Source organism: Daejeonella sp. AP26, assembly GCF_056680515.1.
Genome location: NZ_CM155286.1, coordinates 517063 through 1439808 on the forward strand (window position 1 = coordinate 517063; position 922746 = coordinate 1439808).

Genomic DNA, 922746 nt, shown 5'->3' on the forward strand with positions numbered 1-922746 from the left:
TATACTCAGGCGAATGGAATACCCCCCATTTTGCTCACCTGTCTGCTGTATTTCAGCTGATACTTGCCAATCATCCTTTGACCAGTTTCAAACAATCAATTGCCCCGGATGTATTATTATGATGAAAAAGACATTCCTGTTTTCCGTGGTTATTGGTTTGTCCGGCGGGCTATTTTCCTGCAACAACCCTGCGTCTGATCCCAATAATGAGAGTTCTGCTGTTCATGAGTCAATGGCGGCGGCAGGTGATACCGTTAACCAGCATACTACCGGGTTTACGACTGCTATGCATCAGATGATGAATGATATGCACCAGTTACCTATGACCGGTAATGTGGATAAAGATTTTGCTTTGATGATGAAAAGTCATCACCAGGGGGCTGTAGACATGGCTCAGTTTGAGATTAGCAACGGTAAAGACGATACCCTGAAAAAGCTGGCCGTGAAGATAGCTGAAGAGCAGAAGCGGGAAATTAAGCAGTTAGAAGTTCTGATAGCCGCATTGGATAAGGCTAAGAAGAATTATGATCCGAAGAAGAAAGAAGAAGGCTTCGCTAAGGTGATGAATGAAAATATGCGGATGATGATGGAAATGTCGAAGATGGATACCAGCATGGCGACTGACCATCAGTTTGTGGCCATGATGATACCGCATCACCAAAGTGCGGTTTTTATGTCTGAAGGATTTTTAAAACATGGAAAAGATCCTCAGCTGCTCGAGATGGCCAGGAAAATGATCACCAGTCAAAGAAAAGAAATTAACGCTTTTGAGGACTGGACGGATAAACATAAATAATAAATTAGGGGATTGTTCTGATTTTTGATAGCAACCCGGCAAACAAACTCAACTAAAGCAGTTCGAAATAATCCGCAAGCGAACGCCGGGAAGCACCTTCCCGAGTATTACTGAAGGAGGTTTGTCTCCCTGGATCTCATCGCTCTTTGATTGGGGAGCTAAGGTCCTCTTTGTATCCTCTAAAAACTATTAAGGCATAGTTTTAGTTATCCTGTGTTAAATCATTCCAAAAGGTGTCAGCAAATTATACTTTTATATCAGGGACTTCGCCGATTGTGGTGACCGCCATTCACGACGGACATCAAACCAGGACGGATTTGCACGATCTATTCAATTTAACTGATAGCGAAAGGTTAAGGGAAGAAGATCCTTTTACAGCGCGATGGTTAAATGTTTCTGATAACCGCATCACTGTGCATAATTCGCGCTTTGAAGTTGATGTGAACAGGCCAAAGGATAAGGCTGTCTATAAACTCCCTGAAGACGCGTGGGGTCTAAAGGTCTGGAACAATGATCTTCCTGATGATGTTGCGCTTGCTTCGCTGACAGTCTATGATGATTTTTATAAGGAGTGTGAACGCTACTTTGATGATCTGTTCACCCGACATAAAAACGTTATTGTGTTGGATATTCACTCTTATAATCACCGCCGTGACAGGAGGGATCTCGAAGCGAACCCTTTGGAGAATCCGGAAATAAATGTCGGGACGAAAAACATGGATCGCAAATTATGGGATCCTGTTGTATCCACCATAATAGAGCAGTTTAGTGAATTTGATTATAATGGCCGGAAACTGGACGTGCGTGAGAATGTGAAGTTTAAGGGCGGCTATTTTGGTCAGTGGTTATATGAGCGATACAACAAGAATATCTGCCCTGTAAGTATTGAGTTTAAAAAGTTTTTTATGGACGAATGGACAGGGAAGGCCTTTGAAAAAGATATGCTACTTATTGATCGAATGTTGCAATCATCGAAAGAGCCCTTACTGGCATCATTAGAAAGAATTCAAGTCTGACCATGGTGCTGGAAATCGAACTGGTAGAGTCTATTGGTCTTTCTTTCAAAAACGGAAAGAGCATTCGCAGGAATTTTCCAATGGGTAGCAAGTTGGTGATTGATCAGAAACTGCCGTACATCTGTGTTTACAGATTTAGCCAAACTCCCGATCCCTACATTTCATCGTTGTTAAAAACCCAGGGAGCTTATCTCATTGCAAATTGTGATCTGGACGTGAGTTCGCTGTTAAGACAGTTGATCGATGTCGCTATTGAGGATTTTAAGTCATACCTGATCATAGAGATCTGGAACAATGAAAATGTTCAGGGTCAAAAAAACATTCAGATCTGGCACCCCGGAGAAAAGATAACCGCAACTATTGAAGCACTTGAAAAAGGCTTTCATGAATTCAATGATCTGATGCCGGGAATCGAGGTCACGCGCGTAGACTCAAACCGCCGACATCCGGATAATCTGGAACCTCTTATTCCCCTGGATGAATTAAAGAAAACGGGTACTTTGCTTGTAGGCATTGCCATTCCGCCCTTATTCATCGATCCGGAGAGCCGCCTCGGCTACCCGTTGTTTTTCCGCAGGATCAGGAGGCAATTTGCCAGGGTGATTAAACTCGCGGCCTACGAATTTGTGCGGGTTCAGTCGGACAATAAGTTCGAGCACTATCTCACTCTTGGTAAAACGCGCTTAGACAATCTGGTCCGTTCGGCCGACAGGAGGATCTCGGATATTAGCGAAAGGATGGATTTCATCTTGCGTGTAACCCCTGTGAACAGCACAGAGGAGTGGGTCAAATTTAAAGAGAACAATTTTTCCAAGCTTCCAAATTTCTCTTATCGCCTGATTTCTATAGATCCAGAAGTAGAAAAGCGAAAACTCTTCAACATTCCAATCGAGAATATTGAACATCCCACACTTGCTTTTTTATTTCGCGATAAACGGATGGAGTTGGAAAAGCAGCTGATCATGCTCGAAGAAAGAGGCACCAAAGAGTTTCTTCACACGAGCCAGAGCGTATTTGGCGAAGTTGGCGTAGAGATATTAAATGCCGCCTCAAGTTTGTTAAATGATGAACTCCCTAACGAGCAGGCAGAACATACAAAAGTTAATGCCGTTGAGTTTGCAAGGGCTGCAGAAGCCGAGCTTAACAACTACAGGCCTTATTTTCCTTCGTTACCATTAACGGTTAAGATAAAGGATAACATTAGTGGTATTATGGTGTCGGGGGCCGAGCTACTGATCGGTAAACATCTTAACATCAGTGAGCGACGGGTAAATCCACTCATTCAACATGAGGTGGGTACCCACATATTGACCTATTGTAACGGTCATGCACAACCCCTGGACCTAATGTATGCGGGTTTTGCAGGGTACGAGCAGCTACAGGAGGGAATTGCGGTGCTTTCGGAATACCTGGTCGGTGGGCTGGATGTTAACCGTCTTAAACTGCTGGCAGCAAGAGTGATAGCGGTTGATACACTCGTTAATGGCGCCGATTTTATTGAAACGTTTAATATCCTCACGCAGCAGTATGATTTTAAAAGTCAGACTGCTTTCCACATTAGCATGCGGGTGCACCGTGGGGGAGGCTATACAAAGGATGCAATTTATTTAAAAGGCCTCGTAGAGCTGCTTAGCTATTTGCAAGAGGGGGGAAGCCTGGCATCTCTGTACGGCGGAAAATTCGCATTAAAGCACCTACCGCTGATTGAAGAGCTTACGCATCTCCGGATCCTTCAACTACCGCGTTTGCCGGCCTTTCTCAGTACTTCAGCAGCGATTGAGAAGATTGAAAAGATAAAAAAGGGATTAACATTAAAGGACCTCGTTAACTAATATAAATCAATACATGAAAATCGCTTTCGTCATTAACGACATTAAAACAGAAAAGGCCAACTTTACAACAATCTATCTGGCTTTAACCGCTCATAAAAGGGGCCATAAAGTATATATAATAGGAGTAGGTGATCTTGGATATTCTCCAGACGGTCATATGCAGGCGCGGGCCCGCACCCCAGGTGATCATACCTTCAAAAGTAATGAGACGTTTTTTAAAGCACTCGAAAGCTCAGAGCCGGTTAGATTAAGTTCGGCAGATCTGGATGTACTATACCTTCGAAACGATCCTTCAGAAGATATTAATAATAGAAACTGGGCGCAAAATGCACCGTATATTTTTGGGCAAATTGCCATGCGCGACGGGGTGATCGTTTTAAACCATCCGGAAAGTCTTTCTAATGCAATCAATAAGATGTATTTCCAGCACTTCCCGGAAATACTGAGACCGCGAACTATTATTACCCGTGAGATTAAGGAAATAGAGGAGTTTTTTGAAGAGCAGAAGCAGCAAATTATTCTAAAGCCTTTGCAGGGATCGGGTGGTAAGAACGTTTTTATAGTAGATAAAAATTCAAAGGCTAACATGAACCAGATCATTGAAGCCATCTCCAACGATGGTTTTGTAATCGCTCAGGAGTATTTACCAAAGGCTAAAGATGGCGACACACGATTTTTTCTGATGAACGGATTGCCTTTGGAAATAAACGGCAAATATGCTGCTATGCGCCGGGTTAACAAGGAGGGTGATATTAGAAGCAACATTCATGCGGGAGGTAAAGGAGTTTTGGCAGAAGTGGACCAGGAGATGCTGGACCTTGTGCAGATCCTGAAGCCTAAACTGGTTCAGGATGGTATGTTCCTGGTAGGAGTGGATATTGTGGGTGATAAGCTAATGGAAGTGAATGTATTTAGTCCGGGAGCCTTGAATATGATATCCGGAATGAATGACGTGGACTTTGGTTCAGCAGTTATAAAGTCGATTGAAAACAAGGTACTCTACAAGCAAACCTATGGTCAGTATGTTGACAACATAACTCTGGCGACTCTGTAAGTGTTTAAGTTAAACCATATCTATGCTGTTCGGGGGCAAAATCGTTTATTAGTCAGGCAATTTCATATAATCAGATATTCGAAAAAATCCGTTCTTTGCTATCATGTGATTAACAGTCTTTATTAAAATTATCATTTCCAGAGCTTTAGCGACAGAGTTGAGCGCTTCCAACGGGTATAATTAACTGCCAGTCATGCTGCTCAAAAAGATGAAAAGCCGGTTAATCAAATTTAGAACGTAAATTCTTTGCCATGTTTCGTAGTGCATTTCTCAGATCCGGTTTATTATTATTTTTACTTGCTTGCGGTATATCAGCAGCAGGCCAGTCAAAGAAAGTAACTGCACCCGCTCCCTACGGTGCACTACCTAGCCCGGCACAAGTCAAGTGGCAGCAGTTGGAATATTATATGTTCATCCACTTTGGTCCTAATACATTTACAGATAAGGAATGGGGGCATGGCGATGAAGATCCAAAGGTGTTTAATCCTACTAGCCTGGATGCAAGGCAGTGGGCACGAACAGCAAAGGCTGCAGGCATGAAAGCTATTATTATTACTGCCAAACATCATGACGGGTTCAGTCTCTGGCCCAGTAAATACAGTACACATACAGTTCGCGAAAGCGCATGGAAAGATGGTAAGGGAGACGTATTAAAGGAGCTGGCAGCCGCTTGTAAAGAATATGGTCTGAAGCTGGGTATGTATCTATCACCATGGGACAGAAACCACCCAAAGTATGGAACTCCGGAGTATAATGAGATTTTTGCAAAAACCTTAGAGGAAGTGCATACACAGTATGGCGATATCTTTGAACAGTGGTTTGATGGAGCAAATGGGGAAGGACCAAACGGGAAGGTGCAGGAGTACGACTGGAAGTTGTTCAACGGTACAGTTTTCAAACATCACCCGAATGCGATCATTTTCAGTGACATAGGGCCGGGATGCCGCTGGAATGGAAATGAGAATGGTTATGCGGGAGAAACTAATTGGAGTACGCTCAATACTGAAGGATTTGGAGTGGGGAAAGATGCACCCAAGCAACAAGTATTGAATCAGGGTAATAGAAACGGGAGCAAGTGGATTCCTGCGGAAGCTGATGTTTCCATACGTCCGGGATGGTTTTACAGTCCTTCGACAGACGATAAAGTGAAATCACTGCTCGAACTATCAAAAATCTACAATGCTTCAGTCGGACGGAATGCCAACCTGCTGCTGAATGTTCCGGTTGATCGTCGCGGCCTGATCCATAAGAATGACTCATTGCGTTTAATGGAATTCAGAAAGCTAATAGATGAAAGTTTTAAGACGAACATTGCATTAAATAAAACAGCATCAGCAAATAAGGTACGGGGTGGCAATAAGTTGTTTGCTGCCTCAAATCTAACGGATGGCAAGTTCGATACGTATTGGACCACTGATGATGAAGTAAAAACAGGATCGTTTACTCTTGATCTTGGTAAACAGGTTGAGATCAACAGGATCGTTCTACAGGAGTATATTCCGTTAGGCCAACGGGTAGCTTCATTCACTGTTGAGGTTTGGGACGGAAGTAAGTTCCGCGAGATTGACCGTCAGACAACTATTGGCTATAAACGTATACTCACTTTCCCGGCACTTAAAACATCGAAAGTTCGTGTAAATATTCTGGAAGCCGACGCTTGTCCGGTAATATCCGAACTGCAAGTTTTCAGAGCTCCTGAGTTGCTTAGCTCACCGGTTATAACAAGGGACAAAAACGGTAGTGTCTCAATATCGGCTGACAATAATGACCCTGTTATTACTTTTACCACAGACGGTTCGGAGCCAACATATAATTCCACCAGATTTACACAAAGTTTCGCGATGGTAAGTGCTGGTACGATAAAGGCTAAATCATTTGTAGATAACGGAGCAAAGGCTAGTGAAACAGTTCAGGCTGATTTTGATATCGCACCCAGAAAATGGAAAGTAATATCTGCCGACAGAGGAGTGAATGGCTTTGAAGCATCTAAGGCTATTGACGGGAATGAGAAAACTTTATGGGTGACTAGTTGGACCGATAGTGCCAGTAAATATCCCCATGAAATTGCTGTTGATCTTGGAGAGAAATTGTCATTGAAAGGCTTTTCTTATACTCCGCGGAAGGATGACAACACCAGCGGAATAATTTATAGATACAACTTTTATATAAGTGATGATGGAAATCAGTGGACGCAAGTGTTGAATAACTCTGCTTTCGGCAACATCAAAAATAATCCGATAAAACAGGAGGTGAAGTTTGATAAGGCTTATTCCACACAATTTATTAAACTGGAAGCCCTATCAGCGGCTAATGAAAAGGAATACTGGATATCTGCGGGAGAAATAGGCGTTATCACTAAATAAAGTATTATGCACCCGATTTGAAGTATGCGGTGTTGGAGTTTATTGGCTTAGGTCAATATTCTGAGTATTTTTATGTTTAGCCTGATTTTAAAATTTACAGCTATTGCAATGAGTTGATTTTCAACTTAGCCAGAATAAACTCTCCTAAGGCTTTTCCTTGAGTTTGACCATTGACGATGGCTTCACGATAATGAATTCCCCCGTATAGTCTGCTGATAGCAGCTTCATTAGCTGCTTCATTGAATGAATTGAACTTACGCACTGGTAAACCGTAATCGATTTCCGTACTATCATTGAACGTGAAATGATCACCCAGCAGGGCAGTTAATATCGAGGCGGCTGCGGTTGATGCTACGCTATGGCCACTTGGATATTCGGGGAATGGTGGAGTTTGAAGGATGGGCTTCCAGCCTTCGTCTATATGCGAGTTAATGAAGGTCTCGGGTCTAATGTAGTTACTTCGATATTTTTCGTCCCAGCAGCTTATAAATGCGTCAAATAAGGCGATTGAAGTATAGGTGTAAGCAGCGGAAGCCACCATTAGGCCCACATTCTTACTGCGGGTAGCAATTCCTGCGATGGATAGCCAATGAGCACCGGGAGAAATTTTCTTTGTGGCGAAGTTTAAATGGCCTCTGGTATTCAAGTAGAATGGATTGCAGTCCCAGAAGTTCGCAATCAGGAGTTGATCATGAGTGATATTTTTAACGGAAAGATAAACTTCATTTGCCGTTTTATAGAAGTCGCTATTTTTGTCAGTGCTGTACGGAACAGGAGGCAGAGGCTTGAACTGATCTGGGGTGTTCATGATCAGGGGCTTTATTTTATTCCAGTTGGGTTCTACTGCGGCCATGTAGCCCGGGGGAGTAGGGTGCCAGTTCCCTTCTTTTTTTATATAGGAGTAGCGTCTCATTCTCCGCGTTTCGCGATAATTGTCCTTCAGCGAAAAGGAGATCACCGAGTCGGCAACAGTCTGCCCATAAATGAGAGAGTTTTGTACTATTTCTTTCGGATAGCCTCTTGATTCATACCATTGCAGAATACTTGCGGTGCTGTCCCTGATCATATCTTCGGAAAAGACCAGCTTGCTCGCTACCTTTAAATAAGCAACGGTGGCAGATAGTGAATAACTCAGGTTATTGCTGTCGGCAGGCTTTGGGATCTTACCGAATCCCGGAATCACCTCACTTAGTGAGTGGAATTTTACGTTCTGGCTCGCTTGAATTTCATACGCAGCGATATTTGCATAAGCAAAGATGCGACTTGCGACAGGGGGAGAGAAAACATCATGCACTATGACATCGGAAACCGCTTTTTGGGATCTGTGCAGAGCAGTTGCATCTGTTTCATATTTTTTCCACTGCGCCGCCGCCGGTAAAGAATAGGACAGGATCAAAAACAGTAGTACTTTAAATATTCTCATTGAGTTCAATAATCTAAAACCTGAACCAGGTCATCGTTCTTGACAATTACGATTTTCTTCCTGCCTGACTTGTCGTTTATGCCGATCATCCCGCGCACATCGCCTGGTACATATAAATTGCTTTCATTTGCAGACACAGGCTTATAGCCCCCTGACTTTTCTCCCTTCAGCATTAAACCAAGCGAGGCATCGGCTCTACCGGCTTGTACCCGGTATGGATAGAAATTCCCGGCAAGTAACATGTCGTTAATACCATCCTTGTTAAAATCATCAGTCAACACACCGTAAATGCTTGAGAATTGCGCCTCTATAGGCAGAGCCTTAAACTTAAAATTGCCTTTGCCGTCATTTTCAAAAATCCCTGAAGCAAGCTCAATGCAATAAACCTTTTTAGCATCTTCCAGCTGTTGCTTTGTAAAAAGCTGATCAATCGTGACGTCAGCATAATCCGCGTACTTGACGAAACGTTTACGCATCTGCACGATCTGATCAAGCAACTCATCGCGCGAAGCATATGGATAGTTTTTCCCCTGGATATAATACGTAAGTATCGGGTCGATTGAACCATCATTGTTAAAGTCAGCTGCATATATAGTCATAGGCTCCTGGTGGGTGGTTTTGTGCTGACTATTAAGCCCAGCATTTCCAGCGATAAAATCCATCGAACCATCGCCATTGATATCTATCGGGACTAGCGCTGACCAAAGTCCATCCGTGTTCTTCAGGCCAGAACTTTCAGAGATGTCGGTAAATTTACCACCACCGTTTTTGAAGATCTTAACAGGCATCCAGTGCCCTGCAATAATCAGCTCCGGAAATCCATCTTTCTGGAGATCCACCCAAAATGCAGAGGTAACCATTCCCGGGTTTAACAGGCCGGGAGCCAATTCTTCTGTAACATCCGTGAATTTCACCTCATTATTTTTGCTATCATTTCTAAGCAGCCAGCTTCGTGATGAAAGCGGGAAAGAGCCGGGTAACCCCATGCCTCCGATAAAGATGTCAATGTCGCCGTCGTGATCGAAGTCACCGGTAGCGATGCCCTGCTTACTGTTTAACATTGCGGGCAAAACATTCTCAGCCTTTGTGAAATTACCTTTGCCATCGCCAATATAGAGCCTGTCCTGGTATTCGGGAGCTCCGTTGTCATATTCATTGCCACCGCTAACGACCCAGAGGTCCTGGTTCTTGTCGCCATTGGCGTCGAAGAAAATGGCGTTTACATCTTCAGAAGCTGCATCTTTTTCCCAGGGGTATACAGGGGAGGCTTCAAAGCTACCGTCAGCTTTTGACAGGAATAGTTGTCCTGTCTGGCCGAGAGCACCTCCTACAAACACATCGGTAAAACCATCACCATTCACATCTGCCTTTGCTAAAGCCGGCCCCATCTTCGACAGCTGGTAAGGCATCAGCGGCTCTCCTTTGAAATCAATGAAATCGTTTTCGGTATGTTTAAATTTTAAGCCGGCTGCTTCAGTGATATCTTTAAAAAGGGGAACAGGTTTGGTGTCAGCTTCCGCGTTTTGGGCAGCCTCGCTTTCTTTTAATGTGAGTAGCTGACCAGGAGTGACAGTTTCTATCACCGTCTGTTTCCCGTTCGGCCAGGCAACCTTTATCGACTTAACAGTTTCATTCCCTAATCCAAAGAGCAGCAACGGATCTACACTTGACTGATACCCTTTCACAACGTATTTTTCCTGGTATTGTATACCGGACGAGGTTTCGAGGTATACTTTTGCCCCAAAAGCTGAAGTATTCATACCGATGCCGACGAGATTAATCCGGAGGCTTTTGGCTCTAATTTGATCCGAATTGTTCCGATAAACCATCACCGGTTCGTTGATGTTGTTGATGATCAGGTCAAGATCACCATCATTATCAAGATCGGCATACACTGCGCTGTTCGAGACCGCTGGCTGGGCAATTCCCCAATTCTTACTTTTGTCTGTGAAAGTGAGGCTGCCACTATTTTTAAAAATGTAATTACTCAGTTTATTTGAAGGCATCTTTTTAACCAGGTCGAAGGTCTTAAACTTAACTGTACCTGATTTTAATGCTTCAGACTGGGCATTCGCAACCGTGTATTTTAAGAAATCCATATCAGTAAAATCCCTCAGGTAGCCATTGGAGACAAAAAGATCCTTCCATCCGTCATTATCGAAGTCTGCAAGGAGCGCCGCCCAGCTCCAGTCGGTATTAGAGATTCCGGCAAGTTGTCCGATCTCACTGAAATAGGGGGTACCCAAAGGAGATATTCCGCGATTCAGCTGCAGCATATTTCGCATTTGCTGATGATAATACCCGCTGTCTATCAGCAGGTTATAAGTATCATACTCATCAGGGCCTTTTAGCATCTTCTGGCGGTGGTTATCTTCGGGCAGCATATCAAGAGTGATGATATCAGCCAGTCCATCGTTATTATAGTCAGCGATGTCAGCCCCCATGGAGAATTTCGATGTATGACCCATTGAACCTTTAATGCTTTCTTTGAAGGTGCCATTCTTGTTATTTAGATAAAGGTAATCCTGCTCGGTGTAATCACTTGTCGTAAAAATATCCGGCCAACCGTCTTTATTCAAATCACTTATGGTTACGCTCAGCCCGAAATTCAGGGCGTTGTTGACGATTCCCGCCCGGGTGGTGACATCTATAAAAAATGATTTACCATCCTTGACATCATGACGAAACAGACGGTTGCCAAATCTCTCGCTGAAAGTGCTGCGTACCTTGCGGGTGTTCAAGAGCGGATTATACGTATGATTGGAGTGGTTAAGCAGGAACATGTCCAGGTCACCGTCCCGGTCATAGTCGAAAAAGGCGGCTTGTGTTGACTGGCTGCCGGGTGCATCAAGGCCGTACTCCTTCGCCATCTCTTTAAATACGGGCCGCCCGTTCTTTAAACCCTGGTGGATAAATAATTCGTTAACCAATTTTGATTGAACATATTTCCCGGAATGACAAACATAAATATCTGGTAACCCGTCCCCATTAACATCGGCTATACTTACACCTGTCGCCCATGTTCCATTACCTTTGACATCTGCTTTCGACGTAGCGTCCTCGAACCTGAAACCGCCCTTGTTTAAATAAAGTTTATAAGAACCGGTGTTAGATGAAAAAAAAATATCTGTCAGCCCGTCGTTGTTAAAATCAGCAACTCCAAGGCCGTTGCCATTGTACAGGTACTCATAATTCATTACATGTAAACTGTCATTCTCTTCCAGTTTGTTGATAAATTGTATTCCGGTTTCTTTCCCCGGCAGCAAAGTAAAGAGAGGGTCTCCGGGCGTTTGCGCAGATGCGAAACCGGTCATCAGACTAATAACTGAAAGTATAAGAAATATTTTATTCATTTTGGCAGCATCAATCTGAAAGGTCTATATTTTCGTCACCTTCCTGGTACGGTAAAAAAACCATCAGCAGGGTCATCATTTCATCTGTTGATTTCATATCGTTTGCTGAAAAAACCATTCGGGGAGGATTAAAAGGATTATCAGGATTACTTGATGTGTTGTCATAGGTTCCTTCGATCGTAAGGATTGATCCCATGGGTATTTTCACCAGCTTTTTAAACTTATATATTTCCTGCCACCTAAAGTCCCAGTCGGGGATGTGAACAAGCTTTATGGTATCACCGGCAGGTGTCACTGCAAATGCCTTAAATTCTTTGCCCAAGTAGTGCATGTGCGGCCATACATACATTAACGACTGGTCTTTTGGGGTTGTGATTTTTAGATGGAATTTAGAGATTGAATCGGGAAGAAGGACGAAGTATGGGGTGATCTCTTTTTCACCGATACCGGCTGATCCAAGACTGATCACACCGACCTTACGTTTGATCGGCGTCTTTTTGAAGAACAGGTTTACCCCCGAAATATCTTCTTCATCTTTGCCAACCGGAGCATAATGCACCGTTAGCAACATGACACCTCTTTCGGGCATTACCCAGCCAAACGCATTTGGATATGATTCATAACTAGCTCCCGGAATCCAGCCGGCATAGTAAGTCATTTCCTTTTTATAAGGAAGATATTGATCGTATTTCCTGCGGTCATCGTCCGTTAGGTTAATGTGGTCTATAGTTGTATACAAATTAATAGAAGTATCAGGGACGGGATGAAAGCCATAGTTTACATGGTGAATGACTTTCTTATTAGAACTGGTAAATTCTATTGCTTCAACATTTTCTTCCTGACCAAGTTCAAAAGGTATTTTAAAAACAATGAACCGTTCCTTGTTATCACCCTTAACTAAAAATGGCTTATCCATTTTCAGAACGAGATCTGGCTTTCGGGGATACTGTGTGCCGGGTAGATATTTCGCTAATATATTTTGATCTTGCTTGCCGGATTTGCCTTTTGGCATTTTATCATCTACCCATTTGGCAATAGTTTTAATCTGGTCAGTGGTTAAGGATCTATCATTTTGAAAAGTGGAATAATGATTATCCGGTTTCCAGGGGGGCATATATCTGCTTTGAGTTACTTTTTTGACAAAGCTTCCCTTTTTGACTACGTCTTCATAGGTTATTAGCGGAAACGGAGCCGCCTCGCCCGGCCGGTGACATGGTGTACACTTCGTATGAATAATAGATGCGACGTCTTTGTAAAATGTGACGGTCTGGGCTTGTAACTCTGTTTTCTGAGCAATAATAAAAACAGACAGGAGTAAGAGTAGCTTCTTCATTTAAATATCATTGATCAGACAGCCTACCGGCTCTGTATGGCTCACGGTGATCTGCCTCCCGCTTTCGTAACTGCTAATGGCCTCTTCCAGGTAATGATTTGTGACTACCTGGCGCTTTTTGCCCAGGGACACCGCCCAGTTATCAATAAGACCGTTATAAAGGATTATACCTCGTTGATTCATTAGAACTACCTCCGGGGTGACCTTTGCTTTCAGGTAAGAGGAAAGTTGTTTTAAGGGGTCGGAGAGAAGGGGAAAAACGAGGCGATAATCTTTTCCATAGTCGTTAATTTCTTTTGATGAATAACCTTTACCGGGGAAAATTCCAAAGAAGTTAATCCCGGGATGCTTTTTAGCGATTGCATTTAATACGGGTGCATAGTTTTTACTCAAAGGGCAATCGGGCGATAAGAATATTAAGACTGCAGGTTTTTCTAGGGGTAATGAGAAAGGTTTATTATCTGTTGTTCGTAGCTTAATAGCCTGTATCATCTTCGGTGATGCGGTCTTGAGGATCTGCGCATTTACCGGATACCACACGAAACAAATAAAACACAGGAACAACCATTTACTTTTCATATTCGATATGCAAAATACTCTTATAAAAGTATTAAATCCTGATGTTCATTTCAATAAAAAAACGAAGCTCCCGGCATTTGCCGGGAGTTCGTCACTAATCATTAACTAAACTAACCATTATTTTTTATCCCACCACACTCTTCCAAACGGATCATTCGGTCCCTGACCAAAGTCAGGATTCTGAGCCATTTGAGTAAGCGCTGCCTGCTGATTTTGAAAGTTCAGATTGGAAGAACTCAGCAGGTTTATTCCAGCTCTTCTGTTAAGCTCAAGGTTACCACCGTTAGCTCTTAAAGGCGACCAAGCCAGCACAGAGGTTGTGTTAGGAAAACCTGTGCGTTTCCACCAGGCCCACGCCTCTAAAGGCTGGCGATAGAAATCCAGGTAAGCCTGAACACCGATCTGCTGAGCTGCTATAGCCGGATCAAATTTAACACCTGCCATATTGTAGTAAGCATCAATCTCAGCCGTGGTAACTGGAGCGTAATTAGAGATCTTTGCGGCAATAGCCCGGTCATTGTAATACTGTACTGACGCATATACTCCTTTGCGATACCACTCTTCTGTATTGTCAGCAGTAACGCCTCTGGCGGCCATGTCAGCTCTGATAAAGCAATATTCAGCATAGGTCAGAAAAGGATAGAACCCTGATCCGGTGCCCACTCCGTTTCCATCATTCTCATTATAATTTGGTGTGAACAGACGGTGCTGTAGCTGCGACATGTTGTTGATCGATGTATATAATGGGGCATTTTGCGGAGCCTTCGCATCATCAGGGCTGGTAAAACTACCTACATAGTTACCTGCGGAATTCGGCCTGTAGTAGATTCTTAACCTCGGATCGCTTTTGGCAAGCATGAAATCAACCACCGGTTTTCCGGCAACAAAGGTAGATGGGTTAAAGTTACCGTTTGCATCTGCAAAACTTGGCCCAACTTTAACATCCCATGAATCCTGGATATCTGACATCTGAACGTTGTCGGCCAGAACTTCAGTTGCGATAGACTTCAGTTTAGCAGGATCGACTTTGATCATCCTGAGAGCGACTTTTAAGCGCAATGCATTAGCAAGTTTGGTCCATTTAACGACATCACCTTTATAGAATGGGTCATTATTACCAAGGTTCACCTGAGTAGCGGCAGGCGTAGCTTTTAATGCGGCTACTGATGCTTTCAGCTCCTGGTCAACCAGGCTGAAAACCTCCTGCTGAGTGTCATATTTAGGAGTAACAGTTCCTCCATAGCGTGCCTGGAAGGCTTCGCTATAGGGGATACTTCCGTTGATGTCACTAACGTAAAAGCCATAGTAGGAAAGAAGGATCTGAGTGATAGCCCGTAGCTGAGATCTTGAAGCTTTTTCAGCTTCCGGCATCGCGTCGATGTTCTTGATTCCATCAACCAATGCGGGACCAATATCACCGTAGAAACGACCGTACCGGGTGTTAAACTGCGAGCCTACGTTATTGAAATTCAATCCGTTACCGGCTGCTGGCGTAGCATACTGCATCCATAAGTTTGAAGCACGGTACACATCTGCAAAGTACTCAAAGTCGATAACAGTATAGGTAGCCGCTCTCAAAAACTGATCTTCAGGACTGATTGAATACAGTGTCTCCGGATTCAGGTTTGCCTCGACGAATGCCTCTTTCTTACAGGAAACACCTGTAAGCAGGATCGCAAGCAGAGCGAGAATATATTTTGAATAATTTTTTCTATTCTTCATGTTGATAATATTTAATGATTAAAATCCTGCCTGAATGTTAAATCCCAGACTTCTTACGTAAGGCCAGCCACCGTATTCGGCGAAAGCGCCCGCACGGTTACTGAATATACCCTCAGGATTGATCCCGTCTTTAGCGGTTTTATACAGATATCCTAAATTTCTGCCAGTCAGAGCGACTCTCAAGTTATTAATTTTAAGATTCTGCACTAATTTAGAAGGAAGGCTGTAACCTATAGACACTTCTCTTACCGCAACCCATGAATTTTCGAATGTTGAATATTCTCTGATTCCGCTTGACCATTGTGAAAGATTCTCATAGTAAGCATAAGCAGGAATTGGTTTCAATAATCCTTGCTGAACTGCATCCGCATAGGTCATTCCTCCTAAATCAACCGACTGACCTGCAGAATTCTGAGCTGACAAGCCATCATTCAATACACCGTCAGGTATGATACCATCATCATGACTTACGCCTGCATTATCCACATATGTTACACCACCTGAAGCAGCATCACGTCCGAACAATGAATTTGCCAGTGATCCGTTAGCAGAACCGTACTGGTGAGTGCCGGAAGCCATCAGACCGCCAACTTTGGCATCCACCTGAAAACTGAGGTTTAGATTTTTATAGCTTACCGCCTGCGTAGTGCTTGCCAGGAATTTCTCCATCATGGTGCCCAATTCTTTACGTTCACCATTGTAATCACCTGATCTCACGAATGTGTAATAGCCACCTGTAGTTCCGTAACCGGTATTACCTAAAACTCTCATCCCATTGTTTGGATGACTAACAGGATTTCCGCTAGCATCTTTTTTCTGGTAGTTAGAGTAGCCGTAGCTAGTAACCAGCGTTCCGTATTCTCCGCCCACTTTTGCAACCGAAGCAATGTCATTACCAAAGGCAAGGTCTAGCTCGTAGGTGTCGACTCCCGGTGTCAGGGCAATGATTTTATTCTTATTACGGGTAAAGTTGATGGTGGAAGTCCAGTTGAAATTCTTGGTCTGTACTGGGGTGGCAGTCATCAGGATCTCGATCCCCTGATTTTGAATATCACCGGCATTTAGTGACTGAGCGTTAACACCGGATTCGGAAGGCAAGCTAAAGCTCAGGATCTGGTTAGTTGAATTTCTTCTGTACCATGAAACGTCAAATCCTAAACGATTATTTAAGAAACGGAGATCTGTACCAATTTCAATCTCGCGCGTAAGCTGATTTTTCAGATTCATGTTTCTTAATAGGTGGTCAGAAAAGCCATATATGGACTGATTTCCGCCCGACGCATTGTTGAAACTACCATTCAGGTTGTAATAGCCGTCCCTGTTGGTCAATTGTGGTTGTGCATCCAAACCTGTATAAGCCAGGGCTGCTCTTAATTTAGCAAAAGATATCACGTTGCTGTTTTTAAGGGCTGGCAATTCACTGGCGACAAATGCAAGACCTACACTTGGGTAAAAGTAGGAGTAATCTCCGCTGCCATCCTTGTATGTCAATGATGAAGACCAGTCATTACGACCGCTGTAATTCAGCGTCAGCATGTTTTTCCAGGTAAAATCACCATAAGCATACAGTGCATCTGTTCTCCGTCCCGGGTTGGGGAAAGCCCTGGTAATCGCAGGATTAACAGAATTCGATATAGCAAAAACACCCGGAATTTTGAATCCGCCTGTAGTGTATGATTCATTATAATAGCCTGAACCGTTCACATTAAACTGGTATGTCTCTCCCCCTACAGATAGGGTAGCTTCGATGTCGTCTGTTAGTTTCCGATTAGCGTTTAACAAACCTTGTACACGGTATGACCTGTTGGTTGATTGCGTGATCTGGTAGTCACCGCCCTGAAAGTTAATTCCGCGACCCAGCTTTCTGCGCTCATAATTAGTGCCGGATGAATTGGTGTTGGCTTTTACCAAAGCAGACAGCCATGGGGTAAGTTGGAAATTCACGTCAAGGTTTGCCAGCAGGTTGTTCTCTTTTTGAGATCTTTTATCTTCAAAAAAGTCAAATGCCCAGCTTCCCAGACGATATGGATCATAAAGATCTGCTTCGCTTGAGCTAAGTGCACCACCAGTTACTGGGTTGATGTAATTCTGTGTGTAGTAAGTGATGTCAGCATTTCTCGGCATGTAGTACGTAAACGCAAACAGCGGATTGTTGCGGCTTCCCTGACGACCCGGATTTAACGAATTAGAAAGCGTGTAGTTAACGCTGGCATCAAGGGAGATAGATTTGGATACCTTTTGAGTAGCGCGGATAGCAAACGTATTTCTCTTAAGCTCATTGCCCGGAAGAATACTTGGGTTATCCAGATTAGTGTACGATAAACGGAACGTCGTGTTGTCGCTGGCTCCCTCTACTGCTACGTTGGTATTAATGAATTTCCCGGTTTCAAAGAAGTCAAGCGGGTTGTTAGCAGACCATGGTCTCATTTTTCCGTCCAGGTCTTTTACCATCCGGCCGTCGAAACGAGGACCAAATGAATAACCGCCCTGGTTGATGTTGGCAATGTTTGATACCATATCAACTCCAGCTGCATCTTTTTCAAATACCGGTGAAATACCACCGCCATATTCATTCTGGAAATTAACCAGTTTATACGGATCGTCAAAAGAAGATGTTTGGGCAATGCTTACACCTAAGCCATTGGTGGTCTTTCCTTTTTTCGTGCTGATTAACAGTACACCGTTCTGAGCTTTTGATCCGTAAAGAGCGGACGCAGCAGCACCTTTTAATACGGAGATACTTTCATAATCATCAGGATTAAGATTTTTCAGGGTATTGCCAAAGTCGGCATTGTCTCCCCATGAATCAGCACCCGTGGTACCCGGCTCGATCAAAACTCCGTCAAGCACCACCAAAGGCTGTGTGTTGCTTCCCAGGGATGCATTTCCACGAATTCTGATCTTAGAAGATGATTGAGGTCCGCTGGCGCCCTGATTGATCATCACACCGGCTACTTTACCCTGCAATGAGTTCACGATGTTTGCACTGTTGGCCCGGGTAAGTTCTTCGCCCTTAACTTCTGTAACAGAAGATGACAATTTTCTTTTTTCGGTTGCCTGGCCGAATCCCGTGATGACTACCTCACTCAGAAGTTCTGTGTCTTCTGCGAGGGTAACGTTGATAGTGCTGCTACTTCCAACAGGTACCTCTTTCGTGGTATAACCGACGTAGGTAAAGCGGAGGGTTGCATTAGCAGCAACAGTGATACTGAAAGTGCCATTCGCCTGGGTCTGCACACCGTTAGTTGTACCTTTTTCAAGGATACTCACTCCGGGTAGTGCCTCACCCTTAGCGTCTTTAACAGTTCCGGTGATGGTTTGCCGGACCTGAGCATATCCCAGGGTCCACCCGAGGATAAGTAAAAAAACAAGTAGTGTTCTTTTCATGATTTCTGATTAGTTAAGCTGGGTTGTTGCATTGGGTTATTTATTTTAAGTGTGTACTAATGGTAGTTTAAACTGTAGCTTCTGTTTTCGGGTTTGATTTTCCTACATATTCCATGACCAGCGCAGCCGACCCGATGAGGGCTGCATCTGAACCTAACTGAGATATTTGTAGTTCTGTACTTTCGGCTAAGCGAGGAATAGCATATTTATGCAAGGACTGTTGGATGGAGGCCGACAGAATCTTCCCAACAACAGCGCCTCTGCCACTCAGGATGATGGCCGATGGATTGAGTATATGTATTAATACAGCCAGGCCTTTTCCGATGGCATAACCCGCCTGCGAAAGAAGCTCAATAGCAAACTGATCACCTTTATTCGCCGCTTCCATCACCAGGTCGCCGGGTAATTTAGAATGGTCGTTCAGCTCATGCTGAAGGCTGGATACGCGGCCTTCCTTTATTCCTTCAATTGCCCGTTTGGCAACAACTACAAGGGAAGCCTCTGTTTCCAGACACCCTCTTTTTCCGCAGCTACACAAATGGCCTTCATTCGACGTCGGTATGTGACTGAATTCTCCGGCAAATCCACTATGTCCCCGGAAGATCTCCCCATTCAGGATCATCCCAAGCCCAATGCCCCAGGCAACGTTGATGACCATGACGTTCTGTTTAGACCTTGCTTTTCCAAACTTGAGTTCTGCCAGGGCTATAAGGCAGGAGTCATTATCTATATAAACCGGCAGATCGATCTTTTCGGAGATATGTTTTTGCAGGCTCTGCCCGCCAGCATCCAAAAATGAATAGTTAATTCCTTTCTTGACATTGACAAAACCGGGCATGCTGATTCCAACACCGATAATATTTTCTTTTTGAAATCCAGACTTTTGGATGAAGGTATTTATGAGTTTGACTAGTCGGGGTAACGCGGTCGAATTATTAAGCTCCAGTTCGATCATTTCAATATCAGAAACCTGGTTATGCATCAGGTCATAGATGACAATTCGCGTAGAAAGCTGATCCATTGCCACGGCGACAATTAGTTTCTCGTGCGGACGAAGTGAATACATGACCGGGCGACGGCCACCACTGGACGGCCCCTGGCCAACTTCGGTGATGTATTTATCAGAGATTAACTCATTAATGGACTTAGCAACAATAGGAAGGCTTTTTTTAATACGCACACTCAGATCGGCACATGACAAAACTTTATCAAAATAAAGCTCCTTTAAAATTCGCTGTTTTAACCGATCAGACTTTATCTGAGCTGTCCCTTTTTCTGAATCGTTATCGGCGTTATACAATAGAAAAGTTATTAATTGTTTTCTAAATATAGATGCACTTTTTTAAATAACAGCAAACTTTTTAAAAAAAATTAAAAAGTAACCTGTTCTATTTATAATTGCTAATATTACATTACACATAAACGAAGAAGTATCTAAGTCTAAAATAATGCTATGAAGTCACTAAAAGCCGTTCTCCTGACTGTTACTTTGCTTATAGGTATGGCAAAAAATCAATCAACAGCACAACCAAATGTCCACGGTCAATCTTCCACTTACGAATGGCCCAAAGATCCCGCGGTAAGAGAGAAGCTCGATAAATGGCAGGACCAAAAGTTTGGGATGATCATTCATTGGGGTGTTTATGCAGTACCGGGAATGATCGAGTCGTGGGCTTTATGCTCCGAAGACTGGATTGATCGGGATAGTTCAATGACCTATCCGCAGTTTAAGGATTGGTACTGGGGGTTGAGTGAAAAATTTAACCCGGTCAACTTCAACCCCGAGCAATGGGCCAAGGCAGGCAAGGATGCTGGGATGCGCTATATGGTATTTACCACCAAGCATCACGACGGTTTTAATATGTTTGATACAAAACAGACAGACTATAGTATTGCTAAGGGACCTTTTAAGGATAACCCACGAGCGGACATAGCTAAATATGTGTTTGATGCTTTCCGAAAGCAAGACTTTATGATCGGAGCATACTTTTCTAAACCTGACTGGCATTCCAAAGACTTCTGGTGGCCTAAGTATGCAACACCTAACCGGAATGTCAACTATGATATTCGCAAACACCCTGAACGCTGGAATAGGTTTAAAGCTTTTACTTTTAACCAGATTAGCGAATTGATGAATAATTATGGTTCGGTTGATATCTTATGGTTAGACGGCGGCTGGGTGAGGCCTAAAGAAACGGTAAATGAGGAAGTTCTTGCATGGGGAGCTCCGATCCCTGAGTTCAGCCAGGAAGTTGATATGCCGAAGATCGCTGAGATGGCAAGAAAGGCACAACCCGGCATCCTTATGGTTGACCGTACCGTACACGGACCCTATGAAAATTACCAGACGCCTGAACAAAAAATCCCTGAAAAGCAGCTTGAATATCCCTGGGAAAGCTGTATGACACTAGGTGGAGCCTGGGGATTTGTTCCCAACGATCAGTATAAATCAGCCGCAAAGGTTATTCATTCTTTAATCGAAGTGACCGCGAAGGGCGGAAGCCTGCTTCTTGGTGTTGGACCGAAACCAGACGGCACCCTGCCACCGGTAGTGATCACCCGGCTTGAAGAAATCGGCGAATGGTTAAGTATAAATGCTGAAGCCATATATAGTACACGCGCAACAAAGCAATATCAGAGCGGCAATACTTGGTTTACACAGAGCAAGGATGGAAAAACTAAGTATGCGCTGGTTTGTTTGCCGGAGGGTAAATCCGTATCAAAGATTATCGAATGGGAAGGAAACCTGCCTGCAAAGGGGAGTAAGGTCACCCTTCTTCAGAATGGAAAAACAATGAAGTGGCAGAAGGATGGTGAAAAGGTAAGAGTATGGCTGCCTGCAGATATTGCTAACAAAAAGCTACCTGCATTAGCTTTTTCGATTACAGCAATGTAGAACTTAATTTGTTATTTGCCGCAGATCAAAATTTCCCTGATGCGATATATTTATACCCCTTTCAGCCTATCAAAGCTCATCATTATTATAGTGATTCTAATCTTGGCTCTGCCATCGCCGGGCAGAAGTCAGACTTCCTTTTTGGGCCTTGAACCCCTTTTTATTACGCCTAAGAGTTATACAACACTTTTTGCGGCGGTCCCACCCGTTCTTGACGGTGAGATTAAAGACAAGGTCTGGGAAAAGGCGGTGTGGACTGATCTGTTTGAAGATATTGAAGGCGACAAGAAGCCTAAGCCTGCTCATAGTACCAGGGTCAAAATGCTTTGGGATAAGTCATTTCTTTACATCGCCGCAGAGCTCGAAGAACCACATATTTGGGGCGGTCTCAAAAACCATGACGACATTATCTATTATGACAATGACTTTGAAGTTTTTATCGACCCCGACAACAATGCCCACGATTATTTCGAGATCGAGGTTAATGCACTGAATACGCTCCTCGACCTTTTTATTCCAAAACCCTATCGCAACGGCGGTTCCGTGCTGATGAGCTGGAATGCACCCGGATTAGTATCAAAAGTGAAGATCAACGGAACCCTTAACAATCCGTCTGACCTCGATTCATCATGGACGGTGGAGATGGCCATCCCGTTCAAAGCGCTGTCGATCGGTAACCACGTGAAGATTCCCCGTGAAGGCGACTTCTGGCGTGTGAACTTTTCACGGGTGCAATGGGATACGGAAATACAAGCTGGCGTCTACACAAAGAAGCAGGATGGCAAAGGAAAAACTCTTCCAGAGCGCAATTGGGTCTGGTCGCCGCAAGGAGTAGTTAATATGCATTACCCGGAGCGCTGGGGCTATTTAAACTTTACGATGAAAGATCCGGGAAGTAGCAATTCGTCCTTTCAGCTTCCTGTTTCTGAAAAGATCAGGAGCTACCTATGGCTGGTTTATTATCGACAAAAGGAATTTCGAAGAAAGAACAATTTCTATGCTTCTTCCTTAGCACAGTTAGGAATTGATCCAAAGATTATAGTAGAGAACACCATGCATACCCTACAGATGAAGTCTGCTGGAAACCAGTTCAGGGCCAGTATCAATTCAGAAGATAAACAAACGTTAAGTATTGACCATGACGGTCACGTTCAATAATCAACACGACTTATGACAAGCAGAAGAAACTTTGTAAAAACCAGTCTGATCGCCGGTGTGTCCGCATCGGTCCTGCCCCTGACGGGTAATGCCATGATCGCACAAAATAAGGAATCTGGCCACTGGAAACACTGGGTCTGGGTGAACCCCGATTCGAAGGATAGCGCGGTAGATCTGGAGACCCGGTATAAACAATATCACCGAGCTGGTATCCGGGGAATATTCTTCGAGGCCGACAGCGAAAAGCATTTCCGTGCAGCAAAAGCACAGAAACTCGAAGCACATCGCTGGATGTGGACCACCAATAGGGGCGAGAAATCATTGCTTCAGGCACATCCGGAATGGTATGCAGTAAACCGCAAGGGAGAATCCTGTTCGGATAAACCACCCTACGTTAACTATTACCGCTGGCTGTGTCCCTCACGCCCGGAAGTTCACCAATACCTCGCCGACGACGTAAAAAACATCCTAAGCAAAGACTATGTCGACGGCATTCATTTGGACTATGTACGCTTCTGCGATGTGATCCTCCCAGTGAATCTTTGGGCAAACTATAAGATCGAGCAGACCCGCGAACTGCCTGAATACGATTACTGCTACTGCGAAGTTTGCCAGGCTAAATTCAAGGAATGGCGTGGAAAGGATATCAAAGCGGTCGAATTTCCTGAAGCTGACCTTTCCTGGCGCTTGTTCCGTTACAACGCCATTACCTCCCTTGTGAACCAGCTATCGGAAGTTGCCCGGAGCCATAAGAAACAAATTACAGCCGCCGTATTTCCCACTCCTGAAGTAGCAAAGCGTAATGTCCGCCAGGATTGGGTGAACTGGAATCTTACCGGGATCTGTCCAATGATCTATCATGGTTTCTACAAGGAACCGGTAGCCTGGATTGGCGATGCAGTTGCCGAAGGTGTTAAAGCGCTCGACGGCCGTTTTCCATTGTATGCCGGTATCTACCTTCCTGATTTTAAAGACACCAAAGAAATACAGGCTGGTATGGAATACGCGCTTCGTAATGGCGCTAAGGGCATATCCCTGTTCGGAGATGTATCCCCAGATGTACTAAAGGCGCTGGAAACCGCTTCTGTAAATATTAAATCTTAATTTTAATTGATGAATAACCTTTTGAAAACCGGCTTCATCTGCGCACTGACCTTCATGGTATGCGGAATCAGCCTTGCACAAACAAAGACAACAAATACTAACAATAAGGCCAAATTGACCCAGCACGTTGATCAATATATTGGAACGGGCGGTCACGGTCACGTGTTCATGGGCGCCAACGTGCCCTTCGGAGCCGTTCAGCTCGGTCCGACCAACCTAACAGAGGGCTGGGACTGGTGTTCCGGCTATCACTATTCCGACTCTACCATCATTGGCTTTTCGCACACGCACCTTAGCGGAACAGGGATCGGTGACCTCGGCGATATCTCCCTCATGCCGGCTACCGGTGACGTAAAGATTTGGAAGGGTCTCCTCAATAAGCCAGAAACGGGATATTACTCCCTATTCTCACACGAGGAAGAGAAAGCAAGTCCGGGTTATTATTCAGTTCGCCTGAAAAGATATAACATCAAAGCCGAACTAACCGCTTCAAACCGGGTAGGCTTCCACCAGTATACTTTCCCAAAGGCAGAGGGTGCAAAGATTATTATCGACCTGCAACCTGGGATTGGATGGGATGTCCCAACAGAAACATTCATAGAGAAGCTTAACGATACCACCATTGCAGGATATCGCTATTCAAGGGGCTGGGCAACCGACCAGCGCATTTATTTTCATGCTGTTTTCTCTAAACCAATCAGAAGTTTCACGCTGCAGGACAGCTCAGCCCTTAGTCAAGGCATCGCTTTAAAGGGACGCCGGGTGAAAGGTGTGGCTAATTTCACTACGTCAGCTAATGAGGTCATCCGGGTTAAGGTAGGGATCTCCCCGTTTAGCTCAGAGAACGCAGCGATGAACATCAAAGCTGAAATACCCGGCTGGAACTTCCAGCAGGTGGTAAATCAGGCGGATGCTTCCTGGAACAAGGAATTACAAAAGGCCACGATCGAAACAGGAGATGCAAAAACTCTGCGCAAATTCTATACGGCTTTGTATCACACCATGATCGCGCCCTCCACATTCAATGATCATAACGGCGACTATCTCGGGACTGATAAGAAGGTCTACAAGAATGCAGGTTTTACCAACCTCACCACTTATTCTTTGTGGGATACATACCGCGCCGCACACCCCTTATTTACCATACTGCAGCCCGAGAAGGTCAATGATATGATCAGCTCGATGCTGGCCATCTACCAGCAGCAGGGCAAGTTACCTATCTGGCATCTGATGGGTAATGAAACCAACACCATGGTGGGCAATCCCGCCCTGATAGTTCTGGCCGACGCTTACCTGAAAGGCTTCACAGGCTTTGACAAGAACCTGGCTTTTGAAGCAATGAAGAAAAGCGCCATGCTGGATGAGCGCGGGCTTAAGCATGTTAAGAAGCTGGGTTATATCCCGGCAGACAGTACCGTTGAATCGGTAGCTATTGGACTGGAGAATGCAATAGCCGACTGGAGTGTTGGCCAGGTAGCAAAGAGGATAGGTAACCAGGATGATTATGCTTACTTCAATAAACGAGGTCAGAATTACCGGAATTATTATGATCCTAAAGCAGGTTTTGTCCGCGGTCGTCTTTCCGAAAACCAGTGGCGTACACCTTTCAATCCTTTCGAATCGGTGCACATGAAGAACGACTTTACCGAAGGGAATGCCTGGCAGTACACCTGGCTGGTTCCTCACGATGTGGAAGGACTAATCGAACAGCTGGGCGGCGAAAAGCGCTTTACCACTAAACTGGATTCCCTTTTTATAGCGGAAGGTGACCTTGGGAAAGACGCTTCACCGGACATCAGCGGACTAATCGGACAATACGCACACGGTAACGAACCAAGCCACCACATCACCTATATGTATTCATTCGTAGGTCAGCCATGGAAGACCGCAGATAAAGTACGACATATCATGGACAGCCTGTACACAGACAAGTTCGACGGCTTGAGCGGAAACGAGGATGTAGGGCAAATGTCCGCGTGGTACATTTTTTCTTCTATGGGATTCTATCCCCTTAACCCAGCCAACGGCATGTACATCTTCGGCAGCCCCGAAGTCGATAAAGCGACATTAACCGTGGCCGGTGGAAAAAAATTCATAGTCACCGTCAAGAACAACTCCGGCAAGAATAAGTATATTCAAAGGATCACCTTCAACAAGAAGCCTTATACCAAATCTTATTTTCTTCACCGGGATCTCGTAAAAGGCGGAACAATGGAAATCGTAATGGGGCCTAAGCCATCTGCTACCTGGGGAGTTAAACCGGCCGACCGTCCTTATTCTGAACTGCGATAAATAGAAAATGTCCAAAGCAATCTTCTTCACCCTTCCGGTTATTGCACTTTTTTTCTTTGCGCAGCCTGGTTTTTCACAAAAGCAAAAAACGGCCACTGCCACTAAGCAGGGCCCGGAGAAACCGGAATATAAAGATTCTAAAAGGCCAACTTCCGAGCGAATCAATGATTTGCTGAGCCGTATGACCCTGGAGGAAAAGGCAGGTCAGCTATCCACCCTTTTAGGCTGGGAGATGTACACCAAAACGGATAAGAAGGTGACCGCGAGCGATAAGTTTAAAAAAGCGATTCAGGAAGATCATATCGGTATGCTCTGGGCAACGCTCAGAGCCGACCCATGGACGCAGAAAACACTGGCTACGGGCCTAACCCCGGAACTTTCCGCGGAAGCCACCAATGCCATACAGAAATACGCTATTGAGAATAGCAGGTTAGGCATACCCATGCTTTTGTCGGAGGAATGCCCGCACGGTCACATGGCGATCGGCACCACCGTGTTTCCAACTTCCATCGGCCAGAGCAGCACCTGGAACCCCGCTTTAATCCGGGAAATGGCCGCGGTGATAGCTGCCGAAGCGCGCTCGCAGGGCGCGCATCTAGGTTACGGCCCCGTACTTGATCTCGCCCGTGAGCCACGCTGGTCAAGGCTGGAAGAAACCTACGGCGAAGACCCTGTACTGAATAGCAGGATGGGAGAGGCCATGGTTAAAGGCTTCCAGGGCAGCGATCTGAAGAGCGGCAGGAACGTCGTTTCCACCCTCAAGCATTTTACCGCCTACGGCAACCCCGAAGGCGGGCATAACGGCGGAAGCATTTCAGTCGGCAAACGCGAACTATACCAATCTTATCTGCCGCCGTTCCAGGCAGCTGTAAAAGCAGGCGCATTATCTGTAATGACTGCCTACAACTCTGTTGACGGCGTGCCCTGCACAGCCAGCCATTTCCTGTTGACTGAAGTCCTCCGGGAGCAATGGAATTTTAAAGGCTTCACGGTTTCTGATCTTGGAAGTATCTCCGGATTGGTAACCAGTCACCGGGTAGCGGCAACACCGGCAGAAGGAGCAGCCCTTGCCATCAATGCCGGACTCGATGCCGACTTGAGCGGCTACGGCTTCGGTAAAGCCCTGATCAAGGCAGTCAAGGATGGCCTGGTGAAAGGTGCCGCGCTGGACACCGCAGTTAGCCGGGTGTTAAAGATCAAGTTCGACATGGGTTTATTCGAAAATCCTTATGTGAACCCGATAGCGGCCGCTAAGCTGGTCCGTAACGTGGAGCATATCAAACTTGCGCGCAAAGTCGCACAGCAATCTATCGTCCTGCTAAAGAATGAAAAGCAGGTTCTGCCCCTCAACAAAAAGATAAAAAGCATCGCCGTTATTGGTCCGAATGCAGATAATATTTACAACCAGCTGGGCGACTATACCGCTCCGCAAAGCGACGATGCGATTGTTACGGTACTGGAAGGAATTAAGGCGAAAGTTCAAACGGGAACGAAGGTTACCTACGCCAAAGGCACAGCTATCCGTGATACCTCAACCGCTGACATCGCTGCCGCAGTTGATGCTGCACGAAACGCTGAAGTAGCAATTGTAGTACTAGGCGGCTCGAGTGCCCGCGATTTCAAAACGGAGTATCAAAGTACCGGCGCAGCCATTGTGAAGACAGGCGCTGTCTCCGACATGGAAAGCGGCGAAGGCTTTGACCGCTCCTCCCTCGACCTTTTAGGAAAGCAGCTGGAACTCTTGCAGGCAGTTGTCAAAACGGGTACGCCGGTGATCGTGGTGCTGATCAAAGGCCGGCCTTTAAATATCAACTGGGCAGCAGAAAGTGTGCCCGCAATCCTCGATGCCTGGTACCCCGGACAGGAAGGAGGGAATGCCATTGCAGATGTGCTATTCGGTGACTATAACCCTGCCGGACGTCTGCCAGTCTCAATCCCTAAATCCGTCGGCCAGCTTCCCGTCTATTACAATTTCAAAAACCCTGCACCGCACGATTATGTCGAGACCGATGCGAAGCCTTTATACAGTTTCGGCTATGGCCTTAGCTATTCCAGTTTCGAATACAGTAATCCGGTTGTTAGGGTGAAGGAAGACGTAAGCAAGATCTCGGTCAGGATAAAATTCGAACTGAGGAATACCAGTAACAAGGACGGTGAGGAGGTGGTGCAGATCTACCTCCGCGATAAAGTAAGCTCGGTTGTAATCGCTTCAAAACAGTTAAAAGATTTCCGACGGGTAGCAATCAAAGCCGGCGAGCAAAAGACGGTTGAATTCGAACTAACAGAACAGGATCTAATGCTTCTGGATAAGGACTGGAACTGGGTGATAGAGCCCGGTGAGTTTGAATTATGGATAGGAACCTCTTCTGACGATATCAGGCTTAAAGAGTCATTTTCAGTTTCCAGGTTCATGAAGGTCACTAGCCTGAGATAATTATGAACCAGTCTCCGATACAAAAAGGGAATGAGCCGATAGCGATAATAATCGTCCACGCCAGTTGATTTTTCAAATTTTAATTAGTCTTGGCTCACCGCTGTTGGGCTACTTAAACATGCTATGGTCTATGGAAAGGCGGAACATTAATTCGAACTAGCAGGTCGATGCGTAGTGAACGAGACAGTCGACACGGGAATTCGAATGGGAAACCTTTTTGGATTCTCTTCACAAGTTTTTTACGAGCTGCAGGGTTCACGCACTAAGAACGTTTTTCGAAATCAGAACTTAACATTGGAAGGTTCCCGAAGGGGAGCTCTGGCACCTGTGAGCGCATCGATCTTAGAACCTTCCTCTGTATCGCCTTCACGGACTCCCAAGGGTAGAATGGCTCCAATAGTTAGCAAATGGTCAAGATCCACTGTAGCAGGGGCGTTTGATGCTTTACTTAATGATTCGTATTTGGAGGTCAGTTTAGCTTTTTTGATGATTTCTTAATGTACTTATTGTCTTTCCATTGATTAGTCCCGGCCTCGCTGGCTGAGATAAGTTCTCCTAACCGTTTCAATCTGGTTGTTTCTTGCCGGGCACTCATCACCCAATTGGTCGAAGCTTTTCGATAGGAGGGTGCAAGTAATTGAAAATAATCCCATGCTTTCCTGTTTGCCCTAAATTGCGTTTCCAGTTCAGGGGAGAATTTCATCCCTTCCTTTTCGTACGAATAGATTCTTGACCTATTTTCCTTGCGGTTCTCGAAACTAGCAAGTCCGGCTGGCTGCATAAGTCCTTGTTCAATTAACGACTCCATTTTTTGAATGTTAACCGTACTCCAGATACTTGTCGGTTTCCTTGGTGTAAAACGAATCTGATAGCATTCGTTGTCTATTGATGTTCGAACCCCGTCTATCCAGCCAAAACAAAGTGCTTCATCAACAGACTGTGTCCAGGTTATGCTTTGTTTTCCGCTGTTAACTTTATAAAAACCTACTAACAATTCCGTTTCTTTTTGATGGTTTTCCTCCAGCCATTTTCTAAAATCAGCTGGTGTTGCAAAAAAAACAGTTGCCATAATTAAATCCTTTTGTTCATTTTAAAGTAGCGCTTGAAGATAGATTTTCTCCCCTATAGGTCACATTCTAAGATCTTTTTAATTAGCAACCTAACCTCTAACTCCGCTTATAGGGAAAATAAAGCGGATTAATAGGACTTGCCTATGTGAGCGCGCCAAGGGTAACCTAAAGGTCGGTTTAGTGGCCTACACCATCGGGGCTAAAGGGCGGTAGCAAAACGTTATAAACGGATTTCCATTGCCCTATCGGGGCAAGACATCCGCAAACTATAATTCAGCTATCCTTCAACTTGAGTTTCATCATGATATCAGTCTGTTCCTCATCGCCTAACTTAAACATGTGCTTATCAAACTCTGCGAAACCATTCTTTCTATAAAAACTGATTGCTCGTGGATTCTCTTCCCAAACCCCTAGCCAGACATAGTCAGCATCCTCCTTTCCTGCAACTTCAAGCGCCTTTTCATAAAGCAATTGCCCTACATTCTGTCCATGGTATTCCTTTAGCACATAGATGCGTTCAATCTCCAGGGCCTTCTGATCTTTCAGTTCTGTTTGGGAGTCTCCCGAGTTCAACTTCAAATACCCAATGACCTCATCGCCGAGTTGGGCAAAATAGAATTCAGAGTTTTCGTTCTTAACTTCTTCGGTCAATTTTTCTGATGTAAATGCCTGCTCCAGGTATTGCTTTATGTTATCTTCCTTATTATTAGCCGCGAAGGCCTCCAGGAAAGTTTGCTTGCTGATCCTTTGTAATTGGTCAATATCATTGACACTTACTTTCCTAACTCTGATACGACTCATAGCATGTAAAATTATTGACAATAATAAAACATGGAAGCTAATTTCTTAGTGCTATTTTATTAGCTGGCAGCTCAAACTGTAAAAATCTTTTAATTCCATCTAACGACCAATCAATCGCTTTGAAAAGCTTTCTATTTGCACGCAAAGCAAAATAAGAAATCGCAAAGCACGCAAAGCCTGCCATTTTAAATCAGTCCAAATCAAAGGTTTTAATATTAAACCTTCGCGATCTTTGCGTATTGATCTTATCGGCCTTTGCGTGAACCAATAGCCATTAATATCAGCCCGCTGTAACTATTCGAAGCATAGTTTTTACTCTTCCAGACAAGCCATACTTTCTCCCTGACTCTTATATCTCGCCAGCAACTGAAACTTTTGCAGAACAGGTTTGATTGAAGAGCAAGCTATTTCCTTATTTGCTACGCTTTGTGAGGACGTATTATTCGGATCATAAGACCGTATAGTAAGCTTCTTTTCAAGGCATTTAACGGGCTTGTTGTCGACAATGTAAACGCGGTTTTCTGTTATATTATCCTTAGTATCGCTCGTTCCTTTTCCTTCTGAGCCAAAGCTCCATGATACCTGGTTGAAATAGACGAAGAACAGCGCATCATCCATTACAAAATAGCTTTCTGTGGCTGAGAAATGACTGTATTCACTGTACGTATGCCTGATCATTCTGAGCGAATCATTTTCAAAGTAATACACTACAGTCCCCTGTTTTTCATCACGACAGTTGTATTTGAAAGACGTCGAATCCAAATCTTTATTGTCAATCTTTAAAGTCAGGTATTTATATGCTTGCTTTATATCGTCCACACTTTTCAAAACGTTTGGAACACTAGCAGAAGTGATTGTGGCTTTTCCTATCGTATCTGCCTTTGGATTCTTAGAAGCTGGCACCTCAGCCGATGGTGAATTATTAGTGTTTCTGCAGGAAACGAGTAGAAGGAGGACTATCGTGGAAATTGGAATTCGCATAGGTTGTATTTTGATTCTTATAAATCTAATACATTTATCCTGCAACCCTGCCCGTAACTTCCAGTGTTGTTGACTACTGAACTATTAGTACAATTCACTTCGAGTTGTCCTAATCTGTGAAAATCTTTAAAATCTGTGTGAAAGCGCTTTCTTTTCCTTAAAATTCAATATCACTCGTCCTTACCGCACCAGCTCGCTTGTAATAGGCAATAAAAACTCCGCCTGGCGTAACAGTGCTTTCTGTTAATTCAAAGGCTGCCGGAACCGTCCCAGCATCAAACAGCTTTTTCCCATCCCCCAGTAGAAGGGGGTAAATCTTAAGCCAGAGTTCGTCCACCAGGTCATTCTTAAGGAGCAGTTGAACGAGCTCACCACTGCCCCAAACCTGGATGTCAGAGCCTTCCGAATTCTTTAGTGATCGAATATCTCCAAGGCTTTCCAGGAACACCGAGTTTTTCCAATCGGAGTTTTCACGGGTACTTGACATGACGTACTTGGTGCCCTCATTAATGCCCGGCCAGAAGTCTGCATGCTCAGGCCAGTAGGACTCCCAGATATCAAACGTCTTCCTGCCCAAAAGGTAATCTGCAGGTTGCATTTCTTTTTTCAGCACCTTAGCAAAGACTTCGTCGCCATAAGGAGCAACCCAGCCGCCATATTCGAACCCACCCGAAGTATCTTCCGCAGGTCCACCCGGCGCTTGCATGACCCCATCTAATGTGATCATGGATAAGACGATTATTTTTCTCATGTATGGGTATGAAAAAACTGGTTACTTCTTCAATGTGCTCAGTTGATATTTTTCATTATCAAATCTCCGATAGTAAAACAACATTTACAAGCCAGTCCCTTTTCCCCAATCCAGTTTAAAATCACCGATGTGTTTTTCGTTTTCTCTAAGCCTTCTTTTTTGCTTACGAAAATTGACTAGGCCCACGATCAGGATGATCAGGGCAACTACCCAAAAAGATATTGCTATTAGTAAACCAAAGTTGACGCTGAAAAACTGGTTGATCGTCATGCCCGCAACTGCGAAATACAACGCGGTCCTTATAAAAGCTAACAGAGTAGTGTCAATAGCCATAGATGTTCGCTCAACAGCTAAGCGCTCACGGAGGATGAGGTCTTTATTGATTTTTGTTTGAGTCTGTAGGTTCATCAGGAGACGGTTGTCAGGGATGAATGATTGCCCATCCCTGCTGTTCACGAATGATCATTTCCCCAGCGCCGCTCGGCACATAAGAAATAAAGCTATAAAGGCTGTTTTTGTCAATCTTTCTCTCTCTGATGGTGTTCTCGCACTGGGCAAGAATTACACCTTTTGATCGCAAGGCTTTCAAGGTTTCCTCGTAAGGTCCATCTTTTGCAAACACTTTAACTCCATCACCGAAAACAATCAGCTCGATCTCAAGTTTGTCCTTCAGTCTCACATCAGCGAGGGAATTTTTAATATTTCTCAGAGTCCCCTGGATCTTTTTATCATCACCACTATTTAACACATAAAGTGCCTTGTAATGACTTAAAGTTGCTTCTGCACCTGTAAAGTTCACCGCTGGGTTTTGCGCTGAGGCAGTTTGAATAGTGTGGGCAAGAATTAAGGACAGGAAGAATGTAAGTAATCTCATAATCTGTAGGTTCATTTCTACGGTTAACTAAATATACAGGGATGGTTGTTCGTTCACGGTGCCGCTCTAATATTATTTCTCAAGTGGATAGCCCTTACTAATCCAATCCGTTTTTAGATTGGTTGGCAAATTCAAAAGGCGACCGTTTTTAAACCCCGCTGCCTGTAAGGTCTTAAATGCAGGCCGGATATTCGGACAGGGGCTAAACGGGCAGCAACCACAATAAATGACCACCGGTGTTGACTTAGGCAACGCAGCTAGTGCTTTTTTAAACTTGTTTAAAGTCAATGCCTCGCTTGCGGCACCCACATTCCTTGCGCCTTTAATATTGTCAACCACGCCGATATTGAAGATCACTGGTTTAGCCGAATTGGGATTGCTGATCAAAGCCGCCAAAGCTGCAGGTTCCATCAAATGAGCTTTAGTCCACGGATCTTTCAGCTTTAATGTTGATGGAAAGGGTTGGGCAACAGTATCAGCAACAGTTAAAATTACGATGATTAAGGTAGTTATTATCTTGAGCATATATGATCTTCTATTATTAATGGACGGAAAGTCAAACTTAGACAATCATATTTAAGCTGTGTGTAACTTTTGTTACGTGATTTTGATTTGCGAAATGAATTTTTCAGACTACTTCTGATCAATCTTTTAGCTCTTTTAAATAAATTAAATAAACGTCTGCTTTGAAGAACCTCCATTATTAGTCGGTTTTCGTTGATAAAGTCTTTCCTTCCTCAAAAACTCCTCTACAGAAGTCCACTCCAAATCAGCATACCTCTCATTGTCCTATTCCTGAAATCTAATCCTGCCTTCCATCATATCCCGCATATACTGCATCCCCTGCCAGGCAGGATAAAGTTCTGTTTTTGAAGGCGAAAAGAACTTGGTCATCTTGATGATGCCATTCAATAAACCAATTCCCCCCGGTCTGAATAGCTTGTACTTTTCTCCCGTCAATTTGCTGAGCAATTTGACAAAGTCTTCACAGGATAAGCGGTCGCCAGCAATCCGTAGATATCTTGGTGTTTCATCATCCATTGCAGCTTTGGCAGTGAACTCTGCAATATCATTGGTGTAGGTAAATTCGATGATCTGCTTAGGGTTTTCCCAGCAAAGGATGCGCTTTTGTTTAAACAGGATCAGGGGCATATCCGTAGTCAGCAGATCCATAAAAGCGCCGTTAAATATAGTAGTTGCCCTGATGGGTGCTTTATCAAGATACTGACGAAACTCCCTGCGCAGATCCAGGTTCCTGTTCTTTCCCTCGACCAGGTTGGTAAAGTCACTTGAGAAATCACTTGGAATAAACCGTTTAACATTAGCTTCTACAGCCGCATCCAGTAAAATCTTTTGAGCATCAATGATCGTTTCCCGTAAACCTGCCAAAGCAGAAACCACACAATCGGCACCAATCAGGTTCTTTGAAATTTCAGACCGGTTACCTGTATCCACCTGGCATACCTGGACACCTTTTTCTTCCAGCTTCCTGATTTTTTTGCTTTCTGTTTCCAGCCGAACAATGGCCTTCACAGCTGCTTCTTTAGCTAACAAGGCGTTAACGATCTTGCCGCCCAGATTGCCGGTTGCACCAACTACTACAATTGTTTTTTCCATTTCAGTTTTTTGCTCAGTCGCTGTTTGATCTTACCATCAGGCAATGAAACGGAGAGTTATGCGAAGATGACGAATTGATATCGATATTAAACTACTCTGTTCTTGTTTTTGCGCTTCACCGTTACTCCTAAACGAAACCTGATTTTGCTTTATACTAATCATATACTCACTATGTATTAACAGGATGCTTAATATATTGCTGATATAGTAAGCACATAGTAAGTATATAGTAAGCACATAGTAAGCACATAGTAAGTGTCGAATCAGTTTCGACGAAAATTCTAGGCACCTAACCGGGGGCTTAATCTGTGCAATCTGGGGTCTACCAAACCGTACAGTTAGCATGCATGGATTATCAATTATCCGCACCAATCGCGGTAACCTGTAGTATTCTAAGTCGCTTTTTAACATTCGATTTGTAACGAAAGTCACATCAATTGACACCCTAATAGATTTTATCCGTACATTCCGATCTTATTCTAACTCCAATCAATGAATAAGATATTAACCCTGCTTTTCCTTTTTGGAACTATCGGTTGCAACGCACAAAAAGAACTTCCTAAAAATGGATGGACCACGCTTTTTAACGGCAAAGACCTGAAAGATTGGAACGTGAAGATCAAAGGCCACCCTGTAAATGAGAATTTCGCCAAGACCTTCCGCGTGGAGGATGGGGTGATGAAAGTAAAGTACGATGGTTACAAAGGCTGGAACGAACAGTACGGCCATATTTTTTATAAAGAAAAGTTTTCCGCTTACCTGCTGGTAGTAGAATACCGTTTTACGGGCGAACAGATAGAAGGTGGTCCGGGTTGGGCCTGGCGGAATAGTGGCGCCATGCTGCATGGCCAGTCGGCGCAAAGCATGGGACTCGACCAGGATTTCCCGATCTCGCTGGAGGCGCAGTTTTTAGGCGGCGATGGCAAAGCAGAACGAAGCACGCTGAACCTGTGTACGCCTGGTACGAATGTGTTTATGGATGGGAAACTGTTTACCCCGCATTGCGTCGATTCATCTTCTCCAACCTTTCATGGCGACCAGTGGGTACGGGCCGAGATCCTGGTGCTGGGCGATTCGCTGATCCGGCACCGAGTGGGCGGGAAGACCGTGCTGGAATATACGAAGCCGCAGATCGGCGGTGGTAATGTCGAAAATTACGATCCAGCCGTCAAAATCGATGGCCAGCCTTTAAAAGAAGGGTACATCTCGCTGCAAAGCGAAAGCCACCCGGTGGAATTTAAGACAGTGAAGCTCTTCAACCTCCAGAAGTATATGAAGGATCCAAAAAAGCTGCAGCAAACCATTGAGCAGCTGGAACAAGCAAAAGAATAAACACGAGCATCAGAGCATGAATAAGAATAAAATCGGCGCCTGTCTACTGGCGCTCCTGCCTTTTACGACCTTCTCCCAGGATCAACCGAAATCCTACACGCAAAAGCTTCCCGGCACGACGGTCAGCTTTGAGATGGCTGCGATCCCGGAGGGCACGTTAACGATGGGCAGCCCGGAAAATGAAAAGGGCAGAGAGGCTGACGAAGGCCCGTTGCATGAAGTAAAGATCCATGCGTTTTATATGTCCAAACAGGAAATTCCGTGGGATATCTACGAGCTATACGTCTACAAAGACTATGATGTGACGATTAAATCGGCAGGGGTGGACGCCGTGACCCGGCCTACCAAACCCTACCTGGATATGACCTTCGGTATGGGCAAGGAAGGTTACCCCGCGGTGGGGATGACCCAGTACAATGCCCTGCAGTTTTGCAAATGGCTGTACGACCGCACGGGCGTGTTCTACCGTTTGCCGACGGAAGCCGAGTGGGAGTATGCCTGCCGGGCGGGTTCGAACACCGCGTATTCCTTTGGCAATGACGTCGCCCGATTAGGGGACTATGCCTGGTACGCCGGTAACAGCAAAGAAAAGACACAGTCTGCGGGAACCAGGAAACCCAATGCCTGGGGACTTCACGATATGCACGGCAATGCCGCCGAATGGACCATCGACCAGTACGATGCCGGGTTCTACAATCAAAGTAAAGGCAAGCTGGCGGATAACGCGGTGGCCCCACCCGTGAAACTCTATCCGCACAGCATCCGCGGCGGTTCGTTTCAAAGCGAGCCGGCTGAGCTGCGTTCGGCCAGCAGAGCAGCCTCCGATCCGGACTGGAAACGAATTGATCCCCAGATTCCCAAGAGTAACTGGTGGTTTCCAGAAGCTCCTTTCGTGGGGATCCGCCTGGTGCGGCCTGTGAGCCCGCCCTCCAAAGAAGAGATTGATACCTACTATAACCGTAAACCCATTGCAGATTATTAAACCCTTTTAGCATGAGCAGTAAAAACCAGAACTTACTAACCCAACGCCGGTCATTCATCAAAACCTCCGCCCTGCTGGCCGGGGGGGTGGCCCTGAGCAACTTGCCTTTCTATGGCGCTTACGCCGCAGGCAGCGGAACCATCAAGATCGCCCTGATCGGCTGCGGTGACCGCGGTACGGGTGCGGCCTTCCAGGCCCTGAGCACAAATTTCAATGTGAAACTGGTCGCCATGGCCGATGCCTTCCGCGACCGGATCGACAAGAGCTACGAGCCGATGTTCACCAAGTTCGGGAAGGCCAAAGTGCATGTACCTGAGGATAAAAAGTTCGTGGGTTTCGAGGGCTACAAGCAAGCCATCAAGGAAGCCGACGTGGTGATCCTGACCACCCCTCCGGGCTTCCGGCCGATTCACTTTGAGGAAGCCATCCGTCAGAACAAACACGTGTTCATGGAGAAGCCGGTGGCTGTGGATGCAATCGGGGTGCGTAAAGTGCTGGCTGCCGCCGAAGAAGCCAAGCGGAAGAAATTAAATGTGGTGGTGGGCTTGCAGCGCCGTTACCAGAAAAACTACCGCGAAACCATTAAGCGTATCCAGGACGGTACGGTGGGGGATATCGTTTCCGGCCAGGTGTACTGGAACAGCGGGGGCGTGTGGGTGAACCCGCGCACCGCCGGTCAAACCGAAATGGAGTACCAGATGCGCAACTGGTATTACTTCAACTGGCTGTGCGGCGATCATATTGCTGAGCAGCATATCCACAATATTGACGTGGCCAACTGGGTAAAGAACAGCTACCCGGTGAAAGCGCAGGGTACCGGCAGCCGGGCTCAACGCGTGGGGAAAGATTACGGCGAAATCTTCGATAACCATACGGTCGAGTTTGTGTACGAAGACGGTACCGTCCTCCAAAGCCAGTGTCGCCATTTTGAAGGCACGCAGAACCGGGTGGACGAAAGCTTCCAGGGCACCAAAGGGAAGGTTTACCTCTCGGCCAATAACACCGGCAAGCTCTGGGATCACAAGGGCAACGTGCTGTTCGACTATGCGGGCAAAGGGGATCCGAACCCTTACCAGGTGGAGCATGACGAGCTCTTTGCGGCCATCGATGCCGGCAAATACCAGTTTGCCGATGCGGATAACGCAGCCAAAAGCACGATGACCTCGATCCTGGGACGCTATGCCACTTACTCCGGTAAGGAAGTGAAGTGGGATGACGCCCTAAACTCCAACGTGAACCTGATGCCTGACCGATTTGCTTGGGATGCCATGCCGAAAGTACTACCGGATGCGGATGGGAATTATCCGTTCGCCATACCGGGAAAGACGAAGGTTATCTAGGAGGGAAGGTGGAAGGAGTGAGTAGCAGTAGCAGTGGCAGTCGTGTAGCGAGCCAGGCTACTGCTGCTTGATCCTGCTACTGCTACTTTCTTTTCCTGCTACTCTTTTCCTGCTACTGCTACTACTTACTGCTACTTAATAAAATGATCCGATTTCTCCTGACATTCATATTCATTCTTTGTTTTACCAGGGAAGACAAACAGATCAGGCCTTACCGGATTTCTGGTTTGGCGCAGGGTACAAGTTATCAGATCACTTATTATTCGACGGATAGCCTGGTATCGCGGAAGCAGACCGATAGTATCTTCGTAAAGATCGACAGTTCACTTTCTATCTATAAACCTTACTCGTTGATCAGTCAATTCAATAGCTCTCAATCGGGAATACGGGTTGACGCGATGTTGAAGGAAGTGCTTAAGAAGTCACTGCAGATCCACAAGAAGACAAACGGTGCCTTCGATATCACGGTCCAGCCGCTGGTGCAGGCCTGGGGTTTTGGTGCAAAACGTATTAACAGTATTCCGGATTCAGCGCAGATAAGATCATTGCTGGCTTGTGTCGGATCAGAGCATCTCCGGTTAAAGCGAGACCGTTTGATCAAGAGCAAGCCCTGCCTGGGGATAGATGTAAACGGGATTGCCCAGGGTTATAGTGTAGACCTGGTTGCCGCTTTCCTGGAGCGTAAAGGTATCAATGACTACCTCGTGGAATTGGGCGGCGAACTCAGGATAAAAGGTAAAAAGCCTTCAGGGGAAGCCATGACTGTTGGGATTGAAAGTCCGGGGGATGATACTAATCCACTGCCATTGATGCGCACCATCCGAATAGACCAGGGCGCTGTTACCACATCTGGTAACTACCGCAAGTTTTATCAAAATGGCTTAAAGAAAGTCACACATTTAATTGATCCTAAAACAGGTTATCCCATTGAAAATGAAATGATCAGCGTGACGGTGGTGGCGGAGGATGCCATTACGGCGGATGGCTATGATAACGCGCTGATGAATATGGGCCTAACGAAAGCGCTCAAATTTGTTGGAAAGCGGAAAGATCTTGAAGCTTATTTCATTTACCATAAGCCCGATGGTTCTGTTGCGGATACGGCTTCGGCGGGGTTTTATAAGTTCTTTGATAGATAGCTGGAAGTGATTTAACGGCTCTCTCGTGCAGAGGATATATATCCATTAGCGTAACTTCCATCAAACAAAGTATAGCATTACAGGGCCTTCAGCTCTGAAAAGCATCGGGATGTATAAGTCCTTCCTGCTTTTGCCCTAAGCTAAAGACTCACTTTGTCTTTAATTTTCGCCACTTCCTTTAATAAAAGAGGGAAGGCCGGCTCTGCCATCCCACCATGGTCATAGCCCTGCAGTTGTATCAATGCGATTTCTTTTTGTCCGCTTAACTTCATCATCCTGAGGAAGTAGGCATTTTCTTCATAACGACCCAGGAGTTCCAGTTCGGCATCGCCAGTGATAAGAAGTAATGGGGGAGAATCTCCTCTAACGAAGTATAATGGTGCATACTCATCAATTATAGCTTGTGTTCCTTTAATTCCTCTTTCTTCTCTTATCGTAAAATGAGTAATTGTATGACCGCTAAATGGGATCACCCCCGCAATTCTGTTGGCATCTATCTGGTGTTTATTTAGCAGTCTTTTGTCCAAAGTAACCATCATAGCTAAGTATCCTCCGGCGGAGTGCCCTGAGACAAATATCAGTTTGTCATTGCCGCCATATTTGGAAATTGTTTTAAAGGCCCAGGCAACCGCTGCTGCTGCATCATCAATATAAGTAGGAGCCTTGACTTTGGGAGAGTGCCTGTAATTAACACCGATCACAGCGTAACCCTTGTTTCTTAATGCCTGTGGTATTTCCTTAGATCCCGACGTAAGACCACCTCCATGGAACCAAACAATAGTCGCAAAATTCTTAATGTGTTTGGGGTAGTAGATGTCCAGAACACATTGCGTGGCTACATAAAGGTCTTTTCTTTGTTTGGTAGCTGCGTAATAAGGAATGTCTTTTTCAATCACATACTGTTCCTGCGCCAAAGCGGGAAGAAGGATACTTAAACATAAGAGCAACAGGAGAATCCTTTTCATAAATTAAAAAGCTAAGAGTAGAGTTACACAAACTTAAAAATTCAAATCAATTAACTGACCTGAACTGTGGTTGCTATTGCCAAACACATCCGTGGTAGTGCGTTAATTTTTAGAGGATAGGTATATGACACTTAAGGGTTTTGTAGTAACAGAAAGAGGCTGCTCTTTTACAAGAACAGCCTTTTAATTTGTCTTCAGAATTTATGTGTTCCCGACGAGATTCGAACTCATATCGCTGGTACCGGAAACCAGAATTCTATCCGTTGAACTACGGGAACATGTCGGCAAATATAGTTAAACCACCTTTAGACGGCAAGGGCTTTAAACATTAAATCTGAAGTGCATAATATCGCCGTCGGCAACTACATAGCTCTTACCTTCCACACTTAATTTACCGGCTTCTTTGCAGGCAGCTTCTGAACCAAGCGTGGTGAAGTCTTCATATTTGATCACTTCGGCGCGGATAAATCCTTTCTCGAAATCGGTATGGATAACTCCCGCCGCCTGTGGGGCTGTGAAGCCTTGTGTGATGGTCCAGGCTCTCACTTCCTGCACACCGGCAGTGAAATACGTCGCCAGTTTTAATAAGCGGTAGGCAGCCTGTATCAGCTTGGTAACGCCGGATTCTGTTAAGCCAAGATCTTCGAGAAACATCTGACGCTCTTCGTAACTATCCAGGGAAGCAATTTCAGCTTCAATCTGAGCCGAGATTACCAATACTTCTGCGTTTTCATCTTTAACAGCTTCTTTAACCTGGTCTACATATTTGTTGCCGTTGATCACTGATTTCTCGTCAACGTTGCATACATAAAGAACCGGTTTTTCAGTTAACAGGAAAAGGTCAGCAATAAATTCTTTGTCTTCTTCGGAAATAGGAGCGGTGCGCACTGACTTACCTGACTCGAGGTGAGCTTTAACGATGGTGCATACTTCAAATGCTTTCTTTGCATCCTTATCGCCACCTGTTTTTGCCATCTTCTCTACCTTCTGGATCTTCTTAACAACGGTCTCCAGATCTTTAAGCTGCAGCTCAGTATCGATGATCTCTTTATCCCGAACAGGATCAACGGAGCCATCAACGTGGATCACGTTATCGTCATCGAAACAACGCAGCACATGAATGATTGCACTTGTTGCCCTGATATTGCCAAGGAACTGATTTCCCAGGCCTTCGCCTTTGCTGGCCCCTTTAACCAAACCGGCTATGTCCACAATTTCGATAGTATTTGGCTGAACCTTGTTCGGTTTCACCAGTTCTGCGAGCTTGGTTAAACGTGGATCAGGAACTGTTATTACCCCAACGTTAGGTTCGATGGTGCAAAAAGGAAAATTTGCTGCCTGCGCCTTTGCGTTCGACAGACAGTTAAAAAGTGTTGATTTCCCTACGTTGGGTAAGCCAACTATGCCGCATTGTAATGCCATTTATGAGTATTTAGAACTTGGTAGTTAGTAGCTATTATTTAGTATTTAGTATCTAGTATTTAGAGGGATTTCGTTGGGAAGACGTAGCCAAGGATCCGGTAAGCTAGTTTAGCCAGGGTATATTCGGATAAAATGCTGCCTTCCATGGGTGCGCATTCAACAATATCAAACCCTACAACGTTTCGTTCTTTGCACACAGTGCGTAGAAGATCCAGTGTTTCGTTCCAGAACAGGCCATTTGGTTCGGCTGTACCTACTGCGGGCATGATCGATGGATCGAATCCGTCGGCATCGATTGTGATATACACGTTACCGGTCATGTTTGCCAGCAGCTCCTGAATCCAGTTTGGATTGTTTCTGATCTGGTGGGCATAGGCCGTGTGGATATTTGAAGATTGTTTTATGAGATTGGCTTCTTCAATGCATTGCGCCCTGATACCTGCCTGGCAAAGATTAATGCCCATGTCATGTACGCGGTGCATAACCGAAGCGTGCGAATAAATATTATCGTGATAGCTGTACCGGAGATCGGAGTGCGCATCGATCTGCAATACCGTCAGGTTGGGATATTTTTTCGCATGTGCCTTAACGAATCCGTACGTAACGGTGTGTTCTGCACCTAATGAAACAACAAATTTGCCGTCCTGAATTAGCTTGTCGGTAGCATCCTCGATTAAGGCGATTGCATCCGCGTCGACTTTGCCGGTGAAGTCAAGGGCTGGAAGAGTGGCGATGCCGATCTCGTTTATGGTTTCTTTATCCAGTTCCTCGTCATAGAATTCAACAAACTGCGACGCTTGGATAATTGCTTCCGGACCTTTTGCAGAGCCCATCAGGTAGGATGAAGTATACTCGTATGGAACCGGTTGAATAACAACTTTGCTGTCAGTGTAATTGTAAAGTGCTTCGTCTTCGATGCCTAAAAAGTTTTGTTCCGTCGGAAGGGAATTCATTTGCTGTTTTTTGCGGCAAAGATATAAAATATAAGGACGGTTTTAAGCTGATTGTAGGATCTGGGCTGGAAGGAATTATTCATTGCATTTTATGGGCCAGGGAACCAAATGATGCTTCCTATCGTAATAATAATATATTCCTCTCCCCAGGGAATGTGGTTTCATAGATAGATGTGTAAGGTCGGACCTTTAAAGTCCGACCCTATTTGTTTTTCATATTCATCTAATTATTTCTGTTCGGAAGTTCTTTTATTTTAAATTGATTTTTTTTACATTTATTATTGAATCAAGTTTCTTATTGTCGCGTCTAGCATATTTTTCTTCAATCCTGCTGTCGTTTTATGCCGGTAAAATTTGTAGCCGAAATAATACCCTCCTGTACTAACGTCTAATAAATAAATACAATAAGTGCAATTAGCTTGAGTGTGGCTAATACTCTTTGTTTGCAAGATCTAATTTCTGACAATTCGTATAAATTCCGCTTTTGGGTAATCGATTATTAAAGATGTTTAAAATGATCACGATGGTAAGTCCTCAGAAATATTACGTTCAGGAAATTAGTAAAAAGACTAATTACAGGGCGAACTGGCTTCCTGGCAAGCCGATGGATGTCGGTGATGTTGGAAAGATTGAAGATGGGATCTTTACGTTGTATACTACATTGGAACTACAGGGTTTACCGGTTCAAATAGAGGAATCAGTGTCGACTTTACAGTCTGATTATAGTTCTAGAGATACTGTTAGAATTACCAGCGGATCTGATTTGAATGTTTCAGGTTCTAACTTTCCACCTTCACCAGGCAAACAGCGATGCAGAATAGAGTTCCTGAAGCCAGATGGGGTGCTCTTCCAGCTATTGAACCCGAAAAGGCTATTCATTAAAAATTTGAATGAAATAGAGAATCAGATTCTGGAACTATATAAAAAAAGTGTTTGGAACCTGGGTTGGGCAATCGTGACCGAGGTGGTTCGTGCAGAATCGGCGACTATTATCTGCAATTCTGGTGGGAGTAATACCCTTGAGTTTGAATTCAACGGAACGGAAGACACTGACTTAATTAACCTTGCAGACTCCAACCTGGATTTAAATCTGATAAGCGAATCAGGTACAAGCACCAAACTAATTGCAAGGCCCGACCTTACACCTCTTTATACACTTAAAGGAATTAGTGATCCACTGTTCGGCAAAACAAAGTTCCGCGGAGCAAACGCATATAGAGCTATACAGTTTAATGCTCTTCGTGAACTTCCATTTAATCCCAGTGAGATAGAGTAGGGGTAAGCTATCAGCAATCAGCTTTCAGCTTACAGCAGTTAGAATTAGCCATGAGAAGTCAGCTATCAGCTATCAGAGTTCAGACATGGACATTTAGTATCAGAGAGTTAATAGCGGAAAACTGGTAGCTGATAGCTATAGGCTGACAGCTGACTCCTGACGGCAGAAATCTAATAGTAGCCGATAGCTATAGGCTGACAGCTGATACCTGAGGGCTGATACCTGACGGCTATACCTATAAAAAAAACCATTCCCGTTTAAGAGAATGGTTCCTGGTTAAGGTGATTGGTTGGTTTAAATATCGAATGAAAAGTCGTCGTTAGTTTTAGCAGGTTCGGTCTGATATTCAGTAAATTCATATCTCTTTTCAACAACTTCCTGGTTAGCTTTAATATAATCAATGGTTTCTTTTAAACCTTCAGCGAACTTTTCAAAATCTTCTTTATACAGGAAGATCTTGTGTTTGATAAAAACTCCGTCCTCTAAACGTTTTTTACTTTCTGTAACAGTAACATAATAATCGTTAGATCGTGTTGCTTTAACATCGAAAAAGTATGTGCGTTTTCCAGCCCTTACCTTCCTTGAAAAAACCTCTTCTCTTTCTTTGTTATCAAAATCGCCCATTGTTTAATGTTTTTTGGTTCGGGTAAATATACTTTTTAAATGTAAAGTTACAAATTGAAAATTTTTTCTGAAATAAATGAATTCAGAAAGGGTTTTTATCTTACAAGTACTAAGATCCTTGATAATTGATAAAAACAGGGATGAGTGATTTATCGTCGCTCTTTTACTGCATCATTTCACGCCTGGTTCAAACCCGTCATTTCGACGACCCTTGGAGGAGAAATCTCTCTTTCACGCTACGAATTTGCGGAGGCAGGACCGGAAATTGTAAGATCGGGTAGATGATAAACATGGACGCTAAACTTAAGGAAGAATCCACCACAGATTGCTCAGATTTACACAGATGGTTAAATCGGTGCGCTGTGAACGGAACTAGTGATTTCTTGCTCAGGTACGTCACAGCAATCTCATTGTTGCCTACCTCCGGCACACCGAATTTACCAATATGACCGTTCTACCGACATTTTGCCCAATGGGGCCGGTCAATTGGATAGATTCTGCTTGATCTAAGTATTTTATCAGTGTAATTCCGCGAGAAATAAAAGGTTTCACGCCAGACAAAGATTTGTTTTTTGCTCCTAGGCACGTGTAAGATGAAATACCCTGCAGGGAAAACCTATTTAGCTTTCCTGTTCTTCCAGTAACTGTTTTTCGTAGAGCTCGAAATAGCTGCCGCGGTTGTCCATTAAGCTGTGGTGCGTTCCCTGTTCAACGATCTCGCCGCCATCTAATACAATGATCTTATCGGCATTCTTTATAGTTGATATGCGGTGGGCAATCAGGATACTGGTTTTGCCTTCCATAACCCTGCTAAGGTTGTTTAAGATCTCTTCTTCGGTTTTGGTATCGACAGCTGAGAGGCAATCGTCGAATATCAAGATCTTAGGTTCTTTAACGATGGCCCGGGCTATAGACACCCGTTGTTTTTGCCCGCCTGAAAGGGTGATGCCGCGTTCTCCAATAAAGGTTTGGAATCCTTTTTCGAAGCCTGCGATATTCTGATAAACTGCAGCATCTTTTGCCGCCTGCTCAACCTGGCCCGGACTTGTACTGTCGAGGCCGAAAGCAATGTTGTTATAAATTGTATCAGAGAAAAGAAATACGTCCTGTGGGACAAATCCGATCTGCCTGCGCAGGTCGTTTAAATCTAACCGGTTAACCGGGGTGCCGTCAATAAGGATTTCGCCGCTGTCAATATCATACATCCGCATGAGGAGGTTGGCAATAGTTGATTTGCCGGATCCGGTGCGACCGATCACAGCGACAAATTCTCCAGGGTTAATATCGAACGAAATTTTCCTTATTGCCTTTATGCCGGTATCAGGATAGGTAAAGCTCACATTCCGGAATTCTATTTTCCCCTTTATTTCAGAGGAGGTGCCTGATGAAGTTACAATTTCCGGTTCGGTATGCAGAAACTCATTGATTCGTTTTTGAGACGCTGCAGCTCTCTGAATGAGCGATGTTACCCAGCCTAATGCAGTGACCGGAAATGTAAGCTGGTTCACATAGATGATGAACTCCGCAATGTTTCCGGCGGTAATGGTTCCTTGCATCACCTCGAGGCCACCGATATAAACTGTGATGATTGTGCTGATACCTATAAGCAACAGCATGATGGGGTAGAAAAGCGCCTGCACCTGGACAAGGGCCATAGAATTAGCTTTATAATTTTCGCTTTCTGCAGTGAATTTTTTCCGAATATCATCCTCTCTCACATAAGCCTTGATTACCCGGATCCCCGAAAAGGTTTCCTGTACAAAGCTTGACAGGGTAGACAGCTGCTGCTGGATCTTCTCGCTCCGCTTATTGATCATCGTGTTAACCAGGTAGATAGTTAAAACCAGCAGGGGTAAGGGCAGTAAACAATAAATGGCCAGTTTTAGATTTACACTGACCATTGCCCAGATAATGAGAATAAATAGAACCGCTGTATTTATGGTATACATAATGGCCGGCCCTAAATACATCCTGACACGGCTTACGTCTTCCGTTACCCTGTTCATCAGGTCGCCGGTATTGTTACGGCGATAAAACGACATCGACAGTTTTTGATAATGCTGATAGATCTCGTTCTTCAGATCATATTCAATATGCCTTGACATCAGAATTATCGTTTGACGCATAAAGAATAAAAACAAACCCCTGAAGAGGGCTAACAACAAGACGATAGATCCAAATAATAAAAGGCCGTAGTTGAAGATCTCATATACCAGCGCTTGTCTCTCAAAACCATTAAAAAGTCTGAAGATGCTGATATTCTCGCTCACAAGATCGAAAGCTACACGGATAACCCGTGCTGGCAGTACAGCAAATAAGTTCGATATAATTACGAATAGAACACCCGGCACTAATCGCCAGCGGTATTTATAGAAGAATTTATTAAGATAGGCAAGCTCTTTCATAGCCGTGAGCAAAAGTAATCAGAATAAATCATAGCGCTGTGTGGTTTTTCAGGTAGTCAGTCAAGCAAATATCTTATTGTTTCCTATTTCAACGCGAATTTTCAGTTTCAGCATAAGAACTATAAATTTTACTACTTTTGTGCCGAAACCCACCTGTATGTCAATAGTTATATCCGAAGAAAATTCCATCTTTAAACAATTAAGCGACTTTGGTCATCAGAAAGTTGTTTTTTGCAGTGACACCGAAACTGGTCTGAAAGCTATTATCGCAGTACACGACACCACCCTTGGTCCGGCACTTGGAGGAACACGGATGTGGGCTTACAAAACTGAGGCCGAAGCATTGAGAGACGTATTGCGTCTATCGCGCGGGATGACCTATAAAGCTTCCATCACCGGTTTAAACCTGGGTGGTGGAAAGGCGGTGATCATCGGGAATAGCAACGTTGATAAATCTGAAGCGATGATGCGCCGTTACGGCCGTTTCATTAAAAATCTGAATGGTGCTTTTATTACAGCCGAGGATGTAGGTACAAGTCCGAAGGACATGGAATACATCCGCATGGAAACAGAACATGTTACGGGCGTACCGGAATCATTGGGCGGAAGCGGAGATCCTTCTCCGGTGACTGCCAAAGGTGTTTATATGGGAATAAAGGCTTGCGTGAAGGAAGTCTTCGGGACTGACAGCCTTGCCGGAAGAACCGTTGCAGTACAGGGCATCGGAAATGTTGGTGAGAACCTGGTGCATTTGTTAAGGGAGGAGAATGCTAAAGTTTATATCAGTGATATCAATGAGGAACGTGTTTCGAGCGTAGCTAAAAAATATGGTGCAGAAGCTGTAGCTAACAATAGTATCTATGGCCTGGATGTAGATATTTACGCACCCTGCGCATTAGGTGCCACGATCAACTCAGAAACGATTGAAAAGTTACGATGTGCGATCATCGCAGGAGCAGCTAACAACCAGCTGGCCGATGAAAGCATTCATGGCAGACTGTTGCTTACAAAGGGCATAGTGTACGCTCCGGACTACCTTATAAATGCAGGCGGTTTAATTAACTGCTATTCTGAAATTGCAGGATTCAGTAAAAAACGCACAATGCAGCTTGCTGAGAATATCTATGAGGCAACGCGGAATGTTCTTAAAAAATCAAAGTTGGAGAATATTCCAACTCATGAAGCCGCCAATAAAATTGCTGAAAAACGAATTGCTGATATCAGGGGAATAAAAGCAACTTATTAATTCATTTTTCAGTACGCATACAATTAATATAATACACATACAAACAGCTTGATATTTTTCAGGTAATCATACAATAATCGTTCTTATACATGTTAAACAGAAGGCACCTGAGGGTAAAATCGTTGCAGGCATTATATGCTTATCACCTATCAGAAACCAAGGCGGTAAAACCACATGAAAATGCTTTGTTACAAAGCGTTGATAAGGTTTACGAAATGTATATCTGGCTTCTCTCTTTATTGATTGAAGTTGCAGAATACAGTGTAATTGACGCTGAAGACCGTGCGAATAAACATCTTCCCTCAGAGGATGATTTGAATGCCAGCGTGAAGCTTAACCAGAATTTGTTTATCGAATCATTGAAGCAAAACGGCGAGTACATTGCTGCCGCGAAGAGATATAAGATTTCCTGGGAGTTCGATCCGGAAGTAAGCAGATCAATTTTTATATCACTTAAGACTTCTGAAGAATACCGCACCTTTTTAGAAACTGAAGATCACACGATCAAGTCGGATAAAGATATTATCAAGTATATCTTTAAAAAGCTGATCCTGAAGTCACCAGGTGTTGAACAGATTTTCGAAGAAAAGTTTATCAACTGGCCGGTCGACAAGGAGGTTTTGCAAGCATTGGTGTCAAAGACATTTAAAAACTTTGCAAGTGATAATCCCAAGGAAAACAAACTGGCTGAAGTTTGTCCGAACTGGACAGAGGACAGGTTGTTTATCATTGATCTTTTCAATAAGAGCATTGCATTTGAAAAAGAATACCAGGAGTTGATCGCGATGAAAACTAAAAACTGGGAGGCTGAGCGTATTGCATTGATGGACACACTTTTAATGCGCATGGCGATTGTAGAGCTGATTCATTTTTCTTCCATACCGGTTAAGGTAACGATCAACGAATACATTGAGATTTCGAAAGAATTCAGTACACCAAAAAGTAATTCGTTTATTAATGGTATTTTAGATAAGATCTATGCTGATCTACAGTCTTCAGGAAAGATCAGGAAGACCGGCCGTGGATTACTTGAATAAAGAAATAAGAAAGTCAGATTATTAATCAATAAATTAAAAACCAATGAAACGAGTATTTTTATCAATTGTTGCCATAATTGCTCTCGCAGCTTGTAATAATGAGCAGCCTAAAACGGAGACGGTATCAAACAATGGAGCTATCAATGCTAATGTAAGTCCGACAACTGCTTCAAACGCCGCTGCGTTTAAGTTTGAAAAAGAATCTTACGACTTTGGGCAGATCACAGAAGGTGACCAGGTTTCTTATGACTTCAGTTTTATAAATGCAGGTACCGAACCATTGATTATTACCGGCGCTACTGCTACCTGCGGTTGCACAGTACCAGATTATCCGAAAGAGCCTATTGCACCTAATGGCGAAGGAAAGATCAGCGTAAAGTTTGATAGCAAGGGGAAAGGTGGAATGCAGAATAAAGTAATTACTATAACTGCAAACACGGTTCCGTCTACAACTGAACTGCATCTGATAGGTGATATTAAATTAGCAAAAACTAAGTAATCAATTTATACATCACAGTTAAATTAATCATTAAACATGTCAATGGAACAAATTAGTGGGTTTTTACCCATGCTTTTAATTATAGTAGTATTTTATTTTTTTATGATCCGTCCTCAAATGAAGAAGGCAAAAGATCATAAAAAGTACGTTGAAGAAATTAAAAAAGGAGACCGGGTGATCACAACATCAGGCATTCACGGCAAAATCGTGGACCTTAACGAAACCACCTTCCTTATTGAAGTTGAAGGCGGAACGAAAATCCGTTTTGAAAAATCAGCTATTTCTCTTGAATCGTCTAAGGCGTTAAACGCGAAGGCATAATTCATTTACACCTATAAGATGCCGCTCCAATAGGAGGGGCATTTTTTATTTCCCTACTTTTGAGAATAACCCGGGTTTTTATATGCCATTGATCAGACTAAGCAAGCTGGAACGCCGCAGACTCTCTTTATTCTTTTTCTGCCTTGTTTTTGCAGTTGGAGCATGGCTGTTCTTTGCATTATCCAACCGCTATGTGTATGAGGCAAGTACACTGGTTAAGTATTCAAATTTTCCGCAGAATAAAGCTTTTCATCCTCTGCAGTCGGATACTGTGAAGCTGCAGGTGGAGGGTACCGGATGGCAATTAGTTTTCTCAAAACTTAGAATAAATCCCAATTCAGTAACCGTTGATCTGAAAGATCTGAGTAAGCGAAATTATGTAACCTTTACCGAGCAGCTGAGTAAGGTGAACCGACAGTTTGAATCCGATCAGAAGGTGATATCTGTGCAGCCAGACACGTTATATTTTGATTTTTCTACCAGGACAGTGAAAAAAGTCCCTGTCAGGGTTGATAAAAAGATTGCTTTCAATGCCCAGTACGATATCTCGGATGATATTCAGTTGACTCCGAAATATGTAACTGTTAGCGGTCCTTTTGATGACCTAATACAAATTGATGAGTGGGATACGGAGAAATTGCAATTGCAGGGGGTTAATGGTACTATATCGGCTACTGTTCCTTTAAAGAGACCCTCAAAGGCCAACATCAGTATCTATCCGTCGATAATAGAAGTAAAGATACCTGTCGACGAATTTACTGAAATGAGTATGGATGTGCCGGTAAAGATCCTTAACAACAAAACCTATCGAAATGTAAAATTGCTTCCCGACAAGGTAAAGATCACTTTCATGGCTGCCTTGGGGAACTATCCTAAGATAGAGAGAGATTCTTTTGAAGCTACAATCAACATGTTGAACTGGGCTGAAAAAGGTTATCCTCAGCTACCTGTTAAAGTTAGCCGCTTCCCCGCTTATTGCAAGATTATACGAATTGAACCGCAGGCGCTTGATTTTCTTATTTTGAAGTGATATGGCATTTCGAGGGTCGTAAGCACTATAGGATTTCGCGGTTTACGCAGCAGTTCGTCTCAGCAATTAATAACACCCTTTAAAGAATTTTATTTTGCTCAAAATTGGAATTACCGGAGGAATAGGAAGTGGAAAAACTACCGTATGCAGGATTTTCGAATTACTGGGAATACCGGTTTTTTATGCGGATCCGGTCGCCAAAGAAGTAATGCATACTGACGATGAACTTAAGAAGGGAATTATCAGCACTTTCGGTGTTGAATCATTCTCTGATGCTGGCGTACTTAATCGAAAGTTTATTGCGGACATCGTTTTTTACGATAAGAAAGCGCTGGAAGCTTTAAACGCGCTCGTTCATCCGGCAGTTTTCCGGGCCTTCGACAAATGGGTAATTAGCCATCGTGATGCGCCGTATGTAATGAAGGAAGCGGCATTGTTGTTTGAAAGTGGTTCTTATAAGATGTGTACTCATTCAATTTTGGTGAAAGCACCTGAGGAGGTAAAGATCAGAAGGGTGATGCAGCGTGACGGTATAACAGAAGAGGAAGTAAGGCTGAGAATGCTCAGGCAGCTTTCTGATGAAGAGAAAGAAAAGCTGGCTGATTTTACCATTGTTAACGATGAGAATACTATGCTGATTCCGCAGGTATTAAAGTTGCACGAATATTTCCTTTCAATAAACCCTATTTCAGCGTGATACATACTGATTTTTTAATATTAAATGAGATTGGCTTGTATTGTGCTGCCGGCGACTTTTACCTTGACCCTCAGCAGCCGGTTGCAAGGGCGGTTATCTCTCATGCGCATGGCGATCACGCGGTACGTGGAAATAATACGGTTTATTGTACTGGCGCAACATCCAGGATTATGGAACTGCGCTATAAAAAGAATGCGGGGAAGGAGTTTCATTTAGTCCCTTATCATGTGTCTTTCAACTTGGGAAAAGTGAAAATCACCTTTGTGCCTGCAGGGCATATTCTTGGATCTGCGCAGGTGCTTATGGAGTACGAAGACATCAGATATCTATATACAGGCGATTACAAGCTGCAAGCTGACCGAACATGTGAGCCGATCGAATTTATAGAAGCAGATGTTTTGATTACTGAAACGACATTTGCTGACCCTCTGGTGCAGCATCCCGACCCGGTGACTGAAATTGAAAAACTGAACTCATCCATGCACAATGTCTTGCTGGGTGCCTACTCATTAGGTAAGGCACAGCGGCTGATCAGCCTGATCAGCGAGAACTGCCCGGATCGAAAGGTGTTAATTCACTTTGGTATTCTGCCAATAAACAAGATTTACGAAGAGTTTGGATTCAAGCCCGGCATTTATGAGCCATATAATCGCAAATTAATGAAACAGCCGGGAATGGGTTATGTTTATATAGTGCCTCCTATGACGTTTGACAGTTATTTTAGAGCGAAAAATGTAATGCGTGCTTTTGCCTCCGGATGGAAGAAGTTACAGCGCCACAATGATTTTGAATTGCTGATTTCTGATCATGTGGATTGGAACGATATTCTTCAAATGATCGGGATGGTTGAACCAACGGAGATCTGGACAATTCATGGGGATGGCAAGCATCTTAAAAAACACTTTGAAGACCGCATTCCGATTAAAATATTAAACAAGTGTTAAAAGAAGGGGAAGATTATTACTTAGATAGCGCAGGAAACCTCGTTTTTACAGAAAAATATCATCTAAAACGAGGCAGTTGCTGTAAAAACAAATGCAGACACTGTCCGTGGAATTATGGCCGCGAAAACATGACCCGGGATCGTAAACCATTGTCTGGCCATTAGAAAGATAGTTATGGTTCGGTACAATTGCAACGGTTAACTCTTATGGAACTCGAAAAGGAAATTGCCAGTAATAAGTTTGAAAATAAGCACCATAAAACGGTAGTGAATATTTTGTATACCTACGGTTGGGTTACTAATCTTTTAAGGAAGAGATTTGACAAATATCACATTACCATGCAACAGTTCAACATTCTACGAATTCTGCGTGGTCAATACCCACAGCCTGCTACTATAAACCTGCTTAAAGAGCGGATGCTTGATAAAATGTCTGATGCCTCCCGGATAGTTGAGAGACTCGTTCAGAAAGGATTAGTGAGCCGCTGCACTAACGAGAAAGATCGGCGAGCCGTAGATATTATGATCAATGAGAAAGGTCTCGAAATTCTAAAAACACTGGATCGGGAAATGAATATTCACGAGACACTTAAAAGCAATCTGTCCGATGAAGAAGCTGATCAGCTGAACATGTTGTTGGATAAGATGAGAGGGTAGCGGGAGGTTAGAAGGTTGAAGGTTAGATGGTTGAAGGTTAGAAGGTTGGACGTTTCTGAGTTGAAGTTGGCAGTGAAGCTATTAGTGCAATAGAAAACCTAACAGGGCGATGGCGGTCCCTGCCAATACGGCAATCATTTTCTTCAGGTTATACTTATGATCAACGCTGGTTTCGAATAATATAGTGGTTGAAATATGGAGAAATATCCCAATAACAACACCCATAATCCTTCCGAAGTATGACTCAATCTCACCTAAGGATCCCTGGCTGATTTGAAAGCTGAGAAAGTAACCAAGAGGCGACATTACAGCAAACAGGACAAGCGACACTATGGTTGCCCGCTTGTTTATTCCGCTTTGCAGGAGCACGCTTCCCAACGCGAAAGCTGCGGGAATATGATGCAACGCGATTCCAAAAACTAACTCCTTATTTTCGCCTGCTGCCAGAGGCATGCCTTCTAATAGTGCATGCAGACAGAGACTAACCATTATACCAAAGGGGAATATTGTATGCCCGTGACTGTGCTTATGCTTGTGTATATGCCCATGCTCAATCCCTTCAGAGAACTGCTCCATAAGGATCTGCAGGATAAAACCACCCAACACAAACAATCCGATCATCGGGTCGGCTGTATGGTAAACTTCGGGCATTAGGTGGAGAACTGTTATAGCAAACAGGTATGCGCCGCTGAACGATAAGATTAATTTAAGACGCTGAGTATTGTCGCTTTTAAAAAGAAAGATGCCAAGGCCGCCGAAAAAAGCGCCACCAAATAACAAGGCTAGTTTCCAGAATTCCATGTTCTAAAGCCTTTTGTTGTTTTTAAAATAGCCGCCATCATAAAACCGGTCATTGCACCGATAAGTGCGCCAAAGGTGATATCAAGGGGATAATGAACACCCACATAAACCTGCGCGAACGAAACCACGAAAGCCCAGCTAATAACAATCGCGGCGATGGGTTTCCAGCGTCTGTAAAACATGCTCACTAAAAAGAATGCCAGTGCAAAATGATTGGATGCATGGGTAGAAGGAAAGCTATATCCGCTGCCGCATACAATCAGTAGATTCATGGTTGGCTTAATCTCCGGATCATTGCAAGGCCGCAGACGTTGAATAGCGGGCTTTATTACCGAGGAACTCAGGTAGTCGGTAACACCGAACGTAAGTCCGAAAAAAAGCAGCAGCATCCATCCCCGTTGACCGTAATTTCGTACGAAAAATATTGTTAGGAACATGTAGACTGGCGACCAGAAATAGCGGTTACGCAGATAGGGCATAAGCCAGTCGAAAAATGGATTCGACAAACCTTGGTTAATTGCAGAAAACAAGTTTTGGTCTAGCTGTATCAGATCAGGCATCGGCTTTTTTGCAAATAAAAATTAGTCTGTCTGATTTTAGTTCATCAAATTCTTCAAGAGCATAATTACCGAAACAATTCACCACCTTAAAACCGCTGCTGGAAAACATCCTGTGAAAATCGTTTAAACTAAAGGCCTTTACTTCTTCTTTAAACGCATAATCTTTGCTTTTATGCTCAAACCTGATGCTCTTCACGATATTACCATCTATCACTTTTTTGTTAATGTTAAAATCGATGCCGTCTATATATTTAGTTTCCTGATGATTTAGATGCTTTATTATTTTCTCGCTATTAAAGTAATCCAGTACAAGAAGGCCGTCCTTTTTCAGGGATTTGCGGAACGTTTTCAATGAATTAACGTGATCTTTCTCTGTTTCAAAATATCCAAAGCTGGTGAAAAGGTTAAAAGCGATGTCATAGTAATTTATGTAAAACAGGTATCTCATGTCGTGCACGTAGAAGTGCAACTTTTCATTTTCAAACTGTTTGGCGTACTTGATACTGGCGTATGAAAGATCAATTCCCGTTACATCATAGCCTTTTTTGTTGAGATACACCGCGTGCCTACCGCGACCGCATGCGATATCCAGCAGACGGGAATTGAGATCAGGTTTTAAAAACGAACAAAGGTTATCAATAAAGAATTCAGCCTCCTCGTCATCCCGCTGATGATACAAGATGTGATAGTAGGGGGAATTAAACCAGTTTTGAAACCACTTTTTAGGCATAGATAAGAGAAAAAATCGCTCGTCAAATATAGAACAATTAGCGTTTTCCCTTCTCCTGATTATCTATTTGTTGCAGGTTAAGTTTAATTGTTAATTTTGGCGCAAATAATCAGCGAACACGTGACTTTAATCAAATCTATTTCAGGCATACGGGGCACTATCGGCGGAACCGCGGGTAACGGCTTAACCCCCCAGGATATCATTAAATATACAACTGCTTTCGGAACCTGGGTGATCCAGAAAACTGGTAAGAAGAAAATAGTTATTGGCCGTGATGCCCGCATTTCTGGTGAGATGGTAAGAAACCTGGTTGTTGGAACGCTTCAAAGCATTGGGATAGATGTGGTAGATCTGGGACTTTCAACTACTCCTACGGTTGAGATAGCAGTCCCAGATGAACAGGCAGGTGGTGGAATCATCATCACTGCCAGTCATAATCCCAAACAGTGGAATGCATTGAAACTGCTGAATCACAATGGAGAATTTATTACTGATGAAGATGGGAAGGCGGTTTTGGAGCTTGCTGAAAACCCCGAGACTGACTATGCAGATGTAGACGATCTGGGATCAGTTACTATCGACGACAGTTATCTTGAAAAACATATAGAGAAAATATTACAATTGCCTTTGGTGGATGTTGAAGCAATACGAAATGCTAATTTTAGCGTTGCTATTGACTGTGTTAACTCTACGGGTGGAATATTCGTGCCTGCGCTATTGAAAGCACTTGGCGTTAATACGATTCACGAAATATATTGCAATCCCGACGGTCACTTTCCACATAACCCAGAGCCCTTGCCAGAAAACTTGGTGGCGCTTGCGGATGAGGTGATTTCTAAGAAGGCCGATCTCGGAATTGCCGTTGATCCGGACGTTGACCGCTTGTGCTTTGTTTGCGAAAACGGTTCTATGTTCGGCGAAGAGTACACTTTGGTTGCTGTAGCAGATTATATTTTAAAGCATACTCCTGGCAATACAGTTTCTAACCTTTCCTCTACCCGGGCATTGAGAGATGTGACAGAGGGTTACGGTAACACTTATAACGCTGCAGCTGTTGGCGAAGTTAATGTTGTCAACAAGATGAAGGAAACAAATGCAGTTATCGGTGGTGAGGGTAACGGTGGTATCATTTATCCGGAATCACACTATGGTCGCGATGCACTGGTAGGAATAGCTTTGTTCTTAACTCACCTGGCAAAGAAAGGCGGGACGATTTCATCTCTAAGAAGTTCTTATCCGGAATATTATATTTCTAAGAATAAAATCACCCTGACACCTGGAATGGATATCGATGCTTTATTGCTTAAAGTAGAGGAGAAATACAAGGACAAACCTTACAGCACTATAGATGGTTTAAAAATAGAGTTCGATAAGCAGTGGGTTCATTTGAGAAGATCAAACACAGAGCCTATTATCAGGATCTATTCTGAGTCGGCATCTGAAAGCGAAGCGCAGGACCTGGCAGGTAAAATAATCACTGATATTAATTCTATCCTCGAAGTTCAGTAAGAAAAATAAAAATCCAGAACAAATGCGAGTTTATTTTGATAATGCTGCAACTACTCCGATTGACAGGGAAGTTTTAAAGGAAATGTACCAGGTTATGGAAAGCCAGTTTGGTAATCCTTCGTCTATTCACGCTCATGGTCGCGAGGTGCGTACTGTTGTTGAGAAGGCCCGGAAAACCGTTGCCGGCTTGTTGAAGACATCACCATCACAAATATTTTTCACTTCTGGCGGCACTGAGGCTGATAATATGGCTATTAGATGTGGAATTATTGATCATGAGATAAAACATGCTATCACCTCACGGATAGAGCATCATGCTGTAGTTCATACTCTCGAAGCACTTGAAAAGAGCGGAATAATAAGTCTTAGTTTTCTGAAGGTTGATTCCAAAGGAAACGTAGATCTTAACCAGCTTGAAGGACTTCTGAAAACCAATGAACGGAGTTTTGTTTCCCTGATGCATGCAAATAATGAAATAGGCACCTTGACAGATATTGAAAGGGTAGGCGAGCTGTGCGAGCAGTATCATGCTATTTTTCACTGCGATACCGTTCAAACCCTTGGGCATTACCCTCACGATTTAAGCAAACTTAAGGTTGACTTCATGGTTTGTGCGGCTCATAAACTTCATGGTCCCAAGGGTGTCGGATTCCTCTATATCAATCATAATGTAAAAATCCGCCCGATGATCTTCGGCGGTTCGCAGGAACGTAATATGCGTGGAGGAACCGAAAACGTGTATGGTATAGTAGGTTTAGCGAAAGCAATGGAAATTGCTTATAGAGAGATGGATCAGCATCATCATCATATTCAAGACTTAAAAACTTACATGATCGACCAGCTGCGGTTGAATATTCCTGGCGTTGACTTTAACGGTGAGATTGACCCGGATAAGAGTCTTTATACAGTGTTAAGTGTTTCATTTCCGGAGATGGATATGGCCGAAATGTTATTGTTTAGCCTGGATATTGCGGGGATATCTGCCTCTGGTGGAAGTGCCTGCAGTTCAGGTACCGACATTGGATCGCACGTGCTTAACGCTATAAAGGCAAATCCAAGGAGACCGGCGGTTAGGTTTTCTTTCAGCAAATACAATACTAGGGAAGAGGTTGACTATGTGGTCGACAAGGTAAAGGAGATTTGCCTGGTTAAGGCCTGATAGAGAGGTTGTTTGATTGAATTTTAAATGATTTTTTGGGTTTCGTGTCAATTTTTTTTGAGTAAATTCACGTTGAGTTTGAATTCATTGTAAATTAAAACCTGCACTCATGAAAAATTCATCTGCTAAACCTGGTAAAGATAAACTTCAAAAGAATAAGGAAAGTAAGCCTGAAGAAGAAGAAGCACCTGAACAAAAATCCGGGGAAGACACTGGCCGTAAAGTTAAGGTCAGCCGTGAACACGATTTTTCACATACTCATCCAAGTCATGCTCACCATAAGAACTTTGGTATGGATCACGAGCCAGGTGCATTTTAAGATTAATTACAGGAGCCATATGGCTCCTTTTTTTTGCTAGTATTTAACTGGCTGAATGTTTTTTTGCCATTTTAAAAACAATCCATAGGTCGCTGGTTGTTTAGTATACAAATCCGATTCACTAACCTTAACAAGATTACCATGACAGCATTTAATGAAAACAACTTAAATGATCCGAATGAAAATTTAAGAAATCTCCGCGAGGGTGAGAACGCATCCGCTGCCGCCTTGCAAAGCGATAATCCTTCTACAGAAGCTGAGAATCCTGTTGGAACTTCGAATTTTAATGCAACGATGGGCAGTGAGCTGAACAGGAATGAAGGTTATAGCGGGAACTCAGGAATGTTTAACACTAATCGTATTAGCAATAGTGATATCGCACCTGGTCCGGGAGATGATGATGACCTGGACGACGACGATGACCTGTTGGATGATGATGACGACGATAATCTGATTCCAATTGAAGGCGATGAGGAAGATGATCTGTTAGGTGCTGATGACGACGATGACGTCATTCCTGGTACAGATATGGATGATGGAGACGACCTGCTGGATGATGATGACGACCTGGATGATGATGACGGTTTTTCGAATGTAAACAGGAGTACAACCGGTGATATAGGTGCGAATAGCAGTGGTAGAAATGATGGCAGAACAACCGGCAGGATGATCGATCATGAGCCCGGTACAGGTGGAATTTAAAAGTAGTTTATGAACACTGAGCAAAAAGAAAAAAATCAAAATGGTGATATTCCTTCAGATGTGCCTTCAAAGAAACTAATCTATCCTCCAAAAAAAGAGGGATTAGTTAAAGAACATCGGAGTAATTTTAATCTGACAGGAAAAGATTATAAGCTTGGCAACAGGAATACTGTAAGATAATAACAGCAGAAGCCCTTTCAGGGCTTTTGTTGTTATAGGCGGTTGTGCTTTTTTGAATATTGTCATTGCAGTGGTAAAAGACAAAGCGCAGCGTTTTATTGCTGATGTTTCCATTTTTCTGCTGTGCTTTAAAAAAGAGTCCGTTTGTGGTATATTTTTCTTAAGCCGCCATCCTGGCTGTAACCTTTTTTTCTGGCAAAAGAGTAAGCCGAGTTCCCGCCACTGCGTTTCTTGCTATGGAATCAACCTTTCCCCTGGTTCATCAAACGGAATAAATTCAACCCTGCTGACTTCCATTCGTTCAATCGCAAAGTTTGCTTTCTGACCATCGTCGGCGGGATCGACTACTCCGCCCGCCCAGCCTTTTGCCGGATCAACTAGCCATGGCTTTAATGATAATGTTGAAGATGGGAACCAAACACCAAAAGTGAGGTTTCCGGGGATATCAGGAATAGAATCGCCCTTTGGGGTATCAACGATGATATGCTTGAAACTCCCGTCAATAAAGAACTCTACCCGGTCATTATGCCAGTCGATCCTATATTCGTGAAATAAGCCGTCTGCCATATTCTGCAGGCAGGGTACTAATTCAGTATGATACTCCTCCCAATAGGCCGGATCTGTTTCGGAGACATGCCACTTCTTTAGTTCACCCCGCCAGGTGCTACACTTCATATTTGAAAGTGATGGACTGCTAAGGTCTCCGTCTTTAAGGTGGGAGGGAAATTCAATATCGATCTCGTGATTCCTAACAATATAAAACCCGTCATCAGGCTGCCCTTGCTCATGTAATTGCTCCGCCTTAAACTCGTCGTACCAAAGATCGCCAGGGTACACTTCATCATAATGAAAAGTCCAGAAGGCACTTGCTACTCCTATCACTTGCGCAATTCTGGCAGTTATCCTGTAAGATCCATATCCGGTCTTTTCTCTGAGGCTTATGCAGCCGCCGACCCGGTGAGTCCATGGTTGTCCGAATTTTGGGTCCTCCGGATCGCCATGCCATTTTGGTTTACCATCTTTCTCAACGCCCTGTAGACTGCCGGAGTACAGATCACCATGCGCTTCCAGGATCAACACTCCATTTTTCAGATAAACATTTTCTTTCAACACTCCTCCATTGGCACCTCCCCATGCACGGCTCAATGTCTGCCAGTTTTTATTCAGGTCCTGCACCTTACTAAAATCCTCAACAAACGGAGTTCTTTTTTTGCTGGATAATGATTGGTCTGACAGGATTCCGGGCATTTTTTAATATTTGATTCTAAAGATAGCGATAGCATTCCTTCGTTCTTCCAACTATTACAAACAGCAAAATTTGCAGTTATATTTCCCCTTGGTTTGCGCAACTCAAGCCCTTATATCATCGTACTTATTAAGTGATATGACTGTTAACTAAAACCTATAACGCCATGAAAAATCCTAAAGAAATCTTTCTGATATGTTTGTTTCTCGGCACCTCAATCCTGGGATGCAGCGATGACGATGAGCTAAGAGTGAAGGACACCACTTACAAATACGATGTCACGCTCAGCGGTACCAAAGAAGTTCCCCCCAATACCTCTGCAGCTACCGGCAAATTTGTAGGAACCTACACCAAGTCAACCAAAGTGCTCTCTTTTACACTAACCTATAGTGGCCTTACTGCTACAGACTGGCATATACATAAAGGCGGCCCGGCTGTTAGTGGCCCGGTTGTAATCAACTTGAATCCTGTGGTTCCTTCTCCACTGGTAAAGTCTGTGACTTTAACTGCTGACCAGGAAACTGACTTGTTGAGTGGTAATTATTACGTTAACATTCACTCAGCAACTTTCCAGGCTGGCGAAATAAGGGGGCAATTAGGGTCACCGGTCGTCACTGAAACCGGAGGTGGTAATGGGGATGGGTATTAAGCAAAAAACACCGGATATTTTGAGAATATCCGGTGTTTTATATTTGAATTGCGGGTCTTTTAAGATTCCATCATCTTTAAAAAGGTGCCCAACTTTGCTTTCATCTCACGACGGTCGACGATGAAGTCTAAAAAGCCGTGTTCTAAAACGAATTCTGCGGTTTGAAAGCCTTTAGGCAAATCTTTTTTAATTGTTTCTTTAATAACTCTTGGTCCGGCAAATCCAATTAGGGCGCCTGGTTCCGAGATATTTATGTCACCCAGCATGGCGTATGACGCCGTAACTCCGCCGGTTGTAGGGTCAGTAAGTAAAGAGATATAGGGGATTTTAGCTTTGCTTAGTAATGCAAGTTTAGCGGATGTTTTAGCCATCTGCATCAACGAAAAGGCCGCCTCCATCATACGTGCCCCTCCGGACTTAGAGATCATCAGAAAAGGGATTTTGTGTTCCATGCAATGGTCGATAGATCGTGCTATCTTTTCGCCTACTACCGAGCCCATTGACCCTCCGATAAAATTGAAATCCATACAGGCAATTACCAGGTCATGACCATCTATTTTGCCCCGGCCTGCACGTATCGCATCGTTAAGACCAGTTTTAATGTAGCTGTCTTCTAAACGATCAGTATAGTCTTTACTATCCTTAAATTCTAATGGATCGGCTGACCGTAAGTTGGCAAAAAGTTCGGTGAATTCATTCTTGTCGAAAAGAACAGAAAAATATTCCTTTGATCCGATACGCAAATGGTAGCCACAGTAGTGACAAACATATTTGTTCTCCACCTGATCTGCGTAGTGTAATGCCTTTTTGCAATTCGGGCATTTATTCCACAGCCCATCCGGCGCTTCCTTCTTTTCCTCAGTGGAGGTAATGATTCCTTTTTTCTCTCTCTTAAACCAGGCCATTTGTTTGATGTGTGTGGTTACAAAGAAACAAAATTTTTAAGAACCGTGTACAAGTTTAAATAGCGGTTCAGACCTTTGACAAGCCATATTTGGTTTTTTTGTCCATCTTCTTATCCCATTTTTCATTTAAAGTTAGGCAAGGCTTCATTATTTAATATTATTAATAGGCAATGCTCGTGCTGTTAAATTTAAATTTATAATTTCGATCCTTTAAACTTAATGTTATGGATCTGAAAAATTATAAGGGTGTTTTGCACGGCGATGCTGTACAGGAATTATTTGAAGTAGCCAAGAAGCATCAGTTTGCTTTACCGGCCGTGAACGTAATCGGCACAAATTCTATTAATGCGGTAATGGAAACTGCAAAGGCCGTTAACTCGCCGGTAATTATTCAACTATCAAATGGTGGCGCCCAGTTCTATGCTGGCAAGACATTAAATAACGATAATCTTCAGGCATGTATACTAGGTGGTGTTTCTGCTGCCCAGCATGTTCATTTGCTTGCCGAGCACTATGGTGTCGCGGTAATATTACATACAGATCACGCAGCCAAAAAGCTGTTGCCCTGGATCGATGGTCTGCTTGATTATGGAGAGAAATTCTATAAGGCTAATGGCAAACCTTTGTTCTCATCTCACATGCTCGATCTTTCGGAAGAAACCATTGAGGAAAATATGGCCATCAGCAAGGTGTACCTGGCACGCATGAAAACAATGGGAATGACACTTGAGATCGAATTAGGTGTTACAGGTGGTGAGGAAGATGGTGTGGATAACACAGACGTAGACAGCTCTAAATTATATACCCAGCCTTCAGAAGTCGCTTATGCCTATGAGGAACTTTTGAGTGTTAGCAGTAAATTTACAGTTGCCGCTGCTTTCGGAAACGTGCACGGTGTTTACAAACCTGGCAATGTCAAACTTCAGCCGATAATCCTAAAGAACTCTCAGGATTTTGTTCGAAGCGAGTTTAACATTAATGTTGAAAAGCCGATCAATTTTGTTTTCCATGGTGGTTCAGGATCTACCCAGGAAGAAATTCGTGAAGCTATTTCTTATGGAGCTATCAAAATGAATATTGACACCGATATGCAGTGGGCCTTTTGGGAAGGAATCAACGAATACTACAAGAGCAAGAAAGATTATCTTCAAAGTCAGATCGGAAATCCGGATGGTCCTGATTCGCCAAACAAGAAATACTACGATCCACGGGTGTGGTTGCGTAAAGGTGAAGAGACATTCGTTAAGCGCCTGACCCAGGCATTTGAGGATCTCAATTGTATCAATGTAAATGATAAATTATAAAAAGAAAATTCCAGCCAAACGGTTGGAATTTTTTGCTTCTGCGTTTTCTTCAATCAGCCATGCGTAAAAATAGGAAGGCTTTTTTTGAGCATTTTGCCAATAAAATCACTTTGTTTACAGGGAGTTCAACCGCATTTCTAACTGCCCTTTCCGTTGTTATTTTATGGGCTGTAACGGGACCCTTATTTGATTTCTCTGAAACCTGGCAATTGGTTATAAATACCGGAACTACAATAATTACTTTCCTGATGGTATTTTTAATTCAGAAAGCTCAAAACAAAGACTCCAAAGCAATCCAGCTAAAACTAAACGAGTTGATCGCGGCGAATGAAAAGGCAAGTAACCGCATGGTTGATGTCGAGGACCTGACCGAAGAGGAATTGGACAAGCTTCATAAATATTATGAGATAATTTCATCCCTTGCCGAAAAAGAAGATGATATTCATACATCTCATTCTATCGATGCTGCTGAACAACTTCATGAACAGAAAAAGCAAAGAAAAAAGAAGGTCAATCAAAACAAAGATTTAGACAAGCGTTAAGAATAGGCCATATTTTCTTGTTTAATATTGACTATGAATAACGGCAATCTACCCGGATACAAAATGGAGAATAATATCTTAGTGTTTAAAGTGAGTGACCAGCATGATCTGGACAAGGTATTTGCCATTCGCCGTAAAGTTTTTGTGGAAGAGCAAGAGTGCCCGCCGGAACTTGAATGGGAATACGAAGAGGAATCAGTTCATTTTCTGGCTACAGTTAACGGGATGCCATCAGGCGCATGTCGCTGGCGTCGAACTGATAAAGGTTTTAAACTTGAACGGTTCGCAGTTTTAAAGGAAGTTAGAGGGAAGGGAGTAGGTCAGGCTTTAGTGAAAACGGTACTATCGGATCTGCCTTCGGAGGCAAAATATGTTTATTTGCATGCGCAATTATCAGCCATTGGACTTTATGAGAAGTTTGGCTTTGAGAAATCTGGGAATCAATTTGAAGAAGCCGGAATACAGCACTATAAAATGCTTTTAAAACAACCCTGATCAGCTTCAGATTACCATGAGAAAAACAATTTTCCTGTTACTAGTCGTCATTTCAAGTTTTACCAGCCTTTTCGGACAGGATCTTCCCGTTAGAACTCTGTGGCAGGGGCAACTGGGGCAGGTGAGAATAATTTTAAAAATATTTCCCGATACTATTTCGGGTGCACAAAAAGCAGTATTTGACAGCCCCGATCAGAATGCCACAAATCTTCCGGTAAGTGAATTGATCGTGACTACCGATAGCCTGGTTGCAATTTCAAAGGTGATTGGCGGTGGGTTCAGGGGTAAATTTAATAAAGCCAGAACCGAGATAACAGGTGCCTGGAAACAAGGCGCAGCAAATTTACCATTGACTCTAATCCGCATTACTTCCCTGGCCCCTGAAATTAAACGGACTCAAACCCCCAGTCCGCCTTTCCCTTATAAATCAGAAAATGTTAGATATAGTAATGGCGACAAATCTGTAAACTTTGGCGGAACCTTGACATGGCCTGATTCAGATAAGCCCGTACCGGTAGTGATATTAATAAGTGGTTCAGGTCAGCAAGATCGTGACGAAACGATCTTCAACCATAAGCCTTTCGCTGTAATTGCGGATCATTTGACCCGAAACGGCATAGCGGTTTTAAGAGTAGATGACCGTGGTGTTGGGGAGACGACTGGAGAAGTTCGGGGTGCAACCTCCGCTGACTTCGCTGGCGATGTACTCGCCGGCATAGCTTTTCTTAAATCCCGCAAAGAGATTGATCCCGGGCAAATCGGCCTGGTAGGTCATAGTGAGGGAGGTATTATAGCGCCGCTGGTCGCTAATCAATCAAAGGATGTTGCATTTATAGTGAGTATGGCCGGCGTGGGAGTGAAAGGAGTTGACGTGATGAAAATGCAGACAGCGGACACGCTCAAAGCTTCGAATCTTCCGCCAGATCAGTACCAGGCAATGAAAGGTTTTTATTCACGGATGCTTGAACTTCTTAAACTTCAGAATATTAATAAGCCAGTTGATATGAAGGCTGAACTGGAGAAATGGAAGATGAAACAACCTAAGGCGTTAATTGATTCTATGAAGCTTAATGAGGGACAGGAGGGTGAGGAAAGAATCAAAAGTTTTGTAAATATGATATCCATACCCTGGATGAGATATTTTATTGCCTACAATCCTGAAATAGTACTATCTAAAATCAAAATACCGGTATTAGCTATCAATGGAGCAAAAGACGTACAGGTATCCTCTACAGAAAATCTTGCCGGGTTTGAGAGATTACTTAAAAAGGCGGGCAATAAAGATTTCAAGACACAGGAGTTACCTGGCCTTAATCACCTGTTTCAAACCGCCGTGACCGGGTATGGGAATGAGTATGCAGCGATTGAAGAAACCATTTCCCCAACAGCCCTTAAGGTAATCACCGATTGGATAGTGCAGCACACAAAGAGGTAAGGGTTTTTAATTAAAAACCTGGTTTGAAAAAGTCATAGCTTCCTGCCATGCCTCCATATCCAGATCTAGTTTCTCCCCCTTCTGTTCCATGTACGATATAACGTTCTCTGTTGCAATATTTCCTGTGAGACTGTCAGTCGCCATCGGGCAACCTCCCAAGCCCTTTAAGGCACTGTCAAATCGGTTGCAGCCACTGGTGTAGGCAGCACCTACCTTTTCTTCCCAGGAGTTGGGCGTGCTATGTAAATGAACGCCTAGTTCCGTTCCAGGGAATTGCTTGACGAGATAAGTAAATAAGTAATTGATTTTCTCCGGTGTTGAGACCCCAATAGTATCAGCGAGAGATAAAATACGAACCCCGCGGTCCACTAATTCTGAGGCTAGCTGCTCCACTATCTCATTGTTCCATTCGTCGCCATAAGGATTGCCAAATCCCATAGATAGATAAACCACAGCCTTTTTATTGTGTTTAAAACACAAACTGACCAGTTCATCAACAGTATTTAGAGATTCCGAAATACTTGAATTCGTGTTCCTTTTCTGAAATGTCTCTGAAACTGAAAATGGAAAGCCGAGATAAGCAATCTCCGGATAATGAGAAGCATCTTGTGCACCTCTTATGTTAGCCACGATAGCCAACAACTTCGATTTGCTGGAATCCAGATCCAACTTCTCCAGAACCTGCACAGTATCCTGCAATTGCGGAATAGCCTTTGGAGAAACAAAACTGCCAAAGTCGATGGTATCAAAGCCGACTTTCAATAGTTTATTGATGTATTCAGCTTTAATCTTTGTCGGAATAAAATCATGAATGCCCTGCATGGCATCCCGGGGGCATTCTATTAGTTTCATTTTTAGCTATCAGGTATTAGGTGTCAGCGGTTAGGTATATCAGGTATCAGCGCAGGGTTGCAACTGTCTCAATTGTTAATTCTCTTAGCTGAGATTTTTCCTTTTGAACGTTGAATCTAAAAGCTGACGGCTAACAGCTTACTGTTCATCCCCCCTGATCCTAAAAATCGCGCCATTCAAATTATCATGAATACGTATCTGGCAAGCTAGCCTGCTGTCAAAACCGGCGTCATGGAGGGTGTCCAGCATATCCATTTCTTCGTCTCCGGCCGGATCTAATGCATCAAGGCCTTCTAACACCTGCACGTGGCAGGTAGCGCATAAAGCCATACCGCCGCAAGTCGCCAGAATATTATAACCGGAAGCTTTTAACACTTCCATCAGGCTCAAACTGATCTCGTCCGGGACCTCAACAGGCTGCTGTTCGCCGTTTCGGTCTTCCACGGTAAAGCGGATTATATCAGAATTCGTTAACTCCATAAACGGTGGTATATTTAAAGCTTAATTTTTGATCAGGATAAACATATTTGAAGGCGCTCTGAACCATTAGTGCAGCCTCATGGAATCCGCATAGTATAAGCTTCAATTTTCCAGGGTAGGTATTGATATCCCCAATTGCATAAATACGTTCCACGTTGGTAGAATAATCAAATGTGTTTACGTGAATCGCCGATTTCTCAATATTCAATCCCCAGTCGGCAATAGGACCTAATTTAGGGCTTAAGCCAAATAATGGGATCAGATAATCTGTCGGCAATGTTTTGGCTACTTTATCGCGACCAATAACCGAAACTGTTTCCAGATTGCCGTTGCCGGATACACTAACCAGGTTAGATTGCAGGATCAGATCGATCTTGCCTTCCTGAGCTAATTCAAATACTTTTTCGGCTGAGTCAGGTGCTCCACGGAAAGTATCTCCACGGTGAATTAAGGTAACGCGTTCGGCTACATTAGTTAAGAAGATAGTCCAGTCTAAAGCCGAATCGCCACCACCCGCAAGGATTACTCGCTTATTACGGAAGTGCTCAGGGTTTTTGACCATATATTCAACGCCTTTTCCTTCAAAACCCAGTAATCCTTCAATCTCCGGTTTACGCGGTTCAAAACAACCGAGACCACCAGCAATTACCACTACCTGGCAATGAATTTTAGAACCATCACTGGTTCCAACAATGATCGAACCATCTTCCTGCTTTTCTAGTGTTTCTACACGCTCACCGAGCGTAAAGCCAGGGTGGAAAGGAGCAATTTGCTCCATTAAACGGTCAACAAGTTCCTGGGCTTTAATATCCGGGTAACCCGGTATGTCATAAATTGGTTTATGAGGATAGATCTCGGATAGTTGACCCCCAATTTGTGGCAGAGTATCAACTAAATGACAACGCATCTTCAGTAAACCGGCTTCAAAAACTGCAAAAAGGCCTACCGGGCCGGCACCAATAATGCATATGTCTGTCGTAATCATTCTTTGTTATATTAGTAGTGTAAAGTATATAGTTTTTAGGCTAGCCGTCAAATTTAAAATCTTGTTTTCAAATTTTAATTCAAATCCTTAATTCTCCAGGTTTTTATAAATAGTATCGAGTATTCGCTTTAAATTTTGATAATCATCTTCCGTCAAGTTCTCCCAGGCTTTCATTCTGATCTCTGCCATCTTCGGGCTCCACTCAGCTACGTGATGTTTGCCTAATTCAGTAAGATGGATATTGAAACTACGACGGTCTGCAGGATGAATGCGCCTTTCGGTTAATCCTTTTTTACAAAGAAGATCAATAATTCGGGTTAATGTAGGATGATCTTTATCGGTTATTTCTGCCAGCTGACTTTGATTTAAGTCATTATGCTGGTTTAAATTTCGAAGGATTAACCATTGGTCAACAGTAATGTCGTAGTTCTCAGCATTAAAGCGGCGTTGGGCGTATTGTTTTACTTTACGCGCCGTTCGATCTAAAAGATCTCCATAAGTGCTGAATAATTCTGTTGGCATAATAATAATTAGTGTGACAAATATCGTAAATAAAAGTTTTTCAACAAATAAAAATAATTCTCCGCACTAGAGGGATAAGATCACGCTTGTAAAAGTACTCCAATTGCATCGAGATTTATGTTTTACTAACGGTTGGTAATTCAGTGAGGAACGTTTTTGATCAAAAACAGGATCGATCAATGCATTAGTAAGGTGAGACAAGTCTTTCGTTCCAGAGCAGAAAGAAGCGAACTCATAAAAAAAGCCGTCCTGAATTATCTTCAGGACGGCTGTGTATTGAAAGTTACCTTAATCTGTTACTTAACAGATACCGGTTTTGCTTCGATCCTTTTTTCTTCTCTTTTCTCTCTTATCAATTCAACAACAAAAGGTGTTGCTACGAATAAGGAAGAATAAGTTCCAAATACTACTCCGATGAGCATCGCGAATGAGAAACCTCTTAGAATTTCACCACCGAATATAAAGATGATGATCAGAACGGCAATCACACACACACCGGTAATCACGGTACGGCTCAGCGTACTATTTAGCGCATTATTAATTACCGAAGGCAGGTTTTCATCCTTAGTATGGTGCTGTGCTATATACTCCCGTACCCGGTCAAATACAACCACCGTGTCGTTTATTGAGTAACCCATTACAGTCAAAATTGCTGCAATGAACGCCTGGTCAATATCCAGTGAGAATGGAACGATGCCATTTAATAAAGAGAATATAGACAAGAGAATCAAAACATCATGCGACAGTGCAACGATAGCTGATACTCCAAATTGCCATCTTTTAAAGCGGAGCAAAATGTAAAGGAAGATGACGACGATTGAAAATAATACCGAATAAATGGCCGAAGTCTTAATGTCATTCGCGATAGTTGGGCCAACCGTTTGAGCATCTTTAATCTCATAATTAGGGCTTATTTTCTTCAATCCTGAATTAAGCTTGGCGGTTACCTGTTCAGTTGCCTCAGGAGTGTTTTCATCTATCAGATAAGAAGTAGTGATTTTCACTTCGTTTGACGAACCAAAGGTTTTCACCTCGGGAGCTGTACCAAACTCGTCAAGCAAAATGCTACGCACGTCATCCGTTTTAACGGCTTTATCAAACTCAACAAAGTATGAACGTCCGCCTTTGAAATCTACACCCAGACTAAAGCCTCTGGTAAACATGGAAATTAATCCGGCAACGATAATAATTGATGAGAATATATAGAAACGTTTACGCCCGGTTATAAAGTCGAATTTCGAGTCTTTAAAAAGATTTTGAGTAGCCGGTATCGAGAAACTGATGGACTGCTGCTTACTCAACATCCACTCGAACACTAAACGTGATATGAAAATGGCTGCAAATAATGAGGTAACGATACCGATCATTAAAGTGGTTGCAAAGCCAACAATAGGACCGCTACCAAAAATGTAAAGGATCACACCCGTCAGGAAGGTTGTAATGTTAGAGTCAAGGATAGATGACATCGCCTTTTTGTAACCTTCAGCAATTGCCAGACGCATACTTTTACCTTCAGCCAGCTCCTCGCGGACACGCTCGTAGATAAGCACGTTGGCATCCACCGACATACCTAATGAAAGAACGATACCAGCAATACCTGGTAATGTTAACACAGCGCCCAGCGATGCAAGCACACCCATCAGGAAGAATAAATTGACTATCAAAGCGATGTTAGCAACCCATCCGGCCTTGCTGTAATACAATGCCATGAAGATTAAAATAACAATGACACCGGCAATGGTCGATATTAAACCGGCATTGATCGATTCTAATCCCAATGATGGTCCTACTACATACTCACTTACTACTTTAGCAGGAGCTGGCAAACGACCGGCTTTTAAAACGTTGGCTAAATCCTGAGTATCTTCAACCTTGAAATTGCCGCTGATGGATGATATCCCGTTCGGAATTTCCCCCTGCACAGTAGGGGCAGAGTAGACTACATTGTCTAACACAATAGCAACGCTTTTTTTGTTATTAGGATCTGCTGAAGCTGCTGCGGTTAAGGTTCTCCATGCGCGGGCGCCATCTGTATTCATCACCATTACCACTTCCGGATTTCCACGCTGATCGTAATCGGCACGGGCATCAGATATCACGTCGCCACCTAACGCCGGACTTCCATCTGGCTTTGATGATTTTAATGCGTACAGTTCAAATACTTTGGATTCAGGAGTAACTGGTTTTACACCCCAAACCAAGTTCATGCTTTGTGGAATAATCGAGCTAATTGCTGGTGAGCGTAAGTATTCGTTAACCTTCGCAGTATCTTTTTGAGCTGCATAACCAACAATTGGTCCTGGGCGTAGTCCTGTTTGTCCGTTTTCAGCCTGGAAAGTATTAGGGCTTAAGATCGCAAACAATGGATTTTGACGCGCCGCTTCCGCCTGGTTCTGACTTAATGCTCCGGTATCCTTTTTTGTAGTGTCTTTTTTAGCTAGAGTTGCAAGCTTGCTTCCTGCAGATGATGTATCGGCTTTAGCTACCGGTGCTTTGGCCGTATCGGCCTTAGCAACGTTGGTTGATGCCAATATTTTGTTGATATTCTCAATTAGTGGGAAGATCTCAGTATTCTCATAAGTTTCCCAGAATTCTAATTTGGCTGAACCTTGTAATAACTTACGAACACGCTCCGGTTCTGTAACACCCGGAAGCTCAACAAGAATCCGGCTAGTTCCTTCTTGCAACTGAATGTTTGGAGCAGTCACCCCAAACTTATCAATACGAGTACGAAGTATATTAAAAGACCGGTCAATGGCACTTTTAGATTCTTTATTTAAAAAAGAAAGAACCTCACCGTTGCTGGCATTGACCTTAATGTTAGCTGCGTTTTCTTTAGTAGCGAAAAGAGGAGCAAGTCTGCCGTCAGGGCTTACCTTTTGGTATTCTTCCCCAAACAATGAAATGAAATCTTTTTGGCTTGTTTTTAACCTTGCTTCAGCGTTCCGCAAAGCGGCATTAAAATTAGCATCGGTACTGTTGTTTGCCAGGTTGCGCACCAACTCAGTTAGTGAGATCTCCATGGTTACGTTCATACCACCTTTTAAGTCAAGCCCAAGAGGAATCTCGCGTTCTTTAGCGTAGTCGTAAGTAATATAACTCAGGCCGCCAAACACCGGCTGATTATCCATTGAATCTAAATATGCCTTCTCCCTCAGCGGATCGCCATTAGCATAATCTTTCGCGTTATTTTCGACGTGCTTTGCTATCCACGTGAAAGAGAGCGAATACAAACACGCAATCGTTAACGCTATTGCGGCGAATTTTACTAGTCCTTTACCTTGCATTTTTTTAAATTGTGTAATAATATTGGGATAAGCCTTTTTTCATTAAGACGGCAAATCTAATTAAATTTTCTATTTATAGGATTTTTAACAAACAAATTCTCAGAGCTGGCTGTTAGCGCTTTTTATAGGTTATAAACGAGTATGAATAGGGGTTTTTCTCGTCGCGCTCATTATCTTCTTTTGCGGTAACTTCCCAAAGTTCGGAATCTATTTTCGGAAAGAAAGTGTCTGCTTCAAACGTGTGATGTATACATGTTAGATGAATCATATCCACCAGATCCATAGACTGTTCAAAAATTGTTGCGCCGCCGATGATGGAAACCATTTCTTCCCCTGCGCAAATTTTCAAACTTTCCTCAAGCGAATGAACGATTTCGCATCCTTCGAGCTCTAAACTCTGTTTTGTTATAACGATATTTCTCCTGTTCGGCAGCGGCTTACCCATCGAGTCATAAGTTTTGCGACCCATAATGACCGGATGGCCCACCGTAAGCTGTTTAAAGTGTTTCAGATCCGCAGGCATATGGCAAAGCAGCTGGTTGTTTTTGCCGATGCCGTTCTTCTGGTCAACTATCACTACTATTTGGATCATAGTTAGGTATGAGGTTTTAGGGATGAGGTGTTACATAACCAGGTGTCAAGTCTCGATTTTAATAATTCTTAATTCCTAATTCTTAATTAACCTAAACCGCAACAGGCGCTTTGATGTGTGGGTGTGGGTCGTAGTTCTCCAGGGCAAAGTCTTCAAACTTAAAGTCGAAGATACTCTTCACTTCCGGATTCAGTTTCATTAATGGAAGCGGCTTAGGTTCACGGCTCAACTGCAGTTTAGTTTGTTCTAGATGGTTATTATATAAATGTGCGTCTCCGAGGGTATGAATAAAGTCCCCGGGCTTCAGGTTGCAAACCTGGGCCATCATCATAGTTAATAATGCATAAGAAGCAATATTAAAAGGCACACCCAGAAATATATCGGCACTACGCTGATAAAGCTGGCAGCTTAGCTTGCCGTCTGCCACGTAAAACTGAAAAAAGCTATGACAGGGAGGTAGAGCCATATTTTCAACTTCAGCAACATTCCATGCCGAAACAATAATTCGCCTGGAGTCAGGATTGTTTTTTATCAGGTTTACTGCCTGGCTGATCTGATCGATGTGGCGACCATCGGCTGTAGGCCACGAGCGCCATTGATGACCATACACAGGCCCAAGTTCTCCATTTTCATCTGCCCAATCATCCCAAATACTTACTCCATTATCCTTTAGGTACTTAATATTGGTATCGCCCTGCAAAAACCAAATCAACTCATGGATGATGGAACGCAAGTGCACTTTTTTCGTAGTAATCAGCGGAAATCCAGCTTGCAGGTCGAAACGCATCTGATATCCGAAAACGCTTAGCGTACCGGTCCCTGTGCGGTCATGTTTTTGTGTGCCTTCGGCTAAAACATGCTGCATCAGGTCTAAATATTGTTTCATCTTAGGGAGTATTGATATTTTAGATTTGAGTAATGAGAAATGGCGGTGATTATGATCCGGATAGGTGCAAATAAAATAAATGTATTTTTGACATCCTATTTTTGTTAAAAAAACGAAGATCGTTTACAAATATGATCATTTTTCCGAATGCTAAAATCAATCTTGGATTAAACGTTATCAAACGTCGTGATGATGGCTACCATAATATAGAAACGATTTTATATCCGGCTAAAATACAGGATGCGCTGGAGATTATTGAAGCCGATCAACTTCGTTTTACATCTTCCGGAATCCACATTCCAGGTAACCCGGAAGAGAACCTATGTTTAAAGGCGTGGTACCTGATATCTGAAAATATTGATTTACCTAAAGTGCATATTCATTTGCACAAGCAAATTCCCGTAGGAGCTGGATTGGGAGGAGGGTCTGCAGATGGCGCGTTTTGCATTCGCTTGTTGAATGAAAAATTCAGGCTTTCGCTTACAGTAGCGCAAATGGAGGGTTATGCCCGTCGACTCGGTTCGGATTCTGCTTTCTTTATAAACAACAAACCCGTGGTCGCAAGTGGTAAGGGAGATGAATTTGAAGCTGTACATGTAAGCCTGGATAAATATTTTGTGGTTTTAGTAATGCCTTCAGTGCATGTTAATACTGCAGACGCTTACCGCAGTATTCAACCTCATGTTTCTGGCTTTCCGTTAAAGGTTCTTGAAACTCTAGCTGTGGAAGATTGGAAAGAAGTATTAATTAATGACTTTGAAGTACCAATTTTCAAAAGGCATCCAGTCATACGGGATGTAAAAGATTCGTTATATGAGGCCGGCGCACTATATGCATCAATGAGTGGGAGCGGGGCTTCTGTCTATGGTATATTTAAGAACGAAACTCGTTTGATAGGTTTAGAGAATAACCACTCAGTTTTTTACGGGATTTAAAATGACTAATCCAGCATTTTCAGAACACAGCGGATAAAGCTCCCTCGAGGCCGGGGGGCTAGTTCTTCGCAACAAGTCATCAAAATTGCTTCCCTGATTTGTTCATCCGGCCAGTCGCCGTGTTCACTGATCTTCTTCACCAGGTAATCGATCTCCCACTCTTCATCGCAATTAAAAAGCAACCGGTCGATGTGACGCGGCTTTCTTAAATTGTATTCAGACCAGTCTCCTTTTACGATCAGATCGGTTAGCATTATCCTTCTTTTTCTTAAAGATAATCTGTTTGTTCTTAAAAATTAAAAATAAAAGGGTGAACGGTATGTTTTTTTGAGTAAACGGTAATCTTAAACCAAAGGAAATGTTAAAAGAGCTTGTTAAGACGAACGGTCTGGTTTGCGGGTTAGCTGATATATTCGCGGTCTTCGTCGCTTAAATAATCCCGGTTTACCTCGGTGGATGCGATATGTGCTTGGCTTTGGTTCGCCTCTTCGTCCAGAATTGCTTTTTTGCGGGGCCTGCCCAGCATATATCCCACTATAGCGCCCGCAAAAAACATCACCCCCAATACCGCCAGCTTAGGAACACTGGTGTCTCCAAATAACCAAAAGTTTACCTCGTCGGTATTGTTCATTAAAATGATTGTTACCAATACTGAAATAATGATGATGAAGATGTTTTTAGCGGTCATGTTTAAAAACTGTAAGAGAATCCTGTTTCGAATATCGGGTTTTGTGCGGGTTTTTGATTAACAAAGATGATTTTCCCGCTAATTTCAAAATTCGGAAGATAGAACCGCAATAAGTTCATATCAGCACGCAGTTCTGCACCGTAAGTTCTCGGGGCCGAGGGACCACCATTGAGAACGTTTTCAAAGTCTGCGAATACTCCTCCTCTAAACCGCTTCATATACGCCATTGGTCCAAGTTCCCAGTCTGGATAAAAAAGAGGAAAGCGGTAATCGAAGAGTAAGGTGTTGCTTACATCTTTTAGCGGCGTGAGGTTATAAAATCCGCTGATGAGGGGTATATCGTTCGTTAGGTTGTAAGCGCCACTGTTGCTTTGGTAATTGAAACTTGTTTGAAACGAATGATTTTTGTGTAATCCGGGAGCGTAGAATTGGCTTTTCAAAGTGAACAGTTCTCCATCAAGAATTTTATCAAAAGGAATGTGCTGGTAAGAGAGCGTAATGTTCTGTCCCCACGCGGGCGCAAGGTCCCTGGCGCTTCGGCTGCTATTACGGTTTAGATAGATCTGGTATTTTAATGGAAAATTCAACCTGGTGACGAAGTTGTTAGGTTTATTTTGAATCTCGTATCGGGATGTATAGCTACTGGATGTTCGAAAACCCAGGCTGTATGTTTGATTGCGTCGGTTGAAGAGAAACGGAACACTCACTTCTATTTCGGTGAAATTTTCCCTCCAGCTAATGGGGGTGAAGACCGGGACGCCTGCCACAACTTTCCTTGCAAAAGATAATCTCGCCTGATTGACATACCGGACATCTAGTATGGGATAAAAGCGTTTGTATGTAAAACCAGCCAGGTACTCACCCTTTTTAAGGTTTGAATTATACTGGTAACCCGTATATAGGTCAAGCGTATTCAATTTGTTATTAGAAAGAAGCTTTAGGCCTAAAGTCGGATTGTCATTTAAATTTACGTTTTCAGCAATTGGGGAAAGGCTATGAAAATAGAAGAGATTGCTTAATTCCCGGTAGGGGCGACTTTCAAAAAATCTTTCCGGGATACTGTCGAAAACACTGGCACTACCTTCCTGATTAATGAGTGGGCGGGCAAAGTCAATAAAAGTGTTTTTAAGATCACTGATTTTGGTACCGTGCTGATCACTGTAGGCAATGCTGGAAATGTCATTGCCTACTGAAGTGAAGTTATTGAAGTAGATCTGCTTGGTGCTCGCGTCGTATTTCGGATTAAAACCACCGTATAGCGCCGAAGTCAGCTGATAGGTATTTGTTGTTTCTGGGTCAAATCGGTAAATATTATCAAGCCCGTTATAATGAGCACGGAAGATGATCTGATCGTCAGCGTATGAAGGCCTGGAAATCTGCTGACTCTGGAAAGGCATTAGTTTTAAAGATTCACCGGTTTGACGGTTTAGCTCGAATAAGGTTGCTCCTTGCTGGCTAACCGCAGTGAAGACTAGTCTATCTCCGGACGCGTTGAAGGACGGCGTTTGCAGCATCAGATGAGACGGATTAGGATACACTTTAACTTCATTGCCATGCTCCGCATCTATTTCGACGATATTGACCTCATTTCCAAGTGAGATCCTTACAGCTGCAATTGTTTTCCCGTCAGGTGACAGAGTGGGGGCAAACAATCGGCTTCGGTGCGTTAACTGTTTGTAAGACCGGCTGGCGAGATCATAGATATTGATCACATTATACGAACGCTGTTGAAATCGCTTATCGAAACGGAACTCATCCCACACAATTTTTCCGGCTGAATAACTAAAGTTTGTCACCTCCTGGAAACCGATCTTTAAAATAAGCTTTTCGTTTCCGGCCTGATCAACGGTAATGAAAGCAGGTGCGTGAGCTCTTCCTTGTTTAATCGCAAGTATTTGATCAGATGAGATGCGAACAGGTAGCAGATAATCAGTAGGAGTTTTGTTGTAACGTTTATTTATCGACGTATAAACTTCACTCCTGGTGTCAGCCGCTTGCTTCCGCCATAATCGACCAAGTTCAGCAACGGTAGAATCATGTAGTTGTCGTGTGCTTAAGCCTGTGTATTTTTTTATTGAGTTGCTCAGGCTGTAAGGCCTAAAAGGATTTTTTGAAACCCTGCTCATCATGCTGTCTAAAATGAATTCACCATGATCCCGCCTAAGCTTCGACGACATGAAATATCCAAGTTGATAATACCCCGGAGTAAGATCTCTGGCAGATCCAAGAAAATTCTTAGAGTAAGAGTATTTTAGACCGCTTAGTGTATTTGTCCTGAAATTTAGCTCCCATGAAGGAAGCCTTCCCCGACCTGCGTTCGTTAGCGCCGTCTCGGTTCCTACCGCATCACCTTCATAAAACCACGGCGGTAGTGTAATACCAAAAATGGCAAGCGCGAGCTCTTCAAAAAAAGGAGCTTTTAAATTTCCCGCTAACTTATCAAACTGTACAACATGTCTGAGTTCATGAACTGCAAGGCTGTTTAACCAATCTTGATAATCGAATTCCTGGGAAGGAGTGGTAAAATATTCCGACCGACGGGGTGCCAGTTGCACAAAGCCGTTTGAAGAGGTTCCACGGTTTTGGAGGATGATCGAAATTTTCCGGGGTTTCCTGCCGAGGCTTTCCGACACTTTTGGAAGGATGTGTTCTAAGGTACTTGCCATTCTATTGGCTTCTTTCTCTAACTCAGAAGGGTAGATAATTTGAAAGTTTTCAGTATGAATCTGTTTCCACTTTACACAAGGGGGGTTCTGCTCACTATCGAATATCTGGCCTTTGACCTCTGTTGAACTGTAGCATAAACTAAATGCTATAAAATAGCTGATTATCAAATATTTAAAAGGAAATATTAAGAATGTATTTGGCACTTGCTAATAAAGTTAGTTTTTTAAATTTTTTAAGTTCTCAGATACCTGTTCCTAAATGTTATATAAACTATATATTTCTTTGATTATCAATAGTTAACGATTAAAAGTATTATAAGAGTATATACTGTCGAACCCCGTAAAAGTACTTGAAATAATGATATAATCGAGAAATAATATAGGTAGTTTATGAATTAACGTGGTAATTAGATGAAGTACACGAAGGCACTTTTTAAACGACTCTGGAAAGCGGAACTCTCCCCGTGCCTAAGAGATCTGTATTGGGCAGTATTTTTTAAAATGCCTTGCTGCTACTAGGAACTGTGCAGCCGGGGGGATTTACTGATGATATCGGTAGAATCTGATTCCGAAAATATTTCAGGATTTTCTTGGAGGATTTTAAAGTTGATTAGATCAGAAACGATGTGCGGTAGCCGAAGAAAACGAATTCATCACGAGCAATACCGTAAGTGTGCGGCGGCAATGATTTCGTCGGCTTAGAAGACTTGTATAGTGCCCTGGCAGAAGATCGGCCAGGTTAGCTTTACCATCTCTTAGTAGTTGTCCGGAGCTGTCATGGAATCGAAAAACGAGATTCTTCTAACCCATGGAATACTAAGATTAAAATACGCTTCGGTACTACTTAGTGTAAAAAGGCAATCTGACGACAGCACATTATCAAATGTTAGTTTAGCTTCGAATGAGTTTTTCCTACTGTGAAAGTCACTATCTAAGAGGCTCCAATCCTTGACCAACATTTCAAAGATCCTCACTAAATATTCGTAGTAGTTTCCTAGTAGTTTTCGAGTGGCAGACTACTAGCAAACTACTAGCAAACTACTACGAAACTACTAGGAAACCCCTAGGAAACTAGATTGATTTTCGACCCGGTTTGGACGTAGTTTCGAGAGTGTAAAGAGAGTGGAAAATGAACTGTGTCAAAAAGTAAAAAACATACTTTAGCCGCAGTTTATTATGAATAAGAAAGAGGAACTCGATTACGAGTTAATGAAAAAGAAAGCCCTTGGGCAATTTCGTTCGGGCCAGTCCATCTATGGAAGCGATCGTGCCTTTGCACCCTTAATAAAAAGTTTTTTGGAAGCAACTTTGGAGGCTGAGATGGAAAGTCATCTGGATGAGGGTGAACGCCAGTCCCGTAAGCACAATGGGCAAGAAATATGAGAAAGTGATCGACTCGTGGCATCGAAACCTGCCCAAGCTATCACCTACTTCCGGTATGACAAAACGATTCGTAAGATGATCTGCACCACCAATGCGATAGAGGGTTTTTACCGGCAACTTCGTAAAGTGACCAAGACCAAAGGGACATTTACATCCTCCATCGCTTTGTTGAAGCTAATCTACCGCGCTCAAAATAGAATCAGTGAACGATGGACCTTAGCACTTCCCAACTGGGCGCAGACCGCTCAGAAGTTGGCGATTTGGTTTCCCGAGAGAAGGAAATTAGATTTGAGTTAATTGATAACCGCCCCTTTGGCCCCTTGGAGGGGCCAAGGGCTCACAACAAATGACACAGTTCATTTTACAGAGCATGATAGCGTTCGGAATTATTTTGCTACTGATTGGTCTAGCAACAGGGGCTGTATGAATAATCTTACGGAAGTTTCGATTGTTTAATGTCGGCTAATGCCTAAACAAAAAGGTGATTGCTTTATCCCAACGGAATTTGCTTCACCAGTTTTCTTTTCTGGATTTGGTTTTTAATAAACGGATACAGGAAGATTGCGGTAAGAACTATAATTGCCCCGGCATAGAAACCAACAGTCATTTGTTCTCGTTTTCCGAAAAATAAATAAGCTAAAATAATCCCATATACAGGTTCAAGATTAGTAATGAGAGCAACACGGAATGCCGTTAGTTCTTTCATTACGGCAACACCCGCAACGTAGGCAACCGAGGTACAGATTGTCCCTAAGATTAAAAGGTAGATAAGGTCAGAGGTGTTTAAGCTCATTTCAGACGTAAACTCACCTCTGACAAGCATGAATATAGAAATCCATACCCATGCACCTATTAGCTCATAAAAGCTGATTAGTGGAGCTGGACGATTTTTGATCTGCTTAGAGTTAATGATAGAGAATAAGCTGGCACATAAGGCGCTTAACAAGCCGCAAATGATTCCAAAGGTATACTGTGATTCGAATTTGAAGATTAAATAGATACCGGTTATGATGAGCAGACCCGTAAAGATCTCCAATTTTGATATCTTCTGGTTTTTTAAAAGTGGCTCTAATATGGCGGTAAACAGGGTCAAGGCTGACAAGCAAACCAGTGCAACCGATACCGTGGAAGACTTAATAGACTGAAAGAATAAGATCCAGTGAGCGCCTACAATAGCGCCAGTGAAAAATAATTTGATGAATGTTTCCCGGCTTACTTTAATACTTGTTTTAGTGACCCGGAAATAAATAAATAGGGTTATAAAGGCGATTAATACGCGGTACCAAACCAAATGAGTCGCTGAAATTGAAATTAGAGCGCCAAGAATTCCTGTAAATCCCCATACTAAAACCGTTAAATGTAAAATAGCCAGGTTGCGGTTTTCGGCCGTTTTTTTTAAGTAAGACTGAAGCATGAGTTTTTATTTTGGAGCCTTGATCAGGAGGTAAATACCAAGGATTCCGAAGATTATATTAGGTATTAAAACGGCTATAAAAGGAGGCAGGCCGCCCTTCAAAGCAAACATAGTAGAGAACTGAACTGAGAGAATGTAAGCGAAACTAAGAAAAATACCTATTCCCAGTGGTAGCCCGATGCCGCCTCTAACCTTGCGGGATGATAGCGAAACGCCCATCAGTGTTAGTACGAATGCTGACAGGGGATAAACGAATCGTTTATATTTTTCGAGTAAAAGATTCACCATTACACCTGTTCCACGAATCTGTTCTTTTTCAATCCTTTCATTTAACTCTTGCATATTCATGGCAGAATAAAGATTGTCGTAGATTTCGAAGTCTTTAGGCCTGATATCAAGCGTAGTATCCTTGGTGACTCCATGTGTCATGGTTTCCTTAAGACTGTCGATCGTACGGATGGAATAGTTTTGAATTCTCCATTTCATCTTCACAGAATCCCATTCTATACGGTCTGCAATTAGCTTTTCCTTTAGCTCGTCACCACTGAATTTATCAAGAGAGAATTTATAACCAATACGGTTAGTATTATCAAAATTTTCAATGTACACATAGGTGTTTTTGTCAATCTGCATATGTGTGTACATTTTCGAATTATCTTTTTTTGGATTAATGTAGATATTTTCGAAGTTTACCATTAACCGGTTGGTTTCAGGGATAACAAACAGATTAAAGATCAGTGTGATAAGGAAAACAACTGACGAGGCAATCAAATAAGGCAGTAAAAATCTTTTAAAACTAACGCCACTGCTCAAGATAGGCACTATTTCAGTTTGATCCGCCATCTTCGCCGTAAAGAGAATTACTGCTATAAAATTGATCAGCGGAGAAAGAAAATTTAGATAATAAGGGATAAAACCTGCGTAATATTCAAAGATAATCTTGCTTACAGGAGCCTGATGTTTCAGAAAGTCATCAAGTTTCTCCGATACATCGAACACCACGATAATCACCGTAAAAATACCGAGCGTGAAAATAAATGTGCCCAGGTACTTCTTTATGATATACCAGTCGATGATCTTAATCATTACAGACGTTGTGCTAGTTGTTGTACCATTTTGTTTTTCCAGTGGTAGAACTCTCCGGAAATAATCTTTTTCCTCGCTTCACTAACCAGCCAGATATAAAAATGGAGATTGTGTAATGTGGCTATTTGTGCTCCCAATATTTCATTCGAATGAACCAGGTGCCTAAGATACGCTTTGGAATAATTTAAGTCAGAGAAAAGGTCAGTATCCTCTTCTATTGGCGAAAAATCGTTCTTCCATTTTTCATTTCGAATATTAATAATGCCATTCTTGGTAAATAACATCCCGTTTCTGGCATTTCGTGTGGGCATTACACAATCAAACATATCAATACCTAAAGCAATGTTCTCCAGAATATTAACCGGAGTACCTACTCCCATAAGGTAGCGTGGTTTTTCAACCGGGAGGATCTCGCATACAACCTCGGTCATGGCATACATTTCCTCTGCGGGTTCTCCAACTGACAGGCCACCAATCGCATTTCCATCGCGCTCAAATGATGCTATTACTTCGGCAGATTGTTTGCGAAGGTCCTTGTACACGGAACCCTGAACAATAGGGAAGAGGGACTGAGAATAACCATATTTTGATTCTGTACTATCGAAGCGATCACAGCAGCGCTTGAGCCAGCGATGCGTCATGTCTATGGATCTTCGCGCGTAACCGTATTCACAGGGGTAAGGTGTACACTCATCAAAGGCCATGATAATATCTGCTCCGATGATACGCTGCGTGTCCATCACATTCTCAGGAGTAAATAGATGTTTTGATCCGTCAATATGTGAGCGAAATGTTACGCCTTCCTCTTTAATTTTTCGCACTTCCGATAGAGAATAGACCTGGTAACCACCGCTATCGGTCAGGATAGGTTTGTTCCATCCGTTAAACCTATGTAGGCCGCCGGCTCTCTCGATAGTGTCAAGTCCGGGCCGCATGAACAGATGATAGGTATTTCCGAGTATGATCTGGGCTTTTATATCGTCAGCCAATTCGCGCTGGTGGACTGCCTTCACTGAACCCGCAGTTCCTACAGGCATAAAGATGGGTGTTTGGACAGTTCCGTGATCAGTTGTAATTTCTCCGGCCCGCGCCTTTGAAAGCGGATCGTTGGCTGTTAATTTAAAATTCATTCAATATTTATAGGGGCAAAACGCCGCAAAAATAGAAAAAATTATCGCGGCTTACCGATAAGTAGTTTCAGAGCATCCACTACTATAGAAATCGAGGAATTAATTTACCAACAATGACCGGTTTTTGTTTTAAAATGAGAAATTTGCACCTGATTTTATACGAAGCACACGGGTGAATTACTCCTTCCTTATCACATTTTTTATCTTCCAGATCTGTTTTATTATCCAGCTTTATTATACACTGGTAATCCATCAACGGCTAGCTTCATTTAGAATCAATGAGAACATTAAACCCGTAGTTCAGCTACCGGTATCCGTAATTATTTGTGCCCGTAATGAATATGCTAACCTGAAAAAGAATCTGATCCATTTCTTAGAGCAGGACTATCCCGATTTTGAAGTAGTGGTTGTTAATGATTGCTCCAATGATGAATCTGACTTGTTGTTAAGAGAATTGTCCGGGCAGTACTCTCATTTAAATGTTGTCACTATCGCTGAACATGAAAGGTTTAAACATGGTAAAAAGTTCGCGGTTACGTTAGGGATTAAGGCATCCAAAAATGAATATTTGTTGTTTACTGATGCCGACTGCCGCCCGGTGGCTAATACATGGATCACCCGGATGCAGGCTAACTTTCAAAACAACAAAGAAATTGTGCTGGGTTATTCTCCGTATGAGCGCTTCGCCGGTTTTGTCAATAAAATGATCCGGTTTGAAACCTTTTTTACAGCCTTAAATTACCTCTCATTTGCTCTGGATGGCCGGCCTTACATGGGCGTAGGACGTAACCTGGCTTATACAAAATCTCTGTTTTTCAAAGGGAAAGGGTTTGCCTCACATATGCATGTACTTTCGGGAGACGATGATCTGTTCGTAAATCAGAATGCAACTAAAAGCAATACCGTTATCGAAATACATCCCGACGCCCAGATTTACAGTGAGCCTAAGAAGAGTTTTTCGGCCTACTTCAGACAAAAGCTTCGTCACCAGGGAGCGGGTAAAATTTACCGAAAACAACATAAAAGAATGTTAAGCATGCAGGCAGGATCCGCTATCTTGTTCTATATCACGCTTTTCGCATTAATTATCATGCAGGCTGAATGGTGGTTTCTTCTAAGCCTGTATCTCGTCAGACTAATTTCTCAGATATTAATTTACTTTCCCATATTTAAAAAGCTAAATTACACCGACATGATTTGGTGGCTTCCCGCTTTCGATTTCATTTATTACTTTTATACGCTTGCTCTCAGCGTGGTTACACTGTTTAAGAAGAATATAGAATGGAAGTAAATCCGAATTTTTCGGCAAATGCAAAAAACGATTTTCACCTGGTAGAGAAAGCAAAGGAAGGCAGTCAAAAGGCATATGCAGATTTAATGCAGCGATACAAAGATTCCATCCATTTTATGGCCTTAAAAATGGTCAACAATAAGGATGATGCGATGGACCTGACTGTAGAAACGTTCGCCAAAGCATTTGAAAATCTTGAAAAATATAAGCCAGATTTCGCTTTCAGTACGTGGTTGTTTAGAATTGCAACCAATAACTGCATCGACTTTATCCGCAAGAAAAAGATAAGCACCATGTCTATTGACAGTATGGTGGATGATGACGGAGATGACAGGCCTCTTCAGATCCGTTCTGATACGCTGAATCCGGAAGAAACCTCAATAAAGAAACAGCAAAACGAACAGCTTAAAGAAATAGTTGAGAAGTTACCATCTCGCTACCGTACACTGATTATGCTACGATATTTTGAAGAACTGTCATACGAAGAGATAGCCCAGCAATTAGACCTTCCTTTGGGCACAGTTAAGGCCCAACTTTTTAGAGCGAGGGATCTATTATCTAACGTCATGAATAAAAATAAGAAGAGTTTACGAAGTGACTTCTGATATCATTACCCACTATTTTTCTGAATTAAGTGATCTGCAAAAAGAGCAATTCAGTAAACTAGACGAACTTTATAGATTTTGGAATGCTCAGATCAATGTGATCTCCCGCAAGGATATTGACAAACTTTATCTTCATCACATTCTGCACTCGCTGGCTATTGCAAAAGTTGTATCATTCCTTCCCGGAGAAAAGATCTTAGACGTAGGAACAGGCGGCGGATTTCCCGGCATCCCATTAGCAATCCTTTTTCCGGAAACTCAATTTCATCTTGTTGATTCAATCGGCAAAAAAATTAAAGTGGTCAATGAGGTTGCTAAAGGTATCGGTCTGAAAAACCTTGTGGCGACCCATGCAAGAGCTGAACAGATCAACGATCGATTTGACTTTATTATCTCCAGAGCGGTAACTCAGTTGAAAGATTTTTACCCCTGGATTAGAGGTAAATTCAATAAAGATTCGAAAAACGAACTTAAAAATGGGGTGCTCTATTTAAAAGGCGGTGACCTAAATGACGAGATATTACAATCTGGTTTAAAAAATGTTATCCGTTACCCTATAAATGATTATTTTACTGAAGAATTCTTTGACACCAAGTTCGTCATTTACTTTTCAGCTCAATAATCTTGTCGTTACTGCACCAGATAGCACTTACTCTTATACCCGGCGTAGGAGATTTAACTGCCCGTAACTTACTTAGTTACTGCGGTTCGCCCGAAGAAGTTTTTAAAGCAAAAGTTTCGTCCTTAATTACAATACCCGGAATTGGTCCCTTAACTGCTAAAGCCATACGGCACCACTCAGAGTTTGAAAGAGCCGAAAGGGAGATTCAGTTTATTGAGAGATATAAAATAAAAACCTTCTTTATTACCGATAAATCATACCCGACTCGATTAAAGAACTGCGTTGATGCTCCATTGCTACTATACTTTAAAGGCGAAGCAGATCTAAACACGACGAAAGTAATCAGCGTTGTGGGTACTCGCAAGGCAACCGAATACGGAAAGGAACTCTGCCGACAACTCATTGATGACCTTCAAATTCACAATCCTTTAATTGTAAGTGGCCTGGCTTATGGTATCGATAGTATGGTTCACAAGGAATGCATAAAGCATTCAGTGAAAACAATTGGGGTGCTAGGCCACGGTCTGGACCGCATTTATCCCGCAGTACATCGTTCGATAGCCGAAAAGATGCTTACATGTGGCGGATTACTTACAGAATTTCCTTCGACCACTATACCCGATCGGGAGAACTTCCCTAAACGTAATCGCATTATTGCGGGAATGGCAGATGCAACTATAGTTGTTGAAGCAAGCATTAAAGGCGGCGCGCTTATAACAGCAGAGCTGGCTAATTCTTACAATCGCGATGTATTCGCTTACCCCGGCCGCATAAATGACGAATATAGTACGGGGTGCAATTTCCTGATCAAAACAAACCGGGCCAGCTTGATCACCAAGGTAGCAGATTTGGAATACCTGCTTGGTTGGAGCGAGATTAAAGGAAAGCAAGAACTACCCCAGTTAAGCTTGATGTTGGATCTGACTGAGGATGAAAAGAAGGTAGCCACCATCTTAAATAACAGTGGAAGCCTGGCCGTGGATGAATTAGCGATTCAAAGTCAAATGGCTCAAAGTAAACTTGCAGTAACCATACTTGGAATGGAAATGCAGGGCCTTATTATCTCTCTTCCGGGAAAAGTATATAAAATGGCTTAACCGAAAATCTAATATTCTAAAGTGTTTTTGGGGAAATCGTAAAGCAACAACTTTCCCGTTCCCCGGCTCACCATACTCCACTTTTCGAAGGGAAATTCAATTAATGCCATGCCGCAGGTTGGCAGATTATCAAGGCCCGCATTGTCACTTAGCTGGTAGGCAATCTCAGACAAACCGGGGTTGTGACCAAAGAGTGCAGTGATGTCTGAACTATCGTCAAAGCCGTTAATTACTTTAAGCAGGGTGGTTGCAGAGGCTTCATAAATATCTTTATTCTTTATAATCTCCGAACGATCAATACTCAACTTATCCGCAAAATAATTAGCAGTGGAAATTGCCCTTAAGGCCGGACTACTAACTAATTGGTTTGGAATTATATCTTGTTTGACCAGACGCTTCGCCATTTCTACAGCATTTTTATGACCCCGCTCATTCAGAGGTCGATCGAAATCGTCTAGCGTGGGATCGTTTCTGTCAGACTTTGCGTGGCGAACGATTAGTATTTGTTTCATTAGGCTGGTGATTAATAATAGAAGGTAGAATAAATTAAATCCATAACCTACTTGAAAATTATCGCTGTTCTTGTAAGTACTTTAATAACATTTTCGCTAATTTGTTTGATGTCAAATTGCTGAAATTGAACTGTGATCATTGCCATCTAAACTGTTAATAATAAAGGAAACCGGGATTTCATTCATACATTTAAAATGGCCGAGAGGACATTTTTGGTATCCAATTTTTGAGCAGGGACGACAGGGTAGATGACTTACTTCCGTTATCACAGATCGGGATGTTTTATAAGGATACATACCAAATTCAGGAATAGTATTACCCCAAACTGATATAATTGGTTTGTCAAATGCGGCGGCGATATGCATCAAGCCGGTATCATGTGTGATGATCTGCATTGCCATTTTTACAAGATAAGCCGACTGATCTAAAGTAAATTTTCCGCAGCCGTTAAATACATGCGCTCCAGATTCCGTACATATCTCTTCAGCTCTCAAATGATCCTCGGGGCCGCCTAATAAAACCAAAGGATGGTTCAGGCTTTTACAGAGTTCAATTAACTTACCTTGGGGTAGCCGTTTAGTTGCGTGTTGTGCTCCAATAGCAATTGCGATGAATACCTGATGGGATAACGGAAGTAAAGTTGAAATATCATGCTCAGAGTTCAAGAAATAGTCAAGCCCTTTGTCGTCGTTTTTTACGTTAAGAAACTTCACCGTATCCAAATAGCGGTCAACGATATGAACTGCAGGAAGACGATTGATTTTTAAATTAACAAGTAACCACTTTTGCCAGTTCAGCTTATCAAAAGAGGATGATTTTATTCCTAATCTGCTTTTGATAATAAGTGTCCGCAGGTTGTGGTGCAGGTCGATCAGCACGTCAAAGTGCTCTTTCTTTAAATCTGAAATGGTTGTAGAGAGCTTTTCGCCTAGAAAGTGAAGCTTATCAATGTAGGGATTTGAAGAAAGAACTGTCTCGAATTTCTTTTTGGTAAGGTAATGAATCTCAGCTCCTTTAAGTTGTTGTTTCAAGCACCTGACAATGGGGGTGGTCAAAACGATATCACCGATTGAACTGAACCGAATAATAAGAATCTTCAGGTTTTCTGTTTTCAAGATATGTTAAGTGGTTTCTTATTTAAAAAGTAGCGGGTGAGTTCTTGTAAATCTAACGCATTTAAACAATTAGCGGCCGAAACTCCGCCCTTTCTGGCGACTAAAATACCATAATGCATATCCATTAAGCCGGTGATACGGTGCGCATCGGGGTTTACTGAAAGCATCACCCCCTTTTCAATCGCGTACTGGTGCCAGCGCCAGTCCAGATCCAGGCGCAGTGGGTTTGAATTAATTTCAATAACTACCTGGTTTGCTGCACAGGCATCAATTATCTTTTTATGGTCAATGGAATAACCGCTTCGGGTTAAAAGCATCCGACCCGTTGGATGGCCCAGAATGGTCGTGTAAGGGTTTTCGATAGCGGTAATAAGACGTTGAGTCGCTTTCTCCTCAGTCATTTTTATGTTAGAGTGTACGGATGCTACCACAAAGTCAAAGGTTTTCAGAACACTCTCATCATAATCCAATGATCCGTTATTTAAGATGTCTGATTCAATACCTTTAAAAATATGGAAAGGTGCAAGGGCCTTATTCAGTTGATCAATTTCCCAGTGTTGCGCTGCTACACGACTTTCGTTTAGTCCCCTGGCGTAAAGGGCCGATTTGGAATGATCGCAAATGCCAAGATATTGCATCTTTAAATTATTGCGACAGAAGAGAGCCATCTCTTCCAAAGTATTTACCCCATCACTCCAGTTACTATGATTATGTAAACTGCCTTTGAGGTCTGAAAAGGTGATCAGGGTTGGTAAGGAATTCGTTTTAGCCTTTTCAAACTCGTTACTATTCTCCCGAAGCTCCGGTTCGATAAACGAAAGTCCTGCTAATGCATATATTTCTGATTCAGTCTTAGAAGTCAGACAAGCATCGCCTAACCGATCCCTAAGATTATTAACATGCTCCGGACTACCCGTTTTTTCAATTAACTGCCAACCAAATTCCTCCTGATCACAAAAATAAAAGTAAACGTTAATTCCTTCCGAGTTTGTTGTTTCAAGCCTGTCATCGGTATTTTTAGTGACTGTTAGTCCTGCTAACTCTATTCGACTGATTACTTCGGCATTGTTTGGTATGCCGCAAAGAACATCAAGGCCATCAATTATCTCACACTTGCGCCGATAGTCGCCTGCATAACTTAGTACCCCAGTTTTAATGTTGGCTCTTAGAAATTCTAATAAATTGTCAGCGAACTGCTCGACCCGCGCATATAAATAACGGCCACTGCTAGCCATTTTAAACTCAAGGATTTTTATTATTTCATCCTGCGACTTTACGCCGAAGCCTTTTGCTTCAATCAGCCGGTTTTCGTTGCAGGCATAATAAAGCTCGCCTGAATTTTCAATGCCCAGATCTTTCCAAATCACTCCAATCTTTTTCGGGCCTATACCCTTGATCTGCAGCATCTCAACAATACCTTCAGGTGTTTCACCAAGTAACTTATTAAGTTCTGTTATCGAATTTTGATGAATGAATTCCCAAACTTTTGCAGCCGTGCTTTTCCCAAGTCCTTCAATTTGTTCAATTTCCGAAAGCGATTTATTAGCAATAGGGAAGGGAAGCTTATCCACTTTAAAAGCAGCGTTTGCCATTGATTTTACCTTAAACGGATTTTCACTATGCAATTCCATTAGTTGGCTTAGAAATCGTAATGTGCGGGCAATGGTTTTGTTCTCCATGTATGATCTCTCAAAAATAAAAAACCCTTCCGTATTCCCGGAAGGGTTTTGAATGTTTAGCTCGTGTCTGCCGGATTTATTACTTAATCGAGATATTATATGGCATCCGGGCCTGTATACCGGTGAGGTTTAATACAGATTTTACTTGCTGGTAATAAGTGTAATTCTCACCCAGTTCCCGCTTAGTGAAATAAGTGCGAACTTTATCACCAGTATCATTGAATAATGACTGCAAAGGATCTATCTGAGATGGGTACTCAACAATTTTATAATCCTTAAGCTTTGCTTTTTTAGCTGCTGATGAGATCGCATCATTAATGTTACCGAGCTTATCAACGAGTCCGTTATTTAGAGCTTCTGTGCCGCTCCATACCCGGCCCTGGCCGATGCTATCTATATAGCTTTGGGATTTTTTACGTCCTTTAGCGACCTTCTGGGTAAATCCTGAATAAATTTTATTGACTTCATTCTGGATAATTTGTCGCTCCGATTCTGTTAAAGGTCTGCTAACAGTACCCAGATCAGCATATTGCCCGGTTTTAACACCGTCGAAAGTGATACCTAATTTGTTGTTAAAAAAGTTTTTCATATTCGGAATGATACCAAATACACCTATCGAACCGGTAATGGTATTAGGCTGTGCATAGATGGAGTCCGCTGCGCAGGCAATATAATAGCCTCCGGAGGCTGCCACATCACCCATTGAAACTATAATGGGTTTTACTTTTTTAGTTAAAACTACCTCCCGCCAGATAACATCTGAAGCCAGAGCACTGCCTCCCGGGGAATTAATCCTCAATACTACTGCTTTTACTTTATCATCAGTACGGGCTTTACGAATTGCTCTTGAAATTCTATCCGATCCAATAACTTCATCACTTCCTTCACCGCCGGTTATTTCGCCATTTGCATAAACCAGTGCTATTCGGTTCGACGATGATCCGCTGCTTCCTTCTTTTTCTTTTAAAGGATAATCAGCAATACTAACGGATTTAATATCCTTCTCAGGTTTCACATCTGTTAACGACTTAAGTTCATCCAGTACCTGATCTTTATATTTTAATCCGTCAACCATTTTAAGGTTTAAAGCATCTCCGGCGTTACGAACACGAGCATTATTAGCGATTGAAAAGAGTGAATCCTTGGGAATCTTTCTGCTTTTTGAAACCTGTGTTAACATATGGTCATACAATGATCCCAAAAACGAAGTTACCTGTCTACGGTTTGCATCGCTCATCTTATCAAGTATGAAAGGCTCTACCGCACTTTTATAAGTTCCAACCTTAATCACCTGCGCTTCAATATCTAACTTTTCAAGCGCACCTTTAAGAAAGGTGATTTCAGAGCTTAGTCCGCGAAAATCGACAATGCCCTCAGGATTTAAATAGATCTTGTCAGCTACTGAAGCCAGATAATATGCATTTTGCGAATAAACCTCACTGTATGCTATCAGGAATTTTTTACTTTGCTTGAAGTCAATAAGCGCATTTCGTATCTCTTCAGTACTTGCAAATCCGGCGGGTATTGAAGTCAGATCCAAATAAATTCCTTTTATGTTGTCATTTGCTTTGGAGTCACGAATATTGGCGAGGATGTCATTAAGGCCGATTGACTTTTCACTGGAAAAGCCCATAAAGTCAAGATTCCCTAATGGGTTTTTATCACTCCGTTCGTTAATTGGCGTGTTAAGACTTATGTGTAAGACGGTATTTGCTGTCAGGTCAGCCTTTTTATCGCTCCCGGCTGACGAAACAATAGCCGTCACCATGATGACGAGTAATAAAAAGATCACAAAAAACGATAGGATAACTCCTACCATAGATGCGAAAACAAATTTGAAGAATTCTTTCATTATATAAGCAATTGTTTTATCTATGCAAGTATACTAATTAACAGATGTAGAAAACTGTAATATGTTACAAAAAGAGCTGTAATTAACTGATGGAAGAAGCTTATTTATTGCTGGGGAGTAATTTGGGAGATAGTAAGAAATATATCCATGATGCCCTTGATTTCATCAATGCGGGGGTGGGAAAGCTTACCGGATTATCATCGTTGTATCAGACGGCCTCGTGGGGAAACGAAGATCAACCTGATTTTATTAATCAGGTGGTGAGTGTAAAAACAAAATTAAATCCACAGCAACTTTTAGAGAACATTCTCGTAATAGAAACGAAATTAGGCAGAGAGCGACGGGATAAGTGGGGGTCCAGAACGATTGATATCGATCTGTTATTTTATGGCAGTGAGGTTATTCAGGAAGATAACCTGGTAGTTCCACACCCGTTCTTACATCAGCGACGGTTCACATTAATGCCTCTGGTCGAATTGAATCCGCGACTCGTTCATCCAGTTTTTAATCAAACTATTGAACAACTATATGAAGATCTGGAAGATGATCTTTCAGTGATAAAATTAGAAAACCAATAAATAGTATATGGCAGAATATTTACAAACTAATCCTTCTCCTGCAAAAGTTGATCTGTCATATCTTGAAGATATCGCGGGCGGAAGCAAGGAATTTATTATTGAAATGATCGATATGTTCCTTGAGCAAACCCCTGGCTACTGTCTGGAAATTAAGCAGGGTATCATCGATAAGGATTGGAAGAAAGTTTCTGACCTGGCCCATAAGATTAAACCGACATTGGCATTTATGGGGTCCCATGCAGCAAAAGATGTCATTTCAAACGTTGAAACCGACTCAAGAAATATGATTAATCTGGACACTCTTGGATCCCGGTTCGACGATCTTCATATAGTATGCACGCAACTGTTTGCAGACTTAAAAGTTGCCCGCGAAGGTCTACTCTAATATTGACTAGACCACTTTCAACTCAAAGCTGTAGCTTTCCATAATTAAGTTTGCAAGCAATTTTTTGCAGGCTTCATCAACTTTGGCGTGCGCTGTAGTTTCGTCCTGCGCTTCAATCTCCAGGGTGATGTGTTTGCCGATGCGGACATTTTGTATATCCTCTAAGCCCAAGTTTTTCATACTACCGGTTACGGCTTTTCCTTGAGGGTCAAGTATCTCTTTAAGTGGCATAACGTCTATTTCGGCAATGAATTTCATCTTAGTCTGAATTGAATTAATGATAATAGGATATAAATAAATACAATAATGGGTACGGCGGCAAATTTAAAAATAAGGATGAGTATTATTGCCGAAACAACTAAAATATAACGGAATAAGTTATCGCTTACCTTTAAACTCTTAAATTTCAGCGAAATCAGTGGAAGTTCTGTTATCAGTAAAATACTCATCCCGAGGCTGAAAATAAAAAGGAAGAAGGGATTGAGGATATAGGCGGATAAGAACCAATTTCCCTGGGCCAGGATCATGGGCAGTGATGCGATGAGCAGGGCATTCGCTGGAGTAGGCAGGCCAATAAAATTCTCTGCCTGACGGGTATCAATATTAAACTTTGCTAACCTTAGTGCGGAAAACACAGCTATCAAAAAAGCTGACATATTTAAAAACGGGCTGATATTACCAACCTGGGGTGATTGAAGGAATAATTGATATATTATTACCGAAGGCAATACACCGAAACTAACAACGTCTGCCAGGGAATCAAGTTCCTTCCCAATGTCAGAATGAACATTTAACAACCTGGCAATCATCCCATCAAAAAAATCAAAAATTGCTGCCAATAAAGTAGCATAACCTGCTATGATCAGATCGCCTTGAAAGGCATATACTATCCCAATACAACCACTGAATAAATTCAAACAAGTTATGATGTTGGGTATATGTTTTTTCATAGCAGCAGGTTACATAAAAGTACAAAGATGATAGAATAAAGCATTTATGCCTAATCTTATTCTCTAGTCTTCAGCGGTAGAGCAGGTGTTAAAAGAACAAAGATCAAAGAGTAAAGATTTATTCCTTTACTCCTTGATCTTTTCTTTTGCTCTCAGTCTTCAATAACTGTTTATTCCTTATTCTTTGTTCCTTAATCTTCCTCTACGAATTCATAGATATCAGGAACTCCTCATTTGTTCGGGTTCCTTTCATTTGAGACTGTAAAAACTCCATTGATTCCTGGGAGTTCATATCCGCCAAGTGATTACGCAGAATCCAGATTCTTTGCAAAGTATCTTTATCAAGCAACAGGTCGTCACGACGAGTACTTGAGGCAGTAAGGTCAATAGCAGGGAAAATCCGTTTATTTGATAATTTACGATCAAGCTGAAGTTCCATGTTACCGGTTCCTTTAAACTCTTCAAATATCACTTCATCCATCTTCGAACCGGTTTCAGTTAAGGCTGTCGCCAGGATAGTTAATGATCCGCCGTCTTCAATATTACGGGCAGCACCAAAAAAACGCTTTGGCTTATGCAGTGCATTAGCATCCACCCCTCCTGAAAGTATTTTTCCGGATGCAGGGGCAACGGTGTTATAAGCACGGGCCAAACGGGTTATAGAATCTAGTAGTATAACTACGTCATGACCACATTCAACCATGCGCTTTGCTTTTTCAAGCACAATATTTGCAATTTTAACGTGCCTTTCTGCCGGCTCATCGAAAGTTGACGAGACCACTTCTGCGCGAACGCTGCGAGCCATGTCTGTTACTTCCTCAGGACGTTCATCAATTAATAGAATGATAAGATATACCTCCGGATGGTTCTTTGCAATCGCATTCGCCACGTCCTTTAATAACATCGTTTTACCCGTTTTAGGCTGCGCTACAATTAGGCCACGCTGACCTTTACCAATTGGGGTAAACAAATCCATTATCCGGGTCGAGCTATTTGAATTATCAACAAACAGATTTAATTTTTCTGTTGGAAAAAGAGGGGTCAGGAATTCAAACGGAACACGATCACGAACATCAGCAGGAATACGACCGTTGATGGCCTCAACACGAACTAATGGGAAATATTTTTCACCCTCTTTAGGGGGTCTTATGCTGCCTCTAACAGTGTCTCCGGTTTTCAGGCCGAACAGTTTTATTTGTGACTGAGAAACATAAATATCATCCGGAGAGGAAAGGTAATTGTAATCCGAAGAACGCAGGAAACCATATCCGTCGGGCATTATTTCCAAAATTCCTTCATTGACAATTACATTATCGAAATCTAAATTGATAACAGCGGCAGCGGCTGTTTCCTGTTGCTGACGGTTTTGGTTCCTGCGGTCAAACTTGCGATTCTCACCAGGTTGACTTACGGGTGCGGGAGTAACCGGTGCTTCTTTTCTTTCAGGTTCCGGGGCAACAACGCTTTCGGGTTGTTCTGGTAATATTTCAGGTTCAGATTCAATAGCTACTTCATCTTCCTCATCAAATTCAGGTAAACGGGTATTATCAACTGGGGCTTCTCTATGTTTTTTACTCTCGGTTGCTTTGGTAGATCTGGCACGTTTACGCGGTTTCTCTTCAGCGTGAGTACTGTCGCCGTTCGAAAATAAGGTTACAGGAGCAGCCGCAGGGGCCGTATCCGGGCCTGTACTTTTCTCGATAATCTTCGTGATCAGTTCCTGCTTACGAAATGAATCGGCATCCACGATACCGTAATTTTGGGCAATCTCACGAAGCTCAGACACGAGCTTATCGTTCAATTTGTTAATTTCCAGCATTAAATATTTATGTTATGAGATTTTGGGTTCAAAAAGAGTTTATCCGGCAGGACACAATCAGCAAATTTTCTTTTATACTTTATTAAAATAAGAATTTATGAGATTTCCCCGTTCGCAGGGGTCAATTGAGATAACGACACAATTGTATACAATAAAATGCTATAAACAAAAACTTTTAAATTTTTTTTTAACCGAAACCTTCATTCTTTTATAATTTCGCACAACTTAAATACGATTCGATGACCCGCCAGCAATTGATTGGGCAGATACAAGCTAAAAGATCTTTTTTGTGTATAGGCTTAGATACAGATATAACGCTAATTCCCCGTTTTTTATTGGATTATGAAGATCCGGTATTTGAATTTAATAAGCGCATAATTGATGCCACTTATGATTTATGTGTCTCGTATAAACCAAATAGTGCTTTTTATGAGAGTAGGGGCCTGAATGGCTGGCAAAGTTTAATTAGTACCTGCAATCATATTCCACTCCAGTGCTTTAGCATAATAGATGCAAAACGTGGTGATATTGGGAATACTTCCTCAATGTATGCAAAAGCTTTTTTCGATAAAGAGGCATCAGGGATGAGCTTTGATGCTATAACTATTGCTCCCTATATGGGAAGTGATTCTGTAAAACCTTTCTTAAAGTTTGAAGATAAATGGGTGATTTTACTTGCTCACACATCTAATGAGGGTGGAAATGACTTTCAACTCGTAAAATCCGACGATGAATACTTGTTTGAGAAAGTGATACGTACGGCCAACACATGGGCAGGGCCTGAACAGCTGATGTATGTTGTAGGTGCTACGCGTCCTGAGTCATTTGCCTTAATACGGAAACATGCTCCGGATCATTTCTTACTGGTTCCCGGCGTAGGAGCGCAGGGAGGAAACCTTCAGGATGTTTGCAAATATGGGCTCACTAAAGATTGCGGCTTGCTGATCAATTCATCACGGTCTATAATTTATGCCGCAAATGATGAAAGCTTCGCCGATCGCGCCCGGGAGGAAGCTCTTAAGATCCAGAAAGAAATGTCTCTCATTTTAGAACAGATTAATCTTTAAGGATGCCATCCAGGTTCAATCTGAAGTTATTTCTCTCTTTATTTAGTATAGCTCTTTTCTGGGGAACTACTTATCTCGCTATTCGCATAGGAGTCGAAACCATTCCGCCCTTATTGGTTACCGGGTTAAGAAACGTTATTGCCGGAGGAATCTTTTTAATCTATCTCATTTCTTCTCAGCAGCTGGAAAAGATGGACTGGCCCCGTATTCGGAGAAACATGCTTATCGCATTTATGATGATTGTATTGGCGAATGGGCTTACCACCTTTGCAGAAAAGTATATCTCAAGCGGGTTGGCTGCTTTGATATCCACATTATCTCCATTAACAGTTTTATTAATTAACCTTAGCTTAGGCAACGAAAAGCCTTCCTTTAAGGTAATTACAGGGATTTTACTCGGCATCTCAGGTATGTACCTCATTTACCAGGATAATATAGCCGACCTTTTCAATCCGGAGTACCGTTTAGGCATTGCTGCCATACTGTTTGCTGTAATGATGTGGTCTGCCGGAACTGTTTACACCAAAAGAAGTTCGTCCCACCCAGGGAATATTATTGTAAATCTGTGCATGCAGATGCTTTTTGCCGGGATCTTAATGGTGATCATGCAGTTGTTTGTCAATCCTGTTGCTGCATGGCAAAACTGGAGCCAGCGCAGTCTTTGGGCTGTTATCTATCTCGCAATCTTTGGTTCGGTGGTGGGTTATTCTGCATATAATTACGCTCTTTCCAAGCTCCCCTCAACCCGGGTTTCAGTAATTACCTATATCAACGTAGTTGTCGCATTATTTCTGGGCTGGCTGATCTTAGATGAGCAAGTTAACGTACGTATTATATTAGCTGCTGTACTAATCATTAGTGGGGTTGTCATAGCTAATTTCCGCAAAAGAGAAGTGGCCATAGAAAAAGAAAGGCAGCCGATACCCGAGGTGATCGAATAATTCTTTGCCTAAGTTTAAAATTGGTAAATTGGTTAATGCCATTTCCCGAGGAGTTTTTGCATTATCTGTGGAAGTTCCGTCTGTTCAGGCAAAATCAATTATTCACTACGTCTGGTTTGGCCGTAGAAATATTAAATCCAGGCATACATAACCACCATGCAGGTCCTGACTTTGAAAATTCGCGAATTCGTATTGGCGATACTGTCTGGGCTGGCAATGTAGAAATTCACCTTAATTCTTCTGATTGGATAAGACACAATCATCAGGTTGACGAAGCCTACAACAATGTGATCTTACATGTTGTATTTACTTGCGATAAAGAGGTATTTCGTGAAAACGGGACATCTATCCCCCAATTGTGTTTGAAGGAACTCATTCCCGAAACAGTTATCAGTAATTACAATCGCCTCATGATTGGCTTAAACTGGATTCCCTGTGAAAAACAAGTTATTTTGCTGGATCCTTTCCATATCAAGAACTGGCTTTCCAGGGTATTAATAGAGAGATTTGAATATAAATCTGAAAGCCTGAAAGAGATCCTTACGGAGTTTAAAGGCAGTTGGGACGACAGTTTTTACATTTTGCTAGCCAGAAACTTTGGGTTTAAGACGAATTCTTTACCGTTTGAATTACTGGCGAGATCGCTGCCACAACAGATATTATCAAAACACAAGAACAAACCTCTGCAAATTGAAGCTTTGGTTTTTGGACAAGCAGGATTTTTAGGGCAGAAATTTACAGAGGAATATCCAAGGCAGCTAAAAAAAGAATACGGATTTTTAAAAAAGAAGTATTCTTTAGAGCCGGTAGATCACTTTACATGGAAGTATATGCGCCTGAGGCCTCAAAATTTTCCGGGTGTCCGCCTGGCACAGTTTGCCGCCCTAATATTGAAATCGAACCATTTATTCTCCAAAATTCTTGAATTCAAAAGGGCAGCGGTTATAAACGAAATGTTTTCAGCCCTTCCCATTAATGTTTACTGGAACACTCACTATCGTTTTGATAATGTTTCTGAGCAGTCAGGCAAACAAATTGGACATCAATCTATTAATAATATACTGATTAACACTGTCGCCGTTTCTCTGTTCACTTACGGACGGCAAACAGGGCAGCAGAAATTCATAAACAGGGCAATAGAACTGCTTGAGAATATCCCGGCAGAAAAAAACAGTGTAATTGCTCGCTTCAGCGAGATAGGCTTTCAGCCCGGGACAGCGGATGAAACTCAGGCCTTGATACAGTTAAAACGCAATTATTGTGATTCAAAAAAATGCCTACATTGTGGCATTGGTATTAAACTACTAAAGCAATAGAATGATGTTACAGCAAGTGCTTACGTTTTTTGAGAAAAGATCTTTCGGGGTCTGTGCATATTTGGGAGAACGCTTTAATATTTCTATCTCTAAAATAAGATTGTTTTTTATCTACTCATCCTTTTTAGCCGTAGGATTCCCACTGATCTTCTATGTCATGGCAGCCTTTGTTCTGGATATCCGCAATTACATCAAGCGAATCCGGATCTTTGACTTTTAAATCTATTCAGAGAGTATTTTAGCAATATCAGTAAAACCCTTTTCTGCGGCCAGACTGGCCGGCGTTTTACCACCCTCCATACGCACGTTCACCTCAGCTCCGGCTTCAAGCAGCACAATCAGCAACTCTACATTCCCATTTTGAGCCGCAGAATGCAATGGCGTCACTCCCGACTGTTGAGCAACATTCACCTGAGCTCCAGCCTCCAGCAGCATTTTGGCAATCATAGTGTGGTCTGTAGCGACTGCAGAGTGAAGCGGGAAAACGTTGAAACCATTGCTAGATGCAACGTTTGGGTCAGCATCCTTTAGCAATAAATACCTTGTAACATCTTCATGTCCAAAATACGCAGCCAAACCCAGGGGAGTAAACCCATCCTCAGAGAATTCGTTAACCAAATTTGGGTTCAAATAGATCAGATGAGCAACAGCATCAAACTTGCCAACGGCGCATGCTTCAAAAATATTGATATCGTCGACGTATTTTAAAATGATGGTTGCAAGCTCAGGCTTCTTATAATAGCATGCTAACAGTAAGGGAGAAACGTTTAAAGAAGTTTGTTTGAAAGCGAGTGAAGGATTAGCCTGCAGAAGATCATTTAAGGCAGAGGCATCGCCTGTTTCAATATATTCTTCAAGTAAATCTGAACTCATTTTTAAATAATGATCTTATACTGTGTTACGGATCAATATTACCAAAAATAAATAAAAAATCCCACCCCGATATTCGGAGTGGGATAACCTAAACAACGCAACTTAAACTTAAAAACCTAACCTTTAAACTATGAAACCTAAAGAACTTATAAACTACTTTAATGCATTGATATTTATTAGAGGGGATACACTGGCAAAGGTTTAATGCCCATGTAATTTTTATGGTTAATCCTTCTCCTCTGAATATTGCAGATAAACTTATATTTGTGATTATTAACTACTATTTCGAATGCCCGTACGAGGAAATCAATTTAAAAGTGCCAATTCATTTCGCGAAGAGCCCAAATCTAAAGGACCTGTAAAAGAGCGGGTTCAGCGAGAAAGGACAGAGATTCTTCCAAAATTCACTTTTTCTGATGGGCGGCCTGTTAAAATCATAGGCTTATTTTTTCTCATCATATCGCTCTATTTTCTTGTCGCGTTTTGCTCTTATCTGTTCACCTGGCAGGAGGATCAAAGCTATGTGATGGACTCTAACGGAGGCTGGAGTAACTTGTGGAAAACACAGGCTGAATTGGCTGACCTCGGCTTCCAGCAGCCTGTAGTGGAAAACTGGCTTGGCAAATTCGGCGCGTTATTATCACACCAGTTCATTTATGAATGGTTCGGCGTAGCTTCATTTCTTTTTATAGGAGTGTTTTTTATCATTGGTTACCGGATGCTTTTTAAAATAAAAGTAGTCTCCATAAGCAAAACCCTTGGCTACTCTCTTTTTTTATTACTCTTTATATCCCTTTCAACCGCTTTTTTTCATGGCTTTGTTTCTGACTATCCTCATTTCCTGGAGGGCGAGTTTGGATTTTGGGCAAACCGGCTATTGAATGCACAGATAGGTAACGCAGGGATTGCAGGATTGCTGGCTTTCGCCGGATTATCAGCCCTTATTATAGCCTATAACATTGATTTCAAAATTCCTGAACGAAGATCTGAACCGAAGTATACGGTTCCCGAAAGCCAGGAACCAATGGAACTGGAAGATGAGGTACGTTTTGAGCCGGTCGAATTTAATGTAAACCGTAATGGCGCTTCGGCAAATAAGGTTAGACAGGAGGCACCATTTAAACCTCTGGAAACTATCATAGAGCCTCGGCATGAGCCTGTTACCCTTCAACCATCGCGTGAAATACCTCTGGAGACGGCGATACTAGTCTCTGAGGAGATAAAAGACGAACCTCAACTCACGATCGAGAAAACGGAGGAAGAGAAGAAAGCTTCAGAGCTGGTAGAGCAATTCGGAATGTATGATCCTACGCTGGATCTGTCGAGCTATAAATACCCAACGCTGGACTTGCTGGAGAACTACGGATCAAACAAAATTTCGGTGAACTCCGACGAACTTGAAGCTAACAAAAACAAGATCGTCGAAACCCTGAATCATTATAACATTGAGATCGATAAGATCAAAGCGACCATAGGTCCAACAGTTACCTTGTATGAGATTATTCCGGCACCCGGAGTGAGAATCTCCAAGATCAAGAACCTGGAAGATGATATTGCACTAAGTCTGGCCGCCCTTGGTATCCGTATCATTGCGCCCATGCCGGGTAAAGGTACTATTGGAATAGAAGTTCCAAATCAACATCCCGAGATGGTTTCCATGAGGTCAGTCTTAGCAACCGAAAAGTTTCAGAATACCACTATGGACCTGCCCATCGCCCTGGGCAAAACGATCTCTAATGAGGTGTACATCGCCGATCTGGCCAAAATGCCGCACTTGCTGGTTGCAGGTGCAACCGGTCAGGGGAAATCAGTGGGTATCAATGCGATCCTTATTTCTTTACTCTATAAAAAACACCCTTCACAATTGAAGTTCGTACTGGTCGATCCCAAAAAGGTTGAGTTAACGTTATTCAGGAAAATTGAAAGGCACTTTCTGGCTAAGCTACCTGGCGAAGAAGACGCGATCATTACGGATACTAAAAAGGTGATCACCACTCTGAATTCACTTTGTATCGAAATGGATCAGCGTTATGATCTGTTGAAAAACGGCCAGGTACGAAACCTGAAGGAATATAACCAGAAGTTCATCAGCCGAAAGCTTAACCCTAATGATGGACACCGCTTCCTTCCATTTATTGTATTAGTTATCGATGAGTTTGCCGATTTGATGATGACCGCTGGCAAGGAAGTGGAAACACCAATTGCCCGTATCGCTCAATTAGCCCGTGCGGTGGGTATTCACCTGGTGATTGCTACACAGCGTCCTTCCGTAAACATCATCACCGGAACTATCAAAGCCAACTTCCCTGCAAGGTTAGCCTTCCGGGTTCTTTCTAAGATAGACTCCAGGACAATCCTTGATTCCGGCGGTGCAGATCAGTTAATTGGGCGGGGAGATATGCTACTAGCCACTGGCAGCGAGCTAATACGGATCCAGTGTGCATTTGTTGATACACCTGAAGTTGAACGCATCTCCGAGTTCATCGGATCCCAGAGAGGGTATGCCTCTGCCTGGATGCTGCCAGAATATGTGGATGAAAATGCTGCGTCGTCGTCCAAAGATTTTGATGCCGATGATCGCGACCCTTTGTTTGAAGATGCCGCCAGGTTGATCGTGATGCATCAGCAAGGATCTACTTCTTTAATCCAGCGCAAGCTAAAATTAGGCTACAACCGCGCAGGTCGTATCATCGATCAGTTGGAGGCGGCAAACATTGTTGGACCCTTCGAGGGGAGCAAGGCGAGGGAGGTGCTATTTCCCGATGAATACTCTCTGGAACAGTTCTTGGATACCCTAAGTAAAAAGTGATAAGGGAAGCTGCGTTATAGTTGATTAAACTATTAGGGATTAATGGGCTCTAATTACATATCATAACAACGCGAATCAACATTAGAAACGATAAGATGAAGAAGATAATTTATTTAGTAGCATTAATAATAGCCGGAACCTCGGTAAAAGTATCAGCGCAGTCAGCAACTAAGGCTAAAGCAATTTTAGCTGAAGTTAGCAAGAAGTATAAGAGTTACGATGTAATCAAAACCGACTTCACTTTTACGATCAATAATCCCCAGTCTAAAATGAACGAAAGCCAGTCGGGCACCCTGTATGTTCGGTCAAAAGCAAACAAGTATAAGGTTGTTTTAAAAGATCAGGAGCTTATAAGCGACGGGAAAAACCAGTGGACCTATCTTAAGGCAGATCAGGAAGTGCAGTTAAGCGAAGTGAATAATGGTGCCGATGGTCTGAATCCGGCTAAGATCTTTACGATTCATGAGAAAGGATTTAAGTCGCTGTACATTAATGACACTAAATTGAATGGCAAGTTGGTGCATAATATTGAACTTTCTCCAATTGATGCGAAGACTTCATTTTTTAAAATAAAGTTGAAGATTGATAAAATAACCAAGCAAATTGTCAATGCCGTTATTTACGACAAAAACGGATCTCATTACACTTACACAATAAGATCCTTCACGCCTAATGTGAAGGTACCCGAATCTACCTTCGCTTTTGACGCCAAAAAATATCCCGGCGTTGAAGTAGTAGACTTAAGGTAATTTGTTCAATAGCGAATATAAAGGCGGATCAGGGTAATACCGGTTCCGCCTTTTTTTATATCCGCATTAGCAAAAGCCCTATTTTTATCTATTTTTGAGATACATGGTACTCACTTATACGCAGCATACCTTAGATAAGCTTGAGCAATTACTAAAAGCGCTGAATTATAAATTGAGATATGAAAAGGGAAACTTTAAAACCGGAGCCTGTGTGCTTGATAACAGCAGGGTAATCGTGGTAAATAAGTTCTCAAATCTTGAAAGCAAAATCATGTCGGTCGCAGCTTTGGTACAAACACTGGAAACAGACGAAGCGCTGCTTGACGACAAACAAAAGGCTTTCCTGTATTTATTGAAGCAAACTAAGCTGGAATTTTGAAGATTACATTTTTAGGAACAGGAACTTCGCAGGGTGTTCCGGTAATTGCCTGCGATTGCGAGGTTTGCACCTCTACCGATCAGCGGGACAACCGGCTTAGGGTCTCGGTAATGATTGAAACCGGGGGCAAGGTGATTGTCATTGATTCCGGTCCCGACTTCAGATACCAGATGCTCAGGGCTGGTGTAAAGCACCTGGATGCCATTGTGTTTACTCACGAGCATAAGGATCATGTGGCTGGGATGGACGATGTAAGAGCCTTCAATTATAAGCAGCAGCGGGAGATTGATGTGTATGCACACCCGCGCGTTCAGGACGCTTTAAAGCGCGAATTCTCATATATCTTTGCCAGTCATACTTACCCTGGGGTACCGCGCGTTATATTGAACTCAATTGGTGATCAGCCCTTCCTGGTAGAAGGGATAGAGTTCATTCCTATCCAGGTGATGCATTTCAAATTACCGGTATTAGGTTTCCGTGTAGGGGATTTTTCATATATAACGGATGCAAAAACCATAAATTCGGAGGAACGCTTAAAATTAAAAGGCTCGAAAATTCTGGTGGTCAATGCCCTGCAAAAAGAAAATCATATCTCACATCTAACCCTCAAAGAGGCGTTGTCATTCGCTGAGGACATCGGCGCTGACCAAACTTATCTGACGCATATAAGCCATCGTTTAGGCCGTCATGCTGATATTCTGCATGAGTTGCCGCCAAATGTCAGTCTGGCTTATGATCAGCTGGTACTCGATTTATAACAAGCTTACTACGGCCTTCGGGCACTACTATTTAACAATTAAGTAGTGACACAACCAATTTACTATCAACCAAAACGTTACATTGTCAACCTATTCAGGTATTTTCTTATCTGTATTTGATAGCCAAACAAAAATTCGATATACAGCAGCAACATATAAATGATTTCTACCGCACTAAGTTATATCAGGAACATCAGAACAACCGGTGCCGTATATGAATCTTCAAGGTATGTTTCCCGACAGATTACCAATGAAATAAATATAAACAAGCCACAAATCGTTATTGAGTTGGGTGGGGGAACCGGAAATATCACCGAAAGCATTCTCTCAAAGCTTCATCCCGACTCCGTTCTATATTGTTTTGAGATCGAACCCCAGTTTTACGCTCATTTAGAAACCATTAAGGATAGCAGGTTCCACTTAATCAAAGATTCTGCGGCAGATTTGACTAAATATTTCGATGTTTCATCAATTGATATTATCATATCCGGATTACCCCTAAGTCTGTTCGACATAATAGATCGGAAACAGCTTTTAAACGACTGCTACAAAGTACTTAAAAGTGGAGGAGTGTTCAGGCAATTTCTATATTCACCCAGGAAAAATTACTTCATTACCATTTTCGACAAAATGGAAACTCACTTTGCAGTCAACTTACCACCTGCCATTCTTTATTCCTGCTACAAAATCAATTAATCCGGAAGTCTGTTGGAGTTTGAGGGAAAGAATTTGGGGTTAGAATTTGGTTTAGTTCTAAAATGCATAGTGCACGTTAATTTAACCTGCACTATGGTGTGATAAGGTAAAAAAAAGAGTTAATCTAAGCCCAACTACATTGTTTAAACCAAAAGAGTGCCCGGGAGCAGATTCGAACTGCCACGCCCTTTCGAGCGCCACCCCCTCAAAGTGGTGCGTCTGCCAATTTCGCCACCCGGGCTTTTTTGATTAGTATTTAGTATCTAGTACTTAGTATTTAGAACTATCTAACCATTGCATACAATTAGTACTGAGTATTCACAACCGTCTAACTACTAGATACTAACTACTATATACTACTCCGTGCCCGAAGAGAGACTCGAACTCTCAAGGATATAACTCCAACGGCTTCTGAGACCGCAACGTTTACCAATTTCGCCATCCGGGCATTTATATAAAGAACTCCACAAGACCTCTGGCACCTCTTGTAAGCGATTGCAAATATAAAATCTTCGGCCGTATTTTAGTGGTCAAAAGTGAATTCAGTTGAATCTTTTTAAAGAGGGTAATTAATGCCAAAAATTTAACAGATTTGACCTCGCAAATTCGAATAAAACTTTTATAAATTATCGTTATAATTAATTCCGTAGCCCGCACATCGCCGTAACTGCTTCGGGCTTCCTAGTAGTTTCCTAGTAGTTTGCTAGTAGTTTCCTAGGGACATGCTAGAGACATACTACTAGTAAACTACAAGGAATCATTAATGATTACATTTAACTGAAACAATAATAGCTATGCCAGAGACTATGCTGATAAAAAGAAGACCCATAATGAATAAATACGTTGATAGCATCAATCTGAGATTTAATAAAAAGAGTCTATTGACTATGAGTTTGTTTTCCAGTCTCCTGATGGTCTGTAAAGCATCCGTTGGTTATTCCCAGGAAATAGTTAAGTTGGAGAGCGGAACGAATACCAGCCTCCGTGGTTTATCAATCGTTGACAATTCGATCGCATGGGTGAGCGGAAGCGATGGTTATGTTGGTATTACCAAGGATAGGGGAGTCACCTGGCAATGGAGCCAAGTGCCGGGCTATGAAAAATTGGATTTCCGGGATATCGAAGCATTTTCAGCAAGTGAGGCTGTGATGGTAAGTGCGGGTTCGCCGGCCGTCGTACTTCTGACGTCTAACGGCGGGCATTCGTGGAAAGAGGTTTATCGAAACGAATCACCAGAGATCTTTCTTGATGGGATGGATTTTTGGAATCGTAAAAAAGGAATTATCTATGGCGATCCTATTTTGGGGAAAATGCAGCTACTCCAGACTATCGATGGGGGAAACACATGGAAAGATATCAGCAATCAGTTAACTATCCCTCTGGCAGAAGGGGAGGCCAGCTTTGCCGCCAGCGGAACTGCCATACGAACCGGGAAGAAAGGAGATGTTTGGATAGCCACAGGGGGAAAGCAATCCCGCCTGTTCCACTCTAAAGATTATGGCAAGACCTGGCAAGCTTTTGCCAGTCCGATCATACAGGGACAGGCATCTACAGGTCCTTTCTCCATTGCATTTAGCAGCAAGAAAACCGGTGTTGCTGCTGGTGGTGATTATTTGCAGGATACGCTGAGGTCTGATAACCTTGTGATCACAAAAGACGGTGGACGTAACTGGTCTAAGCCTGTCATTCCGCCTTTTGGTTATCGTTCTGCTGTTGAGTATATCACAAAGAATTCCCTTATTGCTACCGGAACTTCAGGTACTGATCTATCGGAGGATGGCGGTGTAACGTGGAGAAACATCTCTTCGGATAGTTATAATTCTGTTCGCAAATCTAAGAAAGGGAGTTGGATACTGCTGGCTGGGGCAAATGGAAGGGTCAGCAAAATTGTGCTTAACAATCGCTGACCCTCTTGTTACTGCAATGACACTCAGTACAAAGCAAATTAGTGTTGTAACAAATCACGGAAATTGATTCCTAAATCTGTACTTGGGCTCTGATCAGTTAGAATTTTCGCTGATAGCCAAATCCGATACTATACTGATTTGCTGATCGGGTAGGTGTATATTCCTCGTAACCATAGTTTGCCAGCAACGACAGGATATTTTGACCTCCAACAACTCTTCTGTATTCTGAAAATATCCTTCTTCCAGAGAGGTTTGCAATATTGCCGATTCCAAGATTTCTGTTCGAAAGGTCGGGAGCCACGCCTGTTCCTACACCCAAAATAAATACATCGTCTGGATTTTCTCCAATAAAGTATCTGGATGAAAGCTGATATCCCTGACCAGATGCGCCATCGAAGTCGCTTAGATAGGTTTTAAAGTTGAAAAGAAAATTGGCTAAGTATTTAGATATGCCAGTATTATAGATCATGAAGCTTTGATCCGGAGCTTTTACAAATCTCAATCCTCCTTCAATTTCAAAGGAACCTAAGGCTTTATACAATGCTCCTTTAGCAGTGAATTTCGGAAACACTGGATCACCCGAATTGGCTGCAACAGCAAAATTACCGTACAGTGACTTGCTGAATACTGGGTAAGATTCCAGTTCATATTGATAGCCTGCGATACCATTACCACGGTTCGCATAATTTATGCGCCCGATCAATGCACCGATACCCGTATTGCGTTGATAGGATATACTGGTAGAATGCCAGGGGTCGAATATATTATCGAAATGACTGTAGTCATAATACAGGCTAACTTTATTTGACGCTGTAACCATACTAAGTTGGTTATTTAACCGCAGAGCCTTTTCATTTTTAGGATTTGCATCCAATAAAGTATTTAAAGTTTGCTGTGATTCTTCGTACTTTTTCGACTCATACTGCATGGAAGCCTTCTTAAGAAGTAAGTCCTCTGTTTTAGGATTGTAAGCAAGTGCCGAGTCTAGGTATGAAATCGATTTTTCAGCGTTTCCAGCGTCATACTCCAGACCAATCAGGTAGTTTAGTATGTCAAGGTTTGCAGGTTCTTTAGCCCGTGCTTTTGTCAAAAAATAGCGTGCGCTGTCGGCATTATTATTCAATTGATAAGCTCTTCCGAGTAGGATACTGACATCCGTATAAGCAGGACTTAACACATAAGCCTTGCGAAGAAGACTGATAGCTTTTGGATAATCCTTATCTACTGAAATTGCGGATTTACCAGCTATTAACAGCTCATCCTGTGAATTAAGGTTCTGGGCCTGACTGTTATATCCTACAGCTGTGATTAAAATAACTATAAAAGAGAGGCGTAAGTTTTTATACATATTTTTCATTATGAAGGTTGAAGGATTTCCTTCGGTTTTACTACTGTTTTCGGAACTTCTTTTGAATGATCATCATCGTCATCAGTACCCATTCGTCCCATGTTACCCCATTGATGCTTTGTGCCGAAAAGAAAAGAAATATTGCCTTTTATAGAAGCGTAAACTACAAGAGGATGGAAAAAGAATGGTTCCAGGAAGATGATCATTAACAGCTTGAATACCTCTTTTTTGGATTTGTAAACCTGGTTGTTATATTCTTCCCACAGAATACTAATTGTGGTAACCATAACTGAAAAGAAGTAGACGAAGCCAAGTAATAAAAGCGAATATTCGAAATTGATCAGCCCTGTTATAATTAAGTAGGTGTAAGAAATTAGCCCTACCAGTTCAATTATTGGTGCCAGCCATTCGTACACTATCCAGTAAGGGAAACTAATTAACCCCATCCGGCCATACTTATATTTAAACCACATATCCTTGTGCTTAAACAAGGTTTGCAACAAGCCTTTGGCCCAGCGTACACGTTGTTTTAAGAAGATATCCAGGTTTGGTGGTACTTCAGTCCAGCATAGCGATTCCGGAATATATTTTACAATATACTTCTGGCCGATAGTGTGCATATGCTTCCGCATTCGTACGGTAATTTCCATATCTTCTCCGAAGCTTTTAGGATCATACCCGCCGGCTGCAATTGCAATTTCCCTGTCGAATAAGCCAATTCCTCCGGAAACAATAATTAACCCGTTCATTTTACTCCAGGCCATTCGACCCAGCAAGAAGGAACGCAAGTACTCTATCTCCTGCACACTGGTTAAAAAGTTTTTAGGTGCCTTTACATTCACCATAAAACCTTGCTCTACCTCGCATCCGTTTGAAATACGAATAAGTGCGCCATTCGCTATTACCCGCTTTTCTTCATCAAGGAAGGGCTTTACAAGTAATAAGAGTGCCTGATTGTCGATAACACAATCGACGTCTGTGCAAAGAAAATAAGGAAAAGATGCCGCATTAACCCCTGCATTTGAAGCATCCGCCTTACTCTTTCCATTCTCTTTATCGATGATGAGCAACTTGCTGTATGCCGGATTGTTAGATTTGTAGAAGCCTCGAACCGGCTGGGTGATGACCCTCTCATTGTAGGCATAATCAACCTTCACAAGGCTAAACTCTTTTATCATCTTCCTAAGCGTGTTATCTGTACTCCCATCATTGATAATAATCACCTCAAATCGTGGATATTGCAGGGACAACAAGGAGTGGACACTATTGATGATCGTACTTCCTTCGTTGTAAGCCGGAGCAACAATTGAGATGGGAGGGGTGTAAGGAGAACTTAGTAACTTTTTCAGGTCTATAAATGAGTTCTTACGCTTATAAAGCATAATTTCCCTGATGGATATCAACGCGATAGCCAAATACCATAGCATAAGAGAGCTGGCAAACAGAAATATGAAATGATTGTAGTAAGTACCGACTTGTTCGTAGATATTTTCCATTATGCTGATAGTCTTTTGTCTAACATATGCAGTACCACGCTTTTGTTTTCGTCAGGGACTGTTTCCAGTAATTGGTATAAAACAGCATCACCTTCATCGCCATGCCGTTGAATTGCTTTAGCGGCTTCAAAGCGTAGTTCGAAATCTGGGCTGAAAACTAAGCGGCTCAGGAAATCGAGTTCTTCGCCGGAAGCAATTTTTCCGACTGCTTTGATAATTTCCAGGCGGCAGCCAAAGGTTTCATTTAGAAAGTGTATGGTGAGGTGACGCTCGGAATCTACCAGGCTTAATTCACCAATGGCAATTATCATCTCTTTTCGAACTTCCTCATTGGGATGTTTTATTAGCTTAAGCAGCTCTTTAACCGATTCCATTTGGTGAAAACGTACCATCAGCCTGATGCAAAATATCACTACAGAATTGTTAGGTGAAGTAAACCATTTGGAGAATAGGGGCAGTATGATATCCTTTCTACGGTTTAACACATCCATCAAATTAATCTGGTGCCAGGTTAATAGATTCTGGTCAGTATAATCTAAAAAGACGAATGGATCCTTTTTGCTTAATTGAAGGTAGCCGCTTTGCGCCTGCATCCTTAAGGTGATATTTTTGCTGTTTACGTAAGATAGCATGCGATCTGCTTCGCTTTCAATTCCAAGCTCAGAGAGTTCCTCTATGCCTTCGGCTTTGATAAACCATCTCCAGCTTCGCAGTTTGCGTTTCGAGTGCTTTTCCAGCTCAAGCCATATGTAGATGGTGCTAATTAATGTGTTTACCTTACCTGAAAAGTTTTTATGCAAGAACATCAGCTCATTTACCACCAGTTGCCTTACCAGGTACTTGTTTAGAGGAAGTTTCTTTAGGTTGTTAACAATATTCTTGACATCCTCTTCTTTATATTCCCCACTGTTAAACTCGATAATGGAATTGGTTAGGATGTTATCGATTACCGCTTTCCATTTGGTCACTTTTATTTGCGTCCGCGCCTGATTTAAGCGCCTGATTAAAATAATTAGATAACAGGTTAAGATAACCAGGGCCGAAATAAAGATGCCTATGTAAGCAACTTTGATAAGTAAAGGATAGTTTAAAAAACGTCCCTCATAAAATGTCCTTAGAAATTGAGGAAGTAGATCGTAAAGTTTTTCCATAATCGCGCATTAATTCATTAATAAACGACGTACCCTAATGGAAAACTCTGGTAGTATAAAAGGCTTCGTAATGAAGTCATTAGCGCCCAGCTTAAATCCTTCCAGTACGGTATCTTCCAGGCCTGTAGCTGAAATAATAATGACCGGAATAAATTTCTTCTCTTCGTTTTGCTTGATCTTGGCGAGGATCTCAAGACCATTTAGATAGGGAAGCATGATATCTAAAATGATCAGATCATAATAGTTGGCTTCGACCTTGGCTATTCCGCTTTTTCCGTCAAGGGCGGTATCTACTTCATAACCATCTTTTTTGAGCTGGAATTCAATTGTTCTGTTCATCAGATTCTCATCCTCAATGACCAGAATTCTACTTTTTTTCATTTAAGAGTTATAATTTGGTGGGGTATTTGGTTCGGTGTACGTAAACGGGAGTATAAAAGATATTTATTATTGAAATTATTTTAACGTTGACCGAAGGTTTTGCGGGATAAAGTTAAATGATTGGAGGGAACATCTGGCAGTTTTAAAAAATTTCGCGAAAACGCTGTTTTTTGCTAAATGTTTTAATTTGAAAAAATAAACAGTGGTAGGCAGTAAAATGCCGAACAGCAGGTCAAAAAAACTGCCGGTTAATCCTCTACTTGTATTCAATTATTTTCATTGGTCAAGCTTTGGCTTTTAACATTTACAGCTAACTTGCTGCCATGAATTTAGAGTTTAATAAAAACGAAGACATCAACAAGCAGTTACTTTTCCAGGTTAAGACACGCCTGAAAAAAATATATAGTGGTGGCGGTGAAAAGGCCGCTGCAAAACAAAAAGAAAAAGGGAAAATGCTCGCCCGCGAACGAGTAGCGTATTTAATTGACCAAGATAGTAAATGGTTGGAGATCGGTGCGTTTGCTGCTGAAGACATGTATACCGATGTTGGAGGATGTCCTTCAGCAGGTGTCGTTACCGGAATCGGTTATGTGTCGGGTCGTCAGTGTATGATTGTAGCGAATGATGCGACCGTAAAAGCAGGTGCGTGGTTCCCGATGACGGCAAAGAAAAATCTTCGTGCTCAGGAAATTGCGATGGAGAACCGGCTTCCGGTGATCTATCTTGTTGACTCAGCGGGTGTATTTCTGCCTTTTCAGGATGAGATATTTCCGGATAAAGAACACTTTGGCCGTATCTTCAGGAATAACGCCATTATGAGCAGCAGTGGTATTGTGCAAATCTCGGCTATTATGGGCTCGTGCGTTGCCGGGGGGGCCTACCTTCCCATTATGAGCGACGAAGCAATGATAGTCGACGGTACCGGGTCTGTATTTCTTGCAGGTAGTTACCTTGTTAGGTCTGCTATAGGTGAGGATATTGACAACGAAACCCTAGGGGGCGCCACTACTCATTGCGAAATATCCGGTGTTACCGATTACAAGCATCCCAATGACAAGGCTTGCCTGGATTCTATCAGGAATATTATGAGCATGATAGGTGCACCTGAGAATGCAGGATTTGATCGCATCAAACCTGCAGCGCCTGCAAATAACGAACAGGAGATCTATGGCTTGTTACCTGAGAATCGCGAAAAGCCGTATGATATGCTGGAGATTATTCATCGCCTGGTGGACAACTCTGAGTTTGAAGAGTACAAGAAGCTTTATGGACAGAGTATTATTTGCGGTTTAGGTCGTATTGATGGCTGGGCTGTCGGTATTGTGGCTAACCAGCGTAAGGTTGTTAAGAGCAAGAAAGGGGAGATGCAATTTGGCGGAGTGATCTATTCGGATTCTGCTGATAAGGCAACCCGGTTTATCATGAACTGTAATCAGAAAAAAATACCATTGGTTTTTTTACAGGACGTTACAGGTTTTATGGTAGGAAGCCGTTCTGAACAGGGTGGAATTATTAAGGATGGTGCTAAAATGGTGAATGCGGTAGCTAACTCCGTTGTTCCCAAATTTACTATCGTGATCGGCAATTCCTACGGGGCAGGTAACTATGCCATGTGCGGAAAGGCTTATGATCCGCGCTTAATTTATGCATGGCCATCGGCAAAAATTGCCGTAATGGGTGGCTCTCAAGCAGCCAAGGTATTATTGCAGATTCAGGAAGCTTCATTGAAGGCAAAGGGCGAAATTATTACCCAGGAGAAAGAAGATGAGCTACTAAAGGAAATTACCGACCGGTATAACAGCCAGACGACCCCGTATTATGCGGCTTCGCGATTATGGGTCGACGGGATTATTGACCCCCTGGAAACAAGAAAAGTGATTTCGATGGGCATTGAAGCGGCTAATCAGTCTCCCATTGAAAAGAAGTTTAATGTAGGTATACTGCAAACTTAATCACAGGTGAACGTGCAGCAGTTTGTGCAACCATTTCGGTTAATTGTTGTTAATGAATGATGCCTATAGAATCCATTGTTGAAAGCTCGAAACGCCTCGCTGAGAATAAACTGACTATCGCCTTTGCGGAAAGCGCGACCGCGGGAAATTTATCATATCAATTTTCGCTAACCCCTGATTCAGGCAAAATACTGAAGGGCGGACTGGTATGTTATGATGCATGTATTAAAGAGGATATTCTTAAAATTTCTCCTGAGTTTATTGAGAAGTATACACCCGAGTCCGCAGAAGTCACCAGAGAGTTAGCCCGACGATTGTACAAAATCGTTCCCTCGGCAGATATTTTTGTTGCAGTTACCGGTCTGACTACACCCGGAGGGAGCGAGACTTCTGAAAAGCCCGTTGGAACCATGTTTATACATGTGGTCTTGAAGGATCAGGATTTCGCCATTCGCGAAGTTTTCGCGGGCAACGCTGAAGAAGTTGTGATGGCTACTGTAGACCGGGTCGGCAAGCTTTTGATGGAAGCATTAGAGAACGTTGAATAAAGACCCGCGCCTTCGGCTGGCAAAGATCAAAAAACCTTAAATTCGCCCCGTAATTGTGTACATTATATAGATATGGGTTATAGTAGTTTGGCGTCATGTGTAGCAGATCTCGAAAAGCACGGACATTTAATAAGAATCAAAGAAGAGGTTGATCCCTACCTTGAAATGGCTGCCATTCACCTTCGGGTATACGAAAATAACGGTCCGGCGATTTACTTTGAAAACATTAAAGGAAGCGATTTTCCGGCTGTTTCAAACCTTTTCGGCACTCTTGACCGGTCAAAGTTTATATTCCGGGATACGCTGGATAAGCTAAAACTGCTCGTTGATGTCAAGACTGACCCCGTCAAGGCATTAAAAAATCCATTTAAGTATAGCAGTGCTGCCATGTCAGCGCTATCTGCACTGCCCTGGAAGAATGGAGGGAATGCGCCAATAAATTTTGCTCGGACGCAAATTAGCCGTCTGCCGCAAATTGTAAACTGGCCGATGGATGGCGGCCCTTTTGTGACTATGCCGCAGGTTTACACAGAGGATCTTGACAAACCAGGTATTATGAATGCTAACCTGGGTATGTATCGCATTCAGCTGAACGGTAACGAATATATCCCGGACAAAGAAATCGGACTTCACTATCAATTGCATCGGGGTATTGGTATACATCAAACGAAGGCTAACAAAAAGGGAGTTCCATTGAAAGTCAGCATTTTTATTGGCGGTCCGCCATCACATCCTTTATCAGCTGTGATGCCTTTACCGGAAGGCTTGTCGGAGATGATCTTTGCAGGGGCTTTAGCCAATCGCCGCTTTCGCTATTTCTATGATGATGAAGGATTTTGTATTTCTTCGGATGCCGATTTTGTAATTACTGGAACTGTAGAGCCTCATGAGAATAAGCCGGAGGGGCCTTTTGGTGATCATCTGGGTTACTACAGCTTAAAGCATCCCTTCCCGTTGATGAAAGTGAACCGGGTATATCATCGCGAAAATCCTATCTGGTCCTTTACTGTCGTAGGTCGTCCGCCGCAGGAGGATACCAGTTTTGGAGCACTTATTCATGAAATCTCCGGATCAGCAATTCCAAAAGAAATACCGGGTTTGCATGAAGTGAATGCTGTTGACGCTGCCGGTGTACACCCCTTGCTGTTCGCTATTGGCAGTGAGCGATACACACCGTATTTGAAAAACCGACGCCCACAGGAAATTTTAACAATCGCTAATCATATACTTGGCAGTAACCAGCTTAGCCTGGCTAAGTATCTGTTTATATGCGCGAAGGAAGATAATCCTGAGCTAACTACTCACCACGTTGACGAGTTTTTAAAGCATTTATTAGAACGTATAGACCTCAGCTCAGACCTTCACTTTTATACGAAAACAACTATCGACACCCTTGATTATAGCGGCACCGATATTAATGCAGGCTCTAAACTGGTGGTTGCAGTTGCCGGTGAAAAAAGGCGAGAACTTTGGACTGAAATGCCTGCTTCGTTTGAGTTGCCCCGCGGATTTCAATATAAAGTGATTATGCCCGGTGTTATTGCCGTTGATGGTCCGGTATATACATCGGCTAATGAAGCTTTAAAAGACATTGAAGCTTTAAATGAAATCTTAAAGGATCAAACTCACGAAGGATTGATGATGATTATTTTATGTGATGATGCTGCATTTACAGCTGCTACCATTAACAACTTCGTGTGGGTAACTTTTACCAGGAGTAATCCTTCCCACGATGTCCATGGCATTAACAGCTTTATTGATAACAAGCACTGGGGTTGCAAAGGGCCATTAATTATTGATGCCCGCATTAAACCGCACCATGCCCCGCCTTTGGTGAAAGATCCTGAGGTTGAAAAACGAGTAGACCGTTTAGGAGAGAAGGGTGGTTCACTTCATGGTATAATTTAAAATTCAAGAAATTTCTAACCCCAATTGCCCTGCTGCATTGAGCAGTTTCACACCTGATTATGGATAATATTTACTTATTAATTGCTCTTGGATTCGTAATTGGTGCTATAGGGACGTTGATAGGTGCTGGAGGGGGATTTATTTTGGTGCCCATTTTAATTATTCTTCATCCAAACTATACGCCTGAAATCATAACTGCTATTTCGATGGGTGTAGTCGCGTGTAACGGGATATCAGGCTCTGTAGCGTATATGGCATCCAAAAGAGTAGATTACAAAGCGGGAATAATATTCGCTCTTTTCGCTATTCCAGGGTCCATTCTTGGCGTGCTAACCACGAAGGTGATTCCAAGGGAGACTTTTGAAGTTATATTCGGGATCATACTGGTCTGTATGGCTGTATTCCTTTTTGTAAAAGGTGGAAACAAAACATCAGTAACAAAACCCGTAGAGGCACACAAAGGATGGGTACAGCAGCATCTTGTTGATAAATGGAATGAGCGGTACGATTATGCTTACGATAGACGTAAAGGGAATATTTTAAGTGTTTTTGTGGGCTATTTCTCACCTTTGCTTGGAATTGGCGGGGGTATCATCCATGTACCGGCGATGGTTGAATGGTTACGTTTTCCGGTTCATATTGCAACAGCAACTTCTCATTTTATTCTGGCTATAATGGCTACGGTGAGTGTCGTTGTGCATTACTTCAACGGCAATTACAGTGATCCTTTAATTCTTAAAATGGTAATTGGGCTGATAATAGGAGTGATCCCGGGAGCACAGCTGGGTGCATTTTTGTCGAGAAGAATGCGAGGAAAAATAATTATTAAGGCATTAGCAGGCGCGCTGATTATTGTGGGCATCAGGATATTGGTGTCCGGGGTTTCCTGATTAAAATTTCTGTAGAACTACTGATGTAATAATCGTGCGGCTTCCGTAAATTTATATGGTAATTCTCAAGTTTGAACTCGATGAATAGCTTTTTATTTCATGCGGCATTCATGTTCCTCTTCAGTTCGGCATGGGCTCAACCTTCCGGGGTAGCTAGTGCAGATAGCAATACACTAGATAAAGGGGCAGCCGCACTGTTCAAAAACGTACTAACTAAATTAAGTGTTGCTGAAAAAAACCAGATCTTCAAAAAACTTGGATTTGTACTCTCGGAAAATGATAATTTGCCTTTTGCACTTGATTCAGAGAGCAAAGAGTATCCCTTTGCATTACAGGTATTTCCCACAGATATGAATAATGATCAGAATGAAGAAATCTTCGTCCTGTATGGTAATTCCTTTACGTCCGGGAATACCGGAAGTTCGGTTATTCTCTTTATTAAGGATATTAAAGGTCAATATCAGGCACATCTTGGCTCCCCGGGTATTCCTCAAGCTTTAACTGAAAGTAAAGCAGGATATAACGATCTGCTAATTGGCGGACCCGGATTTACCTTTCCGGTATGGCGGTGGAATGGCAAAGAGTATGCACCCTATAAGACTGTTAAAGACTCAGAGCTAAACACCTCCTTAAAGGTCCTCGAAATAGACGAACTTAGCAAAGCTTATACAGGAAATTAGACTGTAGGAATTCAAAAGATCCTGAGCGTCTTTACAAAACGCCCCTGGTAGTATTTGTTTAAGGGAGTTATTGTAACTCCATACGCCTTGCCTGAAGTAGAATGGATGAAACTAATCTCCCGGCCGTTATTTTCTGTAATAATTCCCATGTGCCCTACTTGACGTACCGTGCTGTCTGTACCCGTAAATAGAATCAGATCACCTGTCCTGGAATCTCTAAGTTTAACCTCCCGTTCAACATTGGTGAAGTCTTTAGATGATCTGGGGACTGAAATGCCATGGTGATTGAATACATAGGTGATAAAGCCGGAACAGTCAAAACCATGAGAAGGATCGATGGATCCATATTTATAAGGGATTCCGATAAGGCTTCTGCTAAAGTTTATCAGCTCTTCCGGTTTTGTGTTTCCTGTATTAATCCGCGTGGTTAAATTCACGGGAATTTTATCATTCTCCTGTGTCGCTTCCATATTATCAGGATGGTCAGATGCGCTTTGATTACCCGTGTAATGAGTATTATCCATACATGCATTGAAAAGAATCGCCAGCGGGAAAAATATCAGACTATGAAGCTTCATGAGACTAGCTTGGCAAAAACCTATCCGAAATAGCAGAATTATTTAAATCCGTTCTTAAATGCACTCAACTAGTAAAAAAAAGAGCGCAACTTGTTAGTTGCGCTCTTTCGAGAGGTCGGAAGGGGGTTCGAACCAACCTGTAGAAGATCTTGCAAGACCTTTGCCTAAACCACTCGGCCACCCGACCATGAATACAAATATAATACTTGTTTTTAATTCTTCCAGATGTTTCTTATCTCAACGGATAACCAATAAATATAATAGTGGAATTTATTGCTATTTAATAAACTGATATACAATATGTTGAAATTTCACTCACTACATGGTTCTACGGTTTTCTCAATATTAATGTTACAAAGAAACTGCTTTAGCTTTCATGATCCTCCTGCCGATAAGCAAGATGAAGAGTGCAGTTACTGCGCAACCTGCCATAATACCAGTCATCGGCAACGCCGTATTATTACTCAAAACGCTTACCATCACAGAAGCAAAGGCACCTAAAGCCATCTGTATACTACCCATCAAAGCTGATGCGCTTCCAGCATTCTTGCTGAACGGAGTCAAAGCAAGTGCAGAAGAGTTCGGGAAGGAGAATCCCTGGCAGCACAGGAAAAGGAAAATTAGAAAAATAGTGCCGGGTAAGCTGATAATACTATAGTATGAGCCAAAAAATAGCGAGATACCGGTAATTGACTGGCAGATCAGTGCGCCTACTATTATCTCCTGACTTTCAAATCGTCTTAATAGAATGGTGTTTAGCTGACTCGAACCTATAATGCCAACAGCTATGGAAGCGAAGATCCAGCCATATTGCTGTTCAGAAACTTCGAATATCTCCATAAAAACATAGGGCGATCCTGCTATATAAGCGTAAAGGCCGGATGCTGCGATGGCCCCTGTTAACGTGTAAGTATAAAACTGAGGATGGACTAAAACGATGAAAAAGTTTTTTAGTATAGGCTTTGGCTTAAGCGATAAAGTCTTGTCCGGTTCCCTGCTTTCAGGCATGAAATAATGAACAGCTATCAGAATCACTGCTGACATGACCGCCAGAATTGCGAATACATAATGCCAGCCAAAACTAGCTACAACGTAACCACCCAAAGTGGGTGCAATGAGCGGAGATACACCAATAACAAGCATTAGCAATGAAAAGACCTTTGCTATTTCTGAAACTGGAAACAGATCTCTGATCATGGCTCGTGATGCTACCATCCCTACACATCCTCCTAAGGCCTGTAGGAAACGAAAAACAATCAATGATTCTACTGAACCGGTAAAGGCGCAGCCTACAGAAGAAAGCAGGTATAGAGTTATTCCGAAATATAAGGGCTTTTTTCTGCCATATCGGTCGAGCAAAGGACCGTACAGGAGTTGTCCGACAGAGATACCGATAAAAAAAGACGATAAAGACAGCTGCACCTGGGCCACTGTTGTATTCAGGTCACGGGCGATTGCAGGAAACCCCGGCAGATACATATCTATTGAAAAGGGGCTGATAGCGGAGAGCGTACCAAGGATAAGAACAGTAAGGAAATACTTTTTCTTCGTCATAAAAGGAAGCGCAAAAATAAGTTATTTCGCAGATATCCCACTGAATTACAGTTGCAGCAATTTCCTGAATTTGAATCCGCCTGCAAACGCAAAATAATTATCTTTGCGCCATGCCAGAAAAAATCATCATTCTTGACTTCGGGTCACAATACACACAACTGATTGCCCGCAGGGTACGTGAGTTAAACGTTTACTGCGAAATTCATCCTTTTCATCATCTTCCAGATTTTGATTCATCTGTCAGGGGGGTTATTTTTTCGGGTAGTCCATATTCTGTGCGGCAGGAAGATGCCCCTCAGGTAGACTTTGTTATGCTTCAGGAACGTTTTCCAATTCTTGGAGTATGTTATGGCGCACAATACATGGCACAGAAGTCGGGAGGTGAAGTGAAAGCAAGTTCGACCCGCGAATATGGACGGGCTAACTTAGGCTTCATAGATGAGGAAAATCCATTAATGAAGAGGATATCCGCCGATTCACAGGTTTGGATGTCCCATGGTGATACTATAGCCGTGATACCGGAGAACTTCAAAATCATTGCGAGTACGGAAACCGTTAAAGTAGCAGCGTACCAGGTTCAAAATACTAATGTGTATGGTATTCAGTTCCATCCTGAAGTAACCCACTCTGTTGACGGAAAGCAACTGCTTGAGAACTTTCTGGTTGATATTTGCGGTTGCTCGCAGAACTGGACGCCAGACGCGTTCATTGAAACAACGATCAATACGTTAAAAGAGCAGTTACAAAATGACAAAGTAGTATTAGGATTATCCGGTGGCGTTGATTCATCAGTAGCTGCCGTTTTACTGCACCGCGCTATTGGTCCCAATCTTCATTGCATATTTGTAGATAACGGTCTTTTACGTAAAGGTGAATACGAGCAGGTGCTCGAGTCGTATAAGCACATGGGTTTGAATGTACGCGGTGTTAATTCTAAAGAGCGTTTTTTAAGTCAATTGGCCGGTATAAAAGATCCGGAATTAAAACGAAAAGCGATAGGCCGTGTTTTTATTGAAGTTTTTGATGATGCTGCCCACGAGGTTCAGGACGTTAAGTGGCTTGGACAAGGTACTATTTACCCGGATGTGATTGAATCAGTGTCTGTTAATGGCCCCTCAGCAACTATAAAATCGCATCATAACGTGGGAGGTCTTCCAGATTTCATGAAATTGAAGGTGGTTGAACCCCTAAATACCTTATTTAAAGATGAAGTTCGTCGGGTTGGAAAGGCTTTAGGTATTGATGCTAATATTTTAGGCCGTCATCCATTCCCGGGACCAGGATTGGCTATTCGGATCCTGGGTGATATCACACCCGAGAAAGTGGCAATTCTACAGGAAGCCGATGCTATTTACATCAATAACCTGAAGACCTCAGGTTGGTATGACAAAGTTTGGCAGGCTGGAGCGATCTTTCTACCCGTTCAATCAGTAGGAGTAATGGGTGATGAAAGAACTTATGAGCATGTAATCTGTTTACGTGCTGTTGGTTCGGTTGATGGAATGACCGCAGACTGGAGCCATTTGCCTTACGAGTTGTTAGGGAAAATATCGAACGAGATTATTAATAATGTTAAAGGTATTAACAGGGTTGTATATGACATCAGTTCCAAGCCGCCGGCTACTATTGAATGGGAGTAAGCTTCTGGTATTTATCTTAGTTGTATTCCTGGCGTCGTGTGCAAAAAAGACTGTGCCCGTAGCAACCGCTCCACCTAAAAAGCCGACGCCTGTTAAAGAAGTGCCTGTAAAAAAGGAGGAACCTGAAAAAGCTGTCTCCCATTCCGTGGCATTGCTGCTTCCTTTCAATTTAGATAAGATAAACCTTGAGGCTGCCGATTTGAAGAATATTCAGAAGGCGGACCTCGCGGTTGAATTTTATCAGGGATTTAAGCTTGCGCTTGATTCGCTTTCTGAAGAAGGTTCCAATTATAAATTACAGGTTTTCGACTCAAGGGAAAGTGAGCTTCATATTGTGAACCTTGCCAGAGCACGTTCTGTATTAGCTAATGATCTTATAGTAGGCCCAATATTTCCAGAGTCTATAAAGACGTTCAGCGAGTTCGCTGACCTTAAAAATAAACTGCAAGTATCTCCTCTGGCAGCCACCAATCCATCACAGTTTAACAATCCACGGCTGGTTAGTTTGACAAATAATATTGAGCAGCATGGCTGGAAGGTAGCCGACTTTATCAACCGTAGCTACAAAGCAGATAAGGTGAATGTAGTGCTCATCAATACAGGCTCAAATGATGACGAGAAATTTGCCGCACCCTTCAAAACATACTTAAATGATCTCTCGTCTGATGGATTTAAAATTAATGAACGGCCGAATTCTATTGGTCTTGAAGAGCATTTATCTAATACGAAAATCAATCTTGTAATTATAGCTTCCTCTAGCCGGGATTTTGTTCTCCCAACAATAGATCGTTTGTATAAAGTTAGTCAGGCAGGTTCTAAGATAGAGGTATTCGGCCATCCAAATTGGGTCAAGGCTCAATATCTGGATGCGGAAAAAATGCAGTGGCTCAATACCCGCATCACTTCCTCTTATTACGTAGATTACAAATCGAAAAATGTCAAGCAGTTTATAGCGCGCTATCAGGCAGATTACGCATCCGACCCTTCAGAGTTCGCCTTCAAAGGCTTTGATACCGGATATTTCTTCGGGAAGCTTTTAGCCCGCTACGGCGGCCAGTACATAGACCATCTGACTGACGGAGATTATAAGGGATTACATAATGATTTTCGCTTTGTGAAAGATGAAACGTCCGGATATTTAAATACGGAGCTGATGATATTAAAATATCAGGGTTTTGAATTGCAGATAGAGAAATGAGGGCAGAGCAACAGTTAAAAACCTTTTTGCGAATTCTTGAAGAGTATCCTGCAAACACACCTTTAACGAAATTTCTCCCAGGCTTTTTTAAGAAGAACAAACAGATGGGTTCTACCGACCGGCGTATCGCCACCCGGTTGCTTTATAACCATTTCCGCCTTGGTCATGCATCCATAAAGAAGCCCGTAGAAGAGCGTTTGTTTCTGGCTGAGTTTATTTGCAATACCTTTCCCGATAGCTTCCTTGAGCACTTTCGACCAGATCTAAATGGTCAGGTCGGATTATCGCTTCCCGACAAGATATCGCTGCTACAGTCGGAATATGGATTCAAGTTACCCGAAGTGTTTCCATGGATAGGCCATCTGTCTAATGGGATAGCTCCTGACCACTTTCTACAATCACTTTTTGTTCAACCGGATTTATATATTCGGATACATCCAAACAAGGAAGAACTAGTTAAAGGCTCTTTAAAAAATGCAGGGGTGATCTTTAAAGAAATAGGAGAGAACACGTTAGCACTTCCAAACGGGACCAAGTTAGATCATATTTTTGCGGAATATCTGACAGGTGTTCGCAATGCGACAGGAAGTTTCCCTTTCCAGGTGCAGGATCTCTCATCACAACAAACTCTTGCTTACTTCAAGCCCAACAGATACGAACACTGGTGGGATGCTTGTGCAGCTTCAGGAGGCAAGTCGCTATTACTCTTTAGTCAGGAACCTCATATCAAGCTGGTGGTTTCAGATATTCGCGAAAGTGTTTTGAACAACCTTGACGAGCGCTTTATTGGTGCAGGTCTACGCACTTACCAAAAGAAACTTTTAGATCTTACTCAGAACCCCGACCCCATTCTACATAGCTTTCATTTCGATGGGGTCATCCTGGATGCTCCCTGTACAGGTTCAGGCACGTGGGGACGAACACCTGAGATGATCAGCCAGTTTGAAGAATTTAAGATACAAAGTTTCCAAAATTTGCAAAAAACAATTGCGGCGAACGTCATTAAATATTTGAAACCCGGTAAACCTCTGGTCTATATTACTTGCAGTGTATTTAAAGAAGAGAACGAGGATGTGGTCAATTATCTGGTTAATAAGCACGGCCTAAAGCTTGAAGCAAGCGAAATTCTTAAGGGATACGAGCATAAAGCTGATACGATGTTTGTGGCGAGATTGATTAAGTAGCCTGACAAATGTTACCCCAGCCTCACCCTATCATCGGTGGTAGTTAATGCAAGGCTTGTGCACTCCCTCTCCAAAGGAGAGGATGTTGGGCTTATCAGTAACCCGGTATCAGTGAATTACTGCCTGCCAAAAAGTTTGCCGCTTTCCCTTGACCCACCATTCATCAATTCCCTCTCCTTTGGAGAGGTCCGCAGAAACCATGTTCAAGCAGGCCCGCTGAAGGGGTGAGGCCCTACAAACCTGTATTATTCCTGAACAATTTGATTGCGATAGCTAGTAAGATTATCCCGAAGGCTTTTCTTAGAATATGTAAACCAGTTTTTCCAAATAGCTTTTCAAGGCGTGCAGTGTTTTTAAGCACGATGTAAACAAAGATCATGTTCACAACAATGCCGACAATAATGTTCTGGGTAGCATATTCTGATTTTAGCGAAAGGAGGGTGGTTAAAGTTCCTGAACCAGCGATCAGCGGAAAAGCAAGAGGAACGATAGAAACAGTTTCAGGTGCTTCTTCCTTAAAAAAGTCAAACCCTAAAATCATTTCCATCGCGATGATAAAGATCACGATAGAACCCGCAATGGCAAATGACGAAATATCGAGACCGATAATATTTAGCATAGCCTCTCCCGCAAATAGGAACAGGATCATAATAACCAAAGAGACAACTGAGGCTTTTTCTGACTGGATATGTCCTGCCTTGTTTCGTAAGCTAATCACTATTGGAATCGACCCCAAGATATCGATGATCGCAAAAAGGATCATAGTGACTGAGAGTATCTGGTTGAAGTTGAAGTAGTAGTTTTCCATTTGAGACGGAGATCTTATTTCTTTTAGTTGAACCTGTAAAAGGTTAAGCGATAAAGATAAAAACTGCCAACACAATAAAAATAAAATTGGCAGGATTGGATGAATAAAACGTGACAGTCTTGAATTCTTTGATAAACTAATCTTGGTATTATACCCAACACAGCCGCTACTAATTGCCAGCGTTTCGAAATATAAGAAACTTTCTTTCTGCTGATAATTGCATCAAATATCTGCTTACATGCTTTTTCAACAGTTGCAACCCAGAACTTTCCTTCCCCTTTGGCCATATTTGTGTCTACAAAGCCCGGTTGGATATCTGTAATCGCAAATGGACATTTTAAGTTTCCTAGCTTTTTGTCGCAAGCCCTCCAAATAGTTTATTTTAAAGATAGAATTGTTTTGTATCAAAAATACCTCACAAGCATTTTTGCGAAATTAAAACAGGCGGACTTTCTTTTTGTAATCCTATTAAGTCAAATCAAAAAGCCATGGCAACAGATTTAGTGCAAAAAGAAAACAGCCGTATTCACCAGGAGGTAATGTCGGCTAATGAACGTTATGTATCATCATTTGGAGAGAAAAGTAACCTGGCGCTCCCACCCGCTCGAAAATTTGCCATACTGACCTGTATGGATGCGCGCCTTGATCCGGCCAAATATGCGGGCCTTGCTGAAGGTGATGCCCACGTAATACGTAATGCCGGCGGCCGTGCCAGCGATGATGCAATTCGTTCGCTGGTGATCTCACATAAACTACTAGGTACGGCAGAATGGTTTGTAATTCATCACACGGATTGTGGAATGCTCCTTTTTACTGACGAGATCATGCACCAGCTTTTAGCGAAGAGCTTGAAGACCGCCTCAATTGACGAAAGTGGCTGGCATAACATGGATGAAGAAGACGGCGGATCTCCCGAAGCAAAGTTCATGACATTTTTAACTATCAAAAACCAGGAAGAAAGTGTAACGGATGACGTTGCGCGCATCAAAAACCATCCGCTGGTGCCAAAGTACATTCCGATATATGGGTATATATACGATGTGAAGACCGGCAAGTTAATGGAAGTGCCCCAGGCAACCGCAGTTGGCAAAGCTACTTGAATCGAACATATAAAAGGTTAACAGGGCGTGCCATGTGACTATCCCGATCCCAGTCACGAGAATTTCCCTGCCATAATCTACCGCCATGAAAGCATCATTGAGATCAAGATTCCTACCTGTTTGAAATGATCTCTTTGTCATGAAAACCAATCTGACTTGCCGATAGTTGCTTATAAAGTTTCACAGCGAGAGGTAGGGCCATCATGATAAAAATTGCTGAAGCGATAAAGATATAATTGATTGAATAGAAGGAAATGAAACCGGCGATAAGCGGCCCTATAATTTGTCCGACGGACAGGTAGGATTGATTTACACCTAAAATATACCCTTGTTCGTCGGCATTTATATTTTCGCTGATAATTGAGTTCAACATCGGATCGCGTAAAGCATTAAACAGGCCATACATCAGTAAACACCCTGCAAAAGGCCATAAGGTTTGGGAAAAGCCTGCAATTAACATGGACAAGCTTGTTACTGAAAGTGAAAGAATCAGTATTACAGATTTGATTTTAATCTTTCGCAACAACCACGGAAGTCCAGCTAACTGCATAATTATACCTGCCACTCCAAAGGCGGTAAAGAAAAGGCCGATGTGTAAGGGCGATAGCTTTAATACATCAACATTAAATGTTTGGAAGCCAATGATCATACTGAACTGGGCAATCGCCATTAGAAAACCGATCAGCATGGCAATTCCGATGACGGGCCTGAGCAGGGATTTGAATGGAGCAGAGAAATCAAAAAACGCCCCCCTCTGAATTATAACTTTGCCCTTGTTCATATTAGTTTCCTTTAGAAAAAAGTAAGTAATCATTGCGCCGAGGAGTGCAAGAGCAGCCGAAAAATAGAATGGTGCTGCAAGGCTGACTTCACTTAATACACCTCCGAGTAACGGCCCTAATATAAAACCTACCCCAAACGAAGCACCCAGGTATCCGAATGCCTTTGTACGCTCCTCCGGGCTGGTTGAATCTGAGATGACCGCCTGGGCGACAGATATATTTCCGCCAGTTGCCCCATCTAAAATCCTCGCGGCAAATATCATGAGCGCTGACCTGGCTTCGGCAAACATAATAAAGGATATGGTTGTGCCTAGCAAGCAAATGATCAGAACCGGTCTGCGGCCATATTTATCTGATAAAGAGCCGAGAATGGGAGTGGCGATAAACTGGGCAATAGAAAACGAGGCAATCAGCAAACCAAGCGTATGGGAATTAATGCCGAACTGCTTTGTAAATGGATATATCAATGGAACAATAATCCCAAAGCCCAATGCATTGATGATCATTATAAACACTAGTACCCATAAGTTTTTATTTTTTTTCATACTCCGTCACAATTAGCCCATACAAAAAAAGGTTTCGAGTAAGAACCCGAAACCTTTTTTGAAGTTTTTATTATTAATTATTCCCGGTCTTTGGTAATGATCTTACCGTCACGGATCTCACGGATTTTACTGTGTTTTTTACCATATGCAAAGTAAATCGCGATACCAATAGCCATCCAGATGGCTAAACGATACCAGCTTTCGGTAGGTAGTGAGTACATTAGGTACATACAAACCGCAATACCAATAATTGGTACTACCGGTACAAATGGGGTTCTGAATGGACGAATTGCATCAGGCAATGATTTTCTTAACACCATGATACCTATACAAACCAGCACAAAGGCGAACAAAGTACCGATACTTACCATGTGACCAAGGTCAGATACTGGTACAAACCCGGCAAATAAACTTACAAATACCATGAAAAATAAATTAGTTTTCCATGGTGTAGAGAATTTTTTGTGAATACTAGCAAAAAACTTTGGAAGCAAGCCGTCTTTTGCCATAGTGTAAAACACACGGGATTGCCCCATTAACATCACCAGTATGACGGAAGTATAACCAGCCAGAATGGCCAGGATCAGTGCATCTTGCAGGAAAGCGTAACCAGTTACGGCAAAGGCCGTAGCAGCAGGCTTAGCATCGTTCGCAAAATCAGTATAATTAACCAGTCCGGTCATTACGTGCGCAAAAAGAACATAAAGAATAGTACAAACTACCAGTGAACCTAAAATCCCGATCGGCATACCTTTCTGAGGATTCTTAGCTTCCTGGGCTGCTGTAGAAACTGCATCAAAGCCAATGAAGGCAAAGAATACCACTGCAGCACCTGTTGAAATACCCGTCCAGCCGAAGTGTTCGAACTTGCCGGTGTTTTCCGGAATGTAAGGAACGTAATTATCAGGATTGATGTGGCTCCATCCCAGTGTTATGAAAACCAGTACCACAGCTACTTTTAAAATCACCAGGATGTTATTCATAGTTGCAGATTCTTTGGTGCCACGAATCAGTACAAGTGATAACATCATTACAATAAAGATAGCCGGGAGATTGATCATACCGCCGTCAATAACAGTTCCGTCACCTAACTGCATTTTTTCCCATGGAGAAACGATCAGTGCGTGGGGAAGGTTAATATCGTATTTATGAAGGATTTCCAGAAGATACCTCGACCAGCTGACAGCAACTGTTGCAGCACCTAAGGCATATTCAAGTACTAGATCCCAACCAATAATCCAGGCCATGAACTCGCCCATGGTGGCATAAGAGTAGGTGTATGCACTACCAGCAACCGGTATCATGGAAGCAAATTCGGCATAACATAAGCCGGCAAAAGCACAGGCAAAGGCGGCCAATGCAAAGGAAATAGTAACAGCTGGTCCTGCGTTCTCGGCAGCGGCAATACCGGTTAGCGAGAATAAACCGGCTCCAATAATGGCGCCAATTCCTAAAGAAACCAGGTTGAAACTGGTAAGGGTACGCTTTAGCGTTCCTTCGCCAGTTTGGCCAGCTTCAAACAGTAATTGTTCAATAGATTTTCTGTGAAACATAATTTGTGGTTCAGTTAAGGTGTTTCTATGTGGTTTGATTTAGTGCAGCGCCAAACCTAATTAATTTATTTTAATAAATTAAAAGGGATTTCGTTGCTGAAATCCCCTTTTAAGTAACATTTATAATTCAAATAATTAACGGCTCAACGTGTCGGTGGTGTTCAATACCGTGTCGGTCAGCGTGTTTCCTAAAGAATCTGTTCGCTGAATCACCTTGATTTCTTTACGTACTTCACTAGTCTTAGTGGTATGGGAAACGCCTTCAGCAAGGTGAGGAGCGATAATCAATGATACGATCGACATCAGCTTGATAAGGATATTCATAGAAGGACCAGAAGTATCTTTAAACGGATCTCCAACGGTGTCTCCGGTTACTGAAGCCTTGTGTGGTTCTGATTTTTTGTAGAACATCTCACCGTTGATCATCACGCCTTTCTCAAATGACTTCTTCGCGTTATCCCAGGCTCCGCCGGCGTTTGACTGGAAGATTCCCATCAATACCCCCGAAACCGTTACACCGGCTAACAATCCTCCCAATACTTCGGCACCGAAAGAAAATCCAATAATGATTGGAACAATTAAGGCAATAGCGCCAGGTAACATCATTTCACGAATTGAGGCCTTAGTGGATATAGCCACGCACTTTTCATACTCTGGTTTTGCTTTGTATTCCATGATGCCAGGAATTTCACGAAACTGACGGCGTACTTCCTGTACCATATCCATGGCTGCACGACCTACGGCAGAGATACACAGAGCAGAAAAGATGAAAGGAATCATTCCGCCCACAAACAGCCCGGCCAGAACATCAGCTTTGTAGATATCGATCCTTTCAATACCTGCAACGCCCACAAACGCGGCAAACAGGGCCAGCGAAGTTAAAGCTGCAGAAGCAATTGCAAATCCTTTACCGGTTGCAGCTGTAGTATTACCTACTGCATCCAGGTTATCTGTACGGTGACGTACTTCTTCAGGAAGCTGACTCATCTCTGCAATACCTCCGGCGTTATCAGCGATAGGCCCGAAAGCATCAATAGATAGCTGCATGGCGGTAGTCGCCATCATACCGGCAGCTGCAATAGCTACTCCGTAGAATCCTGCGAAGTAGAAAGAACCGTAAATTCCTGCCGCCAGAACGATGATTGGCATAACTGTCGATTTCATTCCCACCGCCAAACCTGCGATAATGTTTGTGGCATGCCCAGTGGAAGACTGCTTAATAATTGACTGTACAGGCGCTCTGCCCATAGCAGTGAAATACTCTGTGATCAAACTCATCAACGTGCCTACTACCAGTCCTACAAGTATGGAATGAAACACATCCATTCTGTCGAAAAAGCGCGCACCTTCCCTTAAGGTTCCATCTGCTGTCATATCACGCACCATATGGAAATCTCCAGCTGGTAATAACCAAATTACGGCAAAATAAGACGCGATCGCAGTTAATATAATTGACATCCAGTTACCGATGTTTAATGCATTCTGCACACTGTCAGTTTCTTTTTTAATCCGGACAAAATACGTTGAAACTATAGAGAGCAATAATCCTAAACCTGCAATAAGCATGGGCAGAAGGATAGGGGCAATGCCACCAAAATTATCGTTCGATGCTATTTCGCGGCCCAATATCATGGTAGCTAGTATAGTTGCGACATATGAGCCAAATAAATCGGCTCCCATACCTGCAACATCACCTACGTTATCACCAACGTTATCAGCTATTGTAGCAGGGTTACGAACATCGTCCTCTGGAATTCCCGCTTCGACCTTACCCACCAGGTCGGCGCCTACGTCGGCAGCCTTGGTATAGATACCACCACCAACACGGGCAAAGAGTGCAATAGATTCAGCTCCGAGGGAGAATCCGGCTAATACTTCAAGAGCTTTAACCATTTCGACCCCGTTAACCGTAGCACCAGTTACACTAACTACGTACATCTGGTAAAATACAATGAACAGAGACCCCAATCCTAAAACTGCAAGACCTGCAACACCTATACCCATAACACTGCCCGCTGTAAACGACACTTGCAGTGCTTTGGCCAGACTACTACGGGCAGCCTGAGTGGTGCGAACATTGGCCTTGGTGGCTATACGCATCCCTATGTATCCGGCAAACGCCGAGGTAAAGGCGCCTATAAGGAAAGAAATGGCGATTACCCAACTTGAGGTTTCTATCAGTGTGCCGGAATAGGCCAGTAATACTGCCGCAATGGCGGCAAAGTAAGATAGCACCTTCCATTCTGCTTTTAAAAATGCCATAGCACCATCGGCAATATAGCCGGATAGTTGCTGCATGTTCTCATCACCTGCATCTTGTTTTACCACCCACGCAGATTTAAAGGCCATCACCACGATGCCGATAATTCCCATGAGGGGAATACAGTAAATTAAATTGTCTTGTAAAAATTCCATAAAGTGGTTTAAGGTTAGGTTATTGATTAGGGTGAGCCCGAATTACTGAAACAGTCACGAGCGTAACTTACCAAAAATAACAGCGTTAATTCAGGAAACAAATTTTATTGTCACGTTTTAATGATTTTTGTTTCGCAAAGTAATGATTAACAAAAAATAGCGTTGCGACGCCGGCGATAATTTTTTAATGCGAGTTTTATAAATACTTTAGCGGCCAATCATGGAATATTTAGAAGGTACCAGCTGTTAAACGAAACAATGGGTTAAGCAAATTCTCAATAATTGATGGCTAACACCAACTAAACGAAACAATGGGTTAAGCAAATTCTCAATAATTGATGGCTAACACCAACTAAATTACCGCTAAAATTACTCTTAAAGACCGAGACTGAATCTAACAACTATCCACGCAATAAACTAACCACCTAACCACCAATTAATGAATCAAGTATTAGAACAAACCGGCATGAAGCGTGAGCTGGGCCTGCTCGACTCCACCATGATCGTAGCCGGATCTATGATCGGCTCGGGAATCTTTATTGTTACCGCTGATATCGCCCGATCCGTTGGCTCACCTGGATATATTTTGCTGATCTGGCTTATAACCGGTGTCATTACCCTGATTGCTGCGCTAAGTTACGGAGAGCTTGCTGGCATGATGCCCAAAGCCGGCGGTCAATATATTTATCTTCGGGAAGCCTATAGCCCGTTAGTCGGATTCCTGTTTGGCTGGACAGTTTTTATGGTGATTCAAACCGGGGTTATCGCTGCCGTAGCCATAGCTTTTGCAAAATTTACCGGCGTTTTACTACCTGACATTATCGGGCCTAAAATCATACTTGCTGATCTGGGTTTCTTGCAATTCAGCTCTCAGCAGTTATTAGCTATTCTGCTAATTGTTTTCCTAACATATGTAAATCTTCAGGGTATCAGGAATGCAAAAATCATTCAAACCACATTCACACTCGCTAAAATTGTATCTCTTCTCGGGCTGATAGTTCTGGGGATTTATTTTGGCTTGAATGGCGAAGCAATTATTGCAAATATGACTGACTTCTGGACACCCTATCAAACCGTTGGCAATGCGGATGGTACCGTGAGTACTAAAGATTTAAGCGGAATTGTTTTATGGGGGGCTATTGGTGCTGCTATGGTTGGATCTTTGTTCAGCAGCGATGCATGGAATAACATTACTTATACGGCAGGTGAAGTAAAAGACCCGCAACGCAATATTCCACTTAGTTTATTCTTCGGAACGCTGATCGTGACGGTGCTTTATGTTCTGGCTAACGTAGCCTACCTGATGCTGCTACCTGTAATGGGCACACCTGGTGGTGACGACGTAATGAGCCGCGGAATTATGTTTGCTACTGATGACAGGGTGGGAACGGCTGCTATAGCTACTATATTTGGTAGTGCCGCTGTAATCATCATGGCTATTCTCATCATGATTTCAACTTTCGGCTGTAACAACGGTCTAATACTTTCTGGAGCCCGCTTATATTATGCTATGGCTAAAGATGGCGTATTTTTTAAAAAAGCAGGCACCCTGAATAAAAACGATGTGCCTGGATTTGCCCTGATCATCCAGGGAATATGGGCTTCTATATTATGTCTGTCAGGTACCTATGGCGATTTACTAGACTATTGTACTTTCTCATCCTTGTTATTTTATATGGTGACCATTATTGGTCTGTTTATTCTAAGGAAGACCAGACCCGATGCTTATCGTCCGTATAAAGCCGTAGGATACCCCGTACTACCAGCACTATATATTCTTCTGGCAGGAGCTATTTGTACCGTACTGCTCATTTACAAACCTTCAACCTGCGGAAGGGGACTGCTTATTGTTTTGCTCGGCATACCCGTTTATTTTCTATGGAGGAAGTTAGGTAATAAGCGTCCGCAGAACTAAAATTACTTTTCTAAAAAAGCACCTGCTCATACGATATGCAGGTGCTTTTTATATCTATAGTAACCTTTCATCTTTTTCTGCTCCTCGAAGCTTCATTCAATACACCATCTTCCACTCTGGCTGTAACGTTGTTCTTTTCATTCTCCAGATTCACAATCCAGACATCTCGGTTGTCTTGTTTAACATTAAAGGCAACAACTACATTGTAATCGTCATATTTGTTTTTAACAAGAGTACTTACATTATCCGGAAGATCTTTTCCATAGCCGTAGCTGATATTATAGATCATATTTCCGTTTTTGCGGAATAAAGCATTGTTTCTCATGTCATTGTTAATGAATTTGACAAGGAAATTTTTATTTGCGGCGTACCAAACCGGATCTTGTCCATCCTTAAAAGTACTTTTGAAGGCCTCATCTACTTTCACGGGGACATTGCGAATCCCGGTAATTTTTACTTCCGGCAACTCTATTTGTGCCGAAACCCTGGTTACCATCAGACATAGTATCACCAGGCTGATGATTGAAACTGTTGCTTTTTTCATGATGATGTTGTTTATAGTAATTTGATTGTTTTGTTCGGACTCAATAATCTGATATAGCAACTTCTTAAAATAGTAGCTTAGAAATGAGAACACGCAGCAGCAAAATCTAAACGTTACGGTGTTGGATGATAAGCACGAAGGGGGGATCTGGCAGAAGAGTCGAGTTAATCAGATAAATGATAAAAAATGATTCAAACTTGCTATATAAATCTAATGTATTTTATTTGATATCTCTCATTTAGCAGGTTATTATATCACTTAATTTCCATTATGGTAAACTCGCTAGAATGGTAAAATCAATCTAAATTTACTTCAACCCGCATGCCTTTTAAGCCGGTCACACCCTGCATTTCCTCAAGATCTATATATTCAATCCCTTGTTTTAAAAGTCCCTTGCTTTGAAGAAAATGAATGTATTCTTCATACTCAAAAGCTTCTTTTTGATTGCTGTAAACCATTGCAATTTTACCGGGCTGGGTCAGTCGTTCGTGAGTATCTTTAATACATGCTTTGTCAATTCTTTTCTTCATTACTTCATAGCGGATGTTAGTAGAGCCCTCTACGTCAAATCGCCGTTCATCCTTCCGGAAGTTGATGGATATCGGCTTATTATAAATAAGTATTTGCTGAGTTGTCTGTAAGGGCACCTTAAACTCCGGCAACTGCTGATTTGTTATTCTTGCAATCTCTGCCATAGCCTGCAACTGTCCTAAACGAATATTTTTGAGGTATAAAAGATCAAAAGGGCGGTCTGGAGCCATTGACTGACCGATGTATATGTTATACTCCACACCATCAGTCTGGTATTTCTCGAAATAGTGAGGATATGATAATTGTAACTTTTCGTCTTGTTTATCAAGGTAGCGGCTAACCGTCTGGTTGATGAGGTTCATGGTTTCCTCGTATTCGTTACGATAATGATAAAGCAGACCGTCGCAGTTCTTTTCTATCCGGAAGTACTCATCAACTATTCCCGATATTTCGCCACTACTTTTTTGGAGATGCAGGAATACCGGAGCTACCTCGTTCATCAGAAAGTCGGTAAGGTGTACCTCGTCCTCCGGAAGTAGTATATCTTCGATGGCTTTCTGAAACCTCTGATTCTTAAACTGCAATTCTTCCAGCAAGGTTAGATGGATGTACTTTTGCAATTCATCTAGTGTCCGGTCTACTAAGTTTAGATGTTCTTTAAAATCCTTTTGTATCGCAAAACTCCTTTCTATAGAAGAGTTACGAATATCCACAGCACCGAACAAGGGAAACACGTTTTCAAAAAATATTTTACCAGTTTCGGCCGTGGGTTCCTTTGTTTGAAGGTAATTCCAGGCCACTTCAGAGAATTTCCATTCTACCGCTGGCTGCAGGGCTGTAAATTTTTCTTTAACTAACCTTTCAATTCGGTTATCGAAAGCATCCCGGCTCTTAAGCATGGCGAGTGATATTAACGGAATAGCTGGTTCTATACGGGCCATCACCTGCTGAGTAAATAGATTTGGCGTTTTTGAAGCTATTTCCAACATACCAAGCAATCCATCACTGTTTTGCATCGGGTAGTATATATAGCTTCTGATACCTTCCTGATATAGAGGTTTGAGGAATGGAGCAAAGTTCAGTAAACTTTCGTCCAAATTAGTGATCGGCATAGGCTCCTGATTCACCTTTTGAAAATCTATAAACTTCCGGAATGTCAGTATGCTTTGTTCGTCATTCGCCCGCCAGTGTTTCCCTGCCAGGCTTTGTCGGGTACAATCTTCATTCAGTAAAAAGCTATCGTTGATTTTAAAAAAAGGCATCAAGCCAATTTCGATATCATTTAAACCGATCAGGGCCTGTATCGCTTTCTTTAAATCCTTTACCGTAGCCGCGTCACACTCGTGCGGCACCAGCAATATCTTTTTCATTTGCTCCAAAGATTCAGCTGTTGTAACATCCTCTGCCACCCATACCGCAAACCCTTCCGCTTCGAACAACTCCAGCGGCATAGTTTTTAACTGCTGCTCCAGGTCAAGTATTCTGAACGTATTTAAGCACACAGCGCAATCCTGAATAGGCGGAAGTTTCCCCTTTAAATTCAGATCGATAAAACGACGGTCATAACGCATCTTGAAATAGCGCTTCATACCACTTTTCGGATCCCTCACCGGGAAAACTAGTTCGGGGCTTTCATTGAGCTTTATGCCGTAATATTTTTCCAGCACATGATCATAGATCATCGCACACTGTGCTTCCCGTAAATGCTCTTCAGATATTTCTTCTGGCAACTGAAAATGCTCTTTTTCCGGATCAATAAAAAGTTTTTTGAATGATTCGGAATATGAGAAGATATTGAAGTTATACGGAGCAGAGAGTGTAAAATTGGTTTCACTTTCCTCGCATACTACTGGGAAGATAGCGGTTGAAAGAAATTCCAGAAGCTCTTCATGATCATCAAGTTGATGGATGTTTCCAACCTTCTTTAATAGCGCTGGCTCTTCCTCAAACTTCTGAATAAGGTATCTGTAGAAGTCAGCCCTTGTTCCCGAAGTAGTAGCCAATTTATCTTTTAAAAAGTTAACAAAAGGTAGAAACGAAATGTGGCTGTCAATCGCAGGTAATTTACTTGTAACAGAAGTTTCTGGAGAAAGTATTTTTAATCCGCGGTGAGGTGCAGAAGCAGGAGTAATTTCTTCTATCATGACTGCCAGTTTAAATTTTACAAACCAGGCTCTAAATTATGACAGAATAAATTTACGCAAAAGAACAATAAAAAATTACAAATTTTAATGAGAAAACACGGTCTAATAGTATACCAGACCAGTTAGACGATAGTTTACCTTAAACCAGTTTCAACCCAGAGAGACATTTTTAACGCTTCATTTTTTAAATATCTTTGGCGGATGAAAACCTTAACCTTTGTATGTTGCTGTTTACTGATCCTCGGAGCTTGCACTTTTACTCTTAATCAGGAGAAGTTAGTTGGAGACTGGGACTATATTGAAATTAAAAGCTTGAATCCCGGATCGGAAGATAGTACCACAGTGGAAGATCTAAGAAAAGCAAAACCATATATTCAGTTTTTAAAAGGGAATCAACTCAATATCTTCTGGGGAGGTAAGAGGTTGTCATCAGGTACGTACCGTATTGAAGGCAGAATGATCCGCTATAAGGAGGATCTTCCGGATGGCAGTGAACGGGAATTTCCATTCCTGGTTAGCAAGTTATCTGAAAATGAAATTGTATTCGAGACGATGACAAGTGAAGGTACCAGGGTAACGGCAGTGAGAAGGAAATGATCCTTCGATATTAAGTGTTCAATAAGCTACTTCTTTTCAGACAATTTCGGCAACCACAAAAGTACTTCCTCCAACAAAAATCAGGTCATTTGAGCCGGCGTTTATTTTAGCGGCTTCCAGTGCCTGTTTAACCGATTGGTAAGCATTTCCGATTAAACCTGCTTCTCCAGCGTCAAGTCTTAAGTCATCTGCATCCTTTGCCCGTGCAATTTGCGGCTGACAAAAATAATAGGTTGCTTTTTGAGGAAGTAATTTCAGCACCTTGGTGATATCCTTATCCTTTACCATACCGATTACCATATGTAGGTGATCAAAAGGGGTAGCGTTAATGTTTTTAAGTACTTCCCGGATGCCATCCACATTATGGCCCGTATCGCAGATAATAAGAGGTTTGGTGCTTAAAGTTTGCCAGCGTCCCATCAAGCCGGTAATTGCCGTGACCCTCTCTAAAGCGCTTTCAATATCGTCATCACTAATCTTAAATCCTTTCAAACGCAACTGTTCAACAGAGCTTAGGACGGTTGCCAGATTTTTGAGCTGATAGTAACCCGTTAGATCCAGGGAATATTTAAAAGATTGCGGCGAATTTAAAGACTTAATCATTAGGTGATTAGCTAGTTTTGGGAAAACTGTAACATCAAGCAAATTGACTATCGGCTGCCTGGCGTTGTGTTCATTTAAATCCTCGTTATTTTTTTTAATTTCCCACTCGTCGGAAGCGAAAACAATCCTTGAACCACATTCCGCCGCGGTGCGGATGAAAAAGTCAGCTATCTCTTGCTGCCGTTCACCAATTACCACCGGCACTTCTGACTTTATGATGCCAGCCTTTTCAGCCGCAATTAACTGCAAAGTTTCTCCAAGAATATTTACATGATCCAGCCCTATATTTGTGATTACGGACAGTTCTGGTCGTATAATGTTGGTAGAGTCTAAACGACCACCCAAACCAACTTCAATTACCGCCACTTCCACGGCGTGCTTCATGAAGTGATCAAAGGCAAGAGCTACAGTAGTTTCAAAGAAAGAAGGCTCGATCTGTTCAATGCTGGCTTTATGTTCCTCAATAAATAAAGTGACCTCTGCCTCGCTGATCATCTCACCGTTGATTCGGATCCTTTCCCGAAAGTCGCGAAGATGGGGTGACGTATATAAGCCGGTTTTGTATCCCGCAATCTGCAGTATCGCAGCAAGCATATGCGAAGTTGACCCCTTTCCGTTGGTGCCACCCACGTGTATCGATTTGAATTTGCGATGAGGGTTATCTAGTAATTCGCAAAACTGGATAATATTTTCCAGCCCTGGCTTAATTGCTGATTGCCCCTGGCTGCTAAACATAGGAAGCCGGGAGTACAAATACTCAATGGTTTGCTGATAAGTCATCATTTTCCGCCACGAATTTATAGAATTTTTTGTTCTAACTTTACTCCATGTATATTCTGCAGTAAACTTCCATTACTTGAATTTCTACATACTTTTGAAGATCTGAGGGAGTAACTTTTCTTTAAAGTTAATAGTTTACAGAATATAGTTGATGCGTCTTAACTTCATAAAATACTGCTCAAGATGGGTCTTCACTCAGGTATTCTTCGGTTCATGTGCGTGTCTTGCCGCTAATTTAGCGGCAAGACACGGAGGAGGTCTGAATAAAGCCTGCCTAATGAATTATTAGGGCCATTTTCTGTTTAAATTGCTCCTGAAAAAATTTGCTTTCATTAAATATTGCTAGTCCCAGGAGTCATCCAACCAGAGTGTTTGAATATGAACACGCGAAAATATTAGCTGAAGGTTAAATTCATCCCAACCTGTTTATATCACCTTTATTTAGACCAAATATCTTATAGTTTTTCTACTTTGTGATATGCTTTCCATAATGATATTATTTGCACATCCGGCATACGAGAAGTCGCGGGTCAATAGAGCATTAATCGATGAGGTCAGTAATTTGGAAAATATCACTATTCATGATATTTACGAGGAGTATCCTGATTTTGATATTGACATAAACTATGAGAAAAGCCTGCTCTTGAAGAATGACATCATAGTACTTCATCATCCTTTTTACTGGTACAGTTTTCCACCGCTATTAAAGCAGTGGATGGATCTTGTGCTGGAGTATGGGTGGGCGTACGGTGTAAAAGGTACACACCTGCGTAATAAAAAGATCTTTAATACCATTACAACGGGCGGTGGGTTCGCTGCCTATCAAAGAGAGGGACATAACCGGTATACAATAGCCGAACTCTTAGCACCTATGGATCAAACCGCTTTTTTATGCAGGATGACTTATTATCCACCTTTTGTAGTACACAATTCCCATTTATTAAATTCCAGTGAAATACAGACTTTTGCAGAAGATTATTTGAAAGTCATTTTGGGCTTAAGTCAGGGAATTTTTGAGGAGGACGACCTGGTAAAAGCAAAATATATGAACGATCTGATTAATAAGCCTTACAGTTTATAGGATGGATAAGGACGAATTTTTATTTCAAGCTGTCGTATACCTTGCCGCCGCTATTATTGGGGTAAACCTCGCCAAACGGCTGGGCTTCGGAACTGTATTAGGCTACCTGATTGCGGGAGTAGTGATCGGTCCTTTTGTAATGGGATTTGTAGGCAAAGAAGGAAAGGAGCTGATGCATGTGGCTGAGTTTGGGGTAGTGATGATGCTTTTTGTGATCGGCCTTGAGCTAGAACCTAACTTGCTCTGGCGTATGCGCAAGCTCATCATTGGGCTGGGAGGAATGCAAATACTTATCACTATGACTGTTATTGGAAGTATTGCATTTTTCCTCGGGCAATCCTGGCAGGCGTCACTGGCAATTGGGGGCATCCTTTCCTTGAGTTCTACCGCCATCGTTATGCAAACGTTAAGCGAGAAGAGCCTGCTCAAAACTTCATCCGGCCGATCTGCATTTGCTGTTCTCTTGTCGCAGGATATAGCGGTGATCCCCCTGCTCGCCTTGTTTCCATTATTGGCCGGTGAAATTACTGTATCAGATACCGACAACCTCATAAGTCATTTGAATGGCTGGCAGCAAGCTCTCGTTGTATTGGGGGCCATTGGAGGAATTATAGTAGCCGGACGTTACCTTGTAGGGCCAATGTTCAGTTGGGTGGCCAAAACCAGGCAAAGAGAATTATTTATGGCTACCGCTTTGCTAATGATTTTTGCTATTGCCGAACTGATGGTCGTAGTGGGGTTAAGTCCAGCACTGGGAACTTTCCTGGCTGGTGTTGTGCTGGCGAATAGTGAATACCGGCATGAATTAGAAAGTGATATTGACCCCTTTAAAGGTTTGTTTCTGGGACTTTTCTTTATATCCGTAGGCTCAACAATTGATTTTAACATTATCAAATCTAATCCTTTTACGGTTTTAGCACTCGTGACAGGATTGATGTTGGTTAAAGGGGTAATATTATTCGGGCTTGGTAAATTCTTCGGCCTTAAGGGCGATCAGAATATGATATTCGCTGTCTCTCTGTCGCAGATGGGTGAGTTTGCATTTGTTCTTTTCGCTTTTACAGCACCCTATGGCTTGATAGATGTTAATGTAGTGAGCCTCTTAATTGCCGTGGTTGCTCTGAGTATGTTTTTTACACCCCTTCTTTTCCTATTGAATGAAAGACAGATCCTTCCTCGATTCTTATCTAAAGAGACTGAAAGAGTTACCGACGAGATTCATGGTGAACAGCCGGTAATTATTGCCGGATTCGGAAGATACGGTAATATAGTAGGACGATTTTTGAAGGCCAACGGCGTTTCTGCAACCATTTTGGACAACGACTCCGATAGGGTAGACTTGCTGCGGAAGTTTGGTTATAACGTTTATTACGGAGATGCTTCACGTTTTGATCTCATGAAGGCCGCCGGTGCCGAGAAGGCTAAGATGATCATCATAGCTATGGACACTCCTGAACAGTGCTTGGAGATGGTAGCGCTGGTGAAAAAGTCGTTCCCTCATTTAAAGATCCTTTCACGAGCTTACGATCGGAACGACTCTTATGATTTGAAGGAGGCAGGCGTCGATTATATTTACCGTGAAACTTTAGATTCTTCGATAAGACTAGGTGCCGATGCTCTGAAAATGCTTGGCTTCAGAGCTTATCAAACGGAACGGGCTGCTAAAATATTCTTAAAGCATGACGAGAAATCTCTTAGCGAACTGATGAGGTATCGGAACGACGAGAACTCATATATCAGTGTAGCGAAAGAGCAGATCGTCGAGCTTGAAGAGATGATCTTGCGGGATTTGAAAGATGAAGAAATCCTGGAAAGAGACAGCGGTTGGGACAGTGAGCCCTTACGAAAGGGGCTCGTTAAAGACTAGCAGAGCCTGCCGGCAAAAAACCTTTCTAGCAGATGGGACTCGCAACTATAGCGATTTATTCTCCATTTTCGTTAACTCATCCTGCAGGTTCTTATAGCTTCGTTTTTCTGCTTTTGCAAGCTCTATGGCCTTTTTCTGAGTCGCTGTGGCTTCGTTATGAAATCCTAACCTGTAGAGCAGATGTGCCAGAGTATCATAATAAGCAGCCTTTGGATCTAGTTCAATTGATCTTTTGCTCCAGAGCATCGCTGTTGTCAGGTATTTTGCATTTTTGGTTCCTGTTTGATAAATGCTGAATGCGCCGTTATTCAGCTCGCCGGAGAAGGCATTTTTTGATTGCATGACTGCAAAGCTTCTAATGCCATCTTTGCCGGGATTTGCAGGAGCGTCTTTCAGTGCAGCACTTCGGGCATCCTCCATTTTTTTAATATCAGTTCTTTTGATAGAATCAGCGCTGATATGCATATAGTTTTGCTCGTAGTAGTTACTGGCGGCCATCAAATACTGGCTTGTATCATTTACTGCCTGGTAATACTGTAAATATTTTAATACGGAATTCTTTTGGCCCTGCTGATAATCTTGTCCCCAGGTGGTTCTTACAAAGTTTGCTACATTATGTAGTTTATGAATGCTCTTCAATTTTATCGCCTCAGCCATAGAATTGTTGATGATTGTGTTATTCACAAATGTTCGTTTCGCGAGCGGCTCTGTTTTGTAGATGCTGTCAACTATCGATTTGTTGGTATATGCAAGCTTGTAGGCTTTACTATCAGCAGTGGGGCCTGCTTCAAGAATAAACATAACTTTACTATAATGGTCCAAATCGCTTATTAATAGGTATTGAATATATTCCTCGATGAGGTCTGCGTTATCTGTTATTCCAGCGTTGCGCCTTTTCAGAATATATTCCCTTAGAAAAGTTGAGTCCTTCTTACCGGAGGCATACTCATTATCAAAATCTATCAGTGATTTTCCTTTGCTCTCATTAATTGCCCGTTGGGCCATGTCAATATATTTAATTGAAGTTAGGGAATTGCCGAAATCATTAAAGATTAGTCCGCCCTGACTATCAATAAAAATGAAGGCTGGGAATCTGGTTATGCTATATGTTTTAATTAAGGGAAAAGACTCAGCCTGATCTTCGCGCTCTGTGCGGAAATTTATGAAATGCTCGTTATATAGTGAGCTGACCTCCGGAGTATTGAAACCGGCCAGGTAATTTGTAACTCCTGCCGGCGGTGTTAAATCGATAAATAGAAAGAGCGGTTTGTTTTCAGCTTTAGACTTCGCTAAAGCTTTTTCAAACGTTTTCTCATAACTGATCTTTTGAGCAAATGCGGAGCTGCAACTGAAGATAACCGCTAGTAAAAGGAAGTATCTTATTTTCATGGTAGGAATATTGTGAAAAGTACAACATTCTTTTACTAATTAAGAAACTTCTGGTTTTTTGTTATATCGTTGTCTATAAAGTGCTGGGAAACACTTTTATGAATCAACGCGATTGCTTATAAAATTCAGCAGAGGGAAATAAAACACCGCTTATTTCACCTTGAAATTGAACATAACGACCCCAATTTGCACATCAGGAGCAGATTCCAAACGATTAAGCTTTGCACCTAAAACGGCAGCTTCGCATTTACGCCAGAGTGCAAGGTCTGATAGGGTAGTACCTCGCGCACCTGCACGAGCGAAAACCACTTCACCGGTCTTATCTACTCGAATCTCTACTGCAATTTTGCCGGAGCTTTGGCCTTTGTCGTCAATAATTGGTGTGCTTAAAAAACGGCGATTGGCTAAGGTAAGACTAACACCTCCATTGCCCGAACCTCCTTCACCATAGTTAGGAGAAAGCGGGTCGCCATCCTTATCGCCCTGGTTTCCGGCTACATCACCGGTACCATCACCCTTGCCGGTTCCATCATTCTTTTTTCCTTTATATAGCGCATTTTGGTTTACGGTTGGCTTGCTCTCTTTGGCGGGTGTGCTCACTGATGGATTGTTAGCCTTGCTCTTTTCACTGCTTACAATTTCGGGAGCATCCTCTGCGTCCTGAGTGACAATAGATTTATCAGTAACTTCAGAAGCGGGCGTATTGGAAGGCGTGGGTTCGGTGATAACTTTATCAGGTGGAGTATTATTTGCATCAGGCGCAACAGAAGGCTCGTCCACACTCATATAATCATCGCCCATACCGATTACAGAAGTGCCATAATTTACAATGATTCCTCCAGTGCCTACTTCTTCCGGCGGCATTGCCCGGCTGGCTATAATAAAGAAACTAAGCGCAAGCAAGCCAGCCATAATAACTGTGGATATGGCAAATGCTTTTGGATAATTATTCTCTTCTTCTTGTCTGCCGTAATACATTATTTTTTTGTTTCTGTAGCTAAAACAAGTTTGATTTTCAATTTGTTGGCGATGTCTGTCAATTCAACGACATTCTCTATAGCAATCGTACGGTCGGCGAATAAAATGACGGTCATATCAGGGGAAACTTTTTGATAAGTTTCAATACGTTGGTATAATTGATCGACAGGTACTTTCTCCTTCTCTACAAAATACTCCAGGTCTTTGGTAATAGAGACATTGATCGTCTTTTGTGGCACCGCTTGTCCCGAACTGGATCGTGGTAGAAATAACTTGACAACGTTCGGGTTAACTACTGCGGAGGCCAGCAAAAAGAATAACAGCAGAAAGAACATTATATCGTTCAATGCTGATGTATGCACTTCAACCGCAGGCCTTCTACTTCTTTTTCTAAGATTCATGTATTTAAGGTGTTAGCTATTAGGAGTTAGGTTTTAGCTGACAAACTATTTGCCTGGTTCTTCCAATAGATCGATAAACTCGATGGCGTCAGTTTCCATTCGCAGGATTATTCTGTCAACCATAATGTTTAGTATATGGTAAAGTACATAGGCTATAATACCTATAATCAATCCAGTTGCTGAGGTGATCATCTTGGTATAAAGACCTCCGGATATTGTACCGATCTCAATAATTCCTTTTAAAGAAACATCATGAAAGATTGTAATTACCCCAATAATAGTTCCTACGAAACCTAACATGGGAGCAATACCGGCAATAATTCCAAGAATGCTTATATTTTTCTCCAATTTAGATACCTCCAATTTCCCAACATTCTCTATGGCTCCTTCAATATCTTTTATCGGACGCCCAATACGAAGCAAACCTTTTTGGAGCATCCTTCCAAGTGGCGTATTGCTGTTGCGGCAAATGGCAATTGCGGAATCAAGTTTCCCTGATATGACACTTTGTTTAACTTGTTGCATCAGGTTTGACTCATCGGATGAGGCTTTGCGGATGGTCAGATATCTTTCAACAAAGATCACCAACCCGATAAAAGCAAGTAAAGCCAGCGGAAGCATTACCCAGCCCCCTTTAAAAAGTAAATCAATAAATCGTAATTCCTCGCCCTGTGGGGCTACTACGTTAAGAGCTGCAGCGGCGCTGTCTGTAATTGGTGTAAGGGTATCAGCTTGTAATAAAAACATCATTGTTAATTGGTTTTCTTTGGTTTAACCCGGGCAATCCAGGCGTCTTTATTTAGTTCTTTTTGTACTCTGGTTAATTCTTTTTTTGCGGAGTCTTCATCATTGAAAGTGCCCAGGCTGATCTTTAACTTGGAGCCAGGCATCTCGTCGACAATTTTAGCGTAAACTCCCTTGCTTTTCATCAGCTTTACATAGGTTTCTGCCTCTGACCGACGGGCGAATGCTGCTCCAATGATTTCAAATGATACTGCCGGTAGGGCTGCAGGGGTGGCTGTTGCCTGAGTAGTAACTTCAAGGGTATCTCTCGGTTTTTCGACATCAAAACCTTGTTTAGTAAGCTCCTGGTAAATAGTGTCAGCTTCAGCAAGCGAATCTTCAAACGATTTTGGAACGGTTGCCTGAACAGGCTTCTTTGCAGGAATTTTACGGTCAGGGATACTAGTTTCCTGTCTAAAAGATTCGAAAAGTTTAGGATTTACAAGGTATGTGATAATGCTGATCAGGATTAACGAGGCGGCTACCAACAGGATCTTACTTGCTGTGCTTACTTTTCTTCCTTCGATTATTACTTCCTTTGAAACAGGGGCAGCAATAGTTGGACTTTCAGCTTTTATTTCTTCGGTGACATTGGACTCCGGCGTAGTTAGAGCAACCTGTTCGTCTGCAACGGTTTTCAATTCTTTAACAGGCTGAAGGCCGAAGTATTCACCCTGATCATCGAAGTTCAGAATATCTATGAATATATAGCCATCTTTCGATTTCTTTAGAATTCCCAGTGATTCAATCTCTGCCTGGCCTTGAGTAGTTACCAGCGATTTAATCTGAGCAACGAACTTTTCTATAAAGTAATTGGAGGTACTTAGAGAGATATTTTTCTTTACACTGATATAGCTTGCAAGAAGGCTATTATCATCAGCCGTTTTGTACACTAGCCCATGCGAAGGCGGAAAGAATGTTTGTCTTTCAAGGTCATAAAATCCGCTCTTCTGCTTTTTGCTGAATGTTCCTAAAGAAGGCACATTTACCTCATCATGCTGGCGCAGGAGATCCGCGATATAGGGGGCAATGTCCATTCGGGTAAAGATAATTTATAATTCCAAAATCGGGCAAACAAATCAGAATGAGTAGTTGAACCCACCCAGGATATTAAAACCTAGCTTTTGATAATACAGATACTGTTGGTTGGACTTGCCGAAAATGTTATTCGCACGCAGATATACGCCTAGTTTATTATTGATCCTGTACTCGCCGCCGGCACTGAAATCAGCATAGCTTTTTATCAGTTCGTAATTCTCAACTGGCATGGGATCAAAGGTGATCGTTTTAGCATTGCTTTCGCCATTCAAGAAAATTTCCGCATCAATGCTCAGTTTTTCGTTGATTTTAGCTCTCAGGTTGGAGCTTAAACGTAAAACCGGTTTAAACCAGGCCTCCTGTTCGGTTGCCATTTTATAACTTGCGGCTTCAGCTTTCCCGGTTATGTCAATGATATCTGAAGCTTTAAAAGTTAGTTCACCTTCAAAGCCTAAGATGTCGCTGGTGCCTTCATCATACACAACATTAAAACGGCTCACATTAAAAGGGTCATTTACAAAGAGTGGCAGATCTTCAATTCTCTTAAAATAGGCCATCGCCTTAAAGCCAAAGCCTGCACCAGCATTACCTTTAACTCCGCCATAGAAATTCATCCTTTCTAAAGCATTTTTTAAAAGGTAATCTGTACCAAGGTAAGGGTTCTCATAAGTAAGATCTTTCAGGGTTGTCTTTAACACATCACCATTAAGACCCGCAAACAGCACTGCGTACTCTGCCGCAATGGGGATTTCTGCAGAAACTGCAGGAAATAAGTTCGTGCGGCTTTCTGCTCCAAATTCATGAACCAGGTTTAAACCGAGGTTTAATATAAAACCTTTACCCTTATACTTGATGTAAGGGTTTGCGCGTAATATATTGTTACGAATATCATATAATGAATCTTTTACACCAGTATAGTCAGCAGACGCACCAATTCCAATATCGAAATTACCAAGCGGACGCGTTACATATCCACTTAAAATAAATGAGTTCTCACGTCCCTGATCCTTATTGCCAAATAAATAGCCATTCACTTTCACTGCATAATTAGCGATCTCAGGATCTTCGGTAAAATTGCTCAGCATTTCTGCCTCTCCTTCAACAAGGTTAAAACGTTGTCTTATGGGATCACCAGTTGGAGCAGGTAAGGCGGGGTTGAAACCATAGAAATACGTTGACCGTCGGTTATAGGCCAGCTTTCCTGCGTAGGTTCTATCGGTACCAATGCTTCTTCCAAAACCAGAGATCTGTTGTTCTGAAAATTGTTGCTTATTTACACTTCCCTGCTGAGCCAGATGTTTTATAAACATCCCCGCCTGTAAGGCCTCATCTTGTCCGGTATTCAGATAAACCTCACCTAAACCGGTATTCAAGTTCCCAGCACCAATCTTTATGTAATTATTTAAAAGAGTCGCTTGTTGTTCATCCGCCAATTTTTGTGCCTGAAGTTCTTTGATGTTTGAGTTCAGCTCTAGTTTTTTGTCCAGGATAGTGTATGTAAGAACAGGCTTAAAGGGCTTGTTGTCGTTCAAGTCAGGACTGCGGCGAATTTTAACTGCTTCGGCAAGAATAGGCTTATAAGGTCTGACTACCTCAATTTCCTCAGCGATACTAGGCTTGTCCGTTTCTTTTTTCGGAGTTTCCGTTACCTGGGCAAGTGATGAAAATGAAAAGAGTATCAGGCAAGCAGCAATTGAAGGTTTTAAATATGATCGTTTTAAATTCATTATCTAATTTTTTATGACGTCTAACAGGCAAAATGAGATTCTCCTGGTTGATCAAACATTTAATTCTTTGTATTCAATTTTTCCAGTTTCTCTTTCGCTACCGGAAGAATATCTTCCTCTTTACCTTCGTAATTTTCAACAATACTCTGAAGGGTACTTTTAGCCTGGAAGTTATCATTCATGGCGGTATAGTTATCGGCAATAAGAATGAAAGTTTTTGCTACCCAGTAATCGTGTGAAGGCATTTTATTGGTAAGGTCAAAAGCAGTCTTTAACGATGTTTTATAATCACCCTTTAAATACTGAAGGTTGGCTACATTGAACTTAGCTTCGGCACCTGCAACTGTTTTTGTTTTTTCGGCAACATCTGTGAAATCTTTGACAGCTGCAGTGGTGTCACCTTTCATTAGGTTCGCTTTGCCGGCATACAGGCCTGCTCTTAATTTATCTTCTTCAGAGGCTGTTGCAGATGCCTTGATCAACGAAACGTACTTCAAAGTTTCATCAGGCATGTCGATATTCGAATATGCTTCCATCAAATTATTGACAGCAAAGCCGTAATTGGCTTTATATTCTGAAGTTATTTCAAGCTTTTTAAGATGTACAATAGCTTCATTGTACTTCTTCTGCTTAAGGTATATTTTCGAGATGCTTATTAGAGCCCGTTCTGTAAATTCACTGGTCCAGTCGTTAAGAATAAATTCATAATCTGCGATCGCTTCATCAGGACGATTTAGCCTTACAAGGCTTTCAGCCCGAATAAACTTTGCGTGCTTCTCGTGAATTGCTTTCGGAAATTTATCAAAGTATGCATGTACAGCATCAAAAGTTCCGATATAGTCACCTTTCAGGAAGCGGTTGTTTGCTGCCTGAAAAGTGAGATTGTCTTGTTCTGCAGTGCTTAAGTTGCCGATTCCCGTACTGTTCGCATAAGTTAAGTAACCGTCGGCATCTGATTTATCTAGATAAATGTTTTTGATGGATTCCATGGCCTGTTTTGCCTCATCGGTGGTAGAATACTCATTAACCACCCGTTTAAAGGTTTCCAATGCAGGTTCATCCTGATCCTGGTTGTAGTATACTAAGCCGATGGTTACCAAAGCACGCGGCACATAACTGCTTCGGGGATATTTTTCGATAAGGGCGGTAAGATCAGTTTTAGATTTTTCGAAGTCACCCTTTACGAAGTAGGTATAGGCAATCTCAAAACCTGCATCATCTGCATAATTAGATTTAGGATACTGACTCAACAGTGATTGATGGGTCGCAATTTTAGCGTCGTTCTGAGTTTGTAATCCCTGGATCATCCCCCTTTGGAATAACGCATAATCTCCACCCGGAGCGTTTGACGCAATGATCTTATTATAATTAGTGAGTGCACTGCCGTAATCTTTTAATACAAAGTAAGAATCGGCAAGCCTGATGATTGCGTCATTAATGGTATTGCGATCACGCTCATTACTCTGAATAAAACGGTTGAAGTAATTGGCTGCCTTACCATAACTTTCGTGCTCAAAGGCGGCATAAGCCAGAGCGTAATTAGCAAAGTTGTAGACGTCTGTCTTTTTTGCAGCCTGCATGGCTAAGAATTTTTCGAAGTTTTCTACCGACTCGCCAAACTTCCTTACCTCAAACATAGCCTCAGCAAGCCAATAAGTTGAAAGAGCTTCTATGTCATTGTCGACAGCGTTGTTGTTTGACCGCATGAACACCGAAATGGCATTTTGAAAAGCACGTTCGTTGTAGAACTCCAGCCCTCTATAGTAAGTTACTTTTTGGTATGCTGCTTTGGCATTTTCGTTCTTATTCGGAATGCTTTCCAGAATATCAATTGCATCCTTATAGTTTTTCGTTGTTAGTAAGATCTCGCCTAAGAGAGTTTTAGCTTCATCGATACGCTTTGACCTGGGATAGGTTTTAATGAACTCCTGAGCCGCATCTAAAGCTACCTGGTGAAACTCCAGCTCGTAGGATAGTTTAGCGTAATTGAATAATCCTTCTTCCTGTAAGGACTTATCGAAAGCCAGCTTCGAAGCTTTGAAAAAAGCACTGCGGGCAGATTGCTTATTACCTGTCTTTAGAAAAGATTCTCCCAGAGCAATCATTCCGCTTTGGAAGTACTGATCAGCTGTATCTAACTTTTCCAGTTCTTTAACTGCTTTCTCATATTGTTTCAGCTTGTAGTAGGTATAACCAATCTGGTAGCTATCCTGGTTGTTCTGAGTTTTTCCCTTATCGTTAGCCTGGAAGCGGAGATAATAATCGCCAGCGTTTTTATAATCGGACTTCGCAAAATAGGAAGCACCAATTATTCGGAGCATCTCCGTTTGGTACTGCTGATCGATCGTTTTAAGCGCTGGAATGGTATAACTCAACACCTCGTCATAACGCTTGTCCAGGAAATACAGTGCGGAAATGTAATAAGGATACGAATTCTGATAGGTGGTAGAACCTTTTAGGCGTTCAAATTCCTTTAAGGCAGTTTTGTAATCAGCACTCAGGTAATTAATATAAGCGTAGTAATAGATAGAGGCTTCTTTGTATTCTGAGTTCTCATCTTTCAACTTTCCGAACAAAGGCTCGGCGCTTGTATAGTCTTTGGTTTCAAATAATGAATACCCTAATTTAAAGCGATATTCTGCACTTTCTTTTGCGCTTAAAGAATTTTGGTCAATCTTCCGGAACCATTCAATGGCTTTAGAATAATTCTTCTGAGCGAAATAAGAGCGGCCAACCTGGTAATAAGCCATCCGGGTGTTCGGGTTAACCGGATGACGGGCGATGAAGTTTAAGAATAAGCTTTCAGCATCCTGGTTGCCAAGCTCCAGCGCACATAACGCCTGGTAATATTCAGCATTTTCTTTTAATAAGCTGATCTCTGGATTATTTAGAGGTTTTGACTCCGGCAAAACATTCCAGGCTTTAACCCGGCTGAACTGCTCAGATGCAGCAGCATATTTTTGTCGGTCTAAAAGCTCTAATCCACTTTTATAAGATTGATTGAGGGTAAACCATGCGGTTTGCTGAGAAAAAGATTTGGAAGCAACAGCAGAAAGGAGTAAAGTGAGGCAGATATATCGTTTAAACATATGTATTCTAAACTGGTGAGGCAAAAATAATTCAAAGCTAATTGGAAGATTCACAGAAGAAATTAACAACTGTTGAAAACAGCAATTAAACGATGAGATTGCAAAGATGGTATTTACTTTTGATAATCGATATTAGATGTGAGATAACAGCGTGAGATGTGAGATATTAGATATGAGACATTAGATGTTAGATCTGAGATATGAAACATTATACCAGCCATACTCAGAATTATCCGGCCGCTAGAACCTAACCAACTAACGATCTAACCACCTACCTCTGGTTCGCTAGCAGATAAAGAACCGCCATTCTTACCGCCACTCCGTTTTCTACCTGGTTAAGTATGATCGATTGCTTACTGTCTGCAACATCGCTGGTAATCTCAACCCCCCGGTTTATTGGACCGGGATGCATAACAGTGATTTCTTTGTCAAGGGAATCGAGGATCTGTTTATTAAGCCCGTACATCATGGTGTACTCTCTTAATGATGGGAAAAACTTAATGTCCTGACGTTCCAGTTGAATGCGGAGCATGTTAGCCACGTCGCACCAGTTTAATGCTTTCAGCAGGTTGTGTTCTACCTTAACACCTAAAGCACTGATGTACTTTGGAATAAGCGTAGTGGGACCGCAAACCATAACCTCAGCTCCAAGTTTTTGAAGGCAGAGGATATTAGATAAAGCAACACGTGAGTGTAGCACATCACCAATGATTGCCACTTTTTTCCCGGCAACTTCACCAAACTTTTCACGAATTGAAAAGGCATCGAGTAAAGCCTGCGTTGGATGCTCATGCGCACCATCGCCCGCGTTCACTATTTGTGCATTAATATGTTTACTTAAAAACACCCCAGCCCCTGCATACGGATGGCGCATAACCACCATGTCGACTTTCATCGCCAGAATGTTATTCACCGTATCAATAAGGGTTTCGCCCTTGCTGACGGAAGAAGAAGAAGCAGCAAAATTAATGGTGTCAGCCGAAAGGCGCTTCTCCGCCAGTTCAAATGATAGCTTTGTCCGGGTAGAGTTTTCAAAAAATATATTGGCAATCGTAATATCACGAAGTGAAGGAACTTTCTTTATAGGTCGGTTAATCACGTCTTTGAAGTTACTGGCTGTTTCAAGAATGAGCTCTATGTCACCTAAGGTTAGGTCTTTAATACCTAAAAGATGTTTTGTACTGAGTTTCTGAGCTTGGTTGGGCATTACTTCTCTGATAATAACGTTACTTTATCTTCTCCATCTGTCTCTTTCCAGCTGACCTTGACCTTCTGCGAATCGATGGTATCTACTTTGATCCCAATGTAGTCAGCTTCTATGGGCACATGCCTTGAATACCGACGGTCTACTAAAGTCAGCAGTTCCACCTTCGCCGGTCTGCCGAAGGCCTGCATAGCATCCATTGCTGAGCGAATGGTGCGACCGGTCCACAGTACATCGTCCATCAGGATCACCTTCTTGCCTTCGATAATGAAGTTAATTTCAGTACTGCTGGGGTTTAATATTCCCTCCTTGAAGTCATCCCTAAAAAAGGTTACATCGAGGATACCGCTCAGGATAGGATTTTGAGGAAACAGGATCTTCAGTTCCGAGATGATGCGATTCGCCAGGTAGATTCCTCTCGGCTGAATGCCTAAAATAACGGAATCAGAAAAGTCATTGTGATTTTCGATTAACTGATGGCAAAGACGCTGAATGGTGATCTGGAATTTTGGACCGTCAAGCAAGGTGAGGTTTTGCATCTTTGGTTGGATTTGAGCAAAAGTAGAAATTTATTCTGCTCTTGCAATAAGGATTGCCCGCAATTTAACGTCCGATGGGGAAAATGCGAACAAAAATCAGCGTTTTAAACAATAATTACTTTGAGCCTTATTTAACTCCAACACCATTTTGCTTAGAAAGATCTTTCAACTCAACCCGTCTGAAATCAATGGGTTGTCCTTCGCTTTGGAGGGCAATGAACCCGCTGCTCAATAACTTCCCATCCTGCTTGATTTTTGGATCATGACGATTGACTACCCCGCCGCCAATCTGGGGTTTAGAATATTGAAGAACCGTATCGCCGTTAATAATATGGGTTATTAAAGAATCACCCAGAACAATCAACTCAGCACGTACCCACTGGTCGCCTTCATAGGTTTTAGAAGTAGAGTTCAGGCAATGACTTTCAGCAAGTTTACCTTTATAGACTACATTCGTACCCGGCGAACACATATTCCCGGTAGGACGGGGCTTGCCATCCCCCAAACCACCTAAAAATTGCATCTCTACAGATATCGGCCAGTCCTGTTCCTTCGGCATAGTGCGAGGATCCTGCGAGTGGAACATCACACCGCTATTTCTTAAAGTATATGCAGGCGCACCTTTCTGCAATTCGCCTACAAAGCGGTATTCCACAATTAAATGATAATATGAGTAGGGGTTTTTAAAATACAGGTGACCGAACTGATCGTTAAAATCATCGTATTGGTCGTACCTCACTTTGATAAGGCCATCTTCTACGCGGAAAGTGTTGCCAAAATTAACGCCTGTTTCATGATGCTGAATTTTCACGAACCAATCCTGGATGTTAGTCCCGTTGAAAAGTTTGATCCATTTATCTTTTGGGGTATGTAATGAACTCGCAACAAAGCAGCCACTCAGGGTCAGGCATACGGATAATAAATAGATTGCTCGATACTTCATCAGGTGTGTGGTAAAATTTTGAGAAAGTAGTAAAAACGGACGTGTGTTAAATAGAAAAGATGTTACTCTGATGCACTTTCCTGTTTTTCCCGCAGAAGTTCGCAGATTGCTACCAGATTTTCGCAGAATGCAGCTGGCGGGAAGCAATATTATTGAGATTCCATGCAGGACCTTACACATTGCTGGGCCAGACCTCCTTCAACCTGCACCCTACATCAGCGCGATATGGCGGGAATAAAAAACGTAACACAAAAAAAGCCTCCCCGTAAGCGGAGAGGCTGTGAAAAATAGTATTAAAATTACTCAGCTGATTCAGCAGCAGCAGAATCCTCAGAGTCTTTAGCTTTTTTAGCTTTGTTCTCTGCGCCTTCCATTTGTTGTTTCAATTGTGCAAGAACTCCTAAATCACCTAAAGTAGATTTTTCAACAGAATCTTTCACTTTCTTAACAGCACTGATAGTAGCTTTCGCGTCTTTTTTCTTCTGGTTCATTTCTTCCTTACGCTCTTCCGCTTTCACCTCTTCCCAGATACGGGCGTGAGATACAACGATACGTTTAGAATCTTTATTGAACTCAATAATTTTGAACCCAGCAGTTTCTTCAGCCTTTACAGAAGTACCGTCTTCTTTAGCCATATGCTTGGTAGGGGCAAAGCCTTCTACACCGTATGGTAAAGCTACGATAGCACCTTTGTCAGTTACTTTCAACACAGTACCTTCATGAACTGAATCAAGAGTGAAGATCGTTTCGAAAGTTTCCCAAGGGTTTTCTTCTAATTGCTTATGACCTAAGCTTAATTTGCGGTTTTGCTCGTCAAGTTCTAAAACAACCACATCTAATTCTTCACCAACTTTAGTGAATTCATTCGGGTGATTGATCTTTTTAGACCATGATAAGTCAGAAATGTGGATCAAACCATCAATTCCTTCTTCAATTTCCACAAACACACCGAAATTAGTCATGTTCTTAACAACAGCTTTATGCTGGCTTCCAACAGGGTAACGTTCAGCGATGTTCTTCCATGGATCTGGAGTCAATTGCTTAATACCAAGGCTCATCTTGCGCTCGTTGCGATCAAGAGTTAAAACCTGAGCTTCAACTTCATCACCAACTTTCAGAAATTCCTGAGGGTTACGCAGGTTCTGAGACCATGACATTTCAGATACGTGGATCAAACCTTCAACACCTGGAGTGATCTCTAAGAAAGCACCGTAGTCAGCCACAGTAACGATCTTACCTTTCACTTTAGAACCGATTTCAAGAGCGGTATCTAAAGCTTCCCAAGGGTGTGGAGTTAATTGTTTTAGACCTAAAGCGATACGTTTTTTCTCGTCATCGAAATCTAAAACAACTACGTTGATTTTTTGATCTAAGTTTAACACTTCACGTGGATGCTCTATGCGACCCCATGAAATATCAGTAATGTGTAATAAACCGTCAACACCACCCAAATCGATAAATACACCGAAATCAGTAATGTTTTTAACCGTTCCTTCTAATACCTGACCTTTTTCAAGTTTAGCAACGATCTCAGTTTTTTGGTTTTCAAGATCATCTTCGATCAGCACTTTGTGCGATACCACTACGTTCTTAAACTCGTGATTGATCTTGACAACTTTGAATTCCATGGTCTTGCCTACGTAAATATCGTAGTCACGGATAGGCTTGATGTCGATCTGTGATCCTGGCAAGAAGGCTTCAACACCCATAATATCCACAATCAGACCACCTTTAGTACGGCTCTTAACATAACCCGTAATAATCTTGTCCTGATCGAGTGCTTCATTAATGGTTTCCCATGAACGTTGCGTTTTGGCACGCTTGCGCGACAATACTAACTGTCCGTTAGCATCTTCCTGCGACTCAACAAATACGTCAACCGAATCGCCAATCTTCAGATCAGGCATATCACGGAATTCAGATGATGAAACTAAACCATCAGATTTAAATCCAATGTTTAATACCACATCTTTGTTGTTGATTGATACAACAATACCAGAGATGATTTCTCCTTTGTTGATCGAGTTGAACGTCCCGGCGTACATCGCTTCGAACTTCTCACGGTCCTCATCGCTGTAATTTCCGAAACCCTTGTCATCCGCATCCCAGTCGAAATCGCCGGAAGGGGTAATCATCGTTTTCGATTTGATCTCTTCGATGGACATTGAATCAGCTTCTGATTCGATGTTTTCCTTTGCTTTAGTCGCAGTTTCTTCGCTGCTGAGTTCAGCTTGTTTAGCTTTTAACTCTTTTTCAGCTTCTAGTTTTTTGGCCATTAATTAATTTATCTCCTTTGTTCCGATCTTGAATCGGATTGCAAAGGTAAAAAAATACCTTTTTAAACAAAAAGAAATTTAAGCTTTATTTAGTGATTATCTGGTGTTTAAACAAGCTTTCCTAAAAGGGATGACATAGGTGACCTAAGCTGAGTCGTAGATATGGCGTTTATAGCTAAGCTGATTTCTTCAATTCCTCTGCTTTCAAGATTTCTTCGATCATATCTACCGCTTTTTCGACGCCTCTTTCTTTATTAATTTTTTCAGCCAGCACTTTACTGTTCCGGTAGATTTTCTCGTCGGTCAATAGCTGCTTAATTCCCTTGAGGAACTTCTTTTGTGTTAGGCTTGACAAAGGCACAGGTTTCACCCCAACTCCTCGCTGGTAGGCGAGGTCACCCCAAAAGTATTGATCTCCGAACGGATACACGGGAGGGCAGATAAACATAGGTTTCCCTGCTCTTAAACATTCGGCGGTGGTGCCTAAGCCGCCATGATGAATGATTGCTTTCATTCTCGGAAAAAGGGCGTCGAAAGGGGCCGAACTAATGACCTTTATCTTATCGCTTTCCTCAATATTCCATTCCCCCCACCCTTTAATAATAATAAAACGTTCGTCGATCTCATTAATACAGTTTGCAATTAACTCATTAAGTTCCTTTTCAACCGGCATACTGCTGAAGGTGATCAGAAGTGGCGGTTTTCCACGGGCAATGAACTCTTCAAGCTCCGCATCCAAAACTGATTGTACATTAGAAAACCAAAACCCGGTCAGATGTTGATTATCCGCCCAGTCGGCAGGTCTTTCTAAAAAGTGCGAACTAATGCCATAGATACCGGGAATATCCGGGGCATCCTGAATATCTTCCGTTAAGCCATGTTGCTTCCTAAATTGGTCAATAGGCTTCTTAAAAAACATATAACGCAAATCATTGAATCGGTAGCTCCAACGGTTTAGGAAAGATGGCAATTTAAGTCCGCTCATTATTGGGTTTATAAAGGCGGTAGTTTCTTCCATAGCAGGTACAACTGCAGCACGAATAGCCTGACAATCGAGCTCATTCAAAAATACATCTGCAAGAGTTTTCGTGCGATATATGATTAGGTCACTTTCCTGGGCAAGTTTATAAAACTCGTTTAGTGACGTCTTGATGATTGGGTATATAAATTTTTTAAGATTCCGCTTAAGATGAAACAAGTTCACCCGCATTATTTGCTGACCATACTTTGAACTAATCAACTGCTCAGAATTGATATTTACGGGATGAAAGTTGATATTATGTCCTTCTACGAAACTTCTAAAGTTTTTTGCCGTGCACAGTGTTACTGAATGTCCGCGCTTAGCCAGTGCCTCACCTAAAATAGCGAACGGTTGCACGTCGCCGCGGGTGCCAAGAGTAAAGAGTGTAATTTTCATTCAGAATGCCTTTTTGCTTGTCATTTAAACCCATTGTGCTATGAAAGGTTTATATTTCTTTTTAGGCAAGCAGATCCGCGCTGGAGAGCGTGGGCATTTCTTAAAATAGCTGATGTGCTACCAGCCCTGCCTGGATCGTAATGACGAAATATGAGCAAGGTGATGGTTACAATGCCAGGCATACAAACAGATGACCACCTCCAGTTTATATTCTTTTCCATGTTCAGGATGAATGAAAACCTTGGAGAAGTCCGCATTTGATAATGAGCGAAGTAGAAACACCCATTTAGTATGAAGAGCATCTAGAAGCAGGAGTGCAGGCTCAATGTCCATTATCTTGCTGTCTGGCAGTTCAGCCCAGCGATCTTCGAAATAAGGTCTTATTACGGGTTTATCTTCTGTCAAAGCCAGCTTGAATCGCATCCAGCTATTCATATGGCTATCTGAACAATGATGAACTACTTGTCTGACCGTCCAGCCGTCGGGGCGGTAGAGTGTATCGAGTTGTCGGGCGGTAAGACTAGCTACTTCATTTCTTAATCTTCCGGGAAAAGAAGCTATGTCATCAATACAGGATTTAATCAGTAGCTCGTCAATATCAGCCGGCGCCGAGAATTTGCCGATGGGGTATTGCAATTTCAATAATTCCTGATCATCCATCATCTTACGGGATTAGGCTGGTTATCTTTAATGAACGGCATAACCCGTTCTAATGCAAATTCCAGCTGTTGTTTCTCATTTAAAGTGGTATTATCTAAAACAATGGCATCCTTTGCCCGCGTAAGCGGACTCTCTTTGCGGGTGGTGTCCAGAAAGTCGCGATGAGCCAGGTTGTCGAATATTTCTTCCAGTGATATCTCTTCCCCTTTAGCCTTTAACTCTTTAAACCGTCTTTCGGCCCTGATCTTTGGATCTGCAGTCATAAATATCTTGACCTCTGCATAAGGGAAAACCGTGGTGCCGATATCCCGGCCGTCCATGACAATGTTCTTGGATTTTCCCATTCGCTGCTGCTGCTTAACCATTTCCATGCGGACAGAGCGGATTGCACTTACCTCGCTAACGATCTCAGAAACCGGCATCTGGCGAATTTCTTCAGAAACCTCCTCGTCATTTAAAGTAATGTGAGTCTGGTAATCTCGCGAGTGAAATTCTAAGTGAATATCTAAAAGAGCTTGTTCTATTGCCTTTTCATCATCCAGTTTTATGTTGTTACGGATAAAGAATAAAGTAACAGCCCGGTACATCGCTCCACTATCCACATAAATGAAGTGCAGCTTTTTAGCCAGGGCTTTTGCCAGGGTGCTTTTCCCGCATGAAGAATAACCATCAATAGCAACGATAATATTTTTGCTCATCGGGAAACAAAGGTAAGGTTTGCTGTTAAAATTGTTACTTATTTTTGCGCATGGCTATTTCCAGGGAAGCTCTTATAAAGGAGGTCAGTTTTAAAACTTCACGTAGCGGCGGCAAGGGCGGCCAGAATGTAAACAAGGTCTCCAGCAAGGTAGCACTGAACTTTGATATTCAAAAATCTAATATGTTTTCCAGCGAGCAAAAAGAATTGCTGAAAGAAAAGCTAAGTAGGCGGATCAATGCCGAAGGGTTGCTGCAAGTGATCACCGAAGAGGAGCGGAGTCAGTATATGAATAAAGAACGCAGTATAGAAAAACTGATTTTGCTGATTACCAGAGCGCTTCATAGGCCTAAATTGAGGAAAGCCACAAAGCCTAAAAAATCATCCATTGAGAAACGCCTGAATGATAAGATGCAAAATGCTATGAAGAAGATTAACCGCAGAGGGCTGGAATTTTAAGCAGGCTTACTTCAATTGCCTCCAGCTTTAGCTGGATATTTTGGCAAGCTTCAACCGGTTGGCTAAAGCCTATTTTTAGTGTTGTCATTTAAATCCGCTGGTTAAAGCCAGTGGCAATTGAATTTGACTATTCCTTAAGCTTCCTTATTTTGGCTAATCTGCTTCAATTGCCTCCGGCTTTAGCTGGAGGAAAAGTAATGATATTGATTAGTGGCTTTAGCCAAACACTTCTTTATTTTTTGCCAAAACTCGATGGTTTTGATAAAGTTCCTTTACTTACGGGCATTTTTAATCCACTGACTAAAGCCAGTGGCAATTGAATATCTAAGCTGGTCTCCCTGATTTTTCTTTTATCACCGGCGTTAACGTTGGGATATGCATTTTAGAGTCAGTGGCTATTAGCTAACTTGTTTCAATTGCCTCCAGCTTTAGCTGGAGGTTAATAGAATGATGTGCAGTTGGCTTTTGCCAAACCTTTTTTAATGGGCTGACTAGCTAAGTCGATTTAATATTTAATGATTCTGCAATCGCTTATCATATTCATCTTTTAGATCATTGAATTTTTTAAACCCATATTTGCTTATAAGCTCTTCATACTCCTCCTGGAATGAGTGCTTTTTATGATGCTCTTCTTGATTTTTGATGTAATTCCTCGTCTTTTCAATCATCGATTCGGAAACAGCAACGGCAAAGTATTCATCCTGCCAACCAAACTTTTTACTATTGAACCCGAGTTGAAATTCCACCTGTTGATTGATCCAGAAAGAGGACTCGCCCTTAATTAATTGAGCAACCTTTTCTATGGTTTGATCAACGCCCAACGACACTAGACAGTGACAATGCTCCGAATGGCCATTGACAAAATCAATGTATATTCCCTTTTTAATAGAATTCTCTTTGATATGCTGCTAAACCTTTTGTCGCATCTCTAAGGTGCTGAGAAATGGATATCTATTTTTGGAACTCCAAACGAAATGAATGTAGACCTTCACAAAGGGCATAAGCTGAGCTTTTTTACAATATTGGCTTTACAAAAAAGTTTCTTCATGGCTTAACAATTGAAGGATTGACTATGCCCGTATTAATACTCTTTAATAGGTTTTTACTCTTCAAAGTGTTATCGGAATCCACTGGCTAAAGCCAGCGGCAATTGATGACTATGCTTCAAGTAGACCTGACTTAATTACCTCCAGCCTTAGTTGGGGGTGTAATAATTTGATGTGAATCTACCCTTCCCTCAATTAAACCGATAATAGAGTGCCGCCGACCCGTATTGATGCGCACGGGCATTACTCTTCACTTCCCGTGATTTAAATAAAACGGAAAAATCTGCTGTCCATCTCTTCTTTGAATACATTACACCAACTTGCTGGCTAAAGACTAAGGGCTTAACATCAAAGGTTACCGGTCCTTTATTCGCTCTGAATAACCCTCCTTCAACGGTAGCATCATATGCAACAAAGCTGAGTGCCGGTTGGGCATAAAAAAAGAGCTCTTCCTCATTTAAAGGTTCTGTTTCACTGTTATTGTAAAGGCCACTGCTCGTTGATGCCGAATTAAATAACTGGTTTATTGTTCCGGCGCGAAATAGTAATCCTACCCCGGCTCCAGAGAATGTATTACCCAACCGGGCATTAGAGGTAAACGTGAAATCGGTTTTCTGAAGCGATCCCCTGTGTAATAAATGATTATAATCAGCTGTGATATTGACGCCAACTTCATCTTTTACCTGCGTTTCCCAGCCTTTAATTTCATAGAACCCAATAACATCATGAAGTAATACCTGACCGTCTTCGGCTAAAGAAGAGGGCCCGATAGTACCGAATTGAATCCCCAGCTTTAAATTATTTTCGTTAGTGTAGAGCCAGTTCATACTTGCCCCTGCGTATAAATAACCCGCAAAGGGACGATCTATTTTATTAATATCTGTCGTCTGCCCCGAAATAGGATTGTATATTTTCTGTCCGGCTTCAATTTCCCAGATCCGCTTATTTATACTGCTCTTCAGCCGTGCTTGATCCGCTGCATGCCTGAAGGTGATAAATAAGCCGTTAGTGTAGTAACGATCCTGACCATACGCCAGGTATGCATCGTTATCACTGCGGAATCCAAACTCATTTTTATAGCCGGTGGTTTGCGCATTTACAGCACCGCACAACAGATTGAAAAATAAGGGAAAAAGAAGTGCTTTTTTAAAATTCATTGTTTTCATTAATTCATAACCCCATTGTTAGGGGACTTATGAAATTCAGTCTCTTAGAAGGTATAACCCAAACTCAACCCACCGTAGTACGGGATAAAGAAATCGCTATTGAATACGGGGGTTAAACCGGCGCGGAAAGCAAAACCACTGTTGACCGGTTGTAACCGGTAGGAAAAGCTCATAGTACCAACTACACTGCTCTCATTTTCATCAAAAAAGAAAGAATCATCGTCGCCGCCGACGGCCATAAAGGTTGCACCTAATCCAACTTCAAAGAAGTGTTTTCCTGAATTGCCCAATAAATAATTTAACGAAACCGGGATCGTGGTTGCATTGTCTCCGTCTGAGGCAATATAGCCGATACCTATACGTCCGCCCAAACCATTTCTCCGGTTACCAAAACGTGTGTCGTAATTTGCGGTAAATAGAAGTCCTTGTCCGCCAATCTCAACGAAGACATTCTGGGCCCGTGCACCTTCTCCGGAAGGTAATTTGCTAATCACAGTCGTCGAGTTAATATAAGATACTGTAGATACGGTAGCCGAATGTTGCTGTGCATGGGCAGTTGAAACCAGGGCTAAACTAACAATCGATAAAAAGATGATGTGGATTTTTTTCATATCTGTTGATTTTATGTTTCTGCGTTGAAGATATAAATTGTCGAGCATAAAAAAAGCGTCCGAAGACGCTTAGTTTAACTCAGTATGGCAGGTGCCAACTCTTTTACCGTAAGATCGATGGGATCTTTTACTTGTCCTGTCTCAAGAGCCAGGTCAATCACCTCTTTCATTTCGGTCACATAATGAAATTTAAGATCAGTTATATAACTTTCCTTGATTTCGAGGATGTCCTTTTGGTTTGATCTGCAAAGAATGATATCCTTAATATTTGCACGTTTGGCAGCCAAAATCTTTTCTTTAATTCCTCCAACCGGAAGAACCTTACCACGCAAAGTTATCTCTCCGGTCATAGCCAGGTGAGGCTTGACTTTACGCTGGGTGAAAGCAGAGGTTAATGCGGTCAGCATAGTCACACCTGCAGAAGGTCCATCCTTCGGAGTGGCACCTGCCGGAACGTGTACATGCACATCCCACTGATCAAATAATCGGTGATCAATACCGAATTTGCTGGCATGCGCCCTTAAATAAGCCATCGCAATTGAAGCAGATTCTTTCATCACATCCCCAAGGTTACCTGTTAACGAAAGCTTTCCTTTCCCTGGACTTAGACTTGCTTCAATAAAAAGTATGTCACCGCCTACCTGGGTCCAGGCTAAGCCTGTAACCACACCGGCAACTTCGTTTCCTTCGTACAAATCCTTATCGAAAATTGGTGCTCCTAATATGGTTTCCACATCCGCCTTGCTGATCACCGGATTATATTCTTCTTCCATAGCTATTTTTGTAGCTATGCCCCGAACTAATGAACCAACTTTTTTCTCGAGGCCCCTCACTCCGGATTCCCGGGTATAATCATCAATCACTTTTTCCAGTATAGCAGGTTTGATTGAAATATCCTTCGCTTTTAAGCCGTGTTGTTCCCTTTGTTTTGGTAACAGGTGTTGTTTTGCAATTTCAATTTTCTCTTCGATGGTATAACCATTCACTTCAATGATCTCCATCCGATCTAATAAAGCCGGCTGAATGCTGCTTAATGAGTTAGCCGTAGCGATAAACATCACACTTGAAAGATCGTAATCCACCTCAATATAATGATCGTTGAAAGCATAATTCTGTTCCGGATCCAATACTTCAAGCAGGGCGGATGATGGATCACCGCGAAAATCATTGCCTACCTTATCTATTTCATCCAGAACAAAAACCGGGTTTGAAGTTCCTGATTTCTTAACCGACTGGATGATTCTGCCCGGCATTGCACCTATATAAGTTTTACGGTGACCGCGGATTTCGGCTTCATCGCGGATGCCTCCAAGAGCCATCCGGACATATTTACGACCCAAAGCTTTAGCGATAGATTTTCCTAAAGACGTTTTACCAACTCCCGGAGGGCCAACAAGGCACAGGATGGGGGCCTTCATATTGTGCTTAAGCTTCAGCACAGCCAAATACTCTATAATACGCTTTTTAACTTTATCCAGACCATAATGATCCTTGTCAAGTATGCGCTGAGCGCGTTTTAAATCAAAATTATCTTTGGTAAAATCATTCCACGGAAGATCGAGCAATAACTCCAGGTAATTAACCTGAACCGAATAGTCGGCAGCCGCAGGGTTCATCCGGCCAGCCTTATCTACTTCTTTTGTAAAATGTTGAGCTACGTCTTTAGACCATTTTTTCTTGGCAGCACGGCTTCTCAGATTCTCAATTTCGAGGTCAGGCGAAGTGCCTCCAAGTTCTTCCTGGATAGTTTTAAGCTGCTGATTTAGAAAATAGTCACGCTGCTGTTTATCCAGATCAACACGTACTTTGCTTTGAATCTGGTTCTTAAGCTCCTGCATCTGCAGTTCAACAGTCAGATGCTGCATAACCATTTTTGCGCGTTCACGTAAGTTTGCAACTTCAAGCATCTGCTGCTTAGCCGGAACATCGGCGTTCATGTTTGAAGAAATGAAATTGATCAGGAATGACGGGCTGTCAATGTTTTTAATGGCAATACCAGCTTCGCTGGGAATGTTAGGCGATAACTGGATGATCTGCATCGCCATTTCCTTTATAGATGCCATGATAGCCTTAAACTCTTTATCAGCCTTTGGTCTTATTTCTTCAAATTTCTGAATAGTGGCCTTAATATATGGATCGCTTTGTACCTCCTCGTCTAAACGAAAACGCTGCTTACCCTGAATGATCACCGTAGTGTTTCCATCAGGCATCTGAAGCATTTTGATAATAAGCGCCAAAGTGCCGACCTGGTTCAGTTGGTCAAAGCTAGGATCCTCAATACCTACATCACGCTGTGACACAACTCCAATAATGCGGTCGCCACGGTAAGCTTCTTTAATTAATTTTATCGATTTATCACGCCCAACCGTAATCGGAATGACAACTCCGGGGAATAAAACGGTGTTGCGTAAGGGTAATATGGAGAGAATTTCTGGTGTTTCTTCGTTATTCATTTCTTCCTCGTCCTGTTGAGACATCAGGGGAAAAAATTCAGTATCTTCATTTATTAAGGGAAGCGCCCGGTTAAAATCAAAAGTGTCGTAATTACTCATCTATTTTTTTAAAACGTCAGTTTGACAGTGAATTTTTAGAAAGCCCGCTTGTACAGGCAAATAATTAAGGATGCAAGCCCTGTGCCAATCAAAACCTCAGTTCAAATATGGCAGTTGCTTAGGTGATGACTATGATCCGAATTAAACAGTTTACCTGCCCGGTATCTCGTCTCCAAAGGACAGGCGAGTTCCGTTCTTTTCGTTTTTCAGATTATAGAAGTTGATCTATTGATATGGCTTTAAGCACCATTAAGATTAAGACGAATGTTACTCAAAACCCTATAAAACCCTTATCTAACGCTTAGTTTCTAATCCGATATGTCCGCTTTAAGGAATTGGGAAGCAAAAATCACGATGGAACTTTTCAAATGCAAAGATAAACCTAAAGTTTCGGGCTAAACAAACTTTGACACGTTAATGTCACTTAATTTTCGATTCCCCGTAACCTCGAATAGGTGCCCATGTAATTTAAACACACTATGCCAGCTAATTCTAGCCTGGCAGACAAACTTCTTCACCGCCTGTTTTATTGCCCAGGTCTAAAATTTGTTGTGGTCGCGAGTCTTTTGGCATTGCTCAAAAAAAAAACTAAATAGTTGATGCTGGTTGACAAGGGGCCTTCTATCTATTCCGTTATATTATCATAATTATTACGGTGAAACCAATGAAGTCATTCCATCGTATTTGGTGTAAAAACCTTCCGGATACGGGAAAGTTTCTATACGAATGATTAACGTTCCAATCGATAACTTCCGAAAAGCAACGCAACTCAGGCAGCGTATTATCAGGTTGGAATCTTTATTCTGCATGAAAGTAAAATACAAGATTTTGAAACATCTACTTTGAAATATCGTCAATTAATTTTTTTAAACCAAGTGCATATCGATTTGTCCAATCAGGTGTGCGGCGACTCGTGATTAGTTTTTGTCAACAAATTTGATCCGACCGTATAAAGTAACCCAGATGTCATAATTATCTTCCTGCGGCTATTAATCTTCGTAAGGAGCACTTGAGGCGGTACGGTAGTTGTTATATATCGATAACAGTTATTAAGGTGCTGAAACTGATAATAATTGTATGCACTTAATTAAAAAAATCATGTGTAGGAGTAACCGCGCTCAGAAAAAAATGTTCCAGATAAATTTGTCCATCTGAATGCCTAAAAGTAATACAATTGGAAATAATACTATCTTCACAGCGTTAATAATGCGATATTAATTTTGTCATCTATCTATATGAAATCAATTACAGGTTTATTATTTTTTATTTTATTGAGTGGCTTTTCCATTGCTCAGAGTTCCTATGAAAAGATGGGACAAAAGGCCTTGATTGATGGCAACTTTAAACTGGCAGTAACACATCTGGAAAAAGCTATTTCTGCTGATTCTAACAATGTTAACACGCTTTATATGCTAGGCTACTCTTACTATCATGCCTCTGACTATAGAAAGGCCGTTACTACCTTTAACCGCTTGATTTCATTAAAGCCAGCCGAGAATAGTGCTTATTACTATCGTGGAAAGGCCCGGAACATTATGGCTACCGACGGTAAGAATATTTCGAATTTCGAGCGCGAGAAATTATTGCTCGCTTCTATTCGTGATTTCTCTAAAGCTATTCAGCTAAAGGAGGACGATGTGAAGCTTTATCAGAACAGAGCATTAGCCTACCGGGATTACGGAGTTCTTAAAGCTCAGAAAATCCCCAAATTCTATGATAAGACAAAGGCCGTGGAAGCTTTCAAGTCTTGTATCAGCGATTTTCAAACCGTGCTTGAATTTAGCCCCGGCCGTAAAGACATTACTGCGCAGTTAGATGATGCGCGCAGTTACCTGGATAATATCCGGTAATCAAGTAAATAATTCCATTAAGACTGCTTCGGCGGTCTTTTTTTGTTTAGAGCCAATATGCTCCGGCTATCCCGAAATTTTCAAAGGGCCATCTGCCTGATCTAGATCATCGCCCAGTCGAAGTTTTCTTCGCTAATCGTACTCGATATGTTCTACCGTTCCGGAAACCTCAAGGAATTAATTTTGTAACAAGCTTCTGGCTAAAAATATATTAACAGGATACTTACAATTAGTTTACTATATACTCACTCGTTCGCGATATAGTCATGACATAGTAAGCACATAGTAAGCACATAGTAAGTGTGCTTCCAGGTTTGAGCAAAAAAATCACTTTTTCGGCAAGTTTTGGAATATGAAGTAGACAAAGAAATATACTATTTCGAGGCCAGTGGGTAGCGAGGGTAGAAGGGCTCTGGATACTAGAGTTCAATTATTTTCTGTAAATTAAGAATACTAATTTAAATGATGCAATTTTTGTGGCTGTCTGCGATCATTAGGCGAACCTCTTCATAGAAGTTCTGCAAAATATCACTATTCACGACCGTTTTAATAGATTTCCAGGTTGGGCCATTCGTGGTGGCGTTGGAAATTTTGGTGTAGCTACTTCATTTGAATACAAACTGCATCCGGTTAGAGGGGAAAGAATATTGGAATATATTTCAAAATCCCAATAATATATAACGATCTATTTATATATAGCTTATATTTAAGTGGTTATGTGCACAAACCGGCGGATGGGATACGCCTTATTATTCTGTTGTAAAGTCAATTTAAATTTCGCTAATGAAACTATTTGTTCTCTTACTCGGACTTATACTATTTCAATCCTGCAAAACCACCTATGATTTGCAAATCGCACATGCAAAGGTGTTTGACACAAAAAACGGAGTTGTACTTGACAATAAAAATATCATCATTAATGCAGATACCATTGTAGCTGTTGTTGATGGCAAGGAGTTTATTAACACAAGGAGAACGGTGGATGCATCAGGTAAACTCGTGACACCCGGCATTATTGATGCGCATGTTCATCCAATGCATTTCTTTGGCGACTATGATGCTGCGCCAGAGTACCTTGCAGAAGATTCCTTAGAAATTCTTAGAAAAAAGTTTTCTGATACATATCTTCCATATGGAGTAACTGCCGTAATGATAATGGGGCAGCCCGAACCCTGGTTAAAGCCTGTACTCAACTGGTCTGCCCATCCTGTATCGAATTATACCAACATCTATACTACTGGTGGAGCCCTCATTTCAAAGGAAGAGCGTAAGCCTTACATTGGACATACTACTGTTGAATCTCCTTCAGCTGCCCGGCTAAAAGTATTGGAATATTACAAAATGGGCATACGTGATATAAAATTGTACTGGCGTTTAAAAAAACCTGAGTTTGCGGCAGCCTTTAAAACCGCGGATAGTTTGGGAATGCGTGTTTATGGACATGTCGACAATGGCGTAATGGAGATGGATACAGCTATGGGGATAGGGCTGAGAAATTACGAACACATATTCACGATTATGCATAACGTTGCCTTTAGTCAGGAAGATGAAAAGAAGTTTGTTGGCTGGATGGATACTAATTACGGAAAAGGCAAATGGGATTCACTTTCTTCTTTTGAAGCAATCATGAATGAAGCCCGTTTTATTTTGGAAAATAAAAAAGCAGCACTCGATTCGCTGATAGACCAGCTTGCAAAACGGCGGGCAACTTTCTCAACCACCATTCACCTGGTAGCTGATGATCTTGAATTATCACATTTCTCCAATACTGGAAGCGGCAGGCAGGCTTCTGGTTTAAGTGCAATTCGGAGGCAGCACAATGTTGACAACTTCAAAGCCTTTATGCTGATCGCTAAAAAGTTTTACGATAAAGGTATCAAATTACGAATTGGCACTGATTGTCCTAATGGTGGAAAAGCCGCTTTGTCAGAACAACTACTCTTGTTTGAGTACGGATTTTCCGTTCCCTCCATCATTCAAATTTCGACAATCAACGGAGCTACTGCATTAGGTATGAAAAACATGTACGGTGCTGTTGAAAAGGGCAAAAGGGCTGACCTCATAATTTATGATAGAAGCCCATTCGACAATTATAAAAACTTCCTTTCAAGCAGGACAGTAATAAAGGATGGGAAAGTTTTTACCAATACTATTACAGACAAATAGAGAGATAAACAGACCAGCGATAAGTCAGCACCTAACACCAGGTTTCGAACTGTAAATACCCCTGTCTGCATAATCCCGATTGCAGGGATGAATTGATTGATAATTGGCGTTATACCAATATACCATGTGACGCTATGGCATTTTTTGTTGCTTAGGCGGCTGGCACTTTAAAACCTAACCCATCAATTCCTTCATCAACTTATCAAAAGCTTCTTTCATCTCTGTAAAATCATGCTCTAACTTTGCTACTCGATTTTCTAAATCGCCAACCGATCTTCGCGCCGGCTCTTCAGGCAACTCCTCTTCTTCAAAATCGGGTGTCCCGCCTATTAGGTGCATATAGCGAACTTCTTTTTGTCCGGGCCTGCGTGGCATTTGAACCACATATGGCATATCTCCTGCGGCTAGTTTTTCTAATACTTCCTGTACAGCTTCCAATGTCTCAAACTCATACAGCCGACCAGCGTTAGTGTTTAATTCGCCTGGTGTTTGCGGACCTCGTAGCAGCAATAAGCAAATAATAGCCACTTCTGAAGGCAATACCGGAAAGGCAATAGCAAAATTGTGTTTGTATTTTACCACTCTGCTTGAGCCGCCAGTCGCAGTAGATATTAATCCTCTTTTCTTTAATGAATTAAGCGCAACAACTACTGTTTCTTCGTCATAATTCACTACCGGCTTACGCGATGTTTTTTGATTACAAGCTGCTGTAAGTGCATTTAAAGTCATTGGATAATAATCGGGAGTAGTCTTACTTTTCTCCATTAAAGCGCCGAGAACACGCTGTTCCGTAGCATCAAGTACTGGCAAGGTTAGTGCATCGTCCATCATTAGACGAATATAAAATTAATTCACCTTATGGTCGCTTTGTTTGTTGTTGTTGTTGGAGTACTAATTGAAACCCGCTTTATGAAGTCAGAACCTTTCACACAGTGAATCAGTCTTAACGATGGGCATCGCACAATTAAAAAAGGCCGACCTGATGGATTAAATCCCAATATTTTTTAAGCAGCAAGGTTACTGACAAGCAAAATGGAAGACCTCACGCCAGCGACAACGGAAAATAGATTTTGGCAATTTGAAGTCAACTATTGGCTTCAAAAATTAAAAACTTCAGAGCGAGGTCTATCTCAGGTGGTTGCCGAGACGATTTTACTGAAAAAAGGGCTTGATCCAAAAAGCAAATCAGCTTTCAAAAAAGATTTTTTACTTTTTTTAAGCCAATTTAAAAGTCCATTAATGCTACTGCTTATTGGAGCAGTTATTATTTCGGCATTTCTTGGCGACACTTCTGATGTTTTCATTATTTTGTTTATTGTTCTATCAACCGGATTACTGAGTTTTTTCCAGGAAAGAAATGCGGGGAAAGTAGTTGAGAAACTTCAATCCATGATTTCCTTGAATGCGACCGTAATACGTGACGGATTGCCTCGGGAAATTCCATCCAAACAAGTCGTAACCGGTGATGTAATCCTTTTAAATGCGGGTGATATGCTGCCTGCGGATTGCCTCATTATTAATGCTGTTGAGTTACATGCCAATGAAGCAAGCTTAACCGGGGAATCCTATCCTGCACGAAAAGAAGCAGGGGTATTAGATGAACAGACTCCGCTTTCTAAACGCACAAACTGTCTTTGGGAAGGAACGAACATTGTAAGTGGAAATGCAAAAGCTTTGGTCATCCAAACAGGAGAGGAAACCATCCTTGGAAGCATTGCATTAAGTTCATCCGGGGCGATTGAGACTACATTTGAAAAAGGAATAAAAGACTTTGGTTTTTTCTTGATGAAAATAACCTTGGTGCTTGCTGTTTTTATTCTCGTTGTAAACCTATTAAATCACAAAACAGTAATTGAATCGGCACTCTTTGCCCTGGCTTTAGCAGTAGGTATGGCTCCGGAGCTACTACCAGCAATTACCACAATTGCCATGAGTGCTGGAGCAAAGCGATTGCTGGAAAAAAAAGTGATAGTTAAAAAGTTAAACTCCATTCAAAATCTGGGAGAAGTAAACTTACTATGCACCGACAAAACAGGAACTATTACCGAAGGCGATATCAGGATAGTGGGTTTGCGGGATGGTTTGGGAAAGGAAAGTAATTTTGTAAAGCGACTTGCTTTTTGGAATGCTTCGCTTGAAGCAGGATATTCAAACCCCATTGACGAAGCACTAAAACAATTGAGTATTGAAGAGAACGATTTGCCAGTAAAAGTTGGGGAAGTACCGTATGATTTTATTCGAAAGAGATTGACCATCGCTGTCAGCACTGAAAAAGGGAAGCTACTTATCAGCAAAGGAGCATTTTTACAGATAGTAAGCATCTGCACTAAAATAAGGTTGGACAACGATAGCATTAAAGAAATTACCTCACACAAACAGGAGTTAAAAGATAGATTTGCTCAATTTGGTAAAGAAGGTTTACGGGCCATTGGAATATGCTACAAAGCCATTGATGCAGAAAATATTTCAAAGGAGGATGAAAAGGAAATGGTTTTTGCGGGTTTTATTCTGATGAATGACCCAGTCAAATCAGGTATTATTGAAACTATTGAGGAGTTACACAAACTCAAAGTTGGATTGAAAATAATTACGGGCGACAACAAAAATGTAGCTATATCCATAGCTGACAAAATTGGTATAGAAACCCCGATCGTAATGACGGGCGAGGAACTTCTCAACACCAGTCCTGAAGCACTGAAACAAAGGGTAAAAAAAACTCACATTTTCGCGGAGGTAGAGCCACAACAAAAGGAACGTATTATATTGGCGCTTAAAAAAACCTATACAGTTGCCTACATGGGTGATGGAATCAATGACGTATCAGCAATAAATGCAGCAGATGTCGGTATTTCAGTCGAAAACGCAGTTGATGTGGCGAGAGAAGCAGCCGACTTTGTGGTTATGGAAAAAGACCTGATGGTATTGGTTGATGGGATTAAGGAAGGAAGAAAAACTTTTGCCAACACACTGAAATATCTATATATCAGCACAGGTTCTACATTTGGCAATATGTGCAGTGTTGCAGCAGCTTCACTGGTGTTACCATTTCTACCCATGCTTCCAAAACAAATACTTCTGACTAATTTCCTTACCGACTTCCCCTTCCTGACAGTTTCAACTGACAACGTAGACAAAGAGCAACTGGAAAAACCGGGTAAATGGAACCTGAAAATCATTCGTAACTATATGGTTGTTTTTGGTGTCCACAGTTCATTGTTCGACCTCCTTACCTTTTTGACACTTTATTATTTACTGAAAGCTAAAGAATCTGAATTTCAAACCGGCTGGTTTATCGAATCAGTTCTTTCAGAACTTTTTATTGTTTTCATCATCAGGACACACAGAAACTTTTTCAAAAGCAGACCAGGTAGGTACCTTTTTATATTTAGTATTATTGCTTTAATACTCACTATTGGATTTCCTTATTTACCTTTTGCTATTGAAATTGGCTTGACCCCATTACCATTGCTTATTCTCGGAGCCATGCTATTTATCGTTGCAGCATACATCCTTACTGCTGATCTTTTGAAAGTTTGGTTCTTTAAGAAATATCACTATGCTTAAGAAAGAGAGAATTAAATTATAGAGATGAACAATATTTACTAAGCAAATATAGGTTTGGCAAATTGGCGAGTGACGTGTGCTATGATACACTTGTGGTCAAAGAAACGGAAGTGCATCTAATTAGCTTCAGCGCTGAAATGCCGCTTCGCCAAGCCTAAGAAACATTAACAAGTAATGAAAAGCCGGCCACTGTCGATCGTTGTTACCGCTTTTATTTTCATCATTAGTGGTTTCGTTGGCATCGTTTACCATGCGAACGAATATTTTGAACCAACTTCTATAAAGGTCGAATTGGTTTGGATTTTTTTTATCCGTGTTCTGGCAATTGTTTGTGGGCTTTTACTTCTTAGGGGGGTCAACTGGGCTCGCTGGCTTGCAATTGCCTGGCTGGTTTACCATGTCGCTATAGGTGCACTCAATTCGACATCTCAAATGGTTGCCCACATTGTAATTTTAGTGATAGTTTCTTTTCTTTTATTTATGCCAAAGTCCTCGGCTTATTTCAGAAACGGACAGGGAACACTTAACAACTAAATGAGAATAATCAGGGAGGATTGCGTAGTAATCTTGAAATTGCGGGTTAATCAAAGAAAAGGTATATACCCGTAACTTTGCCGCAAGCAATCGACATTGTATTGATCATGAAAGTCTTTGGAAGCCGCAGTTTCAGAAAGCGGAAAAAGCAGAGTGCAATAATCCAAATGAAATCAAATTTGATCATCATGGCGCAATCATCTTGGCCGGCAATCGGGTTGTGCCCGCATTAAGGGAAATAACTACACATTAATAGTAAGATTAATTATGATTACCAAATGGTTTGGATTCGATTAGTTGGAACTTATTTACAGGACAGACGCAAGTTTGCTATAGGTGGGACAACATTGAAAGAAAGATATGGCTAAAAATATAACTACCGAAATTACCATAGATGTAAATGAAATACATCAACAATATTGAAAACGAATTGAGAAGAACGGACATCGTCGCGCTGCTTGAAATTTTCAAATCGGTTACGGGATTTGAACCTAGAATGTGGGGGCCAAGTATTATTGGGTTTGGAAAATATCATTACAAATATCCTAGTGGCCATGAAGGCGAGGCTCCCCTGGCGGGTTTTGCTCCAAGGAAAGATTCACTCGTTTTATATATCGCCACAGAATTTGAAGACCGGGATATGTTGCTTTCCCAGCTCGGAAAGCATAAGAGTTCAAAATCGTGTCTATATTTTAAAAAGCTGGAAGATTTGGATCTTGAAGTTTTGCATAAAATAATAAGTATCTCTATGACTAGCGCATGTTAAGATTTTACGTTACTATTTTGAAGAAATGAGAAGTTGGCGCAAAGCAGGTAGGTAAGGCACAATGGGCGCTAAAGTCTAGCGCTCCACAAGCCTTTCTTTGCGATTTTTGCCTGAAACTTTCTTCGGTAGATTCCCCGTTAGATAGCTTCTTTTATTAATTAATACAAAAGATAAGGTGTAATCACCGGACCCCACAGCTGTTTTACATCAATTAGTATCCCTGCATTGTTTCTCAACAGTTCGAAGGAACCGCGGACTCCAAGCAATTTATCTAAGTGACCGGCACCGCCTGGGTTGGCAACAGTTTTATACAAGCGCATTTGAATATGTTCGGGATATAGGCGGAACAATATCCTCAACAAAGAAATACCTAACGCCACCGGTCTCAGAGCCAACGGATCAGTTACTGTAACGCGGATGCCTTCGCACTTTTCGTTTTTATACAAACCGTCGGTTGGCACGTACGCAATACTTTCTACTTCTACACTGCTAATATCTAAGGCGGCCAACTCATCCCGTAGCTGCTCCCCCGAGACGAAGGGGCCACCGCAGACACGGAAGGGCTCTTTGGTTCCCCTGCCCTCATTTATATTTATTCCTTCAAGCAAACCCATTCCGGGATAAAGGATTGCAGTTTGCAAGTCCTGCATGGCCGGGGAAGTCGGAACGAAAGGAAAATTGTGCAGGGCTGTATAATGTCTTCTATAGTTCTCCACCCTCAGGACTTCTAGATTTAAAACTGGGAACCTGGTGGCTGCGAAGTAAAGTGCCAGTTCTCCGAGTGTGCAGCTATGTTTTAGCGGTATAGCCCATCGTCCGATAAATGAACTGCAATGTTCTTCATCGAGTATTGGACCTTCAACATGTTCCAGCAGGGCGCCGATCGGGTTGGGCCTATCTAACACGATTAATGGTAGATTGCTATCGGCACAGGCTTCCATCACATAGGTCATAGTCCACAGATAAGTGTAAAAGCGGCAGCCAATATCGGGGATATCAAATAGCACTAAGTCTATATCTTCGAGATCCTGGAGGGTTGGCTTTAGCCTGGAGCCATACAAACTTGTTACAGGCAGTCCGGTTAATTCATCTAATTCATTGTCTTGAGCTACTCCATCCGCACCGTTACTATTAATACCATGCTCGGGCGAAAACAAACGCACCACATTGAAGCCTGCCAATAACAAGGCTACCCGATTGAGTTTGCCGTTGGAGGTCGCCGAGGCATCATTGCACACGAGAGCCAGTCGCTTGTTTTTGTATGTTTTCGGATATTGTAGAAAAACATCTATGCCATTAAGGATGTCGGGCTTCATCGATAATTACTAAAGTGGGCGAAATATACCATTTTCCGGAATGCGGGATTTGTGTTTTCCCGCAGATTTACGGTGATAAAATTCGCTGATCTACGCAGAACCTATCCCGTAACAATAGACCATCTGCGAATCTGCCTGTCTTCCGGTAGGGGAGGCGCTTTCAATCTGCGAACGTCTGCCGTAAAATACTCCGTCTATTTTTAGCGATCTTTGTTTTATGATTCACATATCTTGAGAATCTGTGGTGCCCCCTGCAGATTTGTTGATGGAATAGTCGGTGAGTATTATTCTTTATTTAGAAACTTTACTTTTGTATGGTCTACAATTGTAGCCTCGTTGGTCTACTTTGTCTCGCTGCTTTATATTATTTAGTGTTGGATCCGTGCGGACTTGTTCTAAAGAGCAATAAGATCTAACCCTAAGCGGTCAGTCCTGTTAACCGCAAAACGAATACTTAAAAGAACAGAAATGTCAATAACAATTGAATCGGAATTAAAAGGAATGCAAAAGGCTAGTGAAGCTGTCGCCTACGCTTTGAAGGAAATGAGAAACTTTGCCCGACCGGGTATGACGACAAAGGAATTAGACAACTATGGCGGTCAAATTCTGAATGACTTAGGAGCAAAATCAGCACCCTATTTGACTTATGGTTTTCCCGGCTGGACTTGTATCAGTGTTAACAATGAATTTTGTCATGGAATACCCTCCGGCAAGAAAATTCTCGGTGAAGGGGATTTAATAAATATTGACGTCTCAGCCGAGTTAAATGGCTTTTGGTCGGACAACGGAGGGTCATTTGTTATTGGCGAAGATATCAAACAACACCAAAAACTTATTGAGGCATCAAAAGAAATTTTACATAAGGCAATACACAACATAAAAGGCGGAGTACGCATTTCTGATATCGGACAGCTGATAGAAACAGAGGCAAAAAAGCGTGGCTACAAGGTTATCAAGAACTTAACAGGCCATGGAATAGGCAGAAGTCTTCACGAAGAACCAGGCGAAATAGCGAACTACAGAGATAAATTTAATCTTACAAGGTTTAAGAAGCACTCTGTAGTTGCTATTGAAACATTTATTTCAACGACTTCTACTTATGCTGAAACTTTACCAGATGGCTGGACCATGGTGGGAAATAGGGGCGGCTTTATGGCACAGCATGAACATACTATTGTCGTTACTGAAGGTAAACCTATTATACTGACGGCGATGAATGAAATTTGGAATTAAGAAGGCTTGCAAATCGATTAACAGGTAACCAGAACCGCTGAAGGTTGCAAAGTGCTTTAAATAAAATCAATGCACTCTGAAAATCAAATGCTGCTCCTTCGGGACCAAGGAAAAGAACCGACACTAGTGTGCGCGGAGTAATCTCCTTATATGGCCCTGCCGATTTAAAGGCCATGTATTACTATACTAACCAACATCTCACTACGCGATTAAATCCAGAGAGCTGAAAAAAGCTGTTCCGGCTCAATTGCCCGGATGGGTAAAAAAAAATAATGGGGAAGGAGTATTATCGCCTTAATATGGATAAAGGGTTTAAAAATGCAGGATCTTTTGCTCCTCTGCTAGCCGGTCATCCGGATGAGTGTCCCGAAATGTGCGCTCTATTCTCACCCGTCACACAGATCCATTCAAATTGCCCGCCCACGTTGCTGATACATGGATAGCATGACGTGATGGCCCCTGTGAAAACCACCCGGTACTTGTACGCTCGATTGGCAGAGAAAAAAATTACAACGGTGCTGCATACTCTACCGCAGACCGATCATGGTTCTGACCTCCAACTGCCCAAAATATCTCCCTCGGCACATAATGCATTTTTTGATGTTGATCGTTTTTTAACACTGTTGGTTTGAGAATGAAGGACAGCAAAGTTTTGCGGAAACTATGCAGCTGCAAAACAGCCTTCAGATTAGACTTGACCGGCGGGAGTAGCGTCTACATGATAGTAAGTAATCGCACCTGACAGGACACTTGTTTTAAGAAAGTAAAGCGATAGTATTTGGCGCTACCTTTTTCAACAATTAACTATCTTTAGTAAAGCCTTAACGGAAGTAATTTAAAATCAGCAGTTCTATCCTGCCAGATTGCTGATGCGTATTTGATTTTATCGTTTACAGCCAAACACAGTGTTTATATGATGTTGGTAATTGCGGTGCTTCCATTGCTAATGGTTTATTGAATCATTGAATAAGAATTGAAGGGCTACAGAGATAGAAGCAGGAGCGAGACACGGAAAACCAATTAAATAGTAAGGAACGAAAAAAGAGTTGTTAGCTATGATTGAACAGACAGAAAACCCTCAATTGACCATAGCTGAACTTGAAAGAAAGCTAGCGGAAAATACCAGGGCGTTGGAAATTGAGGCAGCTTTGGAACGAGTTCGTGCAAGAGCTTTGGATATGCATTTTTCTTTTGAACTGAGTGATGTACTGTCGGTTCTTTTTGAGCAATATGATATTTTAGGAATTTCACCGGTTTTTTCTCACCTCGCACTATTTAATTTAGCAAATAATAAATTCTCTTTCCGGACAACCGGAAGGGATGGCCAGCGTGTACACGCAGAGCAAACGATTGACCTTGATGCAGTGGATGCCTGGAAGGAGAGTGTTGAAAACTGGAAGAAAGGCGGTCCGGATCAAGTTAATAGTCATGTTTATCCTAAGGAAATCCTTCCGCACGTATTTCATTTATTTGATGAAATTCTTTCGGCCATACCTCCGGAAGGGAAGTTTTATCCCGAGGATTTTCCTGACGGACTATTTATTACGCAGGGATATTGCAAATTCGGTTATGTTGGATTTGGTCATATCAGGGAAGCAACGGAAGAAGAAAAAGAAGTTGTAAAAAAGATTGCAGTTGAATTTGAAAGATTATATCAGCGTTTTATTGATCTGCAAAAAACAGAAGCGCAGATAAGAGAAGCCCAGATTGAAGCGTCGCTTGAACGGGTAAGAGCCAGTGCAATGGCTATGCGTAATAGCAATGATGTGGCTAATGCGACAGGTGTATTGTTTAATGAGCTTGAGAAACTGGGCATTTCGCTGTTGCGTTGCGGATTATTAATTATCGACAAAAGCGAAAAAACTATGCAGGTATGGCGGGCAAATAGCACCGCTGATGGAACAATCGGACAGCAAACAGGTAATGTGTCTATGTCTATCCATCCAATGCTCCAAGCAGCTTACGATGCCTGGATTAGGAAAGAAGCTATGTTATGTTATGACTTATCGGGCGAAGATATTATAAATTATTATAAAGCCCTTTCTAGTCATGCACCACAATTCACACAGAATGTAAGTACAGAAAAGCAGAGTAGTTGCTGTTTCTTTTTCAAAGAAGGCGCGATTTTTACTTTCACCAAAGATCCGCTGGGCGCTGAGATATGTTCTATTCTAAAACGATTTGCAGCTGTTTTCAGTCTAACCTATCGTCGTTACGAGGATTTAAAAACTGCCGAAGCACTGGCCAGGGAGGCAGTTAAGCAAGCTTCGCTTGACCGCGTTCGTGCAGAGATAGCATCTATGCGCACTACCGATGACCTTGAAAAAATCACACCATTAATATGGAACGAGCTCACTGTGCTGGGTGTTCGTTTTATCCGATGTGGAGTGTTCATTATGGATGATCTGAAACAGCTTAGTCATACATATCTCTCTACACCCGACGGAAAAGCAGTTGCTGCTTTTGATCTGCCTTATAGCACTCCGGGAAATATTTCGGAAATAGTGGCCCAGTGGAGGAATAAAAAGTTTCATACAGAATATTGGGACCAGGAAGCCTACACCGCATTTGCAGGTAATCTGGTAGAGCAGGGAGTGTATAACTCTCCTGATCAGTATTTGAGCAAGCTGCCAGGTGGTGGGTTTTATCTGCATTTTGCTCCTTTTCTTCAAGGCATGCTGTATGTAGGAAACACTACGAAGTTAGGAGAACAAGAGATTCAGTTAATTCAATGTCTGGCAGACGCATTCTCTACCGCCTATTCGCGATATGATGATTTCCACCGGCTTGATGCAGCCAAACAACAAGTTGACAAAACCCTGCTAGATTTAAAAAAGGCGCAGCAACAATTGATACAGGCTGAAAAATTAGCCTCCCTGGGACAACTTACTGCCGGTATTGCTCACGAAATACAAAATCCGCTCAATTTTATTAACAATTTCTCGGAGGTTAATGCTGAGTTAATCGCTGAGATGAAGGAAGATATCGATAAAGGGAGATTTGAAGAAGCAAAGGTTATTGCAGATCATTTGATAGAAAATGAGGAAAAAATAAATCAACATGGCAGACGGGCCGATGCCATTGTAAAAGGAATGCTGCAGCATGCACGAAACCGTAAAGGCGAAAAAGAATTAACAAATATTAACGGGCTTTGTGAGGAATACTTACGATTAAGTTATCATGGTTTGAGGGCCAAAGACAAGGGCTTTAATGCAGAATTCCAAACTGACCTGGATGAAAGCATTGAAAGAATTAATGTCGTTCCTCAGGAAATTGGGAGTGTGCTTTTAAATCTTTTTAATAATGCCTTTTACGCTGTCAACCAAAAGAAACGACAGCTGAATGGACCGTTCGAGCCTGTGGTAAGTGTAACGACCCGGAAAGAAAACGGAAAGATTAGTATAAAAGTTTCTGATAATGGCTTTGGTATTCCGGAAAAACTGCTGGATAAAATCTTCCAGCCATTCTTTACCACAAAGCCGAGCGGCCAGGGAACTGGTTTGGGTTTGTCGATGAGCTATGATTTTATTAAAGCGCATGAAGGCACCATAAAGGTGGAGACGAAAGAAGGTGAAGGCTCGGTGTTTGTAATTGAATTACCTATTGAAAATTCATGAAATTAAAGAAGCAAAAGTTGATCTGCCTCAGAGTTTAAAAATGTATTGTTCCCGTTAATGAGTTAAATTGTATGTTTTATTGGTGAGGCAGTAACCCGTTTATAAAGTAGCGATTCTCGCCAATCACAGCTACATGTTGTTGCTTACTGATCTGGTAAAGGGAGTCGGGGATATAGACCAGCTGCTCAATGGATGAATAAAGCAGGTTTTTCGTGTGATTGATAATTCTCACTTTGATTATTTTTCCCTTAGCATCCTTATTGATACTGATTTCCCGGGTTCTTAAATTAGAATCAGCAGCCATGTAAACAGTTTTACGTGCCTGGCTGATCACTTTGTAACTATCTTGCCAGGCCGGTTTATTGATATCTGATTCTGCGAAAAGGCTTAACTCGACTTTCCAGTCAATACTCTTTATTAGCCTGGTTTCAGAATTGTCGTTACGGGCGACAGTCTTTTTTATTTCAGGATCCGCTTTGGTGAGGCGTAGAGCCTCTCTATCAAAAAAGCCCTTGAGATCTTCATACAACTTTGACTCCTCCTTTTTAGGCTCACTGCACGCTGAGAATATCAAGAAGACAATAAACAATGTATACCTCATCTCGACACTAAAACCTGTCCGGTCATAATTTCGGGAACAGGAAGATTCATCATTGTTAGAATAGTTGGAGCTACATCGCCAAGCTTGCCGTTAGCAATTTTTGTATAATCGGTATCGATCAGGATACATGGAACCAGATTGGTTGTATGTGCGGTATTAGGCGAACCATCCGAATTAATCATATAATCGGCGTTGCCGTGATCGGCTAGGATAATGAACGAATAGCCATTTGCTATACCGCATTCCACTACGCGCTGCAGGCAACCGTCTACAGTTTCTACAGCCTTAACTACGGCCTCAAATACTCCGGTATGACCAACCATATCGGGGTTAGCGAAATTTAAGCAGACAAAATCAGGCCATCCCGTTTCCAGTTCCTTACAAATGGCTTCGGCAATTTCCGGGGCGCTCATTTGTGGTTGAAGATCGTAAGTGGGCACTTTAGGAGAGGGGATCATAATCCTTTTCTCCTGTTCGAATACTTTTTCCCGGCCTCCGGAGAAGAAGAATGTTACGTGCGGATATTTCTCGGTTTCGGCAATCCGGATCTGATTTTTTTGATGTGATTCTAATACTTCCCCGAGGGTACTACTCAGATCATCTTTTGTGAATAGCACCTGCACATTTTTAAAAGTATCATCATACGTGCTCATGGTGATATAATTTAATGGAAGGGCATGCATGCCAAGTTCCGGAAAATCTTTCTGGGTTAACGCAAGGGTTATTTCCCTTCCGCGGTCGGTTCTGAAGTTAAAACATATAACCACATCGCCGGGCTCTATTTTAGCAAGTGGCAGCCCATCAGCATTCACTTTTACGATAGGTAACATGAATTCATCAGTTACGTCCTGATCGTACGACCGCTTAACACTATCCGTAATGTTGATCGTTGGGGTACCGATTCCGTTCACCAGTAGATCGTATGCTTGTTTAACGCGTTCCCAGCGGTTGTCGCGATCCATCGCATAGTAACGTCCAACTACTGATGCAATAGCACCAGCGGAATGACTCAGGTGCTGTTCTAGTTCCTGTATAAATCCTATTCCTGAGTTCGGATCAGTATCCCGTCCGTCTAAAAAAGCGTGAATAAAAAGATTGTCAATGTTATTGGCTTTTGCCGCGTCGCATAAACCTTTTAAGTGGTTAATATGAGAGTGAACGCCGCCATCAGACAGTAAGCCAATCAGGTGTACTTTTTTATTGTTTTGCTTCGCATAGGCAAAGGCATTTACTAAAATTGGATGGACGTCTAATTCTTTTTCGCGAACGGCTTTGTTAATGCGTCCGAGTTCCTGATAAACGACTCGTCCGGCACCCAGGTTCATATGGCCAACTTCCGAGTTGCCCATCTGGCCCGCGGGTAAACCTACAGCTTCGCCGGAGGCTTCTAAAGTTGAGTTGGGATATTTCGAGATCAGGGAATTGAAGAATGGGGTCTTCGCCTGCGTAATAGCATCAGTTTTATCATGCTTTCCGTAGCCCCATCCATCTAAAATAAGTAAAATTGCTTTCTTCTCCATTAAGTATAACTTGTTTTAACGGTAAATGAATTTGAATGATCTAAAATAATGTCGTACAATTGGCATTACTTCAAAGCTTCCCGTTACTGCAAATATACAGGAGCAGTTTGAGAATGAGCGTATTTTTTACCAGGTGGCATAATTTTAGCTCTGATTTAAGTATATCTATGAAACCAGGTGTTGTTATTTCCTTTCTGTTATGCTGTTTATGGGTTTTTCCGGTAAGCTCTGCTAAAGCCGATATCGTCGATGATCTCGCCGGTTATCTGAAAACATCGAATACGCGGGAAATCTCCAAACATTTCGCGTCGACAGTTGAACTTATAATTTTAAGTGAGGAAGAGGTATATTCAAAGGTCCAAGCTGAAATTATCTTAAAAGATTTTCTGAATAAACATAAGCCTGTTGACGCACTCGTAGTCCATCGCCTGGATTCAAATCCCAGCTACCGCTTCACCGTGATAGAACTCGATACTGACAGGGGCGCTTTCCGTATCAGCATTTCTTTAAAAGACACCGGGGGACGCTTTCTGATTACTGAAATGCGAATTGAATTCGATAAAGACTAGAATACTATACCCAAGTATTCATACTTTTGAATTCAAAACATTTGCATGCATCTAGATAAAGATATACTCCTTCCTTTTATTGATCTGGCTTTAAAAGAAGATATTGGTGATGGCGATCATACATCACTTTCTACAATTCCAAATGGTCAGCAGGGCGAAGCTCAATTGATTATCAAAGATGAAGGCGTACTTGCTGGAGTTGCGGTTGCATGCGAGATCTTTAATGTAGTAGATCCCAGCCTAAAGATTGAGGTCCTTTTAGAAGATGGAACTCAGGTAACACATGGCGACATCGGAATGTATGTTTCCGGCAGTGTGCATTCTATTTTAGTTGCTGAAAGGCTTGTCTTAAATACTATGCAACGTATGAGCGGAATAGCTACCACTACTCATAATATTGTTAAATTATTAGCTGGTACAGGTACAAAAGTGTTAGATACCCGAAAAACGACACCCGGAATGCGCTACCTTGAAAAGCTCGCTGTTAAAATTGGTGGAGGGGAGAATCACCGCTTTGGCTTGTATGACATGATTCTAATAAAAGACAATCATGTTGATTATTCCGGCGGGACTGCCAAAGCCATTGAAGCCGCCAAGACTTACCTCTCCAATAACCAGATTAATATTCCAATTGAAATCGAAGTCCGTAACTTGACGGAAGTTAAAGAAGTTATAAGAGTGGGTGGGGTAGACCGTATCTTGCTGGATAATTTTGATTATAGTCATTTGAAAGAGGCTGTGCAGTTGATAGACGGGCTTTACATAACTGAGGCTTCCGGTGGTATTACGGAAGAGAATGTGGTAGAATATGCAAAATGCGGAGTTGATTTTGTGTCCATTGGAGCGCTTACTCATTCTTTTAAGAGCCTGGACATGAGCTTGAAAGCCATAAAGGAATGATTTATCGATTTTCCCAAGTAATCAGCAAAGGGCTTTTTAGTATTATTGTACCCGAATGATTTCGATTTATTCAATATCCGCCCTACTTGTTGCGTACCTGTTTGGTTCGATTCCCACTGCGGTTTGGATAGGACAGGCCTTTTATGGTATTGATGTGAGGGAGTATGGAAGCGGTAATGCCGGTGCCACTAACACTTTCAGGGTGCTTGGAAAGAAAGCGGGTATTGCCGTAATGCTTTTGGATATATTTAAAGGCTATACGGCTACAAATCTAGCCTATCTGATTGGTCTTTCGGTCACTGGTCCACATAGCTCGGTTCAGTTTGCAAATTACCAGTTAGCATTGGGTATCACCGCTGTTATGGGCCATCTATTCCCTGTATTCGCTGGTTTTAGAGGAGGAAAAGGAATTGCTACCTTGTTTGGAATGATATTGGCAGTACACTTCCCGGCAGCGATGCTTTGTGTTCTTGTCTTTGTTACGGTGTTAATGATCACCAACTATGTTTCGCTTAGCTCAATCCTTTCAGGATTTACTTTTCCCCTCAGCATCATATTTGTTTTTCAATCACCTATCCGCTCGGTAATCTTATATGGGATGTGTATATGTGTACTAATCCTTGTAACTCATCAAAAAAATATTGAGCGATTATTAAAAGGTAAAGAATCAAAGGTATTTCTGTTCAAAAAAAAGACAGTTTAAAAACCTCTAATTAAGATTCACTTTTAAATCCATAATCGTTATCATGAAAAATTTGAAATTCCTTTCCGTAATTGCACTGTCTGCAATTCTGAGTTCTTGTTCAACGGTTCCTTTAACTGGCAGAAGTCAGTTAAGTCTGGTTGACGAATCGGCGATACAACAACAAGCTGATGCAGCTTACCGTGAATTCTTAAACGCCCCGTCAACAAAGGTGGTGAGAAGTGGAGCTGACGCTCAGCGGGTAAAAAGCGTAGGCTCCAAGATTGCGAGTGCTATAAACCGTTACATGCAGACTAATGGCTATGGCGACAAATACAATTACCAGTATGAATTTACACTGGTTGAAAGTAAAGATATTAATGCCTGGTGTATGCCCGGTGGAAAAGTAGCCGTATTTACTGGCCTGTTACCCGTTACACGAAATGATGCTGGGTTAGCCACAGTAATGGGTCACGAGATTGCGCATGCAATTGCTCAGCACGCTGCAGAACGTATGTCACAAATGACCGCTGCGCAAGTTGGTGGTGGAGTAGTTGGAGCCGCGGCAGGTGGACGGTCTGCAGGAACTCAGCAGGTGATCGGACAATTATATGGTGTTGGCGGTCAGTTAGCTTTGCTAAATTATTCAAGAAAACAGGAAACAGAAGCAGACAGATTAGGTCTGGTTTTTATGGCAATGGCCGGATATAATCCTGACAATGCAATTTTATTCTGGGAACGGATGGCTGCAGCAAAACAAGGAGGTGGTGCTCCACCTGAGTTTTTAAGTACACACCCAAGTGATGCAACACGGATTGCAAACCTTAAGAAACTATTGCCAGAAGCCAGGCAATATTATAAAAAGTAAGGTTTTAAGTTGCAGGTTGTGAGTTGCAGGTTAAATTTATAACCTATAACCTACAATTTAAGACCTCAAGAATCGCTTTCGCTTTTAGCAGGCATTCTTCATACTCTTTCTCGGGATCTGCATCAGCAGTAATTGCGCTACCGACCTGGAAGGATAGATATCCATTCTCTGAATTAAATAATAGCGAACGGATAACTACATTAAAGTCAAAGTCGCCCTCGGGTGAAAAATAGCCCGCCGCACCGGAATAAACTCCACGGCGGGTTTTTTCGTATTTGTCTATCAGCTTCATTGCACTAATCTTTGGCGCTCCAGTCATAGAACCCATTGGGAATGTATTTTTTATGATATCCGCATTGCTTAAACTCTTATTAGCCTGACAAACAACAGTGGAGATCATCTGATGAACCTGCCTAAAGGTGTAGATTCCAAAAAGCTCCTCCACTTTTACGGTACCCGGAACAGCGCTTTTGGTCAGGTCGTTACGAACGAGGTCAACAATCATCACATTTTCGGCAAGTTCCTTTTCGTTTTTACGGAGGTTAGCTTTCTCTGCTTCGTCTTGCTTATGATCAGGCTGCCTTTTAGCGGTTCCCTTAATCGGTTGAGAAATGAGCTTATCATCTTGTCGTTTTAGAAACCGCTCTGGAGTGGCAGATAAAATAAAATTTTTGCCCAGCTTAAAGAAGTTGGAAAAGGGGGTAGGTGAGATTTGATTCAATTCAAGAAAAGCATCTACCGGGTTTATAGAAGCGTTTTCAGCGTAGAACTCCTGACATAAATTTGCTTCGTAAATTTCACCTCTGTGGATATGCTTCTGAAATTCCTTTATTGTGTTGATGTATTCAGACTTTGTAAACCTGCTTTTTAAATTTCCGTTAAATTCAGCATTTAAATTGTCTGTGATTTTGATGTTATCAATATCTTGAAGGATTTCACCTGGTGTTGGAGATATAATGCGGGCTTCCCCGTTTTTAATGATGATAAGGTGGAGAGGCTCAAAAAAATAGAGGTCCGGAAAATGGAGATGGTCCGCGTTATTTGATTCCAAATGTTCTACTTCATTTTTAAGATCGTAGGTCAGAAATCCTGGAAGGTAGGTACTGTTATGTTCTAAAAATAAATCGAGCTGCTTAAAAGCGGTACCCGTTTTACATTCTATAAAACGTTTGGCACCTGCTGCTATTAAAACATCAAAAGCAGAGTAGGGATCAGGGTAGTTGTTAGAGTCAAAGTAACAAGCGGTATCAAACGATGAAGCCCAGTTCATTGCTTTGATTTTAAACGCTTCCGAAGAAACAGTCTGCTGGGTATCTGCCTTTGGCATTAATCGGAACAATTTAAACAGCTCCTGTAAGTACTACAGAAGCTGTTTATGATTTAGCAAAGTGTCAGCGTCTGCACGCGGTCCGGTCCTACTGATAAATATTTTACCGGAACGCCAAGGTGTTTTTCCAAATAGTTTATATAATCCTGAAGTTTTTGAGGAATTTCAGAAAGTTCTCTTATGCCCGTAAGATCTTCATTCCAGCCCGGTATTGCTTCAAACACAGGTTCGGCTTTAACCGCATTGATGTCATATGGCATATAATCAATAGTTTCACCCTGATATTTGTAATGCGTGCAGGCGTAAATCGTTTCAAACCCGCTCAATACATCAGCCTTGGTCATTACCATCTCAGTCACACCGTTTAGCATGATGGCATACTTAAGGGCTGGAAGATCGATCCATCCACACCGCCGGGGGCGTCCGGTAGTAGCACCAAATTCATGACCTATTTGACGGAGTTTTTCGCCCGTCTCGTCTTCCAGCTCAGTAGGGAAGGGACCGCTTCCTACACGAGTGCAATAAGCTTTGAAGATCCCGATAACATTGCCAATACTTTTAGGTGCTACGCCAAGACCGGTACAGGCCCCTGCTGTAGTAGTAGTCGATGAAGTTACAAATGGATAAGATCCAAAATCAATATCAAGCATGGTGCCTTGCGCGCCTTCAGCGAGCACAGTTTTACCTTCAGCAAGGTATTGGTTAACAAAATGTTCGCTATCAACCTGTGGTATGGTCTTTAAAAGTTCAACCGCTTCAAAGAACGCAGCTTCTTTTTCAGAGAAATCAGGTATCTCACCATAGTGGGATAATATTGATTTATGCTTGGCAACAAGGCGGTCATAACGCTCACGGAAATCAGCAAGAGTAGTATCGCCTACTCTTAAGCCATTGCGGCCTGTTTTGTCCATATAGGTTGGACCAATCCCTTTCAGTGTTGAACCAATCTTATCGACACCCATTTTAGTCTCAGAAGCGGCGTCCAGCAGTTGATGAGTAGGCAAAATTAAATGAGCCTTGCGGGCGATTACAAGTTTTTTATCAGCAACAGGATCAAAGCCACTCTTTTTTAAATTATCTAGTTCTCGTTTAAGAGTGATAGGGTCAATTACTACACCATTGCCGATAAGGTTCATGGCTTTTTCATTAAAAATACCGGAAGGAATGGTGTTTAAAACATATTTTTGGTTGTTGAACTCGAGTGTATGACCCGCGTTTGGTCCACCCTGAAAGCGGGCAATAAGATCATAATCAGGACTTAAAACATCAACAATTTTCCCTTTTCCTTCGTCGCCCCACTGGAGGCCTAATAACACGTCAACAGCCATTATCTGGTTTTTAATTTTTTAATCGGAGTAATAATCTTTTTATGTCCGGAATTGAAATCTTCTGCAAAAGTATAATCATATAGTTACCTTTTCAGATAAAAAATCAAATAGGCACAAATCTATAAGTGTGAGAGAATGTGAACACTTAATACCTGTATAAAATTGCTGGTAGCAGTTTGTTAACTGGACATGCCCGTAGGTTATCTCTGACACTTTTAAACTTTCGCCAGGTAGCGATCACAATTACCTGCTTTAAGTTTAGTGCAGTTACCATACAGGTTGAGGGAGTGATGTTTAATTTCGAATTTTAAGATATCACCCATCATACTTTGTATTTGCTGGATCCGGGGATCGCAGAACTCTACTACCTTGCCACAATCCATGCATATGATGTGATCATGCTGCTTGTAGCCGTATGATTTTTCGAACTGAGCCATGTTCTTGCCAAACTGATGTTTGGTGACCAAGTCACAGTTTAACAGCAATTCAAGAGTGTTATAAACAGTCGCGCGGCTTACGCGGTATTTCTTGTTTTTCATATGAATGTAGAGGGATTCTACATCAAAATGGTCATTACGGGAGTAGATTTCTTCCAGAATGGCAAAACGCTCCGGTGTTTTACGAAGGCTTTTATTTTCGAGATGAGCTTCGAAAATCTTTTTAACCATTGCTATGGTTTCTGGTACAGACATAGTTTGAGTATCGAGAGGCAAATTTATTCAAAAAATAAGACTTATGGGCCGGTTATTCAGGACGCTTTTTCTATCGTACCCTCAGGAGAGTCAAAGCGTGTAACTGAAGTGACTCCTTTTACTTCTTTTAAGCGAGCTATCAGACTGTTAAGATGCTCTGTATCGTTGACATAGACCATTATGGATCCATCAAAGATTCCTTCATAACTGTCTACCGTTATAGAACGCATGTTGACTTTGAAATCGCTTGATATGACGGTCGTAATACTGTTGATTAACCCTACGTCATCAATTCCAGTAATACGAAGGCCTGTTAAGAAGGCTAATTCTTTCTGTGAGTCCCATTTTGCCTTTACAATCCGGTAACCATAATTAGCCATCAATTTAGCTGCATTAGGACAATTGGTACGATGTATTTTAATCCCTTCGCTAACGGTAACAAATCCAAAAACGTCATCTCCGGGGATTGGATTGCAGCAGGTTGATAACTTGTAATCTATCTTTTGGAGATCTTCCCCTATAAGTAATGTATCACTATCCTTTCCCTTCGCTTTTTTGATAAAACCTTCTATCGGCAGAGGTTCTGGCTTCTCCGGCTTGTTTTCTACAACTTTTTCTGATGCAGCAAATTCCTTAAGCTGCTTAAGGTCAATAATTCCTGTGGCGACATTATAGAACATGTCTAGCGTAGAAGGCAACTTAAAGTAATATGTTAGCTTATAAAGGTTGTCGGTATTATAAGTGATCTTCAACGATTTAAGCTTACGTTCAAGTATTTCTTTACCTTCTTCAGCTACTTTGCGCTTTTCTTCCTTTAAAGCCGATTTAATTTTTGATTTAGCCTTCGCTGTTACTACAAAGCTTAACCAGTCTTCCTTCGGGGTTTGTTTGCTGGAAGTGATAATCTCTACCTGGTCACCGTTTTGCAGCTTATGAGCTAGCGGAACAAGCTTGTGATTAACTTTGGCTCCTATACAGCTTGCGCCAATATCGGTGTGTATTTCAAAGGCGAAATCAAGAGCTGTAGCATTTATCGGTAACTGTATCAATGAACCTTTTGGTGTGAAGATAAATATCTCGTCAGAAAAAAGATTCATCTTAAAATCGTCAAGAAAGTCAAGAGCGTTTGCCTCAGGATTACTTAACAACTCCCGTATCTTATGAATCCACTGGTCAAGTCCACTGTCTGATGAGGATTCTTTGTATTTCCAATGGGCAGCAAATCCTTTCTCGGCTATCTCATTCATTCGCCGGGTTCTGATTTGTACCTCAACCCACTGGCCACGTGGACCCATAACCGTGGTATGTAAAGACTCATAGCCATTTGCCTTCGGTGATGAGATCCAGTCGCGAAGGCGGTCAGGGTTTGGACGATAAAGGTCGGTAACAATAGAGTAAGCTTTCCAGCAGTCTGACTTTTCATTCTCAGGTTTACTGTCTAAAATGATTCGTATCGCAAACAGGTCGTATACCTCATTAAAAGGAATATTCTTTTTGCGCATCTTGGTCCAAATTGAATTGATGGACTTTGGGCGGCCGTAAATATCAGCTTTGAGATCTTGTTCGTTTAAAATCTCCTTTATTGGTTCAATAAAGTCTTTAACGAAGTTCTCCCGTTCCGCTCTTTTTTCGTTCAGTTGCTTGGCTATCGACTTGTAGGTTGCCGGTTCCATATACTTCATAGAAAGATCTTCCAGCTCTGACTTCATGATGTAAAGCCCTAACCGGTGAGCAAGTGGAGCATACAAGTAAACCGTCTCAGATGATATCTTTAGTTGCTTGTCGCGAGGCATAAAGTCCATGGTTCGCATGTTATGCAACCTGTCCGCCAGCTTAATCAGGATAACCCGGACATCGTCTGCCAGGGTAAGTAGCATTTTGCGGAAGTTCTCTGCCTGCAAAGAACTGTTATAATCAAACACGCCGGAAATTTTCGTTAAGCCGTCAATTATTTTGGCGATCTTCTTTCCAAACTCCCTTTCAATGTCTTCCAGTGTTATATCAGTATCCTCTACAACGTCATGCAGAAGGGCGCAAACGATAGAGGTAGTACCCAAGCCAATTTCTTCGGCGGCAATCTGCGCTACCGCAATGGGATGGTATATGTAAGGCTCGCCAGACTTACGGCGCATGTCCTGGTGACTTTCTAACGCCATATCGAAGGCGCGGCGAATCATCTTTTTATCGCCTTTCTGCATGGTGGGCTTACAAGCCCTTAATAAAGCACGGTACCTTTTTAGAATTTCTTTTTTTTCAGCCTCAAGATCAATCACTAATTCATTCATATTATACAATAGCTGTTTTAAAAAGCGTTTGGCTTCAATGGGTTACATTCTAGTTCTCGGAGTATTAATAAATACATATTTAGCTGTAACTTTACAATTCCTAAATTTATGAAAATTATCAGGCTTGCGGCTATTTTTTCTTTCATCCTGATGTCATTTGGAGCAGTCGGCCAGATCAAAAATGACCCTTTTATAAAGGGGAAAAATGATACGATCAGAGTTGCTGTAACCAACGTTGACAATGAGCTGATACCATGGTTTCCATTGGAGGATGTAGTTATTGTTAACACCCGTATATTCAAATCACCACTCGAACGAGCTAAGTTTAATCGGTTGCGGTACAATGTGTTGAGGGTTTTACCTTATGCCATGTTTGCACGTAACCGATACGAGCAATTGCAGCGCGACCTGGCCGTTACTGTTACGCGTCGGGAGAAGAGGAAGCTTGTTAAGGCATTTGAAAAAGAGCTAAAAACGATGTTTAACAAGGAGATCAAAAATCTGACTATTACTCAGGGTGGAATTCTTATAAAACTTATTGACCGGGAAACTGGTAACAGCAGTTATGATCTTTTGAAAGAGATGAAGGGTGGCGTCACTGCTTTTTTCTACCAAAGTGTGGCACGCGTTTTCGGTAATAACTTGAAAAATCAATACGATGCGGAGCAAGATCGGGAGATTGAAAACATTATCAAAAGTTCGGGTTATTACATGTATAATTAGGAATGAATAAAAGGTCAGTCCATCAGTTCGAAGTTCAGCAAATGAATGGCGAGATGATGAGTTTAAAAGAATTCGATAATAAAGTCCTGCTAATTGTTAACACTGCCACCGATTGCGGTTTCACCCCACAATTGAAAGATCTTGAGGCTCTTCGACGAGACCTGGAAGGCCAGGATTTCGAAATATTAGCGTTCCCTTCTAATGACTTTGGCGGTCAGGAGCCGCTGGATGGTAAAGCGATTCTCAACTTTTGCCAGGCAACTTATGATACACATTTTCGGGTATTTGAAAAAATGCGAGTGCGTGGCCAATATGCTCACCCGCTATTCAAATTTTTAAGTAATAAAAAGCAAAACGGTAATATCGGCGCTTCGCCCCGATGGAATTTCCACAAATATTTAATAAACCGTGAGGGTGAGGTGGTCGATTTCTTTTACCCCTTCACAAAGCCCAATTCTAATAAAGTAAAGAAAAAAATACTCAAACAATTAAAAACAGAATTTATATGAAGCTGGATATACTGGTGTTTGCCGTTCATCCTGACGATGCCGAGCTTGGCTGTTCCGGAACGATTTTAAAACACATAGCAGCGGGCAAGAAGGTTGGTATTGTAGATCTTACCAGAGGCGAACTTGGAACGCGAGGCACAGCTGAAACCAGAGATGAAGAAGCAACATTATCTGCGGCGATCTTAGGACTGCATGCCCGTGAGAATCTGCGGATGCGCGACGGCTTTTTCAAAAATGATGAAGAGCATCAGCTTCAAATTATTCAAATGATCCGCAAATACCAGCCGGAAATCATTCTTGCCAACGCGTTGCACGACCGCCATCCCGATCACGGCAGAGCGGGCGACCTGGTAAATGATGCAGTGTTTTTATCTGGTCTGGCAAAAGTAAAGACAGATTTAGGTGGAAAGGTGCAGGTGGCATGGCGTCCCGAACTATTACTGCAATATATACAAGATCGATATATTGAACCTGATATACTAATCGATGTTACTGATTTTTGGAATAAAAAGATGGAGTCAGTTCACGCATTCTCTACACAGTTTTTTAATCCTGACAACGATGAGCACGGCACATATATTTCTTCGCCTGAGTTCTTGAAGATCATCGATGCAAGGGCCCGTGACTTAGGTAAGCATATTGGAGTTACTTACGCAGAAGGATTTACGTGTCGTAGATTTCTTGGTGTCGATAATCTTTTTCAGTTACGATAAGCTGAAAAGAAAATGCCCGAGTATGTCGGGCATTTTTCTTTTTAATATTTAAAGTGTGGGTAAAATCTTTTCCATTACTTCTAACCCGGCATCTATATGCTCAGGCTGCATAATCAAAGCTGGGCGAAACCTGATGGTGTGATTACCACAGCCCAGGAACATGACATTTTGGTCCATTCCTCGCTGAATAAATTTATCGCGTATATCCTTATTAGGAAAATCAAAAGCCGTTAATAAACCACGCCCGCGAACATTAGTAACCTTGTCGCTGTTCTCAGAAATCTTCATCAGTCGTTGTTTCAGGTAACTACCCACAACAGTGGCGTTATTTAGCAGGTTGTCCTCTTCTATAATTTCAAGTGCTTTTGAGCACCTAACCATATCCACAAGGTTTCCTCCCCACGTTGAGTTTATACGTGAAGGAATATTGAAAACATTGGTCTCAATTTCATCGACCTTTTTGCCAACAAGAATGCCGCATACCTGCATTTTCTTTCCAAAGGCCAGTATATCCGGACGTGCATTTTCGCCGAAATGCTCATGGCACCAGAATTTACCGGTCAATCCAACTCCTGTTTGCACCTCGTCATAAATTAAAAAGCATTCATTCTCGTCACAAATCTTTCTTAACTCCTGTAAGTATTCAGGTCGTACATGATTATCACCGCCCTCTGATTGTATGGGTTCAATAATTATAGCACATATATCGTCTTTGTTATCAATGAAAGCTTGTTTAATTTGAGCAAGTGACAGAGCCTCCCGTTGTTTCAAATCCTCATACCCTTCATCCGTGTAAGGAAACTTCATAGCCGGGAATGAAACTCTTGGCCAATCAAATTTTGCAAACCATTTAGTTTTATCAGGAAGAGTGTTTGTTAAACTTAAGGTATAGCCAGAACGCCCGTGAAAAGCCTTTTCAAAGTGAATTACTTTAAATCCGCGCTCTTTCGTATAGCCTTTTTGAAAGTTCTTCTGAACTTTCCAATCCATAGCTACCTTAAGAGCATTTTCAATTGCTAAAGAACCGCCTGCAATAAAAAAAGCGTGCGGTAAATATTCAGGTATTCCTACTCTAGAGAACGTTTCAACAAATTGAGCATACTGAGTGGTGTAAATATCAGAGTTTGATGGGTTTGTTAATGCAGCCAGCATCAGATTTTTCTTAAACTCTTCGTCATTCACCATCTTAGGATGGTTATAACCTAGTGGAACTGAAGCAAAACAAGTAAAAAAGTCAAGCAAAGTACGATTATACTTGGCATCGTAAATATGGACGCCATTGCTTTTTTCCATGTCGAAGGTTAAATCAAATCCGTCGGCAAGAATGTGTTTACTTAGAGTTTGCTGAACCTCGTTAGGTGAAATTGATAATTTGTACATACGGTCTGGTTTATAATCAAAAATATAAAAAAGGCCTTGCAACTTGAAATTTTGAGGTTTTTTAACTTTTTGGTAAAAAACTGGTTTAAACTGTTTAAACCAATTTTTTATCTGATCACTGTCGCCAAAATTATTTTCAGAGATTTAATCCTATAAGTTTGAACCGGTAATTCTGCCTAAAAAGCTCAGAAAATAGACTCGTTAATCTTTTTCGTCATTCCAAGCAGCCCAAGTAAGCCGCCTGTGTGTACGGCTAATATTTTGCTTCCTGGAATAAAATAGTCACGGCGAATAAGATCGTAAACTGCGAAAAGCATTTTACCCGTGTATACAGGATCCAAAAGAATCCCAGTGGAGGCCGAAAAGCGTTGCATGAACTGTAATAGCTCAGGCTGCGTTTTAGCATAACCGCCGAAATGATAGTCAGTGTGTAAAGAGAACGGCGGGTTGTTGTCACAATACTTTACAATGTCTGCTTTCAGAAAGTCGCCCCCTTTAAGAGCAGAAACTGCGTGCAGTGTTGAGGGTAGATTTTTCGCTTGTATGCCTTTTAAGATCCCTGCTGCTGTTGTTCCGGTTCCACTGGCGCAGAAGATATGATCATAAGTATCGTTAAGTTCATCGAGCAATTCCGCACAACCTGACACCGCGTCCTGCCCGGCTCCGCCTTCTGCAATATAATAGACTTGCCGGTCGCCGCCAAAGTACTCCTCAAAAACCTCCAATTTGTGCCGGTAACGATTCCGATCTATGAAGATCAGCGTCATGCCGAATAATCGGCAGAGGGTTAAAGTGTCATTTTCGACAGCCTCCCCTCGTACTATTGCGGTGCTTTTAAAACCAAATTTGGCAGCCGCACAAGCCGTTGCCAGTAGATGATTTGAAAATGCTCCGCCAAATGTTACCAGATGGCTTTTGTGCTCAAATGCTGCTTTTCGCAGATTGTACTTGAGTTTTCGCCATTTGTTGCCTGAAATAAATGGATGTATCAGATCGTCTCGCTTTATAAATAAATTTATGCATTTGTCGTCCAGTAAGCTATTCGTTATCTTTTCTTCCGGACTATTGTATTGCAGGTTGATCATCGATTTACGCAAAAAGCGCAATATGCGGATAATATCTTTATCTGTTGAAGAGGATATGGGGTAGGGGAATTGGGAGTATTGGGGAAATTGGGAAACAAACTCACACCTTTAAACACAAGTATGTGGCGTTAAAAACTCATACCTGCCTCTTCATAAGAGCCAGGTAATGAACATCCTATCCAGTGCAGGTAACTGCGAGGATATTAGTAAACAGACGGGAAGATACAGGATTTGAGGTGAACTGTGAGGATTTGCAAGATTAATGACGGTAATAGATTTGTTTAATCAGGTATGGGAAAAAATTCAGTACAATTACGACATTTTTAGTAAAATTCTTCATAGCGGTATATTTAGAATTATAGTGATAACTAAAGGCGTACCATTTTTGTTTTTAACCTAAAATAAGATTAAAAATTTAGATTTGCGGCATGATTGAAGACGCTGATGTTCTGGAGGTAGGAGAGCAGGACTTGTATGAGCATTTAAGGATTGTAGTCGATAAAGGTCAGTCATTACTTCGACTGGACAAATTCCTCATGATCCGAATTGAGAATGCAACGCGTAATCGAATACAGAATTCTATTGAAGCTGGAAATGTTATTGTAAACGAGAAGCTAGCGAAAGCGAGTTATAAAGTCAAGCCATTTGATGTAATTTCAGTTGTATTGCCGCACCCTCCCCGTGATACCGAAGTGTATCCCGAAGATATTCCCCTTGATTTCGTTTATGAAGATAACGATGTGATCCTGATAAATAAACCCGCTGGCATGGTGGTTCATCCTGGTTTTAATAATTATTCAGGAACACTTGTTAACGCATTGGTGTTCCATTTTAATCAGCTGCCGCAACTTCCTGGTAACGAGGGGAGACCTGGTTTAGTTCATCGCATTGATAAGGATACTTCAGGGCTATTATTGATCAGCAAAAACGAGCGAGCTATTACTTACCTCGCGAAGCAATTTTTCGATCATACCATCAGCCGAAAGTACGTAGCACTAGTGTGGGGAGATATTGCAGAAGATGGTACAGTTGAAGGGTATATAGGCAGGAGCACGAAAGACCGCAAAATTATGGCCGTGTATAATGATCCTGAAAAAGGCAAGTGGTCGGTGACTCACTACAGGGTTTTAGAAAGGTTCAATTACGTAACGCTTATTGAGTGCCAGCTTGAAACCGGTCGTACTCATCAGATCAGGGCACACATGAAACATATTGGACATCCCTTATTCAATGACAGCACTTACGGTGGAGATAGAATTATGAAAGGTACGGTGTTTAGCAAATACAAACAATTTGTTGAAAATTGTTTTGAATTATTGCCGCGACAGGCCTTACATGCTAAATCGCTGGGTTTCATTCATCCGGTAAGCAAAGAGTTTATGAGCTTTGATTCAGAAATTCCAGAAGATATAGCTGCTGTTACAGAAAAATGGCGCAACTACGTTAAAGATTAATTTTAAAGTCTAGGCCACGCGTGAAGTCTCAATATATAAATTTTAATGGCACTACACTGCCTGCAGACCAGGCAGTGATGTCCGTGGCCAACAGGGGGTTTCGCTATGGCGATGGCCTGTTCGAGTCAATGCGCTGGATGAAAGGCGAGTTAAAATTTGCGGAGTTACATGCAGACCGCATTAAGCGGGGAATGAAAATATTAAAGCTTGAAGGCTACTCGCAGATTGACACCTACTTCCTTCGGCAAAATATAGCTGAACTTATTCGTCGGAATAAAACAGGACCTAATGCCCGTGTCAGGTTCAGCGTTTTTCGCGACGCTGAGGGGCTTTATAATCCTTCCAGTAATAAGATCGGTTATGCCATTGAGGTAACAAAAATATCGGAGGCTGACTTTACATCGAATAACCGCGGGTTGATCGTTGATATCTACGACGAGGTTCCTAAGCCAATTAATGTACTTTCAAATCTAAAAACCAGTAATTCCCTGGTTTTCGTGTTAGCAGGCGTATTTAAAAATCAGCACTCTCTTGACGATGTTTTAATCATTAACCAGAATGGTTTTTTATGCGAAGCAATGAGTAGCAATGTTTTTGTTGTTTTCAATAATCAGATTTATACCCCTGCACTAACGGAAGGATGTATAGCCGGTGTGATGCGACATGTAGTGATGAAGCTGGCTAAAGAAAATAACCTGGTTATAACAGAAGCACAGATCAATCCTGCCATTTTAGAACAGGCTGAAGAGGTTTTTCTCACAAATGCTGCTAAGGGGATACAATGGGTTATGGGTTACAATAACAAACGGTATTTTAACGAAACGTCCCGCTTTCTGCTAAACAAGCTGAACAAAATCTAAAAAACAGTCGTTGTTTCTGTATGAGGTCGCGGAACTTATTAATGGGTGTTGATACATTGCCTCCTGACGGTGGGATTGTCTACGCTGAAACCGATATGCACCGCCTGATCCCCGAGCCACTCAATACAATAACGGCTTTTTTCTTTATCGTTATCTCGGTTTACTGGCTTATCCGACTGAAAGGTTTTTCTTTTCATTCACTTTTCTTGTCAGCTGCAAGTTACATTCTCCTTATTGGAAGCATTGGTGGCACCGCTTACCATGGGTTACGGCAATACAAAGTTTTTATACTGATGGATTGGATACCCATAGTAGTATTGTGTCTGATGGCGTCCGTCTATTTCTGGTCTAAAATTTTTATTCGCCAAATCTATGCAGTTATACCGGTGACAGTGTTATTTTTAATCCAGTTTGTTTTAAGACTTTATCTTGAAGATGACGCTAAGCTGGACTGGGCTATTAGCCTTAACTATGGTTCAATGGCTGTGATGATTATAGTCCCGATTTTAATGTATTCCTTTCATTCAGGATTAAAATCATCGGGTTTAGTATACACCGCCATTATTTGCTTTGCAGCTGCCCTGTTTTTTCGAATATCCGACAGCAGCCTTGATTCTGTGGGCACACACTTTCTGTGGCATACACTCGGTGCGATAGCAACGCATTTAATGTTCCTGTATATCTACAAAATTGAAGCGAGACAACAAGCTACCGTGCCTGCGGCATTATAACTATAATCTTATTCCCCGAAGGAATTCATCAATTTTCATTCGTTTCTTTCCCTCCAGCTGAACATCTGTGACGGAAATATAACCGTCAGCACAGGCAAATTTTAAGAAGGTTTTTCCATCACTAGTATATTCGCCGGGCACTATTTCAGCATTATTGAGCTCCTTTTCAGCCCTGAAGATTTTTAAAGTTTTATTTTGAAGTTGTGTAAAAGCGGTAGGATAGGGACTCAGTCCCCGAATCAGGTCATAAACTTTCTTCACTGGCTTAGACCAATCTATTAAACAATCATCTCTAAATACTTTAGGAGCATGCTTCAGTTCCGAAGTGTCGATTCCATCCTGCTCGGTCTCTGGATATTCTCCTGAATCAATAGCCTGAACAGTTTTGACTATCAACTCAGCACCAACTTTCATCAATCGATCATGAACTTGTCCTGCTGTTTCATCAGGGGCAATATTTACCGGCTCTGCAAATAAGATATCACCAGTATCAATCTCATGCTTCAGGAAAAAGGTGGTTACGCCAGTCTGGGTTTCTCCATTTATTATAGCCCAGTTTATCGGTGCTGCACCACGGTATTGAGGCAACAAAGAGCCGTGGAGATTTATAGTTCCCTTTGGTGGCATATTCCAAACTACCTCGGGTAACATCCGAAACGCAACAACTACCTGCAGATCGGCATTTAATGATCTGAGTTGTTCTATAAATGCTTCATCTTTCAGTTTCGCGGGCTGTAATATATGTAGTTCTTTCTCTTTGGCGTACAATTTTACAGCGGACTCCTTTAGAGTCTGTCCACGTCCGGCAGGTTTATCCGGTGCGGTAATTACACCTACTATATCGAACCCTGATCTTACCAGCGCATCGAGTGAAGCAACAGCAAAATCAGGAGTTCCCATAAAAACAATTCTCATGATGCATCAAGGGTTAAGCGCAAATATTAAAGAATCAGAGGTAATGAATAAAGAGCAAATAAATGAGGAACAAGCCTAAGGAAAAAACAAAAAATAAGAGTAAGAGCACAGAAAAAAGACACAATACAGATTTTTGCCTTTTACTCTCTTGACCTTTTATCCTTTATCCTTCCATCCTTCAATACTTACCTATTGGTATAAAAGGTATTTTTTACGCATTATTTTATATTGGGATAATCCGGGCTCCCAGCTTTCGCGAATCTCCTCCTCTGATTTTCCTGCAATAATCTGTTTGCGAAGACTTTCCGTTCCCGCTAATTTGTCAAAATTTCCCATTTGGCTACTTTGCTTGTAATCGAAGAATTTAGCTTTGTCTGGATAGGCAGCGTAAAGTTCCATCAACCAGCTAAGATTGATCTTACCAGCTTTTCTAAACTTATTTGTATTGTATTTCCTCAGATCCAGGCCATAGCAATCCTTACCCTGGTGCAACGGAGTTTCAGCCATACCTTTGATACTTTTAGGCGTAAAAAAGAACTTATACTTCCCTCTTAAATCTGGATTACCCAGTACGGTAAAAGGAAACTGTGTGCCTCGGCCCTGACTGATGATCGTTCCTTCAAACAGGCACAAAGTTGGGTATAAGAGAATGGACTGCTGAGTATTCAGATTTGGAGAAGGGGCCACAGGTAATGTATATGGCATAGCATGCTCGTAGTTGGCAACCTTTATGATCGTTATTTTGCATTTAGCCTTATTTTCCAGCCAGCCTTCGCCATTAAGCATCTGCGCATATTCACCAACCGTAAGACCATGAACAATAGGAATTGGATTAATACCAATTCCCGATTTCAAATGCTGTTCCAGAATTGGACCGTCCACATAAAATCCATTCGGATTAGGCCTGTCCAGTATCAGCACCTCCTTGCCATGTTCAGCGCAGGCTTCCATTACACGTTGCAGAGTATTGATATAGGTGTAAAACCTTACACCGACATCCTGAATATCGAAAACCATTATGTCAATGTCCTTCAAATCTTCTGCTGAAGGTTTGCTATGTTTACCATAAAGTGAGATAGCAGGGATGCCTGTCTTTTCGTCAACGCTGTCGTCAACCTTGGCGCCTGCGCTGGCGTCACCGCGAAAACCGTGCTCGGGTCCGAAAACCTTAACAATATTGACGCCGATCGAATGAAGGCTATCAATACTGGCTTTTTCACCAATAATAGAAGTATTATTTATTACCATTCCGACTCGCTTGCCCTTCAGCAAGGGAAGGTATTTTTCAGTTTGATCTGCCCCTGTAATGATGTCTTTCGAGGATTTTCTGTTTGGTGAGATGGTTACGCTATTTACTGTTGGCTTACTTGCTGTTTGAACTGATTGGCAAGAACCGGAAAGCCCGGACAACAAAGTCAGTGATACTAGTGTAATTAAAGTTCCTTTCATAAATGGGTTGTATATCTGCTCAGAAATAAAAAAAATGCATCTTTGCGAAGGTACAAAAATACATCTTAAGCTTGAATTTACCCTTTTTCATCGCTAAACGCATTACCTTCAGTTCAAAACGCACTTTCTCAAAACTGATCGTACGTATTGCCATATTAGGGATTATGCTCGGTCTTGCCGTGATGATCCTGGCAGTAGCAATTGTAAAAGGATTTAAATCAGAGATCAGGGAGAAGGTGCGCGGCTTTGCCGGCGATATTCAAATCGTAAAATACGACCTAAATACATCGTTTGAAAATTCACCTTTCCGAATAAATCCCATTACGCTAAAAACAATTGTAAGTTACCCTGAGATCGCCTATGCTCAACCTTTCGCCACCAAGCCTGGAATTATTAATACGAATGAAGAAGTTGAAGGTGTAGTTCTTAAGGGGGTAGATAAGAACTATAACTGGAACTACTTTAAAAATATACTGGTTTCAGGCCGAACTATAAATTTTGCGGATACCGTAGAATCACAAAAGGAGATTTTAATTTCTGAGTACACAGCCAGCCGGCTTAATGTCAAAGTTGGCGATGATTTCCTGATGTATTTTGTTCAGCAGCCACTACGCAAAAGAAAGTTTGAGATTGTTGGCATCTACAATCTTGGAGTTGAAGAACTGGATAAGACGTATGTGATCGGTGACATTAACTTAATCAGGCGATTGAATAAGTGGAAGCCAGATGAGGCGGGCGGGTATGAGTTACGCGTTAAAGACTTTTTAAAGCTGGATACCGTCGCTAATAAAGTTTATGAAAATCTGGATATAGAACTTCGGTCGGTAACAGTAAAAGAATATTATCCTACCATCTTTGAATGGCTTTCGCTGCTGGACGTCAATACCCAGGTTATCCTGGTACTGATGCTGGCAGTTGCAGTAATTAATATGATATCAGCATTGCTCATCATGATCCTGGAGCGTACCAACATGATTGGGATCTTAAAGGCACTGGGTTCCAATAACTGGAACATCCGGAAGATCTTCATCTATAATGCAGCGTATTTAATCGGATTGGGATTATTGCTGGGAAATATTCTTGGAATCGGTCTGGGCTACTTCCAGCGCGCAACCCATTTCTTTGAGCTCGACCAGGCATCTTACTTTATAAGCTTTGTTCCCGTGCAATTAGAGTTAATGGACATCCTACTATTAAATGGAGGTACACTTATAATCTGTGTACTGGTTATGCTCATTCCATCTTTGCTTGTTACACAGATTTCGCCCGTCAAAGCGATCAGCTTCAAATAGTTAGTCTTTTTTGATTGTAAATACTGCAGTCTTCTGTTCACCTGCTTTTCCGGGATAGGGATTCACACTACTCAAAATGATAGCGTAAGCCGGGTTTTGGTACTGGATAGCCACTGTGTCAGCCTCACGGTGACGGCCTTCACATTGACCAATACAAAACTTAAGAACTCCATTATTTGCACCTATGCCAGTAACATTCATTTTCACTTTCGCATCACCTGCCCAAATGCATTGAACGTCTGCCGGACAACGGCTATCGTTAATCTCCGTTACTTCAATTACCGTATTGCTACCCTGAATGACTGCCCTCTCATTGATCGCAATCTCAAACTGAGTATCCAATTGAACATTCCTCAGCCCAGAAGCATCATCCTTCTTACAGGTAGAAGCAACAATCAAACAAGCCGGTAATAGAATGGCTAAGGTTCTGTAATATGATTTCATTTGTAAAAACTTTAAATAGATTTTACTAGCTTAATGATCAGTCTTTATTCTTCAGATCCTAAATCTAATCGCAACCTGGAACTGGCAACTTTCAATATCTGATCCTCTTCATCTGCTCTTCCAAATAAGTTCTATATCACCTGTGAAGTTTAAATTTTGATAATCTTGAGCATCCAGATTTAGCTGATTGCCTTCACAGTCATACAATAATGGTTTACTGTCGACATTAGGGTCACAGTTTGAAAGGATAAATACCGTTTGGTTTTTATATGTCGAACGCGAAATACTGTTACAAAAGGGAGAAGAACTTAATCTTTGAATTTCATTTTTAAGCCAGGTTAAACTTTTATCCGGATCATCCCCACCGCATAACTGAGAGTATGACTTATCGCAGGCGCTATTTAAACCGGTCAATAGAAGTAGAGCAAAAATTATAACCGATTTCATAATTCTATTTTTTTGATGAGTTAAATCGAATCTTCAGATTAATTCCGGTGGAACCGAATTTAAGGTCTTCTGTTCCAAGGCCTCCTAATGGATATTTCACGAATGGCTCAATACTGACGGTCTGCGTTTTGCCAAATGGCGTGCTAATTCCAAATGAAAGATTAAGTGTCCTGGCAAAATCAAAGTCATTAAGCTGTTTTTTTATTTCCTGCGCTTTCGCCTGACTGGAGTAATTGCCGGACAAGGTGTTGAAATTCCTGTACTGATACCCATATGTTTCATTGAGGTATGTACCCGAGCTTAACCCTGCTAAAACATAGATCTTATCACTCTCTGGAGCAAACTGGTATTTGATGTTGACCGGAATATCCAGAGCAAGAAGACTTGCACTATACCGGGTAATGGTCGTTAAATCCCTGCTTGCATTTTGACCGGCTGAAGGGGTGACCGAATTGAAAGACGAAGCGGCCGATTCAGGCACATCCTGTCCACTATCATAATTAAGGCTGTTCGAAGCAATGCTTAAACCAGTTGAAAGTTTCAAGTTTCTACTTAGCCTGATATCCGAGGTGAAGCCTGCACCAAAGTTGAGTTGGTTTTCACTTCCTTCCGCGTAGTTGAAGTAACTTCCGGCGTATAAGCTTAAGGCCAATCTCTTATGTTTTGCAGCGATTTTTTCATCTTTCTTTTCATTTTCAACAGGATCAGGATTGAACTCCTTAATGTACGTTGTTCGTTTAACCGGCTCTATCGGTATTTTATCGAAGTTTGGGCGGTTATTTATTACCAAAGTTGCGGCTTTTGACAAAGGTATCTCACTCTCCGATGCAATGCTCATAGCTTTCTTCGAAAACTTCTCTGCCAATGGTCCCAAACCTGACAATTCCACAGGTTCTACGTCCGGATGGGCTACAGGAAGCGATAATGCTATACTTTCTTCGGTATTTGGTTCAAGAATATCCGCAGGGTTTTCTTTCAAATGTGCCTGAGCTCCTGGTTCTGAAAGTCTTTTGCCGGCGGTCATTGCTGAATTAATGGAGTCGGTTGCGCTAAATGGCGTTGTTTTGTCTGCCCGGACTAGTGACTTCGCTTCCTTAACGGGCCTCAAAACCAACTGTGTTTCCTGACTGTTGACAAACCATAAACCAGTAACCAATATCATTATAGCAGCGGCAGAACTTAACCAAAGTATTAAAGGACGACGATTACGTTCCGGATATTTTTTACGCAGTTGTTCCCAGCCAGCATTTGCTCCTGGGTCTTCAAATTCATCAAACACCTGTTTGATCCTGCTTGTCAGCATGTTGTCAACTGGGTTTTTCATTTGTTAAGTCTATTTTTGACGATACCAAATCCTCGCTGCCTACGTTCAATTCTTCTTTTGAGCGATAGCTTTTCGAGGGTTCGTAAATTCCATTTTCCTGTTGCCAGGCGCTTCTTAATTTTTCTTTTGCCCTGCTGAGATTTACCCTTGACGAGCTGGCAGCCATGCCGAGTGCCTGACCGATTTCTTCATGACTGTATCCATCAATTTCATACATATTAAAAACAAGCCGTTGGACTTCCGGTAAGTCGTTTAATAATTTTAAGATATCTGCGGCATCTAAACTATCTATTGCTCCCGGATTGCTTACTAAATGTTCAGCCTGTTCAAGTGTGGTTTGATAAAGCAATTTTAAATCTTTCCGCCTCCTGTCGAGGGCTGTATTTACAATGATTTTGCGGAGCCACGGTTTAAATAATTTATCATTTTCAAACTGTCCGATCGCCTTAAAAACCTTTATAAAGGCATCGTTCACAACCTCAAGCGAGTCGTTTCTATCCGGCAAATACCGCAAACCGACTCCCATAGCATACCCGAAGAAATGCTTATACAGCTTTTCCTGGTATTTTAAGTCGCCATGTTTGCATTTCTGAATTAGCTCTGACTCAGAAACCGCCGGTTTTCCTAACATAGACTAATTTGTACGCTTCAATCGGTATTGGTATAATCCTGCCTGAGTCGAACAACTAGGGCAAGGGTCTGCGTATCTTGTTAAGATCAGACTATCACCTTTAAGATTATACTTGTATTTGCCGTTCAGTATCAAACCCCAATCAAAGTTGGCGATCCAGATATTTTCATCCTTAAAATTCAATATCTCTCCTTCTTGAATCTCAAAATCCCCCGAGCCCCCGGCGGGGATCATATCTGTACCTCCCTGTGATGAGTAGCTCCCTTGTGTGAAGATCACCTTTGCGTCGCCCGTGACTTTTTCGGAAAGCTCGGGAGAGACATAGTGAAACATTCCTGTATAGGTACCGCTTAGCGCGTCAAGGGAAAGCTTATCAGAACATCCTGATGAGGCCAGTATGACGCAGCCCATAAGTAGTTTTCTTAACATTGTATTGATTTTAATTGTTGAGCTCTGAATATTAATGATAGGAGGGTTGAATTATTTCCACTTCTTCCCTCGTTAAACCGCTACTTCTAATCCAGTCAGTCAAAGCTGCACTCTTCACCCCAGCAATTTTACATTTTTTTAAATCCTTACTTACGTTTTCGGCTGTTTCCCTGCCTGCAGATTTTTCAACAAGGTAGCAAATGGCACAAGTTCTTCCGCCTTCAGAAAAAAGGCACACCCCCGGGCTATTGTTTTGCTCAGGAAAGCTTCCAACAACGCGGTAATTATGTAGATGATCAAGTATATTCCTGCGTTTCTGAGCCACTTCTTTGTTGTAAGCAGTGTTATTTTCGCGGACCATTTTCTCTGCATAGGCTAAATGCGTGGAAATCCGAGTATTCCTATCGGTGTCCGGCGAAGGTAAATGACCGAATTTTTTCACATAGCTGATATCGCCTATAATTAGATTTATAGCCGGACTATAATCTGTAGCAGCAGTATGATAAATCCAGACAAAAGTCAGAATTAGTATACTGAAGGAAAATGATAACCTCTTCATTATAGATCTTTTTTAATCCATACGAAGAAGTAAAGTGAAACGCTACCGGAAAATAAAAATTATTAAGATTTAATGAATGAGAATATGAATGGAGCGACTTAAAGCGTTTTTGCCTCGTTCCAGTAGATATCCATTTCTGTGAGGCTCATGTCCTTCAGTTTTTTACCTGCCGCTTTTGCTTTTTCCTCCAGGTACTGAAACCGTTTGATGAATTTTTTATTGGTCTTTTCCAGGGCATCTTCCGGATTGATGTCCATAAACCGGGCATAGTTAATCAAAGAGAACAAAAGATCACCAAATTCTGCTTCCGCTTTCTCCTGATCTAGGGCCGTATCATCGGCAACATTAAATTCATCGCGGAATTCCCGCATTTCCTCTTCAACCTTTTCCCAGACCTGCGATTTTTCTTCCCAGTCGAAGCCAACACCACGTGCCTTTTCTTGAATGCGCGAAGCTTTGACTAAAGCTGGCAAGGACATAGGTACACCTTCTAAAACGGATTTATTGCCTTCCTTTAGCTTGAGTTGCTCCCAGTTACGCTTAACCTCAGCCTCATTCTCGACAACCGTATCGCTGTAAATATGCGGATGACGGTGAATCAATTTTTCACAAACACTATTCAAAACATCCACGATTGTAAAGTCATTCGTTTCGGAAGCAATGCGGGCGTAAAAAACCAGGTGCAGCATAATATCTCCGATCTCCTTTTTAATCTCCTGCATATCGCCGTCCAATATTGAATCGGCCAGTTCATAGGTTTCTTCAATGGTCAAGTGACGCAGAGTCTGCATTGTCTGCTTTTTATCCCATGGGCATTGCTCTCGCAAAGTATCCATCACGGTTAAAAGTCTTTCAAAAGCAGTTGCAGGAGTAAGGGCGTAAGGCGGCGCTATATTGGCTGGCATATATTCATTTTTGACGTAAAAATAAGGATTCTTCCCGAAGGTGACACCAGGTCGGTTCTACCTACAGTCCGCGTTCAAACTCCGTCTGGTTTCTTAGTAGTTTCCTAGTAGTTTGCTAGTAGTTTCCTAGTAGTTTGCTAGTAATATATTACAAAGAAACTACTAGCATTCCTCAGCGAGCTATTAATGAATATTTAACGATTTTCTAACCTGTCTTTTTGAAGGTCCATCGGTGACCAGGTCACAACTCGTGCAAACTGTGGCGATTTTTAACTTTGGTTAAAAAGAGGATTGTCTTTTCAGAGATAACTCGGAATTATAGAGTCACCTAATGCCAACTTGTATTGGGTTTGCGATTGTTATAACATGTTTTGTATCCTACGAAAGATAGGATTTCATAACCTGCGGGTATTCTTCCCGGGTGAAGTAGATGATAGGTTCTTCGGAGGTGTGAGACGCCTCTAAAGTAATTTTCGTACCAAATTCATAAGGCTCTACAGAAATGACACGGTTCTTTTCGAACCTGACCAGTTCATCATCAATAAGGAGGGTAAAAGTACTTGCAGACATTTGGATAGATCTTCAGCTATTAATAGAAACAACACGGTACTAGACTTATTGTTCATCTGAACGCTATTTCTGTCGCTTGCAACTGATTACTGATAGCTGAAAAAGCTAACTTAACATTCCGGAAGACTAACAGGGATATTCACCGCCAAACCTCCATCGGATGTTTCTTTATACTTTACATTCATATCCAGAGCCGTTTCCCACATAGTATTAACCACCGCATCCAGACTAACCTTTGCAAAGTCCGGATTACTTCTGAGAGCAAGTTGAGTAGCCGTGATTGCCTTAATTGCCCCCATGGTATTTCTTTCGATGCATGGAATCTGTACCAAACCGGCGATCGGATCGCAAGTTAAACCAAGATGATGTTCCATAGCTATCTCGGCAGCCATTAAAACCTGACGCGGATCACCACCCAAACACTCGGTTAGAGCTGCTGCTGCCATTGCAGATGAAACCCCAATCTCTGCCTGGCAGCCACCCATCGCGGCAGATATTGTTGCACCTTTTTTAAAAATGCTGCCCACTTCAGCTGCCGTCAGCATAAACTGAATGATCTGATCTTCATCCGCTGCATCGTGGAAAATGAGATAGTAGAATAGAACTGCCGGAATAACGCCTGCAGCTCCGTTAGTGGGTGCAGTTACCACCCGCCCGAAAGCTGCATTCTCTTCATTGACGGCAAGCGCAAAGCAGCTTACCCAGCTTAATATATTCTGGAAATCATTGCCGGTTTTCCGTATGGCAAGAAGCCAATCTTCAGCCGTATGATATTCAACGGATTTCAACAGGCTGGAGTTTATCGCGGCAGCCCTGCGTAACACATTCAATCCCCCCGGAAGGTGACCCGGCGTATGGCATCCCCGGAAAACACATTGTTTCATTACTGAAAAGATCTCGAGCAAGCCCTTCTTTATTTCGGATTCTGTACGCCAGGCAAGTTCATTTTGCATCACTACTTCCGATATTTTACAGTCGGTTTGTTTAGACCAATTTAACAGATCTGCGGCTTTCTCTATTGGATAAGGGAGCATAATCTGGTTCGGAGTACTGTTATCAGCACCTTCCTTCACCACAAAGCCTCCACCTATTGAATACCATGTTTCGGATATCAATTGGCCATTATCAAGGAAAGCCTCGAACGTAAGCGCATTGGGATGAAAAGGAAGACTTTCAAAAAACCGGAATACAATGTTTTCTGCGGGGTTGAATTGAATAAAATACTTGCCGGCCAACGCAATCTGTTGATTATGTTTTATACCCGCCATCTTTGGATCTACCTGATCCGGATCAAAGGTAACCGGATCATCCCCGCTCAGGCCCAGCATAACCGCTATGTCGGTTCCATGACCTACACCAGTCTTAGCTAGCGAGCCATATAACTGAACATTTACCTGGATTACCAACTGAAGAACCTGTTGTTCCGCCAATCCGGTCAGAAAGCGTCGAGCCGCCCGCCATGGACCCAGGGTATGTGAACTGGAAGGGCCTATTCCTATTTTGAAAATATCAAATACCGATATCTGTTCTTTGATCTGCAATTCTATATCTCTAAGTATCTTATCAGTTCAAAGTTAACACTAATAAGCTTTGGATAAGTTAGACGAACTGTAAAGAAGGTGTGATAATCATTCCGACCGGCGCGAGTAAACTTCAACTTCCTGCAAGATACTTATAGGGTTCAACGTTGTTCTAAGTCGGATTTAAACAAGTGATCATCATACACAACTGCCAAACCAAATAGGTCAGATCCTGGCATCGGCACAGTCTATGGCCTAACTGATTATAATCAGGCTCAGATCTAACATCAATCATAAGCAAGCCTATTCGAATTATCGAACTTTCCCGAAATATTCTGGGTATGGACAGGTACATATTAAAATTTGAGGAGATCGGCATTGATAATATTAATCTGGTAGGAGGAAAGAATGCATCGCTTGGTGAGATGTATACACAACTTCGTTCTAAGGGAATTTCGATCCCGAACGGCTTTGCTGTTACGTCATCGGGTTTCAAATATTTCATTGACCATAATAAGCTTGAAGGGCCAGTCTTGGAGTTGCTGGATCGGCTTGATCGTAAAAATTATGTAAATCTCCACCAAATTGGCGACCAGGCACGTCAGCTGATATTGTCCGGCGAAATCCCTGAAGTTCTGAAATACGCTATCCTCGAAGAGTATTCACATTTAAGAGCGAACGGACATTCCAGCGTTGCCGTTCGAAGCAGTGCAACATGTGAAGACCTGCCGGAAGCCAGTTTTGCGGGGCAACATGACTCCTTTCTAAATATTAGCGGCAAAGAGGCGCTTTTATCAGCAGTGAAGAAGTGCTTCGCATCTTTGTATACTGACCGGGCTATCAAATACCGTGAGGATAATCATTTCGATCACCGAAAAATAGCCTTATCAGTGGGAATACAGCATATGGTCAGGTCAGATCTCTCTTGCTCTGGTATCGGGTTTACGTTAGAGCCTGAGTCAGGATTCCGAGACGTAATACATTTGGCAGGTGTATGGGGCCTTGGGGAAAATATCGTCCAGGGCACAGTTACTCCAGATGAATTTCTGTTGTTCAAGCCCAGTCTCAGATCTGGCAACAGAGCAATTATTCAAAAAAACCTGGGTAGCAAAAGCAAACGAATGATTTACTCTCATGGAGAGTCACTGACTAAACTTTCTACCGTAAACCTGGAAACTCCAATTAACCTGCAACAGCAGTATGTTCTCTCAGATCAGGAAATTACGACGCTTGGCAACTGGGCATTGATCATTGAAGATCATTACAAGCGACCCATGGATTTCGAATGGGCTAAGGACGGGGAAACCGATGGACTTTACATCATTCAAGCCCGGCCGGAAACTGTGCATAGTAACCGGAAGGGCGCTGCTCTAATTAAATACGACTTGATTACAAAGGGAAGTGTTCTTTGTCAGGGCGAAGCAATAGGGAGCAAGATCGTGGCGGGTTATGCCCGTCTGCTCTCCTCGCCGGAGGAGGCTTCTTCTTTGCAGATGGGGGATATTCTGGTGACGAGTACAACAAGTCCGGATTGGGACCCGATATTAAAAAAGGTTGGCGGGATAATTACAGACCGCGGCGGACGCACCAGTCATGCTTCAATTGTAGCCCGTGAATTGGGTGTGCCTGCAATTGTTGGCACCGGAAATGGCACTGAGAAAGTAAAGGATGGTGATTTGATCACCGTTAGTTGCGCCGAGGGGAAAACCGGCCATATTTATCAGGGGCACCTCGACTGGAAGGAAACAGAGATTGATCCGGCAAAGATCCGCTTGCCAGATCGTCCGAAAGTTATGATGATCCTGGGAGAGCCGGATAAAGCTTTTGAGCTTGCCGCGTATCCTAATTGCGGTATCGGATTAATGAGGATCGAGTTTATCATTAGTCACTATGTGAGAATACACCCAATGGCTTTAGTCAACTTTGATGAGCTTGAAGATCGTGCTGAAACAGATATCATCGAACAGATGACCCATCATTACAGCGATAAAAAGCAATATTTTATCGATAGGCTTGCTGAAGGGGTGGCAACCATTGCAGCAGCATTCTATCCCAAAGATGTGATCGTCCGGATGAGTGATTTTAAGACCAATGAATACGCAAATCTGATTGGCGGCAAACGATTTGAACCGAAAGAGGAAAACCCGATGATCGGTTTTAGAGGTGCATCGCGGTATTACCACGCGCTTTATAAAGATGGTTTCCAGCTGGAATGCCTTGCGATGAAGCAGGTTCGCGATGACATTGGACTAAAAAACGTTAAGCTGATGATCCCGTTCTGCAGGACACCTGAGGAGGGTAGGAAGGTGGTTGATATCATGAAGCTGTCCGGTTTGCAACAAGGTATTAATGGCCTGGAAATATATGTTATGGCCGAAATACCAAGCAATGTTTTACTGATGGAAGAATTCGCAACAACTTTTGACGGTTTTTCCATAGGATCGAACGATCTTACGCAACTGACTTTAGGAATCGATCGGGATTCTGTTATCCTTCAGGAGATTTTCGATGAAGAGAATGATGCTACAAAAATGCTTATCAGGCAAATGATAGAAAAATGTTTGCTGCATAATAAAAAAATTGGGTTATGTGGTCAGGCCCCAAGCGATTCACCGGAATTCGCCCGTTTCCTGGTGGAATGTGGTATTGACAGTATCTCGTTTAATCCTGATGCCCTGATCAATGGCATTGAAAATATAAACAGGGTGAGTCCGCGCATACAGGTGAACCCTTATGAAACCAACAAAGCTAAAAATTGACCGGCGTTAGCAATCAGAACCAACAAGAACTAAAGGAAAAAATGTTTTGATAATTTAATAAACAACTGCTAACTGGTCCTCTACTTCCGATACCCCAGGAGCTGAGGCAATCGCACGTTCTATCGTGGTACGCTCATTCCATGACCGTGCAGTTCCTTTTATAATGACTTTATGTCCCTCGATCTTCACCAAAATACGATCGACTTCGAGGTCTGCACACCTTTCCAGGGCCTTGTGAATGTTTGCTTTTATGACATCCTCATTTGTTGTAGGTTTCACAGTAATGCCGTTGCTAATACCGGTTACTCCCCGTAACTCGCTAATATATTGTTCCGCAGCTTCCTTCTGATATATCCAGTCAACTTCACCTTCTAAATACACCCAGCCTTCATCCACACGTACTGAAAGTCTGTCATGAGGAATAGAAGTATTCCAATCAAGGGTTCTTAAAACACTTTCGGCAATCTGGGTGTCAGTGAGGTTTTTTGAACTAACGCCACGAACGGCAATGTCTTCTGCTACGGCTCTAACACCCTTAACACGCTTTGTTGCCTTTTCAGCGGCTAATTTTTCTGAATACGAATTCACAACTCCACTTAAGGTGACAATGCCATGCCTTACAGATACTCCAATCTCCGATGCATTTAACCTTGGCTCCCACTCAAGTTCAGCGGTTACATTTCTCTGTATTTGTAAATCGGTCCCCATCTCTTTTTAAATAAAACTAAGCTTGCCGATGATATTGATATTTGATTTTTGTCAGTTTGTACATTGATTTTAATCAGATAAATAGGTAACTTAAATATATCTACCAAGGATTAACTCCCGTGCAGGATGAAGAAAATATTATTAATCGAAGATGATCCGGAATTCAGGGAAAATATAGCCGAAATTCTACAGCTATCTAACTACCAGGTAATCATTGCTGATAACGGCAAGAGCGGCATTGAGAAATCTCTAAAGGAAAGGCCGGATCTGATAATCTGCGATGTGGTGATGCCTGGACTGGATGGCTATGGTGTCATCCATGTATTAAGCCGGCACCCGGATACTTTTGCTATACCCTTTATTTTTTTAACCGGGAAAGCCGGAGATGAAGACCTGCATAAAGCTTTAGGTATGGGAGCCGATGCATACCTGATCAAGCCTTTCAATGAAGCAGAGCTTTTGAACATTCTTGAGGTCCGGCTGCGCAAAGCTGAGATCCTTAAACGAAATGTGTCCTATGATAAAAACGGGATCTCATCATTCATCCAGGAAATTAATCGTTCCGACGACTTTAACCTGGTATCTACAGAGCGTGATGTGCGCACCTATAAGAAAAAGCACCTGCTATATTCGGCCGGTGAACGTCCGACGACAGTATACTTTGTAAATAGGGGAAAGGTCAAGGAATACATGATCAACGACCAGGGAAAAGAATTAATTACGAATATTTACAGTAAAGGAGACTTTTTTGGATATTCGGCTATACTTGAACAGTTCGACTATACTGAGACGGTTCAAATACTGGAGGATGCAGAACTAATGCTGATTCCAAAAGGCGACTTTATTCAATTAATTTATAATAATCATGATGTGGCCCGAAAATTCATCTTACTCCTTTCACAGAACGTGCATCAGAAAACCGAGCGGCTAATCAATATGGCTTACAATTCCCTTAGAAAGAAAGTTGCGACGGGAATCATTGATGTTATCGATAAGTTTAAGGATCAACGAAATGGTAAACCTATCATTCAAATTTCCAGGGAAGACCTGGCCAATTTTGTAGGCTCTGCCCAGGAGTCGATGATAAGGACGCTAAAAGATTTTAAGACAGAAAAGCTGATTGAAATTTCTGACGGGGATATTCTAGTATTAAATGAGCAAAAACTAAGGGCCCTCACATAATCCTGATGCTGTCATAGGGATTCAACCCTGGAATAGTGCTGAACGATTAATGTGACGAATAAATGTGATAGTATCAACAACTGCCCATTATTTATGATGAGCTATAAATAAAGGTGACTTCGTATTTTTCATTAATACATCTGCCATACTGGGTTTAAAAAATCTGGATACCATCCCCCTGCGATAGGCACCTAAAACGACAATCGCCTGATGTTGTTCTTCCAAATAATCGACCAGTTCCGCCTCAGGATCACCTTTCAATATTTTTGTTTTGGCAGTAGGGTAATGTGAACGTATAAATTCTTTGACTAGCCTTTGATCCATAATGGATGAGTCATCCTGCTCATAATCTTTGGCATAGACGATCTCCTGGGGCATTTCTTTAAACTCAGGTAAAAGGTAGTTGAACATTTTCGCGGCGTAAACTGCCGAAGGTTCACCATCATAAAGTATCACCACTTTTTCGATTGGATGATGAGTGGACGGTACCAGTATGACCGGGCACTGCACGTCCATCAATACATCACGAATGAACTGGGTAGGTTTAGCCTCATCCAGATGATTCATTTTTTCATCCTGGCTGATAATCAGAAGATCCGCATAAATGCTTTCCTTAACCAGTTCGTGTATTGCAATACTTCGGTCGTGATGAATCATAGTTTCTACCTTTGCATGAGTACAAGCATTTATAAAGGTTTTTACCGACTCTTTGCGAGTTTCCTTATCCTTTTCCATAAGCTCTTCTACTAAGTACGAAGGCACACCCTGGCTCCCGACCATATCAAAAAGCCGGAAGTTATGTCTGGTAAAATCATCCATAAATACACCGGTCAACATTCTGTCTTTAATATTGCAGGCCAGCTCCAAAGCATACTGTTGTGTGCTTTTCGAATATTGTAGCCCATCGAAAGCTGCTATGATCTTTTCCATGGTTTCCTAATTATAATTTAAGATAGTGGGAGAGGACAAGTATTTCGATGATGCTGGTTAGCGGATTTACTGACCTTCGTCATACATCAAATTCATCACTAAGTTTGATCAAAATCAGATAACTTATTAATAGCTGTCAGCATTAAATTGTCAATTGATTCGCATATTTATGTAAAGACCATTCCAAACTTTATGGATATAATCTTTGAAAATGGAAGTTATTTATACATTGAGGCAACTGCTAACCTGGTATTTGCAGGGCCTGCTTGAAACAGAAAAAGCTTTGTTAAGCTCCTTTACATCCGGGGAGTATTCGGAAACTTCAGATAGATTAAAAGAAACAATTGCCCGGTCGGAATTCCTCTGCACCCAGCACATCGCAGAACTTCAACCAATCCTCCAGGGAATATCTGAATCTTATGATTTTACTCGGGTATCCTTTGCTGTTGACGGTATTAGTTTGGACTTTTATGAACTTATGGGGCGCATCAAAGACATTGAGACAGCTGACGCGGCCATAATTGTCTACTTGAAAACAATGTGTCATTATAAGATGACCGGCTACGATATAATTGCTTCTTATGCGAGGCTGTTACATGATGAACACCTTGCTGGAAGGATGCAAGATCTGTTAATTGATGAAAAGCACTTTGATGACACCTTGACCAAACTTGTCGAATCGCACGGAAGCGTCCATGTTTACTCTCACCAGATGCGACCTCCGGGGGAATCGAGTTGAAACTCTTAATTATTGGAATGTTAGAAATTGTCCGGAGAGGATGTTATTTTATTCATTTTTCCGGCTAAGTTAAGCAAGGCTTCAGTAGATCACCCGGGTAAATTGCGTTATACAAGTATTAATTAAATTGGCGAAGCTAATGATCCTCCGTTGTTTCCTGCTCTGGCTCCCAATGATCGTGGTCGCATTCGCAAATGCGGCCTTTCGGGAAACAGTACTAACCAAGAAGCTTTCGGAACTCCCTACGCAACAGCTGTCCACGCTAACATTACTCATTTCGCTCTATGTCTGGTTTATATATCCTTTTCTTAAAATTAACAATGCAACGGATGCTTTTTAATCGGAATGATCTGGGTTATTTTAACGGTTATCTTCGAATTTTTGTTAGGCAGGATCTTAAAACAATCCTGGACGAGTCTTTTTAACCAATACGATATCTTATCTGGAAGTATCTGGCTTTTTTTCATCCTCTGTCTGTTCTTTTTGCCTTACTGGATTTACTTAACAAAAACATAAAATAACCTCACTCAGGTTTCTTTCTGCCATGGGAATGTGTTGGCATATTGTCAGCTTTGAATATGCCTTCTTCATCAGCTATTATATCAAATTAAACGCAGCTTGGATGCTTGTTCAGAAACATTTGAGGACGGGTGACGATTTTATAAGTTAATCGCGAATACCAATAATTTAAATGCCTATATCACCCAGCCGCTGTACCCTCTTATTGACCGTTATCCGCTCTTTGCTTTTGCTTATCCATAAGTTTCTCGAAAAGCTCGGGCACCTTTTCAAAGGCTGCGCCTAATCCGCTGCTCGTATGGGTTGAAATGAAGGAGATCTTGTCAGCTCTGGTAACAAGGAAGCCTATAGGTGCTACTCCCAGGCCACCGCCACCGCCAATACCGGTTCCTTCACCTTTACCCTTTCCCGGATTGTCTCCGTGGCCCTCACCGCCGCCATATCCAATGCCAATGCCGAATTTAATCACTGGTACACAGGTGAATTCCCCCAACTGAAACGATTGTCCAACCACTGTTTCAGTTTTTGCTTCATTTGCCAAAAAATCAGTAAGACGTTTTACTGCTTCTTCATAATTGATTGCCATGGTGTTTTTTATTAAGGTTTACAAATTCATTTTATCCAGGCGTATAACAGCCGCCATGGTTGATTTTTCATTCTTATAAAAAAGTAAGTCTGGTCTTCAAAATTTATATAAAAGTGTTTCCCGATGTGTGGGAAGAAGTTGAATGGATACAGGAAGAGATGTCTAAAATGATCGTTAGCATCAAGCGCTAATTGCCACTCTGTTACGCGAAATGTTAAACACATTTTTAAGAAACGCTGCCAGGGGATTTTTGAACCGCTTCCACCTTTCCTGCTTTTCTTTGGAATGCTTTTCCTTTTAATTTTTTTCTTCCTGGGTTGATCTAAAAGCGTTCTGCTGAGAGACCATTCTTTATGAAACATGAATATGCGAACCTTCAGAAACCAGTCTTCGTTCTCATAGATAACCAGCGCTTTGCCTATAGTAACCCAATTGAAATACGCATGCGGAACCCTGGTATCGATATCCATTTCAATCGGCGACAGCAACAGCCAACCGATAATAAGCAGAAATATTAAGGCAATTATTATACAAAACATAACGCATTTTTCTGAAAGATAATGCTCCTTCGTCAAATCAAGACTATTCGCTGTGTCAGACTTGGTTGACTAACTAATTAAATAAAAAAGAAATTTTTATTTTCAACTGTCGTCAGTTCCTTAGATGACAGACGTCATCAATAACGCCTTTGCCCCATATTGATGGCAGAATGAAGTTAAATCCGGGCTGACCTATAGCGCATTTGGACATGATGCATTTTTGCTGAAGCAATCCAGATTGTAGGCAGTGGTTTCGGCGATATTTTTTAAGGCGGTATCTGTAAGAAAACCCTGATGGCTGGTTATTAAAACGTTTTTGAATGTTATTAGCCTGGCAATCACATCATCATTTAAAATATCCTCGGAATGATCTTCGAAGAAAAGATTGCTTTCCTCCTCATACACATCCAACCCCACATGCCCGACCTGCCCTGATTTAAGTGCATTTATTACGTCCATTGTGTTAACCAGGCCACCCCGACTGGTGTTGATCAGCATTACACCTTTTTTCATATTGGCAATTGCAGATTCATTGATCAAATATTTAGTCTCTGGTGTTAAAGGAGCGTGAAGCGTAATGATATCGGATTGCTGACATAACGATGTGAAATCTGTGTATCTGGCGTCGTACTTCTTGATTAACTCCTCATTTTCTGTTCTATCATTCACCAGAATATGACAACCAAAGCCATAGAGTATTTTTGCTACGATCTGACCGATCTTACCGCCTCCAATAATACCCACTGTCTTTCCGTGCATATCAAATCCCACTAAGCCATCCAATGAAAAGTTCTGGTCCATTATCCTGTTGTGGGCACGAATCAGCTTCCGGTTTAGAGCGAGCATCAAAGCGACAGTATGTTCGGCCACCGCAAAAGGGGAGTATTCAGGAACATGCGCGACCTTTATATTCAGTCTGCTCGCCTCGGCCAGATTTACGTTATTATAACCAGCTGAGCGAAGCGCCAGATATTTGATTCCCATTTTACTCAGGATCCGCAAAACCTCTGCTGAGGCATCATCGTTGACGAAAATTGACACAGCCTCGGTTCCTTCGGCAAGCGCTGCGGTGTCCGGAGAAAGGCCGGTGATAATATATTTTACATCGTAACTGCCGTTCAAGGCCGTTTCAAGATAGCTTCTCTCAAACTTGTAGGTACTAAACACTGCTATTTTCATCATTAATTATTAAGCAGACAAAGATTTAGTCACACTCAGCTAAAAACTTCCAATAGTTTGATTTCATTTCGGTAAAGGAGGATTTTACCCTCATTTTCCAGTTGCTTTAAAAGGCGGGAAATTACTACCCTGGAAGTAGCAAGTTCATCAGCTATCACGTAATGCGAAACCTTGATAAGGCGGGAGCCAGATAATCGTTGCTTTTCTTTTAGGTAGGCGATCAGACGCTCATCCAGTTTATGAAATGCGATACTTTCGATAGACTTAAGTAATTCTAAAAAGCGTTCATTGAAGCTCCGCATAATGTAGTTTTTCCAGCTGGGATACTTGCACAGCCATTCATCCAGTTTTGTATGCGGAATAGCAATTAGTTCAACGTCATCTTCGGCGATCGCCTTAATTTCACTCTTTTTAGCCTCCACGCAACAACTGTAAGCCATGGAACAGCTTTCGCTGCTTTCTAAATAGTACAGAAGTATTTCTTTTCCGCTTTCATCCTTTCGGAGCACTTTGATAGTGCCTTTCACGATGATTGGCATCATGCGGATGTATTTATCATAATCCATGATGATTTCCCCTTCAGTGAAATGTTTTAATTCTCCGTATTCTTCCATCTCCTTAATCAGGGCTGGTTCAAACGTAGAATGAAAAGCAGCGAGGGAATTCATAAATTTCAAATGATAACATTAAATGCAAGTATCGGAAATACTTGCCTTGATTGTCAAAGTTATCATTATTGTAGGTCTTCCCCCGGATAAATTAGTCAGGCAATAAAATAAACTGAAAGGTGTGGGGCCTATTAAGAGAGCTGTCTTTAATGAGGGAGTTTAGTTCTCAATACGCCATACAAATAAGTTCCAACCAGCGCAAAGAAAAACACGATGCCCATTGACAAAAATCCGTAGCCGATATTCACTACCATTGGTCCGGGGCAGGCACCGCTTAAAGCCCATCCAAGGCCGAATATTGATCCGCCTAACAAGTAACGCCAAAGCGACTTATCCTTTGGGCTGAACTGTATAGGGTTACCGTGATAGTCCCTTATATTGTACTTTTTGATCAGAGCAACTCCTATGACGCCCAATATTACCGCCGTTCCGATGATCCCATACATGTGGAAGGACTGAAACCGGAACATCTCCTGAATGCGAAACCAGGAAATAGCTTCTGATTTTGCCATTACAATTCCAAAGACGATACCGAGTAAACCAAATTTCAAAAACTTCATATCATTAAAAAATTAACGGGAATATTAAAAATGTCATTATTAGACCACCGGCGAAAAAGCCAACGACAGCTATCAGTGATGGTATCTGCAAATCGGACAAACCGCTGATCGCGTGTCCCGAAGTGCAGCCACCTGCATACCGCGAACCAAATCCCACCATTAAACCTCCGAAGGCCAGGACGAGGAAACCCTTTAGTGAAAAGGCTGATTCCAGACTGAACAGTTCCTCAGGTTGTAATGACTGCGGAGCGGCAAAACCTAACTCTTGAAGGTCAGAAATAGTCGACTGTGCAATCTGTACCGGTCCGCCAGTTGATAGGAATTCTTTCGCGATAAAACCACCGGCAATAGCGCCAGCCAGGAAGACCAGGTTCCATATTTGGGTTTTCCAATTGAAGTCAAAAAACTTAACCTTTTTTCCCAGACCGCTAGCGGCACAAATAGTCCTTAGATTGGAAGAAAAGCCAAAGGACTGGCCAAAAAATAAAAGGAAAAACATGATTGCCGCTATCAAGGTGCCTGAAAACCACCAGGACCATGTTTGTGTAATTATATCTATCATGATTTTACTAGATTGTTAGATGGAATGAAATAATAGGTTTAAAAAGATGATTGATCAATTTCTCGGTCGCACTGCGGTGAAACAAGCCGCCTTTACCATGTGTACCGATATATACCAGGTCCATATCATGCATCTGGTTAAAATGGATCACCCCGTTTTCAACGTCCTTGTCGTTTATTAAATGACATTCATAATTACTAAGGTCATTCAGATTCGCGAAAGCTCTCATGCTTGATTCTACGTTGCTCGTTTTATCCTTCACTTTCTGAGAGGTTATCTGAAGTAAATGGATCTTCATATCAAATGCTTTACTCAACTTTTGAAGCAGTGAAAGCTCTTCTTTGACGGGATTACTGAAATCATGAACAAATAAAATGTTGTTAATACTTAAATCCGACCGGTCGCACATTAATGAGAGCACAGGTGTCTTGGATCGGCGTGCAACGATCTGTGTTTCCGACCCTGATACAGTTTCCGAGAATCCCCATGCGCCCTTGGTTCCCATGACGATTAGGTCAAAATGATTCTGATTTGAGAAATCCAAAATGGCATCAGTAGTCTTACCTAAGACCAGGTGTGTATGAACCTGATCCCCATACAGGCTTTTTATTTCTGTAAGTTTTCTCTCTGCAATCTCTTTTTGTGTTAAAACATAGTTAACATCAATTTCCCCGCAGGTTTGAATCTGCCCCAGAGAATCCATAAACACCGTATCAGGCACACCCATAACGTGGAGAAAATGAACTTCTATAGCCACTTTTTCTTCCAGCTTTTTTACCATCAGGTAGGCGTATTCGGCTTGCACCGAAAAATCGGTTGGAATAAGAATCTTTAAACTTTCCATTATTTTAAATGTCTTTCTAAAATGTTATCTGCATATCTGGATTTCCAAATCCGTCAAATCCCGGGCGCTCACTTTATATATTGATTTACATCTTCCCATGAACCGCCGTTAAACACATTGCTGAATCCGTTTTGATCAAGAATTACTTTAGCCTGTCCACTTCTGTTACCACTGCGACAAAATACTACAATGTTTTTCTTGTCCTTGAATTGAGCTAGTTGGAATTGCACGGTATCCAGCGGAATGTTCACCGAGCCCTTGACATGTCCCTGGGCAAATTCTCCTGGCGACCGGACATCGACTAAAAACGCGCCCTCATCAATAACTTCTTGCAAATTGACAGGTACTGAACCTCCGAAAAGCTGTTTAAATATGTTCATTTTATTAAATTTTATTTTGTGTATTGTTTGATTGCAGCAAGTAGGCTGCTCTTTTGTACTACACCGCTCTGTCTCCATAATGGCTTGCCGTTCTGAAAAAGGATGAGGGTAGGTACGCCTCTAACCTGGTAATCAGAAGCTGCCTGCTGATTTTTATCCACATCTACCTTAAGAACCGTAGCGGCTTCTCCTAGTTCCTGTTTTACATCTTTCAGGATAGGGGCCATAACCTTACATGGACCGCACCATTCTGCGAAGAAATCCACAAGAACTGGCTTGTCAGAATTGATTATCTCTTTAAATGTCATGCTCTTTATTTTTCTTCTGTGATCACTTCGTCTTTCTTTTCTTTCTTAAACATTCCTGCAACCAGCCCGCCCATTACTGCACCATAGATGCTGCTGTTCACAGGATCGGAGGTAATAGCGCAGGTGCCCGAATTACATCCTACCTGCTGCCAGTAAAGGAAACCGGCGATTGTGCCCAATATAGCACCGGCCAGAAAATGCACATTCTTGTTAAACCACTTCTTCATAACTGGTTTCGTTTATTGATTTCCCAGACTTCCGGGCAGGAGCAGCGCAAGCGGCCGTACCACAGCACCCGGCATTGAAAAGCGCCATTCCACCGAATAATAAACCAGCCGCACCCAGCAGTAAGTCCTGAAGAACTACCGCCTGCCCGATAATCCCGATGCCAATCAAAAGGCGGATGAATCTGACGATTGTCCAATTTTGGAGGATTGTATCTTTCATTTCGTTGCTTATTATTTATTATGTTTTCTCTCTCTGTTAGTGCAAATATACCAGCTGTTTCATCGCTTATCGGTAACATTACAATGTTGCGGGCAATAGAATGGCTGCCGCTTTGTAACAGCAGCCATTATCTTCTTGTTATACCCCGCTCACAACCGGCTCTCCGGCACCAACCCATTCGTTAATACTTCCGGAGAAGTTCGCCACATTGCTAAATCCATTACGAGCCAGGATCGAATAGCCGATAGTTGCCCGGTCGCCGCTTTGGCAATGAATAATCACCTGCCGATCTTTGCTTATCTTTTCCAGGTTTTCAGGCAAAGTACCTACGAAAACATTATCCGCTTTCGCAATATGTCCCTCTTTATATTCCGTAACACCTCTTAGGTCAACTATCTGTACTCCGTTGTTTTGGATCAGACGCTTCGTTTCTTCCAGTGAGATGACATTCGCCTTCTTTAAACTGCCACCGCCTTCTGTCCAGACAGAAGTGCCAGGAATGTAACCCTCAATCTTGTCCAAACCAATACGCATCAGTTTACGGGTCAAATCTTCCAGCTGCGATTCATCTGCCAGCAGCATAAAAGGCTCATCGTATTTTAACAACCAACCAGCCCAGGTGGCGAATGAATTATTTCCCTGAATGTTGATGCTCTCCGGGATAAAACCTGCTGCAAAATCCGCCTTAACTCTTGCGTCAATCAGTTTCATGCCGTTGGCGAGATTTTCCTTTAAGGTATCTGCCGAAAGCTTCTTAAGCTGGGGTATTTCGGTTATTAAAGGCCGCTCCACTTTATTAAGCTTCTTCATCATTGCAAAGTATTTCGGCGGCTCGGGTTGATCTTCAAGAAGATACTTAGTAAAGCCTGCTTCGTCATCCGCAAATTGAAACGCCCAATTTCTTAACTTTTCATATCCGACAGTAGTGCTTGGTACAGACCCAAGGGATTTACCACATGCGGATCCGGCACCGTGACCAGGCCATACCTGCACATAATCCGGCAGGGCCGCAAACTTCTTAATAGACTGAAACATCTGTTTAGCCCCTATATCCTGGGTACCTTTCATGCCGGCAGCTTTTTCAAGCAAGTCTGGCCTGCCGATATCGCCAACAAAGACAAAGTCTCCGGTAAAAAACATGATCGGTTTATTAATAGCAGGGTTATCCGTTAGCAAAAAGCTGATGCTCTCCGGAGTATGCCCGGGAGTATGTAATACATCAAAGCTTAGGTTTCCAAGGGTAATCTTATCGCCGTCTTTTAAACCGATATGCGGAAATTCATATTCCCAGCCCTCACCGCCTTCGTCAGATAAATACATATCTGCGCCGGTCAGTTGAGCCAGTTCTCTGGAGCCTGCAAGAAAATCAGCATGTATATGAGTTTCCATTACGTGCGTGATCTTCATATTGTTCGCCTTCGCAATTTCTAGGTATGTATCCACATCCCGTTTAGCATCGATAACTGCGGCTACCCCGGCTTTCTGACAGCCGATAAAATAACTGGCCTGTGCAAGGCTCTTGTCGTAAATGTGTTGAAAGAACATAGTTTTTAGTTTTGATTATCTGATATACAAAGGTGCAACGATCTTCGTTAGAAGTCGGTAACATTAGTTGCATTCGGAGGGGTTAAGCACTCCGTTAAATACTTTATTAGAATATGTGTGCAATGCTTTTCTCCCTTATTAATCCGCATCCAATTATGCGGAATTTTTTGCCAGAAAAGCTTTTTATTTATTCTTCACCCTTTGGAAATATTAGCTCCTGCTTTATCAGGAAGGTGTGAAAGGCATTCGCCACCCATATAAATTGCAGGAGTGGTACTGCTGGTAAAAGCTCGCACAATTCTCAAAGCGAACCACCATATCTCAGTAGCTCCGCTACGTGCAGGATAATCTCGATAAAATGATCTGAAGATTAAAACCTGAGGATCTCCCAAATATCGCTGAAGCGAATGAGTAAGCAGATGTGTGCGGTAATTCTTACTTGGACACTGCCTGAAATAGTTTTTCCGGATCTGTAGATGGACCCTCCTTCAAGGCGTCGAAATCACCTCTAAGGTACTTGAGTGCAAATCTTTCCCGGTCAATCTCTTTTAAAGACCGGACTCCCATTTTCCTGAAAAGTGGCATTGGCGGGCATCATCCCTGTATGCTGCAGCAGAAAAGTTAAAACCACTCCGGGTAGGATTAGCCATTTCTTACTGACTGTCTGACTGTCGCAGCAAACAAAACTCCAATGCCCGCAAGGGCGCTTGCATTGGTAATGAGCAGTCTGTCCATATACCATTCCCTCTCCAGTTGCTTGATTATGGTTGTTATACCAGCCTCAGCAAGTCTGGAGTAGTAGCGTATATTATTCCAAAGCTCTTGTTCTATCTTCTGATTTATCGAGTCTGGAGTATTCTCTCAACTCTGTCATCTTGCGTCGCCAGAAATGATAGTCTCCAGAAAAACAAGAGAAACTGTTATCTGTTCTGGAGGACAGAACCTATCTGATGTCCACTCGGATTACCAGGACAATTTAGACAAACTTATAATCATAGCCTTCCAGTTGTGATAATAAATCGGCCTGCACATCAGTTGCGGTTACCCTTCCTTCAATTTTTGGCGACACAGGGGAATGAACTGCCAGGTACTCCGTCATGATCTGATGCAATGTAGAACCAAGCTTTTTGGCGTTTTTCACATTCTCTACGCGGCATAGTGTATCGTCCGGATCTCCTTCACGCTCACATGCTACAATACTATAGAGTTTATCCTTGATGAGAGGTTCACCTTTTACTTTTACCCAGTTCAGTCGTTTCCCTTTTTCATTATACGCTGTGAAATTGATTTCCATACCGCTAAAACGTACTACCCATCCGCCAAAACGTTCTGACGGTTTTTCTGAAAAGACATTGTGTAATTCCTTTTCCAGCCAGTCGCTTAATTGTTGACCGGTAATTTTTCCTCCTTTGGCGTCACTTTCTACAGGGAGCATACTCCAAAGGAAATCAACATTAATTTCGGACGTACCGGTCTTAGGATCAGGTACCAATGGCGGACAGAAACGGAAGCCATTGCTCAACGCAATATCTGGCTTAAATTTCCACATGATGGCATCCGTAATCATATTATCCATTGGGTTTTCCAGAACATAGTACCTCACAAGAGGGACTGTACTTTTGCCGATTACTTTATTTAGCTCGTGCTTATAAGGCTCCTTGGCATTCTCAACAAGGCCTAACATGGTCGTATCGGGCTTGTATTTATAGGGATCTACATCCAGTAACTGGTAATTATGATCTTTTATCTTTCCGTCTTCTATAACAATATCCAGTTTTGAAATGAAAGACCCAAAAGCTCCGGGTTCTGTAACCTTAGCATATTTAGCGTCAATCGGCACGCGTACCCGTTCGTGAGTATCGGCTCCCAGGATATAATCCACTCCTTCAATTTCTTTGTTATTGCCAAGGTCCACCTGCTGGGCCAGGCCCATATGGGTTACCAGGAATACCATTTTACAGTTTTCGTAATCCTTCAGATAGCGAATGTATTTTGCCACATTCAGCTCCGGTTTCGTAAAATTTATACCCTCACTATATGCCGGTGATTGCCGCTTTGGAGTTAGCGGATCATTGTATCCGATAAAACCTATTTTAATCCCCGCCAGCAAAGTAGTCCAGTGAGGCGGAAACATTAATTCACCATTCTCACTATCCTTCGTATCATGAAACATGTTAGCGCAAATCTTTTGTGCCTGGTAATTACCTAGGTCTTTGCGCATCATCTCCTTGCCATAAGCAACCTCCCAATTGCCGGGAAGGATCAGGTCGTAACCCATTTTATTGATCAAGGGTACAATGGCCTGTCCTTCACTTAAAGAAGCGACTCCTCCGCCCTGGAAACAATCGCCGCCATCTATGATCAGGGTATTCCCCGGATTTTGTGCCCTCAAAGTCTGAAGCATAGTTTGCAGGACAGCAAAACCACCGCGCTTTTTGTACACGGGCCGATTTCCTTCCCAAAAAAACTCGTCATGAGTATCCAGCTGAGAATGAATGTCTGCTGTATGCAGTAACGTGATCCGTTGAGCTTTACCATTTTGCAATGTCCTGCTCGTCAAGATTTCCCTCTCCTGATAATCATCTCCTGTGATGGCAGAGGCGATCTGTGGAAGACCTGCTAAAGCAAATCCCGCCAGACCGGCAGTTTTTATAAAATCGCGTCTTGTATTGCAATCACAACTTAAAGTTTTAGTATTTGACATTGATTTTGGTTTTTGTTGGTTTGATTTTTATCAACCTGATATAATAGGTCAGTTGGCATTTTTGTAAAATTTCTCGATTGGCTCATAGGGTCCATACTTATGCTGGGCCACAGAAAACTTGTCGGCATATGGAGCGAAGGGAAAGTCTACAGGTTTTTTGCTGAAATCTTTCCAGTCGTTTTTCTGATCCCTATGAGGGCGGGTTTGTGAATTCACGTAGGCTGCCACATCCCAAGCTTCCTTATTGCTAAGCTGTGTATTTTCGTGGGTAGCTCCTAAAGGCATATTGTTTTTAACATAGCCGGCGAAGCGGGAAAGTCTGAATAAGCCGGCCCCGTCATTGTAACTGTGTTTTCCCCACAAAGGAGGGTAGAGGTAACCGGTTTTATCCGGATTTGCCAATCCTTCGCCGTTCTGTGCATGGCAGGATTGGCATTTACCACTGTAAACGATTGCCCCTTTGTTAGGGTCGGCTGCACGATCTAAATAAGCCAGGTTTTGAATTCCGGCGCCTTCGGGCGTTTGCCCCTTTTTGATACCGGTGCCCAGCCACTTCATATAAGCCAGCATTGCTTTCATCTCTTTGCCGGCACTATCCGGCGCCCGGCCGTTTAAACTGCGTTCGAAACAATCGTTAATCCGTTTCACTATAGTCTCTTTGGTGCCTGAACGGGCACGGAATTTAGGGTAGGTAGAATACACGGCCGAATAATTATTACCCCAGGGTTTTGTACCGGCATCCAGGTGACAATTCTGGCAGTTCATTCCATTACTAATGGCTGCAACTTTACCATGGGGGCCGAAATAGGCAGAAGTATTTGCAATAAGTTCTTTTCCATAAAGGATTTCCTCACCCTCCTTTCCGGTTGGCAAGCTACTGGCTTCCGGAGCTGTCCACAGGGTACTTGCAGTCTTTACAGATTGAGGTTGTGCTAGTACGGGAGACAGGGCTGGCCCTGATGAGGTCGGTTGGACTGTCGTGGCAGGAGTGCTTTGACCAGTCCGCGTACCTAAATCTATCAACGTTCCTATAAAAACAAGAGCGACAACGATAAACAGGCCAGCGATGATGACCACCGAACGAGAAATGCTTAGGATAGCCTTCTCAATTTCCACTTTTAATTGATTTCCAGACATTCCATATACTTTTTAAAGCTGCTCCCGATATGCATGCAAGCATGTAATTGCCAACTATAAATTTAACTGTTGGGTAAAGTTTTATAGGTAACATAAGTTACATTCGGGATTTTAAGAGTTCATTTAAATGTTAAAAACCACTTCTGGTGGTATAAGGCCCTTTCTTATTGGCTGTGGACAAATTAATATCCTTAAATCCTACTAGTACGCGCGCATTGGTGGCGCAATCTATCCCAAGCTATTTTCTATATGCGTCTTTGATTGAAACGATCCGGACCGGCAGTGACGAATATTCACCGCCGTCCGGATCGTTGTCTGTAAAACCTGCTTTCTGTGCCGGAGACAACAAATCAAGTTTACTTTGACAACTCATTTAGAAACTTTTCCATCTCCGGTGTATCATAATTAGCCATCCCTTCATGCGCAAACACAATTTCTCCTCTTGCATTAATAATGACCGTTGTCGGTAGGCTTCCCCGAAATAATTGTTCGGGTATTTCCCCTGTCGGGATGTAAACCGGTAGATCGTATTTTTTCTTCTTTATAAAAGCGGTGGACTTTTCAAGTTTACCATCAGCATCTGCCAGCACAAAGACCACGTTTTTGTTATTCTTAAACTTACTGTAAAGGCGATTTACTGATGGCATCTCGGCGATGCAGGGAGGGCACCAGGTAGTCCAGAAATTCAGAAATACAACTTTACCCTTTAACCTGGCCAAATCGATGGTAATCCCTTCCGACGATGTAAAGAGTGCGGATGAAACAACTGGTAAATTTTCGCCGGTTGTTTCAGCGGTAGGTACAGCCCCAGGCTTCGGTTCTAAGCCAGTTATATCCGCATCAAACAATCCGGTTCTGACCATTCCGGTCATCAGAAGACCTTTAGCCTTCGGACTAAATACCAGGATAGAAATGAAGATAAGGGTGATAACAAACCCAATATTTGATTTTAAACTTTTAATTATGTTCATGATTTTCGATTTATACTATTCTTACTTTTTTATTGAGACTGCCGTTCCTTCTTCCAATTCTTCGGAACCTTTTTTCACAATCTGATCTTTGACACTAATATTGGCGAACACCTCCTGCAAAGAATCACGCCGTGTACCTTCAATAACCGGCACACGTTGAACTTTCCCGTTTTGCAGTGTGAGCAGAAAGATGCCGGTCTGGGTATGAATTAAGCTTGTTGCCGGAACCCATAAAGTGGAATCTGGTCTTTGCAGTTTAAGGTTAACCTGGGCATATTCGCCGCCTTTTAACGTTTGTGAGGAATTCTCAACGTCAAACTCGGCCATTATAGCCCGGGCTGTCCCGTCCAGAAGACCGCTATTTCGAGACAGCTTTGAGTTATATACCTTTCCCGGTCTGCCAGACACAGTAAAGGTCACTTTTGTCTCCGGATTCATTGATTGAGCATGCTTTTCCGGAATGGCGACCATTAAGCGCAGGTCATCCTGCTGAGCAAGAGAGAACAAGGGCTTCTGATTGTTTTCGCCTACCAGGGCACCAACAGAAACATTCCGATCCATGATCGTCCCGTCAAAAGGAGAGGTGATTCGAAGATACTTTTCTAATTGTCCGGAAGCACTGGTCTTTGCTTTAGCCGCCATGTAGGCAGCGCTGTCACTCCGATACTTCGCTCTGACCCGATCAAGTTCTATTTCCGCGACGGCTCCGCTTTTTAGTGCTGCCTTGTTCAGACGTTGAAAAGCCTGCCTGCTATATTGATAATCTTCATACAATTTTCGCTGATCGGATTGAACCGACAGATACTGCTGGCTAACTTCCGGGGCTTCCAATACCGCCAATAACTGCCCTTTCTTTACCTTGCTTCCGCGGTCGACAAATATTTGTTTGATAAATCCTTTTGCTTTTGGAAAGATATCAACTTGCTCATTAGGGTTTAATTCACCCGGTAGTGAGAGTGAGTATACCGGACGATCAGATATAGCGTATACTATTTCCACCTCCAGGCTTTTTTTGTCGTCCGGAACCCGACTAGCATTAGCGCTTTCTCCCGGCGAACAGGCTGAAAGCCCGACAATACTGATTGTAGTAATAAATACTAGGATATTTTTAAAGTACATAAGGTTAGTTTGTTAAAATGGTTCTTTCTTTTATGTGTTGATCAAGTGCAAACTGGCTTTCTATATCATCAGGATCCAGCGAATTGCTTATCCGGCCTGAATTTTTTCGGGCGGATGTGAACAAATGCGGCAAGACTAATAAAGTGGTCATAGTTGAAAAAATTAACCCACCGATTACTGCCTGAGCAAGAGGAGCAACCTGTTCAGCGCCGTCTCCCATACCCACCGCCATCGGCATCATTCCGGCTATCATTGCCAGCGTTGTCATTATGATTGGTCTCAATCTGGACGATGCAGCTAAAAACGAAGCTATCGGAGCGTTCAATCCCCTTTGATATCGGTTATGCTCGGCTTGATTTATCATGAGCACCGCGTTAGATACTGAAATTCCGACAGACATGATGATCCCCATATAGGATTGAAGATTTAAGGTGCTTCCGAATAAAAGCAGCATCACTAAACTGCCGGCGAGCACCGCAGGCACTACCGACAAAATAATCGCTGACAATGCAAAGGATTGGTAGAATCCGGCAAGCATCAGGAAGATTACAACCACTGCGACAAGCAGCCCTGTCTGCAAGCCACTCAACGTCTCGTCAAGTAATTGCAAGGTTCCTTCGGTTTTGATCAATACTCCACGGGGTGGATCACCGGCGTCCTTAATCGCCTTTTTAACTGCCTTTGAAGCAGCTCCGAGATCCTGTTTATGGGTATTGGCCAGAACCGTTACATACCTGTTTGGCCCTTGTCGGTTCACCTGAGCAGCAAGTTTCATCATTTGCAGTTGAGCCACATCTTCCAGAACTGGTCTTAAAGAGCCGGATTTTAAGGGTAGGGAACGCAAGCTTTCCAATGACTGCATGTCTTTTTCAGGAATTTGCAATTGCACCTGGAAGACCAGTCCGGATTTCGGGTCCATCCACAGGTTTTTGTTGGTGAATCGTGTGGACGATGTGGCCAGTGTTAGTGCTTTGGTTACATCTTGCAGGGTTAAGCCAAACTGAGCTGCAAGTTCACGATCGATATTAATCTGAACACCGGGATATTGAAGGGGCTCAGCGATATGTACGTCTCGCAGGAAGGTATTTTTCTTTAACTCAGCTTCAATTTTTGCCGCATGGGTAGCCGCCACCTTCAAAGGTCCGGCAGCTACTTTTATCTGTATGGGAGTAGATGCACCCTGGCTCATGATCTTTTCGACCATTTCCATCGGTTCAAAGGTTAATTGGAGTTCCGGAAACTCACGTTTTACATCTTTCCTGATCTGGTCCTTCAGATCAACCATCGGTTGGTCATATATATACTGATCAACGGACACCTGTAATACGGCCTCGTGTGACGCACTTGTAAATAAAAAGATTGGATTAATTGCTGTTGCCGACGGCTGTAAGCCTGCGAAAGAGGAAGTGATCTTGATGGCACCCTCAGGCAAATTCTTATGGATCAGCGTTGTTACATCCTTCAAATATTTCTCTGTCTTTTCCAGCCTTGTTCCCTGCGGTGCAGCAATTCTCAACTGAATATCCCCGCTGTTGCCGGCAGGTAAAATGTCTGTTCCAATTGACATTACGCTAAGCACCACTATCACAATAACACTGACCGCATAAGCACTCAGTACTTTCCACGTATTGCGATCGAACTTTCTGGTTAACAGCAGATACTGGCGCTTAAATTTCTCAAAACGTGTCAGCTTCTTCTTCTTATAGCTTCCTTGATGATGATGGAACTGTTCAGGCTTCATCAGCCAGTTTGCCATAATCGGAACGAAGGTTTGAGAGGCTATAAAGGACGCGATCATGGCGAAAGCAACAGCCATTGAAAGCGGAAGAAACATGTCTTTAGGAATCCCCGTCATTAGAAATGATGGAACCAGGACGGCCAGAATACAAAGGAGGATAAGCAGCTTTGGAATAGATATTTCTAATAAAGCATCCAGAATGGCTCTCTCCTTTGGTTTCTCCATTTCAAAATGCTGGTGAATATTTTCAATGGTAACTGTTGTCTCATCCACCAGTACGCCGATAGCAAGAGCCAGCCCGCTAAGTGTCATGATATTGATCGTTTGACCAAACATATACAGCATAATCACAGCCGACAATATTGCGATGGGGATGGTGAGTACTACGATCAGGGCACCCCGTTTATCACCAAGGAATAGTAGTACCATCAACCCGGTAAGCACTGCGCCAAGTATTCCTTCATGTATCAGGTTATCCAGCGACCTTTCTATATACCCTGACTGGTCAAATACATATTTTACCTGCACGTCATCCGGTAAGGCTGCTTTAAGCATGGGAAGTGCCTTTTTCAAGTTGTCAACCGCTTTAAGCGTCGAGGCATCCGCTTTCTTTATAATTGGCAGATAAACCGATCGCTTGCCATTTACCACTGCATAACCGGTGGTAATGTCTGTTGCGTCTTCAACGGTTCCAATATCTCTGACAAAGATCGTAGTGCCAGAACCCGAACGGACAGGAATATTCAAGAACTCCTCAGGTCCCTTAGCAATAGAATTGACGGGACTCATCAGGTTCTGGTCGCCGATACGGATATTACCGGCCGGTGAAGGAAAATTATTCTTTGCTATAGCAGTGGTTATTTCTTCTGCTGACAGGCCATAAGATTGCATCAGCTCGGGATTCACTTTGACAACCATTGTTCGAACATTTGCTCCGAAAGGGGCAGGCGCAGTAATCCCGCTGATATTAACAAACATGGGCCTTACGCGAGTCATAGCTAAATTCTGGAGTTCGTTGATTGACCTTTTTGAGCTTTCAAAGGCCAGCTGACCAACCGGTAACGAGCTGCCGTCAAAGCGAACTACTTGTGGCGGGACAGCTCCGGGTGGTAGAAACCCCATGGCGCGGGATACCTGGGTTGACACCTCTGCCGCGGCCTGCGCCATATCAGAGCCGGGGTAAAAGGTAAGCTTCATCAGGGTAAAGCCCTGTATGCTCTTAAAATCAATGTCCTTTACACCGCTGACAAAGATGAGCACCTTTTGAAACTCGTTAGCCATAAAGCCATCCATGTAGGCGGGTGTAAGTCCGCCATAGGGCATAGCGATGTAAATTGCAGGAGACTCTATGGCTGGAAAGACATCGACATTTATCTTTTTTATTGCAGTAAAAGAAAAGTAGGCAATTGCCAGTATGGCAACCATTATGGTTGTGGGCTTTCGTAAAGCGAACCGTATAATATTCATGTAGTATCTTAATTAAACTGATTGGATAGATCACTGAAGTTTCCTGAAAGCTCAGATTTAATGATCACCTGATCCCATAATTGCTGGTAGGCTTCAATATTTACTTTTTCAGATTGCTGCAATAACAGTTCAATCTGAAGCAACTCGATTAAATTGATCAACCCGTTTTCATACCTTGATAAATAGAGTTCATAGGCCGAACGAGCATTTACAACAGCCCTGGAAGTGTTATTTACTTGCTTTATTTGCGTGCTAATGCGTGACTCTGAGGACTGTAACCCTGTACGAAGCTGTAACAACTTCAACTCATAGCGACTCTTGCTGGCATTCACTTGCTGAGCGGCCATCTTCTTTTCGATGCCGCTTGTATAAATATTGCTGATATTCCAGGTAAGGCCGATACCAACCAGGTAGTTGTTGGTGCCATTGTTGAAACTGGCCGGCCAGCTATTATCTACCAACTCGTCGCTGATACCGCTTGCGCGGAAAGACGTTCCTCCTAATATCGAGATAGAGGGAAATATTTTACGGGCAGAAAGCTCATGCAGGGCTTGATTCTGCAGGATTCGCTGGCTGATCCCGTCCAGATAAGGATGGCTGTTACCAACTGAATCTGCTGCGAGCAAACCCGTAGATGCGTTCAGAAATCTAGTGGTTACTATCGTCGAATTTTGTGGAGCAGCAGGAACAACTTCAGTGAACTGGATCCTGCTCGACAACATCTTACCTTCCCATTCGTTCAACTCGGCCTGTGTTTGAAGGTAAGTGGCGGAGGCAAGCAGGGTGTCTGCACCTGGTTTCAGACCGGCACTAGTTAAACTGGCGGAAAGGTCGAGGATCTTTTTAACACGGGCGGCATTCTGGCTGGCCCAATCTGCTTTCGCCTTATTGTAAAGCATGTTAATGTAGAGCCGTGACACTTTTATCTGCAACTCTAGTCTGGCTGCGTTTATTTCACTCCCGGCTTCCTTTACGGCGTAACCAGCCGCTTTCAAAGCCACCCGCCGCCGGCCGAATTCGAATATTTTCCAATCTGCCAGAGCCGAGCCAAACATGTTCCCCGATGAGGCCGCATCCGTACCGGTACCAACAGGACCGGTCACATTGAATGTTCCGGGAAGTGGGAAAAATGCCCCTGAAGTGCCTGAGGAACTTCCATATGAGTTTTGTACCTGAAGCTGCAAAGAGGGTAAAAAAGTTTGTTTTACCTGCTGTTTCTCAGCTTCAGCGAGTTGAAAGTTCGCCTGTTTCTCGGCGAGTGATGGATAACTATCGAAAGCAGCTTGCCAGGCCTGTTTCAGGGAAAATGCTTCTGTGGTTTGCGAAAAGGATTCAGTACTGACGATTATAGAGAATAGGGCCGCCAGATAAAGCCGTTGCTTTATCATATATATCTGTGTTAACTGGAATGAATAATTTATTTATCTGAGTTTTCCGACTGCATAAGGACACAGCGAATAAAACGTAGAGGAGATAAAAAAATTAAATCAAATCAGTAAACGACGATTTTTGAGATAAATAGGGGTGAGGCCTTTAGAAAAGGTGACTTCGGGGAAATGGTGATGGAGATTTTTAGCTAATAGTGCTTTTAACGAAAAAGCTGGTAGCAGGAAAAAAAATGAAAATATAAAAAGTGGTGTGTTTGATGACTGAGAGGAAGAATCATTTGTGAAAACTTCCTGGTCAGATGCGTTACAGAGTTCAGCGTCTGAAATCAAATGGCTTCCTGCCGTTGGTACTTTCTTTGTCAGGGCTAAATTTTCAACCCCCGCATTTTCAAATAACCAAAGATTGATCGTTTTTTTAACAGGGCAGGCAGATAATAAAAAGAGCGCCAGCAAAATGAAAGAAACCGGTCTGGTTTTTTTATTTTGACTTCGATCGATATTTATTAGGTGCTTCAACATTGTAACTGCGGCAAAACTAAGAAATTAAATTTGTTAAGCCTCTAGCGAATGTAATTATGTTGTTATACGGGTTTACAAACTGTCTATCACTCTTTGCAGTCTTTGACTTACTTCATGGGCAATTGATTTCAGCTCTGGGTTATTTACCGAAGCCATTGTTTCCATTGGATTTACCGCCGTAACTTCGGCTGTTTGTTCGTCTTTTTCCTGAAGGAGAATATTACAGGGAAGCAAAACACCAATCTTATCCTCCTTCTCAATAGCCTGATGGGCAAGGGCTGGATTACAGGCGCCCAGGATGCGGTACTCACGAAATTCCACATCTAACTTTTCCTTAAACTTAGTTTTCAGGTCTATTTCTGAAATAACTCCAAAACCTTCTTTATCCAAAGCGTCTTTAGTTCTTTCTAAGGCTTCGTTGATAGAATATTTTACCTGTTTTGATAGATTGTAAGCCATAATATTGGTAATCTCTAATTTGTTCGAAAGTGATAAAAGTTAATTCAAAAGTGGTTCTCAAAAAGGAGAGTCAACTTATTTTTATTTTAAAAGTTAGGCAACTTTGATTTAAGTTCATAGTAGCAGGAGCAAGTATTCCTGATTGACGTCTTTCAGGATAAAATTTGTTATCCGCTTATTGATGAAAAAACATTTCTTTTGCAATAATGTAAATGCCCATCACCAGAACAAACCAACCGAACCCGCTTTTCAACTTGTCGCCATGTATCTTTTTAGATAATACTGTACCCACGACGATGCCGATCACAGCTAAACCGGTGAAGCCGCCAAGCAGCTTCCAATCAATTGCTAAGCTCCCCTGAAGATCTCCGATAAAACCGATCATTGTATTGATGGCTATTATAAAAAGGGAAGTTCCAACAGCCATTTTCATGGGCATTTTAGCTAGCACTACCAGTGCCGGGATAATCAGGAAGCCGCCACCGGCACCTACTAATCCCGTCAGTATTCCTACACCGGCTCCTTCAATCAGGATCATTGGGTAGTTATAGGTAATATGTTTTTTTTCATCGTTGTCAGACCTTTTGCCTGGCCTGATCATACTAACCGATGCGAAAACCATCACTACTGCAAACAACAGCATCAGGGCCATGGGTTTAGTGACCGCCAGCTCTCCCACTGAAAAAAGTTCCTGCGGAATCATAGGCACCAGCCACATGCGGGTGGCATATACTGTTACAATGGAAGGGATGCTAAAAATGAGTACCGTCTTAAAATCTACCCGACCTTGCAGGGCGTTTTGCGTACCGCCAACAAGGGCAGTGGATCCTACAATAAATAAGGAATATGCAGTGGCAAGTACCGGGTTTATCCCCATTATATAAACAAGGATTGGAACCGTTAGAATGGATCCACCGCCACCGATTAATCCTAATGATATACCTACTACAGCGGCCAAAATAAATCCTAATATTTCCATGTATGCAAATTGTATATGCAAATATCTTATAAGCTCTGGCGAATTACGGTTACATATGTTACACAGCTATTTCCTGGAGTTTATTCAAAGCCGGGCCGCTCTTATGGTCGCGATAATTTCGCATTAGACAATACCAATCTAAATAGCCTGGACAATTTCACTAAATCCGGAAGAACTTTTTTGGCTCAAACTATAGAGTGAAAACCCATTAGCCGACTAGTGTTGAAGGATAGTTTTTACCAAGGTTGCAATTTGATTTCTTGACACTACAACGCATCCTTATTTGGATGATCACTGCTGATAGAACAGTTAAGAACCCGATGCTTCCAACAGCATAGTTCAGACCAAGGGAATCTGCGAGGATTCCGGAAAGTATCGCGCCAAATGCATAGCCTGAATCACGCCATAGTCGGAAGATCCCAATGCTTTCGGCCCTTTGAGAGGGGTTTGTATCATCGGCAATGCTCGCCAGAAAGGCAGGGTAAACCACAGCCGTACCCAGTCCGAGGAAAACGGAGATGGAAATAAAATGAAGCGTTGAATTAGCATAGACCAATGCAACTATAGCAATGCCCTGTAGCAGCATGCCCCAGAACAATAATTTCTTTTTACAGATCATATCTGACAGTTTGCCTGTAAATAATTGCCCCAACCCCCACACAGCCGGATAAACAAATACAATAGTTCCAATCTGCGCAAGGCTGTAACCCCTGGCAGCCAGTAGTATGGGTAGTAAGCCCCAGATCATACCATCATTCAGATTATTGATCAGTCCGGCTTGAGTAACCGAAGAAAGATTAGGGTGACGGAAAGTAGTATCTAAAAAGATGTTCTTCAAAGGCTTTTGAGCCGAGCTCTTGCTTTCAGCATGAACAAAATGACGGGTGTCTTGTACAAGGAAAATACTGGCTAAAAGGCCAAATACCGATAGGAAGATCCCGATCATGAAAGGGTAGGGCCTTAAACCGTAAGTGCTGGCAATATAACCGCTTAATAGTGCAACCAGTGCCACAGCAAGGTATCCCGCAAATTCATTAAGCCCCATCGCAAAACCACGCTCTTTTTCTCCAACCAGGTCAATCTTCATTACTACCGTTGACGACCATGTTAAGCCCTGGTTGATGCCCAGCAGAACGTTAGCCAGGATTATCCAGTTCCAGCTGTCGGCGTACATCAGCAGGAGTGGAACGGGCAGCGCGAAAATCCATCCAATTATCAACAGGTTTTTTCGGCCAATCTTGTTTGCCAGTGTTCCGGCGAAGTAGTTGGCGATCGCTTTGGTAAAACCGAAAACAATAATGAAAGACAGGATAGCAGATTTTGCAACCATCGCAAATTCCTGCGTTGCCAGCTGCGGTAGAATGGTTCGCTCCAATCCGATCATGCCTCCCACAAAGGCATTCACTATAACCAGCAGGGTGAACTGCTTCCAGTTTTCTTTTAGTCCTAATTTAGCTGCCATGCGATTCTAACGGTGCGTACCTGTGATCAAACAAAGGTCTTACAAAACATAAAGGTTTGTGGTGACTTATGTTACAATAAATTGTTTAATTCAATGGCTAAAGAACAGGGCTCAGCTATTGTACCGGTAAGCGAGTAAAAAACGAAGGATAGTGTATGTGCGATTAGGTTATAGCTGTTCTTTTCATTTGAAGGGTGGTTTTACGATTTAGTTTTTCTTTCGCAGTATCAACCAGATAGTAGACCACCGGCACTAAAAACACGGTTAAGATTAATGAGGAAAGAAGGCCGCCAATAATGACCCAGGCAAGCCCATTTTTCCATTCGGCTGCTGTTCCTGTTGCCAGGGCAATAGGTAACATTCCAAAAACCATGGCAAGGGTAGTCATCAAAATGGGTCGCATGCGCTCTTTACCTGCAAGTATTAATGCTTCTTTAAAATCCTTTCCTTCTGCTTTTAGCTGGTTCGTAAAATCCACTATCAGAATAGCATTTTTTGCCACCAAGCCCATTAACATGATCATGCCGAGTAAAGCAAATAAACTGATATTACTTAACGATAAATTCAATGCTAAAAATGCGCCGATAGCAGCAACAGGAATAGAAAATAAAACGACAAGAGGATAAACAAAACTGTCGTAAAGGGCTACCATGATGAGGTATATGAGTAAAAAGGAAATAAGTAACACAGATCCTAATGCTCCAAAGCTATCATTCTGTCTTTTAATGTCACTCCCCCAGGTCATTTCTATCCCCTTTGGCAGAGGATTCTCTTTCACCAATGCTATTACATCGTCTGCAACAGTTCCGGAGGGTCTCCCCAATGCGTCAGCAGTTAGTGTAATAGCGGGCTGGCGATCTTTTCGTTCCAATAATGCGGGAGAATTGTCTTGTTCGACCCTGGCAAATTGTGAGACCTCAACGGGTAAACCCACAGGATTAATTATGGAAAGCTTCTGGACATCTTCGAAATTTTTGCGGTTAAAGTCATCAATACGAATTCTTACAGGATATTCAGTGCCATTTTGTGTGAGTGTTGCATCGTCATTTCCGGTAAAGGCTGTTCTCAGATTCAGGCCAACATAAGCCGTTGTTAGTCCCAGCCGTTGCATTTTATCTTTATCGGGAACTATTTTGTACTCGGGACTTCCTTCTTCAACCGACAGGCGCACATTGTCCGCGCCGGGAATGTTTTCCACCATTTCTTTTAAAGCCGTTCCGCTTTGCATAACCAGGTCCAGGTTACTTCCGCTTAAAGTTATTTCGATGGGTGCTGATTTTGGAATTAAACCTAGGGCAGCCATCGAATAGTTTATTCCAGGAAATTTACTTCTCAATTGTTCTCTGAGGCTTTTCATAAACTCTTCGGTGGGAAGGTTATTCAACTCCTTTTTGGATTTTAATTGAATGGTGAATTCTGTTTTGTTGGCTGAACCGACACCCAAACTTCCAATACCCGTGCTTGGCCCACCAATATTACTAAAAACCGTTGCCACTGAGGGCTGCTGGATAATATAGGCTTCGATCTTTTGAACAACTGAATTATTCTGTTGAATGGACGTTGATTTATCAAATTCTAAAGACATCCGAAATTTCCCCTGGTCGCCCGTCGAGATAAGTTCTTTACCAATTATGCCTTGTTTCATCATCGCCAGAGTCATTATAAAAAGCAATAACACGATACCTGAGAAAATAAGCTTGTGGTTCAAAACCCATTCTAATTGTCGGCCATACCAATTGATGAACGTTTCTAATTGATATTCGAACCACAGCAGAAATCTATTGAAACGATTTGTCGGTTGTAAATCTTCTTTTTTGCCAATGCGTGACGCCATCCATGGGGTTAACGTAAAACCAACCAACAAACTGGTAAGGGTAGAAGTAATTACAACCACCGAAAATTGCTTGAGCATATCGGCAACAAATACTTGTAGAAAAAGAATAGGCAGAAATACCACTATATCAACCAAAGTGATGGATAGTGCTGAAAAGCCAATCTCCATCCGTCCATCCAGAGAAGCGGTCCACTTTTCCTTTCCCTTATCTAAATGGCGTTGGATATTTTCTAAAACCACCGTTGCATCATCAACTAAAATCCCGATAATTAAAGACATAGCAAGTAATGTCATCAGGTTGAGCGTGTAGCCCAAAAGCCACATGACCGCAAATGCTGTAATTAATGAAGTTGGAATGGCTACCAGTACAATGAGCGAGTTTCTCAAACTTCTTAAAAAAAGAAGCATAACTAAGGATACCAGTATGACTGCCAGAACCAAATCAAAAACAACGGAATTGACAGCTGCAAGTGTGTTGTCGGTACTGTCGTCGGCAATAACAAAATTTACACCCGAATCTGCATTTTGTTGTTCAATTGATTGGAACTTTGCACGAACCAGTTTTGATACCTCCACCGCATTAGCGTCACCTTGTTTTTTCAATAATAAGCCAATTCCATTTTTCCCATTATAGCGATTGATCGAGGTGGTTTCTTTTATTCCATCAACCACCTTTGCTACATCTTTTACATATACCGGACTGCCCTGAATAGGCATTGCGACCTGAACCTTTTTAATATCTTCTAAGCTGGTGAACTTTCCTGTTAATCGAACTGAGTTACTCTCCTGGTCAGTTTGAACCTTCCCCGCAGGTAAGTCCAGCCCGGATCGATTAATCGATTCGACTACCTGGTTCAACGAAATCCGATACAATTTCAGTTGGTCCTGATTTACTTTTACCTGTATTTCTCTTTCTTCACCGCCTAAAAGTGTGATTTCTGCGACGCCTTTAATTTGTTGGATTTGTGGCAAATAATCATCTTTCATTCTTTGGTAAAACTCGGTCTCAGGCAAACTGCTGGCCGCACTGATTGACATGATCGGCAGATCGTTTGGCGAAACTTTACTCATCACAGGACTTAAGATATCCTCAGGCAGATCCTTCCGGATATTGTCAATGTAGCGTTGAGCATCCTGCATCGTTTTATCCAAATCTGATCCGTATTTCAAATTAGCAATGATGATAGAGGCATTCGGCAATGACTTTGTTACCAAATAATCAACACCTTCCAGGTTGGATAGGGCATCTTCTATTTTACGGGAAACAGAGGTTTCTACTTCATTGGGTTCAGCGCCCGGATAAACTGTTTTAATCACCACAACAGGCTGATTAAAATCAGGCATGAGTTCGTAACTTAAATTTTTATACCCGATAACTCCCAACAGAGTTAATACGCTGAAAAACACAATGATCAGCGACGGACGTTTGATTGATAGTTCTGTAATATTCATTTTCGCCGATTTATTTATCAATTACATTCGCACCGTCAAAAAGATTAATCAAACCATTTGTTATAAGGACCTCCCCGGCTTTCAAGCCGCCCGACACAACTGCCTTATTTTCTATTTTTCTTGAAATGGTAATATCTTGCAGCATTGCCTTTCCTTGCTTTACAAGATAAACCTGCGGTTTATCAGCACTGCCAACGATTGCGGTCGACGAAATAATAATTTCCTTTGTTTGTGTGTTATTTTCTGACCCAGTTGGCTTAGTATATACCTTGCCGAACATCCCTGATTTTATTCTCCAACCGGCTGTATTATTTACCGAAAACTGAACCGGAAAACTACTCCCGATATTTGCTTTGCTACCTACCATTATCGCTTTCCCCATTAATGAAACTTCAGCATAAGCATCTGTTGTAATCGGGTAGCTTTTGTTTAGCTGGAACTGGCTTAAGTCATTTTCAGAAACGTTTACCGTAAATCTCAAACTTTTAATGTCCGTTAATTGAATTAAAGGAACTCCCGGGGCGGCGTAAGCGCCTTCCTCGCTTAGTTTTGACGTAACTACACCATTAAAAGGGGCTCTGATTATTGATTTATTAATTTGTTCAAGCAATGTTGCCTTTTGTACTTTTGCTGATTTTAATCCCAGCTCTGCCTTCTCCAGCTGGATACCTTGTATGGCATCGGCTTTAGCTAAAATCGTATATCGGTGTACATCCGCTTTCAAACCTTCAAGCTGCACCTCAACACCTTGTAATTGCAGTCTCAGTAGTGAATTATCCAACAATACCATCGACTGACCTTCACTTACAACACTTCCTGCGTCAACTAATATCCTATTTATCTTCCCTTGTGTTTCTGCACTTATCCGGGTTTCCTTATTAGGTTCAAACGTACCCGAATAAGAAAACCCGGCGTTTACACTTTCAGGTTGCAGCGTGTCAGTCTGCACCTTGATGGCCTGATCTTTCTTATATTGATAGGCCTTACCGGCGGTGATTTCTTTGTTGCTTTTCAACTTAATCACAACAAAAGCAATTAATACTAATGGGATGATAAAGTATAGTGCCTTTCTAAATACGGAGGTTGTTCTTTTCATTGTCGTGCTATTTAGATGTTGAAATATTCCCGGTTGCTTTTTTAAGTTCTAAATCCGCTTTCAGATAGTCAATTACAGCCGATAAATAGGTTTGTTGTGCTTCACGTAAAGCAGTATCAGTAAGCAGAACCTCCGTTAAATTGGCTGTTCCCAGTTTTTGCTGAAGTATTGTTTGATAGTATATAGCCTGAGCCAGTTGAATCTGTTCAAGAGTGGTTTCAATTGATTTTTTAGCAACCGTTTTTAGCAGCTTTGAATTTGCTATCTGCATATTCGTCTGCTCGGTGATTAAACCCAATTGGAGTTCACTATTTTGAAGTTCTAATTGTTTCTGTGAGATTTTACGCTTCGTCGTTCCGTTAAACAGGGGGTAGGTTAATTGAATACCAGCAAATCCAATGGGATAGAATTTTAAAAAATTATTCGGTTTCTTATCGTATCCAAAACCGGCAGATCCATAGATGCCAAACAAAGAAAGTGAGGGTAATTTCGACTCTTTTATAGTGGTTAATTCACTCGCCAGCAAACGGTATTGGGTTTTGACAATCTGAATATCTGATACGGATGAATATGCGTAATCATCTATATCCTGGTATTGAATATTGGGTTCGATTTTCAGGTTTCTTTCAATAGGAAGGCCTATTGCAAACTTTAAGGCATTTAATACCTGGTTGTATTTACTGCTTAAAACCGCCTTTTGTGTAGTAGTCTGCGATAGCTGCAATTTCACCTTGCTTACATCTGTTCCCTTAGCCAGAAGGTGTTCTTTTAATAGTTCTGTATTTTGTAAAAGTTTGCGGGTATTCGCCAGGTTGCTGTCAATAAAAGCTAACTGATGATGCAATATTTGTGCATTATAATAGAGGTTTGAGATTTCAAAATAAATCTGTTCCTCAGTTTTGAGGTATTGTAAACCAGATAGTTCTGATGCAATTTTAGTTGTTTGAATAGCTCCGTACAGTTGCGGATTATATAAGGGCATAGCCAGTTGCAGGTTTGCATTGATATTGTGCGGAACACCGAATTGAGCTTCTTTGAATTGTCCGTCTGCACCACCAAAAATAGATAAGGGCATTTGTTGATAGGGCAGGTTCGTATAATAGCGATAGTCAGCATTCGCTGTCACCTTTGGCAGTAAGTTTCCCCGGGCTTCTTTTTGTTTTTGTTCACCAATAGCAATGATGTTTCTGCTCGTTCGCAGATTTTTATTATGAACATGCGCGGTGTCAATACATTGGTTCAGTGTCAGAACTTGAGCCATGGATGACTGTATTCCGACTACCAACAGTAACAGGATTATCCCAAGTGTGTGAATGCTTACTAACTTCATTGATCAAATTTTTTTAGCTGGTTCTCACTTCGTGATCACTTATTTTTCTATCATATTTAAAAGGCCATTTAACACGATGCTTCCATCTTTGACCAAATTCGATTTATGTCCAGATAGTTTCCATTTTAATACGGTCATACGCATGCTGCCCAGTATAATGGTGGAAATAATAGCCGGGCCTATCAATTCGCGGTAAATACCCTGGTTCTGACCCCTTTTTACAATAACACTAATATGAGTTTGCATAAGTTCCATCATCGCAGAAACCTTATCACTCAGGTCTTTATTAAATTGAAAAATTCCTTCCGAGAAAATAACGCTGACAATGGCAGGTTTTTTCAAAAAAGTGTTCAATTGAGAATCAAATATTTCCTTTAACTGCTCTGTTGGCGTATTATCCTCTCGAGAGACTATGGCTCCGATACGCTCTTTCATTTCACTGATAAAATAGCCCAGAAGTCCGAGCATAATATCATTTTTGCTTTTAAAATGTCGGTATAATGCAGCCTCCGATAATCCTAAATCGGCAGCCAGATTCTTTATGGTCAATTCTTGTATGCCATATTGATCTATCCGCAAAGTAGCGGCTTCCATTATTTCTATTTGCCTGACTGTAAAATCATTGTTTATCATCTCAACATTCCCTCCACAGCGACTCATTTTTAATGTAAGTAAGTGTTCGCTTACAAAGATAGTTTTCTTTCTTTGCTTATGGAAATTTTTTCGAGGCTACTTATCAGTTAACATGGAAAAATAAGTTACATCCTGCCGGGGGCTGCTGTCTGAGCCAAGTCTGAAAATTTGTGTTTTCCATTCCTTGACTAACGGTATTTTGATCATCAGAACCTGTTTCTTTGGATCCGGGAAAAATACAACTAAGCTTGACTTAATTATGCCATGCTTTGCAACTTTTGACGGGTGTCAAAGCGTGATACTGTGTATTTCAAAGTCCGCAGTATTTATCCACTTAATCTCATAAATTTCTTCTCTGGGGCCTCGAACCCTATGTTCAAGAGCCCTCGTTTGCCGTATCTGATACGACGCTTACTATGTGCTTACTATATACTTACTATGTGCTTACTATATCATCACTATATCGGGAAGCTGTGATCACATGGTGAGTATCCTGTAAGCTTCTAGTTATCAAATTTTTTAGTACATTGTAAACTTTATTAATTCAAACAATAGTAGGTTTAATTAAATATGGCAAAAGCAGATGATGGGATTTTGGGAAAGTTTCGCGGAAAAATAGGGACCGTAGTAGGAGTTTCAAGTGGCGGCGACTTCTATATGAGGTCGTTGCCGCGAAAAAGAACAAAGACCGGTCCGAAGGAATTGATTAACCGGGCGAAGTTTAAGGCAGTGATCGATCACCTGGAGCCTTTGAAGGACCTGGTAAGAGCGGGTTTTAAAGATCATTATACGAAAACGGGCGGCTACAGGGCAGCGTTCGCATATAATCGAAAGAATGCAATATCGGCCAATGAGACTGGGTTTTATGTATCTCCTGTACAATTCCGGTTTAGCGGTGGCAGTTTGCCCGGAGGGGTTAACCCATCGGCAAGCCTCTCCAACAATATGGTGGAAATAATTTGGGATACTGCATCAATAGCCGAGAGCAGCCCCTCTGACCAGATGATGATTTTGCTGTATAACGTTGCTGGCTCAAAGACCGTTACGAGGATCTTTGACGGTCCTTTTCGGGTTGCGGGAAGCTACACTATAGCCATCCCTGCGTCTATGCAAGGTGGTGACGCGGAGGTATATATCGCATTTGTGTCGGCCGACAGGTCGGCCCAGTCGTATAGCCAATATCTAGGGAAATTTGAGCTTTAAATGGCTGATTATAAATCCCGAATTTTTACCTTCAGTTGTGAATGCAGCTGGACGGATAAAAGTGGAACTAGCATTTGGTGTAGGACTGTAGATTTGCGTTTTAATCTACTCTTTCTAAGTCAATGAAACTCCAATGATTTTACCAATGCCAAATGTCACAGCTGCAGCAGCTAAACCAAAGAATACCTGCCTGAAGCCGGAAAACCAAACGCTTTTTCCAGTAAAGAGGGTTATGGCCGATCCAATCAAAAACAAGCCCACGGCACTGAAGGCTACGCTAATCAATATGGCTTGCATGCCGCTGGTAAACATAAAAGGGAGCACCGGAATAACAGCGCCCAGCGCAAACAGGATGAAGGAATAAACCGCCGCTTCGATGGCTGACCCTTTTAATTCTTCGGGATTTATTCCTAACTCCTCACGAACCAATAATTCGTGGGCCATCGATGTATCCTTCATTTCAGCTGCCATATCATGGGCCTGGCCTTCAGGAATTCCCTTAGCTATATAGATTAAAGCTATTTCTTTCATTTCGCCTTCAGGGTTAGTTTCCAGTTCCTCCATTTCGATTTGCATTTGATTCTCATATAGCTCTTGCGAGCTCTTTACAGAGATCCATTCACCTAAAGCCATGGACAATGCCCCGGCCAATAAACCGGCAACACCAGCCAGTAAAACGCCTTCCTGTCCGGATGTAGCACCGGCAATTCCCATTACCAGGCTGAAATTGGATACCAGTCCGTCATTTCCACCCAGAACGGCTGCCCTGATTGCATTGCCGCCTACCGACCTGTGCCTCGACTCAAACTTTGAAAGCTGAATGCCCGTTACCTTTTCTTCTTTTTCAAGGATAGATCTCAATATCTTAACATGGGTAGTCTCAGTTCCGCTGATCTTCATTTTGTTCTTTTGCTTGGCGCTGATCACCGCATTGGAAATACTTTTTTCGGTATCCATTAAAACGCCAAGAACATAATCATAGCCAAAAGTCCTACCGATGAGGTTAAGAGTTTTTGCCCTCCATGAGGGCCTTTTTAAATCTTCTAAACTTAGGTTCTCTTTTGCCGCAAAAGCCTCTGCATGACTTCGTTCAATGTCGCTCATTTGCCTGAAGACGCTGGCAATCGTATCGTCTTCTTCATGTTCCGCTAGTTTTTGGTATAAATAGCTGGCGTCTATTTCTGTTTGGATGGCCTTGTTTTTCATTAAATGCGGTTTGTCGATATAAATATTGGCAGGTTAATTTCGTCAAGATAATCCAATAGTACTTTAGCACCAGAAAGCCTGCACAGTTAGCCAGGCTTTATTGTTGTGGAATGGACTAGTAAACTTTGTTTTATTCTATTAGCTTAAAAGCAAGTTGTCGAAGTTTATGAATAAAATACCAGACCCTAAAGTTCAACGTAAAGCCAGATGATTTAAATATGGCAATTGCGCCTTAAAACATCAATTAAAGAGGTGGAAAATCACTTAGAGAAATAATTGGTAAGGCGGATTAGTAGTCTTTGCAACCCGCCTCGCTGTGCTAAAATGATATTTAAGTTACCAACATTTTAAGCCGACTCCAGAGAAAGGAAGCCGCCTTGTGCATGTGTATCTCCTTACATTTTACTATTCTTCACTTTCGCTATCCCCGCCAATTCCCTGGGCAGTAGGGGTAGCATTTATCTCGGTGTGCCTGATTTGCCCGCCTAAGTAACCTGTTCTGGCCACAAGGCCAAACGCGATGAGTGAAATAATAAAAGCAACCTGTGCCACCAGGGTGGTAAACGAGGATTTCCGCAGACTTAAAAAAAGTCCGGCTAGCGATACCACACCCAACACTATTAAAGCAATTAAAGCAAATAGCGCGAAATCTTCATGTTGATCTACCATTTCTTTCCCGATTCCCTGAATATTTTCAACCGTTTCTTCGGCGGCTTCTCCTGTTAAGTAAGAAATACCGGCTCCAACAGTGGAAATGATCATGACTATGTAAGCTGCCGCCATGGTGTGGGTGCTTTTCGTCCATAAGCCATAGCCTAAAACTATCGCACCTAATATCGAACCGAAAATAGGAAGGTGGGTGATTAAGAGATGTATATGGGTCTGATCCATAGCTTTTTTTTATAAATCTCCTCAACATGCGGTTATTAAAAAATGATCATTATCATTTAAAAAGATGATTCTTAATAAAAACGTAATTACCACTTAAGGGGGAATAGATTGTAGGACGAAGAATGAAATTTATATCTTTTATGTGTGGAGTTACGGTAACAGATACGGGCACGCCTAACGAATGACTTCAACAAAGTCAAATTAAGAACGCCTGGACATGACCGGTTTCTATCGGTAATACAAACTCACTTAAAACAGGCTAAGATCGGTCTTAACAAGAGCGCTTTATCCTCTTCCTTTTCGGCTGTTTATGCATTGATCTAAATTTTAAGTGCTGTCAGATAAGAAACTAAGCTATGGAAGGCGGCTCCACTGGTTGATTAAGCCTGCTTTCGTCCAAATATGAACGTCTTTTGAGAATTGTTTACGACCATTAATAATCTTCGAACGCGTATTTCGGAGCTTCAATTTCTAATTTACTTTCAACACGGAATACTCCCGGTGCGGCCCAGGCAGCTTTTTCTGCGTCTTCCTTTTCTGAAAATGACCGCACCTTCCCAAGCAATGTAACTTTACCTCCTGTAACTTCAATGCTTATTTTTTCACTATCGATGGTCGCGCTCCGGTGAAAGGCTGAGTTTATTTTTTTCTTAATATCAGCAGTGTCAACCCGAGGTTTAACTGTAAGCAAGTTAACTACGGAACGTACACCGGTTAAATTTTCAATACTTGTCTCAACCATGTTGCTGATAATCCCATTCTAGTTCACCTTCAAGTCTGACAATTCCATTTTCAACTTTAATTTTAACCTTTTCATCCTGAATTGCTGAATTCCATTTTAAAGCATTAACAAGGGCTTCTGCGATTTCGGAATCGGTCTTCCGATAACTCGGAGAAATACCTACTTGAATATCCTCTGCAACGGCTTTTACACCACGAACTCTCTTCACCGCTCGTTCTGCCGACATTTTTTTTGCATAATTATCTACTATGCCGGAAAGCGTCGCTACTCCGTTCTTAACAGCTACGCCAATTTCTGACGCTTTCAGACTAGGTTCCCAAAGAAGTTCCTCCATCACCTCTTTTTGAATTTGATGATCCGTTTTCATGATTGATTTTTTAGTTTATACTGCAGTTTTTTAGTGTAGTGTTTTTCTTCAACAGGGGGAAAGGATAACAGCAAGAGCATCATTTTTTAAGAAGCGCCCGTTTGGCGACGCTTTAGACGGAGCTCAGTAAACAACAGGTTTGGCTCAAATGCATCTGTGGTTCGCTCATTCCACAAATTTTATTCAATAAAATAAATGGCAGCGTTTCTTTATGTATTCAGCCAAACCCCTCTTAATTTCAACTCTAAATGTCTTTACAATGAAACATTTTGACGGTCTCAGCAACAGTATTATGTCAAACTTTCATATAATATAAATGTAACTTGAGTCATTCAATCAGCTAATGACCTCTGTCAGGGGACCTTTTGATTATAGTCAATGGCAATATTTACCTTGTGCTTTTTAGGTCAAGACTAGTAAAGTTTAAAGTAGAATTATTTAACAAATTGATTGAGAGAGTTCAAATCTTTTCCAACTCTAAGTGGAGCGTCAGCTATTTTTAATGTGGTCAAAACCTGGTTTCGACAATCCCACACTTTAATGTTCTGCTGATATTAGTCATGGCTGATATTGATAATAGTCACTCATCTTCTACTTATGAACATCTATCTTCAAATGCAAGAATAGTTTGATTTTAAAACTCGTAAATTTTTTAGAGAGTTGGGGCCCAAAATCGTGCATTCCAAGTTCCAAGAGGGAGAAGATCACCTCCCTTATAAAAAGCATAATGAGCTATAATGGGTCCACGAAATGAGACGAAGAGTTTAGATATTTCAAAACCTGATCTGTTGAACTTATTCCGACGTTAAGGTTTCACTGTTTTATTCGGTACCTCAATGAAGGCCTATCAATCTCTTGTTGAAAAATTGATTCTTCCGGCAGGAATACAAACTAATAATGGTTATGCGGCAGATCTGACTATTCATGATAGCCGTTTCTATAAACGAGTGCTGCGCGATGGATCACTAGGTTTTGGCGAAACGTACATGGAAGGATGGTGGGATAGTCCTTTTCTCGACAATGTCCTTTATAAACTCTTACGTGCTAATCTGGAAAAACGGGTCAAAAATAATTTGCAGATTGCCTTAAGAACTTTCCAGTCAAAGCTATTCAACCAACAATCTATTGCAAGAGCTGTTGAGGTCTCAAAGAAGCATTATGACTTTGGCAATGAATTTTTTGAGTGCATCCTTGATAAATACATGTTGTATTCATGCGCATACTGGGAAAACGCCGTCACGCTTGACGAAGCACAGGAAAATAAACTGGAACTAATTTGTAAAAAATTGATGCTAACCCCGGGACAAAGTGTTTTGGATATCGGATGTGGCTGGGGTGGGTTCGCCCGTTATGCCGCAGAACGATACAAGGTTAAGGTAACGGGAATTACTAATTCTGCAGAACAAGCTCGCTTTGCTCAAAAAACTAACGCAGGCTTACCTGTAACCATAAAGCTACAAGACTACAGGGAACTCTACGGAAATTTTGACCGGATTGTTTCAATAGGCATGTTTGAACATGTTGGGTTAAAGAACTACGCAAATTTTATGAAAGTTGCTCATCGTTGTTTAAGTAGCAATGGAATATTTTTACTGCACTGTATTGGAGGTAATGAAAGCGCTGTAAAAACTGATGATTGGATTGACCGGTATATTTTCCCTAATGGGATGATGCCATCTATTAAGCAAATCGGTGCATCAATAGAAACGCGGTTCGTTATGAAGGACTGGCACAATTTCGGCCTTCATTATGACCGGACGCTTATGGAATGGTTAAGAAATTTACGAACATTTCGAACCAGCCTGTGCAAAAAATATGGTGAAAGGTTTTATCGAATGTGGGAATATTATTTAAGCCTTAGCGCCGCATCATTTCGGGCTGGTAAAAATCAATTATGGCAAATTATACTGACACATGAGGACTATTACGGAGAATACCAGTCTATCAGGTAAAAAGACATTTTGAATATTGTACGGAGCACAGGGAATCAAATTTTATATTTTTGCTTCTTGCGGATCCTGGCGTCGCTATTAAAAATCGAAGATTTAAAAAGGTGATCAAAGCGCTAAATCCTAATAATGGATTTCAGGTTGAGCCAGTTGAATATCGGATGGCAAATTTCGTTTCACATCCTATGAAAATAATTCTAACATGGCATCCTTGCTGTTTAGAATACGACTCTTTAAAAGATTTTAATTCAGGTACTAATAATGTACAACGAATTGCACGCTAAGACTATGCAAGCGATGGTGCTTGAAGCACCCGGAACTCTATTGAAGTATAAGATGGTTCCAAGGCCGAAACCTACTCTTCAACAAGTGCTGATCCGGGTAATTGCCTGCGGTATCTGCCGTACAGATCTGCATATTATAGATGGTGATCTGAAATACCCAAAACTTCCACTGGTATTAGGGCATGAAATTATAGGCAAAGTAATACAGACTGGCGAAAATGTAAAAAAATTAAAGAAAGGAGATATCGTTGGCATACCATGGCTGGGTTATACTTGCGGTACATGTAAATATTGTCGAAAAAAACAGGAGAATCTGTGTGAACACGCGCTGTTCACCGGCTATACTGTAAATGGCGGATTCGCTGAATATTGTACTGCTTATGAAGCGTATAGCTTCAAGATACCTTCTCTTTACAACAATCCGGGGGGAGCGCCACTAATGTGTGCCGGTTTAATCGGTTATAGGTGTTATGCCATTATTAACGCCGAAGCTCAAAATATAGGCATTTATGGATTTGGGGCAGCGGCGCATATTCTTACTCAGGTGGCAATTTTTGAAGGAAAAAAAATCTATGCTTTTACCCGGAAGGGTGATCGGGAAAGTCAGGAATTTGCCTTAAAGTTAGGAGCAGTATGGGCTGGCGATTCAGCACAACTTCCGCCCTTAAAGTTGGATGCAGCTATTATTTTTGCTCCAATTGGCGATCTAATTCCAAAAGCTTTGTCGGCCACTGATAAGGGTGCAACCACCATTTGTGGAGGAATACATATGAGCGATATTCCGTCATTCTCATATGACCTCTTATGGGGAGAAAGAAGCATCCGCTCTGTAGCGAACCTCACCCGTAAAGATGCAAATACATTTCTTAGATTAGCCCGCAAAGTTGCTTTGAAGCCTGAAGTTCATTTATTTGAATTACATGAGGCTAACGAAGCAATATCCCAGATGAGGTCGGGGAATATTCACGGTACTGCTGTATTACAGATGAAATAATAATGTGTTCGCAATACGTTTCTTTTTGTCTGTCAAAACAGTTCCTTGCACCGTGTAGTTGACTGAAGGGGATTATTAGAGGCAGGCATACACAGTATGCATGCCTCCGATGAGGGCCCCGAGGCCAGTTGAGTAGCTTGAAATACAACTCAATAATGTATGTAATTTTTGAAAGAGCAAGAATTAACCATGCACTACATAATTGCTGTTGTAAAAGCTATTATGTCTTCTTCTGTTTCAACTATAATATAGATCATGTTTAAAACTTATAGAAAAACCATCTGTTATTTAGGAAAGTTCAGTTTAGGTGTGGCGGGTTATACTTTTGATTATTAGATAGGTTATGTATGGAAGCAAGTCACCATATAAATTCGCAGCTATTCGCAACGGTTGAGGATAAGCACAACGCCATTCATTTAAGCAGTTCAAAATCGTTGGATCCTCTCTTGGAACGGATTGGTGAAGCACACCACGTTTTATTGGGTGAAGCTTCGCATGGCACACATGAATATTATACGTGGCGTACCGCGATTTCAAAGCAACTTATTCAAGAGAAAGGTTTTAATTTCATTGCGGTGGAGGGTGACTGGCCGGATTCCTATAAAATAAACCGTTACATCAAGGGGTACGATTATCAAAATAGAAGGCCTGATGAACTGCTGCATACCTTCGACCGGTGGCCAACCTGGATGTGGGCTAACTGGGAAATTGCAGCGTTAATTACCTGGCTGAAAGAGTACAACCGAAGTCTTCCAACTGATAAAAAAGTTGGGTTCTATGGTCTGGATGTATATAGTCTATGGGAATCTCTGGAAACATTGGTTGATTATCTGGCTCAGACCGATCCAGCTGCTGCCCGTCTGGCAGAAAAGGCAATGAATTGTTTTGAACCTTTTGGGGAGGACGGACAAAAATATGCATTTCGTCGTAATTTTCTGCCGCAATCATGCGAACAACCTGTAATTGATTTGTTGAAAGAGGTTAGAAAAAAGACTATTGTCTATGATCATGATCCTGAAGCGGCTTTAAATGTAGAGCAAAACGCTCATATCGCAGTTAATGCCGAAGAATACTATCGTAGTATGATCGGATTCAATAACAATTCCTGGAATCTGCGGGATATTCATATGGTTGAAACATTGAACCGACTTCTTAAATTCCACGGCCCAAACGCGAAAGCCATTGTATGGGAGCACAATAGCCATATTGGTGACGCGAGGTATACCGATATGAAGAAAGCGAACATGATTAATGTGGGGCAACTTGTGCGTGAGCAATATGGGGAGCAGGATGTTGTTTTGATAGGTTTCGGCTCATACGGTGGAACTGTGGTTGCTGGCGAAAAGTGGAGCGGACCAATGAAAATAATGGAAGTTCCTGCTGCACGCGGAGGAAGCATAGAAGATGTTTTGCATCAGGCGTCGGCCGAAAATAAACTTCTAATCTTTGACCGGAAAAATAAAAAAGATGAGTTTAATTACGCCATACCTCATCGGGCTATTGGTGTAATCTATAATCCCGAAGATGAGTACGGTAATTATGTGCCTTCGATCTTCAATGCCAGGTATGACGCATTTATTTACCTCGACGTATCGAATGCGCTTCATCCTTTACATTTGCACCCGGATGGTCATAAAACCCCAGAAACTTATCCATTTAATTTCTGAATTCGACTTCATTCATTCTTATACCGTTACCAGGTGGGCATGTGAATTTAATTTTGCTTCTGAATATATACAATCTCATTACTGCAAAGAGTGATGGCAGTAAATTGATCACTATTGAAATAGAAATGAAACTTAACATGAAGCGCTGTATAAATGAAACCATTTGATTCATATCAATATGAAGGCAAACGGAGGTCAGGATTTTTAAAAAGAATTCGCCTTAATTTAGTTGACCAGTAACTTATATTACGTTTCACAATGAAAAAAGTATTATTCGCTTGTGATGGGAGGAATTTTTCTGATGGCGCCTTCGAGTTTTTAAGCAACTTACACGAAAAAGACCCTGTTTTGGCAACGGGGATGTTCTTCAGTTCAGTAGATTACAGTTTACTATTAGGCACAGCTTCTTATGCACTTCCATATGAGCTTATTGATTTTGATGCTGAAGAACGCTTGTTGGAAGAAACGATTGAAACATTTGAGAGAAAATGCCAGCCCAACGGAATAGAGTTCCGTGTGCACAAGGAGCGGGCCTATTGGACGCTAGACGACATTCAGAAAGAAACCCGGTTCGCTGATTTGGCGATTGTAAGCGAAGAAGCGTTTTTTAGAGATATCGATAACGAGCAACCTAATAAATATTTGGAAGATCTTCTAAGACGCGCTGAATGCCCTGTTATGATGGTTCCGGAGAATTCTGATTTTCCCCAAAAACTATTACTTGCATATGATGCAAGGCAGGATAGCATGTTTGCCATGAAACAATTTTGCTATTTGTTGCCCTCTCTTTGTAATCTGGAAGCTGAAGTAGTTTATCTTAGAGAGGAAGAAGACAATGAGATACCTGACTTAGAGTATCTGGAGGAGTATGCAAGCCGGCATTTCAACGATCTTAAATTTACTAAACTTCATTTTGACTCGAAAGAAGGCATTAGCAGATGGCTGGTGGGCAGAACAAATACACTTGTGGTGACCGGCTCATATGGCCGTTCTACCTTTTCAAGTCTTTTTCGCAAGAGCTTTGTTAAGGGGCTTATTAAAGACCATCAGTTACCTATTTTTCTTGCTCATAATTAATGTAGTCCATATAATTTCCCATTCTCTAAATTTACTAAGCTGGCAACACTTGATCCGTTTAGCCAGCCAGGCCCGGGTAATAAGGCCGCATGTTGATTAACATACTGAGCCAACCATATATAGCCTTACGTTCTATTCAGATGGAAATAAATTATCGATCTGCCGAGGAAGCCGTCAAAGTGATTAAAAATGGTCAGCGGGTTTTTATTCATGGAAGCGCCGCCACACCTATACACCTTTTGAAAGCTCTTCTAGAAAGAAGACACGAGCTTAAAAGTGTAGAATTAGTCAGTATCAGCACTTTGGGCGATAACCTGTTTAATCAAGCTGATTTTGGTGATAGTTTTTTTATTAATTCACTTTTTGTTTCAGAAAATGCGAGGGAAATTGTGAATGGGCCCTATGGCGATTACATTCCTGTATTTCTTAGTGAAATCAGCCAGTTATTTGAAAAGGGCATCCTGCCTTTAGATATTGCCTTAGTTCATGTTTCACCACCCGATAAGCATGGCTTTTGTTCTTTAGGTACCTCCGTTGATATTGCAAGAGCTGCGGTAAAAAATGCCAAACATGTCATCGCCCAGGTAAACAGCCAGATGCCGCGGACTCACGGAGATGGCATTATACATATAAACGATATAAATACTATTGTAAAAGTTGACGGGGCATTGCCGGAAGTATGGTATTCGGAAGCGCTTAATAACAGTATACTTGACATAGGTAAATATTGTGCGGAACTAATTGAAGACCGGTCTGCTCTGCAACTGGGGATAGGCGCAATACCGAATGCTGTTCTTTCATGTCTTCACAGTCATAAAGACCTCGGTATTCATACGGAAATGTTTTCGGATGGAATTATTCCTTTGCTTGAAGCTGGAATAATAACAAATAAATATAAGGTGAAACACAGGGGCAAAAATGTTACCAGTTTTGTTATTGGAACAAAAAGACTATATGAATTTGTTGATGATAATCCTCAAGTGGTGTTCCTTGAAATGAATTACGTAAATAACCCGGAAATAATTCGGGCTAACCCCAAAGCAGTAGCAATAAATTCTGCCATTGAAATAGATTTGACAGGTCAGGTGTGTGCTGATTCTATTGGTACCTATCAGTATTCAGGAGTGGGAGGACAAATGGATTTTATGAGAGGTGCTGCTTTATCAGAGGGGGGGAAGCCAATAATTGCCTTAAATTCTATAACAAAGAATAGTGAATCCAAAATAGTTCCTTTCCTTAAACCGGGCGCAGGGGTCGTAACCACAAGGGCGCATGTTCATTATGTGATAACGGAATTTGGAATAGCCTATTTATTCGGGAAAAATTTACGGCAACGAGCAATGTCATTGATGAATATCGCTCACCCGATGCATAGGGAATGGTTGGAGATGGAAATAATTAAGCGGTTCGGGAAGTGAATAGCCACGCTTATCCGAGGCTTATTTAATGGATTCTAGAATATGAGGTGTACTGCAATGTTCTGTCTTCAAAAGAGCCATATTAAACCTAGGCCGGCTGAAATATAGTTTAGTTTAACTTCATAAGTAACATCTTCAATTTTTACATCTCTTGCCAAGGATCGATACCTTAGGCTTGGATTCAAACTCCAACTCTTTTTACTGGAGAAAGACAAACCAGATTCAATCTGCCAGCCTAATCCATGGCCCGAGTCGGCTATCGTATCGTCGCTTTCATTCTCCACTTCAATATGATTATAGATTACACCTCCACGGATTTTGTAATTTATTTTGGAATTAAGTGGCCTTACAAGTTGTAAACCGAAGGTATAACCAGATTCAACAAAGTCTACATTTGATCCTGCAAAAGATTGATCTGTCGAAAACTTATTCCAAACCCATCCTGCATAGGCTTCTGTATGAGGAATGAACAGGTATGCTGCGGTTCCATCAAGTCCATAACCTGCACCAGTATTTGTGTTTATCAAATCCCTGGTAAGAAAGTTTACTGCAGGCCTAAGTTCTACGCTCCATCTTTGTTGGGCATTAATTATTGAAGATTCTGGGAGAATGCCGGATACAAATAAAAAAATCATAAAGCTTTTCATTATAGTGATGATTAGACTGACAGATTAAGAGCATACCAAGCATTCAAAAACAAGTAGCTTTCCCAGTTGATTAGGTTCGGATTACCACTAAATAGTCAGTTAATTAGTTTAAACAGCTACTACTTAATCAAAGAGGAAGAAAAAACAGCCGAATAAAATAGATTATCGTATTGCCCGCACGGCTGAGAGAAAGGCGAGCCTATTTCTGGCTAGCGGTCTTCTAATATTTGGCCCTCAGGCAATGTAATGTATATAGCGTTGTTTTCTTTCCGTTCGGGTCGTTCAGGACTCTCTTCGCCATAGCCCGCAACGATAGCCAGGTGAACTCTTTCCTTATTCGGGATGCCGAGCTTGGGGAAGCTTTTTGCACGCTCAACGTATTTGCCGAATCCCACAGGGCAGGTATCAAGGCCAAGGGACTTAGCAGCCAGCATCATATTTTGGGCACACATACCAATATCAATGGATGCCCAGTCATTATCAGCGGGTGCTGTGATAAAAATTACCACCGGTGCTCCATGAAAAATCGGGTCGGGTCTTTGAAATATATCTAAACCCGGCAAGAAATGCATAAGATTAACCGAAGCTTTCAGCACATTGATCACACCTTTTTTTGCGAAATCCAGCCGGGCAATCTTAGCTATTTCAGAAGAAAACATCTGAATCGCCTCATGGCCGGTTAGAATATAGAATTTCCATGGCTGTTCATTTAAGGCTGACGGAGCCATTCGTCCCGCCTCAAGAATTTCCTCAATCAATATGCGGCCGATCGGGGTATTTCTGTATTTTCGTACAGCCCGCCTTGTAAAAATGGTTTTGAGCGTGTCTGGAAGTAGAGCTGTCTCTATTTTGTTTATCGTTTTCATGGCGACATATTTTATATAAGGCTTCCAGGTTAGCATACTATTGTTATCTCCTAATTTCAAAAATCGGTTGTTTGATACGTATGATTTCAGTCAGGTATTTAGTTGATTCTGAACTTTTTCAAAAACTTTGTACAAATCAAATAATTAATAAAAAAAATCGCATAATGAATTAGTGGATCATTTATGGCTTTTGTTATTTTTTTCACCTACCTAAACAATTTTTACACCCGCGCAGATACGCCCTGTTGATTACAGAATTTTTCACCCAACTTTGGTACATCTGGTAGAGCAAAATGCAAACGTTCACCACTGGCTTGCTTTATATATTTCAATTTGCTTAAAGCACTTGTGCAGGCGGATGACAAACTGGTGGAAATCCGGTTAAAATCAATATTAAGCCTGATAATAATCATTTGAAAATCGTCGATTTCGAATTTACTTTGGTGGTACTTAGTACTTATTTATTTCAAATATTTATTACAATGAAAACAGACGTTCAAATTCAAAAAGATGTGATGGAAGAACTTCAGTGGGAGCCCTTCCTGGCTGCGTCGAAGATCGGAGTTGCAGTTGATAATGGAGTCGTTACACTTTCGGGTATTGTAGATAACTATGCCAAAAAGCTGCATGCAGAAATGGCGGCAAAAAGAGTATCAGGAGTTAAGGCGGTGGCTGAAGATATCCAGGTAGGGCCGTCACCCTCTTATCGGCGAACCGATACCGAGATCGCAGAAGCCTGCCTTAATGCACTGAAATGGAATACGGCGGTTCAAGATGAAAAGATTAAAATTAATGTTGAAAACGGTGTAGTTAAATTGGAAGGGGAAGTGGATTGGGATTATGAGCGAGAAAAGGCAAGTAAAGCCATCGAATACCTGAATGGCGTTCGCTCGGTAGTTAACCTGTTAAAGCTGAAACCAACTATTATGCCTGGCGACGTCAAACAAAAGATCAACGCCGCTTTCCTGCGAAACGCCAGTATTGATTCAGGGAAAATCAATGTCCAGGTAACAGGCAGCCATGTAACCCTCGAAGGAACGGTGCGGTCCTTTGCCGAAAAGGAGGATGCCGATAGGGCTGCCTGGTCCGCTCCAGGAGTGATAACCGTATCGAACCATCTACAAGTCGATGTGCCGGAGTTTGCCCTATAAACGAAGTATTGCTTATTAAATCATAAAACCTGCATTCTGGAACGGCAGATTTTATTTAAACTTTGAAACAAAGAAACTGGGGCGGCAAATCAGTTTGATGGTTAAAGATCTTTTGGCGGAATTTTAACAGAATAAATATGTAATTCAAAAAATTCAATCTGAAAGGCCATAACCTTGATGGCGCTCATAGGAGCAGCGTCCACATTAGGTGGAGCAATGTGACGGATTGTTAGATGAATTTTAGAGAGTTACAATCATTGTGCGAGACTGATCAATTGAGAATAGTGATAGAACATTCAGCGATAGCAATTCGGGAAGAACATGGATTCACCGTATCACTTAATAAGGTGTAAAGGTGGAAGAGTTCTACGTCGAAATTCATTTTAATGTGGATGAAGCAAAGGTTGCCTTTATCAAAGCAACTGAAGCATTCAATTCTCTCGAACTATACTGGAATTCCGTCTCTATCAAAGAGATCACCCGTATGCTGATTTAAGGTTTCTTACCCATTCCCGTATTCAGCGTTAATTATGTTTTTAATTCCAGCATCTTTAACGTGATAATGATTCTGAAAGTCTTAAGGTGAAAGTCTTAAGGCTGGTTATCAACCCTGGCACCCACTACCTGGCCGGCACATGTAGACGAGCCCCCGTGACCTGATGTGACTTCGAGGCATGTGCTAAACAGTACGCCTTAAAACGATCCAGAATTGGATGACTGATTAAAATGTTAGTTAGAGGATTTGGCATACAATTTTATACCCGTTTATACCCGACCTTGAACTCCCACAGTTCTTATCGTCGGGGCGATTCCATTGAGTTCCCTAATAACATTACAAATCCTATTTCGAAAAACATCACTATATCATTCTGATTTGTGGGGTATCTTTCTCCAGCATTTCAAATATATGTTTTCAAACGGAAGGGCCGGACATTGAAAATTTATGTCGTTTTATTTGAAGAGTTGAAAAATTTCTTTAATTTCCCTGCACTGATTTGAACTAGGTATCATCCGGATGGTTTTTTATAATTTCCTTTTCAATTTAGTACCGTGTTATTAACCCAATCCTCTGGTAATCTTTAAGCTGATCACTTTCTGTAAAAAAAACATGTCCCTGCTTTTCTAATACCGTTTCAATCAGATCATCTACTGCATCGGCTAATATTTTATGGGGCACTTGTGGTGGACTGAGATAAAGTTTATTTCCATTCCTGTCCAGAAAACCGGGACAATGGAAATCTTTTTCAACCAAGAGCTTTAATGCCCTTCCTTCGTTGGCAGCCTGCCAAACTTCCTGTATTCCGCTGACGCCAAGCCCCTGTCCGATTTTTTCGGAAAATTCTTTTATCAAATTTGCATTTTCCTGATCAATGTTTAACCGAATGGGAGGCCTGACAATATCTGCAATTTCTTTTGGTGCGGCGTGAATGTAATCGCCCTCAATTTTTGTAATTAAGTCGGTCTGGTGCTTAGTCACATTTCCAAACCAGCTCAGCGCCTTTTCATTCCCGAGCACCATCAGCGGACTATCATCCTGAAGGTAATTGCTAAGCAATCCATCAGCATGCCGGAAAAAATCGGTGAAACGAATGGCTTCCAGTTCTGATTTATCTTTTTCAAAACCTTTCAAATTTGCACTCCCGGCAAACGATGTGCCTCGGCTTGGTGGACTATAAAGGTATTCTTCCTGATATTTTTGGGGGAAGTTGCTATCTTTCACTTCAATCACATCATCCCCAGAACACTCAAAAAGCCTGATTTCCTTCTCAGAGAGCACTAACACAAAATAAGGCTTTGCATAATTTATTTTATAAAGAAGGTCACGCAATTCGAAATTATCGCTTACGAATACTTTTTCCTCCACCGGAAAAGGAAATTTTACAACAAGCTTTAGATAGGGCGAAATATAGAATCCCAACCCATCTAAATTATGAGAAAAGTCAACACCTTGATAAAGCTCATCCATCGCCTGAAGTAAGGGCTGAATATTGGATTCAGAATACCTGGTTTCCAATAATTCCCTGGCAGTATCAATAGCTTTTTTCAGTACTAAATGATCCTCTCTCCGTTCGGGTGAAAGCCGGTGTGTTGGCACAATAATAGAAATACAAATTTCCCCTTTTCCCTTTCGCAGGATTCGCAATTCCTCGCTTAATAGTTTTTCACTTGTCATAAAAAAAACTCTAAAAATACAAGTACATATAAAGTTAAAAGCACAGTAGCTAATAAAGAATGATAGCGCTCAGACAGGAGTATGATTACGATCAACCGTATTTATGAAGCATCTATGCCTGCTGGGGAGATTACCCGTCTTTCAGAGAGTTGATTTGACGACAGTCATACTGCTTGCTAATAGCAATCATGTAAATGCAATAAACTGATTAATAGCTTTGAATGTACAATTTGAATTTCTGTCAAGTGAAGAGCTTGCCTGGTTTGAGCAACTTCTTCAAAAAATCCGGCAATTTCCCCGAATTAAAAGACTTCTGATGGTGATTCTTTAGGTGAACAGCGAATTATTAAAAAAAGATATAGTTAAAAATTCCGGGAGCGAAATTTATCTACGCCAGAGCACTGACTATGCATAGACGATTATTCTACTATTAAATTATAAAACCATGAGCAAGATAATGGATTTCAATACCGATGCGCGGCGAAAATTGCAGGAAGGGATAAATAAGCTGGCAGATGCTGTAGTAGTTACACTTGGTCCTAAAGGCAGAACGGTGGTTTTTGAAAAAGCCAACGGCGAACCGCAGGTATGCAATGATGGGGTTACGGTTGCAAAGCAGGTTGAACTGGACGACCCTATTGAAGATCTAGGCGCAAAAATGCTGCGACAGGCGGCCGTGAAAACTTCTGAAACTGCTGGTGATGGAACCACTACTGCCACTTTATTTGCCAGGGCAATGATCAACATCGGGCTTAAAAGAGTAGAGGCAGGCGCAAATCCGATGGAAGTACGTAGAGGAATTCAGAAAGGAGTAAAAGCAGTGGTGGATGAAATGAATAAAATGTCTGTACCCGTTGGTGATGATTTTTCCAAAATAGAACAAGTGGCCACTATATCGGCCAATAATGATGCAGCAATTGGCAAACTGATTGCAGATGCCATGAATAAAGCGGGCAGAGAAAGTGTTATTACCATTGAAGAAGCAAGGGGAATGGATACTACTATTGAAGTAGTAAAAGGTATGCGGTTCGACCGTGGTTATCTTTCTCCATACTTCGTAACCGATTCGGAAAAGTTAGAAGTAAGTTTTGAAAATCCTTTTATTCTTATTCATGATAAAAAAATAACTGCCATTAAGGATATACTGCCCTTACTTGAGAAAGTTTCGAAGACGGAAGCATCGTTGATGGTGATTGCAGAAGATATAGAAACAGAAGTATTGGCCACTATGGTTGTCAATAATTTACGAGGGGTATTAAAAATTGCTGCAGTAAAGACGCCGGGCTTTGGCGACCACCGCAAAGAGTTGCTCCAGGATATTGCGGTACTTACAGGGGGTATCGTTATTTCGGAAGAAAATGGTTACAAACTTGAGAATACAGAGCTGGCACAACTTGGTAGGTGCGAAAAGCTGCTGGTATCGAAGGAGAATACAACAATAATAAACGGTTCGGGCAGCAAAGAAGATGTACAAAAAAGAATTCTTCAGATCAAGACAGAGCTTGGCAAGAGTACCTCAACCTATGATAAGGAAAAATTGCAGGAGAGGTTGGCAAAGCTTACAGGCGGTGTGGCTGTTGTGTTTGTGGGTGCAGCAACAGAATTGGAAATGACAGAAATGAAAGACCGTGTGGATGATGCATTGAATGCAACCAAGTCGGCGATCGAAGAGGGTATAGTTCCGGGGGGTGGCGTCGTTTTTTTAAGGGCCCTCTCCGTACTCGAAAGCCTGAAAACCGAAAGTGAAGATGAATTGGCTGGCATTGCCATTATCAAAAAGGCACTGGAAGAGCCATTAAAACAAATAGTGCTGAATGCAGGGCTTGAACCCACTGAAATATTACAAAGAGTTAAAGAAGGCATTGGCGACTATGGCTTTAATGCAAAAAGTGAAAAATATGAAACCCTGTATACTACCGGTATTATAGACCCTGCAAAAGTTGGTAGACTGGCTCTAGAAAATGCCGCCTCCGTGGCCATGATGATGCTCACCACTGAATGTGTTATAGCCTCAAAGCGGGAAAAAGAAAAATCGCCGGTGGCAATGATGCCGGCGATGTAAATTTTAAATTTAGAGACTGGCGGACGGGCTTGTCTGGTCCAGCGTTTTTTTCTTTTTTCCCTTTCGGGATATTTTCGTCCGGACACCCAGAATATTTTCGATATCCTCCTTGAAGAGAACTTCTTTTTCAAGCAGCAGTTCAGCAATTTCAGACAGCTGCTTTCTATTTTGGGTTAGAATTTTTCTTGTGGATTCGTAAGCTTCGTTGACAAGTCTTCGCACTTCTTCGTCGATAAGTTTGCCGGTTTCTTCGCTGAAAGGTTTTTGAAAATCCATATTCGACTGGCCCGAGGAATCGTAAAAACTAACGTTACCAATCTTTTTACTAAAACCAAAGTAGGCAACCATCATATATGCTTCCTTCGTTACTTTTTCGAGATCATCAAGGGCGCCCGATGAAGCTTCCCCAAAGATAAGCTCCTCAGCCACCCGGCCAGCAAGCGTCGCAGAGAGGTGTTCTTTGTAAAACGATTCACTATTTAACTGCCTTTCCTCAGGAAGATACCAGGAAGCTCCCAGCGATTTACCACGTGGAATGATAGACACTTTTACCAGGGGATCAACATTTTTAAGTAACCAGCTTACCACCGCATGACCGGCTTCATGATAAGCTATTATTCTCTTCTCATCCGGTGATATGATCTTGCTTTTCTTTTCCAGTCCTGCAACTATCCGGTCGATAGCATCCAGAAAATCTTGTTTATCTACCTTCTTTTTCTCTTTCCGGGCTGCAATTAAAGCCGCCTCGTTGCAGATATTGGCGATATCGGCACCCGAAAAGCCTGGTGTTTGCAGAGCAAGGAAAGATATATCTATTGCCTCATCAATAACGAGCGGCCGCAGGTGAACTTCAAAAATGTCCTCCCGATCTTTTAGGTTGGGCAGCTCAAGGTAAACATGCCTGTCGAATCTGCCCGGCCGTAAAAGGGCAGGATCCAGCATATCGGCACGGTTGGTAGCCGCCAGCACGATAACTCCGCTGTTAGTGCCAAATCCGTCCATCTCTGTCAGTAATTGATTTAGCGTGCTTTCGCGCTCATCATTAGCGCCGGAAAAAAATGCACCTTTACCCCGTGATCGCCCGATGGCATCGATCTCGTCAATAAAAACAATGCAAGGAGCCTTTTCTTTTGCTTTTCTGAACAGATCACGTACCCTCGATGCCCCAATTCCAACAAACATTTCCACAAACTCAGATCCTGAGATGCTAAAGAACGGCACATTTGCCTCTCCGGCCAGGGCTTTTGCCAGTAAGGTTTTACCCGTACCGGGCGGCCCCACCAAAATTACTCCCTTGGGGATTTTTGCACCTAACTGAGTATAAGATGCAGGCTTTTTTAAAAAGTTTAAAATCTCTCTAACTTCAACTTCGGCCTCTTCCAGCCCGGCTACATCATCAAAGGTCAGGGTGCTTTTCTCCTTTTCAACAAGGGTCGCGGTAGTCTTGCCAAAATTAAAAATTGAGAAGTCGCCGCCCATATTTCCAGATCTTTTCAGAAGAGAGTTCGAGAGCAACAGGAAAAGAAGAAAAAACGACACCCAGGTCAGCCCGTTGGCCAGCCAGCTTGAGCTTTTTACATAGCTTACAGGAATTTTTTCGCTCAGAAGAAAATCTTTTTGCGCCTCATCCATTCTATGCTCAAACGCCTCAATCGATCCTATGCTAAAGAAATACTCTGGGCCATCCTGCGATGCTGTTACGACATCCTTCGAGCCGGCAGGGCTTTTTTTTCTTACTGGAATAAGGTAAACATCTGCCCGCTCTCCATTTTTTACAACCAGCTTCTCTACATTCAGGCGTCGCAGCATATCTCTCTCAAAAACCTGCCAGGTAATTTCCTTCGCTAAGGAACCAGTTTTTAGAAATGGTGGAAGAAAGATCAGGATTAGGAGTGCAGCATAAGCCATCCACAATCGGAACGGCTGATGATCGCGCTTATACTTACGCGGGTGTTTAATATGTTTAGGTTCCTTTTCCAAAACGCTGTAAGTTGCAAATCTTGTGAACGATTCACTAAAGGTTGCTCTGGTCCGCCAAGATATTAGCGGTTATTATGTGGCTGAAACCGATGCCGGGGTTTAGTAGTAGTGTTTCAACTATCCCAGGAAATGTTACTGAAGCATTTGACAGATATCGGTCTTCAACTCGCTTTTATCCTTTACAGAACCCGGGTCGTTCAGATAAACTTCAAAGGGCAGTCCCTTGGTTTGCTTATTATTAGATTTCACCCAATTCGTTATCTCGTTGTAGGGCAGCTCCATTTTTTCATATGGGCCAGTGTAATGAGCTACCAGGGCTTTACCGCCCGCTATGACCTTTGACCTGACCCTTCCCGTAGGTTGATCTGGCAGCCTGTCGACAGCAACGGCTACTTCAACGCTAATTGGATCCTGATAATTGAGATAAAAGGCCATGGTCTTATCAGCCTTAAGCTGATTCTCGCCTATAAATTTGAATAGTTCGGCATAATCCCGTTCAAACATTTTGCTTAAAGCGTTCATGGAAGCTGTATCCGTTATGAACAATACCTTTATTAGTTCTAAAACGACTTCCTCAAGAATGACCGGTGTTTTCTTCACTGTGTCCTGTGTCATGATTGTGAAATTATTTGCGTGATTGAAAAACCTGGCTTCCGCGGCCCAAATGTGACTTCCTGCCATCAGGGCTGGGATCAACAAAAATTTCTTAAATTGGTTCATCTGCCGTTTCTTGATTTCTAGATTATAGTTAATGGTAGGCATGACTGTTCATGGACTGCATTGATTTCGGTCGCCGGAGACAATGTTTTAAAAATAAATACAAGCCCGCTGGTATTTTAGCCAGCAGGTTTATTGCATCAGAAAGCGAATTCGGATTCTTCGATCTCAAGTTTGTTGACAACACCAAGCACGCCGGGCGCAGCCCATGCTGCGTCTTCGGCGTCCTCACTTTCGGAAAACGAGCGAACTTTGCCGGTTAGCGTAACCTTATTGCCAGCTACACTTACCTTCACTTTGCTGGCATCTATACTGGCGCTGCGGTGGAAAGCAGAACTAATTTTTTGTTCCAGTTCAGAAGTAGAGATCTTTGGCTTAATGGTAATGTAGTTAACTACCGAACGCACCCCTGAAAGATTCTGGATGGCTTTGTTAGCACTTGACCGCTGGTACTCCCATTCGAGCTCGCCTTCAAGTGTAACTTCACCGTCATCTACTTTAATTTTGATAAGATCATCAGGCACAGCCGAATGCCACTTTAGTGCTTGGAGAACGGCTTCAGCAATTTCTGTGTCTGTTTTAAGATAGCTGGGTGACACGCCAATCTGAATGTCTTCAGCAATCGCCTTCACACCATTCACTTTCTTTGCAGCTTTTTCAGCACTGAGCTTCTTGGAATATGAATCTACTATTCCTGACAGAGTCACAACGCCATCTTTTACTGCGACCCCGATTTCGGACGAGTTTATAAATGGTTGCCATTTCAACTCCTCCATCACGTTTTTTTGAATTTTGATGTCGGTATTCATAACTTGCAAATTAATTTGTTTAATGTTAGGCCAAATTAAGGCTGATGGAAATAGCGCAAGATGACGGTTGTCAGTGTGCTCCCTGATGTTGCTCAAGGACACCAAGTACATAAATCGAGGCAGATCATGTTATCTGAATCAGAAATCGTACTTCACAGCTCGCCTTACCAAAACCTTATAAGGAGTTCTTAAAATTGATTTTCTGCCAAAACTTACTTTGAAACTGCCCGCGGTGAAATAACCTGCAAAGTATGTATCAACAAACCCAGTACTTTGAAGACGTCCTGATGACTATTCAGGAGTTTTATATTGGCGGTTACCAGCTTGCCCAGAAATGGCTGAACGAGAAGTTGGTCGAAGAGGTGGATAGAAAGCCAGCGGAGATGCAGAGGCTATAAGAATTATTCAGATCGCCAATATCTTTTTGCTGCCAGATACTTTTTTTAGGACTTTAACCTCGGAAACGATAACTGACGCCAGTTTGATTATCGTTGGAACGATCGTATTACCTCCAGATAAATGTTATTGCAAGAGTACTACTTCTTCCGGATACTGGTATCGTTTTTCACGCCGGTTTTTGATGAATGCGACGAGCAGCGTGAGGGTACCGACGCGCCCAACGAACATGGTAATGACTATTAATGTTTTTCCGCCCATGCTTAATGAAGGAGTTAGACCGAGTGTTAAGCCCACAGTACTAAAGGCAGAGAAACTTTCAAAAGCAAGGGCAAGTAAACCGTGACGACCATCGGTTAGTGAAAGAACTGAGATCGCTATTGCAAGCCAGAGAAGCGAAAGCGCAATAATTGCATATGCCTTATTCACTGACTCACCGGACACTTCTCTGCGAAATAGGTTCATCCGGTCTGTATTTTGGCCGGTATTGATGATGTTCAGTGTAGCTATCGCAATGGTGGTTGTACGAATTCCGCCTGCTGTTGATCCTGGTGAACCTCCTATCCACATCAGAAGCATGATGACCAGCACTATGGGCATAGACAGGCTTGTCATGTCCACAGTGTTATAACCCGCGGTTCGGGGAGTAGAACCGGAAAAAAAAGCGGTTACAACCTTTCCGTACAGCGTAGGGTGCTCTGCAAGCGAATTATTATACTCCAAAATAAAGTAAGCTGCAGAACCGAACACAAGTAGAACCAATGTTGATATTATCGCAATTTTTGAAGTGAAGGTTAGCACCCAGGGCTTGTATTTAACCGGCTTTTTGTGCCAAACTCTGTTGACAAGAAGGTTTCTGTGCCTGATGAAGTAAATTCGAATATTTAAAATTATTGCAAAGCCGAGTCCACCGAGAATGTAAAGTGCAGCGATTAATAATTGAAGAGTGTAATTGAAGCGTGTAGATTCGTCGTATAAGCCCGCTGAGAGGGTCGAAAAACCTGCGTTGCAGAAGGACGAGATGGAATGAAATACAGCAAAGAAAACATGATCCCCGAAATCTTTGAAAGTGTCTCCGTCTGTGTTTAGGTAAATCAAGAAAGCACCGAGCAATTCGAACAGAAAGGTGAGCATCACGACCCTGACAAGCAGGTGGAGCACAGAACCAAGCTTTTTTTCATCCATCAGTTCAGAGAACATAATCTGACTCTTGTAAGATGATCGTCCTGAAAGAAAATAGCTGAAGAAGCCTGTAAAAGTCATAATGCCAAGGCCGCCAAGTTGAATGAGAACCAGCAGGACCGTCTGCCCAAAGCCGGTTAACCGGGTAGCCACATCGATGACCGCCAGGCCCGTTACACATACGGCACTTGCTGACATGAAAAGAGCATCAACTACGTGAAGCGGTTCGCCAAAAGTAGTTCCTGGTAACATCAACAGTGCTGTTCCCAGGGATATTAGGAATAAAAAACTCAACACAAACCATAGTGTAGGATTTAGGTGATACTGTATGAATTTCATGCAGGGTGCTTTTTGCTTTTGATCTATTTCTGACGCAGCATGGCATGATAAAGCCTTTCAGCATCTTCCCGTTTAAAAAGTTCCGTGCCCGGATTCATGGTTGCGGCAGTACCGCAGGCGACGCCCAGGTGAATGACTTCTCTCATGCTTTTTCCTAGGGTCAGGGAGTGTACCATCCCGGCAACCATGCTATCGCCGGCACCAACTGTACTCAACTTCTTAACCAGCGGTGCCCGCACATTAATTGCCTCATCTGCCGTTACAAGCATAGCGCCCTGAGCCCCCATTGAAACGGCTACAGCATCGCACTTACCGCTTTTAATAAATTCTCTGGCCGCCTCATCAACCATCTCGGAGTCCAGGGTGTCTACTCCGCAGAGTTTGCTAAGCTCACCAAGATTTGGTTTGATCATAAATACACCCTCTTCCAACACTTGTCTAAGCGCCTCGCCGGAGGTATCAACCACGAGACGCGCGTTGGCCTTGTTCGCCACACTGGCAACCCGGGCGAAAAACTCACTTCCTGCACCGGCTGGAATAGCTCCGCTTGCGACAATATACCTCGAACCCATGGCGTGACGGGCGAAGATGGAAAGAAAAGAGTCGAGTTCTGCCGGAGACAGTTCGGTTGCAGGCATCCCAAAGCGGAATTGTTGATTAGTGGATGATTCGACCACTATAAAGTTTTCCCTGGTTGGATTGCGGATGTTGTGGGGCATGCAACTTACGCCGGTTTCTTTTATCAGTTTGACCAGATGATCGCCAGAGGCACCGCCGGCAGGGAATAGGCAAAGCGAGTTAGTGCCCAGCTTTTTGAGCCCCTTGGAAACGTTAATGCCGCCACCACCTGCATCATAAACGGGGGCTGAACAACTTAGCTTTTTTTCGGGAACCAATCTGTCTACTGAAGTATTTTTATCAAGCGCCGGACTCACGGTAATGGTAATCACTTTATGCATCCCTCAATTTAGTAATTCAAATCAGGTTCGCCTTGTCATACGCGATGTATTTTTAGAAAATGATGTGGTTCCGGTTTGTTTTAATGATTTCTCTACGTTATGTTATTGTAGCAGCCGGAGTGGTAACATCCAATAGCATTCGCACAGAAGATATCTATATCCTTTGCGCAAAAGGTATTCATTCCTGATTATACAAAGCGTAAAGAAGAATGACCTGGTTTTGGTAGCTCTATTATGGCTAAAAAGACATTTCTGGTTTACACCTTCGGGTATCTAGCTAACTAGTATGAAAAATATTAGGATTATTCATATTTCTTAAGTTCGCGTTGCGGGTCTTCAAAAGAACTAGCCAGATTGAATATAAAACTGAAAAGTACTAAAAAGGTGATGCATGCTGCCGCAGCCAGGTACATAGTTGCCTTCTTAATAGTTTGTTTAGCAGTCTGACTTTTTTGTTCGACAGCATTTAAATTCATTTTTTCAATGTGCAACAAGTATCTATGTACATCTCTGACAGCCGACCGTTTAAGTTCTATTTCCGAAGTATTATCAGTTAATATTTCAAAACTTCGGCTCAGCTTGTTAACTTCTGTAGCCTCTCCTCTTTCCGTTATATTTTTTTGCTCTTGGCGCAAGGCCGATCTAAACCTTTCAACAGCAACCGGCCTGAGAGGCAAATCATTTTCCTCCAACACGGATCGCATTTCATTGATATATTTCAGGGTTGCATAATTATCACTTAGAATTACATCGTTACTTTTAGATACTAATCGTAAGTAAAATAGGGTAAGGCCCCCAAAAAAAATCACCACCACGAAAAGCAGTACAATTTGAGCCTGGAGTTTGTGTTTGAGTTTCATTTTGCTCTGTATTAAGGTTATATGTTTTAGTTCCAATCCTGTTGGCTGGTCGCGGGTATCTGGCCTTCGATGATGCCAGAGTAGATGAACAAAATGCAGGCCTATAAATGAGCAACAGGATTTCAGAAAAAGAATCGGCATTTTGGGTCAAAATTCGACGATATTCTGCTTTAATCGCTGCTTAGCTAAACAATTCTCCTAATATCAATAAGCGAAACCATTCCATTTTGAAAAAACACTTTTCCATAATGAAAAGTTCTATGCCTTAATTTTCTTTGAAACCCCCAGCATTATCCTTAATTGACCTCATTCTGATTCCCCTTGGTCGTTTGTTTCCTGGCTACAAGCAACGGATAACCGTCGTTTATTACTTAAGCTTACTATAAAATGGGTACCGCAGTTCGGGCCAGAAAACCCGTTCACAGAAGGCATAGACATTGTTGCAATAAACCGGGGCAACGATATCAAAGAAAAAGAGCAAATTATCTTCAAACACGTAGATCATAGGATGGAAAATAGCTCACAAGTACTGAATTAAGAGATTTTTCAATTCATTTTAAATAAGCCAGATAAGGCATACGTGATTTGTCGACGAAAGTCTAATCAGGTGGCCCTGGTTCAATATCAGGGCCTACCATGAAGTCATTCATTCAACGCTGACAGGGTTCCGAACCCTGTCAGCGTTTTAATTTAATATTAGTATCATTGGTTCATGAAAGTTAATTATTAGGTATGAAAAAAATTACCTCCAGGATACTAGTTGTTTGAATTGTGATCACGACGTTACTGGTGAATTCTGTAGTAATTGTGGCCAGGAAAATATCGAGACCAAAGAGCATGTGGGTTATATGCTGACCCATGCCATAGCGTTTATTTCCATTTTGATTCTAAATTCATTAAAACCATGAAGCCCCTGTTATATCAGCCGGGCTTGCTGACGAATGAATATAACGCCGGAAAGCGGACTACCTATCTCCCTGCGATTAGGATGTATATTTTCATCAGCATTGTATTTTTATATCGTTTTCAGTCAACAATACCCCGGGAGTAAATACAGGCGGCGCAGACAGGCAACAAAAACGGGAGATTAGCCGGGGAAATGCTTTAGCAGCATCGAGGTCGGCGAAAACACCTGAAGAAATAGAACCTGGTAATTTATCCGAAAGGCGTTACTGGGTGCGACATCCTCTCACCGAAAGATATGTTAGTAAAGAAATTTCAAAAATATAAATTTTATGAACCGGCATATCGCACTACTCATTCTGACATTATTGTCCGGTATTCTGATGCTGACAACAACAGCCTACGGCCAGGTGGCCGGTCCGCCGGCACAGAAATTTCTTTCTTCAAAATATCAGGGAATCTACAGTTATTCCAGGGAGGATGGGATGGGACTGATCTACGTGTATCCGGAGACCGACACAACGATGCTGTTCTATCTCGATCTCGTGGCATCAGCCGCCAATAAAAGGGGTTCGCTATATGGCCGGATATTCTCAAACATTGACTCATGGACGTTTGAAACTAATCTGCCGGACAACAAATGCAAATGGGAATTTAACTTTGGTGGGGACAGCCTCAGCATCAGGACGCTTTCGGGCTATAATGACTGCAGCATGGGAACTGAGGCTTATGCGGACGGTAGTTATAAAAAACATTCCGGGGGGACACTTAACTGCTTTACCCAGGACGGAAAAAAAATCTATTTCGATGAAACAAAACCCGAAGACTTCCATAAAAAAATAGCCCTGAAAGTTAAAAACGATTCCGGGTTTTTAATTAGGGAGCTGAAATTAAAGAACGCCGGGTCAAGTGTTAGCTTCAGAGATATTGGCCCCGGTAAGATCTCCGGGGCAGAATCACTTTCAATTCAGAGCGATTCCGGCATCCTGAACGTTCAACTTTGGCGAAAGAGGTTTTTAAGGAGCGACCAATTAATTATCATCAATAAAAATCTTCTGCTCGCTGTAACTTCAAATGAGCAGGATTTTCGCTCAGGCAAGGCAGGAACTTTTATCCTTCGGATTGATATGCCGGGGAGAAGGAATCCCGTATTGCAGACAGCGCTGGAAAAGCAACCGGATAGTATACCGATGGCTTATTGATAATATTCAGATTAAAGGCTTTATTCCAGGGCGTTCATCTCCAAGTGAACTGTCATCTGTAGACCTTAGCTAGTTCTTTCCAGCGTTCTTGTAATTGAATATTTTGAATTGGCACCACCCTTCGTAGGTAATCGTCTGAACTAACGGGCATGATTTTTCTAAAGAACCGGATTAAAGATCCGGTGGTTTTAAGGCGTCGCTCCCGGATGTTCGCGAGAGGAGTTCTCCCTGCCGGCTATAGAAATCGGTGCCAGAACTCCCACGAGATGAGCAGGGAAGCCACGAGAGAGCTAAAAAAACTCATGTACCAGGTAAGATAGAAAGTGTTAATTGATAAATAAAAATACCGTATGTCCTGCATACCAATTTTTGAAAAAAAGCCCGCGCACCTCCGCAAGGTGCTCATCTTCCACGAGGTGAATGAGTGATTATTGGCTATTACAATAAACGAAGCGGCCGTTTTATCGGGAGCGTTGACGGGGCCCGGATTGCTAACCCTCGCTGTTGGAAACCCTTGCCTGAACCTCCTAAAGCAACTGTTACTGACCTGCATTTAACTTTTCCCTTGGATGAAAATTTGCAGGACGAGTAATCTTTTTAATCCCGTGCCCCAAAATCCGGTGCTAATAAATCCGGGCTGATAGATTAAAGAGGGTGCCCAAAATCTTGAGCGAAAAAAGTGAAGGAGAATTAAAAGAGAAAGTACAGATCAGGGAAATGTGACAAACCGAATGAAAAAGCAATGATTGGAGCAACCTTATTACCATATGCTATAAATCATAGCCCATCATCCAATCAATTCAATCACGGTTCCAGACAAATTTACCGTTCATCCTTCCTTCGTTTGCACCGTTCCTCATTTGCATATTTGCACATTTCTTAAGTTCCATTCCTTCATTTACATATTTGCACATTTCCTTACAGAGATCCCCATCAAATTCATGTTGGTAAGACTAGTTGAATCAGGAAAGTTTCGATTGTTATTTAGATGTAGAGCTTTTATAATTCAGCGTATTTAAGTTATTTTCATAAAGAATTAGACATCAACGTTATGGAGGTTGACAACACGTTTTGGATTGGATTCAATGTATTTGTACTTCTCATGCTCGCGCTTGATCTGGGTGTATTCAACCGGAAAGCCCACGTAGTCAGTGTTAAAGAAGCTTTGATATGGTCAGGGATTTGGGTTTCACTGGCTTTAGTGTTCAATGGCCTGATCTATTATTGGTTTGGGGAGCATAAGGCCATCGAATTTTTAACCGGCTATGTGATTGAAAAATCCTTAAGTGTAGATAATATCTTCGTCTTTGTGCTGATCTTCAGTTATTTCCGGATACCGCAAGAGTACCAGCATAAAGTGTTATTCTGGGGCATCCTGGGAGCCTTGATTATGCGGATGATCTTTATTTTTGCCGGGGTTGCTTTGATAGAGAAATTTCACTGGACGATTTATGTTTTCGGTGTCTTTCTGATTTACACCGGCTATAAAATGTTTAAGGAAAAGGATAAGAAAATAGATCCGGAAAAAAATCCTTTAATCCGGTTCTTTAGAAAAATCATGCCCGTTACGGATCAGTTGCATGGCGACAAATTTTTTATCAGGCAGAATGGCAAGAACTTCGCCACTCCTTTATTTCTCGTGCTTCTTCTTATCGAAACGACCGATGTCGTTTTCGCGGTAGACAGCATTCCTGCCATACTGGCCATTACTCAAGATGAATTTATTGTCTACACCTCGAATATTTTTGCTATTCTCGGACTCCGATCGTTATATTTTGCACTCGCGCACCTGATTAACCGGTTTATTTATCTCTCCTACGGACTCGCCATTATCCTCGTGTTCGTAGGGCTCAAAATGGTTATGGTGGATGTCTTCAAAATCCCCACATTTATCTCTCTGCTGGTTATTGCACTGGTGATCAGCGGAAGTGTGCTACTCTCATTTATCAAAACAGAACGTAAGTAAACACGTTGCATAAGGCTAAGAAAGGCTGCATGTGATGTCTTTAACCTGATTGTGTACTTGATCGTCAACTCTAGAATGTTGCCGCCATTTTTGCTTACTTCGTGCAATACCGACAAAGAATATATGGCCGGATTGAGATATATTGTAAACAGATACCTTTGTTTTTCTACCTATTATGACAGCGATATGGGTCTGGGTGACGGGATAACTATGATTTATTGATTTGTAACTCTATTTTACAACTTATAGCTATGGATTATCATGAAATACAAACATTGCTTGGAAAAGAAGCAGACAACCTTCTGGCCTACAAAAGCACAGTTATCAGCAAAGCATTACTTCAAGTACCTTCCCCGGATTTCGTAGATAAAGTCTTTGCCTTAAGTAATAGGAATGCACAGGTGCTACGTAGTCTTAGCGCTTTATATAATCACGGGAGGCTTGCTGAAACGGGGTATTTATCTATACTGCCAATTGACCAGGGAATTGAACATACAGCGGGATCAGCTTTCGCTGCCAACCCGCTATACTTTGACCCCGAAAATATTGTAAGGTTAGCTATCGAAGGCGGCTGCAATGCGGTGGCAACAACTTTTGGCAATTTAGCAATGATGTCAAGAAAATACGCTCACAAAATCCCTTTCTTAGTTAAGATTAATCATAACGAATTACTTACTTATCCTACCAAATACGACCAGATCATGTTTGGAAGTGTTGAGAATGCCTGGAATCTGGGCGCGGTTGGAGTTGGGGCTACAATTTATTTTGGTTCTGAAAACTCCAGCCGACAGATTGTTGAAGTAGCGCGGGCGTTTGAGAGAGCTCATGAGTTGGGTATGGCTTGTATTCTATGGTGCTACACCCGGAATAACGACTTTAAAAAGGATGGTGTGAATTACGAAGTGGCGGCTGACATCACCGGGCAGGCGAACCATTTGGGAGTAACCATTCAGGCAGATATAATAAAACAGAAAATGCCTGAAAACAACGGCGGCTTTACCGCCATCAACTTTTCAAAAAGCGACCCCAGGATGTATAGTGATCTTGCATCTGATCATCCAATCGACCTGTGCCGCTATCAGGTAATGAACTGCTATTTGGGTAGGGCCGGCCTGATTAACTCAGGAGGAGAATCAAAAGGGGCAACCGACCTGGTTGAATCAATAAAAACTGCGGTAATTAATAAGCGAGCCGGCGGTATGGGTTTAATACTGGGAAGGAGGGCTTTTCAACGTCCTTTTGAAGAAGGTGTGAAGTTCCTAAACTCTGTTCAGGATGTTTATTTGGCAAAGGAAATTGACCTGGCCTGATCACGATTTGGAAGGCCGATCTTTGCATTGGCTTAACTTCATAACTTTTCACCGAGGAAAGCCAAATCTCAACATCAAAAACAAGCTTATTATTACTACAAATAATAAGCTTGTTTTCAACATCTTACTTTTTAATATAGCCTTCTATTCAGAATATATTTAGATATTTCATTAATTTCCGATATTTCATCCGCGTATTCGTTTTCAAACTTCCATGTTAAAAGCCACACTAATTTTCTTTTTAATAATTCCCCTGAAACTGTCTGTTTTCGCTGCTGATATAAATGGTCAGCAACCGAACGTTGCCATAGATAAAAAAGGTACTATCAGGATCGCATACGGGGAGGGGGAAAACATATATGTTATCACTTCTGTAAATAACGGAACAACATTTTCAAAGCCGGCCAGGGTCGGGCAGATACCCGGCATGCACTTAGGCCATACCCGGGGACCTCAGATTGCTTCCTCTAAAAACTACAGTATGATTACTGCTATCGATGAGCAGGGCAATATTCATTCCTATAAACTTGATCATTTGCGCAAGAGCTGGTCAAAGTCAGCTAATGTTAATGATCAGAAAGAATCGGCCGTCGAGGGGCTCATGGCATTGACCGCGGATAAAGAGGATAACTTTTACGCAACCTGGCTTGATATCAGGCTGGCGAAAAAGAACAATATATATTTTTCGTCTACTAACGGAAAGTCAACCACTTGGAGCAAAAATCTTCTTGTATATAAATCACCGGATGGACACACTTGTGAATGCTGCAGGCCAAATATTGCTTTTAATAACAAATTGGTTATTGGTTTCAGGAACTGGCTGATGGGCTCCAGAGATATTTATTACGCTGTGTCTGGCAATAAAGGCCAAACGTTTAGCGAAGGCAAAAAATCAGGTCAGGGAACGTGGCCTCTCAATGCTTGTCCCATGGATGGCGGCGGAATAGCTATTAATGAAAACGGAGTTGTTTCAGCTGCATGGCGCAGAAATAATGATGTATACTATGCCACAGAAAATCAGCCGGAGCAAAAACTGGGCTCAGGGCGTGATGTAAGTATGGCGCAAAGCAACGGTAAAACTGTTGTAGCATGGCAAGAAAAAAATAATATCCAAGTAGTGAAGCTTGACACAAAGCAGACTATACAACTGGGTAAAGGAATTTCGCCACGAGTATATTGGCTTAATAACGGAAAAGCTATTTGTGTATGGGAAGATGGTCAAAAGATTAGATATAAAACGTTGCCTTAAAATACAGGAAGGAGATCTCTACAGTATGAAGTACCCAGACATTGAACAGTTCTAAACCGTCAGTTTGAGTACATCTATCAGGACAGGAAAATTGACACTGCGGAAGCTTTACAGAAAGTGCACCTGCAGGAATTATTCGATCTAAGCTACGACCAGTTTTTAGACAAAGCGGTAAAATCCGCAATCACCAGGGGAGCAGATCCAATGGATCTGGATACATGAAGCTTTAATTGCAAAGCCGACCTATGAAGGTTGATTAATTATAAGACATAGCTCATAGCATGATTGCAAATAAGGGAGAGATTATAAAGGAGGTTTGCTTAAAGTTGTTAGAGAATAACAAGGAACATTGCAGGGCGATCACCACCGAAAAATAAGCGAAACTTCATCAGGTTCAAAGAATTCAACAGGGAACTTATAAAACAGAGACTAGCTCATATGGAGCTGAACACAGCAGAGCTTTACCCAATTATGTTAGATTGGTGCAAGAAACAAGGCTAGTTAGATTGATAGCACTAGTTTATAAGACTATGGACGTTCTATGAAACACCTGGCATTCTTCCTATTTGTAATCCTCTCGAATATCTCCCTTGGCCAGGGCAGAAGGGACTTATTAAGAAAAGAGTTATTAGAAATTTACAAGTCAGACCAGTCATCCAGGGAGCAGCCATCTAAAATAGGACCCAGTGATAAGAATTTTTATGACGCTATGGAGAAAACGAATCCAGCATCGATTCCACTAATCTTCAGAGAATAACTGAAATTATCGATTCTGTGGGTTATCCGGGAAAATCTATGGTTGGCGACACTGCGAATGAAGCCGTTTTCTATGTAATTCAGCATGCAGAACACCGGGACCGGGAGAAGTATCTGTCTGTGATAAAGAAAGCCGCTGACAAAGGTGAACTTGAGTGGAAACATGTGGCGAATATGATTGATCGGATTAAACTTGATAAAGGAGAAAGACAGATTTATGGAACCCAAATGATACCAATTAAGGATCCTAAAACAGGATTTATAACGGACCAGTATCAACGTGCACCTCTAGAAGATGCGAAAAACATCAACAAAAGACGATTACAAGTCGGCCTCAATACGATTGAAGAGCAAGCATCGGAATTTGGAGTTACTTACAAAGAGTAAAAACAATCCCGGAAATAAAATACCATTTGCTGCTGTTCCCACTCCGTCTATGGCAAACCGCTATAAATTATAGCCCATCATCCAATCATTCCAATCAAAGTTCCAGACAATTTACCGTTCCCCCAATCCTTCATTTGCACATTCTCTCATTTGCATATTTCCACATTCCCTTACCGTTCCCTCAATAATTACTACCGTTCAGCCTTTTTTGGTTATCAATAATCGTTAATGCCGATTCTAAAACTTTCGATAAATGAATTTGTAAGATTCGCCAGCAACGAAACTGCTAATAAACATTTAATACAGCTTTATGGTGATTTGCAACTATTAAATATAGAAAATGCTCCTTTTGGGACTATCTTGACCTTTATGGAAACCTTCCAATGCTATTCGGCTCATTATAGAAAGTGACAGGAATGCCGGGATCGGTAAAAATGGATGCACCAGTTTGAGGGGGTGATGAAATTTCCGCCCGTTTAGATTCCGACCTGGGCTTATCCAGCTTCAATAGAAAAGTAACTGAAATTGAGCAAAACACCCAATGCGAAGGGAATACCCGGTTAAATATTTACTCGTACAACGGTGTGAGAGCAAAATTAATTCTAAGTCTCCACACCATTCAACATGAGCATGATTGTACATAACAGCTGTACAAATTCTCTTGATTACTTTTAGTGCACCAATCACTATAAATTCTATGCAGACTATATTTGGAGTAATTTTTCACTTTACCGGGGGCTTTGCCTCTGGTAGTTTTTACATTCCCTATAAAAAAGTTAAAGGGTGGGCCTGGGAAAGTTACTGGATAGTTGGCGGTATATTTTCATGGTTAATTGTTCCGCCTTTGGCCGCCTACTTAACGATCCCTAATTTCGCCGGCATAATTAACAATACCAATTCCGAAATACTATTTCCAACATATATTTTCGGAGTTTTATGGGGCATCGGCGGTCTGACGTATGGACTGGGAGTAAGATATTTGGGAGTTTCATTGGGAAGCTCGATTATTCTGGGTTTATGTTCGGTATTTGGGTCCTTAATTCCGTCTGTTTACTATGATGTTTTTCCAAAAACGGGTAAAGATACAATTAGTGATATGGCTTCACAACCCTGGGGTCAATTGGTTCTTTTAGGCTTACTGGTTTGTGTCGTCGGGATTATAGTTTGTGGAAAAGCCGGTCGTATGAAGGATGAAGAACTCACCAAAAATAATTCAGAGCCTGTGAATAGCGAATTTAAGATTGGATTGGGTTTAACTGTGGCCATTATTTCCGGATTACTGAGTGCGTGTTTTGCATTCGGAATAGATGCCGGCAAAGAAATGGCAAATGAGGCCAATCATATTTGGAAAGGCGCCAACCCGGGTCGGGGCGAATTTCTTTATCAGAATAATGTAACGTATGTGATCGTACTTTGGGGAGGTTTAACGACTAATTTTCTTTGGTGCATGCTGTTAAATGCCCGTAACAAGACCTTCGGAGATTACACCAACAAAAAAACGCCATTACTATCAAACTACATATTTTCTGCCATTGCCGGAACAACCTGGTTTTTACAATTCTTCTTTTACGGAATGGGGGAAAGCCGCTTGGGTAATGGCGCCAGTTCCTGGATATTGCACATGGCTTTTATTATCCTGGTTGCAAACGTATGGGGCTTGGGATTGAAAGAATGGAAAGGCGTGAGCAGGAAAACACTTTCGACTGTTTTTGCCGGTATCGCACTGATTATAGTATCCATTCTGATTGTCGGATATGGAAATTCAATAAAATAATTTAAGCATTTAATTATATACAATATGTCTGTCAATACTGTTAGTTTTAAACATGTGAGTTACCTGTGGGATCCTGAGAAGGCTGCTAAGCTTGCAGGAGATGAAGTGGCTTTACTGATTTACAGGTCAAACCTCTTGGGTGCCGATCTTCGCTTAACCAATTACGGCGGAGGAAATACATCATGTAAAGCGATGGCTAAAGATCCTCTCACAGGCCGGCCAATAGAGGTAATGTGGGTAAAGGGGTCAGGCGGTGATTTGGGAACCTTGAAAAAGAGCGGATTGGCAGCACTGTATGTTGATCGACTTCGCAGCCTGAAAAGCCGCTATAGAGGAATTGAGTTTGAAGATGAAATGGTTGAATTGTTCAATCACTGTATCTATGATCTGGGTTCAAAAGCTCCTTCTATCGATACGCCCCTGCATGGATTTTTACCATTTAAACATATCGATCATCTTCACCCGGATGCAGCTATTGCTATTGCGGCGGCTAAGGATGGCCGGAAAATTACACAGGAGCTCTTTAACGGCCAGATAGGATGGGTAGAATGGCAGAAGCCCGGCTTTGATCTTGGATTGCAATTACGTCAGTGTCTGGACGAAAATCCAGGTATCAGGGGAATAATGCTCGGTTCACATGGCTTGTTCACCTGGGGTGATACAGCCTATGAGAGTTATATCAATACGTTGGAGGTCATTGAAAAATGTGCCGAATACCTCGAACAAAATTATGGTATTAAAGGGCCAGTATTTGGCGGTGCAAAGCTTCAAAGCGCAAACGGCCAGGATCGTAAACGGCAGGCTGCAAAAATTGCCCCGGTATTGCGTGGCTTATGTTCGGGTAAACAACATATGGTCGGCCACTTTACAGATGACCCGAGAGTACTGGAGTTTATCAATTCAAATGACCTGGAGAGACTTGCTCCGCTTGGAACAAGCTGCCCTGATCATTTCTTAAGAACAAAAATAAGTCCCCTGGTTCTCGATTTGAGGCCGGATGAGGACCTGGCTGATAGAAAAGCCCTGAAAGAAAGATTAGCGCCTGCATTTGAAGCTTATCGCCGGATGTATGCAGATTATTATGAAACATGCATGCATCCCAACAGTCCGGCTATTCGTGATGCGAACCCGGTAGTGATCATTTACCCTGGCATAGGTATGTTTACTTTTTCAAAGGATAAACAGACTGCCCGCGTTTCATCAGAATTTTATACCAATGCAATTAATGTAATGAAGGGTGCAGAGGCGATATCAGAATATACCTCACTTCCACGGCAGGAAGCCTTTAACATAGAATACTGGCTTTTAGAAGAAGCAAAATTGCAGCGTATGCCCATGCCTAAATCACTAACGGGTAGAATTGCGCTTATAACAGGCAGTGCAGGTGGGATTGGGAAATCAATAGCCAGAAAATTTGTGGAAGAAGGCGCTGTTGTAGTCATCAATGATAATGATGCCGAACGTTTGGAGGCGGCCAACCAGGAATTCAAAAGTTTATATAGTAAGGATGTTTACACAACGGCTCTACTGGACGTAACAAAAGAGGAGCATATTAATGCAGCCATTGACATAGCAGCTTTACATTTTGGTGGTATAGATATTCTAGTGAACTGTGCTGGATTATCCATTTCAAAACCTCTTGAAGAACATACTGATAAAGATTGGGATCTGCTCTATGATGTTTTAGTAAAAGGACAGTTTAAAGTTACCCAAAAAGCGGTCGAAGTTATGCGTAAACAGGATCTGGGTGGCGATGTGATTAATATTGTCAGTAAGAATGCTCTGGTTTCAGGACCCAATAATGCGGGCTACGGCTCAGCAAAAGCAGCACAACTGCACTTAAGCCGGTTGAACGCTGCCGAACTGGGTGCTGATAAGATACGTGTGAACGTCGTTAATCCTGATGCTGTAATTTCGGACAGTAAAATATGGGCAGGCGCATGGGCCGAAGGGCGGGCGAAAGCTTACGGAATAACGGTTGAAGAGTTGCCTTCATTTTATGCAAAACGTACCTTGTTGAACGAAGTGATTTTGCCGGAAGATATTGCAAATGCATGTTTCGCTTTCGTGGGCGGATTATTGAATAAATCAACCGGAAATATTTTAAATGTTGATGGCGGTGTGCCAATGGCATTTGTGAGGTAACACATTATGGGACGCGTCGCTTTTACAATGAAAATACTTGCCGGTTTTATGGATGAATATAAAAGAAGGCATGAAGAAATATAGCCCGAATTAACTAAGCTGCTTAAAAAGACCGGTATCTCTGAGTATTCCATATTTATAGATGAAGAAAATAATTTGCTTTTTGGGATGCTGAACTCAGATGACCAGGAAGCATTTGATAGCTTGCCGAGGCAAGAAACCATGCAGCTTTGGTGGAAATACATGAGTGATATTGTTGAGACGAATGCCGATAGTTCACCAGTGATCATCTCATTAAAAGAAATGTTTTATTTACCATAGTAAGCCTTATAATTTAGATCAATAGAATTTTAAAAATGCAGATCCAGGAAAGTTTATATAGCCAGCAATCTTTAGTAAATCATAAGCGTAAATTTACTTTCATAGCGGAACAGGTCCATGATTGTGACGCCATCATACAAAAATTAATTAATTTCCAGGTAGCTATACCAAGCTGGGCTTTGGGCACAGGCGGCACCCGTTTCGGCCGTTTTGCAACTGGTGGCGGTGAACCACGCAACCTGGAGGAGAAAATTGAAGATGTTGGCTTGTTGCATTCGCTGAATAAATCGAGCGGTGCGATTTCCCTGCACATTCCATGGGATATTCCTGAAAATGCTGCGGCAACAAAGTTACTGGCGGCGCAACACGGCTTGCGTTTTGACGCAGTAAATTCAAATACTTTCCAGGACCAGCCAGGGTCTGGATACAGCTACAAGTTTGGTTCATTGCAGCATGTGGATAACAATGTAAGGCAACAGGCTATCGATCATAATATAGAAGTAATTAAACAGGGAATTGAATTAGGGTCCGATTCCTTAACTGTTTGGCTGGCTGATGGTTCCTGTTTTCCGGGCCAGCTTAACTTCAGAAGAGCCTTTCAAAACACCCTTGAAAGCCTGAAAGAGATCTATAAGGCATTACCTGAAAACTGGAAAATGTTTGTTGAATACAAAGCATATGAACCTAATTTTTACTCAACAACAGTTGGAGATTGGGGTCAGTCGTTACTTTTTGCAAATAAATTAGGTGATAAGGCTTATACACTGGTAGATCTGGGCCATCATTTACCGAATGCTAATATTGAGCAGATCGTTTCGTTATTGCTCATGGAAGGCAAACTTGGCGGCTTTCATTTTAATGATTCAAAATATGGCGATGATGACCTTACAACAGGAAGTATTAAGCCTTATCAGCTGTTCCTGATCTTCAACGAACTGGTAGAAGGAATGGATGCACGGAATATGGATCATCAAAGTGACCTGGGCTGGATGATCGATGCATCCCATAATGTTAAAGATCCGCTGGAAGATCTGTTACAATCCGTAGAGGCCATTATGATTGCATATGCACAGGCATTATGTGTAGATCGAATGGCGTTAGATGACGCGCAACAGGCAAATGATGTAGTGCGTTGCCAGGAAATTTTACAGGATGCATTCCGCTCTGATGTGAGACCGCTTGTCGCAGAAGCTCGCTTGCGTTCCGGAGGAGCACTCGACCCATTGGAATCATTCAGGAAACTGAAACTGAGAGAACAACTGATAAAACAACGTGGTCAGAAGACTGTTGCAACCGGCCTTTGATCATATCTCTATCAAACTTCAACGATCTAAATATTAGGCTTATATTTCGGCAATGAGCAAAATACCGGTTATAGCAGTATTTGATGTGGGTAAAACCAATAAGAAACTGTTTCTTTTTGATGAGAATTACCAGATAGTTCACGAGCGTTCTGCCCGTTTTACGGAAACTGCCGATGAAGACGGTGACAGCTGCGAAAACCTGGAAAGCCTGCGGTCCTCGGTTTTCGATTCTTTACGGCATGTGCTTCGTGAAAAACAATTCGATATAAGAGCGATTAATTTCTCGGCATATGGCGCCAGCTTTGTTTATATCGATGAAAAAGGGGAAGCTTTAACACCCCTGTATAATTATTTAAAGCCTTTTCCCGAGGATCTAAAAGCGGAATTCTACCAGGAATACGGAGGAGAGCAATCTTTCTCTCATAAAACGGCATCCCCGGTATTGGGCAGCTTAAATTCAGGCATGCAGCTTTACCGCATCAGGAAAGAAAAACCGCAGCTATTTTCAAAGATCAGGTATGCCCTGCACCTCCCTCAATATTTGAGCTACCTCATTACCGGGCAGGCATATTCTGATATCACCAGTATCGGCTGCCACACCAATTTATGGGATTTTACTAAAAACGATTACCACGATTGGGTGAAAACAGAAGGCCTTGACAAGAAACTGGCACCCATCTTACCTTCACATACAGTAATTAATTCCGCTTTCCAGGGAAAAGAATACAAGGCAGGCATTGGATTACACGATAGTTCGGCTGCATTGATACCCTATCTTGAAAATTTTTCCGAGCCTTTTATTTTACTTTCTACCGGCACATGGTGTATCAGCTTAAACCCGTTTAATCATTCTAATCTTACAGCTGATGAGCTGAGAAATGATTGCCTTTGCTATATCCAGTACCAGGGTAAACCGGTTAAGGCGTCCCGTTTATTTGCGGGACATGAACATGAACAGCAGGTTGCCAGAATTGCCTCACACTTTACTCAGAATATTGCCCGTTACAAATCTGTCAGGTTCGATCCCTATATTATCAGCAGGTTATTGAAAAAAACAAATGTAATGCCGGCGGCCGAAGGCGCAGCACTGAAAGAATCGGACTTCGGCAGAAGGGATCTTGCAGATTTTGCAAATGACGAAGAAGCATATCATCAGTTAATGATCGATATGGTAGCCCAGCAAGTATTTTCAACTAAACTTAGTATTGGCAGGGAAAGAGTGAAAAGGATTTTCGTCGATGGAGGATTTAGCAAAAATTCCATTTACATGCATTTATTATCCGCTTCATTCCCCGGGTTTGAAATTTTTGCGGCTTCCATGGCCCAGGCGACCGCTGTGGGAACCGCCTTAGCAATTCATAAAGCCTGGAACAGAAACCCCGTTCCTTCAGATATTATTGAATTGAAATATTATTCAGCTACTCACCCTGTATCATGAGAGTTGGACTCTTTATCCCATGTTATGTTGATCAGTTTTATCCCAATGCGGCAAAAGCAAGTTTAGAACTGCTGGAGAAATTAGGGGTCGAGGTATGTTATCCCTTAAAACAAACATGCTGCGGTCAGCCAATGGCTAACTCGGGTTATGAGCATTTGACGAGCGGATGCAGCGAATTGTTTGTAGATAACTTCTCAGGATTCGACTATGTCGTTTCGCCGTCAGGCAGCTGCACTTTGCATATTAAAGAGCATTTGCATTCCGCAAAGAACGAGACTGAAGCCACGGCAATCAGGAATAAAGTTTACGAGCTGACCGAATTTTTAACGGATGTTCTGAAAGTAGATAAACTGAATGCCCGCTTTCCGCATAAAGTTGGTGTTCATCAAAGCTGCCATGGGCAGAGAGGATTGATGCTTTCACAGATGAGCGAGCTTGCGGAGCCATTTTTTTCAAAGCCTGAATATCTGCTGAACCTGGTTGATGGAATTGAGCTTATTACATTAAACAGGGGCGATGAATGCTGTGGTTTTGGCGGTACTTTCTGCGTAGCCGAAGAAGCCGTTTCAGTGAAAATAGGAAAGGACAGGGTGAAAGATCATATTGATAATGGTGCTGAATATATTACGGCAGGCGATATGTCATGCCTGATGCACATGGAAGGTATTTTACGCCGCCAAAAAAGTGAAGTGAAGGTGCTGCACATCGCCGAGATTTTGAATGCTGGGTAATGGTTAGCAACATGAGATCTGTAGCAAACCAATATGATTTTTAAATGCCGCCGGCATGGGAATCCCGGCGCGGTTTTGATGATGTGATAAACCTCAATACTGATTACTGAATATTATTCTCAAAATGAAGGACATAAAACATGCTGAATTAGCTGAAGCTTTTAATGCAGATGCAGATCGCGTAGACTGGCATGATGAAACCCTTTGGTGGATCAGGCAAAAGCGTGATAAAGCGGCTCAGAATATCCCCGAATGGGAAAAGTTAAGAAACGATGCCTCAGCCATTAAAGACGATGTTCTTTCTAATCTGCACAATTATTTGTTGCAGTTTGAGGCCAAGGCGACAGAAAACAACATTCAGATACATTGGGCCCTTGATGCTGCTGAGCATAATACGATCGTTCACTCGATCCTGAAAGAGGCCGGGATCAGCCGGATCAATAAAAGCAAATCGATGCTGACCGAAGAGTGCCATCTCAATGAATATTTAAAAACAAAGAACATTGAGGTTATCGATACCGATTTGGGTGAACGAATTGTGCAGTTGGCAGGGGATCAGCCCAGTCATATTGTTTTACCCTGTATCCATAAAAAAAAGGAAGAGATCGGCGAGCTGTTTCACCGGCATCTTGGAACGCCGGAAGGCGAATCGGATCCCCAGGTTTTAACGTCCGCCGCACGGGTACATCTCAGAGAAACATTTCTCACAGCTGAAGCGGTGATCACCGGGGTAAACTTCGCTGTAGCGGAAACCGGGGAATTTGTCGTTTGTACCAACGAAGGCAATGCCGATATGGGCTCGCATCTGGCCAGGGTACACATAGCCTGTATGGGCATTGAAAAGCTGATTCCCCGGCGCAGACACCTGGCGGTATTTCTGCGGTTGCTTGCCAGAAGCGCAACCGGCCAGCCGATAACGACGTATTCCAGCCATTTTACAAGGCCGCGGGCCGGCCAGCAAATGCATATAGTACTGGTAGATAATGGGCGGACAAAACAATTAAGCCGACCCGATTTCAGGAACTCGTTAAAATGTATCCGCTGCGGAGCCTGTATGAATACCTGTCCTGTTTATCGCCGAAGCGGAGGCCACAGCTATCATACAGCTATTGCGGGACCTATCGGCTCTATCCTGGCTCCAAACCTCGACATGGAAAAACATGCAGATCTGCCCTTTGCATCCACATTATGCGGCTCCTGTACAAACGTTTGCCCGGTTAAAATAGACATTCATGATCAGTTATATAAATGGCGGCAAGTGATCGTTAAAGAAGGTTATTCAAATAAGTTGAAAAGCACGGGAATGAACATCATGAATCTGATCCTCTCCTCACCGGGTATTTTCGATACTGCAGGAAAAACCGGCCGTTGGGTCCTGAAATATGCACCGTTTGCTGTAAACAATCGCTTTAATCCCTGGTACCACCAACGCGATATGCCTGCAGCACCTTCGAAATCGTTTAAAGAATGGTACGAGCAGAACCGGAAGAAATGAACTCAAGAGAGAAAATATTATCCGCTGTGTTGAATTTCCAACCTGCAGAAAAAAAATTTACAGACGATAAGTTCGTACAGGATGTACCCGGAGACAATGCCGGGTTGTTTATACGGGTTTTACAGAGTATTGGTGGAACCAGCTATGAAGTTCATAGTTGGGAGCAATTGACGGGACATATTAAAGTAAAGTTCGAAGGTGATAGGAGAATGATATCTGCCTTATCCCAGGTTAATTTAAATCACGGGGCAGATTGGATGAAGGAGGGACCGCATAACCTGGAGGATATTGAAGTTGCGGTTATATATGGGCATTTTGGCGTTGCAGAAAATGCTTCCATCTGGATTACAGAAGATCTGGTCTATCACAGGGTCTTGCCTTTTATTTGCCAGCATCTGGTTATTGTGATCAATAAATCTGATATTGTTTGTAATATGCAAGAAGCATACTTGAAGATTGGAAATGAAAGCTATCATTTCGGGACATTTATTGCGGGGCCCTCAAAAACTGCAGATATTGAACAATCGTTAGTTTTGGGTGCACATGGTCCCAAAAGTTTAACGGTATATATGCTTGACTAAACAAATGAAAGCCGATAAAGTAATTAAGCATATAAATGTTGATGAATATTCATCCACTCCAAAATATATCCAGCTGGCAAATTCTGTTCTCAGTGCCATTGAAGCCGGCAAGATTGGAAAAGATCAAAGGCTTCCTTCAATCAATGAAATAAGCTTTGAGCTTGAAATTTCCAGGGATACTGCGGAAAAGGGCTATCGTTATCTGAAAAAGATCGGTGTTTTAGGATCGGTTCCCGGCAAGGGCTACTATATCATAAATAGTGATTTCAGGCAAACACTTAAAATAGTACTGCTTTTCAACAAGTTAAGCTATCATAAAAAGATCATCTATGATGCATTCATTAACGCTATCGGAGACAATGTTGCAGTAGATTTTTACATCTACAACAATAATTTTTCATTGTTCAAAAAGCTATTGAACAGCAAGGAGAAAAATTATTCGCATTTTGTAATCATACCGCATTTTTTAGAAGGAGGTGAGAATGCCCATGAAATTATCAATACGATTCCAAAAGAAAAGCTGGTGATCCTTGATAAAAAACTTTCAGGCATTGAAGGTGAATATGCGGCTGCTTACCAAAATTTCGAAAAGGATATTTATGATGCGCTTGACCAGGCCAGAGAGCAGCTAAGTAAATATCATACTATCAAAATTATTTTTCCCGAGCGCAGTTATTTCCCCAGCGGAATAGTGAGGGGTTTTTACAGATTTTGCCAGCAATATGCTTTCACGCACCAGGTGGTAAGTAATATAGCTGAAGAGCCTATCAATCCCGGCGAAGTTTTTATTAATTTAATGGAGGATGATCTGGTTATATTAATTGAGCGTATACTTTCCCTTAAATTAAATATAGGCAAAGACGTGGGGGTGATCTCATACAATGAAACACCGTTGAAAAAATTTATTCTGAACGGTATAACCACCATTTCTACAGACTTTAACAAATTAGGGGAACTGGCTGCTGAAATGATACTTGAAAAAAGCAAACAACATACAGAAGTGCCGTTTTATCTTACTTTAAGGGCTTCCTTGTAAATTCCTGATTTTCAGAAACGATATACATGATCAAGTCAGCTTGTATTTGAGGATATACACTTTTACTTTAGCTTTTGAGGACTGAGCCATGCATTTTCCCTCAACCATTCTGAACAATAGTTAAACCAGCCAGAATGAGCAGGCTCGTACGGAAAGCCATGCTGACCGACAGGAAAAATATGCAATGCGGCAGACACTTTATGGCTTTGTAAAGCGGTATAAAACGCGATGCTGTTTTTTACGGTTACCAATCCATCGTCGCCAGCGTGGATCAGATAGGTAGGAGGCGTATCTGCGGTGACCTGCAATTCATTTGAAAACCGCACCACACTTTCCGCATTGGGGTTTATGCCTATCAGGCTTTCCCGCGATCCATTATGAGTTAAAGAATCTGTGAAACTTATTACCGGGTAGACCAGTATCATGAAATCGGGCCGCACGCTGATATTTTCAGTATTTTCAACTTGAACGATCTTAAAGTGAGTCCCTGTCGTGGCTGCTAAGTGGCCACCTGCCGAAAATCCCATTATACCTATCTTTGACGGATCGATACGGAGTTGCCGCGCGTTTTTTCGCACATAGAGTAAGGCCTGCTGAGCATCTTGCAAAGGCCCTGCCGATTTATCGACCATGTACTTGTCATTCGGCAAGCGGTATTTTAAAACAAAGGCAGCAACGCCGATCTTGTTAAATTTCTCCGCTACGTCGTAGCCCTCCATTCCCATATTTAGCCCACTGTAGCCGCCACCGGGACATATTACGACAGCCGTGCCATTAGCCTTGTCTGCAGACGGAAGATATATTTTTAACGTAGGTTGCGATACATTGATCAGAAACCCGGCTGAGTTTTTGGTTTCTTCGTTTTTAACCTTGATAGCGTTTGGAATTTCTCTTGTATACAATGGCACTTCTTCCTGCGCAGCTGCCGCGTTACAAAACACAGCTAGCAGGAAAAGTTCAGATGCAAAAAATTTAACGATCTTGTTTTTCATTTGAAAATAGTAGTTAGTAGTTAGTATTTAGACCTGGCATACGGTTCAAGTCCTGCCTGTTCTCAATACGTTGGTGCTGCTAAGTCAAGGTTTGATTTTATTTCTTAGCTTAAACCGGTAAAATGAACCAGCATGACAAGCATTTGTTCATATTATATCTTACTGAATGATTTTTACGCCTTTAGGTGCAACAAACGAGGTAGTTATTTTTCCGTTAGGTGCCTTAACGTGTTTTACTTTTAAGATACCATAAGGTGTGGGAAAGGTACCTTCCGCAAATTCAAGATCGCCAAGATGCGGTTCAATTTTGATGACCTTGCAACCTGGTTCTATAATTTTAATGCCAAGCACATGCTCAGTTAACCACGGGGTTGGGCCCGATGCCCAGCCATGGGCCAGGCTATGCCTGAAACCTTTATAGCAGTACGCGCCATAGTCACCATGTATATCTTTTTTGCCTGGTGGTACAAGTTCATCAATCCTTGAGGCGTTTGGTAACCAGTCAATGTTAAAGTCTTCCCAAAAGGTTGTTGCACCTAAGCTCAGCATGGGCCCCCAGTAATTTTTAATATCATTCATGGCGCCCTGGTAGCTGCCTGCTTTTGCCCGGGCCTGCAGCATATAATAGCCAAAAAATGTCGTGTAGTTATGTACGCCGTCAACTGACAGCGCTCTATCTGCTTCCTGGGGTGTTATTAAACCTGCGAGTCCAAGTAAAGCAGCCGCCTGTTTTGATCCGTTGGCGTCAGGTACGTTCTTTTTTAATCTCGCTACAGCATCTTCACATTTTTTAGCGGTTTCGGGTTCATTTAAAATTTTTGAAAGTTTAGCGCCGTTTTCCAACGTCATGACCAGCATCGCTTGTAAACCGGCATGAATGCCTTTTTCATTTGGTGTTGACGGCCAATCTAAAAAACGCACCCCGCCATCAAGGGCTTCTCTATTATTAGCGTCAACTTTAGTACTTAACAGGCTCAGTAATTTTACTAAGTAATCCTTCTGCTCCTCTAAGTATTTGATATTGCCTGTTTGCTGGTACCAATCGTGATGGATAATAACCCACCACATAGAGTAAGAAACCATTCCGTTCATAAATTCAGGTAATGGTGTAATGTCACGGGCGAAATCCAGGCTTTTTGGCACCACATCGTTATACCCAAATACGGCGGCAATGGTTGATGTTTCGGGGTGCATATCGCCGACCCATACTAAATGGTCTCGTTTGATGCCGTCCCACAAATAATCCTGCATATTAAGATGCACCGTATAGGCGCCTGTTAACCATATTTTATTTAATAATGTATCACTACTGTTAAAAGAGCCGATATATGGAATATCCCTGAAGATAAAAATGGCGTTTACTTCTTTCAATTTCAGTTCGGTGTTATCGTCAACCAGATCGATACGTACGAATCTGAACCCTGTATTGCCCACCTCAAGGCTGCCAAGCCAGGGCAACGAAACTATGAAATCGCGCATGGCATGATCATTAGTGGCACCTTTTGCAGTATCAGACACATCAGACATTGCCTCTGCTACTGATTCGCCAAAGCGGAGCCTTACACGTACAGGCTTACCACCGTTAGACTGATCTGTGATCAGCTGCAGCCCTCCATGTAATTCTTTCCCAAAATCAAATAATAAACCTGGTTGGCCTTTTCCTGTATTGGTCAATACACACAAATTTTTACCGGATAGGTCTGCCTGTCCGGTACCCGGCTTTAACAAAACCTTTTCATTGGTAATATTTGTTGACGAATTCTCTGATCTCCAAACTATCCGTGTTGGCGGTAAATACCGGCGTACGGTAGCGTCGCTGCGGGCCTGGGCCGACCGCTCCTTTGAAAATGGTTTCGGCAGCTGCGCTTCACTTGTGGCAGTAAATAATGCTATAACTGTAAACAGTAAAAGATACTTTTTCATAACTGATGTCAATTGTTCTGTAATGTATTATAAAGAGATAAATTTGCCGGATACCTGCCAGCTTTCCGCTTATCATCAGTCAAATCCTGTTATAACTGGTGAAACGAATATAGAAAAGGCATCCTTACTAACTGTTATGCACTGTCTTGATTGGCTGGTATATCAATTGTGCCGTCTTCAACTTTCCAAACTTTAGGAATTACATCCCCCGTTCTTCTGGTCTTTAAACACACAATTAACTAATAAATTGACTCATGCAGGATCATCTGATAATAACAGCTGAGGAATAATTCTCATTCGAGGATGAATAACAGGAGCAAAAAAGCACTCATTTTAAGTAGTGTTAACCATAAGTAAATATTACAGGACGGTGCCGGTTGCCATGGTGGCGTACAAGTGTTTACTTTAGACAATCTGATTTTTTTGATGGAAGCTACACCGTAATGGGTATTACATGCAAAAAGCAAAAGCTATGTCAGAAAATCATCAGGGTGAGATTGGTGTAATACGGATGTGTTGAACTTCAACGCTTGAGTGGGGAGGCATGCTTATGTCATGGTTAAGCCTCCGGGCCTACAGCATGGTTAACAGAACATGTTCTTGGCGTCAAAGTTTTGGAAGCAGTATAAAATAATCAACCCCATGTAGGTGACCGGAAATTTATTGAAGAAACATACGCTAAACCATGTGGTACAGTGAACATCAGACATATTAAACTGGCTAATGGTAAAATAAAAACAGAGATCGGTGCTCCTAAGGGGGTTGCAATAATTCAGTAGAATTTTTTTTGTCTTGTCAATTCCTGATAGAAGCCACACTGCCAGATATTTATTACGTATGATTAGTTCCATAAAATAAAAAACAATGACTTATGAGATATAATTCTATCGAAATCAAAAATAGAAATAAGAAAGCCAATACAATTGCAGTCCGAATACGCCATGTAGTGTTTCTGCTGTTTATACTTTCAGCTACGAAAAGCTACGCGCAGCAGAATGTAATTAGGTTGATTCCTCAACCAGCTGAACTTCAAGTTTATGATGGCATTGTCAAAATTCAAAACGCTACAAAGATTTTTATAGATCCCCGTTCAGGTGTTAGTAAAATCTATGCTGAAGAATTATTTAGGGAAATTGGTATACACCCTATATGGGCCATCACAGAAAAAAATGCAGTTATTGTCCTGAAATTAAATAATCCACAAAATGAACATACGGATGAATCCTATCATTTACAGGTAGGCTTAAAAGGGAAAAATAAAATCATAGGTAGTTCATCTGGTAGAAATGGACTGCTGCACGCTTTGCAAACTATCAGGCAACTGGCAATAATAGGAGACCAGCATACAACTTTTCCTGTTTGTACTGTACATGATAAACCTGCATTCGGATGGCGAGCATATATGCTTGATGAAAGTCGACATTTTCATGGGAAATTAACGGTGAAAAGTTTACTGGATGAAATGGCTCGGCTTAAATTAAATACTTTTCATTGGCATTTGGTAGATGATCCTGCCTGGCGTATGGAAATTAAGAAATATCCTTTGCTTACAGCAGTATCGTCAAAAGGGGACTATACTCACATGACTAAGAATATCACGCCAGCTAAGTGGGATAGCCTCTATGATAAGCGTCCGGGGCAATATTACACACAGGAGGAAATTCGTGAAATTGTGTCTTATGCTGATGAACGCGGTATTCGTATTATCCCGGAAATTGAAGTGCCAGGCCATGCATCAGCATCTATTTATGCCTATCCCTGGTTAGGTGCAAGTAGTCGTCAAAAGAATGTGGGTATTTTAGGAGACCTGTATAATGTTACCGACCCTGAGGTTGAAAAATTCCTTCATGATGTGCTGGATGAAGTCATCAGTTTGTTCCCCGGCGGAATCATCCATATCGGTGGGGATGAAGCAAATTATGCCCACTGGAAAGAATCCGAAGGAATAAATGTATTTATGCAAGCGAATAATATACCCACCTATGCCGATTTGCAAATTTGGGCGATCAATCGAATGTCTAAATATATTTCTTCAAAGGGTTATCGTATGATCGGATGGAATGAGATTACCGGGGATAATGTAAGAAATGAGGCGCATATTGAGGCTGGGAAGTCTGAAACACTGGCCAAAGGTAGTCTTGTTCAGTTCTGGGATGGAGATGTTAGCCTGGTAAATAAGGCAATTCAACAGGGCTATGATGTCGTCAATTCAGATCGCATGCATACTTATTTGGATTATCCTTACGAGACCACTTCGTTTGAAAAAGCGTATTCTTTTAAGCCCATACCCGATGGAGTATCATCGGCAAATAAAAATAAGATATTGGGATTAGGGTGCCAGATGTGGGGCGAATTTACACCAACCTCAGAGCGCCTTTACTTTCAGACATTTCCCCGTATTGCTGCTTTTGCAGAAACGGGTTGGGTAGCGCCAGAAAAGAAAACCAGTTATCTTGATTTTCGCAGTAGGTTGTCCAATATAGAAGAAATATGGAAACTCAAAGGATATGTAAAAGATCAGGTAACTAAATATTAAACAGATCCATCGCAAAACATAAGTCAATTTGCTTTATGAAACTTGTTTTTTTATATGCTAAACAACAATAAAAAAACACATAACATCAATTATAGCATGATAACCAAGGAAACTAAGCCCCTTTACAATGAAACTGAACTGTTAATCAGAATTGCTGAAGGTGAATCCTATGCTTTCGAATTGATCTTTAACAAGTTTCATGAAAGCGTGTATACATTTTCATTATGGTATCTTAAATCTGAAATGGAAGCAGAAGAGGTGGTACAGGAAATATTTTTGAAGTTATGGCAGCTTGGTAAAGAGATTTCAAAAATTAACAATTTGGAAAGCTATCTAAAAACACTTACCCGCAATCGCGCACTTGATATTCTTCGTCATCGCGCTCGGGAAGCGAAAGCAAATTATGTTAATACTTCAAATTGGCAAGAAAGTCATAATGAAACTGAACAACAAATCTTGCTAAATGATACAAGGAGAGTATTAAATCAGGCTATAAGTCATCTCCCTAATCAACAAAAATTAGTTTATCAACTTTGTGCACAACAGGGATTTAAAAATAATGAAGTGGCTGAAAAACTTAATTTGTCCCCCCTCACAGTTCGTACCCATATGAAGCTTGCCTTGAAGTTCTTGCGTATCTACGTTAGCAAACGTACTGATACGTAGTAATATTCATATTCTCAGGATTATTTTAGTTTCCATTACCCACTTTTAGTTTCCAGAGCGTCCATGTAAAAAAGGCGCAATGATTGGCGTGCTTCAATACTAATCGAATCACAAATTATATTGGACAAAACACTTAAATTTTATCATGTCAAGATTTCGTTCCTTCTTTTTATCATCCATCTTTTTTAGCCTCAGTTTCAACTCTACTTCAGCCCAGAAACTGATTGCGCTAGATTTAACTTCTGAGTATAAAACTAATCCAATTGATGTCGATGTTAAATTCCCGCGTTTAAGTTGGAAAATTCAATCTTCTGGCAAGGGAATTCTACAAGTAGCGTATGAAATAAGGGTAAGTACTGATCCCAAAGATCTGGCTACTCGTAAAAACGTTATTTGGGAATCGGAAAAGGTGATGAGTGACCAATCTGTTTATATTCCGTTTACAGGTAAAGAATTAACATCCGGAACACGATATTATTGGCAGGTTAGGGTTTGGGATAATAAGGGAAATATATCTTCCTGGAGTGAAGTGAACTTTTGGGAAATGGGATTGCTAAATAAAAGTGACTGGCATGCCAAATGGATTATTGGGGAAAAAAATCAAGAAAACAATGCTTCGCCAATGTTTAGAAAAGAATTTAATCTTGACAGAAAGATAAAAAAAGCAAGATTATACATTACCGCTCATGGGTTATATGAAGCTGAAATAAATGGAAAACGAGTAGGAGAGGATTACTTTACGCCTGGGTGGACCAGTTATCATAAAAGATTGCAATATCAAATTTATGATATAACAAAGATGTTGCGGCCAGGAGGTAATGCTATTGGAGTAACCTTGGGAAAGGGCTGGTTTGCAGGAAAATTAGCAGGCGGAATCAAATATGGCGATCGACTTGCTTTGTTATCCCAAATAGAAATTGAGTATGAGAATGGCCAACGTGAGCGAATTTTATCTGATAATAGTTGGAGAACTACTATAGATGGTCCGATTTTAATCTCTGAGCTATATGATGGCGAGATATACGATGCGAGGAGAGAGATTAAAGAGTGGTCTTCTCCCGGCTTCAGTGATCACGGCTTAAAAAAAGCTCAAGTGGATTCATCCTTAGCATTTAACAGCCTTGTAACAAGCGTTGCTGCGCCTGTAAAACAACATGAAATATTAAAACCCGTAAATGTTCTTTTAACACCGAATGGTGAAAAAGTAATTGATTTCGGTCAAAACCTGGTTGGCTGGGTTAGGTTTAAAATTGATGGCAAACGCGGTGATTCAATCATCATTTCGCATGCAGAAGTTTTGGATAAGGCAGGCAATTTTTATACAGAAAATTTAAGATCTGCTAAACAGAAAATAACATACTATTTAAAAGGCAATGGTGAAGAAATATACCAACCACACTTTAGTTTCCAAGGATTTCGATATGTTAAAATAGAAGGTACAATCGATATCATAACTAAGGATAATATTGAAGCTGTTGTAATTCATAGTGCTATGAAGCCTACAGGTTTTTTTAATACTTCCAATACTTTATTAAATCAGCTTCAACATAATATTCAATGGGGCCAGAAGGGAAATTTTTTAGATGTACCAACCGATTGTCCCCAAAGAGATGAACGTTTGGGATGGACAGGTGATGCCCAGGTTTTTTTTAAAACTGCTGCCTATAATATGAATGTGTCTGGTTTTTTTGCAAAATGGTTACTGGACCTAAAAGCTGATCAACAGGACGATGGTTCAGTACCTCAAATTGTTCCTAACATTTGGGGAAAGAGCGAGAGAAGTGCTGGCTCGGCCGGATGGGCCGATGCGGCTACAATAGTGCCTTGGGATTTTTATAACGTATATGGCGATAAGGCTATCTTATTAAACCAATACAATTCAATGAAGGCGTGGGTAAATTTCATTGACAGCCGAAGTACAAATAACCTTTGGGATAAAAGTTGGCATCATGGAGATTGGCTATATTTTTTGCCTAAAGATGTTTGGGACTTTGATCCAGCTTTTACAGATAAAACGCTTATTGCACAGGCATTTTATGCTAATAGCATCCAAATAGTTCTAAATACAGCTCAAATATTAGGAGAAGAGAAAGATGTTCAAATATATACCGCTCTTTTAAAACGGGTAAAAGACGTTTTTGTAAAGGAATTTATAAGTGAATCAGGGGCTCTGATCTCAAATACTCAAACAGCCTATGTATTGGCTTTACATTTCAATCTTTTACCGGAAGATAATAGGGAAAAGGCCGTTGAACGGTTAGTTGCAAATATAACTGAATATAAAAATCATTTATCTACGGGCTTTCTGGGTACACCTTATCTATGCCATGTATTGACTCGTTTTGGTCATAATGATCTTGCTTATAAAATTTTAATGCAAGAATCATATCCTTCATGGTTGTATCCTGTGAAAATGGGAGCTACTACTATTTGGGAGCGGTGGGACGGTATCCGAACTGACGGATCCTTCCAGTCAAAAGAAATGAATTCTTTTAATCACTATGCTTATGGAGCTATTGGAGATTGGATGTATAGAAATATCACAGGTATTAATCAACATGAAGGATTCGCTGGTTATAAAGAATTTGATATAGCCCCCAAAATAGGAGGGGGACTCACTTTTGCTAAAGCAGAATTGGAATCGATATATGGTAAAATTGCTTCCTCCTGGAAACTCACAGAAGGATATATGACTATGAACATTGAAGTGCCCGTAAACACGGTTGCGCACGTCAACTTTCCCAATGTTGGTGCCGAATCGATTAAAGAGTCTGGGAAAGTCGTTCAATTACACCCAAAGACATCAATACTAACAATTGGATCAGGAAAATATGAATTCCAGTATCGCGTCAAATAGAAAATTGCTAAATCACCAATCAACACATTAAGCCGTTAACCACTCAAACATCTCATGTCTAAACATTCTTTTTTTGTATTAATATTATCTCTCCTCAATTTAAACCTTTTTGCGCAAAAATTGGAGTGGAAGCCTGTAGAAGGTAAAATTATGACCCAATGGGCGAAGCAGGTAGATCCGGAACGCCCCTTGCCCGAACATCCCAGACCTCAACTGGTAAGGGATGGAAGCTGGCAAAATCTCAATGGCCTGTGGCAGTATGCGATAACTTCAGAGGATCAGGTCAACGTCCCTTTAGTGTTTGACGGCAAAATACTCGTGCCCTATCCAATTGAATCCGCACTTTCCGGAGTAGCTAAAACCGTAGGAAAAGATAAAGTTCTTTGGTACAAAACTAAAGTAGAAGTTCTATCTAAACTGCGTAATAAAAAACTTCTACTTCATTTTGGAGCGATAGATTGGAAATGCATTGTTTTTGTGAATGGGAAAAAAGTGGGTGAGCATGCTGGCGGTTATGATCCTTTTTCATTTGACATTAGTGCTTATCTCAATAAGGGAAAAAATCAGGAAGTCGTCATAAGGGTATTTGATCCAACGGATGATGGACAACAACCGGTAGGTAAACAAACAAAGGATCCAAAAGGTATATGGTATACATCTGTCACTGGTATCTGGCAAACTGTTTGGATGGAAGCAGTTCCAGAATCGTATATATCCAAAATCATACAAACACCTGATTTGGACAATCAGTTATTGAACATAAATGTTCTTTTCAAGAACCCGCGGCCAGGTGATATGGTGCAAATATCAGCTTTCGAAAATAAGAAAAACGTCGGGGAAGTTACTATTGATGCGGGTTTGGCAGCGAAGCTTCCAATTTTGAATCCAAAATTATGGAGTCCGGAGGATCCATTTCTTTATGATTTAAAAGTTTCGCTAATAAGGAATGGGAAGTCCGTAGATGAGATAACCTCGTATTTTGCCATGCGTAAAATCAGTATGGGAAAAGATACGGATGGTATTCAGCGTATCATGTTGAATGATAAATTTCTTTTTCAGTACGGCACCTTAGATCAAGGGTGGTGGCCAGATGGATTATATACAGCACCTACAGACCAAGCTTTGGAATTTGATATCGTCAAAACCAAAGAGATGGGATTCAATATGATAAGAAAACATATTAAAGTTGAACCAGCCCGGTGGTATTACCATTGTGACAAGCTTGGCATGCTTGTATGGCAAGATATGCCGAGTGGTGATATATTTCCGTATGAATGGGAACAGAGACTGGGACAAATATCAGGTAAGCCATTGGATAAGCAAAGATCCTCTTTATCCGAAAAATATTATAAAACGGAATGGGAAAAGATTATGGAAGCCCTTCATCATTTTCCCAGTATTGTAATGTGGGTGCCTTTCAATGAGGCATGGGGACAATTTAAGACTAAGGAAATTACCGAATGGACGATTAGAAAAGATTCGTCAAGATTAGTAAATAGTGCAAGTGGTGGGAACTTCTTTCCAGTTGGTCATGTTGCTGATTTACATAACTATCCAGAGCCTGCAATGCCTAATCCAGTTGTTTTTGGTGCCAAGCAGGTACTTGCTTTAGGTGAATTTGGGGGCTTAGGCTTGCCGATTGATGGGCACACATGGTTAGAAAAGGGTAACTGGGGGTATCAAAGTTTTAAAACGCCACAAGAACTTTTAAACCGATACGCGGTACTTATCTCGAATTTGGAAAACTTAATTAAGCATGGTTTATCTGCGGCAGTTTACACACAGATTACTGATGTGGAAATTGAAGTAAATGGTTTGATGACATATGACCGGAAGGTTACTAAAATCCCGGTTGAAAAGTTAAAAGAATTACATCATGTATTATACAAGCAACGCATCGCTAAAGAATTGAGCGGTGAGTACAATTTAAATTAACTTTTCAAATTAAATCTGATCACTAATGAAAAAGAAAATGTTATTATTCAGACTTTTGATTTTTATTTGTGTTGGACTTAGTAACCAGAGCTGTAATAAAAGTAAGGCACTCTTTAAGGACACCAAATTACCCGAAGTTATCGCACCGGAGATACCTGTATTTCAGGAGCAAATTCCAACCATGGCTTTCGTAGGGGTTATTGAAAGCCAGACTACCATGGCTAGGTACCAGGAATTTCGCAGCGCTGGACTAACTCATAGCTACAATGTTATATCTAGTGCTGAGTCGATGGAAAAAGCTCTGGATGTAGCACATAACACAGGGGTCAAGTTGTTCGTTTCCTGTCCTGAGCTTTATACTGATCCTGAAGGGATTGCTAAACGATTTATGAACCATCCAGCGCTCGCCGGTTATTATCTCGGAGATGAGCCGTCGAGAAACAAATTCGCTAAAATAGGAGAACTGACAAGAAGAATAAAGGCAATCGACAATGAGCATCTTTTCTATGTGAATGTCTTTCCAAATTATGCTTCTGAAATATCTCTGGGTGTAAATTCTTATCTCGAATATGTTCAGACATTTATACGGGAAGTTCCGGTAAATCTTCTTTCATTCGATCATTATCCCATAATCGGTAATACCAATGTATCGGTTAGGAGTGAATGGTACCAAAACCTGGAAGTCTTTGCAAATGAATCAAAAAAATCTAATAAGCCGTTTTGGGCGTTTGCTCTTACTGTTGCCCACTCGGTATACCCTATACCTACACTAGCTGCCTTAAGATTACAAGTATTTAGTAACCTGGCTTATGGAGCGCAAGGGATTCAATACTTTACTTACTGGACTATTCATGATCCCGGGGGTTATGATTTCAATAATGCGCCAGTTACAATTGATGGTAGACGAACAGGCGTTTATGACTTGTTAAAAACTGTAAATGAGGAAATCAAAAATCTTTCTCAAGTTTTTTTAGGAGCTAAATTGGTGTCTGTTGCTCATACTGGAACAGATATCCCTATGGGTACAAAACGATTTTCAGAACTTCCGAAATCAATTAAAAACTTTACTACAGCAGGAATGGGCGCTGTTGTAGCAGTTTTGGATAAGGGGATGGATTCCTATTTCGTTGTTGTAAATCGAAATTTAACTGACACAATGAGACTTACGATCGGGTGCGAACTCGGAGTGAAGAGAATTTTAAAAGATGGTTCATCTGTTGATTCTAAAGAATCGGAAACAATTATCGTTGAACCTGGTGATGTGGTTATATTCAAATTAGTAAAATAAAACAATTGTTAATTACCCACATTTTGTCTCCCGCACGTCTTTATAAAAAGGATAGTATTTCGTACTACACACACTAGTATTATACTACAAAAACAATGGACAAAGAAAGAATAACATACTTACATAGGCAATTTCTAAAAGATGCACTTTCCACGAAGGAATTTGATGAATGGAATGCACTATTAGATGATGTTACAACACATTCTTATTTGATCGAACTTATGGATATGAATTGGGATGCGATCGCTGGAGAAGATAAAATACATTTAAAAAATAATAAGTCAAAAGAAATATTTGAGTATATCAGTGTCCAATCTCAGAATAGATTCACTAAAAAAAGTTTATGTGTAAGCATTACAGTTGCTGCTGCAATGTTAATTATTGTTACGGCCGGATTGTCTTATTTCTTACGCCAAGGGACAACATTGAAAAATGTTTCTTACAACACAGCTATAGTTTCTGGAAAAAATAGCGCCACTTTAACTTTAGCTGATGGTAAAAAGATAATTCTATCTGATAATCTAAATGGTGAAGTGGCTAAAGAAGCAGGACTAAGTATTATTAAAACCGCGGAAGGGCAAATTATCTATAACACAATAGGTACGAGCCGATCTAAAGTAAACCAAGTGAATACTTTATCTACTGCTAAGGGGGAAACCTATCAGGTACGTTTGCCTGATGGAACATTAGTTTGGCTTAATGCTGCATCAAGCTTGAGTTATTTTACTGCCATTAGTAAAGGTGGAGTTAGAAATGTAAAACTAGTTGGTGAAGCTTATTTTGAAGTAGCAAAAGATAAAGATCATCCATTTGTGGTTAATACAAACAAGCAGGAGATAGAAGTCTTAGGTACTCATTTTAACGTCAACGCTTACACCGATGAACCGCTGACCAGGACAGTTTTAGTAGAGGGGTCCGTTAAGATATCTACAAATGGAATGAGCAAAATATTGAAACCCAATCAGCAGGCTATTCTTAATAACACCGAGATACATATTAAGAATATTGATCCTAAACAAGCCATCGCATGGAAAAGTGGTTTTTTCGCTTTCGATAATGAAGATTTAGAAAGCGTCATGAGAAAGATATCCAGATGGTATAATGTTGATATTCAGTATGATGGTCCAGAAGCAAAGAATGGGACTTTCTTTGGAGATTTTAATCGCTTTGATAGTATTTCACTAGTTCTAAAGACTATCGAGCGCGGAGGAACTGTCAGATTTGAGATAAAAGGAAATACAATAAAAGTTATAAAAATAAAACATTAGGGCTTAAGAAAGGCCAAAAGATACTATCTAGTAAAATAGCCAACCAAATAATTAACTAACCAAACTAAGATTGATGAAAGATCGAAAAAAAATTCCTGACATGTAATTGGATGAATGCTTAAACAAAAGGACCCCGATTCCAAAGTCGAAGTCCTTAATGTCTGCATTTACAAATCGTTAATTAACAATTATTTCATGAACTGGATGACGTGCTCTAGCCTTCGAAACTGTCACAGCATCCATAACAGACAATCAAATGTATAAAATTTATACTCGAATTTTTAGTGCCCCACCAGACAGTTTCAAAAAATTACTTTTAATAATGAGGTTAACCATTATCATATTAACGATATCACTGGTACAAGTGAATGCGGCTTCTTTCGGACAAGGAATAACGTTTACTAAAAAAGGTGTAACAATTGATCGGCTATTCGACGAGCTTAGAACACAAACCGGTTACGGTATTTTTATTACCACATCAGAATTTAAAAACCTTCCGGAGATTGATGTAGATTTTAAGAACACTCCTTTAAGACAAGTATTAGATAAGGTTACTCATGGCACGGGCCTGACCTATTCAATTGACGATAAAACGGTAGTCATAAATGCTAAAAATAATAAGAAGTCTGAATTCAGAGAGAACATTAATAGCAAAAGTGATAAAGAAGATGAAAGAACGCTTACTGGGTTAGTCACGAATAAATCCGGAAAGGGTATAGAAGGAGTAACTGTTACAGTAACATCGTCGGGAAAAGGTGCATTAACCAATAGCGAAGGGAGATATCGGATAAATTTACTTAAAGATCATTCAGAAGTGCTCGTCTTTTCGATGGTTGGATATATAACAGAAACGTTAAATGTAGACAAAGACCTTGACTCATTAGATTTAGTGTTAAAAGAAGATTTAATGGAACTCGAGGAGGTAGTAGTGGTTGGTTATGGTACTCAGAAACGGTTGAACTCAACGGGTGCAGTAGCTTCTATCAGTTCGAAGCAACTTCTGCAAAGTCCGGTAGCAAACCTTTCTAATGCGCTTGCCGGCCGTCTTCCAGGATTGATTTCTGTTCAAAGGGGGGGGGAACCTGGTTTTGACGCTGCAAATATTTGGATTAGAGGATTTGGTACCTATGGCTCTGCACAAAGTCCACTAATTATGGTCGATGGAGTTGAAAGAGCATTTGATAATATTGATCCGAATGAAATCGAAAGCATTACAATTTTAAAAGATGCTTCTTCTACTGCGATATATGGAGTTAGGGGAGCAAATGGAGTTATACTTGTAACGACAAAAAGGGGAACGGAGCTAGAACCCCAAATTAATGTAAGTACCCAGGCAAATATCCAAACCCCTACAAGGCTGCCGGAATATCTCGATTCCTATGATGCATTACACTTATATCGAGAAGGTCTTGTAAATGATGGAAGCAATGCTAGTCAGTATACCGATGAGTATATCAGCAAATTTAGAAGCAGGGATAATCCCACTTATGAATATTTGTATCCGAATGTTAATTGGTTAGATGAGTTAATTAAGCCGTACTCTTTTATGAACCAATCAAATTTAAATGTAAACGGGTCGAATTCTTTTGTGCGATATTTTGTATCTGCATCCTATATGGAGCAGAATGGATTATATAAATACGAAGACAAGATAAAAGATTATAATATACAGGCGAAACTAGATCGTTACAACTTCCGGGCTAACATAGATCTATCCTTATCTAAAAACTTGGATATGGAGCTAAATCTTGGCGGTATAATACGAGAACGCAACTATCCAAATGCGAGTTCCGCTGATTTGTGGTATCGTCTAAAATCAACACCTCCATGGTGGTATCCAAATACAAATCCAGATGGATCTATTCCTGGAAGTCCGTCACTCACAATGAACCCTTATGGCATGCTTACCGAGTCTGGATACCAACGATTTTTTGAAAATACATTACAGGCAACCACGGGGTTCAACTTACGGCTACCTATGGTAACCGATGGCTTAAGTGTAAGGGGACGATTATCATTTGATGCACTCAGCTATCGCAACGTAACACGGGCTAAAGGAATATTTACATATAAATATAACATTGATGAAGCCGAAACGGACCTTAGTCAGGGAAGCTACACAAAGTTATCTGATGGCACCAATACACTTGGTTATGATGTAAACGCAAATGGTAATAAGAAAACGGTCGTAGAGCTTTTTTTAAATTATGATCGCCGTTTCCAAAAGCATGATGTAAAAGGATTAGTGCTCTATACCCAACAAAGTTATATGGACAATGTCGGAGGAGGAACAGCCAATGCAATTGGTGGTTTACCTTACAAGTACCAGGGACTGGTAGGACGGGCAGCATACTCTTATAACGATAGCTATTTTGCTGAGTTTAATTTTGGATACAACGGGTCAGAAAATTTTCCTGCCGGGAAGAGATTCGGTTTCTTTCCTGCATTTTCTGCAGGATGGCTTGTATCTAATCAAGACTTTATGAAGAATAATCTTCCTGCTGTGAGTTTACTCAAGATCAGGGCATCTGCAGGTGTTGTTGGAAATGACAGATCTGGGCAGCGTTTTATGTATCAGGGAAAATGGAGCCTTGCAGCTGGTGGGTATAGATTTGGTGTAAATGACAATGGAGCATTCTATAGCGGTGCTGAGGAAAGTGCAGCTGGTAATGCGAACGTAACTTGGGAAAGGGCAAAGAAATATAACCTGGGAGTTGATTTGGGATTATTGAATAACGCTTTAAAGTTTGAAGTTGATGTATTCCAAGAAAGACGGGATCAAATATTGACACAGCCTCTAACCATTCCTAGTACTGTCGGAATGTCAAATCTGCCGACGATAAACGCTGGAATAGTAGACAATAAAGGGTTTGAAGCGGTATTAACTCATCAGAAAAATTTTGATAGATTCGGATATTTTGTACGGGGAAACTATACTTTTTCAAGAAATAAAATTATCGAAATAGCTGAGCCAGCGTTCATGGAACGAATATGGGCGGCAAATACAGGAACGCGAATATTTGAACATCGGGGCCTGAGTGCAATAGGTCTTTTTAAAGACTGGGAAGATATAGCGAGCAGTCCGACACAACATTTTGGCCCTGTGCAACCTGGTGACATTAAATATCTCGATTTAAACGGCGACGGACAGATTGATGATCAGGATCACGGGTTTTTGGGAGAGGTTCCCATTCCGGAACAAATGGCCGGAATGGCCGTTGGCTTCAACTATCGGGGATTGGATCTAAGTGTTCTGTTTCAAGGCGCATTTGGTGGTACTGTGTATTATGGAGGAGGGGCTACCTACCCGTTCAGTCGTTTTTCAGGAGTTCTGGCGGAGGTAAAAGGAAATTACTTCAGTGCAGATAACCCGGATGTGAATGCCCTATATCCGAGGATGACATCAAATGATAACGCAAATAACTATCGTATTTCCGACTTTTGGCACCGTAAAAGTGATTATGTACGCTTGAAAAATCTAGAAATCGGCTACACTTTTCCGAAACTATTAACTAAGAAAGTAGGAATTTCACAAGCAAGAATGTATTTGAACGGGATTAATTTAATGACTTGGAGTAGTATTGAAACCTTTGATCCGGAAATCCCGGACGGCACTGGAGGATATCCTCAGCAGCAGATCTATAATTTCGGTTTTAATTTCACTTTCTAATTTAAATTTGAAGAGCAATGAAAAAGATTCACTACATCGCTATAGTTATTTTGATATTTTCTGCCTCATGCAAAAAATATCTAGACATAGTACCAAAGGAAGTTGTGACAGAAGAAGATGTCTGGGCCAATATCAAAAATGCAGAGTCAGCACTGGCACGCCTTTATATGGCTATGCCAAATGAAATGTCTGACGAGTTATGGGGAGCATCGGATGAAAGTTGGCACCACTGGGAAAACGCACAACAGCCATCATGGAAATATAATTTTGGTAGTTGGGGGCCAACAGACAATCCGTTTGGAAATTGGGAAGGTCGTTATCAGGATATACGGAAAGCGAATCTATTTATCGAGAATATAGAAAAAGTACCACTTTTAGGTGATCAGCAAGAATATTATGGATCAAGAATTACCCGCTTCAAGGCCGAAGCACGTTTTCTTCGAGCTTTCTTTTACTTTGACCTTCTGAAACGGTATGGGGCAGTTCCTTTAGTAACTGCTGCTTTCACAGATATCAATGAACCTTCTGTAACTCATATTCCCAGAAATTCTGTGGATGAAATTGTAAAATTCATTGTAGATGAATGTGATGAAAGTAAGTTAGCGCTGAAAGATAAGTTTAGTGATGAGCCAAGTCAGACCGGCAGGATTACTACTGGTGCTGCTATCGCCTTAAAGGGTAAAGCGCTGCTACTTGCCGCAAGTCCACTTTTTAACGGCAACACATTATATAATGGAATAAATAATAAAGATAGTAAGAAGCTCTTTAGCCAGGGATATAATAATGAAAAATGGATCCTTGCCGCCAATGCTGCAAAGGAATTGTTAGACTTGGCTGATCAGGGAGTTTACAATCTATACACCCCGAATACATTAAATCCAGTAGATAATTATGCGCAGTTGTTTTTCTCAAGGGAATGGAAGGAAACTATATTGGCCAGAACGCTTGGAAACGATGATATATTTGAACAAGGACATTTACCAAATGGATATCCATTTAATGGATTTGGTAAAATGAGTGTATTTCAGGAGTTGGTGGATGCTTATGAGACAAAAAGCGGTTACCCCATTGATGATCCCATGTCCGGATATAAAGAGACTGGGTTTTGGAGTGGAAAAATGTGGGACGGTGCAGAAGAGTCCATCGTGGTGAACGTGTCAAATATGTATAAGGATAGAGATCCACGCTTTTATGCTACCATATTTTTTCAATATTCAAATTGGGTATTTTCCCGAAACCTGCGCCCTGTAAAATTAGCCTACTTTGGCAGTCGTGGTAACAAAGCGAATGACTCAGACGGCTGGCCGTGGAACAGCGGTACCCACAATATGACTGGTTACGGACTTCGTAAGTGGAATTCTCCTGAAGTAGATTTATTAAATAAACAAGGAGCTGGCCGTCGTAATGTTCCTGTTATTCGTCTAGCTGAGATTTATCTTAATTATGCCGAGGCGTTGAATGAATATCTGCCAGCACCCAATAGCGAGGTTTATAGGGCGGTAAATGCAGTTAGGGCCCGTGTTAATATGCCGGCATTGCCAATTATTGGACGTTCACAAGACCATACTAAAGAAGGTATGCGTGATCGTATTCGAAATGAACGGAGAGTTGAACTTTCTTTTGAAGGGCACCGGTTTTGGGACGTTCGGAGATGGATGATTGCAGCCGATCATAATGGAAGAAAAGGCGTTGATAATAGAACACTTCATGGTATGAACAACCGCCCGTCTCAAGCCGAACTCGAATCGTCTGGCTTTCATCCTAATAGTGAAGAAGCTGGCGTAGCGGTGTTTTATAAACGTACTCCAATGCAGACTCGGATTTTCCAAAATAAACATTATTTGTTCCCTATACCAAATTCGGAAATGGAGAAGAATCCAAATCTGGTTCAAAACTATGGTTGGTAGTAGAATAATTAGTATAACATAGAAAAGAATATGAAAAATAATAATATCATAAAATTTGCCCTGGTTATATTACTGATGTCAAGTTTTACATCGTGTGATAAATTAGAGTTAGAGCCAGGTGAGGCCAAAATTTACATAACCAAGACTGTCGATGGTGCCATAATTTTGACCCCGGAGAATGTGCAGGTTAATAAAGAGGAGAAAACATTAAGTTTTGCTTTTGGCGTTAGCCGTTCAGGTCGACAGGTTGCGGAATCGTATTCTGTTGAGTTATCCGTTGATAACGAAAATGTGCCGGATGGTACTATTCCGTTAAAATTAAACCAGTACGTGCTTACTACGACTGAAGGTGAAGCTTTAGGTAAAGAAATAAAAATTCCGGAGGGTAGCGTACAAAGATCCATTGTTCTGACTCTGCCCGCATCGGTTTTCATTGAAAATCTGGAAAAAAAACTATCCTTAGGTTTGCGTATTTCTAATCCCTCGAAATATGAACTTAATGAGACAATGTCTAAGGTTTCGATTGTTGCGGATGTGTCGAACTTCGTAGGAAGTTATGTCGATGTTACAAAGTTGTATTTGAAGAATACGAGCAGCCCCTTTAACATAACACCTGACTCTCCTCCAATTGCTTCATGTGATCCGTATCAGCAGACCCCATTGGACTGGATTGTGAATGATGTCGTTAAAATACATGAGTATCAAGGGAAAGCATTTGGCGGCGTAGACGCTAGATGCTGGGGTAATCGAAATTGGATAAGTGCTGGTAATTTTGATTATTACACAACCAGGGATATACTGAATGGAAAAATATATCAGGTTGTAAACCTTCCAGAGGGAGATTATAGGGCTAGGTATGAGGTGGCTGAAGCCAGAGGGGGAGAAGGGTATGCGGCATTTTCTGTGGTTAAAGGAAATATATTGCCAGATTTTACGCAGGTATCAGAATCCATTGTCAGAAGAGAACTTACGGACTTACCAACAATCGACTTCAAGATTGACCAATCCAGCACGGTGTCAATAGGATTTATATTTAATATTCCTAAGGGAGTCCAGGGAGCATATGCAATAAGTAATCTAACACTAAGTAAGCGACTTAATATTTTTAATGATTAAGTCTATTTGAAAAATTGAACAAAACAATGAATAAGCTTTTTTTTTCATATACCACAACAATATTCTTACTGATTCCTGCAATCCTTTTTTCTCAACCGAAACAGGTGTCAAAAACAGAAATGGGACAAATCTATGAAGAAATTAAAACTCCTTATAAATATGGACTAGTCGTTGTCCCGGAAAGTAAAAATAAAATGGTTGATAGTCCCAGTATCTTTAACTATAAAGATTCATGGTACATGATATACATTGTTTATGATGGAAGAGGGTACGAAACATGGATTGCAAAAAGCAAAGATTTATTGCAATGGAAAACGTTAGGGAAGATTCTATCTTTCACTTCAAATACATGGGACGCAAATCAAAAAGCCGGGTATATCGCATTGCAAAACTACGAGTGGGGCGGCAAGTATAATGTTGCAAAGTATGAAGGAAAATACTGGATGTCATACTTAGGCGGAGCCTCCCAAGGGTATGAAGAGGGGGTGCTAGGCATAGGTATAGCGAATACACAGCAGTTGACCAAAGCAAAAGAGTGGAATAGATTAAAACATCCTGTTCTCCTGCCAACCGATTCTAATGTACGCTGGTATGATAATGAAAAATTGTACAAAAGCACTATTATCGAAGATAAGGATAGGACGCTTGGTAGCCGTTTCATAATGTTTTATAATGCCGTAAATAAACCCGAAATCAAGAATGGGAAAGAAAAAGCTGAACGAATTGCTATGGCCGTTTCAGATGATATGAGCAAGTGGGAGAGATTCGGTGAACAGCCAGTAATAGATCATCATTCAGGAATATCCGGGGATGCTTTTATTTCAAAGATTGGTAATTTGTGGGTTATGTTTTACTTCGGGGCATTTTGGAAGCCCGGTGCCTTTGATCGTTTTGCCTGTTCCTACGATTTGATTAATTGGACTGATTGGGAAGGAAAAGATTTGATAAGCTCTTCTGAATCATATGATGATTTATATGCACATAAACCATTTGTATTAAAACATAATGGCGTTGTTTATCATTATTATTGTGCTGTGAACAATAAAAATCAAAGGAGTATTGCAGTAGCAACTTCTGTTGACTTAGGAAAAAGTAAACTCAAATTTCCTGAAAAATAATCTCCAGACTCGTAAAGCTGCAAGTCGCTTTTGAAAAGTGTTAGGCCGAAGTAAAATACATATTTGTTTTTACTTCGGTTTTTTATGAAATAGCTTCACGATTGTTAGATATCGGACCTTTTAGCTTTCCACAGCTAGAACCGACTAACCGCCTCATCGCAGTTGTATTTGTATTAAACAGTATATATACGGGAGAGCATTATAATGCACGGCTAGAGCAGATGGGATAGAACCAACCCCTGTTTGATGATTCTAAATGGATCCGATCCATTTCAAACCAATATATCCATTCTGGGCGGCAACGCTAATATTGTTATACTTGTAGTTTAGTTAATCTGCTGTTATGAAAAAATTAATACTATGCGTGGCTGCGTGCCGGATCCTAATTGCGTGCAAAAAAGATGGAATTGATACTGCGGGCGGGATAAAAGTTATTAAACGAACAATCGTAAATGTTTAATACCCTTATTTTCAAAGAGTTGTCTATCTAGATAGCCTGTTCATTACTTCGCCATCACAGATAGAAGTGGAAATAAAAGACGTGGGTATACCAGGTATTTATGGCTCGTTGGGAAAAATTCAAGAAAACTACATTACAACTCATTATCGATACTCGTCTACAACGGTATATTTTACTTTAAGGGCTTCATTATAATTTCCTGATTTCCAGAAACGATGTGAATGATCTAAATCAGCTTCAAAGGACATACACTTCTACTTTAAATAATGCAATAAGTGTAAACAGCAAAAAATAATTTTTCATAACTGATGACAATTGACCTGTAGTTTTATAAAGATGAATTTGCCGGATACCTGACAACATTCCGCTTATCATAGTCAAATCCTTTTATAACTAGTGAAACGAATATAGAAAAGGCATTTTTACTAACTGTCTTGATTGGCCAGTCCATTATGTTGTGCCGTCTTCAACTTTGCAAACTTTAGCGCCATATCCCAGTTCTTCAGGTCTTTACCGTTAAACAGGGGAGATAAACCAATGATCTTTAAATTACATAATGCGGGGGGCGTAGAACCGGATACCTGAGGCATTGTTTTTACGCTAGATACAGGTTTTGGGCAAATGTAATTTCAGCAGCAAGAAGCCCAATATTATGGATCTTGAATGCCCTCTGCCATTAAACATCTTTCCATATGTTAATATTTGATTACGTTAATTTTAACCGGACCCAACAACCCGGATGATTCCAATCCGTTTTTCGGATCCGGGCCATAGAGCACAGTTGTCTTCCGTTGATCAGCAGGTAACATGCTATCTCCCAGGAGCCGGTTAACCCAGGTGTTCACTACTTTAACTTCAAGCTTATTTTCGCCCGGTTTCAGCGCTTTTGTAATATCAACATGGTAGGGTGGAGTCCATGCACTGCCCATTTCTATGCCATTAACAAATACCTTAGCTACGGCCCTAACTAAACCCAGATCAATGACGTAATTTGCACCTTTAACCGGCTTATTGATTTTAAATGTGTTATGGTAGTAAGCTGTACCCGAATAGTATTTAATACTGTCATTTGAGCTTTTAGACCAATCAGACAATGTTTCAAATTTTACCGGCTGTACAGGGCCGCGCATATTTTTATCGAAACTTACCATCCATGGTTTGTTAAGCTGAATGGTTTTTTCGGGTAAAGGATAATTTGCCCTTTTGCTGTCCCCGGTTGTTGCCGGTTTTCTGAATATCACAAATGCACTCCCGTAAGGAGCAAGCTGTATAGGCACCGATGTGGTTGAGGCCGTTTGCTGATAAGATGGCAAATCACGCATTGTACCGGTTACAGCATCCCACAATTCAGGGCTTTTACCGGTTATGCGAAATTCGGTATCGATGTTAACAGGGATGTTTTTCTGGTTTGATAAGAAATAAATATCACCATCGTTTAGTGCCCGGTGTATAAAAAGAATAGAGTCGCTTTGGGTGATTTTCAAATCAGGTAACACTTTAATTGTATTTAACGCCTCCTGCAATCCCATGTCGCTGATGACCAAACCCTTCCCATAGCGGTTAACTTTGATAGCAGAACCATCAATTTTGCCCCAAAGCTCGGCTGCCATATCCTGAACTGATTTATCTGAGGCAGGATAGGCCTCTAAACTTGGCGACCTGCTGGGTCTGGGCCCTAAGATCACTGCACCCTGTTCTACCAGTTCCTTTATTTTAGCTAAAAGCTCCGGGCGAATGGTTTCTAATTTTGGAAGGACCAAAATACTATAACTGATCCCGTTTGGCAGGGTCATCTTTCCATCTTTTACGGTAAGTTTTTCCTTGATAACCTCGCCGTTAATGTAATCAAATGAGTATCCCTGCGGTAAAGCCGGGTCGGTCACGCCTGTCATTTTTGGTGCATCTTCACCGATAAAGTAAGCAACATCGGCAACGTATTGGCCCTGCTGCAGCATCATGTTGCTGCGTTTGACATATTGCATCAGCCCATCCATATCAAAAAACCAGGTGTTCAGCCGGTTAAATTCCACGCCGAACCAGGCTGTTAAGCCCGGCAGCGTATTCTCATCAGGTTGATGGACATAAACATGCAGCAGCGTATTATTTATCCCTTCGGTAAAAAATCTGTCGCCGCGCTTTTTAAACATAGCCGGGTAACGCGAGAAGGGGTTGCCTGCGGCTGTGAAAGATTCGGCCGATACTTTAGTCTTTCCATATATATGGGCCGACGATGAAGCCGCACGGTTCTCAATGTCGCCCAGATCCCCTTCGCTCCAAAATTCGCCAGCTATTTCATCAGACTGGCCGCCGTACTGCAAAAACTCCCCCGGGAAACCCCAGTGCCCGTAATTTTCGAGCCAGGTGGTCAGGCCGTATTGATGGCTAATGTCTCGCAGGCCGCCCACGTATTTATAAGAAACATCATCCGCTATCAACCTTCTCAGATCCCAAAGAAAACGATCGGAGATATCTTCACTGCCTACTACCCTGCCTTGTAATACCGGCATGTAAGGGGTTGGGTCATATTTATAAGCCTGCTTAAATTCATTTATTAAACTGTCTGTCCAATTTTGGCTACCTGTTTCGTAACTATCCGCAACGGCTACCTTCCACGTTTTGCGGTCTTCAGCCGGAATCCGTTTAATTATCTGTCCCAGGTAGGCGTTAAAATGATCGGTAACATGTTCTTTGCTCATCTTATCTACCTCCAGGCCGCGGCCTTCGGGTGGTGAAGGAGCATTAGTAACGTTGGTAGGCGTCATACCTGTACGCTCAATTATCCAGTTTCCGGCGGGGATCTTCCAGTTAAGCATACCATCTGCCGCCATATACTCCGATATGTCAACCACTTCATGAGGGTCGATAACATATTGTGACGTTTCATTTAGTTGGGGCGCCCATTGGTAGGTAGCCCACAAAGGCTGAGGGGTAGGCCACATTTTGGCCAGCGATTTTTCCAAAAATTTCTCAACCATCGGCGCGGCTGACAGCTTTACTTCAGCTATCCCCGAATTAGTGGTCACTTTTGTAAACACGATCCGGAAATCTTCAGATGTGGTAGCCGGGATAGAAATAGTTGCAGGGCCGTAAGGGATAAAACCAGTATTTAAGGCCGGATTGCTACGGTCTATTGAGAAATGTTTAAGGGTAACATAATTGCCGTTTACTTTTGCCTGGATATCACCTTCCAGGTAAACCGGTTCTTTTGTGGTACTTACAGACACATTGCGTACGGTGTAGGGCACCCGGGTATTTATATCCAATGAAAATTGGCGGCCCTTTTTTAAATAGATACCTGTTGCCTCATTATTATCGGTTAAGTTATTCAGCGAATCATTAGCCGGCAGTGATATTAATTTGGGTCTCGAAGTACTTATGTCTGTTGTAAAATCAGCAGGTACCGGATAAGCTATAACTTTTACATCCTGAAAGTTTACTTGTGGCTTTACCAATTTTTCATGGAACATTAACGGCCCTTTAACCATCACCTGCGACGAGGTAAGATAACGCATTGCCTGCTGCGGTTTGACCCACGGCCCTCCTGATTGGCTCCATCCGGGGCTGTTAAATATCCCTATTTCGATATTCAGCCTGGTAGCTGTTTTTAGTGCCACGTGCAGGATGTCCCACCATTCGTCAGACAACATCTTTACCTTGCCGTAAGGCACCTCGTCCAAACCAATATTACCGATGAATGCCCGGTTAATACCCACCTTCTTCATGGCTTCCAGGTCTTTTACAACCCCCTGTTTAGATATATTATCAGATATCCAATACCAGTAAATGCTCGTTTGTATAGAATCAGGTATCTTAATAAAACCTGTTTCAATAGCCTCCAGGCTTTGCGGGGCGTTTGAACGCTGCTGGGCATTACAAACAGCCAAACCAAAAATTGCAGTGAATAGCGATAGGATTAATGCCTTGAAAAAAATCTTGTACGGGAAGCTCATGAATAAAATTTATTGAACCGTAAATAAAAAAGTGGAGAACATAATAATAATCTGGCATAAAGTCAGATCAGGGAAGACCCAAGGGTTATCCCTGATTATTGATTACCGGATATTGTATCCGGGATTTTGTGTCAAATTCTCGTTTTTATCAAATTCAGTTTGAGGATACAATTCGAGTCCGAGACCACAAGTTCCATCTACTCAACCCGCCCGATTTTTAAAAAAGAAAATGGGACAGAGCTTTTGAGGTGTAATTGCTAATTACTATTATACCACAATAGGGTTCACGTAAAAATTTCTTCATGATTTTTGGTTATTATAATTGGTTAAGTAGTTAGCAGATGCTAATGTATATGATTGAGTTTTAGTCGACAACCTGCACTGTGCTGATACGATTTCTTTATGCTGAAGGAGAGCATATGTTAAGACCGATGGTTATCTAAACGGTATTCAGACAGGAAGAAACTTGCCGATAATAACCGTATTGAATGATTCAGTTTAAGATTATTCTGTTAAACGAGGCAAACAAAATCTCTGAAATGCCAGGTATTGGACCATCTGATAATAACAGATGAGGAATATTTATCATTCGCTGATGAATAAATGAGCTAGAATCGTTCATTATAAGTATTGCTAATCATAAGTAAGATAATACAGGACGGTGCCGGTTGCCATGATAGAGTTCAAGTGTTTATGTTTACTTTATGCAATCTAATTGTTTTGATGAAAGCTAAGCCTTAGGAAAGCTTTATTGGCTAACGCTAAAATGAAAACACAGATCGGTACCCCCTGGGGTGTGAAGATAATTCAATAGAATTATTTGTTGTGCCGGTAATCCCTGGTAAGGGATGATCACATTGAATGAAATTACCATTTAGTATCAGCTTATAAAAAGAAAAAAGAATGACATTATGAGAGATAATTATATCGAAATCAAATATAGGAATAAGAGAGTCAGTGCAATTGGTGTCCGATTACGCCATGTTTCAACGTGAAGCAGTTGCTGGTTATAAAGAGTTTGATATAGCCCCCAAAATAGGTGGAGGACTCACTTTTGCCAGAGCAGAATTAGAGACTATATATGGTAAAATTGTATCCTCCTGGAACCTCACAGGAGAGCTTATGACTATGAGTATTGAAGTGCCAGTAAATACAATTGCCACGTCAGTTTCCCTAATGTTGGAGCTGAATCCATCAAAGAGTCTGGAAAAGTTATTCTGTTACCTCTAGAGACGTAAATATTAACAATTGGATCAGGTAAATATGTATTTAAATATCGAGTAAAATAAATTATTATAATTCAATCAAAGACACAGAAAGCCATTAGACCAACTAAATATCATCTATAAACAATCTTTATTGTATCAATATTATACTTGCTCATTCTAAACCTTTTTGCTCAAAAGTTACAACGGTATATTTATCTAACAAAAGGGTAATCGTTTGAATAAGAAATTGAAATTTTAACATATTTTAGGACGGTAAGGATCATCGCTTGAATCTAAAAAGAAGCAATAAATAATGGATGTCATTCATTGCTACAGTATTTGTAGCGGAATAAGATTGGCATGAAATAGAGGAATTGGCAGAAGGCCGGGACTTCGCTTAAACATTTTTAAAGCTGGAAAATGAGATACGTTCCTAATACACTTAACAGGTTCTTTACAAACCTTGATCCCGCCTCCTTAAAAAGTTGTTTTGCATCTTACGCGAACTTCTTAATTGGCATCACCGAAGAACAATTAGTAAGTATCGATTGCAAAACTATCCGTGGGGCCAAACAGGATAAGGAAAAGTTGCCGGTAAATATGATCAGTGCATACCAGCGGAAAGGAAATCACTCCAGGGCCAATTCCGGCTTTATGAAAAATCGAGGGAGATCACTACTATTCGGTCTATCAGTATTTATATTTCTGGAGAATCCTTTGGTATCATCGATATGCCTCAGCCCTGTCAATTTTTATTATAAAAGAGATCGATAATGACTGTTTATACTAAGCTTACGGACCAGGAAATTATTCGACACCTAAACGCTGGAGACCATTTGGCTTTTAATGAAGTCCACCGGCGTCATTACGCCATTTTGCTGCGTTACGCCTATAGTCTAATTAGCGACCGGGAAGCCTGTGACGATATGCTGCAGGATGTATTTGTCTGGTTTTGGGAACATCATAGTCAACACGAAATCCAGAACATCAAATCTTATTTATATACTGCCGTTCGATATCAGGCTGCCAAGTTGATCAGAAAGGGAAAGGTATGTGAAACACATATGCAGAGTTTGAGCCTGGAGCAGTTTAGTTTCAATCAGGAGAGCCTGGAGGTTCAGGACCTGAAATGTATTATCTCGAGTTTTGTGCACGAGCTTCCGGAAAAATGTGCGGAAATATTCCGCCTGAGCAGAGAGGAGTACATGAGCAATAAGGAGATAGCAGCCAAGCTTGGGATTTCTGAAGTAACTGTGAGGGTGCAAATTAACCGCGCGCTGTCAAAACTCAAAACCAATTTGGTTAAAATGCACTTCTGGATGTATTTTTTCATGTAAAGAAGCCACTCCGAAAGGCAACAGAAGAAAAATAATAAAAAATATTTTCAAGTGGTGTAAACGTTGTCGAAAGTTAAGGTACTTACTCTTAAATGATAGAGAATAATGAGTAGCGAAGAGCTGGTTTTACTGGCAGAAAAAGTCACAGCGGGAACAGTGACAGATCAGGAGTTGGCCCTGTACATCGCTGCTTGTGAATCGTTGAACAAATCTTTCCAGAAAGATCCTTCCAGTTACAAAGAGCTGGATGCATACATACCGGCAATGGAAGTTGCGTCGCTCCAGAGGTTTTGGGAGCGCCAGAATAAGGGAGTGCGTAAAATGCTTCCCCTTTGGAAAAAGCTGACCACCTTAGCGGCGGCGATAGCGGTCATAACGGTTGGGGCTTATTTCTTGAAATTTTACCCAGCCAATCAAATCAGGCCAGGGAAGAACACAGCAACCCTGACACTGGCTAACGGAAAAACCATCGAACTAAGCGATAGCAAAACAGGGGTAACCATTCGCGGTACAAATTTAATATATAATGACGGTTCGGCGGTTTCGGATGATGCGGTTGAAGCCGTAGAAATGACAGCTGCCACACCGAAAGGAGGGACCTATCAATTTACACTTCCCGATGGCAGCAAGGTATGGCTCAATGCCGATTCAAAAATTACATTCCCAAGCCAATTTACTGGTAAAGAACGCCAGGTATGGTTAGAAGGCGAAGCCTATTTTGCGGTAGCTCATTTAGACAAACAGCCATTTAAAGTATTCAGTAAAGGGCAGGTGGTTGAGGATGTCGGTACAGAGTTCAATATCAATGCCTATTCAGATGAACCTAATGTCCGTACCACGTTAGTGGAAGGGTTGGCTTCGGTATCTGCATCTAATGGGGTTGAAAAGGCTTTTATGCTCAAACCCGGCCAGCAGTCGAAACTTCAGGGGCATGTGATAAAGATTTCACGGGTGAACATTGATGCTGAAGTTGCCTGGCAAAAGGGAGAGTTTGTATTCGACGACGAGAGCATCGGCTCTATCATGAGGAAGATCTGCAGATGGTATAACGTTGGGGTGATTTATCAGGGTGTTAATCCTGAAGAAACATTTGGTGGATCTGTCTCCAGATTTTCTGAGGTATCCAAGGTGCTGGAGAATCTGGAACTGACAGGCGAAATACATTTTAAAATAAAAGACAGAATCATATATGTCTTTCCGTGAAATTGGAGAGACCGCCGGCCCCGTCCCGAGAAAATAAGAAACCACCAAAGCGGTTCTGACACAATCGCTGGATTTATATAACCTAACCAAAAAATAAACAATTATGAAAAGAGAGCTACGACAAAAGAGATAGGACAAAAGAGGGGGCACCTCAAAAGCAAAAACGCAACTCCGAGTGCAATCGGAATTGCGTAATGTTCAGGTCAACCCCTACCGAAGTGAATCGGTAAAAAATTAACACAATGTGGTCCATCAATTAATCCAATTATTAACCCAAACAATACAAATGTATGAATAATTATATTCACAAGGAGTCCGTGTATCGAAAGAACAGGTTCTCTCAAGTAATCAGAGTTTTGCGCATTACAGCATTCCTTTTATTAATTACACTTGTTCAAGTGTCTGCAGCTGGTTTTGGTCAAAAACTAACTATGCGTCAGGACATAGCCACATTAAAGGATGTATTTGAGCAAATCAAACATCAAACGGGCTACGATGTGGTCTGGAAGTCGGGCCAATTAAAAGATACCAGGTCAATTCGGGTAAATTATGTAGATGCTGAGGTTGAGAACATTCTTAAAGACATTTTGCCTGAACAGAAACTGGATTACACGCTAAACGGTAAAACGTTTGTGATTAAGCGATTAGTAATTGAGGAGAGTGATCTGGTGACCAAGGACAAAGAGAAAGGACCTTTTGAGCGAATTAGGGATCGGGTTGCTGCGATTGATGTAAAAGGCCGGGTGGTCAATGAAAGAGACGAACCAGTAGACGGCGCCAGCGTGCAGGTGAAATCGGAGAAAACAAAAGGCACAATTACGGATGCCAACGGCTATTTCAGTATTTCAGTACCAGATGAAAATGCAGTTCTTTTCATTTCATATTTAGGGTTTACCACACAGGAAATTGTTGTTGGTAGAAACAATAATTTCATTATCAAACTTGTTGCCGCTGATGCTAAGCTTGAAGAAGTAGTGGTGGTTGGATATGGAACACAGAGCAAGCGCAATATAGCTAGTGCTACGGCACGCGTAACCTCGACCGAGCTTAAAGGTGCTGTTATCAATACCGTCGATCAGGCGTTGCAGGGTCGGGCAGCAGGTGTACAAGTTGTCACTTCGTCAGGAGAGCCTGGCGCTTCTGCTAATGTGCGAATAAGAGGTAATAACTCATTGAGTGGGAACAATGACCCGTTATATGTGATCGATGGTTTTCCGATGCCTCCTTACAAGGAAGCTACCAACGGGTTCTACGGCTCTTTTTCCCAAAATGGGCTGTATGGTATCAATCCAAATGATATCGAAAGTATGGAAGTATTGAAAGATGCTTCGGCTACTGCGATTTATGGATCCAGGGGAGCTAACGGAGTTGTGCTCATCACTACCAAAGCAGGTAAGCGTGGCGAGTCAAAACTGGACATTGTAAATAAAACTTCAACTGGACATATTATCAATCCTCTTAAAATGATGAATGGCCAACAATATGCGCAAATAGTCAATGAATCGTATATTTTAAATGGCAACCCCTCTCCATTTGGGAATATAGATACTTTAAAAACGTCTACGGACTGGGTTAGCTCTTCTACACGGCCTGCTTTCAGACAGGATCTTTCGTTAAGCGCATCCGGAGGGGGACCCAAAACCTCCTACTATATTTCAGGTAATATTTTACAAGACAAAGGCACATTATTGAATTCAGACAATTCAAAACAAAGTATTCGCGCTAATCTAAACAATGAACTCACTAGCTGGTATACTGTAAAGGCGCAGCTATCTCTTGTACGTCAAAAATCGAACCGGGCTATTACGACAACAGGTGGCTGGCCTGATGGAGCCGGGTTGATGGATCTGCTAAAGTCGCCCCCAACAGCTGATTTGAATTATCTAGGAACCAACGCAGCGGCTATTCCCGGGGGCGAATCTCCAGGCGGTCATTTTAATAACCCATACATCGAATTGCTCAACAAGACAGACGTTTCCAAAAATGATTATACCATTATCAATCTTGAAAATGTGTTTCAGATAGCGAATGGATTGCAACTGGTTGCCAATCTTGGATCAGTGCAAAATTTGACTCGCAGGCAGATCTACTTGCCAGTAACCGGCAACGGTGGCTTTTTTCAGAATGGTAAGGGGAATAATGCAATGGCAAACACCTATAGCTATAATGTAAATGGTTATTTCTTATATGACAAAATAATAAAAACAAACCATAGACTGAACGCCACTCTTGGTATTGAATATAATACGCAGACGCTTGAAATGCTTGGCGCTACCACCAGTAATTATAATATCCCATCCTTTGGAATCAGTAATATTGGAAGCGCTCTTGTTCAACAAACGAGTTCTTACAGAGAAGACCGGAAGATCCAATCAGGATTCGCTCGCGCAAATTATTCATTCAATGACAAATATATCGTCAATGCCTCCGTTCGTACAGATGGTGCTTCTCCATTCGCTGCCAATAAAAAGTACGGTGTATTTCCGGCTGTGTCTCTGGGTTGGAACATTGATCAGGAGGATTTTATGGATGCTGTTGATTTTATATCCGATTCAAAGCTCCGCCTGTCGTATGGGGAAACAGGGAGCCAGGCTATTGCACCGTACTCTTCCTTGTCACAGTTCGATAATGCCTTTTACCAGATTGGGAGTAACAATTCTATCGTAACGGCCGTTTATCCTTTCACGCTCGGCAACAACAATCTTACCTGGGAACGTACAAAGCAATTCAATGCCGGTCTTGATTTTAGTGCTATAAAAAATAGATTGACTTTTAGTTTTGATTGGTATAGAAAGCTTACTGTCGGACTACTTCAACCAAGGGCACTTCCGTCCCAGTCGGGTTACAGTATAATTACCGACAATTATGGAACCATGCGTAATCAGGGTATTGAAATTAGTGTCCAATCTGAAGTTATCAGGCAAAAAGATTTCAAATTCACTACCCGTTTAAATGTAACCAGGAATAAAAATGTATTGGTTGATCTTGGTGACAAGACCACATCAGATTATGTTGCCATAAGTGGAAACTTGTTGGGTGGCGTATCGGGTATTTTAACTCCGGGCGAAGAAGTTGGGCGGTTTTATGGATATAAACTGATTGGGTTAACACAAGTAACCGATTTTACAGCGGGAGTTCCGAATTACCCTTATCCAGGTGCACCGTCAAACCAGATTCCTGGTGTATGGAAGTATGAGGATCTGGACAAAAATAATGGGATTTCCGCAAGCGACAGGCAAGTACTCGGAAAATCGTCCCCTGACTTTACTTATGGATGGATGAACGACATCTCTTATAAGAATCTTAGCCTTAATATGTTTTTTATCGGTTCTGTAGGTAATGATATTCTGAACCTCACCAGGTTTTACCTGAATAATGGGTTGGTTAATTATGGAGGTACCGTTTTTAATAATACAGAAGATTGGTACAGTAAGCGATGGACAACAGCCAGCCCTCATAACGATATTAACTATCCAGGCGTATCGAAAGGACTTGGCACAGGAGACATTACTTCTTCCATGATTGAGAATGGCAGTTATTTCAAATTGAAATCATTAACGTTTGGTTATGCGCTTCCAAATTTTAAGGGGATTAAAAATCCCAGATTATCCCTGATTGGCACAAATATATTTACTGTAACCAAGTACAAGGGCTTCGATCCTGAAGTAAGTAACTTTAGTCAATCACTTTTATATCAGGGTATTGACTATGGGGCTTATCCGGCACAGCGTTCATATACAATCGGGCTATCCTGCAATTTTTAATTAACGAAGAAAAAACTATCATGCGAAATAAAATATTTATACTCACCATATTCATTCTTGCATTCGGGATTACATCGTGCAAAAAGAATCTTATCGAAGAACCAGTTTCGACGCTTTCTCCGGATAATGTTTATACGACTGAAGACGGCGTGAAGAAAGCGACTTTTGGTGTTTACGCGAGCTGGACACAAACTTTTTTAGTATCATCCGCGCCATACGATAATATATTTGATATTTATTACCGTTTTGTTCTGGGTGAGGCAGGTAACCGCTATTCGGCGCCCGGACAAGCTGGTGCTGCGTTTCAGGATCCATATTACAGGTTTGCACAAACTCCTACAGACGGCGGCGGGGCAACTGTATGGAAAAGGTATTATCTTACAATAGCCAGGGCGAACTCGGTAATTGTGAATGCTAATAAAGCTTTTTCTGACGCAACAAAAGCCAACGTTTATATCGCGGAAGCGAAATTTCTTAGAGCTTATGCCTATTTCAATCTCGTAAGAAGTTTCGGGGGAGTCCCGCTTATGAAAGAGGAAATTACATCGTTGTCGCAAAGCGATCAGATCTTTGGGCCAAAGGCCTCCGTTGAAGAAACATATAGCTTCATTATCGAGGACATGCTGTACGCAGAGCAAAATTTGCCGGATACATGGACAGGGGAAAACCTCGGAAGGGTGTCGAAAGCTGCAGTCAAAGGTATGCTTGGAAAAGTTTATCTCACCATGGCAGGGAAGCCATTAAGCAAACCGGAATATTTTCAGAAGGCTGTTGATAAGCTTACTGAGGTTGGTCCCACGGCTGAGGCAACCTATAACCTTGCACTACTGGATGATTTTAAATCTGTCTTTTCAACTTCCAGTAAACGCAACAAAGAAATCCTTTTATCCTTTGGGTACTTTTTTAGTTCTTACAGTCCAAACGCCAATTTACTCTCTTTCTTTTTTCAGCCAGATGGTTTAGCAGACGGTTCTCAACCTAATTTTGGTTTAACCTACCAGTTTTTCCAATTATATGGGAATACAGATATTCGCAGAGACTTTACTGTTCCGGATCGCTACAAACATGTAGGAACAGGAGATAGTATCGTTTATGATGCAGTTGCCAGGCAATGGAATAATAAGAATACGAAAATGAAATTTGGTGGAGCCAATACAAGTGGTTTGGGTTTAGGTAAAATGGATCGCATACTTCGCCCTGCGGGTGCAGTTCCCTGGGCCGCAAGCGACGATTTAATTGAACTACGTTATTCTGATGTCCTGCTTTGTCTCGCTGAAGCATTGAATGAAACCGGAAAAACTGCGGACGCGCTTCTATTGGTAAACAGGGTAAGAGCCAGGGCCAAAGCGACGGCATATACATTGACAGACCAGGATGATCTCAGGCAAAAAATCAGAAAGGAAAGAAAGCTGGAATTAACCGGTGAAATGCATACGATTTTTGACATAAGGCGATGGGGTACTTTGCAGGCCGAAATAGCAGCGATGAATCCCTCTCAGATCGAGAACAACGGTTTGAATCCATACAGCGCAAAGCTGGAGTTGTATCCTATACCGCAATCGCAGATAGATGCAAATCCAAGTTTAGTTCAGAACACAGGCTGGTAAAAAACTTAAGAGTAACCTGCTCGCGGCAGGTTACTCTTATTACTAATGGAAGGCTAATTTATTGCCGTTCCAATCTTCAGTTCAACAACAGATCATGCGCGTTACAAGATCAAAGTAGTATGAAAAAATACAACATGTACTGTCTGATACCCTCAATCCTCCTTTTTTGCCTGCTGCAGTTAACTTCACTTGCGCAGACTAATCAATGGAAGCCCGTTCAGGGTAAAATAATGACAACATGGGCTGAGCAGGTAGACTTTCAGAAACCACTGCCCGAATATCCTCGTCCTCAGTTTGTGCGGAATGATAATTGGCAAAACTTAAACGGCCTTTGGCACTATGCTGTCACCTCAAGACCCCAAACAAATATCCCCTCTCGTTTATCCATCTACATTAACGATATCTCATAATTGTAAATAACTAATGCCCTGGCAATGAAATGCATCTGAATTCTACTTAACCTTTTAAGAAGAACACTCTTAGCAAGTAATACTAAAGCGGCTTATAAAAAATTTGTGCTGTCTTTTTTTCGGTAAGGTGATCAATATACGCTAAGGCTATATTTAAGAAGCCATTTATATTCAAAATGCCGACAAGTGCTGGCAGAATTAACTTAGAAAGTTTTCAAAAGCAGACGCCAAAAAGATCTACAGAATGGATATAAGAAAATTTAAACATTGTAAAGGCCTTTATTCTCCTTCTGTTTTTCTAAGAAGAGGGATGTTTTGCCTGCTCTTTTTGTCTGCCGGTTTGTTGTCTGCACAGCAGATACCGGTTAATCCTGCTCTTTTAAATGCCCACTGGTCTGCATCCTGGATCACATCTTCTGATGGCCCTCAGCGTGATTATGGAATTTATCATTTTCGGAAAAAATTTAATCTGCCAAACAGACCAGAAAAGTTCATTGTACATGTTTCAGCAGATAACCGTTACAGGCTTTTTGTTAACGGAAAAGCGGTTTGCAACGGACCTGCCCGGGGAGATCTGTATAACTGGTATTTTGAAACAGTGGATATATCCCCTTATTTAAAAGCAGGAGACAATATAGTTGCTGCTATGGTCTGGAATATGGGAGTATACGCCGCGGTGGCCCAAATATCCAATCAAACAGGCTTTGTATTGCAGGGCGATACAGACAACGAGAAAGTAGTAAATACTAGTGAGGAATGGAAAGTTTACGAAAATAAAGCGTACAGCCCATGTTCAACAGATAATGGTGCCCGTCTGAACTCGTATATGGTTATTGGGCCGGGTGATCAGGTAAATGCAGCAATATATCCATGGGGATGGGAACAGCATGCTTATAATGATCGTGCATGGAAGCCGGCAAAACAGATAAGCACTCCGGTTCCTGTGGGTTATGGTTCAGACAATTTATGGACATTAGTACCACGCAACATTCCGTTGATGGAAGAAAGGTTGCAGCGTATTTCAACCGTTCGGCGATCTGCTGGTCAGCAAGTATCCGGTGAATTTTTGAAAGGGAAGCAGCCTCTAACTATTCCAGCCAATAAAACGGTAAGTATCTTGTTGGATCAAACTTACAATACGGTTGCATATCCGGAATTGTTGATAAGCGGAGGTAAGGGTTCATTCATCAAAATGACATATGCTGAAGCTTTATTTAAAGACAGAGAGAAAGGGAACCGGAACGACATAGAAGGAAAGGAGATAGTTGGGAACTACGATATTTTTCAACCCGACGGCGGTGCAAACAGACTGTTTCGTCCGCTTTGGTTCCGTACATACCGATATATTCAATTGGATATCACGACAAAAGACCAGCCCTTGATCGTGGAAGACATGTATGGTATGTATACCGGATATCCTTTTGAACCGCTGGCAAGTTTCGCCAGTAATGATCAGTCTCTGCAGAATATTTGGGACGTAAGCTGGCGCACAGCACGTTTGTGTGCCGGAGAAAGCTACTTTGATTGTCCGTATTATGAGCAATTACAATATCCTGGTGATACCCGTATTCAGTCCTTAATATCCTTATATGTTGCCGGAGATGACAGGTTAATGCGTAAAGCTATTCTGGACCTTTATAATTCCAGGGTGCCCGAAGGCCTCACACAAGGACGATACCCGAGTAACCGTTTACAGGTGATTCCTCCATATTCCCTGAACTGGATATCTATGGTCTACGATTATTGGATGCACCGGAAAGACGATGCGTTTACAGCACAATTCCTGACGGCTATAACCGGGATACTGAATTGGTATGAAAAGCAGATCGATAATGATAAAAAAATGCTTGGGCCAATGAAGTGGTGGAGTTTTGTAGATTATACTGATGCCTTTGGGGGAGACGGAGTTCCGGATGGTGCCACAGATGGAAATTCCTCGGTTATTACTCTGCAATATGCATATACTTTGCAACAGGCGGCCGATATATTCGAATATTTTAACAAGCGAGAGGAAGCAGCACATTATAGAAAACTTGCTGAAACACTGGTCAGGAATACTTACCTGCGTTGTTTTGATAAAGTTAAAGGAAAGATGGCAAATACTCCGGAGAAGAAAAAGTTTAGTCAGCATGCCGGTATCCTGTCTATTTTAAGCGGCGCTATTCCTGAACCGGAAATTAAAGACGTGATGCAAAAAATCATCACGGATAAAACTCTTGGACAGGTCACCTTCTATTACCGGTTTTACCTCACTCAGGCATTGAAAAAAACAGGTATAGCTGATCTGTATTATTCAGAATTAACCCCATGGCGGAATATGCTGGATTTGGGTTTAACCACGTTTGCAGAAAAGCCCGAGCCTGCCCGTTCTGATTGTCATGCGTGGAGTGCCAGCCCCAATTATGATTTTTTAGCAACCATCTGTGGCATTATGCCTGATGCACCCGGATTTAAGAAAATTTTGATTAAGCCTGCATTGGGTGAGCTAAAAGAGATTAGCGGACGTATGCCTCATCCGGATGGAATGATACAGGTGAATCTGAAACAAAAAAAGAATGCAGGCATAGAAGGAGAGATCATACTTCCGGAAAATCTGAACGGAAGATTCGTCTGGAATAATAGGGAGCTTAAATTAACAGGAGGACGACAAAAAATTAATATACAATAAACCAGTTTTCTAAATAAATTGTGAAGGGAGGGCGCTATATGGATCCTGAACCAGTGCTATGATAATAAAACGAGGAAGATTGCAGTATATATATCACCCGGAAAAAGGAAGTGCCTTTTATACAATAGATATTTAAAACGATTGCAAAAGGCCTTTTCGCTCAATGAAGAATGAACTAATAAAATAGTAGATGTTACCAATTGCCAACGACTCATTTTTATCAGTTTGACTAAAGTTAGGTTGAAGGTGGCGAGGGCCATAAAGGGTTTAGGTTAGTTACCTATTATTGAAACTTGCCATCCTTCTCCTGATTTAAAATTAACAGGAACTTATTTTTTAACTAAGCGAATTAAAATGAAAGCAACAAATCACTTACAAAGCATTTTTCGGATTTTCAGTAGTCAACAGGGTAAACACTTAGAAAAGCGAAGCCCGGACCTGCGGGCCGTGCAGGAAGAAAGTAAAAGGATATCTATCAAACTTGAAGAAACGTTAAAGCTGGCAGAGGACAGCAAATTAATCAAGAGGTATCCGGATACTGTCTCCAGGTCGGTCAATGATGAAAGTACTAAAAATTCAGATATGGTATCAGGCCGGAGGCGCGAAGATGAGGATGATCGCTACGATTCCGGGAACTCCCCGAATAATTCCTGCAAGCAAAGTCTCTATTGTGATAATAACCCTGATAAAATGAGAGGGATTTTGAAACTTTTCCTTGCTGATCACGATGCCGCACAGCATGAGCAATATGAGCTGGAGAATAAAATGAAAATACCATTCGCTGTAGCGCACAAATCGAAATGAACAAAAACTTAAAAGCACATGCAAGCTTCATTGCCGGTAAAGACCAATATATAACTATATAAACGAAAGCAATTCGACCCGGAGATGAAGTGTTTAAGATCATGCCAAAGGTTGTCACCTGCCAGAGAGCGGTAACGAAGCAGTTTTTTTATTTGTAGAAACTAAGACTTGATCCGACATTATGGTTAAAGATGAATAACTTTTATAAAGATTACGATCATGGCTATTGAAAAAAAATTCCTGCATCAGAAAATTGTATTTTTTGCCCAGGGTTACCAGTGAATCAGTACAGATGAAACAGCATTATTTAATGGCTAACTCTATATACTGTTAAGAAGCAAGAGTGCAGAAGTCCGCCTGATTTAGAAATGCAGCTAGTTAGAACCGCGTAATACCAATTGACTGGTATTAAATTATTAAGAACAAGTCTGCCCCCGGGGGATCAAATTCTGTATGAAAATTAAATTGAATGCACATCCCCGGATAGCGGTGACCAGAAATTAGTCTATAATCTGACTGATTGTCTATAGACTAATTTCACCTTTTATCTTTGCTATCTCTTTTAATAAAAGCGGGAAAGCAGGATCTGCCATTCCACCATGGTCGTAGCCCTGTAATTGTATCAATCCGATATTTTTTTGTCCGTTTAACTTCATCATCCTGAACAAGTAGGCATTTTCTTCAAACCGACCCAAAAGTTCCAGTTCTGCATCACCGGTAATTAAAAGTATAGGAGGAGAATCTCCTCTTGCAAAGTATAGCGGAGCATATTCATCTATTATGGCTTGTGTACCCAGGATCCCTCTCTCTGCCCTAACCGTAAAATGGGTAATGGTATGACCGCTAAATGGTATCGCTCCGGCAATTCGGTTTGCATCTATATGGTGTTTATTGAGCAGTCTTTTGTCTAAAGTAACCATCATAGATAAGTAGGCTCCGGCGGAGTGACCAGAAATAAATATCAGTTTATTGTTGCCACCATAATCATTGATTTTATTAAAAGCCCAGGCAACCGCTGCTGCTGCATCTTCTATATATGCAGGCGCCTTTGCCTGAGGGGAATGCCTGTAATTAACGCCGATCACCGCATATCCTTTATTCCTTAATGCCTGGGGTATTTCTTTAGATCCGGAAGTTAGGCCGCCTCCATGGAACCAAACTATAGTTGCAAAATTTTTGATATGCTTTGGATAATAGATGTCCAGAACACATTGGGAAGACACATAAGGATCATTTTTTTGATTTGCATCTGCATAATAACGGATGTCTTTTTCAATCACATATTCCTCCTGCGCCAGAGCGGGAAGTAAGACGCCTAACCATAAAATAACTAGTATAATTCTTTTCATAAATCAGTTAGATAATAAGTGTAATTACACGAAATTAGAAATTCAATTTCAATCAGCGCCCTGACCTGTCATGTCTTCTTTTCAATATAGTAATAAGTAAAGTACAAAAATGAAGAACACGAAACGAGGTAAACTTTAACAGCCGGGGTAGGACAGAGCGGGATGCTTAATATTTTAAAGTTATTTAGATTTGAAACGCCGCGTTTCACCAGCAGCACAATAGATTAACCAAATATAGATCAATAGGACTTATTGTTCCATATTATCGATTCATGTGGAAAGAAAAACCCACTCAGGAGGATTTCAAGCTTATCATTTAATAAGCGTTGTTGCTCCGGTTCTTGCGTTAGACAACATAACACTTAATAGGTGTATGTGCAGCTGCAGGACTTATTCTATCTGAACTATGAACCAGTTTTTGAAAGCCTGATACTAAGGTCAGCCTATTATTGTAATAGTAGGACGATATGGGATATGGGCTTCGCTGATCATCCTGCTGTCAACACTCCTCCGGTCGCCTTCTTGTGTTATATATTTACTAGATGTCCAGCCGGCTTTGACGATATCAGACAGCCTTTAATATGGAAATCGCGAGATATTTCTGATATATCGGGCACTCATTACGCAGCAGAATGTTCAAAGCCGAGATTTTTTCGATCTGGCTTCACCCGTTTTAGCTTCTGAATCTTCATCAACTGAAGAGCTGTTGCAATAACCGGCGAATCCAGATTTAATGCACCGTTGACCGGTCCGCTGGAAAGTGTGTTTTCGTTTTCTCTTTGACCATAAGCAATCAGCAACTCAACAATTCTGATTGCTTTTTACGTTCAGTAATCAAGATACCAATCTCAATTGCGTTTGTTGCAATTGTGGTTCTTTAGGGCCAAAAAAGATTCTCTGATAAACCTCCTCTATGAAATCGTGCTCGCCAGAAATAACCGGTAACTGACGATAATCAAAATATACATAGTTTCTATAGTTAAAATCTTTTTCACCCCTTTCAATGCTCAGACGATCTAATTCTGCATAAAACTGATACTTGCATTTTTCGTGCTCTATTGATATGTACATTTTCTTATAATCTAGACTGAAATAATTTTTCAGGATTTTCGGATACTAAGTGAGAATCCTTTTCAGACCTAAACGATATCTGTACCAAAGCCGAAATATTTAAAAAGGGCTGTTCTGAGGCTCATATGGTCAAAAATTTGTGCTCAGCGATTAGAAATTTTTAAAGGTGTGGGGCACTTTTTACTCATTATCGGCCTTCCAATATTTCAAGCTGCTCGGCTATTTGGGTCATAAACTTGTTTGGCAATATGGTGCCATGGATTAGTCTCCAACCGTTTCCATCCCTTCAGAACTAGTATTCTCTACCCTTACTGTTCATTATATACCAGCCGTTATAACTTCGTGTTACCTTTCTGGTATAATTTCCCTGATACCGAATCCGGATAACTGCCATGGATCAAAGGTAAGGCATGCTAATGTTTTTAGCAAAGATTAAGCACTTTCCTTCGTTTGTGAATTTTCTCATCCGAATATTTGCACATTAATTCACCTTTCTCTCAATCTGCACATCTGCATATCTACTCATTTGCACATTCTTCTACCGTTCCCTCAATAATTCCTACCGTTCACCCTTTTTTCTGCTTATAAATTTTAATTAAAGGTTTGATTGCTTAGTTTCAAAGGCTTTAGATTATCAGGCGTTTATGCACCCTTAGCTATTTGAAATTCAGTCATGACCTGGATTCCCATTTTAGAGAGAAAGCCTGCAGACCTACAGCAGGATTGATTTTCGACGAGAAATTAGACAACTCAGACCAGGTAATCAGCGATAATGTTGAAAGGTTTAGATACCCACTAACTTATAGAACCAAATCATATGAAAACTAAAAATACTATCCTGTTCATTGTGTTCATCGTGTTTATCGCTTTGATGGTCACGATTAACACTGCAAGTGCACAGTCCGCCTTGAAGACTACATACAAACTAGATAAAGTAACCTACAGAATCGCAGACGAAAAAATGCGGGACGAAGACCGTGATTGCAAAAACTAACGAAGTACCTGGTTACTGCCAGTGTCAGATCCGTACCGCCCATACTCATATCAGAATCAACCTGGTATATCCGGTCTGCTTCTTCGTGATGCCGGTCATAACTTAACTCACCGCTTACATATCGGGCTGTTAAAAGAGCAGCAGACCCCGATCGCTAATCCTTCGACATTTATTAGGGAGAAGGTTTTATTCTTCAATAAATTTCTGGAGGCGAGTTTTACAAAAGTTTGAAGCATGGCACCACTGGTAGGTATTAGATATTAGGCGTGCTGATGCTATCACTCACTTCGTAAACTCTTCACCGGATTTGCTGTTGCTGCTTTTATTGCCTGGAAACTAATGGTGATTAATGCGATAAATAAAGCAGTCAATCCTGCTAATAGAAATATCCACCAATTCTGATTGAGGCTGATACGGTATTCATAATTCTGTAGCCAGCTGTACATTCCGTAATAAGCAACAGGGCAGGCAATAATGATAGCAACAGTAATTAGTTTGACATATTCTTTAGACAGTAGAAAAAGGATGCCTCCAACTGATGCACCCAAAACTTTCCGGACGCCGATCTCTTTTGTTCTTTTAAGTATTGCATACGAGATTAAGCCCAACAAGCCCAAACAGGCCAGGAAAATTGCAATGCCTGAAAAAATAGCCGTCGTTTTTCCAAATTGCAAATCGGTCTTATATTGCTGATTGAACATTTCATCCAGGAAAAAATAATCAAAATTATGTCCTGGCAATGTGATGTTCCAGGCTTGTTTAACTTCAGCCATGGTCTTTTGCAGGTCGGCAATTTTAACTTTTACGGCTATATAGCCCTTTGCGTTTTTTTGATACCAATGGATCATTGGAAGGTGTTTTTCTTTTAGGGATTGCTGATGATAGTTTTTAACCACACCAACCACCATAGGTTGGTTTCCCCATAAATTTATCTTTTTACCGACAGCATCTTTCGCGGTTTTAAACTCAAGCATCCTCGCAGCTTCCTCGTTTATGATCACTTCACTTATCACATCCGGGTTGCGGGCCAAGCCAGCCGAGAAGTTATTTCCTGCTGCCATTTCTATGTTCATCAAGGGAATAAAGGCCGAGTCAATCCCATATAAGTAATAATTGTATCCAGAATTACTTTCTCTGCCATATTGTACAACACCACTTATGGTATTTAATTCGTGAAGGCTCACACCCGGCAAGGACTCCACAATACTTATTCTTTTTATGTTGGGGTCTTGTAATAGTCTGTTTTTGAATACATGAATTTTAGCAAGTTCAAGAGAATCCTGTTTTGCTATCGCCGGTGCTTTAATCACCAAAATGTCTTCAGTTTTCATTCCCAGGTCTTGGTTTTTCATGTAGTTAACCTGCTTGTTAACGATGATTGCCCCTGCTATCAGAATAAATGTGGCTGCAAACTGACCGACAACCAATCCTTTTCTGAGTAAATGTCCTTTAACCGAACCCGTAAAGCTTCTTTGCGTAACAGCAATTGGTTTAGTGGCCGATAGAACAATGGCAGGATAAAAACCGGAGAGGATCACATTAAAGAAAAATAACATCAGGAGGCTTTGCCAGAATGAAAAAGATTCAAGCAAATTCATAGGGATGTTTTCGCCGATGATTTCGAGGTAGAATGGTGTAGTAACCTGGATCAGGAAGAGCGCTAACAGGGTGGCAATTGCATTGATCAGCAAAAATTCAACAATAGATTGGGCGATGATTGATCCCCGGGACGAACCAACAATTTTCCGTATAGCTGTTTCTTTAGCCCTTTCGATAGATTTAGCAGTAGTTAAATTAATATAGTTGATGCTGACAATCAGTAGGATCAGGACAGAAATTAACAATAAGAAATTGACGGTTTGCGCACTGCCATTTATTTCGGGCTCAAATGTTTTGTTAGAGTATAAGTGAATGGTTTTTACCGGTTCTGCAACCAGGATTTTCTCGTTAAGCTGTTTTTTAGAAAAAGCTTTTAACCTGGTATTAAACTTTTGCAAGTTAACTGAGGGATCTAACTGTAGGTAGGTATAATTGTTATTACCGTTCCAGCTGTTTAGGTCCCATCCCCATCTTTGTAACGAACTAATAGAAATCAAAAAATCCATTTTAAGGTGGGTATTTGATGGAATATCTTTTATTACGCCAACTACTTCTAAGCTTTCTTTATAGGGCATTACTTTCAGGGTTTTGCCTATGCTGTTTGCGGTTCCGAAATATTTCTTTTCCATGCTTTCGGTAATTACCACTTGCAGAGGAGCATTTAAAGCAGTGCTTAAATTTCCCTTGATCAGTTGCAGCTGCCAGACTTTAAAAATACTCGGATCAACGGCATATATTTTTTCTTCCGCGAAACGCTCATTCAGGTAACTTACTTCCCTGATCTGTTCTATGCGCTGAATGCGCACATACTCTTTTACGTCAGGCATAGTTGATTTAATAGCAGGCCCGAGTGGAGGATGGGTTTCGCAATCCGTTATTACGTATTCAGAACCGTTATACAGATCGAGGGTTACCCGGTACAGGTTGTCCGCATTGGGAATAAAGTTTTCATAGCTTTTTTCAAATCGCACATAATGTATGATCAGCAGGAAGGCTGTCATCCCGGCGGCCAATCCTAAAACATTGATTATTGAAGAAACCCTATTTCTTAATAAACTTCTGATCGCGACTTTGAAGTAAGTTTTTAGCATAAGGGTGAATTTTAGCTTTTGGGATGTTTATGTATTAGCAATGAGCACTTGGTAATGTGCATTATTCAATTGTAAGAGGCAATACGCAATCTGCCTTTAATATTTCATTTTTCTTCATCTACGCATTTGCATATCTGCACTATCATTCACTTCTTAAACTTTTAACCGGATTCGCCATTGCTGCCTTTATTGCCTGGTAGCTAACGGTTAAAAAAGCTATCATTAGAGCCATTAACCCGGCGATGACGAAAACCTCGTAACTTATATTTGTTCGGTATTCAAAATTCTGCAACCATTTATTTATTGCATACCAGGCAATGGGTACTGCGATGATTATGGCAATGATTACCAGTTTTAAAAAGTCTCTACTGATCAGTTTTACAATGCTGCCAACGCTTGCGCCTAATGTTTTTCTTATGCCTATTTCTTTCGTTTTTACCTGTGCGGTGTAAGTGGCCAGTCCAAATAATCCTAAGCAGGAAATGAAGATGGCAATACCTGCAAAAACATTAAAGAGGGTACCTGCACGGTGATCAGATTCGTATTGCTGTTCAAAATTTTTATCTAAAAAATTATAACTGAAAGGGCTGTTACCTGCATACTTTTTATACTGCTTTTCAACAGCAGCTATGGCATCCTGTGTATTGTTGGCGGTTGTGCGTACATAAAGTATGTTCCTGCTCCAGGTTGAGAAAAATATTAAGGGCGATATTTTTTCTTTTAAATTTTGGAAATGAAAATCTTTTAGCACACCTGTAATTGTTCCTTTCCTGTTCCATAAGCTTATTTCTTTTCCCACGTAAGGAGGCTTAAGCCCCATTTGTTTCACTGCGGTTTCATTCAGGATGAAGTTCGAACTATCTGCCGGTGTTCCTGTAAAGTTTCCCCCTTCAGCAAACTGCATTTTCATGGTTGGGATGAATTCTTTATCTATAGATGCCGGTGTGATCATCATATTGGTATTTTCTGGTTTTCCCTGCCAGGTGATATCGCCGGTTGACGAGCTATGATTTGAAAAATTATAGATACTGCTTGCAGCAACGTTCAAAATACCTGGTTGGCTATTTAACTCCGTTTTTACAGCATCTATATGGTCCACCACTTCCTGCGTTAACGGAACAGAAAACACGTAACTTTTATCGTAGCCCAAATCTTTATTTTTTATAAAGTCCATCTGGTTGCTCATAACAATAGTACAAACCAGCAGTATCACAGAAATAGCGAACTGAAAAATTACTAACCCCTTTCTAAACGAGGCACTACCAAGACCTGGAGTAGCTTTTCCTTTTAAAGATTCTATAGGCTTAAACGAGGACAAAAGGATAGCGGGATAAATGCTGGAAGCGATCAATGTACCCAAAACGGCCATCCCTGATGCTTTCCAGACCTGTGTATCTGCCAGGCTAAAGGACAATGTTTTACCCGAAACATTGTTGTAAAGCGGCATCAGCAGCATGATTAAAACAACGGCTAGTACAGCTGCAAAACAAAATAACACGATAGTTTCTGTAGTGAACTGAAAGAATAACTGGCGTTTTTGTGCACCCACAATTTTGCGGATACTGACTTCTTTTGCCCGTATTAACGAACGTGCTGTGGAAAGATTCACATAATTAATGCTGGCAATTGTCAATAACAAAATAACTACCAGCATAAAAATCTGAACCATTCTACGCGCCGCATCATTCCCATCGGCGCTTGTTAAATGAATATCGGCCAGATTTTGTAATTGAAACGAGGTTTCACTATCACCGTTACGTGCTTTTTTATATGCCGCAGAAAATGCTTTTTCGGTTTGTACCGGGTTTGCATTGGGTCGTAATTTCACATAAGTAGTGAAAGAATAATTGCCCACATCCGCATCAATGGTTTTCCAGTCTCCGTTTCCACCATTAACGGTAAATTGCTGCGCATAAAAGCCCATTGGAAACATCGCATCATAACGGATGGAGGAGTTTTCAGGAAAATTTTGTAACACAGCGGTTACCGTAAACAAGTTTCCTTGAAAGCTGATCGTTTTTCCCATCGCATCTTCTTTACCAAAGAGTTTTTGTCCTGTTGATTGGGTAATCATTACCGAATTGTTATTTGGAAGGGCAGTGGCTCTATTCCCTTTTAATAGCTGAAAGCTGAACATAGATAAGAAGCCGCTATCCACATAAGCTGTTATATTTCCGTCGAAGATTTTGTTCTTATTCTTATCTGAAAGTATCTGGTCGAATTCCTTTTGTATTCTAACAACAGATTGCACCTGCGGGATAGATTTTGCAAACACTGCCAAAGGGCCAGGCACACCGGTCCAGGTCAAATTCTCGCCATTGGATCTGAAATGCGAACTAACCTGGTAAATGTTCTTATAATCTTTATTAAACTTATCATAGCTTAACTCATTTTGCACCCACAGCAGCAACATAATTCCTGTTGCCAGGCCAACTGCCAAACCACTGATGTTGATTGCGGCATAGAATTTATTTTTATATAAACTCCTAAAGGCGATTTTGATGTAATTTTTTAGCATAATGTTAGGCTTTGAGCTGTCAGCAATGGGCTTTCAGCCGGGTTTTGTTGATTAGCAATCAGTGATCAGCTTTCAGCCAGTTGAAGGCAATCAGTTTTATATATTGTTAAATAATAATATGCTTTTTGCTTTTAATCGCTGATCTCTAATAGCTTACAGCTTATCGGTTTAGCGATTATAGTTATCACATATTAAATCTGGGGCCAATAATGTAAGTGACTGTACATTAATAAATTAATCAATGAGCCTAAAGTAAACTGCCCGCTTTCGAACACCCGGTGCACGGTAGTGTTACAGCTTGGTATGCCACAAATGATCTGATCACCTACTAATATGGTGACGGGAAAAAATCATTTTCCAAAAAAAATATTGATAAAATGCCTTTATGGATATGCTGACCTGCAAGAACTTCCCTACCGTTCCCTCAATAATTCCTACCGTTCACCTTTTTTTCCTGCTTATTTATTAACAATGCCTATTACTTGACCGCAAACGAATGAAGTGCTACTTACCGTCCTATAAATTCGGAAATGAAACCGGGAAACTGAAAACCATGTTGGCGACGGGAAGCAGGAGCGGGCATATTAATAACGCACAACATTCCACATTTTAATTCTGAAAAAAAATCAAAGCAGAAAGAAGAAATGGCTCTCTTCAGGAGACAGGCCGGCTAGTAGCAATTATGTGGGCAATTCCGAAGTTCCGCTGGCTTTTAAACGGCAGTCAATGAGGGACACTATTTTAATTCCGAAAAAAGAACTTCTACTTGTCGCATTATCTACATTTGGTACGTAATGATGTATAAGTGATCAAATGATCTCTGATTTAAGAGTACACTGTAAATTATCAATCTGAAGTATGAAACTATCAAAATTATTAATTGGCGCGCTGGTAATTGGCCTTGCCACACAGGTAGCCGGTTGTAAAAAGGAAAGCCTTGCCGAAAAGGAAAAGGCGGTTAAAGAAAAGAAGATGGGTTCCTGCCCGGCTTGTGGTATGGGTTAATTAACTGGATTTATTAAAATGCCGGAAATTATCCCCTCAATAGCCTGCAACCTGGATGCCGATATCCTTACGGCAGCTTTGCCTCTATTAAGCGAATCGCGTGTGGGAGGAATTGAATGGTCGTTTGACACGCTTTACCAGGTTGATGAAGTTCCGGAATGGTTCACAGATCTTCTATCTGCTTATAGTGCAGAAGGACGACTTGTGGGGCACGGCGTTTTCTTCTCTTTATTTTCCGGCAGATGGACAAGCGAACAACAGCAATGGCTCAATGAACTGACGGCACTATCCGCGAAATATCATTTTGACCATGTTACTGAACATTTCGGTTTTATGACTGGAAAGAACTTTCATCATGGCGCCCCCCTAACCGTCCCGTATTCTAAAACTAGTCTGGCTATAGGCCGTGATCGCCTGACACGTATATATGACGCTTGCGGTTGCCCGGTTGGACTTGAAAACCTGGCTTTTTCGTACACACTCGATGAGGTTAAGCATCATGGCGAGTTTTTGGAACGCCTGGTCGAACCTGTAAATGGGTTCATTATCCTCGACTTGCACAATCTTTATTGCCAGCTGCATAATTTCTCGGTTGACTTTGATACGATAATCAGCCTTTACCCTCTTGACCGGGTGAGAGAAATTCACATTTCAGGGGGCAGCTGGGATGATTCAATAGTAAGCAACCGAAAAGTAAGAAGAGACACACATGATAGCGCCGTACCCAAGGAAGTCTTTGATCTCCTAAAACTGGCGATCGAGAAGTGTCCCAACCTGAAATACGTAGTGTTGGAGCAACTGGGAACAGGGTTAAAGAGCAACAATAACAAAATAGACTATTATCAGGATTTCCGGAAAATGGAATCTATCGTAAAGAAAGAAAACAGAAAGCGCCTGCCTTTCAATACAAATTCATTTTTACCTTTAAATCCTAAACATCCCGGGGTCGTTTTAGAAGATGAGCAGCTTTATATACAGCAACTGCAGCTCTCAACAATATTGAATTCCGCTATATCCTACCTGGATGCCGCCCAACAACTGGCTGCATCAACTCTCGCAAATTCAGAATGGAAAATTGAAGAATGGAAGCCGCATATGCTGGAAACGGCAATCAAAATCGCTAAAAAGTGGAAAGCTCCTTCGCTGTAATACTCAAGTATTCCTTATTTGTGCATCTGTTTTCTCCGGGTGGTTTTTAACTGCCTGGGGTTTCACAACCGCTCATTGGCTAAATGGAATTGCATTTCTTCTCGGACTTGTTCTGTTGGTTACAGGTGTTGTTCTGTTTATACAGAAACTGACTCAGTGAACAAACAGTTTTAGCTGAATGACTTAAGTACCTTTTAAATGAATAATCCTGTGTTAAATCGAGAACAGCAGGTCTCACCGACGACTGTCTTGCTTCCGCTTGCCACCGGTCGTAAAGTGTATGTCTACCTTCGAATTTTAGCATCTCTGACGCTCAAAGAGGGGGTTGCAATTAGCAATCGTAATAGAAACAGGAAATGAGACGGAAATCAGATTGCGAAATGGTAAAGATTTTTGTGTTAGTGCTAATCGCTCTAACATTTTTTAGCGCGGCACCATTTGACCACGAATGGATTTTTATTGCGCAAGTCGAGTATAGTGTAATATCAAATTTTATGCTGCAACATCCAACTTACCGGATAATATGGTTGGTGAGTATCATTGCCCAAATTGGAATAATCAGGAGCTACTTCTTAATTGGCAAATCATATTTTGGTTTTTATATAATAATATCGCCTTTAATATATCTGATATGTAAAATATTTTTATTTACGCTTTTTAGCATTTCATTAGTTCCTTTCTTAATGCTCTGGATCGGGATTTTAGTTGCCTCCCATAGTATATTAGCGTTCCAGACAAAAACCGAAGTGAAAACTACCGCAGGTTCCTCAGCGAGAGATATTGCTGGTACAAAACCGCGATGACCGACCGCTATAAATCATAGCCCTTTATCGAATCATTTCAATCACAGTTCCAGACATCTTTTACCGTTCCCTCAATAATTCCTACCGTTCACCCTTTTCTAGGCCATGAATTCTCTTTACTGGCAAATTAAGCGGATATATAGAGAACCCTGCTCAGGCCTTTAATGCAATAACTGTTGGATCTTACACGCTAAAAGATCAGATAGATCTACATCAATTTCCTGGTTCGCTGTTGTTATCTCAGCATGGCGAAATGGCTTCATGCAACACCACCTCTTTGCCATGGTTTCAAGAATGGCCAAGAAAGCCCGATATTGTTATGGAAGGCGGCAATCACGGTATACAAAACGGTTCTTTGATTGATCCGGATTCCTTACAGCTTTTATCGACAGGAAAAGGTGGACTGGGAAGACCTTGGTTAACAGCCTTTGGCGATACCAGCGCTTCAACCGCATTAGCGAGTAAATTCGCAGCAGAATTGTATTACTATTATCCTGATTACTGGCCGGAAACAATAAGGGCATTAATTATCCATTCTGCCGACTGGACACCGGCTATGTTAGGCGGCCACAGTATTAATGAACTAACCCCCGAACAAAAATTAAGGTTAATTGCTTCGGTTGGATATGGAGTTCCAAACTTTCAAAAAGCGAGATACAGTGCAAGCAATTCCCTTTCCCTGATCATTCAAAGGTCGATAAAACCTTACAAATTGGCGGATGGTCGTATTAAAACAGATGAATTCCATATTCTTGAATTGTCCTGGCCGGTTGAGGCACTTCAGGAAATGTTGGCTACTCAAGTGCAATTAAAGGTGACACTTTCCTATTTTATTGAACCCAACCCGGGCAATAAGCAATACGAAATGGCCGCAAGTTATCGTTCGCACGGTTTACGTTTCAAAATGATTGACACGTATGAGAGCGATGAAGCCTTTGCCGCCCGGATTAGCAGAGAGTCAAGAGACGAAGGGTATGCTGCAGAGGGTAAAGAGCGTTGGATCCTCGGCGCCCAAATCAGGGATAAAGGTTCAATTCATAAAGATATATGGCTATCCACTGCGGCAGATTTAGCTACCAGGACTAAAATAGCTGTTTATTCTGTCGGAGGCTGGTGGAAGAACCGTAAAAACCTGAAAAGGTATGATTACTCAATACGTTACAGTTTGGTGGCTACCATTGATAGCCCTGATAATGGTATCGATATATACACGCCAGTACTAATAAGTATTCCGATTCAAGTGACTTAGGATGGATAGCCGGTTGGAACCAAGCAGCAATTATCGATGTTCAATACGTTAGATAGCAATAAGTGCCCTGCTATACATTTGCTTTAGTAATGCACTTTAAAAAAAGAACATAAAACCTGGACATCGTTTCAGTTTTTTTTGTTTTAACACCCTCCATATACGCTATAAATCATAGCCCATCACCCAATCATTTCAATCAAAGTTCAGACAATTTTTACCGTTCCCTCAATAATTCCTACCGTTCACCCTTTTTATAATCTCGTTAGTACCGATCATCCTATCTTGGACAATACTTTCTTTCAAAGTGAAGATGTTGATCGAAACATCCTCACATTAAAGAAGATCGCTGCCTGGCTGGTAAGTATGCGCCGACTATCGAATCGGTTATATGCCTTCAGAAGGAAAGGGGGGAAGAAGCTTTGGTAAAATTAACTAAGCAATTCCTTGGTAAATTCACAGTTAGCAGAAATAATTTGACAATCATTATGGGCCTATTTGACTTTTTAAAAAGAAAAAACAAAGGAATTGAGGATACTGAATTTAATTCAACACAATTTCAAAATGAAGTTTGTGCTTTGGCATTATGGAAATTAGAAGAAAATAACTTAAACCCTGATGTAGCTATATCCGAGCTAGAAAAAATTGGTTTAAATGTGGAACAAATTGAATATATCTTGACTAGAGCAAAGGGATTCTTAAAGCAGGGAAATGCACCTGAGAAACCCGATTCAGGGATAGAAAAACAGATATTTTGTAATCAGGAATATCAAAATGAAATTTTAGCATATGCTCAAACAACATACTTTGAAAATAAACATAGTTATGAAATTGTTTCGCGAAATCTTGTAGAAAGAGGTTTGAATCAAAATCAAGCGAATGAAATAATATCAAAATTAAAACTGCTAACCTCTGACCTCGTTGACGATTTTCAAAAAAAACTAGATTCAGGAATTATCTCAGATATCAAAATAACACCATCCTCAAAACATACTAAAGGAAATGTTGAAGCTGACCAGGTAGACAGATACATTGCTTATGGAGCTTTCCAAATGGACAGAGGTGATTTAGATAATGCTTTAGAACTGTTTGATAAAGCAATCGAGCTCAACGAAAAAGCAACTTTAGCGTTTGCGAACAAGGGAACATTATTTTCAAAAAAAGGTGATAGTGAAAAGGCATTGCACTTTTATAATAAAGCACTTGAAGTTGAACCAAATCATGTTCAGATTTTAGAAAATAAAATGGACTTATTATTTGAAATGATGAATGAGTCAAATGAAAATGAGTTCATTAGTACCGTAAAATCCATTTTACGAAATGACCCGAATCATCCTAATGCTTTAATCTATATAATTCAATCTCAATTAAAGGAGGGTGACAATGAAAACGCCCTAAAATCTTTAAAAAATCTATTTTCGAACTATCACAGCGAACCTATTGCAATACAATTATTACTTGACATATTTCAAAAATTTCCTCTTGACAAAGCTATAAATGAATTTAAGGTATTTGAAACAAACCTTAATAATGATGCGAAATATCAACTGCAATATTGCAAAGGCCTCTATCTAAAGGGAATCGGGAAGTATAATGAAGCTATAGAATTATTCGAGAACTTGAACCAAAAAAGCGAGTTCTCTTGGAATTACTATCAAATGGCGATAATGAAAAATCTTCAGGACAAAACGGATGAAGCTCTGAAATTGCTCGAAGTCGCATTCAAAATGGAAACTGAATTGAAAAATGATGCAAAGCAATTTCCTCAGTTACAAAATTTGTGGACGAATCCTGATTTTATAGAGATTACGAAATAAAAATAATGCCTTTTCTAACACGGGGCGTCGCCTCCGAACTGTCGAGCAAGCTAAAATCTAATCGCTTAGTCATGTTAAGGAATGACTAAAAGTTTTGTGTTGTGAAGACCGACATTAGCCCGAAGTCTTCACTGTTACGTGAAGCAATTGCAAGGCTGTCAGATCTTCTAAAACCGATAACGCTATATAAATCAAATGAGTATAATTTTAAATCAAAGGCAGAGCAAGACATTACTCTATCTGGCGTTGTCTATATTGAGCAGCTGGGCAATATGCTTAACCATTGATTTTTATATAATATTTTTGTTCTTGCCTCCAATTTTTTTCAGTTTCGCTTTAACCTACAGTAATAAGCAGTACGTCAAACATAATGTATCCGCAACGGCCTTTGTTACTATAATTTCATTGTTGATGCTGGAGGGACTTCAGTATTTTTTTGGTTTATTAATAGTTCCGCTTGTTCAGTTAGCATTAATTTATATTGTATTAAGCTTAATTGTTAGCAATACGCAAAATGGAATCAAAATAGGATTGCGCCAATTCGTATTGGCTTTTGTGTTTCTCTCACTTAGCACATATCTCTCTATTGGGGGTTCAAAGATGATACTTGGAGCATTTGAGGCTAAACAGTGGCGATATTTCGTAACCCAGTTACTAACCGGATTCTATATCATCTCTTTGCTGACAATGGTTCCGAAAGAGAACGATACAGTTAGTTCGATTCCTAATTCTGATTTGAAGGATCCAATTATAAGAGACGAAAACGAGGTAGCCTCGTTTGCAATGACTGGAGCATTTCTGATTCTTTCCGTTATTTCTTTAATCTTACTTTACCTGATTCATATGTTGAGTAAAATGAACTTTTAGAATAATTTAAAGGAAAGGTTCTGTGAGACTTACCGGCTATAAATCATAGCCCATGATCCAATCATTCCAATCAAAGTTCAGACTATTTTACCGTTCACTCAATAATCCCTACCGTTCACCCTTTTTATCAGGTGAAAGAGGTGAATTATTTTAGATTCGTTTTCGATTTGTCTCTATCGAACGATATTTAAGCCTTTTGAATGTATTTTTAATTAGACTAAACTTTTTCGACAAATGATAATAATTAACCGGTTGGTCGATCTTATGAAGAAACAATTACTGTATATCCTTACAATTTTATTATTTGTCCTGTCAGTGTCAGAAGTACGATCACAGGTAAAGTCACTTTCAGTTAAAAAAGACTTTTTCAAGAGTAGCGCAGCCATCAGGTCGGTTCGCTTAAGTGAAACATCTCTAGCCTTTGTATCCAACAAAAACGATAAAACCGTTGAGATTAGCGGAACAGATAATAATGCCAATAGAATATGGGCAGCGACAGTCGACGGTTATTTGCAGGAGACAGCCATGCTTGGAAAACATCTGCTGGTTTTAGTAAGTACTGATTTTACTGTATTTACCCGCGCAAGTAGTATTTATAAAGCCTTTCTGATTAGTGCTGATAACGGCACCATTTTGAAAGAGAAAATTTTGTTTAAGGGTAATGACGATTATTTCACTTTCCCGTATTTACTCATCTCGAAAGATAAAAAAACACTTACCCTTGCTGCCCGTGAAACCGCAATTAAAAGAAATGTTAAGGTAGGAATAGGCCCTATTGGAGCAATATACGCTGCGAAAAAAATGTCTGATCAGGCCAATAAAGTCAGGGGTTTTAATGTGCTTACCTTTGATGAGGATCTTGGAGAAAAAAATGCGATAAACCTGGATCTTCCTGACGGAGAATTTATTGGTATTCAGAAAACGATGAATGAAGACCTTTACACCGCTGTTTCAGAAAATAAAAAAGGCATCACTATTTCTAAGTATTTACCTGGGTCAGTAAAATCGATAAAAACTGTTACGGAGCCTTATGTTCTTCAGCAGGGACTGTTAAGTATGAATCGCCTGGGTGATGCAATTACGTTTTATGCTGATACCCTGAACAATAACACAGTATATCTTTCAGGATCTTTCAAATTAGACGACGACTATATCACCATGTTTAACAAATATGACTTCGCCGGCGATCAGCATAAACGTTTCAAAAAAAGTTTTACAAATGAAGATGTAAAGGGAATAGCAAAATCATATACACCATTTAGCAAAGAGTTTAAGAAAATTGTGTTTGCACCTGCCAGATCATTGGAATTAGTGAAGTTAATGATCCATGAAAAGGGTTATTTTATGGTTTTATCAGATAATAAATACTTTGGAATAATTGTCTATAACCTGGACCCGAACTTAGAAATTAAAACCACTTCTGCAATTCCCCGTAATTATACTGGGGGTAATATAGCATCATTAAATATTCACCAGCAGGGTGAGGAACTTTATCTTTTAGCTTCTCACGATGACCATGCGAATTTCATAGCAGCCAAAATCAACATTAATTCAGGAAAATTAATAGGTCTGCAGAGAATGGTGCCGGATAAGGCCAATACTACCGACAGCGCCGACCTGTCGAATGCTCTTTTTAATACTAAGAATTTTATTGTCCCAGTTATAGACGGTAAAACTACTTCCTTAGGCAGGGAAAAGAATGATGTTCAGCTGTATCAGTTCGGCTGGTAATTTAACCCGAAAAGGAAATTTGTCAATAAATATACCTATGATTAGAACTTTAACTTTTCTATTGTTAATTATTTCTCCGGTAATTCTAAAGGCCCAAAATTTGGGCATCCAGATCGGGACGGAATACGAAAGTCCGCTTGGACAATTCGGCAATACCTATAAACCGGTACCGGCTTATCACATCGATATACTGTCCCTTACAGAGAACGATCATATTATAAACTTTAGCCTGGGATATCGCAATTTTAAGCCTAAAGCAGATGTATTTCATTATTTGACTGACGACGGCGAAAGCGGCACTGCTACCTTTTCTGACTATAAAGCGATCTCGGCTTATGTTGGCTATATGCACAACTTTAACCTTTCAGAGGTATTTAAATTGGGTTTCGGCTTTAATTTCGGTGCTTACGAATCAACCTATTCCCATACCTCACAGGATAGATATCAAAGTTACGCAGGTTCTTTCGGTGATCTGAATGTTTATTTAGCTGCCAAAACCGGAGTGGCATATGACCTTTCAGAAAGGATCCGGATTAACTTGCAGGCTAAATACAATGGCTTTTCGCCGACCGGTACAAATGATAACCAGACACCGGCATTTAATGGCCATATTGGGACCGTTAATCAAACATGGGCTGGGGGCATATCAGTAGCTTATAAATTCGACCTCAGTTTGTTTTAAGCTTTGGAACGACAATACGTGATTTTTCAAAAAAGCTCCTTCGACCTAATTCCCTATTGTATGGCACAGGGTTGCGGGTTAGCAACGCTAATTAATTTTATCTTGACAGATAATTAGTAGAGTGCCCCCTGAAACTCGTACTTGCCTTCTTAATTAATATCCGCAGTAGAACATGAAAAATTTAATAACGATTCTATCTATTTCCTTGACGATTTTTGAGCTTTTGCCTCCAGATACTATAAACCTATGAAGATGAAAGTGAACAACAGGAATAACACAATAATCAAATAGATTATGAGGCTGGATATAGAAGATTTAAAAAAAATTAATATTGTCCTCATAGTGTACGTTATCTTCTCATTAATAATAATGATATACAACTCGCTGTGAGTAAGAGCCATTTGCACATTTGACTACCGTTCTCTCAATAACTGCTACCGTTCCCGTTTCCTTCATTAGCACATTTCCTCATTAACATATTAGCACATTAGCTACCGTTCCCTCAATAACTTCTACCGCCACTCTTTTCCTTCATCTGCACATATACTCATCCGCACATTTGCACATCAATTTTACCGTTCCCTCAATAATTCCTACCGTTCACCCTTTTTATCAGGTGATCACCCCCAATAGCTTTATATTGAAGAATTATCCCACCCTAGCATCGTATGCAAAATCGTTTTGGAAGATGGGGCAGGGCAGGTGGAATGGGTTTATACCGATGAGCTGGGCGAAGCCATACTGGAAAATATACTCCGGAAATTTAAGATAGGTGGTGCAGCAAAATTAAATATAGATTCTGGGCCTACTACTTTTGTATATATCCCAGGTATTGAAGGCCTTCATAATTAAAATAAAAGGTATGTTAGCTGACCTAAGTGAAATATATACGCAATCGACAGCATATATTTACTAGTTAAGCGCAAGCGTAAAAACATGACAGCCGAACAATTCAAAAAGACTTGGACTTCAATTGAAGACAATTTATCAGTGCTTAAAAGGGAAAGCGTCATTGACCTCAACCTTTCTCCTTCAACTATTGACTTTTTGACAACATGCGGACTTCCTAATGATGCTGCGCCTTTTTTATCCTTCTGTAAGGACACAAGTGACGTTTTCGAAGGCATAAGTAAATTAACAAGGCAGTACGACTTTCTTGAGTCCGAATTCGAAAAGTATGTAGTGATTGGTTCAACTGGAAATGGCGACCCTATTGCAATTAATACCGAGAGTAATGACCAAGTCTTACTGCTTGACCATGAAGACGATTTTTCTTCAATTTTTGTTAACAGCTCAATCCTTACACTCGCTAAATGCCTTGTCGTCTATCGTGACTTTATTTTAACTATTCAAAGAGAAAATGGAGAAGACGCTTTAATGAATTCAGATTTTACCGACGAGCAATTCGAGAATTTAAAGCAGCAATTAGAAGTTGCCGACAATAAAGTATTTACTGAAAGTGGGTTTTGGAAAGACCAGGTTGAAATGGAACTTGTATTGCGACAAGACTCGAGACGTGGAAAATAAGAACGCCAGCGCTTAACATCAGGTTTACATTATGCCCGGGTGACGTGGTTCATGTTCTGTTGTGCTTTTTAATTACTTTAGTACTCGGGCGACAAAGAAGTGCTATTTATTCGGGCACAATATAAACCTGTAACCGTTATAAGCCATTTTAGAAAGACGACACAGATATGGGAACATGGGGAACAGCCATAAAAGACAGTGACGCATTTGCTGACATATACAGTGAGTTTTTCGACTTATATAATAAAGGTGGGCAACCCGATATTATTTCAAAAAAAGTTACTGACGACAACTGGGAAATTCTTGAAATAGAAGAAGAAAAAAACAGTTTGTGGTTTGCTCTTGCTTTAGCCCAATGGGAAACAAAATCTCTTGACCCAAAAGTATTATCGAAAATTGAAAACATAATTTCATCAGGTGCCGACTTGAAAACTTGGCTCGACCTTGGTGCAAGTGAACATGATATTAAAAAGCGGAAAATTGCTCTCGATAGGTTCCTTGAAAAAATAAAGTCTGACAGGCCAAAAGCAAAACCTAGAAAGCGAGCTAAATCAAAAACTCCAATTTTTACTACAGGAGACTGCTTTGTTTTTAAACTGACAAATGGAAATTATGGTGGCGCTGTTGTATTAGCTAGTGACAATAATCCTGAGACGGCATACAATTTAGTTGCAACAACTAGACTAAATCAAGGCACAAAACCGACAATTAAAGACTTTGAAAATGCTGATATTCTGATTTGCAATTTTGGACAATGGCAAGACAAACCAGATGTAACTTGGTATATGCCTGACTTGTTTTACAAAGACTACTCGAGTATTTACGAGCATATTGGAAAAATTACTGTTGACATAGAATATGACACAAAGAATTATGACGGTAAAGGTTACTTATTTAAACCTTCGTGGACATCAGGATGGAGTATGAATAATGCTGCGGAAAGACAATTTGAATCTGAATTGACTAAACCCAAACCGACAATGACCTTAACTATGAGGCAGTTGACAAAAAAAGAGAAATGGTGGAAAGTATTCTAAGAAAAAAACGGCTTATAATCGAGTAGACGGCCTCACCGCTCATAAGCGATGAGGTGCGCCTCTCACACCACCGTACCCTTCGGCTTCGCTCGGGGCAGGCCAGGCGGGTCTCGTATACGGCGGTTCGATATCTGATGGGGAAACTTTTAGATAATAATCCAGCATAGATCTGTAGCCTCGTTTTGCTAGACGTTCGAGCGTAATGGTTGTGACCATAATAGGGCTTTGTGCTACAGCCCATCCTCCCATTCTCGTTCTGCTCCAGGAGTAAGCCTGTTCAGGGTTTATGCCTAAACGAGTCAGGTTTTTTCCTTTTCCGTTCAGGCTTCTTCCAGTCGGTCCAGATGCAGTACCGTAACCGGTTTCGCAGCCAGCCGTCCAGTTCCTTCAGTTTTCCTGTTAAACTTGCCATGCGGAAATAATTGATCCAACCGTGCTGTATCTCTTTAAGCTTTTGTATTCGCTCGGGGAAACTTAGTGGATGGGTTTTCCTTGTGGCTGCTTTCAGCTTTTCTTTGAGGTTCTTCCAGCTTTTATCGCTTACCACAAGTTGGTATTTGCCTTTATCACCCTTTTTATAGGTGGCACAAATTTGTAGCCCAGCAGTCCGAATTGCACAGGTTTGCGGATGCCGCTTTTCTCCCGGTTAATCGGAAGTTTCAGCTTGTCCTGTAAAAACAGGTAAATCTGATTTCCAACCTTGCGGGCTGCCTGATTACTTTTGGTATAAATACGGCTACGGGCTCCCATCTTAATCGGTGGAAAGCTCCGTTTTACGTTTACTGGTTGTTGACTTCCATTAAAGCCGGTTGGCTTTGGATATTGGAATATGGAAGATCTGTTTTTTTAGTCATTCCCTTTTGGGGCTTAGTCGGCTGCTTACTGCCACCCTTATCTTTTTTCGGTGTAGTTTTCTGCTTTTCGGGCATAGCCTGACCAGGCCTTATAAAAGCATTGTATTTTTAACATGGACTGTTTGCAGGAGTTGAGCATGTGATGGAGGACCGCGTTTGGGCAGGGTTTCCAGGGTAATCATGGCTTTAATTATGCTATGCGACGCTGGGAAAAACTACCGAAGGTTTAGTACAACAAGGGTTTTGCAACAATTGTGGGTGACTTGGTTTATGATCTGTACTGCTTTTAATTTACGGTTGTAACTTGCGGAAATTCAGTGCTTACTATCCGCCATCTTTGCAAAGCCCTGACCGTTCCTGTAAGGCCTTCATGCGATACCAAAGAGGGAATGGAAGGTTAATTAAAGCTATGACCTTGTAATAGATCAAGCCCATCATCCAATCATAATCAAAGTTCCAGGCAATTATACCGCTCCGCCTTCCTTCATTTGCACATTTCCTCATTTGCATATTTGCACATTTGCCTACCGTTCCTTCAATAATTCCTACCGTTCACCCTTTTAATCAAGTGATTGCACTCGATAAATTATATTAAAGAACTACTCTGCCCAGGCATCATAAGATAAATCTTAAAATCGTTTAGAAAGATGAGGGAGGGCAGGGGGAATTAGTAAAAAACTACAGCGCCGGTCTCTGCTAGAGACCTTGCTGCAAAAGCTTTTTCTATTTAAAGCGGTTAGCTAGTTGACTGAAGTCATTGATCTTAACGATTGAACCTGTATCCGCATAACGATTGAACTTATCGTACAATATGGCTTCAATTCCCAGTTCCCTTGCTGCTTCGATTTCAGAATGTGGGTCATCACCAACAACCAGCACCTCTGAATTGATGTATCCGTTCCTTTCTATTATATCTGTAAATACATCCTTTTTAGTCATCTCAGATGTCGCCGGGTCTACAATGTGGATTTCTTTAAAATCCTGATCGAGCTTCATTCCTTTGATTTTGCTGTGCTGGAGTTTTAAAAACCCCGTTGTCACCAGGTATTTTTCAATAGTCAAGCCTTTTAATTCATAATAATCCGGAAATGGCTGTATAGTTCCTTCATAGGAAAGGTTATGAAGCAAATCAATTCCCTGTTTGGTTAAATTTTCACTAAATCCGAATTCAGAAGCTACTACCTGAAAAGGCCTTCGCATGATTTCCGCTTTTATTGATGGAATGTCACCTGAAAATTCATTACTGCTTTCAATCAGCGTAAAAAGTGACGAGAACAGTTCGTTTCCTATAGAAGGAACTGAATATATCGTATTGTCGAGATCGAGTATTATTGCTTTTTTAGTCATTTTAATTTAATTGTTTTTTTCGTTTTTATAATTAGCTGCATCATCCGGTACGCTTCTTACAGCTTTAAAATCCCGATGATGGTTTAACACAAATGGTCTTAATTTGAAAGATTTAAAACAGCAATAGTGCCCTACTGCTGTTCTGCTATTATCAATTGATTTGTTTACCACTTATCCAGTCCTAAGAGTTTTCTTCCTAAAGGTGAAAGTGTCGCCTGAGGATACCTAGTCTTTTCCCATTCTCTCGGGTCACCCGGAAACGCGAATCCTTCCGGAGCCCGCTTTTCCTTCCAGGAAGCAATTCTCCATTGCCTTAATTCCTCATCGTCTTCTTGTGCAGGCATCATAGAAATATATTGTGCCATTCTAACTTTATTACCGCTGGTATTTGCTCTTATTCCATGAGGCTGGGTACTGTTAAAAATTAGCAGATCTCCCGCTTCCATGGGTACTTTCTCTATTTTGAAACCGCTAACGTCTGGTTTGAAATGGTCACGGTCATCGGGTTGGGTAAGTTTCCAGGTTTCATAGGTCCGGTATAATTCAGGCACGCACTGAAATCCTCCCATTTCCGGATCAGTTTGGTCTGCCAATGCCACTAAACCCTGTACATTTTGTGGTTTGGTTTCGGGATCATAATCCCAGTGTATAAAACCTTTGTATTCGTGCCCCGGTCTGATAGGGAAATTTAAGTTGGCCCGGTCGATTGTCACCCACAGTTTTTCCATTCCCCAAATATCCGCAAAGGCCTGGTGCACGGTTGGGTATTGCCTGTTATCCCATAAGTACTGGTGATTGTATACCTCCACCATTCCGGTATTGGTTAATTCTTTCATCTTCATTTCAGCCCGTGCCGGAGCATACCATGTTTCCTGGTCCCTGGGGTCTTTTTCTTCGAACTCCCAAAGAAAGTTCGCTAAACGTTCCACCTGTTCTTTAGGTACCGCATTTTTAATCACAACATAACCGTTGTGTATCCAAAACTGCCAGTCTTCTTCAGTAAGGATACGAAGCGGTGAACCGTTACTGCGGTTGTTTAACTTTACCTTGCTGCTCTTCGCTGTAGAAGGGTTTCCGGGAATGTCATTGTGTGCATTGGTCGCTCCCATTTGGTGAGCCATTGTTTCCTCTTTCATATAAAATATTTTTTTAGGTTTTGATATATCAAAGTTACGCTCCTCAATACTGGGTCACTTTATCCTGAATGACCTACTTTTGTTCTGTATTGACCTGTTTCCATTTATACTTGAAGTTTTATAACTTTATTAGAGCTAATGTTATGAGACCATCACAAGCTTGCCGTTTGCAAATAGCGAAGAGTATAAGCTTATACAGCACCGATAAAAAATCAAACGATATACTCATGAAACCTCCATGTCCATCATCATACCAACCGAACTTAGCGTAGCGTTCTCTTGAACACCGTTCAAAACAAACAACTGGTTGTGAAAAAATGAATCCCGAAAGCTTTCTGGAAAGCACGTGGAAGCTTCATAACCGATAAAAAAATCAGATACAAATGAAAATTCAGAAGGAATTAGTACAAATCAATCCCGGGCAGTCATTTAAGCTTTTTGAACCCCGGTTAAGAAATTATTTCTACTGGCACTATCATCCGGAATATGAATTGGTATATGTGGAAGCTATCAACGGCATTCGGCATGTGGGTCAGCACATTTCAAGTTATCTCGGTAGCGACCTAATATTTATAGGCCCCAATGTACCGCATTTGAATTTCGACTATGGAATTGAAACTGAATACAAACAGACGGTCGTCCAGCTTAAAGAAAACTTTTTAGGAGACGCTTTGAAGGAGACCCCGGAATTTTCTGCTCTTCAGGAACTTTTTGCGCGGGCATACCTGGGGCTCTCCTTTACTGGCGAAACAAAGGCTTTAGTGGTCGAAAAGCTTAGGCAGATGCAGGGCCTAAACCATTTTCAACAGCTTTTATCCTTACTGGAAATATTTCAACTACTCGCCAGCACTAAAGAAGTACAGGAGCTCAATGATCAGGACACGAGTATAAAACTTTTCCTTAATGATAAGATCAGGATGGGCTCTATTTATCAGTATATTCATGCGAACTACAATCAGTCGCCAAACGTGAATGAAGTTGCTTCAGATGTACACCTGAGTACCGCTGCTTTCTGCAGGTATTTCAAGAGGCAAACAAAGCTGACTTTCACCGACTTTGTTAACCGCTATCGTATTACGCAGGCGAAAACCTTGCTGCTTCAGGATAAAAGTGTTTCGGAGGTGTGCTATGAAGTCGGTTTTGAAAGCCTTTCTTATTTCAGCAAGCTTTTTAAAAAAGAAACCGGTGAAAATCCTTCAGTCTTCAAACGAAATCATCTTGCTTCAACCTGAAACTCTTCAACCTTCAGTCTGAAATCGTAGGGGACAAATAATTCACCGATTACGATACAGCCATCTGCGGCTTGGCAGCAATTGAGAGCATGGTCTGTCAAAGCCGATGCTTTTTAATTACTTTGCTGCTGGTTTGAATGACAGATTGAAAGATCATGAAAAGTTTAACCGTCTCCTAAATCATACCCCATCATCCAATTATTCAATCAAAGTTCCAGACAATTTTACCGTTCCCTCAATAATTCCTACCGTTCCCTCTTTTTTTACAACAAAGCACACTAACCGTATGCTATAAATCATAGCCCATCATCAAATCATTTCAATCAAAGTTCAGACATTTTTACCGTTCCCTCAATAATCCCTACCGTTCACCCTTTAAATCGTCTGGGCATCCTAAAATATTTTAAATTGAGGCGATTATTAATATTTTATAGTATTAGGCTTTCAAAGCCTATATTCACCAGTAGGCCTTGTAGTGAGAGTAAATTTGAGGAGGTGCGGTTAGAAGACTATTTATACCATTATACGAGAAAATTTGGATATGATTAACCTATAGCTTAATTTTGTGAAACAAAAATGCGAAAAGCTTGTTATTTCTAATGACGGGAGAAGGGCTATATATGTTGATTCTGCGAACAAAAACGAGATAATTGCCTATATACAGCAAGATCTTCGGCATAAAAAAAAGTTTCGCTTCATCTCAGATATAATCATCAACGGCCATTCTAACAAGGACGTTTACTGTAGGGAAGATATTGACGCTAAATGCAAAGATGTTACAGCAATGAGGTTCTTTGTAGGTCAAGAAAATGATAGAATATATTGTAAAGAAGTCAAGACCGCAACTGGCACACTAGTGGTAATAGCATCCATTCTTCATTTAAAAAAGAAAACTAAAACCCTTTCAAGCAAAGAAATAGCCCTTATAAGGAAAGTAGCAAATACTGAATATGACATCGAAAAATAAATTTATCGTATCAGAAGAGTTTCAAGATCTTTTTGCTTTTGACAGTAAAGAGGAACAGATTGAACATGATGCAAAAATTATCATGGCGCGATATTTAAGCGAGATTGAAAAGATAATTGAAGATAAAAATATCAACAAAAAGCAGCTTGCGGCACTGATTAAGACATCTCCAAGTTATGTAACCCAACTCTTCAGGGGAAATAAACTATTAAACTTAGAAACAATCGCCAAAATAGAGGATGCACTTGATGTGACGTTTCAAATAAGAGCAAAAAGTAATGCCTTTACAGAATTGTTAGATGAAGATATAGTCTGTTCTTTTATTGCTAGTTTCCCTATCAAGGATGGTCTTTGGGCATTCTATCCCAGAAAAGAAGAAAATTTAAAAACTGAGGAGTTTATTCCAGAGGCGAAATCCACGGTAAAACACAAACTTAGAGTTGTAGCAGCATGATTGCAAAACGTTCGCCACTAGACCTTCATACGTTTCTATTGATAGAAACTGAGTATCTATTTACTCATCCTAGGGAAGCAGTTGAAGACATATCATTGATTAGTAATCAGTATGAAATTGATATAGATTATAAGATTACTCAAAATGGCGAAACTGGGTACCAATTGTTTGTAAGGATTGGAATTAATAAAGATCAATCATTACCAGGTTACAGTTTATTGGCCGAGGGAATAGGTATTTTTAACTTTGAGCCTTCATTACAGCTTTCTAAGGGTGATAAATTCAATTTCCTGTTATTTTCTGGAATCAGTATTTGCATCAATAGCTTAAGATCAATAATTTCTACATTGACGGCGCATGGCCCGTTTGGCAAATATTTACTCCCTACCATAGATGTTACCGACCTGATTGATCAAAGAAGGGAACGGGCTAAACAGAATTTGAAAAAAAAGGACGCAAAATCAACTAAACCAGTTAGGAAAGTAAAACTTTAAGATCTTACGGCATTTTCAAGAGCCTTCCTCATACGGTTTAAACAAGGCGTGTTGGATTTCCTCGTGATTAGTAGATGAAATTAAAGTTCTATGATTAATAATGCTTATTAAGAACCCGGTAACAGCACAGCTTCATGAGGTGTGGAAACAAAGAATAACTCAGGCATTCCCGGATATAAACTTTTCCGATTCCACTGATTACTTAAGCTTAATAGGTTACCTTGATAAATCTCCCCAAAAATTCTATTCAAGAGTTGCATTTGAACAATACCATTCTGCTTTACAAAAAATTCAGCAAAAAGATCCCATCCTCCTCGGGAGCATTTTAAATGACGCTGAGTCCGTATTGAGCATTTCCAACAAGGTTTTGGCAGAGGTTAATCAAAAACCTATTCATGACACATTTTTACCCGGTGCCCATAATGACCTAATAAATTTTATTGATACGGAAGTTCATTATAATTTACTAAAACTTTATGAAACCGCGTTTTTTCAATTCTGTTGCATTCTCGCAAAATATTACTGGATAAAAGCAGATAAGGGAACAGATGGCCTGAATTTGAATAATGTTGTAACAGAAATTAAAGAAAATGGATTCGAGTTTATTGACCCTTACTATCTTCATGACGTCAGAAACGGTATTGCGCATGGGAAAATAGTTTTTACAGATTTGGATATTACATACATTGACAAGAAGGGGAAGAACACAAAAATACCAACAAGGAAAATTGTCGAAACATTAGACGCTATCCTGGATATAACAAATGGCTTCTGTCTTGCATTCAAAATCTTCTGTTTTACTAATAATGACTTTTTTGAAAGTTATGGGATTCAAATCCCTAAATCAATTTTGCTTGAGGAACTGCAGGCAAAAGCAAATGGACCCGGCTGGAAAATCACCAACTGCATTGAAAGCATGGCAATGCAAGACAAACGTCAGTTAATTATTTATGCGAAAAATGATAACTGGGATTACTTTAAAGTTCAATGGTACTGCTTTATTACAGCTTATTGGGCAGAGTTCTTAACAAAATCCTATGACCGAATATTCTTTTCGCTTCATTCTACCCACGCCAGAGTTTCGAAAGCGGGATGGGCTGCATTTGATGGGAGTAAGTTCAGGTATTTAAGAGAGAAAAATGAAACACGTTTTGAAGAATTCAAAGGCGTGCTTGAAAATGACCTCATTTTCTTTGTCCCAAAAATTAAATGGCCAGCATTCGTTTATAAAATAGGATCATATCGAAGTATTATTAAAATGACCATGCCAATAGCTTGGCGAAAATATCAGGAAACATACTTTCCAAAACACTTTGTCTTCCGAGAAACCCAAATACATTCAAAGGGAAGTTTCACGGTTGTCCAAGATCCAAGCGTAATTATAAATGTGCAATTTTTAGACGACGTTGAAAATCTAATAAGGATAAACAAGAAGAAAATTGTATCCGATGCAATTGCATACTCCCGAAAGCAATGTAGTTGGTTTTCAAGCACTAAGTATTTGCCAGTAAAATACATCCGAGTTTTTATATACGATTCGGACAAAAGAGTAAGGGACCTTCGTAACTCAGGCTTAATTCCAGAGCTAATTGCAACTATTGAAGTAAATACTTCTAAGCGTATCAAGACTATAGATATTTTATGCGGAACCGCCGAACAACATGGAAAATATAGAATTGTATGGAACAACTGGTGGCAGGGTAAAAGCACGGCCGGTTAAAAGGCGTCTTCTGCGGTTCACATTTTTTATCAGTTTATTACTCTGGCCCATTGTTTTCTTAAACATAAATCATTCTCAAACAATAAGCTGTTGCCAGGAGCATGCTCCCCGCATGGAACTTGTACAGCATGTTCATAGCCCATCATCCAATCAATTCAATCAAAGTGCAGACAATTTTACCGTTCCCTCAATAATTCCTACCGTTCACCCTTTTTATCAGGGTATTACCCTCGATAGCTGCATATTGAGGAAATATTCCACCCTCGCATCATAAGATGATATCTGCAAAATCGGTTCAAAAGATGAGGGAGGGCAGGTGGAATTAGTGAAAAAACAGTAGGGTACTCTGCGAGAGACCCTGCTGCGACAAAAAGAAGCAATTGCTTAATAAATATTTATAAGTTTATAGGATAAGCGCTTTCTATGAAACACCTGACCTTCGTCCTACTGGTAATTCTCTCGAATAGTTCCCTTGGCCAGGTTAAAAGCGACTTGCTGAGAAAAGAGTTATTGGAAATTTACAAGTCAGATCAATCATCCCGGGAGCAGCTATCTAAAATAGGGCCCGGTGATAAGGATTTTATGAGGCTTTGGAGAAAGCAAACCAGCATTGACTCCATTAATCTTTTAAGGATAATTGCAATTATCGATTCTGTAGGATATCCGGGAAAATCTATGGTGGGCGACATTGCGAATGAAGCTGCCTTTTATGTAATTCAGCATGCAGAACATAAAGATCGGGAGAAGTACCTGCCCGTTATAAAGAAAGCCGCCGATAATGGAGACCTTGCATGGAAACATGTCGCAAAAATGATTGATCGAATCAAAGTTGATTGGGGAGAAAAACAGATCTATGGAACTCAAATGATTCCAATTAAGGATCCTAAAACCGGGTTTATAACTGACAAGTATCAATTTGCTCCGATAAAAAGTTCAAGGAATGTCAACAAACGGAGATTACGAGTTGGCCTTAATACAATTGAACAGCAAGCAACTGAATTTGGTGTGGTTTATAAAGAGTAATATGTTGGATCTCATTTGCACATTTACTCATTTGCACATTTGGTCATTTTCCGTACCCTCAATAATCCCTACCATTCACCCAATTTATCAAGTGATTACTCTCGATAGCTTTATATTGAGGAATTATTCCACCCTCGCATCAAAAGACATTTTATTAGTGAAACACGGCAGGGTACTCTGCTAGAAGCCTTGTGGCGTTAAAAGTGCGATATAATCGCAGTTATAAAGAATCCTCATTGCAAACGAGGACCATATGACAATATGAGTAAGATGCCTGCTGATTAGAAAAAGGAATAGCATGAAAGCGAAATCAGATTGCGAAATGGTGAAGATTTTATTGTTAGTCCTAATTGCTTTAACATTTTTTAGCGCGGCGCCATTTGACCACGAATGGATTTTTATAGTGCAAGTCGAGTATGGTGTAATATCGAATTTTAGGATCCAACATCCCACATATCGAATAATATGGTTGGTAAGTGTCGTTGCCCAAGTTGGAATAGTCAGGAGCTACTTTTTAATTGGCAAATCTCATTTTGGTCTTTATATAATATTATCCACCTTAGTTTATTTAATATGTAAGATATTTTTATTTACGCTTTTTAGCATTGCGTTGGTGCCCTTCTTAATGCTTTGGATATGGATCTTATTTTCCTCTCACAGAATACTAGGTTTCCAGGTACAAGCTAATAGGGTTTGATAGCGTTCCCCCTTCCTTCATTTGCACATTTGCTCATCGGCATATTTGCACATTCCCTTACCGTTCCCTCAATAATCCCACCATTCACCCTTTTCTATAATTTGAGCACTATTCAGTTTCTGGCACCAATTCAATATAATTATCCTGTGCGGATGGAGGGACTCGAACCCACCTTAGTCTATTTAGCCTGCACATACTGTCGAATGGTATCAATATAAATCATAGCCATCATCCAATCATTTCAATCAAAGTTCAGACAATTTTTACCGTTCCCTCAATAATTTCTACCGTTCACCCTTTTAATCAAGTAATTACCCTAGATAGCTTTATATTCAGGAATTATTCCCCTCTCGCATCATATACAAAATCGTTTTGGAAGATAGGGGAGGACAGGTGGAATTAGTGAAAACCACAGCTGGGTACTCTGCGAAAGACATGCTACGATAAAAGGGCGATACAATCGCAATTGTCAGGAATCCTCGTTGCAAACGAGGACTATATGAGTCGATACGCAATCGTTATAATATCCTCCTAGTGCGTGTTCATATAGATGTCCATCGCAGATCGAAGAGATCAACTGTTTTAAACGCTATCCTTAACTCGTGAAAATTTGTAATCTGAAAGCGAAGTCGGATAATATGCAGAAAGACATATCGATTGATAACTTTATCATCAGAACAGTACTTCCGAAAGAGATACCGCGTGTATGGCTTGAAGCTCAGAATCGATTAAGAATTGGCGACAAATTTAATAGTTACTTTAAACATTATATAGATGCTTTGAATCTGAGCCTTTGTCATCGTGATCATCATTATTACTACTTTTTAGATTATTTGCCAATTGTGCATTTGTTTTTATCTGAAAAGTCAGATTGATGCCAATCTTCGTTGCTCTTGTTTGTATGTCAGCTAATTTGTTGTCTTGGATTTCCAGTAATTGCTTTGCCTCTGTCTTATAGTCAGAGTCATTTGGTGCTAAACTAATTTTTTGAAACCATAGGGTATCAATTTGGCGGGCTGTTGAATGACATTCAGCTGCTAATATCTTTAACTCAATCGTTTTGCTTTCATACTTAAATGTTGTCTCAAGTCCAGTAATAATCGCAACAAAAAGCCCAATACAAGTAAAAAAAATAAGATTAAACTCATGGTCCGCCGTTAGCATTTTGTCAAAAGTTCCTTTAGTCGCTGCCAATGCTCCAAGAGCTATCACAGCGACTTTGGAACTTGTCCATCTGTAACTGAACGTTTGTGCATTATTTGCAAGAATCGTTGCAACTCGATTTAACTCCTCTTGTCTTATGCTAATTGCAGATTGTAAAGAGTCACGGTAGTCTTCTGTCATCGTTGAAATTCTATTTTGAAGTTGCAGCTAACTAGGGTACCGGCGCAGGGACGGCGCACATACTTGTTATAGCTTTAGAAAGACTATTAAAGATATGATAATTTCTACTCACAGGCCGTTTATGAATAGTTATCTTTTAGATGAATTGTGGAGATTATCCAAATATTTCCACAACTGGATTTCTAATTTCATACATCGGGTCAATATAGTCTGCTTGCCATGGTATATTTAGCAGGGCTAAGATCTACTTGATGTGATTAGGCACAGGAAATACACTTTGCTACTTCTTTCTTCCCTTTGATTATATAATATTAGGCCGTTGAGGTTTCCGAAACTCAGGTAGTGGAACTGCAAAAAGCGATAATCGAAATATATGAAGAGATGCTTCTCAGTAAGCTGCCTCACAGTTACCGCCCTTCCAGCATCTCCAACTGCTCAGCTATCTGACTCATAAAGTTCTCAGGTAATGATATCCCGTTTATTAAGTTCCATCCGTTTTCATCCCTCCGGAACCAGTATTCTCTTCCTTTACTGTTCATAATATACCAGCCCTTATAATTTCGTGTCACCGTTCTTGTATAAATTCCCCCCTGATACCTTATGCGGATAACTGTCATGGATCAAAGGTAAGCGATACTAAGTTTTTTAGCAAACACAAAAGGCTTTCCTTCATCTGCACATATACTCATCCGCACATTTGCACATCAATTTTACCGTTCCCTCAATAATTCCTACCGTTCACCCTTTTAATCAAGTGATTACCCTCGATAGTTTTATATTGAAGAATTATTCCACCCTCGCATCATATGCAAAATCGGTTTGGAAGATGGGGGGAGGAAAGGTGGAATTTTGTCTATACCGATGAGCTGTACGGAGCCCGACTGGAAAATATATTCCGGGAATTTAAGATAGGTAGGGTAGCAAAACTAAAATAGAGATTCTTGACCTACTGCTTTTGCATGTATCCGGGTATCGAAGGCCTTCATATTTAAAATAAAAGGTATGTTAGCTGACCTAAGTGAAATATATACGCTATCAACAGCATATAACCACTAGTTACCTGCAAGTACAATAACCTAGACTAACCTTAATCATAAATGAATAGAATAACTGCTGTAATCCTAGTTCTCTCCTTTTTAAGTTTAACCTCATTAGGACAAACCCTGAACGTCGCAAAATTAGACAGTTTCATCAATTCTCTGTCGTCTCGAGAATTAGCAATGGGCAGTCTGACCATTTCAATAGATGGGAATGTTCAATATCAAAAGGCACTTGGTTACTCTTACATCGATGGCAGTAAAAAAATAAAAGCAGATGTCAATACAAAGTATAGAATAGGGTCGGTCTCGAAAATCTTTACTGCGGTTCTGATTTTACAGCTTGTAGAAGAAGGTAAAATCAGCCTCGATCAAAAACTAAGCGCTTTTTATCCTAATCTTCTTAACTCTGATAAAATTACAATCCGCCAGATGCTTTATCATAGAAGTGGGATACACGATTACACCAAAGACACCAATTTTAGGGAATGGATGGACCAACCTAAAACACACGATGATTTATTAAAGATTATACAAGAAAAAAGAATAGACTTTGAGCCTGATGCCAAAGCGGATTATTCAAGTTCTAATTATTTGCTGTTAGGCTACATAATTGAGAGTGTTTGTAAAATGTCCTACGAGGATGCTTTGAAAAAAAGGATAACATCCGCGATTGGACTGCGGGACACCTATTACGGAAAATCCATGGATGCAAGGAAAGATGAAAGTGCATCTTACAAATATTCTGACAGCTCTTGGAAAAGTGAAAAAGAAACCCATCTAAATATACATGGTGGCGCAGGCTCAATTGTTTCCACCCCGACTGATTTGGTCAAGTTTATCGATAATTTATTTGCTTATAAGCTTGTCAGCCGAAAGAATGTTATGCTTATGAAGACTTTGATTGACGAATACGGAATGGGATTATTTGCTGAGAAGTATGGTTCAAAACCAAGTTTTGGACATAATGGAAGGATAGAAGAATTCTACTCTGCACTCTGGCATTACCCTCATGAGAGGCTCTCAATTGCCTATTGCACAAATGGTATTAATTATCCTCGGACGGACATTATAGAGGGCGTACTACAGATTTGTTTTAACGAGCCGTTCGACGTGCCTTTCGCAAAAACTGAAGTTTCAGAATACAACACCTTAGATAGATTTATAGGTCGATATAATTCGCAGCAACTCAAAGTAATTTGCAAGAAAAATGGAACACAACTGGAATTAGAGACTGGTGGTAAGATTTTTAAATTACAGCCAATAAGTAAAAACTATTTTATGAATACATCAGGTGGCTATTTTTTTCAGTTCTATCCTGAGAAAGGTGAATTACAGATAAAAGAGACAGACAATATTTACTATCTAAAAAAAGCAAATTAGATACCTTTTGGCGCAATGACGACTATTGGTCTGTTACCGAAACCGTGTCTGAAATCCCATTGAAAGATAAAAAAGTTCCCCCATCGCAAATCACCATTTGCACATTGTTCCCCCTTCCTTCATTTGCACATTTCCTCATTTGCACATTTGCCTACCGTTCCCTCAATAATCCCCACAGTTCACCCTTTTAATCAAGTAATTACCCTCGATAGCTTTATAATGAGAAATTATTCCACCCTCGATCATATGCCAAATCGTTTTGGAAGATGGGGGAGGACAGGTGGAATTTTGTCTATACCGATGAGCTGGATGGAGCCCGACTGGAAAATATAGTTCGGGAATTTAAGATGGGTGGGGCAGCAAGATCAAGTTTAAGATTTAGACTTTCTAATTTTATATTATTTATATTCAGCGATGCTAAAAAACTATTTGAATAGAGGTGTTCTTAGTTTAACCGCCATGAGCCTTCTCTCCTGCAATCTAAATAGTCAACCAGGACAGGAAGCCAAATTAGTAAGCGAACTGACCTCGGTATCAGTCAAATATGTTGAGCAACTACAATCAGTTGATAGTCTAATTACTGCGAAACAGTATCTAACTGCTAAATTGAAATTAGACACTCTTATTGCGCAAGATACAACGATGCCACCTTTTTTTTATGAGCGAGCCGTGTGTGAGACGCAATTACTCTTCCATAATGAGGCAATAGAAGATTTCAAAGTAGCTCTTAGAATGGGTTACAAGGAAGATCTCTGTCGAGCGATGATTGAGTTTAATGAAGACGCACGTAAGGATGATCCATCGGTAAACTATTTATAGCCCTACAGGGTATTTCATGCCATTGCAGAGTGCATATCAATTATGGAATGACCTACTACCTTTGTATTTAACCCAGGCATTGAAGGCTTCATAATAAAATAAAACGTATGTTAACTAACCTAAATGGAATGTATACGCTATCAGATGCGTATATCGACTAGTTACCTGCAAGCATTTCGGACGACCACTATATAACAAATGAACTAAATGAAACGGAATATAATTAACGAAATAATAGCTATAAAATCACGTTCCGAATTTAACTCCCGACACGACTACAGTAGTCGACTTAACGACATAGAATATGCTTTTAATGAAAGTCTAAATTATAATGGTGACTTTGACAAAGAACTGGTAAAATATATTCCAATTGCCACAGTTGCCTGTTTTGAAGCGTTTTTTCGTTCGGTTTATAAAGAACTAATTGACTTTGGAAAACCGTTCAGCGACAATGCAATTAAATTTAACCAATCAAAGAATGTGAAATTTGATTTTGACATCATTAACGCTATTCAGACGAAGACAGTAACTGTTGGAGAATTTATTTCCCATATACTTCCCTGCAACAACTTTGATGATATAAACACAAACCTTTCTACTTTATGCGACATTGACTTCTTAGACCAAATCAAAGAATTTAAACGAGAAAGTATTTTTGAGAGCCTTGATGATAACTCAACACAGTTCATTGAAAATGGCGGCCAAATAATAGCTGACATTAAACGGACTTTTGAACTAAGACACATCTTTTGCCACGAGTTTGCATCAAATTTACGCATAGACAAAGAAGAAATTTTAAGATGTTTTAATAACGCTAAAATTTTCCTTAATCAAACTAACGACTATATATTGGACTTGATTTATCCTAATGCACCAGAAACTCAAACCGAAATGAATATTCACGCTTCTAATGAGTTCGAAAAATTTGAGAATGATTTATCTATTTTAATCTCAGCAATTAAAGAAGCAAAAAATGATAATTCAGATTTTGATTTAAATCTTGAGTTGTTTGACAAGACTATGGCACAATGGAAAATTTATAGAGAAACAAAAGCCGAGTTAGACGCATCTGGCGTGGAAGGTGGAACAATGTACCCATTACTTTATTCCAGCAGTTTGAGTACCACAACAAAAGAAAAAATTGAAAGCTTAAAAATTGAATTTGAAATTGACTTAAGAAGATATGCCAGCAGGTAACAAGGGTTGGCCAAAAAGCTGGTTTAGGGCTTAAATGATGTTTTCCGCCTCGTATCTAGTTTAGTGCTGGCAGACAGTTCACTGCTTTCAAATTCGCTTCTTCGCAAGGCCCTAACCGTGTGTGACTTGAATCAAGCTTAATTAACAAAAAGCATGAATGCTTTAAAACTGATGGAAGCCTTTTGGTAAAAACAAGAGATTGGACTTCCGGAGACGACTTTCAGGAGTAGTTTTCAAACCACCTTATGCTGCGAAATCCGGAAACGGTTTTTGGTGGTGAGCGATAAGGAAAAACGGGGGCAAAGACCTCTATAGGTGTGTATGATAGAGCTGAACGAAAGTGAACCAATGCTGAAGCCTCGAAAGGGCAAGTTGATGTCAAAAGTAGGTGGTTACGTTTGTGCTTACGACAAGGTGTAACGGTCACCTGATTACCGGTTACATGGCATCCGGGGTTAAGTTGGCAGGAATATCATACAGGCCGTTTTAAGGAACAAGTGAAGTCGTTACCGCCCTGTAACCGTAAGGGGAAGCACGCGCAAAAGGATGATGTGAGGTAGCGGCGGCAGACCTGGCCGTAGTAGTGAAGAAGTTGCCGTAACGGCAAGGGAGCGAAGGGCCAGGCTTGTTTAGTTTCAAACCAATTTACAACCAGCAATGGGATGATTGATTATTATGAGACAAAATCACAGCCAATAACCAAGGTGATGGTTTTACAGGCTTATAAGAAAGTAAAAGCTAACAAAGGCCACTTTTTGCCATACAAGAATGCACGAATGTGCCCGTCGTTGAATTCAAGCAATCCATTGTCGCATTCTTGTATGGCTTGATGTAAATGTTGAAGTGTCATAAACGTCCTTTGATTTTTACGTGACTAAGTTAAAACAATACCCCAAATGATAATGCCAGTTTCCGAGTATTGAAGATTTCTGAGAGATTCATTATCGAAATTAATCGGTCAGCCTTTTTTATGAATGCTATTCATTACATTTTTGGCACTTCTAATAATTTCGCTAACGAGTTCACTAATTGGTGTTATCGTTTCATATGGTATTATCGAAGAAACACAGGGTAAGTCCTGAAAATCCTGAAACATACCAAATGGCTTTTGTCCATCTCTAATAATTGGGATTAAAGGCACACTTCTTAAGCGAGGTACTATTGCAGCCAGTTCATTAGGAATACTTCTTGGATTGGTTAGATCAGCAACGATGAAATTTGCTAAATGGGCTATTGTGGAGACAGTCTCCGTATGGTTCCGTGTTTGAAGTTTTTCAAAATTATAGATCATGGGAACGTAGTCGTTCAGCCGCAGGTTCCTTTTAATGTTCTCCAGGATTTTCAAATCATCCAATGCAAAGGACCCAAGTATCAGAACAACCTTAGTAACCAAGGTATTTATCGCTGACCGCACACCCTCACTTCTAAGCAGCAAATAAATAAACTGAGCCAGTTCCAAATTATCAATTGTAATCAAGTCTTCATTGAATTTCGAGACCACCAAATCCTCCTGCTTGCTATCTCCATCAAATAGATTTCCCCATGCGGAAACTCCATAAACATCCGCCTCACTTATATTGGCACCTTTAAAATTACAACTATGAAAAGATGCGGCTTCAAGTATGGCCCCGCGTAAATCCACTCCTTCCAGATCAGTTTCGGCAAATGAAGCCCAACGTAAATTAACACCCAAAAGGCGTCGGTCACCGCTAAACTTGTCCCTTTCAGGACTTATAATAGTGGAGTTATTAAGCTTTGTCCGAATAAAAATACACCAGCAGAGCCAGGCATCATTAAGATTACAGTTCTGCATACTGGCTTCAGTGAAATCGGATTGGTCAAGGTGATATCCTGACAGATCCATTCCATCTAAATTTGCATTCTTAAAATCAGGTCGAATAAGTATATCCTTGTCCTTCCACGAATTCCATGTTTCTCTCCCAGCTTTAAGCAATTCCAAGTGTTGTGGATTGGACATAATTTTGCTGATAAAATTTACAAACCTACTCTTTTCATTGACTCCTCTTTTCCAAAGCGATACTTTGACTTTATGGGTTTAAGCGTAAACGATTTAGTATCGTCGTCAATATCACAGGTTGTCTCATTGTCAACGAGGATGTTTTTGCCTTTTTTATAGATGGTACATTCACTTGCACCTATCAATTTCAACGAAGAATCTACCGTTTCAGGAGCGATAGCCACATTAAACCCTAAACCGTGTGTCTGAACGCTGGGATAATAAATCCCAGCATTGGTTGGGTGCAAGGAAAATTCTGTGAAAATTGCCGAAATCATATAAAGCTGGTGAGGATCAGTACATGTCATTTTTTTTGCGAACTCCTCGGCCAAATAAGTAGTCATCTGTAGAGATCTATTGGTTACGTCGGCCGGCATTTTCCTCAGGAAATCATTGTATGCTTCATTTAACTTAAAGGTATGAGCATGCTTTCCAACAAAATCATCATGGTAACAAATAGTGATAAGAGGAATATCTTTAACAACTAACCACTTCGAAAAAGTTAGGGTCTGGATGCCATTCTTTTCGTCCCTAATTAGATGTGAAGCTTCAAAAGCCGGAGCGAAACGAGCGTTGCCAGAGATGTCATCAACTGAATTTGGTGGAATAATTCCGCCATAAAACATCGTTTGTTGAGGGGTGCTAGCACGCTGATAGGTGTCATTGTATTGCTGAGGCTTATAACTAAGTTCTGCTCTTAAAGAGTAGACATTGTTTTCTTCATTTGGCCTTGCTCTTACGATGATATGACCTGGATGAAGTACAGTCTGAATAAAGCCAATACGTCCCATATGATTCATGAGAAATCTAACGTCATCTTTTGGGTCTTTCTTAAGATCTAACTGCCGGATTCTTTCAATGAGTTCCTTGATTTCCATAAACGTGCTTTTTTTTCTTCAGCTACTGGCTTAAATATTTTTAAATTTTCCATAAAGGCAAAGGCCCATAAGCCATTCATTTTTATAGTGGTATACTTCCTTTCTCACCTTCATCAAGATAGGGCTAATGCAACCTCAAACAGTCATTAATTATCTTTTAATTGCATTGCTCCTAACACTTCTTTAATACTATTTGCACCTCCAAATTCGAAGCACTGAGGTGGGATATTTTTTTGAAGTTTAAGAGCCTTCTTTACAATTTTCTCAAAATTATCCTGCCCTTCTTTTGTGGGCTGATAATCAACAATTAATAATCCATCTTCATAATCTGTAAAACACTTGATCCATCTTTTTATTAATTGATTGATATGCTCATCCCTAAAACTATATCCAACAATGTATAATTTATTAAATTTTGCATATGTACAGTAATCTTTCAGACTTCTGTAATAATAATCAAAGGGGTATTCATTCATTTTTAATGACTTGCCGCCACCAGTTATTATTGCAGGATAAAGGGGATATCCGTTCGTTTCAATAGTATTATAAAGATCATTTTCTAATATCTGCTCACTCCTGAATTTTATTGCTTTATTTCTTTCGTAGTCGTAGAATAAGGAAAGTGACCCATGTAAATGATGAAGCTCAATGTCACTGGAGCCTAAATGCTTATGACTATTCAAAGCCGGATCAAAATCAAATTTATCAATATCGGTGCCTTTAAGTTTATATGCCGGCCAACAAAAATCAATGAAATCATTTGTGCCTATCACATCCAACAGAATAGTTTCCGCTAACAGATCATAATTTAAAGTAAAAACAAACCCCTTTTTTCCTGCTTTTAATTCTCTTCCCAAAAACTCCGAAAAACCTTGTAGTTTTTCTTGTATGTCAGTCTTACGTACGTTTCCAATTATTAAGGCTAGTATTTGAAGAATGTATTTGTCATAAATAGACTTAATTATCTTTTTATGTTTGACTAATTCCGGATCATTTAAATAGAATCGTTTTAAAAAATTTTGCCCTACTTCACTTTGTATAAATTCATCATACTTAGTGACACTCATATATGCCTCTTCAATTTTTGAAAAATTAACTTCAAAATCATCAAAGTCCAAGGTGTCAACCCCTCCACAAATGGATGTTAGAAACTCCTTTTCGTCACCCTCTAACCGGTCAATGAAATTTTTTGTAATCGTTTTTAGGGAAAACGCTGGTGATAATGCCATTGACAGGCCATTCCCAAACAAAAACAATGATGTATTATTTTGCATTAAATATGAAATCCAATTTGCTCTCTGAAAAGCCATGAAACGGAAAGCCTTCCCACTTTTCCTAGAACCTAAGCCCATCGTCTTCATTAGCCTCTGAATCAAGAAAACTTCTTACAACTATCCAGCTTTTTTGCTAATTCTTACTTCATTAAACGTACTTATTAAAATCTAATGAAAGAATTAACTTGTAATAAAAAGGGTGAACGGTAGATTTTGTTGTGTGAACGGTAAGTGGCTGAAGCCTATGATCTAAGATTTATTCTTTTACCACACTCGCCGTAACCAGCAAATATGTTAATTGTCAACAGACAAAATTTTATCCGAAGAAATGTTCACAAAATTCACTAACCATTCATAAATAATAATAGTAGATTACAGATCATTTGAACAGGGGCACCACCTGCATAAAAACTGGTTAAAATATAATATGGCACGCAAGTACCCGAAATTTCTATGGAGTAATCCCACCAAAACAAAATCTATTGGTCCCTTTATTATTCACGCACTGCAGCCACGCTTCATTTGCAAACCTGTATTTGACCAAAAGCGTAATTTGATTCATACCACATTGATTGATGCATGGGAACCGGACTATGATGCATATCAGATAGACGATATCATGAACGAAATACCTGTTTGGTTTAACCAAGCAGGCCGGGCACAGTCGGTGAATGAAGATGATAAACTCATATGCGGGATCCTCCAGCTTGAATTCTTGAAGGATTACCGAAACCATTTTACGGTAGAAGAAGCACGAACGGCTCTTCAAATACTTTTTCCAACAAAGAGCAAAACAATTTATCGAGGCCACAGCTCTTATGGACTTAAGCATTTACTGGAGGCGGTTAGCAGGATAGTTTTAAAAGATAAATACAGTGCCTACAAATACTGCAGTAATGAAACCATTATAAAGGCTTTCGAACTAGAAGGATTCAAATGGACCCAGGATGGACCTAACAGGTATATGAACCTTGGGGCCAAGGAAGTTAAGCAAGCTTATAAAATATTCAGGTATTAATCAGGGAGATGGAACCGAAACGGACTATAGAAGAAATTCTTGACCTGCAGACAGGCCAGTTAATTCAAGCCTCGGATTTTTTCAAAAAGCCATTTGACGAATTGATCCGTCTTCGATCGGAAATTGATAGTGCTAATCAGGGATTGCGTGCAAAATTAATAGTGTGCTCAGTCTGCGGGGAACACATACGAATGTTAGGGGGAAAAAGCAGCCAGGTTTTCGCTAAAAGTCGGAATTTCCATTTCGCTCACCTGCATAATAGTAAAGATTGTCCTATCAAGACAACCTCGAAACATTCGCGTGAGGATATTGACAGAATGAAATATCGGGGTGCACCAGAAAGTTTCCTGCACCAGGATCTTAAAGCCAAAATAGCAGAAGGACTAAACCGGAATAAATCGTCGAAGGGGCAAGTCTCTGAAGTTAACATAGAAAAGGTGATCCGGAGCCTAGATGATAAAGAATGGAAAAAGCCGGATATTAATGCGGTTTTTAACAATTCCCGGATAGCAATAGAGCTACAATTGTCTACTACATGGCTCGATGTGATTACAAAAAGGCAGCATTTTTATAAAGAACAAAAAATCTTTATTTTATGGGTATTTCATTCGTTTGAAAGTAGTGATGATTTTCGCAGGCTAACTAAATCCGATATAATTTATACAAATAATAATAATGCGTTCACGTTTGGCCCTGAGGAATACAGGCACTCGTTAGCTGATAATGATTTGCGGCTAAAATGCAACTACCTGGAGTATTATGCAGATGAACATCAAGTCCGTTCTAAATGGCGTCTCACTGAAGTGTCGTTGGATGAACTAACGTTTAACCCTTCATCTTACCAGGTCTATTATTTTGACTCTCTAACAAGTAAGCTCACTGCGGAAAAAGATGTTGAAGCTTATCTGGCAAGTGAATTAAAGCGGGAGAGGGAAGAGCAAATAATTCGCCAAAAAAGAATATACGAGAAGCGAGATTTGGAAGCAGATCTTAAGAAACATCTAAAAATTAGAGAAGCGATTGAAGATGAAATTAAAGCGATTGAGAAAAATAGTAAGGATTCAATTCTTCGAAGCGGACCGCTAAATAACCGGATCGAGGGGCTGAGGGAGGAAACAAGGCAGCTTTTTCTGAAGCTATCTGCACCTGTAAGCCCGTATGTGCCAGCACCGGTTAACCTGACGATGATCAGGCTACATGAGGATTTAAGGGTACTCATAGGTAATTTGAAGCAACTCAATGAGGCGCGTTATGATCTACTTAAAAGAGTACAGAATATTACGCAGTTAGAAAAAAAAACCGTTTCCGGTAAATCATACCGCGTTTTGGATAAGATAAGGCATTGGGAATATATCCAGGAACACCAAAAAGTTTTATGGTGCTTCCAGCTAGGACAGGAAGTTAGCCTTTTTAGCACACCTAAGGTTGATCGGATTGTTAGCCACCAATTGGAGCAATTAAAGTTTAATAAGAATATTATGGTCATGGCAGATTTGGATGTTGATCTAAATGCTTATGCGCAACAATTGAAGGAGGTCGATGTGCAGTTGGCGGTGGAAAAGGACCATTATAAGCTATTTGAGCAGTCGTTCAACCTAATTATTTACCAGGAACTTTACACCCACTTCGCCAGCGAAATGGAAGGTGCAGATTCTGAATTGGTGCGTAATGCAATATTAAATACGGATAAGGAACACGAATTGGCAATTCAAAACAGTCAAATAAAAGCGTTAAAACATAGACTTCGTGAGTATTTCTATGTGGATGAGTGATATTATGTTTCTATCCTAAAATGATAAATGTAGTAATCCGTATAATAATTAGTGCTTGATAACTTAGGACAATTGCATTTTGCTATTTTGTTTGATCGCTTCAACGATGTCTGGCCTAAACACGCTCAGTATACTGTCAAAAATATCTTGTATAAAGGGAGCCACCCAGTATTCTGAATCCACATCAGGCTTTTGTCCAACTTCAACGCTATCCAAATAGTCTGTTGACATCATGTAATGATCGTTCAAATAGAACAAGTAAGCTAAGTGTAGAATGAAAACTTCTTGCAAATCGCTACGGAAAGTTTCGAGAATCGGAATCCTGTCCTTAAGGTAAACTTCATTGTCGTTCAGCAGCAAAGTCTGGTAATAAAGGTAGTGTGTGTGATCATTGCATCTTTTTCTTAGCGGTTCAAAAGGACTGCCCTTAAATTCACCATTTGAATACATCAGTTTGGTAATGGTTACAACCCTTTCTGAGTTGATGATATACTTGGACATTTTTTCAAATCCCGGAATGGATTCTGTTCCTTTTACCCAGTTATTGATCTTATCTACAACAAAATTATCAATCGAAAAGTGGTCACCCAGATATAGATTAGAGTAAATATTAATAATTGCAGAATCATAATATTTTCTTAACAGAGAGTAGCCATCATTCATTCGTCCCCGTTTCAAGATGTCAGATATGGATTCCAAAGTACCCTGCATGGAGCTGAAAACATAGGTGTCCATGTTTAGCAGGCCATTAACGCCCTGCGTAATCCAGGTCATATTTAAGCCAGACAGTCTGCTGTAGACTGTTAAATCATTAAAGATTTCGTGTTCTTGATATTCTTTTCCTTTAACGTTCATTGTGATTAGCTAATTTTCTAAAATTAACAAGCCTATACGTCACCTATCTGACATCAGGATTTATTTGTTAACATCCTGTATTTTCTTTGAGGTGGATCATAAGGTTTTTAATAGTTTAGCTTTCTAATGTATAATACGTGTTTTATTTTATACCGACAAAAAAAGGAATTGGTGCTGAGTTATGGGGTACCTATGATGATCTGAGAACTATTTACGAGGTGATCGGAAAATTCTGGAGCCGGGACGGCTTTACTGACAAAAAAGGATTTGCCAGTCGGGATCAGGTTATCAGCGGTTTTGTCCACGAAATCAGAAAGGCCTACCAAGGCAGTAGATTGACCAGAGAGTATAGTCATTTTATGCCTGATGCTGTAACTCACTTCGGCTGCAAGCTTTCCTGGGTGCACATCATTTTTGCGATGAACGCGATCAGGTTCAATATGCGTTTTTTTGAAAGTACTAAAATGGACCTGGGGCTAATGCTTCAATTGGAATATTGGTTGGAAGAGTCGGCGCGGAGTTTTGACGCAGTAGGCGCTGATGCGCTAATCGCTTACCTTTCGGGGGGAGTAGACCAAGCCAACTTGCATTTGTATCAGTTCATGCGCAGTATCAATGCCGATTATTTTGAGCTTGGTGGCGGAAAAACGGCTTTCAAAAAGTTGACACAGCTTTTTAAAAGAGCTGTTTATGGAACAGAAGAATACAATCGCTATAACACATTTCTAGTATTGGAGGCTCAGAAATTGAAATGTGACGTTTCGGATCTGGAACTGAGCGATGACCATATTGATTACGATAAACTAATATGGTAAGTGTAGCATAGCGTAGCAAGTTTAGAATACGTCGCTCGGGAGGTAACAGGTGCTAGAGCACAAATTTTAGCGGCCTATAACCACGATTAATTATAAACCAAAATATTAAATTTAAAGTGTGATTTATGATGAACCGTACGTAGCTTTAGAGCATTAGCCACCTATCACTATTAAATAAACTCTATGGATAAAATCTATTTATGGGTTGACAAGATTTACCTGGGAGCAGGTTTAACAACTGATATGAAAAAGATTAACTATAACAGGAACTTGTTAGACGAAGAAACTCAACAGAATATTAATATTCATTTACTCCCGATGAATTCAGCACCGAAATTGGAAGCGGTAACCTTTTTAGGAAGGTTCATATGTCATGTTCATATTGATAAGGATGAGAGTTCTGGAAAAATGTCATTTTTCGATATTAGCCTAAAAAGTCCCGAAGAATGGGCGAATATTTTCGCATCAACAGGGAGTACAGAAATTGTTGAGAAATTTACCAGTGGCTTTAAGGCAGCAGCGGTTGAATTTGGTTTGGGGATCGATAGTTACGAATTAACGTTGTTACCGGAATAATTTGCTTATAGGAAGTTTTGATATAATGCTTTAAATGCATAATGATCATTTTATGTTACTATAGTTATCCCTCCAATGGCTGTATTTGCCATGTTTTAATAAATAGGCGTCATAATCCATTGCAGCTTCGTCAGAATCTTCGGATTTATCTCCTAGCTTAAAATGGTTTTCCAATAATTCTCTCATCAGCCTTATTTTCGCAAAAATGATAAGTAAGCCGGCGTATTCAGATTCAGGATATGGAATATTTTCCTCAATCCAAGTATCTTTAATTTCCTCGACTGTTTTTTCTGTCAAACTTTCATAATAGTCGTTAAAATTTATTACCTCCGGTTTCTTATACGTGTAATCAATAAAAGACTGAAGATCTTCATTCAAAGAATGTTTAATGGCGAAAAAATGATAATAAGATATGTAAACACCCATCATTAAGTTATAGCCAAATTTTATAACTATGCTTTTAGGATGAAGGAGCATTGGATAGGTCACATAGTATGACCACAAAATTGACGGTAACACTGAGTTTAAATTCAACCAAAATAGTATGGACTCCATTTTGTATTCAAATTCGAGACTACCGTTACTTCTATTTGAAAGATCCGGATCAAAAGCGTGGGAATAACTTTTAGACAGTGCCTGAATCATTTTTTGAATATTTACCTTGATCGGTTTACAAAAGGAATCTTTTGGCAAATAATGATTAACCATCACTTGATTACTAGGACAAACTTGGCTGTTTAAATACTCTGTTATAGATTTAAAAGAGTTCGTTTCTTCGCATTTCCAATGAAAATAACATTGTCTTATGTTAAATTCTAAAATGGTTCTTACTAAATGATCCGATGATTTTAAAAAATTATTGAATCCTACGTAGAAATATTCCCGAAGTAATTGAATCCCTTCATAATAAAAGTAATTTTTAACACTAAAGGCTTGCTCAGTATATCCTTGATAAACTCTTCCGGAAAAAACATCCTGGACATTAACCAGAGCTAAAATATTCCATTTTAGCTGTTGGTAATGTGCTCTGTTTGGAAAATCTTTATCGTTTTCAAGGATATCAATCACCAGTTTACCTTCTTCGGAAATTTTAGATAAGTTCAAATTTAAAATTGTGGTTAATGGTATACTCAGTTCCTCTGAGTCTTCTATCTGAAGGATAGCAATAGCAGTATTTGAACTTTCAGTTCTTGGATTAATGATTTCATTAACGAACTCTTCTCGGGTCATTATTTTTTTTAGTAATAGAGTATTTGAAAAATCGCTATTATATATTATTAATCAAAATCGGGTCCATGAAGCTATTTTATGGAATTCAAAATTTGACCGGTTAATCCACTTGAAAACTAACTAACTGTAAACTAAATCATGATGTATCTCACCCCCAAATGCAAATTAGTTCGAAACTTCACAAATTGACGAAAGATTGATTTGGTTTTAGCAAAAAAAAGTTTTCAGAACTTTTCGGATAAACTATCCGGAAAGAATAGCAAATGCCTCTAGACAGGCGCTTTACCTCCTTTTTTCAAGGGAATCGGCTTTTAAACTTGCTCTGCGATATTCCCAAATTCAGGGACAACATGCCCGATAATGGGCAGCATCTCCGGAATTTCTATGATATTCCTATAATTTCAGGCTTTAGGATATAATTGACTGCTTATAATTTTATATATCTGAAAGCATATCAAGTTGTCTTAAAATATCATTTTTAAATTTACTCAAGGGTCTTTTGTGAAAATCTTTATTTTCGTAATAAACTCCGAAAAGTAAACGGTAAACTTCACCTTTTGTCAATCTCTGATTTAAAAGTTTATGCATAGTTGCAATATAGGACTTGGAATAGTTCTTCTTTATTGACAGCAATTCATCAAGCTCTCTGTGGTGTACATTATAGATTTCATCAACGTACATTGATGTGAGTGTGTCCCTTGATTTAGTCCCTTTTCCGGGCGAATCTTGAACAAAGACTCTATAGCTATCTAGCTTTGTCGAATAAAAATATCCAAACTGGAAATCCTCATTTTGGGTTGAATCCACATATGGGTGTATGTGGTCACTCAAATTAAGCCGAACGGTACCCTTAACTGAGCTATTGCATGAGTAACAGGAAGGAATAAGATTTTGAAACGAAACTGCAAGTAAGGGAAAATCTGATTTTGGATACCAATGGTCTAATGTTGGTCTGGTAATGCATTGACCATTGGCTTTGAGAATCACCGTTGAAGTATATGCCCTATTACAATATGTACAAGTATTTCTATCCAGGCTCTTAGATAATTTATAAGCATCATAGTGTTTGTTTTTTTTATTCGTGAACCAGTCGTAATCTAATACTTTTTTTAAGTCTTCAATAATAGCAAAGACCGATAACGCCTGAGCTTTATACAGGCCTGTATAACTCGAATGTGTATGTTTTTTATTAAAATATGGCCTCCAACTTTGATAATTATAACTCGGAAAAAAAGAGATCCAAAAGCGATCATTAGCTAACATCATTTCAGTGGGGCTCCCCTTGAGGATATCAGCAACGTTGCTAGGATTTCTTAAAAATGCGACTACATTAGGGTTTAAAGTTGTTATTGTTTTTAACGTTGAACAACAAATACTACATTTTCCAGCGGGTAAAGCACATCGAGGATCGCCTATTCGACGGGCCACATAACACTTAAATTTTTCGAAATGAGTCGCTTTGGCAGATGCTATATGAGCCAGCTTTAAATCTAAGTAAAACACTATAAATCCTCCTTGCTAATTCCGGTTCGCTCCATAATCTCTTGAATATCACGTTTTGCTTTTGTTTTTACCCTATCTTCAATTGCAAGAATTTCATCATACATCTCAAGCAATTTATATTTGACCACGGGCTCTCCAATCATGTTAATCGTCTTGTGTAGTTTCTGAGTTTCGACCTCTAACTCGTGTTCTTTTTCATATGAGAACTTTTCCTTTTTTACAACGAGCTTATTTATTTCCTCATTTATGCGAGAGATTACAGTTGCCTTATCAGCGACTATTTGTGAATTTTGCAATCTCAGTCTTTCTCTACCAAGCTCTAGCAATCGGAGTATTTTCAAACATTCCTGAATTTTTTCTTCTGCATATGCGCCTATTAGATTTTGATCAAGGAAAAAACTATCCGTTAACATTTCATGAATATTCGAACCGAACGTCTTGACATCATCGTCAAAAGGCTCCGGCATCCCACTACGTAACTTTAATACATTACGATGGGGTATATCCGAAAGAATAAATGGGGAATGCGTGGAAAATATAACATTGAATCCCCCCACACATTTAAGCTTTAATTTGGACAAACTATCTAATAGCTTTTTAACAAATAATCTTTGATATTCAGGATGATAGTATAATTCAATTTCATCCAAAACCAAATTAACAGCATGATAGGGTTGCTTGGAGTCTGCGAGGGAATCAAGGTTTAGAATATGATAAAGGATGGAATGAATGGAGTGAACCATTTGCTGTTCTCCTGAACTCAACTGGCCAAAAGCATATTTTCCATCGTCGTCTTTCACAAATATAGTGGGCACGAAAAACCCGGTAGGTATAAAATGAGTTACTGACCTTTTCTTGTATTTAGATTTGTAGTATGCATCTTTGATCATAAGTTGAAGGTCGGCAAAATCTAAATTTGTGGTATAGATCGCTCGTTCAGGGCTTTGAGGGTTTCGTTCTATCAACCATTGATTTTTATCCAGATATTCAAAGAGAAAGGCGTTAATTGCTTGCTTTAATTTTAACGTCACATGTGTTTGATCTGCTTTGAGCTTTTGCGTCAGTTTTGTAGTTGTGTTTATAAGCAAAATATTAGCAACATGATTTTCTTCAAAAGACCAAAAACCGGTAAATTGTCGATACTCGGAATACCTCATACATATTTTTACAATTTTTGTGATGATATACTTTGCCAATAAACAACGAATCAATTGCTGATTGACCGGGCGTTTATTATTAAAGGAAAATTCGAATAATGAGGAAGCGCTATCCTTGTCCGTAATTTCTTTGGAGAAATCTTCTTTGAGAAATTCTAAAACTTTTTCTAGTTTAGGTTTGATAGCCGGATCATAACTGGTGATAAGTGTTTCAAATAAATCGATCAGATTCACTTTGTTTATCTTCTCGGTATTTCTGTAAATGAAATTGATTGAGAGAGGACCGATTGTACCAATATTATCCGGCTCAATTTTAAATTCTACCCCAGCAACTATCTTATCATCAATAATATTTTGAGATTCAAATGATTCGCTGATTAAATTAGCCAAAATGCGGGTCTGTGCAAGATGAAGCTCTGTGTTAATATTTATATTGCCTTGTTCTCTCAATGGAGTAATAACCAGGGGCGTTTTATACCCGTCATTTTTATGAAACAGACCATTGAGCCAAAAATAACTCCCACTACTGTTAAGGCCATGCACTGAATAATTGACACAGATGGTATAAAAAAACTTACTAAGGTCAAATTCTTTAATTTCCCATTTCCTATCGTTCAATACATAAAAATTAATTTGCTTTCCAGAATTCGATATGAGATAAAAGTTGTTGTCAAATTTATAATAAAGTTCCATTTGGGATTCTTCCAAAATGTCGTCGATTTTCTTATTTAATTGCTTATGATATTCAACCAACTGCTTTCTTTCAATCAGTTTTACATTGTTATCACGATCTCCAAGTAATTCCTTTCTTTCAGAAAGACAATAAATAAGGAGGTAAAGCAATTCAAGTAGAGTGCTCTTTCCCGCGCCATTTTTACCTAATATAGCCGTCATGTTAACTTGATGGCCGCTTTTTAGATCAAAGAGGTCGTGCGGATAGTTATTTAAATGCTTTATTTCAATTAAACTGCGGTGCCCCCTTTTGTCTTTCCTTTTTTTCTCTGAATCGTAAATAAATTCAAACTCTTGAGTAAACTGGTATAAAACGCCTTCTTTAAGATTTTTTGTGTAGGAACTTTTTTTATTAATTTGAAGAGCTAGTAATTTGAATTCCATTATGATTTGGTTGGTTTATAAATCGCGTTAAATTGGTTTTTCCTGATAAACAAATAATTCCATAGAAATCAACTTTGAGAGCAAATGCTATCAGACAATTTCATTCACAGTGGTCTTTCTTTGAGGTCGACGTGTAGCTTACCCATTCTGTCTTAAGCGATGCTCGGCGGTGTCCCCAGTTACTTGGATACAAATAAAGCCTTCCTTTTTGGAAAGCTTATACGTGCGCCCACCTGGGCTCGAACCATCAACCAATAGATTATGAGTCTTTTACCGACTAATTTGTTTTGCCTTCAACATCTCCACCTTCTCCCGCTCACTCTGTAACAACCGTTCATAAAGCTTCCGATTTTCTTCGTAAGCCTCCATCAACTTGTCTATTGGATTGAAATTGCAAATATTGTGTGAGCCAATCGGCCCCTGGTTGACGCTATGATCGCTAAAGTTGTTGAAATAGTTAAATACAGCTTCATCGCTATAACTATGTATCGCTTCTGCTGTAACGCCTAAAACCTTCGCAATCTTTTCTAATACTTCCTCCTCGATCCCTTCACTCTGCTCCATCTTGGAAACCGCCTGCTGACTAATACCCAATTCTGCAGCAAGTGTTTCTTGTTTCATGCCACGTAACTCGCGAATGCGGCTGATTTTTTTTCCAATGTGAGTTGAGGTTTCGGGCATAGCTATAAAAATTGATTCGTCAAATATATATTATAAATATACAAGTTCAGATTGGTTGTTTAAAACCTCTAATGGGTTGTTAAATACAACTATTTGTGGTTCGGTACTTTACAACTTAAGCCGAACTTCCCTTCATGCAAATATTACAAATCATTCTTTTTTCCTTAATCATTTGCCCGCCAGATTAATGATCAGGCTGTTGGCGGCAGGGGAGCGTTTAGTTGATTGATTATTAATCCCTGCCTGCCTTCGGCCTTATTAACATTTCACGCTGGCTTCACTATCTCGCCCTTCACCATCGTCCTTCGACTCCGCTCAGGATGACGGCTCAGGGTGACAAAAGTCAGGGAGTGACCTAATCAATTTCTAACCAAACCAACCAAGAAAATGAAAGCAAAAAATAGCTTAAGGGGCATGCTATGGCCTTTGATAAGCGCAATAGTCAAATTCAATTACCGGCTTTTAAGTAGCAGGAAGCCACAAAAGCTTAATAAAAATCCGTTCAATATGGATCTCGAAAAAGTAGCCGCAGATAGTAAGCGCATAGCCGAAAAAATGCAGGCCACGCAGCTGCTTGCAGACCAGAGCAAGCTTCAAAATAAATCGCCTTCAGGTAGTGCAGCTCCCGGCGAGCAAACCAATAATGATCCTGAAAACGGCCGTGTTCTGTGTGGCTGGCGGGAAGATGAGGATGATCGCTTTAATGTAAGCGATTATATATTCACTTCGTACCGTCAGAATCCCTATTGTAATCAGCATCCCGAAAAGATGAAGGCGATTATGAAAGCCCTCTTCCTTGCCGATCATGATGCCGCGCAGCTGGAGCAATATGAGCTGGAGAATGGCAGTGTGCAGCAGCTGGTTATACAGAAACCGGCCCAAACCTTAAAGCAAGTCCTTTACCGCGGTTTACGAGCGGGGCTGGTGCTGATCCTCATTCTGGGCGGTCAATCAGGCAAGGTGCAAGCGCAGTCTGAAATGAAGGCACTTAAGGTAGGGGATAAGGTGCCGGATATCACCATTCAGAATGTTATAAATTACAAGGCCACCACAGCGAAGATCTCTGATTTTAAAGGGAAGTTGCTGGTGCTGGATTTTTGGAGTACCTGGTGCGGAACCTGCTTAGAGTCGTTTGAGAAAGCGGAGGTGATGCAGAAACAGTTTGGCGACAAGCTCCAGGTTCTGTTTATTACCGCTCAACCTGGCGCGTTCATCAACCAGTTTTTGTTAAAGCGCCCGGGAATAAGCAGCAGGAAGCCTTTAATCGCAACCGATGATAAGGCCCTTCAAGCCTTGTTTCCATATTTATCTGTCCCACACCTGGTCTGGATCAACCCCGACGGCAAACTGATCCAAACCACGGCTGCCTATGATTTCACGGCCGCCAATATTAGCGGCTTGCTAAAAAATGGGCAGGTGAAATTCATGGCTCCCAAAGTAGACGACCTTAATTTTGATGCAGGGAAACCTCTGTTTGATCAGGGAAACGGAGGAGCTCCTCAATACCAGTACCGCTCGATGATTACTGGTTATCAGCAAGGATTGCCAGGGCATCTGGGATCGCGCAAAGACAGCGCTACCGTACGCGTGTATGGATTGAACCAGGGATTGATCGGTCTTTATAAAAAGGCCTGGCAGGTGCCACTATTGGTTTGGGGGGATAACCGCGTTTTATTTGAAAGACTCGAACGGAAAAATTATGAGATCACAGACTGGTACAAGGAGCAGCAGAGCAAAGCCTGGTGCTATGAAATGGTACTTCCGATTGCACGGCAGGCCGAACTTTATCCGACCATGCAGCAGGACCTCACGCGTTTTTTTAATATTCAGGGCAGGCTAGAAGATCGTGAAGTGTCTTGCCTGGTACTGGTCAGTTTGAATAAAAGAATAAGGCCCGCTGAAACTGTGGGCGAACGGGAAAACAACTTGGTTAAAACTGACGGACAAGATAAGTACCTGAAAAATGATTGGCTCTCCACGCTCACCGAACATTTGAATTCCCAGCCGGGTATGCGCCCTGTTTTTGATGAAAGTGGCATCAGCTACACCACAAATATAAAGCTGGGCAAGAGTTTAACGGATATTGATTCTTTGAACAAAGCGCTGGCAGTTTACGGGCTAACCATGAAAGAAGAAACCCGAAAATTGTCCATGCTGATCTTGTCACCAGCCATTCCAAATTAATTTCTTGCGGATGAAAATTTATGTCTCAAATCTCATATCTCACCTCTCAAATCACATTTTTATGAAACACATTTTATTCTTCATTCTTTTAATCCTCCCGGCTTTATTGTCCGCCCAGGAAGTGATCCGTGGTAAAGTGATCACTGAAGACCGGCTGCTGATGGCGGGTGCATCTGTCACGGCACGGAAAAGCAAAACGGCAGCTATCACTAAACCGGACGGAAGTTTTTCTTTACGCATTAACGGTCCCGGCGATACGCTTACAATATCGTTTGTGGGATACCAGGACCAGATCATTGCTGTTAAAGGCTCTTCAAAATCACTTCTGATCACCCTGGTACGAGGCAGTCAAACGCTGGACGAAGTAACCGTATCGACCGGGTATTACGAGTTGCCGAAGGAACGAGCTACCGGCTCTTTTACCGTGATTAGTAATAAAACGATAAACCAGAGCACCAGTGCCGACCTGATTGGCAGGCTGAAAGGAGTCTCCAATGCGGTTTCATTTGATGAACGTGTCCGGAATAACCGGAATATCAGTGTTCGCGGGTTAAGTACGATCTATGCGGATAAGCAGCCGCTGATCGTGCTGAACAACTTTCCTTATGATGGCGATTTGAACAGTATCAACCCTAACGACGTAGAGACGGTTACTATCCTGAAAGATGCGGCGGCTGCTTCTATTTGGGGAGTTCGGGCCGCCAACGGAGTCATCGTGATGACGACCAAAAAAGGAAGTACAAACCGACCTGCTCAGCTATCTTTCAATTCCAATGTAACCGTTGGCCAGAAACCGGATCTTTTTTATCTGCCCGCAATAACATCCACGGATTTTATTGATGTTGAGAAAACGTTATTCCAGCAGGGATTTTATGAGTCGAGGGAGGCAGATCTATCGCATCCGGTACTTTCGCCGGTTGTTGAGCTTCTGATTGCGGCAAGAGACGGTGCGATTACCAATGCAGATGCTGAGGCCGAAATTAACAAGTTAAGACAGCACGATGTCCGGGATGATTATAACCGGTATCTCTCTGCTAACAGTGTGGATCAGGCTTATTCCGCTAATCTTCGGGGTGGAAGTGAAAGGGGAACTTATTACTATTCGGGCGGCTATGACCGGAACCAGGGCACTTCGGGTGACCGCTATACACGCTTAAGCCTTCGCGCCGATCATGCTTATAAACTGAACTCCCGTTTTAAACTGCAGCCTTCTATCGGTTATAGTTTATTAAATAATGATAAGGGCGCACCGGACATTACAGACATCACCACAGGTTATGGTAGTGTCCTGTATCCTTACGCCCGCCTGGCAGATGACGCAGGCCATGCTTTACCGGTCGTGAGACATTACCGTAGCACTTTCGCCGCGCAATTAGAGGGGGCAGGCTTACTCGATATGCAATACCGTCCTTTAACCGACTATCAGGACATGGAGGCCGGTTCGCGAGCGCAGGAGATGTTGCTGAGCATGGATGCGGGCTACGAGATCAGTAAAAGTTTCTCCGCTCAGCTTCTGTATCAGTATGATCGCAACTGGCGGGAAACTACGGAAATGTTTGGCGAAAACTCTTTTTACACCCGCAATATGGTCAACCAGTATACCCAGGTAGATGGCGCAGGCGCCCTTTCTCACCCATTACCAAAAGGCAGCATTCTGGACCTGGGCCGATCCATATTCGGTTCGCACACCGGCAGAGGGCAGATAAAATATCAAAGGGAGGTTTTGAAACACAGCTTTTCTGCCATAACAGGTGCTGAGATCCGTGAAATAAGCACTACGGGGAATACCTTCCGTACCTATGGTTACAATCCTAGCGGTCTGGTCAGTGTGCCTGTAGATTATATCACGCAATACAACCTGTACACAGATCCAAATAGCGTCCAGGGCATTCCCTACAATTATGATTTTACCAAGCAGCTTAACCGCTATACTTCTTTTTATGCGAACGGAGCCTATACCTACGATAACCGTTATAGCGTATCTGCCAGTGCCCGGAAGGATGCTTCTAACCTGTTTGGGGTAAACAGCAACCAGAGAGGTGTGCCTTTATGGTCGGCGGGATTGAGCTGGAATGCCCATAACGAGACATTCTTTAACAACCGGAATCTGGATTACCTGAAGCTGAGGCTGACGTACGGTTATAGTGGAAACTTAAGTAAAAATTTATCGGCATTGGCTACTGTCGTTCAAAGCAGCGGTAATATCAACAATATGCCCTATGCGTTTGTGCGAACTTATCCTAACCCTGATCTGAGCTGGGAAAAGATCGGGATGCTGAATGCCGGAGTTGATTTTAAAACGGCCAATGGCTTTCTCACCGGAACCATAGAGTACTATCAGAAGAATGGGCGTGATCTGATCGGCGATCAGGCATTGGATCCCACGTCGGGGGTAATCTCCGGAACCATCCGCCGGAACACGGCCGATATACAGGCCGAGGGTATTGATATCACATTATACACGCGGAATTTGGATAAGGATTTTAAGTGGTATAGCACGGTCCTGTTTAGTTTTAATAGGGACAAGGTAACAGATAACGGTGCGATTTCGAAAGCCTCTTATTTGTATACCAATGGCGGGCTTGGAATAAGGCCGGTTGTCGGCCGGTCTGTTCAGGGAATCTATACCTACAAATGGGCGGGTCTGGATCCGGAAACCGGCGATCCGATCGGCATCCTGAACGGCGAAAAGTCAAAGGCTTACGGCGACCTGGTTTATAATTCAACCGTGGATGATCTGGAATATCATGGTCCGGCCAACCCAACGAAGTTTGGATTGCTTGGGAACACCTTTTCCTATAAAAACCTTTCCTTGCTGGTGAACATCAGCTACCGTTTGGGCTATTATTTTACGCGCCCTTCCATCTCCTACGGCCGGCTTTACAACAGTTGGGTTGGTCATGCCGATTTCGCGCAGAGATGGCAGAAGCCAGGCGATGAAAAGCATACTTCGGTCCCTTCGATGGTTTATCCGGCCGATGACGCTAGAGACGACTTTTATTTCTTTTCCTCGGCACTGGTCGAAAAGGGTGATCATATCCGTTTCCAGGATATCAACCTGACCTATCAGTTCAGGGATCTGAAACTTAAAACACTGAATCTTCAGGGGATGGAGATTTATGCCAACCTCCGTAATCCGGGTTTTTTATGGCGGTCTTCAAAGCTGGGTCTTGATCCGGATTACACCTACACACCACCGGGGGCAAATATGGCTTTCGGCCTGAAAGCAAGTTTCTAACCTTTAAATAAACCAAGATGAGAACATTGAAATATATACTCCTTATAGCTATGGGCTTGATTTTAAGCTCCTGCAAAGAATACCTGGATGTTAAACCGGATGAAAAGCTGGCTGTGCCATCCGATAACCTGAAAACGCTGGAACTGCTGCTGGATCATGTCTCGGTATTGAACCAGGGGAGCCCGGGTGCCGGGGATCTCGCCAGTGATGATACTTACATCCCGGATGCACAATGGACCACTTTGCTGCAGGCGCAGCGAACTTCCGCCAACGCTTACATCTGGGAAAAGGACTTGTTCAATGACAGCGACGTAAACGATTGGGCAGCATCCTACCGGGCAGTTTTTTACGCCAACCTGGTTCTGGACGGATTGGAAGAACAAAAGCAGGCCGCCGGATCAAAGCAATGGAAAGAACTGAGGGGTGCCGCGTTATTTCACCGAGCCTATGCCTACTATAACCTGCTTCAAACTTTCGCTAACGCTTACAATCCGTCTACTGCCAAAACAGATCCGGGTATCGTTTTAAAATCAAGCTCCAATATCAATGAGAAGATAAGCCGCTCGTCGGTACAAGATTCATATGACCACCTGCTAACAGATCTGAAAGAAGCAAAATCTTTGCTGCCTTCGAGCACCGCATACAAAACCCAGCCCTCCTCCATTGCGGCTGCCGGATTGCTGGCCCGGGTTTACCTGGCGATGCAGCAATATGACCAGGCACTTCAGCATGCGGAAGAAGCTTTGTCAACCAATCCGGTGCTGATCGACTACAATTCCCTGCAAACGACCTCGAACTTCCCGTTCAAACGATTCAATGAGGAAGTGATCTTTCATACAAATATGATCACGTTAACCGGTGCGACTCCTGCTTATAGCCGCGTTAGTGCAGAGTTATACGGCTTATATCAAAACGATGATCTTCGAAAGACGGTATTTTACAGTTCAAAAGCCGGTGATGTAACCTTTAAGGGAAGTTATTTTGGATCCAATGCCAGGTTCAACGGACTGGCATCTGATGAGTTGTACCTGATTGCTGCAGAATGCTATGCCAGAAAGCAAAATCCATCAGAAGCCTTACAAAGGCTAAATACCCTTCTAGATAAACGATGGAAGACTGGAACATTCGTCCCTGTAGACGGCTCAGACGATGAAACAGTCCTTAGAATTATATTAGAAGAACGCCGGAAGGAACTGGCTTTCCGCAATATCCGTTGGAGTGACTTAAAGCGATTAAATCGCGAACAGAGGTTCCAAAAGACACTTAGCAGGCAAAGTAATAACCAAACCTTTACCCTGGCTCCTAATGACCCGCGTTACGCGATGCCGATTCCGATAAAGGTAATCAGCTTGAGCGGCTTAGCGCAGAACTAAACAAAAAAGCCCGGCTAACCTTGAGCCGGGCTTTTATTACTTAATCCTATTTACGGTTTCAACCTGGTATCGTCGGGATTTTCAACCCCATCCTGGGTTGGCCTGCCGGTCATACCGTCCTCTTCCGCTTTAATGGCGCACAGCTTGCTTCCGCTATTACACGATGGTATCCCTGGCAACTCACTGTAACTGGCCGGATTAGTGATTCCGCCACCGTTATACTGAAACCATTGGACGGCACGAACTTCCTTAACTGGTGCCTTAAAAGCGACTGCGGCCGATGCAATCATCAAGATCGCAATAAGGCCTGAATATAATTTTTTGGTGTTCATATTGTAAGAATTATTTAATTGCCTACTCTCAAGGTTTTCGGCTTCTCCTTTTATAAAATCCGGTGGTTGGCTTAATGAAAACCAACGACCATACTCAGAGCACCTTTCCCATGGTCCTCCCTTCCTCAAGCGGTGAATTCCTAAACGACTGAAATTGGAGCTTTCGATATTTCTGAATAGCCTGTATGCACCGGGTTCGTGACTGTTTAGAAGATTTCCCCTTAAGGGTGATCAGGGTATTCATAATAACATGATTGAATACCTTAAAGTTAGAGGGCAGGTTACAGGAGAGGAGTGCTCCAGATGATCAGTTTCGCTGATCTATAAGAGGAAAAAAGCCACTTTAGCGCACTTTATGACCAATCAAAGGTGGAGTGTTTTTAAACGACTAAGGGTGTTCGGGTGCATTCGCATAAAGGATGCGATGTTTCGATGACGGGTTAGGCTAAATATCGTTCTATGTGCAGGGAGCAGTTTAAGAAATCGCTCGTGGGTTTCTATTTTTATGATTCGGTTATAATCATTGATGCGGCACTGGTAATCTTCTATTAGTGCCCGCTCAATCAACCGGTATTCCGGAAACCGGCTTGTGAGGTTCCGTAAATCATGCATGGGAATTGCCAGCAGGACACAGTCAGAGAGTAGTTGTACAAATTCACCTGCCAGCAGTTGCCGGAATGAACTTCGAAGCGAAAACATCATTTGCCCCCGGTACCAGAACCAGCAGGTTTCTTCCTGGTACTGGTTTTCATTATAGTAATAGACTCTTGCAGCGCCTTCCGCTATAAACCATGCATAACGAGGCACCTGGTCTTCATGTACCAGGATGTGATGTTTCGGGAACGACCGTTCCTGTACAATTTGTTCAAGGTAATCCTTAAGCTCTGCGGTAAGCAATGCCTTTTCGGGATGATGTGATTGCAGAAGCTCAATCAAAGCCTGTATATGCGCCGGGTTCTTCATTCTGCGCTTTTGAAGGAGACGAGAGCCGCCCTGAAAGTCATCGACAAGCGAATACCATTTAATATATGATATCGCAGGGAATATAATAGGGATGTTAACATGCTTTGTTGTTCTGCTTTCTCGCCCGGACGTTTGCCAGCCCACTTTTGCTCAACCCGACATACGCCGCTGTATCCGTTAACGAAATCCGGTTATGGGGAAACATCGAACAAAATCTTCGGTACCTCTCCGTAGCATTCAATCCGATAAAACCGCCATGCTCACGATCTCTTGCGAATGATTCACTGTAAACTTCATAGACAATATCATTGAATTCCGGAAAATGGGTTATAAGGTACTGGAAGCGTTCGCGGTTAAGTGATAAAAGGGTACAGTCCTCAATCAGTTGCAGATAATGGTCGGAATTGTCTTCCATTAAAAAGCTCTGTATTAGTAAAATGACTTCATTCTCTTGCCAGATGGTGGTAATCACTTTTTTTCCTGATGGCTGAATGATAAAATACTCTTTTACCAGGCCCTTATCCACGTACCACATATCTGGTACCTTTTCGCCTACACTTGCGATAAACCTGCCTTTTTTGAATTGCTGCAGAATAAAGCTTTCCCGAAGTATAGCTTCCAGAGTTGGATTTATGTTAACAATAGTGTTAAAATATCCTAGTAAGCGTTCAATGGCCATGTTTTCTTTTTTTAGGTTTAAGAATTGAATGATGACCCAAAGTAAAAAGACCTGTCCGCCAAAATTTGTCGTGGGCTACTTTTTCATATAAAACCTTTGCAGTGGCTGCGAATAGGTTACAGGATAGCCCTTCTCACGAAGATGCCTGAGCATTCTCTGTACTGTTCTGTTGCTGCAGGAGTACATCAAGGCAACCTGCTGAATGGAAAGCAGCCGGCCTTTTTCAGTCATTAACAGTAAATGCTCCAGTCTCTCTTCGTAGGTTTTATAATCCATCGATGAATGATTTTTCACGTCTTTAGAGTATGCGCGCCCGATTCAATTCTTACAATCTCTCCAAATCCGGCGTTTGAATTTCGAATATTTCCGGACAAAACAATTTTTATTTCCTGAACGACATCCCTGGCTGCCTGAATGGTAAAAAATAGGCATAGCGAAAAAATGACGATGCCAATAATTCCGCGCAACTTAGAAATGACAGGTATGCTATATCTAACTACTAAATACTAACTACTAACTACTCCTCCCAATGGAAAACTATCAATTCCTAAACCCGGTCGTCTTAAGGATACCCCGTTTTTGTAAAGAACTTATTGACTTCCCGCTGGAGGTGCTGTTAAACGATCCGGAATTCAATGATGCTATTTTCCTGGCCAGTGAAGCCGTTTATAAGGAAATTGGGCGGCAAAATTCCGACACGGCCCGCTTTTCTGAAAAGCTGAAGCTCACCCTCAAAAAATATCATCGGCGGATGTGCTTTCGGCCGACGCCCTTTGGTGGCTTTGCATCGGTCTCTATAGTAGAATGGGGGCAGGCCCGGCTGAACGAAGGGCTCGAAATAGGCGTCAGCTCGTTTCAGACCCAAACCGTCAGGCGGCTTGCGAAACCGAAGAACAAGCCGGCCTGGCATGTCAATCCATCTATTTACCGCTTTGGCGACCATTACCGGCTCTACGAGGGAATCGCTTCTGAGGGTGGCGTCCGGAACTTTAATCTTTCTGAAATAGACAATGAGGCTATCCCTGCCGGACTTTTAGCCTTAACCGGAAAATATTACCGGAGTGCGCTTACTCAAGTGTTTTCTTCGCTTTGTTTGTCGCCGCCAGCAACACAGTTATTTCTGGATGAGTTGATAGAAAATCAAATACTTTTAAAGGTTGACCAGTCATCCAGCTTATTCGTAAAAAGCCTGCCTCCAATTGCACGCGATCAGAAAAGTTCTGATTTGAATTCCCTTACCGTTAACCGCGTTAGCGGGGTATTGGATAAGAGGATACAAGAGAAGCTGCGCGAAGGCATCCACTGTCTCGACAAGCTTACGCAGTTTAAAGAAGAGAGCAACCTGGACAGGTTTAGAAAACAGTTTACAGATATGTTCGACCAACGGGAAGTACCGCTTTTGCTGGCCCTTGATCCGGAGGCAGGGATTGATTATGGTGAGAACGCTTCATGGACAATGAGTGATGATCGCCTTGGGAAATCAAGTGCAGGTAAAGTACCCCGATGGACGAAAGTTCAGGAACTTCTGCTTCGAAAATGGACTACCAGTCTGAATGAAGTAACGCCGGTGATTCGCATTGAAAAAGAGGATCTGTTATTTTTGAATGATGAGCCGGAATCGAAACCGGCCGTAAGCCGGACGGTGCTTTTCAATATCATCGATGACCAGGTGCATATTCAGTCAGTTGGGGGTTCAAGTGCGGCGGCTATCATTGGCAGGTTTACATTTTTTGACGACCAGATCTTAGAGATCGCCCGCGAAATAAGCCAGCGGGAGCAGGAAGCAAATCCCGATGTGATATTTGCTGAGCTGATCCATAACGGAGATGAAAAAACGGACAAATTAAGTAAAAGGGGCCATTTCAGGGATTATGTGATCCCGGTGCTCACCGATTCGGAGATAAGGGTCCCATTCCGTATTGAGCTAAATGATCTTTATCTATCCGTACGGAACGGGCTGCTGATACTTCGCTCCAGGAGGCTTCAAAAGAGGATCATCCCGAGGCTGGGCAGCTCCTTCAATTTCCATCGCAGTCCTTTGTCGGTCTTCAGGTTCTTGTGCGACCTTCAGAGTGAAGGAATAGATACTGGAGCTGAATTCAATATGTCGAAGCTTTTTCCGAACCTGAATTATTACCCGCGTGTTGTTTACGGAAATGTGATACTGGAAAAAGCCAGCTGGCATCTTGATCCGCAGCTGTTTGTCAGCTTGCAATCAAAGCCTGAAACATTTTATCCAGACTTCTTAAAGTATGCAGAGAGCTTGAAGCTTCCGGCAGTTTTTACCTATGAGCAAAACGATCAGCGTCTTTTGATCCGCAGGGATAAGCACGATGATGTTTGGATGCTGATCCAAACGGTGAAAACCTCGACGGTTATTATATTACGAGAATACTTGTCTGAAGAAAGGCCACTGGTAAAAGGGGAGGAGCATCACGAAGTTTATGCCCACGAGCTGATCGCATTCCTGGTCAATACCCAAACAGTGTATAGGAGCTTCCCGGCTATTCCGGACGTTCCCCCGGAGGAGGTAAGCCGGTTCTATCCGTTGAACGACTGGCATTTTTTGAAAGTATACATGCATCCTTCCGGGATGAATGGATTTCTAACAATCACACTGCAAAGGTTTTTGAACACCTGTTTTAAAGCCAAACTGCTTCAGGACTGGTATTTTGTCAGGTACAACGACGGTGCCGATCATTTGCGGATCCGTTTTAAAACCGCTGTTAATACGGACCCGGCTTTCATTGAGAAACTGCGAGGCTTCCTGGTTCATCTTCAACAAAGCCCATATATCCGCCAGGTACAGCTTTGTACTTACGAACGTGAACTGGAACGATACTGGCCGATCGGAATCGCCAATGCCGAATCGCTTTTTACCTTCAGTAGTGATCTGGCGCTGTCGATCCTAAAACGTACCGGTAAAATGACAATTGCCTCGGACGGATCTGCTGACCCGGAGAAGGCTGAGCACAATGAATTATTGCTGCAGGCAATCCTTCACATGATGAAAGTCTTTCAACTTGGCGGGCTGCCCGAACCGGTTATCCTGAACCTCGCGAAAGAATCTTTTACCGCTTTATTTGGCAGGCTGCAGGTTAGCAAAGAGTTAAAAGTTGCTTACGACCAAAATTACCGGCAATTGAGCGCACATCTGGATGTTCTTTTCCTCGCAAAACAAAATTCAATCTCAAAAGGATATTTCATGCTGCTGGCGAAGAATATCAAAGCGGTGAAAATGGAAATGCGTGCCGTGCTTTTAGCCGATTTAATTCATATGCATATAAACCGGTTATGCGCAGGCCGGCAGCTTTTGATCGAAGCCGAATGCTATTACTATTTATATAAGATACTGCTAAAAAGAAAATTTAAAGCCAGTCCCTTTTTAAACCGGTAAAAAGCGTTTTCCTTTCCAGCATCCCGAGAACATCTGGCCGATAAGTACGGCCTATAGATACAACACTTTCGTCCGACATATACAGTTCATTCAAATCTATACGCCTGATGCACCGCATATTAACCAGGCTGGATTTATGTACCCTCATGAAGTGCTCCTTGTTAAGCATCGCCTCCAGGGCTTTAATCGTCAGAGAAGTAACATGATTTCCTTTAGTGGTCACCAGTCTCACCCGATGTTCAGGCCGGGCTTCTACATAGATCAGATTATCTGGGTTAATATGGATGAATTCACCTTTGTAAATCCCGCGGATATAAAAGAATCCGTCTTCCTGCGGCCCCTTCGATTTCTTCGCGATCATGTTTTCAATCTTCTTAACGGCACCTGTGAATTTATCGTATGAGACCGGCTTTAGAAGGTAATCCACCGCACCTTTCTCAAATGCTTGAAGCGCATATTTGTCATGAGCGGTTACAAGTACTACAAAGGTGTGTTTGTGAATCCTGCCGGCCATTTCAAGCCCGTTCATGCCGGGCATATCAATGTCGAGGAAGGCAATATCCGGTTTAATATCCTCAGCCATCACGTTCAGCATATCGTTTGCATTGGTACTGGCTCCGAGGAGATTTAAACTTGCTGTCTGGGTTACATAGTCGGAAATGATCTCAACGGAAGCGAGCTCATCATCTAAAACATAGCAATTTAACATAAGGCGTTTATTTAAGATTAATGGTTAGTTGAAGGTTATAATAGGTTTTCCCCTGGCCATGCTCCAAGAAAAATGAACCGGGATAATTCAACTCAAGGCGTTTTTGCATATTCTGAAGGCCAATGCCGTGACCCTGATGCCTGCTCAGGTTTACCTTATTTTTTGTGCGGATAGTGAAGACATCATTACGGCTTGAAACATTTATCAGGGCTTTAAATTGCGGATCAGTAAGGTCGCCATGCTGTAAGACATTCTCCAGCAGCGTAAAAAGCACCATGGGTATGATTCTCTGCTCACTAACGCCTGAGAGGCCGTATTTAGTGACTTTGATATGCGAAGGAATTCGTTTACAGTGTAAAGCGATATATTGCTCTAAATGTTCCACCTCGTGCTTCAGGAGAACTTTCTTATCATGAGCAGCAGCTCTTAAGCTGTGCCGGGTAAATTTTGCCAGTAGTAGGATATATTCCGCCAGTTCCTCATCACTTTTCCTGGCTTTATTATAGAGATAAGTGAATGAGTTAAAAAGCATATGCGGATTGATTTGCAATCTTAAAAGCTCATTCTCTGCCTTCAGCATATCCGCCCGCAGTTTTTCTTTCTCTGCTTCGGCAATTGCGGCCGCATACATTATATCGTAGATCTGTTTCTGTTTTTTGACGTATTCAAGAGCCAGCCAGTATCCGGTACTGAGATATAGAATCATTGTTCCGCGGTAGATATTTGAGTAGACAAAAACCGGCTTTGATCTGGTCCAGGTGGAAGTGATATCGAGGTGATTGAGCCAAAGGTGAATTAGGAGATTACAGCAAAATAAGGCCAGCAATTCAAGAATAATTTTAACCGCAAGTAATAGCCATTGAAACCGGGTGCCTCTTGGGGTGGGAGTTAGTACCCGGTAACAATGAAAATAGAAAAGGCTAATATAAAGTGTGTAGTGAAGAAGATAATCTACGGGATGGGCGAATTTATTGGACATCGCTCCGGCTAATACAATTTCTAAACCTATATAAACCGTCAACGCCAGACTATGCCACAGTACCGCCGTCCACGGAATTGTGATCTTGGAATTAATCCATTTGAGAGGCGAAACCGACATGTTAGGGTGTTTATCAGGTAGTTCAGGTAAAAAATTGCATTTACACTTTTACGATTAGTATTTTAGTTCAAAAGATATATATTATGAGCAAAGTACAAAAAATTAAACTTAAAGTTCGAAAGCGGATTTGTTTCAGCTATTCGACGGGCAAAAGATTAAGCTTAATCTTTACTGACCCAACCACGGTAACCACAACAACTGTAACCGGCGGAATCTATTGAAAGAAAAGCTCCTTTACGGAGCTTTTCTTCACCTAAAGCAACCATTATGGCAAAATTTTTTACCCTCCTTAAAATGCTTCTAAGGATTGATAGCCGGCTGATGATTTTAGCTGGTTTAGTGCAGCTTTTACTTGAACACCAGCAAAACCTGCAGCCGGTTTCGATATCTCCAACCTGGCTCGACAACCAGGATGTGATGCAGAAACTTAAGATCAGTGAAAGTACGCTGAAGCGACACCGGCTGAAAGGAGTTATTCCAAGTACCCGAATAAGAGGTAAATATTACTATAATGATTCGGACATTCAGAAATTGTTAAGAGACGGGATGTAGGGGAGAGGTATCAGGTATCAGGTATCAGGTATGAGGTATCAGGTATCAGCTTAATTTGTGGAAAGTTAGAATGACTACTATAAACGGAATCACCGCGAATAGCAATTAAACTTTCTGTTCATAAACCTATAAACCCATAACCCTATAACCCGAAACGGTGTTAGGTATTAGGTATCAGCTGTCAGCCTTCATACCCCATAGTTTCTAACCCCCTGCCATTCAGCTCATAACCCCCTCAACTTACTGGCCCTACTTATTTTGAGACAGCTATTACGCCTTGATGCTTTCAACGGAGGCCTTCAGCTATTTAATTCAGTAATCACCACATCGAGTAGTTTATTAAATTCGTCAGGTTTTTCGAGCATTGGATAGTGTCCTGTACCTTTAATTAGTACCACATCATAATCTTTGAGGTACTTTCTGTTTTCCTGAATATTTGTAGGGTTCCCATCAGAATTTATAGCCCTCACCGGAACTTTTACCGCCTGAGCAACATCCTTGATATTCATTTTATATAATGGTTCAAGCGCGTTTATTGCTAATTCAGAACTGTTTTGAAGAAATTCATTTTGTAATTGCTTTTTGATGGATGATGGCGTAGTGTCAACGAATAGATATTGAGGCATAATATGCTCAATGGCTGATCTAAAATCTTCCCGATAATTCCTGTATAATAACTCGTCGGCTTGCTCGTGAGTAGGTATCTGATTAAAATCTTTCAAGGTGTCTACCAGAACGATGGCTTTTGTTTTTAGAATATCTAACGATGCTTCCAGTACATATGCTCCAGACATTGAATGGCCAACCAGAATAATTTCTTTGGCCGTAATTCGGTCGGTTACGGCCTTAATATCATCAGCATATTGTTTGCTCGACCAGTTTGTGCGTAACTTGTCTGACTCCCCATGTCCGCCTAAATCTATCTGTACAACCTTGTATATGTTTTTAAAATAATGGAGCTGGTTAGACCACCAATTCGAGTTGCCGAGCCAACCGTGGACAAATACAATTGCAACATCGTTTTCACCAGTATCTTGATAGTGAATTTTACTTCCGTCAGAGGATATCACATACTTTTTCATTTGTGCTAGAATGAGTTTTGACTTTTAGATTGTTTGCGAATTTCCTGAATATTATAAATTTTCTAGTGATTTATACCCCGCCGTCTTTTATTAGTTCTAATTCGTTCGTCATTTATCTTTTGTCACGATTATCATTTAGACCCACGGACGTCTAAATGTCCATAACCCTAAACCCTCATAACCCTTTTACTTCTTACCGAATTGACCCCTGGTTCGGTTCAGATAGGTACTGTGTTGGGCTGTTGTTGGGCTAGAAGTGGGAAAAAGGGACTTTTAGCCGAACAGGAACCGAACACTACCCGAACCGGAGCCCAACACGGGTATAGTATGTCTAGTCCTAAAATAGCTATACAGGTTTATGAATTAATTGTAGATAGACTATACATTGCAATTTGGTAATTGGGATTTAGTTATACAACTATCTTTTTCCCTTTTTTTAATTGGTCTTTTCTTCCATCGTTTCGTGAGAATTTCCTGTTTCAAGTGGGCGTTTTCGGGTGTCAGATAATCACAACTGCTATGCGGCCGAACCTGGTTATAGGCCTGGATACTTTTAGCGATCAAAGTCCTGGACTTGGCAAGTCCCACATTGGTGCTATACAGATCGAATTCTGATTTGAGAATTCCATTGACCCGTTCTGCTAAAGCGTTTTCATAAGGGTTCCCGTTCTCCGTCATACTGATGGCGATTTGATTTCTTTTTAAAAGATCCACATAGGCCTTGCAACAATATTGAGATCCCCGGTCGGAGTGGTGAATCAGCTGCTCGCTGTACATCCGGCTCTGCAGTGCCATCTGTAATGCATCGATACATCCCTGCGCAGATAAGTCTTTACGAAAGGCATGGCCAACGATTTTTCGTGAATGCGCATCTGTTATCAGACTGAGGTATCCCCACTGTCCGATCATTCGAATATAGGTGATGTCACTTACCCAAAGTTGCTCTGGCCTGTAGATGATCATGTCTTTTACCAGATTGGCATATTTACGCATCCAGTGCTTCGAATCGGTCGTGATGACTCTTCTTCTACGTCGCCGGATGTGCAGGTTGTGCGTCCGCATCAAGTCAAATAAATAATCCCTTCCAATCTTTATTTGCTGTTCCTGTAGCTCTTCCTTGAGCATGTAATGCAGCTTTAAGGTTCCCACCCGCGGAAGTGTCTTGCGGATCTGAAGCACCTTTTGCAGGATGATCTCATCTTTTAAGCCTTCATCCTGAGTGCGCCACTGGTGGTCGTACCAGGCGTGTCTTGTTTTGCCAAACAGTCGACACAGGGTCTTGATCCCCTGCTGGGGAAAGTCCTGTTTCATTCTTCCGACTGCTTGGCACCAGACTTTTTTCTGATATCAATTTGAAGCTGTTCTTCGGCGATATCGATCAAGGTATCAAGCGCCTTTATCTTTAGTTCAGCTTCAGCAAGAGCCTTCTGAAGGTCTTTTACTTCATCTTTACTTTTCTTTTGGGATGTCCTGGCCATCGATGGTGCGGGTTGATGACCCACAAGATCGTATTTTTCCTGCTGATCGGCCTTAATCCAATGCTTAATGGCCGTAACGCTTTTTACGTTGAAGGTAATGCGGGCCTGACTGATCGTCATTCCCGACTCTATAGCCCGCAAAACGGAACGCCTTAGCGTGAGCGGATAAGCACACCGTTTATTACTTTGGTATTCTTTAGATCCATAGGTGGTCATCCACAAGCCCAGGGTAGACTTCACCATCCCATACTTTTCAACCGCTGCGCTTCGGGGCAGGCCGCCCTCAACAAGCGAGACGATCTCTTTGATCAACCGCTTATCAAACGGCTGAGTTTTGTGATGCCGTACTACGAACGGCTCTAACTTTTCTTTGGTTTCCATACACTGATTTTAGTGTATAGTTTTTTTAGGAATTGACAGTATAGGGGTGCGGGAATGCTTTAAACCACGAACTGTAGTAAATGATGACAGAATCACATCTAAAATGTTTGCCAAGTAACAGCTTCACTAAAAGTAACAGGAAAGTTACACTGTAAGTTAAAGTTTATTTATGACAGAAATAATTAATATCTACCTTGCCAAGTCACTTTGCAACTCAATTGCACATGACTGTCTTCAAACTTATCAACAAGGAAGCTGATTATCTTGAAACTATTAGCAGAGTACTTGCATTGACATCCGCTCAACCCGGTACTATTGAATATGAAGAGAGAGAATTTTTGATCGTCCTGATCAAGGATTACGAATATGGAAAAGTTAGGTCTTCAATTTTGGAATAGCTCTAGAAAAAGAGGTTATAGGGTTATAGGGTTACGATACACTGCGTTACAAAAATTGCCTTGGTAGCTTATTGATGGCAATTTAAATAAGTATCGTCCTTACTCCGGATGAGATTTCTCTCCCAATGAAGGATTGGGATTCGAAATGACGGCGTGGTGCGTATGTAATTAGTGTTTTAATGATTTGATTCTAATATGACAGTCATAACAGAAGAGTAAACCAGTAGAAAACAGAATTCCAGCCCATCCTAGGCACCCCTAAATCTAACCTTCTGTCCATAACCCCCCATTCGATTAACCAATCCCTTAAAACCATATCCATCATTGAATAGTCCAGCATTATCTTACTGAATTTTTCAACGGCGGGAGGGTATATGATTCTGTCCGCGCATAATCAAATGACTGAAAAGTTATTGACCCCGATGGACTATAAGTTCAAAACCATATATATCCCCCTAAATTCCCAAAGGCCACACCGGTCAAAACGTGTCAAATTAGGTCAAAGCGTGTCAAATCAGTTCACGTAGTTACCATTCTTACCTATCTGGTTTATAGCCACTTACATTCGTTCTCAGGAAGCGCTTCTGCAATTGAAATAGTGTTTAACAATTTGAATTTTAAAAGTATGGGAACATATAGAAAAGGAATATTAGGTTCATTTAGCGGCAAAGTTGGAACCGTACTGGGCAGCAGCTGGAACGGCATTGACTACATGAAAAGTTTGCCCCGGCCCTCCAGCAAGGCACCCACCGATCTGCAGATGATTCAGAGAGTCAAAATGACTTTGGCCACCGGTTTTCTGCAGCCCATCAGTGCGCTGGTGAATGTCGGCTACAAAAGCCTTGCCGTCAGAAAAACCGGCTTTAATGTAGCGACCGCCCAGGTGATCACCGATGCAATTACCGGAGTTTATCCAAACCTGGAGATCAGCTACCCGAGTGTGCTGATCAGCAAGGGTAATTTAACAAGCCCCTGGAACCCGGTGGCCACCCCTGGCGTGGCAAGTGTGAGTATTGCCTGGGAGGATAATTCTACCTCTGGTACGGCAAAGCCGACCGATAAAGCGGTGCTGCTGGTTTATAACCCTGTGCAGTCGCAGTACGTGTTCAGTCTCGACGGCGACGAGCGCAGCGTGGGAAGTGACACCTTGACTCTGCCCACAAACTTTTCCGGTGATGAGGTGCATGTGTGGATGGCATTCTACGCGGCAAATAAAAAGACGATTTCTACCAGTCTTTATGTTGGCGAGGTAACGATACTGTAATCTCATGGGAGCCGGGAAAATCCCGGCTTCTTTTTAAAAAAACTGATCACCAATATTATGGCAAGAATCAATGAAGGTTTCCTCAGTGGTTTCCGCGGCAAAGTCGGAAACATAGTAGGATGCAAAACTAAGAACGGTTATTATATCCGGCGGTTGCCGGTAAAGTCACTAAAGCCACCGACGGTTAAGCAGCTGGGGCAAAGAACGAAGTTTAAGCTTGCCCAGGCGTTCCTTACTGGCTTGCGCCCGCTACTTAAAACCTTACCGTTAACAGGAGAGAGGAAGACCTTTGCCTACCAGGCCGCAATCAGCCAGATAGTCAGAGAAGCGATCTCCGGCCTTTACCCTGATCAGGCTCTTGACTACGCTGCAGTTAAACTTACTTCTGGCAATCTTAACAAGGGCTGTGATCATGAAGTGACAGTAGAACAATGTACTCTTCGTTTCAGGCGGTGCGAAGAAAATCACGACTACATTTACCAGGACCTGGCCGTGTTGCTAGCCTATGATCCGCCTGCAAATAAATGGATCTACCAGATTGTAACCGTAGGTGCCGGATGCCGAAGTGCCGCGTTGAACCTAACACCGGATTTTACCGGCCGGCAGGTCGAAACCTGGATCTACTTCTTTTCCTACAACGGCCAGGCCGTCTCAGAGGGAGTCTATACAGGATCACACCTTATTTAATGTGCAAGTAAATGTGCAAATGTGCGAATGTGCAAATAAGTAAATGTGCGAATGCAAAACGGAATATAACATTACCACATTGCCATATTATCACATTAACAATATCACATTCCCACAATATCATATTCCCTCATTATCCCATCGACAAATCGACAAATTAACTAATTAACAAATTAAACAATCATGGCAACAATCAATCACGGTATCCTGGGTGGCTTCAGCGGAAGAGTTGGAAACATTGTGGGTTACCGCTATAAAAACCGCTTTTGTATCCGGCAGAGACCGGCAAAGTCACTCAGGCCGCCAACGCTAAAGCAGTTGTCGCAAAGAACCAGGTTTGGTCTGACCACTTCCTTTCTCTCGCAGCTGCGTCCAGCGTTAAAGCCGCTGCCGGAAAAAGGCAAAAGGCAGACTTCCGCTTTCAACAACTGCTTCAGCAAAGTAATCAAAGGAGCGATCGCCGGATCTTATCCCGATTTTGGAATCCATTATGCTGCTGTAAAGCTTACATCTGGAAACCTTTACCCGGGCTGTAACAGTTTCGTCAGCGAAGCGGGTTTGACATTGATCTTTAACTGGTGCCCCGGCACGCACAACTGTTTGTTCGAAGGCAGGGTCGTGATGCTGGCCTATAATCCCGCAAAGGAACAGTGGATCTACCATACCGCCGATGCCGGTGGTGCCGATAGGCTGGCCATGCTGGAGTTGCCCTGCAGCTTCCGCGGTGACCAGGTAGAAACCTATATCTATTTCATTTCAGCTGATAGGAAAGCGGTCTCCGACAGTGTTTACCTGGGGCAGGTCCAGTTGTCTGGTAATTTTTTGTGCGGGGGGTAGGGTCATAGGTATCAGGTAATAGGTATCAGGTATCAGGCTTAATTTGTGGAATGTAAGAATGACTACTATAAATTGGATTACCGCGAATAGCATTTAAAGCGTGGATTCATAAACCAATAAACCTATAAACTCGAAACGAGCTATCAGGTGTCAGCTTCATTAGGTATCAGGTATGAGGTATCAGGCTTAATTTGTGGAAAGTAAGAGTGACTACTATAAATTGAATTACCGCGAATAGCATGTAAAGCGTGGATTCATAAACCGATAAACCAATAAACTCGAAACGAGCTATCAGGTGTCAGCTTCGCTAGGTATCAGGTAATAGGTATCAGGTATCAGGCTTAATTTGTGGAAAGTTAGAATGACTACAATAGACGGAAGCACATCGAATAGCAATTGAACTGTGGATTGCAATTTAACCGTTGATTCTTAAACCTATAAACTCCTAAACCTATAAACTTATAAACCCTTCATAAACCATAAACCCACCATAAACCTATAAACTCATAAACCCATAAACCCATAACCCTTATAACCATGGACTTAATTCAAAAATACTACTTCCCCTGGCATTTTCCTTTCAGAAAGGAACTCGCCGGCATTATCATCATCATCCTGATCTTTCTCATCTTCCCGCGACTCGTGCGCCAGGTGGATTACACTTCGGCACCCATTGATCCGGGAGCCTTCAGTGCGGTGATCCTGGCAGTGTCGGCGATGCTCATCTTCAAGGCGGTTACCTGGTGGCTTTTAAAGACCATCTGGCCAGTGTTTACTGATTATTCAACGCATCACTTTGAACGGAATTTTAAATCCCTGCTTTCGCTGCATAAAGTGATTATTTACCTGGTGTTTTACCTGGCGATTATGTATGGGTTTGTCTTCGTTTTGATCGCCATTATTTAAGATCGTGATGATGCGTAAAAATCACCTGCGGAGTGCTGCGGTCTGCCCCATAGGGGCAAAACGTCGGTAGCACCGTAATTTTTAATAGGCCCGGCGTGCCGTCAGGTACGTAACAATTAAATCCGGTGTATCGTACCTTAACGGCACGAAAAGCGATATGATTGTTATTTGCTACCGACGTTTAACCCCTAACGGGGTTAGATTACGCCCCTCGAACAGGATATTCTATTTCCAACACAGTAACACAGTTGATCCCGATCCCGTAACTACTTTTTTGCAAATGAAAACCATCACTATAGTATTCATTATTTATTCTCTGATCGGCGGATTCGGAGATGAAACAAATACAAGCCGGTCGCTGCCAGCATCGGAAAACTTCAAAAGAAACCAGGTGCAGCAGATCTATACCGCTGAACTCGGTTTAAGAGAAAGAACCGGCAAGAACGACGGCCAAAGGATCGAAGAATACCTTCGTTATGTCGGCCTGAAAAAAGGAGATCCCTGGTGCGCAGCATTTGTGTGCTGGGTGTTTGATCAGGCCGGGGAGGCTAATCCGCGGACGGGCTGGTCGCCGGGGCTGTTTTCGAAGTCGAAAGTGATTTGGGAGAGGAGCAGGAAGGTTGAAGGAGGGAAGGGAGAAGCAGGGAAGAGATTTGCAGGAGCCGCCGATAGGCTGCCTCAAAAAGGTGATGTCTTCGGCATGTGGTTTCCGGATAAGGGTCGGATTGCCCATGTTGGCTTTGTGGATAGCTGGAGTGATAAATGGCTGATCACGGTGGAAGGGAATACGAATGAAGCTGGCAGCAGGGAAGGGAATGGGGTTTGGAGAAAGAGGAGGTTGGTAGCGTCGATTTATCAGGTTTCGGATTTTATTTACCGGTAATTTAAATGTGCAAATGTGCTGATATGCAAATGTGCAAATAGAGTCAGGTAGTGAGTGGATAATTTCTAGCTTGATCGCTATACTGCATTAATAAAGGAAAGAACTAAACCGATAAGGGAGGAACCCTGTCCGCTATATAAGGCCCACTGAAAACCTCTCCGTTCAGCTCTCTTCCGCATTGTTTGTTGCGGTACGCACTGACCAAGCCAACCCACTGACTTCATAGCAACAAACGCAGCGGCGGGCTTTTTTGCTTACTTTTTTTGCCTGCAGAAAAAAAGTATGACCCGCGGTAGCGACCGAAGAAGATACAGCACTTGCTTAAGTTGTTTTATCTCAAAAAGAAGAGAGAGCAGAGACATTAGAAAGCAAGCAAGCATCATTTCATCGGCTGGGGATTGCCACGGCTCATACAGATCAGTTTAATATCAATGATAATGAATAGGCTTCGAAACTTAAAGAAATTCTGAGCCTCGCAATGACGAGGTTATGGAAGGTAGCATTTCATCGGTTGGAAATCATTTCGATTCATATGTTATGCGGTACGGAACTTTATCCTCCTCTGGAGGAGGTGCCCGCAGGGCGGAGAAGGTTTAGGTTAACTGTGAAAATGTGCAAAATGACCATGAGTGCCAACCTCCTCCGTCTGTCGATAGGGACAGCCACCTCCTCCAGAGGACGACAGAGCATCCGGCCGCCCGTTCGAAACTACCTACTAACTTCCATAGCAAGAACGGCGAAGCCCTCTTGAGCGCCTTAAAAAAACAACTGCAACCTGCGAAAAACGCAGCGGCGGGCTTTCATTCAAGGTTGTTTATTGTTTTTTATAGGCATGAATGGTCTCCCTCTGGTCGGCATTTGCATACTTTTTTTGCCTGCAGAAAACTTAGCGCAGCGTTCTCCTGAATGCCTTTGAAAACAACAACAGAAGATGAAGAAAAAGTATGACCCGCGGTAGCGACTGAAGAAGATAAACCACCAGCCTAGGTCTTTTTAACCAGCAAAGAACAAAAAGCAGAAACGCAACGATGAATATAAGGGGCAGCATTTCATCGGTTGGAGATTGCCGCGGCTCATACTTACTTCATTCATTTTCGGTGATGAACTCAAACCGTTAACATCTATCGCCATTTTGAGCCTCGCAATGACGAGATAATCGAAGGCAGCATTTCATAACTCTATAATCCCATAACTCGAAAAAAGCTATTAGATATCAGCTCTCAGCTTAATTCCGATAACGTCAAATTACTACCATAAACACTATAAACCTATAAACTCACCTGATAATCCCAAAAACCATGAAATTAACCATACCAACCGCCCAGTCACATTTAAGATTGGTCAACCTCCATATCCTTGGCATGTGCCTTACCCTCATAACCGCCTGCTCCATATTCAAAGAAAAAAGCTTCTTCCAAACTGATAGTCTGCAGAAGCAAAACACCCGGAAGGAAATAAAAATTAAGGAAACCACTCAAACTAATACAGTGCGTATCCTCAATCACCAGGATTCATCCGACCAACAATCGTATACGGAGATCTTTCCTGAAGGCCTATTTACATATTCTGTAAAGGAGGGCTTTTCCGGAAATGCAAAAAGGGTAACGATTAATGACCGGCTTAAAGCTGGAAGAAAAGTCAGCGATTCTGCCAGATTTAGAGGATCAAACAAGAGGGTGTCAAACATCACTGAAACGGAACGAAAATTGACTCAAACCCGGCAGAAGGTGAAATCAAAAAATAACAAGAACTATAATTTATGGTATTTGGCAGGAATATTCTTGATTTTCGCAGCGGTATTTGCATTTAGGTGGAAGTTAAATGATTAAAATGCAAATTCATTACCAAGTGTTGTGAGTTGAGGGATTGATTTTGATTTATTTTTCGGTCAAATAAGCCTATTTTGTGCACCAGGTTTTACAACCGCACTGACCATTATTTATATTGAAAAACTTCAAACGGCTAAAAAATTATCTCACCCTAATTAGAAGGCTTAAAGAAAATGGCCCGATAGTCTATCAAAAAGTAAAGATCCACGAGATCCTGTTTCATTGGCTGAAATATAACTTATCGCGAAACCATTTTCTTCTTTTATCGGGTATTTTAGTGGGCTGTTCTGCCGGATTAGCTGGTGTGCTGTTAAAAGTGCTGGTTCACTATATTCACAAATCCATTTCCGGTAAAGTTCATTTTGAGGATCAAATTTTCTATTATGCCGCTTTGCCCTTCCTGGCGGTAGTTTTAACTACCCTGATTGTCATTTTTCTCTTTAAAGGTCAAGACAGAAAAGGAATTCCTGCCATCTTGTATGAGATCGCAAAGAATTCAAGTTTAGTTTCTCCGATTAAAATGTATTCGCAAGTTATACAAAGTGCGGTTACCATCGGCTTTGGGGGCTCTGCGGGATTAGAAAGCCCTATTGCTGTTACCGGAGCTGCGATTGGGTCGAACTTCGCCCAAACGTACAAGCTGAATTATAAAGACCGGACATTACTTTTAGCGGCAGGGGCAACCGCCGGTATTGCGGCTGCATTTAACGCACCAATTGCCGGGATGATGTTTGCCTTTGAGATTCTGTTAACCGGAGTCGTTTTTACCGATTTTATCCCGCTGGTGGTGGCTGCTGTATGCGGCAGTTTGCTCTCAAGAGTAATCCTGAATGAAGATACATTGTTTCAATTTGGAGGGCGGGAACCGTTCGATTATCATAATATTTTATACTACCTCGCTCTTGGAATAATTTCGGGCTTATACGCCCGGTATTTTGTGGTGATATCGCAAAATGTCGAGCACTATTTTAAGCGCATTAACCTTTCTAAATTACAGAAGGCGGTTGTCGGTGGCCTCGTGCTTTCAATTTTATGTCTTCTTTTTCCCCCTTTATTCGGCGAAGGCTATGAAAGTATAAAGGATATGATAAACGGTAAAATATACCTGATGATCGATCATAGTTTTTTCAGGTATGTGGGTCTGGATAATTGGATTGTTATTATTTTCCTCTCCCTGGTATGTATCTTCAAAGCATTTGCCGCTTCAATTACAATTCACAGTGGTGGTAATGGTGGAAATTTTGCACCTTCATTATTCGCAGGAGGAACCATGGGCTACCTGTTTGCAACTATCTGCATTCAGTTGGGCCTGGAGAATGTTCCTGTTACCAACCTGATTATTGTGGGCATGGCCGGTACAATGAGCGGGGTTTTATATGCTCCGTTAACTGCTATCTTCTTAATTGCAGAATCAAGTACAGGTTACGATCTTCTTATTCCATTGATGATTGTTTGTGTTATATCCTTTTTAATCGGAAAATGGTTCTCACCCATATCGCCGGATTTGAAGGAGCTTGCAGATACGGGTAAAATCTTTACCAGGGAATATGATAAAAACTTACTGCTGTTAATTAATACTTCAACGCTTGTAGAAAAGGATGTATCAACAGTGCATGTAAGCTCATCACTTAAAGATTTAATCGAGGTAATAAAACTAGGAAAGAGGAATTTAATTGCTGTTTTGGATGAGGACAAGCATCTGGTTGGAACTGTCTCGATAGATGATATCCGCTCCATATTGTTTGATGAACAAAAAAAGCTAGAGACCGGAGTGGCTGAAATGATGAAGTACCCTCCTGCAATACTAACTGATGCGGACGACATGGTGGTGATAGCGAAAAAATTTGATCAAACCGACGCCTGGGTGTTGCCGGTAATCGACGCAAATGATCAATTTATAGGCTTTGTTTCTAAATCTGCTTTTTTAAATACATACAGGGAAATCCTTAAGGAGCATTCAGGAATTTAAAATTTACCGATAAAACTTCTGATACTTTTTTATTGAAATGCAGGCATGAAATTAACTACCAAAATTCTTTTAGGATGACGATGATGTATCGTAATAAGAAAACGAATTTGATTATCCGCATTTCAAGTTTGGTAGCCTTCATTTTTCGCTGACGTTATTAAGAACACAAACCCCCGTAAGCGACTGCTGAATAATATAAAATTTATTTATCCTCAAAATAAACCTTTACCAGTTTTGATTTTTGCCTTTTTTTAATCCAACTATCTATTTTATCCCGGTCACTTTTGCTCAGGCTAGACTCTTCTGCCGTAAAAACGATTATCGGAACCTTATTTGGAACAGCAAGCGAATCTTTGAACATAAAGCCATCGGAAATGGCGCAGCGAGTAATTTGGGGATACAAAGTCTGGATTTCATTTAAAATCTGGCGGCCCCGAGAGTTCCTTGCATTCAGACTGTCTAAATAAGTTTGCTTTTGTTGAAGCTGCAGAGTTAAACGGTTCACTTCGCCTTTCAGGTTATCCAACTCGTTGCTTTTTTCGGTGATCTGATCAAAAGAAAGTCCCTGCAGGAAATCTATTTTCACAGAATTTAAAGAATAATCTTTCGCTTTTGCCCTGATTCTCTTTTTTTGACTCGCATTTAAACTGGCTCCGCCGTATACCAGCTTTATTGATCTTTTATCCGGATCTATTTCGTTTTTTAAGAGGTAATTTCCCTCAGTCACGCTGATGTTTCTAACATAGCGGTTTGCATTCGCTACAAATGTTTCTTTCAACACCAATTTATAGCCAAAGTAGATACTGGGAATTAGTACAAGAGAAAGAATGATTGTAATCCAGCCGTTAACTCTTTTCTTTTGTTTATCATCAACTAGTGTGCGGATTGGAAATTTTAGCAACTGGGAGATGACCAAAGTCGAAATGGCAATGAAAACGGTATTAATGGTGAACAGATAAAAAGCTCCGAAAAAGTAGTTCCACTGCCCGGTAGCTAGTCCATACCCGGCTGTACAAAGTGGCGGCATTAAAGCTGTTGCAATAGCTACCCCGGGGATTACGTTGCCTTTATTTTTACTGCTGATAGCCACTATACCTGCCAGACCGCCGAACAGCGCTATTAATACATCGTAAATGGTGGGACTGATCCGGGCTAGCAGTTCAGAATGGGCGGTAGAAATAGGGGTTACCGCAAAATATGCGGTAGAGGTTATGAGGCTGGCTATTACCGCAAAAGTGAAATGCTTAATTGCCTTTCTGAACAAAGGGAAGTTGTAGGTTGCTATGCTGTAACCTATCCCATTGATAGGGCCCATTAAAGGAGAGATCAGCATAGCGCCAATGACTACTGCCGTAGAGTTCATATTCAGCCCTACAGAAGCGACTATAATTGCGAATACCAGTATCCATAAATTTGTACCTTTAAAAATGATATTTTTTTCGATTGACTCATGAATGCAATCATAATCCTGAATGTCACTTTGAAGGTCGACAGAGCTGATAATTTTCCGGATTAATAAAATTTGTTTCATAACGTTCGGCCTTCTGTTATCATAGCGGGAAAAGATACAAAATCTAAATATGTTAATTTAAATAGTGTATTACACAATGGTTCCTGCTATTGGGGAATTTATTGGAAGCTATGATAAAGTAATGCTATTGATGACTGGAGTAAAGATTAACGAAGGACGCCTCTATCTTAAGAATGGTATTCATCTGATTACACCAAACTAAAGAAGTGTATGCGAGGGAGTTTAAATTTAACATTTTCAAAACATCTCTTAATGTGCAATAGAATACGATGTCCTGGTAATAAAGCCTCATTTAATACTTGCTTAAATTGGGCATCCTGTTATATTTGCCGTCCATCTCAAAACAGATCTTTTAATGAAGTTATCCATCCTTCAAGACACTAGCAGGCATTTTAGTTTCAGTTTTTTTGTGTCGGGTTTACTGTTAATTTTTGTTGCCGGTACATCCAATATTGCACTTTCTCAGACACATGAAGAAATGGCCGCTGCGGTTCAAATAAAGAAGCTATCAATAGAGGATTTGATGAATTTAGAAGTCACTTCAGTTTCGAAAGTATCAGAAAGACTGTCTGAAGTGGCTTCTGCGATCCAGGTGATCACGCAGGAAGATATCAGGCGTTCTGCTGCTACCAGCGTTGCAGAGGCTTTGCGGCTGTCGCCAAATTTGCAGGTTACTCAACTGAATGCCAGGCATTGGATCATTAGCGCGCGGGGGTTTAATTCGGCTTTTGCCAATAAGCTTTTGGTAATGATTGATGGACGGACCGTTTACTCCCCTTTATTTGCCGGTGTGTTCTGGGATGCCCAAAATGTATTATTAGCCGACGTGGAGCGGATAGAGGTGATAAGCGGACCGGGTGGCGCGCTTTGGGGAGCGAACGCTGTGAATGGTGTTATAAATATAATTACCAAAACTACTAAAGATACCCAGGGGTTGCTGGCCTCTGTAAGTGCAGGTACCGCTCTCCGGAACATTTTTGAAGCCCGTTATGGCGGAGCAATCGGCACCAGCTTATCATACCGAATCTACGGAATGCACCAGGACCGCAATCATACTTTTTTGCCGGATGGCAAGGATAACGTTGACAAGAGCACGCTGACCCAGGGTGGATTTGCAATGGACTGGGATCATTCAGACAACAACAAGATTGCTTTTCAGGGGAATTTTTATGGTGGCCGGCAGCTTACAAAACCGGATGTATCTACCATGGACGGTCAAAATATAATGGGCAAATGGACTCATACTTTTTCAGAGAAATCAGAATTGGTTGTGCAGTCGTATGCAGATCGTACCTGGCGACACGACGTGACCGGTACCATTGATGATCAGCTGGTGACCTACGATATCGACGTGCAGCATGGTTTTGCTGCTGGGAAAAATAATACCATATTATACGGAGCGGGCTACCGTTTTATGGATGATCAAACGAAGAACAGAACAAACTTTGTCGGTTTGTTGCCGGCAAACAGAGAGATGCACCTGTTCAGTAGTTTTATACAAGATGAAATTACCATTATTCCGGAACGCCTTAAAGTGACGGTAGGTACTAAACTGGAACACAACACTTTTTCAGGTTTTGAATTTCAGCCAAGCGGGAGGCTTTCAGTGACTCCGTTTAAACAACATGTGTTCTGGGCAGCCGTATCCCGCGCCGTGCGTGCCCCCAGCCGGATTGACGTAGATTATCATATTCCGGTTTACCCGGTCCCGCCAACATCGCCCAGTGTTGCCGGCGGACCTAATTTTACCTCAGAAAAACTGATAGCTTATGAGTTTGGGTACCGGGTACAGCCGTCTGCAAATGTTTCTTTATCGCTAGCCTTGTTTAATAACCGTTATGACGATTTATATAGTGTAGAAGCGCTTCCCGGTACTCTAACCTATCAGATACAAAATGGGGCAAAGGGCCGGACTAACGGTCTAGAATTGTCAGGAAATTATATGGTAACCGGTAACTGGCGCTTACGGGGCGGTTATACTTATTTCCATAAGAACCTTAAGAACAAACCAGGAAATGTTGCCGATCCGGCGAATTTGAACAGTTTGGGAAGTGACGCGAAAAATCAGTTTGTATTTCAGTCAATATTGAATTTACCCGGAAACTTCCAGTTTGATATTGTTTCCAGGTATGTTGATAAGCTGCCCGCCACTCTATTTAATCCAGCAGTTAAATCATATGTGAACCTTGATGCCAGGCTGGGATGGCAATTTAAAGAGCGATTAGAAGTTTCAGTAAACGGACAAAACCTTCTTAGGAAACAGCATGCTGAAGTAGGGGCCATACAGATACGCAGAGGGGTTTATGGAAAGATTACCTGGCGCTATTAGTGACCTTTGCGGGGTAAGGATCTGCAAGTAATTTATAACAATCCTGGTGAGCGAACTTAATGTTAAGAGACATAACATGGAAATGAAACGGGGTTTGGAAACCGTTTAAAAGTTAAGAAACGGCTTCTAAACAAAAACTGAAAGTGGAACCCTTACCTTCAATACTTTCTACTTCAATCTCGGAATTATGAGATCTTAATATTTCAGAGACTATATAAAGGCCGATTCCAAATCCTGAAACTGTTTTAGTTTTCTCGTTTTCTACTCTGTAAAACCGGGTGAAAAGTTTTTTCTGATCATTTTTACTTATTCCAATGCCCTGATCAGTAACTGATACTCTGACCTGATTATTCACCTTTTCACAGCCAATAGCGATTGTAGTGCCCTGAGGTGAATACTTTACTGCGTTGCCAACTAAATTAATGAGCACATGACCGAGTTTGTCCTTGTCGGCCTCAATGGTAACGTCCTCGCATTTAGTAAGCACGATGTTATGGGTTGACGCTGTCAACATCGCATCTTCTACGACACTGGTCAACAAAGGGAAGATTTCGAATATCTCTTTGGTCATCGTGATCTTTCCCTCTTCGATTTTTGCGAGGCTTAAAAAATCATCAATCATTGCTGCCATTTTGTTCGCCTGGACTTCGGCCCGGGTCAGGGCACTAATTCTAAAACCGTCATTTTCTTTTTTTGCCCTGGCGAGCAAAACCTGAACATACGATTTAAGCGATGTTAACGGTGTACGGAGTTCATGGCTAATGATTGATATAAAGTCATTCTTTTTTACTTCCTCATTCTTCTTATCGGTGATGTCCAGCAGGATCCCGATAGAGCGTACCGGAATACCCGTCGCACTATAAACTACTCTTCCGATGGCTCTGATCCAGCGTATATTATTATCTAAGCGGACTATCCGATATTCTCCGTTAAAATTGCGGCTGGCTGATCCGTCAGTAGCTACCGCCTGAAAAGCATCGTCTATTCGTTGCTTATCCTCTGTATGCAAATAGCTTAAGAAATGGTCTCTGTAATTAACAGCTATATCATGGCCAACGCCGAATATATTGCGGCAGTTTTTGTCCCAGTTCATGATATCATTGGGAATATCCATATCAAAGGTACCCAGTTCGGCTGCTTCTGTTGCCAATCTCAGGTGTTCTTCATTTTCTATGACCAGGCGTTCAGTTTGTTTCTGCTGTGTTATATCACGGACAATTAGAGATAGTCCAATTACATTCTTTAAAACATCTCTTACCGCTGAAATGGTTAGTGATATATCAATTGTTTTCTTATCCGCAGTTGAAAATTGCGATTCGAACGACTCTATATTGACAGGCTCATAGGAAACAAACCGGGCATGATCTATCAACTCTAAAGAGAAGGCTTTGGAGAGAGGCTGGCCGACCATTACTTCAGCCGGGTAACCAAATATTCTGACAGCGGAGTTATTCCAGGTGGTGATGATAAGATCAAGGGTAGTACCAACGATGGCATCGCCGGAAGATTCAACTATTGCAGCCAGTTTAGAACTCTCTTCATTTGCCTTTGAAATTTCCAGATTCTGGGTCTCAATCTGTGTTAGCATTTTGTTAAATGCGTCAGTAAGGGATCCGATTTCGTCAACACTTGTTTTGGTTGCCCGAACTGAATAATCGTTGTTTTGAGAAATTTCTGTTGCTGTTTTTTCTAATGTTTGAATAGGTAATAAAATAGACTTTTGTAAAAGACTGGAGATGAACCACGCTACCAATAATGATATCAGAATCATTACGCAGGCGATTAAAGCGTTTAATCGCATGTGAGCATACATGTCTTTTAAGTCTCGTTTAAGGTAAAATGTTCCTAAAGATTTGCCATCTATTATCACTGGCTGAAATCCCTCCAAAAATGAACCGGCAAAGGCGAATTGTTCTGTTCCCGGCCTTTCGGGTAAGGAGCCTGGGTTTAAAGTTTCAGGATATTTCGCAAATAGATTCCCCTCTTTATCATATAAACAAGCAGCAACAATATGCTTATTTGTATTTAGTGCGTTTAGTATTTCATTGGCATCTTTGGGGCTATCAAAGGCAAGAGTTGCAGAACTGTTTGTGGCTATTAGCAATGAGGACGCCGTAACATTCTTTTTTAATACTTCTTTCAGCGTTAGATACTCTACCAGGATATATGCGCTACTCATTAAAAGTAGTACTGCTGAACAGGTCAGCAAAACCACTCTCATAAGTTTGCGTTGAATAGGCGTGTTTTTAAAATCCATTATTCCGGTGTCCTCCCTGAGACAGTCGCCAGGCTTAATAGTTTGGAACTTATTTCTAACTGTGCAATTTTTGAAGAAGCGATGTTGATCTTAAACCTAACTTTCTGGTCCTGTTTGTAGAAACTAACTATTCCGCCTTGTCGTGTAAAATGATCGTCATCGCTGACGGTAAGAATACTTCGGTTCTGCGTAATTTGCAATATTTCTCTGGTTTTTTTTGCAGGGGTTTTTACAAAGAGAATATGACAGGCTGTAATTTCACTTGCCTGATGGTATCTTCTGACGACTATGGGGTGATTACCTACATATTCACGTCTCACTATCTGTTCAATGTATTGCCCAAACGGGTCATTCCCAATAATGCCAATAACAAACGGAGCATTTGCAGATGAGAAAGCAGCAGGCGGCCAGTCGATAAATCGGGTAAAATTATATAAAAAAGCTGCTTTAACTTGAAATTCTGCTGCAGGTTTATTTTGCGCATACAGATTTAGAAAGGAACCAAAAACAAGGAAAAGAAGTGAACAAACTATAGCTCTTAGCTTTAAATGGTCATTTTTTCTCAAATCCTTTCTGTTGTTTTATACAATAGGTTAGCACAATTGATGGAACAACGAATGTAGAATTTATCTGCTATACTTAGATCAAAGATTTGAAATTATGGTGGGTGTTGCCATGGGCTGGGTTTTAGTTGCCTCGGTCGGGTGATTTATATGATAACGTGTCTTTATTTTATTGAATATATACATGGCACAGCGATTTATCTCAATGAACGTACAAGGTAAATGCCTGCCAGCACGTTCAATACCAGACCGGGGAGCAATCTCCACCTGAAGAAATGATTTGAATTGAGTACAAGTAGTAGACGAGTTTTAAAGATGAAGCAGTTCAGGCCTTGTGAATCACACAAAAAAAATCATATTTAAAACCGTTTGTAACTCTAACTGTCATAAAAACAGGATGAAAACATATCTTCTGTTGCTACTTACGGTGGCTTTGATAGGAAGGCCAGTTTTAGGGAATACGGTTGAAGTTCCGCTAAGCAGTGAAAAAGTTGATCCAAGCCCTATTAACAACAGACGCTGGGCCAGCATTCATTCAAGTGCTGACTCGCAAAAGACCAAATTCTTCTTTCAAGCTGGTTTCAACTGGTCCTACTATGGCAAGAGCGATATCAGGTTAGTAGGACCGGGTTATGACTTCACCCTGAAGAATGTAGTGGGGAAGGATCAGCCCTACAAAACCAGCTTGCAGTACAATGTCCGGGCAGGCTATTTTTTCAAGGATAACTATAGTATTTCACTTGGATATGACCATATGAAATATGTAATGAAAGTTCCTCAGACCGTAAAAATTCATGGTTTTATTCAACCAGAGGTTTCCAGCCCTGGCATTCCCACCTCGCCGTATTCCGGTACTTACAATGATCAAGCTATTGTGATAGCACCACAAATGTTAACATTAGAACATACCGACGGACTTAATTATATCAGCACACATGTTCAGCGGTATGCTGATGTGTGGAGCTCAAGAAGTGAACAAGCTTCGTTGATGGTTAATATCGGAATAGGTGCCGGATTAATTATACCCCGCTCTGACGTAAGACTGTTTGGTGTAGGAGAAAATAATAAATTGAACGTGGCCGGTTGGGGGGCGTCTGTTGAAGGGGGACTGATGTTCAATTTAAATAAACGAATATATGTGCTTGGAAGTTTGGAAGCAGGTTATACCGACATGACTAAGATCCATACCACAGGCCGGAACAATTTAGATTCGGCTAGTCAGAAACTGAATTTTTTGCAAAACACCTACCTTATCGGAGTTCGTTTTTGAGGGCTATAATACATTGTCGGGTTCAGGGTTCTGACTTAATCCCTGGATGCTAATTTAGGAGATCAGGATCAGTACACCTAAATATTTGATCAGTTAAGAAAAAATCAATGCGAATGTACTGCTGAACTAAGCAGATTATTGCTAATTAGAATTCAACTTTAACTTCTCCAAATTCTTCTCTTTAAGATCTTGTAGAACACTTTGGCCATAATTTGTGAAATATTTATGGGAGGAGAGGAATTTCCGGCTTGCTCTATCCCATTCTTTTTCCGAAAAGTGTTTGTTGAGATAAATTTCCCATTCAGTTCTAAGCAAAAATCCCCGGGCCCAATAATCAGGAAAGGAAAGATGATAAAGGTCAGCATCACAGAGTACTTTCTCCAATATATTCTTAGGGCGTTGAGGCATTTTTGTTGCTAAAATACACCCGGCAACTTGTTCTATCCCTTTTGCGGGGTAGGCCTTTTCGGAAAGAAACTGGCGCGCAACACGAGCACTTTCTTCTTCGTGGCCGGTATAAACTGTTAAATAACCAATATCATGGAACCACGCTGCTAATTCAACAGCTTCCATTTCCTCGTCAGATAAGCGGCTATTCAATCCTATTTCTTTCACCCCTTTGACGACGTCGAGCGTATGGTTTATAGTATGAAATGTAAGACCGGGCGGCGTCTGGCTTTTTAACCAAAACAAAATGCAGGCTGAAACTTCTGACAATATATTGGAGCGCATATGTATATTTAAAGAGTTAAGCATATTTAGGCATTTATTCTGTAGAGATTTTGAAGTACACTCTGATAGGTCTGTATATGGTGATTGAAACTGCCTTTTATGAATTTCATAATTTACACAGGGTCTATATTTTAATTTGACTGACTTGAAAATACTGGTTATAGAAGATGAACCTTCACTTCAGCAAAGCATCTCGGCCTACTTTACGGGTGAGGGGAATATTTGCGAAGTTGCCGGCACCTATCCGGCAGCGTTTGAGAAAATTAACGTTTATGATTACGACTGCATTTTATTAGATCTTAACTTGCCTGGCGGAGACGGAATGATGATTTTAAGCGAGTTGAAAAGGATTAATAAAAACGATGGAGTTTTGATCATCTCGGCCCGCAATTCATTGGACGACAAGCTACTTGGTTTAAATATTGGGGCTGACGACTATTTGGTTAAACCATTTCATTTATCGGAGCTTAAAGCCCGGGTGACTGCGATAGTGCGCAGGAAGAATTTCCATGGGAATAACCTGATTGTTTTTAACGAAATAAGTGTAAATACTATGGCGAAAAAAGCCATGGTTAGGGATAATACGCTAATATTGACCCGTAAGGAATACGAATTGTTATTATATTTTCTGGCAAATACAGGGAAAGTGATCTCTAAATCGGCTATCGCCGAGCACCTCTGGGGCGATGAAATGGATCTTACAGACCGGCTTGATTTTATTTATACTCATATTAAAAATCTGCGAAGAAAACTATTGGAAGCAGGTAGCAGAGACTATATTAAATCTATGTATGGGGTGGGATACAAGTTTGAAGATCAATGAAGCTTTCAACTCATTACAGCAGGGCTAACCTGGTAACCTCCCTAATTATCCTCCTGATTACCGGCCTCGCTTATTACCTGGTGATTTATTACATCTTAACGGAGCAGTTAGACCAGGATCTGGCTATTGAGGAGCAGGAGATTTTGCAGTACACAAAACTTTATGATAAACTTCCGGATGAAGGTAATTTCATGAATCAGGTAGTACGTTATCATTCCGAATCCAGCCTTTTTGAACGTCAGTTTTCTGACACTGAACTTAATAATCCAGCTGATCAGAAAAAAGAACGGGCGCGCAGCTTGATTACTCCGGTCATTATAAACGGCGAAATAATTAAGGTTGAAATCATTAAATCGAAAGTACGATCAGAAGATCTGTTCAGAATCATTTTTGGAGTGTCGCTTATCATTATATTTTTATTACTCGTTAGCCTGACACTTGTTAACCGTTTTATTCTTAACACCTTATGGAAGCCATTTTACGTTCAGTTGAATCAATTACGTGATTTTAATCTTCTGGATAGACAGGAAATCTCCCAGGGAAATACCTCCATCGACGAATTTAATGAGCTTAATAAAGCCGCTGAAATCCTCACCATGAGGGTGAGGAAGGATTATGGGGAGTTAAAAACTTTTACAGATAATGCCGCCCACGAAATAATGACTCCCTTGGCAGTTATTCATTCTAAACTGGATACGCTGCTTCAGACCGGCACCTTCACTTCAGAACAGGGAGAGATCCTGGAAGATATTTATAGCGGTTTAAATCGTTTATCGCGGCTTAATCAGTCTTTGCTATTACTCTCGAAAATTGAAAATCATTTAATACAGGATAAAGAGACCATTTCATTAAAATCTTTGATCGGGAATAAATCAAGGCAATTTCAGGAGCTCATGCTGGCTCAGCAAATATCCTGCACATTAAACCTCGGGGAGAAACACGTGGTTATGAGTACTTACCTGGCTGATATTTTATTAAACAATTTATTCAGCAATGCTATCCGGCATAATATAGCAGGGGGAGAAATAATGGTTTTATTAAATGATCAATCACTCATTATTTCCAATTCAGGTAAAGCAAAGCCATTAGTTCCTGATGAAATATTTAATCGGTTTAATAAAGACAACTCGTCAGAAGGAATGGGTCTGGGTCTGGCTATAGCGCAGGAAATTTGCAGGTATTATCATTTTACTCTGGTATATGAGTACAGTCCGGGACGACATTCTTTTACAATACTCTTTTGATCGCAACCTTCTACAGATTCTCTACAACATTTAATTATATATTAGCTTCAACGGCAAAGTGGCAGTTGAAACTGTCAGATAATTGATGTGTTTTGAAAAAGTATATTTTAGTTCTTTTTACGATCCTGTCTACCAATACTTATTCACAGAGTGCTGATAGTTTGCAGAATCAGTTAGATTCAGTTCGATATCCATTACATCAGCAAATTCAAATAAATAAGAAAGTCCGTTTACTGGTTCCTGCTGTTAGTCTTATATATGGGTTTACAGCCCAAAACCCGAATGTGCTGACGCGGTTTGATCACTATCTAAGTTCGGATCTTAAGGAGGATTATCCGGGCTTTAATAACCATATAGATGATAAACTTCAGTATTCTCCTGTAGCGGCAGTCTATGCATTGGATTTGCTTGGTGTCAGGGGAAAGAATAATGTATTTGACAAAACAGCCATTTTTGCAATTGCCCATACCATCATGGGACTTTCAGTTAACACGCTTAAAACACAAACGCATAAACTCAGACCAGATGGTTCTGATTATCGCTCGTTTCCATCAGGCCATACCGCCACAGCTTTTGCTGCAGCAGAATTTATGAAGCGGGAGTATAATGAGGTTTCGCCGTGGTATGGCATCGCTGCTTACACTGCGGCAACTGCAACAGGCACGTTAAGAATGATTAACAATAAGCATTGGTTCAGTGATGTAGTGGCTGGCGCAGGAATAGGAGTGCTTTCAACTAAGGTAGCGTACTGGACCTTTCCGATAATTAAAAGAAATTTTGCAAAGTCCAGAGATTCGCAATCAGTTCTTATTCCAACCTATCAGCAGGGTGTCTATGGTTTTTATTTATCGGTCCCGCTTAAATAGGAAAGCTACAAATGGCCCGAAAACTTCTAGGTAAGTGTGCCAGCTTCCTTAAATGAATAATTACAGAAAGCGTATATTCTTTTATCTGATTAGTGGAATCATTTCAGGGTATATTCTCCTGACCATAATTGTACTGCAATTTCCGTTCTCCATTGCCGACCGGGAGTTTTCTGAAGAAGTACAGGAGCATCAATTTGTTTCCCTTGATTATTTAATGAAGTTTATAAGCATTTTCGGTACAGTACCTTATTCTATAATCATGGTACTTGCAACGTCGCTAACGTTCTACTTATTTAACTTAAAAAAGGAATCACTTTTTATCACACTCACGCTTTTTTCCGGGTTAATAACGTTCGCGATGAAAAGCTGGATTAACAGGCCCCGACCATCAGCAGACCTGGTTAGGCTTATTGAAATAGCCAAACGACCCAGCTTTCCGAGTGGGCATGTGTTCTTCTATGTAGTATTTTTTGGATTTTTAGCGCTGTTAATGTACCAGCTGAGCGTGATTCCAACGGTTCTGCGGGTTTTAACTTCCTCTATTTGCTTTCTTTTAATTTTCACGATTCCCATCTCCCGCGTCTATCTTGGGGCACATTGGCTTACCGATGTATTAGGAGGCTTTATTTTAGGGGTCGGGTACTTATTGACATTAAGCTACTTATATCTTGATATACCTGATAACTCGTGACGAGCAATATAGACAATAGAACAAACAGCGCACGATTGCCAGGAAATCTTGTTTATAACAACTTCAAAAAGGCCGTAAAGGAGCATCCGCGACCACTTTGCAACTACTCTTTTAACTTTCCACTTTTTTTAAGATACCTGATAAACAAGTATAGAAAACCGAATAGTAGAAAGACGGTCAGCAGAAGCACATTTCTAAGTTCAGGATCATTACCCGTCAATAACGGATATTTGAAAAGAATTATGATGCTGATTCCTATAATCCAGATGAAAAGCGTGTTGTATTCTTTAAGTATCCAGCGTTTTGCATTGAAGCGCATGCTGGTAAAGGTTTTTTGCATACCTGTAAAATCCAATAGCCACCGGTTAACTCTGCCACAATAGCTATTAAACTGATCACCGAATTTTTGCCTCAGGAAATTCTCCTCTGCAAGGACTATCGCCTGATAAATAAATAGAAAAACCGGGATAATGACCAGGATATAGAATAATGAGTTGGCGAGAATACCTACCCCCAGGAGCATTAATATATTTCCGACATACAGTGGGTTTCGGCAGTGATTAAAAACGCCTTCGGTTACAAGTTTATCCGCGTAGACTTTCTTGTCTTTACCTCCCCTGATTATGTAGGCCAGTCCGATTGTGGCTGCCCGGATCACCTGCCCGGAAATCGTAATAAATAGTCCGATAATTAAAGGCCAGAAGTAATAGCTATCACCGAACCGCGCTGCAGTAAAGATTCCTCTGGAAGGAATTAGAAGAGACAGGTATAAGAATATGAATAGAACATTACGGTATCTGAAAAAGAAGTTTCCTACAGCGATCATGTTACTTTTTGGTGGCTATAAAACCGGCGAAATTATACCACTTGAAAAATATTTCACAGGCACCAAATCCGGCATCCCGTAGCATCTGTATATTTTCACCAGGCTTGTAAGGAATAAGTACATTCTCAAGAGCTTCTCTCTTTTGCGATATTTCCAGATCACTGTAATGATTTCTGCGTTTATAGTCGTAATAATATTTTATAAAATCCCTGTTAAAGGTAGTTTCCTCAGCGAGCACTTTTTCAACTAAAATGAGTATACCTCCTGGTACGAGTCCTTCAGCGATCTTTTTTAGCAATTTGTCCCTAAAACGCGGGCGTAAAAATTGCAATGTCAGGCATAATACAACTACAGAAGAATTGGTTATTTCAATATTGTCTTGCAGATCTGCTACCCTAAGCTCAAAGGGTCGTTTAAATCCTGCCTCCTCTAACTTTTCTGAACATTTCTTTAGCATTTCTACAGAGTCATCTATCCCAATGAAACGAATGTGTTCTGCCACTAAGGTATTCATTCCGACCATTGTGGTTCCGGTAGAGCAACCCAGGTCGTAAATGTCTGTGCCCTGTATAGCTCTATCAGCTGCCAGCTCAGCGATCATCCTTTGGATTTCACCGTAAAACGGAACAGAGCGATTGACCATATCATCAAAGACTCCAGCTACTTTACTTCCAAACTTGAAATCAGCCGGGGCATTAATATCTTCTTTGAAGATTTCATCTTTACTTATTTTATCCCTGGAGGTCATTTGGCAGAAACTAATGATTAGTGAATTTCCATAAATTAAAATTATTCTCCATGCGAATTACAATTAAATTCTGTTGTAATTCTGAAGTTTTAAAACGCATCGACTTGAGCCTAAATTCCACCAAACCGTTAATGGCAGTAATCTTCTGCTCGTTCAGTCAGTTTCTTTTATAAGAATGCCTTTTTCCACACTTTCATCTATTAATTTTTCAGCATAGTTCCAAATTGTAGTCGAACCGTTTTTAATTGCTTTTTTCTTTTCGTAGACTTTATGATAAGGCACATTAAACTCCGCCCAGGTTCCACCATTATTTGAAGTGTTTTGCAATAATGGTTCAAACCTGTCCATGGATTTTGCAAACTTTGCTTCATTTGTAATACCTTCTTCAAATTCCTTCCAAACGGTTATAAATTCCTGGGCTTGCTCTACGGGTAAAAGTCCGAAAATGCGTTTCGCTGCAATAAGTTCTTCGTCTGTATTGTTATGGCTTTTTGTAGAGTCGTAAATAAAAGTGTCGCCTGCATCAATTTCTACGATGTCGTGGATTAGCACCATTTTCAAAACCTTAAGAACGTCTACGGGCTTGTTTGAATGCTCTGCCAACACAATTGTCATCATTGCTAAATGCCAGCTATGCTCAGCGTCATTTTCCTGTCTGTCGCTATTAAATAGTTTAGTTTTTCGTTGAATGTACTTCAACTTGTCAATCTCTTTTATGAAGGCTACTTGTTTTAATAAATTGTCAATCTGCATCATCCTTTATTTTTCATATAATTTTCTTGCTCCCGTTAGTTGAAATTAAGTGTGGGTATTGGTTAGAAGTAAACGAACGCTTATCTTTCGTTTGTTGTAACAGGGATAACGAATGCAATGTGCATAAGTCTGTTTGCATCATTTCGGCTACAGGATATAAGTCTTTGTAACGCATGATCTTTAAAGTTAGTAAAAAACAGAGAAGTTCAGAATGCACGCTATCCGTTTGCGACAAACCTCTGTTTGGAGGGGAACCGGCCGCGCTGTCGGAGATTATAGCAGACTTAAATGAGCGATTCTTAAAGAGTTGGAAGATGGGTGCCTTCAACGTTATGCGAGTAGCTGTTGTAAATGTAAATCTAATTTTTGGAGGTGTCCAGAGCATAAATTAACGCTATAATTAATAGTGTTATACTTACTATTTCAACTCTAACTGCGCACAGCAACTCCATGTAACTACTCCCCAGATCACTATGCCGGAAGAATCATCAATCTTGAGGAGTTCGTCTTCTTCTTTGCCAGTGGTCAGATAGTTCTTCTTTACGTGGGTGATCAACTGGCGAACCAACCATTCACCGTTTTGTCGGGCGATCACAATCATGCCGCCCTCGGGATTTTTTGAGCGATCAACCACCAGTAAATTTCCTTGTTTGATTCCGAACAGCTCCATCTCATCCGAAGAAACTTCAAAGTAGCAGGTATTCTGGGGGTCTGTTACCAACCGGCGAAGGATATGCAGGCTGCTTTCCCGATAACCATCTTCGCGGGATTGAGATCCTTCAACATATTCGTGAGCTTTAAGAGGCCCCGAATAAATATCCGGAAGGGTTATAAAGTCGCGTAACATAAGTTCTAATTATGCTGTAAATTTACTAATATTTTTAGCAATCAAATGCACGATGATTTGATTTTTTTTTCCAGTTGATCGGTAACAAAGAAGTACGATTATTTCTGTGGTGATCGCCAATGGCAGGCTTGGTTGTACCCCAGACAGGAAGAAGTGCATTATAACAATGTGATTTTCTGGTTATTAATAAACGGTTAATACGTTTATAATTTGTATTTTCATTCTGCATGTTCCATTGGAGCTTCCAGTCAGGCAGAGAGGGAAACGGAGCTAATCAAAGAATAAAAAATTAGGCAAAGACAAAAAATCAAAAGCGATGGCTATATATCTCACACGCTTCAGCTACACGCCCGAAACCTGGGCAAGGTTGATGAAAAATCCAGAGGATCGCCGTGCGGCTGCCCGAAGATATATCGAGTCAGTGGGCGGCAAGCTGCACGGATTCTGGTATGCGCTAGGTGAATGTGACGGTTATAATATTTGGGAAGCCCCTGATAATGTTTCGATGGCTTCGGTAATCATATCTATCTATGGAGGCGGCGCCCTGGCGAAATGTGAAACTACCGTGCTGCTCACGGTTGAGGAAACAATTGACGCTCTTGGTCGTGCCGGAGCCGTTGGTTATCGACCTCCGGGACTATAGATCAGAATTTTCTCTTCAAGGATATTATCTGCACGGATCACCGGCCCTGTAACTAGCCACAGCCGTAGATCTTCCTGCTGCCGGGTGTGTACGTAGTTTTTGTTGTGTCGGGATGAATAGGATAGGAAATATAACTGCATTTTTTGTCGACGGCAGGTTATTAGTTTGGAATCTTTATCTGCCGATAATCACGGTAAACAGATCACCCCTCAGCAAGTTGGATAATCAGAAATCCTTCTATCTTTATACAGATAGCTTATTTTAAACTTTTTAGATTTTGCATTTGCTTCCATCTTTAGTTCCTTTTTATTCGAGATAACTAATTGTCATGAAAATATTCTTCTGCACCCTTGTTTCACTGTTAGTATTTGGGAATGGCACTAAAGCAATTGCACAGAAAATTTTTGATGTACATATACATGGTGATTCAGACGTTAGTCGACAATTAAGTCGATTGAAAGCCGCGGGAGTTTACAAAACGGCAGTCAGTACTTCGTGGAGGTTACAGAAATCATATCAAAACACGCAGAGTTTAGCTATTTTACAGGGCCTTATGCTGGCTTGTCCTAATGGGAAAGTTCCTTACAGTCATGAATTTTGTTTTGAAGATCAAAAAGATTTGCCGGAGATAAACTGGGTAGAAGAACAGATCAAGGAAATGAAGATAGATTTTATCGGCGAAGTTTTGAGTCAGTATGACGGCATTTCAGCTTCAGATAAAAAGCTCTTTCCGTTTTATGCATTAGCGGAAAAATATAGTTTACCGGTAGGAGTTCATACAGGATTAGCTGGCCCTAATCATGGAAGTCCGAATTTTAGGGTCGCGTTGGGCAGCCCGATGCTGATGGAAGAGATGCTTCAGAGCTTTCCAAGGCTAAAGGTTTGGATCATGCATTCGGGCGCTCCGTATATCGAAGATACACTTGCAATTATGAATTATTACCGGAATGTATATGCTGACATTTCGGCGATCTCTAATCCGGATATCTTCCCGCCGGCAGAGTTTCGTTCCATCATGAAACGATTAATTGATGCCGGATTAGAAAACCGATTAATGTTCGGCTCGGATAACGGTGATATCAGTCAAGTTATTGCTAACCTCAACGCTCTTGAATTCCTGTCAGAGGAGCAGAAGGAAAAGATTTTCTATAAAAATGCTGAGAAGCTGTTCACGAAATAAACAGTTTAAAGCGGGAAATGAAGGCAACTGTGGTAATAGCAGTTATACGGAGTGTTTTGAATGCCTGGTTAACTGAACTTTGTGTTTTATTTAAGAAATAAATTTCTATATTTGCACCTCGTAAAAAATTAAGTATTTAAATAAATTAATCTAATAATGTACGCAATAGTAAGTATAGCCGGACAGCAATTCAAAGTTGCAAAAGACCAGCATATCTTTGTACACCGTTTACAAGGAGATGAGGGCGCTAGTATTGAATTTGACAATGTATTATTAGCAGAAGATGGTGGTAAAGTCAAAGTCGGTACAGACGCTTTGAAAGGTGCTAAAGTTTCAGCTAAGATCGTGTCTCATTTAAAAGGAGATAAAGTGATTGTTTTCAAAAAGAAACGTCGTAAAGGCTACAAGAAGAAAAATGGCCACCGCCAGCAATTCACTAAAATAGAGATCACAGGGATCACTTTATAATTGTAAGTTCTAAGTTGCAGGTTTTAAGTAACTGCACTGATTAAGTTTTAAAATTTCGGATTGATTCAATCCATATAAAATAAAAAAGCATGGCACACAAAAAAGGAGCCGGTAGTTCCAGAAACGGTCGCGAGTCGCATAGCAAGCGTTTAGGTATTAAAATATTTGGCGGACAAGCTGCGTTAGCAGGTAATATCATTGTTCGTCAGCGTGGTACCAAACATCACCCGGATAAATTTGTAGGTATTGGTAAAGATCATACTTTATTCGCTTTGGTACATGGTACTGTAGTTTTCACTAAAAAACGTGATGATAAATCATACGTTTCAATTCTTCCATTAGAGGATGACGCACCGATTGTTGCTGCTCCTGCTGTTAAAGAAGTGAAAGAGACAGCTGCTAAACCTGCTGCAAAAGCAAAGAAAGTGGTTGAAGAAAAAGCTGCTGCTGAAAAAGTAACAGAAGCTCCGGGCGAAAAATTAGCTCCTGCAGAAGAATTGTAATTGCCGTTGAGGGTTATTATATAAAAGCCTTGCCGATTATTCGGTAAGGCTTTTTCTTTTTAAGGATATTAGTAATTCAATTAGTGCTCTCTAACGGAAAGACTAGCAGCGAAATTATTCAGAGACTCTTTTTTCCAAACCTCCACATCTACCAGGCTTAGGTATGTCAATGCCTGTTCAGCATAGGCTGCCATCTTTGATTCCGCAAGTTGTCTTACATTCAGTTGATCGTAAATCTCTGTTATTGCAGAAACTTTTTCCTGAGGTTTGTCAGTCATATCCAGCCATTTATTAAGATTTCTTCTGGTGTCACCGGAAGCTAGTTCTTTGGCTTTTATCAGCATAAATGTCTTTTTATTTGCGATGATGTCGCCGCCTACCTGTTTGCCAAATTTTTCGGGATCTCCATACACGTCCAATATATCATCGTTGAGCTGGAAAGCGAGCCCTAAATTTATTCCGAATTTATAAAGCAGTTCAGCATCGTTTTTAGAGGAGCCACCTACAAGCGCGCCGATATTTAGAGCTGCCGCAAGAAGAACCGCAGTTTTTAAGCGAATCATTTCCAGGTAATCGGCTTCCGACACATTTTCTATGTTCTCAAAGTTCATGTCTATTTGCTGACCCTCACAGACGCCTACGGCAGTGTCATTAAATATATTGAGTACGTCCGGAAGAATTGCGGGTTCAACCTGCATGATGAGCTTATACGCCTCAACCAGCATCACATCGCCTGATAAGATCGCTACATTATTATTCCATTTGTTTTGAACAGTTATCTTTCCCCGTCTCAAGGGAGCATTGTCCATGATATCGTCGTGCATCAGGGTGAAATTGTGAAACACTTCAATAGCCAAAGCAGGTTTGACAGCCTTAGCTATCTCATCTGTGAACAGGTTGCAGGCCATCAAAAGAGAAACCGGCCGCATTCTCTTTCCTCCCAGCTCCATCAGGTATGACAATGGCTCATAAAGTTCTTTGGGCGTTTGAGGATATTTTGAATCGGCTATTGCCTGATTTATGAGAGATTGAAGCTGGCTGATAGAATGCATTTGGTAAAGGTACGGCTTGGGGCTATGGTCACAAAAATTTCAATTAATTATCCTCAGAAATCAGCATCAGCTAACGGACGGCTCTGTCATTTTCTGGATTTTGTTCCTGTCGCCCACAATCCATACAATATCATTCCAGTCAAACACAACAGAAGAGTGGGGATTTAAGATCCGTTTGCCATTCTTTTCAATGCCAACTACCAGGCCGTTGGTTTTTTCGCCAATTCCAGAGTTTTTTATACTGTATCCTTTAAGCTTGGTATGCTCATCTACCAGGATCTTCTGCAAAACAATATCCTCCATGTTTGAATCATCCGGGCCTATTGCATCCATAGTATCAAATACAGGTTTGAAGGTTTGCATCTGGGCATCAGTTGCAATAATGCCGACGCGATCATAAGGCAGTAACTTATGAAGCCCTCCGGGTGCATGAATAAGCTTATCTCCCCGTTTAATATAGGCTATACTTATTCCATACTCTTCGCGCCAGCCCAGTTCCTGCAATGTTTTTCCTATATATGACGCCAGCGGATTCACCGGCAGGTCAACTATGTGCGCCTCCCAGGGTGAAAGGTCAGATTCGGAATATGCATTTTTAAGAAGCACGTCTGCTGCAGGGGACTCATTCTCATTCGCCGCCTCCCTCGCGTTCAGATTGGTTAAAAACCGGCCTTCAATACGTTGGTAAAACCGCTGCAACCTGTTTGAGAAGAAGACAAGGACAAAAACGATCACCGGTACAGCCACCAGTATGGTCATTGCGGTTGATACGATCTTACTCACCCAGAAGGTAATTAATATGACTCCGATTAAATTTCTGGAGATTTCTAATACTAATAGTGGTCCGTGATTGTATTTTTTATCGAGCCACATTTCTTTATAAGCCATATTATTTGGCCGCTTGGCCATCAAAGCCCAAAAGAATGGAGTTGCTATTCCTAATAAAACGACAAGAGATAAAAGTTTACCGGTTATATTATTATCGATTATTTCACTGAAATAGGGAAGGAGGAAATTAATTGAAAGCAGCATTAACGCAAGAATCACAATTCCGTTAATAAGTACGATGTTTATATATGCCTTGAGTACTCGTTTCCAGTCACTTTCAGCCTGGATCTTTTGTGTGCTCGACGAATAATTACTCAGGTTGGTGACCCATTTATCCGGGAGCAGCTTTACGGCGAAATTATAAAAGGGATCAGAGAATTTGATCATGTAGGGCGTTGTGAATGTGGTTATAGCCGAAGCACCGACTGCAACGGGGAACAAAAAGTCGCTGGTAACCTTTAGTGATACTCCCAGTGCGGCTACGATAAAAGCGAATTCACCAATCTGGGCCATACTCATACCAACTTGTACTGATTGCTTTAGCGGTTGCCCGGAGAGCAGGGCACCTATAGTGGTACTAAACAATTTTCCGAATAAAGTCAATAAGGTAACCCATAACACCGGCCAGCGGTACTGCCAGATAACTTCAGGATCTATGAGCATTCCAACCGACACAAAAAAGACTGCTCCGAACAGATCTTTGACCGGTTTGATCAGATGCTCTACCTTTTCCGCTTTCGTAGTTTCAGCTAAGATAGAACCCATGATGAAAGCGCCTAGTTCTGCTGAAAAACCAACCTGGGTCGCTATCAGTACCATTCCTAAACAAAGACCGATTGAAAGGATGAGGAGGGTCTCTTCATCGAGCAGCCCTTTTACACTTCGAAGTAATGAAGGCAGAAGGAAAATTCCGGTTATAAACCAGAGCGCCAAAAAGAATAGTAATTTAAAAACAGTGAATAACATTTCAGTGCCCTGAAACTGTTGTGTAACTGCTACCGTTGATAGCAGTACCATCAGCAGGATTACTACAATATCTTCTACTACAAGTACCCCGAATACTATCCGTGCATATTGCTTGGTTTTTATGCCCAGTTCATCAAAGGCTTTAATAATAATAGTTGTGGAGGAACTGGCAAGCATACCACCCAGAAATAAGCTGTCCATGGTAGACCAGCCCATCCATTTACCAAGGAAGTAACCCGATAGCGTTATAAAGATAATTTCTACAAATGCCGTGATCGAGGCTGAACCTCCAACCCGCATTAGCTTTTTAAAACTAAATTCTAATCCCAGGCTAAAAAGTAAAAATATAACTCCTATGTCTGCCAGCGTTTTTACGTTGGTTGTGTCAACAACTGTTGGAGTTAATGATAAATGGGGACCAACGAGTAGACCAGCAATAATATACCCTAAAACTAAAGGCTGTTTTATACTTCTAAACAATAAAGTTGTTATTGCTCCGGTAATTAATATTAGTGCTAAGTCTTCTATCAGTTTTGGTAAGTGCCCCATGTATTATTTTAAAGAATAAAATCAAATCCTGCAACCAGGATCCGCTTTCAGAAAGAAAGCAAAACTAAATTTGTGCCGCTGATACTTTATAAAAGTAACAAAAACTTGAAAAATCGTTATATAATAGGCTAGAAGTAAATTTATATGACATTCAGAAAGTAAAAAAGAGAACAGGTAAATAACCTGTTCTCTTTTTAATTTGTTCCTTGAAACTACTTTAGCCGACTTTAACCAGACCTGGTCGATTATTTAGCATAAGCCAGATCCGGCTGCCTGTCGGCCAGCATTTTGTCGATAGAATACTTTCCGCTTCCGGCAATCAGGAGTACTACATATGACACCAGATAAAGAATCCCTATTTCCTGCTTGGCAAATGGATCGGCAGCATGGACAAGTAAGACGGCCACAAGCATCGTAATGATCAATGGAATTGCTGCTAACCTGGTCCCAAACCCGAATATGATCAATATGGAACAAACTACTTCAGCAAATACCGCCAAACCTAATGATAGGGCAGGTGTCCCGATAAGTGCGGGAAATTGAATTGGCTCGCCGGAAAAAAGAGTAAGCATTTTAGGGAAGCCGTGAACCAGCATTAGAACGCCGATAACTACCCTTAAAATTAATAGTGCAATATCGACTTTACTTGTATGATGTTCAATTTTAAATAACTGTTTCATTTGTTGTATTCGTTTGATTTTTGGATTGTGAAGATTTATTAATTGCTTGTCTTATAGCAGGGGCCACCTGTGTGCCAAACAATTCGATGGAGTGCATGATTTTTGAATGAGGCATGTTTCCCAGACTCATTTGAGCTAAAAAGCGGGTGTTACCAAACAATTCATATTCATACAAGATCTTATCGATCACCTGTTGCGGACTACCAACAGCAAGGGCGCCTTTCTCTGATCTTGAGTAGTCAAATTGCTGCCTGCTTAAGGGTGACCATCCTCTGTCTTTGCCAATGTTATTCATCATGGATGCATAAGAGGGGTAGAATTCATCGCCCGCCTTCTGCGAATCGGCCGCGATATAGACATGTGAATTTATGCCCAGCTGCAATTTCTTTGGATCATTGCCCGCCTTTTCAGCTGATGAGCGGTAAAGGTTGACAAAGGGAACAAACTGCTCCGGCATTCCGCCAATTATCGCCAGTGCAAGGGGTAATCCTAAGGTGCCTGCTCTTACAGCTGAAGCAGGCGTGCCCCCGGCTGCAAGCCAGACAGGGAGTTCTTGCTGATAGGGACGGGGATAAACGCCGCGGTTCTGTATTGTTGCACTGTGCTTTCCATCCCAGGAAATCTTTTCCTGTTTGTTAAGCTTTAACAGCAGATCAAGTTTTTCTGTAAAAAGTTCATCGTAGTTCTGCAGATCGTAACCAAACAGCGGGAAAGATTCAATAAAGGAACCTCTGCCCGCCATTATCTCGGCACGTCCACCGGACAAAAGATCGACGGTTGCAAATTGCTGGAACACCCTAACAGGATCATCAGAACTGAGGACGGTAACCGCACTTGTCAACCTGATGTTTTTAGTAATCGTAGCCGCTGCTCCTAAAATTACGGCGGGAGAAGACACTGCATAGTCCGGACGGTGGTGCTCACCGACGCCAAAGACATCTAGTCCAAGTTCGTCAGCAAGCTTTATCTCTTCCATCAGATCCTTAATCCGCTGCTGCGCAGATTTTTTTTCTCCAGCGCCGTTGGGCTGCATATCTGCAAAAGTATATAAGCCTAATTCCATGATCGTTGCTAAGGTTGTTTTATGATCAGATCAGTTTACGGGAGGGGTTGCTTTATTAGATTTATTAGATCTTACCGAATTCGCCGTCTGCCTTAATTACAACTTCATCGCTGATCATAGGAGCAGGGAAGCCACTACCAAGTGCAAAATCAGAACGTTTAATAGTACCTGTGACCTGTATACCGGCAACAGGAGCCCCTTTAGCATTTGGATTGGCTGTGGTACCACGGTATACTAAACTAAGCGTAACTGGCTTTGTAATTCCGTGCAGAGTTAAGTCTCCTGTCAGTTTGTACTTGTTTTTTCCAGCTTTTTTAATTTTAGTGCTTTTGAAATTCATCGTGGGGAATTTTTCGGCATCAAAGAAATCGGCACTTTTTAAATGTTTATCTCTGGGTTCAATCCTTGTGTTAATAGAATTTACATCAGCGGTTAGTTCTACTACTGCGTCACTGAAATCGGCTTTTGACGACGTAACGGTTACATCATATTTATCAAAATGGCCGGGAACATCGGCAATACCTAAGTGGGTCACTGTGAAACCTAATTTAGAATGATAAGTGTCGGCTTTCCATGCAGTTTGCGCGAAAGCGGTAACTGTGAATAACAGGAACGAGAGAACGAATGTGATTTTTTTCATGATTGTTTTTTTGAGTTTTTAAAAATTGATGTGTTATTTATTTGTTAATTATGAAGGATCTTCCAGCCCGCAAGCCAGTTATAGTTGCTTTTGTTATTCAGTTGGATAAGCAGCAGCTGCATCTTTTCCAGCGTCCGGCTGACTGACAGGTCACCAGCCAGGATTGGATTAAAGCCTGCGGTTTTAACAAGGTCGGCGACAATTTGTATTGCATCTTTATCGTTGCCGGCTATAAATGAATCTACTTGTTGGCCGGCTAGAACGGGTGTTAAAAAATCGGCGGCAAAAGTGGTGTTGAAAGCCTTAATCACCTTTGAATTAGGTAATAGCTTTTGCAATTCTTCAGCAGCACTGGTGTCGTCTGCAGTGGTCAGGCCATCATAGGTCTCATTGAGGGGATTTGCTATGCTAATCACAATTTTCTGGTTAGCAACTTCCCTGATCCGCTCAGCAACTTCGCGTTCGGCCTCAAAGGGAACTGCTGCTATAATGATATCGGACTCCCAACTTGCATCGAAAGAGCATTCTACAGATTCAGCATCTGCAGCAGGATTACTTTGTCTGATCTCCTTTAACAGACTTTCCACTTTATCGTGTTTGTCTGTATAAAGCAGGAGCCTGTAATTTCCTTTGCTAAGGCTTCTGGCAATGGCAGAACCCATATTACCTGAGGCACCAATGATTGCTATTGTTTGTTTTGTCCGCATATCGGGGTGAAATTTGATACAGCAAAGGTAACGGACGTCCTGTACCCGATCTGTTGAGTTCAAACAAGAAAAAGCATTGATTTATGTCAATGCTTTTTCTTATTTATCTGAAGTTATTATTTGCTGGCTATTTTCTTGCGAACCCGGCTAAGTGTTTCCGGTTTCAGACCCATGTAAGAAGCAATCATGTGTTGAGGCACACGCTGGGCGATGTCAGGGTATAGGCTAATAAAATACAGGTATCGCTCTTCGACCGATAAACTGATATTAGAGGTGAGCCTTTTCTGCATAGCAAGATAAGCCCCTGTTATCTGCATTCGGGTGTATGTTTCGTATTTAGGTACTCTTTTCAAGATTTCTTCCTGGGCTGATCTACTGATCAGTACCAACTCTGAATCTTCCAATGCATCAATGTGATAGGTTGCTGGCTCGCCAGTCATAAAGCTGTATAAGTCAGATATCGTCCACCCCTCCAGGGCGAATTGTATGATATGTTCATTTCCCTTCGCGTCTGTGGAATAAGCACGCAGGGTGCCGTGTTCTACAAAGGCGATAGTTTTACAAACGTCACCGGCCTGTAAGAGATATTGTTTTTTACGAAGTTTTTTTGGCGTGAGGTAGCTTTTTATTATTTCATTCTCTTCGCTGGTAAAAGCGATTTTCTCATTCAGCCTTTCAAAAAAGAGTTCATACATAAAATGTTCCGTCCGGTTTAGGAAGCTTGTGACGCCAGGACAATTATAAGAATACAGTTCTAATTAAATAACTTAAATGGATTTTTCTTTCTTCAGGGCTGCAATCGTTAATCTGAATTAATATTTTAAATAAAATTATAAAGCATTGATACTCAGTAGTAATGTAATTTTCTAATTCGTAAATTTAGGGTAAACAGGTCTATGTTATTTTCACCCTAAAAAGTATGTATTATGAAAATCATCAAAACTATCTGTTCAACTACGGTTGCAGCGTTATTATGCAGTTTGAGCTTTATCTCTTCTGCACAAACTCAAACTCCTCGTATTTACCATGTAGCCACATTTTATGTGGTGCCTGGCCTGGACAGCGTTGCTCGCGCGGAGCGAGCAGCCGTTCTTAAAGAATATCATGAAAAGGTAACTATGAAAAATGAGCTTATTCTGCATTCGTGGAGTATGGGCCATTATTTTACCGAGGACAGCCATGAATTTGTGACGATAAATGAATATGCCAACTGGAACGATATCGACCGCGCCGGCACACGCGACGAAGAACTGGCAAAGAAAGCCTGGCCTAATTCTAAACAACGAATGGATTTTTTGAACAAGCTGGATGGTTATTTCAGCGGCCACAAAGATGCCATCTATACCGGGGTTCCGACTCTCACCAAATAAAGACCAGTTCCTTTAGATTTAATTCAAAAATACGCTGTGTCTGGCTGGCACGGCGTATTTTATGAAGGAAAGCTTTGCGGGCTATTTTAATTCAGCTTTGAAGAGGTCAATAGTCCTTTCCCAAGCCAGTTTAGCTGCAGTTTCGTTATACCTGGTTGGAGATGTGTCATTATTAAAGGCATGATTAACGCCGTCGTATATATAAAGTTTATAATCAATTTTACTGGTTTTCAGGGCCTCCTCATAAGCAGGGATACCGGCGTTTATGCGTTCATCTAAACCGGCGTAATGGAGCATCACTTTTGCTTTTATTTTGGGCACATCCTCCGCCCTGGGCTGAGATCCGTAGTAAGCCACAGCTGCCTGAAGTTGAGGGTCGTTTACAGCTAGTTTGTTAGCCATTGCACCACCCCAGCAAAAACCTACACATCCTGTTTTGCCATTGCCGTCCTTATGCTTTCTCAGGTAATCAAGGGCTTTTAAATAACTTTCAAGAGTGTTGGCCGGATCTAATTTTCCAATAAGTTCCCTGGCTTTATCCTCATCGGAGGGCGTACCTCCGAATGGAGAAAGGGCGTCGACACCAATGGCGAGAAATCCGGCGGATGCGACTCTTTTGGTTACATCGATAGTATGTGGATTTAAGCCCCGGTTCTCATGGATCACCAAAACACAACCTAAATTCTTTTGATCTTTTGGCATTGCCAGAAAGGCTTTCATCTCGCCTTCTGCTCCGGGATAGGTAATGTTTTCTGTGAATAGATTGGGATCATCCAGTACGGCTGCGCCCGCATAATTGTTTTCCAGTAACGGAAGCACGTTCAGCGCGAGGGCAGTACTCCCGGTTAGAATAGCCAGCCTTTTCATAAACTCTTTCCGGTTTATACCGCTATGGGTATATTCATCATAAAGGTTAATTATTTTCTGATCCATGATAATAATTTATATGAATGAAGATATGATATTGCTATAATATAATGTTACTGTTACGCAGCTAAAGAACTCAGACCACCAGTGTAAAATCAATTTGTCGCTTGCTTAGATCCACCCGTTTTACCATGATCGTCACTTCATCTCCCAGCTGATATTTCTTTTTCTTACGCTGTCCGATTATGCAATAGTTTTTTTCATCGAGCACATAAAAGTCATCGTTAATATCGCGTAAACGGATCATGCCTTCGCACTTATTTTCTATAATCTCTACATACATGCCCCATTCAGTTAAGCCAGAAATAATGCCGCTGTATTTTTCCCCCACATTGTCTTCGAGATATTCAGCCTGTTTATATTTAACGGAAGCGCGTTCTGCATCTGCTGCTTTTTTCTCCATCTGCGACGAATGGACTGACATCTTCTCATACGCTTCCTCGCTTACTGATTTACCTTCGGCAAGATAGTGCTCCAGAAGACGGTGAACCATTACATCTGGATAGCGGCGAATAGGAGAGGTGAAGTGAGTGTAATAATCAAAGGCAAGACCATAGTGGCTATGTTTTTTGGTTGTATAGACCGCTTTCGCCATAGAACGGATAGCCAGCTGGGTCAGTACGTTCTGTTCTTTTTTGCCTTCCACGTCTTCCATCAGGTAGTTTAGAGAACGGGCTATCTCGCGGTCGGACGTGGTGTTTATCTTGTAGCCGAACTTCAATGCAAACTGTGCGAAATTCTGAAGGATCAATTCATTAGGCGCATCGTGAGAACGGTAGACAAAAGTTAGTTTTTGTTTTCCTTTACCTTTTTTAGCGATAAATTCCGCTACTTTACGGTTAGCCAGCAGCATATAATCTTCAATGAGCTTATGGGCATCTTTCCGTTCTTTAACATATACGCCAATTGGTTTTCCCTGGTCGTCAAGATTGAATTTAATTTCAGTGGTCTCAAAGCTGATCGCCCCGTGTTTGAATTTCTGTTCCCTGAGCACATAGGCCAGTTCATTTAACTTAAGCAGTTCTTCACTGTGTTCGCCGGCTTTATTTTCAAGAATTTCCTGAGCATCTTCGTAGCTGAATCGCTTATCAGAATTAATGATGGTTTTACCGAACCATTGCGTTAAGACGTTGGCTTTAGAGTCTAGTTCAAAGACAGCAGCGAAGCATAATTTATCTTCGTTTGGCCTTAACGAACATAAGCCATTCGATAAATTTTCGGGAAGCATCGGTATTACCCGGTCAACCAGGTAAACGGATGTTCCGCGTTCAAAGGCTTCTTTGTCCAGCGCTGAATCAGGTTTCACATAATGCGATACGTCAGCAATGTGCACACCTATTTCATAGTTTCCGTTTTCAAGGTTACGGAAGGAGATAGCATCGTCAAAATCTTTTGCGTCTGCGGGATCAATTGTAAAAGTCAGAACTTCTCTGAAATCCCGGCGTTTGGCGATCTCTTCGGCGGTAATGTTTTCCGTTATTGCCTCTGCTTCCTGTTCAACCTGCTCAGGAAAAGATAGCGGAAAGCCGTAATCCGCTAATATGGCGTTCATTTCAGCATTGTTTTCACCCTGCTTGCCCAATACATGCTTTATCCGGCCAATGGGGTTTTTAGCTCCCTCCGGCCAGTCAACAATTTCAGCTATTGCTTTATCTCCGTTCTGAGCACCAGAGACGTCAGTGATCGGTATAAAAATGTCGTGAAGCATCTTTCGGTCATCCGGGATCAAAAAAGCGAATTTTTCTGATAACTTGACGATGCCGGTAAATTCCATCCGTGCACGTTCAATAATCTCAACAACTTCACCTTCTTTTTTACGGCCTTTGCTTTTGGCATAGACGTAGACCTTCACCAAATCTTTATGCAGTGCATTACGAAGTTTACGCGGGCCAATAAAAATATCGTTTTCAAACTCATCTTCATTGACAATAAAAGCTGAGCCGTCGGCTGTCATATCCACACGACCGGTTACATAGGTCTTTAATTCATTTAGCCTGAATTTGCCTTTTTCAGGTTCAGAAAGAACCCCTTTTTTGGTTTCCTGCTTTAAAATATCCAGAACGGCTTCCCGGGTGTCCTGATCATCTAAATTTAATTTAGCAGCTACCTGCTTATAGTTCAGTGGCTTATTGCCACTTTTTTCAAAAACATCCGATATAAGTTTGGTTAATACGAGATCGAAATTGTTTATTTTCTTTTTAGACATACTTTGTGTATTTGTTTCTAAGATAAGGCTTACCTTGTAAATAAAATGGATTTAACATGAATGCTTCCTTTTTGCCTGAGCTTGCCGGGATATTTCAAAAGCAGTTAGAACAGCTTGAAAAGGAAATAGAGTTGTATCAGGAAGAATTTTTATGGACAATAAAGCCGGGTATTACTAACTCCGGCGGCAACCTGGCTTTGCATCTGGTTGGCAATCTAAATCATTTTGTAGGTGCTATACTTGGCAACACCGGTTATGTGAGAAACCGCGAAAATGAATTTAACGCCAAAAATCTCCGGTCTGCCGAACTGTTAGGCATGATCCGTGACACACGCAAGTTGGTTATCGACGTTTTAAATAATTTTCCTGAAACAGGATTAGAACACGAGTACCCTATAATAGTTTTTGATAAACCTATGTCGGTACGGTACTTTCTTATTCATCTGTCCTCTCATCTGGGTTACCATTTGGGTCAGATCAATTATATCAGACGCATGCTGCAGGCTTAGGTCTTTACTACAATGCCCTTGGGGATTGCGTTGATCAATTTGCGTGTATATGCGGATTGCGGCTGATGGTATACCTCCTCGGCATCGCCAATCTCCTCTATGCGTCCCTGGTTCATGACCATCATCCGGTCTGAAATATGTTTCACCACAGCCAGATCATGCGAGATGAAAATATAGCTTAGTTTAAACTCTTCCTGTAGCTCTCTGAGCAGGTTTAATACTTGTGCCTGTACAGAAACATCGAGCGCCGAAACTGATTCATCACAGATGATGAATTCAGGTTGAAGCGCCAAAGCTCTTGCAATGGAAATACGCTGCCGTTGCCCGCCGGAAAACTCGTGCGGATAGCGATTAAAGTGTTCAGCTTTTAAATTCACACGTTCTAAAAGTTCGAATACACGCTTTTTACGCTGTCTATCGTTCGAGTAGACTTTGTGAACCTGCATCGGTTCCATAATGGACTGACCGATTGTTAGTCGCGGATTCAATGACGAATAAGGGTCCTGGAAAATAATCTGAATATCCCGCCGGAAGGCTCTCATTTCTTTGGTTGAAAGATCTAAAAGGTTGGTTCCCTTAAAAAACACATTCCCCTCACTTGGTTCGATTAAACGAAGGATACTGCGACCTAAGGTTGTCTTGCCACAACCAGACTCGCCCACAAGGCCAAGCGTTTCTCCGGGAAAAACTTCAAAGCTAACATCGTCAACCGCCTTTTTATATTCTTTTACCGGTCTGAAAAAACCCTGACTTACAGGAAACCAGGTTTTTAAATTCTGCACCTTTAGAATCGGTTCCTGCGAATAAATCGTACGTCTCCGGCTATTCAGTTCACCCTCATCGATCTGCAGGCTTTCCAATACTTTACTGAGCGTTTTACCGGCTTTAATATTCCCTTGCTGATCCAGCTGTAAGAAGTCATCGACTACGGGAAGTTTATATAATCGTTGCTCCGGAGACGGACGACATGCCAGCAGGCCGCGTGTATATGGGTGCTGAGGATCCCTGAAGATGTCTCGAACACCGGCGCTTTCTACAATTTCTCCTTTATACATTACGATTACCCGGTCGGCAATTTCGCCTATTACACCAAGGTCATGCGAAATAAATATCAGGCTCATATTGCGTTCCTCTTTGATCCTTATCAAGAGCTGCAAGATGGTATTCTGGACGGTCACATCGAGTGCGGTGGTTGGTTCATCTGCTATTAGAACTTCCGGGTTACATGACAGCGCCATGGCAATCATCACCCTTTGTTTTTGACCTCCTGAGAGCTGATGCGGATAACTACTGTAAATATTTTCGGGCGAAGGCAACTGCACTTCATTGAAGAGATCAATAACCTCGTTTTTAACCGTTTTCTCTTCCCTGCCTTTATAGTGCCTCTTTATAGCCTCCGCTACCTGGAAACCACAGGTAAGCACCGGGTTGAGAGAAGTCATCGGTTCCTGAAAGATCATTGAAATCTGGTTGCCGCGAAATTTCAGCATCCTTTCTGCGGGTAGTGCCAGCAGGTCAGTACCTTTATATAGAATCCGGCCACTCAGTTCGCTAGCCGCAGGATCATGCAGGCGCATAATAGACAGTGAGGTCACTGACTTTCCCGAGCCGGATTCACCTACAATGCCGATCACTTCGCCTTTTTGTAAACTAAAAGAGATGCCTTTAACGGCCTCAAACCAGCCGCTTTCTGTCTTGAATTTTACTCTAAGGTTTTCAATTTGGATCATTCTCTACGATAGTAATCAAATTTTCGGGCATCAGAGGCCGACATTTAAATTTGAGCAAAAGTTGGGCTGTTGTAATCACGTCTTTTTGACAATAGGTGACTATGCGTTGCAGGTTTTTTTCCTTCCAGTATACCTGGTGTACATCACTGCCTTTTATATCATCCTTCGGCGTGGGAATGCCAAACACAGCTGCTAACAGGTTCAATGAAGTGAAATTCTTATGATCGCCGAATTTCCACAATTCCAGGGTGTCGAGGTGATTTACCTCCCAGGGCTTTTTACCATTAATTTTAAGCTGTTCAGGAATATTGAGGCAGTTGATTAACATTCGTCGGCATATATAAGGAAAATCAAATTCTTTTCCGTTGTGGGCACAAAGGATTAAGTTTGAAGGTTGTTTTTCCAGAAGGACGATGAAATCTTTCAGTATTTGAATCTCATCATCTCCCGCAAAGGATTTTAATTTTAAGCCAACTGTGGCGTCAGCCTGGTGTGAGAAGATGCCTACTGAGATACAAACTATCTTCCCAAATTCAGCCCATATACCAGCACGTGGATAAAATTCCTCAGGGGTTTCGCCATCACGACGTTGATAATGGGTTTTTTGTGACCAGAGTTCTGTAAAATGTGGAGGCACCTCCTGATAACTGGGATATTGTGGTACGGTCTCGATGTCTAATATTAAAACCTGATGCAGATCTATGTTTTCCAGCATGAAGTAAATTTAGCAGATAAATTGGAATTTGATATTTCAATTGCACGGGCGTTTTTTGAATGAACAATAGAAATCAGCCAATCATTACTCCAGGTTTGTTAAGAACCGGCACCCGGATCATGTTGGTTTCCACAATGCTTTCTGGCACGAAAATGAATTTTTTATCGTAGATCTGGCCGCTAATATAGTAGCTAAGCCAGTATTCGTTAGTAAGCCCGAATACTTGTTCATCGATAAGTTCAATCAGGGCATAGCTGCGACCCGGCACATCGCCAATCGAGTGACGAAGAATGGACGTCTTTACATCTTCTCCTTCTTTTTGGCCATAGCCTTTAGAACTAACCAATACGGTCTCTAAAGGTTCATCCTTCAGGTTGATGAGATATACATTCCAGTTTTTGCTTTCCGGAGTTGAATTTTCAAGAACAACTGCAATAGCAACATTTTCAACAATATTTTCTGGAAGATCCTTTTTCATTAAGGTTGAATTCTTAATTTGTATGAGCTTATTGTAATTTATTCTGATCGTCAGGTTGGTAATAAACTACCGTTTCTTCGCGGCTACTTTCTTTGTAGTTTTTTTAGCTTTTGTTGTAAAAGCGTCAGGTACTTGTTCAGTGATCAATTTCTTTACAGTTTCTAACGGTAAAATAGCTAATTCTTCAGGAGTATATTTGTCATCGGTAGCGGGGTTTTTGCCGAGCTTTAGCATTTGTTTTCCGAATCGGATAAAGGGCCCCCATCTGCCGTTTTCAATAGCAATTTTATGATCGGGCCATTGTTGAATAAAACGATTAGACTCCTTTTCTATTTTTTTGCTTATCAACTCTTCAACTTCGGCTTTGCTCAAAGTGTCAAAATTGAACCTGACAGGCACGTTAATGTAGAGATCATTCCATTTAATAAATGGTCCGAACCTCCCTTTGCCTTTTGTTACCGGTAAATTATGGTAGTGAGCAATGGGAGCATCTGCGATATTCTTTTCGTTGATAATTTCAATAGCACGGGGTAAATTTACTGAGTGCGGATCTTCTCCTTTAGGGAGGGAGATAAAGCTTTCGCCCCATTTAACATATGGACCAAAGCGCCCGACTCCTACACTTACCTCTTTTCCTTCGTAATCCTCTAATTGAAAAGGTAGTTTGAAGAGATCTAACGCCTCCTCAATGGTAATGGTTTCAATCATTTGTCCGCTGCGCAGGCTTGCGTACCGTGGTTTTTCGTCTTCTTCATTCTCAGACGTTTCGCCAATTTGAACGAACGGGCCGTAGCGTCCAATCCGAACGGAGATCTTTTTGCCAGTTTCAGGATCAATGCCTAGTTCGCGGCCCCCATTTGCACGTTCAGCGTTCTGTGTAGTATTTTCTACTTCCAGGTGGAAGGGATGATAAAAAGAAGTCAGCATTTCTGACCAGTTTTTAAGACCCTGCGCTATTTCATCAAACTCCTTTTCAACAGTTGCCGTGAAATTGAAATCTACAATTCCTTTAAAATGCTGAACAAGGAAGTCATTTACAATAGCGCCGATGTCTGTGGGGAAAAGCTTATTTTTTTCCGCTCCGGTGGTTTCTGTTTTCGTATCGGCAGTTACTTTTCCACCTCGTAATGTTAAAACACGATAGTTACGGGGTTTCCCTTCCCGTTCTTCTTTAACAACATATCCACGGTTCTGAATTGTGGAGATGGTGGGAGCGTAGGTGGAAGGTCTTCCAATTCCAAGTTCTTCCAGTTTCTTAACAAGGCTTGCCTCGGTATACCTTGCAGGCGGGCGTGTATAGCGCTCTGTAGCCGTCATGTCCCTTAGATTGAGGTTCTGGCCTATGGCCAGGGGAGGCAGAATAGCGTTATCAGTTTCATCATCAAGATTTACTTCCTGATCCTCATCGGTAGATTCCATATAGACTTTCAGGAAGCCATCGAATTTCATAACTTCTCCGTTAGCGACAAGCTCTTCGTCTCTTGTTGAGACTGTAATACGCGCGGTGGTTTTTTCAAACTGCGCTTCGCTCATTTGAGAAGCAATAGCGCGTTTCCAGATCAGGTCATATAGACGTTGCTCCGAAGGGTCACCACTGGTTGTATGCTGGTCAAAATAAGTAGGCCGAATAGCCTCGTGAGCTTCCTGAGCGCCGGCAGATTTCGTTTTATATTTTCTTAACTGATGGTATTTTGAACCATATGCTGAATTGATTTCAGCAGCTGCAGCGTTTAATGCAGTGTCTGAAAGGTTTACAGAATCAGTACGCATGTAGGAGATCTTACCATGCTCATAAAGTTTCTGAGCTACAGACATCGTTCGTGCTACTGAAAAGCCAAGTTTTCTGCTTGCCTCTTGCTGTAAAGTTGAAGTGGTAAAAGGTGCTGCCGGACTTCGTTTAGTTGGTCGGGTGTCTAAACTTTTTACCGTGAAGATAGCCTTTGCGCAATCATTTAAAAAGGTCTCTGCTTCAGGTGCCTTTTCAAAGCGTCCCGGCAGTTCAGCCCGGAAGATCTCTTTTTGATTTTCAGTTGAAAAAATGGCTACCACTTTGAAAGCAGCAGTTGCACTGAATTTATTTATTTCGCGTTCACGGTCAACAATTAGTCTTACAGCAACTGATTGCACCCTGCCTGCCGAAAGCGAAGGTTTCACCTTTTTCCACAGCACGGGAGAAAGTTCAAAACCAACAAGACGATCTAATACACGCCGTGCCTGTTGTGCGTTGACTAAATTATAATCTATTTTACGTGGAGATTCAATTGCTTTTAAAATTGCCGGCTTAGTTATTTCATGAAAGACTATTCGCTTTGTCTTGGCCTCACTGAGACCCAGTGTTTCAAACAAGTGCCAGGAAATTGCTTCTCCCTCACGGTCCTCATCCGATGCCAACCAAACCATTTCTGCATCCTTTGCCAGTCTCTTCAATTCGCTTACAACAGCTTTCTTGTCTGCTGGCACTTCATAACGCTGCGCAAAATTATTCTTGATATCTATAGCATCATCGGTCTTTGCGAGGTCGCGAATATGTCCATAGCTGGACTTAACCAGAAAGTCTTTTCCGAGGTAACCTTCAATAGTTTTCGCTTTTGCCGGAGATTCAACGATGAGTAGATTTTTAGCCATTAATTAGTAGGTTTTGCTGCAAAGTAAGTTATTAAAAAAGGGAACGCCAAATTAGCAGTGTTGCAACATACCTAAAATTAACGCAGTAAAAGCGGATTTTGTTAGCTGGAGGAGGTTATATCAGAAATTATATATTTCAGAATAAGCCCTGAAAAGTATCACCGTTCAGAGAGATATATACTAAGAAGGAGCTTAAATTAAAAAGCCGCCTCCTAAAAGATCCTGCCCTTCATAAAAGACTGCCGATTGACCGGGGGCGATTCCTGATACCGCATGGTGAAATTCTACCTTCATGTGATCGCCGTTTTGAACGATGCTGCTTAACGCTCCGGCGTCTTTATAACGGATTTTTGTTATTGCTTCCAGAGGTTCAGTAATTGAAGCATACTTAACGAGGTTGAGATTTCTGACGGTGGCAGATGTACGGTCAAGTTCATCAACTGTACCTAACATCACGGTATTACTTTCGGGCAGGATGCGTGTAACGAACATTGGGTGGCCGAATGCTACCCCCAAGCCTTTTCTTTGACCAATAGTATAATACGGATAGCCTTTGTGTTTACCTACCACACTACCGTTACTTAAAACAAAATTACCTTCTCCAATACGATCATCAAGATCTTCCACTTTATGCCTTAGAAAGGCCCGGTAATCATTATCGGGGACAAAACAGATCTCGTAACTTTCTGACTTTCCTGCGAGCTCCATTTGGCCCATATCTTTGGCCATTTGGCGTATCTCTGCTTTGGTAAAGTTCCCCAGAGGAAATCGTGTTCTTGCCAGGTTTTGTTGACTCACACCCCACAACACATAAGACTGATCTTTATGTTCATCTTTCCCTTTCGAGATGACATACCGGCCACTGTCCTGCAAACGAATGTTCGCGTAATGGCCTGTTGCTATAAATTCACAATCTAGTTTATCAGCACGTTTTAATAAGGCTTCCCATTTAATATGAGTATTACATAAAACACAGGGGTTGGGCGTGCGGCCAGCAAGATACTCATCAACAAAATTGTCGATCACGAAGTCTCCGAACTCGCTTCGGATATCGAGAATGTAGTGTGGAAATCCATATCCAACAGCCAACGCCCGTGCGTCGTTTATGCTGTCAAGGCTGCAGCATCCGGTTTCTTTGGATGATCCGCCGGCAGAAGCGTAGTCCCAGGTCTTCATTGTTAGCCCAATCACTTCATATCCCTGCTCGTGTAACATCACTGCTGCTACCGAACTATCAACACCGCCACTCATGGCTACCAGAACTCTGCCTTTTTTACTCATCTTATTTTGGAAACCTCTGAAAATACGAAAGCAATAGAGGCCAGTTTTTATAAATTGAGTGCAAAGATAAAGTTTTGCATACTTTTTCCTTTAAACATAAAGTCAGTTAGCAGTAAAGTTTGTCATGGAACAATAATCAGGTCGAGTAATTCCCTGCTCAAATCAGTGAACGTATCAATGTCTGATAAGACAGGTAACACAGATACTGTTCCGGACAAACCTTCTATTTCGTGTAAGGTGTCGTTATAAACAGTGTGCGTACTCCACCTCTTATTTTTAAAAAGGCGTTCCTCCGGATACTTCATTCCTAGCAGGTAATAACCGCCGTCTTTGGCGGGACCGATTACGAAGTCGTGCGTCTGAAGCTCATTGAAAGCTTTATTTATTAATTCAGCGGTTAATTGAATGCAGTCGCTGCCGATTATTATTATTCTGCTATTACCACCTTGGTTAACTGCTGTCTGAAAGGCATTAAACATTCTTGTGCCCAGATCGTCACCGGTTTGGAGCAACTTTTCAAACTGACTTTCAGGCCATTCATCCTGAACGGGAAGTTGATCAGCGTAAAACAGTAAGCGGTTTGCCTGAACAGAAGAACTGATGTTGCGGGTATGGGCGAGCAGATATTTGTAAATCAGTAGAGCCTTTGGATGACCGATATCTTTCGCAAGGCGAGTTTTCACATTTCCTTCAACCGGGTTTTTAATGAAAATTATGAGCGCATTATCCATCAGGTCAGTTCTCCGCCGCAGCTCGACCCTGCACCCGCTGTACACCCGAAACAATGCTGGTTAATGATAATCTCACGACCGGATAATTTGCCTGAATCAAACGAGGCGATATGACCCGGCATGCCTGAATTGATTCTAAGGTCTAACATTTGATTAAAATCACAATCATATAAAAAACCATCCCAGCCCACAGAGACAATCGATCTGCACATCACATTCTGGGCCGCATTAGGATTAAAAGAATTGACAAGTTTTTCCATGTAGACATCGAAATTACCACTGGTCATCAAATAATCCAGGAATCTGCTTATCGGTAAATTGGTAATGGCGAACAGTTCATTAAACTCGATCTGGAATCGTTTCTTTAGTTCGCGTTTAAAGTCTGCTTGAAGCCCTGCTTGAGAAGGAGGTAAAAATGCTCCCGATGGATTATATACTAAATTCAAAGTTAATCCCGATCCTTCCTGTCCATAGCCAACGTCGTTCAGCATTTTTAAAGCTTTTACAGAATCGCTGAAGACCCCCGAGCCGCGTTGAGCATCTGTTTTAAAAGATGTGAAATAGGGGAGGGATGAAACTACTTCAACCTTGTGATCTTTAAAAAATTGTGGCAGATCATGATATTTCTTATTGGCGACTATTATCGTCAAATTACAACGAACAATAATTTTTTTTCTAAGTTTTGAGATTTCTTGTACAAACCACCGAAAGTTTGGGTTCATCTCCGGAGCTCCACCAGTAAGATCTACTGTGGTGATATTGCTATTAGCGAGTGCATTCAGACAGTGTTGCATCACTTCCAATGTCATTATTTCTTTCCGGTCAGGCCCCGCATCCACATGGCAATGCTTACAGGTCTGATTACACATTTTTCCAAGATTCACCTGAAGTGTATCTATCCGGATGGCTTTTAAGGGAAATAAATCCAGTGATAATAGTTTCTCTTTAAATCTTGGCAAAGCGATAACCTCTTCATCAGCTGAGTTTAGAACTTCCAACTGGATAAAGGTATTCGATAAATGATGATGAGAGGCTTGGAGGCTTTTCACTTTGTGGACATTATTAAGGTGATTAGCAATATTAAGCAATTATTACATAGACAACTCCTTAACCTTATTCATCATTTGAACCCCATGTACTAATGAGGAGCCCGAGCGGATAGCCGCTGCTACATGAATGGCTTCCATCATCTGTTCTTGGTTAGAGCCCTTCTCCAAACAGTCAGTGGCGTAGGCATCAATGCAGTAGGGGCATTGTACAGTATGAGCTACTGCCAGGGCGATTAATGATTTTTCCCTGGCTGTTAATGCGCCTTCTTTAAAAACCTCACCATAGTAGTCAAAAAATTTCTTTGCTAGTTCAGGCTGGTATTCGTCAATGTTTCCGAATTTTTTTAAGTCGTCCGGATCATAGTATGTTTTCATATCCTTTTATTTAATTACGACTAATATAAATTATTAGTTTTTAGACTTGGCACCTTCTGATATTTTAAACCAATCTAATTTGTGCTTATGGTTACATGTATTTGCACGAGAAGAGCTGTTGTACAGATTTTTAAACTCTGCGAGAATCTTTAAATGAACTTATTCGAAATTGAAACTCTCATATGATAGATAATTACTATTTATCTATCAATTAGTATATAATTGCTAAATATCTATTTTACAATAGATAAGATGTAATTATCTATCATATAGTAGATAATCGTCAATTATCTATCATATAGTAGATATTTGTTGTTTATCTAGTTTTTAATAGATAATTTTGCTTTATGAATGAATCAGCCCTGGTAATAACGGGAGACATTACAGGATTTACAAAAATTCCATCCAACAAACGAGAGAAGCTAATTCAAGCCCTTCCAGACCTGTTTCAATTATGGGTAAAGCCTGAATATGCGCAAATCTTTCGCGGCGATAGTTTCCAACTACTATTCAAAAACCCCCGGGAAGGTTTACGTCGAACACTGCAATTAAGATGCTGGTTTAAAAAGAGCACAATTAAGGAGAATATAATGCTTGACGCGCGCATGGCGGTAGGAATAGGTCAGATTTCTTATTATGGTGAAACTGTACTTGACTCTGACGGTGAGGCATTTCACATCTCGGGTAGAGCCTTCGACGATATGGAAGAAGGTGAGTTTTTGAAGATTGTTACCGGCGATCAAGAGCTGAACGAACAGTTGAATACTATCTGCAGGCTTATGGATGTAATTATCAGCAGTTGGACACCCACCCAGGCGGAAGTAATTTTTCTCGCACTTGAAAATAAAACTCAACAGCAGATGGCCGATGAACTAAACATAGCGCAGTCGGCAATAAACAACCGGCTTAAACTGGCTAATTGGAAAGAAATTGAAAGAACGATTCATTATATTTCCGACTTACTAGAACGTTGAGATGATAACTGACGAAATTAACATCCTGCTACGACTCATTATTGCACACTTCTTAACAGACTTTGTTTTGCAGCCTTCTTCCTGGATCGCCGATCGTCAGGCTAAGAAATGGCAGTCAGGAAAATTATATATTCATGTTCTAATTACGGCCGCCGGGGCTTATCTATTCTCCGGTCTATGGAAAGTATGGTGGCTGCCTTTGTTTATTTTTATTACCCATCTATTGATTGATCTATGGAAATCGTACCGTCCGGCAAAGATGGTCTACTTTCTGGCAGACCAGTTTTTACATATACTAATGATCATTTGGTTATGGATTATAATTTTTAACAGGTGGGATGAAACAGGGGCCTTCTTAACAAGTGTTTACAGCAACAGGAATTTCTTAATAGTTCTGGCATCTTACATATTCCTTACCTGGCCGATGGGAATAATGGTTGGATTAGCTACGGAAAGATGGCGGGACGAGGCTGGTGTTAATGCCGAAGGGCTGGCACGCGCAGGTATGTGGATAGGTTTTTTTGAACGATTCCTCATCCTTACCTTCATTCTGATTGATCAGTATACGGCGGTTGGTTTATTGATTGCGGCTAAATCAATTCTAAGATTTAATGATAAGGAAGGTAACACTCAAAAGAAAACGGAGTATGTACTGATTGGTACGCTCATGAGTTTTTCAATATCGGTATTATTAGGGTGGATAATTGATTCAATCCTTAAAGTCATTTGATATAAACGGTTTTGATATTGACAAACTCCCTTATTCCATATATTGAAAGTTCCCGTCCGAAGCCTGATTGCTTAATTCCGCCAAAAGGCAGCCGCGGGTCTGACCGTACCAATGAGTTTACAAAGCAAGATCCTGCCTGAAGCCTGTTAGCGGCAATTTTCTCAGCTCTGGCAATATCCCTGGAAAACACGGCGGCCCCCAATCCAAAAACTGTATCATTTGCTATTGATATGGCCTCTTCTTCGTCATTGGCGGTAATGATGCTGGCCACCGGACCAAATAGTTCTTCATCATATGCAGGCATCCCTTTTTTAACAGAGGTTAATATAGTGGGAGGATAAAAAGCATGCTTGCCTTCTGAAATCTGACCACCCAAAATGCATTCAGCTCCATTTTCAATGCTTTCAAGAACCTGTTGATGTAGTTCATCGCGAAGATCGACTCGAGCCTGCGGGCCTATTTCCGTCTTTTCGTCAAGGGGATCGCCCATTACCTTAGCCGACATTTTGTTCTTGAAAAGCCGAATAAAGCTTTCCTGAATAGATTTCACAACGATAAACCGCTTTGCTGCGATACAACTTTGCCCGCTGTTAATTAGCCTGCTGTTTACGCAAGTCTCTGCTGCTAATTCAAGGTCAGCATCTTCAAGAATCAGATACGCGTCACTACCTCCAAGTTCTAACACCACTTTTTTTAGTACTGAGCCCGCTTTCTCCGCTACTTTCTTACCAGCCTCAACACTTCCGGTCAGTGTAACAGCACTTATCAAGGAATTTTCAATAACTGAGCTAACCGCTTTGCTGTCGATAAGAAGTGTTTGGAAGACGAAATCCGGAAACCCGGCCTCTTTAATTACATCTTCTATTGCCAGCGCACAACCTGGGACATTTGATGCATGCTTCAGCACAGCACAGTTACCCGCCATTAAGCCAGGAGCAAGAAATCTAAAGACCTGCCAGAAAGGGAAATTCCACGGCATCACGGCTAAAATAACACCGAGTGGCTCATACGAAATATAACTTTTTGTAGCCTCAGTTTCTATGGACTCATTAGCTAAAAAACGCTCGGCGTGTTTAGAATAGTAATCACAGACATCCGCACATTTTTCAATCTCCGAGATGCCCCCTTTTAAAGGCTTACCCATTTCAAGGGCCATCAACCGGGCGTACTTTTCTTTGTTCTTCTGCAGAACCGCAGCAGCATTGCGAAGCATACCTGCTCGCTCAGCGAAAGGAACTCCTTTCCATGTATTCCAGGTCAGATGAGCCTCTGTGATTTTTCCAGATACCTCGTTCATGGAGTGTTGCGCGTAAGATTGGATCAGGGAACCGTTAGCAGGGTTTATCGATTGCATAACTATAATGATTTTAACCACGGATAATATTTATTTCCGATTGTGTCCCAGTTAATATATTTTTAACCTCCGGGCGACACTGTTTTATCCATTGGCTTATGTTTAACACACTATTAGATGGGTGTTTGGTATGCCCGATTAAACATTTATCTGGGTGAGCAAAATCTTTTAAATGTGAGAAAAATTAGTGTATCAAACTATTATGTCTAATAACACGTTGAGTAAGATATCGTTTTATATCATGAAAAAACTGCTGTACCTCAACCTTGTGTGTTTGTTTGTTTTATTTTCCTGTAGAAAGGATAATCCTATAGATATACCAGAACCGGTTGCCAGTGAAACAATAAGCGGTGTGATAACTGAAAATATTACTCTCAAAGCTGATGTGAAGTATCTGTTGAAGGGTAGAGTGTATGTAAAGAATAATGCTGTCATTACAATACCCGCAGGCGTTACCGTCGAGGTCGAGAAAGTAGATGATCCAGCCAATAAAAGTGCTTTAATTATAACCAAGGGATCTAAACTGGTTGCTGATGGCACAGCTGAAAAGCCTGTTGTATTTACTTCATCGTCAGTAAGCAAAACACACGGAGATTGGGTTGGGATTATCATCCTGGGAAGAGCTCCAACGAACCTAAGCGCTGCTCATGTAATGGGATTCCCTACATCTGTTGATACGGAGTTTGGAGGTGATTTGCCAGATGATAATTCCGGCTCTATAAAATACTTGAGATTGGAGTACGCAGGAGGGTTAAATCCGGCCCAGGAGGAGGAGTGGGAACTGGATATGGCAAGCGGCTTAAGCTTGATGGGTGTCGGTTCAGGAACTCAGGTTGAGCACATAATGGTCAGCAATTCAAACGATGATGGATTCCAATTTGTTGGCGGCAATGTGAACGGAAAGTATCTAATTTCTTACAATAATGGAGATGATGATTTTGACTTTGATAGAGGATACACAGGTAAACTACAATTTTTAGTTGCATATAGAACTGCTCATTCCAATTCCGTCATTCGTGGTAATGGCATGGAAAGCCTTAATGATAAAGGAGCCACCAACGCTCAACCTTACACGCGTCCTGTAATTTCTAATATGACTATCCTGGGGCCACCAGCTATTAATACCGATCTTACCGATCAAAGCCAGGGAATTTACATCAGGAGAAACACCAGATTTGTTGTAAGGAACTCGATAGTTGCCGGTTATTCAAACGGTGGCTTGATGATGTGTCCTAAAACCAGACCTCTTCTCATAAATAACCAGGGATCGCAGTTTAAATACAATATGGTTAATGCGGATGTTCCTGAACGTGCTTTCACTTATGACAATGGGCCGACAGGTGTAGTAATTGTGCCTGATTCCGAAGTCGCTAAATACGCTGTCGAGACTTCTGGGATCGAGAAGGAGGCTGTAAATCACAATGCAGTTATACAGCCGGTAACAGACCTGCAATTAATAAGTTTGACTTCGACAGCCCCTAATTTAACTCCAATGGAAGGTGCAGCAGCGTTGAGTGGCAGTGATTTTTCGGACCCTGAATATTCCACTTTCTTTACAGTCGTCACACATCGTGGCGCTATTGGTACCCAAAATTGGACTATTGGTAACTGGTCAAATTGGAAATAAAGAGTAATGAATTATAATCTAATTTGTAGTAATGTTATTTTTTATAATTTGCAGAGAAACCTATCATATCAATGTTGAGATCATAAACTCGAAAGGTGACATTACTATTCCCTGAAATTCGCAGAAGTAGGTAATTAACCCTGTATCAGAAGCCATAAGTGAATTTAAAATCTTAAGGAAAATGATAAGGGGGGGGAAGTTAAGTTGCGCTCATTCAAACGCTGACAAACTCATGCCGTTAGTCGAAAATTCACTCAACAATCGATAATTTCGATTTTAAAAATCATGCCTTTTTGTAAGAAATGAATTGCCATTCATTTTTTTTGCTCTTCTCATACACCACTTCATAGTTGACTCCATCTAAGGTAAAAGCAAAGGTGAGGTCATTCACGTTATTGTCTTTTGGAATAAACCCGGGCATTAATGTATCCGCAATGTGATTAATTTGGTCAGCAGTATGTTTCGACATCGTAGAAAGTTTGTCCGGTAAAATTAATACTTCTTAATCGGTTTAGGGCCGATGCTTCAATATTGTTAAGATAGATATAAAGCAATAATCCCTTTCGGTATAACCAAAAGGGATTATAATAAGTTTAATGAACCTGCTTACTCTTGATTGAGCTTATTGATTTCGATGCCAATTAAATTCACTTCTTCATCCTCTTCGAATCGTGGCAATTCTGTGTAAGAATCAAGTTTCAGCCATCTTTCATCATCTTTTTGCATCTTCAAGTATTCTTGCCCTTCTTTAAATATTGTGTAAATATCATCCTCCTCAGGAAAGACAGAATAGACTATATTTCCGATGTCGATATCAAAAGGTTCCTGCATTTTTCACTTCTTTATAACGAATAAAACTTTTAATTAGTTGGCGGTGATCAAACCGCAACCGATACGACTACCAGCGTTCCCTGTTGGTTGTGTAGTAAAATCGTCAACACCCGAATGAACGATTATTGCACGGTTGAGTATGTTGGTCTTTTCATCACCACCTATAGTCCAACGATCGCTATTTAGGGTGATACTTCCTTCACCTTTATCGTTCAGCTCTATATTACCGATATCTCCCGAATGGAATGCCGCGGAACCCCACTTGCCGTGTGCTTCATTTGTTGGATTCCAATGACCATGTGCACCCTTACCTGCATCGCTGCAATCACCATGTTCGTGGATGTGAACAGCTACGCTTTTGCTGGCCATTTTGGGAAAAGAAACCTGAAGTTTCAGATCTACACTTCCGTTGTCGTTGCTGCTAAAATCGGCTCTTCCACTGCCCGTGGTGTCAGATTTAGTGGCGTCAATATCCGCATGCGCTTTGGATACAGCAGTCGCATTACCTTGTAAAGTGTCTGATACGGCACTTGATGAGTCCTGATTGCCTGTAATATTTTTCCCGTTACCACAAGCTGCAACAGTTATCAGAAAAATTCCAACAATGGTTCCGTTTGTAAATAATTTCTTTATCATTTCTTTATGGTTTTTAAAGTGATGTTTGATGACTAACAAATTTTGTAACTAAAAGTTTATCGAAGATCTTTACAACCTGGTCTTCCCTAATTTGCGAAAATTTTACGCAGATGGAACTGAAAAAAGGCATCTAAAGAATCTGTCCTTTTGTTATTGTTATTAAAATTTAACGGTTTTATAAGATAGCCGCTAATTCCAAGATCTTCAGCAAGACGGCGGTCTGCTTCCTCACCGGATGTGGTCATTATAAACACCTCAATACATTTATAGCGATCATCAGCCTTTAATATTTTTAAAAATTCTATGCCATTCATAATCGGCATGTTCAGATCTAAAAGGATTACGTCTGGCAGCATATCTGGATTGTCTTTGAGTATATCCAACGCTTCAATTCCATTGTAAGCAGTAAATAGCTGGTAATTCTGATCTATTTTATTTAACGAACGTTCAACGCTGATTACATCAAGTTGGTCATCCTCTACTAATAGTATTATTTTTTTATCCATAATTCTAATTTTTCGGCCATGTGAATATAAACGAAGCACCGTTTCCAGGTTGAGATTCTACTTTAATACTGCAGTGCTGATCTTCGATTATTTTATGCACAATTGCCAGGCCAATGCCAGTACTTTCTTTCGCATGCTTTTCACGGAGAGTCTGAAAAATAACGAAGATTTTCGAGTGATACTTGGAATCAATTCCAATTCCATTATCTGTTACCGAGAATTCGTAAAACTTCTCCAGCTCCTTAAAGCCAATATGCACAAATCCTGGCTTGTCGGCAGAATATTTAACTGCATTACTAATCAGGTTGCTAAATACTTGTTCAATCCTGACTTTCTCAGTTTTAAATGATGGCATCTCGTCTATCTGGATTTCAAAATCAATTGGCACGATCGATTCAACAATCTCTTTCAAAAGGATATTGATGTCCACAAATTCTTTGTCAGCCTGGCCCCGGCTAATTCTTGCATAATGGAGAAGCGCATCGATAAGTTCATCCATTCGCTTTATACGACCTGGGATAATGTTTAAATACTTTTTCATCTGATCAGAGAGTTCTCCTCCCAAATCCTCCTGAATCCATTGTACAGCGTTGTAAATCCCACGGATGGGGGCTTTTAGATCATGCGATACAACGTAGGCGAATTGATCGAGTTCTTTATTACGCTTCTCTAGTTCGGTGATGTTTTTACTTAAAGTTCCAGACATTAAATTCAACGATTCGGAAAGGCTGCTTAACTCATCGTTTTTTTCATCCACGACTTTTACAAACTGTCCTTTTGAGATGTTGTCGGCCAACTGAACCATCGACTCTATTCTTTTGGAAATAATTTGTATTATATACCATGTGCTGGTCACACCGATTATTATAGTCAGAAATGTAAAGCCTAAGGAATAATATTGTGTTTCAGTGATCGATGAATTCAAAATATCCCTGCGCCAGCTTCTTACCTTGTATTCATGGCGGTCGAACTCATTAAACTTTGAACTGATGATATCATTTATTTTTTTACCAAACTGTGTTTTAAAACGTGTTTCAAAAAGTTCTTTATAGTTATTGGGCAGTGATGTGTTACTATTCAGTTTTGCCTCGATCAGAGAGTTTGCGTAGGACGTCCATTGTTTATGCAGGTAGTAGATCGAGTCTAATTTTGTCAACTGGCTTTTTGTAGTTTGCACCAGCTTCTTCTGCTCCTCAAAATATCCTGGGATAACCTTTAAACCTTTGTAATACGGTCTGAGAAAGGTGGTGTCATCCGTTAATAAGAATCCGCGGTGCGCACTCTGCATATCAATAATGTTTTCATGCAGCTTGCTGGAATTGCGAATTATCGTTTCTGAATTAGCTAAAAAAGCAGAGTTTTTATTCACCTTCTGGGACAATAGGTAATTAGCATAGCTATTAACCAGAGAAAGGCCAATAACGATCGCAAATCCCAGGAAGATTCTGGCTGATAGTGTCATCTTCTAACTTAAAGTGTTTTGACTAAACTCGAACTAGTCGTCAAGTTCATTTCCCGGGATGGTGAATCTAAAACAAGTTCCATTCCCTATTGAACTTTCGATTTGGATGGTTCCACCATGCTGTGCCACGAAATCCTTCACAAGAAGTAAACCCAAACCGCTTCCCTTTTCATTATCAGTGCCGGATATCGATGAGGAAAAGGAAGTTGCAAAAAGCTTTTCCTGCGTTTCAGTACTCATGCCAACGCCCGTATCTGACACACATACTTCAATCATGCTGTGCATAGGTTGAGCGGTTACTTTCACGCTGCCCCCATGCGAAGTATACTTTATGGCGTTGGTTACCAGGTTTTGTAGTATTGATCTTAACATTAAAGAGTCAGCGCTCACATAAATATTCTTCGGAACAAGGTTCTGCAGGTTGATCTTTTTCTGTTCGGCATTGTCGTTCAACAGTTCCAGTGATTCATTCATCCGGTTAAATAAGTGAATTGACTCCGGCTTGAAATTCTTCTTATCCTGCTGTTTTTTCGCCCACTCAACTAATTCGTTAAGCTGCAGCAAAATTTTCTTGGATGTACTGTGTATTATAGTTGTTAAGGTGCTGATATTTTTAGGTGAGTGATTTTCTGCCCCTGCATAGAGCTTTTCTGACGAAACCATCAGTGCCGTTAATGGGTTTCGCAGATCATGAGAAATAACAGATAGAAATTTGTCCTTAGAGTTGTTAAGCTCTTTTAACTCAATATTGACCCGTTCCAACTGCAGTGTCCGCTCGGTTACTCTTTCTTCCAATACCTGGTTTAAGTGAAGAAGTTCTTCGTTAATGCTCCGTAATTTTTCTTCCTGCTGTTTTAAGAGCTGATTCTTTTTAAACAGTTCGGAAAATACTGCCACCTTAGACCTCAGGATTTGTGGATTTACGGGTTTTCTAATATAATCAACAGCGCCTGTTTGGTACCCCTTAAATACAGATGCATCTTCATAGTCCTGACCAGTAATGAAGATTATAGGGATGTTTCTCAACTTTTCCCGCTGGTAAATGATGCCAGCAGTTTCATACCCATCCATGATGGGCATTTTTACATCCAGTAAAATCAATGAAAAGTCCTGATCTTTTAGCAAGATTTTTAAAGCATCTTTTCCGGATGTTGCTTTGGAGAAAGAGTAACCATCTTTCTCCAGCACTAACTCCATCGAAAGCAGGTTGTCTTCGCGGTCATCAACCAGAAGAATTTTTATTTGGTTCGTACTCACTCTAAAAGGGTTATTGCAGTAATCAGTTTCTATTTATGTAACCAAACTTTCATCAGCGACATCAATTGATCAGTTTTTACCGGCTTAGTTATATAGTCAGACGCCCCTGATGCGATACATTTCTGCCGGTCACCGATCATAGCCTTAGCTGTTACAGCAATGATAGGTAAAAGTTGATGCCTTTGTTCTTTTCGTATCCGTTGAATTGTTTCATAACCGTCCATTTCAGGCATCATTATATCCATTAAGACGATATCTACATCCTTCTGAGAGTTTAAAATCTCTAAAGCTTCCCGACCACTTTCGGCCGTTATTACATCCAGGTTAGATCTTTCAAAAGCCGCTGTAAGGGCAAACAGGTTACGAACATCATCATCAACAACCAGTACTTTTTTACCATCCAATATCCCATTACTGTTTTTCTGAGAGAATACAAGGTCTTTGCATTCGTTGGATACAAGTTTTGCATCGATATGCAGGCAATCAATAATCTCCTCCAGAAGCTGGCATTCCGAGCCTTCGGTTTTTAGAATAGTTTTATAATTAAATCTCTTCAGATTGATGATCTCTGTCTTTGCAATTTCGAAAGGTGAATAAAGAATAAGTCCTGTATCAAACCGTTTTTGTTGACTCAATACTTTTAACAATTCAGTGGATTCCGTTGTGTTATAATCCAGAATTATGCAGTCGAAGTCCCCGGATTCTTTCAGTTTATCAATAGCTTTTTTAATTGTGCTGTGAGATTCAACTGAAATTACCGGACTATTTAATAGTCTTTCAATATTATTCTTCTCCTTTTTATCGCTTTCTATCAGAAGCACTTTCTTGACAGCTTTATCATGAAAAGATGTAATGCCAGACATTAACTCATCTAAAGAGCGGTTTGATAGAGGCTTCAGATGAAAACTCTTTGCGCCATGCTTTAAAGCCAGCGCCCGGTTGTCCTCTCCCGAAATGAGGTGAATGGGGATGTGACGTGCCTCTGAATTGTTTTTTAGGAATTTAAGCACCTTCCATCCATTCGACTCAGGCATGTTCACATCAAGTGTTATTGCGATAGGGCTGAAATTCTGAATGCCTTCGAAAATCTCCAGATAGGTTAATGCTGTTACTGCTTTCAACCCGAAATCATGGGCTTTATCAATCATGATTTTGGTGAACCTCACGTCATCCTCAATTACAAGCACTACGCGATCATTAGGCAATATGTTATAGCGATCATCATCAATCAGATTTTCAATTTCTGCCTGCATGCCCTTTGCAGCAGTCATCGGTTGGTGATTTCTGACAGGGTTTTCACCAACCAATTTTGTTCCCTCTTTGTACATCAGCGGAAGGTAAAGGCTGAACACACTTCCTTTACCCAATTCACTTCTTACAGTAATTGTTCCTTTTAGCAACTCTGCGAAACCTTTGCTAATTGATAAACCCAATCCTGTACCTCCGTATTTTCGGCTGGTTGAACCTTCAGCTTGCTGGAAAGCTTCAAAGATCAGGTCTTGAGTATTTCCGGAGATACCAATACCTGTATCCTCAATTTCGAAAACGATAACAGAATCAGTTCCGGGTAGTGGGTGTTTTGCTGTTTTCTGACGATAAATATTCAGGCTAACCTCACCCTTATCAGTGAATTTAAATGCGTTAGATAGTAAATTCTTAAGGATCTGGTTAAGCCGTTGGATATCCGTTTCCATTGTATCAGGCAGATCTTCCTCTATTTCGATCTTAAAGTTAAGATTCTTGGCTTCTGATATTGGTTTGAAGGTGGCCTCCACATATGATGCAATTTCACGGAAGCTTACAGGCATTACATCAGCAGAAATAACCCCTGACTCAATTTTTGACAGATCTAAAATGTCATTAATTAGCTGGATCAAATCATCACCGCAGGAGTGAATGGTTTTTGCATATTTAATCTGCTTATCACTCAGATTACCGTCATGATTTTCAAACAGTTGTTGAGCCAGTATTAGTAAACTGTTTAACGGTGTCCTTAGCTCATGAGACATGTTCGCGAGGAACTCAGATTTGTATTTAGAAGTTAAGGCCAGCTGTTCTGCTTTTTCCTCAATAGAACGCCTTGCTTCTTCTACTTCCTTGTTAATTTGCTCAACCTCTTCTTTTTGTTTTTCAAGAAGTTGTGCTTTATCATTCAGCTCGTCGTTTGCCCGTCTTAGTTCCTCTTGTTGTGAACTTAGTTCCCCTGCCAGAGACTGGGATTGTGTTAAAAGTTCTTCTGTCCGGGTATTGGTTTCAATATTATTCAACACGATACCAATACTTTCTGTCAGCTGATCTAAAAAGTCAAGGTGGGTAGGACTAAAGTTATCAAATGAAGCCAGCTCAATTACCGCTTTAATATTATTCTCAAATAGTACCGGTAATATTACGAGGGAGGAGGGAGGAGCGCTTCCTATTCCGGATTTGATCTGTAAATAGTCTCCCGGAACGTTAGTGAGTAATATCCTTTCTTTATCGATCGCGCATTGGCCAACCAAACCCTCATTCAAAGAGAACTCCATGTTAATGGTTCGCTTGCTATCGGGGGCATAGCCTGCAAATAGTTTAAGCTTTGGAACTCCTGTAAGCTCTTCAGGGTGTTCCAGGATATAGAATGCTCCATACTTGGCATTAACCAACTCAGATAGCTCTGAAAGGATCTTGTTTGCCACCGCATTTCGGTCACGCTGTCCCTGGAGCATCTGTGTAAACTTCGCAAGGTTGGATTTTAGCCAATCCTGTTCGTGGTTCCTTAAGGTTGTTCCTTTTAGGTTGGCAATCATCTGGTTAATTGTATCCTTCAATGCTTCAAGTTCACCTTTAGCATCCACACCAATCGTCCTGGTTAAATCTCCTTTAGTTACTGCAGAGGCTACCTCCGAAATAGAACGTACCTGGGTAGTTAAGTTTTGTGCAAGCTGATTTACGTTTTCCGTCAAATCTTTCCATGTTCCTGAGGCACCGGGTACACTTGCCTGGCCACCTAATCTTCCCTGTACACCCACCTCACGTGCAACCGTTGTTACCTGGTCAGCGAAGACCGCCAGGGTATCAATCATCTCGTTGATCGTATCTGTCAACTGGGCAACCTCACCGAGGGCATTAATGGACAGACGCTGCTTTAAGTTACCTTTTGCAATACCGGTTGCCACCTTAGAGATACCCCTGATCTGGCCGGTAAGGTTGGATGCCATCTGATTTACCGAATCCGTTAAATCTTTCCAGGTACCACCCACACCTTTTACCTGTGCCTGGCCCCCCAGCTTTCCCTCCGTTCCTACCTCTCGTGCCACACGCGTTACTTCGGATGCAAATGAGTTCAGCTGATCCACCATCGTATTGATGGTGTTCTTCAGGTCCATCATCTCACCCTTTACGTCAATCACTACCGTTTTCGAAAGGTCACCACCCGCTACCGCTTTGGTTACCTCGGCAATGTTACGTACCTGCGATGTCAGGTTACTCGACATCTGGTTTACCGAATCTGTTAAATCTTTCCATGTTCCCGCAACACCCGGTACAAAGGCCTGGCCTCCCAGGTTACCATCGGTACCTACCTCCCTGGCAACACGTGTTACCTCGGATGCAAATCCCCTCAGTTGATCCACCATCGTATTAATAGTTTCCTTCAGCTGCAGGATCTCTCCACGTACGTCGACGGTGATCTTCTTAGATAAATCCCCGTTTGCTACCGCAATGGATACATCCGCTATATTTCTTAACTGAGCCGTTAAATTACCGGCCATTTTATTTACCGAATCCGTTAAATCTTTCCAGGTACCGTCCACCCCCGGTACGTTGGCCTGTCCACCGAGTTGCCCTTCCGAACCTACCTCACGTGCCACCCTGGTTACCTCCGAAGCGAAACCGCGAAGCTGATCCACCATTGTGTTGATCGTATTCTTTAATTCAAGTAATTCACCCTTAGCATTTACCGTAATTTTTCGCGAAAGGTCACCCTTGGCCACCGCTGTGGTTACTTCGGCAATGTTCCTTACCTGTGAGGTGAGGTTATCCGCCATCTTATTTACGGAGTCCGTTAAATCTTTCCAGGTTCCACCTACACCCGGCACGTTTGCCTGGCCCCCAAGCTGTCCTTCTGAACCTACCTCCCTGGCCACACGCGTTACCTCCGATCCAAAGGAGTTCAACTGATCCACCATCGTATTGATCGTGATCTTAAGCTCGAGCATCTCTCCACGAACATCAACCGTGATCTTTTTGGATAAATCTCCCTTTGCCACCGCGGTTGTTACCTCAGCTATATTTCTTACCTGGCCCGTTAAATTACCAGCCATCTGGTTTACTGAATCCGTTAAATCTTTCCAGGTACCACCAACGCCCGGTACGTTTGCCTGACCGCCTAACTGGCCGTCAGAACCCACCTCCCTGGCCACACGCGTCACCTCTGATGAGAAGGAGTTCAGCTGATCCACCATCGTATTGATCGTGTTTTTCAGCTCAAGGAGTTCACCCTTTGCATCCACCGTAATCTTTCGGGACAAATCTCCCTTGGCTACCGCAGTGGTCACCCCCGCAATGTTTCGCACCTGGTCAGTCAGGTTACTACCCATCTGGTTTACCGAGTCGGTCAGGTCTTTCCAAACCCCACCGACACCTTTCACCTTCGCCTGTCCTCCCAGTTTACCCTCGGTTCCTACCTCCAGTGCCACACGTGTTACCTCTGATGCAAAGGAGTTCAGCTGATCCACCATCGTGTTGATGGTTTTCTTCAATTCAAGCATCTCCCCCTTAACATCCACCGTGATCTTTTTGGAAAGGTCACCATTGGCCACCGCGGTAGTTACACCCGCTATATTTCGTACCTGCGAGGTAAGGTTACCCGCCATACGGTTTACTGAATCTGTTAAATCTTTCCAGGTTCCCGCTACACCCGGTACTTTGGCCTGTCCGCCCAGCTTTCCTTCTGTACCTACCTCGAGTGCCACCCTCGTTACCTCCGAAGAGAATGAGTTCAGCTGATCCACCATCGTATTGATGGTGTTTTTAAGTTCCAGGATCTCTCCTTTAGCCTCTACCGTGATCTTCCGCGAAAGGTCACCCTTGGCCACCGCCGTTGTTACCGCGGCAATATTTCGTACCTGGGCAGTTAAGTTACCCGCCATCTGGTTTACCGAATCGGTCAACTCAGCCCAAACACCCGCAACACCTTTAATCTTTGCCTGCTCTCCAAGTTGTCCTTCCGAACCTACCTGACGTGCAACCCTGGTTACCTCGGCAGAGAATAACCGTAATTTTGAGAGCATCTGATTAGATTCCTTTGCAATACGCAAAAACTCGCCTTTAAGCGGCTGGCCATTTATTTCCAGGGAAATTTCCTTAGACAAATTACCGTTGGCTACCGAGTTGATCATTCCTGCGATTTCGAGGGTAGGGTGGGTGAGATCGGTGATCAGGTTATTTAAGGACTTCACACCTTCCGCCCATTCACCCCTCGCATCAGGAAGTTCAATCCGTTTAGACAGGTTACCACCTTTGCCAATAATCTTCTCGGCCGAAGAAATCTCTGAAAATACCCGCTCGTTCGAGTCGATGATATCATTAAGCACCTCGCAGATCCTGCCGCTAATGCCAGCCTGAGTCACCGGCATTCTGGCGTTAAGTTTTCCGTTTTTAACCAGCGTTAAAACCTTTAATAATTCTTTTAAATCTAGTGTTTCATCAGATTCAACCGCTACAGATGAACCATTTATAGGCTGTATATTCTTATTCATTTTTAACGGATTTCTGGTCCTGATAGATTATTAACGTATATAAGGGGTGATAGGATATAGATTTTATAAAGCTGACAAATCTTGACACTACTTCTAAATTAAGTCTGTAAATTTCACTATAGAATTTCCAAAGTAAAGAATTTTTACTCCCTGACAAAGGTGTCTCACCAATTCGATCAAGCGTTATTCTTAAAAAGAAATAACTTACTTTGAAATCAATGTAGTTAACTGAGTTGTGTCCTGTAAATTGTTTAACCTGGCTAGTAAATGTTGTACAAAGTGAATAATTTACTGTACAGTAAACTCTTTTGATAATTGTCAAATGAACGGTCACAAAATACGCAGATATAAGTTTGTACAAATTGTTTGGTGGTCAACCATATTAATTGCAATAAGTCAGCCGAAACGAGTGTTCCAGTTCAAATAATTACTTACAAACTAGTCATCGACATTAAAATAATTTCGAAATATTTTATAGAAATTTAGAAACAAGACAGATGAAATTGGGACAAGTCAAGGAACCTGTTTCATTTGACGGACTGATGTGTAATTTGGGCAATATCAAGAAGTATAACTTTTCCTATGCGATTCGATACAATGACCGGAAATGCAACTCTTAACCCATTTGATAAGGTTGGTAATAGACTCACATATTTTCCCTTGTGGTTTCTGAAAACAGCTTTGGTTTTTGCCGTACAGCGTCGTATTTGAAAAAGATTTCCTGGTAGTTTGCTCGTAATCTGCTCTTAAAAAAAGTATTGGCACGCATTAAGGAATCATTAATTTGATTATTTGATGATCGCGATGATTGCCAGCCGAATGATACTATGTTAGAGACATTAATTGCGAAATGTCAGAGCCTCTAAGAACTAACGGCATTCAGAATCAACTGGTTTTTGACTAGGATCGACTGTAAGCCTCAAAATCCCTCACTCCAGTTTGATCCTGACAGCTTTAACCTTAATTCAGTGATTTTAAAATGATCATTGGAGGGCGCTGAAATCTTAATCATTCTTTGCGACTATCTACATTGAAATAAAGTACATGAAAAAAGATAATCAGGATTGTCATCCCAGCTATCACCTTAAACTTTCTCATATGGGCATCTTACTCTCCTCTATAGCGACTTCAAATACTCAATAAGGTCTTTTTTTTCTTGAGACGATAAGCCGGTTTTAAGAAATGTGTTGTAATGGTCAACAACATCACTTAGTTGACTAAATCTGCCATCATGGTAGAAACCACCTGTTGTTCGGGCAAATAACCCTCCTAAGGGCGTTGTCCGGTATTTTCCGGTAGGTGACCGCAAGGCTTCAAAATCATCAATGCCGATCTCGCTGGCGGAATGTAACTTATTGTCGGCTAACAAGGGCGGCATATGGCATTGTGCGCATTTAGCCTGAGTCAGGAAAAGTGCCTTTCCCTTGCCTGCCGCTGCCCGGTCATAATTTCCTTCAGGAGGCTTGGGCGCTGATATGGAATGCTGGTAAGCTTTAAGAGCGGGCAATTTGGAGGTTAGAAGATCGGGGTTGTGACTGATATTCCAGAAACTGTTTTCCACTGCAATAGGATATTTGACCGGATCATTGAGGCGCGGATCATGAAAACTGCCCTTGCCGTGCATCTCTAGCGTTCCTACAAATGCGTTCCAGTAGCTGATATCACCGAAACCTGTATACGTGGTTAAATCTATGCCTTTGAGGCCAAAGGCAGCCGGTATTAAGTTGGCGGCTACTTTCCCATCCGGGCGCATGGCCTTTCCATCCAGGATCAGGGCTGCATTAAATTTCCCCGGTCCCCATAAACTAAGTACCTGCCTTAAGGTTTCTTCGTCAACATGCAGAAGGTCAGTTAAGGGTTTTGCATTGTCGGTGAGTGAAATAATTGCTCCAACATTCAGGTCCCTGTTTGGCCATCCATCGAGGCGTTTTCCGATGCCCGGAGCAAATGAATTATCAACTGTTGAATGGCAGGCTGCGCAGGTGATGCCGACAGATGCCATTCCCCCCGCAGGATTAAATGTTCCCTTTATCCCTACAACGGCGTTTAATTTTAAAAGCGCCAGGGTGGTTGCCGGGTCGTCAAGGTTGACTTCACCGGACTTTATTCCTTCCACTACTGCCGGTGGCAATGCCCCGGCATCTACCTTTAAGCCAACTGCTAAAGCCGTTTTAGGACTTACACCGCCTCCAAATCCACCGTTAGCTTCACCCGCAATGGCCTTATCTATATGAAGCGTTCCACTCCACCATTCTTCGTCACCAAAGGTATCAAAACGGAAAATTTCCCGACCTTCTCCAATCAGGTTTCGGTTATCTTCATTCTTATCTTTTTTACATTGACCTAAGCCTATAACTGCGATCAACAGTGTGGCCATAATTAATAGCGTTTTACGGTTCATAATGTTAAATTATAAGATATAAACGGATAGGGTAACCAGGCTGATGAATCGTTTCGATCATGATACATGCATCCCATTTGAAGTTCAATTATTAGAGATTTCTTCAGTGAAAAGGGTTACAAAATATCGGTATACTTTATCTTTCCGTTCGGGAGAGTAAGTTCAGATTGGGAATAATTTATATCTTCTTTTGCTTAATATCCTTATAACCTGGCCGTCTATTTTCCCTAGAATTGTGTTGCCAGCTGCGGGAATGGATAGTATAGCCATCGAAAAAGTGTGCATGATTAGATTGTCAACATTATGATCAGACAATCCGCTGCTCGTGCCGGTTGTAAGGGCCGGTTTGAGAGTATGAAGATCGGAATTTAGTCTACTCTTGCTTTACTCTTGTTCGTGTCTTGCCGCTAATTTAGCGGCAAGACCTGAACAAGACCTGAACAAGGCACAGCAAAAAAGAATAAGATTACAGACCTGAAATTAAACGATAACGACATATGATGAAAAGAAAATTCAGATTTCAAGTTATGCTCTTCTTAGTCTTTTCAGGGTTCGCTAATGCTTCCGGGCAACAGAGGCCCAACATCGTGATCATTGTTTCTGATGACCATGCTTATCAAACTATTAGTGCTTATGGAAGCAAGTTAATGAAGACACCCAATATTGACCGTATTGCGAACGAGGGCGTGCTTTTTAACAAAGCATATGTTACTAATTCTATCTGTGGCCCCAGCAGAGCGGTAATATTGACCGGGAAATACAGTCATAAAAACGGTTTTAAAGACAATGAAAATTCAAGCTTTAACGGTGGTCAGAATACTTTTATTAAAGAGCTGCGTACGAGTGGGTATGAAACTGCATGGGTAGGGAAGTGGCATTTGGAGACTCAGCCCCAGGGATTTGACTTTTGGAAAATACTGCCTGGGCAGGGATAATATTATAACCCTGATTTTGACAATATGAATGGAAAAAGGGAACGGATAGAGGGCTATGTCAGTAATATCATCTCCGACGAAAGCGAAAAATGGTTGGACCGCCGAAATACCAGCAAACCATTTTGTCTGGTTATTGGCCATAAAGCAACGCATCGTACGTGGCTACCTGATACCACTGACTTGGGTCTGTATGATCAGGTCAAATTTCCGTTGCCGGCAAATTTTTACGATCAGTATGAAAATCGTAAAGCTGCAGAAGTGCAGGATATGACCATTGATAAAACGATGATCATGGGCTACGACTTGAAGATGCTATCCTATAGCAACGGAAAGGAAGGATCAATCGACCGAATGAGTCCCGATCAGCGTGAAAAGTTTAATGACTATTATGGTCCGGTAGAGGCAGAGTTAAAGGCAATGAACCTGAGCGGAAAAGCACTGGTAGAATGGAAGTATCAGCGTTATATGCGAGATTATTTAAGTACTGCTGCATCACTGGACAGAAACATAGGCCGCACTCTGAATTACCTGGATAAGCATGATCTGGTTAAAAATACCATCGTTATTTACATGTCTGATCAAGGCTTTTTTATGGGAGAGCATGGCTGGTTTGATAAGCGTTTTATGTACGAAGAATCGTTTAGGACGCCCATGATGATGCGATACCCGGGCAGAGTTAAGCCGGGAAGCGTGTCTGAGAGCATGGCTATGAACCTCGATATTGCTCCCATCATGCTGGATGCAGCAGGTGTAAAGATCCCTAATGATATTCAGGGCGAATCAATGCTGCCTTTGATTACCGATGATAAGCATAAGGGACGGGATGCGTTGTATTACCATTATTATGAGAATGGGGAACATTCTGTATCACCGCACTTTGGCATTAAAACTAAAAAGTATAAGCTGATACGGTTTTATAAACGAGTTGAGTCATGGGAGCTGTATGACCTGGACAACGATCCGCATGAAATGAATAACCTCTATGGGGAGCAGGGTTATAAAAAAGTAACCAGATCATTAAAGAAACAACTGAGAACATTGATTGAAAGGTACGAGGATCAGGAAGCCGGCAAATTGATGTAAAGTCGCTTTCAAACGCGGCTATCTATCCGGCTTCAGTTTAGCATGAGCTAATAAAATTGAAGTTGGGGTTAGCGAACCATTAGACTTTCTGCGTTATTTTCATTAAAAATTCCTTCTGGTATACCAGCGGGCTTTTACCAGTAATTTGCTTGAAATACTTATGAAAGCTCGCGAAGTTGTGGAAGCCACTTTCATAACAGATCTGCTTCACGTTGACTTTATTTTCAATTAAGAATTTACAGGCAACACCGATCCTGATTTCATTGATAAACTGGGAGTAGGTTTTGCGTGTGCGAGATTTAAAATACCGGCAGAAAGAATTAGGACTTACATTAGCGACTTCCGCCACTTCGTTCAATTGAATTTTACGTTTAAAATTAGCAATTGAATAATCATAAATAGCGTTGATCCTGTCATTTTCTGCAGCCTCAAACTGATGTCTGAAACCTATTGATGAAAGAAGATTTTGCTGACTGCAATTTCCAATAGCGATTAGCGCCTCCATTAAAAGTATTATTTTTTTAGGGCCTTCCGCATTTATGATATCGTTGAGGATTTCGCCCACGCTGGCTTTAGCCTTGTCACCAATCTGGATGCCTCGACGCGCCTTTTCGAGGGTGATTTTTAAAAGTTTATTCTCCGGAAGGTCAAGGAAGCTATCGCCCCAGAAATTCTCACAAAAATGGATTACTCTCACATCCGCGCTCACCTTGCTGTTTTCTTCAAAATATTCGTCGTCGAACCTCCAGTAATGAGGTAGATGTGCACCCACCATTACCAGGTCACCGGAACGAAAGCGTTTAATACTATCACCGATAAATTGAGTGCCATTTCCACGTTTGAAATAAATGAGTTCTACTTCAGGGTGGTAATGCCAGCGATTGTTGAAATGTGGAATTTTATCCTGGCGGGCGCTGAATGACTGCGCCTGGTTTATTGAAATTTTAAGTAATTGTGGTTTCATTCTTTCACGTTCAGCAAAGTGAAGGTATGGGAATAAATTCAATCTCATATACCCTTATTTATTTCCTTTGAAAATACTTAGGTTAATATCGCTGAATGATTAGGTAATTTCATAAAATTAACAGTGTCCAGAAATCCTTTCTTTGTGTACAGAAGGTTCATTTTTGTTCAAAAAAGTTATTTTACATTTATATGCAGAAACGATACTGTCTGGCACTCGACCTTAAGGATGACCCGAAATTAATAGCCGAATACGAGCAGTATCACCAACAGGTGTGGCCCGAAGTTTTAATGAGCATTAAAGATTCAGGAATCCAAAGTCTGGAGATCTATAGAGCGTCAAACCGGCTGTTTATGATTATGGAAGTAAATGACGAATTTTCGTTTGAAAAAAAAGCAATGCTTGATGCAGCAAATGAAAAAGTCCAGGAATGGGAATCGTTAATGTGGACTTACCAGCAGGCTTTGCCCGGCGTGGAAGCAGGTGTGAAATGGAAGCTAATGGATAAAATTTTCGAGTTGTAAAACAATTTATATGGCCATAGTAAACCAGAGAACTGCCGAAATAAGTGTTCCGGCAAAGGGCAAAAGTTATACGCTTCCCCTTGTGCTTGTCACCAGCCTATTCTTCTTATGGGGGATGGCTTATGGACTGCTAGACGTTTTAAATAAACATTTCCAGGAGGCACTTAATATTACGACCGCCCGCTCTACCTTGCTGCAGGCCGCATATTTTGGCGCCTACTTTCTGGTAGCCTTGCCGGCAGGAATATTTATGAATAAGTTCGGCTATAAGAAAGGGATTATTCTCGGGCTACTATTATATGCATCAGGAGCATTTATGTTCTTTCCCGCCGCAGAACAAGCCAGTTTTAATTTTTTCCTCATTGCGTTATTTGTTCTGGCTTCCGGATTGGCATGTTTAGAAACTGCAGCAAATCCCTATGTCACAGTTTTGGGGAATCCGGAGACCTCGGAGTTCCGGCTGAACATGGCCCAGTGTTTCAACGGTGTGGGCTCCTATATCGGCCCGGTCATTGGTGCCACATTGTTTTTCGGCAGCACAAATGATGCTGGTAACCTTGATTCTGTGAAAATGGTTTATCTCGTTATTGGTGGGATCGTATTGATTATAGCAGGATTTTTCTTCAAAACAGCTCTACCTGAAATTAAAGAAAGTGAGATTGTTTCCGAGGAATCACTTGACAGAAAGCCACTTTTCAGTCATCGCAACTTTACCAATGCGATTATAACGCAGTTTTTTTATGTGGCCGCCCAGGTTGGCATCGCTGCATTATTTATTAATTACTGTACCCAGGTAGGTAATGGAATTGATAATGCTGAAGCCGCGTATTTGCTGTCGATAGCATTTATTCTGTTTACTGCCGGGCGTTTTGCAGGCACAGCTTTGATGAAGGTAATCAGTCCTAACAAGTTGTTGACGATCTACGCCTTAATTAATGTTATCTTATGTATGATCGTTATTTCCGCAAACGGAAATATTTCCATCTATGCATTGATGGCCATATTCTTTTTCGAGTCTATTATGTTCCCTACCATATTTGCTTTGGGTGTTAAAGACCTCGGACATCATACCAAAAAAGGCTCTTCTTTCATTATCATGTCCATTGTTGGCGGGGCATTGATCCCATATGTAATGGGTCTGTTTACTGACGAGTGGTCTGTGGCTATTGCTTACACTGTTCCCTTGTTTTGTTTTTTAATAGTTGCCTGGTACGGGTGGAGTGGCTATAAGGTTAAAACACAAGCTGGGATTTAATTTAGAGATCATGTCAGAAAAAGTTTTGCGGATTCATCCGGGAGATAATGTGTTGGTAGCGCTTCGTGATCTTTTCACTGGTGAGACGATCAGCTTTGAAAATGAACAATATGTTTTGCAGGATAATATAGCTGCCAAGCATAAGTTTGCCATGGTTGATTTAAATCCGGGAGATGAGATTAAGATGTATGGTGTTTTGGTTGGTAAAGCAACCGAGCCAGTTCGAAAAGGTGGATTGATAACTACCAATAATATTAAGCATGCTTCTAATGAAAATTATAGTAAGCAGAGACAATATGATTGGGCTCCACCAGATACAGATGATTGGAAAGACCTAACATTCCAGGGATATTTAAGATCGGATGGAAGGGTGGGTACCGCAAATTACTGGTTGTTTGTACCTACTGTTTTTTGTGAAAACCGCAACCTTGACTACATTAAGGATGCTCTTTTACAGCAGTTGGGGTATGCGCCATCCCATAAATACAGGAAAGCAGTAAGTAAATTAGTATCAGCTTTTAAACAGGGAAGTGATCCGGATATATTTACCCCCCAGTCATTATTGTCTGAAGAATCGGTATTCATCAACGACCGACTCTTCCCCAATGTCGACGGTATAAAATTTTTAAATCACGAGGGGGGGTGCGGGGGCACTCGTCAGGACAGTGAAATGTTAAGCAGGTTGTTGGCATCATATGCCGATCATCCTAATGTTGGTGGTATTACAGTTTTAAGTTTGGGCTGCCAACACCTGCAGGTAGATCTATTGTTAAATGATATCAAGGAGCGAAATCCGAGCTTTGACAAGCCATTATATATTTTCGAGCAACAAACAGCAAAGTCAGAGGAGCTGATGATAGCTGAAGCTATTCAGAAAACGTTTTCTGGTCTGATTGAAATTAATAAGTCAGTCCGGACACCACAGCCACTTAGCAAGCTTTGCGTTGGAGTGAAATGCGGTGGTTCTGATGGTTTCTCAGGTATTTCGGCTAATCCTGCTGTTGGTGTTGCTTCAGACTTGATCGTTGCCCTGGGGGGGCAGGTACTGCTGGCTGAATTCCCCGAGTTATACGGAGTCGAGCAGGAACTGGTAGACCGGTGTACGACTTTTGAAGCTGCAGAAAAATTCACGAGACTGATGAAGGACTATGATGCGCGTGCGCGTGCTGTAGGCAGCGGTTTCTACATGAATCCTTCACCGGGCAATATTAAAGATGGCTTGATTACCGATGCAATTAAATCGGCCGGGGCCGCAAAAAAGGGTGGTACAGCACCAATAGCAGATGTTCTGGATTATACAGAGCCTGTCAGGAAGCCGGGACTTCACCTGGTTTGCACTCCTGGAAACGATGTGGAAGCTACCACCGGCAAAGCTGCAAGCGGCGCAACACTGATATTGTTTACTACTGGTTTAGGTACTCCAACAGGAAATGTGGTATGCCCAACCATCAAGCTGGCAACTAACACGGCCTTAGCTGAGCGTATGGCTGATATAATCGATATTGATTGCGGTAAAGTGATTACTGGCGAAAAATCACTTCGGCAAATGGGCGAGGAGATACTGGAATATTGTATCCGGGCCGCAAGCGGTGTAATAATTCCAAAAGCAGTGCAGCTGGGGCAGGATGATTTTATTCCGTGGAAACGTGGCGTAAGCCTTTAATCTGATTTTATATTATGAAGAAACTTTTTTTGCCGCTTAGTATCCTGCTTCTTATATCAAGCATAACCTTTGCCCAGAGTGTTCCTATTATTCCTTTGCCTCAAAATGTCAGAGGAGCAACTTCCGATTTTAGGCTACATGAAGCAAAGCTGATTATTCCCACAGATGCCAAGGCAAAGAAAGTAGCCTTGTTTTTCGCTGAGGCCGTAAAGGAACAAACAGGGTTAGATCTGTTGAAAAGCAAGGGTTCAAAGCGGATCACGTTTGAATATAGCACGACCACCAGTCAACCTGAAGCCTATCGGATAGTCATCGCCTCAAGCTCTATAAAGGTTACGGCGAAATCTGATACGGGCCTATTTTGGGCTGTACAAAGCCTGCGACAACTCCTGCCAGTTGAAAAAGCGAAAACGGTGAATCTGCCGGCCCTTGAGATTAACGATCATCCCAAATACGGTCTTCGAAGCAATATGCTCGATGTAGTTCGTCATTTTTTCTCCGTCGCCTTTATCAAGAAACACCTTGATCTGCTATCTTACTATAAAATAAATACCTTCCACTGGCATTTAACCGATGATCAGGGATGGCGTATAGAAATTAAAAAATACCCTAAGCTAACTACAGTAGGTGCCTGGCGTAATGAATCAGATGGTAGCCTGCATGGTGGCTTCTATACTCAGGACGAGGTTAAGGAAGTGGTAAGGTATGCTGCCGACCGGTATATTTCTGTCATTCCGGAAATTGAGATGCCTGGCCATGCAGTTGCTGCGCTTGCTGCCTATCCTGAACTTTCATGCACTAAAAAGCAATTCACTGTGCCTTTTTATTTTGGTGTGCATAAGGAAGTCTTTTGTGCGGGGCAGGATAAAACTTATGCGTTTTTGCAGGATGTATTGAACGAGGTGATGCCTTTGTTTCCATCTAAATATTTCCACATTGGCGGGGATGAAGTCCCTAAGGACCGCTGGCATAAGTGTCCTGTTTGTCAGCAGAAGATAAAAGATGAAAACCTTAAAGATGAGCATGGTCTGCAGAGCTATTTTGTAAAACGGATGCAAAAGTTTGTGCAGTCAAAAGGCAAAACGATGATCGGCTGGGATGAGATCATGGAAGGCGGTGTGGACAGCAGCGCAATAATAGAAGTTTGGCGTGGTCAGGAGAAGGCAAAGGAAGCTGTTGGAAACGGTAATAAAATTATTCAGACAGTTTACTTCGACGGTCCTCCTGAATCCTTAACCCTTAAAAAGACATTTGATCATGATCCTGCAGTGGCTGGTGCTGAAACGAAGGTGCTTGGATCAGATAGTCCGGTTTGGGCTGAATACATCACTGAACTAAACGCGCAGTATATGATCTTTCCCCGCATGCAGGCGTTTGCTGAGGCATTGTGGAATGGAACAACTGAGTTCGCTGATTTTAAAACAAGATTGCAGCATCATTATCAGCTTATGGATAAATGGGGTGTCACTTATGGAGCAGAGGATCGGAACCTTCTGACGGCCAGGCTAAAGTATCTGCCCACTGAAAAAGTCTGGCGCGTGTATGCACAGACTGGTTTAAAGGAAATTAAGACTCATTACGCTTTTGGTGATGAGAAGATTACAGCATCCTCAAAATCATTTAACGATTCGCTTACGGTTAAGTCACCTGTAAAGATAAGTCTTGTGCCTTTTCGTGGTGAAAAACAGGCATTAACTCCGCTTGTGTTTGAGGTGGTAAGTCATAAAGCAGTAGGGAAGGTTGCTCAGTTCAATACGCCCTACCATGAAAACTATAAGGAGGTTGGTGATTTTGGACTTACGGATGGATTGACAGGCAGTTTAAATTATGGTGACGGAAGCTGGCTTGGCTGGTCTGGCAATAATATGGATGTGACTGTAGATTTGGGAGCCGCGACATCTTTTCAAAGCATCCGAATCAATTTTCTTCAGAACACACAATCATGGATACTGTTGCCAGTGAAAGTAGATTTTTACACGTCTGATGATGCTAAGAAATGGAAGTTGGTAAAGTCTTCAACTCATGAAATCTCTGGCGAGGACTATGCTCCTCAAACACAGCAGTTTTCGTTCAAGAGCGATAAGCCTCAGAAAGCAAAGTTTATAAAAGTTGTGGCGACCGCACTCGGCAAGCTACCTGAATGGCATACCAGTGCAGGTGGGGAAGGCTGGATATTCGCTGATGAGATAATAGTTGAGTAAGCATGAACCGTTTAGTAAAATTTTGTTCGGATGTTTTCATTAAAGGATAAGACGGCAGTAGTTACCGGTGGTGGGAGTGGTATTGGTCGAGCGATTAGCGTGTTGTTTGCCAGGCAAGGTGCCACCGTTCACATTATTGACCTGAGCGAAGAAAGCGCTGAGCAAGCGCTTCTGGAAATGGCAGAGTCCGGCAGCAAGGCTTTTTCGCATGCATGTGATGTTGCCTCGCAGGATCAAGTCTTAAAAATATTTGGCAAAATAGGCCCCATTGATATACTGGTAAACAATGCTGGAATTGCACATATCGGACGTGCTGATAATACCCCGGAAGCTGATTTTGTAAATGTTTTTAATGTCAATGTTAAGGGTGCTTACAACTGTTTATATGCGGCAATCCCCCAGATGAAAGTCAGGGGTGGAGGGGCTATTTTAAATATGGCATCTATTGCAGCATCTGTTGGTATAACGGATCGTTTCGCTTACTCGATGAGCAAAGGCGCTATTCACGCGATGACTTTATCGGTTGCCCGTGATTTTCTGGAAAATCAGATCAGGTGCAATAGTATCTCCCCCGCACGGGTTCATACGCCATTTGTGGATGGTTTTATAGCGAAAAACTACAGTGGCAGGGAAGAGGAGATCTTTAAAAAGCTTTCTGCCAGCCAACCGATCGGTCGTATGGGTAAACCGGAAGAAGTTGCTGCTTTAGCATTGTATCTCTGTTCGGATGAGGCCGGATTTGTCACAGGTTGTGATTATCCGCTTGATGGTGGCTTTATTAAATTGAATAATTAGAATGGAGATGAATTTGCATGTTCGCAGCTTGCTAGCAACAATAATCGCAATAGGTGTTTTTGCTGCGTCGCCTTCGCAGGCTCAGCAAAAAAAGTCTGTAAGCAACCATGTGATTATCAGTTCCGCAGATACCCCGGCTGAGATTATCCGAAAAGCAGCAAACGTAACCCCTTCTAAGAGACAATTACGCTGGCAGCAATTAGAATTAACGGCCTTTTTCCATTTTGGGATCAATACGTTTACCAATAAAGAATGGGGTGATGGCAAGGAAGATATCACACTGTTTAACCCCACCAGTTTAGATGCAGAACAGTGGGTAAAAACCAGTAAAGAAGCAGGCATTAAACAGGTGATATTAACGGCAAAGCATCATGACGGGTTTTGTTTGTGGCCTACTAAGACTACCGAACATTCGGTAGAGAACACGCCGTGGAAAAATGGTGAAGGTGATTTGGTAAAAGCGGTTGCAGATGCCTGCCGAAAATACGGTATTGGCTTTGGTGTGTATCTCTCTCCATGGGATATGAATTCGCCCCTATATGGGACTGAAGCATACAACGACTTCTTTATTAAACAGCTTACCGAGTTGTTAACCAATTACGGTCGGATTGATGAAGTTTGGTTCGATGGTGCAAATGGTGAAGGAGCTAACGGAAAAAAGCAGGTCTACGATTTTGACAGGTGGTATGCACATATCCGGAAATTGCAGCCTTCAGCAACTATTGCAATCATGGGGCCCGACGTCCGATGGGTAGGGACGGAAACTGGTTATGGCCGTGAAACTGAGTGGAGTGTGGTTCCTGCAAGCGCACAACTGCAGGACAAGATTGCAGCCGGGTCACAACGAGACATTACTTTTGCTCCTTTAGGCGATATGCGTGGTGCTGATTTGGGTAGCCGTGATAAAATTATGGACGCAAAAGGATTAATATGGTATCCCGCGGAAACCGACGTTTCGATACGTCCGGGTTGGTTCTATCATCCCACAGAAGATACAAAAGTTCGCACACCTGAAAACTTGCTTGATATTTATTTTAGTTCAGTTGGTCGTAATGGCGTCTTGTTGTTAAACCTGCCTCCAGATACTCGCGGTTTGCTTCATGAAAATGATGTTAAAAGCCTGATGACATGGAAAAGAATGCGGGATGATATTTTCGAGAACAACCTGGCAACGGGTGCCGACATTAAATCAATTAATGGTAGGGGAACCCAAAAAATGCTTGATGGCAATGACGCTACACATTTTATCACTCGCGGAACAGATACCAGCACAGTTATCGATTATATTTTGAAGGGCGAAAAGACATTTGATGTTCTGCTTTTACAAGAAAACATTCGCGTTGGGCAACGTATTGAAAAGTTCATCCTGGAGTATGAAGAAAATGGTGAGTGGAAAAAAGCAGTTGAAGGAACTACTGTTGGCTATAAACGGCTGCTTCGTTTTGATCCTGTGACAACGGATAAGGTTAGGCTAACTATTTCATCATCACGTTTAAATCCAACTATTGCAGAGTTTGGTTTATACCATCAGGGCATCTTATAATAGGGTGTACTTAAATCTTTTAAATACTCGTGAACACATAACTAATTAAGTAAATATTAAGAAATTATGAAATTGATCAGATTCGGTGAAGCCGGAAAGGAAAAACCGGGAGTACATATTGAAGGTATAAATTATGATCTTTCAGCTATGGTAGCTGACTACGATGAAGCTTTCTTTTCAGGAAGCGCACTTAAGGAGTTACAAGATGAACTAGGAAAACGTCAGGATAAACTACCAATAATACCTGCCGGTACAAGATTAGGAAGCCCGGTAGCGCGACCATCAAAAATTGTCTGCATTGGTTTGAATTACGCTGATCATGCGAAAGAAACGAATGCGCCGATCCCTCCTGAACCGGTAATTTTTATGAAATCAACGACTTCGTTATGCGGGCCAAATGACGATATTATGATCCCGAGAAATTCGGTAAAAACAGACTGGGAAGTAGAACTTGCTGTTGTAATTGGTAAGGAGGCTAGCTATGTGGATGAAGCGGAAGCTATGGATTATGTAGCCGGTTATTGTCTGCATAATGATGTAAGCGAAAGGGAATTTCAACTGGAACGTAACGGCACCTGGGATAAAGGGAAGGGTTGTGATACATTTGCGCCACTTGGCCCCTGGATGGTTTCCAAAGATGAAGTTGCTGATCCGGGGGATTTAAAGTTATGGCTAAAGGTGAATGGTAATACCATGCAGAACGGAACCACGGCGAACTTTATTTTCAATATAGCTTTCGTGGTATCCTATGTGAGCCAGTTTATGACGCTGCTTCCCGGAGATGTTATTTCTACAGGAACGCCAGCAGGCGTCGGCCTTGGCATGAAGCCCCCGGTGTATCTGCAACCGGGAGATATAGTTGAATTAGGAATTGATGGGTTGGGCACGTCCAGGCAGACTGTGGTTGCATTTTCGAAAGTTTAATTTAATTCAGTCCTATAAAATTCTTATGAGAAAATCACTCGTAATACTTGTCCTCTTTTTCTCCCTGCCGCTTTCAACAATACAAGCGCAGCAGGCATACCAGCCATCAAAAGAGAATCTAGCGGCAAGGGAATGGTTCAGAAACGCAAAGTTCGGTATGTTCATTCACTGGGGTGCATCCAGTGTTTTGGGTGATGGAGAGTGGGTTATGAATAACCGCAACATCAAGGTAGACCAGTATTATAAGTTGCAGAACATTTTCAATCCTCAGGAATTTGATGCAGTAAAATGGGTTGGAACAGCTAAGGCAGCCGGTATGAAGTATATCACATTTGTCAGCAGGCACCACGACAGCTTTAGCAACTGGGACACGAAACAATCAGACTGGAAGATTACAAATACACCATACGGTAGAGATGTTCTCAAAGCGCTGGCAGAAGAATGTAAAAAGCAGGATATCAAGTTGTTTTTATACTATTCTACATTAGACTGGTCGCGCAATGATTATCAGTACCAAACTGGCCGGACAGGACAGGGAACCGGACGTACCACTCAGGGAGACTGGAATCAATATATTGCTTTTATGAAAGCGCAGCTTACGGAACTGCTTACCAATTACGGAGAAATAGGAGGCATCTGGTTTGACGGCCACTGGGATCAGACTGAACCTGAGGGTGCTCAGGATAGAAGCTCAAGGGTGGATTGGCACTATGATGAGATCTATAGCCTTATCCATAAGCTTCAACGGGAAGCGCTCATTGGAAATAATCATCATTTAACACCCTTGCCGGGAGAAGATTTTCAGATGTTTGAGCGCGATCTTCCCGGTGAGAATAAATCTGGATTGAGTTTTCAAAAAGCTTCAGAGAATTTGCCGCTTGAGACCTGTGAAACCATCAATGGCAGCTGGGGCTTCAATATTACCGACGACAAATATAAATCCACAAAGCAAATCATCCGGCTTCTTGTAAACGCCGCGGGATTAAACGCTAATCTGCTGCTTAACATCGGGCCGATGCCTGATGGAACCATTCAGCCGGAGTTTAGCAGCCGCCTGGATAGCGTTGGGCAATGGATGGCCAGGTTCGGCAATTCTGTTTACGGTACCCGCAAGAGTTCCCTGCAAGCAAAACCATGGGGAACGATTACCGAGAAAGGTGATCAGATTTTTATTCATATTTATGATGATGCTGCAAAGACAATTGTTCTGGATGGTCTTCTGGACAAACCCCGAAAGCTGATCTCTCTATCAACCGGTGAACCGGTTAAATATAAATACAGCAAAGGCCAATTGGTAATTGATATGACTAAGGTTGATCGCGACAACTTTGACACTGTTTTAAGTCTGGCGGTACGCCGCAAATAAAATCCTGCCCATGAGAATTGACTCCCATCAGCATTTTTGGAAATTTGATCCGATCCGTGACAGCTGGATCGATGATACCATGAGTGCTCTGCGTCGGGATTTTCTACCAGAGGATTTGGAGCCGCTGCTTCGGGAGAACGATATTTCGGGATGTGTAGCGATACAGGCGGATCAGTCTGAGAATGAGACACACTTCTTAACAGACCTTGCTAAGAAGCATGTGCTGATAAAGGGCGTGGTTGGCTGGGTTGATCTGTGCGCACGCAATATTGAGGAGCGCTTGGAGTATTTCTCGACGTTTAAAGCATTAAAAGGATTCAGACACATCATACAGGCTGAAAAAGAGCCAGATTTTATTCTTCGCACAGATTTTTGCAGCGGTGTTTCAAAGCTTAAGAAATTTGAATTTACCTATGATATACTGATTCTTCCAGGAACCTTACCCTATTTGCCAAAATTCATTAGCCAGTTCCCGGATCAAAAGTTTGTGATTGATCATCTCGCCAAGCCAAACATCCGGAAAGGTGAAGTGAAGGAATGGGAGTACCACGTTAGAAAAGCCGCTGCCTTTGAAAACGTGCATTGTAAGTTATCCGGAATGGTAACAGAAGCTGATTTGCATCACTGGAAATCAGTAGATTTCAAACCGTTCATTAATGCAGTAATTGAAGCTTTTGGAATAGACAGAGTCATGTTTGGGAGCGACTGGCCCGTATGCTTATCAGGAGCAACCTATCAGGAAGTCTGTTCAATTCTGGAATATAACACAACTCATTTAAACAGTGTAGAAAAGGAGAAGTTGTGGGGTCAGAATGCTGAGAAGTTTTATAATCTGGAGGTTTAATAATCTATTAATTGTTTACAGTACTTACCGAATTTTAAAATGAAAATACTTCTGACGCTGATCGCATTTCTCCTGATAAATCTCTCCAGCTCATCAGCGAAATCTACCGATACTCTGAAAGTAGTCTCGTATAACCGCGAAACGGTGGTTACAGATCCGTCTAAGGGATTTAATATCTATAAGAAATGGAGTGTCTTCCCTAAATCGAATGTTCCAATCAGGAAGATCATGATGCGGGTGAAATTCGGTTGCCCTGACAGCATGCGCTGTGCCGACTGGGATTACATGGACCGGATCAGTATTGGCCGTACCGGAGGAGTGAAAGGTACAGTTCAGGATTACGAGATAGGCCGGATGCTGACACCATATGGAGGTGCTTTTGCAAAGGACTGGAACTTCGAGTGGGAGCTTGATGTGACAGATTTTGCCTTATTGCTGCGCGATAGTGTCGAGATTGAGTACCGCCATAACGGCTATGAACCCAATACTGATCGTGGTTGGGCTATTACCGTGGCATTCGATATCATAAAAGGGACGCCGGCGTATGAAGCGGTATCGATTAGCAAAATATACGACAGCAGCTATCGCTACGGCGATAGTGCCAAGCCGCTGGAAGAGGTACTGAAACCTGTTTCTTTTGTGGCGGCAGGCAATGCTTCTTTTGCCCGCTTGCGTATGGTACAAACAGGTCATGGGATGGATGAGCCTGACGGCTGCGGTGAGTTCTGCAGTAAGGTTAGGGAAATCCGGTACGACGGGAAGCTCATTGATTCCCGGTCTATCTGGAAGGAATGTGGCGATAATCCCCTTTATCCACAGGCCGGAACCTGGGTGATAGACCGTGCCAACTGGTGCCCTGGTAATTTGATGGAGCCTGACATCTATGATTTGAACGTAACGGCAGGAGCGAGCCATATTATTGATGCCCGAATGCAAAAATATGTCTCACCAAAACCTAGTGCTGACGAAGTGATCAGCGCTTATCTGATTCAATACAAACCCATAAAAGCCCAGAATGACGCCGCATTAGAAGACGTCTTGTCTCCATCTTTAAAGCCGATACACAGCCGTCAAAATCCGGCTTCTTCAAACCCTCAGATAAGGGTACGGAATCTCGGCAGTAACGAGATCCGCTCTTTGAACATCAGTTACGGAACGGTTGGATTTGAGATGAAACGCCATAATTGGCAGGGAAGGATCGCGCCCGGTAAATCTACAGTCGTCACTCTTCCGGGAGTTATCAATTCAAAATCAGGTTCTAATACTTTTAAGGCTGAAATCTTAAAAACCAACGGTGAACCGGACTCATATAAAAAGGATAACCTTCTGACGACAGTGTATGAGTCAGCCCCAATACTTGCTGATACTTTGGTTTTCCATCTTCAAACCAACAATCAGCCGGAACATAATTCATATACTCTGATAAATGCAGTTGGCCGCGTAATTAAGGAAAGAAGCCTGGGAAGTTTAAAGCCGGGTACTACTTACCGTGATACGCTTGTTCTTGAAAAAGGAGCATATACCCTGGCTTTGGCTGACACCGCCGGTGATGGACTTGAGCTTTGGTTTAATGCCAGGGGAGGTCGTGGCTTAGCCAGGCTTGAAAACGGCAATGGTCAGATGATCAAAGCCTTTGAATCAGATAGCGGATCAGGGTGGGAATATAATTTCACGGTAGGTACTAAACCCGACGCAATTGATGGGCGCCAGGTTTCCATCGGATTATACCCGACGCGTACGAAAGACAAAACGACTCTGGATTACTTTGCTAATAAAGAAGCTGAGGTACTGGTTCAACTGGTAGCAGATCCCGGTGGTGCGGTGCTTGAAGAACACCGGTATAATAAATTGAAACAGGGAATATTTACTTTTAACCTGGAGCATTATTCTAAGGGTCGGTTCTACATGAAAGTTTTTGTAAACGGAGAACAGAAATTCAACAAACGTATCCGGTTCAGGGAATAGTTCAGCACAACAAAGGTAACGAAGACACAAAGACATGGATCTGAAAATTAAGGATAAAGTAATCATCATAACGGGTGGGGCCAAGGGTATTGGTGCCGGGATCGCCAAAGTTCTGAGTGCTGAAGGCTCAATAGCTGTGATTATTGGCCGTAATGAAGCCGATAACCGGCAGACAGTGTCTGAAATAGAATCAGCAGGAGGGAAAGCCTTCCAGGTGGCGGCAGAGTTAACCGAACCTTCTGAATGTGAAAGATCTGTTAAAACGATCATTGATACCTTTGGCCGTATAGATGGACTGGTAAACAATGCCGGTGTAAACGACGGCGTTGATCTGGAACATGGTAGCTATGATGCGTTCATGGGTTCCCTTCATAAGAACCTGGTTCATTATTATTTAATTGCTCATTATGCGTTGCCCGAGCTCATTAAAACGAAAGGACCGATTTTGAACATTGGCTCTAAGACTGCTGAAACCGGGCAAGGTGCAACTTCAGCCTACGCAGCAGCCAACGGTGGTCGCAATGCCTTAACCCGTGAATGGGCGGTTGAGCTCTTGAAATACGAGATCAGGGTGAATGCCGTCATAGTAGCCGAGAGCTATACTCCTTTATACGAGTCATGGCTCAGCACGCTGGCTGATCCTGAAAAGAAGTTAGCGGAGATAACATCTAAAATCCCTTTGCAGAAACGAATGACAACGACTGAAGAGATAGGGAATATGGTTGCGTTTCTGTTGTCACCAAAATCAAGTCACACAACAGGTCAGTTAATACATGTCGATGGAGGGTATGTACACCTGGACAGGGCGCTGAGTTGAAACACAATTGCCTAATTAGCTCAATTAATTGCAACTTGTTGGCAGTGAAAAGCTTAAATGTGAGCGCCCTTTACCGGCACATTAAATCGCTTTCTTATTTCATCGTTTAACCAAATAGCTGCCTGCGTGAGTGCGGGATCAATTACAATAGCTCCTTCTTTTGTGATGAGCACGAGTCCGCTATGTAATGCAGGTATTGTGCCGTTAGTGTGCCGGTACAAATTGCCTTTAACCTTTACCAAAGTTTTCTCCAGGCAGGCATCTGGCTTTCCGTAAATATCGGGCAGCACTTCACGGTTTTTATATAGAGATTGGTCTGTATAATCAGCCCCAATTAAACTGTCTTTTTTTGGAGCTAAAAGATTTAAGCCTGATAAAAGAACAATTGAGAGACACAGGGCTGATAAATAATTAATTTTGAATTCATGATGCGATATGTTTAATAAGTATTAAGCAACGCTGAAGTATTGTTATCTGTAATAGCCAAAACTTCATCTGACAAATGAGTCTTTTTAGGCATGGCGATAAAAATGATCGGGAGGTAAAGCGGCAGATCCGAAGTCAACCCATTTTTCATAAGCATCCATAAACCTTCAGGAATTCTTTTGTAAATTTTTTAATAAGAATTCCCTTTTCGTCAAACAATCCCGATGCATCTGCTATGCAGGCTTCGGGCTAAGGCATTGTAGGTATATTTTTAAACAGCAGTATAACCGCCATCTACCATCAGGCTTGTTCCTGTAATAAAAGAAGCCTCATCACTCGCCAGAAAAAGTACAGCATTAGCCACTTCTATTGCTTCGCCTAAACGACCGGCAGGATGAAGACCTACTAATTGATCTTTTATGTCAGCGGATACCGTTAAAATTAAGGGCGTATTAATGTATCCCGGACAAACCATATTGCATCGTATTCCTTCTTTTGCATGGGTTGTTCCAACCATTTGGGTTAACATTTTCACCCCTCCCTTTGATGCGGAGTAAGCAGTAAGTCCTTTTCTGGCCACAACACTGTGGATAGATCCATTATTGACAATAGCGCCACCGGTTCCCTGTTTTTTAAATTGCTGTACAGCATACTTGTTGCAGAGGAAAGTACTGGTTAAGTTTACGTCAATTACTTTTTGCCATTTTTCAAATTCCAGAACATCAACATCTGCTTCAATATTAATTCCTGCATTAGCAAAGAACACATCCAGCTTTCCAAATTTTTTAACGGTTTCGTCAACTAGATTTTTTACATCTTCTTCACTCGCAACATTTGCTTTTACGAAAATGGCTTCTCCTCCATGGTTTTTAATTTCTTCTACTACTTTATTGCCGTTTTCTTCGTCAACGTCGCTTACTGTAACTTTTGCCCCTTCTTTAGCGAAAAGTAATGAGGTTGTTTTACCAATTCCTGAAGCTGCGCCAGTGATAATGGCTACTTTGTTGTTTAATCTTTTCATGTTGTTCTTTTTTAAAATTATTAAATTATTTTAAGCTTAAACCCACCATTTACCCATGTCGATAAACGTGTTCAACTCCCCTCATCAACCTTTGTTTTATTCCTATTTAATTTACGGTGAGGTTATTTATGTATTGATGATATTTAGTTTGTCACGTTATAATAACTTAGACAACCATATATTGACCGTAGCATTTACTTTACTTAAATAGATTAGCACTTCCTCCATTCAGAAAGTAAGCATACAAGGTAGAATGAAAGTAAGTATAACTACATGGTCATGCCGCCATCTACGGCAATAGACTGACCTGTTATGTGTTTGGCTTGCGAAATGAATACTACTGCCTCGGCAATGTCTTCGGGGGTTTGGTCTATACCTTGGGGTATAAGATTTATTTTATTACGTTCCCAGGACTGCTCTTCAGTTTCGCCTTCCAACTTCCAACGGTCAGCAATACCACCTTCACCACGCCACATACCAGTACCCACAATTCCGGGGCAGATGCAATTGACCGTTATACCGGTACCTGCTACTTCCTTGGCAATACTGTTGGAAAATCCGATTACTGCAAATTTGGAAGCCACGTAATGGGAAAGGTGAGCCATACCTATTTTACCTGCAATAGATGCCGTATTAATGATTGCTCCGGAACCCTGTGGCTTCATAATTTCCAATTCAGCCTTTGTGCAAACAAATATGCCCTTACTATTTACACTCATCACCCGATCCCATTCCTTGGGTTCAATTTCTTCGATACTGCCAATACCAACTACACCTGCATTATTGCAAGCCACATCTAACCTACCAAATGTGTCAACTATCTTTTTTAATGCATCTCTTATGGATTGGAGATCCGCAACGTCCGCGACTAAGGCAAGTGCTTTTACGCCATGCTCCTCGATGGCTTTTATTGTACTTCCCAAAAACTCTTCTTTAATATCAGCGATGGCTATCGTGGCTCCCTTTTGGGCAAACTCAATAGCAATCGCTTTTCCAATACCACCGCCTGCACCTGTAACAAATACTACCTGACCATTTAAGTTTTTCATAACTATAGTATTTAAGTTTAAAATTAATTTACAGTAAATAAAGATTAAATAATGTTTTCAACTTTTATCAAGGATACTCTTTGTTCAGTAGCTTGTGAGTTTATGAGAGACTATTTTTGACTAAGGAACTGTGATAAAAACTGATTTTATCTTTCTCAGTTCGAGGTTTCTTGTCCTATCGGTATCTCTAACAACAAAGCTTCTCCTGTCTGAAATTGTCTTTTTTCGTCTAAGCGGTTTCAATTTCTATCCCGCCATCTCACCGGAATCTTTCAATAAAATCGAGATATCTCCAAACCTAGTATCGCCATTGTTATCACTATATACTTTTGTTATTGGAACATATATGGTATTTAAATAGTAAATATTAGCTTATTTACCCATTCTATTTCATCCTGGTTAATAGTATGTCCCATGTTGGTATAAATCTTTTCAGTAGCCGACGCATTCAAAGTCTTTAGTACATTCGTGGTAGCATATATTCTTTCAATAGGAATATGCGGGTGGGAGCGCTTGAACCAATAAATATGGGCGTATTTTAAGATTGCCTTTATAGTCTTCACTATAAGTCTTATCGCCAATTAAGCCTCCTGTAAAGGCTGCCACACCCCGTATTTTTCAGCATTACGGGCCACAAATTCCAGCGTTAAACAGGCACCTTGAGAAAAACCTGCGAAATAGACGTTTTCAGTAGGAACGCCTTCATTCAGAAGGTCCTTAACGATCTCCTTTACAAGATTTAAGGCTGAAGATAGCCAAGGTTCATTTTATGTTGGCGGTGCAAGAAACGAATAGGGATACCAGGTGTTGTTGGTTGCCGGAGGTGCAAGCAATGAACAATTCTTTACATTCAGATGCGCGGAAAACGATAAAATATCTTCTGCACTTCCACCTCTGCCATGTAGCAGAATTAGCACTTTGCTTGTTGGTGTTATTGTTTCTCCCGCTGCTTTTATGTTTTTCTGATGCATATTTTAATAATGAATGATGTAAACTTTTTTTAAAAGATGAATTATACCTGCCTGTGGTGTCTAATCTTTATTCCATACATCAGCATATTCCACCGGATGGCGTTTGAATTTGGCATGAACATAAGGACAAAGTGGAATGACTTTTAAGCTATTTTTTCTTGCATATCCTACCATTTCTTTGAGCAGTATTTTTGCGTATCCTTTGCCTTCCGCTTTTTCCGAAACTTTGGTATGATAAACGGTTAGATTGGAACCGGATATACTTACTTCCATTTCACCTAGCTGTTCACCGCTTTCCATTGTAAAAAAATGGCCAAAGCCTTTATCGTCTACTTTTAGTTGTACATCTTCCATAACTCTTTTCTAGGTGAATAATGTCATGTCTCACACTAAAATACTATTCTTTGATGAATTCTTTTGTACTTCTTATTGTATCAATGGGCCGAACGGAATTTTCTATTTCTGCACGTTGCGGTTCGAGAAATGGTGGCAATGACAACCTTTCACCCAAGGTTTCATATGGTTCGTCGCCCATAAAGCCAGGGCCGTCTGTAGCCAATTCAAATAATATTTGTGGTGCCACTCTAGCGTATAACGACTGAAAAAAGAAACGATCGACAAAACCGGAATTAGGAAGCCTTATCTGGTTCAACCAGGCAACCCATCTCTGTAGTTCTGCGGTATGTTCCACCCGGAATGCCGCATGGTGTACCCTACCAAAGCCTTGCCGAGCTTCGGGCAGTTCTGAGTTCTGTTCTACAATAACAGAAGCACCGTTACCACCTTCGCCTATTTCAAATAAGTGAAATGATCCTTCCTATGCCGTTTCTTTAAATTTTAAGGCTGATACCAGCATTGCTTTTAATGCCTCAAAATTGGATATGCAAACAAACACCGGACCTAGTCACGTAATAAGTCTTCGGATGCTATCAGCCAAAAATCTTTTTCAAGGACATACTGCTCGATCAAGTTATCTATATCTCCAAAGTAATTGTAAATCAACTTTTTATATAGTCCTGCTTGTTTTGCTATCTGATTAACTCCTAATCCAGTATATCCCTTAGTTCGAATACTTTCACCAACAGCGGAAATAAGCTCAAGCTTTGCCAGTTCTCTGTCCTTTGTTCTTCTGGGTTTCCTGATTTCACCTGTTTGATTTTCCATAATTTATAGATTAGAACCGATGCTTTTCGAGATGTGAAGTTTTTGATCTAAGTATTCAAAGGCATTGAGTGCCTTATCGAGCTGTTCTCTGGTATGTGTAGCCATGAGACTCATCCTTATTCTCGCATTCTTTTTAGAAACGGCCGGATAAATGATTGGGTTCGTGTAGATGCCTGCTTCAAGCAGCAGCCTGCCTGCTTCGCCTGTTAAAGCTGCGTCCCCAATTTTTACGGGGATAATAGCGGATTCAGTAGTACCGACGTCCAGACCAAGGTTAATCAAGCTGGATTTGAAATAATTGATATTCTCCCATAGTTTCTCCTTCCATTGCGGCTCTTCATCTACAAGGTCGATAGCCCGAAGAATTCCGATAGCGGCAGGAGTAGAGGTAGCTGAAAATAAATGCTGGCGGCTCTGATACTTCAGGAAATTAATCAGGTTCGGCCCAGCGATCCCATATCCGCCAACATTGGCAAAGGTTTTACTGAAGGTGCCTGTAATTAGGTCGACTTCTTGCATAGTTCCGTATTTCTCCATCGCTCCCCGGCCTGTTTGCCCGATCACATCTACGCCATGCACATCGTCAACACATAGGTAGGCATCGTAGTGTCGGCATAATTCAACTATTTTGTCCAACGGGGCCATGTCACTTACTGAGGTGAAGGTGCAAAAATCGAACGCGATGAGTATCGACAATATGCTTATAAAGGCAATAGAGGCACTTTCTAACCTGAAGTCATTGTATGAACATGGGGATGCCTTAACAAAAAGGCAGGTATTGGGTTCGATATTTCGTGAAAAATTGCAGTTTGACGGGAATGAATATCGAACCCCGAGACTCAACGAAGCGGCCCAGCTTATCTATCAGATTAACAAGAAGTTACGTGGAAATAAAGACGGGAAAGAACGCGATAATTTGCGTCTTTCCCGTTCAGTACTCCAGAAGATACAGATTTCCAAACATTTTATTGAAGATTTGGAAGTTTTATTGCGTTTAATAGCTTGAAATGACATTTTAAAAAAAGGTAACGGGAAGAATATCCAATCGCCATCCCAACTTCGAAACACCTAGAGAGCGCATAAGAAGTTTGTTTTATACCTGTTTTTGACAAACCATAGGGAATTACTACCTAACTGACCGTGGAGTCAAACCTGTTTGCTTTTTGAAGAAATTATTAAAATAATTGGGATACTCATATCCAAAACTGTATGCTATTTGAGGTATGCTTCAATCTGCATGCTTTAACAAAGCTTTCGCCTCTTTGCCCACTCAATTTAATATATGTTGAGTTGTGACCAGTTACTTTTTTAACAGCCCGATTTATCCTAGCGATATTGGATTATTTTGTTCTGTAAACGCCGTCATTCTTAGTTTTAAACGTTCTTTCAACGCACCTCTCTAGTTAACATTCTTTATAGTTCGTTTTTACAAGGGAGGTTTTTATCAAAGCAATCCAGGTTATCAGCCGTTGTTCGAGCAATATTTTTCAATGCGATATCTGTAAGAAAACCCTGATGGCTTGTTATTAAAACATTTTTGAAGGTCATCAGCCTTGCAATGACATCATCGTTTAAAATATCCTCAGAATGATCTTCAAAGAAGAGATTGCTTTCCTCCTCATACACATCGAGGCCGACATGCCCAACTTGCCCGGATTTAAGCACATCTATTACCTCCATTGTGTTAACCAGACCACCCCGGCTGGTATTGATCAGCATTACGCCTTTTTTTCATTTGGGAAATAGCAGCTTCATTGATCAGGTATTTGGTCTCCGGTGTTAGAGGCGTGTGAAGGGTGATGATATCGGATTGTTGACACAAGGATGTAAAATGTGTGTATGTGACGTCGTATTTGTTTTTTAGGACATCATTCTCAGTTCTATCATTAACCAAAATATTGCAGCCAAAGCCATAAAGTATTTTCGCCACGATCTGACCGATCTTACCTCCTCCAATAATACCCACAGTTTTTCCGTGCATGTCAAATCCGACTAAACCGTCGAGTGTGAAATTCTGGTCCATTATTCTGTTGTGAGCCCGAATGAGTCTTCTGTTTAAGGCGAGCATCAAAGCAACGGTATGCTCGGCCACCGCAAAAGGAGAGTATTCTGGAACATGTGCGACCTTTATGTTCAGCTTTCTCGCTTCGGCAAGGTCTACGTTATTGTAACCCGCTGAGCGAAGCGCCAGATATTTGATCCCCATTTTACTCAGGATCAGCAGCACCTCTGCTGATGCATCATCGTTCACGAAAATTGATACCGCCTCAGTTCCTTCGGCAAGTGCTGCGGTGTCTGGAGATAGCCCGGGGACAATGTATTTGACATCATACCTGCTGTTAAAGGCCGTTTCGAGATAGCTTCTCTCAAACTTGTAGGTACTGAACACTACAATTTTCATCATTCAATTATTGAACCCAGGGGCTGATTGCCACGGATTAATTAAAAACTTCCAGTAGTTTTATTTCATTTCGGTAAAGCAGGATCTTACCGTCATTTTCCAATTGCTTCAAAAGACGAGAGATCACTACCCTGGAAGTAGCCAGTTCATCAGCTATAACGTAATGCGAAACCTTGATAAGGCGCGAACCCGATAATCGTTGTTTTTCTCTAAGGTAGGAGATCAGCCGCTCATCTAATTTATGAAAGGCGATACTCTCAATCGACTTGAGTAATTCTAAAAATCGTTCATTGAAACTACGCATGATGTAGTTTTTCCAGCTTGGATATTTACACAGCCATTCGTCCAGCTTAGTATGCGGAATAGCGATTAATTCAACATCATCTTCTGCAATCGCCTTTACTTCACTTTTTTTAGCCTCCACGCAGCAGCTATAGGCCATCGAGCAGCTTTCGCTGCTTTCCAGATAATACAAAAGTATCTCTTTTCCTCTTTCATCCTTTCGCAGCACTTTAATAGTGCCTTTCACAATAATGGGCATCATGCGGATGTATTTATCATAATCAATGATAATATCACCCTCTTTATAGTGTTTCACTTCCCCATATTCCGCCATTTCTTTAATCAGGGCGGGTTCAAATGTAGAATCGAAAGCAGTTGAAGTACTCATAGGCGGCAAATCAAAAAACAAGAATGGGGGATACCATTCTTGTTAATCAAAGTTATCATTATTGTATGTAGGCGCGAAATGATATAAGCTTAAGCAGAGGCTACCCGTCATACCAGTAGCGTTTTAATGTTTAATGAGGAAGCTTAGTTCTCAATACGCCATATAAATAGGTGCCGACTAGCGCGAAGAAAAACACGATGGCCATTGATAAAAAGCCATAGCCTATATTCACTACCATCGGTCCGGGGCAGGCACCGCTTAGAGCCCATCCAAGGCCAAAGATTGATCCGCCTAACAAGTAACGCCAAAGTGATTTGTCCTTCGGACTGAACTGAATAGGGTTGCCATGATAGTCTCTTATTTTATACTTTTTAATCAGCGCAACTCCGATAACGCCCAATATTACCGCCGTTCCGATGATTCCATACATGTGGAATGACTGAAACCGAAACATCTCCTGAATGCGAAACCACGAAATAGCTTCTGATTTTGCCATTACAATTCCGAAGACTATACCGAGTAAACCAAATTTCAAAAACTTCATATCCTTAAAAAATTAACGGGAATATTAAAAATGTCATTATTAAACCACCGGCGAAAAAACCAACGACAGCTATCAGTGATGGTATCTGCAAATCAGACAAACCGCTGATCGCGTGTCCCGAGGTACAGCCACCTGCATACCGCGAACCAAATCCCACCATTAAGCCTCCGAAGGCGAGGACCAGGAAACCCTTCAGTGAAAAGGCTGATTCCAGACTGAACAGTTCCTCAGGTTGTAAGGACTGCGGAGCGGCAAAACCTAACTCTTGAAGGTCGGAAATAGTCGACTGTGCAATCTGTACCGGTCCGCCATTTGACAAAAATTCTTTAGCGATGAACCCGCCGGCAATAGCGCCCACAAGGAAGACCAGGTTCCATATTTGGGATTTCCAGTTAAAATCAAAAAACTTAACCTTTTTTCCAAGACCGCTGGCGGCGCAAATGGTTCTTAGATTGGAAGAAAAACCAAAGGACTGGCCAAAAAATAAAAGAAAAAACATGATTCCCGCTATCAGGGTACCTGAAAACCACCAGGACCATGTTTGTGTAATTATATCTATCATGATTGTACTTTATTGTTTAAATGGAATGAGATAATGGGTTTAAAAAGATGATTGATCAATTTCTCGGTTGCACTGCGGTGAAACAAGCTGCCTTTACCATGTGTACCGATGTAAACCAGGTCCATATCATGCATCTGATTAAAATGGATCACCCCGTTTTCAACGTCCTTATCGTTTATTAAATGACATTCATAATTGCTAAGGTCATTTAGATTCGCGAAAGCTTTCATGTTTGACTCTACAGCGGGAGTTTTATCTTTCACTTTCTCAGAGATTATCTGAAGTAAATGGATTCTCATATCAAATGCTTTACTCAACTTTTGGAGTAGTGTAAGCTCTTCTTTGACCGGATTACTGAAATCATGAACAAATAAAATGTTGTTGATACTTAAATCTGACCGATCGCACATTAATGAAAGCACAGGTGTCTTTGACCGGCGCGCAACGATCTGTGTTTCCGACCCCGATACAGTCTCCGAGAATCCCCATGCGCCCTTGGTTCCCATGACAATTAAGTCAAAATGATTCTGATTTGAGAAATCCAAAATGGCATCAGTAGTCTTACCTAATACCAGGTGTGCATGAATCTGATCCCCATACAGGCTTTTTATTTCTGAAAGTTTTCTCTCCGCAATCTCTTTTTGTGTTAAAACATAATTGACATCAATTTCTCCGCAGGTTTGAATCTGCCCTAAAGAGTCCATAAACACCGTATCAGGCACACCCATAACGTGGAGAAAATGAACTTCAATAGCAACTTTTTCTTCCAGCTTTTTTACCATCAGGTAGGCGTATTCGGCTTGTACCGAGAAATCGGTTGGAATGAGAATTTTTAAACTTTCCATATTATTGTTGTCTTGAGTATTTATAGTCTGCATGTGTCTGGAAGGGAAAACCTTAGCTCACTATGTCATTGCAAGCTATATTCCGAATGCTTTAAAGCGCTGGGCGCTTATTTTACATGTTGATTTACATCTTCCCAGGTACCGCCGTTGACCACATTGCTGAAACCGTTTTGCTCTAAAATTGCTTTGGCCTGACCGCTTCTGTTACCACTCCGGCAAAATACCACAATATTTTTCTTGTCTTTGAATTGCGCTAAACTGGTTTGCACATTATCGAGTGGGATGTTCACCGAGCCCTTTACATGGCCCTGAGCAAATTCGCCGTGTGAACGTACATCCACCAGGAATGCACCGTCGTCAATAATTCCCTGCAGATTGACAGGTTCTGAACCCCCAAAAAGCTGTTTGAATATGTTCATTATTTAAAATTTTATTTTGCGTGTTGTTTAATTACAGCAAGTAGGTTACTCTTTTGTACTACACCACTCTGTCTCCATAATGGCTTGCCGTTCTGAAAAAGGATGAGGGTAGGTACGCCTCTAACCTGGTAATCAGAAGCTGCCTGCTGATTTTTATCCACATCTACCTTAAGAACCGTAGCGGCTTCTCCTAGTTCCTGTTTTACATCTTTCAGGATAGGGGCCATAACCTTACATGGACCGCACCATTCTGCGAAGAAATCCACAAGGACTGGCTTGTCAGAATTAATTATCTCTTTAAATGTCATGCTCTATATTTTTTTCGGTGATCACTTCAGCTTTCTTTTCTTTCTTAAACATTCCTGCTACTAAGCCGCCCATCACTGCACCATAAATGCTGCTGTTTATCGGATCGGAGGTAATAGCGCAGGTGCCCGAATTACATCCTACCTGCTGCCAGTAAAAGAAACCCGCGATTGTGCCCAGTATAGCGCCGGCCAGAAAATGCGCGTTCTTGTTAAACCACTTCTTCATAACTGGTTCCATTTATTGATTTCCCAGGCTTCCGGGCAGGAGCAGCACAAGCGGCAGTACCACAGCAACCGGCATTGAAAAGCGCCATTCCACCGAATAATAAACCAGCAGCACCCAGCAGTAAGTCTTGAAGAACCACTGCCTGCACAATAATCCCGATGCCAATCAAGAGGCGGATGAATCTGACGATTGTCCAATTTTGGAGGATTGTATCTTTCATTTTGTTGCTTTTATTTACTATGTTTTCTCTCTGTTAGTGCAAATATACCGGCTGTTTCACCGCTTAACGGTAACATAGGTTACAATGAGTGGGACCATTGATTGGCTGCCGCTTTGTAACGGCAGCCACTATTGTCTTGTTAGCCCTCGCTGACAACCGGTTCCCCGGCACCAACCCATTCGTTGATGCTTCCTGAGAAATTCGCCACGTTATTAAATCCGTTACGGGCAAGTACAGAATAACCAATGGTTGCACGGTCGCCACTTTGGCAATGAATGATCACTGGCTGGTCTTTGCTGATCTTATCCAGGTTTTCTGGCAGGGTACCGACGAAAACGTTATCCGCTTTCGCAATATGTCCCTCTTTATATTCCGTAGCACCTCGAAGGTCAACTACCTGGACTCCGTTGTTTTGGATCAGACGCTTGGTTTCTTCCAGTGAAATGACATTCGCCTGGTTTAAAATGCCACCGCTTTCTGTCCAGGTAGAAGTGCCAGGAATGTAACCTTCAATTTTGTCCAAACCAATACGCATCAGCTTACGGGTCAAATCTTCCAGCTGTGATTCGTCAGCCAGCAACATAAAAGGCTCATCATATTTTAATAACCAACCCGCCCATGTGGCGAATGAATTATTTCCCTGAATATTGATGCTCTCCGGGATGAAACCTGCTGCAAAGTCTGCCTTGTCGCGTGCGTCAATGAGTTTCATGCCTTTTGCAAGGTTTTCTTTTAAAGTATCTGCCGAAAGCTTTTTAAGCTGCGGTACTTCAGTTATTAAAGGCCGCTCCACTTTATTTAGCTTCTTCATCATTGCAAAGTATTTCGGCGGCTCGGGTTGATCTTCAAGAAGATACTTTGTGAAGCCCGCTTCGTCATTGGCAAATTGAAATGCCCAATTTCTTAACTTTTCATAACCGACAGTAGTACTTGGTACAGATCCAAGTGACTTGCCGCACGCCGATCCGGCACCGTGACCAGGCCAAACCTGTACATAATCCGGTAGGGCAGCAAATTTGTTGATAGACTGAAACATTTGTTTAGCCCCAATATCTTGTGTGCCTTTCATGCCCGCTGCTTTCTCAAGCAGGTCTGGCCGGCCTATGTCTCCGACAAAAACAAAGTCGCCTGTAAAAAACATGATCGGTTTGTTAATAGCCGGATTATCGGTTAGTAAGAAACTGATGCTTTCCGGAGTATGTCCGGGGGTATGCATTACATCAAAGCTCAGGTTTCCAAGGGTAATCTTATCGCCGTCTTTTAAACCGATATGCGGGAATTCATATTCCCAGCCCTCACCGCCTTCGTCAGATAAATACATATCGGCACCGGTTAGTTGAGCCAGCTCTCTGGAGCCTGCAAGAAAATCAGCATGTATATGGGTTTCCAGCACGTGCGTAATTTTCATATTGTTAGCCTTCGCTATTTCAAGGTATGTATCCACATCCCGTTTTGCATCAATAACTGCGGCTACTCCGGCTTTCTGACAGCCGATAAAATAACTGGCCTGTGCAAGGCTCTTGTCGTAAATGTGTTGAAAGAACATAATCTTTAATTTTGGTTATTTGATATACAAAGATGCAACGATCTTCGTCGGAAGTTGGTAACATTAGTTGCATTCGGGCGAAGCTGTTACCACGCCAAATAGCCGGTTTAAGCGCCCTGACAATCAATGTGTAATAACGAGTTTCCGATTGAATTAGCGAACGCGGCAGTTGTTTAATGTGCACTGATATCGAGCTAATAGTTATACCGGAGCATTCTAAGAAAAGCACCAACTTTTACGATTTCTGAGTTGATCGATAGGCTCAATGCACCTTCGTTAGGACGGGGAAATTGCGTTTAGGGTTGGCCAGTTAATTTGCCTATGTAACGAGCAGCGCTGCCGTTATAGAAAAGAATTTAACCCTTCTGTTTAAGATCTTACTTCGACACTGCCTGGAACAGTTTTTCCGGATCTGTAGATGGACCGTCATTCAGACCGTCGAAATCACCTCTAGCATACTTAAGTGCAAACCTCTCCCGGTCAATCTCTTTGAAAGACCGGACTCCCATTTTCCTGAAAAGTGGGAGTGGCGGGCACCATCCCTGTAAACCATGCTGCAGCAGAAAAGTTAAAACCACTCCGGGTAAGATCAGCCACCTCTTATTAACTGTGGCCGAAAGTACTACTCCAATTCCTGCGAGCGCGCTCGCATTGGTGATGAGCATTCTATCCATATACCATTCTTTCTCCAATTCTTTGATTCTGGCGTTTATATCAGCTGTATTAAGCCTGGAGTAGTATCTGATATTATCCCTAAGCTCCTGCTCGATTTCCTGATTTAAAGAATCGGGAGAATTCTTCTTAACTCTGTCATTTTGCGTTGCCATTGGAGTGTTTCTCAAAAAAAAACATAGATAGCTGATATATGTTCTTTGATCTATTCAAGTTTTTAGGCACAACAGATCATAAATAATATTACGGTTAAGGATGTACTACAGCCCAGCCCTGGTGCTGACGTATGATTATTTCGCCTGCGGCGCTCGGTACATATGAAATAATGGGTAAAAGGCTGCTTTTATCAATCTTTCTTTCCCGGATGGTATTTTCGCATTGAGCAAGAATGACACCTTTCAAATGAAGATCTTTCATTGCGCCAGCGTAAGGTCCATCCTTAGCGTAAACTTGCACGGCATCCCCGAAAACTATCAGTTCAATTTCAAGTTTTCCCTTTAAGCGGGTGTCTTCCAATACGTTCTTAATGTTTTTGAAAGTTGCCTTTATCTTTTTCTCGTTTCCATCATTTAAAATATAAAGTGCTTTATAGCTACTTAAGGTTGCCTCTGCTCCATGAAAGATTTTATTGGAACTTTGGGCGGTTGCTGTTTGCGCTATGTTAATTAACAGGGCAACAATAAAAAGCGTCGCCAGTTTTTTGATGATCATGTTCTCTTCGATTTTATATTGCTGCTTTTTTCAGGTATTTTAAACAAACTTATAGTCATAGCCTTCCAGTTGTGATAATAAATCGGCCGGCACATCAGTTGCGGTTACCCTTCCTTCAATTTTTGGTGACACAGGGGAATGGACGGCCAGGTATTCCGTCATTATCTGATGCAATGTAGAACCAAGCTTTTTGGCGTTTTTCACATTCTCTACGCGGCATAGTGTATCGTCCGGATCTCCTTCACGCTCACATGCTACAATACTATAGAGTTTATCCTTGATTAGAGGTTCACCTTTTACTTTTACCCAGTTCAGTCGTTTCCCTTTTTCATGATACGCTGTGAAATTGATTTCCATACCGCTAAAACGTACTACCCATCCGCCAAAACGTTCTGACGGTTTTTCTGAAAATACATTGTGTAATTCCTTTTCCAGCCAGTCGCTTAATTGTTGACCGGTAATTTTTCCTCCTTTAGCATCACTTTCTACAGGGAGCATGCTCCATAGGAAATCAACATTAATTTCCGACGTACCGGTCTTAGGATCAGGTACCAATGGCGGACAGAAACGGAAGCCATTGCTCAACGCAATATCTGGCTTAAATTTCCACATGATGGCATCTGTAATCATATTATCCATCGGGTTTTCCAGAACATAGTACCTCACAAGAGGGACTGTACTTTTGCCGATCACTTTATTTAGCTGGTGCTTATAAGGCTCCTTGGCGTTCCCAACAAGGCCTAACATGGTCGTATCGGGCTTGTATTTATAAGGATCTACATCCAGTAACTGGTAATTATGATCTTTTATCTTTCCGTCTTCTATAACAATATCGAGTTTTGAGATGAAAGACCCAAAAGCTCCGGGTTCTGTAACCTTAGCATATTTAGCGTCAATCGGCACGCGTACCCGTTCATGAGTATCGGCTCCCAGGATATAATCCACTCCTTCAATTTCTTTGTTATTACCAAGATCCACCTGCTGGGCCAGGCCTATATGGGTTACAAGGAATACCATTTTACAGTTTTCGTAATCCTTCAGATAGCGAATATATTTTGCCACATTCAGTTCCGGTTTTGTGAATTTTATACCCTCACTGTATGCCGGCGACTGGCGCTTTGGAGTTAAAGGATCATTGTATCCAATAAAACCTATTTTGATCCCCGCCAGCAAAGTAGTCCAGTAAGGGGGAAACATTAATTCGCCATTCTCACGATCCTTCGTATCGTGAAACATATTCGCGCAAATTTTCTGAGCCTGGTAATTACCGAGGTCTTTGCGCATCATCTCCTTGCCATAAGCAACCTCCCAATTGCCGGGAAGGATAAGGTCGTAGCCCATTTGATTTATCAAGGGTACGATGGCCTGTCCCTCACTTAAAGAAGCGACGCCACCGCCCTGGAAACAATCGCCGCCATCAATGATCAGGGTATTCCCCGGATTTTGTGCCTTCAAAGTCTGAAGCATCGTTTGCAGGACAGCAAAACCACCGCGCTTTTTGTACACGGGCTGATTTCCTTCCCAAAAAAACTCATCATGAGTATCCAGCTGAGAATGAATATCTGCTGTATGCAGTAAAGTGATCCGTTGAGCTTTACCATTTTGCAATGTCTTGCTTCTTAATATTTCCCTCTCCTGATAATCATCTCCCGTGATGGCAGAGGCGATCTGTGGAAGACCTGCTAAAGCAAGTCCCGCCAGACCGGCAGTTTTTATAAAATCGCGTCTTGTATTACAATCACAACTTAAAGTTTTAGTATTTGACATTGACTTTGGTTTTGTTGGTTGATTTTTGTTGACCTGATATATTCGGTCAGTTGGCACTTTTATAAAATTTCTCGATTGGCTCATAGGGTCCATATTTATGCTGGGCCGCAGAAAACTTGTCGGCATAGGGAGCGAACGGAAAGTCTATGGGTTTTTTACTGACATCCTTCCAGTCGTTTTTCTGATTTTTATGAGGGCGGGTTTGTGAATTCACGTAGGCTGCAACATCCCACGCTTCCTCATTGCTAAGCTGTGTGTTATCATGAGTGGTCCCTAAAGGCATATTGTTTTTAACATAACCGGCGAACCTTGAAAGTCTGAATAAGCCGGCCCCGTCATTGTAGCTGTGTGTTCCCCACAAAGGAGGGTAGAGGTAACCGGTTTTATCCGGATTTGCCAATCCTTCGCCGTTCTGTGCATGGCAGGATTGGCATTTACCACTGTAAACGATTGCCCCTTTCTTAGGATCGGCTGCACGGTCTAAATAAACCAGGTTTTGAATTCCGGCACCTTCGGGGGTTTGCCCCTTTTGGATACCGGTGCCCAGCCACTGCATATAGGCCAGCATTGCTTTCATCTCTTTGCCGGCACTATCTGGTGCCCGGCCGTTTAAACTGCGTTCAAAGCAATCGTTAATTCGTTTTACTATAGTTTCTTTGGTGCCTGAACGGGCCCTGAATTTAGGGTAGGTAGAATATACGGCCGAATAATTATTACCCCAGGGTTTTGCACCGGCATCCAGGTGACAATTCTGGCAGTTCATTCCATTACTAATGGCTGCAACTTTGCCATTGGGGCCGAAATAAGCGGAAGTGTTAGCGATGAGATCTTTGCCGTAAAGGATTTCCTCACCAGCCTTTCCGGCGGGCAATGTGCTGGCTTCCGGAGCGTTCCACAGCGTAGTTGAGACCTCTACAGATTGAGGCTGTGCTGCCACGGGAGATACGGCAGGCCCTGATAAAGACGGTTGATCTGTCGGCGCATGAGAGCTTTGACCAGTCCGCATACCTAAATCTATCAAAGTCCCTATAAAAACAAGGGCAACAACGATAAACAGGCCAGCGATAATGACCACCGAACGAGAAATGCTGAGGATAGCCTTCTCAATTTCTACTTTTAGTTGATTTCCAGACATTCCAATACGCTTTAATCGGTTTAACCAGTCCCAATATGCATGCACGCATGTAATTGGTTAAATAAGCTAAGTATAAATTTAACTGTTGGGTAAGGTTCTAGAGGTAACAAAAGTTACATTCGGGATTTTTAAGCAATATAAAAACCACCGGTTAAAAGAAATGCTCAAATTGGACATCCAGGTAAGTGGCGCTTTCTTATTAAAGTTAAGAATAGATTCTCGAAATAGTCTGAAAATTCAGTTGATATGAACGAAACTAGATTCTATTTAAATGCTAAAAAGACACTTCCAGTAGGGTGATCAATTAGCTTAATAGTGTGAATAAAATTAATACTCCCATATTCCTGCAAGTGCGCTCGCATTGATGACAGTCTATCAAAAATGCTATTCTCTATCTACGTCTTTGATTGGAAAGATCCGGACCGGCGGCGACGAATATTCACCGCCGTCCGGATCGTTGTCTGTAAAAGCTTATTGCTGTGCCGGAGAAAGCAAACCAAGTTTACTTTGACAACTCATTTAGAAACTTTTCCATCTCCGGTGTATCATAATTAGCCATCCCTTCATGCGCAAACACAATTTCTCCTCTTGCATTAATAATGACCGTTGTCGGTAGGCTTCCCCGAAATAATTGTTCGGGTATTTCCCCTGTCGGGATGTAAACCGGTAGATCGTATTTTTTCTTCTTCATAAAAGCGGTGGACTTTTCAAGTTTACCATCAGCATCTGCCAGCACAAAGACCACGTTTTTGTTATTCTTAAACTTACTGTAAAGGCGATTTACTGATGGCATCTCTGCAATGCAGGGAGGGCACCAGGTAGTCCAGAAATTCAGAAATACAACTTTACCCTTTAACCTGGCCAAATCGATGGTAATCCCTTCCGACGATGTAAAGAGTGCGGATGAAACAACTGGTAAATTTTCGCCGGTTGTTTCAGCGGTAGGTACAGCCCCAGGCTTCGGTTCTAAGCCAGTTATATCCGCATCAAACAATCCGGTTCTGACCATTCCGGTCATCAGAAGACCTTTAGCCTTCGGACTAAATACCAGGATAGAAATGAAGATAAGGGTGATAACAAACCCAATATTTGATTTTAAACTTTTAATTATGTTCATGATTTTCGATTTATACTATTCTTACTTTTTTATTGAGACTGCCGTTCCTTCTTCCAATTCTTCGGAACCTTTTTTCACAATCTGATCTTTGACACTAATATTGGCGAACACCTCCTGCAAAGAATCACGCCGTGTACCTTCAATAACCGGCACACGTTGAACTTTCCCGTTTTGCAGTGTGAGCAGAAAGATGCCGGTCTGGGTATGAATTAAGCTTGTTGCCGGAACCCATAAAGTGGAATCTGGTCTTTGCAGTTTAAGGTTAACCTGGGCATATTCGCCGCCTTTTAACGTTTGTGAGGAATTCTCAACGTCAAACTCGGCCATTATAGCCCGGGCTGTCCCGTCCAGAAGACCGCTATTTCGAGACAGCTTTGAATTATATACCTTTCCCGGTCTGCCAGACACAGTAAAGGTCACTTTTGTCTCCGGATTCATTGATTGAGCATGCTTTTCCGGAATGGCGACCATTAAGCGCAGGTCATCCTGCTGAGCAAGAGAGAACAAGGGCTTCTGATTGTTTTCGCCTACCAGGGCACCAACAGAAACATTCCGATCCATGATCGTCCCGTCAAAAGGAGAGGTGATTCGAAGATACTTTTCTAATTGTCCGGAAGCACTGGTCTTTGCTTTAGCCGCCATGTAGGCAGCGCTGTCACTCCGATACTTCGCTCTGACCCGATCAAGTTCTATTTCCGCGACGGCTCCGCTTTTTAGTGCTGCCTTGTTCAGACGTTGAAAAGCCTGCCTGCTATATTGATAATCTTCATACAATTTTCGCTGATCGGATTGAACCGACAGATACTGCTGGCTAACTTCCGGGGCTTCCAATACCGCCAATAACTGCCCTTTCTTTACCTTGCTTCCGCGGTCGACAAATATTTGTTTGATAAATCCTTTTGCTTTTGGAAAGATATCAACTTGCTCATTAGGTTTTAATTCACCCGGTAGTGAGAGTGAGTATACCGGACGATCAGATATAGCGTATACTATTTCCACCTCCAGGCTTTTTTTGTCGTCCGGAACCCGACTAGCATTAGCACTTTCTCCCGGCGAACAGGCTGAAAGCCCGGCAATACTGATTGTAATAATAAATACTAGGATATTTTTAAAGTACATAAGGTTAGTTTGTTAAAATGGTTCTTTCTTTTATATGTTGATCAAGTGCAAACTGGCTTTCTGTATCATCAGGGTCCAGCGAGTTACTTATTCGGGTTGAATTGTTCCGCGCCGATGTGAACAAATGCGGCAGAACTAATAAAGTGGTCAGCGTTGAAAAAATTAACCCGCCGATTACTGCCTGAGCAAGTGGGGCAACCTGTTCAGCGCCGTCTCCCATACCCACCGCCATCGGCATCATTCCGGCTATCATTGCCAGCGTTGTCATTATGATTGGTCTCAATCTGGACGATGCAGCTAAAAAGGAAGCTATCGGAGCGTTCAATCCCCTTTGATATCGGTTATGCTCGGCTTGATTTATCATGAGCACCGCGTTAGATACTGAAATTCCGACAGACATGATGATCCCCATATAGGATTGAAGATTTAAGGTGCTTCCGAATAAAAGCAGCATCACTAAACTGCCGGCGAGCACCGCAGGCACTACCGACAAAATAATCGCTGACAATGCAAAGGATTGGTAGAATCCGGCAAGCATCAGGAAGATTACAACCACTGCGACAAGCAGCCCTGTCTGCAAGCCACTCAACGTCTCGTCAAGTAATTGCAAGGTTCCTTCGGTTTTGATCAATACTCCACGGGGTGGATCACCGGCGTCCTTAATCGCCTTTTTAACTGCCTTTGAAGCAGCTCCGAGATCCTGTTTATGGGTATTGGCCAGAACCGTTACATACCTGTTTGGCCCTTGTCGGTTCACCTGAGCAGCAAGTTTCATCATTTGCAGTTGAGCCACATCTTCCAGAACTGGTCTTAAAGAGCCGGATTTTAAGGGTAGGGAACGCAAGCTTTCCAATGACTGCATGTCTTTTTCAGGAATTTGCAATTGCACCTGGAAGACCAGTCCGGATTTCGGGTCCATCCACAGGTTTTTGTTGGTGAATCGTGTGGACGATGTGGCCAGTGTTAGTGCTTTGGTTACATCTTGCAGGGTTAAGCCAAACTGAGCTGCAAGTTCACGATCGATATTAATCTGAACACCGGGATATTGAAGGGGCTCAGCGATATGTACGTCTCGCAGGAAGGTATTTTTCTTTAACTCAGCTTCAATTTTTGCCGCATGGGTAGCCGCCACCTTCAAAGGTCCGGCAGCTACTTTTATCTGTATGGGAGTAGATGCACCCTGGCTCATGATCTTTTCGACCATTTCCATCGGTTCAAAGGTTAATTGGAGTTCCGGAAACTCACGTTTTACATCTTTCCTGATCTGGTCCTTCAGATCAACCATCGGTTGGTCATATATATACTGATCAACGGACACCTGTAATACGGCCTCGTGTGACGCACTTGTAAATAAAAAGATTGGATTAATTGCTGTTGCCGACGGCTGTAAGCCTGCGAAAGAGGAAGTGATCTTGATGGCACCCTCAGGCAAATTCTTATGGATCAGCGTTGTTACATCCTTCAAATATTTCTCTGTCTTTTCCAGCCTTGTTCCCTGCGGTGCAGCAATTCTCAACTGAATATCCCCGCTGTTGCCGGCAGGTAAAATGTCTGTTCCAATTGACATTACGCTAAGCACCACTATCACAATAACACTGACCGCATAAGCACTCAGTACTTTCCACGTATTGCGATCGAACTTTCTGGTTAACAGCAGATACTGGCGCTTAAATTTCTCAAAACGTGTCAGCTTCTTCTTCTTATAGCTTCCTTGATGATGATGGAACTGTTCAGGCTTCATCAGCCAGTTTGCCATAATCGGAACGAAGGTTTGAGAGGCTATAAAGGACGCGATCATGGCGAAAGCAACAGCCATTGAAAGCGGAAGAAACATGTCTTTAGGAATCCCCGTCATTAGAAATGATGGAACCAGGACGGCCAGAATACAAAGGAGGATAAGCAGCTTTGGAATAGATATTTCTAATAAAGCATCCAGAATGGCTCTCTCCTTTGGTTTCTCCATTTCAAAATGCTGGTGAATATTTTCAATGGTAACTGTTGTCTCATCCACCAGTACGCCGATAGCAAGAGCCAGCCCGCTAAGTGTCATGATATTGATCGTTTGACCAAACATATACAGCATAATCACAGCCGACAATATTGCGATGGGGATGGTGAGTACTACGATCAGGGCACCCCGTTTATCACCAAGGAATAGTAGTACCATCAACCCGGTAAGCACTGCGCCAAGTATTCCTTCATGTATCAGGTTATCCAGCGACCTTTCTATATACCCTGACTGGTCAAATACATATTTTACCTGCACGTCATCCGGTAAGGCTGCTTTAAGCATGGGAAGTGCCTTTTTCAAGTTGTCAACCGCTTTAAGCGTCGAGGCATCCGCTTTCTTTATAATTGGCAGATAAACCGATCGCTTGCCATTTACCACTGCATAACCGGTGGTAATGTCTGTTGCGTCTTCAACGGTTCCAATATCTCTGACAAAGATCGTAGTGCCAGAACCCGAACGGACAGGAATATTCAAGAACTCCTCAGGTCCCTTAGCAATAGAATTGACGGGACTCATCAGGTTCTGGTCGCCGATACGGATATTACCGGCCGGTGAAGGAAAATTATTCTTTGCTATAGCAGTGGTTATTTCTTCTGCTGACAGGCCATAAGATTGCATCAGCTCGGGATTCACTTTGACAACCATTGTTCGAACATTTGCTCCGAAAGGGGCAGGCGCAGTAATCCCGCTGATATTAACAAACATGGGCCTTACGCGAGTCATAGCTAAATTCTGGAGTTCGTTGATTGACCTTTTTGAGCTTTCAAAGGCCAGCTGACCAACCGGTAACGAGCTGCCGTCAAAGCGAACTACTTGTGGCGGGACAGCTCCGGGTGGTAGAAACCCCATGGCGCGGGATACCTGGGTTGACACCTCTGCCGCGGCCTGCGCCATATCAGAGCCGGGGTAAAAGGTAAGCTTCATCAGGGTAAAGCCCTGTATGCTCTTAAAATCAATGTCCTTTACACCGCTGACAAAGATGAGCACCTTTTGAAACTCGTTAGCCATAAAGCCATCCATGTAGGCGGGTGTAAGTCCGCCATAGGGCATAGCGATGTAAATTGCAGGAGACTCTATGGCTGGAAAGACATCGACATTTATCTTTTTTATTGCAGTAAAAGAAAAGTAGGCAATTGCCAGTATGGCAACCATTATGGTTGTGGGCTTTCGTAAAGCGAACCGTATAATATTCATGTAGTATCTTAATTAAACTGATTGGATAGATCACTGAAGTTTCCTGAAAGCTCAGATTTAATGATCACCTGATCCCATAATTGCTGGTAGGCTTCAATATTTACTTTTTCAGATTGCTGCAATAACAGTTCAATCTGAAGCAACTCGATTAAATTGATCAACCCGTTTTCATACCTTGATAAATAGAGTTCATAGGCCGAACGAGCATTTACAACAGCCCTGGAAGTGTTATTTACTTGCTTTATTTGCGTGCTAATGCGTGACTCTGAGGACTGTAACCCTGTACGAAGCTGTAACAACTTCAACTCATAGCGACTCTTGCTGGCATTCACTTGCTGAGCGGCCATCTTCTTTTCGATGCCGCTTGTATAAATATTGCTGATATTCCAGGTAAGGCCGATACCAACCAGGTAGTTGTTGGTGCCATTGTTGAAACTGGCCGGCCAGCTATTATCTACCAACTCGTCGCTGATACCGCTTGCGCGGAAAGACGTTCCTCCTAATATCGAGATAGAGGGAAATATTTTACGGGCAGAAAGCTCATGCAGGGCTTGATTCTGCAGGATTCGCTGGCTGATCCCGTCCAGATAAGGATGGCTGTTACCAACTGAATCTGCTGCGAGCAAACCCGTAGATGCGTTCAGAAATCTAGTGGTTACTATCGTCGAATTTTGTGGAGCAGCAGGAACAACTTCAGTGAACTGGATCCTGCTCGACAACATCTTACCTTCCCATTCGTTCAACTCGGCCTGTGTTTGAAGGTAAGTGGCGGAGGCAAGCAGGGTGTCTGCACCTGGTTTCAGACCGGCACTAGTTAAACTGGCGGAAAGGTCGAGGATCTTTTTAACACGGGCGGCATTCTGGCTGGCCCAATCTGCTTTCGCCTTATTGTAAAGCATGTTAATGTAGAGCCGTGACACTTTTATCTGCAACTCTAGTCTGGCTGCGTTTATTTCACTCCCGGCTTCCTTTACGGCGTAACCAGCCGCTTTCAAAGCCACCCGCCGCCGGCCGAATTCGAATATTTTCCAATCTGCCAGAGCCGAGCCAAACATGTTCCCCGATGAGGCCGCATCCGTACCGGTACCAACAGGACCGGTCACATTGAATGTTCCGGGAAGTGGGAAAAATGCCCCTGAAGTGCCTGAGGAACTTCCATATGAGTTTTGTACCTGAAGCTGCAAAGAGGGTAAAAAAGTTTGTTTTACCTGCTGTTTCTCAGCTTCAGCGAGTTGAAAGTTCGCCTGTTTCTCGGCGAGTGATGGATAACTATCGAAAGCAGCTTGCCAGGCCTGTTTCAGGGAAAATGCTTCTGTGGTTTGCGAAAAGGATTCAGTACTGACGATTATAGAGAATAGGGCCGCCAGATAAAGCCGTTGCTTTATCATATATATCTGTGTTAACTGGAATGAATAATTTATTTATCTGAGTTTTCCGACTGCATAAGGACACAGCGAATAAAACGTAGAGGAGATAAAAAAATTAAATCAAATCAGTAAACGACGATTTTTGAGATAAATAGGGGTGAGGCCTTTAGAAAAGGTGACTTCGGGGAAATGGTGATGGAGATTTTTAGCTAATAGTGCTTTTAACGAAAAAGCTGGTAGCAGGAAAAAAAATGAAAATATAAAAAGTGGTGTGTTTGATGACTGAGAGGAAGAATCATTTGTGAAAACTTCCTGGTCAGATGCGTTACAGAGTTCAGCGTCTGAAATCAAATGGCTTCCTGCCGTTGGTACTTTCTTTGTCAGGGCTAAATTTTCAACCCCCGCATTTTCAAATAACCAAAGATTGATCGTTTTTTTAACAGGGCAGGCAGATAATAAAAAGAGCGCCAGCAAAATGAAAGAAACCGGTCTGGTTTTTTTATTTTGACTTCGATCGATATTTATTAGGTGCTTCAACATTGTAACTGCGGCAAAACTAAGAAATTAAATTTGTTAAGCCTCTAGCGAATGTAATTATGTTGTTATACGGGTTTACAAACTGTCTATCACTCTTTGCAGTCTTTGACTTACTTCATGGGCAATTGATTTCAGCTCTGGGTTATTTACCGAAGCCATTGTTTCCATTGGATTTACCGCCGTAACTTCGGCTGTTTGTTCGTCTTTTTCCTGAAGGAGAATATTACAGGGAAGCAAAACACCAATCTTATCCTCCTTCTCAATAGCCTGATGGGCAAGGGCTGGATTACAGGCGCCCAGGATGCGGTACTCACGAAATTCCACATCTAACTTTTCCTTAAACTTAGTTTTCAGGTCTATTTCTGAAATAACTCCAAAACCTTCTTTATTCAAAGCCTCTATAGTTTTTTCTAAAGCTTCATTGAAAGAATATTTTACCTGTTTTGTTAGATTGTAGGCCATAAGATTTATTGATCTATTGTTTGTTCGAATTGATAAATATTAATTCAGATTACGATTCAGTAAGTAATTTCTACTCTTTCAAATTACACTGCTTAATCTAATTTATCTAAGTTAATAATAAAATATAGGAGCAATACTCCAGATTTCCTTTCTCCAGGATAGCAACCATTAATGTCCTCCCATTGAGGGAAAGAATATTTCTTTTACTATAATGTACATCCCCATGACCAGTACAAACCAGCCGAACCCGACTTTCAGCTTGTCGCCATGGATCTTTTTAGATAATACAATACCTACGAAGATACCGATTACAGCTAAAGCGGTAAAACCACCAAGCAGCTTCCAGTCTATCACCTGGCTACCCTGAAGGTCTCCCATAAAACCGACTAATGATTTGATAGCTATAAGGAACAGGGAAGTTCCAACCGCTAATTTCATCGGCATTTTAGCCAGTAATACCAGTGCCGGGATAATCAGGAAACCGCCGCCCGCACCTACCATTCCGGTCAGTATACCTACACCAGTTCCCTCAAGTAAGATCATCGGGTAGTTGTAGGACAGGGGCCCATTCTCATCACTCTCTTTATTTTTTCCGGGCCTGATCATACTCACCGAAGCAAGGATCATTACCACCGCAAACAAGAGCATCAGGGCTATCGGTTTGGTAATAACAAAACTGCCGATTGAAAAAAGTTCCGCTGGGATGATGGGTACCAACCACATTCTGGTTGCATATACTGCCAGTAGGGAAGGTATACCAAAGATCAGCACTGTTTTGAAATCAACTCGCTTTTGCAGTGCGCTTTGAACTCCGCCAACCAGGGAAGTGGCCCCTACAATAAATAAGGAGTAGGCGGTGGCCAGCACAGGATCAACGCCCATTATATAGACCAGTATGGGTACTGTTAAAATGGATCCGCCGCTTCCGATCAAACCCAATGAGATGCCTACTATAGCGGCCAATATGAATCCTAATATTTCCATGTGTGCAAATTATGTATGCAAATATCTGAGATGCAATGGCAGAGTTCGGTTACATATGTTACAAAGCTATAGGGTCTCGAAACTTAGGAGGAAATTGAACAGATTAAAGTACTGACAGCTAGATTGCTTATACATTCATCCTTTATAACAATTTTTTTTAAGTCAATGAAACTCCTATAAGTCTCCCGATACCGAATGTCACCGCTGCAGCAGCTAAACCAAATATCACCTGCCTAAAGCCCGAAAACCAGACGCTTTTGCCGGTAAACAGGGTAATTGCGGATCCAATTAAAAACAAACCCACGGCGCTGAAGGCTACACTGATCAATACGGCTTGCATTCCGCTGGTAAACATAAAGGGAAGTACCGGAATAACGGCACCTAGCGCAAACAGGATGAAGGAATAGACCGCCGCCTCAATGGCTGACCCTTTTAGTTCTTCAGGATTTATCCCTAATTCCTCACGAACCAATAATTCATGGGCCACCGATGTATCTTTTATGATCTCAGTAGCCATCTGATGAGCCTGGGCTTCAGGAATTCCCTTAGCTATATAGATTAAAGCTATTTCTTTCCTTTCGCCTTCAGGATTAGTTTCCAGCTCCTCCATTTCTATCTGCATTTGGTTTTCGTACAGTTCCTGCGAGCTCTTTACGGAGATCCATTCTCCTAAGGCCATTGATAGTGCCCCGGCTAATAAACCGGCAACACCTGCCAGTAAAACGCCTTCCTGACCCGAGGTAGCTCCGGCAATTCCCATCACCAGGCTAAAGTTGGATACCAGCCCGTCATTTCCACCCAGTACCGCTGCCCTGATTGCGTTTCCGCCAACTGAACGGTGCCTCGACTCAAACTTTGAAAGCTGAATGCCCGTTACCTTTTCTTCTTTTTCAAGGATAGACCTTAATATTTTGACATGGGTGGTCTCGGTGCCGCTGATCTTCAGTTTGTTCTTCTGTTTGGCACTGATCACCGCATTGGAAATACTCTTTTCGGTTATCCATTAAAACGCCAAGAACATAGTCATAGCCAAAAATCCTACCAATGAGGTTAAGCGTTTTTGCCCTCCAGGAGGGTCGAATTAAATCTTCTAAACTTAGGTTTTCTTTCGCCGCAAACGCTTCTGCATGACTTCTTTCAATATCGCTCATTTGCCTGAAGACGCTGGCAATCGTGTCGTCTTCTTCATGCTCAGCTAGTTTTTGATATAAATAACTGGCGTCTATTTCAGTCTGAATGGCTTTATTTTTCATGAAATGCGGTTTATTATCATAATTGTGAGCAGTCAATTTCTTATGAGATAAATATAGCTAATACAATCAGGACAGAAGGCCGGCACACTTAGCCAGGCGTTATTCCTGATGTCCGGCAATTTCTTAAATTGCCAGTATGGCGGAAGGTTGTTTAGTAAAAGCGCAGTTCAATTCTTACGTTGCAATGCATTCTGACCTGGATAATTACTGTTGACAGAATCGTTAGAAATCCAATGCTTCCCACGGCCTAATTTAAGCCCAGTGTATCTGATTGGAAACATTCTCAAACCCATCCTGAACAAGAGTTCGTTGTGCCAAGTAGCCGCGCATTCGCTGCTGGCATAAAATATAAAGAAAATTTATCAGTGGGCATTTCTGCAAGCGGATCTCTTATTCGTCCATAGGATTATTTATTGCTCCTTCAATAATTCCTCCTGCAAATTCTTCCGGAGTGCGTACACCAATTAAAGCGGCATCAGGTTCTACTGATCTTAAGTGCTGGACAGAGTTTAGCTTTGAAATAGCCGTCGGGGATCGTGGCGATTATCTTTTTTACATCATCAACGCTGAGGCGAGTCTTTATCTTCTTTTTGTGGCGGGCCCTGATGCTTATGCATAGCACTGTCAACTTTGGTGGTTATGATGAACTGCCTTAGCTGGCCTTTCTCCCAGGCATTTGCAAGTGGGTCTACTTTAGGCATCGGAATATCCTGACGGTTTTTCTTCTTTTCAGCTGTAGAGATATTAAAGCGTTTGTCTCTTTCTTCAACAAGTTGCTGATGGAGCTGTCCGTCTTTCGTAAACCCCATCATAATCATTGGGGAGCCTATAGGTAAGGTTCGTTGCTGGTCGGTATGCCAGGTATGTATAGTTTTCCCATAGGTAGAAACTAACTTCTCCATCAGCTCGTGCTCTGCTACTTCCGGTATTCCAGGTGCAATAAGAGTACCCGACTTTACCTCATGATGATGCGAATGCCATAACTTTTTCTCTTCATCCGAAAGAGTTTTAAACAAACGTGCGGAAATAATGTATTCGACACCCATAATCTTTGCGTCTTCATCATTGCCGTCGTAAATTATTGCCTGATGAAAATCTTCATTTAACTGGGAAACATAATGATGTGCCTCCATTTGGGCGTTTATGTTCCCATTATAAAAGTGAAAGCCGTCGAGATAGGCGTTGATTTTCTTTAGCGGCGATTTACTTTGCAAAAGATCAGCGCCAATCTCTAAAGTTTTTGACTTTGCATCCTTGTCACTCCCGGGAACATCCACATTGGAGCCTGTGTTTTTTCCTCCACAACCAGAAATTGCAAGGAATATTCCTGAAATTAATAAGCTGTTTTTCATTGTCTAATAATTTGAGTGACTATATTACTTATTTACGTTACACCTAAAGAATTGTTTTCTTGAAAACGGATATAACTCCCCTATGAAAAACCTGTATAGATGCGGCCTTAAAAAACATTCGAGCTCAGCGACAATAGTCACAGAACGAAAGCTTTTGAACCGAGGTCTTTCCTTCAGTATGAACGAAATGATAATGGGAAATCAAAGACCTGGAATAAGAACCTCTTGGGTTACCAGTCTCCTGATGAACATATTTGCTAATATTGTAAACGCAATATCTCGTTCAATAATAATAAACTCGTCATTGGTTTCCGCGACTGACTGATGGGCTCCAGAGATATTTATTATGCCGTTTCGGACAATAACGGGGAAACATTCAGCTTACCGAATAAATCGGGAAAAGGAATCTGGCAGCTAAATGCCTGCCCGATGGATGGGGAAGGTCTAGCTATTAATGAAAGCGAAATCGTTTCTGCTGCCTGGAGGAGAAACAGTGATATTTATTATTCCTCTGGAAACAAGCCTGAGCAAAAACTGGGTACAGGCCGGGATGTGAGCATGGCTCAAAATAAGGGCATAACAGTTGTGGCCTGGCAGAAAAAAGTCTTATCGAGTTTATGAATTTTGAACAAGAATTAACAACTGAAATCGGAAAGGGAATTTCACCGCGAGTATACTTACTCAGCAATGGCAAAACTATTTGTGTATGGGAGGATGATAAAAGCGATCCGGTATAAAGTGATTTAGTGGCTTAAGGGAATTGAAGAAGGTGGCTATAAAGAAGCGACCCTACCCGGACAGTTCGACAACATTATAATAAATAGTGACATTTCTAAAGAGATATTATGGATGATACAATAAAAGTTGCGGATTATATCAATAAGTTTTTCGCCCATTTCGAGGCTGCCCTAAAGGAAAAATTGATAGCCAATTGCAGTATTAAGGAATTTAGTGCAGGTGACGTAATGATGCAAATGGGCCAGTATTTTCGCTCAACAATGATTATCGTAGAAGGCCGTGTGAAGTTATACCGCCAAAGGGAAGAAGGCAGTGAATTTTTTATGTATTATATAGAACCGGGGGGGGCATGTGCTCTTTCCATGATCTGCGCAGCCAGACAGGAAACCAGTGAGGTTATGGCCAAAGCAGTAGAAGAAACTGTAGCCCTACTTATTCCGCTTCCTTTAATGGATGAGCTGATGCGGGATTACAAAACCTGGTATTATTTTGTGATGGACACCTATCGCAAGCGATATGAAGAACTCCTGGTGATGATTGATAATATCGCTTTTAAAGCAATGGATGAGCGATTGGAATTTTATTTGAAAAAGCAGCATGAAGTACTTCAGACCAATGAACTTCATTTCACTCATCAGGAAATTGCCAATGATCTTTCTACTTCCAGGGAAGTTGTATCACGCTTGTTAAAGAAACTGGAACAGCAGGGCAAAGTAGAGGTTCAACGCAACTTTATTAAATGGCTGCATTAAGTCGCCCGAAAGTATAAAAAAAATTGTCCCAGCCTCAGGGAGCTGGGATAATTGCAAGTGCTAAGTAGTATTTCAGGCTGTATTGGTACTACTTCCGTTAATTGTATGCGGCTGGAAGAGAATTTTCCATTCCAGTCATCCAGTTCAGCCAGTGTTTGCAGGTACGAAGAAGAAGCGAGCTAAGGGTAAATACTCTGATTCTTAAATATCGTTCCTTACTAAATTAAAGAGAATACTTGTGATTTATCCGGATTGTAAGGATTGTTTTTTTGTAAAAAATGCGTTAAAGCTTCCACTACTGTAAAAGGTAAATCAACTCTGTTAGCTCCCAAATTAGCGGCTACACCCTGCTGGGTGACAAAAGCTGATTTGTAAGTTTCATCATGTTTCAAACGTTCCTTCCCAATATAGATATCTTGTATCCGGTGCCCTTTTGGATTTTCAATCCTTATATAAGCAGTTAGACCCAGGCATCTTTTTACATAACCTCCCATTTGCTTCATTGGATCCGCAGAAAAAGTGCGTTCCAGGTTTTCTTCAAGCATATTGAGGATTTCCTTTCCAGTAAGTTTCACAATAGAAACGGGTGGATTCATGGGGATTATATTAAACAAATCCCATTTACTGATGCGGCCCGGGGGGATCGGAACTCCATAACGCCATCCATTTGAAAATGCAAGCTCAGCGGAGGTGGCATCCTTTATCGCATGCAATAAAAGATCATCCATAGAGGAGTTAAGCGTATTATAACGGTCCAATAAAACACCAGTATGACCTATAGTTTCTACCTGTAAATCTTGATAAGGTTTCATGATTGCCGCGATCATTTCATCCATTTCCTTATCCTGGTCAACAGATTCCGTAACCGGAATAAGTTCGTATTGATAGCTTTGAATGCGGTTGTCTGAAATGTCAAGCTGTAAATGACCTAAAAACGAACCATGGCATCCGCATTGAATAAGGATGGTGCCATTAACCATAGTGGGTTCAAATAATCGATTATGGGTATGTGCGCTCAGGCAAACATCAATTCCTTTAATCCCGGAAAGCATTTTAACATCCTGGGGATATCCGTTGTGAGAAAGTAAAAAAACAGGATCGGCCCCTTTACCCTTTACTTCCTCTATGTACTTAGGCAGTTCTTCTGTTCCCTCAGTTATTTTTAATCCCTTACTGAACCGTTCGGGCATTGTTTTGTCAATGATATTGGAGCATATTCCAATAACAGCAATCTTGGTATTTTCAACTTCCACTATAGTATAGGGCTTAAGAAAAAGTTTTCCTTCATTCCCGTAAACGTTAATGCCTAAAACCGGATAATTAAGCTGACCGTTCAGATTTAACAATTGAACAGGGCCGTAAGCAAAGTCCCAATGTCCAACCATGGCATTAAATCCAATTTTGTTTAAGACAGGTACAATAGCTTCGCCTTTTGACTCGACTAATGGTAATGTTCCATGAAACGTATCGCCACCGTCAAAAACCAGTGTGTTTGGATTTTGCCTCCGGATACCCTTTATCATTCTGTAGATTCGGGAGTATCCGCCCGCTGTTTTAATTTCCCGATTTTCTGCGTTATAAAAAACTTCAGGATGAGGTTCCATGTAACCATGTACATCATTTAAATAAGCGATTGATAATTTCATAAGATTAGGTTATTCCCAGCCCCACTGTTTAAAAATAGTATGACCAGCGGGAGATTTCATGAACGTTATAAAAGCCGATGCGACTTCTTTCTGATCTGTAATGGCACTTATAGAAACGGGAGTACCGCGGTATACCGTTTGTTTTTTCGGAATTTTAACCAGATCTGTTACATCCTTTAAACTATGTACCAGCAAGCATAGCCGATACAGACATCGTATAAATTATCCGATTTCCAGGCTTCAATTCCTAAAGCACTATTGGCAAAAGACTTTCCTATATTTTTTTGAATTTCCGCAATCAGGTTCTGATTACCTGCAATATCTTCCCACATACCAAATTGACCCTGCACCGTTTACATCTAAAAGTTTAATGCCGGGATTGGCGAGATCTTTTACATTCGGATATTTTTAGGATTGCAGGGTCGAACCAAAATAGCAGCGGCTCTTTTGTAGAGCTCGTTGCGGGAGGAAGCATCAATCAATTTAGGATGATCTGCAGTAAACTGAGTAAGGATATATTCTGCCCCACACCAAATACTATATCAGCATTCTCTTTTGCTTCTGCTATCCATTTCTTTTCTGGTCCAGTCACAACCTTTACGGCTATATTATTTCATAGCAAATGTGCTAATCGGTAATGAATCCATATTTTTTGTAAATGGCTTTTGCCGTAAGGCTTATCAAAAAATCCATGAAATACTTTGCCGCCACGGGATTGGGTGCTTTTTTCAATAGCCCCGCTACATTTTGAGAGACCACATTTTCGCTGGCCGGGATTTTTACTTCTTCTACCGGATTCCCGATCATTTTCTGATAATGTACTTCCGTGTACCAAACCGGTGCCGCATCAGAGTGTTCGTACAAAATCCGCATGGGCGATTGGCGATGATGAATTTGGGTAAGAAAGGTTGTGCTGTCTTTTACCTTGGTTTCCATGACCATCTTCTTTAGGCTTTCGCCACCCGCTTTAACATACGATTCCTCGATACGCTTACCAATTCCTTCCCATGCCGGGTTAGGCATACTTACCCTGACATCTTTGAGTCCCAAATCTTTCAAACCTTTTATGTTTTTGGGATTACCCTTCCTTACCATGATGGATAAACGGTTTTTTGCGAACATCTCGGTTCTGCTAAACCATTGAGGTGTTTCTTCAATACGTCCCTTGCCGGCAATATATATGTCAGGTTTCAGGCTTATTCTCATATTCCCGATAACTATACTTCCGCTTTCAATTTGTTTAGCCAAGATTCCCGGCGGAAGGGTTTCTACAAAAATCCGTTGATACTGCGGGTGTTCCTTTCTAAAAGCAGCAAGCAGGTCATCCAGCAACATAAATGGATTTCCACCTAAGAATATCACCAGTTGAGGATCATTGATATCTCCATACAAGTCAGGCACATTATCAACTCCGGGTACGGTAAACTGAACGGTACTTTCAGGCGGTTTGTTCCATGGCGGATCATAGCGGTGATCCTGTCCTTTAACAGTTGTCGTCATAAAAAAGAATGTTAGCAATAGTACTTTCGGCAGATGTTTCATAACTATATTTTTAAATTAATGTAAATTAAAAGTGCAACAGGTTTTACTAAGGATGTACGACGGCCCAGCCCTGGTACTGCCTGATAATAATTTCTCCGTTTGCAGTGGGAACAAAAGAAATGAAAGGGAACAAGGTGGATTTGTCTATCTGCCGTTCCTTGATTGTATTTTCGCACTGGGCGAGAATTACTCCTTTTGCCTGCAGATCTTTCAAAGTCTGTTCAAAAGGGCCCGCTTTTTCGTAAACCTTTACTCCATCGCCGAATACAATTAATTCTATTTCAAGCTTCCCCTGCAAACGCGGATCTTCAAATACATTTTTTATGTTTTTAAGTGTACCGGTAATCTTTTTTTCATCTCCACTATTTAGGACGTAAAGGGCTTTATAGCTTTTATGTGCAGCTTTTGCTCCGGTAAACGGCCTAGTAAATTGCTGGGCTATAACTGGGTTAATCAGGGCAACCAAAACAATAGCAATTACGAGGATTGATACCTTTTTCATACTTTATATTTTTAGAATAGTTTTTCTTTTATTTATGCTTAGTGATAAGGTTAAACTGCCTTTATATGTTTACTGCCTTTTGATTTTTATTATTTCGTCCATAGAATATTGGAAGCCTCCATTGAATGAAAAAAATAAAAGGCCTCCCAATAATCCTATGTTTTTCATTAAGGACCTGATCCTTCTTGATTTCCTACCTGAACAGTGATTGTTATTTTTTATTATCAGAATTACCAGAAACTGAGAGCTTACATTAGTCTTAGAGCCAAGTAAGAGAAGAACCCCCTAATAACAGTCCAGCTGCTTAAGGGCATACCTTCCCCAAGGCTGTATAATAAGTAATTCAAGCATTTTGTCTTAATCTAAAGGTTAATATGGGTCTATTGACATTATTGACCAGGCATTTGGTAATACTACCAAAAAGTAAATGTTCAATACCTTTTTTACCCTGAGTTCTGATGCAGACCATATCCATTTCCGCTTCTTTGCTAAAATTTTCCATACTGCTCGCAAGTGGATAATCACGATAAAGGTGTATTTCAAAGCGTTCAAAATGATGTTCCTCTGCAAAGAATTTCATTTGAGCTTCTATGAGATCAATGTAGCGCTCATCTCGTTCTTTTAATATTTGCAATAAGTGGATGGTACCATTAAAAGCTTCTGCGATTCTTTTAATAAGGTTGATTTGTCTGCCTTTACCAAAATATTCAAAATCTGTTATCAAGAGAATATTTGCCAATTTCAAATTGATATTGTCAGCTCCGGGCTTCAACTTAATAACCGGTACCTTAAGATTTCCGGTTACATGCTGTGCATCCAATCCTGATCTGAGTTTGGTAAAATCATCGCTGGCCTTTGTTCCCATGATTATCAAATCAGCTTCGATTTCAGATGCTGCCTGATGAATCTGATCGGTTAACACTCCTGTTTTAATATAAAATTCAATATTTCTGCCGGTATTTTGTAAAGGTTTGAAAAGAGCACGTGCCAGATTAATTGCTTCTGATAATTTGGGAATGCCACCTTCATTAAATTTCCCGACTTCAATTACATGCAATAAATGAATTTTAACAGGAAGTTTTTCTGAAAGTTTATCGGCCATTAATAGTGCCTGTTCACTTAAGGTGGAGAAATCGGTTGGAATTAAAATATTTATATTGTCCATATTATTTTTTATTATTCAATTCAAACTGCTCCATTCCTGAATTCAGAAATGACCCAAATGCTTCAGGATCATAATTTGCACCCTGGGGCTTGGTTAACATTTCATCATCATGATCCAATAAAACATAGTAAGGTTGGGAATTGGTTTTAAATCTGCTTGCCTGGAAGTCGCTCCACTTATTTCCGATGGTTTTTAGTTTCTTTCCGCTAAAGGAAGATACCTTTTGCTCGTTTTCTGATAATTCTGTTTTATCATCCACATATAACTGAATTAAAACATAGTCCTGCCTTAACTGCCTTAACACATTCTTTTCGGGCCAAACAGTAGTTTCCATTTTCCGGCAATTTACACAAGCATGTCCTGTAAAGTCGATCATCACTGGTTTATTAACCTTTCTTGCATAGGCCATTCCTTCTTCGTAATCAAAAAAAGCATTCAGGTTAAGGGGAGCGTGAAAAATGTCATCATATTTCTTTTTCGTTTTCTGCAATGCCCCGGAATCCTGATTTAAAGAAATGGAATTAGTATATAAATCAAAGTCCTGACTTGCCTGAGGGGGGAGAAATGCAGAAATAGCCTTTAGAGGTGCTCCCAATAAACCAGGTATCATGTAAACAGTAAATGCAATGGCCACGATGCTGGAAATTAATCTGGGAATTGTTAATACAGTAGTAGCTGAATCATGGTTAAACCGGAGTTTGCCAAGCAGATAAAGTCCCATCAATCCAAAGATAACGATCCATAATGCCAGAAAAATCTCCCGGTCTAGCAATTGCCAGTGGTATGCCAGATCAACATTTGAAAGAAATTTTAAAGACAGGGCAAGTTCCAAAAAGCCAAGCACAACCTTAACTGTATTCAACCATCCCCCCGAGCGTGGGAGGGAACTCATCCAGGAAGGGAACATTGAGAATAAAACAAAAGGAATGGAGAGTGCAAGAGCAAATCCAAGCATTCCCACGGCTGGCGCCATTAATTTACCCATTGATGCTGCCTGCACCAGCAGAGTGCCAATAATTGGCCCAGTACACGAAAATGATACAAGAGCTAAAGTTGCGGCCATAAAGAAAATACCAGCAAACCCGCTTTTTTCGCTTTTGGCGTCCATCTTGTTTATCCAGGAAGATGGTAAAGTGATTTCAAAGGCTCCCAGGAAAGAAGCCGCAAACACTACCAGCATCAAAAAGAAAAAGAAATTAAAAATGCCGTTTGTTGATAGTGCATTTAATGCATCGGCACCGAATAACAGGGTAACCAGTAAACCTAATACCACATAAATTACAATGATTGAAATGCCGTAAACGGCAGAACGCATCAAAGATCCGCGCTTTGAAGATGCTGTTTTTGTAAAATAACTTATTGTAAGTGGCAGCATGGGAAAGATACAGGGCATTAAAAATGCAGCGAATCCTCCTATCAATCCGGCTATAAACACCGCCCATAAAGAATCATTTCGCTCATTTATAGGATCAACAGCTTTTTCAAGTGGCTTAATTGAATCTCGTTTGGTGCTTTCTGCTTCTTCAATAGTTCCATTCTCAGGGCTTATTGGTGTAAATTCCAGGTTTTCTATGCTGTCTGTTGCAACATCCTCTTTTTCTTCAATAGAAGAACTAAAAGCATTAGTCCAAATCGACAGAATCAGAAAGAAATTAATCAGTATAATCTTCATGAGATGCTTAATGTAATCTTGGTTTTATTTTTTTTTATTTTAACGCAATACTAAATTTCACATCCGCAGGTGGTAGGCATTGTTTATCATTACATGCCATGTATTCGATATTCCCCTTCACAATTGCGGGAGCTTTTGAAAAATTTACCTTTTGCTGGAAAATTACAGTGTTTGAAAAATAGCTAACGTCCATATTAAATACTTTTTCAAAACTGGTGAGGGGCTTTGGTTCAAGTGTGCGGCTCGTTAATTTGTATGTTTTTGAAGGACTAAAAGTAAAGGAAGTTTTTACAGGTCCTCCAACTGCTACATGTTGAGAATAGATATGCCAGCCCTTATCTATAGTAGCCTTCATGTAAATTATTGCTTCGTTTTTGCCGGTTTTTTTTGTGGCATAAGACCATTTTACCGGGTTTAATATTTGTGAATAAGAAGAAGCACTTATTAATAGCGCACTTATAAAGAAAATTAGCTTTTTCATGGGATTCGTATTTTAAGAATAATATACCTGCTGATTTAGCAGGTAAATTATAAACATCATTTAATTATTAATTAACTCCTTAAAGAATTTTATAACCTCCGGACGGGAGTAATCTCCGCCACCTTCGTGCCTTCCGACAACTCTTCCTTCTTTATCTATAATTACTGTCGTAGGTATTGATCCTGAAAGAAAATCGGATGGGATTGAACCGGCGGGTGAATAAACCGGTAAGTTATACTTGTGGTCATCCATGAACTTTTTTGATTCCTTATAATTATTATCGACATCCACCATTAAAAAAAGGACATTCTTATCACCAATCTCAGAACGTAATTTGTCAATTGAAGGCATTTCGGCTATACATGGTGGACACCAGGTAGCCCAGAAATTGATGAACAGTACTTTGCCTTTCTGTTTAGAGATGTCAATGGTTTTTCCATCGCCATCTTTAAATAAAATAGAAGGCGCCAGCTTTACTTTGGGCTCCATCGTTTTGCTATTGGCACTTTTTTGTGAGGATGGTACTTCAGTTAATGATTTCTCTTCTGTCGTATTCGGTTTCATTAAATTAATCTCGGTTAATTTATTAATGATAAACGCTTTAGCATCAGAATTTATAAATAATATGGTTGCAAAAAGAATTGCAACTCCAAGTGTAATAACTGGTATGGAAAAAATTTTATTTTTCATTGTTGATTAATTCTTTAAATGACCGCCTCACGACGATTAATTAGTGGTTTTTTTACTCAGTGAATCTATTTACGCCAAACTGATATTATCCGACAGGCTTATCCTATGCGAATGATCGGTTAATTACAAATGCCTTTTTTGACTATTTACCCTGCAAAGAGGCTTTTAATCCTTCCGATGAGAGTGAAATAAAAATAGTTAGGAATGCTCTATGCTATGTTTTGGAATAGCAAGAAACATGGTATGAAGAGAGTGAGGATCAAATCAGAAGGGATCTGTTCCTTAAATAAACAGGAACAGCATCAGGATAGATAGAAGATAGTTCCTGATCATATTTTAAGTTATATCCTCTATCAAGGGAGTTAAAGTCAAACCTTAGAAAGGTAGGTAGAACAAGATCAGGTGAATGTGAAAGAGTAATAGCACGTTCCGGCAAGCTTAATTTTTGAATTAAACTGGCATAGGCACTATTACACGTGACGGTTCCGAAATTTTCGGCTTGGTCATATCCTTCCTGAGTTTGTTCTTTCTTGGAAGATTCTTCCAAAAGAGCATAAAAGGCTTTTTTAACAGGGCAGGAGCCCAATCCTAAAAACACTAAGATCAATGATAATCCTATTATTGATCTTACGTTATGAGAAAGTCTAATAAGTGCTTTCATTATATTTTTTTAAATTGAAATTTTAGCTACAAATCGGTATTGTAATACAAAAGGTAGCGGTAAAATTTTTTTAACAATCAAAACTAAATTAAGTATGAATTCTCTCAAGTTGATTATTCTACCAATACCGGTTTAACTGATTTTATAATTTCATGGAAATTTCCCATTATTTTCAAATTGATCGTTAGCGTTTTGTTTCCGTCTTTACTTCTTCATATAGGGTATCTTCAACTTTATCCGGTATTGCTGAACACCTGAAACAATATAAAAGCCGAGAACAATCCCATTAATGCGCTATGTTGTTAGAAAGCCTGAAAAGCGATAAATATTGCCAATCCTAACCGCAGCCATCGCATGAAGGTCCAGTTTGTTAATAATGGGCTTTTTATTGTTTCCATTTTTAGTGGTATTTTTTAATTCGCCCAAATTTCTTAAATTTTTATTGCGAGGTGAGTGACAATTGTCACCAACCATTACTTTAATTACAGTTCTTTTACTATAATAAAAATTCTCATAATCAGTACAAGCCAACCAAATCCTTTCTTCAGCTTCTCTCCATCCACTTTTGTATTCGGAAAGCCGGCAATAAATCCCGGCGATGGCAATAGCTGTTCGCTTAATTAAAAGGAGCCCGTCAATATTAAAATGCCCTAAGTCTCCGGTAAAACCAATTAATGATGACCGCAGCATATGGATAACCGACCGCACCCGGGCTGCGGGCAAATTCAACGGCTTTTTTGACCTTGCTTTGAACAAGCGATCCGCATTGGCGATCACACCGGAATATTCCTGTCCATGGGAGGTCATCGGTGAACGTATCAAAAACGACCGCGTATGCGCACCTGGCGATCTCTGGATCATCGGTGCCCAAGCTATTACCGCCGATGCACTTACTGAATTTATGATCGCGCATCCGGAAGTAACATGGATCTGTGAGAGCAACTAATCACGCAGCATCAAGGTGACGGTCGAATTTTCGACCCCGTTTGCCTGGTCCTGCAAACCACGGATGATTGGATGGCCTAGTTTTTCATTAAGTGCGGTTTATCATCATAATTGCCAGCGGTCAATTTCTTATGAGATAAATATACCTAATACAATCAGGACAGAAGGCCGGCATAGCTAGCCAGGAAGTTATTCCTGATGTTCGGCAATTTCTTAAATTACCAGTATGGGGGAAGGTTGTTTAGTAAAAGCGCAGTTCAATTCTTTACGTTGCAATGCATCCTGACCTGGATAATTACTGCTGACAGAATAGTTAAAAATCCAATGCTTCCAACGGCATAATTTAAGCCCAGGGTATCTGCAAGGATACCTGAAAGTATGGCGCCAAATGCGTAGCCTGAATCACGCCATAGTCGGAAGATCCCAATGCTTTCGGCCCTTTGAGAGGGGTTTGTATCATCAGCAATGCTCGCCAGAAAGGCCGGGTAAACCACGGCCGTACCTAGTCCGAGGAACACGGAGATGGAAATAAAATGAAGCGTTGAATTAGCATAGACCAATGCAACTATAGCAATCCCCTGGAGCAGCATGCCCCAGAACAATAGCTTCTTTTTGCAGATCATATCTGACAGTTTGCCTGTAAATAGTTGCCCCAAACCCCACACAGCGGGATACACAAATACAATGGTTCCAATCTGCGCAAGGCTATAACCCCTGGTAGCCAGTAGTATGGGTAGTAAGCCCCAGATCATACCATCATTCAGGTTATTGATCAGTCCGGCTTGGGTAACCGAAGAAAGATTAGGGTGACGGAAAGTAGTATCTAAAAAGATGTTCTTCAATGGCTTTTGAGCCGAGGTCTTGCTTTCAGCATGAACAAAATGACGGGTGTCTTTTACAAGGAAAATACTTGCCAAAAGTCCAAATACCGACAGGAAAATACCGATGATGAAAGGGTAGGGCCTTAAACCGTAAGTGCTGGCAATATAGCCGCTTAACAGTGCAACCAGTGCCACGGCAAGGTACCCGGCAAATTCATTAAGTCCCATCGCAAAGCCACGCTCTTTTTCTCCAACAAGGTCAATTTTCATTACTACTGTTGATGACCAGGTTAAGCCCTGGTTGATGCCCAGCAGAACGTTAGCCAGGATTATCCAGTTCCAGCTGTCGGCATACATCAGCAGGAGTGGAACGGGCAGGGCGAAGATCCATCCAATTATCAACAGGTTTTTTCTGCCAATCCTGTTTGCCAGTGTTCCGGCGAAGTAGTTGGTGATCGCTTTGGTAAAACCGAAAACAATAATGAAAGATAGGATAGCAGATTTTGCAACCATCGCAAATTCCTGCGTTGCCAGTTGCGGCAGAATGGTTCGCTCCAATCCAATCATGCCTCCTACAAAGGCATTCACTATGACCAGCAGGGTGAACTGCTTCCAGTTTTCTTTTAGTCCTAATTTAGCTGCCATTCGATTCTAACTGTGCATATCTGTGATCAAACAAAGGTCTTACAAAATATAGAGTTTTGTGGTGACTTATGTTACACGGGGGTAAGCTACAAGTTTAGCCAACCATCTACAGTCATAATTACATGATCAAGTGCAATAATATCCATGAACTTTTCTCCTTCTTAATTTTTCTGGTAATCAGTAGATCAGCGTCACTGGGTCTTAACTGACCTGAAGGATGGTTATGTGATAATATCATGCCTTGAGCAGGTTTTTAGGGCAATACTGAAAAATTAGTTTCGGGATCTGCAGCTGCACCTGATACACCGCCGGATGACACTTCATAGTAAACGTTTCTCGAACTAGTAAAAGCCATTTCTGAAGCCTTAATTTCGGCTGATAAACCACATTGATTCTGATACCTGGAACAGTAAATCTGATTTTATTGCTTTTCCATAATTAGCTGAATTAAATAAATGAATTAATTATGGCGCTCAATCAGGGTTTTGGCCAATCAAGTCCCAAAAGCAACGGAATAAATGCATTCTCTGATGGAAGTTCCTTTAGCACTAGTAAAGGAGCACTATCATTACACTTGGTTGAAAAGTCTCGGTTAAGACTGTTAATAGGGGAAGGGTAAATCGAACTCAAAAACTGCCTCTTTGAAGCATTAGAGCAATATTGAAATAAATTAGAAATGGAAAACCCTCTTCACGGCATGTAAAGAGGGTTTGTACTCCAGAAGATACAGATTTCCAATCGTTTTATTGAAGATTTAGAAGTTTTGTTGCGTTTAATTGCTTGAAAATATATTTTTTAAAAAGGTGACGGGAATAATATCCAATCATTGGCAGTATTTGCCGCACATCATCGCAATCTAAATTTTAATACTTATAATTATTGCGGGAATAACACTACAATATGGATAATATTCAGCCTTTAAATCTTAAAATAGATAGTCTAAAGAAAATTGAAAAGGTTAAACTTTTTCATCTCATCCACGAACTGGTTGGAAAGTTAGGGTATACATCGATTGTTGAAAGGTCTGATGTGATCACTGGAACCTATTCAGGACCCTTGTCAGAACATCAACATGCTTTTATTTATTTGGATGAAAAGTTGAATGCATCGGAGGATGTGAGCACCTATAAAAAGACGATAGATGAGTTTTCTGTACAAAATAAGATTGTAACCTTTTTTGTTTTTAGCAACAACGTCATAACCAAAGGATTTCAGACCAATTTAAAAAGCCGGTTGTCAAACTTCACTGTTGATTTTCTGGGTCGGGACAATTTAATTGAGCTTATTGAAAAGCATCTTCCAGACTTTTGGAAGCACGATGATGTACATCTATTAAAATATGAAAAATCCTATTGTGATTCCATTAATGGTGACAACGATCTAAGGAAACTCCAAATATTCAATGAGAAGTATGAACGGCTATTCTCCATGTTCATTGAGCCTGATTATTATCATTTTTATGAAGATAAAAATACTGGGACGCCGATTAGAAAAAAGGTTGGGATGGATCAGTTATCTACTAATTCTAAACCAATTATTCTCTCCGGCAACGCTGGAACAGGCAAAACAACTTCTTTGAAAAAAATTGGTGAACATTTAATTTCGGCGAATAAGAGCAATGCCGGAAAAAAAAACTTGCCTATTTTTTTATCTATTACCGAGCTATTTGAGTCCGGATATGATATTGAGTCGCTAATTCAAAAAAAATTACAAAACTACTTTGATATCACAATCAATTTATTTGCACAATATAACGTTATAATTCTGGTAGATACGATTGACGAGCTGGAAGATGTAAACCAAAATAAAATTCTTAACCAGCTCGAACATTTGTACAAAAATAGTCAGGTCAACTTTATAATTGCTTCCAGAAACCATGAAAAGCTTTACGCCAATCCAATTCTTAAAGAATCTGATAACTTCTCTATTGAAAAATTCAATAATGATCAGATAAAGCGTTTTATTTCTAATTTTTTTATTAATGAACAAACCAGGGCAGACACTCTTTTAGAGGCATTAAAAGATAATAGGATACTTGAAAAGTTACCTATTACGCCTCTGACTTTATCTTTAATCTCTATTCTATATGAAGAAAATAACCTTGAGATTCCAGCAACGATAACTGATATCTACGATAATTTTAATTCTGTTCTCCTCGGCAAAGCCATTGTATCCTCTAGATTAGAATTTATTGATAGCTCATTTAGAGAAAGGATCTTGTCATTATACGGTTTGGCTCTACTTGAGAAAAAGGAACATACACCGATGGATAAGGAAGAATTTTTTAAATTTTTTCTAGACTATTACCAGAATAAGACGATTCCGATTAGGAAAGGTAATCTCCAGGATGTCCTCGATTACTTAATAAATAACACGGGTATCTTATTAATCAAAGACGGCAAGTATGTGCAATTTAGCCATGACTCGTTTATGGAGTATTACGGTGCTATAGAGATATTTAAACACCAAAGAGATAAGGAACACCTGATGGTTGATAATTTCCTTGAAATTAACTGGCAGAACGCTTCTTTCTTTTATGGTGGGAAATCAAAGGATATGTCATCATTCTTGGAGGCAATTATTAAGAAAACCAAATCCTCTACTAAAATTAATGACTTCTTTATGGGGGTAGTGGGGCTTGGGTATCTGATGCAGTCATTATATCAGACAGATAACAAATTAAGGAAGGAGGGGGTAGACACTGCTGTTAATTTGAACATACAAGCTCATGAAGCCTTACTGAAGTTATCTACAGATGATAATGCCATGTTTAAAAACTATAAGCTTCCGATCCTGCTGTTGATGAATGTTTTTTATTTCTATGAGAACTTTAACTCAATTACTTTAAAAGAGCCGTTGATTCTCGCGTTTAATGATTTTTATACTCAATATCAAAAACTAACTGATACGAGCTCCGGATATAAAAGCCTGAAAATCGCATTAACTCTCAACTCAAAGCGAATTAACGAAAGTGTGCAACTTGAAGAACTTATCTTTAAAAGTAAGTTAACTCACGATCCAAGCTTAGTAATTTTAGCGGGGATGGCCTTAGACATGAGTAAAACCGAGAATTATAGGGAATTAAAGAAAGCTGTAAAAAAAGACTATCATAAACTGAGTGAGCCGCTAAAGAAATTAACTGAAATCCCTGCCAGCAAATTGAGGTTTAGTAATTATGATACGATTCGCTCGGAGAGACGAGTAATTTTGGTGACTGAGGGCAAAACTGACGCAAAAATTTTAGAACACGCGTTTATGGTTTTAACTGGTGGTAGTTTGCCGTACTGGGAAATTAAAGCTGCCGGAGACGACGCCGGAGGAGTAAAAGAATTAGCCAAATTACTACAAAGCAGCTCTCCTATTTTAGCTAAGGATCAAAGACTAATTGGATTGTTCGACAGGGATGCTGGTGGACTTCAAGAATTTAATGGTCTAAGGAACTTTGAGCTTCTTGAAAATCATACGGTGAGAAAGCACAGAAATCACGAGATTTATGCTATATGCTTGCCAGCCATCGCTGATAGGGAGCATTATATTCAAGAAAAGCAAGTATTCAATTTTTTAGAAATAGAGCATTATTTTTCTGACGAATTGCTAAACCAGCATAATAAGCTTAAAAAAACCTCAATCGATAAAGTTTATGAGATTACTGGAAGTAAAAATTCATTTGCAAATGAGATTGTGAAAATTCAAGATGCAGATGTGTTCGTTAATTTTACAGAACTCTTTGAAAGAATTGATAAAATAGCCGGCTTCTCAATAACTTATAGTTAGTACCAAATTTTATTTTAAGTCTTGTGTAACTAACGACAGGTTGCCGGATGTTATCTTGATCACCAATTCGTTTGGATGAAACATGTTAAGGCGCATATATCGTTTGTTCAATGTAAGCTTAGGTACTTTACAGATAAAAGGGCTAAATCAGCCCTTCATCCGCAAAGGAAAAATATCCATCTACAGTCATTATTACATGATCAAGTACACTGATATCCAAGAAAGCTCCTCCTTCCTTAATTTTTCGAGTAATTCTAAGATCAGCATCACTGGGTTTTAGCTGACCTGAAGGATGATTATGTGATAATATAATACTGCTTGCGCAGGTTTTTAAGGCGATACTGAAAATTAATTTGGGATCTGCAGCAGTACCGGATACCCCGCCGGACGATACTTCATAGATTCCTAATACTTTGTTGGCCCTGTTTAACAGGATTATCTTAAACTGTTCAAAAAGTTCAATCTTATTCATATCCCAACTTTGAGAAAGAATGTCGTAAGAGTTTTTTGAAGTGGTAATAGCCGGCCTTTCTGAAGCCTTGAATTTTGGCTTATAAGTCACGTTGATTTCTGATACCTGGAACAGTGAAATCTGATCTTGTTGCTTTTCCATAATTAGCTGATTTAAATGAATGAATTAATTATGGCGCTCAATCAGGTTTTGGGCAATCAAGTCCAAAAAGCAAAGGAGTAAATGGGTCAGAGAATGGGCCAGGAGCGTTTATGCCGGAAGTTTTTGGACGCCGTTGCAGCCCAAAGCCTAACTTTGTGGTATATTAATATTTGAATTGATTTTTTTTTGCCTTTGAACAGATGGTAGATCGGAAGCTTTCTTATTTACTTATTAGAAGCGTACAAGCACCTAAAGCCCGGAATGAGAAAGGCTTCTTGGTTAACCCTTACAAAGCCTAGGGCTTACGTTCTCGCTTTTACAAATCTTAATGGTCCATCTAATAATTGCTTCTCAGAAGTTTACAAGCACTTAAAGCCCGACTATATTTGAAACCGGCGACTGTGCCCTCCTGAAACCTTACAAAAGCTAAGGGGCTTGCGCCCCTCGCTTCTGCAAATCTTAGTTTAATGCACCGCTGCCATGTCTGGAAAACCTATCGCAAAGGTCAAAAGCAGTTTGGGAACGCTGTAAAGCTGTACCGTACATGATGGATTTGAATTTGCTTTCATCGTCCTTATAATTCCGCACATTCTGAAAATAGCCGGTTACGGCATTGTATGCCCCGAACAAAGTTCCTTTAGTGGTGGCTTCCTGTTGGGTGGGACTTGACAAGGCGTATTCCATCACGCTGCTGACCATGTTATTATAGGCCGTTGATAGTTTATCTTGTTGGTTATTTTGCAGATTCTTCAAAACTTCCTTATTAGGAGCCATAGCCCTTTGTACTAATCGTTTAACCTCATGATCAGTAATTCGGACTTTTGACCAGTGATTGAATACCTCTTCCAGCTCTGCGCCTAACTGGTTTGTGATTCCCAATAATTTATGAGCCTGGTTTAATCTGTCCTGTGCGTTTGAGGTGTGTCTTATTTTAATGCCGTTGCTGTGATTTTTCATCGCGGCATTTAATGTATTGGCACAAACAATCCGAACCGGCGTAAATGCGGCGGTTATACTGCCGTAACCATCATGTGAAGTGGTCAGAAATAAATATTGTTCTATCAGGTCATCCTTTCCAACCCTGATATAATCAGGAAGTTTGGCGGTTATAAAAATGCGTTCCCCTTTACCCAATGCCCCTGCAGTTTCATAAAGAATCCCATCTTTGTTTCCTACTATACTATCAAAAAATGAGAAGGCATCTGTATTCTGTACCACCTGATAATCTTTTCCAACTACTCCCAAAACTTGTTCTGTATCGGTTCTAACTGTTGCATAATGGTTGGGCACTTCAATTTCAGGGATTTTTACTTGTGTAATACCGTTTTGATTATCATTATCAAAGGTAAACAGGGTTCGTTTTTCGACGGTGTAATCTAAGCCCGCGAATTTAATCGCTTCTGCACTGGTTGGATAATCTGTAATAATTTGGCCCAGATTGTGCCATGCTTTTTCCTTTACGCTGAAAAAACTGTGCTTGCCTGTTTGCTGGTTATAATTGAGATCGTGTGACATGATTTCGTTATTAATAGTGATTGAATCTGTTAACTAAAAACAATAAACGCCCCTGCCAAAATGGGAAGGGCGTTTATGTATTACACAGGAATTGAAATTCCTGCTTCGATTTCTGCAAGTCTGTTTACGCACATGCTGTTAACATATTGCGCCACTGAAAAAATGATTACCGGATTTTTAGTGGTGAACTTCCTGCGGTTGTCGTCCTCAATAGTGAGAACACAACCCTGAAAATGATTGCTGTCTGTTTCTTCGGCATCTTCCTTTTGTGCGACTTCAAAAGCTTCTAAAGTGTCGATGGTCTCTAAAAGCTTATCCCTTTGAATTTTCCGGCGGTGCAATTCTTCCACCAGTTTTAAAGTGCTTTCCAGATTGAGTGCAGGCTTTTCAAACCGGATTTCTGTTTTAACCTCCTCTTGAAATTTTTCCTGTCCTGTAGCTTTTTCAGCTTCGCCTTTACTGTCTTTTGAAAGATTGTTTAGCGAAGGCCTTAATGCGGTTGCATTAGTTAGGTCTTTATTTTCTGCATTTTTTGCATTGTTTTGATTTTCTAAAGTTTTCATGAGCTTGAATTTTAAATGAACGTTTTAAATAATAAATCTTTCATTACTCTTCTAATGGTGGAGCTCTTCCTTTCATCGTGTGATATTCAAGTGAATTTGTATAGCTTACGAAACCCCGTCGGCTGAAGCCTCCGGTGGCTTTTTGTTAAGCAGCTCACCTGAAATAGCCATGCTCAGATGCAAGGCTTTTTGGAAAAAAATACTCTTTGGAGCGCAGCGGAAAAGGAAGATTTTTTTTCAAAAACCCACAGGGCCCGGCCTTGCAGAGAAGTGTGGCGTTCAGAAATTTGCTTGGCCAAAAAGCCTATGGTAGGTGTTGGGAATCGTTAAGAAAGGTTCAAAAAATTAAGTTCTTATAAACTGCAGGAAGTGTGGCGGAGGCACGGAGCCACTCTTCCATATCTTGCAGGGAAGCGGCTGAAATGAGGTACGAATGAGGCGGCTGAAGCTGCTGAATTAGGAGCGGTTTTGAGGTCGCATAGTTTCATTTTATAAGTGACGGCAAACAGCTATATACTTTTAAAAAACCATAGAAAACAGTTACCCTTACAAAAGGCAGTAAGTGTGGCGGAGGTACGGAGCCACTCTTCCTTTACTGCGGGGAAGCGGCTGAAATGAGGCACGAATGAAGCGGCTGAAGCTGATGAATTAATAAAAATCAAAAAAACTACAATAAAAAAGGCCTGATTTTTTGAACCAGGCCTTTCAATAGAATGCATTATCTTTATTTCGCGTTTTTCTTTTCCGTTACTTCCTGACGGATTTCCTGGGACATACCTTTCAGTTGTTGCATAGCGTTACGCAACCGGGTTCCGGCAGCCTTATTTCCTTTTTCGTAAAAAAGGGTTGCATCATTTTCAGTGGTTGCGAATAATTCCTTTAACGCTTTAAATTTCTCCATGTGATTGATCTTTGAAATGAATACTAGTTGTATATTATCTATAATGAGCTAAAATATGCTTTTTTGCTATATGTGAATCCCCTGGCTCTCCGCTTTTTCCTTGCCCTTTGCTTTCCCAGAGGATATCTTATTTTCCAAAGCAGATTCTTTCAAAAACTGCTCCCTTTTTTCCGGTTTACCATTTTCTGCAAATAGATTGATCTGGCTATAGCGTGGAACAGCTTCGATAAACAGTTTAATTTCCTCGCCGTTCTTTTGGGTTGTGATCAAAGGTCGGTTTCCGCTTTTTAAAGATTCTTCCAATTTCTCCCTTTTCGCCGGATCAGAAAGCTCTTTGATATTGAATTTGTCCAGTACCTTTTTCAAATCGAAGCCATAAGAAGGGACATGATATTGATTGGTGGTGAAATTTTGGTGACGGTCTTTCGGCTTATCAAAATCCAATTTAATCCATGCTTTATAAGGTACCCCACCGACATTAAGCAGGTCATCGCGAAAAACCGAACGACCCTGGATCAGATTGGCAGCCTGTTCTGCTGTAAAGCCTTTCCCTTTTTCCACATAAAAAACCTGGCTGACAGTGGGAGTGTAGTAGGTTTTGTTAAATTCTTTACTGACATAGTTCACTTTACTATTCTCCATAGTAGCCAGTGTAGACTTATTACCGGGGTTTTTCCCAACGGCCAGTTCGCTCGTTCCTTTTTGCTCTTTAAAATAAGCAATGGCTTTATTGGGGCTTTCGAATGTCCGGAAAACAGGTTTATCTTTTTCACCTGCTGAAATCACCATATACTTCTGTCCTTCTTCCAACTGCTTGCCGTGGTTCAGCGCTACCTCATACTTATTAAAATAATAGAAATCAGACTGCGCGGATTTTTTAAAATGTAGCGTAAAATCTACCTGTCCTTTCCCTGCAGAGAGTTGGTTTTGCAGCTGAAATTCCGGGAGGCTTTTGTCCATGTGCTTTTCCATTTCCTCAATAAGCTTATCTTTGAAGCCCAGGGCTTTCATTTCCCCTTTTAGGTTTCCTAAATTGTTTAAGTTCATAATATGTAAAATTTTAGCGGTTTACTATTACCATTAAATGCAACCGGTTTATGAGCTGGTCAACTCAGGGGTACTCAGGCTTGTTGTTGCGTAACAGGATTTTATGGCCTGCATTAAGTCTGGCTTTCATTCGTTTTGTTTTTTTGCCGAACAATCCTTTAGCAGCATCAAAGCCAGCACCGGCAACTTGGGTGGCAATGGGTTGATCAAAACCCGGCAATTGAATTCCGCGTATGGCATCAACAGCTCCTTCATTAACTGCGTTTTTAATTAACGCTTCCGGCACATTTATTCCCTTCATCCCGTCCATATCAAAAACCGAGAGGTCAACTGGAATAATGGAATGGCCGATGCGTATATTTTTTATATCGAGAATCAGCCTTTGATTAGTAATCTCACAGATACCGTAAATGAGATGATCTTTTGGAACGATCTCTCCGTTGAGGATAACCGAATCCAGCAGGCGAAGCTTGATTACGGAACCTTGCGTTACTTTTTGGTTATCTTCAATAACCGCAGGGATGGCTCTAAACAGGTTATCGTTCGATTCGGGATTCTTATCAGTGTACTGCACTTTAAGCCGCTCGGGATGCTGAACATCCAGTATCTTTTCCAGCATCTCGTTCAATTGTGTTATTTCAGGATCCTCAGCGGGTTTTTGCTGCATTGTCCGCATCAAAGCCTCCAGGCGATCCACATCACTTTTGATATTAGCTGTTTGAGCGGAATTACGGTTAAAGGAAGATGGCTTTGGCACTTCAGCTTTCCCAGGACGATTAATCTCTTTGTTCAAAGCTTCCAGCTTCTGATCGATTAAGTCTGTTTGCGGGTCTTCTTGCGGTGCAGAAAAGCCCAGGCGATCCGCAATCTTTTTTATTTCGTTCCCATTATGATTAGCAGAATCGCGCTCTGCCTGCTGGTAGTAAGCTAATTTATCCTGGGGTTTATCAGCTTTGAATGCCGCATCGGGCAGGCTTGTATTGATTCCATTCTGCCCTGTCATGCGATTTTGATCGCCTCTGCCTCCGCCCATCGCATAAAATGTAAGGGCCAGGAAGGGTAGGACCAGTAACGGTAGTACGAGCAGCATTTTGCGTTTGTCTTTGAATTTTGATTCCATCTTTATGTTTTTAAATTTTGGTTTATAGAACTGGGATTAATATCAGGTAAAGGCAATACCCTCCAAATGCGACACAGAACAGGATGAAGCTCATAATGAGAACTTTCGCTGATAACTGTTTGGTCTTCCTGTTCAGGCAGTTCGCTAAACGGTATTGAGCTTTTATAATGTGGCCGGCTACATGTTTTGCGATCTTATCCTGTTTGCCAGGATCTTTAGCCCATTTAAAGATTTTCATGTTTATTACTTCAATAGCTCGTTCCTGTTATCCAAAACTTTCCATTGCTGGATCAGGAAACCGTGTGGGTTGTTATCTGATCTGGAAACGTTGCGCAAATAGCCCTGAGAGATTAGTTTTCTGGTGACTGTTGAGGTGGAACGGATAAGTTTTTGTGTAGCGTAACAATGAAATACAAACGGATATTGGCTAATATCCAATCTAATACTGTCAATGGAAATCTCCTGGGAAATATTGGCGGAAATAAGGTTGGTATAGAAGCCTTTTTCCTTTAGATTATCATATTGCTTTTTTGCGCTTTCGTCTGCCAGGTCCATGGCTTTAGAGATATTTGCTTCTATGACCTTATCATCTGGGTCTAATGTAAAGAACCAGTGATGGAACATTTTAATATGGTCTTTCGCTTCTACCGGGATATTGTCTTTTCGTTCACCCGAAAAGGCTTCCAGTGCTTTTCCGTTGGCAAGGATGTAAATCCTCGACTGTGCAGAAGCGACCATTTCATAACTTTTGTATATGGCAAAGCCGGAGACCAGGGTACAGGCCAGTATCAGGAAAATACTGAATGTTTTGATATGCTTAAAGGCAGTATCTATGTTTTTGAGTTGTGTGAACATCGTGCAGTATTGAGTAGTTAGTATTGAGTAGTTAGTACTTAGCATGTAGACTAGCTTCTGGTATCATTTTCCAGCCAGGCGGTCATGCTGATGACCGGAACGGGGATTGGCTTTATCTGGGAAATAGTCGGTATTGCCTGCACCGGAAAAACCCTGGTAAACTTTTCTCGCACCGTCTCCCATCACATCAACGGCCATACCTGCACCTGTGGTTCCTGCATGAGAAGTGTTGCTGACTATGGTGTTTACTCGCTGAAGGATCGTATTGCCTCCGCCTGCATGTACCACATAATTGGCCACATTGGGAACGGAAAAATAGCCCACAATACCAATTACCAGGAAGATCAGATACGCCGTATCGGTGCTGCTGAAGAAAGTATCTCCCTGCTGTCCGATTTGGTCTATATCTAGTTTAAGCATGTTTTCCTGTATTTTCCCGAGTATGCTTCCGAATATGTTTGATATGGGCAGCCATAAAAAGATGTTCACATACCGGGCAATCCACACGGTAAGAGTATGCTGGAATCCATCGAATACGGCAAACCCGAAAACCAGCGGGCCTAAAATGGCAAGTACGATCAGGAAGAAAGTCCTTATGGTGTTGATACACAAGGCTGCCGCCGCATACAGGATTTCCATTACCTGGCTCATCCACTGTTTGATACTGTTCCGGAAATTATAGCTCTGTTTGTCCATCCAGAATTTAATGTCGTTCCCGATACCGTCCATTAAGCTTTCGTTGTCACGATCCGGGTCATTGGGATGGGTGTATTTATACCACTTGTCACTGTCGCCACTCCCGGTTTCGCCAACGTACATTTCATAGAACTTGCTGTCTTTAATGGCCTTTTCTTTCTCATTCAATAATGCCGCGATAGCTTTGTTGGAAGCACCGACCATTGCACCGGTAGCCGTCACGGTGGGTTGCATTACCCCGTTCATCATGGCGATAACGGCCGGGAATAGCATAATTGCCATTCCCAGAGCAAAAGGGCGGAGGAGTGGATAGAAGTCAATCGGTTCGGCGACGGCAATCTGACGCCAAACCCGGCTAGCGATATACCACAATGCCCCGAAACCCGCAAGGCCCCTGGCAACCCCGATCAGTTGGGCGCACAACGGAAGCATTTCGTTATATACTTTGTCAAGGACGGATTGCATCCCGGAAATGGTTTGCGCCATATCCTGGGCGTGTAATTGTTCAGGCAAAAGCGTGGCTGAAGCCGTCATAAATCCGGCTGCTAATACTACCTTTTTCATACGATCAGTTTATATTATAGTATTGCTGTGTAGAGTTTATATCAGCCTTTTCTCTGGTTCTTTGTAAATTGAGAATAGTGGCGTGCTTGTTGAAGTTTCTCAAAAATTGAAGTTTATCCTGAGTATCGGCAAAAATTCGGTCGATGGCCTGAAGGCGTTCATCATCGCTCATACGTAATTTAGAGGAGGTAATAACCGTGGCTAGTTCGTCCAGATTGTTTAAACTTTGGTCAAACAACTGTTTATAAACCTTGCTTAGATAATTAATCTCTTGCGGGTTGAAGTTGCCTGAGCGTTTAAAACGGTTAAATGCAGATTTGTATTCCTTCACGATACTCTTCTGATTGCTGATGATATCGGCTACACGACCGTACTTTTTTATCTCTGGGCTGACCAGTGTAAGACCGTCCAGAAAAACTTCATGCAAAGAAAAATTGCCTTCAGAAATATTTTTTACGGCATTGTACCCATCAGTGACGATTACATATCCTTTTTTCATATCGGTAAGGATGTTTCTTAGCTGGCTTAACTTCTCAACGTTTAAAAGCAATTGCTGTACTTCAGTCGATTGGGCTATAGAAGAGTGGAAGCTAAAAACTGTAAGGTAAATGGTCAGTATCCCTGCAGTCCAACTCAACTTCGAAGCACCTGATGATGGATTATTCGTTTTCATATAATTGCTGAATTTTGTTTACGGATATCTGTTCGTTCTCTTTCTGCCTGATGAGCGCGTGAACATGGTTGCACAAGCTCCGGGTAAAGGCGGATTTGTCTTTCATGCTTTCATATATCTTTTCAAGCCGCCCGATGCGCCCATCTTCTGACATTTCAACCCGGGAAGTGATAGTTAACAGCAGCTCTTCCAAATCACCGGCACATTCTTTCATTACGTTGTCTCTGACCGCTTGGAAGTAAGCGCTATTGGAAGCAGACAAACTCTCACTTCTACTGATTTCCTTAAAAGCGTTTCTGATCGCCAATTGAAAAGCTATAATCTCAGCAATTCGGACATCATTGCGTATAGCGGGGCTCGCGGTTTTTAATGAGGCGATAAAGGACCTGTGAAGGTTGAATTCCCCGTTCGAAATATCTTTGACCGTTTGCAATCCGGTACCAGCAATTTCATATCCTTTTTTTAGATAACCCGCATAGATTTTAAGGGCTAGGATCTGTTCAAAGAGATATTTTTTCTGTGTCTCTTTTTGCTTAAAAACTTCATCCCAGGTTTGGCATTGTGCGGGAAACGGAATAAGGAGCAACGACGAAATGAAAAGTAGTAGTGCAACCTTAAATTGATTCCTTAAGATCTTTAAGCCTTGTTCCTTCATCGTTTCTCCACTATTAATCAATTCCATACAAATCTTTTAAGGTAGCCACTTCGTCAACTGATTTTGCACGTTGAATACTCAGTTTGATGTTTTGGGTATTGAACTGTTTCAGGTCGCTGTAATTGATATCCATCTTATCGGCGGCAACATTGATGATCTCCAGCCGTTTGCCGTCGCTCATTTGTGTTTTAAAGCTATTTGTCACCAGAAGGATCTGATCGAGGTTTTTGATACTTTCATCGAGTATGCCAGAGTAGACTTTTTCCATGTAAAGAAGCTCATCCGGGGTAAAATGACTATCTTTTTTAAACAATCCCCAAGCCCACTTATATTCATCCACAATAGCGATTTGCTTTTCCGTAAGGTCTTTAAGGCGTTTATAGTAAGTGATTGCGGATTTGACCTGCCATAACTCATTATAATACTGGCTGTAGAGTTCTCTTTGTTTTTCCGTCCACTCGGATATCTCGGTTAACTTGAGTTTGGACAACTGATTTTCTAAAACTTTTTGTGCGTTCTGCAACCAGATGGTCTGGTTCTGCAAGCGCTGTACTTTCAGGTCAATCGCTTTAATGACCTTTTTTACCCCGGCCTTAATGACCTCTGTTACTGCGACCTGGGCATTTGCACCTTTGGGCAGCGAAACAAAGATCGTCATGGCGCTCATCGGCAGGATGACCATGTACTTCTTCATAGCATTTAATATTGTTTTTTTCATTGGGATGAATTTTTCGTTGTCAATTGGTTTAAATTGCCTCTTAATGGATTCAAGCCTGTTTTCGAGGCAATAAGGGTTTCATACGCTTGTTTTTAAGTAAGCGGCATCGTCTGGAAGCTTCATCCAGTTGTGATTAATTTTTACTAATCTTTGTTAGTCGATCTTTTGGTATTCCCGTCTGACGACCCTCAAACGGTTTGTTTGAGGGTAGAAGGTGATCGTTTTGCCAGTTGTGATTTCGTTTAAAACCTTGGTATCCGGATCAAAGACGGCTACCCATTCTTCGGCTTCATATTGAAATTCGCCAGGCTTTCCGTTCTCCATTCTCCTGAAACTGGTTTTACGACGGATGATGTAATTGTTGCTTTCTCTTTCAGCAGGTTCGATAATCAATGTGTCAAAGGCAATGCTGTATTCACTGGAGGCGCTATCCACATATGTTCCGGGAATAAAATCTTCTATTTTGTTTGTCGTACATGCTGAAACTACTGCAGTTATCATTGCGATTAAAAGAATTCCTGTTCTCATAACTATTGATTTTTGATGTCTTCAGCCAGGGCTGCAATACCTTTTTGAACGTTACCATATTTTTGGGCGTATTCCTTAACTTTCATCTTCTCGCTTTCTTCTGTCGTGTAAGCCAGATATTCTTCCAGGGAAACTTCCGTACGGTACACTTTACTGTATTGTCCGCCCAGACTGATAAATACTTCTTTGTATTTCCTTTTGGGGTCGTTCGCCTTATTCATGGAAAGGATCTGTGCTTTTTCTTTTTCGGTCAAACCCAGGAGTTCCTGAATACTGTCGAACTTGTTCTGGTATTTGCTCTGGTCCAGTAAGATTTTGCAATCACTGTTATTGATAATGGCTTGTTTGACGATGGGGGAGCTAATGATGTCCTCGACTTCCTGCGTAACTACGACCGCTTCACCAAAAAATTTCCGGACCGTTTTGAACAAATACTTAATGTATTCGGCCATTCCTTCTTTGGCTATTGCTTTCCAGCACTCTTCAATAAGGATCATTTTTCGTATCCCTTTCAGTTTGCGCATTTTGGAAATGAACACCTCCATAATGATTAGCGTAACAGCAGGGAACAGGATAGGGTGGTCTTTGATATTATCCAGTTCAAAAACAATAAAGCGTTTATTCAGCAGGTCCAAGTTTTGGGTTGCGTTGAGCAGGTAGTCGAATTCCCCGCCCCTATAGTAGGGGTTGAGCACGTACAGGAAATTCGATATATCAAAGTCTTTCTCCTTTACTTTACCGTCTACAAGCACCTGCAGGTATTCATCCGATAAAAAATCATAAAAAGTATTGAAGCAAGGTGATATGTCGGGGTATTTTTCTAAATGCTGGTAGTATAGGGTTAAGGCATTAGATAAAGCGACATATTCAGAGCGTCGAAAATTTTCATCGTCTTTCTTCCAAAGGGCAAGCAGCAGCGTCTTAATACTTTCTTTTTTTTCAGTATCGAGCACATCGCCTTCTGCCAGAAAAAAGGGGTTGAATTTGATCGGATCGTTTTCGGAATAGGTAAAGTAGTATCCGTTTAGCAGATCGCACAGGCCTTTATATGAATGACCAACATCAACTAATACAACATGGGTTCCCTGCTCGTAATAGCTTCGTACCATGTGATTGGTAAAAAAACTTTTACCTGATCCGCTGGGACCCAAAATGAACTTATTGCGATTGGTGGTATAACCTTTCAGGATGGGTTCATCAGAAATATCCACATGAACCGGTCGTCCGCTTAACCTGTCACCCAGGCGGATGCCAAAGGGACTGATGCTATCCCGGTAATTGGTTTCCAGGTTTAAAAAACAAGTTGCCTGTTCTACAAATGTATCCAAGCTTTCGTTCATGGGAAAGTCCGCCTGGTTACCTGGAATCCCTGCGTACCAGATCTGGGCCGCTCCGTCTGACTCCTGTTTAGCCACCGCATCCATTTGCGCCATTGCAGACGATACTTTGTTTTTGAGGTCTTTAATAGTTTCCGTCTTGTCAGACCAGGCCAGAATATTGAAATGTGCTTTGACGGGTAAGCGCTGCTGCCCTATAGCTTCATTCAAAAAATCATTGGTGGCATCCCTGCTGATGGCGTTTTCCCTGGAGTAGGCGGAAAGGGCCTGAAGCCTGAGCTTTTTTGATTCGAGTCGTTTAAGGATTAAGGGTGCATCCTGAACGAAAATGTACTGGTTATAAATATGATTGCAGTTTAACAGTTGACCTAAAGGGCTGGCAAAGCCGATACTGAATTTTGTACGATCTGTACTATACTTGTCATAGTTGATGCGGCTGCCGCAAAGCGGGGGCAGGTTATCTGCATCGGAGAGGGTATAAAGCTGTGCATGTTTATCACCGATCCTGATTCCATCTTTTAGATGAACATCAGTTAAAAGTGCATGCTGATTTGGCTTTAGAAGGAAACAATACTGCTCAATGATGCCCGGCTTATTAGCTGTTCCTGCAAGCTCATCATCACTCAGCCTGCGTAAATTCACAAAACCGCTATCTTCAAGGATCCGTTCAAATTGCCCGGCGTTGTCTAAAAAATCCTGGAATAATAAGGAATTTATTGCTTGCCGTGGGACAATCGATTTGCGTAAAACATTGCAATACACTGAACTGGAAACTTTCCTGCCATGCGGTTTCATGGTTAAAAAGATATAACTGCGGTGATCCAGGCAAGGGCGTTCGTTAAAAAATCGCTCACTTGACCGCGAAAGAAAGCTGTTATCCGATTTTTCAAAATCAGCCTCATAACGGCTCTCGATAAACCAGTCCTGCTTATGAAAAATACTGTGACAAGGCAATAACTTAATCGATTTTATTAATGCCTGATGATATGCCTCATAGTCCCTGTCGGATAAGGTAAATATCTCCGGTAGGGTCGCTTCGAATGCAATAGTGATATCACCCTGCATGGAAACAATGGCACTATGCTCGACTTTATATAAGGGCCATATTTTTTCTGCTTCAATCATTTCAAGCTTTTTTAAGTTGGGTGAACAGACGCCTGGATCTGAATTTCAGGAATGCCGGCAACCGGCGTTTGGCGAGATATTTCATCAGCCCATGCTCGCCGTATTTATGGCTTAATTTGAACACGGTAAAAAATAAGGCTGTACCCGTTCCTAATATCAGCGGAAGAATAATGAACAGATTCAATCCTGATATATAGAGTACAGCAAAGCCAATGAGCAGGAAAACAAGTCCGCCAGCCAAGTAAGCAATGTACTGCGCCTTTAGCCCTTTAAATTCGATGGGCTTGTTTACCCCCTTATTGATTTGATAGATGCTAGCCATGATTTTTACTTTTTGTTTGATTTCAATGGTGTTCAATAGAACGCTATGCTCAGTTAAATACCAAAGAATGATTTTAAAACCGTGGCAACTACCACTAAAAAAACACAGCTGCCGAACCATGCGGCGGCTACTTTGTTGGTATCCGGCTCACCCGCGTTCCATTTATTGAATACTTTGATAGCTCCTATGATTCCAACTACTGCACCGATGGCATACATTAAATCGGTGCCCGTATCGAAATAGCTTACCACCTGATTTGTGGCTTCCTGTATTCCGGCATTGGCATCCTGAGCTCTGGCAGTTAGATTATTGAAAAGGATGGTGCCCATTAAAAGCGTAATAGCGAAATGCCATGACTTAATCGTAAATGGCTTTTTAAACTTGACAGATTGGTATTTCATGAGATTATTTTTTATAAAATGAATTTTAAGATGAATGAGGGCTTAATCCCACATGTCTTCAAGCTCTTCGTTGGTCAGCATGAAGGGGGCATTTTCCCGTACGAAATCATTGATGTATTGAATATTCGGATCGATGCCAATTTTATGATGTTTTGCTTTGGTTAGAGCCAGCAGTGAGAAAAAATCTGATTTGTTACCGTCCTCTTTTTGCAGGATATTGAAAATCGTTTTAAGTTCTTCCATTACATCCGGCACTAACCCAAGTTGCGCTGATTTTGAATCCTTACTTGTTGGGCCAAAACCAAAGCCGTTCATATTTACCGTTTCCAGTCCCTCAGGTTTTGCGGGTTTACCCATCAGATCATCTGTTGGTATCTCATCAACCTCATCTTGCCAGGCATGGGGCAATGGTTCATTCTGTAGATAAAATTCTTTCCCGGTTAAAAGCCTCTTTAAGTCCTTTCGGTAATAGAGCATGACAATGGTGATGTACCAAAGAAGAGTGAGGATCAGGGCGGCAACGAGGAATTGCGGCCAGGTGAAATGTTGCAACATAATTTCTTCAAATTTTTCCTGCATCTCCATGATGCAGAAACTTCAAGAACAAAGGTTGGGGTACTGCAAATCTTCTTTTAACACCATGATAGGAAGGTGTTATAGATTTTTTTAAATTCCAGCTAATCTTGCCTGAAAGGCGGCTTTTGCAGTTTGATTCCCCGGTTCGGTTTATATTCTAAATCTTCTTCCACCCGTTTATGGATGGCTTCCCGCATCTGATCAAGGAATTTTGTATAGCTAATAGTCTTGCGCCTGCGGATGTCAATGAACTTACGATGCACACTACCCATTTGCAGGTTTAAACTGTCTTCCAGCCATTTGATAATATCGGCAACATCGCAACTCCCGCCATTGATCTGGCCTGTATAGTAGAGTCCATAGGCAAGCTCAGCGATATTTACTTTATCTCCGGTCCAGGTGAGTTTTTGCTTATCATCACGGGGTTCTTCACTCGAAATCGTTTGTACCTTGTTAAAACTGCTTAGCCGCTTCAAGATCTTTTTGCTGAGCAGTTCATAAGCAATGAATTTTGAAAATAGATAATCGCAGTTTGTCGGAAATTCAGAAAGTAATGGCGGAATTTCCTGAGGAAGCCCAGACTTAACCTGACTTATTGGTGTAAAATACAGGTGATCCAGTTCAACCATGTCATGGCGATAGTATTCATAAAGAAATTGATTTTGGTGGAAAAAACGGTTTATGAAATTGAGTTCTCCTTCAAAATATGTCTGAATGGTTTCAGTGGTACCTTTTGGTTTCGCATTATTAATTTGATAAAGCTCTACATGATATATTAGTAGGGAATAGAATTTTGGCCTTGTGTGTTTAAAAAAATGAATCTCCTCTTGAATACTATCAAAGGAATGTTTCTCATTAAATTCCTGTAAAGCTTTTAACGCCGATCGTATCTTGCTAATAGCTGCTGTTACTTCTTCAAATGAGTCAGTCTCATTCTTGTTGATGGCTTGTAACTCCTCCTTAAGCTGTAAAAACAGCTTGTCAGTAAAATGATTTTCCATAGTAATATAGTTATAGTGAAGTCCTGCGTTCGCCGTAAAACCGGCTGGTTTACGACTTTTAAAAGCGAGGGATAATATATATACATAGGTTTGTTTTTCAATTTCCTTATCAAAATTGGACAATAAAAAATCCTCTGTAAATACGCTATTGGGAGTATTTGACTACTTTAAAAGGAGTATTTGCACCGTGAGGATGATAAATCAGGTGTTTAAGTAGAAAAGGTTTTTTTTAAGGCTATAGACAAGCTCATTTATTTATATCTGTTTGGAGCCAAACTCTGCCAAATGTCTGGCAATGGATCTGGAGGATGACCACTTACATAGAGGCAGACTGGTACCCATAGGAGATTATGATTTGTTTATCCGTTAGCTTTTATGGTGAGTTTAATTCGATTGATCCCTTCCGGTTGGCACAGTTACTTTATAAGCATGATACATCACTTACCATTAGTCTGGCTTCAGGTAAGCAATCGATTTGTGTGATAATGAAATGTATTCATATATTTGGCGAAATGATTATTCGGAATTTTAAAATATTTGTGCTTTACCTGGCAGGTGTATTCCTGTTTATGCACAATACTGTTCCACATAGCCATTCTGACGTCTCACTGAAAAGCACACACCAGCATCATGGAGGTCATCATCATGAACATGAGCGTGACGCGGGTTCTTCTAAAAGTGATCCATTGGAACTTCCTTCTCATCAGGAGAGCGTCGCAAAATATATAATCAAACATAATTCTGAGCAAACTCATTATGCACCTGAACTGCTGTATTATATTCCAGGTGTTTATTTTTTAGATCCGACTGATCCTATTACTTTATCTTATGTTCGACCACAGAGGAACTATAGCCTCAATTGGGATTACTTGTCTGTATCTTCTTCTTATTTAAGAGGCCCTCCTTCTCTTATCATTTCCTAATAACCGTTTTTCTTTTTTATTCACCAGTTTCGGAAACGGGACTCATTTATTCATTTTTCGATTTTTTCCATAATGAAGAAGTACATTCTTTCTGCCATACTATTAAGTAATATTTTAATTGCCTGCTCAAATACTTCATCTCAGGAAGGTGAGCATAAACACGATGACGGAAGTACCCATACGGATCATACAGATACCGTAGCTCCGGCAAAACAAGAAGAGTTTACCGCAGATAGTACGGTTACAGATACTACAGTAACTGACAGTCATGATGAGTCAAAACCTCATTCTCATTAATCAATATTATAATGAAATCACGTGTTCTTATAGCGTTTTTGATGGCGGCCAGCTTATTTGGCTGCCAATCAAAAACCGCTCAAAATGAAGCTCCTCCGCAGGAATTAGCTCCGCTGGACTTCACGCTTTATACAGATAAAACAGAGCTTTTTGTTGAGTTTAAACCGCTGGTTGCAGGTACGCAAAGCAAATTCGCAGCACATTTTACGAAGCTGGGTGCGGCTTTCAAACCGCTCACTGAAGGTACCATCACGGTAAGCCTTATAGTCAATGGCAAGGGTATCCGAAATACAGTAGATGCAGCCAGTTCGCCCGGTATTTTCAGGTTGGCTCTTACACCCAATCAGACTGGAAAAGGCCAGCTGATTTTTGATATAACTACTAAAGATTTTACCGACCGGATTGTCATCAATGATATTACGGTTTATGCTGATGATAAAACGGCCCTGGCAAACCAAAAAGAAGATACCGGCGCGGGTGAGATTTCTTATTTGAAAGAACAGGCATGGAAAATAGAATTTGCCAACAGCCCTGTTGAGCGGAAAACATTCCATGAGACCATTAGAACATCCGGGCAACTTCTTGGCGCTCCGGGGGATGAGGTTACATTGATCGCTAATACTCCGGGCGTAGTTAAGTTCTCGGGCCAGGCATACGCTGCAGGGGTTCCGGTGCGCAGTGGACAATCGCTGTTTACTGTCAGCGGAGCTGGTGTTACTGAAAATAACATCGATGTGGAGATCAGAAATGCCAGGGCTGAACTAACCAAGGCGAGGGAAGATTTTAACCGTGCGAATCTTTTAATTAAAGATCAACTGATGACACGGGGAGAGTTTAGTGAAGCTAAGTTGAGGTATGATAATGCCCGAACTGCATTAAATAGTTTAACAAGGAACTATAGCAGCAACGGGAAGAGTATTACTTCTCCAATGAGCGGTTTCATAAAAACTATTCTTGTGACTGAGGGTGCTTTTGTAGAAACAGGCCAACCACTGGCTATCGTGAGTAAAAATAAAAACCTGATCTTAAGAGCAGAGGTGGCGCAGCAGTATTATCCTCTATTGAATCAGATAAAGGATGCTAACTTCACTACTTCAACCACCGGAGAAGAGACTTTCACTACTCAAAAATTGGTTTCCGTAGGGCGGTCTACTGTTAATTCCCCTTATATCCCGGTCACGTTTACAGTTAACAATTCCGGTAAGCTCCTCTCCGGCGCGCTGGTTGAAGTTTTTTTAAAATCTTCTCCAATAGCAAATGCTATCTCAATTCCGGTCAGCAGTTTAGTTGAGGAACAGGGCAATCTCTACGTGTATGTGCAAACAGCCGGTGAAAGCTTTGAAAAGAGAGAAATCAAAACGGGGTCTTCGAATGGACTGGAGATTTTAGTTACCTCCGGATTAGCTGAAGGTGAGCGGGTGGTAACCAAAGGAGCCAATCAAATTAAAATATCTTCTATGTCTGGCGCAGTTCCGGCTCATGGGCATGAACATTAAGCAGAAATTTAAATGCTAAATAAAATAATTAAAGCATCACTAACCAACCGGTTACTGGTGATGATATTCTCTGTATTGTTAATTCTTGGCGGGGCATATACTGCTAGTAATATGGAAGTGGATGTATTTCCGGACCTGACCGCGCCAACCGTTGTTGTTCTTACCGAAGCTCATGGTATGGCGCCGGAGGAAGTTGAAAAACTAGTCACTTTTCCCATAGAAACATCGCTTAACGGAGGTTCGAACGTACGAAGAGTACGATCTTCTTCTTCCGCGGGTATTTCGATCGTATGGGTGGAATTTGACTGGGGAACCGAAATATACAGGGCGCGGCAGATTGTTACTGAAAAGCTTGCTGCCACATCTGAAAGGCTTCCGGCAAATGCATCAGCTCCTGTTCTGGCGCCCAACTCATCCATTATGGGTGAGATCATGCTGATTAGCATCACCTCGGATAAGACAGACCTTCGGGAGTTAAGAACGTTGGCAGACTGGGCTATCCGGCCCCGTTTGCTTGCTACGGGCGGTGTATCTCAGGTTGTTGTTATTGGAGGGGAGTTTAAGCAATACCAGATCCTGGCATCCCCTCAAAAGATGAGAGCTTATAACATCTCCATGCGGGAGCTTTTGCGAGCTTCTGAAGGGGCAAACGGCAATTCTTCCGGTGGCTTTTTGAGTGAATACGGGAACGAATACATTGTTAGAGGAATAGGTCGTACAAACAATACGGCTGAGTTGGGCAATACGGTCATCAAATCAGTTGATGGCTTTCCTGTAAAAATAAGTGATGTAGCTGAAGTAAAGATCGGTTCCGCTGTAAAGATCGGTGACGGGTCGCTAAAAGGCGAACCTGCGGTGATCATGACCGTGATGAAACAGCCTAACACCAATACGCTTGAGTTGACAGACAAGATCGATGCGGCTATAGTTGATCTTAAAAAGACTTTGCCGACGGATGTTAACATCAATACCAAGATTTTCAGGCAGGCAGATTTCATCAACGGGTCTATAAGCAACATTCAGAAAACACTGCTGGAGGGTTCTATTTTTGTTGTTGTAATCCTGTTTATATTCCTGATGAACTGGAGGGCGACAGCCATCTCATTGATCGCTATTCCAATCTCTTTACTCGTCAGTATACTTACGTTAAAATGGCTGGGGTTCACCATCAACACCATGAGCCTGGGAGGTATGGCCATTGCGATAGGCGACCTGGTTGATGATGCGATTATTGATGTGGAAAACGTTTACCGACGATTGAAGCAAAACGCCTTGAAACCCGCAGAGGAAAAACAGCCTGTGCTGGAAGTCATCTATTCGGCGTCGGTTGAAATCCGTTCGTCTGTCATAAATGCAACATTTATTATCATCGCTGCATTTCTTCCGTTGTTTTTCTTGTCAGGACTTGAAGGGCGTTTACTTGCACCTTTAGGGGTAGCTTTTATTGTAGCCCTTTTTGCATCGCTGGTTGTGGCTATTACACTTACACCCGTATTGTGCAGTTATCTACTGACCAATGAAACTGATCTTAAAAAAGCCAGTAAGGAAAGCTGGCTGGTTACCCGATTGAATGCCGGGTATCTCAAATCGTTGGAATACTCCTTAAGGTTTAAGCGAATGTTAATCGGCGGTGCTGCAGTTCTGTTTATACTGGCTATGATCATTATGTCGGGGTTTGGGCGGAGTTTTCTGCCTGAGTTTAATGAAGGTTCTTTGGTTGTGTCGACCGTAAGTTTACCGGGCATATCTCTTGACGAGAGTAATAAGATTGGGGCGCAGATAGAAAAAGCGTTGTTGACGGTTCCGGAAATAACCATCACTACCCGTCGAACGGGAAGAGCGGAACTGGACGAACATGCACAGGGCGTGAACGTGTCGGAGATTGATGCGCCGTTCACACTGGACGAACGCGACCGTGAAGAGTTTATGACCGATGTACGGGAAAAACTCGCCGGTATTTCTTCAGCGAACATCACCATTGGGCAGCCAATCGGCCACCGGATAGACCATATGCTTTCGGGAACGCGGGCAAACATTGCCGTAAAAGTATTCGGCAGTGACCTGGGCAGGTTATTCAAAATATCAAATGATATAAAAGCAGCCATTGAAAGCACGCCCGGGCTTGTAGACTTAAGTGTTGAACAGCAGGTTGAGATCCCCCAGATACAGATAAAGGCAAAGAGGGATATGCTTGCTAAGTATGGCATTACCATCGGTGAGTTTTCCGAGTTTATCGATGCCGGCTTTGCTGGTGAAAAAGTCGGGGACATTTATGAAGGCGGACGCAGCTTTGATCTGATTGTCAGGTTGAATGAAGAGAACCGGGGGAATATTGACAATATTCGGAACAGCCTGATTGATGATGGAAGCGGAAATAAGATTCCACTGATGTATGTAGCAGACATCGTGTCATCCTCGGGGCCTAATACGATCAATAGAGAGAATGTGGAGCGAAAGGTAGTAGTGTCTGCCAATGTTTCCGGAAGAGACCAGCGTAGTGTTGTGGATGAAATAATGCAAAAGATTGGCAGTCAAATCAAATTACCTGAAGGATACCATATCGAGTATGGCGGCCAGTTTGAGGCCGAGGCAGAAGCCTCAAGAACACTTCTTCTATCTTCAGTTTTGTCTTTTCTGATCATATTCCTGCTGTTATACCAGGAGTTTAAGAATGTTTCGCTGGCAGCTATCATCCTGATCAACCTTCCCCTGGCATTAATTGGCGGGGTAATGAGTATCTGGATCACGTCAGGCGTTCTCAGTATTCCTGCAATTATCGGTTTCATTACTTTGTTCGGTATTGCCACCCGCAACGGGATCTTGCTTGTCTCTCATTACCAAACGCTGGAAGCGGAGGGGTATAATTTATACGACACTGTGGTCCGGGGTTCTATTGATCGGCTGAGTCCGATTCTGATGACCGCATTAACTGCCGGGCTTGCTCTTATTCCGCTTGCCATTGCCGGAGACCTGGCCGGAAACGAGATACAAAGTCCGATGGCCAAGGTTATTCTTGGCGGACTCCTGAGTTCTACTTTGCTTAACCTCTTTGTGGTGCCGGCAGTATATTATTTAGTTAAATCCAGAAAAGTGATAAAATGAAACTTGCATGAGCTTACCGGTCAGACAACGATAAGTATATAGCTTCATGCAAGCGTTATTCCGATAAAAACCAAATGATACAACGATGAAGATATTGATATTAATAACACTGCTGCTTTCTATCGGATTAGCGGGGTTCGCACAATCGATAGAGGAGGCCCTGGAGAGTGTAAGGAAAAATAATAAAACCATTCAGGCCGGGCAACAATACCAGCTATCTCAAAACACACTGGCTAAATCAGGAAACACTCCTCAAAATCCAGTGGTGGAATATGATCATTTATTTGGTTCTCCGGCGGGAGCCGGAACACAAAAGGATTTTACCATCACCCAGCAGTTTGATTTTCCTTCCGTTTACGGAAACCGAGCTAAACTGTCGAAGGCAAAAATTGAACAAAATAGCTATCTGCAGAAAAACGCCGAGCAGGAAGTTTTGCTCGAAGCTAAAAAATTGCTCATTGAATTGGTGTACGAAAACAAAAGGCAGGATGAATTAGAGAAAAGACTTGCCGTCAGTCAAAGACTGTTCATCGACACCAAAAAGCGATTTGATTTACAGGATGCGACTATCCTCAACTACAATAAGATCAAGGTTCAACTGGCGACCGCTCAAAGTGACGTCGTTTTGCAGAAGGGGAAAATAGCACAGCTTACAGATCAGCTGATCGGTTTAAACGGGGGCAATGACATCCGGCTAACTGATACTATATATCCGCCGATGATTCCTGTTCCCGACTTCGAGGAACTGGACAGCTTAATAAAAGCGAATGACCCGATCCTTCGGACGTTTGAAAAAAACATAGATGTGAATAAGCAACAGTTAGGGGTGGTGAGATCTCTAACGTTACCTAAGTTTGAAACAGGATATCATTCTCAAAGCATTTTGGGGCAGAAATATCGAGGATTTCACCTGGGGATCAGCGTTCCTCTTTGGGAAAACAGGAATAAGGTGAAGGCGCAAAGTCAGGCAGTGGATTACAGTTCTTTGCGGATGGAGGAGCATCGCATTGAGCACCGTTTGAGCAACAGGCAAATCTATGACCGGCATATCGCCGTAAAGGAGTCTTTAGCAGAGCTGCAAAGTATTTTAGGTAATCTGAATACCTTACCTATGCTGAGTAAGGCTTTAAGGCTAGGACAGATTACCAGTATAGATTATGCAAATGAACTAATATCCTATTATTCTTTAACAGACCGGTTACTGGAATTGGAAAAGGAATATCATTTAACGGTTGCGGAGTTATATAAGTTTAGGTTGTAGCTGTTAGGTATGATGTATTAGGTAGCAGGTATTAGTAAGTTTAAAAATGTTAGTGTTTCATCTTCATGGCGCCGGATTTTCCTAGCTGGTCTAAGGCATCTTTGAATCCTTGTGCTAATTTCAAAGCAGAGCCTGTACCTAAATAATGTAGAAAAATGATCCTGGGCTCGTCGCCAAACATATGGTTATGCAATGCGACTACCTCAATATTATTTGCACGTAATGATTTGATCACTGAATTGACTTCCGGTTCAAGCATCGCAATATCTCCCGCTATATGTGCTCTTTCCATTGTACCCGCAAAAGATGCCCATGAATTAAGACCTATTGAAGCCGTCATTTCGGCTCCCATAGCCATAACTGAGAGATCATTTCTTCCAACGGTATATTTGACGGTTGGTCCGTTTACAGCCGCTTCCTGTTTGACAATGGCGTTTAACTGGTCAAGCTCAAAGTTCTCTTTGCCGGTTTTTTCGGATTGAGCAGACGCAGCTGGTTGATTTTGAGGAGACAACTTACTGTCTTTTATTGTGTTTATGTATTTTTTAGCCAGTTCTTCAGGGGATCCCAAGCCATGAATATGCATATAGAATATCCTTGGGTTTTCATAGAAAAAATGATTATGAATGGCGCTGATCTCCAAACCATTTGCATGTGCAGCGGAAATTAGCGGATTAACTTCCTCCTCTAGCAGAACACAGTCACTCATTAATACCGCCGATTTACCATCCATTGTCTTTTTAATAGCCACCCAGCCGCCAAAACCAAAAGGAATGGGTACGGATTCACCCTTGACCGTTACTTTTAAATCATTACGGGGAAGTGAAGTGTTGTGAGTTGCCTCTGCTTCTTTATAAGTACCTTTTTTACCCAGAGCTGCTTCAATGGCTGCTATTTCCGCCGGTGACAAAGGGGGCGTTATTACAAAGGTGGGCGCGAAGGCTTGAAGTGGCTCTAAATCTACAAGACTTGCTCCTAAGATTAAGGCTCCGGTGCGTAATAGCGTTCTTCTGGAAAATTCAGTTTTCATCATAGTTGCTGGTATTTAGTAGTTAGTATTTAGTAGTTAGTATTGAGAAGTCTGGTAGCGGTTGAAGTGACGTAACAGGTGAATTTACTCAAAGCTTTAGATTCCAGGTATGTTTTTCGTCCTGAACATATTCCGATTTCCAGCTGTTCTAAATCATCCCTGTAATTATAGGATAGCCCGGCTGAAATGGCCCATAATCCGGCAGCCTGGGGCGCCAGATCGAACCGGGCGGTATCTGCTCCACGAACAATTTCTGCCAGTTGATGTAAGGCCGGTTGGTTAAGCTGATGTTTTTTAAGGATGAAGTCGAACGTACACCGGTCGCCCTCGTGCGAGTATTCTGCACCGAGAATATCATAAGGTATGGCATTCAGTTCTTCAGCTTTCGCGAATACAATTTCTTTGGAAACGTAGATAAATTCCGCTTCCTTGTCAACAAAGTTTTTGATCAGCCAGGGACAGGCTATCCGGTCAATCTTTGGACGTTCACGGGTTATCCATTTCATGGTTGTGAGGTATGAGGTGTGAGGTCTTAAATCAGTTTAATTATTATTCCAATTATTGCTGCAATTCCAATGATAGCGGGCTCCTGTAACTTCTTTACGTAAACGAGGGCCAGAACACTGCAAACAGCAATTATGGCTGTCGGGATATCTATAATCGATCGCATGGCAATCACGATCACTGCACCTACCAACGCACCGATCACCGATGCAGTGATGCCATCCACGAAGGCTTTAATGCTGGTGTTCTTAGCAATTTTTTTAAATGACGGTGCTAATAAAACAGTGAATAAATAACAAGGTAAAAAGACGGCTAAGGCTGCTACGCAAGCGCCGGGAAATCCGGCAACCAGATAGCCTATAAATCCGACCGTGATTACCACCGGACCGGGTGTAACCATTGCCACGGCTACTGCATCCAGAAATTGGTGCTCTGACAGCCATCCAAATTCTTTAACCACTCCACCATGAAGAAATGGGACAATGGCTAAACCACTGCCAAATACAAAGGCGCCGGCTTTACTAAAGAATAAGGCGATGTCCCAAAGTTTATCATTATCAAATTGCCAAAAGCCTGCTCCCACCAAAACAACAGAAGGAGCGAATGACAATTTTTTAATCCAAAGTGGCGGCGCCTTGATGAACATGTACAGAAGCCCGGAAGCAAGGAAAAGAAGTACTTCCTCCCGTTCGGTGACTACGGTGACGATCACCCCAGCGAGATACAATAACCAAAGGATCCATTGTGACCGGATTTTGGCAAGCTCCAATTTGCTGATGGATTTAATGGTCAATTTATAGGCACTCATCGAAATAATACCGATCACTGAAGCACCTACACCGTAGAATACAGCCTGTATCCAGTCAAGGCCGCTATAGATCTTATAGACCATGCCTAGTAATACCACCATGATGAATGATGGAATGACGAACGCCAAACCCGTCAACGTGGCACCCAGAAGGCCGTAATGAACAAAGCCAAGATAGATTCCAAGTTGGGCGGCCAATGGCCCTGGAGCAAGTTGGGCCAGGGCCAAACCTTCTTTGTATTCTTCTTCCGTTATCCACTGCTTGTTTTCAACCAGGTCGCGGTGCATGTAGCCTACCAAGGCTACCGGACCTCCAAATCCCCATGTTCCAAGCTTCAGGAAGTAGATGGTTAGCTGTTTGAGTGAATAACGATGGAAAATAAGCTTATCGAGGTTATCATTGGGAATACCTTTATCTGTTTGCATTGTAGTCATATACCTAAATTGTGATACAAGAGTACCCAATAACGGAAAACCAAAATAGAACGGAATTAACTATTGGGATTCTTTTTACCTTTCACAGGATTTTTTTTATAATCTGATGGACTTTGGCCAGTGTGTTTCTTAAAAATCCGGGTGAAATGACTTTGATCTGAAAAGCCAGTCAGGTAGGCAATTTGGGTTAATGTATAACCGGGAGTATTGAGCAAACCAGTTGCCTTTTCTATACGCTGTTTCCTGATGTATTCACCAAAGGAAAGATTATCAAAATGTTTAGAGAATTCTCTTGACAAATAAGCAGGGTGGACATTTAGTTCTCCAGAAACTTCTTTCAGGCTAAGACTTAAATTAGTGTCAATCTGATCCTGAATAATTTCTTTCAGTTCTTGGGCCCAAGCTGGGATTTTCTTTTTCTGAGTTTTCTGTTCAGCTATGTACCGGGTAAAAACGTCCAGCAACTGGTGCTCGACAGGATTTTGAGTATGCTTTTCTTTTTTTAAATATTTGGACCAGCTATAAAGAGCATCATAAATTAACATGCCCTTCTCCAGCAAGTCATAATCATTGGCCGTATTATGAGCCAACCCTGCTGAAATGGCCCATAAGCCGGAGCTTTGAGAAGCCAAATGATGGGCATCGGTGTCGGCACCTCTTATAATTACTGCTATAGTCTCCAGTGCAGGATCTTTAAGGTTATATTTCTGAAGAAAATAATCAAAAGTGCACTTATCGTTGTAATGAGTAAATTCAACTTCAGGAATGTCAAAAGGTATTGCATTCATTTGATTCGCTTTGAGCAGAACTTCATCAACGTGAACGTAAATGATCTCGGCGTCTTGATCAATAAACCTTCTAATTAACCACGGACAGGCTATCCGGTCTATCTTTGGTCTTTCCCTGGTTATCCATTTCATGAATTTGTAATCAGATCATAAATATAATACGAGAATTAACAATTTGCTCGGAAATACCGCCCATCTTCCAATTCATTTGGTCTGTGGTTATTTCATAGAATCCAATATTTTGCCACTTGTTTATATAATGGTTTTGCATTACCATTATTAATTACCCTGCGATTATGAAAAGTTGAGTCAGCTAAGATCACATGAATACGATTTATGAAGTGGAAAGATAGAAGGTGGCAGCTGCAGTTAAAAAACTGAAAATTCGGAAGCAGGGTTCGTTACAAGAGATCTTGTCTGGACAAGGCGATTGAGCTATTTTAAGAGGATGATAAGTGAACAGTTTGAGCAAAAAATAACTGTTCCTGCTCAAGCTTATGAACAAGCTCAACTTTGTTACTCACATTTGTCTTATGAAAGATATTATGCACATGTTTTTTGACAGTGAACTCAGATATAAACAGCTTATCAGCAATAGCCTGATACTTTTTACCCTGCCTGAGCAATTGTACTATTTCAATTTCCCTGTTGGTTAACTTGTATAAACGGCAGTTTTCCTGAAATAGTAATGGTTGTACTCCACCAATAGTTAAATCCATTAGCTTTTGATATTCAAGTCTTGCCCTGGTGACTGATTTGGATATGAATAAAATAGTAATGACCACGAAACCGCCGTTAGTGCAAATCACTTCAATCAACTGCCCAAGATTAAAATAAGCAATCACGGTCATTGAAACCCAGGGGATTACTGCCAGATAAACTGCAATGACCTCCATGAAATTTGCCTTGCTTTTATTGTCCTGATACTTAGCTCTTATTGCCCTCAAGATTGCCCAAAGGAGTACAAGGGAATAGAAGAATGGAATGATGATACCGTACTGGATAGCAAAAACCAGATTCTGTTGGATGGAGTAAACTATGACAAAAAAGATCATATAAGGCAGGATGAGGAATAGCAATACACCATAAACGGCATGAAACCGTAACCTGATTAAATCAAAGCCTTTGTAAAAATAATAGGGAAAATAGGAGGCCATCAGGAAACCACTTCCGTAGGCAAGGATATTTTGAGTGACAACTGGAATATTGAGTTTCGGATCCGGAAAGAGCCCGCCGCTGATATTATAGACAATGAGCAGGAATAATAAGATCAGATAATAAAGCCTTTGTTTTTCCTGTGGGCGTGATAGGTAGTGAATAAACTGGTAAAAGAACATTATAGTTTCGAGTAAAGCGAAAATGCATGTTATTAAAAGCATTTCTGTACCAAATACATTCATAGTGCTACGATTTATAAGGATCCCGTTTCAAAAAAAAGAGTTTATAAGACAAATCGAGCTCATCATACACTTTAAACCCGAATTTTTGATAAAATGGCAAATTGCGTAATGTGGAGGTTTCCAGATACAAGGGCAGAGCCTGTTTTTCATTTTCATCTATTATTTCCGTCAACAAGCTGGTCCCGGTACCCAGGCTTTGATATTCCGGATCAACACCAATAAACCACAAGTAACATTTCCGTTCTTTCGGTTGGATTTTTTCGATCACTGATTCCCTGTTAATGGCCTTATTCAGGTTACTAAAACCAATGCATTTGAACATCAGTTCAACATCCAATAGTACAGATTTGACGGTTGTTTTCTTTGTATGGGGGTAGAGAAGTAAAGCGCATGCCCGATTATCATCAGACAAATAAACCTGACCAAACAAATAACAGACTTCAAAAGAATAAGCCATCAGGGCACTGATCCTTGTCAGCCTTTTTTTATCTTGCTTTATGATGTAGTTAACACTTTGATTTTTATCAAAAGAGCGTGTTAATATATTTATTATCAGGTTCTTCTCATTATGCGTTGCCTTTCTCATAGATTCAGAGTTAGTGCGCTAACATTCAATTATTCTATACTTTTAAAAAAAAATACGATTTAAAAATGTTCTGTGAATGCTGCTCAATTAAGATTAAAAATTAAATTTAAGTTCATTTTTTTAAGGTAGGTGGTGACATGCACACATTTATTTCAAATATTTTTCTGTCACTTGCTTTCTTTCCATTACAAATAACGAGTTGACAATCGTAAATGGAAGGAAATAAAAAAGCAAGCATGGATAATTCCGGGTTGTTGGGTGAGAAAGGAGTGATAAAAGGCTCGAACCCTCCGGGAACGCCGAGTAGTCGCAGTATATGCCTTTTAAATTAAACCTGGGTTGTAATTCCTTAGGCTCTACAGCATTATTATTTTTGAACACCAATTAAAGGCTCTCTGATTTTAAGATAACCTGAGTAGTTTCACCTTAATGCGGAACAGATTGGGTAAGGTTGTTGGTTTTGTTGTGGAAAAAGTAAACCAGCTTCTTAGGAATCACCTCATATTACGAGCTTAGATTCTAATAACGACTTAAGAATATTATATCCCTTGCGGACTTTTCAGCAAACTGTATTTTGTTTTTTCGATGGAAGTCTCCCTGGTACATGACATCCGATAAAAAATCACTATTGCAGCACCAATTGTAAGAAACCCTATGACTGCTATAGATGCATTGATGCCGACCGCGTCAGCAATAATTCCTGTTAGGATGGCTCCTATAGCATATCCTAAATCCCGCCATAAGCGAAATATCCCTAAACTTTTTGCCCGGTCAGAAGGGTGGGTATTTTCTGCTATGGTGGCCAGAAAGGTAGGGTAAACCAATGCCGTTCCGAGGCCAAGAAGTGTTGCCAGGAGGAGGAAATGAAGCATGCTGAAAGCGAATATCAACCCGATTAATGCAAAGCCCTGAAGCAGCATCCCGGTATACAGAAGATTCTTCTTGCAAAATATATCAGCCATTTTTCCGGTAAACAACTGCCCGATTCCCCATACTGCGGGATAGGTTGCTGTAATTATTCCAATCTGCTCGAGGTTAAATCCTTTCGTTGCTAAAAGAATCGGGAAGATGCCCCAGGCCATGCCATCGTTGAGGTTGTTGATTAATCCTGCCTGGGTTACAGATCCAAGGTTCTTATTCTTCCAGGTTGTTTGCCAGAATATATTTTCAAGTTTTGGTAAAGTGCTCTTTGTTGTTTCAGCCGCGACATGGTGTTTGGTATCTTTTACAAAGAGCAAGCTGCTGAAAAAGCCCAGTACGACCAGCACGATGCCGATATAAAACGGATATGGACGCAAGCCGTACTCTGAGGCTATATAGCCTGTTAAAAATGCCACCAGGGCTACCGCCAGATACCCGGCAAATTCATTCAACCCCATGGCAAAGCCTCTTTGCTTTTCGCCTACCAGGTCAATTTTCATCACGACGGTTGTACTCCAGGTGAGACCCTGATTAATACCCAGCAGGATGTTTGAGAAGATGATCCAATTCCAGCTATCGGCAAACATCAGGATAAAAGGAACGGGGGCACCAAACAGCCACCCAATTGTAAGCAGGTTTTTTCGGCCAACTTTATCAGCCAGGGTTCCGGCGAAATAGTTAGTTATTGCTTTTACAATACCAAAAACGATGATGAAAGACAAAATAGCGGTTTTGGCTGCCAGATGAAATTCTGTTTCGGCAATCTGGGGAAGAATACTTCTTTCAAGACCAATCATGCCTCCTACAAAAGCATTAATGATCACCAATAAGGTAAATTGACGCCAGTTTTCTTTTAATCCTAATTTTACTGTCATAGAAGAAGGTTAAGAAATGGCACAGCGATTTGCGCCGGCTTCCAGGTCAGCGGGATTGACGTCTGAAAAGTCACCTTTGGTATTTTTTTCTACAATCGATAAATAGTTTGCCGGGGCAGGAGGAATACGACTTAAAAGCGTTGCAACAAATTCACTTTCGCTTAACTTGAGCAATAGCACAGCCGTTTTGATTTCTTTCAATGTAGCCTGTATAGGTTTCCTGTCAAACTCCACCGGCTGACTGGTATGTGCCGGTAATACAATGATCTCATCATTTAAGGTCAATAGCTTCTGCAGGGATTGATACAGCAAAGTTGCTTTTGTATGTGCTTCCTCCTCACTGGCTTTAAGATCCGGCCTTCCCACCGCATTGGTGAAAAGGGTATCGCCGGATAGAAGTACCTTGTTATCGACCAGAAAAGATGTGCTTTCCAGGGTATGACCGGGGGTATGCATCGGAACGATCGTTATTGCACCCAGGGTTATTTGCTGCTGGTCAATTATCGTTTCATGGGTATATCCGATCTTATCGGTTAGGGGAATATGGACCGGAACCGCATTATCCTCTGAGAGCTGTTTGGATCGGGAAAGGTGGTCCGCATGGATGTGAGTTTCCAGCACAGCTTTTAATCTCCAGTTATTGTTGTCAAGAATATCCTGGTAGACATTAACCGGTAAGGAAGCGTCAATAACAATGGCTTCCTCTTTTGAGGAGATTATGTAGGAAAGACAACCCTTCCCGGTTCTCCGTAGTTGAATTATGGAAAAGTCAGGGAATGACAGTTGAGCCGTATTCCATGACAGACTCCAGCCCCGCATGCCTTCTTCAAGCGAGTAGGCTTCATAGCCTTTTTGCCGTAACAGCTCAGCAGCAATTAAACTGGTTTTACCGCCGGCACAAACGGTGACCACAGGTATATTTTTGTCGATAAACAACCCTTGTAAAGCATCCACGCTTCCGGCCTTCAGCTTATCATAGGCATCGATATGCATGCTGCCGGGAATATGCCATTCTGCTCGTTCCTGAGCCGGCCTTATGTCCACCACATTAACTGGCTTGTCATTCTCAAGCCACTCCCGGAGGGAATTGGTACTTATTACAGGTGCTTTCGTTTCCATGTTGTATTATTATTAAATGTGAAGTATCTCAACCGGCAGACCTTTCAGTTTCCACTCCGGAAAGCCTTCCTTTAAACGAATTGCGTTAAAACCCTTCTCTTTCAACAGGCCTACTGCATCATCCGCAAAAACACAGAGAGGACCCCGACAATAGGCTACATAGGTTTTATCTTTAGGGAGTGATTGAATGAAGCCCGGAATTTTTTCTGAAGGCATTGATAAAGCGTACGGAAGATGGCCGGCGTTAAATTCTTCCTCCGGACGGATATCCAGAAGAACAATGTTTTGCGTTTCCATCCTCAAAAGAAGTTCGTCTATGCTCAGGGCCTCTAATGCCCCTCTCTTTTTCCGGTAGTCATTGACCAATAATTCAACGGCAGCTACCCGGTCAAAGCCTACCTCGCGTAAACTGTTCCACGCTGCATAGACCTTATCATCTGCCAGTTGGTAACGGATGTAATTGCCTTCTCTTTGAATCTCGACAAGATTAGATGCTTTTAAAACCTGCAAGTGCTGGGAAGTATTGGCAATGCTCATTGCGGTTTCAGCAGCAATCTCTTCCACAGTGCGTCCTGTTTGGGCAAGAACGTCTAAAATTTCAAGGCGATGCGGATTAGCCATCGCTTTTACCAGCTGTGCAAGGAGCGTATAAACGCTATTTTTAAACTGTCTCTTTTCCATAACTTTTATTAGGGCAAAGATAGACAATACTCGGATCTATTCAATGAAGTTATTGAATAGAGTAAAGAATTTGTTTTGCAGCTTGTATTTAAGCATTTGCTTAAATACTTATTCTTATTAGCTTTGTCCAATGAATGATACTACTTGCAGCAGGGTATTTGCGGATCGGCAGCAAATAAAAAATTGTAAAGATAAGCTTCAGGCCAGTCAGGAACCGTTGGTAAGGTTGTCTAATATATTGGCTTTATCGGGTAATGAGGTTAGGTTAAAGATTGTTTATCTTCTGGAAGAAGAGAAGGAGTTATGCCCGTGTGATCTGGCGGATATTTTAAGCATGAGCATACCTGCGGTATCCCAGCATTTAAGAAAGTTGAAGGATGGTAACATTGTAGAAACAAGGAAAGTGGGACAGATGATTTACTACTCATTGACTCCGAATAATTTAAAAGTATTGAAATCACTTTTTACCCATATCAATCTTCAAACTAACAGTCAGGAAACAGTATGATCAATATAAAATCATTCGGCACCATGACAAGTGCCAGCGTCCTTTCGGCTTTTGCCGCTTCACTTTGTTGTATTACACCGGTTATTGCGTTGCTGGCCGGCAGCAGCAGCATCGCAGCAAACTTTTCGTGGATCGAACCTGCGAGACCTTATTTAATAGGATTGTCTATTGCCGTATTAGGATTTGCCTGGTATCTTAAATTAAGACCCGTTTCAATGGAAGTGGATTGCGATTGCGAAACACCCCAAAAGGCACCATTCCTTCAGTCAAGAACATTTTTAGGCTTGGTTACCATTTTTGCTGTTTTAATGATGACTTTTCCACTTTATGCTAAGGTGTTTTATCCTAAGCCAGCAGCGCAAGCTGCAACAATTGCAGCTGTTGAAAATAAGCAGCAGGTAAAGTTTCTTATTGAGGGAATGACCTGTGAAGCTTGCGAAGTGCATGTAAACAATGAGGTGTCTAAAGTGCCCGGTGTGTTAGCATATCAAACTTCCTATGCTTCCGAAAACAGTGTCGTAAGTTTTGATCAAACGAAAACTGATATAAAGACTATTGAAGCGGCGATTAAAAAGACGGGATACCGTGTGATAAAAAGCATCCAGTAAGAAAGGCCAATGCTGTTCAAACAAGTAACAGTAGAAGATGTTGCGATAAAGATTAATAAAGAATGGAAAACACAGTCACCTTAGAATCAACAATCACCTGCCCGAATTGCGGTGTTCAGAGAGTAGAAATTATGCCAACAGATGCCTGCCAGTACTTTTACCAGTGTACAAACTGCGAAGCAGTATTCAAGCCAAAGCCGGGAGACTGCTGTGTATACTGCAGCTACGGCACGATTCCCTGCCCTCCAATACAAATGAATAAGCCTTGTTGTGGATAGTTCAGCAAAATTGTATCCTTTCTTTTTATTCTGTTAGCAATCCCATACCTGGGATTGCTTCCCAATTTATATAGACACTGATACACTATTGGTTCGGGTGTAGAAGCTGCTCCTCTTTATTGGAAAGGTAGCCATTGATCATGTCACCGGTAAACTGTACAAATGCAGCGCCCTGCTGGTAGGAAAGGGCTGCCATTTTTTTCATGATATAAGCATTTGCACCATAGATCATTCGTTCGCCTGAGCCTGTAGCGTGTCGACTATCACTGGTATACGCAAAAACAAATGGCTTTCTGCTGCCTGATTTTGGTGCTGTGGTTATGTGGTAGGTTTGTGAAAGAGATGCAACATTTACAGTATAATCGTATTTACTGCCCGGGTTTAAACCACTGACTTTAAATTCATGATGGGTTGCCGGGATTGCATCCTTCATTACTTTTTTATTAATTGACAAGGTCGAAATTACAGGCTCACTGGTTTCAAACCAGATAACAGCCTCCGTATCTGAAATATTATTTACATAAGGACCCTCGTAGATGGTGGGTATGACCTTAAAGGGGCCGGTTCCTTCTACTGATACTTCGCCGTCAAAAACGATCATTCCTTTTTCATCGGTCAGGCGGTAACCTAATGTAAAACCTTTGTCTTGTTCCCAACCCACAAAGTCATATGGATAACGAAAGTCATTTTTAATATTGGCAGTTACCTTTCCGTTCTGGAGGGGTCTTGTTAACCGGAATACGGGAAGTGGATGGGGAGCCTTTCCATAAGGAATTAAACCATAGGTAAATGTGCCTTTAAGGGTACCAAAATCAAATTCTAAACCGTCTTCAGTCCCTTGCGGCTTCCCTAAAAGCTGTTTTATGGTATATTTAGGGCCTGTCGTATCCGCATAAAATTTCTGGCCATCCTTCTCAAAATAGAGCCGCTTGCTTTCATCTTATTTAATGTTGGTGTAAGAACCTGGAATAGTGTGCTGTTGGGCTTTAACTGAAAGCTGAACAAATAGAAGCAGGATAACTGATAATATGGTTTTCATTTTTTTGATTAATATTTAATATTGATTAAACAGGATCTGGTGCCAACCGCTTTATCCAATAGAAATAAAGCCTGGAAAGACCGTAAGCCAACGGCCAGGCAAAAAGGACAGGGACCAGAACATCACTTGGATAGTGCACGCCTAAGTAAACTCTGCTTAATGAAACAAACAGCGCCCAGGGGAAAAGAAGATAGGGAAGCCATGAAATTTTATCAGAGACTACAAAACTGAGATAAAATGCCAAAGCGAAAACATTCGCCGCATGCGAGGAAACAAATCCATAAAGCCCGCCCCGGTAGTTGTTTACAAAATGAAGCTGTGACATCAGATCAGGCTCATGGCTTGGTCGGAGCCTGAGTACCAAGGGCTTTAATAAACCGGAAGCGATCTGGTCACTAAAAAGTATCAAAACACCGACCAATACCAGCATTGGCACACTGTGCCTTTTAAATTTATAGACCAGCAAACCCGCAAGCAGCAAATAAAAGGGAAGCCAGGTTAAGGTTCCGCTGGCAAACCACATGACGTTATCCCAAAACGGTGTATGAAGTCCATTAATAGCCAATAAGATTTCGCGGTCTATCGTATTTAACTGTTTTAGATCCATTTGATCTCAAAGGTTTCTAAAATATTCTGCAATATCCATAAGCTGCTGATTATTTAACAATTTCTTAAAAGTCCGACACACGGGCTGGCCTTCCTGTGTACATATACATGTATTCATTTTCAATCAAAAGATCTTATTTCTGCGGATTGGACCCGTAAATTTTATGAAGGACAAACCGAAGTATAAAGCCAGCTAAAAGGAGCAGGGCACCAGAAACAATTATCTTTAAATCCAATGAAACGGCCATTAGCAAACATCCTATCAGGCCCAGTACAGGCACAATTTTACCGTAACGCTGCTCTTGAACGGGTTGTTTCAAAGCGGCAATATTGGTGATACTGTAATATAAAAGAATGGTAAAAGCCGCCGAGGCCAGTATAAATTCAAAAGTGCCAAAAATACACAGGAGCAAAATAAGGATGCCCGTGGTAAAAATCCCGATATGCGGAATACTGTTTTTTGTATGGATCTTTTGAAAGACCGGCCATAGATCGTTTCTTCTCCCCATGGCAAGCATCATCCGGCTGATGCCTAATATCTGGCTGAGCAACACACCCAGCATGGCAGTAGAAGCTCCAATCGTGATGATTGTTTTTATCCCGGGCGTGTTCATTGCATTTGCAGCAAGCTGTAGGGGGGATTTAGTACTGGCCATCGCTTCGGCACCAATTATCCCAACTGCAACGATACAAACAAAAGCATACAAAACAATAGCGATGATGATGGTGATAATTACGGCACGGGGTATTGTCCTTTCAGGATCATTAACCTCTTCGGCCAATGTGGCAATGCGGGCATAACCTGTAAATGCAAAAAACAGCAGTGCGGTAGCTTCTGCAATTCCCGAAATCCCGAATGGCGTAAAGGGTTCAAAATTTCCCTGTTTGATCGCCGGAAAACCGCTGATAATAAAATAAACCAGTGATAGCAGGGTGAACGAAACTATAATCAGATTCAAACCTCCTGCTTTTTTTATTCCAAAATAATTGGCCAGGGTTAATAGAATTATCGCTGTTACCGAAATTATTAAAGGGGAGCCTAATGGCACTAGTTGATAAAAATAATTCCCGAAACCTATGGCAACCACTCCGCCGGCAGCAAGCTTGCTCACTAAGAACATCCAACCGGCGGAAAATCCAAAACCGGGATTAAGCAAGCGATAGCCATATTCATAAGTACCGCCGGCATGCGGGTAAACTGCTGCCAGTTGCGCAGAGCTAAGGGCATTAAAAGCAGCAATGATGCCGGCAATCAACAGGCTTATCAGCATTGCAGGGCCGGAAACACCTGCGGCTACTCCTGTTACCACAAATATTCCCGCACCAATAATGGCACCTAATCCTATCCCCACGGCATCTTTAAGGGTCAATACTCTTAAAAGCCCGCTTTGTTTCTGCTGCTTCATCTATTTCGAGTATTGGTTTTCCACATTTTTGAGTCTAATGACCACTTTCCTCCTCCTTTGACAAGTAAAAACATGCTTCCTAAAGACATCGACCAGTCGGTACGACTGTCGTGTAACATTGACCAGAAACCATTGTCTGCTAAAATCTGTGCTTTTGTCGTAGCAATGGCCACTAACATGATCATGAGTAATGGAATAGCAGCAAGACGGGTGAGCAATCCTAATAGAACGAGCATGCCGCATATGATTTCAAAGCTACCCACAAAAGGTCCCAGGAATTCAGGATTGGGTAGGCCGATCTTCTCAAATCTTCCGGCCCCTAGCTTATCAGCAAATAAGAACTTTTGTATCCCTTCTGATAGAAATACTGCTCCAACCATTAACCGGATAATTACAGTTGTTTTGCTGTTATCTGTTTGAAAAAGTTTTTGTATCATTTTATCTTCTAATGGGTGACTGTCTTTCCGTTGGAACCTTAACAGTAAAAAAAGGAACTTTTTCCATGGTATGGCATGAATTGCAATTTGAGGTTAGCATCGCAAACCCCTTATTAAAATTGGAGGTATCCCTGCTTTCGATTGTTTTTTTCATCTTCGGCAATATATAACTTAAGAAATGAGTTCCGGATTCTTCTCTTTTAGGCCTGCGTTCAAAACCGTTCTTCAATGTAGTTTCTATTTTCTCTACCTGGTAACTGGCATAATCCCAATTTTCATCTTGGCCAGCCCAGTACAATTCCTGGTACCGGTAGCCTACCTCAACCATTGTGGCATCAAAGCCCCGCAGCTGCCCGGCAACTGTCTTAAATTTTTCAGTGCTGCTTCCCTTAAGCCAGCCTCCCGCACCGACCGCCTCATTATCAGCAGCATTCTCTTGTTTGTCATTACAGGAAAAAAGTGAAACAAAAATTATTGCTATTGGGATAAATGCAGCTATAGATTTCATGTTTTTAATTTAAACTTTTAAAATCAGTACAATGCGACTAACAGCTAGCAATAATGTGATTACCAGCTTTCCATTATTGCTTAATTTTTAAAAAAATATTTCCGACTCTGTTTTCCAGGGATGCATTCAGTCGCTTGTAAATTTCCTAAAACAGTGTAGCTTGATATCTGCTAAACCAAGCCTGAAACGTTTGCATTTTTGACAACAAACATGCTCTTTCAAGCTTTGAAAAGGTATTGCTCCTTTTGTTTTCCATGGCATTCCTTGAGCTTTTTTAACGGATTGAAATTAAGCATTTCGTAACATATCGGCATATTCATTAGGCAGGGGGCTATCTTCAACTGCTTTTGCGGCCTTTTCAATGTCATACTCAAAACGTATAAACTCAACATTAATGCTGTCCTTGTCCAGTACTGAACTCTTCTCATCAATGGTCAACATTACATAACCGCCTCTTCGATCCCCATCTTTGGGTTTACCTGCTGAACCTATGTTGATTGCATGGCGATAATGATCTTGTCCATCTGCATTAGAATTTAAAATACGGTGATAGGGTTTATGGGTAAAAAAGCTTACCACAAACATGATCGTAAAATAAACGACTAATGGGATGGCAATACGCAGCACATCCATCGGGATTTGTATGATTCTCCCTTGAGGCTAAACATCACTAAGATGGTAAATAGAAGAGCTATCAGGGTAATGGGAGAAATTTGAATGCAAGGTGGCGACATGGAGGGATTTATTTTACAATGCTATTTTTTTTCTTTTGAAGATGTTATGTATGCAGGCATTTGTGAGGACTGTGAAACCAAGTTGAAAAATTGAAGAAGGTTGAATTTAAAACCGTATCAAGCTTAACTTATAACTGGCAAATAGTTAGATTTATTGATAAATTTTGGCAGTCGGATTAGAATAGTTAGTCCAAGGATCAATACGAATGATGCTTCAGTATTTGGGAGAGATTCCACTTCCTGAAAAGGATTTCATACAGAACTGACATTAGCGACTATTTTTTTAGGATTACGTAAGCAGATACAGCATATTTAGAATGGTAAATATGGCTACAGATCTGAGAATATTACAGGATTAGTAGTTAAATAATCTGCTCACTTCAGATAAAAATTTAAACCTTATAGTATTTATTAACTATATATTATTAGTTTTGCAACCATCTAATGAGATGCATCTACTTAATAATGACAATTATTGTGATGGGCCTGAGTTTAATGCCTTGCAAGGATAGTGGTATAGGGGGTAAACAGGAAACTTCGTCATTTATAAGAACAGCAGCAGATAGTGATAATCATCAACAAGCGAAAGATCAATGCTCCCCATTCTGCCAATGCTCTTGTTGCAATACTCCAACTATTTCCAGGATAAGTTCAATAAAAATTATTCCACCTTTAAGAGTCGGAACAACATACACAGATATTCTTCCCGGCCAAATTCTTAAGAATTTTATTTCTATCTGGCAACCGCCTAAATTACTTTCTTAAAATCCTTTCTTTCATGCATGCTCACAGCATGTCATGCATTCACATTATTATTTATTCAATTCATCGCAATGATTATGGCTAAGTATACCAAGTCATTTCGTAAGAAAAAGGGTGGAAATTATAGAACTAAAAGCTATAAAAAGCCCGGCTGGATGAGAATATTAAGGCTTATTTCTTTAATAATTCTTTCCATTATTATCATTCTGGCAATAATTGGATTATTCAGGCATTTTTTATCACATTTTAGATAGATATGCTTAACATAAATATACATTTCTCAATTAACATAAATTGTTAATCGGCCCTTTTGATAACTCATTTTATTTATCGAATTAAGGTTTATGTGGGATTATCCTTCCCGTCAGATCCTAATCAATACAACTAATTAGCGTATGTTCAACAAAATCATTTTATTCTCTATAAAGAATAAAGTCACCATCGGGTTAATGACCCTGGCTTTAATTATATGGGGAATTTACTCCTTAACCAGGCTGCCCATAGACGCGGTACCCGATATTACCAATAACCAGGTGCAGATTATTTCACAGGCCCCAAGTTTGGGAGCTCAGGAAGTAGAGCAATTTATCACCGCCCCCATTGAGCTGGCCATGGCCAATATCCCGGACGTGATTGAAAAGCGTTCCATTTCCCGTTCGGGGATTTCGGTAATTACCATCGTTTTTGAAGACGATACAGATATTTACTGGGCCCGTCAGCAGGTAAGCGCCCAGTTAAAAGAGGCCGAAAGTAATATACCCGATGGTCTGGCAGAGCCAACACTCGCACCCATTACAACCGGTTTGGGCGAAATTTATCAATATGTTCTCCATACTAAAAAAGGGTATGAAGATAAATATACCGCTACTGATCTGCGCACTTTGCAGGACTGGGTGGTACGTACACAATTAGCCGGAACCAAAGGTGTGGCCGAAGTAAGCGGCTGGGGCGGTTATGTGAAGCAATATGAAATTGCCCTGGATAACGAAAAGCTGAATTCGCAGAACGTAACAATTTCTGACATTTATGAAGCCCTGGAAAATAATAACGAAAATACGGGAGGTTCATATATCGAACAGCAAAGCAATTCTTACACAATCAGGGGAATAGGCCAGGTTAAAACACTTGCCGATATTGAACGGATTGTAGTGAAGAATGCCGGCGGTGTACCGATATTAATCCGGGATGTTGCAACCGTTCAGTTTGGAAGCTCCACCCGTTACGGGGCCGTTACCCGTAATGGCGAGGGGGAAGTTGTAGCCGGGATAACACTCATGCTAAAAGGCGAAAACTTTAACGAGGTTATCAAAAATGTAAAGGAACGGATTGTTCAGATACAAAAGTCATTACCCGAGGGAGTAGTTATTGAGCCCTATATTGACCGAACAGAGCTGGTGGGCCGGGCTATTGGAACAGTCCAAAAAAACCTGATTGAGGGTGCCTTGATTGTCATCTTCGTTTTAGTGCTTTTATTAGGAAATTGGAGAGCGGGATTAGTTGTGGCTTCGGTTATTCCGTTAGCGATGCTATTTGCATTTGCCATGATGCGTTTATTCGGGGTATCAGGAAACCTGATGAGCTTAGGTGCGATTGATTTTGGTTTGATTGTAGACGGGGCCGTCATTATTGTGGAGAGTGTGATTCACCGGATCGGCATGAGCAAGCACCACCACCAGGGGGTTTCAAGATTATCAAAGGATCAGATGGACAGCGAAGTTTATGAAAGCTCCAGCCGGATGATGAATTCAGCCGCTTTCGGACAGATCATTATCCTGATCGTATATCTGCCCTTGCTAACCCTTGTCGGGATTGAGGGTAAAATGTTTAAGCCCATGGCACAAACAGTGGTTTTTGCTATTGTAGGGGCGTTTATTCTTTCGCTTACGTACGTGCCCATGGCCAGTGCCTTGTTTCTCAGCAGAAACACCACTCATAAACGAAATATTTCGGATAAGATCATGGATGGTTTACGGAATGTATATCAGCCCATGCTTGCAAAAGTATTACGGTTTAAAAAGCTAACAGTGGCCGCTGCTGTATTGTTGTTTGGTATTTCAATCTGGCTTTTTAGCGGAATGGGCGGTGAATTTCTACCGCAATTAGAAGAAGGTGACCTGGCAGTAGAAATCTCCATGTCGCAGGGGACCTCGCTTTCGCAGGTAGTTGAAACTTTCGGCAAGGCTGAGAAAATCCTGATCGATAATTTCCCGGAGGTAAAACAAGTCGTTACCCGTATTGGAAGCGCCGAAATCCCGACCGACCCTATGCCTGTTGAGCGTGGTGATATGATGGTGGCCATGACACCCAAAGATGAATGGAAAACAGCAACAACCAAAGATGAAATGACGGAGAAAATGGAAGAAGCGCTCTCCGTGCTTCCCGGGGTTAATATTGAAATTACCCAGCCTATGCAGATGCGGTTTAATGAGCTAATGACGGGTGTCCGTCAGGATGTGGCTATCAAAGTATATGGCGAAGATCTGGATGCGTTGACCCAACAGGCCAATCAGATTGCTAAATTAATAGCCCCGGTTGAAGGAGTAAGTGAACCTTTCGTAGAAAAGGTAACCGGCCTGCCACAGGTTGTTGTAGAGTATGACCGGGACAAGATTGCCCAGTACGGTTTAACTATCAGCGATGTCAATACTATATTACGCACGGCTTTTGCCGGAAATGTAGCCGGAGTTGTATTTGAAGGCGAAAAGCGGTTTGATATGGTTGTCCGCTTACAGCGTGATCTCAGGGAGGATATTTCTAGCATTGAGAACCTGTACATACCCCTTCCTTCAGGTAATAAGATACCATTGAGCCAGGTAGCTTCTATTGAATTAAAAGATGCACCGGCCCAAATATCCCGCGAAGACGGCAAACGCAGAATATATGTTGGCTTTAACGTTCGGGGCCGGGACGTGGAACGTACGGTAGCAGATATTCAGCAAATACTGGGTGAGAAATTGAAGCTTCCGACAGGCTATTATGTGACTTACGGTGGCCAGTTCCAAAATCTAATAGAAGCTAAAGAACGGCTTTCGATAGCGGTTCCGGTCGCTTTATTGTTGATCCTGGGCCTTTTGTATGTTACTTTCCGATCATTCACTCAAATGCTGCTGGTTTTCACAGCGGTTCCTTTATCAGCAATAGGCGGTGTTTTTGCTTTGTTAGCCCGGGGGATGCCATTCAGCATATCCGCCGGGGTAGGTTTTATTGCCTTATTTGGTGTGGCCGTACTGAACGGAATTGTATTGATCGCGTATTTTAACCAATTGAAGCAGGAAGGGGTAACCGATATATACCAACGGGTAATGGAAGGCACCAAAGTGAGGTTGAGGCCGGTCATCATGACTGCCGCCGTGGCTTCTTTAGGCTTTTTGCCGATGGCCCTCTCAGGAGGCGCCGGTGCCGAGGTTCAAAAACCGCTGGCTACTGTAGTTATCGGTGGACTAATCTCAGCTACCATTCTGACCTTGTTTGTATTACCCTGCCTGTATATTTTGTTTTCAGGCAGAAAAAAGAGATTAAGTATGAAGACAAAAACGATAATAGCAGCATTTATAATTACTGTATTTGGGTTCGGAAGTTTCAGTGCAAAGGCTCAAATTACTCCTTTGTCTTTGGACAGCGCTGTATCGATGGCCTTAAAAAACAACCTCCAGGTACGGTCAGCTAATCTTGTGGTGGATCAGTCAAGGGAGTTGCAAAAAAGCGCTTTTGATCCTGCCAAAACAGAGGTTACCTTATCACAGGACCCTACCAGCGGAGGGGGTAATGATAACTCTCTGGGAGCTAGTCAGACCTTTGCCTGGCCCGGATTGTATAAAAATCAGCGGAATGTGCTAAATCTGCAAACCACACTTTCTGAAAGGTCCCGCAATTTTACCAGGGCTGAAATTATCCGCGACACCAAGTCGGCATGGTATTCTTACTTGTATAGTATGCAAACACTCCGGGTCTTGGATTTCCAGGACAGCGTATACCGTAATTTCATAAACAAATCAGAGATCCGGTATAAAACAGGTGAAACATCTAATCTGGAACTGATCACTGCCAGAAATAAATATCAGGAAGTTCAGGCATTGAAAAAATCGGCACAAACCGAATTGAAAATTCAGGAACTCCGCTTACAGCAATTACTGAATACCAAAGCTATTATTCAACCCATTGAGGAAAATTTGCCCGTATTATATCGGAATGAATTGGATACAGCAGGCAGCAGTAACCCGTTGCTTAGTTTTTACCAACAACAAATCGAGGTGGCAAATGCCCGGGTCGATCTTCAAAAATCGAGAGCTTTGCCTGAAATTACTTTGGGTTACAGCCAGCAATTGGTTATTCAATCATTTGATCCTGCCAACATCAACAGGGGGTATACTCCGGGTACGCGGATTGCCGGTATCCAGTTAGGCCTTGCTGTTCCGGTTTTTAACAGGGCCGGACGTGCCAGGGTTAGCAGCGAAAAATTAGCCGTACAAATTGCTGAAACCGATTACCTCCATATTCAAAACCTATTTCAGGTACAATATCAACAGGCGTTGCAGGAGTACCTGAAGAATAAACAGATTGTTGATTATTATACAAATACAGGATTAAAACAAGCCGATGAACAACTGCGGATTGCACAGGTTTCTTTTGATTTGGGAGAGATCGGCTACATCGAATTTATCCAAAATATCACCCTTGCTGTACAAAGCAGAATCACTTACCTGGAAACGGTCAATCAATTAAACCAGTCGGCCATACAATTACAATTTTTAAAAGGAGAATAATCACATGAAATTAACAATCAATATAAAGCAGATATCAGGAGCTTTAATCATATTCATCCTTATGGGTGCATTCATTACCTCATGTACCAATAGTAAAGAAAGTCCATCAGAAACAGTGACAGAAGAACATGCTGAAGAAGAGGAGGGAAGCGGAGGGCTGGAATTAACTGCGGCACAAATTAAGTCGGTTGATATTGTCATTGGTTCTATCGAACAAAAGAACCTGAGCTCGGTGGTTAAATCAAGCGGACAATTAGCCGTGCCACCTCAAAATGAAGCAGAAATAAATGTATTATCCGGAGGGATTATTCGCAGGATCAATGTGATGGAGGGCCAGCGTGTAAGTAAAGGGCAGGTATTGGCTGTAATAGAAAACCAGGAGCTGATCAAATTGCAGCAGGATTATTTATCGGTAAAAAGTGGGTTTAGCTTTGTAGATGCTGAATATCAACGGCAGAAACAATTAAAAGCAGCAAGCGCCGGCACCGGTAAAGCGTTTCAATTGGCAGAAGCAAATTACAATGCAGAGATTACCCGGATAAAAGCTTTAGAGCGTCAGTTGCAACAGTTGGGTATCTCGCCCAAGCAGGTTTCGGGCGGAAATATCACATCCCAAATTCCTATTGTTTCACCTATCAGCGGAACACTCGGAACAATTACCGCTAAAACAGGTTCTTTCGTACAGCCCGGTACTTCCTTAATGAATATCGTAGATAATTCGAAAATTCATGCCGACCTGGTAGTTTATGAAAAAGATCTGGCTAAAGTAAAAGTTGGCCAGAAAGTAAATTTCCAGTTGACAAATCAGGACAATCAGTTGATCGAAGGGGAGGTGTACGGCATCAACAAGTCTTTTGAGAATGACAGCAAAGGGGTGGCTGTGCATACAGTGATCAAAAAACCTGCTGGTAATTTAATTCCGGGGATGTATGTAACGGGGCTGATTAGTGTAGGTACAGAAACTGTTTCGGCAGTACCCCTTGATGCAGTGGTACGCTCAGAAGGTAAAGACTACATTTTTATTGTGGATGAGAATCCGGAAGAAGAACCGCATGCAACAAAAGAAGGGGAAGTTGAAGAAGAGAAAATCCATTTTAAAAAGGTTGAAGTAACCGCCGGGGTTTCAGAACTGGGGTATGTACAAATCACCCCTTTAGAAAAATTGCCGGAAAACGTGAAAGTGGTGACCAAAGGGGCATTTTATTTACAGTCTAAATCTGCGGGGGGAAGCGAGCATTAATTTTTATTGAGTATGAAAATGCTTCGATCATTAACCGATAGCTTAGGGGTAAATTGTAATTATAATTCGGTAGAAATAGTTCTGCATATATCTTAAATCTGTTTATTATGGAAAATCAAAATCATGAACAACTCATTCGAACCTTGCTAAATTGTGCTTTAGCTTGCGAAAATTGTGCGGCCCAGGGTTTTAAGGAAGCCCAAAGTGAGATGATGGAAAAGTGCATTCCAATGGATATTGATTGTGCCGACATCTGTATACAGGCTGCCAGGTTATTGCAAAGAAATTCTGCCCTTGCGCATGAATATTTGCTGATCTGCGAAAAGGCTTGCAGGATGTGTGCCGAGGAATGTTCTAAACATGATCACGAGCATTGCAAAAAATGCGCTCAGGCCTGCAATGAGTGTGCGGAAGCCTGCCATGCACATCATGGCGATGTCCGGTTAAGCTAATTAAAAAATAAGTATGCGCCGCTCTCAGGCAGCGCATACTTTATTACACAATAAAATAAATGAAACATGCTTCAGATTTTAGAATTTACAGCAGATAATGTTATTGCCACCAAAGCAGACGAACAACTAAAGTCTAAGGACTATGAAAAACTTCATCCTATTGTTCATAACATACTGGATAATGGGAAAAAAATACGATGGTATTTAGAGATAACAAGTTTTGAGCAGTGGTCTGTTGAAAAATCCTTGCAATGTGTTACTCATGCCGATGACTTTGAAAAAATTTGTTGTGTGGGAGCAACTGAGGATGATAGCCGAATCATTTCATTACTCCAACCTTTTAGAAATGCACAAATACGCTTTTATACTATAAAGGACAAGGAAGATGCACAGACTTGGATAAAGGAATAGAGAATAATTCAAATCAGTGATATATCTGTGATCTTATAAAAACAGAATAAAGTTTCACAACCACTATTCTTCCCGCATGTAATATATTATGGTACACAATTATGAATAGAATTTCAACAATCTGATATGGTTATAGCGCAGAACAAAAAAGTTTCACCGGCGGGACAAAATAAAAGACGCTTGAAAATAGTACTTGCTTTGACGCTGACTTATCTTTTGGCAGAAGTAGCAGGTGGCGTTTTAACAAATAGTTTAGCGCTGCTTGCAGACGCTGCTCACATGTTAACTGATGTTGCAGGTTTAGCACTTTCATTATTTGCAATTAATATGGCCTCAAAGCCTGCCTCTCCCGAAAAAACGTATGGCTATTACAGGACTGAAATTTTAGCTTCATTAACCAATGCCGTTATCTTAATTGGTATATCAATATATATTCTTTACGAAGCTTATCAGCGGTTTTTGAAACCTCCCGAAGTGGAAAGTAAGGTCATGCTAATTGTTGCTGTAGTTGGGCTGGCGGTCAACATTGCCGGTATGCTTATACTCAGAAAATCATCAACAGAAAGCTTAAATATGAAGGGCGCTTATTTTGAGGTTTTATCTGACATGTTAACATCAATCGGAGTGATTGTTGCAGGTATAATTATGCTAACAACAGGTTGGTATTACGCCGATCCACTTTTATCTGCGGGTATCGGTTTGTTTATTCTTCCAAGAACCTGGATCCTGCTTAAAGAATCTGTTGATATACTGCTTGAAGGAACGCCAAAAGATGTGAATATTGGAGAATTACGATCATCTGTTTTACAATTAAAAGATGTAGAAGAATTACACGATTTACATGTTTGGTCGCTCACCTCCGGAGTAAATGCGATGAGCGCTCATATTGTTATTTCGAAGGGAGCTAATTATCATGAAGTTCTTCAAAGTGCTAATAAATTTATAACAGATAATTTTAAAATTACCCATACCACATTACAAATAGAAGAAATAGAATTTAAAGAGTCCCAGGTCCATCAGTAAGATGTAATCCAGAATGTTGAACCATAATTCGAAGTTCAGCCTGGGTACGGGAAAAAGCTAATTAGTAATTGTAAATGTTAATATGCTGACCAAATAGGTAAGCTTGAAAAAAGCAAAAGAGTAGTTTTAAACTTAGAAGTGTAGGAAAATAATGAAAAAGACTGAAAACAAGAAGTTTAAAATTGTACAATGGATTAACAAGCTGGATTCTCATCATCGTTTATATATAGCACTATTTTTTTCACTTTTAACATTTCTGATTTTCAAAGGAAATTCTTTTCCTATTCATTTAATGATAACATGGTTATCTTATATTATAGTCAACCTGTTATTTTCCTGGATTACAATTTTGACATCTCACCCCAGTGAAGTTCAGAAGATGGCTCATAATCAAGACTCAAGCCGTACACTAGTTTTCATTTTTGTAGTAGCGACAGCATTCGCAAGTCTGTTTGCAGTCGTCATTTTACTTCAAACCAGAGGAGACCTACCTGACCAAGAATTGACCCTTCACATTAGTATATCAATGGCTGCTGTCCTCTCTTCCTGGTGGTTAGTTCATACGGTTTTCACTCTTCGATATGCCCACTTTTATTATTGTGATATAAGTTTAGATAAAGGGGGTAAACATAAAAAGCCGGGTGGATTGAACTTCCCGTCAGAACCAAATCCTGATTATTTGGATTTTACATATTTTGCTTTTGTAATAGGAACAACCTTTCAAGTTTCTGATGTACAAATTACATCCAGAAGGATCAGGCGTTTAGTTTGGATGCATGGAGTGATATCATTTGCATTCAATACCATTATTGTTGCTTTGATTATCAATATTATATCTGGGCTGATAAAACAATAAAAGGGTAATCAATTTTTGTCGTCGATTCCTGATATAGAATCAAAACAAAGAATGAAAAGAACACTTAAAAATCTTAGATGAAGGGGTGAGACTAAATATAGATTACGAAAATATAGAAACAATGAACAGGACATTCGAAAACTTTGAACCGGAATTAGCAGACCTTAGCCCGCAGGTTAAAGAAAAAGCGATTGAATTAGCTAATCAGATATTGGCAGAGGGCAAATATTCTGATCAGTATCAAGCCCTGAAAGAAGGCATTAAACAGGCCGAAGAATGGTTTCTTAACCTGGAAGGGTAACACTACATTAAATACAGACCATGCAAACAGAAAAAATAAAAGTAAAACAACAGGCAAAAAACTGCTGTGACACTGATAACGATGATATTAAACAACCGGCTGTTTCGTCAGAACATAGCGATGATGATGGCCACGATCACGGATCGGCCGAAACCCCTTCATGGCTCAGTCACTGGCCGCTGTTAACCGCTCTGGTTATCCTCCTGATTATGCAAGTGCTGGATTTTGGCTTTAAAATCAGTTTTTCAAAACCGGTATCATTGATTATTTACGGCATTGCCTACCTGCTTGCAGGCTACAACGTACTGGATATGGCCTGGCGAAAAGCTAAACGGTTCGACTTTTTTAATGAATTCTTTCTGATGAGCGTAGCCACATTAGGGGCATTCGCCATCGGATCGTACAGTGAAGGCGTTGCCGTGATGGTATTTTATTCAATCGGAGAGTGGTTTCAGGATGCTGCTGTAAACCGGGCAAAACTAAGTATCAAAGCCTTGCTGGATATTCGCCCGGATACAGTTGACGTTCATCGGAACGATAAGATCGAAACTGTTGATCCGTCCGATGTAAAAATCGGCGAATTGATACAGGTGAAGCCAGGCGAAAAAGTAGCATTAGATGGCGAACTAACATCTGATAAAGCCACTTTTAACACCGCTGCCCTTACCGGAGAAAGCAAGCCCGATACAAAAGAGAAAGGCGATAAGGTATATGCCGGGATGATCAACCTGAATACCGTAGCCGAGATAGAGGTTCTTTCTGAATTTAAGGATAGTAAGCTAAGCAAGATATTAGAGATGGTTCAGGATGCCACCGCCAGGAAATCTCAAACGCAATTATTTATCTCCCGCTTTGCAAAGGTGTATACGCCCATCGTATTTGCGTTGGCTGTTATACTGGTTACCCTTCCTTACTTTTTTGTCGATAATTATGTTTTTAACGATTGGCTTTATCGTGGCCTGGTGTTCCTGGTTATCAGCTGCCCATGTGCATTGGTGGTCTCTATCCCTTTGGGCTATTTCGGGGGCATTGGTTTAGCCTCCAAAAACGGAATCCTATTTAAAGGAGGGAACTTTCTGGATGTAATGACCAAAATCAATACAGTGGTAATGGATAAAACAGGAACTTTAACCAAGGGTGTATTTGAAGTTCAGCAGGTAGTTGTGAGTAATTTTGATGAAAAGGAATTGGTTAAAATGGCCGCCGCTATTGAAAGCAAATCTACCCATCCGATAGCCATAGCTGTCACGCAATATGCAGGAGATGTTTTAAGTAATGTTAAAATAGAAAAAGTTGAAGAAATATCGGGGCATGGCTTAAAAGGATTAATTGACGGAAAAGAGGTTTTGGCCGGAAATACCAAACTTCTTAAAAAGTTTAACATCAGCTACGATGCCGCCATAGACCAAATTATAGAAACCATTGTCGTATTAGCTGTAAGCAACCAGTATGCGGGTTATATCACCATTGCCGACGAAATAAAGGAAGATGCCAAACAAGCAATCGCCGATATGCACCAATTAAATATTGAAACGGTAATGTTAAGCGGCGATAAGCAGAGTGTGGTTAATAGTGTGGCCAAGTTTTTAAATATCGACAAAGCATTTGGCGACCTCCTGCCTGAAAATAAAGTCGAGAAAGTAGAAATGCTTAAAAATGAAGGCAAGCGAATTGCTTTTATCGGCGATGGCGTTAACGATGCCCCGGTCATAGCTTTAGCAGATGCCGGTATTGCCATGGGCGGTTTAGGCAGCGATGCTACTATTGAAACTGCAGATATTGTGATCCAGAATGATCAGCCCTCAAAAATTGTGGATGCCATCAAAATCGGCAAAATCACCCGCAACATCGTCTGGCAAAATATCATCATGGCCATGACCGTGAAAATTATTGTGCTTGGTTTAGGTGCCGGAGGCATCGCCACTTTATGGGAAGCGGTTATCGCTGACGTTGGAGTGGCTTTGTTGGCGATTTTAAATGCGGTGAGGATACAGAAGATGAAATTTAATTGAAGAATTATTGACCAAACACTGGGCGATTACGCAGTCTTTGGTCAATAATAATTTTATGACAGTTTACTATAATTCAGTCTTTAAAAGTAGGTGGATAGTCCAAACTGTATACCCGCAGTAGTTGACGCAGGGTTACCTAAAAGGTCTTTTCGCCTCTCTGAGCGGTAGTTTAATCTCAGAACAGTTTGGCCTGAGGGACGCCAGCTGACAGCAGGAACGACGGCAACTATGTGATCAGAAATATTACCTCCGGTCTCCCTGAATGTGCCCGCGTTCCAGTCAACATACTCCAGCCGTACGGCTAAATTTATAACTGATTTTTCAAAGTTAAACACCGGTTTGCTATAAAGGGGTTGTACAATGTCCAGAAAGCCACCCCATTGTTTATTGGCAAATTGCTGACTGAAAGTTTCCGGAACATCTACTTCAATTAAAGCAAGTTCTCCGTTTATATAGGTTTTCAATTTTGGAAGCTTCGTGTTGAAGTCCAGAGCCCATACATTCAGCCTGCGCTTCTTATCAAGGGTTAAGCCATCTTCTTCAAACTTGTTATAGATCCCGCCCATATATGAAAATCCGATTTCACCTATGTTACGGTTTCTCAAAGCAAGTTTGCCGGTAAAAAGTGGCCTTCCGTTATTGCTTTCTTCAAATCGGTCAGGCTTAGCCTTTGACGCCGGTAAAGAGGTTCTGTTTTGATCATTGTTAATTATTTGATCATCAAATCCATTGGTGAGGTAGGTTTCATACCCCAGTATCCAGTTGTTGTAATAATATTTGCCATGCAACCCAAAGCCTACATTACTCCATGTGGCGGGTAATAGTTGAACTGCTGAAATCGGCCGGTCAATAAACTCCCATTTCGGGCCGTCGTGATTTTGATTAAAAGCACCAATCGGGTTCATCACGATGCCTCCCCGAAAATTAAGTATCGGATCTAGTTCAAGATCCATTGCCGCAAATTCAATATTTATTTCTTTAGTGCCATCTTCAAACTCTAATTCAGATAGAAACTTGATGTTTTTTGAAATAGTAGATGAGAAAAACAACGTAAACCTTCGTGCCTGGAATGAAAATCCGTCCGAAATACCGTCAGTGCCCATGTACTGAGTATTGGCTTCAATATATCCCCCAAGGGCAACAGGCAATTTCCCAAGATTCAAAAACGGACGGTTATATGAAGCATCCATATTCATCACGACCTTGGTTGTATCGATCGTTTGCCTTTTAATCAGTGTACTGTCTTTTTGAGCAAATACAGGGGCGTTTAAAACTACAACCGCACAGATTAACAGAATGTATTTATAGTTGGATGTAAATATTATCATGGTCGGTTGTAACTTTAAACTGTTTTAAATTCCTTTCTGCAGGGGGATTTTGCACCACTCCTTTGTTGGTATATTCACTTCCATGGCATGGACAAACTATGAAATTATCGTTAGGCTTTACTTCACATCCCTTATGGGTACATTCCGTATAAAGCGCTGAGTAATCCTCCTCACTATGTTTATAAATGCAGATAGGAAATTCGTGCGTTACATGTTTAATCATCACAAATTTGCGCTGTAACAGTTGCTCTTTTTTTAAGTATGAAAACTCAGCCTTTTTTATTGCTATCTGGTTATTGATCATACTACTTTGAGCAAAATATGCGGCAGTACCACAGCTTTCAAGTAATACAGATACTGCAGATCCGCCCAGGCAAATAAGGCCGCAGCTTTTGATAAATTCTTTTCGTTCCATAGGGATGTTTAAAGGGAGTTTAGAAACTTTACTATTGCTTGTTGTTCTTTAGCTGAAAGCTGCTTAAAGTTGTCCCTGCTCTTTGTTCCCTCGCCGCCATGCAGCAAAATGGCTTCTTCTATACTTTTTGCCCGGCCATCATGCATCAAAAAAACACCGCCGCCCTGCGAATTCTGTGAAAGCCCTAATCCCCAAAGTGCCGGTGTCCGCCATTCGGATGTTAAAGCGCCTCCTTCTGTAAATCCGTCATCCAGACCAGTTCCCATATCGTGTAATAACAAGTCGGTATACGGGTGAAATTCTTTATTGTCAAGGGCTTTAATGGCTGAATACCCGGTTTTCAATGTTTGTTTGTGGCAGTTTTCACAACCTGTTTGGAGGAATAAGTTTTTACCGGCTATAACTTCAGGATCGAAAACATTACGTGGTATAGGAGCTTTTAAAGTTTGGAGATAGAAAACCACATCGTTCACCGTTTTGGAGGAAACTTCGGGGTCGATTTCCAGCCCGCTATAAACGTCAAATGGTTCAAACGTAGACGTAATTCCAATATCCTGGTTGTAGGCGGTAACTGTCTGCTGTAGGAGATCGTATACGCTGGCTTTTTTTCCAAACCGGCAAATGTATTTCCCATCTTTAACCACTGCCTTATTTCTCACTTGCACATAATGGGGTATCTTATTCCAGTTTGGAGTACCAGAAATTCCATCGCCATTGCTGTCATCCGGATCGGCCATTGCCAGCAGGTCAGCATCTGAAACCAGATCAAGAAATCCTAAACCGGTGTTGGCAGGGGGAGTAAATTTTGAGAAAGGCACACCCTTTGGAAGCTGTTCGGGCATAAAGCCAGGAATAGCCCGGTTTTGAAGTTGGGTTGGTCCCTGCGCCAGAACCGTGTTGCCGGTGCTGTCAAGGGCGGACGTAAACCGGATCAGTGTTGTAAAGGGATGGCCTTTACCATCGCCCGCATGGCAACTGCCGCAGGACGTTGCGACAAATACTGCTCCCAGGCCTTTTTCAACGGTGAAAATTTCATCATTGAATGCGACATCCCCATCAAGAAACTGCTTTTGCTGCTCATGTGTAAGTCCTTCGACTGGGCCGTCCAAAAGTTCATCCTCAGCCGGAGAAGAAGGCAGTATCTTCTCGCACGATGCAATAATCGTGACTACCAGGATTGTAACGAACAAGATTATTGACTGTTTAAGCGACATGAGTTTCTGTATATTTTCGGTAAAGTTACAGCTATCTAATTATATTTTTAGATTAATCTAAAATAAAAAGTTTATAGCTCTAAATATTCGAGTGAGGTTTCAGATTTTCCAATAAAATAAAACGGAGAGGTTGTTAATTTTTTGAGAATCAACTCTAATAGCCAACGCAGTCAAGAAGCTTTCCAACCTCTTGTGCAGTGAAGTGCGTTTCATTCAATATTCCCGAATTATCAAGCAAATTATTTGTTGTTTTGTGCCTTAAACTATTTTAGTCTTTCTAATGCTAAAAAAATCACAACCTTTAGGTCGAGTGATAGTTACCATACACCAAATCTGTTACTGCCAACATGACAACAACTCGATCTAAAGTCTCAATAGCCGGTCTATTAATCGCTTTAGGAATCATTTTCGGAGATATCGGTACTTCCCCGCTATACGTACTCAACGCAATAACAAAAGGAAAAGTAATTACTGAAGAGCTGATATTGGGATCATTATCCTTGATAATTTGGACACTCACCCTTCAGACGACAGTCAAGTACGTTATACTTACGCTTCAGGCAGACAATAAAGGGGAAGGCGGAATATTTTCTTTGTATGCACTCATCAGGCGTTTTCGCGGTAAGTGGCTTATTTTTCCTGCGATGATCGGTGGGGCCGCATTACTGGCTGATGGAATGATCACTCCAGCCATTTCCGTTACATCTGCAATAGAAGGGCTTAAACATGTTCCTTTCCTTTCTGATATCAGCCAGACCACCATTGTCTATATTGTAATTTCGATACTGACCGTCCTTTTCTTTGCTCAGCAATTCGGTACTGCTTTAATCGGCAGGTTCTTTGGACCGATGATGTCAATTTGGTTTGTGATGCTGGCAACGCTGGGTTTTCTGCATATCTCGGACGATCTAAGTGTTTTTAGCTCCTTCAACCCGTATTACGGTATCAAGTTACTCATTGAATATCCAAAAGGGTTTTACATTCTGGGGGGTGTCTTTCTATGTACAACCGGCGCTGAAGCATTATATTCTGACCTTGGTCATTGCGGCAAATGGAACATTCGTTTCTCATGGATATTTGTAAAAATCTGCCTTATACTTAATTACCTTGGACAAGGCGCCTGGTTATTAAGTCACTATTCAGGGAAATTAATTTCAGAACAAATGATTGAGTCGGGTTTTAATCCGTTTTACTCGGTTATGCCTGATTGGTTCCTTTATATAGGGATTCTAATTGCAACAGCTGCAACAATTATCGCAAGTCAGGCATTGATCTCCGGATCTTTCACCTTAATCGGTGAAGCAATGAGGCTAAACATCTGGCCCAAATTCAGAATCAATTATCCAACAGAAGCACGCGGACAGGTCTATATTCCTGCAGTAAATCTGCTTTTATTTATTGGTTGCATAGGTGTGGTGTTATACTTCGGCAAGGCATCGAATATGGAAGCTGCATATGGTCTGGCTATCACATTATGTATGATAGCGACTTCAATCCTTTTTGCAAACTATCTAATTATCAAACGTAAAAAGCCATTCCTAATCTATTTGTACCTGCTCGTATATTTTGCGATAGAATTCAGTTTTTTGGTGGCCAATATGGATAAATTCTCACATGGCGGATATATCACATTATTTATAGGTGGGATTCTTTTTTTTATAATGTACAACTGGTTCAGATCCCGGAAGATCAAGAACCGGTACGTTGAGTTTGTCGACCTTGATCACTACATACCCAAGCTAAAAGAATTAAGCAACGATGCTACTATCCCAAAATATGCCACTCACCTGGTTTATTTAACCAGCGCAGATAATCCCCGGGAAATAGAACACAAAATCATGTATTCACTTTTATATAAAAAACCGAAACGTGCTGATATATATTGGTTTATACATGTAGATACATTAGATGATCCTTATACTTGCGAATACACGGTTGACAATATTGTGCCAAACGACGTTGTAAGGATCGAATTCAAACTTGGGTTCCGTGTGCAACCAAGAATCAACTTACTCTTCCGTAAGGTTGTTGAAGATATGGTGCGCAATGAGGAAGTAGATATCACAAGCCGCTATGAAAGCCTGGAAAGGAGTAAAGCCACCGGTGATTTTACCTTTGTTGTGATGGAGAAATATTTAAGTCCGGAGAATGAATTGACTTTCTGGGACCGTTTTATGATGAAAGTGCATTTCATTATTAAAAAATATAGTCTTTCAGAAGCTAAAGCGTTTGGGCTTGATACGAGCAACGTGGTAGTTGAAAAGTTTCCGCTTATTGTATCTCCAGCTCCGGATTTGAATTTGGTCAGGGTTAATAAGCCAGGTCGGGTTCGTATTTAAGATAGGCAGGAAGGCTGAAGGTTTAAGGTAATTGGAATTGGTGGTTAAATATTTATAATTATACCCTATCGGGTTCAATGAATTAAATTATTTCGTATTTATACCCTTTAGGGTATAAGCGTTGTGCTAATTACTATAAACTTAAACAAGCCCTTACTTTTGGTCAGAAATCTCTTCTTCACATGTGTGATCATCGGCGTACCAGCCACTAGTCCTATGCCAAACGATCACCACCATACCCAACCTACTTGATTTTGATACAACCAGAAAGCGGTTTTTTAAGATTGTAATTTTCGTTATATTTAAGTGAACCAGATACTGTTCTCTGGTAATAGATTTTTGGGCTTCGTGGTGCGGACCTTGTATAAGACAACTCGATTATTCCAAAGTCTTGCACAATCAAGAATCAGCCAAGGATGTGGTATTTTTATACTTGGGATATAAAGATAAAGAAGCAGCTTGGCAAAAAGTGCGAGAGGAAAAGAACATTCCAGGAGAACACTTTCTTTTGAACAATTCGCAAATAAAAAAAGTGGAACTTCTTTTAAATGTATATGGTATTCCACGCTACGCTATACTAGACAAAGCCGGCAACATAGTGGATGATGACGCTCCTGATCCTACAAACTCAGATTTACTAAAAATCTTCAATAATCTTAAAGATAAGTAATTAACTACAAACGAACGTGGGGATGTGTTTACAAGGTGCATAAACTAAATCATAGCCCATTATCCAATCTTTCCAATCAAAGTCTCGGACAATTTATCTTAAATCAGGTTTCCAAGAGGTCGGGGAGGGTCATGGTAGGGTTCAAGTCCATAGATTTATGGACTTGAACCGGGGTAAGTCCAAGGAGCACATCAACAAGAAGGGTATGTAAGATTTAAACCTTGCAACGGGTAAGCTAGAATTTCGACATTCAATCGCTGAATTAAGCATTGACCAATCAATGCCCCACCGTTGAATCCACCAGGTATTTTACCAACTTTTCAATCTACTTGTTTTTTACGAGCATCTTCTTTTGTTCAATTTTGTTCTGCTCGATTCGGAACTGATCCAAAGGTGTTAAGCCTGATTCATTTTCCCAATTCGTAGGTTCTATTAATCGTCTAACGTCTATGCGCAGGATCCAGGCTATTTTATTTAGATCATGAAGGCTTGGTTGGTTTACATTTCTGCACCATCTCGATACTGTATCTTTTGTTACCTCTAAAATTTTAGACAATTCAATTTGATCGACATCACACTCATCTAATACAATACTTAACCTGTTTAATCTGGATTTCTTCATTTTTATAAGTGCAAAAGCAAATATAAAATACCTAAATTATTGAGTTTCAGCTAAATATAGACATATGATATCGTTTAATAGATAATATTTATCTACTTATATTGTTTTGTTATCTACTTTTCTCTATATTTGGTTATGTAAAAATATTTACAAAGGAATATGCTTAATAACTTTTAAAAGTTATTCTTACGAGCCTGCGACAGAAACCTGACAATTATTGAACGTAGGAGTAAGTGTGGCGCCAGTGCCCTATCTTTGCAATAGGGTCGGCCCCGCTTTCTTTATGTTCAACTCTCTTCGGAGAGTGGCCTTGTCAGGGCCTCTGTCATTTAGATAAGTGGGTTGCCGACCTTATTGTTTTTAGGTTACCATTTATCAAGGCTCATAATTGATTAATAAATCAAATATGAGAGCAATACAATACAAATCTAATTCCAAGACCAGTTTTGACAGCATAGCTTCAAATCATAACTGGAACGGTTATGTCTATTTCAGTTTCTTAATTGGTTTTTTTCAAAATCGGTTATCTGATTGGCAGGTATGCCTCCGTCCGCATTCCAGTATTCCATTTTCAAATATTTTTGGCCGACATTTCAGCGATCTGCTTAGTTCCATTCAATTCACTTTGATCAAGCAACCTCCTGATTAAATTTTTGGCTGTTGGCGGCAGGGTTCCAGTTTAGTTGATTGATTATTAATCCCTGCCTGCCTTCGGTCTTTCCTTAATCTTGAGGTGTTCGCCTAAAAAGATCTTACTAGTCAATTCCTAACCAAACCAACCAAGAAAATGAAAGCAAGAAATAGCTTAAGGGGCATGCTATGGCCTTTGATAAGCGCAATACTCAAACTCAAATACCGGCTTTTCAGTAGCAGGAAGCCACAAATCTCTGGCAAGAATCCGTTTAACATGGATTTTCAAAAAGTAGCCGCAGATAGTAAGCGCATCGCCGAAAAAATGCAGGCAACACGGCGGCTTGCAGAGCAGAGTAAGCTTCAGAATGATTCACCTTCAGGTAGTGCTTCGGGAGTGCAAAACAATAATGATCCGGAAAGCGGCCGTGTGCTCTGTGGCTGGCGGGAAGATGAGGATGATCGCTTTAGCGTTCAGGACTATTTATTTACCTCGTACCGCCAGAACCCGTACTGTGATCAGCATCCTGAAAAGATGAAGGCGATTATGAAAGCCCTCTTCCTGGCAGACCATGATGCCGCGCAGTTGGAGCAGTATGAGCTGGAGAATGGGAGAGTGCAGCAGTTGGTTATACAGAAACCTGCGCCCACCTTAAAGCAGGCTCTTTACCGCGGTTTAAGAGCGGGTCTGGTGCTGATCATGATCATGGGCGGGCAATCAGTCCAGGTGAAAGCGCAGACGGAGATTAAGGCACTTAAGATAGGGGATAAGGTGCCGGATGTAACTATTCAGAATATTATTAATTACTCATCCACATCAGCGAAGCTCTCTGATTTCAAGGGCAAGCTGCTGATCCTTTATTCCTGGAGCACTACCTGCAAAGGAAGCGTCGACCTTCTTCCGCATATGGCAACGCTTCAGAAGTCATTCCCCGCAAAAGTGCAAATCATTGCCGTGGGTAAAGAGGATGGTGCCACGGTTAAGCGGCAGGCATCCCTAAAGGGCATGGGCGGCCTGGCTTTCATGCCATCTGACAGCCAGTTGTTGAAGCTGTTCCCGCATCACTTGGTACCTCAATTGGTCTGGATCAACGCGGAATCAAAAGTACTGGGCATTACTACCGGTTATGATGCCACTGAAGCGACCATTCAAAAGATCATCGAAGGGCAACCTGTTGCCTTCAAAGATCCGAAGGCAGATCAAATGAATTTTGATTCGGAGAAACCACTTTTTGTAAACGGCAATGGCCGGGAGACTCCTATTCTCTATCGCTCTTTATTGACCGCATATAACAACGGACTTCCGGGGATGCTGGGCATTAAAAAAGATAGCAGCCAGATTCGTCTGTATGGGATCAACCAGGGCCGTCTTCCACTATATTTCATGGCCCTGCAACTTCCGGGCTATCATTGGCCGCTTAACCGCATTCTTTACCAAAATGTGGACTCTTCCAAATTTGTCATTAATAACTGGGTGGAGGAGAAGCAGGCGAAAGCCTATTGCTATGAATTGAGCCTGCCACTATTTTTCGAAGACCGCTCGCGTGCTATCATGCTGCAAGACCTGATTCGCCTGTTTGGAGTTACCGGACGCATCGAAAAGCAAAATCGCACGTGCCTGGTGCTCAAAGCTCTACCGGGAAAATTGAAACTTCAGACCAGTGGCGCTAAGACTGCAAATAATTTTCATAGTCCTCTTACCGAAAGGAAATGGATGAATAATACGGGGTTATATGACTTGATCGCCCACTTGCAGGAAAGTAAAGGGAACTTGCCGGTAATAGACGAAACAGGTTATGAAGGAAAAACGGATTTAAAGCTGAACAATGATCTGAAGGATATAGCCGAATTAAACAAGTCCTTAGTCAGGTACGGGCTGGTGCTCGAACAATCTCAACGCCTTCTCGATATGCTGGTATTTTCTCGCGCTGATGTTTCCGCCCCACTGACTCAGACCAAATAAAACATTAAACAATCTTATATTATGAAAGCATTTATAGTACTAATCCTATGCAGTTTCCTTGCCCTGCCGTCCATCGGACAGCAACTGCTGCACGGCAAAATCCGGACGGAAACCGGACTTCCGCTGGCGGGAGCATCCGTCCGCCTGAAGAACAGTCTATCATCTGCCGTTTCTGGTCAGGGCGGAAGCTTCACCATTAACGTCGCTTCGCAGACGGATACCCTGCTGGTGTCCTATGTTGGCTATCAACCCATCGAGCAGGCAATCAGCATGCCTCTGGCATCGCCCCTGGTCATTACGTTAAAGGCACTGGTTAATGAGCTGGAAGCGGTAACCATCAGCACCGGTTATTACCAGGTGCCTGCTGAGCGGGTGACCGGATCATTTACACAGATAGACCAGGAAACTTTTAACCGCAGTAACTCATCAGATGTGCTCAGCCGGTTAAAAGGAAATGCCAGCAGTATTCTATTCGACGAACGGCACGAAGGCAAGCCTGTCATAAGCGTGAGGGGCCTGAGTACAATTTATGCAGCCACGGAGCCCTTGATCGTTCTAAATAATTTTCCATACGAAGGCGACATCAATAACATCAACCCTAATGATGTAGAAAGTGTTACTATCCTGAAAGATGCCGCCGCCGCTTCCATTTGGGGGGTACGGGCAGCCAATGGGGTGATCGTGATCACCACAAAAAAAGGAAAGGCTGGCAAGGCACCCGAACTGAGTTTCAACTCAACACTTACCCTGGGTAATAAACCGGATGTTTATTATAATCCGGGATTGTCATCAACCGACTTTATCGGTGTGGAAGAATATCTGTTTAACCAGGGTTTTTATGAAGGGATGGAGGCCGATCCGGCGCATCCCGCATTGTCGCCTGCTGTTGAACTGTTCATCGCACGGCGTGACGGCGTTTTGTCTGCTGCAGAAGCGGGCGCCCGTCTGCAGACGCTCAGCCAGCAGAATGTCCGTGATGATTTCAATAAGTACGTGTACCAGAACAGCATCAACCAGCAGTATGCCTTAAACCTGACGGGCGGTACTGATTTTAGCAGCTATTACCTGTCGGCAGGTTATGACCGCGGTTCAAATGCTACAGCAGCCATTAATGATCGATTTACGTTAAGAGCCGACCAGGTATTTTCTATCGGCAAAAAGCTAAAACTCAAACCATCAGTCGCTTATAGCAGCACCTCCATGGCCAGCGGCAGGGAAGGCATTTATAGCGTTAAGCCCGGCATCAGCATGACCCTTTTCCCTTATGCCCGTCTGGCCGATGAAAACGGAGATCCCTTGCCAGTACTAAAAGATTACCGGCAGGGCTATGTGCAGGGCATGGAAGCCCTTGGATTGCTGAACTGGGAATACATTCCGCTGGAAGACTACAAGTTGCAGACTACACAGGAGAAACAGAACGATCTGATGCTGAATATGGGGTTTGAATACCAAGCCTCAAAAAACTTAAAAGCGAAGCTGCAATACCAGTATGAAAACAGTAACAGTGGTGCCCGCCAGTTTGCGGGGGAAGACAGCTACTATGCCCGGGATATGATCAACCGCTTTACGCAGGACGACGGATCAGGCTCTTTGACTTTTTCGGTACCCCGTGGAGGTATACTCGATCTGAGCTCAGGCGGTATGTCCGCTCAAACGGGCCGGGGGCAGCTGGAGTATTCCAATAGCTGGGGTAAACACAGCCTGGATGCTTTGTCTGGTGCGGAGATCCGGGAGATTAAAAACATCGGAGACATATACCGGACCTACGGCTATATAGATGATGGGCTGATCAGTGCACCTGTGAATTTGTTCGAATATTATCCAATGTACCATAATGCGGGGGACTACCAGCCGGTTCCGCAGAACAACTACTTTACAGATCGAACGAACCGCTATACCGCCTTCTTCATTAATGCCGCCTACTCCTTTGATAAACGGTATATCCTGTCTGCGAGCGCACGTAAGGATGCCTCCAATTTATTCGGTGTCCGGAGCAACCAGAAAGGCGTACCCTTATGGTCGGCCGGTTTGGCCTGGAACATCCATCAGGAAAAATTTTTTAGCGCCGACTGGCTCAACCTGTTGAAACTGCGGCTTACCTACGGTTATAATGGAAACCTTGACCCGAGCCTGGCAGCTGTGGCCACGATTTACCAGACTAATGGCAATATGAATAACCGGCCTTATGCATTGATCCGGTCGTATCCTAATCCCGATTTGAGTTGGGAAAAAGTAGGCGTATTCAATGCGGGGCTCGATTTTGAACTGAAAAGTCAGGTCATCACTGGCAGTTTGGAATACTATGTCAAACGCAGCAGGAATCTGATCGGTGATCAACCCGTTGATCCTACGGTAGGCCGAATGTCAGGAACGATTCGCCGGAATGTGGCCGATATGCTTACGCAAGGTATCGATCTTCAGCTTAATTCCAAAAATTTGGATCGTGACTTTAAGTGGAATACATCGTTGCTCTTCAGTTATAACATCAACAAACTAACCGCTTATCACATGGCCAGTTCTCGTACCGCCAGCACGTACACCCACGGCGGGTATGGGATAGTGCCGGTAGTGGGTAAACCTGTATATAGCATTTATAGCTTTAAGTGGGGTGGACTTGACCCGGCAACGGGCGACCCGCGGGGAATACTCAACGGACAGCCAAGCTCCGATTATACTGCTTTAGGCTCCGAAACTACTTTGGATGATCTGCAGTATCACGGCTCTGCATTGCCTCCGGTATTTGGTGGCTTATCTAATACCTTTTCATACGCTGGCTTTTCTTTATACGCCAACCTGAGCTTCCGCCTTGGCTATTTCTTTAAAAGGCAGTCTATTGACTACGACCGTTTGTTCACTAAATGGAAAGGGCATCATGACTTCGCCAACCGCTGGCAGAAGCCTGGCGATGAGCTCATGACCAATGTACCGTCAATGGTTTATCCTGCCGATTACGCAAGGGCGGAATTCTACGACGCCTCGTCAGTCCTTATTGAAAAAGGAGATCATGTTCGGCTGCAGGATCTAAACCTTTCTTACACGCTGCAGGGCACAAATTTGAAAGCGCCGTTGAAGGGAATGCAGCTTTACGCCAATGCCCGTAACCTCGGGTTTGTCTGGAGGGCAACCAAATCAGGTGTGGATCCTGACTACCATTCTGAATTCCTGCCTCCTTCATACAGTCTCTCGTTCGGCCTGAGAACCAGCTTTTAAATCTAAATACTATGTGCTAACTACTAAATACTAATCAAATGAAATTCTACAAATACATCACTCTCCTTTTGCTGGCATGCACCAGCCTGTCATGCGAAAAGTTTCTGGAAATCAAACCGGACAAGGAACTGGCGGTGCCTTCTGACAAGCTTTCGAACCTTAAGCTGCTGCTGGATAACACTAATATCATGAACCGGCAATATCCAAAAATGGGTGAGGCAGCATCAGATAATGTCTATATCCACGATTCGGTATGGCAGGCCATTTACCAGGTTTTAGCCACCTCCTGTAATTCGTATCTCTGGAAAAGGGATGTCTTTAACGATAGTGAGCGGAACGATTGGTCTGCATCTTATGCCGTGGTTTTCAATGCAAATCTGGCTTTTGAAGGAACAGACGTCATAAAAAAGGATGAGTCAAACCAAACAGAATGGAACCAGGTACGCGGATCAGCCTTGTTTTTCAGGGCATATGCATTTTATGCTTTGCTGCAGGAATTCGCGAAGCCCTATCTGCCAGCTTCGGCCAAGCAGGATCCAGGAATTGTTCTAAAGCTAAATACAGATATCAACGAAAAATCAACACGTGCCTCCGTTGAGCAATCTTATCAACAGGTAATTGCTGACCTGGAACAAGCAGTTGCTTTGCTTCCTGTTAAAACCACCTTTAAGACGGAACCTACCCTTACTGCTGCTTATGCTATGCTCGCCCGTACTTATTTAACCATGAGGGAATATAACAAGGCGCTTGAATATGCGCAAAAGTCAATGCAGTTATATCCAGCCCTGATTGATTATAAGATGGTTAATCCGGCCGCAGCCTATCCAATGCGGCGGGATAACGAGGAGGTGATTTTCCATGCTACAATAATGCTCGACCGCGCACTAGCCTATCCTTACGGACGCATCGATGAAAAACTATACCATGAATACGCCGACAATGATCTGCGAAAAAAGCTGTTCTTCAAAAACCATGGTCCGGATGAGATTGCTTTTAGAGGAAGCTATGACGGATCGCACACTCCATTTGGAGGGATTGCCAATGATGAGGTTTACCTGATAGCTGCCGAATGTTTGGCCAGGACAGGTAATAAAGATCAGGCAATGAAAGTACTAAACCAGCTTATGGTCACGAGATGGGATGGAACTTTTACACCATTGATTGCCGATACAAATGAAGAAGCATTAAAGATCATACTGGATGAGCGCAGAAAGGAACTTTTGTTAAGAAACCTGCGCTGGAGCGATTTGAACCGCCTGAATGCTGAGCCAGCATTTAAGAAAACAATTGAAAAAGTATCAATGGGCAAAAAGTATTTGCTCACTCCGGAAAGCAGATATGTTTTCCCGATTCCACAGGTGGTTATTGATGCCAGTGGGATGGCTCAGAATTAATTCAAGAAAAAGGTCCCGTACGTTGTGCACGGGACCTTTTCTGTTAGCTCCTAGAAATGCAGCTTAACATCATCCGGGTTGGTGGCGCCGGCAACAGTGGGTTTACCGGTGCTTCCATTTTCTGGTGCCTGAATAGCACATCTGTCACCAGAACCGTCACAGCTTGGCATTGAGGGCAACTTGCTGTAACTATTGGGGCTGGTTATATTGCCTCCATTATACTGAAACCATTCCAGTGCGAGGCTATTTGCTGGTTTCGCTGCAGGTGCATTGAATGCAAATGCTGTTGATGCACCTATTACAAGGGCGATCAGTCCGGTATTGATTTTATTTGTAAACATGACTTTTAAATTTAATTGAATGCCTACTCTCAAGGTTTTCGGCTTCTCCTTAATGGATTTATATCATTCGTTGATGATCGGATTATCTACAATACAACCATCGCAACTAAACCGCCTTCCCCATAGTCCTCCCGTCTTCTGATGTTTGTATCAATGCAATAAGTGTTAACACGAGGAAAAATAGATTAAAGAGGAGATGTTCCGTCCAGCTCATGTTCTCCAGTATCCCGCCGCATGAGCAGGGTATACGGTCAAAGAGATTAAGCGAAACTGCGATGATGTAAATGTTAAAATTAAGTAGCAGGAGCAGAGACAAGTAGAGCCCTATGGTTCTGGTCTGTGAAACTATCAATAAACCGGCAGCACAAAATTCAGTCAGCGGCACAGCCATGGCGAGGAATTCTGATAATGCGGCGGGGAATACCTGTTCCAGCATCTGGGTGCGACTTTGGTCGAAAGCAATCAGCTTACTTGTAGCTGCATAAACCCAGAGGATGATGAGAAGAGCGGAAACGATTTCAATGATCCTGTTTGTTTTCATAAATGCAGATCCATTTTTATAATAGATTCCTTTACCTAAAGCTCCGTTTAACTTCGGGTCATCGAACATCGTTTAAGCAATTAATCAAATGCGTTATGGCAAGTAGTGAATGCTATTTTGCCAATCAAGTAATTGAAGTAGTTGTGGGCGAGTTGGTACCGGAAACACGGCTGGCCTTTAAACTCTATTCTTAGGGGAGTTAGATTGCTATAAGAGAACCTTCAACGGCCCGAAAGATGCTATTGAAAAAGATTTTGGGCAGTGCTGGGCAGGTTTATTGGTTGGCATTTGCCAATTGGCCGCGATACCCAATTTGTGGTGTTTTTTGTTGCTCGTGCTTTATAAGCCATTGGGCCACTTTACAGACCGCAATCGGGTAGAGAGAAGTAATATTCAAATCATTTTTCCGAGCGGAGATGGCTTAATGTAGCAGGATGAATATTTAAGAAGCATGCAATATCTTTAAGATAAGCCAGGTTAAAAATCTCTTTATGTGCTTTCATTAGTTTGCTGAACTTGTATTTACTATCCTTCCTTACCATATCATGATGGTGATCGGAAATCCGGCTCAGGTACTCTTCGATCATTGCTCGTTCAAAGAACCGGTATTCCGTAAATTGGTTAATCATGATCTCAATATCAGCTGCGGAGATGAGAAGCAGTGTACTTTCCTCTAAAAGTTCAATGCATTCACCGGATTCTTTCTGCCGGAAAAAGCTCCTGAGTGATAACATCAATTCTCCTTCATACCAGAACCAGCTGGTTATTTCACGACTAGATCGCTGATCATAGAAATATACCCTCGCTGAACCTTTTACTATATACCATGCATATAAGGGTACATCGTGTTCATTTAAAAGCAGATGATTTTTTCTGTATAATCTTTCTTTTACCACCCGAGCAAGGAAGTCCTTCAGCTTTAGGGAAAGGTTTTCCTTTACTGGCTGATGTTTTTCAAAGAGAAGGAAAAGCAAATCTATATGTGCTGGGTTGTCCATATTATATGGTTAGGTTTTTTTTGCATGCTCAAAAGCAATTTGGATAACGAACTTCAATGTTTTCAGTATTTCTTCGCGGTCTTCCGTGTTTCGTATATCTAATCCGCAGAAGGTGCTTACTTTGCCATGCAGAACTATATAATAGATTCCAGCGGTCAGCAGTGCGCTTAAGGCCCTGAAATTTAGCTTAGAGTCTTTGAAATGTTCATCTGTTAGTTTTAAAATTTTTTCGCCCAGGTCTTCTCTCGCGTTTGAAATGCTGTTCATAAGAGGGCTTTTGCCGGTAAGCTCCCATAGAATGAGTTCCTGAATTTCTTCTTCCTTGAAAAAAAAATGAAACTGCTCCTCCAGGATATTTGAAATGAGATCTTTAAGGTCCATTTTAGATTCGGCCGCAGCGTTTACTCGTAGTTCTTCAGAGGTTATCATCCAAAAGTCTTTCTCAACGACATATTGTTCGATGAGTTGATCTACCGTCCCAAAATAACGGTAGATCAACTTTTTATTCAACCCTGCTTGCTTGGCTATTTTATTGACACCCAATCCGGTGTACCCTTTAGTACGGATAATTTCGCCGACTGCAAATATGAGTTCAAGCTTAGCAAGTTCTTTGTCTTTCGACCTTCTTGGTTTGCGGGCTGGTCTAACTTGGTTTTCCATACTATTATAGATTAGATCCGGTGTTTTTAGAGATATGAAGTTTCTGATCAGCATATTCAAATGCGTTCAATGCCTTGTCCAGCTGTTCCCTGGTATGTGTTGCCATAACACTCATTCTTATTCTCGCATTCTTTTTAGAAACTGCCGGATAAATAATCGGATTGGTGTAAATACCAGCCTTCATAAGCAGCTTGCCTGCTTCGCCGGTAGTGGCTGCATCGCCAATTTTGACGGGGATAATGGCGGATTCAGTGGTGCCTATATCCATACCTAGATTAATTAAGCCGGATTTAAAGTAGCTTATATTATCCCAGAGTCTATTTTTCCATTGCGGTTCTTCATCCAAAAGGTCGATGGCCCGAAGAATTCCGGCAGCGGCAGGAGTTGAAGTTGCCGAAAATAAATGCTGTCGGCTTTGATACTTCAAGAAATTAATCAGGTTAGGATCAGCAATCACATACCCGCCAACATTGGCAAACGTCTTACTGAAGGTACCTGTAATTAGGTCGACCTCTTGCATAATTCCATATTTCTCCATCGCGCCCCGGCCGGTTTGTCCGATCACACCTACGCCATGTGCATCGTCAACACACATGTATGCACCGTAATGGCGGCATAATTCAAGTATCTTGTCGAGGGGGGCCATGTCGCCATCCTGAGAATAACACCATCGACAATTACCATCTTAGTGCGGTATTTATACTTTGCTTCTTTAAGAAATCTTTCTAAAATATCCATTCGATTATGCAGGAAGACTTTCTGATTGGTTAACAGACAGCCTTCATATACACTGGCATGCACGGCCATATCCACTATAGCCAAATCTTCTTTTTGCAGCAGGCTCATTAAAGTGGCACTGTTGGCTGTGTAGCCGGTGGTGTAAATGATAGCACTATCTCTGTTGAAAAAGGCAGCAATCTTCTTTTCAAGTTCTTCGTGGTAACTGAACTGTCCTCCAATAGCAGGCGAGGCCCCGGCCCCGGAACCGTATTGTTGGATACCCTCAATTACCGCCTCTTTGATTTTCGGATGCTGAGTAAAACCCAGGTAATCATTAGAGACGAAACTGACATAGGATTTTGGATTTTGATTCTTATCAAAAATAATCTCCATTTCAGGGCCACAACCGGTAGTGGATACCAGTCGGTAGTTTAAATGACCTTTATGAGCCAGGTACTTAAGATAATCATTAAATAGATCCGCTCTGACCCATGCGTCCGCACCGGGTACATTTTCAAAGTCTTTGAAGCTTGCTTTTGTGAAGTCGATTGCCATATTCTATTGGTTTATGATAAAACTTCCAATAAAATTAACTTCCTTTTAAATACGAGGTGGTGACATGGACGAATTTATTTTAAGAGAGAGTTACTTTTTTATAAAAAGGTAGGATTACGCCGACTGAACCGTTTTTGATTTTCGTCCATTAGGGGATGATTTCGAAAAATCAGAACCAAAGCGTTTATAGATTGTCCTTTAGCCATATGTTCATTTACAATTCGGCCGATAGTGAATAGGAAGATATAGTCTTGATCACCGGCTGAACCATAATCACTGCATAAATACTTTATGCACAATAGCAACGATAATGATTACTGACGAAGCAACAAACAATTATAATTGATTCATTTAACACGATTATTATGTCACATGAAAAATTCCAAAACTGCATCGATGCCTGTGTGGCCTGTGCAGTAGAATGTAGCCACTGTGCTACCGAATGTTTGAAAGAAGAAGATGTAAAAATGATGGCCAGGTGTATTCAACTGGACCTGGAATGTGCGGCCATCTGCAGGTCAGCAGCCGAACTGATGAGCTTGGGGAGTGAATACAGCGCCCACTTATGCCGTATTTGCGCCGATGTTTGCAACGCTTGTGCGGAAGAATGTGAAAAGCATGCGGAGATGGGCATGGATCATTGCAGAGAATGCGGCCAGGCTTGCCGTGAGTGTGCTGCCGCTTGCGAAGAAATGGCAACTGCCGTTTAACCTTTTGAACCTGGCGTTCAGGGTAGGTCATTATGCGAACAACTTGATGCTAAAGATATCTGTGCCCTGTTATTCTCGAACGAAGAGAAGTCCTGTTGCAATGTTGCAATGTTAAAATCAGGATAATCTGTCTGGCGTTAGATGTACTAACGCATGAATCAAGTTATTAGAAATTTCAGTTAAAGATTTAAGCACCTTTAAAATTAAATACATGAAAAATTTCAAATTTTTAATTTCTGCTCTTGCACTGGTTATGCTAATCGGAGCCTGTCAAAATCGGTCTTCGGAAACGGCGGGTAATGATTCAACCATGCAAGACGATGAATCTTCAATGTCAATGGACGGAATGGATTCAATGAAGAGTAATGAAATGATGTCCGCAATGTCCGGGATGATGGATGCTATGAAGCAAATGACCATGACGGGCAACGCGGATGTAGATTTTGCTATGATGATGCAAAGGCATCACCAGGGAGCGGTTGATATGGCCGCTATTGAATTGCAATCCGGTGAAGATACAACGCTTAAACAAATGGCTCAAAAAATTATCGAGAATCAAAAGACGGAGATTAAAGAATTGCAAGCCTTTGTTGATGCTCATAAAAACCCTGCAAAGAATTATGATCCAACTAAAAAAAATGAAGGTTTTGCGAAATCAATGGAAGAAAGCATGATGGAGATGATGAATATGCCTAAAATGGATGACGATAGTGCTTCTTCAACTGATCATCAATTTGTAATTATGATGATACCGCATCATCAAAGTGCTGTTGATATGGCAAAGGGCTTTCTTCAATATGGCAAGGATGATAATCTAAAATCAATGGCTACAAAGATAGTTGAAGATCAAAATATGGAAATTGCTGAGTTTAAAAAATGGAAAAGTCAGGTTAAATTGAGATAAATTCTTAAACTATCGTGTTGATGGACAATTTACCACCTGCAATTTTCCTGATACCGGTTATTGCCCTGATAGTATCAGTTTCTGTTTACTTCGTTTTAAAAAAGGCAGCACCAAACAAAACAACCTTTACTCGTTATGTTCTTATTGTGCTGGTTTTGGCATTTCTCCTCAATTTTGCCTGGGAGGTCTTGCAAATGCCTTTATACAAAATGGATACTTATAACTTGAAGAGTATTGCATTTTGTGCATCAGCCGCGGTGGCAGATGCTATAATGGTTCTCTTGCTTTTTATGTGTTGTGCTCTGTTTTACAGGAAGCCGCTTCTGGTCCGGCTAACATCATCCACAATTTTGTTGATGGTGTTAGCCGGGGCTATAGGTTCCATTGTGGTTGAGAAATTCTATGTGTCATCAGGCACCTGGACTTATACTGATTCTATGCCCATCATCCCCCTTATTAATGTTGGTCTTTCACCCATTTTACAGTTTATGATTCTACCTGTTTTGATTTATTACCTAAGTTTTCAGCTTCTCAAAAGGTAAAGCCAGTAAGAACCTAATTTAGTGCTTTACATAAAAGCAAGTATCATTATTAGTATTATTGGTTTACTGGTAAGGATAGCCGAGCTTTTTCCCAGCTGAAAACTATGTGACCATCATTTGCGGATTCAGGAAGAATTTGATATCGCAAACGTTCCTGGTTTTCTTGCTGCATTTCGGGCTGTAATCTAACCCGTACCAGGTCCTCTTTATCCGAATAGTTATCCGCCAAATGCTGCTGCCAGTTTTTGTTAATAATCACTATCCATTCTTCTTTACCAGGGATTGTAAACACTGCATATTTACCTGCCGGTAATTTCGTTCCTCCGATTGTTAATTCCTTATCGGTTTCCAGACTGGTGGCACTGTGTGCTCCGGTTACCCAAACCTGGTCAAAAGGTACCAAACCTCCCCAAACCACTCTGCCCCGGACAGCAGGCGAGTGATACTTGATTTTGATGTTTGCAGTTCCAATATTGCCTTGTGCCTCCGCTTTTAAACTACCTTTAAGTGTGTCTGATTCCGGTTGTTCCAGGATTACCAGGGCAGCCTTTTCCTGCTTTACCGTGATCGGAGGATTTACCTTTTTTTGAGATGAGGAACCCGACGTGCAGCTTGAAAGCATCAGGTAGAAAATGGCAGATAAAAAGTATGGGTTATTTCTTAGGGTCATTATTCAGCAAGTTTGAGTTCACAGCAAATAAATGAATTTATTTCCTGCTACAAACTTACATCGGTCAATTTAGTTCACTTCTTGAACATGCTTACTCTGTATATGACCAAGAAATACAAATAATTATATAAGTATTTCCTGTAATTATATAAAACGATATAGAGCAGGTAAGCTAAATTTGCCTTAATGATATGATTTTTTTCGGTAATAGTTTTACTTTAGTATTCAGCAATGAAAAGAAGTTCATCCATACAGCTCAAAGCCGCTTTTCTATTAATTGTGTTTTCTTTGAACACGATTGTAGGCTTTGCTTGCACTGTTGAATTTGATATGAAGCTTAATGAGTCCCATCATGGTGATGAAAATGCTTCCTTAAGCCGTAAATCTAGTGAGCCGCATGTTCATGAACAAAAAGCTGCTGCCACTCACAAACACGATAGTTCTCATTCGCATGATGATACGATAAAGGATCATGAGCATGCTGAGAACGCTATAGATGACTGTTGCACGGATGAAGTTATTGATTTTGAGCAAATCGATAAGCGTGCTCCGCAATCTTTTGACTTCAACCTTCAACCCGTATTTTTCGCCCTTTTTCTTTCCGGCTCGTATCATTTTGATGCCTATGGGTCGGATAAACTTATATCAGGACGTAAATATTTTGCACGAAGTTATCATCCCCCTATACCCGAAATACGTATAGCCATCCAGAGTTTTCAAATTTGATTTAATGTTTTTGCCCTGATTGCATGGCGGGTTACCTTCATGCCGATAATTATTGGATAAACATTAAAATCAATTCAAATGAAAACGATATTTTTTATGGTTGCCCTGATAGCAACTACATTTGTGCAAAACAGCTTTGCACAAAATAATGCCAATAAAACTCAACCTGATCAATTACTCTCCTTATACTATGACGTTAAGGATGCCTTAGTAGGCGGCAAAGCTGATGAAGCGGCCGCAAAGGCCGCGGAGTTTCTAAAAGCCGCCGATGCGTTAGATGCCAAAACACTTTCGGAAGAAAACCGCAGCGCGTTATTAAAAAGTGCCGCCAATATTTCGAAAACCAAAGACATCAGGAAACAACGCGAATACTTCGCTGGTTTCTCCGACCAGATGTTTGCCCTGGCTAAAACTACCGAGCTCAGTACAGAACCTATTTACAAGACTTACTGCCCGATGAAAAAGGCAGGATGGCTCAGCAAGGAAGCCGCAATCAAAAACCCCTATTACGGAAGCGCCATGCTTAACTGCGGGAAAGTTGTTGAAACTATAAAATAATCTGCTACAGGTTAATAACCCCTATTTGCTTGCAAATACGGGTTTGCCAGTTTCCGCCAATAATGCAACGCACGTCAACGATCCTAAAAAGATATTCCGGTTCCTTTTTATAAAAAAGTGCTGCCGGTAATTCAAAAGAAATCGCCATTCACCATTTAAATTTTAATATTATGAAAACCTTAATTTTTAGCATTGCCCTGTTAACCTTGTTTTTCGCTGCCTGCAATAACGGCACGCCAAAAAATCAAACGGAAGAAAATCCTGCTTCTACTGCAACCGTGGAACCGGATACAAAGCAAGGTACAGCCACAGCTTACATAGAACCGCTGTTAAACGGTTACCTGCAAATCAAAAATGCCTTAACAAAAGATGATGATGGAGGTGCCGCTGCTGCCGCTAATGAAATGGTGAAAGCATTCGGCAGTTTTGATAAAGCTACGCTAACCACCGAACAAGCCCAGGTATATAATGATATAGAAGAGGATGCCAGGGAACACACAGAACATATCGGCGCGAATGCGGGTAATATCGGACATCAACGTGAGCATTTTGACATATTGAGTAAGGATCTTTATGATCTGGTTAAAGAATTTGGAGCCGGGCAAAAACTGTATTACACGAACTGCCCGATGTATAATAATAACAAGGGTGCTAATTGGCTTAGCGAAACTAAAGAGATTCAAAATCCTTACTTAGGGCAATCGATGCCTACCTGCGGTTCGGTTAAGGAAGAATTAAATTAACGAGCATGAGCCGGTTAAAAGCAGGATTATTGGTTTTGCTAGTTCTAATGGTAGCCATTCAATTGATACAACCTACCCCTAACGTTGATAAAAGGGAGGTTGTACCGGTTCATTTTACCAACATGTATAATGTGCCTAATCATGTGCAGGCTATTTTGGAAACTTCCTGTTATGATTGCCACAGTAATAATACCCGGTATCCGTGGTATGCCAAAATCCAGCCAGTTAGCTGGTGGATGGCCTCTCACATAAAAAAGGGGAAGGAGGAGTTAAACTTCAGCGATTTTGAAAATTATTCAAAACGCAGGCAGCTTAGCAAGTTAAAAGCAATAGCCGGCAGCGTAAAAGACGAAACCATGCCTTTACCATCGTATACCTGGATGCATGGTAAAGCGAAACTTTCCAGGGAGGACAAAGATCTCCTGGTCAACTGGGCGATAAAAACAAGAGACAGTCTTTCACTAAACAATTGAAATGATGAAAAAGATATTAATACTTATACTAGTGGTTTTTGCGGGCCATATATCATTTGCCCAACATGAAGGACATAGCCCCACTGGAATAAAGAAACAGGAAGTTTATACCTGCCCGATGCACCCTGAAGTGCAGACGAACAAGCCCGGGAACTGTCCCAAATGCGGGATGAAACTAATTGTTCAGAAGCCTAAGGCTGCTAAACCAAAAATACCTGCCCCGGCTAAAAAAAGCTTGCCCCAAAAAACTGGCAATAAGCCTGAAATGAAACCATCGCCGAAGCAAAGTACCGCTAAACCTTTGGGGCAAGTAACGTACACCTGTCCCATGCACCCGGAGATCCATTCGGGCAAGCCAGGAAACTGCCCCAAATGCGGAATGACTTTAGTAAAAGAAAAGCCTCGGGCAACTGCTCCGAAAAAGTCCGCAGAAACGCATGTGCCCATGAAAGACACCACTAAAAAGCCTGAAAATAAGGATAGGCATGTAATGCCTGCCCATGCGGAAGGCGGGCACGAAATGGAGATGGACGATGATAATGCAACCCTTGCCAATATAAAAATGGCAAAGGCAAATTTAGGCCCCATAATAACTATTGCCAGCACCCGGCCGCCCCGTACCGTCCGTTACGATCTGTACATTGCCGATACCACGGTGACTTATGGTAAAAAATCAAAACGGGCCATTGCGGTTAACGGGCAAATACCTATGCCTACATTGACTTTTACTCAAGGTGACACCGCAGAAATATATGTGCACAATAATTTAGATGAAGAAACGTCCCTCCACTGGCATGGTTTATTTTTACCAAACAGAATGGACGGCGTGCCCTTTCTTACACAGATGCCTATAAAGCCAGGCGCAACTTATTTATATAAATTCCCTATTATACAGCATGGCACGCATTGGTACCATAGCCATAGTAAATTGCAGGAGCAAATTGGTATGTACGGTGCATTCATCATGAACAAGAGGGCAGAGTGGAGCATTCCGACCATTCCTGTAGTGTTAAGTGAATGGACAGATATGAACCCGGAAGAAGTGCATCGAAGCCTGAAGAATGCCAACGATTGGTTTGCGATACAAAAAGGCGCTACACAAAGTTATTCAGAGGCTATCAAAGCCGGGCATTTTAAAACTAAAATAAACAATGAATGGAAACGCATGACTGCCATGGACGTGAGCGACGTTTATTATGATGCTTTTCTGATAAACGGCAAAAACCAGAATGAACAGCCTAAGTTCAAAGCAGGCGATAAGGTAAGACTGCGAATAGCTAACGCAGGTGCATCTGATTACTTCTGGCTGAAGTATGCGGGCGGTAAAATAACGGTTGTGGCTACCGATGGAAATGATGTGGAACCGGTGGAAGTGGACCGGCTGATAATTGCCGTGTCCGAAACCTACGATGTAGTGGTGACTATTCCTGAAAATAAGAGTTATGAATTTTTGGTAACTCCCGAAGATCGGACAAAATCAGCCTCTTTATGGCTGGGAAGAGGAGAGAAAGTGCCGGCCGGGAAGATGCCCAAGCTGAAATATTTTGCCGGGATGAAAATGATGAACGACATGATGGATATGCAGGGCAACCTGATCGAAATGGAGGGCATGAAGATGCAGAACCAGGCCATGGATATGAACACCGTAATGTACCCGGAAATTACCGGCGAAGATAATGGCAGGGGAATGCCGATTGATGAAAGAACGATGGACATGAAGAGAGATTCCACGCAAAAGCCGGATATGAAGGAGCACAACATGCAGGACATGGACAAGACGAAGGAAGACAGCATGAAGAAAAAGGCGGCGAAGGAGGGGCACGACATGCAAAACATGAACAACCAGAACAAGGAGTTTATGAATGCTGAGTCTTCGGATATTGTCACGCTCAATTACAACATGCTACGAGATCCCAAAAAAACCACATTAACTGAGGGGCCCTGGAGAGAATTGAAATTCGAGCTGACCGGTAACATGAACCGCTATGTGTGGAGCCTGGATAATAAAGTGGTTTCCGAAAGTGATAAAATAATGATCAAAAAGGGCGAAAACCTACGAATTATTATGTTCAACAACAGCATGATGCGCCATCCAATGCACCTGCACGGACATGATTTCAGAGTTCTGAACGAACAGGGTGAGAACGCCCCGATGAAAAACGTCATTGACATCATGCCGATGGAGAGGGACACTATCGAATTTGCTGCTACAGAAGCAGGAGGCGATTGGTTTTTCCATTGCCACATCTTGTACCACATGATGAGCGGTATGGGCAGGGTGTTCAGCTACGACAATCCTCTGATTGCCAAAACCGATATTACCGACACGAAAGGAGCTAGGCGGGGCTTAAATTCCGACGACCGGCAATTCCACCCAATGGCAACTGTCGGTCTGGAAAGCAACGGCAGCGACGGGGAATTGATGCTTGGCAGTACCCGCTATCGTTTTTCTACAGAATGGCGGCTGGGCTTAAAGGCCATGCATGGTACCGAGAGCGAAACGTATTTTGGAAGGTATATAGGTAAAATGCAATGGTTATTTCCCTTCATCGGATTCGACTATCATTATAACAGTGTGAGGAACGAAAGTGAAAAAAACTTTTTTGGGCAACTGAGCAATCAAACAAACAGGCAGGCTTTTGTCGCGGGTGTTCAATACACCCTGCCCATGCTGGTGTTAGCGGAAGCCAGAGTTGATAGCAAGGGAAAGTTTCGGTTTCAATTGACACGGGAGGATATACCTGTTACGCCAAGGTTGAGGCTGAATTTGACAGGCAATACCGATAAGGAGTATATGGCCGGATTGCGTTATGTCGTAACCAAATATTTTGGGTTCTCTACCCACTATGACAGCGATATGGGTTATGGGGGAGGAATTACAATAACTTATTAACTGAGTCTAGTCTTATTAAAAAAACCTTATAATCATTTAAAGCACATGAAGACAATTATGTCGTTTCTATTTATCCTGTTTCTAGCTCCTACCGCATTTGCGCAGAAACAAAGATGTTCCATCATCTTGCTCCTGAATTAAATAAGTTCAAGGCGTTTACTTTTAGTGATTACAAAGCATAAGTGCGGGTTCGGCAATTATGCTTTTGCTACTGAGAGATATATTTATGCATTAAGCATTGGCGAAAAATAACATAATATAGCTACTTAAACACTATATGCCGGGCACCCCAACTGCAGAACGGCAGCGGGAAACCAGGTGTCATTTCCACCCCTGGTAGTAGTTCTATATTTTTGCCTTCGATTCTGGATGAGTTACTTCGTTGCTGACGTCCCTGATTTTGTTTTAGAAGGCTGATTCCGTGCCGAACTCTGGCTGGTCATAAAGTCCACTGCTTTTCAATTACGAACTTCTGGAAACCTGGATAAAACCGTTGAAATCCGCCATTTTACTATAAAATTGCTTCAAAGTTTGTACGGGCTGAAAACTTGATAAATGTCACATTTTTGTACACCCAACGTCATAGCACCTTATAAATAGCATTAATACCTTTAACTCAGATTAATACTGCAGTGAAGAGAATTACAGTTTTCATACTAGCCCTTTTATATATCACTACCTCTTCCGGTGTAATGGTAAGCATGCATTGGTGTATGGGGGAAGTCGTTGACTGGGGCTTCTCACAAAGTAATGATGGAAACTGCCCGAATTGCGGCATGAAAGAGATTGAGAGCAAGGGCTGCTGCAAGAACGAGCAAAAGCTTATTAAATCTGACCATGGGCAAAAGGTTTCTGATGCTTCTTATCGTCTGCAGTCTACCTCAATTGGCGTAAATCATTCTGTTTTTGAATGCACTGCTGGTAATGTTGCTTCATTAACGGATGCACATCTCCTCAGAAATGGACCACGGCAAGACATATCTTTGTTTATCCATAACTGCGTTTTTAGGATATAATACGTTCTTTTTGAGTAGTACCCAGCAATCTAAAGTTCGATCGTTTCGTCTATCTAATTTTCTTTCCCTAGCCTTTTGCACAAGACTTTCCATGTATATTAAAAATTAAAACAATGAAAAAGTTAATCCTACTGGCATTAATCGCTATTGCCCCCTTTACTGTTTCACAAGTAATGGCCCAAAAGAAAGCGATCACATCTCAAACTGCGACAGTATCCAAAGGATACACCGTAGTTAATCCCGGGGAACCGTTAATTATTTACAAGTATGTGCATCGGGCACACTCGGCTAAGGAAGGGGAAAAATACCGCCCTAAATATTTTTTTACAACAAAATCATCCGATGTTCTGATGGCGTTAACCAAAACAAATTTGAAAAAAGCATTTCCGGCCAATCATGCTTTCCATGACGCGATAGATGCAAATTTTGAAAGCGAGGCTGATCTTATTAAGTATGATAATTTTCATAAAATGTATAAGCTTAACTGGCTATTACAGAATAAAACCCAGTAACTTAATAGATGGTAGTAATCGATCCAAAAGAAGGGAGCGGTTACTACCTTACGGGTTATTTATAAATGCTCAGGTTAGATTCTAAAGATTCATCCAAGGCTATACAATACGAAGACATTGATATCATCAAAGCGTCACGGGAAAAACTTCTTTTTACCGGAAAAAGCTTCATGGGTCTCTTCATAGTGTAGGAGTGAGTAAAGAAGCTGATTGAAGGCGGCATTTATTAGGAAGAGATTTTGTTCATAAGGGAAATTCAAATGAACAAATAGACCATTCGGGTTTACCTTTTACCTGTCTTACCAAAATAATATGCTTCATACACCTGCAACAATTTAATCAGGGCATCATGATTGAAAAAATTATCTCCTGGTCTATAAATAACCGTTTTTTTGTTTGGTTAGGTATCGCTTTCATCGTTATAGGCGGCATCTACTCCATCATGGAAATGCCCGTGGATGCCATACCTGATCTTTCTGAGAACCAGGTGATCATTTACACGGAATACATGGGCCGGAACCCCACCATCATGGAAGACCAGATTACCTATCCCCTGGTTTCCAACCTGCAGGGCATTCCAAAGATAAAGTCTATCCGGGCGGCTTCCATGTTTGGGATGAGCTTCATTTTCGTGGTCTTTGATGACGGTGTAGATGAATACTGGGCACGTACCAGGGTGTTAGAACGACTGAATTATGCCCAGCGTTTTTTGCCACAAGGGGTTACCCCCACATTGGGCCCTGACGGCACAGGTCTCGGACATGTTTACTGGTATACCCTTGATGGTGATGGTTATAACCTTGGGGAACTCCGGGCATTACAGGATTGGTATGTGAAATTTGCTTTACAGAATGTAGAAGGAGTAAGCGAGGTAGCTTCCTTTGGTGGCTTCCAGAAGCTTTATCAGGTAACGATTGATCCTCACAAGCTAATTTATTATGGAATTCCCCTAATGGATATAACCAAGGCTGTTGCGGCAAATAACCGCGACGTGGGGGGAAGCCTTTATGAAATGAATTCCACGGGGTATCTTATCAGAGGGCAAGGCTATATCACCGGGCTGGAAGATATAAAGGATATTTCCATAGGTAACTACAAATCAATTCCCGTTTTTCTAAGTGATGTAGCTGATGTCCAGATGTCGCCAGATCTGCGGCTAGGTATTGTGGAAGAGAATGGTGAAGGGGAGGTCGTGGGTGGCATTGTTGTGATGCGCTTTGGAGAAAATGCCAAAGATGTAATTGAACGGACAAAGATCAAAATGAAGGAGGTGGAAAAAGGACTGCCTGCCGGTGTAAAATTTAAAACGGCTTACGACCGGAGTAGCCTGATACTTTCCGCTATCGATACATTGACGGCATCGCTTTGGCAAATGATATTGATCGTTTCTATTGTGGTCATTATTTTCTTGTTCAGCATCCGTAGCGGCCTCATTGCCATTGCTTGCATCCTGCTATCCGTTCTTATTGGTTTTATTCTGATGCAATTATTCGGCGTAACCTCCAACATCATGTCCCTTGGAGGAATTGCCTTGGCCATTGGTGATGTAGTAGACCCGGCAATTGTTATGGCCGAAAATGCTTACAGATCTTTAACAAACCGTGTTTTAAACGACCAGGGAACAAACTAATATGTCCACAGAAAAACTAAATAAAGACAAAGAACGGATCGGCAATACAAACGAAATTACCGATGACGAGCGCGTGGCGATTATACAGGAATCATCCCGCACCGTGGGACGGGCTGTTTTTTTCTCTGTCCTGATCATGATCATTTCTTTTGCGCCCATTTTATTCTTAACCGGGCAGGAAAAAAAATTGTTCTCACCTTTGGTGTTAACTAAAACCTTCTCACTAATAGGTGCAGCCATTCTTGCTATTACTGTAGCCCCGATGCTCATCCGTACTTTCATGAAGGGCAATCTTATACCCGAAAGTCGAAATCCGGTATCTAACTTCTTTGTTACCCTCTATAAACCTGTCGCCCGGTTTTGTCTTACCTGGCGTAAAACGGTTCTGGCTGTCTGCCTGGCATTACTGATCGGCAGCATTCCATTAGTTACCAATTTGGGAACAGAGTTTATGCCGCCCCTTGATGAAGGCTCCTTATTGCTCATGCCGGTTACCTTGCCGGATGTCTCTAATTCGGAAGCGAAAAGAATTATGCAATTGCAGGATAAGATCATCAAAGGTTTCCCTGAAGTGGAGAATGTATTGGGTAAAGCAGGGCGTGCCTACACCGCGACCGATAATTCGCCTATCAGTATGATCGAGACGATCATCATTTTAAAGCCTAAAAAGTTATGGCGCGAGGGTCTAAGCAAAGAAAAACTCATTGCGGAGATGAATGAGAAGATTCGCATACCGGGGGTGGTGGTAGGATGGACACAGCCTATTATAAACCGTGTAAATATGCTCTCTACAGGTATTCGGACGGACGTAGGAGTTAAAATTTATGGAAAGAACCTGGACAGTATATATAATATTGGCCGACAAGTAGAAAAGACCGTACAAGGAATCGAAGGCTTGCAGGATTTATATGTGGAGCAGCTTACGGGCGGTAAATACCTCGATATCAAAATAAGGCGACGCGATATTGCCCGTTATGGGTTGAATGTGGATGATGTGAATATGGTAATTGAGAGTGCATTAGGCGGGATGATGCTGACCACCACGGTGGAAGGCAGGGAACGTTTTAATGTAAACTTGCGCCTGGCACAGGATTACAGGAATGATATCGATGAGATCGCAAGAATTCCAGTACAAAGCATGAATTACGGGGTGGTCCCGCTTTCGGCGGTTGCTGATATAAACATCAGTGAAGGGCCGCCTATGATCAATTCTGAAAATGCCATGTTAAGGGGCACGGTGCTGTTTGATGTTCGCGGGCGAGATATGGGCAGTGTTGTAAACGAGGCCAAGCAACGGGTTGATGAAGCTTTTAAAAGGCTGCCGCAGGGATACTATGTCGAATGGAGCGGCCAGTATGAGAACCAGGTGCGTGCGAACAAACGCCTCACCATCATTATACCTATCGTATTGCTGATTATCGCCTTTATCCTTTTCGTCACTTTTCACTCGTACAAGGCAGTTCTGATGGTCTTTATCAGCGTTCCGGTAGCGCTTATCGGCGGGGTATATTCCTTGTATTTTTACGATGTAAACTTCTCAGTAGCTGTTGCTGTGGGATTTATCGCCCTTTTTGGAGTGGCGGTAAGCACGGGCGTTCTGATGATTTCCTATATGAACGACACGGTGAAGAAACTCGTACAGGAAAAAGGGAACAGTTCGCAATCGATTAGCCCTCTCATGCTAAAAGAAGCTATTCTTTTTGGGGCCACGCAAAGGGTGCGGCCGCTGCTCATGACCGTGCTGGCCAACATACTGGGTTTGATCCCGGTGCTGGCTTCCACGGGCACAGGAAGTGACGTCATGAAGCCCATCACGATCCCTTTTGTATTCGGGTTGATAACTGCGACCCTTTTTGTGCTGATTGTACTGCCGGTTATTTATAATCTGGTCAGGGAATGGGAGTTGAAAAAGCATGGGAAAATGGAAGTGCTGGACATTGGGGAATAATAAAGAGGATACGATCATGAGAAAAATTATTTTATTAGTGCTCTTGCTAATTGTAATAACCGGCTCCTCAAGAGCTCAGGTTACTGACCGTCTTTCACTTGGAGATGTTTTCACTGAAATTGATCAATCATATCCTCTATTGCGCCTTTATCAAAGCCGGATCAATAGCATTAAAGCTCTTGCAGAGGGTGCTAAAAGCTGGATGCCGCCAACTGTTTCGGTGGCAATGGACAAGTTTCCCTACCAACTAGGGATGATCAAAGAAAACTCTCCCATGAACCAGGCAGGGATCATGTTTTCGGTCGAGCAAATGATACCAAATCCTTCGAAGCTTAATGCTAAGCGTGATTATATCCTCTCACAGCAGAAAATTTCTGTTAATGAGGCAGAATGGGAAAAGAATGTGCTGCATTATACCGCACGACTTTACTACTACCGGCGATATACGGCAGAAAAGAAAATGAAACTGATAAGTGAATACGGTAATCTCTTACAAATGCTTATCAAGACAGCAAAGGATAAATACGTTTACAACCAGGCCGATTTACCTGCCATTTTTAAAGCCGAGGCGTCATATAGTGAATTGAAAAATATGGAAACCATGCTGCTTTCGCAGATTGCCGAAAGTAGTATAGGGCTAAACACATTAATGAGCAGAAATGTGGATGCACCTTTTTCAATTGATTCAGTTCTTGTGCCAAACGACTATCAATCGGATTTCCTGAACACTTCCGATACATCCTTGCTGAACCGTAGCGACCTTCTTGCGGTTGAAAGTCGGATAAACTCCATGCGAAGCAACCGGCGGCTAGCGGCAACGGGCTCTAAGCCAGATTTTGGCATTCAGGTTAGCCATGCGCAAATGTTTGGCATGGCCAACCAGTTTAGTATTATGGGAATGATTACCGTACCCATAGTTCCCTGGTCATCCCGTATGTATAAGTCGGAGGTGCTTTCAATGAATTTTGAAATTGAAGCTATGGAAAATGAACGGGCTACCATGCGACTGATGGCTGCCCAGATGATCCGTGAACGGATTACGATGTTAAACTACGAAAACCTGCAGCTGCAAAATTTAGATACCAGTATTATTCCGGCCTACCAGAAAAACCTCGAAAGTAACCTGATTGCCTATCGCCAAAATACAGGGAGGTTTTTTACACTGCTGGATGCCTGGAACATGCTGCTGATGAAAAAAATAGAGCGCACTGATAAATTAGGGCAGGTATTTTCCCTTCAGGCAGAATATGAGTACCAGCGGCAAATAAAGTAAGCCATGAAAAATCAACAACAACATATCTGCAATCAACTCAGCGCATTTTGCCTGGTCTTTTTTCTATTGCTGTTGATAGCATCCTGCAATTCAAAATCAGATGATCCGGAACAGAACGGAAAACATCCGGCTGGAAAAGATAGCATAAAGGGTATAAATAAAAGCCCGGCGATGGCAGATCATGAGCAAATGGAAGCTTCGGAAAATATAACCAAACGGGAGGTGATGATAAACCCGAAGGGGGGAAAAGTGCCGACCGATGAAACCCAATGGAACAGGTTGCCTGCCAATCAAACTGTGATTTCAAAACAAACGGCAATTCTGGTGGGAGACAGCAGGGGACAATTTACCATCAACGGCAATGGGTACGTTACGGTTGACCTTCGCAGAAACCGTAAAATCCCCATGCGAATCGGTGGGCGCATTGAGCGGCTTTATGTAAAGTACAATTATCAGTATGTACGAAAAGGGGAGAAGATCATGGAGCTATACAGTCCGGAATTGAACACCTACGTTTCTGAATACCTTTATATACAGCGCAAAAGCATGGATACGGTTTTGATGGCCAAAGCAAGACAAAAGTTGTTACTGCTCGGGTTGAAAAAGGATCAAATATTGAAAATTGATCAAAGTGGTGCTGCACCTGCTACCATAACCGTTTATAGTCCTTTTGAAGGGTATGTGCTATTTAACCCATCAGCTTCCGGGGGTGTCATGGCTGCCCAAAACACACCGGGTGGCATGGGCAGTGGAATGAATAATCAGGCAGGTTCTTCCACAGACATTCCTGGCACAACGCTATCCGATAATTCCATACGGGAAGGCATGTATGTTAGTAAAGACCAGACCATATTCTGGATTAACGATTTCCGGGAAGTATGGGGTATCGTGTCTTTTTCACATGAGAACGAGAAGATATTAAAACCGGGCGTAAATGTAGTGGTGAAAAGTGAATTGTTCCCGGAACAAACCTTTCAATCCGTTATCCCCATGGTTGAACAGGTATATATGGGCGGTCAAAAGTTTACGCAAGTGCGGTTATATCTGTCTAACAGCCGCAAAAGGCTGAAACAAAATTCGCTTATCACGGCAACTGTTTCCGTTAGTTCTAAATCCATGATGGTACCGGCCAGCAGTGTCTATTACTTGGGCGATAATGCCATTGTTTGGGTTCGAAAAGCAGTTTCAGAGCAGGGAAGCAATATTTTTCAGGCCAGGGCCGTAAAAACCGGCAATCGTAATAACCAAAATATTGAAGTATTAAAAGGTTTGAATCCGGGAGAATACATTGCGAAAGACGCAGGTTATCTGGCGGATAGTGAAACCGTCATACAATATTAAGCCATGAAATACAGGAAATTAATTTGGGCAGCATGGGGGTTAGGTTTACTGGCGACAATAATAACAACGGGCTCTTGTACTTCCGAAAAGAATGAAAATTCTGCGCAGCACGCCGGAGGTCATTCTGATTCAGGTTCAGTAAAAAAGGAAATTGCCAATGAGGAGGTGATAACCCTGACGTCGCCTGATGAAAAAAATGCCAATATTCATGTTGATACGATCAGAACAAAAGTGATGGCTGAATATTCCACTGTGCTGGGTACTGCAAATTTCGACCAACGGAACATTAGTGTGATTACTTCCCGGATCCGGGGCAGGCTGGATAGACTGCTTGTACGGAATCCTCAGCAATATGTTAAAAAAGGGGAGCCCCTTTATTCTATTTATAGTGAGGAACTTCTAACCTATGAAAATGAGTTATTGTCTGCACTTGAGATGAAAGCGGAACCGTCCCTGCTGAAAGAATCATTAGATCTGCTTGTGGATGCTGCAAAAAAGAAGTTAGTGTTATTTGGTTTAACTAATACGCAAATTGAACAGCTGCAGAAAAGTAAGTCAGCATCCCCGTTGATTACTTTTTACAGTCCTGTTTCAGGAACTTTAACAGAGCTGGCTGTAAGTGAAGGACAATATGTAGAGGAAGGAACGGCGTTATTCCGCGTGGCGGATATGTCAATATTGTGGGTAGAGGCTCAAATGTATAGCAACGAATTAAGGTGGCTGGATGGTCAAACAACCATCATGGTTGAGTTTGATGATTTTCCTGATGAGATGTTTCCAGTTGTGCCGGTATTTGACAACCCCGCTCTGGAAGCGGATAGTAAAATAAGCCTCGTTAGGTTTCAGGTACAAAACCGATCTAATAAATTGAAGCCCGGAATGATGGCTTATGTAAATATCCGAAGGGGCGAGAAACGGACTTTGGTGATCCCGAAGAGTTCGATTGTGGTGGGCAAAATGATCTCCGCCTGGGTTAAAACAGGAGAGGGAACGTATGAAAACAGAATGATCCGACTGGGCATCCAGAATAAAAAAGAAGTGGAAGTGCTTAGTGGTTTACAAGTGGGGGAATTAATTGTGACCAACGGGGCCTATTTGCTTAACAGTGAGTTGATATTGAAAAAGGGCACAGGAATGCCCGGAATGAAGATGTAAGTTTTCGCTCAGTTGGTATGTGGCGAAGACGTTTTTCAAGGCTGCTGCTATCAAGTTACAAACGGAGTGTAGCCGGGCAAGAAACCCATTAACTGATAGATTAGGCAACCATGGAAATCGCTCACAAAGATCAGAAAATTCATGCAACCTCCGTTGAGGAATCTGTTGCATTACTAAAGAGTGACCTGGATCAGGGCTTATCTGAAGGAAAAGCCATGGAAAGCCTCGAACGTTATGGTTTAAATGCGATTGCCGAAGCTAAATCGATCACCGCTTTCCAAATACTGGTCAATCAATTTAAAAGTCCCATCGTTTTCTTATTGCTCTTTGCGGCAGCCTTGTCGTTTTGGTTTAAAGAGTGGCTCGATGGCAGCGCCATACTTCTGGTCCTCTTCATTAATGCTGCCATTGGTTTTTATATGGAAATCAAAGCAAGGACATCGATGCGGGCTTTGAAAACACTTTCGGCGATACCTGCGAAAGTTTTACGGGACGGCAAGTTAAATGAAATCAATTCTGAAAACATCGTACCCGGCGATATCATATTTGCGGAAGCAGGTGATTTGATATCGGCCGACGGCAGGATTTGCCGTTCTACCCAATTGCTGATTGATGAATCGGCCTTAACAGGAGAATCTGTACCTGTTGAAAAGAACCCCGCGACCCTAGCGGAAGAAACAATATTGGCTGACCGTATTAACATGTCGTTTAAAGGCACTTATGTTGCCAAGGGGAATGCCTGGATACTTGTTGCAGCTACCGGGATGCAAACTGAGTTAGGCAAGATCGCCACCATGGTTCATACTTCTGAACAGGCTGCATCGCCATTAGAAAAGAAGCTGGAGGCCTTTAGTAAGAAACTGATTAAAATAACCGTTGGGCTGGTGGTTGTTATTTTTGTTGCCGGTTTAATTAACGGACAAAACATAGTCGACATGCTGGAGACAGCCATTGCTTTAGCGGTGGCGGCTATACCAGAAGGTTTGCCCATCGTGGCAACCATGTCATTGGCACAGGGCATGTTAAAAATGTCACGTTATAATGTGATCGTTAAGAAGCTATCGGCGGTTGAAACCCTTGGCGGCACCAACGTAATCTGTACGGATAAAACAGGAACACTAACCCAGAATAAAATGGAAGTGGTATTTGTAAATACCCACTCCGGCACCTGGAAAAAGGATGTTCCCTTTACAGGGAAGAAAGAGCATTTGGAACTGATCATCAAGGCCGCCATCTTATGTAATACCGCCGACATTCAGTCCTCGGGAAATGAAACCCAGGAAATTGGCGACCCGATGGAAATTGCCCTCCTAAAGTTTGCGAAGGGCAATGGAGCAGAAATTGACAAGCTCCGTAAAGATTTTGTGAAAAAAGACGAGGAGCCTTTCTCCAGCGAAACAAAGATAATGGCCACCTTGAATGCGCACGGCGGCGGTTACCTTGTCTTTGCAAAAGGTGCCGCCGAAGAATTGTTATTAAAATGCACTTCGGTCTTTGAAGATAATATTGTACCCCTGGATGGATCAAAAAGGGAAAAATGGTTGGACACAGCCGACAGATTTTCTGCAACCGGGCACCGCGTGATCGCCATTGCCTATCGCGAAGCTGCTGAAATACCAATTTCATTGTACGACAACCTGGTATTTATCGGATTTGTTGGCTTGATTGATCCCCCAAGGCCTGAAGTACTTTCCGCCATAAACGACTGCAAAACCGCGGGAATTAAAGTGGTAATGATAACGGGCGATCACCCGTCCACCGCTCATTATATCGGCACGCAGTTAGGCATATCTACACCTGAGGAAGTGCCTCTCATGGGCAAAGACATGAAGAGTTATAAAGATTTGACCGAAGAAGAGAAACAACGGTGGATTAGCACTTCAGTTTTTGCCAGGGTCAATCCAGAACATAAGCTTGACCTGGTCAGGGTCTTTCAGGACAAAGCTTATGTGGTGGGTATGACTGGCGATGGGGTAAACGACGCACCAGCTTTGAAGAAATCGGATATTGGTATCGCAATGGGTCTTCGGGGGACTCAGGTGGCACAGGAGGTTTCAGATATGGTGTTAAAAGATGACTCCTTTTCCTCTATCGTAATCGCTATCAGGCAGGGACGCGCCATTTTCGACAACATTCAGAAATTTGTGACTTTTCTCCTTTCTTGTAATCTCAGTGAGTTACTGGTAATCGCCACCGCGGCCGTTATGAATCTTCACTTTCAGTTGCTGCCCTTACAAATTCTTTTTATTAACCTGATTACTGATGTATTGCCCGCCCTGGCCTTAGGAGTAACGATGGGCGGGGCCAATATTATGAAACTGCCTCCGCGAAAATCATCGGAGCCCATCATTGACAACCTCCGGTGGAGGCGTATATTCTTTTATTCGATAGTAATTGCGTTGGCAGGCATAATCGCTGTTCTTATTAATCACTATTATTTTCATAGCGGCCAGCCCTGGGATGCTGCTATGTGTAACAATGTTCTCTTTTTCACGATTATTTTTTCGCAGCTCTTCCATGTGTTCAATATGGGCACGGGTCCGTTTTTTAACAATGAGGTTATCAAAAGTAAGTATGTCTGGTTTTCAATAATTGTAAGTATACTCATCGTAGTTGTAATGATACAGATCCCTTACGTACGTGAAGCATTGAATGTAATACCCATGACGGCTGGCGAATGGGTCTTAATCCTTTTAGCTTCTATATCCTCTGTTATGGTCATCCAGTTGGAGAGGCGAATGAAATTTATTAGTGCCTGATCATATTAAAGCGAGATTATGAAACACAGATGCGATAAATTCATGTTTGCTACCGGCATTGAGAATAGTTATCCCACTATTAGCTTAACGGATGGCAGCACTTTCCGGGTTGATGAAATGCTTAAAGCTCATCATTATCAATATTGGAAGGAAGACTTTAACTTGTTGAAAGAAACAGGCCTAGAATTTTTGAGATATGGAGCCCCTTATTATTCTACGCATACCGGCCCCGGCTGCTATAACTGGAGTTTTGCTGATGACACCTTTGCACTTCTGCAGCAATTATCGATTATACCTATTGCGGATCTCTGTCATTTTGGAGTTCCTGACTGGATAGGCAATTTTCAAAATGGGGAATGGCCACACCTGTTTGCTGAATATGCCAGAGCATTTGCCGAAAGATTTCCTCATATCAAATATTACACTCCCATCAATGAGATTTATATCGCAGCAACTTTCTCCGCAAAGTACGGCTGGTGGAACGAAATGCTTTCAAGTGACCAGGCCTTTGTTAACGCTCTAAAAAATCTTTGCAAAGCCAATTTGCTGGCTATGCAGGCGATCCGGAAAGTAAATCCGGAGGCTATTTTCATTCAAAGTGAATCAAGCGAGTATTACCACGCTGAGTACCCCAACGACTGCTGTCTTGAAAGGTCTTTTTTTCTAAACGAACAGCGATTTCTTTCTCTGGATCTTATATACGGTCATCCGGTATCCTCGACGATGTACAACTACTTAGTGGATCATGGAATGAGCAGGCAGGAATATGAGTGGTTTATGAATCATGCGATAAAGAATCGATGCATCATGGGAAATGACTACTACGCCAGCAATGAACACTGGGTGCATCATGACGGTACTATCAGCAGCAGCGGGGAAATATTTGGTTACTACGCCATTACCCATCAATACTTTAGCCGCTATCGTCTTCCCATCATGCACACCGAAACAAACTGTGCCGGGCTTGGCGCACAAGTTTGGCTTAAAAAGCAATGGGCAAATGCCTGTCGGTTAAAACAAGACGGGGTGCCGCTGGTGGGATTTACCTGGTACAGTTTAACCGACCAGGTTGACTGGGACTCTTCCTTAAGAGAAAATAACGGGCACATCAATGATCTGGGCCTGTATGACCTGGCCCGGAAGATCAGACCTGTTGGAGAAACTTACAAGAAAATAATAACCGCATGGAAGGAAGTTCTTGACTTTGATTGCTGTAACTTCTACTTCAGCAATCCTCTATAAATCAGGTTAAATAAACTTGGTTAAATTTACAATACATCAGCCGGCAGCGATTGTGATTGAAGAACAAATTGCCCACTGTGACTTATTCTAGAAGACCTTTTAAAATTAGCTGGATGTTATGGAAAATAAGAAAATTACTGAGGTATTAGGCGACAAAGCCGAGTATCTGTTGGCCCATACTTGTACAACTATCGATAAAAAAATGCTTCACCTCCCCTCAGCAAATCATATTGAGGAAATATGGGTGAACAGCAATCGCAATAACCAGGTGCTGCGCAGCTTACAGGCGTTGTTAGGACATGGACGCTTGGGTGGCACCGGGTACTGCAGTATATTTCCGGTTGACCAGGGTATTGAGCACAGTGCGGGTTCCGCGTTTGCGCCAAACCCACTTTACTTTGATCCCGAAAATATAATCAAGCTGGCTATAGAAGGTGGCTGCAACGGGGTTGCTTCTACATTTGGAGTTTTAGGGATCATGAGCCGTAAGTACGCGCATAAAATTCCCTTTATTGTTAAGATTAATCACAACGAGCTGCTAAGCATCCCGATTCGTTATGATCAAACGCTTTTTGGTAACGTTAAAAGCGCATGGGATATGGGAGCAGTTGCGGTAGGCGCTACAATTTATTGGGGTAGTGCCGAAAGTACCCGCCAATTGAAAGAAATTGCGGAGGCTTTTCAAATGGCGCATGAATTAGGGATGGCAACCATCTTATGGTGCTATACCCGTAACAATGCCTTTAAGGTGGATGGGGTAGATTATCATACGGCTGCCGATCTTACCGGCCAGGCTAACCATTTAGGCGTTACCATACAGGCTGATATTATAAAACAAAAACTGCCCACAAACAACGGTGGTTATTTGGCAACTAAACACGGCAAAACGAGCCAGCTTGTTTATGATAAACTAACTTCTGATCATCCCATTGATTTAACCCGTTACCAGGTGCTTAACTGCTACAGCGGTCGGGTAGGATTGATAAACAGCGGAGGTGAAAGTTTGGGGGAGACAGACCTTCAGGAAGCGGTAATTACTGCGGTGGTGAATAAGCGTGCCGGAGGGATGGGTTTAATTCTCGGAAGAAAAGCGTTTCAACGCCCTTTTAATGAAGGGGTAGAAATGTTGAAAGCTATCCAGGATGTGTATCTGGATCGGGATATAACAATAGCATAATCTGTTTGCATTTTATTACCTTCTTTTAACACAAATAATGTAACATCATATAAGTAAAGCTATGGAGCACAAACACGTTAAACCTAAAAAGGACATGGCTAAAAGCACTTCTATTGGTGAACAAGTAAATCCGATTAAACCTGCTGAAGATCATAGAAAAATGAATCATAATGGTATAGAGCATGAACACAAACCAACAATGGGTATGGATGGCCATGACCACCATGCCATGATGATTGCTGATTTCAAAAAGCGCTTCTACATCACGCTGTTTCTTAGCATTCCCATTGTATTGCTATCGCCGATGATTCAGCAATGGCTTGGTGTACAATGGATGTTTCCCGGTTCCATGTATATCCTTTTTGGCCTATCCACTATTCTATTTTTTTATGGAGGATGGCCGTTCCTGACCGGTTGGGTCTCGGAAATGAAAACCTGGAATCTGGGCATGATGACCCTGATCGGCTTTGCCATTTCGGTAGCTTATATCTATAGCGTAGCTACCGTTTTTGGCCTGGATGGAATGGACTTCTTTTGGGAGCTGAGCACTTTGATCCTGATCATGCTGTTAGGGCATTGGATCGAAATGAAATCCGTTGCCGGAGCCTCGAGGGAGCTGGAATTATTGGTCAAGCTAATGCCGGCCGAGGCGCATATGGTAATAGGAAAAACTACTGAAGAGGTTCAAACGGATTCACTAAAAGCTGGTGATGTGATCCTAATCAAGCCGGGTGAAAAGGTAGCGGCCGATGGAAATATTCTCGAAGGCGAAAGTTATTTGAATGAGTCTATGCTTACCGGTGAATCAAAACCGGTGAAAAAAGCAACAGGTGAAAAGGTGATTGCAGGTTCTCTCAACGGGAACGGTTCACTAAAAGTAACGGTTCTTCATGCCGCAGCAGATTCTTATCTAGCGCAGTTGTCAAGTTGGTGGAAGATGCACAGAAAGATAAATCAAAGACCCAGTTATTGGCAGATGTGGCTGCCAAATGGTTAACCATTATTGCTTTGATTGCAGGGATTGGTACTTTTCTCTTTTGGTGGTTGGAAGGGGAACCTTTAGCTTTTGCTATTGAAAGGATGGTAACCGTAATCGTGATCTGTTGCCCGCACGCTTTAGGATTGGCGGTTCCGTTAGTGGTGGCTAAATCTACTGCTCTTTCTGCACAAAATGGCTTGCTGATTAAAAATCGAACCGCCTTTGAAGAATCGCGGAAGATCAGCACCCTGGTGTTTGATAAAACGGGAACTTTGACCATTGGCAAGTTTGAGGTGTCGAATGTTGTGGTAATTGATGCACAGATTAAAGAAGAAGACTTACTTAAATATGCTGCGGCTTTAGAGGGAAATTCAGAGCATCCCATTGCCACTGGTATTATGGCGCTAGTGAAAAAAAGAAATATTACCATACCGGAAGCTAAAAATTTTAACGCCATCACAGGCAAAGGAATTGAAGCAAACGTAGAGGGAAAGCAAATAAAAGTAGTAAGTCCGGGATATCTTAACGAGAATAATATTGAAGTCCCATCAAACTTTAAAAGTGACTCCAAAGAGACGGTCGTATTTATCATCATGGATCGAAAATTAATCGGGTATATAGCCCTGTCAGATCAGGTTCGGCCTGAATCTGCTGAGGCCATTCAGACCCTCAGGGATAATGGAATTAAATCGTTTTTATTAACCGGCGATAATGAAAGAGTAGCCAAAAGTGTGAGCGATACGCTGCAAATGGATGGTTACATGGCCGAAGTTCTCCCGCACCAAAAGCTGAATAAGATTAAAGAATTGCAAAGTAAGGGAGAATTTGTTGCTATGACCGGTGACGGTGTAAATGATGCGCCGGCTTTAGCACAGGCCAATATCGGGATCGCAGTTGGATCGGGAAGCGATATTGCTGCGGAAACTGCAGGAATAATTTTGGTGAACAGTAACCCTAAAGATATCGTCAACCTGATATTATTCGGCAAGGCTACTTATCGTAAAATGATGCAAAACCTAGCCTGGGCAACTGGTTATAATGTTATTGCATTGCCTTTAGCTGCGGGAGTTCTGTATCACTGGGGTATTCTTTTAAGTCCTGCGGCAGGTGCAGTATTAATGAGCCTAAGTACAGTAATTGTAGCGATTAATGCGAGTATGTTAAAGGTCAAATCATAACATTAAACAAAATATAGAAAAAATTAATCTCATTTTAAATAGGGATATTACCAGCTAATTTTAACACTACTTCCCTATATTATCTTTTTAATCAAATCTTATGTTGAAATCAGTATTTATCTTCCTTTTGATTATCTCGTTGAAATCCAGTGCTGCTGATATCCAGGGGCAGCAACCAAACTTAGCAATAGACACTAAAGGAATTGTAAGAATGGTTTATGGCGAGGGAGAAAAGATTTATTGTATTACCTCGAACAATAACGGCACAACATTTTCAAAACCGGCACTGGTGGGACAAATTCGAGGTATCCATTTGGGTCATACCAGAGGACCACAAATTGCTTCTTCCAAGAACTACAGTATGATCACGGCCATTGATGAGCAGGGCAATATTCATTCCTATATACTTGATCATTTGAGCAAGATTTGGGAAAAATCAGCTAAGGTTAATGATTACAAAGATTCTGCAGTCGAGGGATTAATGGCCCTTACGGCGGATAAGGAAGACAACTTTTACGCAACCTGGCTTGACATAAGGCTGGCGAAAAAAAACAATATCTATTTTTCGTCAATTAATGGAAATTCATCTGTCTGGAGCAAAAACCTCCTGGTCTATAAATCACCCGATGAACATGTTTGCGAATGCTGTAAACCCAACATTGCCTTCAATGACGGTAAGCTGGTGGTCAGTTTCCGTAACTGGCTGATAGGTTCAAGGGATATCTACTATGCTGTTTCAAGCAATAGAGGCAAAATGTTCAGTGCGCCACAAAAATCAGGAAAGGGAACCTGGCGGCTGAATGCATGCCCCATGGATGGCGGTGGATTAGCTGTAAACGAGCGGGGAATTGTTTCCGCCGCATGGCGCCGAAACAGTGATGTTTTTTATTCATCTGGCAACCAGCCGGAGCAAAAACTAGGTTCGGGCCGGGATGTGAGTATGGCTCAAAGCAAGGGAAAGACCTTTGTGGCATGGCAGGATAAAAATAAGATCCGGGTTATGGACCTCAACACTAGGCGAACTGCAGAAGTTGGCAAAGGAGTTTCACCAAGAGTATACTTACTCTCTAATGGTAAAGCTATTTGTGTATGGGAGGATGATAAAAACGTTAAGTATAAGGTGATTTAAGTATTTTATGAGCTGCCTCGTTATATTTGAGGCAGCTGCTTTGTTTAATACAGTTGTCGAGCAATAAGTAGTTCGCTCAAATAGAAAAAGCCAGCGATAAATTAGTTAAAATTTATAAGATAGCGTCGCTGCAAATTGTCTTGGAGGAATGGGATTTATACTATAATTCTCATGAACATAATAACTAAGCGTATTGGTTAGATTTGACACTTTCATTAACATATTAATTCTTTTGAATGAGTAACCGGCAGATATATCTACAGTAGCAAAATCCGAAACGGGTATTATTCTTGAACCGGTCTGAGTTTGCCCGATAGTATTGTTCCATCCACCCAACCTTTTCCCAATATAATTAGTTGTAGCCCCAAGCCTTAAACCTTTAACATAAAAGTTGTTAAATGTATAAAATGCACTTGCGTTTGCCGTGTGGGCAGGACTATTCACAAGGCGCTGACCTTCAATATAATTGCCTATAGCATCAGGCGTATTGGTATATCGCATGTAGTTATAGCTGTACCCGGCAATAAGATCTAAACTCCTGAAGGGATGACCTATTAAATCAATCTCCAGGCCTTCACTTGTGGTTTGACCTGTCAGTTCTTTTAAACCGCTATTTGTATTTGGAGTAATCCCATCTGCTAAAAAAGGTGCGGTTTGAGCAAGGTTGTTGTTAACAATTCGATAAGCTGTAAAATTAGCAGAAATGATACCTTTGAAAAGATCATTTTTCACACCAATTTCATACTGATCAATCAGTGACGGGTTCAAACTGTTACCGTTTATATCAGTACCGGAGTTTATACTAAATGAATTGGCATAACTTGCAAAAAACGAAGTGAAACTGGTAGGCTTATACACAATTCCAAAGTGTGGAGAAAATGCCTTATCATCTTTCTCTTCAGCTTTAATTGCTGTATTAGTTATCAAATCAGTTGTTTTTGCCGCAAGTGCTTTTTGATAAGACCATCGCAAGCCTGCTAATACATTAAGCTTGGGCGTAATTTTCATTAAGTCATTTATATAGATACCGAAGCGATTACTAGGGGTGACCGCTACTCTTATGGGGTTCATAACCGGCATATCAGCACGGGCACTATATTTAGAAGGATCCAGAATATTAATAATATCATAGTTGGCAGGTCTACGAATATTTTGCTCGTCAAGATATTCAAAGTTTCCCTTTACCGTTTCCGTATACGTATAATTTGTATTCAAATACCTGTCGGCATCAGCACCTACCAGTAAGGTATGATCAATAAAACCTGTTTTCAGTTTTCCCTTTAGATTGATTTGTCCTGTATAATAACTCTCTGAAGTATTCGATTTTCCAAGGGGACGTGTCCAGTCGCCGTTTTCAATCGGTTGAACTCTTTCTACCGTTTGAAATTCTCTCTTATATTTCTGATACGCTCCGGTTATGTCTAAACTCAATGATTCTGAAAGTTGGTGAGTTAAGTTTGCAGATGCAGTTGCTTGCCGGGTTTTTCCGTTTGCCCATGAAGTTCCTAAAAATCTATTTCGGGGTACATTGGTAATCCTGTTATTAATTGCACCTATACCGAAATCCGGAGTGTAATTGTCTTTTAAATAATCACCCTGCACTGTTATCTGAGTTTTATTTCCCAATTTAAAAAGGAATGAAGGATTCAGATAATACCGGTTCGATTCAACTTGATCTCTAAAGCTGTTTGATGCTTCGTAAGAGCCTATGAAACGGTAAGCAACCTTAGAACTAAGTGGTCCATAAACATCTATTGAAGGTTTGTACAAATCATAGCTTCCGGCACGCAGAGAAAGTACCGCTCCATGTTCGAACTCAGGCTTTTTAGTAACCATATTAAGAATACCGCCGGGAGACACGTTTCCATATAAAATAGCTGCACTGCCTTTTAAAACTTCCACCCGGTCTAAAGAACTTACCTCAGGCATGGCGCCGGTATTTATTCTAGATCCGTTCTTGAACATATTGGTACTGCCAAAGCTATATCCTCTGGCATAAAAGGTTTCCTGAGTACTTCCCCTTGTGGTTCCCAGGTAAACACCATTTACGTTCTTCACGACATCGCTTAATCGCTGTGATTGCTGTGTCTCAATAATATCATGACCTATGATAGCAATACTTTGAGGAAGATCCATTGATGCCGCCGGTAATTTCCCGATTGATACAGGTTTTTTATTGGCGCTATTCCAGCCAGTAATAATTACTTCTGGTAAATACGCTGCACTTTGAGCAACAACAAAGTCAACATACACTGTTCTTCCCGCGATAATTTCTACTGTTTTTTCCTGAGTTTGTAATCCAATGGAGGAGCTTATTAAAGTATAAATACCCGGTTGAACCCCTGCAATTTTATACGAGCCATTTTCAATTGTTAAGGCGGACTTATTGATTTCTTTAAAACTTACTTTAACGTAAGAAGCAGGTTTCCCATCATTCGATTTAACAGTTCCCTTTATGTTCCCGGTTGTTTGGGCGAAAGACGCCCGACTCATAAAGGCTATAGCAACAATAAAAAAAGCTGTAGTAAAAGAAGTTTTCATTTGTTATTTAGATTGATTCTAAATGCAAAAGTAAATACTTAAACGGATCAAGCAACTTTATTTAGAATTATTCTTAATAGCCCGGTGAGATACCACAATCAATCAATAACAATACATCAATGACTTTTAGTGATTGGAGTTATGTTGACAATGCCGGTCCTGAATCGTCGTTTATGTTTGACGAGATTAACGCTAGCTCATTAGATATCAATTCCCGAATATCTTCTTTGATCCTTTTGTAGTTCTCCAAAACGCTTTCTGCGGTAACATGCTCTACAATAGGAAGGGATCTATATCGATTCTCTTCATTTCTGATAGTTTTGTGGTTGTTTTGAATTTCGCAATTGAATACCTTAAGCTTAATTTTACAATCGGGGTTATCAGCCACGATACCGACAAATTCTCCAGATGATAAAGCGGATATCTTTGCTGCAGGAATGGCGTATTCTAATTGCGTCGATTGAGTGGTGGAAGTATCTGAGCTATTCATTGTCATACTGTTTCTATCCTGAAGGATCTTTCCAAAGTTCTCCGATAACCTTCGGGCTGTGTCGCCTGTGACTTGCCCGCTGATAATATTGCCGACGATACCGGTAATAACCTCTGCTTCATCTGTGCCGTAATCTTTTTTGAGCTGGCTAAAATCCTGTACTGCTAACGTAGTGGCGACCTTATTCGAACGTGCCGTTGCAATGAGGCTGTCGATATTATTAAAGTATATCGTTGGAAACTCATCAAATACCAAACTGCTCTTAAGCTGATCTTTGCGATTTACCAGTTTGATCATCCGCGAAATGTACAATGAAAGCACTGCACCGTAAGTTTGCAGTTTCTGAGGGTTATTCCCAACACAGACAATTTTTGGCTCTTTGGGATTGTTCACATCAAGCGTAAAATCGTTGCCGGATAAAACATAATACAATTGTGGGGATGATAACCTGGCCAGGCCAATCTTAGCGCTCGCAATTTGTCCTTCCAGTTGTTCCTTCGCTTTATTCTGAAAGGCCGATACAAACGGATTGATCAGCACCTTGATCTCTTCCTGGGTTTGCAGTATAGCAAACAAGGGATCATAATCGGCCTGCATCAGTTCAATAACATGGGGCAGAGTACAATACTTTCCGTTTTGATAAGTACGCAGGTACCAGATAATCGCCGTCAGAAAGTTAATAGGTGATTCGACAAAGAAGTCGCCCTGCTTTTTTATCCATTGCCTGTTTAAGCCCAGCATAATCGTCCTCGAGGCTTCTGTAGCATCGGTGATATCTTCCATACCGGCAGGATCTAATGGATTACATCGGTGTGAACGGTTTAGATCGTCAAAGTTGATTACATAAAATGATGGTCTGATTTTATAATTCTTTTGGTATTGTAGAAGCTTATTGAAAGTTATTTTGGTCAGGTCATCGTATTTAAAGTCATAAATGAACATGCAAAAGCCTTTTTTAATGTGCTGATCTATGATGTGGCGGATCACAAAATAACTTTTACCTGCACCTGGCGTTCCAGCCACTAATAAGCCGCGGAATGGATTAATGAAGTTGATCCAGCTTTCGCGGATTGTTCCTTTTAAGCTATATCTGGCAGGCAGGTTTACAGAATATTCATTTTCCAATAACCGTTCTTCTTGGGGAAAAGTCTCGTTTACCGTATTAAAGATGTCTTTTTGTAAGTTCAACTTGATGAGACGGGATAAATAGGTTCCACCGGTGGTGATTAACAGGAATCCAATTAGGGTGGATAACATATAGCTAATGGCAATAGTAGGAACTCCGGCATTTATAGAAAAGCACAGGTCACTTAAAAAATAGATTAAGCAGCCTGTTACCAGGAAGACCAGGATTTGGTTTATCCTGATTTTTTCATCCTTTTTCCCTTTGGCCCCAATCAATGAAATGGATAGAAATAACAACGCAGCCAGCTTGGGCTTAACAATTGTGCTGAATAGGCCGGTCTTTGCCATATTTTCAATAATGCGGTCTGTAATTTCTGCCGTCAAGCCCCAATGCAGGAAAGCTTTATAGCAGCAAAAATAAAAATGGATGCTTAATATTGTGATACTGATAAACCTTGTTAAATCAATGATCTTGCGCAACCCCTGGGTATCTTCTCCTGTGTTCATTCATTATCTTATTGGATGTATGTATATGGATCAATGTCTATAATGACATTCCTGTCTGTTTCTTTCTTTTCCTCTTTCTAGTGGGAATTAAAGGTGATGTATAGTCTTGTTGGGGTCCGTTCAGCAAGGCTTCTAGGTAACCTAAATCTTCCGACGGCTTCAGATAAGTTTTGGCTGGTTTGGGTTGTTCCAGGTAGTTTGTCGCTTTTTGCTGTAGCAAATAGCTTTTCCCTTTCGGCTTAAGCGGCTTATCCGTATGACCTAAGCGTTCCATGATGCCTTTAGCAGTGTAGTGTTTCCCCAGATCACTGCCATTGAAAACCGTTTTGTTCTTATTGTCGATAAAAGTTAAGCCGAAAACATATCCTTGTTCGTTCTGCCGGAATACCACGCGGACGTCTTGTTTTTGCAGTTCAGCCTGAAAAGTAGCTCTTGAAATCTCGATGTACTGGCCAAATACCTTATCTATCTGTTTTTTCAAATCGTCGCGGTAAGGCATCCTTTGTTCTTTGTTCCTGTCAAATTGCAGTTCCAGATTTGCTAACGTAGGCTCGCCGTATATTAAGCTGGACTTAATTGGTATACCGACTTTATTGTTTTTTTCATCCAGAAGGGAATAGATCAGTCCTTTCTTTTGAAACATCATGGTATCTTCTTTTCCACGGTCGGCGGTGACATTAAACTGCTTTAGAATGGCATTGAATTCAGCAAGGGATGTGAATTTATAAGTGTGGCTTACCGCATTCACAATATTAGTAATTGCCCGTTTCGTCGGTACTTTTCCATAGACTGCCTTTTCAATATCCGCGGCCTTAATCCCCAGGGTGTTGCTTGATGTTCTGCCTTCGGCCTGTGTTAACTTAAATTCCAGCTCCAGTTCCTTTCTTGCCGTTTGAGAGACTGTCCTGCCAATACCATGTATATCAATCCGCTTTCCATCTGGTTTAATGGTAACCGTTGCAATGTGCAGGTGGGGGTGGGCAGCATCGAGGTGTTTGTATATTAAATAAGGCTGCTCACCAAACCCTATTTTAGCCATATAAGCTGTGGCGATTTGTTGCAGTTTTTCATCACTTAGTTTGTCTTCATTGGCAAAGTTGAGGGAAATATGCAAAGCGTTTGTTTTAACTCTTCCATTCAGCATGGTGAGGTTTTCATACCGTCGAACCTTACTTTCAAGGCCCAGTTTGATTACGTCGGAGGCAAAGCCGCTTGCCATGATTAACCTGGCCTCTTCTAGATTAACCTTATTCTCGTTATAATTCAGGATTCCCCGGATGCTTTTACCGCTTGTGATTTTTGCAACCATTTTTCAGCCAGTTGGGATATAAGTGTCAGCAAGTCTTCAACCTTGCTATCTGTTTTTTGATAAAGTATAGCTGTCCGACTGGCGTAGAAAGCCCGTTCAGCTTCATTTTGACTGGTATGGAAGTATTTGGTTTGCTGATTGATATTAATACCAATAGCCTTTAGTTCTTTGCGGATCAGTGCCATTTCTTCCATAGGAGCGTTAAGGGATATATCGCGGTAAAAACAATTAATTTTTTTCTGGGTAAGGATTTTCCGGGCGACTTCACCAACGGATCCGCAGTCGCTTTCTTTCTGCAATTTTTCCAGCCGCTTAAAAACAGACTCGGTTACCCTGATGATAATCGGCTTACTTAAGATATCTTCCGGGTTAGCAAGTTTTTTCCTGGGCATACATATCTCTTTTAGAAAGTTCCAGACTTTGCAAGTTCCGCAGCAAAGTCCCCGGCTCAAGTCCGGCAAGATGTTTTCGTATACGAAAATACATCTTGCTGCACACCCGCGTGGGCAAACACTGACCTAACCTAAGCTTTTTAGAAGCTGGGTTTATATTTATCGATTGTTCGATTGGCTCTTATGAAAATGATGAAAAGATCATTGAATAGTTAAATCTTAGTATCCACTTTGTGTGTCTTTTTTAAAGGAATACCGGAGCGTAATAAGTGGCGAATCCGATGTCGTGGTTCTTTTGGCATACGCTTAATTCGAGGTTGGTAGGGGTGAATTAATTCGGAGGCCGTTAGGTCGGTGGGTGCTAGGATATTTGTCATTGCTTTGAGGTTTGTAAAGCCAAAGTTTCGAGTAGTTTTTTAGGGTGTCTCACACTAGGTTAACAAGGTGTTAAAGATTTCTTTTAGAAGGCTACACATTCGTGATTTTCGGACGATTTAAAGAAAAGCTAATCATCCCGTCGGTAGGCTGCTCGCTCAAATCTACAAGAACCAGCTCTGTACAAAAAAAATGGTGATACACCGCCCAAGTAGTTGCTTAATAAGCAATTAAAGAGAAGAACTGGTATTTCTAGGAATAGCTCTGCTATTTAACAGGTCTTTGATTTGAGTTTACTCCCTCATAGACGGTTCACTATATCCAAAGACTGTGATGTCGTATGAACTAAAAACACTTAACTTTAAAAACTTAAATTTATCCTCCTATGTATATATCGTCTATAACCATATCAGGTTTTAGGAACTTTTCCGCTACGTCCGTAGATTTCCAAGAGGGCGTTAATGTTATCATTGGACATAATAACGCAGGTAAGACGAACCTTTTAAAGTCTATTTCACTTATTTTGGATGGACCAACTTCAAGGAAATTGGAAATCGATGATTTTAATAAAAATGTGGACATAGAGGAATTAAAAAAAAATCCACCACGCGTCCAAATTTCTCTGGAGATCTCGGAAAGTAAAAACGAGAATCTTGCAGGTGATGATCTTGTAACTGTAGCCAACTGGCTCGTAAAAATGGAATCTCCATATTTGGCGAGGCTTACATACGAGTTTTTTCTTCCTCAAGGGGAACATGATGATTACTGCAATCAATTGCTAACGGCAAAGGATAGCAAAGATGCTTGGAATATTATTAAACATAACTTTTTAAGAAAGTACATATACAAAATATATGCAGGAAATCAGGATCTTAAGATTACCGCAGATGCTGATGGTATTGGGAAATTCGACTACCAATTTCTGAATGCAATCAGGGATGTCGAACGGGATATGTTTACTGGCAGAAACACTTTGCTAAGGGAAGTTGTCGATTTCTTCATCGATTATGAGATTAAGAACAATGGTAAAACACCACAGGAAAAACTTCATGAGCTAAAGGTGCAAAAGGAGCTATTTGCCAAAAGTGCAAATGAGTTGCTTAAGATGCTTCAGGATAGAATGAAAGAGGGTCAGGGCCACATCCTGAAATATGCCAAGGATACTGGCGCATCCTTTAACGAAGCAGCCCCAGATTTCGATGGAAGTATTTCTGAGGCTGAGCTATATTCTGCCCTTAGACTGATAATCAGGTACGCTACAGGTATAGAAATTCCGGCTACACATAACGGTCTTGGCTATAATAACCTAATATTTATGTCACTGCTGCTTGCGAAAATGCAAGTGGATACCAATGGTGATTACCTAGGTAGCAATGCGAAAGTATTCCCGATTTTAGTGATAGAAGAGCCAGAGGCACATTTACATCCTGCGATGCAGTATAAATTCCTTAAGTTCTTAAAGGAGAATGTACAAAATAAAGCCCGCCAGGTCTTTATTACATCGCATTCCACTCATATCACATCAGCGGTTTCATTGGATGAGATTATTTGCTTCAGCGAGCATGAGAATAGGCTGAGTGTGGGTTATCCTGGGAAAGCTTTCTCCAATAGCGTAGAGGATATAAAATCTAAAGCTTTTGTTCAACGTTTTCTAGATGCAACGCGTTCGGATATGCTATTCGCTAAAAACATCATTCTCGTAGAGGGGCTTGCAGAACAGTTGCTGCTTTCAACAATGACCAAATACCATGCTAAGTCCCTTGAAGATGTGCACGTGGCTGTCATCAATATCGGGGGGCGATACTTCGACCATTTCCTTAAAATGTTCGACCATCCTAAACCGAATACAATTGCCAAGCGCATATCTTGCATCACAGATAGGGATCCTGAACAGCAAAAGCCGGGAGAACGTTCAAAAGCCTGTTATCCATTTGAAACCAATTTGCAACCCAGTTATTTATATAAAGAAACGTCTGGTATAAATTTATCGCTTTATAGTGCGCATCCTTCTGTCCGCTTTTTTACCCAAGACCAACTGAAAGGTAAGACATTGGAATATGAGTTGTTGTTCTATAACCCGACCTGTAAATTGTTATTGACTGAATCTACTGGAAATTTGATGGAACTGGAAATGCTTATGGATGCTATAGTTGCCGGAAAGGATCTTGCACAGATCGAGTCGGAAAATATTTTGAGGGACACAACCGAAAACCAAAGAATTTTAGATGCTTTAAAGTCAGGGCCACTTGGATGGTCTTCCACAGAAATACTTCATTCATTGGTTGCGGCTAGATACCTCAACTCCGTCGGAAAAGGAGAAAATGCGCTCGAGCTTGCTATTGCTCTTGAGGCCAATCTGATTGAGGCAACTCCCGTTGCTTTCACTGTTCCAAAATATATTACTGATGCAGTTGATTGGGTATGTCCGTAAATATTATCAACTCTGAAAGCATCCTCTCTGATTTTGAGACTCATTTTAAGGTCTCCGCTGGTCCGGGGGCTGGTAAGACAAAATGGCTAGTTGGGCAGATTAACAACGTGCTTACCAATTCTAAGAGACTAGGGATTTCTCGAAAGATTGCCTGTATTACCTACACCAATGTAGCGGTAGAGACAATTACAAAAAGACTTTGTGATGGCATTCACCAGGTGGAAGTTACCACCATACATAGCTTTCTTTATAAATATGTGCTGAAACCATATGCACACTTTCTCCCGGCGAGTTATGAACTCGACGCTTCTAGGTTACGAGGGCATGATGACAAAGTGTTAACCAGCTTTTCTTTTTTACGCGATTGGAAAGTGCGTACCGGACAAGCCAGGATACGGGATGACAAGGCTGTCGCAAATGCACTTCATTCTCTACGTTGGACTTTCAATACCGGTGGCAATTTGGTGGTAGGAACAAAATATCCACATAGGGCAGATGGTTATAGTATAAAGAACGCTTCATATTTGGAGTATAAAAAGATGGCTTGGTCTAGAGGGGTTATCCATCACGATGATGTTCTTTACCTATCCTTTGAACTTATTGGGCTTTTTCCTTTTATCTTGGAGGTTCTTAGAGCAAAGTTCCCATATTTCTTTATTGATGAATTTCAGGATATCAGCCCGATACAATTGATTCTGCTTAACAAGATATTGGAAAAAGAGACGGTTGTAGGTGTAGTTGGCGATAGTGCGCAATCGATTTATGGCTTTATGGGAGCAGAGCCAAATCAGTTCAGTAATTTTTCGCCCACGAACATACGAGCGTTTGAAATACAGGACAATTGGCGGAGTACGAAAAGGATTGTTGATTTATTAAACCTAGTCCGAACGGATCTCCGCCAGGACGCTAAACGAGGTATTGATGGAAACAAACCAATAATATTGATAGGAGATAAGATAAAGTGTCTTCAGAAAGTTTTGTCAGATACACGGAGCGAGGATGTTTGTACTTTATCGAGGGATAACCTTATTGCAAATTCTATCAGGAAAGGTATTTCCACCAGCGTCGTGAGAAATATGCTTCTAGAACTTTCTTTAGGTGATTCAAATTCCCAAAGAAGAAGAACTATATTGTGGTGCGCCAGAGGTATCGAGTACGCCGAACAAGGTTATTTTAAGGAAGCTCTAAAAGAGATAGGCAAGATTAATGATATCGAAGATGAGCAGAAAGCAATTAAGCGTAGTCTTGAAATATTGAAAATATTGTTAAAGGGGAAAGATAATTTTGCAGGTGAAAGTATTATGTGTCTCTATGATTTTATAAACTCATCCAGTATTGCAATATTGTCAAAACCAACCGGAACAGCGATTAAAGATCTCTACAATAATGCAACCTATCTGGATCTCGCAGTGTGTATTAATGCTGTCAACGAGTCATTGCCGTATAGAACTATTCACAAATCAAAAGGGGATGAATTTGATTGTGTTTTGCTTGTGCTCTCTGAAGATGAAACTGGAACATTCAACGAAAATGAGGAGTTGGAATTTCTATTGAATCCCGAATTAAGTAAGGAAGAAAACAGAATAAGATATGTAGCAATCAGTCGGGCCAAAAATCATCTTTACTTGAGGGTGCCAAGTTTGTCAGCTGCCAATTACACACTGCTGACTGCTAAAGGATTTGATATTTTGGCATGCCCCTAACAGCATTTCTATTTAATAAGCCATCTATTGTCCAATCCATAATGAAAACAGTATCAAAATATTTTCGGAAAAAAAGCATAACATTTTCGACATTCCATAAGCACGATGCCAACACTGCTTTGCATAGAATAACAACTGGATGAAAACTAATCCAGGCTAAGTTAGGACTGCTGAAGCTGGCAGAGCAGTTAGGCAGTGTTTCTGAAGCGTGTAAAGTAATGGGCTATAGCCGGGACAGCTTCTACCGGTTTCAAAAATTATATGAAGAAGGCGGCGAACTCGCTCTTTGGGAAATCAGCCGCCGCAAGCCCTTGCTCAAGAACCGGATTGAAACGGAACTGGAACAGGCGGTCGCCGCTTACGCCATGGAAGAGCCGGCTCAAGGGCAAACTCAGAGCCTCCAACGAATTGTGCGAAGCGCGGTGTATCGGTAGGTCCCTCAACGATTCGGTGTGTGTGCGCCATGATTTGGAAACGTTTCCCAAAAGGTTAAAAGCGCTGGAAGCCAAGGTGGCCTACGATGAAATCCTGCTGACCGAGTCTCAGGTGGCTGCCCTGGAACGCAAGAAAGCCGAACAGGAAAGTCGCGGGGACATTGAAACCCATCATCCGGGATACCTTGGAGCTCTAACGTAACAAGAGGCGTAGAACTGTCTTAGCGTTACTTCACGTGTCATAATTCATTTCTTGAATAATACTTAAAGTTTGTACTTCAACGGATTGGCTTTTTGTCTTTCTATTCGGGGCCTAGCGGTTAATTAGTTGACGACAGAAACGCTACCAAAAAACGATTCACTTACCAGCTCTGCTTCAAAAATTGAAACTCTGAACTCCCTGTTTGCGGATGTTATGGAAATAACATTTTTCATACGGCTTTTCACTGGTATCGATATACCATAGCGTTTCCTTATCTGTATATCTAGGCTCAATGTTAAGTTGTAAAGAACCTATTTCTGAATAGTCTTTCGCAAGCAATGTCCAGTGGATCGTCACTTCGCTAGCGGCATCTTTCTTTGGAAGAATAAAAAATTTGCGAGATTCAAATTGGTCATTTTGAATCAGGAAATTTTTCTCAGGCTCGATGTATCCGTTTCGATCACCCGACTTCCAGCTGTGTCTTATGTATGTCTTGTTCAATATCTGGGTTAATGGGGCGCTTTCAATACCGAATTCCTCGAAATCTCCTTCAGCTGAAAATGAAAGTTTGTAATCTTCTATCACATTTGCGCCAATGTTCCTAATGATAAACCCGAAATAAGAACCTTGATAGAGTTCATATGAGGGATAAATGCTAAACGAATCAGGCAAACCAGCACGAACAGGATATTCTATTTCTGCCGGTTTTCCATTGATGTATAAAGTTAGATTCCCAATGTCGCGGTCTTTTATCCTTCTTTTTTTTCTGAAGAGGAATGACAAAAATTCCCAGAACTTATAGGTTCGGGGCATACGCCAATCTGCATCTTTGAAATTTTCGAAAGCATTCGTTATCTTCTTTAATTTCTCTGTCTGCTCTGCTTTAGTTTCGTGGCGGTAGATGCGCTTTTCCCGAACAAAGTGGGGCCGGAAATCTTTAACGAGCTTGTCGTTGTCCAGAACTACTTCAACTTTATGATTTGTAAGGTAATCGCACTGCCCTAGATACCAATTGTAAAGATGCTTGTTATCCTGGATCACGCCTGAAATATATTCCCAGAAGCATATTTGAATTGAGAATTTGGACGCTTTTAGATGCTCTAGATTTTTCACTCTCACATATTCTTCAATTTCTCTGTCTTTATAGAGCGAAGTGGCGATTATCAGATGCTGTATGGCTGGGACAAACTCGAACGCCTTATTTATCTCGCGATCGATTATTGCTTTGGTAATCTTACTTTTAATCCCACTTTTTAAATGAAGTCTTTTGTTTTTACATTGGATACCAAAATAGTTCGTTTCTCCCCGAGGTATTCCTGCAAGATCAATTCCCTGCTGTCCCTGCGAATTAGTAGAATTAAAATCAATCTCATGTGGAATATTCCAGACTGTGCCCCATACTTTCTTACATACAATTTCAAACTGTACCCAGTCTTCAGGCGGTGGTATCGCGAGTTTTACCTTCATCCTATATTTACTAAATATTTGATCTAGCCATAAAACCAATACCTTTCGCTTTGTAGCGTATTTCTTCTTTAATTAAAACACTGATCCATTCTTGCATTTCATTAACCGTATCGAAATCAGGGAACGGATTATTATCCATTGGATCGTTCATCAAAGTTCCGGAAGCAAGTGCTTCACAACTTCTTCGCGGGTGCCACCATAGTTTAGAATCCTTAAAAGTTCTCATAATACTATAATGGTGGCTATATAGAAACTCTGACCAATTTTGCGTTACCAATTCTTCCTTGTCAATATCAATGATATCCAATTCCGAAAAGACCCTGGAACGATTGGATTGCAGTGCAGTGAGCATTAATTGCCGGGCATCTACATCGGTTGCAGGCGCGCTGTATCCAAACAGAGTGATGTAATAAGCGTGTTTGATAGTTTGCTTTAATTGCGTCCATTCATTTCTTATGGCCGCATTCACAGAATAGTTCTTTTCTGCCACCGGATATAATAGCGGCATTTTTTCAAAAGGCCGGTTGCAGCGGTGACAGATTATGTTGTAATAGTTTCCATTGACCTTACACTTCTTACAAATTCCAACAGCAACATTTCCATGCAAGAAAAGTAACTGCGGTAAACGATCTTTAAACCTAGCGTGCCTGCGGTAGGTTTGTAGCAACAGAGGGTCCCAGTTGAAAGTGGCTATCACATCCTTTTCCCGCAATGAAAGGATCAAATAGTCGTAAAGATTTGGCGTGTCTGCAATCTCAAGTTTCAGGAAATACTGATGTACCCCATCTTCTATCTCTCTTCTCAATTTCATTTCGTCGGGATAACTATGTATCGTGCTATAAAGGAGTTCGAAGTCATCCATCAGATGATCATATTTTGGGGAAAGGACATCGGCTAGACCCAAATCCCTTGCAATGGTACTCATTACTGGTAATTTGCGGCCGTGTTTATCCCCGGATAGGAATGCTGCACAACTGGCACCTGCGCCAAGAATTACCAGATGGGGATTTCTACTTACCCCATTTCTGAAATCAGGTATAACATCTTTCATTAATTGTAATTGTTTGCTTTACGAATATTGCTAATTTGTTCCTGATCTTCAAATTAGCTCCTGATTATAAACCAGCACTTCGTTTTAAATCTATAATAAATTGGTCGACAAGAATCCTGTCGGGGGTACAAAAGCTGATTAGTGCTATTTTTCTCGTTTCTGTCCGGTTTTTTGTTATTGTACAGCGCAGTTAATCTGATACATAAGTAGTACAGTTTCATTGGTCTTTCCGGTCCGTTGTTCTGTTCCATCAAAACTCCATTTGGCGCGAAAATCGAAATAATTATGCATGGCCGAGCAACCAAAAAAACCATCATGTACGCAGTTATGAAAAGCGCAGCCAGACCGCATTAATATTTATACTGATTTACTGACTTTCCAGTATTTTCTAATCCTTTCTCTTGTTCCGACGATCGTTCGAGTCCTAGGAAATATCTTGTAGAGTAGGCTGTATATGAAGGAAAGATGTGCTCGTAGTACATCTTTCCAAAGATACCCGTACTGAGAAACAACTCCTGTTGCGATTCTGTCCCCCTTATTTTGATAGCTCTGTTCTTATAAATAAAGACACCATGATCCTTTCGTCCAGCAACCACTTTCATAGTTTCCTTCTTCGAAAGCCACTCGGCCGTCATGCCAAAATCATTGAATAACTTAATATACTTTTCTAGCTCAACCATGAAAAAGATTTTGACCCGTCCGAAAAGAATATCAAATAAAAATTGCTTTGGGAACGGCATAAAAAATAGCGGTTTATGAAGTGAATTGATAACAGAAAGAAAGTCAACGATAATGTAATTACCTCCATGGTGTTCACCTAAAGAAGAAAGAATCCTTGGCCCTATATCCTTGAAAGGTCCTTTATAAACACCTATATGCAAGCAGTCTTCGATAACGTCATAAGCCCACATGTTACGCGTTTGTAATTGTGTATATAGTGCATTTAATCGTTCAGTGAAATATGGTGTTTCCTCCGTTGGTGTTAAAATCTTGACTGGCTTTCCAGAAGGGTCTTTACCTTGATCTGTATTTAGAATTTCCATCAATGAAGACATTTGAACAAACTGCTTCACGTTACGGTCAATTTGTTGGATAGTTTTTTTATCCGGTTTTAAGTCTTTAAAAACCTCCTTTATTGGCTTTCCCGAATTAAACAGGTCGTCCATGATGTTTAAGATCTCATGGTTTTTTTGTCCTTGCTTGACCTCAACGAAAACCAATGAGTCATCCCCTTTCTTCAGCAGAATATCACCTGCTTGTATGTAGGCGGAAAGGTCTGTTATTAATGCAAAGTCTAATGCTTCTTTATTAAATTCTTTGGCGGCAGCGATCACCGACTGAATATTTGAATGAAGCAACCGTTTTTCACCCGCAACTGCGTTATAAAGCCTCCTTGCGATGTAAAGCTGTCCGCCAATCAGTTGCCATGCTATTGTATCTATCAAATGCCGTAGTATACGCTCTTTGTGGATAACGATTTGTAATTTATCTTGAATATGAACAAACCTTGTTTTGTCAATATTTCTGTTCAATGTTTTTAGTTCGGAATTGAGCTGATCTTTTTCACGTTCGAGCGATAACATTAATGTCATTATTCTATCCTGCGATATCTTAAAACCTTCATGGACATTAGATACAAATGCTTCCCTTTTCACTAGCATATCTGCCTGAAAAGTGTTAAAATCGATCTCTTTCTCTCCAACCGTTTTTTTAAGTCCATACTCACATATTAGGTCCGCTATTTCAATAGCTTCGTCCTCAAAGGTCTTCAACGCAATCGTCTTTGCTAAGACTGATGGGCGTTGTGCATCTAATTTCAGTATAGCCTCCTCGATTGTCACTGAACCGGTGTATTCTAAGATATACTTCTCATAGTCATCAGTTAATGGTGTATGAATGCCATTTCGTTTGGCGTTTAGTAGATAGCGAACTCCATCTAAGCCTTTTTCTCCCGACTCTTTTAAAATTGACTGAATAGCCAATTCTGCTAGTATACTTGCTGTATTAAGCCCAATATTTGAAGGAATAGATGTATAGATAACCTTGTTTATGCCTTCCAAATCATCGACCGTACATACACTGACTTTATTAACGCCCGTTTCTTTGGATCGGGGATAAGATTTTGTTAGATCTTTCTGGCGGGTTTCTCGACGCCATAACATGTTTTTTGCGCTTTCTAACGAGACATGAGGATCAAGTAATAAGATATGCGCCTTAACCCGACTTCCCCCATTTTTCACAGGTATTAAAGTCGGGGCATAATCTCTAGTGCTACTTAATCGCGCATATTCCACTGAAAAAGGTGTTAAACATTCTATTCGGTCAGTGATGTGCGGTTCTATTTCTAATCCAGGATCATCTATTAACGATCCATAAGCTAAAATCCCGATAGTTTGATTCATAGTTGGCAAATATTATCGATGAATATACATAAACTGAGCTTTTGTCGGTAATCTACTTCATTAGGAGAGCTGAAGTTGATTTACATAAGACAGACATAGGTTAAATGCAGGTTATTTGGGTTACCCTGACGGAGTCTTTCACCAAAAAGCTAGCAAGGAAAAGTTGAGATTGGATCTGTTGACATGGATTTGTTGCTTTCCCAAATCAGATGAGATCTGTTACAATTCTAAATCGATAGCACCTTCCGCTCATGGTGTTAAAAGAAAATTAACAATTGTTCCATTTTAGCTCTTTTCTAGAAGGAGCTAGCAATGTTAAATGAAAAACGAACCATTTCACCTGAAAAAGCAGTTGAAATTCTTAAGAAACATGGAACAGTCGTGACATTAGAAGAAGCGAAAATTATCATGAGTTTCATGTATAAAATAGGTAAGTTAGCTGTAAATCAGTATGTTAAAAATTAGGATATTATGAAGGTTGCCGATGTATATATTAGGGTTAGTACTGACGAACAGGCCGATAAAGGTTACTCCCAAAGAGACCAGGACGAAAGGTTAAGGAAGTATTGTGAGCTAAACTCTATTAAAGTTCGCAAAGTGATCTTTGAAGATCATTCGGCAAAAAGCTTCAATCGCCCGAAATGGACACAATACTTAGCTGAAATTCGCAAAAATAGGGGTAAAGGTGCTGATTTGGTACTCTTTACTAAATGGGATCGGTTTAGCCGAAACGCTGGTGATGCCTATCAAATGATAGCCACTTTAATGAAGTTAGGCATCGAACCACAGGCCATTGAACAACCATTGAACCTTGAGATTCCTGAAAATAAGATCATGTTGGCTTTTTATCTCGCTGCTCCGGAAGTGGAAAATGATCGAAGAGCACTAAATGTGAAGAATGGCATGCGCCGGGCAAGCAAAGAAGGGCGCTATATGGGCCGTGCACCAATAGGCTACGATAATAAAACCCGTGAGGACGGCAGTAAATATATCTCACCCAATGTAAAGGAAGCACCTTTTATACAGTGGATATTTAAAACGATAGCAGAAGGTCTATTTGCTCCCGATCAAATCAGAAAGATGGCAAATGATAAAGGCCTTAGGATTAGTCGAATGAACTTCTATCGTGAGATCCGAAATCCCTTGTATTGTGGTAAAATAGTGATAAAGAAGTACAAAGATGATGAAGAGCAATGGGTCAACGGCATACATGAGCCACTTATTTCCGAAGCGTTATTTTATAAAGTGCAGGACATAATAAACGGGCGAACAAAAGGCATGCGGGTTCAGGCTGTAAAGATTAACGAGGGACTGCCTTTGCAGGGATTTTTACAGTGTGCAACTTGTGATAAACAGCTTACCGGCAGTGCCTCAAAAGGCAGGAAAGGTGGGTTTTATTATTACTACCATGCTCAGTCTGTTTACGGATGTGGCTGCCGGTATCGGGCTGATAAGGTCAATGATGCTGTGTTGAATGAGTTGGAAAAGTTTGTTCCGCTTCCAGGCATGAATGAATTATATAAAATGGTCGTACTTGATATCTATAGGGAACATAGAGGAACCGGGCATAATGAACGAAGAGGAATCGTGGAACAAATTGAAAAGCTTAATGCCAGGCTGGCAAATGCCAGAGATTTATTATTTGATGAGAAGCTCGACCACAAAGATTTCGCAATAATGAAGAAAGATTGTGAGGAAAAGATAAAACGCCTGGAGGCGTCTCTGAATGAGGTGAAGGTGCAAGAATCGAACACCATGAGTATTGATAATATGCTCTTGAAGGCAATAGAGGCACTTTCTAACCTGAAGTCACTGTATGAAAATGGCAATGCTTTAACAAAAAGAGAGGTACTGGGTTCGATATTTCGTGAAAAACTGCGATTTGACGGGAATGAATATCGAACCCCGAGAGTTAACGAAGCAGCACAACTTATCTACTTGATTAACAACAAGTTAGGAGGAAATAAAAACGGGAAAGAACGTAATAAAATACGTCTTTCCCGTCTAGTACTCGGAGCGGGAATCGAACCCGCACTCGCTTTAGGGCGAACAGGATTTTAAGTCCTGCGTGTCTACCAGTTCCACCATCCGAGCAGGTGTTAAACCTATTAAACTTCAATCCCTTCCTGGTAGGGGAAGGGATCAGAGCGAAAGACGAGATTCGAACTCGCGACCCCGACCTTGGCAAGGTCGTGCTCTACCAACTGAGCTACTTTCGCATTGTGTAAATGTAATTTCCAATTATCAGTAAGCGTTTTTTAGAACCGCTTTTCCGTTTTGGTGTTGCAAATATAGATAGAAAAGGTTTCCTGTCAAGTAATATTTCGCTTTTTTTACAAATTTATTCTAAGTGATTGTCTTTCAGCAGGTCAGAAATCAGGTCTTTTTCAAAACCCCGTGAAGCTGCGTACAGCATCAGCTTATACCGCTGTTTGAAGGTATCCTTTTCCTTAACAAGAGCAGACTTTTTATCGAGAAGTCGCTTGAGCGTCTTCATATAATCATCATCATCGATTTTTTGCAATGACTTTTGGATGAGTTTATCCGGCACTCGTTTTAATTTCAAGCCCTGTTTTATTTTTATCTTTCCCCAGCCCTTAATTCTGAATTTCCCAAGCGTGTAGGCGACGGCAAAACGCTCTTCATTGAGGAAATTATTTTCTATCAATTCTGAAATGATTGTCTCTACTTCATTTTGATGTAATCCCCACTCGTAGAGCTTGTTCCTGATCTCATGTTGTGAACGCTCCTGGTAGGCACAAAAGCTCTCAGCTTTAAGCAGTGCCTGCTCTTTTGTAAAAACTTTTCTTTTTATTTCAGGGTCAGTCATTGTGCAGAACAAGTTTGTAAAAAATCATAACAATCTTAATAATTTATAGAAATTCGTGCATTATGAACCACCTCTTGTATTCGGTCGACGAAATTACTGAAAGTATCGGCGGAAAAGCTTTTGTAGAACAACCCGTAGCACAAATTCGTACGATTTTAATCGATAGTCGTAAGATAACGGATACTGAAAAAGGTTTGTTCTTCGCTTTAAGAGGCCGACGCGATGGGCATACGTTCTTAAAAGATGTTTACAGCGCGGGTGTTCGTAATTTTGTGATCGATCAGGCTGACTTCGACAGATCTCCATTTCCCGGTTCTAATTTTTTTCTGGTTGTAAATACATTGACTGCTTTGCAGGATCTGGCCGCACACCACCGGCTAAAATTCACCTACCCGGTTATTGGGATCACCGGGAGCAACGGTAAAACGGTTGTTAAAGAATGGCTCTACCAGTTACTGGCTCCGGAGAGCAATATTGTTCGCAGTCCGAAAAGTTATAACTCTCAAATAGGAGTTCCACTATCTGTATGGGAGATGAATGCGGAGAACAACCTGGGTATTTTTGAAGCGGGAATTTCCAAAACTGGGGAAATGGAGAATCTGGCCAGGGTAATCCGACCCACTATAGGCATTCTTACTAATATTGGCGAAGCGCATGGCGAAGGTTTTGAAACGCTGAACGAAAAGATCGCAGAGAAACTCAAACTTTTCCAGGGAGTTGACATCTTCATCTATTCATGCAAATACCTGGATGAGTATCCGGGGGAGCTACCCGGGAAAAACAAGTTCTCATGGTGTTACCGGGACAAAGCGAATTTAGAAGTGTTTGACGATGAGATTCTGGATGATAAGTTCCAGTTTCTCAGGGCATGGTATAATGGGGTGGAGGTGCACGCCGTAATTCCTTTCACAGATCATGCGTCAGTAGAAAACGGAATAATATGCTGGGCAACATTGTTGTCGCTGGGATATGATCCGGAGGAAATTGATAAAAGACTGGAAAAGCTTCTTCCAATTGATATGCGCTTAGAGATGAAGACGGGAATTAACAACTGTTCTATAATCGATGACTCTTACAGTCTTGATCTTTCTTCCCTGGCGATAGCATTAGACTTTTTGAAACAACAGAATCAACATCTCAGACGCACATTAATATTGTCGGATATTCCAGGTACCAACGGAAACCGGAGCGCCGTTTACGAGAAAGTTTCAAAGCTTATCGAAAATAAAGATGTAAATAAGCTCATTGGTGTAGGCTCCGATATCAGCGGGTTCGAATTTCCAGTTGAAACAACTTTCTTTAAATCCACTGAGGAGCTGCTGGAGAATATTCAGTCACTCAAATTATATAACCAAACCATTCTGCTGAAGGGTGCGCGTTCCTTCGAGTTTGAAAAAATTAGCCGGGCCCTGACTCAAAAGGTACACGAAACGGTGTTAGAGATTAATCTTACCGCCATTGAACACAACCTGAATTATTACAAGTCAGCATTGAAGCCGGGGGTGAAACTAATGGCTATGGTTAAGGCGTTTTCCTACGGGAGTGGAAGTTTCGAAATAGCGAACCTGTTAGAGTTCAATAAGGTTGATTACCTGGCTGTCGCTTATGCAGACGAGGGAGTAGCTTTACGCACTGCAGGCACCACTTTACCCATTATGGTGATGAGCCCGGATTCAATGGCCTTTGACACCATCATCGAAAATAAGCTTGAACCAGAGATCTATAGTTTTCGCATATTCGAGGAATTCATGGAGGTATTGAACCGTAAAAACAGCGAAAACTATCCAATTCATATCAAACTGGATACCGGCATGCACCGCCTGGGCTTTATGGAGGTGGAGATCCAAAAGCTGCTTGAGTTGCTTAAAGGTAATAAAGCAGTCAGGGTGCTAAGCATCTTCTCACACCTGGCAGCGAGCGACGAGCCGGAACATGATGAATTCACCAGAGGTCAGATTAATCGGTTCGATCAACTGTCAGCCAGAATTTCAGCAGAGTTAGATTACGCCGTTCTCCGACATATCTCGAATACCTCGGCGATAGCTCGCTGGCCCGATTCCCAATTTGACATGGTCAGGCTGGGCATTGGTCTTTACGGCATTGATAGTTCATATCCAACGAGATCTCCTTTACAAACAGTAACTTCGCTGAAAACCAGCATTTCGCAGATAAAGGAAATTCCAGCCGGTGATACCATTGGATATTCCCGAAGTGGCAGAATGCCGCAGGGAGGAAAGATCGCAACGGTGAAGATTGGTTATGCCGACGGATATAGTCGTGGACTCGGAGAGGGGGTGGGCCAAATGCTGATCAACGGTAAAAGGGTGTCCACTATTGGGAAGATCTGTATGGACATGTGCATGCTCGACATCACCGGTTTAGATGTCAATGAAGGAGATGAAGTAATTGTATTTAACGATCAAATTAAGGTGGACGATATAGCCAGGGCGATTAACACGATTCCATATGAGATACTAACCGGAATTTCCCAGCGGGTGAAGAGGGTGTATTATTACGAGTAACTTTATTAGGCGATTTGTCAATTAGTTGATTTGTCGATGAGTCGACTAAGTGAAAACGCAAACCAAATTTTAACACATTTCGGTCTTTCTCTGATGGCCAAATTGACAAATTAACAAATTGAATAAATGAATAAAATTTTCCGGGCAATAATTAACTACCTGATAAAAGGTGCCTTAGTAGTAATTCCCATCGGAGCAGCGCTTTTCCTTATATATTGGGCGGTATCTAAGCTTGATAGTACACTTAACTTAAGTGACACTATCTGGTTTGATCAGGCCGGAAATCCCATCTACATCCCAGGCCTGGGTATTCTTTCCATTCTGGTGATTCTCTTGGTGGCAGGTATTATTGTTACCAATTTTGTTACCGAACCCATTTACAATTGGTTTAGCCGCTGGCTCAACCGCCTGCCAATTTTCAACTTCATTTACAACTCGGTTAAAGATCTTGCCGAAGCCTTTGTAGGCGATGAAAAGAAATTTAATGAGCCTGTGCTGGTAGAAGTAAATGAATTTGGTTTGAAAAAAGTAGGATTCTTAACTCAGAAAGATCTTGCGAAGATTGGTTTACCCGGTGAGGTTGCGGTATATTTTCCATTTTCCTATTCATTCGCCGGTCAGCTGTGCATCGTTAGTATCGAAAAGGTGCGGCCACTTAAAATGTCTGCGGGTGAGGCCATGAAATTTGTGGTATCCGGCGGAGTAAGCCATATTGAATAATCGTCTAATTTAGACTATCATCGATTTAGTCTAATTTGAAGTCTTGTACAGCACTCCACTTAGCATTCTCGTGTTTTAAGAGCGTGAAGTGGTCTGCCTTAAAGCTGAAATTGACCTGCCGATCTTTATAGTCTCCCCAGATCGCCGGAAAGAGCTCTGCCGGTATATCCCGGTAGGCTATGGTTATATGCGGGTGGAAAGGCTGATCTTTCGACTTATCCAATTGTTTGTCAAGGTGATTTTGCCGGATGACGGACACGATCGCTTCCTGCAAACGCATCAACTCCGGTGATTTCAATGCCTTGATGAATACCACTTGCGACTTAAACGTGCCGAAATTTTCAAGGTCTTGCGTAAACGATGGAATGCCCTTCGTTCCCTGATCCAAAAGCCGGATCAGTTCACCCTCAAAGGAATATTCCAAGTGAAAAGGACGGTACAAAGTGATATGCACCGGCGGCTTGAGCGCTTTCTGAACGCCGAACTTTTCTGCACACTCCAACCTGATCGCATGGATTTCATCACTTAAGTCTTTTGGCGGGAGCAGGGCTAGTAGATATAGATGGCGCACTTTTAGAAAGGGTATTTTAATGCTGTTTATCTGACGGACTGATGTCTATTTCTTAAATAACAATTAATTACCCCGTAGGGGCAAAATGTCGGTAGAAATAAGATACAAGTGGGCATACCGTGTTGTGTGCCTCACGGCACGCCGATTCTGCATTATTAAAAACCGATTAAAGTGTAAATTACTATTAGAAGCTTAATCTATTAAACACATCCTCAACTCCAACTTAAATTTCTTTTGATTTCCCAATTGCGATCCTGTACAATACAATTCCCATGATCACAAAGAAAATGAACCCCAGGATCTGGTAACCGCCTGATCCCAGCATATTGGTTAATCCAGATTCCACACTTAAGCTACCAACAGGACCCGCTGTAGTTTCAAAGGCCATAAAGAAGGCATAGATCACACCCATTAAAGCCCCGCCGGCCACCAGTCCGGTAGCAAATAAACTTCCGCGGCCCAGTTCGTCATCTATCGCTACTTCATTTTTTCTTTTCGCTCTCCAGTCAACCAGTCCCTTGATGGCTCCCCCGGCAAAAATAGGCAGGGTAGTAGAAAGAGGTAAATAAGCACCCACGGCGAACGACAGAGAGTTGACTCCGCAAAGTTCTATAGTTACGGCTAAAAATACGCCAACGAGTACAAATTGCCAGTCGAGGTTAAAAGAAAGCAAGCCTCTGATCAGCGTAGCCATCAGGGTACCCTGCGGTGCAGGATACAGATCGGTGCCGATAGCATGCTGAATTCCCTGGGCCAGCATTTCGGGAGTCGGACGATCCAGAATGGATAAGGTAAGGCCAATAACCCCCGCCGATACAATTGCCCCAATAAACAATGCGATTTGCTGATATTTAGGAGTCGCACCTACAATATAGCCTGTTTTCAAATCCTGAGAGGTGGCTCCGGCATTTGCTGCAGCGATACATATCATACTTCCCACTACCAGTGCCATAGGTTCATAAAATTCGCCTGTCCAGCCAACGCTGATAAAAACAAGGCAGGTCCCCATAAGAGTAGCTATGGTCATCCCTGAAATAGGATTGGAGGAAGACCCGATCAAACCAACAATACGGCTTGATACCGTCACGAAGAAAAAGCCAAAAACTATTACTAGCACTCCGATCAGCAATTTATTGATCATTGAATCACCCGGAATCTGTGGTAGTATCACCATCAGGACGATCAAAGCGATACTACCGAAGATCACCAATTTGAACGACAGATCATTTTCAGTCCGCTTTACAGCCTTCGAGGCGTCTGCGGTTTTTCCCACAGAGGCCAGGCTGGATTTGAAGGATGAAACAATAGTAGGAATCGTTTTTAGCAGGGTAATAAAACCACCTGCCGCTACAGCCCCCGCACCAATCTGCCTGACATAAGCTCGATAGATCGCATCAGCAGTATCTGTAAATGATTTAGTCGCCGGATCCCATCCACCAGGTCCCCCGGGAGTTAAAATGTCTTTAAGGTAGCCTAATTTGACCAATTGTAAAGCTGTAGTTTCGGCAGGAACCAGTGAAGCAAGCAAAGGTATCAAACCGAGCCATGCCAAAACGCCACCTGCAACGAGTACCCCGGCAATCCGCGGGCCTATGATATATCCAACCCCTAAATATTCGGGAGTGATTTCTCCGTTTACAGTTGCTGAAGGAAAATACCGGTTGCTCTGTTCGGTAACCCATGCCGGGGCATCCGCAATAATATTAAATACCTTTTGCAGAATAGCATAAGCAAATGCGAAGGCTAAACCATAATAAGCCGTCCTGGCGAAGTCACCGCCTTTTTCCCCCGCAATCAATACGGAGGCACAAGCTGTCCCTTCGGGATAGGGCAGAGTGCCGTGTTCATCCACAATCAAAGCTTTTCTGAGCGGGATCATCATTAAGGTTCCCAGGATACCCCCTAAAGCTGCCAGAAAGAAGATCGGCCAGTAGGAAAAAAAAGACCCGCCGTTGCTGCCTGCAGAGAGAAAAAGAAATCCCGGCAGGGTAAAAACCACACCGGCCGCTATCGACTCGCCGGCAGAACCGGTAGTTTGGATAATATTGTTTTCAAGGATGGTAGTCTTAAAATACTTACGTCCCAGTGAAATAGCCAAAACCGCAATGGGAATGGAAGCCGAAACGGTTAGGCCTGCCTTTAAAGCAAGGTAGACAGTTGAAGCCCCGAAAATGACTCCAAACAAGGCACCTAACAAAATTGATTTAGCTGTAAATTCTGCCACCCTGCTGTCTGCAGGTACGTAGGGCCTGAATTCCTTTTCAGTCTTAATTTCGGACATAAATTATAAATAAGGTTCTTGCTCTTAAAGATAGTTTTTTTGCGCATATTTCAACTTAGGGCTAATTATTTACTGCGGAACTGTAGATTTGCCTTAACTATGGAGAAGAAAAAGGCGGTTTTCCTTGACCGGGACGGTGTTCTGAACAAGGAATTAGGGGATTACGTTTGCCGGCTGGAGGACTTTAAGGTATTGGAACACAACTTTAAACCGTTGCAGGAACTTCAGCAGCGTGGGTATTTGCTCATTGTGATTACTAATCAGGGAGGCTTAGCCAAGAAGTGGTATTCCGAAGAAGCGCTGGCTCTAATGAACGAGCACCTGAAGGCCACCTACGCCAGCGAGGGAATCCATTTAACCGAGATTTATTACTGCAGGCATCATCCGGAATACAACGGCAAATGCTTATGCCGTAAGCCCGGATCCATGATGCTTGAAAAGGCCGTTGCCCGTTTCAATGTTGACGCCTCCGCTTCCTATTTCATCGGCGACCGTGAACGGGATGTCTTGGCCGGAGAAGCAGCCGGAGTAAAGGGTATCCTGATCGACTCAGATCAGCCACTAAGTGAGATACTGGAGCAGATTAAATAATTTCTAAAACGACTGTCATGAGGCGATCAAAATGGGTGGAAAGGAAATTCCAAAGCATTGATGATAACGGCCTGTTACCCGGTATCATCGAAAGACTCGAAGGAACAATAGTACGCCTGGAAGCTAAGATCAGCAAAATGCCTGAATCGCTCTTGTCCGAGGTATCCTCTGAGAAGTGGTCTGTGAAGAAAGAAGTGGGCCACTTGAATGATTTGGAACCCTTATGGCTTGCTCGTGTCATTCAGATACAAACAGGCCTTACGGAGATGATTGCTGCCGATATGAGCAACCAAAAAACACACTCGGCGAATCACGACGAAAGAAGGATTGAAGACCTACTTTTAGACTTTAAAATCAGCCGGGACCAGCTGGTGACCAAGCTGAAGTCGCTCAATGAAGAAGATCTAGAAAAGTCATCTGTTCACCCACGCCTTAAAACACCAATGAAGATTGTGGAGCTTGCTTACTTTGTTGCCGAACACGATGATCATCACCTGGCGCAATTAACACACTTGCATCAGGCGCGAACCGAGGATTAAGTATCGAAACTTAAGCGTCGGAAGGAAGAGCAAAGGTTAAACAAGAAAGGAATTATCAGGCTAAATCTTTCTTCCGTTTAAATTCTGAAGGAGTACAATTGTATTTGGATTTGAACACAGTTGAAAAATAAGTAGCTGACGAAAAACCCACCTGATAGGTTATTTCTGAGATGGATAAATCTTCGTTCATCAATAAATATTTAGCTTTCTGTAAGCGTCTGTTCAGAATATAATCGGTAATACTACATTCTAATAGCGCTTTAACTTTTCTGTAAAGTTGTACCCTCGAAATTCCCATGCTCTTGCCAATAACATCCACACTAAAATTCTCATTTCCCAGATTGCTTTCTACAATTCCTGCAAAATCGTTCAAAAACTTTTTATCAAGCTTCTTTGATACCGGTAATTTGCTTTCCCCCTGATATTCGCTTGTATAATGCGATTTAAGCAGGTTTCTGTTGTGCAATAAGTTTTTAATGGTTTCAGTTAAGTGTTGAAGGTTGAAGGGTTTTGTTATGTAGGCATCCGCTAAAGTCTTTATTCCTTCTAACTGTTGTTCGGAACTTCCTCTGGCTGTAAGTAAGATGAAGGGAATATGCGAAGTGCGCACATCGTTTTTTAATACTCGGGCGAGTTCGGTTCCTGATTGACCGGGCAGCACCACATCAGAAATGATCAGGTCCGGAACTCTTTCAAAAGCTTCGTGCAGGCCGCCATTGCCCGTGTTGGCTGTAAAAATTTCATATTCACTGGCTAATTTTTGCTTTAAAAATTCAAGCATGTCACTGTTATCTTCAATAATTAATAAAGACTGTTCTTTTAAACTTTCAAAAGCTTCCGGCTGATCTCCTTCAAACGGATCTTGTTCCAAATCTGAGGTGTAAAGTTTAATGTTATCATAGTTGATATTCATCTCAGGAGTTCTGGCAAGTTTTTCCTCTTCCTTCAAATGTCCGTCACCTAGTGGCAAACGTATATAGAAAGCAGTTCCCTTCCATTTCCTACTGCTTACATTAATAACTCCCTTATGCAACTGTATAATTTCCTTTGAAAGAGATAGTCCCAGGCCCGATCCCTTAGACTGGTCAGACTCGCCTTGGTAAAATAATTCAAACGCATGCGCAACAGACTCTTCCGTCATACCCGTCCCGTTATCTTCCACTTTTATTTCAATTTCTTTTTTCTCCTCATCCTTTTGAATGGTGATCAGAATGCGGCCATTGTCATTAGTGAATTTGAAGGCATTGGATAAGAGATTGAAAAGAACCTTATCGAACATATTGACATCAAACCAAACCATCGGCTTTTTCTCCGAGCTAATCAGCCGCAGGTCAATATTTCTTTTGGAGGCGATATCTTGAAAAGAATCAAGTATTTCCGTGGTAAAAGCGATCAGGTCATTCTCTGAAGCCCTGATTTTCATTTTGTCATATTCTATTTTCCTGAAATCGATTAGCTCGTTAACCATTTTCAATAGCCGGATCACGTTTCTGTTTATCAGACGTAAATGTTGTTTGACGGTTAATGGAAGTTTGGTGTCGGCAATTAGTTCTTCAAGCGGCACCAGGATCAAAGTAAGAGGTGTTCTGAACTCATGAGAGATATTAGTGAAAAAATTGAACTTTGCTTCTGAAGCCCTTTTTGCTTCGGCCGACATCTCTAATAGTTGGTTTTGTTGTTGTTGTATTTCCTGGTTTTTAGATTCCAGTCGTTTATTGCTCTTCCAGTTTTCATTTAACGAATAGAATGCTACACCGGCGAAAACTATAGCCAGCACGAGGCTTATAACCAATATATTTAAAAGAACCTCCTGATCATTAAATATCTTTTCCTGTTCTTCTAACTTAGTTTGCTGTCTTCCAATGTCCAGATATTGGCTGTTTATCTTGTCAGACTGCATTTTCATAAGCTGAACATTGCCCGAGTCGATAACAACGGTTTTGAGAATATTCTCTTTGTCAAAAGGCTGCTTATTTAAAATGGAAAATGCCGTCCGGATAGCTTCCTTCCCCCCCGTTGGGTAAAGCATGGAAGCATCAATTATACTATCGGCGACATATTTTAAACCGTTATCAGGTAAGGCATCTACACCGATTATCTTGATTTTATTTGTTGGATTATGCTTTTTTAAAGCTTTATAGGAGCCAAGGGCCATCTGATCATTATGGGCAAAAACAGCATCAATTTGTTTAGAAGCCATATCTATTTTGCTCACTTCTTTTTCAGCCTCATTGATAAGCCAGTTTCCATATACCTGCTTTACAATGCGCATGTTGGGATAGTTTTTCAGGGCATTATAAAATCCCCGTTGCCTCTCGATAGCCGGCGAAGAACCCGATAATCCCATTACTTCGAGAATCCTACCCCGTTCGTTCAACTGGTTTGCCAGGTAGGTCCCCGCTATTTTCCCTATTTCATAGTTGTCAGCCCCTACGTAAGCCGTGTACAAGCTCGAAGCAGTTTTCCGGTCAATCACTATTACGGGTATTCCCTTGCTAAAGGCTTCTTCCACAATGGGAGTTAAAGGCCTGGCTTCGTTTGGGGAAATAATGAGCAGGTCAATTTTGTTCCTGAGCATGGTTCTTACCTGCTGAACCTGTGTTTCGCTGCTGTTCTCGGCGTCTGTATAGATCAGTTTCAATTCCGGGTGGAAAGATAATTCCCGCTTCATTTCCTCCAACATGGTTTTTCTCCATTGGTCAGAACCCACACACTGCGAGAACCCGATCGTATATTCTGTGTTGCTGTTTTTGCTTTTACAGCCTGACAGTACGGACAGCCCCAAAAGGATTAATAGAAAGTAATAAACATTGAAGGAAATAATTTCCTTGTATCTCTTTTTCATTCAATTTTTTCAAGAAGAATAATAATTGGTTACGGTCAATTTACAAAATTAAAGATAACCCCGAAAAGCGCTGGGTTTGTATAATTCAAATTAGCGGATACTGATGTATCAATTTTTAAATATGCTGTATCAAAAGTTGAAGTTACGGATGCTTCGGAGCTTTTTTATAAAATTAAAGCACTGATAAACAGGTGTTTGGGGTCATTTTGATATGAATTTAATATTTGATGTAATTGATACGCAATTAAACGACCCCGGCAGCAATTTCACATACTTTGGTTTTAAGAAAAGCTATAAAAGTTATGAGAAAAAATTCTGTTATTGCATGGTCATTGGTTGTGGCCCTCGGCGGTTTCCTCTTTGGATTTGATACCGCTGTTATATCAGGTGCCGAAAGAGCCATTCAAGCCTACTGGGACCTGGGTGTATTTGAACATGGGCTTACGGTTTCAATCGCCTTAATCGGAACCGTAATAGGATCATTATTAGGTTCTATCCCTTCGGATAGATTTGGCAGGAAAAAAACCTTGTTTCTTGTCGCCGCTTTATACCTTTTATCTTCTTTAGGTACCGCTTTCGCTACCGATTGGTATGTCTTCCTGGCCTTTCGTTTATTAGGAGGTTTAGGTGTGGGCGTTTCTTCGGTTACAGCTCCAATTTATATATCTGAAATATCCCCAGCCAATTCCAGGGGTCGGTTGGTCGCCTTGTTTCAGTTAAATGTGGTTCTGGGTATTTTGATTTCCTATTTATCCAATTACTTAATCGGGCAGGGAGGAGAAGATTCCTGGCGTTGGATGCTGGGAGTTCAGGCTGTCCCATCGCTCATTTTCTATATCCTTATCCGTTTCGTTCCGGAGAGTCCGCGTTGGTTGATCCTCCATAAAGGTAAAATGGAGGAGGCACGCCAGGTGTTGAAGAGAATTAACCCCTTAAATTACGAACAGGAGTTGGCTTCTATTCAGCAATCGCAACACAACCCCGGACTTCATCACTCTACAGCGAAATTATTGTCCGCGAAATACAAATTCCCCATAACTCTGGCTGTGCTTTTCGCGGTTTTCAACCAAGTATCCGGTATCAATGCAATCATCTATTATGCACCTCGTATTTTCGAAATGGCAGGTCTGGGCGCTCATACCTCTTTGTTATCCACGGTAGGTATCGGTCTAGTAAATTTTACTTTCACGCTTCTTGCCATTGCTTTTATCGATAAGATAGGCCGTCGCACATTGATGCTGATCGGGTCGGTAGGTCTGATTCTTTCTTTAGGAATGGTATCCAGTACTTTTTATACCGGTAATTTCAGCGGGTTTGCCATCACCTTTTACCTGATGATCTACATAGCCTTTTTTGCTTTCTCACAAGGAGCCGTCATCTGGGTATTTATCTCAGAAATTTTCCCCAACGAAGTACGTGCTAAAGGCCAGACCCTGGGAAGTTTTACCCACTGGATCATGGCTGCAGTCATCGCTTTCAGTTTTCCGTATTTCGCCGAAAAATTGGGTGGCGGTACCACGTTCCTGTTTTTTAGTTCGATGATGGTACTCCAGTTAATTTTTGTTTGGAAGCTGATGCCTGAAACCAAAGGTAGATCATTAGAGCAAATTGAAACTAATATGGTGATGCACTAAATTTTTAAACCGCGTTTTTTTAAAACTCATAATTATGAACGGCAAGCAACATCAGGTAATATGTTTTGGAGAAGTTTTATGGGATAACCTGCCAGAAGGTAAGAAACCCGGCGGCGCCCCAATGAATGTAGCTTATCACCTGAAAAAAATGGGGAAATCAAGCGTCTTGATAAGCAGGGTTGGGAATGACCAGGACGGAAAGGATCTATTGGAGGTGATCAGGCAACTGGGTCTGTCTGATGAATTATGCCAGGTTGATAATCAGTATAAAACCTCACTGGTAGAAGTAGTCATTACCCCCGATCATGAAGTGAAATATGATATTGTTTTTCCGGTTGCATGGGATTTTATAGAATACGAACCCAGGCTGGAAAGCATCATCCCAGAGGCAGAAGTGCTCGTATTCGGAAGCTTAGTTTCCAGAAATGAAGTTTCCCGTGCTACCCTTGACCGAATTCTGGATCTCTCAGCCTACAAGGTTTTTGACGTCAATCTGCGGGAGCCCCATTATGATCAGGCGCACATAGCTCACTTGTTGCATAAAACCGACCTTCTGAAATTAAATATCCATGAGCTAAACCTTATTTCAGGCTGGTTTGGTTCGCCTGAGAATGAGGCCGACAAGGTCCGGCTCCTGCAACAGAAATTCAATATCAAGGAGGTGATAATAACGAAAGGAAGTAACGGAGCTTCTTATTACACTTCCGAAATTCAATACAATTATCCCGCCTATAAAGTAGAAGTTCAGGATACCATAGGAAGCGGTGATTCTTTCCTGGCGGCTTTTCTTGCAAAAAAATTGAGTGGCGAATATTTGGAAGGAACCCTTGATTTTGCCGTAGCCGTTGGCGCTTTTATAACCATGCAGGCAGGCGCCTGCCCGCAATATTCACCTTTTGACTTAAACAGATTTATATGGAAAACCCAGTTGAATGAATTAAACAAGCAGTTAGAATCCCACCAAGCATTTTCAAAACTTAAACCAAACCAATCATGAAAAAATTATTACTAGTAGTCCCGCTGTTATTTCTAATGGGGCTAGCTTACGGACAAAACCGAAAAATTTCCGGCAAGGTCCTGGAAAAAGCAAATCAAGATCCGGTTATCGGAGCTTCGGTAGTTGTATTGGAATCTCAAAAAGGGGTACTTACAGATCTCAATGGAGCTTTTTCTCTCCCGGCTGAGATAGGCCAAACAGTTAAAGTTACTTATTTAGGTTTCGAGGAATTAATTTATAAAATAGAGTCTTTAGATTCAAATATCGTTATCCGGCTAACGGTTGATGAGAAAACCCTTGACGAGGTGGTTGTAGTCGGCTATTCTACCCAAAGAAAACAAGATTTAACAGGTGCGGTTGCCGTAGTTGAGCTATCGCCCGTTAAAAATAACAGTTCGGGAAATGTGATGCAAGCTCTCCAGGGGCGGGTAGCCGGATTGTATGTTGAAAAAGACGGTTCACCAAATGGATCGAATAGCAGAATACTTATACGGGGTTCAAACACTTTGGGTAATACCGACCCTCTTTACGTTATTGATGGAATACCCACCACAAGACCGGAGATTTTTCAAAATTTAGACCCGGCAACTATTTCCTCAGTTCAGGTACTGAAAGATGCATCTGCGGCATCTATTTATGGTGCAAGGGCATCTAACGGAGTCATTATAGTCACTACCAGAAATGGCAGCAATACCGAAGGTAAGGTTAACCTTCAGTTTAACAGCAGTGTATCATCCCAATCAGAAAAATCGACGAGGTTTAAAATGCTTAGCTCGTTGGATAGGGGAAGGGCATTGTGGCAAGCGTCGGTTAATGACCGGCAGGACCCTGCGGCAGGATATGGTGAAATTTATAATTTCGACTGGAATAACGATTTTGACAATCCGGTATTAAATCAGGTAACCCTTCAGCCTCTGGTTGGTGGCGACCCAAATACGCCTGCTGGAAATACAGACTGGCAGGATGTGATGTATAAAACAGGGTTTGTAACCAATAATAGTTTAACCGCTTCGGCAGGCAGTAAAAATTCATCGCTGGAAATAAACCTGGGATATTTGGAGAATACCGGAATGTTAAGGTATACCGGCTACGATAGAATAAATGGAAGTATTAATGCTCTTACCCGAGCCTTTAATGACAAAGCTTCGTTTGGTGTTAATTTGCGTGTTGCCAACTCTAATGAAACCTTAACAGCTACTGATTTAGGAAGCGCCACTACCACTTCACTTGCAGTTAGTATAGCTCCAACTATTCCGGTCTATCAAAAAGACGGGCAAAGTTTTGCAGGTGAATCAGGAGCCGGTTATTCCGACAGGAATAACCCCTTACATATGCAGTACCTGTCCAGGTGGAATAATGCAAATCGCCTGAACTCGTTCGGTAACGTTTTCGTAGAAATTCAGCCTGTTAAAAACCTATTTTTCAAATCTAATATTGGCATTGACGATTCAAGGTTTCGGAATAAAGTAATTACCCCCACCTTCTCCGAAGGAGCCTTAAATCGTACAACCAATAGTTTGCTTTTCGATCAAAATCATTTCAGGAGTCTAACGTATTCTAATACTTTACGCTACAATTGGGACCTGAATACCAAAAACAGTTTTAAGATCCTGGCAGGCTCAGAATATATTAAAACGAACCTTGATTTTCAAGCAACTAAGAAAGAGGGTTTTGCCATTCAAACTGAAGAATATTTTACGCTCAATGCTGGTACAGGAAATGCAACTATTGCAGGCGGTTCAACGGGTAATCGTTTATTTTCCTTGTTCGGACGGATAGATTACAACTTTTCTGACCGGTATTTAGCCGCCATCACTGTTCGACGCGACGGTTCATCCCGTTTTGGGCCGGATAACCGCTATGGTATTTTTCCAGCCGCTTCTATAGGTTGGCGAATAGATCAGGAAGGGTTTATGGTGGATAGTAAACTATTTTCCGAGTTGAAACTTAGAGCCGGTGTTGGTCGGGTAGGCAATCAGCAAATAGGTGATTTAGCACGGTTTGGTTTATTTGATACAAGATACGGCACTGTGTTATCCCAGTTGCAAGGTGGTTTTTGGGAACAGTATATGAATATTGGTACCGCTTATTCTTTGTCTGGTGGTAATACCGGTGTATTGCCTTCCGGGTTTGTTCAAACACAGGCCGCCAACTCAGCGCTTAAATGGGAAACAACCGATGAAGTAAATGTGGGACTGGATTTTTCTTTGTTTCAACAAAAGATTTTTGGGTCTTTTGATTATTTCACACGAAAAACCTCGGGCATTTTAATTACCCCGCCTGTTGCATCAGCTTTAGGCGAAGGGCAAAATAAAGCCGTTAACGGAGCGTCTAAAAGTAATAAAGGCTGGGAATTGGTATTAGGATACCATGGAGAACAGGCCGGTGATTTTACCTATAATATCCAAACGAACTTTGCTCATTTCAGAGATAAAATAACAACGCTGCCAGAAAACGTACGTCCAGCCTATCCGGGCAACCTGGTCAATACCATAATAGGCCATTCACAATTTGATATTTTCGGATATAAAACAAACGGACTGTTTCAATCTCAGCAGGAAGTAGATGCCGCACCGGATCAGATTGGTGCAGGCCCCGGAAGGATCCGCTATGTGGATATAAACAATGATGGTAGAATTGATGATTTAGACAGAACCTGGATTGGAACAACTTTGCCAACTTTAGAATACGGGCTGAGGATAGATATGAGTTACAAAAAATTGGATTTATCTCTATTTGGATCCGGCGTAGCCGGCAGGACAGGATTTGATGTTTATACCGTATTCAATAACCTGATGAGAAGCCGGGAGAATGTTGGACCGGGTGTCTTCAATGGCTGGACTCCTGAAAACACCGATACGAACGTGCCTGCTTTAACGCTCAAAGACAATAATAACGAAGGCCGTACCTCTGACTATTTTTTTGTGAATACCTCTTACTTTAAAATGCGCAATGTTCAGTTAGGATATACACTTCAACCAAAATCTGTCATTTCAAAACTGCGTTTGTTTGCTATGGCAGAAAACCTGTTTAGGGTTAAAAGCAGTGATTATTTAAGCCCTGATCCTGAAAGAATAGATCTTGGACCTGTACCAATTCCACGAACTTTTACATTCGGTATCAATGCATCATTTTAATTAATTAAAGATAAAATCAAATGAAAAAGATATATATAGCCGCTTTTATCACCAGTAGTCTGATGTTGTTCGGTTCCTGTGATAAAAACCTGGATTATACGCCTACAGGTGTACTTTCATCAGAGGACTTAACTTCAACTACTGCTATAGAAGGTTTGGTAACGGCAGCTTATGCTGCTATTGGAAATGGTGATATGATTGGCCCCATATACAGTAATTGGGTTTACGGAAGTGTACGCTCCGATGATGCATACAAAGGGGGAGGTGGAACCGGTGACGTGGGTGAAATAGATGCCATTGAACATTATAATTTGGTTACGCCTACCATGGATGCTTTCGTTTCCCGGACATGGAAAAATCTTTTCAAGTCAATAAGCAGGGCTAATGTTGCACTTAGAGCTGTAAATTCTCTTCCTGATGCAAGTTTTCCCTTAAAGAACATCCGGATTGCGGAACTCAGGTTTTTAAGAGCTCATAGTTATTTTACGATGAAGCTACTCTACAAAAGCATTCCCATTTTTGATGAAAACGCAACTGCGGAGGATATCTTAAAAATTTCCAACAACTTAAATAATGACGAATCCTGGGATAAAATCGCTGCTGATTTCCAGTATGCCATTGATAATTTGCCCGAAACCCAGCCTGAATTGGGAAGGGTCAATAAGTCTGCAGCCCAGGCTTATTTAGCCAAACTAAGGCTATTCCAGGCTTATAAGCAAGATGCCACACATCGGGTAACCGGCATTGACCAGGCCAGATTGCAGGAAGTAATAACATTAACGCAGGCGGTAATTTCTTCAGGTAAATATGCCTTAAGTACGGATATTGCAGATAACTTTTTACCCGAAACCGAAAACGGACGAGAATCCATATTCGCTATCCAGTTTACCATTAATGACGGTACAACATCAGGGCGGTTAAATTATGAAGACGGATTAAACTATCCGCACGGGGCACCGCAATACGGATGCTGTGGTTTTAACGCCGCCAGTCAGAACATGGTGAACGCGTTTACCACTGATGCCAACGGCTTGCCAAATTTTACAACATTCAATAACGGCATAGCTAATTTAGCTACAGCCACTGTAGATGTTCGCCTGGATCACACGGTTGGTATTGACGGTCACCCGTATAAGTATGATAACACAAAACCCTTCAGTAACAGTTGGGTACGGGATGCAGGTGTATATGGTAATTTTCATACCATGCGCAATCAGCAATTAGCATCAAGCTCGTCCTACTTCAAAAACGGTCCTTTTATGGGAGTTGCCAAAAATTATGATGTGCTCAGGTACGATGATATATTGTTAATACAAGCAGAAGCATTTATTGAAACAGGACAGCAAGACCGAGCATTGCCGTTAATCAATCAAATCCGGCAGCGGGCAGCAGCAAGTACCGCCAGGCTTAAGAAAGCGGATGGCACATTCGCTTCAAATTATAATTTGCAACTTTATCCGGCTGCCAGCTGGACTCAAAGCTATGCGCGCACCGCTTTGCAATGGGAACGACGTCTGGAATTTGCAACTGAAGGGGCACGCTTCTTTGATTTAGTGAGATGGGGCATTTCAGAACCAACCTTAAACGCATATTTAGACGTAGAAAAAATCAGGAGGCCATTTTTGGCGACAGCCAAATTCACCGCAGGAAGAGACGAATACTTACCCGTTCCACAGTCTGAAATTACCTTTACAAATGGATTATATAAACAAAATCCAGGTTATTAAGAATTAATGAGAAGTAGGGAGGACACATTGCCTCCCCACTTTATTATTTATTGAAGCGTATCTAACCTTGTAAATCAGTTAACCATGAAAGAAAAAATAGTTGTTGCATTAATCGGCTTCATCATAATAACCGGCAATTTATTTGCACAATCTTCTGATCGTGCAGAGGGTGAGAAACATCGGCCTCAATTTCATTTTACGCCTAAAAAGGCCTGGATGAACGATCCAAATGGGATGGTATACCTTAACGGAAAGTACCACCTTTTTTTTCAGCACAATCCTGACAGTACGGTTTGGGGCCCGATGCATTGGGGCCACGCGATCAGTACCGATTTGATGCGTTGGGAAGAGCAGCCCATCGCTTTGTATCCGGATAGTTTAGGTACTATATTCTCGGGCAGCGCGGTGGTCGATATAAATAATACCAGCGGTTTCGGTACGGAAGGCAAAGTTCCGCTGGTAGCGATATTTACGCACCACAATCATGATTTGGAGAAAAAAGGCTCCGGACTCTATCAATATCAGAGCCTTGCTTATAGTTTGGATGAAGGGAAAACCTGGACGAAATATAAAGGTAACCCGGTATTGCCAAATCCCGGTATTAAGGATTTTAGGGATCCCAAAGTAATGTGGCATGAGGCCGGCAAAAAGTGGGTGATGACTTTGGCAACCATGGACCGGATCACGTTTTATTCATCACCGGACTTAAAAACCTGGAGCAAAGAAGGTGAATTTGGCAAAGATCAGGGCGGACATGGCGGCGTTTGGGAATGCCCGGACTTATTCCCTTTGGAACTAAATGGTAAAACCCATTGGGTTTTACTGGTAAGCATCAATCCCGGCGGGCCTAACGGCGGCTCGGCCACACAATATTTTATTGGTCAGTTCGATGGTAAAAATTTTAAGCCCGATCATCAGGATACTCGCTGGATAGACTATGGAACGGATAACTATGCAGGGATAACCTGGTCAAATACGGGCAAACGAAAGATTTTTATTGGGTGGATGAATAATTGGCAATACGCAAATGTAGTTCCGACGAATCCCTGGAGAAGTGCGATGACTATTCCGCGTGAATTAAAGTTGAAGCAAGTTGACAATAATATTTTCGTCGCTTCAGAACCGGTAATGGAACTTGGAAAAGTTACACTAAAGCCGGTTTCATTATCTAATATTAAAGTAACAGGAAGCAAAGACCTTTCTTCTCAGTTCAATACTAACGGAGTGTTTAAACTTCAGCTTAATACAGGTAATTTACAAAGTTTCGCGCTTGTGCTTGCAAACGACCTGGGTGAGGAACTCCGGGTCGGATTTGATAAAAGCAGTAACCGTTATTACATTGACAGGACGCAAGCAGGAGATAAATCTTTTGAGAAGGGGTTTGCAAAAATTCATTACGCACCGCGTTTAGGGAAAAGTGAGTCGACGGATATAACCCTTTTGGTTGATGTAGCTTCTGTGGAATTGTTCGCCGATGATGGATTGACAGTGATGACGGATATATTTTTCCCCAATAAAACAATGAAAAAAATATCTCTGAAGGCCAATTCGCTTTTTACGGTTAAAACCCTAAGTATCGCCCCTGTCAAATAGCGTATTCATTAACAAAGGCCCGGCATAGGGCCTTTGTTATTCTTAATGATAGGTCTAAAATTCAAATGTGAATCATTACAGACGCGGTTTACCACCTTGATTAATAAAGCTATTGCCTGGCCGGATTAAACACTTTGCTTTTTACAGACAATATCCTTCACAATATTTACAGCATGTTCGCGGGAATTCTCGATGAACCAGACATGGGTCTCCATGCCACCGCAAATAACTCCTGCCAGGTAAACACCTTGCTGATTAGTTTCCATCGTCACCGGGTCGTGCTCGGGTATTTGCTTCTCGTCTTCAGACACGCGAATGCCCATTTTTCTGAGAAAGCCCAGATCTGGTTGATAACCCGTTAAAGCCAAAACATAATCATTAGGGATCACCTGTATTCCATCGGGAGTTTGAATTTCCACTTCATTCTCACGGACGGCAATTAAGCTTGAATTGAAAAAAGCTTTTATGCTGCCTTCTTTAATCCGGTTAATAATATCTGGTCTGACCCAATATTTTACACGTTCGCCAATATCCGCTCCTCTGACCACCATGGTTACCTCCGCACCTTTCCTGTACGTCTCCAATGCAGCATCAACAGAAGAATTGCTGGCACCAACCACCACCACCTTCTGCATTCCGTAAAAATGAGGATCGCCGTAATAATGTCGCACCTTGGGCAACTCCTCCCCGGGAATATTCAGTGAGCAGGGAATATCATAGAATCCGGTTGAAATAATGATATTACGGGCCAGGTATTCTGCTTTTGAGGTTTGTATGCTATAAAACTCGCCAGCTTTGGCAGTTGATTTCACTTCCTCAAACAAATGAATATTCAGCTTAAATTTCAACGCAACCCGGCGATAGTACTCCAATGCCTCCGCTCGCACCGGCTTAATATTGGTTGAAACGAAAGGAACGCCGCCAATCTCCAGTTTTTCCGAGGTCGAAAAAAAAGTCATGTTCACGGGGTAATGATATAATGAGTTAACCAAACAGCCTTTCTCAACAATCAGGTAGGAGAGACCGTGTTTCTGCGCTTCGATTCCACATGCCAGTCCGATCGGACCGCCACCTATAATTAAAATGTCAACAATTTCAGGCATAGGGACAAAGGTATCATTTGTTTTTTATCTGGATTTTCAGGACCGGATTGCTGGTACATTAACGGTAAACACTTGAAAAAAGGGTCTGTAAAATGAACTGTGTCATTTGTTGTGAGCCCCTGGCCCCACCAAAGGGCCAAAGGGGCGGTTACCAATTAGCTCAAATCTAATTTCATTCTCTCGGGAAACCAAATCGCCAACTTCTGAGCGGTCTGCGCCCAGTTGGGAAGTGCTAAGGTCCATCGTTCACTGATTCTGTTTTGAGCCAGGTAGATGAGCTTCAACAGGGCCATATCGGAGGTAAAAGCCCCTTTGGTCTTGGTTACTTTACGAAGCTGCCGGTGAAAAGCCTCAATCGCATTGGTGGTGTAAATCATCTTTCGAATCGCCAGATCATATCGGAAATAGGTGGATAGCTTGGGCCAGTTTCGCCGCCACGAGTCGATCACCTTCTCATATTTCTTGCCCCATTGTGCTTCCAGATCATCCAGTCGCAGCTCGGCTAGGTCCAGGGTAGTGGCCTGATATACGGGCCTTAAACTCTTCATGAACTCCGGTTTATCCTTGGTGGCTACGTACTTCAGGCTGTTGCGAATCTGGTGAACAATGCAACTTTGTATTTCCGTTTTGGGAAAGGCTGCCTGAATGGCTTCCGCAAATCCATTCAGGTTATCGATACAGGCAATCAGGATGTCCTTCACACCGCGGTTTTGCAGATCGGTCAATACCGATAACCAGAAGTTAGCTCCCTCACTGTGAGAAATATACATGCCCAGCAGTTCTTTCCGGCCATGCCGGTTGATCCCCAGGATATTATAGACCGCACGCGAGACGATCTGATAATCTGCTTTCACTTTGTAGTGCATGGCATCCAGCCACACAGTCGTATAGAGCTCATCCAGAGGACGCGACTGCCATTCCTTCACCTGCGGAATGATCTTATCGGTAATGGCCGATAAGGTACTGTGGCTGATATCCGTATCGTATATGGCCTTAATATGACTGGAAATATCCCGCAAACTCATTCCGGTGCTATACATGCATAAGATTCTCTCCTCCAGGCTTTCGGCCAGAATAGTTTCCCGCTTTTTGATGAGCTGAGGTTCAAAACTGGAGGAGCGGTCCCGCGGAGTATCGATGCTTAGGGTGCCGCTACCGGTCCTGATCTGCTTACTGGTTTTGCCGTTCCGGCGGTTCCCGGACTGGCGTTCACCCTCATCCAGATGACTTTCCATCTCAGCCTCCAAAGTTGCTTCCAAAAAACTTTTTATCAAGGGTGCAAAGGCACCCTCTCTTCCAAACAGGGACTTGCCCGAACGAAATTGCTCAAGGGCTTTCTTTTTCATTAACTCGTAATCGAGTTCCTCTTTCTTATTCATAATAAACTGCGGCTAAAGTATGTTTTTTACTTTTTGACACAGTTCATTTTCCACTCTCTGAAAAAATCTGCGCCCGCTTCTTGCTTTTATTATTGCAGAAATAAGACCTTTTTAACGGCCCTGATTTTAATTAAAAAACACTAAGAATTTGCTTGTAGGATGCTTGTAGTTTCCTAGTAGAATCTTACTAGGAAACCTTAAGGAAACCCCTATTAAACCTTAAGGAAACCCCTGCGAAATAAGAGTAAATTATTTGCCTGCATTGGACATTAACAAGGCCCGTTTAAACCGCTTAAAAGGATGGTGTTCCAGATGATTAATTCTAGTTAGATTCTGCTTTCCGTCGCTAACGGATTCGACCAGATTCCAGATCACCACGAGAAATTCTCTTTAACAAATAGTTTGTGATTTGTTAAACGAAAAAAGCCGTTTAGAGAAACAACTCTAAACGGCTTTAAATATATTTAAGCTAAACCTTACAAAGTTTATTTGTTTGCTGCTTTCGCGTGATCGGCAAGAAACTGGTTCAGGCCGATGTCGGTTAACGGATGTTTCATTAGCGCGATGATCGCAGATAAAGGACCGGTCATTACGTCTGCACCTAACTTAGCGCAGTCAATAATATGCATCGGATGACGAACTGAGGCCGCAAGGATCTGCGTTTCGTAACCATAGTTGTCATAAATAAGGCGGATATCGGAAATAAGTCCTAAGCCATCTGTTGATATATCGTCTAAACGGCCGATGAACGGAGAAACGTAAGTGGCGCCTGCTTTTGCGGCTAACAAAGCTTGTCCGGCTGAGAAAACAAGTGTACAGTTGGTTTTAATTCCTTTAGATGAGAAATACTTGATTGCCTTAATACCCTCCTGAATCATTGGTACTTTAACCACGATCTTTGGATTCACGGCAGCAAGTACTTCACCCTCCTTAATCATCGTTTCATAATCAGTGGCAATTACTTCTGCACTAACATCCCCTTCTACTATCTCACAAATAGCTTTATAATGGTTGATAATGTTGTCATGACCAGTAATCCCTTCTTTAGCCATTAAGGTAGGGTTGGTAGTTACACCGTCTAAAACCCCAAGATCCTGGGCTTCTTTAATTTGTGCGAGATTTGCGGTATCGATAAAAAATTTCATGGAAAAAATTTGAAAATTTGAAAATTAGTAAATGAGCAAATTAAGTCTTCTTGCTCGTTGATATTATCTTATTAATGATTTTTTGAATTTCTGTTAGTTGTTCAGTTAAGCCAAGTAACTCTGGATGATGATACAATTCAGTACACAGCGCAAGCCAATATTCAGTTTCGTCAACTTCTTTAATTGCAATCTTAAACTTATGGATGAAATCTGCTTTGCTTTCGGCATTCTGGGCTTCATGGGTATTCGCTCCTATTGATGTAGCACTTCTAAATAGTTGGTTTGAAAGTGGAAAGTCTCGATTCTTTTGAAGTAATTGACAATAGCGGGCTGCGTTAACCGCAAAGGAAAAGGTCTTTACAACAATCGGATTTTGATTAGGGGGAAAGTTTCTCATAGGGAGGAGTTAATTTGCTCATTAGCTAACTTGCTAACTAACTCAATTTAAGAAAAAAAAATGGGCAAGCCCCTTTTATCGCACCGCTCAACCTTCTACCCTTGCTGTGTTCCCACCCTGGGGGAGTTCAAAAGGAGCTGGTCGTAAAAGACTTACCCGTCACAAAAGTAACAAAATTTGTGTCATTACACACTCAAAATGCAACTTATACAGACTTTGGCTATTTTCTTTTTTATGTGTCTGATTATCAGTAGAAATGATTTTTTGAAGTGTATTATGTAAAAATCGCTTCATATTCTAATGGAAATGTAAAATATCATATTATCATTTTTTCTATTTTTTGCATGTTTGGATGAAAAAATTATAATGAACTATTATTTAGAGTTGTTTTTTTTAGGCTAATGACAATAATAGTTAGCAATTAAGTAATCGGTTTTTAAATCCCTATTTTAGGGCCTCCAATACAACCAATTCATTATGAAGGCAAAGAACGAGATCCGGAAGCAGGGTTTATACGAGGAGGCATTTGAACACGACGCATGCGGAGTTGGTTATATCGCCCAGATTAAAGGGATTAGATCCCATCAGATTGTATCTGATTCATTGACAATTCTTGAAAATATGGAACACCGCGGGGCATGCGGTTGTGACCCTGATTCGGGAGATGGAGCTGGAATACTTATCCAGATTCCCCATCAGTTTCTAAAAGAGGAGTGCAGCACACTGAATTTTGATCTCCCCGAACTGGGCGAGTACGGTGTGGGAATGGTATTCTTTCCAAAGAAGGCTACTTTGAAGGAAGCCTGCAGGACGGAGATATATAAGGTAGCAGAAAAAACGGGTTTACAGATATTAGGATTTCGCAAGGTGCCCGTCAAAACTGCAGGCATTGGTGAAACGGCACTTTCTGCCGAACCAGATATGGAGCAGATCTTTATCCGTAAGCCTGCCCAGATCTGGATTGCTGAAGACTTTGAGCGGAAGCTTTATGTCTTCAAGAATTTCATTTCGAAAACTATTGCCGACGTTGTAAAGCTCACCGGGCAGCAATTTTACGTTGCTTCTTTCTCGCAGCATACTATAGTTTACAAAGGTCAGTTAACCAGTATGCAGGTGCGTAATTACTTTCCGGATCTGCAGGATGACAGAGTATTATCAGCGTTTGGGATGGTTCATTCACGCTTTTCAACAAATACTTTTCCCTCCTGGAAACTGGCGCAGCCATTCCGTTATATAGCTCACAATGGCGAAATCAATACCCTGAAGGGGAATTTGAACTGGTTCTATTCAGGTATTCGCTCATTTGCATCTCCCTTTTTCAGCAAAGAGGAGATGGATATGTTATTGCCTGTAATTGATAACAACCAATCTGACTCTGCGTGCCTTGACAACGTGGTTGAATTGCTCTATCACTGCGGGCGGTCTTTACCTCACGTATTGATGATGCTGATTCCGGAAGCCTGGGATGGTAACGAACAGATGGATCCGTTGAAAAAGGCATTTTATGAATACCATGCGACACTTATTGAACCATGGGACGGTCCGGCAGCGATCACTTTTACCGATGGCAGAATTATAGGAGCTACACTTGATCGAAATGGTTTGCGGCCCTTAAGATATATGATCACCGAGGATGACCGCATTATTGTGGCATCAGAAGCAGGTGTTTTAATAACCGACGAATCAAAGATCATCAAGAAAGGCCGTCTTCAGCCGGGCAAGATGCTTATCACTGATATTGAAAAAGGAAAAGTACTCTCTGATGAGGAGGTTAAAAATGCGATTATAACCAAGCAGCCTTACTCTGAATGGCTCGAAAATTATCAAATCCGCCTGGAGGAATTACCGGAACCAAGAGTAGTATTTACTGAATTATCCAGCGAGTCTATATTCAAATACCAGCAAGTTTTTGGGTACTCAAGGGAAGACGTTGAAACAATCATCAAACCGATGGCTGTTTTAGGCAAGGAACCGATTGGTTCTATGGGAACGGATGTTCCGCTGGCTGTACTATCCGATCGCCCACAGCATTTGAGCAGCTATTTTAAGCAGCACTTTGCGCAGGTAACTAATCCGCCGATCGATCCGATCCGGGAGAGGCTGGTGATGAGTCTGGTTGGATTTATGGGTAACAACGGTAATCTGCTTGACGAAGATAAGATGCATTGCCATTGTGTGGCTTTAAAGCAGCCGATTCTGGATAATACCGAGTTAGAAAAACTTAGAAGTATTGATACCGGGCTTTTCCACGCCAAAACATTACAGACCTACTTTAAAGCGGACAAGCAAAACGGTTCCCTTCAACGAGGAATCGACCGGTTGTGCCGGTATGCTGAGGATGCAGTGTATGATGGCTTTGAGGTTCTTATACTTTCAGATCGCGCTCTAGATTCTGAGCATGCGGTTATACCTTCTCTTTTAGCAGTTTCTGCGGTTCATCATCACTTAATCCGCAAGGGCCTGCGTGGCGCCGTGGGTTTGGTAGTAGAAGCGGGTGATGTTTGGGAAGTCCATCATTTTGCCTGTCTGATCGCGTTCGGAGCAACGGCTGTTAATCCATACCTGGCATTGGCTTCCATAGCTAAACTTAAATTTGACGAGAAGTTGGATTTATCTTTGGATATCAAGACATTATCAAAAAATTATATTAAAGCTGTTGGTGACGGATTGTTGAAAATATTTTCAAAGATGGGGATATCTACACTGCAGTCTTATCACGGTTCGCAGGTGTTTGAGATCATCGGCATCCAGCAAAGAGTTATTGATGAGCATTTCAGTGGAGCGGTAACCCGGCTTGAAGGTTTGGATCTTGATGATATTGCAAGGGAAGCATTATATAAACACTTTAGTGGGTTTAGCCAGCAAAATACAGGTAGCAAGCTATTACCAGAAGGTGGAATTTACCAGTGGAAGCGGAGGGGTGAGGTACACCTTTTTAATCCGGAAACAGTGCACTTATTGCAACATGCAACCCGCACAAATAACTATGAAATTTATAAGAATTATGCAAAGCTGATCAACGATCAGTCAGAAACGCGCTATACTATTAGAGGCTTACTTGGTTTTGCCCATCATCGTCAGCCAGTTGCCTTAGAGGAGGTGGAACCTGTGGAGCAGATTATGAAGCGTTTTGCAACGGGCGCCATGTCTTTTGGTTCGATTTCGCATGAAGCCCATAGTACTTTAGCTATCGCGATGAATAGAATCGGCGCGAAAAGCAATACCGGTGAAGGCGGCGAAGACGAGATCAGGTATGAGCGGTTGTCAAATGGAGATTCGATGAGATCGGCGATCAAGCAGATCGCTTCGGCAAGGTTTGGCGTAACGGCCACCTACCTTGCTAATGCCGATGAGCTGCAGATCAAGATGGCTCAGGGTGCAAAACCGGGGGAGGGTGGACAATTACCAGGAGATAAGGTGGATGAATGGATCGCAAAAGTTCGTCATGCAACACCAGGGGTGGGGTTAATCTCTCCTCCGCCACATCATGATATTTATTCTATTGAGGATCTGGCTCAGCTGATCTTCGATCTGAAGAATGCTAACCGTGATGCGCGGATCAGTGTTAAGCTCGTATCAAAGGCTGGCGTTGGTACTATTGCGGCGGGTGTTGCAAAGGCACACGCCGATGTAATTCTGATTTCGGGATATGATGGTGGAACCGGCGCTTCGCCGTTATCTTCTGTAGTACACGCCGGTTTGCCTTGGGAATTAGGGCTCGCAGAAGCTCAACAAACCCTGGTAAAGAATAAATTGCGCAGCCGTGTGGTATTACAGGCCGACGGGCAGATGAAAACGGGTAAAGACATTGCAATTGCTACCCTTTTGGGAGCTGAGGAATGGGGGGTAGCAACGGCAGCTCTGGTAGCCGGAGGTTGTATTATGATGCGTAAGTGTCATTTAAATACCTGTCCGGTTGGTGTAGCTACGCAAGACCCTGAATTACGAAAATTATTCACAGGGAAGCCGGAGCACATAGTCAACCTGTTTCGATTTATTGCCGAAGAATTACGGGAAATCATGGCAGAGTTAGGTTTCCGGACCATCACCGAGATGGTGGGAAGGGTGCATTTCCTGAAAATGCGTGAAGATATAGATCATTGGAAAGTGAAGAACCTGGATCTTTCAGAGTTGCTTTACGCGATGGATAATCCATCCGGACTGACCTTATTTAACAGTGAAAAACAGGATCATGGAATTGCAGAAGTTCTGGACTGGAAGCTTCTGGAGGCTGCCGGGAATGCAATTGCTACCAAGGAGCCGGTATTTGCTTCCTTTGAGATCCGAAATACAGACCGGACAACGGGGACTATTTTAACACATGAGATCACAAAGAAATACCAGTCAGCAGGACTTCCGCAAAACACGATAAACTATAAATTCCACGGTTCGGCGGGACAAAGTTTTGGTGCGTTCTGTACCAAGGGTATTTCCTTTGAGCTCAGCGGAGAGGCTAATGATTACGTAGGCAAGGGGCTTTCAGGAGCCCAATTAGCTATTTATCCCGATAAGAGTAGTAAGCTGGTGCCGCAAGCCAATATGATCATTGGTAACGTTGCTCTGTATGGTGCTACGGCGGGCGAGTTGTTTGTACGCGGACAAGCCGGTGAGCGGTTTGCTGTCCGAAACTCTGGCGCGACTGCGGTTGTGGAAGGTGTAGGAGATCACGGTTGCGAGTATATGACTGGAGGCCGGGCATTGATCCTGGGCAGAACCGGTCGGAACTTTGCCGCAGGTATGAGCGGGGGTATTGCCTGGATTTATGATCCGGACCACGTATTCCCTAAAAACTGTAACCAGGAAATGGTTGACCTGGATCCGCTGGGGTCGGACGATAAAGAGCAGATTCTCCAGTTGTTAAGGAAACATCAAATGCTCACGGAAAGTAAAGTGGCATCCTTCTTATTGAATAATTGGGATCAGGAGGTTATCAACTTTATAAAGGTCTATCCTAAAGAGTATAAGCGAGTATTAAATCAAGTTAGAGTTCAACAATCAGCACAATAGTATTATGGGAAAAGCAACAGGATTTAAGGAGTTTGGAAGAGTATTGCCTGAAAAAATACAACCTGCTGAGCGTGTAAAAAATTACAATGAATTTGTAGGGTTATACCCTGAAGAAGAGTTAAACCACCAGGCAGCGCGCTGTATGAACTGCGGGATACCTTTTTGTCATTCGGGTTGTCCGCTTGGTAACGTTATCCCGGAATTTAATGATGCTGTTTATAATGGAAAGTGGGAGGAAGCCTACCTGATCCTGGCGTCCACTAATAATTTCCCCGAATTTACCGGGAGAATTTGTCCGGCTCCTTGTGAAGCCGCATGTGTGTTAGGCATCAACAAACCACCGGTTACCATCGAAGAAATTGAAAAGCATATTATTGAGATTGCTTTTGCCAAAGGATATATAAAGCCACACCGACCCCTGGTTCGGACCGGTAAGTCTGTTGCAATCATTGGTTCAGGTCCGGCAGGATTAGCTGCTGCAGCACAGCTTAATAAAGCGGGTCATTTGGTAAAGGTATTTGAACGGGATGATCTGCCCGGAGGTTTACTACGATATGGAATTCCGGATTTCAAGTTGGAGAAATCGGTACTTGACCGACGTATTCAATTGATGGAGGAAGAAGGAATTCAGTTCATCTGTAATACCGAGGTTGGAAAGGATCACAGCATGACGGAGTTTATTAATTCTTATGATGCTATAGTCATGGCGGGTGGCTCGACTATTCCAAGAAACTTAAATATCCCAGGGCGTGATCTCAAAGGGATTCATTTTGCCATGGATTTTCTGAAACAGCAGAATAAGACTTTAAGTAAAATTACTTTTACTGACGAGCATATACTGGCAACGGACAAAGATGTAGTGGTAATTGGCGGTGGCGACACCGGATCTGATTGTGTAGGCACCTCTAACCGTCAGCATGCAAATTCGGTGAAGCAATTTGAACTGATGGTTCAGCCTCCGCAGGAACGAAGTCAGCATATGCCATGGCCAAGTTTCCCGATGGTGCTCAAGACAACCAGCTCACATGAGGAAGGTTGCGAACGCTATTGGGGGATTAATACCAAATCGTTTATTGGAGATGAACAGGGGGCTTTAAAAGCGATACTGGTAAGCGATGTAAGCTGGGAACTGGATGGGTTAGGCCGACCGGTAAAGTTTGCAGAAAAAGAGAACTCGGAACGTGAGATTCCATGCCAACTTGTGTTGCTGGCGATGGGTTTTATACACCCGGAGCATGAAGGATTGGTTGAAAAAACTGGTGTTGAGCTTGATGAACGTGGGAACGTAAAGGCAAAAGAAGGAGATTATCTAACTAATGTTCCGAAGGTATTTGCAGCCGGAGACGTTCGAAGAGGACAGTCGCTGGTTGTTTGGGCTATCTCGGAAGGAAGGGAAGCAGCCCGAAAAGTAGATGAATTTTTAATGGGCCATTCTGCCCTGGCTACTAAGGATAGGGTAAGGCAGTATTTGGTGTAATTTAAGTCTTTTCAGGAGCGTTCAACGTATCTGTCAACAGCCTCCGCTACTAGTTGATTGAGAGAAATACCTTTTTCTATGGAGGTTAAAGCTGCCTTTCGGTGTAACTCAGGCTTAAGCCTCACGTTGAATGTTCCTGTATAACTTTTTTCTGGATTTTTATTGACTGAAGCACAGAGTTCAATGTAATGGTCTACCGCGTCTGAAAATGCCGTTTCCAGTTCTGTCACACTTGTTCCCTCAAATGTTATCAGATCGGTGATAAACTCAATCTTTCCATGAAACACTTTATCATCATTGCTGTAGCGAACACTGCCTATGAAATCTTTATACCTCAATGTGTTTTCCATTTCCAGATGTTAGATTCCTAAAACTTCTCTAATTTCCCGAATTTGATATTGGTTAAGAGTATTTGCCGGATGTGGTTGATGTAGTCTTATTATTTGTTGACTGCTTTTATTTATGAAGACTCTTCTGCTCCCGGAAGACTCAGTTTTACCAACTTCACTAAAGTTATAACGATTAAAAAGCAGAATTAATTCATCCCATGTAAAGTCAACTGGTTTTGAGCAAAGTCGACTAATTAATTGCTCCTGCCTGCTCATCTCCGCGACTAGAATATAGTTACATGTAATTATATAAATATAAATAACACCCAAAGGATCACCAAAGTATTCTCAAACTATTTCTCAGATGGGTTTTTCTTCCCTACCAGTAATTTCTCCACCGTCTTTTGAATCCGGTCAGCTTTGGTCTTTTCTTGTTTGGCAGTTAGCACCCAGCTGACGTACTCTTTTCTGTTAGTGTAGGATAAAGATTCGAAAAAGGAAATGGAACTTGCCTGGTCCTGCATCGCAGATTTCAGTTCAGCAGGCAGGGTTATAATACGATTTTTAACGTCAATATACTGGCCAAGTGCGTTGTTTTCAATTTCTGAGTCACAAACTTCAGAACGCTTCACCTGGCTGGAGGGGCGAAAACGAAGTGCGGTCCAGGTTTCATTGATTGCGGCAGCAGCAACTCCGCTTAGTCCGTATCCGGCTGTTTCATCCCATGACTGCATCATCTCAAGATCTGATACGACCCCTGAACTTTTTTTAGGATAGGTTATCCACAAGACAGTATCTGGACGCAGATGATTCTGCAACCACACGAGATCTCTTTTAAGCTCTTCACTGTTTAAAACAAATAACTGAATCACATCAAAAGTGCCTCCTGGCTTTTCTATAATCTTTACTTCCCGGGGCAGCGGTGTTAAAAGTTCGCTATAATTGTTTGGTGCATTAACAAGGAGCACCCTGTGGGCAGGTTTAATTTGTAACTTCTTGGCCAGTTTACTTTCTTCCATGTTTATTCGCGCTTAAGACTTAACTTATTGAAAAAATCCCATAAAACGATCCCCGCAGACACTACGATATTAAATGAGTGCTTTGTTCCAAATTGTGGTATTTCTATGCATTTGTCTATCATTTTCATAGCTTCCTCGCTTACTCCATTTACTTCATTACCGAAGATAAGCGCATATTTATGTTCTGCCGGCGGATTGAATTGATTCAGCATTACGCTGTTTGACGCCTGCTCTATGGCGATGATCTGATAGCCCTCACCCTTTAACTGGGTAATTGCATCAGTAATTTCTTTAAAATAAAACCAGTCAATAGACTGGGTGGCACCTAAAGCTGTCTTTTCAATTTCGCGATGAGGTGGTTGCGCTGTTATTCCGCACAGGAAGACTTGTTCCACTGCAAACCCGTCGGAAGTACGGAAAATAGATCCCACATTATGCATACTGCGCACACTATCCAGGATGACGGTGACAGGCAATTTATCTTGTTCCTTAAACTCCTGTATGGTTGCGCGATTTAATTCATCAAGCTTTAATTTTGACATGAAACAAAATAAATAATTTGTGGGTATGAATAAAGGATTAAGCTGTTAAAAGGCCAAATATGATTCAAATATTTTATATAATTTTCCGATATTATCAATAATAAAAAGCACACATATTTTGAGAACAAGCCAGTCAAAAGTTTTATTTTCCTATTTAGGAAAGGACGTCTATAATGTAATACTGGAGAATGACCGGGGAATGAAGGTCTGCCTGAGTAACTATGGTGGTTTAATACAATCAATAATACTGCCCGACAAGTTTAATAACTACATCGATGTTGTTTTAGGATTTGATCACGTTAAGGATTACATCTCGACGGACTACCTGGCTCATTACCCTTATTTAGGTGCAATCATTGGACGTTACGCTAACCGGATCGCTAATGCGCGCTTCCCGCTAAATGGCGAAATCGTTAAAGTTTCACAAAATACACCTCCGCATCAGCTTCATGGTGGCTTTAGCGGGTTTGATAAAAAGGTTTGGGATATCGTTTCCGTTAAAACAGCCCCCGGTCCTCAAGCAACCTTTCGGTATGTGAGTAAAGATGGCGAAGAGGGTTTTCCAGGGAATTTGAGTGTGAATATAACTTTCGGGTTAAATAATGCAAATGAACTGACTCTAAAAATCGAGGCGCGTACAGATCGCACAACTGCGGTAAACATGACTCATCACGCTTATTTCAATCTTAATGGAGATGGAGGTCCGATTGAAGATCATGTAGTAGAAATTCCAGCAAGCCATTATTTAGGCCAGGATGTTGATTTTGTATCTACCGGGGAGCTGATCCCGGTCGACAAAACGTCCCATGATTTCAGAATAGCTAAAAGGATCGGGCATAACTGGAAAGCCGGCGAAGGTTACGATCAGGGTTTTGTGTTAGACAAATCTCCGGGAGTATGGGGAACGGCGGCTACCGCATTTTCTGCACAGACAGGAATTAAACTTGAATTATTGACCGATCAACCCGGCGTTCAGTTCTACACCGGCAAGTATTTGAACGTTAAAAATGGAAAAAAGGGGATGCATTATCGTCCTTTTACCGCGTTTTGTTTTGAGACACAACAACACACCAACGCGGTCAATATCCCACATTTCCCTAACACTATCCTGGAACCGGGAGAGAAATATCTTCACACAATGACTTACAAGTTCAGCTTAGAAAAGAATATCTAAACATATCCTATGGAAGGCTCAGCTCAACAAGCCAAAACGGTTTATCCAATCGTAACGCCCTATTTAATCGTAAAAGAGGCAAAGCTATTGATGGAGTTTCTAAAAACAGCTTTTGACTTTCAGGAGCTTACCAGGCATCTGCAGCCTGATGGCAGTATTATGCATGCTGAGCTGACTCTTGGAAACTCGATGATCATGTTAGGTGACGCCAGTGAAGTCTATCCTCCTAATCCGACTATGATCCATTTGTTTCTGGATGATTGTGATATTTTTTATCAACGTGCACTGGACGCCGGAGCAGTGTCCATTAGAGAACCGCAGGACCAGGCTTACGGGCACAGGAGCGCAGGAGTGAGCGACCGATCAGGAAATGAATGGTGGATTGCTAGTGATATTAAAGGCTGATCAGACGAGCAACAACCTTAACTTCCATTGTCTGAGTAAATCGCGTCTGTAAATGCAATAATAACCGACAGAGCACAAAGCACACAGGCCGCAGATAAACCACCATAGCAGATCGTAACCACCTTGCTGAATTAGTATTGCCCCGTAGATTGGGGCGAGTATCTGGGCTGCCGACCAGGCCATTGTATATAAGCCAGCATATTCACCGCGATTCTTTTCCGTCGATCTCGAAATCCAGAAAGTGTTCATGAACGGCATAGAAAGCATTTCTCCAAAAGAAATGATACACACGGAAAGCAGGGCTACCCACACCGCTGCCGGAAATATATTAAAAAGTAAAAATCCGGTGCCCACCAGGGCAACGCCTATTGTAATAAAATACATGCTAGGCCTTTTGCCTTCCAGGTTGTGGATTAAAACCATTTCGGTGGCGACAATTAATAATCCGTTTAAAGCCATAAGTATCCCGATAAACTGTTCGCTAAAGTGCCAGACGGTTTTGAAGAAGACAGGTTGCATGGTGAAGAGCTGGAAAAAGCAAGAGGCAAACAATACGGTCAGTAGTATGAAAATCAAGTATAATTTGTCATTGTAGGCCGATCTTATAACAACAGTGTCCGGAGTGTTTTCTTTTTCTTTTTTAGTTTTTCCGGCTGGGAGAAGCTTAAGGAGTAATATTCCGGCGAAAATATTGGTGCAACCATCAACATAAAATAAGTAGTGGTAATTAACTGAAGCCAGGAAGCCGCCCAGAGCTCCTCCGAATGACCACCCTAAGTTGATCGCTAAGCGATTAAGAGAATAGGAGCGGGTTCTGTTCTCTGTAGTGCTGTAGAATGCAACAGCCGTCGAATTTGCAGGTCTGAAAGACTCGTTGCACATACTCAATATATAAGTACCAATGCCTAACGTGAGAAAGGTGTCAAGGAAGCTGATTATAATAAACATGAGTCCTCCGGTTAGCAATGCACCTGCCTGGAGATAATGAAAGCCTATCTTATCGGTTACCTTACCGCCGATAAAGGCTCCGGCAATTGAGCCTGCTCCGAAGAAGGCCAATATGAAGCCAGCCTGAATGATGGTAAAGTTTAGCTGCTGCGTGCAGTAAATGGTCATAAAGGGAAGCACCATCGTTCCGCTTCGGTTGATGAACATCACCAGGGATAAATACCAGCTTTCCGTGGATAATCCGCTATATGCTTTTTTATAAAGACTGATAGTGCTAAGGAGCATGCGATAAAGATATACAAAGCGTTTAAAGCTACCCACAAAAAAGCCCCGGTTATGACTCCGGGGCTTGATTGGTATTGTGAACAGAAACTTAATTTAATGCTTCCTCTTTATTCTTTTCTTTCATCCGTAGCTCTCTCATCTTTTTTTTCCATTCCGGACTTTCAAACTGCTTCTTCATTTTTTCAGTTTCAACTTTCATATCTTCCATTTGCTTTTTCCACTCCGGACTGTTGAATTGCTTTTTCATTTTTTCAGTTTCAACCTTCATATCTTCCATTTGCTTCTTCCACTCCGGACTGTTGAATCGCTTTTTCATTTTTTCAGCGTCAACCTTCATCTCTTCCATTTGCTTCTTCCACTCCGGGCTATTGAATTGTTTTTTCATTTCTTCGGCTGACATCTTCATCTCTCCCATTTGCTTCTTCCATTCCGGGCTGTTGAATTGTTTTTTCATTTCCTCGGCGGATATCTTCATGTCTTCCATTTGTTTCTTCCACTCCGGGCTGTTGAATTGTTTTTTCATTTCCTCGGTGGATATCTTCATCTCTTCCACTTGTTTTTTCCACTCCGTGCTGCTGAATTGTTTTTTCATTTCCTCGGTGGATATCTTCATCTCTTCCATTTGTTTTTTCCACTCCGGGCTGCTGAAAAGACTTTTCAACTCATTGGTATCAATCGGAGCTGGTGGAACGGGTGCTTCAGATGGGTCAAATTTTGGTGGTGCCGGGACTTTTGGAGGTAGAACGGTATCAAGGGGAGGTAGGACTGGCACCGGTGCTGGTGGAGCGGGGGGTACCGGAGGGACAGTCTTTAGCCTTTGAGCTTTAATTTGCAGATTCTTTTTCGAAGCACTATTTTTTGTGGTGTCTGCAGGTATAATCCACGCTAACGACAAGCTGATGGCAATAATACTGAGTAAAGCAAACAATTTTTGCTTAGAACTTTGGTTTTGAGCTTTCATTTTGGTTATATTTTTGATTCGGTTTAACAGATTAAATTCCTTGCTTCCGGATATCGACATTGCGAGACCGCTTGTATCAATTCGATATTCCTCAATTAGTGCTAACGCTCTCGCATAATCTTTTGGATTATCGGTGCATTGAACAACTACATCATCACAACAGTTTTCTCGCTCTGACCTGATTTCTTTTGACAGGAGCCAAATTATCGGGTTGAAAAAGAGTACAATTTCCATTACCCGCTGAAGTATATTGATCAGGTAATCATGCCGTTTAATGTGAGCCAGTTCATGTATTAAAATTGCTTCAACCTGATCAGTGGTCAACTGATTAATTGTGGCCAGTGGGAATAAGATAACGGGTTTTAAAAAGCCGGCTGTAAACGGTATGAGGAGTTTGTCGGAGACATGTAGTCTAACTGATTTCGAAACTCCGAGTTTCAATTTCAGATTGTCCAGACGTTCAATCCAATAGATTGTTGCCGGAATGCTACTTTTTAATTTATTAATATTTAAGCTATGCAATGCTATCACCAGAAAAATAGCCTGCGAGAGCAGCCCAGCAATGTAAGCCCATCCCAGCCACAAAGAGTAGGGGATGGCTAGCTGATTCCATGAGAGTACAGAAACTTCAGAATAGGTTGTCGGTACACTTTCTGCCAGGCCTTCAGCATCGACCGGAGCAGAGCTATAATATTTGTGAACTGAAATTATAAAGGACGCAAAAACCAGCACCAGGCAGCTATAGAGCAAATTGTAACGCCATGACGAGCTTAGGTCTCGAAAAACGAGTAGAGCGATCTTTAGTAACACATAGATGATCAGACCATAAGCCAACGAAGCGAAGATAGACTGACTCAAAGCTGCAAATAACGGGGATGCATACATGACCTTACTTTTTTTCTAATTGATCCAGATATTCTTTTATTTTTTTGATTTCTTCTTTCGAGGAGTTCTTATTACTTAAAGCCTGCATTACCAGCTGAGAAGTAGAGCCATTGAATACCGTATCAATAAGGGTTTGAAGAATTCCCTGGCTGGTATGGGCATGCGTAATGAGGGGTTTGTATTTATGCGTTCTGCAGCTGGTGTCCCTTTCTACAAGCCCTTTGTCATGCATTATCTGCATGAGTTTAAGAGTAGTGGTATAACCAACTTCTGCCTCCCGATCCCGGGTTAGCTCTTCATTTACTTCACGTACAGTACTTTCCCCATTCTTCCAAAGTATCTGTAATATTTCAAGCTCACTTGCTGTCGGTTTAACTTTCATAATTAGTTGTACGAATAGTTTCGTATACAATAATACGAATCATTTCGTATACCTAAAATTATTTCACATATTTTAACAAATAGGGGATTCTATGGATTGTGTTTGTTGGAGGTTGAATGTTCTATTAAGATTTTATCAAACGACACGTGTCTACGGTTTCATTTTTCCACACAGCGGACAAAGCAGTTCCAATGCATTAACTTTACGCCTTCTTAAAAATATAACTTTGGCAAAGACTGATCAGAAAGAAACACCCTTAATGCTTCAATACAATACAATAAAGGCCAAATATCCTGGCGCTTTGCTGTTGTTCCGGGTTGGAGATTTTTATGAGACTTTTGGTCAGGACGCTGTTAAAGCTGCCGGAATCTTAGGCATAGTATTAACAAAACGTGGCAGCAATAATGGCACACCTATCGAATTGGCAGGTTTTCCACATCATTCTTTAGAAACCTATCTGCCAAAATTAGTAAGGGCTGGTCAGCGCGTCGCCATCTGCGATCAGCTTGAGGATCCAAAAACCACCAAGACTATTGTTAAACGTGGGGTTACGGAATTAATTACCCCGGGAGTTTCATATAGTGATAATATTATTCAACAAAAATCTAATAACTATTTAGCGTCGCTATATTTTGAAAAGAACCAGGTTGGCCTAGCTTTTCTGGATATCTCTACCGGCGAATTTTTAGTTGCCCAGGGCAATACAGATTATGCCGACAAACTGTTGCAAAGCTTTAAGCCAAGCGAAGTGATTTTTCAAAAGAGCCGTCATCGTGACTTCACCGAATTATTCGGTGACCGCTTTTATACTTACCAGCTTGACGATTGGGCTTATAGCGGCGACTATGCGCAGGAATCCCTGCTCAAACATTTTGATGTTAAATCATTAAAAGGTTTCGGAATTGATCGTCTGAACCTTGCTATAACAGCCGCTGGGGTTGCGCTGCATTATCTGAATGAAACGGAGCATCGAAATTTACAGCATATTTCATCTATTTCACGGATCGAAGAAGAGCGTTTCATGTGGCTCGACAGGTTCACTATTCGTAATTTGGAACTCATCGGCTCATCTAATGAAAATGCGGTTTCGTTGGTTGATGTGCTTGACCATACCTGCTCGCCAATGGGCGCCCGTCTGCTACGCCGTTGGATGGTTATGCCCTTGAAAGAGCAAAAACCAATTGAAGAGCGCTTAGATGTAGTGGAGTTCTTAGTTGAAGATGACCAGCTTCGTGAGAATCTGTTGCACGAAATCAAACAGATTGGTGATCTGGAAAGACTAATTTCAAAGATCGGATTGTTGAAGGCTAACCCAAGGGAGGTGATGCAGTTGAAGCGCGCTTTACATGCGACTTCAAATATTAAGGTGCTATGTGAGAAGACAGATAATACATCGTTAACGCTGATTGCTGAACAAATCAATCATTGCCTCAGCATAAGAGATAAGATTGAAACCTGCCTGCAAGCAGATCCTCCGGTATTAATAATCAAAGGGGGCGTCATTGCCGATGGGGTAGATGAAGAATTAGACCGGCTTCGGAAAATTGCCTTCGGTGGGAAAGGATATTTGCTGGATATGCAAAAGCGGGAAGCTGAAATCACAGGTATCCCTTCATTAAAAATTGCGTTCAACAATGTGTTTGGGTATTATTTAGAAGTCACACATACGCATAAAGATAAGGTGCCTGCCGACTGGCTGCGAAAACAGACGTTGGTGAATGCAGAGCGTTACATCACCCCGGAACTAAAGGAGTACGAAGAGCAGATACTAGGAGCGGAAGAGAAAATTCTTACCATTGAAACCCGGTTATATAATGAACTGGTTATTGCTCTGAGCGACTTCATAAAGCCCATTCAGCTGAATGCCCAGCTTGTTGCTCAGCTGGATGTCTTGCTAAATTTTGCAACACTGGCGATCAAAAATTATTATGTCAAGCCCCGGATTAACACTGGGAGTGTGATTGATATAAAAGGTGGCAGGCATCCGGTAATTGAGAAAACGTTGCCTCAGGGGGAGGAATATATTTGCAATGACGTTTTCCTGGATAGTGAAAGCCAGCAGATCATTATTATTACAGGGCCCAATATGGCTGGTAAATCGGCGCTGTTGCGACAAACAGGGTTAATTGTGCTGATGGCCCAGATGGGATGTTTCGTTCCGGCAAAAGAATCCATGATCGGTATAGTAGATAAGATATTTACCAGGGTAGGAGCTTCTGATAATCTTACTACAGGCGAATCAACCTTTATGGTTGAAATGAATGAGACAGCCAGTATTCTCAATAATCTATCCGATAGAAGTTTGATCTTAATGGATGAAATAGGTCGTGGTACCAGTACATACGACGGAATTTCCATTGCCTGGTCTATTGCGGAGTATCTGCATAATCATCCGACGGCTAAAGCTAAAACCTTATTTGCTACGCACTATCATGAATTGAATGAATTGAGCAACTCATTTAACAGAATCAAAAATTTCAATGTCTCTGTAAAGGAAGTCGGCAATAGGGTAATTTTTTTGCGTAAGCTGGTTCCCGGCGGCAGCGAACACAGCTTTGGTATTCACGTAGCTAAAATGGCTGGTATGCCATCAAAGTTGGTTGGTCGGGCTCATGAAATACTTAAACGGCTTGAACAAGAGCGCACGGGGGGTGAACACGTGAAGGATAGCATCAAAAAAATTCAGCAGCAGGCTTACCAGCTTCAAATGTTTTCTATTGATGATCCAATCCTGATTAAGATTCGTGATATGTTAAATAACCTGGATGTTAATACGCTCACACCTGTGGAAGCACTAATGAAGCTAGATGAGATTCAAAGAATTCTCAAGAATTAGTGCAATCAACTTGACTTTTTAGGTCAAGGGGTAACAACTTATAATTACTCTACACCTGTCGCGCATATCTACATGCCCGATTTAATATAACCCCAACCTTGATGTTGTTTCGCAACGATCTCATAGATTCCATCAGGTACGGTCTGCACGCCAGGCAATAATTGTTCTTTTTTAACCTGCTGATTTTTCATAGCAATTTCGCACACTTTGAAGGCTATGTTTTTGTTCATGGCCAGCTTTTTTACATCCTCGGCAACCGTTGAACGGTCCGCAACTACCATATCCAAGGATTTACCGTAAAAAACTACTTCCATCTGTGCTGCCGGATCTGATTTGGATATACCTTTTAGCCAGCGGATCACTGTGGAGTGAGTGTTTGTATCCCTACTGGTGAGGTCAAATACCACCTTGTAATCTGGTGTTTGGGCGATTGAAATTCCTTGACTACATAAAAGAATGAAGGCAAAGAGCATGAGTATCTTTTTCATGGGATAAAAATTTAGTATATAAAAGTTACGGTTTTTGAATGATGAATTCAACGGACGAAACGTTGGAAATTAAACGAACTTACCTAACTTAAAAAACGAATAAAACTTAACATGAACGATTTGGAATTTTTCTGAATCCTTCGTAATCCACCGATGTGAGTAACCTTCGTTTGTACCGAAGATTTTATTAGCCGAAATTGGCAGCATGGGATTTTTAAACAGGAGTGGATGTCAGATTTTATTCGCCTTGCTAGTATCAATTTTAGCCGTTTCATCCTGTAAAAGCAGAAAGATTGCAACAGATTCATCTAAAGCTAGAAACACCAGTTTTTCAGGTAGTCTGAGGGATAAATATGCTACAGTGTTGGGTGTATCTAAAAACCGGCTTCATAACGAAAAGCTTTATCGTTTTATAGATAGTTGGATGGGGGTACCACATCGTACAGGAGGAATGGACAAGCGGGGGATTGATTGCTCGGGGTTTACATCACTATTGCACAAGGAGATATACGATCAATCACTTCCCAGGGTAGCTAGTCAGATGGCCGTACAGGTAAAGCGTAAATATGAAGGGAACTTGGAGGAAGGTGACCTGGTATTTTTTGATTTTGAGGGCAAGAAATTCAGTCATGTTGGTGTTTACCTGCAAAACAACAAATTTGTGCATGCCTCCACCAGCAAAGGCATTATTATCAGTGATTTGAAAGACCCCTGGTACTATAAATACTTTTCGCGAGCCGGCAGCTATAATCCCTGAAAACATGCCAGCAGGGTACAGTGTGAAAAGAGCGGCGAGGTTATGGGTATAATTCTTAAATTTGCACACGGCAATCAAATTGCCTCAAATATAATGAACAAGCCAAAAGCGGATTACACCTTCTGGACAAAGTACAAGCGATTTGCCACCACTGAAATTTTGATGTATTTGAGTATGATTGTTGGCATATTGCTTGGTATTCTAATCTTTAGTTAAGTAAAATGAAGTTAAATTTAAAACGCCCTCTTGCCTTTTTTGACCTGGAAACTACTGGCGTTAACATTGCATCAGACAGAATTGTAGAAATCTCGATATTGAAAGCGATGCCCGACGGCACCGAACAAATAAAGACTTTGCGAATTAATCCCGGAGTTCCTATTCCACTAGAATCATCGCTGGTGCATGGAATATATGATGAGGATATTAAAAACGAATCGTCCTTCAAGCAAGTAGCCGAAGAGCTGGCGCGCTTCATGGATGATTCAGATCTTGCCGGATATAACTCCAACAAGTTTGATATTCCCATGTTAATGGAGGAGTTTATCAGGGCTGGAGTAAACTTCGACCTTGAAAATCGCCGGTTTGTAGATGTGCAGAATATTTTTCACCAGATGGAACAGCGTACTCTTCGGGCTGCCTACCAGTTCTACTGTGGTAAGGCAATCGAGAACGCCCATTCTGCCGAGGCTGATATTAAAGCAACTTACGAAGTTCTACTAGGTCAATTAGCGAAGTATGAGAATGTTGAATGGGAGGACAAAAAAGGAAATAAATCAATACCCGTCAAGAATGATGTAGATGCGTTACATGCTTTTACAAATCTTAGCAGGCCTGTGGATTTTGCAGGTAGGATGGTTTATAATGAGCACGGTGTCGAACTGATCAACTTTGGTAAACACAAGGGTAAGTGTGTTGAGGAAGTATTCCAGATGGAGCCAAGCTATTATTCGTGGATGCAGAAAGGCGACTTCCCGTTGTATACCAAGCGCTGTTTGGAGAAGATATGGATCCGTTGGAATGGAAAGAAAGAACGGCTGAAAGTTGAAACTCAAACAAAGATTTCTATCGAGCCCAGGAATAAACCTCAGGAACGATCTGAGGCTTTAACGCCAAGAGTAAAGGAAGAAGCCAAGCCGATAAATACCGACATGCTTGAACAGTTAAAAATGAAGTTCGGAAAATAGATTGATGGAGCACTGTGTTCCTCTTCGGATCATATTTTTTCTCCTTCAAAATATTAAAGACGGTTGGTCAATTCTTGAAACAGCTTAATCAGCTGATTTCAAGAATTGAATATTCCTCTTCAAACCAGCAAATTTGGTGCGCTTTACCGCGGAATTTTTGAAGACTTTTTGAAACACGTCTTCACTTATTTCTTCCCAGTCTTGGCGGCTCATAATTAAAAGATCGGGGTGGGGTTGAAATGCCGGTTCACTGTTGATTATTGAAAATTTATTCCAGGGGCAGACATCCTGACAGATATCGCACCCAAACATCCAGTTTTCCGTTTTGCCTGCAAATTCTTTTGGCAGTTCGTTTTTTAGCTCGATGGTTAGATAGGAAATGCATCGACTTCCATCAACAATATAGGGAGCTACAATAGCATCGGTAGGGCAGGCATCAATACATCGAGTGCAAGTGCCACAATGATCTTGCGCGGGAGCGATATCATATTCCAATTCAAGATCTACGATAAGTTCTGCGAGGAAAAAAAAAGATCCTGTATTTTTATTGATAAGGTTCGTGTTCTTCCCAATCCATCCAAAGCCTGCCTTTTGGGCCCAGGCTTTGTCGAGCACCGGAGCCGAATCAACGAACGCGCGGCCGTTGACCTCGCCAATGCTTTCATGGATGAAGTTCATTAACTCTTTCAATTTATCCTTTATCACAAAATGATAATCGGCACCATAAGCGTATTTACTAATCTTCGGAGCTTCAAAATCACTTTGGGTCTGTTCAGGGAAATAATTTAATGCTACGGAGATGACCGATTGAGCGCCATCGACGAGTTTAGTAGGATCCAACCGTTTGTCAAAGTGATTTTCCATATAACTCATCTCGCCGTGGTACCCATTTTTTAGATAGTTTTCCAGACGAGGTGCTTCTTCCTCCAGGAATCCTGCCTTAGAAATACCGCAGAATAGGAACCCTAGCTCTATGGCCTTTTGTTTTATAAGATCAGAATATGCCTTGTGATTGGTTTGCATGGGATATTTGCAAAGATAATAAATGTTAATTTGCAGATAAGCAATCCTTATTTATTCTATTAAGACGTCAGTTTGCAATGAATAATTTCGCAGAGAAAGTCATTCAATTTTATCAAACTATTCAGCTTCCAAAGCACTTACCTGAAGGAATTGAATTGATGCAACCTCATTTGCTGTCCGAAATATCAGGAGTATCTTCAACTTTTTACCGAAAGTTTTATTCAGATGATCAGCCGCGAACATTCCTGATTGGAATAAATCCAGGTCGCTTCGGCGGAGGCTTAACCGGTGTTCCTTTTACCGATCCCGATAAGTTGAGACGAGTCTGCGGAATTGAACATCAGCTGGCGGGGAAAGCGGAATTGTCAGCTGACTTTATTTACCAGGTCATTCAGGAGTACGGAGGCGTAGCTAAATTTTACAGTGACTTTTATTTTACTTCTATGATTCCGTTAGGATTCACAAGGAACGGTAAGAACTTAAATTACTATGATGATACGGACCTTATGCAACAACTGTCTCCTCTAATGGCGAAATGGATGACAAAGCAGGTAAGTTTTGGTGCTGACAGAAACCGATGTATCTGCCTTGGCAGTGGGAAAAATCTGCAATATCTTAAAAGGCTAAACGAGGAGCATCGCTTCTTTAAGCGGATTGATGCACTGGACCATCCCCGTTTTATTATGCAATACAGGCGCAGGAAGCTGTCGGAATACATTAACAGATATCTTGAAATTATCGAGAAGGAATAGAATATGAATTCAAGTACCACATCACATGTTGTTTTTCCGGATAGATCAATTGAAATGCTGTTATGGTACATCTATTGATAGGGAGGGGCTGTAACAAACAAACAAACGATATGATTTCAAATTCTCTAAAAAATTTAACTCTTGCAGCTGCTTTGTTAGCGTCCGGAAGTTTATATGCTCAGGACACAACCTTGGTTTCGTCTTCAGAGATAAAACCTTTCGCTCCGGCAAGTTCCTTCAGAACATGGTCAGTGGGTTTGAATGCCGGTGTGCTTAGCCCTACACTTCCTTTTGGAAAGAACGATTTTACCACCTGGAAGCCTCAGTTAGGTTATGGCGCATACATCAAAAAGCAAATAATTCCAGCTCTGGGAATAAAAGCTGATTTTCTTGCGGGAAAATTGGAAGGTGATAACAGCGAACCATGGGAAAGTGGCATTGTTACAACAAGTCCTTATGATGCTTATGAAACCAGTTTAAAATATTCCGGAAGTTTAAGCGCACAGCTTAGTCTTGCTAATATATACTGGATGAATCGTAAAAATGTGATTATTCCATATGTTAGCGCCGGTGCCGGAGTGCTGGGGTATAATATCGATCTTACAGATAATGCGGGTCAGCAATCACAGTTTAAGACCGACGGAAATGTGAATGAGATCTTCTTCCCGGTAGGCGTCGGAGCGAAATTTAATTTGTCTCAGGGAGTTAACCTTGATTTGGGATATACGATGAATTTTGTTGATGGTGACAATTTGGACGGATATCATAACAGACCCCAGGATGATAAGTTTTCGTATGGACAGATCGGTCTGGAATTTGCTCTTGGGAAAAAATCGAAACCTCAGCTTGCAACTTATAACCCGGTTGCGACAATGGAAAACGACTACATCACTCGTAATGCTGAGTTGAAAAGTCAACTGGAAGCAGAACGGGCAAGTAGCGCACAGCGCCTGGCTCAAATTGAAGCAGATTGGAAAAAGTTTTTAAATGATTCGGATAAAGACGGTGTTTCTGATCACTTTGATAAATGTCCTGATACGCCGCAAGGAGCCCAAGTTGATGGAGCTGGTTGTCCTTTAAAAATTACTACGGTTAATCCTGTGAGAGTAGTTGTTACAGAAGAAGACAAAAGGGTTGTTGCTGAAGCGATTCGTAACCTTGAATTTGATTTTGGAAAGGCCACTATCAGATCTACCTCTTATCCTTCTCTAAATAACGTTGCTGAGTTGCTAAAAACAAAAGACTTTAGCCTGAAATTGGCTGGTCATACTGATAATGTTGGTAGCAATGCTGCTAATTTAAAATTATCAAAAGATCGTGCTGAATCAGTTAAGTCTTACTTAGTAAGCCAGGGCGCCAATGCATCTAGAATTGAAGCTACCGGGTACGGCGAGAGTCAGCCAATTGCTACTAACAAAACTAATGCAGGACGTCAGAAAAACAGACGTGTTGAATTTACACTTTATTAAGAGTAGAAAATTTAATGTAAAACAAGAAAGGCGCTGTCAGGCGCCTTTCTTGTTTTTATGTGGAGAAAATTGTTAAAATAACGAGGGATTTCCCCCATGCTTTATTCTTCCTAAGTGCTTATATGCATTCTCTGTGCATTCTCTTCCCCTTGATGTTCGCATTAAATATCCTTCCTGAATCAGGAAAGGCTCGTACACCTCCTCGATGGTACCTTCATCCTCGCCAACTGCAGTAGCAATTGTTTTAAGGCCTACCGGTCCGCCTTTAAATTTGTCGATAATGGTTGTTAATATTTTATTATCCATTTCATCAAGGCCATGTTGGTCTACATTTAACGCATTCAGGGCGTAGTTTGCGATTTCAGTGTCTATACTACCATTACCCTTGATCTGCGCAAAATCACGCGTACGGCGTAATAGTGCATTGGCAATTCGGGGCGTTCCCCGACTCCGTCGGGCAATTTCATAGGCACCTTCATCACTAATCGGGGTTTTTAAAATTTGAGATGAGCGCAACACTATAGTAGTGAGTAGTTTTGCATCATAGTATTGCAAACGGGAATTAATCCCGAACCTGGCTCTCAAAGGAGCAGTTAATAAACCGGATCGGGTTGTAGCGCCTATTAGCGTAAAGGGGTTAAGTGAAATCTGTACGGATCGGGCGTTTGGACCGGTCTCCAGCATGATGTCGATCTTGAAGTCTTCCATTGCGGAATACAAATATTCTTCAACCAGTGGACTCAAACGGTGGATCTCGTCAATAAACAGAATATCGCCCATTTCCAGATTAGTAAGCAGTCCGGCGAGGTCACCGGGCTTGTCTAGTACAGGCCCGGACGTGACGCGTATGTTCACGCCCATTTCATTGGCAATGATGTAGGAGAGAGTTGTTTTGCCTAAACCTGGGGGGCCGTGTAAGAGCACATGATCCAAAGCTTCGCCGCGCAACTTTGCAGCCTGCACAAAAATCCGTAGGTTCTCCAGGATCTTAAACTGACCTGTGAAATCTTCAAAAACCTGTGGCCGCAATACCTTTTCTATCTCCCGTTCGGTTGATGAAAGATTTTCCTGGTTAGGATCGAGATGTTCATTCATGGTTAGATCAGTATGAGGTATGAGGTATGGAGGTATGGAGGCTAGGTATCAGGTATGCTCAATATCTATGTAACGTGTAGTTGTCAAATCTAATATTCTAAATCTATTTTCTAGGATTAGGATATTTACGGAACCAGCTGTCTATTTTAATGCGAATGACTCCAAGGAAAGCTTCCTGAAAGATCTTCGTGCTCATCTTTGATGTACCTTCCGTGCGATCGGTGAAAATGATTGGCACTTCCACCACCTTAAAACCATATTTTATGGCTGTGAATTTCATTTCGATTTGAAAAGCATAGCCAATGAATTTGATCTTGTCCAGATTGATGGTTTCAAGGACCTTGCGACGATAGCATTTAAACCCTGCTGTCGCGTCCTGAATGTCAATACGAGTGATCAATCTAACGTAGGCAGAAGCAAAATACGACATTAGAACTCTACTCATTGGCCAGTTCACGACATTAACACCCTGTACATATCTGGACCCTATTGCTACATCAGCGCCCTCAATACAAGCTTGCTTTAGCCGGATCAGATCAATGGGATTGTGGGAAAAGTCGGCATCCATCTCAAAGATGAATTGGTAATCCTTTTCTAAAGCCCACTTAAATCCGTGGATATATGCCGTACCTAATCCCAGTTTTCCTTTTCTTTCTTCTATATATAATTTCCCTGAAAATTCACCCTGTAAATGTTTCACAATATCGGCGGTACCGTCCGGCGAGCCATCATCGATAATTAGTATATGGAAATCTTCTGGCAATGAGAAAACTGTACGAATAATCTTTTCAATATTTTCTTTTTCGTTGTAGGTAGGAATTAGAACAAGGCTGTCTGATAACACGTATACTCATTTTATAAGCGGCTAAGATAGGGGATAAAAATAAAAAACTCGTGATGTATGTAAATCACGAGTTTTTAGTTGAGTTAGAACGTTTTAACTCACACCACTCATTAGTCTCTTAAGGACTGGTGAAAGCAGCAGCAGAATAATACCTGCGCATATTGAAGTCAGCGTTAAGAAACTGAATAGTTCCATATCCGGAAAATTATTTTTAAGTATGGCTTCGAGCACTCCGGCCATGTAATTAGCAAGTGCAATAGACGCAAACCATAATCCCATCATTACCGACACTATTTTTTGTGGCGAGAGTTTGGAGATCATTGATAGTCCGATAGGGGATAAACAAAGTTCGGCTACTGTGTGTAGGAAGTAAACTAAAACAAGCCACATAGGACTTACTAAATTGCCACCCTGAGAGGCTGCGTTAGCAGCGCTCATAACAACGAATCCTATCCCGAGGAACAGTAAGGCAATCGCAAATTTTACCGGAATATTCGGATTCTTTCCAATCCGCGATAAGCTGAGCCACAACACGGAGACAACCGGAGCTAAGGATATAATCCAGATTGAGTTTACTGATTGAAACCATGCAGCCGGCATTTCCCACCCGAAGATCATTCTATCAGTATTACTTTCTGCAAACAGATTGAAAGTTCCCCCGGCTTGCTCAAAACCAGCCCAGAAGAATATATTAAAAAAGCAGAGTATGAAGATCACACCAACACGTTTCCATTCAATACTTCCTTTAGTATTGCTAAAGATGATATAAGCAAGCGCTAGCACTCCAATTACTGCCATAACTGTAGTTAACAAAGATTTCGCGCTCTCACCCAAATTCCCCCATAATATAAGTAAGCCATAAACAACAGCTAAAGATCCAACAACATATAAGGTAATATGAGACCAATCTTTTCCTGCTAATGTTAATTGGGTCTTTGATTGTATATCACGATCCGGAGCAAAGCCTACATTTCCTAATAAACGACCCTGAACTGCAAACCAAACTGTTCCGATGATCATGCCTACGCCAGCAGCACCAAAACCGTAAGCCCATCCAAATTCTACAGCCAGATAGCCACATACTAAGGGAGCCAGAAAAGCCCCAAGGTTGATTCCCATATAAAAAATGGTAAAAGCTGAATCCTTACGAGGGTCGTGGTCCGAATATAATTTTCCGACTATTGTTGAAATATTTGGCTTGAAAAATCCATTACCTACGATTAAAACACCAAGGCCGAGATGTAATAACCATGTACGAGCTTCAACGTCGCCGGTTTGGGAATATGTAAGGGTAAATTGACCTAAGGCCATTAAAATGCCCCCTATAAATATTGCCTTTCTTTGGCCCAGAACCTTATCGGCAAGCAAGCCACCGATAATGGGAGTAAGATAAACGAGGCCCGTAAAAATCGCATATATTTCTAATGCTGATGTTCTGTCAAGTTCAAACCCTCCATTTACGATTTGAGCAGTGAGATAGAGCACGAGTAGCGCTCGCATTCCATAATAACTGAAACGTTCCCACATTTCAGTTGCAAACAGTACGTATAAACCTTTAGGATGACCCTTTTTGACGATCTGTAGTTCTTCAGGATGAAGGATTTCTGATTGATCCATTTTAAGTGATTAGTATATTTTAGATTATTTAGTGGCTTAAATTAAGCATGTTTATTGATAATTCCCCTTAGCCATTTAATCATGGCAAAAATGATAAGACCTGCTAGTGTGCAGGCTGCAAAATTTACGAGGAAGAAGTTTGCTTTGTGGTCATAAGTATCCCACAATGAAGCGAGAACCCCGGAGAGTTTGTTACCTATAGAGGTGGCAAGGAACCACCCGCCCATCATCAAAGAAGTGAGTCGGGTTGGCGAAACTTTAGAAACAAGAGATAAACCAATAGGAGAGAGGAATAATTCCCCAATTGTGACCACAGCATAGGAACCGATTAACCACCATGCAGAAGCTTTTTCAGTTGTCATATCTGTACTCCAAACTGCAGCTGCCATAATCAATGTAGATAGGCCCGTGATTAAAAGTCCGTAACCAATTTTTGCTGGCGTAGATGGTTCAGCGTTTCGCCTTCTTAAAAAGCTGAAAAGACTGATCACAAGCGGGGTTAAAAGAATTATAAAGAACGGATTGACCGACTGAAAAATCTCTGTAGATATAAGCTTTAAACTTTTTTCTTTGGATTGTGGCCAATCCTGCTGAGGCAGGTTTTGAAAATAAGGATTCGGAGATAAGATATTTACCGGAACTCCTTCAGATGTTTTCTCGACTCGGAAATAGGAATCATACTTTGGAAAAGAATCCGGTGCAGTGCTTAGTTCCTGTACCATACCAAATGGTTTCAGTACAGGACTTGCCTGTTGAGGGATCTGCCTGTCAGTATAGGTTTCCGCCCAGATAGTAAGAGCTGACGAGTTTTGTTTGAATACAGCCCAGAAGACTACAACGACGGCGAATATTGCCAGTAATGCTCCAACTCTGGACTTATCTTCTTTATTTGATTTTACAAGCAAGTTTATATAAAAACCGATAATAGGTAAACAGGCTAAGATAAATGCATCTGTAGAATCTGACCCGAAGATATTACCCGGGATAAACCAGCCCAAAGCTCCAACAATAATAGCGGGTAAAAAGATGAGCCAAACAACTTTTGAGACTGGCATATCTTCCGGATTAGCCGGTTTACGAATGTCTGCTTCTTTAATATGCTTTGTGCCGGCCAGGAACCAAAGCACCCCGACGAGCATTCCTACCCCTGCGGCACCAAAAGCATACCCCCATCCATACTCATTCCGCATATAGGCGGCCACAAAGTTGCATATGAATGCACCCAGGTTTATACCCATATAAAAAATGTTGTAGCCTGAGTCTTTTAAATGTTTTCTTTCATCCGTTGAGTATAAATTACCCAGAAGGGTAGAGATGTTAGGTTTAAAGAAACCATTTCCAACGATTATGAGAAGGACAGATAACCAAAAGTATGTCATGCCCGGAATGGCAAGGCCAAAGTAACCTAGCGACATTAATACGCCACCGATTAAAATAGATTTGCGGTATCCCAATATTCTGTCTGCAATCAGCCCGCCAAGAAAAGGTGTTAAATACACTAATCCAAGGTAAGTACCCACGATATCAGATCCTTCTGCGCGGCCCAGGCCCACACCACCTTTCGAGGTATCTGTCAAGTATAAAAAGAGGATGCCGAGCATCAGGTAATAGCCGAAACGTTCCCACATTTCAGTGAAAAACAAGACATATAAGCCTTTAGGATGTTTTACATTAGCAATCTCTGCCATTAGTCAGGAATAGGGGTTTATTTTAAACAAAAAAATCTTGCCACTTGAAAAGCAGGCAAGACCTCAAGAATACGAATTAATATTTTTAAAAAGATTAATGAACAAAATTTCTATCGCAATCCTATCTGTTTAGTGCGATTATTGGCCACCACCCGTACCCTTAAGCTTCCGGGGATCATTAAATTGATCATCCTTGTCAGTTGGCGGGTTCTCTAGTTTTAGATCCGAAACCAATTTAAGAAGCCCATTCTGAATTTTATAGCCATCATAAGAAAAGTCAGGACCGTAAAGATCATATCTCCCTTCTAACTTTGGGTCAGGAGGAGCAAGATGATCAAATACAATTATTCCTCGTTTCGGATCATAATTTAGAACCATAGATGCGCGGCGGGTATATTCGAAAATTATGCGCTTTAATCCGGCAGCATTTTTATCACCATCAAAGACGGGCATGCCGAAAACAGGTTTTTTATCTTTAAAATGCAGGATTTCGATTACCTTCTTATTGGATTTAACATTGTTACCCTTCCATCCTAATAGTACATAGTAAGGAGTTGGCACATTGGTTGTGACAGGAATAATACTATAATACTGGGCACCAAACCACTTTCCGTTATCCGTGATAGTGTCAGCTGGGTTTTTTATGTCGGCGGTGAAATCAATCAACGGAAACATTTCAAGCTTACCGTCCGAATTATTCATTTGAATAGTGCCATAATAACGGTAGGTACCATCATTATTCATGACGTGCCAACTAAAGATTTTAAACTTTCTATCCGGAGGAGTTTGAACTGAGATAGCTTTGAGTGAATCAAAATTGAAATTAAAAGAATTAGGGGTTTTTAGCGCGCTAACAAGAGTTTTTATGAATGTATAACTCGCATTATATCTTTCCGGTTCACTATTATTATTGAAAATATTGAAACTGAGTTTTTTTAGGCTATCCTGCCAAACATTCAACTTTTTTCGATTGTCGGTATCATCGGAATGTTGGGCCATACTGATATCAGGCCCAAAAGCTAATAACAGAAACCATATGAACGCTAAATATTTCATTTTTAATCTAACGTAGGATCTCTACAACAAGTGCACTCGCTCCGCCGCCGCCGTTACAGATTCCTGCAACACCAATTTTACCATCATTTTGCTGTAATACATTTAACAGGGTCACAACTATCCGTGCGCCTGAAGCACCAAGTGGATGCCCCAATGAAACAGCACCACCGTTCACATTTACTTTAGAAGCATCGAGGCTCAATTCCCTATTGTTAGCAAGTGCGACTACAGAGAATGCTTCATTGATCTCATAAAAATCTACTTGATTTGCATCAACTCCGGCATTTTTTAACGCTAGCGGGATTGCTTTAGCCGGCGCGGTAGTGAACCATTCAGGTGCTTGTTGAGCATCGGCGTAACCTAAAATCCTGGCAATTGGTTTTATACCGAGCTCCTCTGCCTTCTCTTTACTCATTAACACTAGCGCTGCTGCACCATCATTTAAAGTTGAGGCATTAGCGGCAGTCACCGTACCGTCTTTCTTGAAAACCGGCTTCAATGAAGAAACCTTTTCGAATTTGACTGTTGCAGGTTCGTCATCAATGTATAATAAAGTTACCTCACCTTTTCGATCCGTTATTTCAACTGGTGATATTTCATTATCAAATTTTCCACTACTTTGAGCCTGTTGTGACCTTTTGTAGGATTCTATTGCATAAGCATCCTGGTCCTCACGACTAATATTACACTCGCTGGCGCAAAGTTCGGCTGCAGACCCCATATGGTAATTATTGTAAACATCCCATAATCCGTCTTTAACCAAGCCATCCGTTATCTGACCATCACCCAGACGATAACCGTTACGAGCTTTGTCAAGATAATAGGGAACATTACTCATGCTTTCCATTCCGCCTGCTACAACAATATTATTCAAGCCAAGAGCGATGCTTTGTGCCCCAAACATAATTGCTTTAGTGCCGGAAGCACAAACTTTATTGACCGTAGTAGATGGAACATCTGGCAAGCCGGCAAACTTTGCCGCCTGTGTAGCAGGTGCCTGACCTAAATTAGCGGATAATACATTTCCCATAAAAACCTCTTCAACAGCGGAAGGGTCGATACCCGCCTTTTCGACAGCGGCTTTAATAGCTGTGGCTCCCAGCTTAGTAGCTGAAATAGAAGATAAACTTCCCCCGAAACTACCAATAGGTGTTCGTACCGCAGATACAATATATACCTCTTTCATTATTAGTGTTAATAGTTAGGCCGCAAGGTAATAATTTGGCCACAATAATCACCGGCCGACTTTAATTTGGAATTGATGTTATAAACATCTTATGCTTATAGCTTGAGATGTTTAATTGAAATATTCGCGTGCAAGAGTTTTATCATGCCCATAGATATCATCACGAAAACTTACATTGCCATTAGCATCAGCCCATGCGGTAAAATAAACAAGGTAGACTGGGAGTACTTGTTTTAGTTGTACATGCTTTTCTTTTCTATCAGAAATAACACTCTGAATTTTTTCACGATTATAGCCGGGGACTTTACGTAACAGGTGGACTGCAAGATCTATTGGTTTTTCAACTCTGACACATCCGTGACTAAATCCTCTGCTTGCCTGACTAAATAATTGGTCGTTCGGAGTGTCATGCAAGTAGATATCATTTGTATTTGGAAAGATAAACTTCACATCACCCAAATCGTTCCTTGGTCCAGGTCTCCTTCTTACTATATATTTGAAGTTCGATTCATTCACAGAAGCCCAATCAATGGAAGCAGCGTCTATTGGGCCACCTTTACTGTCAACCACTTCCATATCCATTCTTTCCAAATATGCAGGATCTCCTATAAGTTTCGGTATTAACTCTTTTTCTAAGATACTGAAGGGAATATTCCAGTAAGGAGAAAGTACAACGTATTCCATTTTATCGCTAAAAACAGGCGTCGAATTCAATGTCTTTCCAACAATCACTCTCATTGTCATTTTTTCCTGCCCCTTTTCATAAACATACAGTCGGTATTCTGGAATATTCACTAATAGATAGTCAGGTTCAAAAGTTTTTGGAATCCATCTCCAGCGCTCCATATTCAGAATAATAGACTGTATACGCTTATCTATAGGAACGTTAAGCAAACGAACGGTCTCACCTCCAAGCTCACCATCGGGCTTCAATCCCATGCTGTTCTGAAATGATTTTACAGCACTCACTAAACCGGCATCATATGTATTTGTATTAGCGGAATCTACTGTGGCAGAATGGCCTAAAAGCCTGCGGCGTAACGGAGCTACAGCAGGCGAACTTTCACCAGCTTTTAATTTTGTTCCAGCGGGTATCTGAGGCCATCCGCCTTCCGATTTTAGTTTTCGATAACCAGCTAACGCTTTTTTAAGAGCAATATAATCTTTGTGAAGAGGTTGAAAATCGGCGTAGTTGTACTTACTTTTTCGATATTGTAATACAGTTGCCAGTGCTTTATGTAACTTTATTTTATTTCTTTTAACATCCCACTCAATATTCTTATTCTCAATTGGAATAACCCGTCCGCGATAGTAATCGGACGCCCAAACAAAATATGTTCCAGATAATGCCAGGTCGATATCCCTTTGTAAATTCTTATAAAGTCCGGTGTCTTTTTTCGCCTTCTCAAGGTCATCAAACAACTTAGGAAAATCTTTTATTTGATAGTCTTTTGGATTCAATCCATCTTCATCTGATTTTGCGATTACACTTAGCATTTGTTCGGCCTGGGGAACTAGCTTATTATCTTTGAACCAGCCTAATTGATACTTACGCTCTCTGTAAAATTTCTTAGCCCAGTCTAACTCGCTGGCGAATTTAGGCTCTTTCTTTAAGTAAGAAGCGATATACGTACTGTCAACCGTTTGCTGAGTACTCATGGTGCTAACTTTATCGCGACTTGAGCAAGAACTCAAATAAATAGGAATTATAGCGGTCACGAGCAGAAGTTTGGTTGCTTTGAAGAAGTTAAAATAGGAATATCGAAGGAGTGCAGAGCATGGGTTTCTAAATAGCATATTTTTCCAGGTTCGTCTTGTAGTTAGTTAATAAACCTGATTGCACATTTACAACAAATGTGCCGTTATTAAAAATATACCTTGATTACTGTTTGCTGTCGGGAGATGATAGTGGGATATTTAAAATAGTCCTCGCAGTAGTAACATCTTCGCCTTTAAAAGCATTTAAATACAACTGATATCGCTTTGGGTTTATGGGTGCGTAAAATGATATATTCGGACCTGACTCCAGAAGCCTCATTGATATAGCGTTACCAAACTGGTCAGTTTTAACGAGATACCAATTATAGGTTAAATCTTTATGTACTGAATCAGCCAATTTCCACTGATTATTTTCCAGCACTAATGCGTGATAAGTGTAATGCGAATTAGCATTAATTGTTGCCGCTGGCCTAAGAATCTTAATTTTGGGTAGCAACTTATGTGAAGAATGCTTTTTAAGTCTGTCTTGAAGCCGGTGGAAGGAGATTTTTTTCCTTCCCCAGTTATCTTTTAGACCTTCGAATGAAACAAGATCACTTCTCTCCTGGTCCTGCCAGTCTGCGATAAAAAATCCTTTGTTTTCAATGCTTTCATCAAGATAATCAGATGCTTGAATCTTACTAAAAAAGTAGGGAGCACCCAATTGATAATCAATGTCTTTTTTGGAGCTGTTATTACGAATGAGTCCGAAAGCATCTATTTCAGGTACAAGATTTTTTATAAAAATTATATTCTCCGCAAGCCTTTCTTTCACTTCAACATCAACAGTAACAGGCCTTTCCGGATCTTGCAATTTAATTTTTCTGACTAGTGTTCTAAGCCAGTTTGCATAAGCATATTGATGATAGAGTAGAGTAGGTTTAGGATATCGGGATTGATATTTTTGCAGTGGAGTGTTAGCTATGTTCCAGGCGATTATTTTTTTATCTCCTTTGAGTTCCGCCACAGATTTTAAAATGGATTTTTCGAGTTTTTCTACTGCCTGTTGATCATCTAAAAAATCTATATTATCATCGATGTAGAAGCCAAAGACAATATTGAGATTATAGCGTGCGGCCGCCATAAAAATATTGTAATCATATACATCGGGGCCGTAACGCTTTATGGTGTTAAACCCCATCTGCTTTATTTCATAAAAATCGGAGTTTATTTCCTTGTTCCTCAATGAATGGTAATTTTTTGTCCAGTTTAAGCCTTTTGTATAATTAATTCCTTTAATTCCATTTAATTTATCACCAACACTCGCTGTCAATGCCTGGTTTTTCGAAATAGCAGATGGGCTTTTTAAAGGTGCCAAGGGGGGTATATTTCTCGACAATTTACTGGCTAATATAATTTCAGGGTTAGAAACTCTCCAATCTAATTGCAAATCTTTCGACTTAACCGGTACGTTTTGATCAATCCCGCTGTTAAATAATACAAACGCTTTTATTTCGGGAAACTTCTTGCCGATAGAACTTGCAGCATTTTTAAACCATTCGTCTTGACGCCCATCCGATCTAATCGACCCCATCTCAGCAAGCATTACTGGAATTCCCGAATTGATGACTGGCAGTTTATGAAATGGTGCGTATAGTTCTTCCATGCTATACCATTTTTGATCGGGGCTTTTACTACCGTAATTTAGATTTGTTATCCCTATCCAGTCAACGTAATCCTTGCCAGGGAAATAATCCATAACGGCTGTTGCTTTCCATGGATTCCACACCCAAATAGCATTGAATGCTCCTGCTTTTACAAAATATTGATACACATATCTCCATGCTTTCTTAAACTCCTGCGGTGTATTGTCTCCACGTTCAGACCAGGGGTAAAATGGATTATCAGCTTCATGTGCAAAGCGAATAAAAATTGGATGATCTAATTCACGTATTTGTTTTGCGAAAACAGACAAATATTCATCATAATCTCCTGCCGCAATTTTTTGAAACACCTTTCGATCTTCGGTTGCATTTGAAGAATTATTAAATAAATTTTGCCAGGGCTCCCATGTGATCATCGGAGTTGAACCGTTCTTATATATCGAATCAATAACACTCGCTGGTAAATAGCTGGATTCTTTTTCACCCCACGGAATATATAAGGAGATAATATCAAAATGGGTTTGATAACTATCTATTAATTTAATCGAACTCAGTCCATTTGAAGAGGAAGGAGCGAAAATCCCATTTAAAAATAATTCACTTGTCTTTACAGTTGTTGTTACTTGGGCAGAATGCGAACTGCGGGATTGTATTAAATAGCCAGTAGTCGCCATCGTGATTAACGTTAGAAAAATAGCAATATGACGAATCCCAGCATAAACTTTAATTCGCATTTTCCAAAATAATTTGCGGGCATAAAACGCACGTTTTGCCGACATATTAATAACCCTATACTTCTTCTTTAGTTCCCTTAAATATGCTTGCTTGCTAGCAGCTATATTAAAGCAAAGGATCAGGCAATTAATTCCGGCGAGCCCCGCCATTACAAACGTGTATGGATTCCAATCGGTATATAAACCGTAACCTATAGCAAAAAGGGATATGGCCAGAACGATTAAGTTTGGAATATTCAGCGGCCAGTTATTCTCCTCCGTGTCGTCTTTGGGTGTTGGAACATAGGGAACTTTTTTACGAATAATAGTATATAATATTCCTACAATAAAAATCCACCAGGTCCCAATCATTAATAACCCACCCACAATGTGAAACCCTCTTTCCTCATCCTCCATGACCCATCGCTGGACGTAATTTCGCACTAATATTATTTGAACAACTAAAGGAAGGCCCACCAATGCAAATGAATAAAAATCCATTTTAATTGGATTAACCTCCATTAATAAAGACAGTATAGGTATTAGAAAATTGATCAGAAAAATGAATCCTGACAAATAATAAAAAGGTATAACTCCATAATGAAGTTTTTGTCTCCAGGTAAAGAGTTTAAAAAGCTTAAAATAGGAGGTTACAAACAACTCGAAAACACCCCTGGACCACTTTAGTTGTTGAGCGTAATAGGCCGATAAGGTTGAGGGTACCAAACCCCGTGCGAGCACGGCTGGGACGTATACTGATTTCCAGCCCTTAGCATGAAGCTGCATAGCTGTATGCATATCTTCTGCTAATCCCGGAGCATGCCCGCCAATTGAGTCTAGCGCGCTTCTTCTAAATGTGCAATTTGCGCCAATGGCCAAAACAGTTCCATACTTGTTCATCGTCATCATCATGGGACCGTAGAACTGGAATGTCTGCTGAGCGGCTCCTTTAGCGATTAAGCCTTCATGAAAGTTTTTGTATGCCTGAACAATTTGCACGAACCCTACTTTCGGATCGTTGAAGTGAGAGATTATCGGATCTAAAAACTCAGGAAATGGAACGTGATCAGGGTCAAGTATAACGCATATTTCACCTGTTGCATATTGAAGCGCATTATTAATATTGCCTGCTTTGGCATTTATTTTTTTTACACGGGTGATGTGATGAACTCCTAGTTTATTACAAAGATCTTTAAGATACGGGTCATCAGCTTCGTCACATAAATAAGTATTATGAGGATATTTTATGCGTTGGATCGCCGTTAAGGTTTCAAGCATCATATCATAGGGTTCTCCTGCGCAATAGGTCGTAAAAATATCAACTGTGTATTGTCTTGTTAATGCAGGCGTTTCCGGAACCGTTATATAAAAATAATGATACCATTCATGAATGATCTTTAAGCAGGTAAATGCCAAAGCAATAATTAATAACCAATAAAGAGTTGAATTGTCTATTATTGAGTCATTTAAAAGAATATACAGAAAGAAGATCATGTCCACTAAACCGACCATGATCATAAATCTTAAAATGTATAACTCTTTAAAAGATGGTGCTTTGATGCGTTCAGCAGGCTTCATTAATTACTTACAACGTAAAAAGGTGTATTACAGGTTGCGAAATTTCCATAATGATCATATATCGTCGCAAATATCCGATAAGGTCCTTCCTTAGATGGAGTCTTAAAACTGGCTTTTAAATTATTGGAAGAGAGTATTGCCTTTGCAATAGGCACTATTTTTTTAGACTTGATTTTATCGTTTTCATACCAATCTTCAGGATACAGTTCCCAAACTGTGTAGGCAGAAGTATCGTTTCTGGGCAAATCCAGAGTGGCTTGTGCAATCTCTCCCGGTTTAAAAAGAATGTTGTCCATTGCGCCTTTACCATTAACCAACATGTAATTTATCTTTGGAGCCGTCTTTAAGGGCCGTTTTCCCGACCAGTGATATTGCATTACACCTACCGCCTCTGTTTGTTGTCCCTTTTGATTAAACATGCTAAACCATGTATGTGTGGTTTCTTGCTTTTGCCCCCAATAAAAAACGAATGAACCGAGAAAACTTGAATTTTCATGTGGTATATACCCATACATCTCATCGTATTGTTCTGCTTTTTTGGTACTTGTACTCTCAATATGTGCACTCCATGCATTTTTTTGTTGGAGCCACGGTCCTTCAATGCCCCATTCTGCGACTATAAAAGGACCTTCCCAAAACCAGGCAATCTTTTTAAGATTCTTTCGCAAATCCTTTACAGAGCCAAAGATGTTGATCGAAACGACATCAATATTTGTAAACATAGTCATGCCAAAAAGATCCTTTCGACGCAGGTTCATCATAGTCGTTGTGACGGGATGATTGGGATCATCCCGATGAATCATTGTAACAATGTCGTTGAATGAAGTGTAGAAGTTGTAATACTTAATAATATTTGGTCTAAATATTAATTCGTTGCCAACACACCACATTAACAATGCAGGGTGATCTTTATAGCGATTCACCACTTTGGTTAAATCGTCTAGTTGCTTAGCTCTCTTTTTTGAATCATTATAAACATATTCTACATACTTACTTTCCGGAAGAGGCAGACCAACCATTACAGCAAGACCATTTCGTTCAGCATCATCTAAGATTGACCTTAAATTTAACGTATCATAAGTCCTAATTGTATTGCCACCGATTTCTCGCAGCTTTTTCAGATTAGTATGCCCGGCCGCTCCCTTAATCACATAGGGTTGTCCATTTCGGTATAATGTATATTTGCTATTGTCTTGTTTTATATAGACAGTACGATTCTTATTCCGTGTAGCATCTACCTGGCATCCGGCAAATACAAATATCAATAAAGAAACCGGTAAAAGCCGGTAAAACAGATTCACATAGTACTTAAATGGCATCAGATAGATAGACGTTATTTCGGCAGATAAATATTCCCTGCTCTTTGATTGCAAATTTTAGACCCCAAATAAAACAGCAATCAATATTTAATACAAAATTCAGCTAAAGTTTTTATTCTGCTGCAATATATCAGAATATTTATGAACTACTACTTTGCTAACAAACAATTAAAATAAAAAAGAGCTATCGATGATTCAATAGCTCTTTTTTATTTTACCTCCCGTGTATTTATTACTTTTTAGGCCATGAAGCCCAATTGCTGCAGTGTCCGCCCAGATCAGTTTTACCTATTTTAGTTTGTACGCCTGAATATGCAGCATTCATTACTGCTAATGGCGCAAAGTTAAGTTTTCCCTTCCCGGATAAAAAAGCTTTGCCGAAATGGTCCTGGCTAAGTCCATGTCCTGACTCATGAAGCGCGATAGTCTCCACATCATAGGTTGAGCCGTCATTCCAGGTGAATGCATCATTGTAATATGTTTCCCGCCAGGCCACGTCGGCTTTATTGTTATTATCAGTATCAACAGCATTACCATTCTCGTCTGTAAAAATAATGGTGAAAGTAGCTGCTAAAATAAAGTCACCCCCAGCTGGAGCCACCTGATCAAAAAAGGACCTCGGTAGCCAACCAGCATGATTGATGTCTGCAACATAATCAGAGCTGCCCCCGTAACCCAAAAGCGATGCTACAATACCTGTCGGAGTAGTTTTCGAAGGAATTCTGGTGATACCCAAATCTGAACATTTAACACCGTCCCACGTCCTCATTGCTCTAATTATCGCATTACTAGTGGTAGATAAAGGCAAATCATTTGATGGACGGGCATTATCAATATGGTAGGTGATGTTTGGCGTGCCATCCAGGCTCAGAGATGCTACAAAATCTTCAGCCAACTGCTTATTTCCACGATTGTTAAAAAAGACAGTATTACCTGCTCTTTCATCCTCGCCCGAGGTAAAGTACTCTGCTTTGTACATTTGTACACGCAATTTACTTGAGCTCGATGGAAGCGAAACAAGCTGAGTAGTTTTTCCAGCTTTCATTAGCAGGTCGGATTTAGGAAACTCTTGCTTTTTCAAACTGTTAATCTGAGATTGTTGTTTGGGTGCAATTTCATCTTCCTTACAGGAAACAAGGAGGGTAATAAAGAGTGTTACAACTGTAGTAAATTTTAGATTCTTCATAATTAGATGTTAGAGGATTGATAATAAAAGGATTCAGAGGTAGGGGAATATAGACGGGAGGTTTAACTAATTTAGGATAATTGAGATTATTTATTTACTCTTTTTTTAAAAAAATATGTGATTTTAATTGATCTAATTAATCTAATTCTTTTTTAAGAAACATTCGTTTTTCAAAATAGTTATATCTAAAACTGTGTATTTTATTTCCCCGTATGACATCGTTGAGCCACATTTTGACGCACCAGTTAATTGCTATCGTTCGTGGGGCAGATCCTGATGAGATACTCGAAATTGTAGACGCTTTAAAAAGCGGGGGAATTTGTACGCTAGAAATCACATTGAACTCGCCTAAAGCCATCTCAGTGATCGAGAATTTGACAGCTAGATACAGTAGTGATTTATTGATTGGGGCTGGTACCGTGCTGGATGCTGAAACTGCCAGAGCGGCGGTTTTAGCAGGAGCGAAGTTCATAATCTCGCCCACCACCGATTTACCCACTATTACTTTAACCAGACGATATGGTTGCGTGAGTATCCCTGGGGCTTTTACACCTACCGAAATATTAAAGGCGTTCGAACATGGCGGCGAAATTATTAAAGTCTTCCCGGCTATCCTTGGTGCGGGTTATTTCAAGGAAATTCAGGGTCCTCTTCATCAAATTCCACTGATGCCCACCGGGGGGGTCAATATTGAAAACATTCAAGAGTTTAAAAAAGCAGGGGCTGTAGCTTTCGGTGTTGGCAGTGCATTGGTTAGTACTAACATAACAGTAGACGATTCCTATCTAAAGGCGCTCACTGAAAAAGCAAAAGCGTTTGTTGCGGCAATTTCAAATGGACAGGCATGAGAGTTACTCACTTCATTTTGTATCAGGTACCACCGCGGTGGCTATTCTTAAAGATAGAAACCGATGAAGGAATCAGCGGTTGGGGAGAACCTGTTATTGAAGGTAAAGCAGCAACAGTAAAAACCGCGGTCGGAGAATTAATGGAGAACATCTTAGGGAAAGATCCATTAACAATCGAAGATCACTGGAATGTAATGTACCGGGGGGGCTTCTATCGGGGTGGGGCTATTCTAATGAGCGCCATCGCCGGTATAGACCAGGCACTTTGGGATATTAAGGGAAAATTTCATAACGCGCCAATACATCAATTAATGGGAGGAAAAGCTCGTAATACGATTCGTGTATACTCGTGGATTGGTGGTGACAGGCCCGAGCATGTTAGAAAGGCGGCGCATGAGGTGATACAAAAAGGCTTTACGGCCGTCAAAATGAATGCCTGTAGTGAAGTGGAGTATATTGACTCGCACGATAAGATTGATCAAGCAGTTGAGCGCATCGCTGCCGTGCGTGAGATAGCAGGCAGTAGTGTGGGTATTGGAGTCGATTTTCATGGACGTGTCCATAGGTCAATGGCCAAAGTGCTGGCAAAGGAACTTGAAGCATTTCACCCTATGTTTATCGAAGAACCCGTGTTGGCTGAAAATAACGAAGCCCTGCGCGAAATTGCAAATCATGTGGCGACTCCTTTAGCCACAGGGGAGAGGATGTTCTCCCGTTGGGACTTTAAAAACCTGCTAATCCAGGGGTATGTGGATATTATTCAGCCGGACCTTTCTCATGCGGGTGGTATTACGGAATGTAAAAAGATTATCTCAATGGCCGAAGCTTTCGATGTGGCCGCTGCCCCTCATTGTCCCCTGGGGCCAATTGCCCTGGCCGCCTGCCTGCAGGTAGATGCAACCTGTCTTAATGCATTTATTCAAGAACAAAGTTTGGGAATACACTATAATAAAGACAATGATCTGCTTGATTACCTCACAGACCGATCGGTGTTCGATTATAAAGATGGATTTGTAGCTATACCTGACGGTCCGGGTCTGGGAATTGAAATAAATGAAGACTATGTTATAGAACGAGCTAAAATGGGTCATAATTGGAGAAATCCAATCTGGAGAAACCGGGATGGAAGTTTTGCAGAATGGTGACCGGGCGTCTTAGCGATCTTTTTTAAACAAGAAATGTTGGAACAGTTCTTAAGTTGTGATTGGGGTACAAGTTCATTCAGACTAAGGTTAGTTAGCGCCATAGATTTTAAGATTATGGCAGAGCGAGAGTCAAAAGAGGGCAATGCAACAATATTTAATGACTGGGCTAAAACCGGTAATCCTGTTGAAGAACGGTTTGGCTTTTATCTGGAGGTTGTTAAAAAACATATAAAGGCACTGGAGAATCAGGCTGAGCAGTCACTTTTGGGAAGTCCGGTTCTCATGTCCGGCATGGCATCATCGACCATAGGAATGATTGAGCTCCCCTATAAGCAATTACCTTTTGCGGTGAACGGGTCAGATCTTCATGTAAAAGTCTTTCACGCAAATTCGGATTTTCCGCATCAGATTGTCTTGATTTCAGGAGTTAAATCTGAAACAGATGTAATGCGGGGTGAGGAAACCCAATTGGTAGGATGTATGTTCGATGTTCGTAACGAAGCACAGTTATTCCTGCATCCGGGGACGCATTCTAAACATGTGGTAGTCAAACAAGGAAAGGCAATAGCGTTTAAATCTTATATGACGGGTGAGCTTTTTTCTGTTCTTTCCCGTGAAAGCATCCTTGCAAAATCGATCAAACAAGAGGGCGAAATTTCCCAGCCCGATCATTTAAGCAGCTTTAACAAAGGTGTTAAAGACGGGGCGAAGGGAAATATTCTCCACGAACTTTTTATGGTACGAACGAATCACCTTTTCAATAAACTGAGTGAGGTTCAAAATTCATATTATCTAAGCGGTTTATTAATTGGAACGGAGCTTAAAGATTTACAGGGTGCTTTTAAAGGTAAAATAGTTCTGACCGGTGAATCCTCCCTGGTAGCTCATTATCTTGAAGCATTGAGGTTTTTAGAGATTGACCAACAATGTGCAGATCTGATTATCAAGAATCCGACACAGGTTACAATAAATGGCCAGTTTCAAATTTTTAGGCAATTAACCCGGCCCCTTAATCAATAAGTGGCAATTCGATAGAGAATGTAGACCCCTGCCCAAACTCACTGCTGACCTTTAAAATCCCGTCATGAGATTTGATAATCTCAGAAGATATATATAGACCCATACCCAAACCTGAAGTCAGAAACTTTTTATCCTCCACACGGTAAAAGCGTTCAAATATTTTACTCTTTTGCTCATCTGAAAGGCCTACTCCCAAATCAATGAGCGAAACGTTGGCTTTACCGTCCTCGCGAAGTGCGGTCAATGTTATTTCCTTATCCTCGGCGGAATATTTAACAGCATTGCTAATAAGGTTCATAATCACCTGCTCTATACGACCTATATTCCCGTAAATCATCAAACTTTGTTCGCAACGGCAGGTAAGTTTACGGCCAGGATAAAGGTGATGAAAATTCTCTACACAGCTTTTTACGAGTTCAATCAGATCAAAATCTGTTTTATCATAAAGAAGCTGGCCTGCATGAATTTTACTTACATCCAATAAATCGTTTACAAGATTCTGCAATTTCTTCATCGCCCCCTGAGCCTTGTAAACGTATTCTTTAACGGCCTCCGGAAGCGGTTCTTTTTTAAATCCGCCAATAATTTCAAGATACGCTTTGACCGTAGTTAGAGGTGTTTTCAATTCATGACTCGCGATTCCAATAAACTCATCGCGCTTTTCAATTTCCTGTTTCTGTTCTTCAATATCGGTATTTGTGCCAAACCAAGCCAGAATCTTTCCCTGATCATTCCTGAAAGGCAGGGAATAACCCAGATGCCAACGGTAAGAATCATCCGATCCCCGTTTTAAACGATATTCGATTTCGTAGGGTTCACCTGTTTTAACTGAGTAATCCCAGGTTTTCCGGGCTACCGGTAGATCGTCGGGATGGACAATGCGCTCCCATGCAGATCCTTTCGTTTGTTCAAATGTTAGTCCGGAGTACTGATACCAACGTTCATTGAAATAATCCATATGCCCCGCTGTGTTAGCTGTCCAAACGATTACCGGTATTTGATCAGCAAGAAATTTAAACTGCTCTCTGCTAAGTAAAAGTTCTTTGGTACGCTCATCAACCAGCTCTTCTAATCTGTCATTAAGTATACGGGTTTCCTGTTCGGCCTTTTTCAGCTGTTCGTTTTTTATCAAAAGTTCCTTTTCCGCTTCTTTCTGTTCCGTAAGATCAGTTAATATAAGACTCAAAGCCGTCTTCTCATCCAGTTGAATCTGGTTGCAAGATATTAACACGGGCAATGCATGATTGATATTCTGTTGCTGCAAATAAATCTCCATCTTCACATCCTGGTGCCAGGCACAATGGAGAAGTTCTTCGTAATTCTGTTTCGAAGCGACAGGTATAAAATCCATGAATGGTTTTCCTATTACCTTTTCCAGCGGTACATTTAGCATTGCTGAAAACCGGTCATTGCTGTATAAAATAGTTCCATCGGGATTGAGCGTAACAGCACCCTCACTCATTTTTTCAATGAATACCCGATAGGTACGATCAGCGCTCTTTAGAGTATAAAGTTCCTGACCATTATCTCCCTGTACTATAAGTGCGTCTACTTTGCCGGTTCTAATGGCATTTATAGCATCATGCGCTTCTTCAAGTTGCAGGCGTAAGTCATTATTTTCACTTACTAGTTGCTCATATGATTGCGTAATTTCCAAATGATCAAAATTTAGGAATTTTCCCCAATTCCTCTAACAAGTTTATTGGTATCAGACAAGTCGCCAATGAACCGCCTTTCAGGGAGGGGAAATTTTTTGATTAATAATGGTAAGGCAATAATTTGCTCTTGTTCTGCCAAAACTGGCTGTTGATATATGTCTATAATTTCAAGATCAACATTGTTTTTCAGCGATTTTTTGCAGAATGATTTAATATTTTCGATAGCTTTTAAAGAATTGGCCGAAGCCCCGGCAATAAATAATTTTAGCTGGTAAGTTTCATTATTAAGTTGTATTTCACTCAAGATCTCAGGGATACTTTTCGGTTCCTGCATGATAACTCAATCTAATGGACGAATGTTTAACCCTACAAGTACTTTTTCTTTATTTGAGAGGTCGCCAATAATTTTTCTAATCGGTTGAGGCACCTTACGTACTAATGTAGGAATCGCAAAAATTTGATCTCCTTCGGCGAGTTGCGGCTGTACCAGCAGATCAATTACTTCAATCCGATACTTTCCCTGCAAATGTTCCTCGCAATACTTTTTAAGATTTGAAAGGGCAGCCATTGACTTTGGAGTATTACCGGCTATATATAAACGCAACTCCCATTGCTTATCTTCAGTCATTCTTTTTATTTTTAGACAACGTTTCGCCTCCGCGTAAGCGGGTCATTTCTTTCCTGGTTTTTTCTTGAATCTCCTTCTTTAATGCTTCTTCCTGGTACACCTTATTCAATTCCTCTTCCACACTTTCAAATTCGGATTTCAAGCTGGATATTTTTGATTCCAAAACAAGCTTCTTACGCAAAACTTCACGATCCTTTCGGTTAAGGGCGTGATCGCGAAGAGCAACCCCGGTTTTCTCTTCAATTTCATGGCTTTCACGTGCAGACCCAATTAGTACTCCATCCGGACCAAGATAGACCTCCACCAGATTGAGTCCCCTGTCATTGATGACAAATTCCCGCACCTGGTTTGAGTGTTTCATCCCACGTGACTTCATGATGTATAAACCACGATTACGCTCTCCATTCGTTTCAATATCTCTCACCGTCACCCAGGCGTCAACTAATGAGGATACGCCTTCATCAGTTTGGTCGTTTATAACGGTATTGTAATTTAAAGCGGTAAAAAGAACAGTGATCTGCTCGTGTTGTAAGAAGTCTATAAGCCTTACCAACATTGATTTCACATCAGAAACAGGTCCCACAGTTATTAGATTGGTAATTGGGTCAAGTACGACTACATCAGGCTTGAATTTGGTAATATGTTTGTGAATAGCAACCAAATGCATCTCCAATCCATATAACGTAGGCCGCGAAGCATAAAAAGTTAAGTTGCCCCTGTCCACATGGCCTTGCAAGTTCATGCCTATAGACCTCATATTTCTGATGATCTGTTTAGGGGATTCTTCAAATGCAAAATACAAACATTTTTGACCCCGATTGCAGGCTTCATTTGCAAAGGCAGTTGCTATACTTGTTTTACCTGTTCCAGCTGTTCCGGAAATCAGAATGCTACTTCCTTTATAGAATCCTTTTCCTTGCAGCATGTCATCCAATGCGGGTATCCCTGATGAAACCCGTTCCGACGAAACCTCATTGGAAAGCTCGAGCGAGGTAACTGGTAGTACCGAAATTCCATCTGAATCAATCAAAAAAGGGTATTCATTGGTGCCATGATGAGAGCCGCGATATTTTACAATTCTTAGTCTCCGTGTAGATATTTGATTAATTACACGGTGGTCTAACAAGATAACGCAGTCAGATACATATTCTTCAAGTCCCTGACGAGTCAAGGTGCCGTCACCGCGCTCCCCGGTGATAACCGCTGTTACCCCCTTATCCTTTAACCAGGTAAAAAGCCGGCGAATCTCTGCCCGTAGGATATTCTGATTGTTGAGACCTGAAAACAAGTTTTCGATAGTGTCCAAAACCACGCGTTTCGCGTCGATCGTTTTTATAGCGTAATCTAACCGGATAAACAGGCCTTCAAGATCGTATTCGCCCGTTTCTTCTATCTCGCTCCTGTCAATATGTATATGGTCGATTTTAATTAATCTATCTTTCTCTAATGTTTTCAAATCAAAGCCAAGCGAGGCAACATTCATTGCTAACTCGTTCGACTTTTCTTCAAACGCAAAGAAGACGCCGGGCTCATTAAACTCGAGCGCGCCGCGAACAATAAATTCTGCAGACATTAAGGTTTTGCCGCTCCCTGCTTCGCCGCAAATTAGCGTCGGGCGCCCGGTCGGAAGCCCTCCTTCGGTGATCTTGTCAAGACCTATAATACCAGTTCTGGTTTTTGCTAACCCCGGATACTTCAGTTCGGAATTCTGTTTTAATTTCATAAGCCCTGTTGCTATATGGGGTATACGATGTATTAATTAATTCTCAAAATGTCCTTTTCATAGCGAATGTGATGCCAGAAGCATTCATGATGAAACAACGGGGTAGGTGATGAGATAAAATGGACCTGAAAATTTTTTGCAGGATTATTTGTCGATTTTTAGATACACCTTTCTAAAGAAATACTTCAAAAGTTCAATACTTAAGATACTCACACTCGTCATGATTATTATCACACCCATGATATTCCAATGGAGTGATGTAGTCTTAAAAATAGAATGAGAATAGGGCAAATACACAATTAATAACTGCAAGATGACAGTGATTAATATGGCGGTCCATAACTTCACATTCTGAAACAAGTCTGAAGAAAACAGGGAATAATAGGCTGATCGCACAGAAAGGGCATTACCTAGCTGAACAAAGCACAGCGTTGTAAAAACCGCAGTTTGCTGAGTCTTTACATCATAACCTTGCTGGGTTAGCCACCAAAGGACACCAAGGCCGACGACCGTCATTACTGCCCCAGAAAGCAAAATTCTTGGAAATAATTTCCCGGCGAATAAGTTTTCTTTAGGTGGTCGGGGAGGACGCTCCATGAGGTTTTTTTCTGCTGGCTCGGCAACCAAAGCCAGACCCGGCAAACCATCGGTAACTAAATTTATCCACAGAATATGTATTGGCAGTAATGGAATGACAAAACCTAACAGCGGGGCAAAAAATATGATCAATATTTCAGAAAGATTGCACGACAATACATACAAAATAAACTTCCTGATATTATCGTAAATCCGTCTTCCTTCGCGTACCGCCTTTACAATAGTAGCGAAGTTATCGTCCAGTAAAATCATATCTGCAGCTTCTTTTGATACATCGGTGCCGGTTATGCCCATTGCAACGCCAATATTCGCCTGTTTCAAAGACGGTGCATCATTTACTCCGTCACCGGTCATTGCCACAAATTCTCCATTGCCCTGGAGGGACTTTACAATTTTTAATTTTTGTTCGGGAGAAACACGCGCATAAACAGAGGTACGCTTGGTTAATGCATTAAATTCGTCGTCGCTTAATTTTTCGAGGTCAGCTCCCGTCCTTACACATTCAGAGTTGTTTTCGATCATCTGTAAACGTTCAGCAATTGCATGAGCCGTGAGAGGCTGATCGCCGGTGATCATAACCGTTTTTATTCCCGCGGTTTTGCATTGCTTAAGAGCATCAATGACCTCTTCCCTGGGTGGATCGATCATGGCAGCCATTCCCAGGAAGTGCAGATCTTTTTCAATTTCTGATTTAATTTGATCAGGTCTTTGTTTAAAAGTTTTATATGCAAAAAATAAAACTCTCAAGCCTTCTGCCGCCCATTCACGATTTTGATTAAGCCAGCCCTGAACGCGGTCACCATATTCAGGGGATAAAACTTCAGTGATCCTAACAGGAGCACCTTTCACAAACAGAATCCATTTATCATCAAATTGATGAAAAGTGCTCATCCGCATTCTGTTCGAATCAAAAGGTATTTTTTCTAATAAAGGAAATTCAGTATCAACATCTGCCTTAGAAAGACCATCGTTCAATACATGCTTGACTAAAGCAGTCTCCGTCGAATCCCCAAGCAATTCATCGTTTTCCGAAAATCGTACTTCGTTGTTTAACAGCATAGCGTGCTGCAACAATTTTTCATTGTTTTCAGTAACATAAGTCTTTTCAACGGTCATTACGTTCTGAGTCAGCGTTCCGGTTTTATCGCTGCAGATGTACGTAACTGATCCTAAAGTTTCAACCGCGGGCAATTTTCTCATCAACGCCTTTTGTTTAACCATTCTATTAGCACCCTGCGCGAGAGCAATTGTGATTACAGCAGGCAGGGCTTCTGGAAGCGCGGCAACCGCGAGAGATAATGACGTCAAAAACATTTGGAAGGCCGGTTCACCCCGCCATAAGCCAAATCCGAAAACTATCAGACAAATGAGTACCACAACAATTGCCAACTGCTTACTAAACAGTGAAAGCCTTTTTTGAAGGGGAGTTTTTTGAACGCCAGTTTTCATCATTCCGGCTATCTTTCCCAGTTCCGTATTCATGCCGGTGGCAGTTACTACAGCTTTCGCAGATCCATTGCTTACGATGGTTCCTTTGAAAATCATGTTCAGTTGGTCCCCTGCAACTAAATTATTCTCACTGATAACATCAACCTTTTTTTCAATGGAATGACTCTCTCCTGTAAGAGAGGATTCATCGGTTTTAAAGGAACTAACTTCAATTAGCCTGGCATCAGCGGGGACTATATCTCCCGCTTCTAATAAAATAATATCGCCGGGAACAAGCTCTGTAGTATTTATTTTGGACGGACTATAGTTTCGGAAAACTACAGCGTAATTGGCCGCCATTTTTTGTAACATCCGCACTGACTGCTCGGCGCTGTACTCCTGTGAATATCCAATCCAGGCGTTGCCCACAATAATGATTAGAATGACAATGGCATCCGTATGCTCACCAACAAAAAACGAAATTGCAGCCGCAATAATTAATATTACGATCATCACGTCCGTAAACTGAGTGAGAAAGATGACTAGCTTGCTTTTCTGCTTGGCTTCTTGTAGGGCATTTCGTCCGAACTCCTTTTGCAGAGCCAGAACCTCATTCTTTTGTAATCCTTGCGGCGATGTATTAAGTTGCTTGTAGACTTCCTCCGGGCTAAGCTGGAAATATGCTTTCATATTTTGAATATCGGCTGCTTATTCCAAATTTACTTTAAAAAACCCGGCGTATTATCAGTAATCCTCTAAATCTGGGTCTTGGATTATATGGGACTTTCTTTTGGACTGGTTCGTACCAGGTTCGCGTCAGTCCACCAAACTGATGGACTGACAAAAGCCTGGTTCGGTGATGGTATCAATATCGTCCTCGTAGTTGCCTTGCAAATTATAATTCTTCAAAGCCTATTGCTGGCCTGTTCGTGATTTTAACTTCAGATAAAACTTCAATCGCTGTGCAGAAAAAATCTCAATAATAAAATAGATTAAAATATCTCTTTATAAGAAAATGTTTATTATCTTAATGAAGATGCTAGAGCTATACAACGATTTTCCAAAGTTTTAAATTTAATTGTGTCTAAAGCAGTACCGATGACTATCTATCTTTTTACCTTACTTTCTGAGAAAAAGAAAGCACGCGCTGTATTGCAAAGCGTGTTTTTAGCACAAAGAATCGAGAAAGAAATGATTTTTCAGCTTTATTATCTGGAAGGCATTTTTGTAGAGATATGGTATGATCCGGTTGATAGCAAGATTTATAGCATGAAGCCATTTATCACCAGAAGATATCTTGAACCTTTTTTGCATAAAATTTCCATAGAGGAGATTACTGGATTATTAAGTTCCTAATACGGTCAGATTCTATAGGAAACGGAACCTTGATTTTATCACGGTGACGTACTATACAGGCAAATTGATTAAAAATTCAGTTCCTTCTGCTTCGACGGAGTTTACCGTTAACTCGCCTCCATGAGATTTGATTATATCATAACTAAGAGATAAGCCTAGGCCGGTACCTTCTCCTGCCGGTTTAGTCGTGAAAAAAGGCTGGAAGATTTTATCGGTAATATGTTTGGGGATACCCATGCCATTGTCTTTTATAATTATTAAAATACTTTCACCGTTGTTTTCAGAAATAAGTTTAGTTGTCACACTTACGACCGGTTCAAAGTTTTTGTCTTCTTCTATGGTCATTGAGCTGACCATCTGCTTTTTGTCGTTAACCGCGTAAAACGCGTTGTCAAGAAGGTTTAATAAAACCCGTCCAATGTCTTGAGGAATTATTCTAACCTTTCCAATTGACTTATCAAAGTCTGTTATTATTGTGGCATGAAAGCTTTTATCCTTCGCTCTTAAGCCGTGGTAGGTTAATCCAAGGTATTCCTTCGCTAGTGCATTGAGATTAGTCAGCTCCTTAGTTCCGGGGTTATTCCGACTATGCTGAAGCATGCTTTTTACAATCGCTTCGGCTCGTCCACCGTGATGATGGATTTTTTCAAGACTTTGTCTAATGTCTTTTGCTATTCCTATGGCTTCTGTCTGATTACCGTTGCTCAGCTCAGTTGTCATTTCATCCAAAAGCTCTTTGCCCAATTCCGAAAAATTGTTCACAAAGTTTAGCGGATTTCGTATCTCGTGGGCGATGCCTGCTGTTAGTTCTCCAAGAGAAGCCATTTTTTCCGAGTGGATTAGTTGAGCCTGGGTTAATTTCAACTGGTGATACGCCTTCTCAATTTCTCGCGCTTGCTCCAATTCCTTTGACCTAGTCTTTTCACGCTCAACTTTAAGTAAACGACGACGTTGTAAACGGTCAAAGACATAAAAGCAGCCAGCTAGCAGGGCAAAATAGAGTAGGTAGGCCCACCATGTTTTCCACCAGGGAGGAGTAACAATCAGTAGAACCGACCGCTCTGCCCAAACACCGTCGATGCCTGAAGCTTTAACTTTAAATTTATACTCGCCCGCAGGAACGTTATAATAGTATGCCGATTTATCCGACCCTGCTTTTCGCCAGGTTTTGTCATAGCCCTCAAGCATATACAAATGTTGGTTGGCATCAGGATCTCTATAATCAATTGCTGCAAATTCGAATGAAAAGTTATTCTGCTTAAAATTTAGTTGAATGTCTTTAGTTTGCTCTATGGGCTTTTTCATTATCCGCTGCTTACCCGGAAGCACAGGTACGTCTTCAATCCTTAAGCCCGTCAAAAGTATTGAAAGTGGCTTCGCGTCCGGAATTAACTTGTTAGGGAAGAATGAATAATAGCCTGTAGCATCTCCAAACAGAAGTTCACCTTTACTTGTCTTGTATCCAAAGATAAAACCAGGCGTAACACCTAATGATTTACCATAAAAAATGGTATAATTACGATGGGGACTGATTCTAAAGATCCCTGATATGGAACCTGCCCAGATATTTTTGTAGTTATCTTCAATGATGCTGCTGATGTAGGCGCTGCTTATTTCAGAGTTTTGACTTTGAAATAGGGAAAACTCGTCGGAATTTTTGGACTTACTGTAAATCCCCAGTTCTGTACCTGCCCATATAGTTTGGTTGGAATCATAATATACACTCTTCACGGATTGGCCTGCCAAATAGTGTCTGGTTTGTCCGGTTTTGACGCTAAAACGATTTAAACCAGATCCGCTAATTCTCGCTATCCAGAGATCACCCGACTTATCTTCTGCTAGTCCTGTAACCATGTCGTTGATAAAATTTCCAGCCACCTTAGGATTTTGCCGATAGTGCGTGAAACGCCCTGTTGCCCGATCCATCAGTGACAAGCCGCCTAATCCTGCGATCCAGAAATCTCCCTGGCGAGTTTCTAAGATGCTGTTTACTGACCCGGAAAAGATGCTTGCCGGGTTATTCTTATCATTCTGGTATCTTGTAAATGTTCCTGTTTTAGGATTGAATAAGCTGAGGCCGTTTTCGGTGCCAAGCCATAATCTACCTTTTCGGTCGCGGTAAACTGCATTTACAATGTTATTGCTTAGCGTACTGGCATTGCCCATATCGTGACTGTATAGCCGGGATATTTGGCGGTTCTTATTTAATTTTAAAAGGCCGTTATCAGAACCTAGCCATAGTTCTCCCGTTGGTTCTTCGGCAAAAGACAAGATTGCAATTCCAATATGTTTATGCGGAATCCGGATATTTGAGGGATTGATACGGTAAAGATTATTCTGCTGGGTACTCATCCACATTATCCCATCGCGGGAAGTGTAGGCCCACCAACAAGTGTTGTCTGAGAAATCCTGGTAGGGACTTTTCCCTTTACCGAAGTGGTCAACCTTTTTTGTAACTGGGTCATAGCGGTTCAAACCTCCTGCCATTGTTCCGATCCATACTTTTTTAAGACTGTCTTCACCGATAAAGGTAATATGATCCACGCTTCCGGATAATTGAGGGCGGCTTAATTGATCTGGCTTTGCAGGATCATAAGTATGGCGCATGAATCTGCCAGTAGCCCTGTCCATAGTGTGTAAACCGTCTCCGGCAGTACCAACCCAAAAGGTACCCCTCGTATCCTCGTATATAGCTCTAACTTTATTGTTTATTAGGCTGGTAGGATCCTGCGGGTCGTGCAGGTAACGTGTAAAATTACCTGACCTCCTGTTGAAACGGTTTAGCCCTCCGTCCTGTGGTCTGGTCAGGTCCAGAAACATTCCGGTGCCAACCCAAAGTGTTCCCTGGCGGTCTTCGTAGATCGCTCTGATCTTATTGTTGCTTAAACTATTGGGGTCCTTCTTATCATGAGAATAGTGCTTGAACTTGCCTGTTTTTTCATCAAGTAAATCCAGACCTCCATAACTACCTACCCACAGATTTCCTCTACTATCCCGCAGGATAGCTGCCACGGTATCATTGCTGAGGCTTGAAGGGTCATTTTTGCGGTTACGATAATGAATGAATTTTCCGGTCGCTGGATCAAATTTATCCAGTCCCGTGCCAAAGAAGCCGATCCAGATCACACCGGAAGGGTCAGCAATCACCACCTCAGGATAGGTGCCCCCAAGGGAACTGGGATCTTTAGGGTCGTTGCGATAGCTGTTTAGGTGATACCCATCAAACCGGGTAACAGATCTCTGCGTTTGATCAGAAAACCACATGTAACCGTTAGCATCCTGAGTGATACAATTTACTTTTCCAACGTTTATCCCATCAATTCCATTAAAAAGATTAAACTTCAACTCCGGCGACTGGGCCATGAGATTTGTCAACCAGCAAGCATAAGTTAGAATTAAAATACCTGTAAAGAACCGCCTCATATAATTATCAATTGGATATTTATGATGAATCTCTATTCGATAAATGGCTTGTAAAAGTTAAGTTTTTCTTGCAGCCCCGCTGATGAGGTTATTGTTATTTAGTAAATTTTGGGTAATTGGAACATAGCGTTGGTGCCAAATGATTTCCACGTGAATGCTATCAGCTTCGTGGCAATCGGTTGTAATAAGGTAGTATTTTTGATTTATATATCAAACAGAATATTTACGGCAAGCCAGGCAACAGATTCGGTCAGGAACTTTTAAACTTCCGCCGAAAATCGAAGTTGTCCTATTCCTATAGATGAAGCAAGAATTGTTTTCTTAAAGAAAGTAGATTCATTATTGCTTACTTACATTCTTTAGAATTGCAGCTTTTAACGGCTCAAGATGCAGTACTTTTGTTGTTTCGACATCGTTATCCAGGAGATTAATAAAAACCGAACCTGGTGGCAATGTGAAACTCTGAGCGGGCTCCTGATTATTGAAGCATACAAGAATTTCATCTTTTTCATCAAATCGTTTATAAACCAGCTGACCTCCGACGGCTGTCAAAAATTCTATATCACCAGTAACTAGAACAGGATTACCTTTACGAATTTCGATAAGCTTTTTGTAATAGTTAAACTGCGTTTGATTAAATCCAACCTGATCATAAAGTTTAGTCCCAGGCTGAAAATTGTTTCGACTTTCATCCTCAAAGCAGAATTCATTCCACCAAAGTGGCTTACGTTGATCCGGATCATCGGCACCCCACATGCCCATTTCTTCACCGTTCCAGATATGCGGAGCTCCTATCGTTGTAAATAAGTGAACTAGGTACATCTGCACACGGCTATATATTTCAGCGTCGGGTTTCCCGGTCAGATAATGGGGGTCTTCCATCGGACTAGCCATTAGTTTGTACTTATTAGAATTATAGAAATCTGTAAGCAGCCGGGGCGAATCATGAGTTGAAGACACATTCATCATGGCATAGCAGTGATCCTTTCCTAAATTATCCCATAAATACTCCAAGTTCTCTTTGAACTCTGCCGCGTCGATGCTGAATGGTGATTTAGAAAAAAAGTACCGGGCCGGTTTATAAGCATGGTAAAACATTATGGCATCAAATACATCACCTTGAATGAAAGGCGCAGGATCCATAAATTTATCTGGAAACTCCTCCCACCATATTTCACCAACAAGGTAAGCATCTGGTTTTACTTGCTTCACTCGTTTTCTGAAATCCCTCCAAAAGCTCATACCAATATGGTCTGCCACATCCAAACGAAAACCGTCGATTCCCAATGAAGGCTTTCCATCAGGTGCAAGCCAACGATCCGTCACTGACATGATATGCTGCTTAACGCCTTCATTCAAATCTCCTTCATAAGGCTTACCAGGCTCACGGTGGCCTGTAATATTCACCTTTTTTAATTCAGGTAAACCTTTTACACCCATCCAGCAACTGTATTCTAATTCAGACTGCTCTTTGTCCGCATCTCCAAATGATTTGATATCATACCAGTCTTTGAAAACGGAGTTTTTCCGGTTCTTCAAGATATCCTGCCATGCCCAAAACATCACACCCGTGTGGTTCCATGAGTAATCCATGATGATCTTCATCCCACGGGCATGCACCGATTCAATTAAATGTAAGAATAACTTGTCTGCAGCAGTCCATTGCCAGCCGCACGGATCATCGGGGTCTTCGGATGCTATGATTTTGTTATCTCCCTCCGGATCAGGACCGAAGTTCACATCTATATGATGATAATTGCGCGCATCAAATTTATGAGATGAAGTCGCATCATTCAGCGGATTCATATATAGAGCGGTGACTCCAAGATCCTGCAGGTAGTCAAGTTTGGAGAGCACTCCCTGAAGATCACCGCCATACCTGCGGAAGTTGACAACTTCATTAAATGGTTTTCCTTCTTCCCATCCCTGTTGATCATACCAGTTGCCGGTCCAGTGACTTATAGTCCAGTCTGCCGGTGCATTTTCATTCAACCATGGAATATTGATATTCGCTGGTTGCGGATCATTGGTTTGATCCCCGTTATAAAAACGCTCTGTGAAAATCTGATACCAGATTGCTGACTTACTCCAGGCAGGCGCTTCATTGAAAGGGGGTATATGATCAAAGCCGATTAAAGATGAAGAGTTAGAAGGTTCAGTCATTGGAAATGTTTGTCCTGCAAAAGTAGTTTAAAGACATTTAAAGTAATGCTAAAGACAAGATAGATTATGGGAAAAACAGCCAGGCCAGATTAGAACATGTGAAAGCTTTTTACTTCAAGTCGCAGTTAAACTATTTGGAAACAAAGAGCAAAATTGGCTGTTGATTACAAATCAATTAACGCTCTTATGACTATTTGCCAATTCACAACACTCAAGGATAAGGAGAAGATTAATACTGTTCTGGAAAGTGTGTTATTAGCTGAACGGATTGAACAGGAAGTACTTTTCCGACTATATTATTTGCAGGGTTTTTTTGTCGAAATGCGGTGCGATACCGATAAAAGACGTGTTTACGGCATGAAACCTTTTGCCACCAAGCAATCGCTGGAACCATATATTAACAAGGTCTCTATTTCAGAAATCACCGGTTTACTGAAAGCAACGTAATATTTAATTGCAGATTCTAGAGTAGGTTTTCCGAAGTAGAAGAAGAACTTTAGTTACAGCGTGACACGAGAATTTTAACGTTTTGGGAACATTGCCTAAACAATAAAAAGGGACTGACTTAAAAACAAAAAACCCTCGATCTGTAAAAGAAAGAGGGTTTTTGCTACCGGATGTATTCCGTATCGTCGGGATGGCAGGATTCGAACCTGCGACCTCCTGGTCCCAAACCAGGCGCGATACCGGGCTACGCTACATCCCGAACTTTTCATAAACTGAGCATTTAAATACCCTGTTGTTTGAAGGTCTGCAAAGATAGTATTTCCGCAGTGATAGTCAAATATATTTAAAAATATATTTTCTGCGGAGAGAGAGGGATTCGAACCCTCGGTACCGTTGCCAGTACGACAGTTTAGCAAACTGTTCCTTTCGGCCACTCAGGCATCTCTCCATGTCAATTAAAACGCCTCTTTTGAGGACTGCAAATATAGTAATTCAACCATGCCATCAAAAAATATTTTCAATTGATTTAGAGGCAACAAAGAGGGAGGGAGTTTATTGAGCAGTTTATTTATTGGTTTGAAGTAAGTAATCGATACGAACATGATAAATGCCCATCAGCATAGTCTTGAAAATGAGCTTGATAGTCTCAATATCCTTAAGAGTAATGTTGCTGTCTGACAATTGCTCCTGATCCAGTTTGTATTCGATAATACGTTCTACCAAATCACTTATACTTTGCGCATCCGGCTCTTTTAAACTTCGGGATGCTGCTTCAACTGAGTCAGCGAGCATCAGTACCGCAGTTTCTTTAGAGAAAGGGATCGGTCCTGGGTAACGGAAAATGTTCTCATCGACGAATTTCTCAGGGAAGTTTTTAAGGAACGACTGGTAAAAATAGTCCACTCGGGTATTCCCGTGATGTGTACGGATGAAGTCAATCAGCATTTCTGGAATATGATTTCTCCTCGCTATTTCAACCCCTTTGTTTACATGTTGAATGATAATCTGGGCACTTTGCTCATACGAAAGGGTGTCATGCGGATTTGCACCTTTGTTTTGATTCTCGATAAAATATTGGGGATTATCCATCTTGCCAATATCATGGTAGAGCGCACCTGCACGAACTAATAATGCATTGCCTCCAATTTTGAAGATGGCGGCTTCCGCCAGGTTCGCGACTTGCAGTGAATGCTGAAAAGTCCCTGGAGCTTTAAAAGCCAGATCGCGGAGTAAGCGGCTGTTAGTATTGGTCAACTCCATCAGTGTTACGTCAGAGGTTATTCCAAAAACTCGTTCAAAGGCATAAATAAGCGGGTAGGCAAGCAAGGATAATAGCACACTGAAGATGAACGGAAGGAAATTGAACCATTCAATGTCAGCAAATGATCCATCACGAATAAGTGAAATTCCCATGTAGGCGATAAAGTAATTGCCGAGAATTAGTAAAGCTGAAATCAGAAACTGTTCCCGTTTGATCAGATTTTTAATGCTGTATATAGCAACCATACCTGCCGTAATTTGTAAAAAAGCAAATTCAAAGCTATTAGGAACAAAAAATCCGGCTATCAGAACAACCAATAAATGAATGTTTAGCGCCAAACGTGTGTCAAATAAAATGCGGATAATGATGGGAACAATACAATAGGGGATGTAGTATAAGCTGGGTATTTTAATCCGGATGGCCCATGACAGCACCACCAGCATACCAGTTATGACCAGCAGAATGAGGGAAAGCTGGCGGTTGTCTTCAAAAATATCGCGCCGAAATAAATAGAGGAAAACAATTAGCAGGGTTACAGCCAATCCAACAAGCAGAAACTGGCCGAAAAGTATGAGTTTGCTGTTGCCTACAACCCGTGCATCATCTTCGTAGGCTGCTCGCAGCGATTCAAGTTTCTGATAAACCTCGCCGCTAACATTACTTCCCTGGGTGACAATTAGTTCACCTTTCTGCACCATTCCGCGAGTAGTAGATATACTGTTTAAGGCATCATTCTCTAATTTATCAGTTAGCCGTTCATCGTAAATATAATTAGGCTGTATATGTCCCCTTATTAATCGAGCAAGCCAGTCTGCGTTTTTCAGATCTTTATTTTTAGCGAGCTGTCTATTAATGTAGTCTTCGGCCGTATTAATGTCTAGTACATCCACGGTATTTCTTTGCGTAGATACATTGTTTTTGACAATGCTAAAGTTATAGTATCGGTTTACCTGTTGATATTTTTTAACAGGTGAAATGACGCCTCGCTGATAAACTTCTTTTAGTATTCGATTTCCAAGGGCGAGGTATTTACTTTTCTCCCGCCCATCAACGCCTGATGATGACCATTTGGTTTCAAATTCTGTATTGAAGTTTTCAAGAGAGCGTAGCACAACTTCTTCATTACTCTGATAAATCGGAAGAATTGATTTAAGGATACCTTTTTTATCTGCTTCGATCTCAGCATTTGTTTTTTTTATGGCGAAACTATAAGGAGATACCAGATCCTTTTGCATCCATATCTTCCCTTTTTCATACTCAAACCTAAAGCGTGCTTGCTTAGGCAAAACAAGCGTGATGATCATCACGCTGAGGGCCATCATCAGAAATTTGAGGCCCGTAGCGTATCGGCGGTAAATTATGAGGTGAGAATTTTTCTTTAATCTGGCCAAAGTGCGGTTTTTTAAGCCAAATTTACTAATTTCTGTCAAACACCCGGATTATGCGAGTAAGCATTTTGATTCAGCTCTTCAGCAATGCCTGCTTGCGGGGCGCTTAGTTCTGACTCGACGAAGTACATATCAATCTCTCCTACGTTCTTAGCGAGTATTTTACCACGGTAAGTACATAAATATTGATCCTTGACTATCTCATAAGTATCAGCAGAGATATTAACCCGACCGGGTTCACCATTGCTCTCCATTCTGCTAGCCGTATTCACCGTGCTTCCCCAAATATCATAAGCATATTTTTTACGCCCAACAACTCCTGCAACAACCGGCCCGGTATGTATTCCAATGCGCAATTCCCAAGGCAGATTGCCGGTTTCTTTTTTCATTTCATTGCGGGTTTTAATGTACTGTTGGATCTCCAGGCTCGCTTTTATGATTTTTATGGGATGTGAATCGTCAACAACAGGAATACCACCTGCGCACATGTAGGCATCGCCAATAGTCTTAATTTTTTCAAGGCCATGTTTCTCAATAATGTCGTCGAAGGCCATGAAGTACGTGTTTAGTTCAAGGACGATGTCCTGGGGCGACAGAGCATCGGCCATCTGGGTGAAATTTTTAAAATCACTGAATAGTACCGAAACTGTCTCATAATATTTAGGTGTTGCCTGACCATCACGCTGCAGTTCTTTCGCAACCTCCTCGGGAAGCATATTTGATAGAAGCGATTCTATCTTAGCCTTTTGCTGATCTAAAAGCTTATTTGTTCTGGACTTTATAATTGAATTCCTGAAAAGCATAAACGCTATTATCAATATCAGTAAAAGCCCGCCGATCAGCGAATTCCGAAGGATACGCTGCTTATTTAGTTCAGCCTGCTGAAGCGCCCGGTTTTTTGTTAAAAGATTAATCTCCGCCTGCTTCTTTTGAATATCGAAATCAAACTGCACTTCACTCAGCCTTTTATCTGTTTCAACGTTATACAAAGAATCCTTTAGCTCCGTCATTAGGTTTTGGTAGATGTATGCCTGGCCATAATCTCCGGTTTTAGCATATGTTGAGGCAAGCCCCTGGTACGCATTTTTCAAGTCGTAGAGCGAGTTTAATCTACTGGCGAGCGTTTCGGCTCTTTTGTAAAATAATAGCGCCTTCCGGGTGTTGCCTTGTAAAGCATAGGTATTTCCTAAACCCAAAGCTGATTGTGCAATCTCCAGTTGTCCGTCTATATTTTCTGATACATCGAGTGCCTGTTCATGATAATCAATAGCTCGGGCATAATCCTTTCTCTTTTGATAAACCTCAGCTATGCTATTTAGTGAATAAGGCAGGTTTATAGAGCCTTTATAGGCTTCAAGCGATTTCATGAAATAATACAGGGCTAATGAGTCCTGTCCGCCTTCAAGATAAATTTCGCCAATATTTACCGAAGCGGTACCAATTGCGTCCTGATTGTTAATCTCCTCACTTAATGGAAGCGCTCTTAGGTAATACTGCAAAGCTTTATCATGAGTCGCTGTTTTTCGATCATATACAGCACCAATATTAATTAGTGAAGTGGCTATACGAAGTTTATTATCTAACTTTTCTGAGACTTTTAAAGATTTCAGATGGTAATTCAATGATCTGACATCTTCACCCATATTGAAGTATACAGCACCCAGATTACTTAGAATATTGGCTTGTCCAAGCTCATCATTTATTGATTTGAAAATTTTCAATGAGCTTTGCCATTGGTTTATCGCCTCTGTGTAGTTTCCCTGAATATAGTAGGCATTACCGATGTTTTTTAGAGCGTAAGCCGCTCCTTTCTTGAAGTTGATCTTAACTGCAAGATCAAAAGCCTGTCTTCCGTATCTGATGGCCCTTTGAGGATCAGTATTGAAATGATTTTCACTTGCAAGTATCAGGTTGTTTACTCTTACCGTATCATCCTTAAAATCCGCCCGGAAAAAAGTCTGTGGAATGACAAGTTCATTTGCAACGCACACCCGCGTAAGCAACAACAGTAAGAAAACACAGCTGCCAGTAATTTTAATCATTTGATATTTTTGTGCTTAAAGCAATCCTGGCAACCTGACGCTTTATCTGATAATTGTATAATTATATTGAAGCGATACCCGCAAATAATAGGTGTAACCAGATGCCTGGAAATATCCATCATTTAAAAATACAAAATTTTTGCGATCAGATTCACATCTTAATGATTCGCAGTACCTTATAGTTTCGTTGACTTTTTATTTTAATCAGGTATAAGCCAGCATTAAGTCCGGTTAAGTTAAGTTCCAGAGTATTTTCAGATGCCTTCCGGATACTGTTCGGCGAAACCGAACGTCCGTTTATATCGGTAATGATGACGTCTTTTTCCGAAATATTATTCCATCGAACGGTTATTAAGTCTGCAACAGGATTCGGATATATTTGAATCTCATTTAAGATCTGGTCGTTGTTAAGTGAAATAGAATTACGATCCCTTTTCATTTCATCAGTCAAACCTGAACTTTGATATAAAGTATTGGTGATCGATTGAAAAGAGCACCTCGAAGAGGTTGAACTTGCTTCAGATGCAACAGCCGCTTGCTTATTAACCTCATAGGTTTTTACAGTCCATGTTAGCTTCGCTCCATCAAAATATATTATAAACTTTCCACTCCCCGGTAGAAACAAGATAGGTGGCACACCCGAGAACGAGCCGGAGCTTTTCAAGAGGTTATCAGGACCTATTGGCACATATACAGGCGTTGAGTTCGGATTTTCATATGTGAAATGAGCCGCATACTTGAACCCGGAAGGATGATTAGTGAGTAATTCAACACAATCTAAATATGGTTTGATTTTTCTGGCACCCGGGCCTTTGGGATTCACATACAAGGTGCCCGGCATATAGCTAATTTGATAACCAGGATTGGCAGGGTTAAAAGTGAGATTGGATGGGATGATTGAGTACAAACCTGGAAGCGAATTATACGAAGGATTCAAGGTATGTGTAAGTCCCGAAACTGTGGTGCTGTCATTAAACTGGTATCCGCTAATTGTTGAAGTGAATGTTGGCAGAGCGGAACCCTGGAAAATGACTTTATCATCAGCCCTCACTGTTAGCGGAGCAGGTAGTATGGTTAGTTTACCTAAGCCGTAGGTAATTTCAAAGTTATTTGAAAGAAGTGCACCAGGTACCACAGTAAACTCACCTGCAGTAACACCCGTCACAAGGGTAATAGATTTGAATTCTGTAAGAACGTCATCAGGTGGGGCAGTAAAATCAAGAGAGTCCACTATTATAACGATATCAGCACCGGGTACATCTACCGTGCTGCTATTCACTATTGGGGAGCCATTCACAAGTTGCCGGGCATTTACTGTTGCTGTGCCATTAATTAAAGCTTTGGCATTGATTAGAGCTTTTGCATTAACCAATTGCCGGGCGCTGACCAATGTGGCATTATTCGGATCTACCTGGTAATTGAAGATCGATTCAACAGCTACATCAACAATGTTCGTGCTAACCGGTTGATTATTGATTAACGCCTTTGCATTAACCAATTGCCGGGCGTTAATCAGTGCCCTTGCGCTTACCAGAAAGGTTAGATCTTCCAAATCTGAATTAACTAATGCTCTGCCATTAACTAATGATCTGGCATCAACCAAAGCAATTGCATTAGCCAGGTTTTCCTCGTAACCATTGCTTAAGGAGTTTAAAAATGTATTCCTGTTCAAAACAGGAATGGCAGCATCGTCATAGTCAAAGTGAAAATTAAAGTCCCCGATTTTGCTTCCATAAATAACTGAGGTATCGCGGGGAGTAATTTTTAGCGGTAATTTTTGAATTGCCAGCAAACCGTCAATAAATGTGTAATTATAATTTTCAATTAAAGCACCGTCATTCGGATCTGATGGATCCAGTGCTGAGATAGACGGTCTGATGAAATAGTTACCAGTATTGCTTAAGCTATTTGCAGGGCTAGTATATTTAATTGAATCTAGCCCGAGCTCAGATAAGGTATATTCTGTATCAGCTAAAGGAATTCCATCAACCTTTACGCTGGCAGTGAATGTAGGTATCGCTTCACCGTACTTTTTCACCTTGTTATCTGCAGTGATGGTAATGTCTTTTTTTACGACTGCGAAGAAATACAGGGTATCTGAATTGCCACCATCATTATTCAAAATAGATACAGATGGAGTATTCACATAAATTGCCGGATTGCCGGTGCCAAATGCTGGAATGACCGCTTGTAAGGTGGTTGAGTTGACAAACGTAGTAGTCAAAGCGTCACTACGGTAAAAGATTTTTGAGGTGGGATCCAGGAAATCTCCTTTTACGGTTACAGTGAATTCCTGTGTTCCTGGTGTGATATTGGTATCAGGTAATGCCAGCTCACTTATATACGGTTTCGGACTGGCAAATGACCTCATCGAGACGTTGGGCTGGATAAAGCCGCTTCCTGACGCCTTGTCAATGCCTGCAGGCTGGATGTCAATGGCATAGTTAGAAAGTATACTACGAAGCTGTGATGGAGAAATATCAACACCTGAAAATTTCTTTTGTGCCTCGATTAATAATGCTGCTGCTCCTGCGGCGTGAGGTGCGGCCGCTGAAGTCCCGAAAAAGTTCGGGAATGGATCATTATCGATATTTACACCACCGAGTTGCACTGTTGTGTTGACACCGTTAGGAGCTGCAAAATCTGGTTTATTCCGAACCACCCCATTAACAGGTGTGCCTCCAAGAGAAGAAAACGAAGCCATGGTGGGGGCATTACCAAATGCCGGTGTATTTGTATACAGAACAGCCCCAACAGCCATAGATCCTTCTGCATTAGCTTGTCCTACAATGGTAGAGGTACCAGCGTTATGTTCAGTGATCACTCCTTCACCTCGGAAAATGATATACTTGAAGTTTACGTTTTGCGTGCCTGAAGCCCTCGTGATCAGCAGACTTGTATTGGTATTTTGGGTGGCCGTAAATGACAGGATTTCTAGTGGGTCTCCACCTAGATTATTCCTATTGAAACCGAAAAGGGTAGCCCCATTATTATCAGTAAGGTAAATATCAAGGTCGTTTAGCGAACCAACCGGATTGCCTCCAAGTGAATAAATGCCATCTGTCCATTGGAGCACAATAGTGTAAGCTCCGGGAGCAAGGGATATACTTTGAAACACATCGCCACCTGCGAAGTTATGAGCTGAACCACTTAATCCATTGGGAGCAGCCACAGGATTAAAAGTTCCCTGGTAAGACTTATTGCCATAATTTCCCGCAGCGGAGAAGTATGACACTCCGAGTGCAGCTACATCATTAACCGCCTTGGCGACTACTCCATCCTGAAAAAATGGTTCTGTAATAAAGGTGATATCATCTACAATTACGTTACAATTATCTTGTTGCAGTTCTTTAATCCCCAGCGCGAAATCCCCCGCGCTGATAAAACCGGTTCGGAAAGCAAGGCTGGCCTTCGGTGCCACATCATGTACAATCTGCAGCATTGCCCTACCCTCGTCACTTCGCCTGCCGAATGGATAGTCTCTTAAAACTTTCACCGGATTTGCGTTATTGGGATTTCCAACTCCCGGAAGATCTCCGTTTTCTACATCTGTCTTAGCAGGATCTCCAAGAATTGTATTATAACTGTCCGAAAGCACTCCGACTTTTACACCTTCTCCGAAAACATCATATCCATTTCTTACAAAATCAGTGTGCATGGCGATATCACCCTGTGTATTAGCTACTCCGCTGCTTGACACCGGTGGAAACAAAGGTCGCACATAATCTATCAGATCGGTCAGGAGGTCCAATTTTCTTAAATTTTCTATAGGATATAACCCGTTGATGATGAGGGAATTAGGGCCATTGCTTATCAGGTTCGTAAGCCCATATTCGCTTGTTTGAAGTAATGTTAATAATTCAGCGTATTTGCCAATTTTAGAAATCACTTCAATATATACGCTTGAACCCTCTATCAGGAAGACATTTTTGGACAGCTCTTGATCAGTCTGACCATTCAAAAAAAGGGAGTTCAGTTCTGAACCAATAATCTGGTCATACTTACCGCCCAGTGGGGGTGGAGTAGCAGGGATGACAGGCAACTCATCTAAAGTGGCACGCTTTATCTTAACACCGCTTTGTAATGTTATATTATAATTACTCCACAGTGCGCCCGAGATATCGCTTCCGCCAGTGCCCGAGCCGATATTTATTGAACCGTAAGGCGCCCAAACCGTGCCAGCCCATTTTGTGGCACTACCAGAAGATCCGTTGGTGATATTAAAGGCATCCTTCCTGGTTGAAGATGTCGCTCCGGTTCCGTGTGATTCAGTGTAGATCCTCGCTTCACTTCCCCCGTTAAGCAGGCTTGTACTAACTTTATTTAAATCAATATCCCCGTGTACATAGATTTTGAATATCCCAGAAGGACTATTCTTGAAATCAAAAACAAAGTTATTGTTGGTGCCTGAGTTCTTAATTGATTGAAATACATAAATTCCCGGACCTGACAGTTTAATTATTTTTCCGCCGGTTAACACCATCTTCCCGTAAGATCCCGGAGTTATTGTAATGGAGTTATTAATGGTTGTCGATCCGTACGCCGGAAATGTATTGATCGCAGGCATATCCGGTAAAACAGGAATTGAAGGAGTATCTATAATATTTCCTCCTTTTGGAGTGGGGCCTATATAGGTGGTGCCTGCCGGATGGGTGACTTTCCCGTTTACCACGCCACCACTTATAGCTATATTACCTTTTACGTCAATATCTCCCGACAGTAGGGCATTAGAACCGATCTTAAGAATAGTTCCGGTTTTATTTAATGTGTTACCGGCAGATATTTTGCCCTGAATTGTGTTGCTGTTCGTTAATTCAATAGTACCACCGCTATGTAGGCCTCCGCCAATAGCCGCGCTACCGGTCGAGCGGATGAGGGAGTAGCTACCAATATCACCACTGCTAATAGTGATTGATGAACTTAGTTGAACGCCTTTACCTGCTGCATTTGTGTTTCCTCCAAATATTACGAAATCGGAAGGCTTAAGCTTAGGTGCTTGACTCCAGCCAGTTTGAGAGAAACCTAAAAATAGAGAACTAACAAAGAAGGCAACTTTGGGAAGTAAACATTTTTTCATTTCAGAAATTTTAGAACATGAAACCGATCGAACAGCTTATCAGCCTTTATCAGCCTAAATACGTACTTATATAAAAACAGGAAAATTTATATGCCGGCAAAGCTTAAAGGACAATAGTATAGAAGTAGCGGTCCTTGAAATGATCGGTAAATATTAAACGTTACCGGTATTTATTCAATTATTTCTTGCCTTATTAAAATCAGTAGTGTTTAGAAATTCCTATCAACGAAAGGAATCGAAAGTGTCTGGCTAATAACGATTTGTAATCAGGATTTAAAGATACAGAATGCTATATAAACATTGAATTTTATTCTTAATTAAGATAAACTTAAAATCATAAGCGTAGCAGACTATAATTTCGCGAAATTTAACTGTTTAAAAGGTTCTCTTAATTTCTGGGATGACCTGGTATGATATTGATGATTTTGTAAAAATTTCAACTGCATCTGTTCCCACTCCTGGTTGTCAGACACTATATTGTAACATAAAAATTCTTTTCTTAAGTTTTCGCCGATAGAGAAAAAATCATCGCGCCCTAAATAATCCAGGTCGGCATCGCATATTATTTTTTCAAGCAGGGTTGCCGGAAGCTGTGGAATTTGGGTAGCCATTATCAAATTGATGACAATCGATTTTTCTTCAGTAGTCAGATCAAAACGATCAGCGTCAGCCAGAAAAATCTCGCAACTTTTGATTTCGTGATTTGCATAAGTTTGCAAAAAACCTGTATCATGATATAGTGCCGCAATTTTGAGCAGATACAAATCCCGGCAGTCTGCTATATGTTCATCGGCAGCGATACGAACAGACTGGTCAAGCACATCAAGTGTATGATTCAGACAATGATAGGTTAGTTTAGAACTGAGCTTTGAAAGCTTGTTGAGAACTAGATTTCTAACTTTTTGAAATTCATCCACAAAGAGAATATTATCGGTGAGGTTAAGTCTTTTATAAATTTAAAATATTTTTTCATAAAGTAGCATCGAGTTTATTTTTACTTCTTCAAATCAAACCTTTCTGACGAAAAAACTTGCAATAGATTAACATACCTGGTGCCTGAGGCATGAAAGGCAATAGTATCTTTGCCGTTTCATTTAATTCATATGAGTCAGAAAATTAAAGACAACAGTGTAAAGCAGTTAAGATGGATTGGCAATGCAGAAGGCATTAGTTACCTGGTATTATTGTTTATTGCTATGCCTCTTAAGTATTTATTTGATTATCCTATGGCAGTCAAAGTGAATGGTTGGGTACACGGAGCCCTTTTTGTGGTTTATATAGGCGCCGTTCTAAAAACTGCATATTTAATTAAATGGGATTTTATGCGCGTGGGAGTAGCTTTAGTTGCGTCTTTGATACCCTTTGCTACATTTGTATTAGATAAAAAACTTAAACAAAATCAGAGGTTATATTAAACAGGTGCACATAGTTAAAACCTGGTAACACTTAGGTTTAGCACTCAGTATTTGTTTGTGTATTCCAAAATATAACGACGGCTTTTCAATCTGATGCGAAAACTGAACCCCTTGCCTCTGATCATTCTGGTTTTAATCTCGGGCTTGCTCGATTTTTATGTTTTCGGTGGAGTAAAGACGCTTACCAGAGGACTGTCAAACCGGTTTACCATTCATTTGCTTTACTGGCTGCTATCGGGAGCAGTCCTGTTTTCTTTCCTTTATATGCTTTCCAGGGTATTCCCTGCACGTGAGTTCAGCCTGATATTCAATATTTCTTTCAACTCGTTCCTCACAATTTTTGTCAGTAAACTGGTCTTTGCTGCTCTGCTATTAGGCGAGGACCTTTACCGGCTTGCGGTTTCAGTATACAATCTGTTCATCGGAAGTGCCCCCGTTATGCCCGGTCGGTCGGTACTCGTTAGCCAGCTCATCCTTGGCCTTTCCGGCATTCCATTCTTTTCTTTTTTGTTCGGTGTTACAGTCGGAAAATATTATTACCAGGTACGGCGTTCCACAATATATTTTGATGATCTGCCGAAGGAATTTGACAATTTCGTTATCGCCCAGATTTCCGACATACACGCCGGCAGCTTTGACAATCCTAAAGCGGTGCAAAAAGGGATAGATCTCATCAACGCACAGAAGCCTGACCTATTTGTATTCACAGGAGACCTTGTGAATAATAAGGCAACGGAAATTTTGCCTTATCTAGAAATTTTTAAACAGGTAAGAGCAGTTCACGGAAACTATTCCATTTTGGGTAATCACGACTACGGAGATTATACGGGCTGGGAGAGTCCTGAAGCCAAAAGTCTAAATCTGGATGCTCTGAAACAAAACCATGCAAAGATGGGATACCGTTTATTGCTGGATGAGCATGTTCAAATAGACAAGGATGGCGCTCATCTTTCACTAATGGGTGTCGAAAACTGGGGAAAAGGCTTTGGTGAGCGCGGTGATTTGCAGAAAGCCATGCGGGGAATTAACCCGACGGATTTTAAAATACTCCTTTCTCATGATCCCACACACTGGGATGCGCAGGTAAAAGAAAACCCGGTTAAAATACATCTTACTTTTTCAGGTCATACCCATGGAATGCAGTTCGGCATTGAAATAGGTAAGTTTAAATGGAGCCCCGCAAAATACCGTTATCAGAACTGGGCAGGCTTAGCCCAAAGTAACGGCCGTTATCTATATGTAAACCGTGGCTTCGGTTTTATCGGTTTCGCCGGGAGGGTAGGCATCTGGCCTGAAATTACCATCATCCAACTAAAGCGGAAGAGAAAGTCTTGAAAACTTAATGCATTATTTTTCAGTATTAACTGGTTCCTTTGCAGATCTATGTCTTTATATATCGCATCACTAAATTCCGGAAGTAACGGCAATTGCTATTATGTAGGCAATGATACCGAAGCGATCCTGGTTGATGCCGGAATTTCATGCCGTGAAACCGAGAAGCGAATGCTCCGGCTGGGCTTGTTTATGAATAATGTGAAAGCAATCTTCATTTCGCATGAACATTCTGACCATATAAAGGGACTGTGTGTTTTGGCAAAGAAGTACCAAATCCCTGTTTACATTACACCGGGTACGCTGGTTTGCAGTAAACTGGCTCTGGATGATAACCTGGTGAGGCCGTTCAAACCGTATCAGGAAGTTCGCATAGGAGAAATGTGCATCACCGCTTTTCCCAAGTTTCACGATGCCTTTGATCCGCATAGCTTCCTCATCTCCTGTAAAGGAATACGCGTTGGAGTCTTTACAGATATAGGCGACGTCTGCGACGGTCTAACGTTGCATTTCAGCCAGTGTCATGCTGCCTTTTTAGAGGCTAATTATGATGATGACATGTTAAATAACGGCCGTTATCCTTATTATCTTAAGACCCGTATTCGCGGCGGCAAAGGGCATCTTTCCAACGTACAGGCATTAAACCTCTTTAAGACGTCAAAGCCTGCGTATATGAGCCATCTATTGCTGTCCCATCTTTCAAAAGACAATAACTGCCCTGAACTGGTTCATAGTTTATTTAGTGGCCACGCCCGTAATACAGAAATTGTTGTGGCCTCGCGTTATGTAGAAACCGCAGTCTATAAAATTGATGCTGCTCCATACAGCCCTGAAATCAAACAGCGGGTATTTGTAAAAGCCATACAGACTTCACTTTTTTAAATCAGTTTACCTGGCTTCGTTTTCTTCATCTAGCTTCCGCTGATATCTGAAGAATAATTGCGAAATCGGAACGATCATCACCCCGGCAACAGCAAAGGTTATAAAAGCCACCCTCAAATTGAAAGCATGTGATAAGTAGCCAATTAAAGGCGGGCCCAAAAGCATGCCGGCGATTGCATACGTAGCTATAATTGAAATCGCCATACCAGGTGAATACTTTCTGGAGGTGCCAGCCAGAATGTAGGTCATCGGTACCACCGCTGCCGAGCCTAAGCCAACCAATGAAAACCCAACCAGCGCCGGAACGAATGACGGATAGCCTACAGACAGTGTAATACCAGCAACCACGCACAAACTGCTCAGAATATAAGCACGCGGCATTCCGATTTTTCGGGTCACAAAATCGGAAAGGAATCTTGAGAGGGCCATGAAGACCATGAAAATGAGATATCCATAGGTAAATACTTCCGCATGAAGTACTTCCTTAAAGTAAATTCCGCTCCAGTCAAACATACCACCCTCGCAAATAGCGGCGAAGAAAACTAACAATCCCAGGTATAGGATATATGGATCCGGTTTCCCCATTATGATTTTGTTTCCCGTGGGTGACCGGTCGTTCCGTAATAGATACGGATAGGAGAAAGCGGTTATAATTACTCCTGATATGGCTACCAGCAGTAAATGCATTGACATTGAAATATCCAGGGCTATTAAAATAGTGGATACGGCAACTCCGAAAATACCACCAGAACTCCACAGGCCGTGGAACGATCCCATTATGGGAACACCTAATTGTTTTTGAAGGGAGAGTGCCTGAGTATTTACGGAGATATTAAAAATACGCATGCTGAAAGCAAACAGGCAAATTGCCGGAACCAAAAGGAAGGTTGTATGAGCAAATCCGATCAGGGCAAGCGAAGCGGCATTAATGCCACATGCTACCGACAAAGGAATGCGACTGTCGTACCTTGAGACCAGCCAGCCGGAAATAGGTAAACCAACCAGCGAGCTCACAGGCATACTTAAAAGCAGAGTGCCTAACTGCGCATCGTTGAAATCAAAAAATGTTTTTATTGTCGGAATTCTCGATGCCCAGGTTGAAAAACTGAAACCAGACAGAAAAAAGAAGATGCTCAGAAAGAGTCTTTGCTTATTGAATAAAGTCATAGGTGGGTTTGAAACTCTTTTGATTCGGTGATAAACTTAACAAGAAACATAACAATGACTCAAGTGTTATTAAAAGATATATTTTAATACTTACAGCTATGTTACCAGATGAGAATCAAAAGCATCAAGAACGCAAGCATGTGGACCAAGATCCTGAACTTCCGGCGCAGGATGTAAATAATATTGGCACCGTCGGATTCGTTAGCTACAAGAGCAAAGAAGGGAAGGGCAGTTATAAGAACATCGGTAAATTAAAGACAAAGGGCCCCAATATTGACGGAATCGGAGAGAATGAAGAAGATCATTCTACCAAAATCTAGTATCTGTCAGTTTTTTTCAAAAGTAAATACCTGTAAGGTATTGCCGTTATAAGTGCAGACCCAGGCTTCAAGCGTGTCCAAATTTTCCCGCAGATCTATTCCTACAGGTTTGCCAGTACATTTTATGGAATAAATTCTCCTGAAATTCCCCTTATTAATTTTAAATACATCAATAGCATTTCCTTCATAGCAAGCAACAACCAGGAATCGTTGATTTTCAGATAAGGCTATAGTGCGCGGATGAGCCGAAGTGGAAGCCTTAAATAACACGCGGTTTGTTTGGCTACTCAGGCAGGCAATTTCTGAGGGAGTGTTATAAGAGGCAAACAACCGCCCATTGCCGCTTACTATATGTCGTGGATTATCGCTTGTGCGAATGTTCCCTTCAATCCTCCACGATCGGTTGTTAATCACACTAATTACGTTGGTACCCATATTGGTCACATATGTTTTCGGGTAAAGCTCACTGGAAATTGCAATTCCACGGGGCAATGCGCCTGTTTTAATATCGTGCACCCTTTTTCCGTAAGGCGGTACCGAATCATTGATCCTGATCGCGCTTACCGAATTCGAATGCCAGTTGCTGACGAGTAAAAACTTGTTGTTCGATGTGACAGCTATGACCTTTGGCGTCTTGCCGGTTTTGATAAAAGGAACTACTACTGTATCAGTAACCTGTTTTTGAAGGTCATAAACAAAAAGGGTTTTAGTGGGATACCTCGCTAACGAATAAGCTACAAGGGTGCTATCCATTCTGATCGCCACAATACCGCCCGCATTGTGAAGTGATACCCACAGGATTTTACCATCATGACTGAAGCACCCTTCAACAGGCTTCTCTTCAAAAGATGGCATCGGACTGTTGAGCTGGTAATTCCAGCCGGTGGCAGGGGTGGGCTTAAACTTAAATTTCCGGGTGATGCTTCTAGTATAACTATCAAACTCATAAATACTCATCTCCTCAAGGTTCAGGCTATAAAGCCGCGTGCCGGCAGGATTGAATACAACCGACTTGGTCCATGCAGACGAAGGGATATGTTCAACGCCACAAAAGGTAAGTTCAGAATAAACACTGTCCCGGGGTGCTGTTGTCGGCTTTAAGGTTTGAGCCAGTTGTTTGGTGCCTGCAAAGCAACAGAAGGCAAAGAAAATCGCTGCAACAAACAGACTTTTAAAGTTTTGTAAGTTCGGATTTGCTTTCATGCATCCACTTTTTGAAAAGAAGCACTCAACCCCTAAATTGTTTTGTACAAAAAACTCCCTTATGTTTGCTTATTAGCAGGGTTTTTATACTTTTGTGCCGTTGATGCGCCCATAGCTCAGCTGGATAGAGCAACGGTTTTCTAAACCGTCGGTCAGGGGTTCGAATCCCTTTGGGCGTACAGGTAACCCTCTTTAAAGCTATTTAAAGAGGGTTTTATGTTTCTTTCATACGGTGTACTATACAACTTATACAGTTTACCTGTCTTCTAACATTTTAAGCTGTTCAGCTATCTGAATTAAAAAACCTTTTGGCGACGTACTGCCATGTATGAGATTGCAACCCTTTTCATTCCTTTTAAACCGTCAGAACCACTCGCGTTCCAGTACAGTCAAATAAATAGAAAGGTAATCCACCACTTCCCATCGCCATCCTGATATAAAATACCGGTTTGTTTTGATAGGATGTTAAGTAAATTCTGCCCAAATAGTTTCCCATGTGTTTCTTGGTTTCAATATCTTCCTCCGCCTTAACAATAATATCTTTTAACCATTGCAGCAATTCCTCAGGTTTGGCAAACTCGCATGCAGAATTTGCCTTCGCTATTGCTTCATTTAACGTTATACGCTTCACCGGATCAATCGGCAAATCATCCACGTGTTTACTGCAATTAATCCCCGCAAAAATCATCAAGGAAACAAATAGAATCATTAATTTTTTCATTCTCTTTTGCGATTAGTCAAATATTTATACGTTAAGGTAACCTACCTTTCATTAAAGCTAATTGATTTAAATCATAGCTCAGTATTGATATCTGTTCCGCAAAAGATTATTGATCTTTTGGTATTCAAAGCCAGGTAATAGATACCAGCTAAAGGATGGCGGCCACTGATCATAAATTTAATATTGTTTCCTGCAGATTCTCTATCCGACGAAGAAAAAAAATCCCAGAGGAAGGAGTTTTCATCGTTGACTTCCTTCATAATCTGGGAGCCCTGGCTGGGTTTCCACCCAGGCTCAACCTATTTTACAGACCCTTTTAGTGACACTATACAGACTCCAAAAGCCCTCGGTTTTTATAAAAGTTTGGTTAAGGTTTCCTAGTAGTTTCCTAGTAGTTTCCTAGTAGTTTGTTAGTAGTTTGTTAGTAGTTTTTTACTACGAAAGCTTCAGGATCTTACAAGCATTACATAGTCAAAGATTTGATAAAAATAAATCAGCTTAAAAGGGCTCACTGGCTCACTATACTCGGAAGCTAAAGTTTGATTTTCGGGGAAACACGCAGATTATAAAGCCGTTTTTTTTAACCATGCAAATCGCGCAGCCAGCCGGCCAAATAAATATGCTCACCGGCTTTCCGACACGAGCCTAAAGAAAAGGTCGCTAAAAAAATTACTTTGATAATATGTGTGGTAAGGATTTACTACCTGAAGTAGTACGTGTTTTTATTTTACGGACTCTTCGAATACAGTTCTATTACTGTAGACAGCCTGGCACTTGAATAAATCCATTTAGAATATTTTAGAAAATCAATCTGCCCATTACCGTCCCGTTGGTTTCTATAAATGTCGGCTTTAGCTTGAGGGATAATTTGCGCTACTATTGTCTGGCTTTAACCAAGCTTGCCAAACCTTATTTAGTTTGACGTTAAAAAGGTTTGGCTAAAGCCCTCATTAAAAAGCAGCATTTTAATCCACTGGCTAAAGCTAGTGGCAATTGACTGAGCTGCTTCAGTTGCCTCCAGCTTTGGCTGGAGGATAAATAATGTCATCGTTTGATTGGCTTTAGCCAAAACCTCCCCTTATCTCTTTTACAAAAAGGGCATTTTAAGCTGCTGCTAAAACCAGTGCTAACTAAATGAAGTGGGAATTATCGCTTTGTTCATAGCGTGCTCAGAAACTTCTTATAAAACGTTAGTAGTAATTACCACCGGATTGCTTAAGATCTTGTGCATCGGACAAAGATCAGCTATTTGCTTCAACCGAGTTTTTTGCTCCTCGCTAAGGGGGCCTTCCAGGTGGAGGTGTTTTTTGATGTGCGTGGTTTGCTGAAGTTCGCTTCTGATAACATCCATAGAGAGCTCGATTCTTACCTTCTCAAGTGGCCATTTTTTACGATCGGCATACATGCGGAGGGTAATTGCGGTGCAACTGCCTAAGCTCGCCAGTAAAAGCATGCTTGAATTCATGCCTTCATTGTTGCCGCCTAATTCAAGCGACTCATCAGAAACAATGGTGTGGCCGTCAGCTGTTATTTCAGTACGGTAATGATCTCTGCCTATTTCCACGGAAGCGCAGGGCGCCGTTACACAATTTTCCATCTGCCCAAGCTAACAAAAAAATAGCCACTTCAAATATATGAAATGGCTCCAAGCAGGTATGAATGTGTCATCCTGCCAGTTCGTCCATGGGCTGTTGAAGCCTTGGCATACTGATTATATTATCCTGGTTGATCCCGAAAGACCAGAAGCTGCCTGCCATTTTAAAGATCTTGAACAGTTGATTTGATTCATGAAGAAGGAAAAATTCAACCCACTGGGTTAAAGACATTTTTCCCAGTATAGCGTGGGTCCCAATGCGCGAACCATAGTTTTCATTCAACTTTTCAAGCTGATTGATCAGCTCCTGCCGAACCCGGTAGATTTCATGAAGCAGTGAGCCCGTAGTTTTAGCCGCCGTAAATGAAAATTCCGGATCATTATCCGGTTTATACATTTCGAAAAACGGATTTAATTCAGAGGTTATTGCCTTAATCCGATTCAGGAATATATACTGATATCGACACATGTATGCGACAATCTCATGTATTGCCCATTTGTCAGGAGTTAATCTCTTATATATAGCTTCCGGAGGAAGACCGTCGATATAGTATTTAATGATCTTATGCTGGGTTGAGAACCGGTTTAGTGTCTGGGCTGGGATTTCCATGTTGGTTAGTTTTAGGTATTACTATAACGCCTTCTTATATGCAATGTTTGACGGCTCCGAAGAAGATTTTTTCGACATATTCTCGCCTTTTCCTCGTCGTGAGATGTTGTATTAACTGGACATTATTAAGCATACCTCTGGTGATACAGCCAGCAGTAAGGCTAAGTAAATTAAGCAAGATAGGCGGTTCATTAAAGAAAAAAGCTGTAAGACCTTCTGGCGAGAGTGGGTTTTGGAAATGCTGATATCGAACATCAGAATCGGACATTAGACAATCTGCAGCGGTGAGATATTACATGTTGGCAAAAAAATTAATTAAAAACCCTGCAAGGCGAATCTTACAGGGTTTTTAATAAAATTTGATGGATTACTCCGCAGCTGCTTCTTCATTGATGAAACTTTCTGCCACTACGGTTAACGCCACATCGGTTTCTTTTTCATTATCAAGAGTTTGTTGTAAAAGCTCAACCACCTGGGTATGGCCCATGTTATTGGCAAGAGTTCTAAGAGTGCCATAGGTAGCAATCTCGTAATGTTCTACCTTTTGAGCCGCTAAAATTAAGCCGGCATCTCTGATCATTGTTCCCTTATCAGTATCTTCCATAATGCTTTTCGCCTCCTCAAGTAAGCCTTCCATAGCATCACATTTCTTCGCAGCTGCTTTCTCGTCAAGCAATGCAAACACCTTTTCAAGTGTGTCAATATGGGTTTGTGTTTCTAAAGTGTGCTTTTCGAAGCATGCTGCTAATTCAGTGCTGGTTGCTGCTTTCTGCATTTTTGGCAAGGCTTTAACCAGATGTTTTTCTGCCCAATAGATGTCCTTCAGTTCATCTACAAAAAATTTATGGAATTCTGAATCCTGCATTTTTCCGGTTAAACCAGTAGGTCTTTTAGTTGTCGTTTTGCTGTTTGCTGTCTTTGTTGCCATAGTAGTATGATTAGTTTATTAGCAAACAGCGGGAATAAAGGTTTGTTTTGTCAATCCGATCGGAATTGAAGAATCAATATTCCAAAGAATAAAGACCTTCAACTTTCTGATATATCTGCATCACCAATTCTTCGGATTATTGTGAATCGTATATGCGGTTCGGGAAGCGCTTTAAATGCGTATTTACCGCAGCGATTAAAGGATATAGCGGAACCAAACAAATCTTATTGCTGCAAGCTCGTAAGGTCACGAGCGATAGGCTTATATTTTTGACTTGTTTTAAAGGAAAAACCCTTATTGTGTTAGTCAGGATCAGGTCCCTCGCGATTATAATTTTTTATCTTAACATTTAAGTTATATTCAGACTTTAATTTGCGCCTATAAACAAATATTAATAATGTACACAGCGTGTCTAAAGCAGGGCAATCAGGTCGTATATGAGAAAGTATATCACTTGTGGCATTTGAAAGTTTACGCTTACTTTCTCCATAAGACTAAGTCGAAGTATATGGCTGAGGAGATGGTACAGCTTACTTTTATCAAACTTTGGAATTTTAAACACACGTTGGATGAGATGATACCTCTGGAAGCGCAGCTTTTTACCATAGCCAGAACTACCATGCTGGACTTTTTAAAAAAACAAGCAAATCGGCAACGATTAGTTGGTGCAATAAGTCCGGCTAGTGAACATACATCAGAACCTTTTTGGGAATTCGATCTTGAAAATCAGGTCACCACTTCCATCAATACTCTTCCGCCCATGCGCAAGCAAGTCTTTCTCTTGAATCGTTATGAAGGATTTTCAAATAAACAAATAGCTGAAAAACTTGCAATCTCTCCGCGGACAGTTGAAAAACATATGTCATTAGCGCTTCGGCAGCTAAAATCGCTGCTTTATACTTTGTTCTAGATTTGGCGATAATCCATTGACAATAAATAACTCTTTGCCAGTCTTTTTATGTCAAACTCTAAGTTTGTTGGGGACAGCTGGTCTTTTCTAAAAATAATTTTCTTCCGGTTACGTGTAAGCTCCCTTAGAATCGTATTGCTATTAGAAGAGTTATGGAAGAAATGTCAGAAGACTTAATGATTCGTTTTTTTAAAGGACAGTGCGACCGGAAAGAGGCGAATTCTGTACTTAAATATCTCGAAGGAAATGGTAAGGCGGCCGAAAAATATCTAGGCAGGAAAGAATGGGATGAAATTGAATCATCTGACTTTATTTTTTCAGAAGAACGCAGTCAGCAAATGCTTTCTAAGATCAGATTTCAGACCTATGACCGGCCTAAATCCAAAATCGTAAGCTACAAGTGGGTGATTGCCGCATCATTAATACTTGTTATGACGGCTGGCTTAGTCGTTTTCAAAATTGGCTTGAATAATCAAGATCAGATTGCTCTCAATAAAAAAGCTAGTGTATGGCGGTCCGAGAAGAATTTTTCTGATAAAAGCCAGGATTTAATCCTGGCAGACGGTTCTTATGTTGAACTGGGCCCCGGATCAACAATCAGCTATCAAGTTCCGTTCCCGGCGGAAAAAAGAGAAATAAAATTAAACGGGAAAGGTTTATTTAAAGTAGCCAGGGACAAAAACCGGCCTTTTACGGTTCTCAGCGGAAGTATTTCAACGACAGCTTTAGGAACTGAATTTACTATCAATGCATTTGCGGACATGAATATGGTTAGCGTCAAGTTGCATGAAGGAAAAGTTCAGATTAAACGGTTGACTGAAGATGAAGTTTTCTACTTGCTACCAGCCCAGGAACTTTCCTATAATAAAGCTACAGGAGCTATGGTGATTAATCGTTTTGACGTTGTTAGCAAAAATGGCAGTGAAAGTAATAAGAACTTCAAAATAAGGCAGACCGGGGTAACCTTATCTTTCGATCGTGAGCCTTTAAAGAATGTATTTAATCAGTTAGAAAAGGCTTACCATATCAATTTAACTTACCCGGAAGATGGATTTAAAGATTACTATTTCACGGGAAGCTTCAATAGTACCGATTCGCTGGAAAGAGTCCTGCGGATCATTGCACAAACCAACGAGCTTGACTTAATAAAGACTGGTTCGACATACAAGATCATTAAAAAAGCGCTAACCAAATAAAACGATGCATATGAAACAAATTACACTTACTCTTTTAACGCCGCTTAGAAAGCCCGGGCTCATTACCTGCCTGCTTTTTATGCTGTGCGGAACGAGCTTTTCTGCCTACAGTCAGGCAAAAGGAGCGACCCTTTCAGGAATTATTGAAGATGAAAAAGGTGTGACCTTGCCCGGTGCATCGGTTGATGCTATAGATGAATCAACCGGTGAGCGTAAGGGCGCTTTATCTAATGAAAAAGGTTTATTCAACATCTCAAATCTAAATCCACAGAGTACTTATACCATTACAGTTTCCTATGTAGGCTTTGAATCACATATCATTAAAGGATATCAATTTAAAGCCTCAGAAAACGCATCACTTCTGATCAAGCTTAAAGAACAAACGAATACTTTAGAGCAGGTGGTGGTGACTGGTTATTCAACCCAGCGTAAAAAGGATCTTACCGGAGCGGTTTCTATTATTAATATTAATGAGGCCAAAACGGTTCCTGTGGCTGGTATTGACCAGGCATTGCAAGGTAAAGCTGCTGGAGTAAGTGTTGTTGGCGATGGTCAGCCGGGTGGTGGAGTGTCCGTGAGGGTTCGTGGTTATAGCACTATCGGTAATAATGATCCACTGTATATTGTTGACGGGGTGCCTACAACCTCGGGTATCAGTATGATCAATTCTTCGGACATTGAATCTATCCAGGTGTTAAAAGATGCTTCATCAGCTTCTATCTACGGCTCGCGAGCTGCCAATGGGGTAGTGATTGTGACTACCAAGAAGGGAACAAGGGGGAAAACTCAGGTAGCTTATGATGGCATGACGGGAGTACAGAACGTCGCCAATTTACCGGGAACATTAAATTCGCAGCAGTTCGGGGATACTTATTTCAAAGCTTTAAAGAATGATAACATTACTCCAAATCATCCTTTGTTCGGGAATGGTGCCACAGCTGTGATTCCAGAATTCTTGAACGCTGCCCAGACAATCCGCTCAGGTAATACCAACTGGTTTGATCAGATCTATCAGACTGCTCCGGTTCAGTCACATAACGTGATGTTAACAAGCGGTAATGAGAAATCAAGACAGGCATTTTCTGCCGGTTATTTCAATCAGGATGGTATTTTAAAGCATACCGGTTTTAACCGCTATTCTGTTCGTTTAAATTCTGATTATAATATTCTGGACCGGGTAAGATTTGGTGAAAATATAGGTGTTTCATACGCAGAAAGAACCGGTGCAAATTCTAATCTTGCAATCGGCGGAGTAACAGGCGATGCGTATAAAGCGCATCCCCTAACCAATATCTATGATATTAACGGGAATTTTGCTGGTCCGGTGAGTGGATTAAATGACATAAGGAACCCATTAGCTAACCTTTTTTACAACAAAGACAATACGGGTAAAACCTTAAGAATTCTAGGTGACGTGTTTGCTGAGGTTACAATTATGGAAGGTCTAACTGCCAAGACAAATTTTGCCCTGGATTATAATAACTTCAATCAGCGTTCATACAGTTCAAAATATAACGAAGGGCCGATTACCAGTCAAACAATAAGTAATCTGACCACTCAGAATAATGTTTCAAAAACCTGGACCTGGGCTAATACAGCTAATTATACTAAAACTCTTGGTATGCATCAGTTTGACCTGTTAGCAGGCACAGAGGCTATTAGATTTTACTCTGAATTTTTCAATGCCTACCGTGATAATTTTCCTGTGGATATTTTGGATGGACGGTATCTTGATGCAGGTCAGGGATTGCCTAAGAATGGTGGTTCAGGCGTAATGTCTACGTTATTTTCGTTATTCGGAAAGGTCAACTACACTTACAATGACAAGTATCTGTTCTCTGCTACGGTACGTCGCGATGCTTCCTCAAAGCTTGCCGATGGTTTTAACACGCAAGTATTCCCAGCTTTTTCTGCCGGATGGAGAATGTCTGAAGAGTCATTTATCAAAGACAATGTTCCTGCAATAAGTAACATGAAGCTTCGCTTCGGATGGGGTCAAACAGGTAACCAGGAAATTGCACCATATGCAGCATATTCATCTTTCGGACTGGATCTGTACAACACTACCTATGATATAAACGGAACCAACAATTCGCTTGTACCGGGTATAGCCCAGCGCCGTTACGGTAACGACCAGTTAAAATGGGAAACGACCACACAAACCAACGTCGGTTTAGACCTGGGTTTATTTGACGAGCGTGTAAATCTTACTGTAGATTATTTCAATAAGGATACTAAGGATCTGCTGGTTCAACCAAAGCAACCTTCTGTACTTGGACAGGCGGCTGCTCCCTACATCAACGGTGGTGCAATGAATAACAAAGGAGTGGAGATAGCTGCTAGTTACCAAAGCAACAGGCAAGGCAGTTTCAGATATGAAATTGGCGGGAATGTAGCTTTTATAAAGAATAAGCTTGAGTCTCTTACTGGCGATATCTCTTACATTTCGAGCCCTGTTAATAATAACCTAAGCCGAGGGTTGGAGTTGCAGAGAACATCTGTAGGACAGCCTATCGCCTCATTTTACGGTCATCAGGTTTTGGGAATCTTTCAAACAGCCGAACAGGTTGCTGCCGCACCCGCGCAGACGGGAAAAGGGGTGGGACGTATACAGTATGCCGATCTGAATGGTGACGGTACGGTAGACGCAAGTGACCGAACCTTTCTTGGAAGTCCGATGCCTACGGTCACCTTCGGTTTGAATTTGAAAGCCGACTATAAGGATTTTGATCTGGGTGTATTTTTCCAGGGAGTCTCCGGAAACAAGATCTATAATTTCATGAAGTATCACAACGATTTCTTCTTCGATCAGTTCAATAAGAGCACAAATATTCTAAATGCATGGACTCCTGAAAATTCAGGTTCTACGGTGCCTGCATTAAGTACCAGAGATGTAAATAATGAGTTAAGACCGTCAAGTTACTTTATTGAAGACGGTGCATACATCAGACTTAAAAATGTGCAGATTGGCTATACGCTTCCTGCAAACCTTGCTCAAAAGATACGGGCTCAAAAACTAAGAGTGTTTTTACAAGGACAGAACCTCGCCACTATCACAGGTTATACGGGAATGGATCCTGAAGTTGGTATGCAGAACTACACTTCTGACAACCGTAATTTGGATATGGGAGTTGACCGTGGTCTTTATCCTAATTCACGGACTTACAGCTTCGGTTTAGGAGTGACGTTTTAATCTGTTTAATCTTAAAGAACTTATATTATGAAAATAAAATTAATATACCTGGCTGTAACTGTTGTTTTGATAACAGCAGCCTGTCAAAAGAGCTTTCTTAATTCTCCGCCCCTGGGCGAGTTATCTAAAGATCAGCTAGCTGAGAAAAGCGGTGTTGAGACTGTGATCATAGGTGCATATAGTGTACTAAACGGTCAGATAGATCAGGCATCGAACGCATTCAATTCACCTGCTTCTAACTGGTCATTTGGTGATGTTACGTCGGATGATGCCTACAAAGGCGGTGGAGGAACAGGAGATCAAAACAACATCCATAAAATGGAAACATACACTCATGACGCTACTTCATTGGATGCGCAAAGAAAATGGATGGCCTGTTTTGAAGGTATCAACAGGGCAAACGAGGCCATCAAATTGATAAAGGCGGCAACTGGTTATGATGAAGTGTTGCGAAATCAGCGAATTGCTGAAATGCGTTTTTTGCGTGGCCACTTTTATTTTGATCTGAAAAAGATCTATAACAAAATACCTTATATCGATGAAACTGCTGCTTCAAAACAAGATTACTATGTGTCAAATGAAGCCTTAACCTCCGAACAGGTATGGCAGAAAATAGAAGATGATTTTAAAGCAGGAATTAATGTATTACCTAATACACAAGCTCAGCCGGGAAGACCTACTCGCTTTGCAGCATGGGCTTATCTGACAAAAGCTTATGTATTTCAGAAGAAATGGACTGAAGCTAAAGCAGGGGCTGATACTGTGATCTCTAAGGGTGGCTACATCCTGATGAATAATTTTTCAGATACATTTACTCCGGAGAATGATAACGGGAGAGAGATTATTTTTGCAGTACAGCATTCCATTAATGACGGATCGACAAACAGCTATAACGGTTCAATAGGTGATCGCTTATTTCCGATCGGTGGTCCGTACTGGCCCGGAGCACAATACGGGTTTTTGCGTCCAACTCAAAACCTTGTAAATAGCTATAAAACTGATGCGCAGGGATTGCCGGTAGCCGGAAACGTAGATCTAACAGATACAGATTTTGTTGACCCCAGGTTAGACCATGCTATTGCCCGTCAGGGGATACCGTTCCTGGATCTTCCTGTTCCTTACAGCACGGCATGGGTACGGGATTTATCTACTTACGGCCCTTTCAGCTTGAAAAAACGCCTGGTTTCGCCTTTAGGTTCGCATTGGTTAAAGGTTAACCCTTACACCAATGATCTCAACTATTATGTGATCAGGTATGCTGACGTTCTGTTGTGGAAAGCTGAAGCATCTATAGAGACTGGAGATCTGGAAACGGGTCGCCAGCTGATTAACCAGGTCCGCAGAAGAGCGAGAGATGGCAGAAAAGTCCAAAAAATTGGTGTGGGTGGTGATGCTGCCAATTATAAAGTGGATGAATATGCCAATGCATTTACTGGCTATGCCGATGCGATTGCTGCTCTAAAGCTGGAAAGAAGGTTAGAATTTTCGTTGGAAGGGCATCGCTTTTTTGACCTTGTAAGATGGGGTGATGCTGCAGATGTGATCAATACCTACCTAACCGTTGAAAAGACGAAGAGAGCGTATTTATCAAATGCGGCATTTGTAGCTGGTAAACACGAATATCAGCCGATTCCTCAGAATGAAATTGATTTGAGTAAAGGAGCACTCAAACAGAATCCTAATTTCTAAAAGGTAAACAACCAGAAGGATGTTGATCTCTCAAAGGATGTTGATCTCTCAACTCGGATTGACTTTACCGTGTTTGGTGTTGTCTATACCGTAGATAGATCAACAGGTAAAACAAAGGGCTTCGCATTTAATTGTGAAGCCCTTTGTTTTTTGAACAGCCAACAACTACCTGAAACCTTTCATATCGTAGGAAGGAATCCAGTTATTCCTACTATTCCAGGTTATGGATGGTCTGTCGGAAGCTACAATAATGAATTTTCCGCCTGACCTAAGTTCCTAGTGTGTAATCCAGTTCGGTCCAACTTCTTTCCATTTGAAGTCACATCCGTTATAAATGCGTTAAGCTTAAAGCGTTATCCGGATTATGGATGATGCCGCCGGTGCAATGTCTTCCTGGTATGTATTTGCGCCCAACACTTAACATGTTAAAGGGGTAGGGGGCAGCAGGTGATAATTGTCAATGATCTCCTGATGTTCCCAAAAAAACGTTTCTGGGTCAACAGGTTAATTTATGATTGAATCATTTTTTGTTTGAGAAAATTAATATGATCGGGAGGGTCAAAAAGCAAAGTAAAAATTTGTACTTCATTTGGCGGGATTCAGGATATTAAATACGATAAATGTACTCGATCCGCGGTTTCCACAGATATGTAAAAGCAATTGAGTGTAACTTTAGCAGAACTCAATTCTTAACGCAGTGAAAGACAGACGTTAATTATAATTTTTTCATTGTTTAATAACTCCTTCAGATAATTGAATATTTTTTTACTTTAGCGATATGGTCGTTATAAACAGTCACTCAGAATTTGAATCAAAATTAGGTCTTGAGATAGGGGTCTCTTCCTGGCATAAGATCACACAGGAGCAGATCAATAAATTTGCTGGTGCTACCCTGGATCATCAATGGATACATACAGATCCTGAGCGTGCGAGAACTGACAGCCCTTTTCAGGCAACGATAGCTCATGGCTACCTGACACTTTCACTAATCCCTTTTCTTTGGAAGCAAATTGTAGATGTTCGTAATCTGAAAATGGAGGTAAATTACGGTATCGAGAAGTTGAAATTCGGGCAGGCTGTAGTGGTCGATAGTGAAGTTCGTTGCCGGGTTAAACTGGCGGCTATTACGAACTTAAGAGGAATCACTAAAGCTACTTTAGCTATCCAGTTGGAAATAAAAGATCAGCCAAAACCAGCTTTCACAGGCGACGTTTTGTTTCTATACCATTTTATTTAACAACACTAACGTAAGTTACACAGCCATTTGTGCTATTTGAATTTTTAGGCCTAATAATCTATAAAATTCTTTAAGAATAGCGGGATGGCCTGGCCATGCAGGGGAGGTCGTTAAATTGCCGTCTGTAATAGCTTCATTCGCAGGTATGTCTTTATAGGTTCCGCCAGCCAGCGTGATGTCAGGACCAATAGCCGGATAAGCGGTGAGCGTTCGCCCGCTTAAAACGCCAGCCGCGGTTAAGATTTGTATTCCATGGCAGATGGCCGCTACAGGTTTATCTGCTTCGAAGAAGTGTCTGGTAATTTCAAGCACCTTATTGTTAAGACGGATGTACTCCGGGGCCCGACCACCACAAACATACAGACCATCATAATCTTTAGCATTAACTTCGTCAAAGGTTTTATTCAATGTGAAGTTATGTCCTCTAAGCTCCGCGTAAGTTTGAAATCCTACAAAATCGTGTATGGCTGTAGCTACAGTGTCACCTGACTTTTTATCCGGACATACAGCATGCACTTCACAACCTACGGATAGTAAGCTCTGAAATGGAACCATAATTTCGTAATCCTCTACGAAATCACCTGCGAGCATTAAAATTTTCTTTGCCATTTGTTTTGATTTTTGTTACTGAAAGATAAGGAAATTTGAAGTTTGTAACACTAGTTTTTCCTATTAGTGAGATTGAAATCCAGTAAGTTATCTAACATTTGATCCCCGGAAATTCACCGAACTTTAATTAATGATTAGTACTAATTTTCCGATATGCTCACTGCTTTCCAGCAGCTCATGTGCCTTGTTTGCATTCTGTAAAAGAAAGGAGCGATAGATAACCGGTTTAAACTTCCCGTTAGCTATCAGTGGCCAAACATTAGTCTGTACTGCTTTTGCCAGTGCTGCTTTAAACGTTATTTCTCTGCTCCGCAAGGTGCTTCCAGTGATAATAAGCCTTTTCTGCATGATCTGCATCACATTTAATTCGGCTGGATTACCCTTCATTGCATTGATGAAAACCAGCCGTCCTTCCGGGCGAAGTAATGCAATATTTTTTGACATGTAATCACCGCCGATCATATCCAGGATCACTCTACTCCCTCATTCGATAAAGTTTCTTCAAAATCCTCTTGTTTATAATTGATGCATCGATCTGCTCCAATCGAGATACAGGCGGTGCACTTCGCAGCTGATCCGGCAGTAGTAAACACAACTGCTCCCATCGCTTTTGCAAGCTGAATTGCTGTAATGCCTATGCCGCTACTGCCGCCATGTACCAGGAAACGTTCACCTGCTTTTAACGAACCCCTTTGAAATACATTATGCCATACGGTAAAAACAGTTTCAGGCAATGACGCTGCTTCTTCGAAACTGAGGCCTGCAGGTACGGGTAAACATTGGCCTTCATCTATGGTGGCAAATTCAGCGTATCCGCCACCAGCAAGGAGCGCGCAGACATTATCGCCTTTTTCCCAGAGACTAACCTCTGTTCCGCATTCTTCAATTATACCTGACACTTCCAGTCCGGGTATGTCAGCCGGGGCACCTGCAGGAGCTGGGTAAGCGCCTTTACGCTGCATAACATCGGGTCGGTTGACACCGGCAGCTTTAATACGGATCAGTACTTCTTTGCTGCCCGGAACAGGCACTGGTCTTTCTTGTATTTGCAGCACGCTGGGGGTGCCAGGTTTGGTGATAATGATAGCTTTCATTTACGTTTCTGGTGAAGTGATGTATTCAATAGACAAATGAATGTTGTGCTTGTGTGATGTACAAAGACCGACCATTTCATCTTCAATCATATGCCCTTATTATTCCGAATAAAAAACTTTTTTCGTCCTTCTCAACAATCAGGAAAAAGTGTAAATTAAGCTATAAATTAAAAGCTGAATGACTAGAGAATGGCCTGAATTATCTTATAGCGAGGCAAAGGATACTTATGAAACTCTTCACATGTGGACACAGATTGTTGGGAAGATCAAGCTGATGAAACTTCCCTGGATCAATCATTCCTGGCACGTTCCTTTAGGAGTTTCAACAACTGGTTTAACCACGTACGGGCTGACACATGAAGACAAGCATTTTCAGATAGACTTCGATCTTGTGCAGCATAAGCTTAAAATTATAACTGATTCGCGTTTAACCCGAATGTTTGATCTCCAGGGATTGTCCGTTGCACAATTTTACGAGAACGTTATGAGGGCCCTAAACGAGCTAAATATCGCTGTCGAGATCAACGTTGTGCCAAATGAGATACCAAACGGCATTCCTTTTAATCAAGATAAAATTCATAAGACATACCATCCAAAACATGCGACAGCTCTACATAAGGCGCTATTAAACACTCAAAACGTTTTAACTCAGTTTCGCTCTGAGTTTAGAGGTAAATGCAGTCCTGTTCATTTTTTCTGGGGAAGCTTTGATCTGGCGGTTTCAAGATTCTCCGGACGGGAGGCACCAATGCATCCCGGAGGCATTCCGAACCTTCCGGACCGTGTGGTTAGGGAAGCTTACTCACATGAAGTAAGCAGCTGCGGCTTCTGGCCCGGCAACGAGGCTGTTCCTTTTGCCGCATTTTACAGCTACATTTATCCGGAACCAGATGGGTTTAAGAAAGCTGTAGTGCTGCCCGATGGGGCTTATTATCACGACGACCTTGGAGAGTTCATTCTGCCCTACAAAGTTGTTCGGAAAGCTGCTGATCCAAATGAGAAACTTATTGAATTCCTGAGAAGCACTTATGATGCAGCGGCCGATCTTGCGCAGTGGGATAGAGGTTCGCTTGAGAACAGAACGTTTATATCCTCGAGCTATTAATTTGTAAGCATCTAGTTATTTGAAAATAGTTTAATGCGCTTTCGGTCAACTATTCATCTAACGAGTAATTAAAGGAACACGAATTCAGGCTTTGACAGCTAATTAGCTATGCCATTTATTTTAGCGGTCTTTTTAAATGGATAATTTATTTGAGATTGATTCAGGGATGCCGAAAGGTTTCCACTATTTTCCCGATTTCTTAACTCAAGCGGAGGAGCTCGAACTGATTTTGGAAATAGAGAAAACTCCAATGTCAGCATTAATCTTTCAGGGCTATGAGGCAAAACGTAAGATTGCAAGTTTCGGTCACGACTGGAGTTTTGAAAGGAGAACTCTTTCCAAAGGAAAGGAAATCCCGATCAGCTTCAAGCCCCTTATACTAAAGACATCGACACGCTTAAATTTAAACCAGGAAGACTTTGTGGAAGTATTACTTACCGAATATCCAATCGGATCTGTAATCAACTGGCATCGTGATGCGGCGCCGTTCGATACCATAGCAGGTATTTCCTTGCTTTCTGATTGTGTATTTCGATTTCGACCCCATGAAAAGGCAAAACAAGGCCGATCAGCTATAGTGTCCTTGCCCGTTAAGCGTCGCTCTCTATATGTTATACAAGGCGAATCACGAACGGATTGGCAACACGGAATTTCACCTGTTAAGAACCTTCGGTACTCCATTACTTTAAGGACCCTGAAACCCGCGTTTAACTTTGTTACCTGAGCTCGTCATTAACCCCAGTTAAGCAGGCTTCATTAATATCTATAAGATAGATAGTATTGAACTCTGACATCGTGTCCATAGCGATGCAATAACCCAATATTTATTCACTTTTCTTACTTTTGATTGATTGTCAATAGTATAGATGCGGCTTTTTTTGCAGCATTGTATTATGGGTGTCAGTTATTGAGAAATATTTATAGATTCAAATTATACTTTTCACTTTTGTGCCCGGAACTTGAATTGGCCTTCAGATAGAGATGAATAAAGATTTTTTACAGCAAATATTTAATAAGCAGCAACAAAAACAGCAAGTGCCAACAAATCAGGTAATTGCTGGTTGGGCCACGAAACTGATATACGTTTTATACCCGGAACTATCGGAGACTACTTATCAAAACGTTGAATCAATTCGTGCTGAGTTCAAAAAGCTTGAACAAAAATTGGTTCTCATAATGGATCTCACGAAGGCTTGCTCTGAATGCAATCATGAAGCTGTCAGCGCTGCCTTTTTTAGCCAGCTGCCTGAGATTCATAGATTATTAAATACAGATATCGAGGCGCTTCATCGGGGTGATCCGGCCGCCAGGACCTGTTTTGAAGTGATCAGGGCTTATCCTGGATTCTACGCCTTATCATTTTACAGAATTTCTCATCTCCTTCATTTGTTAGAGGTACCGCTTATTCCCAGAATATTAACGGAATATGCACATAGTAAGACCGGCATTGATATTCACCCTGCTGCAGAAATAGGTGAATACTTCATGATCGACCATGGTACCGGTATTGTAATCGGAGAGACGTCAATAATAGGCCGTGACGTAAAGATGTACCAGGGAGTTACGCTCGGAGCTCTGAGTGTAACTAAAAGCATGGCGCAGCAGAAACGTCATCCGACAATAAAAGATAATGTCGTAATCTATTCAGGTGCTACTATTTTGGGAGGTGAAACGGTAATTGGCGAGGGCTCGGTAATTGGGGGCAATGTATGGCTTACGCAGTCTGTTCCTCCCGGCTCGCTGGTTTATCATAATCCGGAGATAACCGTAGTAGAAGGTAAATTCATTAATAATATATAAGCATGGCGACGATTTTAGATACAGTTGGTAATACACCCATGGTTGAGCTTAAAAGACTCAATACAAATCCGGGTGTTAAGATTTACGCCAAGCTGGAGGGAAATAACCCGGGGGGAAGTGTAAAAGACCGGCCTGCAATGAATATGATTAAGAGTGCTCTGCAGCGTGGGGATATTGACGAACACACTAAGTTGATTGAAGCCACCAGCGGTAACACTGGTATTGCCATGGCCTTGATGGCCAGGTTATATGGACTTAGTATTGAGCTGATTATGCCGGTTACTTCAACTCGCGAAAGGGTATTGACTATGGAAGCATTTGGTGCCCGCGTAACCCTTCTTGAAACTATGGAAATATGTAGGGATTATGCGGACGAGAAAGCAGCCAGCGGGGATTATTATGCACTGAATCAGTTTAGTAATCCGGATAATTATCTTGCACACTACAAGACAACTGGTCCGGAGATCTGGAGAGATACTCACCATGGAATTACTCACTTCGTCAGTTCCATGGGAACTACCGGAACCATCATGGGATGCTCTGCTTTTTTTAAAGAGCAAAATTCTGCTATCCAGGTCATCGGCTGCCAGCCTACTGAGGAAGCATCTATTCCCGGCATTCGTAGGTGGTCTAAGGAATATGTACCGAAGATTTTCAATCCGGATAAGGTGGATCGGGTGATGGATATTTCGCAAGAGGAAGCTGTGGAAACTACAAGATTACTTGCCCGGGAAGAAGGAATTTTTGCAGGTATGAGCAGTGGAGGTGCAGCATCCGCTGCGCTACGTCTTAGTAAAGAGTTAAAAGAAGGGCTTATTGTATTTATCGCCTGTGACAGGGGTGACCGCTATCTTAGCTCTGATCTTTTTGGATAGGCTTTTATCAGATTCTATTTTTGTCAATTAGAATTGTAATTGCTGGTTCCGGGCCTCTCCAGTCACAGCTTGTTAAATAATTAGGCCACCTCTCTTGCTCCTGTGCCGGCTAACAATAATTCTCTTAATAATTTAAAAAGCTCTGGTAAACAAGCTGCATATATGCTTTGCCATATCGCAGCATCGCGCTGTCAGACTTTAAGTTATCCGCGTCTTTACGGTAAATGACTTTTTTAGATTCATTATCGAAAGAAACGGTTTGATGCTCATTAGCAACACCAAAACCGTTATCCCAATCAAAGAAACTGAACCCAGCAATAGCCGGATTTAACAGATCGCGACTCCAACCGAACTGCTGGTGTGGAATGCCGAGCTGGTTTAACAGAGTCGCTGCTATGTCGGTCTGACTTCCGATTTTACTGATCACTTTACCTCTAAATTCCGGTTTCAGAGCATCGCCAAAAAAAATGAGTGGTATTCGAAAACGTCCAGGGTCGTAAATCTCATAAATACTTTTAGGCAACCTATGACCATGATCCGCTACAATTATAAAGAGGGTATTTTTATACCAGCTTTGCTTCCGAGCTTCTTTTAAATAGGCTGCCAGACTTGAATCTGTATAGTAGGCGGTACTTCTGAATTTATCCTCCAGAGTCTCACCGGGGAAATGTGGCTTTCCGGGAACTTGAAAAGGCTCATGATTTGAAAGGGTAAGAATCGTTGAAAAAAAGGGCTGATGAAAATATTTAACCTCATTAACATGTTTCTCAAAAACTTTGTGATCAAATGCTCCCCATGCACTTAGGTCTCTCCTGTCGAATTGTGATTTGTCTTTCACGGTATTGAACTCGTGACTAAACAAATAGGACTTTATATTAAAAAATTCACTTTGTCCTCCGTAATAAAAAGAGGTATGATATCCTTTTTCTCTCAACGCCTGGCTTATCGACGGCAGTTTTTCCTGCTTGTCATTTATTTTAATGATACTTATAATTGCCTGGGCCGGGAAAGCACTCAAAACAGCAATTAGCCCTTTGTCAGTACGGTCGCCGGATGCAAAGATATGATCGAACAATAATCCATTATCGATTAAATGCTCCATATTGGGAGCAATGCCTTTTTCACCGCCAAGGCTCTCAACCAGATCAGCTGTAAAACTTTCAAGCAAAATCAAGACAACGTTTGGTCTGGGAATGCCTAATATTCGAGCTGATGGGGGATTTGAATCAATAGCGTACAATTCTTTTACTATGGCTGCAGCTTCTTTCTCCGGATAATATTTGAATGGGTTCTTTTGGTTAAGATCCTGTTTTACAAGATCCTGAATAAGATTCCACTCAGTATTTACAGCGGCATGATTTAAAATTGGTTTACTGGAAAAATAAGCCATGCTCTGATTGATGGGAGCGACATCCACGCCGCCGCGGATCGTCAGGAAAGTTATACCGATAAATAACATTGACGCTAAGGTCTTCTGCCACACATTAGCCTTTGAGGGAGGGATCTGATGCGCGATTATAAGGCGGGACAGCAATATTCCCGCAGATATCAATACAAGCAAGATGGAAATAGATAACAGGATAGGCGAGGAGGAGCTGGATGCGATTGCCTCCCTGGTAGAATTGAAGAAGAAGTCAAGTGCCTTCGAATTGATTTTTGAACCCCATTCGCGATAGATGTTGAAGTTGATTACGGCGATTAGGGAACATAGTGTAATAAGTATAGTGACGTAAGTTTTAGTAATGGCAGGCTTAAAATTAATGCGTGGAAAGATCCACAATATTATAAAGATAAGCAGGGGTATCGCTGAAATATAACCAGCCATAGAAGCATCAAGACGCAGACCGTAAAGGAACGATTTTAGAGTTTGAGTGATTGGAACGCCGTTAAGTTTATCTGAGAAATAAACTAAAAAGAGCAAACGTTCGAGAGAAAAGAAAACAAGCCAGAAAAGATAAAACCGCAGTAAAAAAATAAAGCTTTTTAACATTGCCGCAAGATAAATAAAACGGACAATGTTAAAAAGCTTTAAAGTGAACGTTACCTTCCGGTAAACGCTATGTGTTTCTATCAACCACCGCCACTCATTTGCATAAGCTGATCTAGTGTAATCTCTTCAAAATCGCCATTAGCTGAAAATGATCCTGCCGGAACCGCTCCAGCTTTTACTTCCTTCACTTTGGCTTTTACAGTGATGCCGTTCATGAACGTACTGAATTCGAGCGGAAAGCCGTAGCTTTTATCATAGTACCGGGACAGCGTATTTGGAGTTACCTCGATGTCTTTTGTGAACCAGGCTTCGAAATTCTGATTAGACTTCTTTTCGTTCACCGCGTATTTTTGAGCTTTATAGCCGGCTAACTCTTTAGTTTCTTTTCCCACTTTTAGGGTCAGGTCAGGAAGCTTATCCTGAATTTTTTCCTGGTCAGCAGGAGTGAATATCACAGAGAATTTCTTACCCATCATTGGTATGTCGAGTAGCATTCTTTCGTATTCCTTTTTTATATTGACAATAGAAGTGCTGGAATACATTGGCGATTCGGTCTTCAGACTTGCAGAATCGCCCTTAAAAAATACTTTCAATTCAGAAGGGAAGTTAGCGGCCATGGGTTTCATTTGTTCAGGTAGCTGCCACTCTACTGCATAAGTTATAGTTCCTTCGGCTATTTTTGTTGCGGGTTTCTGCGCAAGAAGCGCCGTTCCACTCGCCATTAAAGCCATACTCAAAATGATTCTTTTCATGTTTTAGAGGATTGATTTTAATAAAGACGATCAAAACAGTGATTTGTTACCCCTTATAAAAATTATTTAGGTATAGCACTATTTTTTTCTTATATTGAAATATGAAATATTTATACGGTATAATATTTCTAATAAGTTTCAGTGCAAGTGCTCAGGTCAATACCGGTGCCCGGTTCACGTCGATGGCATCTGCAGGAGTTTCGCTCAAAGATGTATGGTCGTTACAGTTAAATCAGGCAGGGCTTGCGGGCATAAAAAAAGCCACTCTTGCTATTGCGTTTCAAAAACCCTTCGCGGGGTATGAGTTAAGTACCCAATCTGCTATTTTCGTTATACCATTCCATCAGAACGTCTTAGGCTTAAGCTTCCAGAGATATGGCTATGCATCGTACAATGAACAGCGAGCTGCTTTTTGTTATGCGAAAGGTTTCGGTGATCAACTATTTGTTGCTCTGAATTTCAACTATCATCTTTTGGCAATTGAATCCTATGGGTCATCCAGTACATACTCTGTTGAAGCCGGTATTCAATATCATTTAAATGATAAATTATCTGTAGGTGCTCATGTTGCAAACCCAACTATAAATAGATCACATTCCGACTTTAATCTGTTGAACCCAAGCAAGATACAGGTTGGCATATCTTATTTGTTTTCGAAAAAAGTACTGATTGCCTTAGCTACCGAGAAAACTCTGGCTGGTGGAATTATAGATACTAAGGCCGGACTTGAATACCAGATTATTGACTTGTTAGCATTGAGGGGTGGGATATCCGCCAATCCTTTTAAGCATTATGCAGGCGTTGGCTTGGGTTTTCGAAACTTAAAGATGGATATTGCTGCTTCCTCGCAGCCGGTTCTCGGTTACTCTCCTCAAATAGCGCTCAGCTATGAGTTTTAAGGCAATCACCTGTATTTGCTTTATTTTAACGATCGCTTTTAGCGGGAAGCCTGCCTTTTCACAGACAGATGCAGACCCGGTAATACAACAGATCATTGAGGATATGTCTGAAGATATGGCCGAAGATTTTGATTTTTCAGAGTTGACTGAACGGCTAACCTTTTACCAGAAGCACCCTGTTGAGATCAATAAAATAACGCGGGAGCAGCTTCAGGAACTAGTATTCCTCACACCCCTGCAAATAAATGCCTTTTTGGAACACCGGCTGGAAAATGGGAAAATAATTGACCTGCTTGAATTGCAAAGCGTTGATGGGTTTGATTTGTCTGCCATCCGCAGATTCATAAACTTTGTTTACCTGGGTTTGCCCAATTCTTTAGAGGCTATTTCCCTAAAGAACTTGCTTCAAAAAGGTTCAAACGATCTTATGATTCGGTATGGTCAGTATCTGGAAAAGCAAAAAGGCTACAAGACAGTAGAGGGAGCGGAAACATCTGCCTACATCGGTACACCTCAGCGATTATTGATTCGCTACAGATATAACTATGGGCGCAATGTTTCTGCTTCGATCAACATGGAGAAGGATGCAGGTGAACAATTCTTTCCGGCTAATAAATCTATTGGCTTTGACTTTAGTTCTGCCAACGTTTTCATCAGGAACGCCGGCAGAATAAAGAAAGTTGTTGTGGGAGATTATTCCCTTCAGTTTGGTCAGGGATTGACTTTATGGTCAGGATTAACTTTCGGGAAGGGTGCGATGATCACTACACTCGCCAAACCGGAACTCGGCTTGCAACCCTATAGATCGAGTAATGAATCTTTATTTTTCCGTGGGGTGGCATCGACAGTTAATTACCGATCTTTTGACATTACTCCATTTGTGTCGTTTAGGAATATTGATGCTGGAATTGAAGAAATCAATGGAAATTTGCCTAAGGTAGGCTCCATGCCCCAGAGTGGCTTGCATCGTACAAAAACGGAGCTTGCCAATAAAAATAACCTTCTGCAGACTGTTTATGGCGCCAACGTCCGGTATGTTAAGCCTAAATTCAATGCCGGGGTTACTGCCTACCAAACCAGGTTTGATAAGCCTGTTCAAGCCGGACGGCTTTTATATAATAAATTTGAGTTCGAAGGTAGCATGCTTACTAATGTGGGGTTCAATTACGGCTTCACTATAAAAAACACGTACATCTTCGGCGAAGCTGCATACAGTGGTAATCGGAGCATCGCATTCGTGAATGGTTTGATGAGCAGTATTGCTCCGCAGGTTTCAGTAGTTCTTTTGCATCGACACTATCCCCATGATTATCAGTCATTCTTTAACCAGGCAGTTGCAGAAGCCAGCAATTCAGTGAATGAAAACGGTTTGTACGCAGGGTTGCATATCAAACCGGCAACTAAGTGGGATGTATCGGTATATTCAGATTACTTCCGTTTTCCCTGGTTGAAGTTTGGTGTAGATGCTCCCTCGACGGGATACGAACTTTTTAGCCAGGTAAGTTACCTTCCTTCTAAAACCACCAAATGGGCTATCAGGTACAAAAAGGAGCAAAAGCAGGATAATGACGATGTGGATAATGCCATTAAAACTTTGCTGAACGTTAGCAAGCAATTATATCGCTTTGAATTCAGTTCCAGGATAAGTAAGATCATCACTTTAAGGAATAGGCTCGAAGGATCTCAGTATCAAAAGGACACACAGAAAGAAGAATTGGGATGGTTGGTTTACCAGGATGTGTTAATCGATCCTGTGAAAGCACGCTATTCGGGGAATATGCGGATTGCCCTCTTTGATACTCCAGGCTTCAATTCACGGATATATGCCTATGAGAGTGATGTGTTATACGGCTACTCGATCCCAGCCTATCAGAACAGGGGATTACGATTTTATGTTAATGGCCGATATCGTATTACCAATAAAATGGATATGTGGCTGCGCTACAGTCTGAGCAAGTATAGTGATCTAAATGAAATTGGAAGTGGCCAGGACCAGATTGATGGGTCTAAGCGATCGGAGATAAAAATACAATTCAGGTATCAGTATTGATGTTTTTCAAAGGTGAAATACCGTTTGTGCGTCTGCTGGTTCCCCTGATCCTGGGCATTACACTTGCCATGGTGTGGCCCGGAAAAGGCCAGTGGGAGTGGGCGCTTACAGTTTCAGTAATACTGTTTTTTGTTTTCAGTCTGATCGTCAGATTTTATAAGCTTGAGAGTGTCTACAAGCGGAAATGGCTTCCCGGCTTATTGATCCAAAGCATGATCCTTCTGGCAGGTTATGCACTTACCTTGTCTTCTGCACAGAAATATGATGCGGACTATTTTACAAGTTTTCCTTCTGAAGCGCTTATTGTCGTTGTCAGAAATGAGCCGCAGCTGTCCGGTAAGATCCTGCGCTTTGAAACGAGCATTGAAGAATCTCTACTAGTTAAATCCAGGCGGCCAGCTTCAGGAAAACTATTAGTCGCGATTAATACTGATTCTATAAGTCCTATGACTTTAGGCTATGGCGATAAACTGCTGATTCCGTCGCAATACAATGACATAGACCCGCCATTTAATCCGGCTGAGTTCAATTATAAAAAGTATCTGGAAAGCAGACAGATTTATAAGCAAATATTTCTTAATCAACTACAGGTTAGGGTCTTGAGCCATCAAGAAGGAAACGGATTAATTGCCCTGGCGCTTCAGCTACGCACACGGATGGTGGCTAAATTCTATAAATATTTACGGGATGAGGACGCCGCCGCCCTGGCATCAACCCTTATATTGGGATATCGTGCAAATCTGAGTAGAGAGGTTGTTTCGGCCTATTCAAAAACCGGGACGATGCATGTGCTTTCTGTTTCAGGGATGCATGTAGCAATCGTTTTTATAGTGCTTGCTTTTTTAATGCGACCATTAAGTAAACATGCCAGGCTTCGGTATGTGAGCGCCTTCATTATTATCGCGTTTATCTGGTTTTATGCCCTTATTACAGGTTTTTCACCCTCAGTTTGTCGCGCCGCAATGATGTTAAGTTTCGTGGTTTTAGGTAAAACATTAAATAAAAACCTAAATACTTATAACCTTCTCGCGATCTCAGCATTTTTCCTGCTTATTTACAATCCTTATAACCTGGTTGACGTAGGGTTTCAGCTATCTTATTTAGCGGTAATCGGATTGATATACCTCCAGCCGAAAATATATAACTTACTCTATTTGAAAAACAAAGTTCTGGACTACTTATGGAGTTATTCTGCTTTATCAATAGCCGCACAGCTTGCAACTGTTCCCATTAGCGTTTATTACTTCCATCAATTCCCGGTTTATTTCCTTGTCAGCAACCTGGTGGTCGTGTTGCCTCTGGCCGTCATTATGTATGCAGGGATTGCCTTTCTTTTTATTCCCTGGCCATCGGTACTGGTTCCTTTGGGCGATTGCTTAAACGCTGTTATTGTTTACACCAATAAGTGCTTATTTTATATTGAGGATCTGCCTTTTGCGAGCATTGGGGAAATCTGGATCAGCACCTTTCAATATGCTCTGATTTACCTGGTCATCGCCAGTGTTATATGGGCATGGATATATGGCAAAAAGGTTGCTGTGTACGCTTGTATGGCATCTATCCTGCTTTTCTCGGTGACCGTTACTTACAAGAAAATCACTGACAAGAGCGGCCGGCAGTTGATATTTTACAGTCTGAGAAAGAATGCAGCAATTGCATATATCCAAAACGGGAAAGGTTATTTATTCAGTGACCTGATTAACGATGAAAAAACACTATCTTTTTCAATCAAACCGGCGATGGACAGTCAGGGGATTTCTGAACTAACAAATATGAATTTGGACACCGTTTTCTCGGACAAGCAGGTACGAGTTTCACCGCCTTATATGCAGTTTGGAGAATATAAGGTTATCCGTTGGGGTAAACATATGGATGGTTTGGTATTCAATGGAAAAGTGAAAGCAGACGTCATGTTGCTAAGCGGGAATCCCCGGATCAGTGTTAAAGAATTAAAAGGCTTGGCCGATTTCTCCTTACTGTTGATTGATGCAACAAACTACAAATACCTTGTGGCACAATGGACAAACGATGCGAAATCATTGGATATTCCTCTCTATGTTTTAAAAGATGCGCCTGCTTATGTGGTATCATTTAACTGATCAACGTTGAATGAATCGATTGAAAATAATCCGTGAGGCTTCGATCGTGAATTGATTATAGTGTAAATATGAGTAAACTTATTACCTCCTTTACAAGAGAACATTTTTTGACCAGACTTAAAGAAGAAGCGATCTGGGATCTGATCGTTGTAGGCGGCGGAGCTACCGGGTTGGGGACTGCACTGGATGCGGCAGCCAGAGGTTTCAAAACTTTATTACTTGAGCAATCAGATTTCGCCAAAGCAACATCAAGCCGCAGCACTAAGCTGGTGCACGGGGGAGTTCGTTATTTAGAGCAGGGTAATATTTCATTGGTTTTTGAAGCCCTCAAAGAGAGAGGCCGGTTGTTAAATAATGCGCCGCATCTGATCAAAAAGCAAGCATTCATCATTCCCTGTTACGGAATTTGGAGCACACTAAAGTATGTTATCGGATTAAAATTCTATGATTGGTTGGCAGGAAATCTCAGCTTTGGGAAATCGAGGTATATAAGCAAACAAAGGCTTGAACCCTTAGTGCCAGGAATAAATCCGAGGAACTTAAAGGGTGGCATAGAGTACTTTGATGGTCAGTTTGATGATTCCCGCCTTGCCATTAATATAGCTCAGACCTGCGCTGAACAAGGAGGGGCGCTGCTCAATTATGTGCGTGTTAAAGGTTTGTTAAAATCTGGTGATGGAAAGATAAAAGGTGTTATTGCGCAGGATCTCGAAAATGACCAGGAGTATACGCTCAAGTCAAGGGCGGTTGTTAATGCCACTGGTGTTTTTGCCGATGACATTCTAGAAATGGATAATCCCTCAGCAAAGCCACTCATCAGGGCAAGTCAGGGTGTTCATGTTGTAATCGATCAGTCCTTTTGGAAAAGCAATCACGCCTTACTCATTCCAAAAACTTCAGATGGGCGAGTGCTCTTTGCAGTTCCATGGCATGGTAAGATTCTACTTGGCACTACTGATACACCCTTGCCCAGTCACAGCCTCGAACCGGTAGCATTAAATGAAGAAATTGACTTCATCATCAGGACCGTTGAGAAATATCTTTTGATTCCTCCTGGCCGAAAGGATATATTAAGTGTGTTCGCGGGTTTACGGCCATTAGCGGCTTCGGTAAATGATTCCCCTAAAACGAAAGAAATATCGAGAAGTCATAAACTCCATGTTTCCAATTCCGGGTTAGTTACGATTATGGGCGGTAAGTGGACAACTTACCGTAAAATGGCGGAAGACACGGTTGATGAGACGATTAAGGTTGCTGGCCTCCCTAAAGTTGCCTGTATTACTTCTCGTCTGAAGATCCACGGTTTTTCGAATTCTCTTGACCAGAGTCCGCTAGCAATTTACGGCAGCGATAAAGCCTATATTGAAGATCTGGTCCGCAGTGAACCGGTATTAGGGGAACTGCTCCATCCGGAAATGTCTCATATAGTAGGGGAAGTTATCTGGGCGGTCCGGAATGAAATGGCCAGAACGGTTGAAGATGTGCTTGCAAGAAGGCTGAGAATGTTATTTCTAAACGCCAGCATAGCGATAGAAATGGCTCCCAGGGTCGCTTCCATAATAGCCTCAGAACTGAAGTATGATGAACATTGGGTGAGTAATCAAATTTCAAGTTTTAGCACTTTAGCTAAGCAGTACTTGCCCGATATGCATTTCTATAAAAGCGATGAACCTTTAAAAATTCAAGTTAATGACTAAAGAAAAGTTTATTCTGGCCTTTGATCAGGGAACTACAAGTTCCCGGGCTATTGTGTTCAATCAAAAAGGCAGCCTTGTATCCGTTGCTCAAAAAGAATTTACGCAGATATATCCGCAGGCCGGTTGGGTAGAGCATGATCCGCGTGAGATTTGGTCCAGCCAGGCTTCCGTTGCCGCGGAAGCTATTTTAAAAGCGAACTTACTAGCCATGGACATTGCCGCCATAGGTATCACCAACCAGCGCGAAACCACTGTGGTCTGGGACCGCCATACCGGTACGCCTCTTTATAATGCAATTGTATGGCAGGATCGGAGAACGGCTGACTACTGTGACAGCTTGAAGACGTGGGGGCTGGCAGCGATGATCCAGGAGAAAACAGGACTGGTCATCGATGCTTACTTTTCGGCGACTAAAGTCAGGTGGATTCTGGAGAATGTTGCCGGTGCAAGAGAAAAAGCAGAAGCGGGAGAGCTGGCATTTGGAACCGTTGACTCGTGGCTGATCTGGAATTTAACAGGGGGGAAGGCTCATGTAACTGATGTCAGTAATGCTTCACGCACCCTTTTATATAATATTACTACCCTTGAGTGGGATAAGGAATTATTAGAACTGTTTGGTATACCCGCGAGTATGCTACCTGAGGTCAAAAGTTCAAGTGAGATATTCGGTGAGACTTCTGCGACCTTGTTTGCAACAAAGATCCCAATTAGTGGCGTTGCCGGAGATCAGCAGGCGGCGCTGTTCGGGCAGCTGTGCACCCAGCCGGGGATGGTTAAAAATACATATGGGACGGGCTGCTTCATGTTGATGAATATCGGCGAAAAGCCGATTATGTCTAAAAATAACCTGGTTACTACTATAGCCTGGAAAATTGGGGATAAAACAGAGTATGCGCTCGAGGGAAGTATTTTTATTGCGGGCGCAGTGGTACAATGGTTAAGAGATGAACTTAAAATGATATCAAGTTCTGCCGAAGTGGAGGCGCTTGCCGGGAAAGTAGAATGCAGCGATGGAGTATATTTAGTTCCGGCATTTGCGGGATTAGGTGCTCCCCATTGGAACCAATATGCAAGGGGTACTATATTCGGCATTACCCGGGGAACCAACGATGCACATATAGCCAGGGCGAGCCTTGAGAGCATTGCTTTCCAGACTATGGAAGTGTTAAAAGCAATGGAAGCAGATTCGGGAATTTCAATTAAGGAGCTACGTGTTGATGGGGGAGCTACCGCAAATGATCTGCTGATGCAGTTTCAGGCTAATATTTTAAAAGCCCGGGTTGTAAGGCCGCAAATGGTAGAAGTAACAGCTATAGGCGCCGCTTATTTGGCAGGACTAGGTATTGGCTATTGGAGCAGTGTTGAAGATATTCAGCAGCAGTGGGAGATAAACAAAGTGTTCGAGCTTGATGCTGAATTTGATTCTGATGAATTAATTAAGGGCTGGTATAAGGCTGTTAAAGGAGTAAAGGCGTGGACAGAGGCATAATGATAACTGAATGGTAACACTTAATTAATCTGATATGAGTCAATTTGCAGCCGAGATGATCGGCACCTTCTTTTTAATACTTCTGGGAAACGGTGTGGTTGCAAATGTGGTTCTGACGGGAACAAAAGGGAATAACGGTGGATGGATTGTCATCACCACCGGCTGGGCTTTAGCTGTATTTGTCGGGGTGGTGATTGCGGCACCTTTTAGCGGTGCGCATTTAAATCCTGCTGTAACCCTGGCTCTGGCTATCGCACAAAAATTTGACTGGGCTAAGGTGCCCTTGTTTATTCTTGCCCAGTTTATAGGTGCTATGCTCGGAACGACAGTTGTTTGGCTGATGTACCGGGACCATTTTATTAAGACTTCCGATCCGGGGCTAAAGTCTGCAGCCTTTTGTACATCTCCTGCTATTAAGAATAAAACATCCAACCTCATCAGCGAAGTGGTAGGAACGTTTGTATTGATCTTCGTGATCTTTTATTTTACCAATGCAGAGATGGGGACAGATAAGACACCGATTGGTTTAGGATCGCTGGGAGCGCTACCGGTTGCCTTCCTGGTTTGGGCTATCGGGCTATCTCTCGGTGGCACCACTGGCTATGCCATTAATCCTGCCCGAGATCTGGGGCCACGAATTATGCATGCCATTTTACCTATCGCCGGAAAAGGAAGCAACAACTGGAGCTATTCCTGGATCCCTGTTGTAGGTCCGCTGGTTGGGTCATCACTAGCCGCGCTGCTCTACATGTTCCTCAGAATTTGATTTACTAAAACATACTATTGAAGATGCAGATCCTTTCAAAGAAAAAACTTCTCACAACTTTAATCATATTGACAGTATTCTCAGGCTGTCGGGTATTTCATCCAGCCATGCAAAAGCAAGCACCGCTACCAGCGTTTGATAAGGAAGGTCACCGCGGGGCACGCGGGCTAATGCCCGAAAATACGGTACCGGCTATGTTGAAGGCAATAGATCTGGGTGTGACTACTCTGGAAATGGATCTTCAGGTTACGGCTGATAAGCAGGTTATCCTATCTCACGATAATCATATTAATACTTCATTTACATTAACTAGTGAGGGAAGGGAGTTAACAGCTGAGGAAGCTGAGATGAGTGCTTTTTATAAAATGAATTACGAGGAGGTGAAGACCTTTGATGTGGGTACCAAGTTCTATGATAAGTATCCTAAGCAACGAAAGTTCAAAGCTCATATTCCCCGGTTATCCGAGGTGATAGATTCTGTGCAAACATATCTAATTGCCAATGGGAAGCCTCAGGTATTTTACAATATTGAAACCAAATCAAGTGTTGAAGGTGACAACCTCTTGCATCCTGATCCAGATGAGTTCATAAGACTGGTGATGGAGGTAATAGAGGGTAAGAAGATTACCCCCTGGACGATCATTCAATCCTTCGATGTAAGAACTTTGCAGGTATTACATAAGAAGTATCCTCATGTAAGAGCATCGTTTCTTGTTGAAGACGGTGCATTAGATTCTAATCTTCAGAAGTTGGGCTTTACACCTGCAATTTATAGCCCGGCAGCTAAGCTCGTATCAAATACCTTAGTTAAGGAAGTTCAGGCTAAAGGAATGAAAATTATCCCATGGACTGTTAATGATAAGCACGAGATCGAACGTTTAAAGGCTCTGGGAGTAGACGGAATAATAACAGATTATCCGGACTTATTTTAATTAGTCATTTCATTTGTGTAGCATCAAAATCTTCGCGATCCTTATTCTGTTGATATATTTCAATTAGATTTGAACTCTCATGGACAGACCTTATTCAGGTAAGATCAAGAAATCTCATTATGAATTTGGCCAATGAAACAACATCACAAAATGGAATTGGTAAAATATAAAGTCGGCAACAGGGTTGCTTATATTACGTTGAACAGACCTGAAAAGCGTAATGCGCTAAATCCGGAACTGGTAATCTCCTTAATGGAAGCTTTTACCAGGGCTAGTCAGGCCAATGATGTTAAGGTGATCGTTTTGAACGCTTCCGGAGATGTTTTCAGTGCAGGAGCAGACCTTGCTTATCTGCAGCAGCTTCAAAGCAACTCCTACGATGAAAATGTTGCTGATTCATCAGATTTGAAAGATCTTTTTTATACAATTTACACGTCACCCAAAGTAGTTATTGCCCAGGTGGAAGGTCATGCTATTGCCGGTGGCTGTGGCTTAGCTTCAGTTTGTGATATTGTGTTTAGTATTCCTGAAGCGAAGTTTGGCTACACCGAAGTAAAGATTGGTTTCATTCCTGCACTGGTGGCCTGTTTCCTGGTACGTAAGACCGGTGAAGCGCGTACAAAGGAGCTTTTACTGAGTGGGGAATTAATTGATGCCGCTACAGCATCAACATACGGACTGATTAATTTCATCTGTGATAAGGATAACATTCAGGAAGCTGTAAATACCTACGCTGAGAAATTAGTGTCAGGTACTTCTGCCCAGTCGGTTTCATTAACTAAACAACTGCTTAATCTCGCGCAGAATATGACACTTGAAGAAAGTCTGGATGAAGCTGTAAATTTTAATGCTACTGCACGTGCAACCGCTGATTGCAAGAGAGGAATTTCTGCTTTTCTAAATAGAGAAAAGATTGAGTGGTAGTTAGAGAAAGTACTAGTATTCCCATAAAATTTCTTCTCTAAAACTCGCCTTCCGGTTTATTATTCAATTCAGTTCAACAACTTATCAAAAAGGGTGTTAAAGAAATCAAATGCAGACAAAAACACCCGAAGATAAATCATTTGAAATTTTCCTGATTGGTGATACGGGTAATATTTCGCGTCATAAGCCGGATGCGGTGCTTGAAACATTAAAGGCACATATTAGCACGGATCAAAATTCTGCAATCGTTTTTTTAGGAGACAATATTTACCCGCGCGGTCTTCCTCCCGTTGGTCATTTGCTTCGAAAGGAAGCAGAGCAGACATTGGACGCCCATAAAGAATCGCTTAAAGATTACCACGGAAAAGTGATTTTTATTTCTGGAAATCACGACTGGAATAAAGGTCGTAAAGACGGATATGATTACGTTTTGCGCCAGGAAAAATATTTGGAGAAACTGTTTAATAAAAATGTGTTTTTGCCGTCAGGCGGTTGTCCAGGACCGTCGGTAGTTCAAATTAACGATGACATTTGTCTCGTCCTGATCAATACGCAATGGTGGTTACAATCCGGTTTCAGACCAATAGGAAAGCAATACGGTTGCCGTGTATCCAGTGAAGAGGAATTTTTTGAGCATCTGATTAAGGTGCTGGATGATAACAAGCATAAACGAATAATTGTGGCCGGCCATTCGCCTGTTTACAGCTATGCTATCCATGGAGGGCGGTATAAATTCAGACATCATCTCTTTCCATTTACAATTTATCACAGGAAAGCCTATGTTCCGCTTCCGTTTATAGGATCTATTTTACCGCTTTACAGAAAGTATTTTGGTGCCAGAGAGGATATTGCTCATCCCCGCTATCGAAGATTACGAAATCGTCTGAAAGAGATTTTTAAAGAATATCCCGGATTGATTTATGCTGCCGGACACGAGCACAATTTGCAGCACATAAGTAAAAATAAGAATCACTTTTTAATTAGTGGTGCAGGGTCAAAATTGAAATACGTATTACAAGAGGGCAAAAACCTGCACTTTGGTCTTAAAGCAAAAGGGTTCTTTAAACTTAGATGCGAGCCTGGCGGGAAGATATCTGCTTCAGTATGGGCACTGAACAGTGCAGAATCAAAGGGGAAATTAGTGTATGAGAAAGAGTTAAACTAATCTAGTGGAGGCACCAAAACCGTGAGGGATTTATGCAACATTTCTATATGGAACTGCTTGACCTTACCAATCACTTCGCCATCAACCTGCAGGGTAGTTCTCCGGCTGCACCGTAACACTGCCTGTTTACAGGAAATCACCTCGACATAATCTGAGGTATCAAGTTTGTTTCTAAACATCTTCCAGGCAATTGAAAGAATTTTGATATCCGGAAACGGCTTAACAATGATAATTTCGAAAAAGCCATCGTCTAATATTCCATGCGGATTAATCACTGCTCCGGTACCATACTTTGACGCATTTGCAAACGTAACAGACACAGCTGTTCGCTTAATCTCCTTGCCATCATAAATAATATGGAATCTGTAGTGCTTCATTAAAAACATTTCGCCGAAAAGGTGACGTGCATAGGTAAGAATCCCGCGGCGGCTATCTTCTTCGAAACGTTTTACAATGCGGGCATTCAGGCCAATATCAGCAAGATGAATGGAAATTATGCCATTTATGCGGATCAGATCAATCTCCTTTTTTTCACCTGTTTCCAGCAGTGAGATCGCCTGCTCAACTTTATAAATATCAAGTTCTTTTGCCATACCATTAGCAGAGCCGCTGGGTATGATAAGTAATTGGATCTTAGTTTCGGATAATAGACCGGCAATCAGGTTTACTGTTCCATCGCCTCCGGCTGCAGCAACACAGTCAGGTTGAAATTCAGAAATCAGTTGTTGGATCTGCTCTTTGTCATTAGCCTGCATCTTATAGATGAGGAAATCGAAGCCGCTCTGTTCTGATTGTTTTACTATGAGTTCATCGAGAGTTCTGTCAGCCTGAACGCCTGATTTGGGGTTAATAACAAACAGAACTTTCATGCAGAGCGGTTATTTATTTTGAGGTTATAATTGCTCTTTTACTTCCAGCAAGAATTGCTTCAGGCGTTCTAACGAGTCAATCACCTTTTGGTTTTCTTTAATCTCGCTTTTATTTTGTTTTAAATAGTCTTTTGCACCATGCAAGGTAAAACCTTTATCCTTCACCAGGGAAAAAATGATCTTTAGGTTCTCTACATCCTCAGGGGTAAAAAGGCGGTTTCCTTTCTTGTTCTTTTTAGGTTGAAGAATATCAAACTCCTTTTCGTAAAAACGAATTTGAGAGGCGTTTACATCAAACATTTGGGTTACTTCACCCATTGTATAGTATAGTTTAGTGATGTCACGTTCTTTATAAGGCATCTTAGCGTTATTGATGATGATTTTTCAAAAATAATCATTTTACTAAACGCTTACACTAACTTATTAATCTGGATTTCTCATATCCAAATCTCACATCTAAATTTATCTTTGCACAAATTGATTTTTTAAGGATGACCACCAAAGAAATAAGACAGGCTTTTTTAGACTTTTTTGCAAGCAAAGGACACCAGATCGTTCAATCAGCTCCAATTGTAGTAAAGAACGATCCGACTCTGATGTTTACAAACGCGGGAATGAACCAGTTTAAAGAATTGTTCCTTGGTGAGGCACCCGTCAAGTATCCACGGGTTGCAGATACTCAACGTTGTTTACGGGTTTCGGGAAAACACAACGACCTCGAGGAAGTAGGAATTGATACCTATCATCACACCATGTTTGAGATGCTTGGCAACTGGAGCTTTGGTGATTATTTCAAGAAAGAAGCGATTACCTGGAGCTGGGAATTGCTTACTGAAGTCTATCAGATTCCTAAAGATCAGTTATATGTAACTGTTTTTGAAGGTGACGATAAAGAAGGTCTGCCAAGAGATCAGGAAGCTTATGATCTATGGAAAGGATTGATTGCCGAGGAGCGTATTCTTTTAGGAAATAAAAAAGACAACTTTTGGGAGATGGGTGAGACGGGCCCCTGTGGCCCCTGCTCCGAGATTCATGTGGATTGCCGGACTCTGGAGGAAAGAAATTCTACACATGGGAAGTCACTTGTCAATAATGATCACCCACAGGTCATAGAAATCTGGAATAACGTATTCATGCAGTTTAATCGCTTGAAAGACGGATCTCTGCAACCACTTCCAGCCCAACATGTTGATACAGGTATGGGCTTGGAACGCCTGGTTAGAGTTCTTCAACAGAAGACCTCCAACTATGATACTGACGTATTTCAGCCGCTTATCCAGTTCATCTCTAAGGCAGCAGGTAAAAGATATGGTGAAAATGAGCAAACGGATATAGCCATGAGGGTAATGGCTGATCATATACGTGCTATTTCCTTTTGTATAGCCGATGGTCAGTTACCATCTAATAATAAAGCAGGCTATGTAATCCGGCGAATTTTGCGAAGAGCTGTTCGTTATGCATATACGTTCCTTGAATTTAAAGAACCGTTCCTGAATGAACTGGTTCCTGTTTTAGCCAGTCAATTCGACGGTGTGTTTTCCGAATTGAAAGAACAGCAGGACTTCGTTCAAAAGGTGATCAAAGAAGAAGAAGCATCCTTTCTAAGAACTCTCGCTACAGGAATACAGCGTTTCGATAAATACCTCAATGAATCTGATTCTAAGGTAATAAGCGGTGATTTCGCTTTTGAGCTTTCTGATACATTCGGTTTTCCAATTGACCTGACTGAGCTGATGGCTCGTGAGAAAGGCTGGAATGTTGACCTTCCGGGTTTTGTAGCAGCGCTTGAACTGCAAAAAAATCGTTCGCGTGCTGCTACGGCAATAGATACCGGAGATTGGATCATTGTAAGTGAAGGGGAAGAGGTAGAATTTACCGGCTATGACGAATTGGAAACAGAATGCAAGATACTGAAGTATCGACGCGTTATCACGAAAGGGAAGGAGCAGTTTCAGGTTGTATTGAACAGAACACCTTTCTATGCCGAAAGTGGCGGTCAGGTCGGAGATACCGGCAGACTTGAAGACCATTCACGTTTGTTTCAATTTCAGGTAACAGATACGAAAAAAGAAAACGCACTAATCATCCATTATCTGGACCTATTGCCTGCGGATGTCGAAGGGAAATTCTGGGCGTTAGTGGACGATACCAGGCGAGTATCCGCACAAAGCAATCATTCGGCAACTCACCTGATGCATGCAGCTTTAAAGCAGGTATTAGGCAATCATGTGAATCAAAAAGGATCACTTGTTAACGATGAGTATCTGCGTTTTGATTTCTCGCACTTTTCTAAGGTAAGCGATGATGAGCTTGCCGCAATTGAACTGATCGTTAATGAGAAGATCAGGGAAAACATTGCATTAAAAGAGGAGCGTAACGTACCCTATCAGGATGCTTTACAATCAGGTGTAACCGCTTTGTTTGGCGAGAAATACGGTGATTATGTTCGTGTCATTACCTTTGGCGATCAATTCTCAAAAGAACTTTGCGGAGGGACACACGTTCAGGCCACCGGACAAATCGGTTTTTTTAAGATAATTTCAGAGAGTGCTGTTGCTGCAGGAGTAAGACGTATTGAGGCAATAACAGGTGCCCGTGCACAGGAATATATTAGCGAGCAATCCAGGGTCATAAATAATCTGCGTCAATTGTTGAAAAATCCAAAAGATGTAGTCAAGGCGGTAGAGACTTTGCTCGAGGAAAACAACAGTTTTAAAAAGGAAATCGAGAAAAATATAACGGAGAAATCAGCAGGATTAAAGCATGAGTTGGTGAAGGAGATTCTCAACGTTAATGGGATCAACCTGATCGCTCAGAAAGTTAAGCTTCCCAATGCTGATGCGGTAAAGAATCTTGCTTATGGTATTAAAGATCTTACCGATAATCTTTTCCTGGTACTTGCAGCAGAAATTGACGGAAAACCTAATTTAACTGTAATGATCTCGGAGAACCTGGTAAAAGAACGGGGCTTAAATGCAGGAACCATCATACGTGAACTAGCCAAAGAGATCAATGGCGGCGGTGGCGGACAGCCATTTTATGCAACTGCCGGTGGTAAAGATCTAACCGGGCTTGATAAAGCTCTGCAAAAAGCACAAACACTAATTTCTTAACAAGACTAAAGAGACGGTTAACCCTTTCATTTCTACAAAAGACGTTCTCAGTATGTTACAGGGCTCTTACAAACATTGCCCCTGCATTGCTTATATTTGCATTAACTGTATAACGGCATATAATCAAGCCATTGTAAATCATCAAATTAACAAACGTGAAAAGATTATTATTATTAGCAATAACCGTATTAACAACATTAGCTGCCTGTAAAAACAACGATGAGTTTACTATTGATGGAAAAATAGAAAATCCAGGTAGTATAAAAAAGGTGCTTCTTTACGAATTAGACCAGGTTGTTGATTCTGCTTTTTTGAACGAAAACAATGAATTTCGGTTTCGCAGAGTATCACTTGAACCTAATTTCTACACCATGCTTGCTGGCGAGAAAAACTTTCTGATCATAGCAAAGAATGGTCAGGAACTTGAGTTTGAGACCAACCTGGCGGATACAAGCAATGCCTACAAAATTGATGGTTCGGAAGAGTCTGAGAAAATTCGCGAGTTTAACAAGCTTAGCAATGATTACGGTAAGGTTTATCAGCAAATCCAGTCAGATTACAACCGTATGGTCAACGAGAAACCTGCTTCAAAGGACTCCATATATAATTCCTTAATGCCCTTGTTTCAAAAAAACATGGATGCTTTCTCGAAGGAAGCTTTAAAGTTTGGGGAAGATAACAAAGATAATCTTGCCGGATTTTACGCAGTGGGTACAATAGATCAGCAGCGCTATGAGCAGGAGCTAATTAAATATGCTGAGGATATCAAAGGTAAATTTCCTAATAATAAAGCTGTCGAATCATTTATAACTAGAATGATGGAGGTGAAACCCGTTTCTGTCGGACAGCCAGCACCTCAATTTGAACTACCAACTCCGGAAGGAGATATAGTGAAGTTATCAGACCTTAAAGGTAAATACGTGCTGCTGGATTTCTGGGCATCGTGGTGTGCACCCTGTCGTGAAGAAAACCCTAATCTTGTTAAGCAACATAACGCTTTCAAAGACAAGGGTTTCACTGTTTTGGGTGTATCACTTGATAAGGCAAAAGGACCGTGGGTTAAAGCGATAAAGGATGACCAGCTAGATTGGACGCATGTATCAGAGCTTAAGGAGTGGAACGGAAAAGTTTCAACTCAGTATAAGGTTGAAGGCATTCCTGCTTCTTTCATATTAGATCCATCAGGTACTATCGTCGCAAAAAATTTACGAGGTATTGAGCTTGAGAATTTCCTTAGATCCATGTTAAAATAGTATTACTTGAAGTATCATTAACAATTTGGTAACAATGAGTTAACCTGCCGAGATTGAAAACGACCTAATTTAGCAGAAAATTATAATCATTATGAGCGCTGTAAAACATAAGATCCTAGTTGTTGACGATGAACCTGATATTCTTGAGCTCGTAGAATACAATCTTAAAAAAGAAGGGTATCTTGTTTATACAGCAACCAATGGTCAGGAAGGGGTTACTAAAGCAAGAGAAATTTTGCCGGACCTGATCATTCTGGATGTTATGATGCCGAAAATGGATGGGATAGAAGCCTGTCGCATAATGAGAACCATGCCGGAGTTTAAAAATACCTTTATGGTCTTTTTAACAGCCCGCAGCGAGGAGTATTCTGAGATAGCCGGATTCAATGTTGGCGCTGATGATTACATCGCGAAACCTATTAAACCACGTTCATTAATAAGCCGCATCAACGCTATTCTTCGCAGAAATGTGCAAAATGAAGAGGAGCCGGAAAATAAACTTGAGATCTCTGACCTGGTCATTGACCGCGATGCCTACCTGGTATACCGAAAAGGGGAGAAAACCGTTCTTGCCAAAAAGGAATTTGAATTACTCTATCTTTTAGCATCCAAACCAGGCAAAGTATATACCCGCGATGTAATACTCAAAAGCATCTGGGAAGACTCGGTTGTAGTTACTAATCGTACAATCGACGTGCATATCCGTAAATTGCGAGAAAAACTCGGCGATACTTATGTAACCACAGTTAAAGGAGTGGGATATAAATTTGAAGTTAAGGAGTAAGGAAAGGAGTAGAGGGCAAAGAAGAAGGATCAAAGATGAAACTCTGTTTTTCAAATCGTTGATCTTTAATCCTTATTCCTTATTCCAATTTCCCGAATAATTCAAGTCATTAATCTTTAATCCTTGTTCCTTATTCCAATTAACCTGTACCTTTGCACCTTAAATTTACCGGTGTGAAGTTTCCCAAGTTTGAAGATCTGATCCTTTTTGAAAACAATGACCTGATTGTTGTTAACAAACCTGCTTTTTTAAGTTCTCTGGATGAACGTGAAGGGGGCGACCTGAATTTACTGAGACTGGCGAAGCAATATTCGGACGATGCGCAGATATGTCATCGCCTTGATAAGGAGACGTCAGGCGCTCTTATAATAGCTAAGAATCCAGAAGCTTACCGGTTGGTGTCAATGCAATTTGAACACCGAAAAGTTAAAAAGATCTATCATGCCATTATAAACGGCACCCATGTTTTTGAAGATTTACAGGTAGATCTTCCTATTTTGAACCTGGGGAATAAAAACGTAGCCATTAATCGTCAGGATGGTAAGCCTGCGCTTACCGTATTCAATTCCTTAAAATATTATAAGCACTATACTTTGGTAGAATGTAGTCCGGTTTCAGGGCGCATGCACCAGATCAGAATTCACCTGGCCTCTCAACGCGCATCTATTGCCGGCGATGAAATGTATGGCGGAAGTCCGGTATTTCTTTCTGAAATCAAACGCAGTTACAGATTGGGCAAAGACCAAGAAGAGTTGCCTATCATGAAGCGTTTTGCCCTGCATGCACATCGCGTTACCTTTAGAATTAATGAAACTGAGGAGATGACTTTCGAAGCACCTTATCCAAAAGACTTCTCCACCTTGCTTAAATTATTGGATAGATTCGACGTGTAAAATAGTTTGTGTAAACGGGTCTTAGGTCAAACCCTTTGCTACAATTGAAGTTTATATCATAATTGAAATCATCTTTTATCAATAACACTCCTCTCGTTCCCTTTTTTCAACAACCTCGCAAATAATGTTATTGTTAATTCTTGATGTTGGAGGGTTATCTACCTTTTAACGTTTTGATTTTTTATTAATCCGCAAGGTCATGAAAGAAAGATTTTTTAAAATCTTAATTGCGTACTTTCTGGTAGCAAGTATGTTTTTCCCAAATTCATTAAAGGGGCAGTCAATTCAAAGCTTAACACTTATCAATGCTGAGAATGGCAACGAACTAGGGCAACTTCAATCAAATCAAACAATTAATCGAGCTACCCAGCCGGGCACTAATATAAATGTGAGGGCGAATATGAGCCCCGAGTTTTCAGGAAGAGTAGAATTTTGGTATGACGGTTTATTTTTCCGGACGGAAAACTATGCTCCCTATACATTGGCGGGAGACATTGCGGGTGTCTATAATAAATGGACTCCGACTATTGGAAAGCATACGCTCACGGCAATTCCATACTCTGACATTAGCTCTAATGGAACAGCGGGACAGGCAATTACTGTAAACTTTAGTGTCATCGAAACAGCCGATACTATTATAAACGATTCCGGTCCGGTTACTGTTGATGGCGAGCTTAAAAAGTGGCACAGGGTTACACTTACTTTTACAGGTCCTAACGTAAATGAAGGAAGCATACCTAATCCTTTTTTAGATTACCGGCTTAATGTAACCTTTACTCACAGTTTGGGAAAAAAATATACTGTTCCAGGTTACTTTGCTGCGGATGGAAATGCAGCGGAAACAAGTGCAAGTTCTGGTAATAAGTGGAGAATTCATTTTGTCCCGGATGAACCAGGAAACTGGACCTATCATGTGTCTTTCCGAAGCGGGCAAGATATTGCAGTTAATGATGACCTAAACCAGGGAGTGGCAATAGCCCAACTTGATGGAGTAACCGATTCATTTACGGTATTAGCAACTGATAAAACAGGGAGAGACCTGAGAGCCAAAGGCCGGCTACAGTACACCGGCAACCACTATCTGCAGTTTGCCGAAACCGGTCAATATTTTATTAAGGCGGGAGCCGATTCGCCTGAAAATTTTCTAGCCTATAACGATTTTGACAATACTCTGGATAATGGACAGCGGAGGAAAAGCTGGGCGCCTCATTTGCAAGACTGGAGACCAGGCGATCCGACCTGGCAAAATGGAAAAGGCAAAGGGATAATTGGAGCCATAAACTATCTGGCAGCGGAAGGTATGAATGTCTTCTCGTTCTTAACGATGAATATAAACGGTGATGATCGAAATGTCTTTCCCTATGTGAGTTCCTCCGTCCGGACCCGCTTCGATGTGTCTAAACTGGATCAATGGGAAATAGTCTTTAACCATGGACAAAACATGGGAATGTATCTGCACTTCAAAACGCAGGAAACTGAAAACGATAATCTGCTGGACGGAGGCGATTTAGAAACTGAAAGAAAATTGTACTATCGGGAGCTGATTGCCCGGTTTGCTCATCACCTCGCCTTGAACTGGAACTTAGGAGAAGAGAACACACAAACTGATGCCCAGCGTAAAGCGATGGCTCAATACATGTATGATCATGATCCTTATAAGCATCCAATCGTTTTACATACCTACCCGGGCCAGCAGGAGAGCATTTACAGATCTTTGTTAGGAAATGCATCGAACCTTTCAGGAGTATCAATTCAAACGAATGTTTCCAATGTATATAATGAAACAAGGAAATGGGTAGAAGAGTCGGCAAAGGCTAACAAAAAGTGGGTTGTCGCTAACGACGAACAGGGCTCTTCTCTTTCCGGTGTAGCTGCCGATGCAGAGTATGCTGGTAATCGCGGTTCTGTTGCTGATAATTCGGAGAACATCCGCAAGAATGTTTTATGGGGAAATTTAATGGCTGGCGGAGCTGGGGTAGAATATTACTTTGGTTATGAAACCGGAGAAACCGACCTAACTGCACAGGATTTTCGTTCCCGGGCAAAAAGCTGGCGATATGCAAAACATGCACTTGACTTCTTTAGGTCTTATACCCGTTTTCATGAAATGACCCCACTAGCAAATTTATCTTCCGGATGGTTGTTAGGAAATGTAGGTAAAGAATACGTTGTATACTTAAATAATGGAGGTACAACGAATATTGACCTTCCTTCGGGAGCTTATGATGTCAGATGGTTTAATCCCCGTTCAGGAGGACCACTGCAAACTGGCAGTGTTAGCAAGTTGCAATCAGGCAATGTCTCCATAGGCAATCCCCCAGGAGATCTGTCCTTAGACTGGGTGGCATATATTCGTAACCATTTATTTCAACCTACTTCGGATGTTGTGTTCGCGGTAAATGCTGGGGGTAAAGCTTACAAAGGATTAAATGGAATAAATTATCTGGCTGATGCGAACTATTCTGGCGGATCAGTTTACAGTACGACTAATGAAATTAATAACACTTTGGATGATCCATTATATCAAACCGAGCGTTATGGTAATTTTAGTTACTCCATTCCTTTGAGCAATGGCAACTATGAAGTCACTTTGAAGTTTGCCGAAATCTATCAAATTGATTCTGGTCTAAGAAATTACGATGTCCTCATTGAAGGTGCACCGGTAATGCAAGCCATTGACCTTTATGCGTTAGCCGGTTTAAATCAGGCCTATGACGAGGTAAGGACAGTAACAGTTAATGATGATACACTTAATATTGAGTTTATAACAAATGTTAATAATGCCAAGCTATCCGCTTTTCATGTAAGAAAGATTGGTATTACAGACAGTCTGTTAGCCGGAGCTACTACTAAGGCACTTTTATCTAGATCGGCTGCGCTGAGCAAAAAACAAACACCTGTACAGATCAATATCTACCCTAATCCAAGTAACGGGCTGATTAATGTCGAGGCAGGTGCTAAAGTTCCTTACATCGTTAATGTCTATAATACCCAGGGTGTAAACCTTTTACGTTATACAATTAACACCAAACAAGGGAATATAGATTTGAGCAGGTATGGATCGGGCATTTATGTGGTTGAATTCCTTGTAGAAGGAAAAACGCTAAGGAAAAAAGTGATCATCGAATAAAGATAAAATATCCTTACCTAGTTGGTACTATGCAAGTGCCTGCTCATCCCTGCGCTTAAATTTCTGGGTTCTGTTCGTTTTTAATGATAATTGTTCTGGCTAACTGAAACATAGCTTTGCAAATTACATTGTAGATTGTAGAACTTGGCTCAGCTGATTCGTAAACTTATATGAAAATACTACTTACTGGGGCCACCGGCTACATTGCCCAGCGACTTCTTCCGGAATTATTGAATGATGGTCATTCAGTTGTTTGTTGTGTAAGGGATAAGGGACGCTTCGATCTTACTCGATTTAGCAGCCCTGATATTGAAGTTGCAGAAGTTAATTTCCTGGAAGAAGACACTTTACAAAACATTCCGGAGGACATAGACATTGCTTTTTACCTCATTCATTCCATGAGTACCCGAAGCGGTGACTTCGAAAGAATGGAGTCAGATTCTGCAGAGAATTTTGTGAAGCGGATGAATCAGACCCGCGTGAAACAGGTAATCTATCTGACCGGAATCGTGAATGAAGAACATTTATCCAAGCATCTGAAATCCAGGAAGAAAGTAGAAGAAATCCTTGCTGCCGGCAATTATTTTTTTACAGCTTTAAGGGCGGGGATAATAGTAGGATCGGGAAGTGCCTCTTTTGAAATTATTCGTGATCTGGTAGAAAAGCTACCGGTGATGCTCACGCCGCGCTGGCTTAACACCAGAACACAACCTTTGGCCATCCGTGATGTGATATCCTACCTTAAGGGTGTGATTAATCTGCCTGAGGCAATGGGTAAGAGTTTCGACATCAGCAGCGGGGAGATTCTCACTTATAAAGAGATGCTGTTACGTTTTGCTAAAGTAAGAAAGCTCACAAGAAAGATCCTGGTTCTGCCGGTTTTAACGCCGAGGCTATCTTCTTACTGGTTATACTTTGTTACCTCCACCTCGTTTGCGCTTGCAAGAAACCTGGTGGACAGCATGAAAGTAGAAGTTATCGGCAAACCAAATGAGTTGGGTAAACTGTTAAATATTAAGCATGCAACCTATGAAGAAGCCATAAATATGGCCTTCGTGAAAATAGAAAATGACCAGGTGTTATCCAGCTGGAAGGATGCGCTTACCAGTCAGACATTATATAAAGGAGTTACTGAGCATTTGCAGGTTCCTTCTGAAGGTTGCTTCAAAGATTACAGGAAGCACAAGGTAAAGAGTGCAGAGAATACGCTCGATAAAATCTGGCGGATTGGTGGAAGCACCGGATGGTACTATGGCGAGTGGTTGTGGAATATTCGGGGTGTGATGGATAAGTTTGCCGGCGGTGTAGGTTTAAGGCGGGGTCGCAGAAGTCCTACTCAAATATATGCGGGTGATACACTTGATTTCTGGAGAGTGCTGGTAGCCAGCCGGGAAGACAAGCGATTATTACTGTATGCAGAAATGAAATTGCCTGGGGAAGCCTGGCTGGAGTTTAAGATCAATGAAAAGAACGAGCTGGAACAAACCGCCACGTTCAGGCCTTTAGGTTTACAAGGTAGATTATACTGGTATTCCGTGTGGCCATTTCACGGGCTTATTTTTAATGGGATGTTGCAGAAACTGGCTTCTTAAGGTGCTGCAACATCCCATTTATGTTTACAAAAGGCTAAGCTCTTTAGATCAGGTATAACCTAAAATCTTTAAAACTTGCTTGCTATTCTGTTCTTCTCCAAACACCTCAAAATTGAAAGTCTCATCCCGGTTTCTACGAATGATGACCTGTTTTGGCGATGGAAGCAAGCAATGATGAATACCGCCGTAACCACTTAATACTTCCTGGTAGGCTCCAGTATGAAAGAAACCCAAATATTGAACTTTACGGGTCTTTGGCATGAACACGTTGTTCATGTGGGCTTCCTGATTGTAGTAATCCTGGCCATCGCAGGTGATTCCGCCAAGGTTTACTCGCTCGTATTCAGAGTCCCAGTTATTTACTGGTGCTAATATATACTTCTGGTTCAACGCCCACACATCAGGCAGGTTAGTAATGAACGAGCCGTCAAGCATCAGCCATTTCTCACGGTCGTTTTGCTGTTTACGGCCCAATACTTTATATAGAATCCCGGAAGCTTCAGCTACTGTATATTTACCAAACTCAGTGATGATATCCGGTTCTATAGTGTCGTTCTCTGCACAGATCTCTTTAATCCGCTTGACAATCTCATTAACCATGTATTCGTAGTCAAAATCGAATACTAATGAATCCTTAAAGGGCATTCCACCGCCAATGTCTAGGGTGTCCAAATCTGGATTTACCTTTTTGAACTTGCAGTAAAGAGTTACGTATTTTTCGAGCTCGTTCCAGTAGTATGGAGTATCAGAGATACCCGAATTAATGAAAAAATGAAGGAGCTTCACCTTAAAATTAGGGTTTTGTGCAATCTTGTGATTGTAAAAATCAATCACATCCTCGATACGAATACCCAGACGTGAGGTGTAAAATTGGGAGTCTGGCTGCTCTTCTGCGGCAATCCGGATTCCGAGGTTACAGGCTATGTCCAATTCGTCATCATAAATATTGAATTCCTCCTTATTATCTAAGACCGGAATGATATTGTTGAATCCGTCGTGCAGCATATCAATGATATATTGCTTATACTGGAAAGTCTTAAAGCCATTACAGATCACTGTAATGTCCTTATTCAAGACGCCTTTTTTTTCCAGAGCATCAATCATAGGCATATCAAATGCGGAGGACGTTTCCAGGTGTATCTCGTTCCGCAACGCTTCTTCAACAATATGCCTGAAATGAGAACTTTTAGTGCAATAACAGTATTTATAGCTACCGCGATAGTTATTTCGTATAATAGCCGACTGAAACAGCAGTTTGGCCTGTTGTATTTTTTTACTTATAATAGGAAGATAAGTAAACCTTAAAGGTGTTCCATAGGTTTCGATCATCTCCATGAGGTTCAGATCATGAAAATATAGCTCGTCGTCTATAATCTCAAATCCTTCCTGAGGAAATCCAACGCTTAAATCAAGAAACTCCGCGTAGCTCTGCATTTTTTTATAATTTTGCCAAAGATAATTTTTTAGACTTTAGATTAGGATATGAGTTGTGAGATTATAAAAATATTACTTCTAAACTTTATTGTCGTTAAAGCAGATCTCACAAACTAAATCTATGCCTGAAATAAAGATCATTGAAATAAAGTCAGAACTTGGTGCAGGTACTCGTGGCGCTAGTCTTGGCGTCGACGCCATTAAAATCGCTGCCCTTGATTTCGGAAGTCGTTATTTCAAAAAATATAACAGCGTAGAAGTTCCTCATGAGAATCATTTACTTCTTGAAGCCACCGGAAGCCAATATGCAAAACGTATTTCCGGCGTTTTAACTATTATTGAAAGGGTGAGTGAAGAGGTTACCAAGACTCTTAATCATAAAGAATTTCCTATTGTGCTTGCCGGCGACCACAGCTCTGCGGCGGGAACTATTTCGGGCATTAAAAAGGCTTTTCCTAAATCTATACTGGGCGTTATTTGGATTGATGCCCATGCCGATATTCATTCGCCATATACTACTCCATCCGGGAATTTGCATGGAATGCCCATGGCAATGGTTTTAGATGAAGATAATATTGAATCTAAAGTTAATACGCTTGATCAGGAAACAGTCAATTACTGGTATCAGTTAAAAAACATTGGTAACATTGCTCCAAAGATTACTTACAAAGATGTGGTTTATATTGCTACGCGGGATACAGAAACTCCCGAGGAGTATTTATTGAAGAAGAATAATGTTAAAATTTTCACCACTGCAGAAATCCGCAAGAGGGGCGTTGAACGAGTCGCTATTGATGCGTTACAATATCTTGATCATTGCGACTTAATCTACGTATCCTTTGATGTGGATTGTATTGATTCTGCAATCTCCAGAGGAACCGGAACGCCCGTTGCCAACGGAATCACCGAACGTGAGGCAGGTAACTTAGTCTCCCGGTTAATGACAAGTGACAAAGTTTGTTGCTTTGAAATTGTCGAAGTAAATCCAACGCTTGACAAAGAAAACCTGATGGCCGAGAATGCTTTCGAGATCCTGGTACGAGCGACTAATTCTTTAATCAACGATTAGAATAATTCAAATACAATACAGGCTTCTATACAATGCCTGCACAATAAATATATGACCCTGGAAAATAATATTATCAGCCTGACAGTTAAAGCTGTAAAAGAACTATATGGGGCAGACCTTCCCGAAACACAGGTTGCCCTGCAGGAAACCCGAAAAGAGTTCAACGGACAAATTACTGTAGTTACTTTTCCGATGATCCGGTACTCAAAGAAATCACCGGAACAAACCGGACTGGAGATAGGCGAGTATTTGAAAAGTAACATCGTGGAAATCATTGATTTCAATGTCATTAAGGGGTTTTTAAACTTATCTGCGGCAGACAATTTCTGGATATCACAACTTCAAACTCAAATTAACAGAAGTGATTACGGACAGTTTCCCGCAAACGGGAAAAAGGTGATGGTAGAATACTCTTCTCCAAACACTAACAAACCTCTTCACCTGGGCCATGTACGTAATAACTTACTGGGCTTTTCTGTTGCTGAGATCTTAAACGCATACGGCTACGAAGTTATAAAAGCCAACCTGGTAAACGACCGTGGTATTCATATCTGTAAATCAATGCTTGCCTGGCAACTATTTGGTAAAGGGGAAACACCTGAAACTAACGGCTTAAAGGGTGATCACCTGGTAGGTAAGTATTACGTAAAGTTTGATCAGGAATATAAAAAGCAAATTGAGGAGTTAGTTTCGACTGGCCTTACCGAGGAGGAGGCTAAGAAAAAGGCGCCGCTGATAATCCAGGCGCAGGGAATGCTGTTAAATTGGGAAGCTGGCAACAACGATACCATTGCACTCTGGAAATTGATGAACGCCTGGGTGTACTCCGGTTTTGATGTAACCTACAAAAAGCTGGGTGTTAACTTTGACAAGTTTTACTACGAATCTGACACTTATATTTTAGGAAAAGATACCATACAGGAAGGTTTAGATAAGGGGGTGTTCTTCAAAAAGCCTGACGGATCGGTTTGGATTGATCTTACCAGCGACGGTTTAGATGAAAAGCTTGTATTACGTGCTGACGGAACTTCTGTCTATATAACTCAGGATCTTGGGACTGCGGAGTTGAAACATGACGATTTCCAGATGGACGAATCGATCTACGTGGTTGGAAACGAACAAGACTATCACTTCAAAGTGTTGTTTCTGATCTTGGAGAAGCTTGGCAAGTCATGGGCAAAAGGCCTGCATCATCTTTCTTACGGAATGGTTGACCTTCCATCCGGAAAGATGAAATCCCGTGAAGGAACTGTTGTTGATGCTGATGAACTCATAGACGAAATGCTTAATACAGCCCGTCAGCGGACTGAAGAGCTTGGTAAAGTGGAAGGTTTCTCAGAACACGAAAAGACAGAGTTATATGAGATGATTGGCCTGGGAGCCCTTAAATACTTCTTGTTGAAGGTTGAACCGAAAAAGCGTTTGTTATTTGACCCCAATGAATCAATTGATTTTCAGGGTAATACCGGACCGTTCATCCAGTACACCCATGCACGTATAAATTCTGTATTAAACAAAGCATCATACACCGTCGGAGATTCTAAACCCTACAACTCCGCATTATCGGCTGTCGAACGCGATCTGCTGGTTATACTTACCAAGTACCCGGACGTTGTTGAAGCCGCTGCAAGGGACTACAGCCCGGCGCTTATAGCGAACTATGTGTTTGAGCTAGCTAAACTTTATAATAAGTTCTATCACGAAGAACCTATATTGAAGGCAGAAGTTGAAGACGAAAAATATTTCAGACTTGAACTTTCTGCGGCAACTGCCGCTGTTATCAAAAAAGCAATGAACTTGTTAGGTATCCAGGTTCCGGATAGGATGTAAATCGTATTGTTTCATTTAAGTATACAGACCGTCTCAGTGAGACGGTCTTTTTTTTGGCTTAATCAGCAGCGGGTTACAAGCTGTACAGGCCAGAAACATTTTACGGTTGATAAATTGAACGTTATCGCCATTTTCAGATGCTTTCTTCAGCTCTAGACACTTCTGCTTAGTTATTGGTCAGCAAAAAGGCCTTCCAGATGGGTAAGTGCTGAACACAGGTGACTAAGGACTGAACAAGAACTGAATCAGCTATCTCTCTGTCTAGTCCTAAAATAGCTATACAGGTTTATGAATTAATTGTAGATAGACTATACATTGCAATTTGGTAATTGGGATTTAGTTATACAACTATCTTTTTCCCTTTTTTTAATTGGTCTTTTCTTCCATCGTTTCGTGAGAATTTCCTGTTTCAAGTGGGCGTTTTCGGGTGTCAGATAATCACAACTGCTATGCGGCCGAACCTGGTTATAGGCCTGGATACTTTTAGCGATCAAAGTCCTGGACTTGGCAAGTCCCACATTGGTGCTATACAGATCGAATTCTGATTTGAGAATTCCATTGACCCGTTCTGCTAAAGCGTTTTCATAAGGGTTCCCGTTCTCCGTCATACTGATGGCGATTTGATTTCTTTTTAAAAGATCCACATAGGCCTTGCAACAATATTGAGATCCCCGGTCGGAGTGGTGAATCAGCTGCTCGCTGTACATCCGGCTCTGCAGTGCCATCTGTAATGCATCGATACATCCCTGCGCAGATAAGTCTTTACGAAAGGCATGGCCAACGATTTTTCGTGAATGCGCATCTGTTATCAGACTGAGGTATCCCCACTGTCCGATCATTCGAATATAGGTGATGTCACTTACCCAAAGTTGCTCTGGCCTGTAGATGATCATGTCTTTTACCAGATTGGCATATTTACGCATCCAGTGCTTCGAATCGGTCGTGATGACTCTTCTTCTACGTCGCCGGATGTGCAGGTTGTGCGTCCGCATCAAGTCAAATAAATAATCCCTTCCAATCTTTATTTGCTGTTCCTGTAGCTCTTCCTTGAGCATGTAATGCAGCTTTAAGGTTCCCACCCGCGGAAGTGTCTTGCGGATCTGAAGCACCTTTTGCAGGATGATCTCATCTTTTAAGCCTTCATCCTGAGTGCGCCACTGGTGGTCGTACCAGGCGTGTCTTGTTTTGCCAAACAGTCGACACAGGGTCTTGATCCCCTGCTGGGGAAAGTCCTGTTTCATTCTTCCGACTGCTTGGCACCAGACTTTTTTCTGATATCAATTTGAAGCTGTTCTTCGGCGATATCGATCAAGGTATCAAGCGCCTTTATCTTTAGTTCAGCTTCAGCAAGAGCCTTCTGAAGGTCTTTTACTTCATCTTTACTTTTCTTTTGGGATGTCCTGGCCATCGATGGTGCGGGTTGATGACCCACAAGATCGTATTTTTCCTGCTGATCGGCCTTAATCCAATGCTTAATGGCCGTAACGCTTTTTACGTTGAAGGTAATGCGGGCCTGACTGATCGTCATTCCCGACTCTATAGCCCGCAAAACGGAACGCCTTAGCGTGAGCGGATAAGCACACCGTTTATTACTTTGGTATTCTTTAGATCCATAGGTGGTCATCCACAAGCCCAGGGTAGACTTCACCATCCCATACTTTTCAACCGCTGCGCTTCGGGGCAGGCCGCCCTCAACAAGCGAGACGATCTCTTTGATCAACCGCTTATCAAACGGCTGAGTTTTGTGATGCCGTACTACGAACGGCTCTAACTTTTCTTTGGTTTCCATACACTGATTTTAGTGTATAGTTTTTTTAGGAATTGACACTCTGGTACTTTCAAGTCAAAATACAGAACAATAAAAAGCCGGTCTGGATCTTCCGCAGGCCAGCGTTTTCTAAAGGTTGAAATTAGCTTCTAAATTTATCTGCAATAACCAACTCTTTACTGCCGGCAGTGTATTGATAAAAGCCGGAGCCAGATTTAATTCCTTTATTACCAGACATTACCATATTAACAAGTAAAGGACATGGAGCATATTTTGGATTTCCGAACCCGTTGTGCAAAACCTGCAATATAGCGAGGCATACATCAAGGCCGATGAAATCTGCGAGTTGCAAAGGTCCCATCGGGTGGGCCATTCCGAGTTTCATAACGGTATCAATCTCTTCAACACCCGCCACGCCTTCGTATAAAGTATAGATCGCCTCGTTGATCATGGGCATCAGGATGCGATTAGCAACAAATCCCGGATAATCATTTACTTCTACAGGCGTCTTCCCAAGGTTCTTCGAGAGTTCCATAATCTGATTTGTAACCTGATCGGAGGTAGCATAACCGCGGATAACTTCTACCAGTTTCATCACTGGTACCGGGTTCATAAAATGCATCCCGATCACCTTTTGGGGGCGGCTGGTTGCAGCCGCAATTTGGGTGATTGATATGGAGGAGGTATTGGATGCCAGAATGGTTTCCGCTTTGCAGTTCTGATCAAGATTTTTAAAGATCTTTAGTTTCAGGTCCAGGTTTTCGGTTGCTGCTTCTATAACCAGGTCAGCATTTTCAACTCCTGACTTAAAGTCTGTGAAGGTCTTGATTTTCTGTAAAGTATGTGATTTGTCGGCTTCTGTTATCGAACCTTTAGTTACCTGGCGGTCCAGGTTTTTGGAGATGGCTGCCAGTCCTTTTGAAAGCGCTTCGTCAGATATGTCAACTAAATTAACGGTATAACCGGTCTGAGCAAAGGTATGAGCAATGCCATTTCCCATCGTGCCAGATCCGATAACAGATATATTCATCATAAAATAGGTTTTTATTGCAAATATATAATTGTGGGGTGTGGATATGTATAGCAGGCAACATTATTTGATCCGACCAGAAGCATATCAACTTATATTTTTTGGTTATTTAAAAGACATTAAGCGGATTGAAAACAAGAAAAGCGGCTCATTGAGCCGCTCTTCTTCATTCAACCTAACCTAAACCAACCTAAACCTTTTCTTTACGCATCCTTTCACCTTTTCTACCTTTATGGTGTTTTTTTCCTCTTTCTTTTTGATTTTCTTTTGACTCGCGATAGTTCTTAAGCTGATCAGCGTTTAATATCTTCTCAAGTTTTTTATCATTTTCAGCCATCACTTCCTTATGCTTCTTTATGCGATCTTTCATTTCTTCAGAACGTTCTGCACGCATCTTTTCCATCTTTTTCGCCTGATCAAGCTGCAGGTTATAAACTTTAGCATTCTGATCGGCTGTAAGATTTAACTTTTTTTCAAGCATTTCGGTCCTTTGTTTTGCCCGTTCTTCTGCTGTTCTTTTTTGTCTTTTTTCTGTCTGGGAATATCCGGAAGTTAATACTCCAAATAAAATGGCTGTAGTTAAAATAAGTGCTCTCATCGTCCTATGATTTATATTGAGATAGATGAATTTATTGGCAAAGGGTTTAAGAATGGATATGTTAAATAATGTTAAGACTTGTTTCCATGTAAACCTGAAAGAGACTTCTGCATCTGTGAAACCATGCTTGTCAATGACTCGAGGGTTGGTTCTGCAGCTGGTTCCGGAAACTCGGTACTGATAAAAGCCTTAGCTTTCCAGATCTCCAGCACATCTTCCGCAGGAATAGAGTATGGCTCGTAAACTGTATTATCTGAGATGAGCTTAAGGCTTTTATTCTCCTTAAGCTTATTACCCACCCGCTTATAGACAATTCCCTCGCCCTTGCTGATTATGACATAGGTCTCACCAGGCTTCAAATCACTCCAGTTTGTAAGATACTCGCCAACTACGATGGTGCCTGATTGCAGCGGCAGCATGGAATCCCCCTTTATTTCAAAAGCGCGATAGGTGCCCTGTTTAAACATAGGCAACTGAAATTTAGGTAACTCGCTGATATACTCTGGATCGGAGTACCCATTTAAATAGCCAGCACTAGCCTTCACAGGTACCAGTTCAATGTTCTCCCGATCATTAGCATCCACAGAAATACTCAGTACGCGAATGTTTCCGGGATCGCCTTTAGGGCGCGGTTTCCACCTCTCATCTATCTTATCGTTAATAAGCTCGTCCATTGAAAGCTCATAGAAAGATGCGAATTTTTTTAGCAATTCATATTTGGGCTCCGCTCGCTCTTCTTCGTAAGCTCCGACAAGAGACCGCTTAATATCAAGCGCATCAGCGAATTGCTGTTGGGTTAACCCTTTCTTTTTACGCAGGTACTTGAGATTTGAAGAAATATTTGCCATTTGAAAATAAATTTGTGATTGCTAAAATAATTAGTATTTTTATGCTCATAAAATTAGCAATTATTTTGCAATTCTCAATAGAGAAATTAATTATTAATAGACGGCAAAAAAGAGAGAGTATGAAAAAGTATGTTTATTTAGTGACCGATCGTAACCGTAGCTGCCTGCATGTTGGTATGAGCAGTGATCTGATGAAAACTATGGCATTTTACCGCCAGATGCCGAACCTCTTTTTTGATTCCGGTCAGCAACTAACCCGCCTAGTTTACTTCGAAGAACTAAATTCTGAGTTGACCGCTATGCAACGCTTTAATTTGATAAGCCGCTTTACCCGTATTCAAAAAGATCGGATTATTCGGTCGGTTAATCCTGATTGGCTGGATCTGACTATTGGCCTTGATTTCGAAAAAATGTTGTTCGGGGGTATTCAGGTTGGACTGCCAGTCAGAAATCTTTCTTAAAAGGATTTGGTTTTGAGAATTATCTTTTGATGAACCTTAATGCTGCCGAATTCATACAATAGCGTTTTCCACCTTTATCTTTTGGTCCGTCATTAAACACGTGGCCCAAATGAAGTCCGGTTTTGGCCTCTATTACTTCATCGCCTGATATACCGAAGCTTTTCTCGTCGATTACTATCACTGCAGTGGGACTGATTGGTTTAGTAAAGCTGGGCCAGCCCGTACCGGAGTCAAACTTATCCTCAGAACTGAAGAGAGGTTCCCCGGTTGCAGCACTTACATAAATACCACTTTGATAGTTTTTGTCATACGGATTATTGAAAGGTGGTTCTGTCTCTCTTCTCACCATTACGTCATATGATATTGGACTCAGAACCTTCCTCCATTCAGCATTAGTTTTTTTACAGCAAAAACAGTTGCGCTTTTCTTCGTACCTGCATTCTGGCCACAACCTGAGATATTGATGACCAATAGTAATGCTAATAAGGTCGATGTCGTTTTCATAATATAAACTAACGTAATATCCAAACAGCAAGTTTTAAAAGTCGCTTAAAAAAAAAGACCCGCTGTAAGCGAGTCCTTTCTCATTAAAAGAAGATTGAAATTATTCTTTTGGCAATAACACATTGTTGATGACATGCATTACTCCGTTAGACTGCTCCACGTCAAACATGGTTACCAAGGCAATATTACCTTTACTATCCGTAATTTGAAGATTCTTCTCAGCGTTGATGGAAACTGTTAAATCTTCCCCTTCAACCGTTTTTAAGGTCGCATTTCCATTAGCACGAGCTACCGCCAAAGCCAAATCTTTCGAGGTTAATTTCCCTGGTACTACATGATACTCAACTACATGAGCTAACTTCTCTTTATTTGCTGCTTGCTTAAGCGTATCAAGGGTTCCGGCAGGCAATTTTGCGAAAGCATCATTCGTTGGGGCGAAAACTGTAAATGGTCCGTTTGCTTTAAGGGTATCAATCAATCCAGCGGTTTTAATAGCTTCCACCAACGTGGTGTGCTCTTTTGATTTGGATGCATTTTCAATAATATCACTGGTAGGAAGCATTGCTGCGCCACCAACTACTTTTGATTTAACTAAAGCTTTTGAAGTGTCCGGTGTAGATGTCTCTGTTTGGGAAGGAGCAGCTTTAGATGTACTGTCCGGCTTAGTTTGCGCTTCAGCAAATAGTATGGAAGTAAACGTAAAAACAGAAGCTGTGAGAACAAAAATTGATTTTTTCATGAGATTTTACTTTAATTTTTAATGAATAGATGTAGTTATTACAAGTAAAATTTCAAACGTATATGCGTTAATGTTTTGGTGTCTAATTATATCATTAGCTGTTTAATTAACTTTTCAATATCTAAATTGTTGTAAAGCGCTTTTTGAAATGTTTGTAAAATATTGGTTATCAGTTAATTAAAATGAATATAATCGCACAGGATATTTAGTTACAAAAAAAGAGCGGCTGATCAGCCGCTCTTTTTTTGTAACGATTTTCGCGATAAACTTACCAACCAGGGGCGAAAGTTAAGCCAAACACACCGCCATTAATATCTTTCCTTTGAAATGGAATTGCAAAATATGGTTCAAGTACGAAATACCCGAAAACATTTACTCTTAAAGAAACTCCGGCACTCATTGCTGGAACGCGTTCGTAAACATCTTCAACTTGTCCGGTCTGAGGATTGGGACGAGTACCAATCTTGGAAGGTTGGCTTTTGAAAGCAACCTCTGAATTTTTATCCCAAGCCAGCCCCATATCAAAAAAGGCATTCAGGTCTGAAAACAAAAACTTAGATTCAATAGCTGACAAGCGTTTTGGACCTGTGAAGGGAAGTCTAATTTCAAAATTAGCTACTGCGATTTTGGTACCAACAAGTTGATTAATATCAAAACCGTTTGCTGCGGTTGATCCTTTTTTATAAAAAGAATTCGCTTCGTAACCTCTGATCAGATAATTGTAACCAACGTAAAGTGGGTATAGTCTCGCCTCGTCTCTACCGAACCTGGAGTAGTTATAAGCTCTGGCAGCAATGGTAAATGGTTTTACACGTAGATATTTACGCAGATCGGCAGTAACAGCGCTCAGATTATAATCACCCATGTAGGTTTCAATACCTAAGCGGTAACGGAATCCGGCTAAAGGTGAAGTTACACCTGAAAAAGAATTATCTCCAACAAACGCACTGTTTAGTTGATAGGTAGTAAATGAAGCAAAATCCACTCCATAGGTTTTGGCTGCCTCATCTTTTGACAGTTTCTCTCTGTTTGAACCTATAGGGAATCCGATAGAACCTGAAGTTGGATCGAATTCATAGAAGTTGTTAAACCGATCTATCCTATAGCTATAGTAAGAGGCACCTGTACCTACTTCAAAGCGGTGAATGCGTGAAAAAGGGTAGGATGCAAATAGCTGAACCTGATCTTCGAAAGTGCGAATGATATCATAGCGTTCAGCATATACGGGAACTGTGCCCCCCTGGACAGGAATATCATCGATTCCAGCTGATAATAGGCCTGATACATATGGGATATGAGAAATAGCGGCACCCCAGTTAACCCTGCTTTGCTGGTTAATGTATGCTACCTGTCCACCAAAGTCGTAGATCTCACCATTTACGGCTGCTGCTGCATAGATCTGATTTCGACCAAGGATATCACTAAAGACTCCCTGAACTCCGCTTGACAAGCCAGTTCCAAATCTGCCTACTGAGGCGCCTACACCATTGCTGGATAAATAATCAAGCTTGAATTGTGGCTTATAATCAATCCCTTTAATTGAATCTGTAGCAACCTGTTCGAATCTTTCAAAGTTGCTCAAGTTGGCATTAATAATATCTACACCAACTGCATTCGGTGGAGGCAGAGTAGCTGCATCAAAATTCAAAGCAGTTGGGTCTACTGCTACCGGTTTAAATTCGTCCACTTTGGCGTTGTAAATAGAATACTTTTGCGCACGATAATAGGAGTAAAGAATATCATTATTTCGTGATACGCTTAATGCAGGAGAAAACTCAGTGATCCCGCTTATGCCCGTGAAATAATCAGTAAGCTGTTCTACAACACCACTAATAAGATTATGACGGTACAGATTTCTGAAACCATCACGATTACTCAGGAAGTATATACTTTGATTATCCGAAGAAAATTGAGGGTTTAAGTTGTTTGCCCCATTGAACACATTAATATCAGTAACCGCCTTGGTAGCGACATCAAGGATGGCCAGATTAAATGGTATGTTAACTTTTGCTGATGAACGGTCAAGGGTAGTCCTATCACTACTAAAAACTATCTTACTGCCGTCACCAGAAAAACTGGGCTGATAATCTGAATATTTATCATTGGTTAGCTGAGTGACCTTCTTAGTTTTTAAATTGTAAAGAAACAAGTCTCCTTGTCCATTTTTTAACCCTGTAAAGACAATATCTTCACCGTTTGGCGACCAGCTAAGATTACTAAATTCCTCGACATCAATAGAAGTAGTGAGGGTAGTTCGGGCATTTTCCGCATCGACAATCACCAACTTGTTTCTGCCGCTGCTAAATACGCTAAAGGCAAATCTCTTCGAATCGGGTGACCAGGAACCGGCGGATTCAATAAAATTGAACTCGTCGATATGGCTATTTTTTGCCCTACTTGTCAGCTTTCGAATAATTTTGCCGGTTTGCGCATCGGCCAGAAACAGATCGATACTTAACAATTCTTTTTCAGACAAAAAAGCTACATATTTCCCATCAGGTGAAATGGCTGGAGCCACGTTATAATGTTCACCACCATTCTTCTCATCAATTATTCTTCGTCCTACAGGTATCTGAGAAGTATCTTTTAGAAATGGCTTGTACGCATTTTCAATACTTGTTTTCCACAGATTAGATAACGTTCTTTCATCATAACCAAACGTCCGTTTGATGGCCATTTCGTAGCCATACTTTGCGGTTTCTTTAAAAAAAGGAACAATCACAGTATCTCCGTAGGTTGAGCCAATATATGACCAGAACGCCTGGCCGTAACGGTAAGGGAAATACTTATTCGAGGTGGTTAGATCTTTCAGAGTTGGAATATCTTTGTTGAGCATAGCGTCCCTCATCCACATGGATGTATATGCATCCACTTTACCGATGGAGAGATACTCAGCCATTCCTTCAACCATCCATAGCGGCAGGTTACCAATATTCTCGAGATTTGTTGAATCGCCTTCTATCAGCGAATGGTATTGAAATGCGTGAACAAGCTCGTGACCTAATACGTGACGTGTTTGATGATTTAATTGGGTGACGGGCATAATAACCCTGTTTTTCATGCCTTCCGTTACACCACCGGTACCTACACCAATTTCGCCCTGCAATGCAGTTGTCTGTTGAAAGTCCGAATGATTTGAATATAAGATGATCGGATTCTTCTTTGTGAAAGTGTCCCGAAACACCTGCTGATGCAGATCATACCACACTTCGCTTTCTTTAATGAACCGTTTTACAAGGCTATCATTATTCAAATAGTAATATAGCTCGAAATGCGGCGTTTGAAGTACATCAAACTTCAGGTTTTTATAACGTACCTTATTCTGTCCGAAATATTGAGCGTTTACTGTTGTGACCGAGCTAATTATAAGTACAAAAAGAAGGGCACAGGTAAACCATACTGTTGATGGTTTACAGCAAGACATGGAAAAGTTTCTCATCTTATAAAGTTTAGCGGTGATTCTAATTTACGGAAAATTTCGCGTATGGATTTAATATGTTGTTTAAACACATAAAGTATTAAAAGGTTATTTTCAACCACTATCCTTCTTCCTTCTCTCTTCCCGTAATTCTTTGCGCGTTTTCTTTTCCTCCTGCTTTGGCTGAGCGGTAGCTGGTTTGGCAGATTTATCTTTTGGCTGGGATGTTGAATTTACTTCTTCACTCTCTGGTTCAGGAATCTGAAATTCAACCGAATCTTGATGCTCGACCGGATTAATAAGTGAATCCACTGATAAGCTGTCGACGGTGACAGTATCAGTTTGGGCAAACTCATACTGGGGTGTTACGCAATTATACTCCATTGTTATTTCTACTCCCGGTTTAGGAAAAGGTCCAAAAGTGATGCCGGACTTAGGATCCTGATATACTTTCTCCATAAACGTCGCGAAGATCGGTAAAGCAGTTTTTGAACCTTCGCCGCTTCCAGAAGAGCGAAAATGTACCGTGCGTTCGTCGCAACCTACCCAAACGCCTGTTACCAGATCTTTTGTCAGCCCCATATACCATCCATCTACGTAATCCGATGATGTACCGGTTTTCCCGGCAATTTGATTCCCCTTCTTAAATAATTCCCATTCCCATAGAGCTTGCGAGGTACCCCCGGGTTCTTCCATACCACCCCGTAACATATACATCATCAGCCAGGCCATCTCTTCGCTGATCGCTCTTGAGGTTTCTGCTTTAAATTCGGCAAGTACTTTCCCATCTTTATCGGTGATCTTTTCAACAAGTATGGGTTCTGAGCGCATCCCTTTATTTAAAAATGTTCCGTAAGCTTTCACCATCTCAAAAACACTAACGTCATTAGCGCCCAGGCCGACAGAGGGTACTGGCTTTAATTTACTTTCAATACCACATTTATGAGCATAGTCGACCACACTTTCTGCACCTACCTTTTCGGTAATTTGCGCTGTTATAGAATTAATTGATCTGGCCATGGCGTGTCGCAAAGTCATATCCCGGTAGGAGAAACTATAGCTTGCGTTATTGGGTTCCCAGTACTCGGTTTCGTTATTTTCTATAAATTTAATTTTAACAGGCTTGTCAGTCATCTTATCGCATGGGGTCATTCCTGACTCCAAGGCTGCCAGGTAGGCGAAGGGCTTAAAAGTAGAACCTGCCTGACGCTTTGCCTGGTTAACATGGTCATACTTGAAAAACTGGTGATCTATTCCCCCAATCCAAACTTTGATATGACCACTGAACGGATCCAGTGTCATCATACCGGTGTTTAAAAACTTTGAGTAGTACTCCAGCGAATCTAGTGTTGAAAATTCTACTTTCTTTTCTCCGTCCCAGCTAAAAACATTCATGCTTTTAGGTCGTTCCAGATAGATTCTTATTGAGTCAGCATTGTTATTATACCGCTTTTTTAAATAATCATACACAGGTAATCGCTCTGCAGCATTTAACGCAAAATCCTCAATTGGATCACCTTCAGAGTTTCGCCACGGTTTCTCATTTCCCCACTCATTGTTTAGCCGGCGCTGCAATCGTTTCATCTGCCCTATGACCGCCTCTTCAGCGTGTTCCTGTAACCTGGAGTCAATGGTCGTATAGATTTTTAGACCTCCTTCATACAGATCATAATTATTTTCTTCACACCATTTTTTAATGAAATTAGCTGCAGCAGACTTTAGATAGGATTCTCCCTCATTACCTTCGTTAAACTCGCCCTGTTTGGTTTGCAGAGGTAATTTGCTGTAACGCTCATATTCGTTAGGGGTCAGGTAATTATATTTTTGCATCTGCGATAGAACGACATTTCTGCGTTCCAAAGATTTCTCCGGATTTCGCACCGGATTATAGGTGGTGTTTGCTTTTAAGATCCCGATGAGCGTAGCCGACTCCTGGACCTCAAGTTCGTTGGGTTGTTTATTGAAAAAATGCTTGGCAGCTGTTTTAATACCATACGTGTTTCCGCCAAAAGGTACCGTATTAAGGTAAAGCGTTAAGATCTGTGGTTTTGTATAGTACCCTTCCAGTTTTACAGCTGTCATCAGTTCTTTGAACTTATAAACCAGGGTTCTCAAACCGGGAACATATTTTATCAACCCTTCAGACTTTTTATTACGCGTGCTATAAAGATTTTTAGCTAGCTGCTGGGTTATTGTACTTGCACCACGCCGATCTCCAGAGGCAGTTGATACTAAACTGGAGATTAAAGACCTGAAATCAACACCTGAATGCTCAAAAAATCTAACATCTTCGGTGGCAATTAGCGCGTTAACTACGCTGGGGGCAATCTTATCATATTCGACAGGGGTGCGGTTTTCTTTATAATAACGACCAATAAGCTTTCCATCTGCAGTATACAGCTCGGAGGCGATGCGCATGTTGGGTGTTTTAATGTCAACTATATTAGGTGAGTAACCAAAAAGACCCAGAAAGTTTAGTTCAATGGCACAGAAAAGCAGAATAATGAAATAAATAAATATCACGCTATAGCGCAGAGGTTTGAATTTTATTCTTCTGAACATTGAGTAAATATGTGAAAATTACACGGCTAAAATGATAAGGAAACGTTGTTTTTACAAAACACTTCAGCGATAACGTAGTTTCCAACTTAAAATTTCTACCTTAAAATATTATTAAGCAAGCATTTAGTATGGACGAAATTGTAAAAAACTTTAAAATAGATAGTCAAAAGAAAATAAGCCTTAAAGATTTTGACAGCAATGAAACATTTGACTACAAGAAAGAAGATGCAGTTGACATACTGAATGAGTATAAAGCTGAAATGGACGAACTCCAGGAGAAGTTGTATGCTACAAATCGTTACTCCGTGCTTATAATTTTCCAGGCTATGGATGCTGCAGGCAAAGATAGCGCCATTGAGCATGTGATGAGTGGCATTAATCCGCAAGGTTGCCAGGTTTTTAGTTTTAAGCAACCGAGTAGTCAGGAGTACGAACACGATTTTTTGTGGCGACACTATCTTGCTTTACCTGAAAGGGGTCGTATTGGCATACATAACCGTTCACACTATGAAAACGTATTGGTTTGCAAGGTACATCCGGAACTGGTACTAAAGGAGGGGATCGGGACCTACACTTCAGTAGAATCACTTGACAACAATTTTTGGGAAACCCGTTATAAAAGTATCGTAGATTTTGAGAAACATCTCCATCTCAATGGAACTGTGCTCATCAAATTTTACCTGAATCTTTCGAAGAAAGAACAAAAGGTACGCTTTCTTGAGCGAATAGACGACCCGTTGAAGAACTGGAAGTTTTCGTCCTTCGACGTTCAGGAGCGTGGTCATTGGGATGACTATATGAAAGCCTATGAAGAAGCTATTTCTAGCACTTCAACAGACGATGCACCCTGGTATATAGTGCCGGCAGATAAGAAGTGGTTTACAAGAATAGCCATCAGTAAAATAATCGTTGATAAACTCAAATCGTTGGATATGAAATTGCCTCTGTTGTCAAATGAGGAAACGTCAAAACTAGAGGATTGCCGTAAACAACTCGAAGCTGAATAGCTCAGATCTTTATGATCTTACTCCTAAAAAGGGGGCGGCCTCTTAAGCTAATCACACAGATATAGATTCCGTTCTCCAGGCTCGCAATGTTGTAAGACTGGCTGATATTGTTCAGCACTTCCGTGCGGACTCTTTGTCCCTGTGAATTATATAGATTAAGTACAAACTCATCGATCGTTCCACTTAGTACCGTAAACGTCTGACCAGCCGGGTTGGGAAAAAGAGTAAATTGATAAGTATCGAGGTAAATCACGGAAGCCAACTCAGAAATTATCTCTCTGCCATCCTGCGTTATTAATACCGCGCGGTAGTATTGGATACCTGGTTTCGGATTGAAATCAGTAAACGAATAATTAAGGGATTGGATAATAGCACGCTCGCCTAACGGACTATAAGAATCCGGACCCGCTTGCTTTTCCCAGCGGATGCTTTTTAAACCAACAGTACTTCCCAGGTTTAAGGTCAGGGTAACGGCATTTTTAGTATTTACATCGGCTAGTAATGATTGAACATAACAGCCAACACCCTGTGAAGCAGCATTAATGGTCAGGCTACGCAGGCCCTCAAAGCCATCCTTATGGACTGGACTTATAGCAAAGAAGTCTGAAGATATTTCCTGACGATTAACCAAGATCGATGTATCGTTAATGGTTTTTAAGATTTGAAGGAGATTATCTTTAATGGTATATAAATTATACCTACTGGTCTCCATATGTGACGGCCAACTAAGTAAAACTCCATCTGTACAGTTATAGCCTACCCTTAGTTTCGGGGGAGTGGAAATAGAAAACTCTTCGCTCATATAGTCTTTGCCACCCACTGACATTTTCAATATTGCTTTGGCAAATACATCAGGGCTGTTCCATTTTAGAAAGCCTGTTTTTAACCCAACAGTGGATATTTCATTCCATATAGCCCCACTATCATAACTAATCAAAATTTTACCTCCTTCAACAGGTATTGAGCTTTCCCACCTCAGGTAATTATCTTCACCGGCAAATACCTGATCAACTGACAGGGGATAAGTCCATGTGAATTTTCCAGCTGGTTTGACACTGTAGCTTATATAGAAACTTTGTCTTCCTGTAACCCGTTGTCCCGAAACATGTATTGTATAATTGCCTGATGAACCATTGACAGTAATTTGTTCAATGTTATTTAAGGTATCCCTTTTTCGAATAGCGGGCGCAGTCAAAGAATCCACATTCGGATAACTACTCAATACCCACGGCTGAATCTTATTCCCATCAGGATCCATTAGCCAAAGATCAAGGTCATTGATCAGAGCTCGCGGGGCATTTAATTCCGCAGCAGGATCATTCCAGGCCAGTGTCACTTTAATCTCCGCATTTTTATCAGTTATGGTCAGCGGGAACACCAGCTGGTCTGACGACGACAATACTCCGCCCTTAAAACGATTTTCCTTGATAGTTTGAACCGATTGAAATGCATTTAAATTTCCAAAGCCATACTTGAAGTCGGGAAAGGGGCGACCCTGATCATCGGCGGAGTTTACCATAACACTTTTAACCAGAGCCGCAGAGGGGAGAACGCCTGTTTGTGTTTTATACTGCTGTTGAAGGAGGCTTACCACTCCGCTGGTTAATGCAGCTGCGCCTGAAGTTCCTTCCGCCCCGGCAGCCATTAGTTCGGGTTTGATGCGTCCGTCATATGCCGGCCCCGCTGAGCTTAAAGCCTCTGCCACATGCTCATTACTGGTTCCGCCAACCACCAAAACATTTTTAGCCTGCTTAAAGGTGCCAGATAAATTAGCGAAGTTGGAAATACCTGCATAGAGCCCGGTATTTGGTGGAGTTGTTCCACTATTTCCGGCTGAGAACACATGCGTCAGTGTGTCCGCCAGGAAGATTTGCTGATCATATTCGTTTGCTTCAATACCATAATAATTCTCGATGCCAGTTCCATACGAATGATTTTGAATGCTTACCCCTAAAGCGTTTAATTCAGACGCAGGGTCGGGGGATAAATTTTTATAATCAGATGAAGTTAGCCTGACCTTGGGTGCGGCACCTAAGCCTTTTATAAAGCTGTTTCCGTTACCACCAACCAGAGTTGCCATAATGGTGGCATGTGAGGAAATATTCGTCGATTGTAAAGGCGAGGTTATACTTCGACCTAAGAGATCCAGATCGTTTACATTATACCGTTCCTCCTTGAGAGAAATGGTGATGCCATTTCCAGTTAAAGAGGGATATAGTAAGTGAACTCGGTTTACCTGGTTTACAGATAGATCCAAATCATTTATTAAAGTTTCTTCGCTGGCTGTTCTTTGGAAATCTGCAAAGATGATGGCCGGGTTATCAAGTATCTTTTCAAGCTGATTTGATTTAGTGTTCAAATATATCTTTCGGCCATCTGCCTTAATTAGCTGCTTACTTTCTAAACCGAGATCTGCAAAGACTTTTCGAGGCTTCAATACCACCACTACATTCAGGTTCCGCTTTGTAGTCTTGACACTCTCTCTCAGCAAATTGTCGCTGGCTTTCCAAAAGCTATTTACCGGCAATTGGAAAATCACGTTTTTGCGGGATAGTCTGCCGTTGGTCTTTACAATATAATGTTGCCGGTCAAGCTGCCGAACAACTTTCAATTGCTCATTTTTCAATGCCTGAGTAGAATTAATTTTGACCAAAAAAAGATCAGAAGAATCCAGATGGCTACCTGGTCTCAGCAGCGCTTTAAACCGATCAGAAAGGCTTTTATCCTGCGCTCCGGCTACAAAAAAGCTTAAAGTAAGAAGAACACTAAGGGCGCCTTTTAACATGTCTGTGTAAAAAAATTAAATTGAAAACCTATTATAATGTAACGATTTCATTATATATTGAATTTTTAAAATGGCAAAAAGCAACAAACAAAAGGTTAAATGCAAGGTTAAGGATTTCTAGATTATACAGCTCTCCCCGGTACTATTTAAATTTTTACACCATAAACACATCTAAAAATCAAACCAATCTAAAGAACCCATGATCTTAAAAAAAATTCAAATCTGCATACTGGCCGGGGCTGTGTCAGTTGCTGCTCTATCCTGTAAGAAATCAGAACGTGCTCCGGAGCCAGTTCAAACAGGGGTATCACAACAAGTACTAGACAAAATTGAAAAATTGGGTTTCAGCAGTGAAAATGTAATCGCCCGCAATGGCGGTTATTTAGTCGAAGGGGATATTCTTCTTACTGACGAAAATCTAAAAAGTGATCCAAATAGTCCGAGTTTAAGGATTGCGCAAGATGAACAGTACCGAACCACCAACCTGGTAACCGGATTACCGCGGGTAATAACTGTTTCAGTATCAAACTTAACAACTCCGTATTCCCAGGCAGCAGACCTGGCAATCTCACGTTACAACGCACAAAATTTGCGTATTACTTTTCAAAGAGTAAGCAGCGGTGGGAACATTAACATCATCGGTTTTAATGAAGGACCTAGCGGTGGTTATATCACTTTGGGTTCTGCGGGCTTCCCTACTTCATCCGGAAATCCATTCAACCAGATCCAGATGAATACCAACGAAGCAGCTTATGGCGCAAATCCGGACGTTAATTACCTTGCTTCAGTATTAACGCACGAGATGGGGCATTGCATTGGATTCCGTCATACCGACTACATGGCGCGCCAGTACAGCTGTGGTGGTAAACGTAAAGTTAATGAAGGAACAGCAGGCGTAGGCGCGGTGCTTATTCCGGGAACGCCAAGTACACCTGATGCTGAATCATGGATGCTTGCCTGCTCAAACGGTGGTAACCGCCTGTTCAATGCGAATGATGTAATTGCACTGAATTACCTATACTAATCTAAAAATGGTGTAAAGAAAAGCCCTTCCTGGATAATAGGAAAGGCTTTTTTTATGGTTTGATGCATTAAAGAATTTTGAACTGATCTGCGTCTCTCAGAAACGGGTGGCTAATCCGGCTTTTCGCTACTTCATCCAAATTAATAGAGAATGTATACAAATCCTCATCATTCGGTTTATAATACACTACTTTTCCATTCGGATCTATGCACATAGAATCTCCGGAATGATAGATCTCATTGCCATCATGGCCCACACGGTTAACTGCCACCACAAAGGCCTGATTTTCTACTGCTCTCGCTGGAATAAGGGTGCGCCAATGTAAAGAACGTCGTTCTGGCCAGTTGGCTAAAACCAGCAACATATCATATTCTTCGTTCGTGTTACGCAACCATACCGGAAAACGAAGATCATAGCAAATAACAGGGCATATCTTCCAACCGTTTAACTCAACAAAAAGTTTCTTATTTCCAGCTGTGTAGTGCTTGTCCTCTTCGCCAAACCCAAACAGGTGGCGTTTGTCATATTTTTCAAAAGTGCCGTCGGGTCTCATCCAGATAAGGCGATTATAATATTTGCCTTCTTCACGAATAATTAAGGTGCCGGTTATCACGCATTCAAATTTCTGAGCCTGAGCCTGCATCCACTGCATACTCTTACCGTTCATCTCTTCTGCCAGTTTCTCCGGATTCATTGAAAAACCTGTACTAAACATCTCCGGTAACACAATTAGATCTGTTTTTTCCCGTATGGCTGATAAACGCAGGCCAAGATTCTGAAGATTCTTGTCGATATTTTCCCAAAAAAGGTAGGCCTGGAAGGTGGTTATTTTTAGAGTACTCATTTATGTAGGGTATACGGAATTGCTTAGTTCGTCTTGTTTGTTTAAACTTTTATTAATCTTTCAACGGCTTTCTCAAGCGTTTCTTGCTTTTTGGCAAAACAAAAGCGTAAAACATGCTCATCTGAACGACGATTGTAGAATGCTGAAACCGGAATCCCGGCCACCTTAAAATCTTTAATCAGCCTTGTTGCAAATTCAACATCATGCTCATTAGAAATGCGACTATATTGAACACATTGGAAATACGAACCCAAGCATGGAAGCAGATCAAACCGGGTATTGCGCATCAACTCTTTGAAGGTATCTCTTTTTTGCTGATAGAAATCTTTTAAATCCAGATAGTTAGATTCATTTGCAAGATAATCTGCTATTGCATACTGCACGGGTGTATTAACGCTAAAAACCAGAAACTGGTGTACTTTACGAAACTCTGCCATAAGCCATATAGGCGCAGCACAATATCCGATCTTCCAGCCTGTATTATGAAACAACTTTCCGAAAGAAGCTACTATAAAGGATCGTTCCCGCAAGATCGGATATCTGGCCATGCTAAGATGGCTACAGTCATCGTAAATCATATGTTCATAAACTTCATCGCTTAAAATTAAGATATCGGTATTCTGTATCAGGTGACTTAGTTGCTTAATATCGTACTCTGTCAATATCATGCCGGTAGGATTGTGCGGCGAGTTTAAAATAATTAAACGGGTACGACTGCTTATCAGCTTCTTTAACATCTCCCAATCGATTTGATAGTCGGGCGCTGAGAGTTCAAACGATTTTACCAGCCCCCCGAGTAATTTGACAGTGGGAGAGTAGCAATCATAAGCAGGTTCAAAGATGATCACTTCATCATTCGGGTGAATGACGGCCGTTAAGGCGGTGAAGATAGCTTGAGTACCACCAGCGGTAACAGTGATCTCTGTCTCCGGATTATAGCTGGCCGCGTGCAGTTTATTTATCTTCTCTGCTACCTTTTCGCGTAAGTTCAAAACACCGGGCATAGGCGCATATTGATTGTGCCCTTTTTTCATATGCTTTGATACCAAACCAATAAGTTCAGCCGGGCATTCAAAATCAGGAAAGCCTTGCGACAAATTAATTGCATTGTTTTCCAGCGCCAGTTGCGACATTACCGAGAAAATAGTAGTACCTACATTTGGAAGCTTAGATGTAATTGAAATCATTATCGCTAAAGTAATAAATTAAAAAATTTGTTGCCTTTGTCTTTCGGGAGATAACTTAGTATTTCTTTTAGGGTTTTATTTTTTCTAGTTAGAATTATTACCTTCAACGGGTATGACCTTTAAAACTAAAGAAAGTCGCCTATTTCTAATATTAGGGACCTTTTTTGTCGCTAACGCAATCCTTGCTGAATTTATTGGCGTGAAGATCTTCACGGTTGAAGGCTCATTAGGGATGAGAAAATTAGATATTGATCTGTTTGGAGTCCCTGATCTCTCTTTTAATATGTCAGCCGGTGTAGTCACATGGCCGCTCATCTTTATCATGACTGATATAATCAACGAGTATTTCGGAGTCAGACAAGTGCGCTTCCTTTCAATACTGACATCAATTCTTATTACCTATGCCTTTGTAGTCGTAGGATTTGCTATTAACTTGCAACCGTCTGACTTCTGGATCAACCAAAATATCGACGGGCAGCCTGTCAACATGAACCTGGCCTTTGCCGGAATCTTTGGCCAGGGGATGTGGATCATTGCAGGCTCGATAACGGCATTTCTTATCGGGCAAATTGCGGACGTCATGATCTTTCACCGGATCAAAAGATGGACCGGTGAAAAGGCCCTCTGGCTACGGGCAACCGGCTCTACATTGGTTTCGCAATTTATCGACAGTTTTGTGGTCATCTTTATTGCTTTTTACATCAACCCACAGTACAACTGGAGCTGGCAAATGGTTGCAGCCATTGGGATTGTGAATTATACATATAAGTTCGTTGTAGCTATTTTAATGACACCGCTTTTATATGTAATACATGAAATAATCGATCGCTACCTCGGGAAGGATCTCGCACACCGCTTAATTGAAGCTGCGGGAAAACGAGACGTTGATGTTAAAATGCCACTTAATGCTAACAATTAATTACCATCTTAGCCTCTTTAACTATCAGCTATTGTCTCACGACAACTCTAAATCTTAACTATCCTGGTCCAATTAATTTTGACAAAACCTTCTGTATATACAGGACCTTTGATGTTTAGTAATGAGAAAATTGACTTTCATGGCAGGCAGGGTACAACCCATCAGAATTAATATGCCGCTAATTGATTATTATAATTATTAAAGGCATCGCTGTTAGTTAATGAGGAAAGAGCATGCGTAGTTAAGGTGTTTAATACATTCCTCAAACTAAATCCTTTAATATGGTTAGCCGGTAAACAAGAATCTGAGTTTGACGGTCGATTCGGTTAGGGAATTTACATCGGTAGCTGTAACTATTTTTCCTTTTTGGGGCAATTCTTACAGCGCTTGCCTTTTTTATACTTTTTGCAACACTTTTTAAATACACACTCCTGCATGAATTGCTCCATACCCTTGAGTGACATTTGATTATCCTGAGAGTCCTCTGCCGTTATTCCATTATTCATCTCAATAGTTTGACCCTTCCAGAGGTTTTAAACGTTAATTTTCAATGGTTATGATTTCTTATCTGTAGCTATTTGCTATTTTCGTTCCAAACCAACCTTTAAGATGATAAATAAAACAGTTCTAAACGCCGTAGAGGCAATTAAAGATATCGAGGATGGCATGACTATCATGCTGGGTGGCTTTGGCTTGTGCGGTATTCCGGAAAACACAATCAATGCCCTGGTCGAAAAGGGGGTTAAAGAACTCACCTGTATTTCTAATAATGCGGGAGTAGATGATTTTGGGATAGGCCTGATGCTGCAAAGGCGACAAGTAAGGAAGATGATTGCCTCATATGTGGGCGAGAATGCAGAGTTTGAGCGTCAATTATTAAGCGGCGAGCTGGAGGTTGAGCTGGTACCCCAGGGGACTCTCGCAACCCGTTGTATGGCCGCCGGATATGGCATGCCAGCCATTTTCACACCTGCCGGAGTAGGAACGGAGGTAGCCGAAGGAAAAGAGACCCGCAATTTTGACGGTAAGGAATACCTGATGGAAATGGCTTTTCAATCTGATTTTGCCATCGTTAAAGCCTGGAAGGGCGATACCGCCGGCAACCTGGTCTACAAGGCAACTGCGCGTAACTTTAATCCTGTAATGGCAATGGCCGGAAAAATCACTATTGCAGAGGTGGAAGAACTTGTCGAGCCCGGTGAGTTGGATCCCGATCATATCCACACCCCTGGAATTTACGTTCAGCGGATCTTTCAAGGGACTAACTATGAAAAGAGAATCGAACAACGCACAGTGAGAAAAAAAGAATAAAGTTGAAAACGATCATACTTCTTGAAGAAATAGCAATGTTCGATTTAGCATTGTTTGCTTTTGCAACTACAGGTTTTTGCTGGTCGGTTTTTCCTTCTTTGTTGCTAACCGCTGACATTAATATGATTGGTTATGCTGCAAATAGTCGATTTGTAGCCTTCTTATATAATATTGTTCATCACAAGGCATTGGCCATCTGCATTTTTATCGGCGGCTTTTATCTGCAATACGATTGGGTTCTGTTGGCAGGAATTATTCTATTTGCTCATTCATCCATGGATAGGATATTTGGCTACGGATTAAAATATTCAGATCGTTTTACCCATACCCATCTTGGCCATATCGGCAAGAAAACTAATTAATACTTATATGGCTTTAAGCAAAGATCAAATCGCGAAACGCATCTCTAAAGAAATAAAAAACGGCTTTTACGTAAACCTGGGAATAGGTATCCCTACACTGGTGGCCAATTACATCCCTCAGGGGCTTGAAGTAGTCTTACAGTCTGAAAACGGATTACTTGGCATGGGTCCTTTCCCGTTTGAAGGAGAAGAAGATGCCGACCTGATTAACGCAGGTAAACAAACTATTACCACGCTGCCCGGATCAGCTTTCTTTGACTCGGCGATGAGTTTTGGGATGATCCGCTCTCAGAAGGTAGATTTGACTATTCTGGGTGCTATGGAAGTTTCAGAGAATGGTGATATAGCTAACTGGAAAATACCCGGCAAAATGGTCAAAGGCATGGGCGGAGCAATGGACCTGGTGGCCTCAGCCAAAAATATTATTGTAGCCATGCAGCACGTAAACAAGGCTGGAGAAAGCAAACTACTTCCGGAATGCACTTTACCGCTAACCGGAGTCCGCTGCATTAAAAAGATTGTCACAGAGCTGGCCGTGCTGGATGTGTTGCCGGAAGGAGGTTTCAGACTCGTAGAAAGGGCTCCTGGGGTAAGTACTGAATATATCAAATCTGTAACCACCGGAAAACTTATTATAGAAGGGGAAGTTCCGGAAATGCAGTTAGATTAGATATTAATAATCGTGACAGGTAGATAATACACCTGTCACGGTATACCCGGTTAACTCAACTGAAGTCTCGCTTTTAAATCTTTAGAAATCTGCTCAGTGATACAAATGATATCCTCGGCTAAGTGGGTATTGTTAGTAATCACCCTCGAACATTCATCCCTGTAAGGCAATAGATACTCTCTGTAAGATGGTATTACGTGATTATGCCATTTATATAAGATGTCTTCCTCAGAGTAACCACGCTCTATTAAATCGCGTTTCAGGCGACGTTTCAATGCTACCTCTTCCTCGGTATCTATAAAAATCTTTAAATCCATCAGCGCAGCTATCTCTTCAAAATGAAGAATAAATAAGCCTTCTATAATAAGAATAGGGGCTGGCTTGATCTCCAGCATTTTAGGCGTAGCGTTCGGATTATTGAAGGTATATTCCTTCTTAGTGACCACTTCGCCACGTAACAGCTTGTCAATATCATCTAAGAAATGCTGTTTGTCAATTGTTGCCGGAAGATCAAAGTTATAAAGCTTGTTCTCTTCCGGGGTCATGTTATGCGCTACAGGTATATAGTAGTCGTCCTGTGAAACCAGGCACACATCATCTTTCTGAAAGTGGTTCAAAAAACAATTGAGAAAAAAAGTTTTCCCCGAACCGCTGCCGCCGGCAATACCAATTACATAAGGCTTAGAATTCATTAGGAACGCCGTATACGATGTTAACTTGGAAACGTTTATCCAAAGCGCCAATCAGCTCGGCAGTAGATTTTGTTATTACAATGATCACGTCTTTTGTAGATTCATTCTCGGTAAATTTCCCTACCACTTTGGCAAAAGTGCTTTTATTTGTCATCGTATTAGTAACCTTTATTACCGTACCGATAGGTGCTGTACGATGAAGAGCCAGCATTTTGCTGCCGTCCAGACTTTCATCTGAAATGCGTAGAGCTATTCCTCTATCATCAACCTCCCTTAAGCCGTAACGCGCAGGTGGGAGCCTCAACCGCTCACCCGCATTAATACTACTGTCAATCTGAGTGGGATTAGTATTTCGGCCATCCGTCATATTCCTTGGTAAAGCAACCGGAGTGGGAGGGGTTATCTCCGCCGTTTGAGTACCGTAGCGGATCTTGAGTATCTGGCCTGCTGCCAGGGAGTTGCTGGTAATATTATTCAAAGATTTTATTGCATCAACCGAGGTATTAAACTTTCTTGCGATTGAGTAAAATGTTTCCTTCGGCCCCACCTTATAATCAACCGTAGCTGTTTTATCACCTTTGTCCGCACTCTTGTCGAGCTTACTTGAAAGAGGAACATTGACAATACGGTCAGGGCCAACAACTCTGTCTGTGGGCACCTTGATTATGGCACCGATTTGTAATGACTTATTTGTATTGAAGTCGATTACAGATTGTGGGCTTACTTTGTATTTTCTGGATATTGAATAATAGCTTTCCTTAGATTCTACTTTATGTACAATAACTTTTTTACCGTTTGAATTTTCAACTCCAATGGAATCTATTGGTGCAGCCGCAAGGGTCGTAATAGAAAATAAGAGAGAGCCAATAGATAATAACAGTTGTCTCTGCATGAATTCGTTTTTTTAAAATTTGCGCAATTATACTAAAAATGAAACAATTAAGCAGGTTATTCCTTCTCAGAAAGACGAATACGCTGTAACACAAACGCTAAAAATTTTCCTTTTGTATACATGATATCATTAGTATCTGATACTCTCTCCTGTTTAGAAAGTTTCACTTTATATAAAAACATCGGATACCCGAAAATTGCATGCTTATTGCATTAACCTGGCTATCCATTAATAAAAATTCAATAATATTATGAACGCCAAAGAAATAGGTTTAGAAGAAAAAGAAGTAAAACCCATTGTTGATCATCTTAATGATCTGCTTGCAAATTATCACATTCACTATCAAAAGTTAAGGGGCTGCCATTGGAATGTTAAGGGAGCACACTTTTTTACCCTTCACGTTAAATTCGAGGAGTTGTATACGAACGCCCAGCAAACTATTGATGATCTCGCAGAACGAATACTCACCCTGGGTAAGTCTCCCCACAGTACATTTTCCGAATATATAAAGGTTTCAACTATCCAGGAAATTAATACTCTTGGTATGGGTGATATTGCAATGGTAGAAGCTATAATGGATGATTTCTCCAGGCTGATTGATATGGAGCGGCAGATAATGACCCTGACAGCCGAGGCAGGCGATGATGGAACCAATGATCTCATAAATTCTTTTATGCAGTTCAAGGAAAAGAATAACTGGATGCTACGATCATTTTGCGGAAAGAAATAACTCATAAATCAATCTGCAAATAAAAAGTCCTGCCAGTTTAAAACTGACAGGACTTTTTATTTTATACTTAATCCTTAAACCCAACTAATCCAGATTCGGACGATATACCTCGCGATCAGAAGCGTGCACCAATTGTCAAAAACACATTATTACTAGTGTTTTTCAAATTAGCAATCTCTCCGGCGCCTGTTATCTGATAATCTGCGTAGTCAGAAGAAATAACATAAGGAGTACTTGTCCCATTGAAAGTCGCGTTCTGGTAAGTCAAGTCGATATACATTAGATTTGTACGAAACCCAATTCCTGCAGACAGAATATCGGTAGATATTTCAATATTTTGATACGGATTTCCTACCCGGTTATAACCAGCTCTCAGCATCATATTGCTTATTTTATATTCGCCACCCACCCGTAAATTAACGGCTGCGTTATAGCTGTCGCGAATATCATTGTTATTACGCACATCTGTAGCGCTTTCATTTGATTTGAAATGGATTGATGAATAATCCACATATTCAACATCAGCGCTAAGCAGCCCTTGTCGATTAATAATAGCCGACAGCCCGCCGTTCACCCGGAAAGGTGTGCGCAGGGTATACTCAAAGTCATAAATAGCCGGCTCGTTGGTGTAGGCAGGTGTAATAGCACTGCCATTAGCCCGCGTGTAACGGGTGTCTAAGGACTCCACAAAACTATCCGAGATTTGAAACCATGTCGGACTGATGAAACCAAGGCCGACACGGACTGCTTCAGTTGCCCGGTAGATCATTCCAATCTTCGCGTTAAAACCTGAGCCGGTTGTTATTTGATTACTGTTATAGGTGAGATCATAGGTTCCCCCAGCAAAATTAGGATTCTGGCCTATAAAAGTTTGATTGTTTCCTTGCTCACCAAACTGCCTGTCGGAGTTAAAATCAACAGAAGCCAAGGCAATAGATGCACCCAGGTAAAGCTTATTGCTGTAGTTGGCGCCCGCTCCAAAGTTTACTTCTGATTGGGATCCTGTGCGGTAAACCCGATTTTGCTGGTTATTGTTTAATGTAGTTGTAGGGAAATAGCCTGTATTTCCAACATCATCATTTTCGATCAGAAAATTATTAAAAGCCATTTCGGTTAAGGCACTTTGTGAAATTTCACTATTGCCAAGATCTGCTAAATAGTCAGCATAAGAACTGTTAGGATTTGTTGCGCCAAAATCGATCGTTGTATTGAAATTGTTCGTTTTATTATAAGAGATGCCATAGTTAAAACTCAGCCAGCCTGTTTTTAAATCATTTCCTTTGGTACGAGAGGTAGGATTGTAAATTACCACACCCACCTGATCTATTCCAAGGCGGTCTTTCTGCGCTGTCGAATTCTGACCGATATACTGAGCGTCTATTTGGCGGTTTGAGAAATCAGCAGAAAAATTAAACTCTGACTTGGTAAAAAGACCAAGTCCGGCAGGGTTGGAAGATAATGAACCTATATCTCCTCCAACAGCAGTCTGGGCACTCCCCATAGCCTTAAAGCGGGAAGAAGCGCCTTGCTGTGATTGTGAGAACAAAAGAGCATCTGATGCATATTGGGCAAAAGCGGGGCTTCCTGCTGCAATAAATGCAGTCAGTACGAGTAGATTTTTGAAATTCATTCTGAAAATTTGCGCTAAGATCTAATAAACGGTTACCTGTTTCCTGTACGTGATGGTCTGCTGCTACCCTGATCCGAAGACCGCTGAGGCGTAGAAGATGGAGGGGGAGATGATGGCCTCTCTGCTGGTCTGCTCTCTATACGTGGCGGCGGACTGCTTTCTCTTTGTGGCCTGGAAGATCGTGTTTCAGTAGGTGCCGAAGCTGGCCTTGTCGATCCTGATCTCGCCGGAGCCGCTGTTCCTGTGCGAGCTGGCCTGCTGGTGCCTATCCTGGAAGGTTGAGACGACCTGTCGATAGTAGTAGAACCATCGTTCGTTGTTCCTCTAACCGGACGATTCGGTGCAGTCCCTATTCGGCCACCATTACTACCCGGATAACCTCCAGAGCGTACATTATCAGTTTCCCTATTTGGCCGGGTTCTATAATTAGGGTTCACAATAACAGGTCGGCCAATGCCATAGTATCCATTCCCGTAATTGCCATAAAAACCGTTTGAGTAATATGGGTTGTAACTATTGTAGTAAGAATAAGGGCCCCAGTAATTTCCGTAATAGCTAGAACCATAATAGCGCCATGGGTTATAGTAATTATACCCGCCGTAACCGCCAAATCCTATACTAATACCAAAGGATGGTCTGTTGTAATAATTGTAAGAATTAAAGGTGCTATAGTATGGATCATACCTATAATCGTACCAGGTATCGTGATAACTTCTCCATGGTGAATAGTTGCGGAAGCGGTAGATTCGGGCCGAATAATTACGATCAGCATAATCACGATCGTTGTAATCATAATCTTCATCACCGTAAAGTTCTTCTTCCGTAACATAGCCGGGGTCAGATTTTTTCTCCTCCGCTTGAGCACGATATTCTCTTTGCTCCCGAGCCTGAGCTTCAGTATAATATGCGTCATCAACCTGGTCGTTTTGTTGCGCCAGCTTGTTTGTAGAGCAGGCACCTAGCAACAGAATAGCAACTGCAGCAAACGTAGGTAAAAGTCTCTTTATCATGAGGTCGAGATTTAAATGTTTGATAGATTCGTTGATAATTGTTAGACGAAAGTTTTGTTAAATGGTTGCATGCATAATAAATTATAATACACGTGCTAGTTTTATAACTTTGTCGCCTAACAATATAATGCTTTAAAATTACAAAATTCATTCCAGATAAACACGTATGAGCAAGGGCCTGACTAGTAGAAATGAGGATTATTCACAGTGGTATAACGAACTTGTTACCAAAGCCGATCTCGCCGAACATTCGGCAGTAAGGGGCTGCATGGTGATTAAGCCTTACGGCTATTCTATTTGGGAGGGAATGCAGGCTTTCTTAGATAAAAGATTTAAGGAAACCGGTCATAGCAATGCCTATTTTCCATTATTCATCCCTAAGTCATTTTTCTCCAAAGAAGCCAGCCATGTAGAGGGTTTTGCAACAGAGTGTGCCGTAGTAACACATTATCGCCTTAAGAATGATGGAAATGGGAATATTATTGTCGATGAAGATGCTAAGCTGGAAGAAGAACTAATTGTCAGACCTACTTCGGAAACCATCATCTGGAATACTTATCGTGGCTGGATCCAGTCATACCGCGACTTGCCAGTACTTGTTAATCAATGGGCAAACGTGGTCAGATGGGAAATGCGGACGCGCTTGTTTTTGCGTACAACTGAATTTCTTTGGCAGGAAGGTCATACCGCACATGCCACCGCGCAGGAGGCGATTGAAGAAACAGAACGCATGCTGGATGTTTACGCCGATTTCGCCGAGAATGTGATGGCCGTCCCGGTGATCCGGGGTCGCAAGACTGAGACCGAACGATTTGCCGGCGCTTTAGAGACATATTGTATTGAGGCTTTGATGCAGGACGGGAAGGCCTTACAGGCCGGTACATCTCATTTTCTCGGACAAAACTTTGCCAAAGCGTTTGATGTGAAGTTCAGCAACAAAGAAGGTAAGCTGGACCATGTATGGGCAACGAGCTGGGGTGTATCAACCCGTTTGATCGGTGCCTTAATTATGGCTCACTCCGATGATGCAGGTTTAGTTTTACCTCCTAAACTAGCACCTATGCAAGTAGTTATAGTGCCTATCTATCGTTCCGACGAAGAATTAGAAAAGATCTCTGACCTGGCTAATGAATTAACTTCGAAACTAAAAGCCAGAAATATCTCTGTTAAGTACGATAACCGTGATACTTACAGGCCAGGGTTTAAGTTTGCGGACTACGAGATGAAGGGTGTTCCCGTACGTTTGGCTATAGGGGGGCGCGATCTCGAAAATGGAACTATAGAAATTGCCAGAAGGGACACCCGCGAAAAACAGACGATTAGCCGCAAAAACCTGGATGAGCATATTGAAAAGCTCTTAGAAGAAATTCAAGTATCAATCTACAATAAAGCGCTTAACTTCCGCAACGAAAATATTCGCCAAGCCAATTCATACGATGAATTTAAACAGATCCTGGATGAGAAAGGTGGGTTTATCTCCGCTCACTGGGATGGCACAGTAGAAACCGAGAAGCAGATAAAGGAAGAAACAAAAGCGACGATTCGTTGCATTCCTTTGGATAATAAGCTGGAGGGTGGCGTTTGTATGGTAAGCGGAAAGCCATCTACCCAACGGGTGCTGTTTGCGAGAGCATATTAATACGGCTGGTTCAAGAAAAAAAATCGCATAACGTTAATAAAATCCAAATAAAAAGGAAGAGGCACTCTCTTCCTTTTTTTATGCCCGGTCGGGTTTTAATACAGCACCGTGGCGCTTTCAGAAAACTTTTTCGACACAATTCATTTTACGCTCTCCAACACGCTCAGAATATACCTCGTTTTTGGTTAACCATATACTCAGTATATGGTTACAGGGTGCTCACAGGTTTTTGATCGAAGGATGACATAGTAAGCACATAGTAAGTACATAGTAAGCACATAGTAAGTGTGCTGTCAAAGTGGGTGAAATTCATTTTTAATTCCAGCCATTTGACTCATACCTGTAATGGTCTGTTTTTATATCTATCCGCGCATTTAAAAATGTAAGTTTACATACGCGTCCGCCTTTAATTTTCATTTTAAACCGGTAGTAAATGAAGTCACAAAAGCTCTTTTTAGCGGGCCTCCTTATCGCCATCGCAGCCCTCGGCTGTAAAACCGCGGCTTTAAACAATCAGCCAACCGTCTATTCCACCAACAAAACCATTTCGGAGAACTGGGCTTTGTTGGCGTTTGGGAAGGCTGATGATGTAAATCCCATTTTGAAACCCGGTAATTTATCGTTCAATGATCCCACTTTGAATAAAGAAGTACTGTGGGAGCGGAAAGACGTGTTCAATCCTGCCGTGGTTGTCAGGAACGGAAAGGTGTACATGCTATATCGCGCTGAAGATTCGATCGGCAAGTATGCGGGCACTTCCCGGATCGGGCTGGCTGAAAGTAGCGATGGTCTTCATTTTCGCAAAGAAGCTAAGCCAGTGCTTTATCCGGATAACGATCTGCAAAAGATTTACGAATGGGAAGGTGGATGCGAAGATCCACGAGTGGTTGAAGATGAGCGCGGGACTTATATGATGACGTATACTGCCTATGACGGTGGTAAAGCGCGTATGATGATAGCTACATCTAAAGATCTTCAGACCTGGCAGAAGCGGGGGCATGCCTTCGCAACGGCTGGGGAGCGGTATGTTAATGGCTGGTCAAAATCAGGTTCGGTTGTCTCGGATTATCGCAAGGATGGGAGAATTGTGGCTACAAGGATAGATGGCAAATACTGGATGTTCTGGGGAGATACGCACCTTTGGATGGCAACATCTGAGGACCTGATCAACTGGACACCGGTTAAAAGAGCAGAAAATGACCTATCAACGCAGCGGGTAGACTCTGCTAAATCAATGTATCCGGAGCTCAAAATCGTACTCTCACCGCGAAGAGGGAAGTTTGACAGTGATTTGGTTGAACCCGGACCACCGGCTATGCATACTGCCGAAGGAATTCTCCTAATCTACAACAGCAGAAACATCCCCGCTATTGGCGATTCAACTTTAAAGGAAGGCACCTATGCCGCTTCGCAAGCTTTGTTCAATAACGATAATCCAACAGTACTGATGAAGAGGATGGACAGGTACTTTATGAAGCCTGACCGATCATACGAGATAGAAGGTCAGGTGAATGAAGTATGTTTCCTGGAAGGTTTGGTTCGTTTCAAAAACAAATGGTTTCTGTACTATGGCACCGCTGATTCAAAAATCGCGGTAGCGGTGAGTGAAGCTGGAATCAAGGAGTAAGTTTCGTTAACAAGAAAACGGCTGTAAAGACTTATTTTCCTGGTCAGCATTGCCAGATAACGTCAAGGAACCATTTTTTTGAATCGTAATAATAGTGAAGTGGCAAAAAGCCAGTAGCACCCGCAAGTGCATCGGTTTGTTCCGAAGTATATTTTTGAGAAATCTCCATGTGGATACACTCATTCTCCTCAAATTCTATTTTTTGGTCATCAATTATAACTTCTTGTTGTTTGCGGCTAACAAGGTAACTCTGGCACGATCCCGTTTGAGGATTGTAAGTAGGGTAGTGTGTAAAGGCTGTGAGATCGAAGTTGCCGGCCAGCTCCCTGTTAATGCGGGTTAAAAGATTCAGATTGAAATTCCGGGTAAAGCCCTGGCTATCATTATAAGCATTCAGGATGGTTTGTGGATCCTTTTTAAGGTCGAAACCGATTAACAGGAGGTCGCCTGGCTGAAGATGCAACTTAAGTTTATCACAAAAATTTAGTGCATCTTCCGGGAACATATTACCAATGTTTGAGCCGAGAAATAAAACTAGTTTTGGCTTTGATGATAGTTCATTTGCCTTCTTAAGCATAGTGAAATAGTCTCCATTCAGCCCGTTAATCATCAGGTTTGGAATCTCTAATGGCAAATGACTTGAGAGATTATCGATCACGCTTCCGGAAATGTCAATTGGAATGTAATTAAAATCAACTTGTTTATTTGCGAGGTATTTAAGCAGGAACTTCGACTTTAACGCGTCGCCGGCGCCCAGCTCTACGAGGTCGAAACTGGGATGTTTTTCAAGAATAGGATCCAGTATCGCAGCTGTTTGCGAACATAGAATCTCATGCTCACAATTGGTAGGATAATATTCAGGCGAATGCATGATCTGCTGAAATATCTTATCGCCTGCCTCATCATAAAAATATTTAGATTCAAGGAACTTAGGTGATGTGTTCAGACCTTTTAGAACATCTTTTAAAAAGATATCCCTTCCTGTAATTTCTGACGCTGTGTCTTTCATCAATAGAGTAGTATGGTTGTCCATATATTATTTCGCGAGCCTGATTCCTGTAAATTGCCACCGTAAAGGAGGTTGGAAAAAATTGCGGTAGGTATTTCGGCTATGCCCAGGGGAGGTTACTTCAGAGGCACCTCTCAAAACCATCTGGTTTACCATGAACTTCCCATTGTATTCGCCGATAGCCCCTGGCGCTTTAGTAAAGCCGGGATAGGGCAGATAGGCACTTTCAGTCCATTCCCATCTTTGTCCCCAATTAAAGTAATCTGATGCAACTTCCCATTCAAACTCTGTAGGCAAACGCATTCCTTTCCATGCCGCGTAGGCCGCCGCTTCGTAGTATGAGACATGACATAGGGACTCATTCCATTTCACAGGAACAAGTCCCTCATGTGTATAATTATACCATTTGCCCTCGATCTCGTGCCAATACATTGGCGACTTAACCTTATTGGTATTCACCCATTCCCAGCCGTCGGCATGCCAATGCCTGAAGTCCCTATAGCCGCCATTATTCATGAATTCAAGGAACTCGATATTGGTTACCAACTTATTGCAGATATGGTAGTCCTGGAGGTATACTTTATGACGGTTTAATTCATTGTCAAAACAAAAACCTTTGCCTGCGTAACCAACTTCATAAACCCCTTCCGGGATGTGTACGAATTCGGGTGTAGCTATTTGATTTCGCTCGACATGATCGCCTTCCTCGTAATTTGAACCTGCCAGTACTGGCTGGGTTGGCCTGAGCGAAGCAAACGCCGGGAACAGAGGGTTATGACCCAAAATGTATTTTATGTCTGTACAGAGAAGCTCCTGATGCTGCTGTTCGTGGTTTAATCCCAAGACCATCAACTCAGATTGCTGGGCTGTTAACTTTTCATCTGACAGAAAGTTTTGAATTGCCAGGTCAACATATTCGCGATATCGATACACCTCTTCTACTCCCGGACGGCTTAAATTACCCCGGTCAGTCCGAATTACCCTTGCACCCACGGTTTCGTAATAACTGTTAAAAACATAGTTGTAATCTGCACTAAATTCCTTGTAAGTTTTTGAGAAGGGCTTTAAAATGAATGTTTCGAAAAACCAGGTTGTATGACCAAGGTGCCACTTGGGTGGACTCACATCGACGACGGGCTGAACAACATAGTCTTCGGTTTGAAGTCCTGAACAGATCATAACCGAATGTTGCCTGACATTTTTATACTGTTGCAGTAACATGGCTATTGGCGTTTTAAATAGTTTGTAAGTTCGGAAATGTTTTTAACCCCTAAATCCTCCGATTGTTTTCTGCGCATCATTAGCGCATAGGCATTATTAAATCCTATGGGCTTTAGCCAGGTAATTGCGAACCTTTCTGAAAACTCTTTCTTTACATATGAATAAACCTGGTCTTTGGTTTTTAAAGAGGCAACAGTAGCTGGCGGACTCTGCAGGATGACCAGTAACCCGGTACCTGTATACTCAGGATATAAGTCGATCTGATTATTGGTTAGTGCATCGAAACAAATCTTTGTGCCGCCAAGTCCAGTCTTTGTTTCAACCGCCAGATCCGTGTTTCCGCGGATAAGCATGCTGTATATATTGGCCAGGATGTACTGCTCGCCAAATATTTTGGAGCCAATTCTGATCGCTCCGCCTTTCCCTGACCGGGGCAGCTTATACAAACCTGTTTGGTTTAAAAAATCGCGGGCTACTTTAGCGGGACTTTGCTTCAGATAATCAACACGGTAATTCAGATCAGTCATAATAGAATCATTGATTTTGCCGGCGAGTTGATCTAGTGCTGGTTCCAGTTCAGGAAATCTGTTCAAGACATCAGTTTTAACTATAGGGGCAGCAAAGTAAGGGGGGAAGATGCCTTTATCGTCATTAAGTACCATCAGGTCGAAAGCTTTGAGACGGCCGTCTGTAGAATAACCACTGATCACATCCAAATCTTTTTCGTAGGCTGCCTTGTACATCACAGCATCACTGATTACCACTGTGCGGATATTTAACTTGTATTTTTCCTTCAATCCCAGGTAACCGTCCTGCCTTCCCATAAACTCAGGTGTAAATCCCGCGAGGAGAATATCTGCCTTGATTGCAGGAATAAGATAAATTCCGGAGGAAATAACCAGCAGGCCTGCCAGGGTTAGAGTTGCGGCCCTTAAGTTACGTAAATTCAGTTTTTGTAGAAGCGATAACGAGTAGTCGAACAGGATGGCTAGCAGGGCAGCGGGGATGGCACCTGCAAGGATCATATTTGAATTATTAAGTGCAATTCCACCAAAAATAAACTCGCCCAAACCGCCCGCTGCTATATAAGCGGCCAGCGTCGCAACTCCCACATTGATGACGGTTGCGGTGCGAATGCCAGCCAGAAGGACCGGCATGGCCAACGGAATCTCAACTTTACGTAGAATTTGTAAATTGCTCATTCCCATTCCTTTTGCGGCATCAATTATTGCAGCGTCTACCTCTCTTATTCCCGTATAGGTATTCCTGATAATGGGAAGTAGTGCATATAAAAACAGAGCAACAATTGCCGGTTTAGGTCCGATGCCCAGGAGAGGGATCATTACCCCAAGCAGGGCGATACCGGGAATTGTTTGCAGGATACCCGCCAGGCCAAGAACCGTTCCGGCGTACTTAACTTTACGTGAAATGAAAATCCCCAATGGAACACCTATCAGCACGGCGATCAGCAGCGAAATTAAAGTCAGACCAATATGCGTGAGCGTCTGTTCAAGAAGTTTTTCCTTTTGCTCCAACATGAAAGTCCATAAGCTTTGCTCATTCATACGCCTTTATCTTAAATTCACTGTATGCGGTCATGAGCTCTTTATATCCACAGGTTTTGTATTCACCAGTCAAATTGTTGTTAATACGAATGCGATTGCTTTCTGACTTTAGCAAGGCAACAAGGGCCTCCCAAACGCCCGTGTGATGATCCAAAACAATATGTGTCCTGGTATCATTCTGCTGAGGGATGTAATCCCATATGGTCAATATGGATAAGGTTTTTAATTCCAGTTGCAAGCGCTGATCGTTGAAGAATTCTTTAACAAAGTCGTTTTGTGGTTCAAACAATAGCTCATAAGGGGTCCCGATCTGTTCAATGGCTCCTTTATTCATCAGGCAAATGCGATCACCGAGTTCAACGGCTTCCATAATATCATGAGTTACCATCACTATGGTCTTGTTCTTTAGCTCATCGAGCTGATTAAATTCTTTACGTATAGTTGCCCTGGTAACCGGGTCTAATGCGCCAAGCGGCTCATCCATCAAAAGTACCGGAGGGTCGGCCATTAACGCCCGGGCAAGTCCAACTCTTTGTTGCTGCCCGCCGCTTAACTGAGCTGGAAATGAATGTAAATATTTGACCACCGGCAGGTGGAGCTTCTCCAGAAGTCCAGCGGATCTTTCTTCTATCTTCTGCTTGTTCCATCCAAGGAGTTTGGGAACAATAGCAACATTTTCGGCAACGGTGTAATGCGGAAATAGTCCGTTATGCTGCAGTACATACCCGATTCCCCGCCTTAATTTTTCAGGCTGTTCATTTGAGATGTTTTTACCGTCCAGCTCAATTGAACCCTGAGACGGATCAATTAACCGGTTTAACATTCTAAGGGTAGTGGTTTTTCCGCAGCCACTTGGCCCTAGCAGTATGAGGGTTTCGCCCTTTTCAACACGAAAGCTTATATTATCAACAGCTTTAACTGAATGATATAACTTGCTGACATTTTGAACATTGATCATTTTTTATCAAGTGTCATGAACAAATTATTCAATGATTCTGCATAAGTGGGATGAGCAAAAATTCCATCGCGAATTTGCTGATAGGTGACTTTTCCCATCATAGCCATCTGCAATACAGTCATCACCTCTCCGCCTTCCGTTCCGATTACTGCCGCGCCCAGTATCTGCTTTGTTTTCTTGTCAACGATCGCTTTAATCAGGCCTCTTGTGTCACCAGTCTCTATCGCGCGGGCTACCTTTTCCATTCTGATCAACGCCACCAGATATTTAATGCCGGCTGCTTTTGCTTCTTTCTCTGTTATGCCAATGCGGCCAAGCTGCGGATCGGTAAACATACAATAGGGCACCATCCGGTTTTTGATACCTTTTGTTTTCTTTTCAAGTAAGTTTTTAATGATAACCAAATGGTCATTATAAGAGATATGAGTAAAAGCAGGCCCACCTTTTATATCACCCAAAGCAAAGATACCCTTGACATTTGTTTCAAGGTTGTTATTGACTTTTATATACCCTTTTTCATCTGTGCTTACCCCTGTGAGTTCGAGATTTAATGGGCCTGTATCCGGAGTCCGGCCAGCAGCTATCAATACGTGGGAACAGGTAAGAGATTTACGCTGGCCACTTATATTAAGTACAGCAGTGATACTGTTGTTCGAGTTCTTTGTTAAGCTCCTTGCTTCTGCTCCGGTCAGAATAGTTATTCCCTCATCTTCAAGAATATTTCTAAGTTCTGTTGAAACATCTTCATCTTCCCTTGAAAGGAACTCTGGAAACGCTTCTACGATGGTTACCTTGCTGCCGAACCGGCTGAACATCTGACCGAATTCCAGCGCAATATAACTGCCGCCAATAATCATTAAATGCTTAGGTATTTCATTGATGTTCAATATCGTAGTTGATGTAAGATAATCTACTTTTTCAATGCCTTTGATGTGAGGAATAGTAGTTCTGCCCCCAGCATTTATGTAGATATTTTCGGCCCTGAGATGAAGATTTTTTTTATTTGCTGATAGTATTGTGATCGTTTTCTCGCCGGTGAAAAATGCTTCGCCATAATAAATATCTAATCCTGGGACCTTTTCGAGGTTCTTTATAGATCCCTCTCTGAAGTGTTGGACAACTTGGTCCTTTCTGGAAATTACCTTTTTAAGATCAACAGAAACATTTGGAATTTTAACTCCGAGAGGACGGCTATTTTGTGCCAGGTAGGCTAACCGGGCTGAGGCGATCATGGTTTTTGTAGGTGTGCAGCCGGTGTTGATGCAGGTGCCGCCAATGTGCTGTCTCTCAATCAACGCTGTTTTGTATCCTGCATTAGCAAGCTTTTTAGCCAGCGGGGTACCTGCCTGCCCTGATCCAATGATAATTGCGTCATATGTTCTCATAGGCTATTTAGGTTTATTAAAAGCTTCGATAATGTTTTAAGTTGGGCTTCGAGATTATCGTCATGACATGAGTCTAATCCCTAAGAATCAAAAAGACGCTGATGTTGAGGTTATGTTGTTCCATAATCGTCTGATACTGAAAGTTAATGGTTTAACAATTTTACGAAAAAAATCAAGCCGTTAATTCTCCTTAAAGAAGAATTTTACGGTTATATTTCTTTTGCCAATAACATAACCTGTAATTTAGGCACCAAAACTTAAAACATGAAATTCGGAACCAAAGCGATACATGCCGGTCAGCACCCTGATCCAACTACCGGAGCGGTAATGACTCCAATATATCAAACTTCAACCTATTGGCAAAAGTCGCCCGGCGACAATAAAGGCTATGAATATTCGCGGGGTACTAATCCTACCCGTAAAGCATTGGAAGATTGTCTGGCAGCCTTAGAAAACGCCAGATACGGATTAGCATTTTCAAGTGGTATGGGAGCTACAGATGCAGTAATGAAATTGCTGATGCCAGGTGACGAGGTAATTACCGGTAATGATCTGTATGGTGGCTCGTATCGTATGTTCACTAAGATCTATGCGCAGTATGGTATCAAGTTTCATTTTATTGATTTAACTGATGCAAACAGCGTTAATAACTATATTAACGATAACACGAAGCTGATCTGGATAGAGACGCCAACCAATCCGACGATGCAAATTGTGGATATCGCGGCAGTAGCGCAAATCGCAAAGTCAAATAACATTTTGCTGGCGGTGGATAATACTTTTGCTTCTCCGTATTTGCAGAATCCTATTGATCTGGGTGCTGATATCGTGATGCATTCGGTGACCAAATACCTTGGTGGCCATTCGGATGTGGTCATGGGAGCCTTGATGCTGAACGATGAAGATCTGTACAAACGATTATGGTTTATTTATAATGCCTGCGGCGCTACGCCCGGCCCTCAGGACTGTTTCCTGGTGTTACGAGGATTAAAGACCCTTCATTTGCGGATGAAAGCGCATTGCGAGAACGGCCGTCAAATAGCGGAATTCTTAAAGACTCATCCTAAAGTGGATAAAATTTACTGGCCAGGTTTTACTGATCACCCTAATTATGAGATTGCTAAAAAGCAGATGCGTGATTTCGGAGGAATGATCTCCTTCACAATCAAAGGAGCGGACCTTCAGGAAACATTCCGTGTTGCATCATCATTTAAGGTATTTTCTCTGGCAGAATCATTAGGTGGGGTTGAGTCATTGGTTAACCATCCAACAACTATGACCCATGGTTCTATTCCAAAGGAAGAACGTGAGAAAGTGGGGGTTATTGATAGTTTGCTGCGTTTAAGCGTAGGAGTGGAGGATATTGAAGATTTGCTGGAAGATATAGAACAGGCACTTTCTTAGAGATTAAGGAACAAAGAACAGGGAACAAAGACCCGGATAAATTTTGGTTTTGTTCCTTGTTTTTGTCATACGGTGTATAGTAATTCGCTCCTTCCCAATCAGATCGCGTGATATTTTAAACGTTCACACAAGACGTCCGAAGGAACGATATACCTACTAAAATTCTATTTTCTACCGACAAGATGTTCCTGCGGAACAAGCATTCGTATTAATTTGTATTGAAAGTAGCCAGGTAAATAAAATCAAATTACCTAGATTTTGAAGACAGAATTCTATCGATTCGTTTCGTCATTTACTCCCTTTTACAAAATCGGGTATATTGTAGGACAAGAGCATTGTACTTGTTCCGTAGGAACATATTGTTGGTATAATAAAGCCAGATACATCAGCCCGGCGTTCTATCGGTACGCTTCGTGTTTTAATGCTCACAATTCGATCAACACAACCTGGATGTAATAACAAAAAGTCTAATTTTGGTACTTGTTCTTTCCACTTGATCATGACATCTCATCTTTCATCCGATTTCTCAAACCTCAAAGCTTTCCTTGACTCCAAGGTAGAACAATATAACCGGCCTGAATTTATAAAGAATGATCCGATCGTTATTCCGCACCAGTTTTCGCTGATGCAGGATATCGAGATCATGGGTTTCTTTGCTTCTATTCTGGCGTGGGGACAACGTAAAACTATAATTAATAAATGCATAGAACTGATCGACCGTATGGACGGCGCGCCCTACGATTTTATCATCAACCACCAGGATTCGGATCTTCAGAACTTGCTGGAGTTTAAACACCGCACGTTTAATGATACGGATCTTTTATACTTTGTCAGCTTCCTTGAGCATCATTACAATGAATTTGATTCCCTGGAGGACGCTTTTTTACCGTCAGTAACGGGATTGAAAAGGCCAGAGGTATACCGAAAAGAATTTTTAGATAAGACCAGTGCACGTTCGCCGGATACGCAAGCTTCGGCTGCCTGCTACGCATCGGAACTTCAGGTTGGACCAGTGGATATCGAGTTCTCCTTAAATCACTTCAGGACATATTTTTTCAGCCTGCCAGATGCTCCAACAAGAACTGTGAAGCACATCTCTTCTCCAATGCAAAAGTCTACATGTAAGCGTCTAAATATGTTTCTGCGCTGGATGGTTCGGCAGGACGATAAAGGTGTTGATTTTGGAATCTGGGAAAGGATTTCACCGGCAAGCCTCATCTGCCCGTGTGATGTACACGTAGAGCGGGTTGCCCGCAAGCTTAACCTGATTTCGCGTAAGCAAACCGATTGGCAAACCGCAGTGGAATTAACTCAGCGCTTGCGTGAATTTGATGCCGAAGATCCGGTGAAATATGATTTTGCGCTGTTTGGTTTAGGAGTAGAAGAGAAGTTTTAAACAATGTGATAATTTGCCAATTTTCAATTTGTCAATGTTGGATTTTGTAATTTGCAATTACTTTAGATCATACTGATACTATGAAACCACTTGTACTCATCCTTGCTTTCTTTGTTTTGGCAGGAACTACTTCCTTTGCCCAGCAACCAAAAACTAAGTACAAAGCTGTCCCTGTTGAGAAAGCGGATAAGATCATCGCAAAGAAAAAAGTAATTGTTCTGGATGTCCGCACGCCGGAAGAGGTTGCTGAGGGCTTTATTCCCGGGGCAATTAATTACAACTTTAACAGTGCCGACTTTGAACAGCAACTGTCAAAATTAGATAAGACTAAACCCTACCTGGTTTATTGTCGCTCAGGAAAACGCTCAGCAAAGGCCATTGAAATGATGAAAAGCATGGGATTTAAGCGACTTTATGAACTTACCGCAGGCTATCCGGCTTATAATGCTTACAAGGTAAATGCTTCATCTCCCAAAGATTGAGCTTTGTCTAAAGTCTCAAATTTGATATCTCCAATCTCGCTCTATGATCTCCTTTCAAGTTCTGATTGAAAAATTTAAAGATAAAGGTGAGAAGTCGGGCTGGACATACATATATATCCCGGAAAAACTGGCTATCCAAGTAAAACCTGACTGCAGAAGTAGTTACCGGGTTAAAGGTTTCTTCGACACTCTACCGTTCGAGGGGATTGCCGTGGTTCCAATGGGCGAGGGTGACTACATCATTCCTTTAAAAGCTGAGCTTCGTCGCAAGCTTCGTAAAAAAGAAGGTGCCGTACTGAAGGTCAGCCTGGAGGAAGATAAAAATTTCAAAATTCTTATACCCGATGATCTGGAGGAATGTCTGAATGAGCAGCCACACTTTATTGAGAATTTCCTGAAGCAACCTAAATCTCATCAGAACTACTTTCTCAACTGGATTAATTCAGCGAAAACAGAGCCCACCCGTGCAAAGCGAATAGCAATGATCGTTAGTGCAATGGATAGAAGTCTTGATTTCGGGCAGATGCTTCGGGAAGATAAACAAAAGAGATCCTCATAAAACAAATTATTTAAATTGTGTTTCTGATTTGCAAATAAGATGGCAAAGCATTTGTTATGCTCCGTTAGATTAATTTAACTAACATTAAACATAATTATATGAAATCAAAAATTACCTTACTTATAGCATTCCTTGTTACGGCATGTAATGTTTTTGCGCAAACAGAGTCGCCCTACAAAACCAGCTGGAAAGCTGATGGACTGGCGATAGCAGGTGGAGTAGGACTTAGCGCTCTTGGCCTGAGCCTGATAAAAGATAAAAAGGACCTGACTGAAGCTGAAGTTAATGCTTTGTCAAAGGACGATGTATTTTTTATGGACCGTTTTTCTGCAGGTGATTTCAGTGACCAAGCTGATAAAGACAGTTATATCCCGTTTTACGGATCTTTTGCTGCAGTTCCCGTGCTGATGCTTCTCAACAAGAACGAACGTAATCACGCCGGGCAGGTTATGACTTTATTTATTGAATCCATGTCTATAACAGGTGCTTTGTTTTCGATCACTGCGGGATCTGTTCAAAGAAGCCGCCCGTTTGTCTACAATACCTCACTGCCAATTGGCGATCGGACAGACAGTGATGCACAACGTGCTTTCTTTGCAGGTCATACGGCTGCTACTGCTACAGCAACTTTCTTTGCTGCAAAAGTATTTAGTGATTTTAATCCCGATTCAAAAGCGAAGCCATATGTCTGGGCAGCCGCTGCCGTTGTTCCGGCGGCTGTTGGTTATATGAGACTACGTGGCGGTCAGCATTTCTTAAGTGATAATTTACTGGGCTATGGAATCGGTGCAGCCGTAGGCGTACTAGTTCCGCAGCTTCACAAGAAAAGCAATACGACAGGGTTATCAGTTGCTCCATTTGGTGGGAATGGAGTACAGGGAGCCAGCCTGACTTATACAATAAAGTAAGTTTTTGAACGGTTTAACAGATTCTCGCACTTGTTTTCGATTTTGTTTCAGGTGAATGAGATCTAATTGTTTGGGACGATGCGTCTGCAGGATGTAAGAAAGCAGACGACTGTTCGTCAATTTGCCGGATGATATTACTTTTGTAAATATGGCTGAAGACTTAAAGATTATTTCCGCAGGTAAGGAACCGCAATATCAATCGATAATACCGCAAATTGAAGCTCTTTTAGAAGGGGAGAGCGATCTGATAGCTAACCTGGCAAATGTTTCGGCTGCATTAAAAGAGCAGTTTAAATTCTTTTGGGTGGGATTTTATCTCGTCAAAAGTAGCGAACTGGTATTAGGTCCTTTCCAGGGCCCGGTTGCCTGTACACGTATTGCACTTGGCAAAGGTGTCTGCGGCGCTGCCTGGCAACAGAAAGAAGCTTTAATTGTGCCTGATGTTGACGTTTTTCCCGGACACATTGCCTGCAGTTCTGCTTCAAAGTCTGAGATCGTGATACCGATAATACGGCAAGGTGAAGTAGTTGCTGTTCTTGACGTTGACAGCGATGAGCTGGATCAGTTCGATTCGGTTGATGAAAAGTACCTCACAGAGATAACTGGCCTCATCCAATTCTGACCAGAGAATTGGATTCCTATTTCATAATTCTTAATTCTACGAATGAAGCTTCCTTTAAGTTTTTACCAGCGTGATGACGCTGTATTGATCGCCCGCGAGTTGATTGGAAAGCACCTTTACACCAATATCGAAGGTGTAATAACCGGTGGCGTTATTGTTGAGACTGAAGCTTACCAGGGACCGGAAGACCGGGGGTCACATGCCTATAATCACCGGCGAACACCGCGAAACGAAATGATGTTCAGCGCAGGAGGTGTCGTTTATATGTATATCTGTTATGGCATACATGATATGCTGAATATAGTAACTGGTACGGATAGCGTTTCGCACGCGGTGCTTATTCGTGCCGTAGAACCGCGCGTGGGTGTTGACGTCATGCGTCAGCGGCGTGATCTCTTTACGGAGGATTCCCGCTTATGCCGGGGGCCCGGCGCTTTAGCTAAAGCATTAGGTTTGGTGAAAGCGCATAATGGTGTTAATCTACAGAATGATACCATATGGATTGAGGATAGAAGCGAAGAATTAAATAATGATGGAATTATTGCTTCTGCCCGGGTAGGGATGAATTTTGACGGTCCATATAAAACCATTCCCTGGCGGTTTTATGTCCGGGGCAATCGCAATGTCAGCAAGCCCCACATTTGATTTCTAAAACTTAGCCTTCTTATAAATGTTCTGATTACAAATACCCTAACCATGGAAAACAATCAGGAGAATTTAATGAAATTAAAGGAGCTGGTTGACGGGGTGAAGATAGCGATGCTATGTACCAGTCAGAAAGATCATTTAAGAAGTCGCCCGATGTCGACGGCGGAGTTTGATGATGAAGGAAATATTTGGTTTTTCACAAACGAGTATTCCGGTAAAGCTGATGAGTTAACGGAAAACCATCAGATTTGCCTTTCTTATTCACTGCCATCAAAAAACAGCTATATCAGTATCAGTGGTGATGCGAGAATCGTTAATGACTGGTCAAAGATGAAGGAGCTTTACAATCCGGCTATAAAAGCCTGGTTTCCTAAAGGACTTGATGATCCGGAGTTAGCTCTTCTAAAGGTAACCCCGCACCAGGCTGAGTATTGGGACAGCAGTTCGAATAAAATGGTTATCTTGTATCAAATGGCGAAAGCCATTTTAACTGGTCACAAATATCAGAAAGGTGAGCATGGCCGGATTGAATATTAAACGTCATTCCCGCAATTTTAAGAAGCCGGTTATTTAACCGGCTTTTTTGTATAATTGGCCCATGCAGTTTCAAAATAACAGGCGGTTTGCCGAGGCACTGGATAACTCAGATGATCTTAAAAAATTCCGTAACGACTTCTTAATCCCGAAACAGGATGGTAAAGAAATAATTTACCTTTGTGGCAATTCTTTAGGCTTGCAGCCGAAATCCGTTAAGAAGTTTTTGAATGAGCAGCTATCTAACTGGGAAAACCTTGGAGTAGAAGGTTGGTTTGAGGGTGAGACGCCATGGTTGACTTATCATAAAGAGATGCAGAAGTTAATGGCGCCGATTTTTGGTGCACTTCCTGCTGAAGTTATTGCGATGAATGCGCTCTCTGTCAATCTTCACCTGCTAATGGTGAGCTTTTACCGGCCGCAGGGGAAAAGGGTTAAGATATTAATGGAAGCGGGGGCTTTCCCGTCTGACCAATATGTTGTGGAAAGCCAGGCGCGCTTTCATGGATTTGATCCTAAAAAAGTTATTATAGAAGTAGCTCCGCAGAAAGGAGTGGAGATTTTACAGACTGCCGAGATTGTTGCTGCCATACAGGAGCATGGCGATGAGATTGCACTGGTGTTATTTGCGGGAATAAATTATTATACGGGTCAATTCTTTGATCTGGAAGCAATCGTTAAGGCAGGACATTCTGCCGGAGCCTATGTAGGTTTTGACCTCGCCCATGCTGCCGGGAACGTTCCCCTGAAGTTGCATGACTGGAATGCAGACTTTGCCTGCTGGTGTACTTACAAGTATCTAAACAGTGGTCCCGGTGGTATTGGAGGTGCTTTTGTTCATGAGAAACATTTTAATAACAAGAGTTTAAACAGATTTGCCGGTTGGTGGGGTTATAACCAAAGTTCCCGCTTCAAAATGGAAAAAGGCTTTGTTCCTGAACATGGCGCTGAAGGGTGGCAATTAAGCACCAGTCCAATCTTATCTCTTGCTGCACACAGAGCTTCATTGGTAATGTTTGATGAAGTTGGGGGTCTTGCGGAGCTTCGTAAAAAAAGTCTGGCACTTACTGCATACCTCGAGTTTATGATTGCTGAGGTCAATCGAACGATAGGCTATGAGCAGTTCACGGTCATCACTCCCAAAAGTCCCGACGAACGTGGTTGCCAATTATCCTTGGTTGCGAAAAAAGACGGGAAAATAATTTTTGATGAACTTTTTAAACGTCGTATAGTCGGCGATTGGCGAGAGCCGGATGTTATCCGGTTAAGTCCTGTTCCGCTGTATAACAGTTTTATGGATGTTTTTCAGTTGGGACAGGCACTGCAGTCGATATTGAAACCGGAATAGTTCCATGTAGGGTCCAGGCTTCCGCTTTTTCGGCAAACAGGGGTTTAACCTTTGACCACACCTTTTTAAAGAGATTGGACCTGCGGTAATTCTCCAGATCTTGTTCCGTATTCCAGTAGCTGATTGTGAAGTATTCCGATTTAGCGTCGGCAACTTTAAAAAGATTAGTTGTATGGCAGCCTTCAAAATCTTCGATCAGTGCCTGTGTTTGATAAAATAAGTTTTCGAATTCGACGGCTTTGTCGGCCTGCAGGCTCAGTTTAACAAGGCGGGTAATCATGGATGAAATTCTATTCTAACGATGTCACCCAGGTGAAGCCCTAACAAGCCGCTGGCATTACCTTTATTGATGGCAATTTCAAGGTGATTGCTAATGCCGAACAAGCAAAGTTTTTCCCCTTCAGGAACTTCATTATAATGCCAGCTTAGCTGCGAGATTGATTCATTTCGCTTGAAGTACAGGGTGAAGTCACGATTATTTTGAACGCTGGTAAAAATATCTTTGGTTATGTTCGTAATGATGTTTTGAAACGAATCAATATAAATAACGTTTCCGCGGATCAAGCTCCGCTCAATGACGGGCTGCAGGGTCGTCTTTTCTTCAATAGATCCAACCGGGATACCGATGTCTTTTAGCTTTCCGCCTTTTGCCAGGTGTGTGGCAGCTTTAGAAAAGATATCCGATAGTGGGAAATGCAAAAATTTAAGATCCTGCATGATATTCAGTTCAACGATCTCCGATGGATCTTCATCAAATAATAAAGAAAAAATTCCATTATCAGACCCGACAAAATAGTGATCTTTATACTTTAAAGCCAGGTATCGGGTTTGCTCATTGAATACAGAATCAATACCAATGAGGTGCACAGTGGCTTTTGGAAAGTAATGAAAAGAGTTTTTTAAGATAAAGGCAGCCTGTTGAATATTAAAGGCAGAAATGTTATGGGTAATGTCAACAATATTAGCTGTGGGTAACCGACTCAGGATGCTTCCTTTCAGGGCGGCCTGATAGAAATCTCTGTCACCCAAATCGGTTGTTAAAGTAATTATTGCCATTAAAATGTTAATATAAATTATTATTCTTGCGATAGGTAAACAATGGTACAAATATTGAATTTTTAATCAAATAAACACCAGACCGATTTTTAATACCACTAATTTGAACGAACTGAATTTGTCTATAGAAAGCGTTAACCCTCTGGTAATGTGGGGGGCTAATAATGAGTATTTCGAGATTATAAAAAAACATTTTCCGAAGATAAAAATTGTTGCTAGAGGTAACGACGTCAAGGTTTTGGGAGATGAAGTTGAGCTGAAAAACTTTAATTCCAAGTTCCAGGATATTGTTGATCATGTTGACAAATTTCAAAGCCTGAATAATAACGACCTTGAGCATATCTTAGGGACAACGATACCTGTGTTAAAGGACGGAGATACTGCAGAAGCCAAAAGTTATGGTGGTGGCGAACCGATTGTATTTGGCCCGAATGGTATTGTTGTAAAAGCACGTACTGCTAACCAGCGGCGCATGGTTGAGAGTATCAGTAAAAATGATATCATCTTTGCAATTGGTCCGGCTGGAACCGGTAAAACCTATACGGCGGTAGCACTGGCAGTTAGAGCGTTGAAGAACAAAGAAATAAAACGGATTATCCTTACCCGTCCGGCTGTTGAAGCCGGAGAAAACCTTGGTTTTCTTCCAGGGGACCTTAAAGAGAAGATAGATCCGTATCTGCGTCCTTTATATGACGCGCTTGATGATATGATCCCGGCAGAGAAATTAAAGCTTATGCTGGAGAATCGTATTATCGAGATTGCTCCCCTGGCTTTTATGCGTGGCAGAACCCTTGATAACTGCTTTGTAATTCTGGATGAAGCTCAGAATGCAACTGATATGCAATTAAAGATGTTCCTTACTCGTATGGGACCGTCAGCCAAGTTTATTGTTACCGGTGATATTACTCAGATTGATCTTCCAAGAAAGCAGCATTCTGGTTTACACACAGGTCTACGCATTCTTACCGATATTAACGGGATTGATATCATTTACCTAAGTGGCGAAGATGTTGTAAGGCATAAACTAGTTAAAAATATACTCCGCGCATACGGAGACATTCAATAACGGATTTGAGAGGTTAGATTTGAGATTTATTTGAGAAGGTAGCCAGACCAACTCATATCTAACTTCTCACCTTTAACTTCTCAATCTCACATCTAATATCTAATATCTCAACCTCAATGAACGCTATTAAAGAAACTCACTTTCAGTTACCCGGTCAAACCAGCTTTTATAAGGGAAAGGTTAGAGATGTTTATACTATTGATAATAAATTCCTGGTAATGGTTGTAACAGACCGGATCTCGGCGTTTGATGTTGTTTTGCCTGAACCTATACCGTATAAAGGCCAGGTGCTTAACCAGATTGCCGCAAAAGCACTCCAGGCCACTCAGGACATTGTCCCTAACTGGGTCATCGATGTTCCTGACCCAAGCGTAACCATCGGAAAGATATGTGAACCATTCAAAGTTGAAATGGTTATACGTGGCTACCTCGCCGGTCATGCCTGGCGAGAATATAATACCGGCAGGAGAGAGGTATGTGGTGTAGTGCTTCCTGAAGGATTAAAAGAAAATGACAAGCTACCTGAACCAATCATCACACCAACAACCAAAGCGGCCGTTGGACACGATGAAGACATTTCGAGGGCCGAGATAATTCGCCGGGATATTGTCGCTGAAGAAGATTACGTGCAGTTGGAGAAATACACCAGGGCGTTATTTCAGCGAGGGACTGAAATTGCAGCAGAGCATGGTTTAATACTTGTGGATACTAAATATGAATTTGGCAAGCTTGATGGTAAGATTATTTTAATTGATGAGATCCATACGCCGGATTCTTCAAGATATTTTTATCGTGAGGGATATGAAGGTTTGCAAGCGGAGAATCAACCGCAACGCCAGTTATCGAAGGAATTCGTTCGTAAATGGCTGATAAATAATGGCTTTCAGGGCAAAGAGGACGAAATGATTCCAGCTATGACTGATGAAATCGTTACATCGATTTCCGACCGTTATATTGAGTTGTATGAACATATCACTGGCAATGACTTTCAAAAGGATGATAACGGAGATATTTTACAACGTGTTGAACGGAATATTATTGAGGCACTTAAGCGTTTAAAGTAATTTTAATTTATTAATATTGTAATACGGACATCTAATAGCCTCACCATGAAATTTACTGTAGACAAACACGAGAAATACGTTTTAATTAAGCTTAATGAATCGAAGCTTAACAGTCTAATCTCACCGCAATTAAAATCGGAGTTAATTTTAACAAATACCGAAGGCCAGCGCAATATTGTACTCGATTTGTCTGCTGTCAAGTATTCTGACTCCTCCGGCTTGGGAAGTTTACTTGTTGGTCATCGTATCTGCAAGAATGCTGAAGGAACTTTTATCTTGACAGGGATTAATGAAAATGTTGCCCGTTTGATCACAATTTCCCAATTAGATAATGTATTGACCATAGTAGGTTCAGTTGAAGAGGCTATCGACTTGATTTTTATGGAAGAGATTGAAAAGGAACTTAAAAAGGAAGCTAGATAGATAAGCTTGTTGGCTGCGTATGAAATTCGAAATAACGATTCTAGGCAGTAGTTCTGCAACTCCTATTTTTAACCGTAACCCTTCCGCCCAACTTCTTAATATAAATGAAAAGTACTTCCTCGTTGACTGCGGGGAAGGGACACAACATCAATTGCTTCGTTTTGGCATAAAATCCCAACGCATTGATGACATATTTATTAGTCATCTCCATGGCGATCATTACCTCGGACTTATTGGTTTATTATCCTCCCTCCATCTGAATGGCCGTACTAAGCCGATGAACATTTATGGGCCGGCCGCTTTACAGGAGATCATGGATGTTAATTTCAAAAATTCCCAGACTGAACTTAGATATCCGGTAAATTTTTTCGCTATTGATCCCGACAGGAGTGCCTGCATTTTTGAAAATTTTGATGTAACTGTAAGCACTATACCTCTTGAGCATCGGATTCCCTGCACCGGGTTTAAATTTTCCGGAAAAAAGCGTCTTCCGAAAATCATCAAGGAAAAGGTGGATGAGCTGGAAATTTCTGTTGAAAATATTCCGTTGATAAAAAAGGGGTTTGCGTTTACTGATAGACAGGGGGTAATTCACCCTTCCAGTGAGCTTACCACTGAATCAGAAAAACCTAAGGCTTATGCTTACTGTTCGGACACCATATGCAATTGGAAATATCTTGACCTGATAGATGGTGTTGACCTGCTATATCATGAAGCTACATTTATGCATGACATGGTAGATCGGGCGACGGAGACTTTCCATACTACAGCCTTGCAGGCTGCGGAAATTGCAATAAAGGCAAATACCAGGCAATTACTCATCGGGCACTTCTCTGCACGTTACCGTGATCTGGATCCGGTATTGCAGGAAGCAAAAAGTATTTTTCCGGACACCTTCCTTGCAACAGAAGGTTTAACTTTTAGTCTATAAAAAAAGCCACTTACTATTCGGTAAGTGGCTTTCTCTATAAAAATGAAGGCTAGTCTTTTTTACCCCCAAATACAGAGAAGCTTACATAGCGCTTAGGATTTGCTTTCAGATCGATCATTAATTTATCCAGGTTAGCCGCTGCATTATTCAGATTGTCATACATTTTAGGGTCATTAATAAGCTGAGATAAAGAACCTGTTCCGCTATTTACTTTAGTGATCACTGCCTGAAGTTCTGCGACCGCCTTGTTTGCTTCAGCCATAGTTTGGGCGAAGTTTGCTTTTGCAACATCGTCTGTAACCTTGTCAAGGTTATTCATTATGGATGTGATTTTTTCGTTATTATTTTTGAAGTTGCCGGAAATAGATTCCAGGTTCCCCATGATGGCAGCAATCCGGTTGCTTTGGGTGCCAACTAAGCCATCAACTGTTTTGGTAGTGCCTTCAAGTGTCTCCAAGGTTCGCGCTATACTGGTGAAACTCCGTTCAAAGTTCTTCTGAAATGCGGGATTCAAGGTTGAGTTTACTGAAGTAAGGACAGAATCTAATCGCGCTACGATCATCGCAGCTTTTTTCTGAACCGGTTCTACTTGTTCTAAAAGATCTTTCTCGACATTTGCATTTAAAGTATCCCCGTCCTGAGCATATTGGCTGCTGCCTCCGAGTTCAAATATAATCGCTTTTCCTCCTAAAAGATCGGTACTCTCCAATCTGGCTATCGTATTATTAGGAACTGCGTATTCGGGATCAATTTTAAACTGAGCAAGGATTTGACCGCTGGAGAGTAAAGTAAGCTTAGAGACGCGGCCTATCTGGTAACCGTTGACCAATACGGGCTTTGAGACTGCGAGGCCGTCAACGCGATCGTATTTGGCATAAAATTCATTCTCCGAAGAGAATACATCGTTGCCTTTTAAAAAGCTATATCCGACAATTAATATGACGATTGCTACAGCTGCAAGAACGCCGACTTTAGTTTCACTGGTTATTTTCATTCGTTTTTATAGTGGTTAATTAATGCAGAAAATAACAGGCTGAAATTAAATTACATTGTTGCCGAAAGTACGATCTATTTACTCAAGTTCAACCTGTTTTTTATAATTCTGAATTGCCTTCAACAAATTATTTACAATTTCGTTTTGGCCGCTATCAGAATTCATATATTCCTCTTCACCGGGATTGGAGATAAAACCAATTTCAGTTAGTACAGCCGGCATTCCTGCACGGGCAAGAACAGCAAGACTTTGTTCTTTCACCCCACGATCAACTCGTCCTGTACGTGAGAACTCATCCTGCATAAATGTTGCCAACTTTATACTCTGCTCACGAAAAGCATTTTTCATTAATGAAAGCATGATGATACTTTCCGGATCTTTCGGGTCATAGCCTTCATAATTTTCCTTATAATCTTTTTCCAAAAGGATGGAAGCGTTTTCCCGCATGGCTACGTCCTGCTCGTCCAGTCTCCCAAATCCTGAAACGAACGTCTCGGTTCCTCTGGTAGAAGTGCTCTGAACATTTCGGTAAATGGGAACTTTTCTTCCCTTGCTATCTTTTTTATAACCATTTAAAACTCTTTTAATAGGCATTGAGTTACAATGGATCGAAATAAAAAGATCTGCCTTAGCTCTGTTTGCGATACCAACACGTTCGTAAAGAGGAATGAAAACATCCGTAGTACGGGTGTAGATCACTTTCACGTCTTTCATTTTTTCTTCAATACTTTTACCCAGGAGTAAGGCAACCTGCAAGGCAATATTCTTTTCTTTCGAAAAGCTGCCATGCGTATGGCCATCATGTCCTCCGTGACCGGCATCAATTACTATCGTTTTGATCCGGTATGCCGCTGGCGGAGTATTGCTGAAAGCAGACGACGAAAACGTTACTAATAACAGCAAAGAAGAAATGTATCTTTTCAATGGTATAATTTTCATTAATTTTGGTCGTATAGTATGTTCTGTTAGTGCAAAAATAATATTCATCATCGAATTTGGAATTTATTAAATCGTTTTTTAGATACAGCGTTAGATCCGCACTCTTTTTGTTGATATCTATCCCTGCTTTTTCGCAGCAACCGGTTTTAAAACCCGCGCCTGTAAAAAGAGATACAACTGTGTCTACTACAAAAACGGATACTTTAACGAATAAGTCTAAATCGGCTGCCGGCGTAAACTCAAAAGTAAATTATACAGCTCAAGATTCGATCCGTTTTGATCACATTAATAATATAGTTCATTTATACGGTAAGGCGCGGATAATTTATAATGATTTTCAACTGGATGCGGATTACATCCGGCTAGATCAAAAAAACAACCTGGCTTTTGCAAAAGGGTATACGAATCCGAAGAGTAATCGTTACAGCGGGAGACCTATTTTAAAACAAGGTTCGGAACAGCCAATTACTACAGATTCGCTACTCTTCAATTATAAAACAAAAAAGGGAAAATCTTATGGCGTATTCACGGATGTCGAGGGAGGATATCTTCAGGCCCGTCAATTCAAAAAGAATGAATATGATGAAGGTTTTTTTAAACGAGGGATATACAGCACCTGTAATTTACCACATCCACACTTTGGAATACATATTACACGCGGGATCGTTACCGACAAGCAGATCATAACCGGCCCGGCTTATCTGACAATTGAGGATGTTCCTCTACCACTTGGCGTTCCCTTCGGTTTTTTCCCTAAGCCTAACCGACGTTCCGGAGGTGTTTTATTTCCGACATTTGGGGAAGATGGACAGCGCGGTTTTTTTATGCGTGATCTGGGATACTACTTTGGGATCAGTGATTACTGGGACATGGCCGTTCGGGGTACTTTCTATAGCAAAGGTTCTTATGAAGCAAATACACAGGCCCGTTATAAAAAGAATTATAAATATGATGGTTCGCTGAGTTTAAGATATGCGTCTACCAAGACAGGTATTGAAGGCACTGAAGCGTTTGAAAACCCTTCAAAGGATTTCAACATTGTATGGAGCCATTCGCAGAGGCCTGAATCAAACCCTGGAACCACATTTAGCGCTTCTGTAAATGCCGGAACCGGAAGTTATTTTACAAACACGGCTGCTGGAGGCACTTATGATTTCGATCAGCTCACCCGTAACACGCTGTCTTCGAACATCAGTTATGGTAAGGTGTTTGCCAACGGGCTCTTTAACTTCACTTCAAGCTTAAGCCATCGTCAGGACCTGCAGGCAGGGACCGTATTTTTGGAGTTGCCGACTTTCAGTTTGAACATGACTACGATTAATCCATTTGACGATAAAGATCGGGTAGGAGAGCAGAAATGGTTTCAGAAGATCACAATGGGTTATAGTTTACAGGGTAGTAATTCTATTGATACGAAGGAAGAGCTGTTGTTTCAGAAAGATGCTTTGCAGAACTTTAAAACAGGCTTTCAGCATAATATTCCTATTAGTCTATCCCTGAATGTACTCAAATTTTTCCAGTTTAACTCCGGGGTGCAATATAATGAACGGTGGTACTTGCAAACCATTCGAAAAAGATCCTTCCCTTTATCAGGCGCTGCATTGATCGACACGGTAGCTGGATTTAGCCGCGCATATGAATATAGCATGAATTCGGGATTATCCACAAAATTCTATGGTACTAAACGTTTCACAAAGGGTAAAATTGAGGCCATCCGGCATGTAATGACGCCCTCATTCAGCTTTAATTACCGTCCGGATTTTGCAGATGATCGGTTTGGATATTACCGAAATGTAGTTTCCAACACAGCTGGTGATGTGGAGAGATATTCCATTTATGACGGTTCGGTTTACGGAGGCCCCGGTTTTGGTAAACAAGCTGGTATTAGTTTCAACATAGACAATAACATCGAAGCAAAGCGCCGTGCTAAACTTGATTCAGTTCAAACAGCAACATCTGATAAAATTCCCATCTTACAAAATTTAAGCTTCTCTGGGAATTATAATTTTGCAGCGCAGGAAGGAATTCAAAAGTTATCACCTATCAATTTCTCAGGCCGAACCGCCTTTTTTAAGCAAAAGCTTGGAATTAATTTTAACGGTGTACTTGATCCTTATAAAATTGATTCTCTAGGTCATCGTTCAAATAAATTTATGGTTGAAAGCGGTAAACTTGCTCGCTTAACCAGCTTCGGTCTGTCAACTGATTTTAGTTTAAACTCGACAGCTCTAAAGCGCCGCAACGAGAATTTAAATCAAATAGGTCAGAACATGCAGGGAGCCACACCGCAACAAGCACAGGAGCTTGCCATGATTAGCCGTGACCCTAACGCATTCGTAGATTTCAGTATCCCCTGGAACATTAGTGCTTCTTATAGCTTTCAATATTCAAACTCGGGCTTGTCCTCCTCAATCACCAACACACTTAATTTTTACGGTGACTTTAACGTTACCCCTAAATGGAAAGTGCAATATAACTCCGGGTATGACTTTCGTGCGAACAAGCTGAGTCTAACCCAGATTTCTATCTACCGTGACCTGCATTGCTGGGATCTTTCTTTCCGCTGGGTGCCTATTGGCCAGTACCGGAGTTATAGTGTCGACCTGAAAGTTAAGGCCTCTATTTTACAGGATCTTAAATTGAGTCGCCGCCGCGATTACTTCAATAACTTTTAATTCATGTTAGCTGAAATCATTACCATAGGCGATGAGATTCTCATTGGTCAAATTGTAGATACTAATTCTGCCTGGATGGGGCAGAAGCTCAATGATGCAGGAGTCCGGGTAAAGCAGATAAGCTCTGTATCGGATGAGCGGCAACATATTTTGGATGCACTAAAACTGGCAGCTTTACGGGCAGACCTTATCATAATCACGGGAGGTCTTGGTCCGACCAAGGATGATATAACAAAAAAAACGCTTGCAGAATACTTTAATACTGGCTTGCGTTCTGACGCTGAATCACTGGAGAACGTCAAAAGTATCTTCTCAAAATACAACAGACCGATGCTGGATGCGAACTTACGTCAGGCGGAGGTGCTTGAAAATTGTATTACTCTTCAAAATAAAAATGGCACTGCACCTGGTATGTGGATAGAGCACGAGGGCAAAATCTATGTGTCATTGCCCGGTGTTCCCTTCGAGATGATGTACCTGATGGAGGAGGAGGTGATCCCCCGGATAAAGTCTGCTTTTAAATTGCCTGTAATCAGTCATCACACTATTTTAACCGCCGGACTTGGAGAATCTATGCTATCCGATCAAATATCTGATATAGAGAATTCCTTGCCGATGCATATAAAACTGGCATATCTTCCTAAGTTGGGAATAGTGCGGTTGCGTTTAAGCGGCTACGGTGAAGACAATGCACTGCTTAATCAGGAGATATCTGAAATCAGTAAAAGAATTGTTGATCGGCTTGGAAATTATGTAATCGCAGAAGCAGACATATCACTTGAAAAAAGTGTTCTCGACTTTATGCAAGCAAGAAGCTTGACTCTTTCAGTATCCGAAAGCTGTACTGGAGGAGCCCTGTCTCATTTGATTACTCAAAATCCGGGCTGCAGTGCGGTGTTTTTAGGAGGAGCAATATCATATTCGAACCACTTGAAGGAGATTATGCTCGGAGTATCTGCTCAAACACTTGAGCAATTTGGTGCAGTAAGTGAAGAAACAGTTAAAGAAATGGCCACCGGGGCAATTAATAAATATGAATCCAACTACTCCATTGCGGTCACCGGCATCGCTGGTCCCGATGGTGGTAGTCCCGAAAAGCCCGTTGGCACAGTCTGGATTGCAGTGGCAAACTCAGCAAGAGTTATTACCCGAAAGTTTGAATTTGGTAGCCGTCGAATCCAGAATATTGAGAGATCGGTGACCAGTGCATTGACAATGCTATTTAAATTACTGAAAGAAGATAACGCATAAGGTAAAAAAACTATTTTTGTACCCATAGTGCGACTACAAATTAAATATCGACTTTTATGCTTTTGTCTCTAAGGGCACTAGTTTAACTCCAAAAAATAGAAATAATATATGGCTCAATACGAATTATTATTGCCAAAAATGGGCGAGAGTGTCGCAGAAGCAACCATCATCAAGTGGGTGAAACAACCGGGGGAGATGATCGAGGCAGATGAATCCGTCCTGGAAATCGCTACTGATAAAGTCGACTCTGAAGTACCGTCGCCCGTAGCCGGCAAACTTGTTAAAACTTTATTTAATGAAGATGAAGTTGTACAGGTTGGAGCCGTGATCGCTATTATTGAAACTGATGCCCATGCAAATATAGATTCGGAGCCTGTTGAGGAATATAAAACAGAAGCACCCGCGAACGAAGAGATTCCGGGAACAGAGCAATTAAGTCCTGCAGCAGAGAAAGCACAGTCGCCAGTAAATTATGGTTCATCCTCTCGCTTTTATTCGCCATTGGTAAAAAGCATTGCAGCTGAAGAGGGAATTAATTTAGATGAACTTAACCAGGTAAAAGGATCCGGTGCGGAAGGTCGTGTCACTAAGCAGGATATATTGGATTTTGTAAAACAGCGGTCTTCATCGTCGGATGAACATGAGCTCGAGATTCCAACATCTTCTTCGCAGTCTGCGCCTCAACAAAAAGCGCCTGAAATTCAATCTGCGAGACCAGAGCCTGTAATCAACCCGACTGCACCTGCAGGATCAGTTGGTGGCGGTGATGAAATTATTGAGATGGATCGTATGCGCAAGCTGATCGCCGATCATATGGTGATGAGCAAGCAAAATTCTCCTCATGTTACATCATTTGTAGAAGCAGATGTAACCAACCTGGTGAAATGGAGAGAACGTGTTAAAGGAAATTTTGAAAAGCGCGAAAGTGAGAAAATAACTTTTACACCAATATTTATTGAAGCTGTTGCCAAAGCTATCAAAGATCTTCCGATGATTAATGTATCGGTTAGCGGGACACAGATTATTAAGAAAAGAGATATTAATATCGGTATGGCCGCAGCTTTACCCTCTGGTAATTTAATTGTGCCGGTCATAAAAAACGCTGATCAGTTGAACCTGGTAGGTTTAACCAAGTCAGTTAATGATTTGGCAAAGCGTGCTCGCCAGTCTAAACTTAAACCTGATGAGACCCAGGGGGGAACATTCACTATCACCAATGTTGGTACATTTGGAAATGTAATGGGAACTCCGATCATCAATCAACCACAGGTGGCTATTTTAGCAGTGGGAGCCATCAAGAAGAAACCGGCTGTAATCGAAACGGAGTATGGAGATGTAATTGCCATTCGCCATATGATGTTTTTATCTTTATCATATGATCACCGTGTTGTAGACGGAGCTTTAGGCGGATCGTTTGTTAGAAAGGTTGCTGACTATCTGGAAGCCTGGGATAGTAACCGTGAGATTTAAAAGAAATTAATCTGTAATATAGAAACCCCTGGAAGTTAAACTTTCAGGGGTTCTTTTATGATAAAGGTCCCGCTAGCCGGCCTAGAAGTTACTGGAGGATTTCTGCCAGTTCAGAAATTACTTGAACTTCTGCGATCTTATTTCCATGATCGGCTACTTCTGCTACGAAGACCCCTTCCTGTGTTAAGTATTCCTTGTTGTCTAAAAGGCTTTGTAAACGAACCTGACCTGTTACAAATTGGAAATCATCCGCATAGAAGCGTTCCGAAATATGTTCAAACTGCAGCTTTTCCAGCAATGAATTGTCGGTATAACGAAGATAAATATTTACTATGAGGTCATTAGAAGGCTCCAAACTGATTTTCTGATGATGTTTTTTGTACTCGTAACGATAGTCATAACGCAACGCAGCGATATCTGATAACACAGCAGAACCGGTGGGATGGCCCCCTGCACCTTTTCCAAAGAAAAATTGCTGATCTGCAAATGCCGCTTGAACAATCACTCCATTGTATTCATTTTCTACGTTGTAAAGAAAGTTGTCGGACTTTATTAGTTTGGGCAATACATATAAAACAATCTCTTTATCGTTTATTTTCCTGGCAGTTGGAATAAGTTTTATTTTAAAGTTTTTCTCACGAGCATATTGAAGATCTTTTTCTGACAGATTTTGGATCCCGATATTTAAGACATTCTTCGGTTCGACGAAAACACCATAAGCGTGCGAAGTGGCAATCACAAGTTTGTACTTAGGATCGTAACCTCCCACATCAAGGATTGGATCGGTCTCAGCAAAACCGAGTTCCTGCGCTTGCTTTAATGCAGTATTATAATCCAGATTCTCGGAAAAGACTTTGGTTAAAATGTAATTGGATGATCCATTAAAAATGCCGCTAATAGAGTGAAGCAGTTCGTTATCGTAGTATTCTTCAAGGTTTCGTATAATCGGGATACTTCCGCAAACAGCTCCTTCATATAATAAGGAAGTTCCATATTCGACTTGAATATCAACGAGTTCTTGTAAGTTTTCGGCAATCATTTTTTTGTTTGCGGAGACTACATTTTTGCCATTCTTTAGAGCAGTGGACACAATTGTGAAAGCGGCGTCGGCATCATTTATTAGTTCAACTACCGTGTTAATCTCTTCATCATTTAAGATCTCATCAGCAACGGTAGTAAAAAGGCTCGCATCAAGTGTACGGTGTTTTTCCGGGTGTTTAATTGCTATCCTTTTAATTTCAAGGTTCAGGTCTTTAGTTTGGATGATATCATAAAGCCCCTGACCGACAACTCCAAATCCAAATAACCCTATAGTTAGTTTTTTACTCATTTTGTTATGCTATTTTATGCAAACTGACCACGCTACCGTTTGAGTCACTGCTCTTTAGAAAGTTTCCTATTTCTTTTGTTAATGTTTCAGTTTCTATTAAAAATCCATCATGGCCGTAAAATGAGGTAACTTCAACAAGGCGGGCCTGAGGTATCTGTTCTGAGAGAAATTTTTGTTCGTGCAATGGAAAAAGGACATCATTGCTTATTCCGATAACTAGGGTTCTAGCTTTAATTTTTTTTAAGGCCTCCTCTACAGTATTTCGCTTCCTACCTACGTTATGGCTATCCATAACTTTAGTAAGGAGGTAGTAGCTGTAAGCATTGAAACGATTGACAAGCTTCTCGCCCTGGTAGTTTTGATACGAAGAAGCCTTGAAACCAAACACTTTATCAGTATTTACTTCCAGCTGGGTAGCTGCGTAAGTCTCATATGCACGGTAGGATAGCAGAGCGATACTTCGTGCAACCTTTAAGCCTTTATTTCCTCCTGAAGGAGTTAAGGCGTAAAAAGTTCTATCAGCCGTAATAGCTAGTCTCTGACTTTCATTGAAGGCAATTCCCCAAGGCGAGTGCTGAGCGTTAGTGGCAATTAACACAAGCCGCTTGATCTTTTCGGGTTCAGAAATAGCCCACTCAACCGCCTGCTGTCCACCTAATGACCCACCAATTAATAAGCCTATCTCGGCTAATTTAAGATGTTCGGCTAATAACTTATGAGCACTTACCATATCGCGGACGGAAATGTCCGGAAAGGAAAGGTAATATGGCTGGCCAGTCTTTCTATTGATGCTTAACGGATTACTTGTTCCATACGGAGAACCTAAAATATTAGCACAAACGATAAAGTGTTCCCGAGGGTTAAATAAACAATTCTCGCCGAACAGTCCGCACCACCAATCGAATACATCAGAATTCGCTGTTAACGCATGACAGACCCAGACGACATTATCCTTTTTTTTATTTAAACTTCCATATGTATGGTATGCAATCTGAAGATCGTTTAGTTTTTTACCACTCTCTAATACAAACTGCTTTTTATGCTGATAGATTTTTGTATTCATTACTCTTATTCTTGTCGTACTAATATTAATTGAGCACGGGTTGTTCCTTGCTCACACTATCAAAAGCCAATTGCAGGTCTGCTTTTATATCATCGATATGTTCGATTCCTACGGAGATTCTTAACTGTCCCGGAGTAACACCTGAAGCAGCTTGTTCTTCTTCACTTAATTGCTGATGAGTCGTAGCTGCCGGTTGTATGATCAGCGTCTTAGCGTCACCTAAATTGGCCAGATGGCTGATTAGTTTTAGGCTGTCTACAAATTTAATTGCGGCCTCTTTGCCGCCCTGTATTTCAAATGAAAGAACAGCTCCGAAGCCATTACGAAGATATTTTTTTGCAGTTGCATGATAAGGGCTGCTTTCTAAACCTGGATAATTTACCTTCTCTACTTGAGGATGCGCTTCAAGCCATTTGGCTAACTCAAGCGAGTTGTCCACATGCCGCTGAACCCGTAGTGATAAAGTTTCCAGACCCTGAAGAAGTAAGAAAGAATTGAATGGAGATTGTGACGGACCAAAATCACGGAGTCCCTCTACACGTGCACGGATAGCAAACTGGATATTACCAAATGGGCCGGCTGACCCAAATACATCATTAAAAATCAGTCCGTGATAACCTTCCGATGGTTCCGTGAACTGTGGAAATTTACCGTTACCCCAGTTATAATTTCCCCCGTCAACGATAACGCCACCGATGCTGGTTCCATGTCCACCGATCCACTTTGTTGATGATTCTACGACTACATGAGCGCCATGCTCCAGCGGCCGAAATAAATACCCTGCTGCTCCGAAAGTGTTGTCAACAATTAGTGGGATATCATACTTTTTGGAGATTGCGGCAATCTTTTCAAAGTCCGGAACATTGAATCCGGGATTTCCAATAGTTTCAATAAAGAGGGCTTTCGTCTTCTCATTTATTAAGCTTTCAAAGCTTTCCGGATCATCACCGTTGGCAAACCTAACCTCAATTCCCAAGCGCTTAAATGCCACTTTAAACTGATTATAAGTACCTCCATATAGAAATGAAGTAGAAATGAAATTGTCGCCCGCCTGCATGATATTATTCAGAGCGATAAATTGGGCAGCTTGCCCGGAGGCTACGGCTAAAGCTGCTACACCGCCCTCTAAGGCTGCTACACGCTTCTCGAAGACATCGGTAGTAGGGTTCATTATACGGGTATAAATATTTCCGAATTCCTTTAATGCAAACAGATTTGCTCCGTGCTCGGAACTGTTAAACACATATGAAGTTGTTTGATAAATAGGAACAGCCCTTGAGCCGGTGGCAGGATCAACTTCCTGGCCTGCATGTAGTTGCAATGTTTCAAATTTTAAGTTTTCTGCTGACATAGTTTAAAGCTTTAAAATGAACAGTATTTTATTCTAGACGTGGGAATACGAGAGGTTGCAGGTATAACCTGCACCGGTAATAGATTTTAGAAAGTCTGATTACCGCTTAATAGGGACTACACATACAGCAACGAACTGTAGAGATAGTTGCAGAAACAAACGCCGGAAATAGATTTTCCCCGGTGGATTTTAGCGATGTTGAGTTGATTTCCTTTTTCATAACCTTAATTTTATATTTCCCATGTAACCGGGACAGGAATTGGCACCTTCCCCGAAACGCCTCGGGGGGTTGTCAGTGGGTCGCAGAGCCTGATCTCTCGCCACTTCTGTATAAATCAAAACCAAGAAGGTTATTGAAGACAGACTGGTATTGCTACCAAATAATGTTTCAAATATAGAAGATTATTGAAAGTAACACCAAATTAAATTTGTAATAATTTTGTAACCTGTTGAAAGTCAGCAGATGTTTTTTTTAATTAATCGGAAATATTAAATGACACCATAACAATTAACTACTTAATGCATTTTCAAGATCGGCAATCAAATCTTCAACATTTTCAATTCCAACCGATACTCTGAGTAGATTTTGCGGGGTTGTTGTTTCCGGCCCTTCTATCGAAGCGCGGTGTTCTAGCAGGCTTTCAACTCCACCAAGGCTGGTTGCCTGGGTAAATATTTTAACGCTGTTTGCAACTTTCAATGCTTCGTCTACCCCCCCCTTGACTAAAAAAGAAAGCATGCCTCCCCAGCCATGCATCTGTGCCTTGGCAATCTCGTGTTGTGGATGGCTTTTCAGACCAGGATAGTAAACATGCTCGATTTTAGGATGTTGGTCAAGATAATTAGCTAGTCTTTCTGCGTTAGCTGCATGGGCTCGCATTCGATAAGGAAAAGTTTTGATTCCCCTTACAGTTAAATAGCAATCAAACGGAGAAGGAACTGCACCGGCTAATTCCTGATTGGTTCTGATTCTCTTCCATAACTGATCTTTTACTTTTGTAATTAAAGCTCCACCCAAAACATCACTGTGTCCGCCAAGGTATTTGGTTGTCGAATGCATCACAATATCGCAACCCAATTCTAATGGACGTTGAAAAAGAGGAGTGGCAAATGTATTATCGCAGGCAACAGTTATATTGTTTTCTCGCGCTATTGCAACGAGGGCCCGTATATCACAGATTTTCAGGAGTGGATTTGAAGGGGTTTCAAGCCATAATAATCTTGTTGTTGGCTTAATAGCACTTTTCACAGCTTTCTGATCTGTCATATCTACGAAGGAAACCTCATGAATGCCGTTGTAGACTTCATTAATTTGATTCCGGAGACCATGATACATGTCAGCAGGAGCGATGATATGACTTCCAGGTTCAAGGGCCTGAAAAACAGCCCCACCAGCTGCATTTCCGGAAGAAAACGCACAAGCGTCAATTCCTCCTTCAAGCTGATATAAAACCTGTTCTAAAGAGCTTCTATTAGGATTGTCGGCACGTGTATAGATGAAACCGCCGGGATAACCACCATCAGGACCTCTTTCAAAGGTAGTTGAGAGGCTGAGAGGCTGTATAACGGACCCATTTCCCTTGTCTACTTTATTTCCTGCATGTATTGCGATTGTTTCAATTTTCATCGGGCTGTTAGTTTAAGAGAAACTACCAATTAATCTCAGTAGTTTACCAGTAATGTAATAGTGATTCTCAAATATATACCATCGAGCCATTTATTACTCATTTGTTTGTAAGATATAAACATATAAACCTGTTATTAATACCATTATCGTATTTTTGTTGAAATTTTTGGAATGAACGCTGAAGAGAGTTTAACGATAATACTTGAAGATATCAACCTGTCTGAAGACCTTCGACAGATCGCCCAAAAAGTGAGGAGTAGCCTAAGAATCACTTTTGAAGAATGTGTTTTACTTTATGAAAAGGCAGGTCTCCCTTACCTGGGAGTGCTGTCTAATTACATCCGTGAAAAGCGACATGGGGATAAAACCTATTTCAACAGAAATTTCCACATCGAACCTACTAACCTCTGTGTTTACGACTGCAAGTTTTGCTCTTACTCAAGGCTCATTAAAGAACGTTCTGAGGGCTGGGAATATACTATGGAAGAAATGCTGGATATTGTCAGAAAATATGACGGGCAGCCAGTAACAGAAGTACATATTGTTGGCGGTGTTTTACCGCAATACGATCTAAAGTTTTATTCTGAGTTATTTACAGCTATTCGTAATCACCGTCCCGAGCTGCATGTGAAAGCTCTAACGCCGGTTGAATATCACTACATGTTCAAAAAGGCGAAGATAGACTATGCTACAGGTATGAAGTTAATGAAGGATGCAGGACTTCAGTCAATCCCTGGGGGAGGCGCTGAAATTTTTCATCCGCAGATACGTGAACGCATAGCGAAAGACAAATGCACAGGCGATCAATGGCTGCAGATACATGAGGAATGGCATAAGTTAGGAATGCACTCGAATGCTACCATGCTTTATGGGCATATCGAGGAATATAGACACCGTGTGGACCATATGGATCAGCTTAGAGCTTTACAGGATAAAACCGGAGGTTTCCAAACCTTCATTCCCCTAAAGTTTCGAAACCAGGACAATCAGATGTCAAACGTTCCTGAGGTTTCAGTGATCGAAGATCTCCGTAACTATGCAATATCCAGAATTTACCTTGACAACTTTGAGCACATCAAAGCCTATTGGGCAATGATCAGTCGAAACACCGCCCAGCTATCTCTGAGCTTCGGTGTGGATGATATTGACGGAACTCTGGACGATACAACCAAAATATATTCCATGGCCGGCGCCGAGGAGCAGAATCCCGCTATGAGCACCCGTGAGCTAGTGGAATTGATTAAACAAGTAGGAAGGCACCCCATAGAAAGGGATACCCTATACCAGGTTATTACCGACTATCAGGATTATACCTTTGCTGATGAAATGAAGCCTAAATACTACAAATTGCCGGTAATCTCTGAAAAGCAAATAACTGAGTAAAATAGGCCGCGACAGATATAGGAATGGAAGAACAATGTAAAAATGGAGAATTGGAATTAGATCCTGAATTTACAGTTACTAAAACATTGTACATTATCCGGCATGGAGAAACCGATCTAAACAAAAGGGGAGTAGTACAGGGACGGGGAATTGATTCGGATATCAATGATCATGGCAAGCAACAAGCTGAAGCTTTTTATCAAGCGTATTGTCACATCCCATTTGACAAGATTTATACCTCGACATTAAAACGGACGCATCAGACAGTTCGGAAGTTTATCGATTCTGGTATTCCATGGGTTCAATATCCGGGACTTGATGAGTTGGCTTGGGGAGTCTATGAAGGTCAGGAAAGTTCAGAATCTTTAAGGAAAGCATTCCGGCAAATGATGGACTACTGGCTGATTGGGGAACTTCACAGGAAATTTGAAAAAGGTGAAAGTCCGCTTGAAGTCAAAGCACGCCAACTAGTGGTCCTGGAAAAATTAATAGAAAAGAATAATACCGATCGGAACGTACTTATTTGTATGCATGGCAGAGCAATGAGATTATTTCTTTGCTTGCTTCTAGACATTCCGTTAACCTCTATGGACAAGTTTCCGCATCTTAACACAACACTATATAAGCTCGAGTATAACGGGACTAAATTTCGTATCAAGAGCTTCAATAATACCGATCATTTAAAGTATTTCATATCCTGATAAATTACGTGAATAAAATAAGAGTTTCAGCAGTTTCATACACTAACACCAAGCCTTTCGTTTACGGTTTAAGACATTCCAGCATTATCAATTTCATTGATTTAAGTTTAGATATCCCTTCAGATTGTGCTAACAAACTAATTAATAATCAAGCCGATATAGGATTAGTACCTGTTGCCGCCTTGTTAGATATTCCGAACTATCAAATTGTTTCCGATTATTGTATAGGCGCTACAGGTGCGGTTGATTCAGTCTTCATATTTAGTGATAAACCTATCCAGGAGATAAGATCTATCCGTCTTGATTCGCATTCCCGAACCTCCAACAATCTTGCATTGGTTCTGTTGAAAAACTATTGGAAATTACAGCCTGAAGTCGTTGAAGAAGGTGCAGATGCTTTTGTACTTATTGGTGACCGGACTTTTGGCAAAAGGGATCAGTACGCTCATTCCTATGACCTCGCGAAGGAATGGCAGAAATTTACTTCTCTACCTTTCGCATTTGCTGTTTGGGCCGCTAATAAGCCGATAAGCGAAGAATTCGTCAGGGAGTTTAACATTGCATTGAAGCTTGGTTTAGATAACCGACTTGAGGTAATTAAAGATTTGCCTTTAAATGGCTTTGATCTACGAGATTATCTGCAGAATAAACTCGATTTTAATCTGGATGACAGGAAGCGTCAAGCAATAGAGATGTTTCATGGCTATATCAAAGCATTATAATAGTTCGGAGGTAGTTGATATCTGAGTATAGTGACTCAATTAACGTTGAGATCTTTACATCTTCTATAAATTGCTCAACACATGTTCAATGGTTTCTGCAATTATCTTTTGAGGATTCTTGCTGAATTCACCCCTTACCCTGCTAGCTAACACTGCATTTACCGAAAGTGCTTTGTGTCCAAGTGCTTTGGAAAGCGCGTAAATACCTGCTGTCTCCATCTCTAGGTTGGTTATGCGATGGTTTCCAGCCTTAAAAGTCTTCAAAAGTTCTATTAGGTTTGGTATCGCATTTTGCGCTCTGACTTCTCTTCCCTGGGGAGCATAGAACCCTGGTGCCGTAACTGTTATCCCCTGTGGTAAATTCTGCGCGTATTTTTTTAACAAAGTTTCATCGGCCGACGTAATGTACGGGGTAATCCCCTTGATGTGATGAAAATGAGTTTTGATTTCATCAAGAAGCATGTGTTCGTCACCAGAAACTTTGTGGAAGTAATAAGTCATCAGGGCGTCTAATCCCAATCCAAATCTCGAAACAAGGATGCTGTCCACAGTAATATCTTCCTGCAAAGTTCCGGTAGTACCTATTCTAATGATGTTGAGGCTTTTTAATTCACTCCTGGTAGTTCTTGTTTTAAGATCAATATTCACCAATGCATCTAGCTCGTTAAGTACGATATCTATATTGTCTGTACCGATACCGGTTGATAGGATGGTTACCCGATTCTTCCCTGAATAACCCGTGTGAGTGATAAATTCTCTTTTACCCTTTTTTATCTCAATACGATCGAGCCGCTTACTAACCTCTGCCACGCGCTCAGGATCTCCAACCGTGATTACAGTGTCAGCAATATCTTCTGGCAATAAGTTGAGGTGATAAATACTTCCATCGGGATTAAGGATTAGGTCTGACTCAGAAATAGGCTTCATGGTGTTTATTTAAGTTTTAGTGCCTTTGCGTCTTGTCTGTAGACGCTTAATTCGTAAAGTTACACGGTCGAAATATATGTTGATTTCAAACCTTCGACTTTATCTAACTTACCTAGAACTTGATTCAGCATTGACTTGCGAACAATTATCTCCATTGAACAATCGTTATCGAACTTTTGATTGTTGATTTGAAGATTCTCGTCTTTTATGATTCTCATCACCTCATTTAAATTACCATATTGGAAGGTTAAACGGTAAACGTCGTCGATGGTCTTTTCAATGATCTCTGCAGCTGAGATACTTTCCTGAGCAGCAGTTTTATAAGCGTTAATCAGTCCGGACACTCCTAATAATGTTCCGCCAAAATACCTGACTACTACAATTAATATATTTGTCAGATCTGCGGATAACAAGGTGTTCAAGATAGGGCGTCCAGCTGTGCCGGATGGCTCTCCATCGTCGTTTAAACGAAACACAGAGCGGTCAGCGGTAAGTCGCAATGCCCAGCAGAAATGCCTGGCCTTAGAGTGCTCGGCACGCAGATTCGCAATTAGCTCTTTAATTTCCGACTCACTTTTAACCGGTATTGCGAAGCCGATGAATTTACTTCCCCGGTCCTTAAATATACCCTCGGCTGGATGAGAAATTGTTTTATATGTATCTTCAAAAAGCATTTTTGTTCATTTCGTTAATTTACTCCCGACCAATTACAACCAGAATAATGGAAACTATAGCTAAAGCGATCCCGGCATAATTCAGACGGCTAAGCCTTTCCCGGAATACTAAAATTCCCACAATGGATCCAAGAATTATAACGCCTATGTTCATAGTAGAAAAGACCACAGAAGGCTGGGAAGACAGCGACTGATGTGCTTTCAGATAAAAGAGGATATTTCCAAAGTTGGCCATGCCTAGTATAAGTCCGCATATCACATTGATCCATTGAAATGTAATTCTCCGTTTCGCAAATAATACGACTAGTGTTATGATTGAAATTACAAAAGCAATTATGAAAATAATCTGTAATGAGGCTGTATAAGGGATCTCTTTATTTTGAGCTATTTGCTTAAAAAACACATCTATCACTCCCAAACCAAGGAATACTGTAATCAGATAAACCCAACTGGCAGATGATTTTTTGTTTTCATCCTTTTTCCACGGTATAGAGAATAAAATGGCGGCAAAGCCAACTGCAATCCCTGCGGATTTTAATAGAGAAGGAATTTCTTTAAATAGGAGAAACGCTGCAAACACCGGAATAAATAGCGATAGTCTTTGTGCTATATCTGTCCTGACAATCCCGCTGTATCGTATAGAAGCTGCCAGGATTACAAATAAAGAAGGCAGAAGGAATCCCAGTAGCACATAAATTGGATAGGGGAGTTTGGCGATATCTAAAACTAAAAGTTGCGGTCTGTAAAATATATAGCACAAGATGCCTGCAGACAAATAGTTCCAAGCGATTGCCTGCGTGACATCAATTTGGTAACGCCTTGCCAATTTTAACAACACAGAAACAAAAACGCTGCAACAAATACTTAAAAAAATGAATATCATTTCGATTTACAGTTTACGTACGATTTGTAATATATCGTCTCCTACTATTTCACTGCTTATGGGTTCAACATTTAACTGAGGTGCTGGAATTCCTTCAGCCCAAACGTTGCTACTCGTGAAGATCCGGGCTTCGTCCCATAGCCCTGCATCAATAAATAATTTGAGTGTTTGCGCTCCTCCTTCAATGATAATCGATTGTATGTCCATCAGATATAATTGGTAGCATATAAGCTGAGGCAAAAGATTTTCGAAATCCTCCAGTTCCAGTAACTTGATGTTATTATTCAATTCGGTTTTTACGGAGTTAAAAACAATTGTTTTCTGACTTTGATCAAATAGATGTAAAGTGGAAGGAAGTTGAAGATTTCGGTCTATAACCATTCTGACCGGATCTCTGCCAGTCTGCAATCGTACGTTTAACCGGGGATTATCTATCAGAGCGGTACTCTTTCCAACTAATACGGCATCTTCTTCTGCCCGCCATTTATGAACAAGTTGCTGGGATAGTTTGGAACTGATCCAACCCTGACTTCTATCAGCAGGAGCAAAGTAATTATTCTTAGTCTGTGCCCACTTTAAAATTATATATGGCCTTTGCTTTTGAACCCTCGTAAAGAACCGTCGGTTTAATTCCCGGCATTCATGCGTTAAGACATTCTCGATAATCTTGATACCTGCATTCCGCAGTCTTTCAATACCGTGGCCATCAACCAGTTTAAAAGGATCAGAGCATCCTACAACTACTTCCGAAATCTGGTGTCTGATAATAAGGTCTGAGCAAGGTGGTGTCCTGCCATAATGGGCGCAAGGTTCGAGGTTTACATATAGCGTTGCCCGTTTTAAAAGTTGGTCAGCATCGACATATTTATTAAGTACGTCCTCAATGGCATTAGGTTCAGCATGAGCACCGCCATATACTTTGTGATAGCCTTCACCTATAACGTTTCCATCAACTACAATAACGGATCCTACAAGTGGATTTGGACTCACATACCCTGCGCCTGACAGCGCAAGATCAATACAACGTCGCATAAAAAACTCATGGTCAGGCATCGGGCAAAAGTAATAAGATTAGCGGTAATACAGCATTCTTCAAACTCTGATGAGTCATAATCTTTATCTTTGCCAGAAATGACAGTCCGGAAGTTAGAGAAAAATTTTATCGATCAGTTATCTGTATTGTACGAGTTTGAAGAAGCCCGTAATCTGGCCTGGCTTGCTATAAGTTATGTTTGCAGGCTCAACAGGATGCAATACCTGGCTGCAAAGCAGAATGAACTTCCTATGACGGAAAAAGTGCAGCTTTTGGATATTTTGGATGAGCTGAAGACTGGTAAGCCATTTCAGTATGTTTTAGGCGAGACTGAATTTTACGGATTACCTTTTAAGGTTAATTCCTCTGTATTAATTCCAAGACCAGAAACTGAGGAGCTTGTTGATTGGATAATTAAGGATCTCAAAAGCGAGTATTTAGAGTTTAATGGCGTAAATATTCTTGATATAGGCACTGGAAGCGGTTGCATTCCAATTGCTTTACAGAAAAATCTACCAGGTATACGAGCGTTTGGCATAGATATTTCTGAAGCGGCCCTTGAAACAGCTATTGCGAATTCAGTCTTAAACAAAAGTGAGGTGGGTTTTCTTACAGACGACATCTTTAACATCGTACAACCACAAATAGTTAAAACTGAATATAATCTGATTGTAAGCAATCCGCCATATGTTACTTATGCCGAAAAAGAGCAGATGCATCGCAATGTACTTGCTTTTGAGCCTCACAATGCGTTATTTGTAAGGAACGATGACCCTCTTATTTTTTATCGTGCTATAGTGATTTTTGCCAAAGAACATTTGACGGAGGGAGGCAAATTATATCTCGAAATCAACGAAAGCCTTGGAACGGAAACGGTCAGGCTGCTTTCCCAATATGGCTTTGAAGATGTGCAGCTGCGTTCAGATTTACGCGGCAGGCCGAGAATGATTAAGGCTGAGATAAGGTCGACAGTTAGATAAATGTAAATTACCACTTAAGATATATGTCAACAGAAGTAAAATGCCCCGGTTGCGGCCACTCTTTTCCGCTTGAGGAAGCGATTGGTAAAGAATATGAACAGCAGTTAAGAACTAAAATGGTTTCCTGGCAGAAAAAAAAAGAGGAAGAGTTCAAGCAAAAGGAGGAAGATTTCAATACCCGTCAAAAGCAGCAGGCTATACAGTTTGAAAAGCAACTGGCTCAGGAAAAGACACAGATTCTAAAACAGGTGGAAGAAAACCTGCGTAAAACTATTGGCAGTGATTTTGAAAACAAGTTAAAGATGCTTGAGATCTCGAATCACGAACAAGAAGAGAAACTTAGTCTGATGAGGCAAAAGGAGCTCGACTTCATGAAAAAAGAGCGGGAACTTAAAACTAAGGAAGCAGAAAGGGATCTTGAATTCCAACGAAAACTAAACGAGCAGACAGCTTTAATTGCTGAACAAGTAAAAAAGCAGGAGCTAGAAAAACACCAGCTGAAAGATACAGAAAGCCAACTTAAAATGAGGGAGCTTGAAAAACAGCTAGATGATCAGAAGAAATTGGCAGACGAGATGCGGCGTAAAGCGGAGCAAGGCTCCATGCAACTCCAGGGCGAGGTTCAGGAGCTGATACTGGAAGAATTGCTAAGGAACACTTTCCCTTTTGATATTATTGACGAAGTTGGAAAAGGTGTCCGGGGGGCAGATTGTATTCAGGTTGTGCGTAATAGTTTTGGACAGGAGTGTGGGAAGATTATTTACGAAAGTAAGCGAACCACCAATTTTTCTGCTGACTGGATTGAGAAGTTAAAAAAAGATATGCGTAGTGCCGGGGTTGATGTAGCCGTAATCGTAACGCAATGTTATCCTAAAGGCATGGATTGTTTCGGAGAAAAGGACGGCGTATGGATTTGTTCTTTTGATGAGGTTAAAGCGGTAGCCTATGTATTGAGAGACGGCATTATTAAACTATCTGGCGCCAACAAGTTTCAGGAGAACAGGGGTGATAAAATGCATATGCTCTATGATTACCTAACCGGAACCGAGTTTTCTGAACAGTGGAAAGCGATCAGGGAAGGTTATATGTCCATGAAATTATCTATTCAAAAAGAACGTGACACGATGGAGAGACTGTGGAAGTCACGAGAAAAGCAATTAGAAAAGGTGTTGTTAAACGCAGCTCACATTCGGGGATCTATTGAAGGAATTGCAGGAGCAGATACTATACAACTTAGCCTTGAAGACGATGATGACGCTTTACTTTTGGAATAAAGCCAGTCAGAACAGACCTTTTATTCAATTGTAAAGATACTTCGGAAAACTAAAGGCGAAATCTGAAAGGCGAACAGAATCAGTTTTGCGCATTCCTGCTTCATTAATTGTTCCCTCTAATGATTCAAGATGAAAATATTCTGATTTTAAGGTGGTGCTTGAGTCGCCAGAGATTTCAGTCGCCTGTTTAGGTACAGGTAATATTTCATCAAACGGACAATCATCATACTGCCTTTTCATTGTACTCAAAGATGGGTTTTTTCCTTTATATTCATAATGAGAAATATCAATTCCGAACACTTTCTCAGAATTTTTACAAACCTTAAAGAGATAAGCTGAATATACACCGTCAGGAAGATCGAAGCTACAGAGCATTGGAAGAGTTCTTGCTTCAGCCCACTGCGTAAACGCGTCAACACTATCGTCTTGCATACCCTGAGTCCCAACCTTAACATTTAATTCAGTCTGGAAAGACCATACCGGCGTGCAGTACTTTGTGCCTTTTTCGCTGTAAACTTTAACTTCGTCGTATTTAAAACCTTCTGAGTAGTCCATTGTAGTCCGGTGTTATTTACAGTTTGTACGCATACAGGGTGCGTTTAGATACAATAATTTCCATTTTATTGTGTTATACGAAAGTTTTTTATCTTTTATTTCCTAACCTGCTGATTCACAGGTTAATTATTTTATAGAAACCCCGAAAATAATTAATCCTTTTCTTAAGGTGCTACAGCTAAATTTTGTATTTTATCTATGATATAGTGCATCAGTTACAATAGGAAGATGATTACTTTTGTATTCAAATTTTTAAAGACCGAACTGTGTTATTAGATAAGTTAAAGTTAAGTAAGCCCCTGATACGGTCGATGACCGAAGCTGGTTTCCTAAGTGCGTATGAAGTGCAGGCAAAAACGATGAGCAGAATAATTGGCGCCCAGGATATGATCATATCTGCACCAGAAGGGAGTGGCAAAACTACAGCCTATGTACTTGGCACATTGATGCGATTAAAATTTGGTGTTGAAGAGGCGCCTCGTGCCTTAATACTGGTGCCCGACAAAGAAGGTGTACTCGCTGTATTAGATCAATTCAACTTGTTGAATAGAAATCAGTCGATTCGCATTATAGCATTACATGCGGATCAGGCTGTACAAACTCAAATGGATGCTCTTGCTGATGGTGCGGACATAGTTGTCGCAACTCCTGATCGTGCTCGGGCCATCTACCTCAAACTTGGTCTGAATCTTAATAAGATCATTATGTTTATTGTCGACGACGCTGAATTAATTATTAAAAAAGGTTTGCAATTGCCTGTCGTGGAACTGGCCCGAAGTATTTCACGCTGTCAACACTTAATATTTACTGAAGTGATCCATGAGAAGCTTCATCATATGATTGATCCTTTCATGAATTTTCCAGCGATAGTCGAGATTGAGAATTTATCGCCGAACAAATTGGAAACCCGGGACCAGAATCTATACCAGGTGCCGGATTTTCGTACAAAAATCAATCTCCTTAATTTGATGTTAAGCGCTGACGGACATACGGGCAAAACTATTGTATTTGTGAATACCCGCTTAACAGCTCAGAAGCTTTTTAAGAGCTTGACACCTTCAGTTATGAAAACTTCGGCTGTTCTTAACCCACTATTCTTTGATCAGGTTGGCTTTAGCTCGGTTGAGGAGTTTGAAGAAAATTTAGAAATCAATACATTAATTGTAGCAAATGAAGGAACCGGGATAATTGACGTGAGCAGAATATCAAGCTTAATACATTTAGAAATTCCGGATGAAAAAGAAACATATCTTAATCGAGTGATGGTAGATGCAGAATCGGATGGATTGAGATCAATTCTTTTTTCCACTGATATTGAACTTAATACGATTAAGAAAATTGAACAAGCCGTTGGCCATAAGTTAATAATCACCGAATTACCTGAGGATCTTGTTATACATAAAAGTAAGGCTAAATCAGTGTCAGCAAATATATCTGCTAAAGAATCTCAGACAGCGGGTGCAGCTTTTCACGAGAAAAAAGAAAGCAATGCCAAGGACTTTAATTTCTCTACGCGCGAGAAGGCTAGAATGAATCGCAAAAAGAAGCACGGATAGTTTACGTGCACCTTAAGGCAACTCCTCCACATTAACCTATTTCTGCATGTCTGATAATTAATATTATGTTAAATAGTATTTCTATTCTCTTGCCTATAGCCCTCACTTCGCTAATAATGCCTAAAGCCTCTTTTTGGAACAGTAGTTGTGTGTGACTAATGAATCCGGGTAAAGGAAAGTCCAGGTTGATAATGTGTTGATTACCGCTACAGTATTATTCAAAATAAATGTTTATAATTCTTGATCTGATTTGAAATGCCGAAACGTATACTGATTTGTGATGATGATTCCGATATTCTTTCAATTTGCCAGTTCATATTGGAAGAAATTGGTCTGGAAGTGCATACTCGTAATAATTGCAACAATATCCTGTCTGTGGTCGATGAGGTGAAACCAGACGTCATTCTAATGGATAATTGGATTCCAGATACCGGAGGTATTATCGCAACACGTATCATCAAACAACATCCAGTTTACAAGAACATTCCCGTTATTTATTTTTCTGCAAATACAGACATCAAGTTACTTGCGCATGATGCTGGAGCTGACTCTTATCTTGCAAAGCCTTTTGATATAAACGATTTGGAGAACGCAATTGCTTCTGCCAAGGTTAATTAGATAACTGGATAATTAAGGTATTCAAACTATTTTAATCTCTTAACGTTTTCTAACTGAGCGCTGGTGGACGGTGCTTTATTAGTTACCTATGAATTCGTAATTATGCGTTCTATTTGGAAAGGTTCCATTGGATTTGGCCTTGTTAATATTCCTGTGAAGCTTTATTCTGCTGTGCAAAGCAGCCGGATTGATCTGGATATGCTAGACGGCCGGGATCATGAGCATATCAAATTCCAACGTATTAACGAAAAGACACGGAAAGAAGTTCCGTATGATAAGATAGTTAAAGGCTATCGCCTTGATGAGGAATATGTGATTCTTGATGATCAGGATTTTCAGGACGCCAGTCCGCAAAAAACAAAGATGATTGAGCTGGAGAATTTTGTTGACATCTCCGCCATCAACCCAATGTATTACGAAACTTCTTATTTTGCTGAACCCGAGACCCAGGGAAGAAAGGCCTATGCCCTACTCCTTCAGGCATTGAAAGAATCAAAACAGGCGGGAATAGCCAGATTTGTCCTTCGCAGCACTGAGAACCTTTGTGTGATCCATCCTGTAGATAAAGTTCTTGTGGTGACTAAGATCAGATTCGCTGAAGAACTGCGTTCAGCGGAAGAGATCAATACACCTGATGACGTCAATGTAAGCAAGAAGGAACTGGACGTTGGTTTGGCTCTGATTGCCCAGTATACTTCCGAATTTAAAATAGACCAGTTTAAAGATGAATACACCGCTGAGCTTCTAAATATTATAAAGGCTAAAGCGAAAGGTAAACGTCCGACCATCAAGAAAATGAAGCCTCAGCAAGCAACTAGCGATGATCTGTATGACCAGCTAATGCAAAGCTTGAATACAGGTAAGAGTGCGTAGTTTCTAAACGAATACTTCATTTATTTTGCTCTTTTTGGGACTTCAAAAACCTACCCTAAAAAAGAGGCTTGCTCCCAATAGGAAGCAAGCCTCTTTTCATTTAGTGTGTTATATTTTATTGCAAAGCGGCAATCTTCTTAGTTATCTCATCAACTTTAGCTTGATTTTTCTTAATTATATAGTAGGTTTTCAAGTTATCAAGTGCCAGGCGTGATTTAGGATCGACAGATACAGCTTTTTCAAGATAAGGAAAGGCGCTATCAAATTGCGAATTCGCCTGCTTCATCATCGCATCATAATCTTTCTGCTTGTTTTGAGGAAGCTTATTTGCAGCGTTATACAACTCAATACCTTTATTAAGATAAAGTCCGCCGATGTTAAGATTCGCATCTCCGAATTCCGGATCGATAGCTAATGCTTGCTTGTATGCAGTAATTGCTTTCTCGTTATCATTGGATGCGTTGTAAGCAATTCCAAGGTAGAACGGTAACAATTTGTTTTTAGGATCTTTTTGAGCTTGTGCTTCAATTTTGGTAATCACCTCTTTTTGCTTTCCTGCCATTAAGCTTAATTCGATCTCCTGAGTAGCCAGTGCTGCGTCATTCGGAAATTTTGCAGCGCCTTGAGACGCAGTAGCAATAGCCTTAGCGGTATCTCCCTGCATAGTATAAAGCTTCGAAAGATCAAGGAAGACTTGATTGTTACCAGAGAAATTAGTTTTTACCAGATCTTCGTATTTTTGAATTCCTTCTTTATACTTCTTTGCATTAATTGCTGATAACCCGGCATAATAAGTAATAGTGGTATCGCCGGGACGGAAGTTCAACGAATTATTAAATGAAGTAAAGGCATCTTCAAACTTACCCGCCTGGTAGGCCTTCACACCTAAGTTCAAATCATACTGGGCCAGATTAGCCGATACTTTATCAAGGCTTGATTTGTTTGCACCAGCCTTGTCAAGTTCCTTCGCTTTCGCTAAAGCAGCGGCGGCTTCAGTAAGTACTGGTCTGGATGTAGCGGGAACAGAATCAAGAAGTGCCAGATCAGAATAAATCAAAGCTTTATATGTCCATGTGGATGGATCATTCATTGTTTTTTCATGAGCTGCAGCTTTATCAACAGCGTCTTTGGCAGACTTTAAGTTTGCCAGCCCTAAAGCAGCTGAATTGGCATCTTTAAGTTGTGCATACTTTTCGTAATTCGATTTCGCACTGTTTAACTCGCCCTTTTGAGCAAATCCCACTGCGGAAGTCCCCACAAACGTCAATGCTAAAATGAAAGATTTAATTTTCATAATTCTAATTTAATTTAAGTTGATTAATCTTATTGTTCACTTTTTGAAGTTGAACTTCGTCGCCTGAATAACGATACAATATGGCAAGAGATTCTAAAGGTTTTACCTGATTTGGGTCAATTTCATTTGCTTTTGACAGATGTTGTAATGCGACGTAAATAAATTGTTTTTTATCCTGTTTCTTAACGTAGGACGTTAAGTTAAGTAAACCTAAAGCATAATTCGCATCGTAATTGTTTGGATCAATATTCAAGACTTTTTCATAATGCTCTTCAGCTTTTGAAACATCACCAGTCATTTCGTACGAAAATCCTGCCAAAAAATTCAACGGAATGCTGTACTCGTCGATCTTTAAGGCATTTGGCAATAAATTAACTACTGTGGCGTAATCATGTTTTTCAGCAAAATAGTTTAGCTCCTTAAAAACCAGATCCTTATCTTTCGGAAATTTAGCTCTCCCCTCTTGTAAAGCATCGAGTGCCAACTGTTGGTGCCTCCCCAGACTGTAGAGCTCTGAAAGGCTGAAATAATAAGCAGGCTTAGGATTCTCAGCTATTAATTTTTTGTAATATAAAATTGCCTTTTCAGGATAACGCAACTTTTCATAAATGATTGCCAGGTTATGAGTAATATTCAGATTTCCTGGCAATAGCGAATCAATCTTTGTAAACGCGATGGCTGCCTCTTCAAAGTTGGAATACATAACCGCGGTAGTAGCCTCAAACAGGTAGCCTCTGGCTAATTGATTCTTAATAAACTCGATCTCTGGTTCGAACTCTGTGTTAAACTTTTCGCTTTTTAATAAATTCAGGGAATACGAAGCTTCGAGTAGTGGATCTTTTACATAGGTGAATTTCCGGTTAGAGTCAACTACTGCAAGTGCCGAGTAAACCATAGCCCTAATCAGGTTGTTCTTAAACGACAAAGAATCTTTTTGTGTTTTATATGCCTCGTCAATATTTTTTCTTGCTGCTTCCAGTTGTATGATATCTTGTGTCTTCGTAAAATGCGCAAAGGCATTTGTCGCCTCTTTTGCGGGATTTTGCCCTTTAACGAAAAGGGGAAACATCAAACTGAACGCTAAGAACAGTAGTGGAATGTAAATCTTCATAAAACGGGTTATTACAAAAAGCTCCCCTATTCAAAGAATAGAGGAGCTATATAACTTACAATTATTATTCCTGATCTGATTCAGGATCTTCTGTTTCCGAACTAAGCTTCTGATCTTCAGAAGAGTTTTCATCTTCCGGAACATCACCGTCATCTAATCCTTCTGTTTCGTCTAATTCCTCCGGGTCATCGTGTGGTACTTTCGCAACTGATGCGATAGAGTCGCTTCCCTTAAAACTAATCAGACGTACACCCTGAGTTGCTCGTCCCATCACCCTTAAGTCTGCAACACCTATACGAATCACAATTCCTGACTTGTTAATAATCATCAAGTCATCTGTATCAGTAACATCCTTAATGGATACCAGTTCACCGGTTTTATCGGTAACGTTCAAGGTTTTAACACCTTTACCGCCACGATTAGTCACACGGTAATCATCAATATCGGTACGCTTTCCGTAACCGTTTTCTGAAACAACCAGAACGGTGACCTCTGGATCGTTAACACTGATCATTCCAACAACTTCGTCCTTTTCATGAGCCAGAGTAACACCCCGTACTCCTGTTGCATTCCGACCCATCGGCCTAACTTTTGACTCATTGAAGCGGATTGCTCTGCCTGAACGCAAAGCCATCACAATTTCACTGCTGCCATTGGTCATACAAGCTTCAAGTAGCTGATCGCCGTCATTAATATTGATGGCGTTAATACCATTAGACCTTGGACGTGAGTAAGCCTCCAAAGATGTTTTTTTGATGGTACCTTTTTTGGTACACATAATAATAAAGTTGTTTTCAAGGTATTCCTGATCTTTCAAGTTGACAACTTTAATGTAGGCCTTTATATTTTCCTCTTTCGGTATATTTATTACGTTTTGGATAGCACGGCCTTTACTGGTTCGTGTTCCTTCCGGGATCTCAAATACCCGCAACCAGAAACATCGTCCGGATTCAGTAAAGAACAGCATGTAATTATGGTTAGATGCAACCAGCATGTGTTCAATAAAATCCTTATCACGAGACTGAGAACCCATTGACCCTTTGCCCCCTCGCGCCTGCTTGCGATATTCCGTTAAAGCAGTACGTTTTATATAACCTTCGTGCGAAATAGTGATCACCACATCTTCATCTACGATGAAGTCTTCCATCGTCATATCCTCCGCAGAGTGGGTAATAGAAGTGCGGCGCTCGTCACCATATTTCTCACGAATCTCAATCAGCTCATCTTTAATGATCTGCATCCTCAAAGACTCATCTGCTAAAATGGATTTTAAATAATCAATGGTTTTCATCAACTCAGCATATTCTTCCTTGATCTTATCACGCTCAAGTCCGGTTAAACGACGCAGAGTCATATCCAAAATTGCGCGAGCCTGTATGTCAGACAGCGCAAAACTTTCCATTAATCCAATACGAGCATCATCCGGACTATTAGAAGCCCGAATCAATTTGATCACTTCATCCAGGTGATCCAATGCAATCAGTAAACCCTCTAAGATATGAGCCCTCTTCTCTGCTTCAGCAAGATCAAATTTTGTACGGCGTATAACTACTTCGTGACGATGATCTACGAAATGGCGAAGCATATCTTTCAAAGTCAGCATCATTGGCCGGCCATGAACGAGAGCAATATTGTTTACACTGAAAGAAGTTTGCAGTGCGGTATACTTGTAAAGGTTGTTTAGAACGATAGCTGCATTTGCATCACGCTTGATCTCGTAAACGATACGCATACCATCACGGTCAGATTCGTCGCGGATCTCTGAAATTCCTTCTATCTTTTTCTCATTAACCAGTTCAGCAGTGCGTTCGATCATGTTCGCCTTATTCACCTGGTATGGAATCTCGTTCACAATGATCCGTTCTCTGTCGCTGCCATACGATTCAATTTCTGCTTTCGCACGCATCACAACCCGGCCACGACCGGTTTCAAAAGCATCCTGAACCCCGCTGTATCCATAAATGATACCACCGGTGGGAAAATCTGGAGCTTTAATGTACTGCATTAGCTCCGGAATCGTTATCTCATTATTCTCAATATAGGCTACCGTACCATTAATTACCTCAGTCAAATTGTGAGGAGCAATATTAGTGGCCATACCAACGGCAATACCCGAGGCACCGTTAACCAATAAGTTCGGGATGCGCGCAGGTAAGACGGTGGGTTCTTTTAACGAATCATCAAAGTTAAGCTGGTAATCAACGGTCTCTTTGTTGATATCGGCCAGCATTTCTTCGGCTATCTTTTTCAGACGAGCCTCTGTATAACGCATTGCCGCTGCACCGTCTCCATCTACCGAACCAAAGTTACCCTGACCATCGACCATGGGATAACGTAAACTCCACGGCTGGGCCATGCGGACCATCGCTTCGTAAACGGAAGAGTCACCATGCGGGTGATACTTACCTAATACGTCTCCAACAATACGTGCAGACTTTTTATGTGGTTTAGTGCTTGTTACGCCCAGATCAAGCATTCCGTACAGAACACGGCGGTGAACAGGTTTCAAGCCGTCGCGAACATCTGGTAATGCACGGGAAACGATTACCGACATTGAATAGTCAATGTAAGCAGATTTCATCTCCTCGTCTATGTTAATGGGAATTATTCGGTCGTTGGGTTCTAGATTGGGTATCTCGTTATCTTCAGCCATTTTATGGATAAGTTCTTTTAATAATTATGCGATCAAAATGATATCTATCGCATAGTCGTTTTAGCGACTTGCGAAGTTAGCAAAATAACTAGGCTTTAGGAAGCTGTGGAAAAGTTTTAAGACACTTTGAGGCCTCGTTTTGGTTGTAAATGACCAATGATTGAACTGAATGCATTTACATAATGCCACTGGATAAACTAGTACAGGAGATAACACGCAAATCTGCCATTAACCTTTGGTTAAGTAGTGGAAATCAAGGGGGTTTTAATCACTAGCGATACCACTTGTTTTATTCGACACTTTTAAGAGATAAAGCCATTTTTAGTAGTGATCGAAATTAAGAGGCTTGAAGGAACTTGCTTGCTTTCGTATAAGCAGGTTCGGGGCAGTCCGCTAACTTGGCGGCCTGACCCGAACAAGGTACGAACCAGTTACGACCAGGTCAGTTAATATCGGGGGCTTGTCTTATACTGAAATAGCTTTACAGATAGCGAACGGTTTACGGATTAAGCTTGACAATGATAAAAGTCATACGGAATAAACTTTACATGCCTTTTGATCATACGGTTTTAACTTTACAATAATGCCTATAATTATCAGAAAACACTTTGGGGGTGTTTTCTAATTCCCGGCTATGTGTTAACTGTTGGGTATGCAGTTTACAACTGTAATGAGGCCTGATATTATTATAAGCTGCAATGGCTTTACATACCGGATCCACTGCTGCGTTGTAGGATTCGAAAGTCCGGTATAAATCGAATTCAATTTTAAGAATTCCATTTACGCGCTCAGCTACCGCATTGTCGTAGGGACTTCCAGACTGGGTCATACTGATGTTTATCTGGTTTTTCTGTAACAACTCGACATAAGCATCGCAGCAATACTGAATTCCCCGGTCCGAGTGATGAATGAGAGGCCTTCCAGGGTATTCCCGTTTCTTAACCGCTTTGTTCAATGCCATCAAGCAGCCGCTTGCATGCCTTTTGATCATACGGTTTTAACTTTACAATAATGCCTATAATTATCAGAAAACACTTTGGGGTGTTTTCTAATTCCCGGCTATGTGTTAACTGTTGGGTATGCAGTTCACAACTGTAATGAGGCCTGATGTTATTATAAGCTGCGATGGCTCTACATACCGGATCCACTGCTGCGTTGTAGGATTCGAAAGTCCGGTATAAATCGAATTCAATTTTAAGAATTCCATTTACGCGCTCAGCTACCGCATTGTCGTAGGGACTTCCAGACTGGGTCATACTGATGTTTATCTGGTTTTTCTGTAACAACTCGACATAAGCATCGCAGCAATACTGAATTCCCCGGTCCGAGTGATGAATGAGAGGCCTTCCAGGGTATTCCCGTTTCTTAACCGCTTTGTTCAATGCCATCAAGCAGCCGCTTGCCTTTAGGCTCTGGCTGAGATGATACCCCACAATCTTTCTTGAAAAGGCATCGGTGATCAGGAAAAGATAAATAAACCCAGACTTGTTCGCAGGTAAGTAATATCACTTACCCAGACCTGTTCGGCTTTTAACGGCTCTCTTCTTTGGATCAGATCAGTCCAGGTCTTGTAATGATGAAATGACTGCGTGGTAACGGCATATCTGCGTTTAATTTTGATCAGAAGATCCCGTTTTCTCAGAATAGAAAAGAAACCGTCGCGCCCGATAGTAATCCGGTGGGCTTCAAACCGCCCTGCCAGCATGACCAACAACTTGATGCCACCTACCCTGGGCAGAACTGTCCGTATTTCTCTAACCCAGCTTATAATCAGCTCGTCCTGCAATAGGCTTTCATCCCTTCTTCCCTGCATATCATACCAGGCCTGCCTGGATTTACCACAATCCGCAAAGTGTTTCCACGGAGATAGTATTATATATCCGCTTCATTTGACAGACGGTTTGGTACCAGACTTTTTTCCGATATCGATTCCCAAGGTGTCTTCGGCTGTAAGGATCATCATTTCCAGGGCGGCGATCTTTAAATTGGCTTCGAATAGTTGTTTTTCCAATTGCTTCTTTTCACGCTCAGCATCATCCACACCTCCCAGATCTGCCTGGGCTTCCAACTCATGAGCCTGCAGCCATTTCTGATACCATCTGACAAAATAACGCGAGGTATGTTCTCCGCTCAGGCCATACTTTTTAGCTAACTGGCCGTGGCTCAATTGACCGGTTAAATACGCCCGGGCAATCAAGATTTTGAGGTTTTCATCGAATACGGGCGGAAGGCCCGCTTTACTTCCTTTTCTTGGTTTTTCCATTTGCGAACTTTAAGATATTAATTTGTTCGCTTTCTGTAAGGCAAATTCAGGAATGGACAATAGGGAATTGCTGCAGGGGATTGACTTGAACGAAAGTGCTATTGATTTTATTTTATTTTCTTCCAATATTCTTCCACTTTCATGCCGCTCGGGAGCACACCGTTTAAAGTTAGCTTATCATTGTCAAGCTTATATTTATAGCTGATGGTTTTGCCTACGGTTTGAGATGGTTGTAAACTGTATTCACTGGTAACTAAAAACGAATCGCCTTTAATTTCGTACCGGCCAGAACCGTATTTTTCAGGCTCTGCTCCTTCTTCCAGAACAAAGGCTTCGTAAGTACTTGCGGTGTAGGTACGCTGCATTTTGAAATCCGGGGAAGCCTTCTGTTGATTATCATTATAAATGCCGCCATCGTATTGCCATGTGCCTTTAAATGAGTTTGACGAACAAGCCACCTGCATCATGATAAAGATTCCGAATATTCCGATTGTTGATTTTGTAGGTTTCATTGAAAGTAGTATTGAGTATTTAATTAGTTGTCCTGAAATAATTGTAGTGTTATGGAGAGACAGCTGAGCTGAGTTCCCTGGTTAAGCCCAGCTTATTCCTTTTTTTAGCAATGATAATGTCTTTTCTTCTTCGCTATTGGGTTCGGCTTTGAAATCGTATGTCCAATTAGCTTGAGGTGGCAAACTCATCAGAATAGACTCAATGCGACCGTTAGTCTCTAAGCCGAATTTTGTGCCTGCATCATACACCAGGTTGAACTCTACATACCTACTTCGACGTTGATATTGCCATTGCTTTTGAATATCGGTAAACGGTTTATTCCGATTTCTATTGATCAGCTCCGTATAAATGGGTAAAAATGAACGTCCTAAAGCTTTAGAAAATTCAAAGATCTGATCCCAGTTAACTCCCGCAGTTACGGGGGTCAACCGATCATAGAATATACCTCCAATGCCTCTGGTTTCGTGGCGATGTTTGATATAAAAGTAATCGTCAGCCCATTTCTTGAATTTATGATAGAATTCGGAATTGAACTGGTCGCACACTTGCTTTAGCTGCTGATGAAAAAATCGGGCATCCTCTGAGATTACATAATGGGGAGTAAGGTCAATTCCACCCCCAAACCAGCGAATTGGTTCTGCATTTGTATCCGCTGCAGGCATCTCAAAATACCTGATGTTCATATGGATAATAGGTACTAATGGGTGATTGGGGTGCATAACGAGAGATAAACCTGTGGCAAAAAAATCATTACTTTGAACAGCAAACGCCTTTTTAATCGGCTCGGGAAGCTGTCCATGCACTGCAGAAAAATTTACTCCTCCTTTTTCAATGATAGCGCCATTTTGCATGATGCGGGTGCGGCCTCCACCTCCGCCTTCCCTCTCCCATTGTTCCTGTACAAACTTTCCGCGTCCATCCACTATTTCAAGGCCCCGGCATATTTCATCCTGAATAAGTTTGTATGCTTCAGCAACATGCTCTTTTGTGATCATTCCTCAAAAATGAGACTTTTTGCTGAATAAGTAGACGCGGCCAAGTAAAAAGGATGACATGTTTTCTTTTTCAATTGTTCAACGGATCGTATTATCCGGGGGGTGAGCATACCACACGAGTTTATGTGTTACATCTAATCTGAATGCACGGTTAAGTATACCACTTACACGATCAGTATAATAAGGAAGGCCTGGAAAACGGGCTTCTGGAGGATGACGGGGTTGAATATTTTAAAATATTTGAGCCTATTTCTTCTTTAAAAAGCACGTCTTTAACACCACACTCATTCCATCAACTTTACAATCGACCTCATCTGCGTCATCGGTTAGACGAATCTTCTTAATTGTTGTACCCTGTTTAATAGTTGTGGTTGATCCTTTAACCTTCAAACTTTTTATTACCGAAACGGTGTCTCCATCCTGGAGGATATTACCATTACTGTCTTTCACTATCAACGCTTCCATTCTAAATTTTTGTACAAAAGTAATTTAATTCTGCGTGGCTGCAGACTTTATGTATTAGTCGACGGGAGATTCTCTTGCTAAAGCTTGTGTCAGAGACCTGTTTCGCCTGAGGCTTCCACGTAATCGAGATCTTTGCCGTAGGTTTCATCCAATTGAAATAAAGCATAGTAAGCGATGGCTACTAATAACGTCGCGACAGCCAGGGCCGCATTTATGATTCCGAAATGCGACCTCAAAAAGGTGAAAAGCAAAGTGACAAGAATCAGAGATCCCCTCACAAAATTAGGGGCAGTAGTGGTAACCGTAGAACGCAGGTTAGTTCCGAACTGCTCGGAGGCCATAGTTACAAAAACCACCCAGTAGCCGGTTGCTATTCCTAAAAACACGCAAAGTGTGTAGAATCCGTCTGCCGATAGCCCGTCGGAAAATAAGAAGAACAAAATGCCTGCGTAGGTCATGCTCAGAAACAGGAATACAATCTTCTTACGGTTTTTAAAAATTTGGCTGAGAGCCCCAGAAAGAAAATCTCCTAAGGAAATGCCGATGTAAGTGAACATCACTCCTTTTCCGGTATCCAGTGTTTCCTGAATCCCAAGTGCTTTACCAAATTCAGGGGCAAGTGCGACCAGTACTCCCACAACAAACCAAACCGGCACTGCTATTAAAATACTATAGAGGTACTTTTTAAATCGGACAGCACTATTAAACAGCATCGAAATATTTCCTTTCCGCACCGCCTGAGTCTTTATCCTTGAATACATTCCGGATTCAAACACGCCAATGCGTAATAAAAGCAGGAACATACCTAAACCGCCGCCTACGAAAAACGAGATCCGCCAGCTGAAGATATCGCCAACAAAATAAGCCACCACCGCTCCCATAATTCCAACTCCTGCAACTACCATGGTTCCGTAACCGCGCTTTTCCTTACTCATACTTTCGCTCACGAGGGTAATACCTGCGCCGAGTTCACCGGCTAAGCCTATACCAGCTATAAAACGCAAGGCAGCATAGGCTTCGACAGTCTGTATAAAACCGTTGGCGATATTAGCCAGTGAATACATAATAATTGAACCGAATAAGACAGAGATCCGTCCTTTCTTATCTCCCAGTACTCCCCATAAGAGACCGCCCAATAGTAGGCCGGCCATTTGCCAATTCATCAACGTTAAGCCAGTATCAGCAATAGCTTCAGGTGCAACTCCAAGGTCTGCTAAACTTTTATTTTTGATAATCAGAAAAAGCAGCAAGTCATAAATGTCAACAAAGTAACCAAGGGCAGCGACGATGATCAGTATGATAACATTTCTATTGGAAGTGGCGTTCATTGGCTAAAGTTTGAGGGCATTAATCTACAAACAAAATCGGCAAACAGAAAGGTATCGTTAGTTTGCAAGCACCCCCGGAAGTGATCAGCAACTTTCAGCATGGATGATTAATTATAGGAATACTTTTAAAGATCGTTTGAGTTTCGGATATTTAGCGATATGCAGTTTTCCGAGAATACGCTCAAATGGGCTATGCGCTTTTATCCTCCATTATTTTTTCAACGTATTTGGGTCAAAAAATTTCACAAAGATTTTAAAGGGGTTGAAGTTAAAATTTCTAAAAGTCTGGTAAACAGCAATTATAATAATTCAATTTTCGGAGGAACGATCTTCAGCGCGTCAGATCCGTTTTATGCTTTACTCTTCGACCAGGTATTGATACGCCGCGGATATAAAATACGCGTGTGGTTAAAAAGTGCGCAAATAAACTATTTGAAACCTGGAAGAACAGATTTGTATTTTAAGATAGAACTGACTGAAGAGGATATTCTAGAAGCGGAAATGGCGCTGAAAACGGTGGGTAAGTTTGTTAGGGCGTTCCCGATGGAAATTAGAGGAGCGAATGGAGAGATCTGTGCAAGTGTTATTAACGAAGTGTACGTTCGCAATCTTTTTAAAGGTGAAGAAGAGACCGTAGCTTATTAATTTTTAGAAGATGAGTACTAATATCAGGAAGCTAATTTTAGAAGGTGAAGGAACTACCTTAGATTTTAAAAATACAATAACAAGCTGCGAAAAAATTGCCAAAACAATGGTTTCGTACGCTAACAATAAAGGTGGCCGACTACTGATTGGGGCAGCAGATGATGGCCGTATTGTGGGCGTTAAATCAGAGGAAGAAGAGAAATATATGATCACCAAAGCGGCTGTTTTTTATAGCAAGCCTGCTTTGGAACCGAGGTTTGAAGAGGTATATATCGACGATAAGATTGTGCTGGTAGTGGAAATTGACGAAAGTGAAATGAAGCCACACTATGCCCTTGGTGAAGATAAAAAATGGTGGGTCTATATTCGGGTCAAAGACAAAAGTGTTTTGGCGAGCAAAATTGTTGTTGACGTTTTAAAGCGTGAAAATAAGGGGGATGGCGTGCTACTTGAATACTCATCTAAAGAGAAAGCCTTGCTGGAATACCTTGATGAGCATGAAAGGATCACCGCAAGGCAATTCAGTGATATGCTAAATCTATCGCGGCGTCGTTCTTATCGCATACTGGTCAACCTGGTTTTGTCAGGAGTTATCAGAATCCATACAACAGAAAAAGAGGAGTTTTATACCGCTGTATAGCGTAACTATCTTTCTAGACAGATGTCGTAATTTTGTTGCCATATTGCAATATATGTTTAGTATCTTTAGGTATGGAAAAGAAACCAATGTTTAATGAGGCAGCTGTTTCTTATCAAACATTAGAGAATAAAAGTATCATGTCGCTGATACACACGGTGCGGCAAGGCATCAGCTTCACGGCCTTTATGAGCCTGGTAGATAAAAGTCCTTTTAACGCTTCTGAGTGGTCTTCATTTTTGCATCTTTCTGAGCGCACGATGCAGCGCTACAAAAAGGAAGAAAAGAAATTCGATCCGATTCATTCTGAAAAAATCCTTGAAATTACCCTGCTATATAAAAAAGGTGTTGAGGTATTTGGTGATACCAATCGGTTTAACGCCTGGCTTAATGCCACTAACATAGCTCTGGGTAATGTAAAGCCTAAAGAGCTTTTAGATAACACTTTCGGGATCTCGTTATTAAAAGACGAAATAGGTCGTATTGAACATGGCGTTCTTGCATGATCGTTTTTCGGGTAAGCCATACCAATTACTGTAATGATCTTTCGGGGAAAGGGGCAAGTATCTACGGTGGACGATGGAATAGCAAGGGGAAGGCCCTCTTATATACCGGCGACTCAAGGGCTCTCTGCACCACCGAGATTGCTGTTCATACCCCGTTAGGAATTGTTCCGGTAGACTACAGCCTTGGCGTTATCGAAATTCCTGCGGTCTCGATTATACAGGAGATTATTCCGGATCAATTACCTGCCGACTGGAAAAGCTTCCCGCATTCAGCGTCAACCCAAGCAATTGGAGATCAATTTATTCAGCACAACAAAATGCTGATCTTAAAAGTTCCCTCTGCGGTAGTACCGGGCGAATCCAATTATCTGATCAATCCGGCACATCCGGAATTCTTTACAATCAAACTTCTCAGGACAGAGCCTTTTATATTCGATGAACGTCTGTTTAAGTAATAACTTCTTCTGCTAACTGTCGCTTCATTCATTATATTTGCGCCCCTTTTATCATTCTTGTGAAGCAGCTATACCAAAAATATAAACCCTTTTATCAGAGCAATTTACACCTGGCTGTTCCCGTTGTGATTTTTCAACTAGGTCATACATTGGTACATACCGCCGACAGTGTGATTATAGGGCATTTTGTGGGCACTACCGCTCTTGCGGCTGTTTCATTGGTAAATAGCATTTTTACAATTGTACTTGTTATCGGAATCGGTATTTCCTATGGCCTTACCCCTCTTATAGCCCAGGAAAATGGTAAAAGACAATTTTCTGAATGTGGAAAGTTACTGGCCAACAGTTTATTGATCAATGCGATATCCGGAATTCTGCTTTATGTGTTAGTCTATTTCGGTTCTTTGGCAGTTATAGACCATCTAGACCAATCGGCGGAAGTAGTTAAACAAGCCAAACCTTACCTTAACCTTCTCGGATTTTCAATTATCCCCTTAATGGTATTCATGACTTTTAAGCAATTTGCTGAGGGCTTGGGTTTTACCAAACAGGCCATGATGGTTTCTATATGGGGAAACGTTTTGAACGTTTGCCTGGGGATCATTTTTGTAAAAGGATTTTTCGGGATTGAGCCCATGGGTATTCGAAGTGTTGGCTGGAGTACTTTGATCGACCGGAGTATCATGGCCGTGGTTATGGCGGTGTACGTTTTACGGTCACAAAACTTCAGGAGATATCTGAGCAGTTTTGCCCTGAAATCCATTGATATGCTTCGCTCAATTAACATTATGAGGATTGGGGCGCCGGTTGCCATGCAATACACATTTGAAGTGAGTGCTTTTAGCGGTGCCGCCATAATGATCGGAACGATTGGTGCGGTTGATCAGGCAGCCCATCAGGTTGCAATTAACCTGGCTTCGATGACTTATATGATGGCAAGCGGGATTTCGGCGGCAGCAACCATTAAAACAGGGAACAGCTTTGGTAGTAGAAACTTTAAACAGTTACGCTTATCAGCAATTTCTAGTTATCATATCGTGCTGGCTTTTATGATGATTACTGCCGTACTGTTTATAGGATTTAACCAGTTTCTGCCGTGGATTTATACTACAGATAAGAATGTAATTGCCATTGCTGCCCAGCTTTTGATTATTGCAGGCTTTTTTCAGTTATTTGACGGAACCCAGGTAGTTGGACTCGGTGTTTTACGTGGGATGGGAGATGTAAATATTCCTACTTTCATCACTTTCGTGGCCTATTGGATCATAGGGCTTCCGTTGGGATATTATTTAGGAATTGTATTGGGCCTTGGTGCCGAAGGGATCTGGTACGGTTTAACGCTTGGTTTGTTTGTGTCAGCTGGTTTACTATTCATCCGTTTTGACAGGCTAAGCCGGCGATTTGCTCTTCAGTCCTCATAAAAGAGAGCGGGCTCTAAAGCCCGCTCTCTTTATTCGAATAGATTGAATTATTTATAACCCATATTGTGCACACTTTTAACAGCTCTTCCAGAAGGGTCGTTCATTGTTTGGAATGACGCATCCCATGCAAGTGCTTCTGGTGTGCTACATGCTACTGACTTGACAGAAGGCACACAGGCAGCGGCAGAATCAGAAGGGAAATGCTCCGTGAAGATCGTACGGTAGTGATATTCTTCTTTTGACATTGGCGGGTTTATCGGAAAGCGAAACTTAGAGTTTGCTAATTCCTCATCACTAACTTTAGTTTCGGCTGTAGCTTTAAGAGTGTCAATCCACCCGTAGCCAACGCCATCAGAAAACTGTTCTTTCTGTCTCCAAACGATACTCTCGGGCAGATAATCTTCAAATGCTTTGCGCAGGATCCATTTTTCCATTTTTCCATCCTTTGCCATTTTTGCTTCGGGATTTAAGCGCATGGCTACATCCATAAACTCTTTATCGAGGAATGGAACCCTGCCCTCGATTCCCCATGCAGCTAGAGACTTATTAGCTCTCAGGCAATCATATAAATGTAGCTTACTTAGTTTGCGAACAGTTTCTTCGTGAAATGCTTTAGCGTTAGGTGCCTTGTGAAAGTAAAGATATCCTCCAAATAGTTCATCGGCACCCTCACCTGAAAGAACCATTTTTATTCCCATAGATTTAATTACTCGCGCAAGCAGGTACATTGGTGTTGAGGCTCTGATGGTGGTCACATCATAGGTTTCCAAATGATAGATCACATCTTTAATCGCGTCCAGTCCTTCCTGAACGGAAAAGTTAATTTCATGATGTACTGATCCGATATGGTCTGCTACTTTTCTGGCAGCTACAAGATCCGGAGAACCGACCAGTCCTACCGCAAATGAATGCAGTTGCGGATACCATGCTGCTTGAGTGTCATTAGACTCAATCCTTTTAGAAGCGAACTTCTTTGTAATGGCTGAAATGATTGACGAGTCAAGACCACCGGAAAGTAAAACACCGTAAGGCACGTCGGACATTAACTGTCTGTGAACTGATTCTTCAAGTGCTTTCCGCAATTCGTTAATATCAGCTGCGTTATCTTCTACATTCTGGTATTCAGTCCAATCTCTCTTGTACCACTTTTGAAGCTCCTGACTTTCCTTACTGTAAATGAAATGACCGGGTAGAAACTCTTGTATCTTACTGCAAACACCTTCAAGGGCTTTCAGTTCGGAAGCAACATAGAAGTTGCCAAACTTGTCCCAACCCATGTATAAGGGAATAATTCCCATATGGTCACGGGCAATCAGGTAGCAATCATTCTCTTTATCATATAAAGCGAAAGCAAATATTCCGTTAAGGTCTTCAAGAAACTTTCCACCCTTGCTTTTGTATAAGGCAAGTATAACTTCACAATCTGATTTAGTTTGAAAAGGATACTCCGGGAAACCCGTACGGATCTCCATATGATTATATATTTCGCCGTTAACGGCAAGTATTATATTACGGTCTTCACTATACAAGGGCTGGCCGCCTGATTGGGGATCAACGATAGCGAGACGCTCATGCGCCAGGATTACGTTGGTATCACAATAAATTCCTGACCAATCTGGTCCGCGGTGACGTACCGTTTTGGCCATTTCTAACACTTTAGGACGTAAATCCTGAAGCTTGCTTTTCAGATCAAATACTCCAATTATTCCACACATTATATCAAATATTTATTGTCAAAAACACATTCTTTAACGAAATCAAGCAAACGTAATCATTTTAATTATAATCTGAGTTAATAATTATAAAATTATTAATGATTGTTCCAATTGACTGACAAATTTGATAATTACTTGTAACATTTCCATAGTTAAAGCAAACTCTCCAGTCATCTGAATATCTAATGCAAAAAAAATGATCAGGCGAATACCCTGATCATTTATGATAAATCAAAAAAATGTTGTTATCTCATTAGAAAGGTAAAGTTTCCAATATTCTTTAAGGCAATGCCTGTCCCCCGAACTACCGCACGCAATGGATCATCAGCGATATGCACTGGAAGTTTTGTTTTTGACGAGATTCGTTTATCTAATCCCCGAAGCATTGCACCTCCGCCTGTAAGGTAGATTCCTGTTTGATAAATATCCGCGGAAAGTTCAGGTGGAGTTATTTCAAGTGCCTTTAATATCGCTTCTTCTATTTTCGAAATGGATTTATCCAGGCAATGCGCAATCTCCGTATAGGAAACAGTAATCTGTTTTGGTGTACCCGTCATCAGGTCACGCCCATGAACGGCAACATCAGATGGCGGATCCTGGAGCTCTGGCAATGCAGAGCCTACCTCCACTTTGATCTTTTCGGCAGTCCTGTCTCCAATCATGATGTTATGCTGACGACGGATATAATGGATGATGTCAGAGTCAAAGGTATTTCCGGCTACCCTGATAGATTGATCGGAAACGATTCCGGACAGGGCAATCACGGCTATCTCAGTAGTCCCCCCACCAATATCGATAATCATATTACCCATTGGCTCTTCCACATCAATTCCAATACCTATAGCGGCAGCCATAGGCTCGGGAATCAGATACACCTCCTTTGCTCCTGCAATTTCTGCAGAATCTCTTACAGCCCGTTTCTCTACCTCTGTAATCCCCGAAGGAATACAGATCACCATTTTTAAAGAAGGAAAAAACCAGCTCTTATCTTTATTGATCATCTTGATCATTCCGCGGAGCATATGTTCGGCGGCGCTAAAATCGGCAATAACGCCGTCCTGCAACGGTCTCACGGTTCTAATGTTGTCGTGAGTTTTTCCTTCCATCTGCATGGCTTGTCTTCCGATGGCGATTACTTTATTTGTGGTTTTGTCAAAGGCTACAATTGAAGGTTCGTCAACAATAACTTTATCGTTATGGATAATCAGGGTGTTGGCCGTACCAAGGTCAATAGCTACTTCTTTAGTGAAAATATTAAACAGGCCCATATATTAATTTGTGTGTGTTAGCTCGAGATTTAAGAAGTGGCAAATCTCAGCTTTTTTTCTGAGGAGTTTCGCAACTAATTATTTCAAATGTTTTTAATCCGTCGGGCATCTCCCATTGGATCTCAGAGCCTATAGGATAACCTAGTAATGCCACGCCGATTGGCGCAAAAACAGACACTTTCTGCTGTTTAAAATTTGCCTCGCCGGGTAAGACTAGTTGAAATTTAAAGGTTTGACCTGTTTCGATGTTCTTTATCCCCACAATTGAGTTTAGAGAGGCAACATCTTCGGGCAGATCTTTATCCTTAACTACTTTTGCCGATTTCAATTCTTCTTTTAACTTGGTTTTATTGAAATCTGAAAGATTGCTCCCACTTCGGGTTAAATGTAATTGTAGAAGATCGAAATCGCTTTTTGAAATTAATAATGCATTTGACATGAGATTGATTTTTAAGTGTTTTCTATTTCGAACAGGATGTTCAAATTAATTTGTATAAACAAAAACCGGGAGTATGAGACCCCGTGCCAGGAAAAGGTCGGGGTTTATATAATGAAGTCTTTGCTGCTCTTCTGAAAAGAATAGCCGAAGGAATAATGCACCGGCGCACAGCATGACGCCTGCACTTTCACCCGGGTGGCAAAAGTATCAGGAAACTGCTTTTTAAATATGCGGGGCATTGGTCTCATTGTTACAAATAATGTCTTTTTTACTTTAGAAAGCAAATTAATTAAATAAATTGATTTGCTTCTGACAGCATTTAACCCATTTGCTAATTTAGTGTCTTGGAGAATGACACTTTACTCATTCCATTCTTCTGGTATACGCCGATGCAATTTGGCTCTAAAGATTCATCAAAGTGCGGTTCATCCCCTTTCAATACCCTCGGAACTTGTGAGGTGTTCCTGAAAAAGTAAACGGTAGTCGTTCCGTATTTGGTATGCGGCATCAGATTTCCATAGGCGATCATCTCGTTATATAATGTGTCTGACACCCTAACGGAATAGACACGCAGCACAGGCCCTGTGTTATTTTCATTTCGGTAAAATGCCGTTTCAGTAAAGTTTCCTTTCAAATCCTTAACCCCTGGTTGAGTAAATGAATCTTTGATCATCCAGATCAATCCGGCTATTGCGACAATAATTAATAGGTATTTACTTTTAGAAACTTTCATGTGTATTGTGTGCTAGAACTGACGGGTACTGCTATCCCGCGATAGTCGCAAATTTTAAATGTTGCGTTTTAGTATTGAATAGGAAAAGCCCGAATGTAGTTCTTATTTTAGCGCGAAAATAAATACGAAGATGGGAAATACAAAAATTACAGTGAACAATAACGGTTCTTTGCGAGTTGAAGGTGACTTTGAGATAGTAGATAAAAATGGCAATATATATGATCTTGCCGGCAGAGATTTGGTTTCAATCTGTAGATGCGGACTTTCCGAAAATAAGCCTTTTTGTGACGGATCACACAAGGGACATTTTGAACACGATGCTGTCGCATTCAACCTGCCTCCCAAAAAACAATTGTAAAATGTAGAAAGCCGGTCAATAATCTATTGACTGGCTTTTATTATACCAGTTGGTTAACCCTTAAAAATAAAGTTGAATAGCAGTTTTAAACGTGTTGCAATGCGCCTGAATTATATCGTTAATCCGTGGTGAATACCCTCCTCCCATGCTCACCTGTACCGGAGTATTATAGTTCAGACATAGATTAAAAACAACTTTGTCACGTTCCTGGCAAGCAGCGGTACTTAGCGAAAGTTTGCCTAATTTATCCGTTGCTAACACATCCACACCAGCCAGGTAAAAAACAAAATCAGGCTTAAAGCTTTCAAAAGAGCTTGTTAGGTTCGCCCGAAGAAGGTTTAGATATTCTTCGTCTTCAATTCCGTCGTCAAGCCCAATATCCAGATCTGAGGCCTCTTTTCTGAACGGAAAGTTTTTCTGGCCATGCATTGAGAACGTAAATACTCTTTTCTCATTTTTAAAAATCTCTGCTGTACCATTGCCCTGGTGTACATCCAGATCCACAATGAGAATACGGGTAGCCAGTTTTTTATCCAGAAGATAGTTCGCTGCAATAGCCTGATCATTTAATAAACAGAAGCCCTCGCCCCAGTTGCTGCCGGCATGATGGGTTCCGCCTGCTACGTTAAACCCAATACCGGCATTAAATGCGGCAATACTGGTATCGATAGTTCCCTGTGCAATCCTCATTTCACGCTCAACGAGCATCGGAGATAATTTGAAACCTATTCGCCTTTCCTCAGCTGCCGAAAGTTTATGATCTCGCATCCGTTCCCAATACTTGGTGTCATGAGTTGATAAAATGAACTCCTCATCGATGATATCGGGCGGCCAAAGGTTATCATCCGTAATGACACCTTCATAAAGCAGTTGTCCGGGGATGAGCTCATACTTAAGCATTGGAAAGCGATGTCCCTCTGGTAAAGGATGAACGTAGAGCGGATGGTATGCTATTTTAAGCAAATGGATAACAAATACTTTTAAGGATGTTGTATAAATCGGACATCAACCAAGTTCAACTTTATGCTGAAATGCCCGAAGATATGTATAACCTCGAAACAGGTTTTGATCCAGGGTATAAATTGACTAAAAACTGATGTATCTATATGGAACAATGATCAAATTAAACCTAATTTTGCAGCCGTCATAAAACTGACACTTACAAATCCATTTAATGGCAAGATCCAGATTAAACAGCGGGAACGCACAAGCTGAAGAACTACCTAAAGCAAAAATAAATAAAGAAAGTATTCAACAGGTGGTTCGTTTGCTTAGCTATTTAAAACCTTACAGGTGGAAGTTTTTCCTGGGCTTTATATTTCTGATTCTTTCGAGCGCTAGTTTCTTCTTGTTCCCATTGCTAATGGGCCGTTTAATAGGTACCACTACTGCACCTGTGCAGGGCGGAGATATGTCTCAGGAGATCCTCGATTATTTTCCCAGCGATCTGAACACTGTTGCGCTTACTTTACTGGGTGTTTTATTTATCCAGGCTATTTTCTCTTTTTTCCGGATCACATTGTTTGTTGAAGTAGCTGAAAAGGGGCTTGCAGATATACGCAGGGACACTTATTTTAAACTGATCACTTTGCCTATGAATTTCTTCAACCAGCGTCGGGTTGGAGAGTTAAACAGTCGTCTTTCAGCGGATCTTTCACAGATCCAGGATGCCATTACCACTACTCTGGCTGAGATGATCAGGCAGACAATCACCTTTATTGGCGGCGTTATTTTTCTGGTATTGGTTTCCGGAAAGCTTACATTAATGCTTTTATCGGTATTACCGGTATTTGTGGTTATAGCAGTAATCTTTGGTCGCTTTATCAGGAAGCTATCGCGTCAGGCCCAGGATAAATTGGCTGAATCCAATACAATAGTTGAGGAAACTTTACAGGGAATTTCTAACGTTAAAGCTTTTGTTAATGAGACCTATGAGGTGTACCGTTACAACAAAAGTATTCGTGAGGTAGTTGTTATCGCACTGAGAGGCGCAAAGTTCCGTGGTATTTTCGCATCGTTTATAATCTTTTGTCTGTTAGGAACCATTGTTACTGTAGTCTGGTATGGTGCTCACCTGGTACAATCGGGCGAGATTAGTATGGCCAGCATGGTTACCTTCATTCTGCTTTCCACTTTTGTGGGTGCGGCAATGGGTAGCTTTCCTGAGTTGTACGCAACAATGCAAAAGGCTTTCGGGGCTAGTGAGCGGGTACTTGAGATATTAGCCGAGGCAAATGAGCCGATTTCCATTAATAAAGATGACAATGTAGTCCGTCATAAAATTAATGGCTCTCTGGAGTTCAATAATATTGAATTTGCGTATCCGTCACGCAGTGAAATCACTGTATTAAATGGGGTTTCGTTTAAAGCCCAATCTGGTGAAAAGGTTGCGATCGTGGGACCAAGTGGTGCGGGTAAATCAACTATAGCCGGCTTGATCCTTCGTTTTTATGATGCACAGGCCGGCAGTTTGTTGTTCGACGGTAAATCTTCCAAAGAGTTTTCCCTGACTGATATCCGTAACCAGGTAGCAATAGTTCCGCAGGACGTGTTGTTATTTGGCGGATCAATATACGAAAATATAGCCTATGGTAAATTAACCGCCTCGCGTGATGAGGTGATCTCTGCTGCGCAGCGGGCTAATGCACATGACTTTATAAGTGGCTTTCCTGAAGGCTATGAGACGCTTGTTGGTGAACGTGGCGTTAAACTATCAGGTGGGCAGCGTCAACGTATCGCTATCGCGAGAGCATTACTTAAGGATCCGGCGATCCTCATTCTTGATGAAGCTACTTCTTCGCTTGATTCAGAATCTGAACGTTTGGTTCAGGAAGCACTGGAAGAATTAATGAAAAATCGTACTTCAATTATCATAGCCCATCGCCTCTCGACCATTCGGGAAGCCGATAAAATTGTTGTCCTTGAAAAAGGAAAGGTGATTGAAAGTGGTACGCATGATGAATTACTGCAGATAGATCAGGGACTTTATCGCTATCTAAGCGGATTGCAGTTTGAAGTATAATAACCACTAATTCACAATTAAGAAACTAGGTCTCAATACTTCTATGTAAGTACTGACATCTCAATACTCATATCTCAATACTCATATCTCAGTACTTACATCTCACTACTCAAATCTCTCTTAATGAAACTTACCGTTTGGGGCGCTGCACAACAAGTTACCGGAAGTATGCATCTGCTGGATCTGGACAACTACAAGATCCTTGTGGATTGCGGGCTTGATTACGAACGGGATACATGGTTGGAGAAGAATGAGCAGTTTCCGTTTTCTCCGGAAGAGATTGATGTGGTTATCCTGACACATGCCCACATTGACCATTCGGGCAATTTGCCAACTTTAGTAAGGATGGGTTTTGCAGGTCAGATTCTATGCACGCCGCCCACTGCCGATCTTACTGAACTTTTGCTGCTTGATTCGGTGAACATCTTCTTAAATAAACAGCGAAAACAACGCCGTGGTAAGCGCGGGAATATATCAGGTCCAAAGCCCTTATATTTGCATAAGCATGTGATGGAAACTGTTGACAGGTTTGTGACCATTGGATTCAATAAGCCATTTAGAATAAATGGAGACGCTTCTCTAACCTTTATTCCGGTGGGGCATTTGCTTGGAGCGGCATCGGCAGTGCTAACCATTTCTCGAAACGGGCAAACCAAAACTATCGCTTTCAGTGGTGATATTGGAAGGAAAAATTACCCGGTTTTAAACGATCCTGAGGACCTGCCCTCTGTTGATTACCTGGTATTAGAATCGACATATGGAGGCAGGAAGCATAAGGCGACGAACACGATCGAGGAAATGCTTACTGAAACAGTCAATGAGGCTTGCATTAAGACCCCGGGCCGGCTTATTATTCCCGCATTTAGTGTTGGACGTACGCAAGCCCTCGTCTACTCCTTAAACAGGCTTTTTAGCAAGGGCCTACTGCCGCGGGTGAAAGTATTTGTTGATAGTCCTATGGCAACTTATGCAACCGAGATCTTTCGAAAGCACCATCACCTTGTTAATGCGGAAGCACAGGAGTTCTATCATCAGGAGGGTGATGAGTTTGAATTTGATAACTTGGAATACATACAGGATATGGAAGCTAGCAAGGCTATAAGCAACTATTTCGAACCCTGTATCATTATCTCCTCAGCTGGAATGCTAGAAGGCGGACGTATACAGGATCACCTCTACCATAACATTCAGAATTATTACTGCACCATTTTTTTTATAGGATATTGTTCTAAAAACACTCTAGGTTATCGTTTACTACGAGGCGATCCAATTGTTACTATCCGGCACCGTGAACTTTCTGTCTATGCTACGATTAAACAGACTGATCTCTTTAGCGGTCATGGCGACCATGATGACCTTCTAAATTTCGTGAATCAACAGCCGAATGGAAGATTGAAAAAGGTATTCTTAGTGCATGGCGAGGTTTCTTCAATGGAAAGTCTGCAGGAGGCTCTTTTTAATAACACCTTCCAGGTTGAAATCGCAGAAAAAGGTAAAACTTATTTACTAGATTAATTACCCTGTGCCTAATTGATCTCATGGATAACTAATCCTGATTGAAATTTAGGTTCAAACCAGGTTGACTTTGGTGGCATCACCTCCCCCGCATCAGCAACCTTGATCAGTTGTTTAATGGAAGTCGGAAATAAGGTGAAGGCTATAGCAAACTCGCCTTTGTCGACCATTTCTACTAACTCCTTTATTGGGGTCATTCCTCCCAAAAAAGAGATCCTTGAATCAGTACGGGGATCTGATATCTTAAGGATAGGTTCAAGCAGGAAATCTTGCAGAATAGTAACATCCAACTCTGCAGTGGGGCTTTCGTTGTTGTATGTATGTGGTAATGGAGTTAGGAAATACCAGGTCTTGTCCAAATACATTCCGAATTCATGCAGATGGGTAGGCTTGACTTGGATCTCAGATCGTTTAACTTCAAAATTTTCTGACAGCTGCGATAAGAATTGCTCGTTTAGATAGGGTCCGGTATCTTTTACAAGACGATGGAATTCAAATATTTCAAGCTGACCTGCAGCCATATATACTGAGGTGAAGAAATTATACTCTTCGTCGCCCTTATGCTTAAGATTCAGTCTCCGCCGTTTTATTCCTAACAGAGAGGCCGCAGCCGCCCGATGATGTCCGTCAGCAATATACGTATCCGATAATTTAGCGAAAGCACTAGTTAATTCGTTAACTTCAGCTTCCATATCGATTTTCCAAAGTTGATGATGAGACTCTTCTGTTGTAAAATCCAGGTCAGCTAAAACGGTTGTTCGTTTCCGAATAAACGTATCAATCCGGTCATCCTGAAGATAAGTGATCAACACCGGATTTGCATCTACTCCTGTCTGCTGCAAATAATCTATCAGCGCGTTTTCACGGTCAGGACGCGTGAGCTCATGCTTTTTTACGGTATTATTAAGATAATCATCTATAGATGTGCAGGTCCAGATTCCTGTTTGAGTAATGCCTCTATGCTCGATGCGATAGATATAATGCGCGGGTTTAATATCGCGAATCAGGATCTTATCCTCTAAAAAGTCTTCAAAGTTCTCGGTGATCTTTTTGTAAGCCAGCTCACGTTTAGAACCCCGCAAAAACTTGTTGTCTACTTTTGGAACCAACATATTCACATATGAATAAGGGTTCTCTTCTCTGATAGCTTTAGCTGTTTCCAGATTGAGATTTTCTAATTCGAGCACAACCCTGTTTACAAATTCAGGATTGGGCCGAATTCCTTTAAATGGCTTTATTCTGGGCATGCATTACCTGAAACTATCATAACTTCCTTATAGAGCTTTTCTAAAAATCTAAACTAAGCTCAATGTTACTTACTACTATTTAGTTTTAAAAAAATCAATGATAAGGTTTGCAAGTTCCGTACCGATTCTTTCCTGAGCTTCATTGGTTGATGCACCGATGTGTGGGGTAAGGGATATTCGCTGGTGGGTTAGAATTTCCGTTCTCGGTGTTGGTTCATTATCGAATACATCTAAACCAGCAAAACCTACTTTCCCTGAGTTCAAAGCAGTTAGCAAAGCATCCTCATCGAGAGTGCCACCACGTGAACAATTAACGACTCCTACACCATCTTTCATTATTGCAAATTCCTCTTCACCTAATACTGGTTTCTCTGCGTATGGCACGTGTAAACTAATAAAATCAGAGTTCCGCAAAAGTTCATCCATAGTTACGGTTTGAACCGGACAGGAAACTTTAATATTGCCGGCAAGCGCCAGTTCCAGGTGGGAAGGCACTTCAAATAAATCGAAAGCCAAAACTTCCATACCTAACCCTAATGCGATTTTTGCCGTTTCGCGACCAATACGGCCAAATCCGATAATACCGATCTTCTTACCGTGAAGCTCTATTCCCTTTGCGTAAGCTTTCTTTAGATCATTGAATTTTGAATCACCTTCAACAGGCATTCTTCTATTGGAGTCATATAGAAAACGGATACCGTTAAATAAATGAGCGAACACCAGTTCTCCTACCGAAAGCGAAGACGAGGCGGGTGTATTAACCACAGCCAATCCTTTAGAGCGGGCATAATCCACATCTATGTTATCCATACCTACTCCTCCCCGGCCAATTAACCGGATATTCGGACAAGCGTCAATTAATTCCTTCCGTACTTTCGTGGCGCTTCGAACAGTAATTGCATCGTATGCTTTCAGGCCTTCTGCAAGGTCGGCTTGAGGAATGTGATTGGTGTCAACTTCAAAGCCTGCTTCTTCAAGTAGTTTTTTTCCTATCGGATCAATGCCATCATTGGCCAGTATACGTAACATATGATTGTTTTTATGAGTAAAGAAAAAAGAGTAAAGATTAAAGAACTAAGAGTAAAGAACAAAGATTTAAGAACAAAGGCTAAAGAGTAAGGGACAACGAGGCAAACTTTTTAGTTATTCGTCATTTTCTCCTTGCTCTTTGCTCCCTCTTCGTTTATCCATCCCTACTTGTGTTTTTGTTCAAAATCCTGCATCGCGTCTATCAGAACATGAACGCTGGTTATTGGTAAGGCATTGTACATTGACGCACGAAAACCACCAACACTGCGGTGGCCCTTTAAGCCAACAATACCGCGTTCCTCTGTAAATTTTAAGAATGGTTTTTCAAGCTCACGATTCTCCATTACAAAACAAACATTCATACGGGACCGGTCTTCTACTTTGCAAGTACCTTTGAAAAGCGGATTCCGATCAATTTCACGGTAGAGTGACTCTGCCTTGTTAATATTTTCACGTTCAATTTCCTCAACACCACCTTTTGCTTTTAACCAGCGAAGGTTAAGCATAGATACATAAATAGCGAATACGGGCGGTGTATTATACATTGATCCCCCATCAATCTGCACTTTATAATCAAGCATAGAAGGGATCTTTCTGTCAATTTTTCCAAGGATCTCATCTTTTACTATGACCAGGGTTACACCTGCTGGACCCATATTCTTTTGTGCGCCTGCATAGATCAGGTCAAAATCTGTGACGTTAATTTTCCGGCTTAAGATATCTGATGACATGTCACACACTACAGGTACAGATGTTTTGGGAAAGTTCATCAACTCAGTACCGTAGATAGTGTTGTTTGATGTACAGTGGAAATATGCAGAGTCTTCAGGAATCTGGAAATCCTTTGGGATAAATGTGTAATTCTTATCTTTAGAGGAAGCCACAACATTCACATTGCCGATCAATTTAGCCTCTTTAATTGCTTTAGTAGCCCAAACTCCGGTATCCAGATAAGCAGCGCTTTGGTTTTCTCCAAGTAAATTCATAGGAACCATCGCAAACTGCAAACTTGCACCGCCCTGCAATAGCAGTACTGAATATCCCTCAGGCACATTCAATAGTTCTTTAACTAAGCGTACGGTTTCATCAACCACCGCTTCGAATTCAGGAGTACGATGTGAAATTTCTAAGATTGATAAACCAGTTGGGTTAAACTCGATGACAGCTTGAGCAGCTTGTTTAAAGACTTCATTGGGTAAGATGCAGGGACCTGCACCGAAGTTATATTTCATGATCTTATTTTTATAGCGTCAAAATTAGGAGATTATTATTTACACATTGAAAGTGTTGGAAACTTCATTTTTGTTGAAATAATCAATTGCTCTTTATTTTGGCAATAATACGAAAATTGAATTGTCTTGATGTTAAATAATTGGGAACCGCATACTGGTTATTGTTCACATCTTTTATCCAAAGGTAGGATACAGTGTTGTTGATGTCCAGCAAATTGAATATTTCAGCATAGGCTATCAGCGATTCAAAATAGTGGTCTAAAAAAGTTAGTTTAGTCTTATTTTTCCGCTCAATAAAATCTTTTGAAAAACCGATATCAACTCTTTTGTAGGCTGGAATCTTAAAAACATCCCGATATCGCGCTGTCGCCGGTGGACCAATTGGCAAAGCAGCCCCGTATAACAACGTTAGATGCACTTTATTAGATGGGCTGTTCAGAAGTCTATCCTGAAAAAAGATCGAAGCATTTACCCGCTGATCAGATGGCCGTTTTAAATATCCCGGCTCCACCTTTACCTGATTTCCTCCGGCATCCTTGTCATAAAAGAAGTCTCCCTCAATATCTTCAGCCGTTTTCATAAATGATAAACGAAATGAAGACTCAAGATTATGTACAAACTGACCGCTAAGGTTGAAATCAGCCCCGGTAGCATATCCCTCTGATTGCTGATCAGCAAGATATCTGATTCGAAGATTTTCAATCTTATACGGCGTCAGATTGCTTAAATGTTTGTAGTACAGTTCTGTACTGAATTTTAGTTCAGTACCCAGTGCCGGAAAACTATAATCAGCAGCTCCTAAAAAGTGCCATGAGCGTTGGGCCTTAACAGCATGATTAATAGATCCGTTTAAATTCCTGAACTCCCTGTAAAAAGGCTGTTGATGGTATGCACCCCCAGAAAGCCTCAGAAGCAGGTCATTCTTAGTTTGAGGCTGATATGCAAGAGTGATCCTTGGGCTGATTAATACTTCCCTGGTAAATGAACTATAATTAGCCCGTAGGCCTGCTGAGAGAGTTAACCAGGGATTGAGCTCCATTGAATTCTGCAGAAAGCCGCTAAGTCGCCTGGTGACTAGCTGGTTGCTTGCGAACACCACATTGGTAAGTAGTAAAGCATCCTGATTCACTGGAAGAATGTAACCTGCAGAGTCGATAACCTGGTATTCATTAAGCTGGTCGTCGATATCATCAACCTGGAATCGGATGCCCGATTCCCAGAATGACCGGCGAAGTTGACGATAAGCTTTTATTTCGGTACTGTAAATTCCTGCTTTTAATTTGTTACGTGCATAATCGAGGTTAGAACCGATACCCCTATTTGCTCTGACTGTTCCAAAGGCAGGATTCCCGATATCCGTTTCAATTTCATCGAAAATATACCGGCCTTCAATATCAAAGCGCTCTTGTTCTGTAATTCTGAATGCCGAGGTTATCCATTTGAAGTTGAGAGTGGCTGTGGGGGCATAGACCATTGAAAATGCACCCATTAACGTTTCATACCGGTCGGCCTCTTTGCCTTGATAATCGACCTGTAGTCGGAGCACTTCATTGAATGTTCCAAACTTCGTTTCCCTGCTTTCGGGTTCTAGCGAGAAGCTACTCAGGTTGTAGTTTCCCATTACAGAATAGCTGATCTTATTATTTAGATCTCCCGCATAAACAACCTGGTAATCAGAAAATTGAGGTTGATAGCTGCCCTTTATATCCTGGGTATTTAGTACGGACCTATTGTCCTTCAACCTGATGCCGGCAAGCAAGTAATTCCGTTTATACGGAAGTTTGAGGGTAACCGAATTACCGAGTAAGCCCAGGCTTGCAGTGATGCTGTTGCTATCGGGACGCAAATACTTTACATCAAGAACGGACGATAGCTTATCACCATATCGTGCTTCAAAGCCTCCTGCTGAAAACTTAACTTGTCCGGCAAGTTCGGGATTGATAAAGCTCAACCCCTCCTGCTGCCCGTTCCTGATCAGCAAGGGACGATAGATTTCAACGTCGTTTACATACACCAGATTCTCGTCGAAGTTACCTCCACGAACAGAGTATTGGGAGCTCAATTCATTATTAGATGAGACGCCAGGAAGGGTTTTCAAGATCGATTCAAAATTCCCTGACACGGAAGGCAGGGACTGTAACACGCCAGCATTGATTCCAAGCGTATTTTTGTTATTCTGCCTGTTGCCGCTAACCTGCACTTCATCCAAAGTTCTTAGGTCGGGACTTAATTTGATGTCCTGTTTGTTGGGTTTTCCTGTAATTAAGCCTATCTCGAGCGATACAGTTTTGTATCCCACGCGACTGACATGTATTATTGCTCTTGACCCAGGAACAAGCAAGCTGTAAAATCCCCGCTCGTCAGTTTGTGTGACTATTGGGGTGCCTTGAATACGAATAGATACACCGGCAAGGGGTTCTGATTTATCACTATAAACGTGCCCGGTTAAAGGGAAGTTATTTTGGGCTATTGCAAAATTAGCTAAAACTGTAAGTACTGCGACCAGAAAATATCTCACTAAAAAGGGCTTATGTTCATACAGAGTAATAAATGTAAAAAAATAACCACTGATGTTTGAACAGACAATATACCCTATTTATGCATTGTGAAGTGCTGCCGATATATTTTTAAGTTCAGAAATGGCACCGGCTGGATCAGGAGCAGCAAAAACTGCATTACCGGCAACCAGCACATCAGCGCCTGCTTGTAGAAGTGCCAAAGCGTTATTACTGCCAACTCCGCCATCAACCTCGATGAGAAGTCCGTCATTACGACCTGAGGCTAACATTCTTAGCGTCTTAATCTTCTTGTAGGTGTTATTGATAAATTTCTGGCCACCAAAGCCAGGGTTCACTGACATAATACAAACCAGATCCAAATCTTCGATAATATCCTCAAGTACCTGAACCGGGGTATGCGGATTGATAGCTACGCCGGCCTTGCAACCCAGGGATTTTATCGCTTGTATAGTCCGATGTAAGTGAGTACATGCCTCGTAGTGGACGGTGATATTAGCTGCTCCCGCATTCTTAAATTGCTCAAGATACCGATCAGGATCCACGATCATCAAATGAACATCAAGAGGCTTTGTCGCATGTTTATTGATGGCGTTCAACACAGGGAATCCAAAGGACATGTTTGGCACAAAAACTCCATCCATAATATCGATATGAAACCAATCGGCCGCGCTGGCATTGATCATTTCAATATCGGTTTGCAGGTTAGCGAAATCAGCAGATAATACAGAGGGGGCAATTAAATGGTTCATATGGCGAAATTACAGATATTAAAGAATTAGTACCGTCAGAATAAGTTAATTTTTCTGGTCATCATTCAGGATGTCCTTAATTTTATATAACTCGGCTACGTCTATCTTGTCCTTTGGTCGATCGGCGGCTTCTTTTGATTCGATCAGATGATTTATATGTAAAAAGGGAATATCAGTATCATAAATAGTCGCTATTGAAGCCATCTCCAGATAGTACTCAAAACCTTTATCTAAGCCTTTAACAGCTGTCATAATATCCAGTCGGATGCCATTATTTAGATTAAAAGAAGTCCATCCGGGAATAAACTGCATCGTTTTAAAGGAGTCAAAGTCACCCCATCCGTATTCTCTAAAAACATCCCTAAGCCTTTTGCGGTTTATTTCAGAATCTTCAATCCAGATATCAATATCTGCGGTGGTGCGTTGGTAACCATGTAAATTGGTCGCAACGCCGCCTATCATGATGTATCTTAATTGGGATTGGTTTGCTATTTTCCAGAAACGAAGCAACTCACTGTCAAAAACATCCATATTAATTATTAGGAAGACAGGGTTTTATGCTTTATCTCAGCTTTGCGGAACATAATATTCATTTTCATGAGGGTGGTCATCATATGGAACCGCTCCTCATAGGTACGTTTTAAAGCTGATTTTAATAACTCAGTTTCACCTTTCTCATAATCGGAGTTGGGCTCATTAACGAAGTTTTTGTGTTCCTTTTCCACTGCAGGGCGCAATTGATAATGCACTGCAATTTACAAAATTTTAGGCAAAAGAAAAACCCGCCCCTAGGTACAGGGACGGGTTTTAAATTACTTTAAATACTATTTATTGTTTTGGAGCTTCCTGGCTTTTCTGATCTTCCGTACGCGGAGGTCTTGGTAATAAAGCTTTACGCGATAACTTAAGTTTACCTTGTTTATCTACATCAAGCAATTTCACGGTAACGGTATCTCCAACATTCAGTACACCTTCCATCGTCTCGTAGCGTTTCCAGTCGATCTCAGAAATGTGTAATAAACCATCCTTACCTGGCATAATCTCAACGAAAGCACCAAAAGGCATAATCGTTTTAACTTTACCTTCATAGGTTTCTCCAACTTCTGGTTTTGCTGCAATAGCTCTGATGCGGCTTACTGCTTTATCAATAGCTTCTTTGTTATCAGCAAAGATCTGGATGATACCCTGGTTATCTTTTTCTTCGATAGCGATAGTTGCACCAGTCTCACGCTGCATTTCCTGAATAATCTTTCCACCGGGTCCGATAACAGCACCAATGTATTCTTTATCAATTTTTAGGGTAACAATACGCGGAGCGTGTGGCTTGTAATCCTCACGAGGCTGACCGATAGTCTTCTTCATTTCATTTAAGATATGAAGACGGGCTTCGTTAGCTTGTTCTAAAGCAGCAGTTAACACTTCCCACTTTAATCCATTGATTTTCAAGTCCATCTGGCAAGCTACTATACCTTTTTCAGTACCTGTAACTTTAAAGTCCATATCTCCTAAATGATCTTCATCACCTAAGATATCAGATAAGATAGCGTATTTACCAGTTTTCTCATCAGTGATCAAACCCATGGCAATTCCTGATACAGGTGCTTTAATTTTGATACCTGCATCCATCAGTGCCAATGTACCAGCACAAACAGTAGCCATTGATGAAGAACCGTTTGATTCTAAAATATCAGATACGATACGAATTGTATACGGATTATCGTCCTCATCAGGCAGCACCTGCTTTAATGAACGCATCGCCAGGGCACCATGTCCAATTTCACGACGACCAGCACCACGGTTAGGCCGAACTTCTCCGGTTGAGAAACCAGGGAAATTGTAGTGAAGAAGGAATTTTTGGTAACCGTTAAAGAACGCACCATCAATAAGCTGCTCATCAGACTTAGCGCCTAAAGTAACAGTTGTTAATGCCTGAGTTTCTCCGCGTGTGAACACTGCAGATCCGTGAGCAGATGGCAAGTAACCAATCTCACTCCAGATAGGACGAACGGTACGTGAATCACGGCCATCTAAACGAATCCCTTCGTCAAGTACCAGGTTACGGATTGCATCATACTGAACATCGTGGAAGTATTTCTTAGAAAGGAAACCAACTTCATCGGTAAGCTCCTCGCCTAATGACTCAATAAATGCCATTAGTATTTCGCCGAATTTATCACCACGCTCTTGTTTACCTGAATTGCTTTTTGCAACTGCGTAAACCTTATCGTAGGTGGCAGCGAATACTCTTTCTCTAAGCTCTGGCAGGTTAGTCTCATGACTATATTCACGTTTAACCGTTTTACCAACCATTTCAGCTAATTCCTTTTGAGCTTGTACCTGGATAACTATCGCTTTGTGAGCAAATTCGATAGCTTCAACCATTTCAGCTTCAGAAATCTCATTAGCTTCACCTTCCACCATCACAATATCGTGCTCAGTACCTGCAACCAGGAATTCTAAAGTAGCACGCTGTAAATCGCTCAGGTATGGATTGATAACCAGCTTGCCGTCTATCTTAGCAACACGAACTTCAGAGATCGGCCCGTTGAAAGGAATATCTGAAACTGCAATTGCTGCTGAAGCTGCCAAACCTGCAAGGCAGTCAGGCATTATATTTTTGTCAGCCGAGATCAAAGAGATCATCACCTGGGTGTCAGAATGGTAATCCGAAGGAAACATTGGGCGTAATGCACGGTCAACCAGACGCGATATCAATACCTCATAATCAGATAAACGTGCTTCACGACGTAAAAAACCACCTGGAATACGTCCTGTAGAGGCGTACTTTTCTTGATAATCTACCGATAAGGGCAGAAAATCAACACCTGCTTTCGCTCCTTTTGTAGAAACGACAGTAGCAAGTAACATGGTGTCACCCATGCGTACTACAACAGATCCATCAGCCTGTTTAGCTAATTTTCCTGTTTCAATTTCGATCATACGGCCATCGCCCAGATCAAATGTTTTCTTAATTGCGTTATAACTCATCTTGTGTTGTTTACGAAGCGCTTTTCCTCTTTTGAACGCTTCAATTGTATATTGACTTTAGTTTTTTGAAATTAAAAAGCCATCTCAGCTGAGATGGCTTAACAATGGTTTTCTGATATTAAATAGATTTAATAATATCTCTTAATTCCAATGCTTTAATAATAGCACGGTAACGGTTAATATCTTTTTTGAAGAGATACGCTAATAAAGCACGACGCTTACCAACTAATTTTTGAAGAGATAACTGAGTAGAAAAATCTTTTCTGTTATTCTTTAAGTGCCCGGTTAAATGAGCAATACGCGCGGTAAACAATGCGATCTGACCTTCGGCTGAACCTGTGTCAGTTGTGCCTTTACCATGTTTGGCAAAAATTTCTGCCTTGAATTCGTTACTTAAATACATTACCTGAATAATATTAAAGCGATTTATAATTGAACAATTAGGCGCAAAGATAGATTTTTGCCGTCTAATTTCAAAGGTTTTAATTATCATATCTGCCAGAGGTATTCTGTAACCGGAATGCCTGGTTAAAAACCACAGAAGATAAAAATAGCCATAGAAGGTCTTGCAGACTCTCTTCGAGAATAAAAAGAGAGAAGGATGCTATTTATCTAAAGATTGAAGCCGTTTCAATTAGCCGTGCTTAAGCTGTTTTCTCAAATCATTAGCAATAAGAAATGACGTTTAAGGTCCTCTAAAAAACTCGCCTTTTCTTTTACACTTACCATATGCTTACTATGTCCTTACTATGTGCTTACTATGTCATCCTTCGATCAGGATATAGTTAACACCCTGTTATAATATAGCGAGTATATGGTTAGCACCGACTTAAACTATAACCGACCTTCCAGAATTCAGTCTGTTTTGAGGATGGCTGGTTTTTCAGCCCCTTAGGACAAAGAAATAAGATCAGCCAAGATTTTTATGAGGAGGGAATTCGTTGCAGCCCCGCTTGAAAAGATTGTAAGGTCTGGCAATAAATAATGAGAACTAACAGATGGGCAAAACTTAATAGGAAAATATTAATAAGATAAGAGTGAAATTTTAGTTTAACGTTATTAAAACACAAATTTGATCCATGGAATCACCGATAGTATACAGCAGATTTAAAACAGAATTTAAAGTTCGTCCAGACGATATTGACATGTTCAATCACGTTCATAACAGTACTTATTTTGATTACGTGCTGGCCGCCCGATATGAGCAGATGGAAGCTAACTACGGTATGCCGATGGAAGAGTTCTTGTCCGGTGGATATGGATGGGTTGTAAAAACGGCCTATGTTGATTACAAAAGGCCATTAGGATTGGGTGATACCTTTACAGTAGAGACTGGGATTGATACCATCAATTCCAAGGGATGCCGCGTAAGTTTTGTTATTACCATTCATAAAACCAAGAAAGTTGCTTGCGACGGCTGGTTCGATTACGTAATGATCGATATAAATACAGGTCGGGGAACAAAGGTTTCTGAAGAAATGATTGAACGATATTCCATTTAGTTGGTTAGGTGTTTAGTTTGTTAGGTGGTTAGTATTTAGTAATGTAAGATGGTTAATTAGAATTCTAGTAAACCAGCCACCGAATTAACCAACAAACTAAAAACCTAACAATCTAATCACCTAACAAACAACTATTAATAAGCTCAGTATAAAATTCAGTAATATCTTTTCCGGCTGCTTTAACCTGTTGTGGGATGAAACTGGTTGCTGTTTGGCCGGGGATAGTGTTTATCTCCACGAAATAAAAATTGCCGGTCTCATGTTCCAGAAAGTAATCAATACGCACCATTCCTTTACAGTTTAAAACCTCGTAGGCTTTACTGACTATCCTGACAACACGCTCCCTCTCCTGGTCAGTCATTCGGGCGGGGGTGATCTCTTCAGTCATGCCCGGAGTGTACTTGGCTTCGAAATCGAAAAACTCTTTCGGACTGATCACTTCTGTTGCGGGAAGTACTTCAATCCCGGCGATACCTTTATAGATACCAACCGAGAACTCCCTCCCATTAATAAATTCCTCTACCAGAACCTGGGTATCTTCATCAAACGCTTTAGTCAGAGCTCGGGCCAGCTCATCATTATCCTTCACTTTGCTCATTCCAATGCTGCTTCCCCCGTTGTTAGGTTTGATAAAATAAGGAAGCTTTAGCTGCGAGGTAACCTTGTCAATATTGACTACAGAATTCTCGAATAGCTGGATTGATTTTGCAATAAATAGCTCTTCTATGCCGTCAACAATTGCTTTGGTGTAGCCCTTATTCATTGTTAAAGCTGAAGTAAGTGCATCGCAACTGGTATAGGGAATATTGATCATATCAAGATAACCCTGTAATTTTCCATCTTCTCCCGGAGAGCCATGAAGAATAATAAAAGCGGCATCAAAGGTTATAGACCGGTCCGATAGGCGGATTGAAAAGTCATTCCGATTTATTTCCGTTCTATTAGTCTGAGCATCCTCATAAAACCAGGTGTCCCTGCTAACAACTATCCTATATACGTCAAATTTATTCTTATCGAGTTTGCTGTAAACAAAATCGGCGCTTTTTAGTGAGATAACGGACTCACCGGTAAAACCTCCGGTGACTAAAGCGATAGTCTTCTTCATGGCGCCAAATATAATTTTTAAAACAATTGAATAACAAGCACAAGGAATTATTATCTTCCAAAATCTTAATTTTTAAATTAAGTTTGGCATCCTCCGTCTGCTCTGTCAGCCATGCAGCGAGGCAAATTTGATTAGATACCAATAAAACATAATGAGTAAATTCTTCGCTTACCTGGGAACAAAGACTTTTCGTAAAAACCTCATAATAGCCGTTGTTTCCGTTTTTACACTATTACTTGTCATCTTTTACAGCCTGAATTTTTATACGCGGCACGGGGAAGGATTGCCAGTGCCTAAATTAAAGGGCTTAGCTGTTACAGATGCAATACAGTTGCTTGAATCGAAAGGATTCAGATATCAAATTGACTCCGTTTATTTAATAGATAAGGAACCGGGTATGGTAGTAGAGCAAGATCCCGACCCGAATACCAATGTCAAGATCAATCGTACTATTTACCTGACCATTATCACACGTCTTGCACCCAAGATCAACTTCCCGGAAATTAGCGGTAAAACCTTTTTGGAAGCTCGTTCCATAATAAATAATTACGGACTTAAATTAGGCGATACCACTTATAAATCGGACGTTGCCCGCGATGTAGTTTTAAGCATTTCTTATAACGGACGCGCAATGGCTTCAGGCCAGGAAATTCCAAAAGGCTCTAAAGTGAATCTTGTTTTAGGCGACGGTATGGGTGCCAGTGAAGTAGATATTCCAAACTTGCTGGGGTTAAACCTTAACGAAGCACGTTTGTCTCTTCTTGGGGCATCACTTCATTTAGGGAATATAAGTTACGAGGGTACAATTATTGACACTGTAGGAGCTCGTATCATTAAACAGGATCCTGCTCTAACTGATTCCTTAAGCAAGGTAACTATAGGCAGTCGTATTGACGTTGTCCTCAGTAATCAATAATACCCATTGATGAATATTACAGTAAATGAATTGAAAGATTGCTTAGACATTCGCGGATCGATCAATATCATTGATGTCAGGGAAGAACTCGAGTTCCATACGTTCAACATCGGAGGGGAAAACATCCCCTTAGGTAGTTTGTTGACAGAAATCGATGACTTAGAATACAACAAAGACCGATCACTAGTAGTTGTGTGCCAGCGCGGCTTGCGAAGCGAAACTGCCCGAAGAATACTTGAAAGTCATGGTTACAGTAATGTAAAGAATTTGACCGGAGGTTTACACGCCTGGGCCAGAGCTCAATTATAAATCCTAACCGAAAACCCAATAACTAAAATTTATGTGCGCTGCAGAATCAAAAAAGCTAAATTTTAAAGCAAAGGTTGCCATCTCGCTAGCTGTTTTTGTCGTGATTATTCTTGGGATCACAGCCTTCAACTATTATCTGAAGATTTTTGGCCCCAATGTTACTGATAACCAACAATATTTATATATAAATACCGGATCAGCTTTTAGCGATGTATATACAACGATCCGCGAAAAGGAGATGGTAAAAGACACAACTTCTTTTCTCTGGACTGCCCAGAATATGGAGTATCCTGGGAAAGTAAAACCTGGCCGGTACCGCCTTGAAAAGGGAATGAGTAACCGTAAACTTATTAATATGCTGAAAGCAGGAAACCAGGAACCGGTTAAAATTGCATTTCAGAACGTAAGGCTTAAACAAACGCTGGCAGGCATGTTAGGCAAGAAGTTAGAGACTGATTCAGCCTCTATTATAAACCTGCTTGATTCGGCTGCTTACGTTGATAAGTTAGGCTTTGATACCAATTCGGTTTATACCATGTTTATTCCAAATTCATATGAAATTTACTGGAATACATCCGCTGAGAAATTTATTGACAGGATGCACGCTGAGTATAAAAAGTTCTGGAATGAAGACCGCAAAGCGAAGGCAAAAAATGTAGGCCTCTCACCTATCCAGGTTAGTGTAATGGCTTCTATTGTTGATGCTGAGGCGCTGCATGATAAAGAAATGCCCACAATTGCGGGGCTGTATATGAATCGTTTCAACAAAGGAATGCGTTTGGAGGCTGACCCAACCGTAATATATGCCAATAACGATTTCGAGATCCGCAGGGTGCTCAATAAGCATCTATTAAAAGTATCGCCCTATAACACCTACCTGAACAAAGGTCTGCCTCCCGGCCCAATCTCAATGCCTAGTATTAACGCCATTGATGCTGTCCTGAATTACACAAAGCATGATTACATTTATATGTGCGCCAAAGAAGATTTCTCGGGATATCATGCATTTGCATCAAACTTGCAGCAGCACCTTATAAATGCGCGTAAGTTTCAGCAAGCCCTTAACGACAGAAATATTAAAAAATAATGTTCAGTCATTCAACTAAATTAAGGGTACGGTATGCCGAAACAGATCAAATGGGATACATGTACTATGGCAACTACGCCACATTTTACGAAGTTGGCCGGGTAGAAATGTTGCGCAGTCTTGGTATGACCTACAAATCCATGGAAGAGTCCGGAATTATTATGCCGGTTTTGGATATGAAATGTAAGTTCATTAAGCCTGCACTATATGATGAGGAAATAACCATCAGAGTGACCGTGGCTAAGATGCCATCTTTGCGTATCCATTTTGCTTATCAATTGTTCAATGAGAAGCAGGAATTGATCAACGAAGGCGAAACCACTCTGGTCTTTATCGATGTAAAACGCAACAAACCATGCTTACCTGCTGCAGACTTTCTGAAAAAGCTACAGCATTTTTTTGATTAATTTTATTCAATGATCTGGCTGCATAAGATATTTTTACGATTTAGACCTTACTATCTGCTCATTGAATGGACAAAGGTGATGATCCTCCCGGGATTTAGCCCTCTGCCTCTTTATACAGTAGCAAGCTTTTTCTTCCAGGAGATTGGTAAAGACTCACTGATTAATAAAGCTTCCTCGTTGGCTTATAACTTTATGCTGGCCATCTTCCCCGCTATTATATTTTTATTTACGTTAATCCCCTACATACCCATTGATAATTTCCAGGACCAGCTGATGAACCTAATCTCACTGGTATTGCCTACAAATGCTTATCTAGCCGTGGAAACTACTTTGGAAGACATCGTGAAGAATCAGAACTCCAAGCTTCTTTCATTCGGTTTTATCTTTGCCTTGGTATTTTCTACGAATGGTGTTCATACGCTAATGGAGGCATTTAATAAATCCTCGTTAATCATTGAATCCAGGAGCTGGTTCAAACAAAGGCTGGTGGCACTAAATTTAACGATACTAATTGCCTTTGCATTAATTTCCGGACTGATTATCATTACAGTGGGCGAATATGTATTTGCTTACCTGCAAAGCGAGTTGTTCTTCAAAGATTCGTTCTGGATACATGTAATAGACCTCGTTCGCTGGTTTATTCTGATTGCCATATACTTTGTTACCATTTCACTCCTATATCGTTACGGGCCTGCTAATGCTAAAAAATGGCGATTCTTTAGTGCCGGCTCATGGATGGCTACCATTCTCGCTATCTTAACTTTTTGGGGCTTCTCATATTACATCAATAACTTCGGTAATTACAACAAGCTTTACGGATCTATAGGAACACTGATTGTAGTGATGATCTGGCTATATTTAAACTCTCTGATCATCCTGGTTGGATTCGAACTGAATGCCAGTATAGATCTCTCCAAACGAAGCATTAAGATAGTAAGACCACGTTTTAACAGCTTCAAGAACGAACCGGTAGAAGAAAAACTGATGAGGAAATAATAAGCTATCAGTTATCAGCTGTCAACCTTTAGAGCGACTAGCCAACGCTTAGACTAAAAGATAACCTAAGAGCTGAAAGCCCAATCTGATAGCTGCTACCTAAAAGCTGATACCTCCTACCTGATAACTCGTACCATCTAAATTTTTTCTACCTCTGTATCTGCCACTTAACCTGCTTATTTGAAAAAGAACTACTCTCAATTTGCAGAATTGATTTGAGTTTGTACTTTTGCGACGGAGAGCTGGCAGAGTGGTCGATTGCGGCAGTCTTGAAAACTGTTGAACTGTTAAAGGTTCCTGGGGTTCGAATCCCTAGCTCTCCGCTTAAAAAAGCCCTGTACTATTTAGTATGGGGCTTTTTCGTTTTAGAAAATGATGCGGTCTGAAACAATGACCATATTAGATAAATCGTATTTCTCAAAACAAAAGGGTATGTTTACCTTAGGCGACTTTTAAAATAAAACGTCTTATACAAATTCATAGACTGTACCCTCATTTATAGAATCACACGATGCAATTGCTACAAAAAAAGAAGAAAAATATCCTTGAACTGTGGATGAAAAACCAGCTGGCCGATGAAGGTTTGCGGGAAGATTTAATTAGTAATGAGGATTTAAGAAGCCAGTCAGAAGAGTTAATCACTGCTTTAGTTGGCAACTTATCGTCATCTGCTACTCCGGATCTGGAATCCGATGAGTGGAGTCCCGTGATTGAAATTCTTGGAGGCATTGCTATTACCCGTGCACGTCAGGGCTTCAGTCCCCGTGAAACAGGGAATTTTCTGTTCTCTTTAAAAGAAGCCCTATTGGTTGTTTTACAGCAGGAGATCAATGATGATCCTCAAACTTTATTTAATGAGAGTTTGAAGATTAACCGCATAATGGATAATCTTAGCGTAATTACCTTCGAGACTTTCATAAAAGGTCGTGAAGAAGTTATTCTTCGCCAGACAGATGAGATTGCTGAGATATCAACCCCGGTTATTCGGCTTTGGGATGGCATTCTGGCTTTACCAATCATCGGTACTTTAGACAGCGCCCGCACCCAGGTGGTGATGGAAAACCTTCTGCAGGAAATTGTAGCTACAGGTTCAAGTATCGCTATTCTGGACATTTCCGGTGTCCCGGCGGTAGATTCTTTGGTTGCTCAACACCTGATGAAAACGGTAAGTGCAACCCGTTTGATGGGCGCTGAGTGTATTATCAGTGGTATTCGCCCTGAGATTGCGCAAACAGTAGTTCATCTAGGAATTGACTTATCGAATATTATCACAAAGTCAACCCTTGCCAGCGCCTTAGCCTACTCGTTTAAGATAATGAAGCTGGAAGTTAGAAAAGCCAATAATCTTCAAAAGATATAAAATACGTCAATGGATAAAATTCCTATTCTTCGGATGGGGCCTTTTTTGCTTGTCACTATCCAGGTGGATCTGTATGACCGGCTAGCTCTGAATTTGGAGGCCGACTTGGTTCAAACAGTTAACAAAACTAATGCGAAAGGTGTCCTTATTGATATATCTGCCGTCTCAATTGTTGATTCCTTTATGGGACGGATCATAGGCAATATTGCTGGTATGTGTAAGATACTGGATGCTGAAACCGTTGTTGTTGGTATGCAACCGGCTGTTGCCATAACCCTTATCGAACTAGGCCTGCCGCTGAAAGGTGTGCATACAGCCCTTGATGTGGAGAAAGGCATGACAATGCTTAAATCTATGATCGATCTTAGAGAAGACGATGATGACGAAGAGGGCAGCGAAGATGACATTATCATTGAGTAAGGATACAGTACAGGTCGTTAAGGAGCAGGATGCCGTTTTCTTAAAAAACCGTGTCAAAGAAATAGCTGTAAGGATCAAGATGGGACTTGTTAATCAGACCCGCCTGATCACTGCAGCCAGCGAACTCGTGCGTAATATGCTGCGTTATGGCAATGGTGGAACCTGTGTAATTGAAGTAGTGTCCAGCGGTCGGATAAACGGTGTTAGATTAACTTTTATCGATAAAGGACCGGGAATAGCTGATATCAACCAGGCTATGCGTGATGGCTTCTCTACAGGCAAAAGCCTGGGACTTGGACTGCCGGGAGCTAAGCGTCTCGTCAACGAATTTGATATCGAGAGTACAGTGGGAAAAGGAACGAAAGTAACGATACTAAAATGGGCCAATGGTTGACGCTACACATGTAAGTTTTATCGCGAATGACCGCAGTTACTTCTCCCTGATAAAAAAGGAAATCCACCGCATTGCATTAGATGCGGGCATCAATCAGGACCGCTTAAATAAACTGGATCTCATCATAGCGGAGATGACCTCAAATCTTTACAAGTATAGTGAAGATGGAGAAATTCTGCTTGGCGTATTTGCAAACGCCGGAACCCCCTATATAGAAATAATCTGCATCGATAACGGACCAGGCATGGTTAATCCCACCAGGATGATTCAGGATGGTATGTCTACATCCAAGACCCTGGGTCATGGGTTGGGCAGTATGAAACGGATGTCTGACACGTTCGAACTTTATTCACTTATTGGCTGGGGAACAATTGTACTCAGTCGCATTTTCATTGCTCCTGCCAAAGTGATGGCGAAGAACGATGTTATTATACGACCTATTGTAGTTGCAAAACCCGGTGAAACGAAAAGCGGAGATGGGTATTCCTACAAGATAACGGATAAGTATATCAAAATAATGCTGGCCGATGGTTTAGGACACGGTCCGGAAGCTAATAAAGCAGTTAACGAAGCTGAAGCAGCATTTAGAGTGTTTCCTGATTTTAGTCCGACGGAAACCCTTCGTTTCATTCATAACTTGACTAGAAAAACAAGGGGTGCTGTTATTACCATTGCAGGCTATGAATTCGCTTCTAAAACCTGGAGTTGTACCGGGGTTGGTAATATAGTTACCCGGATGATGGGCGCTACCACTTTTCGCAATCATATGGCTTACAATGGCATTGTTGGCCATAATATCCCTAATTCAATGAGTGATCAGCATTATTCAGGAGAACTTTTCAATCAGGCAATGCTTTGCTCTGACGGTATAAAAACCAGAATTGATCTTCAAAAATACCCACAGATATCAAAATACGACCCCTCAGTATTGGCTGCAGCTATATATAAAGATCACGCACGAAAAACTGATGACATGTCAGTTGTGATAGCTAAAATTTCATAGGATGATCAAGATTGTTACTATATCACTGGAGAATGAAATGGATCTGGTGCTGGCCCATAAGAGGTCTATGAAAGTTGCAGAGAGGCTCGGTTTAACTGTCGCCACACAAACTACTTTCGCCACCGCCGTTTCTGAAATTGCACGAACAGTTATTGAACATACCGATCACGGCTCACTTATAATTGGGCTTGAAAAAAACAAACTTCGCTATCAGCTTAAAGCCACTGTATCCTTCGACAGTAATATACACTTCACCAATGAGGATGAGGGCTTCTATTACGCTCAGAAATTAATGCCCGAATTTACGTTAACAAAGACGAATGATGCCAACTTGATTGAGATGAAGATTGGATTGCCTCGTTCGCTGAACCTTGATCCCTTCAAAATTAGTGATATCCAGAAGTTTTTTAATGAAGAGCTGCCATTAAATCCTTATGAAGAGATTAAGCTGCGTAACATAAAGCTGAATCGTCTTACCGAAAAACAGGACGAAGAGATCCGCAGATCAAAAGTTGTAGATGAACAAAAAACCGAGTTTATTTCTATAGCCAGTCACGAAATAAAAACCCCGATTACTGTTCTAAAAGCTTACACTCAATTGGCAATGGGGATGAAAGACCATTGCGATGACCATATGAGGGTAATGCTGTCAAAAATTGATATTCAGACAAACAAGCTGCTTTCCCTCGTTCAACAACTCTTGGATGTTTCTCGTATGGAGAACGGAAGTTTGCAGTCAGATAAAGAAGTGGTCGATTTCAATGACTTCATTGTTAATATGGCAAGTTTAACGCGGCATATTATCCCAAATCATGAATTAACTACCACCCTGTGCGAAACGGTATCGGTTAAGATAGATTTACTGCGAATGGAACAGGTCTTTTCAAACCTTATTGGTAATGCTGCTAAATACTCTGCAAAAGATACGCGCATTGAAATTGCTTGTCATAAATTAGATAATGGCTTTGTACAGATCGCTGTTAAAGATGAGGGAATAGGTATGACACGATTGAGCGTCGATTCTATTTTTGAAAAGTTTTATCGGGATAAAGATGTGATTAAAACACATTCCGGGTTAGGTGTGGGCTTGTATATTACTTCTAAGATCATAATTGATCATGGTGGCAAGATCTGGGTTAAAAGTATCCCGGGAAAAGGGTCTACTTTCTTTTTTACTATTCCCTGCTTTCCCGCTCCATAGTCAGGTTCATTGAGCGTTAACAGGCTCTGTTGGCCTAACGGTTACACTACAGCTTAACTCGTCTCAACCTTAGAGAGTTCAAAATAACTGAAATTGAACTAAAGCTCATTGCAAGTGCTGCGATCATAGGTGAAAGTAGTATTCCGAAAAACGGATATAGAAGTCCAGCCGCTATAGGTATTCCCAAAACATTATAGGCAAGGGCGAAGAACAAGTTTTGTTTAATATTTCGCATCACTCGGTGACTCAAAGATATTGCCTTAGCTATTCCATTCAGATCGCCTTTTAACAGAGTAATATCAGCGCTTTCGATAGCTACGTCCGTACCTGTGCCCATAGCGATACCAATATCTGCCTGTGACAGTGCCGGAGCATCATTAATGCCATCACCAGCCATTGCCACTTTCTTTCCTATGGCCTGTAAGCCTTTTATTTCATTCAGCTTATCTTCCGGAAGCATCTGAGCTTTGTAACCATCCAGATTTAAGGCTGAGCTCACACTTCTGGCAGTATCCTCATTATCCCCGGTAAACATGATCACGTTCAACCCTTCTTTCTGAAGTTTTTGAATTGCCTCTCTGCTCGATTCCTTAATTTTATCGGAGATGACCACGAAGCCGATAGCCTCATTTCCTGCTGACAAGTAAGACACCGTTTTGCCCTGTTTTTGCTCGGCTCTCACCTGCTCGCGCAAGTCAGCGCCAATCTCCGCAATTACCTGTTCCATTAGTTTTGCATTTCCTAGTGCCAGGTCTACGCTATCTTGCTGCCCTATAACTCCTTTACCAGTAACTGCTTTAAAGTTTGATACAGGTTCCACCCTAATATTCTTATCTGCTCCATAGCGAAGTGTGGCCTGCGCTAATGGATGTTCGCTGTGACTATTCAATGCCATGATCTTCTGAAGAATGTCATCCGCTGTAAATTCCGCTTTGCTGCTGATTACTTTCTCTACGGAAGGTTTTCCCTCTGTTACAGTTCCTGTTTTATCGATTATAACTATATCAACTAGATTCATTTTCTCTAATGATTCCGCATTTTTAATGAGTACGCCCGACCGTGCTCCCTTCCCTACTCCCACCATAACCGACATGGGAGTTGCAAGCCCCAGGGCACAGGGACAGGCGATGATTAAGACGGCGATAGCGTTCACAAAGGCGTAGACATGAGCAGGCTGCGGGCCATATATTGCCCAAACAAAAAAAGTCACCACTGCTATTAGCACAACTATGGGTACGAAATATCCCGAAAGCTTATCTGCCAGCTTTTGAATAGGCGCTTTCGAACGGCTGGCTGCATTAACCATCTCTATAATCTGGGAAAGCAGGGTATCTGATCCTACCTTTTCTGCCACCATTACGAAGGATGTATTTCCGTTAATCGTTCCGGAACTAACTTTCTCGCCGGCCACCCTATCCACCGGAATAGGCTCCCCGGATATCATAGACTCATCTATTGTTGCCATGCCTTCCTGAATACTGCCGTCAACAGGTATCTTGTCACCAGGCTTTACCCGTAATAAATCACCGACTACAATGCTGTCAATAGCCACTTCCTGTTCTGTACCATTAATAATCCTGATTGCTTTGTTCGGCGCAAGTTTAAGGAGTTCCTTTATAGAACTATTTGTTCTGCCATGAGCACGGGCCTCCAAAAGCTGGCCTAATAAAACCAATGTAAGAATGACCGTCGCCGCTTCAAAATACACATACACCGTTCCAGCATGCGTCTTAAAATCCGAAGGGAAAATATCCGGGAGCAATAATGCTACGACGCTGAATAACCATGCTACCCCTGCTCCGATCCCAATAAGGGTAAACATGTTGAGATTCCAGGTAAGGACAGATCGCCAGGCACGATTAAAGAACATCCAGGTTGCATAAAAGACTACCGGAATGGAAAGAAATAATTGAACCCAGTTCCAATACTTTAAATCCATTATCTTAAATAATGGATTATTGGGTATCATCTCCGACATAGCAATGATGAAAATTGGAATGGTAAAAATAGCAGCTATCTTAAACTTACGTAATAGTTTGTTATAGGTTTTATCTTCCGACTCAGTGTCAGCATCCATCGGTACCAGGTCCATTCCACATATCGGACATGAACCTGGTCCATTACGGATTATTTCTGGATGCATTGGGCAGGTATATCTGACGGCCTTTTTCAGCTGTAGCTCTTCTATCAGGTTCATTCCGCATACCGGGCAATTTCCAGGCTTATCATATATTTTTTCACCCTCACAATGCATAGGGCAATAGTATTTTGACCCGCGATTCCCGGCGGGCTTTGAAGACAGTGTTTGGTTGTGATGATGAACGGAATGATCGGTGATAACTGGGTGATCCTTAACGGCAGTATGCTGATGATTAATCGACTCAATAGAATAATTTCCGGCCAACGCTAATGCCGCCTGAAATTTATCAGTCGGCACGTGCATTTTCATGCTAATGACTGCTTCGCCCAGCTCAATGTTAACCTCGGCCGATACTCCATCCACGGAATTTAACGCCTCTTCAATTTTTTCGCGCCCGCTTCCAGTAAGTAATCCGGTAATTTTATAAGTATGGGTCATAGTATCTTTGTTAAGCGGTTAAAACAATCATCGGCCTCTTGGTTAACCAACGATATCACTTGTAAAAGCTTCCATCTTAATGATTTATCCGCTCAAATCCTTCGATATATTCAATCGAGATTGTGGATACTTTCTTTTAGAGGAATGAGTCTGCCATTCTGCAGCCAGCACGATACAAAACAAATGTAAATCAATGATTTAGCATCTTTTTATAAAATTCATGAAGATTTTTATAAGATTCCCCAACTCACTTTTAAGCATTTAAAAAAAAAGGCGAACTAAGACTTCAAATGTCCCGCATTGGGTTGATCTGTTTACGAATTCTTTTTTGTAATTGAGGGATCACTTCAGTCATAAACCAGGGGTTTATTTTCACCCAGTTTTGATTCCTGGGTGACGGATGTGGTAAAGGAAAATATTGCGGAAGATAATCTTGATAGTGTTTAACTGTCTCTGTCAGGCTGCCTTTTACATTTTTTCTAAGGTAATAACGCTGTGCATATTGACCTATGAGGAGTATCAGTGGTGGAGTTTCAAAAAGAGAGATAATTTGCGGGTGCCAGAGCGGCGCGCATTCAAATCGGGGCGGCATATCACCTGAACTCGCTTTACCAGGGTAGCAAAAACCCATAGGCATGATCGCGAAGCATTCTGGATCGTAGAATGTCTCATTGTCCACATCCATCCATTTTCTTAGCGTCTTCCCACTTGCATCATTCCAGGGGATCCCTGATTCATGGACCCTTCTGCCCGGTGCCTGTCCTAAAATAATTATTCGGGAAATCGGACTTAGTTGGACAACTGGTCTGGGCCCTAAAGGCAAATAGTTTTCACAAATTTTGCACCTTCGTATTTTATCTAACAATAACTCCATCAACATCAAATATGCTTGCCTTTCTGAATTACCGGATACCGTCAACAGCAAACTATCAATAAAAAATCCCGCACCTCAAGAGCGGGATTTTGTCGTAATCCAAATTGAAAACTTTCTAATAAAAATCCTTCACAGCCTTTTTCAAGGAAATAACGTTAGCATTATCCGAACTTGTGTCCTTACTAAAAATTGAAGAGGGGGTAACGTCGGATTTGTAGAAGGCTTTATTAGCAGTATCGTCAGCGGCAAGCTTCGATCCGTTAATAGTTAATCCGGCGAACAGGCCCTTGCTGCGTGAGTATGAATATACTTCCGCCTCGAACTGTGTGTCGGTACTCGCTGATGAACTTCTGCCTACCGGCCCTGCAGCCACACTTACGTCACCGCCAAGCGTAAATTCACCCTTTGCCAGCGAAGTAAGAATACTTCCCTTAGTAAAAACCATCACCAGGTCTATAGACTGCACACCAGCCTGAAACCCAAAGCTCCCGCCTGTAAGTGTTACAAATACCGGATCACTCCAACTGCCATCTGTATTTTTAACCATTGCGACACCTTTACCCCGCTGTCCGCCAATCCCCAAACCCGCTTTGATGAGCTCGGGTACTATGACTAACCCTTCCGCTTTTTCCATAAGCTGCTGCGGGATAGTTTCCTTCATTGCAGCAAATTCCTTAAGTACTACCGCAGATTTCTGCAGTTTGTCATCTTGTTTATCCTGCGCAACTAAGGATAATGTAGAAAAACATAAAACAAGAATCACTAGATTGATTTTCAGTAGTTTTCTCATAACTCGATTTTTTAGATAGATGATCAATCATAAAGGATTTTTTATCCATTCTTAATCCTTCCTTATTGTACTCCTCATAAACAAAATTACTATACCTTGGTTTGAACCGTATTTTAACAATGTGGACGTTTTACATTCGGGAATCCTTGCAACCCCTCTCTTAAAGACGATTACTTTGTTTCCGTTCCTTAGTGTGGAACTTGGGCTGCAGATACCCAAGTGTCATCAGCTACTTTCAATCACAGTGTCGAAGTAAGTTGTTGTGTGTTGCCCACTCTAAAATTTCATAGATTTTCCTTTATCGCTATCCTGACCCCATTTAGTTGTCCTTTTGTACAATTTAAGGATAAATCATCAGGAATATAAAGGCAAATAAATTGACCAGAAGCACCACGCCGTACACAATATTTGACTTGCCGCTGCTTAATGATAACATTACCGTAAATACTGACAGTCCTAAAAGAATAATTGATTTAATATCTAACCCCAGGATAATGGGAATATCATAATAGATACAAACTGCCGCCACACTTGGAATTGTAAGTCCTATACTCGCCAACGCAGATCCCAGAGACAAATTTATACTGGTCTGAAGTCTGTTGTTTCTGGCAGCTATGATTGCAGCAATTGCTTCAGGCAATAGTATGATTGCAGCAATAATTACGCCTACCAATGCTTTGGGTAGGTGATAGCCGATAATAATACTTTCAATAGTAGGTGAAAGGGTTTTTGCAAGCAAAACAACGATGCCCAGACTTACAAGAAGGAATATAAAACTTGACACGAACAATTTATTGTTGATTACAATTGGCTCTGCAGCATCTTCATTTTCATCTGGTCCAACCGTTAGAAAATATTGACGGTACCTGCTGGTTTGCGCAAATAGAAAGGAAGAATAAATAACCAGGCAGGCGATGGATGCAAAGATCAGTTGGGGCGTCGAATAATAAGACCCGCGGACACTTTCGGTAAATGTGGGAAACACCAATGTAAATACTACAATAGATATCAAAGAAACGAGAGCTATGGTAACAGAAGACTTGGAAAAATTTTGCTCGTAATGCTTCAAACCTCCAATCAACAGGCACAAACCAACAATCCCATTAAGGATCAGCATCGTTGCAGCGTATACCGTATCCCTTGCTAATGATGCTGCTTCCTGCCCTTCTGACATCATGAGGGATACAATTATTGAAACTTCAATGACTGTGATCGATATAGCGAGGATAATCGTTCCGTAAGGCTCTCCCACCCGTTCTGCGATTATTTCGGAATGATGTACTGCCGACATCACACTCAAAATAAGGAGTATACTAGCTATAACTTGAAATATGCTGCTGTTGTGTATAAGACCCGAAAAAAAAAGAATCCACGCCAGGGCAGGAACGTAAGTAGTCCATTGAAGTAATAATTTCTTCATATATCAGGTTTAAAAAGTGATAAAAATAGTGTTTCTGATTAGGATTTTCATGATTAGAGGATAAACAGGCTCGTTTATCGGCTATTGTCTGAATCCGGATTTTCTGGATGAGCGGATGGACAGGATTATCATTGTCTGAATCAGGATTTGTAGGATTAAGGGATGAACAGGATTATAGCAGCTAGGTTTATCGGCTATTGTCGGAATCAGGATTTTAAGGATTAGGGGATGAAAAAGATTATCTGCGCTAAAATCTGCTATGATTCAGGCAGTTATTCTTAAGGCCATTATTTATTCCGATATTAATTCATAAAGCTTTTATTCAACACTTCATTCGAAATGATAGATAGATGCCAACACGTACAAGATCAATGGTTGCGCCATGAAAGTACATAACACTTTGGGGAATGGTTTTCAGGAGTTAATTTACCAGCGGTGCCTTTCAATTGAACTGACAAGAGCGGGTTTAGCCCATGTCCCGGAGGTGGAACAAACTATCTTCTACGATGGTATCGACGTGGGAACTCGACGGGCAGATTTCGTTGTAGAGAGTCAGGTAATTGTAGAACTGAAAGCGTTGATAATTTGCAAGACGTGCATTTAGCGCAAGCTAAGAACTATCTGGTCGCTTATAACTTTCAGATCGGCTTGTTAATCAACTTTGGGGCGAGTTTACAGTTCAAGAAAATATATCGATAAGATATACGGTGTTCTATCCTCCATGATCATGAAAATCTATTAATCCTGAAAATCCTGACTCAGACAAATGGATAATCCTGCAAATCTCTAAATCCTGAGAATCCTGATTCAGACGGTGAGGGTATAATCTGCCATACTATCTGTCATAACCCTGCAACTCTCCAAATCCTGGGAATCCTGATTCAAACAATGAGGTATCCTGATCCAGACAGTGTACCTTTGCCCAATAACTCAAAACTATGGAACAAAAGAACAACCCTCTTCACGGCATCACCCTTGAAACCATCATACTCAAACTTGTTGAGAAACACGGATGGGTAGAATTGGGTATGAAGATCAATATTGATTGTTTCAATAGCAACCCAAGTGTTAAGTCAAGCCTAAAATTTCTTAGAAAAACTCCCTGGGCGAGGTTAAAGGTGGAGAATCTATACCTAAAGACAATTGAATTGCCATCCTGATTCTCTCCTCTCCAAAGATTAAATAGTCGTACGGGTCAATTGCTGCCTCTCAAAATCTTTTCCATTTTGCGACCTTTTGCCAATTCATCAACAAGTTTGTCTAAATACCTTACTTGTTGCGTTAATCGGTTGGAGAGCTCTTCTACGCGATAGCCGCATATTACACCAGTGATCAGATGAGCATTCGGATTTATGGTCGCATTCTCAAAGAATATTTCAAAGGTTGCCTTCTCATCGATAAGTTTCTGAAGTCTCTCTCCATCATAACCGGTGAGCCACTCAATTACCTGATGCAGTTCGTCTTTGGTTCTGTTTTTCTTCTCAACTTTTGCAAGATAGTGGGGATATACAGATGAGAATGTCATTTTCGCAATTCGCTCGTCATGATGGTCTGTATTGTTCATAAGTGGATTAACCGTTACTCTTTTAACTTATTTCAATCTTTCTAAAAGTCCTTTTCTTTTCACTATGTTTTTGTAATCCCATTGAATTTCTCTTGATTTCTCAAGCCAACGTTTTATATCGTCTTCCTGTATTTCAGAAGAATCATTATAAAATACCGATGCATCTTTAAATTTTTTGCCTTTCAACTTTAAATCTTCTTCCTCAAAATCGGCGCCGCTCCAAAACATTAACCTTATTCCAGCTTTCTGTTTACTGTAACCCACAATTGGATTGTTGTCTAAAAACCAAACAGGATGGGCATGCCAGATCTTGTTTTCTGCTTCGGTTAATTGATCGTCAATGATTGATGCAAGCCGCTCGCAGATTTCCTTATTTTCAGGGCTTTGCTTGTTGTTGTAAGCTTCAATTTCGTTATTCATGACTGTGAAAAATTTTCCTGTTAACGTCTCCTATTCAAATATCCTTGTCTTAAATAGCTCTTTCATTTGGTCAAAGTCTTGTTTTGGTGTTTTACAGATATAAATTCTTTGATAAAGTTCTTCCTCGTTGTCTGCATAAGGATTGTAAATTGTTCTTACAAGGCTTACATCCTCAAAATATGGGCTGAAGAAATCACCCACCCGATAACTTAAAGCAATAATAATATCTGGCATTTTTCCTTTAGGTGTCCAGCTGTAATAACTTCCGTGATACGAAAATGCTTTTGGTAAACCGTAATCCCCTCCGAACAGATTTACTGCTCCTGCTTGTCCATAATGTTTGCCCCAAATTTTCGAATCCTGTTTTTCATTTGCCGGCAAACTATCGTAAACTGAGTGTAATTGCTGCATGGTTTCTTTCCATTTTTCTTTGGTATAGTACTCGTCATATTTTACCCCATATTGGCCGCCTTCAATGTCATTCTTTTCAAACGGATACACTTTAGTAAGGTAGCGATTGAAAGAATAAACCGGCATCCCAAAAGGAATTAGAACAAGAGCTAATAATAACAAAGCAGCAATTGGATAGATTATCCATTTCTTCTTTTGCAAAGTAATTTGTTCCCAGAATATGGCACCAAATGGTAAAATCGTCAGAATTATGGGATAGAAATAATAAGCTTTTCCATTACTGAGTGACAGGAAAGTAATAGAAAAGATGATTGAAACTGCTAAAGGTCTGTTGAGCGTTTCATTATTTTTAAAAATATAGATAAACGCCGGAATAATAATCAATAAAGATGACAAAGGATTGATGTCAATTAGCAATTGTCCTAAATTTCCTATACGGGAAAGCTTGTCTAATTGTGTTTCGTAAAGCCTGCCAAACATTTGCAACACAGGAAAGTCGTTTACGTATTGCCAAATCAAATTGGGCAGTAACAACAAAATAACCAGGATGATATTTTTCCAAAAATATTGGTGTAGAAGCGCCTGGCGTGTTCTTTTAAAAAGTAATAATGCAGATAAGCCTAAGATAAAAAACAGAGCATCATATTTGACAGAACAACCTAGAACAACAAATGCTGTTAAATACCATAAACTATTGTTATCGAGATATTTTACGAACCTTGTTAGCTGATAAAAACCTAACACCCAAAATACCTGACTAAAAACTACGGGTTGAAATAGTTGTTGGGAACGGCCAAAACTGGGTGCAATAATGATGCACATCAGCGCCAGAAAGATTGCCTTGTTTTTTCCACCTAATTCAATTGTTGTTTTTGCTACATAGATGATGATCAGGATACTTGCAATGTGTGTAAAGAGATGATGTAGATATACAGAACTGCTGCCAAAGAGATTCTGGATAAAAGCCAAAAGTCCAATCAGCGGCGGAAACTCCATATAGCCGAAAGCCAGATGTTTGCCTGTCTCAATATGTAATAATTCGTCTCCCTGGAAACCTGAATTGCTGTCTGCAACCAAATGCAGGATCAATTTTATAATGCAAAAAATTAGAATGAGTAACCTGTTCTGATTAGTTATCTGCTTTCCTGTACTATCGTGCATCCTTTAGGGCATTACAGCTAAGTCCCAAACTTTAAATGTATCGGTTAACCAGATTCTCCAGGTACTCCTGCCGGCCGCTTTTCACAGCAGGCTCGCCATTCTCAATAGCGTAGGCACGCAGGTCTTCCATGGTAAGTTTACCTTCTTCGTACTCTTTTCCTTTGCCGCTGTCAAAGGAAGCGTAACGATCCTGACGCACCTTCAGAAAATCTGACTTCTGCAGGATGTTATCGGCTGTAATGAGGGCGCGGGCGAAGGTATCGGCACCGCCGATGTGAGCATAGAAAAGGTCTGTTGGGTCGGTAGAGTTTCTTCTGATTTTAGCATCAAAGTTAACACCGCCACCTTGCAATCCGCCTGCCTCCAGTAACACAAGCATGGCCTCGGCTAACTCGTTGACGTTGTTCGGGAACTGGTCAGTGTCCCAACCATTCTGGTAGTCACCACGGTTTGCATCTATTGATCCTAATGCACCGGCATCGGCCGCTACCTGCAGCTCATGCTGGAAGGTGTGACCTGCGAGAGTTGCATGATTTACCTCTATGTTGATTTTAAAATCACCCAGCAGGTCATGCTGACGCAGAAATCCGATTACCGTAGCACAGTCATAATCATACTGATGCTTAGTAGGCTCCATTGGTTTCGGCTCAATAAAGAATGTGCCTTTAAAACCTTGCTTACGAGCATAATCTTTGGCAGTATGTAGGAAACGTGCAAAGTGCTCCTGCTCACGTTTCATGTTCGTGTTCAATAAAGTCATGTAGCCTTCACGACCACCCCAGAACACGTAGTTTTCGCCGTTTAAAGCAATGGTAGCATCCAGGGCAGCTTTCACCTGCGCGGCGGCGTGAGTCAGGGCATGGAAATCCGGATTTGTAGAAGCACCATTCATGTAGCGGCTATGCGAGAACACGTTGGCTGTTCCCCAAAGTAGCTTAACGCCACTTTCCGCCTGTTTACTTTTCGCATATTCCACCATGGTCTGCAGACGACGGTCGTTCTCAGCGATATCATTGCCATAGTCTACCACATCAATATCATGAAAGCAGTAATACGGCATGCCCAGCTTGGTGATGAATTCAAATGCGGCGTCCATCTTTGCCTTCGCGCGCTCAATCACATCCTTACTTTCATTCCAGGCAAAGTTGAACGTAGGCGCGCCAAACGGATCACTGCCGTTGGCGTTGAAGGAATGCCAGTAGGCTACAGAGAACTTGAAATGTTCTTTTAATGTCTTACCGGCTACTACGCGGTTTTCATCATACCACCGGTAGGCCAATGGATTATCAGACTCGGGGCCTTCAAAGTTGATTTTTCCGATACCTGTAAAATATTCTTTCTCTCCTAAAGTGGGATTTGCCATCATATGTTTGTATTTGTATGTAAATCAGTTTTTTAATTGTTTTTCTAATAGTGCTTTCCAGTCCTGGTAAACGGCCTCATAGTTCTCCGTTTGAGATGGCTCAATTAGTTTAAGTGGTTCAAACTGGCTAAAAGCTTCCTGGGGTGATGAAAACACCCTTGCACCAATTCCAGCTCCGAGGGCAGCCCCAATGCTTCCATCATTCTGGTATAGTTCTACTGGCACCCCGGTGGCGTTCACAAAGGCTTCAGCAAACAGCTCGCTCCGGAACATATTCGTGTGGCCGGCCCGAATCACTTTCGGGTTCATGCCGTTGGTACGCATAATATCCAGCCCATACCGAAATGTAAAAGCAATACCTTCCTGCACTGCCCGGAACACGTGTGATTTACCGTGCAGGTTCAAATTAAGGTGATGGAACTGGGCACCGATGATGCGGTTATTGAATACCCTTTCGGCCCCATTCCCGAAAGGAAATATGCGTAAACCGTCGCTGCCAACCGCCACTTTACCGGCCTCTGAATTCATTTGCTGATAATCCAGACCGTCACCCATATTTTCCTTAACCCAGCTGTTCATTATGCCGGTACCGTTAATGTTCATGAGCATACCAACCCGTTTTGACTCCGGAGTGTAGTTTACGTGCGCAAAAGTATTAATCCGTGACTGCGGATCATAAGTCAATTGGTCGCTTACCCCATAAATTACCCCTGACGTACCGGCGGTAGCCGCTACTTCGCCCGGGTTAAGAACGTTCAAAGACAGGGCATTGTTCGGCTGGTCGCCGGATTTATAGGCCACCGGAATACCGGCTTTCAAGCCAAGAGCTTTGGCGACTTCTGGAGATACCTGGCCGTGCTCCGAGAACAGCGGTTTTATATCCGGAATAATATCCGGCTTAAATCCGAAGAAATTCATTACATCTTCCGACACCTGATCCTTTTGGAAATCCCAGAAAATTCCTTCTGAAAGCGCAGAAACGCTGGTAGTAATATCGCCCGTCAATTTCATGGCAATGAAATCGCCAGGCAGCATGATCTTGTAGATTTTGGCAAATGTCGCCGGCTCATTTTCTTTTACCCAGGCCAATTTCGCCGCAGTAAAATTTCCCGGCGAGTTTAACAAACTTGAAAGGCACTTTTCCTGACCGATATGTTCAAGCGCTTTTTGGCCGTATGGCACCGCCCGGCTGTCGCACCAGATGATCGAGTCACGCAGCACTTGATGGTTCTGATCTACCATTACAAGCCCGTGCATTTGGTATGCAATACCAATAGCCCCAATATCTAGTGGATTAAAAGTCCCGGAGGCGTTGACTTGCTTTAAAGCCTGAAGGGTATGCTCCCACCACATTTCCGGAGATTGCTCAGCCCAGCCCGCTTGATGAGACGTGATTTTAGATTCCGTTACCGGGTATTGCGCAGAGGCCAGGCTCTTTTGCGTAGTGGAATCTACCACTGAAATTTTTACTGAAGAGGTGCCTACATCTATTCCAAGTAACAGCATAAAAACAATTTGTAAAGTTGAGGCTGAAAGCTTTCACATAAAGCAGGATGATTGTCCCACTCGCTTTGACTATGCCAACATTGTCATAAGTTTAAGACTAATTTTTGAGAATAGAGAATGTGGACTCATATCATCTGTCGTTCACAGAGCACTATTCCTTTACGTGAGGATAAAGTTGCTGGTAATATCTAATAACTCCGCATTAGCAGAAAATAAATCGCTCTGATATAATTATCGACGGAAATATTAAAAGTGTAGTTAAACGAGCTAAGGTTTTAATTCGGCCTGCATGTCAGAGGTAATAAAATTGAATTTCAACTCACAAGATATCTCCATATCCAAGAACCACTTTCATACTCACATCTCCTGTTTCAATCTCCGAGATTAGACAACCAATCTACCCAAATATTGGCTATCCGATTGCCCCGACCGATCCGCGGCAATAAAGCCAATATAAATATCCACCTCGGCTCCCTGGAAAGTAGCTGGCAGGGCGATACTTAGTTCACCGGCATTACGGAAAGCGCCGTCAAAGATCCGGGTGAGGGCTCTGAGGTTAACGGTGTCGTAAATGAGTACTATCATTTGATCGGAACCGTCATACTGGTCAACTTCTGATATATTCCAACTGAAAGACAACACGTTGCCCTCCCCGAGAGTAACCGTTGGATCAATTGCCCCAGCCAGTTCACCCCCACTGATCCTGAACAATGCGGGATCAATGTAAGACCCGGCATCATCACTCACCACCGCCACTTTACGGGTGTAGGCAACAGCAGCCCTGTAGCCGCCTGTCTGAGTGTAATAATCTTTAAAACCGGCTTTTACCAGTTCTTTGACCGGCTTCAAATGATCCTGAACCATCTTAAATTGAGCCTGGTTTAACAGTTCTCCCGGTGTGTGCTTTGTTCTGCGCCGCGGTAATGAGCGCATGTGATATCTATCGCCTTGCACGATGCCGACTACGGTGCCCACTTTTCCGCTAAAGCCTCCTAATATTCCGTTGTTAAAAGTTGCCATATCCTTGTTATAAACGTTTCTAATAAATTAAAATTAAGTTCAATATAATTAAAAAGTTTCATACGCGCAATTAACAGTGTACTACCCATATGCTCACTATTTCGGGATATAGTGAAGACGCTGTTATAACCCTGTTAATACCCTGTTATCACCCTGTTATCCAGAAAGTTTTTAACTACCTGGAACTGCCCCTTTAAAACCACTTTCGTTTCGGTTTTTGATATCTTGTAATTTCCTTCCAGTTAAGAGGCACCTTTTGATGTTCTTTCACATTTACCCCAAAAGAAATAGAAGCAGGCCAAGCCGTCTATGTGCCCGCGTGTTTGCAGACAATTGAATCAAACACAAGAAATTGCTATGAAAAAAAAGCGTCCGGGGTGCGGACGCTTTAAGAATTGATATTATGTGGTGTATCTATTTTGAAATTTCGGGCAACTCAGCGGGTTCCTCATCCGCGTGAAGCGAATCTTTATGATCTTCGGGATTGTATTGAGCTTGCAGTTCTGCCAGTTTCTTTTTTCCGTATGCTACTCTCGTGATTAAAACAAAGAGGACAGGTACGATGAATAAAGCGAGTATAGTAGCTGAAAGCATCCCGGCGGCCACGGTCCAGCCAATGGTTTGACGGGATACGGCACCAGCACCCGAAGACAGAATTAAAGGAACCACACCCAGGATAAAGGCTAGTGAAGTCATGATAATAGGACGCAACCTTAGTTTAACGGCTTCCATAGTGGCTGCAATTAATTCCATACCCCAGTCGACGCGTTCTTTGGCGAATTCGACAATCAGGATCGCATTCTTCGCCGAGAGGCCGATCAGCGTGATCAATCCGACCTGCGCATAGATATTGTTATCCAGGTGCGGCAGAAACATCAGCGCCAGGATAGCGCCAAATAATCCTAAAGGAACACTTAACAGGATGGAGAACGGTACTGACCAGCTTTCATATAGTGCAGCAAGCAGTAAGAACACTACCACAATGATCAGGGAGAAGATAACGGTCGTACTGTTACCGGCTTCCTGCTCCTGCTGACTTAATCCGGAGAAATCGTAAATATATCCTGCAGGAAGAGTTTGCTCGGCTACTTCTTCAAGTGCCTTAAGCGCGTCGCCACTACTGTATCCGGGTTTAGCGGAACCACTCACTTCTATAGCTCTGAATAAGTTATGGTGATTGATCATTGAAGGGTTTTCTACCTTTTTGGAGGTCACCATTGCACTAAGCGGCACGGGCGTACCCGACATGTTTTTCACATACAAGTTGTTCAGATTGCCAATGTTGGCTCTAAAGCCCGTATCGGCTTGTGAAACCACCCGGAAGCTGCGGCCATACTTAGTAAAGTCGTTAATGTAGCTACTTCCAAAGTAAGAGGATATGGTGCTATACACTGCCCCTATCGATACACCCATTTTCTTAACCTGCTCACGATCAACGGTTAATTTGTAGTTAGGTGTATTAGAACTAAACATCGTATAAGCCATTCCAATTTCAGGTCGCTGATTTGCGGCAGCCAGAAATTTATTGACAATTGCCTGGAAGGCTTTAATATCGCCGGCTTGCTGCTCCTGGATTTGAAGGGAAAATCCACCGCTAATACCAAGACCTGGAATTGGAGGCGGCTGCACCGCCAGGATGGTACCTTCTTTATCTCCTGCGAATGCTTTAGAAACTTTACCGATTACGTCGCCGACTACAGTGTTCCGGTCATCCCAATGGGTAAGCTGAACAAAGAAAGTTGCAGCGTTAGATTTGAAGGCACCGTTCAGGATGTTGATCCCGGAAACGGAAGTGACATTTTTAACCTCCGGGTTCTCTTTGCGAATAGTTTTGGTTACGCGGTCAACGAACGCATTGGTACGCACTGCGGATGATCCTTCAGGCAATGTTGCGCCCACTATAAATACTCCAGCGTCTTCATTGGGGATAAATCCGGAAGGCTTGGCCGAAAACATAGCCATGGTACCTACATAGATACAGACCAGGATCACCATCACCAGTGGTGCCCTGCGCAATGACCATTTAACGCCCCTTGAATACTTAGCAGTTACTCTACCAAACCATGAATTAAATTTGTAGAACAACTTGTTTAATCCTTTAGATTCTTTATCTAAACGGGATGGTTGTAAAAGTATTGAACATAGGGCCGGCGTTAACGATAAGGCGATAAACGCTGAAATTAAAACCGAAACCGCTATGGTAATAGCAAATTGCTGGTAAAGCTGACCTACCATTCCGGGGATGAAACCCACCGGGATAAATACTGCGGCAAGGATTAGTGCAATTGCAATAACCGGCGCGGTTATATCTTTCATCGCTTTTCTGGTAGCCTCTTTTGCCGATAAACCTTCCTGGTCTATATAATGCTGAACAGCTTCAACCACCACAATGGCATCATCCACAACAATACCGATGGCCAGTACGAATCCAAACATGGTAAGCACGTTGATGGAAAAGCCCATCGTGGTAAAGAAGATGAACGTACCGATAATGGAAACAGGGATGGCCAATACTGGAATAAGTGTTGCACGCCAGCTTTGCAAGAAAATAAACACTACCAGGGTTACCAGTATAAGTGCCTCAATTAAGGTATGCACCACACTATTTATGGAAACATTAACAATGGATACTGTTTCGTATCCGATGACATAATCAAGATCGTTGGGAAAAGATCTCTTCAGATCTTCTAAAGCCTTGGTAATTCCTTCCGCTGTTTGAACAGCGTTTCCTCCGGGAGTTTGATTAATACCCATCATCGCCGAGATATCGCCGTTGATACGGGAACCAATTCCGTAAGAAAATTCACCAAGCTCAACACGGGCAATGTCATCCAGATAAACTGCTGACCCGTCTGCTCCGGTTTTAACAATAATGTCTTTGAATTCTTGTTCGCTGGTGAGATCACCATCCATGACGACTGAAAATTCGAATGTCTGGTTGCTCTCTTGTGGAGGACCGCCTACGCTACCACCCGGCATCCTGGTATTTTGCTCCTGAATTGCCTGGGTTACCTCTGCGGGGGTGATTCCGAGACTGGCCATTTTGGTTGCATCCAGCCAGATCCGCATACTGAAGGGCTGACCAAAAGCCTGCACGTCACCTACACCTTTAACCCGTAGCAAGGCATCCTTTAAATACAGATTCGCATAGTTGGAAAGGAATTTACGGTCGTAGGTTCCATTCGGAGAAACAAGGCCTAATACCATCAAAAGATCGGTATTGGCCTTTTTAGTAGTGACCCCCAGTCGTCTTACTGATTCGGGAAGTGAGGGTTCTGCAATCCCCACCCTATTCTGCACGTCAAGTGCAGCCACATCTATGTCGGTACCTACTTCGAAGGTAACTGTAATGGTCGAACGGCCATCAGCACTGCTCCTGGAGGATAAATATTTCATACCCGGAGTACCGTTAATCTGGCTCTCAATAGGGGTTGTTACGGTTTGCTCGACGGTTTGCGCATCTGCACCGGTATACATGGCACTAACGGTAACCGTCGGCGGCGCAACGCTCGGGTACTGGCTGATAGGCAGGCCGATCATTACAATCGTACCAACCATCACAATCAAGATGGAGATAACGATGGCTGTGACCGGGCGCCGTATAAATACTTCTGAGATCATATTCTTTTACTAAGGAACTATAAAAATTATTTTGTTGCGCCCTGCTGTTTCGTTGTATCTGCCGAAGAAGTGGGATTAACGACTGCTCCGGGACGAACATTTTGAAAGCCTTCAGAGATAATGACGTCGCCTAATGCAAGCCCTTCTCGTACCACCACCTTACCACCAGACTCGCTGCCCAGTTTGATTATGCGTTGCTCAGCCTTACTGCTATCGCCCAACACATACACCGTGAACGCGCCTAATTGCTCTGACACTGCTTTGTAAGGAATCGTTAATTGTTTACCCTCTGAGCCGTTCAGCACCTTAACATTACAGGTCATGCCGGAAAGAAGTAGACCTGAAGAGTTGGGAAAGCTGATACGAACCTTGATGGTTCCGGTTCCGGGGTTTACAGCCCGGTCAATCGCTACAATTTTTCCCTGCATTTTATACTCCTTTCGGTCCTGAAGCTCAACGCTGAAAACGGAGTCGGCTACGGTACTCTTAGGATTTTTCTGCAAGGCCATGAAACGCGGAATATCGCTTTGATTAATGGAGATGTCTACCGCCATCGGGTCGTTAGTTGACACTGTATTCAGGAGTGTTGTACCCGGACTAACCAGAGCGCCTAATTTTACCAGCGAGATACCTATTGTACCGGTAATCGGCGATACAATTACGGAGCGCTTAAGATTAGCATCCGCGACAGCTAGAGCGGCCTGTGCTGCCGATACCTGCGAAGTGGCATTGGCCAGATCGGTCAGAGCGTAGTCAACTCTTTGTTTGGCAATAGCTTCCTGCTTAGCCAGTGCTGAGTAACGATCGGCGTCCTTCTTTGCTTTGGCCTGGTTTGACTTTGCTACCTGAACATCAGCCTGCGCTGCCCGATAGGCTGCAAGATAATTCGTGCGGTCTATTTCATATAGCTTCTGCCCTTTGCTTACCTTCTGACCATCTCTTACGGAAATGCCGGTAATATAACCGCCCACCTGGGCGCGCAGTTCCACTTCGCTTAATGCAACCACCACTCCCGGATAAGAATCAACTGTGGTCACCTCTTCCTCACCAACGGTGTAGGTAGTCACTGAGGCTGGCGGCGGCGCCATTTGCTGTGCGGATTTATCTGAATTTCCGCATGAGGCTAGAAAAAATGTCCCCAGGATCAGTGCGCCTCTGTGTATGTACTTGAAGTTCATTGCTGATTTTTATTGAGTGATGGTGATTGTTCCTATTGCTTGTTTAACATCCAGCTTTGCCGATAGCAAGCTGTATAATGAGTTGAGATAGTTCAGTTGAGCTGTCCGGAGATCGGTTTCCGAAGTCATCAGGTCCAGGTAAGCTTTTATACCTTCGTCGTACTGAAGTTTTATGGTACTGTAGACCTGTTCAGAGATCGCGACATTTTCCCTTGCAGTTTTCCAGTCGTTTAAATTAGCCTTATAGTTAGCCATGGCTTGTTCATACTGCGAGTTGATCAGGTTCCTGGTGTCTTCGATATCCAGATCGATCCTGTCTTCCTGCAATTGAGCTTTCCGGATCTCTTGTGTACGTTTTGTTCCCTGGAAAATGGGGATGTTCAGTCTCAAGCCAACTACAGACCCGGGAAATGCTTCGTTATACAAACTCCCGAAGTCATTATTTAAATAGTTGAAACTATAATTCATGAAACCGGATAGTTTAGGCAGATAGGCCAGTTTATTATAATTGGTGTTGATGTGTAAAAGTTGTTTCTGAGTCTCGAGCAAACGGTATTCTATTCTGTTTTGGTAGTCAAGGATTAGAGTGGTATCCAGTAACACATCCTGCTCCATGGTTTGATAGCTGAATTGCAGACTCATATCTTCACGGGGATTGTATCCGATCAGGCTTTTCAGATAAGCGTACTTTGATTTAAGCAATTCATCCGTACGCTTTTTGTCGGCGCGTGAGTTGCTTAAACTGATCTGAGCTCTCTGGAAATCCGTTTTGTCAACAATACCGGCTTCATACTGAGCTTTGGAATCCTTCAGCTGCTTATCGAGACGGCTAATATTCTCTCCTATAATTTTACGCTGTTCCTGGCTGGTTAAAATGTCGTAGAAAGCTTTGCTCACCTCTACTACAGTAGTTATCTTCTCATTTTCTGTCGTCTGCTTATATTGCTGGCGGTAGTATCTGGCTGATTTGGAAGCTTGTATTAAGCCTGCATTTAAGATCTGTTGATCTGCCTGCAGCGTCAGTCCGGAGGTGTTCTTTGTACCGAAAGTTATATAGGAAGTTTGCCCATTGGTAGTAATGGCATTAGATTGCTGTTTTATGTTATGATTAAAATTTGCATCTGCATTTACCTGGGGTAACCAACCTGAAAGAGCCGACTTGATTTCTCGTTCACCGATCTCCTCATCAATGAGCGATTGCTTAACAGAGGGCTTATTTGTAAGTGCAAATTCGATTACCTGATCGAGCGATGCGTTCTTTAGAAGTAAGGAATCATTGGTTATTTGAGCGGAAGCACTCGTCCCACTCAGCACAAATGCAAGAATGATGAGGAATGTAAAGGGCTGATAACGTATCATTTGAGATTGAATGAAGAATGTTTGGAATTAAGAGGTGCAAATTTACGGTTCCCGAGAATTGAATTTTCTTAAAACTTACTGAATAAAGAATATAGTTTACTGAAGTGTGTCAAATGGACACTCAAATGGATTTGAGTGTATGGTTGAATTCCATCAAATAAATTCCTCGCCCGCCCTTATTGTCACAGGAGCTAGCCACTACACAAGCGACTCCTGAGTTTAACAAAATAGAATTAATCAACTTTTTTATATACTAAATCATATGGTTCACTACAGTTAGGTACGAAGGCCAATAAATAACCTTCTGCTTAAATAAATGGACGAAAACCTACTGCTTGTTGTTTTTCTGCTACCAGCCCGAAAGATGGCTGCCGCCCGTTAATAACATTGGTGCAAAAGTCTTATCAAAATTCGACTCTCTTATTATATAGATTGCGGAATGACATACCATTATTACTGATTTCAAACTTTGGTTTTCGGAAGACAGTTGCAATTGCTCTAGTAGTGCAGGAAGTCGAAAAGACAATAACAACTATGTTGATTTTCACAGACCAGGCAAAAGCTAAATCAATAGCCTCCTAGGACAACACTCACAGAGCTAACTTCTTCAAAACCACTATTAAGCCAGCATCATCATCAACCATTGGCTAAGACTGCGACTCCGAAGGAGTCGAAAACCTCCGTTCACTATTTTCTATAAAGCTTGGATACCTTCGGCATCCTTTTCAACTCTTAACGGTACCGAACATTGGTTAATATCTTCTTCACATTAGAACAGAGTTAAGCTTAACTCTTATCCTGAAGGGATAAAACGTTTGTAGAGTAGTGATTTGCCCTGCCTGCGCCCCCCCGGAGTCGACCCCCTCTGTTTTCTATTTGCTATAAAGCTTGGATACCTTCGGCATCCTTTGCAACTCTTAACCGTACCGAACAACAGGTTACTTTATTAAAAATCACATCTAAAGTTCATCAACCAATGAACTTATAGTTTCGGCTAAAATTTTAAAATCTTCTTCCCCACTCTCAATAATCCTTATGTTAAAGTTTTTTCGAAGAGCTTGAATATTAACGGTTATCCCGAAGGGATAAAAGCTTTTTAGAATAATGATTGGCAAAGACTGCGACTCCGAAGGCGTCGAACCCCTCCGTTCACTATTTTCTAGAAGGCTTGGATACCTTCGACATCCTTTAGAGCTTCTTAACCAAATTGAACACCCTACGGCGTCCTCAAGGTCCACTTGAGATACATCAACCAGGGAGCTTGCAGTCTGAGCTTAAACTTTAAATTCATTTAAACTCATTTGGGTCCGCTATTTATACGTTCCGGCTTTGAAATCTATCTGTTGGGTTGATAAATGGAAAGCGATGATCCCATAATCCATACCTTTATATTTAATGGTACCGGGGCAGATTCAAACTCGCTTCGTCAAGAAACAGTTACCACACCTGGCTGTCAGTTACAGTTAGTTACCGATAGAAACCCATAATGCATTCTATAAGACCAAATAAAGACTTCTATAAATATTTCAGGTTCATTATTATCCCTGCGGTTTTCACAGGATTTTATGTGCTTGCATTCCTAATTGATCCTTACAGGGAGTGGTCCCACTTTTTTGACCGCAGCGCCCGGGAAATAATGTCGGAATGGTTCTTTGTATTAATATTTTGCTGGCTGCTGACTGAAATTAGTCTTCTTGTAGCACGGCGACTGGATCAGACACTACCTTGGTTCGAATTTCCGGTAAGCCGGTTCACTGCTCAATTCGTAATCCAGGTAGTGGCTACCATTGCCTTCCTGTTTCTATATCTCCAGTTTACATTTCTTATTGCGGGTGGTGAAAAAAAGCTGAGCGATATGGATAAGCTGGTTATCAGGCAAACCTTTGGGGTGAGCTTGCTCCTATCCATTCTAATCAGCCTGATCTTCACCGGAAATTTCTTTTTTCATAAGTGGAAAGGTGCCATGCTCGAAACTGCCGAATTGAAACTGAAGGCTGCCGAACTAAAGGAAAATGCCCTCGAAGCACAACTACAATCGCTTAAAGTGCAACTGGATCCGCACTTTATGTTTAATAATTTTAGTACCCTTTCTGCTTTAATATCAGAAGACCAGGCCTTAGCACAGCACTTTTTGGATAATCTGGCCAGAGTTTATCGCTACATGATCGCGAATCTGAACAAGAATTTAATATCTGTTCAAGACGAGGTTTGCTTTGCTAACGCGTATTTCTACCTGATGAAAATCAGGCTTGGAGAGAATGTTAAGATGGAAATTAATATCAGTCAGGATGTTCTTAAGAAAGGGATCCCTCCTATTACCCTGCAGCTGCTTATCGAGAATGCAATCAAACATAATACTGCTTCCCGATCAAAACCTTTAAAGATCGCCGTCACAGAGGATGAGCAAGGTAACCTAATTGTAAGCAATTCTTTGCAACGACTTAACTTCAATATCCCTTCAACAAATATGGGACTAAAGAATATCGAAAGCAGATATAAACTGTTATCAACCCGGTTGCCAGAGATCATTGAAAAAAAGGATCTGTTCGTTGTGAAATTACCATTATTGAGATTATGCGAATATTGATTATTGAGGACGAGATACGGAATGCAAATCGCCTACAGGGCCTCGTGTTGGAAATAAATCCTGCTGTTACGATTTCAGGAATATTAGAAAGCGTAGCTGAAAGTGTTGAATGGTTGCAGGCAAATGACGAGCCTGACCTTATTTTGATGGATATTCGGCTTTCCGATGGCCTTTGCTTTGAAATATTTACATCGGTCACCATTACCGCCCCGGTAATATTTACGACAGCCTATGACGAATATGCCATCCGGGCCTTTAAAGTAAACAGTATCGATTACCTTTTAAAACCAATCGATAAAGCAGAACTTTCAAGTGCGCTGACTAAACATCGCCAAATCGTCTCGCAGCAACAGGCCGATTCAACTATCAGCAACCTGATAGAGATGATGAAGAAACAGGAAGTAGTACACCGGACCAGGTTTCTGATCCCGGTTAATGATGGATATAAAACGGTAGCAGTGCAGGATCTGGATTACATCTATTCAGAGTATAAAGTCTCACACCTGGTCTCAAGAGACGGGCAGGTACAGGCGGTATTTCAGACGATGGACGAGCTTGAAGAGCAACTGGATCCGGATACATTCTTCAGGGCAAACCGCCAGCATCTGATCAGCATCAACAGCATTGACACCATTCACAATTACTTTAATGGAAAGCTCAAGGTCGTTCTAAGCCGCCGGCCCGACGTTGAAATTTTTATCAGTCGCGAAAAGGCTTCCATCTTTAAACATTGGCTTGATCGTTAACGGTTCGTCAAATTATTGAGGAATCTTAAATTAATTTAAGTTCATGTAAGCTTAGGCATGATTATTCGTTTTGAGAAGGGCAGTATCTACCAATTTTCAGTTCAGAATGGAGTCGGTTTGCCTCAGTATATAAATTTTTCAGTTCAGTGAAAATTTTCATGTTAACTTAATAATTTGATGATAATTTGCGAACATTATTTTAATACAGCTTATCAAATATTTAGGGGAATTGCATGTATGCAGAAGGACTTTTATTGATTGTGCCTTAAAAAGGCGGGTTTTTATGCCTTTTAATGCTGATGCCTGTTTGTACCTATGAACCGGCTATCCTTAAAAACCCTCACTAAAAGGCTGCTGACAACCCAGCCCAGTTCGACTGCAGTTCGTTGTCACTTAAAACTAATTTATTCAGATGAAATTTTGTATTTTAAGGCTATCAAACTGTTGCCCGGAAAAACAGTTTTTGAAACTTTGAATAATCAGAAAAATGCTAACTTCTTTTTTTCGAAAAATCGGCTAACCGAATCTTACAGGACGAAACAGGAGGCTTGAGCGCGAACGTTTCCTTTATACAACATTTAATACTATAATGTATGCATAAAAAATTACAAGATAGAATTGCCTCTTTTACAGACGCAACTGCGATAAAAGAAAAAGGGTTATATCCTTACTTTCGCTCTATAGAGTCAGCCCAGGACACCGAAGTAATAATAGACGGTAAAAAAGTGTTGATGTTCGGTTCGAATTCATATCTGGGATTAACGAACCACCCTAAAATAAAAGAAGCTGCCAAAGCAGCCATTGATAAATATGGAACAGGTTGTGCCGGGTCGAGGTTTTTAAACGGAACCCTGGATATTCACCTTGTATTGGAAGACAGGCTGGCGGCTTTTGTCGGTAAAGAGGCAGCAGTATTATTCAGCACAGGTTTCCAGGTTAATTTGGGTGTAATCTCCTGCCTTCTTGACCGTAATGATTACCTGATTCTGGACGAATATGATCATGCCTCAATTATTGATGGTAGCAGGTTATCGTTCTCAAGGAGCATTAAATATGCTCACAATGATATGGAGGATCTTCGAAGAAAACTTAGCCGCCTTCCTCAAGAATCGGCAAAGCTGATCGTGTCCGACGGTATCTTTAGTATGGAGGGTGATCTGGTTAATCTGCCGGAGATGGTGACGATAGCCAAAGAATTTGGTGCAAATATAATGATGGATGATGCGCATAGCTTGGGCGTGATCGGTTTAAATGGTTCAGGGACAGCATCTCACTTCAACCTGACCAACGATGTGGACCTGATCATGGGTACTTTCAGCAAATCGCTGGCCTCTCTTGGTGGTTTTATTGCGGGAACCACAGAAACCATCGAATATATCAAGCACAGGGCAAGGTCGTTAATGTTCAGTGCCAGTATGCCCCCTTCAGCTGTTGCCAGCGTTATTGCCGCCCTCGATATTATAGAAGGCGAGCCGGAGCGCATTGATAAGCTTTGGGCTAATACTAATTACGCTAAGCAGCTTTTACTTGATGCAGGGTTTGATATTGGCGCTACTGATAGTCCGATCATTCCCATCTATATCAGGGATAACCATAAAACCTTTCTGATCACCAATATCCTGCAGAATAACGGAATCTTCGTTAATCCGGTGGTATCCCCTGCTGTACCTGCGGATTCGTCGCTGATCAGGTTTTCTTTAATGGCAACTCATACTTTCGAACAAATAGATATTGCTGTAAAAAAATTACATGCTGCTTTTCAAGAGGTAAGTGTGAAATTAGTTAATGCACGCGCATGAAAAAAATCGTAGCAGTAACCTCGAAAAGGGACTTGGGGTTGTTTATTGATTTTCCTCATGAGCTGTATAAGAACGACCCGAACTATGTTCCTGAATTGTTTATCGCGCAGCAAGATATGCTGACGCCCGGTAAGCATCCCTTTCACGAGCACTCTAAACTACAATTGTTTTTAGCGTATGAGGGCACCAAAATCGTGGGAAGGATTGCGGCCATACAAAACAATAACCACAACAGCATTTACGGTTTAACGGACGGCTTCTTCGGTTTTTTCGACGCTATAAACGACCCGGAAACTGTTAAACTGCTTGTTGAGGCCGCCGAAAACTGGCTGCGTGAAAGAGGGCTGACCACCGTGATCGGTCCGGTTAATTTCTCTACCAATGATATATGCGCCCTGCTGATTGATGGCTTCGACGGGCCACCGGTAGCGATGATGCCTTATAACGCGCCTTACTATCTACCCCTGCTTGAAAGCGCGGGCTTCGGCAAAAAGGTTGATTTGCGGGCTTATAAGTTTACAGCTGGAACCTATAATGACAGATCTTTGAAGCTTACCACGGCCATTCAGGAGCGTTTGAAAAGAAACCGGATTATCATTCGGAAAATTGATATGAAGAACTTCAAAACGGAGGTTAAGGCTGTTCGTGAAGTTTATAATAAAGCATGGGACAGCAACCTGGGTTTTGTGCCAATGACTGAGAAGGAATTCGATTATTTGGCGAAAGACTTAAAACTGGTGATGGATCCTGATTTTTGCCTGGTTGCCGAGCAGGACGGGAAACTGGTTGGATTTTCTTTGTCAATACCTGATATCAATCAGATTCTGATAAAGATCAAACGGGGCCGGCTATTTCCTTTTGGATTGCTAAAGCTCTTGCTTTTAAAACGTAAGATTAAGGGAATTCGAATAATGGCTTTGGGTGTAGTAGACGGTTACCGGAAAATGGGAATTGAAGCTTGTTTATACGGTTTAACTATTAAAGCTTTTCAGGAAAAAAAACTGGAATATGCTGAGGCTTCATGGACACTGGAGCATAATGACCTTGTCAATAAGGCTATTGAACACATCAACGGAATTCCTTACAGGAAGTACCGGATCTTAGAAAAAGCCATATGAACAGGGTGCTGATCACTGGAGCCAGCGGGTTTTTAGGATACCATTTAATCCAGGCGGCATTAAAGTCGGGAATGGAAGTATTCGCCGCAGTCCGGAAGAGCAGCGACATTGAACATCTTAAAGATTTGAACATACAGTATGCGCTGGTCGACTTTGGCTCTGTAGATAGCCTGAGAAAGGATATTGAAGAGAAGGGTTATAATTATATAATCCATGCAGCGGGAATTACAAAAGCCAAAACGGCGGAAATCTACAATACCGTTAATGCGGGCTATACACGCAATTTGGCAAGGGCGGCTGCATCAGCCAATATTAGTCTGCAGAAATTTGTCTTTGTTAGCAGCCTGGCTGCACTGGGGCCTCTGGAAAACCTGGATGTGCAAATTGAAGATGACTCGCAAGCTAAGCCGGTAACCATGTACGGAGAAAGTAAATTGCTGGCTGAACAGTATTTGAAGGAAATACCGAACCTGTCGTTTATAATATTCCGGCCTACTGCTATATACGGTCCGCGTGAAAAAGATATTTTTATTCTCTTCAAGAGCATTAACAGAGGATGGGAGCCACACATCGGCCGGTTCGACCAGCAGTTATCCTTCGTTTATGTTAAAGACCTGGCAGAAATTATCATTAAATCACTGAGCTCGGCAATTTCCGGAAAGAGTTATAACGTTACGGACGGAAAATCATACAACCGTTACGCGTTGGCCGAAGGAGTAAAACTGGCATTAAATAAGAAAACATTTAGTTTTCATCTTCCGGTAAAAGCGGTTCATGCGTTGGCGATGACCATGGATTTAATATATTCGAAAAGTGAGATGACCCCGGCTCTAAATAAAGAAAAAATGCCCGAGTTAACCGCGATAAACTGGAACTGTGACATCAAAAATATTATAGAGGATTTAAAGTATAATCCTCAATATACTCTCGAAAAAGGGTTGAGCGAGACTGTAAAGTGGTATAAAGACAATAACTGGTTATAAATAAGGTAATACATTAGAAATATGAGAGAACAAATTCAAAATGCCGATGGCAAACTGGGGATTCTGATCCCAGGTTTAGGAGCTGTTGCGACAACCATGATTGCCGGAGTTGAAGCAATCAAGAAAGGTATTTCACAACCTATAGGTTCTTTAACTCAAATGGGGAGTATCCGGTTGGGAAAAAGAACGGAAAACCGCTTTCCAAAAGTGAAAGACTTTGTCCCTTTGGCCGGTCTCGATCAGATCGTTTTTGGAGGTTGGGATGTTTACGAAGATAACGTGTTTGATGCAGCTATGAACGCCAAAGTTCTTGACGCAAACTTGCTGAGAGATGTTCGTAAGGAACTGGAAGCAATTAAGCCGATGAAGGCTGCCTTTGATCAAAGATATTGCAAAAACCTGGTTGCTACACATATTAAAGAAAGCGCCACCAAATGGGACATGGCTCTGGAGGTGATGGAAGACATTAAAAATTTCCAGAAAGACAACAATTGCACTCGTGTAGTACTGGTTTGGTGTGGATCTACAGAGATTTACTTCGAGCCCTCAACTGTTCATGAAACCGTTGCGGCATTCGAGCAGGGCTTGAAAGATAATGACACGCATATCGCTCCTAGTATGATCTATGCTTATGCGGCTTTGAAATTAGGGGTTCCTTTTGCTAACGGGGCACCGAATCTTACCGTTGACATTCCGGCTTTCATTGAGCTATCGAAACTTACCCAGACTCCTATTGCAGGTAAAGATTTCAAGACGGGCCAAACGTTGATGAAGACCATTCTGGCTCCCGGACTAAGTGCACGTTCGCTGGGAATTAATGGCTGGTTTTCGACTAACATTCTGGGCAACAGAGATGGCTTAGTTTTAGACGATCCGGATAACTTTAAGACCAAGGAAGTATCGAAGCTTGGTGTGCTGGAAGACATTTTGCGTCCGGATGTGAACCCTGAACTATACGGAGATCTGTACCATAAGATCCGGATCAACTACTACCCTCCTCATGGCGACAACAAGGAGAGCTGGGATAACATCGATATTTTCGGCTGGCTGGGTTATAAAATGCAGATCAAGGTGAACTTCTTGTGCCGTGATTCAATTCTTGCAGCACCCATTGTATTGGATCTTGCCCTGTTTATGGACCTCGCCAAGAGAGCGCAGATGAGCGGTATTCAGGAGTGGCTATCATTTTACTTTAAGTCACCTCAAACAGCGCCAGACTTACGGCCGGAGCATGACATCTTTAAACAACTTATTAAGCTTCAGAATACTTTGCGGCATTTGATGGGCGAAGATCTGATCACTCATTTAGGCCTTGATTATTACCAGGATTTCGTTGATGCCTTGTAATGTTATTTCATAAATACTTTTCGACCGGCCTGGGAATTGGTTATATCGGAAAAGGCGCGGGTACTGTTTCGGCAGCAGCCGCATGTCTTTTGTGGTACTTCTTCCAGGCCGGTTTTATTCTGCCATCAGCGATCTGTATTTGGATCACTCTTCTGATTACCATTCTTGGAATTTGGACTGCCGGAAAAGTGGAAGCATTATGGGGTAAAGACAGTAATCGCGTGGTTATAGACGAGATTGCCGGAATGTGTATCACCCTTTTATTTGTGCCTGTTACCTTTACCTATTTACTTATCGGTTTTATGCTTTTCCGTTTCTTTGACATCGTAAAGCCACTGTTTATAAAAAAACTGGAAGCTCTTCCAGGTGGCTGGGGTGTGATGGCTGATGATGTACTTGCCGGGGTCTATTCAAACATCGTATTGCAGGTGTTAATCATTTCACCTATTTTTAAATGAGCAATATGTTAAGTTGCAGATTTCAACAGGATGGGTAAATTTTAAACAATGATACTATTTTTAGGAGGCCGTTAATTTCGCACGAGGCCGCCAAGAGTAAGATACTCAGAGTCGCAAAATTTAATATCAAAACTATTTGATTTCACCCTGGAAAAGACTGCATGAATTTTGAGTCTGATTTTTGCGGGTGATATTTATCCGGTTTTTAATATCAGCTCAATTCGCGATTTGATATACTTCAATGCCTGGTGAAACGCTTAAAATTTGAATTAACTTAACAATCTATGGAAGTATCTAAATTCTCGATTATAAGGGATGCCCTTCAAAAGGGTATTTATAAAATACTAAATCCCTTTGTCAGAGGATTAATCAAACTTGGGTTAACACCCAACATGGTTACCACTATCGGACTTCTCTTAAATATTGGCGTAGCGCTCATATTCATTCTAGCTGCAGAGCGAACAAATCGTGGTGACTTATCATATGTAGGCTGGGCAGGTGCACTGGTATTGTTCGCTGGAGTTTTTGATATGCTGGACGGCCAGGTAGCGCGTCTCGGAAATATGAGTTCAAGGTTTGGAGCGCTTTATGATTCCGTTTTAGACCGTTACAGCGAATTGATCCTGTTTTTAGGAATCTGCTATTACCTGATTGCTCATCACTATTTCTTAAGCTCGCTTTTCGCCTTTATTGCTTTGATCGGATCTATGATGGTCAGTTACACCCGTGCAAGAGCCGAAGGCCTGGGAATAGAATGTAAAGGAGGACTTATGCAAAGACCTGAACGAATAGTTACCATCGGGGTGTTTGGTATTGCTTGCGGCGTTGCCGGTTATTACATGGGCAGCGATTACAAGCTGTTTATCCCAGGTATCCCCTTTCATGTCTTTGAAACAATGTCAATTTTCACCATTCCGATAACCATTATGGCAGTAATGACCAATATCACCGCAATCAATCGTTTATTGGATGCAAAGAAAGGTTTAGAGAAACAGGAACTTGAGGAAAAGAAAATCACCTCAGGCAAAGTTCCGGTAATGACAATTGCACTTGTTTTTCTTCTCACATCTTTTATAAGTGCTTTTCAGCTTTATGAAGCTGGTGCCTAACTAATTGCTCTTCGGAGTTTTGACGATTAATTTTAATATTTGAGAACTAATAAGATTGTATACACTATTAAATTGACGATACGCTCGTTAACAGATTAAACAGAGAAATAAGATTGAATTTTTGAATTAATAACTTCCTGGTTATGAAAAAGAATTTTATCTCTAACTCTTCCGACTCGGTGAGAATGTTTAAAAGTGATCTTCTGGATAGTTTGTCTAAAGTTCCCTATTTCGTACCCTTGATTGTATATATTCCTCTAATTTCATATTTGATCTGGAAAGCCTTTGCATCAGTGCAGATGAATGCACTCACTTTTTTCGGTTGGCTACTGGCTGGCTTGTTTATCTGGACTTTTACAGAATATATGCTCCACCGTTTTGTCTTTCATTTTGAAGCTTCGTCTGACTGGGGCAAGAAGATACATTTCATTTTTCACGGAGTGCATCATGATTATCCCAACGATGCCCACAGGCTGGTAATGCCGCCCTCTGCAAGCATACCGCTAGCCCTGGGGTTCTACATGCTGTTCGAATGGTTGCTGCCGCAGGGAGTGATTTTTGCTTTCTTCCCAGGCTTTATTGGCGGCTATCTGGCTTATGACATGACACACTACGCTTTGCATCATGCAAATTTTAAAAACTCCTTTATGCGTAAACTGAAACAGCACCATATGCTGCATCACTATTCTGATGCAACAAAAGGATATGGAGTCAGTTTATCCTTTTGGGACAAAATATTCCGATCCGATTTTCCGAAGAAGTAACATGAATAATGCTATACCCCTATCCAAAGGGCTTTTTACTAAGAAAGATATTTTCACCACTTTAAGTGTCTCTGTGATCTACCTGCTGCTCTCAGCCTTCCTGGTTGGCTTTAAGACAGACCAGGTTGTTTTGATCCTGATCTTTAACACACTTTATTACGCTTCAGCCGTTAGCAGGAAGTTTATCCTCGGCTTTTCCATTTTTATAGTTTATTGGATCCTTTTTGATTACATGAAAGCTTTCCCCAACTACCTGTTTAATCCGGTAAGCATCGGTGGCTTGTATAATCTTGAAAAGAGTTTTTTTGGCATTTCGTCCCACGGGCTTATCATTACTCCAAACGAGTATTTGAAAATTCACGCGAATACGTTTTTAGATATTCTTAGCGGAATATTCTATTTATTTTGGATCCCGGTACCCCTGGCCTTCGCCGCCTGGCTGTTTTTTAGGGCTAAAAAAATCTTCCTATTCTTTTCCCTCACGTTTGTCCTGGTCAATTTCCTCGGCTTTATCATCTATTACTTCTACCCTGCAGCACCACCGTGGTACATCCAGGTTTACGGTTTTGAATTCCAGGCCGCTACTCGGGGGAATACCGGGGGACTTGGCCGATTCGATCAGTATATCAACATACCGGTTTTCCATTCAATATATAGTAAGAGTTCAAATGTTTTCGCCGCCATGCCTTCACTGCATTCCAGTTATCCTTTGATTGTGCTTTACTATGGCATAAAATGCAGATTAAGAATCGGCAGCATATTCTTCACTATGGTTATGCTTGGGATCTGGTTTGCGGCCGTTTATTCAAGTCACCACTACGTACTTGACGTACTTGCCGGCGTTATTTGTGCAATCATCGGCATCTGGTTATTTAAATGGCTTAAGGATCGGGCACCGGTGAATTCGTTTATTAATGCCATGCTTCGGGTAATCAGTTAAACGTTTTGTGAGTGTGTGCAACCACTCTTTTCTAACTATCAAGATTCCAAAGGACCTTCCCTCCTGGTGTTAGATAAATCTGCTTCAGCGATCAAAAATCGCTGTTCGGTCATCTTTCACCAAAGAGATAAGCCTTATAGATTATTTTCGTTAATTGTTAAAACGTTAAATCTATCAGCATGAGAAAAGATGAAAACAAGATCAAAAGAATAGCAAGGCTATCCTTTAAATTTCCGGTAATCAGGCGCTCTCCCGAAAATATCTCCAATCCGGTTCTTACTAAGCAAAGTCTGCACAATTATTTCGCCGAGAAGATGTCGAACTTTTCAATTATTGTGGGATACATCTTCGAGAAGTTGCAGGGTGCCATTCCACACTCCGCCCTGCAGCTGAAATCCCTGGATGCATTACGTGCAAGGCTTAAAAAAATGCAGGCCAGATTTCTTGTCCGTTATCACAAACTTACCGACAAAATCAGTAATCAGCCGCACGTTCCCATCGATCTTCTTAAACCGATATTTGCTCTTATCAACCGTTTCGAGAGCAGACTTATTTCAGAAGTATTAAATGCCGGTATCCG

789 protein-coding genes, 10 tRNA genes, 1 other RNA gene, 7 pseudogenes and 1 riboswitch (1 of these 808 only partly in view) are annotated in these 922746 nt (G+C 41.6%); of the genes and pseudogenes, 370 read left to right on the top strand and 437 right to left on the bottom strand.

The features are described 5' to 3' along the window. The first annotated feature begins 118 nt into the window (after positions 1-118). From AC1MCB_RS02210 to AC1MCB_RS02230, 5 genes are all read left to right on the top strand, one after another. Positions 119-796 carry a DUF305 domain-containing protein gene (locus AC1MCB_RS02210; RefSeq protein WP_479967115.1) on the top strand — a complete coding sequence of 226 codons (678 nt, stop codon included), beginning with the start codon at positions 119-121 and terminating at the stop codon, positions 794-796. Positions 797-1029: 233 nt separating this feature from the next. Further along, complete coding sequence (locus tag AC1MCB_RS02215; protein ID WP_479967116.1) at positions 1030-1812, top strand: N-formylglutamate amidohydrolase; 783 nt, start codon at positions 1030-1032, stop codon at positions 1810-1812. A gap of 2 nt (positions 1813-1814) precedes the next feature. Continuing rightward, the gene (locus AC1MCB_RS02220; protein ID WP_479967117.1) at positions 1815-3644 is read left to right on the top strand and encodes a peptidase MATCAP family protein; all 1830 of its coding nucleotides are present in this window, start codon (positions 1815-1817) and stop codon (positions 3642-3644) included. Positions 3645-3657: 13 nt separating this feature from the next. Further along, on the top strand, positions 3658-4698 hold the full coding sequence (locus tag AC1MCB_RS02225) for a glutathione synthetase (protein ID WP_479967118.1): 1041 nt from the start codon (positions 3658-3660) through the stop codon (positions 4696-4698). Positions 4699-4949: 251 nt separating this feature from the next. After that, a complete protein-coding gene (locus tag AC1MCB_RS02230) occupies positions 4950-7061 on the top strand; it encodes a discoidin domain-containing protein (protein ID WP_479967119.1) in 2112 nt (703 codons plus the stop codon). Between the two features lie 100 nt (positions 7062-7161). Here AC1MCB_RS02230 and AC1MCB_RS02235 read toward each other — a convergent pair whose 3' ends face one another. From AC1MCB_RS02235 to AC1MCB_RS02265, 7 genes are all read right to left on the bottom strand, one after another. Next, complete coding sequence (locus AC1MCB_RS02235; RefSeq protein ID WP_479967120.1) at positions 7162-8484, bottom strand: vanadium-dependent haloperoxidase; 1323 nt, start codon at positions 8482-8484, stop codon at positions 7162-7164. Positions 8485-8489: 5 nt separating this feature from the next. Further along, positions 8490-11837 (bottom strand): VCBS repeat-containing protein, encoded by a 3348-nt coding sequence (locus tag AC1MCB_RS02240; protein ID WP_479967121.1) that lies wholly within the window; start codon positions 11835-11837, stop codon positions 8490-8492. A gap of 10 nt (positions 11838-11847) precedes the next feature. Further along, positions 11848-13170: a cytochrome c gene (locus tag AC1MCB_RS02245; RefSeq protein WP_479967122.1), complete on the bottom strand. Its 1323-nt coding sequence runs from the start codon at positions 13168-13170 to the stop codon at positions 11848-11850. Further along, entirely contained in the window at positions 13171-13749 is a 579-nt protein-coding gene (locus tag AC1MCB_RS02250; RefSeq protein WP_479967123.1) for a redoxin domain-containing protein, read from the bottom strand. It abuts the gene before it with no gap. Positions 13750-13866: 117 nt separating this feature from the next. Then, the gene (locus tag AC1MCB_RS02255; RefSeq protein WP_479967124.1) at positions 13867-15471 is read right to left on the bottom strand and encodes a SusD/RagB family nutrient-binding outer membrane lipoprotein; all 1605 of its coding nucleotides are present in this window, start codon (positions 15469-15471) and stop codon (positions 13867-13869) included. Positions 15472-15489: 18 nt separating this feature from the next. Continuing rightward, complete coding sequence (locus tag AC1MCB_RS02260) at positions 15490-18858, bottom strand: SusC/RagA family TonB-linked outer membrane protein (RefSeq protein ID WP_479967125.1); 3369 nt, start codon at positions 18856-18858, stop codon at positions 15490-15492. Positions 18859-18925: 67 nt separating this feature from the next. Next, complete coding sequence (locus AC1MCB_RS02265) at positions 18926-20158, bottom strand: ROK family protein (protein ID WP_479967126.1); 1233 nt, start codon at positions 20156-20158, stop codon at positions 18926-18928. Between the two features lie 153 nt (positions 20159-20311). On the opposite strand from AC1MCB_RS02265, the gene AC1MCB_RS02270 reads away from it, so the two are divergent. Genes AC1MCB_RS02270 through AC1MCB_RS02290 form a run of 5 tightly spaced genes read left to right on the top strand, consistent with a single transcriptional unit; the run spans position 20312 to position 28742 of the window. Next, positions 20312-21754 (top strand): alpha-L-fucosidase, encoded by a 1443-nt coding sequence (locus AC1MCB_RS02270; protein WP_479967127.1) that lies wholly within the window; start codon positions 20312-20314, stop codon positions 21752-21754. A 39-nt stretch (positions 21755-21793) separates the two neighbouring features. Continuing rightward, positions 21794-22912, top strand: coding sequence for a carbohydrate-binding family 9-like protein (locus AC1MCB_RS02275; protein WP_479967128.1), 1119 nt, complete (start codon positions 21794-21796; stop codon positions 22910-22912). Between the two features lie 12 nt (positions 22913-22924). Continuing rightward, positions 22925-24016 carry a family 10 glycosylhydrolase gene (locus AC1MCB_RS02280; RefSeq protein WP_479967129.1) on the top strand — a complete coding sequence of 364 codons (1092 nt, stop codon included), beginning with the start codon at positions 22925-22927 and terminating at the stop codon, positions 24014-24016. A gap of 9 nt (positions 24017-24025) precedes the next feature. Next, positions 24026-26308: a GH92 family glycosyl hydrolase gene (locus AC1MCB_RS02285; RefSeq protein WP_479967130.1), complete on the top strand. Its 2283-nt coding sequence runs from the start codon at positions 24026-24028 to the stop codon at positions 26306-26308. A gap of 7 nt (positions 26309-26315) precedes the next feature. Next, positions 26316-28742 (top strand): glycoside hydrolase family 3 N-terminal domain-containing protein, encoded by a 2427-nt coding sequence (locus tag AC1MCB_RS02290; RefSeq protein ID WP_479967131.1) that lies wholly within the window; start codon positions 26316-26318, stop codon positions 28740-28742. 469 nt (positions 28743-29211) lie between these two features. Here the strand turns inward: AC1MCB_RS02290 and AC1MCB_RS02295 are convergent, their stop codons facing one another. The 8 genes from AC1MCB_RS02295 to AC1MCB_RS02330 form a co-directional block, all read right to left on the bottom strand. After that, positions 29212-29811, bottom strand: a complete 600-nt coding sequence (locus AC1MCB_RS02295; protein WP_479967132.1) for a YdeI/OmpD-associated family protein — start codon at positions 29809-29811, stop codon at positions 29212-29214. 274 nt (positions 29812-30085) lie between these two features. Further along, positions 30086-30613 (bottom strand): GNAT family N-acetyltransferase, encoded by a 528-nt coding sequence (locus tag AC1MCB_RS02300; protein WP_479967133.1) that lies wholly within the window; start codon positions 30611-30613, stop codon positions 30086-30088. Positions 30614-30925: 312 nt separating this feature from the next. Continuing rightward, entirely contained in the window at positions 30926-31594 is a 669-nt protein-coding gene (locus AC1MCB_RS02305) for a hypothetical protein (RefSeq protein ID WP_479967134.1), read from the bottom strand. 157 nt (positions 31595-31751) lie between these two features. Beyond that, a complete protein-coding gene (locus AC1MCB_RS02310) occupies positions 31752-32345 on the bottom strand; it encodes a dihydrofolate reductase family protein (RefSeq protein ID WP_479967135.1) in 594 nt (197 codons plus the stop codon). Positions 32346-32429: 84 nt separating this feature from the next. Next, complete coding sequence (locus tag AC1MCB_RS02315) at positions 32430-32753, bottom strand: DUF202 domain-containing protein (protein WP_479967136.1); 324 nt, start codon at positions 32751-32753, stop codon at positions 32430-32432. 13 nt (positions 32754-32766) lie between these two features. Next, positions 32767-33219 (bottom strand): DsrE family protein, encoded by a 453-nt coding sequence (locus tag AC1MCB_RS02320; protein ID WP_479967137.1) that lies wholly within the window; start codon positions 33217-33219, stop codon positions 32767-32769. A 72-nt stretch (positions 33220-33291) separates the two neighbouring features. After that, entirely contained in the window at positions 33292-33744 is a 453-nt protein-coding gene (locus tag AC1MCB_RS02325; RefSeq protein WP_479967138.1) for a rhodanese-like domain-containing protein, read from the bottom strand. 264 nt (positions 33745-34008) lie between these two features. Beyond that, entirely contained in the window at positions 34009-34836 is an 828-nt protein-coding gene (locus tag AC1MCB_RS02330; RefSeq protein WP_479967139.1) for an NmrA family NAD(P)-binding protein, read from the bottom strand. A gap of 492 nt (positions 34837-35328) precedes the next feature. Between AC1MCB_RS02330 and AC1MCB_RS02335 the strand changes: the two genes are divergently transcribed. From AC1MCB_RS02335 to AC1MCB_RS02350, 4 genes are all read left to right on the top strand, one after another. Next, on the top strand, positions 35329-36168 hold the full coding sequence (locus tag AC1MCB_RS02335; protein ID WP_479967140.1) for a 3-keto-disaccharide hydrolase: 840 nt from the start codon (positions 35329-35331) through the stop codon (positions 36166-36168). Positions 36169-36184: 16 nt separating this feature from the next. Continuing rightward, positions 36185-37150 (top strand): formylglycine-generating enzyme family protein, encoded by a 966-nt coding sequence (locus tag AC1MCB_RS02340; RefSeq protein WP_479967141.1) that lies wholly within the window; start codon positions 36185-36187, stop codon positions 37148-37150. Positions 37151-37161: 11 nt separating this feature from the next. Beyond that, positions 37162-38490 (top strand): Gfo/Idh/MocA family protein, encoded by a 1329-nt coding sequence (locus AC1MCB_RS02345; protein ID WP_479967142.1) that lies wholly within the window; start codon positions 37162-37164, stop codon positions 38488-38490. A gap of 143 nt (positions 38491-38633) precedes the next feature. Next, the gene (locus AC1MCB_RS02350; RefSeq protein WP_479967143.1) at positions 38634-39629 is read left to right on the top strand and encodes an FAD:protein FMN transferase; all 996 of its coding nucleotides are present in this window, start codon (positions 38634-38636) and stop codon (positions 39627-39629) included. 140 nt (positions 39630-39769) lie between these two features. On the opposite strand, the gene AC1MCB_RS02355 is transcribed toward AC1MCB_RS02350, so the two are convergent. The 4 genes from AC1MCB_RS02355 to speB all read right to left on the bottom strand — a co-directional run bounded on the left by AC1MCB_RS02355 (position 39770) and on the right by speB (position 42969). Beyond that, positions 39770-40594: an alpha/beta hydrolase gene (locus tag AC1MCB_RS02355; protein WP_479967144.1), complete on the bottom strand. Its 825-nt coding sequence runs from the start codon at positions 40592-40594 to the stop codon at positions 39770-39772. Positions 40595-40800: 206 nt separating this feature from the next. Beyond that, positions 40801-40872: transfer RNA gene (locus AC1MCB_RS02360), tRNA-Arg, on the bottom strand. A gap of 43 nt (positions 40873-40915) precedes the next feature. Beyond that, positions 40916-42016: a redox-regulated ATPase YchF gene (gene ychF / locus AC1MCB_RS02365; RefSeq protein WP_479967145.1), complete on the bottom strand. Its 1101-nt coding sequence runs from the start codon at positions 42014-42016 to the stop codon at positions 40916-40918. A gap of 59 nt (positions 42017-42075) precedes the next feature. Next, entirely contained in the window at positions 42076-42969 is an 894-nt protein-coding gene (speB, locus tag AC1MCB_RS02370; RefSeq protein ID WP_479967146.1) for an agmatinase, read from the bottom strand. A 514-nt stretch (positions 42970-43483) separates the two neighbouring features. Between speB and AC1MCB_RS02375 the strand changes: the two genes are divergently transcribed. Beyond that, positions 43484-44245 carry a hypothetical protein gene (locus AC1MCB_RS02375; RefSeq protein ID WP_479967147.1) on the top strand — a complete coding sequence of 254 codons (762 nt, stop codon included), beginning with the start codon at positions 43484-43486 and terminating at the stop codon, positions 44243-44245. A 294-nt stretch (positions 44246-44539) separates the two neighbouring features. Here the strand turns inward: AC1MCB_RS02375 and AC1MCB_RS02380 are convergent, their stop codons facing one another. Then, positions 44540-44869, bottom strand: a complete 330-nt coding sequence (locus tag AC1MCB_RS02380; protein WP_479967148.1) for a DUF3276 family protein — start codon at positions 44867-44869, stop codon at positions 44540-44542. A gap of 620 nt (positions 44870-45489) precedes the next feature. Continuing rightward, positions 45490-47274, bottom strand: coding sequence for an ABC transporter ATP-binding protein (locus AC1MCB_RS02385; RefSeq protein WP_479967149.1), 1785 nt, complete (start codon positions 47272-47274; stop codon positions 45490-45492). A 157-nt stretch (positions 47275-47431) separates the two neighbouring features. On the opposite strand from AC1MCB_RS02385, the gene AC1MCB_RS02390 reads away from it, so the two are divergent. From AC1MCB_RS02390 to AC1MCB_RS02430, 9 genes are all read left to right on the top strand, one after another. Then, positions 47432-48520 carry a Glu/Leu/Phe/Val family dehydrogenase gene (locus AC1MCB_RS02390; RefSeq protein ID WP_479967150.1) on the top strand — a complete coding sequence of 363 codons (1089 nt, stop codon included), beginning with the start codon at positions 47432-47434 and terminating at the stop codon, positions 48518-48520. An 89-nt stretch (positions 48521-48609) separates the two neighbouring features. Continuing rightward, positions 48610-49557 (top strand): transcription antitermination factor NusB, encoded by a 948-nt coding sequence (gene nusB, locus AC1MCB_RS02395; RefSeq protein ID WP_479967151.1) that lies wholly within the window; start codon positions 48610-48612, stop codon positions 49555-49557. A 43-nt stretch (positions 49558-49600) separates the two neighbouring features. After that, entirely contained in the window at positions 49601-50056 is a 456-nt protein-coding gene (locus tag AC1MCB_RS02400; RefSeq protein WP_479967152.1) for a DUF1573 domain-containing protein, read from the top strand. A 42-nt stretch (positions 50057-50098) separates the two neighbouring features. Further along, positions 50099-50377, top strand: a complete 279-nt coding sequence (yajC, locus tag AC1MCB_RS02405; RefSeq protein WP_479967153.1) for a preprotein translocase subunit YajC — start codon at positions 50099-50101, stop codon at positions 50375-50377. An 82-nt stretch (positions 50378-50459) separates the two neighbouring features. Next, positions 50460-51407 (top strand): CdaR family protein, encoded by a 948-nt coding sequence (locus tag AC1MCB_RS02410; protein ID WP_479967154.1) that lies wholly within the window; start codon positions 50460-50462, stop codon positions 51405-51407. A 94-nt stretch (positions 51408-51501) separates the two neighbouring features. Continuing rightward, positions 51502-52104 carry a dephospho-CoA kinase gene (coaE, locus tag AC1MCB_RS02415; RefSeq protein WP_479967155.1) on the top strand — a complete coding sequence of 201 codons (603 nt, stop codon included), beginning with the start codon at positions 51502-51504 and terminating at the stop codon, positions 52102-52104. After that, complete coding sequence (locus AC1MCB_RS02420; RefSeq protein WP_479967156.1) at positions 52101-53048, top strand: exonuclease; 948 nt, start codon at positions 52101-52103, stop codon at positions 53046-53048. The genes coaE and AC1MCB_RS02420 overlap by 4 nt, the downstream gene beginning before the upstream one ends. Then, positions 53042-53212 carry a C1orf53 family protein gene (locus AC1MCB_RS02425; RefSeq protein WP_479967157.1) on the top strand — a complete coding sequence of 57 codons (171 nt, stop codon included), beginning with the start codon at positions 53042-53044 and terminating at the stop codon, positions 53210-53212. The genes AC1MCB_RS02420 and AC1MCB_RS02425 overlap by 7 nt, the downstream gene beginning before the upstream one ends. Before the next feature lie 42 nt (positions 53213-53254). Further along, a complete protein-coding gene (locus AC1MCB_RS02430) occupies positions 53255-53704 on the top strand; it encodes a MarR family winged helix-turn-helix transcriptional regulator (RefSeq protein WP_479967158.1) in 450 nt (149 codons plus the stop codon). 81 nt (positions 53705-53785) lie between these two features. Here AC1MCB_RS02430 and AC1MCB_RS02435 read toward each other — a convergent pair whose 3' ends face one another. The 3 genes from AC1MCB_RS02435 to AC1MCB_RS02445 are packed head-to-tail and all read right to left on the bottom strand — an operon-like array spanning position 53786 to position 55795. After that, the gene (locus tag AC1MCB_RS02435; RefSeq protein WP_479967159.1) at positions 53786-54505 is read right to left on the bottom strand and encodes a ZIP family metal transporter; all 720 of its coding nucleotides are present in this window, start codon (positions 54503-54505) and stop codon (positions 53786-53788) included. Further along, positions 54487-55065 carry a phosphatase PAP2 family protein gene (locus tag AC1MCB_RS02440; RefSeq protein ID WP_479967160.1) on the bottom strand — a complete coding sequence of 193 codons (579 nt, stop codon included), beginning with the start codon at positions 55063-55065 and terminating at the stop codon, positions 54487-54489. Before AC1MCB_RS02440 ends, AC1MCB_RS02435 begins: the two co-directional genes overlap by 19 nt. Continuing rightward, positions 55058-55795 carry a class I SAM-dependent methyltransferase gene (locus tag AC1MCB_RS02445; RefSeq protein ID WP_479967161.1) on the bottom strand — a complete coding sequence of 246 codons (738 nt, stop codon included), beginning with the start codon at positions 55793-55795 and terminating at the stop codon, positions 55058-55060. The genes AC1MCB_RS02440 and AC1MCB_RS02445 overlap by 8 nt, the downstream gene beginning before the upstream one ends. Positions 55796-55915: 120 nt before the next feature. On the opposite strand from AC1MCB_RS02445, the gene glmM reads away from it, so the two are divergent. The 5 genes from glmM (at position 55916) to AC1MCB_RS02470 (ending at position 59664) form a co-directional block, all read left to right on the top strand. Further along, positions 55916-57304 carry a phosphoglucosamine mutase gene (gene glmM, locus AC1MCB_RS02450; RefSeq protein WP_479968776.1) on the top strand — a complete coding sequence of 463 codons (1389 nt, stop codon included), beginning with the start codon at positions 55916-55918 and terminating at the stop codon, positions 57302-57304. 22 nt (positions 57305-57326) lie between these two features. Beyond that, complete coding sequence (locus tag AC1MCB_RS02455; RefSeq protein WP_479967162.1) at positions 57327-58463, top strand: cysteine desulfurase family protein; 1137 nt, start codon at positions 57327-57329, stop codon at positions 58461-58463. A gap of 109 nt (positions 58464-58572) precedes the next feature. Beyond that, a complete protein-coding gene (locus tag AC1MCB_RS02460; protein ID WP_479967163.1) occupies positions 58573-58782 on the top strand; it encodes a hypothetical protein in 210 nt (69 codons plus the stop codon). 141 nt (positions 58783-58923) lie between these two features. Further along, a complete protein-coding gene (locus tag AC1MCB_RS02465) occupies positions 58924-59484 on the top strand; it encodes a hypothetical protein (protein WP_479967164.1) in 561 nt (186 codons plus the stop codon). Between the two features lie 9 nt (positions 59485-59493). Next, complete coding sequence (locus AC1MCB_RS02470) at positions 59494-59664, top strand: hypothetical protein (protein ID WP_479967165.1); 171 nt, start codon at positions 59494-59496, stop codon at positions 59662-59664. A gap of 234 nt (positions 59665-59898) precedes the next feature. Here AC1MCB_RS02470 and AC1MCB_RS02475 read toward each other — a convergent pair whose 3' ends face one another. Next, entirely contained in the window at positions 59899-60912 is a 1014-nt protein-coding gene (locus AC1MCB_RS02475) for a glycoside hydrolase family 16 protein (protein ID WP_479967166.1), read from the bottom strand. A gap of 164 nt (positions 60913-61076) precedes the next feature. Between AC1MCB_RS02475 and AC1MCB_RS02480 the strand changes: the two genes are divergently transcribed. Beyond that, positions 61077-61559 carry a CHRD domain-containing protein gene (locus tag AC1MCB_RS02480; protein WP_479967167.1) on the top strand — a complete coding sequence of 161 codons (483 nt, stop codon included), beginning with the start codon at positions 61077-61079 and terminating at the stop codon, positions 61557-61559. Positions 61560-61618: 59 nt separating this feature from the next. Here the strand turns inward: AC1MCB_RS02480 and accD are convergent, their stop codons facing one another. Beyond that, entirely contained in the window at positions 61619-62464 is an 846-nt protein-coding gene (gene accD / locus AC1MCB_RS02485) for an acetyl-CoA carboxylase, carboxyltransferase subunit beta (RefSeq protein ID WP_479967168.1), read from the bottom strand. Positions 62465-62688: 224 nt separating this feature from the next. Here accD and fbaA point away from each other — a divergent pair, with 224 nt between their 5' ends. The 4 genes from fbaA to AC1MCB_RS02505 are packed head-to-tail and all read left to right on the top strand — an operon-like array spanning position 62689 to position 66240. Then, positions 62689-63768, top strand: a complete 1080-nt coding sequence (fbaA, locus tag AC1MCB_RS02490; RefSeq protein WP_479967169.1) for a class II fructose-bisphosphate aldolase — start codon at positions 62689-62691, stop codon at positions 63766-63768. 59 nt (positions 63769-63827) lie between these two features. Further along, entirely contained in the window at positions 63828-64310 is a 483-nt protein-coding gene (locus AC1MCB_RS02495) for a low affinity iron permease family protein (protein WP_479967170.1), read from the top strand. Positions 64311-64343: 33 nt separating this feature from the next. Continuing rightward, entirely contained in the window at positions 64344-64805 is a 462-nt protein-coding gene (locus tag AC1MCB_RS02500; protein WP_479967171.1) for a GNAT family N-acetyltransferase, read from the top strand. A gap of 16 nt (positions 64806-64821) precedes the next feature. Continuing rightward, entirely contained in the window at positions 64822-66240 is a 1419-nt protein-coding gene (locus tag AC1MCB_RS02505) for an alpha/beta hydrolase family protein (RefSeq protein ID WP_479967172.1), read from the top strand. A 6-nt stretch (positions 66241-66246) separates the two neighbouring features. On the opposite strand, the gene AC1MCB_RS02510 is transcribed toward AC1MCB_RS02505, so the two are convergent. The 7 genes from AC1MCB_RS02510 to AC1MCB_RS02540 form a co-directional block, all read right to left on the bottom strand. Beyond that, positions 66247-67092 carry a hydroxymethylglutaryl-CoA lyase gene (locus tag AC1MCB_RS02510; RefSeq protein ID WP_479967173.1) on the bottom strand — a complete coding sequence of 282 codons (846 nt, stop codon included), beginning with the start codon at positions 67090-67092 and terminating at the stop codon, positions 66247-66249. Positions 67093-67230: 138 nt separating this feature from the next. After that, positions 67231-67572 (bottom strand): 2Fe-2S iron-sulfur cluster-binding protein, encoded by a 342-nt coding sequence (locus AC1MCB_RS02515; RefSeq protein WP_479967174.1) that lies wholly within the window; start codon positions 67570-67572, stop codon positions 67231-67233. Then, entirely contained in the window at positions 67553-68557 is a 1005-nt protein-coding gene (locus tag AC1MCB_RS02520) for an NAD(P)/FAD-dependent oxidoreductase (RefSeq protein WP_479967175.1), read from the bottom strand. Before AC1MCB_RS02520 ends, AC1MCB_RS02515 begins: the two co-directional genes overlap by 20 nt. 87 nt (positions 68558-68644) lie before the next feature. Further along, positions 68645-69079 carry a MarR family winged helix-turn-helix transcriptional regulator gene (locus tag AC1MCB_RS02525; RefSeq protein ID WP_479967176.1) on the bottom strand — a complete coding sequence of 145 codons (435 nt, stop codon included), beginning with the start codon at positions 69077-69079 and terminating at the stop codon, positions 68645-68647. Between the two features lie 296 nt (positions 69080-69375). Further along, the gene (gene secDF / locus AC1MCB_RS02530; protein WP_479967177.1) at positions 69376-72366 is read right to left on the bottom strand and encodes a protein translocase subunit SecDF; all 2991 of its coding nucleotides are present in this window, start codon (positions 72364-72366) and stop codon (positions 69376-69378) included. 112 nt (positions 72367-72478) lie between these two features. Next, positions 72479-72958: a dihydrofolate reductase gene (locus AC1MCB_RS02535; protein WP_479967178.1), complete on the bottom strand. Its 480-nt coding sequence runs from the start codon at positions 72956-72958 to the stop codon at positions 72479-72481. Positions 72959-73049: 91 nt separating this feature from the next. Beyond that, complete coding sequence (locus tag AC1MCB_RS02540) at positions 73050-73844, bottom strand: thymidylate synthase (RefSeq protein ID WP_479967179.1); 795 nt, start codon at positions 73842-73844, stop codon at positions 73050-73052. 131 nt (positions 73845-73975) lie between these two features. Between AC1MCB_RS02540 and ispE the strand changes: the two genes are divergently transcribed. Beyond that, entirely contained in the window at positions 73976-74779 is an 804-nt protein-coding gene (gene ispE / locus AC1MCB_RS02545; protein WP_479967180.1) for a 4-(cytidine 5'-diphospho)-2-C-methyl-D-erythritol kinase, read from the top strand. Between the two features lie 5 nt (positions 74780-74784). On the opposite strand, the gene AC1MCB_RS02550 is transcribed toward ispE, so the two are convergent. The 3 genes from AC1MCB_RS02550 to AC1MCB_RS02560 form a co-directional block, all read right to left on the bottom strand. Then, entirely contained in the window at positions 74785-75033 is a 249-nt protein-coding gene (locus tag AC1MCB_RS02550) for a hypothetical protein (protein WP_479967181.1), read from the bottom strand. A gap of 146 nt (positions 75034-75179) precedes the next feature. Next, positions 75180-75467 carry a LapA family protein gene (locus tag AC1MCB_RS02555; RefSeq protein ID WP_479967182.1) on the bottom strand — a complete coding sequence of 96 codons (288 nt, stop codon included), beginning with the start codon at positions 75465-75467 and terminating at the stop codon, positions 75180-75182. Positions 75468-75469: 2 nt separating this feature from the next. After that, the gene (locus tag AC1MCB_RS02560; RefSeq protein WP_479967183.1) at positions 75470-78133 is read right to left on the bottom strand and encodes a TolB family protein; all 2664 of its coding nucleotides are present in this window, start codon (positions 78131-78133) and stop codon (positions 75470-75472) included. A 1176-nt stretch (positions 78134-79309) separates the two neighbouring features. Between AC1MCB_RS02560 and AC1MCB_RS02565 the strand changes: the two genes are divergently transcribed. Together AC1MCB_RS02565 and AC1MCB_RS02570 are read left to right on the top strand one after the other, a co-directional pair. Continuing rightward, positions 79310-79516: a hypothetical protein gene (locus AC1MCB_RS02565; RefSeq protein WP_479967184.1), complete on the top strand. Its 207-nt coding sequence runs from the start codon at positions 79310-79312 to the stop codon at positions 79514-79516. Then, positions 79503-79813, top strand: a pseudogene (locus AC1MCB_RS02570) (transposase); the annotation flags it as partial. The gene AC1MCB_RS02565 and the pseudogene AC1MCB_RS02570, both read left to right, overlap by 14 nt. 193 nt (positions 79814-80006) lie before the next feature. Here the strand turns inward: AC1MCB_RS02570 and AC1MCB_RS02575 are convergent. Genes AC1MCB_RS02575 through tgt form a run of 3 tightly spaced genes read right to left on the bottom strand, consistent with a single transcriptional unit; the run spans position 80007 to position 83146 of the window. Continuing rightward, a complete protein-coding gene (locus tag AC1MCB_RS02575) occupies positions 80007-80930 on the bottom strand; it encodes a DMT family transporter (protein ID WP_479967185.1) in 924 nt (307 codons plus the stop codon). Positions 80931-80936: 6 nt separating this feature from the next. Further along, on the bottom strand, positions 80937-82016 hold the full coding sequence (locus AC1MCB_RS02580) for an LptF/LptG family permease (protein ID WP_479967186.1): 1080 nt from the start codon (positions 82014-82016) through the stop codon (positions 80937-80939). Continuing rightward, positions 82016-83146, bottom strand: coding sequence for a tRNA guanosine(34) transglycosylase Tgt (gene tgt / locus AC1MCB_RS02585; protein WP_479967187.1), 1131 nt, complete (start codon positions 83144-83146; stop codon positions 82016-82018). The genes AC1MCB_RS02580 and tgt overlap by 1 nt, the downstream gene beginning before the upstream one ends. Positions 83147-83318: 172 nt before the next feature. Between tgt and AC1MCB_RS02590 the strand changes: the two genes are divergently transcribed. From AC1MCB_RS02590 to dprA, 4 genes are read left to right on the top strand one after another with little or no spacing between them, the layout of a single operon-like run. After that, positions 83319-84437, top strand: coding sequence for a glycosyltransferase (locus AC1MCB_RS02590; RefSeq protein WP_479967188.1), 1119 nt, complete (start codon positions 83319-83321; stop codon positions 84435-84437). Then, positions 84428-85042, top strand: a complete 615-nt coding sequence (locus tag AC1MCB_RS02595) for an RNA polymerase sigma factor (protein ID WP_479967189.1) — start codon at positions 84428-84430, stop codon at positions 85040-85042. The genes AC1MCB_RS02590 and AC1MCB_RS02595 overlap by 10 nt, the downstream gene beginning before the upstream one ends. Beyond that, entirely contained in the window at positions 85032-85664 is a 633-nt protein-coding gene (gene rsmG / locus AC1MCB_RS02600) for a 16S rRNA (guanine(527)-N(7))-methyltransferase RsmG (protein ID WP_479967190.1), read from the top strand. Before AC1MCB_RS02595 ends, rsmG begins: the two co-directional genes overlap by 11 nt. 2 nt (positions 85665-85666) lie before the next feature. Further along, positions 85667-86761, top strand: coding sequence for a DNA-processing protein DprA (dprA, locus tag AC1MCB_RS02605; protein WP_479967191.1), 1095 nt, complete (start codon positions 85667-85669; stop codon positions 86759-86761). Between the two features lie 8 nt (positions 86762-86769). On the opposite strand, the gene AC1MCB_RS02610 is transcribed toward dprA, so the two are convergent. The 4 genes from AC1MCB_RS02610 to sppA form a co-directional block, all read right to left on the bottom strand. Beyond that, positions 86770-87273: a SixA phosphatase family protein gene (locus AC1MCB_RS02610; RefSeq protein WP_479967192.1), complete on the bottom strand. Its 504-nt coding sequence runs from the start codon at positions 87271-87273 to the stop codon at positions 86770-86772. A gap of 111 nt (positions 87274-87384) precedes the next feature. Beyond that, positions 87385-88389 (bottom strand): glycosyltransferase family 9 protein, encoded by a 1005-nt coding sequence (locus AC1MCB_RS02615; RefSeq protein WP_479967193.1) that lies wholly within the window; start codon positions 88387-88389, stop codon positions 87385-87387. Continuing rightward, the gene (locus AC1MCB_RS02620) at positions 88386-90068 is read right to left on the bottom strand and encodes a helix-hairpin-helix domain-containing protein (protein ID WP_479967194.1); all 1683 of its coding nucleotides are present in this window, start codon (positions 90066-90068) and stop codon (positions 88386-88388) included. The genes AC1MCB_RS02615 and AC1MCB_RS02620 overlap by 4 nt, the downstream gene beginning before the upstream one ends. 79 nt (positions 90069-90147) lie before the next feature. Then, positions 90148-91920 (bottom strand): signal peptide peptidase SppA, encoded by a 1773-nt coding sequence (sppA, locus tag AC1MCB_RS02625; protein ID WP_479967195.1) that lies wholly within the window; start codon positions 91918-91920, stop codon positions 90148-90150. Positions 91921-92009: 89 nt separating this feature from the next. Here sppA and folK point away from each other — a divergent pair, with 89 nt between their 5' ends. Beyond that, positions 92010-92498: a 2-amino-4-hydroxy-6-hydroxymethyldihydropteridine diphosphokinase gene (gene folK, locus AC1MCB_RS02630; protein ID WP_479967196.1), complete on the top strand. Its 489-nt coding sequence runs from the start codon at positions 92010-92012 to the stop codon at positions 92496-92498. 7 nt (positions 92499-92505) lie between these two features. Further along, positions 92506-92883, top strand: coding sequence for an Hpt domain-containing protein (locus AC1MCB_RS02635; RefSeq protein ID WP_479967197.1), 378 nt, complete (start codon positions 92506-92508; stop codon positions 92881-92883). A gap of 6 nt (positions 92884-92889) precedes the next feature. On the opposite strand, the gene purS is transcribed toward AC1MCB_RS02635, so the two are convergent. From purS to rho, 3 genes are all read right to left on the bottom strand, one after another. Then, positions 92890-93141, bottom strand: coding sequence for a phosphoribosylformylglycinamidine synthase subunit PurS (gene purS / locus AC1MCB_RS02640; protein WP_479967198.1), 252 nt, complete (start codon positions 93139-93141; stop codon positions 92890-92892). After that, positions 93138-93833 (bottom strand): CDP-diacylglycerol--serine O-phosphatidyltransferase, encoded by a 696-nt coding sequence (gene pssA, locus AC1MCB_RS02645; RefSeq protein ID WP_479967199.1) that lies wholly within the window; start codon positions 93831-93833, stop codon positions 93138-93140. Before pssA ends, purS begins: the two co-directional genes overlap by 4 nt. A 202-nt stretch (positions 93834-94035) precedes the next feature. Continuing rightward, positions 94036-95652, bottom strand: coding sequence for a transcription termination factor Rho (gene rho / locus AC1MCB_RS02650; RefSeq protein WP_479967200.1), 1617 nt, complete (start codon positions 95650-95652; stop codon positions 94036-94038). Positions 95653-95891: 239 nt separating this feature from the next. Between rho and pyrF the strand changes: the two genes are divergently transcribed. From pyrF to AC1MCB_RS02670, 4 genes are read left to right on the top strand one after another with little or no spacing between them, the layout of a single operon-like run. Beyond that, on the top strand, positions 95892-96719 hold the full coding sequence (gene pyrF / locus AC1MCB_RS02655) for an orotidine-5'-phosphate decarboxylase (RefSeq protein WP_479967201.1): 828 nt from the start codon (positions 95892-95894) through the stop codon (positions 96717-96719). A 2-nt stretch (positions 96720-96721) separates the two neighbouring features. Beyond that, entirely contained in the window at positions 96722-97660 is a 939-nt protein-coding gene (locus AC1MCB_RS02660) for a DMT family transporter (protein ID WP_479967202.1), read from the top strand. A 35-nt stretch (positions 97661-97695) separates the two neighbouring features. Further along, entirely contained in the window at positions 97696-98976 is a 1281-nt protein-coding gene (locus AC1MCB_RS02665) for a DUF2851 family protein (RefSeq protein WP_479967203.1), read from the top strand. Positions 98977-98980: 4 nt separating this feature from the next. Then, complete coding sequence (locus AC1MCB_RS02670) at positions 98981-99196, top strand: PspC domain-containing protein (protein ID WP_479968777.1); 216 nt, start codon at positions 98981-98983, stop codon at positions 99194-99196. A gap of 2 nt (positions 99197-99198) precedes the next feature. Here AC1MCB_RS02670 and AC1MCB_RS02675 read toward each other — a convergent pair whose 3' ends face one another. Beyond that, positions 99199-99849: an ankyrin repeat domain-containing protein gene (locus AC1MCB_RS02675; protein ID WP_479967204.1), complete on the bottom strand. Its 651-nt coding sequence runs from the start codon at positions 99847-99849 to the stop codon at positions 99199-99201. 289 nt (positions 99850-100138) lie between these two features. On the opposite strand from AC1MCB_RS02675, the gene AC1MCB_RS02680 reads away from it, so the two are divergent. The 5 genes from AC1MCB_RS02680 to AC1MCB_RS02700 all read left to right on the top strand — a co-directional run bounded on the left by AC1MCB_RS02680 (position 100139) and on the right by AC1MCB_RS02700 (position 105240). Then, a complete protein-coding gene (locus AC1MCB_RS02680; protein ID WP_479967205.1) occupies positions 100139-102658 on the top strand; it encodes an FtsK/SpoIIIE family DNA translocase in 2520 nt (839 codons plus the stop codon). Positions 102659-102753: 95 nt separating this feature from the next. Next, positions 102754-103407 (top strand): outer membrane lipoprotein periplasmic chaperone LolA1, encoded by a 654-nt coding sequence (gene lolA1 / locus AC1MCB_RS02685; RefSeq protein ID WP_479967206.1) that lies wholly within the window; start codon positions 102754-102756, stop codon positions 103405-103407. 103 nt (positions 103408-103510) lie between these two features. Further along, the gene (locus AC1MCB_RS02690; RefSeq protein ID WP_479967207.1) at positions 103511-103786 is read left to right on the top strand and encodes a hypothetical protein; all 276 of its coding nucleotides are present in this window, start codon (positions 103511-103513) and stop codon (positions 103784-103786) included. Beyond that, positions 103783-104544, top strand: coding sequence for an MBL fold metallo-hydrolase (locus tag AC1MCB_RS02695; protein ID WP_479967208.1), 762 nt, complete (start codon positions 103783-103785; stop codon positions 104542-104544). Before AC1MCB_RS02690 ends, AC1MCB_RS02695 begins: the two co-directional genes overlap by 4 nt. Positions 104545-104703: 159 nt before the next feature. Next, complete coding sequence (locus AC1MCB_RS02700; protein WP_479967209.1) at positions 104704-105240, top strand: class I SAM-dependent methyltransferase; 537 nt, start codon at positions 104704-104706, stop codon at positions 105238-105240. Positions 105241-105397: 157 nt separating this feature from the next. Here the strand turns inward: AC1MCB_RS02700 and AC1MCB_RS02705 are convergent. Both AC1MCB_RS02705 and AC1MCB_RS02710 read right to left on the bottom strand, forming a co-directional pair. Next, positions 105398-105481: transfer RNA gene (locus AC1MCB_RS02705), tRNA-Leu, on the bottom strand. Between the two features lie 123 nt (positions 105482-105604). Then, a tRNA-Leu gene (locus AC1MCB_RS02710) sits at positions 105605-105688 on the bottom strand. A gap of 382 nt (positions 105689-106070) precedes the next feature. Here AC1MCB_RS02710 and AC1MCB_RS02715 point away from each other — a divergent pair. Continuing rightward, on the top strand, positions 106071-107147 hold the full coding sequence (locus AC1MCB_RS02715; protein ID WP_479967210.1) for a WD40/YVTN/BNR-like repeat-containing protein: 1077 nt from the start codon (positions 106071-106073) through the stop codon (positions 107145-107147). Positions 107148-107244: 97 nt separating this feature from the next. Here AC1MCB_RS02715 and AC1MCB_RS02720 read toward each other — a convergent pair whose 3' ends face one another. From AC1MCB_RS02720 to AC1MCB_RS02735, 4 genes are read right to left on the bottom strand one after another with little or no spacing between them, the layout of a single operon-like run. Beyond that, positions 107245-108495, bottom strand: a complete 1251-nt coding sequence (locus AC1MCB_RS02720) for a YaiO family outer membrane beta-barrel protein (RefSeq protein ID WP_479967211.1) — start codon at positions 108493-108495, stop codon at positions 107245-107247. Positions 108496-108503: 8 nt separating this feature from the next. Next, complete coding sequence (locus AC1MCB_RS02725) at positions 108504-109991, bottom strand: glycosyltransferase family 2 protein (RefSeq protein ID WP_479967212.1); 1488 nt, start codon at positions 109989-109991, stop codon at positions 108504-108506. Then, positions 109991-111142, bottom strand: coding sequence for a HEAT repeat domain-containing protein (locus AC1MCB_RS02730; RefSeq protein WP_479967213.1), 1152 nt, complete (start codon positions 111140-111142; stop codon positions 109991-109993). The genes AC1MCB_RS02725 and AC1MCB_RS02730 overlap by 1 nt, the downstream gene beginning before the upstream one ends. Before the next feature lie 9 nt (positions 111143-111151). Continuing rightward, a complete protein-coding gene (locus tag AC1MCB_RS02735; protein ID WP_479967214.1) occupies positions 111152-111523 on the bottom strand; it encodes a response regulator transcription factor in 372 nt (123 codons plus the stop codon). A gap of 323 nt (positions 111524-111846) precedes the next feature. Here AC1MCB_RS02735 and AC1MCB_RS02740 point away from each other — a divergent pair, with 323 nt between their 5' ends. The 5 genes from AC1MCB_RS02740 to AC1MCB_RS02760 all read left to right on the top strand — a co-directional run bounded on the left by AC1MCB_RS02740 (position 111847) and on the right by AC1MCB_RS02760 (position 117501). After that, positions 111847-113475 carry an acyl-CoA carboxylase subunit beta gene (locus AC1MCB_RS02740; RefSeq protein WP_479967215.1) on the top strand — a complete coding sequence of 543 codons (1629 nt, stop codon included), beginning with the start codon at positions 111847-111849 and terminating at the stop codon, positions 113473-113475. Positions 113476-113531: 56 nt separating this feature from the next. Beyond that, positions 113532-114023: a CinA family protein gene (locus AC1MCB_RS02745; RefSeq protein WP_479967216.1), complete on the top strand. Its 492-nt coding sequence runs from the start codon at positions 113532-113534 to the stop codon at positions 114021-114023. 72 nt (positions 114024-114095) lie between these two features. Further along, entirely contained in the window at positions 114096-115931 is a 1836-nt protein-coding gene (locus AC1MCB_RS02750) for a UbiD family decarboxylase (protein ID WP_479967217.1), read from the top strand. Positions 115932-115990: 59 nt separating this feature from the next. Further along, positions 115991-116821 (top strand): sulfite exporter TauE/SafE family protein, encoded by an 831-nt coding sequence (locus AC1MCB_RS02755; RefSeq protein WP_479967218.1) that lies wholly within the window; start codon positions 115991-115993, stop codon positions 116819-116821. An 80-nt stretch (positions 116822-116901) separates the two neighbouring features. Continuing rightward, on the top strand, positions 116902-117501 hold the full coding sequence (locus AC1MCB_RS02760; RefSeq protein WP_479967219.1) for a hypothetical protein: 600 nt from the start codon (positions 116902-116904) through the stop codon (positions 117499-117501). Between the two features lie 11 nt (positions 117502-117512). Here the strand turns inward: AC1MCB_RS02760 and AC1MCB_RS02765 are convergent, their stop codons facing one another. The 3 genes from AC1MCB_RS02765 to AC1MCB_RS02775 all read right to left on the bottom strand — a co-directional run bounded on the left by AC1MCB_RS02765 (position 117513) and on the right by AC1MCB_RS02775 (position 119633). After that, entirely contained in the window at positions 117513-118079 is a 567-nt protein-coding gene (locus AC1MCB_RS02765) for a C40 family peptidase (protein WP_479967220.1), read from the bottom strand. A 112-nt stretch (positions 118080-118191) separates the two neighbouring features. Next, positions 118192-118266: transfer RNA gene (locus AC1MCB_RS02770), tRNA-Ala, on the bottom strand. A 164-nt stretch (positions 118267-118430) separates the two neighbouring features. Next, the gene (locus AC1MCB_RS02775) at positions 118431-119633 is read right to left on the bottom strand and encodes a multidrug effflux MFS transporter (protein WP_479967221.1); all 1203 of its coding nucleotides are present in this window, start codon (positions 119631-119633) and stop codon (positions 118431-118433) included. A gap of 110 nt (positions 119634-119743) precedes the next feature. On the opposite strand from AC1MCB_RS02775, the gene guaA reads away from it, so the two are divergent. The 3 genes from guaA to AC1MCB_RS02790 are packed head-to-tail and all read left to right on the top strand — an operon-like array spanning position 119744 to position 123655. Beyond that, positions 119744-121273 carry a glutamine-hydrolyzing GMP synthase gene (gene guaA, locus AC1MCB_RS02780; RefSeq protein ID WP_479967222.1) on the top strand — a complete coding sequence of 510 codons (1530 nt, stop codon included), beginning with the start codon at positions 119744-119746 and terminating at the stop codon, positions 121271-121273. Then, positions 121230-122471 carry an ABC transporter substrate-binding protein gene (locus tag AC1MCB_RS02785; RefSeq protein ID WP_479967223.1) on the top strand — a complete coding sequence of 414 codons (1242 nt, stop codon included), beginning with the start codon at positions 121230-121232 and terminating at the stop codon, positions 122469-122471. The genes guaA and AC1MCB_RS02785 overlap by 44 nt, the downstream gene beginning before the upstream one ends. Beyond that, entirely contained in the window at positions 122468-123655 is a 1188-nt protein-coding gene (locus tag AC1MCB_RS02790; RefSeq protein WP_479967224.1) for an RsmB/NOP family class I SAM-dependent RNA methyltransferase, read from the top strand. The genes AC1MCB_RS02785 and AC1MCB_RS02790 overlap by 4 nt, the downstream gene beginning before the upstream one ends. Before the next feature lie 232 nt (positions 123656-123887). On the opposite strand, the gene AC1MCB_RS02795 is transcribed toward AC1MCB_RS02790, so the two are convergent. Next, positions 123888-124463 carry a MarC family protein gene (locus tag AC1MCB_RS02795; RefSeq protein ID WP_479967225.1) on the bottom strand — a complete coding sequence of 192 codons (576 nt, stop codon included), beginning with the start codon at positions 124461-124463 and terminating at the stop codon, positions 123888-123890. Between the two features lie 488 nt (positions 124464-124951). On the opposite strand from AC1MCB_RS02795, the gene AC1MCB_RS02800 reads away from it, so the two are divergent. Further along, complete coding sequence (locus AC1MCB_RS02800) at positions 124952-125563, top strand: beta-class carbonic anhydrase (protein ID WP_479967226.1); 612 nt, start codon at positions 124952-124954, stop codon at positions 125561-125563. Positions 125564-125675: 112 nt separating this feature from the next. Here AC1MCB_RS02800 and AC1MCB_RS02805 read toward each other — a convergent pair whose 3' ends face one another. The 3 genes from AC1MCB_RS02805 to AC1MCB_RS02815 form a co-directional block, all read right to left on the bottom strand. After that, the gene (locus AC1MCB_RS02805) at positions 125676-126890 is read right to left on the bottom strand and encodes an MFS transporter (protein ID WP_479967227.1); all 1215 of its coding nucleotides are present in this window, start codon (positions 126888-126890) and stop codon (positions 125676-125678) included. A 77-nt stretch (positions 126891-126967) separates the two neighbouring features. Continuing rightward, complete coding sequence (locus AC1MCB_RS02810; RefSeq protein WP_479967228.1) at positions 126968-128443, bottom strand: amino acid permease; 1476 nt, start codon at positions 128441-128443, stop codon at positions 126968-126970. Positions 128444-128578: 135 nt separating this feature from the next. Then, positions 128579-130858: a sodium-translocating pyrophosphatase gene (locus tag AC1MCB_RS02815; protein WP_479967229.1), complete on the bottom strand. Its 2280-nt coding sequence runs from the start codon at positions 130856-130858 to the stop codon at positions 128579-128581. Between the two features lie 439 nt (positions 130859-131297). On the opposite strand from AC1MCB_RS02815, the gene AC1MCB_RS02820 reads away from it, so the two are divergent. Then, positions 131298-132773, top strand: coding sequence for an APC family permease (locus tag AC1MCB_RS02820; RefSeq protein ID WP_479967230.1), 1476 nt, complete (start codon positions 131298-131300; stop codon positions 132771-132773). A gap of 67 nt (positions 132774-132840) precedes the next feature. On the opposite strand, the gene AC1MCB_RS02825 is transcribed toward AC1MCB_RS02820, so the two are convergent. Further along, positions 132841-133317: a hypothetical protein gene (locus AC1MCB_RS02825; protein WP_479967231.1), complete on the bottom strand. Its 477-nt coding sequence runs from the start codon at positions 133315-133317 to the stop codon at positions 132841-132843. A 296-nt stretch (positions 133318-133613) separates the two neighbouring features. Then, complete coding sequence (locus tag AC1MCB_RS02830) at positions 133614-135992, bottom strand: hypothetical protein (RefSeq protein ID WP_479967232.1); 2379 nt, start codon at positions 135990-135992, stop codon at positions 133614-133616. Positions 135993-136193: 201 nt separating this feature from the next. Here AC1MCB_RS02830 and AC1MCB_RS02835 point away from each other — a divergent pair, with 201 nt between their 5' ends. Continuing rightward, entirely contained in the window at positions 136194-136589 is a 396-nt protein-coding gene (locus AC1MCB_RS02835) for a hypothetical protein (protein ID WP_479967233.1), read from the top strand. 36 nt (positions 136590-136625) lie between these two features. Here AC1MCB_RS02835 and AC1MCB_RS02840 read toward each other — a convergent pair whose 3' ends face one another. Next, positions 136626-137975, bottom strand: a complete 1350-nt coding sequence (locus tag AC1MCB_RS02840; protein ID WP_479967234.1) for a bifunctional folylpolyglutamate synthase/dihydrofolate synthase — start codon at positions 137973-137975, stop codon at positions 136626-136628. Between the two features lie 487 nt (positions 137976-138462). Between AC1MCB_RS02840 and AC1MCB_RS02845 the strand changes: the two genes are divergently transcribed. Both AC1MCB_RS02845 and AC1MCB_RS02850 read left to right on the top strand, forming a co-directional pair. Then, positions 138463-139053 (top strand): NAD(P)H-dependent oxidoreductase, encoded by a 591-nt coding sequence (locus AC1MCB_RS02845; protein WP_479967235.1) that lies wholly within the window; start codon positions 138463-138465, stop codon positions 139051-139053. A gap of 1 nt (position 139054) precedes the next feature. Then, positions 139055-140920 (top strand): monovalent cation:proton antiporter-2 (CPA2) family protein, encoded by a 1866-nt coding sequence (locus AC1MCB_RS02850; protein ID WP_479967236.1) that lies wholly within the window; start codon positions 139055-139057, stop codon positions 140918-140920. A 45-nt stretch (positions 140921-140965) separates the two neighbouring features. On the opposite strand, the gene AC1MCB_RS02855 is transcribed toward AC1MCB_RS02850, so the two are convergent. The 14 genes from AC1MCB_RS02855 to cmk form a co-directional block, all read right to left on the bottom strand. Then, positions 140966-142309 (bottom strand): hypothetical protein, encoded by a 1344-nt coding sequence (locus AC1MCB_RS02855; protein WP_479967237.1) that lies wholly within the window; start codon positions 142307-142309, stop codon positions 140966-140968. Positions 142310-142459: 150 nt separating this feature from the next. Further along, positions 142460-143287, bottom strand: a complete 828-nt coding sequence (locus AC1MCB_RS02860) for an energy transducer TonB (RefSeq protein ID WP_479967238.1) — start codon at positions 143285-143287, stop codon at positions 142460-142462. Next, the gene (locus AC1MCB_RS02865) at positions 143287-143688 is read right to left on the bottom strand and encodes an ExbD/TolR family protein (protein ID WP_479967239.1); all 402 of its coding nucleotides are present in this window, start codon (positions 143686-143688) and stop codon (positions 143287-143289) included. Before AC1MCB_RS02865 ends, AC1MCB_RS02860 begins: the two co-directional genes overlap by 1 nt. A 45-nt stretch (positions 143689-143733) precedes the next feature. Further along, positions 143734-144438, bottom strand: coding sequence for a MotA/TolQ/ExbB proton channel family protein (locus AC1MCB_RS02870; RefSeq protein WP_479967240.1), 705 nt, complete (start codon positions 144436-144438; stop codon positions 143734-143736). A gap of 2 nt (positions 144439-144440) precedes the next feature. Continuing rightward, a complete protein-coding gene (locus tag AC1MCB_RS02875) occupies positions 144441-145508 on the bottom strand; it encodes an HU domain-containing protein (protein ID WP_479967241.1) in 1068 nt (355 codons plus the stop codon). 42 nt (positions 145509-145550) lie between these two features. Next, the gene (locus AC1MCB_RS02880) at positions 145551-147236 is read right to left on the bottom strand and encodes a hypothetical protein (RefSeq protein WP_479967242.1); all 1686 of its coding nucleotides are present in this window, start codon (positions 147234-147236) and stop codon (positions 145551-145553) included. A gap of 59 nt (positions 147237-147295) precedes the next feature. Further along, positions 147296-150325: a tetratricopeptide repeat protein gene (locus tag AC1MCB_RS02885; RefSeq protein ID WP_479967243.1), complete on the bottom strand. Its 3030-nt coding sequence runs from the start codon at positions 150323-150325 to the stop codon at positions 147296-147298. 271 nt (positions 150326-150596) lie between these two features. Then, positions 150597-151532 carry an aspartate carbamoyltransferase catalytic subunit gene (locus AC1MCB_RS02890; RefSeq protein ID WP_479967244.1) on the bottom strand — a complete coding sequence of 312 codons (936 nt, stop codon included), beginning with the start codon at positions 151530-151532 and terminating at the stop codon, positions 150597-150599. Continuing rightward, complete coding sequence (pyrR, locus tag AC1MCB_RS02895) at positions 151532-152068, bottom strand: bifunctional pyr operon transcriptional regulator/uracil phosphoribosyltransferase PyrR (RefSeq protein WP_479967245.1); 537 nt, start codon at positions 152066-152068, stop codon at positions 151532-151534. The genes AC1MCB_RS02890 and pyrR overlap by 1 nt, the downstream gene beginning before the upstream one ends. A 127-nt stretch (positions 152069-152195) precedes the next feature. Continuing rightward, positions 152196-153011 carry a 3-keto-disaccharide hydrolase gene (locus tag AC1MCB_RS02900; RefSeq protein WP_479967246.1) on the bottom strand — a complete coding sequence of 272 codons (816 nt, stop codon included), beginning with the start codon at positions 153009-153011 and terminating at the stop codon, positions 152196-152198. Between the two features lie 299 nt (positions 153012-153310). Further along, on the bottom strand, positions 153311-155287 hold the full coding sequence (gene rpsA / locus AC1MCB_RS02905; RefSeq protein ID WP_479967247.1) for a 30S ribosomal protein S1: 1977 nt from the start codon (positions 155285-155287) through the stop codon (positions 153311-153313). Positions 155288-155462: 175 nt separating this feature from the next. After that, entirely contained in the window at positions 155463-156704 is a 1242-nt protein-coding gene (locus AC1MCB_RS02910; RefSeq protein WP_479967248.1) for a glycosyltransferase, read from the bottom strand. A 117-nt stretch (positions 156705-156821) separates the two neighbouring features. Continuing rightward, positions 156822-157367, bottom strand: a complete 546-nt coding sequence (locus tag AC1MCB_RS02915; protein WP_479967249.1) for a YfiT family bacillithiol transferase — start codon at positions 157365-157367, stop codon at positions 156822-156824. Beyond that, entirely contained in the window at positions 157364-158062 is a 699-nt protein-coding gene (gene cmk, locus AC1MCB_RS02920) for a (d)CMP kinase (protein ID WP_479967250.1), read from the bottom strand. Before cmk ends, AC1MCB_RS02915 begins: the two co-directional genes overlap by 4 nt. A gap of 50 nt (positions 158063-158112) precedes the next feature. Between cmk and arfB the strand changes: the two genes are divergently transcribed. Then, positions 158113-158520, top strand: coding sequence for an alternative ribosome rescue aminoacyl-tRNA hydrolase ArfB (gene arfB / locus AC1MCB_RS02925; RefSeq protein ID WP_479967251.1), 408 nt, complete (start codon positions 158113-158115; stop codon positions 158518-158520). A 110-nt stretch (positions 158521-158630) separates the two neighbouring features. Then, positions 158631-158840, top strand: coding sequence for a hypothetical protein (locus AC1MCB_RS02930; RefSeq protein ID WP_479967252.1), 210 nt, complete (start codon positions 158631-158633; stop codon positions 158838-158840). A 192-nt stretch (positions 158841-159032) separates the two neighbouring features. On the opposite strand, the gene AC1MCB_RS02935 is transcribed toward AC1MCB_RS02930, so the two are convergent. From AC1MCB_RS02935 to lon, 4 genes are all read right to left on the bottom strand, one after another. Then, the gene (locus AC1MCB_RS02935; protein ID WP_479968778.1) at positions 159033-159422 is read right to left on the bottom strand and encodes a transposase; all 390 of its coding nucleotides are present in this window, start codon (positions 159420-159422) and stop codon (positions 159033-159035) included. Between the two features lie 335 nt (positions 159423-159757). Further along, a complete protein-coding gene (locus tag AC1MCB_RS02940) occupies positions 159758-160723 on the bottom strand; it encodes a lipid A deacylase LpxR family protein (protein WP_479967253.1) in 966 nt (321 codons plus the stop codon). Positions 160724-160776: 53 nt separating this feature from the next. Then, positions 160777-161343, bottom strand: a complete 567-nt coding sequence (locus AC1MCB_RS02945; protein WP_479967254.1) for a hypothetical protein — start codon at positions 161341-161343, stop codon at positions 160777-160779. A 74-nt stretch (positions 161344-161417) separates the two neighbouring features. Then, positions 161418-163895, bottom strand: coding sequence for an endopeptidase La (lon, locus tag AC1MCB_RS02950; protein ID WP_479967255.1), 2478 nt, complete (start codon positions 163893-163895; stop codon positions 161418-161420). Positions 163896-165130: 1235 nt separating this feature from the next. On the opposite strand from lon, the gene AC1MCB_RS02955 reads away from it, so the two are divergent. Both AC1MCB_RS02955 and AC1MCB_RS02960 read left to right on the top strand, forming a co-directional pair. After that, positions 165131-165745, top strand: coding sequence for a tetratricopeptide repeat protein (locus AC1MCB_RS02955; protein WP_479967256.1), 615 nt, complete (start codon positions 165131-165133; stop codon positions 165743-165745). A gap of 783 nt (positions 165746-166528) precedes the next feature. After that, positions 166529-167911, top strand: coding sequence for an amidohydrolase family protein (locus tag AC1MCB_RS02960; RefSeq protein ID WP_479967257.1), 1383 nt, complete (start codon positions 166529-166531; stop codon positions 167909-167911). 174 nt (positions 167912-168085) lie between these two features. On the opposite strand, the gene AC1MCB_RS02965 is transcribed toward AC1MCB_RS02960, so the two are convergent. Then, complete coding sequence (locus AC1MCB_RS02965) at positions 168086-168739, bottom strand: YceH family protein (RefSeq protein WP_479968779.1); 654 nt, start codon at positions 168737-168739, stop codon at positions 168086-168088. Between the two features lie 204 nt (positions 168740-168943). Between AC1MCB_RS02965 and mgtA the strand changes: the two genes are divergently transcribed. The 3 genes from mgtA to AC1MCB_RS02980 all read left to right on the top strand — a co-directional run bounded on the left by mgtA (position 168944) and on the right by AC1MCB_RS02980 (position 172775). After that, positions 168944-171475 carry a magnesium-translocating P-type ATPase gene (gene mgtA / locus AC1MCB_RS02970; protein ID WP_479967258.1) on the top strand — a complete coding sequence of 844 codons (2532 nt, stop codon included), beginning with the start codon at positions 168944-168946 and terminating at the stop codon, positions 171473-171475. 174 nt (positions 171476-171649) lie between these two features. Further along, complete coding sequence (locus AC1MCB_RS02975; protein ID WP_479967259.1) at positions 171650-172009, top strand: hypothetical protein; 360 nt, start codon at positions 171650-171652, stop codon at positions 172007-172009. 400 nt (positions 172010-172409) lie between these two features. Then, the gene (locus AC1MCB_RS02980) at positions 172410-172775 is read left to right on the top strand and encodes a DUF1801 domain-containing protein (RefSeq protein ID WP_479967260.1); all 366 of its coding nucleotides are present in this window, start codon (positions 172410-172412) and stop codon (positions 172773-172775) included. A gap of 158 nt (positions 172776-172933) precedes the next feature. Here the strand turns inward: AC1MCB_RS02980 and AC1MCB_RS02985 are convergent, their stop codons facing one another. Continuing rightward, positions 172934-174091: an exo-beta-N-acetylmuramidase NamZ family protein gene (locus tag AC1MCB_RS02985; protein WP_479967261.1), complete on the bottom strand. Its 1158-nt coding sequence runs from the start codon at positions 174089-174091 to the stop codon at positions 172934-172936. Between the two features lie 468 nt (positions 174092-174559). Here AC1MCB_RS02985 and map point away from each other — a divergent pair, with 468 nt between their 5' ends. Together map and AC1MCB_RS02995 are read left to right on the top strand one after the other, a co-directional pair. After that, the gene (map, locus tag AC1MCB_RS02990; protein WP_479967262.1) at positions 174560-175324 is read left to right on the top strand and encodes a type I methionyl aminopeptidase; all 765 of its coding nucleotides are present in this window, start codon (positions 174560-174562) and stop codon (positions 175322-175324) included. A gap of 1055 nt (positions 175325-176379) precedes the next feature. Then, complete coding sequence (locus tag AC1MCB_RS02995; RefSeq protein ID WP_479967263.1) at positions 176380-178941, top strand: sensor histidine kinase; 2562 nt, start codon at positions 176380-176382, stop codon at positions 178939-178941. Positions 178942-179017: 76 nt separating this feature from the next. Here the strand turns inward: AC1MCB_RS02995 and AC1MCB_RS03000 are convergent, their stop codons facing one another. Both AC1MCB_RS03000 and gpmI read right to left on the bottom strand, forming a co-directional pair. After that, positions 179018-179470, bottom strand: a complete 453-nt coding sequence (locus AC1MCB_RS03000) for a hypothetical protein (RefSeq protein WP_479967264.1) — start codon at positions 179468-179470, stop codon at positions 179018-179020. A 68-nt stretch (positions 179471-179538) separates the two neighbouring features. Further along, positions 179539-181062 carry a 2,3-bisphosphoglycerate-independent phosphoglycerate mutase gene (gpmI, locus tag AC1MCB_RS03005; RefSeq protein WP_479967265.1) on the bottom strand — a complete coding sequence of 508 codons (1524 nt, stop codon included), beginning with the start codon at positions 181060-181062 and terminating at the stop codon, positions 179539-179541. A 113-nt stretch (positions 181063-181175) separates the two neighbouring features. Between gpmI and AC1MCB_RS03010 the strand changes: the two genes are divergently transcribed. The 4 genes from AC1MCB_RS03010 to AC1MCB_RS03025 are packed head-to-tail and all read left to right on the top strand — an operon-like array spanning position 181176 to position 184081. Beyond that, a complete protein-coding gene (locus AC1MCB_RS03010) occupies positions 181176-181631 on the top strand; it encodes a DUF4783 domain-containing protein (protein ID WP_479967266.1) in 456 nt (151 codons plus the stop codon). Positions 181632-181676: 45 nt separating this feature from the next. After that, complete coding sequence (gene nadC, locus AC1MCB_RS03015) at positions 181677-182531, top strand: carboxylating nicotinate-nucleotide diphosphorylase (protein WP_479967267.1); 855 nt, start codon at positions 181677-181679, stop codon at positions 182529-182531. 55 nt (positions 182532-182586) lie between these two features. Further along, positions 182587-183234, top strand: a complete 648-nt coding sequence (plsY, locus tag AC1MCB_RS03020) for a glycerol-3-phosphate 1-O-acyltransferase PlsY (RefSeq protein WP_479967268.1) — start codon at positions 182587-182589, stop codon at positions 183232-183234. Positions 183235-183277: 43 nt separating this feature from the next. Continuing rightward, entirely contained in the window at positions 183278-184081 is an 804-nt protein-coding gene (locus AC1MCB_RS03025) for a M48 family metallopeptidase (RefSeq protein WP_479967269.1), read from the top strand. A 43-nt stretch (positions 184082-184124) separates the two neighbouring features. On the opposite strand, the gene AC1MCB_RS03030 is transcribed toward AC1MCB_RS03025, so the two are convergent. The 4 genes from AC1MCB_RS03030 to AC1MCB_RS03045 all read right to left on the bottom strand — a co-directional run bounded on the left by AC1MCB_RS03030 (position 184125) and on the right by AC1MCB_RS03045 (position 189713). Then, on the bottom strand, positions 184125-185408 hold the full coding sequence (locus AC1MCB_RS03030; RefSeq protein WP_479967270.1) for an anthranilate synthase component I family protein: 1284 nt from the start codon (positions 185406-185408) through the stop codon (positions 184125-184127). A 53-nt stretch (positions 185409-185461) separates the two neighbouring features. Further along, a complete protein-coding gene (locus AC1MCB_RS03035; protein WP_479967271.1) occupies positions 185462-186736 on the bottom strand; it encodes an adenylosuccinate synthase in 1275 nt (424 codons plus the stop codon). A 215-nt stretch (positions 186737-186951) separates the two neighbouring features. Beyond that, positions 186952-187428 (bottom strand): Fur family transcriptional regulator, encoded by a 477-nt coding sequence (locus AC1MCB_RS03040; RefSeq protein ID WP_479967272.1) that lies wholly within the window; start codon positions 187426-187428, stop codon positions 186952-186954. 56 nt (positions 187429-187484) lie between these two features. Further along, complete coding sequence (locus AC1MCB_RS03045; RefSeq protein WP_479967273.1) at positions 187485-189713, bottom strand: RelA/SpoT family protein; 2229 nt, start codon at positions 189711-189713, stop codon at positions 187485-187487. A 108-nt stretch (positions 189714-189821) separates the two neighbouring features. On the opposite strand from AC1MCB_RS03045, the gene AC1MCB_RS03050 reads away from it, so the two are divergent. Genes AC1MCB_RS03050 through bshB1 form a run of 3 tightly spaced genes read left to right on the top strand, consistent with a single transcriptional unit; the run spans position 189822 to position 191658 of the window. Then, positions 189822-190436, top strand: coding sequence for a DUF4294 domain-containing protein (locus AC1MCB_RS03050; RefSeq protein WP_479967274.1), 615 nt, complete (start codon positions 189822-189824; stop codon positions 190434-190436). Between the two features lie 2 nt (positions 190437-190438). Beyond that, positions 190439-190945, top strand: coding sequence for a glutathione peroxidase (locus AC1MCB_RS03055; RefSeq protein ID WP_479967275.1), 507 nt, complete (start codon positions 190439-190441; stop codon positions 190943-190945). Beyond that, positions 190942-191658, top strand: coding sequence for a bacillithiol biosynthesis deacetylase BshB1 (bshB1, locus tag AC1MCB_RS03060; RefSeq protein WP_479967276.1), 717 nt, complete (start codon positions 190942-190944; stop codon positions 191656-191658). The genes AC1MCB_RS03055 and bshB1 overlap by 4 nt, the downstream gene beginning before the upstream one ends. A gap of 48 nt (positions 191659-191706) precedes the next feature. Here the strand turns inward: bshB1 and lat are convergent, their stop codons facing one another. Together lat and AC1MCB_RS03070 are read right to left on the bottom strand one after the other, a co-directional pair. Next, positions 191707-193038, bottom strand: a complete 1332-nt coding sequence (lat, locus tag AC1MCB_RS03065; RefSeq protein ID WP_479967277.1) for an L-lysine 6-transaminase — start codon at positions 193036-193038, stop codon at positions 191707-191709. Between the two features lie 185 nt (positions 193039-193223). Beyond that, positions 193224-194123, bottom strand: coding sequence for a 1-aminocyclopropane-1-carboxylate deaminase/D-cysteine desulfhydrase (locus AC1MCB_RS03070; protein ID WP_479967278.1), 900 nt, complete (start codon positions 194121-194123; stop codon positions 193224-193226). 428 nt (positions 194124-194551) lie between these two features. On the opposite strand from AC1MCB_RS03070, the gene AC1MCB_RS03075 reads away from it, so the two are divergent. The 3 genes from AC1MCB_RS03075 to AC1MCB_RS03085 are packed head-to-tail and all read left to right on the top strand — an operon-like array spanning position 194552 to position 197168. Beyond that, positions 194552-195577: an RluA family pseudouridine synthase gene (locus AC1MCB_RS03075; protein ID WP_479967279.1), complete on the top strand. Its 1026-nt coding sequence runs from the start codon at positions 194552-194554 to the stop codon at positions 195575-195577. A gap of 20 nt (positions 195578-195597) precedes the next feature. Further along, entirely contained in the window at positions 195598-196437 is an 840-nt protein-coding gene (locus AC1MCB_RS03080; protein ID WP_479967280.1) for an aminotransferase class IV, read from the top strand. 20 nt (positions 196438-196457) lie between these two features. Further along, positions 196458-197168, top strand: a complete 711-nt coding sequence (locus AC1MCB_RS03085) for a hypothetical protein (RefSeq protein WP_479967281.1) — start codon at positions 196458-196460, stop codon at positions 197166-197168. On the opposite strand, the gene fmt is transcribed toward AC1MCB_RS03085, so the two are convergent. Both fmt and AC1MCB_RS03095 read right to left on the bottom strand, forming a co-directional pair. Then, on the bottom strand, positions 197169-198083 hold the full coding sequence (gene fmt, locus AC1MCB_RS03090) for a methionyl-tRNA formyltransferase (protein WP_479967282.1): 915 nt from the start codon (positions 198081-198083) through the stop codon (positions 197169-197171). 189 nt (positions 198084-198272) lie between these two features. Continuing rightward, the gene (locus AC1MCB_RS03095; RefSeq protein ID WP_479967283.1) at positions 198273-199532 is read right to left on the bottom strand and encodes an exo-beta-N-acetylmuramidase NamZ family protein; all 1260 of its coding nucleotides are present in this window, start codon (positions 199530-199532) and stop codon (positions 198273-198275) included. A gap of 71 nt (positions 199533-199603) precedes the next feature. Here AC1MCB_RS03095 and AC1MCB_RS03100 point away from each other — a divergent pair, with 71 nt between their 5' ends. Then, positions 199604-200824 (top strand): ABC transporter permease, encoded by a 1221-nt coding sequence (locus tag AC1MCB_RS03100; protein WP_479967284.1) that lies wholly within the window; start codon positions 199604-199606, stop codon positions 200822-200824. Here AC1MCB_RS03100 and AC1MCB_RS03105 read toward each other — a convergent pair whose 3' ends face one another. From AC1MCB_RS03105 to AC1MCB_RS03145, 9 genes are all read right to left on the bottom strand, one after another. Then, positions 200825-201268, bottom strand: a complete 444-nt coding sequence (locus tag AC1MCB_RS03105; RefSeq protein WP_479967285.1) for a hypothetical protein — start codon at positions 201266-201268, stop codon at positions 200825-200827. It lies immediately after the preceding gene. Positions 201269-201376: 108 nt separating this feature from the next. Next, on the bottom strand, positions 201377-201715 hold the full coding sequence (locus AC1MCB_RS03110; RefSeq protein ID WP_479967286.1) for a hypothetical protein: 339 nt from the start codon (positions 201713-201715) through the stop codon (positions 201377-201379). Positions 201716-201719: 4 nt separating this feature from the next. Further along, entirely contained in the window at positions 201720-203039 is a 1320-nt protein-coding gene (locus tag AC1MCB_RS03115; RefSeq protein WP_479967287.1) for a porin family protein, read from the bottom strand. Beyond that, positions 203023-203670, bottom strand: a complete 648-nt coding sequence (locus tag AC1MCB_RS03120; RefSeq protein ID WP_479967288.1) for an RNA polymerase sigma factor — start codon at positions 203668-203670, stop codon at positions 203023-203025. Before AC1MCB_RS03120 ends, AC1MCB_RS03115 begins: the two co-directional genes overlap by 17 nt. 3 nt (positions 203671-203673) lie before the next feature. After that, positions 203674-204099: a hypothetical protein gene (locus tag AC1MCB_RS03125; protein ID WP_479967289.1), complete on the bottom strand. Its 426-nt coding sequence runs from the start codon at positions 204097-204099 to the stop codon at positions 203674-203676. A 31-nt stretch (positions 204100-204130) separates the two neighbouring features. After that, entirely contained in the window at positions 204131-204658 is a 528-nt protein-coding gene (locus AC1MCB_RS03130) for a hypothetical protein (protein ID WP_479967290.1), read from the bottom strand. Between the two features lie 98 nt (positions 204659-204756). Continuing rightward, positions 204757-205563, bottom strand: coding sequence for a nucleoside triphosphate pyrophosphohydrolase (mazG, locus tag AC1MCB_RS03135; RefSeq protein WP_479967291.1), 807 nt, complete (start codon positions 205561-205563; stop codon positions 204757-204759). A gap of 378 nt (positions 205564-205941) precedes the next feature. Next, positions 205942-206133 (bottom strand): hypothetical protein, encoded by a 192-nt coding sequence (locus AC1MCB_RS03140; protein ID WP_479967292.1) that lies wholly within the window; start codon positions 206131-206133, stop codon positions 205942-205944. Positions 206134-206243: 110 nt separating this feature from the next. After that, positions 206244-207674: an L-serine ammonia-lyase gene (locus AC1MCB_RS03145; RefSeq protein ID WP_479967293.1), complete on the bottom strand. Its 1431-nt coding sequence runs from the start codon at positions 207672-207674 to the stop codon at positions 206244-206246. A gap of 320 nt (positions 207675-207994) precedes the next feature. On the opposite strand from AC1MCB_RS03145, the gene ppsA reads away from it, so the two are divergent. Further along, positions 207995-210412 (top strand): phosphoenolpyruvate synthase, encoded by a 2418-nt coding sequence (gene ppsA, locus AC1MCB_RS03150; RefSeq protein ID WP_479967294.1) that lies wholly within the window; start codon positions 207995-207997, stop codon positions 210410-210412. A 54-nt stretch (positions 210413-210466) separates the two neighbouring features. Here the strand turns inward: ppsA and AC1MCB_RS03155 are convergent, their stop codons facing one another. Beyond that, complete coding sequence (locus tag AC1MCB_RS03155; RefSeq protein ID WP_479967295.1) at positions 210467-211120, bottom strand: BON domain-containing protein; 654 nt, start codon at positions 211118-211120, stop codon at positions 210467-210469. A 126-nt stretch (positions 211121-211246) separates the two neighbouring features. On the opposite strand from AC1MCB_RS03155, the gene AC1MCB_RS03160 reads away from it, so the two are divergent. Beyond that, positions 211247-212302 carry a response regulator gene (locus AC1MCB_RS03160; protein ID WP_479967296.1) on the top strand — a complete coding sequence of 352 codons (1056 nt, stop codon included), beginning with the start codon at positions 211247-211249 and terminating at the stop codon, positions 212300-212302. A gap of 87 nt (positions 212303-212389) precedes the next feature. Here the strand turns inward: AC1MCB_RS03160 and AC1MCB_RS03165 are convergent, their stop codons facing one another. Next, positions 212390-213232, bottom strand: coding sequence for a universal stress protein (locus AC1MCB_RS03165; RefSeq protein WP_479967297.1), 843 nt, complete (start codon positions 213230-213232; stop codon positions 212390-212392). Positions 213233-213443: 211 nt separating this feature from the next. Here AC1MCB_RS03165 and AC1MCB_RS03170 point away from each other — a divergent pair, with 211 nt between their 5' ends. Next, entirely contained in the window at positions 213444-213971 is a 528-nt protein-coding gene (locus tag AC1MCB_RS03170; RefSeq protein ID WP_479967298.1) for a DUF892 family protein, read from the top strand. 721 nt (positions 213972-214692) lie between these two features. Here AC1MCB_RS03170 and AC1MCB_RS03175 read toward each other — a convergent pair. The 26 genes from AC1MCB_RS03175 to AC1MCB_RS03300 all read right to left on the bottom strand — a co-directional run bounded on the left by AC1MCB_RS03175 (position 214693) and on the right by AC1MCB_RS03300 (position 242423). Further along, complete coding sequence (locus tag AC1MCB_RS03175; RefSeq protein WP_479967299.1) at positions 214693-215076, bottom strand: GerW family sporulation protein; 384 nt, start codon at positions 215074-215076, stop codon at positions 214693-214695. A 26-nt stretch (positions 215077-215102) separates the two neighbouring features. Then, entirely contained in the window at positions 215103-215615 is a 513-nt protein-coding gene (locus AC1MCB_RS03180) for a hypothetical protein (protein WP_479967300.1), read from the bottom strand. A gap of 192 nt (positions 215616-215807) precedes the next feature. Next, positions 215808-216797, bottom strand: coding sequence for a 2-hydroxyacid dehydrogenase (locus tag AC1MCB_RS03185; protein WP_479967301.1), 990 nt, complete (start codon positions 216795-216797; stop codon positions 215808-215810). A 32-nt stretch (positions 216798-216829) separates the two neighbouring features. After that, on the bottom strand, positions 216830-217462 hold the full coding sequence (locus AC1MCB_RS03190) for a Crp/Fnr family transcriptional regulator (RefSeq protein WP_479967302.1): 633 nt from the start codon (positions 217460-217462) through the stop codon (positions 216830-216832). A gap of 146 nt (positions 217463-217608) precedes the next feature. Beyond that, entirely contained in the window at positions 217609-218022 is a 414-nt protein-coding gene (locus AC1MCB_RS03195) for a DUF6691 family protein (protein ID WP_479967303.1), read from the bottom strand. A gap of 4 nt (positions 218023-218026) precedes the next feature. Then, positions 218027-218584, bottom strand: a complete 558-nt coding sequence (locus tag AC1MCB_RS03200) for a YeeE/YedE family protein (protein ID WP_479967304.1) — start codon at positions 218582-218584, stop codon at positions 218027-218029. A gap of 7 nt (positions 218585-218591) precedes the next feature. After that, on the bottom strand, positions 218592-219428 hold the full coding sequence (locus AC1MCB_RS03205; RefSeq protein ID WP_479967305.1) for a universal stress protein: 837 nt from the start codon (positions 219426-219428) through the stop codon (positions 218592-218594). Positions 219429-219496: 68 nt separating this feature from the next. Next, the gene (locus tag AC1MCB_RS03210) at positions 219497-219808 is read right to left on the bottom strand and encodes a rhodanese-like domain-containing protein (RefSeq protein WP_479967306.1); all 312 of its coding nucleotides are present in this window, start codon (positions 219806-219808) and stop codon (positions 219497-219499) included. An 11-nt stretch (positions 219809-219819) separates the two neighbouring features. Further along, positions 219820-220116, bottom strand: a complete 297-nt coding sequence (gene trxA, locus AC1MCB_RS03215) for a thioredoxin (RefSeq protein ID WP_479967307.1) — start codon at positions 220114-220116, stop codon at positions 219820-219822. 5 nt (positions 220117-220121) lie between these two features. Continuing rightward, positions 220122-220343 carry a DUF6132 family protein gene (locus AC1MCB_RS03220; protein WP_479967308.1) on the bottom strand — a complete coding sequence of 74 codons (222 nt, stop codon included), beginning with the start codon at positions 220341-220343 and terminating at the stop codon, positions 220122-220124. Beyond that, on the bottom strand, positions 220327-220563 hold the full coding sequence (locus AC1MCB_RS03225; RefSeq protein WP_479967309.1) for a hypothetical protein: 237 nt from the start codon (positions 220561-220563) through the stop codon (positions 220327-220329). Before AC1MCB_RS03225 ends, AC1MCB_RS03220 begins: the two co-directional genes overlap by 17 nt. 138 nt (positions 220564-220701) lie before the next feature. Then, positions 220702-222108, bottom strand: a complete 1407-nt coding sequence (locus AC1MCB_RS03230; protein WP_479967310.1) for a rhodanese-like domain-containing protein — start codon at positions 222106-222108, stop codon at positions 220702-220704. A 976-nt stretch (positions 222109-223084) separates the two neighbouring features. Continuing rightward, complete coding sequence (locus AC1MCB_RS03235) at positions 223085-224812, bottom strand: bifunctional metallophosphatase/5'-nucleotidase (RefSeq protein WP_479967311.1); 1728 nt, start codon at positions 224810-224812, stop codon at positions 223085-223087. A 48-nt stretch (positions 224813-224860) separates the two neighbouring features. Then, positions 224861-225949, bottom strand: coding sequence for a c-type cytochrome (locus tag AC1MCB_RS03240; RefSeq protein ID WP_479967312.1), 1089 nt, complete (start codon positions 225947-225949; stop codon positions 224861-224863). Positions 225950-226305: 356 nt separating this feature from the next. Further along, positions 226306-226920, bottom strand: a complete 615-nt coding sequence (locus AC1MCB_RS03245; RefSeq protein WP_479967313.1) for a TlpA family protein disulfide reductase — start codon at positions 226918-226920, stop codon at positions 226306-226308. 21 nt (positions 226921-226941) lie between these two features. Then, positions 226942-228039 (bottom strand): efflux RND transporter periplasmic adaptor subunit, encoded by a 1098-nt coding sequence (locus AC1MCB_RS03250; protein WP_479967314.1) that lies wholly within the window; start codon positions 228037-228039, stop codon positions 226942-226944. A gap of 4 nt (positions 228040-228043) precedes the next feature. Next, entirely contained in the window at positions 228044-231244 is a 3201-nt protein-coding gene (locus AC1MCB_RS03255; RefSeq protein WP_479967315.1) for an efflux RND transporter permease subunit, read from the bottom strand. A gap of 8 nt (positions 231245-231252) precedes the next feature. Then, the gene (locus AC1MCB_RS03260) at positions 231253-232632 is read right to left on the bottom strand and encodes a TolC family protein (RefSeq protein ID WP_479967316.1); all 1380 of its coding nucleotides are present in this window, start codon (positions 232630-232632) and stop codon (positions 231253-231255) included. A 99-nt stretch (positions 232633-232731) separates the two neighbouring features. Beyond that, positions 232732-233085 (bottom strand): hypothetical protein, encoded by a 354-nt coding sequence (locus AC1MCB_RS03265; protein ID WP_479967317.1) that lies wholly within the window; start codon positions 233083-233085, stop codon positions 232732-232734. Positions 233086-233223: 138 nt separating this feature from the next. Then, complete coding sequence (locus tag AC1MCB_RS03270) at positions 233224-233610, bottom strand: DUF302 domain-containing protein (RefSeq protein ID WP_479967318.1); 387 nt, start codon at positions 233608-233610, stop codon at positions 233224-233226. 175 nt (positions 233611-233785) lie between these two features. Continuing rightward, positions 233786-234589: a sulfite exporter TauE/SafE family protein gene (locus AC1MCB_RS03275; RefSeq protein WP_479967319.1), complete on the bottom strand. Its 804-nt coding sequence runs from the start codon at positions 234587-234589 to the stop codon at positions 233786-233788. 208 nt (positions 234590-234797) lie between these two features. After that, a complete protein-coding gene (locus AC1MCB_RS03280; protein ID WP_479967320.1) occupies positions 234798-236051 on the bottom strand; it encodes an MFS transporter in 1254 nt (417 codons plus the stop codon). 163 nt (positions 236052-236214) lie between these two features. Then, the gene (locus AC1MCB_RS03285) at positions 236215-239337 is read right to left on the bottom strand and encodes an efflux RND transporter permease subunit (RefSeq protein ID WP_479967321.1); all 3123 of its coding nucleotides are present in this window, start codon (positions 239335-239337) and stop codon (positions 236215-236217) included. 10 nt (positions 239338-239347) lie between these two features. Then, positions 239348-240433, bottom strand: a complete 1086-nt coding sequence (locus AC1MCB_RS03290; RefSeq protein WP_479967322.1) for an efflux RND transporter periplasmic adaptor subunit — start codon at positions 240431-240433, stop codon at positions 239348-239350. A 7-nt stretch (positions 240434-240440) separates the two neighbouring features. After that, positions 240441-241763: a TolC family protein gene (locus AC1MCB_RS03295; RefSeq protein WP_479967323.1), complete on the bottom strand. Its 1323-nt coding sequence runs from the start codon at positions 241761-241763 to the stop codon at positions 240441-240443. 39 nt (positions 241764-241802) lie between these two features. Then, on the bottom strand, positions 241803-242423 hold the full coding sequence (locus AC1MCB_RS03300) for a TetR/AcrR family transcriptional regulator (RefSeq protein ID WP_479967324.1): 621 nt from the start codon (positions 242421-242423) through the stop codon (positions 241803-241805). Positions 242424-242966: 543 nt separating this feature from the next. On the opposite strand from AC1MCB_RS03300, the gene AC1MCB_RS03305 reads away from it, so the two are divergent. Then, a complete protein-coding gene (locus tag AC1MCB_RS03305) occupies positions 242967-243599 on the top strand; it encodes a DUF6266 family protein (RefSeq protein WP_479967325.1) in 633 nt (210 codons plus the stop codon). A gap of 114 nt (positions 243600-243713) precedes the next feature. Here the strand turns inward: AC1MCB_RS03305 and AC1MCB_RS03310 are convergent, their stop codons facing one another. The 4 genes from AC1MCB_RS03310 to AC1MCB_RS03325 form a co-directional block, all read right to left on the bottom strand. Next, positions 243714-244805 carry a VIT1/CCC1 transporter family protein gene (locus tag AC1MCB_RS03310; protein WP_479967326.1) on the bottom strand — a complete coding sequence of 364 codons (1092 nt, stop codon included), beginning with the start codon at positions 244803-244805 and terminating at the stop codon, positions 243714-243716. A gap of 405 nt (positions 244806-245210) precedes the next feature. Next, complete coding sequence (locus AC1MCB_RS03315) at positions 245211-245696, bottom strand: DUF2231 domain-containing protein (RefSeq protein ID WP_479967327.1); 486 nt, start codon at positions 245694-245696, stop codon at positions 245211-245213. Positions 245697-246129: 433 nt separating this feature from the next. Next, the gene (locus AC1MCB_RS03320) at positions 246130-246438 is read right to left on the bottom strand and encodes a BON domain-containing protein (RefSeq protein ID WP_479967328.1); all 309 of its coding nucleotides are present in this window, start codon (positions 246436-246438) and stop codon (positions 246130-246132) included. After that, positions 246431-246805, bottom strand: a complete 375-nt coding sequence (locus AC1MCB_RS03325; protein ID WP_479967329.1) for a BON domain-containing protein — start codon at positions 246803-246805, stop codon at positions 246431-246433. Before AC1MCB_RS03325 ends, AC1MCB_RS03320 begins: the two co-directional genes overlap by 8 nt. Before the next feature lie 836 nt (positions 246806-247641). On the opposite strand from AC1MCB_RS03325, the gene cfa reads away from it, so the two are divergent. The 5 genes from cfa (at position 247642) to AC1MCB_RS03350 (ending at position 254194) form a co-directional block, all read left to right on the top strand. Continuing rightward, on the top strand, positions 247642-248757 hold the full coding sequence (gene cfa / locus AC1MCB_RS03330) for a cyclopropane fatty acyl phospholipid synthase (protein ID WP_479967330.1): 1116 nt from the start codon (positions 247642-247644) through the stop codon (positions 248755-248757). Between the two features lie 258 nt (positions 248758-249015). Continuing rightward, complete coding sequence (locus tag AC1MCB_RS03335; protein WP_479967331.1) at positions 249016-250032, top strand: zinc-dependent alcohol dehydrogenase family protein; 1017 nt, start codon at positions 249016-249018, stop codon at positions 250030-250032. Positions 250033-250379: 347 nt separating this feature from the next. Next, positions 250380-251699: an erythromycin esterase family protein gene (locus AC1MCB_RS03340; protein WP_479967332.1), complete on the top strand. Its 1320-nt coding sequence runs from the start codon at positions 250380-250382 to the stop codon at positions 251697-251699. Positions 251700-251957: 258 nt separating this feature from the next. After that, positions 251958-252776: a hypothetical protein gene (locus AC1MCB_RS03345; RefSeq protein WP_479967333.1), complete on the top strand. Its 819-nt coding sequence runs from the start codon at positions 251958-251960 to the stop codon at positions 252774-252776. A gap of 89 nt (positions 252777-252865) precedes the next feature. Next, positions 252866-254194, top strand: a complete 1329-nt coding sequence (locus AC1MCB_RS03350; RefSeq protein ID WP_479967334.1) for an acetyl-CoA hydrolase/transferase family protein — start codon at positions 252866-252868, stop codon at positions 254192-254194. A 68-nt stretch (positions 254195-254262) separates the two neighbouring features. On the opposite strand, the gene AC1MCB_RS03355 is transcribed toward AC1MCB_RS03350, so the two are convergent. After that, on the bottom strand, positions 254263-254841 hold the full coding sequence (locus AC1MCB_RS03355; protein ID WP_479967335.1) for a hypothetical protein: 579 nt from the start codon (positions 254839-254841) through the stop codon (positions 254263-254265). 209 nt (positions 254842-255050) lie between these two features. Beyond that, positions 255051-255707: a nitroreductase gene (locus AC1MCB_RS03360; RefSeq protein WP_479967336.1), complete on the bottom strand. Its 657-nt coding sequence runs from the start codon at positions 255705-255707 to the stop codon at positions 255051-255053. Positions 255708-256189: 482 nt separating this feature from the next. Here AC1MCB_RS03360 and AC1MCB_RS03365 point away from each other — a divergent pair, with 482 nt between their 5' ends. Continuing rightward, positions 256190-256858 (top strand): BON domain-containing protein, encoded by a 669-nt coding sequence (locus AC1MCB_RS03365; protein WP_479967337.1) that lies wholly within the window; start codon positions 256190-256192, stop codon positions 256856-256858. A 355-nt stretch (positions 256859-257213) separates the two neighbouring features. Continuing rightward, a complete protein-coding gene (locus tag AC1MCB_RS03370) occupies positions 257214-257354 on the top strand; it encodes a hypothetical protein (protein WP_479967338.1) in 141 nt (46 codons plus the stop codon). Positions 257355-257900: 546 nt separating this feature from the next. Here AC1MCB_RS03370 and AC1MCB_RS03375 read toward each other — a convergent pair. Continuing rightward, positions 257901-259031 carry a baeRF3 domain-containing protein gene (locus AC1MCB_RS03375; protein ID WP_479967339.1) on the bottom strand — a complete coding sequence of 377 codons (1131 nt, stop codon included), beginning with the start codon at positions 259029-259031 and terminating at the stop codon, positions 257901-257903. A gap of 445 nt (positions 259032-259476) precedes the next feature. Here AC1MCB_RS03375 and groL point away from each other — a divergent pair, with 445 nt between their 5' ends. Then, positions 259477-261093: a chaperonin GroEL gene (gene groL / locus AC1MCB_RS03380; RefSeq protein WP_479967340.1), complete on the top strand. Its 1617-nt coding sequence runs from the start codon at positions 259477-259479 to the stop codon at positions 261091-261093. A gap of 9 nt (positions 261094-261102) precedes the next feature. Here the strand turns inward: groL and ftsH are convergent, their stop codons facing one another. The 3 genes from ftsH to AC1MCB_RS03395 form a co-directional block, all read right to left on the bottom strand. Then, on the bottom strand, positions 261103-263073 hold the full coding sequence (ftsH, locus tag AC1MCB_RS03385; protein WP_479967341.1) for an ATP-dependent zinc metalloprotease FtsH: 1971 nt from the start codon (positions 263071-263073) through the stop codon (positions 261103-261105). Positions 263074-263205: 132 nt separating this feature from the next. Then, on the bottom strand, positions 263206-263688 hold the full coding sequence (locus tag AC1MCB_RS03390) for a GyrI-like domain-containing protein (protein ID WP_479967342.1): 483 nt from the start codon (positions 263686-263688) through the stop codon (positions 263206-263208). 242 nt (positions 263689-263930) lie between these two features. Next, on the bottom strand, positions 263931-264599 hold the full coding sequence (locus AC1MCB_RS03395) for a BON domain-containing protein (protein ID WP_479967343.1): 669 nt from the start codon (positions 264597-264599) through the stop codon (positions 263931-263933). A 251-nt stretch (positions 264600-264850) separates the two neighbouring features. On the opposite strand from AC1MCB_RS03395, the gene AC1MCB_RS03400 reads away from it, so the two are divergent. Beyond that, positions 264851-264997, top strand: a complete 147-nt coding sequence (locus AC1MCB_RS03400) for a hypothetical protein (RefSeq protein WP_479967344.1) — start codon at positions 264851-264853, stop codon at positions 264995-264997. Positions 264998-265121: 124 nt separating this feature from the next. Here the strand turns inward: AC1MCB_RS03400 and AC1MCB_RS03405 are convergent, their stop codons facing one another. The 3 genes from AC1MCB_RS03405 to AC1MCB_RS03415 all read right to left on the bottom strand — a co-directional run bounded on the left by AC1MCB_RS03405 (position 265122) and on the right by AC1MCB_RS03415 (position 268335). After that, positions 265122-266516: a TrkH family potassium uptake protein gene (locus AC1MCB_RS03405; protein ID WP_479967345.1), complete on the bottom strand. Its 1395-nt coding sequence runs from the start codon at positions 266514-266516 to the stop codon at positions 265122-265124. Between the two features lie 23 nt (positions 266517-266539). Then, positions 266540-267475, bottom strand: coding sequence for a 1-phosphofructokinase family hexose kinase (locus AC1MCB_RS03410; protein ID WP_479967346.1), 936 nt, complete (start codon positions 267473-267475; stop codon positions 266540-266542). A 302-nt stretch (positions 267476-267777) separates the two neighbouring features. Further along, positions 267778-268335, bottom strand: a complete 558-nt coding sequence (locus tag AC1MCB_RS03415) for an MCP four helix bundle domain-containing protein (RefSeq protein WP_479967347.1) — start codon at positions 268333-268335, stop codon at positions 267778-267780. 904 nt (positions 268336-269239) lie between these two features. Here AC1MCB_RS03415 and AC1MCB_RS03420 point away from each other — a divergent pair. From AC1MCB_RS03420 to AC1MCB_RS03495, 16 genes are all read left to right on the top strand, one after another. Next, positions 269240-269386 (top strand): DUF3667 domain-containing protein, encoded by a 147-nt coding sequence (locus tag AC1MCB_RS03420; protein ID WP_479967348.1) that lies wholly within the window; start codon positions 269240-269242, stop codon positions 269384-269386. A gap of 184 nt (positions 269387-269570) precedes the next feature. Then, positions 269571-270440: a hypothetical protein gene (locus AC1MCB_RS03425; protein WP_479967349.1), complete on the top strand. Its 870-nt coding sequence runs from the start codon at positions 269571-269573 to the stop codon at positions 270438-270440. 1051 nt (positions 270441-271491) lie between these two features. Further along, a complete protein-coding gene (locus AC1MCB_RS03430; RefSeq protein WP_479967350.1) occupies positions 271492-272406 on the top strand; it encodes a TerC family protein in 915 nt (304 codons plus the stop codon). Positions 272407-272657: 251 nt separating this feature from the next. Continuing rightward, a complete protein-coding gene (locus AC1MCB_RS03435) occupies positions 272658-273716 on the top strand; it encodes a class I fructose-bisphosphate aldolase (protein ID WP_479967351.1) in 1059 nt (352 codons plus the stop codon). A gap of 214 nt (positions 273717-273930) precedes the next feature. Beyond that, on the top strand, positions 273931-274965 hold the full coding sequence (locus AC1MCB_RS03440; protein ID WP_479967352.1) for a hypothetical protein: 1035 nt from the start codon (positions 273931-273933) through the stop codon (positions 274963-274965). 541 nt (positions 274966-275506) lie between these two features. Beyond that, positions 275507-275722 (top strand): hypothetical protein, encoded by a 216-nt coding sequence (locus AC1MCB_RS03445; RefSeq protein ID WP_479967353.1) that lies wholly within the window; start codon positions 275507-275509, stop codon positions 275720-275722. Between the two features lie 17 nt (positions 275723-275739). Beyond that, entirely contained in the window at positions 275740-276108 is a 369-nt protein-coding gene (locus AC1MCB_RS03450) for a DUF6624 domain-containing protein (RefSeq protein ID WP_479967354.1), read from the top strand. Positions 276109-276805: 697 nt separating this feature from the next. Next, positions 276806-277882: an L-rhamnose/proton symporter RhaT gene (gene rhaT / locus AC1MCB_RS03455; RefSeq protein ID WP_479967355.1), complete on the top strand. Its 1077-nt coding sequence runs from the start codon at positions 276806-276808 to the stop codon at positions 277880-277882. Positions 277883-277906: 24 nt separating this feature from the next. Continuing rightward, positions 277907-280027 carry a bifunctional aldolase/short-chain dehydrogenase gene (locus AC1MCB_RS03460; RefSeq protein WP_479967356.1) on the top strand — a complete coding sequence of 707 codons (2121 nt, stop codon included), beginning with the start codon at positions 277907-277909 and terminating at the stop codon, positions 280025-280027. A gap of 138 nt (positions 280028-280165) precedes the next feature. Next, the gene (locus tag AC1MCB_RS03465) at positions 280166-280348 is read left to right on the top strand and encodes an L-rhamnose mutarotase (RefSeq protein WP_479968780.1); all 183 of its coding nucleotides are present in this window, start codon (positions 280166-280168) and stop codon (positions 280346-280348) included. A 35-nt stretch (positions 280349-280383) separates the two neighbouring features. Then, the gene (locus AC1MCB_RS03470) at positions 280384-281652 is read left to right on the top strand and encodes a sugar isomerase (protein WP_479967357.1); all 1269 of its coding nucleotides are present in this window, start codon (positions 280384-280386) and stop codon (positions 281650-281652) included. Positions 281653-281704: 52 nt separating this feature from the next. Beyond that, the gene (locus tag AC1MCB_RS03475) at positions 281705-283090 is read left to right on the top strand and encodes an FGGY-family carbohydrate kinase (protein WP_479967358.1); all 1386 of its coding nucleotides are present in this window, start codon (positions 281705-281707) and stop codon (positions 283088-283090) included. Then, positions 283087-283821, top strand: a complete 735-nt coding sequence (locus AC1MCB_RS03480; RefSeq protein ID WP_479967359.1) for a (Fe-S)-binding protein — start codon at positions 283087-283089, stop codon at positions 283819-283821. The genes AC1MCB_RS03475 and AC1MCB_RS03480 overlap by 4 nt, the downstream gene beginning before the upstream one ends. Positions 283822-283945: 124 nt before the next feature. Further along, positions 283946-285316, top strand: coding sequence for a lactate utilization protein B (locus AC1MCB_RS03485; protein WP_479967360.1), 1371 nt, complete (start codon positions 283946-283948; stop codon positions 285314-285316). Beyond that, positions 285289-285897, top strand: coding sequence for a LutC/YkgG family protein (locus tag AC1MCB_RS03490; RefSeq protein ID WP_479967361.1), 609 nt, complete (start codon positions 285289-285291; stop codon positions 285895-285897). The genes AC1MCB_RS03485 and AC1MCB_RS03490 overlap by 28 nt, the downstream gene beginning before the upstream one ends. Before the next feature lie 4 nt (positions 285898-285901). Then, positions 285902-286933 carry a GntR family transcriptional regulator gene (locus AC1MCB_RS03495; protein ID WP_479967362.1) on the top strand — a complete coding sequence of 344 codons (1032 nt, stop codon included), beginning with the start codon at positions 285902-285904 and terminating at the stop codon, positions 286931-286933. 62 nt (positions 286934-286995) lie between these two features. Here AC1MCB_RS03495 and AC1MCB_RS03500 read toward each other — a convergent pair whose 3' ends face one another. Both AC1MCB_RS03500 and AC1MCB_RS03505 read right to left on the bottom strand, forming a co-directional pair. Continuing rightward, positions 286996-287925 (bottom strand): alpha/beta hydrolase, encoded by a 930-nt coding sequence (locus AC1MCB_RS03500; RefSeq protein ID WP_479967363.1) that lies wholly within the window; start codon positions 287923-287925, stop codon positions 286996-286998. Between the two features lie 159 nt (positions 287926-288084). Continuing rightward, entirely contained in the window at positions 288085-289848 is a 1764-nt protein-coding gene (locus tag AC1MCB_RS03505; protein ID WP_479967364.1) for an alpha-L-rhamnosidase-related protein, read from the bottom strand. Between the two features lie 871 nt (positions 289849-290719). On the opposite strand from AC1MCB_RS03505, the gene AC1MCB_RS03510 reads away from it, so the two are divergent. The 10 genes from AC1MCB_RS03510 to AC1MCB_RS03555 all read left to right on the top strand — a co-directional run bounded on the left by AC1MCB_RS03510 (position 290720) and on the right by AC1MCB_RS03555 (position 308209). Beyond that, positions 290720-292384, top strand: a complete 1665-nt coding sequence (locus AC1MCB_RS03510) for a beta-N-acetylhexosaminidase (protein WP_479967365.1) — start codon at positions 290720-290722, stop codon at positions 292382-292384. Between the two features lie 96 nt (positions 292385-292480). Beyond that, positions 292481-293050 (top strand): RNA polymerase sigma factor, encoded by a 570-nt coding sequence (locus AC1MCB_RS03515; protein WP_479967366.1) that lies wholly within the window; start codon positions 292481-292483, stop codon positions 293048-293050. Positions 293051-293195: 145 nt separating this feature from the next. Then, positions 293196-295907, top strand: coding sequence for an alpha-L-rhamnosidase (locus AC1MCB_RS03520; protein WP_479967367.1), 2712 nt, complete (start codon positions 293196-293198; stop codon positions 295905-295907). 189 nt (positions 295908-296096) lie between these two features. Beyond that, complete coding sequence (locus tag AC1MCB_RS03525) at positions 296097-297842, top strand: glycoside hydrolase family 2 protein (protein WP_479967368.1); 1746 nt, start codon at positions 296097-296099, stop codon at positions 297840-297842. Between the two features lie 25 nt (positions 297843-297867). Beyond that, positions 297868-299130, top strand: coding sequence for a hypothetical protein (locus AC1MCB_RS03530; protein WP_479967369.1), 1263 nt, complete (start codon positions 297868-297870; stop codon positions 299128-299130). Between the two features lie 95 nt (positions 299131-299225). Beyond that, a complete protein-coding gene (locus AC1MCB_RS03535; protein WP_479967370.1) occupies positions 299226-300398 on the top strand; it encodes a FecR family protein in 1173 nt (390 codons plus the stop codon). Between the two features lie 322 nt (positions 300399-300720). Then, complete coding sequence (locus AC1MCB_RS03540) at positions 300721-304068, top strand: TonB-dependent receptor (RefSeq protein ID WP_479967371.1); 3348 nt, start codon at positions 300721-300723, stop codon at positions 304066-304068. A 17-nt stretch (positions 304069-304085) separates the two neighbouring features. Further along, the gene (locus AC1MCB_RS03545; RefSeq protein WP_479967372.1) at positions 304086-305975 is read left to right on the top strand and encodes a RagB/SusD family nutrient uptake outer membrane protein; all 1890 of its coding nucleotides are present in this window, start codon (positions 304086-304088) and stop codon (positions 305973-305975) included. 30 nt (positions 305976-306005) lie between these two features. Next, the gene (locus tag AC1MCB_RS03550; RefSeq protein ID WP_479967373.1) at positions 306006-307091 is read left to right on the top strand and encodes a DUF5013 domain-containing protein; all 1086 of its coding nucleotides are present in this window, start codon (positions 306006-306008) and stop codon (positions 307089-307091) included. Between the two features lie 26 nt (positions 307092-307117). Continuing rightward, the gene (locus AC1MCB_RS03555) at positions 307118-308209 is read left to right on the top strand and encodes a glycoside hydrolase family protein (protein ID WP_479967374.1); all 1092 of its coding nucleotides are present in this window, start codon (positions 307118-307120) and stop codon (positions 308207-308209) included. A gap of 885 nt (positions 308210-309094) precedes the next feature. Here the strand turns inward: AC1MCB_RS03555 and AC1MCB_RS03560 are convergent. Together AC1MCB_RS03560 and AC1MCB_RS03565 are read right to left on the bottom strand one after the other, a co-directional pair. Then, on the bottom strand, positions 309095-309259 hold the full coding sequence (locus AC1MCB_RS03560) for a hypothetical protein (protein ID WP_479967375.1): 165 nt from the start codon (positions 309257-309259) through the stop codon (positions 309095-309097). A gap of 105 nt (positions 309260-309364) precedes the next feature. Beyond that, complete coding sequence (locus AC1MCB_RS03565; RefSeq protein ID WP_479967376.1) at positions 309365-312619, bottom strand: glycosyl hydrolase; 3255 nt, start codon at positions 312617-312619, stop codon at positions 309365-309367. A gap of 549 nt (positions 312620-313168) precedes the next feature. Between AC1MCB_RS03565 and AC1MCB_RS03570 the strand changes: the two genes are divergently transcribed. From AC1MCB_RS03570 to AC1MCB_RS03610, 9 genes are all read left to right on the top strand, one after another. Next, on the top strand, positions 313169-313222 hold the full coding sequence (locus AC1MCB_RS03570; RefSeq protein WP_479968781.1) for a hypothetical protein: 54 nt from the start codon (positions 313169-313171) through the stop codon (positions 313220-313222). 354 nt (positions 313223-313576) lie between these two features. Then, positions 313577-313849: an alpha-L-rhamnosidase C-terminal domain-containing protein gene (locus tag AC1MCB_RS03575; protein WP_479967377.1), complete on the top strand. Its 273-nt coding sequence runs from the start codon at positions 313577-313579 to the stop codon at positions 313847-313849. A gap of 751 nt (positions 313850-314600) precedes the next feature. Further along, positions 314601-315164 carry an RNA polymerase sigma-70 factor gene (locus tag AC1MCB_RS03580; RefSeq protein ID WP_479967378.1) on the top strand — a complete coding sequence of 188 codons (564 nt, stop codon included), beginning with the start codon at positions 314601-314603 and terminating at the stop codon, positions 315162-315164. Between the two features lie 105 nt (positions 315165-315269). Further along, entirely contained in the window at positions 315270-316367 is a 1098-nt protein-coding gene (locus tag AC1MCB_RS03585) for a FecR family protein (protein WP_479967379.1), read from the top strand. A gap of 290 nt (positions 316368-316657) precedes the next feature. Then, complete coding sequence (locus AC1MCB_RS03590; protein ID WP_479967380.1) at positions 316658-320131, top strand: SusC/RagA family TonB-linked outer membrane protein; 3474 nt, start codon at positions 316658-316660, stop codon at positions 320129-320131. A gap of 20 nt (positions 320132-320151) precedes the next feature. Next, positions 320152-321738 (top strand): RagB/SusD family nutrient uptake outer membrane protein, encoded by a 1587-nt coding sequence (locus tag AC1MCB_RS03595; RefSeq protein WP_479967381.1) that lies wholly within the window; start codon positions 320152-320154, stop codon positions 321736-321738. A gap of 119 nt (positions 321739-321857) precedes the next feature. Next, complete coding sequence (locus AC1MCB_RS03600; protein WP_479967382.1) at positions 321858-322148, top strand: hypothetical protein; 291 nt, start codon at positions 321858-321860, stop codon at positions 322146-322148. A 244-nt stretch (positions 322149-322392) separates the two neighbouring features. Beyond that, positions 322393-324816, top strand: coding sequence for an alpha-L-rhamnosidase-related protein (locus tag AC1MCB_RS03605; RefSeq protein ID WP_479967383.1), 2424 nt, complete (start codon positions 322393-322395; stop codon positions 324814-324816). 354 nt (positions 324817-325170) lie between these two features. Next, entirely contained in the window at positions 325171-325620 is a 450-nt protein-coding gene (locus AC1MCB_RS03610; RefSeq protein WP_479967384.1) for a hypothetical protein, read from the top strand. Positions 325621-326144: 524 nt separating this feature from the next. On the opposite strand, the gene AC1MCB_RS03615 is transcribed toward AC1MCB_RS03610, so the two are convergent. Both AC1MCB_RS03615 and AC1MCB_RS03620 read right to left on the bottom strand, forming a co-directional pair. Further along, the gene (locus AC1MCB_RS03615; RefSeq protein WP_479967385.1) at positions 326145-326969 is read right to left on the bottom strand and encodes an alpha/beta hydrolase; all 825 of its coding nucleotides are present in this window, start codon (positions 326967-326969) and stop codon (positions 326145-326147) included. A 620-nt stretch (positions 326970-327589) separates the two neighbouring features. After that, the gene (locus AC1MCB_RS03620; RefSeq protein ID WP_479967386.1) at positions 327590-327769 is read right to left on the bottom strand and encodes a hypothetical protein; all 180 of its coding nucleotides are present in this window, start codon (positions 327767-327769) and stop codon (positions 327590-327592) included. A gap of 1088 nt (positions 327770-328857) precedes the next feature. Here AC1MCB_RS03620 and AC1MCB_RS03625 point away from each other — a divergent pair. Next, complete coding sequence (locus AC1MCB_RS03625; protein WP_479967387.1) at positions 328858-329034, top strand: hypothetical protein; 177 nt, start codon at positions 328858-328860, stop codon at positions 329032-329034. Between the two features lie 278 nt (positions 329035-329312). Here AC1MCB_RS03625 and AC1MCB_RS03630 read toward each other — a convergent pair whose 3' ends face one another. Next, positions 329313-331724, bottom strand: a complete 2412-nt coding sequence (locus AC1MCB_RS03630) for an ABC transporter permease (RefSeq protein ID WP_479967388.1) — start codon at positions 331722-331724, stop codon at positions 329313-329315. A gap of 142 nt (positions 331725-331866) precedes the next feature. Beyond that, positions 331867-334242 (bottom strand): ABC transporter permease, encoded by a 2376-nt coding sequence (locus AC1MCB_RS03635; RefSeq protein WP_479967389.1) that lies wholly within the window; start codon positions 334240-334242, stop codon positions 331867-331869. An 858-nt stretch (positions 334243-335100) separates the two neighbouring features. Here AC1MCB_RS03635 and AC1MCB_RS03640 point away from each other — a divergent pair. The 9 genes from AC1MCB_RS03640 (at position 335101) to AC1MCB_RS03680 (ending at position 346106) form a co-directional block, all read left to right on the top strand. Next, positions 335101-335247 (top strand): chryseobasin-related MNIO class RiPP peptide, encoded by a 147-nt coding sequence (locus tag AC1MCB_RS03640; RefSeq protein WP_479967390.1) that lies wholly within the window; start codon positions 335101-335103, stop codon positions 335245-335247. An 18-nt stretch (positions 335248-335265) separates the two neighbouring features. Continuing rightward, positions 335266-336396: a multinuclear nonheme iron-dependent oxidase gene (locus AC1MCB_RS03645; protein WP_479967391.1), complete on the top strand. Its 1131-nt coding sequence runs from the start codon at positions 335266-335268 to the stop codon at positions 336394-336396. A 942-nt stretch (positions 336397-337338) separates the two neighbouring features. Next, complete coding sequence (locus tag AC1MCB_RS03650) at positions 337339-338448, top strand: S8 family serine peptidase (protein WP_479968782.1); 1110 nt, start codon at positions 337339-337341, stop codon at positions 338446-338448. Positions 338449-338933: 485 nt separating this feature from the next. Beyond that, positions 338934-340262 carry a tetratricopeptide repeat protein gene (locus tag AC1MCB_RS03655; RefSeq protein ID WP_479967392.1) on the top strand — a complete coding sequence of 443 codons (1329 nt, stop codon included), beginning with the start codon at positions 338934-338936 and terminating at the stop codon, positions 340260-340262. 195 nt (positions 340263-340457) lie between these two features. Further along, positions 340458-341129, top strand: a complete 672-nt coding sequence (locus AC1MCB_RS03660) for a hypothetical protein (protein WP_479967393.1) — start codon at positions 340458-340460, stop codon at positions 341127-341129. A gap of 264 nt (positions 341130-341393) precedes the next feature. Then, positions 341394-342860 carry a hypothetical protein gene (locus tag AC1MCB_RS03665; protein ID WP_479967394.1) on the top strand — a complete coding sequence of 489 codons (1467 nt, stop codon included), beginning with the start codon at positions 341394-341396 and terminating at the stop codon, positions 342858-342860. A gap of 37 nt (positions 342861-342897) precedes the next feature. Continuing rightward, a complete protein-coding gene (locus AC1MCB_RS03670; RefSeq protein ID WP_479967395.1) occupies positions 342898-343542 on the top strand; it encodes a hypothetical protein in 645 nt (214 codons plus the stop codon). Positions 343543-344478: 936 nt separating this feature from the next. Beyond that, positions 344479-345069: an SUKH-4 family immunity protein gene (locus AC1MCB_RS03675; RefSeq protein WP_479967396.1), complete on the top strand. Its 591-nt coding sequence runs from the start codon at positions 344479-344481 to the stop codon at positions 345067-345069. Positions 345070-345236: 167 nt separating this feature from the next. Next, entirely contained in the window at positions 345237-346106 is an 870-nt protein-coding gene (locus AC1MCB_RS03680) for a hypothetical protein (RefSeq protein ID WP_479967397.1), read from the top strand. A gap of 277 nt (positions 346107-346383) precedes the next feature. On the opposite strand, the gene AC1MCB_RS03685 is transcribed toward AC1MCB_RS03680, so the two are convergent. The 4 genes from AC1MCB_RS03685 to AC1MCB_RS03700 form a co-directional block, all read right to left on the bottom strand. Beyond that, entirely contained in the window at positions 346384-346653 is a 270-nt protein-coding gene (locus AC1MCB_RS03685) for a group II intron maturase-specific domain-containing protein (RefSeq protein WP_479967398.1), read from the bottom strand. Then, positions 346647-346856, bottom strand: a complete 210-nt coding sequence (locus tag AC1MCB_RS03690; RefSeq protein ID WP_479967399.1) for a hypothetical protein — start codon at positions 346854-346856, stop codon at positions 346647-346649. Before AC1MCB_RS03690 ends, AC1MCB_RS03685 begins: the two co-directional genes overlap by 7 nt. 827 nt (positions 346857-347683) lie before the next feature. Next, entirely contained in the window at positions 347684-348307 is a 624-nt protein-coding gene (locus tag AC1MCB_RS03695; protein WP_479967400.1) for an HAD family hydrolase, read from the bottom strand. A 164-nt stretch (positions 348308-348471) separates the two neighbouring features. Further along, positions 348472-349443 (bottom strand): phytanoyl-CoA dioxygenase family protein, encoded by a 972-nt coding sequence (locus AC1MCB_RS03700; protein WP_479967401.1) that lies wholly within the window; start codon positions 349441-349443, stop codon positions 348472-348474. Between the two features lie 383 nt (positions 349444-349826). Between AC1MCB_RS03700 and AC1MCB_RS03705 the strand changes: the two genes are divergently transcribed. The 6 genes from AC1MCB_RS03705 to AC1MCB_RS03730 all read left to right on the top strand — a co-directional run bounded on the left by AC1MCB_RS03705 (position 349827) and on the right by AC1MCB_RS03730 (position 355333). Beyond that, the gene (locus tag AC1MCB_RS03705; protein ID WP_479967402.1) at positions 349827-350675 is read left to right on the top strand and encodes an AraC family transcriptional regulator; all 849 of its coding nucleotides are present in this window, start codon (positions 349827-349829) and stop codon (positions 350673-350675) included. A 565-nt stretch (positions 350676-351240) separates the two neighbouring features. Then, positions 351241-351642, top strand: coding sequence for a hypothetical protein (locus tag AC1MCB_RS03710; protein WP_479967403.1), 402 nt, complete (start codon positions 351241-351243; stop codon positions 351640-351642). After that, positions 351626-352096, top strand: a complete 471-nt coding sequence (locus AC1MCB_RS03715) for a helix-turn-helix domain-containing protein (protein ID WP_479967404.1) — start codon at positions 351626-351628, stop codon at positions 352094-352096. Before AC1MCB_RS03710 ends, AC1MCB_RS03715 begins: the two co-directional genes overlap by 17 nt. Beyond that, complete coding sequence (locus AC1MCB_RS03720; protein WP_479967405.1) at positions 352093-352590, top strand: hypothetical protein; 498 nt, start codon at positions 352093-352095, stop codon at positions 352588-352590. The genes AC1MCB_RS03715 and AC1MCB_RS03720 overlap by 4 nt, the downstream gene beginning before the upstream one ends. Positions 352591-352690: 100 nt before the next feature. Continuing rightward, positions 352691-354310 carry a hypothetical protein gene (locus AC1MCB_RS03725; RefSeq protein WP_479967406.1) on the top strand — a complete coding sequence of 540 codons (1620 nt, stop codon included), beginning with the start codon at positions 352691-352693 and terminating at the stop codon, positions 354308-354310. A 423-nt stretch (positions 354311-354733) separates the two neighbouring features. Further along, positions 354734-355333: a DUF6624 domain-containing protein gene (locus AC1MCB_RS03730; RefSeq protein ID WP_479967407.1), complete on the top strand. Its 600-nt coding sequence runs from the start codon at positions 354734-354736 to the stop codon at positions 355331-355333. 1456 nt (positions 355334-356789) lie between these two features. Here the strand turns inward: AC1MCB_RS03730 and AC1MCB_RS03735 are convergent. Both AC1MCB_RS03735 and AC1MCB_RS03740 read right to left on the bottom strand, forming a co-directional pair. Continuing rightward, positions 356790-357374, bottom strand: a complete 585-nt coding sequence (locus AC1MCB_RS03735) for a hypothetical protein (protein ID WP_479967408.1) — start codon at positions 357372-357374, stop codon at positions 356790-356792. A 407-nt stretch (positions 357375-357781) separates the two neighbouring features. Next, entirely contained in the window at positions 357782-357991 is a 210-nt protein-coding gene (locus AC1MCB_RS03740) for a hypothetical protein (RefSeq protein WP_479967409.1), read from the bottom strand. A gap of 480 nt (positions 357992-358471) precedes the next feature. On the opposite strand from AC1MCB_RS03740, the gene AC1MCB_RS03745 reads away from it, so the two are divergent. The 3 genes from AC1MCB_RS03745 (at position 358472) to AC1MCB_RS03755 (ending at position 361810) form a co-directional block, all read left to right on the top strand. Then, positions 358472-359794 (top strand): serine hydrolase domain-containing protein, encoded by a 1323-nt coding sequence (locus AC1MCB_RS03745; protein ID WP_479967410.1) that lies wholly within the window; start codon positions 358472-358474, stop codon positions 359792-359794. Between the two features lie 414 nt (positions 359795-360208). Further along, positions 360209-360613, top strand: coding sequence for a hypothetical protein (locus AC1MCB_RS03750; RefSeq protein WP_479967411.1), 405 nt, complete (start codon positions 360209-360211; stop codon positions 360611-360613). A 207-nt stretch (positions 360614-360820) separates the two neighbouring features. Next, positions 360821-361810 carry a lysozyme inhibitor LprI family protein gene (locus AC1MCB_RS03755; protein WP_479967412.1) on the top strand — a complete coding sequence of 330 codons (990 nt, stop codon included), beginning with the start codon at positions 360821-360823 and terminating at the stop codon, positions 361808-361810. A 958-nt stretch (positions 361811-362768) separates the two neighbouring features. Here the strand turns inward: AC1MCB_RS03755 and AC1MCB_RS03760 are convergent. From AC1MCB_RS03760 to AC1MCB_RS03770, 3 genes are all read right to left on the bottom strand, one after another. Next, positions 362769-363770 carry a pentapeptide repeat-containing protein gene (locus tag AC1MCB_RS03760; protein ID WP_479967413.1) on the bottom strand — a complete coding sequence of 334 codons (1002 nt, stop codon included), beginning with the start codon at positions 363768-363770 and terminating at the stop codon, positions 362769-362771. 35 nt (positions 363771-363805) lie between these two features. After that, positions 363806-364705, bottom strand: coding sequence for a hypothetical protein (locus AC1MCB_RS03765; protein ID WP_479967414.1), 900 nt, complete (start codon positions 364703-364705; stop codon positions 363806-363808). Between the two features lie 146 nt (positions 364706-364851). Then, positions 364852-365979 (bottom strand): SIR2 family protein, encoded by a 1128-nt coding sequence (locus AC1MCB_RS03770; protein ID WP_479967415.1) that lies wholly within the window; start codon positions 365977-365979, stop codon positions 364852-364854. 427 nt (positions 365980-366406) lie between these two features. Here AC1MCB_RS03770 and AC1MCB_RS03775 point away from each other — a divergent pair, with 427 nt between their 5' ends. Together AC1MCB_RS03775 and AC1MCB_RS03780 are read left to right on the top strand one after the other, a co-directional pair. Then, positions 366407-366997 (top strand): hypothetical protein, encoded by a 591-nt coding sequence (locus AC1MCB_RS03775; RefSeq protein ID WP_479967416.1) that lies wholly within the window; start codon positions 366407-366409, stop codon positions 366995-366997. An 8-nt stretch (positions 366998-367005) separates the two neighbouring features. Beyond that, positions 367006-368769 (top strand): DUF6035 family protein, encoded by a 1764-nt coding sequence (locus AC1MCB_RS03780; RefSeq protein WP_479967417.1) that lies wholly within the window; start codon positions 367006-367008, stop codon positions 368767-368769. A gap of 63 nt (positions 368770-368832) precedes the next feature. On the opposite strand, the gene AC1MCB_RS03785 is transcribed toward AC1MCB_RS03780, so the two are convergent. Next, a complete protein-coding gene (locus tag AC1MCB_RS03785) occupies positions 368833-369624 on the bottom strand; it encodes a hypothetical protein (RefSeq protein ID WP_479967418.1) in 792 nt (263 codons plus the stop codon). Between the two features lie 137 nt (positions 369625-369761). Between AC1MCB_RS03785 and AC1MCB_RS03790 the strand changes: the two genes are divergently transcribed. Further along, the gene (locus AC1MCB_RS03790; RefSeq protein ID WP_479967419.1) at positions 369762-370439 is read left to right on the top strand and encodes a DUF6904 family protein; all 678 of its coding nucleotides are present in this window, start codon (positions 369762-369764) and stop codon (positions 370437-370439) included. Positions 370440-370622: 183 nt separating this feature from the next. Further along, the gene (locus tag AC1MCB_RS03795) at positions 370623-371015 is read left to right on the top strand and encodes a hypothetical protein (RefSeq protein WP_479967420.1); all 393 of its coding nucleotides are present in this window, start codon (positions 370623-370625) and stop codon (positions 371013-371015) included. 45 nt (positions 371016-371060) lie between these two features. Here the strand turns inward: AC1MCB_RS03795 and AC1MCB_RS03800 are convergent, their stop codons facing one another. From AC1MCB_RS03800 to AC1MCB_RS03815, 4 genes are all read right to left on the bottom strand, one after another. Next, positions 371061-372245, bottom strand: coding sequence for a hypothetical protein (locus tag AC1MCB_RS03800; RefSeq protein ID WP_479967421.1), 1185 nt, complete (start codon positions 372243-372245; stop codon positions 371061-371063). Positions 372246-372680: 435 nt separating this feature from the next. Continuing rightward, positions 372681-373748, bottom strand: a complete 1068-nt coding sequence (locus tag AC1MCB_RS03805; RefSeq protein ID WP_479967422.1) for a hypothetical protein — start codon at positions 373746-373748, stop codon at positions 372681-372683. Further along, complete coding sequence (locus AC1MCB_RS03810) at positions 373748-376021, bottom strand: AAA family ATPase (RefSeq protein ID WP_479967423.1); 2274 nt, start codon at positions 376019-376021, stop codon at positions 373748-373750. The genes AC1MCB_RS03805 and AC1MCB_RS03810 overlap by 1 nt, the downstream gene beginning before the upstream one ends. 270 nt (positions 376022-376291) lie before the next feature. Further along, entirely contained in the window at positions 376292-376702 is a 411-nt protein-coding gene (locus AC1MCB_RS03815) for a helix-turn-helix domain-containing protein (RefSeq protein WP_479967424.1), read from the bottom strand. Between the two features lie 387 nt (positions 376703-377089). Between AC1MCB_RS03815 and AC1MCB_RS03820 the strand changes: the two genes are divergently transcribed. The 3 genes from AC1MCB_RS03820 to AC1MCB_RS03830 all read left to right on the top strand — a co-directional run bounded on the left by AC1MCB_RS03820 (position 377090) and on the right by AC1MCB_RS03830 (position 383497). Next, positions 377090-378886, top strand: coding sequence for a TlpA family protein disulfide reductase (locus AC1MCB_RS03820; protein WP_479967425.1), 1797 nt, complete (start codon positions 377090-377092; stop codon positions 378884-378886). Positions 378887-378947: 61 nt separating this feature from the next. Further along, the gene (locus AC1MCB_RS03825) at positions 378948-382124 is read left to right on the top strand and encodes a SusC/RagA family TonB-linked outer membrane protein (protein WP_479967426.1); all 3177 of its coding nucleotides are present in this window, start codon (positions 378948-378950) and stop codon (positions 382122-382124) included. Positions 382125-382141: 17 nt separating this feature from the next. Continuing rightward, entirely contained in the window at positions 382142-383497 is a 1356-nt protein-coding gene (locus tag AC1MCB_RS03830; RefSeq protein WP_479967427.1) for a RagB/SusD family nutrient uptake outer membrane protein, read from the top strand. 50 nt (positions 383498-383547) lie between these two features. On the opposite strand, the gene AC1MCB_RS03835 is transcribed toward AC1MCB_RS03830, so the two are convergent. The 4 genes from AC1MCB_RS03835 to AC1MCB_RS03850 all read right to left on the bottom strand — a co-directional run bounded on the left by AC1MCB_RS03835 (position 383548) and on the right by AC1MCB_RS03850 (position 385747). Continuing rightward, a complete protein-coding gene (locus AC1MCB_RS03835) occupies positions 383548-383829 on the bottom strand; it encodes a hypothetical protein (RefSeq protein WP_479967428.1) in 282 nt (93 codons plus the stop codon). Between the two features lie 363 nt (positions 383830-384192). Next, a complete protein-coding gene (locus AC1MCB_RS03840) occupies positions 384193-384792 on the bottom strand; it encodes a Crp/Fnr family transcriptional regulator (RefSeq protein WP_479967429.1) in 600 nt (199 codons plus the stop codon). A gap of 94 nt (positions 384793-384886) precedes the next feature. Then, positions 384887-385471: a Crp/Fnr family transcriptional regulator gene (locus AC1MCB_RS03845; protein WP_479967430.1), complete on the bottom strand. Its 585-nt coding sequence runs from the start codon at positions 385469-385471 to the stop codon at positions 384887-384889. A gap of 75 nt (positions 385472-385546) precedes the next feature. Beyond that, positions 385547-385747, bottom strand: a complete 201-nt coding sequence (locus tag AC1MCB_RS03850) for an HTH domain-containing protein (RefSeq protein WP_479967431.1) — start codon at positions 385745-385747, stop codon at positions 385547-385549. 253 nt (positions 385748-386000) lie between these two features. Between AC1MCB_RS03850 and AC1MCB_RS03855 the strand changes: the two genes are divergently transcribed. Further along, positions 386001-388868: a lantibiotic dehydratase gene (locus AC1MCB_RS03855; protein WP_479967432.1), complete on the top strand. Its 2868-nt coding sequence runs from the start codon at positions 386001-386003 to the stop codon at positions 388866-388868. Here AC1MCB_RS03855 and AC1MCB_RS03860 read toward each other — a convergent pair. Continuing rightward, a complete protein-coding gene (locus AC1MCB_RS03860; protein ID WP_479967433.1) occupies positions 388840-389577 on the bottom strand; it encodes a LytR/AlgR family response regulator transcription factor in 738 nt (245 codons plus the stop codon). The genes AC1MCB_RS03855 and AC1MCB_RS03860 overlap by 29 nt on opposite strands. 7 nt (positions 389578-389584) lie before the next feature. Beyond that, complete coding sequence (locus AC1MCB_RS03865) at positions 389585-390676, bottom strand: sensor histidine kinase (RefSeq protein WP_479967434.1); 1092 nt, start codon at positions 390674-390676, stop codon at positions 389585-389587. 267 nt (positions 390677-390943) lie between these two features. Here AC1MCB_RS03865 and AC1MCB_RS03870 point away from each other — a divergent pair, with 267 nt between their 5' ends. Next, on the top strand, positions 390944-391228 hold the full coding sequence (locus tag AC1MCB_RS03870; protein WP_479967435.1) for a helix-turn-helix domain-containing protein: 285 nt from the start codon (positions 390944-390946) through the stop codon (positions 391226-391228). Positions 391229-391527: 299 nt separating this feature from the next. On the opposite strand, the gene AC1MCB_RS03875 is transcribed toward AC1MCB_RS03870, so the two are convergent. From AC1MCB_RS03875 to AC1MCB_RS03885, 3 genes are all read right to left on the bottom strand, one after another. Beyond that, a complete protein-coding gene (locus AC1MCB_RS03875; RefSeq protein ID WP_479967436.1) occupies positions 391528-392310 on the bottom strand; it encodes an alpha/beta fold hydrolase in 783 nt (260 codons plus the stop codon). A gap of 378 nt (positions 392311-392688) precedes the next feature. Beyond that, complete coding sequence (locus AC1MCB_RS03880; protein ID WP_479966270.1) at positions 392689-393621, bottom strand: IS3 family transposase; 933 nt, start codon at positions 393619-393621, stop codon at positions 392689-392691. After that, positions 393618-394169, bottom strand: a complete 552-nt coding sequence (locus tag AC1MCB_RS03885; protein ID WP_479966271.1) for a hypothetical protein — start codon at positions 394167-394169, stop codon at positions 393618-393620. Before AC1MCB_RS03885 ends, AC1MCB_RS03880 begins: the two co-directional genes overlap by 4 nt. Positions 394170-394393: 224 nt before the next feature. Between AC1MCB_RS03885 and AC1MCB_RS03890 the strand changes: the two genes are divergently transcribed. From AC1MCB_RS03890 to AC1MCB_RS03925, 8 genes are all read left to right on the top strand, one after another. Next, positions 394394-394567 (top strand): hypothetical protein, encoded by a 174-nt coding sequence (locus AC1MCB_RS03890; RefSeq protein ID WP_479967437.1) that lies wholly within the window; start codon positions 394394-394396, stop codon positions 394565-394567. Positions 394568-395192: 625 nt separating this feature from the next. After that, complete coding sequence (locus AC1MCB_RS03895; protein ID WP_479967438.1) at positions 395193-395831, top strand: DUF6266 family protein; 639 nt, start codon at positions 395193-395195, stop codon at positions 395829-395831. A 57-nt stretch (positions 395832-395888) separates the two neighbouring features. Then, positions 395889-396518: a DUF6266 family protein gene (locus AC1MCB_RS03900; RefSeq protein ID WP_479967439.1), complete on the top strand. Its 630-nt coding sequence runs from the start codon at positions 395889-395891 to the stop codon at positions 396516-396518. 183 nt (positions 396519-396701) lie between these two features. Beyond that, entirely contained in the window at positions 396702-397355 is a 654-nt protein-coding gene (locus AC1MCB_RS03905) for a DUF6266 family protein (RefSeq protein WP_479967440.1), read from the top strand. Between the two features lie 537 nt (positions 397356-397892). Beyond that, on the top strand, positions 397893-398261 hold the full coding sequence (locus tag AC1MCB_RS03910) for a hypothetical protein (RefSeq protein ID WP_479967441.1): 369 nt from the start codon (positions 397893-397895) through the stop codon (positions 398259-398261). Positions 398262-398541: 280 nt separating this feature from the next. Continuing rightward, entirely contained in the window at positions 398542-399144 is a 603-nt protein-coding gene (locus AC1MCB_RS03915) for a CHAP domain-containing protein (protein WP_479967442.1), read from the top strand. 1298 nt (positions 399145-400442) lie between these two features. Then, entirely contained in the window at positions 400443-400973 is a 531-nt protein-coding gene (locus AC1MCB_RS03920) for a hypothetical protein (protein ID WP_479967443.1), read from the top strand. Positions 400974-401088: 115 nt separating this feature from the next. Then, a complete protein-coding gene (locus AC1MCB_RS03925) occupies positions 401089-402942 on the top strand; it encodes a chloride channel protein (RefSeq protein WP_479967444.1) in 1854 nt (617 codons plus the stop codon). A 202-nt stretch (positions 402943-403144) separates the two neighbouring features. Here the strand turns inward: AC1MCB_RS03925 and AC1MCB_RS03930 are convergent, their stop codons facing one another. Continuing rightward, a complete protein-coding gene (locus tag AC1MCB_RS03930) occupies positions 403145-404473 on the bottom strand; it encodes a DUF389 domain-containing protein (protein ID WP_479967445.1) in 1329 nt (442 codons plus the stop codon). A 355-nt stretch (positions 404474-404828) separates the two neighbouring features. Between AC1MCB_RS03930 and AC1MCB_RS03935 the strand changes: the two genes are divergently transcribed. After that, a complete protein-coding gene (locus AC1MCB_RS03935; protein WP_479967446.1) occupies positions 404829-406802 on the top strand; it encodes a TOL_0244 family TonB-dependent receptor in 1974 nt (657 codons plus the stop codon). Between the two features lie 112 nt (positions 406803-406914). Here the strand turns inward: AC1MCB_RS03935 and AC1MCB_RS03940 are convergent, their stop codons facing one another. Together AC1MCB_RS03940 and AC1MCB_RS03945 are read right to left on the bottom strand one after the other, a co-directional pair. After that, the gene (locus AC1MCB_RS03940) at positions 406915-408981 is read right to left on the bottom strand and encodes a sensor histidine kinase, YfiR-like protein-associated (protein WP_479967447.1); all 2067 of its coding nucleotides are present in this window, start codon (positions 408979-408981) and stop codon (positions 406915-406917) included. A gap of 77 nt (positions 408982-409058) precedes the next feature. Continuing rightward, on the bottom strand, positions 409059-409625 hold the full coding sequence (locus tag AC1MCB_RS03945) for a TOL_0243 family YfiR-like periplasmic protein (protein WP_479967448.1): 567 nt from the start codon (positions 409623-409625) through the stop codon (positions 409059-409061). Positions 409626-410019: 394 nt separating this feature from the next. Here AC1MCB_RS03945 and AC1MCB_RS03950 point away from each other — a divergent pair, with 394 nt between their 5' ends. After that, complete coding sequence (locus AC1MCB_RS03950) at positions 410020-410892, top strand: hypothetical protein (RefSeq protein ID WP_479967449.1); 873 nt, start codon at positions 410020-410022, stop codon at positions 410890-410892. Positions 410893-411033: 141 nt separating this feature from the next. On the opposite strand, the gene AC1MCB_RS03955 is transcribed toward AC1MCB_RS03950, so the two are convergent. Beyond that, on the bottom strand, positions 411034-411648 hold the full coding sequence (locus AC1MCB_RS03955) for an HD domain-containing protein (RefSeq protein WP_479967450.1): 615 nt from the start codon (positions 411646-411648) through the stop codon (positions 411034-411036). A gap of 121 nt (positions 411649-411769) precedes the next feature. Here AC1MCB_RS03955 and AC1MCB_RS03960 point away from each other — a divergent pair, with 121 nt between their 5' ends. From AC1MCB_RS03960 to AC1MCB_RS03975, 4 genes are all read left to right on the top strand, one after another. Beyond that, positions 411770-412447, top strand: coding sequence for a response regulator transcription factor (locus AC1MCB_RS03960; RefSeq protein WP_479967451.1), 678 nt, complete (start codon positions 411770-411772; stop codon positions 412445-412447). Continuing rightward, complete coding sequence (locus AC1MCB_RS03965; protein WP_479967452.1) at positions 412444-413691, top strand: sensor histidine kinase; 1248 nt, start codon at positions 412444-412446, stop codon at positions 413689-413691. The genes AC1MCB_RS03960 and AC1MCB_RS03965 overlap by 4 nt, the downstream gene beginning before the upstream one ends. Before the next feature lie 92 nt (positions 413692-413783). Next, positions 413784-414557 (top strand): phosphatase PAP2 family protein, encoded by a 774-nt coding sequence (locus AC1MCB_RS03970; protein ID WP_479967453.1) that lies wholly within the window; start codon positions 413784-413786, stop codon positions 414555-414557. A 52-nt stretch (positions 414558-414609) separates the two neighbouring features. Then, complete coding sequence (locus AC1MCB_RS03975) at positions 414610-415248, top strand: phosphatase PAP2 family protein (protein ID WP_479967454.1); 639 nt, start codon at positions 414610-414612, stop codon at positions 415246-415248. A gap of 103 nt (positions 415249-415351) precedes the next feature. On the opposite strand, the gene AC1MCB_RS03980 is transcribed toward AC1MCB_RS03975, so the two are convergent. The 4 genes from AC1MCB_RS03980 to AC1MCB_RS03995 all read right to left on the bottom strand — a co-directional run bounded on the left by AC1MCB_RS03980 (position 415352) and on the right by AC1MCB_RS03995 (position 418422). Further along, positions 415352-416074, bottom strand: coding sequence for a methyltransferase family protein (locus AC1MCB_RS03980; protein WP_479967455.1), 723 nt, complete (start codon positions 416072-416074; stop codon positions 415352-415354). Between the two features lies 1 nt (position 416075). Next, positions 416076-416822, bottom strand: coding sequence for a carboxy-S-adenosyl-L-methionine synthase CmoA (gene cmoA, locus AC1MCB_RS03985; RefSeq protein WP_479967456.1), 747 nt, complete (start codon positions 416820-416822; stop codon positions 416076-416078). A gap of 153 nt (positions 416823-416975) precedes the next feature. Continuing rightward, the gene (locus AC1MCB_RS03990) at positions 416976-417578 is read right to left on the bottom strand and encodes an HD domain-containing protein (RefSeq protein ID WP_479967457.1); all 603 of its coding nucleotides are present in this window, start codon (positions 417576-417578) and stop codon (positions 416976-416978) included. Positions 417579-417993: 415 nt separating this feature from the next. Next, positions 417994-418422, bottom strand: coding sequence for a LexA family protein (locus AC1MCB_RS03995; RefSeq protein ID WP_479967458.1), 429 nt, complete (start codon positions 418420-418422; stop codon positions 417994-417996). Between the two features lie 316 nt (positions 418423-418738). Between AC1MCB_RS03995 and AC1MCB_RS04000 the strand changes: the two genes are divergently transcribed. The 4 genes from AC1MCB_RS04000 (at position 418739) to rpmA (ending at position 421216) form a co-directional block, all read left to right on the top strand. Next, the gene (locus tag AC1MCB_RS04000; protein ID WP_479967459.1) at positions 418739-419065 is read left to right on the top strand and encodes a GYD domain-containing protein; all 327 of its coding nucleotides are present in this window, start codon (positions 418739-418741) and stop codon (positions 419063-419065) included. Positions 419066-419393: 328 nt separating this feature from the next. Then, positions 419394-420245 (top strand): amidohydrolase family protein, encoded by an 852-nt coding sequence (locus AC1MCB_RS04005; RefSeq protein ID WP_479967460.1) that lies wholly within the window; start codon positions 419394-419396, stop codon positions 420243-420245. A 156-nt stretch (positions 420246-420401) separates the two neighbouring features. Beyond that, complete coding sequence (rplU, locus tag AC1MCB_RS04010; protein WP_479967461.1) at positions 420402-420713, top strand: 50S ribosomal protein L21; 312 nt, start codon at positions 420402-420404, stop codon at positions 420711-420713. Between the two features lie 89 nt (positions 420714-420802). Next, a complete protein-coding gene (gene rpmA / locus AC1MCB_RS04015; protein ID WP_479967462.1) occupies positions 420803-421216 on the top strand; it encodes a 50S ribosomal protein L27 in 414 nt (137 codons plus the stop codon). Positions 421217-421296: 80 nt separating this feature from the next. Here rpmA and AC1MCB_RS04020 read toward each other — a convergent pair whose 3' ends face one another. From AC1MCB_RS04020 to AC1MCB_RS04050, 7 genes are all read right to left on the bottom strand, one after another. Further along, on the bottom strand, positions 421297-422268 hold the full coding sequence (locus AC1MCB_RS04020) for a polyprenyl synthetase family protein (RefSeq protein ID WP_479967463.1): 972 nt from the start codon (positions 422266-422268) through the stop codon (positions 421297-421299). A gap of 66 nt (positions 422269-422334) precedes the next feature. After that, positions 422335-424611, bottom strand: a complete 2277-nt coding sequence (locus tag AC1MCB_RS04025; RefSeq protein WP_479967464.1) for a cation:proton antiporter domain-containing protein — start codon at positions 424609-424611, stop codon at positions 422335-422337. Between the two features lie 245 nt (positions 424612-424856). Then, entirely contained in the window at positions 424857-425291 is a 435-nt protein-coding gene (locus tag AC1MCB_RS04030) for a DoxX family protein (RefSeq protein WP_479967465.1), read from the bottom strand. Then, entirely contained in the window at positions 425275-426354 is a 1080-nt protein-coding gene (locus tag AC1MCB_RS04035) for an LLM class flavin-dependent oxidoreductase (protein ID WP_479967466.1), read from the bottom strand. Before AC1MCB_RS04035 ends, AC1MCB_RS04030 begins: the two co-directional genes overlap by 17 nt. A 64-nt stretch (positions 426355-426418) precedes the next feature. Next, positions 426419-426994 (bottom strand): YceI family protein, encoded by a 576-nt coding sequence (locus tag AC1MCB_RS04040; protein WP_479967467.1) that lies wholly within the window; start codon positions 426992-426994, stop codon positions 426419-426421. A gap of 44 nt (positions 426995-427038) precedes the next feature. Beyond that, positions 427039-427701, bottom strand: coding sequence for an NADPH-dependent F420 reductase (locus AC1MCB_RS04045; RefSeq protein ID WP_479967468.1), 663 nt, complete (start codon positions 427699-427701; stop codon positions 427039-427041). A 116-nt stretch (positions 427702-427817) separates the two neighbouring features. Beyond that, positions 427818-428396: a Crp/Fnr family transcriptional regulator gene (locus AC1MCB_RS04050; protein WP_479967469.1), complete on the bottom strand. Its 579-nt coding sequence runs from the start codon at positions 428394-428396 to the stop codon at positions 427818-427820. A 231-nt stretch (positions 428397-428627) separates the two neighbouring features. Between AC1MCB_RS04050 and AC1MCB_RS04055 the strand changes: the two genes are divergently transcribed. Then, positions 428628-429071 (top strand): hypothetical protein, encoded by a 444-nt coding sequence (locus AC1MCB_RS04055; protein ID WP_479967470.1) that lies wholly within the window; start codon positions 428628-428630, stop codon positions 429069-429071. Positions 429072-429152: 81 nt separating this feature from the next. Here AC1MCB_RS04055 and AC1MCB_RS04060 read toward each other — a convergent pair whose 3' ends face one another. Both AC1MCB_RS04060 and rnr read right to left on the bottom strand, forming a co-directional pair. Beyond that, the gene (locus AC1MCB_RS04060) at positions 429153-430004 is read right to left on the bottom strand and encodes a dienelactone hydrolase family protein (protein WP_479967471.1); all 852 of its coding nucleotides are present in this window, start codon (positions 430002-430004) and stop codon (positions 429153-429155) included. 70 nt (positions 430005-430074) lie between these two features. After that, entirely contained in the window at positions 430075-432204 is a 2130-nt protein-coding gene (gene rnr / locus AC1MCB_RS04065) for a ribonuclease R (protein WP_479967472.1), read from the bottom strand. A 56-nt stretch (positions 432205-432260) separates the two neighbouring features. Here rnr and AC1MCB_RS04070 point away from each other — a divergent pair, with 56 nt between their 5' ends. Next, a complete protein-coding gene (locus AC1MCB_RS04070) occupies positions 432261-432713 on the top strand; it encodes a DinB family protein (RefSeq protein ID WP_479967473.1) in 453 nt (150 codons plus the stop codon). Here the strand turns inward: AC1MCB_RS04070 and AC1MCB_RS04075 are convergent. From AC1MCB_RS04075 to AC1MCB_RS04110, 8 genes are all read right to left on the bottom strand, one after another. Further along, positions 432710-434443, bottom strand: coding sequence for an ABC transporter ATP-binding protein (locus AC1MCB_RS04075; protein ID WP_479967474.1), 1734 nt, complete (start codon positions 434441-434443; stop codon positions 432710-432712). The genes AC1MCB_RS04070 and AC1MCB_RS04075 overlap by 4 nt on opposite strands. Continuing rightward, the gene (locus AC1MCB_RS04080; protein ID WP_479967475.1) at positions 434430-435158 is read right to left on the bottom strand and encodes a 3'-5' exonuclease; all 729 of its coding nucleotides are present in this window, start codon (positions 435156-435158) and stop codon (positions 434430-434432) included. Before AC1MCB_RS04080 ends, AC1MCB_RS04075 begins: the two co-directional genes overlap by 14 nt. Before the next feature lie 73 nt (positions 435159-435231). Continuing rightward, a complete protein-coding gene (locus AC1MCB_RS04085) occupies positions 435232-435636 on the bottom strand; it encodes a hypothetical protein (protein ID WP_479967476.1) in 405 nt (134 codons plus the stop codon). 66 nt (positions 435637-435702) lie between these two features. Further along, positions 435703-438261: a type I DNA topoisomerase gene (gene topA, locus AC1MCB_RS04090; protein ID WP_479967477.1), complete on the bottom strand. Its 2559-nt coding sequence runs from the start codon at positions 438259-438261 to the stop codon at positions 435703-435705. Between the two features lie 192 nt (positions 438262-438453). Continuing rightward, the gene (gene mnmA, locus AC1MCB_RS04095; RefSeq protein ID WP_479967478.1) at positions 438454-439542 is read right to left on the bottom strand and encodes a tRNA 2-thiouridine(34) synthase MnmA; all 1089 of its coding nucleotides are present in this window, start codon (positions 439540-439542) and stop codon (positions 438454-438456) included. Between the two features lie 122 nt (positions 439543-439664). Continuing rightward, a complete protein-coding gene (locus AC1MCB_RS04100) occupies positions 439665-440273 on the bottom strand; it encodes a TIGR04282 family arsenosugar biosynthesis glycosyltransferase (RefSeq protein ID WP_479967479.1) in 609 nt (202 codons plus the stop codon). Beyond that, positions 440273-441322 (bottom strand): arsenosugar biosynthesis radical SAM (seleno)protein ArsS, encoded by a 1050-nt coding sequence (arsS, locus tag AC1MCB_RS04105; protein WP_479967480.1) that lies wholly within the window; start codon positions 441320-441322, stop codon positions 440273-440275. Before arsS ends, AC1MCB_RS04100 begins: the two co-directional genes overlap by 1 nt. Positions 441323-441364: 42 nt before the next feature. Then, the gene (locus AC1MCB_RS04110; RefSeq protein WP_479967481.1) at positions 441365-441697 is read right to left on the bottom strand and encodes an arsenosugar biosynthesis-associated peroxidase-like protein; all 333 of its coding nucleotides are present in this window, start codon (positions 441695-441697) and stop codon (positions 441365-441367) included. Between the two features lie 347 nt (positions 441698-442044). Here AC1MCB_RS04110 and AC1MCB_RS04115 point away from each other — a divergent pair, with 347 nt between their 5' ends. Together AC1MCB_RS04115 and AC1MCB_RS04120 are read left to right on the top strand one after the other, a co-directional pair. Next, positions 442045-442671 (top strand): SatD family protein, encoded by a 627-nt coding sequence (locus AC1MCB_RS04115; protein ID WP_479967482.1) that lies wholly within the window; start codon positions 442045-442047, stop codon positions 442669-442671. A 1-nt stretch (position 442672) separates the two neighbouring features. After that, a complete protein-coding gene (locus tag AC1MCB_RS04120; protein WP_479967483.1) occupies positions 442673-443401 on the top strand; it encodes a DUF3307 domain-containing protein in 729 nt (242 codons plus the stop codon). Here the strand turns inward: AC1MCB_RS04120 and AC1MCB_RS04125 are convergent. Continuing rightward, positions 443394-444755 carry an NAD-dependent succinate-semialdehyde dehydrogenase gene (locus AC1MCB_RS04125; protein WP_479967484.1) on the bottom strand — a complete coding sequence of 454 codons (1362 nt, stop codon included), beginning with the start codon at positions 444753-444755 and terminating at the stop codon, positions 443394-443396. The two genes, AC1MCB_RS04120 and AC1MCB_RS04125, sit on opposite strands and share 8 nt — an antisense overlap. Before the next feature lie 241 nt (positions 444756-444996). On the opposite strand from AC1MCB_RS04125, the gene AC1MCB_RS04130 reads away from it, so the two are divergent. Further along, positions 444997-446382, top strand: a complete 1386-nt coding sequence (locus AC1MCB_RS04130; RefSeq protein ID WP_479967485.1) for a hypothetical protein — start codon at positions 444997-444999, stop codon at positions 446380-446382. 283 nt (positions 446383-446665) lie between these two features. On the opposite strand, the gene AC1MCB_RS04135 is transcribed toward AC1MCB_RS04130, so the two are convergent. The 8 genes from AC1MCB_RS04135 to AC1MCB_RS04170 form a co-directional block, all read right to left on the bottom strand. After that, positions 446666-446851 carry a hypothetical protein gene (locus tag AC1MCB_RS04135; RefSeq protein WP_479967486.1) on the bottom strand — a complete coding sequence of 62 codons (186 nt, stop codon included), beginning with the start codon at positions 446849-446851 and terminating at the stop codon, positions 446666-446668. A gap of 137 nt (positions 446852-446988) precedes the next feature. Further along, positions 446989-447213, bottom strand: a complete 225-nt coding sequence (locus tag AC1MCB_RS04140; RefSeq protein ID WP_479967487.1) for a hypothetical protein — start codon at positions 447211-447213, stop codon at positions 446989-446991. 33 nt (positions 447214-447246) lie between these two features. Next, entirely contained in the window at positions 447247-447849 is a 603-nt protein-coding gene (locus AC1MCB_RS04145) for a superoxide dismutase family protein (RefSeq protein WP_479967488.1), read from the bottom strand. Positions 447850-447935: 86 nt separating this feature from the next. Next, positions 447936-448355, bottom strand: a complete 420-nt coding sequence (locus AC1MCB_RS04150) for a response regulator (RefSeq protein WP_479967489.1) — start codon at positions 448353-448355, stop codon at positions 447936-447938. Between the two features lie 4 nt (positions 448356-448359). After that, positions 448360-449817: an ATP-binding protein gene (locus tag AC1MCB_RS04155; protein WP_479967490.1), complete on the bottom strand. Its 1458-nt coding sequence runs from the start codon at positions 449815-449817 to the stop codon at positions 448360-448362. A 33-nt stretch (positions 449818-449850) separates the two neighbouring features. Further along, positions 449851-451074, bottom strand: coding sequence for a hybrid sensor histidine kinase/response regulator (locus AC1MCB_RS04160; RefSeq protein ID WP_479967491.1), 1224 nt, complete (start codon positions 451072-451074; stop codon positions 449851-449853). Between the two features lie 29 nt (positions 451075-451103). After that, the gene (locus AC1MCB_RS04165; protein ID WP_479967492.1) at positions 451104-456809 is read right to left on the bottom strand and encodes a HAMP domain-containing protein; all 5706 of its coding nucleotides are present in this window, start codon (positions 456807-456809) and stop codon (positions 451104-451106) included. A 1117-nt stretch (positions 456810-457926) separates the two neighbouring features. Further along, positions 457927-459210 carry a hypothetical protein gene (locus AC1MCB_RS04170; RefSeq protein WP_479967493.1) on the bottom strand — a complete coding sequence of 428 codons (1284 nt, stop codon included), beginning with the start codon at positions 459208-459210 and terminating at the stop codon, positions 457927-457929. Positions 459211-459737: 527 nt separating this feature from the next. Here AC1MCB_RS04170 and AC1MCB_RS04175 point away from each other — a divergent pair. Then, a pseudogene (locus tag AC1MCB_RS04175) lies at positions 459738-461228 on the top strand (sulfatase family protein). A gap of 79 nt (positions 461229-461307) precedes the next feature. Here AC1MCB_RS04175 and AC1MCB_RS04180 read toward each other — a convergent pair. Next, entirely contained in the window at positions 461308-462192 is an 885-nt protein-coding gene (locus AC1MCB_RS04180) for an AraC family transcriptional regulator (protein ID WP_479968783.1), read from the bottom strand. A 191-nt stretch (positions 462193-462383) separates the two neighbouring features. On the opposite strand from AC1MCB_RS04180, the gene AC1MCB_RS04185 reads away from it, so the two are divergent. The 11 genes from AC1MCB_RS04185 (at position 462384) to AC1MCB_RS04235 (ending at position 476089) form a co-directional block, all read left to right on the top strand. Continuing rightward, entirely contained in the window at positions 462384-462716 is a 333-nt protein-coding gene (locus AC1MCB_RS04185; RefSeq protein ID WP_479967494.1) for an L-rhamnose mutarotase, read from the top strand. Positions 462717-462726: 10 nt separating this feature from the next. Next, positions 462727-463971 carry a sugar MFS transporter gene (locus AC1MCB_RS04190; RefSeq protein ID WP_479967495.1) on the top strand — a complete coding sequence of 415 codons (1245 nt, stop codon included), beginning with the start codon at positions 462727-462729 and terminating at the stop codon, positions 463969-463971. 10 nt (positions 463972-463981) lie between these two features. Then, complete coding sequence (locus tag AC1MCB_RS04195) at positions 463982-465634, top strand: UxaA family hydrolase (protein WP_479967496.1); 1653 nt, start codon at positions 463982-463984, stop codon at positions 465632-465634. 14 nt (positions 465635-465648) lie between these two features. After that, complete coding sequence (locus AC1MCB_RS04200) at positions 465649-467835, top strand: glycoside hydrolase family 20 protein (RefSeq protein ID WP_479967497.1); 2187 nt, start codon at positions 465649-465651, stop codon at positions 467833-467835. 30 nt (positions 467836-467865) lie between these two features. Continuing rightward, a complete protein-coding gene (locus AC1MCB_RS04205; protein WP_479967498.1) occupies positions 467866-468630 on the top strand; it encodes an SDR family NAD(P)-dependent oxidoreductase in 765 nt (254 codons plus the stop codon). Positions 468631-468637: 7 nt separating this feature from the next. Next, the gene (locus AC1MCB_RS04210) at positions 468638-470173 is read left to right on the top strand and encodes an alpha-L-fucosidase (RefSeq protein ID WP_479967499.1); all 1536 of its coding nucleotides are present in this window, start codon (positions 468638-468640) and stop codon (positions 470171-470173) included. A 66-nt stretch (positions 470174-470239) separates the two neighbouring features. Then, entirely contained in the window at positions 470240-471097 is an 858-nt protein-coding gene (locus AC1MCB_RS04215) for a fumarylacetoacetate hydrolase family protein (RefSeq protein ID WP_479967500.1), read from the top strand. Between the two features lie 25 nt (positions 471098-471122). Beyond that, a complete protein-coding gene (locus tag AC1MCB_RS04220) occupies positions 471123-472463 on the top strand; it encodes an alpha-L-fucosidase (RefSeq protein ID WP_479967501.1) in 1341 nt (446 codons plus the stop codon). Between the two features lie 10 nt (positions 472464-472473). Beyond that, entirely contained in the window at positions 472474-473307 is an 834-nt protein-coding gene (locus AC1MCB_RS04225; RefSeq protein ID WP_479967502.1) for an amidohydrolase family protein, read from the top strand. 39 nt (positions 473308-473346) lie between these two features. Then, positions 473347-475272 (top strand): peptide-N-glycosidase F-related protein, encoded by a 1926-nt coding sequence (locus AC1MCB_RS04230; RefSeq protein WP_479967503.1) that lies wholly within the window; start codon positions 473347-473349, stop codon positions 475270-475272. Positions 475273-475306: 34 nt separating this feature from the next. After that, positions 475307-476089: an SDR family oxidoreductase gene (locus tag AC1MCB_RS04235; RefSeq protein WP_479967504.1), complete on the top strand. Its 783-nt coding sequence runs from the start codon at positions 475307-475309 to the stop codon at positions 476087-476089. Positions 476090-476142: 53 nt separating this feature from the next. On the opposite strand, the gene AC1MCB_RS04240 is transcribed toward AC1MCB_RS04235, so the two are convergent. The 9 genes from AC1MCB_RS04240 to AC1MCB_RS04280 form a co-directional block, all read right to left on the bottom strand. After that, the gene (locus AC1MCB_RS04240) at positions 476143-476379 is read right to left on the bottom strand and encodes a hypothetical protein (RefSeq protein ID WP_479967505.1); all 237 of its coding nucleotides are present in this window, start codon (positions 476377-476379) and stop codon (positions 476143-476145) included. 407 nt (positions 476380-476786) lie between these two features. After that, a complete protein-coding gene (locus AC1MCB_RS04245; protein ID WP_479967506.1) occupies positions 476787-477536 on the bottom strand; it encodes an SDR family NAD(P)-dependent oxidoreductase in 750 nt (249 codons plus the stop codon). Positions 477537-477805: 269 nt separating this feature from the next. Continuing rightward, positions 477806-478585, bottom strand: coding sequence for an SDR family NAD(P)-dependent oxidoreductase (locus tag AC1MCB_RS04250; RefSeq protein WP_479967507.1), 780 nt, complete (start codon positions 478583-478585; stop codon positions 477806-477808). A 353-nt stretch (positions 478586-478938) separates the two neighbouring features. Beyond that, positions 478939-479148 carry a hypothetical protein gene (locus AC1MCB_RS04255; protein WP_479967508.1) on the bottom strand — a complete coding sequence of 70 codons (210 nt, stop codon included), beginning with the start codon at positions 479146-479148 and terminating at the stop codon, positions 478939-478941. Between the two features lie 18 nt (positions 479149-479166). Beyond that, a complete protein-coding gene (locus tag AC1MCB_RS04260) occupies positions 479167-479310 on the bottom strand; it encodes a hypothetical protein (RefSeq protein ID WP_479968784.1) in 144 nt (47 codons plus the stop codon). A gap of 42 nt (positions 479311-479352) precedes the next feature. Further along, positions 479353-479556, bottom strand: coding sequence for a hypothetical protein (locus AC1MCB_RS04265; protein ID WP_479967509.1), 204 nt, complete (start codon positions 479554-479556; stop codon positions 479353-479355). A gap of 60 nt (positions 479557-479616) precedes the next feature. Then, a complete protein-coding gene (locus AC1MCB_RS04270; RefSeq protein ID WP_479967510.1) occupies positions 479617-479910 on the bottom strand; it encodes a GNAT family N-acetyltransferase in 294 nt (97 codons plus the stop codon). Positions 479911-480456: 546 nt separating this feature from the next. Next, positions 480457-480720 (bottom strand): TetR/AcrR family transcriptional regulator, encoded by a 264-nt coding sequence (locus AC1MCB_RS04275; RefSeq protein ID WP_479967511.1) that lies wholly within the window; start codon positions 480718-480720, stop codon positions 480457-480459. 3 nt (positions 480721-480723) lie between these two features. Continuing rightward, positions 480724-481365, bottom strand: coding sequence for an aminotransferase class I/II-fold pyridoxal phosphate-dependent enzyme (locus AC1MCB_RS04280; RefSeq protein WP_479967512.1), 642 nt, complete (start codon positions 481363-481365; stop codon positions 480724-480726). Here AC1MCB_RS04280 and AC1MCB_RS04285 point away from each other — a divergent pair. Continuing rightward, positions 481364-481726: a hypothetical protein gene (locus AC1MCB_RS04285; RefSeq protein ID WP_479967513.1), complete on the top strand. Its 363-nt coding sequence runs from the start codon at positions 481364-481366 to the stop codon at positions 481724-481726. The genes AC1MCB_RS04280 and AC1MCB_RS04285 overlap by 2 nt on opposite strands. A gap of 120 nt (positions 481727-481846) precedes the next feature. Here AC1MCB_RS04285 and AC1MCB_RS04290 read toward each other — a convergent pair whose 3' ends face one another. The 26 genes from AC1MCB_RS04290 to AC1MCB_RS04415 form a co-directional block, all read right to left on the bottom strand. Next, positions 481847-481945 (bottom strand): helix-turn-helix domain-containing protein, encoded by a 99-nt coding sequence (locus tag AC1MCB_RS04290; RefSeq protein WP_479968785.1) that lies wholly within the window; start codon positions 481943-481945, stop codon positions 481847-481849. A gap of 188 nt (positions 481946-482133) precedes the next feature. Continuing rightward, a complete protein-coding gene (locus tag AC1MCB_RS04295; protein ID WP_479967514.1) occupies positions 482134-482439 on the bottom strand; it encodes an NAD(P)-dependent oxidoreductase in 306 nt (101 codons plus the stop codon). Beyond that, on the bottom strand, positions 482405-483121 hold the full coding sequence (locus AC1MCB_RS04300) for an NAD(P)-dependent oxidoreductase (protein WP_479967515.1): 717 nt from the start codon (positions 483119-483121) through the stop codon (positions 482405-482407). The genes AC1MCB_RS04295 and AC1MCB_RS04300 overlap by 35 nt, the downstream gene beginning before the upstream one ends. 37 nt (positions 483122-483158) lie before the next feature. Then, on the bottom strand, positions 483159-483791 hold the full coding sequence (locus AC1MCB_RS04305; RefSeq protein ID WP_479967516.1) for a Crp/Fnr family transcriptional regulator: 633 nt from the start codon (positions 483789-483791) through the stop codon (positions 483159-483161). A gap of 130 nt (positions 483792-483921) precedes the next feature. After that, complete coding sequence (locus AC1MCB_RS04310) at positions 483922-484335, bottom strand: DUF6691 family protein (protein ID WP_479967517.1); 414 nt, start codon at positions 484333-484335, stop codon at positions 483922-483924. Between the two features lie 4 nt (positions 484336-484339). Next, on the bottom strand, positions 484340-484897 hold the full coding sequence (locus AC1MCB_RS04315) for a YeeE/YedE family protein (protein WP_479967518.1): 558 nt from the start codon (positions 484895-484897) through the stop codon (positions 484340-484342). Then, positions 484894-485742: a universal stress protein gene (locus tag AC1MCB_RS04320; protein ID WP_479967519.1), complete on the bottom strand. Its 849-nt coding sequence runs from the start codon at positions 485740-485742 to the stop codon at positions 484894-484896. Before AC1MCB_RS04320 ends, AC1MCB_RS04315 begins: the two co-directional genes overlap by 4 nt. Positions 485743-485849: 107 nt before the next feature. After that, complete coding sequence (locus AC1MCB_RS04325) at positions 485850-486161, bottom strand: rhodanese-like domain-containing protein (protein WP_479967520.1); 312 nt, start codon at positions 486159-486161, stop codon at positions 485850-485852. Between the two features lie 11 nt (positions 486162-486172). Then, positions 486173-486469: a thioredoxin gene (gene trxA, locus AC1MCB_RS04330; protein ID WP_479967521.1), complete on the bottom strand. Its 297-nt coding sequence runs from the start codon at positions 486467-486469 to the stop codon at positions 486173-486175. Continuing rightward, positions 486459-486695, bottom strand: coding sequence for a DUF6132 family protein (locus tag AC1MCB_RS04335; protein ID WP_479967522.1), 237 nt, complete (start codon positions 486693-486695; stop codon positions 486459-486461). Before AC1MCB_RS04335 ends, trxA (AC1MCB_RS04330) begins: the two co-directional genes overlap by 11 nt. Beyond that, positions 486679-486915 carry a hypothetical protein gene (locus AC1MCB_RS04340; protein WP_479967523.1) on the bottom strand — a complete coding sequence of 79 codons (237 nt, stop codon included), beginning with the start codon at positions 486913-486915 and terminating at the stop codon, positions 486679-486681. The genes AC1MCB_RS04335 and AC1MCB_RS04340 overlap by 17 nt, the downstream gene beginning before the upstream one ends. A gap of 139 nt (positions 486916-487054) precedes the next feature. Continuing rightward, on the bottom strand, positions 487055-488461 hold the full coding sequence (locus tag AC1MCB_RS04345; RefSeq protein WP_479967524.1) for a rhodanese-like domain-containing protein: 1407 nt from the start codon (positions 488459-488461) through the stop codon (positions 487055-487057). Positions 488462-488838: 377 nt separating this feature from the next. Then, positions 488839-489288, bottom strand: coding sequence for a hypothetical protein (locus tag AC1MCB_RS04350; RefSeq protein WP_479967525.1), 450 nt, complete (start codon positions 489286-489288; stop codon positions 488839-488841). Positions 489289-489382: 94 nt separating this feature from the next. Then, positions 489383-489844, bottom strand: a complete 462-nt coding sequence (locus AC1MCB_RS04355) for a DsrE family protein (RefSeq protein WP_479967526.1) — start codon at positions 489842-489844, stop codon at positions 489383-489385. Positions 489845-489883: 39 nt separating this feature from the next. Further along, the gene (locus tag AC1MCB_RS04360; protein WP_479967527.1) at positions 489884-491611 is read right to left on the bottom strand and encodes a bifunctional metallophosphatase/5'-nucleotidase; all 1728 of its coding nucleotides are present in this window, start codon (positions 491609-491611) and stop codon (positions 489884-489886) included. A gap of 46 nt (positions 491612-491657) precedes the next feature. After that, positions 491658-492746, bottom strand: a complete 1089-nt coding sequence (locus AC1MCB_RS04365; RefSeq protein ID WP_479967528.1) for a c-type cytochrome — start codon at positions 492744-492746, stop codon at positions 491658-491660. Between the two features lie 502 nt (positions 492747-493248). Next, on the bottom strand, positions 493249-493863 hold the full coding sequence (locus AC1MCB_RS04370; RefSeq protein ID WP_479967529.1) for a TlpA family protein disulfide reductase: 615 nt from the start codon (positions 493861-493863) through the stop codon (positions 493249-493251). A gap of 21 nt (positions 493864-493884) precedes the next feature. Further along, the gene (locus tag AC1MCB_RS04375; RefSeq protein WP_479967530.1) at positions 493885-494982 is read right to left on the bottom strand and encodes an efflux RND transporter periplasmic adaptor subunit; all 1098 of its coding nucleotides are present in this window, start codon (positions 494980-494982) and stop codon (positions 493885-493887) included. Positions 494983-494986: 4 nt separating this feature from the next. Then, positions 494987-498187: an efflux RND transporter permease subunit gene (locus AC1MCB_RS04380; RefSeq protein ID WP_479967531.1), complete on the bottom strand. Its 3201-nt coding sequence runs from the start codon at positions 498185-498187 to the stop codon at positions 494987-494989. Positions 498188-498195: 8 nt separating this feature from the next. Next, entirely contained in the window at positions 498196-499575 is a 1380-nt protein-coding gene (locus tag AC1MCB_RS04385; RefSeq protein ID WP_479967316.1) for a TolC family protein, read from the bottom strand. A gap of 99 nt (positions 499576-499674) precedes the next feature. Then, positions 499675-500028 (bottom strand): hypothetical protein, encoded by a 354-nt coding sequence (locus AC1MCB_RS04390; protein WP_479967317.1) that lies wholly within the window; start codon positions 500026-500028, stop codon positions 499675-499677. Positions 500029-500166: 138 nt separating this feature from the next. After that, positions 500167-500553 (bottom strand): DUF302 domain-containing protein, encoded by a 387-nt coding sequence (locus AC1MCB_RS04395; protein ID WP_479967532.1) that lies wholly within the window; start codon positions 500551-500553, stop codon positions 500167-500169. A 168-nt stretch (positions 500554-500721) separates the two neighbouring features. After that, positions 500722-501537, bottom strand: a complete 816-nt coding sequence (locus tag AC1MCB_RS04400; RefSeq protein WP_479967533.1) for a sulfite exporter TauE/SafE family protein — start codon at positions 501535-501537, stop codon at positions 500722-500724. Between the two features lie 157 nt (positions 501538-501694). Continuing rightward, entirely contained in the window at positions 501695-502510 is an 816-nt protein-coding gene (locus AC1MCB_RS04405) for a VIT1/CCC1 transporter family protein (protein WP_479967534.1), read from the bottom strand. Next, positions 502428-502790 (bottom strand): ferritin family protein, encoded by a 363-nt coding sequence (locus AC1MCB_RS04410; RefSeq protein ID WP_479967535.1) that lies wholly within the window; start codon positions 502788-502790, stop codon positions 502428-502430. Before AC1MCB_RS04410 ends, AC1MCB_RS04405 begins: the two co-directional genes overlap by 83 nt. A gap of 560 nt (positions 502791-503350) precedes the next feature. Continuing rightward, a complete protein-coding gene (locus AC1MCB_RS04415; RefSeq protein ID WP_479967536.1) occupies positions 503351-504142 on the bottom strand; it encodes an OBAP family protein in 792 nt (263 codons plus the stop codon). A 324-nt stretch (positions 504143-504466) separates the two neighbouring features. Here AC1MCB_RS04415 and AC1MCB_RS04420 point away from each other — a divergent pair, with 324 nt between their 5' ends. Further along, positions 504467-504763: a hypothetical protein gene (locus tag AC1MCB_RS04420; protein WP_479967537.1), complete on the top strand. Its 297-nt coding sequence runs from the start codon at positions 504467-504469 to the stop codon at positions 504761-504763. Between the two features lie 224 nt (positions 504764-504987). Further along, the gene (locus tag AC1MCB_RS04425) at positions 504988-505632 is read left to right on the top strand and encodes a Crp/Fnr family transcriptional regulator (RefSeq protein ID WP_479967538.1); all 645 of its coding nucleotides are present in this window, start codon (positions 504988-504990) and stop codon (positions 505630-505632) included. Between the two features lie 218 nt (positions 505633-505850). Here the strand turns inward: AC1MCB_RS04425 and AC1MCB_RS04430 are convergent, their stop codons facing one another. The 10 genes from AC1MCB_RS04430 to AC1MCB_RS04475 form a co-directional block, all read right to left on the bottom strand. Next, positions 505851-507278, bottom strand: coding sequence for a bifunctional metallophosphatase/5'-nucleotidase (locus AC1MCB_RS04430; RefSeq protein WP_479967539.1), 1428 nt, complete (start codon positions 507276-507278; stop codon positions 505851-505853). 9 nt (positions 507279-507287) lie between these two features. After that, the gene (locus AC1MCB_RS04435) at positions 507288-507473 is read right to left on the bottom strand and encodes a substrate-binding domain-containing protein (protein ID WP_479967540.1); all 186 of its coding nucleotides are present in this window, start codon (positions 507471-507473) and stop codon (positions 507288-507290) included. Then, positions 507455-507628: a hypothetical protein gene (locus tag AC1MCB_RS04440; RefSeq protein WP_479967541.1), complete on the bottom strand. Its 174-nt coding sequence runs from the start codon at positions 507626-507628 to the stop codon at positions 507455-507457. Before AC1MCB_RS04440 ends, AC1MCB_RS04435 begins: the two co-directional genes overlap by 19 nt. Before the next feature lie 277 nt (positions 507629-507905). Next, positions 507906-508820, bottom strand: coding sequence for a molybdate ABC transporter substrate-binding protein (locus AC1MCB_RS04445; RefSeq protein WP_479967542.1), 915 nt, complete (start codon positions 508818-508820; stop codon positions 507906-507908). A gap of 46 nt (positions 508821-508866) precedes the next feature. Continuing rightward, a complete protein-coding gene (locus AC1MCB_RS04450) occupies positions 508867-509322 on the bottom strand; it encodes a DsrE family protein (protein WP_479967543.1) in 456 nt (151 codons plus the stop codon). A gap of 343 nt (positions 509323-509665) precedes the next feature. Then, positions 509666-510487, bottom strand: coding sequence for a universal stress protein (locus AC1MCB_RS04455; RefSeq protein WP_479967544.1), 822 nt, complete (start codon positions 510485-510487; stop codon positions 509666-509668). Position 510488: 1 nt separating this feature from the next. Next, positions 510489-512159: a protein-disulfide reductase DsbD family protein gene (locus tag AC1MCB_RS04460; protein WP_479967545.1), complete on the bottom strand. Its 1671-nt coding sequence runs from the start codon at positions 512157-512159 to the stop codon at positions 510489-510491. A gap of 34 nt (positions 512160-512193) precedes the next feature. Then, on the bottom strand, positions 512194-512640 hold the full coding sequence (locus AC1MCB_RS04465; protein WP_479967546.1) for a protein-disulfide reductase DsbD domain-containing protein: 447 nt from the start codon (positions 512638-512640) through the stop codon (positions 512194-512196). A 60-nt stretch (positions 512641-512700) separates the two neighbouring features. Beyond that, positions 512701-513330, bottom strand: coding sequence for a TlpA family protein disulfide reductase (locus AC1MCB_RS04470; RefSeq protein WP_479967547.1), 630 nt, complete (start codon positions 513328-513330; stop codon positions 512701-512703). 259 nt (positions 513331-513589) lie between these two features. Beyond that, positions 513590-513991, bottom strand: a complete 402-nt coding sequence (locus tag AC1MCB_RS04475) for a hypothetical protein (RefSeq protein ID WP_479967548.1) — start codon at positions 513989-513991, stop codon at positions 513590-513592. Between the two features lie 598 nt (positions 513992-514589). Between AC1MCB_RS04475 and AC1MCB_RS04480 the strand changes: the two genes are divergently transcribed. Next, complete coding sequence (locus AC1MCB_RS04480) at positions 514590-514937, top strand: hypothetical protein (RefSeq protein ID WP_479967549.1); 348 nt, start codon at positions 514590-514592, stop codon at positions 514935-514937. A 256-nt stretch (positions 514938-515193) separates the two neighbouring features. Here AC1MCB_RS04480 and AC1MCB_RS04485 read toward each other — a convergent pair whose 3' ends face one another. Together AC1MCB_RS04485 and AC1MCB_RS04490 are read right to left on the bottom strand one after the other, a co-directional pair. Further along, a complete protein-coding gene (locus tag AC1MCB_RS04485) occupies positions 515194-516402 on the bottom strand; it encodes an MFS transporter (protein WP_479967550.1) in 1209 nt (402 codons plus the stop codon). 118 nt (positions 516403-516520) lie between these two features. Next, positions 516521-516640, bottom strand: a complete 120-nt coding sequence (locus tag AC1MCB_RS04490) for a JAB domain-containing protein (RefSeq protein WP_479967551.1) — start codon at positions 516638-516640, stop codon at positions 516521-516523. A gap of 995 nt (positions 516641-517635) precedes the next feature. Here AC1MCB_RS04490 and AC1MCB_RS04495 point away from each other — a divergent pair. Next, the gene (locus AC1MCB_RS04495) at positions 517636-520176 is read left to right on the top strand and encodes an NACHT domain-containing protein (RefSeq protein WP_479967552.1); all 2541 of its coding nucleotides are present in this window, start codon (positions 517636-517638) and stop codon (positions 520174-520176) included. 142 nt (positions 520177-520318) lie between these two features. Here AC1MCB_RS04495 and AC1MCB_RS04500 read toward each other — a convergent pair whose 3' ends face one another. The 18 genes from AC1MCB_RS04500 to AC1MCB_RS04585 form a co-directional block, all read right to left on the bottom strand. Continuing rightward, on the bottom strand, positions 520319-520789 hold the full coding sequence (locus AC1MCB_RS04500; protein WP_479967553.1) for a JAB domain-containing protein: 471 nt from the start codon (positions 520787-520789) through the stop codon (positions 520319-520321). Between the two features lie 459 nt (positions 520790-521248). Next, positions 521249-522304, bottom strand: coding sequence for a DUF932 domain-containing protein (locus AC1MCB_RS04505; RefSeq protein WP_479967554.1), 1056 nt, complete (start codon positions 522302-522304; stop codon positions 521249-521251). Between the two features lie 80 nt (positions 522305-522384). After that, positions 522385-522867, bottom strand: a complete 483-nt coding sequence (locus tag AC1MCB_RS04510; protein ID WP_479967555.1) for a hypothetical protein — start codon at positions 522865-522867, stop codon at positions 522385-522387. 724 nt (positions 522868-523591) lie between these two features. Continuing rightward, positions 523592-523768, bottom strand: coding sequence for a histone H1 (locus AC1MCB_RS04515; RefSeq protein WP_479967556.1), 177 nt, complete (start codon positions 523766-523768; stop codon positions 523592-523594). A gap of 66 nt (positions 523769-523834) precedes the next feature. Further along, positions 523835-524815: a hypothetical protein gene (locus tag AC1MCB_RS04520; protein ID WP_479967557.1), complete on the bottom strand. Its 981-nt coding sequence runs from the start codon at positions 524813-524815 to the stop codon at positions 523835-523837. A 64-nt stretch (positions 524816-524879) separates the two neighbouring features. After that, on the bottom strand, positions 524880-525935 hold the full coding sequence (gene traM / locus AC1MCB_RS04525; RefSeq protein WP_479967558.1) for a conjugative transposon protein TraM: 1056 nt from the start codon (positions 525933-525935) through the stop codon (positions 524880-524882). 22 nt (positions 525936-525957) lie between these two features. Continuing rightward, positions 525958-526173: a hypothetical protein gene (locus AC1MCB_RS04530; protein ID WP_479967559.1), complete on the bottom strand. Its 216-nt coding sequence runs from the start codon at positions 526171-526173 to the stop codon at positions 525958-525960. 5 nt (positions 526174-526178) lie between these two features. Next, positions 526179-526790 (bottom strand): conjugative transposon protein TraK, encoded by a 612-nt coding sequence (gene traK / locus AC1MCB_RS04535; RefSeq protein ID WP_479967560.1) that lies wholly within the window; start codon positions 526788-526790, stop codon positions 526179-526181. Positions 526791-526853: 63 nt separating this feature from the next. Further along, the gene (gene traJ / locus AC1MCB_RS04540; RefSeq protein WP_479967561.1) at positions 526854-528050 is read right to left on the bottom strand and encodes a conjugative transposon protein TraJ; all 1197 of its coding nucleotides are present in this window, start codon (positions 528048-528050) and stop codon (positions 526854-526856) included. Between the two features lie 4 nt (positions 528051-528054). After that, the gene (locus AC1MCB_RS04545) at positions 528055-528723 is read right to left on the bottom strand and encodes a TerB family tellurite resistance protein (protein WP_479967562.1); all 669 of its coding nucleotides are present in this window, start codon (positions 528721-528723) and stop codon (positions 528055-528057) included. Next, the gene (locus AC1MCB_RS04550) at positions 528710-529405 is read right to left on the bottom strand and encodes a hypothetical protein (protein ID WP_479967563.1); all 696 of its coding nucleotides are present in this window, start codon (positions 529403-529405) and stop codon (positions 528710-528712) included. Before AC1MCB_RS04550 ends, AC1MCB_RS04545 begins: the two co-directional genes overlap by 14 nt. After that, entirely contained in the window at positions 529392-530096 is a 705-nt protein-coding gene (locus AC1MCB_RS04555) for a conjugal transfer protein TraI (RefSeq protein ID WP_479967564.1), read from the bottom strand. The genes AC1MCB_RS04550 and AC1MCB_RS04555 overlap by 14 nt, the downstream gene beginning before the upstream one ends. A gap of 153 nt (positions 530097-530249) precedes the next feature. Further along, complete coding sequence (locus AC1MCB_RS04560) at positions 530250-530624, bottom strand: hypothetical protein (RefSeq protein WP_479967565.1); 375 nt, start codon at positions 530622-530624, stop codon at positions 530250-530252. A gap of 2 nt (positions 530625-530626) precedes the next feature. Further along, a complete protein-coding gene (locus AC1MCB_RS04565) occupies positions 530627-533086 on the bottom strand; it encodes a TraG family conjugative transposon ATPase (RefSeq protein WP_479967566.1) in 2460 nt (819 codons plus the stop codon). Position 533087: 1 nt separating this feature from the next. After that, positions 533088-533408, bottom strand: coding sequence for a DUF4133 domain-containing protein (locus AC1MCB_RS04570; protein WP_479967567.1), 321 nt, complete (start codon positions 533406-533408; stop codon positions 533088-533090). A gap of 53 nt (positions 533409-533461) precedes the next feature. Then, positions 533462-533737 (bottom strand): DUF4134 domain-containing protein, encoded by a 276-nt coding sequence (locus AC1MCB_RS04575; protein ID WP_479968786.1) that lies wholly within the window; start codon positions 533735-533737, stop codon positions 533462-533464. 114 nt (positions 533738-533851) lie between these two features. Continuing rightward, a complete protein-coding gene (locus AC1MCB_RS04580; RefSeq protein WP_479967568.1) occupies positions 533852-534394 on the bottom strand; it encodes a hypothetical protein in 543 nt (180 codons plus the stop codon). 92 nt (positions 534395-534486) lie between these two features. Continuing rightward, positions 534487-535386 carry an RteC domain-containing protein gene (locus tag AC1MCB_RS04585; protein WP_479967569.1) on the bottom strand — a complete coding sequence of 300 codons (900 nt, stop codon included), beginning with the start codon at positions 535384-535386 and terminating at the stop codon, positions 534487-534489. Positions 535387-535898: 512 nt separating this feature from the next. Between AC1MCB_RS04585 and AC1MCB_RS04590 the strand changes: the two genes are divergently transcribed. From AC1MCB_RS04590 to AC1MCB_RS04610, 5 genes are all read left to right on the top strand, one after another. Continuing rightward, a complete protein-coding gene (locus tag AC1MCB_RS04590) occupies positions 535899-536309 on the top strand; it encodes a hypothetical protein (RefSeq protein ID WP_479967570.1) in 411 nt (136 codons plus the stop codon). 72 nt (positions 536310-536381) lie between these two features. Next, the gene (locus AC1MCB_RS04595; RefSeq protein ID WP_479967571.1) at positions 536382-536606 is read left to right on the top strand and encodes a hypothetical protein; all 225 of its coding nucleotides are present in this window, start codon (positions 536382-536384) and stop codon (positions 536604-536606) included. 11 nt (positions 536607-536617) lie between these two features. Next, positions 536618-538102: an efflux RND transporter periplasmic adaptor subunit gene (locus tag AC1MCB_RS04600; protein WP_479967572.1), complete on the top strand. Its 1485-nt coding sequence runs from the start codon at positions 536618-536620 to the stop codon at positions 538100-538102. A 12-nt stretch (positions 538103-538114) separates the two neighbouring features. Further along, positions 538115-541204, top strand: coding sequence for an efflux RND transporter permease subunit (locus AC1MCB_RS04605; protein WP_479967573.1), 3090 nt, complete (start codon positions 538115-538117; stop codon positions 541202-541204). An 85-nt stretch (positions 541205-541289) separates the two neighbouring features. Next, positions 541290-542465, top strand: coding sequence for a TolC family protein (locus AC1MCB_RS04610; RefSeq protein WP_479967574.1), 1176 nt, complete (start codon positions 541290-541292; stop codon positions 542463-542465). Between the two features lie 49 nt (positions 542466-542514). Here the strand turns inward: AC1MCB_RS04610 and AC1MCB_RS04615 are convergent, their stop codons facing one another. The 9 genes from AC1MCB_RS04615 to AC1MCB_RS04655 all read right to left on the bottom strand — a co-directional run bounded on the left by AC1MCB_RS04615 (position 542515) and on the right by AC1MCB_RS04655 (position 551612). After that, on the bottom strand, positions 542515-543498 hold the full coding sequence (locus AC1MCB_RS04615) for a DUF1259 domain-containing protein (protein WP_479967575.1): 984 nt from the start codon (positions 543496-543498) through the stop codon (positions 542515-542517). Between the two features lie 26 nt (positions 543499-543524). Further along, positions 543525-544001 (bottom strand): chromate resistance protein ChrB domain-containing protein, encoded by a 477-nt coding sequence (locus tag AC1MCB_RS04620; RefSeq protein WP_479967576.1) that lies wholly within the window; start codon positions 543999-544001, stop codon positions 543525-543527. A gap of 26 nt (positions 544002-544027) precedes the next feature. Then, a complete protein-coding gene (locus AC1MCB_RS04625) occupies positions 544028-545242 on the bottom strand; it encodes a chromate transporter (protein ID WP_479967577.1) in 1215 nt (404 codons plus the stop codon). A gap of 56 nt (positions 545243-545298) precedes the next feature. Continuing rightward, the gene (locus tag AC1MCB_RS04630; protein WP_479967578.1) at positions 545299-546162 is read right to left on the bottom strand and encodes a chromate resistance protein ChrB domain-containing protein; all 864 of its coding nucleotides are present in this window, start codon (positions 546160-546162) and stop codon (positions 545299-545301) included. Between the two features lie 308 nt (positions 546163-546470). Continuing rightward, positions 546471-547430, bottom strand: a complete 960-nt coding sequence (locus AC1MCB_RS04635) for a response regulator transcription factor (RefSeq protein WP_479967579.1) — start codon at positions 547428-547430, stop codon at positions 546471-546473. 4 nt (positions 547431-547434) lie between these two features. Next, positions 547435-548016, bottom strand: a complete 582-nt coding sequence (locus AC1MCB_RS04640; RefSeq protein WP_479967580.1) for a GNAT family N-acetyltransferase — start codon at positions 548014-548016, stop codon at positions 547435-547437. 539 nt (positions 548017-548555) lie between these two features. Further along, entirely contained in the window at positions 548556-549812 is a 1257-nt protein-coding gene (locus AC1MCB_RS04645) for an MFS transporter (RefSeq protein WP_479967581.1), read from the bottom strand. A gap of 9 nt (positions 549813-549821) precedes the next feature. Beyond that, on the bottom strand, positions 549822-550931 hold the full coding sequence (locus AC1MCB_RS04650; protein WP_479967582.1) for an MBL fold metallo-hydrolase: 1110 nt from the start codon (positions 550929-550931) through the stop codon (positions 549822-549824). Positions 550932-550943: 12 nt separating this feature from the next. Beyond that, complete coding sequence (locus AC1MCB_RS04655) at positions 550944-551612, bottom strand: ArsR/SmtB family transcription factor (protein ID WP_479967583.1); 669 nt, start codon at positions 551610-551612, stop codon at positions 550944-550946. A gap of 130 nt (positions 551613-551742) precedes the next feature. Here AC1MCB_RS04655 and AC1MCB_RS04660 point away from each other — a divergent pair, with 130 nt between their 5' ends. The 3 genes from AC1MCB_RS04660 (at position 551743) to AC1MCB_RS04670 (ending at position 553006) form a co-directional block, all read left to right on the top strand. Next, entirely contained in the window at positions 551743-552120 is a 378-nt protein-coding gene (locus tag AC1MCB_RS04660; RefSeq protein ID WP_479967584.1) for an ArsR/SmtB family transcription factor, read from the top strand. Beyond that, on the top strand, positions 552117-552728 hold the full coding sequence (merTP, locus tag AC1MCB_RS04665; protein WP_479967585.1) for a mercuric transport protein MerTP: 612 nt from the start codon (positions 552117-552119) through the stop codon (positions 552726-552728). The genes AC1MCB_RS04660 and merTP overlap by 4 nt, the downstream gene beginning before the upstream one ends. Before the next feature lie 131 nt (positions 552729-552859). Then, positions 552860-553006, top strand: coding sequence for a GDCCVxC domain-containing (seleno)protein (locus tag AC1MCB_RS04670; protein WP_479968787.1), 147 nt, complete (start codon positions 552860-552862; stop codon positions 553004-553006). 85 nt (positions 553007-553091) lie between these two features. On the opposite strand, the gene AC1MCB_RS04675 is transcribed toward AC1MCB_RS04670, so the two are convergent. The 6 genes and pseudogenes from AC1MCB_RS04675 to AC1MCB_RS04700 all read right to left on the bottom strand — a co-directional run. After that, positions 553092-553667 (bottom strand): DUF7800 domain-containing protein, encoded by a 576-nt coding sequence (locus tag AC1MCB_RS04675; RefSeq protein WP_479967586.1) that lies wholly within the window; start codon positions 553665-553667, stop codon positions 553092-553094. 403 nt (positions 553668-554070) lie between these two features. After that, positions 554071-554652 carry a phosphatase PAP2 family protein gene (locus tag AC1MCB_RS04680; RefSeq protein ID WP_479967587.1) on the bottom strand — a complete coding sequence of 194 codons (582 nt, stop codon included), beginning with the start codon at positions 554650-554652 and terminating at the stop codon, positions 554071-554073. A 133-nt stretch (positions 554653-554785) separates the two neighbouring features. Continuing rightward, complete coding sequence (locus AC1MCB_RS04685) at positions 554786-556057, bottom strand: APC family permease (RefSeq protein WP_479967588.1); 1272 nt, start codon at positions 556055-556057, stop codon at positions 554786-554788. After that, positions 556054-556494: a DoxX family protein gene (locus AC1MCB_RS04690; protein ID WP_479967589.1), complete on the bottom strand. Its 441-nt coding sequence runs from the start codon at positions 556492-556494 to the stop codon at positions 556054-556056. Before AC1MCB_RS04690 ends, AC1MCB_RS04685 begins: the two co-directional genes overlap by 4 nt. A gap of 1 nt (position 556495) precedes the next feature. After that, a complete protein-coding gene (locus AC1MCB_RS04695) occupies positions 556496-557002 on the bottom strand; it encodes a hypothetical protein (protein WP_479967590.1) in 507 nt (168 codons plus the stop codon). 555 nt (positions 557003-557557) lie between these two features. Next, positions 557558-557715: pseudogene (locus AC1MCB_RS04700) on the bottom strand (arsenical-resistance protein); the annotation flags it as partial. A 465-nt stretch (positions 557716-558180) separates the two neighbouring features. Here AC1MCB_RS04700 and AC1MCB_RS04705 point away from each other — a divergent pair. The 9 genes from AC1MCB_RS04705 (at position 558181) to AC1MCB_RS04745 (ending at position 569556) form a co-directional block, all read left to right on the top strand. Next, on the top strand, positions 558181-558501 hold the full coding sequence (locus AC1MCB_RS04705) for a DUF6660 family protein (RefSeq protein WP_479967591.1): 321 nt from the start codon (positions 558181-558183) through the stop codon (positions 558499-558501). Between the two features lie 392 nt (positions 558502-558893). After that, the gene (locus tag AC1MCB_RS04710; protein ID WP_479967592.1) at positions 558894-563261 is read left to right on the top strand and encodes a CusA/CzcA family heavy metal efflux RND transporter; all 4368 of its coding nucleotides are present in this window, start codon (positions 558894-558896) and stop codon (positions 563259-563261) included. A gap of 4 nt (positions 563262-563265) precedes the next feature. Then, positions 563266-564501 (top strand): efflux RND transporter periplasmic adaptor subunit, encoded by a 1236-nt coding sequence (locus AC1MCB_RS04715; protein ID WP_479967593.1) that lies wholly within the window; start codon positions 563266-563268, stop codon positions 564499-564501. 107 nt (positions 564502-564608) lie between these two features. Continuing rightward, the gene (locus AC1MCB_RS04720; RefSeq protein WP_479967594.1) at positions 564609-564953 is read left to right on the top strand and encodes a four-helix bundle copper-binding protein; all 345 of its coding nucleotides are present in this window, start codon (positions 564609-564611) and stop codon (positions 564951-564953) included. A gap of 66 nt (positions 564954-565019) precedes the next feature. Further along, the gene (locus AC1MCB_RS04725) at positions 565020-565364 is read left to right on the top strand and encodes a SpoIIAA family protein (RefSeq protein WP_479967595.1); all 345 of its coding nucleotides are present in this window, start codon (positions 565020-565022) and stop codon (positions 565362-565364) included. Positions 565365-565490: 126 nt separating this feature from the next. After that, entirely contained in the window at positions 565491-566387 is an 897-nt protein-coding gene (locus tag AC1MCB_RS04730; RefSeq protein WP_479967596.1) for a cation diffusion facilitator family transporter, read from the top strand. 151 nt (positions 566388-566538) lie between these two features. Further along, positions 566539-567243, top strand: a complete 705-nt coding sequence (locus tag AC1MCB_RS04735; RefSeq protein ID WP_479967597.1) for a DUF1345 domain-containing protein — start codon at positions 566539-566541, stop codon at positions 567241-567243. Between the two features lie 121 nt (positions 567244-567364). Further along, a complete protein-coding gene (locus AC1MCB_RS04740; RefSeq protein ID WP_479967598.1) occupies positions 567365-567544 on the top strand; it encodes a hypothetical protein in 180 nt (59 codons plus the stop codon). A gap of 20 nt (positions 567545-567564) precedes the next feature. Next, positions 567565-569556, top strand: a complete 1992-nt coding sequence (locus tag AC1MCB_RS04745) for a heavy metal translocating P-type ATPase (RefSeq protein ID WP_479967599.1) — start codon at positions 567565-567567, stop codon at positions 569554-569556. A gap of 80 nt (positions 569557-569636) precedes the next feature. On the opposite strand, the gene AC1MCB_RS04750 is transcribed toward AC1MCB_RS04745, so the two are convergent. The 3 genes from AC1MCB_RS04750 to AC1MCB_RS04760 are packed head-to-tail and all read right to left on the bottom strand — an operon-like array spanning position 569637 to position 572513. After that, the gene (locus tag AC1MCB_RS04750; protein WP_479967600.1) at positions 569637-570884 is read right to left on the bottom strand and encodes a hypothetical protein; all 1248 of its coding nucleotides are present in this window, start codon (positions 570882-570884) and stop codon (positions 569637-569639) included. Beyond that, on the bottom strand, positions 570859-571299 hold the full coding sequence (locus AC1MCB_RS04755) for a QcrA and Rieske domain-containing protein (protein WP_479967601.1): 441 nt from the start codon (positions 571297-571299) through the stop codon (positions 570859-570861). Before AC1MCB_RS04755 ends, AC1MCB_RS04750 begins: the two co-directional genes overlap by 26 nt. 8 nt (positions 571300-571307) lie before the next feature. Next, complete coding sequence (locus AC1MCB_RS04760; protein ID WP_479967602.1) at positions 571308-572513, bottom strand: di-heme oxidoredictase family protein; 1206 nt, start codon at positions 572511-572513, stop codon at positions 571308-571310. A 347-nt stretch (positions 572514-572860) separates the two neighbouring features. Between AC1MCB_RS04760 and AC1MCB_RS04765 the strand changes: the two genes are divergently transcribed. Together AC1MCB_RS04765 and AC1MCB_RS04770 are read left to right on the top strand one after the other, a co-directional pair. Further along, complete coding sequence (locus tag AC1MCB_RS04765) at positions 572861-574852, top strand: KUP/HAK/KT family potassium transporter (protein ID WP_479967603.1); 1992 nt, start codon at positions 572861-572863, stop codon at positions 574850-574852. Positions 574853-575216: 364 nt separating this feature from the next. After that, positions 575217-575522, top strand: coding sequence for a TlpA family protein disulfide reductase (locus AC1MCB_RS04770; RefSeq protein ID WP_479968788.1), 306 nt, complete (start codon positions 575217-575219; stop codon positions 575520-575522). A gap of 325 nt (positions 575523-575847) precedes the next feature. Here AC1MCB_RS04770 and AC1MCB_RS04775 read toward each other — a convergent pair whose 3' ends face one another. Further along, on the bottom strand, positions 575848-576144 hold the full coding sequence (locus AC1MCB_RS04775; RefSeq protein ID WP_479967604.1) for a helix-turn-helix transcriptional regulator: 297 nt from the start codon (positions 576142-576144) through the stop codon (positions 575848-575850). A 787-nt stretch (positions 576145-576931) separates the two neighbouring features. On the opposite strand from AC1MCB_RS04775, the gene AC1MCB_RS04780 reads away from it, so the two are divergent. From AC1MCB_RS04780 to AC1MCB_RS04790, 3 genes are read left to right on the top strand one after another with little or no spacing between them, the layout of a single operon-like run. Next, positions 576932-578737, top strand: a complete 1806-nt coding sequence (locus tag AC1MCB_RS04780; RefSeq protein WP_479967605.1) for a TlpA family protein disulfide reductase — start codon at positions 576932-576934, stop codon at positions 578735-578737. Positions 578738-578758: 21 nt separating this feature from the next. Next, positions 578759-581947, top strand: coding sequence for a SusC/RagA family TonB-linked outer membrane protein (locus AC1MCB_RS04785; RefSeq protein WP_479967606.1), 3189 nt, complete (start codon positions 578759-578761; stop codon positions 581945-581947). Between the two features lie 38 nt (positions 581948-581985). Beyond that, the gene (locus AC1MCB_RS04790; protein WP_479967607.1) at positions 581986-583341 is read left to right on the top strand and encodes a RagB/SusD family nutrient uptake outer membrane protein; all 1356 of its coding nucleotides are present in this window, start codon (positions 581986-581988) and stop codon (positions 583339-583341) included. 50 nt (positions 583342-583391) lie between these two features. Here AC1MCB_RS04790 and AC1MCB_RS04795 read toward each other — a convergent pair whose 3' ends face one another. The 5 genes and pseudogenes from AC1MCB_RS04795 to AC1MCB_RS04815 all read right to left on the bottom strand — a co-directional run bounded on the left by AC1MCB_RS04795 (position 583392) and on the right by AC1MCB_RS04815 (position 587156). After that, positions 583392-583682 (bottom strand): hypothetical protein, encoded by a 291-nt coding sequence (locus tag AC1MCB_RS04795; protein WP_479967608.1) that lies wholly within the window; start codon positions 583680-583682, stop codon positions 583392-583394. A gap of 106 nt (positions 583683-583788) precedes the next feature. Further along, entirely contained in the window at positions 583789-584292 is a 504-nt protein-coding gene (locus AC1MCB_RS04800; RefSeq protein WP_479967609.1) for a MauE/DoxX family redox-associated membrane protein, read from the bottom strand. Between the two features lie 329 nt (positions 584293-584621). Further along, the gene (locus tag AC1MCB_RS04805) at positions 584622-585221 is read right to left on the bottom strand and encodes a Crp/Fnr family transcriptional regulator (protein ID WP_479967610.1); all 600 of its coding nucleotides are present in this window, start codon (positions 585219-585221) and stop codon (positions 584622-584624) included. A 9-nt stretch (positions 585222-585230) separates the two neighbouring features. Further along, positions 585231-585881, bottom strand: a complete 651-nt coding sequence (locus AC1MCB_RS04810; RefSeq protein ID WP_479967611.1) for a TetR/AcrR family transcriptional regulator — start codon at positions 585879-585881, stop codon at positions 585231-585233. Between the two features lie 4 nt (positions 585882-585885). Beyond that, a pseudogene (locus AC1MCB_RS04815) lies at positions 585886-587156 on the bottom strand (aminotransferase class I/II-fold pyridoxal phosphate-dependent enzyme). Between the two features lie 365 nt (positions 587157-587521). Between AC1MCB_RS04815 and AC1MCB_RS04820 the strand changes: the two are divergent. The 3 genes from AC1MCB_RS04820 to AC1MCB_RS04830 all read left to right on the top strand — a co-directional run bounded on the left by AC1MCB_RS04820 (position 587522) and on the right by AC1MCB_RS04830 (position 589312). Further along, the gene (locus AC1MCB_RS04820) at positions 587522-587866 is read left to right on the top strand and encodes a four-helix bundle copper-binding protein (protein ID WP_479967612.1); all 345 of its coding nucleotides are present in this window, start codon (positions 587522-587524) and stop codon (positions 587864-587866) included. A gap of 211 nt (positions 587867-588077) precedes the next feature. After that, entirely contained in the window at positions 588078-588770 is a 693-nt protein-coding gene (locus AC1MCB_RS04825) for a DUF305 domain-containing protein (RefSeq protein WP_479967613.1), read from the top strand. A 20-nt stretch (positions 588771-588790) separates the two neighbouring features. Next, complete coding sequence (locus AC1MCB_RS04830; RefSeq protein ID WP_479967614.1) at positions 588791-589312, top strand: hypothetical protein; 522 nt, start codon at positions 588791-588793, stop codon at positions 589310-589312. 55 nt (positions 589313-589367) lie between these two features. Here AC1MCB_RS04830 and AC1MCB_RS04835 read toward each other — a convergent pair whose 3' ends face one another. Beyond that, positions 589368-589982 carry a DUF2911 domain-containing protein gene (locus AC1MCB_RS04835; protein WP_479967615.1) on the bottom strand — a complete coding sequence of 205 codons (615 nt, stop codon included), beginning with the start codon at positions 589980-589982 and terminating at the stop codon, positions 589368-589370. Between the two features lie 231 nt (positions 589983-590213). Here AC1MCB_RS04835 and AC1MCB_RS04840 point away from each other — a divergent pair, with 231 nt between their 5' ends. The 18 genes from AC1MCB_RS04840 (at position 590214) to AC1MCB_RS04925 (ending at position 612714) form a co-directional block, all read left to right on the top strand. Then, positions 590214-590708, top strand: a complete 495-nt coding sequence (locus AC1MCB_RS04840; RefSeq protein ID WP_479967616.1) for a hypothetical protein — start codon at positions 590214-590216, stop codon at positions 590706-590708. A 78-nt stretch (positions 590709-590786) separates the two neighbouring features. Next, positions 590787-591266, top strand: a complete 480-nt coding sequence (locus tag AC1MCB_RS04845; protein ID WP_479967617.1) for a DUF3347 domain-containing protein — start codon at positions 590787-590789, stop codon at positions 591264-591266. A gap of 170 nt (positions 591267-591436) precedes the next feature. Continuing rightward, entirely contained in the window at positions 591437-592009 is a 573-nt protein-coding gene (locus AC1MCB_RS04850; protein ID WP_479967618.1) for a DUF3347 domain-containing protein, read from the top strand. A 5-nt stretch (positions 592010-592014) separates the two neighbouring features. After that, complete coding sequence (locus tag AC1MCB_RS04855; protein ID WP_479967619.1) at positions 592015-592482, top strand: heme-binding domain-containing protein; 468 nt, start codon at positions 592015-592017, stop codon at positions 592480-592482. A gap of 1 nt (position 592483) precedes the next feature. Then, entirely contained in the window at positions 592484-595375 is a 2892-nt protein-coding gene (locus tag AC1MCB_RS04860) for a multicopper oxidase domain-containing protein (RefSeq protein WP_479967620.1), read from the top strand. Positions 595376-596007: 632 nt separating this feature from the next. Further along, positions 596008-596391 carry an HYC_CC_PP family protein gene (locus AC1MCB_RS04865; protein WP_479967621.1) on the top strand — a complete coding sequence of 128 codons (384 nt, stop codon included), beginning with the start codon at positions 596008-596010 and terminating at the stop codon, positions 596389-596391. Positions 596392-596504: 113 nt separating this feature from the next. Next, on the top strand, positions 596505-596903 hold the full coding sequence (locus tag AC1MCB_RS04870) for a hypothetical protein (RefSeq protein ID WP_479967622.1): 399 nt from the start codon (positions 596505-596507) through the stop codon (positions 596901-596903). A gap of 349 nt (positions 596904-597252) precedes the next feature. Continuing rightward, positions 597253-598533: an efflux RND transporter permease subunit gene (locus tag AC1MCB_RS04875; RefSeq protein ID WP_479967623.1), complete on the top strand. Its 1281-nt coding sequence runs from the start codon at positions 597253-597255 to the stop codon at positions 598531-598533. A gap of 1 nt (position 598534) precedes the next feature. Beyond that, the gene (locus tag AC1MCB_RS04880; RefSeq protein WP_479967624.1) at positions 598535-600481 is read left to right on the top strand and encodes an efflux RND transporter permease subunit; all 1947 of its coding nucleotides are present in this window, start codon (positions 598535-598537) and stop codon (positions 600479-600481) included. Between the two features lie 16 nt (positions 600482-600497). Continuing rightward, positions 600498-601754: a TolC family protein gene (locus tag AC1MCB_RS04885; protein ID WP_479967625.1), complete on the top strand. Its 1257-nt coding sequence runs from the start codon at positions 600498-600500 to the stop codon at positions 601752-601754. 3 nt (positions 601755-601757) lie between these two features. Then, positions 601758-603095 (top strand): hypothetical protein, encoded by a 1338-nt coding sequence (locus AC1MCB_RS04890; protein ID WP_479967626.1) that lies wholly within the window; start codon positions 601758-601760, stop codon positions 603093-603095. 3 nt (positions 603096-603098) lie between these two features. Further along, a complete protein-coding gene (locus AC1MCB_RS04895) occupies positions 603099-604250 on the top strand; it encodes an efflux RND transporter periplasmic adaptor subunit (RefSeq protein WP_479967627.1) in 1152 nt (383 codons plus the stop codon). Between the two features lie 110 nt (positions 604251-604360). After that, entirely contained in the window at positions 604361-607009 is a 2649-nt protein-coding gene (locus AC1MCB_RS04900) for a cation-translocating P-type ATPase (RefSeq protein WP_479967628.1), read from the top strand. Between the two features lie 18 nt (positions 607010-607027). Next, positions 607028-608251 carry a family 1 glycosylhydrolase gene (locus AC1MCB_RS04905; protein WP_479967629.1) on the top strand — a complete coding sequence of 408 codons (1224 nt, stop codon included), beginning with the start codon at positions 607028-607030 and terminating at the stop codon, positions 608249-608251. Positions 608252-608369: 118 nt separating this feature from the next. Continuing rightward, positions 608370-609428 (top strand): class I fructose-bisphosphate aldolase, encoded by a 1059-nt coding sequence (locus tag AC1MCB_RS04910; RefSeq protein ID WP_479967630.1) that lies wholly within the window; start codon positions 608370-608372, stop codon positions 609426-609428. 61 nt (positions 609429-609489) lie between these two features. Then, a complete protein-coding gene (locus AC1MCB_RS04915) occupies positions 609490-610425 on the top strand; it encodes an HAD-IC family P-type ATPase (RefSeq protein WP_479967631.1) in 936 nt (311 codons plus the stop codon). Further along, on the top strand, positions 610359-611585 hold the full coding sequence (locus tag AC1MCB_RS04920; RefSeq protein WP_479967632.1) for a heavy metal translocating P-type ATPase: 1227 nt from the start codon (positions 610359-610361) through the stop codon (positions 611583-611585). Before AC1MCB_RS04915 ends, AC1MCB_RS04920 begins: the two co-directional genes overlap by 67 nt. 100 nt (positions 611586-611685) lie before the next feature. Next, positions 611686-612714 carry a hypothetical protein gene (locus tag AC1MCB_RS04925; protein ID WP_479967633.1) on the top strand — a complete coding sequence of 343 codons (1029 nt, stop codon included), beginning with the start codon at positions 611686-611688 and terminating at the stop codon, positions 612712-612714. Between the two features lie 105 nt (positions 612715-612819). On the opposite strand, the gene AC1MCB_RS04930 is transcribed toward AC1MCB_RS04925, so the two are convergent. The 4 genes from AC1MCB_RS04930 to AC1MCB_RS04945 form a co-directional block, all read right to left on the bottom strand. Beyond that, entirely contained in the window at positions 612820-615255 is a 2436-nt protein-coding gene (locus AC1MCB_RS04930) for a TonB-dependent siderophore receptor (RefSeq protein WP_479967634.1), read from the bottom strand. 139 nt (positions 615256-615394) lie between these two features. After that, complete coding sequence (gene mobC / locus AC1MCB_RS04935) at positions 615395-617377, bottom strand: conjugal transfer protein MobC (protein ID WP_479967635.1); 1983 nt, start codon at positions 617375-617377, stop codon at positions 615395-615397. Between the two features lie 37 nt (positions 617378-617414). Next, a complete protein-coding gene (locus AC1MCB_RS04940) occupies positions 617415-618686 on the bottom strand; it encodes a relaxase/mobilization nuclease domain-containing protein (RefSeq protein WP_479967636.1) in 1272 nt (423 codons plus the stop codon). After that, entirely contained in the window at positions 618641-619078 is a 438-nt protein-coding gene (locus tag AC1MCB_RS04945; protein ID WP_479967637.1) for a mobilization protein, read from the bottom strand. The genes AC1MCB_RS04940 and AC1MCB_RS04945 overlap by 46 nt, the downstream gene beginning before the upstream one ends. A 760-nt stretch (positions 619079-619838) precedes the next feature. On the opposite strand from AC1MCB_RS04945, the gene AC1MCB_RS04950 reads away from it, so the two are divergent. From AC1MCB_RS04950 to AC1MCB_RS04960, 3 genes and pseudogenes are all read left to right on the top strand, one after another. Next, positions 619839-621884 carry an ATP-dependent nuclease gene (locus tag AC1MCB_RS04950; RefSeq protein WP_479967638.1) on the top strand — a complete coding sequence of 682 codons (2046 nt, stop codon included), beginning with the start codon at positions 619839-619841 and terminating at the stop codon, positions 621882-621884. Continuing rightward, complete coding sequence (locus tag AC1MCB_RS04955) at positions 621875-623587, top strand: UvrD-helicase domain-containing protein (RefSeq protein ID WP_479967639.1); 1713 nt, start codon at positions 621875-621877, stop codon at positions 623585-623587. The genes AC1MCB_RS04950 and AC1MCB_RS04955 overlap by 10 nt, the downstream gene beginning before the upstream one ends. Positions 623588-623736: 149 nt before the next feature. Next, positions 623737-624214 (top strand): annotated as a pseudogene (locus AC1MCB_RS04960) (helix-turn-helix domain-containing protein); the annotation flags it as partial. A gap of 183 nt (positions 624215-624397) precedes the next feature. On the opposite strand, the gene AC1MCB_RS04965 reads toward AC1MCB_RS04960, so the two are convergent. From AC1MCB_RS04965 to AC1MCB_RS04975, 3 genes are all read right to left on the bottom strand, one after another. Further along, positions 624398-625690 carry a hypothetical protein gene (locus AC1MCB_RS04965; protein WP_479967640.1) on the bottom strand — a complete coding sequence of 431 codons (1293 nt, stop codon included), beginning with the start codon at positions 625688-625690 and terminating at the stop codon, positions 624398-624400. Between the two features lie 10 nt (positions 625691-625700). Further along, positions 625701-626741 (bottom strand): hypothetical protein, encoded by a 1041-nt coding sequence (locus tag AC1MCB_RS04970; RefSeq protein ID WP_479967641.1) that lies wholly within the window; start codon positions 626739-626741, stop codon positions 625701-625703. 350 nt (positions 626742-627091) lie between these two features. Continuing rightward, positions 627092-629143, bottom strand: a complete 2052-nt coding sequence (locus AC1MCB_RS04975; protein ID WP_479967642.1) for a hypothetical protein — start codon at positions 629141-629143, stop codon at positions 627092-627094. A gap of 471 nt (positions 629144-629614) precedes the next feature. On the opposite strand from AC1MCB_RS04975, the pseudogene AC1MCB_RS04980 reads away from it, so the two are divergent. Continuing rightward, positions 629615-630565, top strand: a pseudogene (locus AC1MCB_RS04980) (recombinase family protein); the annotation flags it as partial. Between the two features lie 586 nt (positions 630566-631151). Here AC1MCB_RS04980 and AC1MCB_RS04985 read toward each other — a convergent pair. The 3 genes from AC1MCB_RS04985 to AC1MCB_RS04995 form a co-directional block, all read right to left on the bottom strand. Beyond that, positions 631152-631237 (bottom strand) — tRNA-Leu (locus AC1MCB_RS04985). A 52-nt stretch (positions 631238-631289) separates the two neighbouring features. After that, positions 631290-631362: transfer RNA gene (locus AC1MCB_RS04990), tRNA-Gly, on the bottom strand. A 122-nt stretch (positions 631363-631484) separates the two neighbouring features. Then, positions 631485-631973 (bottom strand): regulatory protein RecX, encoded by a 489-nt coding sequence (locus tag AC1MCB_RS04995; RefSeq protein WP_479967643.1) that lies wholly within the window; start codon positions 631971-631973, stop codon positions 631485-631487. A 62-nt stretch (positions 631974-632035) separates the two neighbouring features. Here AC1MCB_RS04995 and AC1MCB_RS05000 point away from each other — a divergent pair, with 62 nt between their 5' ends. Together AC1MCB_RS05000 and AC1MCB_RS05005 are read left to right on the top strand one after the other, a co-directional pair. Continuing rightward, the gene (locus tag AC1MCB_RS05000; protein ID WP_479967644.1) at positions 632036-634495 is read left to right on the top strand and encodes a bifunctional UDP-N-acetylmuramoyl-tripeptide:D-alanyl-D-alanine ligase/alanine racemase; all 2460 of its coding nucleotides are present in this window, start codon (positions 632036-632038) and stop codon (positions 634493-634495) included. Positions 634496-634621: 126 nt separating this feature from the next. Then, on the top strand, positions 634622-635215 hold the full coding sequence (locus AC1MCB_RS05005) for a DUF502 domain-containing protein (RefSeq protein WP_479967645.1): 594 nt from the start codon (positions 634622-634624) through the stop codon (positions 635213-635215). 25 nt (positions 635216-635240) lie between these two features. Here the strand turns inward: AC1MCB_RS05005 and AC1MCB_RS05010 are convergent, their stop codons facing one another. Then, positions 635241-635786 carry a 2'-5' RNA ligase family protein gene (locus tag AC1MCB_RS05010; RefSeq protein ID WP_479967646.1) on the bottom strand — a complete coding sequence of 182 codons (546 nt, stop codon included), beginning with the start codon at positions 635784-635786 and terminating at the stop codon, positions 635241-635243. A 223-nt stretch (positions 635787-636009) separates the two neighbouring features. After that, entirely contained in the window at positions 636010-638067 is a 2058-nt protein-coding gene (locus tag AC1MCB_RS05015) for an OPT family oligopeptide transporter (RefSeq protein ID WP_479967647.1), read from the bottom strand. 99 nt (positions 638068-638166) lie between these two features. On the opposite strand from AC1MCB_RS05015, the gene AC1MCB_RS05020 reads away from it, so the two are divergent. Together AC1MCB_RS05020 and AC1MCB_RS05025 are read left to right on the top strand one after the other, a co-directional pair. Beyond that, positions 638167-638658 carry a D-glycero-alpha-D-manno-heptose-1,7-bisphosphate 7-phosphatase gene (locus tag AC1MCB_RS05020; protein WP_479967648.1) on the top strand — a complete coding sequence of 164 codons (492 nt, stop codon included), beginning with the start codon at positions 638167-638169 and terminating at the stop codon, positions 638656-638658. 17 nt (positions 638659-638675) lie between these two features. Beyond that, positions 638676-639197, top strand: coding sequence for a DinB family protein (locus AC1MCB_RS05025; protein ID WP_479967649.1), 522 nt, complete (start codon positions 638676-638678; stop codon positions 639195-639197). Between the two features lie 55 nt (positions 639198-639252). On the opposite strand, the gene AC1MCB_RS05030 is transcribed toward AC1MCB_RS05025, so the two are convergent. Beyond that, positions 639253-642042 carry a substrate-binding domain-containing protein gene (locus AC1MCB_RS05030; protein WP_479967650.1) on the bottom strand — a complete coding sequence of 930 codons (2790 nt, stop codon included), beginning with the start codon at positions 642040-642042 and terminating at the stop codon, positions 639253-639255. 302 nt (positions 642043-642344) lie between these two features. On the opposite strand from AC1MCB_RS05030, the gene AC1MCB_RS05035 reads away from it, so the two are divergent. From AC1MCB_RS05035 to AC1MCB_RS05055, 5 genes are all read left to right on the top strand, one after another. Further along, positions 642345-643676 (top strand): sugar porter family MFS transporter, encoded by a 1332-nt coding sequence (locus tag AC1MCB_RS05035; protein WP_479967651.1) that lies wholly within the window; start codon positions 642345-642347, stop codon positions 643674-643676. Positions 643677-643710: 34 nt separating this feature from the next. Next, positions 643711-644673, top strand: coding sequence for a carbohydrate kinase family protein (locus tag AC1MCB_RS05040; RefSeq protein WP_479967652.1), 963 nt, complete (start codon positions 643711-643713; stop codon positions 644671-644673). Next, complete coding sequence (locus tag AC1MCB_RS05045; RefSeq protein ID WP_479967653.1) at positions 644670-647810, top strand: SusC/RagA family TonB-linked outer membrane protein; 3141 nt, start codon at positions 644670-644672, stop codon at positions 647808-647810. Before AC1MCB_RS05040 ends, AC1MCB_RS05045 begins: the two co-directional genes overlap by 4 nt. A 20-nt stretch (positions 647811-647830) precedes the next feature. Next, the gene (locus tag AC1MCB_RS05050; protein WP_479967654.1) at positions 647831-649537 is read left to right on the top strand and encodes a RagB/SusD family nutrient uptake outer membrane protein; all 1707 of its coding nucleotides are present in this window, start codon (positions 647831-647833) and stop codon (positions 649535-649537) included. 84 nt (positions 649538-649621) lie between these two features. Continuing rightward, positions 649622-651130, top strand: a complete 1509-nt coding sequence (locus tag AC1MCB_RS05055; RefSeq protein ID WP_479967655.1) for a glycoside hydrolase family 32 protein — start codon at positions 649622-649624, stop codon at positions 651128-651130. Between the two features lie 125 nt (positions 651131-651255). Here the strand turns inward: AC1MCB_RS05055 and AC1MCB_RS05060 are convergent, their stop codons facing one another. The 5 genes from AC1MCB_RS05060 to ffs all read right to left on the bottom strand — a co-directional run bounded on the left by AC1MCB_RS05060 (position 651256) and on the right by ffs (position 655312). Continuing rightward, a complete protein-coding gene (locus tag AC1MCB_RS05060; RefSeq protein ID WP_479967656.1) occupies positions 651256-652233 on the bottom strand; it encodes a YpdA family putative bacillithiol disulfide reductase in 978 nt (325 codons plus the stop codon). Positions 652234-652388: 155 nt separating this feature from the next. Next, positions 652389-653612, bottom strand: coding sequence for an IS256 family transposase (locus AC1MCB_RS05065; protein ID WP_479966343.1), 1224 nt, complete (start codon positions 653610-653612; stop codon positions 652389-652391). 485 nt (positions 653613-654097) lie between these two features. Further along, positions 654098-654757, bottom strand: a complete 660-nt coding sequence (gene fsa, locus AC1MCB_RS05070; protein ID WP_479967657.1) for a fructose-6-phosphate aldolase — start codon at positions 654755-654757, stop codon at positions 654098-654100. Between the two features lie 40 nt (positions 654758-654797). Further along, on the bottom strand, positions 654798-655154 hold the full coding sequence (locus AC1MCB_RS05075; RefSeq protein ID WP_479967658.1) for a four helix bundle protein: 357 nt from the start codon (positions 655152-655154) through the stop codon (positions 654798-654800). Positions 655155-655213: 59 nt separating this feature from the next. Next, an RNA gene (ffs, locus tag AC1MCB_RS05080) (signal recognition particle sRNA small type) lies at positions 655214-655312 on the bottom strand. A 319-nt stretch (positions 655313-655631) separates the two neighbouring features. Between ffs and gltB the strand changes: the two genes are divergently transcribed. Further along, positions 655632-660161 (top strand): glutamate synthase large subunit, encoded by a 4530-nt coding sequence (gene gltB / locus AC1MCB_RS05085; RefSeq protein WP_479967659.1) that lies wholly within the window; start codon positions 655632-655634, stop codon positions 660159-660161. A 4-nt stretch (positions 660162-660165) separates the two neighbouring features. Further along, positions 660166-661638, top strand: coding sequence for a glutamate synthase subunit beta (locus AC1MCB_RS05090; protein WP_479967660.1), 1473 nt, complete (start codon positions 660166-660168; stop codon positions 661636-661638). Positions 661639-661649: 11 nt separating this feature from the next. On the opposite strand, the gene AC1MCB_RS05095 is transcribed toward AC1MCB_RS05090, so the two are convergent. From AC1MCB_RS05095 to AC1MCB_RS05105, 3 genes are all read right to left on the bottom strand, one after another. Continuing rightward, complete coding sequence (locus AC1MCB_RS05095) at positions 661650-661988, bottom strand: type II toxin-antitoxin system HicB family antitoxin (protein ID WP_479967661.1); 339 nt, start codon at positions 661986-661988, stop codon at positions 661650-661652. Positions 661989-662320: 332 nt separating this feature from the next. Further along, the gene (locus tag AC1MCB_RS05100) at positions 662321-662986 is read right to left on the bottom strand and encodes a YdeI/OmpD-associated family protein (RefSeq protein WP_479967662.1); all 666 of its coding nucleotides are present in this window, start codon (positions 662984-662986) and stop codon (positions 662321-662323) included. A gap of 2 nt (positions 662987-662988) precedes the next feature. Further along, positions 662989-663528 (bottom strand): RNA methyltransferase, encoded by a 540-nt coding sequence (locus tag AC1MCB_RS05105; RefSeq protein ID WP_479967663.1) that lies wholly within the window; start codon positions 663526-663528, stop codon positions 662989-662991. A gap of 118 nt (positions 663529-663646) precedes the next feature. On the opposite strand from AC1MCB_RS05105, the gene AC1MCB_RS05110 reads away from it, so the two are divergent. Further along, positions 663647-664702, top strand: coding sequence for an aldose epimerase family protein (locus AC1MCB_RS05110; RefSeq protein WP_479967664.1), 1056 nt, complete (start codon positions 663647-663649; stop codon positions 664700-664702). Positions 664703-664711: 9 nt separating this feature from the next. After that, on the top strand, positions 664712-665107 hold the full coding sequence (locus AC1MCB_RS05115) for a VOC family protein (RefSeq protein ID WP_479967665.1): 396 nt from the start codon (positions 664712-664714) through the stop codon (positions 665105-665107). Here the strand turns inward: AC1MCB_RS05115 and AC1MCB_RS05120 are convergent, their stop codons facing one another. From AC1MCB_RS05120 to AC1MCB_RS05130, 3 genes are all read right to left on the bottom strand, one after another. Further along, positions 665108-666340 (bottom strand): MDR family MFS transporter, encoded by a 1233-nt coding sequence (locus AC1MCB_RS05120; RefSeq protein ID WP_479967666.1) that lies wholly within the window; start codon positions 666338-666340, stop codon positions 665108-665110. A gap of 88 nt (positions 666341-666428) precedes the next feature. After that, entirely contained in the window at positions 666429-668186 is a 1758-nt protein-coding gene (locus AC1MCB_RS05125; protein WP_479967667.1) for a M56 family metallopeptidase, read from the bottom strand. Between the two features lie 4 nt (positions 668187-668190). After that, positions 668191-668568 carry a BlaI/MecI/CopY family transcriptional regulator gene (locus tag AC1MCB_RS05130; RefSeq protein ID WP_479967668.1) on the bottom strand — a complete coding sequence of 126 codons (378 nt, stop codon included), beginning with the start codon at positions 668566-668568 and terminating at the stop codon, positions 668191-668193. A gap of 226 nt (positions 668569-668794) precedes the next feature. Here AC1MCB_RS05130 and mutS point away from each other — a divergent pair, with 226 nt between their 5' ends. Continuing rightward, positions 668795-671404: a DNA mismatch repair protein MutS gene (gene mutS / locus AC1MCB_RS05135; protein WP_479967669.1), complete on the top strand. Its 2610-nt coding sequence runs from the start codon at positions 668795-668797 to the stop codon at positions 671402-671404. A gap of 68 nt (positions 671405-671472) precedes the next feature. Here mutS and AC1MCB_RS05140 read toward each other — a convergent pair whose 3' ends face one another. Continuing rightward, positions 671473-671892: a DsrE family protein gene (locus tag AC1MCB_RS05140; RefSeq protein WP_479967670.1), complete on the bottom strand. Its 420-nt coding sequence runs from the start codon at positions 671890-671892 to the stop codon at positions 671473-671475. Between the two features lie 205 nt (positions 671893-672097). Between AC1MCB_RS05140 and AC1MCB_RS05145 the strand changes: the two genes are divergently transcribed. Together AC1MCB_RS05145 and AC1MCB_RS05150 are read left to right on the top strand one after the other, a co-directional pair. Then, positions 672098-672649, top strand: a complete 552-nt coding sequence (locus tag AC1MCB_RS05145; RefSeq protein WP_479967671.1) for a C40 family peptidase — start codon at positions 672098-672100, stop codon at positions 672647-672649. Between the two features lie 221 nt (positions 672650-672870). Further along, the gene (locus AC1MCB_RS05150) at positions 672871-673833 is read left to right on the top strand and encodes an exonuclease domain-containing protein (RefSeq protein ID WP_479967672.1); all 963 of its coding nucleotides are present in this window, start codon (positions 672871-672873) and stop codon (positions 673831-673833) included. 84 nt (positions 673834-673917) lie between these two features. Here the strand turns inward: AC1MCB_RS05150 and queG are convergent, their stop codons facing one another. Continuing rightward, positions 673918-674856 (bottom strand): tRNA epoxyqueuosine(34) reductase QueG, encoded by a 939-nt coding sequence (gene queG / locus AC1MCB_RS05155; protein ID WP_479967673.1) that lies wholly within the window; start codon positions 674854-674856, stop codon positions 673918-673920. 77 nt (positions 674857-674933) lie between these two features. On the opposite strand from queG, the gene AC1MCB_RS05160 reads away from it, so the two are divergent. Both AC1MCB_RS05160 and AC1MCB_RS05165 read left to right on the top strand, forming a co-directional pair. Further along, positions 674934-675608 (top strand): uracil-DNA glycosylase family protein, encoded by a 675-nt coding sequence (locus AC1MCB_RS05160; RefSeq protein ID WP_479967674.1) that lies wholly within the window; start codon positions 674934-674936, stop codon positions 675606-675608. 110 nt (positions 675609-675718) lie between these two features. Beyond that, positions 675719-677077 carry an OmpA family protein gene (locus AC1MCB_RS05165; protein ID WP_479967675.1) on the top strand — a complete coding sequence of 453 codons (1359 nt, stop codon included), beginning with the start codon at positions 675719-675721 and terminating at the stop codon, positions 677075-677077. 72 nt (positions 677078-677149) lie between these two features. On the opposite strand, the gene ruvB is transcribed toward AC1MCB_RS05165, so the two are convergent. From ruvB to AC1MCB_RS05215, 10 genes are all read right to left on the bottom strand, one after another. Continuing rightward, complete coding sequence (gene ruvB, locus AC1MCB_RS05170) at positions 677150-678172, bottom strand: Holliday junction branch migration DNA helicase RuvB (RefSeq protein WP_479967676.1); 1023 nt, start codon at positions 678170-678172, stop codon at positions 677150-677152. 103 nt (positions 678173-678275) lie between these two features. Then, positions 678276-679016, bottom strand: a complete 741-nt coding sequence (locus AC1MCB_RS05175; RefSeq protein WP_479967677.1) for a polyprenol monophosphomannose synthase — start codon at positions 679014-679016, stop codon at positions 678276-678278. Positions 679017-679109: 93 nt separating this feature from the next. After that, positions 679110-680633, bottom strand: a complete 1524-nt coding sequence (locus AC1MCB_RS05180; protein ID WP_479967678.1) for a peptide MFS transporter — start codon at positions 680631-680633, stop codon at positions 679110-679112. Between the two features lie 41 nt (positions 680634-680674). Then, a complete protein-coding gene (locus tag AC1MCB_RS05185) occupies positions 680675-682321 on the bottom strand; it encodes a peptide MFS transporter (RefSeq protein ID WP_479967679.1) in 1647 nt (548 codons plus the stop codon). A 138-nt stretch (positions 682322-682459) separates the two neighbouring features. Continuing rightward, positions 682460-683377, bottom strand: coding sequence for a hypothetical protein (locus tag AC1MCB_RS05190; RefSeq protein WP_479967680.1), 918 nt, complete (start codon positions 683375-683377; stop codon positions 682460-682462). 7 nt (positions 683378-683384) lie between these two features. Beyond that, a complete protein-coding gene (locus tag AC1MCB_RS05195) occupies positions 683385-684563 on the bottom strand; it encodes an acetyl-CoA C-acyltransferase (RefSeq protein WP_479967681.1) in 1179 nt (392 codons plus the stop codon). A 111-nt stretch (positions 684564-684674) separates the two neighbouring features. Further along, positions 684675-686222: a L,D-transpeptidase family protein gene (locus AC1MCB_RS05200; RefSeq protein ID WP_479967682.1), complete on the bottom strand. Its 1548-nt coding sequence runs from the start codon at positions 686220-686222 to the stop codon at positions 684675-684677. Between the two features lie 223 nt (positions 686223-686445). Beyond that, complete coding sequence (locus AC1MCB_RS05205) at positions 686446-690216, bottom strand: glycosyltransferase family 2 protein (RefSeq protein ID WP_479967683.1); 3771 nt, start codon at positions 690214-690216, stop codon at positions 686446-686448. Beyond that, entirely contained in the window at positions 690216-691589 is a 1374-nt protein-coding gene (locus AC1MCB_RS05210) for a glycoside hydrolase family 2 TIM barrel-domain containing protein (RefSeq protein ID WP_479967684.1), read from the bottom strand. Before AC1MCB_RS05210 ends, AC1MCB_RS05205 begins: the two co-directional genes overlap by 1 nt. 178 nt (positions 691590-691767) lie before the next feature. Next, entirely contained in the window at positions 691768-692721 is a 954-nt protein-coding gene (locus AC1MCB_RS05215) for a zinc metalloprotease (RefSeq protein WP_479967685.1), read from the bottom strand. Positions 692722-692933: 212 nt separating this feature from the next. Between AC1MCB_RS05215 and AC1MCB_RS05220 the strand changes: the two genes are divergently transcribed. The 3 genes from AC1MCB_RS05220 (at position 692934) to AC1MCB_RS05230 (ending at position 695734) form a co-directional block, all read left to right on the top strand. Next, positions 692934-693569 carry a bifunctional 4-hydroxy-2-oxoglutarate aldolase/2-dehydro-3-deoxy-phosphogluconate aldolase gene (locus AC1MCB_RS05220; protein WP_479967686.1) on the top strand — a complete coding sequence of 212 codons (636 nt, stop codon included), beginning with the start codon at positions 692934-692936 and terminating at the stop codon, positions 693567-693569. Continuing rightward, entirely contained in the window at positions 693566-694714 is a 1149-nt protein-coding gene (gene dgoD, locus AC1MCB_RS05225) for a galactonate dehydratase (protein ID WP_479967687.1), read from the top strand. The genes AC1MCB_RS05220 and dgoD overlap by 4 nt, the downstream gene beginning before the upstream one ends. Positions 694715-694828: 114 nt before the next feature. Next, on the top strand, positions 694829-695734 hold the full coding sequence (locus AC1MCB_RS05230; RefSeq protein WP_479967688.1) for a 2-dehydro-3-deoxygalactonokinase: 906 nt from the start codon (positions 694829-694831) through the stop codon (positions 695732-695734). On the opposite strand, the gene AC1MCB_RS05235 is transcribed toward AC1MCB_RS05230, so the two are convergent. The 5 genes from AC1MCB_RS05235 to AC1MCB_RS05255 form a co-directional block, all read right to left on the bottom strand. After that, on the bottom strand, positions 695724-697391 hold the full coding sequence (locus tag AC1MCB_RS05235; protein WP_479967689.1) for a PAS domain-containing sensor histidine kinase: 1668 nt from the start codon (positions 697389-697391) through the stop codon (positions 695724-695726). The genes AC1MCB_RS05230 and AC1MCB_RS05235 overlap by 11 nt on opposite strands. Before the next feature lie 11 nt (positions 697392-697402). Continuing rightward, complete coding sequence (locus AC1MCB_RS05240; protein WP_479967690.1) at positions 697403-697726, bottom strand: circadian clock KaiB family protein; 324 nt, start codon at positions 697724-697726, stop codon at positions 697403-697405. Between the two features lie 6 nt (positions 697727-697732). Continuing rightward, complete coding sequence (locus tag AC1MCB_RS05245; protein ID WP_479967691.1) at positions 697733-698020, bottom strand: circadian clock KaiB family protein; 288 nt, start codon at positions 698018-698020, stop codon at positions 697733-697735. Further along, the gene (gene kaiC / locus AC1MCB_RS05250) at positions 698013-699743 is read right to left on the bottom strand and encodes a circadian clock protein KaiC (RefSeq protein WP_479967692.1); all 1731 of its coding nucleotides are present in this window, start codon (positions 699741-699743) and stop codon (positions 698013-698015) included. The genes AC1MCB_RS05245 and kaiC overlap by 8 nt, the downstream gene beginning before the upstream one ends. Positions 699744-699887: 144 nt before the next feature. After that, positions 699888-702458 carry a cation-translocating P-type ATPase gene (locus tag AC1MCB_RS05255; RefSeq protein ID WP_479967693.1) on the bottom strand — a complete coding sequence of 857 codons (2571 nt, stop codon included), beginning with the start codon at positions 702456-702458 and terminating at the stop codon, positions 699888-699890. Positions 702459-702848: 390 nt separating this feature from the next. On the opposite strand from AC1MCB_RS05255, the gene AC1MCB_RS05260 reads away from it, so the two are divergent. Next, positions 702849-703124, top strand: a complete 276-nt coding sequence (locus AC1MCB_RS05260) for a hypothetical protein (protein WP_479967694.1) — start codon at positions 702849-702851, stop codon at positions 703122-703124. A gap of 51 nt (positions 703125-703175) precedes the next feature. Here the strand turns inward: AC1MCB_RS05260 and AC1MCB_RS05265 are convergent, their stop codons facing one another. Both AC1MCB_RS05265 and AC1MCB_RS05270 read right to left on the bottom strand, forming a co-directional pair. After that, positions 703176-706487, bottom strand: a complete 3312-nt coding sequence (locus AC1MCB_RS05265; RefSeq protein WP_479967695.1) for a two-component regulator propeller domain-containing protein — start codon at positions 706485-706487, stop codon at positions 703176-703178. A 399-nt stretch (positions 706488-706886) separates the two neighbouring features. Beyond that, positions 706887-708710 (bottom strand): glycoside hydrolase family 13 protein, encoded by a 1824-nt coding sequence (locus AC1MCB_RS05270; RefSeq protein WP_479967696.1) that lies wholly within the window; start codon positions 708708-708710, stop codon positions 706887-706889. A 186-nt stretch (positions 708711-708896) separates the two neighbouring features. Between AC1MCB_RS05270 and AC1MCB_RS05275 the strand changes: the two genes are divergently transcribed. Next, the gene (locus tag AC1MCB_RS05275) at positions 708897-709157 is read left to right on the top strand and encodes a hypothetical protein (protein WP_479967697.1); all 261 of its coding nucleotides are present in this window, start codon (positions 708897-708899) and stop codon (positions 709155-709157) included. A gap of 185 nt (positions 709158-709342) precedes the next feature. Here AC1MCB_RS05275 and AC1MCB_RS05280 read toward each other — a convergent pair. The 6 genes from AC1MCB_RS05280 to AC1MCB_RS05305 all read right to left on the bottom strand — a co-directional run bounded on the left by AC1MCB_RS05280 (position 709343) and on the right by AC1MCB_RS05305 (position 719842). Further along, positions 709343-709416, bottom strand: a tRNA-Pro gene (locus tag AC1MCB_RS05280). Positions 709417-709518: 102 nt separating this feature from the next. Beyond that, positions 709519-709605: transfer RNA gene (locus tag AC1MCB_RS05285), tRNA-Ser, on the bottom strand. A 116-nt stretch (positions 709606-709721) separates the two neighbouring features. Continuing rightward, positions 709722-711737, bottom strand: coding sequence for an HD family phosphohydrolase (locus AC1MCB_RS05290; RefSeq protein ID WP_479968715.1), 2016 nt, complete (start codon positions 711735-711737; stop codon positions 709722-709724). A 107-nt stretch (positions 711738-711844) separates the two neighbouring features. Next, positions 711845-713848 carry an adenylate/guanylate cyclase domain-containing protein gene (locus AC1MCB_RS05295; protein ID WP_479967698.1) on the bottom strand — a complete coding sequence of 668 codons (2004 nt, stop codon included), beginning with the start codon at positions 713846-713848 and terminating at the stop codon, positions 711845-711847. Between the two features lie 151 nt (positions 713849-713999). Continuing rightward, complete coding sequence (locus tag AC1MCB_RS05300) at positions 714000-718925, bottom strand: MBG domain-containing protein (RefSeq protein WP_479967699.1); 4926 nt, start codon at positions 718923-718925, stop codon at positions 714000-714002. Positions 718926-719275: 350 nt separating this feature from the next. Continuing rightward, positions 719276-719842, bottom strand: coding sequence for an HD domain-containing protein (locus tag AC1MCB_RS05305; protein ID WP_479967700.1), 567 nt, complete (start codon positions 719840-719842; stop codon positions 719276-719278). 186 nt (positions 719843-720028) lie between these two features. Here AC1MCB_RS05305 and AC1MCB_RS05310 point away from each other — a divergent pair, with 186 nt between their 5' ends. The 3 genes from AC1MCB_RS05310 (at position 720029) to AC1MCB_RS05320 (ending at position 722554) form a co-directional block, all read left to right on the top strand. Next, the gene (locus AC1MCB_RS05310) at positions 720029-720340 is read left to right on the top strand and encodes a DUF3817 domain-containing protein (protein WP_479967701.1); all 312 of its coding nucleotides are present in this window, start codon (positions 720029-720031) and stop codon (positions 720338-720340) included. Positions 720341-720433: 93 nt separating this feature from the next. After that, on the top strand, positions 720434-721675 hold the full coding sequence (locus AC1MCB_RS05315; RefSeq protein ID WP_479967702.1) for a metallophosphoesterase: 1242 nt from the start codon (positions 720434-720436) through the stop codon (positions 721673-721675). A 48-nt stretch (positions 721676-721723) separates the two neighbouring features. Further along, positions 721724-722554 carry an MBL fold metallo-hydrolase gene (locus AC1MCB_RS05320; RefSeq protein ID WP_479967703.1) on the top strand — a complete coding sequence of 277 codons (831 nt, stop codon included), beginning with the start codon at positions 721724-721726 and terminating at the stop codon, positions 722552-722554. A 6-nt stretch (positions 722555-722560) separates the two neighbouring features. Here the strand turns inward: AC1MCB_RS05320 and AC1MCB_RS05325 are convergent, their stop codons facing one another. Then, on the bottom strand, positions 722561-723721 hold the full coding sequence (locus tag AC1MCB_RS05325; protein WP_479967704.1) for an MFS transporter: 1161 nt from the start codon (positions 723719-723721) through the stop codon (positions 722561-722563). Between the two features lie 98 nt (positions 723722-723819). Here AC1MCB_RS05325 and AC1MCB_RS05330 point away from each other — a divergent pair, with 98 nt between their 5' ends. Then, positions 723820-724041: a hypothetical protein gene (locus AC1MCB_RS05330; protein ID WP_479967705.1), complete on the top strand. Its 222-nt coding sequence runs from the start codon at positions 723820-723822 to the stop codon at positions 724039-724041. 6 nt (positions 724042-724047) lie between these two features. Here AC1MCB_RS05330 and AC1MCB_RS05335 read toward each other — a convergent pair whose 3' ends face one another. Beyond that, complete coding sequence (locus AC1MCB_RS05335) at positions 724048-725244, bottom strand: YncE family protein (protein ID WP_479967706.1); 1197 nt, start codon at positions 725242-725244, stop codon at positions 724048-724050. Positions 725245-725349: 105 nt separating this feature from the next. Between AC1MCB_RS05335 and AC1MCB_RS05340 the strand changes: the two genes are divergently transcribed. Then, positions 725350-725423: transfer RNA gene (locus AC1MCB_RS05340), tRNA-Arg, on the top strand. A 176-nt stretch (positions 725424-725599) separates the two neighbouring features. On the opposite strand, the gene AC1MCB_RS05345 is transcribed toward AC1MCB_RS05340, so the two are convergent. From AC1MCB_RS05345 to AC1MCB_RS05370, 6 genes are all read right to left on the bottom strand, one after another. Continuing rightward, positions 725600-725965, bottom strand: a complete 366-nt coding sequence (locus tag AC1MCB_RS05345; RefSeq protein ID WP_479967707.1) for a hypothetical protein — start codon at positions 725963-725965, stop codon at positions 725600-725602. A 71-nt stretch (positions 725966-726036) separates the two neighbouring features. Then, positions 726037-726225, bottom strand: a complete 189-nt coding sequence (locus tag AC1MCB_RS05350) for a hypothetical protein (RefSeq protein ID WP_479967708.1) — start codon at positions 726223-726225, stop codon at positions 726037-726039. Positions 726226-726878: 653 nt separating this feature from the next. Further along, complete coding sequence (locus tag AC1MCB_RS05355) at positions 726879-727013, bottom strand: hypothetical protein (protein WP_479967709.1); 135 nt, start codon at positions 727011-727013, stop codon at positions 726879-726881. 132 nt (positions 727014-727145) lie between these two features. After that, positions 727146-727562 carry an OsmC family protein gene (locus tag AC1MCB_RS05360; protein ID WP_479967710.1) on the bottom strand — a complete coding sequence of 139 codons (417 nt, stop codon included), beginning with the start codon at positions 727560-727562 and terminating at the stop codon, positions 727146-727148. A gap of 67 nt (positions 727563-727629) precedes the next feature. After that, positions 727630-728169 (bottom strand): DinB family protein, encoded by a 540-nt coding sequence (locus AC1MCB_RS05365; RefSeq protein ID WP_479967711.1) that lies wholly within the window; start codon positions 728167-728169, stop codon positions 727630-727632. A gap of 367 nt (positions 728170-728536) precedes the next feature. Continuing rightward, positions 728537-729097 carry a YciE/YciF ferroxidase family protein gene (locus AC1MCB_RS05370; RefSeq protein ID WP_479967712.1) on the bottom strand — a complete coding sequence of 187 codons (561 nt, stop codon included), beginning with the start codon at positions 729095-729097 and terminating at the stop codon, positions 728537-728539. 397 nt (positions 729098-729494) lie between these two features. On the opposite strand from AC1MCB_RS05370, the gene AC1MCB_RS05375 reads away from it, so the two are divergent. The 5 genes from AC1MCB_RS05375 to AC1MCB_RS05395 all read left to right on the top strand — a co-directional run bounded on the left by AC1MCB_RS05375 (position 729495) and on the right by AC1MCB_RS05395 (position 737322). Then, a complete protein-coding gene (locus tag AC1MCB_RS05375; protein ID WP_479967713.1) occupies positions 729495-730007 on the top strand; it encodes a sigma-70 family RNA polymerase sigma factor in 513 nt (170 codons plus the stop codon). 161 nt (positions 730008-730168) lie between these two features. Then, positions 730169-731203 carry a FecR family protein gene (locus tag AC1MCB_RS05380; RefSeq protein ID WP_479967714.1) on the top strand — a complete coding sequence of 345 codons (1035 nt, stop codon included), beginning with the start codon at positions 730169-730171 and terminating at the stop codon, positions 731201-731203. A gap of 10 nt (positions 731204-731213) precedes the next feature. Beyond that, a complete protein-coding gene (locus AC1MCB_RS05385; protein WP_479967715.1) occupies positions 731214-734396 on the top strand; it encodes a SusC/RagA family TonB-linked outer membrane protein in 3183 nt (1060 codons plus the stop codon). A 27-nt stretch (positions 734397-734423) separates the two neighbouring features. Beyond that, complete coding sequence (locus AC1MCB_RS05390; RefSeq protein ID WP_479967716.1) at positions 734424-736085, top strand: RagB/SusD family nutrient uptake outer membrane protein; 1662 nt, start codon at positions 734424-734426, stop codon at positions 736083-736085. Between the two features lie 778 nt (positions 736086-736863). Then, positions 736864-737322, top strand: coding sequence for a MaoC family dehydratase (locus AC1MCB_RS05395; RefSeq protein ID WP_479967717.1), 459 nt, complete (start codon positions 736864-736866; stop codon positions 737320-737322). A gap of 15 nt (positions 737323-737337) precedes the next feature. Here AC1MCB_RS05395 and AC1MCB_RS05400 read toward each other — a convergent pair whose 3' ends face one another. The 3 genes from AC1MCB_RS05400 to AC1MCB_RS05410 all read right to left on the bottom strand — a co-directional run bounded on the left by AC1MCB_RS05400 (position 737338) and on the right by AC1MCB_RS05410 (position 739025). Beyond that, positions 737338-737931, bottom strand: a complete 594-nt coding sequence (locus AC1MCB_RS05400; protein WP_479967718.1) for a DJ-1/PfpI family protein — start codon at positions 737929-737931, stop codon at positions 737338-737340. A 123-nt stretch (positions 737932-738054) separates the two neighbouring features. Beyond that, complete coding sequence (locus AC1MCB_RS05405) at positions 738055-738375, bottom strand: zinc-binding dehydrogenase (protein WP_479967719.1); 321 nt, start codon at positions 738373-738375, stop codon at positions 738055-738057. Positions 738376-738401: 26 nt separating this feature from the next. After that, positions 738402-739025, bottom strand: a complete 624-nt coding sequence (locus AC1MCB_RS05410; RefSeq protein ID WP_479967720.1) for an alcohol dehydrogenase catalytic domain-containing protein — start codon at positions 739023-739025, stop codon at positions 738402-738404. 178 nt (positions 739026-739203) lie between these two features. Here AC1MCB_RS05410 and AC1MCB_RS05415 point away from each other — a divergent pair, with 178 nt between their 5' ends. From AC1MCB_RS05415 to cysM, 4 genes are all read left to right on the top strand, one after another. After that, a complete protein-coding gene (locus tag AC1MCB_RS05415) occupies positions 739204-740130 on the top strand; it encodes a DUF5996 family protein (protein WP_479967721.1) in 927 nt (308 codons plus the stop codon). Positions 740131-740266: 136 nt separating this feature from the next. Continuing rightward, a complete protein-coding gene (locus AC1MCB_RS05420; RefSeq protein ID WP_479967722.1) occupies positions 740267-740854 on the top strand; it encodes an alpha-ketoglutarate-dependent dioxygenase AlkB in 588 nt (195 codons plus the stop codon). Between the two features lie 257 nt (positions 740855-741111). Further along, a complete protein-coding gene (locus tag AC1MCB_RS05425; protein ID WP_479967723.1) occupies positions 741112-741930 on the top strand; it encodes a serine O-acetyltransferase in 819 nt (272 codons plus the stop codon). Positions 741931-741932: 2 nt separating this feature from the next. Then, the gene (gene cysM, locus AC1MCB_RS05430) at positions 741933-742805 is read left to right on the top strand and encodes a cysteine synthase CysM (protein WP_479967724.1); all 873 of its coding nucleotides are present in this window, start codon (positions 741933-741935) and stop codon (positions 742803-742805) included. A gap of 124 nt (positions 742806-742929) precedes the next feature. On the opposite strand, the gene AC1MCB_RS05435 is transcribed toward cysM, so the two are convergent. Both AC1MCB_RS05435 and AC1MCB_RS05440 read right to left on the bottom strand, forming a co-directional pair. Next, complete coding sequence (locus tag AC1MCB_RS05435; protein ID WP_479967725.1) at positions 742930-744795, bottom strand: LTA synthase family protein; 1866 nt, start codon at positions 744793-744795, stop codon at positions 742930-742932. An 80-nt stretch (positions 744796-744875) separates the two neighbouring features. After that, on the bottom strand, positions 744876-745547 hold the full coding sequence (locus AC1MCB_RS05440) for a hypothetical protein (protein ID WP_479967726.1): 672 nt from the start codon (positions 745545-745547) through the stop codon (positions 744876-744878). A 101-nt stretch (positions 745548-745648) separates the two neighbouring features. Between AC1MCB_RS05440 and AC1MCB_RS05445 the strand changes: the two genes are divergently transcribed. The 9 genes from AC1MCB_RS05445 (at position 745649) to AC1MCB_RS05485 (ending at position 757568) form a co-directional block, all read left to right on the top strand. Beyond that, the gene (locus AC1MCB_RS05445) at positions 745649-746446 is read left to right on the top strand and encodes a hypothetical protein (protein ID WP_479967727.1); all 798 of its coding nucleotides are present in this window, start codon (positions 745649-745651) and stop codon (positions 746444-746446) included. Next, the gene (locus AC1MCB_RS05450) at positions 746436-748496 is read left to right on the top strand and encodes a ComEA family DNA-binding protein (protein WP_479967728.1); all 2061 of its coding nucleotides are present in this window, start codon (positions 746436-746438) and stop codon (positions 748494-748496) included. Before AC1MCB_RS05445 ends, AC1MCB_RS05450 begins: the two co-directional genes overlap by 11 nt. After that, positions 748496-750595, top strand: a complete 2100-nt coding sequence (locus AC1MCB_RS05455; protein ID WP_479967729.1) for a ComEC/Rec2 family competence protein — start codon at positions 748496-748498, stop codon at positions 750593-750595. The genes AC1MCB_RS05450 and AC1MCB_RS05455 overlap by 1 nt, the downstream gene beginning before the upstream one ends. A gap of 68 nt (positions 750596-750663) precedes the next feature. Next, positions 750664-752292, top strand: a complete 1629-nt coding sequence (locus AC1MCB_RS05460) for a glycerol-3-phosphate dehydrogenase/oxidase (protein WP_479967730.1) — start codon at positions 750664-750666, stop codon at positions 752290-752292. Then, complete coding sequence (gene glpK, locus AC1MCB_RS05465) at positions 752285-753781, top strand: glycerol kinase GlpK (protein ID WP_479967731.1); 1497 nt, start codon at positions 752285-752287, stop codon at positions 753779-753781. Before AC1MCB_RS05460 ends, glpK begins: the two co-directional genes overlap by 8 nt. Positions 753782-753815: 34 nt before the next feature. Then, positions 753816-754547, top strand: a complete 732-nt coding sequence (locus AC1MCB_RS05470) for an MIP/aquaporin family protein (RefSeq protein WP_479967732.1) — start codon at positions 753816-753818, stop codon at positions 754545-754547. 107 nt (positions 754548-754654) lie between these two features. After that, positions 754655-755479: a glycerophosphodiester phosphodiesterase family protein gene (locus tag AC1MCB_RS05475; protein WP_479967733.1), complete on the top strand. Its 825-nt coding sequence runs from the start codon at positions 754655-754657 to the stop codon at positions 755477-755479. Between the two features lie 132 nt (positions 755480-755611). Continuing rightward, positions 755612-756403 (top strand): enoyl-CoA hydratase/isomerase family protein, encoded by a 792-nt coding sequence (locus AC1MCB_RS05480; RefSeq protein WP_479967734.1) that lies wholly within the window; start codon positions 755612-755614, stop codon positions 756401-756403. 109 nt (positions 756404-756512) lie between these two features. Then, on the top strand, positions 756513-757568 hold the full coding sequence (locus AC1MCB_RS05485; protein ID WP_479967735.1) for a metallophosphoesterase: 1056 nt from the start codon (positions 756513-756515) through the stop codon (positions 757566-757568). On the opposite strand, the gene AC1MCB_RS05490 is transcribed toward AC1MCB_RS05485, so the two are convergent. Further along, entirely contained in the window at positions 757565-758437 is an 873-nt protein-coding gene (locus AC1MCB_RS05490; protein ID WP_479967736.1) for a diacylglycerol/lipid kinase family protein, read from the bottom strand. The genes AC1MCB_RS05485 and AC1MCB_RS05490 overlap by 4 nt on opposite strands. Positions 758438-758461: 24 nt before the next feature. Next, on the bottom strand, positions 758462-758797 hold the full coding sequence (locus AC1MCB_RS05495) for a MerR family transcriptional regulator (RefSeq protein WP_479967737.1): 336 nt from the start codon (positions 758795-758797) through the stop codon (positions 758462-758464). A 131-nt stretch (positions 758798-758928) separates the two neighbouring features. On the opposite strand from AC1MCB_RS05495, the gene alaS reads away from it, so the two are divergent. From alaS to AC1MCB_RS05525, 6 genes are all read left to right on the top strand, one after another. Further along, the gene (alaS, locus tag AC1MCB_RS05500) at positions 758929-761550 is read left to right on the top strand and encodes an alanine--tRNA ligase (RefSeq protein WP_479967738.1); all 2622 of its coding nucleotides are present in this window, start codon (positions 758929-758931) and stop codon (positions 761548-761550) included. A gap of 155 nt (positions 761551-761705) precedes the next feature. Continuing rightward, the gene (locus AC1MCB_RS05505; RefSeq protein ID WP_479967739.1) at positions 761706-762803 is read left to right on the top strand and encodes a redoxin domain-containing protein; all 1098 of its coding nucleotides are present in this window, start codon (positions 761706-761708) and stop codon (positions 762801-762803) included. A gap of 91 nt (positions 762804-762894) precedes the next feature. After that, positions 762895-763587, top strand: coding sequence for a response regulator transcription factor (locus AC1MCB_RS05510; protein WP_479967740.1), 693 nt, complete (start codon positions 762895-762897; stop codon positions 763585-763587). A gap of 173 nt (positions 763588-763760) precedes the next feature. Further along, entirely contained in the window at positions 763761-764480 is a 720-nt protein-coding gene (locus tag AC1MCB_RS05515; RefSeq protein WP_479967741.1) for an RluA family pseudouridine synthase, read from the top strand. Between the two features lie 199 nt (positions 764481-764679). After that, a complete protein-coding gene (locus AC1MCB_RS05520) occupies positions 764680-767610 on the top strand; it encodes a malectin domain-containing carbohydrate-binding protein (protein ID WP_479967742.1) in 2931 nt (976 codons plus the stop codon). Positions 767611-767780: 170 nt separating this feature from the next. Continuing rightward, positions 767781-769202 (top strand): SDR family oxidoreductase, encoded by a 1422-nt coding sequence (locus AC1MCB_RS05525; protein ID WP_479967743.1) that lies wholly within the window; start codon positions 767781-767783, stop codon positions 769200-769202. 48 nt (positions 769203-769250) lie between these two features. On the opposite strand, the gene AC1MCB_RS05530 is transcribed toward AC1MCB_RS05525, so the two are convergent. After that, the gene (locus AC1MCB_RS05530; RefSeq protein WP_479967744.1) at positions 769251-770636 is read right to left on the bottom strand and encodes an arginine decarboxylase; all 1386 of its coding nucleotides are present in this window, start codon (positions 770634-770636) and stop codon (positions 769251-769253) included. A 121-nt stretch (positions 770637-770757) separates the two neighbouring features. On the opposite strand from AC1MCB_RS05530, the gene rocF reads away from it, so the two are divergent. Together rocF and argS are read left to right on the top strand one after the other, a co-directional pair. Then, entirely contained in the window at positions 770758-771705 is a 948-nt protein-coding gene (gene rocF, locus AC1MCB_RS05535; protein ID WP_479967745.1) for an arginase, read from the top strand. A gap of 51 nt (positions 771706-771756) precedes the next feature. Beyond that, on the top strand, positions 771757-773535 hold the full coding sequence (gene argS / locus AC1MCB_RS05540; RefSeq protein WP_479967746.1) for an arginine--tRNA ligase: 1779 nt from the start codon (positions 771757-771759) through the stop codon (positions 773533-773535). Positions 773536-773843: 308 nt separating this feature from the next. Here argS and AC1MCB_RS05545 read toward each other — a convergent pair whose 3' ends face one another. The 5 genes from AC1MCB_RS05545 to AC1MCB_RS05565 form a co-directional block, all read right to left on the bottom strand. Beyond that, positions 773844-774776: an IS3 family transposase gene (locus tag AC1MCB_RS05545; protein WP_479966270.1), complete on the bottom strand. Its 933-nt coding sequence runs from the start codon at positions 774774-774776 to the stop codon at positions 773844-773846. After that, the gene (locus AC1MCB_RS05550; protein WP_479966271.1) at positions 774773-775324 is read right to left on the bottom strand and encodes a hypothetical protein; all 552 of its coding nucleotides are present in this window, start codon (positions 775322-775324) and stop codon (positions 774773-774775) included. Before AC1MCB_RS05550 ends, AC1MCB_RS05545 begins: the two co-directional genes overlap by 4 nt. 121 nt (positions 775325-775445) lie before the next feature. Continuing rightward, entirely contained in the window at positions 775446-776336 is an 891-nt protein-coding gene (locus AC1MCB_RS05555; RefSeq protein ID WP_479967747.1) for a 3-hydroxybutyryl-CoA dehydrogenase, read from the bottom strand. 187 nt (positions 776337-776523) lie between these two features. Further along, positions 776524-776931, bottom strand: a complete 408-nt coding sequence (locus tag AC1MCB_RS05560; protein WP_479967748.1) for a hypothetical protein — start codon at positions 776929-776931, stop codon at positions 776524-776526. A gap of 71 nt (positions 776932-777002) precedes the next feature. Further along, positions 777003-777779 (bottom strand): XRE family transcriptional regulator, encoded by a 777-nt coding sequence (locus AC1MCB_RS05565; protein ID WP_479967749.1) that lies wholly within the window; start codon positions 777777-777779, stop codon positions 777003-777005. Here AC1MCB_RS05565 and AC1MCB_RS05570 point away from each other — a divergent pair. Further along, entirely contained in the window at positions 777761-778240 is a 480-nt protein-coding gene (locus AC1MCB_RS05570; protein WP_479967750.1) for a GIY-YIG nuclease family protein, read from the top strand. The two genes, AC1MCB_RS05565 and AC1MCB_RS05570, sit on opposite strands and share 19 nt — an antisense overlap. A gap of 19 nt (positions 778241-778259) precedes the next feature. Here the strand turns inward: AC1MCB_RS05570 and msrB are convergent, their stop codons facing one another. The 4 genes from msrB to AC1MCB_RS05590 form a co-directional block, all read right to left on the bottom strand. Beyond that, complete coding sequence (gene msrB / locus AC1MCB_RS05575) at positions 778260-778589, bottom strand: peptide-methionine (R)-S-oxide reductase MsrB (RefSeq protein ID WP_479967751.1); 330 nt, start codon at positions 778587-778589, stop codon at positions 778260-778262. Positions 778590-778844: 255 nt separating this feature from the next. Next, positions 778845-779483, bottom strand: a complete 639-nt coding sequence (locus AC1MCB_RS05580; RefSeq protein WP_479967752.1) for a fasciclin domain-containing protein — start codon at positions 779481-779483, stop codon at positions 778845-778847. Between the two features lie 268 nt (positions 779484-779751). Beyond that, positions 779752-782922, bottom strand: a complete 3171-nt coding sequence (locus tag AC1MCB_RS05585; RefSeq protein WP_479967753.1) for a TolB family protein — start codon at positions 782920-782922, stop codon at positions 779752-779754. A gap of 93 nt (positions 782923-783015) precedes the next feature. After that, entirely contained in the window at positions 783016-785463 is a 2448-nt protein-coding gene (locus AC1MCB_RS05590; RefSeq protein ID WP_479967754.1) for a penicillin-binding protein 1A, read from the bottom strand. Positions 785464-785591: 128 nt separating this feature from the next. On the opposite strand from AC1MCB_RS05590, the gene AC1MCB_RS05595 reads away from it, so the two are divergent. Next, complete coding sequence (locus tag AC1MCB_RS05595; protein WP_479967755.1) at positions 785592-786470, top strand: polyphosphate kinase 2 family protein; 879 nt, start codon at positions 785592-785594, stop codon at positions 786468-786470. 1 nt (position 786471) lies between these two features. Here the strand turns inward: AC1MCB_RS05595 and AC1MCB_RS05600 are convergent, their stop codons facing one another. Beyond that, positions 786472-789255, bottom strand: coding sequence for a S8 family peptidase (locus AC1MCB_RS05600; protein WP_479967756.1), 2784 nt, complete (start codon positions 789253-789255; stop codon positions 786472-786474). A 199-nt stretch (positions 789256-789454) separates the two neighbouring features. Here AC1MCB_RS05600 and AC1MCB_RS05605 point away from each other — a divergent pair, with 199 nt between their 5' ends. Further along, positions 789455-790279 (top strand): M57 family metalloprotease, encoded by an 825-nt coding sequence (locus AC1MCB_RS05605; RefSeq protein ID WP_479967757.1) that lies wholly within the window; start codon positions 789455-789457, stop codon positions 790277-790279. 67 nt (positions 790280-790346) lie between these two features. Here AC1MCB_RS05605 and AC1MCB_RS05610 read toward each other — a convergent pair whose 3' ends face one another. Further along, positions 790347-791123: an amidohydrolase gene (locus tag AC1MCB_RS05610; protein ID WP_479967758.1), complete on the bottom strand. Its 777-nt coding sequence runs from the start codon at positions 791121-791123 to the stop codon at positions 790347-790349. A gap of 41 nt (positions 791124-791164) precedes the next feature. Further along, positions 791165-792310 (bottom strand): methionine aminotransferase, encoded by a 1146-nt coding sequence (locus tag AC1MCB_RS05615; protein ID WP_479967759.1) that lies wholly within the window; start codon positions 792308-792310, stop codon positions 791165-791167. Between the two features lie 112 nt (positions 792311-792422). Here AC1MCB_RS05615 and AC1MCB_RS05620 point away from each other — a divergent pair, with 112 nt between their 5' ends. The 4 genes from AC1MCB_RS05620 to AC1MCB_RS05635 all read left to right on the top strand — a co-directional run bounded on the left by AC1MCB_RS05620 (position 792423) and on the right by AC1MCB_RS05635 (position 795572). Beyond that, on the top strand, positions 792423-793229 hold the full coding sequence (locus tag AC1MCB_RS05620) for a queuosine precursor transporter (protein WP_479967760.1): 807 nt from the start codon (positions 792423-792425) through the stop codon (positions 793227-793229). 609 nt (positions 793230-793838) lie between these two features. Next, the gene (locus tag AC1MCB_RS05625; protein ID WP_479967761.1) at positions 793839-794540 is read left to right on the top strand and encodes a CoA transferase subunit A; all 702 of its coding nucleotides are present in this window, start codon (positions 793839-793841) and stop codon (positions 794538-794540) included. A gap of 2 nt (positions 794541-794542) precedes the next feature. Next, positions 794543-794902: a DUF4260 domain-containing protein gene (locus AC1MCB_RS05630; RefSeq protein ID WP_479967762.1), complete on the top strand. Its 360-nt coding sequence runs from the start codon at positions 794543-794545 to the stop codon at positions 794900-794902. Between the two features lie 7 nt (positions 794903-794909). After that, complete coding sequence (locus AC1MCB_RS05635; protein ID WP_479967763.1) at positions 794910-795572, top strand: CoA transferase subunit B; 663 nt, start codon at positions 794910-794912, stop codon at positions 795570-795572. A 50-nt stretch (positions 795573-795622) separates the two neighbouring features. Here AC1MCB_RS05635 and AC1MCB_RS05640 read toward each other — a convergent pair whose 3' ends face one another. Beyond that, positions 795623-796264, bottom strand: a complete 642-nt coding sequence (locus AC1MCB_RS05640) for a uridine kinase family protein (protein ID WP_479967764.1) — start codon at positions 796262-796264, stop codon at positions 795623-795625. Continuing rightward, complete coding sequence (locus tag AC1MCB_RS05645; protein WP_479967765.1) at positions 796254-797156, bottom strand: DPBB and LysM peptidoglycan-binding domain-containing protein; 903 nt, start codon at positions 797154-797156, stop codon at positions 796254-796256. Before AC1MCB_RS05645 ends, AC1MCB_RS05640 begins: the two co-directional genes overlap by 11 nt. 250 nt (positions 797157-797406) lie before the next feature. On the opposite strand from AC1MCB_RS05645, the gene AC1MCB_RS05650 reads away from it, so the two are divergent. Continuing rightward, entirely contained in the window at positions 797407-797886 is a 480-nt protein-coding gene (locus AC1MCB_RS05650) for a Dps family protein (protein WP_479967766.1), read from the top strand. A gap of 115 nt (positions 797887-798001) precedes the next feature. Here the strand turns inward: AC1MCB_RS05650 and AC1MCB_RS05655 are convergent, their stop codons facing one another. Continuing rightward, on the bottom strand, positions 798002-799516 hold the full coding sequence (locus AC1MCB_RS05655; RefSeq protein WP_479967767.1) for an OmpP1/FadL family transporter: 1515 nt from the start codon (positions 799514-799516) through the stop codon (positions 798002-798004). Positions 799517-799548: 32 nt separating this feature from the next. Continuing rightward, positions 799549-800526, bottom strand: coding sequence for a hypothetical protein (locus AC1MCB_RS05660; RefSeq protein ID WP_479967768.1), 978 nt, complete (start codon positions 800524-800526; stop codon positions 799549-799551). Between the two features lie 166 nt (positions 800527-800692). Here AC1MCB_RS05660 and proS point away from each other — a divergent pair, with 166 nt between their 5' ends. Together proS and AC1MCB_RS05670 are read left to right on the top strand one after the other, a co-directional pair. Next, complete coding sequence (proS, locus tag AC1MCB_RS05665; RefSeq protein WP_479967769.1) at positions 800693-802165, top strand: proline--tRNA ligase; 1473 nt, start codon at positions 800693-800695, stop codon at positions 802163-802165. Positions 802166-802598: 433 nt separating this feature from the next. Further along, positions 802599-803792: a glycoside hydrolase family 130 protein gene (locus tag AC1MCB_RS05670; RefSeq protein ID WP_479967770.1), complete on the top strand. Its 1194-nt coding sequence runs from the start codon at positions 802599-802601 to the stop codon at positions 803790-803792. Positions 803793-803835: 43 nt separating this feature from the next. On the opposite strand, the gene egtD is transcribed toward AC1MCB_RS05670, so the two are convergent. The 5 genes from egtD to AC1MCB_RS05695 are packed head-to-tail and all read right to left on the bottom strand — an operon-like array spanning position 803836 to position 809930. Further along, on the bottom strand, positions 803836-804825 hold the full coding sequence (egtD, locus tag AC1MCB_RS05675; RefSeq protein WP_479967771.1) for an L-histidine N(alpha)-methyltransferase: 990 nt from the start codon (positions 804823-804825) through the stop codon (positions 803836-803838). Positions 804826-804828: 3 nt separating this feature from the next. Beyond that, entirely contained in the window at positions 804829-806022 is a 1194-nt protein-coding gene (gene egtB, locus AC1MCB_RS05680; RefSeq protein ID WP_479967772.1) for an ergothioneine biosynthesis protein EgtB, read from the bottom strand. A 2-nt stretch (positions 806023-806024) separates the two neighbouring features. Continuing rightward, a complete protein-coding gene (locus AC1MCB_RS05685; protein ID WP_479967773.1) occupies positions 806025-807587 on the bottom strand; it encodes an ABC transporter permease/substrate-binding protein in 1563 nt (520 codons plus the stop codon). Then, positions 807580-808545, bottom strand: coding sequence for an ABC transporter ATP-binding protein (locus AC1MCB_RS05690; RefSeq protein WP_479967774.1), 966 nt, complete (start codon positions 808543-808545; stop codon positions 807580-807582). The genes AC1MCB_RS05685 and AC1MCB_RS05690 overlap by 8 nt, the downstream gene beginning before the upstream one ends. Then, on the bottom strand, positions 808542-809930 hold the full coding sequence (locus tag AC1MCB_RS05695; RefSeq protein ID WP_479967775.1) for a mercuric reductase: 1389 nt from the start codon (positions 809928-809930) through the stop codon (positions 808542-808544). Before AC1MCB_RS05695 ends, AC1MCB_RS05690 begins: the two co-directional genes overlap by 4 nt. A gap of 264 nt (positions 809931-810194) precedes the next feature. Here AC1MCB_RS05695 and AC1MCB_RS05700 point away from each other — a divergent pair, with 264 nt between their 5' ends. The 9 genes from AC1MCB_RS05700 (at position 810195) to kynU (ending at position 817831) form a co-directional block, all read left to right on the top strand. Beyond that, the gene (locus AC1MCB_RS05700) at positions 810195-811334 is read left to right on the top strand and encodes a cystathionine gamma-synthase (RefSeq protein WP_479967776.1); all 1140 of its coding nucleotides are present in this window, start codon (positions 810195-810197) and stop codon (positions 811332-811334) included. A 499-nt stretch (positions 811335-811833) separates the two neighbouring features. Continuing rightward, entirely contained in the window at positions 811834-812730 is an 897-nt protein-coding gene (locus AC1MCB_RS05705) for a TIGR02757 family protein (RefSeq protein WP_479967777.1), read from the top strand. Positions 812731-812810: 80 nt separating this feature from the next. Continuing rightward, on the top strand, positions 812811-813212 hold the full coding sequence (locus tag AC1MCB_RS05710; protein ID WP_479967778.1) for a rhodanese-like domain-containing protein: 402 nt from the start codon (positions 812811-812813) through the stop codon (positions 813210-813212). 43 nt (positions 813213-813255) lie between these two features. Beyond that, positions 813256-813771 (top strand): YdeI/OmpD-associated family protein, encoded by a 516-nt coding sequence (locus AC1MCB_RS05715; protein WP_479967779.1) that lies wholly within the window; start codon positions 813256-813258, stop codon positions 813769-813771. 98 nt (positions 813772-813869) lie between these two features. Further along, complete coding sequence (locus AC1MCB_RS05720; RefSeq protein WP_479967780.1) at positions 813870-814679, top strand: phosphatase PAP2 family protein; 810 nt, start codon at positions 813870-813872, stop codon at positions 814677-814679. 148 nt (positions 814680-814827) lie between these two features. Then, positions 814828-815301: a GAF domain-containing protein gene (locus AC1MCB_RS05725; protein ID WP_479967781.1), complete on the top strand. Its 474-nt coding sequence runs from the start codon at positions 814828-814830 to the stop codon at positions 815299-815301. 42 nt (positions 815302-815343) lie between these two features. After that, positions 815344-815946, top strand: a complete 603-nt coding sequence (locus tag AC1MCB_RS05730) for a DNA-3-methyladenine glycosylase (protein ID WP_479967782.1) — start codon at positions 815344-815346, stop codon at positions 815944-815946. Between the two features lie 51 nt (positions 815947-815997). Beyond that, entirely contained in the window at positions 815998-816486 is a 489-nt protein-coding gene (locus AC1MCB_RS05735; RefSeq protein ID WP_479967783.1) for a pyridoxamine 5'-phosphate oxidase family protein, read from the top strand. Positions 816487-816547: 61 nt separating this feature from the next. Next, positions 816548-817831 carry a kynureninase gene (gene kynU, locus AC1MCB_RS05740; protein ID WP_479967784.1) on the top strand — a complete coding sequence of 428 codons (1284 nt, stop codon included), beginning with the start codon at positions 816548-816550 and terminating at the stop codon, positions 817829-817831. Here the strand turns inward: kynU and AC1MCB_RS05745 are convergent. Together AC1MCB_RS05745 and AC1MCB_RS05750 are read right to left on the bottom strand one after the other, a co-directional pair. Then, positions 817776-818111 (bottom strand): putative quinol monooxygenase, encoded by a 336-nt coding sequence (locus AC1MCB_RS05745; RefSeq protein ID WP_479967785.1) that lies wholly within the window; start codon positions 818109-818111, stop codon positions 817776-817778. The genes kynU and AC1MCB_RS05745 overlap by 56 nt on opposite strands. Further along, positions 818108-818887, bottom strand: coding sequence for an SAM hydrolase/SAM-dependent halogenase family protein (locus AC1MCB_RS05750; protein WP_479967786.1), 780 nt, complete (start codon positions 818885-818887; stop codon positions 818108-818110). The genes AC1MCB_RS05745 and AC1MCB_RS05750 overlap by 4 nt, the downstream gene beginning before the upstream one ends. Positions 818888-818990: 103 nt before the next feature. Here AC1MCB_RS05750 and AC1MCB_RS05755 point away from each other — a divergent pair, with 103 nt between their 5' ends. From AC1MCB_RS05755 to AC1MCB_RS05770, 4 genes are all read left to right on the top strand, one after another. Next, on the top strand, positions 818991-819953 hold the full coding sequence (locus AC1MCB_RS05755) for a PhoH family protein (RefSeq protein ID WP_479967787.1): 963 nt from the start codon (positions 818991-818993) through the stop codon (positions 819951-819953). 116 nt (positions 819954-820069) lie between these two features. Next, positions 820070-821017 (top strand): phosphoribosylaminoimidazolesuccinocarboxamide synthase, encoded by a 948-nt coding sequence (locus tag AC1MCB_RS05760; RefSeq protein WP_479967788.1) that lies wholly within the window; start codon positions 820070-820072, stop codon positions 821015-821017. A gap of 45 nt (positions 821018-821062) precedes the next feature. Further along, the gene (locus AC1MCB_RS05765; protein WP_479967789.1) at positions 821063-821440 is read left to right on the top strand and encodes an STAS domain-containing protein; all 378 of its coding nucleotides are present in this window, start codon (positions 821063-821065) and stop codon (positions 821438-821440) included. A gap of 19 nt (positions 821441-821459) precedes the next feature. Beyond that, a complete protein-coding gene (locus AC1MCB_RS05770) occupies positions 821460-822371 on the top strand; it encodes a ribonuclease Z (RefSeq protein WP_479967790.1) in 912 nt (303 codons plus the stop codon). 49 nt (positions 822372-822420) lie between these two features. Here AC1MCB_RS05770 and AC1MCB_RS05775 read toward each other — a convergent pair whose 3' ends face one another. Then, positions 822421-823365 carry an MlaD family protein gene (locus AC1MCB_RS05775; protein ID WP_479967791.1) on the bottom strand — a complete coding sequence of 315 codons (945 nt, stop codon included), beginning with the start codon at positions 823363-823365 and terminating at the stop codon, positions 822421-822423. A 78-nt stretch (positions 823366-823443) separates the two neighbouring features. After that, entirely contained in the window at positions 823444-824304 is an 861-nt protein-coding gene (locus AC1MCB_RS05780; RefSeq protein WP_479967792.1) for an N-acetylmuramoyl-L-alanine amidase family protein, read from the bottom strand. Between the two features lie 179 nt (positions 824305-824483). On the opposite strand from AC1MCB_RS05780, the gene AC1MCB_RS05785 reads away from it, so the two are divergent. The 3 genes from AC1MCB_RS05785 to AC1MCB_RS05795 all read left to right on the top strand — a co-directional run bounded on the left by AC1MCB_RS05785 (position 824484) and on the right by AC1MCB_RS05795 (position 829700). Continuing rightward, the gene (locus AC1MCB_RS05785) at positions 824484-826979 is read left to right on the top strand and encodes a putative LPS assembly protein LptD (protein WP_479967793.1); all 2496 of its coding nucleotides are present in this window, start codon (positions 824484-824486) and stop codon (positions 826977-826979) included. Positions 826980-826982: 3 nt separating this feature from the next. Next, complete coding sequence (locus AC1MCB_RS05790) at positions 826983-828230, top strand: competence/damage-inducible protein A (RefSeq protein ID WP_479967794.1); 1248 nt, start codon at positions 826983-826985, stop codon at positions 828228-828230. A 108-nt stretch (positions 828231-828338) separates the two neighbouring features. Beyond that, a complete protein-coding gene (locus tag AC1MCB_RS05795; RefSeq protein WP_479967795.1) occupies positions 828339-829700 on the top strand; it encodes a dihydrolipoamide acetyltransferase family protein in 1362 nt (453 codons plus the stop codon). Between the two features lie 88 nt (positions 829701-829788). On the opposite strand, the gene AC1MCB_RS05800 is transcribed toward AC1MCB_RS05795, so the two are convergent. The 4 genes from AC1MCB_RS05800 to AC1MCB_RS05815 form a co-directional block, all read right to left on the bottom strand. Further along, positions 829789-831030: a homoserine dehydrogenase gene (locus tag AC1MCB_RS05800; protein ID WP_479967796.1), complete on the bottom strand. Its 1242-nt coding sequence runs from the start codon at positions 831028-831030 to the stop codon at positions 829789-829791. A gap of 4 nt (positions 831031-831034) precedes the next feature. After that, on the bottom strand, positions 831035-832093 hold the full coding sequence (locus AC1MCB_RS05805) for a homoserine O-acetyltransferase family protein (protein WP_479967797.1): 1059 nt from the start codon (positions 832091-832093) through the stop codon (positions 831035-831037). 25 nt (positions 832094-832118) lie between these two features. Beyond that, a complete protein-coding gene (locus AC1MCB_RS05810; protein ID WP_479967798.1) occupies positions 832119-833444 on the bottom strand; it encodes an O-acetylhomoserine aminocarboxypropyltransferase/cysteine synthase family protein in 1326 nt (441 codons plus the stop codon). A 227-nt stretch (positions 833445-833671) separates the two neighbouring features. Continuing rightward, positions 833672-833781, bottom strand: a riboswitch (SAM riboswitch). 171 nt (positions 833782-833952) lie between these two features. Then, positions 833953-835071, bottom strand: coding sequence for a trans-sulfuration enzyme family protein (locus AC1MCB_RS05815; protein ID WP_479967799.1), 1119 nt, complete (start codon positions 835069-835071; stop codon positions 833953-833955). Positions 835072-835242: 171 nt separating this feature from the next. On the opposite strand from AC1MCB_RS05815, the gene mqnE reads away from it, so the two are divergent. Genes mqnE through AC1MCB_RS05830 form a run of 3 tightly spaced genes read left to right on the top strand, consistent with a single transcriptional unit; the run spans position 835243 to position 837877 of the window. Next, positions 835243-836454: an aminofutalosine synthase MqnE gene (gene mqnE / locus AC1MCB_RS05820; RefSeq protein WP_479967800.1), complete on the top strand. Its 1212-nt coding sequence runs from the start codon at positions 835243-835245 to the stop codon at positions 836452-836454. 23 nt (positions 836455-836477) lie between these two features. Next, positions 836478-837155, top strand: coding sequence for a histidine phosphatase family protein (locus tag AC1MCB_RS05825; protein ID WP_479967801.1), 678 nt, complete (start codon positions 836478-836480; stop codon positions 837153-837155). Positions 837156-837163: 8 nt separating this feature from the next. After that, positions 837164-837877 (top strand): menaquinone biosynthetic enzyme MqnA/MqnD family protein, encoded by a 714-nt coding sequence (locus tag AC1MCB_RS05830; RefSeq protein ID WP_479967802.1) that lies wholly within the window; start codon positions 837164-837166, stop codon positions 837875-837877. Between the two features lie 63 nt (positions 837878-837940). Here the strand turns inward: AC1MCB_RS05830 and AC1MCB_RS05835 are convergent, their stop codons facing one another. From AC1MCB_RS05835 to ribD, 4 genes are read right to left on the bottom strand one after another with little or no spacing between them, the layout of a single operon-like run. After that, positions 837941-838804 carry a nucleoside phosphorylase gene (locus AC1MCB_RS05835; protein WP_479967803.1) on the bottom strand — a complete coding sequence of 288 codons (864 nt, stop codon included), beginning with the start codon at positions 838802-838804 and terminating at the stop codon, positions 837941-837943. Positions 838805-838863: 59 nt separating this feature from the next. Continuing rightward, on the bottom strand, positions 838864-839478 hold the full coding sequence (locus AC1MCB_RS05840) for an IMPACT family protein (protein ID WP_479967804.1): 615 nt from the start codon (positions 839476-839478) through the stop codon (positions 838864-838866). A gap of 19 nt (positions 839479-839497) precedes the next feature. Then, positions 839498-840361: an EamA family transporter gene (locus tag AC1MCB_RS05845; protein ID WP_479967805.1), complete on the bottom strand. Its 864-nt coding sequence runs from the start codon at positions 840359-840361 to the stop codon at positions 839498-839500. 6 nt (positions 840362-840367) lie between these two features. Then, on the bottom strand, positions 840368-841393 hold the full coding sequence (ribD, locus tag AC1MCB_RS05850; RefSeq protein WP_479967806.1) for a bifunctional diaminohydroxyphosphoribosylaminopyrimidine deaminase/5-amino-6-(5-phosphoribosylamino)uracil reductase RibD: 1026 nt from the start codon (positions 841391-841393) through the stop codon (positions 840368-840370). Positions 841394-841492: 99 nt separating this feature from the next. On the opposite strand from ribD, the gene prmC reads away from it, so the two are divergent. Together prmC and AC1MCB_RS05860 are read left to right on the top strand one after the other, a co-directional pair. Next, positions 841493-842374, top strand: coding sequence for a peptide chain release factor N(5)-glutamine methyltransferase (prmC, locus tag AC1MCB_RS05855; RefSeq protein ID WP_479967807.1), 882 nt, complete (start codon positions 841493-841495; stop codon positions 842372-842374). A gap of 23 nt (positions 842375-842397) precedes the next feature. Further along, positions 842398-843648 (top strand): DUF2130 domain-containing protein, encoded by a 1251-nt coding sequence (locus tag AC1MCB_RS05860; RefSeq protein ID WP_479967808.1) that lies wholly within the window; start codon positions 842398-842400, stop codon positions 843646-843648. A gap of 24 nt (positions 843649-843672) precedes the next feature. Here AC1MCB_RS05860 and AC1MCB_RS05865 read toward each other — a convergent pair whose 3' ends face one another. Then, entirely contained in the window at positions 843673-844203 is a 531-nt protein-coding gene (locus AC1MCB_RS05865; RefSeq protein ID WP_479967809.1) for a hypothetical protein, read from the bottom strand. Positions 844204-844469: 266 nt separating this feature from the next. Between AC1MCB_RS05865 and AC1MCB_RS05870 the strand changes: the two genes are divergently transcribed. The 3 genes from AC1MCB_RS05870 to ku all read left to right on the top strand — a co-directional run bounded on the left by AC1MCB_RS05870 (position 844470) and on the right by ku (position 847250). After that, positions 844470-845759, top strand: coding sequence for a DEAD/DEAH box helicase (locus AC1MCB_RS05870; RefSeq protein ID WP_479967810.1), 1290 nt, complete (start codon positions 844470-844472; stop codon positions 845757-845759). A 255-nt stretch (positions 845760-846014) separates the two neighbouring features. Beyond that, complete coding sequence (locus tag AC1MCB_RS05875) at positions 846015-846377, top strand: response regulator (protein ID WP_479967811.1); 363 nt, start codon at positions 846015-846017, stop codon at positions 846375-846377. Positions 846378-846479: 102 nt separating this feature from the next. Continuing rightward, complete coding sequence (gene ku / locus AC1MCB_RS05880; RefSeq protein ID WP_479968716.1) at positions 846480-847250, top strand: non-homologous end joining protein Ku; 771 nt, start codon at positions 846480-846482, stop codon at positions 847248-847250. A 115-nt stretch (positions 847251-847365) separates the two neighbouring features. On the opposite strand, the gene AC1MCB_RS05885 is transcribed toward ku, so the two are convergent. From AC1MCB_RS05885 to AC1MCB_RS05935, 11 genes are all read right to left on the bottom strand, one after another. After that, entirely contained in the window at positions 847366-848544 is a 1179-nt protein-coding gene (locus AC1MCB_RS05885; RefSeq protein WP_479967812.1) for a tetratricopeptide repeat protein, read from the bottom strand. 4 nt (positions 848545-848548) lie between these two features. Then, on the bottom strand, positions 848549-849655 hold the full coding sequence (locus AC1MCB_RS05890; protein WP_479967813.1) for a tetratricopeptide repeat protein: 1107 nt from the start codon (positions 849653-849655) through the stop codon (positions 848549-848551). A 64-nt stretch (positions 849656-849719) separates the two neighbouring features. Next, a complete protein-coding gene (gene gyrA / locus AC1MCB_RS05895) occupies positions 849720-852308 on the bottom strand; it encodes a DNA gyrase subunit A (RefSeq protein ID WP_479967814.1) in 2589 nt (862 codons plus the stop codon). A 559-nt stretch (positions 852309-852867) separates the two neighbouring features. Then, positions 852868-853269 (bottom strand): transposase, encoded by a 402-nt coding sequence (locus tag AC1MCB_RS05900; protein ID WP_479967815.1) that lies wholly within the window; start codon positions 853267-853269, stop codon positions 852868-852870. Then, positions 853247-853783 carry a transposase gene (locus AC1MCB_RS05905; RefSeq protein ID WP_479968717.1) on the bottom strand — a complete coding sequence of 179 codons (537 nt, stop codon included), beginning with the start codon at positions 853781-853783 and terminating at the stop codon, positions 853247-853249. The genes AC1MCB_RS05900 and AC1MCB_RS05905 overlap by 23 nt, the downstream gene beginning before the upstream one ends. After that, entirely contained in the window at positions 853768-854121 is a 354-nt protein-coding gene (locus AC1MCB_RS05910; RefSeq protein WP_479967816.1) for a hypothetical protein, read from the bottom strand. Before AC1MCB_RS05910 ends, AC1MCB_RS05905 begins: the two co-directional genes overlap by 16 nt. A 72-nt stretch (positions 854122-854193) precedes the next feature. Next, positions 854194-854571 (bottom strand): transposase, encoded by a 378-nt coding sequence (locus AC1MCB_RS05915; RefSeq protein ID WP_479967817.1) that lies wholly within the window; start codon positions 854569-854571, stop codon positions 854194-854196. Positions 854572-854678: 107 nt separating this feature from the next. Beyond that, a complete protein-coding gene (locus AC1MCB_RS05920) occupies positions 854679-855083 on the bottom strand; it encodes a hypothetical protein (protein WP_479967818.1) in 405 nt (134 codons plus the stop codon). Positions 855084-855164: 81 nt separating this feature from the next. Next, a complete protein-coding gene (hemF, locus tag AC1MCB_RS05925; RefSeq protein WP_479967819.1) occupies positions 855165-856079 on the bottom strand; it encodes an oxygen-dependent coproporphyrinogen oxidase in 915 nt (304 codons plus the stop codon). 246 nt (positions 856080-856325) lie between these two features. Beyond that, complete coding sequence (locus AC1MCB_RS05930; RefSeq protein WP_479967820.1) at positions 856326-856544, bottom strand: zinc ribbon domain-containing protein YjdM; 219 nt, start codon at positions 856542-856544, stop codon at positions 856326-856328. An 89-nt stretch (positions 856545-856633) separates the two neighbouring features. Then, the gene (locus tag AC1MCB_RS05935) at positions 856634-857872 is read right to left on the bottom strand and encodes an MFS transporter (protein WP_479967821.1); all 1239 of its coding nucleotides are present in this window, start codon (positions 857870-857872) and stop codon (positions 856634-856636) included. A gap of 159 nt (positions 857873-858031) precedes the next feature. Between AC1MCB_RS05935 and AC1MCB_RS05940 the strand changes: the two genes are divergently transcribed. The 5 genes from AC1MCB_RS05940 (at position 858032) to AC1MCB_RS05960 (ending at position 861536) form a co-directional block, all read left to right on the top strand. Next, complete coding sequence (locus tag AC1MCB_RS05940) at positions 858032-858517, top strand: DUF4442 domain-containing protein (protein ID WP_479967822.1); 486 nt, start codon at positions 858032-858034, stop codon at positions 858515-858517. A gap of 10 nt (positions 858518-858527) precedes the next feature. Beyond that, a complete protein-coding gene (locus AC1MCB_RS05945; protein WP_479967823.1) occupies positions 858528-859157 on the top strand; it encodes an AlbA family DNA-binding domain-containing protein in 630 nt (209 codons plus the stop codon). 71 nt (positions 859158-859228) lie between these two features. Beyond that, positions 859229-859660 carry a type II RES/Xre toxin-antitoxin system antitoxin gene (gene parS, locus AC1MCB_RS05950; RefSeq protein WP_479967824.1) on the top strand — a complete coding sequence of 144 codons (432 nt, stop codon included), beginning with the start codon at positions 859229-859231 and terminating at the stop codon, positions 859658-859660. After that, entirely contained in the window at positions 859657-860115 is a 459-nt protein-coding gene (locus AC1MCB_RS05955) for an RES family NAD+ phosphorylase (RefSeq protein ID WP_479967825.1), read from the top strand. Before parS ends, AC1MCB_RS05955 begins: the two co-directional genes overlap by 4 nt. Positions 860116-860174: 59 nt before the next feature. Then, entirely contained in the window at positions 860175-861536 is a 1362-nt protein-coding gene (locus AC1MCB_RS05960) for an MATE family efflux transporter (RefSeq protein WP_479967826.1), read from the top strand. A 47-nt stretch (positions 861537-861583) separates the two neighbouring features. Here AC1MCB_RS05960 and asnB read toward each other — a convergent pair whose 3' ends face one another. The 5 genes from asnB to AC1MCB_RS05985 form a co-directional block, all read right to left on the bottom strand. Next, the gene (gene asnB, locus AC1MCB_RS05965; protein WP_479967827.1) at positions 861584-863251 is read right to left on the bottom strand and encodes an asparagine synthase B; all 1668 of its coding nucleotides are present in this window, start codon (positions 863249-863251) and stop codon (positions 861584-861586) included. A 245-nt stretch (positions 863252-863496) separates the two neighbouring features. After that, a complete protein-coding gene (locus AC1MCB_RS05970) occupies positions 863497-864519 on the bottom strand; it encodes a rod shape-determining protein (protein ID WP_479967828.1) in 1023 nt (340 codons plus the stop codon). Positions 864520-864565: 46 nt separating this feature from the next. Then, positions 864566-864958: a GreA/GreB family elongation factor gene (locus AC1MCB_RS05975; RefSeq protein ID WP_479967829.1), complete on the bottom strand. Its 393-nt coding sequence runs from the start codon at positions 864956-864958 to the stop codon at positions 864566-864568. Between the two features lie 104 nt (positions 864959-865062). Next, positions 865063-865197 carry a hypothetical protein gene (locus AC1MCB_RS05980; RefSeq protein ID WP_479967830.1) on the bottom strand — a complete coding sequence of 45 codons (135 nt, stop codon included), beginning with the start codon at positions 865195-865197 and terminating at the stop codon, positions 865063-865065. Positions 865198-865289: 92 nt separating this feature from the next. Continuing rightward, positions 865290-865691 carry a hypothetical protein gene (locus tag AC1MCB_RS05985; protein ID WP_479967831.1) on the bottom strand — a complete coding sequence of 134 codons (402 nt, stop codon included), beginning with the start codon at positions 865689-865691 and terminating at the stop codon, positions 865290-865292. A gap of 130 nt (positions 865692-865821) precedes the next feature. Here AC1MCB_RS05985 and AC1MCB_RS05990 point away from each other — a divergent pair, with 130 nt between their 5' ends. Next, the gene (locus AC1MCB_RS05990; RefSeq protein ID WP_479967832.1) at positions 865822-866049 is read left to right on the top strand and encodes a CDGSH iron-sulfur domain-containing protein; all 228 of its coding nucleotides are present in this window, start codon (positions 865822-865824) and stop codon (positions 866047-866049) included. Between the two features lie 60 nt (positions 866050-866109). Here AC1MCB_RS05990 and AC1MCB_RS05995 read toward each other — a convergent pair whose 3' ends face one another. Further along, entirely contained in the window at positions 866110-867012 is a 903-nt protein-coding gene (locus AC1MCB_RS05995; protein ID WP_479967833.1) for a histone deacetylase family protein, read from the bottom strand. A 211-nt stretch (positions 867013-867223) separates the two neighbouring features. On the opposite strand from AC1MCB_RS05995, the gene AC1MCB_RS06000 reads away from it, so the two are divergent. Beyond that, positions 867224-869071, top strand: a complete 1848-nt coding sequence (locus tag AC1MCB_RS06000) for an ABC transporter ATP-binding protein (RefSeq protein WP_479967834.1) — start codon at positions 867224-867226, stop codon at positions 869069-869071. A gap of 123 nt (positions 869072-869194) precedes the next feature. Then, on the top strand, positions 869195-870586 hold the full coding sequence (locus tag AC1MCB_RS06005; RefSeq protein ID WP_479967835.1) for an MBL fold metallo-hydrolase: 1392 nt from the start codon (positions 869195-869197) through the stop codon (positions 870584-870586). Positions 870587-870597: 11 nt separating this feature from the next. Here the strand turns inward: AC1MCB_RS06005 and AC1MCB_RS06010 are convergent, their stop codons facing one another. The 8 genes from AC1MCB_RS06010 to rpsO all read right to left on the bottom strand — a co-directional run bounded on the left by AC1MCB_RS06010 (position 870598) and on the right by rpsO (position 880753). Further along, the gene (locus AC1MCB_RS06010; protein WP_479967836.1) at positions 870598-871833 is read right to left on the bottom strand and encodes a DUF1015 domain-containing protein; all 1236 of its coding nucleotides are present in this window, start codon (positions 871831-871833) and stop codon (positions 870598-870600) included. Positions 871834-871908: 75 nt separating this feature from the next. Further along, positions 871909-872862, bottom strand: a complete 954-nt coding sequence (locus AC1MCB_RS06015) for a D-2-hydroxyacid dehydrogenase (RefSeq protein WP_479967837.1) — start codon at positions 872860-872862, stop codon at positions 871909-871911. A gap of 164 nt (positions 872863-873026) precedes the next feature. Further along, positions 873027-874094, bottom strand: coding sequence for a 3-phosphoserine/phosphohydroxythreonine transaminase (gene serC, locus AC1MCB_RS06020; protein ID WP_479967838.1), 1068 nt, complete (start codon positions 874092-874094; stop codon positions 873027-873029). A gap of 82 nt (positions 874095-874176) precedes the next feature. Next, the gene (locus AC1MCB_RS06025; protein WP_479967839.1) at positions 874177-876612 is read right to left on the bottom strand and encodes a TonB-dependent receptor; all 2436 of its coding nucleotides are present in this window, start codon (positions 876610-876612) and stop codon (positions 874177-874179) included. A 78-nt stretch (positions 876613-876690) separates the two neighbouring features. Beyond that, positions 876691-877362 (bottom strand): ribulose-phosphate 3-epimerase, encoded by a 672-nt coding sequence (gene rpe, locus AC1MCB_RS06030; RefSeq protein ID WP_479967840.1) that lies wholly within the window; start codon positions 877360-877362, stop codon positions 876691-876693. Between the two features lie 45 nt (positions 877363-877407). Beyond that, on the bottom strand, positions 877408-877893 hold the full coding sequence (locus tag AC1MCB_RS06035) for a DUF6036 family nucleotidyltransferase (protein ID WP_479967841.1): 486 nt from the start codon (positions 877891-877893) through the stop codon (positions 877408-877410). Positions 877894-878190: 297 nt separating this feature from the next. Next, positions 878191-880350 (bottom strand): polyribonucleotide nucleotidyltransferase, encoded by a 2160-nt coding sequence (pnp, locus tag AC1MCB_RS06040; RefSeq protein WP_479967842.1) that lies wholly within the window; start codon positions 880348-880350, stop codon positions 878191-878193. A gap of 118 nt (positions 880351-880468) precedes the next feature. After that, positions 880469-880753, bottom strand: coding sequence for a 30S ribosomal protein S15 (gene rpsO, locus AC1MCB_RS06045; RefSeq protein WP_479968718.1), 285 nt, complete (start codon positions 880751-880753; stop codon positions 880469-880471). Between the two features lie 676 nt (positions 880754-881429). Here rpsO and AC1MCB_RS06050 point away from each other — a divergent pair. Then, the gene (locus AC1MCB_RS06050; protein ID WP_479967843.1) at positions 881430-881852 is read left to right on the top strand and encodes an acyl-CoA thioesterase; all 423 of its coding nucleotides are present in this window, start codon (positions 881430-881432) and stop codon (positions 881850-881852) included. 112 nt (positions 881853-881964) lie between these two features. Here AC1MCB_RS06050 and AC1MCB_RS06055 read toward each other — a convergent pair whose 3' ends face one another. After that, positions 881965-882957: a D-alanine--D-alanine ligase gene (locus AC1MCB_RS06055; protein ID WP_479967844.1), complete on the bottom strand. Its 993-nt coding sequence runs from the start codon at positions 882955-882957 to the stop codon at positions 881965-881967. 151 nt (positions 882958-883108) lie between these two features. Between AC1MCB_RS06055 and AC1MCB_RS06060 the strand changes: the two genes are divergently transcribed. The 11 genes from AC1MCB_RS06060 (at position 883109) to AC1MCB_RS06110 (ending at position 891050) form a co-directional block, all read left to right on the top strand. Next, positions 883109-883873: a PASTA domain-containing protein gene (locus AC1MCB_RS06060; protein WP_479967845.1), complete on the top strand. Its 765-nt coding sequence runs from the start codon at positions 883109-883111 to the stop codon at positions 883871-883873. A 9-nt stretch (positions 883874-883882) separates the two neighbouring features. Continuing rightward, positions 883883-884182, top strand: a complete 300-nt coding sequence (locus AC1MCB_RS06065; protein WP_479967846.1) for a rhodanese-like domain-containing protein — start codon at positions 883883-883885, stop codon at positions 884180-884182. Between the two features lie 31 nt (positions 884183-884213). Beyond that, positions 884214-885269, top strand: coding sequence for an endolytic transglycosylase MltG (gene mltG, locus AC1MCB_RS06070; protein WP_479967847.1), 1056 nt, complete (start codon positions 884214-884216; stop codon positions 885267-885269). Continuing rightward, positions 885269-885676: an acyl-CoA thioesterase gene (locus AC1MCB_RS06075; protein WP_479967848.1), complete on the top strand. Its 408-nt coding sequence runs from the start codon at positions 885269-885271 to the stop codon at positions 885674-885676. The genes mltG and AC1MCB_RS06075 overlap by 1 nt, the downstream gene beginning before the upstream one ends. 9 nt (positions 885677-885685) lie before the next feature. Further along, entirely contained in the window at positions 885686-886672 is a 987-nt protein-coding gene (locus tag AC1MCB_RS06080) for a YihY/virulence factor BrkB family protein (RefSeq protein WP_479967849.1), read from the top strand. 236 nt (positions 886673-886908) lie between these two features. Beyond that, a tRNA-Ser gene (locus tag AC1MCB_RS06085) sits at positions 886909-886995 on the top strand. 188 nt (positions 886996-887183) lie between these two features. Next, entirely contained in the window at positions 887184-888032 is an 849-nt protein-coding gene (locus tag AC1MCB_RS06090; protein ID WP_479967850.1) for an STAS domain-containing protein, read from the top strand. Positions 888033-888041: 9 nt separating this feature from the next. Continuing rightward, on the top strand, positions 888042-888452 hold the full coding sequence (locus AC1MCB_RS06095; RefSeq protein ID WP_479967851.1) for an STAS domain-containing protein: 411 nt from the start codon (positions 888042-888044) through the stop codon (positions 888450-888452). Continuing rightward, complete coding sequence (locus tag AC1MCB_RS06100; RefSeq protein WP_479967852.1) at positions 888409-888846, top strand: anti-sigma regulatory factor; 438 nt, start codon at positions 888409-888411, stop codon at positions 888844-888846. The genes AC1MCB_RS06095 and AC1MCB_RS06100 overlap by 44 nt, the downstream gene beginning before the upstream one ends. Next, positions 888839-889849 (top strand): PP2C family protein-serine/threonine phosphatase, encoded by a 1011-nt coding sequence (locus tag AC1MCB_RS06105; RefSeq protein ID WP_479967853.1) that lies wholly within the window; start codon positions 888839-888841, stop codon positions 889847-889849. The genes AC1MCB_RS06100 and AC1MCB_RS06105 overlap by 8 nt, the downstream gene beginning before the upstream one ends. Position 889850: 1 nt before the next feature. Further along, the gene (locus tag AC1MCB_RS06110) at positions 889851-891050 is read left to right on the top strand and encodes an ATP-binding protein (RefSeq protein ID WP_479967854.1); all 1200 of its coding nucleotides are present in this window, start codon (positions 889851-889853) and stop codon (positions 891048-891050) included. A gap of 46 nt (positions 891051-891096) precedes the next feature. Here AC1MCB_RS06110 and AC1MCB_RS06115 read toward each other — a convergent pair whose 3' ends face one another. The 4 genes from AC1MCB_RS06115 to AC1MCB_RS06130 form a co-directional block, all read right to left on the bottom strand. Beyond that, on the bottom strand, positions 891097-893628 hold the full coding sequence (locus AC1MCB_RS06115) for a heavy metal translocating P-type ATPase (RefSeq protein ID WP_479967855.1): 2532 nt from the start codon (positions 893626-893628) through the stop codon (positions 891097-891099). A 286-nt stretch (positions 893629-893914) separates the two neighbouring features. Then, complete coding sequence (locus tag AC1MCB_RS06120) at positions 893915-894502, bottom strand: uracil-DNA glycosylase family protein (protein ID WP_479967856.1); 588 nt, start codon at positions 894500-894502, stop codon at positions 893915-893917. 115 nt (positions 894503-894617) lie between these two features. Then, entirely contained in the window at positions 894618-895292 is a 675-nt protein-coding gene (locus AC1MCB_RS06125) for a lipid-binding SYLF domain-containing protein (RefSeq protein ID WP_479967857.1), read from the bottom strand. Between the two features lie 340 nt (positions 895293-895632). Beyond that, the gene (locus AC1MCB_RS06130) at positions 895633-896712 is read right to left on the bottom strand and encodes a calcium:cation antiporter (RefSeq protein ID WP_479967858.1); all 1080 of its coding nucleotides are present in this window, start codon (positions 896710-896712) and stop codon (positions 895633-895635) included. 382 nt (positions 896713-897094) lie between these two features. Between AC1MCB_RS06130 and AC1MCB_RS06135 the strand changes: the two are divergent. Next, a pseudogene (locus AC1MCB_RS06135) lies at positions 897095-897411 on the top strand (GxxExxY protein). A gap of 239 nt (positions 897412-897650) precedes the next feature. After that, on the top strand, positions 897651-897872 hold the full coding sequence (locus tag AC1MCB_RS06140) for a VF530 family protein (protein ID WP_479967859.1): 222 nt from the start codon (positions 897651-897653) through the stop codon (positions 897870-897872). 35 nt (positions 897873-897907) lie between these two features. On the opposite strand, the gene AC1MCB_RS06145 is transcribed toward AC1MCB_RS06140, so the two are convergent. From AC1MCB_RS06145 to AC1MCB_RS06185, 9 genes are all read right to left on the bottom strand, one after another. Then, entirely contained in the window at positions 897908-898276 is a 369-nt protein-coding gene (locus AC1MCB_RS06145) for a DUF2200 domain-containing protein (protein WP_479967860.1), read from the bottom strand. Between the two features lie 27 nt (positions 898277-898303). Continuing rightward, a complete protein-coding gene (locus AC1MCB_RS06150; RefSeq protein ID WP_479967861.1) occupies positions 898304-898696 on the bottom strand; it encodes a DUF1801 domain-containing protein in 393 nt (130 codons plus the stop codon). A 30-nt stretch (positions 898697-898726) separates the two neighbouring features. Beyond that, positions 898727-900268: an ArnT family glycosyltransferase gene (locus AC1MCB_RS06155; protein ID WP_479967862.1), complete on the bottom strand. Its 1542-nt coding sequence runs from the start codon at positions 900266-900268 to the stop codon at positions 898727-898729. A 31-nt stretch (positions 900269-900299) separates the two neighbouring features. Further along, positions 900300-901631, bottom strand: coding sequence for a xylose isomerase (gene xylA / locus AC1MCB_RS06160; protein WP_479968719.1), 1332 nt, complete (start codon positions 901629-901631; stop codon positions 900300-900302). A gap of 24 nt (positions 901632-901655) precedes the next feature. Beyond that, complete coding sequence (locus tag AC1MCB_RS06165; protein WP_479967863.1) at positions 901656-903137, bottom strand: xylulokinase; 1482 nt, start codon at positions 903135-903137, stop codon at positions 901656-901658. A 384-nt stretch (positions 903138-903521) separates the two neighbouring features. Then, positions 903522-904157, bottom strand: a complete 636-nt coding sequence (locus tag AC1MCB_RS06170; protein ID WP_479967864.1) for a DUF6266 family protein — start codon at positions 904155-904157, stop codon at positions 903522-903524. A gap of 414 nt (positions 904158-904571) precedes the next feature. Beyond that, on the bottom strand, positions 904572-907778 hold the full coding sequence (locus AC1MCB_RS06175) for an efflux RND transporter permease subunit (RefSeq protein WP_479967865.1): 3207 nt from the start codon (positions 907776-907778) through the stop codon (positions 904572-904574). 26 nt (positions 907779-907804) lie between these two features. Beyond that, positions 907805-908956 carry an efflux RND transporter periplasmic adaptor subunit gene (locus AC1MCB_RS06180; RefSeq protein WP_479967866.1) on the bottom strand — a complete coding sequence of 384 codons (1152 nt, stop codon included), beginning with the start codon at positions 908954-908956 and terminating at the stop codon, positions 907805-907807. A gap of 9 nt (positions 908957-908965) precedes the next feature. Further along, positions 908966-910315 carry a TolC family protein gene (locus AC1MCB_RS06185; RefSeq protein WP_479967867.1) on the bottom strand — a complete coding sequence of 450 codons (1350 nt, stop codon included), beginning with the start codon at positions 910313-910315 and terminating at the stop codon, positions 908966-908968. A gap of 1486 nt (positions 910316-911801) precedes the next feature. Here AC1MCB_RS06185 and AC1MCB_RS06190 point away from each other — a divergent pair. From AC1MCB_RS06190 to AC1MCB_RS06240, 11 genes are all read left to right on the top strand, one after another. Continuing rightward, positions 911802-912902: a sensor histidine kinase gene (locus AC1MCB_RS06190; protein ID WP_479967868.1), complete on the top strand. Its 1101-nt coding sequence runs from the start codon at positions 911802-911804 to the stop codon at positions 912900-912902. After that, entirely contained in the window at positions 912890-913648 is a 759-nt protein-coding gene (locus AC1MCB_RS06195; RefSeq protein ID WP_479967869.1) for a LytR/AlgR family response regulator transcription factor, read from the top strand. Before AC1MCB_RS06190 ends, AC1MCB_RS06195 begins: the two co-directional genes overlap by 13 nt. 593 nt (positions 913649-914241) lie before the next feature. Then, positions 914242-915447 carry a serine palmitoyltransferase gene (gene spt, locus AC1MCB_RS06200; RefSeq protein ID WP_479967870.1) on the top strand — a complete coding sequence of 402 codons (1206 nt, stop codon included), beginning with the start codon at positions 914242-914244 and terminating at the stop codon, positions 915445-915447. Next, the gene (locus AC1MCB_RS06205; RefSeq protein WP_479967871.1) at positions 915444-916565 is read left to right on the top strand and encodes a hypothetical protein; all 1122 of its coding nucleotides are present in this window, start codon (positions 915444-915446) and stop codon (positions 916563-916565) included. The genes spt and AC1MCB_RS06205 overlap by 4 nt, the downstream gene beginning before the upstream one ends. After that, on the top strand, positions 916562-917548 hold the full coding sequence (locus AC1MCB_RS06210; RefSeq protein ID WP_479967872.1) for an NAD-dependent epimerase/dehydratase family protein: 987 nt from the start codon (positions 916562-916564) through the stop codon (positions 917546-917548). Before AC1MCB_RS06205 ends, AC1MCB_RS06210 begins: the two co-directional genes overlap by 4 nt. A gap of 21 nt (positions 917549-917569) precedes the next feature. After that, positions 917570-918895: an inositol-3-phosphate synthase gene (locus AC1MCB_RS06215; protein WP_479967873.1), complete on the top strand. Its 1326-nt coding sequence runs from the start codon at positions 917570-917572 to the stop codon at positions 918893-918895. Further along, complete coding sequence (locus tag AC1MCB_RS06220; RefSeq protein WP_479967874.1) at positions 918895-919353, top strand: phosphatidylglycerophosphatase A family protein; 459 nt, start codon at positions 918895-918897, stop codon at positions 919351-919353. The genes AC1MCB_RS06215 and AC1MCB_RS06220 overlap by 1 nt, the downstream gene beginning before the upstream one ends. 284 nt (positions 919354-919637) lie before the next feature. Next, the gene (locus AC1MCB_RS06225; protein ID WP_479967875.1) at positions 919638-920462 is read left to right on the top strand and encodes a CDP-alcohol phosphatidyltransferase family protein; all 825 of its coding nucleotides are present in this window, start codon (positions 919638-919640) and stop codon (positions 920460-920462) included. A 143-nt stretch (positions 920463-920605) separates the two neighbouring features. Next, positions 920606-921226 (top strand): sterol desaturase family protein, encoded by a 621-nt coding sequence (locus AC1MCB_RS06230; protein WP_479967876.1) that lies wholly within the window; start codon positions 920606-920608, stop codon positions 921224-921226. Position 921227: 1 nt separating this feature from the next. After that, positions 921228-922166: a phosphatase PAP2 family protein gene (locus tag AC1MCB_RS06235; RefSeq protein WP_479967877.1), complete on the top strand. Its 939-nt coding sequence runs from the start codon at positions 921228-921230 to the stop codon at positions 922164-922166. A 179-nt stretch (positions 922167-922345) separates the two neighbouring features. Continuing rightward, positions 922346-922746 carry the 5' portion of a hypothetical protein gene (locus tag AC1MCB_RS06240; protein ID WP_479967878.1) on the top strand. It continues 76 nt past the right edge of the window, so only the first 401 of its 477 coding nucleotides appear in the window; it begins with the start codon at positions 922346-922348; its stop codon lies beyond the right edge, outside the window.

Coding starts and splice junctions, on each gene's coding strand:
- AC1MCB_RS05510 (WP_479967740.1), top strand. CDS start 762,895: ATGAGCGCTGTAAAACATAAGATCCTAGTTGTTGACGATGAACCTGAT.
- AC1MCB_RS02610 (WP_479967192.1), bottom strand. CDS start 87,273: ATGAAACAAATACTAATCGTTCGCCACGCAAAGTCTGACAGAAACGAT.
- AC1MCB_RS03220 (WP_479967308.1), bottom strand. CDS start 220,343: ATGAAGAAGTGGTTTAACAAGAATGTGCATTTTCTGGCCGGTGCTATA.
- AC1MCB_RS03920 (WP_479967443.1), top strand. CDS start 400,443: ATGAAATTAACCATACCAACCGCCCAGTCACATTTAAGATTGGTCAAC.
- AC1MCB_RS05635 (WP_479967763.1), top strand. CDS start 794,910: ATGGCTTTAAGCAAAGATCAAATCGCGAAACGCATCTCTAAAGAAATA.
- bshB1 (WP_479967276.1), top strand. CDS start 190,942: ATGAAGCTGGATATACTGGTGTTTGCCGTTCATCCTGACGATGCCGAG.
- AC1MCB_RS04895 (WP_479967627.1), top strand. CDS start 603,099: ATGAAATACAGGAAATTAATTTGGGCAGCATGGGGGTTAGGTTTACTG.
- AC1MCB_RS02525 (WP_479967176.1), bottom strand. CDS start 69,079: ATGCCAACAGAATTATTCAGCACTTATGGAGATCTTTTAGATCGAACG.
- rplU (WP_479967461.1), top strand. CDS start 420,402: ATGTACGCAATAGTAAGTATAGCCGGACAGCAATTCAAAGTTGCAAAA.
- AC1MCB_RS05730 (WP_479967782.1), top strand. CDS start 815,344: ATGAAGCTTCCTTTAAGTTTTTACCAGCGTGATGACGCTGTATTGATC.
- AC1MCB_RS04355 (WP_479967526.1), bottom strand. CDS start 489,844: ATGATCATCAAAAAACTGGCGACGCTTTTTATTGTTGCCCTGTTAATT.
- AC1MCB_RS05975 (WP_479967829.1), bottom strand. CDS start 864,958: ATGTCAAATGCATTATTAATTTCAAAAAGCGATTTCGATCTTCTACAA.
- AC1MCB_RS05350 (WP_479967708.1), bottom strand. CDS start 726,225: ATGAAGGAAGTCAACGATGAAAACTCCTTCCTCTGGGATTTTTTTTCT.
- AC1MCB_RS04795 (WP_479967608.1), bottom strand. CDS start 583,682: ATGTTTACAAATAAAATCAATACCGGACTGATCGCCCTTGTAATAGGT.
- AC1MCB_RS04910 (WP_479967630.1), top strand. CDS start 608,370: ATGGAAAATAAGAAAATTACTGAGGTATTAGGCGACAAAGCCGAGTAT.
- AC1MCB_RS02555 (WP_479967182.1), bottom strand. CDS start 75,467: ATGACCGCTAAAAACATCTTCATCATCATTATTTCAGTATTGGTAACA.
- arfB (WP_479967251.1), top strand. CDS start 158,113: ATGGCTATTTCCAGGGAAGCTCTTATAAAGGAGGTCAGTTTTAAAACT.
- AC1MCB_RS03495 (WP_479967362.1), top strand. CDS start 285,902: ATGAAAGCCGATAAAGTAATTAAGCATATAAATGTTGATGAATATTCA.
- AC1MCB_RS03580 (WP_479967378.1), top strand. CDS start 314,601: ATGACTGTTTATACTAAGCTTACGGACCAGGAAATTATTCGACACCTA.
- AC1MCB_RS02785 (WP_479967223.1), top strand. CDS start 121,230: ATGACATCAGTTCCAAGCCGCCGGCTACTATTGAATGGGAGTAAGCTT.
- AC1MCB_RS03795 (WP_479967420.1), top strand. CDS start 370,623: ATGGATAAAATCTATTTATGGGTTGACAAGATTTACCTGGGAGCAGGT.
- AC1MCB_RS06060 (WP_479967845.1), top strand. CDS start 883,109: ATGAGTAAATTCTTCGCTTACCTGGGAACAAAGACTTTTCGTAAAAAC.
- nusB (WP_479967151.1), top strand. CDS start 48,610: ATGTTAAACAGAAGGCACCTGAGGGTAAAATCGTTGCAGGCATTATAT.
- AC1MCB_RS04030 (WP_479967465.1), bottom strand. CDS start 425,291: ATGAAACAGTTATTTAAAATTGAACATCATACAAGTAAAGTCGATATT.
- AC1MCB_RS03185 (WP_479967301.1), bottom strand. CDS start 216,797: ATGATGAAAATAGCAGTGTTTAGTACCTACAAGTTTGAGAGAAGCTAT.
- AC1MCB_RS03515 (WP_479967366.1), top strand. CDS start 292,481: ATGATAACCAAGGAAACTAAGCCCCTTTACAATGAAACTGAACTGTTA.
- AC1MCB_RS05125 (WP_479967667.1), bottom strand. CDS start 668,186: ATGTATGCATCCCCGTTATTTGCAGCTTTGAGTCAGTCTATCTTCGCT.
- yajC (WP_479967153.1), top strand. CDS start 50,099: ATGGAACAAATTAGTGGGTTTTTACCCATGCTTTTAATTATAGTAGTA.
- AC1MCB_RS03310 (WP_479967326.1), bottom strand. CDS start 244,805: ATGAAAAACAAGGCCATCCAAACAGAAATAGACGCCAGCTATTTATAC.
- AC1MCB_RS02460 (WP_479967163.1), top strand. CDS start 58,573: ATGAAAAATTCATCTGCTAAACCTGGTAAAGATAAACTTCAAAAGAAT.
- AC1MCB_RS04395 (WP_479967532.1), bottom strand. CDS start 500,553: ATGGCCTACAATCTAACAAAACAGGTAAAATATTCTTTCAATGAAGCT.
- AC1MCB_RS05970 (WP_479967828.1), bottom strand. CDS start 864,519: ATGGGCCTGTTTAATATTTTCACTAAAGAAGTAGCTATTGACCTTGGT.
- AC1MCB_RS03255 (WP_479967315.1), bottom strand. CDS start 231,244: ATGAATATTATACGGTTCGCTTTACGAAAGCCCACAACCATAATGGTT.
- AC1MCB_RS04060 (WP_479967471.1), bottom strand. CDS start 430,004: ATGGATCAGAAAATAATTAACCTTTATGATGAATATACCCATAGCGGT.
- AC1MCB_RS05120 (WP_479967666.1), bottom strand. CDS start 666,340: ATGCTCCTTAGCACTATCAGTCTTTATAAAAAAGCATATAGCGGATTA.
- AC1MCB_RS02385 (WP_479967149.1), bottom strand. CDS start 47,274: ATGAAAGAGCTTGCCTATCTTAATAAATTCTTCTATAAATACCGCTGG.
- AC1MCB_RS04220 (WP_479967501.1), top strand. CDS start 471,123: ATGAGAAAATCACTCGTAATACTTGTCCTCTTTTTCTCCCTGCCGCTT.
- AC1MCB_RS03630 (WP_479967388.1), bottom strand. CDS start 331,724: ATGCTAAAAACTTACTTCAAAGTCGCGATCAGAAGTTTATTAAGAAAT.
- AC1MCB_RS02855 (WP_479967237.1), bottom strand. CDS start 142,309: ATGAAAATAAGATACTTCCTTTTACTAGCGGTTATCTTCAGTTGCAGC.
- AC1MCB_RS05005 (WP_479967645.1), top strand. CDS start 634,622: ATGAATAAAATTTTCCGGGCAATAATTAACTACCTGATAAAAGGTGCC.
- AC1MCB_RS05160 (WP_479967674.1), top strand. CDS start 674,934: ATGAATAATTTCGCAGAGAAAGTCATTCAATTTTATCAAACTATTCAG.
- AC1MCB_RS04070 (WP_479967473.1), top strand. CDS start 432,261: ATGAATGCTTCCTTTTTGCCTGAGCTTGCCGGGATATTTCAAAAGCAG.
- AC1MCB_RS03815 (WP_479967424.1), bottom strand. CDS start 376,702: ATGCCCGAAACCTCAACTCACATTGGAAAAAAAATCAGCCGCATTCGC.
- AC1MCB_RS05685 (WP_479967773.1), bottom strand. CDS start 807,587: ATGAATGAGCAAAGCTTATGGACTTTCATGTTGGAGCAAAAGGAAAAA.
- AC1MCB_RS03410 (WP_479967346.1), bottom strand. CDS start 267,475: ATGCATAAAGTGATTACCATTACCGTGAGTCCGGCGCTTGATAAAAAT.
- AC1MCB_RS05580 (WP_479967752.1), bottom strand. CDS start 779,483: ATGAAAAAATCAATTTTTGTTCTCACAGCTTCTGTTTTTACGTTTACT.
- AC1MCB_RS05315 (WP_479967702.1), top strand. CDS start 720,434: ATGCGAAAACTGAACCCCTTGCCTCTGATCATTCTGGTTTTAATCTCG.
- AC1MCB_RS05100 (WP_479967662.1), bottom strand. CDS start 662,986: ATGGAAGAAAGTAAACTGGCCAAGAAGTTACAAATTAAACCTGCCCAC.
- AC1MCB_RS05985 (WP_479967831.1), bottom strand. CDS start 865,691: ATGAAAGTTTCTAAAAGTAAATACCTATTAATTATTGTCGCAATAGCC.
- sppA (WP_479967195.1), bottom strand. CDS start 91,920: ATGAAAGAATTCTTCAAATTTGTTTTCGCATCTATGGTAGGAGTTATC.
- AC1MCB_RS02410 (WP_479967154.1), top strand. CDS start 50,460: ATGCCATTGATCAGACTAAGCAAGCTGGAACGCCGCAGACTCTCTTTA.
- AC1MCB_RS04275 (WP_479967511.1), bottom strand. CDS start 480,720: ATGGAAAATCAAACAGGTGAAATCAGGAAACCCAGAAGAACAAAGGAC.
- AC1MCB_RS02295 (WP_479967132.1), bottom strand. CDS start 29,811: ATGGCAACTGTTTTTTTTGCAACACCAGCTGATTTTAGAAAATGGCTG.
- AC1MCB_RS04955 (WP_479967639.1), top strand. CDS start 621,875: ATGTCCGTAAATATTATCAACTCTGAAAGCATCCTCTCTGATTTTGAG.
- AC1MCB_RS04530 (WP_479967559.1), bottom strand. CDS start 526,173: ATGAAAATCTTTAAATGGGCTAAAGATCCTGGCAAACAGGATAAGATC.
- AC1MCB_RS04915 (WP_479967631.1), top strand. CDS start 609,490: ATGGAGCACAAACACGTTAAACCTAAAAAGGACATGGCTAAAAGCACT.
- AC1MCB_RS04045 (WP_479967468.1), bottom strand. CDS start 427,701: ATGCGGACAAAACAAACAATAGCAATCATTGGTGCCTCAGGTAATATG.
- AC1MCB_RS05395 (WP_479967717.1), top strand. CDS start 736,864: ATGGTCGTTATAAACAGTCACTCAGAATTTGAATCAAAATTAGGTCTT.
- AC1MCB_RS05145 (WP_479967671.1), top strand. CDS start 672,098: ATGGGATTTTTAAACAGGAGTGGATGTCAGATTTTATTCGCCTTGCTA.
- AC1MCB_RS05615 (WP_479967759.1), bottom strand. CDS start 792,310: ATGATTTCAATTACATCTAAGCTTCCAAATGTAGGTACTACTATTTTC.
- AC1MCB_RS04075 (WP_479967474.1), bottom strand. CDS start 434,443: ATGATCCAAATTGAAAACCTTAGAGTAAAATTCAAGACAGAAAGCGGC.
- AC1MCB_RS06235 (WP_479967877.1), top strand. CDS start 921,228: ATGAATAATGCTATACCCCTATCCAAAGGGCTTTTTACTAAGAAAGAT.
- AC1MCB_RS05980 (WP_479967830.1), bottom strand. CDS start 865,197: ATGCCCCGCATATTTAAAAAGCAGTTTCCTGATACTTTTGCCACCCGG.
- AC1MCB_RS04705 (WP_479967591.1), top strand. CDS start 558,181: ATGAGATGCATCTACTTAATAATGACAATTATTGTGATGGGCCTGAGT.
- kaiC (WP_479967692.1), bottom strand. CDS start 699,743: ATGAAATTAAAACAGAATTCCGAACTGAAGTATCCGGGGTTAGCAAAA.
- AC1MCB_RS03275 (WP_479967319.1), bottom strand. CDS start 234,589: ATGGAAATATTAGGATTTATTTTGGCCGCTGTAGTAGGTATATCATTA.
- AC1MCB_RS02270 (WP_479967127.1), top strand. CDS start 20,312: ATGAAGTCACTAAAAGCCGTTCTCCTGACTGTTACTTTGCTTATAGGT.
- AC1MCB_RS03870 (WP_479967435.1), top strand. CDS start 390,944: ATGGCAAAATTTTTTACCCTCCTTAAAATGCTTCTAAGGATTGATAGC.
- AC1MCB_RS02665 (WP_479967203.1), top strand. CDS start 97,696: ATGCCATTTCCCGAGGAGTTTTTGCATTATCTGTGGAAGTTCCGTCTG.
- AC1MCB_RS03695 (WP_479967400.1), bottom strand. CDS start 348,307: ATGACTAAAAAAGCAATAATACTCGATCTCGACAATACGATATATTCA.
- AC1MCB_RS04470 (WP_479967547.1), bottom strand. CDS start 513,330: ATGAAAAATAAAATTTTTTCCATACCAGTTATTACACTTGGAGTTGCA.
- AC1MCB_RS04900 (WP_479967628.1), top strand. CDS start 604,361: ATGGAAATCGCTCACAAAGATCAGAAAATTCATGCAACCTCCGTTGAG.
- AC1MCB_RS05600 (WP_479967756.1), bottom strand. CDS start 789,255: ATGTTAAAAGGCGCCCTTAGTGTTCTTCTTACTTTAAGCTTTTTTGTA.
- AC1MCB_RS03735 (WP_479967408.1), bottom strand. CDS start 357,374: ATGACAGAAGACTACCGTGACTCTTTACAATCTGCAATTAGCATAAGA.
- AC1MCB_RS03175 (WP_479967299.1), bottom strand. CDS start 215,076: ATGGCAATCAATTATGAAGAAGCAGTAAAACGTCTTACTGATTTTTTG.
- serC (WP_479967838.1), bottom strand. CDS start 874,094: ATGAAATATAACTTCGGTGCAGGTCCCTGCATCTTACCCAATGAAGTC.
- AC1MCB_RS03645 (WP_479967391.1), top strand. CDS start 335,266: ATGCCGGAAATTATCCCCTCAATAGCCTGCAACCTGGATGCCGATATC.
- AC1MCB_RS04800 (WP_479967609.1), bottom strand. CDS start 584,292: ATGTTCGATGACCCGAAGTTAAACGGAGCTTTAGGTAAAGGAATCTAT.
- AC1MCB_RS05220 (WP_479967686.1), top strand. CDS start 692,934: ATGACATCGTTGAGCCACATTTTGACGCACCAGTTAATTGCTATCGTT.
- AC1MCB_RS04040 (WP_479967467.1), bottom strand. CDS start 426,994: ATGAAAAAAATCACATTCGTTCTCTCGTTCCTGTTATTCACAGTTACC.
- ispE (WP_479967180.1), top strand. CDS start 73,976: ATGATCATTTTTCCGAATGCTAAAATCAATCTTGGATTAAACGTTATC.
- AC1MCB_RS05425 (WP_479967723.1), top strand. CDS start 741,112: ATGAATAAAGATTTTTTACAGCAAATATTTAATAAGCAGCAACAAAAA.
- AC1MCB_RS03295 (WP_479967323.1), bottom strand. CDS start 241,763: ATGAAGTTAGTAAGCATTCACACACTTGGGATAATCCTGTTACTGTTG.
- AC1MCB_RS02535 (WP_479967178.1), bottom strand. CDS start 72,958: ATGATCCAAATAGTAGTGATAGTTGACCAGAAGAACGGCATCGGCAAA.
- alaS (WP_479967738.1), top strand. CDS start 758,929: ATGACCACCAAAGAAATAAGACAGGCTTTTTTAGACTTTTTTGCAAGC.
- accD (WP_479967168.1), bottom strand. CDS start 62,464: ATGGCCTGGTTTAAGAGAGAGAAAAAAGGAATCATTACCTCCACTGAG.
- AC1MCB_RS05330 (WP_479967705.1), top strand. CDS start 723,820: ATGTTACCAGATGAGAATCAAAAGCATCAAGAACGCAAGCATGTGGAC.
- AC1MCB_RS02975 (WP_479967259.1), top strand. CDS start 171,650: ATGAAAAGCCGGCCACTGTCGATCGTTGTTACCGCTTTTATTTTCATC.
- AC1MCB_RS03035 (WP_479967271.1), bottom strand. CDS start 186,736: ATGGCTGTTGACGTGTTATTAGGCCTCCAGTGGGGCGACGAAGGAAAA.
- AC1MCB_RS02805 (WP_479967227.1), bottom strand. CDS start 126,890: ATGAAAAAAAATAAAAACTTATGGGTACTAGTGTTTATAATGATCATC.
- AC1MCB_RS05035 (WP_479967651.1), top strand. CDS start 642,345: ATGAGAAAAAATTCTGTTATTGCATGGTCATTGGTTGTGGCCCTCGGC.
- AC1MCB_RS04325 (WP_479967520.1), bottom strand. CDS start 486,161: ATGAACATATTCAAACAGCTTTTTGGGGGTTCAGAACCTGTCAATCTG.
- AC1MCB_RS03885 (WP_479966271.1), bottom strand. CDS start 394,169: ATGGAAACCAAAGAAAAGTTAGAGCCGTTCGTAGTACGGCATCACAAA.
- rpsO (WP_479968718.1), bottom strand. CDS start 880,753: ATGTATTTAAGTAACGAATTCAAGGCAGAAATTTTTGCCAAACATGGT.
- AC1MCB_RS06230 (WP_479967876.1), top strand. CDS start 920,606: ATGAAAAAGAATTTTATCTCTAACTCTTCCGACTCGGTGAGAATGTTT.
- AC1MCB_RS05555 (WP_479967747.1), bottom strand. CDS start 776,336: ATGATGAATATATCTGTTATCGGATCTGGCACGATGGGAAATGGCATT.
- AC1MCB_RS05375 (WP_479967713.1), top strand. CDS start 729,495: ATGTACACAGCGTGTCTAAAGCAGGGCAATCAGGTCGTATATGAGAAA.
- AC1MCB_RS04315 (WP_479967518.1), bottom strand. CDS start 484,897: ATGATAGATATAATTACACAAACATGGTCCTGGTGGTTTTCAGGTACC.
- AC1MCB_RS04845 (WP_479967617.1), top strand. CDS start 590,787: ATGAAAACGATATTTTTTATGGTTGCCCTGATAGCAACTACATTTGTG.
- AC1MCB_RS04265 (WP_479967509.1), bottom strand. CDS start 479,556: ATGCATCAGAAAAACATAAAAGCAGCGGGAGAAACAATAACACCAACA.
- AC1MCB_RS04475 (WP_479967548.1), bottom strand. CDS start 513,991: ATGAAAGCACTTATTAGACTTTCTCATAACGTAAGATCAATAATAGGA.
- asnB (WP_479967827.1), bottom strand. CDS start 863,251: ATGTGTGGAATAATTGGAGTATTTGATCTGAAAAGCAAGCTTCAGGAT.
- AC1MCB_RS02660 (WP_479967202.1), top strand. CDS start 96,722: ATGCCATCCAGGTTCAATCTGAAGTTATTTCTCTCTTTATTTAGTATA.
- AC1MCB_RS02755 (WP_479967218.1), top strand. CDS start 115,991: ATGGATAATATTTACTTATTAATTGCTCTTGGATTCGTAATTGGTGCT.
- rpe (WP_479967840.1), bottom strand. CDS start 877,362: ATGAACCATTTAATTGCCCCCTCTGTATTATCTGCTGATTTCGCTAAC.
- AC1MCB_RS04190 (WP_479967495.1), top strand. CDS start 462,727: ATGGCCATAGTAAACCAGAGAACTGCCGAAATAAGTGTTCCGGCAAAG.
- AC1MCB_RS03940 (WP_479967447.1), bottom strand. CDS start 408,981: ATGAGTAGCGCATATATCCTGGTAGAGTATCTAACGCTGAAAGAAGTA.
- AC1MCB_RS03130 (WP_479967290.1), bottom strand. CDS start 204,658: ATGAAGAGGTTATCATTTTCCTTCAGTATACTAATTCTGACTTTTGTC.
- AC1MCB_RS05475 (WP_479967733.1), top strand. CDS start 754,655: ATGCAAAAGCAAGCACCGCTACCAGCGTTTGATAAGGAAGGTCACCGC.
- AC1MCB_RS04755 (WP_479967601.1), bottom strand. CDS start 571,299: ATGGAACGAAAAGAATTTATCAAAAGCTGCGGCCTTATTTGCCTGGGC.
- AC1MCB_RS05450 (WP_479967728.1), top strand. CDS start 746,436: ATGAGTTTTAAGGCAATCACCTGTATTTGCTTTATTTTAACGATCGCT.
- AC1MCB_RS05605 (WP_479967757.1), top strand. CDS start 789,455: ATGATCTTAAAAAAAATTCAAATCTGCATACTGGCCGGGGCTGTGTCA.
- AC1MCB_RS03240 (WP_479967312.1), bottom strand. CDS start 225,949: ATGTCTGGAAATCAATTAAAAGTGGAAATTGAGAAGGCTATCCTAAGC.
- AC1MCB_RS04430 (WP_479967539.1), bottom strand. CDS start 507,278: ATGAAATTATCAATCGCTTATTTAAATGATGTACATGGTTACATGGAA.
- pyrF (WP_479967201.1), top strand. CDS start 95,892: ATGACCCGCCAGCAATTGATTGGGCAGATACAAGCTAAAAGATCTTTT.
- AC1MCB_RS05185 (WP_479967679.1), bottom strand. CDS start 682,321: ATGGCAGAGATTGCTAATGTAAAACATCCTAAAGGCTTATATGTCTTG.
- AC1MCB_RS03435 (WP_479967351.1), top strand. CDS start 272,658: ATGGATTATCATGAAATACAAACATTGCTTGGAAAAGAAGCAGACAAC.
- AC1MCB_RS06210 (WP_479967872.1), top strand. CDS start 916,562: ATGAACAGGGTGCTGATCACTGGAGCCAGCGGGTTTTTAGGATACCAT.
- AC1MCB_RS02500 (WP_479967171.1), top strand. CDS start 64,344: ATGAATAACGGCAATCTACCCGGATACAAAATGGAGAATAATATCTTA.
- AC1MCB_RS03195 (WP_479967303.1), bottom strand. CDS start 218,022: ATGAAGTTTTTGAAATTTGGTTTACTCGGTATCGTCTTTGGAATTGTA.
- AC1MCB_RS04740 (WP_479967598.1), top strand. CDS start 567,365: ATGAACAGGACATTCGAAAACTTTGAACCGGAATTAGCAGACCTTAGC.
- AC1MCB_RS05380 (WP_479967714.1), top strand. CDS start 730,169: ATGTCAGAAGACTTAATGATTCGTTTTTTTAAAGGACAGTGCGACCGG.
- AC1MCB_RS05780 (WP_479967792.1), bottom strand. CDS start 824,304: ATGAAAATTATACCATTGAAAAGATACATTTCTTCTTTGCTGTTATTA.
- AC1MCB_RS04785 (WP_479967606.1), top strand. CDS start 578,759: ATGAAAGCATTTATAGTACTAATCCTATGCAGTTTCCTTGCCCTGCCG.
- AC1MCB_RS03560 (WP_479967375.1), bottom strand. CDS start 309,259: ATGCCTCAGGTATCCGGTTCTACGCCCCCCGCATTATGTAATTTAAAG.
- AC1MCB_RS03425 (WP_479967349.1), top strand. CDS start 269,571: ATGAACCGGCATATCGCACTACTCATTCTGACATTATTGTCCGGTATT.
- AC1MCB_RS05795 (WP_479967795.1), top strand. CDS start 828,339: ATGGCTCAATACGAATTATTATTGCCAAAAATGGGCGAGAGTGTCGCA.
- AC1MCB_RS05270 (WP_479967696.1), bottom strand. CDS start 708,710: ATGACTGAACCTTCTAACTCTTCATCTTTAATCGGCTTTGATCATATA.
- AC1MCB_RS03830 (WP_479967427.1), top strand. CDS start 382,142: ATGAGAACATTGAAATATATACTCCTTATAGCTATGGGCTTGATTTTA.
- AC1MCB_RS03475 (WP_479967358.1), top strand. CDS start 281,705: ATGAGCAAAATACCGGTTATAGCAGTATTTGATGTGGGTAAAACCAAT.
- AC1MCB_RS05400 (WP_479967718.1), bottom strand. CDS start 737,931: ATGGCAAAGAAAATTTTAATGCTCGCAGGTGATTTCGTAGAGGATTAC.
- AC1MCB_RS05745 (WP_479967785.1), bottom strand. CDS start 818,111: ATGATTACCCGCCTTGTTAAACTGAGCCTGCAGGCCGACAAAGCCGTC.
- AC1MCB_RS05435 (WP_479967725.1), bottom strand. CDS start 744,795: ATGTTAAAAAGCTTTATTTTTTTACTGCGGTTTTATCTTTTCTGGCTT.
- AC1MCB_RS05130 (WP_479967668.1), bottom strand. CDS start 668,568: ATGAAAGTTAAACCGACAGCAAGTGAGCTTGAAATATTACAGATACTT.
- AC1MCB_RS03070 (WP_479967278.1), bottom strand. CDS start 194,123: ATGATCAACCTGCAATACAATAGTCCGGAAGAAAAGATAACGAATAGC.
- AC1MCB_RS02220 (WP_479967117.1), top strand. CDS start 1,815: ATGGTGCTGGAAATCGAACTGGTAGAGTCTATTGGTCTTTCTTTCAAA.
- AC1MCB_RS03110 (WP_479967286.1), bottom strand. CDS start 201,715: ATGAAATCGGTTATAATTTTTGCTCTACTTCTATTGACCGGTTTAAAT.
- AC1MCB_RS03250 (WP_479967314.1), bottom strand. CDS start 228,039: ATGTACTTTAAAAATATCCTAGTATTTATTACTACAATCAGTATTGTC.
- AC1MCB_RS04235 (WP_479967504.1), top strand. CDS start 475,307: ATGGATCTGAAAATTAAGGATAAAGTAATCATCATAACGGGTGGGGCC.
- AC1MCB_RS05480 (WP_479967734.1), top strand. CDS start 755,612: ATGAAACAACATCACAAAATGGAATTGGTAAAATATAAAGTCGGCAAC.
- AC1MCB_RS03845 (WP_479967430.1), bottom strand. CDS start 385,471: ATGGCCATTGAACGCTTACTAGGATATTTTAACACTATTGTTAACATA.
- AC1MCB_RS03025 (WP_479967269.1), top strand. CDS start 183,278: ATGAAAAATTTGAAATTCCTTTCCGTAATTGCACTGTCTGCAATTCTG.
- AC1MCB_RS02260 (WP_479967125.1), bottom strand. CDS start 18,858: ATGAAAAGAACACTACTTGTTTTTTTACTTATCCTCGGGTGGACCCTG.
- AC1MCB_RS06125 (WP_479967857.1), bottom strand. CDS start 895,292: ATGAGAAAACTACTGAAAATCAATCTAGTGATTCTTGTTTTATGTTTT.
- AC1MCB_RS05455 (WP_479967729.1), top strand. CDS start 748,496: ATGTTTTTCAAAGGTGAAATACCGTTTGTGCGTCTGCTGGTTCCCCTG.
- AC1MCB_RS04620 (WP_479967576.1), bottom strand. CDS start 544,001: ATGAAATGGATAACCCGTGAACGTCCAAAGATTGACCGGATAGCCTGT.
- AC1MCB_RS04860 (WP_479967620.1), top strand. CDS start 592,484: ATGATGAAAAAGATATTAATACTTATACTAGTGGTTTTTGCGGGCCAT.
- trxA (WP_479967307.1), bottom strand. CDS start 220,116: ATGACATTTAAAGAGATAATCAATTCTGACAAGCCAGTTCTTGTGGAT.
- AC1MCB_RS06015 (WP_479967837.1), bottom strand. CDS start 872,862: ATGTTACGTATACTGGCCAATGATGGCATTGATCCGATAGGAAAAAAA.
- AC1MCB_RS02225 (WP_479967118.1), top strand. CDS start 3,658: ATGAAAATCGCTTTCGTCATTAACGACATTAAAACAGAAAAGGCCAAC.
- AC1MCB_RS03045 (WP_479967273.1), bottom strand. CDS start 189,713: ATGAATGAATTAGTGATTGATCTTGAGGCTGAAAAAAAAGAAATTCTA.
- AC1MCB_RS02540 (WP_479967179.1), bottom strand. CDS start 73,844: ATGAAACAATATTTAGACCTGATGCAGCATGTTTTAGCCGAAGGCACA.
- AC1MCB_RS06130 (WP_479967858.1), bottom strand. CDS start 896,712: ATGAAGAAATTATTACTTCAATGGACTACTTACGTTCCTGCCCTGGCG.
- AC1MCB_RS04520 (WP_479967557.1), bottom strand. CDS start 524,815: ATGAACTTAAACAATTTAGGAAACCTAAAAGGGGAAATGAAAGCCCTG.
- AC1MCB_RS05495 (WP_479967737.1), bottom strand. CDS start 758,797: ATGCCTTATAAAGAACGTGACATCACTAAACTATACTATACAATGGGT.
- AC1MCB_RS05750 (WP_479967786.1), bottom strand. CDS start 818,887: ATGGCAATAATTACTTTAACAACCGATTTGGGTGACAGAGATTTCTAT.
- AC1MCB_RS05215 (WP_479967685.1), bottom strand. CDS start 692,721: ATGAAGAATCTAAAATTTACTACAGTTGTAACACTCTTTATTACCCTC.
- AC1MCB_RS06080 (WP_479967849.1), top strand. CDS start 885,686: ATGATCTGGCTGCATAAGATATTTTTACGATTTAGACCTTACTATCTG.
- AC1MCB_RS06220 (WP_479967874.1), top strand. CDS start 918,895: ATGTTATTTCATAAATACTTTTCGACCGGCCTGGGAATTGGTTATATC.
- AC1MCB_RS04730 (WP_479967596.1), top strand. CDS start 565,491: ATGGTTATAGCGCAGAACAAAAAAGTTTCACCGGCGGGACAAAATAAA.
- AC1MCB_RS02850 (WP_479967236.1), top strand. CDS start 139,055: ATGGATAAGGACGAATTTTTATTTCAAGCTGTCGTATACCTTGCCGCC.
- AC1MCB_RS04170 (WP_479967493.1), bottom strand. CDS start 459,210: ATGAACCGTAAAACGCTATTAATTATGGCCACACTGTTGATCGCAGTT.
- AC1MCB_RS03365 (WP_479967337.1), top strand. CDS start 256,190: ATGAAAACAGACGTTCAAATTCAAAAAGATGTGATGGAAGAACTTCAG.
- AC1MCB_RS02810 (WP_479967228.1), bottom strand. CDS start 128,443: ATGTTTCACAGAAAATCTATTGAACAATTACTGTTTGAAGCTGGCCAA.
- AC1MCB_RS02980 (WP_479967260.1), top strand. CDS start 172,410: ATGAAATACATCAACAATATTGAAAACGAATTGAGAAGAACGGACATC.
- AC1MCB_RS04725 (WP_479967595.1), top strand. CDS start 565,020: ATGCTTCAGATTTTAGAATTTACAGCAGATAATGTTATTGCCACCAAA.
- AC1MCB_RS04340 (WP_479967523.1), bottom strand. CDS start 486,915: ATGAAAGATACAATCCTCCAAAATTGGACAATCGTCAGATTCATCCGC.
- AC1MCB_RS04595 (WP_479967571.1), top strand. CDS start 536,382: ATGAAGAAGTACATTCTTTCTGCCATACTATTAAGTAATATTTTAATT.
- AC1MCB_RS05910 (WP_479967816.1), bottom strand. CDS start 854,121: ATGCAGGGAAGAAGGGATGAAAGCCTATTGCAGGACGAGCTGATTATA.
- AC1MCB_RS03605 (WP_479967383.1), top strand. CDS start 322,393: ATGGATATAAGAAAATTTAAACATTGTAAAGGCCTTTATTCTCCTTCT.
- AC1MCB_RS05325 (WP_479967704.1), bottom strand. CDS start 723,721: ATGACTTTATTCAATAAGCAAAGACTCTTTCTGAGCATCTTCTTTTTT.
- AC1MCB_RS02800 (WP_479967226.1), top strand. CDS start 124,952: ATGGCAACAGATTTAGTGCAAAAAGAAAACAGCCGTATTCACCAGGAG.
- AC1MCB_RS03655 (WP_479967392.1), top strand. CDS start 338,934: ATGGGCCTATTTGACTTTTTAAAAAGAAAAAACAAAGGAATTGAGGAT.
- AC1MCB_RS03635 (WP_479967389.1), bottom strand. CDS start 334,242: ATGCTAAAAAATTACATCAAAATCGCCTTTAGGAGTTTATATAAAAAT.
- AC1MCB_RS06175 (WP_479967865.1), bottom strand. CDS start 907,778: ATGATCTCAGAAGTATTTATACGGCGCCCGGTCACAGCCATCGTTATC.
- AC1MCB_RS03860 (WP_479967433.1), bottom strand. CDS start 389,577: ATGTTAAATTGCTATGTTTTAGATGATGAGCTCGCTTCCGTTGAGATC.
- AC1MCB_RS02550 (WP_479967181.1), bottom strand. CDS start 75,033: ATGCTAACCGATCTGATCGTAAAAGGAGACTGGTCTGAATACAATTTA.
- AC1MCB_RS02775 (WP_479967221.1), bottom strand. CDS start 119,633: ATGACGAAGAAAAAGTATTTCCTTACTGTTCTTATCCTTGGTACGCTC.
- AC1MCB_RS04505 (WP_479967554.1), bottom strand. CDS start 522,304: ATGTCACACGATCTCAATTATAACCAGCAAACAGGCAAGCACAGTTTT.
- AC1MCB_RS05565 (WP_479967749.1), bottom strand. CDS start 777,779: ATGGCAAATATTTCTTCAAATCTCAAGTACCTGCGTAAAAAGAAAGGG.
- AC1MCB_RS03160 (WP_479967296.1), top strand. CDS start 211,247: ATGAAGAAAATATTATTAATCGAAGATGATCCGGAATTCAGGGAAAAT.
- purS (WP_479967198.1), bottom strand. CDS start 93,141: ATGAAATTCATTGCCGAAATAGACGTTATGCCACTTAAAGAGATACTT.
- AC1MCB_RS04690 (WP_479967589.1), bottom strand. CDS start 556,494: ATGATACAAAAACTTTTTCAAACAGATAACAGCAAAACAACTGTAATT.
- AC1MCB_RS05810 (WP_479967798.1), bottom strand. CDS start 833,444: ATGTCAGCAGAAAACTTAAAATTTGAAACATTGCAACTACATGCAGGC.
- fbaA (WP_479967169.1), top strand. CDS start 62,689: ATGGATCTGAAAAATTATAAGGGTGTTTTGCACGGCGATGCTGTACAG.
- AC1MCB_RS04685 (WP_479967588.1), bottom strand. CDS start 556,057: ATGAAGCAGCAGAAACAAAGCGGGCTTTTAAGAGTATTGACCCTTAAA.
- rocF (WP_479967745.1), top strand. CDS start 770,758: ATGCCTGAAATAAAGATCATTGAAATAAAGTCAGAACTTGGTGCAGGT.
- AC1MCB_RS06010 (WP_479967836.1), bottom strand. CDS start 871,833: ATGCCCAGAATAAAGCCATTTAAAGGAATTCGGCCCAATCCTGAATTT.
- AC1MCB_RS05360 (WP_479967710.1), bottom strand. CDS start 727,562: ATGGAAAATTGTGTAACGGCGCCCTGCGCTTCCGTGGAAATAGGCAGA.
- AC1MCB_RS04205 (WP_479967498.1), top strand. CDS start 467,866: ATGTTTTCATTAAAGGATAAGACGGCAGTAGTTACCGGTGGTGGGAGT.
- AC1MCB_RS04000 (WP_479967459.1), top strand. CDS start 418,739: ATGGCTATATATCTCACACGCTTCAGCTACACGCCCGAAACCTGGGCA.
- AC1MCB_RS05735 (WP_479967783.1), top strand. CDS start 815,998: ATGGAAAACAATCAGGAGAATTTAATGAAATTAAAGGAGCTGGTTGAC.
- AC1MCB_RS04655 (WP_479967583.1), bottom strand. CDS start 551,612: ATGGAAAAGAGACAGTTTAAAAATAGCGTTTATACGCTCCTTGCACAG.
- AC1MCB_RS03980 (WP_479967455.1), bottom strand. CDS start 416,074: ATGATCGCTGTAGGAAACTTCTTTTTCAGATACCGTAATGTTCTATTC.
- queG (WP_479967673.1), bottom strand. CDS start 674,856: ATGCAAACCAATCACAAGGCATATTCTGATCTTATAAAACAAAAGGCC.
- AC1MCB_RS03550 (WP_479967373.1), top strand. CDS start 306,006: ATGAAAAATAATAATATCATAAAATTTGCCCTGGTTATATTACTGATG.
- AC1MCB_RS05930 (WP_479967820.1), bottom strand. CDS start 856,544: ATGGAAGCGTTGATAGTGAAAGACAGTAATGGTAATATCCTCCAGGAT.
- AC1MCB_RS06000 (WP_479967834.1), top strand. CDS start 867,224: ATGGCAAGATCCAGATTAAACAGCGGGAACGCACAAGCTGAAGAACTA.
- AC1MCB_RS05650 (WP_479967766.1), top strand. CDS start 797,407: ATGAACGCCAAAGAAATAGGTTTAGAAGAAAAAGAAGTAAAACCCATT.
- AC1MCB_RS02250 (WP_479967123.1), bottom strand. CDS start 13,749: ATGAAAAGTAAATGGTTGTTCCTGTGTTTTATTTGTTTCGTGTGGTAT.
- mnmA (WP_479967478.1), bottom strand. CDS start 439,542: ATGAGTAAAAAAGGCAGAGTTCTGGTAGCCATGAGTGGCGGTGTTGAT.
- AC1MCB_RS05875 (WP_479967811.1), top strand. CDS start 846,015: ATGCCGAAACGTATACTGATTTGTGATGATGATTCCGATATTCTTTCA.
- AC1MCB_RS02965 (WP_479968779.1), bottom strand. CDS start 168,739: ATGGACGATGCACTAACCTTGCCAGTACTTGATGCTACGGAACAGCGT.
- AC1MCB_RS02760 (WP_479967219.1), top strand. CDS start 116,902: ATGAATAGCTTTTTATTTCATGCGGCATTCATGTTCCTCTTCAGTTCG.
- AC1MCB_RS04670 (WP_479968787.1), top strand. CDS start 552,860: ATGCCAACAGATGCCTGCCAGTACTTTTACCAGTGTACAAACTGCGAA.
- AC1MCB_RS04515 (WP_479967556.1), bottom strand. CDS start 523,768: ATGGAGAAATTTAAAGCGTTAAAGGAATTATTCGCAACCACTGAAAAT.
- AC1MCB_RS03610 (WP_479967384.1), top strand. CDS start 325,171: ATGAAAGCAACAAATCACTTACAAAGCATTTTTCGGATTTTCAGTAGT.
- spt (WP_479967870.1), top strand. CDS start 914,242: ATGCATAAAAAATTACAAGATAGAATTGCCTCTTTTACAGACGCAACT.
- AC1MCB_RS04020 (WP_479967463.1), bottom strand. CDS start 422,268: ATGCATTCTATCAGCCAGCTTCAATCTCTCATAAATCAGGCAATAGCC.
- AC1MCB_RS04575 (WP_479968786.1), bottom strand. CDS start 533,737: ATGGGCACCATCCTTTTCAATAATCTAACTGCCAGAGCTCAGGATGCC.
- AC1MCB_RS02380 (WP_479967148.1), bottom strand. CDS start 44,869: ATGGGCGATTTTGATAACAAAGAAAGAGAAGAGGTTTTTTCAAGGAAG.
- AC1MCB_RS03665 (WP_479967394.1), top strand. CDS start 341,394: ATGAAGAAACAATTACTGTATATCCTTACAATTTTATTATTTGTCCTG.
- AC1MCB_RS03140 (WP_479967292.1), bottom strand. CDS start 206,133: ATGTCTGCAAGTACTTTTACCCTCCTTATTGATGATGAACTGGTCAGG.
- AC1MCB_RS03640 (WP_479967390.1), top strand. CDS start 335,101: ATGAAACTATCAAAATTATTAATTGGCGCGCTGGTAATTGGCCTTGCC.
- AC1MCB_RS04300 (WP_479967515.1), bottom strand. CDS start 483,121: ATGAAAATTGTAGTGTTCAGTACCTACAAGTTTGAGAGAAGCTATCTC.
- AC1MCB_RS02515 (WP_479967174.1), bottom strand. CDS start 67,572: ATGGAGTTAACGAATTCTGATATAATCCGCTTTACCGTGGAAGACCGA.
- AC1MCB_RS05775 (WP_479967791.1), bottom strand. CDS start 823,365: ATGAAAATAACCAGTGAAACTAAAGTCGGCGTTCTTGCAGCTGTAGCA.
- AC1MCB_RS04965 (WP_479967640.1), bottom strand. CDS start 625,690: ATGAAGGTAAAACTCGCGATACCACCGCCTGAAGACTGGGTACAGTTT.
- AC1MCB_RS03420 (WP_479967348.1), top strand. CDS start 269,240: ATGAAGCCCCTGTTATATCAGCCGGGCTTGCTGACGAATGAATATAAC.
- AC1MCB_RS06100 (WP_479967852.1), top strand. CDS start 888,409: ATGATGACGAAGAGGGCAGCGAAGATGACATTATCATTGAGTAAGGAT.
- AC1MCB_RS05955 (WP_479967825.1), top strand. CDS start 859,657: ATGATCGTTTTTCGGGTAAGCCATACCAATTACTGTAATGATCTTTCG.
- AC1MCB_RS03315 (WP_479967327.1), bottom strand. CDS start 245,696: ATGGATCAGACCCATATACATCTCTTAATCACCCACCTTCCTATTTTC.
- AC1MCB_RS03890 (WP_479967437.1), top strand. CDS start 394,394: ATGACTGTCTTCAAACTTATCAACAAGGAAGCTGATTATCTTGAAACT.
- AC1MCB_RS04250 (WP_479967507.1), bottom strand. CDS start 478,585: ATGAAAAACTTAAATGGTCAGGTAGTATTTGTTACAGGTGCAGGCGGT.
- fmt (WP_479967282.1), bottom strand. CDS start 198,083: ATGAGAATTGTTTTTATGGGAACTCCTGATTTTGCTGTTGCTTCACTC.
- AC1MCB_RS04480 (WP_479967549.1), top strand. CDS start 514,590: ATGGCAATAGCTGTTCGCTTAATTAAAAGGAGCCCGTCAATATTAAAA.
- AC1MCB_RS02845 (WP_479967235.1), top strand. CDS start 138,463: ATGATATTATTTGCACATCCGGCATACGAGAAGTCGCGGGTCAATAGA.
- AC1MCB_RS05620 (WP_479967760.1), top strand. CDS start 792,423: ATGACCTTTAAAACTAAAGAAAGTCGCCTATTTCTAATATTAGGGACC.
- AC1MCB_RS02350 (WP_479967143.1), top strand. CDS start 38,634: ATGATCCGATTTCTCCTGACATTCATATTCATTCTTTGTTTTACCAGG.
- AC1MCB_RS04150 (WP_479967489.1), bottom strand. CDS start 448,355: ATGGATAAAAAAATAATACTATTAGTAGAGGATGACCAACTTGATGTA.
- AC1MCB_RS04880 (WP_479967624.1), top strand. CDS start 598,535: ATGTCCACAGAAAAACTAAATAAAGACAAAGAACGGATCGGCAATACA.
- AC1MCB_RS02740 (WP_479967215.1), top strand. CDS start 111,847: ATGAATTTAGAGTTTAATAAAAACGAAGACATCAACAAGCAGTTACTT.
- AC1MCB_RS05770 (WP_479967790.1), top strand. CDS start 821,460: ATGAAATTCGAAATAACGATTCTAGGCAGTAGTTCTGCAACTCCTATT.
- AC1MCB_RS03400 (WP_479967344.1), top strand. CDS start 264,851: ATGTATCAACAAACCCAGTACTTTGAAGACGTCCTGATGACTATTCAG.
- AC1MCB_RS04280 (WP_479967512.1), bottom strand. CDS start 481,365: ATGGCCCCGTTGGACAAAATAGTTGAATTATGCCGACACTACGATGCC.
- AC1MCB_RS05255 (WP_479967693.1), bottom strand. CDS start 702,458: ATGAAAGCATATTTCCAGCTTAGCCCGGAGGAAGTCTACAAGCAACTT.
- AC1MCB_RS02445 (WP_479967161.1), bottom strand. CDS start 55,795: ATGCCTAAAAAGTGGTTTCAAAACTGGTTTAATTCCCCCTACTATCAC.
- traJ (WP_479967561.1), bottom strand. CDS start 528,050: ATGAAAAAGGTAGTATTAGCAGCCGGATTTATGACGGCTTCAGCCACG.
- AC1MCB_RS03775 (WP_479967416.1), top strand. CDS start 366,407: ATGGCACGCAAGTACCCGAAATTTCTATGGAGTAATCCCACCAAAACA.
- ychF (WP_479967145.1), bottom strand. CDS start 42,016: ATGGCATTACAATGCGGCATAGTTGGCTTACCCAACGTAGGGAAATCA.
- AC1MCB_RS02690 (WP_479967207.1), top strand. CDS start 103,511: ATGGTACTCACTTATACGCAGCATACCTTAGATAAGCTTGAGCAATTA.
- AC1MCB_RS03340 (WP_479967332.1), top strand. CDS start 250,380: ATGGAAGCAAGTCACCATATAAATTCGCAGCTATTCGCAACGGTTGAG.
- AC1MCB_RS04465 (WP_479967546.1), bottom strand. CDS start 512,640: ATGAAAAAGCTAATTTTCTTTATAAGTGCGCTATTAATAAGTGCTTCT.
- AC1MCB_RS04550 (WP_479967563.1), bottom strand. CDS start 529,405: ATGGAATTGATTAATAGTGGAGAAACGATGAAGGAACAAGGCTTAAAG.
- AC1MCB_RS02300 (WP_479967133.1), bottom strand. CDS start 30,613: ATGAGTCGTATCAGAGTTAGGAAAGTAAGTGTCAATGATATTGACCAA.
- AC1MCB_RS05190 (WP_479967680.1), bottom strand. CDS start 683,377: ATGAAATATTTAGCGTTCATATGGTTTCTGTTATTAGCTTTTGGGCCT.
- AC1MCB_RS05835 (WP_479967803.1), bottom strand. CDS start 838,804: ATGAAGCCTATTTCTGAGTCAGACCTAATCCTTAATCCCGATGGAAGT.
- AC1MCB_RS03595 (WP_479967381.1), top strand. CDS start 320,152: ATGCGAAATAAAATATTTATACTCACCATATTCATTCTTGCATTCGGG.
- AC1MCB_RS05050 (WP_479967654.1), top strand. CDS start 647,831: ATGAAAAAGATATATATAGCCGCTTTTATCACCAGTAGTCTGATGTTG.
- AC1MCB_RS04245 (WP_479967506.1), bottom strand. CDS start 477,536: ATGAAAAGATTAAACAACAAAGTAGCCATTATCACTGGCGCAGCTTCA.
- AC1MCB_RS03010 (WP_479967266.1), top strand. CDS start 181,176: ATGAGCGTATTTTTTACCAGGTGGCATAATTTTAGCTCTGATTTAAGT.
- AC1MCB_RS04660 (WP_479967584.1), top strand. CDS start 551,743: ATGAATGATACTACTTGCAGCAGGGTATTTGCGGATCGGCAGCAAATA.
- AC1MCB_RS06120 (WP_479967856.1), bottom strand. CDS start 894,502: ATGGAGTTATTGTTAGATAAAATACGAAGGTGCAAAATTTGTGAAAAC.
- AC1MCB_RS03875 (WP_479967436.1), bottom strand. CDS start 392,310: ATGAAAAAGTATGTGATATCCTCTGACGGAAGTAAAATTCACTATCAA.
- AC1MCB_RS02440 (WP_479967160.1), bottom strand. CDS start 55,065: ATGCCTGATCTGATACAGCTAGACCAAAACTTGTTTTCTGCAATTAAC.
- AC1MCB_RS04415 (WP_479967536.1), bottom strand. CDS start 504,142: ATGAAAAACAGCTTATTAATTTCAGGAATATTCCTTGCAATTTCTGGT.
- AC1MCB_RS03335 (WP_479967331.1), top strand. CDS start 249,016: ATGTACAACGAATTGCACGCTAAGACTATGCAAGCGATGGTGCTTGAA.
- AC1MCB_RS04555 (WP_479967564.1), bottom strand. CDS start 530,096: ATGAAAAAAACAATATTAAATGCTATGAAGAAGTACATGGTCATCCTG.
- AC1MCB_RS03125 (WP_479967289.1), bottom strand. CDS start 204,099: ATGTTAAGAAAACTACTTATGGGCTGCGTCATACTGGCCTCATCAGGA.
- AC1MCB_RS05695 (WP_479967775.1), bottom strand. CDS start 809,930: ATGAGAACATATGACGCAATTATCATTGGATCAGGGCAGGCAGGTACC.
- AC1MCB_RS02575 (WP_479967185.1), bottom strand. CDS start 80,930: ATGCTTCAGTCTTACTTAAAAAAAACGGCCGAAAACCGCAACCTGGCT.
- msrB (WP_479967751.1), bottom strand. CDS start 778,589: ATGGTGAGAAGAGAGACAGAACCACCTTTCAATAATCCGTATGACAAA.
- AC1MCB_RS04855 (WP_479967619.1), top strand. CDS start 592,015: ATGAGCCGGTTAAAAGCAGGATTATTGGTTTTGCTAGTTCTAATGGTA.
- AC1MCB_RS04825 (WP_479967613.1), top strand. CDS start 588,078: ATGAAAAATTTCAAATTTTTAATTTCTGCTCTTGCACTGGTTATGCTA.
- AC1MCB_RS04765 (WP_479967603.1), top strand. CDS start 572,861: ATGACAACAACTCGATCTAAAGTCTCAATAGCCGGTCTATTAATCGCT.
- AC1MCB_RS03390 (WP_479967342.1), bottom strand. CDS start 263,688: ATGACACAGGACACAGTGAAGAAAACACCGGTCATTCTTGAGGAAGTC.
- AC1MCB_RS05205 (WP_479967683.1), bottom strand. CDS start 690,216: ATGAAGCCTGCTGAACGCATCAAAGCACCATCTTTTAAAGAGTTATAC.
- AC1MCB_RS02865 (WP_479967239.1), bottom strand. CDS start 143,688: ATGAATCTTAGAAAAAGAAGTAGAAGGCCTGCGGTTGAAGTGCATACA.
- AC1MCB_RS03460 (WP_479967356.1), top strand. CDS start 277,907: ATGTCTGTCAATACTGTTAGTTTTAAACATGTGAGTTACCTGTGGGAT.
- AC1MCB_RS04695 (WP_479967590.1), bottom strand. CDS start 557,002: ATGAAATCTATAGCTGCATTTATCCCAATAGCAATAATTTTTGTTTCA.
- AC1MCB_RS05095 (WP_479967661.1), bottom strand. CDS start 661,988: ATGGAAAACACATTGAGGTATAAAGATTTCATAGGCAGTGTTCGCTAC.
- AC1MCB_RS06150 (WP_479967861.1), bottom strand. CDS start 898,696: ATGAATAACGAAATTGAAGCTTACAACAACAAGCAAAGCCCTGAAAAT.
- AC1MCB_RS05715 (WP_479967779.1), top strand. CDS start 813,256: ATGATCTCCTTTCAAGTTCTGATTGAAAAATTTAAAGATAAAGGTGAG.
- AC1MCB_RS06090 (WP_479967850.1), top strand. CDS start 887,184: ATGCAATTGCTACAAAAAAAGAAGAAAAATATCCTTGAACTGTGGATG.
- AC1MCB_RS05490 (WP_479967736.1), bottom strand. CDS start 758,437: ATGAAAGTTCTGTTTGTTATTAACCCCAAATCAGGCGTTCAGGCTGAC.
- AC1MCB_RS03245 (WP_479967313.1), bottom strand. CDS start 226,920: ATGAACATAATTAAAAGTTTAAAATCAAATATTGGGTTTGTTATCACC.
- AC1MCB_RS03445 (WP_479967353.1), top strand. CDS start 275,507: ATGAAACACCTGGCATTCTTCCTATTTGTAATCCTCTCGAATATCTCC.
- AC1MCB_RS03785 (WP_479967418.1), bottom strand. CDS start 369,624: ATGAACGTTAAAGGAAAAGAATATCAAGAACACGAAATCTTTAATGAT.
- AC1MCB_RS04650 (WP_479967582.1), bottom strand. CDS start 550,931: ATGGAAACGAAAGCACCTGTAATAAGTACCAATTCCCTCCGGGAGTGG.
- AC1MCB_RS06105 (WP_479967853.1), top strand. CDS start 888,839: ATGGTTGACGCTACACATGTAAGTTTTATCGCGAATGACCGCAGTTAC.
- AC1MCB_RS04835 (WP_479967615.1), bottom strand. CDS start 589,982: ATGACCCTAAGAAATAACCCATACTTTTTATCTGCCATTTTCTACCTG.
- AC1MCB_RS04410 (WP_479967535.1), bottom strand. CDS start 502,790: ATGAAAAATAAAGCCATTCAGACTGAAATAGACGCCAGTTATTTATAT.
- AC1MCB_RS06170 (WP_479967864.1), bottom strand. CDS start 904,157: ATGGCAACTTTTAACAACGGAATATTAGGAGGCTTTAGCGGAAAAGTG.
- AC1MCB_RS04385 (WP_479967316.1), bottom strand. CDS start 499,575: ATGATAAAGCAACGGCTTTATCTGGCGGCCCTATTCTCTATAATCGTC.
- AC1MCB_RS05180 (WP_479967678.1), bottom strand. CDS start 680,633: ATGGATCAATCAGAAATCCTTCATCCTGAAGAACTACAGATCGTCAAA.
- cysM (WP_479967724.1), top strand. CDS start 741,933: ATGGCGACGATTTTAGATACAGTTGGTAATACACCCATGGTTGAGCTT.
- AC1MCB_RS04100 (WP_479967479.1), bottom strand. CDS start 440,273: ATGGATAATGCGCTCATAATTTTCATTAAAAACCCGGTTGAAGGAAAT.
- AC1MCB_RS05370 (WP_479967712.1), bottom strand. CDS start 729,097: ATGGCAACAAAGACAGCAAACAGCAAAACGACAACTAAAAGACCTACT.
- AC1MCB_RS03720 (WP_479967405.1), top strand. CDS start 352,093: ATGATTGCAAAACGTTCGCCACTAGACCTTCATACGTTTCTATTGATA.
- AC1MCB_RS05000 (WP_479967644.1), top strand. CDS start 632,036: ATGAACCACCTCTTGTATTCGGTCGACGAAATTACTGAAAGTATCGGC.
- gltB (WP_479967659.1), top strand. CDS start 655,632: ATGAAGGCAAAGAACGAGATCCGGAAGCAGGGTTTATACGAGGAGGCA.
- AC1MCB_RS03350 (WP_479967334.1), top strand. CDS start 252,866: ATGTTGATTAACATACTGAGCCAACCATATATAGCCTTACGTTCTATT.
- AC1MCB_RS04615 (WP_479967575.1), bottom strand. CDS start 543,498: ATGATGAAAACTGAATTTTCCAGAAGAACGCTATTACGCACCGGAGCC.
- AC1MCB_RS04180 (WP_479968783.1), bottom strand. CDS start 462,192: ATGAAACCACAATTACTTAAAATTTCAATAAACCAGGCGCAGTCATTC.
- AC1MCB_RS06075 (WP_479967848.1), top strand. CDS start 885,269: ATGTTCAGTCATTCAACTAAATTAAGGGTACGGTATGCCGAAACAGAT.
- AC1MCB_RS06145 (WP_479967860.1), bottom strand. CDS start 898,276: ATGAACAATACAGACCATCATGACGAGCGAATTGCGAAAATGACATTC.
- AC1MCB_RS03880 (WP_479966270.1), bottom strand. CDS start 393,621: ATGAAACAGGACTTTCCCCAGCAGGGGATCAAGACCCTGTGTCGACTG.
- AC1MCB_RS05355 (WP_479967709.1), bottom strand. CDS start 727,013: ATGACATTATTTATCCTCCAGCCAAAGCTGGAGGCAACTGAAGCAGCT.
- AC1MCB_RS04210 (WP_479967499.1), top strand. CDS start 468,638: ATGAATTTGCATGTTCGCAGCTTGCTAGCAACAATAATCGCAATAGGT.
- AC1MCB_RS03200 (WP_479967304.1), bottom strand. CDS start 218,584: ATGATAGATATAATTACACAAACATGGTCCTGGTGGTTTTCAGGCACC.
- AC1MCB_RS04400 (WP_479967533.1), bottom strand. CDS start 501,537: ATGGAAATATTAGGATTCATATTGGCCGCTATAGTAGGCATCTCATTG.
- AC1MCB_RS04025 (WP_479967464.1), bottom strand. CDS start 424,611: ATGGGGCACTTACCAAAACTGATAGAAGACTTAGCACTAATATTAATT.
- AC1MCB_RS03115 (WP_479967287.1), bottom strand. CDS start 203,039: ATGAAAAACCCAGTTGACAACATGCTGACAAGCAGGATCAAACAGGTG.
- AC1MCB_RS05585 (WP_479967753.1), bottom strand. CDS start 782,922: ATGAGAAACTTTTCCATGTCTTGCTGTAAACCATCAACAGTATGGTTT.
- AC1MCB_RS04545 (WP_479967562.1), bottom strand. CDS start 528,723: ATGAAAACGAATAATCCATCATCAGGTGCTTCGAAGTTGAGTTGGACT.
- AC1MCB_RS02580 (WP_479967186.1), bottom strand. CDS start 82,016: ATGATTAAGATCATCGACTGGTATATCATAAAGAAGTACCTGGGCACA.
- AC1MCB_RS05290 (WP_479968715.1), bottom strand. CDS start 711,737: ATGGCCCTCAGCGTGATGATCATCACGCTTGTTTTGCCTAAGCAAGCA.
- AC1MCB_RS03290 (WP_479967322.1), bottom strand. CDS start 240,433: ATGAAAAGAACAACCTCCGTATTTAGAAAGGCACTATACTTTATCATC.
- AC1MCB_RS04050 (WP_479967469.1), bottom strand. CDS start 428,396: ATGTATGAACTCTTTTTTGAAAGGCTGAATGAGAAAATCGCTTTTACC.
- AC1MCB_RS02375 (WP_479967147.1), top strand. CDS start 43,484: ATGATCACGATGGTAAGTCCTCAGAAATATTACGTTCAGGAAATTAGT.
- AC1MCB_RS05660 (WP_479967768.1), bottom strand. CDS start 800,526: ATGATAAAGAGACTTTTACCTACGTTTGCTGCAGTTGCTATTCTGTTG.
- AC1MCB_RS03990 (WP_479967457.1), bottom strand. CDS start 417,578: ATGATGCAGATTGACAATTTATTAAAACAAGTAGCCTTCATAAAAGAG.
- AC1MCB_RS03230 (WP_479967310.1), bottom strand. CDS start 222,108: ATGTTCTTTCAACACATTTACGACAAGAGCCTTGCACAGGCCAGTTAT.
- AC1MCB_RS05990 (WP_479967832.1), top strand. CDS start 865,822: ATGGGAAATACAAAAATTACAGTGAACAATAACGGTTCTTTGCGAGTT.
- AC1MCB_RS05700 (WP_479967776.1), top strand. CDS start 810,195: ATGAAATTCGGAACCAAAGCGATACATGCCGGTCAGCACCCTGATCCA.
- AC1MCB_RS04720 (WP_479967594.1), top strand. CDS start 564,609: ATGGAAAATCAAAATCATGAACAACTCATTCGAACCTTGCTAAATTGT.
- mobC (WP_479967635.1), bottom strand. CDS start 617,377: ATGAACACAGGAGAAGATACCCAGGGGTTGCGCAAGATCATTGATTTA.
- AC1MCB_RS04735 (WP_479967597.1), top strand. CDS start 566,539: ATGAAAAAGACTGAAAACAAGAAGTTTAAAATTGTACAATGGATTAAC.
- AC1MCB_RS02860 (WP_479967238.1), bottom strand. CDS start 143,287: ATGTATTACGGCAGACAAGAAGAAGAGAATAATTATCCAAAAGCATTT.
- AC1MCB_RS04580 (WP_479967568.1), bottom strand. CDS start 534,394: ATGGAGATGCAGGAAAAATTTGAAGAAATTATGTTGCAACATTTCACC.
- AC1MCB_RS03180 (WP_479967300.1), bottom strand. CDS start 215,615: ATGTTTTGTATAATAATTGCCTTAATATTTCTGCTTATTATCGGTTGG.
- AC1MCB_RS05705 (WP_479967777.1), top strand. CDS start 811,834: ATGACATCTCATCTTTCATCCGATTTCTCAAACCTCAAAGCTTTCCTT.
- xylA (WP_479968719.1), bottom strand. CDS start 901,631: ATGGCAAATCCCACTTTAGGAGAGAAAGAATATTTTACAGGTATCGGA.
- AC1MCB_RS02595 (WP_479967189.1), top strand. CDS start 84,428: ATGGAAGTAAATCCGAATTTTTCGGCAAATGCAAAAAACGATTTTCAC.
- AC1MCB_RS02565 (WP_479967184.1), top strand. CDS start 79,310: ATGAATAAGAAAGAGGAACTCGATTACGAGTTAATGAAAAAGAAAGCC.
- AC1MCB_RS04080 (WP_479967475.1), bottom strand. CDS start 435,158: ATGCTGGAAAACATAGATCTGCATCAGGTTTTAATATTAGACATCGAG.
- dgoD (WP_479967687.1), top strand. CDS start 693,566: ATGAGAGTTACTCACTTCATTTTGTATCAGGTACCACCGCGGTGGCTA.
- AC1MCB_RS04485 (WP_479967550.1), bottom strand. CDS start 516,402: ATGGCAGCTAAATTAGGACTAAAAGAAAACTGGAAGCAGTTCACCCTG.
- AC1MCB_RS04165 (WP_479967492.1), bottom strand. CDS start 456,809: ATGAATAAGAATATACAGCCTATAAATGGTTCATCTGTAGCGGTTGAA.
- AC1MCB_RS02510 (WP_479967173.1), bottom strand. CDS start 67,092: ATGAAACTAATAGAATGCCCCCGGGATGCCATGCAGGGCATTCATGAT.
- AC1MCB_RS05845 (WP_479967805.1), bottom strand. CDS start 840,361: ATGATATTCATTTTTTTAAGTATTTGTTGCAGCGTTTTTGTTTCTGTG.
- kynU (WP_479967784.1), top strand. CDS start 816,548: ATGCAGTTTCAAAATAACAGGCGGTTTGCCGAGGCACTGGATAACTCA.
- mltG (WP_479967847.1), top strand. CDS start 884,214: ATGTGCGCTGCAGAATCAAAAAAGCTAAATTTTAAAGCAAAGGTTGCC.
- AC1MCB_RS04135 (WP_479967486.1), bottom strand. CDS start 446,851: ATGTCGAAACATACTGCTGACCAAATTAATCACATTGCGGATACATTA.
- cmk (WP_479967250.1), bottom strand. CDS start 158,062: ATGAGCAAAAATATTATCGTTGCTATTGATGGTTATTCTTCATGCGGG.
- AC1MCB_RS03105 (WP_479967285.1), bottom strand. CDS start 201,268: ATGAAATCATATTACAGAACCTTAGCCATTCTATTACCGGCTTGTTTG.
- AC1MCB_RS04005 (WP_479967460.1), top strand. CDS start 419,394: ATGAAAATATTCTTCTGCACCCTTGTTTCACTGTTAGTATTTGGGAAT.
- AC1MCB_RS05090 (WP_479967660.1), top strand. CDS start 660,166: ATGGGAAAAGCAACAGGATTTAAGGAGTTTGGAAGAGTATTGCCTGAA.
- AC1MCB_RS02910 (WP_479967248.1), bottom strand. CDS start 156,704: ATGAAAATTACACTCTTTACTCTTGGCACCCGCGGCGACGTGCAACCG.
- AC1MCB_RS05945 (WP_479967823.1), top strand. CDS start 858,528: ATGAGTACTAATATCAGGAAGCTAATTTTAGAAGGTGAAGGAACTACC.
- AC1MCB_RS03155 (WP_479967295.1), bottom strand. CDS start 211,120: ATGGGGACCGATTTACAAATACAGAGAAATGTAACCGCTGAACTTGAG.
- AC1MCB_RS04630 (WP_479967578.1), bottom strand. CDS start 546,162: ATGAAATGGATAACCAGGGAAAGACCAAAGATAGACCGGATAGCCTGT.
- AC1MCB_RS03625 (WP_479967387.1), top strand. CDS start 328,858: ATGAAAACTAAAAATACTATCCTGTTCATTGTGTTCATCGTGTTTATC.
- AC1MCB_RS05440 (WP_479967726.1), bottom strand. CDS start 745,547: ATGAAAAGAATCATTTTGAGTATGGCTTTAATGGCGAGTGGAACGGCG.
- traM (WP_479967558.1), bottom strand. CDS start 525,935: ATGGAATCAAAATTCAAAGACAAACGCAAAATGCTGCTCGTACTACCG.
- AC1MCB_RS06190 (WP_479967868.1), top strand. CDS start 911,802: ATGCATTCTATAAGACCAAATAAAGACTTCTATAAATATTTCAGGTTC.
- AC1MCB_RS02670 (WP_479968777.1), top strand. CDS start 98,981: ATGTTACAGCAAGTGCTTACGTTTTTTGAGAAAAGATCTTTCGGGGTC.
- gpmI (WP_479967265.1), bottom strand. CDS start 181,062: ATGGAGAAGAAAGCAATTTTACTTATTTTAGATGGATGGGGCTACGGA.
- trxA (WP_479967521.1), bottom strand. CDS start 486,469: ATGACATTTAAAGAGATAATTAATTCTGACAAGCCAGTCCTTGTGGAT.
- AC1MCB_RS05200 (WP_479967682.1), bottom strand. CDS start 686,222: ATGAGTACTCAGCAAACGGTTGACAGTACGTATATCGCTTCTTACTTA.
- AC1MCB_RS04200 (WP_479967497.1), top strand. CDS start 465,649: ATGAAGAAACTTTTTTTGCCGCTTAGTATCCTGCTTCTTATATCAAGC.
- ku (WP_479968716.1), top strand. CDS start 846,480: ATGCGTTCTATTTGGAAAGGTTCCATTGGATTTGGCCTTGTTAATATT.
- AC1MCB_RS02900 (WP_479967246.1), bottom strand. CDS start 153,011: ATGAAGTATCGAGCAATCTATTTATTATCCGTATGCCTGACCCTGAGT.
- AC1MCB_RS03675 (WP_479967396.1), top strand. CDS start 344,479: ATGACAGCCGAACAATTCAAAAAGACTTGGACTTCAATTGAAGACAAT.
- AC1MCB_RS02255 (WP_479967124.1), bottom strand. CDS start 15,471: ATGAAGAATAGAAAAAATTATTCAAAATATATTCTCGCTCTGCTTGCG.
- mazG (WP_479967291.1), bottom strand. CDS start 205,563: ATGCCAGCCAATATAGCGCCGCCTTACGCCCTTACTCCTGCAACTGCT.
- AC1MCB_RS05825 (WP_479967801.1), top strand. CDS start 836,478: ATGGAAGAACAATGTAAAAATGGAGAATTGGAATTAGATCCTGAATTT.
- AC1MCB_RS02635 (WP_479967197.1), top strand. CDS start 92,506: ATGGCAGAATATTTACAAACTAATCCTTCTCCTGCAAAAGTTGATCTG.
- AC1MCB_RS04570 (WP_479967567.1), bottom strand. CDS start 533,408: ATGGCTAGCATCTATCAAATCAATAAGGGGGTAAACAAGCCCATCGAA.
- AC1MCB_RS05485 (WP_479967735.1), top strand. CDS start 756,513: ATGCAGACAAAAACACCCGAAGATAAATCATTTGAAATTTTCCTGATT.
- AC1MCB_RS05670 (WP_479967770.1), top strand. CDS start 802,599: ATGAAGTCACAAAAGCTCTTTTTAGCGGGCCTCCTTATCGCCATCGCA.
- AC1MCB_RS02330 (WP_479967139.1), bottom strand. CDS start 34,836: ATGGAAAAAACAATTGTAGTAGTTGGTGCAACCGGCAATCTGGGCGGC.
- AC1MCB_RS02520 (WP_479967175.1), bottom strand. CDS start 68,557: ATGATTACGACAGACATATGCATTATTGGTGCCGGCCCGGTAGGCCTT.
- AC1MCB_RS06195 (WP_479967869.1), top strand. CDS start 912,890: ATGCGAATATTGATTATTGAGGACGAGATACGGAATGCAAATCGCCTA.
- AC1MCB_RS04975 (WP_479967642.1), bottom strand. CDS start 629,143: ATGAATCAAACTATCGGGATTTTAGCTTATGGATCGTTAATAGATGAT.
- AC1MCB_RS03965 (WP_479967452.1), top strand. CDS start 412,444: ATGAAGCTTTCAACTCATTACAGCAGGGCTAACCTGGTAACCTCCCTA.
- AC1MCB_RS05885 (WP_479967812.1), bottom strand. CDS start 848,544: ATGAAAATTAAATCTTTCATTTTAGCATTGACGTTTGTGGGGACTTCC.
- AC1MCB_RS04360 (WP_479967527.1), bottom strand. CDS start 491,611: ATGTCAAATACTAAAACTTTAAGTTGTGATTGTAATACAAGACGCGAT.
- AC1MCB_RS03935 (WP_479967446.1), top strand. CDS start 404,829: ATGAAGTTATCCATCCTTCAAGACACTAGCAGGCATTTTAGTTTCAGT.
- AC1MCB_RS04420 (WP_479967537.1), top strand. CDS start 504,467: ATGGGCTCCAGAGATATTTATTATGCCGTTTCGGACAATAACGGGGAA.
- AC1MCB_RS05645 (WP_479967765.1), bottom strand. CDS start 797,156: ATGCAGAGACAACTGTTATTATCTATTGGCTCTCTCTTATTTTCTATT.
- AC1MCB_RS03590 (WP_479967380.1), top strand. CDS start 316,658: ATGAATAATTATATTCACAAGGAGTCCGTGTATCGAAAGAACAGGTTC.
- AC1MCB_RS04320 (WP_479967519.1), bottom strand. CDS start 485,742: ATGGAAAGTTTAAAAATTCTCATTCCAACCGATTTCTCGGTACAAGCC.
- AC1MCB_RS03260 (WP_479967316.1), bottom strand. CDS start 232,632: ATGATAAAGCAACGGCTTTATCTGGCGGCCCTATTCTCTATAATCGTC.
- AC1MCB_RS04605 (WP_479967573.1), top strand. CDS start 538,115: ATGCTAAATAAAATAATTAAAGCATCACTAACCAACCGGTTACTGGTG.
- AC1MCB_RS05265 (WP_479967695.1), bottom strand. CDS start 706,487: ATGGCCCAGTCGCCGGAGTTGAAGTTTAATCTTTTTAATGGAATTGAT.
- AC1MCB_RS03995 (WP_479967458.1), bottom strand. CDS start 418,422: ATGTTACGCGACTTTATAACCCTTCCGGATATTTATTCGGGGCCTCTT.
- AC1MCB_RS03950 (WP_479967449.1), top strand. CDS start 410,020: ATGAAAACATATCTTCTGTTGCTACTTACGGTGGCTTTGATAGGAAGG.
- AC1MCB_RS04970 (WP_479967641.1), bottom strand. CDS start 626,741: ATGAAAGATGTTATACCTGATTTCAGAAATGGGGTAAGTAGAAATCCC.
- AC1MCB_RS02815 (WP_479967229.1), bottom strand. CDS start 130,858: ATGGAATTTTTACAAGACAATTTAATTTACTGTATTCCCCTCATGGGA.
- AC1MCB_RS05165 (WP_479967675.1), top strand. CDS start 675,719: ATGATTTCAAATTCTCTAAAAAATTTAACTCTTGCAGCTGCTTTGTTA.
- AC1MCB_RS03835 (WP_479967428.1), bottom strand. CDS start 383,829: ATGAACACCAAAAAATTATATTCAGGCCTTATTGCGATCTTGATGATT.
- AC1MCB_RS05150 (WP_479967672.1), top strand. CDS start 672,871: ATGAAGTTAAATTTAAAACGCCCTCTTGCCTTTTTTGACCTGGAAACT.
- map (WP_479967262.1), top strand. CDS start 174,560: ATGTCAATAACAATTGAATCGGAATTAAAAGGAATGCAAAAGGCTAGT.
- AC1MCB_RS02915 (WP_479967249.1), bottom strand. CDS start 157,367: ATGATGGATGATCAGGAATTATTGAAATTGCAATACCCCATCGGCAAA.
- AC1MCB_RS02750 (WP_479967217.1), top strand. CDS start 114,096: ATGGGTTATAGTAGTTTGGCGTCATGTGTAGCAGATCTCGAAAAGCAC.
- AC1MCB_RS05560 (WP_479967748.1), bottom strand. CDS start 776,931: ATGAGAGCACTTATTTTAACTACAGCCATTTTATTTGGAGTATTAACT.
- AC1MCB_RS04230 (WP_479967503.1), top strand. CDS start 473,347: ATGAAAATACTTCTGACGCTGATCGCATTTCTCCTGATAAATCTCTCC.
- AC1MCB_RS05040 (WP_479967652.1), top strand. CDS start 643,711: ATGAACGGCAAGCAACATCAGGTAATATGTTTTGGAGAAGTTTTATGG.
- parS (WP_479967824.1), top strand. CDS start 859,229: ATGGAAAAGAAACCAATGTTTAATGAGGCAGCTGTTTCTTATCAAACA.
- AC1MCB_RS03975 (WP_479967454.1), top strand. CDS start 414,610: ATGAATAATTACAGAAAGCGTATATTCTTTTATCTGATTAGTGGAATC.
- AC1MCB_RS04805 (WP_479967610.1), bottom strand. CDS start 585,221: ATGGACAACCCAGCACATATAGATTTGCTTTTCCTTCTCTTTGAAAAA.
- secDF (WP_479967177.1), bottom strand. CDS start 72,366: ATGCAAGGTAAAGGACTAGTAAAATTCGCCGCAATAGCGTTAACGATT.
- AC1MCB_RS05760 (WP_479967788.1), top strand. CDS start 820,070: ATGAACGCTATTAAAGAAACTCACTTTCAGTTACCCGGTCAAACCAGC.
- AC1MCB_RS02955 (WP_479967256.1), top strand. CDS start 165,131: ATGAAATCAATTACAGGTTTATTATTTTTTATTTTATTGAGTGGCTTT.
- AC1MCB_RS04905 (WP_479967629.1), top strand. CDS start 607,028: ATGAAACACAGATGCGATAAATTCATGTTTGCTACCGGCATTGAGAAT.
- AC1MCB_RS06005 (WP_479967835.1), top strand. CDS start 869,195: ATGAAACTTACCGTTTGGGGCGCTGCACAACAAGTTACCGGAAGTATG.
- AC1MCB_RS02320 (WP_479967137.1), bottom strand. CDS start 33,219: ATGAGATTACTTACATTCTTCCTGTCCTTAATTCTTGCCCACACTATT.
- AC1MCB_RS02325 (WP_479967138.1), bottom strand. CDS start 33,744: ATGCTCAAGATAATAACTACCTTAATCATCGTAATTTTAACTGTTGCT.
- AC1MCB_RS04225 (WP_479967502.1), top strand. CDS start 472,474: ATGAGAATTGACTCCCATCAGCATTTTTGGAAATTTGATCCGATCCGT.
- AC1MCB_RS03530 (WP_479967369.1), top strand. CDS start 297,868: ATGAAAAAGAAAATGTTATTATTCAGACTTTTGATTTTTATTTGTGTT.
- AC1MCB_RS03190 (WP_479967302.1), bottom strand. CDS start 217,462: ATGAATTCCCTCGCTGCTTTTCATTCTACGTTTGAACCAGCCCTGATT.
- AC1MCB_RS05115 (WP_479967665.1), top strand. CDS start 664,712: ATGGAAGGCTCAGCTCAACAAGCCAAAACGGTTTATCCAATCGTAACG.
- AC1MCB_RS04375 (WP_479967530.1), bottom strand. CDS start 494,982: ATGTACTTTAAAAATATCCTAGTATTTATTATTACAATCAGTATTGCC.
- AC1MCB_RS05890 (WP_479967813.1), bottom strand. CDS start 849,655: ATGAAGATTTACATTCCACTACTGTTCTTAGCGTTCAGTTTGATGTTT.
- AC1MCB_RS02825 (WP_479967231.1), bottom strand. CDS start 133,317: ATGAAAAAAGCAACAGTTTCAATCATCAGCCTGGTGATACTATGTCTG.
- AC1MCB_RS05310 (WP_479967701.1), top strand. CDS start 720,029: ATGAGTCAGAAAATTAAAGACAACAGTGTAAAGCAGTTAAGATGGATT.
- rhaT (WP_479967355.1), top strand. CDS start 276,806: ATGCAGACTATATTTGGAGTAATTTTTCACTTTACCGGGGGCTTTGCC.
- AC1MCB_RS03910 (WP_479967441.1), top strand. CDS start 397,893: ATGGACTTAATTCAAAAATACTACTTCCCCTGGCATTTTCCTTTCAGA.
- AC1MCB_RS02390 (WP_479967150.1), top strand. CDS start 47,432: ATGTCAATAGTTATATCCGAAGAAAATTCCATCTTTAAACAATTAAGC.
- cfa (WP_479967330.1), top strand. CDS start 247,642: ATGAAGGCCTATCAATCTCTTGTTGAAAAATTGATTCTTCCGGCAGGA.
- AC1MCB_RS02560 (WP_479967183.1), bottom strand. CDS start 78,133: ATGGCAAGTACCTTAGAACACATCCTTCCAAAAGTGTCGGAAAGCCTC.
- guaA (WP_479967222.1), top strand. CDS start 119,744: ATGCCAGAAAAAATCATCATTCTTGACTTCGGGTCACAATACACACAA.
- AC1MCB_RS05245 (WP_479967691.1), bottom strand. CDS start 698,020: ATGACTGAAGATAAGCAATGGGAGTTGCGTTTATATATAGCCGGTAAT.
- ruvB (WP_479967676.1), bottom strand. CDS start 678,172: ATGAATGAACATCTCGATCCTAACCAGGAAAATCTTTCATCAACCGAA.
- AC1MCB_RS03955 (WP_479967450.1), bottom strand. CDS start 411,648: ATGCTTAACTCTTTAAATATACATATGCGCTCCAATATATTGTCAGAA.
- AC1MCB_RS03715 (WP_479967404.1), top strand. CDS start 351,626: ATGACATCGAAAAATAAATTTATCGTATCAGAAGAGTTTCAAGATCTT.
- AC1MCB_RS03405 (WP_479967345.1), bottom strand. CDS start 266,516: ATGAAATTCATACAGTATCACCTAAATCCTACACTATGGTTTGTGTTG.
- groL (WP_479967340.1), top strand. CDS start 259,477: ATGAGCAAGATAATGGATTTCAATACCGATGCGCGGCGAAAATTGCAG.
- AC1MCB_RS03120 (WP_479967288.1), bottom strand. CDS start 203,670: ATGTTAGGAAAACCGGCGGTTTCTGAGTCAGAGCTAATTCAGAAATGC.
- AC1MCB_RS03670 (WP_479967395.1), top strand. CDS start 342,898: ATGATTAGAACTTTAACTTTTCTATTGTTAATTATTTCTCCGGTAATT.
- AC1MCB_RS03510 (WP_479967365.1), top strand. CDS start 290,720: ATGAGATATAATTCTATCGAAATCAAAAATAGAAATAAGAAAGCCAAT.
- AC1MCB_RS04745 (WP_479967599.1), top strand. CDS start 567,565: ATGCAAACAGAAAAAATAAAAGTAAAACAACAGGCAAAAAACTGCTGT.
- AC1MCB_RS03545 (WP_479967372.1), top strand. CDS start 304,086: ATGAAAAAGATTCACTACATCGCTATAGTTATTTTGATATTTTCTGCC.
- AC1MCB_RS02940 (WP_479967253.1), bottom strand. CDS start 160,723: ATGAATTTTAAAAAAGCACTTCTTTTTCCCTTATTTTTCAATCTGTTG.
- AC1MCB_RS03755 (WP_479967412.1), top strand. CDS start 360,821: ATGAAACGGAATATAATTAACGAAATAATAGCTATAAAATCACGTTCC.
- AC1MCB_RS04940 (WP_479967636.1), bottom strand. CDS start 618,686: ATGGTTGCAAAAATCACAAGCGGTAAAAGCATCCGGGGAATCCTGAAT.
- AC1MCB_RS03540 (WP_479967371.1), top strand. CDS start 300,721: ATGAGGTTAACCATTATCATATTAACGATATCACTGGTACAAGTGAAT.
- AC1MCB_RS06115 (WP_479967855.1), bottom strand. CDS start 893,628: ATGACCCATACTTATAAAATTACCGGATTACTTACTGGAAGCGGGCGC.
- AC1MCB_RS05865 (WP_479967809.1), bottom strand. CDS start 844,203: ATGGACTACTCAGAAGGTTTTAAATACGACGAAGTTAAAGTTTACAGC.
- AC1MCB_RS02210 (WP_479967115.1), top strand. CDS start 119: ATGATGAAAAAGACATTCCTGTTTTCCGTGGTTATTGGTTTGTCCGGC.
- ppsA (WP_479967294.1), top strand. CDS start 207,995: ATGGACAGGTACATATTAAAATTTGAGGAGATCGGCATTGATAATATT.
- AC1MCB_RS04810 (WP_479967611.1), bottom strand. CDS start 585,881: ATGGAAAACCAAGTTAGACCAGCCCGCAAACCAAGAAGGTCGAAAGAC.
- AC1MCB_RS03355 (WP_479967335.1), bottom strand. CDS start 254,841: ATGAAAAGCTTTATGATTTTTTTATTTGTATCCGGCATTCTCCCAGAA.
- AC1MCB_RS03500 (WP_479967363.1), bottom strand. CDS start 287,925: ATGAAAAACAAGATCGTTAAATTTTTTGCATCTGAACTTTTCCTGCTA.
- AC1MCB_RS04635 (WP_479967579.1), bottom strand. CDS start 547,430: ATGAATGTATTTGGTACAGAAATGCTTTTAATAACATGCATTTTCGCT.
- AC1MCB_RS02870 (WP_479967240.1), bottom strand. CDS start 144,438: ATGATGTTTTTATTACAAGCTGATACCCTTACACCAATTACAGACAGC.
- AC1MCB_RS04140 (WP_479967487.1), bottom strand. CDS start 447,213: ATGCAGGAACCTTTTGATATCGACATCGGAAATATAGTCTATTCTGTC.
- AC1MCB_RS05105 (WP_479967663.1), bottom strand. CDS start 663,528: ATGTCAAAATTAAAGCTTGATGAATTAAATCGCGCAACCATACAGGAG.
- AC1MCB_RS03490 (WP_479967361.1), top strand. CDS start 285,289: ATGGTACGAGCAGAACCGGAAGAAATGAACTCAAGAGAGAAAATATTA.
- AC1MCB_RS04110 (WP_479967481.1), bottom strand. CDS start 441,697: ATGAAAACATACTATGATCCGGACGACTTAAAAAAATTCGGAAACATT.
- lolA1 (WP_479967206.1), top strand. CDS start 102,754: ATGAAGAAGATAATTTATTTAGTAGCATTAATAATAGCCGGAACCTCG.
- AC1MCB_RS04600 (WP_479967572.1), top strand. CDS start 536,618: ATGAAATCACGTGTTCTTATAGCGTTTTTGATGGCGGCCAGCTTATTT.
- AC1MCB_RS02960 (WP_479967257.1), top strand. CDS start 166,529: ATGAAACTATTTGTTCTCTTACTCGGACTTATACTATTTCAATCCTGC.
- AC1MCB_RS03375 (WP_479967339.1), bottom strand. CDS start 259,031: ATGACAAGTGAAAAACTATTAAGCGAGGAATTGCGAATCCTGCGAAAG.
- AC1MCB_RS05335 (WP_479967706.1), bottom strand. CDS start 725,244: ATGAAAGCAAATCCGAACTTACAAAACTTTAAAAGTCTGTTTGTTGCA.
- AC1MCB_RS02235 (WP_479967120.1), bottom strand. CDS start 8,484: ATGAGAATATTTAAAGTACTACTGTTTTTGATCCTGTCCTATTCTTTA.
- AC1MCB_RS05025 (WP_479967649.1), top strand. CDS start 638,676: ATGAGGCGATCAAAATGGGTGGAAAGGAAATTCCAAAGCATTGATGAT.
- AC1MCB_RS03085 (WP_479967281.1), top strand. CDS start 196,458: ATGAGGTCGCGGAACTTATTAATGGGTGTTGATACATTGCCTCCTGAC.
- AC1MCB_RS02730 (WP_479967213.1), bottom strand. CDS start 111,142: ATGGAAAAACTTTACGATCTACTTCCTCAATTTCTAAGGACATTTTAT.
- AC1MCB_RS05840 (WP_479967804.1), bottom strand. CDS start 839,478: ATGCTTTTTGAAGATACATATAAAACAATTTCTCATCCAGCCGAGGGT.
- AC1MCB_RS04885 (WP_479967625.1), top strand. CDS start 600,498: ATGAGAAAAATTATTTTATTAGTGCTCTTGCTAATTGTAATAACCGGC.
- AC1MCB_RS03485 (WP_479967360.1), top strand. CDS start 283,946: ATGAAGGACATAAAACATGCTGAATTAGCTGAAGCTTTTAATGCAGAT.
- AC1MCB_RS02790 (WP_479967224.1), top strand. CDS start 122,468: ATGAGGGCAGAGCAACAGTTAAAAACCTTTTTGCGAATTCTTGAAGAG.
- tgt (WP_479967187.1), bottom strand. CDS start 83,146: ATGAATTTTAAATTAACAGCCAACGATCCGCTTTCAAAGGCGCGGGCC.
- AC1MCB_RS02315 (WP_479967136.1), bottom strand. CDS start 32,753: ATGAACCTACAGACTCAAACAAAAATCAATAAAGACCTCATCCTCCGT.
- AC1MCB_RS05020 (WP_479967648.1), top strand. CDS start 638,167: ATGGAGAAGAAAAAGGCGGTTTTCCTTGACCGGGACGGTGTTCTGAAC.
- AC1MCB_RS04195 (WP_479967496.1), top strand. CDS start 463,982: ATGTCAGAAAAAGTTTTGCGGATTCATCCGGGAGATAATGTGTTGGTA.
- AC1MCB_RS03040 (WP_479967272.1), bottom strand. CDS start 187,428: ATGTCTGTACCAGAAACCATAGCAATGGTTAAAAAGATTTTCGAAGCT.
- AC1MCB_RS06205 (WP_479967871.1), top strand. CDS start 915,444: ATGAAAAAAATCGTAGCAGTAACCTCGAAAAGGGACTTGGGGTTGTTT.
- AC1MCB_RS06165 (WP_479967863.1), bottom strand. CDS start 903,137: ATGCTGTTACTTGGAATAGATGTAGGCACCTCTTCAGTAAAAATTTCA.
- AC1MCB_RS03480 (WP_479967359.1), top strand. CDS start 283,087: ATGAGAGTTGGACTCTTTATCCCATGTTATGTTGATCAGTTTTATCCC.
- AC1MCB_RS05610 (WP_479967758.1), bottom strand. CDS start 791,123: ATGAGTACTCTAAAAATAACCACCTTCCAGGCCTACCTTTTTTGGGAA.
- merTP (WP_479967585.1), top strand. CDS start 552,117: ATGATCAATATAAAATCATTCGGCACCATGACAAGTGCCAGCGTCCTT.
- AC1MCB_RS04870 (WP_479967622.1), top strand. CDS start 596,505: ATGAAAAAGTTAATCCTACTGGCATTAATCGCTATTGCCCCCTTTACT.
- AC1MCB_RS04120 (WP_479967483.1), top strand. CDS start 442,673: ATGATAACTGACGAAATTAACATCCTGCTACGACTCATTATTGCACAC.
- AC1MCB_RS02945 (WP_479967254.1), bottom strand. CDS start 161,343: ATGAAAAAAATCCACATCATCTTTTTATCGATTGTTAGTTTAGCCCTG.
- AC1MCB_RS04055 (WP_479967470.1), top strand. CDS start 428,628: ATGAAAATCATCAAAACTATCTGTTCAACTACGGTTGCAGCGTTATTA.
- AC1MCB_RS03700 (WP_479967401.1), bottom strand. CDS start 349,443: ATGAAAGAGGAAACAATGGCTCACCAAATGGGAGCGACCAATGCACAC.
- AC1MCB_RS04945 (WP_479967637.1), bottom strand. CDS start 619,078: ATGCCCAGGAAAAAACTTGCTAACCCGGAAGATATCTTAAGTAAGCCG.
- AC1MCB_RS02715 (WP_479967210.1), top strand. CDS start 106,071: ATGAATAAATACGTTGATAGCATCAATCTGAGATTTAATAAAAAGAGT.
- AC1MCB_RS04680 (WP_479967587.1), bottom strand. CDS start 554,652: ATGGATCTAAAACAGTTAAATACGATAGACCGCGAAATCTTATTGGCT.
- AC1MCB_RS05935 (WP_479967821.1), bottom strand. CDS start 857,872: ATGAACGCCACTTCCAATAGAAATGTTATCATACTGATCATCGTCGCT.
- AC1MCB_RS05065 (WP_479966343.1), bottom strand. CDS start 653,612: ATGAATAAGAAAGAGGAACTCGATTACGAGTTAATGAAAAAGAAAGCC.
- mqnE (WP_479967800.1), top strand. CDS start 835,243: ATGAACGCTGAAGAGAGTTTAACGATAATACTTGAAGATATCAACCTG.
- AC1MCB_RS06185 (WP_479967867.1), bottom strand. CDS start 910,315: ATGATACGTTATCAGCCCTTTACATTCCTCATCATTCTTGCATTTGTG.
- AC1MCB_RS03345 (WP_479967333.1), top strand. CDS start 251,958: ATGAAAAAAGTATTATTCGCTTGTGATGGGAGGAATTTTTCTGATGGC.
- AC1MCB_RS02885 (WP_479967243.1), bottom strand. CDS start 150,325: ATGTTTAAACGATATATCTGCCTCACTTTACTCCTTTCTGCTGTTGCT.
- AC1MCB_RS03280 (WP_479967320.1), bottom strand. CDS start 236,051: ATGGCAGCTAAATTAGGACTAAAAGAAAACTGGAAGCAGTTCACCCTG.
- AC1MCB_RS03615 (WP_479967385.1), bottom strand. CDS start 326,969: ATGAAAAGAATTATACTAGTTATTTTATGGTTAGGCGTCTTACTTCCC.
- AC1MCB_RS03285 (WP_479967321.1), bottom strand. CDS start 239,337: ATGAATATTACAGAACTATCAATCAAACGTCCGTCGCTGATCATTGTG.
- AC1MCB_RS05545 (WP_479966270.1), bottom strand. CDS start 774,776: ATGAAACAGGACTTTCCCCAGCAGGGGATCAAGACCCTGTGTCGACTG.
- AC1MCB_RS02680 (WP_479967205.1), top strand. CDS start 100,139: ATGCCCGTACGAGGAAATCAATTTAAAAGTGCCAATTCATTTCGCGAA.
- rpmA (WP_479967462.1), top strand. CDS start 420,803: ATGGCACACAAAAAAGGAGCCGGTAGTTCCAGAAACGGTCGCGAGTCG.
- AC1MCB_RS02285 (WP_479967130.1), top strand. CDS start 24,026: ATGAATAACCTTTTGAAAACCGGCTTCATCTGCGCACTGACCTTCATG.
- AC1MCB_RS06215 (WP_479967873.1), top strand. CDS start 917,570: ATGAGAGAACAAATTCAAAATGCCGATGGCAAACTGGGGATTCTGATC.
- AC1MCB_RS05420 (WP_479967722.1), top strand. CDS start 740,267: ATGGATAATTTATTTGAGATTGATTCAGGGATGCCGAAAGGTTTCCAC.
- lat (WP_479967277.1), bottom strand. CDS start 193,038: ATGTACAAATTATCAATTTCACCTAACGAGGTTCAGCAAACTCTAAGT.
- AC1MCB_RS03725 (WP_479967406.1), top strand. CDS start 352,691: ATGCTTATTAAGAACCCGGTAACAGCACAGCTTCATGAGGTGTGGAAA.
- AC1MCB_RS03300 (WP_479967324.1), bottom strand. CDS start 242,423: ATGAGTCGCTGTGGAGGGAATGTTGAGATGATAAACAATGATTTTACA.
- AC1MCB_RS04295 (WP_479967514.1), bottom strand. CDS start 482,439: ATGCTGATCAATACCAGCCGGGGTGGTCTGGTTAACACAATGGAGGTA.
- AC1MCB_RS02470 (WP_479967165.1), top strand. CDS start 59,494: ATGAACACTGAGCAAAAAGAAAAAAATCAAAATGGTGATATTCCTTCA.
- AC1MCB_RS06050 (WP_479967843.1), top strand. CDS start 881,430: ATGGAATCACCGATAGTATACAGCAGATTTAAAACAGAATTTAAAGTT.
- AC1MCB_RS02400 (WP_479967152.1), top strand. CDS start 49,601: ATGAAACGAGTATTTTTATCAATTGTTGCCATAATTGCTCTCGCAGCT.
- AC1MCB_RS05320 (WP_479967703.1), top strand. CDS start 721,724: ATGTCTTTATATATCGCATCACTAAATTCCGGAAGTAACGGCAATTGC.
- AC1MCB_RS05710 (WP_479967778.1), top strand. CDS start 812,811: ATGAAACCACTTGTACTCATCCTTGCTTTCTTTGTTTTGGCAGGAACT.
- AC1MCB_RS04130 (WP_479967485.1), top strand. CDS start 444,997: ATGAAAAAACTGCTGTACCTCAACCTTGTGTGTTTGTTTGTTTTATTT.
- AC1MCB_RS05765 (WP_479967789.1), top strand. CDS start 821,063: ATGAAATTTACTGTAGACAAACACGAGAAATACGTTTTAATTAAGCTT.
- AC1MCB_RS02305 (WP_479967134.1), bottom strand. CDS start 31,594: ATGCGAATTCCAATTTCCACGATAGTCCTCCTTCTACTCGTTTCCTGC.
- AC1MCB_RS02480 (WP_479967167.1), top strand. CDS start 61,077: ATGAAAAATCCTAAAGAAATCTTTCTGATATGTTTGTTTCTCGGCACC.
- AC1MCB_RS04930 (WP_479967634.1), bottom strand. CDS start 615,255: ATGAAAACTTCTTTTACTACAGCTTTTTTTATTGTTGCTATAGCCTTT.
- AC1MCB_RS05075 (WP_479967658.1), bottom strand. CDS start 655,154: ATGAGAAACTTTCCCCCTAATCAAAATCCGATTGTTGTAAAGACCTTT.
- AC1MCB_RS02840 (WP_479967234.1), bottom strand. CDS start 137,975: ATGATGACTTATCAGCAAACCATTGAGTATTTGTACTCCCGGCTTCCT.
- AC1MCB_RS05275 (WP_479967697.1), top strand. CDS start 708,897: ATGACTATTTGCCAATTCACAACACTCAAGGATAAGGAGAAGATTAAT.
- AC1MCB_RS05690 (WP_479967774.1), bottom strand. CDS start 808,545: ATGATCAATGTTCAAAATGTCAGCAAGTTATATCATTCAGTTAAAGCT.
- prmC (WP_479967807.1), top strand. CDS start 841,493: ATGACAGTCCGGAAGTTAGAGAAAAATTTTATCGATCAGTTATCTGTA.
- AC1MCB_RS02820 (WP_479967230.1), top strand. CDS start 131,298: ATGAATCAAGTATTAGAACAAACCGGCATGAAGCGTGAGCTGGGCCTG.
- AC1MCB_RS03865 (WP_479967434.1), bottom strand. CDS start 390,676: ATGTCGGTTTCGCCTCTCAAATGGATTAATTCCAAGATCACAATTCCG.
- AC1MCB_RS03095 (WP_479967283.1), bottom strand. CDS start 199,532: ATGAAAGGAACTTTAATTACACTAGTATCACTGACTTTGTTGTCCGGG.
- AC1MCB_RS03520 (WP_479967367.1), top strand. CDS start 293,196: ATGTCAAGATTTCGTTCCTTCTTTTTATCATCCATCTTTTTTAGCCTC.
- AC1MCB_RS05625 (WP_479967761.1), top strand. CDS start 793,839: ATGATAAATAAAACAGTTCTAAACGCCGTAGAGGCAATTAAAGATATC.
- fsa (WP_479967657.1), bottom strand. CDS start 654,757: ATGAAATTTTTTATCGATACCGCAAATCTCGCACAAATTAAAGAAGCC.
- AC1MCB_RS03225 (WP_479967309.1), bottom strand. CDS start 220,563: ATGAAAGATACAATCCTCCAAAATTGGACAATCGTCAGATTCATCCGC.
- nadC (WP_479967267.1), top strand. CDS start 181,677: ATGCATCTAGATAAAGATATACTCCTTCCTTTTATTGATCTGGCTTTA.
- AC1MCB_RS04750 (WP_479967600.1), bottom strand. CDS start 570,884: ATGATAATATTTACATCCAACTATAAATACATTCTGTTAATCTGTGCG.
- AC1MCB_RS03470 (WP_479967357.1), top strand. CDS start 280,384: ATGCAGATCCAGGAAAGTTTATATAGCCAGCAATCTTTAGTAAATCAT.
- AC1MCB_RS02720 (WP_479967211.1), bottom strand. CDS start 108,495: ATGTATAAAAACTTACGCCTCTCTTTTATAGTTATTTTAATCACAGCT.
- AC1MCB_RS03900 (WP_479967439.1), top strand. CDS start 395,889: ATGGCAAGAATCAATGAAGGTTTCCTCAGTGGTTTCCGCGGCAAAGTC.
- AC1MCB_RS05525 (WP_479967743.1), top strand. CDS start 767,781: ATGAAAATACTACTTACTGGGGCCACCGGCTACATTGCCCAGCGACTT.
- AC1MCB_RS02290 (WP_479967131.1), top strand. CDS start 26,316: ATGTCCAAAGCAATCTTCTTCACCCTTCCGGTTATTGCACTTTTTTTC.
- AC1MCB_RS04925 (WP_479967633.1), top strand. CDS start 611,686: ATGTTGAAATCAGTATTTATCTTCCTTTTGATTATCTCGTTGAAATCC.
- AC1MCB_RS04370 (WP_479967529.1), bottom strand. CDS start 493,863: ATGAACATAATTAAAAGTTTAAAATCAAATATTGGGTTTGTTATCACC.
- AC1MCB_RS04780 (WP_479967605.1), top strand. CDS start 576,932: ATGAAAGCAAGAAATAGCTTAAGGGGCATGCTATGGCCTTTGATAAGC.
- AC1MCB_RS04215 (WP_479967500.1), top strand. CDS start 470,240: ATGAAATTGATCAGATTCGGTGAAGCCGGAAAGGAAAAACCGGGAGTA.
- AC1MCB_RS05385 (WP_479967715.1), top strand. CDS start 731,214: ATGAAACAAATTACACTTACTCTTTTAACGCCGCTTAGAAAGCCCGGG.
- AC1MCB_RS03325 (WP_479967329.1), bottom strand. CDS start 246,805: ATGAAAACGGATCATCAAATTCAAAAAGAGGTGATGGAGGAACTTCTT.
- AC1MCB_RS03800 (WP_479967421.1), bottom strand. CDS start 372,245: ATGACCCGAGAAGAGTTCGTTAATGAAATCATTAATCCAAGAACTGAA.
- AC1MCB_RS05060 (WP_479967656.1), bottom strand. CDS start 652,233: ATGCCTGAAATTGTTGACATTTTAATTATAGGTGGCGGTCCGATCGGA.
- AC1MCB_RS05140 (WP_479967670.1), bottom strand. CDS start 671,892: ATGAAAAAGATACTCATGCTCTTTGCCTTCATTCTTTTATGTAGTCAA.
- AC1MCB_RS03320 (WP_479967328.1), bottom strand. CDS start 246,438: ATGGTTGAGACAAGTATTGAAAATTTAACCGGTGTACGTTCCGTAGTT.
- AC1MCB_RS03030 (WP_479967270.1), bottom strand. CDS start 185,408: ATGCCAAAGGCAGATACCCAGCAGACTGTTTCTTCGGAAGCGTTTAAA.
- AC1MCB_RS05915 (WP_479967817.1), bottom strand. CDS start 854,571: ATGGAAAAACCAAGAAAAGGAAGTAAAGCGGGCCTTCCGCCCGTATTC.
- AC1MCB_RS05045 (WP_479967653.1), top strand. CDS start 644,670: ATGAAAAAATTATTACTAGTAGTCCCGCTGTTATTTCTAATGGGGCTA.
- AC1MCB_RS02985 (WP_479967261.1), bottom strand. CDS start 174,091: ATGAAGCCCGACATCCTTAATGGCATAGATGTTTTTCTACAATATCCG.
- AC1MCB_RS02505 (WP_479967172.1), top strand. CDS start 64,822: ATGAGAAAAACAATTTTCCTGTTACTAGTCGTCATTTCAAGTTTTACC.
- AC1MCB_RS04155 (WP_479967490.1), bottom strand. CDS start 449,817: ATGACACTATCAGCCAGAATCTTCCTGGGATTTGCGATCGTTATTGGC.
- AC1MCB_RS04850 (WP_479967618.1), top strand. CDS start 591,437: ATGAAAACCTTAATTTTTAGCATTGCCCTGTTAACCTTGTTTTTCGCT.
- traK (WP_479967560.1), bottom strand. CDS start 526,790: ATGTTCACACAACTCAAAAACATAGATACTGCCTTTAAGCATATCAAA.
- AC1MCB_RS05640 (WP_479967764.1), bottom strand. CDS start 796,264: ATGAATTCTAAGCCTTATGTAATTGGTATTGCCGGCGGCAGCGGTTCG.
- lon (WP_479967255.1), bottom strand. CDS start 163,895: ATGAGTAATTACGACACTTTTGATTTTAACCGGGCGCTTCCCTTAATA.
- AC1MCB_RS02700 (WP_479967209.1), top strand. CDS start 104,704: ATGATTTCTACCGCACTAAGTTATATCAGGAACATCAGAACAACCGGT.
- AC1MCB_RS02355 (WP_479967144.1), bottom strand. CDS start 40,594: ATGAAAAGGATTCTCCTGTTGCTCTTATGTTTAAGTATCCTTCTTCCC.
- glpK (WP_479967731.1), top strand. CDS start 752,285: ATGACTAAAGAAAAGTTTATTCTGGCCTTTGATCAGGGAACTACAAGT.
- AC1MCB_RS03270 (WP_479967318.1), bottom strand. CDS start 233,610: ATGGCTTACAATCTATCAAAACAGGTAAAATATTCTATCAACGAAGCC.
- AC1MCB_RS04840 (WP_479967616.1), top strand. CDS start 590,214: ATGAAAAGAAGTTCATCCATACAGCTCAAAGCCGCTTTTCTATTAATT.
- egtB (WP_479967772.1), bottom strand. CDS start 806,022: ATGTTACTGCAACAGTATAAAAATGTCAGGCAACATTCGGTTATGATC.
- AC1MCB_RS04425 (WP_479967538.1), top strand. CDS start 504,988: ATGGATGATACAATAAAAGTTGCGGATTATATCAATAAGTTTTTCGCC.
- AC1MCB_RS02875 (WP_479967241.1), bottom strand. CDS start 145,508: ATGGACATTGCCCCCTATATCGCGGATCTCCTGCGCCAGCATGATGAG.
- AC1MCB_RS04890 (WP_479967626.1), top strand. CDS start 601,758: ATGAAAAATCAACAACAACATATCTGCAATCAACTCAGCGCATTTTGC.
- folK (WP_479967196.1), top strand. CDS start 92,010: ATGGAAGAAGCTTATTTATTGCTGGGGAGTAATTTGGGAGATAGTAAG.
- AC1MCB_RS05415 (WP_479967721.1), top strand. CDS start 739,204: ATGACTAGAGAATGGCCTGAATTATCTTATAGCGAGGCAAAGGATACT.
- AC1MCB_RS04590 (WP_479967570.1), top strand. CDS start 535,899: ATGATTATTCGGAATTTTAAAATATTTGTGCTTTACCTGGCAGGTGTA.
- AC1MCB_RS02340 (WP_479967141.1), top strand. CDS start 36,185: ATGAATAAGAATAAAATCGGCGCCTGTCTACTGGCGCTCCTGCCTTTT.
- AC1MCB_RS03690 (WP_479967399.1), bottom strand. CDS start 346,856: ATGGGAGCCCGTAGCCGTATTTATACCAAAAGTAATCAGGCAGCCCGC.
- AC1MCB_RS05055 (WP_479967655.1), top strand. CDS start 649,622: ATGAAAGAAAAAATAGTTGTTGCATTAATCGGCTTCATCATAATAACC.
- AC1MCB_RS06035 (WP_479967841.1), bottom strand. CDS start 877,893: ATGGATGTTTTTGACAGTGAGTTGCTTCGTTTCTGGAAAATAGCAAAC.
- AC1MCB_RS03855 (WP_479967432.1), top strand. CDS start 386,001: ATGGAAAACTATCAATTCCTAAACCCGGTCGTCTTAAGGATACCCCGT.
- AC1MCB_RS02245 (WP_479967122.1), bottom strand. CDS start 13,170: ATGAAGAAGCTACTCTTACTCCTGTCTGTTTTTATTATTGCTCAGAAA.
- AC1MCB_RS03895 (WP_479967438.1), top strand. CDS start 395,193: ATGGGAACATATAGAAAAGGAATATTAGGTTCATTTAGCGGCAAAGTT.
- AC1MCB_RS05550 (WP_479966271.1), bottom strand. CDS start 775,324: ATGGAAACCAAAGAAAAGTTAGAGCCGTTCGTAGTACGGCATCACAAA.
- AC1MCB_RS04640 (WP_479967580.1), bottom strand. CDS start 548,016: ATGAGAAAGGCAACGCATAATGAGAAGAACCTGATAATAAATATATTA.
- AC1MCB_RS05345 (WP_479967707.1), bottom strand. CDS start 725,965: ATGAAAAAATTAATGATTCTATTTGTTTCCTTGATGATTTTTGCGGGG.
- AC1MCB_RS03660 (WP_479967393.1), top strand. CDS start 340,458: ATGAGTATAATTTTAAATCAAAGGCAGAGCAAGACATTACTCTATCTG.
- AC1MCB_RS03555 (WP_479967374.1), top strand. CDS start 307,118: ATGAATAAGCTTTTTTTTTCATATACCACAACAATATTCTTACTGATT.
- AC1MCB_RS04995 (WP_479967643.1), bottom strand. CDS start 631,973: ATGACTGACCCTGAAATAAAAAGAAAAGTTTTTACAAAAGAGCAGGCA.
- AC1MCB_RS04760 (WP_479967602.1), bottom strand. CDS start 572,513: ATGTCGCTTAAACAGTCAATAATCTTGTTCGTTACAATCCTGGTAGTC.
- AC1MCB_RS05445 (WP_479967727.1), top strand. CDS start 745,649: ATGAAATATTTATACGGTATAATATTTCTAATAAGTTTCAGTGCAAGT.
- AC1MCB_RS06065 (WP_479967846.1), top strand. CDS start 883,883: ATGAATATTACAGTAAATGAATTGAAAGATTGCTTAGACATTCGCGGA.
- AC1MCB_RS03585 (WP_479967379.1), top strand. CDS start 315,270: ATGAGTAGCGAAGAGCTGGTTTTACTGGCAGAAAAAGTCACAGCGGGA.
- rpsA (WP_479967247.1), bottom strand. CDS start 155,287: ATGGCCAAAAAACTAGAAGCTGAAAAAGAGTTAAAAGCTAAACAAGCT.
- AC1MCB_RS06225 (WP_479967875.1), top strand. CDS start 919,638: ATGGAAGTATCTAAATTCTCGATTATAAGGGATGCCCTTCAAAAGGGT.
- AC1MCB_RS03825 (WP_479967426.1), top strand. CDS start 378,948: ATGAAACACATTTTATTCTTCATTCTTTTAATCCTCCCGGCTTTATTG.
- pssA (WP_479967199.1), bottom strand. CDS start 93,833: ATGAAAAAACATATACCCAACATCATAACTTGTTTGAATTTATTCAGT.
- AC1MCB_RS05240 (WP_479967690.1), bottom strand. CDS start 697,726: ATGCAGGAACCGAAAAGTATCCCTGAGATCTTGAGTGAAATACAACTT.
- AC1MCB_RS02745 (WP_479967216.1), top strand. CDS start 113,532: ATGATGCCTATAGAATCCATTGTTGAAAGCTCGAAACGCCTCGCTGAG.
- AC1MCB_RS05860 (WP_479967808.1), top strand. CDS start 842,398: ATGTCAACAGAAGTAAAATGCCCCGGTTGCGGCCACTCTTTTCCGCTT.
- AC1MCB_RS03730 (WP_479967407.1), top strand. CDS start 354,734: ATGAAACACCTGACCTTCGTCCTACTGGTAATTCTCTCGAATAGTTCC.
- AC1MCB_RS05470 (WP_479967732.1), top strand. CDS start 753,816: ATGAGTCAATTTGCAGCCGAGATGATCGGCACCTTCTTTTTAATACTT.
- AC1MCB_RS06110 (WP_479967854.1), top strand. CDS start 889,851: ATGATCAAGATTGTTACTATATCACTGGAGAATGAAATGGATCTGGTG.
- AC1MCB_RS02835 (WP_479967233.1), top strand. CDS start 136,194: ATGAAAACCTTAACCTTTGTATGTTGCTGTTTACTGATCCTCGGAGCT.
- ribD (WP_479967806.1), bottom strand. CDS start 841,393: ATGCGACGTTGTATTGATCTTGCGCTGTCAGGCGCAGGGTATGTGAGT.
- AC1MCB_RS04380 (WP_479967531.1), bottom strand. CDS start 498,187: ATGAATATTATACGGTTCGCTTTACGAAAGCCCACAACCATAATGGTT.
- AC1MCB_RS04715 (WP_479967593.1), top strand. CDS start 563,266: ATGAAATTAACAATCAATATAAAGCAGATATCAGGAGCTTTAATCATA.
- AC1MCB_RS02275 (WP_479967128.1), top strand. CDS start 21,794: ATGCGATATATTTATACCCCTTTCAGCCTATCAAAGCTCATCATTATT.
- AC1MCB_RS05460 (WP_479967730.1), top strand. CDS start 750,664: ATGAGTAAACTTATTACCTCCTTTACAAGAGAACATTTTTTGACCAGA.
- AC1MCB_RS04125 (WP_479967484.1), bottom strand. CDS start 444,755: ATGCAATCGATAAACCCTGCTAACGGTTCCCTGATCCAATCTTACGCG.
- AC1MCB_RS02430 (WP_479967158.1), top strand. CDS start 53,255: ATGGAACTCGAAAAGGAAATTGCCAGTAATAAGTTTGAAAATAAGCAC.
- AC1MCB_RS04875 (WP_479967623.1), top strand. CDS start 597,253: ATGATTGAAAAAATTATCTCCTGGTCTATAAATAACCGTTTTTTTGTT.
- AC1MCB_RS03905 (WP_479967440.1), top strand. CDS start 396,702: ATGGCAACAATCAATCACGGTATCCTGGGTGGCTTCAGCGGAAGAGTT.
- AC1MCB_RS02335 (WP_479967140.1), top strand. CDS start 35,329: ATGAATAAGATATTAACCCTGCTTTTCCTTTTTGGAACTATCGGTTGC.
- AC1MCB_RS04490 (WP_479967551.1), bottom strand. CDS start 516,640: ATGATATTATCACATAACCATCCTTCAGGTCAGTTAAGACCCAGTGAC.
- AC1MCB_RS05655 (WP_479967767.1), bottom strand. CDS start 799,516: ATGAATTTCAAAAATCTACTCGTACTGACTGCATTTATTGCAGCAGGA.
- AC1MCB_RS05720 (WP_479967780.1), top strand. CDS start 813,870: ATGAAATCAAAAATTACCTTACTTATAGCATTCCTTGTTACGGCATGT.
- AC1MCB_RS02620 (WP_479967194.1), bottom strand. CDS start 90,068: ATGGAGAACAAAACCATTGCCCGCACATTACGATTTCTAAGCCAACTA.
- AC1MCB_RS04335 (WP_479967522.1), bottom strand. CDS start 486,695: ATGAAGAAGTGGTTTAACAAGAACGCGCATTTTCTGGCCGGCGCTATA.
- AC1MCB_RS02280 (WP_479967129.1), top strand. CDS start 22,925: ATGACAAGCAGAAGAAACTTTGTAAAAACCAGTCTGATCGCCGGTGTG.
- AC1MCB_RS04035 (WP_479967466.1), bottom strand. CDS start 426,354: ATGGAATTAGGCTTATATACTTTTGCAGATATGCAGCCCAACGGCGCT.
- AC1MCB_RS05410 (WP_479967720.1), bottom strand. CDS start 739,025: ATGAAAGCTATCATTATCACCAAACCTGGCACCCCCAGCGTGCTGCAA.
- AC1MCB_RS02345 (WP_479967142.1), top strand. CDS start 37,162: ATGAGCAGTAAAAACCAGAACTTACTAACCCAACGCCGGTCATTCATC.
- AC1MCB_RS04115 (WP_479967482.1), top strand. CDS start 442,045: ATGAATGAATCAGCCCTGGTAATAACGGGAGACATTACAGGATTTACA.
- AC1MCB_RS04585 (WP_479967569.1), bottom strand. CDS start 535,386: ATGGAAAATCATTTTACTGACAAGCTGTTTTTACAGCTTAAGGAGGAG.
- AC1MCB_RS02795 (WP_479967225.1), bottom strand. CDS start 124,463: ATGGAAAACTACTACTTCAACTTCAACCAGATACTCTCAGTCACTATG.
- AC1MCB_RS02310 (WP_479967135.1), bottom strand. CDS start 32,345: ATGAGAAAAATAATCGTCTTATCCATGATCACATTAGATGGGGTCATG.
- AC1MCB_RS03740 (WP_479967409.1), bottom strand. CDS start 357,991: ATGACAGTTATCCGCATAAGGTATCAGGGGGGAATTTATACAAGAACG.
- AC1MCB_RS05365 (WP_479967711.1), bottom strand. CDS start 728,169: ATGGAAATCCCAGCCCAGACACTAAACCGGTTCTCAACCCAGCATAAG.
- AC1MCB_RS03780 (WP_479967417.1), top strand. CDS start 367,006: ATGGAACCGAAACGGACTATAGAAGAAATTCTTGACCTGCAGACAGGC.
- AC1MCB_RS04285 (WP_479967513.1), top strand. CDS start 481,364: ATGTCACTTACTGAGGTGAAGGTGCAAAAATCGAACGCGATGAGTATC.
- AC1MCB_RS05940 (WP_479967822.1), top strand. CDS start 858,032: ATGCAGTTTTCCGAGAATACGCTCAAATGGGCTATGCGCTTTTATCCT.
- AC1MCB_RS02890 (WP_479967244.1), bottom strand. CDS start 151,532: ATGCCCAACCAAGCTCAGAAACTCAGTACAAAACATCTTTTAGGTATT.
- AC1MCB_RS04500 (WP_479967553.1), bottom strand. CDS start 520,789: ATGGAAAAGCAACAAGATCAGATTTCACTGTTCCAGGTATCAGAAATC.
- AC1MCB_RS03170 (WP_479967298.1), top strand. CDS start 213,444: ATGGAAGTTATTTATACATTGAGGCAACTGCTAACCTGGTATTTGCAG.
- rnr (WP_479967472.1), bottom strand. CDS start 432,204: ATGTCTAAAAAGAAAATAAACAATTTCGATCTCGTATTAACCAAACTT.
- AC1MCB_RS02455 (WP_479967162.1), top strand. CDS start 57,327: ATGCGAGTTTATTTTGATAATGCTGCAACTACTCCGATTGACAGGGAA.
- AC1MCB_RS03770 (WP_479967415.1), bottom strand. CDS start 365,979: ATGCAAAATAATACATCATTGTTTTTGTTTGGGAATGGCCTGTCAATG.
- AC1MCB_RS03050 (WP_479967274.1), top strand. CDS start 189,822: ATGAAAATTATCAGGCTTGCGGCTATTTTTTCTTTCATCCTGATGTCA.
- AC1MCB_RS03205 (WP_479967305.1), bottom strand. CDS start 219,428: ATGGAAAGTTTAAAGATTCTTATTCCAACCGATTTTTCGGTGCAAGCC.
- AC1MCB_RS02495 (WP_479967170.1), top strand. CDS start 63,828: ATGCGTAAAAATAGGAAGGCTTTTTTTGAGCATTTTGCCAATAAAATC.
- AC1MCB_RS05900 (WP_479967815.1), bottom strand. CDS start 853,269: ATGGCATTGAACAAAGCGGTTAAGAAACGGGAATACCCTGGAAGGCCT.
- AC1MCB_RS04950 (WP_479967638.1), top strand. CDS start 619,839: ATGTATATATCGTCTATAACCATATCAGGTTTTAGGAACTTTTCCGCT.
- AC1MCB_RS05295 (WP_479967698.1), bottom strand. CDS start 713,848: ATGATTAAAATTACTGGCAGCTGTGTTTTCTTACTGTTGTTGCTTACG.
- mgtA (WP_479967258.1), top strand. CDS start 168,944: ATGGAAGACCTCACGCCAGCGACAACGGAAAATAGATTTTGGCAATTT.
- AC1MCB_RS06140 (WP_479967859.1), top strand. CDS start 897,651: ATGGAACAAAAGAACAACCCTCTTCACGGCATCACCCTTGAAACCATC.
- AC1MCB_RS04305 (WP_479967516.1), bottom strand. CDS start 483,791: ATGAGTACTTCAACTGCTTTCGATTCTACATTTGAACCCGCCCTGATT.
- AC1MCB_RS03360 (WP_479967336.1), bottom strand. CDS start 255,707: ATGAAAACGATAAACAAAATAGAGACAGCTCTACTTCCAGACACGCTC.
- speB (WP_479967146.1), bottom strand. CDS start 42,969: ATGAATTCCCTTCCGACGGAACAAAACTTTTTAGGCATCGAAGACGAA.
- AC1MCB_RS02725 (WP_479967212.1), bottom strand. CDS start 109,991: ATGGAAAATATCTACGAACAAGTCGGTACTTACTACAATCATTTCATA.
- AC1MCB_RS02230 (WP_479967119.1), top strand. CDS start 4,950: ATGTTTCGTAGTGCATTTCTCAGATCCGGTTTATTATTATTTTTACTT.
- AC1MCB_RS03915 (WP_479967442.1), top strand. CDS start 398,542: ATGAAAACCATCACTATAGTATTCATTATTTATTCTCTGATCGGCGGA.
- AC1MCB_RS02465 (WP_479967164.1), top strand. CDS start 58,924: ATGACAGCATTTAATGAAAACAACTTAAATGATCCGAATGAAAATTTA.
- AC1MCB_RS03415 (WP_479967347.1), bottom strand. CDS start 268,335: ATGAAACTCAAACACAAACTCCAGGCTCAAATTGTACTGCTTTTCGTG.
- cmoA (WP_479967456.1), bottom strand. CDS start 416,822: ATGACCTCCAGGGATAAAATAAGTAAAGATGAAATCTTCAAAGAAGAT.
- AC1MCB_RS03565 (WP_479967376.1), bottom strand. CDS start 312,619: ATGAGCTTCCCGTACAAGATTTTTTTCAAGGCATTAATCCTATCGCTA.
- AC1MCB_RS03750 (WP_479967411.1), top strand. CDS start 360,209: ATGCTAAAAAACTATTTGAATAGAGGTGTTCTTAGTTTAACCGCCATG.
- AC1MCB_RS02475 (WP_479967166.1), bottom strand. CDS start 60,912: ATGCCCGGAATCCTGTCAGACCAATCATTATCCAGCAAAAAAAGAACT.
- AC1MCB_RS03505 (WP_479967364.1), bottom strand. CDS start 289,848: ATGAAAAAGTATCTTTTACTGTTTACAGTTATAGCATTATTTACTGCC.
- AC1MCB_RS02240 (WP_479967121.1), bottom strand. CDS start 11,837: ATGAATAAAATATTTCTTATACTTTCAGTTATTAGTCTGATGACCGGT.
- AC1MCB_RS03705 (WP_479967402.1), top strand. CDS start 349,827: ATGAAAATTCAGAAGGAATTAGTACAAATCAATCCCGGGCAGTCATTT.
- AC1MCB_RS03765 (WP_479967414.1), bottom strand. CDS start 364,705: ATGGAAATCAAGGAACTCATTGAAAGAATCCGGCAGTTAGATCTTAAG.
- egtD (WP_479967771.1), bottom strand. CDS start 804,825: ATGGACAACCATACTACTCTATTGATGAAAGACACAGCGTCAGAAATT.
- AC1MCB_RS04460 (WP_479967545.1), bottom strand. CDS start 512,159: ATGAAGATTATACTGATTAATTTCTTTCTGATTCTGTCGATTTGGACT.
- AC1MCB_RS03680 (WP_479967397.1), top strand. CDS start 345,237: ATGGGAACATGGGGAACAGCCATAAAAGACAGTGACGCATTTGCTGAC.
- AC1MCB_RS04455 (WP_479967544.1), bottom strand. CDS start 510,487: ATGGACAATATAAATATTTTAATTCCAACCGATTTCTCCACCTTAAGT.
- AC1MCB_RS06155 (WP_479967862.1), bottom strand. CDS start 900,268: ATGCACGATAGTACAGGAAAGCAGATAACTAATCAGAACAGGTTACTC.
- AC1MCB_RS04790 (WP_479967607.1), top strand. CDS start 581,986: ATGAAATTCTACAAATACATCACTCTCCTTTTGCTGGCATGCACCAGC.
- AC1MCB_RS03745 (WP_479967410.1), top strand. CDS start 358,472: ATGAATAGAATAACTGCTGTAATCCTAGTTCTCTCCTTTTTAAGTTTA.
- AC1MCB_RS05195 (WP_479967681.1), bottom strand. CDS start 684,563: ATGAAAGAGGTATATATTGTATCTGCGGTACGAACACCTATTGGTAGT.
- AC1MCB_RS06180 (WP_479967866.1), bottom strand. CDS start 908,956: ATGAACTTCAAGTACATACACAGAGGCGCACTGATCCTGGGGACATTT.
- AC1MCB_RS05595 (WP_479967755.1), top strand. CDS start 785,592: ATGGACGAAATTGTAAAAAACTTTAAAATAGATAGTCAAAAGAAAATA.
- AC1MCB_RS04625 (WP_479967577.1), bottom strand. CDS start 545,242: ATGACTACAATGCAAACAGATAAAGGTATTCCCAATGATAACCTCGAT.
- AC1MCB_RS04185 (WP_479967494.1), top strand. CDS start 462,384: ATGCAGAAACGATACTGTCTGGCACTCGACCTTAAGGATGACCCGAAA.
- AC1MCB_RS03395 (WP_479967343.1), bottom strand. CDS start 264,599: ATGAATACCGACATCAAAATTCAAAAAAACGTGATGGAGGAGTTGAAA.
- AC1MCB_RS03600 (WP_479967382.1), top strand. CDS start 321,858: ATGAAAAAATACAACATGTACTGTCTGATACCCTCAATCCTCCTTTTT.
- AC1MCB_RS05520 (WP_479967742.1), top strand. CDS start 764,680: ATGAAAGAAAGATTTTTTAAAATCTTAATTGCGTACTTTCTGGTAGCA.
- AC1MCB_RS04830 (WP_479967614.1), top strand. CDS start 588,791: ATGGACAATTTACCACCTGCAATTTTCCTGATACCGGTTATTGCCCTG.
- AC1MCB_RS05805 (WP_479967797.1), bottom strand. CDS start 832,093: ATGAATACAAAAATCTATCAGCATAAAAAGCAGTTTGTATTAGAGAGT.
- AC1MCB_RS04610 (WP_479967574.1), top strand. CDS start 541,290: ATGAAGATATTGATATTAATAACACTGCTGCTTTCTATCGGATTAGCG.
- AC1MCB_RS02830 (WP_479967232.1), bottom strand. CDS start 135,992: ATGATAGAAGAAATTACTCCTGCTTCTGCACCTCACCGCGGATTAAAA.
- AC1MCB_RS05590 (WP_479967754.1), bottom strand. CDS start 785,463: ATGTTCAGAAGAATAAAATTCAAACCTCTGCGCTATAGCGTGATATTT.
- AC1MCB_RS05405 (WP_479967719.1), bottom strand. CDS start 738,375: ATGTCAAAAAATATTGCATTACTTCGCCCGGAAGGACGGCTGGTTTTC.
- pnp (WP_479967842.1), bottom strand. CDS start 880,350: ATGAGTTATAACGCAATTAAGAAAACATTTGATCTGGGCGATGGCCGT.
- AC1MCB_RS05015 (WP_479967647.1), bottom strand. CDS start 638,067: ATGTCCGAAATTAAGACTGAAAAGGAATTCAGGCCCTACGTACCTGCA.
- rho (WP_479967200.1), bottom strand. CDS start 95,652: ATGCTGGAAATTAACAAATTGAACGATAAGCTCGTGTCTGAGCTTCGT.
- AC1MCB_RS05030 (WP_479967650.1), bottom strand. CDS start 642,042: ATGAAAAAGAGATACAAGGAAATTATTTCCTTCAATGTTTATTACTTT.
- AC1MCB_RS04145 (WP_479967488.1), bottom strand. CDS start 447,849: ATGATAAAGAAATTATTTACAAACGGAACCATTGTTGGAATTTTTCTG.
- AC1MCB_RS03165 (WP_479967297.1), bottom strand. CDS start 213,232: ATGGAAAAGATCATAGCAGCTTTCGATGGGCTACAATATTCGAAAAGC.
- AC1MCB_RS05530 (WP_479967744.1), bottom strand. CDS start 770,636: ATGCAGAGCTACGCGGAGTTTCTTGATTTAAGCGTTGGATTTCCTCAG.
- hemF (WP_479967819.1), bottom strand. CDS start 856,079: ATGATCACAAAAGAGCATGTTGCTGAAGCATACAAACTTATTCAGGAT.
- AC1MCB_RS04565 (WP_479967566.1), bottom strand. CDS start 533,086: ATGATTGAAGCAGAAAAAATATGGCCCTTATATAAAGTCGAGCATAGT.
- AC1MCB_RS05790 (WP_479967794.1), top strand. CDS start 826,983: ATGTTAGCTGAAATCATTACCATAGGCGATGAGATTCTCATTGGTCAA.
- AC1MCB_RS04085 (WP_479967476.1), bottom strand. CDS start 435,636: ATGAAAAAGGATCTTCCAGAAAATATTGTTGAAAATGTTGCTATTGCA.
- AC1MCB_RS06055 (WP_479967844.1), bottom strand. CDS start 882,957: ATGAAGAAGACTATCGCTTTAGTCACCGGAGGTTTTACCGGTGAGTCC.
- AC1MCB_RS06095 (WP_479967851.1), top strand. CDS start 888,042: ATGGATAAAATTCCTATTCTTCGGATGGGGCCTTTTTTGCTTGTCACT.
- AC1MCB_RS04345 (WP_479967524.1), bottom strand. CDS start 488,461: ATGTTCTTTCAACACATTTACGACAAGAGCCTTGCACAGGCCAGTTAT.
- AC1MCB_RS02880 (WP_479967242.1), bottom strand. CDS start 147,236: ATGAATTTAAAACGATCATATTTAAAACCTTCAATTGCTGCTTGCCTG.
- AC1MCB_RS04310 (WP_479967517.1), bottom strand. CDS start 484,335: ATGAAGTTTTTGAAATTTGGTTTACTCGGTATAGTCTTCGGAATTGTA.
- AC1MCB_RS03235 (WP_479967311.1), bottom strand. CDS start 224,812: ATGTCAAATACTAAAACTTTAAGTTGTGATTGCAATACAAGACGCGAT.
- AC1MCB_RS04270 (WP_479967510.1), bottom strand. CDS start 479,910: ATGGAAGATGTACAACTAAAAGTAGACGATAAAGGCTTTGGCCATTTT.
- AC1MCB_RS02435 (WP_479967159.1), bottom strand. CDS start 54,505: ATGGAATTCTGGAAACTAGCCTTGTTATTTGGTGGCGCTTTTTTCGGC.
- AC1MCB_RS02735 (WP_479967214.1), bottom strand. CDS start 111,523: ATGAAAAAAAGTAGAATTCTGGTCATTGAGGATGAGAATCTGATGAAC.
- AC1MCB_RS05230 (WP_479967688.1), top strand. CDS start 694,829: ATGGCAGAGCGAGAGTCAAAAGAGGGCAATGCAACAATATTTAATGAC.
- topA (WP_479967477.1), bottom strand. CDS start 438,261: ATGGCTAAAAATCTACTCATCGTTGAATCTCCGGCAAAAGCGAAAACT.
- AC1MCB_RS03440 (WP_479967352.1), top strand. CDS start 273,931: ATGTTAAAAGCCACACTAATTTTCTTTTTAATAATTCCCCTGAAACTG.
- AC1MCB_RS03430 (WP_479967350.1), top strand. CDS start 271,492: ATGGAGGTTGACAACACGTTTTGGATTGGATTCAATGTATTTGTACTT.
- proS (WP_479967769.1), top strand. CDS start 800,693: ATGAGCAAGGGCCTGACTAGTAGAAATGAGGATTATTCACAGTGGTAT.
- AC1MCB_RS04775 (WP_479967604.1), bottom strand. CDS start 576,144: ATGAAGAAATCCAGATTAAACAGGTTAAGTATTGTATTAGATGAGTGT.
- AC1MCB_RS04820 (WP_479967612.1), top strand. CDS start 587,522: ATGTCACATGAAAAATTCCAAAACTGCATCGATGCCTGTGTGGCCTGT.
- AC1MCB_RS02765 (WP_479967220.1), bottom strand. CDS start 118,079: ATGAAGCTTCATAGTCTGATATTTTTCCCGCTGGCGATTCTTTTCAAT.
- gyrA (WP_479967814.1), bottom strand. CDS start 852,308: ATGGCTGAAGATAACGAGATACCCAATCTAGAACCCAACGACCGAATA.
- AC1MCB_RS03535 (WP_479967370.1), top strand. CDS start 299,226: ATGGACAAAGAAAGAATAACATACTTACATAGGCAATTTCTAAAAGAT.
- AC1MCB_RS02995 (WP_479967263.1), top strand. CDS start 176,380: ATGATTGAACAGACAGAAAACCCTCAATTGACCATAGCTGAACTTGAA.
- AC1MCB_RS04450 (WP_479967543.1), bottom strand. CDS start 509,322: ATGAAAAAGGTATCAATCCTCGTAATTGCTATTGTTTTGGTTGCCCTG.
- AC1MCB_RS03210 (WP_479967306.1), bottom strand. CDS start 219,808: ATGAACATATTTAAACAGCTTTTCGGAGGTTCAGTACCTGTCAATTTG.
- AC1MCB_RS04710 (WP_479967592.1), top strand. CDS start 558,894: ATGTTCAACAAAATCATTTTATTCTCTATAAAGAATAAAGTCACCATC.
- pyrR (WP_479967245.1), bottom strand. CDS start 152,068: ATGCAAAACCTCACCTTGCTTGACGGTCCAAAATTCCAGATCACCATT.
- AC1MCB_RS03810 (WP_479967423.1), bottom strand. CDS start 376,021: ATGGAATTCAAATTACTAGCTCTTCAAATTAATAAAAAAAGTTCCTAC.
- AC1MCB_RS04645 (WP_479967581.1), bottom strand. CDS start 549,812: ATGACAGTAAAATTAGGATTAAAAGAAAACTGGCGTCAATTTACCTTA.
- AC1MCB_RS04560 (WP_479967565.1), bottom strand. CDS start 530,624: ATGAGAACAGGAATTCTTTTAATCGCAATGATAACTGCAGTAGTTTCA.
- AC1MCB_RS05815 (WP_479967799.1), bottom strand. CDS start 835,071: ATGAAAATTGAAACAATCGCAATACATGCAGGAAATAAAGTAGACAAG.
- AC1MCB_RS04445 (WP_479967542.1), bottom strand. CDS start 508,820: ATGAAACATCTGCCGAAAGTACTATTGCTAACATTCTTTTTTATGACG.
- AC1MCB_RS03840 (WP_479967429.1), bottom strand. CDS start 384,792: ATGAAGAACCCGGCGCATATACAGGCTTTGATTGAGCTTCTGCAATCA.
- AC1MCB_RS05300 (WP_479967699.1), bottom strand. CDS start 718,925: ATGAAAAAATGTTTACTTCCCAAAGTTGCCTTCTTTGTTAGTTCTCTA.
- AC1MCB_RS05920 (WP_479967818.1), bottom strand. CDS start 855,083: ATGAAACCTACAAAATCAACAATCGGAATATTCGGAATCTTTATCATG.
- AC1MCB_RS03820 (WP_479967425.1), top strand. CDS start 377,090: ATGAAAGCAAAAAATAGCTTAAGGGGCATGCTATGGCCTTTGATAAGC.
- AC1MCB_RS03930 (WP_479967445.1), bottom strand. CDS start 404,473: ATGAAACAAATTTTATTAATCCGGAAAATTATCAGCTCTGTCGACCTT.
- argS (WP_479967746.1), top strand. CDS start 771,757: ATGACCCTGGAAAATAATATTATCAGCCTGACAGTTAAAGCTGTAAAA.
- AC1MCB_RS05390 (WP_479967716.1), top strand. CDS start 734,424: ATGAAAATAAAATTAATATACCTGGCTGTAACTGTTGTTTTGATAACA.
- AC1MCB_RS02675 (WP_479967204.1), bottom strand. CDS start 99,849: ATGAGTTCAGATTTACTTGAAGAATATATTGAAACAGGCGATGCCTCT.
- AC1MCB_RS04365 (WP_479967528.1), bottom strand. CDS start 492,746: ATGTCTGGAAATCAACTAAAAGTAGAAATTGAGAAGGCTATCCTCAGC.
- AC1MCB_RS03055 (WP_479967275.1), top strand. CDS start 190,439: ATGAATAAAAGGTCAGTCCATCAGTTCGAAGTTCAGCAAATGAATGGC.
- AC1MCB_RS04510 (WP_479967555.1), bottom strand. CDS start 522,867: ATGAAAACTTTAGAAAATCAAAACAATGCAAAAAATGCAGAAAATAAA.
- AC1MCB_RS03305 (WP_479967325.1), top strand. CDS start 242,967: ATGGCAAAAGCAGATGATGGGATTTTGGGAAAGTTTCGCGGAAAAATA.
- AC1MCB_RS04350 (WP_479967525.1), bottom strand. CDS start 489,288: ATGGCAACGCAAAATGACAGAGTTAAGAAGAATTCTCCCGATTCTTTA.
- AC1MCB_RS05725 (WP_479967781.1), top strand. CDS start 814,828: ATGGCTGAAGACTTAAAGATTATTTCCGCAGGTAAGGAACCGCAATAT.
- AC1MCB_RS03850 (WP_479967431.1), bottom strand. CDS start 385,747: ATGGATTATAAAACCTACGAAGAGAGACTGGAGCATTTACTGTTAATG.
- AC1MCB_RS05800 (WP_479967796.1), bottom strand. CDS start 831,030: ATGAGTAAAAAACTAACTATAGGGTTATTTGGATTTGGAGTTGTCGGT.
- AC1MCB_RS03075 (WP_479967279.1), top strand. CDS start 194,552: ATGATTGAAGACGCTGATGTTCTGGAGGTAGGAGAGCAGGACTTGTAT.
- plsY (WP_479967268.1), top strand. CDS start 182,587: ATGATTTCGATTTATTCAATATCCGCCCTACTTGTTGCGTACCTGTTT.